Annotated in this window: 757 protein-coding genes, 5 tRNA genes, 24 pseudogenes, 3 CRISPR repeat arrays and 1 riboswitch (2 of these 790 only partly in view); of the genes and pseudogenes, 401 read left to right on the top strand and 385 right to left on the bottom strand. The window is 39.5% G+C overall.

What is annotated here, in order from left to right:
- Positions 1 to 126, top strand: partial view of a hydrogenase nickel incorporation protein HypB gene (gene hypB / locus CAL6303_RS04715; protein ID WP_015196692.1) — the 3' portion only. It extends 729 nt beyond the left edge of the window; 126 of the gene's 855 nt are visible here — the last part of the coding sequence; the start codon falls outside the window, past its left edge; it ends in the stop codon at positions 124 to 126.
- Positions 127 to 346: 220 nt separating this feature from the next.
- On the opposite strand, the gene CAL6303_RS04710 is transcribed toward hypB, so the two are convergent.
- The 14 genes from CAL6303_RS04710 to CAL6303_RS04645 form a co-directional block, all read right to left on the bottom strand.
- A complete protein-coding gene (locus CAL6303_RS04710) occupies positions 347 to 1,684 on the bottom strand; it encodes an IS4 family transposase (RefSeq protein ID WP_015196210.1) in 1,338 nt (445 codons plus the stop codon).
- Positions 1,685 to 2,241: 557 nt separating this feature from the next.
- Entirely contained in the window at positions 2,242 to 5,880 is a 3,639-nt protein-coding gene (locus CAL6303_RS04705; RefSeq protein WP_015196691.1) for a hybrid sensor histidine kinase/response regulator, read from the bottom strand.
- Between the two features lie 258 nt (positions 5,881 to 6,138).
- Complete coding sequence (locus CAL6303_RS04700; protein WP_015196690.1) at positions 6,139 to 10,800, bottom strand: GAF domain-containing protein; 4,662 nt, start codon at positions 10,798 to 10,800, stop codon at positions 6,139 to 6,141.
- A 179-nt stretch (positions 10,801 to 10,979) separates the two neighbouring features.
- Positions 10,980 to 11,453, bottom strand: a complete 474-nt coding sequence (locus CAL6303_RS04695) for a chemotaxis protein CheW (RefSeq protein WP_015196689.1) — start codon at positions 11,451 to 11,453, stop codon at positions 10,980 to 10,982.
- Between the two features lie 110 nt (positions 11,454 to 11,563).
- Positions 11,564 to 11,926 (bottom strand): response regulator transcription factor, encoded by a 363-nt coding sequence (locus CAL6303_RS04690; RefSeq protein WP_015196688.1) that lies wholly within the window; start codon positions 11,924 to 11,926, stop codon positions 11,564 to 11,566.
- A 236-nt stretch (positions 11,927 to 12,162) separates the two neighbouring features.
- Entirely contained in the window at positions 12,163 to 13,350 is a 1,188-nt protein-coding gene (locus CAL6303_RS04685) for a response regulator (protein ID WP_015196687.1), read from the bottom strand.
- Positions 13,351 to 13,738: 388 nt separating this feature from the next.
- Positions 13,739 to 14,710 (bottom strand): DUF4388 domain-containing protein, encoded by a 972-nt coding sequence (locus CAL6303_RS04680; protein ID WP_015196686.1) that lies wholly within the window; start codon positions 14,708 to 14,710, stop codon positions 13,739 to 13,741.
- Positions 14,711 to 14,847: 137 nt separating this feature from the next.
- Positions 14,848 to 15,402, bottom strand: a complete 555-nt coding sequence (locus tag CAL6303_RS04675) for a GTP-binding protein (protein ID WP_015196685.1) — start codon at positions 15,400 to 15,402, stop codon at positions 14,848 to 14,850.
- A 165-nt stretch (positions 15,403 to 15,567) separates the two neighbouring features.
- A complete protein-coding gene (locus CAL6303_RS04670) occupies positions 15,568 to 15,939 on the bottom strand; it encodes a roadblock/LC7 domain-containing protein (RefSeq protein ID WP_015196684.1) in 372 nt (123 codons plus the stop codon).
- 55 nt (positions 15,940 to 15,994) lie between these two features.
- Entirely contained in the window at positions 15,995 to 16,453 is a 459-nt protein-coding gene (locus CAL6303_RS04665; protein ID WP_041739105.1) for a hypothetical protein, read from the bottom strand.
- 605 nt (positions 16,454 to 17,058) lie between these two features.
- Entirely contained in the window at positions 17,059 to 17,979 is a 921-nt protein-coding gene (gene murQ, locus CAL6303_RS04660; RefSeq protein ID WP_015196682.1) for an N-acetylmuramic acid 6-phosphate etherase, read from the bottom strand.
- A gap of 239 nt (positions 17,980 to 18,218) precedes the next feature.
- On the bottom strand, positions 18,219 to 18,632 hold the full coding sequence (locus CAL6303_RS04655; RefSeq protein ID WP_015196681.1) for a DUF3110 domain-containing protein: 414 nt from the start codon (positions 18,630 to 18,632) through the stop codon (positions 18,219 to 18,221).
- Positions 18,633 to 19,107: 475 nt separating this feature from the next.
- On the bottom strand, positions 19,108 to 19,860 hold the full coding sequence (locus tag CAL6303_RS04650) for a tetratricopeptide repeat protein (RefSeq protein WP_015196680.1): 753 nt from the start codon (positions 19,858 to 19,860) through the stop codon (positions 19,108 to 19,110).
- A 271-nt stretch (positions 19,861 to 20,131) separates the two neighbouring features.
- Positions 20,132 to 21,781: a Ppx/GppA phosphatase family protein gene (locus tag CAL6303_RS04645; protein WP_015196679.1), complete on the bottom strand. Its 1,650-nt coding sequence runs from the start codon at positions 21,779 to 21,781 to the stop codon at positions 20,132 to 20,134.
- Between the two features lie 414 nt (positions 21,782 to 22,195).
- Here CAL6303_RS04645 and CAL6303_RS04640 point away from each other — a divergent pair, with 414 nt between their 5' ends.
- The 3 genes from CAL6303_RS04640 (at position 22,196) to CAL6303_RS31020 (ending at position 25,004) form a co-directional block, all read left to right on the top strand.
- Complete coding sequence (locus CAL6303_RS04640) at positions 22,196 to 23,077, top strand: 4-hydroxybenzoate solanesyltransferase (RefSeq protein WP_015196678.1); 882 nt, start codon at positions 22,196 to 22,198, stop codon at positions 23,075 to 23,077.
- A 209-nt stretch (positions 23,078 to 23,286) separates the two neighbouring features.
- Positions 23,287 to 23,991 carry a S1 family peptidase gene (locus CAL6303_RS31025; protein WP_015196677.1) on the top strand — a complete coding sequence of 235 codons (705 nt, stop codon included), beginning with the start codon at positions 23,287 to 23,289 and terminating at the stop codon, positions 23,989 to 23,991.
- A gap of 17 nt (positions 23,992 to 24,008) precedes the next feature.
- A complete protein-coding gene (locus CAL6303_RS31020; protein WP_015196676.1) occupies positions 24,009 to 25,004 on the top strand; it encodes a tetratricopeptide repeat protein in 996 nt (331 codons plus the stop codon).
- Between the two features lie 200 nt (positions 25,005 to 25,204).
- On the opposite strand, the gene hflX is transcribed toward CAL6303_RS31020, so the two are convergent.
- A complete protein-coding gene (gene hflX, locus CAL6303_RS04630; protein ID WP_015196675.1) occupies positions 25,205 to 26,950 on the bottom strand; it encodes a GTPase HflX in 1,746 nt (581 codons plus the stop codon).
- Between the two features lie 221 nt (positions 26,951 to 27,171).
- On the opposite strand from hflX, the gene CAL6303_RS04625 reads away from it, so the two are divergent.
- Positions 27,172 to 28,521 carry a tetratricopeptide repeat protein gene (locus tag CAL6303_RS04625; protein WP_015196673.1) on the top strand — a complete coding sequence of 450 codons (1,350 nt, stop codon included), beginning with the start codon at positions 27,172 to 27,174 and terminating at the stop codon, positions 28,519 to 28,521.
- Positions 28,522 to 28,658: 137 nt separating this feature from the next.
- Here the strand turns inward: CAL6303_RS04625 and pabB are convergent, their stop codons facing one another.
- Positions 28,659 to 30,806: an aminodeoxychorismate synthase component I gene (pabB, locus tag CAL6303_RS04620; protein ID WP_015196672.1), complete on the bottom strand. Its 2,148-nt coding sequence runs from the start codon at positions 30,804 to 30,806 to the stop codon at positions 28,659 to 28,661.
- Positions 30,807 to 31,036: 230 nt separating this feature from the next.
- On the opposite strand from pabB, the gene CAL6303_RS04615 reads away from it, so the two are divergent.
- A complete protein-coding gene (locus CAL6303_RS04615; protein ID WP_015196671.1) occupies positions 31,037 to 32,416 on the top strand; it encodes an aminopeptidase P family protein in 1,380 nt (459 codons plus the stop codon).
- 289 nt (positions 32,417 to 32,705) lie between these two features.
- Here CAL6303_RS04615 and CAL6303_RS04610 read toward each other — a convergent pair whose 3' ends face one another.
- The 5 genes from CAL6303_RS04610 to CAL6303_RS04590 form a co-directional block, all read right to left on the bottom strand.
- Complete coding sequence (locus CAL6303_RS04610) at positions 32,706 to 33,350, bottom strand: GNAT family N-acetyltransferase (RefSeq protein ID WP_015196670.1); 645 nt, start codon at positions 33,348 to 33,350, stop codon at positions 32,706 to 32,708.
- Positions 33,351 to 33,828: 478 nt separating this feature from the next.
- Complete coding sequence (locus tag CAL6303_RS04605) at positions 33,829 to 34,026, bottom strand: NblA/ycf18 family protein (protein WP_015196669.1); 198 nt, start codon at positions 34,024 to 34,026, stop codon at positions 33,829 to 33,831.
- 478 nt (positions 34,027 to 34,504) lie between these two features.
- Complete coding sequence (locus tag CAL6303_RS04600; RefSeq protein ID WP_015196668.1) at positions 34,505 to 35,236, bottom strand: Stp1/IreP family PP2C-type Ser/Thr phosphatase; 732 nt, start codon at positions 35,234 to 35,236, stop codon at positions 34,505 to 34,507.
- A 23-nt stretch (positions 35,237 to 35,259) separates the two neighbouring features.
- Positions 35,260 to 36,945 carry an ABC1 kinase family protein gene (locus CAL6303_RS04595; RefSeq protein ID WP_015196667.1) on the bottom strand — a complete coding sequence of 562 codons (1,686 nt, stop codon included), beginning with the start codon at positions 36,943 to 36,945 and terminating at the stop codon, positions 35,260 to 35,262.
- A gap of 165 nt (positions 36,946 to 37,110) precedes the next feature.
- Entirely contained in the window at positions 37,111 to 37,440 is a 330-nt protein-coding gene (locus CAL6303_RS04590) for a DUF6825 family protein (protein ID WP_015196666.1), read from the bottom strand.
- A 371-nt stretch (positions 37,441 to 37,811) separates the two neighbouring features.
- On the opposite strand from CAL6303_RS04590, the gene CAL6303_RS04585 reads away from it, so the two are divergent.
- A complete protein-coding gene (locus CAL6303_RS04585) occupies positions 37,812 to 38,981 on the top strand; it encodes a phosphoserine transaminase (protein ID WP_015196665.1) in 1,170 nt (389 codons plus the stop codon).
- A gap of 47 nt (positions 38,982 to 39,028) precedes the next feature.
- Here CAL6303_RS04585 and CAL6303_RS04580 read toward each other — a convergent pair whose 3' ends face one another.
- Positions 39,029 to 39,523 (bottom strand): ureidoglycolate lyase, encoded by a 495-nt coding sequence (locus tag CAL6303_RS04580; protein WP_015196664.1) that lies wholly within the window; start codon positions 39,521 to 39,523, stop codon positions 39,029 to 39,031.
- A gap of 989 nt (positions 39,524 to 40,512) precedes the next feature.
- Between CAL6303_RS04580 and CAL6303_RS04575 the strand changes: the two genes are divergently transcribed.
- The 3 genes from CAL6303_RS04575 (at position 40,513) to CAL6303_RS04560 (ending at position 43,819) form a co-directional block, all read left to right on the top strand.
- Complete coding sequence (locus CAL6303_RS04575) at positions 40,513 to 40,902, top strand: response regulator (RefSeq protein ID WP_015196663.1); 390 nt, start codon at positions 40,513 to 40,515, stop codon at positions 40,900 to 40,902.
- A gap of 750 nt (positions 40,903 to 41,652) precedes the next feature.
- Positions 41,653 to 41,871: a DUF4327 family protein gene (locus tag CAL6303_RS04570; protein ID WP_015196662.1), complete on the top strand. Its 219-nt coding sequence runs from the start codon at positions 41,653 to 41,655 to the stop codon at positions 41,869 to 41,871.
- 658 nt (positions 41,872 to 42,529) lie between these two features.
- A complete protein-coding gene (locus tag CAL6303_RS04560; protein WP_015196661.1) occupies positions 42,530 to 43,819 on the top strand; it encodes a recombinase family protein in 1,290 nt (429 codons plus the stop codon).
- A 56-nt stretch (positions 43,820 to 43,875) separates the two neighbouring features.
- Here CAL6303_RS04560 and CAL6303_RS04555 read toward each other — a convergent pair whose 3' ends face one another.
- Complete coding sequence (locus tag CAL6303_RS04555) at positions 43,876 to 45,408, bottom strand: hypothetical protein (protein ID WP_015196660.1); 1,533 nt, start codon at positions 45,406 to 45,408, stop codon at positions 43,876 to 43,878.
- A 432-nt stretch (positions 45,409 to 45,840) separates the two neighbouring features.
- On the opposite strand from CAL6303_RS04555, the gene CAL6303_RS04550 reads away from it, so the two are divergent.
- Entirely contained in the window at positions 45,841 to 47,466 is a 1,626-nt protein-coding gene (locus tag CAL6303_RS04550; RefSeq protein ID WP_015196659.1) for an ArnT family glycosyltransferase, read from the top strand.
- A 144-nt stretch (positions 47,467 to 47,610) separates the two neighbouring features.
- On the opposite strand, the gene CAL6303_RS28995 is transcribed toward CAL6303_RS04550, so the two are convergent.
- Positions 47,611 to 47,964 (bottom strand): hypothetical protein, encoded by a 354-nt coding sequence (locus CAL6303_RS28995; protein ID WP_015196658.1) that lies wholly within the window; start codon positions 47,962 to 47,964, stop codon positions 47,611 to 47,613.
- Positions 47,965 to 48,473: 509 nt separating this feature from the next.
- Between CAL6303_RS28995 and CAL6303_RS04545 the strand changes: the two genes are divergently transcribed.
- Positions 48,474 to 50,432: a chloride channel protein gene (locus tag CAL6303_RS04545; RefSeq protein ID WP_015196656.1), complete on the top strand. Its 1,959-nt coding sequence runs from the start codon at positions 48,474 to 48,476 to the stop codon at positions 50,430 to 50,432.
- 15 nt (positions 50,433 to 50,447) lie between these two features.
- Here the strand turns inward: CAL6303_RS04545 and CAL6303_RS04540 are convergent, their stop codons facing one another.
- Positions 50,448 to 50,861: an AbrB family transcriptional regulator gene (locus CAL6303_RS04540; RefSeq protein WP_015196655.1), complete on the bottom strand. Its 414-nt coding sequence runs from the start codon at positions 50,859 to 50,861 to the stop codon at positions 50,448 to 50,450.
- 152 nt (positions 50,862 to 51,013) lie between these two features.
- The gene (locus CAL6303_RS04535; RefSeq protein ID WP_083866358.1) at positions 51,014 to 51,991 is read right to left on the bottom strand and encodes a transposase; all 978 of its coding nucleotides are present in this window, start codon (positions 51,989 to 51,991) and stop codon (positions 51,014 to 51,016) included.
- A 601-nt stretch (positions 51,992 to 52,592) separates the two neighbouring features.
- Between CAL6303_RS04535 and CAL6303_RS04530 the strand changes: the two genes are divergently transcribed.
- Positions 52,593 to 53,036 (top strand): Rrf2 family transcriptional regulator, encoded by a 444-nt coding sequence (locus CAL6303_RS04530; protein WP_015196652.1) that lies wholly within the window; start codon positions 52,593 to 52,595, stop codon positions 53,034 to 53,036.
- A gap of 12 nt (positions 53,037 to 53,048) precedes the next feature.
- The gene (locus CAL6303_RS04525; RefSeq protein ID WP_015196651.1) at positions 53,049 to 54,956 is read left to right on the top strand and encodes an ABC transporter ATP-binding protein; all 1,908 of its coding nucleotides are present in this window, start codon (positions 53,049 to 53,051) and stop codon (positions 54,954 to 54,956) included.
- Positions 54,957 to 55,782: 826 nt separating this feature from the next.
- Here CAL6303_RS04525 and proS read toward each other — a convergent pair.
- Positions 55,783 to 57,591: a proline--tRNA ligase gene (proS, locus tag CAL6303_RS04520; protein WP_015196650.1), complete on the bottom strand. Its 1,809-nt coding sequence runs from the start codon at positions 57,589 to 57,591 to the stop codon at positions 55,783 to 55,785.
- 354 nt (positions 57,592 to 57,945) lie between these two features.
- Between proS and CAL6303_RS04515 the strand changes: the two genes are divergently transcribed.
- The 4 genes from CAL6303_RS04515 to CAL6303_RS04500 all read left to right on the top strand — a co-directional run bounded on the left by CAL6303_RS04515 (position 57,946) and on the right by CAL6303_RS04500 (position 62,821).
- Positions 57,946 to 59,331, top strand: a complete 1,386-nt coding sequence (locus CAL6303_RS04515; protein WP_015196649.1) for a phospholipid/glycerol acyltransferase — start codon at positions 57,946 to 57,948, stop codon at positions 59,329 to 59,331.
- A 279-nt stretch (positions 59,332 to 59,610) separates the two neighbouring features.
- Positions 59,611 to 60,204, top strand: coding sequence for a methyltransferase domain-containing protein (locus CAL6303_RS04510; RefSeq protein WP_015196648.1), 594 nt, complete (start codon positions 59,611 to 59,613; stop codon positions 60,202 to 60,204).
- Positions 60,205 to 60,292: 88 nt separating this feature from the next.
- Positions 60,293 to 61,249 carry a DUF4351 domain-containing protein gene (locus tag CAL6303_RS04505; RefSeq protein ID WP_015196647.1) on the top strand — a complete coding sequence of 319 codons (957 nt, stop codon included), beginning with the start codon at positions 60,293 to 60,295 and terminating at the stop codon, positions 61,247 to 61,249.
- A 135-nt stretch (positions 61,250 to 61,384) separates the two neighbouring features.
- The gene (locus CAL6303_RS04500) at positions 61,385 to 62,821 is read left to right on the top strand and encodes an MFS transporter (protein WP_015196646.1); all 1,437 of its coding nucleotides are present in this window, start codon (positions 61,385 to 61,387) and stop codon (positions 62,819 to 62,821) included.
- A gap of 54 nt (positions 62,822 to 62,875) precedes the next feature.
- Here CAL6303_RS04500 and CAL6303_RS04495 read toward each other — a convergent pair whose 3' ends face one another.
- The 3 genes from CAL6303_RS04495 to CAL6303_RS04485 all read right to left on the bottom strand — a co-directional run bounded on the left by CAL6303_RS04495 (position 62,876) and on the right by CAL6303_RS04485 (position 65,200).
- Positions 62,876 to 64,093 (bottom strand): NAD(P)/FAD-dependent oxidoreductase, encoded by a 1,218-nt coding sequence (locus CAL6303_RS04495; RefSeq protein ID WP_015196645.1) that lies wholly within the window; start codon positions 64,091 to 64,093, stop codon positions 62,876 to 62,878.
- A gap of 357 nt (positions 64,094 to 64,450) precedes the next feature.
- Positions 64,451 to 64,813: a hypothetical protein gene (locus CAL6303_RS04490; protein ID WP_015196644.1), complete on the bottom strand. Its 363-nt coding sequence runs from the start codon at positions 64,811 to 64,813 to the stop codon at positions 64,451 to 64,453.
- 108 nt (positions 64,814 to 64,921) lie between these two features.
- Positions 64,922 to 65,200, bottom strand: a complete 279-nt coding sequence (locus CAL6303_RS04485) for a hypothetical protein (RefSeq protein WP_015196643.1) — start codon at positions 65,198 to 65,200, stop codon at positions 64,922 to 64,924.
- A gap of 351 nt (positions 65,201 to 65,551) precedes the next feature.
- Here CAL6303_RS04485 and CAL6303_RS04480 point away from each other — a divergent pair, with 351 nt between their 5' ends.
- From CAL6303_RS04480 to CAL6303_RS04465, 4 genes are read left to right on the top strand one after another with little or no spacing between them, the layout of a single operon-like run.
- Complete coding sequence (locus CAL6303_RS04480) at positions 65,552 to 66,877, top strand: cytochrome P450 (RefSeq protein ID WP_015196642.1); 1,326 nt, start codon at positions 65,552 to 65,554, stop codon at positions 66,875 to 66,877.
- Positions 66,878 to 66,911: 34 nt separating this feature from the next.
- Positions 66,912 to 67,349 (top strand): hypothetical protein, encoded by a 438-nt coding sequence (locus tag CAL6303_RS04475; RefSeq protein WP_015196641.1) that lies wholly within the window; start codon positions 66,912 to 66,914, stop codon positions 67,347 to 67,349.
- Positions 67,350 to 67,369: 20 nt separating this feature from the next.
- On the top strand, positions 67,370 to 67,609 hold the full coding sequence (locus tag CAL6303_RS04470; RefSeq protein WP_015196640.1) for a hypothetical protein: 240 nt from the start codon (positions 67,370 to 67,372) through the stop codon (positions 67,607 to 67,609).
- A complete protein-coding gene (locus tag CAL6303_RS04465; RefSeq protein ID WP_015196639.1) occupies positions 67,606 to 67,872 on the top strand; it encodes a type II toxin-antitoxin system RelE family toxin in 267 nt (88 codons plus the stop codon). The genes CAL6303_RS04470 and CAL6303_RS04465 overlap by 4 nt, the downstream gene beginning before the upstream one ends.
- Here CAL6303_RS04465 and CAL6303_RS31375 read toward each other — a convergent pair.
- Positions 67,869 to 67,994: a hypothetical protein gene (locus CAL6303_RS31375; RefSeq protein ID WP_255348447.1), complete on the bottom strand. Its 126-nt coding sequence runs from the start codon at positions 67,992 to 67,994 to the stop codon at positions 67,869 to 67,871. The genes CAL6303_RS04465 and CAL6303_RS31375 overlap by 4 nt on opposite strands.
- A gap of 124 nt (positions 67,995 to 68,118) precedes the next feature.
- Between CAL6303_RS31375 and CAL6303_RS04460 the strand changes: the two genes are divergently transcribed.
- Positions 68,119 to 68,307, top strand: a complete 189-nt coding sequence (locus tag CAL6303_RS04460; RefSeq protein WP_015196638.1) for a hypothetical protein — start codon at positions 68,119 to 68,121, stop codon at positions 68,305 to 68,307.
- Positions 68,304 to 68,594 carry a type II toxin-antitoxin system RelE/ParE family toxin gene (locus tag CAL6303_RS04455; RefSeq protein ID WP_015196637.1) on the top strand — a complete coding sequence of 97 codons (291 nt, stop codon included), beginning with the start codon at positions 68,304 to 68,306 and terminating at the stop codon, positions 68,592 to 68,594. Before CAL6303_RS04460 ends, CAL6303_RS04455 begins: the two co-directional genes overlap by 4 nt.
- A 165-nt stretch (positions 68,595 to 68,759) precedes the next feature.
- Here CAL6303_RS04455 and CAL6303_RS04445 read toward each other — a convergent pair whose 3' ends face one another.
- The 4 genes from CAL6303_RS04445 to CAL6303_RS04435 are packed head-to-tail and all read right to left on the bottom strand — an operon-like array spanning position 68,760 to position 74,262.
- Positions 68,760 to 70,466, bottom strand: a complete 1,707-nt coding sequence (locus CAL6303_RS04445; protein WP_015196636.1) for a tetratricopeptide repeat protein — start codon at positions 70,464 to 70,466, stop codon at positions 68,760 to 68,762.
- Positions 70,423 to 71,769 carry an AAA family ATPase gene (locus CAL6303_RS04440; RefSeq protein ID WP_015196635.1) on the bottom strand — a complete coding sequence of 449 codons (1,347 nt, stop codon included), beginning with the start codon at positions 71,767 to 71,769 and terminating at the stop codon, positions 70,423 to 70,425. Before CAL6303_RS04440 ends, CAL6303_RS04445 begins: the two co-directional genes overlap by 44 nt.
- Positions 71,770 to 71,804: 35 nt before the next feature.
- A complete protein-coding gene (locus CAL6303_RS31370; RefSeq protein WP_255348446.1) occupies positions 71,805 to 71,927 on the bottom strand; it encodes a hypothetical protein in 123 nt (40 codons plus the stop codon).
- A 19-nt stretch (positions 71,928 to 71,946) separates the two neighbouring features.
- Entirely contained in the window at positions 71,947 to 74,262 is a 2,316-nt protein-coding gene (locus CAL6303_RS04435) for a putative PEP-binding protein (RefSeq protein WP_015196634.1), read from the bottom strand.
- Between the two features lie 87 nt (positions 74,263 to 74,349).
- Between CAL6303_RS04435 and CAL6303_RS04430 the strand changes: the two genes are divergently transcribed.
- Positions 74,350 to 74,820, top strand: a complete 471-nt coding sequence (locus tag CAL6303_RS04430) for an MgtC/SapB family protein (RefSeq protein WP_015196633.1) — start codon at positions 74,350 to 74,352, stop codon at positions 74,818 to 74,820.
- Positions 74,821 to 74,956: 136 nt separating this feature from the next.
- Here the strand turns inward: CAL6303_RS04430 and CAL6303_RS04425 are convergent, their stop codons facing one another.
- From CAL6303_RS04425 to CAL6303_RS04415, 3 genes are all read right to left on the bottom strand, one after another.
- On the bottom strand, positions 74,957 to 75,382 hold the full coding sequence (locus tag CAL6303_RS04425) for a hypothetical protein (RefSeq protein ID WP_015196632.1): 426 nt from the start codon (positions 75,380 to 75,382) through the stop codon (positions 74,957 to 74,959).
- Positions 75,383 to 75,854: 472 nt separating this feature from the next.
- Positions 75,855 to 76,976, bottom strand: coding sequence for a DNA replication/repair protein RecF (gene recF, locus CAL6303_RS04420; protein WP_015196631.1), 1,122 nt, complete (start codon positions 76,974 to 76,976; stop codon positions 75,855 to 75,857).
- Between the two features lie 346 nt (positions 76,977 to 77,322).
- Positions 77,323 to 80,208, bottom strand: coding sequence for a cation-translocating P-type ATPase (locus tag CAL6303_RS04415; protein WP_015196630.1), 2,886 nt, complete (start codon positions 80,206 to 80,208; stop codon positions 77,323 to 77,325).
- 360 nt (positions 80,209 to 80,568) lie between these two features.
- Between CAL6303_RS04415 and CAL6303_RS04410 the strand changes: the two genes are divergently transcribed.
- On the top strand, positions 80,569 to 82,245 hold the full coding sequence (locus CAL6303_RS04410) for a transglutaminase-like domain-containing protein (RefSeq protein WP_015196629.1): 1,677 nt from the start codon (positions 80,569 to 80,571) through the stop codon (positions 82,243 to 82,245).
- Positions 82,246 to 82,448: 203 nt separating this feature from the next.
- Here the strand turns inward: CAL6303_RS04410 and CAL6303_RS04405 are convergent, their stop codons facing one another.
- Positions 82,449 to 82,778 carry an STAS domain-containing protein gene (locus CAL6303_RS04405; RefSeq protein WP_015196628.1) on the bottom strand — a complete coding sequence of 110 codons (330 nt, stop codon included), beginning with the start codon at positions 82,776 to 82,778 and terminating at the stop codon, positions 82,449 to 82,451.
- A gap of 157 nt (positions 82,779 to 82,935) precedes the next feature.
- Positions 82,936 to 83,607: a nucleotide exchange factor GrpE gene (gene grpE / locus CAL6303_RS04400; RefSeq protein ID WP_015196627.1), complete on the bottom strand. Its 672-nt coding sequence runs from the start codon at positions 83,605 to 83,607 to the stop codon at positions 82,936 to 82,938.
- Between the two features lie 373 nt (positions 83,608 to 83,980).
- Here grpE and CAL6303_RS04395 point away from each other — a divergent pair, with 373 nt between their 5' ends.
- Entirely contained in the window at positions 83,981 to 84,829 is an 849-nt protein-coding gene (locus CAL6303_RS04395) for an SDR family NAD(P)-dependent oxidoreductase (RefSeq protein WP_015196626.1), read from the top strand.
- A 234-nt stretch (positions 84,830 to 85,063) separates the two neighbouring features.
- Here CAL6303_RS04395 and CAL6303_RS04390 read toward each other — a convergent pair whose 3' ends face one another.
- The gene (locus CAL6303_RS04390) at positions 85,064 to 85,711 is read right to left on the bottom strand and encodes a DUF938 domain-containing protein (RefSeq protein WP_015196625.1); all 648 of its coding nucleotides are present in this window, start codon (positions 85,709 to 85,711) and stop codon (positions 85,064 to 85,066) included.
- Between the two features lie 326 nt (positions 85,712 to 86,037).
- Between CAL6303_RS04390 and CAL6303_RS04385 the strand changes: the two genes are divergently transcribed.
- The 3 genes from CAL6303_RS04385 (at position 86,038) to sbcD (ending at position 89,784) form a co-directional block, all read left to right on the top strand.
- Complete coding sequence (locus CAL6303_RS04385; RefSeq protein ID WP_015196624.1) at positions 86,038 to 86,772, top strand: PEP-CTERM sorting domain-containing protein; 735 nt, start codon at positions 86,038 to 86,040, stop codon at positions 86,770 to 86,772.
- 265 nt (positions 86,773 to 87,037) lie between these two features.
- A complete protein-coding gene (locus CAL6303_RS31015; RefSeq protein ID WP_015196623.1) occupies positions 87,038 to 87,706 on the top strand; it encodes a PEP-CTERM sorting domain-containing protein in 669 nt (222 codons plus the stop codon).
- Positions 87,707 to 88,485: 779 nt separating this feature from the next.
- A complete protein-coding gene (sbcD, locus tag CAL6303_RS04375; RefSeq protein ID WP_015196622.1) occupies positions 88,486 to 89,784 on the top strand; it encodes an exonuclease subunit SbcD in 1,299 nt (432 codons plus the stop codon).
- Positions 89,785 to 89,907: 123 nt separating this feature from the next.
- Here sbcD and CAL6303_RS04370 read toward each other — a convergent pair whose 3' ends face one another.
- On the bottom strand, positions 89,908 to 90,273 hold the full coding sequence (locus tag CAL6303_RS04370) for a DUF6335 family protein (RefSeq protein ID WP_015196621.1): 366 nt from the start codon (positions 90,271 to 90,273) through the stop codon (positions 89,908 to 89,910).
- Positions 90,274 to 90,568: 295 nt separating this feature from the next.
- On the opposite strand from CAL6303_RS04370, the gene ureE reads away from it, so the two are divergent.
- From ureE to ureG, 4 genes are all read left to right on the top strand, one after another.
- A complete protein-coding gene (gene ureE / locus CAL6303_RS04365; protein WP_015196620.1) occupies positions 90,569 to 91,027 on the top strand; it encodes an urease accessory protein UreE in 459 nt (152 codons plus the stop codon).
- Positions 91,005 to 91,706 carry an urease accessory protein UreF gene (locus CAL6303_RS04360; protein ID WP_041739087.1) on the top strand — a complete coding sequence of 234 codons (702 nt, stop codon included), beginning with the start codon at positions 91,005 to 91,007 and terminating at the stop codon, positions 91,704 to 91,706. Before ureE ends, CAL6303_RS04360 begins: the two co-directional genes overlap by 23 nt.
- A gap of 815 nt (positions 91,707 to 92,521) precedes the next feature.
- Positions 92,522 to 94,675: a PhoX family protein gene (locus tag CAL6303_RS04355; RefSeq protein WP_015196618.1), complete on the top strand. Its 2,154-nt coding sequence runs from the start codon at positions 92,522 to 92,524 to the stop codon at positions 94,673 to 94,675.
- Positions 94,676 to 94,832: 157 nt separating this feature from the next.
- On the top strand, positions 94,833 to 95,438 hold the full coding sequence (ureG, locus tag CAL6303_RS04350) for an urease accessory protein UreG (RefSeq protein WP_015196617.1): 606 nt from the start codon (positions 94,833 to 94,835) through the stop codon (positions 95,436 to 95,438).
- Positions 95,439 to 95,460: 22 nt separating this feature from the next.
- Here ureG and CAL6303_RS04345 read toward each other — a convergent pair whose 3' ends face one another.
- The 5 genes from CAL6303_RS04345 to CAL6303_RS04325 form a co-directional block, all read right to left on the bottom strand.
- Positions 95,461 to 95,943, bottom strand: coding sequence for a PIN domain-containing protein (locus CAL6303_RS04345; RefSeq protein ID WP_015196616.1), 483 nt, complete (start codon positions 95,941 to 95,943; stop codon positions 95,461 to 95,463).
- Positions 95,944 to 96,464: 521 nt separating this feature from the next.
- Complete coding sequence (locus CAL6303_RS04340; protein ID WP_041739084.1) at positions 96,465 to 97,718, bottom strand: murein transglycosylase A; 1,254 nt, start codon at positions 97,716 to 97,718, stop codon at positions 96,465 to 96,467.
- A gap of 17 nt (positions 97,719 to 97,735) precedes the next feature.
- Positions 97,736 to 101,851, bottom strand: coding sequence for a filamentous hemagglutinin N-terminal domain-containing protein (locus CAL6303_RS04335; protein ID WP_015196614.1), 4,116 nt, complete (start codon positions 101,849 to 101,851; stop codon positions 97,736 to 97,738).
- 180 nt (positions 101,852 to 102,031) lie between these two features.
- On the bottom strand, positions 102,032 to 102,406 hold the full coding sequence (locus CAL6303_RS04330; protein ID WP_015196613.1) for a GxxExxY protein: 375 nt from the start codon (positions 102,404 to 102,406) through the stop codon (positions 102,032 to 102,034).
- Between the two features lie 58 nt (positions 102,407 to 102,464).
- Positions 102,465 to 105,695: a glycoside hydrolase family 15 protein gene (locus CAL6303_RS04325; RefSeq protein ID WP_015196612.1), complete on the bottom strand. Its 3,231-nt coding sequence runs from the start codon at positions 105,693 to 105,695 to the stop codon at positions 102,465 to 102,467.
- A gap of 618 nt (positions 105,696 to 106,313) precedes the next feature.
- On the opposite strand from CAL6303_RS04325, the gene CAL6303_RS04320 reads away from it, so the two are divergent.
- Positions 106,314 to 106,850: a Uma2 family endonuclease gene (locus CAL6303_RS04320; RefSeq protein WP_015196610.1), complete on the top strand. Its 537-nt coding sequence runs from the start codon at positions 106,314 to 106,316 to the stop codon at positions 106,848 to 106,850.
- Positions 106,851 to 107,037: 187 nt separating this feature from the next.
- Here the strand turns inward: CAL6303_RS04320 and CAL6303_RS04315 are convergent, their stop codons facing one another.
- Genes CAL6303_RS04315 through alaS form a run of 3 tightly spaced genes read right to left on the bottom strand, consistent with a single transcriptional unit; the run spans position 107,038 to position 110,549 of the window.
- Positions 107,038 to 107,460, bottom strand: a complete 423-nt coding sequence (locus CAL6303_RS04315) for a type II toxin-antitoxin system VapC family toxin (protein ID WP_015196609.1) — start codon at positions 107,458 to 107,460, stop codon at positions 107,038 to 107,040.
- Positions 107,460 to 107,858, bottom strand: coding sequence for a hypothetical protein (locus CAL6303_RS28345; protein ID WP_015196608.1), 399 nt, complete (start codon positions 107,856 to 107,858; stop codon positions 107,460 to 107,462). Before CAL6303_RS28345 ends, CAL6303_RS04315 begins: the two co-directional genes overlap by 1 nt.
- A 45-nt stretch (positions 107,859 to 107,903) precedes the next feature.
- Positions 107,904 to 110,549: an alanine--tRNA ligase gene (alaS, locus tag CAL6303_RS04305; RefSeq protein ID WP_015196607.1), complete on the bottom strand. Its 2,646-nt coding sequence runs from the start codon at positions 110,547 to 110,549 to the stop codon at positions 107,904 to 107,906.
- A gap of 1,050 nt (positions 110,550 to 111,599) precedes the next feature.
- Here alaS and CAL6303_RS04300 point away from each other — a divergent pair.
- Complete coding sequence (locus CAL6303_RS04300) at positions 111,600 to 112,625, top strand: diguanylate cyclase (RefSeq protein WP_015196606.1); 1,026 nt, start codon at positions 111,600 to 111,602, stop codon at positions 112,623 to 112,625.
- Positions 112,626 to 112,896: 271 nt separating this feature from the next.
- On the opposite strand, the gene CAL6303_RS04295 is transcribed toward CAL6303_RS04300, so the two are convergent.
- From CAL6303_RS04295 to CAL6303_RS04285, 3 genes are all read right to left on the bottom strand, one after another.
- On the bottom strand, positions 112,897 to 113,589 hold the full coding sequence (locus CAL6303_RS04295) for a hypothetical protein (RefSeq protein WP_015196605.1): 693 nt from the start codon (positions 113,587 to 113,589) through the stop codon (positions 112,897 to 112,899).
- Between the two features lie 113 nt (positions 113,590 to 113,702).
- Positions 113,703 to 115,046: a TldD/PmbA family protein gene (locus CAL6303_RS04290; RefSeq protein WP_015196604.1), complete on the bottom strand. Its 1,344-nt coding sequence runs from the start codon at positions 115,044 to 115,046 to the stop codon at positions 113,703 to 113,705.
- A gap of 182 nt (positions 115,047 to 115,228) precedes the next feature.
- Positions 115,229 to 116,701, bottom strand: a complete 1,473-nt coding sequence (locus CAL6303_RS04285; RefSeq protein ID WP_015196603.1) for a TldD/PmbA family protein — start codon at positions 116,699 to 116,701, stop codon at positions 115,229 to 115,231.
- A 321-nt stretch (positions 116,702 to 117,022) separates the two neighbouring features.
- On the opposite strand from CAL6303_RS04285, the gene CAL6303_RS04280 reads away from it, so the two are divergent.
- Positions 117,023 to 117,226, top strand: a complete 204-nt coding sequence (locus CAL6303_RS04280) for a hypothetical protein (protein WP_015196602.1) — start codon at positions 117,023 to 117,025, stop codon at positions 117,224 to 117,226.
- A 63-nt stretch (positions 117,227 to 117,289) separates the two neighbouring features.
- Here CAL6303_RS04280 and CAL6303_RS04275 read toward each other — a convergent pair whose 3' ends face one another.
- Together CAL6303_RS04275 and CAL6303_RS04270 are read right to left on the bottom strand one after the other, a co-directional pair.
- On the bottom strand, positions 117,290 to 118,081 hold the full coding sequence (locus CAL6303_RS04275; RefSeq protein WP_015196601.1) for a TrmH family RNA methyltransferase: 792 nt from the start codon (positions 118,079 to 118,081) through the stop codon (positions 117,290 to 117,292).
- 77 nt (positions 118,082 to 118,158) lie between these two features.
- Positions 118,159 to 118,240 (bottom strand) — tRNA-Leu (locus CAL6303_RS04270).
- A 214-nt stretch (positions 118,241 to 118,454) separates the two neighbouring features.
- On the opposite strand from CAL6303_RS04270, the gene CAL6303_RS04265 reads away from it, so the two are divergent.
- Together CAL6303_RS04265 and CAL6303_RS04260 are read left to right on the top strand one after the other, a co-directional pair.
- The gene (locus CAL6303_RS04265) at positions 118,455 to 119,552 is read left to right on the top strand and encodes an AI-2E family transporter (protein ID WP_015196600.1); all 1,098 of its coding nucleotides are present in this window, start codon (positions 118,455 to 118,457) and stop codon (positions 119,550 to 119,552) included.
- A 131-nt stretch (positions 119,553 to 119,683) separates the two neighbouring features.
- On the top strand, positions 119,684 to 120,949 hold the full coding sequence (locus tag CAL6303_RS04260) for an AAA family ATPase (RefSeq protein ID WP_015196599.1): 1,266 nt from the start codon (positions 119,684 to 119,686) through the stop codon (positions 120,947 to 120,949).
- A 140-nt stretch (positions 120,950 to 121,089) separates the two neighbouring features.
- Here CAL6303_RS04260 and trpS read toward each other — a convergent pair whose 3' ends face one another.
- Positions 121,090 to 122,097: a tryptophan--tRNA ligase gene (trpS, locus tag CAL6303_RS04255; RefSeq protein ID WP_015196598.1), complete on the bottom strand. Its 1,008-nt coding sequence runs from the start codon at positions 122,095 to 122,097 to the stop codon at positions 121,090 to 121,092.
- A gap of 84 nt (positions 122,098 to 122,181) precedes the next feature.
- Complete coding sequence (locus CAL6303_RS04250; RefSeq protein ID WP_015196597.1) at positions 122,182 to 123,516, bottom strand: Rieske 2Fe-2S domain-containing protein; 1,335 nt, start codon at positions 123,514 to 123,516, stop codon at positions 122,182 to 122,184.
- 189 nt (positions 123,517 to 123,705) lie between these two features.
- Between CAL6303_RS04250 and CAL6303_RS04245 the strand changes: the two genes are divergently transcribed.
- From CAL6303_RS04245 to CAL6303_RS04200, 10 genes are all read left to right on the top strand, one after another.
- Positions 123,706 to 124,338, top strand: coding sequence for a hypothetical protein (locus CAL6303_RS04245; protein WP_015196596.1), 633 nt, complete (start codon positions 123,706 to 123,708; stop codon positions 124,336 to 124,338).
- Positions 124,339 to 125,003: 665 nt separating this feature from the next.
- Complete coding sequence (gene psbV, locus CAL6303_RS04240) at positions 125,004 to 125,495, top strand: photosystem II cytochrome c-550 (RefSeq protein ID WP_015196595.1); 492 nt, start codon at positions 125,004 to 125,006, stop codon at positions 125,493 to 125,495.
- A 258-nt stretch (positions 125,496 to 125,753) separates the two neighbouring features.
- Positions 125,754 to 126,173 carry a plastocyanin gene (gene petE / locus CAL6303_RS04235; RefSeq protein ID WP_015196594.1) on the top strand — a complete coding sequence of 140 codons (420 nt, stop codon included), beginning with the start codon at positions 125,754 to 125,756 and terminating at the stop codon, positions 126,171 to 126,173.
- A gap of 330 nt (positions 126,174 to 126,503) precedes the next feature.
- Entirely contained in the window at positions 126,504 to 127,844 is a 1,341-nt protein-coding gene (locus CAL6303_RS04230; RefSeq protein ID WP_015196593.1) for an IS4 family transposase, read from the top strand.
- Positions 127,845 to 127,893: 49 nt separating this feature from the next.
- Positions 127,894 to 129,645 carry an ABC transporter ATP-binding protein gene (locus CAL6303_RS04225; RefSeq protein ID WP_015196592.1) on the top strand — a complete coding sequence of 584 codons (1,752 nt, stop codon included), beginning with the start codon at positions 127,894 to 127,896 and terminating at the stop codon, positions 129,643 to 129,645.
- 266 nt (positions 129,646 to 129,911) lie between these two features.
- On the top strand, positions 129,912 to 132,419 hold the full coding sequence (gene recG, locus CAL6303_RS04220; RefSeq protein ID WP_015196591.1) for an ATP-dependent DNA helicase RecG: 2,508 nt from the start codon (positions 129,912 to 129,914) through the stop codon (positions 132,417 to 132,419).
- Positions 132,416 to 133,366, top strand: coding sequence for a DUF4351 domain-containing protein (locus CAL6303_RS04215; RefSeq protein WP_015196590.1), 951 nt, complete (start codon positions 132,416 to 132,418; stop codon positions 133,364 to 133,366). The genes recG and CAL6303_RS04215 overlap by 4 nt, the downstream gene beginning before the upstream one ends.
- Positions 133,367 to 133,526: 160 nt before the next feature.
- The gene (locus CAL6303_RS04210; RefSeq protein ID WP_015196589.1) at positions 133,527 to 133,973 is read left to right on the top strand and encodes a hypothetical protein; all 447 of its coding nucleotides are present in this window, start codon (positions 133,527 to 133,529) and stop codon (positions 133,971 to 133,973) included.
- Positions 133,970 to 136,753: a ParA family protein gene (locus tag CAL6303_RS04205; protein WP_015196588.1), complete on the top strand. Its 2,784-nt coding sequence runs from the start codon at positions 133,970 to 133,972 to the stop codon at positions 136,751 to 136,753. Before CAL6303_RS04210 ends, CAL6303_RS04205 begins: the two co-directional genes overlap by 4 nt.
- Positions 136,754 to 136,918: 165 nt before the next feature.
- Positions 136,919 to 139,045, top strand: a complete 2,127-nt coding sequence (locus CAL6303_RS04200) for a hydantoinase/oxoprolinase family protein (protein WP_015196587.1) — start codon at positions 136,919 to 136,921, stop codon at positions 139,043 to 139,045.
- Between the two features lie 22 nt (positions 139,046 to 139,067).
- Here the strand turns inward: CAL6303_RS04200 and CAL6303_RS31010 are convergent.
- Together CAL6303_RS31010 and CAL6303_RS04195 are read right to left on the bottom strand one after the other, a co-directional pair.
- A pseudogene (locus CAL6303_RS31010) lies at positions 139,068 to 139,277 on the bottom strand (SAM-dependent methyltransferase); the annotation flags it as partial.
- Positions 139,271 to 139,552, bottom strand: a pseudogene (locus CAL6303_RS04195) (restriction endonuclease); the annotation flags it as partial. The pseudogenes CAL6303_RS04195 and CAL6303_RS31010, both read right to left, overlap by 7 nt.
- A gap of 128 nt (positions 139,553 to 139,680) precedes the next feature.
- Here CAL6303_RS04195 and CAL6303_RS04190 point away from each other — a divergent pair.
- On the top strand, positions 139,681 to 141,249 hold the full coding sequence (locus tag CAL6303_RS04190; RefSeq protein ID WP_015196586.1) for a hydantoinase B/oxoprolinase family protein: 1,569 nt from the start codon (positions 139,681 to 139,683) through the stop codon (positions 141,247 to 141,249).
- Positions 141,250 to 141,534: 285 nt separating this feature from the next.
- On the opposite strand, the gene CAL6303_RS04185 is transcribed toward CAL6303_RS04190, so the two are convergent.
- Positions 141,535 to 142,536 (bottom strand): Gfo/Idh/MocA family protein, encoded by a 1,002-nt coding sequence (locus tag CAL6303_RS04185; RefSeq protein ID WP_015196585.1) that lies wholly within the window; start codon positions 142,534 to 142,536, stop codon positions 141,535 to 141,537.
- Between the two features lie 445 nt (positions 142,537 to 142,981).
- On the opposite strand from CAL6303_RS04185, the gene CAL6303_RS04180 reads away from it, so the two are divergent.
- Both CAL6303_RS04180 and recA read left to right on the top strand, forming a co-directional pair.
- Entirely contained in the window at positions 142,982 to 143,281 is a 300-nt protein-coding gene (locus CAL6303_RS04180) for a ferredoxin (protein ID WP_015196584.1), read from the top strand.
- Between the two features lie 528 nt (positions 143,282 to 143,809).
- Positions 143,810 to 144,892, top strand: a complete 1,083-nt coding sequence (gene recA, locus CAL6303_RS04175; protein ID WP_015196583.1) for a recombinase RecA — start codon at positions 143,810 to 143,812, stop codon at positions 144,890 to 144,892.
- Positions 144,893 to 144,983: 91 nt separating this feature from the next.
- On the opposite strand, the gene CAL6303_RS04170 is transcribed toward recA, so the two are convergent.
- Positions 144,984 to 145,706, bottom strand: coding sequence for an FHA domain-containing protein (locus CAL6303_RS04170; RefSeq protein WP_015196582.1), 723 nt, complete (start codon positions 145,704 to 145,706; stop codon positions 144,984 to 144,986).
- A gap of 871 nt (positions 145,707 to 146,577) precedes the next feature.
- Positions 146,578 to 148,185 carry a serine/threonine-protein kinase gene (locus CAL6303_RS04165; RefSeq protein WP_015196581.1) on the bottom strand — a complete coding sequence of 536 codons (1,608 nt, stop codon included), beginning with the start codon at positions 148,183 to 148,185 and terminating at the stop codon, positions 146,578 to 146,580.
- Between the two features lie 368 nt (positions 148,186 to 148,553).
- Between CAL6303_RS04165 and CAL6303_RS04160 the strand changes: the two genes are divergently transcribed.
- Complete coding sequence (locus CAL6303_RS04160) at positions 148,554 to 148,745, top strand: hypothetical protein (protein WP_015196580.1); 192 nt, start codon at positions 148,554 to 148,556, stop codon at positions 148,743 to 148,745.
- Positions 148,746 to 148,774: 29 nt separating this feature from the next.
- Here the strand turns inward: CAL6303_RS04160 and ctpC are convergent, their stop codons facing one another.
- Together ctpC and ispG are read right to left on the bottom strand one after the other, a co-directional pair.
- The gene (gene ctpC / locus CAL6303_RS04155; RefSeq protein WP_015196579.1) at positions 148,775 to 150,064 is read right to left on the bottom strand and encodes a carboxyl-terminal processing protease CtpC; all 1,290 of its coding nucleotides are present in this window, start codon (positions 150,062 to 150,064) and stop codon (positions 148,775 to 148,777) included.
- A gap of 150 nt (positions 150,065 to 150,214) precedes the next feature.
- The gene (gene ispG / locus CAL6303_RS04150) at positions 150,215 to 151,441 is read right to left on the bottom strand and encodes a (E)-4-hydroxy-3-methylbut-2-enyl-diphosphate synthase (RefSeq protein WP_015196578.1); all 1,227 of its coding nucleotides are present in this window, start codon (positions 151,439 to 151,441) and stop codon (positions 150,215 to 150,217) included.
- A 274-nt stretch (positions 151,442 to 151,715) separates the two neighbouring features.
- Here ispG and CAL6303_RS04145 point away from each other — a divergent pair, with 274 nt between their 5' ends.
- Both CAL6303_RS04145 and CAL6303_RS04140 read left to right on the top strand, forming a co-directional pair.
- Entirely contained in the window at positions 151,716 to 152,747 is a 1,032-nt protein-coding gene (locus tag CAL6303_RS04145) for a hypothetical protein (protein ID WP_015196577.1), read from the top strand.
- Positions 152,748 to 153,139: 392 nt separating this feature from the next.
- A complete protein-coding gene (locus tag CAL6303_RS04140) occupies positions 153,140 to 154,108 on the top strand; it encodes an SGNH/GDSL hydrolase family protein (protein ID WP_015196576.1) in 969 nt (322 codons plus the stop codon).
- Positions 154,109 to 154,181: 73 nt separating this feature from the next.
- Here the strand turns inward: CAL6303_RS04140 and CAL6303_RS04135 are convergent, their stop codons facing one another.
- The 9 genes from CAL6303_RS04135 to CAL6303_RS04100 all read right to left on the bottom strand — a co-directional run bounded on the left by CAL6303_RS04135 (position 154,182) and on the right by CAL6303_RS04100 (position 163,751).
- Positions 154,182 to 154,868 (bottom strand): Uma2 family endonuclease, encoded by a 687-nt coding sequence (locus tag CAL6303_RS04135; protein WP_015196575.1) that lies wholly within the window; start codon positions 154,866 to 154,868, stop codon positions 154,182 to 154,184.
- Between the two features lie 258 nt (positions 154,869 to 155,126).
- Positions 155,127 to 156,944, bottom strand: a complete 1,818-nt coding sequence (locus CAL6303_RS04130; RefSeq protein WP_015196574.1) for an ABC transporter ATP-binding protein — start codon at positions 156,942 to 156,944, stop codon at positions 155,127 to 155,129.
- Positions 156,945 to 156,982: 38 nt separating this feature from the next.
- Entirely contained in the window at positions 156,983 to 157,858 is an 876-nt protein-coding gene (locus tag CAL6303_RS04125) for a hypothetical protein (protein ID WP_015196573.1), read from the bottom strand.
- Between the two features lie 272 nt (positions 157,859 to 158,130).
- Positions 158,131 to 158,289 carry a hypothetical protein gene (locus CAL6303_RS30220; protein WP_015196572.1) on the bottom strand — a complete coding sequence of 53 codons (159 nt, stop codon included), beginning with the start codon at positions 158,287 to 158,289 and terminating at the stop codon, positions 158,131 to 158,133.
- A gap of 153 nt (positions 158,290 to 158,442) precedes the next feature.
- The gene (locus tag CAL6303_RS04120; protein ID WP_015196571.1) at positions 158,443 to 160,296 is read right to left on the bottom strand and encodes an asparagine synthase-related protein; all 1,854 of its coding nucleotides are present in this window, start codon (positions 160,294 to 160,296) and stop codon (positions 158,443 to 158,445) included.
- A 115-nt stretch (positions 160,297 to 160,411) separates the two neighbouring features.
- Positions 160,412 to 160,729 (bottom strand): PqqD family protein, encoded by a 318-nt coding sequence (locus tag CAL6303_RS04115; RefSeq protein ID WP_015196570.1) that lies wholly within the window; start codon positions 160,727 to 160,729, stop codon positions 160,412 to 160,414.
- A gap of 122 nt (positions 160,730 to 160,851) precedes the next feature.
- Positions 160,852 to 161,322 (bottom strand): lasso peptide biosynthesis B2 protein, encoded by a 471-nt coding sequence (locus tag CAL6303_RS04110; protein ID WP_015196569.1) that lies wholly within the window; start codon positions 161,320 to 161,322, stop codon positions 160,852 to 160,854.
- Between the two features lie 343 nt (positions 161,323 to 161,665).
- Positions 161,666 to 162,706: an FUSC family protein gene (locus CAL6303_RS04105; RefSeq protein ID WP_144051002.1), complete on the bottom strand. Its 1,041-nt coding sequence runs from the start codon at positions 162,704 to 162,706 to the stop codon at positions 161,666 to 161,668.
- 115 nt (positions 162,707 to 162,821) lie between these two features.
- Positions 162,822 to 163,751, bottom strand: a complete 930-nt coding sequence (locus CAL6303_RS04100) for a LysM peptidoglycan-binding domain-containing M23 family metallopeptidase (RefSeq protein ID WP_015196567.1) — start codon at positions 163,749 to 163,751, stop codon at positions 162,822 to 162,824.
- Positions 163,752 to 164,300: 549 nt separating this feature from the next.
- Between CAL6303_RS04100 and CAL6303_RS04095 the strand changes: the two genes are divergently transcribed.
- Positions 164,301 to 165,521 carry an HhoA/HhoB/HtrA family serine endopeptidase gene (locus CAL6303_RS04095; protein WP_041739071.1) on the top strand — a complete coding sequence of 407 codons (1,221 nt, stop codon included), beginning with the start codon at positions 164,301 to 164,303 and terminating at the stop codon, positions 165,519 to 165,521.
- Between the two features lie 146 nt (positions 165,522 to 165,667).
- Here CAL6303_RS04095 and CAL6303_RS04090 read toward each other — a convergent pair whose 3' ends face one another.
- Complete coding sequence (locus CAL6303_RS04090; RefSeq protein WP_015196565.1) at positions 165,668 to 166,015, bottom strand: DUF760 domain-containing protein; 348 nt, start codon at positions 166,013 to 166,015, stop codon at positions 165,668 to 165,670.
- A gap of 231 nt (positions 166,016 to 166,246) precedes the next feature.
- Here CAL6303_RS04090 and CAL6303_RS04085 point away from each other — a divergent pair, with 231 nt between their 5' ends.
- Entirely contained in the window at positions 166,247 to 166,807 is a 561-nt protein-coding gene (locus tag CAL6303_RS04085; protein ID WP_015196564.1) for a Uma2 family endonuclease, read from the top strand.
- A gap of 81 nt (positions 166,808 to 166,888) precedes the next feature.
- Here CAL6303_RS04085 and scpB read toward each other — a convergent pair whose 3' ends face one another.
- Together scpB and ispD are read right to left on the bottom strand one after the other, a co-directional pair.
- Positions 166,889 to 167,431, bottom strand: coding sequence for an SMC-Scp complex subunit ScpB (gene scpB / locus CAL6303_RS04080; protein ID WP_015196563.1), 543 nt, complete (start codon positions 167,429 to 167,431; stop codon positions 166,889 to 166,891).
- A 135-nt stretch (positions 167,432 to 167,566) separates the two neighbouring features.
- A complete protein-coding gene (gene ispD / locus CAL6303_RS04075; RefSeq protein WP_015196562.1) occupies positions 167,567 to 168,247 on the bottom strand; it encodes a 2-C-methyl-D-erythritol 4-phosphate cytidylyltransferase in 681 nt (226 codons plus the stop codon).
- Positions 168,248 to 168,397: 150 nt separating this feature from the next.
- Between ispD and CAL6303_RS04070 the strand changes: the two genes are divergently transcribed.
- Together CAL6303_RS04070 and CAL6303_RS04065 are read left to right on the top strand one after the other, a co-directional pair.
- Entirely contained in the window at positions 168,398 to 169,357 is a 960-nt protein-coding gene (locus tag CAL6303_RS04070) for a glycosyltransferase family 9 protein (protein ID WP_015196561.1), read from the top strand.
- 1,212 nt (positions 169,358 to 170,569) lie between these two features.
- Complete coding sequence (locus CAL6303_RS04065) at positions 170,570 to 171,373, top strand: hypothetical protein (protein WP_015196560.1); 804 nt, start codon at positions 170,570 to 170,572, stop codon at positions 171,371 to 171,373.
- Positions 171,374 to 171,419: 46 nt separating this feature from the next.
- On the opposite strand, the gene CAL6303_RS04060 is transcribed toward CAL6303_RS04065, so the two are convergent.
- From CAL6303_RS04060 to ndhC, 8 genes are all read right to left on the bottom strand, one after another.
- On the bottom strand, positions 171,420 to 171,899 hold the full coding sequence (locus CAL6303_RS04060; protein WP_015196559.1) for a CRR6 family NdhI maturation factor: 480 nt from the start codon (positions 171,897 to 171,899) through the stop codon (positions 171,420 to 171,422).
- Positions 171,900 to 172,075: 176 nt separating this feature from the next.
- Positions 172,076 to 174,334, bottom strand: a complete 2,259-nt coding sequence (locus tag CAL6303_RS04055; RefSeq protein ID WP_015196558.1) for a S8 family serine peptidase — start codon at positions 174,332 to 174,334, stop codon at positions 172,076 to 172,078.
- A gap of 324 nt (positions 174,335 to 174,658) precedes the next feature.
- Complete coding sequence (locus CAL6303_RS04050) at positions 174,659 to 175,834, bottom strand: ATP-binding protein (protein ID WP_015196557.1); 1,176 nt, start codon at positions 175,832 to 175,834, stop codon at positions 174,659 to 174,661.
- Between the two features lie 118 nt (positions 175,835 to 175,952).
- On the bottom strand, positions 175,953 to 176,399 hold the full coding sequence (locus CAL6303_RS04045) for a response regulator (protein ID WP_015196556.1): 447 nt from the start codon (positions 176,397 to 176,399) through the stop codon (positions 175,953 to 175,955).
- Complete coding sequence (locus tag CAL6303_RS04040) at positions 176,353 to 178,650, bottom strand: sensor histidine kinase (RefSeq protein ID WP_015196555.1); 2,298 nt, start codon at positions 178,648 to 178,650, stop codon at positions 176,353 to 176,355. The genes CAL6303_RS04045 and CAL6303_RS04040 overlap by 47 nt, the downstream gene beginning before the upstream one ends.
- A 747-nt stretch (positions 178,651 to 179,397) precedes the next feature.
- On the bottom strand, positions 179,398 to 179,922 hold the full coding sequence (locus CAL6303_RS04035; protein ID WP_015196554.1) for an NAD(P)H-quinone oxidoreductase subunit J: 525 nt from the start codon (positions 179,920 to 179,922) through the stop codon (positions 179,398 to 179,400).
- Positions 179,915 to 180,661 carry a photosynthetic/respiratory NAD(P)H-quinone oxidoreductase subunit K gene (gene ndhK, locus CAL6303_RS04030; RefSeq protein ID WP_015196553.1) on the bottom strand — a complete coding sequence of 249 codons (747 nt, stop codon included), beginning with the start codon at positions 180,659 to 180,661 and terminating at the stop codon, positions 179,915 to 179,917. The genes CAL6303_RS04035 and ndhK overlap by 8 nt, the downstream gene beginning before the upstream one ends.
- Positions 180,652 to 181,014 carry a photosynthetic/respiratory NAD(P)H-quinone oxidoreductase subunit C gene (ndhC, locus tag CAL6303_RS04025; RefSeq protein ID WP_041740263.1) on the bottom strand — a complete coding sequence of 121 codons (363 nt, stop codon included), beginning with the start codon at positions 181,012 to 181,014 and terminating at the stop codon, positions 180,652 to 180,654. Before ndhC ends, ndhK begins: the two co-directional genes overlap by 10 nt.
- 378 nt (positions 181,015 to 181,392) lie before the next feature.
- On the opposite strand from ndhC, the gene CAL6303_RS04020 reads away from it, so the two are divergent.
- The 6 genes from CAL6303_RS04020 (at position 181,393) to CAL6303_RS28980 (ending at position 184,075) form a co-directional block, all read left to right on the top strand.
- The gene (locus tag CAL6303_RS04020; RefSeq protein WP_051036758.1) at positions 181,393 to 181,779 is read left to right on the top strand and encodes a rubredoxin; all 387 of its coding nucleotides are present in this window, start codon (positions 181,393 to 181,395) and stop codon (positions 181,777 to 181,779) included.
- 288 nt (positions 181,780 to 182,067) lie between these two features.
- Positions 182,068 to 183,087: a photosynthesis system II assembly factor Ycf48 gene (locus tag CAL6303_RS04015; protein ID WP_015196550.1), complete on the top strand. Its 1,020-nt coding sequence runs from the start codon at positions 182,068 to 182,070 to the stop codon at positions 183,085 to 183,087.
- 199 nt (positions 183,088 to 183,286) lie between these two features.
- Positions 183,287 to 183,535, top strand: coding sequence for a cytochrome b559 subunit alpha (gene psbE, locus CAL6303_RS04010; protein WP_015196549.1), 249 nt, complete (start codon positions 183,287 to 183,289; stop codon positions 183,533 to 183,535).
- A gap of 9 nt (positions 183,536 to 183,544) precedes the next feature.
- Positions 183,545 to 183,682: a cytochrome b559 subunit beta gene (psbF, locus tag CAL6303_RS04005; RefSeq protein ID WP_015196548.1), complete on the top strand. Its 138-nt coding sequence runs from the start codon at positions 183,545 to 183,547 to the stop codon at positions 183,680 to 183,682.
- 9 nt (positions 183,683 to 183,691) lie between these two features.
- A complete protein-coding gene (locus CAL6303_RS28985) occupies positions 183,692 to 183,811 on the top strand; it encodes a photosystem II reaction center protein L (RefSeq protein ID WP_015196547.1) in 120 nt (39 codons plus the stop codon).
- Between the two features lie 144 nt (positions 183,812 to 183,955).
- Complete coding sequence (locus CAL6303_RS28980) at positions 183,956 to 184,075, top strand: photosystem II reaction center protein J (protein ID WP_015196546.1); 120 nt, start codon at positions 183,956 to 183,958, stop codon at positions 184,073 to 184,075.
- A gap of 261 nt (positions 184,076 to 184,336) precedes the next feature.
- Here the strand turns inward: CAL6303_RS28980 and psaI are convergent, their stop codons facing one another.
- The 6 genes from psaI to CAL6303_RS03980 form a co-directional block, all read right to left on the bottom strand.
- On the bottom strand, positions 184,337 to 184,444 hold the full coding sequence (gene psaI, locus CAL6303_RS28975) for a photosystem I reaction center subunit VIII (RefSeq protein ID WP_015196545.1): 108 nt from the start codon (positions 184,442 to 184,444) through the stop codon (positions 184,337 to 184,339).
- Positions 184,445 to 184,564: 120 nt separating this feature from the next.
- The gene (locus CAL6303_RS04000) at positions 184,565 to 187,318 is read right to left on the bottom strand and encodes a hypothetical protein (RefSeq protein ID WP_015196544.1); all 2,754 of its coding nucleotides are present in this window, start codon (positions 187,316 to 187,318) and stop codon (positions 184,565 to 184,567) included.
- Between the two features lie 257 nt (positions 187,319 to 187,575).
- Positions 187,576 to 187,821 carry a hypothetical protein gene (locus tag CAL6303_RS03995; protein WP_015196543.1) on the bottom strand — a complete coding sequence of 82 codons (246 nt, stop codon included), beginning with the start codon at positions 187,819 to 187,821 and terminating at the stop codon, positions 187,576 to 187,578.
- A 4-nt stretch (positions 187,822 to 187,825) separates the two neighbouring features.
- Positions 187,826 to 188,719 carry a hypothetical protein gene (locus CAL6303_RS03990; protein WP_015196542.1) on the bottom strand — a complete coding sequence of 298 codons (894 nt, stop codon included), beginning with the start codon at positions 188,717 to 188,719 and terminating at the stop codon, positions 187,826 to 187,828.
- Positions 188,720 to 188,893: 174 nt separating this feature from the next.
- A complete protein-coding gene (locus tag CAL6303_RS03985) occupies positions 188,894 to 189,670 on the bottom strand; it encodes an RNA polymerase sigma factor SigF (RefSeq protein WP_015196541.1) in 777 nt (258 codons plus the stop codon).
- A gap of 397 nt (positions 189,671 to 190,067) precedes the next feature.
- Positions 190,068 to 190,898, bottom strand: a complete 831-nt coding sequence (locus CAL6303_RS03980; RefSeq protein ID WP_015196540.1) for a photosystem II manganese-stabilizing polypeptide — start codon at positions 190,896 to 190,898, stop codon at positions 190,068 to 190,070.
- A 589-nt stretch (positions 190,899 to 191,487) separates the two neighbouring features.
- Here CAL6303_RS03980 and CAL6303_RS03975 point away from each other — a divergent pair.
- On the top strand, positions 191,488 to 191,793 hold the full coding sequence (locus CAL6303_RS03975; RefSeq protein WP_015196539.1) for a hypothetical protein: 306 nt from the start codon (positions 191,488 to 191,490) through the stop codon (positions 191,791 to 191,793).
- A gap of 322 nt (positions 191,794 to 192,115) precedes the next feature.
- Here the strand turns inward: CAL6303_RS03975 and CAL6303_RS03970 are convergent, their stop codons facing one another.
- The 3 genes from CAL6303_RS03970 to CAL6303_RS03960 form a co-directional block, all read right to left on the bottom strand.
- Positions 192,116 to 192,847: a glutathione peroxidase gene (locus tag CAL6303_RS03970; protein ID WP_015196538.1), complete on the bottom strand. Its 732-nt coding sequence runs from the start codon at positions 192,845 to 192,847 to the stop codon at positions 192,116 to 192,118.
- Between the two features lie 129 nt (positions 192,848 to 192,976).
- Positions 192,977 to 193,321, bottom strand: coding sequence for a hypothetical protein (locus tag CAL6303_RS03965; RefSeq protein WP_015196537.1), 345 nt, complete (start codon positions 193,319 to 193,321; stop codon positions 192,977 to 192,979).
- 348 nt (positions 193,322 to 193,669) lie between these two features.
- Positions 193,670 to 194,197 (bottom strand): DUF4330 domain-containing protein, encoded by a 528-nt coding sequence (locus CAL6303_RS03960; RefSeq protein WP_015196536.1) that lies wholly within the window; start codon positions 194,195 to 194,197, stop codon positions 193,670 to 193,672.
- A 524-nt stretch (positions 194,198 to 194,721) separates the two neighbouring features.
- Between CAL6303_RS03960 and CAL6303_RS03955 the strand changes: the two genes are divergently transcribed.
- On the top strand, positions 194,722 to 195,579 hold the full coding sequence (locus tag CAL6303_RS03955) for a M48 family metallopeptidase (protein WP_015196535.1): 858 nt from the start codon (positions 194,722 to 194,724) through the stop codon (positions 195,577 to 195,579).
- A 58-nt stretch (positions 195,580 to 195,637) separates the two neighbouring features.
- Here the strand turns inward: CAL6303_RS03955 and CAL6303_RS03950 are convergent, their stop codons facing one another.
- On the bottom strand, positions 195,638 to 196,360 hold the full coding sequence (locus tag CAL6303_RS03950; RefSeq protein ID WP_015196534.1) for a metallophosphoesterase family protein: 723 nt from the start codon (positions 196,358 to 196,360) through the stop codon (positions 195,638 to 195,640).
- A 332-nt stretch (positions 196,361 to 196,692) separates the two neighbouring features.
- Here CAL6303_RS03950 and CAL6303_RS03945 point away from each other — a divergent pair, with 332 nt between their 5' ends.
- The 3 genes from CAL6303_RS03945 (at position 196,693) to CAL6303_RS03935 (ending at position 199,056) form a co-directional block, all read left to right on the top strand.
- Positions 196,693 to 196,971 (top strand): DUF2470 domain-containing protein, encoded by a 279-nt coding sequence (locus CAL6303_RS03945; RefSeq protein WP_015196533.1) that lies wholly within the window; start codon positions 196,693 to 196,695, stop codon positions 196,969 to 196,971.
- Positions 196,972 to 197,046: 75 nt separating this feature from the next.
- Positions 197,047 to 198,210 (top strand): extracellular solute-binding protein, encoded by a 1,164-nt coding sequence (locus tag CAL6303_RS03940; protein WP_015196532.1) that lies wholly within the window; start codon positions 197,047 to 197,049, stop codon positions 198,208 to 198,210.
- Between the two features lie 114 nt (positions 198,211 to 198,324).
- Positions 198,325 to 199,056: a DUF3239 domain-containing protein gene (locus CAL6303_RS03935; RefSeq protein ID WP_015196531.1), complete on the top strand. Its 732-nt coding sequence runs from the start codon at positions 198,325 to 198,327 to the stop codon at positions 199,054 to 199,056.
- 62 nt (positions 199,057 to 199,118) lie between these two features.
- On the opposite strand, the gene CAL6303_RS03930 is transcribed toward CAL6303_RS03935, so the two are convergent.
- Both CAL6303_RS03930 and CAL6303_RS03925 read right to left on the bottom strand, forming a co-directional pair.
- The gene (locus tag CAL6303_RS03930) at positions 199,119 to 199,505 is read right to left on the bottom strand and encodes a type II toxin-antitoxin system VapC family toxin (protein ID WP_015196530.1); all 387 of its coding nucleotides are present in this window, start codon (positions 199,503 to 199,505) and stop codon (positions 199,119 to 199,121) included.
- Positions 199,502 to 199,690 (bottom strand): type II toxin-antitoxin system Phd/YefM family antitoxin, encoded by a 189-nt coding sequence (locus CAL6303_RS03925; protein ID WP_238993772.1) that lies wholly within the window; start codon positions 199,688 to 199,690, stop codon positions 199,502 to 199,504. Before CAL6303_RS03925 ends, CAL6303_RS03930 begins: the two co-directional genes overlap by 4 nt.
- A 573-nt stretch (positions 199,691 to 200,263) precedes the next feature.
- Here CAL6303_RS03925 and CAL6303_RS03920 point away from each other — a divergent pair.
- On the top strand, positions 200,264 to 202,126 hold the full coding sequence (locus CAL6303_RS03920; RefSeq protein WP_015196528.1) for an alkaline phosphatase family protein: 1,863 nt from the start codon (positions 200,264 to 200,266) through the stop codon (positions 202,124 to 202,126).
- A gap of 12 nt (positions 202,127 to 202,138) precedes the next feature.
- Here CAL6303_RS03920 and lipB read toward each other — a convergent pair whose 3' ends face one another.
- Positions 202,139 to 202,783, bottom strand: coding sequence for a lipoyl(octanoyl) transferase LipB (gene lipB / locus CAL6303_RS03915; protein ID WP_041739062.1), 645 nt, complete (start codon positions 202,781 to 202,783; stop codon positions 202,139 to 202,141).
- A gap of 641 nt (positions 202,784 to 203,424) precedes the next feature.
- Between lipB and hpf the strand changes: the two genes are divergently transcribed.
- Complete coding sequence (gene hpf / locus CAL6303_RS03910) at positions 203,425 to 204,084, top strand: ribosome hibernation-promoting factor, HPF/YfiA family (RefSeq protein WP_015196526.1); 660 nt, start codon at positions 203,425 to 203,427, stop codon at positions 204,082 to 204,084.
- A gap of 106 nt (positions 204,085 to 204,190) precedes the next feature.
- Here hpf and CAL6303_RS03905 read toward each other — a convergent pair whose 3' ends face one another.
- From CAL6303_RS03905 to CAL6303_RS03895, 3 genes are all read right to left on the bottom strand, one after another.
- Positions 204,191 to 205,408 (bottom strand): DUF790 family protein, encoded by a 1,218-nt coding sequence (locus CAL6303_RS03905; protein WP_015196525.1) that lies wholly within the window; start codon positions 205,406 to 205,408, stop codon positions 204,191 to 204,193.
- A gap of 75 nt (positions 205,409 to 205,483) precedes the next feature.
- A tRNA-Thr gene (locus CAL6303_RS03900) sits at positions 205,484 to 205,555 on the bottom strand.
- Positions 205,556 to 205,575: 20 nt separating this feature from the next.
- Positions 205,576 to 205,656: transfer RNA gene (locus CAL6303_RS03895), tRNA-Tyr, on the bottom strand.
- A gap of 413 nt (positions 205,657 to 206,069) precedes the next feature.
- Here CAL6303_RS03895 and CAL6303_RS03890 point away from each other — a divergent pair.
- The 8 genes from CAL6303_RS03890 to CAL6303_RS03855 all read left to right on the top strand — a co-directional run bounded on the left by CAL6303_RS03890 (position 206,070) and on the right by CAL6303_RS03855 (position 214,370).
- Positions 206,070 to 207,116: a chlorophyll a/b binding light-harvesting protein gene (locus CAL6303_RS03890; protein WP_015196524.1), complete on the top strand. Its 1,047-nt coding sequence runs from the start codon at positions 206,070 to 206,072 to the stop codon at positions 207,114 to 207,116.
- Positions 207,117 to 207,282: 166 nt separating this feature from the next.
- The gene (locus CAL6303_RS03885; RefSeq protein ID WP_015196523.1) at positions 207,283 to 208,248 is read left to right on the top strand and encodes a chlorophyll a/b-binding light-harvesting protein; all 966 of its coding nucleotides are present in this window, start codon (positions 207,283 to 207,285) and stop codon (positions 208,246 to 208,248) included.
- Between the two features lie 107 nt (positions 208,249 to 208,355).
- Entirely contained in the window at positions 208,356 to 208,667 is a 312-nt protein-coding gene (locus CAL6303_RS03880) for a hypothetical protein (RefSeq protein WP_015196522.1), read from the top strand.
- A 238-nt stretch (positions 208,668 to 208,905) separates the two neighbouring features.
- Positions 208,906 to 209,487 carry a DUF4126 domain-containing protein gene (locus tag CAL6303_RS03875; protein WP_015196521.1) on the top strand — a complete coding sequence of 194 codons (582 nt, stop codon included), beginning with the start codon at positions 208,906 to 208,908 and terminating at the stop codon, positions 209,485 to 209,487.
- A 208-nt stretch (positions 209,488 to 209,695) separates the two neighbouring features.
- Positions 209,696 to 210,034, top strand: a complete 339-nt coding sequence (locus tag CAL6303_RS03870) for a DUF760 domain-containing protein (protein ID WP_015196520.1) — start codon at positions 209,696 to 209,698, stop codon at positions 210,032 to 210,034.
- Between the two features lie 161 nt (positions 210,035 to 210,195).
- Complete coding sequence (locus tag CAL6303_RS03865) at positions 210,196 to 211,830, top strand: alpha-D-glucose phosphate-specific phosphoglucomutase (RefSeq protein WP_015196519.1); 1,635 nt, start codon at positions 210,196 to 210,198, stop codon at positions 211,828 to 211,830.
- A 373-nt stretch (positions 211,831 to 212,203) separates the two neighbouring features.
- Positions 212,204 to 212,593, top strand: coding sequence for a hypothetical protein (locus CAL6303_RS03860; RefSeq protein ID WP_015196518.1), 390 nt, complete (start codon positions 212,204 to 212,206; stop codon positions 212,591 to 212,593).
- A gap of 55 nt (positions 212,594 to 212,648) precedes the next feature.
- Positions 212,649 to 214,370 carry an ankyrin repeat domain-containing protein gene (locus CAL6303_RS03855; protein ID WP_238993770.1) on the top strand — a complete coding sequence of 574 codons (1,722 nt, stop codon included), beginning with the start codon at positions 212,649 to 212,651 and terminating at the stop codon, positions 214,368 to 214,370.
- 127 nt (positions 214,371 to 214,497) lie between these two features.
- On the opposite strand, the gene psaB is transcribed toward CAL6303_RS03855, so the two are convergent.
- Together psaB and psaA are read right to left on the bottom strand one after the other, a co-directional pair.
- Complete coding sequence (gene psaB, locus CAL6303_RS03850; protein WP_015196516.1) at positions 214,498 to 216,729, bottom strand: photosystem I core protein PsaB; 2,232 nt, start codon at positions 216,727 to 216,729, stop codon at positions 214,498 to 214,500.
- A gap of 192 nt (positions 216,730 to 216,921) precedes the next feature.
- Entirely contained in the window at positions 216,922 to 219,180 is a 2,259-nt protein-coding gene (psaA, locus tag CAL6303_RS03845) for a photosystem I core protein PsaA (protein ID WP_015196515.1), read from the bottom strand.
- A gap of 372 nt (positions 219,181 to 219,552) precedes the next feature.
- Between psaA and CAL6303_RS03840 the strand changes: the two genes are divergently transcribed.
- The 3 genes from CAL6303_RS03840 (at position 219,553) to CAL6303_RS03830 (ending at position 223,097) form a co-directional block, all read left to right on the top strand.
- Positions 219,553 to 221,040 (top strand): hypothetical protein, encoded by a 1,488-nt coding sequence (locus CAL6303_RS03840; RefSeq protein WP_238993769.1) that lies wholly within the window; start codon positions 219,553 to 219,555, stop codon positions 221,038 to 221,040.
- Positions 221,041 to 221,140: 100 nt separating this feature from the next.
- Entirely contained in the window at positions 221,141 to 222,676 is a 1,536-nt protein-coding gene (locus CAL6303_RS03835) for a thioredoxin-like domain-containing protein (RefSeq protein WP_015196513.1), read from the top strand.
- Positions 222,677 to 222,758: 82 nt separating this feature from the next.
- Positions 222,759 to 223,097 carry a DUF952 domain-containing protein gene (locus CAL6303_RS03830; RefSeq protein ID WP_015196512.1) on the top strand — a complete coding sequence of 113 codons (339 nt, stop codon included), beginning with the start codon at positions 222,759 to 222,761 and terminating at the stop codon, positions 223,095 to 223,097.
- 318 nt (positions 223,098 to 223,415) lie between these two features.
- Here CAL6303_RS03830 and CAL6303_RS03825 read toward each other — a convergent pair whose 3' ends face one another.
- On the bottom strand, positions 223,416 to 223,901 hold the full coding sequence (locus CAL6303_RS03825) for an allophycocyanin subunit alpha-B (protein ID WP_015196511.1): 486 nt from the start codon (positions 223,899 to 223,901) through the stop codon (positions 223,416 to 223,418).
- Positions 223,902 to 224,373: 472 nt separating this feature from the next.
- Here CAL6303_RS03825 and rlmD point away from each other — a divergent pair, with 472 nt between their 5' ends.
- Positions 224,374 to 225,735 (top strand): 23S rRNA (uracil(1939)-C(5))-methyltransferase RlmD, encoded by a 1,362-nt coding sequence (rlmD, locus tag CAL6303_RS03820; RefSeq protein ID WP_015196510.1) that lies wholly within the window; start codon positions 224,374 to 224,376, stop codon positions 225,733 to 225,735.
- Between the two features lie 430 nt (positions 225,736 to 226,165).
- Positions 226,166 to 226,615 carry an ATP-binding protein gene (locus CAL6303_RS03815; protein ID WP_015196509.1) on the top strand — a complete coding sequence of 150 codons (450 nt, stop codon included), beginning with the start codon at positions 226,166 to 226,168 and terminating at the stop codon, positions 226,613 to 226,615.
- A 98-nt stretch (positions 226,616 to 226,713) separates the two neighbouring features.
- Here the strand turns inward: CAL6303_RS03815 and CAL6303_RS03810 are convergent, their stop codons facing one another.
- The 5 genes and pseudogenes from CAL6303_RS03810 to CAL6303_RS03795 form a co-directional block, all read right to left on the bottom strand.
- On the bottom strand, positions 226,714 to 228,264 hold the full coding sequence (locus CAL6303_RS03810; RefSeq protein ID WP_041739057.1) for a bifunctional ADP-dependent NAD(P)H-hydrate dehydratase/NAD(P)H-hydrate epimerase: 1,551 nt from the start codon (positions 228,262 to 228,264) through the stop codon (positions 226,714 to 226,716).
- Between the two features lie 74 nt (positions 228,265 to 228,338).
- A complete protein-coding gene (locus CAL6303_RS03805; protein ID WP_015196507.1) occupies positions 228,339 to 228,779 on the bottom strand; it encodes a type II toxin-antitoxin system VapC family toxin in 441 nt (146 codons plus the stop codon).
- Positions 228,767 to 229,006, bottom strand: coding sequence for a hypothetical protein (locus CAL6303_RS03800; RefSeq protein WP_015196506.1), 240 nt, complete (start codon positions 229,004 to 229,006; stop codon positions 228,767 to 228,769). Before CAL6303_RS03800 ends, CAL6303_RS03805 begins: the two co-directional genes overlap by 13 nt.
- A gap of 425 nt (positions 229,007 to 229,431) precedes the next feature.
- Positions 229,432 to 229,563: pseudogene (locus CAL6303_RS29765) on the bottom strand (ISKra4 family transposase); the annotation flags it as partial.
- A gap of 190 nt (positions 229,564 to 229,753) precedes the next feature.
- Positions 229,754 to 230,551 carry a hypothetical protein gene (locus CAL6303_RS03795; protein ID WP_015196505.1) on the bottom strand — a complete coding sequence of 266 codons (798 nt, stop codon included), beginning with the start codon at positions 230,549 to 230,551 and terminating at the stop codon, positions 229,754 to 229,756.
- Positions 230,552 to 230,770: 219 nt separating this feature from the next.
- On the opposite strand from CAL6303_RS03795, the gene CAL6303_RS03790 reads away from it, so the two are divergent.
- Both CAL6303_RS03790 and CAL6303_RS28340 read left to right on the top strand, forming a co-directional pair.
- On the top strand, positions 230,771 to 231,076 hold the full coding sequence (locus CAL6303_RS03790) for a (2Fe-2S) ferredoxin domain-containing protein (RefSeq protein WP_015196504.1): 306 nt from the start codon (positions 230,771 to 230,773) through the stop codon (positions 231,074 to 231,076).
- 264 nt (positions 231,077 to 231,340) lie between these two features.
- On the top strand, positions 231,341 to 231,904 hold the full coding sequence (locus CAL6303_RS28340; protein WP_015196503.1) for a DUF5331 domain-containing protein: 564 nt from the start codon (positions 231,341 to 231,343) through the stop codon (positions 231,902 to 231,904).
- A 229-nt stretch (positions 231,905 to 232,133) separates the two neighbouring features.
- On the opposite strand, the gene CAL6303_RS28335 is transcribed toward CAL6303_RS28340, so the two are convergent.
- From CAL6303_RS28335 to CAL6303_RS03770, 3 genes are all read right to left on the bottom strand, one after another.
- The gene (locus CAL6303_RS28335) at positions 232,134 to 233,918 is read right to left on the bottom strand and encodes an ATP-binding protein (protein ID WP_015196502.1); all 1,785 of its coding nucleotides are present in this window, start codon (positions 233,916 to 233,918) and stop codon (positions 232,134 to 232,136) included.
- Positions 233,919 to 234,597: 679 nt separating this feature from the next.
- Positions 234,598 to 234,744, bottom strand: a complete 147-nt coding sequence (locus CAL6303_RS31005; RefSeq protein WP_015196501.1) for a ribbon-helix-helix protein, CopG family — start codon at positions 234,742 to 234,744, stop codon at positions 234,598 to 234,600.
- A 406-nt stretch (positions 234,745 to 235,150) separates the two neighbouring features.
- Positions 235,151 to 237,427, bottom strand: coding sequence for a RelA/SpoT family protein (locus CAL6303_RS03770; RefSeq protein ID WP_015196500.1), 2,277 nt, complete (start codon positions 237,425 to 237,427; stop codon positions 235,151 to 235,153).
- Between the two features lie 292 nt (positions 237,428 to 237,719).
- Between CAL6303_RS03770 and patD the strand changes: the two genes are divergently transcribed.
- A complete protein-coding gene (gene patD / locus CAL6303_RS03765) occupies positions 237,720 to 238,073 on the top strand; it encodes a heterocyst frequency control protein PatD (RefSeq protein WP_015196499.1) in 354 nt (117 codons plus the stop codon).
- Between the two features lie 60 nt (positions 238,074 to 238,133).
- On the opposite strand, the gene CAL6303_RS03760 is transcribed toward patD, so the two are convergent.
- Complete coding sequence (locus CAL6303_RS03760) at positions 238,134 to 238,685, bottom strand: hypothetical protein (protein WP_015196498.1); 552 nt, start codon at positions 238,683 to 238,685, stop codon at positions 238,134 to 238,136.
- Complete coding sequence (locus CAL6303_RS03755; protein WP_015196497.1) at positions 238,670 to 238,963, bottom strand: hypothetical protein; 294 nt, start codon at positions 238,961 to 238,963, stop codon at positions 238,670 to 238,672. The genes CAL6303_RS03760 and CAL6303_RS03755 overlap by 16 nt, the downstream gene beginning before the upstream one ends.
- 267 nt (positions 238,964 to 239,230) lie before the next feature.
- Here CAL6303_RS03755 and CAL6303_RS03750 point away from each other — a divergent pair, with 267 nt between their 5' ends.
- The gene (locus CAL6303_RS03750) at positions 239,231 to 240,895 is read left to right on the top strand and encodes a dipeptide ABC transporter ATP-binding protein (protein WP_015196496.1); all 1,665 of its coding nucleotides are present in this window, start codon (positions 239,231 to 239,233) and stop codon (positions 240,893 to 240,895) included.
- 766 nt (positions 240,896 to 241,661) lie between these two features.
- Here CAL6303_RS03750 and CAL6303_RS03745 read toward each other — a convergent pair.
- The 3 genes from CAL6303_RS03745 to menD form a co-directional block, all read right to left on the bottom strand.
- Entirely contained in the window at positions 241,662 to 242,840 is a 1,179-nt protein-coding gene (locus CAL6303_RS03745; protein ID WP_015196495.1) for a M20 family metallopeptidase, read from the bottom strand.
- Positions 242,841 to 242,988: 148 nt separating this feature from the next.
- Positions 242,989 to 243,822: a 1,4-dihydroxy-2-naphthoyl-CoA synthase gene (gene menB, locus CAL6303_RS03740; RefSeq protein WP_015196494.1), complete on the bottom strand. Its 834-nt coding sequence runs from the start codon at positions 243,820 to 243,822 to the stop codon at positions 242,989 to 242,991.
- Positions 243,823 to 243,945: 123 nt separating this feature from the next.
- Positions 243,946 to 245,727, bottom strand: a complete 1,782-nt coding sequence (gene menD / locus CAL6303_RS03735) for a 2-succinyl-5-enolpyruvyl-6-hydroxy-3-cyclohexene-1-carboxylic-acid synthase (RefSeq protein ID WP_015196493.1) — start codon at positions 245,725 to 245,727, stop codon at positions 243,946 to 243,948.
- A 553-nt stretch (positions 245,728 to 246,280) separates the two neighbouring features.
- Here menD and folB point away from each other — a divergent pair.
- Positions 246,281 to 246,643, top strand: coding sequence for a dihydroneopterin aldolase (gene folB / locus CAL6303_RS03730; RefSeq protein ID WP_015196492.1), 363 nt, complete (start codon positions 246,281 to 246,283; stop codon positions 246,641 to 246,643).
- 991 nt (positions 246,644 to 247,634) lie between these two features.
- On the top strand, positions 247,635 to 248,567 hold the full coding sequence (locus CAL6303_RS03725) for a sensor domain-containing diguanylate cyclase (RefSeq protein WP_015196491.1): 933 nt from the start codon (positions 247,635 to 247,637) through the stop codon (positions 248,565 to 248,567).
- 158 nt (positions 248,568 to 248,725) lie between these two features.
- On the opposite strand, the gene argC is transcribed toward CAL6303_RS03725, so the two are convergent.
- Entirely contained in the window at positions 248,726 to 249,784 is a 1,059-nt protein-coding gene (gene argC / locus CAL6303_RS03720) for an N-acetyl-gamma-glutamyl-phosphate reductase (protein WP_015196490.1), read from the bottom strand.
- 372 nt (positions 249,785 to 250,156) lie between these two features.
- Here argC and ribBA point away from each other — a divergent pair, with 372 nt between their 5' ends.
- On the top strand, positions 250,157 to 251,851 hold the full coding sequence (ribBA, locus tag CAL6303_RS03715) for a bifunctional 3,4-dihydroxy-2-butanone-4-phosphate synthase/GTP cyclohydrolase II (RefSeq protein ID WP_015196489.1): 1,695 nt from the start codon (positions 250,157 to 250,159) through the stop codon (positions 251,849 to 251,851).
- A 374-nt stretch (positions 251,852 to 252,225) separates the two neighbouring features.
- Here the strand turns inward: ribBA and CAL6303_RS03710 are convergent, their stop codons facing one another.
- The 3 genes from CAL6303_RS03710 to CAL6303_RS03700 all read right to left on the bottom strand — a co-directional run bounded on the left by CAL6303_RS03710 (position 252,226) and on the right by CAL6303_RS03700 (position 255,359).
- Positions 252,226 to 253,431, bottom strand: a complete 1,206-nt coding sequence (locus CAL6303_RS03710; RefSeq protein ID WP_015196488.1) for a M48 family metallopeptidase — start codon at positions 253,429 to 253,431, stop codon at positions 252,226 to 252,228.
- A gap of 625 nt (positions 253,432 to 254,056) precedes the next feature.
- Positions 254,057 to 254,323 (bottom strand): NIL domain-containing protein, encoded by a 267-nt coding sequence (locus CAL6303_RS03705; RefSeq protein WP_015196487.1) that lies wholly within the window; start codon positions 254,321 to 254,323, stop codon positions 254,057 to 254,059.
- Between the two features lie 235 nt (positions 254,324 to 254,558).
- Positions 254,559 to 255,359, bottom strand: a complete 801-nt coding sequence (locus CAL6303_RS03700; protein ID WP_015196486.1) for a class II glutamine amidotransferase — start codon at positions 255,357 to 255,359, stop codon at positions 254,559 to 254,561.
- A 244-nt stretch (positions 255,360 to 255,603) separates the two neighbouring features.
- Here CAL6303_RS03700 and CAL6303_RS03695 point away from each other — a divergent pair, with 244 nt between their 5' ends.
- Entirely contained in the window at positions 255,604 to 256,086 is a 483-nt protein-coding gene (locus CAL6303_RS03695) for an NUDIX hydrolase (protein WP_015196485.1), read from the top strand.
- A 42-nt stretch (positions 256,087 to 256,128) separates the two neighbouring features.
- Here CAL6303_RS03695 and coaBC read toward each other — a convergent pair whose 3' ends face one another.
- From coaBC to CAL6303_RS03680, 3 genes are all read right to left on the bottom strand, one after another.
- On the bottom strand, positions 256,129 to 257,379 hold the full coding sequence (gene coaBC, locus CAL6303_RS03690) for a bifunctional phosphopantothenoylcysteine decarboxylase/phosphopantothenate--cysteine ligase CoaBC (RefSeq protein WP_015196484.1): 1,251 nt from the start codon (positions 257,377 to 257,379) through the stop codon (positions 256,129 to 256,131).
- Positions 257,380 to 257,457: 78 nt separating this feature from the next.
- Complete coding sequence (locus CAL6303_RS03685) at positions 257,458 to 257,670, bottom strand: DUF2555 domain-containing protein (RefSeq protein WP_041739050.1); 213 nt, start codon at positions 257,668 to 257,670, stop codon at positions 257,458 to 257,460.
- A 154-nt stretch (positions 257,671 to 257,824) separates the two neighbouring features.
- A complete protein-coding gene (locus tag CAL6303_RS03680) occupies positions 257,825 to 258,436 on the bottom strand; it encodes an alpha/beta hydrolase (protein ID WP_015196482.1) in 612 nt (203 codons plus the stop codon).
- A 625-nt stretch (positions 258,437 to 259,061) separates the two neighbouring features.
- Here CAL6303_RS03680 and CAL6303_RS28330 point away from each other — a divergent pair.
- Positions 259,062 to 259,385 carry a hypothetical protein gene (locus CAL6303_RS28330; RefSeq protein ID WP_015196481.1) on the top strand — a complete coding sequence of 108 codons (324 nt, stop codon included), beginning with the start codon at positions 259,062 to 259,064 and terminating at the stop codon, positions 259,383 to 259,385.
- Between the two features lie 320 nt (positions 259,386 to 259,705).
- Here the strand turns inward: CAL6303_RS28330 and CAL6303_RS03670 are convergent, their stop codons facing one another.
- Positions 259,706 to 261,148, bottom strand: a complete 1,443-nt coding sequence (locus tag CAL6303_RS03670; protein WP_015196480.1) for a DUF2079 domain-containing protein — start codon at positions 261,146 to 261,148, stop codon at positions 259,706 to 259,708.
- Positions 261,149 to 261,200: 52 nt separating this feature from the next.
- On the opposite strand from CAL6303_RS03670, the gene dxr reads away from it, so the two are divergent.
- The 4 genes and pseudogenes from dxr to CAL6303_RS03650 all read left to right on the top strand — a co-directional run bounded on the left by dxr (position 261,201) and on the right by CAL6303_RS03650 (position 266,041).
- The gene (gene dxr / locus CAL6303_RS03665; protein ID WP_041740252.1) at positions 261,201 to 262,397 is read left to right on the top strand and encodes a 1-deoxy-D-xylulose-5-phosphate reductoisomerase; all 1,197 of its coding nucleotides are present in this window, start codon (positions 261,201 to 261,203) and stop codon (positions 262,395 to 262,397) included.
- A gap of 156 nt (positions 262,398 to 262,553) precedes the next feature.
- Entirely contained in the window at positions 262,554 to 263,672 is a 1,119-nt protein-coding gene (locus tag CAL6303_RS03660; protein WP_015196478.1) for an L-histidine N(alpha)-methyltransferase, read from the top strand.
- A gap of 154 nt (positions 263,673 to 263,826) precedes the next feature.
- Positions 263,827 to 265,165, top strand: a pseudogene (locus tag CAL6303_RS03655) (IS4 family transposase).
- A gap of 681 nt (positions 265,166 to 265,846) precedes the next feature.
- Positions 265,847 to 266,041: a hypothetical protein gene (locus tag CAL6303_RS03650; RefSeq protein ID WP_015196477.1), complete on the top strand. Its 195-nt coding sequence runs from the start codon at positions 265,847 to 265,849 to the stop codon at positions 266,039 to 266,041.
- Positions 266,042 to 266,444: 403 nt separating this feature from the next.
- Here the strand turns inward: CAL6303_RS03650 and CAL6303_RS03645 are convergent, their stop codons facing one another.
- From CAL6303_RS03645 to CAL6303_RS03630, 4 genes are all read right to left on the bottom strand, one after another.
- The gene (locus CAL6303_RS03645; protein ID WP_015196476.1) at positions 266,445 to 266,936 is read right to left on the bottom strand and encodes an acyl-CoA thioesterase; all 492 of its coding nucleotides are present in this window, start codon (positions 266,934 to 266,936) and stop codon (positions 266,445 to 266,447) included.
- Between the two features lie 341 nt (positions 266,937 to 267,277).
- Positions 267,278 to 267,619, bottom strand: a complete 342-nt coding sequence (locus tag CAL6303_RS03640) for a DUF1815 family protein (RefSeq protein ID WP_015196475.1) — start codon at positions 267,617 to 267,619, stop codon at positions 267,278 to 267,280.
- A gap of 1,268 nt (positions 267,620 to 268,887) precedes the next feature.
- The gene (locus CAL6303_RS03635; protein WP_015196474.1) at positions 268,888 to 269,103 is read right to left on the bottom strand and encodes a DUF2839 domain-containing protein; all 216 of its coding nucleotides are present in this window, start codon (positions 269,101 to 269,103) and stop codon (positions 268,888 to 268,890) included.
- 109 nt (positions 269,104 to 269,212) lie between these two features.
- Entirely contained in the window at positions 269,213 to 270,784 is a 1,572-nt protein-coding gene (locus CAL6303_RS03630; RefSeq protein ID WP_015196473.1) for a helicase C-terminal domain-containing protein, read from the bottom strand.
- A gap of 190 nt (positions 270,785 to 270,974) precedes the next feature.
- On the opposite strand from CAL6303_RS03630, the gene CAL6303_RS03625 reads away from it, so the two are divergent.
- Positions 270,975 to 271,931 (top strand): M48 family metallopeptidase, encoded by a 957-nt coding sequence (locus tag CAL6303_RS03625; RefSeq protein WP_015196472.1) that lies wholly within the window; start codon positions 270,975 to 270,977, stop codon positions 271,929 to 271,931.
- Positions 271,932 to 272,313: 382 nt separating this feature from the next.
- Entirely contained in the window at positions 272,314 to 274,020 is a 1,707-nt protein-coding gene (locus CAL6303_RS03620) for a sensor histidine kinase (protein WP_015196471.1), read from the top strand.
- A 117-nt stretch (positions 274,021 to 274,137) separates the two neighbouring features.
- On the opposite strand, the gene CAL6303_RS03615 is transcribed toward CAL6303_RS03620, so the two are convergent.
- Positions 274,138 to 275,058, bottom strand: coding sequence for an AAA family ATPase (locus tag CAL6303_RS03615; RefSeq protein WP_015196470.1), 921 nt, complete (start codon positions 275,056 to 275,058; stop codon positions 274,138 to 274,140).
- A 561-nt stretch (positions 275,059 to 275,619) separates the two neighbouring features.
- On the opposite strand from CAL6303_RS03615, the gene CAL6303_RS03610 reads away from it, so the two are divergent.
- Positions 275,620 to 276,051, top strand: a complete 432-nt coding sequence (locus tag CAL6303_RS03610; RefSeq protein WP_015196468.1) for a hypothetical protein — start codon at positions 275,620 to 275,622, stop codon at positions 276,049 to 276,051.
- A 314-nt stretch (positions 276,052 to 276,365) separates the two neighbouring features.
- Here CAL6303_RS03610 and CAL6303_RS03605 read toward each other — a convergent pair whose 3' ends face one another.
- A complete protein-coding gene (locus CAL6303_RS03605; RefSeq protein WP_015196467.1) occupies positions 276,366 to 276,950 on the bottom strand; it encodes a DUF2854 domain-containing protein in 585 nt (194 codons plus the stop codon).
- 162 nt (positions 276,951 to 277,112) lie between these two features.
- Here CAL6303_RS03605 and CAL6303_RS30660 point away from each other — a divergent pair, with 162 nt between their 5' ends.
- On the top strand, positions 277,113 to 277,286 hold the full coding sequence (locus CAL6303_RS30660) for a hypothetical protein (protein ID WP_085953321.1): 174 nt from the start codon (positions 277,113 to 277,115) through the stop codon (positions 277,284 to 277,286).
- 122 nt (positions 277,287 to 277,408) lie between these two features.
- On the opposite strand, the gene CAL6303_RS03600 is transcribed toward CAL6303_RS30660, so the two are convergent.
- Positions 277,409 to 278,182, bottom strand: coding sequence for a DUF364 domain-containing protein (locus CAL6303_RS03600; RefSeq protein WP_015196465.1), 774 nt, complete (start codon positions 278,180 to 278,182; stop codon positions 277,409 to 277,411).
- Positions 278,183 to 278,481: 299 nt separating this feature from the next.
- Between CAL6303_RS03600 and petJ the strand changes: the two genes are divergently transcribed.
- Complete coding sequence (gene petJ, locus CAL6303_RS03595; RefSeq protein ID WP_015196464.1) at positions 278,482 to 278,811, top strand: cytochrome c6 PetJ; 330 nt, start codon at positions 278,482 to 278,484, stop codon at positions 278,809 to 278,811.
- 278 nt (positions 278,812 to 279,089) lie between these two features.
- Entirely contained in the window at positions 279,090 to 279,887 is a 798-nt protein-coding gene (locus CAL6303_RS03590) for a peroxiredoxin-like family protein (protein WP_015196463.1), read from the top strand.
- Positions 279,888 to 279,922: 35 nt separating this feature from the next.
- Here CAL6303_RS03590 and CAL6303_RS03585 read toward each other — a convergent pair whose 3' ends face one another.
- The gene (locus CAL6303_RS03585) at positions 279,923 to 281,818 is read right to left on the bottom strand and encodes a GTPase family protein (RefSeq protein ID WP_015196462.1); all 1,896 of its coding nucleotides are present in this window, start codon (positions 281,816 to 281,818) and stop codon (positions 279,923 to 279,925) included.
- Positions 281,819 to 282,059: 241 nt separating this feature from the next.
- The gene (locus CAL6303_RS03580; RefSeq protein ID WP_041739045.1) at positions 282,060 to 283,241 is read right to left on the bottom strand and encodes an aldo/keto reductase; all 1,182 of its coding nucleotides are present in this window, start codon (positions 283,239 to 283,241) and stop codon (positions 282,060 to 282,062) included.
- A 473-nt stretch (positions 283,242 to 283,714) separates the two neighbouring features.
- Between CAL6303_RS03580 and CAL6303_RS03575 the strand changes: the two genes are divergently transcribed.
- Entirely contained in the window at positions 283,715 to 283,948 is a 234-nt protein-coding gene (locus CAL6303_RS03575) for a hypothetical protein (protein ID WP_015196460.1), read from the top strand.
- Between the two features lie 339 nt (positions 283,949 to 284,287).
- Here the strand turns inward: CAL6303_RS03575 and rpiA are convergent, their stop codons facing one another.
- The 6 genes from rpiA to CAL6303_RS03545 all read right to left on the bottom strand — a co-directional run bounded on the left by rpiA (position 284,288) and on the right by CAL6303_RS03545 (position 289,613).
- Entirely contained in the window at positions 284,288 to 284,995 is a 708-nt protein-coding gene (gene rpiA / locus CAL6303_RS03570; protein ID WP_015196459.1) for a ribose-5-phosphate isomerase RpiA, read from the bottom strand.
- Between the two features lie 153 nt (positions 284,996 to 285,148).
- Positions 285,149 to 286,132, bottom strand: coding sequence for an alpha-ketoacid dehydrogenase subunit beta (locus CAL6303_RS03565; RefSeq protein ID WP_015196458.1), 984 nt, complete (start codon positions 286,130 to 286,132; stop codon positions 285,149 to 285,151).
- A gap of 286 nt (positions 286,133 to 286,418) precedes the next feature.
- Positions 286,419 to 286,709, bottom strand: coding sequence for a helix-turn-helix domain-containing protein (locus tag CAL6303_RS03560; protein ID WP_015196457.1), 291 nt, complete (start codon positions 286,707 to 286,709; stop codon positions 286,419 to 286,421).
- 369 nt (positions 286,710 to 287,078) lie between these two features.
- Complete coding sequence (locus CAL6303_RS03555) at positions 287,079 to 287,990, bottom strand: alpha/beta fold hydrolase (protein ID WP_015196456.1); 912 nt, start codon at positions 287,988 to 287,990, stop codon at positions 287,079 to 287,081.
- A 65-nt stretch (positions 287,991 to 288,055) separates the two neighbouring features.
- Positions 288,056 to 288,877 (bottom strand): NAD-dependent epimerase/dehydratase family protein, encoded by an 822-nt coding sequence (locus CAL6303_RS03550; protein ID WP_015196455.1) that lies wholly within the window; start codon positions 288,875 to 288,877, stop codon positions 288,056 to 288,058.
- 250 nt (positions 288,878 to 289,127) lie between these two features.
- A complete protein-coding gene (locus CAL6303_RS03545; RefSeq protein ID WP_015196454.1) occupies positions 289,128 to 289,613 on the bottom strand; it encodes a glutathione peroxidase in 486 nt (161 codons plus the stop codon).
- A 414-nt stretch (positions 289,614 to 290,027) separates the two neighbouring features.
- Between CAL6303_RS03545 and CAL6303_RS03540 the strand changes: the two genes are divergently transcribed.
- Both CAL6303_RS03540 and CAL6303_RS28325 read left to right on the top strand, forming a co-directional pair.
- Positions 290,028 to 291,368 (top strand): protein kinase domain-containing protein, encoded by a 1,341-nt coding sequence (locus CAL6303_RS03540; RefSeq protein WP_015196453.1) that lies wholly within the window; start codon positions 290,028 to 290,030, stop codon positions 291,366 to 291,368.
- 1 nt (position 291,369) lies between these two features.
- A complete protein-coding gene (locus CAL6303_RS28325) occupies positions 291,370 to 292,596 on the top strand; it encodes an RDD family protein (protein ID WP_015196452.1) in 1,227 nt (408 codons plus the stop codon).
- Positions 292,597 to 292,722: 126 nt separating this feature from the next.
- Here the strand turns inward: CAL6303_RS28325 and CAL6303_RS03530 are convergent, their stop codons facing one another.
- Positions 292,723 to 294,018: an HlyD family secretion protein gene (locus tag CAL6303_RS03530; protein WP_015196451.1), complete on the bottom strand. Its 1,296-nt coding sequence runs from the start codon at positions 294,016 to 294,018 to the stop codon at positions 292,723 to 292,725.
- 262 nt (positions 294,019 to 294,280) lie between these two features.
- On the opposite strand from CAL6303_RS03530, the gene CAL6303_RS03525 reads away from it, so the two are divergent.
- The 10 genes from CAL6303_RS03525 (at position 294,281) to CAL6303_RS03490 (ending at position 303,966) form a co-directional block, all read left to right on the top strand.
- Positions 294,281 to 295,477, top strand: a complete 1,197-nt coding sequence (locus CAL6303_RS03525) for an RNA-guided endonuclease InsQ/TnpB family protein (RefSeq protein WP_041740245.1) — start codon at positions 294,281 to 294,283, stop codon at positions 295,475 to 295,477.
- A 317-nt stretch (positions 295,478 to 295,794) separates the two neighbouring features.
- The gene (locus CAL6303_RS03520; RefSeq protein ID WP_015196449.1) at positions 295,795 to 297,573 is read left to right on the top strand and encodes a ShlB/FhaC/HecB family hemolysin secretion/activation protein; all 1,779 of its coding nucleotides are present in this window, start codon (positions 295,795 to 295,797) and stop codon (positions 297,571 to 297,573) included.
- 34 nt (positions 297,574 to 297,607) lie between these two features.
- Positions 297,608 to 297,787: a hypothetical protein gene (locus CAL6303_RS30215; RefSeq protein ID WP_015196448.1), complete on the top strand. Its 180-nt coding sequence runs from the start codon at positions 297,608 to 297,610 to the stop codon at positions 297,785 to 297,787.
- An 86-nt stretch (positions 297,788 to 297,873) separates the two neighbouring features.
- Positions 297,874 to 300,465, top strand: a complete 2,592-nt coding sequence (locus tag CAL6303_RS03510; protein ID WP_015196447.1) for an adenylate/guanylate cyclase domain-containing protein — start codon at positions 297,874 to 297,876, stop codon at positions 300,463 to 300,465.
- A 576-nt stretch (positions 300,466 to 301,041) separates the two neighbouring features.
- Complete coding sequence (truB, locus tag CAL6303_RS03505) at positions 301,042 to 301,923, top strand: tRNA pseudouridine(55) synthase TruB (protein ID WP_041740243.1); 882 nt, start codon at positions 301,042 to 301,044, stop codon at positions 301,921 to 301,923.
- A 3-nt stretch (positions 301,924 to 301,926) separates the two neighbouring features.
- The gene (locus CAL6303_RS03500; protein WP_041739042.1) at positions 301,927 to 302,151 is read left to right on the top strand and encodes a hypothetical protein; all 225 of its coding nucleotides are present in this window, start codon (positions 301,927 to 301,929) and stop codon (positions 302,149 to 302,151) included.
- Positions 302,152 to 302,190: 39 nt separating this feature from the next.
- Entirely contained in the window at positions 302,191 to 302,463 is a 273-nt protein-coding gene (locus CAL6303_RS03495; protein ID WP_041739039.1) for a hypothetical protein, read from the top strand.
- Entirely contained in the window at positions 302,454 to 302,600 is a 147-nt protein-coding gene (locus CAL6303_RS30210) for a hypothetical protein (RefSeq protein WP_158333132.1), read from the top strand. Before CAL6303_RS03495 ends, CAL6303_RS30210 begins: the two co-directional genes overlap by 10 nt.
- Positions 302,601 to 302,857: 257 nt before the next feature.
- Positions 302,858 to 303,070, top strand: a complete 213-nt coding sequence (locus tag CAL6303_RS28970) for a hypothetical protein (protein ID WP_083866291.1) — start codon at positions 302,858 to 302,860, stop codon at positions 303,068 to 303,070.
- 68 nt (positions 303,071 to 303,138) lie between these two features.
- The gene (locus CAL6303_RS03490; RefSeq protein ID WP_015196445.1) at positions 303,139 to 303,966 is read left to right on the top strand and encodes an Rpn family recombination-promoting nuclease/putative transposase; all 828 of its coding nucleotides are present in this window, start codon (positions 303,139 to 303,141) and stop codon (positions 303,964 to 303,966) included.
- A gap of 363 nt (positions 303,967 to 304,329) precedes the next feature.
- Here CAL6303_RS03490 and CAL6303_RS03485 read toward each other — a convergent pair whose 3' ends face one another.
- Entirely contained in the window at positions 304,330 to 306,549 is a 2,220-nt protein-coding gene (locus CAL6303_RS03485; RefSeq protein WP_015196444.1) for a S9 family peptidase, read from the bottom strand.
- 450 nt (positions 306,550 to 306,999) lie between these two features.
- On the opposite strand from CAL6303_RS03485, the gene lipA reads away from it, so the two are divergent.
- On the top strand, positions 307,000 to 307,884 hold the full coding sequence (lipA, locus tag CAL6303_RS03480) for a lipoyl synthase (RefSeq protein WP_015196443.1): 885 nt from the start codon (positions 307,000 to 307,002) through the stop codon (positions 307,882 to 307,884).
- An 83-nt stretch (positions 307,885 to 307,967) separates the two neighbouring features.
- On the opposite strand, the gene CAL6303_RS03475 is transcribed toward lipA, so the two are convergent.
- Entirely contained in the window at positions 307,968 to 310,013 is a 2,046-nt protein-coding gene (locus tag CAL6303_RS03475; RefSeq protein ID WP_041740241.1) for a glycoside hydrolase family 10 protein, read from the bottom strand.
- Between the two features lie 185 nt (positions 310,014 to 310,198).
- On the opposite strand from CAL6303_RS03475, the gene CAL6303_RS03470 reads away from it, so the two are divergent.
- Complete coding sequence (locus CAL6303_RS03470; RefSeq protein ID WP_015196441.1) at positions 310,199 to 310,651, top strand: hypothetical protein; 453 nt, start codon at positions 310,199 to 310,201, stop codon at positions 310,649 to 310,651.
- A 443-nt stretch (positions 310,652 to 311,094) separates the two neighbouring features.
- On the opposite strand, the gene CAL6303_RS03465 is transcribed toward CAL6303_RS03470, so the two are convergent.
- The 3 genes from CAL6303_RS03465 to CAL6303_RS03455 all read right to left on the bottom strand — a co-directional run bounded on the left by CAL6303_RS03465 (position 311,095) and on the right by CAL6303_RS03455 (position 313,564).
- A complete protein-coding gene (locus CAL6303_RS03465) occupies positions 311,095 to 311,763 on the bottom strand; it encodes a tetratricopeptide repeat protein (protein WP_015196440.1) in 669 nt (222 codons plus the stop codon).
- Between the two features lie 96 nt (positions 311,764 to 311,859).
- Positions 311,860 to 312,831 (bottom strand): 7,8-didemethyl-8-hydroxy-5-deazariboflavin synthase subunit CofG, encoded by a 972-nt coding sequence (cofG, locus tag CAL6303_RS03460; RefSeq protein WP_015196439.1) that lies wholly within the window; start codon positions 312,829 to 312,831, stop codon positions 311,860 to 311,862.
- Between the two features lie 142 nt (positions 312,832 to 312,973).
- Positions 312,974 to 313,564 carry a LuxR C-terminal-related transcriptional regulator gene (locus CAL6303_RS03455; protein ID WP_015196438.1) on the bottom strand — a complete coding sequence of 197 codons (591 nt, stop codon included), beginning with the start codon at positions 313,562 to 313,564 and terminating at the stop codon, positions 312,974 to 312,976.
- 263 nt (positions 313,565 to 313,827) lie between these two features.
- Here CAL6303_RS03455 and CAL6303_RS03450 point away from each other — a divergent pair, with 263 nt between their 5' ends.
- Both CAL6303_RS03450 and psbA (CAL6303_RS03445) read left to right on the top strand, forming a co-directional pair.
- Positions 313,828 to 314,859, top strand: coding sequence for a hypothetical protein (locus CAL6303_RS03450; protein WP_015196437.1), 1,032 nt, complete (start codon positions 313,828 to 313,830; stop codon positions 314,857 to 314,859).
- Positions 314,860 to 315,060: 201 nt separating this feature from the next.
- Complete coding sequence (gene psbA / locus CAL6303_RS03445) at positions 315,061 to 316,143, top strand: photosystem II q(b) protein (RefSeq protein ID WP_015196354.1); 1,083 nt, start codon at positions 315,061 to 315,063, stop codon at positions 316,141 to 316,143.
- A 91-nt stretch (positions 316,144 to 316,234) separates the two neighbouring features.
- Here the strand turns inward: psbA (CAL6303_RS03445) and CAL6303_RS03440 are convergent, their stop codons facing one another.
- The 3 genes from CAL6303_RS03440 to CAL6303_RS03430 form a co-directional block, all read right to left on the bottom strand.
- Positions 316,235 to 316,951 (bottom strand): CAP domain-containing protein, encoded by a 717-nt coding sequence (locus CAL6303_RS03440; RefSeq protein ID WP_015196436.1) that lies wholly within the window; start codon positions 316,949 to 316,951, stop codon positions 316,235 to 316,237.
- Between the two features lie 300 nt (positions 316,952 to 317,251).
- Positions 317,252 to 319,885 (bottom strand): trans-splicing intein-formed DNA polymerase III subunit alpha N-terminal partner DnaE-N, encoded by a 2,634-nt coding sequence (locus tag CAL6303_RS03435; RefSeq protein ID WP_015196435.1) that lies wholly within the window; start codon positions 319,883 to 319,885, stop codon positions 317,252 to 317,254.
- A gap of 137 nt (positions 319,886 to 320,022) precedes the next feature.
- Positions 320,023 to 320,979 (bottom strand): YegS/Rv2252/BmrU family lipid kinase, encoded by a 957-nt coding sequence (locus CAL6303_RS03430; protein WP_015196434.1) that lies wholly within the window; start codon positions 320,977 to 320,979, stop codon positions 320,023 to 320,025.
- Positions 320,980 to 321,299: 320 nt separating this feature from the next.
- Here CAL6303_RS03430 and hemC point away from each other — a divergent pair, with 320 nt between their 5' ends.
- Together hemC and glgA are read left to right on the top strand one after the other, a co-directional pair.
- Positions 321,300 to 322,271 carry a hydroxymethylbilane synthase gene (gene hemC, locus CAL6303_RS03425; protein WP_015196433.1) on the top strand — a complete coding sequence of 324 codons (972 nt, stop codon included), beginning with the start codon at positions 321,300 to 321,302 and terminating at the stop codon, positions 322,269 to 322,271.
- A gap of 220 nt (positions 322,272 to 322,491) precedes the next feature.
- The gene (gene glgA / locus CAL6303_RS03420; RefSeq protein ID WP_015196432.1) at positions 322,492 to 323,883 is read left to right on the top strand and encodes a glycogen synthase GlgA; all 1,392 of its coding nucleotides are present in this window, start codon (positions 322,492 to 322,494) and stop codon (positions 323,881 to 323,883) included.
- A 13-nt stretch (positions 323,884 to 323,896) separates the two neighbouring features.
- Here the strand turns inward: glgA and kdpC are convergent, their stop codons facing one another.
- From kdpC to CAL6303_RS03395, 5 genes are all read right to left on the bottom strand, one after another.
- Positions 323,897 to 324,538 carry a K(+)-transporting ATPase subunit C gene (kdpC, locus tag CAL6303_RS03415; protein ID WP_015196431.1) on the bottom strand — a complete coding sequence of 214 codons (642 nt, stop codon included), beginning with the start codon at positions 324,536 to 324,538 and terminating at the stop codon, positions 323,897 to 323,899.
- Positions 324,539 to 324,554: 16 nt separating this feature from the next.
- Complete coding sequence (gene kdpF / locus CAL6303_RS03410) at positions 324,555 to 324,791, bottom strand: K(+)-transporting ATPase subunit F (protein ID WP_015196430.1); 237 nt, start codon at positions 324,789 to 324,791, stop codon at positions 324,555 to 324,557.
- Between the two features lie 110 nt (positions 324,792 to 324,901).
- The gene (gene kdpB / locus CAL6303_RS03405) at positions 324,902 to 326,971 is read right to left on the bottom strand and encodes a potassium-transporting ATPase subunit KdpB (RefSeq protein ID WP_015196429.1); all 2,070 of its coding nucleotides are present in this window, start codon (positions 326,969 to 326,971) and stop codon (positions 324,902 to 324,904) included.
- A gap of 127 nt (positions 326,972 to 327,098) precedes the next feature.
- Positions 327,099 to 328,784, bottom strand: a complete 1,686-nt coding sequence (kdpA, locus tag CAL6303_RS03400; protein WP_015196428.1) for a potassium-transporting ATPase subunit KdpA — start codon at positions 328,782 to 328,784, stop codon at positions 327,099 to 327,101.
- Complete coding sequence (locus CAL6303_RS03395) at positions 328,760 to 329,098, bottom strand: TrkA C-terminal domain-containing protein (protein WP_051036598.1); 339 nt, start codon at positions 329,096 to 329,098, stop codon at positions 328,760 to 328,762. The genes kdpA and CAL6303_RS03395 overlap by 25 nt, the downstream gene beginning before the upstream one ends.
- Before the next feature lie 615 nt (positions 329,099 to 329,713).
- Here CAL6303_RS03395 and CAL6303_RS03390 point away from each other — a divergent pair.
- On the top strand, positions 329,714 to 330,829 hold the full coding sequence (locus CAL6303_RS03390) for a sensor histidine kinase (protein WP_015196427.1): 1,116 nt from the start codon (positions 329,714 to 329,716) through the stop codon (positions 330,827 to 330,829).
- 1 nt (position 330,830) lies between these two features.
- On the top strand, positions 330,831 to 331,520 hold the full coding sequence (locus CAL6303_RS03385) for a response regulator transcription factor (protein WP_015196426.1): 690 nt from the start codon (positions 330,831 to 330,833) through the stop codon (positions 331,518 to 331,520).
- Positions 331,521 to 331,625: 105 nt separating this feature from the next.
- On the opposite strand, the gene CAL6303_RS03380 is transcribed toward CAL6303_RS03385, so the two are convergent.
- The 3 genes from CAL6303_RS03380 to CAL6303_RS03370 form a co-directional block, all read right to left on the bottom strand.
- Positions 331,626 to 332,762: a CO2 hydration protein gene (locus tag CAL6303_RS03380; protein ID WP_015196425.1), complete on the bottom strand. Its 1,137-nt coding sequence runs from the start codon at positions 332,760 to 332,762 to the stop codon at positions 331,626 to 331,628.
- Between the two features lie 283 nt (positions 332,763 to 333,045).
- A complete protein-coding gene (locus CAL6303_RS03375) occupies positions 333,046 to 334,548 on the bottom strand; it encodes an NADH-quinone oxidoreductase subunit M (RefSeq protein WP_015196424.1) in 1,503 nt (500 codons plus the stop codon).
- A gap of 90 nt (positions 334,549 to 334,638) precedes the next feature.
- A complete protein-coding gene (locus tag CAL6303_RS03370) occupies positions 334,639 to 336,495 on the bottom strand; it encodes an NAD(P)H-quinone oxidoreductase subunit F (protein ID WP_041740238.1) in 1,857 nt (618 codons plus the stop codon).
- Between the two features lie 662 nt (positions 336,496 to 337,157).
- Here CAL6303_RS03370 and CAL6303_RS03365 point away from each other — a divergent pair.
- The 8 genes from CAL6303_RS03365 to CAL6303_RS03335 all read left to right on the top strand — a co-directional run bounded on the left by CAL6303_RS03365 (position 337,158) and on the right by CAL6303_RS03335 (position 343,954).
- Positions 337,158 to 337,466 carry a carbon dioxide-concentrating mechanism protein CcmK gene (locus CAL6303_RS03365; RefSeq protein ID WP_015196422.1) on the top strand — a complete coding sequence of 103 codons (309 nt, stop codon included), beginning with the start codon at positions 337,158 to 337,160 and terminating at the stop codon, positions 337,464 to 337,466.
- A 30-nt stretch (positions 337,467 to 337,496) separates the two neighbouring features.
- On the top strand, positions 337,497 to 337,622 hold the full coding sequence (locus CAL6303_RS31365) for a hypothetical protein (protein ID WP_255348445.1): 126 nt from the start codon (positions 337,497 to 337,499) through the stop codon (positions 337,620 to 337,622).
- A gap of 328 nt (positions 337,623 to 337,950) precedes the next feature.
- Positions 337,951 to 338,295: a carbon dioxide-concentrating mechanism protein CcmK gene (locus CAL6303_RS03360; protein WP_015196421.1), complete on the top strand. Its 345-nt coding sequence runs from the start codon at positions 337,951 to 337,953 to the stop codon at positions 338,293 to 338,295.
- Positions 338,296 to 338,303: 8 nt separating this feature from the next.
- A complete protein-coding gene (locus CAL6303_RS03355; protein WP_015196420.1) occupies positions 338,304 to 338,606 on the top strand; it encodes a EutN/CcmL family microcompartment protein in 303 nt (100 codons plus the stop codon).
- Between the two features lie 100 nt (positions 338,607 to 338,706).
- Positions 338,707 to 340,413, top strand: coding sequence for a ribulose bisphosphate carboxylase small subunit (locus tag CAL6303_RS03350; RefSeq protein ID WP_015196419.1), 1,707 nt, complete (start codon positions 338,707 to 338,709; stop codon positions 340,411 to 340,413).
- A 161-nt stretch (positions 340,414 to 340,574) separates the two neighbouring features.
- The gene (locus tag CAL6303_RS03345; protein WP_015196418.1) at positions 340,575 to 341,261 is read left to right on the top strand and encodes a carbon dioxide concentrating mechanism protein; all 687 of its coding nucleotides are present in this window, start codon (positions 340,575 to 340,577) and stop codon (positions 341,259 to 341,261) included.
- A gap of 54 nt (positions 341,262 to 341,315) precedes the next feature.
- Complete coding sequence (locus CAL6303_RS03340) at positions 341,316 to 342,125, top strand: BMC domain-containing protein (RefSeq protein ID WP_015196417.1); 810 nt, start codon at positions 341,316 to 341,318, stop codon at positions 342,123 to 342,125.
- Positions 342,126 to 343,000: 875 nt separating this feature from the next.
- Positions 343,001 to 343,954 carry a LysR family transcriptional regulator gene (locus CAL6303_RS03335; RefSeq protein ID WP_015196416.1) on the top strand — a complete coding sequence of 318 codons (954 nt, stop codon included), beginning with the start codon at positions 343,001 to 343,003 and terminating at the stop codon, positions 343,952 to 343,954.
- A 78-nt stretch (positions 343,955 to 344,032) separates the two neighbouring features.
- Here the strand turns inward: CAL6303_RS03335 and CAL6303_RS03330 are convergent, their stop codons facing one another.
- On the bottom strand, positions 344,033 to 346,042 hold the full coding sequence (locus tag CAL6303_RS03330) for a serine/threonine-protein kinase (protein ID WP_015196415.1): 2,010 nt from the start codon (positions 346,040 to 346,042) through the stop codon (positions 344,033 to 344,035).
- A 408-nt stretch (positions 346,043 to 346,450) separates the two neighbouring features.
- On the opposite strand from CAL6303_RS03330, the gene CAL6303_RS03325 reads away from it, so the two are divergent.
- Both CAL6303_RS03325 and CAL6303_RS03320 read left to right on the top strand, forming a co-directional pair.
- Positions 346,451 to 347,497 carry an ABC transporter substrate-binding protein gene (locus tag CAL6303_RS03325; RefSeq protein WP_015196414.1) on the top strand — a complete coding sequence of 349 codons (1,047 nt, stop codon included), beginning with the start codon at positions 346,451 to 346,453 and terminating at the stop codon, positions 347,495 to 347,497.
- Positions 347,497 to 348,270: an ABC transporter ATP-binding protein gene (locus tag CAL6303_RS03320; protein ID WP_015196413.1), complete on the top strand. Its 774-nt coding sequence runs from the start codon at positions 347,497 to 347,499 to the stop codon at positions 348,268 to 348,270. Before CAL6303_RS03325 ends, CAL6303_RS03320 begins: the two co-directional genes overlap by 1 nt.
- 27 nt (positions 348,271 to 348,297) lie before the next feature.
- Here CAL6303_RS03320 and CAL6303_RS03315 read toward each other — a convergent pair whose 3' ends face one another.
- Positions 348,298 to 349,239 carry a bestrophin family protein gene (locus CAL6303_RS03315; RefSeq protein ID WP_015196412.1) on the bottom strand — a complete coding sequence of 314 codons (942 nt, stop codon included), beginning with the start codon at positions 349,237 to 349,239 and terminating at the stop codon, positions 348,298 to 348,300.
- Positions 349,240 to 349,714: 475 nt separating this feature from the next.
- Here CAL6303_RS03315 and CAL6303_RS28320 point away from each other — a divergent pair, with 475 nt between their 5' ends.
- From CAL6303_RS28320 to CAL6303_RS30205, 6 genes are all read left to right on the top strand, one after another.
- Positions 349,715 to 350,077 (top strand): hypothetical protein, encoded by a 363-nt coding sequence (locus tag CAL6303_RS28320; RefSeq protein ID WP_015196411.1) that lies wholly within the window; start codon positions 349,715 to 349,717, stop codon positions 350,075 to 350,077.
- Positions 350,078 to 350,134: 57 nt separating this feature from the next.
- Positions 350,135 to 350,569, top strand: coding sequence for a lactoylglutathione lyase (gene gloA, locus CAL6303_RS03300; protein ID WP_041739034.1), 435 nt, complete (start codon positions 350,135 to 350,137; stop codon positions 350,567 to 350,569).
- Positions 350,570 to 350,593: 24 nt separating this feature from the next.
- Positions 350,594 to 352,282: an iron uptake porin gene (locus CAL6303_RS03295; RefSeq protein WP_015196409.1), complete on the top strand. Its 1,689-nt coding sequence runs from the start codon at positions 350,594 to 350,596 to the stop codon at positions 352,280 to 352,282.
- Between the two features lie 175 nt (positions 352,283 to 352,457).
- Positions 352,458 to 352,757, top strand: coding sequence for a type II toxin-antitoxin system HigB family toxin (locus CAL6303_RS03290; protein WP_015196408.1), 300 nt, complete (start codon positions 352,458 to 352,460; stop codon positions 352,755 to 352,757).
- On the top strand, positions 352,741 to 353,142 hold the full coding sequence (locus CAL6303_RS03285; RefSeq protein ID WP_015196407.1) for a helix-turn-helix domain-containing protein: 402 nt from the start codon (positions 352,741 to 352,743) through the stop codon (positions 353,140 to 353,142). The genes CAL6303_RS03290 and CAL6303_RS03285 overlap by 17 nt, the downstream gene beginning before the upstream one ends.
- 223 nt (positions 353,143 to 353,365) lie before the next feature.
- On the top strand, positions 353,366 to 353,512 hold the full coding sequence (locus tag CAL6303_RS30205) for a hypothetical protein (protein WP_158333131.1): 147 nt from the start codon (positions 353,366 to 353,368) through the stop codon (positions 353,510 to 353,512).
- Positions 353,513 to 353,552: 40 nt separating this feature from the next.
- Here the strand turns inward: CAL6303_RS30205 and CAL6303_RS30200 are convergent, their stop codons facing one another.
- On the bottom strand, positions 353,553 to 353,696 hold the full coding sequence (locus tag CAL6303_RS30200; protein WP_158333130.1) for a hypothetical protein: 144 nt from the start codon (positions 353,694 to 353,696) through the stop codon (positions 353,553 to 353,555).
- A 69-nt stretch (positions 353,697 to 353,765) separates the two neighbouring features.
- On the opposite strand from CAL6303_RS30200, the gene CAL6303_RS03280 reads away from it, so the two are divergent.
- Both CAL6303_RS03280 and CAL6303_RS03275 read left to right on the top strand, forming a co-directional pair.
- Positions 353,766 to 356,870, top strand: a complete 3,105-nt coding sequence (locus CAL6303_RS03280) for a COR domain-containing protein (protein WP_015196406.1) — start codon at positions 353,766 to 353,768, stop codon at positions 356,868 to 356,870.
- 192 nt (positions 356,871 to 357,062) lie between these two features.
- The gene (locus tag CAL6303_RS03275; RefSeq protein ID WP_015196405.1) at positions 357,063 to 362,270 is read left to right on the top strand and encodes a caspase family protein; all 5,208 of its coding nucleotides are present in this window, start codon (positions 357,063 to 357,065) and stop codon (positions 362,268 to 362,270) included.
- A 115-nt stretch (positions 362,271 to 362,385) separates the two neighbouring features.
- On the opposite strand, the gene CAL6303_RS03270 is transcribed toward CAL6303_RS03275, so the two are convergent.
- Positions 362,386 to 363,582, bottom strand: a complete 1,197-nt coding sequence (locus tag CAL6303_RS03270; RefSeq protein WP_015196404.1) for a DUF1624 domain-containing protein — start codon at positions 363,580 to 363,582, stop codon at positions 362,386 to 362,388.
- Positions 363,583 to 363,712: 130 nt separating this feature from the next.
- On the opposite strand from CAL6303_RS03270, the gene CAL6303_RS03265 reads away from it, so the two are divergent.
- On the top strand, positions 363,713 to 364,426 hold the full coding sequence (locus CAL6303_RS03265) for a M15 family metallopeptidase (protein WP_015196403.1): 714 nt from the start codon (positions 363,713 to 363,715) through the stop codon (positions 364,424 to 364,426).
- 57 nt (positions 364,427 to 364,483) lie between these two features.
- On the opposite strand, the gene CAL6303_RS03260 is transcribed toward CAL6303_RS03265, so the two are convergent.
- Entirely contained in the window at positions 364,484 to 365,158 is a 675-nt protein-coding gene (locus CAL6303_RS03260) for a VOC family protein (RefSeq protein ID WP_015196402.1), read from the bottom strand.
- A 176-nt stretch (positions 365,159 to 365,334) separates the two neighbouring features.
- Here CAL6303_RS03260 and CAL6303_RS03255 point away from each other — a divergent pair, with 176 nt between their 5' ends.
- Positions 365,335 to 366,048, top strand: coding sequence for a manganese catalase family protein (locus CAL6303_RS03255; RefSeq protein WP_015196401.1), 714 nt, complete (start codon positions 365,335 to 365,337; stop codon positions 366,046 to 366,048).
- Between the two features lie 30 nt (positions 366,049 to 366,078).
- Here CAL6303_RS03255 and CAL6303_RS03250 read toward each other — a convergent pair whose 3' ends face one another.
- Complete coding sequence (locus CAL6303_RS03250; protein WP_015196400.1) at positions 366,079 to 367,233, bottom strand: RNA-guided endonuclease InsQ/TnpB family protein; 1,155 nt, start codon at positions 367,231 to 367,233, stop codon at positions 366,079 to 366,081.
- A 38-nt stretch (positions 367,234 to 367,271) separates the two neighbouring features.
- Between CAL6303_RS03250 and CAL6303_RS28965 the strand changes: the two genes are divergently transcribed.
- Positions 367,272 to 367,418: a ribbon-helix-helix protein, CopG family gene (locus CAL6303_RS28965; protein ID WP_015196399.1), complete on the top strand. Its 147-nt coding sequence runs from the start codon at positions 367,272 to 367,274 to the stop codon at positions 367,416 to 367,418.
- 546 nt (positions 367,419 to 367,964) lie between these two features.
- Here CAL6303_RS28965 and CAL6303_RS03245 read toward each other — a convergent pair.
- Positions 367,965 to 369,311, bottom strand: a complete 1,347-nt coding sequence (locus tag CAL6303_RS03245) for a hemolysin family protein (RefSeq protein WP_015196398.1) — start codon at positions 369,309 to 369,311, stop codon at positions 367,965 to 367,967.
- Between the two features lie 193 nt (positions 369,312 to 369,504).
- Positions 369,505 to 370,203, bottom strand: coding sequence for a hypothetical protein (locus CAL6303_RS03240; protein WP_015196397.1), 699 nt, complete (start codon positions 370,201 to 370,203; stop codon positions 369,505 to 369,507).
- A gap of 535 nt (positions 370,204 to 370,738) precedes the next feature.
- Here CAL6303_RS03240 and CAL6303_RS30195 point away from each other — a divergent pair.
- Positions 370,739 to 370,811, top strand: a tRNA-Ile gene (locus CAL6303_RS30195).
- Positions 370,812 to 370,962: 151 nt separating this feature from the next.
- Here CAL6303_RS30195 and CAL6303_RS03230 read toward each other — a convergent pair.
- Positions 370,963 to 371,397, bottom strand: a complete 435-nt coding sequence (locus tag CAL6303_RS03230) for a hypothetical protein (protein WP_015196395.1) — start codon at positions 371,395 to 371,397, stop codon at positions 370,963 to 370,965.
- A gap of 99 nt (positions 371,398 to 371,496) precedes the next feature.
- On the opposite strand from CAL6303_RS03230, the gene pyrE reads away from it, so the two are divergent.
- The 3 genes from pyrE (at position 371,497) to CAL6303_RS03215 (ending at position 374,826) form a co-directional block, all read left to right on the top strand.
- On the top strand, positions 371,497 to 372,114 hold the full coding sequence (gene pyrE, locus CAL6303_RS03225) for an orotate phosphoribosyltransferase (RefSeq protein ID WP_015196394.1): 618 nt from the start codon (positions 371,497 to 371,499) through the stop codon (positions 372,112 to 372,114).
- A gap of 149 nt (positions 372,115 to 372,263) precedes the next feature.
- Positions 372,264 to 374,561, top strand: coding sequence for a PAS domain S-box protein (locus tag CAL6303_RS03220; protein WP_015196393.1), 2,298 nt, complete (start codon positions 372,264 to 372,266; stop codon positions 374,559 to 374,561).
- 70 nt (positions 374,562 to 374,631) lie between these two features.
- On the top strand, positions 374,632 to 374,826 hold the full coding sequence (locus CAL6303_RS03215) for a hypothetical protein (protein WP_158333129.1): 195 nt from the start codon (positions 374,632 to 374,634) through the stop codon (positions 374,824 to 374,826).
- On the opposite strand, the gene CAL6303_RS03210 is transcribed toward CAL6303_RS03215, so the two are convergent.
- Positions 374,816 to 375,301, bottom strand: a complete 486-nt coding sequence (locus CAL6303_RS03210) for a TOBE domain-containing protein (RefSeq protein WP_015196391.1) — start codon at positions 375,299 to 375,301, stop codon at positions 374,816 to 374,818. The two genes, CAL6303_RS03215 and CAL6303_RS03210, sit on opposite strands and share 11 nt — an antisense overlap.
- A gap of 73 nt (positions 375,302 to 375,374) precedes the next feature.
- Between CAL6303_RS03210 and modA the strand changes: the two genes are divergently transcribed.
- The 8 genes from modA (at position 375,375) to CAL6303_RS03170 (ending at position 380,892) form a co-directional block, all read left to right on the top strand.
- Complete coding sequence (gene modA, locus CAL6303_RS03205; protein WP_015196390.1) at positions 375,375 to 376,178, top strand: molybdate ABC transporter substrate-binding protein; 804 nt, start codon at positions 375,375 to 375,377, stop codon at positions 376,176 to 376,178.
- Positions 376,179 to 376,831: 653 nt separating this feature from the next.
- Positions 376,832 to 377,167 carry a cation:proton antiporter subunit C gene (locus CAL6303_RS03200; protein WP_015196389.1) on the top strand — a complete coding sequence of 112 codons (336 nt, stop codon included), beginning with the start codon at positions 376,832 to 376,834 and terminating at the stop codon, positions 377,165 to 377,167.
- Complete coding sequence (locus CAL6303_RS03195; protein WP_041739029.1) at positions 377,167 to 378,594, top strand: cation:proton antiporter; 1,428 nt, start codon at positions 377,167 to 377,169, stop codon at positions 378,592 to 378,594. Before CAL6303_RS03200 ends, CAL6303_RS03195 begins: the two co-directional genes overlap by 1 nt.
- Positions 378,591 to 378,989, top strand: a complete 399-nt coding sequence (locus CAL6303_RS03190; protein ID WP_015196387.1) for a Na+/H+ antiporter subunit E — start codon at positions 378,591 to 378,593, stop codon at positions 378,987 to 378,989. The genes CAL6303_RS03195 and CAL6303_RS03190 overlap by 4 nt, the downstream gene beginning before the upstream one ends.
- On the top strand, positions 378,986 to 379,249 hold the full coding sequence (locus CAL6303_RS03185; protein WP_015196386.1) for a hypothetical protein: 264 nt from the start codon (positions 378,986 to 378,988) through the stop codon (positions 379,247 to 379,249). Before CAL6303_RS03190 ends, CAL6303_RS03185 begins: the two co-directional genes overlap by 4 nt.
- Before the next feature lie 146 nt (positions 379,250 to 379,395).
- Positions 379,396 to 379,683 carry a monovalent cation/H(+) antiporter subunit G gene (locus CAL6303_RS03180; RefSeq protein WP_015196385.1) on the top strand — a complete coding sequence of 96 codons (288 nt, stop codon included), beginning with the start codon at positions 379,396 to 379,398 and terminating at the stop codon, positions 379,681 to 379,683.
- Complete coding sequence (locus CAL6303_RS03175) at positions 379,670 to 380,236, top strand: DUF4040 domain-containing protein (RefSeq protein WP_015196384.1); 567 nt, start codon at positions 379,670 to 379,672, stop codon at positions 380,234 to 380,236. The genes CAL6303_RS03180 and CAL6303_RS03175 overlap by 14 nt, the downstream gene beginning before the upstream one ends.
- Positions 380,233 to 380,892, top strand: coding sequence for a Na(+)/H(+) antiporter subunit B (locus CAL6303_RS03170; RefSeq protein WP_015196383.1), 660 nt, complete (start codon positions 380,233 to 380,235; stop codon positions 380,890 to 380,892). The genes CAL6303_RS03175 and CAL6303_RS03170 overlap by 4 nt, the downstream gene beginning before the upstream one ends.
- Positions 380,893 to 380,940: 48 nt before the next feature.
- Here CAL6303_RS03170 and CAL6303_RS03165 read toward each other — a convergent pair whose 3' ends face one another.
- From CAL6303_RS03165 to CAL6303_RS03145, 5 genes are all read right to left on the bottom strand, one after another.
- Positions 380,941 to 381,480, bottom strand: a complete 540-nt coding sequence (locus tag CAL6303_RS03165) for a hypothetical protein (protein WP_015196382.1) — start codon at positions 381,478 to 381,480, stop codon at positions 380,941 to 380,943.
- A 302-nt stretch (positions 381,481 to 381,782) separates the two neighbouring features.
- Positions 381,783 to 382,553, bottom strand: a complete 771-nt coding sequence (locus CAL6303_RS03160; protein ID WP_015196380.1) for a ParB N-terminal domain-containing protein — start codon at positions 382,551 to 382,553, stop codon at positions 381,783 to 381,785.
- Complete coding sequence (locus CAL6303_RS03155; RefSeq protein WP_015196379.1) at positions 382,553 to 383,899, bottom strand: AAA family ATPase; 1,347 nt, start codon at positions 383,897 to 383,899, stop codon at positions 382,553 to 382,555. The genes CAL6303_RS03160 and CAL6303_RS03155 overlap by 1 nt, the downstream gene beginning before the upstream one ends.
- 372 nt (positions 383,900 to 384,271) lie before the next feature.
- Positions 384,272 to 385,156, bottom strand: coding sequence for a ParA family protein (locus tag CAL6303_RS03150; RefSeq protein WP_015196378.1), 885 nt, complete (start codon positions 385,154 to 385,156; stop codon positions 384,272 to 384,274).
- Positions 385,157 to 385,625: 469 nt separating this feature from the next.
- Positions 385,626 to 386,009, bottom strand: a complete 384-nt coding sequence (locus tag CAL6303_RS03145) for a calcium-binding protein (protein WP_015196376.1) — start codon at positions 386,007 to 386,009, stop codon at positions 385,626 to 385,628.
- Positions 386,010 to 386,227: 218 nt separating this feature from the next.
- Between CAL6303_RS03145 and rbsK the strand changes: the two genes are divergently transcribed.
- Positions 386,228 to 387,160 carry a ribokinase gene (gene rbsK / locus CAL6303_RS03140; RefSeq protein ID WP_015196375.1) on the top strand — a complete coding sequence of 311 codons (933 nt, stop codon included), beginning with the start codon at positions 386,228 to 386,230 and terminating at the stop codon, positions 387,158 to 387,160.
- A gap of 124 nt (positions 387,161 to 387,284) precedes the next feature.
- The gene (locus CAL6303_RS03135) at positions 387,285 to 388,208 is read left to right on the top strand and encodes a nucleoside hydrolase (protein ID WP_015196374.1); all 924 of its coding nucleotides are present in this window, start codon (positions 387,285 to 387,287) and stop codon (positions 388,206 to 388,208) included.
- Between the two features lie 5 nt (positions 388,209 to 388,213).
- On the opposite strand, the gene CAL6303_RS03130 is transcribed toward CAL6303_RS03135, so the two are convergent.
- The 3 genes from CAL6303_RS03130 to CAL6303_RS03120 all read right to left on the bottom strand — a co-directional run bounded on the left by CAL6303_RS03130 (position 388,214) and on the right by CAL6303_RS03120 (position 392,323).
- Entirely contained in the window at positions 388,214 to 389,083 is an 870-nt protein-coding gene (locus CAL6303_RS03130) for an SDR family oxidoreductase (protein WP_015196373.1), read from the bottom strand.
- Between the two features lie 204 nt (positions 389,084 to 389,287).
- Positions 389,288 to 390,322 (bottom strand): glycosyltransferase family 4 protein, encoded by a 1,035-nt coding sequence (locus tag CAL6303_RS03125; protein ID WP_015196372.1) that lies wholly within the window; start codon positions 390,320 to 390,322, stop codon positions 389,288 to 389,290.
- 396 nt (positions 390,323 to 390,718) lie between these two features.
- Positions 390,719 to 392,323 (bottom strand): Hsp70 family protein, encoded by a 1,605-nt coding sequence (locus CAL6303_RS03120; RefSeq protein WP_015196371.1) that lies wholly within the window; start codon positions 392,321 to 392,323, stop codon positions 390,719 to 390,721.
- A gap of 122 nt (positions 392,324 to 392,445) precedes the next feature.
- Between CAL6303_RS03120 and CAL6303_RS03115 the strand changes: the two genes are divergently transcribed.
- Complete coding sequence (locus CAL6303_RS03115; protein WP_015196370.1) at positions 392,446 to 393,027, top strand: Uma2 family endonuclease; 582 nt, start codon at positions 392,446 to 392,448, stop codon at positions 393,025 to 393,027.
- Positions 393,028 to 393,052: 25 nt separating this feature from the next.
- On the opposite strand, the gene CAL6303_RS31360 is transcribed toward CAL6303_RS03115, so the two are convergent.
- The 4 genes from CAL6303_RS31360 to CAL6303_RS03100 all read right to left on the bottom strand — a co-directional run bounded on the left by CAL6303_RS31360 (position 393,053) and on the right by CAL6303_RS03100 (position 396,397).
- Positions 393,053 to 393,181 (bottom strand): hypothetical protein, encoded by a 129-nt coding sequence (locus tag CAL6303_RS31360; protein ID WP_255348444.1) that lies wholly within the window; start codon positions 393,179 to 393,181, stop codon positions 393,053 to 393,055.
- A gap of 24 nt (positions 393,182 to 393,205) precedes the next feature.
- A complete protein-coding gene (gene nadC, locus CAL6303_RS03110) occupies positions 393,206 to 394,072 on the bottom strand; it encodes a carboxylating nicotinate-nucleotide diphosphorylase (RefSeq protein ID WP_015196369.1) in 867 nt (288 codons plus the stop codon).
- A 66-nt stretch (positions 394,073 to 394,138) separates the two neighbouring features.
- Positions 394,139 to 395,827, bottom strand: a complete 1,689-nt coding sequence (locus CAL6303_RS03105; RefSeq protein WP_015196368.1) for a glycosyltransferase family 39 protein — start codon at positions 395,825 to 395,827, stop codon at positions 394,139 to 394,141.
- A complete protein-coding gene (locus CAL6303_RS03100) occupies positions 395,828 to 396,397 on the bottom strand; it encodes a Uma2 family endonuclease (RefSeq protein WP_015196367.1) in 570 nt (189 codons plus the stop codon).
- Between the two features lie 149 nt (positions 396,398 to 396,546).
- On the opposite strand from CAL6303_RS03100, the gene CAL6303_RS03095 reads away from it, so the two are divergent.
- Positions 396,547 to 398,880: an ATP-dependent helicase gene (locus CAL6303_RS03095; RefSeq protein WP_015196366.1), complete on the top strand. Its 2,334-nt coding sequence runs from the start codon at positions 396,547 to 396,549 to the stop codon at positions 398,878 to 398,880.
- 133 nt (positions 398,881 to 399,013) lie between these two features.
- Positions 399,014 to 399,553, top strand: coding sequence for a pentapeptide repeat-containing protein (locus CAL6303_RS03090; protein WP_015196365.1), 540 nt, complete (start codon positions 399,014 to 399,016; stop codon positions 399,551 to 399,553).
- A 266-nt stretch (positions 399,554 to 399,819) separates the two neighbouring features.
- On the opposite strand, the gene CAL6303_RS03085 is transcribed toward CAL6303_RS03090, so the two are convergent.
- Positions 399,820 to 401,118, bottom strand: a complete 1,299-nt coding sequence (locus CAL6303_RS03085) for a glycosyltransferase (RefSeq protein WP_015196364.1) — start codon at positions 401,116 to 401,118, stop codon at positions 399,820 to 399,822.
- 533 nt (positions 401,119 to 401,651) lie between these two features.
- Here CAL6303_RS03085 and CAL6303_RS03080 point away from each other — a divergent pair.
- On the top strand, positions 401,652 to 402,425 hold the full coding sequence (locus CAL6303_RS03080) for a pentapeptide repeat-containing protein (protein ID WP_015196362.1): 774 nt from the start codon (positions 401,652 to 401,654) through the stop codon (positions 402,423 to 402,425).
- A gap of 337 nt (positions 402,426 to 402,762) precedes the next feature.
- Complete coding sequence (locus CAL6303_RS03075) at positions 402,763 to 405,111, top strand: adenylate/guanylate cyclase domain-containing protein (RefSeq protein WP_041740228.1); 2,349 nt, start codon at positions 402,763 to 402,765, stop codon at positions 405,109 to 405,111.
- Positions 405,112 to 405,181: 70 nt separating this feature from the next.
- Here the strand turns inward: CAL6303_RS03075 and CAL6303_RS03070 are convergent, their stop codons facing one another.
- Together CAL6303_RS03070 and CAL6303_RS03065 are read right to left on the bottom strand one after the other, a co-directional pair.
- Entirely contained in the window at positions 405,182 to 406,126 is a 945-nt protein-coding gene (locus tag CAL6303_RS03070) for a glycosyltransferase family 2 protein (protein WP_015196360.1), read from the bottom strand.
- Positions 406,127 to 406,296: 170 nt separating this feature from the next.
- A complete protein-coding gene (locus tag CAL6303_RS03065; protein ID WP_015196359.1) occupies positions 406,297 to 407,454 on the bottom strand; it encodes a cysteine desulfurase family protein in 1,158 nt (385 codons plus the stop codon).
- Between the two features lie 216 nt (positions 407,455 to 407,670).
- On the opposite strand from CAL6303_RS03065, the gene CAL6303_RS03060 reads away from it, so the two are divergent.
- The gene (locus tag CAL6303_RS03060; RefSeq protein ID WP_015196358.1) at positions 407,671 to 413,418 is read left to right on the top strand and encodes a translocation/assembly module TamB domain-containing protein; all 5,748 of its coding nucleotides are present in this window, start codon (positions 407,671 to 407,673) and stop codon (positions 413,416 to 413,418) included.
- Between the two features lie 528 nt (positions 413,419 to 413,946).
- On the opposite strand, the gene thiC is transcribed toward CAL6303_RS03060, so the two are convergent.
- The 6 genes from thiC to CAL6303_RS03030 all read right to left on the bottom strand — a co-directional run bounded on the left by thiC (position 413,947) and on the right by CAL6303_RS03030 (position 420,542).
- Positions 413,947 to 415,326, bottom strand: a complete 1,380-nt coding sequence (gene thiC, locus CAL6303_RS03055; RefSeq protein ID WP_015196357.1) for a phosphomethylpyrimidine synthase — start codon at positions 415,324 to 415,326, stop codon at positions 413,947 to 413,949.
- A 10-nt stretch (positions 415,327 to 415,336) separates the two neighbouring features.
- Positions 415,337 to 415,433, bottom strand: a riboswitch (TPP riboswitch).
- 164 nt (positions 415,434 to 415,597) lie between these two features.
- A complete protein-coding gene (cysE, locus tag CAL6303_RS03050) occupies positions 415,598 to 416,389 on the bottom strand; it encodes a serine O-acetyltransferase (RefSeq protein ID WP_015196356.1) in 792 nt (263 codons plus the stop codon).
- A 309-nt stretch (positions 416,390 to 416,698) separates the two neighbouring features.
- The gene (locus CAL6303_RS03045; protein WP_015196355.1) at positions 416,699 to 416,911 is read right to left on the bottom strand and encodes a hypothetical protein; all 213 of its coding nucleotides are present in this window, start codon (positions 416,909 to 416,911) and stop codon (positions 416,699 to 416,701) included.
- A 186-nt stretch (positions 416,912 to 417,097) separates the two neighbouring features.
- Positions 417,098 to 418,180, bottom strand: coding sequence for a photosystem II q(b) protein (psbA, locus tag CAL6303_RS03040; RefSeq protein ID WP_015196354.1), 1,083 nt, complete (start codon positions 418,178 to 418,180; stop codon positions 417,098 to 417,100).
- Between the two features lie 324 nt (positions 418,181 to 418,504).
- Positions 418,505 to 418,855, bottom strand: coding sequence for a histidine triad nucleotide-binding protein (locus CAL6303_RS03035; protein WP_015196353.1), 351 nt, complete (start codon positions 418,853 to 418,855; stop codon positions 418,505 to 418,507).
- 133 nt (positions 418,856 to 418,988) lie between these two features.
- Positions 418,989 to 420,542, bottom strand: a complete 1,554-nt coding sequence (locus CAL6303_RS03030) for a TM0106 family RecB-like putative nuclease (protein ID WP_015196352.1) — start codon at positions 420,540 to 420,542, stop codon at positions 418,989 to 418,991.
- A 153-nt stretch (positions 420,543 to 420,695) separates the two neighbouring features.
- Between CAL6303_RS03030 and CAL6303_RS03025 the strand changes: the two genes are divergently transcribed.
- Positions 420,696 to 421,859 (top strand): aminotransferase class V-fold PLP-dependent enzyme, encoded by a 1,164-nt coding sequence (locus CAL6303_RS03025; protein WP_015196350.1) that lies wholly within the window; start codon positions 420,696 to 420,698, stop codon positions 421,857 to 421,859.
- A gap of 323 nt (positions 421,860 to 422,182) precedes the next feature.
- Here the strand turns inward: CAL6303_RS03025 and CAL6303_RS03020 are convergent.
- Together CAL6303_RS03020 and CAL6303_RS03015 are read right to left on the bottom strand one after the other, a co-directional pair.
- A pseudogene (locus tag CAL6303_RS03020) lies at positions 422,183 to 423,341 on the bottom strand (IS4 family transposase).
- Between the two features lie 179 nt (positions 423,342 to 423,520).
- Positions 423,521 to 424,159, bottom strand: coding sequence for a histidine phosphatase family protein (locus CAL6303_RS03015; protein ID WP_015196349.1), 639 nt, complete (start codon positions 424,157 to 424,159; stop codon positions 423,521 to 423,523).
- Positions 424,160 to 424,405: 246 nt separating this feature from the next.
- Here CAL6303_RS03015 and CAL6303_RS03010 point away from each other — a divergent pair, with 246 nt between their 5' ends.
- Positions 424,406 to 426,202 (top strand): protein kinase domain-containing protein, encoded by a 1,797-nt coding sequence (locus CAL6303_RS03010; RefSeq protein ID WP_015196348.1) that lies wholly within the window; start codon positions 424,406 to 424,408, stop codon positions 426,200 to 426,202.
- A 41-nt stretch (positions 426,203 to 426,243) separates the two neighbouring features.
- The gene (locus CAL6303_RS03005; protein WP_015196347.1) at positions 426,244 to 427,974 is read left to right on the top strand and encodes a serine/threonine-protein kinase; all 1,731 of its coding nucleotides are present in this window, start codon (positions 426,244 to 426,246) and stop codon (positions 427,972 to 427,974) included.
- A gap of 299 nt (positions 427,975 to 428,273) precedes the next feature.
- Here the strand turns inward: CAL6303_RS03005 and CAL6303_RS03000 are convergent, their stop codons facing one another.
- On the bottom strand, positions 428,274 to 429,929 hold the full coding sequence (locus CAL6303_RS03000; protein WP_015196346.1) for an ISKra4-like element ISCasp2 family transposase: 1,656 nt from the start codon (positions 429,927 to 429,929) through the stop codon (positions 428,274 to 428,276).
- 384 nt (positions 429,930 to 430,313) lie between these two features.
- Between CAL6303_RS03000 and CAL6303_RS02995 the strand changes: the two genes are divergently transcribed.
- The 3 genes from CAL6303_RS02995 (at position 430,314) to CAL6303_RS02985 (ending at position 433,116) form a co-directional block, all read left to right on the top strand.
- Positions 430,314 to 431,195, top strand: a complete 882-nt coding sequence (locus CAL6303_RS02995) for a polyphosphate kinase 2 family protein (protein WP_015196344.1) — start codon at positions 430,314 to 430,316, stop codon at positions 431,193 to 431,195.
- 64 nt (positions 431,196 to 431,259) lie between these two features.
- A complete protein-coding gene (locus CAL6303_RS02990; protein WP_015196343.1) occupies positions 431,260 to 431,976 on the top strand; it encodes a response regulator transcription factor in 717 nt (238 codons plus the stop codon).
- The gene (locus CAL6303_RS02985; protein ID WP_015196342.1) at positions 431,977 to 433,116 is read left to right on the top strand and encodes a sensor histidine kinase; all 1,140 of its coding nucleotides are present in this window, start codon (positions 431,977 to 431,979) and stop codon (positions 433,114 to 433,116) included.
- 1,397 nt (positions 433,117 to 434,513) lie between these two features.
- On the opposite strand, the gene bioF is transcribed toward CAL6303_RS02985, so the two are convergent.
- The 3 genes from bioF to CAL6303_RS02970 all read right to left on the bottom strand — a co-directional run bounded on the left by bioF (position 434,514) and on the right by CAL6303_RS02970 (position 437,160).
- Complete coding sequence (gene bioF / locus CAL6303_RS02980) at positions 434,514 to 435,701, bottom strand: 8-amino-7-oxononanoate synthase (RefSeq protein WP_015196340.1); 1,188 nt, start codon at positions 435,699 to 435,701, stop codon at positions 434,514 to 434,516.
- Positions 435,702 to 435,772: 71 nt separating this feature from the next.
- Entirely contained in the window at positions 435,773 to 436,402 is a 630-nt protein-coding gene (gene ruvA / locus CAL6303_RS02975) for a Holliday junction branch migration protein RuvA (protein WP_015196339.1), read from the bottom strand.
- Positions 436,402 to 437,160 (bottom strand): sucrose-phosphate phosphatase, encoded by a 759-nt coding sequence (locus tag CAL6303_RS02970; RefSeq protein WP_015196338.1) that lies wholly within the window; start codon positions 437,158 to 437,160, stop codon positions 436,402 to 436,404. Before CAL6303_RS02970 ends, ruvA begins: the two co-directional genes overlap by 1 nt.
- A 584-nt stretch (positions 437,161 to 437,744) precedes the next feature.
- On the opposite strand from CAL6303_RS02970, the gene CAL6303_RS02965 reads away from it, so the two are divergent.
- Both CAL6303_RS02965 and CAL6303_RS02960 read left to right on the top strand, forming a co-directional pair.
- Positions 437,745 to 438,641 (top strand): ion channel, encoded by an 897-nt coding sequence (locus CAL6303_RS02965; protein ID WP_015196337.1) that lies wholly within the window; start codon positions 437,745 to 437,747, stop codon positions 438,639 to 438,641.
- 37 nt (positions 438,642 to 438,678) lie between these two features.
- Positions 438,679 to 439,092 (top strand): hypothetical protein, encoded by a 414-nt coding sequence (locus CAL6303_RS02960; RefSeq protein ID WP_015196336.1) that lies wholly within the window; start codon positions 438,679 to 438,681, stop codon positions 439,090 to 439,092.
- A gap of 231 nt (positions 439,093 to 439,323) precedes the next feature.
- On the opposite strand, the gene CAL6303_RS02955 is transcribed toward CAL6303_RS02960, so the two are convergent.
- The 5 genes from CAL6303_RS02955 to CAL6303_RS02935 all read right to left on the bottom strand — a co-directional run bounded on the left by CAL6303_RS02955 (position 439,324) and on the right by CAL6303_RS02935 (position 444,716).
- Positions 439,324 to 440,499 (bottom strand): acyltransferase family protein, encoded by a 1,176-nt coding sequence (locus CAL6303_RS02955; protein ID WP_015196335.1) that lies wholly within the window; start codon positions 440,497 to 440,499, stop codon positions 439,324 to 439,326.
- A 92-nt stretch (positions 440,500 to 440,591) separates the two neighbouring features.
- Positions 440,592 to 440,873, bottom strand: a complete 282-nt coding sequence (locus tag CAL6303_RS02950) for a hypothetical protein (protein WP_015196334.1) — start codon at positions 440,871 to 440,873, stop codon at positions 440,592 to 440,594.
- 61 nt (positions 440,874 to 440,934) lie between these two features.
- The gene (locus CAL6303_RS02945; protein ID WP_015196333.1) at positions 440,935 to 441,627 is read right to left on the bottom strand and encodes an acyltransferase; all 693 of its coding nucleotides are present in this window, start codon (positions 441,625 to 441,627) and stop codon (positions 440,935 to 440,937) included.
- A 49-nt stretch (positions 441,628 to 441,676) separates the two neighbouring features.
- Positions 441,677 to 442,372 carry an acyltransferase gene (locus CAL6303_RS02940; protein WP_015196332.1) on the bottom strand — a complete coding sequence of 232 codons (696 nt, stop codon included), beginning with the start codon at positions 442,370 to 442,372 and terminating at the stop codon, positions 441,677 to 441,679.
- Positions 442,373 to 443,423: 1,051 nt separating this feature from the next.
- Positions 443,424 to 444,716 (bottom strand): pentapeptide repeat-containing protein, encoded by a 1,293-nt coding sequence (locus tag CAL6303_RS02935; protein WP_015196331.1) that lies wholly within the window; start codon positions 444,714 to 444,716, stop codon positions 443,424 to 443,426.
- Between the two features lie 738 nt (positions 444,717 to 445,454).
- Here CAL6303_RS02935 and CAL6303_RS02930 point away from each other — a divergent pair.
- The 8 genes from CAL6303_RS02930 (at position 445,455) to CAL6303_RS02895 (ending at position 455,348) form a co-directional block, all read left to right on the top strand.
- Positions 445,455 to 446,723 carry a glycosyltransferase family 4 protein gene (locus tag CAL6303_RS02930; protein WP_041740222.1) on the top strand — a complete coding sequence of 423 codons (1,269 nt, stop codon included), beginning with the start codon at positions 445,455 to 445,457 and terminating at the stop codon, positions 446,721 to 446,723.
- Positions 446,724 to 446,762: 39 nt separating this feature from the next.
- Positions 446,763 to 447,950, top strand: a complete 1,188-nt coding sequence (locus CAL6303_RS02925) for a glycosyltransferase family 4 protein (protein WP_015196329.1) — start codon at positions 446,763 to 446,765, stop codon at positions 447,948 to 447,950.
- 351 nt (positions 447,951 to 448,301) lie between these two features.
- Positions 448,302 to 449,759, top strand: a complete 1,458-nt coding sequence (locus CAL6303_RS02920) for a GumC family protein (RefSeq protein WP_015196328.1) — start codon at positions 448,302 to 448,304, stop codon at positions 449,757 to 449,759.
- Positions 449,756 to 451,135 carry an O-antigen ligase family protein gene (locus CAL6303_RS02915; protein ID WP_015196327.1) on the top strand — a complete coding sequence of 460 codons (1,380 nt, stop codon included), beginning with the start codon at positions 449,756 to 449,758 and terminating at the stop codon, positions 451,133 to 451,135. Before CAL6303_RS02920 ends, CAL6303_RS02915 begins: the two co-directional genes overlap by 4 nt.
- Positions 451,136 to 451,157: 22 nt before the next feature.
- Positions 451,158 to 451,688, top strand: coding sequence for a serine O-acetyltransferase (locus tag CAL6303_RS02910; RefSeq protein ID WP_015196326.1), 531 nt, complete (start codon positions 451,158 to 451,160; stop codon positions 451,686 to 451,688).
- A gap of 5 nt (positions 451,689 to 451,693) precedes the next feature.
- Positions 451,694 to 452,674: a glycosyltransferase family 2 protein gene (locus CAL6303_RS02905; protein ID WP_015196325.1), complete on the top strand. Its 981-nt coding sequence runs from the start codon at positions 451,694 to 451,696 to the stop codon at positions 452,672 to 452,674.
- A gap of 272 nt (positions 452,675 to 452,946) precedes the next feature.
- On the top strand, positions 452,947 to 454,206 hold the full coding sequence (locus CAL6303_RS02900; protein WP_041739012.1) for a lipopolysaccharide biosynthesis protein: 1,260 nt from the start codon (positions 452,947 to 452,949) through the stop codon (positions 454,204 to 454,206).
- A gap of 173 nt (positions 454,207 to 454,379) precedes the next feature.
- Complete coding sequence (locus CAL6303_RS02895; RefSeq protein WP_015196323.1) at positions 454,380 to 455,348, top strand: glycosyltransferase family 2 protein; 969 nt, start codon at positions 454,380 to 454,382, stop codon at positions 455,346 to 455,348.
- A gap of 436 nt (positions 455,349 to 455,784) precedes the next feature.
- Here CAL6303_RS02895 and CAL6303_RS02890 read toward each other — a convergent pair whose 3' ends face one another.
- Positions 455,785 to 456,957 carry a DUF1822 family protein gene (locus CAL6303_RS02890; protein WP_015196322.1) on the bottom strand — a complete coding sequence of 391 codons (1,173 nt, stop codon included), beginning with the start codon at positions 456,955 to 456,957 and terminating at the stop codon, positions 455,785 to 455,787.
- 11 nt (positions 456,958 to 456,968) lie between these two features.
- On the bottom strand, positions 456,969 to 458,168 hold the full coding sequence (locus tag CAL6303_RS02885) for a sigma-70 family RNA polymerase sigma factor (RefSeq protein WP_041740217.1): 1,200 nt from the start codon (positions 458,166 to 458,168) through the stop codon (positions 456,969 to 456,971).
- An 862-nt stretch (positions 458,169 to 459,030) separates the two neighbouring features.
- Here CAL6303_RS02885 and CAL6303_RS02880 point away from each other — a divergent pair.
- Both CAL6303_RS02880 and CAL6303_RS02875 read left to right on the top strand, forming a co-directional pair.
- The gene (locus CAL6303_RS02880; protein WP_015196320.1) at positions 459,031 to 461,220 is read left to right on the top strand and encodes a caspase family protein; all 2,190 of its coding nucleotides are present in this window, start codon (positions 459,031 to 459,033) and stop codon (positions 461,218 to 461,220) included.
- Positions 461,221 to 461,460: 240 nt separating this feature from the next.
- Positions 461,461 to 461,913: a hypothetical protein gene (locus tag CAL6303_RS02875; protein WP_015196319.1), complete on the top strand. Its 453-nt coding sequence runs from the start codon at positions 461,461 to 461,463 to the stop codon at positions 461,911 to 461,913.
- A gap of 126 nt (positions 461,914 to 462,039) precedes the next feature.
- On the opposite strand, the gene CAL6303_RS02870 is transcribed toward CAL6303_RS02875, so the two are convergent.
- From CAL6303_RS02870 to CAL6303_RS02860, 3 genes are all read right to left on the bottom strand, one after another.
- Positions 462,040 to 462,681, bottom strand: coding sequence for a cytochrome b N-terminal domain-containing protein (locus tag CAL6303_RS02870; protein WP_015196318.1), 642 nt, complete (start codon positions 462,679 to 462,681; stop codon positions 462,040 to 462,042).
- Between the two features lie 130 nt (positions 462,682 to 462,811).
- A complete protein-coding gene (locus tag CAL6303_RS02865) occupies positions 462,812 to 463,759 on the bottom strand; it encodes an SPFH domain-containing protein (RefSeq protein ID WP_015196317.1) in 948 nt (315 codons plus the stop codon).
- Between the two features lie 49 nt (positions 463,760 to 463,808).
- Entirely contained in the window at positions 463,809 to 464,237 is a 429-nt protein-coding gene (locus CAL6303_RS02860) for an NfeD family protein (protein ID WP_015196316.1), read from the bottom strand.
- 303 nt (positions 464,238 to 464,540) lie between these two features.
- Here CAL6303_RS02860 and CAL6303_RS02855 point away from each other — a divergent pair, with 303 nt between their 5' ends.
- Together CAL6303_RS02855 and CAL6303_RS02850 are read left to right on the top strand one after the other, a co-directional pair.
- Positions 464,541 to 466,487 carry a protein phosphatase 2C domain-containing protein gene (locus CAL6303_RS02855; protein ID WP_015196315.1) on the top strand — a complete coding sequence of 649 codons (1,947 nt, stop codon included), beginning with the start codon at positions 464,541 to 464,543 and terminating at the stop codon, positions 466,485 to 466,487.
- A 284-nt stretch (positions 466,488 to 466,771) separates the two neighbouring features.
- The gene (locus CAL6303_RS02850) at positions 466,772 to 467,053 is read left to right on the top strand and encodes a ferredoxin-thioredoxin reductase variable chain (RefSeq protein ID WP_015196314.1); all 282 of its coding nucleotides are present in this window, start codon (positions 466,772 to 466,774) and stop codon (positions 467,051 to 467,053) included.
- An 18-nt stretch (positions 467,054 to 467,071) separates the two neighbouring features.
- On the opposite strand, the gene CAL6303_RS02845 is transcribed toward CAL6303_RS02850, so the two are convergent.
- Positions 467,072 to 467,293 carry a hypothetical protein gene (locus CAL6303_RS02845; protein WP_015196313.1) on the bottom strand — a complete coding sequence of 74 codons (222 nt, stop codon included), beginning with the start codon at positions 467,291 to 467,293 and terminating at the stop codon, positions 467,072 to 467,074.
- Between the two features lie 159 nt (positions 467,294 to 467,452).
- Complete coding sequence (locus CAL6303_RS02840) at positions 467,453 to 468,244, bottom strand: YdcF family protein (protein WP_015196312.1); 792 nt, start codon at positions 468,242 to 468,244, stop codon at positions 467,453 to 467,455.
- A 250-nt stretch (positions 468,245 to 468,494) separates the two neighbouring features.
- Here CAL6303_RS02840 and CAL6303_RS02835 point away from each other — a divergent pair, with 250 nt between their 5' ends.
- Complete coding sequence (locus CAL6303_RS02835) at positions 468,495 to 468,827, top strand: TIGR03792 family protein (protein ID WP_015196311.1); 333 nt, start codon at positions 468,495 to 468,497, stop codon at positions 468,825 to 468,827.
- On the opposite strand, the gene CAL6303_RS02830 is transcribed toward CAL6303_RS02835, so the two are convergent.
- The 4 genes from CAL6303_RS02830 to CAL6303_RS02815 all read right to left on the bottom strand — a co-directional run bounded on the left by CAL6303_RS02830 (position 468,804) and on the right by CAL6303_RS02815 (position 473,077).
- Positions 468,804 to 469,586 (bottom strand): hypothetical protein, encoded by a 783-nt coding sequence (locus CAL6303_RS02830; protein ID WP_015196310.1) that lies wholly within the window; start codon positions 469,584 to 469,586, stop codon positions 468,804 to 468,806. The genes CAL6303_RS02835 and CAL6303_RS02830 overlap by 24 nt on opposite strands.
- 4 nt (positions 469,587 to 469,590) lie before the next feature.
- Complete coding sequence (locus tag CAL6303_RS02825) at positions 469,591 to 471,909, bottom strand: hypothetical protein (RefSeq protein ID WP_015196309.1); 2,319 nt, start codon at positions 471,907 to 471,909, stop codon at positions 469,591 to 469,593.
- A gap of 236 nt (positions 471,910 to 472,145) precedes the next feature.
- Complete coding sequence (locus tag CAL6303_RS02820) at positions 472,146 to 472,532, bottom strand: GFA family protein (RefSeq protein WP_015196308.1); 387 nt, start codon at positions 472,530 to 472,532, stop codon at positions 472,146 to 472,148.
- Positions 472,533 to 472,546: 14 nt separating this feature from the next.
- Positions 472,547 to 473,077 carry a hypothetical protein gene (locus CAL6303_RS02815; RefSeq protein WP_041740213.1) on the bottom strand — a complete coding sequence of 177 codons (531 nt, stop codon included), beginning with the start codon at positions 473,075 to 473,077 and terminating at the stop codon, positions 472,547 to 472,549.
- Positions 473,078 to 473,493: 416 nt separating this feature from the next.
- On the opposite strand from CAL6303_RS02815, the gene CAL6303_RS30990 reads away from it, so the two are divergent.
- The 3 genes from CAL6303_RS30990 (at position 473,494) to CAL6303_RS02800 (ending at position 476,794) form a co-directional block, all read left to right on the top strand.
- Positions 473,494 to 474,504 carry an RnfABCDGE type electron transport complex subunit D gene (locus CAL6303_RS30990; protein WP_015196306.1) on the top strand — a complete coding sequence of 337 codons (1,011 nt, stop codon included), beginning with the start codon at positions 473,494 to 473,496 and terminating at the stop codon, positions 474,502 to 474,504.
- Positions 474,504 to 475,850: a DUF2330 domain-containing protein gene (locus tag CAL6303_RS02805; RefSeq protein ID WP_015196305.1), complete on the top strand. Its 1,347-nt coding sequence runs from the start codon at positions 474,504 to 474,506 to the stop codon at positions 475,848 to 475,850. Before CAL6303_RS30990 ends, CAL6303_RS02805 begins: the two co-directional genes overlap by 1 nt.
- Before the next feature lie 308 nt (positions 475,851 to 476,158).
- Positions 476,159 to 476,794, top strand: a complete 636-nt coding sequence (locus CAL6303_RS02800; RefSeq protein ID WP_015196304.1) for a hypothetical protein — start codon at positions 476,159 to 476,161, stop codon at positions 476,792 to 476,794.
- 167 nt (positions 476,795 to 476,961) lie between these two features.
- Here the strand turns inward: CAL6303_RS02800 and CAL6303_RS02795 are convergent, their stop codons facing one another.
- Positions 476,962 to 477,738: an SDR family NAD(P)-dependent oxidoreductase gene (locus CAL6303_RS02795; RefSeq protein WP_015196303.1), complete on the bottom strand. Its 777-nt coding sequence runs from the start codon at positions 477,736 to 477,738 to the stop codon at positions 476,962 to 476,964.
- Positions 477,739 to 477,794: 56 nt separating this feature from the next.
- Between CAL6303_RS02795 and CAL6303_RS02790 the strand changes: the two genes are divergently transcribed.
- Positions 477,795 to 478,634 (top strand): alpha/beta hydrolase, encoded by an 840-nt coding sequence (locus CAL6303_RS02790; protein ID WP_015196302.1) that lies wholly within the window; start codon positions 477,795 to 477,797, stop codon positions 478,632 to 478,634.
- An 84-nt stretch (positions 478,635 to 478,718) separates the two neighbouring features.
- Complete coding sequence (locus CAL6303_RS02785) at positions 478,719 to 478,940, top strand: hypothetical protein (RefSeq protein ID WP_015196301.1); 222 nt, start codon at positions 478,719 to 478,721, stop codon at positions 478,938 to 478,940.
- Positions 478,941 to 479,183: 243 nt separating this feature from the next.
- On the opposite strand, the gene ilvC is transcribed toward CAL6303_RS02785, so the two are convergent.
- Entirely contained in the window at positions 479,184 to 480,179 is a 996-nt protein-coding gene (gene ilvC, locus CAL6303_RS02775; protein ID WP_015196300.1) for a ketol-acid reductoisomerase, read from the bottom strand.
- A gap of 365 nt (positions 480,180 to 480,544) precedes the next feature.
- Positions 480,545 to 481,522, bottom strand: coding sequence for an SDR family NAD(P)-dependent oxidoreductase (locus tag CAL6303_RS02770; protein ID WP_015196299.1), 978 nt, complete (start codon positions 481,520 to 481,522; stop codon positions 480,545 to 480,547).
- A 252-nt stretch (positions 481,523 to 481,774) separates the two neighbouring features.
- On the opposite strand from CAL6303_RS02770, the gene CAL6303_RS02765 reads away from it, so the two are divergent.
- Together CAL6303_RS02765 and CAL6303_RS02760 are read left to right on the top strand one after the other, a co-directional pair.
- A complete protein-coding gene (locus tag CAL6303_RS02765) occupies positions 481,775 to 482,224 on the top strand; it encodes a hypothetical protein (protein WP_015196298.1) in 450 nt (149 codons plus the stop codon).
- Positions 482,225 to 482,246: 22 nt separating this feature from the next.
- Positions 482,247 to 482,891 carry a PAP/fibrillin family protein gene (locus tag CAL6303_RS02760; RefSeq protein WP_015196297.1) on the top strand — a complete coding sequence of 215 codons (645 nt, stop codon included), beginning with the start codon at positions 482,247 to 482,249 and terminating at the stop codon, positions 482,889 to 482,891.
- A gap of 45 nt (positions 482,892 to 482,936) precedes the next feature.
- On the opposite strand, the gene CAL6303_RS02755 is transcribed toward CAL6303_RS02760, so the two are convergent.
- Positions 482,937 to 483,575: a hypothetical protein gene (locus tag CAL6303_RS02755; RefSeq protein ID WP_238993767.1), complete on the bottom strand. Its 639-nt coding sequence runs from the start codon at positions 483,573 to 483,575 to the stop codon at positions 482,937 to 482,939.
- A 385-nt stretch (positions 483,576 to 483,960) separates the two neighbouring features.
- On the opposite strand from CAL6303_RS02755, the gene CAL6303_RS02750 reads away from it, so the two are divergent.
- Positions 483,961 to 486,987, top strand: a complete 3,027-nt coding sequence (locus CAL6303_RS02750) for a pentapeptide repeat-containing protein (RefSeq protein ID WP_015196295.1) — start codon at positions 483,961 to 483,963, stop codon at positions 486,985 to 486,987.
- 508 nt (positions 486,988 to 487,495) lie between these two features.
- On the opposite strand, the gene plsY is transcribed toward CAL6303_RS02750, so the two are convergent.
- From plsY to CAL6303_RS02730, 4 genes are all read right to left on the bottom strand, one after another.
- Entirely contained in the window at positions 487,496 to 488,185 is a 690-nt protein-coding gene (gene plsY, locus CAL6303_RS02745) for a glycerol-3-phosphate 1-O-acyltransferase PlsY (protein WP_015196294.1), read from the bottom strand.
- 165 nt (positions 488,186 to 488,350) lie between these two features.
- A complete protein-coding gene (locus CAL6303_RS02740) occupies positions 488,351 to 489,499 on the bottom strand; it encodes a DUF3086 domain-containing protein (protein ID WP_041740204.1) in 1,149 nt (382 codons plus the stop codon).
- A 164-nt stretch (positions 489,500 to 489,663) separates the two neighbouring features.
- A complete protein-coding gene (locus tag CAL6303_RS02735; RefSeq protein WP_015196292.1) occupies positions 489,664 to 490,038 on the bottom strand; it encodes a DUF3119 family protein in 375 nt (124 codons plus the stop codon).
- Between the two features lie 89 nt (positions 490,039 to 490,127).
- Complete coding sequence (locus CAL6303_RS02730; protein WP_015196291.1) at positions 490,128 to 490,919, bottom strand: MlaE family lipid ABC transporter permease subunit; 792 nt, start codon at positions 490,917 to 490,919, stop codon at positions 490,128 to 490,130.
- A 732-nt stretch (positions 490,920 to 491,651) separates the two neighbouring features.
- Between CAL6303_RS02730 and CAL6303_RS02725 the strand changes: the two genes are divergently transcribed.
- From CAL6303_RS02725 to CAL6303_RS02705, 5 genes are all read left to right on the top strand, one after another.
- Positions 491,652 to 491,948 (top strand): hypothetical protein, encoded by a 297-nt coding sequence (locus CAL6303_RS02725; RefSeq protein WP_015196290.1) that lies wholly within the window; start codon positions 491,652 to 491,654, stop codon positions 491,946 to 491,948.
- A 39-nt stretch (positions 491,949 to 491,987) separates the two neighbouring features.
- Positions 491,988 to 492,335, top strand: coding sequence for an antibiotic biosynthesis monooxygenase family protein (locus CAL6303_RS02720; protein ID WP_015196289.1), 348 nt, complete (start codon positions 491,988 to 491,990; stop codon positions 492,333 to 492,335).
- A 270-nt stretch (positions 492,336 to 492,605) separates the two neighbouring features.
- Positions 492,606 to 493,424 carry a signal peptide peptidase SppA gene (gene sppA, locus CAL6303_RS02715; RefSeq protein ID WP_015196288.1) on the top strand — a complete coding sequence of 273 codons (819 nt, stop codon included), beginning with the start codon at positions 492,606 to 492,608 and terminating at the stop codon, positions 493,422 to 493,424.
- 104 nt (positions 493,425 to 493,528) lie between these two features.
- The gene (aroH, locus tag CAL6303_RS02710) at positions 493,529 to 493,930 is read left to right on the top strand and encodes a chorismate mutase (RefSeq protein WP_041740198.1); all 402 of its coding nucleotides are present in this window, start codon (positions 493,529 to 493,531) and stop codon (positions 493,928 to 493,930) included.
- 38 nt (positions 493,931 to 493,968) lie between these two features.
- Positions 493,969 to 494,259, top strand: a complete 291-nt coding sequence (locus CAL6303_RS02705; RefSeq protein WP_015196286.1) for a hypothetical protein — start codon at positions 493,969 to 493,971, stop codon at positions 494,257 to 494,259.
- Between the two features lie 63 nt (positions 494,260 to 494,322).
- On the opposite strand, the gene crtR is transcribed toward CAL6303_RS02705, so the two are convergent.
- Entirely contained in the window at positions 494,323 to 495,207 is an 885-nt protein-coding gene (gene crtR / locus CAL6303_RS02700; protein ID WP_015196285.1) for a beta-carotene hydroxylase, read from the bottom strand.
- A gap of 395 nt (positions 495,208 to 495,602) precedes the next feature.
- On the opposite strand from crtR, the gene pyk reads away from it, so the two are divergent.
- Entirely contained in the window at positions 495,603 to 497,381 is a 1,779-nt protein-coding gene (pyk, locus tag CAL6303_RS02695; RefSeq protein WP_015196284.1) for a pyruvate kinase, read from the top strand.
- A gap of 220 nt (positions 497,382 to 497,601) precedes the next feature.
- Positions 497,602 to 497,895: a hypothetical protein gene (locus tag CAL6303_RS02690; RefSeq protein WP_015196283.1), complete on the top strand. Its 294-nt coding sequence runs from the start codon at positions 497,602 to 497,604 to the stop codon at positions 497,893 to 497,895.
- A gap of 163 nt (positions 497,896 to 498,058) precedes the next feature.
- Here the strand turns inward: CAL6303_RS02690 and CAL6303_RS02685 are convergent, their stop codons facing one another.
- Together CAL6303_RS02685 and CAL6303_RS02680 are read right to left on the bottom strand one after the other, a co-directional pair.
- The gene (locus tag CAL6303_RS02685) at positions 498,059 to 499,168 is read right to left on the bottom strand and encodes a glycosyltransferase family 4 protein (RefSeq protein ID WP_015196282.1); all 1,110 of its coding nucleotides are present in this window, start codon (positions 499,166 to 499,168) and stop codon (positions 498,059 to 498,061) included.
- 78 nt (positions 499,169 to 499,246) lie between these two features.
- On the bottom strand, positions 499,247 to 500,092 hold the full coding sequence (locus CAL6303_RS02680; protein WP_015196281.1) for a glycosyltransferase: 846 nt from the start codon (positions 500,090 to 500,092) through the stop codon (positions 499,247 to 499,249).
- Positions 500,093 to 500,243: 151 nt separating this feature from the next.
- Between CAL6303_RS02680 and CAL6303_RS02675 the strand changes: the two genes are divergently transcribed.
- From CAL6303_RS02675 to CAL6303_RS02655, 5 genes are all read left to right on the top strand, one after another.
- Positions 500,244 to 501,692 carry a BCD family MFS transporter gene (locus tag CAL6303_RS02675; RefSeq protein WP_015196279.1) on the top strand — a complete coding sequence of 483 codons (1,449 nt, stop codon included), beginning with the start codon at positions 500,244 to 500,246 and terminating at the stop codon, positions 501,690 to 501,692.
- 15 nt (positions 501,693 to 501,707) lie between these two features.
- Entirely contained in the window at positions 501,708 to 502,499 is a 792-nt protein-coding gene (locus CAL6303_RS02670; protein ID WP_015196278.1) for an inositol monophosphatase family protein, read from the top strand.
- Between the two features lie 259 nt (positions 502,500 to 502,758).
- A complete protein-coding gene (locus CAL6303_RS02665) occupies positions 502,759 to 504,384 on the top strand; it encodes an ABC transporter substrate-binding protein (RefSeq protein WP_238993766.1) in 1,626 nt (541 codons plus the stop codon).
- A gap of 18 nt (positions 504,385 to 504,402) precedes the next feature.
- A complete protein-coding gene (locus tag CAL6303_RS02660; protein WP_015196276.1) occupies positions 504,403 to 506,682 on the top strand; it encodes an ATP-binding protein in 2,280 nt (759 codons plus the stop codon).
- A 24-nt stretch (positions 506,683 to 506,706) separates the two neighbouring features.
- Positions 506,707 to 507,936: an ATP-binding protein gene (locus tag CAL6303_RS02655; protein WP_015196275.1), complete on the top strand. Its 1,230-nt coding sequence runs from the start codon at positions 506,707 to 506,709 to the stop codon at positions 507,934 to 507,936.
- 214 nt (positions 507,937 to 508,150) lie between these two features.
- Here CAL6303_RS02655 and CAL6303_RS02650 read toward each other — a convergent pair whose 3' ends face one another.
- The 3 genes from CAL6303_RS02650 to CAL6303_RS02640 all read right to left on the bottom strand — a co-directional run bounded on the left by CAL6303_RS02650 (position 508,151) and on the right by CAL6303_RS02640 (position 510,482).
- The gene (locus tag CAL6303_RS02650; RefSeq protein ID WP_015196274.1) at positions 508,151 to 508,732 is read right to left on the bottom strand and encodes a Uma2 family endonuclease; all 582 of its coding nucleotides are present in this window, start codon (positions 508,730 to 508,732) and stop codon (positions 508,151 to 508,153) included.
- Between the two features lie 131 nt (positions 508,733 to 508,863).
- A complete protein-coding gene (locus CAL6303_RS02645; RefSeq protein WP_015196273.1) occupies positions 508,864 to 509,757 on the bottom strand; it encodes a ChaN family lipoprotein in 894 nt (297 codons plus the stop codon).
- An 86-nt stretch (positions 509,758 to 509,843) separates the two neighbouring features.
- The gene (locus tag CAL6303_RS02640; RefSeq protein WP_015196272.1) at positions 509,844 to 510,482 is read right to left on the bottom strand and encodes a 4Fe-4S single cluster domain-containing protein; all 639 of its coding nucleotides are present in this window, start codon (positions 510,480 to 510,482) and stop codon (positions 509,844 to 509,846) included.
- Between the two features lie 239 nt (positions 510,483 to 510,721).
- Between CAL6303_RS02640 and eno the strand changes: the two genes are divergently transcribed.
- The 9 genes from eno (at position 510,722) to CAL6303_RS02595 (ending at position 519,812) form a co-directional block, all read left to right on the top strand.
- Positions 510,722 to 512,002 carry a phosphopyruvate hydratase gene (eno, locus tag CAL6303_RS02635; protein WP_015196271.1) on the top strand — a complete coding sequence of 427 codons (1,281 nt, stop codon included), beginning with the start codon at positions 510,722 to 510,724 and terminating at the stop codon, positions 512,000 to 512,002.
- A gap of 194 nt (positions 512,003 to 512,196) precedes the next feature.
- On the top strand, positions 512,197 to 513,234 hold the full coding sequence (gene acsF, locus CAL6303_RS02630; RefSeq protein WP_015196270.1) for a magnesium-protoporphyrin IX monomethyl ester (oxidative) cyclase: 1,038 nt from the start codon (positions 512,197 to 512,199) through the stop codon (positions 513,232 to 513,234).
- A 249-nt stretch (positions 513,235 to 513,483) separates the two neighbouring features.
- Positions 513,484 to 514,047: a protoporphyrinogen oxidase HemJ gene (hemJ, locus tag CAL6303_RS02625; protein WP_015196269.1), complete on the top strand. Its 564-nt coding sequence runs from the start codon at positions 513,484 to 513,486 to the stop codon at positions 514,045 to 514,047.
- Between the two features lie 72 nt (positions 514,048 to 514,119).
- Positions 514,120 to 514,635, top strand: a complete 516-nt coding sequence (locus tag CAL6303_RS02620; protein ID WP_015196268.1) for a GNAT family N-acetyltransferase — start codon at positions 514,120 to 514,122, stop codon at positions 514,633 to 514,635.
- Between the two features lie 359 nt (positions 514,636 to 514,994).
- On the top strand, positions 514,995 to 515,435 hold the full coding sequence (locus CAL6303_RS02615) for a GNAT family N-acetyltransferase (RefSeq protein WP_015196267.1): 441 nt from the start codon (positions 514,995 to 514,997) through the stop codon (positions 515,433 to 515,435).
- A 19-nt stretch (positions 515,436 to 515,454) separates the two neighbouring features.
- Positions 515,455 to 515,826, top strand: a complete 372-nt coding sequence (locus tag CAL6303_RS02610) for a hypothetical protein (RefSeq protein ID WP_015196266.1) — start codon at positions 515,455 to 515,457, stop codon at positions 515,824 to 515,826.
- A 96-nt stretch (positions 515,827 to 515,922) separates the two neighbouring features.
- Positions 515,923 to 516,411, top strand: coding sequence for a GNAT family N-acetyltransferase (locus tag CAL6303_RS02605; RefSeq protein ID WP_015196265.1), 489 nt, complete (start codon positions 515,923 to 515,925; stop codon positions 516,409 to 516,411).
- Between the two features lie 768 nt (positions 516,412 to 517,179).
- Positions 517,180 to 517,962 carry a CsgG/HfaB family protein gene (locus CAL6303_RS02600; RefSeq protein ID WP_015196264.1) on the top strand — a complete coding sequence of 261 codons (783 nt, stop codon included), beginning with the start codon at positions 517,180 to 517,182 and terminating at the stop codon, positions 517,960 to 517,962.
- Between the two features lie 128 nt (positions 517,963 to 518,090).
- The gene (locus CAL6303_RS02595) at positions 518,091 to 519,812 is read left to right on the top strand and encodes an NFACT family protein (protein ID WP_015196263.1); all 1,722 of its coding nucleotides are present in this window, start codon (positions 518,091 to 518,093) and stop codon (positions 519,810 to 519,812) included.
- 41 nt (positions 519,813 to 519,853) lie between these two features.
- Here the strand turns inward: CAL6303_RS02595 and CAL6303_RS02590 are convergent, their stop codons facing one another.
- Entirely contained in the window at positions 519,854 to 520,333 is a 480-nt protein-coding gene (locus CAL6303_RS02590) for a bifunctional alanine racemase/tRNA (adenosine(37)-N6)-threonylcarbamoyltransferase complex ATPase subunit type 1 TsaE (protein ID WP_015196262.1), read from the bottom strand.
- 470 nt (positions 520,334 to 520,803) lie between these two features.
- On the opposite strand from CAL6303_RS02590, the gene CAL6303_RS02585 reads away from it, so the two are divergent.
- On the top strand, positions 520,804 to 523,728 hold the full coding sequence (locus CAL6303_RS02585) for a methyl-accepting chemotaxis protein (protein ID WP_015196261.1): 2,925 nt from the start codon (positions 520,804 to 520,806) through the stop codon (positions 523,726 to 523,728).
- Positions 523,729 to 523,914: 186 nt separating this feature from the next.
- Here CAL6303_RS02585 and CAL6303_RS02580 read toward each other — a convergent pair whose 3' ends face one another.
- Positions 523,915 to 525,525: a peptide ligase PGM1-related protein gene (locus CAL6303_RS02580; protein ID WP_041740194.1), complete on the bottom strand. Its 1,611-nt coding sequence runs from the start codon at positions 525,523 to 525,525 to the stop codon at positions 523,915 to 523,917.
- 674 nt (positions 525,526 to 526,199) lie between these two features.
- Between CAL6303_RS02580 and CAL6303_RS02575 the strand changes: the two genes are divergently transcribed.
- The gene (locus tag CAL6303_RS02575; RefSeq protein WP_015196259.1) at positions 526,200 to 527,678 is read left to right on the top strand and encodes an alpha-amylase; all 1,479 of its coding nucleotides are present in this window, start codon (positions 526,200 to 526,202) and stop codon (positions 527,676 to 527,678) included.
- Positions 527,679 to 527,796: 118 nt separating this feature from the next.
- Here CAL6303_RS02575 and CAL6303_RS02570 read toward each other — a convergent pair whose 3' ends face one another.
- Entirely contained in the window at positions 527,797 to 528,213 is a 417-nt protein-coding gene (locus CAL6303_RS02570; protein ID WP_015196258.1) for a hypothetical protein, read from the bottom strand.
- A 987-nt stretch (positions 528,214 to 529,200) separates the two neighbouring features.
- Here CAL6303_RS02570 and CAL6303_RS02565 point away from each other — a divergent pair.
- The 3 genes from CAL6303_RS02565 to CAL6303_RS02555 all read left to right on the top strand — a co-directional run bounded on the left by CAL6303_RS02565 (position 529,201) and on the right by CAL6303_RS02555 (position 535,424).
- Positions 529,201 to 530,874 (top strand): GTPase, encoded by a 1,674-nt coding sequence (locus tag CAL6303_RS02565; protein WP_015196257.1) that lies wholly within the window; start codon positions 529,201 to 529,203, stop codon positions 530,872 to 530,874.
- Between the two features lie 224 nt (positions 530,875 to 531,098).
- Positions 531,099 to 532,694: a GTPase gene (locus CAL6303_RS02560; RefSeq protein WP_015196256.1), complete on the top strand. Its 1,596-nt coding sequence runs from the start codon at positions 531,099 to 531,101 to the stop codon at positions 532,692 to 532,694.
- A 117-nt stretch (positions 532,695 to 532,811) separates the two neighbouring features.
- Positions 532,812 to 535,424, top strand: a complete 2,613-nt coding sequence (locus CAL6303_RS02555; protein ID WP_015196255.1) for an exo-alpha-sialidase — start codon at positions 532,812 to 532,814, stop codon at positions 535,422 to 535,424.
- Between the two features lie 146 nt (positions 535,425 to 535,570).
- Here the strand turns inward: CAL6303_RS02555 and CAL6303_RS02550 are convergent.
- Positions 535,571 to 535,643: transfer RNA gene (locus tag CAL6303_RS02550), tRNA-Ala, on the bottom strand.
- A gap of 77 nt (positions 535,644 to 535,720) precedes the next feature.
- Here CAL6303_RS02550 and CAL6303_RS02545 point away from each other — a divergent pair.
- Positions 535,721 to 536,587 (top strand): rhodanese-related sulfurtransferase, encoded by an 867-nt coding sequence (locus tag CAL6303_RS02545; protein ID WP_015196254.1) that lies wholly within the window; start codon positions 535,721 to 535,723, stop codon positions 536,585 to 536,587.
- A 35-nt stretch (positions 536,588 to 536,622) separates the two neighbouring features.
- On the opposite strand, the gene CAL6303_RS02540 is transcribed toward CAL6303_RS02545, so the two are convergent.
- Entirely contained in the window at positions 536,623 to 538,473 is a 1,851-nt protein-coding gene (locus tag CAL6303_RS02540) for an alpha/beta hydrolase (protein WP_015196253.1), read from the bottom strand.
- 93 nt (positions 538,474 to 538,566) lie between these two features.
- Positions 538,567 to 539,235, bottom strand: a complete 669-nt coding sequence (locus CAL6303_RS02535; protein ID WP_015196252.1) for a class I SAM-dependent methyltransferase — start codon at positions 539,233 to 539,235, stop codon at positions 538,567 to 538,569.
- A gap of 296 nt (positions 539,236 to 539,531) precedes the next feature.
- On the opposite strand from CAL6303_RS02535, the gene CAL6303_RS02530 reads away from it, so the two are divergent.
- Positions 539,532 to 539,783: a hypothetical protein gene (locus CAL6303_RS02530; protein WP_015196251.1), complete on the top strand. Its 252-nt coding sequence runs from the start codon at positions 539,532 to 539,534 to the stop codon at positions 539,781 to 539,783.
- A 195-nt stretch (positions 539,784 to 539,978) separates the two neighbouring features.
- Positions 539,979 to 540,917 (top strand): phosphoribulokinase, encoded by a 939-nt coding sequence (locus CAL6303_RS02525; protein WP_015196250.1) that lies wholly within the window; start codon positions 539,979 to 539,981, stop codon positions 540,915 to 540,917.
- 101 nt (positions 540,918 to 541,018) lie between these two features.
- Here CAL6303_RS02525 and CAL6303_RS02520 read toward each other — a convergent pair whose 3' ends face one another.
- Entirely contained in the window at positions 541,019 to 541,639 is a 621-nt protein-coding gene (locus CAL6303_RS02520; protein WP_015196249.1) for a hypothetical protein, read from the bottom strand.
- A gap of 215 nt (positions 541,640 to 541,854) precedes the next feature.
- On the opposite strand from CAL6303_RS02520, the gene CAL6303_RS02515 reads away from it, so the two are divergent.
- The 4 genes from CAL6303_RS02515 (at position 541,855) to CAL6303_RS02500 (ending at position 544,757) form a co-directional block, all read left to right on the top strand.
- Positions 541,855 to 542,310, top strand: coding sequence for a hypothetical protein (locus CAL6303_RS02515; protein WP_144050995.1), 456 nt, complete (start codon positions 541,855 to 541,857; stop codon positions 542,308 to 542,310).
- A gap of 298 nt (positions 542,311 to 542,608) precedes the next feature.
- Entirely contained in the window at positions 542,609 to 543,073 is a 465-nt protein-coding gene (locus tag CAL6303_RS02510; RefSeq protein WP_238993765.1) for a DUF2656 domain-containing protein, read from the top strand.
- 452 nt (positions 543,074 to 543,525) lie between these two features.
- Positions 543,526 to 543,849: a phasin family protein gene (locus CAL6303_RS02505; RefSeq protein WP_015196246.1), complete on the top strand. Its 324-nt coding sequence runs from the start codon at positions 543,526 to 543,528 to the stop codon at positions 543,847 to 543,849.
- Between the two features lie 377 nt (positions 543,850 to 544,226).
- On the top strand, positions 544,227 to 544,757 hold the full coding sequence (locus CAL6303_RS02500) for an FKBP-type peptidyl-prolyl cis-trans isomerase (protein WP_015196245.1): 531 nt from the start codon (positions 544,227 to 544,229) through the stop codon (positions 544,755 to 544,757).
- Positions 544,758 to 544,886: 129 nt separating this feature from the next.
- Here CAL6303_RS02500 and dnaB (CAL6303_RS02495) read toward each other — a convergent pair whose 3' ends face one another.
- Positions 544,887 to 547,730, bottom strand: coding sequence for a replicative DNA helicase (dnaB, locus tag CAL6303_RS02495; protein ID WP_015196244.1), 2,844 nt, complete (start codon positions 547,728 to 547,730; stop codon positions 544,887 to 544,889).
- A 276-nt stretch (positions 547,731 to 548,006) separates the two neighbouring features.
- Here dnaB (CAL6303_RS02495) and asnS point away from each other — a divergent pair, with 276 nt between their 5' ends.
- The gene (gene asnS / locus CAL6303_RS02490; RefSeq protein ID WP_015196243.1) at positions 548,007 to 549,398 is read left to right on the top strand and encodes an asparagine--tRNA ligase; all 1,392 of its coding nucleotides are present in this window, start codon (positions 548,007 to 548,009) and stop codon (positions 549,396 to 549,398) included.
- Positions 549,399 to 549,694: 296 nt separating this feature from the next.
- On the opposite strand, the gene CAL6303_RS02485 is transcribed toward asnS, so the two are convergent.
- Positions 549,695 to 550,324: a PEP-CTERM sorting domain-containing protein gene (locus CAL6303_RS02485; protein ID WP_015196242.1), complete on the bottom strand. Its 630-nt coding sequence runs from the start codon at positions 550,322 to 550,324 to the stop codon at positions 549,695 to 549,697.
- A 766-nt stretch (positions 550,325 to 551,090) separates the two neighbouring features.
- Between CAL6303_RS02485 and CAL6303_RS02480 the strand changes: the two genes are divergently transcribed.
- Positions 551,091 to 552,575 (top strand): catalase, encoded by a 1,485-nt coding sequence (locus CAL6303_RS02480; protein ID WP_015196241.1) that lies wholly within the window; start codon positions 551,091 to 551,093, stop codon positions 552,573 to 552,575.
- A gap of 62 nt (positions 552,576 to 552,637) precedes the next feature.
- On the opposite strand, the gene CAL6303_RS02475 is transcribed toward CAL6303_RS02480, so the two are convergent.
- Positions 552,638 to 553,063, bottom strand: a complete 426-nt coding sequence (locus tag CAL6303_RS02475; protein ID WP_015196240.1) for a ubiquinol-cytochrome c reductase iron-sulfur subunit — start codon at positions 553,061 to 553,063, stop codon at positions 552,638 to 552,640.
- A 373-nt stretch (positions 553,064 to 553,436) separates the two neighbouring features.
- On the opposite strand from CAL6303_RS02475, the gene CAL6303_RS02470 reads away from it, so the two are divergent.
- Positions 553,437 to 556,037: a TonB-dependent receptor domain-containing protein gene (locus tag CAL6303_RS02470; RefSeq protein WP_015196239.1), complete on the top strand. Its 2,601-nt coding sequence runs from the start codon at positions 553,437 to 553,439 to the stop codon at positions 556,035 to 556,037.
- 229 nt (positions 556,038 to 556,266) lie between these two features.
- Here the strand turns inward: CAL6303_RS02470 and acsF (CAL6303_RS02465) are convergent, their stop codons facing one another.
- The gene (gene acsF / locus CAL6303_RS02465) at positions 556,267 to 557,346 is read right to left on the bottom strand and encodes a magnesium-protoporphyrin IX monomethyl ester (oxidative) cyclase (protein WP_015196238.1); all 1,080 of its coding nucleotides are present in this window, start codon (positions 557,344 to 557,346) and stop codon (positions 556,267 to 556,269) included.
- Positions 557,347 to 557,726: 380 nt separating this feature from the next.
- On the opposite strand from acsF (CAL6303_RS02465), the gene CAL6303_RS02460 reads away from it, so the two are divergent.
- On the top strand, positions 557,727 to 558,446 hold the full coding sequence (locus tag CAL6303_RS02460; protein WP_015196237.1) for a heme oxygenase (biliverdin-producing): 720 nt from the start codon (positions 557,727 to 557,729) through the stop codon (positions 558,444 to 558,446).
- Between the two features lie 331 nt (positions 558,447 to 558,777).
- The gene (gene hemN / locus CAL6303_RS02455; RefSeq protein ID WP_015196236.1) at positions 558,778 to 560,160 is read left to right on the top strand and encodes an oxygen-independent coproporphyrinogen III oxidase; all 1,383 of its coding nucleotides are present in this window, start codon (positions 558,778 to 558,780) and stop codon (positions 560,158 to 560,160) included.
- A gap of 381 nt (positions 560,161 to 560,541) precedes the next feature.
- Here the strand turns inward: hemN and CAL6303_RS02450 are convergent, their stop codons facing one another.
- The 5 genes from CAL6303_RS02450 to CAL6303_RS02430 all read right to left on the bottom strand — a co-directional run bounded on the left by CAL6303_RS02450 (position 560,542) and on the right by CAL6303_RS02430 (position 562,716).
- Positions 560,542 to 561,069, bottom strand: coding sequence for a hypothetical protein (locus CAL6303_RS02450; protein ID WP_015196235.1), 528 nt, complete (start codon positions 561,067 to 561,069; stop codon positions 560,542 to 560,544).
- A 123-nt stretch (positions 561,070 to 561,192) separates the two neighbouring features.
- Positions 561,193 to 561,441 (bottom strand): hypothetical protein, encoded by a 249-nt coding sequence (locus CAL6303_RS02445; RefSeq protein WP_015196234.1) that lies wholly within the window; start codon positions 561,439 to 561,441, stop codon positions 561,193 to 561,195.
- Between the two features lie 57 nt (positions 561,442 to 561,498).
- Positions 561,499 to 561,747 carry a hypothetical protein gene (locus CAL6303_RS02440; RefSeq protein ID WP_015196233.1) on the bottom strand — a complete coding sequence of 83 codons (249 nt, stop codon included), beginning with the start codon at positions 561,745 to 561,747 and terminating at the stop codon, positions 561,499 to 561,501.
- A 57-nt stretch (positions 561,748 to 561,804) separates the two neighbouring features.
- Positions 561,805 to 562,053 (bottom strand): hypothetical protein, encoded by a 249-nt coding sequence (locus tag CAL6303_RS02435; RefSeq protein ID WP_015196232.1) that lies wholly within the window; start codon positions 562,051 to 562,053, stop codon positions 561,805 to 561,807.
- Positions 562,054 to 562,227: 174 nt separating this feature from the next.
- Positions 562,228 to 562,716: a peptidoglycan-binding domain-containing protein gene (locus CAL6303_RS02430; protein ID WP_015196231.1), complete on the bottom strand. Its 489-nt coding sequence runs from the start codon at positions 562,714 to 562,716 to the stop codon at positions 562,228 to 562,230.
- A 1,192-nt stretch (positions 562,717 to 563,908) separates the two neighbouring features.
- On the opposite strand from CAL6303_RS02430, the gene CAL6303_RS02425 reads away from it, so the two are divergent.
- From CAL6303_RS02425 to CAL6303_RS02370, 12 genes and pseudogenes are all read left to right on the top strand, one after another.
- On the top strand, positions 563,909 to 564,904 hold the full coding sequence (locus CAL6303_RS02425) for a hypothetical protein (protein WP_015196230.1): 996 nt from the start codon (positions 563,909 to 563,911) through the stop codon (positions 564,902 to 564,904).
- Positions 564,905 to 564,914: 10 nt separating this feature from the next.
- Complete coding sequence (locus tag CAL6303_RS02420) at positions 564,915 to 565,184, top strand: hypothetical protein (RefSeq protein WP_015196229.1); 270 nt, start codon at positions 564,915 to 564,917, stop codon at positions 565,182 to 565,184.
- Between the two features lie 11 nt (positions 565,185 to 565,195).
- Entirely contained in the window at positions 565,196 to 565,420 is a 225-nt protein-coding gene (locus tag CAL6303_RS02415) for a hypothetical protein (RefSeq protein ID WP_015196228.1), read from the top strand.
- Between the two features lie 242 nt (positions 565,421 to 565,662).
- Positions 565,663 to 566,160, top strand: a pseudogene (locus CAL6303_RS02410) (NifU family protein).
- A 1-nt stretch (position 566,161) separates the two neighbouring features.
- A complete protein-coding gene (locus CAL6303_RS02405; protein ID WP_015196227.1) occupies positions 566,162 to 567,355 on the top strand; it encodes an NHL repeat containing protein in 1,194 nt (397 codons plus the stop codon).
- A 31-nt stretch (positions 567,356 to 567,386) separates the two neighbouring features.
- Positions 567,387 to 569,741, top strand: a complete 2,355-nt coding sequence (hypF, locus tag CAL6303_RS02400) for a carbamoyltransferase HypF (protein WP_015196226.1) — start codon at positions 567,387 to 567,389, stop codon at positions 569,739 to 569,741.
- A 19-nt stretch (positions 569,742 to 569,760) separates the two neighbouring features.
- Positions 569,761 to 570,024 carry a HypC/HybG/HupF family hydrogenase formation chaperone gene (locus CAL6303_RS02395; RefSeq protein WP_015196225.1) on the top strand — a complete coding sequence of 88 codons (264 nt, stop codon included), beginning with the start codon at positions 569,761 to 569,763 and terminating at the stop codon, positions 570,022 to 570,024.
- 280 nt (positions 570,025 to 570,304) lie between these two features.
- Positions 570,305 to 571,447, top strand: a complete 1,143-nt coding sequence (gene hypD / locus CAL6303_RS02390) for a hydrogenase formation protein HypD (RefSeq protein ID WP_015196224.1) — start codon at positions 570,305 to 570,307, stop codon at positions 571,445 to 571,447.
- 40 nt (positions 571,448 to 571,487) lie between these two features.
- Positions 571,488 to 571,703, top strand: a pseudogene (locus CAL6303_RS02385) (tautomerase family protein).
- A 32-nt stretch (positions 571,704 to 571,735) separates the two neighbouring features.
- Positions 571,736 to 572,824: a hydrogenase expression/formation protein HypE gene (gene hypE / locus CAL6303_RS02380; RefSeq protein ID WP_015196222.1), complete on the top strand. Its 1,089-nt coding sequence runs from the start codon at positions 571,736 to 571,738 to the stop codon at positions 572,822 to 572,824.
- Between the two features lie 162 nt (positions 572,825 to 572,986).
- Positions 572,987 to 573,319 (top strand): hydrogenase maturation nickel metallochaperone HypA, encoded by a 333-nt coding sequence (hypA, locus tag CAL6303_RS02375; RefSeq protein ID WP_015196221.1) that lies wholly within the window; start codon positions 572,987 to 572,989, stop codon positions 573,317 to 573,319.
- A 269-nt stretch (positions 573,320 to 573,588) separates the two neighbouring features.
- Complete coding sequence (locus tag CAL6303_RS02370; protein ID WP_238993764.1) at positions 573,589 to 575,340, top strand: DnaJ domain-containing protein; 1,752 nt, start codon at positions 573,589 to 573,591, stop codon at positions 575,338 to 575,340.
- Here the strand turns inward: CAL6303_RS02370 and ilvA are convergent.
- Positions 575,319 to 576,830 carry a threonine ammonia-lyase, biosynthetic gene (ilvA, locus tag CAL6303_RS02365; protein WP_015196219.1) on the bottom strand — a complete coding sequence of 504 codons (1,512 nt, stop codon included), beginning with the start codon at positions 576,828 to 576,830 and terminating at the stop codon, positions 575,319 to 575,321. The genes CAL6303_RS02370 and ilvA overlap by 22 nt on opposite strands.
- 227 nt (positions 576,831 to 577,057) lie before the next feature.
- Between ilvA and CAL6303_RS02360 the strand changes: the two genes are divergently transcribed.
- The gene (locus tag CAL6303_RS02360; RefSeq protein ID WP_015196218.1) at positions 577,058 to 578,641 is read left to right on the top strand and encodes a DUF262 domain-containing protein; all 1,584 of its coding nucleotides are present in this window, start codon (positions 577,058 to 577,060) and stop codon (positions 578,639 to 578,641) included.
- A 144-nt stretch (positions 578,642 to 578,785) separates the two neighbouring features.
- Here the strand turns inward: CAL6303_RS02360 and CAL6303_RS02355 are convergent, their stop codons facing one another.
- Both CAL6303_RS02355 and CAL6303_RS02350 read right to left on the bottom strand, forming a co-directional pair.
- Positions 578,786 to 579,307 (bottom strand): hypothetical protein, encoded by a 522-nt coding sequence (locus tag CAL6303_RS02355; protein ID WP_015196217.1) that lies wholly within the window; start codon positions 579,305 to 579,307, stop codon positions 578,786 to 578,788.
- Positions 579,308 to 579,373: 66 nt separating this feature from the next.
- Positions 579,374 to 579,826: a hypothetical protein gene (locus CAL6303_RS02350; RefSeq protein WP_015196216.1), complete on the bottom strand. Its 453-nt coding sequence runs from the start codon at positions 579,824 to 579,826 to the stop codon at positions 579,374 to 579,376.
- Positions 579,827 to 580,284: 458 nt separating this feature from the next.
- On the opposite strand from CAL6303_RS02350, the gene CAL6303_RS02345 reads away from it, so the two are divergent.
- The 4 genes from CAL6303_RS02345 to CAL6303_RS02330 all read left to right on the top strand — a co-directional run bounded on the left by CAL6303_RS02345 (position 580,285) and on the right by CAL6303_RS02330 (position 583,561).
- Positions 580,285 to 580,917 (top strand): Vat family streptogramin A O-acetyltransferase, encoded by a 633-nt coding sequence (locus CAL6303_RS02345; protein WP_015196215.1) that lies wholly within the window; start codon positions 580,285 to 580,287, stop codon positions 580,915 to 580,917.
- A 155-nt stretch (positions 580,918 to 581,072) separates the two neighbouring features.
- Entirely contained in the window at positions 581,073 to 581,684 is a 612-nt protein-coding gene (locus CAL6303_RS02340; protein WP_015196214.1) for a 2OG-Fe(II) oxygenase, read from the top strand.
- Positions 581,685 to 582,062: 378 nt separating this feature from the next.
- A complete protein-coding gene (locus CAL6303_RS02335) occupies positions 582,063 to 582,719 on the top strand; it encodes a sigma-70 family RNA polymerase sigma factor (protein WP_015196213.1) in 657 nt (218 codons plus the stop codon).
- Between the two features lie 191 nt (positions 582,720 to 582,910).
- Complete coding sequence (locus CAL6303_RS02330) at positions 582,911 to 583,561, top strand: zf-HC2 domain-containing protein (RefSeq protein ID WP_015196212.1); 651 nt, start codon at positions 582,911 to 582,913, stop codon at positions 583,559 to 583,561.
- Positions 583,562 to 583,785: 224 nt separating this feature from the next.
- Here the strand turns inward: CAL6303_RS02330 and CAL6303_RS02325 are convergent, their stop codons facing one another.
- Positions 583,786 to 584,202, bottom strand: a complete 417-nt coding sequence (locus tag CAL6303_RS02325; protein ID WP_015196211.1) for a gamma-glutamylcyclotransferase — start codon at positions 584,200 to 584,202, stop codon at positions 583,786 to 583,788.
- Between the two features lie 173 nt (positions 584,203 to 584,375).
- Between CAL6303_RS02325 and CAL6303_RS02320 the strand changes: the two genes are divergently transcribed.
- Positions 584,376 to 585,713 carry an IS4 family transposase gene (locus CAL6303_RS02320; protein WP_015196210.1) on the top strand — a complete coding sequence of 446 codons (1,338 nt, stop codon included), beginning with the start codon at positions 584,376 to 584,378 and terminating at the stop codon, positions 585,711 to 585,713.
- Positions 585,714 to 585,783: 70 nt separating this feature from the next.
- Here CAL6303_RS02320 and typA read toward each other — a convergent pair whose 3' ends face one another.
- Positions 585,784 to 587,577, bottom strand: a complete 1,794-nt coding sequence (typA, locus tag CAL6303_RS02315) for a translational GTPase TypA (protein WP_015196209.1) — start codon at positions 587,575 to 587,577, stop codon at positions 585,784 to 585,786.
- Positions 587,578 to 588,136: 559 nt separating this feature from the next.
- Here typA and CAL6303_RS31615 point away from each other — a divergent pair.
- Entirely contained in the window at positions 588,137 to 588,235 is a 99-nt protein-coding gene (locus CAL6303_RS31615) for an element excision factor XisH family protein (protein ID WP_321572289.1), read from the top strand.
- 16 nt (positions 588,236 to 588,251) lie between these two features.
- Here CAL6303_RS31615 and CAL6303_RS29740 read toward each other — a convergent pair whose 3' ends face one another.
- Complete coding sequence (locus tag CAL6303_RS29740; protein ID WP_144050994.1) at positions 588,252 to 588,452, bottom strand: hypothetical protein; 201 nt, start codon at positions 588,450 to 588,452, stop codon at positions 588,252 to 588,254.
- Between CAL6303_RS29740 and CAL6303_RS31680 the strand changes: the two genes are divergently transcribed.
- Together CAL6303_RS31680 and CAL6303_RS02305 are read left to right on the top strand one after the other, a co-directional pair.
- Entirely contained in the window at positions 588,442 to 588,624 is a 183-nt protein-coding gene (locus tag CAL6303_RS31680) for a type II toxin-antitoxin system RelE/ParE family toxin (RefSeq protein WP_144050993.1), read from the top strand. The genes CAL6303_RS29740 and CAL6303_RS31680 overlap by 11 nt on opposite strands.
- A gap of 348 nt (positions 588,625 to 588,972) precedes the next feature.
- On the top strand, positions 588,973 to 589,656 hold the full coding sequence (locus CAL6303_RS02305; RefSeq protein ID WP_015196208.1) for a hypothetical protein: 684 nt from the start codon (positions 588,973 to 588,975) through the stop codon (positions 589,654 to 589,656).
- 407 nt (positions 589,657 to 590,063) lie between these two features.
- Here the strand turns inward: CAL6303_RS02305 and CAL6303_RS02300 are convergent, their stop codons facing one another.
- Positions 590,064 to 591,992: a cyclase family protein gene (locus CAL6303_RS02300; protein WP_015196206.1), complete on the bottom strand. Its 1,929-nt coding sequence runs from the start codon at positions 591,990 to 591,992 to the stop codon at positions 590,064 to 590,066.
- Between the two features lie 637 nt (positions 591,993 to 592,629).
- On the opposite strand from CAL6303_RS02300, the gene CAL6303_RS02295 reads away from it, so the two are divergent.
- From CAL6303_RS02295 to CAL6303_RS02285, 3 genes are all read left to right on the top strand, one after another.
- Positions 592,630 to 593,070 carry a tellurite resistance TerB family protein gene (locus CAL6303_RS02295; protein ID WP_015196205.1) on the top strand — a complete coding sequence of 147 codons (441 nt, stop codon included), beginning with the start codon at positions 592,630 to 592,632 and terminating at the stop codon, positions 593,068 to 593,070.
- A gap of 268 nt (positions 593,071 to 593,338) precedes the next feature.
- Complete coding sequence (locus tag CAL6303_RS02290; RefSeq protein WP_015196204.1) at positions 593,339 to 594,109, top strand: SDR family oxidoreductase; 771 nt, start codon at positions 593,339 to 593,341, stop codon at positions 594,107 to 594,109.
- Between the two features lie 246 nt (positions 594,110 to 594,355).
- The gene (locus CAL6303_RS02285) at positions 594,356 to 595,144 is read left to right on the top strand and encodes a hypothetical protein (protein WP_015196203.1); all 789 of its coding nucleotides are present in this window, start codon (positions 594,356 to 594,358) and stop codon (positions 595,142 to 595,144) included.
- 35 nt (positions 595,145 to 595,179) lie between these two features.
- Here the strand turns inward: CAL6303_RS02285 and nagA are convergent, their stop codons facing one another.
- Both nagA and CAL6303_RS02275 read right to left on the bottom strand, forming a co-directional pair.
- On the bottom strand, positions 595,180 to 596,373 hold the full coding sequence (gene nagA / locus CAL6303_RS02280) for an N-acetylglucosamine-6-phosphate deacetylase (protein WP_015196202.1): 1,194 nt from the start codon (positions 596,371 to 596,373) through the stop codon (positions 595,180 to 595,182).
- Positions 596,374 to 596,453: 80 nt separating this feature from the next.
- The gene (locus tag CAL6303_RS02275; protein ID WP_015196201.1) at positions 596,454 to 596,819 is read right to left on the bottom strand and encodes a hypothetical protein; all 366 of its coding nucleotides are present in this window, start codon (positions 596,817 to 596,819) and stop codon (positions 596,454 to 596,456) included.
- Positions 596,820 to 597,235: 416 nt separating this feature from the next.
- Between CAL6303_RS02275 and CAL6303_RS02270 the strand changes: the two genes are divergently transcribed.
- Positions 597,236 to 599,377 carry a GumC family protein gene (locus CAL6303_RS02270; RefSeq protein ID WP_015196200.1) on the top strand — a complete coding sequence of 714 codons (2,142 nt, stop codon included), beginning with the start codon at positions 597,236 to 597,238 and terminating at the stop codon, positions 599,375 to 599,377.
- Between the two features lie 182 nt (positions 599,378 to 599,559).
- Here the strand turns inward: CAL6303_RS02270 and CAL6303_RS02265 are convergent, their stop codons facing one another.
- From CAL6303_RS02265 to CAL6303_RS02255, 3 genes are all read right to left on the bottom strand, one after another.
- Complete coding sequence (locus tag CAL6303_RS02265; protein ID WP_015196199.1) at positions 599,560 to 600,345, bottom strand: sulfite exporter TauE/SafE family protein; 786 nt, start codon at positions 600,343 to 600,345, stop codon at positions 599,560 to 599,562.
- Between the two features lie 352 nt (positions 600,346 to 600,697).
- Positions 600,698 to 601,450, bottom strand: a complete 753-nt coding sequence (locus CAL6303_RS02260) for a hypothetical protein (RefSeq protein ID WP_015196198.1) — start codon at positions 601,448 to 601,450, stop codon at positions 600,698 to 600,700.
- A 931-nt stretch (positions 601,451 to 602,381) separates the two neighbouring features.
- Entirely contained in the window at positions 602,382 to 604,655 is a 2,274-nt protein-coding gene (locus tag CAL6303_RS02255) for a PAS domain S-box protein (RefSeq protein ID WP_015196197.1), read from the bottom strand.
- A gap of 974 nt (positions 604,656 to 605,629) precedes the next feature.
- On the opposite strand from CAL6303_RS02255, the gene CAL6303_RS02250 reads away from it, so the two are divergent.
- Positions 605,630 to 607,741 carry a cation:proton antiporter gene (locus tag CAL6303_RS02250; protein ID WP_015196196.1) on the top strand — a complete coding sequence of 704 codons (2,112 nt, stop codon included), beginning with the start codon at positions 605,630 to 605,632 and terminating at the stop codon, positions 607,739 to 607,741.
- 271 nt (positions 607,742 to 608,012) lie between these two features.
- Here CAL6303_RS02250 and CAL6303_RS02245 read toward each other — a convergent pair whose 3' ends face one another.
- Positions 608,013 to 608,987, bottom strand: coding sequence for an acetamidase/formamidase family protein (locus CAL6303_RS02245; protein WP_015196195.1), 975 nt, complete (start codon positions 608,985 to 608,987; stop codon positions 608,013 to 608,015).
- On the opposite strand from CAL6303_RS02245, the gene cbiE reads away from it, so the two are divergent.
- The 4 genes from cbiE to CAL6303_RS02225 all read left to right on the top strand — a co-directional run bounded on the left by cbiE (position 608,946) and on the right by CAL6303_RS02225 (position 612,343).
- Positions 608,946 to 610,202, top strand: coding sequence for a precorrin-6y C5,15-methyltransferase (decarboxylating) subunit CbiE (cbiE, locus tag CAL6303_RS02240; protein WP_238993763.1), 1,257 nt, complete (start codon positions 608,946 to 608,948; stop codon positions 610,200 to 610,202). The two genes, CAL6303_RS02245 and cbiE, sit on opposite strands and share 42 nt — an antisense overlap.
- A gap of 385 nt (positions 610,203 to 610,587) precedes the next feature.
- Positions 610,588 to 611,274 (top strand): magnesium protoporphyrin IX methyltransferase, encoded by a 687-nt coding sequence (bchM, locus tag CAL6303_RS02235; RefSeq protein ID WP_015196193.1) that lies wholly within the window; start codon positions 610,588 to 610,590, stop codon positions 611,272 to 611,274.
- A 155-nt stretch (positions 611,275 to 611,429) separates the two neighbouring features.
- Positions 611,430 to 611,921, top strand: a complete 492-nt coding sequence (locus tag CAL6303_RS02230) for a hypothetical protein (protein WP_041738985.1) — start codon at positions 611,430 to 611,432, stop codon at positions 611,919 to 611,921.
- 41 nt (positions 611,922 to 611,962) lie between these two features.
- Positions 611,963 to 612,343, top strand: a complete 381-nt coding sequence (locus tag CAL6303_RS02225) for a DUF423 domain-containing protein (RefSeq protein ID WP_015196191.1) — start codon at positions 611,963 to 611,965, stop codon at positions 612,341 to 612,343.
- Positions 612,344 to 612,367: 24 nt separating this feature from the next.
- On the opposite strand, the gene CAL6303_RS02220 is transcribed toward CAL6303_RS02225, so the two are convergent.
- From CAL6303_RS02220 to uvrB, 7 genes are all read right to left on the bottom strand, one after another.
- The gene (locus CAL6303_RS02220) at positions 612,368 to 612,664 is read right to left on the bottom strand and encodes an antibiotic biosynthesis monooxygenase family protein (protein WP_015196190.1); all 297 of its coding nucleotides are present in this window, start codon (positions 612,662 to 612,664) and stop codon (positions 612,368 to 612,370) included.
- A gap of 48 nt (positions 612,665 to 612,712) precedes the next feature.
- Positions 612,713 to 613,012, bottom strand: a complete 300-nt coding sequence (locus tag CAL6303_RS02215) for a hypothetical protein (protein ID WP_015196189.1) — start codon at positions 613,010 to 613,012, stop codon at positions 612,713 to 612,715.
- A gap of 19 nt (positions 613,013 to 613,031) precedes the next feature.
- Positions 613,032 to 613,304, bottom strand: a complete 273-nt coding sequence (locus CAL6303_RS02210) for a hypothetical protein (RefSeq protein WP_015196188.1) — start codon at positions 613,302 to 613,304, stop codon at positions 613,032 to 613,034.
- Positions 613,288 to 613,563 carry a BrnT family toxin gene (locus CAL6303_RS02205; protein WP_015196187.1) on the bottom strand — a complete coding sequence of 92 codons (276 nt, stop codon included), beginning with the start codon at positions 613,561 to 613,563 and terminating at the stop codon, positions 613,288 to 613,290. Before CAL6303_RS02205 ends, CAL6303_RS02210 begins: the two co-directional genes overlap by 17 nt.
- A 308-nt stretch (positions 613,564 to 613,871) precedes the next feature.
- Positions 613,872 to 614,324, bottom strand: coding sequence for a hypothetical protein (locus CAL6303_RS02200; protein ID WP_015196186.1), 453 nt, complete (start codon positions 614,322 to 614,324; stop codon positions 613,872 to 613,874).
- A gap of 80 nt (positions 614,325 to 614,404) precedes the next feature.
- Positions 614,405 to 614,683, bottom strand: a complete 279-nt coding sequence (locus CAL6303_RS02195; RefSeq protein ID WP_015196185.1) for a hypothetical protein — start codon at positions 614,681 to 614,683, stop codon at positions 614,405 to 614,407.
- A 548-nt stretch (positions 614,684 to 615,231) separates the two neighbouring features.
- Positions 615,232 to 617,232, bottom strand: coding sequence for an excinuclease ABC subunit UvrB (uvrB, locus tag CAL6303_RS02190; protein ID WP_015196184.1), 2,001 nt, complete (start codon positions 617,230 to 617,232; stop codon positions 615,232 to 615,234).
- A 283-nt stretch (positions 617,233 to 617,515) separates the two neighbouring features.
- Between uvrB and CAL6303_RS02185 the strand changes: the two genes are divergently transcribed.
- On the top strand, positions 617,516 to 618,049 hold the full coding sequence (locus tag CAL6303_RS02185; RefSeq protein ID WP_015196183.1) for a hypothetical protein: 534 nt from the start codon (positions 617,516 to 617,518) through the stop codon (positions 618,047 to 618,049).
- Between the two features lie 170 nt (positions 618,050 to 618,219).
- Here CAL6303_RS02185 and CAL6303_RS30655 read toward each other — a convergent pair whose 3' ends face one another.
- Positions 618,220 to 618,372: a hypothetical protein gene (locus tag CAL6303_RS30655; RefSeq protein WP_015196182.1), complete on the bottom strand. Its 153-nt coding sequence runs from the start codon at positions 618,370 to 618,372 to the stop codon at positions 618,220 to 618,222.
- A 599-nt stretch (positions 618,373 to 618,971) separates the two neighbouring features.
- Here CAL6303_RS30655 and CAL6303_RS02180 point away from each other — a divergent pair.
- The gene (locus tag CAL6303_RS02180) at positions 618,972 to 619,649 is read left to right on the top strand and encodes a L,D-transpeptidase (protein ID WP_015196181.1); all 678 of its coding nucleotides are present in this window, start codon (positions 618,972 to 618,974) and stop codon (positions 619,647 to 619,649) included.
- A 270-nt stretch (positions 619,650 to 619,919) separates the two neighbouring features.
- On the opposite strand, the gene CAL6303_RS02175 is transcribed toward CAL6303_RS02180, so the two are convergent.
- The 4 genes from CAL6303_RS02175 to CAL6303_RS02160 all read right to left on the bottom strand — a co-directional run bounded on the left by CAL6303_RS02175 (position 619,920) and on the right by CAL6303_RS02160 (position 623,255).
- Positions 619,920 to 620,462 carry a late competence development ComFB family protein gene (locus CAL6303_RS02175; RefSeq protein WP_041738981.1) on the bottom strand — a complete coding sequence of 181 codons (543 nt, stop codon included), beginning with the start codon at positions 620,460 to 620,462 and terminating at the stop codon, positions 619,920 to 619,922.
- A gap of 134 nt (positions 620,463 to 620,596) precedes the next feature.
- Positions 620,597 to 621,535 (bottom strand): M23 family metallopeptidase, encoded by a 939-nt coding sequence (locus CAL6303_RS02170; protein ID WP_015196179.1) that lies wholly within the window; start codon positions 621,533 to 621,535, stop codon positions 620,597 to 620,599.
- Positions 621,536 to 621,705: 170 nt separating this feature from the next.
- A complete protein-coding gene (locus CAL6303_RS02165) occupies positions 621,706 to 622,380 on the bottom strand; it encodes a glutathione S-transferase family protein (protein ID WP_015196178.1) in 675 nt (224 codons plus the stop codon).
- Between the two features lie 287 nt (positions 622,381 to 622,667).
- A complete protein-coding gene (locus CAL6303_RS02160) occupies positions 622,668 to 623,255 on the bottom strand; it encodes a TetR/AcrR family transcriptional regulator (protein WP_041740171.1) in 588 nt (195 codons plus the stop codon).
- Between the two features lie 216 nt (positions 623,256 to 623,471).
- Between CAL6303_RS02160 and CAL6303_RS02155 the strand changes: the two genes are divergently transcribed.
- Positions 623,472 to 625,778, top strand: a complete 2,307-nt coding sequence (locus CAL6303_RS02155) for a cation:proton antiporter (RefSeq protein WP_015196176.1) — start codon at positions 623,472 to 623,474, stop codon at positions 625,776 to 625,778.
- A gap of 165 nt (positions 625,779 to 625,943) precedes the next feature.
- On the opposite strand, the gene CAL6303_RS02150 is transcribed toward CAL6303_RS02155, so the two are convergent.
- From CAL6303_RS02150 to CAL6303_RS02135, 4 genes are all read right to left on the bottom strand, one after another.
- Positions 625,944 to 627,002: a sugar transferase gene (locus tag CAL6303_RS02150; RefSeq protein ID WP_015196175.1), complete on the bottom strand. Its 1,059-nt coding sequence runs from the start codon at positions 627,000 to 627,002 to the stop codon at positions 625,944 to 625,946.
- Between the two features lie 359 nt (positions 627,003 to 627,361).
- Positions 627,362 to 628,327, bottom strand: coding sequence for a nodulation protein NodZ (locus CAL6303_RS02145; protein WP_015196174.1), 966 nt, complete (start codon positions 628,325 to 628,327; stop codon positions 627,362 to 627,364).
- A 445-nt stretch (positions 628,328 to 628,772) separates the two neighbouring features.
- Positions 628,773 to 629,117, bottom strand: coding sequence for a hypothetical protein (locus tag CAL6303_RS02140; RefSeq protein WP_015196172.1), 345 nt, complete (start codon positions 629,115 to 629,117; stop codon positions 628,773 to 628,775).
- Positions 629,118 to 629,140: 23 nt separating this feature from the next.
- On the bottom strand, positions 629,141 to 629,356 hold the full coding sequence (locus CAL6303_RS02135) for an Hfq-related RNA-binding protein (RefSeq protein ID WP_015196171.1): 216 nt from the start codon (positions 629,354 to 629,356) through the stop codon (positions 629,141 to 629,143).
- Between the two features lie 104 nt (positions 629,357 to 629,460).
- Here CAL6303_RS02135 and dapF point away from each other — a divergent pair, with 104 nt between their 5' ends.
- Positions 629,461 to 630,300, top strand: a complete 840-nt coding sequence (gene dapF / locus CAL6303_RS02130; RefSeq protein WP_015196170.1) for a diaminopimelate epimerase — start codon at positions 629,461 to 629,463, stop codon at positions 630,298 to 630,300.
- A gap of 1,420 nt (positions 630,301 to 631,720) precedes the next feature.
- Here dapF and xisF (CAL6303_RS02125) read toward each other — a convergent pair.
- From xisF (CAL6303_RS02125) to CAL6303_RS02030, 20 genes are all read right to left on the bottom strand, one after another.
- The gene (xisF, locus tag CAL6303_RS02125) at positions 631,721 to 633,268 is read right to left on the bottom strand and encodes a fdxN element excision recombinase XisF (protein WP_015196168.1); all 1,548 of its coding nucleotides are present in this window, start codon (positions 633,266 to 633,268) and stop codon (positions 631,721 to 631,723) included.
- 74 nt (positions 633,269 to 633,342) lie between these two features.
- A complete protein-coding gene (locus CAL6303_RS28315; RefSeq protein ID WP_015196167.1) occupies positions 633,343 to 636,171 on the bottom strand; it encodes a contractile injection system tape measure protein in 2,829 nt (942 codons plus the stop codon).
- Between the two features lie 177 nt (positions 636,172 to 636,348).
- Positions 636,349 to 636,765, bottom strand: a complete 417-nt coding sequence (locus tag CAL6303_RS02115; RefSeq protein ID WP_015196166.1) for a putative toxin-antitoxin system toxin component, PIN family — start codon at positions 636,763 to 636,765, stop codon at positions 636,349 to 636,351.
- Positions 636,766 to 636,773: 8 nt separating this feature from the next.
- Entirely contained in the window at positions 636,774 to 637,022 is a 249-nt protein-coding gene (locus tag CAL6303_RS02110) for a type II toxin-antitoxin system Phd/YefM family antitoxin (protein WP_015196165.1), read from the bottom strand.
- Between the two features lie 189 nt (positions 637,023 to 637,211).
- Positions 637,212 to 640,154, bottom strand: a complete 2,943-nt coding sequence (locus CAL6303_RS30650; protein ID WP_015196164.1) for a DUF4157 domain-containing protein — start codon at positions 640,152 to 640,154, stop codon at positions 637,212 to 637,214.
- Between the two features lie 119 nt (positions 640,155 to 640,273).
- Positions 640,274 to 646,360, bottom strand: a complete 6,087-nt coding sequence (locus tag CAL6303_RS02100; protein WP_144050992.1) for a hypothetical protein — start codon at positions 646,358 to 646,360, stop codon at positions 640,274 to 640,276.
- Between the two features lie 13 nt (positions 646,361 to 646,373).
- A complete protein-coding gene (locus tag CAL6303_RS02095; protein WP_015196162.1) occupies positions 646,374 to 650,759 on the bottom strand; it encodes a hypothetical protein in 4,386 nt (1,461 codons plus the stop codon).
- Positions 650,760 to 650,804: 45 nt separating this feature from the next.
- A complete protein-coding gene (locus CAL6303_RS02090) occupies positions 650,805 to 651,290 on the bottom strand; it encodes a carbohydrate-binding protein (RefSeq protein ID WP_015196161.1) in 486 nt (161 codons plus the stop codon).
- 250 nt (positions 651,291 to 651,540) lie between these two features.
- A complete protein-coding gene (locus tag CAL6303_RS02085; RefSeq protein ID WP_015196160.1) occupies positions 651,541 to 655,227 on the bottom strand; it encodes a baseplate J/gp47 family protein in 3,687 nt (1,228 codons plus the stop codon).
- A 102-nt stretch (positions 655,228 to 655,329) separates the two neighbouring features.
- Positions 655,330 to 655,809, bottom strand: a complete 480-nt coding sequence (locus CAL6303_RS02080) for a GPW/gp25 family protein (RefSeq protein WP_015196159.1) — start codon at positions 655,807 to 655,809, stop codon at positions 655,330 to 655,332.
- Positions 655,810 to 655,864: 55 nt separating this feature from the next.
- The gene (locus CAL6303_RS02075; protein ID WP_015196158.1) at positions 655,865 to 656,158 is read right to left on the bottom strand and encodes a PAAR domain-containing protein; all 294 of its coding nucleotides are present in this window, start codon (positions 656,156 to 656,158) and stop codon (positions 655,865 to 655,867) included.
- Positions 656,159 to 656,227: 69 nt separating this feature from the next.
- Complete coding sequence (vgrG, locus tag CAL6303_RS02070; RefSeq protein ID WP_015196157.1) at positions 656,228 to 658,000, bottom strand: type VI secretion system tip protein VgrG; 1,773 nt, start codon at positions 657,998 to 658,000, stop codon at positions 656,228 to 656,230.
- On the bottom strand, positions 657,997 to 658,725 hold the full coding sequence (locus CAL6303_RS02065) for a CIS tube protein (protein ID WP_015196156.1): 729 nt from the start codon (positions 658,723 to 658,725) through the stop codon (positions 657,997 to 657,999). The genes vgrG and CAL6303_RS02065 overlap by 4 nt, the downstream gene beginning before the upstream one ends.
- Before the next feature lie 3 nt (positions 658,726 to 658,728).
- Positions 658,729 to 658,914: a DUF5908 family protein gene (locus CAL6303_RS30185; RefSeq protein ID WP_015196155.1), complete on the bottom strand. Its 186-nt coding sequence runs from the start codon at positions 658,912 to 658,914 to the stop codon at positions 658,729 to 658,731.
- 262 nt (positions 658,915 to 659,176) lie between these two features.
- Positions 659,177 to 659,656, bottom strand: coding sequence for a phage tail protein (locus CAL6303_RS02055; RefSeq protein ID WP_015196154.1), 480 nt, complete (start codon positions 659,654 to 659,656; stop codon positions 659,177 to 659,179).
- 163 nt (positions 659,657 to 659,819) lie between these two features.
- Positions 659,820 to 660,257 carry a phage tail protein gene (locus tag CAL6303_RS02050; RefSeq protein ID WP_015196153.1) on the bottom strand — a complete coding sequence of 146 codons (438 nt, stop codon included), beginning with the start codon at positions 660,255 to 660,257 and terminating at the stop codon, positions 659,820 to 659,822.
- Between the two features lie 85 nt (positions 660,258 to 660,342).
- Positions 660,343 to 661,962 carry a phage tail sheath family protein gene (locus CAL6303_RS02045; protein WP_015196152.1) on the bottom strand — a complete coding sequence of 540 codons (1,620 nt, stop codon included), beginning with the start codon at positions 661,960 to 661,962 and terminating at the stop codon, positions 660,343 to 660,345.
- Positions 661,963 to 661,983: 21 nt separating this feature from the next.
- Positions 661,984 to 663,207 (bottom strand): hypothetical protein, encoded by a 1,224-nt coding sequence (locus CAL6303_RS02040; RefSeq protein ID WP_015196151.1) that lies wholly within the window; start codon positions 663,205 to 663,207, stop codon positions 661,984 to 661,986.
- A gap of 14 nt (positions 663,208 to 663,221) precedes the next feature.
- On the bottom strand, positions 663,222 to 663,785 hold the full coding sequence (locus CAL6303_RS02035; RefSeq protein ID WP_238993762.1) for a DUF4255 domain-containing protein: 564 nt from the start codon (positions 663,783 to 663,785) through the stop codon (positions 663,222 to 663,224).
- Between the two features lie 872 nt (positions 663,786 to 664,657).
- Positions 664,658 to 666,175, bottom strand: a complete 1,518-nt coding sequence (locus CAL6303_RS02030) for an ATP-binding protein (protein ID WP_238993761.1) — start codon at positions 666,173 to 666,175, stop codon at positions 664,658 to 664,660.
- Positions 666,176 to 666,857: 682 nt separating this feature from the next.
- Between CAL6303_RS02030 and CAL6303_RS02020 the strand changes: the two genes are divergently transcribed.
- From CAL6303_RS02020 to CAL6303_RS29730, 4 genes and pseudogenes are all read left to right on the top strand, one after another.
- Positions 666,858 to 667,379, top strand: coding sequence for a hypothetical protein (locus tag CAL6303_RS02020; RefSeq protein WP_015196148.1), 522 nt, complete (start codon positions 666,858 to 666,860; stop codon positions 667,377 to 667,379).
- Positions 667,380 to 667,462: 83 nt separating this feature from the next.
- A complete protein-coding gene (locus tag CAL6303_RS02015; protein ID WP_015196147.1) occupies positions 667,463 to 668,398 on the top strand; it encodes a hydrogenase small subunit in 936 nt (311 codons plus the stop codon).
- Between the two features lie 93 nt (positions 668,399 to 668,491).
- Positions 668,492 to 669,004: pseudogene (locus tag CAL6303_RS02010) on the top strand (nickel-dependent hydrogenase large subunit); the annotation flags it as partial.
- 255 nt (positions 669,005 to 669,259) lie between these two features.
- Entirely contained in the window at positions 669,260 to 669,457 is a 198-nt protein-coding gene (locus CAL6303_RS29730; protein WP_144050991.1) for a hypothetical protein, read from the top strand.
- On the opposite strand, the gene CAL6303_RS02000 is transcribed toward CAL6303_RS29730, so the two are convergent.
- The 6 genes from CAL6303_RS02000 to CAL6303_RS01975 form a co-directional block, all read right to left on the bottom strand.
- Positions 669,458 to 669,730: a DUF4404 family protein gene (locus CAL6303_RS02000; protein WP_015196144.1), complete on the bottom strand. Its 273-nt coding sequence runs from the start codon at positions 669,728 to 669,730 to the stop codon at positions 669,458 to 669,460.
- A gap of 197 nt (positions 669,731 to 669,927) precedes the next feature.
- On the bottom strand, positions 669,928 to 670,782 hold the full coding sequence (locus CAL6303_RS01995) for a DUF6671 family protein (protein ID WP_015196143.1): 855 nt from the start codon (positions 670,780 to 670,782) through the stop codon (positions 669,928 to 669,930).
- A 60-nt stretch (positions 670,783 to 670,842) separates the two neighbouring features.
- On the bottom strand, positions 670,843 to 671,139 hold the full coding sequence (locus CAL6303_RS01990; RefSeq protein ID WP_015196142.1) for a hypothetical protein: 297 nt from the start codon (positions 671,137 to 671,139) through the stop codon (positions 670,843 to 670,845).
- Complete coding sequence (locus CAL6303_RS31610; RefSeq protein WP_321572307.1) at positions 671,139 to 671,477, bottom strand: DUF6036 family nucleotidyltransferase; 339 nt, start codon at positions 671,475 to 671,477, stop codon at positions 671,139 to 671,141. The genes CAL6303_RS01990 and CAL6303_RS31610 overlap by 1 nt, the downstream gene beginning before the upstream one ends.
- A 129-nt stretch (positions 671,478 to 671,606) precedes the next feature.
- Positions 671,607 to 671,855 carry a hypothetical protein gene (locus CAL6303_RS01980; RefSeq protein WP_238993760.1) on the bottom strand — a complete coding sequence of 83 codons (249 nt, stop codon included), beginning with the start codon at positions 671,853 to 671,855 and terminating at the stop codon, positions 671,607 to 671,609.
- Positions 671,856 to 671,920: 65 nt separating this feature from the next.
- Positions 671,921 to 673,198 (bottom strand): RNA-guided endonuclease InsQ/TnpB family protein, encoded by a 1,278-nt coding sequence (locus tag CAL6303_RS01975; protein ID WP_015196139.1) that lies wholly within the window; start codon positions 673,196 to 673,198, stop codon positions 671,921 to 671,923.
- A gap of 496 nt (positions 673,199 to 673,694) precedes the next feature.
- On the opposite strand from CAL6303_RS01975, the gene CAL6303_RS01970 reads away from it, so the two are divergent.
- Positions 673,695 to 674,657 carry an orange carotenoid protein N-terminal domain-containing protein gene (locus CAL6303_RS01970; protein WP_015196138.1) on the top strand — a complete coding sequence of 321 codons (963 nt, stop codon included), beginning with the start codon at positions 673,695 to 673,697 and terminating at the stop codon, positions 674,655 to 674,657.
- 130 nt (positions 674,658 to 674,787) lie between these two features.
- On the top strand, positions 674,788 to 675,141 hold the full coding sequence (locus CAL6303_RS01965; RefSeq protein WP_015196137.1) for a hypothetical protein: 354 nt from the start codon (positions 674,788 to 674,790) through the stop codon (positions 675,139 to 675,141).
- Positions 675,142 to 675,430: 289 nt separating this feature from the next.
- Here the strand turns inward: CAL6303_RS01965 and CAL6303_RS01960 are convergent, their stop codons facing one another.
- Positions 675,431 to 676,360, bottom strand: a complete 930-nt coding sequence (locus CAL6303_RS01960; protein ID WP_015196136.1) for a hypothetical protein — start codon at positions 676,358 to 676,360, stop codon at positions 675,431 to 675,433.
- A 412-nt stretch (positions 676,361 to 676,772) separates the two neighbouring features.
- The gene (locus CAL6303_RS01955) at positions 676,773 to 678,089 is read right to left on the bottom strand and encodes a site-specific integrase (RefSeq protein ID WP_015196135.1); all 1,317 of its coding nucleotides are present in this window, start codon (positions 678,087 to 678,089) and stop codon (positions 676,773 to 676,775) included.
- 202 nt (positions 678,090 to 678,291) lie between these two features.
- On the opposite strand from CAL6303_RS01955, the pseudogene CAL6303_RS01950 reads away from it, so the two are divergent.
- The 31 genes and pseudogenes from CAL6303_RS01950 to CAL6303_RS01815 all read left to right on the top strand — a co-directional run.
- Positions 678,292 to 679,392: pseudogene (locus CAL6303_RS01950) on the top strand (nickel-dependent hydrogenase large subunit); the annotation flags it as partial.
- A 475-nt stretch (positions 679,393 to 679,867) separates the two neighbouring features.
- On the top strand, positions 679,868 to 681,208 hold the full coding sequence (locus CAL6303_RS01945) for an IS4 family transposase (RefSeq protein ID WP_015196134.1): 1,341 nt from the start codon (positions 679,868 to 679,870) through the stop codon (positions 681,206 to 681,208).
- A 1,358-nt stretch (positions 681,209 to 682,566) separates the two neighbouring features.
- The gene (nifB, locus tag CAL6303_RS01940; protein ID WP_015196133.1) at positions 682,567 to 684,006 is read left to right on the top strand and encodes a nitrogenase cofactor biosynthesis protein NifB; all 1,440 of its coding nucleotides are present in this window, start codon (positions 682,567 to 682,569) and stop codon (positions 684,004 to 684,006) included.
- 179 nt (positions 684,007 to 684,185) lie between these two features.
- On the top strand, positions 684,186 to 684,521 hold the full coding sequence (locus CAL6303_RS01935) for a 4Fe-4S binding protein (protein ID WP_015196132.1): 336 nt from the start codon (positions 684,186 to 684,188) through the stop codon (positions 684,519 to 684,521).
- 148 nt (positions 684,522 to 684,669) lie between these two features.
- Positions 684,670 to 685,884 carry a cysteine desulfurase NifS gene (gene nifS / locus CAL6303_RS01930; RefSeq protein ID WP_041740145.1) on the top strand — a complete coding sequence of 405 codons (1,215 nt, stop codon included), beginning with the start codon at positions 684,670 to 684,672 and terminating at the stop codon, positions 685,882 to 685,884.
- Between the two features lie 97 nt (positions 685,885 to 685,981).
- Positions 685,982 to 686,890, top strand: a complete 909-nt coding sequence (gene nifU, locus CAL6303_RS01925) for a Fe-S cluster assembly protein NifU (RefSeq protein WP_015196130.1) — start codon at positions 685,982 to 685,984, stop codon at positions 686,888 to 686,890.
- 46 nt (positions 686,891 to 686,936) lie between these two features.
- Entirely contained in the window at positions 686,937 to 687,083 is a 147-nt protein-coding gene (locus CAL6303_RS30180) for a hypothetical protein (RefSeq protein WP_158333127.1), read from the top strand.
- Positions 687,073 to 687,489 (top strand): annotated as a pseudogene (locus tag CAL6303_RS01920) (AAA family ATPase); the annotation flags it as partial. The gene CAL6303_RS30180 and the pseudogene CAL6303_RS01920, both read left to right, overlap by 11 nt.
- A 56-nt stretch (positions 687,490 to 687,545) precedes the next feature.
- Complete coding sequence (gene xisF, locus CAL6303_RS01915) at positions 687,546 to 688,955, top strand: fdxN element excision recombinase XisF (protein ID WP_015196128.1); 1,410 nt, start codon at positions 687,546 to 687,548, stop codon at positions 688,953 to 688,955.
- A gap of 312 nt (positions 688,956 to 689,267) precedes the next feature.
- Positions 689,268 to 689,402: a hypothetical protein gene (locus CAL6303_RS31355; RefSeq protein WP_255348443.1), complete on the top strand. Its 135-nt coding sequence runs from the start codon at positions 689,268 to 689,270 to the stop codon at positions 689,400 to 689,402.
- A gap of 1,035 nt (positions 689,403 to 690,437) precedes the next feature.
- On the top strand, positions 690,438 to 691,220 hold the full coding sequence (locus CAL6303_RS01910) for a hypothetical protein (protein WP_015196126.1): 783 nt from the start codon (positions 690,438 to 690,440) through the stop codon (positions 691,218 to 691,220).
- 163 nt (positions 691,221 to 691,383) lie between these two features.
- Positions 691,384 to 692,730: a replicative DNA helicase gene (gene dnaB / locus CAL6303_RS01905; protein WP_015196125.1), complete on the top strand. Its 1,347-nt coding sequence runs from the start codon at positions 691,384 to 691,386 to the stop codon at positions 692,728 to 692,730.
- A 541-nt stretch (positions 692,731 to 693,271) separates the two neighbouring features.
- Entirely contained in the window at positions 693,272 to 693,763 is a 492-nt protein-coding gene (locus tag CAL6303_RS01900) for a hypothetical protein (RefSeq protein ID WP_415748898.1), read from the top strand.
- Between the two features lie 100 nt (positions 693,764 to 693,863).
- On the top strand, positions 693,864 to 694,187 hold the full coding sequence (locus CAL6303_RS01895) for a hypothetical protein (protein WP_015196123.1): 324 nt from the start codon (positions 693,864 to 693,866) through the stop codon (positions 694,185 to 694,187).
- Between the two features lie 12 nt (positions 694,188 to 694,199).
- Positions 694,200 to 696,917 carry a hypothetical protein gene (locus CAL6303_RS01890; RefSeq protein ID WP_015196122.1) on the top strand — a complete coding sequence of 906 codons (2,718 nt, stop codon included), beginning with the start codon at positions 694,200 to 694,202 and terminating at the stop codon, positions 696,915 to 696,917.
- A 7-nt stretch (positions 696,918 to 696,924) separates the two neighbouring features.
- Positions 696,925 to 697,638, top strand: coding sequence for a hypothetical protein (locus CAL6303_RS01885; RefSeq protein ID WP_015196121.1), 714 nt, complete (start codon positions 696,925 to 696,927; stop codon positions 697,636 to 697,638).
- Positions 697,639 to 697,654: 16 nt separating this feature from the next.
- Positions 697,655 to 698,677 (top strand): hypothetical protein, encoded by a 1,023-nt coding sequence (locus CAL6303_RS01880; RefSeq protein ID WP_015196120.1) that lies wholly within the window; start codon positions 697,655 to 697,657, stop codon positions 698,675 to 698,677.
- A gap of 131 nt (positions 698,678 to 698,808) precedes the next feature.
- Positions 698,809 to 699,597, top strand: a complete 789-nt coding sequence (locus tag CAL6303_RS01875; RefSeq protein ID WP_015196119.1) for a hypothetical protein — start codon at positions 698,809 to 698,811, stop codon at positions 699,595 to 699,597.
- Positions 699,597 to 701,243, top strand: coding sequence for a TrbI/VirB10 family protein (locus CAL6303_RS01870; protein WP_015196118.1), 1,647 nt, complete (start codon positions 699,597 to 699,599; stop codon positions 701,241 to 701,243). Before CAL6303_RS01875 ends, CAL6303_RS01870 begins: the two co-directional genes overlap by 1 nt.
- Before the next feature lie 11 nt (positions 701,244 to 701,254).
- On the top strand, positions 701,255 to 702,013 hold the full coding sequence (locus tag CAL6303_RS01865) for a hypothetical protein (RefSeq protein WP_015196117.1): 759 nt from the start codon (positions 701,255 to 701,257) through the stop codon (positions 702,011 to 702,013).
- 17 nt (positions 702,014 to 702,030) lie between these two features.
- Positions 702,031 to 703,875 carry a hypothetical protein gene (locus tag CAL6303_RS01860; protein ID WP_015196116.1) on the top strand — a complete coding sequence of 615 codons (1,845 nt, stop codon included), beginning with the start codon at positions 702,031 to 702,033 and terminating at the stop codon, positions 703,873 to 703,875.
- 19 nt (positions 703,876 to 703,894) lie between these two features.
- On the top strand, positions 703,895 to 704,455 hold the full coding sequence (locus CAL6303_RS01855; protein WP_015196115.1) for a hypothetical protein: 561 nt from the start codon (positions 703,895 to 703,897) through the stop codon (positions 704,453 to 704,455).
- 3 nt (positions 704,456 to 704,458) lie between these two features.
- Positions 704,459 to 705,196 (top strand): hypothetical protein, encoded by a 738-nt coding sequence (locus tag CAL6303_RS01850; protein WP_321572288.1) that lies wholly within the window; start codon positions 704,459 to 704,461, stop codon positions 705,194 to 705,196.
- A gap of 81 nt (positions 705,197 to 705,277) precedes the next feature.
- Positions 705,278 to 706,895: pseudogene (locus CAL6303_RS01845) on the top strand (IS1182 family transposase).
- Positions 706,883 to 708,046 carry a type IV secretory system conjugative DNA transfer family protein gene (locus tag CAL6303_RS01840; protein WP_339374024.1) on the top strand — a complete coding sequence of 388 codons (1,164 nt, stop codon included), beginning with the start codon at positions 706,883 to 706,885 and terminating at the stop codon, positions 708,044 to 708,046. Before CAL6303_RS01845 ends, CAL6303_RS01840 begins: the two are co-directional and overlap by 13 nt.
- Positions 708,047 to 708,056: 10 nt before the next feature.
- The gene (locus tag CAL6303_RS01835) at positions 708,057 to 708,386 is read left to right on the top strand and encodes a hypothetical protein (RefSeq protein WP_015196114.1); all 330 of its coding nucleotides are present in this window, start codon (positions 708,057 to 708,059) and stop codon (positions 708,384 to 708,386) included.
- Positions 708,386 to 709,759, top strand: coding sequence for a hypothetical protein (locus CAL6303_RS01830; RefSeq protein ID WP_015196113.1), 1,374 nt, complete (start codon positions 708,386 to 708,388; stop codon positions 709,757 to 709,759). Before CAL6303_RS01835 ends, CAL6303_RS01830 begins: the two co-directional genes overlap by 1 nt.
- A 157-nt stretch (positions 709,760 to 709,916) precedes the next feature.
- Positions 709,917 to 711,086: a transposase gene (locus CAL6303_RS30980; RefSeq protein WP_015196004.1), complete on the top strand. Its 1,170-nt coding sequence runs from the start codon at positions 709,917 to 709,919 to the stop codon at positions 711,084 to 711,086.
- A gap of 340 nt (positions 711,087 to 711,426) precedes the next feature.
- Complete coding sequence (locus CAL6303_RS30975; RefSeq protein ID WP_238993758.1) at positions 711,427 to 711,603, top strand: hypothetical protein; 177 nt, start codon at positions 711,427 to 711,429, stop codon at positions 711,601 to 711,603.
- Between the two features lie 125 nt (positions 711,604 to 711,728).
- Complete coding sequence (locus CAL6303_RS01820) at positions 711,729 to 712,838, top strand: ATP-binding protein (RefSeq protein WP_238993757.1); 1,110 nt, start codon at positions 711,729 to 711,731, stop codon at positions 712,836 to 712,838.
- A 107-nt stretch (positions 712,839 to 712,945) separates the two neighbouring features.
- Complete coding sequence (locus CAL6303_RS01815) at positions 712,946 to 713,167, top strand: tautomerase family protein (RefSeq protein WP_015196111.1); 222 nt, start codon at positions 712,946 to 712,948, stop codon at positions 713,165 to 713,167.
- Positions 713,168 to 713,228: 61 nt separating this feature from the next.
- On the opposite strand, the gene CAL6303_RS01810 is transcribed toward CAL6303_RS01815, so the two are convergent.
- Together CAL6303_RS01810 and mobV are read right to left on the bottom strand one after the other, a co-directional pair.
- Entirely contained in the window at positions 713,229 to 714,047 is an 819-nt protein-coding gene (locus CAL6303_RS01810) for a hypothetical protein (RefSeq protein ID WP_015196110.1), read from the bottom strand.
- 820 nt (positions 714,048 to 714,867) lie between these two features.
- Positions 714,868 to 716,463, bottom strand: coding sequence for a MobV family relaxase (gene mobV / locus CAL6303_RS01805; RefSeq protein WP_015196109.1), 1,596 nt, complete (start codon positions 716,461 to 716,463; stop codon positions 714,868 to 714,870).
- A 1,084-nt stretch (positions 716,464 to 717,547) separates the two neighbouring features.
- On the opposite strand from mobV, the gene CAL6303_RS01800 reads away from it, so the two are divergent.
- From CAL6303_RS01800 to CAL6303_RS28305, 5 genes are all read left to right on the top strand, one after another.
- Positions 717,548 to 718,687, top strand: a complete 1,140-nt coding sequence (locus tag CAL6303_RS01800; protein ID WP_015196108.1) for a ParM/StbA family protein — start codon at positions 717,548 to 717,550, stop codon at positions 718,685 to 718,687.
- 211 nt (positions 718,688 to 718,898) lie between these two features.
- The gene (locus CAL6303_RS01795; RefSeq protein ID WP_015196107.1) at positions 718,899 to 719,303 is read left to right on the top strand and encodes a hypothetical protein; all 405 of its coding nucleotides are present in this window, start codon (positions 718,899 to 718,901) and stop codon (positions 719,301 to 719,303) included.
- A 33-nt stretch (positions 719,304 to 719,336) separates the two neighbouring features.
- Positions 719,337 to 720,341: an AAA family ATPase gene (locus tag CAL6303_RS01790; protein ID WP_015196106.1), complete on the top strand. Its 1,005-nt coding sequence runs from the start codon at positions 719,337 to 719,339 to the stop codon at positions 720,339 to 720,341.
- Positions 720,338 to 721,057, top strand: coding sequence for a DUF6753 family protein (locus tag CAL6303_RS01785; RefSeq protein WP_015196105.1), 720 nt, complete (start codon positions 720,338 to 720,340; stop codon positions 721,055 to 721,057). Before CAL6303_RS01790 ends, CAL6303_RS01785 begins: the two co-directional genes overlap by 4 nt.
- 256 nt (positions 721,058 to 721,313) lie before the next feature.
- Positions 721,314 to 722,417: a hypothetical protein gene (locus CAL6303_RS28305; protein WP_015196104.1), complete on the top strand. Its 1,104-nt coding sequence runs from the start codon at positions 721,314 to 721,316 to the stop codon at positions 722,415 to 722,417.
- Between the two features lie 128 nt (positions 722,418 to 722,545).
- Here CAL6303_RS28305 and CAL6303_RS01775 read toward each other — a convergent pair whose 3' ends face one another.
- Entirely contained in the window at positions 722,546 to 722,740 is a 195-nt protein-coding gene (locus tag CAL6303_RS01775; RefSeq protein ID WP_015196103.1) for a hypothetical protein, read from the bottom strand.
- 27 nt (positions 722,741 to 722,767) lie between these two features.
- Between CAL6303_RS01775 and CAL6303_RS01770 the strand changes: the two genes are divergently transcribed.
- Positions 722,768 to 726,526 (top strand): hypothetical protein, encoded by a 3,759-nt coding sequence (locus CAL6303_RS01770; RefSeq protein ID WP_015196102.1) that lies wholly within the window; start codon positions 722,768 to 722,770, stop codon positions 726,524 to 726,526.
- A gap of 74 nt (positions 726,527 to 726,600) precedes the next feature.
- Here CAL6303_RS01770 and CAL6303_RS01765 read toward each other — a convergent pair whose 3' ends face one another.
- Positions 726,601 to 727,512 carry a three-Cys-motif partner protein TcmP gene (locus CAL6303_RS01765; protein WP_015196101.1) on the bottom strand — a complete coding sequence of 304 codons (912 nt, stop codon included), beginning with the start codon at positions 727,510 to 727,512 and terminating at the stop codon, positions 726,601 to 726,603.
- A 186-nt stretch (positions 727,513 to 727,698) separates the two neighbouring features.
- Between CAL6303_RS01765 and CAL6303_RS01760 the strand changes: the two genes are divergently transcribed.
- A complete protein-coding gene (locus CAL6303_RS01760) occupies positions 727,699 to 728,685 on the top strand; it encodes an SPL family radical SAM protein (protein WP_015196100.1) in 987 nt (328 codons plus the stop codon).
- 28 nt (positions 728,686 to 728,713) lie between these two features.
- Here the strand turns inward: CAL6303_RS01760 and CAL6303_RS28930 are convergent, their stop codons facing one another.
- The gene (locus tag CAL6303_RS28930) at positions 728,714 to 728,926 is read right to left on the bottom strand and encodes a KTSC domain-containing protein (protein WP_015196099.1); all 213 of its coding nucleotides are present in this window, start codon (positions 728,924 to 728,926) and stop codon (positions 728,714 to 728,716) included.
- A gap of 575 nt (positions 728,927 to 729,501) precedes the next feature.
- Here CAL6303_RS28930 and CAL6303_RS01755 point away from each other — a divergent pair.
- The 7 genes from CAL6303_RS01755 (at position 729,502) to CAL6303_RS01725 (ending at position 736,008) form a co-directional block, all read left to right on the top strand.
- Positions 729,502 to 729,969: a hypothetical protein gene (locus CAL6303_RS01755; RefSeq protein WP_015196098.1), complete on the top strand. Its 468-nt coding sequence runs from the start codon at positions 729,502 to 729,504 to the stop codon at positions 729,967 to 729,969.
- A gap of 3 nt (positions 729,970 to 729,972) precedes the next feature.
- Positions 729,973 to 731,841: a GMC family oxidoreductase N-terminal domain-containing protein gene (locus tag CAL6303_RS01750; RefSeq protein WP_015196097.1), complete on the top strand. Its 1,869-nt coding sequence runs from the start codon at positions 729,973 to 729,975 to the stop codon at positions 731,839 to 731,841.
- 956 nt (positions 731,842 to 732,797) lie between these two features.
- Entirely contained in the window at positions 732,798 to 733,016 is a 219-nt protein-coding gene (locus CAL6303_RS01745) for a helix-turn-helix domain-containing protein (protein WP_015196096.1), read from the top strand.
- A gap of 323 nt (positions 733,017 to 733,339) precedes the next feature.
- Complete coding sequence (locus tag CAL6303_RS01740; protein ID WP_015196095.1) at positions 733,340 to 733,819, top strand: hypothetical protein; 480 nt, start codon at positions 733,340 to 733,342, stop codon at positions 733,817 to 733,819.
- A 46-nt stretch (positions 733,820 to 733,865) separates the two neighbouring features.
- Entirely contained in the window at positions 733,866 to 734,960 is a 1,095-nt protein-coding gene (locus CAL6303_RS01735) for a YwqG family protein (protein WP_015196094.1), read from the top strand.
- 107 nt (positions 734,961 to 735,067) lie between these two features.
- Positions 735,068 to 735,244, top strand: a complete 177-nt coding sequence (locus tag CAL6303_RS30175) for a hypothetical protein (RefSeq protein ID WP_158333126.1) — start codon at positions 735,068 to 735,070, stop codon at positions 735,242 to 735,244.
- Between the two features lie 119 nt (positions 735,245 to 735,363).
- On the top strand, positions 735,364 to 736,008 hold the full coding sequence (locus tag CAL6303_RS01725; protein WP_041738963.1) for a glutathione S-transferase family protein: 645 nt from the start codon (positions 735,364 to 735,366) through the stop codon (positions 736,006 to 736,008).
- A 29-nt stretch (positions 736,009 to 736,037) separates the two neighbouring features.
- On the opposite strand, the gene CAL6303_RS01720 is transcribed toward CAL6303_RS01725, so the two are convergent.
- The 4 genes from CAL6303_RS01720 to CAL6303_RS01705 all read right to left on the bottom strand — a co-directional run bounded on the left by CAL6303_RS01720 (position 736,038) and on the right by CAL6303_RS01705 (position 738,027).
- Positions 736,038 to 736,229, bottom strand: a complete 192-nt coding sequence (locus CAL6303_RS01720) for a hypothetical protein (RefSeq protein ID WP_015196091.1) — start codon at positions 736,227 to 736,229, stop codon at positions 736,038 to 736,040.
- A 72-nt stretch (positions 736,230 to 736,301) separates the two neighbouring features.
- The gene (locus CAL6303_RS01715; protein WP_015196090.1) at positions 736,302 to 736,754 is read right to left on the bottom strand and encodes a hypothetical protein; all 453 of its coding nucleotides are present in this window, start codon (positions 736,752 to 736,754) and stop codon (positions 736,302 to 736,304) included.
- A gap of 152 nt (positions 736,755 to 736,906) precedes the next feature.
- On the bottom strand, positions 736,907 to 737,758 hold the full coding sequence (locus CAL6303_RS01710) for a hypothetical protein (protein WP_015196089.1): 852 nt from the start codon (positions 737,756 to 737,758) through the stop codon (positions 736,907 to 736,909).
- A complete protein-coding gene (locus CAL6303_RS01705) occupies positions 737,758 to 738,027 on the bottom strand; it encodes a hypothetical protein (protein ID WP_015196054.1) in 270 nt (89 codons plus the stop codon). Before CAL6303_RS01705 ends, CAL6303_RS01710 begins: the two co-directional genes overlap by 1 nt.
- Positions 738,028 to 738,051: 24 nt before the next feature.
- Here CAL6303_RS01705 and CAL6303_RS01700 point away from each other — a divergent pair, with 24 nt between their 5' ends.
- Positions 738,052 to 738,492, top strand: a complete 441-nt coding sequence (locus CAL6303_RS01700) for a hypothetical protein (protein WP_144050990.1) — start codon at positions 738,052 to 738,054, stop codon at positions 738,490 to 738,492.
- Between the two features lie 107 nt (positions 738,493 to 738,599).
- On the top strand, positions 738,600 to 741,548 hold the full coding sequence (locus tag CAL6303_RS01695; protein ID WP_015196087.1) for a plasmid replication protein, CyRepA1 family: 2,949 nt from the start codon (positions 738,600 to 738,602) through the stop codon (positions 741,546 to 741,548).
- A 208-nt stretch (positions 741,549 to 741,756) separates the two neighbouring features.
- On the opposite strand, the gene CAL6303_RS01690 is transcribed toward CAL6303_RS01695, so the two are convergent.
- Entirely contained in the window at positions 741,757 to 745,398 is a 3,642-nt protein-coding gene (locus tag CAL6303_RS01690; RefSeq protein WP_041738958.1) for a WD40 repeat domain-containing protein, read from the bottom strand.
- 267 nt (positions 745,399 to 745,665) lie between these two features.
- On the opposite strand from CAL6303_RS01690, the gene CAL6303_RS01685 reads away from it, so the two are divergent.
- From CAL6303_RS01685 to CAL6303_RS28300, 10 genes are all read left to right on the top strand, one after another.
- Positions 745,666 to 746,412, top strand: coding sequence for a hypothetical protein (locus CAL6303_RS01685; protein WP_015196085.1), 747 nt, complete (start codon positions 745,666 to 745,668; stop codon positions 746,410 to 746,412).
- A gap of 68 nt (positions 746,413 to 746,480) precedes the next feature.
- Positions 746,481 to 746,855, top strand: coding sequence for a pentapeptide repeat-containing protein (locus CAL6303_RS01680; RefSeq protein WP_015196084.1), 375 nt, complete (start codon positions 746,481 to 746,483; stop codon positions 746,853 to 746,855).
- A 144-nt stretch (positions 746,856 to 746,999) separates the two neighbouring features.
- Positions 747,000 to 747,821, top strand: coding sequence for an ADYC domain-containing protein (locus tag CAL6303_RS01675; RefSeq protein ID WP_203225942.1), 822 nt, complete (start codon positions 747,000 to 747,002; stop codon positions 747,819 to 747,821).
- 440 nt (positions 747,822 to 748,261) lie between these two features.
- Positions 748,262 to 748,435: a hypothetical protein gene (locus CAL6303_RS30170; protein ID WP_158333125.1), complete on the top strand. Its 174-nt coding sequence runs from the start codon at positions 748,262 to 748,264 to the stop codon at positions 748,433 to 748,435.
- 61 nt (positions 748,436 to 748,496) lie between these two features.
- Positions 748,497 to 748,877, top strand: coding sequence for a hypothetical protein (locus tag CAL6303_RS01670; RefSeq protein ID WP_015196082.1), 381 nt, complete (start codon positions 748,497 to 748,499; stop codon positions 748,875 to 748,877).
- Between the two features lie 110 nt (positions 748,878 to 748,987).
- The gene (locus CAL6303_RS30165; protein ID WP_158333124.1) at positions 748,988 to 749,164 is read left to right on the top strand and encodes a hypothetical protein; all 177 of its coding nucleotides are present in this window, start codon (positions 748,988 to 748,990) and stop codon (positions 749,162 to 749,164) included.
- 62 nt (positions 749,165 to 749,226) lie between these two features.
- On the top strand, positions 749,227 to 749,640 hold the full coding sequence (locus CAL6303_RS01665) for a hypothetical protein (RefSeq protein ID WP_041738956.1): 414 nt from the start codon (positions 749,227 to 749,229) through the stop codon (positions 749,638 to 749,640).
- Positions 749,641 to 749,750: 110 nt separating this feature from the next.
- Entirely contained in the window at positions 749,751 to 751,913 is a 2,163-nt protein-coding gene (locus tag CAL6303_RS01660; protein WP_015196081.1) for a peptidase domain-containing ABC transporter, read from the top strand.
- Positions 751,914 to 752,024: 111 nt separating this feature from the next.
- The gene (locus CAL6303_RS29725) at positions 752,025 to 752,483 is read left to right on the top strand and encodes a hypothetical protein (protein WP_158333123.1); all 459 of its coding nucleotides are present in this window, start codon (positions 752,025 to 752,027) and stop codon (positions 752,481 to 752,483) included.
- 204 nt (positions 752,484 to 752,687) lie between these two features.
- Positions 752,688 to 753,308 carry an alpha/beta fold hydrolase gene (locus tag CAL6303_RS28300; protein ID WP_015196080.1) on the top strand — a complete coding sequence of 207 codons (621 nt, stop codon included), beginning with the start codon at positions 752,688 to 752,690 and terminating at the stop codon, positions 753,306 to 753,308.
- Between the two features lie 73 nt (positions 753,309 to 753,381).
- Here CAL6303_RS28300 and CAL6303_RS01645 read toward each other — a convergent pair whose 3' ends face one another.
- Together CAL6303_RS01645 and CAL6303_RS30160 are read right to left on the bottom strand one after the other, a co-directional pair.
- A complete protein-coding gene (locus CAL6303_RS01645; protein ID WP_051036596.1) occupies positions 753,382 to 753,696 on the bottom strand; it encodes a dihydrofolate reductase family protein in 315 nt (104 codons plus the stop codon).
- Between the two features lie 180 nt (positions 753,697 to 753,876).
- Positions 753,877 to 754,131, bottom strand: coding sequence for a hypothetical protein (locus CAL6303_RS30160; RefSeq protein WP_158333122.1), 255 nt, complete (start codon positions 754,129 to 754,131; stop codon positions 753,877 to 753,879).
- Between the two features lie 290 nt (positions 754,132 to 754,421).
- Between CAL6303_RS30160 and CAL6303_RS01635 the strand changes: the two genes are divergently transcribed.
- The 5 genes from CAL6303_RS01635 to CAL6303_RS01615 all read left to right on the top strand — a co-directional run bounded on the left by CAL6303_RS01635 (position 754,422) and on the right by CAL6303_RS01615 (position 757,219).
- The gene (locus CAL6303_RS01635; RefSeq protein WP_015196079.1) at positions 754,422 to 754,898 is read left to right on the top strand and encodes a hypothetical protein; all 477 of its coding nucleotides are present in this window, start codon (positions 754,422 to 754,424) and stop codon (positions 754,896 to 754,898) included.
- 30 nt (positions 754,899 to 754,928) lie between these two features.
- Positions 754,929 to 755,813: an alpha/beta hydrolase family protein gene (locus CAL6303_RS01630; protein ID WP_051036754.1), complete on the top strand. Its 885-nt coding sequence runs from the start codon at positions 754,929 to 754,931 to the stop codon at positions 755,811 to 755,813.
- An 80-nt stretch (positions 755,814 to 755,893) separates the two neighbouring features.
- Positions 755,894 to 756,094: a hypothetical protein gene (locus CAL6303_RS01625; protein WP_051036594.1), complete on the top strand. Its 201-nt coding sequence runs from the start codon at positions 755,894 to 755,896 to the stop codon at positions 756,092 to 756,094.
- Between the two features lie 57 nt (positions 756,095 to 756,151).
- Positions 756,152 to 756,700 carry a GNAT family N-acetyltransferase gene (locus CAL6303_RS01620; RefSeq protein WP_015196076.1) on the top strand — a complete coding sequence of 183 codons (549 nt, stop codon included), beginning with the start codon at positions 756,152 to 756,154 and terminating at the stop codon, positions 756,698 to 756,700.
- A gap of 42 nt (positions 756,701 to 756,742) precedes the next feature.
- Entirely contained in the window at positions 756,743 to 757,219 is a 477-nt protein-coding gene (locus CAL6303_RS01615; protein WP_015196075.1) for a GNAT family N-acetyltransferase, read from the top strand.
- 143 nt (positions 757,220 to 757,362) lie between these two features.
- Here CAL6303_RS01615 and CAL6303_RS01610 read toward each other — a convergent pair whose 3' ends face one another.
- Positions 757,363 to 761,037, bottom strand: a complete 3,675-nt coding sequence (locus CAL6303_RS01610; protein ID WP_015196073.1) for a WD40 repeat domain-containing protein — start codon at positions 761,035 to 761,037, stop codon at positions 757,363 to 757,365.
- Between the two features lie 327 nt (positions 761,038 to 761,364).
- Here CAL6303_RS01610 and CAL6303_RS01605 point away from each other — a divergent pair, with 327 nt between their 5' ends.
- The 4 genes from CAL6303_RS01605 to CAL6303_RS01590 all read left to right on the top strand — a co-directional run bounded on the left by CAL6303_RS01605 (position 761,365) and on the right by CAL6303_RS01590 (position 763,634).
- Positions 761,365 to 761,817, top strand: coding sequence for an ester cyclase (locus CAL6303_RS01605; protein WP_015196072.1), 453 nt, complete (start codon positions 761,365 to 761,367; stop codon positions 761,815 to 761,817).
- 74 nt (positions 761,818 to 761,891) lie between these two features.
- Positions 761,892 to 762,542: a tail fiber domain-containing protein gene (locus CAL6303_RS01600; RefSeq protein WP_015196071.1), complete on the top strand. Its 651-nt coding sequence runs from the start codon at positions 761,892 to 761,894 to the stop codon at positions 762,540 to 762,542.
- Between the two features lie 113 nt (positions 762,543 to 762,655).
- On the top strand, positions 762,656 to 762,886 hold the full coding sequence (locus CAL6303_RS01595; RefSeq protein ID WP_051036592.1) for a hypothetical protein: 231 nt from the start codon (positions 762,656 to 762,658) through the stop codon (positions 762,884 to 762,886).
- A 58-nt stretch (positions 762,887 to 762,944) separates the two neighbouring features.
- On the top strand, positions 762,945 to 763,634 hold the full coding sequence (locus CAL6303_RS01590) for a glutathione S-transferase family protein (protein ID WP_015196070.1): 690 nt from the start codon (positions 762,945 to 762,947) through the stop codon (positions 763,632 to 763,634).
- Here CAL6303_RS01590 and CAL6303_RS31675 read toward each other — a convergent pair.
- Together CAL6303_RS31675 and CAL6303_RS01585 are read right to left on the bottom strand one after the other, a co-directional pair.
- Positions 763,587 to 763,718 carry a DUF1348 family protein gene (locus CAL6303_RS31675; protein WP_083866353.1) on the bottom strand — a complete coding sequence of 44 codons (132 nt, stop codon included), beginning with the start codon at positions 763,716 to 763,718 and terminating at the stop codon, positions 763,587 to 763,589. The genes CAL6303_RS01590 and CAL6303_RS31675 overlap by 48 nt on opposite strands.
- A 60-nt stretch (positions 763,719 to 763,778) precedes the next feature.
- A complete protein-coding gene (locus CAL6303_RS01585) occupies positions 763,779 to 764,666 on the bottom strand; it encodes a pirin family protein (protein WP_015196069.1) in 888 nt (295 codons plus the stop codon).
- A gap of 246 nt (positions 764,667 to 764,912) precedes the next feature.
- Here CAL6303_RS01585 and CAL6303_RS01580 point away from each other — a divergent pair, with 246 nt between their 5' ends.
- From CAL6303_RS01580 to CAL6303_RS30970, 3 genes and pseudogenes are all read left to right on the top strand, one after another.
- Complete coding sequence (locus CAL6303_RS01580; protein WP_015196068.1) at positions 764,913 to 765,803, top strand: DUF1186 family protein; 891 nt, start codon at positions 764,913 to 764,915, stop codon at positions 765,801 to 765,803.
- 562 nt (positions 765,804 to 766,365) lie between these two features.
- Positions 766,366 to 767,175: a DEAD/DEAH box helicase gene (locus CAL6303_RS01570; RefSeq protein ID WP_041738941.1), complete on the top strand. Its 810-nt coding sequence runs from the start codon at positions 766,366 to 766,368 to the stop codon at positions 767,173 to 767,175.
- Positions 767,176 to 767,294: 119 nt separating this feature from the next.
- A pseudogene (locus tag CAL6303_RS30970) lies at positions 767,295 to 767,583 on the top strand (ISKra4 family transposase); the annotation flags it as partial.
- A 163-nt stretch (positions 767,584 to 767,746) separates the two neighbouring features.
- Here the strand turns inward: CAL6303_RS30970 and CAL6303_RS01565 are convergent.
- A complete protein-coding gene (locus tag CAL6303_RS01565) occupies positions 767,747 to 768,244 on the bottom strand; it encodes an ankyrin repeat domain-containing protein (RefSeq protein ID WP_015196066.1) in 498 nt (165 codons plus the stop codon).
- A gap of 1,560 nt (positions 768,245 to 769,804) precedes the next feature.
- Between CAL6303_RS01565 and CAL6303_RS01555 the strand changes: the two genes are divergently transcribed.
- Positions 769,805 to 771,226: an AAA-like domain-containing protein gene (locus CAL6303_RS01555; protein ID WP_015196065.1), complete on the top strand. Its 1,422-nt coding sequence runs from the start codon at positions 769,805 to 769,807 to the stop codon at positions 771,224 to 771,226.
- Between the two features lie 47 nt (positions 771,227 to 771,273).
- On the opposite strand, the gene CAL6303_RS01550 is transcribed toward CAL6303_RS01555, so the two are convergent.
- From CAL6303_RS01550 to CAL6303_RS30965, 5 genes are all read right to left on the bottom strand, one after another.
- On the bottom strand, positions 771,274 to 772,803 hold the full coding sequence (locus tag CAL6303_RS01550) for an HlyD family efflux transporter periplasmic adaptor subunit (RefSeq protein WP_015196064.1): 1,530 nt from the start codon (positions 772,801 to 772,803) through the stop codon (positions 771,274 to 771,276).
- Positions 772,804 to 772,814: 11 nt separating this feature from the next.
- Entirely contained in the window at positions 772,815 to 775,868 is a 3,054-nt protein-coding gene (locus tag CAL6303_RS01545; protein ID WP_015196063.1) for a peptidase domain-containing ABC transporter, read from the bottom strand.
- Positions 775,868 to 776,656, bottom strand: a complete 789-nt coding sequence (locus CAL6303_RS01540; protein ID WP_015196062.1) for a peptidylprolyl isomerase — start codon at positions 776,654 to 776,656, stop codon at positions 775,868 to 775,870. The genes CAL6303_RS01545 and CAL6303_RS01540 overlap by 1 nt, the downstream gene beginning before the upstream one ends.
- Before the next feature lie 127 nt (positions 776,657 to 776,783).
- Complete coding sequence (locus CAL6303_RS01535) at positions 776,784 to 777,737, bottom strand: calcium-binding protein (RefSeq protein WP_015196061.1); 954 nt, start codon at positions 777,735 to 777,737, stop codon at positions 776,784 to 776,786.
- Positions 777,738 to 777,837: 100 nt separating this feature from the next.
- A complete protein-coding gene (locus tag CAL6303_RS30965) occupies positions 777,838 to 779,112 on the bottom strand; it encodes a calcium-binding protein (RefSeq protein WP_015196060.1) in 1,275 nt (424 codons plus the stop codon).
- 483 nt (positions 779,113 to 779,595) lie between these two features.
- On the opposite strand from CAL6303_RS30965, the gene CAL6303_RS01525 reads away from it, so the two are divergent.
- The 3 genes from CAL6303_RS01525 (at position 779,596) to CAL6303_RS01515 (ending at position 788,224) form a co-directional block, all read left to right on the top strand.
- Complete coding sequence (locus tag CAL6303_RS01525; RefSeq protein WP_015196059.1) at positions 779,596 to 781,914, top strand: CHASE2 domain-containing protein; 2,319 nt, start codon at positions 779,596 to 779,598, stop codon at positions 781,912 to 781,914.
- Between the two features lie 116 nt (positions 781,915 to 782,030).
- Positions 782,031 to 785,153 (top strand): filamentous hemagglutinin N-terminal domain-containing protein, encoded by a 3,123-nt coding sequence (locus tag CAL6303_RS01520; protein ID WP_158333121.1) that lies wholly within the window; start codon positions 782,031 to 782,033, stop codon positions 785,151 to 785,153.
- Positions 785,154 to 785,503: 350 nt separating this feature from the next.
- A complete protein-coding gene (locus CAL6303_RS01515) occupies positions 785,504 to 788,224 on the top strand; it encodes a CHAT domain-containing protein (RefSeq protein WP_144050988.1) in 2,721 nt (906 codons plus the stop codon).
- Between the two features lie 54 nt (positions 788,225 to 788,278).
- Here CAL6303_RS01515 and CAL6303_RS01510 read toward each other — a convergent pair whose 3' ends face one another.
- The 5 genes from CAL6303_RS01510 to CAL6303_RS01490 all read right to left on the bottom strand — a co-directional run bounded on the left by CAL6303_RS01510 (position 788,279) and on the right by CAL6303_RS01490 (position 792,346).
- A complete protein-coding gene (locus CAL6303_RS01510; RefSeq protein WP_015196056.1) occupies positions 788,279 to 789,091 on the bottom strand; it encodes a DUF928 domain-containing protein in 813 nt (270 codons plus the stop codon).
- Between the two features lie 454 nt (positions 789,092 to 789,545).
- On the bottom strand, positions 789,546 to 789,845 hold the full coding sequence (locus tag CAL6303_RS01505; protein ID WP_041738938.1) for a hypothetical protein: 300 nt from the start codon (positions 789,843 to 789,845) through the stop codon (positions 789,546 to 789,548).
- Positions 789,846 to 790,455: 610 nt separating this feature from the next.
- The gene (locus CAL6303_RS01500; RefSeq protein ID WP_015196055.1) at positions 790,456 to 791,307 is read right to left on the bottom strand and encodes a hypothetical protein; all 852 of its coding nucleotides are present in this window, start codon (positions 791,305 to 791,307) and stop codon (positions 790,456 to 790,458) included.
- Positions 791,307 to 791,576, bottom strand: a complete 270-nt coding sequence (locus CAL6303_RS01495) for a hypothetical protein (protein WP_015196054.1) — start codon at positions 791,574 to 791,576, stop codon at positions 791,307 to 791,309. The genes CAL6303_RS01500 and CAL6303_RS01495 overlap by 1 nt, the downstream gene beginning before the upstream one ends.
- A 71-nt stretch (positions 791,577 to 791,647) precedes the next feature.
- Positions 791,648 to 792,346: a hypothetical protein gene (locus CAL6303_RS01490; protein ID WP_015196053.1), complete on the bottom strand. Its 699-nt coding sequence runs from the start codon at positions 792,344 to 792,346 to the stop codon at positions 791,648 to 791,650.
- 198 nt (positions 792,347 to 792,544) lie between these two features.
- On the opposite strand from CAL6303_RS01490, the gene CAL6303_RS01485 reads away from it, so the two are divergent.
- Both CAL6303_RS01485 and CAL6303_RS28915 read left to right on the top strand, forming a co-directional pair.
- On the top strand, positions 792,545 to 792,802 hold the full coding sequence (locus tag CAL6303_RS01485) for a hypothetical protein (RefSeq protein ID WP_015196052.1): 258 nt from the start codon (positions 792,545 to 792,547) through the stop codon (positions 792,800 to 792,802).
- 406 nt (positions 792,803 to 793,208) lie between these two features.
- Positions 793,209 to 794,446, top strand: a protein-coding gene (locus CAL6303_RS28915; RefSeq protein WP_085953333.1) for an ISAzo13 family transposase whose coding sequence is annotated in 2 segments (ribosomal slippage) — positions 793,209 to 793,689 and positions 793,689 to 794,446 — 1,239 coding nt in all. Because the reading frame shifts where the segments join, the coding sequence is not laid out codon by codon here.
- An 81-nt stretch (positions 794,447 to 794,527) separates the two neighbouring features.
- Here CAL6303_RS28915 and CAL6303_RS01470 read toward each other — a convergent pair.
- Both CAL6303_RS01470 and CAL6303_RS01460 read right to left on the bottom strand, forming a co-directional pair.
- Positions 794,528 to 795,226, bottom strand: a pseudogene (locus CAL6303_RS01470) (Tn3 family transposase); the annotation flags it as partial.
- A 9-nt stretch (positions 795,227 to 795,235) separates the two neighbouring features.
- Positions 795,236 to 796,863 (bottom strand): annotated as a pseudogene (locus CAL6303_RS01460) (IS1182 family transposase).
- Positions 796,864 to 797,121: 258 nt separating this feature from the next.
- Here CAL6303_RS01460 and CAL6303_RS29715 point away from each other — a divergent pair.
- The 3 genes from CAL6303_RS29715 (at position 797,122) to CAL6303_RS01445 (ending at position 800,908) form a co-directional block, all read left to right on the top strand.
- Complete coding sequence (locus tag CAL6303_RS29715) at positions 797,122 to 797,484, top strand: hypothetical protein (protein WP_238993756.1); 363 nt, start codon at positions 797,122 to 797,124, stop codon at positions 797,482 to 797,484.
- A gap of 397 nt (positions 797,485 to 797,881) precedes the next feature.
- Positions 797,882 to 800,008, top strand: a complete 2,127-nt coding sequence (locus tag CAL6303_RS01450) for an NACHT domain-containing protein (protein ID WP_015196051.1) — start codon at positions 797,882 to 797,884, stop codon at positions 800,006 to 800,008.
- A gap of 294 nt (positions 800,009 to 800,302) precedes the next feature.
- Positions 800,303 to 800,908 carry a Uma2 family endonuclease gene (locus CAL6303_RS01445; protein ID WP_015196050.1) on the top strand — a complete coding sequence of 202 codons (606 nt, stop codon included), beginning with the start codon at positions 800,303 to 800,305 and terminating at the stop codon, positions 800,906 to 800,908.
- A 198-nt stretch (positions 800,909 to 801,106) separates the two neighbouring features.
- Here the strand turns inward: CAL6303_RS01445 and CAL6303_RS01440 are convergent.
- A pseudogene (locus CAL6303_RS01440) lies at positions 801,107 to 802,446 on the bottom strand (transposase).
- A gap of 89 nt (positions 802,447 to 802,535) precedes the next feature.
- On the opposite strand from CAL6303_RS01440, the gene CAL6303_RS30155 reads away from it, so the two are divergent.
- From CAL6303_RS30155 to CAL6303_RS01430, 3 genes are all read left to right on the top strand, one after another.
- On the top strand, positions 802,536 to 802,682 hold the full coding sequence (locus CAL6303_RS30155; RefSeq protein ID WP_158333120.1) for a hypothetical protein: 147 nt from the start codon (positions 802,536 to 802,538) through the stop codon (positions 802,680 to 802,682).
- A gap of 200 nt (positions 802,683 to 802,882) precedes the next feature.
- Positions 802,883 to 803,137, top strand: a complete 255-nt coding sequence (locus tag CAL6303_RS01435) for a hypothetical protein (RefSeq protein ID WP_015196048.1) — start codon at positions 802,883 to 802,885, stop codon at positions 803,135 to 803,137.
- Between the two features lie 109 nt (positions 803,138 to 803,246).
- On the top strand, positions 803,247 to 803,759 hold the full coding sequence (locus CAL6303_RS01430; protein ID WP_015196047.1) for a hypothetical protein: 513 nt from the start codon (positions 803,247 to 803,249) through the stop codon (positions 803,757 to 803,759).
- Between the two features lie 210 nt (positions 803,760 to 803,969).
- Here CAL6303_RS01430 and CAL6303_RS01425 read toward each other — a convergent pair whose 3' ends face one another.
- The 20 genes from CAL6303_RS01425 to CAL6303_RS01335 all read right to left on the bottom strand — a co-directional run bounded on the left by CAL6303_RS01425 (position 803,970) and on the right by CAL6303_RS01335 (position 823,855).
- On the bottom strand, positions 803,970 to 806,546 hold the full coding sequence (locus tag CAL6303_RS01425) for a polynucleotide kinase-phosphatase (RefSeq protein ID WP_015196046.1): 2,577 nt from the start codon (positions 806,544 to 806,546) through the stop codon (positions 803,970 to 803,972).
- Positions 806,547 to 806,588: 42 nt separating this feature from the next.
- The gene (locus tag CAL6303_RS01420; protein WP_015196045.1) at positions 806,589 to 807,368 is read right to left on the bottom strand and encodes a tRNA(His) guanylyltransferase Thg1 family protein; all 780 of its coding nucleotides are present in this window, start codon (positions 807,366 to 807,368) and stop codon (positions 806,589 to 806,591) included.
- Complete coding sequence (locus tag CAL6303_RS01415) at positions 807,358 to 807,807, bottom strand: ATP-binding protein (RefSeq protein ID WP_015196044.1); 450 nt, start codon at positions 807,805 to 807,807, stop codon at positions 807,358 to 807,360. Before CAL6303_RS01415 ends, CAL6303_RS01420 begins: the two co-directional genes overlap by 11 nt.
- Positions 807,808 to 807,869: 62 nt before the next feature.
- Positions 807,870 to 809,258 carry a 3' terminal RNA ribose 2'-O-methyltransferase Hen1 gene (locus tag CAL6303_RS01410; protein WP_015196043.1) on the bottom strand — a complete coding sequence of 463 codons (1,389 nt, stop codon included), beginning with the start codon at positions 809,256 to 809,258 and terminating at the stop codon, positions 807,870 to 807,872.
- Between the two features lie 127 nt (positions 809,259 to 809,385).
- Positions 809,386 to 811,635, bottom strand: coding sequence for an ATP-dependent RecD-like DNA helicase (locus tag CAL6303_RS01405; RefSeq protein WP_015196042.1), 2,250 nt, complete (start codon positions 811,633 to 811,635; stop codon positions 809,386 to 809,388).
- Positions 811,636 to 811,796: 161 nt separating this feature from the next.
- Entirely contained in the window at positions 811,797 to 812,060 is a 264-nt protein-coding gene (locus CAL6303_RS01400) for a hypothetical protein (RefSeq protein WP_015196041.1), read from the bottom strand.
- A 70-nt stretch (positions 812,061 to 812,130) separates the two neighbouring features.
- The gene (locus tag CAL6303_RS01395) at positions 812,131 to 812,400 is read right to left on the bottom strand and encodes a hypothetical protein (protein WP_015196040.1); all 270 of its coding nucleotides are present in this window, start codon (positions 812,398 to 812,400) and stop codon (positions 812,131 to 812,133) included.
- Between the two features lie 96 nt (positions 812,401 to 812,496).
- The gene (locus tag CAL6303_RS01390) at positions 812,497 to 813,018 is read right to left on the bottom strand and encodes a hypothetical protein (protein ID WP_321572287.1); all 522 of its coding nucleotides are present in this window, start codon (positions 813,016 to 813,018) and stop codon (positions 812,497 to 812,499) included.
- A 348-nt stretch (positions 813,019 to 813,366) separates the two neighbouring features.
- Positions 813,367 to 813,756 carry a hypothetical protein gene (locus CAL6303_RS01385; protein WP_015196039.1) on the bottom strand — a complete coding sequence of 130 codons (390 nt, stop codon included), beginning with the start codon at positions 813,754 to 813,756 and terminating at the stop codon, positions 813,367 to 813,369.
- Positions 813,757 to 813,916: 160 nt separating this feature from the next.
- Entirely contained in the window at positions 813,917 to 814,162 is a 246-nt protein-coding gene (locus CAL6303_RS01380; protein WP_015196038.1) for a hypothetical protein, read from the bottom strand.
- 35 nt (positions 814,163 to 814,197) lie between these two features.
- Positions 814,198 to 814,560, bottom strand: coding sequence for a DUF6876 family protein (locus tag CAL6303_RS01375; RefSeq protein ID WP_015196037.1), 363 nt, complete (start codon positions 814,558 to 814,560; stop codon positions 814,198 to 814,200).
- A gap of 122 nt (positions 814,561 to 814,682) precedes the next feature.
- The gene (locus CAL6303_RS01370) at positions 814,683 to 814,949 is read right to left on the bottom strand and encodes a hypothetical protein (protein WP_015196036.1); all 267 of its coding nucleotides are present in this window, start codon (positions 814,947 to 814,949) and stop codon (positions 814,683 to 814,685) included.
- 88 nt (positions 814,950 to 815,037) lie between these two features.
- Positions 815,038 to 816,276, bottom strand: coding sequence for an ISL3 family transposase (locus CAL6303_RS01365; RefSeq protein WP_015196008.1), 1,239 nt, complete (start codon positions 816,274 to 816,276; stop codon positions 815,038 to 815,040).
- 324 nt (positions 816,277 to 816,600) lie between these two features.
- Positions 816,601 to 818,208, bottom strand: coding sequence for a hypothetical protein (locus CAL6303_RS01360; RefSeq protein WP_015196035.1), 1,608 nt, complete (start codon positions 818,206 to 818,208; stop codon positions 816,601 to 816,603).
- A gap of 177 nt (positions 818,209 to 818,385) precedes the next feature.
- Complete coding sequence (locus tag CAL6303_RS01355) at positions 818,386 to 820,005, bottom strand: hypothetical protein (protein WP_015196034.1); 1,620 nt, start codon at positions 820,003 to 820,005, stop codon at positions 818,386 to 818,388.
- The gene (locus CAL6303_RS01350; RefSeq protein WP_015196033.1) at positions 820,002 to 820,430 is read right to left on the bottom strand and encodes a hypothetical protein; all 429 of its coding nucleotides are present in this window, start codon (positions 820,428 to 820,430) and stop codon (positions 820,002 to 820,004) included. The genes CAL6303_RS01355 and CAL6303_RS01350 overlap by 4 nt, the downstream gene beginning before the upstream one ends.
- A 51-nt stretch (positions 820,431 to 820,481) precedes the next feature.
- Positions 820,482 to 821,291 (bottom strand): type III-B CRISPR module RAMP protein Cmr4, encoded by an 810-nt coding sequence (cmr4, locus tag CAL6303_RS01345; protein ID WP_015196032.1) that lies wholly within the window; start codon positions 821,289 to 821,291, stop codon positions 820,482 to 820,484.
- Positions 821,292 to 821,306: 15 nt separating this feature from the next.
- Positions 821,307 to 821,639, bottom strand: a complete 333-nt coding sequence (locus CAL6303_RS31605; protein WP_321572286.1) for a hypothetical protein — start codon at positions 821,637 to 821,639, stop codon at positions 821,307 to 821,309.
- 459 nt (positions 821,640 to 822,098) lie between these two features.
- Entirely contained in the window at positions 822,099 to 822,305 is a 207-nt protein-coding gene (locus CAL6303_RS31600) for a hypothetical protein (protein WP_321572285.1), read from the bottom strand.
- Positions 822,290 to 823,855: a Cas10/Cmr2 second palm domain-containing protein gene (locus CAL6303_RS01335; RefSeq protein WP_015196031.1), complete on the bottom strand. Its 1,566-nt coding sequence runs from the start codon at positions 823,853 to 823,855 to the stop codon at positions 822,290 to 822,292. Before CAL6303_RS01335 ends, CAL6303_RS31600 begins: the two co-directional genes overlap by 16 nt.
- Positions 823,856 to 824,160: 305 nt before the next feature.
- Here CAL6303_RS01335 and CAL6303_RS01330 point away from each other — a divergent pair, with 305 nt between their 5' ends.
- The 3 genes from CAL6303_RS01330 (at position 824,161) to CAL6303_RS28910 (ending at position 830,862) form a co-directional block, all read left to right on the top strand.
- On the top strand, positions 824,161 to 824,421 hold the full coding sequence (locus CAL6303_RS01330; RefSeq protein WP_041738925.1) for a hypothetical protein: 261 nt from the start codon (positions 824,161 to 824,163) through the stop codon (positions 824,419 to 824,421).
- Between the two features lie 138 nt (positions 824,422 to 824,559).
- Positions 824,560 to 825,390: a CRISPR direct-repeat array (repeat unit 37 nt; unit sequence GTTTCAAAGCTTCTCTTGAAGCTGAATTAATGGAAAC).
- A gap of 129 nt (positions 825,391 to 825,519) precedes the next feature.
- Positions 825,520 to 827,613 (top strand): WYL domain-containing protein, encoded by a 2,094-nt coding sequence (locus CAL6303_RS01325; RefSeq protein WP_015196030.1) that lies wholly within the window; start codon positions 825,520 to 825,522, stop codon positions 827,611 to 827,613.
- A 391-nt stretch (positions 827,614 to 828,004) separates the two neighbouring features.
- A CRISPR array of direct repeats spans positions 828,005 to 829,114; the repeat unit is 35 nt; unit sequence GTTTCCATTAATTCAACTTCCGAAGAAGTCTAAAG.
- A 510-nt stretch (positions 829,115 to 829,624) separates the two neighbouring features.
- A protein-coding gene (locus tag CAL6303_RS28910) for an ISAzo13 family transposase (RefSeq protein ID WP_085953333.1) occupies positions 829,625 to 830,862 on the top strand; the annotation gives its coding sequence in 2 pieces (ribosomal slippage) (positions 829,625 to 830,105 and positions 830,105 to 830,862; 1,239 coding nt in all).
- A 327-nt stretch (positions 830,863 to 831,189) separates the two neighbouring features.
- Here CAL6303_RS28910 and CAL6303_RS01310 read toward each other — a convergent pair.
- From CAL6303_RS01310 to cas1 (CAL6303_RS01275), 10 genes are all read right to left on the bottom strand, one after another.
- Complete coding sequence (locus CAL6303_RS01310; RefSeq protein WP_015196029.1) at positions 831,190 to 831,522, bottom strand: hypothetical protein; 333 nt, start codon at positions 831,520 to 831,522, stop codon at positions 831,190 to 831,192.
- Positions 831,523 to 831,719: 197 nt separating this feature from the next.
- Entirely contained in the window at positions 831,720 to 832,013 is a 294-nt protein-coding gene (locus tag CAL6303_RS01305) for a hypothetical protein (RefSeq protein ID WP_015196028.1), read from the bottom strand.
- 576 nt (positions 832,014 to 832,589) lie between these two features.
- Positions 832,590 to 832,982 (bottom strand): hypothetical protein, encoded by a 393-nt coding sequence (locus CAL6303_RS01300; protein WP_015196027.1) that lies wholly within the window; start codon positions 832,980 to 832,982, stop codon positions 832,590 to 832,592.
- A gap of 120 nt (positions 832,983 to 833,102) precedes the next feature.
- Positions 833,103 to 833,276, bottom strand: a complete 174-nt coding sequence (locus CAL6303_RS30620; RefSeq protein ID WP_015196026.1) for a hypothetical protein — start codon at positions 833,274 to 833,276, stop codon at positions 833,103 to 833,105.
- A gap of 223 nt (positions 833,277 to 833,499) precedes the next feature.
- The gene (locus CAL6303_RS01295) at positions 833,500 to 833,799 is read right to left on the bottom strand and encodes a hypothetical protein (RefSeq protein WP_015196025.1); all 300 of its coding nucleotides are present in this window, start codon (positions 833,797 to 833,799) and stop codon (positions 833,500 to 833,502) included.
- Between the two features lie 96 nt (positions 833,800 to 833,895).
- Positions 833,896 to 834,165, bottom strand: coding sequence for a hypothetical protein (locus CAL6303_RS01290; protein ID WP_015196024.1), 270 nt, complete (start codon positions 834,163 to 834,165; stop codon positions 833,896 to 833,898).
- Between the two features lie 251 nt (positions 834,166 to 834,416).
- The gene (cas2, locus tag CAL6303_RS01285) at positions 834,417 to 834,695 is read right to left on the bottom strand and encodes a CRISPR-associated endonuclease Cas2 (protein WP_015196023.1); all 279 of its coding nucleotides are present in this window, start codon (positions 834,693 to 834,695) and stop codon (positions 834,417 to 834,419) included.
- An 11-nt stretch (positions 834,696 to 834,706) separates the two neighbouring features.
- A complete protein-coding gene (gene cas1 / locus CAL6303_RS01280; protein WP_015196022.1) occupies positions 834,707 to 835,747 on the bottom strand; it encodes a CRISPR-associated endonuclease Cas1 in 1,041 nt (346 codons plus the stop codon).
- A gap of 301 nt (positions 835,748 to 836,048) precedes the next feature.
- Positions 836,049 to 836,873: a CRISPR direct-repeat array (repeat unit 35 nt; unit sequence GTTTCCATTAATTCAACTTCCGAAGAAGTTTAAAG).
- Positions 836,874 to 836,906: 33 nt separating this feature from the next.
- Complete coding sequence (locus CAL6303_RS30150) at positions 836,907 to 837,047, bottom strand: hypothetical protein (protein WP_158333119.1); 141 nt, start codon at positions 837,045 to 837,047, stop codon at positions 836,907 to 836,909.
- A 29-nt stretch (positions 837,048 to 837,076) separates the two neighbouring features.
- On the bottom strand, positions 837,077 to 839,083 hold the full coding sequence (gene cas1, locus CAL6303_RS01275; protein WP_015196021.1) for a CRISPR-associated endonuclease Cas1: 2,007 nt from the start codon (positions 839,081 to 839,083) through the stop codon (positions 837,077 to 837,079).
- 137 nt (positions 839,084 to 839,220) lie between these two features.
- On the opposite strand from cas1 (CAL6303_RS01275), the gene CAL6303_RS01270 reads away from it, so the two are divergent.
- From CAL6303_RS01270 to CAL6303_RS01245, 5 genes are all read left to right on the top strand, one after another.
- Entirely contained in the window at positions 839,221 to 839,973 is a 753-nt protein-coding gene (locus CAL6303_RS01270; RefSeq protein WP_015196020.1) for a DUF4384 domain-containing protein, read from the top strand.
- A 339-nt stretch (positions 839,974 to 840,312) separates the two neighbouring features.
- Positions 840,313 to 843,978 (top strand): CHAT domain-containing protein, encoded by a 3,666-nt coding sequence (locus CAL6303_RS01265; RefSeq protein WP_015196019.1) that lies wholly within the window; start codon positions 840,313 to 840,315, stop codon positions 843,976 to 843,978.
- Positions 843,979 to 844,278: 300 nt separating this feature from the next.
- Positions 844,279 to 844,878: a hypothetical protein gene (locus tag CAL6303_RS01260; protein ID WP_015196018.1), complete on the top strand. Its 600-nt coding sequence runs from the start codon at positions 844,279 to 844,281 to the stop codon at positions 844,876 to 844,878.
- Positions 844,879 to 845,115: 237 nt separating this feature from the next.
- Positions 845,116 to 846,024, top strand: coding sequence for a M48 family metallopeptidase (locus tag CAL6303_RS01250; protein ID WP_015196017.1), 909 nt, complete (start codon positions 845,116 to 845,118; stop codon positions 846,022 to 846,024).
- 437 nt (positions 846,025 to 846,461) lie between these two features.
- The gene (locus CAL6303_RS01245; protein ID WP_015196016.1) at positions 846,462 to 846,995 is read left to right on the top strand and encodes a glycine-rich domain-containing protein; all 534 of its coding nucleotides are present in this window, start codon (positions 846,462 to 846,464) and stop codon (positions 846,993 to 846,995) included.
- 20 nt (positions 846,996 to 847,015) lie between these two features.
- Here CAL6303_RS01245 and CAL6303_RS01240 read toward each other — a convergent pair whose 3' ends face one another.
- Both CAL6303_RS01240 and CAL6303_RS30145 read right to left on the bottom strand, forming a co-directional pair.
- Positions 847,016 to 849,289 (bottom strand): NB-ARC domain-containing protein, encoded by a 2,274-nt coding sequence (locus CAL6303_RS01240; RefSeq protein ID WP_015196015.1) that lies wholly within the window; start codon positions 849,287 to 849,289, stop codon positions 847,016 to 847,018.
- Between the two features lie 184 nt (positions 849,290 to 849,473).
- Positions 849,474 to 849,635: a hypothetical protein gene (locus CAL6303_RS30145; RefSeq protein ID WP_015196014.1), complete on the bottom strand. Its 162-nt coding sequence runs from the start codon at positions 849,633 to 849,635 to the stop codon at positions 849,474 to 849,476.
- A gap of 104 nt (positions 849,636 to 849,739) precedes the next feature.
- Here CAL6303_RS30145 and CAL6303_RS01235 point away from each other — a divergent pair, with 104 nt between their 5' ends.
- From CAL6303_RS01235 to CAL6303_RS31595, 10 genes and pseudogenes are all read left to right on the top strand, one after another.
- Positions 849,740 to 850,429: a hypothetical protein gene (locus CAL6303_RS01235; RefSeq protein WP_015196013.1), complete on the top strand. Its 690-nt coding sequence runs from the start codon at positions 849,740 to 849,742 to the stop codon at positions 850,427 to 850,429.
- A 23-nt stretch (positions 850,430 to 850,452) separates the two neighbouring features.
- Positions 850,453 to 851,472 (top strand): DUF1822 family protein, encoded by a 1,020-nt coding sequence (locus CAL6303_RS01230; RefSeq protein ID WP_238993755.1) that lies wholly within the window; start codon positions 850,453 to 850,455, stop codon positions 851,470 to 851,472.
- 94 nt (positions 851,473 to 851,566) lie between these two features.
- Positions 851,567 to 852,424: a caspase family protein gene (locus CAL6303_RS01225; protein ID WP_083866289.1), complete on the top strand. Its 858-nt coding sequence runs from the start codon at positions 851,567 to 851,569 to the stop codon at positions 852,422 to 852,424.
- A 155-nt stretch (positions 852,425 to 852,579) separates the two neighbouring features.
- Positions 852,580 to 853,797: an ISL3 family transposase gene (locus CAL6303_RS01220; protein ID WP_015196011.1), complete on the top strand. Its 1,218-nt coding sequence runs from the start codon at positions 852,580 to 852,582 to the stop codon at positions 853,795 to 853,797.
- Positions 853,724 to 855,331: a hypothetical protein gene (locus tag CAL6303_RS01215; protein WP_051036588.1), complete on the top strand. Its 1,608-nt coding sequence runs from the start codon at positions 853,724 to 853,726 to the stop codon at positions 855,329 to 855,331. The genes CAL6303_RS01220 and CAL6303_RS01215 overlap by 74 nt, the downstream gene beginning before the upstream one ends.
- Before the next feature lie 169 nt (positions 855,332 to 855,500).
- A complete protein-coding gene (locus CAL6303_RS01210; RefSeq protein ID WP_015196010.1) occupies positions 855,501 to 857,516 on the top strand; it encodes a hypothetical protein in 2,016 nt (671 codons plus the stop codon).
- A gap of 68 nt (positions 857,517 to 857,584) precedes the next feature.
- On the top strand, positions 857,585 to 860,701 hold the full coding sequence (locus CAL6303_RS01205) for a hypothetical protein (protein WP_015196009.1): 3,117 nt from the start codon (positions 857,585 to 857,587) through the stop codon (positions 860,699 to 860,701).
- 138 nt (positions 860,702 to 860,839) lie between these two features.
- On the top strand, positions 860,840 to 862,078 hold the full coding sequence (locus CAL6303_RS01200) for an ISL3 family transposase (protein ID WP_015196008.1): 1,239 nt from the start codon (positions 860,840 to 860,842) through the stop codon (positions 862,076 to 862,078).
- Between the two features lie 130 nt (positions 862,079 to 862,208).
- Positions 862,209 to 862,694 (top strand): hypothetical protein, encoded by a 486-nt coding sequence (locus CAL6303_RS01195; protein ID WP_015196007.1) that lies wholly within the window; start codon positions 862,209 to 862,211, stop codon positions 862,692 to 862,694.
- 449 nt (positions 862,695 to 863,143) lie between these two features.
- Positions 863,144 to 865,636: pseudogene (locus CAL6303_RS31595) on the top strand (CHAT domain-containing tetratricopeptide repeat protein); the annotation flags it as partial.
- A gap of 11 nt (positions 865,637 to 865,647) precedes the next feature.
- Here the strand turns inward: CAL6303_RS31595 and CAL6303_RS30955 are convergent.
- Complete coding sequence (locus CAL6303_RS30955) at positions 865,648 to 866,961, bottom strand: DNA cytosine methyltransferase (RefSeq protein ID WP_015196006.1); 1,314 nt, start codon at positions 866,959 to 866,961, stop codon at positions 865,648 to 865,650.
- A 53-nt stretch (positions 866,962 to 867,014) separates the two neighbouring features.
- On the opposite strand from CAL6303_RS30955, the gene CAL6303_RS01180 reads away from it, so the two are divergent.
- From CAL6303_RS01180 to CAL6303_RS29705, 4 genes are all read left to right on the top strand, one after another.
- A complete protein-coding gene (locus CAL6303_RS01180; RefSeq protein ID WP_238993754.1) occupies positions 867,015 to 867,539 on the top strand; it encodes a DUF1822 family protein in 525 nt (174 codons plus the stop codon).
- A gap of 50 nt (positions 867,540 to 867,589) precedes the next feature.
- Entirely contained in the window at positions 867,590 to 870,538 is a 2,949-nt protein-coding gene (locus tag CAL6303_RS28285; RefSeq protein WP_015196005.1) for a tetratricopeptide repeat protein, read from the top strand.
- Positions 870,539 to 870,642: 104 nt separating this feature from the next.
- Positions 870,643 to 871,812 carry a transposase gene (locus CAL6303_RS30950; protein ID WP_015196004.1) on the top strand — a complete coding sequence of 390 codons (1,170 nt, stop codon included), beginning with the start codon at positions 870,643 to 870,645 and terminating at the stop codon, positions 871,810 to 871,812.
- A gap of 50 nt (positions 871,813 to 871,862) precedes the next feature.
- On the top strand, positions 871,863 to 872,063 hold the full coding sequence (locus tag CAL6303_RS29705; protein ID WP_238993753.1) for a hypothetical protein: 201 nt from the start codon (positions 871,863 to 871,865) through the stop codon (positions 872,061 to 872,063).
- A gap of 120 nt (positions 872,064 to 872,183) precedes the next feature.
- On the opposite strand, the gene CAL6303_RS30140 is transcribed toward CAL6303_RS29705, so the two are convergent.
- Positions 872,184 to 872,375 (bottom strand): hypothetical protein, encoded by a 192-nt coding sequence (locus tag CAL6303_RS30140; protein ID WP_158333118.1) that lies wholly within the window; start codon positions 872,373 to 872,375, stop codon positions 872,184 to 872,186.
- Between the two features lie 345 nt (positions 872,376 to 872,720).
- On the opposite strand from CAL6303_RS30140, the gene CAL6303_RS01160 reads away from it, so the two are divergent.
- Together CAL6303_RS01160 and CAL6303_RS01155 are read left to right on the top strand one after the other, a co-directional pair.
- A complete protein-coding gene (locus tag CAL6303_RS01160) occupies positions 872,721 to 873,284 on the top strand; it encodes a type 1 glutamine amidotransferase domain-containing protein (RefSeq protein WP_015196002.1) in 564 nt (187 codons plus the stop codon).
- A gap of 235 nt (positions 873,285 to 873,519) precedes the next feature.
- Positions 873,520 to 874,485 carry an aldo/keto reductase gene (locus tag CAL6303_RS01155; RefSeq protein WP_015196001.1) on the top strand — a complete coding sequence of 322 codons (966 nt, stop codon included), beginning with the start codon at positions 873,520 to 873,522 and terminating at the stop codon, positions 874,483 to 874,485.
- Between the two features lie 98 nt (positions 874,486 to 874,583).
- Here CAL6303_RS01155 and CAL6303_RS01150 read toward each other — a convergent pair whose 3' ends face one another.
- Positions 874,584 to 876,005, bottom strand: a complete 1,422-nt coding sequence (locus tag CAL6303_RS01150) for an IS110 family transposase (protein WP_015196000.1) — start codon at positions 876,003 to 876,005, stop codon at positions 874,584 to 874,586.
- 322 nt (positions 876,006 to 876,327) lie between these two features.
- Between CAL6303_RS01150 and nifH the strand changes: the two are divergent.
- Both nifH and nifD read left to right on the top strand, forming a co-directional pair.
- A pseudogene (gene nifH / locus CAL6303_RS01145) lies at positions 876,328 to 876,807 on the top strand (nitrogenase reductase); the annotation flags it as partial.
- Between the two features lie 126 nt (positions 876,808 to 876,933).
- Positions 876,934 to 878,310, top strand: a complete 1,377-nt coding sequence (gene nifD, locus CAL6303_RS01140; protein ID WP_015195999.1) for a nitrogenase molybdenum-iron protein alpha chain — start codon at positions 876,934 to 876,936, stop codon at positions 878,308 to 878,310.
- Between the two features lie 257 nt (positions 878,311 to 878,567).
- Here nifD and CAL6303_RS01135 read toward each other — a convergent pair whose 3' ends face one another.
- The 3 genes and pseudogenes from CAL6303_RS01135 to CAL6303_RS01125 all read right to left on the bottom strand — a co-directional run.
- Positions 878,568 to 879,026 (bottom strand): hypothetical protein, encoded by a 459-nt coding sequence (locus CAL6303_RS01135; RefSeq protein WP_015195998.1) that lies wholly within the window; start codon positions 879,024 to 879,026, stop codon positions 878,568 to 878,570.
- 74 nt (positions 879,027 to 879,100) lie between these two features.
- Positions 879,101 to 879,580: pseudogene (locus CAL6303_RS01130) on the bottom strand (hypothetical protein); the annotation flags it as partial.
- A gap of 35 nt (positions 879,581 to 879,615) precedes the next feature.
- Positions 879,616 to 880,209, bottom strand: a pseudogene (locus tag CAL6303_RS01125) (ISKra4 family transposase); the annotation flags it as partial.
- Positions 880,210 to 880,406: 197 nt separating this feature from the next.
- Here CAL6303_RS01125 and CAL6303_RS01120 point away from each other — a divergent pair.
- Positions 880,407 to 881,420, top strand: coding sequence for a transposase (locus CAL6303_RS01120; RefSeq protein WP_015195997.1), 1,014 nt, complete (start codon positions 880,407 to 880,409; stop codon positions 881,418 to 881,420).
- Positions 881,421 to 881,471: 51 nt separating this feature from the next.
- Here the strand turns inward: CAL6303_RS01120 and CAL6303_RS01115 are convergent.
- Positions 881,472 to 882,548: pseudogene (locus CAL6303_RS01115) on the bottom strand (ISKra4-like element ISCasp2 family transposase); the annotation flags it as partial.
- A 204-nt stretch (positions 882,549 to 882,752) separates the two neighbouring features.
- Here CAL6303_RS01115 and CAL6303_RS29700 point away from each other — a divergent pair.
- Positions 882,753 to 882,893 (top strand): annotated as a pseudogene (locus tag CAL6303_RS29700) (ISNCY family transposase); the annotation flags it as partial.
- A gap of 124 nt (positions 882,894 to 883,017) precedes the next feature.
- Here CAL6303_RS29700 and CAL6303_RS30135 read toward each other — a convergent pair.
- The 3 genes from CAL6303_RS30135 to CAL6303_RS01100 form a co-directional block, all read right to left on the bottom strand.
- The gene (locus CAL6303_RS30135) at positions 883,018 to 883,164 is read right to left on the bottom strand and encodes a hypothetical protein (RefSeq protein WP_015195996.1); all 147 of its coding nucleotides are present in this window, start codon (positions 883,162 to 883,164) and stop codon (positions 883,018 to 883,020) included.
- 284 nt (positions 883,165 to 883,448) lie between these two features.
- A complete protein-coding gene (locus CAL6303_RS01105; RefSeq protein ID WP_041738909.1) occupies positions 883,449 to 884,099 on the bottom strand; it encodes a response regulator transcription factor in 651 nt (216 codons plus the stop codon).
- Positions 884,099 to 885,226, bottom strand: a complete 1,128-nt coding sequence (locus CAL6303_RS01100) for a sensor histidine kinase (RefSeq protein WP_238993752.1) — start codon at positions 885,224 to 885,226, stop codon at positions 884,099 to 884,101. Before CAL6303_RS01100 ends, CAL6303_RS01105 begins: the two co-directional genes overlap by 1 nt.
- Positions 885,227 to 885,770: 544 nt before the next feature.
- Between CAL6303_RS01100 and CAL6303_RS01095 the strand changes: the two genes are divergently transcribed.
- The 5 genes from CAL6303_RS01095 (at position 885,771) to CAL6303_RS01075 (ending at position 890,848) form a co-directional block, all read left to right on the top strand.
- Positions 885,771 to 886,217, top strand: coding sequence for a hypothetical protein (locus CAL6303_RS01095; RefSeq protein ID WP_015195993.1), 447 nt, complete (start codon positions 885,771 to 885,773; stop codon positions 886,215 to 886,217).
- 243 nt (positions 886,218 to 886,460) lie between these two features.
- Positions 886,461 to 887,978 (top strand): efflux RND transporter periplasmic adaptor subunit, encoded by a 1,518-nt coding sequence (locus tag CAL6303_RS01090; protein ID WP_015195992.1) that lies wholly within the window; start codon positions 886,461 to 886,463, stop codon positions 887,976 to 887,978.
- A 44-nt stretch (positions 887,979 to 888,022) separates the two neighbouring features.
- Positions 888,023 to 889,288, top strand: coding sequence for an ABC transporter permease (locus CAL6303_RS01085; protein ID WP_015195991.1), 1,266 nt, complete (start codon positions 888,023 to 888,025; stop codon positions 889,286 to 889,288).
- A gap of 179 nt (positions 889,289 to 889,467) precedes the next feature.
- Positions 889,468 to 890,133, top strand: coding sequence for an ABC transporter ATP-binding protein (locus CAL6303_RS01080; protein ID WP_015195990.1), 666 nt, complete (start codon positions 889,468 to 889,470; stop codon positions 890,131 to 890,133).
- A gap of 127 nt (positions 890,134 to 890,260) precedes the next feature.
- On the top strand, positions 890,261 to 890,848 hold the full coding sequence (locus tag CAL6303_RS01075; protein WP_051036585.1) for a hypothetical protein: 588 nt from the start codon (positions 890,261 to 890,263) through the stop codon (positions 890,846 to 890,848).
- Between the two features lie 138 nt (positions 890,849 to 890,986).
- On the opposite strand, the gene CAL6303_RS01070 is transcribed toward CAL6303_RS01075, so the two are convergent.
- The gene (locus CAL6303_RS01070; RefSeq protein ID WP_015195988.1) at positions 890,987 to 892,288 is read right to left on the bottom strand and encodes a site-specific integrase; all 1,302 of its coding nucleotides are present in this window, start codon (positions 892,286 to 892,288) and stop codon (positions 890,987 to 890,989) included.
- Between the two features lie 227 nt (positions 892,289 to 892,515).
- Between CAL6303_RS01070 and CAL6303_RS30945 the strand changes: the two are divergent.
- From CAL6303_RS30945 to CAL6303_RS01020, 11 genes and pseudogenes are all read left to right on the top strand, one after another.
- A pseudogene (locus CAL6303_RS30945) lies at positions 892,516 to 892,662 on the top strand (nitrogenase molybdenum-iron protein subunit alpha); the annotation flags it as partial.
- 159 nt (positions 892,663 to 892,821) lie between these two features.
- Positions 892,822 to 894,360 carry a nitrogenase molybdenum-iron protein subunit beta gene (gene nifK, locus CAL6303_RS01065; protein ID WP_015195987.1) on the top strand — a complete coding sequence of 513 codons (1,539 nt, stop codon included), beginning with the start codon at positions 892,822 to 892,824 and terminating at the stop codon, positions 894,358 to 894,360.
- A 680-nt stretch (positions 894,361 to 895,040) separates the two neighbouring features.
- Positions 895,041 to 895,601 (top strand): annotated as a pseudogene (locus tag CAL6303_RS01060) (nitrogenase component 1); the annotation flags it as partial.
- 76 nt (positions 895,602 to 895,677) lie between these two features.
- Complete coding sequence (gene xisF / locus CAL6303_RS01055; RefSeq protein ID WP_015195985.1) at positions 895,678 to 897,084, top strand: fdxN element excision recombinase XisF; 1,407 nt, start codon at positions 895,678 to 895,680, stop codon at positions 897,082 to 897,084.
- A 378-nt stretch (positions 897,085 to 897,462) separates the two neighbouring features.
- Positions 897,463 to 897,975: a hypothetical protein gene (locus CAL6303_RS01050; protein WP_015195983.1), complete on the top strand. Its 513-nt coding sequence runs from the start codon at positions 897,463 to 897,465 to the stop codon at positions 897,973 to 897,975.
- 165 nt (positions 897,976 to 898,140) lie between these two features.
- Positions 898,141 to 898,587, top strand: coding sequence for a hypothetical protein (locus CAL6303_RS01045; RefSeq protein WP_158333117.1), 447 nt, complete (start codon positions 898,141 to 898,143; stop codon positions 898,585 to 898,587).
- A 218-nt stretch (positions 898,588 to 898,805) separates the two neighbouring features.
- Positions 898,806 to 899,930: a site-2 protease family protein gene (locus tag CAL6303_RS01040; protein ID WP_015195981.1), complete on the top strand. Its 1,125-nt coding sequence runs from the start codon at positions 898,806 to 898,808 to the stop codon at positions 899,928 to 899,930.
- A gap of 129 nt (positions 899,931 to 900,059) precedes the next feature.
- Positions 900,060 to 900,503: a hypothetical protein gene (locus CAL6303_RS01035; RefSeq protein WP_015195980.1), complete on the top strand. Its 444-nt coding sequence runs from the start codon at positions 900,060 to 900,062 to the stop codon at positions 900,501 to 900,503.
- Positions 900,504 to 900,832: 329 nt separating this feature from the next.
- Positions 900,833 to 901,165, top strand: coding sequence for a hypothetical protein (locus CAL6303_RS01030; RefSeq protein WP_015195979.1), 333 nt, complete (start codon positions 900,833 to 900,835; stop codon positions 901,163 to 901,165).
- Between the two features lie 264 nt (positions 901,166 to 901,429).
- Complete coding sequence (locus CAL6303_RS01025) at positions 901,430 to 901,852, top strand: hypothetical protein (RefSeq protein WP_015195978.1); 423 nt, start codon at positions 901,430 to 901,432, stop codon at positions 901,850 to 901,852.
- A 217-nt stretch (positions 901,853 to 902,069) separates the two neighbouring features.
- Positions 902,070 to 902,729, top strand: a complete 660-nt coding sequence (locus CAL6303_RS01020; RefSeq protein WP_015195977.1) for a histidine phosphatase family protein — start codon at positions 902,070 to 902,072, stop codon at positions 902,727 to 902,729.
- Positions 902,730 to 902,826: 97 nt separating this feature from the next.
- On the opposite strand, the gene CAL6303_RS01015 is transcribed toward CAL6303_RS01020, so the two are convergent.
- Complete coding sequence (locus CAL6303_RS01015; protein ID WP_015195976.1) at positions 902,827 to 903,288, bottom strand: tellurite resistance TerB family protein; 462 nt, start codon at positions 903,286 to 903,288, stop codon at positions 902,827 to 902,829.
- Between the two features lie 234 nt (positions 903,289 to 903,522).
- On the opposite strand from CAL6303_RS01015, the gene CAL6303_RS01010 reads away from it, so the two are divergent.
- Positions 903,523 to 903,987: a hydrogenase maturation protease gene (locus CAL6303_RS01010; RefSeq protein WP_015195975.1), complete on the top strand. Its 465-nt coding sequence runs from the start codon at positions 903,523 to 903,525 to the stop codon at positions 903,985 to 903,987.
- Between the two features lie 27 nt (positions 903,988 to 904,014).
- Here the strand turns inward: CAL6303_RS01010 and CAL6303_RS01005 are convergent, their stop codons facing one another.
- The 10 genes and pseudogenes from CAL6303_RS01005 to CAL6303_RS00960 form a co-directional block, all read right to left on the bottom strand.
- Entirely contained in the window at positions 904,015 to 904,380 is a 366-nt protein-coding gene (locus CAL6303_RS01005; RefSeq protein WP_015195974.1) for a hypothetical protein, read from the bottom strand.
- Positions 904,381 to 905,015: 635 nt separating this feature from the next.
- Entirely contained in the window at positions 905,016 to 905,315 is a 300-nt protein-coding gene (locus CAL6303_RS01000) for a 2Fe-2S iron-sulfur cluster-binding protein (RefSeq protein ID WP_015195973.1), read from the bottom strand.
- A gap of 315 nt (positions 905,316 to 905,630) precedes the next feature.
- The gene (locus tag CAL6303_RS00995) at positions 905,631 to 906,002 is read right to left on the bottom strand and encodes a HesB/IscA family protein (RefSeq protein WP_015195972.1); all 372 of its coding nucleotides are present in this window, start codon (positions 906,000 to 906,002) and stop codon (positions 905,631 to 905,633) included.
- 372 nt (positions 906,003 to 906,374) lie between these two features.
- Positions 906,375 to 907,172, bottom strand: a complete 798-nt coding sequence (locus CAL6303_RS00990; protein ID WP_015195971.1) for a HesA/MoeB/ThiF family protein — start codon at positions 907,170 to 907,172, stop codon at positions 906,375 to 906,377.
- A gap of 10 nt (positions 907,173 to 907,182) precedes the next feature.
- The gene (gene nifW / locus CAL6303_RS00985; protein WP_015195970.1) at positions 907,183 to 907,500 is read right to left on the bottom strand and encodes a nitrogenase-stabilizing/protective protein NifW; all 318 of its coding nucleotides are present in this window, start codon (positions 907,498 to 907,500) and stop codon (positions 907,183 to 907,185) included.
- Positions 907,497 to 907,715: a CCE_0567 family metalloprotein gene (locus CAL6303_RS00980; RefSeq protein WP_015195969.1), complete on the bottom strand. Its 219-nt coding sequence runs from the start codon at positions 907,713 to 907,715 to the stop codon at positions 907,497 to 907,499. The genes nifW and CAL6303_RS00980 overlap by 4 nt, the downstream gene beginning before the upstream one ends.
- Before the next feature lie 124 nt (positions 907,716 to 907,839).
- Positions 907,840 to 908,316 (bottom strand): NifX-associated nitrogen fixation protein, encoded by a 477-nt coding sequence (locus tag CAL6303_RS00975; protein WP_015195968.1) that lies wholly within the window; start codon positions 908,314 to 908,316, stop codon positions 907,840 to 907,842.
- Positions 908,313 to 908,726 carry a nitrogen fixation protein NifX gene (gene nifX / locus CAL6303_RS00970; protein WP_015195967.1) on the bottom strand — a complete coding sequence of 138 codons (414 nt, stop codon included), beginning with the start codon at positions 908,724 to 908,726 and terminating at the stop codon, positions 908,313 to 908,315. The genes CAL6303_RS00975 and nifX overlap by 4 nt, the downstream gene beginning before the upstream one ends.
- 225 nt (positions 908,727 to 908,951) lie before the next feature.
- Positions 908,952 to 910,271 (bottom strand): nitrogenase iron-molybdenum cofactor biosynthesis protein NifN, encoded by a 1,320-nt coding sequence (gene nifN, locus CAL6303_RS00965; RefSeq protein WP_015195966.1) that lies wholly within the window; start codon positions 910,269 to 910,271, stop codon positions 908,952 to 908,954.
- 239 nt (positions 910,272 to 910,510) lie between these two features.
- Positions 910,511 to 911,359 (bottom strand): annotated as a pseudogene (locus CAL6303_RS00960) (nitrogenase component 1); the annotation flags it as partial.
- Between the two features lie 304 nt (positions 911,360 to 911,663).
- Here CAL6303_RS00960 and CAL6303_RS00955 point away from each other — a divergent pair.
- Positions 911,664 to 913,802: an HAD-IIB family hydrolase gene (locus tag CAL6303_RS00955; protein WP_015195965.1), complete on the top strand. Its 2,139-nt coding sequence runs from the start codon at positions 911,664 to 911,666 to the stop codon at positions 913,800 to 913,802.
- Positions 913,803 to 913,876: 74 nt separating this feature from the next.
- Here the strand turns inward: CAL6303_RS00955 and CAL6303_RS00950 are convergent, their stop codons facing one another.
- The 5 genes from CAL6303_RS00950 to CAL6303_RS00930 form a co-directional block, all read right to left on the bottom strand.
- Positions 913,877 to 916,168, bottom strand: coding sequence for a PAS domain S-box protein (locus tag CAL6303_RS00950; protein WP_015195964.1), 2,292 nt, complete (start codon positions 916,166 to 916,168; stop codon positions 913,877 to 913,879).
- Positions 916,169 to 916,184: 16 nt separating this feature from the next.
- Positions 916,185 to 916,628 (bottom strand): response regulator, encoded by a 444-nt coding sequence (locus CAL6303_RS00945; RefSeq protein ID WP_015195963.1) that lies wholly within the window; start codon positions 916,626 to 916,628, stop codon positions 916,185 to 916,187.
- 228 nt (positions 916,629 to 916,856) lie between these two features.
- On the bottom strand, positions 916,857 to 917,813 hold the full coding sequence (locus tag CAL6303_RS00940; protein ID WP_015195962.1) for a D-alanyl-D-alanine carboxypeptidase: 957 nt from the start codon (positions 917,811 to 917,813) through the stop codon (positions 916,857 to 916,859).
- A 355-nt stretch (positions 917,814 to 918,168) separates the two neighbouring features.
- Positions 918,169 to 919,593, bottom strand: coding sequence for a GAF domain-containing protein (locus CAL6303_RS00935; protein WP_015195961.1), 1,425 nt, complete (start codon positions 919,591 to 919,593; stop codon positions 918,169 to 918,171).
- 245 nt (positions 919,594 to 919,838) lie between these two features.
- Complete coding sequence (locus CAL6303_RS00930; RefSeq protein ID WP_015195960.1) at positions 919,839 to 920,048, bottom strand: hypothetical protein; 210 nt, start codon at positions 920,046 to 920,048, stop codon at positions 919,839 to 919,841.
- 613 nt (positions 920,049 to 920,661) lie between these two features.
- On the opposite strand from CAL6303_RS00930, the gene CAL6303_RS00925 reads away from it, so the two are divergent.
- On the top strand, positions 920,662 to 922,131 hold the full coding sequence (locus CAL6303_RS00925; RefSeq protein WP_015195959.1) for a DEAD/DEAH box helicase: 1,470 nt from the start codon (positions 920,662 to 920,664) through the stop codon (positions 922,129 to 922,131).
- 411 nt (positions 922,132 to 922,542) lie between these two features.
- Here CAL6303_RS00925 and CAL6303_RS00920 read toward each other — a convergent pair whose 3' ends face one another.
- A protein-coding gene (locus CAL6303_RS00920) for an NACHT domain-containing protein (RefSeq protein ID WP_015195957.1) crosses the window boundary here: on the bottom strand, positions 922,543 to 922,746 show its 3' end. 1,689 nt of this gene lie beyond the right edge of the window; 204 of the gene's 1,893 nt are visible here — the last part of the coding sequence; its start codon lies beyond the right edge, outside the window; it ends in the stop codon at positions 922,543 to 922,545.

Here is a 922,746-nt window from a genome sequence, read left to right as displayed (position 1 = left end):
TTTGACGTACAAAAATGTATTGAATATGCATTACAAGTCAATCCTCAAATCCAAATTTTTAAACTATCTGCGACGACAGGTGAAGGGTTAGATAGTTGGTATAAATGGATATCTGATAATTATTAATTATAACTGGTTTACATAACTAGGACTTCTGGATTGACAGGAAAGACAAAATATGAAATTAGGACTTACGCACTACACAAATTAACCATGATATGTTTCCACGAAAATAGGCAATTTCAGGCTCTTATTAATCATTCTTCGATACGCGAAGCGTCAAGCCTCCGGCTTATCGTACATCAAGCCGCGCTGTAGGGGTTTAGCATTGCTCATTGGTGTCAACTTAAGAAGATAAAGCCCAAATTTGTTGGGTGTAAGCGTCAATCTCTCGATGGCGCTTACGCCTGTATTTGACTAATCCAAACAGCTTGTGACGTTCCACAAGATAGCTCACAACGTCAGCCGCCTCACCACGGAGAACAGCAGCAGAGAAATGGTATAAACTACGAAAAACCATTTCAGTAGAAATAAGGTCTAATGGTTGATTCAAAGCCACAGCCACATCAATACACAATTGATTGAGAACAGCATAAAAAATCCAAGTGGCAAAAATTTGGATTTGTACGCCGTTGGTATCGCCAACCCAAATATAAGCCAAACCCAAAAGTCGTTTTGTGAGCAAAAATGCGTCTTCAACACGCCAACGCCTGCGATATAATTCACAGACCTGCTGTGCAGACAACTTTTGGGGGTCAAGTACATTTGTCAGGTAGTAGTACCAAGTTGAACCCCACAACACAGAAACTAAGCGAACTGGACGCTGACAAGGGTTAGAACGGTATTCTCCCATGTCAATAATTTCATCACGGTAGAATGGGGCATTGGTCAAACAACGAATCACCTTGTAAGAAGTTTTTTCTCGTAGTCGTGTCAAGAAAAACTTATCAGATGATGTAAATGCATCGAACCAAGGGAATTTAAAAAACCCTAAATCAAAAATTAGCAATCCACCAATTGGTAAACGCTCAAGTAATTTGTCACACCAAGTTTTATCATTAGCTTTACTGTTGTTTGTATACCAGGTTGTCACTGGATGATGGTTAAACGCCTCTACCACCATCATGATTTTCCCCGCCAGTGTTTTTTGTTGTCCTTTGAGTGCTTTGAGTTTTCTTCTGAGTGCTTCGAGTGTTGACCCATCTGCAATCCAGATGGCTGTGAACTCTGCACATACTGGCTTCCAATTCTCTGGTACTACCTGATTTCTGGGTTGTACACTAATTCTCGCCATTACTTGCTCAAATATTTCTGCAAACAGTTCTATTGGCAGTGTTCGTAATCGTTTTGACAATGCTTGAGTACTCACCAGCATCGGCTCCACCCATAACAATCCCTCTTGTGAGATGACTCTAATTACTTCTCTTAATCCTGGAATTTGCCGATACACTAGACTCACTACTATCGCCATCATCACTGGCAGAGTCAATATTCTGTCTCGCCATTTTTTCTTTTGTTCTGCCTCTTGTTCCTTTTTATGTTCATAGGATTTTAGGGGTTTGAAGTTTGCAGGCGATAGCAATGAAAATATCTGTTTCTCGATTTCTTCAATGGATGGTGTTGGCACATGTTTTTGTTGACGCAGATCGGGGTTTCCTGTTCTAGCTGGTCTTTTTTTTGCCATGATGTATCACCTATCACATCGAAAACAATATTTTGAGATTACATCTAAATCGACCCTTTTTGCTTAAGTTGACACCAATGAGCATTGCTAAACCCCTACGACAAATGTCTTTTTTTCAAGCACCCATATTTTGTATTTCGTGTCAATGCGTAAGTTCTAGAAATCTAATACCAATTTGAAAAAACAATGCTACAGATAGATATTTGTAGAGACGTAGCACTGCTACGTCTCTACTGTTTGATGTGTTGCAATCATTATTTGAATTGGTATAAGAAAAGCCTATAGTGGGGTAAAGCGCATTGCTAAACCCCTACATTGCAAGTTACTACTTAGGGACTTCCAATTTAAAAAATCCTCATGTGGTGCGGGCTTCTAGCCTGCATAAAACAGGCTAGAAGCCTGTCCCAGCAATATATCTATTGGGGAATTATTTTGTTGAAAGTCCCTTACAGTATAATTTTATCTGATTGAGGTACACCCGCAGCGGGCAAGATGCCCGTACCACCAGAGTTTGATTCTTCATCTCTGGACCTCATTTACCTGTAATCTGCTGTAACTTAACTTTTGACAAAAACATGAGTTAAACCATCGATAGAGTTTTTAGTCAGTCCATCAACTGTTGATAAAAACTCATTTTCTAAATATGGTTTGGTCATGTAAGCATTTGCACCTAAAGCTTCAGCAAGCTTACGGTGTTTTTCAGAACTGCGTGAAGTTAAAACAACTACTGGTTTTTGGCAAATACTCGGATGCTGTCTAATATTTGATAATAACTCAAAGCCGTTCATTCGAGGCATTTCTAAATCCGAAACTATGAGTTTCACTTCCGGATGACGCTGTAATTGTTCTAAAGCTTCTACACCATTTTGCGCTTGTAAAATTGTGTAACCTGCCTTTTGTAAAGTCAAGGAAATTGTTTGCCTTAAGCTAATTGCATCATCAACTACTAAAATTGTTCGAGAAGATTTTGCAAAGTGATTGCTTTCAGACTCTACAGAAGAAGCTGGTAGTAATGGCATTGCTGCTGATGCTAGACTTTTAGTCTTATTTAAGGAACTACCTGATAGAGCCATTTTATCAAGTTTAGCTTGCATTCCCTGAGTTTCTAGAAGTAGGGAACCATCGATTACTAGAACGAGATTACCGTTTGCGAGGCTAGTACAACCATACACATATTTGGGTGGTGCGATCGCATTCCCCAACGGACGTATAACTAACTCCTGTTCACCAATAATCTGATCTACTTCTATTGCCATGATTTCGTGATTGCGACGCAGCATCAAGATTGGGTTAACCATCTCTCCGCTATCCTGCATCATTGTCTTACTACTAATACTGGCACTATTGGTAAATGCACAGTTATAATTCATAAATTCGGAGAGGTTGCGTAAAGCTACCATCGAATTCTCTTTGCCATCATTCCAAAATAGAGCTTTTCGACCTTCAAATTCTTTGATTTGTTCTGGGAATGACAGTAGAATTTTCTCGATACTGTCCAGTAATAGTGCATAGACTACACCGTCAGCTTGGACAATCATTAATTGCTCGGTAGTCATAGAGAAAGGTATTTTAAGTATAAAAGTAGTCCCTTGGTCAGGTACTGAATTAACAGTAATTGAACCGTTGAGTGATTTTAGCTGTGTTTTGACAATATCTAAACCGATACCACGTCCAGAAATTTCACTGACTTTACCTGCTGTGGAAAATCCTGGAGAAAATAATAAATCTAGAAGTTCTTCTTCTCTACTAGCAAAATTACTGTAAACGTCGGTGTTGGGAATTAGACCCAATTCCACACCTTTTTGATGAATTCTGGCAAAATTTAAGCCTTGACCATCATCACTAACTTCGATGATAGTTTGACTACCCTGGTGATAGGCACGGATTTTAATTGTACCCTTTTCAGACTTACCGCGATCGCGTCTTAATTCTGAGGTTTCAATTCCGTGATCAAAGGCATTACGAACTAAGTGTAATAATGGATCATACAGTTTCTCTGATATCGCTTTATCAACTAATACCTGTGTACCACTTAACTCCATTTCTACAGATTTTTTGTGGAGATTTCCCAAATTTTGCACCATTTGCGGGAAACGATTTAGAATATTCCCTAATGGAGCCATACGAGCTTCAACTAAGTGATCAATAATACCAAGGCTAAGACGTTGCTGCTTGTCATGAATTTGATTTGATTGATCGGCAATCACGTCTAATGACTCGATGGTTTCCTGAAGTTGTAATATTTCCTCTAAAGCTGAATGAGCAGAAAGATGAAATTCAGTATAATCATCCATCTCTAAGACATCAAAATCTACAGATTGAACGCTATTTTTGTGTGCAGATTTAAAGCTTTGAATTTGTAGAGGCAATTCCCGTAAATAATTGAGAGTTCCTTGATGATTACTCAGTTGTTCAGATAATTGTCCGATGAGTTTTTTGAGTTGTTCGTCATATAAAGTTCGTCTTTTTTGGTAAATTAATAACTCACCAGCTAGATAATTAAGTCGCTGTAATCCATCAACATCAACACGTACAAATGTTTGCTGTTTAGGGCTGTTGCTATTTTGTTGAATGTTTTCTGATTTTTTGGGTTGAGGAATATTTTCAGGATAAATTTCTACAACTGGTTCAGTTACTAATTGAACTGATGCTTCATCAGTCACCTGTAAAGAGGTATTAGTATCCTCTGTTAAGATCTCATCTTCATGTACATCAAGATTGTAAGGAGCATCCTCAGTGGAAATATTAGGCTCTTCCGTAATATCTGGTTCACTAATTAATTCCTCTCCCCAAATTAGTTCCATATCATCAGAACCGGAATTTGGAGGTGGTGAAATTTCTTTTATTTCTAACAGTTTGAGTAATTTTGGACTATCAACCCAATTCTTTTCCTCTGGTGATACGGGACGAAATCTTTTATAATCTTGAACTAGGCGGTTAATTTGATTTTGTAACCATTGAGTAATTAAATCATCATTTAAAGTATTCTGATAATGATTAAACCTAGCAACAACTAGAAGAACATTGATAATGACTCCTTGTCTATAAATATTCAGACTAGTGCTATCACCTGCATCTTCGAGAAAAGTAAAAAAGTCACTTAACCAGGAATCAATATACTCTAAACTCTCCTCAGTCAGTTCTTTGGGAATAAGCAGGATTAAATCTAATTCTTTTTCAGGTATATTTAACTCGTGGTTAAACCAACCAAGAAGATAGCGAATTATCTTTAGATAAAACTTGGCAACAATTGGCTTGAGTGATTCATTATCTGTTGTGCTAGGTTGGATCAAGTAATCATATAACTTGACAATTTTATCACGTAAAGAACTTGATTCTTGTAAGTTATTTTCTAAAGAATATTGATAATTATTACTTGTATTATGAGTCTCAACTTCAACTATGGGTTGATTTTGAGCAAACTGTTTTAACTGAGGTGAGGGAGTTCCACCGCGAGTCCGATCACCTTCCATGATATCTGTTCTGGCTGCTTGTAAATCGGCTAAAGCTAACTTAGCAATTTCCAAAGATTGTAACGGTTTTGCTGTGATTGCTGACTGTATTGATTCTGCAATTTCACAAAATCCGGGTAAATTTAATGACTCAGCTAAACCTAAGAATACTTCAGCTTGCGATCGCATAAACTCAGCAAGCTGCTCTGGTGCTGGAGATGTTTGGATAATTTCGGCAATACTATCAATTCGTTGAGAAACACCTGTTTCAAAAATTGATAAGACGATATCAAACCCCAACTCCTCGGAAGTGGGAATATATGTCTCTGCTCCAAAAGCATCTCCTAGCTTTGTTTGCAACATGGCAAATACCGATGCTGCACGTTGCAAAACTTCGTGGTCATCAATTTTCGTTTTCGTGATTTCTGCTGTTACAGGTAACTGTAAACATTCAAAAGCTTGAAACAATAAAGTGTGTAACTCAGTATCAATCTGAATATCTGGATTATAAAGTGCTTTAAAAATATCTTCGAGAGAATGGGCAATTTTATTAATAGTCTCTAATCCAACATTTGCAGCCCCACCTTTAATTGTGTGGGTTGCTCGCATCAAATTATGAACTTTTGCCGTGCTACAGTTTTCTACTAAACTGAAGAGTTCTTCTTCAATTATATGTAATAATTCTGGAGCTTCAGTGAGAAAATAAATGTAGCCTTGTTCACGAATAGAAGAGTCAGTAATCATATTAATATTTTGATGTTTGAGGTTGAGAAGTTCTTATTTCTGATTTGACATAGGAGATATTGTTATTAATCAAATAATGTATTTAAGATGTTTTTTACTGTTCGACTTCAAAGAAGAAAATAATTATTTACTAGATAATCTGTTTGTTTAATTAAGTAATAAAATACTTTTAACTAATGTATAAATTGAATATCAAATGAATATCAAAAATTTAGAAATACCACTGCGAGCTAATTAACTCGCAGGGTAATCTAAAATCTAATTCACCTTGAACTTACTTGCACTTGTTAACAATTCCTGTGCCATATCTGACAACTCTTGGAACACATTAGTAATATTACTTGCTTCTAATGAAGTTTTATTTGCCATTTTCGCAATATCCTTCATTGATGCTGTCACTGAAACCGACTGTAACATTTGTCCTTGAGTTGCCTCAGTAATTTGTTGGAGTAATGTACTAATTTCTCCAGTAGCAGAGATCATTGCATTCAAGTTTTGGCGAGTTTCATTAACTAAGTCAGTACCTGCCACAACTTGCTGAATCCCATTTTCCATCGCAATAGAAACTGCTCCCGTTTCTTCTTGGATATCTTGCACCAGCTTCTCAATTTCGATGGTTGCCGCTGCTGACTGACGAGATAACGAGCGAACTTCATCGGCAACAACCGCGAAACCTTTACCGTATTCCCCTGCGCGAGTTGCTTCAATTGCCGCATTCAACGCTAGGACGTTAGTTTGGGTAGCAAAGTTACCAATTAGATTCACAACTTTAGAGATTTTTTGTGATGATTCACTCAATCGCTTAATTTTTTTCGCAGTTTGAGCAACAGTATCACGGATATCTTGAATTGCTTCCACTGTTTTATCCATCGCTGCATCACCAGATTCCACAGTTTCTTTGGTTTGTTGAACAGCTAACTGAACTAACTCAGTGTTACTTACAACTTCTAAGGTAGAATCTGCCATCTGTTGTACTTCAAACAAAGATTCTTGAATTTCCTTAGATTGTTGCTGTGCCGAGTGGGTGAGTGTAGTTAGAGACGCATTACTTTGAGCAGAGGTTTGAGCAACTTGTTGTGCCGCAGCTTGAACTTGGATGACGATTTGTCTTAATGCTTGGAGGGTGTTGTTGTAAGCGTCAGCAATTGTTCCCAGTTCATCTTCTGTGATTGGTGCGCGAACTGTTAAGTTACCATCTAACGCTGGACGCACAGCAGATAGGAGTTTCATGGCACCTTTTTGGAGATATTCCTTGGCTTCCTTCTCTCGTGCAGCCGCTTCAACTACCTGGGCTGATTGGGTTTGCAGTTGTTGGACGTATTCTAGTTGTTGGAGTACAATCCCTAACTGATCGCCAATTCTAGTTAAACAGCTAACTTCCGACTCTTCCCACTCACGGGGTGCCGAGTTTTCAAATGCTGCTAGCATTCCCCAAAGTTTTTGTCCTTGGAAAATTGGCACAATTGCGTAAGCTTTGGCTTGGTATTCATCCAAAGTACGGACGTAGCAGGATGAGAAGTTAGAGTTGTGGATGTCACTGCGAACGTATGCTTTACGCTCACGCAATTCACCACCTTCGGTTCGCATCATGTGAGCATCAGCAAGAACTTTACCTGTTCTAGGTTGCTCGCTGGTAGCAAATAGGCTTCTCATTCCTCGACATTCGCTAATACTTTCTTGCAAGCGGGAAATTTTCTGTTGTTTTTCAACTAATGACACCCATTCATCACCAACCGACTCGGCAACAAACATACCGCTCCAATCAGGGTTGAATTGGTATACCGCAACCCGATCGGTTTGAAATAGCGATCGCACTCCAGTGGTAGCAATGTCAAATACGGTTTCGATGTCTTGGGATTGACGAACTTGATCGATGATTTCCGTTGCTTTGCGATCGCGTTCCGCAGTTTTAGCGATTTTTTGGGATTTTTCTTCTAGTTGCTGCACATACTCTACTTGTTGGAGTGCAGTTCCTAATTTATCGCCAATTCTCGCCAAACACCTAACTTCTGACTCTTTCCAATCACGAGGGGCAGAATTTTCAAATGCAGCTAGCATTCCCCAAAGTTTCTGTCCTTGGAAAATGGGAACAATTGCGTAAGCTTTGGCTTGATATTCATTCAAAATTTTGACGTAACAGGAGGAGAAATCAGAGTTATGAATATCACTGCGAACATAAGCTTTATGATCGCGTAATTGACCACCCTTGGTTTGCTGCATGTAAGTATCAGTAACAGTTTTACCTATTCCTGATTGCTCGCTACTAGCAAACAAGTTTCCCATTCCTTGGCATTCGCTAATACTTTCTTGCAAGCGAGGAATTCTATATTGTTTCTCTAGGAGTGATTCCCACTTATCACCAACAGATTCAGAAACAAATAAACCGCTCCAATCGGGATTAAATTTATAGACTACAACCCGATCAGTTTTAAATAGCGATCGCACTTCCTCTGTAGCATAGTCAAAAATGCTTTCAATATCTTGGGATTGACGAATTTGATCGACGATTATTTCCGCTGCGCGATCGCGTTCGACAGCTAGGGCAATTTCCTGGTTCTTTTCTTCCAATTCTTGGAGATACTGAGCTTGTTGGATTGCCACACCTAATTGATCACCAACCCTCATCAACAAGTTAATTTCATTCTCTTCCCAGATACGGGGTGCGGAGTTTTGATATGCAGCCATCAAGCCCCAAAGAGTTTCACCTTTGAAAATAGGTACAATTACGTAGGCACGCGCTTGATATTGTTCCAAAATCTCAATATGGCATTCAGCATGACCTGCTTCATACATGTCATTTGCGACAAAATACTCGCGGTTTTGGTAGCGTCCACCTTTGGTTTCTTGGAGGTAGCTATCAGCCCAAACTACGTTGTTATCGGGAGTCACCAAACGTACCCAATTTTTAGCTACCGATTCAGCGATAAACTCACCACTCCAATCTGGGTTAAAACGGAATATAACTACGCGGTCTGCTTTGAGTTGCGATCGCACTTCTTTGGTAGTGGAGTTAAAGATTTTATCCAAATCTAGAGATTGGCGAATTGTCTCCACGACTCTAGTCACCGCATTGTCAAGTTCGGCACTTTTGCTAACTTTTTCTGATTCTTCCTGTAACTTTTGGTAGGTTTCAGCCTGTTGAATTGAGACCCCTAACAAAACAGCAATCTGCTGCATCATACTGACATCAAATTCTTCCCAATTGCGGGTTGAGGAATGTTGATAAGTAGCCAGCAAACCCCAAAGCTGATCTTCTTTAAAAATGGGAATCGTCAGATAGGCTTTTGCCTCAAACTGTTCCAGTAATTCCAGATAGCAGGAAGGAAATCCAGCTTGAGAAACATCATTAACTACAAAAGCACCTTTTTGTTTGTAGCGTCCACCCTTGCTATCTTGCATTTCGGTGTCTTTCTCTTTGTAGATGGATGTCAAGCTACGTAGGCTATCACAATGACCATTTTCTTTTAGTAAAGCTTGATCTATTGGCTTTTCTCGGAAAGGTAATGAACCTGGAGCCATCGATTCAGCGATAAAATCCCCACTCCAATCAGGATTAAAGCGATAGACAACAGTTCTATCGGCTGCTAATAAGCGACGAACTTCTGCTACTGTAGTTTGGAGAATCCGATCAAATACCGAAGCATCAGCAGCTTTTTCGGTTAAGGTTTCACCAATTTTTCGGGTTAAAGCCATCAAGCTTTGTTGACGTTCGGCAATACTGGCAATTTTGCGAGATTGAGATTGAGTTTGCTGGAGTGATTCAAATTGTGCGATCGCAACACCCAAATTCACACCAAATTGCTCTAATAATCTCACCTCACTTTCTAGCCACTGACGGGGAGCAGCATTTTGATAAGTAGCTAAGATACCCCATAATTGATTTCCATTAAAGATGGGAACCGTCACATATGAGCGAACTTGAAATTGTTCAAGCATCTCGATATGACAAGGAGCATAACCCATTTTATAGATGTCATCTGCTACCAAGTTTTCATGACGGCGATACCGTCCACCTTGGTTTTCTTGAAGATGGGTATCTTCCCAAATGGTGGTGATTCCAGAGCCTACTAAGGCATTCCAGCCACCCGCCACAGATTCGGCGACATATTCACCACTCCAATCAGAATTAAAGCGATAAACGCTCACGCGATCGCACTGGAAGATTTGCCGTAATTCTTGGGTAGTTGTTTGGAAAATCTTATCCAGATTCGGCGCTCTCTGAATCTTACTGATAACTTTGTTCAGAGATTGATTTTGACTAATTTCCTTATCCAGATTCGTCTTCAGGTGGAATTGTTTGAGATGATTTGTCAGTTCACCCGCTATTTGGGAACCTAGATAAATTTCTAGCTCTTGCCACTGACGCGACATTGAGCAACTTTGAATAACTAATAAACCCCAAACTACTTCATTGAAAGTAATGGGGATGGCTAGGCTTGATTTAACTTGATATTTTTCTAATAATTGTACTTGATAAGGAAATAGATCAGTATTTTCACTGCTTTCAACAATTACAGGTTCGCAATATTCCTCATTAGTTTCTAAACCAAAGAAAATAGCAGCGATATTTTCCCCTACAGTGGGAGTCCAGCCTTTAGTTTTAGACTCAGCTATTACAGTACCAGATTCAGTCGTATCAAAGCGATAAACCAAAGCGCGATCGCAACCAAATTTCTCTCGGATTTCCTGTACAGTTATTCTTGCTAATGCTTCTACATCACTGCACTCATGCATGACTTTTGCAATTCCTGCAAATTTATATCTCCATGCTTGCAGCTGTTTTTCCATAGAATTTGCATCAGGCAAATCTTCGCTAGATAAAGGAGTTATCAAATCCTGATCATAGTTAGCATTTTCTAAATCATGATTTTCATTTAGGTGATGTCCATTATCTTGACTTTCTTGATACACACTAGTCATTCTTAATACCTCAAATAATAAATCTTCGTAAAATTACTGAACTCTTGAACAGTAGATTTATCTAGTCCAGATCAGCGAAAACAAGCCCACCATTCAATCCTGACAAAAGCTTGTATAGTCCGCTTTTGCGCTGCGCCTTCTAACTTCGTTTACTATTCCCAAAACTTCTTCCACAAGTATTAATTATGGAGATTCCAAATAGAAGCTTTAACAATAGCATCAGCGTTAATATTCAAAATAATATCCTCTCCTGAATTAATGAAATAACCGCTCAAAAATTGATTAATTTCTGGAGAAAACAATTCCTCATTAATCGGCTTCATCTGTGCCGAATCAAGGGATTCAATATCTGTCAACTCGCGCACTAATAAACCTAATGATTTTCCCTCAAATTGAATAACGATAGCCATCATTTTGGAAAGGGTTTGATTATAAGAAAATGAGGAATAACCTAACATTTTCTCTAAATCAATCAACCAAAGCATTTCACCTCTCCAGTTGTATATACCCATTACACAACTTTCCATCTGAGGCACAACACATATTTCTGAAAGTGATACTTGTAAAACCTCAGCAATGTTAGCTAGGGGAATGACAGCATTATCCTCAGAACCTAAACTAAAAGTTAAAAACTTTTTCTCTGTTGCTAACACTTTTTGTCCCTATAAATATTTGACTAATCATATTGACGATTAATTATTAGCTAATATTTGTTGTTTCATTTGTCTATTTACAAGCAAAACACCTCTAATTAATTAGCGAATTATCTAATAAGCTTCTGAATAGCTCCCTGCAATTCAGTTTGATCAATAGGCTTCGAGATGTAAGCATCGGCTCCCAACATAGTTCCCCACATTTTGTCAACATCGCTATTTTTAGTCGAACAAAAAATGATGGGTATCTTACTAGTGTTTGGATTATCTTTTAACTCTCGACAAATTTCGTAACCGCTTTTGCCAGGTAAAATAACATCAAGAAATATCAAATCTGGCTGACTATTAGTTAGATGTTCCTGAGCTTCCTCGCTACTTTTAGCACTAATCACTAAAAAGCCTGCTTGTTGCAAGTAACGGCTCAGGATTTCCATATCAGTTAAACCGTCTTCGACAACTAAAACAGTACTCATGGGAATCACCTGTTATTGTATGGAAAAAAGAAAGCGAAAACTTCACGAACTCATACTAGATAAATACAAATATTGTCTTATCTAATTCTGGTACACTAAACTATGAATTGGCTCAGTATAAACACTTAGTTGATATTACTGAATTAATTATGCTTTAGTCTGTGCATTTATTGGAAATTAGGGATAATAATTACTTACTTCCCAATCAAAAATACCTATCGATGACAAAACTTGAATTAAGTATTTTCTAAGCCTGCCCCGTTTTGAGCAGAAACTTGAACATATTTTTTGACTACTGCTAAAACTTTCTCAGAAGAAACAGGCTTACTGATAAAATCGGTAGAACCAACTACTTTTGCACGAACTCTATCTAACAAGCCATCACTACCTGTTAAAATCACAATCGGAGTATTAGCAAAAACAGAAACTCTGCGTAATTGAGCGCAAATTTCGTAGCCACTGGCAACAGGCATCACTAAATCCAAGAAAATTAAATCTGGCTTATTTTCAATCAAAATAGGTAAAGCCTGTAAAGGATCTTGAATCTTGACAAACCTATATTTGTTTGGAATCAAGATTTGTTCCAGCATTTGACAAACTTGAGGGCTATCATCCACACAAGCTATTAATGGTCCTACGGGAACTGCTGCTTTGGGAACAACGGGTTCCTTCTTAATTTCTGTAATTCGCAAAGGTAGATCAGGAACTTCTATCAGCTCAATAATTCCTTTTAAAATATAAGGCAATAAAGAGCGAGTTATCGGCAACACACTTTGCTTCATCTTGAAAGCCAAATCACGTAATGTGTATTTGCCATTCATCGAAGCCACAAAATTTTTGTATATTGCCCCACTAACCTGTTGCTGAAGTTGCTCAGTTCTACGTAATACGGGAGAAGAATCTGGGGAAAAATTTGCCAAACCAGCATCAGACCAACTTTTCCATGAGTCTTGCATTAGTCGCAAAGACATATCCGCACTCGTGAAACTCATGGGTGTTTCTAAAATAACACTCTGACTTCGCTCGAATGTCATGGTAGTGAAGTTAGCCTGCTGTGCTAAATCAAACAACAATTCTGAAAGCGTGCTTTCCACAATTCCATTAATTTGCTCACGCTTAATCTTCTGCTTTTCGTGCAAAATCTCCAGAAGTCTGTAGTCCCAGTAATCCATCTCTACGTCTTCACCACGTAAATGAATCCTATCGACATCAATCTCTGGACAGTATTGAGCCATATATCTGCGCCAGCGGCGAAATGGATGTGTTCCACCTGTACCCCAGACAATTCTACCCAAACGATAGTAAAAAGTCCATTTGTGACCCTTTGTAGTACTGATATCAAGCTTGCCACTATACTGTAACTGGGTGCAAGTTTTAAATTCGTTCAGTAAGTTGTTTGATACCATCAATTCAGGATGGATCATCTTTATTTTCCCTTTTTCTTAAAACGGTCAGCTTTTTAAAATTTAACTAGTTATTTTTAACTAGTTACGTAGAAGCAAATAGGCACATTAGGCAGTAACTGAGAATCTCATGAACAAAATATTAGAATTTTAATGTTCGAGAAAATAATAATCCCAGGCGTTTCGCTCCTTTTTTATAACTAATTAAGGTAGCCATTATGAAATTTTCGACAGAAGTAAAACTATAATCCATGTCTTATATTAAGGTTTGATAATGAGAAACAAAATCAGTATAAATCCTGATTTTACATTAAAGTCTTTTGAAAGAGCAGGAATATCATTAGTTAAATATAATTAACTAGAGGTTAAATTAATTATTTAAACCGATAGAATAACATACAAAAAGTCACTAGTCGGTTACTTTACTTTTTAAAAACCCAGCTAAACTATCGAGAAAAGATTTACTAATTGCAGGTTTTGCGGATGGCAATTCTGTCGTGTTATTTTGAGCATTTCTCCCTGCCAAAATCATATCCCTAGCAGGCTTTTCCGGTAATAATTGATTTTGACTTGGAATATCATTGAAATTGTCTAATTCTAGATCGATAGCTTTATGGATATGATCTATCGTCTCAATTTCCACGTCTCTAATACCTGAATATATCCCAAATACCTCCTCAACTAGATTGCTAACTATTAATCTGAAGGCAACCTGTTGAATTTTTCGCTGGGAAATATCTAACTGCGTGGCTATGTTTTGTAGTGAAGTTTTGCCATCAAGATGTTGTAAAACTTGATTTTCTAGACGTTCTAAGCGATATTTGGGTTCGCCGATAATAGTTGATTTTAATATAGAGGAGATTTCAGGTATTTTTTTTTCTAATGAACTCCAGTCTGTAAGTGCCCTTAAACCTGTTAAGGTAGCTTCGCTTGCAGGAATACTCAAACCAGTCATTTCTGCTTTAGGAAGCGATGCTTGAAAATTAAATTCAAATTGAGCATCCAGAAGTTGAAATAAAGGACTTACTTGGGAAGTAATCTGGTTGCGAAATAATAAATTTAGTTGTTCTGCTTGAAGAACTCCTTGAGATTTTAGGCATAAGCCCAGGGTATGGTTATTTGAGATATTAAAAAGTTTAGATATCGTTTCTATGTTTACCCAGCCGCGCTTGACAATTGCCCGTGCTAAACATCGATTATCTAAAGAATTTGCCGCAGCAATTATTTGACCTTGCTGAAACCAGATATAGGAGTTTTGTTTTTTTTGCTCAAGTTCATTTGAGGAAGGTGTTAGTGTAAGTAATCCTGTTTTATAACCTTCTTCTAAGAATTGAAATAATTCTGGCAGAGAGAATTTTGATAAGTAACCATTAAATGCCATATTATCCTTCTTTAATATCTATTTTTTAAGATAAATTAAGTTTTTATTGGGATGAAGACTTGGAAAGAAAGTAACTAATAGGGGGTTAGATTTTAACTAAAATAATCAATTATTTGTCTCGGATAATTAGTTCAATTTTACACTGATATTTTATCAGTACTAGACGCGTTCATATAATGCTGTACAAGAACTATTAGTGATTGAATTACAGACCCAGTTTTATTTGGGTTAACCATTACAAATGGAGGTCTGGCGGTATCATCTAGATATCCAAGTGCGATCGCAATATTTTCCAAAGACCAGGCACCTGGGCAGTCTGCATGTGTAATAGCGACAATCATGGGAAGTGTTGATATTTGGTTCATGTAAGTAGCAATACGTCTGGCATAACGAAATTCATGTGGACGATTTGCTGGTACTAGGAGGATATATGCATTTGCTCTACGAATTAACATATCCCAAATAAAATTAAATCTTTCCTGACCGGGAGTACCATAGATATGTAATATCATTTCAGGACCAAAAGTTAGTCGTCCAAAATCAAAAGCAACTGTAGTTGATTTCTTTAATTCAGCTGTGTGGTCTGTTGCTTTTTTGTCTGTATCAACAACTTGGATTTCACTAACTGAACGAATAAATGTAGATTTACCAGCTCCAACTGGACCAGTTACTACAAGGCGCATGATTTCCATAGTAATTTACTTCTAAAACTAAATGTGAGTATAAGTTTGCTAAATTAAAAAAGTTTCAAAGCAGAATTTAAAATGGTGCGTGATGCTACGATTTATGCGCCTCTATATACCTCTATATTAGGTTTTGGATTTTAGTAGCGTCACACACCCCACAAATATGATGGATTACATTAAAACTAATTTGAGTTCCGAGACTAAGCGCTTAATTTCTAGCATTAACATACCTTGCTTGGCAGATTCGCTTGCTAGTACGAGTAAAACTGCATCTTCTCCGCAGCTTGTGAGGATACCAAATCCTCTATTACCTTCTACATAGATACGATCTATATTGCCTCTAGATAGTTCAGTACCTATTCTTTCACCGAGTGACAGCATTGCCGCAGACATTGCAGATACTCTTTCATCATCCATTCCACCAGGTAAAACCGCAGCTAAGGATAAACCATCTGGAGAAACTAAAGTTGCTCCTTGAATATCGTTTGTACCGCTGACAAAGTTCTGGAGAATATGTTCAATTTTTACAGCATTGATAGCCATTTCTAAATGTCCTGAGAATATTGTTAAGTGTTAGTAAAATTGAGCTACGAACTTCTTACAAAGCTGTAAATTCAAAAACGTCATGGCTTGCACCTTGAAGTACAGATTCAACATGCTTACCCTGTAAGCGTTTGCCTACGACAGATTCGATTACACCCCAAACTGCACCCATGGTGAAGGTGCATTTTCTATTTGAACCTTGGGCTTCACCAGCAGAACAAAGAGTTTCTGACGTATAAGCTCTAATAATCCCATTTTCTTCGACAATCTTGTCAACTTTGCAAAGACGAGTACCGTCTTTCCCTAAAGCAAAGTTAAGTTTGTCTGCTAGTACATCAAATGGGATTTCTGCTTCTGCTAGCCCTAATTCTTGGGCTAGATTTTTACCGCGAGAGCGTCCTGCTGCGGTGAGCGCGATCGCTGTTGCTTTTTCTCCCAGTGCTTCTTCCATACCAACTATCGCAGATTTGAAGCAGACAATACTACTAAATTCCCCTAGTTCTTGGCGTAACATATGCATTGGTAGTGAACTTAACACTTTAGATTATGCTTCGGTAATATGGTTGCGCCAATAGAGTTTATACGTACAGTTACTTATAGAAATAATGGGTGAGATAAGTATTATTCCTGATGTGCAAACTTTGAATTTAAGTATGAAAATATGTATCGAAGTAAATACTAAATTAGTTACATTTTAATCAGAAATTATTGAGTGATGATTTATTTAATGATTATGCTTAGTATGTATTATTTGTATTTTCTGTAAGTGTGATCAAAATATACACTAACGAGGGGGTACGTTACCTTTGCAAGTTCCCTCCGTTGTGACTAAACTAAAGTCTGGCGCTACAGGTAATAAAGGTTGCCTAGCCTTCGGCGGCAAGCAACACGTCGGAGAATATTTCAAAAGTGATATTGCTTGTTAACGAATGAGAAATATCTATGACTTTGTGAGAACTGGAGAATTTCCCACTAATAGAAATCTACAGAAAATATTTAGAATTCAATCGCCAATAATGAACAATTCTTTTGGAAAATTATTAAGAATAATTACAGTTAATTTGTTTAGGATGGGGGACAGATATGACACCCCATTGTTTCCATTTTTTAAGATTTATTTTATTTCTGATTATTGTAGTTTGTGATGGCAGTTCTGAGGTTATGTTGATATTGAGAAAGAAGTTGCTTACTTGCGTCTTTGTCTAAGCCTGTCCAATACATAGTTAGGGCTAACTTGACATGTTTTCCACTGCTTTCAAGGAGTGAATTAGCGGCATCACGTCCTAGTCCTGTAAGGTCTTGGAGGATTCGCAAAGCGCGATCGCGTAATTTCTGATTCGTTACTGCTACGTCCACCATGCGGTTCCCGTAGACTTTACCAAGGCGTACCATTGTCCCTGTAGAAATGATATTTAGGGCGAGTTTGGTGACAGTTCCGGCTTTAAGTCGGGTAGAACCTGCTAATATTTCGGGTCCGGTGATTAAGCGGATATCAATATCAACGTTAGCCCTAACTTGTGATGAGGGGACACAGGCAATGAATACAGTGGTGGCTCCCCGTGATTTTGCTGCTTGTAAAGCACCGTGAACATACGGAGTTGTTCCGCCAGCTGTGATGCCAACAACTACGTCATACTGACCGATTTTTCGATCAGCGATCGCACTCGCGCCGTCATCGGCATTATCTTCTAAATCTTCGGAACTACGAACTAAAGCACCTGCACCCCCGGCGATGATTCCCTGTACTAATTCCGGTGGTGTGCAAAAGGTGGGGGGACATTCGGCAGCATCTAAAACTCCTAATCTACCTGAGGTTCCAGCCCCGATATAGAATAATCTGCCTCCGTGACGCATTCCGGCGGCAGTGCGTTCGATGGTTTCGGCTAGTTGTTCCTTGGCAAGTGCGATCGCGTCAACAGTTTTTTGGTCTTCCCTATTAAATAATTCTACTAATTCCAATGAACTTAGCTGGTCTAAATTGACACTATCCGGATTTACCTGCTCAGTGACTAGGTGTCCGCGTTCCTCTAAATTTGTCATATCATTTTTTGTTGCTGACTTCCTCAAACAGCTATGTGTAGTACAGTTCGGCGCGAATAAAGCTACCATATTCTACGAGAAGCCGTTACCCTAGCGGGAACGCTAAGAGCGAACGCGTCTACGAGATGGCTATAAAGCTTATAGAAAGGTCTTTATTCCTTCTGCCTTGTGCCTACTTACTTCTGCCTTCTTGTATTAGGTTGCTAGGGTATGGGAAAAACCGATACCCAATAACCAAATTAAAGCAATCCTTCGAGTTTACTACGGATACTATCCAATTCTGAATCTGAAAATTGTGAATCGTCTGCTGGCAAAGTTTGATCACTAGGACTAATATTTTCATCTTCGTCTGCTTGCCAGTTGGTTTCCTCGACATTTATTTCTGGAGGAATAACCAAAGCACCATCCGCTGGTACTATTTCCCAGTCGTAGTTGGCACTTTCACAAAATCCTTTAATTTCTTCAGCGTCCATAGCTTCCACCGTGGGAACAAGAAAATCTTGAGCTTCTAATTGGAGTGCGAAACGTTCAGCATCGTCTTGAGATTCAAACATCAGAATCTTATCACGACCAGCTTGGTGAATTGTGTGGATTCCTTCGTTTTCAGTCCGAGCATTAAAAAGTAATACAAAGACACGCATTGGTGTGATCATTATTCCCTTTTTTTAATTAACTTACTAATATTAGGGTTTTGGGTGGTGTCAGGGGGTGTTTATTAATAAAATATTAAGTAGGGAATGGGGAACGGAGAACAGAAAATTATACTTTTATCCTTGGGAGTGAAGATATTCTGTCATCGAGACTGGCTACTGTCTAAAGGTTGAAACCCTTGCTTGGAATGAGAAAGCGAAGGCAAATAACCGTTTGTCCCTACTTGATAACTGGTAAAATCCACAGAGTTACAGCAGATCTTATCTTAGGGACTTCCGGAAAATAAAATATCCTGTGGTTTGGGCATCTTGCCCGAAAAAACAGGCAAGATGCCTGTTCCACAACAGAAAATTGGATAATTATTTAATTGGAAGTCCCATAGCAGGCAAGATGCCCAAACCACCACACTTTGATTCTTGATTTCTGTACTAGTCCCTACATGTCCGATTCTTTTTTTCAAATCGGCGTTACTGCATATTATGATGGTAAGCTGATTAATTCTTGAAAATTCTTGTTTTGGCGGACTTTAGCAAAGTCAGCATCGGTTTTTGCTTGTTTTTGGTTCTTGATTGGGGCAATTTTGACTGCTTTTTTGAGGCTTTCTACGGCTAAATCTACGTTATTTTGTAGAGCATAGGCACAGGCTTTATTGTAATAGGCTATATCTTGTTTGGGGTTGAGGGCGATCGCATGATCGTAAATAGCTACTGCTTCTTGGTAACGTTGCAGTTTTGCTAGGCTAATTCCCTGATTAATCCAAGCTTCATATTTATCTGGTTTGATGCTTAAGGCTTGACGGTAGGAAGCGATGGCATCTTTGTAGCGTTGGGATGCCATGAGTGCGTTTCCCCGATTGTACCAGGCTTGATCCGCTTTGGGCTGAAGATTAATGGCTTTGTCGTAGGATGCGATCGCGTCTGCGTATCGTTGTAGACTAGCTAAGGCATTTCCCCGATTAATCAATGCTTCCGATTTACTCGGCTGTATTTGCAGGAGATGATCGTAAAGTGCGATCGCTTTTTGGTAATCATGTGAATTTAGCAGGTTATTTGCTTGCAGAAATAGTTGTTCTGCTTGCTGTGCTATTTTTACTTGCTGCACTAACTCTGTAACGTTTGCCTCTTCTACAACCTGCTTCAAATTGCTTTTAGGGGAACTGTTTAAATTCACACAACTAGACAGCAACAGGTGAATGACCATTGAGGTTACAAAGTAACGGTAAGAAACCATTTTGCGCCTGGAAAGTTTACGAACTGAATTTTAAGACTCATACTATTTTGAAAACAGTTCAAGTCAAGAGGAATACATTTTTGTGAATTGTAACTATATGGCAAAAGTTAAGTGATAAAAGTTCAGTAAGATCAAAAATATCAAAATTTTACATTCAGGTATATAGTATATTGGAAGAAAATTTATACAATAAGTGGCTTACGGGAAAATCAGATATATCCCCGACTTCTTGGAGGAGTCGAGGATCGGGAAAAACTTTTGCGGTATTTCCCTAATTCAAGGAAATGACAGTAGGTTTTAAAACTGCAATTACTTTAAGATTAAACTCGTTTTCAAAGACTTCCTTATTGTAATCTAAGCTCCAAAGTTCCAAAGAGCAATCATCATTAGGATGATTAGCATGAACATGTAGCTTTAATTCATTTTTTCCTCGATTAATATCACATTGAACGCGAGAAATAGCGCCTATTTGACGGCGATCTAGTGCTGTTGCTAATCTTAGAATTGCACTGAGATGATCGATCATGGTGCGATGTTCTTTGTTAACCAAAATTCGATAATTTTCGTGCTTTTTCTTGGGTGGAGATTTGCGATGATAACGGGCAATATTCGCAATAATTTCAATTTCAGTTTCTGTATAACCAAGTAATTCGCCGTTGCGAATTAAATAGTAAGAATGTTTATGATGGGAAGAATGATTGATATAGTGTCCACAATTGTGGAGAATTGACGCAGACCAAAGTAATTGACGTGCTTCCGAATTCCAATTGTGGAGAATTCCTTGAGTTTGATCAAAAATACTAATAGCAAATCCTGCTACGCGATCGCTATGCTGGAGATTCACATGAAATTTCTTGGCGATTTTGAGGACACTGCGCTGTCTAACTGAACCTTGGTAGCGTAACCTGTCTTCAATTAAACCGTGGGTTAGCATCCAATCTACCACCACGCCTTCTCGAAGCGATCGCTCACACACACAAATGGTTTGTAATCCTAATAAAGTCATCGCTTCTTGGAGAATCACCGCACCTGCTAAAATCACCTCAGAACGTTTATCGGGCATCCCCGGAACTTGAGCGCGTTCTGAATTGGTCATTTTTCTGAGTCTATATACCCATTCTCGCAAATCTCGCAGTGAAAATTGATACCCATTCAAAGTTGTGGGAATAAAACCCAAATGCTCGCGGGCATGAATTCCTGCTATTGTCTCAATAGTTCCTGCTGTCCCCACCAAGCGCGGTGATTCCCCAAATTGAAGGTTTGCCATCACTTCCTCAATAGAGCGCTCTAGCATCCCCCTAGCATAAGCCTGGAGGTATTCAAATTCAGTATCACAAATCGGGTCAGTAGTAATTAATTCACTTGTAAGCCTAACTGCACCAATTTTGGTACTAGTTAATGTCCTTTCTTCGTGGCTATCACCCAAAATAATTTCAGTGGAACCACCACCAATATCAATAATCGTATGGGGTTGGTTATTAAATTCCATCCCCGATAACACCCCTAAATAAATCCTTCTCGCTTCCTCATGTCCAGAAATCAAGTCTACATGTAAACCAGTTTCGACTTCGATTTGTTGGAGAAAATCCTTCCCATTCGGTGATTCCCTCACAGCACTGGTGGCAACCGCAACAATAGTTTCCACATTCATGGTTTTGGCGACTTCTTGAAATCGACGCATTGCAGAAATTGCCCGTCGCATAACTTCTGGTTTAAGGTTTCCAGTTGTTAAATCACGATCACCTAATCGAACTGTTTCCTTCTCACGGGCAATAATACTAAAAGATGGTAACGTCGGTTCAATTTGGACAATCACCATATGTAACGAATTAGTCCCCAGATCAATAGCAGCGATAATCCGATGAGGATTTGCCGTTGGAACCGCAAGACTTTCCCAGCTAGCTGAAATTAAATCCACCATGTAAGTGTTCTCTCTGTTTTGGATGCGACAAAATTGTATTTAGGGAAACATGAGGCAAAAGTCAACGAAGAATAGAGGAGTCGGAAGCACAGAGAAAACTCTAAATTAGTATAAATTCGTGTGGTTGTACAGAATTACTATCGCATGGGGTTTTATCATACTCAGAACGGTTAAAAATTCAACTTCTCAAAAGGCTATTAAGGTTTATTTAATTGTCTTTTGGCTAACAGCTAACAGCTAATAGCTAACCGCTTCTCTCATCTCTCCTTTCTCCCTGCTTCCTGCCCCTCTGCCTCCTATTGAGTGTATCTAAAGTTGCCACCTATAACTCTGATCCTACAGATAGCAAATAAAGTTATCCTATACGTGTGAAGATGTATTAAGTTAAATTGTTTTGAAGAATTCGCACCATCTATGTTGACCCAGCCTGAAAGCAATCAACAACCTGTTTTGCCCGCAATTATCCAGCTTTTGCGCTGGCACAAGCCCGAAGGTAGATTAATTTTGATGATTCCGGCACTGTGGGCGGTTTTCCTGGCTGCTGGGGGCAAACCACCACTGCCTTTGGTAGGTGTGATAGTTTTGGGAACTTTGGCTACCAGTGCAGCGGGATGTGTGGTAAATGATCTTTGGGATCGAGATATAGATCCGGAAGTTGAACGCACACGCGATCGCCCTTTGGCTTCAAGGGCATTATCTTTGAAGGTGGGGATTGGTGTGGCGCTTGTCTCGATGGTATGTGCAGCGGGACTTGCTTTCTATCTTAACCGTTTATCATTTTGGTTGTGTGTAGCGGCTGTTCCCGTAATTGTCTTATATCCAGGCGCAAAACGGGTATTTCCTGTACCTCAGTTGGTGTTGTCTATTGCTTGGGGATTTGCAGTTTTAATTAGTTGGAGTGCTGTCACCAAAGATATTTCCCAACCCACTTGGTTACTGTGGGGGGCAACGGTGATGTGGACATTGGGTTTTGATACAGTTTACGCCATGAGCGATCGCATTGATGATCAAAGGATTGGAATTAACTCCAGTGCCTTGTTTTTTGGTAAATATGTGGTGAGTGCGATCGCGTTTTTCTATGTAGCTACTATTGGCTTACTTGCTGATTTAGCTATAGTTATCCATCTCCATTTTGCCTTTTGGATCAGTTTAGCGATCGCCCTTTGTGGTTGGGCTTGGCATATCGTACGTTTAAATCAGGAAAATTTACCCAATCCAGTTTATGGGCAAATGTTTCGTCAAAATGTTTGGATTGGTTTTATTCTTCTGATAGGGATGATTATTGGGTGTTTTTAAAATTCATGTAAAAATTAGCTTTATCTGTGACATTCAGTATATTCTGCTAGATAAACCATATCTTTTTTGAGAACCATAGTTTTAAAAGTAGTGGGAGCATCTTGCTCCCGTATTTGCAGTAGCGGGCAAGATGCCCGCACTACTCCAGGTTTCAAAATGGACGAGGTTTAGCTAAATCTATTTTTTAATTGCTATCTAAAACAGCATTTATGAGAAATCTCTCGATCCTGAATGCCGCACTCATTGGGACATCAATTGTCCTTATTCAACCACACATCACAATTGCCGCCATCTCTGCCGTTGATATCAATAAAATCGCCACAGCTATCACCGTCAAAATAATCGATGCCGAAAACCCAACTAATTCTGGTTCGGGAGTAATAATTAAACAAACAGGCAACACCTACACTGTATTGACTGCTTTGCATGTTGTCAAAAAAGGGGGAGTCATCAACACCAAAACTCAAACCCTAACTACACCCGATGGCAAAAGCCATCAACTCAAAAATATCCAGCAGTTAAAAAATAAAGATATCCCAGGCTTTGATTTAGCTACAGCCGAATTTAGCAGCAATCAGCAATATACAGTGGCAAAAATTGGCAATTCAGATAATGCAGTTAGCACCACAACTGTATATGTAGCCGGTTTCCCAGCCAGAACAGGAACCCTAAATGACTCTGATTTATTTCTGAATACTGGTATAGTCAACGCCAACGGGAGAGCGCAACGGGAAGGCTACAACCTATTTTATAGCAACGATACACTCCGAGGGATGAGCGGTGGAGCCGTACTCAATGATAGCGGGGAATTGGTGGCGATTCACGGCAGAGTAGATGAGCAGGGAGGAAATGAAAAAAGTCAAGCCAAGGTACTTACAGGTGGTGGCCGATTTATTCGGCATTGCGGCAACTGATAGCAGTGGGGATTGATGTGGGAGTGAAACCACCGGATGTGGTGGCAACTGCATTGAAACCAGATGATTTCTTGATTAAAGGGAATGAGAAATATGAGAAGAAGGATTTTCGGGGTGCATTAGCTGATTACAGCGAAGCAATTAAACTCGATCCCAACTATGCCAATGCCTACGGAAACCGGGGTGCTACCCGCAAAGAATTGGGAGATAAACAAGGTGCATTAGCCGATTACAACCAAGCTATCAAAATTAATCCCAACTATGCCAATGCCTACGGAAACCGGGGTGCTACCCGCGATGAGTTGGGAGATAAACAAGGTGCATTAGCCGATTACAACCAAGCCATCAAAATTAATCCCAACGATGCCATAGCCTACAACAGGCGGGGTTATTTCCGCTACGAATTGGGAGATAAGCAAGGGGCAATAGCTGATTTAAACCAAGCCATCATAATTAATCCCAACTATGCTGATGCCTACAACAGCCGGGGTTATGTCCGCTACGAATTGGGAGATAAACAAGGGGCAATAGATGATTTAAACCAGGCATTAGCTGATTACAACCAAGCCATCAAAATTAATCCCAACGATGCCCAAGTCTACAGCGGGCGAGGTTATGCCCGCTATCGATTGGGAGATAAACAAGGGGCAATAGATGATTTAAACCAAGCTATCAAAATTAATCCAAAGTACAGAGATGCAATTATTTTTATCGGTTTAATCAAATATGAGGATGGCGATAGAGAAACAGCAATTAAACAATGGCAAGAAGCGATTACAATTGATCCAAAATCCGCAGAGCCATTACTGGCGTTATCTACAGCTTTACACAAAAAAGGACAGCGACAACAAGCTGTAAATATGGCAAAACAAGCTTTAACTCTTGATAAAAGCTTTGCTGATGAGGCATTTCTCAAGAAAAAGTTGTGGGGTGTGCGGTTGATTATTGATGCGAAGAAGTTGTTAGCGACACCTGAAATGCGAGAATTTTTATCTAAGAGTAACCCAACATAATATATTTCGTGGAGAAGGAAAGCATCTTATACCAATTTAAAGATGATAAATTACCAACAAGATCATGTTGGGTTACGGCGGAATATATATTGTCGTTTTGATTAAAAATCAATTATCCACCTAACCCAACTTACGAGACTTTGTTAAGAAATATACAAATATGGAGAGACGCGATGTATCGCGTCTCTACGGAAGAAATCCTATCCATTCAAAGCTGTATAATGAACCAACTGAGCAATCCGCTGCCGCAGGGTTTCTAAACCCAGACGTTGTTTAGCAGATATGAACACTGCCATGGGGAATTCTTCCCGTGCGATCGCTAATCTATCACTATCGGCTTCATCGATTTTATTAAAGATCACCAAAGCTGGTCCCGGTGTCACTGGCATTTCTGCTAAGATATCCCGTACAGCGCGAATGTGACTTAACCACGCAGGGTGAGATAAATCCACCAAGTGTAGTAAAGCGTCTGCTTCGGTGACTTCCTCTAAGGTGGCACGGAAAGCATCCATCAAAGCATCAGGTAGTTCGTGGATGAATCCCACTGTATCTGTCACCAAGATTTCTTGGGGTTTATTTTCTACCACATCGGGAACTACCAAACGGCGGGTAGTGGGGTCGAGGGTAGCAAATAATTGGTCAGCGGTGTATACTTCTGCGTTAGTTAGGGCATTTAACAGGGTTGATTTTCCGGCGTTAGTATAACCCACCAAAGCCACCGAAGGAATTTCTTCATGTTGTCGTCGTTGCCGCAATCGGGAACGATGTGCTTGGAGTTGGTTAACTTCTTGCTGTAACCGTGATATGCGCTTTTGAATGGTTCGGCGTTCAGTTTCTAGTTTAGTTTCCCCAGGTCCCCTGGTACCAATACCACCCCCTAACCGTGACATCGCCTCACCCTTACCCCTCAGACGTGGCATGATGTATTCTAGTTGTGCCAACTCAACTTGGAGTTTCCCTGCGCGGGATTGGGCGCGTTGGGCGAAGATATCTAGAATAACTTCGGTGCGATCCACTACACGGATACCGATTTGGTTTTCTAAGTTTCGGGCTTGGGATGGGGACAGGTTACGATCAAAAACCACCAAAGTCGCACCAAGAGTTTGCGCTGCCAGGGCGATTTCTTGGACTTTTCCCTCCCCCACAACTGTTTGGGGATGGATGCGGTTTCTTTTTTGGAGGATTGTTTGTAAAACTTCACCCCCAGCAGTATCAACTAACCGCGCCAACTCTTCAATCACATCTTGAAAGCGTTGTGGTGAGATACCATCAGTTACTACCCCTACAATCACTACGCGATCGCTCTTACTGTCAACCTCTTGCGCTACATACTCTCGCCGAAATTCTTCTTCTAATCCTTCCACCAAGTCCATGAAATCTTGATCGGAAATCTCATCCAAACTCATGGGTGGGGAAATCTGCCAACTTGGTGTTGCTAAGGCATTTCCTTCATCTGTAATGGAAACACCGCTAGTAATTAGGACACGGGATAATTGGGCATTAAGATGTGCCAAATATACATCTTTAACATAGCCTGTAGCGCCACCGCCACGTTTTGTGAATCCTGTTCCTGTAATATTTAACACAACTAAAGCATCAAGACGCTGCATCGCCATTGCCGTTAAAGCCGCATCACTGGGCAGTTCTGCCTTTAGTTGGGTAGATATACAACGGATACCACTAAGTCGTTCTGCACCGTATCTAGGCAATTCTGAGAGGGGAATTTGGGTTTGACGTGGAGTACCTATTCCGACCCGAATCACCTGTCCCCGACGGTTAAGATAGGCACATACGGGTTGTTTGATATCAGTACTTATGGCAGCCAAGCGCTCGGAAAAATCGGACGTGGTGATGCGATCGCCCGGTACGCGCTGGTGGTAAAGCCGCTGAAGGTGTTTCAGCTGGCTGGTCTTTAAACCTTGGAGATTACCAAAAATAGTCTCGATAGGCGTATCTAACCAGTGAACTGGTCCTCGAATGCTGATATGTCTATTTTACAACATTCACGAAGTCAGATGAGGTTCCTCGCCATGAAACTACAAAGTATTTCTGGGGTAAGTGAATCGGCAATTGGTGGTTGGGAAGTTACAAAATATTTTGATCAGAATTTTCCGGAAATGGTATAAAAAGTTCATAATTAACCAGGCAGAATTAATTGTCAGAAAAAATGGTCAAAAAAATATTACCCATAGCTTTAGGTTTTTCTTTGGCAATAATGCCACAAATTTCTGTTGCCCAGGTTGTCGAACTAGTTGAAGCCGCACAAACTGCCCAATCTAATTCCGATTATGAAAAAGCGGAAACAACCTGGCAGCAAGTAATTAAGTTGCAACCTAAAGATGCTTTTGCCTATGCGCGGTTAGGTGATACCTTCTTTTCTCAAAGTCGAAATGATGAAGGAATTGCCGCATATGAACAGGCTTTGAAGTTGCAAAAAAGCCCTAAGATTTATCGAGATTATGGGGAGAAGTTACGAGATAGCGAGAAGCTGGATGCATCTGTAATTGCCTATAAAGAAGCAATCAAACTTGAACCGAAAAATGATGATGCTCATTATGGTTTGGGTTTAACATACAGTCAGCAAGAAAAATACCCTGAAGCCATAGCTGCAATTCGTCAAGCTATTTCCATTAAACCAATTTACAGTTATTACCAAGCTTTGGGTGCAACCTTTGTAGCAGCAGAAAAATTTGATGAAGGGATAGCAGCTTTTCGACAAGCGATCGCATTACAGCCAGAATATTCATGGTTGTACAATTCTGTAGCAGAAACCTTGATTAAACAGGGTAAAACCAAAGATGCGATCGCTACTTATCGTCAAGCTATCAAACTAGACCCCACCAGCTACACATCTTATACTGGTTTGGCTGAGATATTGGATTATCCCCAAGCGGTGGCAACTTTAACTCAATATGCCAAAGAAGATCCAAAAAATGATATTCCCCTGCACGTTTTGGGATATGTTTTTACTCAGAAAGAAGATTTTGTGAGTGCATTTAAAGTTTTTCAACAGGCAATTGCCATTAAACCTTCAGCCGAGAATTATGTGCTTTTAGGTAATAATTTTGTATCCCAAAAGAACCTGGAAGCTGCTGCAAATGCATACCGCCAAGCAATTAAATTGGAACCAGAAGATTATCGATATCAGGCATTAGCAGAAGTTTTGATTCAACAAAATAAATTAAATGAAGCTATGGCAATGTGCCAAAAGACAATTGAAATCAAAACAGAGTACGAATTTTATAAAACCTATGACACTTGTGCAACAGTTGGGTTTGCTAACTACCAAAAACAAGGTATGTCAAGTGTGATAGCTATGTACACTCAACTTGCTAAGAAAATTCATCCCAAAAATATGTCTGATTTATATGTGAGTTTTGGTAGCCTAATTATAAGTTCGGAAAAACCAAATAAAGCAGATGCAAAATTAGCTTTTAAGGAAGCATTAAAGCTCAATCCGAGAAATCAACAGGCTTTGGCACAAATGAAAGAGTTAGAAAAAACAAATAAGTATTGAAGGCTGTAAGTAGAACGGTGCAAATAAACCGAACTATGTAACGAAAAGTAAACCGATTTGAAAACCTCTTTCCTCCTGCCTTCTGCCCTCTGCCTCCTGCCTTCCGATAACGACAATTTTTAACACCCACCTACTTATTACAGAATTCCTACCAAAGATTGAAGCTCTCCTGCCAAAATCTCGTATTTATCTGATTCAAAATTTTCGTGCATTGTCTGCACCATCGCGTGAATTAAAGCTTTAGCTTTGAGTAGCGTTTCCCGGAACTCCATTTCCGGATTAGAAAGTGCCACAATTCCACCACCGATACCAATGGAAGTTTGATGAGGAGTGAAAACAGCAGTTCTGATGACGATATTTAAATCGGCTGTACCATTCAAGCCCAAAAAGCCGATTGCCCCCGAATAAACTCCTCGTGCTTCTTGTTCGAGTTGATCTATAATTTGCATGGTACGAATTTTGGGTGCACCAGTCATAGAACCTCCAGGAAATGAGGACTGAATGCAATCCACAGCTTGTAAATCTGCCCGTAAACGACCCCGTACAGTCGTTACCAATTGGTGTACCGTCGCGTAGGTTTCTATATCCATTAATTTAGGAACATGGACGCTACCCACTTCACAAACCCGTCCCAAATCGTTGCGTAATAAATCTACAATCATTAGATTTTCGGCTCTGTCTTTTTCGCTGCTGCGTAGTTTCTCCCGGAGGACAAAATCAGCTTCGGGGGTTTCTCCACGGGGTAAAGTTCCTTTAATGGGTTTTGTTTCTACCCAACCTTGGGAATCAATTCGTAAAAACCTCTCTGGAGACGAACATGCGATCGCTACACTTGCTTTAGGGAAGGCTATCTCACCAAAACGCAAAAATGCCGAGTAAGGAGCCGGATTAACTTGACGTAATGTCCGATAAAATGCTAAAGAATCAGGAGTCGCATCAGTGTAAAGCTGATTTGTCAGGCAAACTTGATATGTTTCCCCTTGATGAATTTCCTCTAGACATTTTTGAATATCTTGGATATAAGTTTGGTAATTGCGACTTAAACGGAATTTAACTGGTTCTTGATTTCCCTGGGGTGTCAGCTTCGGCAAGGGTGCAAGGGTTTCAATTTGTTGTTGAATACTATCAAACCAAGTTTCTCCTATTTTCCCTTTTTTAACTAATTGCAGCAAATAAACACACTGTTCTTGATGATCTACGGCAATCATCCGATCAGCAAGTAGGAAAATAGCATCAGGCAATGGTGAAGAATGGAATAATTGCCCACCAACTTCCCCTTTTAATTCATAGCCAAAATAGCCAACAAATCCACAGTTGAAATCAAAAGGCAATTCCTCAGATTCACAATATCGATAGTTAATTTCCCGCTTCAAATAATCAAAAATACTCTCCCTGCGACGAGTCATAGTATCTGACTGCGTAATTATCAATTCTTGGCTTTGGGTGTGGTATCGCACCAATAAGCTATTTTCCCCACTTCCATCTCCCATAAACGAAAAGCGAGATAAACCAACTTCCACACGACTACTATCTAACCAAAAAGTGTTCGCAGATGCACCAAACATCTGTACAAACATTTGTTCCGTATTTGGGCAGATATCTAACTTGCGCGTCAAAAGTTCAAACTTTTCCCCCTGTTCCCTACTTCCCTGCTCCCTGCTCCCTGCTCCCTGCTCCCTGCTCCAATTACTCTTCTGTTTCCGAAATTGCAGCGTAATATCTCGAAAATTCTCTAACAATGTTTTTCCATATTCTGTAGATATAGACTCTGGGTGAAACTGCACACCCCAAAGCGGTAGATAGCGGTGACGTAATCCCATCACCAACCCTTCTTCAGTCCAAGCAATTTTTTCCAAACATTCAGGTAATGGATTTGCAACTAGCAAAGAGTGATAACGCACTACAGAAAATTCGCTGGGAATATTTTGGAATAATTCCGAACCATTATGATAAATCTGACTTAATCTACCGTGTCTAACTTCTGGTGCATGAATGATTTTTCCACCATGAAAGTAGGCAATCCCTTGATGTCCTAAGCAAACCCCCAACAAAGGTATATCTATATTGTTTTCAATTATTTGTTGACAGACTCCAAAATCTGCTGATCTTTCTGGACGACCTGGACCTGGAGAAATCACAATATTATCAAAGGCAATTTCTTTCAATTCATCCCAGCTAAACTGATCGTTGTGAATTACTAAAGGTAGTTCCCCATTTACCTCAGCGAGCATCTGGTAGAGATTAAATGTATAAGAGTCGTAGTTATCAATAATTAATGTTCGCATATTTCTCTAACTGCTCTGTAGAACATTCTTACACAGATATTCTTCTGAAATGCCCTCAGACTAAAGTCTGAGACTACAGGAACTAAGCCCACCTCGGTGGGCTATAAGAAAGAGTTCTACCCCCTACTTCCCCTGCTCCCCCTACTTCCCCTGCCCCCTGCCCCTTTTCTTCTTTCCCCCTGCTTCGACGATTCCAGTCATAATTAAAATAGCCACTCAAAGCTTTTCCCATGTCCAGTATTTCTATTTCCCTAGCTGATACCCTGCGTCAACGTCGTCAGCGTCTTGCCGATATCATCCATTTTCCCGCAGTTTTGTGGTCGGGAGGTCATAGTCCCCGAAATTTTGCGGCTAATGTTTTTCCTTTTCGGGCTAGCAGTCATTTTTTATATTTTGCGGGTTTACCTTTAGTTAATGCCGCTATCCGCTTGGAAGCTGGTAGGTTAGAGCTATTTATTGATGATCCTAAACCTGGAAGTGCTTTGTGGCATGGGGAAATTCCGAAACGCGATCGCATTGCGGCAGAAATAGGTGCAGATGCTGCTTATCCAATGGCAGATTTAATTCCAAAATCAGTAGATGCAGCCACAATCGCTGTTCAAGATGCCTCAACATGGACACAGCAAACCCAGCTATTCAACCGGATGGTGTTACCCCAAATCCCACCCCAAGGTATAGATTTGGAGTTAGCTAAAGCGATCGCTTCTCTCCGTTTAACCCATGATCAAGGGGCATTAATTGAACTCCAAAAAGCGGCAGATGTCACTGTAGAGGCACATAAAGCGGGGATGAAAGCAGCACCAACCGCGAAAATAGAGGCAGAAATTCGCGCCGCAATGGAAGGTGTAATCATTGCCAATAATATGAAGACTTCCTACAACAGCATTGTCACAGTTCACGGTGAAGTCTTACACAACGAACATTACCACCACCCTGTAAACCCTGGTGATTTACTTTTAGCTGATGTGGGTGCCGAAACCCCCACAGGTTGGGCAGCAGATATCACAAGAACTTTTCCAATTTCGGGAAAATTTTCATCTACCCAAAGAGATATTTATGATGTGGTTTTAGCGGCACATGATGCCTGTATTGCCGCGATTGCTCCAGAGGTAGAATATAGCCATATTCATCTTCTCGCCTGCCAAATCATCGCTGAGGGGTTGGTAAGTTTGGGAATTTTGCGAGGGAACCCAACAGATTTAGTGGAGAAAGATATTCATGCCTTATTTTTTCCCCACGGAATCGGACATTTGCTGGGTTTAGATGTCCATGATATGGAAGATTTAGGAGATTTAGCGGGATATGAACCCGAAAGACAAAGAAGCGATCGCTTTGGCTTGGGATACCTACGTTTAAATAGAATATTACGTCCGGGGATGCTAGTTACTATTGAACCAGGGTTTTATCAGGTTCCGGCAATTCTCAATGCTGTAACTTCTCAATATCAATATCTCATCGACTGGGAACGTTTATCTCAATTTAGCGATGTTCCCGGTATCCGCATTGAAGATGATGTTTTAGTTACAGATACAGGTTCTCAAGTTATCACAGCAGCATTACCTACAACTGCTCATGCTATCGAAGAATTAGTTTTGTGTGGAAGAAATTAATATTTTTCGGCTGTTTACTAAAAACCTAATTGTAACAACTGTCTTAGTTATCAAGTGCGATATTCCTAGTTTTGGCTCCGCTCAACTACCTACGGAACGCTAGCGCGATCGCACTCTTGATTATACTTAAAGCAGTTATAGCATTTGGGATTAAGGGTAAGAGTGGCATCATGTCACTCTCGCTGATGGTGTACGTAGTGCTACAACTATGATTGACTTCACTAGTCCGCTCCAACCGGTTTATTAAGCCAGACAGCCTTTAATAATCGACCTTATCCGATCTTCAATTTCAGAATTGATTTGTGTCATATTTGTTCACCATATCCTCAAACTCTTTCGGAACATTAATAATTCTAAGTTTCTGAAAATATTTTTTCGGCATAAATTTCTCTAGAATCGGTAAACATTCATCCAAATCGTTTTTTCTAATCCCAAAATTATCACCTGAAAGTAACGAAAACCCAAAATCTGAGTAAAGCTTGATTGCCCGAAAACTAGATGGCTGCGTGTGAAGGTAAACAGGATAATCACACATCTCCAATCTTTGCATAATGATTGAAAGCAAAGCTCTGCCAATGCCCTGCCCTTCATACTTTTTCAAGACTTTAAACCATTGAATCGTATTGAATTCGTCGTAAGCTTTCCAATCTAAGCAAGTGGCGATGGGTTTATTTTGCCGATCACAGACAAACAAAGTTTTGGCAAAAAAGAGTTCTTCTTTTCCGCTATAAGTCGTAGTGAAATAATTGGACATAAACCCCTCATATTCTTTTGCTGAATCGGCATCATCAAAGGGCATCATTTTCCATATGCCTAGTTCATCAGGTCTGCAACTTCTTATGGAATAACTGGCGGGCAATTCGGTGAGAGCATCACAATTCAATGCCTCGCACATCATAAAGATGTTTTTGTCTGGTATTTCTTCTTCGTTCATTGCCCAGTGATTCAGTTAGAAATAGGGTTAATGGGTAATAGCCGGAAGTGCTGTAATCTTTATCTAACTCCTGATACATCAAGCATCATATCCGCTTCCTTTCGTATTATGCGGGAAACTTATTTTTTACGTCCATGTTCGGATATTGTACAGAATATTTCCGTGTAAGTACCCTTCACGGGAGGATTATATCGAATTTTGGCGTTTTTTCGCTAATGCGATACCACGAAGTGGGTACCAAAGGCATCACCTGGCTGAACGAAGTTATAGCTGGCGCAAAGTAAGTAGTTCACATGTAGGTTGGATGTAATGAAGCGTAACCCAACACAAATCTGTACCCAATCGAAAGTCATATTTTATTTAATTTAGATTTTTAACCAGTTTAATCGAAGTTGATGCCCCGGCATCCCCAGCCTTTTTCCTTCTTGGAACTAAGCAAGAGAAGGAGGTCATCCACTGCGACACAAGAACTCAATTTCTATGCCAAAGTGGAATCTGAATCTAGACCCCATTGGTGTTTGAGAAGTTCTTTGTAAGTTGCTTCGCGGACAACCATTTGTTCATACAACTGAACAAGAAAGTCTTTTGCTTGTTCGTGGCTCATATCCTTCACTTGTGATGCAAATGAGTGGATGCTGAACTGTTGTTCTACGGTCAATTGAATCGGATAATTCATGGTTTAACTCCAAAAATAACGAGAAAACACGATTCGAGACTTAAACGGTAAGAATATACATTTTGTTTAAGGTAGGGTTTGATCGAAACTCTACGTTTCCCATATTGTAACTCTCATATTAAGAAAGATAACAACTGTTTGACAAAATGACCACTTTCTCTAGAAATAGGTTTCCAGAGGTATATCTTATCCTTCATTCGATTGGTATATACCTCAAGTTGAGAAACAACAATTTCTGAAAAATCCGCAAAAGCCAGTAATGCATAAATTTAACCTCTGAAGGATTCTTCAGAGGTTAAAGGTATTTGTATCAAATTGTAAAGGTGAAAAAAGCTCGGAATGAACAAAAGCAGAATGTTTAATCAGTTATCAGTGAACAGCTATCAGTTATCAGTTTGAAGCAAAGGGAGTCCTGGTTTTATCAGGTATATTAATTTCCCTGTTCTCTGTTCCCTGTTGGCTGTTCCCTGATTTATAACTATGCTTCAACAGCAACAAGAACTACGGTGATATTGTCATGTCCACCATGTTCTTTAGCTGCATCAATCAAAGATTGGGCGATTTTCTCCAGAGTTGGGTTTTCTTCCAAGCAGGCTGTAATTTCTTTATCAACGAGTTCTTCAGTTAAACCATCACTGCATAGCAATAAGCGATCGCCTTCTTGTAAGTCTAGGCTCTGAACCTCGATTGCCTGCAAATCTTCCCGTCCTAAGCAACGGGATAACACATGACGGAAAGGATGAATTCGCGCTTCATCAATCGTAATGTCCCCAACTTTGAGGGCGCGGGCAACCCAAGTGTGATCTTCAGTAATTTGATCCAGGTTAGATTTCCGCAAACGATATAGACGGGAATCACCTACATGGGTATAAAGGGGTGAATCCGGATCCCGGAAGAGAACTACGACTGCTGTTGTTCCCATATCAGCCCGTTCAGGATGTTCCTGTTGGTCTTTTAATATTCCGTCGTTTGCTTTTAACAAAGCTGCTTCTAGAAGTTTTTTTGAAGGTATATCTGAGTTCCAATTTGCTTCTAAATATGCTTGTACTTCTTGAGTGGCAATGCGACTAGCCTCTTCTCCCCCTGCATGACCACCCATTCCATCGGCAACTATAAAAAACCGCCCTTGGGGATCACTGTAGTATGAATCTTGATTACTAAAGCGGACAAGTCCGGGGTCACTAGAGCCGATAAAATTAGCAATTTTCATAAATTTTCTTCTTCAAAAATTGTTCAATAGCTGCGGTCGTTACGGTCGAGTCGTAAAAGTAAGCGAATCAACAGCCATGAAACAAAAGCTGCGATTAAACCTGCCCCGACTGCTAACCAAATATAATCTTTAATCAATAAAATTGAGGCAGAAAGGGTAAATCCACTTAAAATCACCGCATAAACACTGGCTAATTGCAAACTACTTTGTTTTCTCAGTAGGCGCTCGGTTTCAATAGCACGGACACGTAGACGCACATCACCACGTTCCAGCTTTTCAATGACATCTTCTAGCCGACGTGGCAATCCTAGTGCAGTTGTACTTACTTGCACCGCCTGACGGCTCAATTCATTGAGTATGCTATTACCTTCTGAACCATTCATATTGGTCATAAGCTGCATCGCATAGGGTTTGGCGACTTCCATAAAATTAAACTCACTATCTAGCCCTCTACCAACCCCTTCCAGGGTGGAAAAAGCTCGCATGACAAAGGTAAAAGTTGCCGGGAATCTGAACGGTTGATTATACGCGATTTCGTACAAGTCGTCACTAATAGCGGCAACCGATTTGTTTTCGATGGAGCCATCCATAAAGTTGTCCAGCATATACTGAACAGAACGACGAACTGGTCCCATATCATCAGTAGGTGCAATCACACCTAAATCAACCATCGATTGTAATACGCGATCGCCATCTTTGGAAGCAACCCCAAATAGCGTTTCCATCAAACTTTCCCGCACATTGGATTTAATTTGCCCCATCATCCCAAAGTCGTAGAAAATCAAGGCACCTTCAGAACTCACGGCAATATTCCCAGGGTGGGGGTCAGCGTGGAAAAAACCACTATCTAACAACTGATGTAAATATGCTTCTGCACTTTGGCGTGCCAGAACTTTTCGATCTAAACCAGCGGCTTCTAGGGCTTCATATTGAGTCACTTTAATACCTGGAAGATACTCAAGTGTCAGTACCCTTGATGAGGCATAACGCCAGTATACACGGGGAACCTTTACCCAATTATAACCACGGAAATTACGACGGAAAGTATCGGCGTTACGTCCTTCACCTAAGTAATCAATTTCTTGCCAGAGAATTTTACAGCATTCCTCGTAGATACCCATCCAATCACGCCCTTTACCCCATTTACGATGATTCTGGAAGTAGCGAGCGATACCTTTGAGAATTTCTAAGTCTATTTCAAATAGCTTTTTCAAACCTGGACGTTGGACTTTGACAACAACAGATTCACCGGAATGTAATACAGCTTTGTGAACCTGTCCCAAACTGGCTGCGGCTAGGGGAATTTGTTCAAAATCTTGAAACAATTCAGGTATTTTTTTATCTAATTCTTTTTCAACAATTGCTTCAACTATTTCATAGCTAAAAGCTGGAACTCTGTCTTGTAATTTAGATAATTCTTCTACATATTCTGCGGGAAAAATATCTGCGCGGGTAGAAAATAACTGCCCAACCTTGATAAACGTTGGACCCAAATCTAACATCGTATTCCGAATCCAAACAGCATACTTACGACGACGTGCCGACTGTTTAATTTCGGTGACACCACCAGGATAACTCCACGATTTACCGTACAACCACAGTCGAAACATTAAGGTCAAAACAAATGACCAAATATCTACAAACCGCCGCCGACTTGAATAGTTTTCGCGGTTCCAGCGGTATGCTTTATCCGAATAACCTGTTTCCATACAATTAATTTATTTACCGCTGGTTTTAATTAAATTATTCAAAGGATTTTTAGCTGTTTTTTCAAACAGTTATCAGCTATCAGTTACTTGCTTTAAGCTTGTCAGAAGAAAATTTACCAAATGTCAGGTAAATATCTGTTCACCTTTCACTGATTTTAACTGATGCTAATTTGCGGAACTACTACGATAATGTTGTAACTCTGTACGTAAAGTGGCAATTTCAGCCCGTAAGTTATCAACCATCGCTTGTAAATCTTCAGAATCAGAACCTGTTTGCCCAAAGCCACCAGTTGTTTGGGTATTAGATGCTGCTTCAGCGGCGCGATTTGCCCGTTCTACAACTTCATCGGTAAAATGGCGCAAATGCTCCCGTGCTTCTGCATCAAACTTGCCAAGCTCACTCAAAGCATCGGTAACTGTGTGTTCTAATCGTTCGGAAAGGACTTCCGCAACTGCTCTTCCAACGAAAAAAGCATCTACTAGAGGGTTAGTCATAAATTTTTGTTACGTTCATCTGCAAAGAAATTATAACTTGCCCTACGACTTTAGTGTGTTTGTTGAATGTAGTTGTTTGGGCTATTTGCTCACTATCTATGAGTTGTATTTGTTTTTTTGAACAGTTTTAGGAGGTCTTTTTATTGGTTTTCAGGTTTTTAATTAAATCTCTCAAGACATCAGACTCCTTTCTTTGATATTTCCAATCGATGCCCATACCATATTTTATGTGCAGATCCCCACAGCAAAGATTATTCAAAGACAAAACATAATTAACAAATAACTTCAAGACTTACACCACAGCACAGGTTTCTGGTAAGCTAAAAAACCTATAGGTTAGACAACAGCTACCAGCCACTACCATAAGCCCTATGTCCGAGTCTTTAACTTTACCCACCACTAAGCCAAGTGTTCCTTATTTTTCTTCTGGTCCTTGTGCTAAACGTCCAGGATGGTCAGTTACCAATCTAGAAAATGCTTGTGTAGGACGTTCCCACCGTTCTAAAGATGGTCGTGCTAAATTAGGCGAGGTAATAGAACGTTCCAAACGCATCCTGGGAATACCGGCTGATTACCGCTTAGGTATTGTCCCAGCTTCTGATACGGGTGCGGTGGAAATGGCGCTATGGTCGCTTCTGGGAAAACTACCAGTAGATATTTTAGCCTGGGAAAGCTTTGGTCAAGAATGGGTCAAAGATGTTGTTGATGAATTGAAACTAGCTGATATCAACTTAATTAAAGCAGCCTATGGCAGTTTACCTGACCTGAGTACAGTTGATTTTAACCACGATGTTGTGTTTTTGTGGAATGGGACAACTTCAGGTGTCAGGGTGCCAAATGGTGATTGGATCAAAGATGACCGTCAAGGTTTGACAATTTGTGATGCTACCTCTGCCGCCTTTGCGATGGATATTCCTTGGCATAAAATTGACGTGTTGACCTATTCTTGGCAGAAGGTATTAGGTGGAGAAGCACAACACGGAGTAGTGGTTTTATCTCCCCGCGCAGTGGAAAGATTAGAAACATATCAGCCAGAAAGACCTTTACCAAAGCTGTTTCGGATGGCGCAAAAAGGTAAACTAATCGAAGGTATTTTTAAAGGTGACACGATTAATACACCATCAATGTTGTGTGTTGAAGATGCCTTAGATGGTTTAAACTGGGCTGAAAGCATTGGCGGATTAGCTGGTTTGATTAAACGCAGTGAGTCTAACTTGAATGCGATCGCACAATGGGTAGAAAACAGTAATTGGGCTGCATTCCTAGCTGAAAAATCAGAAACCCGTTCCTGTACTTCTATTTGTCTGAAAATAATTGATACTTGGTTTACTAACCTCACCCCAGAAGCACAAGCCGATGTAGCTAAGAAATTAGCCAGCTTATTGGAAAAACAAAAAGTAGCATTTGATACCGCTTCTTACCGCTCTGCACCTCCAGGTTTACGCATTTGGGGTGGTGCTACTGTAGAAACATCTGATATTGAAGCACTACTCCCATGGTTAGATTGGGCATATGCGACTGTAAAATCAGAAAATAAATAATATCTAATAAAAATCTCGACTCCGCTCAATTCAACCCGATCACTAAATCAAACAATCTCAAACTCAATTTGCTGACTCTTTAAAAAATTGTACGTAAAGTGATCCACAACATTAGTATCACTCAATTCTAAGTTGTAAAAGTCCACTACATCATGTTCAAAATATGGACCAGCGTGCCAAGTTCCCACTTTTAAATTGATAAAACAATCACCAGGAATCCGAAAAGCTCGAATCTCGCTCAATAAAGGTTCATTAGTTTCATTATTTGCTGGACAAACCCCAATTAACCAGTCTTTTCCCATTAATGAACCTAAACATTGAGTAGATTTAACATGACGAGTAATTGTGTGAAATTTCCTTCCCCGCTGATGTAAACGCATAATGTAAAAGCGGGGAATTCCCCCATCTAGCTTTAGTTGTGCATCATGTATATCAAAAGCTTTAGCATCTTGATTTGGAAAAATAACTTGCCCATAGTTTTGAAAGTTTTCTGCTGTAATTAATTCCGATTCTAATCTCTCTACTATTTTGGCTACTGTCATGATTAAAAACTCAAAATAATATTACCTTAAACCTCATCCATGATAAAACCCGGAGTTTCCTGAGCGATTTAAATGCATCAAACAGGGACGTAAGTTAGATGCTGCATCGGCTTCTGACAGACTAGCATAAGCTCGTAGGGCTGGCTACGCCTACTCAATGTCTTGATGGAAAACTATAGTTCTCAAGATAGACGAAGTTTAGTTATAAGTATTATAAATTCTACTATAGGAATCCGATTTAATTATTGTTGGCGTAGCCTGTACTTTGTACTTAAAAATTTAATTAAAAATTTAAGTATATGTAGGGTGTGTTATGGCTTTAGCCTAACGCACCAAAATACGTAAGACGGTGCCTTATACTTCGTGATCACACAACGCCAGTCACCTTATGTCGGGGAACCCGCCAACAGTGCTGGCTCCCCTACGTATGTTGCATAAATCAAATATGACTCCTATATTAAGATCTGTGTTGGGATTTTCCAAAATTATAGAGTTTGTATTTTGCATTGAAATGTGTAAATCGAAACCTTGTATCGACTAATTATGCAAAAAATACATCTTCAGATTCTATCAGTGCAATTTGCTGATTGATTTAATTTAATTATTGTAGGATGCTATGTATGTAACTAATATTTATATTATTACTTACAAAAGCTACCTTGCAGGAGTAAAAAATATTAGTCTGATAGATATTCCCATATTTTCTAGCCTCACTAACAGCCTAAGGAAACGGGGATTAAGGTTTTGAGTATGGCTATAGCAGGCAACTAACTAAGATGAGTATAATTTAATCCCAACAAAGCTACATATTCCTAATTTATTGTATCCTGATTAACATAGTTAGTTTATCTAGCTAATATAAATAAATATTTGTAAATTAAAAATCAAATAAGGTTACATTATCTCATTTATATGCACTCAGAACGTATTTAGGTCTTAAATAAGACCTTCGAGATTGATTATTTTAGTGCTTCAGCACTTTTTAAGGTATGAGTAACAAACCTTTAGTTTTACTAATTGAGGCTGATTTAGATCATCTCAATTTAATTAATACCTATGTAGGCAGCCTAAACTACTCTTGTATATCAGCCCAGGAAGGAATTAGGGGTTTAGTTTTAGCTCAAACTCATCGACCAAATCTAATTACACTTGATGTGGCAATTTCCGACTTACCTGCGATAGAGGTAATTGGACATCTCAAGCAAAATCCTGATACCCAAGGAATTCCAGTGATTATAAGTTTGCCAGCAAATCAAAAACAGGAATGCAATCTCTTTATAATTGCTGGAGCGAATGATTGTCTAGAAAAACCATACGACTTAGAAAAGTTGGAAGCATTACTTAAATACTACTTACCAGTTAATGAGCATAGTAACTAAATCACAATATTTTTCTAACTTCGGTAATGATATCTACTGTATTCGATTGCAACTTGGTATAAGCTAAGTAATGGCACAGGTTTTTGTGGTGAGCGACTTCTTGATTTAAATTCGGCAAAATGGCAAGAAATCACTTTGGAGCTTGTTTAATCTTCTGTTAGTTATTTTTGGAGTTTTCGTAGTTAAATTAGAAATATGCTGCTTGGCAGCTTGGTTGGGTGCAATTGAACTAAACCTCGTCGATCTTGAGAACCTTAGTTTTCCATAGAGATTATGATATTGTTACTCTACGACAAGCCGCTACCCTAACGGTTAGATACGGAGTGACTTCTGTAAGTACCCTAAGGTGCGTATGCGTCTACTTTACGTCGCTGCTTGATGCATTTGAACCAATAAAAAACTCCGGGTTTGATTATGGACAAGGTTTAAAATTAAAAACCTTGGTTTTATTGATTTGGGAAAATGTTTGTGGACCTTTATAGTTTGCACACAGTTTCCACTATGGGTAGGCATTGTCATAGATAATTTGCATTGAAGATGTTTTGTCAGCAAAACACCGTCTCAGGGTGGTGATTACCGTACAAAACTAATACCAGGAGTAACAAACGAATGTTAAATGTGATATATTCTAAATAGTGAAATATGCATTGCCTTTTAAGTACAACACTCCACGAGCAGGCACGGTTTCAATAAACGGAAATCAGCTTTTATCAAGTTTTTATCAAATCTAATCGAAATACAGTCTAGGTTATGACCCAGCAAGTTATTCACCCAATGGTGAAGTTGCAACGTAATGTGCGATCGCTTATCGATTCTCAGATCGTGAAGCCATCCGACAACATTTGGAAAATTGCTCTACTGTTCGGCAACGAATGGCAGTATTGGAAGCAAGAATTAATTGAATTTGGTTTTACCATGCAAGATCCTCTCAGCGACTTGCTTTCGGTGGAATCCTGGGATGAAGAATAGTAAGTACATCAACAAAAGTATTTACTAATTCAATGATCTGTGTGGGAGTCATTGCGTTTGCCTTTGATGAATACTTTTAGTTCGCTACTACAACAGTTTTCGGCTTTTTGAAGCACACTAGCGGTGGGGGTAAAGCACATCCTGAACCCCTACAGTGTGTCTATTTAACTGGAAATAGTTGCAAGCTAAGGTAGTTACCCCTTGGTAGCTACCTGAAGCGTTCAAGGATTTCACTGTCGCAAGTGCAAAGTTAAGCCACTGCGTTGCGGGGTTCCCCCTGTTGTAGCAAGCTACGGCGTACACACAAGTCAAAAAAATCCCAATTTCTTGGTTAAAAGCCCTCAGCCTAAAGTCTGGGGGTAAATGGGCAAAGCCTGCCTCCGCAGGCTAGATTCTTTCTGGCTTCTCTTTGAGTGGCAGGCTTTGTTGTTATGGTTAATGAAACTTGTATGTACTGCATGTCGGCTTTCGTCTGGAAAGCTGCTGCGCGTCTACACAATCACCAAAGCCAACATGGTACAAGCCTCCCCTTTTAAGGAGAAAAGTTTTTGCTTTCGCTTTTCTTGTTTCCTCCAAAAACCCGCCTTCTCCCCTGATTGACATGATTTTGGGCGAAGCGAGAACATGAAAAAGGCTAGTTGATCTTTGGGCAATTTTCATGAAAATCTATGCATACAGCTATACAGACCCGCTTTTAGATGAAAGTCCTCCGAAGCATATCTGGGGATGGGAAGTGGATCATGTGTATGAAGATTTAGGAAAGCGGAGAACACAATTACAAAAGTTATTAGAAGATTGTCATATTCAACCCCCAGAATATCTATTGATTCGTCAGTTACAGGAATTGGGTGATAGTGTTGCCGAGATAAATTCCCGTGTGACTGAACTGAAAGGATTGGGAGTTAAAATCGTTGCAGTTGAGGAAAATCACAGCTTCAGTGATAGTCACATTCAACTGATCGAATTATTACAAGAACTTCAATATCAACAGCGAAGTCGGCGAATCCGTCAAGGACATGCTCGCAACCGTTTGAATATTGCACCACCTCCGGGGAAAGCTCCCTACGGGTATAAAAAAGGTAAATCTAAATACATTCTTGATAAAACAACTGCACCTGTGGTTAAGGATTTTTTTGAGAATTTTCTGCTGTATGCTTCATTACGGGGTGCAGTACGTTACTTAGCAAAAAAATATAATAAGAAAATATCAGTAACTACAGGGAAGCGGTGGTTAATTAACCCTGTGTATCGCGGGGATACTGCATACAAAAATCATCAAATTATTTTGGATACCCATACTGCAATTATTTCTAGGGAGGAAGGAGCGCAGGTTGATAGAATTTTGCGTCGTAATAGCAGTTTACCAAAACGTACAGCCAGCGCTCCGCGTTCTTTAGCTGGTTTAGTAGTTTGCGGGGAATGTAAATCATCAATGAAAGTGGGTTTGGTGACAAGACGCGATCGCGTGCAAGAATATCTGTATCTACGTCCAATAGATTGCCCCAAAACCCCTAAATGTCGAGCAATTTCCTATGATGCAGTTTTAGAAAAAACCATTGAGGTGGTTTGTCGGGAGTTACCTTTAGCTGTTGCGGGTACAAATTTTCCCCAACTTGATGCAGTCAAAAATCAATTGAGTGAAAAAATCCTCCATCAACAGGAAATTATCCAGCAGATACCCAATCTCTTTGAATCAGGCATTTTGGATCAAGAAACTGCCAAAATTAGGATTTATCAGCTAAATACTGAAATCTCGACACTGACTGCAAAACTAAATAGTCTTCCACCTGCAAATTTAAGCTCAATTGCCCAAGCAGTTTCAATTCCTCAATTTTGGTTTGATTTATCAGAGTCTGAACGACGCTTTTATTTGCGAGAATTTATTCAGAATATTCAACTAATACGCCAAAAGGATACATGGGAATTGGATATCGTATTTATTTTTTGAAACAACAAATTTACCCATATCCAAAATTTGACCTGAAAGATAAATATCCCTAAATACTATTTATCTGGTGCTTTTCCAGTATTCCTGACATTCACAATCTTACCTAATAAATCAAACCAAAATGGCGCACCCATCCCAATTGCAATACCGCTAATAATCCAACCAGGAATTAAAGTAAAAATCCGAATAATGGGAAAACTTTTTTGCTTCTTGCTAGTCCAATTAAGTTGACGTTCTAAATTTGAATCTGTCCAACCAATTGGTAAAGCAACATCAGTTAAAGCGTCATCTGTTTGAGTTCTGAGGGTTTCAATATCGACATATCCCAGAGTATTCCGGTTTTGTATAATAATTTGTCCAGCATTTTGAATAATCGTATCACGTAATGCTGAATCTTTAGATAATCGGTTAATCATATGAAACGCATCGGCATTAGTTGCCGCAGCAATAATAAAACCAATTAATAATGCCACACCTTTAGCATTACGTCTATAAACTCCTGAAGCACGTTCCATCGAACTATCAAAAGTACTTTCTATTCCTTGACGTAAAAGAGTTACACCTTCTTCGGTAGTCTTAATTCTAAATTCTGCCTGTTGAGCTAAATTGGTGATATTTGCAGCCAGATTTTTTGGCATCTTGTCAAGGATTTTCTGGAGATTTTCATATGCTGCACTATCTTTATCTTTAAGGACAGTGACTACCTCTTGATAAACATCACTTCCTTGTTCAATTACTTTAGCTATTTCATTAATATTTGGTCGAAAACCACTAATTGCAATAGTTTTTTCAACATCAGATAAATTATTAGTTTTAATAAATTTCAGCCTATCAACAGCTTTGGTGGTGAATTCTGAGTCAGGCATATTAGATTGAAATGATTCAATATATTTATCCAAACTCAAACCCATTCGACTCACACTAGTATCCAAATCAGCTTTCTTTTGTTGAAAGTTCCAAATAGTTTGTTCAAAATCTGCTTGTAATTCGGCAAATCCCTGATAAATAAAATTATAAAAATCAGCGAATTCTTCGTTTTCACCTAATTGATTTTGCAATTGGAGGATGACATTTTCTACATCATCTAAACGTTGCTTTTTAAATAAATCAATTCTCGATTCTGATAGCGTTTGAGCTAGCTGAGGAAATTGCAAAGTATCCATCAGGCTGGTAGCGAAAAGATTAGCAGGAATATACGAAGGAGCGCTATGCTTTTCATCACCAAATACCGTGTCGCTGATAATTCCTTTATTTTGGTTTGTGCTATTAATTTTAAGTGATCTATAGATTGCAGATGCTCTCCAGGTAAGTTGACGTGGGATATTTGCGACAACACCTTTTGCTTGCTGATTAATACTTTTAATTAGTGGATTGGAATAGATTTGATTTGCTAATTCTATTACCCTAGTATTATCAGAGTTACTTGGATCACCACCAGATAAAAATATTTCTATTGATCTACGTAGATGTTCGGCTCGCCATTGGAATACAGTCGCAACTAATTCTTGAATTTCTGAAGCCAATAAACTCAAAATCAGATAGGTAAATATTAGTCCTAGTGATACGTCTAAAATAAAGGGGATGTTCATAAAATGCTCCTCTCAATTGGAGAGTTTTAAAGGTAGTGCAGTTATTTAGTAGATAGGAGACAGAAAGCAAACAAGATAAAATAAAATTATAGAAATGGCAATTTTCAGATAATTATGACGATAAACGATTGTATTTGTAAATTTATCCGGTTCTGGATCTAATTTACAGAAAATCATTTAACCATAGTGTCTGTAAAATAATGATAGGTGGGCTAAAAACTTGTAATTTTCTGACCAAAGGTACAATTACAGGTGGATAAATTTACAAGAAAGTCGATATTTTGTCAAAATCTGGGAATATTCTAGATAAGGTTGGGATATTTTAAAATTTGAGATTATAAAACATCGGTAATTATATAGGACAGCAACATTGATTAATCAGTCACGTCTTTTACTTCAGTTAACCCACGAGTAAAACAGTTATCCTAAATTATGCAAAAAGGAAACTTTATTTGGGGTTGTTTACACAAACAAAATCGAGTACTGACACAACGTACCGATTTAGTATGGATCATTTTACTGCTGATAGCAGCCGTAATAGTTTTTACCATAAATTTGGGCGGGTTGCCACTACATGATTGGGATGAGGGAACTGTAGCACAGGTGGCGAGGGAAATTAGCCGTGCACCACTGGGTTCTTTACGGTGGTTATTTCCAACTTCTGTTGGGGGTGAGGAATATCATAATAAACCACCCCTGATGCATATATTAATTGCTGTGAATTATTCAATTTTTGGTGTGAGTAATTTAACTACGCGCTTACCAGGTGCAATTTTAACAGCGATTTCGGTTCCTCTGTTGTATGGAATTGGACGGGAGATATTTCGTAAGCGTAAAGCTGCAATTTTTAGTGCCTTAGTATACCTTACAATGCTGCCAGTAATTCGTCATGGTAGGATGGCAATGCTGGATGGGGCAGTAGTTTGCTTCTTTATGTTAATGGTTCTATGCGTCTTGCGATCGCGTCGGGATTTGCGCTACTGTCTTGGCGTTGGTGTGGGTTTCGGGTTAATTTGTCTGACTAAGGGAATGTTAGGTGTTTTACTGGGTTCCATCGCCTTTGCTTTTTTGTGGTGGGATACACCCCGTTTACTTTACAGTCGCTATCTGTGGCTAGGAATATTTATTGGTTGTACACCCATTGGATTATGGTATTGGGCACAATGGTGGCGCTATGGTAGTACATTTACAGATGTGGGAATTGTTGACCAGTCTCTAAGTCGGATTTGGCTACCCTTTGAAGGTCATGCTCAACCACCTTGGTTTTATCTTTTAGAGATAATTAAGTATACTGCCCCCTGGTTATTGTTTTTTCCTGCTAGCTTCAAATTTACCTGGGAAAATAGAAATCTAAGTTGGGCAAAGTTAGCTTTAATTTGGAGTTGTGTTTATTTAATTAGTATTTCTCTGATGGGGACTAAATTACCTTGGTATGTGTTTCCCATTTATCCCAGTTTAGCTTTAATGGTGGGTGCCCAATTATCAGAAATAGATAATTTACCTTTGTTTTCTGTATATCCACGGATATGGATGAGAGGATTAGGGCTGATGTCGGTAATAGGAATTGCTGGCAGTATTTATTTTAGCCAAGCGAAACCAGTACAACCTGATTTACCTCTGATTTTGGCTTGTGTAGCGGGTACAATGGCACTGTCTTGGATTCTCGCTGAAAGAGGTGACAATCAATTTATTAAAGTTCTATTGTGGGGAAGCTATCTTTCATTACTATTGTTGATGAAATCAAACTACTGGCTATGGCAATTAAACGAAGCTTATCCTGTAGAACCTGTAGCCCAAATGATCCGTAATGCCAATCTTGGTGATTCACAGGTATTTACCTCATTTAGCTACAACCGTCCTTCGCTAAACTTTTATAGCGATCGCATTATCGCGTCAACCCCAGCAAATGAGTTGAAAGAAAAATGGAAAAATAGCCAAAAACCATATTTTTTAATTAAAGAATCGGAAATTCAGCAACTTCAGCTAACTCAAGCTGAAATAATTGGTAAAGCCAGTGACTGGACATTAGTTACCAAAAACAGCGGTAACAAAGCTTAGAAAGTAAAAACTAACTTGAAAACACCTTTGCCAAATTTATCTAAATTTGGTAAAGGTTCCCCATAAACAGGGTTTAGGTGGGGGTCATAAAATCTACAATCTCCATCTTAACCCCCCTACTCCCTGCCCCTTTTCCTCTTCTCCCTATTCCCTCTTCTCAATCCGATTATTTTCCACACTAGTGCTTTGTTGCATTACACCCAGCATTCCGAATACAATCATGCTGCCCAAAACTAACGCCACTAAAGGACGTTTATAGAGAATAAAGTCGCGGCAGATTCTTGCTAAAGGATGACTTTGACGACGCAGAGCCGAAGAAATAATAACTTGCCTTAAAATAAAAGGGTCACGAACAAAATGCCCGCTTTGGGAAACAACTAGCCTCTCCTGACAATAGGGACAGGAAAATAAACCCGTACATGTTTTGACTGGCTTGGCTGTGAGATTCCGTTGGCAAATCGGGCAGGTTAAATAGTTATCAAATATAGGTGTATTCATTTACCTAGTCCGTCTAGTCCACTGATTAGCTTTGTTAGAGAGAACTTGCCGCGTAACAACGAGGCTTCCAAGTATGGGCATCCACACTCCTATTCGTGCCGCTCTAACTTGATTAAAATAGCTATTTCCGATCGCCGAACATCATACATGGGATCTTCCAGTCTCGTTCGATATAGTCAAAATATACATGCAGTTACTTTTCTGCTCAGTACGATTTTAAGGCTGCAACACAAGTATAACCACAATCAAGCAAAAGTGACCCGAAAATAGAACCCTGCGAGGAAGTGCTTTGACGTAAAGATCGCCACGGGGATCGACCCCTGACAGACTTTACCTCCAAATTTTCTCCCATTTAAACATTTTCCTCAAAAAAATTCTGTTTGACTATAATTTTTTACGAAAGCTTTGCAAAATGCATAAATATAGCTTGTCTGGCACGAGCGCGATCGCTGACAATAAAGAGTAACGCGTAAATATTAAATTTTTTATTTAGATTTCTCATCTCCATAATGACACTCCTGCCTCTGGCTGAATTTAGGAAGGTGGCAGAACAGCCTACTATCTCTGTTTCTTCCCATCGTCTCACTCATCTGCTGAACCGTTTCCAACCATCCCCTGAAACCATAGTCTTACTCCTTGCCATCCTCATCGGTGGTGGCACAGGAATGGGTGTTGTAACTTTCCATTATCTCATTGAACTAGTCCACCATCTCATGTTGGAAGATCTTATGAGTGTCATCGGTGGGTGGGGTGCTTGGACTCTTGCCTGCGTACCAACCCTTGGAGGATTAATAGTTGGTTTAATGCGTTGGCGCACCCAAGATTTTGGTCCTAGTCTCGATTCTTTAATTGCGGCTTCCGAAACAGGCGATGTCAAGCGGCAATTGCGTCCGGTGACAAAAATGATCGCAGCAGCGGTTTCCCTAGGAAGCGGCGCATCCTTAGGACCCGAAGGACCTAGTGTCGAAATTGGTGCCAATTTTGGCATGTTACTATCGCAAATATTACAGGTATCCCAAGAACGACAACGGCTGCTGCTGGGAGCAGGGGCAGCAGCAGGACTAGCTGCTGGGTTTAATGCTCCCATCGCTGGAGTATTTTTCGCTCTGGAAGTAGTATTAGGGGCAACATCATTCGCAACATCGGCTGTCAGTGTAGTCCTACTGGCAGCAGTGTTGGCTGGATTGGTGGCTCAAATTGGTTTAGGGGCACAGCCTGCTTTTGCTCTACCTGCATACGATGTACGTAGTCCCCTGGAGTTGCCCATGTACCTGGGTTTAGGTTTGGGTGCCAGTCTAATATCTCTTGTTTATACCCAAGCTAGAAGGTTTGCCAAAGCTTGTTTTGCAGGAACGGTTCCCTATTTAAAATGGTTGGGAAAGATTCCTAAATCAACTCATCCTATTATTGGTGGGGCATTAGTAGGAATTGTGGCGTTAAAATTTCCGCAAATTTTGGGCATCGGCTATGGGACAATCCAAGCAATGCTGCAAGATGTGGAATTATCGATGCAGTTACTGTTGTCATTGCTTGTAGTTAAATTAGCAATGACGGCAATTAGTGCCGGGAGTGGATTAGTTGGTGGTGTATTTGCCCCAGCGATGTTTTTAGGGGCAACCTTTGGTGAAGCTTATGCCAAGATTTTGGCGTTAGTGGTGCCAGGTATTGCCGAGCATATGGCAGCACCACCGGCTTATGCCATGGTGGGAATGGCAGCAGTTTTAGCCGCTAGTGTGCGGGCACCATTGACATCAATATTATTACTATTTGAATTAACGCGTGACTACCGAATTGTTTTACCATTGATGGCAGCTGTGGGTTTAAGTTTCTGGTTAGTTGAAAGAATGAAACCCAATACTAATTCCAACTCTAATCTTCAGCAAATTGGACTTTCATCATTAAAAGATGAACAAATTGAAATACTGCAACAAATCTTAGTTGAAGATGCGATGCATCTAAAACCTAAAAAACTGCCAGCAACCATGAATGTGTTGGAGGCAGCATTAGAAATGTGGTGCGATCGCACTCGCAGTGCATTGGTAATTGATGCAGCAGAGCAACTTATCGGTATTATTTCACTGGAAGATATCAATCGTGCCCTTTCTTATTGGCAACAATACCCAAATTCAACTACTGAAATTCAGCAAGATTTGAGCCATCAAACCATAATTGAAATTTCTACTACTGATATTCTCTATGCTTATAACGATGAACCTTTGTGTGAAGCTTTAGACCGAATGGCAGTGCGCGGCTTACATCAATTACCAGTGGTAGCGAAAGGAAACCATGAATGTATTCTTGGTTTACTAGAACGAGAACAGATAGCTCTGACTTGCGATTTGGCTGTGACACGGAAAGCTTTACGCCATCATTTGTCTGTACCAGATCAAACAGATAGACTTATGAAGCCAGTTCCTACAGTTAGTAGTCACCAGTCAATAATTCCTGTAATCAAAACTAATGACTAGTGAAGAATCACTAATTTAAGCAGTTGCTTCCAACGCATCACTTTCTTCTTTTTCGTCTGATTCTAACTGTCTCAGACGAATATGTTTTTTACCTAAAGTAATCACAAATTCATCTCCAGGCTTGAGATTCATCTGCTTAGTGTAGGCTGAACCGATTAGTAAGTTGCCATTGGACTGAACACTAATGCGATAACTGGCACTGCGTCCACCCCGTCCATTTGCTCCTGATGAGGTATCCAACTGAATACCTTCAGCGTCAATTAGAGCATTTAGAAATTTCATCATATTGACGCGCTCGATACCGTTTTTAGTAACGGTATAGTAGCCACACTTTTTAGCTTTATCTTCCTTGCTGAGATTCTCTAGCTCCTTGACTTTCTTGAGCAAGTCTTCGCCGAGGAGTGGTTCAATTTTTTTCTGTTTAGCCATCAACTTAGAGTGAAAATGAATGGTCGAAGTGGTCGAATCGATTTTATTTTAGCTGACAATTTACAAGAAAGAGCAGATAACCTTTTAGTTTTTAGATCAGCCTTGCCAAGTATATAGGACTTACGCATTGACAGGAAAGCTAGTTTATGTATTCAAGCGGCACAACTAGCATTCAAGTTATCCAAAACATATTCACGAATAACTTTTGTGAATAGATTCCTTTGTACTTCATACCAATTGTCAATGATGTTTTCAGAACGCATTTTCTCTAAACGAACAAATGCTTGAAGTGAGCAGAATATATGTGTTTTGATTGCGTGGCTATCTCTAACCATAAACCTACAAATGCCACATAGCTGTTTTACTGCTCTATGGAAACTTTCAATACCCCAATGTGTGTCATGAATAGTGATAAATTCAGTTCTAGTTATTTGTTGTAAGACTTCTTTCTGATTCTCGTCATCAGGCTGATAAAATATGTAGTGTCTAGAGTCTTCTTTCTTAAACACTTTCCTAAACAACTTTACAAATCCAAATTCTCTTAAATGAGTTATCAAACCTTCATCGTAAATCTCTAAAGTACTTACCTGACAGTACTTTCCAGGCTCATTTGATACTGTTCTATTTTTTTCAACTCCGAATAAAAAACCTAATTTCTGGTTTCTCAAAAATTTCAGATTTTCTACTCCTGAGTACCAACTATCCCCTGTGACTATTCGCGGCTTTAATCCCCAATCAGTCACTTCTATTAGCATCTCTTGGAAATAATCATTTTTGGTTTTTCCCTCCTTCTTATCGTATATCCTGTAATTTATGGGAACACAATTGCCTCGAATATCGCTGTAATAAAGTGTTATTAAATTTAAACCTTTAATCGTTTTATGATATTTACCAGACCAAAAATATCCAATTAATTCTGCGTATTTTGGGTTGCTGTACAGCTTTTCTATTACTGTATCATCAACACTTAAAATCCCTCCTTCTATATTGATTATCTCTTTTACTATGTCAAATAAATCTTTTGGCTCGTATCTTTCTCTCAGCAAAAACCTATTCACACTATCATGTGAAACATCTCCCAAGATTTCTGCCAATCGACTGCACCCTCCATGCTTTGGCTCCGATAGCAAGAACAGGGTGTAATGTTCCAAATTACATTGTGCTGTCGAGGGTTTGCTGATTTCTCTAATTGTCCGATACCTTGAAAGTAGACGACACCGTTTTCCAATGCATTATTTTACCATCCCGTCAATGCGTAAGTCCTAGTATATTACATAAGTAGGAGTAAATGTTGCAATCATTCTAATATTATTGAAACATTTTATTTTTGAGAACGCTGTGAATGCTGATGACTATATCTATATTTTGTCAGCGGCAAATGCAGTACCCTCTGGTAAAATTCAGAAACTGACCCTCAAAAGGTTATTTACTTCCTAATTTTGATAATGGCATATACAATGACAATAGAATAAACTAGTTACAGACACAACTAAAATCTAAAACAAATCATTACCCTTGCAGCTTTATGCAAATAGAATTCGGGATACAGTAATTAAAATTCAGTATTCTGTGGCTAGGGTTTTGCTGTCTTTGCATCTGAGCCGTAAACCTCAGGTTTAGCAAATAGATAACTTGGATAAATCAGTAAATAAGGCTGATTTTGACTTAAAAATTCCCGAAAATTGAGATCTCAATAGAATTGCAACTGGATCTAAAACTGTACTATTATTTATGAAACTGACGACAAGGGGACACTATAGCGTTAAAGCATTACTGGATCTGAGTTTGCAGAAAGGAAATAGCCCAGTCTCAGTTAAAGCGATCGCATCCCGTCAAGACATCCCTGCACCCTATCTGGAAAAGCTACTAATTGAAATGCGTCGCGCTGGATTAGTAACATCAGTTCGGGGAAGCATAGGCGGTTATTTGCTAGCTAAACCACCAACAAAAATCTCCATCGGGGAAATCCTCGCAGCAGTCGGGGAAAAAATTACCCATCTCCCCCAAGATTCACTCACCCCAACTCAGGCTGAAGATTGGGTGACAATTAGTCTCTGGAAAAGATTAAACCGCAAACTCCAAGAAGCCCTATACAGTATTACCCTAGCTGACTTGTATTACGATGCTCGCAGTTGGCAAGCTTCATTAGGAGAAGAAGCGAGTTTTGTGATCTAAAATACTGATAATATGAGCGCTACCAAATCCGTGAAACAACCATATACAGGGAACCGTCGTCGTGAAACTGACTGGCGGTTATTTTTACGCTTAGTACCCTATGCTCGTCGTCATGGACGTACCCTTGCCTTAGGAATGTTGCTGCTTGTTCCTGTTGCGATCGCAAATGCTGTACAACCATTATTAATTGGACAAGCAATATCCCTAATTCGCAATGAACCCACCACCTACAGCATTTTTCGCCAGGGTACAATGTGGCAAGGATTACATATAATTGAGGCTTTATTACTGTTGACTGTAATCATTCGTCTCTCCATCACAGGTTATCAAGGCTATTTAGTTCAAAAAGTTGGACAACAAATCACCGCCGCAATCCGCCAAGATTTATTTGGACATGTCACATCCTTAGCGGTACGTTTTTTCGATCGCACCCCTGTTGGTAAACTAATCACACGCTTAACCAGTGACGTAGAAGTTTTGGGTGATGTTTTCTCCACCGGGGCAATTGGCATTATCGCCGATTTATTTTCCATGTTGGTAATTGCTGGATTTATGTTCTCCATCGAGTGGAAACTATCGTGTTTACTACTATTGATGCTGCTGCCCATCTCCGGTTTAATTGTTTATTTTCAGTATCGTTACCGTCAAGCCAACTACAAAGCTAGGGAAGAACTCTCAGTCCTCAATTCCCAACTCCAAGAAAATATTGTCGGGATTAACGTTGTTCAACTGTTCCGTAGGGAAAAATTTAATAGCCAACTGTTTCGCACCAAGAACCAAAAATATATAGATGAAGTCGATACAACCATCTTTTTTGATTCTTCTGTTTCCGCTACCCTAGAATGGATTGCCCTAGTTGCCACCGCTTCCGTACTTTGGGTTGGAGGTTGGTTATTACTGGAAAAACAATTGACATTTGGCGTACTTGCCTCATTCATATTTTACGCCCAAAAACTCTTTGAACCATTACAGCAATTCGCGGAAAAATTCACAGTTATCCAAGCTGGTTTTACCGCCATCGAAAGAGTTAGCGATATTCTGGATGAACCTATTGAAATTCGAGATATTTCTTCAGAGAAAGACACTAAGCATATTCACTCCACGCCTAGAAATTCGGAAATAGAGTTTGGTTATATTGATGAAATTGTTGAGAACCTCAACTCCCAAAGCAATCCTTCAATTCCCAAGGGAGAAATTCGTTTCGATCATGTTTGGTTTGCTTACAAAGATAATGATTACGTCATCAAAGACTTAGACTTTACCATTCATCCCGGTGAAAAAATTGCCCTAGTCGGTCCAACAGGTGCAGGTAAAAGTTCTATTATTAGATTACTATGTCGTCTCTACGAACCCAGTCGTGGACGAATTCTGATAGATGGTATTGACATTCGGGATGTTCCTCAAGGCGAATTACATCGTTACATGGCGGTAATTCTTCAAGATGGATTTCTATTTGCAGGGGATGTTAAAAGCAATATTACTCTGGGTGATGGTTACACCTTGGAAGAAGTCCAACAAGCGGCAGAAGACACCAACGTCGCCCAATTTATTGAACAACTTCCCCAAGGCTACCATACCCAATTACGAGAACGTGGAACCAACATTTCCAGTGGACAAAAACAACTACTTGGGTTTGCACGGGCAGCAATTCGCAACCCCCAAATTTTGGTACTTGATGAAGCCACCGCTAGCTTAGATGTGGGCACTGAAGCCCTAATTCAAGATTCTTTACATGAGTTACTACAAGAACGCACCGCGATTATTATCGCTCACCGTCTATCCACTATTCGCAATGTCAACCGGATTTTTGTCCTCAAACGGGGAGAGTTAATCGAACAGGGTAGCCATGAAGAATTACTCAGAAGTGGTGGACTTTATGCTACGTTGCACAATCTTCAAATGTTGGGAAATCAAGCTTGAAAAACGAGAATTTATGAATAAGTTGTTTTAAAAGTTTTTAGCGGTAATTTTAGGCACTTAGATATCCCCCTAGTACAATTCGTCAGAAGTAAGTAGGCAGAGAGCAGCGCGTTGCGGGGGTTCCGAAGGGAGCTTTGCGGAGTCGGATGATCCCGCAAAGCTGCCGCCCCGTTGTAGCGACTGCGGAGAGGCAGAAGGAATAAAGCCGATAAAACAAGCTTTTTGTCTGGTTACGATGGTAGGTTTATTTCCGCCGTGCTGTAGTAGTAGTCTGTCAATTTTATTTTGACGGTTGTGTACAAATCCACAATTCCGTAGAGACGTAGCATTGCTACGTCTCTACAAGCGTCATTTTTATTTTGACAGACTACTAGCCTAGGCTGTTGACTCTGTGACTTTTTCGGGATTTCATTCATGCAAAAAACGTGGATAGTCACGATGGCTGAAAGCTTGATTTTGATAGGGTTTTAACGAGATATTAAACGTCACGAACAAAAGTACCAAAAATCGCCCAATTTTCAACAAAGTCAACAGCCTACTACTAGCCCCCCTTGAAAAGGCTATGGTGTACATATATCTCTGTACAAAATCAAAATCTTCATAGATCCCCCTAAATCCCGCTTGAAAAGGGGGTAGCTGGAATCAAAGTCACCCAATTTATCGGGTGATTTAGAATGATCTAGAGCATTTTGCTCCCGACAATAGGACTTTTCAAACATCCTCTAAGATACATTTCTTTGGATGTTGGGTAAACACATCGTAGCATAATGATGTTGAGAACTTGGTAAGTTAATAAATCCACGTTCCTACAAGCTTGAGTTGGATATCAACCTTTTATTTCCTTCTCCACCCAAGAAAACAAAGTTGTTACAACTTCCTCAATAGGGATTTCCTGCGATTCCTTGGTTTTGCGTTTTACCACTTCAACTTTTCCATTTGCTAACGCTTTACCCGTCACAATTCGGAAAGGAATCCCAATTAAATCAGCATCTTTAAACTTAACACCAGCCCGTTCGTTGCGATCATCAAGTAAGGTTTCCACACCTGCTTGATTTAATTCTTGGTAGAGTTTTTCAGCAACTTCTACTTGGTTTGCATCATTAATATTGGGAATAGATATAATCGCGTGGTAAGGTGCGATCGCTACTGGGAAAATAATCCCATCTTTATCGTATGATTGCTCCACTGCCGACTGTGCCAGTCGGGATACTCCCACACCATAACAACCCATTACTAGTGGTTTTTCTTCACCTTGTTCGTTGGTGAAGGTTGCACCCATTGCTTCGGAATATTTGGTACCTAGTTGGAAAATATGCCCAACTTCGATACCACGGGCGCTTTTGATGGTTTGCTGGGGATCATGTACTGCCATATCTCCGGGTTTGGCTTTGCGTACATCTACGATTGATTCAGGTAACTTAATTTGCTGATTCCAGTTAGCACCAACGACATGATAACCAGATTCATTGGCACCTGTGACAAAGTTCTTTAATTCAACTGCGGTTGCATCCACCAAGCGGAGGAATTTTGGTGCAATATCTTTATCAGACTTAATCACATCATCGCTGATATCTGGGGCAATATAACCTAAAGGTAAAGCTTTGGCTGCCCATTTCGATTGTGCCTCAGCATCGGGTACAGTTAAACTGAGGATTGTTTTGGCGTTGTAGTTGGCTGCTGCTTTGGTTAATTCATTAATTAATTTGACTTCATTAACTTCCTGATCACCACGAATACTTACTAATACTAATACTGTCATTCCATTGTCATAAACCACTTGATAAAGCACATTTTTGACAACTTGGGTAGGTGAACATTGTAAATTTTTACAAAGTTTTTCGATTGTATCTGTACCAGGTGTTTCCCGTTTTTCATAACTGGAAAAAGTCGAAGCAACAGCATCCCCAGGCAAGGATACAGCTTTTTCCACATTCGCTGCATACTTCCCATCTTCGGTGTACAGAACCTCATCTTCACCAGCATCCGCCAACACCATAAATTCTGTAGAACCGGAACCACCAATCGCCCCAGAATCAGCTTCCACAGGACGAAACGCTAAACCCGAACGACGCAGCATATTACTGTATGCCGTATACATATCATTGTAGGTTTTCTTCAAGCTTTCCTCATCCGCATGGAATGAGTACCCATCCTTCATAATAAATTCCCGTCCCCGCATCAACCCAAAGCGAGGGCGAATTTCATCCCGAAATTTGCTTTGGATTTGGTAGAGGTGCTGAGGTAATTGCCGATAGGACTTAATCATGTCCCTGGCTATATATGTAACTACCTCTTCGTGGGTGGGACCTAAAGCTACTTCCTGTTCTCGGCGATCGGTGAAGGCAAACATGATACCCTCAGCCTTAGTATAGGTGTCCCAACGTCCCGATTCTTTCCACAGTTCCGCAGGTTGTAATTGTGGCAGTAAAGTTTCCTGAGCACCCGTTGCATTCATTTCCTCGCGGACAATTTGGGATACCTTTTGCAATACTCGCCACATCAGGGGGAGATACGCATAAACCCCAGCACCGATGCGACGAATATAACCAGCGCGAAGTAATAATTTATGGCTGGGAATCTCCGCATCCGCTGGATCCTCTCTCAGTGTGACAAATAACATTTGTGACAGTCGCATCGTTGTCCTCTTTCGGTTAAAGTTGATCTCGTTCTCGGTTAAGTTTAAATCTAAAAGAAGGCAGAAGTCAGAAATCGGGAGGCAGAAGAAAGGAGTAGCCTTTTCAATGTGATAAGCTGTTTCACATTTAATTTGCATATCGCGGGCAAGATGCCTGCACTACAAGAGTTAAACATTTTTGGATGATGCAATTTAGACATGGTTTAGCTTAAGCAGAGAAAGGAATGGTTTTTCAAAACCTCTCATCATCCCAGAAACGGGGTTTGTTTCGACTAGGTACGAAAATCTTGTGTCTGGATAGTCGCTTCCCCCTGCCCCCTTTGCTCCCTGCTCTTTGCACCTTTTCCCAAATATATGTATCAAGCACAACCACCCTTAGAATTTCTTCCGCCGCAATATAGTCCCTGGTTTTTGCAAGTAACTAATTTGCTGTTGCCTTTGTGGATGAGGACACAAACTACACTCACCCAAGTCGAAGCTGAGAATGTAGAAGTTTTGGCTGATTTGTATCGCCAGTTCCAATGTGGGAAAATCCGCTTTATGTTAGCATTTCGCCATCCGAAAACGGATGATCCGATTGCCTTGGGATATTTATTTTCTCGACTGGTACCACAGGTTGCCAAGCAGAAAGGCATCAAATTTACTTCACCCATCCATGCCCATTTTATCTACGATCGGGGAATTCCCCTGTGGGCAGGTGCCCATATTGGTTGGATGGCACAGCATTTGGGGGGAACCCCCATTCAACGGGGAAAAGCTGATTGGACTGGGTTAAAAAGCGCCAGAGACTTATTTGCCAATGGTATTTTCCCGATGGCGGCTGCACCCGAAGGTGCGACAAATGGACTTTCGGAAATTATGAGTCCATTGGAACCTGGTATTTCCCAAATGGGTTTTTGGTGTGCTGAGGACTTACAAAAAGCTGGAAGACCCGAACAGGTTATAATCTTACCAGTTGGGATTCAATATAATTATGTAGAAGAACCGTGGAATGCGATCGCATCTTTGCTGGAACAACTGAGAGTAACAAGCGGGATGAGTCCACAACCTGTTTATGTCAAACCACCATACGAAAAAGGGGAAGAAATTTCCTATTTATATGGACGTTTAATCGGTTTTGCAGAACACTTACTGGCGATAGTGGAAAACTTCTATGCTAAATTCTATCGCTGTAAACCAGAAATTAACTACGAAGAACTACCAAGCGATCGCAATGAAGCTCTATCATTAAGACTAAAAGCTCTATTAAATGTAATTTTACAAGTTGCTGAAGCTTATTTTGATATCCAACCTAAAGGAACCCTCAGCGATAGATGTCGCAAAGTTGAACAGGCTGGGTGGAACTGTATATTTAGGGAAGATTTCAAAGATATCAAAAATCTTTCCGCTGTGGAAAAAGGTTTAGCAGATAGAATTGCCGAAGAAGCTAATATGCGAATGTGGCACATGCGTTTGGTGGAGAGTTTTGTTGCCGTGACAGGTAGTTATATCCGCGAAAAACCCAGCGCTGAACGTTTTGCCGAAACTCTATTAATTTTGTGGCAAATGGTGACTCGAATCACCGGGGAAAACACATCTAAACGTCCAGATTTGGGCAAGCAAAAGGCTAAAATCATCATTGGTGAACCCATATCTGTGTCTGATAGATATGAGGTTTATAAGGGTAGTCGTCAAAATGCCAGACAAGCGGTTGCGGATTTAACGAAGGATTTGCAAATTAGTTTGGAAGGATTGATTTAATTGGGAAGGGAACAGGAAACGATGTTGGAGAGAGGGGAGTTTTAATTTATGTGTTTTTTTGGACAAATTTAGGATTTACACACTGTACAAATTAACCATGATATGGATTCACGATAATAGTGGATTTCAGGCTTTGATAAATCATTCTTAGATCGTACATAAAGCTAGGCTGTAGTAGGGGTTTAGCATTGCTAAACCCCTACGAAAAATGTCTTTTTCTCGATATTCATATTTTGTGTCAATGTGCAAGTTCTGAAATTCACCGATTATGAAAAACCTATGCCAAATCAAGAATATTGGGAACAGTGCTACCAAGAAGGAAATACACGCTGGGATCTAGGAACAGCTGCACCGCCTTTTTTAAGTCTGCTAAAATCTGAAAATCCACCATCACCAGGACGTGTAGCTGTGTTGGGATGTGGTCGTGGTTATGATGCGATATTATTTGCTAAATACGGCTTTGAAGTAGTTGGTTTCGACTTTACGGTTGCCGCGATTCGGGATGCTACAACTTTAGCAAAATCTGAAAACATCAGCGCAGAATTTTTACAGCGAGATATCTTCGACTTACCTGGAGAATTTGCAGGTGAATTTGATTACGTAATTGAGCATACCTGCTTTTGTGCGATCGCGCGATCGCTTCGCCTAGATTATGTACAACTCGTCAAATCTATTCTCAAACCCCAAGGACAACTAATTGGTTTATTTTTTACCCATAGTAGACCTGATGGTCCCCCTTTTGGTACAAATCCAGCGGAAATTCGAGAATACTTTCAACCTGATTTTGAAATTCTCTCCTTAAAACCTGTTTTAAATTCTGTACCTTCACGACAAGGTGAAGAACATTTGGGAAGATTTCAAGTCGTAAAATAACCGCTGGTTTTCCAATTGGTGTAATGGCTTTGCCCCATACACCATATACTTAATTTCGTATTACCAACAAGAATAGTCATATCGTTTCATGATTGATCATGACCAACTATTTAAAAAGCTCTTAGAAAACTTCTTTCCTGAATTTATTGAGCTATTTTTTCCCGATATTACCAACTACTGGGAACGCGACACAATCGAATTTCTACCCCAAGAGGTATTTACAGATATCACTGCGGGGGAGAAGAAAATCGTTGATTTAGTGGTGCGCGTATCTTTCCGAAATCAAGATTCGTTATTTATCATCCACCTCGAACATCAATCATCTAGTCAAGCCGATTTTAACGTGCGGATGTTCACCTACTATGCACGTCTACATGAAAAATTTTCGCTTCCCATTTACCCCATAGTCCTCTATTCCCATGATTCACCCAGGGACAGCGAACCTAACAATTACACCATTGAATTCCCTGGTTGGAAAGCTCTAGAATTTAACTACAAGGTGATTCAACTTAATCAACTCAACTGGCATGATTTTGTGAACCAGCCAAATCCAGTCGCTAGTGCGTTGATGTCAAAAATGCGGATGGACAAACAAGAACGTCCTACCGTAAAACTATCATCACTACAGTTACTTGTAACATTAGGGCTGAACCCAGCACAAATCGAGTTAATTTCCAAATTTATTGATGTTTATTTAGAATTGAACATAGAGGAAGAAGCTAACTTCAAATCACAACTTGCTACCATTGAACCAAGACAGGAGGAAGAAGTTATGGAAATTTTAACAAGTTGGGAACGTAGGGGAATCGAACAGGGACGTGAACAAGGACGCGAACAGGGACGCGAACAGGGCAAACAACAGGAAGCATCTGCAATGGTTCTGCGTTTACTAAATCGTCGTGTAGGTGCTTTAAATCCTCAGTTACAAGAGCGTATTCAACAATTACCGACTCCGAAATTGGAGGATTTAGGTGAAGCTTTACTAGATTTTACGGCAATCACAGATTTAGAAATTTGGTTGAACTCGGATGAAAATTTGAATTAAAAGTGCTCATCCATAACAAATTCTATCTTCTGATTTATGATTCATATATACTAATCGCTGTATGATAATGTAGCTAATACTGCCAGAAATCAGCAATATTGGATGGCAAGCTCTCTATCATAGAATAAAAAGGTTATGGGTGATTCTACATCAGATAGATTGAGCGATCGCAATCCTCCAGAAAGCAAATTAAATCTTAGTACAAAACTGGCTTTTGGGGCTGGGGACATGGGGACAGCAATTACTGCAATGATTGGGATATCCTATTCATCAATGTTCCTCACCGATGTAGCAGGTTTAAGTCCCAGTTTGGCGGGGAGTACCCAATCTTTGGGTAAAATCTGGGATGCCGTTAATGATCCGTTAGTTGGAGTATTAAGTGATAAAAATCATCCTCAAAATAAATGGGGACGACGTTACCCTTGGATGATTTGGGGTGCTGTTCCTTTCGGTTTCTTCTTTTTTATTCAGTGGATTGTTCCGCAAAATTTTAGTCAAGCTGGTCTATTTTGCTACTATACGGCAGCTTCGATCTTATTTAATACCTTCTATACTGTTGTTAACTTACCTTACACCACTCTAACAGCCGAACTCACCAGGGACTATGATGAGCGCACTCGTCTAAATGGTTTTCGATATGTATTTTCAATAGCTGGTAGTGTTTTAGCGATCGCTATTACTCTGACGATTACGGCGATGTTCCGTGAAGATCGAGTTTTACAAGCTTTAACTATTGGGGCTGTATGCGCTACGATTTCTATCTTACCAATCTATTGGTGTGTATGGGGAACTAGAAAACGCTCTCAATATATGAAGAGTCGCAACCCCGAAACGGAAGCATCTATTTCTTTACCATTTTTACAGCAGTTACGAATTACCTTGACAAATATTCCTTTTCTCTACGTAATTGGAATCTATTTGTGTTCTGGGCTATCTTTTCAACTTACTGCTGGAATTGTTCCTTATTTTATTGTCAGTTGGATGCGCTTACCCCAACTGCATGTGAGTCTTGTTTTTTTAGCCATTCAAGGTACGGCAATGGTGATGTTATTTGTGTGGAGTTACATCAGTCGTCGGATTGGGAAAAAAGCTGTTTATATGATGGGAACAATCGCTTGGTTAATTGCCCAAATCGGATTATATTTTTTACAACCTGGTGAAGTTGGATTTTTGTATGGATTATGTGTAATAGCTGGTATTGGGGTTTCCACTGCTTACCTGATTCCTGCTTCCATGTTACCAGATGTAATTGAATTGGACGAACTGAGAACAGGACAACGCAGAGAAGGGGTTTTTTACAGCTTTGCTGTGTTCATCCAAAAAATTTCCTTGGGTTTTGCCATTGATATCATGCTAAAAAGTTTGGGTTGGGCAGGATATATTAAACCAACCAAAGATATTTTAGTACCAATTCAACCAGATTCAGTGTTGCAAGTCATTCGTTTCTTCATTTCTCCGCTACCTGCGATCGCATTATTCATCGGACTCATACTAACTTACTTTTATCCCATCACGCGAGAAGCACACCAGGAGATTTTGTTGGAGTTAGAAAAGCAGAAAAACCACAAATAATACCTGTAATCTCGTAGAGACGCGAGATGTCGCGTCTCTCTTTGTATTTCACCACTAGCTTGAAAGCAGATCAATAACAGGACGAGTTAACCAATTAAAACCAACTTTTAATTGATGTTCCAAAGTTGGCATCCTATATAAATATGCCAGTCTACGGGCAATATTGGCAAAAGGACCATCAAGAGTAACTCCCAAACCCGCAAGGGTGGTATTATCTACACCTAATGTAATCATTTCTCCCAAATATTGGTATCTAAAAGGCAATAAAGGACGATTTGTTAAACTTGCCCAAATATTCCAACCAGTATAATCAGCTTGCTGGAAAGCAGCTTGTGCAGTTGCGGGAATTTTTTGTCCTTCAGCATCTTGACAATCTACTAAATCTCCCAAAGCAAAGATTTCTGGATGTTCCAAAACTTGCATGGTGGATGTAACCTGAATTTGTCCACGTTGATTTACCTGAAATGGTAAACTTTGCACTACCGGACTCACACGGGTTCCCACCGTCCAAATTACCAATTCAACAGGAATTGTGTCAACTTGCTCTTTATATTCCAAAGACATACTATCTTGGCTGATAGATTCTACCTTGGTTTCCAAATCAATAAATACACCCTTTGCTTCTAAAGCCTTAGTTGCAGCTTCGCGGTTAAATTTCGGTGAAGTACCAAGGATCTTATCGCTTAATTCTACCAATCGTAGCCGAGCGCGATCGCGTGAGCGATCCGGAGATTTATCGCCTAATCGATCCGCTAACTTACAAGCCAATTCTACGCCACTATAACCAGCCCCAACAATTGCTATGCGGATTTTATCCGTTTCGGATTCTTCTAAAATTCGCAGGCGTTCTTCGAGACGGTAGGCATCGTTAACGTTACGGAAAGGATAAGCATGGGCTTCGGCTCCCGGTACCAAATCCATCGGTGTTTCTCCACCCAATGCCAAAACCAAACGATCGTAACTAATATCACTACCATCTTGAAGGTGAACAAGACGCTGCTCTATATTTACTTTGGCAACAGTACCTTGACAAAAACGTACACCTGTATTTGCCAACAACTCCACAAAGGGAGGGGCAATTTCCCAGGTTTCTAACTCTCTTGTAAGTAGTTCATAAAGTAGGGGCGAAAATAAAAAGCGATCGCTTTGATCTACCAAGACAATTTCCGGCTTTTTGTCGCCTTCCCAGGGAAGTTTACTCAGGCGCAACGCGGTGTAGAGTCCACCAAAACCCCCGCCGAGAATACAGATTTTTGCAGATTGTTGAGACATTGATGTAATTGTGCCACGAGTAGGAGTAAGCAACTCATTTTAGTGTACTGATTTTTTTTGCCTAATTACCAACTGGAAATAGTAGATACCGATAAATGTTGGTAGTTTGAGTTGCTTATGGTAAAAACGATTAAAAACTAAACTTCCCAAATCACTCTTAAGCTCTATTTTGTGAGTTTTTGGCTCATAGCTAGCCCTTGTGAGCAGATGCGATCGCATCATCTATCTAAAGTATGAAAATTTTTTCCTAATCGTGGAATAACTTTTGCACACATCTAAATAAAACCGATGTTAAATCACTTTAAAAGCTCTCCAAACAAGCTTTTTTCTTGTTCAAAGAGCTATGCCTAATTATAGTTATTTGCTGCCGGGATTTGAGATTTGGCAATAGTTACGAACACCAAGTTTGATAATATACAACGCCACTGGAACCGCCAAAGATGCCGGAGGTGGTAAAAATCCCGACACAATATTAAGTAAACCGATAAAGTCTTCGGTGGGTTGACTACAAACTGCATTACGGCACATCTGCGCGAGATTATCCAGTTCGATTTGCAGTAACTGTCTAGTCCCACTTTGATTTACAAGTAACGCCAAAGCATCTTCTAGATTACCCTGGCATTGTTCCACGGCATTAAGTCCGTCTAAAGCAGTATTATCTGGATAATCAGATAGAAGTAATCTGTATTCTTTGAGTTCTTGAGCGGTAATTGAATTCATGCGATGCTTTTAGATCAAATTATAGATGTAATTATTAACACACATCTATGTAAATTCGATACCCTTAGCACCTCCGCAACTGGCATATTTTTTTGTAGCCTTTGTCCACTAACTTGGTTTTTTCGCTTTTCCACGAAATAAACCTGTCATAGTCAAACCAGTAACAAGTAGTCCAATTAGCCCTAATCCATTCAAAATCGGGTAAATACCTTCCAAATGGAAGATTTTACCTGTATGAATCTGCAAAATTATAGATCTGGAAATCCCAAAGCTGAATGACCATTGTTGTACCATGGTGGTAGCCATACCTGTTAAAACGGTAATCGCTAAGGGTAGAGAAACGATCATAGCAATAGTACGGTGATATTTGCGAAAAGCTCGATTCATAACTTTTTGGACAATCAAGGATTAAGGATTTGACTAGTACAGATCGGCAGAAGGAATAAAGACATTTCTATAAGCTTTTTAGCCATTTCATAGACGCGTTCGCCCTTAGCGTTCCCGCTAGGGTAGCGGCTTCTCGTAGAGTATGGTAGCTTTATTTGCCCCGAATCGTACTAGAGTTGAATTTGTAGACAAGTCTATTGTATGTTTGATTGTCCCTGAAGTTTTTATACCGAAAATTTTGGTCTAAAGCTACATCCTTCTAAATACGTTAAATAACTTGATGGCAAAGCCAATTACCGTAGGTGATAGATTATTAAAGTTAAAGATTAATTTGTTTTGAGGCAGGCGGTTATGTCATCTACTAAAAATTTACCTTTACCTCCTGGCAAGTTAGGTTTACCGTTGCTTGGTGAGACGATTGACTTTTTACGCGATCGCAGTTTCTCACAAAAGCGCCAAAATTGGTATGGAAATCTCTACAAAACCCATTTATTTGGTCGTCCAACTATAGTTGTCATTGGTGCAGATGCTAATCGTTTTTTACTCACCAATGAAAATACCTATTTTACCAGTAGTTTTCCTAAAACGACTAAGGAGTTACTAGGTGCAGCCTCTTTAGCTATACAAAAAGGTGGTGAACACCTACAACGACGAAAGTTACTATCTCAAGCTTTTCAACCTAGGGCTTTGTCAGGTTATGTTGGTGGGATGGAGGCAATTACCCATGGTTATTTGCAAAAATGGGAAAAAATTGGGGATTTAACTTGGTATCCAGAATTAAAGAAATATACTTTTGATGTCGCTTGCAAGTTATTGATTGGTACAGATACAGCAAGTGATGACGAAATTGGACAATTCTTTGAAGAGTTCTCTGAAGGGTTATTTAGTCTCCCGATAAATTTACCTTGGACTAAATTTGGTAAAGCTTTACATGCACGAGAACAACTGTTGATGAAGATAGAGCAGATTATTCTTCAGAGTCAACAACAAACCGCTTCTAGCCAAGACGCTTTGGGGTTGTTACTCCAAGCGACAGATGAAGATGGTAGTAAGTTGAGCATCAAAGAACTGAAAGATCAGGTATTGTTATTACTGTTTGCTGGACATGAAACATTAACATCTGCGATCGCTTCTTTCTGTTTACTCTTAGCACAGCATCCCGATGTTATGGCTAAGGTGCGTACTGAACAACAAAATTTTGACTTTAGTCAACCTCTGACTCTGGAAAGTCTCAAAGAAATGACTTATCTAGAACAAGTTCTCAAAGAGGTAATGCGAGTGATTCCTCCAGTTGGTGGTGGTTTCCGAGAAGTTATTCAAACTTGCGAATTCAATGGTTATCAAATTCCTCAAGGTTGGGCAGTTTTATATCAGGTAAATAGGACACATCGAGATGAAAGTATATATACTGAGCCAGATAGCTTTGAGCCGGAGAGATTTAATCCTGATCGGGCTGAAGATAAAACTAAACCCTTTAGCTATATGACATTTGGTGGCGGAGTACGGGAATGTTTGGGTAAAGAATTTGCTAAGTTAGAAATGAAAATATTTGCAGCATTACTAATAAGAAAGTATCAATGGGAACTAGTCAATGGGGATAAACCAGAAATGGCGATGGTGCCAACACCTCGTCCTCGTGATAATCTGCAAGTTAGGTTTGGGTGTTTATCTAAATAGAATTACAGCAGTTTTCCAGGAAATCTGAAAAAATATGAACGCACAACTCACCGCAGATGAAATCAATTCAGTACGCGACTTACTCAAAGAATATCAACCAGCCAACAAAGCGATCGCTACATTAGAACATCATAACGGCAACCTGGATACTTCCTTTGAGGAACTGTGGATTGAGAAAAACGGCAAACCGACAATGGGAAGCAAAAACATCTGGCAAACTACCTTAGATGTGGTGCGAGATGAACTTTGTGGTGATGAAGGATTTCGCGCACGTTTGAGCGACTATACCAAAAGCCCAGAAAATGCTGTGTTATTAACGGCTACAATTACATCTTTGATGGCTTTAACCGCAATTCCTCTTGATCCTTCAATTGCAACTATTATTGTGCTTTATATTCTCAAAATTGGCTTAAATGTCTATTGTCAATATACTGAACCAAGTGATGGGAAAAATTTACCACCAAGCAACTAAATCTCAACTGAGGTCTTAAAATGAAAAGTGAACAAGAACGCGAACAATTAATAAAAGAAATTAATATACTGTTGCACCAATCTTATGACAGCACTTTAGATGATATTTATGCACTACTTCAAAAAATAGAAGCAGAAGAAGAAGAAGAAGATTTAAAAGCCTATAACAAAGCTAGAGAAGCATCTAAAATTGATGATTCAATGTCATGGGAAGAAGCTAAAAAGGAGCTGCGAACAGAAATTAAAAAGGAAGTTGCGTGAGTTACAAAGTTGAAATATTAAAGGGTGCGTTGAAACAACTTAAAAAATTACCATCAGAACTTCAAGAGCGTATACAAGTTAAAATTGATGATTTAGCCATAGAACCCCGTCCAAATGGAGTGAAAAAGCTCAAAGGCAAAGAAAACACTTATCGAATTAGAGTCAGCGACTATCGCGTTATATATGATATTTTCGATGATAATCTAGTGGTAAGTGTTGTCGAAGTTGGACATCGCGGGAAGATTTATAAAGACGAAAGCTAAGGTACTCCATCTTGATGAAAATTGACAAACGCGATCGCATAACCCCACAAACCCATTAATAATCCACAAAGCGAACGACTTACGACTTGCGTCGGACAAGCTACGTCGCGCAAGCTTCGCATAACCCCACAAAACCCATTAAAACCCAAATGCGATTTCTGCTGCAAGCCTGACGAAGCAAGCACTATTCCGACTTGCAAATCGAGCCTACAATAGAAAAAGGAAAGTAATTTATTTGTAATCTCTATGGAAAAGCTCAATATTAAAGAAGAAGCTCGAAAGCTCATTGATAAATTACCTGATAACTCAACATGGGATGACCTTATGTATGAGATTTATGTTAGGCAAGTTGTGGAAGCTGGACTTGTTGATAGTCAGGCTGGTAATGTAACTTCTGTACAGGAAGTTAGGGCAAAATTTGGACTACCAGAGTGAAAGTTTTTTGGACAGAAACAGCCGTAGAAAATCTCTCAGCAATTTATAATTATATTTCTCAAAATTCACCTCAGTATGCCACTAGGATTATCGACCGCATAACCAGACGTTCTCAGCAAATTGTGAATTTCCCTCTATCTGGTCGAATTGTACCAGAGTTTGAAACTGAGCAAATTCGGGAAGTGATTGAAGGTTCATATCGAATTATCTATTACATCAAACCCGAACAAATTGATGTGCTTGCTGTTATACATGGGGCACAGGAAATTACATCAGGTATAGAATAATCGTTAAAACATCGCACTTCCCTACAAATCCACAAACCCAAAATGCGATCGCACTTCCCAACAAAGCCCTAAAATGACCTCTCCCTGCCTTGAACTGGCGTTCAAGTCTTCCCTCTCCGACTCGGAGAGGGACAGGTTTAAGCGTAAGCGCAAACCAGGGAGAGGTCACTCCGGTAAATCCTCTAAACACTCCTGCATCATCGTAGCCATATATTCGTCTTGGTACTCAACATATATCTCCAAAGCTGTCTGCAAATTAGCCCTAGCTTCTGCGTAGTTCTCCTCAGCTTTGGCAAGTGTCCCTAAACAATAAAGTGTGAGGGCTTGGGAATAGCGATCGCCATATTCGATATATATTTCTAGAGCTTGTTGATAATAATCCCTTGCTTGAGGGTATTCTCGCAAATCTTGGGCAAGTAATCCTAATTGCCCGTAAGTGCTAGCAGATTCAAATCTCGCGCCAAATTCGATTTTAATTTCCAGGGCTTGTTGATAATAAACCCGTGCTTGTTCATATTCTCGCAACTGTTGGGCAACTATTCCCAAGTTGTGGTAAGTGCCAGCAGATTCAAACCTCGCGCCAAATTCGATTTTAATTTCCAGGGCTTGTTGAGAGTAAACCCTTGCTTGTTCATATTCCCGCAACTTTCGGGCAAGTATTCCCAAGCCGTGGTAAGTGCTAGCAGAATCATACCTCGCACCAAATTCGATTTTAATTTCCAGGGCTTGTTGATAATAATCCCTTGCTTGCTCATATTCCCGCAATTGTTGGGCAACCCTTCCCAACTGGTGGTAAGTGCGAGCAGATTCAAACCTCGCGCCAAGTTCGATTTTAATTTCCAGGGCTTGTTGATAATAATCTCTTGCTTGCTGAAACTGTCGCGTATCTAGAGAAACATTACCTAAATTAAATAAGCAATTAGCAACAGCATGATTACTTTCCTGCTTTTTGGCAATATTTAAAGCTTGTTGATGGTAGCTGCGAGCTGTTGCAAACTGTCGTTGTTGAGAATAGCTTCCACCCAACTGATTAATCACTCGAATTTCCAAAGAATAATCAGAAAATTCCTGAGTAATTTTCCAAGCTTCCTTTAAATATTCTCTAGCTTGGCTTGGTTTATGCTGACTTAAATATGCTGTTCCCAATTCATTTAAAATATTTCCGCAATTCCGGAGATTTTCTTGATTTGGTATTTCTCCAGTTGGTTTATATTCCATCAACAAGCTATGTAATAAATCGATACGTTCTTGTTGTTCTGGTGTTGGTAAGCGGGCTATATTTGTATCTGCATCCAAAGTGCTAGCGATTGCCCTATCTCTTGTCAATTCTGTAGTTTTAAACCGGAATAAACCTGATTTCCAAGCCCAAAAATCTGGAGCAAATTTTGCTAACCGGGAAATCGCATAATCTGGCAAGATAAATAAAAGTGGATGGGGTACGGTTTGACGATAGGAATCGCGGACAAAGTTTAAATCCTGTAAAATTGGTGGGTAATCTCCAAAGACACCGATGGATTTTTCTAAATTCCGAATTAATAAAACAAGTTTTTTATTGCTTTCTTTGGTAATTTCAGCTAATTGCCTTACTAATTCATCTCGCAGAAATCGCAAATTTTTCTCAGGAAAGTCTAAAATTACAAATTGGATTTCTTGACATTGGGAATTCTGCTGTAATCCGGCAATTAAGAGGTTGATATCTGGAGGAAAGTTAATTTCGATAAAACCTAGTGTAAATTTTTCAGCAAAATCAATAAATGTCACTAATTCTGCAAATTCATCCTGATTTGTGGCGATAAACTTGCCAATTTCCGCTTGATTTTCACTACTATTATGGTTGCTGGGCTGCTTTGAGGGCTTGTTGGAAGAACTCATTTTGCTTCACCACCGGATTTGGATAATTCCATCTTTTATCGCCGTTATATTCCAACACGGAAGTATTAAATAACATTAATTGCCCGACTTCATCTTTGCTGACATCTTTGGTTAAACAAACCTGAGCCAAATGAGCATAATGTTCTTCTGGAATAAACCGCTCAAAAGTAAATTGTTGCTGTTTAACTGCATAATCTATATCTTCGGACATGATTTTGGCGTGTTTACGGGTGCTAGCTGTTTGACATGCAGAGCGCATCATTTGCATTAACTGACGTACATGTCCTCCGCTGGCTTTGGCTAGTTCTAGTAGTTGATTGCGACTCTCGAAAATGGCATCAACATCAACTCGTTTTTCAATGACACTGGCTATGATATCTAAACCTTTTTGATCGTAATTCAATTCACATTTATGCCGTTCAAACTCATAGATATTAATCATCGGCACAATGTGGGGATTGCCATCAAATTGATTCAGGGGATTTTTGGGTGAGCAAAGAATCGAAATTGGCACTGTATAAATGATTGTACAATTTAATTCCTGCATCTGAGCCGCATAATCAAAAAACAAATGTTCGGCAACTACAGGAGGAACTCGATCCAAATTGTCAAAGATAATTAATAAGCCTTTACATTCAGGAAACTTCTGACGCAATTTAACATAGGCATCACTCAGTAACAAATTAGTATCAGATTTGAGGCGAGATAAATCTTTTTCTAGAGTTTGGCGAATGGTTGTTTTTTGCTTGTCTGAACCTTTAATTTGTGCCAGCAATTTCACCATTAATTTAGCAAGAAACGGTGCTGTGGGGCTGAGAGTAGCCTCTGCATCAACGTTGACTGATTTCTCGACACTTTGCTCGTTTTCTTGAGTAATGTCTTTAAACCACGATTCAAAACTTTTTAATAGCTTGTCGTCAAAAGTTAAACCTAATTTTCGTAATTCAAATTCAACTTGTTTAATGACAATTAAATATAAATCTGTATACCGAGCATCATTAATATCTGTTTCTTCATTTGCTTCCAAATAAATAACATGATAATTGTTTTCCCAAAGACTTTGAATTCTCTTTAACTCGGTACTTTTACCGCAACCGCGATGTCCAGTAAATAGAATTGTTGTAAAATCACCTGCTTCTTGAAAATCTAAAATTGTACTGACATTATCAATAGCCGAAGTTTTTCGTACTGACGATAAATCGACATAATACCGTTCCATTTCGGCTGGTTCAAGTGGCTCAACATTACAAGCCAAAAAAGCCGCTTTCAGAGTATTTGCACGTTGAAAACTTGACTGAGACATGCTCTTGGGAAAATAAAAATATTAACTTCTAAATTTTAAGCGATCGCGTAGCGAATTGAGCAAGCTATATGCATCTCAGTTTTTATCCAAGACTCTAGAAGGGTATCGCTACAAGGAAAAACTCTACCTAGTCTAGTAGCAACGGCAAAGCCGAGCACAAGCTATATTCCCAAATCATCACATCATTTGCCGACGCGCAGCATTCAAAATAATCCGTTGTTCGGCACGAGCGATCGCATGATAGGTTTGAGGTATGGAATTTGGTTCCACTGAGATAGAAGTGATACCCCAACGTACCAAAGAATCAATGATTTCTGGATATAAACTGGGTGCTTGTCCACAAATAGAACAGGGTATATTTTCATTTTGCGCCATTTGGATCAATTGTGCGATCGCATTCATGACTGCGGGGTGACGTTCATCTAAGGTTCGGGTTGGTTTACTTTTTTCCCGATCTATTCCCAACAATAATTGTGTCAGATCATTAGAACCAATTGCAATTCCTTGAACTCCAGCTTTGACATATTCACTCAGCAAAAATAAAACGCTGGGAACTTCTGCCATAATCCACAACTGAAATTGGGATACATCCATCAATCCTGCTTGTTCGATGCGACGACGACAGAATCTAAATTCTTCCACGCTACGAACAAATGGCAAAATCAAATTAATATTATGATATCCATTTTGCTGTAATTTCCCTAAAGCTGCCAATTCCACCTCAAAAACTGCCGAATTCTGCAAATATCCCAAGGTTCCCCGTTCCCCTAATATCCCTTGGTTGCTATGCTGGGATTCATCATGCGATCGCGTCAACTGAATTCCATTGCTTTGCAAATCTAAAGAGCGGTAAAATATTGGTCGAGGTGCAAAAGCTTTCACAAATAATAATAACTGCTGATACCAACGTTCTATTAACTCCCTTTCTCTACCTTCATCTAACCAACTCTGGGGACTTTTCCCTTCAAGTAACCCAACCGTCATTAATTCCGAACGCAGTAATCCGACTCCATCAATAGGTAGATTTTCAATTGTCTTTAAACTACTAGGTTGGCTTAAATTTACAAATAATTTCGTAGCAATAGTTGGATACACATTCCCCAAGGGAACTACAGAATTATCTCTAGCTAAATCTGCAACATCTAATTCAGAAATACTATGAACTCCTGGTTCCAATCTTTCCATTGATGGTTCCCCATGACTACCTTTTTTGATACTAAATATCTCTCCACTGTCACCGTTTATGAGTAGTCTATCCCCACTGTGGATGATATTTGTCGCACCTGAGACATTGACTACTGCGGGAATTCCTAACTCTCTTGCCAAGATTGCAGCATGACTAGTAAATCCTCCTCGTTCAGTGATAATACCTGAGCAACTATGTAATAAAGGCAGCCATTCAGGAACAATAACTGTAGCAACTAAGATTACACCTGGGGTTAGTTCAGAAATAGTTTCTTGATGACGAGTAATAACATGAACTGGTGCAGTCACAACACCTCTGGCAACTCCTAGTCCTTGACATATAAGGTGAAGATTTGCAGCAGTTTGGGGGAATAAAGCTTGGGTTAAGTATACAATATCTTTTCCTCGATGCTGTAAAATTGTCCAGTCAAATCTGAAATTAGTATGATCTGGAATTGGTATTTTTTTTGTGAGGCTGACTAATTGCTGACAATCATCATTACTTAAAGAAAACTGATGATTAAGTTCTTGATTTATCAAATAAGGACTTAGAGAATTATAATCTAGCTGATATCCGAGAATTTTTTTACCAAGTTGACGTTCCAGAATAATTCCATCACGACAACTAACCTTGTAGTAATCGGGAATAATTTCGCCATAATTGAGGGGAAAACCTAAACCAAAAGTTCCATGGATTTCGCAGATTTCCGAATTAGCCACCAAGGAACCACTAGCGATGGCATTTTCAATCGGTTGTACTAATACAGCCAAGTTGATTTGGCTCATATCGATACCTAATCTTTGCCAATATAGCAGACTGCGGGCGCGAAATAATTGACTCCATACCTGTTTTAGGGTAGTTTCAATCAAAGTGCGATCGCGTAAACAAACCTGAGACTCTAACAATCCAGAAATATTTTTACCAAAATTGATTTTCGTTGGTAGTACAAATGTTGGACGAAAAATCAAATGTTTACTATCCCAATCTTCTACTGCTGCTAAAATCTGATCTAACCAATTTTGCGGTATTGTGGCAGCAATAATTTCTTGACGCAAACTCCTAGCTACCTGTTGTAATTGTCGCCAATTTCCTACATCTAAACGTAGTGAAGAATGAGGTAAATCAGCTACTAATGCTTCTGAACTACTTAAGGTTTCTAAAAATTCTCGTAAAACACCAACCCCCACGACAAAACCGGGAATCACCGGATAACCACGTTGGATAGCCTTACTCAAATTTAAAGCTTTATCTCCTACTTTCGCGTAGTCTTGTAATTCAATTTCTTCTAGCCAGTAGAGTTTATCCACTCAAGTTTTATTTTTCAGTACCAAATCTACTCATAGCGGTATGATAGCAGTTAAAATTAGACCTATCAAATTAAACTGCTAGATTTCTTGTTCAGCATTCACCAAATTCTATCCAACAACTGGCTACAAATAACTCTGAGATTATCATTTGCCCTAATTCTTGGTGCCATCATCGGTTTAGAACGTGAACTCAAACATAAACCAGCAGGTTTGCGAACTCACATGCTGGTTAGTTTAGCTTCGGCAATATTCACACTTATACCCTGGGAACTTACTGGCGGAGGATCAAATTTGGATACAAATAACCTCAGCCGAATCATTCAAGGAATCGCTGCTGGAGTCGGGTTTCTCGGTGCTGGTGAAATATTACGGGCATCTTCCCAAACTTCCCAACGTCCGGAAGTTCATGGATTAACTTCTGCTGCTGCTATTTGGGTTTCCGCGTCTTTGGGAATAGCTGCTGGGTGTGGTTTGTGGGAATTAGGGTTGATTGGTGGAGTTTTCACCTTTTTGGTGTTGTATGTATTTAAACGATTTGAAAAATCTAGCTTGAAGTAAATAATTATCCTTGGGACGTTGCTGAATTACGGTATGAATTTAAAATGTAGAGACGCAATACATTGCGTCTTCCAAGGATTTCTTTGATTACGCAAAATCCTTTTCATACATCAAATGAGCAATGCCATCTTTGGAATTAGGTAGAAGGAAATGTTTTCTCATCAAAAAGTTCCAATGCTTTCACAAACATCTCTTCATGAGTTTGAATTTCTAAAATAGATTTTACCAACTTAATAAATTCCCAGTCAATTTCCGGATCATTTTCAATTAATTTACTTGCAGCGTAGAAACTCACATCATTGATTTTCAACTCATTACTAATACCTGTCTGCCATCCTGGTTTAGAGTTATCCCAAGAAAGAGTTTTACCTCGCAAAGTAAATTGGAACCAAGTTATTTGATGATTTTGGGTTTCAAAAAAAACGTCAAAATAAGGCTCTTCACCTTGAAACCACATACGTTTTGCGCCTTCTTGATAATTCTGTTTCAGTAGTTGAGGTTGAATTTCTCGTAAGGATTTTCCTAAAGTAATAATTTCGTTGCGTTCAATTAATTGATTCATAATCAGTTATTAATTAATTATCATTTATAACCGAGGCTAATTTAGCTTCGATGGTATCTTGTTGGGGCGGATAGAAAATGAGCATAGTAATATGCTGGGAATAATCAGTAGCCCAAGTCAAGATATTATTAGTGGTGTCAACCTTTCTTAAAGACGAAAAAAGTTGATATTTAGATTCAAATTATTTGCCATCTGCCTAACGGCTGTTTAATTATTTATTCCCAATTTAATTATTATTGGTGTAAAAACAATAGTAGATAATATATATTCTAAACAACTATACTCATTTGATACAGCTTGAGTACTCAGGATAAATACTAATTTTTCTTTGAACTTGGTTCTGAAATTTGATCTATTGAACTAGTACAGTACGGCGTAAATAACCACACCATTATTTAACCATGAAAAGCCCAGTAATAAACTGCTTTCCCCGACTGCCTTGACGTACTAGGGAATGGTTGTCTCGAAAGGATTAAAAAATAGCTTGGCTGAGAATCTGACCAGAATTAATTGTGAGAATCTGTGATGATTTTAACCACTGTGCATCAAACGAACCTAGATGTGTGGTGGTGATGATGGTTTGAAAACGATCTTGGATGGTGTCCAGAAGTTGGTTTTGGCGTGAGGGGTCAAGTTCTGCGAGGACATCATCAAGTAATAATAGTGGGGGTTCGCCAACTACTTCTTCAATTAGTTGTAATTCTGCCAGTTTTAAAGCCAGTACCAAAGTGCGTTGTTGTCCTTGGGAACCATACTGACGAGCAGGTGTTTGATTAATTACTAGTTCGATTTCGTCGCGGTGGGGACCAACAAGGGTTGTACCTTGGTGAGTCTCGGCTATTGTACGTTGTTGAATTCTGTCGAAAAAGGATTCTTGAACTTGTTCTGGCTGACTTTCCTCAAAGGGGATGCTGGGGGAGTATTTGATTTCGAGAACTTCAGTACTTTTACTAATATTGGCGTGCCACATAGCTGCTATGGGTGCCAGTCTTTGAATAGCGCGATCGCGTCTTCTAATTACTTTGATTCCTGTGGCGACTAATTGGGCATCCCAAAGGGCTAGCTGCTCAGGATCTGGGGTTGTTTCTACATGCTGCTTCAAGAAGGCGTTTCGTTGCCGCAAAACTTGGTTGTATTGCTGCAAAATATGGGTATAAATTGGCTCTAGCTGAAGGAGTAAAGTGTCTAGCCAATGACGGCGCAAATCTGGACCCCCACGCACCAGTTCCAAGTCCAAACTGGAGAACTCCACAGCATTTAAAATCCCTAAAAAATCCATTTGCCGGCGCACAACCTCACTATTGCGGGCAACAGTGCGGCGACCATTGCGGCGTAAAGTTAAAGTTAGGTCATGATTTCCAGTATCCCGTTTTAGGGTCGCTTTGATTTGTGCGATCGCTTGTCCATCTTGAACCAGATCACGATCGCGTGCTAACCGATGACTACGTAATGTCGCTAGTAACTCCACAGCTTCCAGCATATTTGATTTTCCCTGAGCATTGTTACCTACCAAGATTGTTTTGGGTGCAGTAAATTCTACAAACTGCTCTTTGTAATTGCGGAAATATCGGAGGTGGAGGGATTGGAGGAACATAAGAAGCAGGGGGCAGGGAGAAGGGGAGGTAGGGGAGCAGGGGGGGGGCAGGGGGAGGTAGGGGAGCGAGGGGGGGCAGGGGAGGTAGGGGAGTAGGGGAGCAGGGGAGGTAGGGGAGTAGGGGAGCAGGGGAGGTAGGGGAGCAGGGGAGGTAGGGGAGCAGGGGGAGCAGGGGAGGTAGGGGGCTGCTCTCTTGTTTCTTTCTAGGCACTAACGAACGAAACCCGGTTTCTTCAGTTGGAATACGAAAGATTTTTGTATTCAGTCGAAGGAAACCCGGTTTCTCGGCTTCACGAAAAGTTTTGAAGCACCGTACTTTTGTACTTTATTTAATCCACGTTCGTTCCTAAATTGTTTTCTTGCCAATGAGACGGAAGAAAATCTTTTCTCCTTCAATCCACACAAACATTAAGGCGCTAAAGCCAATACAAATCAGTAATTCCTGACCTGTTAATACATGGGTACCAAAGAAATTCCGTAGTGGTGCGACATAAACCAACATCAATTGTAAAATCGTGGTGAACACCACAGCCCCCAACACAAATAAGTTAGAGAATGGGTTCATTTGGATTGTGAGTTGGTTGTTGGAGCGAATTGCTAAAGCATGTCCCATTTGGGCGATACAGAGGGTAGTAAACACCATGGTTTTCCAGGTATCTGGATCACCTGTGTAACCTGGTGCGTGGGAATGTTGATATGCCCAAACCATCATTGCGATGGTAATAATGGCAAATACAATCCCGATGCGAATCATGTATGAGCCTAAACCACGATCAAAGATGCTTTCACGAGGACTAAAGGGGGCGCGTTTCATCACATCTGGCTCTGGGGGTTCCACTGCCAGGGCTAAGGCTGGTAAACCGTCGGTGACTAGGTTCATCCACAAAATTTGTAACGGTGATAGGGGTACGCCACCCAAACCTAAAAGTGGTGCGGCGGCAACGGTAAGTACTTCCCCGATGTTACTACCCAAGATGTACTTAATAAATCGGCGAATGTTAGTGTAAACTACGCGACCTTCTTTGGTGGCAGCAACGATGGTGGCAAAATTATCATCCAGGAGAATCATATCGCTGGCTTCCTTACTCACATCGGTACCTGTGATGCCCATGGCGATACCAATATCTGCTTGTTTGAGGGCGGGAGCATCATTGACCCCATCCCCTGTCATTGCCACAAATCGCCCACGTCGCTGTAGTGCTTGGACGATGCGTAATTTATGTTCTGGGGCAACCCTGGCATAAATACTTACCAAGTCAACTTGTTGCTCCAGTTCTTGATCACTCATTTTCTGCAATTCTTGCCCGACCAAAACTCGATCGTTGCTATTTTCAGCAATGCCCAAATCTTTAGCGATCGCACGGGCTGTCAATTGATGATCTCCGGTGATCATAATTGGGCGAATTCCGGCTGCACGGCATTCTTTGACGGCATCACGGACTTCTGGGCGAGGGGCATCCAACATCCCCACTAACCCCAACCAAACTAGATGTTGCTCGGTGGCTTCTCCCTCACCATCGGGGGGAACTTCTGGGAGGGGTCTGTAGGCGAAACCTAGCACCCGTAACCCATTGCTTGCCATTTTGTCATTTTCTGCCAAAATAATCTGCCGTTGTTCCGATGTGATGGCGTAGGACTTGGTTCCCGCGTCAATGCGATCGCATCTTTCCAGAATCAACTCTGGTGAGCCTTTGGTGAACATCAAATATTTTTCGTTGGCAATTTCGCGGATGGTTGGATCAACATCTACCACAGGTGAGAAACCATTGGTAACTGTTTGTACTTCGCAAATCACGCTCATCCGCTTTCTTTCGGAAGAAAAGGGAATTTCCCCCACACGAGGTAACTTACTACTCCACTGATCTTTTTCGATGCCACCCTTTGCAGCCAAGGTTAATAATGCCCCTTCGGTGGGGTCGCCAATAATTCCCCAAGTTCCATTTTCCTGTTGTAAGAATGAATCATTACAAACTGCACAAGCAACTAAGAGGGAAGAAACTTCCGGATGTTCCTCCAAGGAAACCGTTCTTTGATTGAGGGCAAAATCTCCTTGGGGTGCGTAACCATCTCCAGTAATTTTAAATTCGTAATTCTTGGCGTAGATACTTTGCACTACCATTTTATTCTGAGTCAACGTCCCGGTTTTATCAGAACAAATCGTAGTTACAGAACCCAAGGTTTCTACTGCTGGTAGTTTGCGAATTAGGGCATGGCGTTTTACCATTCTTTGGGTGCCCAGTGCCAATGTCACAGTAATTACCGCTGGTAAGCCTTCGGGAACCACTGCCACTGCCATACTTAGGGACACTTCCACCAGTTCCTGGAGTCTGTTGAAAAGGTCATTTTCCCTTGCCCCAGCAATGAAATAAGCGTGAATCATCCCACCAATGATGACGATGGCTACTAAAATTAGGGAGCCAGCCACCAACACGTTACCCAGTTGGGTCATTCTTTGTTGTAGGGGGGTTGGTTCACTTTCCACCGATTGTAACAATTCGGCGATTTTCCCTAGTTCCGTTCGCATTCCTGTACGTGTCACCACGACTTTACCGCGTCCTTGGACAACCTCGGTACCTTGGAATACTAAATTAATGCGATCGCCTAAAGATGTATCTTCTGGCAATTGAATTTCTGAGCGTTTACTTACGGCTTCTGCTTCCCCAGTAAGTGCTGATTCCCGGATTTGCAAATTCGACTGTTCAATTAACCTCCCGTCGGCTGCTACCTGTACCCCAGCCTCCAACAGCATTACATCCCCAGGAACTAGATCTTTTCCGGCGATTTCTACAACTTTGCGATCGCGTATTACCCGGACATTGGGGGAAGACATTTTTTTCAAAGCTGCCAAGGCTTGCTCTGCACGGCTTTCCTGTACATACCCTAGGATACCGTTCAAAATCACAATTGCTAAAATCGCAATACTATCTTTAAAGGGAATTTCACCGGGTTTTAAAGTTCCTTGTTGCCAAGCTAATAAATCTAAAGCCCCGGAAATGAAAGCTACAGCGATCAGCATCAACAACATGATATTTTTGAACTGATCGACTAAAATCTCCCAAGCACTGCGACCACCAGTTTCTTCTAATTCATTTGTCCCATATTTGAGCAAACGTTGTTCAACTTCTTGGGAAGTAATGCCATTATCTGCATCTGTAGAGAGCATTTCGATAGCTTTACTGGTTTCGACATTGTGCCAATTGGCGGCTAAATCGGGTAGAGAATGAGCAGACATCGTATAGGTTACTGGAAATGGTTTTAAATTTCGATCCTAATCCTAGTTTATTGATGCTAAGAAAGCCATCAACTAAAGTTACATTAGGTTTATCGTTGATACCTATTCATATTCATAATAGGTATGATGTGAGTGTCATCACTAACACCTCAAAATTACTTCCTGCCAGATGATTGGTTAAAACCAACCAAGAAGTATTTTGCTACACATAAGTTTCTCGTTCCTAGAATAGTCGATACTAGAAAGCCTCAGTCAGTAGAGGAGGAAGCAAGGGGTCATTTCCCCGGCTTCCTGCCCCTATTATTTCTGGCTCTTCACTGACTTCGAGATTGATTTAACCGTTAAATAAACAAGTTTACTATGGGTTCTGCACTTACTAGTTTTCCGAATAGCCAAATGTTTGGGCAAAGAACAATTCGACCTCTTTGTGCTGCTGCCCTTGGTGGCATCGCTTTTATCAAGAATACGCTAATTGCCATTGACTCAAATCGCGGTTATCTCCTGCAAGTTGACCCAGTTACAGACAATACCAAGATTCTCAACCCGCACCATACCAGTGAATTCATGGATATCACTGGTATAAGTTTGTGGGAAGATACGCTCTGGGTAACAAGGGGTAAGAGTATCTATTTATGTAAGTTTAACTCTTGGGGATTGGAACATTTTATCACTTTGCCCTACCAAGCTGATGGAATTGCTGTTTGGGGATCAACTGTTTATGTCAGTTGCCAAAAAATGGGAGCAATCTTGATTTATGATTGTGAAACCCGACGCAAAATTACCCAATTTTATGCTCCTGGTGTAGGAATTGCTAATTTAGCGGTTTGTGAAGAAACTCTTTGGGTTGCTGATAAAGTTGAACAAACGATTTTTGCCCTTGATAGGGCTACCGGAGATATTCGGTTTAGCATTCTAACACCATTTGAATGTCCCACAGGTCTAGCTGTACATAGCAATAGCGAATCTGGAAAGGAAACGATCTATGTGGCTTATGCTTCGGAAGAGGCTTTTATTCGAGATAACCCAAATGCCGATCCTAGCCAAGAATTAGCTTACCGCGATCGCACTTTCATTCATCCCCTGAGTTATCATTACGATCCCCAAACTCGTTGCTGTCTTTCTAACGGGTACCGCATCGAAATGTCTTACATCGAGGAAATTGCTCCCCTCGAAGAGGTATACTTACCAGAAGTCGAATGGCGGATTGCTTTACCTAGTAATACTGATCGCCAAAGGGTAGTGAGTGTTGAAGCTGTTGGTTTACCCTTCAGCGAAGAAATTATCGACGGACAAAAGGTAGCTGTTTTTAAGTTTGAAACCCTTGTTCCAGGAGAACGTCACCTTTTTGGTTGGAAAGCAATTCTCGAAGTTCGTGGTGTCAAATATCGTCTAACTCCCCGTGATGTGGAAAATATCCCAGAACTGTCTGAGGAATTTCAAACTCGCTATCTCGTTGATGATGATGAGTTAGCAATGGATAATACAATTGTTCAGGATGCCGCCAAAGTTGCTGTAGGTAGTGAAACTAATTTGTTACGGAAAATGTATAGTATCCGTAATTATGTTTATGATCAACTTTCATATAGTATCAAACCTCACATAGATGCCCCCGATGTTGTCTTAGAGCGTGGTACTGGCTCCTGTGGTGAGTATGTAGGAGTTTTACTAGCATTATGCCGCCTCAATGGTATCGCTTGCCGCACCGTAGGTAGGTATAAATGTCCACCCTATGCCGATCACCAAGGCATTCCCCTAGAACCTGATTTTAACCATGTTTGGCTAGAATTCTATATTCCCAGTATCGGCTGGTTGCCGATGGAATCAAACCCAGATGATTTGGGTTATCAAAGTGCCCATCCCACCCGCTTTTTTATGGGCTTATCCTGGTATCATATTGAGATTGGTAAAGGTATTTCTTTTGAAACTTTAATGAGTAAAGGTGAAAGACTCAAAAAAGAAGATATTTCTATTGGTGAGTTAGCAATTAACCATATTCGCTTCAAAATTATTGAAGAATTACCACCTTTAAATCAGTAAACAGTTATTAGTTATTGTGACTTTGTTCTGTATTGAAACTCAAGTAAAATTATCGCTTTTTACTGTTTGCAAACTAAAAATTGTCCCTGATAACTGTTGATTCGACAAACCCCTCTAGTTTCCCGATTTTCGGAAACTAAAGGGGTTAAATTTTGACTTATTTGATAGATTAAATGTAACAACAATTGTTGATAATAAATTACTTAGGCTCTAGATAGCATCGATTTCTCGAATTCTTGTTGATTTGCAAAAATTTCAAAGACCTTATCCATTCCAGTTAATTCAAACAAAATTCTGACTTGTTCATTAATTGAACAGATAACTAGTTTAGCATTGGCTGCTCTCAAATTTTTAAATGCCAAAACTAGAACACCAAGTCCAGAACTATCCATGAAAGTTACATCTTTTAAATCCACTAACACAACTTTTGTACTACATTGTGTTAATTGAGAAAGTAAGTGACGAAACTCCTGTGACTTCGTTGCATCAAAATTTCCAATGGGTTGAAAAACTTTCACTTGTTCGGTTTGCATATTTCAGTATTTATCGCAAGAATGTGTAGATTGCTGTTTTATGCGTCCATCATAGTTCATTTTAAGAATTGTTGCCAGTTAATACATATTATGAGAGCATAGTTAATTTTTGTTAAAGAATAATCGAATGTGATATGTAATTCGTTGGTGAAATTAGTTATTTGTTAAGAATTGGGCTAACTTTAGCACGATATAGCAGCTTTCCCCGCTGCTGATATCCAACATACCTAACTTTGACTATTTGACTTGGTAAGATATTTCCTTCCATCGGTTGGTGTAGTTGAGGATTGTAAAAAACCTCTTCTCCAACTTGTGCGATCGCTTCTATTCCCCAAGCCTGTAATAATCGTTCTAATGGCTTTTCTAGCAGTGGTAGAATATTCACAGCAGGTAACTGAGGATTTTCCCTCGCTTTATGTGCTACTGTTGGCAGTTGCAACAACAACGATTCGAGAATTTCTAAGCAAGATTGCTGGAATCCTTCCAAAACTACCTGCTTTTGCTCCTCTGTAAAATTTTCTCCTAGCTTTAACGTTTCCTGCTTTTCAAGAACAGAAGTTACATTTTTTGTATCAGTTTCAGTAATATTACTAAAAGAACATTTGACATCCAAAGGTAAAAGCCCATTTATTAGAGCATCTAAAGAAATATTCAAAGCTTGTGAAAGTTTAATTAATGTCTCAATTTTAACTTGTTCAACTTCTCCTCTGCGTAGCTTCAATAGTTGTCGCCGAGAAACACATGCAACCTGACATAATGCATTGAAACTGGTAATTTCTGCATTTCGCATCAACCCTTGCAATTGTTGGGTGTAGTTAACATCAGACATAAATTTCGCACTTGAGATTGAACTGGACTAGAAAGCCTTTTAAATTTCACAATTAAATTACCATAAAAGTCTTTTTATTACTTTATTTATAGAGAATTTTGTAGCTTTAATAACATCTAAAATCCAGTAATTAGTAATAGTGCTAAATAGGCAAATATAATTACTTTGAGTCGCTATGATAGAGAAATATTGATGATAATAGCCATCGGGGCTGGATTCCCCAAATAGTCATTCATGCTTTGTGTGTGTTAGCTTTAATGACTGAATTCCTTGATAATCATCGAAAGTTATAGGAAAAAGCTTTCCATGATGACTTTGATATTTACTCTGCGATTGATTTTTCCAGTTCTCAAAACTTTAGTTGATATCAATTATGAACCCCATTGATCGGGATAAAATTCCCAAAACTGCCCTAATTACAGGTGCCGCAAACGGCATTGGCTACGAATTTGCTCAACTTTTTGCCAGTGACGGTTATAGCCTGGTATTAGTAGATAAAAATGAGCAAAAATTAGCTGAAGTTGTTGCTGAATTTAAAGATAAATTTAACGTTTTAGTTACAGGTGTAACTAAAGATTTATCCCTACCAACATCTCCTTTAGAAATTTATAATCAGATGCAGGAAGCGTCAATCAAAATTGATGTTTTAGTCAATAATGCCGGATTTGGGAAATTGGGTTTTTTCACCGATAGTAATGTGACATCTGATCTGGAAATGTTACAGGTAAATTTGGTTTGTTTAACCCATTTAACCAAACTCTTTCTTCAGGATATGGTGAAACGCGGTGAAGGTAAGATATTAAATGTTTCTTCCACTGCTGCTTTTCAACCAGGTCCATTGATGGCAGTTTACTTTGCCACTAAATCATACATCCTTTCGTTCTCCGAAGCGATCGCTAACGAGCTAGAAGGTACTGGTGTCTCTATAACTGTACTTTGTCCTGGACCCACACATTCAGCTTTCCATCAAAGAACTGGGATGGCTGAAATTCAAGTTGCCCAAGGAACTAAAATGATGGATGCAGCAACCGTGGCAAAAATCGGATATCACGGTTTGATGGCAAATAAAACTGTAGTGATTCCCGGTTGGAAAAATCAGCTTTTAGCAACAATAGTTAGGTTTGTACCTCGCACTCTTGTGACAAAATATGTCCGCAGTTCTCAGGAAACGCAGTTAGTGGAGAGAGATGTAGTTAAGGGTGCAGCAGTTAAGGATATATAATCCCATGTGTTAACTAGGTGAGCGGGAAAAAATTATTGTTGTAGTCAGGGAGTAGTGAGTAGGGGTAAGCGCAAACATTTGGGGTGGCTGTGCCTCCTGTTATGAGGTAAATTTACATTTTGTTACATAGTTCTGTTTATTTCTACCCAGCTACTTACCCCTACCCCTACATATTTTTAATAATTTTGACTATACTCCCACACAAAGCAATATTGCGACATTGCGTCAGCTAATTTATACCTTTTCAGAAAAGCCCTCTACCTTCTCAAATATTACTGAAAGGTTATTTGCAGGCATTTGGACAGTTTTGAGGAAATTCAAATTTTCAGCTTTAGCAGCAGCAATTACTTGATGCAAGTCACGAATACCCCATTCTGGATTTGAAGATCGCAATGACGCATCAAAGGCTTCGTTACTGGGGGCAGTATGTTGTCCATCTATTTTATAGGGACCATACATATATAAGATACCACCAGCACTCAAAATTCTGTTGGCACCTGCCATTAATCCTAAACATGCCAACCAGGGTGAAATATGAATCATGTTAATATTCACCATTGCTGTGACGGGAGTTTGGGGTTTTGCAGTGGTTTCCACTACCCAATTTGGCATAGATGCATCAATTTGAATTGGTGAATCCAAATTATCACACCCAGTATCTTCCATCCATGCCGCAACACTAGCACGAGACGAAGGATTTGGATCTGAAGGCAACCATCTACGGGGTTTGAGACGCGGGGCAAAGAACACAGCATGTTCACCTGTCCCGCTGGCAATTTCCAAAATAGTCCCTGTTTTTGGTAAAACTTCCAACAAAACCTCTAAAATCACCTCACGATTACGCTGTGTCGCTGGTGCGTATTGCTTTGCGTCGTTAGTCATCGCTGTTTTTTTGTTTGATTTACTTTTTCAGAATTACACACAAAACAAACTAATAGTAAAGTAATATCCAAGATTTTTAACCACAGATGTTCAGATATTTGAAATTACTGAACACTTTATGAACTCCTCATATTTAACAATAGTTTCACAGACTGTATCTTCACATCAGGGTCATCAGGATCAGTAGATAAAAGGAATCATGAGTTAACTTAAAAACATGTTCATTTCGCAAACAAAAAATACAAAAAGCAGTAATAACTCTGCTGCTAAAGCTTGATTAGATCGCACACAATAGACACATCAAAACGAGAAAAAGGCTACGACAAATGTTTAAGAAACTTCTTTCAATTGCTGCTTTATCTGCTATCGTATCTGTGGCTCAAGCTGGTTCTGCTCAAGCTTTGGGATTAACATACAGCAGTGGTTCATATCGTGATGCTGCCACCAATGAAGGTGCTTTCTCAAATCAAGTTAATAATCCTAACTATACAACCCTCGATTTTAATAACGGTGGGGTTCCTGGTAATGATAAAGTTAAATACTCATTTTCTGGAGATGGTAGTTACTCCACTACAGCTTATTCTGGGCAAACAGGCATTTATGCCGATCAATGGGCACCATCTGGCGTGAATGCTGAAGTGAATACTTCTAAATATTTAGCAGTTTTCCAAGGGAAAGACACAATTATTGAAGCTGTAAAAGGTACCTTTAACTACTTTGGTTTTGATGCAGGTGCTTTGAGCGTCGGTAACACAATCAAATTCTTTAATGGTGACACCCTTGTCAAATCAATGGATTATGACGAGATGAATAATCTCGCATCTGTTTCCGCTTCTCAACACGGTGGGGAAAAGAACGCTTTCTTTGAAATCTTTGCTCGAAACAAAACTGAAAACTTCAATAGAGTTGTTCTTTCCCAAACTACTGGTGGTGGTTTTGAAACCGATAACCACACATTCCGCGTCGATCCGGCAAGTGTACCTGAGCCTGGGGCAATCTTAGGATTACTAGCTGTTGGCGGTATGGTAGTAGCTAAGAGCAAAAAACAAAAGACAGCATAAGCATTAGCAAAAGCAACAGTAAGTCATCTACCAAATAAATACTTTTCTGAAATCCAATTAATATCAATTTTAAAAAAAACGCCACAGATAGATATTTATAGAGACCTAGCAATGCTAAGTCTCTAACTTTGAATGTACTGGAATCATTGTTGTAATTCCCATAAGTTTTGCAAACAAACAATAGAAAAAGCACTCATGATTCTGCCGATTAAGCTTAATTGGTTAGCAAGCAATAGACACATCAAAACGAAAGAGAATAAAATCCATGTTTAAGAAAGTTTTTTCTACTTTACTTCCATTTTCCATTGCAGCAACTGCTTTAAGTACAACTCCCGTATTTGCAGGAACATTAGATTTTGCGACTAATGTTCTTGAATATAAAGAAGGTCAGGGAATTCAAACTAGTTGGAGAAGGATAACAGATAATGCATTAGGTAGTTATGATAAAGGATATAAAGGTGAAGAAGCTGATGTGGAAAAATTCTTTCACACTAAAAACCAGAATTTTCTGAGTTTAGGTTTAGGTGGAGAAGCAATCTTTGAGTTCGGCAAGAAATTTACTAAGGAAGTTACTGTATGGGAAACAACTTGGGGTTCTGCTAATGAAAAGCAGTCATATCACGATGAACGGATACAAATATTCGTTGGTAACGATTTAAAGAATTGGTTATCAATTGGTACGATTAAAAATATTGCTGATGGCGCTTACAAAGAAAAAGAAGGTGCGACACTTCAGATTGGCAATAATGACACATACAAGTACGTCAGAGTGGTAGATAAATCTCAAGTGGCTGATGGGAGAGATGGTTTTGACGTGAATGCGATCGCAGTTAGAGGAGTGACTCAGGCTGTTCCCGAACCTGGGGCAATCTTAGGATTACTAGCTGTTGGCGGTATGGTAGTAGCTAAGAGTAAAAAACAAAAGACAGCATAAGCATTAGCACAAACAAAAATACGTCATCTACCAAATAAATGTTTATTTCTCAAATACAATTAATTAAATCGGGATGGGCTTACTGCCTATCCCATTTTAATTTGAAGGTTTTTTATATATAGGAATCCGGTTTGATTTTTGTTGGCGTAGCCTGTGCTTTGCACTTACAAAATTAGGTACTGTAGGGTGCGTATAGCCTGACGGCATCCAATAAAAGACGGAACGTCGTAACGCACCAAACCCTTATAAATGGTGCGTTACGCTGTCGCTAACATACCCTACGTGTCTTTTCAGAAATCAAATAGTAGTCCTATATTCAATTAAAACCTCATCAACTGCTATTAATACAGCAGGAGTTGATGAGGTTTACTTGTTTAAGCAAAGAACTTGCAATTAGTTACAGGTCTTGCAGTGACTTTTGAAATGGGTATAAAACTATCTAAAAGTTGTTCATGATGGCAATAATGCAAATACTTGTCATAATCACTATAATGCCCATAGCAATTGAGACACCCACTGAATTAGGAGTTTTTGAAGTATTCATTTGATAAGCGCCATATATTTATTAAGGATGGTGTCAACAATATCAAGATACTTATACTTATTTTTAGAAAATACTTAAATATTTAATAACCTTTACTTAACTTAGTATAAATGACCGTATCTGCTGATATTTTTTCAAATTAGAATGTCAAGTATGTAACAATGCATGTACTTGTATTCATAATTAAAGGTTTATTTTCATAATTTTCATATTCTTACCTTAACCCTTCACAATCATGATTAAAATCCTTCATTTATCCGATATTCATATGGGAAGTGGATTTTCCCACGGACGAATTAACTCGGAAACAGGTTTAAACACACGTTTAGAAGATTTTGTCAACACACTTTCATTGTGTATCGACCGCGCCCTCAGCGAACCTGTGGATATTGTGATATTTGGAGGTGATGCGTTTCCGGATGCAACACCTGCACCATATGTACAAGAAGCTTTCGCATCACAGTTTCGACGTTTGGTGGATGCCAATATTCCCACTGTTTTGTTGGTGGGTAATCACGATCAACATTCTCAGGGCTTAGGGGGTGCTAGTCTATGTATTTACCGCACATTGGGTGTTCCTGGCTTTGTAGTTGGAGATACAGTCAAAACTCATTTTATTGAAACCCGTAGTGGTTCAATTCAAATTATTACTTTGCCTTGGTTGACACGTTCGGCATTAATGACACGTCAAGAGACTGATGGGTTATCAGTTCCAGAAATTAACCAATTATTAAGCGATCGCTTAAGCGTTGTAATTGAGGCAGAGATTCGCCGCTTAAATCCAGATGTGCCAACTGTTCTCCTAGCTCACCTCATGGCAGATAACGCTACACTAGGGGCTGAACGCTATTTAGCTGTAGGCAAAGGCTTTACATTACCCCTTTCTTTGATGACACGTCCCTGTTTCGATTATGTTGCCTTGGGACATGTGCATCGTCACCAAAATCTGAATAAAACCAACAATCCCCCAGTAATTTACCCAGGGAGTATTGAAAGGGTGGATTTTAGTGAAGAGAAGGAAGATAAGGGTTACGTGATGATTGAATTGGAAAAAGGTAACGCAGATTGGGAATTTTGTGTCTTACCTGCGCGTCCCTTCCGCACAATTGATGTGGATGTATCCAAAGCTGAGGATCCGCAAGCATTAATTATGAAGGCAATATCTAAGCATAATATTCAAGATGCCGTAGTGCGGTTAATTTATAAGTTACGTTCGGAGCAGTTAGACTTGATTGAAAGTAGTGCTTTACATACTGCTTTGACTGCGGCACACACCTATACAATTCAACCAGAATTATTGAGTCAATTAGCTCGTCCCCGGATTCCCGAACTTAATTCATCTAGCAGTATTGACCCAATGGAAGCATTAAAAACCTATTTAAGTAATCGGGAAGATTTAAAAGATATTGCTGCATCAATGCTGGAAATTGCTGACCAACTATTATCCAAAGATGAAGAAATTTGGACGGAAGTTAATAACGATAAGCAGTTATTAACAACACAGTCTCAGGATACGCAGTTAAAGTTAATTTAAAAATATTAACCACGTTTGGAGGTTTAAGTCTCCTGCTTAACAACGGTAGCTTTGTGGAGGAAACTTCCGCCGCAAAGCTGCCTTGTAAAATCCCCGTTACAAAACTTACTCATTACTTACTTTTTAATTAGACCTGGGGTCTAATTCCCACCGTTGCTCATCGCGTTGTTCTAACATATCGTAAGTACCCAGAGGTGTGGCATCGTCAATTTCCACACCCACAGCAGCAGCTATTTCCTCTGTTACACTTTGGTCGGGAGTTGGTGAACTACCACCAACTGCTTCATCACCGACTGCATCCGCATCTTGCCACTGTGCGTCAACGTCACCACCTGTAAGTATGGGACTGGTTTGGGTGTATTCAGCGTCGTCATCGTTTATTATTTTTCCATTCATGTCATAGTTCGGCATTTGTTTAACACCTGTACCGTAGGACTGTGTGATTTCTTGGGGCAAATGAACACTATCCTCTTTTTTTGTTTTTTTCACTATTTTTTAAGTAACCTGAGTTTGTCACCTTTACGGTAGCGTTTTTTAGATAATCAGCTATCCCCCAGATGAGGTACGACTTTTGATAGAAATTAATCTGTATCTTCAGACCGAAGAGATAGCGGCATATCTTGCTTAATCTAATAAGTGTCAATTCACGCTATAGCCACTTTATGGTTAGTTATGAGATTTGGTTCCCAATCATTTCTCATAACTTTTTTGTCTAAATAATTAATGGGAATGCACGCATAAACGTTATAGTTTGTTATCAGGATGTTCAATCACAGTTATCTTGATGCTAACTCTTACACAACGCCAACCTCCAAACGCAAATGCAGCGGTAACTCTCACTTTGGAACTTACGGCAGAAGAACGAACCCGCAGTCGTCATCGCTGGGAAACTCAAGCTGGAGAGGTGGTTTTTTTGCGCTTACCAAGGGGTACCGTTTTACAAAATGGAGATATTTTATTAGATGAATCTGGTAATTATCTGGTGCGGGTTGTGGCTAAATTTGAGCCAGTTTTAACTGTGACTGCTGCGGATACCTTAGAATTGCTTCGGGTTGCATACCATTTGGGGAATCGTCATGTTGCAGTGGAGATTACTGCCAGTTATTTACGTTTGTCTCCTGATCCTGTTTTGAAGTCGATGATTGAGCATTTGGGATTGGAAGTAAAAGCGGAAATTTTACCATTTCAACCAGAAGCAGGTGCTTATGGACAGCATTCACATGCACACACCCATGCACACTGATAGTCAGCTTTTATTTTTATTGCAGTTATGTAGTTCTAGCTTACCTGTGGGAGCATATAGTTATTCCGAAGGCTTAGAAACCTTGGTGGATTATGGGAAGATCAGATGCTCTAGTTCGTTACAGCAATGGTTAGAATCAGAATTGCGTTACGGGGCAATTGGGATGGAAGCTGCGGTGATGGTGCGTGTGTACAAAGCCGCAGAAACTAATGATTTAGAAACCCTGAAGTATTGGAATCAATGGTTGTCAGCAGCGCGAGAAACCGAAGAATTGCGAAACTCTAGTCAGCAAATGGGACGGGCTTTGGTGCGTTTATTGATAGAGTTGGAACCCAAAATGAAAGAGATTTTTGAGCAAATCGGGGATAATTGTAACTGTGGGATTAATTATGCGATCGCATTCACAGTTGCAGCCACTTTTTTTGGTATCAATCTACAGGCAACTTTATTGGGATATTTACATAGCTGGTTAGTTAATTTAGTTACCGCCGGTATTAAGCTAATTCCCCTAGGACAAACTACTGGGCAAATTCTCCTCAAAGACTTACAGGGACTATTGATTAAGACTGTAGAGCAAGCAATGGCAGTATCAGATGATGATTTAGGTTGTTGCAGTTGGGGTTTAGCTTTAGCAAGTATGCAACACGAAACTTTATACACAAGATTATTTAGAAGTTGAGATAAATAGTACAACATTTACTAGTCTGTCAAGATAAAAATGATGGTTGTAGAGACGTAGCAGTGCTACGTCTCTACAGGATTGTGGATGTGTATATAACCGTCAAAATAAAATTGACAGACTACTACCCTTGATATTTCTCAAACTAGATGAGGTCGAATACGAACTTGGAAAAAGAATCCAAGAGATTCCTAAATTACCAACATTTAGACAGAAGTTAACCAATTAATCACTACTCCTTATCCTTAAAGCCGTATATTTTCGGTAGTTATAACTTCAGCAACGTCTAAATAATTTCGCGGAATCATTTAGCAATACGGATAAATTTGACACAATAGCAAAACTAAAGCATTCCTGAATGAGTAGTCTAATGACAGTATTCGTTAAATTTAGTTAAAGTATGAATTCATACAAGCTAATTCGCTGATTTATTTTTCAAGTAGCAGCAATTAATTGTTTCGGGAAAGGAAAAAGGTAGGAGCTAGGGGGAAATTTTTTAATCGAAAACAAAGCCCTTTTACCCAGATACATCCCGTATCCAAGCTATCCTTCGGTTTTAACGAACTTTGGGGGTTGAAGTTCCCAGCAATCAACGAGGGTAGTCCCTGTTGTGTAGGGGATTTTACCCCGTCACAAAACTTACTTGCGTAGCTTACTTCTCGCTCTGCGAGTATTGCGAATTGTTTTAATTCCCCCGCTAAAATCTCAGGTTTGGCGGTTTCAGGTTGTGGGTTTAAATCCCTAACTCTTTCAACTCGATCTTTATTTCATCTCAAGCAAAAACTGATTCTGATCTTTATTGGAGAAGACACAAAATGAAAGGCTCCCAACACCCAAAAAATAATGTGACTCTTAACCCATCTGGTAACGAGTCAATCCAGGATGTTATTGCACGTATGAGTCGCCGTAAATTCATTTTTACGGCTGCTGGTGCATCTGCGGCAACCATACTAGGTCAAGTTTCCATTGGCGGTTTCTTACAAACAGTCCAAGCATCACCTATCCCTCCCAGCAAGGGTTTTCAAGGTATTGGTTTTGAAAGTATCCCACCAAACCTGAATAACCCAGCCACTGGACTCCTAGAAAAGGATTTAGTCTCAGTTCCCACGGGATACAATGCCGAGGTTTTAGTAGCTTGGGGCGATCCAATTATGCCCGGTGCCCCCGATTGGCTACCCAATGCTTCCCAAGGTTCTGCCATTCAGGAAACCCAGTTTGGGATGCACGCTGATGGAATGCACTATTTCCCCATACAAAAATCTGGTAGACGTTCATCGGAAAGAGGTATTCTTTGTGTCAATCATGAATATACCCATGAAGAACTCCTGCACCCAGATGGATTGAGTTTTACTCCGGCAACTGCAACCGCACCTCAATTAGGTTTACCTGGTTCCAAAGTCACCATTGAGAAAGTTCGCAAATCCCAAGCTGCACATGGTGTATCCGTTGTAGAGATATTTAAAAATAAACAGGATAAGTGGAAAGTTGATCGGCGTTCTGCTTATGGTCGTCGAATCACAGCGAATACAGAGATGCGTGTTTCTGGTCCGGCTGCTGGAGACACATTACTCAAATCCAAGAAATTTTTTATCACTCCCACAGGTTCTGTGGATAGCTATGTCTTGAATGATGGTTTTACTGCTTATGGAACTATCAATAATTGCGCCCACGGTTACACACCTTGGGGTACCTATCTTACCTGCGAAGAAAATTGGAATGGTAACTTTGCGGCACCCACAGATGTAGTTGTACCACCTGGTTTACAAGCATCTGATATTGTACCAGGGCAACTTCGTTATGGTATCCCTAAAACTAGTGGTTATCGTTGGAATGAGGTTGATCCTCGTTTTGATGCCAGCACTAACCCCTTAGAACCTCATTTATTTGGTTGGGTAGTGGAAATTGACCCCTTTGCACCCCAAAGCAAACCAGTTAAACGTACTGCTCTGGGAAGATTTAAGCATGAAAGCGCCCAAGTTGTTGTGGATGATCAGAATCGTGTTGCCTTCTACATGGGTGATGATGAGCGTAACGAGTACATCTACAAATTTGTTTGTACCAACCGACTCAATCCTAATAAACGCTCTGCTAACCGAGATTTAATGGATGATGGTATTCTGTACGTTGCCAAATTTAATGATGATGGTACAGGTAAATGGCTGCCTTTAGTTCATGGACAAAACGGTTTAACTGCTGAAAACGGTTTTAGAAGTCAAGCAGAAGTATTGGTAAAAACTCGCCAAGCAGCAGATCGTCTAGGTGCCACCATGATGGATCGTCCAGAATGGACTGCTGTCAGACCCCGCATCAAAGGTTTTGACGAGATTGAAGTTTACTGTACTTTGACAAATAACAGTCGTCGTGGTGGTACACCACCTTCCTCGAATAAAGTAGATGGTACCACTGCCGCAGGTAGTGCGCGTCCTCCTGTGGATCCTGCTAACCCCCGTCCAGATAACCGTTATGGTCATATTATCCGCTGGCGGGAGGCTGGACGTTCGGTGACAGCTGCTACTTTTTCCTGGGATATCTTTGTGGAAGCTGGTGACAAACTTGACCCTGATCCCAATCACAAAGGTAATATCAATGGTGATGACTTTGGCGCAGCAGATGGTTTATGGTTTGATGATTTCGGTCGTCTGTGGATTCAAACTGACCAAGCTGGGGATGCTTTAGGTGATTGGAAAAACATCGGTGGAAACGTGATGATGTGTGCTGATCCCAATACTAAGCAAGTTCGTCGCTTCCTCACTAGTCCTACCAATTGTGAGGTGACAGGTGTTATTACTACACCTGATGGCAAAACAATGTTTATTAATATTCAGCATCCTGGAGATGATGCAGTAGCATCAAACCCAACTCAGTATAGTAACTGGCCCCATAGTCAGGGATACGGCTTACCAGGTCGTCCCCGTTCTGCAACCGTCGTAATTACACGTCAAGATGGTGGCGTAATTGGTGGGAAGTAGGTGTTTTTTAACACAATAGATATCTGTGAAAAATGATGAACAGACGTAGCAGTGCTACGTCTCTACTAGTCTGTAGCGTGCAGTCTGCACGCTACAGTTATATAGTGAGGTGGAGAATTTAAATCTCAGCCTGAGTTGTAGCTGATAACTAACTAATATGAACGCATTTCGTGTCGGGGTCGCGGGTCCTGTGGGTTCGGGAAAAACTGCTTTGGTGGATGGCTTGTGTAAGGGAATGCGCGATCGCTATAATTTGGCAGTGGTGACTAATGATATCTACACCCAGGAGGACGCTGAGTATTTAGTGCGATCGCAAGCGTTGCCAAAGGAGCGTATTCTGGGGGTGGAGACTGGTGGATGTCCCCATACGGCAATTCGGGAAGATGCTTCGATGAATTTGGCTGCGGTTGAACAGCTAGAAGCCAGTTTTGACCATTTAGATTTGGTATTTATTGAAAGTGGTGGCGATAATTTAGCAGCTACTTTTAGTCCGGAATTAGTAGATTTAACTATCTATGTCATAGATGTGGCTGCTGGTGATAAAATACCTCGTAAAGGTGGTCCCGGTATTACTAAATCTGATTTATTGGTAATTAATAAAACTGATTTAGCGCCCTATGTGGGTGCCGATTTGGGTGTCATGGAACGGGATACTAAAAAGATGCGTCGAGAAAAGCCTTTTGTCTTTACTAATCTAAAGACTCAAGCTGGTTTAATAAATGTAATCGAATTTATTGCTTTACACAGTCCCCTTGATAAATAATTATTGAAGGCAAAATTTAGCACTAAAAATCTTGGCAGGTGAAATTTTCTTCTGAGTTCTGTATTTGAGATTTTTGGAGTTGATTTTCTAAGTTAATTCTGATTTTTAAATCAGTTACTGACCAAATCCAGAAATTATCTGCTGCTGCGGCAAAATCATAATCTTTGTGAGTGACAATCGCATCCAAATTATGACTACTGGCACAGGCTAGTTCTACAGCCGATTCAAAGTCTTGAATGGGTAATAAACGCGCTTCTTGAAGTGTACTTTGATGGACTTGACAAACTTGAATTTTTTCTTTCAACCAATCTATAATTGCTTGTGCCGTTTTAACATTTTGAAATTTACTAGCATAGGTATAGATTTTTTGCCACCCAATATCTGTAATGTACATTTTAATTAAAGGATGAATGCGATCGAATAAGATATCGACATTCCCCATAAATCGGTTACGATTCATTAAGGCATCTAAAATTAAGTCTGCATCAACTAGGATTCCAATCACTTTTAACTCCTAAGATTATCTAAATTAATCTAATTTGGGCAAGGGAAAATAATCGCAAAATACTAGTAAGTTGAGTGGGACGGAGTTTAACCCAAAGGAACTTTCTATGTTGCGATCAATTTAGAACTTTTTTAACTGAGAAATACTTAAATTTAATTATGGAAAATTGGTAGAGTTGCTGACTTTGATAAACTAACTTTACCCTTATTCTCCTGGAAATTTTTCCAAAAGCTATCACACCAAATAAAGAGTGCTGCTAGATACTCCGTGGTTACTATCAGTACTCTAAAAACGAACGGAAAAAGAGTAGAGAGTACAAAGGAGTGACGGAGAATTTTTTGATAAGTTTCATAATTTGTGTAGAAGAGTAGATGTGGGAATATTCTTGATATACAGATTGAGATAGTAATATTTCTGATTTGAGATTTTGAGTTTTTTAAGTTAAGTTTTTTTTCATAGTGTTGACATAAGGTCAGAAGAGAGGATTTAAAATAAATTTCCTTTTTCAAATCTATTGATATTTATCTATTGACTGATTTTTGAGGTTTGAGCAGTAAATAGAAAAGTTGTCCATGTCCGACGGTGACACCTGCCCGTTCTCCAGCAACTTTTCCGGAACCAGTAAAGTAATCTACACGTCCTGCACCTTTAATTGCACCTCCCGTATCTTGATCAAGAACATAACGACTAACGACGCGATGTTGCATGGCTCCAGAGGGGTCTGGAAAGGGCAGGTAGGAACGAATTAATGCTAATGCACCGGGTGGCATTAATGACTTGTCGGTGGCTATAGAACGGTCTGGAGTGAGTCCTACTTGAATGGAACCTGTTGCCGGAGAACCTTTATTTTCTTGGAAGAACACAAAGCTTTTGTCTCTGGGTATATACGTATTCAGTTCTAGTGGGTATTTATGAAAATACTCTAATATTTTGGGCATTGTCATACCCACTAAGGGTACCTTTCCATCATCAGCTAATGCTTTACCGATGCTGCTGTAGTCGTGTGCAGAGTTACCAGCATAACCAACGCTGGTGCGACTCCCATCTGTAAGTTGGAGTTGAGCAGAACCTTGGATTTGCATCATATACGGCTCTAAGCGATCGCGCAACCAAAAGAATGCTAATCCTTTCAATTTAGTTTTTTCTGCTTGGAGTCCGTCTGCACCTTCCAATTCTAAGCGGGTGGGGTGTGGTCTTTGCCACTGTTTGATATCCGGGGGAATACGGTAAATTGGGTAACGGAATTCGGCTGTGGGGACGCGACTGGCTGTATATATGGGTTCGTAGTAGGAAGTATATAGCACTCCACCTTTTTTATCACTGCCGATGGATTGGTAAATATCGAATTCTTGGGTAATTGCGTTGTGGAGTTCGATAGGTGATTGGGTATTTTGGACTAGTTGACGGAAACGTAGTAAACTAGCGACGACGCGATCGCGTGTAAATTCGGGGACTGAATAATCTTGATAGTCTTTGACTGCCCTTTGGGTTTGTAAATATTGGAGACTGCGATTGATAGAGGTGATTAATGCTTTTTTATCGCCTTTTTCTCCCCAAAGTTGCTCATCAAGACAAGAAACATCCTTTTGACAACAGCTTATTCCAGAACGCGATCGCAATACAGGTGAATTGCCTTTAAAAGGTAAATACCACTTTTTTAATTGGCAATCTGCTGTAGTTAGGGATGGTTTTCCCAAGGGTTGACTTCCAGCCAACAGCGCGAATAAAAATGTTGGTATACTCAGGGCGATGGTAATCAGAATCTTGACTTTCATGCTGCTAAATTCATTTGCTAATCTAAGCTTAAACATGAGGATGCAGCAGGTTGGGAATAGGGAATAGTTTGGGGGACGTTAGCAACCAAGAATATTGTACCATCGGGAGATTTGATCCATCCTTGGGCTTCGACAATTGTATTTGGAGGGTGAGAAGTTTGGGTGTTAATAATTGATGGTGCAACCGTTTGATTTGTTCTTTGTTCTTCTAAGGTTGCTAGTTGATTATCTTCCAGTGTCCCTGTAAGAAATTCTAGGGGGTTAGATGGTAAAACTCCAGGTCCAGTGATGATAAATTTACCTAAAGGTTTAGAATATATATCTCTGGGACAAGTTTGATCTATTTGATTACTGGCATCAAGGACATTACGGGATAATTGTATTAAACCTTTACTAGGATCAGTATCAGGTGTGTCAATCTCGGTTTTCCCATCTAAATCTGGGGTTGCACCCTTGGTAGTAATGTCGCTTTCATCAGTTAAAGTGGAACTGGGTCTGATGCCAAAAAGCGCTTGAGTAGTAATTTTAATATCTCCACCGCGAAAGCCGCTAGAATTAGCGCTGATATCGCTGTTTTCAAAACCTGCAATGACATCGCTATTAATATTAATGCTTCCACCGCTTACGCGATCGCCATCGCCATTTGTGGTAATATTACTGCCACGACGCAGAATTAAACTTTGAGATCGCAAATTGATGGTTGCTTGTTGCTTAGTGGGATCTATGGCAGCACCCTGAGTATTTGCTTGAATACTGGAAAATCTATCTAGGCGGATAGAATTAGCATCAACGTAAACATTACCTCCTTGCCCTTTACCTTCGGCGGTGGCAAATAATGTCGCACCATTACTTAGGGATAATATTGGAGTGTTAATATCAATCCTCCCGCCGCTGCCAGTACCATTTTTAATGACGTTACTACCGATACTAGTGCCATTCCCATCTGCTCTTTGTCCATCTAAGAAAACAAGACGGTTGGCATTAACAGTGATGTTACCAGCATCTCCCTTGCCGTCAGTTGCTACACTCAAAAATGAGCCTTCTGTTAGAGATAAAGTACCTGTATTAATTTTAATGTAGCCAGATGAGCCATCTGTTCCTTCACTAGTTGCAGCAATAATTCTACCAGTGTTGGTGAAGGAGACAATGCCATCCGGATCAGTATCAATCGTTACGAAACCACCCTTACCTGTGCTACCAGTATTTACAGTCGCAAAAATCGTACTCAAATCGTCAAATTTAGCGCTACGACTAGCATTAATGATGACGTTGCCAGCATTACCTTTACCATCTGTACTGGTGAAAAAACCGGATTTGTTAGTCAAAAGAAAGTCTTTCGTATCAATGCGAATACCACCAGCATCTCCTGTACTACCTGGTTTGATGCTATTAAAAATATTACTATTGTTGAAAGTTAAATCTTGCTTGGCGTTAATACTAATAGTACCTGCGGTGCCACTCCCAAATGTTTCGGCGATAAAAAAAGAGTTATTTGTTGCTGAAAATTTACCTGTGGAGATAGATATATTCCCTGCATTTCCCTCTCCACTACTATTGGCGATGGTTCCAGCGTTAGTAAAGGCAACGCTACCATCAGAATCAGTATTAATTGCGATGTAACCGCCATTACCTGTACTACCTGCATTCACAGGGGAAAGAATAATGCTATTGCCATCAAGTTTGGCACTCCGACTGGCATTAACAATAATGTTGCCAGCATCTCCTTTGCCTTCTGTACTAGTGATAAAAACAGCTTTGTTAGTTAGAAAAAAGTCTGCGGTGTTGATGCGAATATCTCCGGCTTTACCTGTGCTATCTTTTTTCACACCACTATTAATAATGCTATCGTCGAAGGCTACACTCTGTTTACCACTGATATCAACAGTACCAGCGTTACCACTACCAAATGTTTCGGCAATGAAAAAGGAGTTTTTTGTCGCCGAAAACTTCCCCGTGGAGATGGATATGTACCCGGCATTTCCCTCTCCACTACTGTTGGCAATGGTTCCAGCGTTAGTAAAGGCAACGCTACCATCAGAATCAGTATTAATTGCGATGTAACCGCCATTACCTGTACTACCTGCATTCACAGGGGAAAGAATAATGCTATTGCCGTCAAATTTAGCGCTACGACTGGCATTAATAATCACGTTGCCAGCATCTCCTTTGCCTTCTGTACTGGCGAAAAAAACAGCTTTGTTAGTCAACAAAAAGTCTGCGGTGTTGATACGAATATCACCAGCTTTACCTGTAGTATCTTTTTTAACACCACTAGTAATCTTACTATCATCGAAGGTGACACTCTGTTTGCCAGTAATGTCAACACTACCAGCATTACCAGTACCAAGTGTTTCAACGTTGATAAAAGATCCATTTGTGGCAGAAAAGGTACCTGTAGATATAGATACGTTACCCGCGTTTCCCCTACCACCATTTCTGGCAATAATTAAGCCAGTATCATCCATGGAAACATTTCCAGTGGGGCTGGTGGTGATTGTGATGTTACCACCTTGGCGGGTACTAACTCCATCTTTGGCAAAAAAGTCTCCCCGCAAGTCATTTTCAATCCCACCTTGCTTTTGGAGGACAACGCGATCGCTTGCTTCAACTAAGATATTACCAGAGTTACCTTGACCCTTAGAAATGGAAAATAATTCTCCACCAAAGTTGTTGCCATCCGGTACTAATAAAACTTCCCTAGCTTTAATAGTGATATTTCCTCCATTTCCAATTCCCCCCGGTTCCACGTTGCTAAATATACCAGATGGAGATTCAAAATTAAATCTCCCGGCAAATTTCACAGTTCCATTTGGAGCATTAATAGTTACATCTCCAGCATCTCCGCGACTGAAGGTATTACTAAATAATCCAGCACCTCCACTAGCGGCGAAGTTATCTGTGTTGATATAAATTCCCCCAGCATTCCCTGTAGAGTTGGCTCTAACTCTGCTAAAAATAGCACTAGCTGCACCATCACTAGTTCTACCTTCCAGGGAAACATTACCAGCATTAATAATTACTTGACCGCTATTACCTAAAGCACCCGTATCGCTACGAATTTGTCCCCCGGTAGTGAGTTTGAGATTTGCCGTATTGATGTTGATATTGCCAGCATTACCCACAGCATCACGGGAGACACTATTGGTAATTACGGCTTTGTTGCTTAATGCGATCGCGTCTTTGATATTTAGGTCAATATTACCAGCTTGGCTACCTGCACTACCCTCTTGAATACCGATTCCTGCCAGTAAATAAGTTCTGTCATCAATATTTAATTCCCGTGCAGTCATGGCGATATTACCACCATTGCCACTTTGCACATCAATAATAGAGTTATTAGTTAATGATATTTTGCCAAGGGCTAGGTTATCTGGAAAATTTAATTTTATGTCATTGACATTCACATTCAATCCCAAAACTCCAGCATCACCTACAGCACCTAATTCAATTCTACCCCCATAGCTATTTAAGCCAGCTTGATTCAGATTAATATCACCACCAGCAAGCACCAAACTCTTACCATCAGGAACCCTTAAACCAGCTTTTCTAATATTAGGATCAGAACTCAAGGATGTTCCAAAAATGACATTAGCATTATTTTGAATCGGAGCCGATTGCCTTTGACTAAACACCAAAGCTGAAGGACTAACCGTTAACAAAGGAGTCGGTGCTTCTGGGTTAGTCGCACTGAAAAAACCTAAATCTCCAAATTTAAATTGATTTGCCGTAGTTCCCACAAAAGAACCACCAATATCTAACCTCGCATTTTCTCCAAAAACAATTCCATTGGGATTCATCAAAAACAAATTTGCTGTACCATTTGCCCGAATCCAGCCATCAATATTAGAAGCAGATGTTCCTGTTACCCGACTTAAAATATTTTGAATATCTGTAGAATTATTAAACCTAGCTTCACCACCAGTAGGGACGGTAAACTTTTCAAAACTATGAAACAGGTTATTTCCTACCCTAGTTCCACCTGTAATATCACACTCATTACAACCAGGATTAACTACAGAATTATTAGGTAAAGTTTGATCGGGGACAATTTCTGCTTTGATGGGAGTAGAAAAGAAAAAATAGCAAAAAGCGCCTCCACAGATGAAGCCCAATCTGCGAAAAGATAGTTTCATAAGTGTAATTTTTTCTTTAGGGGAACAAAATTAGTTTTAGGTATCTCATATTGATGTACCTTAGGGAATCTATCCTAGGGAGGATGTGTTGGTGGAAGAAATATTTTTTAACGCAAAGGATCGCAGAGGAAAGCGCAGAGAAGAAAGGGAGAAGAGAGGAGAGAAGAAAGAGAGAGAAAATTAGAGGTTGTTGACGACGCGTTTTATTCCTTCTTTGAGGTGGATGACGTTGAAGTTGAGAATGAGTCCTAGTTTACAATCTGCGAGTTTGAGGTAGGTGAGGAGTTGGGCTGAGTGAATTGGTTTTATAGATTCCACCGATTTAATTTCCACAATCACTTTGTTCTCCACCATCAAATCCAATCGATAAGCACAATCTAACTCCACACCCTTATAAACTAAAGGCAATGGAACCTGTTGCTGAACACTCAAACCTTCATTTTCCAACTCATAATACAAACACCTCTCATAAGCAGACTCCAGCAAACCTGCACCCAAAGACGAATGCACCCGCATCCCACACCCAATAATCATCCCACTCAACTCATTCTCCATCTCCCTCTCTTCTCTGCGCTTTCCTCCGCGTCCCTCTGCGTTAAAACTCTTTTATTTCTTACTCCCTCACCAACTCACCCAAGAATTTAAATGCATTCACAATATGCCCCTCACACTCCCTCGGAGAAGTATTATAAAAAGACCGCCATGCCGAAGCCTTATCCTCATCATACCGATCACCTCGTTCCGGTCGCATTTCCAACCAAGCTAAACGCACAGCATGACCAATAATCACATCCAAAACCAAATAATCATCAATTTGCAGTTCGGAGTTTTTCGAGACGATTGCAGCCATTTCCATCAAGGTTTCAATGCAAACTTGGCGATACTCTGGTGACTCGATTTTATTGAGTAAATGCTCTACTTTTAGGGCAAAATTTTTCTCCCCTGCTGTCATTTCCGCTAACATGGTTTCACTATCTAAGCGGTTGCGACGTTCGAGTTTGTCACCAATTACTACACCTTTGCAGTGTTGCAGCAATAACCAAACATTTTGATAAAATTCGCTAGGAACCCTGCCTGTTGAACCTTCAGCTTTGCGAAAACGTCGCCATCCACCTTCGGGTGCTTCCATATCCTCGATGATTGGTGATAAACCCACCCAGTTGATATTAGTGGCTTTTTGGCGGAAATGTAGGGATTCTTGTTGTTGTAACAAATTACTCATGCCTGTGTACCCAGTGAGGACGTTCCGCAAGCGGGTTTTCACCTCAAATGGTGCTAGCTGCATGAGTCTTTGATATGCCTCATCTTGGGTAACAAATGATTCCCTAGCAATTTCACTAGTCAGTAGGAGAATCAAATAACCGATACGGATAGTTAGTAATCCTTTGAATAATTCCGGTTCCGATTTAATGAGGGTACTCACATAAATAAGTATCTCTTGAGTGAGAACGCGATCGCGTATGTCTTCGCGGCAGAAGTTATTGATTTTTTCTACTATCTCGGTGTGAGATAAAGGTACAGTCATTAATGAGTCTTGACTGTAGGCTTTACCGACGGCTATTTGTTTTCCCCTTACTACGATGCTGGTGACGACATCTGAAAGGCTGATATCTGCCATCTGCATCAACCCGGCAGCTTGTCGTACCACTGCCCATAGTCCTAATTCTCCAGCTTTGGTATAAATTTCATCTAGTAAGTCCCCAATTGTGACGGGGTTCTCTGAACCACCAAAGCCTGTATCAAATTCTAATCCTTCTAAGCGGGTTAATGCCTGCAATAATTCAATTTGTTCGTAGATGTTTTCTGAAGAACGCAAGCACGAAAGTAGCATTTCTTGGTTGGTTTCGTACTCCATCTGAAATTCTTGAGTATGTCCTAGTTGCAGATTCTTACCCGAATTTGAGATTAAATATTGACGACGGGGTTTAGCATCTTGAACGGATGACTGGCTAAATTCAAAGTCTTGGAGATAGTCAACTCGTTCGATGGCTCCTGTTAAAATTAATTGGTTGAGTCTTCCAAGTTTGACGGGTACACTGTTACATACTCCATCTTTGAATTCCTGCATTAGTTCTAATAATGCCTCGCTACCAACTTCGAGGATGGTATGTGTCAACATTAAGGTGAGGGTAGGACGACCTAAATCATTCCAATATTTGTGAATATAGGTGAGTTCGCTCCGCAGTTGATCCACAAGGAAGTGGTAATCTAAGGTTAAGTAAAATTGCTGTGAGTCTAGGAAAGATGGTAAAAAGACAACTGTGTCATTTCCAAGACGAAATAATCTCGAAGTCGTTAAGCTGCGTGGTTTACGGGGAGGACGACCAGTTAAACTTAGTTTATCATTACGACCAATTTGGGTATAAATTGTGATTAATTCTTCTGCTTGACGAACTTGAATTGGTTCTACTTCTTTGGGTGTTTGTGTCTCAATGCCGTAAACTTCTAATTTTGCCTGTAAATCTTCATCTTCTGATAAAAGAGCAATTTGTACGGATGCTTCCCGGTTTTTCTTAGAATTTAAATATCTTCCCAAAGGATCGATATCACCAACGGCAATTAGTCCCTCACTCAACATTTGACCTAGATAATATAGACTTTGCGCCCAAACTAGGGGAATATTTTCATTGGGTAAACGCGGTTGACTTTGAGGTTCTAGTTTCTCAGCTTCGATATTTTCGGCGGGAACATAGTAGAGTTCTGGTAGTAGTTGCAAACCATCCCGCTCAATTAATAAGCTTTTAAGTTGCTTTTGGTAATGCTTAATATCTTCTTTTTCACCACGAAATAAAGCATCAAGCAGTAAATAGGTGAAAAATAAAGGCCATTCACATTCTATATGTTCAAATTGCTTTAATTCCCAAGGTTCGTAGTGTAGACGCTGGTTATCTTCAATTACGGTTTGGTGTCCATCACGCAAAAAGCGTTTGCAACCGTACTTTCCAGCTAGTTGATTAATAATTTTATTCCTGGTTCTTTCCAGTAATGTTTCCCCTGGAGAATCCCTCAATTCCACATCTTCTACTGCAAATGCGGGAAAACTAATTACACTCAACAGGGCAGCATCGATTTCTTTGGATGCGGATTCCCTAGGTAATAATGACTCTAATGTAATTCTGGTTCGGGCTATTTCGTCTGGTAGGGCATGAATTACCGAAGCTTGACTGCCTCCACGCACTCCGAATAAATCTATCCCATTGATGGCTTCTAAAGCGGCTTTTGCCATACCTACAGAACTAGCATTTAGTTCAGCACTGCCATGGTTGATCTTATTCCCCCGTTCCCAAATACCAAAATCAGGAGTCCTATAAGCTCGTCCAATATAGTAAACCAAATTCTGGACAAAGTTAACTTCATCTAGGGTGTAAATGATTTCTAACCCCGAAGCTGTCATTTGCGCCAACATCAAGATAAATATCGATGTTGCATCCAGTTGCAGATGTCCCCATTCGTCATCAGCAACAACAATATCACCTGTTGTGGTGTTATATTTGGCGTGCAAGGCATCGAGGGGAGACTGAGTATGTTTGAAATGCTCAACTTTATGCGCTTGCCGCATCATCGCAAACAATAGTCCCCGCATCAATTTGACTGTGGAATGTTCTAGTTCGTAAGTGCGTCCTTTGTCATCATCGACTTTGCGATAACCTAAGCCTAATCCCCACACAGCCAAAATACTATAAACGTTATCCCGTACCCAGGCATCAGTATAGTCTCCATGTGCCGTCACCGCTGTACTTGCTGGCAGAAGTCCACTAATTGGGTTTTGACGTGCAAGAATAATCGTCTTGATTTGCTGGTAATAATGATCAAGGCGAATTTGCAATTGGGTAACTGTTTTCATAATCAAATTTGAGAACTTTGTACAGAAATAAACCAGCGGGAAATCAATGGCTCAATATTCTTGTCACTCAAGTATGGGAGTAATCCATCTTAACCTAAATCTGGAGATGAGCTAGAACGCTTGCATTGCTGTTTCCAGTCTCATCATATATACAATTCGATCCATCGTTATCATGATTGTTCAAACTAGTAGTTTAGAACCAAATCTTGGTGAGACGTGATGTATCATGTCTCTACATTTGAGGTAATATTGTCGGTAAGAAATTGGTATAAGATGCGACTGTGGCTTTTTCTGGTTTTAATCTCGCAGAATCATACAATCTTTCGTCTAATATAATGCAGATAACGTGAGTTCGATAGGATGTAAAAAGTAGCAGGATGTGGGTGAGTGACATATATCCTCCATCGCCAAAATTGAGATAAGTAATATTTGGATGGAACAGATATACTCTGTAGCGACTGTTTCAGAAGTCAAGCGATGCCCTTAGCAATCATCTTCGTTGCGCTTTGCGGTTCCCACAGGGTTGGTATCGCAAGATATAAACTAAATATTTTCCTCATTCAACCCAGCTTTTAAATCAGCTATTAAATAAGTGGTAAAATTTTAGTAAAGCTCATCATGAAGTCAGTTACAATAACACCTTTATCCGAGTTTCTCTCTCAATCCAATATTGAGGCTTCCCCCGCGTGGGAGTTAATTAATGGGGAAGTACGACAAAAACCAATGCCAACGCTTTTTCACTCTCGGCTACAAAGCAATTTGGTAAATTATGTAAATCGTCATACTGAGCAGTTTGAAGCCGTGCAGGAACTGCGCTGTATTGTACCTCCCTACTCCCCCGTACCTGATATTTCCGTCGTTGCAAGTGCTCGCATTGGAGATGAAGATGGTCCACTACAAGGAGCGCCAAATTGGTTAATTGAAATTCGTTCTCCTGATCAAAGCACTCTAGACTTACAAAATAAAATTCTTCACTGTCTGAGCAACGGAACGCAACTAGCATGGCTAATAGACATAACTCGCCAGCAAATTTGGGTATGGCTTGGAGATGAGCTACCCCTTGTTTTGTCCGCAGAAGACATTTTACCAACTTTGGGCGAATTACCGGAAATTACGGTTAAGGCGGTGATGGCTATGACTCGTCGGTCAAGTTAAACATAAATTTTGTCCAAAATTCAAAGCAAAGAAGCAAGCTACCAAATTTTGTAGATAGTCTTTAGCAACTGATTTAGCGCCACTTTTAGACTTGGAGTACTCTTACTTCTACTTTTGCACCAGCATTTGCTGACTAGAATTACCCAAACTAATAAATCATGTTTTTGCAAAAGTGAGATGCTTCCATCTATTGTGGATAAAACACACGCTCGAAGGGTTGATTTCGATAGCGACGATAAATATTAAAATCCTTATCCAAAGTAGCGATCGCTGGAATATTTAAACGTTCAGAAATGGCAACTAGTGCTAAATCGGCAAAGTCTGCGGGTAAGTCAAAATACTGAGTATTTAACTCAGCAATCCGAATAAAATCATTAGATTCAAGGAATTCACACTCATAAATCTGTTCTGACAAATGTTGCAAAAACTGATTCTGTACTTGATGATTTGATGCTAATAACCACATCACTTCAGTCACACATCCTAAAGTCGTAATTAATCGTCCTTGATAACTACCTAAAAACTGAATCACTTGATTATGGTATCGATCCGATCCATCATAAATTGCAACTAGCACACCAGTATCTACCAAAACTTGGAGTTCGCTCATTAGTCTTGTCGATACTTCTTCTGCAAATAGCTTGAAATTTCTTCACGACGGCGATCGCGGTCAGACAAATCGCCTATATTTAGTAAATACTTGGGAACACCACCCATACGTTCTAAAACTGTTTTCTGATTGGAATCAGCTAATTCAGGTTTTAGTTGTTTTTGCTCTAAGGATTCCAATAGCTTTAAAAGTTCCTGTACAATACTATCTGGCGATCGCTCAATGGCTTGAATCAGCTTTTCTTTCGGTGTCATTTGAGAATTCCGATGATGATTTTTTGTCTTACCACCACATAATTTTAACAAAATTCCAAAAAATTCTTGTAAAAATAGCTCGTAAAGACGGTAATGGAAAATTATTCTATAAAAATAGGGATGCGATCGCTTGTTTGATCCCATCCCTATTTTAAAGTATTTCACACTATTCGGAGGCGCTGAGATAGTTTATCCTAAGCTAGTTTTCAGTTCACTTTTTGCCTGTTCTAAAGCGGTTGGTAATTTGGTGGCATCACGTCCCCCAGCTTGGGCTAAATTTGGTCTGCCACCACCACCACCACCACAAATTTTGGCGATGTTGCCGATGAATTTGCCTGCTTGTAAGCCTTTTTTGTTGACTTCGCTGCCAAAGGCTGCTACTAAACTAACTTTACCTGCTTCTACTACTGAGGCAAGAACTACAGCCCCATTTATACCCAGTTTACTTTGGAGACGTTCCCCGGCAGTTTGCAAGGATGCGGCATCAACGTCGTCAATTTGGGCAACTAATAGCTGAAAATTACCGATGGTTTCCACATTTACTAGGAGACTATCAGATTTAGCGATCGCTAGTTGTCCTTTGAGTGCTTCTAACTGTTTTTGACTTGTACGCAATTCATTCTGTAAATTGGTAATGCGATCGCTGATTTCCTCTGGTTTAACTTTAAAGCGATCGCTTAAATCTTTAACAACGGTTTCCCGCACATTTAAATAATCTAAGACTGCGGCACCGGAAACCGCTTCGATTCTGCGGACACCGGAGGATATTCCCACTTCGGAAATAATTTTAAATACACCAATCTCCGCAGTATTCCCAACGTGTGTTCCTCCACACAATTCCATGGAAACCCCTGGAAAGTCTATAACGCGGACTTCATCACCATATTTTTCGCCAAACATGGCTGTAGCACCTCTTGCTTTTGCCTCGGCGATGGGCATAACATCGATTTGGGCAATGTAAGCTTCGGCAATCCAAGCATTTACCTGTTCTTCAACCTGTTGTACTTCTGCTGGAGTTAGGGAACGGGGACAGTTGAAATCGAACCGCAATCTGTCAAAGTTAACTAAGGAACCCGCTTGGGAAATATCTCCATCCACAATTTTCCGCAAAGCTGCTTGGAGAAGGTGCGTAGCGCTGTGGTTTGCTGCTGCGCGACGACGACAAGCCCGATCTATTTGTGCCGTAACTCCATCCCCAAGCCGAATTGTTCCCCGTTCCACTTTGCCAAAATGTACGAAAAAGTCAGATTCTTTTTTCACATCTGTGATGCGAATTACCAAATCATCCCCCGATAAATAACCCTTATCGCCAACTTGTCCCCCCGACTCTGCATAGAATGGGGTTTCATTGAGAACAATTTGCACCTGGGTTCCGGCTTCCGCTGCTTCCTCTGGAACTCCCCCCACCAAAAGCACTTCAATTTTGGCTGTGGAGGCAGTTTTGCTGTAACCGACAAATTCAGTAGAATGGATGTTTTCAGCTAGCTTGTCGAGGGTTCCTTGCACCGTTAAATCGATGGTTTCGTGGGCATCCCTACCCATTTGTTTTTGTTTCTCCATTTCTTGTTGGAAACCAACATCATCTACAGTTAGATGATGTTCTTCAGCAATTTCTTGGGTAAGTTCAAAGGGGAAACCGTAGGTATCAAATAACTTAAAGGCATTTTCCCCACTAATTTGGGTTTCTCCCTTCGCCGCCACATCTGTGATAATTTTTTCGAGGAGTTTCTCACCACGTTCTAAGGTTTTGAGGAAATTCGCTTCTTCCCGTTGCATTTCCCCTGTTATGGTGTCGATGCGATCGCGTACATTAGGATAGGCTGATTCTGAAAGGGAAATTGCTGTTTGGGCAACTTGGGTGGTAAATTCCCCACTAATCCCAATTAATCTACCATGACGCACCACACGCCGAATCAATCGCCGCAAAATATACCCGCGTCCCACATTAGAAGCGCGGATGCCATCAGCTATCATGTGGACTACAGCGCGGACGTGATCACCAATTACCTTTAAAGAAACTTTAGTTTTTTCATCACTATTACCGTAATCAATTCCGGCAATAGTTGCGGCAGTTTGAATAATTGGCAAAATTAAATCAGTTTCATAATTATTGGGAACCTTTTGGAGGATTTGCGCCATCCTCTCTAAACCCATCCCCGTATCTATATTTTTGTTTGCTAAGGGCGTGAGGTTTCCTTCGGCATCCCGGTTATATTGCATGAATACCAAGTTATAAAACTCGATAAACCTGGTGTCATCTTCCAAATCAATATGATCTTCTCCCAATTCTGGGTGAAAATCATAGTATATTTCTGAACAGGGTCCACAGGGTCCAGTTGCCCCAGATGCCCAAAAGTTATCATCGGCACCCATCCGTTTGATGCGCTTTTCGGAAACCCCAATTTGATCACGCCAAATTGCGAAAGCTTCGTCATCCTCCTCAAACACACTCACCACAAGATTTTGGGGAGAAAAACCAAACGTCTGTGTAGATATTTCCCAGCCCCACGCGATCGCTTGTTCTTTAAAATAGTCACCAAAGCTAAAATTACCCAACATCTCAAAAAATGTATGGTGTCTTTTGGTGCGTCCCACATTTTCAATATCATTGGTGCGGATACACTTCTGGGAAGTGGTAGCACGTTTATACTCACTGCTGCGTTGCCCTAAAAATATCGGTTTAAATGGCAGCATCCCCGCAATTGTCAGTAACACAGTCGGATCTTCGGGAACTAAGGAAGCGCTAGGGAGAATTTGGTGCTGTCTTTCAGCAAAAAAATCAAGGAACTTTTGGCGAATTTCGTTACCGCTAATTATCTGGGAATTGGAAGACATGGGAATTTAGGGGAATGAGATACTAACTACAGCAGAATAACCCTCTAGTGACACAGGTTACAAAATTCGAGAAAACCTAGAGGGTAGAGGTTTACCGAAAAACAGGGTTTAACAAAGTCTGGGGAGTAGCAGGGGGACAACACTTACATACTACGATGGTGGAAAATTTTTTTCATCTTCACTTCCCCTTGCGGTCAGCAGCACGATAATATCCAACCACAATTCTATTTACTTCTATTTTTCTTCAGATTGTAGCTAGTGGGTTGGAAATGAAATATTTTTCTTTTCTATTCCATATATAACATTTACTGTTTTTGGCAATAGATTTTGTATATTTTATATACGTACTTTTACGTAGGTACAATACATTATATTACAGAGAACATGAAGTTTAATTACTAATAATTGAACAAAAGTAAACAAGTTTTATCAAAGTTAAAGCATAAAAATAGGGGATCAAAGGATTTTTGGTGATGTTGAAAGCTCCTAAGTAAATACCGAATTACCAGTCCAACATTACTGATTTTTCAATAATTACGGGTTTTTTGCAGTATAAAGAGGATAAATATTTTACCAAGAACCGATTTTCAGTTAAATCACTTAGGGTACAGGCTAATTACTTAAGTATATGTAGCATTTCAGCCATAGCATAGGCGATCCCCAAGTGACATTGGGCGATATATGGAAAACACAGTAGTACGTTTATACCTACTAAGAATATTCAGTATTTCTACTGTTTTAAAAAAAATAGGTAAAAGCCGAAAGTAAGTAGCAGAAGAAAACAATGCTTAAGTAGATCTAAAGGAGGTAGTTGGAATTGAGAAATGTTCTCTGAGGCGATTGATTATGGGGGTGAAACCCCTGAAGAAAAAATATAAAAGTATTCAGTAATAACTGAGAACATCAGTAGATTTTACTAGTGCTTTGCCATCTGATGTTTGGGCATTCATCATTTATAGGAGTATCGAGCGTAGTCCTATAAGTCAGTCAACACTAACTTGACAAACCACCTGAAGTTAACCCTTTGAAGTCGAAATAGGGTACATATAAATGAATATATCCATTCTGATCTATGGAAGCGATCGCTTTTTTGCCACATTGCCGGATCAGATCCGTAATGCTAATGCTTTAAATGATATCGAAATAGTTGACAACCTGAATCAAGCTATTTCTCGAATTCAAATTACACCACCTGATTTGATCATCATCCAGGCTAGTCTAGAGGGGAGTCTAGATTTGTGCTTTTCCATTAGGGAACAAGCAAAATTATCTTCGATTTACTCGATCTTAATTGAAGATCGTCCCCAAATGCTTGCTGATAGAAGTCAGCAAAACCGGAATTGGGATTTGGAGATGACAACTGCGGCTCTAGGACAGGGAGCAGATGCCTACATTTGGTGGTTTTCACCAGAAGATGAACATCAAACACAACTCACCACCGTACATAATTTACTGCTAACTCAACTGGCAGTCGGTTTACGGAAAGCGCAGAAATATCGTGATCTGATGCGTACCAATGATTTGTTGTCAGCGATCGCATTATCTGATTCACTCACAGAATTAAAGAATCGTCGTGCTTTGGAGTGGGAATTGCCTCAACAAATCCACAAAGCTAGAACTCAAGGTTTACCCATGAGTTTATTAATTTTGGATGTGGATTTTTTCAAAAAGGTAAACGACACCTACGGACATTTAGTGGGCGATCGCTTGCTACACTTACTATGTACCCGCTTACGGCATAATTTACGTTTTCAAGACACACCATTCCGTTATGGTGGCGAGGAATTTGTGATTATTCTCGGCGATACTAGCCTTGAGGAAGCAATGTTAGTTGCTCGTCGTCTAAATAATCTAATTAGCGAACAACCTTTTACTATTAATAATGAACTAAGCATTAAAGTCACAATTAGTTTGGGAGTAGCTTGTTTGGAAAGCGACGATGATGCCAAAGGTACAAGTTTGCTATATCGTGCAGATAAGTACCTATTACAAGCAAAAGCATCAGGACGCGATCGCGTTGTTGGATGCGATGGGCATTTTACCCAAACTTCCCATTTACGTGTAGTTTCTTCCTAGTAATTAGGAGTCCAAAGTCCAGGTTCAAAAGTAGAGAGTTGAGAATCAACCAAAGTAGTTTAAATTTTAATTCCTAGCTCATCACTTTTACACCGTAGCTGCTACACTCCTAATTTACTATTAAACCTCATCTGTCATGATTAAAGTGGAGTTTCGTCATTGCGAGGCAAGGTAGAGGTTGAGTCGCAAAGCGACACGCTGCGCGAACGGCTTCACTCCTGTGGAGAAGCAAGCTACGCAGACTAGCATCAGATCGTAGGGCTAGCTACGCCTACTCACAATCTTGCCTTAAAACTACATCTATAATTTCTATACATTCTTGTACAGGTACACGCTGACGCATCGCTTCAACTAAAGCTTGATAAGCTTGCCAATTTTCCTCCAATAGGGTTTTTGCTTGGAGAGCGCAGAACCGTTGTTTGTGGTCAAATGTGGCTTCTGAAAACCCTAAACCTTTTAAAACACCTGCAAGCTTATTCCGATCGTCCGCTCCACCTTCAGAATTATTATAAACTATTGTTTCGGCTGCGATTCCTGCCATCCAAACTGTGCAGTATCGGTCTAACATTTGTGCCGTGATTTGTCCTTTTTGCAGTTGGGAAGTGAGTTCCGCATCATCAAAACTTACCCCACCTTGTCCCGGTTGTTTCTGTTTAATTGCTTCCCAAGCCGTCAAAGTATAACCAGAAATGGGAATTTCTAACTGATGAGCAACTAAAAAATGTCCCGCTTCATGATGAATAATCCGCTCACGGTGTGCAGGGGAAAACCCAGCAATCCAATCTAGAAATACATTACTACCCTGACCCTGGAAAGTAAAACTATCCAATGTTGCCAAACCCAAAATCGCAAAAGTCGCCAAAGCTGGGAATGCAGTAGAGAAATGTAACAGCGGTGCCAGTAGCACCGACATGGTCATAATGAAAATAGCGATCGCACTTAGGTTTAAAGCTGTTTGACTCATGGGGAAGTGGGGGAGTGAGGGATTGGGAGAGCCGGGGAGTGCGGGGAGTGAGAAAGAAAGAGTATTTATTCCCCATGTCTCCTTGCCCCCTGCTCCCTGCCGCTTGTCCTATTTTACGATTCTCCGGTGATAGAAAGTCCTTCTACCCAAATTCTGGGACAAATTCCTCCGGGGGTTAATTCGGGTTCCTTCTCGACAAAAACAATTGATTTCATCACTTCTAAGAAGTCACCCGCAACAGTTGCCGACTCAATGCTGGTTTTGACACCTTTATTCACCACCCAACCATCAAAAGGTAGGGAGAATGAACCTTGAAGGGATTTAACTCCGGCATGGAGTGCTTGGAGGTTATCTATGAAAATCACGTTTTCGGCGGTTTCTAAGCTAAATTCCTTTTCAGCATCTGCACCACGGTAAACATGATAAAAGTTAGGACTAACGCTAACTTTTGCGCCAATGTTGGCGTTGCCTGTGGGGTTAGCATTCATGCGTTTTGCGGTTCCTGAACTATGGAGGAAGCTAGTTAAAACACCATTTTCGATTAAAGAAACCTTGCGAGTTGGCGTACCTTCCCCATCGAAGGTTTCTGCCCCTAAGTTAGCTGGGTGTAAAGCATCGTCACATAGGCATAGTAGGGGAGATGCGATCGCTTTGCCGATATCATCGGGTGTAGATAAGCTTTGTTTGTCGAGGATGCTTTGGGCGTTGAATAAGTTGGAGAATGCACCTAGTAAATCCAGGAAGGCATCGGGGGAGAATACAACTGTGTATTTTCCGGTGGGGATTTTCTCGTAGTTGAGATGGCTAATGGTTTTGTCGGCTGTTTCTTTGATGCAACCTTGAACGTCTAGTTCTTCCAGTTTATGACTAATTCTAAATGCACCTGCACTGCGAGGTTTTTTACCTTCTTGTTCAGTTTTACTATACAAATATACTGATGACATGCAGTGAGATTCGGTTCGCATTGCTCCATCGCTGTTGAGGTAGAACCTATCTACGTCCCTTTGAGCTAGGTTATTGTAGGGCACTCCGGTGATGGCTGGGTGGGCGGCTAGGAGTTCTTTCTCGGCGGTGACTAGGCTTTCAATGAGGGTAGAAACTTGGGCTGGAGTGGCTTTTTTGTTGGGTTTGACGGCGATGGGGGTTGTGGCTTCGGGGCTGAAGTCGGGAACGTTATCTTTTACACCGAAGAAGCTGGCTTCGTAGGCTGTTTTCAGGGCGAGTTCTAAGCCTTTGGGATCTACGTCGGTGGTGCTGGTGACTCCCATGGTGTTTTCGTCGTTCCAAACTCTAACTATGACTCCGGATAGGTTGGAGGCTTTGACTTGTTTGGGTTCGCCTTGATCTACTTGGACGCTGGTGGAATCTACGGTGGAGCCGTATATGTCGAATTTTTTGATACCAAGTTTGCTGGCGTTGGTTTTGGCTGCGGTGGTGATTTCGGTGATGTTTGGCATAGGGAATAAAAGATAAATAAAGGAGTTTTAACGCAAAGGAGCGCGGAGGGAAGCGCAGAGTTACGCAGAGAGGAAGAAGAGAAGAGAGGGAGGGAGTGAGAGAGTGAGTGAGGGAGGGAGTGAGTGAGAGTATTTATTCCCCCTGCTCCCTGCCTCCCCTGCTTCCCCTACCTCCCCTGCCCCTATCTCCCGCCGACGGTGATGGAATCAACCTTGATATGGGGTTGTCCGACGGTGGTGTATATGCTACCGCTGACGGAGCCGCAGAAGCCCGGTGCGAGTTCGAGATCTTGGGAACACATGGAGATTTTGTTCATGATTTCTTTGGCTTCACCGATGAGGATGGCTCCTTTTAAGGGTTTGGTGATTTTGCCGTTTTCGATGAGGTAGGCTTCATCCACGCTGAAGTTAAATTGTCCTGTGGCTCCAACGCTGCCTCCTCCCATTTTTTTACAGTAGATGCCTTTATCAACTGAGGCAAATATTTGTTCGGTGGTGTAGTCGCCTGTGGCGATGTAGGTGTTACGCATTCTACTGGCGGCGGCGAAGTTGAATCCTTGGCGACGACCGCTACCTGTGCGGGGATGCCCGGTACGAACTGAGCCTGTACGGTCTGAGAGAAAGTTTTTTAATATACCTTTTTCAATAAGTAATGTCCGTTGGGCGGGCATTCCTTCGTCATCCATATCTATGGTGCCAAAGGCGTTGTCGGTGCGTCCTTCATCCCATGCGGTGAGGCTTTCATGGGCGATTTTTTCACCTTTTTTGTCGGCGAAGGGGGTGGTTTTACGTTCGATTTGGGTGGTTTCCAAGAGGTGTCCGCAAGCTTCGTGGAAAATTACGCCACCAAAGTGATTCGCCATAATCACGGGATAGGTTCCTGATTCTACATAATCTGCATACAGCATTTTTCCCGCTGACTCGCTGAGTTTTTCTGCTGCTTGGTTGTAATCCCAGGTGCGAAGGAAGTTTGGGTCACTTGTATTGCCAGCGCGATCGCCTATTGAGCTACGATTAGATCCGTCGGCACAAAGTAGGTTAAAACCCACTGATTGGGTGAGGCGAATATCACGGGCAAATGTACCGTCGCTGGCTGCAACTAAAACTTCTTGCCAGTCGCGGAAGTAGGAAGCACGTCGAGATTGGATATGTTTGGCGGTTTTTTCTAAGGTTGCAGTTCCTTCGAGGAGGATTTCTCCCATGTCACGGATGCTACTACAAAGGGGCAACCAGGCATCTTTACCCCGTTTGCTTGCGTAGTCCCGTAGTAGTTCTAAGTTAATTTCGGGGATGAAAGCGTTGGGTGCAGGTAGCTGCAATCCCATGATGGAGAGGGCTTTTTCTAAGGCTGCTTTTAACCCGGTGAAGGTAATATCGTTGGTGCTAACGTAGCAGTCAGCTTTACCACGAAATACTCGCACACCCGCACCTGTGGAAAGACGGGGGGTAATGCTGGTAATTGCGTCTTCTTCGGCAAGGCTACTGATGTAATTAACACGTTCTAAGAAAAATTCGATAAAATCGGCACCAGCGGCGCGTCCTAGTCCTAGAAGCGTTGCTAGGGGCGCTTCCCATGTCTCATCAAACCGTTCGGAGGTGGATGAGTATTGGAGGGTGGGAAGTTCTGAAGAAAGGAGTAAGCTGTTTGTTAACATGAGTAGCCTCGTTTGCTGACGCGATAAACCTAGGGTTTGGGTTTTACACTGGATATGTCCTGGTGATTAGTCTAACAAATTCAGTAAAATCCGCAGGGTTGGAGAAGGTGCGGGCAACCTCACCATATTCACGCCATATTCATGTCCCATGAATCGGTATATTTGCAATAAACATTCAAACCAATTTGGCAAATTCTTAGATCAAAACATTCCCACACTGCATCACCAAACTTTAAAAATTGACTTTGCCATCAAGCTATTCACAATGTAAATTTAAGACAGCAGTTAGCACTTAAACTTGAATAAATTTATATTAAAACTATGGAGCCAAACCAACACCACATCCCTGATGAGCAAGAATTCCTCAAATCCCTCAACGAACTAGAAGAAATTCTCCAAGAAGCTGAAGAAACCGCAACCGCACTCCCAGAAGAAAAAAAAATCGACTTAGCGACATGGGAAGATGCAGTTGCCGACATCGAGCAATTTCTAGAAAATCAGGAAAAAAACAAAAAAACAAGCTAAAACCCTCTGCGTTTCTCTGCGCTTACCTCCGCGCTTCTCTGCGTTAAAATCTTCCTCTTCCTCTCAACCCCGACACTGCCGCTTTGCCTCATACAACATCAAAGCACATGCGATCGCTACATTCAAAGATTCCACATTTCCACCCACAGGAATCGTCACTTCCAAATCAGCCATAGCTGCTAAATCAGCAGGTAAACCAGCACCTTCATTTCCCAACAGAATCAAAGTTGGTTGACACCAATCCACATCCCAGTAAGTCATCTTCGCAGTGGGCAAAGTCCCCACAATTTGCATCCCCGCATTTTTCGCTAGCTGCACCGTCTCTAGCAAATCTTCACTCACAGCCATTGGTAACTTAAACCATTGTCCAGCCGAAGCCCTTAACACTTTTGGGTTATCCAAATCAACACTATCACGGCTGACATACAACCCGGAAACTCCAGCTGCGGTAGCTGTCCGAATCATGGTTCCCAGATTGCCAGGATCTTGAATTGTTGCTAAGGCTAATAATAAACCTGCAAAAGGAATCGTTTTGTTGAGGTTGTTTCGTTGTGCGATCGCAATCACCCCATCAGGTTGAACTGTCGTTGCCATCCCCTTAATTACATCATCGCTCACCAATTCCACTCGATAATCATCATCGGGAGAATAACTACAAACCTGTTCCCAAAGTTGGGGATGAGATTCCTGCCATTGTTCTGTACAACAAACGACACTTAAAGGGTAAGCAGTGGTTAGCGCTTCTTCCAATAGATGCGTCCCTTCTAACAAAAACAGTTCCTGTTTGTGGCGCTCTTTCGCAGAATGTAACTTCCGAACCTGTTTAACCAACGAATTTTGTAAACTTGTAATCATCAAAAAGCCAGGAGAAATAAGTGAAAAACCAATCAAAGAACAGTTTAACCTTTTACCCCTAGCTTATAAAATAACTATGCGGAACCCGGGACTCGAACCCGGAAGCCTTGCGGCACATGAACCTGAATCATGCGCGTCTACCAATTCCGCCAGTCCCGCTAGCAATTATTTATATTTAATTAGACTTGTTTATTCAACGATCTCAAATTATTACCGAAATAAATAGCTTTGTCAATAAATAATTGAGTTTTGTTGAATTCCGCCCTAACAGCCTGACTTCAGCAGAGAATATTCTGGAGATTGGGAATTCCAGTCCTTGATGATTCAATGTTTTTGATTCAAAAGTTCCTAACCTTTATACCCTGACGATTCCATGCAAACTCAAAGCCAATTTCCTCGATGGTTAAGTATTAGTCTTGCTTTTCCCCTGATTATTCTCAATGGTTGGGTACTTTTACAAGTGGTTCAATACTTTCAACCATTAATTAACATCTTTGTTGCAGCCATTCTCCTAGCATTTGTGCTAGATTATCCGATTCATTTTTTTCAAAGCCAAGGCATTAAGCGTAACTTTGCCATTAGTGGAGTATTACTCCTAACTATTATTATTATCGCCGTGTTAGGAATTAGCTTAGTACCATTAATTATTGAGCAAATTAATGAACTAGCAACTTATTTACCAGCTTGGATTGATTCAGGAACAGAGCAACTCCAAGCATTACAAACTTGGGCAGCAAATCAAAAGTTACCGTCTGAATTAAGTAATTTACCTACACAACTTTTAGATCGTGTTTCTAGTCAACTGCAATCAGTCACAGGAAAAGTTTTGAGTTTTGCAGTGGATACAATTGGCACCTTAGTAAATGTTGTCCTCACCGTAGTTTTAACTATTTACTTAGTTTTAAGTGGCGAAAAACTTTGGGATGGAATTTTTCTGTGGTTTCCGCCACATATTAGTGTCCAAGTGAGAGAATTATTGCGGGAAGATTTTCATAATTATTTTATTGGACAAGCAATCGTCGGGGGAATCCTTTCAATTACCTTAATTCTGGCTTTTTTAGCCTTGAAAGTTCCTTTAGCCTTACTATTTGGCTTAACCATTGGTTTATTTTCACTATTCCCTTTTGGTACAGGTATCGGCATAGTGATAGTGGCATCTTTAGTAGGGTTACAGAATATTTGGCTAGGTTTGGAAGTTTTAGCGATCGCATTTTCCATCGACCAGGTAAATTCTAACCTAGTTGCACCACGTTTAATTGGTGGTTTAACAGGTTTAAATTCCGTCTGGGTAGTTGTTTCCCTTCTTTTGGGGGCAAAATTAGGTGGATTACTTGGTTTAATTGTTGCCATACCCCTAGCAAGTTTCATCAAAAGTACAGCAGATAGCTGGAGAATTGGTAGATTTCAGTTAGAATCGACGGAAAATAACATCAAGCTTGAGGAAAACCCAGATGTCCTAATACAACATTAATAGGACAATAAAAATAGTGAACAGTAGCAAGCTAATAGGCAATACCAGTCATAAATACACTGCAAGGTTTAAACCAATCTTATATCTGTTCACTGATAACTGATAACTGATTAATATTAGTGAAGTGGGTTATGCTCAAACGACTCTTCCTCAAGAACTGGAAAAGTTTTCGTTATGCCGAAATGCCGCTATACCCACTCACGGTTTTAGTAGGTACAAATGCTAGCGGAAAATCAAATCTAGTTGAAGCATTTGAATTCCTCCGACGCACGGTTGATGGGTATAAAGTAGAAACAGCATTAGCAGGAGACAAAATCATTCCCCCAATCCGTGGAGGAATTAATTGGGCAGCACTTAAACCTGAATCTGAGTTTACAATTAAAGCATTGGTAGAGGGTGAAGGAAAACAAGTTGACTATCTATATAGCAACACAGTTGAAACTAAACCTGATGCTTTAATTTTGGAAGAGAAAATTACCTGTAGAGAGTATCAAAGAGATCTAAAAACTATCATTTTTGAACGGGATTTTATCAATAGTTACATTGATTTCCACGACGAAAGAGAAAATATTCTGAAAATTTCTACCCATTACAAAAATGCCCGCTGGACACTTCCTAATAACGATAAATCAATTCTTACCTACTTTCAAAATACCTATATTCTCGATAATGTCAATGAAGTTAACTTAGTGGTTGATCACCTCAAAAAAATCTACGTATTTAATCCTGTTCCTGCGAAGATGCGAGATTACTCCAAACTTTCCAAAACCTTAGAAAGTGATGCTGCTAATATTGCTGGAGTCATCGCTGATTTATCTGCCAGAAAACAAGATGAAGTCGAAGAAATATTAACAGATTATGCCCGTGGTTTACCATCTGGAAATATCATCAAAGTTTGGGCAGAAAGAGTTGGCAGACATAGTGGTGATGCTATGTTATATTGCGAGGAAGAGTGGGTAAACGGTGAAATTCAAGAAGTCGATGCTCGGAGTATGTCAGATGGTACCCTACGATTTATTGCCATCATGGTAGCACTTCTAACAATTCCAGAACGGAGCCAATTAATCATCGAAGATGTTGATAATGGTTTGCATCCTTCCCGCACCGAACTATTAGCTAGAATGCTACGAGAAATTGGACAAAAACGCCAAATTGATCTTTTGGTTACTACTCATAATTCTGCACTTTTAGATGCATTTGGAGATGAAATAGTCCCATATGTAATTGTCGCCCATCGAGACGCATCCACAGGAGAAAGTAGATTAACAAAATTAAAAGATATAGAAGATTTACCCAAATTGATGGTGTCAGGTGCTCTCGGACAATTAGCCACAGAAGGAACAATTGAAAAGAGTTTATATCAAGAAAAAAGAGATATAAAAAGAGCAAATTATTAGAACTCACAAAAAACAGATATCAAGCTGTTTCTTATTTTGAGTTCCCCCTAACCCATTCAAAGACTTTTTCAGATCGAAGATTTTGAACCCATATAGCTGTGGTTTGATGGAGTATGTAAAACCCATACTCCATCTACAAATTACATTGGTAAAGAATAACCCATAGCAACTTTCACATCTTCTAAAGTTTGATTGGCAATTTCAGCGGCTTTTTGCCTCCCTTCCCTTAAAATCTCATCCAAATAACCTTTTTCTGCTATGACTTCGGCATACTTTTCCTGAATTGGTTGCAAAGAATTAATGGCAGTTTCCGTCAACAGCTTTTTAAAATCACCCCAACGCATATCTCCACATTCTGCGGTTACTTCGTCCTTTGTTTTCCCTGAAAGCAACATGTAGATTGTGAGCAAATTATGACATTCTGGACGTTCTGAATCATCAAATGTTAACCCAGCGATGGGGTCTGTTTTACATTTTTTGATTTTTTTGGTAATTTCGTCAGCAGAATCTAAAATATTGATGCGACTAAGTTCGGAAGGGTCAGATTTCGACATTTTCCTAGTCCCATCTGTTAAACTCATCACCCTTGCCCCATCTTTACGAATCATCGGTTCAGGTGACTTGATCACTTTTTTACCCTTACCAAATTGATGATTGAACCTATCGACAATATCCCTTGTCAATTCCAGGTGTTGTTTTTGATCTTCTCCAACAGGAACCTTATCTGCTTGATAGAGTAAAATATCAGCAGCCATAAGTACGGGATAATCCAGCAAACCCATACCGACACTTTCCCCTTGTTTAATTCTTTTCTCCTTAAATTGGATCATGTCTTCCAACCAGTTAAGAGGAGTGATACAGTTAAGCAACCAAGCTAGCTCACTGTGTGCCGAAACGTGAGACTGCACAAAGATGGTAGAATATTGGAGATCGATTCCACAGGCTAAATACAAAGCAGCGATCGCATAAGTGTCTTGAGCCAATGTTGCAGGATTGTGGGGAACTGTAATTGCATGTAAATCCACCACACAATAATAGTTATCATATTGACTTTGGATTTCTACCCAGTTGCGAATTGCCCCAAAATAGTTACCCAAGTGCAAGTTACCAGTCGGTTGAACTCCAGATAAAATACGTTGCCTACCCATAGATTTGAGTTTAAATTATTAATGCATTAATCAAACAGGTTTTATTGTGCCATTTTCTTTTGTTGAGAAACTGGGTTTTCTGAGTTATTTTTCTGAATGCACATAATCCACAAAATAAAATTTCGGTTCTAACCAAAATTTCAACCCAACATATCCTCCCAAACACAGTAAAGCCAGTAAAATTAATGGTAAACCCACAGGCAAGCGTATCGCATCTGGAAGCAATCCAACCACTGCAACACTGATAGTAAAATATCCCAACAAAAACTTTTGGATATTCTGAATATTTTTCAACGCACCACGACAACTACTACAGTGTTGCGTATGTTGGGTATAGCGATCTAAAGTCTCTTGACGACTTTGAGTAGTTTGGGGAATTTCACCATTCAACCCAACTTTCTCCCAAGGTAACTTTCCACCACAATACCGATCAAACCAATTGCGATATTCTATCACCAAACGATCGGCACCTGTTGGTAGTTTGTAGGCAGTTTTCCAGCTTTCAGTTCTTTGATGCTGCTGCAATAATTGTTCTTGTTGACGTAACAAAATCATATCCCCATCAATCACCAAGTTGCGATTATTAATATGATCCCACCATCTTGGTGTCAGTTTGTGTGCACGTTTGGCAAAATTGCGCGGAAATTGAGCAACTAGTCTTGATTTTCCGGGAGATATGGGAATACAGTAAGTCACAAGTCCCATTTGCTTATCTTCACCACCGAATTGAATTGCATATTCCAAACGACAAGGTGGTTCAAAAGTAATTTTAGTAGGAACAGAAAAGTTGCCAACCGTTTCCACTTCAATTATATCCGCTTGCGAATCTTTAACCTGCATTAATATTGGTTTAGCTTTGTCACGGTTTCCTTGTACTCCATGATGGGCAAAAGGTACATGACTGGGATCGGCAACATTTTCCACTAATGTTTGCCAATCATACTCTAAATCACGGACAAACGAAGACCAAACAAATCCTTTACTTGCATCTACTAGTGGTGATAAAGGTAACTTTGTAGTTGCAGCAATATCCACCGAGTTTAGATCTAACCATACCCAAAGTAAATCCTGTTCTTCACGCACTGGAAAGGAAGTCACACAAAAATTATCTTGATTTTTAGCTATAATTTCCGCTTTTTCTGCTTGGGGAATATGGGTACAACTTCCCTGGGAATCAAATTGCCAACCATGATAACTACACATCAAGTTACCAGTTTGATCATCAATTCTGCCTTCACTCAGAGGTGCCAAACGATGAGGACATTCATCTAAAAATACTTGGAAAGTCTCTGATGATAGGGGTTTCCAAATCACTAGATTAATCCCCAATACTTTCACAGGTATGGGTCTATCTTTCTCTAAGTCTTCTACTGGTGATAACGGATACCATTGTTGAAAAAAGTTGAAATTAGGATTCATTTTCACAAATATTCACTAAATTTCAACTAATTTTACATTTGGATCAGTAAGTATTGCAAAAAATATTGATATTTTGTAACTTCAAATCTAAACTGTTTAAATATGTACAAAATACAGTAAATTATCCCAAGTTAATGTAATATATTTCCAATCAAATTTTAGTAATATTTAACTCTTTGCGAGTCAACAATGAAAAAACTAATTACGACAGCTATTCTGAGTACCACTTTAATAGTGGGTATAGTTGGGTGTGGTTCCCCAAAAACTACTAACACTACTAGTAATGGTAACACCAATACTAAGCTCATTACCAATAACAACTCAAAACAAAGCAAAGTGATTGTTGCTGCTGGGACAACTTTTAATACAGATCTTCAACAAGAAATTTCCACAGCTAAAAACCGGAATAATGATACTTTTGTATTGAAAATCAAAAATGGGAACCCGATTCTTAAAGGTGGAAAAATTGAAGGACATGTAGAAGGTGTTACTAAAGCTGCAAAAGGCAAAAAAGCTAAATTGAATTTGGTCTTTGATAGCATTATTTTGAAAAATGGTGATAAGTTGCCAATTGATGCAAGTCTAGTTAATACCCAGATTGAAACCAAAACTAAAGGAAAGTTTCTCCAAAATGCTGGAATTATCTTAGGTGGTGCAACAGCTGGTCATTTTGCCGGAAATAAAACTAATTTCAAACATGGCGCATTAGCAGGTGGTGCTGCTGCTACCGCTTATGTTTTATCGAGTCCAGGTGGAGAAGTTGTGATGAAAAAAGGGACTGATGTGAAGCTGAAATTGAAAACTCCCCTAAATGATGTGTAGATAAGAGAACTCCATAAAAAAGATGATCCAATATTGTGGGATAGGCAGCGTTCGATGGTTCCTGAGCCTGTCGGAACGAAGTGTACCGGAGGTAAGGACTGAGCGCTCACGCCGAAGTCTTGCCTATTCTTGTATTAGTAGCAGACAATATGCCTACAATAAATTTTGGGATGTTTTTTTATTTCGCAGTCTCTAATACTTCAAAGTCCAGAATCGAGAAATTTAAAACCCACTATCTAATCTAATGCATGGTGGGTTTGAAAAAAGTTAAAAAATTTGAATGTTGGCAGCTTTAACTAAACAACTGTGAAAAAATAACTAACAAATTATTAAGTTATATTGCAACCGCTTGTTTTTTCTCATTTTTAAGTTTTGTAACAAAGTCCACGATCCTTTCACTGCTTACGGTGGTTTGGATAACCAATTGCACCCCTAACATGATATTTGTATTACAGTAGTTTAATCTGTGTCTGTTAGTTAATCAGTATTGTGGAATTATTTTAGTTACTGCAATACACCCAAAGAACACTCGTGACCAATTTGTTTTGTTGTATCTGAACATTTAAAGTCACTGGGTAGACCAGGAACTAGCAGCCTATAGCTTTATGCGGATTAAGCATTGCCGTTAAATGCTGTGTTGAGAGTTAAGATCTTTAAGGGGAAAAATGTTAAAAAGATTGATTGGAATCTGCGTAGCGACTGTGCTGCTAGCTTTTCAACTTTTTATTAGTAGTGCGAATGCAGTAGAACTCGATGCAGCTACTCGCACTGTAAAATTGAATGCAAGTGGCGACACTACCGTGCTTAATCTCAAGCAAGTTAAGGAAGGTAAGCGTTTATTTCAGTTTGCCTGCGCTCAATGTCATGCTGGTGGTGTCACTAAAACCAACCAAAACGTTGGATTAGAACCAGAAGCTTTGGCATTAGCTACACCTCCTCGCAATAATATTGACAGTTTAGTTGATTACATGAAAAATCCCACCACTTATGATGGGGAAGAGGAGATTTCTGAGTTCCACCCCAGTACAAAAAGTGCGGATATTTTCACCGAAATGCGTAACCTCACTGATGAGGATCTAAAAGCGATCGCTGGTCATATTCTAATGCAACCTAAGATTGTAGGAACCAAGTGGGGCGGTGGTAAAATTTACTACTAACTTTTGAAACTGCCGTTAAAATTTTTTACTGAAAGCGAGGTAAACTCCTGGTGGTATTGAGTCAAGTTTTTTTGCTTGCTAATGCTTCTAGATGTTTGACTCGCTTTTAATTTTGTGGTATTGAAGCTAAGTTTTCTACCCACCCATTTACAAGGAACTAGGAATTTAAAAAAATATCTACGACAAGTTGTCATACTTTGACAAAAATGTATTTAAAATAGATATAGAAAAATAAAATTCTGGGTTTAGGAGAAAATCATGAAAGTCATGGCGGCAAATCTACGACGTATTGGTTTAGCTGTGTTGACAATGGTTTTGGTATTTAGCAGCTTTGTAGTTTTTGCCCCGGCTGCTTCTGCTGAAAGCCACACCATTAAGCTAGGTAGTGATAAAGGAATGTTGGCATTTGAACCTTCAAAAGTCATCATCAAAGCAGGTGACACAATTAAGTGGGTAAATAATAAGGTTCCTCCCCACAACGTTGTATTTGATGATACCAAGAATGCAGCCAAAAGTGCAGATTTTGCTAAAGCTTTATCACACAAACAGTTGATGATGAATCCAGGACAAGTTACTGAAACTACTTTTCCTGCTGATGCGCCTGCTGGTGAGTATACTTTTTACTGTGAGCCACACCGTGGAGCCGGAATGGTTGGTAAAATAGTTATTGAAGGCTAATAGCCATTTTGGGCTTTGGAGCAAGCCTGATAACTAGAGAATACGGTAAGTAATGTGTTTTTCTCTACCCATTTAAGTATGGGGTAGTTAAGATACGTAGGCTTACCGTAATTTTTGCTTTTTGCAGCCATATTGAAGGTTATCTATAGTGTTGCAATAATTTTGGAAATCAGTATTACAATTTCGTGCCTTAACTAGTTCATCGTATATATGGAATTGTTATAACCAATACCTTCGCCAAAGTAAGAGGATGAAGAGGAAGAGGTAGGGCGTTTCGTAGTAGAGTTATTGTCTCTCACAACGACAACTCAAAAACCACTATGTGCGCCCATGTTTGACATTTTATCATTGTTACAGTGCTTCCTGCCGCAGATAAATGCTACAACGATGAAGCAATTGAACCAAATAATCTTGGCAATGTTAGCGATGAGCGGGCGAGTCACTATGTTGGGAATTTCTCGTTGGACAGGTAGTGGTGGTAGTTATCGGACGATGTTGAGATTTTTTCATACGGTAATCCCTTGGGCGACATTGTTTTGGCTATTTTTCCGCAAGCATTTGTTCCGTGCGAATGAGGTGTATTTACTTGCAGGAGATGAAGTTGTAGTAAGTAAATCCGGGAAAAAAACTTATGGGTTGGATAGATTCTTTTCCAGCCTAGTAAGTAAGCCAATATCAGGGCTATCTTTCTTTACATTATCATTAGTAAGTGTTGAACAAAGGCACTCATTTCCAATTCAGGTAGAACAGGTGATAAAGAGCGATATAGAAAAAAGTAGCGTATCGTTAAGACCAGAAATAAAAGCCAAAGAAAAACATGGACGTGGACGACCAAAAGGGAGTAAAAATAAAAACAAGACCGAAGTAATTCTCACGTCTGAATTACTCAGAATTAAGAAGATGATTAATGAGCTAGTCAAGCTGGTAGCTAACTTTATTCCACTGACTTACTTAGTCTTAGATGGTCATTTTGGAAACAATAATGCTTTGCAGATGGCTCGACAGGTCAACTTACATATAATTTCCAAGTTACGCCACGATTCAGCATTATACATACCTTACCAAAATCCTGACCCTAATCATCGTTCACGCCGTAAATACGGAGATAAACTAGACTGGCGTAATATTTCTGATGAATATTTGCGTCAAAGTAGTATCGAAGAGGATATCCAAACCGATACTTACCAAGCTACTTTACTGCACAAAGAATTTGCCCAGTCACTGAATGTAGTTATTTTGGTGAAAACAAATCTGAAAACTAATGCTCGCAGTCACGTAATTCTGTTTTCTAGTGACCTAAAGTTGTCATCTGAGAAAATAATTGACTACTACAAACTACGCTTTCAGATCGAGTTTAACTTCCGTGATGCCAAGCAATTTTGGGGATTGGAAGACTTTATGAACATCGGTCAAACTGCGGTGACTAATGCTGCTAATCTAGCATTCTTTATGGTTAATTTATCTCATCATCTTCTCGCTGATTTCCGCATCCTGAATCCTGACTCCGGCATTATTGATCTTAAGGCTCATTATCGTGGCTTTCGATATGTCCATGAGATCTTAAAAATGCTTCCAGAAATCCCTGAGCCTATTTTATTAACCCGGATTTTTGCCAAGCTTACTTCTTTAGGGCGTATTCATCACGTTTCTACGGGCGTTGAATCCTCTTAATTTGGCAGAGGTATTGTTATAACATAAGCACATATGTTTAATTGCTGTAATGGTGCGATCAAGAAGACTTGCAAGACTGGGTGCTTATATACTTCCCCATTGGCGTGATGCAACCTGGGGTATAGTGACTCTATTTATTGTCAATGGGTTAGGTGTCTATATCCCACAGTTGGTTCGTGCTTGTGTGGATCAACTTTCCAAAGGGTTTAGTTTAAATCAGGTTTTTCAATATGTAGTGCCAATTTTTCTCCTGACATCAGCTATGTGGTTGATTCGGATGGCTTCACGGATTTGGCTATTTGGTGTGGGAAGACAGGTAGAATTTGACCTCAAGCAAAGGATTTTCGAGCACCTATTAACCCTAGAACCCTCCTATTTTGATAGTAATACCACAGGTGACTTAATTAGTCGAGCCACAAGCGATGTGGATAATATCCGCAGGTTGTTGGGTTTTGCGGTGTTGAGTTTGGCGAATACTGTTTTTGCCTATGCGTTGACTCTACCTTTCATGCTGAGTATTAATGTGGAGTTGACATTGACAGCAGTGGTAATATATCCATTCATGTTTTTGATTGTACATTTGTTTAGCGATCGCCTTCGCAATCAACAGGCTGCTGTACAAGAAAAAATCTCTGATGTGAGTGAATTAATCCAGGAAGATATCAGCGGTATTGCCTTGATTAAGATCTACGCCCAAGAGGAAAATGAAAGAAGAGCCTTTGCCCAGAAAAATCGCCAACTCCTGGGGGCAAACCTCACACTTGCAAAAACTCGAAATACCCTTTTCCCACTGATTGGTGGGCTTGCTAGCGTTAGCTCGTTGATTATTATTTGGCTAGGGACAGAAAGAATCGCAGCAGGTAGTTTGAGTGTTGGTGATTTTGTTGCCTTGTTAATCTATGTGGAAAGATTGGTTTTTCCAACTACGTTGTTGGGTTTTACAATTACAGCATATCAACGGGGTGAGGTGAGCATCGATCGAATTGATGCGATTTTTGCTGCGAAACCGAAAATTAAAACTGAATCTGAAGCAATTGATTTAGAAATGTCCCAAGTTAAGGGGGAATTAGCAGCCAAAAACCTCAGCTATACTTACCAAGGTGCCAAAAAAGCAGCTTTACAAGATTTGAACTTTACTATATCCCCAGGGGAAACCGTAGCAATTGTCGGAGCAATTGGTTCTGGAAAATCCACCTTAGCGAATGCATTACCCCGTTTATTGAATATTCAACCAGGACAATTATTTCTAGATGGGGTAGACATTACCCAGATAAAACTAGATGATTTGAGGAATGCGATCGCGTATGTACCCCAAGATAGTTTTCTCTTTAGTACCACCATCCAAAATAATATCCGCTACGGCGATCCTCTTGCTGAATACGAGCAAGTGGAGTCAGCCGCCAAAACTGCCCAAATTCACGCTGAAATCCAGAACTTTCCCCAAAAATATACAACCATAGTTGGAGAACGAGGTATAACTCTCTCAGGTGGACAAAGACAACGCACAGCTTTAGCAAGGGCGATGATTGTAGATGCATCGGTACTAATTTTAGATGATGCCCTCTCCAGCGTTGATAATCAAACTGCCACCGCAATTTTAAACAACCTCTCCGGTGGAGTTCACCGCAAAACAGTTGTTTTTATTACTCACCAACTTTCTGCCGCAGCTGCTGCCGACCGAATTTTTGTCATGGATCAAGGTAAAATTATCCAAATTGGTACACATATTGAACTTGTACAGCAACAAGGGTTATACAGAAGTTTGTGGAGTCAACACCAAGTCGAAGAATTATTGCACTAGTACATGAAGTAAGAAGTAAGAAGGTGTTACCCTGAGCTTGTCGAAGGGCAGGAGGCAGAAGGAATAAAGCAGATAAAATATGCTTTTCGCTTATTTTAAATGGTTTATTTACGCCATGCTGTACTAGGGAAATCAAATAAAAGTCAAAAGACTTGAGCCGCTATTCATCTATTACCAACGGTAGCTTTGTTTCAGCGGTTGTCTACCAGATAGATCTATTTTTCTCCTCCCCCGCTCCCCCACTCCCCCGCTCCCTTCTCGATTCCATGACTACCGAAAAACCAGATTGGTTGCGACTGCAAAAAGCCCTCACCATCGAAGCCGAAAAAGGATTTGGCGATTTGATGGGGAGACAATACCGTTTTAGCGAATTTCTGTGTTTGACATTCGGGAAGTTTTCACCAGAGATGCTGGTTCAACAGGATAATACCCCCACAGAACCCCACCGCGAACGCTGGCAAGAATTAGCTGCCAATTATGCTGATTATCCCAACCTCAACCTCGAACAACGTCAAAGCCTCATTGCCCAAACCCGTCGCTATATTTATCAACTTCAAAAAATCGAAGCAGGAGAACCCGAAGATAAACTAGAAGACAGCCCAAAAGTGTCCAAATCTCTGCTTAAAAATCCCAAAACCCCCATAGTCACAGAACTCAGCCGCAGACTTGCCCCAGAAATCGACCAAAAACTCAGCGAATTAGCGGAAATTGGACCTCGTAGAGCCGAAAAACTCGCCCGTCTAGGATTATGTACAGTTAGGGACTTACTTTTCTACTATCCCCGCGATCACATCGACTACGCACACCAAGTCAATATTAGCGAACTTAAAGCCGGGGAAAGTGTTACAATTATTGCCACCATCAAAAGCTGTAACTGCTTTACCAGTCCTAAAAACAAAAAACTTAGCATCTTTGAACTACAAGTAAGAGACAACAGTGGCAGAATCAAAATTAGCCGCTTCTATGCCGGAGCAAGGTATGCTAGTCGCGGCTGGCAAGAGGGAATGAAACGGCAATACGCACCAGGAACCATCATTGCCGCTTGCGGACTTGTGAAAGAAACCAAATACGGCAAAACCATCGACAATCCCGAAATGGAGGTTCTCGGACATCCCGGTGACACCATCGAATCCTTAACAATTGGACGAGTTGTCCCAATCTATGCCCTAACAGAAGGTGTCATTGCTAACATGATCAGGGAGGCAGTTATCGCTGCTATGCCCGCCACCATTCACCTCAAAGATCCCTTACCTAGCGGATTACGTCAAAAATATAACTTGATGGAACTGAAAGCAGCCATCAATAATATCCACTTTCCCCCCGAAAACGATTCCCTCAAAGCTGCCCGTCGTCGCCTCGTTTTCGATGAATTTTTCTATCTCCAACTAGGCTTACTCCAGCGCCAAAAACAAGCAAAACAAGTGCAAACCAGCGCCATCCTTGCCCCCACTGGTGAACTTTTGGACGAATTTTACAAAATTCTCCCATTTCAGCTTACAGGAGCGCAGGAACGGGTGCTAAATGACATTCTCACCGACCTGCAAAAACCCGCCCCCATGAATCGCCTCGTCCAGGGGGATGTGGGTTCCGGGAAAACAGTAGTAGCCATCATTGCAATCCTTGCAGCTATCCAATCAGGGTATCAAGCGGCACTCATGGCACCCACGGAAGTGTTAGCAGAACAGCATTATCGGAAGTTAGTTAGCTGGTTTAACCTGCTGCATCTCCCCGTAGAATTACTGACAGGCTCGACAAAAGTAGTAAAAAGGCGACAAATTCACTCTCAACTATCGACAGGAGAATTACCCTTACTAGTAGGAACCCATGCATTAATTCAAGATCCGGTAAAATTCAATCGTTTAGGCTTAGTTGTCATCGATGAACAACACCGTTTTGGTGTCGAACAGCGGGCAAAGTTACAGCAAAAAGGTGAACAGCCCCACGTATTAACAATGACAGCAACTCCTATCCCCCGCACCTTAGCCTTAACAATTCATGGGGATTTAGATGTTAGTCAAATCGACGAATTACCACCAGGAAGACAAGCAATCCAAACCACCGCACTTACGGCAAGTCAGCGCAGCGAAGCATACGATTTGATGCGTCGAGAAATTGTTCAGGGGAGACAAATTTATATAGTTTTGCCATTGGTGGAAGAATCAGAAAAACTCGATTTACGTTCAGCAGTAGAAGAACATCAAAAACTCCAAGAAAGCGTTTTTCCAGAGTTTCAAGTTGGGTTATTACATGGACGCATGAGTTCAGCGGAAAAAGAAGAAGCTATCAATAAATTCCGCAATAACGAAACCCAAGTCATTGTTTCCACCACCGTTATTGAAGTTGGGGTAGATGTACCCAATGCCTCAGTTATGTTAATCGAACATGCTGAAAGATTTGGATTATCGCAACTGCATCAATTACGAGGAAGAGTTGGACGTGGTGCGGCAAAATCCTACTGTTTATTAATGAGTAGTTCTAAAAGCCCAGATGCCCAACAGCGTTTAAAAGTATTAGAACAATCACAAGATGGCTTTTTTATCTCAGAAATGGACATGCGTTTTCGTGGTCCGGGTGAAGTATTAGGCACTAGACAATCAGGTGTTGCTGACTTTGCTTTAGCTAGTTTAGTAGAAGATGAAGAAATCTTAATTTTGGCACGACAAGCGGCAGAGAAAGTGATAGAAATTGACTTTAGTTTAGAACGCTGGTTTTTGATGAAAGCAGAATTAAAATATCGCTATGAACGGTTAATGGGAGGGGCTATACTAACATGATCGATCATGATAGATTGTTTAAAGAACTTTTATCGACATTTATTGTTGAATTTTTAGAGTTATTTTTCCCAAAAGTAGTAAGTTATTTAGAATCTGACACATTAGTATTTCTCGATAAAGAAGTTTTTACCGATGTTACAGCCGGAGAACAATACGAAGCTGATTTAATCGTCAAATGTCAATTTAGAGAACAGGAAACTTGTTTTCTGATTCATATCGAAAATCAGTCCTATGTCCAAGCCGATTTTGGGCAAAGAATGTTTCGTTATTTCTCCAGACTATATGAGAAATTTGGCATTCCTGTATATCCAATCGTTGTGTTTTCCCACGACACACCACGCACCCAACAACCCAATATTTTTGAAATAGTATTTCCCGATAAAGTAGTCCTCAACTTCAACTACGAAGTCATCCAATTAAATCGTCTAAATTGGCGTGACTTTCTCCAACAAGAAAATCCCGTTGCTAGTGCGTTAATGGCTAAAATGAGGATAGCACCTGAAGAACGTCCTCGCGTCAAGTCAGAATGTCTACGTCTTTTAGCGACATTGCGTCTAAATCCAGCCAAGATAAAAATGATTTCGGGATTCGTGGATACTTACCTAAAATTGAATGCTGTAGAAGAAGATATTTTCAAGGCTGAAATTGCTAAATTTGAACCAGTAAAGCAAGAGGAAGTTATGGAAATTGTGACAAGTTGGATGCAAGAAGGGATAGAAGTAGGAAAACTAGCTGGGAAATTAGAAGGGAAATTAGAAGGGAAATTAGAAGGTGAATTTGTCATAATTGCCCGCCAGCTTAACCGGAGGATTGGTTTGGTGACACCTGAATTAGAAGCAAGACTTAAACAATTATCAACTACGCAGTTAGAAGATTTGGCAGAGGCACTATTTGATTTTTCGAGTATGGATGATTTATCAGCTTGGTTGAATGGACAGCAGATGTGAGATGAATAAATGTGATGTTACAGACAACCACGTCTACACATTTGAGCAAAAACCTTCAATCTTCATCGATATTCAGTTTGAAACTTGTCAATCGGGTATTGCTATTTTGCCATAAAGTATATGTATATACTCTTACTTCTGGGAGTTTTTAAATTCCTTCATGACGATTCCTTTTACAGATAGAGAAATAGAGAAAGCTTGGCGAGAGAATAAATCTGTCTACATTACTTCTGCTAAAGAACAGAGGAAAAACTCTCATCGATTACTGTTATTTTACGCGGTTGAATGCGGTCTGAAAGCAATATTAATGAGACGAGAAGGGAAAAAACGTACTGATTTATGTACAAACATCTACGAGTTTCAACATGATATTAATAAACTTCTTGATTACTTGCGTGTTGGAGGAAATGTCAGATTACCATCACAACTAAGTATGGAAAAACTCAGAAGTAATAATGGTTATGATGAAAGAAAATTTTCGGCTGGTGAATTGAATCAGATGTGGCGTTACGGTGGTTGCTGTTCTACGGGAGCAACAGACGAGGAACTTGAAAAAAAACTGCTAGAGATTGTTGCATGGATTGATGGGGAACTAAAACGACCATGAGTAAAAAAACATTTTCAAAACTATTCACATGGCTTGATATTCGGCGAGTTGTTAGCCGCCATACTAATTATGGCAGTAAGCTTCCGGATGGGGTAGTAAGGATTCGCTGTTTCTCTGATGCTTTAGAAATAGGACTGAATTATGAAAAGAAAAGTCTAGAAAATGCTAAAACCTCTTTACAAGAATGGTTTGGAGATTGGTATCAAGAAGAGCAATCATTAATTCAGCTTGACCTTGGTGATGCTACTTTGCCAGTAGAGTTTATTCCAGGGGAAGAGAATGATATTACTGATGTCTCTGTGCGTCCATTTTGGGAAGAAATTGCTTATATTGATGGCGATTCAGAAACAGAAGATATATCAACAACACTGATTAAACTTCCAAAACCATATAATGACAAACCAAATTTAATTGCATTTTATTCCTTCAAGGGTGGTGTAGGAAGAACATTAAATTTAGCGGCTCATTTATTCGCATTGTTAGATCGAGCTAAAGAGTTAGATAAGTCTATTAGTGTATTAGTAATTGATGCAGATTTAGAAGCTCCCGGCTTGACATACTGGAACCGTTCAGAAAAACAGCAACCCACAGTTTCCTTTATTGATTTCCTGGAATCTTACCACTATTCTCCAATTGATATTGAGCAAACACTTTCAATATTTGCTAAAGAAGTCAAAAAATCTCCGAAACAAGAAGGTAAATCAATTATATATTTTTTACCTGCCTGCCTTAATGATAATGAACTGCTAGATACACCAATTCTTCCAGAACAGTTAGTTTCAAGTCCTGATGGAACATGGGAATGTGGTAATGCAATTCATCGATTAGGTAAAGCGATTGGGGTTGACTATGTATTTATTGATTTGAGAGCAGGTTTAAGCGAGATATCTAGTCCGATAATTTTTGATCCAAGATTTCAGCGATTTTTAGTGACAACAATTACGGAACAGTCGGTCACTGGAACAAGTCTGGTTTTAAAACAAATTGGTCAAGTTGCACCATCAAAAGCAAGCATTGATGATGCACAATATTACGACCCATCTTTAATTATTAGTATGTTAACGCCAGAACTAAAATCATTGCCAGCTTTTGAAGATGCATCAGTGAGATTTCAGTCTGCTTATGTGCAACCAGAAGAAGATAATATATACTCTACAAGACTCGATACTCAAAATACTTACTTTGCTCAAGAATTACTTTATATTAATAATTGGGATGAGGCACGTTCTAAATTAAATCCAACTTCAGTGATGGAAATTGCCAGAAGTTGGGTACAAAATCAGTTTGGTGTAACGATAAATCAAGATGTGAAGTCAGAACCTAAAGAAGCGCAAGATAAGTTAATAGCAGTTCGTAGGCTTAGAGATGTTTGCGAACGCTATATATATGCCGAAGAAGGTCAAGGAGAAGATTTATTAGTAACAGAGCCTTTAAAAAACTTGGCAACTAAATTTAGAGATGAGTTACCTCGTGTAGTATCAATAGGAGCTAAAGGAGCAGGTAAAACATTTAATTATATCCAGCTGTCACGCTTCAAATATTGGGAAAGATTTTTAAATCGTATTGATAAGACTGAAACAATATCAAATGATAATATTTACATATTTCCTCTTTTGCAATCAGGTAAACTTGGCGATAATGCTAGGCATATTATCAACGAAGCGAGAAGCGAGGTAAGAGAATCCGTTGCAAATAGTCAGCAGGAATTTTTACACTCAGAGTCTGTCGATAGAATAAAAAGAGCGCTGACAGATAAAAATTGGGACGAGCCTCAATGGACAGAATTTTGGATTACTGAAATTGCTAGAGCTATAGGCATTAGTTCTGAAGATAGCCAGATTAATAGTCTTAGTCTGATTAACCGCGATTTAAAAAATAAAGGACTGCGTATTGTTATTTTATTTGATGGTCTAGAAGATATTTTCCCAAATATTGCTTTCGAGCCAAAAGAAAAAACTGCTTTAAAAGCTTTGATTGAAGATTTGCCAAATAAATTATCAGAAATTAGGCAGTCTTATCTGGGAATAATTATTTTTCTACGTCGTGATTTTCTACGTTACACTATTAGCCAAAATTTACAACAATTTGAAAATCTTTATCGTTCTTATGATTTATCTTGGAATCAAAACTCATTTTTAAGATTAGTTTTTTGGATATGTAGTGAGTCTGAAGTTATAGGGGCAGAAAAATCAATTATTTATAACTTAACGAAAGAAGAATTAAGCGATAGATTAGAAAAACTATGGGGTAAAAGGTTAGGTTCAGATAATGCTAAAGAAGCTTATACAGCTTCTTGGGTGTTTGCTGCTTTAACAGATTTCAATGGTAGACTTCAAGCAAGAGATATTATTCGTTTTCTACATCATGCAGCAGATATAACTGTACATAGATTAAAAGAGGTACAGTCGGAAAAGTGGTTTAGCAGCCGACTTTTACCCCCAGAAGCGATTCGTCGCGCACTTAAGCCATGTAGTGAAAAGAAGGTTGAAGAAGCAAAAGAGGAATATCCAGCTTTCAAAACGTGGGTTGATGATACTTTACCTCAATATACATATGATAACCGGAAAATTCCTTTTGGCGTGCAACAGTTTAAGATGGAACCGAAAACGGTACAAATGCTAGAAGAAATGGGTGTAATTTATGAAGATAAAGAGAAAGATAATGAAGCAAGATTTTATATGCCAGAAATTTTCCGTGAAGGATTAGGATTTTCCGGTAAAGGTGCTCGACCTCGGATATTAGTGTTGAAACGTAAGGTTTTAGGAAAAGGTATTTTGTAAATCTGTTATTTAGCTTGGGTTGCCTCTCGCAGTAGCCGATCTACAATAGTACAAATACTTGTTTTCTGTAAACTATTGATATTCTATCAAAACTAATGTAGTTAGGCTAAATTCGAGGTATTTTTAGGAAAAATTGGATAAATTCTGTAGACAAATAACAGAAATATGCTAAAAGTTTTTGCTGACCGTGGTGGTACATTTACAGATGTTGTGGCAGTTACTAATAATCAGGAAATAATTGACAGATTAGCAACATATCCACAACGTTTTTTAATTGTTCCTCTACCAAATAAAGAATGGATAATAGTTCATAAGTTACTTTCTGAAAATCCTGAACAATATCCAGATGCAGCTATTCAAGGAATTCGAGATATATTAGGGATTCCCAAAAATCAACCTATTCCCACAGAAGAAATAGAAGTGGTAAAAATGGGGACAACTGTGGCAACAAATGCACTGTTGGAGAGGAAGGGAGACAGGGTTGCATTATTGATTACCCAAGGGTTTAAAGATGCGTTGCGAATTGGTTATCAAAATCGTCCCGATATTTTTGCCCGTCACATTATTTTGCCAACTATGTTGTATGAGCAAGTAATTGAGGTGGAGGAACGGTATGATGCTCATGGACAAGAACTTATCCCGGTAAATATCCAACAAGTTCGACAGGATTTAGCAGCAGCTTATGACCAAGGAATCCTTAGCTGTGCCATAGTATTTATGCATAGCGATCGCTATCACGCTCACGAGCAACAAGTAGCGTTACTTGCTCAAGAAATTGGATTTACTCAAATATCTGTATCTCACCAAGTTAGTCCCTTAATGAAGTTGGTGAGTCGAGGGGATACAACTGTTGTGGATGCTTACCTAACTCCGATTCTGCGTCGTTATGTGAATCAAGTTAGTGGTCAGCTACCTGGAGTCAGATTGATGTTTATGAAGTCTGATGGGGGTTTAGTTGCAGCAGCCAAATTTCAAGGCAAAGACAGCATTTTGAGTGGTCCTGCGGGGGGAATCGTGGGGGCTGTTCAAAGCTGTAAAAGGGGCGGTTTTGAGTCGATTATCACCTTTGACATGGGGGGAACAAGTACAGATGTTGCCCATTTTCACGGGGAATATGAACGTCAATTAGATTCTGAGATCGCTGGTATTAGGATGCGAGTTCCAGTTTTAGCAATCAATACCATTGCTGCTGGTGGTGGTTCCATTTTAGCCTTTGATGGTTCCAGTTACCGCGTGGGACCCGAATCTGCGGGTTCAAATCCGGGTCCTGCTTGTTACCGACGTGGGGGAAAATTGACGGTAACGGATGCAAATGTGTTGTTGGGGAAAATTCATCCCCAGTATTTCCCTGCTGTGTTTGGGATGGATGGGAATTTACCTTTGGATCGAGAAATTGTAGTTGACAAATTTGCCGAATTAGCAGTTAACACAGGAAATCATCATACACCAGAACAAGCGGCTTCTGGCTTTATAGCGATCGCTGTCGAGAATATGGCTAATGCTATCAAGAAAATTAGCCTGCAACGTGGTTATGATGTCACCGAATATGTGCTTTGTTGTTTTGGTGGTGCAGGTGGGCAAGTTGCTTGTTTGCTTGCGGATAATTTGGGGATGAAGCGGATATTTTTACATCCCTATGCGGGGGTACTTTCAGCTTATGGGATGGGATTAGCGGATGTGAGAACTATTCGGGAAGCAGGGGTGGAGGAGGTTTTAAGTCAGGGGTTGGTGTCACGGTTGCAGGTGTTGATGCAGGGTTTGGAGGAGGAAGAGGGAAAAGAGTTTAAAACGCAGAAAAACACAGAGGGAAGCGCAGAGGTACGCGGAGGTTTGATTGGAGAAAATACACTGGAGGTGATGAGGAAGGTGAGTTTGAAGTATGCGGGAACTAATTCTGTTTTGGGTGTTGATTTTGATTTAAATTGGCAGCAGATGCGAGATAAGTTTGAGGTTGAGCATAAGTTACGTTATGGTTTTATTCAGTTAGAAAAGGCTGTAATTGTAGAGTCTATTTCGGTAGAGTTAATTCAGAAAATGGATACCCCTGAAGAACCTTTTGTTTGTCGGAGTCGTTCTTTGCTGGAATTACCTAAACCTGTAGAAATTGTCAGGATGTTTACTGCGGATAAATGGCATGATACCCCGGTTTATCAACGAGAAGATTTACAACCGGGAGATAGAATTCAAGGAACTGCAATTATTGTGGAAAAAATTAGCACAATTGTAGTTGAACCGAACTGGGAAGCAAGGTTAACAGAACTCAATCATCTAGTTTTGCAGCGTCAAAATTAATGAATTGATTAGATTCTGCTTTTTAGGAGTTTATAGCTACTAATAGCGATGACAAGTCTAAGCTATTCAAAATACTAGCTTTAATTGGACGTTTTTCATCCCAAAAAATCAAAGATGAATAAAAATTTATTGCTGATAAGCTGGTTAAAAGTGTAAATGTTTTTTGAGTAATTTGCTCATCTTCAAAACTGAGGAAATAAACTGTATCGTCAAAAACTGTAACCTGATCATTTGTCGTGCAGATTTAAAGGGACATGATGATTGAGGTTGTCTAACACCGGTTACTTTTACATCAACAAGCAAATCTGGAAAGTCAATTCCACTTGCTGAATTACCTTTGATAAACTCATATTTACCCTGGAGATAAAGTCTAAATTTTTGTTCTAAATATGTTCCAATGGCTTTACCGTCTGTGACACCGTAGAGGATAGGTTCGAGATGCTGAGATTCTGCTGCCGAAAATATTGCTGCTTCATAGCATAGGATATCCACCGTTAAAATTGGCATCGAGTATATCTGAAAGTATTTGAAAGCTGTGTTAAGTATCATATCGTATTTTTACAACACAGAAATGATGTTAGCTGATGCTACTTCTCTAGCTAGACTAAAACTTACTTAATTCATAGGAATCAAAAATGTCTACAATACCTAAACCTGATCCTGTTCGTTTAGAAATATTCAAAAATCTTTATCAATTTATTGCTGAACAAATGGGGATTGTTCTGCAAAATACAGCGACATCTGTAAATATCAAAGAACGTCTTGATTTCTCCTGCGCTATTTTTGATAAAGCTGGATTATTAGTGGCAAATGCTCCCCACATTCCTGTACATTTAGGCTCGATGAGTGAGAGTGTTCGCAGTTTGATTTGTGATAAAGGTAGTACGATTAAACCGGGAAATGTGTACTTATCTAATAATCCTTACAATGGGGGGACTCATCTTCCTGATGTCACAGCAATTACTCCTGTTTTTGACTTGGAGGAAAAACAAGTTATTTTCTATGTTGCTTCTCGCGGACATCAAGCTGATATTGGCGGAATTACTCCCGGTTCTATGCCTCCCCATAGTACAACAATTGTAGAAGAGGGAATTATGTTTGATAATTTTCTCTTGGTTGCAGGGGGAAACTTCTTAGAAACCTCTGTGCGATCGCATTTAGTAACCCACCCTTACCCAGCAAGGAATCCTGATCAAAACATCGCTGATTTCAAAGCTCAAATCGCCGCGAATAATAGGGGGGTGCAGGAACTTTTAAAAATGGTGGATAAATACGGGATTGAAACTGTTCAAGCTTACATGAAGTTTGTTCAGGATAATGCTGAGGAAGCAGTCAGACGGGCAATTGACGTTTTAAAGGATAGTGAGTTCATTTATGAAATGGATGGGGGAGCTAGAATTAAAGTTAAAGTCACAATTAACCAAGAAAATAGCAGTGCAATAATTGATTTTACTGGCACATCTACACAACTAAATAGTAACTTTAATGCTCCTAAAGCTGTAACCCAAGCAGCAGTCTTATATGTTTTCCGTACTTTAGTTGATGATAATATTCCTTTGAATGCGGGTTGTTTAAATCCTTTGGAAATTATTATCCCGGTGGGTTGCATGTTAAACCCAATTTATCCTGCTGCGGTTGTTGCGGGAAATGTGGAAACTTCCCAAACCATTGTAGATGCTTTGTATGGTGCTTTGGGTATTATGGCTGCTTCCCAAGGAACAATGAACAATTTTACTTTTGGGAACGAAAAATATCAATATTATGAAACTATTTGCGGTGGTTCTGGTGCAGGAATTGATTTTGATGGTACCGATGGGGTTCATTCCCACATGACAAATTCCCGTTTGACTGACCCGGAGGTGTTGGAAACTCGGTATCCTGTGATGGTGGAGAGTTTTAGTTTGCGTCCTGAAAGTGGGGGTAAAGGCAAACATCAAGGTGGAAATGGAATTATTCGTCGCATCAAGTTTTTAGAACCAATGACAGCAAATATTCTTTCGGGACATCGTTTAGTTCCTCCCTTTGGTTTAAATGGGGGAGAAAGGGGACTTGTGGGAAGTAATTGGGTGCAACGTCAAGATGGAAGTCGGGAAAATTTGGGGAGTACAGCAACAACTCAGATGCAACCTGGGGATATTTTTGTAATTGAAACTCCTGGGGGTGGAGGTTTTGGGAATGAAGAAAATAGTAGTTTAATACGTTAATTGAATACAGCGATCGCATAATCGAAAAAACCCACTGATTCTGAAGTGAGGTTTTTACTGGGTGAGTGATGGAAAACTTATAAACACGGCAAACTAGCGTATCACCGACAATTTAGGTGTCAAACACTGAATCATCGATAGATCCGCACACTGAATGATAAATTGATTAGACTCTAGTACCTCAAGGCAGTAGTGAGTAGGCAGTAGGCAGTGGGGGAAAGCCCTTTATTACTGTGCCTTTCATGGTCAAATAATGGTCTAGTTATTTACGCCATGCTGTACTAGTTAATTATCAACAACAACAGTTAACCCTGTCTCTGCCGAACGTTTAGCCGCTTGAGCAACTTTCAATGTGTATAAACTTTTTTCCGGTGTAGTGTACAAAGCTTCACCAGAGAATAAATGCTCCACAACCATGTCCGTATCCTTTGCGAATACACCCCGACGAGGAGCTATGTTAATAGGTATATTTTCACCCGTGCGAATCAAAATTCCTGTATCTCCATCAAATATCAACCCACCCCTTTCACCGTGAATTTCAAATCTGCGTTCATCTTTCCAAACTGTTTCCCCCTTAGCATACATAACTTGTCCTAATAATCCATCTTCAAAGGATAATTGAGCAACACAAAAACAGCTTTGGTAATAATCATCCTCGGTTTGCCAAAATCGGTTGTGACAGTTAACTGTAAAAACTTCACCAAACAAGTCTATGAGACGATGTAACCTAGATAAGGCACCAACCAATGGAAAACCGAATAACTCATGGTTATAAGTCCATTTACGTGGTGCTGGATGCTTAGGACTGATAGTATTGTAACGAGCATAAAATACTTGCCCGATTTCAGGTAAATTCTGTTTGAGAGCTTGATGAACTCCCCCGATAATTTCTATGTGTTCAACATGGAGTAATAGTTTTTTGGCTTTCGCTAAAGCAATTAATGCTTCCGCTTGTTCAAAATCTAGCGATAAAGGATATTCAACAATTACATGCTTACCATTTTCTAATGCAGCTTCGACGATTTCACCATGCAAGCTATTGATATTACATACCACCACAAGATCAATATCATCACGCTGCACTAATACTTGCCAAGTTGATACCGCTTCTGCTTCGTATTCTTGTGCAAAAGTTGCGGCTGTATCTGGGTGATGACCTGCGATTGCCACCAAGTGCGATCGCTTGTTGTGCAAAAATGACTCAGATCTGATTTTTGCCGCATACCCAGTTCCCACCAAACCAACTCGCACTCTTCCCGTTTGCAAAAACGCTGAGGAATTGTACATTGTCTATACACCAGTGTAATTTATGATTTTTTTTGGGCAATAAAGTCAGAGTAAACCACTTAAATTGACGGTCAACAGCCAACTCAACTTTAGATACCACTAAATACTATCTGCATACCAGACAATAATTATTGATAAAAATAAAAGTTTTTTCAGTATACATAAGTTTATCTAATTGTTTGCCTGAAAGGAGCCTAATCATATAATAAAAACTTATCTTGATTAGACAACTAAATTTCATTACTAATCGCGCTCGAATTCCGGTTACATAGTTTGCTTTTTCTCGTAGTATCAGAATTGAAGCAAATTTAAATCTACGGCTTACCTGAATCAGATTAGCCCTAAATTTTGCAGTCAGAGAGACTTCGCCATGCAACGACGAAGAAGCACCTCTGGCTTAGAGAGAGAAACCAATCTGCCGTCGAAAATAGAGAGGATTACACCAATGGCAACTTATAAAGTTACACTGATCCATGAAGCTGAAGGCTTAAACACCACAATCGATTGTGAAGAAGATACATACATTCTAGATGCTGCTGAGGAAGCAGGCATTGAACTACCTTATTCTTGCCGCGCTGGTGCTTGTTCCACCTGTGCTGGTAAAATTACTGCTGGTACAGTTGACCAATCTGACCAATCTTTCTTGGATGACGAGCAAATCGAGAATAACTATGTGTTAACTTGTGTAGCTTATCCAACTTCTGACTGTACAATTCAAACTCACAAAGAAGAAGAACTCTACTAAAAACTACTACCCTCAAGGTAGTGAGGTTAGCTAAGTAAACCAGTAAACCGAAGCAGCATATATCCGAGGACACAAATTCTCTATGCTGCTTTTTTGTTCATTCAGGTCAACAAGACTGTTTTGACAACGACGATGGTTAAACTCCCAAAGGGAATTCCAGAAAATCAAATATCCTGTGGTTTGGGCAGCGTTCGATGCTTCCTGAGCCTGTCGGAACGAAGTGTACCGGAGGTAAGGACTGAGCGCTCACGCCGAAGTCTTGCCCGAAAAGATTCGGATGCCTCTTCCACAATAGAAAATTGGATAATTATTTAATTGGAAGTCCCAAACGTGATTAATAAACCTCACATGTTTCCTCCAATTTCGTAAGAATTGCTCCTTACAAAGACTATTGCTGTACTATATTTTCATGATTTTTCTTCATAGCCTGACTTTTTCGTATTTTTAGACTAAGATAGTATATCTGTTCTATTTAGATCATTAAGCTAAGATTCCCAAGTAATAACTCATATATTTTTAGAGGCGAGAATGGCTGCGAATACTACCGATAACAATGCAGGTAAGCAAAAAGCTCTCACCATGGTACTCGGACAAATTGAGAAAACCTTTGGTAAGGGTACAATCATGCGTCTAGGTGATGCTACCCGGATGAAGGTGGAAACTGTCTCTACGGGAGCGCTAACTTTAGATTTAGCCTTGGGGGGTGGTTTACCAAAGGGTAGGGTAATTGAAATCTACGGACCAGAAAGTTCAGGGAAAACAACTGTAGCTTTACATGCAGTTGCCGAAATCCAAAAAACTGGCGGAATTGCCGCCTACATTGATGCAGAACATGCTCTAGATCCAACCTATGCCGGTGCATTAGGCGTTGATATTGCAAATTTATTAATTTCCCAACCTGATACTGGAGAATCTGCCCTAGAGATTGTAGATCAGCTAGTGCGCTCTGCTGCCGTTGATATTGTAGTTATTGATTCAGTCGCTGCACTGGTACCACGGGCAGAAATTGAAGGGGAAATGGGTGATACTCACGTCGGCTTACAGGCACGTTTGATGAGCCAAGCTCTACGTAAGATTACTGGCAATATTGGTAAATCTGGTTGCACCGTCATCTTTATTAACCAGTTGCGGATGAAAATCGGTGTCAGCTATGGAAACCCAGAAACCACTACTGGTGGTAATGCCTTAAAATACTACGCATCAGTCCGCTTGGATATTCGTCGAATTCAAACTTTGAAAAAAGGTACTGAAGAATTCGGCAACCGAGTTAAAGTCAAAGTTGCCAAAAATAAAGTTGCACCACCATTCAGAATCGCTGAATTTGATATTATTTTCGGGAAAGGGGTATCTACTATCGGCTGCTTGGTAGACTTGGCAGAAGAAACTGGGATCCTTACCCGTAAAGGTGCATGGTATAGCTACAAAGGCGATAATATTTCTCAAGGACGTGATAACGCCATCAAATATGTAGAAGAAAAACCCGAACTAGCAGAAGAAATCAAGAAGTTAGTTAAAGAAAAACTTGATATGGGTGCTGTAGTTTCAGCTAATTCTGTGGGTAAACCAGATCCAGAGGATGAAGAAGATGACGAAGAGTTAGAACAAGACTAGGGGTATGTCAATATAAAAATGACGGTTGTAGAGACGTAGCAGTGCTGCGTCTCTACCGCTGGATCTGTTGCAATGATTTTTGAAATCGGTATTATTTCCCCAGAAAGTAATCTAAAATCTCCGATTTGGGTTCAACATTGAGTAATTTTGAGATAGATGTGGCTGGTGATTCCTGGTTCATTACACCGATACTATGTAACATATCCAAGGTATCATCTGCTTGTTCGTCAAGAATTCTGGTTTTTGGAGATGAATAGTTGAAAGTTTTGACATCAGCATCTTGTTCGGAATTGGACTGGATCAGTAATTTAACTGAGATATCTGGTAAAAACTTAGTAGTTGTATTCAAAAAAAACGAAAAAGTTAGGGTTCCTAGACGAATGCGATCGCTTTCTTTAAGTTTAGTCGGCTGATAAACCCTTTCACCATTGATAAAAGAACCATTAGTGCTGTTTAAATCTACCAAATAAAAGCTTTGTTCATCCTCAGAAAATCTAATCATGGCATGATAACGTGACACATAAGGATTATCAATGTGAATTCCGTTGATGCGATCGCGTCCTAACGTCCAGATTTGTTGTGACTGTCTTAAGGTAATTGTTTGATCCTCCCATAGGTTTGTCACCAAGGAAATAGTGGAATCGTTGACGACACCCTCAATATAGAGATCGTTTCTAGTCCCAAATGACGGTTGACATGGGTTTTCTAATTGAAGGATTTCATCTAGAAGACTGCTGTGATGCTCATATATCTTAAGAAAACTTTGATATAGATACAGTTGTTGTTCTAGCTTTCTTTCTAAAAACTCGACCATAATTCGGTAAGCCTTGATTTAATAAAAAGTCTAGGTTTCTAACATCGGTCATAAATTTTCCCTTACTTACAATCCGATACACTAGCTTCGTGGCATCATAATTTAGCTATAACTGTTACTACCACCTCTATCAGAAGGGTTAGAATGCTATATTTTCCTTTTACTAAATAATTGATTAACTATATAAATCAGGTCTGATGTTTGAAAAAAGTTTAAGTTGTCTGAGTGAAGCAAGAATCCTCCTGCATTTATGCCGGGGAGTATCAAATCCTAAGGATTTTTGATCACTCATTTGTTGGAACGCTCTAGCCTGTAATTGTCATAAAACTTGGAATGGTGCGTTATTCTCCGCTTATGCAGGCTACTGTTGTACTTGATTCAACCCACATTGCTAAGTATGTTCTATAAACCAGTAGTTCTGTACACCATGCCAATTTGCTGTAGCTCATATACGAATGGCACTAAGTTAAGGCATAGCCTTTACCCTAACTAGCTCGCAACTTCCAGGCTAGGAAACGATGATTGGGGGATTTGCCGGGGGTGGGGTCTCTCAGAATACGTCCCCAAGCTGGAACCTACCAAGAAGGCTAGATAAGCCTAAAGTATTATCTTAGTGATATTCATCTCAGATACATTATTTAGTAATTAATTATTTTTTTGAGCAAACAAAATTTATATTTACATTTATACAAAATATCATCGTTTTTTTTAATTTAATATTTTATTTATTAGTCTTTCTTAATTTATTGAAATATTGATGGAAGTTAAATTTAATTTGGCATTAATAAATCTTTGTCATTAGTTAACAGGTTGCTATCGTCTACAAATAGAAGCTTCGGGCTGACTTTGAAATCAAGCCCAAAGCCTTCCACTATAACAAACCGCGTTTACCATTAGGTCGTACCGTCATCCAATTTGTTTTTGCTAATACCAGTTGTTCATCAGAAACTTTGGCACCAGTAAGATTAGCACCACACAGATTTGCTCCTCGTAAGTTAGCATGATTTAAATATGCATAACTTAGATCAGCACCACGTAAATCGGCACCTTCTAAGTCAGCATGACTCAAATAAGCCTTATTTAGATTTGCATCCTTGAGGTTAGCGCGGTTGAGACTGGCACGACCAAAATCACTGTTATATAGATTAGAACCCTGTAAATTAGCTCTTTCTAAAACTGAAGCATGGAAGTTTGCCTCTGATAAATCAATTCCTTGTAAATTTAGCAAAGCTAAATTGTAGGAGGCAAAATCACGTCTACCTTTGGTATAGGCAGATAATAAACCCTCAGTATTGAACTGACGAACACTTTGGGATTTAGAACCACTAGTCGCATTAGTGCTTTCTTGATTCCATGTGGCTAATTTAGATACGGTTGAGCGTTGATTACCACTAGCAGTGGCTTCAACTAATTTTGCTCTTCTAGCTCTAATTGCGGCTGCAACCTGGGCAACACCTCCACTGGAAAAGCCCACTGAAGCATGGTTATTGAGAATTCCTGAATCTTCAAAGCGCTTACCAGAACCTTTTTTTGTAACATCTACAGGACGAGATACCATACCTTTTTCCAAATCTTGGAGATATGGCTCCATTTCTAAAGCCTTGAGAACTTCGTCAGCCGATTGGAAGCGGCTACGTACAGAAACTTCTAACATTTTCCGAATTACACCACTTAAATGTGGACTGACTTGAACTAAGTGTTCCCACATCATCTCCCCAGTAGTGGGATTGTAATCCAAATCTTTTGGAGATTTAGCAGTTAGCAAATAAATACAAGTTACTCCCAGTGCGTAAATATCACTGGAATAAACTGGACGCATTGCCATTTGTTCGGGAGGGGCAAATCCTGGTGTACCTATGGCATAGGCTGTTAAAGCTGTTTGCCCAGATCGTAAAGCCAAAGTTTGGCTGACTTGGTTTTTTACAGCCCCGAAGTCAATCAAAACTAATCGACTATCTTGAGCGCGACGAATCAAATTTGCTGGTTTGATATCTCGATGAATTACCTTCTGACTGTGGATGTATTGTAGAAGGGGCAGAATGTCAGTTAAAAATTCCTTAACTGAAGTTTCACTGCATTGTCCTTTGGCTTTGACCTCCTGTTGTAAAGTTGCACCACTGATATACTCTTGAACAAGGTAAAATTGTTCACCGGATTCAAAATAATCCAGCAAACGGGGAACTTGGGGATGATTGCCAATTTTGCCAAGGGTGACAGCTTCACGCTCAAACAGTTCCCGCGCCATTTCTAAAACATGTGGTGCGGTTGCGGTTGGTCGTAGCTGTTTAATTACACAACTTGGTTGTCCTGGTAGTACTTCATCGCGGGCAATAAAGGTAGCCCCAAAGCCGCCTTGACCTAACGCTTTGAGCACCCGATAACGATCGCGCAGCAGTAGTGATGAACCACAAGCTTGACACTTATCGCTACAAGTTAGATTTTCTGGATTTGGACAATTGGGATTTAAGCAGTAGCTCATGTACTGTCAACTCGCTGCACAAAAAGGATGGAGAGCATTTTCTTTAATCTATTATTGACATTAAAATTGAGCTATCACCAGGTAATTTTCTCTAGTTATCTTTTGAAGAGTTGCTAAAGATCATGTCATGTTACTGAAAGTAATACCAAATGTGTAGATTTTTGATTTGTTAGCTCAAGAAAATTACTGATATTTATAACTACAAAGCATTATTTTTAGCTTAAATGTTGTGTTTGTAGCAGTATTAATACAGAGAAAACGCCACAGGGATGCCGCAATAAAAGTTATCAAATATTACCTTTGTATTATTGCCTTTGTATCAGCGATGTCAGAAAATTCATTATATCTCCAACTGCGCTGGAATAATTATGGTGGAATATCAACAGAAATGGTATATTTTCAAGCTATCCACACAAACATGTGAGATTATCCCCAGTAAGGAAATGACTGAGGAGCAGAATATGGAAATATCAGAAAGATGGGGTCCATATGATTCTAGGGAAGATGCGATCGCGCATCGCATCGGATTAATCCGTGCTGGGAAATGTCAACCTCAATAGTTGACTAATTAGTTGACTAATTTCCCACGCTACTTGTTTTGTGCCTGGGTGTTGCCTTGGGCAGCGATTTGGTTTTTCAAAGATTCCACAGCTTTAGCAAACTGCGGGTCTTGCATAGTTCCAACCTTAACGCGATCGCGTAACCACAATTCGACCTCCTGCTTCTGAGTCAACTCCAACTTAATATCAGGATCAATCCCATGTTTGTGAATATCACGACCACTAGGTGTAAAGTATTTAGCAATTGTCACTGCCAAGCCTGAACCATCATCCAAAGGACGCACCGATTGGACTAAACCTTTCCCAAAGGTTTGCGAACCCACTAAAATACCCCGCTTATTATCTTGGATTGCCCCAGAGAAAATTTCGCTGGCACTAGCTGAACCCTTATTTACCAAAATAGTTAAGGGTTTCTTTGTCAAAGCCCTACCATTAGCAATTTCTCGTTCTTGTTCACCTTGACGATCTTTAGTGGAAACAATTGTCCCCTTATCCAGCCACATCCGCGAAATTTCGACACTTGCAAATAATAAGCCCCCAGGATTTCCACGTAAATCTACAACGTAGCCTACAATTTGTTTTTTCTCTAAATCGTTAATGGCATCCCGCATTTCCTTTGCAGCATTGGCGCTAAATTGGTTGAGACGAATGTACCCTACATTCCCAATGGGGGTTTTTTGTTGCGAAAACTTGACTGGATGAATTTCGATTTTCGCCCTAGCAATACTAAATTCCTTTCTCTGTTTACCCCGTAAAATAGTTAAATTTACTTTGGTTCCAGCTTCACCGCGAATCAAAGATACAGCTTGGTTTGTGTCCATCCCCTCGGTGTTTTTGCCATTGATCTTAATAATCATATCCTTAGCTAAAACACCCGCTTTAAATGCTGGTGTATCCTCAATTGGGGAAATTACAGTCAGTCTTTTGGTTTTTTCATCCAAACCAATTTGAATCCCAATGCCTGTTAATTCTCCAGAAGTATCAACCTGCATATTTTTAAATTCACTGGGATCCATAAACCGAGTGAAGGGATCATTCAACATTTTCAGCATTTCTCGAATAGATTTATAAGCTTCTTGTTTGTTCTTATAAGATTTATTCAAATATTGCTTACGAACAGCCTGCCAATCAACTTGATTGAAAGTAGGATCCACATATTGACGCTGGATAATTTGCCAAACTTCGTCAACTAATTCTTTAGGACTTTCTTTAAATGGAAAGGCTTGCCCTTGGGAATGTATACCAAGACTGGTAAACGCGATTGTAGTCAACGTCACAGCCGTAGCACCCAAAACAAGTCCACTTCTTGTAATCACCATAATGACGCTGCAAAGGCTAGGGAATAAATTATAGTCAGTATGCTCAATCTAGCACAGGCTTATTCTGTACTGACTGAGCATATTGTTTTATTTCCAAAAAATTTTCTTGAATCCGGCGAAAAGAAATGTGATCAAGGTTCCTAAGTACGTTTACGGTTCCACCCAACGTCCATCAGCCTTAATCAAATTAATCAATTCTTCTACACCCATATTTTCTGGAACTTTTTTAATTTCATCTCGACCGCGATACAGTGAGATATAGCCGGGAGTTTTGCCAACGTAACCATAGTCAGCATCAGCCATTTCTCCAGGTCCGTTAACAATGCAACCCATAACAGCAATATCTAAGCCTGTTAAATGTTTCGTTGCTTCCCTGACTTTATGCAGTACCTCCTCCAAGTTAAATAGAGTTCGTCCGCAAGAAGGACAGGCGACATACTCCACCATTGTCTTCCTTAATCCTAAAGCCTGCAAGATACTGTAACAAACAGGAATCTCTTTTTCTGGGGCTTCAGTTAAAGATACGCGAATGGTATCGCCAATTCCATCGGTAAGTAGGGTGGCAATTCCAGCGGTTGATTTAATTCTGCCATATTCGCCATCACCTGCTTCCGTCACACCTAAATGCAGCGGATAATCCATCCCTAACTCATCCATCCGCCTCACCATTAAGCGGTAAGCAGCCACCATTACTGGTACCCGTGAGGCTTTCATGGAGATGACAATATTATGAAAATCCAAAGATTCACAAATTTTAATAAATTCTATTGCTGATTCCACCATCCCTTCCGGAGTATCACCGTAGGTAAAGAGCATTCTTTCAGCCAAAGAACCATGATTAACACCGATTCGCATGGATTTTCCTTGATCACGCAAGGATACCACCAACGGCTCTAGGGTTTCACGGATTTTTTCGCCAATTTCGGCAAATTCGGCAGGGGTATATTCAGTTCTGGTTGTACTTGGTTTTTCAAACACATACAAACCGGGATTAATCCGTACTTTCTCAATATGTTTGGCGACTTCTAAGGCAATTTTCATCCCATTGTGATGAACGTCAGCAACAATTGGCACATCTTTGTAAGTTTGTTTTAACTTTTGCTTAATTTCCGCCAACGCTTTAGCATGAGCCATGCTGGGAACGGTGACGCGGACAATTTCGCAGCCAATTTCGTGTAGACGACGAATTGCCGCCACTGAACCCTCAATGTCGAGGGTATCCTCATTAATCATCGACTGCACCACCACAGGGTAGCCACCGCCAATTGTGATATCACCCACTTTTACTGGGCGAGTTTTGCGGCGCTTGATGGCAGTATCAAAGGTCGGTTGATTGGTTGTAATATCTTGATTTGTAGGGGTAGACAGGGTTTGCATAACCTAGTAGGTAATATTTTGTAGCGAAAGCATCAAATTTTAAAACGCTCTGTTTTTCAGATTGCCACAGTTAGAGTAACTTTGGGTGACAGAACTGCACAAAATAGAACAATAACCATAGTAATTAGAGATTTTCTGAATTCGAGCGATTTATTATTTGTGGGGATGATGCCATTTAAATACAAATTATTGAAAATTGCTAGTACAAGTACTTAAATAAAGTTGGTGGGCTATGCTTGTATAAATTATTAGTACGTTTTCAATATATTTAGATATGACTAACTCAATCCAAAATCAACTTCCTATTCCTAGCCACTTTAATCCTGACACTGTTGGGGAGGTGTGGCGTGTACCTTATCAAGAACGTGCAATTGCCGCCGAAAGTTGGGCGAAACAACACCATATAAAGCCTGCGGCAGAAGATAAAAATAGTGTTTGCCTGTTAATTATCGATCCACAAAATACATTTTGTATTCCTGGTTTTGAGCTATTTGTTGGGGGCAAATCTGGTGGAGGGGCAATCGAAGATAATGTGCGTCTTTGTGAGTTTATTTATCGAAATTTGGGGGACATTACGAAAATTATTCCCACCATGGATACCCATACAGCGATGCAAATTTTTCATCCCATTTTTTGGTTAAATGAGAATGGTGAGCATCCCATACCTTCAGCAACAATGATCACTCCAGAAGATATTGATAGTGGCATTTGGAAAGTCAATCCATCTGTCAGCTATAGTTTAAATTTAGATTATGAACTCTTAGCAAAACATGCCTACCATTATGTTAAACAACTGAGTGAAAATGGTAAATATCCCTTGACTGTATGGTCTTATCATTCGATGTTAGGAGGAATTGGTCATGCTGTGGTTTCTGCGGTAGAGGAAGCAGTTTTCTTCCACAGTATTGCCAGAAATAGCCAAGCACAGTTTGAAATCAAAGGAAATAATCCGTTAACAGAAAATTATTCAGTTTTAAGTCCAGAGGTTTTGGAAGGTTTTGATAGTCGTCCCATTGCTCATAAAAATACGGCTTTAATTCAACAATTACTTGCATATGATGTCGTTATCATTGCGGGACAAGCAAAGAGTCATTGTGTAGCTTGGACGATTGATGATTTGTTAACTGAAATTAAACAAATTGATGCAAATTTGGCAAGAAAAATTCATTTATTGGAAGACTGTACATCGCCTGTGGTGGTTCCGGGTGTGGTGGACTATTCAGAGATGGCGGATAGGGCGTTTGCGAAGTTTGCAGAAGCGGGGATGAAGATAGTTAAGTCAACTGATTTAATTAGTTATCTGTAAGCAATTATCAGTTTGAAGCGAGCGTATTTTATCTTCGGCTTCTGATACTAGGCTTAAAGCTTACTGACTACCCCTACCGAAGCATAGCATTTCGAGGAGTCGAGGATTCGCTCCTCCTTTATAAATACATTACTGATAACTTTTGGATAAATACTAAGTTACTAATCCCTTTAATGTTGTCCGATAGTTTTAGCGATCGCGTAAACTTTAAAATCGGATAAACGTATTATGAAGTTTTGACACACTAAAAAAATCAGCGTAATATCAGTGTTAACACTGGGTTATCTACTGACCATTGTAAAGCTATGATGATATTCTACTAACTATCTTCAAATTCCTGTATTTAAAAACAGGCAACTTTTTTAACAACAAAATACTCGGCGAGATTCAATATGAAAAAACAGTTAATAATGTTGGGGTTTGTGACTTTATCAACCTTAATGCCATCAACGGCATGGGCTGCTAAATTCAATCAGATGTATGTGTTTGGTGATAGTCTTGCTGATACGGGTAATTTTTTCAAAGCTACAGGGATACCTCCAGAACCTTACTTTAAGGGTCGCTTTTCCAATGGTCCAGTTTGGGTTGATTACTTAGCGAATGGCTTCGGTTTAGCTGCTAATCAAAGTAAAAACTTTGCCTTTGGTGGAGCAACAACTGGGGCTTTAAATACAACAAACCCATCTCTTCCGGGACTGGAGCAACAAATTCAAAGTTTTACCTCTTCCACTGGTGCAAAAGCAAATAAAAATGCCCTGTATGTTATTTGGGCTGGTGCTAATGATTACCTCGGTGGTCAACAAACAGATCCAACGAAACCTGTGGCTAATTTGGCGAACGCGATCGCGTCTTTGACTAAAGTGGGTGCAAAAAACATTTTAGTGGCGAATTTACCCGATTTGGGTGCTTTGCCGGGTACAAGTAATAATTCCAATGCTAAAGGACTCACGACTTTGACGGACGCTCATAACGGAGTCTTAAATTCAGTCTTGAGTGGCTCTCAAAAACCAGGATTAAATATTTTTTCCTTAGATGTCAACGGTTTGTTTAAAGATGCGATCGCTGGAAAATTGGGCTTCGCAAATGTTACCGATGCAGCACTTGATAGTTGTTATCCACAACCATTAAATCCGATTTGTAGTGATCCTAATAATTTCTTATTTTGGGATCCTCTTCACCCGACAACCAAAACTCACAGCTTCATTGCCGATGCTGCACTTAAGCAGATAAAAAACAGTACCTCAGTTCCCGAATCTTCTACAAACTGGGGAATGTTGGGGTTAGCTTTAGTGGGTACAGGGGCAATTGTCAAACGTCAGCGTCAGCGCAATCAAGTGGTAGATTTAATTTCAAGTAAATAAAGTACATCCCGTAGAGACGTTCCACTGGAACGTCTTTATACCGTAATTCATACAAATTAAACACGAAAACCGTTTAGATTAAATCAGGATCTTCTCCCAATTCTCGTAACTTTGCAGCTAGACGTTCTGCACGCGTTTCTGCCCTTGTTCGTAAGATAGTTTCGCTTCTTAATGCCTCAAGTAACTCATCAGAAACTAACAGTTTTTCTCCATTATCTAACCTGTAAAAGCCGATTAATTTGTCTTCTACAACAAGACGTAATTGCAATACTTGACTACAACTATCTGTAATTGGTTCATAACCCTCTGGGCGCAGTTTGTATCCTTGTAATTTCTGTTCTATCCATTCTCCTTTAGGATCGAATAACCAATATTCCTGGACTCCAATTCCCTCATAAAGATTTTTCTTATTTTCTTTATCTTCTGCTTGAGTCCCTTTTGATGTCATCTCAAATACAACTTTTGGTACTTGTTTTTCTTCCCAAATCTTATAGTTATCCCTTCCACCAGGTTCCACATCATAGATAACCATGACATCAGGTGCTACACGTAATTTGGGAAATTCTTGAACATAATACAAAAACTGATTAGCTAAAACTGTTGCTTGGGTACTTTTGAGATATAGCCTCAGCACTTCTAGCGTTGTTAAAATCGCATACAAATGATCGTAGGTTTCTGCCACAGGTTTGCCGTCGCTGCTAGGGTAGATGATTTCGGCTGTGGTTTCTGATTGGGGAGAGCCTGCAATATATGTAGTCATGGCGGCACTCAATATATACTCTATATATAATACCAATTCAAATAATGATTGCAACACATCAAACAGTAGAGACGTAGCAGTGTTACGTCTCTACAAATATATATCTGTCGCATTGTTTTTCAAATTGGTTTAATATATAAAAACTTTGTAGTATTTCATAGTAAAGAGTTCTGTGTAGGCTTTATGAATCTGGATATGCGATACCTATGATGGTAAACTACGCATGATCAATTTAGAGGCAGAAAAACAATGTGATTTTTAGCGATAATTTTTGGCTTGAGTTTCAAATAAATAGGCATAACTTCCACCCATCTGCATCAATTTCTCATGGTTTCCGCTTTCGACAATTCTCCCTTTATCCATCACATAAATTCTATCAGCCATTTTTACGGTTGATAAACGATGGCTAATTAAAATCGCAGCTTGATTTTTAATAAGTTGGCGAAATCCTTCAAACACTTCAGCTTCAGCCTTGGGGTCCATTGCGCTGGTGGGTTCATCTAAAACAATTACTTGAGAATTACGCAAAAATGCCCGTGCCAATGCGACTTTTTGCCACTGTCCGATACTTAATTCTTCCCCTTGATCGAACCATTTACCCAGCATTGTATCGTAACCTTGGGGTAAGCTTTGGATAACAGTATCAGCACCAGAACGACGGGCTGCAATTGTCACTTTATCGTCAATGGGTGAGATATCAACATTACCCAACCAGATATTTTCTTGAGCCGTAAAATGATATTTTACATAGTCCTGGAAAATAACGCTAAATTGGCGACGTAACTCCGTAATATCAAAATTATTTATGTCAATTCCATCTATAGTTATATTCCCACTTGTTGGGTCATACAAGCGGCATAGCAGTTTAATTAAGGTTGTTTTACCTGAGCCATTTTCCCCTACTAAAGCGATTACTTCCCCTGGTTTAATTGTCAGGTTAATATTTTTTAGGGCTTGACGGGTAGTGGTTGAATATTGGAAATTTACATTGTCAAATACAATTCCAGTTCTCATCGGTTGGGGGAATGCTTGGGGATGATTTGGTTGAGTAATTTGAGGTTTTATATCAAGAAATTCGTAGAGATTTGCTAAAAATAAATTGTCTTCGTAAAGAGACGATAATCGACCCAAAACGCCTGTGAGTGAATCTTGTCCACGCTTCAGTCCCTCATGGTAAAGAACTAAATCCCCTATGCGAATTACTCCCAGAAAAGCTTGATATATTATGAACCCATAGGCAGCCAACATTAAAATAGTTGCTATGGTTTGAGCTACAAAAGTTGCTACAGAACGTTTCCGAGAAATGGCAATATTTTCTTGAAATAGTTTTTGGCGTAAGTTATCAAATCGCTGACTAAACAAAATGCCTAAATCAAATAGGCGAATTTCTTTCGCAAAGATATCACCAGTTAATAGCCAACTTAAGTAGTGACTTTCCCTTTCCATTGTCGTGCGTTTACGATGCCAGCGATACATAATATCGGCAAATTTGACTCGCACTAAAACTGATGGAAACGCAGCCATAAATAACACGCTAGCAATTCCCCAATGCAGCGACAGCATTAGTCCAAGCATTGCCACAAGGGAAATACTATTTTGGGTAACTGCAACGAGATTATTAAGTATACGATTTGGTCTATAAGATGCTTCTTCTTGCGCCCTTTTTAGTGCATCATGGTATTGAGAATTTTCGTAATAATCTAAGTCTACTTCAATAGATTTAGCATGAATAATACTACTCATGTAATCAGTGACTCTTTGAGATTGGGCTGTATTAACTAATTCGGCAAAAGAGTTACATATAGTGCTAACAAAGGTAACTAATCCTGTTAGCAGTAGTAAAATTATTAATTGCTTTCCGCTACTAACTTTGTCTGCAATGGTAAGGCTGTTAACTACTGTATCAATAACTAGTTTAGTTAAATATAGTAGCAATAAAGGTAATGTTCCTTGAACAATTATCAGTACAATATAAACGATAGTCCAACCTGGTGCTGCTTGCCAAACTAAACGTAATGCGGGTAGTAAGCGTAAAGCTTGTTTGAGTTTATGCTGTAACTTTTGGATCGTTGGCATTTCATTTTATTTTCAAAAGATTGATTAGAAATACATAATTATTGATGAATTTCCTCTGATAAAAATTCATAAACTTTCGGTAAAACTGTAAAATCACGCGGATAATAAAGCTTCTTAACTGGTATTTGCTTGACTAAACTTGAATAAGTATTAAGTAAATCAGGATTGTTAGGAATTAGCGCATGAGCATAATAGCTATGCTGTAAGAGTTCAAAAATAGCTTGAGTATGGGACAGTTTTTCAGCATATATTTTATCATCTGAACTTTCAGCTAATAAATAAATTACACCTAAAGCTATAGGTTCATTATGCAATTTGGCACCTAGTTTGATTGGATTATGAAAAACTTTGTAGCTTACTTCTTCTTCTGGAGTTTCTAAACCCAAACTTTTACTCGTATGAGAATAAAGCTTGATGCGTGGATTTCCAGGTTGTACAAAGAAATTACTATCAACAGTCAATACATCATCAGTTACAAACCCTGCACCACAACTAGCACAGTAAGTGCTAAGAGTAGATTTACCCATTCCTGAATAACCTACAAAAGCAATCGCTTTTTCTTCTAAAGATATTGCATTAGCATGAATTGCTACTTGATTATCTAAGTTTAGACAAGCACCTGTGATTACTGAACTCAACCCAATAGTAAGTGAACTAGTAATTTCTGATTTTTGAGAATTTTCTTTGACAATTATGTCAATTCGTGAAGCATTAGCATATACCCAAACTCCTAATTCTTCTGTCCAAGGAATCCAAAATCGTTGGATATCACTTTCTTTATAGTAAAGACGCTCAAAACTATTAGTTTTATCTAAAACTGGTAACTGATTTACATATTCTAAATTTAATTCAATTTCATGAGATAAAAAAATCAGTTCTTCTGATAGATATTTTTTTATTTCTGCTAATTTCATTATTTTTTGCTGTTCGATAAATTCAAAAATGCCGATATATTTATTCTCTAATGATAATAACAATAAAAATAAATTTTCTAAGCTGGCTAATTGTAGTTAGCTAGCTTAGAAAAAAGAGTACATTTCACCTTTGTAATTTCCCTATGACTGAAGTCTGGGACTAAACTTACGAATATAACCTTTTCAGGCTAATAAATAGTATTTTTACGAAAGTGAGATGCTTCTAGAGACAATCTATTAGTAGACACTAATAGAAAAGTATAACCAATCTATTAATCACATCTGTTGCCATTACTAGCTCCACCAGGTCTTTGTGTCAAAGTACTATTACCATCACACAAGTAACCACCATTACCTTGAGTCATGACATTAATTTCACCTAAAGAAGAAATTTTGATTGCTGAGTATTGTTTCTTGAGATTCTCTGACATGATTGTTCTCCAATAAATTTTGAGCTTTTTGCTAATTGCCAAAATTGCATCTTAGATATTTTATTTTGGCTTAAATAAAAACGCTAATAAATCTTTTAACGCAATCTTGACATGTATAAAATATAACTTAATTTTGTTTGAAAATAACTAACTTTACCTGATTTTTATAATTAATTTATACCAATTAAATAGTGAAAAAATTCTATACATAGAACTAGAAATTGACTGTTGAAATATTTCTCCTTTTTGATGTTTTGTTGAATAGTTAACGCGAAAATTATTCAAGTTATCTTTAAAATAATCTACATGAATAATATCTTGTAAAAAAGAATATTCATCTATTTCTTTGGCAAGAGAAATTACTTCATCACCTTTACCAAGACCTGCATACATTAGTGGATCGAAAAAGTTATCTTTTGGTCGCCACAATACGTCCTCCGGCAATGTTTTTAAGTTAGCTTTACGCAAAAATATTTTGTTGTGGAAAATATGATATTGTAGAGAAGGATGTATATTAGTTGCAAACTCAATTAATCTTTGATCTTGGAAAGGAGACACAGGTTGTAGCTGATGACAATTTTTGAGAAATTTATAAACTTGCATTGCAGCAACAGAATATCCAGACTGCAAAGAGGAAATTATAAACTGGGCATTACTGTCAGGAAATGAACTAGCACTAATATCCTGTTGAATAGCAATTTTAGTAGTTGTTTTATCTATATATTCTGAGCGAATCCAAGGAAACGTAATAGCTCGCTTTTTTTGCCATCTTGCAAAACATTTTTGTTGTAGCCATTTGGGTGATTGAGGTAAAAATAATTCCCGTAGCAAAATGGAATGAATATTTTTTTTACCTTTGATATATTCCCATGATTGCTGCCAGCAATTGGCTTTGACTAAATCTTGTAAGCTATTATAAAATAAATGGTCTCCCCATACACCATCAAACACAATATTAAACCCTTTGTGTTGCATCTTTTCCATTAGTTGTAAATCCATGGGAAGAGTACAAGAAATTAAGGGGTCATCTGGGATTGGTAATTTTTCCCAAGGTTCAGTTAAAGCAACAGCGCGATCGCAGTTTACATCATGCCATTGAACTTGGGGATAACGTTCTAAAAAAGACTGAATCGGTTTACGCTCATCAAATTCAGGAAAAATAGTCGTTACGTTTGAGAAAGCATCTATTTTCGGTAAATGGTTCAACAAAGAAACTGTCACTGTTGTAGAGTCTAAACCACCGCTAATAGTCGTACAAACTGGACGATGACTGCGTAAACGGTCTTTTGTCGCTTGATTGAGTAAATCCCAAAACTTTTCGTACAAAATTTCTGGTGATTTAGGTAATTCGTAATGTTCTGGAATCGGTAATTGAGTAACTTGACGTTCTTGCAACTGTCCAGATTTGAGAATCAGAGCAAAACCTGGTCTTAAACGCTTAATATCTGCAAAAGCTGTAATACCAGGAGGGTGTGACCATAAATTACAAATTGTATGAGCTAGATAAATCTCATCAAATTCTTTACTAACCTGCGGATGCAATAACAAAGTTACAACCCGCGATGACAGCAATAATGTCTCTCCATCCCAATAGTACGCAATGGTGCGTCCCCCAACGACATCACAACCAACTAATAACAAATCGTTTGAAGCATCCCAGAGAATAAAAACATATTCACCTGTTAAATGCTGTAAACAATCCACTCCCCAACGACGATATGCTTCGATAATTAATTGAGCATCGGTAACATGTGAACGACCACCAAGTAATGATTCTCGGTCATCTATCCGACCATCCCAAACCAAAACAGAGCCTTCATACTCAATTACAGGTGTTTCTTGACAAGATTCAGGAGTGTTAAAAAATTGGGTACGTCCTAAACTTAAACCTATTTCTCTATTGTGCCAATCACCTTTTCCATCACGTCCTAACACTGTTAAATCATCCAGCATTTTTTGCCAAGGTATTGGCTTTTGGCTATTCCAAGCACCTAATATTCCACTCATTCGCACACCTATTCAATATATGCTCCCTGTATCATGGAGACTCGGACATAAGTGGCAGATTGTCAAACCCTGGTAGAAAGAAAATCTTGAATCTGTTGCACAAAACTCTAAGATTCTAATTAGAATCACTAGAAATTAGATCGTAATTTGCTAAATCTTGCAGAAAATCTTGTAAATCTTTGAGAACTTGCTCACGTTCAACTTCATACTCATCAGTAATTTTGTTTACCACAACCTCAAGCGGTTGCTGATTTTGCAAAGCTTCCCAGAAAGGAAGACTAGTTTCACTTAAGCTGTAGTAATGACCACCATTAATGTGTAATAAAATTGCCTCATTATCTATCTGACTGAAGAGGATATCTTCAGCTAGTTTGAAGCTTTGATTTTCAAGAAATTTTTCATCGATTATCATCTGACTGCGAGAAAATGTCATATTTATTACATCCTTATGTGCTAAGTGTTAATACGTAAGTAAAAGATGCTATCCGGAATAATTTGAAAGTTTTGTGTTTTAATTGGGAGCAATAATTACAAAAAGCACATAAGAATCAGCTTTTATGTCTTGACTTCTATTGCTTGGGCAAACGTAGTAAATTGCTGATACACATACGGTGTGTCGTTTAAAACTACACCTGCGTGTTCTATCCAAGCGTGTGCTTGAAATTCACCATTCTCTCTCCTAACTCCAATACGTAATTCACTCATAATTCCTTGGCAGCGTAGCAAATACCACAGGACTAAGGATTTTTTCAGACAATTACCCCACAGAGGACTATATCTCGCTGCAAGGTTCACCATTGTGGAGGTTGTTTTGGCAAGGAGCAATGATGTTGCAACTGTAGATGACAATATAGTTTTCTGGGAAATTTGAGCTAAAAACTTTTGGGTGGATTGCATTCCCCATAGTTGGAGGGAAAAAGCAACTATGGGTAGTAGGAATAGAGACCGGAAAAACAGTAGGTGTTCTTGCCTGGAAAGCGCATTAAAAGTAAGGACTTTGCTCTTTATGAACTTAAAACAACCCATGGTTTGATGAAGATAGAAAATACTTTTATTTTCAAGCCCGGTATTTTTAGTGACTTGATATGAGAGGCTGTACTTTGCAATTTTGCATTTAATTTCAGAACACTTTTATACTATGTTACTGGTGTTAATACTGCATTATATTTACGGTCAATTATATTAGGGCTTTAATTCTCTTTTAAGAAAATAATGTATTAAATACTACAGAAAAGACTGAAAGCCATAGGCAGCTACATATTGATAGCGATCGCTCTTTTGTGGTTTTTTGATAAAGAAAATGTAATTTTCCGGATACAACTTGCGTATAATAGACTGTATTTTGCTGGATTTCACTGTCACCTGTGGATTAATTTCGCCACCATAAATCTGGATATGCGATCGCAGTTCCAATTACAGCCAGAACACAACCAACAGCAGTGGCATAAAACCTGATCTGTAATAGTAACGGATCAGCACCGTGGATGAGGGTGAGTAAATCCATCACTAGCATAATTAACACTGTGATTGCCGCAGAACATAAAGTATAATTTTTAGCTAAACCAATTGGCACAAACAAGGCAGTAATTGTACAAAAAGTAATCAGTAGCCAAGGATTTTGAACGAACTGAATAATTCTTTCCACCACCAACACCCCAATTAAAGTACCAAGCAGACGCTGTAAGGTTCGTCGTACTGTTAATCGGCTATCTGGCTTCATTACCATGAGGGTTGTTGCTGCCACCCAAAAAGGTCGAGGTAATCCAATTATCCCACTTCCGGCAAAGGCAATTACCGCAACAATGCCATAGGACAATCCAAATCTAAAGCCTGCTGTTTGTCTGGAGCGAATACGTATCCAGCCGGTATACAAATTAGATTCAACCACAAGAGGTTTTCGGCATAGTGCATTATCAAGGGCAATTACCAGAATTGTCCAAATGCCTCCTGCCAAAAATGCGATCGCAGCTTTTTCATCCAAATCAATCAAGTTTGTTCCAAATGCTGCCAATTGAGAAGCACCAAACAGAAACCCAACCACCGCAAATCGACACATTACTTCAATTGCGAGATGGGAAGTATGCAACCAACCAGCCGCAACTCCCAAAATCAAAATACCTAGATTCAGCAGAATCGGAATATTCGCAAACAATCCACCAAGTTCGGCGCATCCTGTGATTAAAATTGATCCTGCGATCGCAGCGGTGAATCGATCACGAAAACTTCCATCTACATTGGCAACCAGACCAACATACATGCTACCAATGAAAGCCACCACACCATAACGCATCTGCCCACAAGCAAATCCAGCAATCAGCGGTATACTAACCTCTATGGCGTAGCACAACGACTGATGCCACGGCAAAAACTTGATCTGGTTCCATATCTGATGTAGTGAAGATTGCAGCACTGATTTTATACCTGATAAAACTCTTAGAACTTAGGTAGTGAAATGAGAAATTCAGGTTGTATGGAACAGGAAATAGAGGATTACGGCAGCTTTATCTGTCTGAGTGGGTAATTCCTCACTCTTTCGGTATTTGTGGAAGGTTCTTAGGTGGAACATCACCTTGATTTTCCAGAAACTCTTTGGGATCTTTTGCTACCCAACCTAAAGAGGAAGTTGCACGGATTTCAAAATGGAGATGGGGTTGAATTGATGATGGTTGTCCTGTTGCTCCTACAACACCAATTAAATCGCCAGCTTTTAGTTGTTCTCCAACCTTCACTTTAATGCTTTCTAATTGACCATAGCGGCTTTGTAAACCACCACCGTGGTTAATGATGACTAAATTACCATAGGTTCCCTGTGTGCCGGCAAAAACCACTGTTCCATCACCAACACTTTGAGTTGGGGTACCAATAGCAGTTTGAATATCAATCCCGCTGTGAAAAAACACTTCGCCAGTTTTGGGATTATTTTGCCAACCGTAGGGTAAGGAAATAACAGATTTTCTCGGTACAGGAAAACTTGTAAATTTACTGATGGTGGAACTATCATTAGAATCGGACGCAGGTTGGACACGGCGATTTGAGGTGCGGTTGATGGGGATAAACGCTAATCCAGATGGAGGTTTACACCCGTTCAATTCAAACAAAACATCTGCACGAACTCGATATCTTTTGGATATTTCTCGCCAAGATTGTCCCCGCGACACTTCAATGATATTACCATCGTAGGGAGGTATCAAAATTTCACTACCAACTTTAATTTTACCGTTACGTAGTCCATCAGGATTCATTTTGGTGATACTTTCTCGTGCAAGATTATAACGCTGGGCGATACTTTCGATTGTTTCACCACTAGTCACCTTGTGACGCAAAAAACGTGATAGAGCAGAAGCGGGACAGTCGTTGGAGTTAGTTTGTGCCACTACTATATTTCTAGGTGCCAATATCATCCCAAAAATAGTAGGTAAGCAACACAGAATTAGTAAGCGGTGGGCAACAATCATGAATGTAAAACAGCAGCGTAGTTATTTGCGATTGTAGAATAATTAAGTCTGGATCAGACTCAATATCAAATATTCTAGATGTAGGGGTTAATCAAAAAGTTGCCCTTCCTCCCCGGATGAGTAAGTTGATCTCCTGAAGAAAAAGCAAAGATGGGAACTAACCATCAAATATTCTTGACTTTTTCGCAACCTATCAAAAGAAGGTCAAAAAGCTTTTATTTAAACTTCTATGACTTTTCCATAGATGTATTGTGTCTGAGCCTACTGAAAAATAGTTCCATAAACTTAGCACTTACTTACCAAGCAGGCATTTCCGCTATTGGGATGTAAGCTAGATGCAAAGAGGCTTGCGGCAGATTGGCAATCCTCAAGTCTGAATTTTGCCAACAGATTAACTAAGTCCGAAAACTAAATTATTGTAAATTTTTAAGATTAAATTTTAATGAACTTTAGCTGAATTTGATCTGTTAACTAGCTGATTGCTTGACTACACTTGTATGTTAACGCTTGTCTTAATGTCCTAAATGTAACTCTGTCCCTGTAATGATTATGAAGTTATCCTTGAAGCAACTTGCCGTTTATTTATCTCTAGTGATGTTTGGTGGTACGTTTGGTGGTGGTGCGGTGTTATTTGCTAGTTCCATGATGTCACCACAAAAACGCTCATTTCTAGAGTTAAAAAATGTCACAGTAGCTTCACCTTCCGATGTTGTCACCACAAGTCCTGTGGGAGGAGTAATTGGGGCAGTGGGTGGTGAGAATGTGAATTTTGTTTCCACAGCAGTACAGCGGACGGGTCCTGCGGTGGTGCGAATTAATGCCACACGCAAAGTTGCAAATCCCATTTCTGATGCTTTTAAAAATCCCCTGTTGAGGAGGTTTTTTGGCGAAGATGAACAACCAATTCCCCAAGAACGAATTGAACGAGGTACGGGATCTGGTTTTATTTTGAGTCAGGGGGGACGGGTACTAACCAATGCTCACGTAGTTACTGATACAGATACAGTACAGTTGACACTGAAGGATGGGAGAACTTTTAGTGGCAAGGTTGTAGGTATAGATACTGTTACAGATGTTGCCGCAGTTCAAATTGAAGGTGCTGATCAGTTACCGACGGTAAAATTGGGCAACTCACAAAACCTGACTCCTGGACAATGGGCGATCGCTATTGGCAATCCGCTGGGTTTAGATAATACTGTCACCATTGGAATTATTAGTGCCACAGAGCGCACCAGCGCTCAGGTTGGGGTTCCTGAAAAGCGCGTTAGCTTTATTCAAACGGATGCGGCAATTAACCCAGGAAACTCTGGTGGACCATTGTTAAATGCTCAAGGTGAGGTGATTGGGGTAAACACTGCAATCCGCGCTGATGCTCAAGGATTGGGCTTTGCCATACCCATAGAAACTGCTGCTCGCATTGCCGATGAACTATTTACCAAGGGTCGTGTCGATCATCCTTTCTTGGGTGTGGAGATGGTTGATTTAACTCCCAATAAGAAGCAACAAATTAACCAGGAAAACAATCTCAATGTGAAGCAGGACAATGGAATCCTAGTTAAGGGGGTAATGGATAAATCACCAGCTAAAATTGGTGGGTTACTACCTGGGGACATTATTTTGAAAGTTAATCGCAAACCAATGAAAACTGCCGCACAGGTTCAAAAACAAGTGGAAGCAAGTTCAGTTGGCGATATCCTGGAAATTGAAGTCAACCGTAATGGGAAAGCTCTGATATTTAAAGTGCAATCAGGAGCTTATCCAAAGAAGTAAGTGCAGATATTTCAAAACTAGCTGCTAATTAAGTAGTGTTTAGCAGAAGGTTAATTATCTAGGAAAGTCAATGAAAACTAAGCATTATTGCGTGACAGTTATTGACTAACACTAACTACTGACTTCTTGCTCTGGAAAATTTCTGATTAATGACCATTGCCGAGGTTATCTAGTTGCATTCGCTGTTCCATCTGGCGAAGGAAATACCCCGTCATCATTGCGGATGCTAATAGTCCTGCTAGGTTGTCTCGGTCTGTGGTAATTTGGACATTAAAATTATCGGCAGGTAACATCCCCACTAGTCCTTGGACGTTCTGCGAGATGATCTGCTTGATTTCTGGGCTAGCAGATTGGGCTATGCGGGCTAAAATTTCGGGTGACTGATGCTGTAGATACTTAAGCAATTGATTTGGGTATTCTTCTGAGCTTTCATTCAAAAGCTGGTTAGGGTGTTCATCGAAATTGTCGTTCAAAAAGTCTGGGTTAAACACCATTGGCTGTTTCTTAGCTGAATTGCTAGTTCTACTTTAAACCATAGTAGAGGGGTCGGTCATATTCCTATTCTAAAAGATATGGGGAATATTGAAAAAAAACATCTGTATTTTCCCCAAATTTGGGTCTCAATAATTCTTGGTTCAAGAGTCTGAAATCCCGTAAAATAAGTGTATATAGGCTGTTGAGAAACTTTAAATGTGTTTTAGCTTAATTTTGGAGAAAAAACAAAAATGGTGCCAGCACCAACTAAAGTATTAACCTTAAAGGAGTTTTTGGAACTACCAGAAACAAAACCTGCTAGTGAATACATTGATGGTCAAGTAATCCAGAAGCCGATGCCAAAAGGGAAACATAGTGCAATTCAAGGGGAATTTGTACCTGCTATCAATGCTATAGTTAAGCCTAAATCCATCGCTCGTGCATTTCCTGAGTTGCGTTGTACATTTGGTAATCGCTCCATCGTACCTGATATTGCTGTTTTTGTTTGGAATCGAATTCCCCGCGATGAGAATGGCGAAATTGCTAATACATTTATTGTTGCTCCAGATTGGACGATTGAGATTCTTTCTCCCGATCAAAGCCAGACAAAAGTGACAAAGAATATTCTTCATTGCCTAAAGTATGGAACTCAAATGGGGTGGCTGATTGATCCAGATGAGAAAACCGTATTGGTTTTCTGTCCCAAGCGAGAAATCCAGGTGTTTGACGAGCTAGAGGTACTTATGCCTGTACCATCTTTTGCAAGCGAGTTAGAGATAAGTGTTAAAGATTTGTTTGCTTGGCTGTTGTAGTGATAATGCGGGATGTCAGAGACAGGAGACAAGCTGCCCCACATCTACGCATATCAACACAAAGCACAATAAAGTTTTGAGCTAACAGGCAATATCCGGCTCTATTGGGGATTGAACTAGTTCCAGTTCTAATTGTCTTTCTGCTGGTGTAGTGTCGAAGGGTTGGGGTAGTGATTCTATTTGGAAGTATTGATTAAATTTGGAAGTGGTTAGTAACAAGCTGGATCGAGAGTCGCTGTCACGTTTTTTGCGGACGAATCCTTGTTCTACTAGTTCTTGAACATGTTGGTATGCACCTGATCCACGAACGTTAATTAGATCAGTTTGCCGCATGGGGCTGTTGAGAGCGATCGCTGCTAGCGTCCGTAGCGCTCCCAGACCCAATTCTACCGGAATTAGTGTTTGCACTAGTTGATGAAAATCGGAGCGTAATTGCAAACTGTAGCCGTTTTTGGTTTCGGCTATTTCTAAGGCGCTGTCACGACGGGCGTAATCGTCAATTAATTCGATAATACCCTCTTCTGCCGTAGCGCGATCGCACGCGGCATATTCTGCTATTTCACCGATTGATAGGGGCTTACCTTTTAAATAAAGAATTGCTTCTATCGTTGTTGCTGTACTCATTAGTATTCACACACTATATTAGTCATTAGCCATCAGCTTTTGGTCTGTTACACACAAATAACTAATCACGAACAACAATTCCGTGGGATTATATCATATAGCTTATATGCTGTCAACGCAATTTGCTTGAAAAGTCTATTGTCTCTGTTGCAGGATAAATTGCGCGATCGCTAAATCTTGGGGAGTGGTAACTTTTAAGTTAGTTTCCTCACCTTCAACAATGTGAACTTGGTAGCCGCACTTTTCAAACAAAGCTGCGTCGTCGGTGACTTCCCAACCTTGTTTTATTCCCTGTTCGTGGCAGTGTTTGAGTAGTTTAACATCAAAACCTTGGGGAGTTTGTGCCGCCCAAAGTTGGCTACGATTAGGTGTACTTTGAATTATGCGATTTTCATCAACAACTTTAATTGTGTCTTTGACGGCAACTGCGGCAATGAGTCCGGGAACTTTTTGGATTGCCACTGCACAACGATCTAGTAAAGTCGGGGTAGCTAAACACCTAGCACCATCATGGATTAAAACTTGTTGAGCGTCCTTTGGTAGCGCCTGCAAACCGTTGTAAACTGACTCTTGTCTGGTATCACCACCTGCAATAAATTCTACGGGTTTGGTGAGATTTAACTCTCCTAAGATTGCTTTGAAGTCCTCCCAATCGTGAGGCTGAGAAACAATTCCGATCCATTTTATATATTCTGATGCTTCTGCTGCCAATAGTGTCCAAGCGATAATTGGGCGAGAATCTAGTATTAATAGTAGTTTGTTGCGGCTGCTTCCCATACGCCGTCCCGTACCTGCCGCTGGAATTAGTAAATACACAGAACACCTCAGATTAGATATTTTGATGCTTCAATACAACAGAATACAGAATTTAGGAGTCACACAGAACTTATACCCTTTGGTACATCCTTAAATTATTTCCCCTATCTTCCCCTAAAATAAGGATGCGAATCAGCCTAAATAAATAATATGCGAGTAGTAGCTCTTGTCCCTGGCGGAATTGATGATCAACTGCTTTTTTTTCCGACCCTCGATGACCTAAAGCGCTATAAAAGCGATATTCAAATCGATGTCGTTGTAGAACCTAAATCTAAAGCTGCTTACCGAGTCAGTAAGTCAGTTAATCAGGTGATTGGGTTTGATTTTAAAGATCGTAACAGTTTGGCAGATTGGGGAAACCTAATTGGCACGATCCGCGATCGAGAGTACGATGTTGCTATTACTGTAGGTCAAAGTTGGTTAATGGGCTTTGCTTTGTGGTTAACTGGCATTCCAATCAGAATTGGTTATAAAGGTCAAGGTTCTTTTTTGACTAATTCAGTCCCCTACAAAGCCGAGCAGTATAAAGTTAATATGTACCATGACCTTCTCCAAGGTTTGGTGATTGACTCCCCTGCTGGTGAGTTAACAATCAATGTACCAAAGACTGATATTGATTGGGCTGAGAAGGAACAAAGGCGTTTGGGAGTTAAAGAAACAGGATATATTTTAATTTATGGTGGTTCTAGCCAGGTAGCTGGTACCAAAGGCGTAGATGAAGAAGTTTATCCTGTGACGAATTGGAAGCAAATAGTTAAAGATTTTCAAGATAAACAGCCAGATTTAGCGATTTTGGCGATTCAAGAACCAGATAATGATGGGTTTGCCAATAGTTTTAGGGAAATTTTCCCAAATATTAAAATTACTTCTCCCGAAGATGTGGGTAAGTTAGCGGCAATGATTTCTGGGGCTAATTTGATTTTATGTACTAGCAGTGCTTCCATGCAACTAGCGATCGCAGTCCAAACATACACCATAGGTTTGTTTGGTTCCGCAGATCCAATGAAACTAATGCCTAAAAGTGAAAAATTCCTACCCATTCAGTCATCAACTGGTAAATTGGTAGACATTTCACCGGAAACAGTCATGCAAAAAGTTTGGGGAGGTTAAAAAAGAAGTAATGAGTAATAAGTCTATTTTGTGATGAGGATTTAGACAAGGTACGTTTGTGGGGCAAGTCCCCCGACAAAGCTGCCGTCGTTAGGCAGGGAACTTAAACCCCCAAACGTGGTTAAAATCATAACTTCTTTTTGTATTGCCTAATACAAATAAAATATAAAAACCTCGCTAGCTGTGACTTGAGAATAGTTACTTTATCTCAATCACAGCTTTATTCATTACTTAATTGACTCAGTATTTCAAGTTATAAATATTTTCTGATCATAGTGAACAATTGGGTGAGTGGTCTTACCCCCTATGCAAAATTATTCAACTATAACTACGATATTAACCTAACGAATTAAATCTATCGGCTTTGACCTATTGGATAGTAATTTTATCCTACTTCAATTCTTCGATCCTCTGGAAGTGTTGTTTTTAACTCTTACAGATAAAAATTGAATCAAGATTAGGAGTATAAGAGAATACACTAAGCTGCTTAAATTTGTTTTTTAAAATTCAAAATAAAGCTTAACTTTTATCTGATAATGTGTTAGTTTAGATGTCTTTGAATAAATTTGTATAGTCTATCAAAATAATCTCAATCAAATGATTAAATTAATTTGTTTAAAATAATTTTTGGCAGTTGAATATCAGTTGGAGTATACTACGGTAACTTCAGTTAAATTTTAGTTTCTTTGATAAGTAAGCGTTGTCTCTTTTGAAAACCATAGTTTTTAGTCAACATTGTGAGTAGGTATAGCCAGTCCCAGGATTGATACTAGTCTGCTACAAGCCTCTTTGCATCTACCTTACGACCTTCAGGGAAGCAGCTGCGTTTCTACGCAATGACAAAACTCTACTTCTCATGATGGAGGAGGTTTAAGTTGATTCAAACAGGAGTTATAAATATGTCTAGAGAGAGATTGTAAGATTGTTAGAAGACTAAAATAATTCTTTAGTCAATTGATAAATGTAACAGTATAAAAAAGCCTAAATACTAAATGAATTTTGGATAACAATAATTTCCCCCTAATTACGATTTTGATAAAAATATCAGTATTTGTAATCTGCCCCACAACTATTTAACCGTTTACTTTGCTATGATTTCAGCTTTAGTCTAAGAGTCAAGAGCAAATTATATATTTGAGAATCCTCTATTACCAATGGGGGAATATATCTCAATCAAATTAAGAATATTATTGATTTTAAAGAGGATATAAAATGACCATTAAGTTACACAATGTGACAATATCCTGTCAACGTTACATCCAGTTAGAAACCCAACCTTATCACGTTGTGGGAATTTGGAAAAAAATTACTAAATTGATTCAGTCCCGTAAATGTGATTTTGATGATATTAAATCTGTTTATTATGAATGTGAGGAAGATGGGACAATTACTTTTTACGAAGTCAAAGGAAGTCTTGTTGTTTCGCTACGAGGTCTTTGTGATCAAGGACAGATAGCTGAAACTGATTGTCCAGGAATATGGACGTACATGTTGTATTCATGTCCTCAAGGTCAGGAAATAGCATTTCGTGACGAATCTGTAAACAATAGTATTGAATCATTGAAGGAAATTTTGGCAGGTAATAAATTAGTTCAGACAACAGTCGAAATTAAAGATTATTTGCGATATCAATATTATGATGGTGAGTATTTAGATGTTAGACTTCCTCCTGGTTGGGATTATCCAGATGGAATTGAAATATCAAATCTATTGTTAGAAGAATTTGCCGTTTTCCAAACATCATCTATTTTCTCTTCAGGTGTTGGCAAGGCTTATATGAAAATTGTTTTAGATAAGTTTGCAAAAGTTGCCTATAAAATTGTTGAGAAGGGTGGCTATTTACAAGAATTTCAAACTGCCCAGTACGATATTTTGCAACAGATGAATACAAATGAGATAGCGCAATTAATTGTCGAATATAACGATTATAGAATTTGGCAAATATCTTTGCCAAGTAAGTCTAAAGCTGTAGAACATGCTTTTAATTCGGCTTTGGATTTGTTAGCCAAGATATAGACTTTGTTGACATTCCCCCCGTGTGGGGAGAATGTCAAAGCGGCATTTAGTATGTAAATATTTCAAATAAAGTATCATCTAACTCATAGCCTAAAAGTTGTGCCATTGATTTGAGTCGAGATTGATGGGGAATATTTTGCTGTTTTAGCCAATCTGTTAAAACGAAGATTTTATGCATCAAAAATATTTCTAATGCTTCTGGATTATATTGAATTCCTTCCTTAGAACTAAATTGATGTGGTACCAGCATTGCTGCATAACGTGCTAATTCTCCAGCTTTCCAATCGAGGAGAAAAGGCAACCAAGGGTAGCGTGAATCCAGACGTACAAACCAAAGTCGAATTTCTGGGATTTCTGAAAGTTCTCTAGGATCATTCGGTTCTAGGGCATAGTTTACCTGAATTGACAGTTGTTGTTCAGAAGATGCGATCGCATCTGTTGCCAAAAGCCGTTCAATAATGGTGATAGCTGGTGACAAATCTAAGGTATTAATGTCATCGGTGGTAAGTGCGATCGCTATTGGCATAAATTGTAGTTATGGTGAAGGTATGGGTTTATGAGTCTACGAAACCATTATCAGATAAAAAAAGACACGATATCAGAAGACATCGCATCTTGGATAATTACGTCTTTGCTTTAGCCGATTTTTTCAAGCTACAAGTAGCCTAAAAAACTACATCATTAACAGGGAAAACTGATAAATTATACAAATTTTCTGCGGTAGATTACGTTATCGCCACCGACGACAAATAGATCTATTTGGTTTTTATTCGCTGAAACTGCTGCTGGAGAAGCAATACAGGAACCACCAATATTTTCCCAACTACTCCAAGTCACACCATCAGAATATTTTCGATACACAGCATTGTCAGTACCAACTGCAAATACATCTAAGCGATTTGCCCCCCAGGATGTTACAGTTGGCGCATACAACCACACTCCACCCAAACTTTCCCAGTTATCACTCCATGCGGTACCATTCCAGTATTTGTGGTAAATTGCGTGATCAACACCCCGAACAAATAAATCAATGCGGTTTTGTTGTGAAGATACCGCAGCAGGTGCAGATAAACTTAAACCACCTAAGCTTTTCCCAGCAGTAGTAGATTTACCATCCCAAGTCATTTGGTAAACTGCGTTATCACTACCAATAGTAAATACATCAATTTGATTTGGTGTTGATGCAGTAACAGCGACACCATGCTTACAGAAACCACCTAAATTTTGCCATGTCCCCCAGCTACCAGCATTGAATGATATTAACTGTATTTGGCGTTCTTGACTAATGCTAAAAACATGGATATTCTCTTCAACAGCAATGGATGCAGGTGCAGATAAACTAAAACCATCTAAGCTTTCCCATTCCCCCCATTTATCAGCATCCAAAGATTTTTGATAAATGGAATTATCGCCACCTAAAACAAAGGTTTTCAGGCAGTTTACACCAGAAGCGATCGCGCTGGGTGCAGAAAAGGCATTTCCACCGAGATTTTCCCATTCTCCCCACTTAGGTAACTGGGGTGCAAGTAAATCAAAGGCAACTTTTGGTTGAATAATCCCAGCACCAGAATTTTGATCAAATCCAGGTTCACCAATATTTTTCGCTGTTTGTTTGAGGATATTTTTTAACTCATCTTGAGTTGCATTCGGTTTCGCTTGTTTTAACAAAGCGATTACACCAGCAGCGATGGGAGTTGCTGCCGAAGTTCCGTTATCACTACCAAAATAACCCCGAAAATGTGTCACTGAACAGAAATCAGGTTTATTTGGATCTAACGATGCTGGACCAGTGCTACTATAACCAACAAACTGCTCATCCTTATTTACAGCACCAATAGTCATCACCAAAGGATGTCCATTTGCACCCCAAATACTCCTCCCAGAACCATTATCAGCGCCACAGCGATCGTTTGGACAACTGGCACCGCAATTTCCCGCTGCAAACAACACCAAAATACCCTCATTAATCACTTCTACTACCTTTCTAGTAAAAGGATGATCCGGGTTTGTCGCATAAAATTCATCCCAACTCTTCTGATAAATACCCCAACTATTGCTTAAAACCTGTGGTGTACCATCAGTACGATACTGCTGAAGTGCCCAATCAAACACCATCAAAGCATTAGAAACTGCATCCCCGTCAGCAATCCGACAATCATACAGCTTTGCTTCCGGTGCCATTCCCAACACATCAGTAGCGCACATGTTCCCATGTTCACCCCACGACTTCGCCTTAGTTCCCCAATTTTTTGCTGGACCACCGATCACATTCGGAATGCGGCGAATGCCCTCAAACGGCTCCACAGGGCGACCCTCGGCGGTAATTCCCCCATCTACAATCCCCACCACAATCCCCTGACCTTTAAAGCCAGCAGCCCAAATTTGATCCACTCCAAAATACTTAGCAACGTCAGCAATAGTTCCTTTAGCCACCGTGGGAGAACAGTCGCAAGTACCAATAGGACAATCACCAGCCCCATTCATCGGCTTAACTAAATCTTGCTTTTCCAACAACGCGGGATTAAAAGGGGCAATAGGTGTATCTTTATAAACCTTGACGACATTGGCTTGTGCTTCTAATTCGTGGATTCGTCGTTCATCAATCTCGCCACGAATAATATAAGTCTCATCATCGGTAAGCAGTAGACTTGCAGCTAATTCGTTTGTTGGAGTGACTGCCACAGGTTCATAGTCAGTGTCTATCTGCAAACTGCCAATATTATCAACAACAGCTTGGAAAACATTCTGTGTTCTTGATACTCGTAATTCTACTAATACTTTCTGTACATTCCCGGAAGACTCAGTAGAGTTCATATTCACTGCTTCCGGCATTTCACCTCTGCCACCTGGAAAATCCATCCTCAAAAAAGGCATACTATTACCAGAATTTCCCGGCGGCTGAGTGGGGTTAGATTTCCCATTACCATGACTACCCGAAGCAGAAAACTCATAACTGTACATGTTCCGAATCCCCTTTAACCCTGACTTTAATCAGTAATACGTAGATCTTTTAGATGCTTGCCTGACATTATGGGCATTTATCAAAGTCATGTGAATAGGTGTATGTACTGAAAAAACCTGAGTTACTAATGAAGATTACGTATAAATCACAGTAATAGTCTGCAAAGCAGAGGATACTACACTAGTAGACTTCCGCGTAAATAAACTAACTATTTATTTTGATTGAAAGTCTTATAGATAAACAATTCTTCCTCCTGGCTTCATGTACTGGCAAGAGTTGTATTTTACAAAGTCAGAGGAAGTCTCATCGTTTCATCTAGGTTTTTAACCTTTAACTTTGGGCAATACAATTTTAAATTCGGTGCCTACATCCATCTGGCTATTAACCGAAATCTCACCACCCAGGGTATCAACACATTTTTTGGTAATAGCTAAACCCAAACCTGTTCCCGCTATACCACCAACATTCCCAGCACGACGGAAAGGCTGAAAAATCTGTTTTAGATCTTCTTCGGGAATGCCAATTCCCCAATCTTGGATTTTGAAAATTACTATATTTTCTTGAAAAACTAGCTCAAAATTAACTTGACTATTTGCAGGAGAATATTTAATTGCATTATTCAGTAAATTTCCTAAAATATGTCGCAGTATAGTTTCGTCCCATAAAGTCTCCTCCATTTGCCCAATACAAGTGAATATAATATTAATACTCTTATCTCTAGCTATGAGGTTAAATTCTTCGACCAAATAACGACAGAAAGCTTCTAAATTCAACGAGATTAATTCACATTTAAATTTACCTAAATCCGATTGTCCAATAAATGAAACTTCATCTAGCAACTGCGCCATATTTTTAATGGCTGAACGAATTAGTTGGTAGTGGGCGGTTTTTTTCTCTTTAGTTAAGTTTTCACTGTTATTTTGAAGTAAGCCAGCCGCTAAAAGAATCGTATTTAAAGGATTACGAATGTCATGGGAAAGCATAGAAACAAATTCAGATTTAGACTGATTAATTTGTTGAGCTTTTAATAACTCATCAGTACTTTTTTGAACCCTAACTTCTAAAGTCTCATTTACTATTCTTAATGATTCTAAAGCTAATTTGCGTTCTATAGCATAACGTATAGAACGGAGTAACGAATCTGGGTTTACCTGTCTTTTTAGCAGATAATCCTGCGCTCCTTGACGCACTGCTTCAATTGCTAACTCTTCATCATTTGTATTGGTTAAGACTACAATTGGTAAACCGGGTGCAAGCTTTTTTAGAGGCGAAAGAGATGCCAAGCCTTCGCTATCAGGCAAGGTTAAATCTAGCAAGATAATATCAAATAAATGTTGTTCTTGGCTGTCAGTGCTAAGTTGAACTAAAGCATCTCCCAAACGTTTTACATGCAACAAACTACACTTTTGACAATTAGTTTGTTTGAGAAACTCTTGTAACAATCTAGCTTCTGCTAGATTGTCCTCAATCAATAAGATTTTTACCGAGTTTTCAAGCATATTTCAACAGTAAAGGGAGATCATTAAAATCATTCAACAGTGAGCAATGAACAGTTTAAGTCAGGAGTAAAACCCTTCCCTGTTACCTTTTAAAAACTAATAAAATTACCCAGATTTTTTATTCTTTTGGCAAAGTAACAGTAGTCAACCAAAAATCTTCGATTCCCTTGACAATTTGGAAAAGTTCGCTGAGGTTACGAGATTTCGTGATGTAGCAATTTACATGTTGATCGTAGCTATAGTGAATATCATCTTCATTTCTGGAAGTAGTCAATACTACTACGGGAATACGTTTGAGTTTGGAGTCAGCTTTAATTTCTGCTAAAACCTCTCTACCATCTTTTCTTGGTAAGTTTAAATCTAAAAGGATCAGATCGGGGCGAGTTGCCTCAGCATACTCCCCCTCTTGTCGCAAATAAGCCATCGCATCCACACCATCCCTAGCAGTAATTACCTGGTATGACGTGGAGGAATTTTTTAATGCTTCTTGAATTAGCCGAATATCGGCTTTATTATCTTCAACTAAAAATATTATTTTGTGCTTTACGTCCGTTTCTACGGTCACGATCGCGCCCTCCAACTGGAATGGTAAAGTAGAATGTAGCACCTTCCCCTAATTGGGATTCTACCCAAATGCGTCCCCGATGGCACTCAATAATTTTTTTACAGATAGCTAAACCCATACCCGTACCAGGATATTCATCTCTTGTATGCAGGCGTTGGAATATAATGAAAATGCGATCGCTAAACTTCGGATCTAACCCAATTCCGTTATCCTTAACCGAGAATAACCAATTATCCTCTTGTCTTTCAGCACCAATGTGAATCTCTGGGGGTTTATCACTACGGAATTTGATGGCATTACCAACTAAATTTAAAAATAATTGCATCAGTTGAGTTCCATCTGCCATCACACTAGGCAAAGTGTCATAGGTAATTTTTGCCCCAGTTTCCGATATGCGTTTACGCAAGCTATTCAAACCATGTTCTAAAGGTGTTTTGACTTCAATTACCTGAAAAGCGCTCGTCTGCATATCCACTTTAGAATAAGCTAGTACATCATCGATCAAAGTTTGCATCAAGCTAACACCCTCTACTACATAGGTGATAAATTCTTCACCATCTTCATCAAGTGCTTCTCTATAGCGCATTTCAATCAACTGTACATAGTTAGCTACTTGATTCAACGGTTCTTGCAAATCATGGGAAGCTACATAAGCAAACTTTTTCAATTCTGAGTTAGAAAGTTCCAAATCATGTGCTAACTGTGCTAATTCATCAGCTTGTCGCAACACAATATTCACAATTGCTTTGCGTAATTCCAGCGCAGCTTTAATTTCTACATATTGCCAAGGCAAAGACATAAAACGTACTGTTTCTTTCCACAATTCAAATGACTTACGTGGACATAAAGAAACATGTTCTTCTAACTTACTCACCTCAAATGCTTCATTGGGATTACCTCCCCAATTAACTGTTTGAATTACTTCTGGACGAAACCATAATACATAATTGCGCTTGGAAATTGGAATAGCAAGCAACCCACTAGCAACGCTTTTAAATCTTTCGGCACCTGGGTAAATACGAGCTAATGAATCAGTATAAAATACCTCTTCATTCACATTATTCCTCAGCCACTGGACTAAATAATTAATATCTTCTTCTTTTGGAGTTTCACCAATTAGCGTATATTTTCCCCCAAAACAAACCGCTGCACCTTGAGCGCTAGCTAAATCTAAAAGATTAGGTTTATATTTAACTAAGCCATCAATAAAGTTTTCTTCTTGGGACATATATTCAACTAACATTGACTGAATATATGTCAGTTGCATCCGATAGTCATAATTTTCTGTTTCTTCCTTCGCAGAAAGTTCAGAAAATATCACTCTTCCCAAAAATTCGCAGGCTTTACGCAATTCATAAGATACATATTTGGGTGTTTGATGATGACAAGCAATTAGTCCCCAAAGATTACCATCTTTAATCAAAGAAATAGTTAAAGAAGCACCCACACCCATATTATGCAAATATTCCATATGACAAGAATAAGCACTTCTGAGAATTGAATGAGTTAAATCAATTGCTTGCTCACTAACTGGATTAATTTCCGGATAAATATCGACAGATTCAGCATAGGTATCAGGAATTAATCTAATCCAATTAGATTTGAGCAGCTTTCTTGCAGGTTTAGGAATATCTGATTCTGGATAATGTAAACCCAGATATGGTTCCATACTGGCTAATTTGTCTTCAGCAATGACAGCACCATGTCCATCATCGTCAAATTTATATAACATAACCCTGTCAAATCCAGTGACTTTCCGGACTTCTTGAACAATAATTTGACAGAAATCAGCCAAACTAGAAGTTCCTTCTAATTGATTAATCGACGCTCTAGCTAAATGATAAAAACTTAAAAATGGAATATTTTCCTGAGAGATAGCTGGCTCTAATTCCACCATAATAAAGCCTTCAGAATTACGGTGAAAAACTGCATCAAATATAACGTAGTCATCACCTTTTTTCCTGACCCATATTTTGGTAGGATTGATAAAATCGAGATTTTCTCCCGATAACCCTGACTTAATTCTCTCAATTTGAAAAGAATCCAGTAAATTCTCTAATTTTGTTCCTATTAAATTTTCGGCTAAGATTCCAAATACTGAATAGACATTAGTGCTGACTTGTAAAATTGTTAGTTCTGCTTCTTCTAAAACCAAAAGCACACCGTGAGACTGTATTTGAGTAATAGTATTGATTTTTGGTTCTTTCAAGCTAGTCAGATCAATGCCTTGCCATTCCAAATTCATCCCCATAAAAATTCCCCTTTTGTCGTTCTAAACAACCACAAAAAATTAAAGTCTTAATATTGCATATTAATTAACAATAATTAGTTAATTTGATGTTCTAAAATTCCTAAGATTTTCCCAGGTAACTACGCGAAAATATCTCAATAGTTAAAACCCTTTTCAAATCATAATTAATCTCTATTCTGGATGATAACTACTTAGAAATTACGAAATCTATCCGCAAAATCAAGGTTTTGAGATTGCTAGTCTACGACAAGCCGCTTTGCGTCTACCTTACGTCCCAATGAAGTAAATTCGTAGCCATTGCCTAACTCCTGCTACTAATTTCTCTCCTGATATTTTCTTATCTGCTTGTGTTGTCAGTTTAACAAGCATTTAGTAAACTGTCAGATAAAATATATTAAAAATAACTAAATGTCACACCTTTATTTATGTCAAAATATTAATAAATAATGCGGATAATTTATATTAGTTTACTATTTTGAATTTTGCTAGCTAATTTTGAATAATAGATGTATGTTTTTATCTATTTTATTATGAGATTTATATTTTCCCTACTCCCTGTTCCCTTTTAAACAAATAGTATGTCCTAACGGAGATATCTACTGCTATCAAATAAGCGCAGGAGGATGAGAACCCTACCTTTCAATGATTTCATAACTTAACCCCTCTACCAAATGTTGGTTAGAGGGGCTAAAAAATTACCTTGATTAAACTTAAATCACAAATGACACTCAAAATAATCTACGTTGATTAGTAAGCGTCTTGTAACTCATAGAAATCGGGCGAAATATAATCTTTACGTAGGGGATAACCAACCCAATCTTCCGGCATTAATAACCGCTTCAAATTGGGATGTCCCTCGTAGATAATACCGTACATGTCGTAAGATTCCCGTTCTTGCCAGTCTGCGGTTTTCCAAATCCAGTAAACTGAAGGAACTACAGGATTTTCGCGGGGGAGGAAAACTTTGACGCGTACTTCTTCTGGGTTATCGACATTATCACCAATTTTAATTAGGTGATACATACTCACCAATTCTTGTCCCAAACCTAAATCGATGCCACATTGACATTGTAGGCAATTAAATCCATAGGCATATAATGCGGTGGCGATGGGTAATAAGAAGTCAGCTTCTACCTTGATGATCTCAACGCCTTTTTTATCCGCATCCAGTGAATCATGAGCAAAGCCATTTTCAGTTAGCCACTGAGAAACTTTACCCGCTGGGACTATGGTTTTCTCCTCAGATGGTACTGGTTTTGATTCTTCAGCCACGACCAGTTATCTCCTTCTGTTTTTGCGATGTGAGCAAAGCGGGTGGTACAGGCATACCCATACCCTCTGTTAATTCTTTGGGAGGGGTAAAACGGGCATCCGACTGCATGTACTTACCAGTCAAAATTGCTGGCACAGGTTTCATGTTGTGGGTAGTGCTGTAGAAGCGATGAGTTTGGCGAATTTTATTTCGCTCTTGCATTGAGTCATCAGCGATTTTTTTCCGCAATTTGATAATTGCATCGATGATCGCTTCTGGACGTGGAGGACAACCTGGTAAATAGACATCAACGGGAATTAGCTTATCAACACCACGAACTGCTGTGGGAGAATCAACGCTGAACATACCCCCAGTGATGGTACAGGCACCCATAGCAATTACATACTTGGGTTCGGGCATTTGTTCATACAAACGCACTAGCTGCGGTGCCATTTTCATGGTGATGGTTCCCGCTGTGATAATTAAATCAGCCTGACGCGGGCTAGAACGGGGAATTAGTCCAAAACGGTCAAAGTCGAACCGCGAACCGATTAATGCTGCAAATTCAATAAAGCAGCAAGCGGTACCGAATAACATGGGCCACAAACTCGAAAGTCTTGCCCAGTTATAAAGGTCGTCAACTGTGGTGAGGATGACGTTTTCAGAGAGGTCTTGGGTAATTGTGGGGCGTGTCATGGGGTTAAGAACACGCTCTTGGGGTTGGGCGAGATTTTTCGCCGAGTTGGCATCTAAGACCATTCCAAAGCTCCTTTACGCCATGCGTACACTAGGGCAATCACAAGAATTGCGATAAAAACAAGCGCTTCGATAAACGCTAATAGTCCTAAACGGTGAAATGCAACTGCCCACGGGTACAAAAATACTGTTTCGACATCAAAGACGACGAAAACGAGGGCAAACATGTAGTAACGAATATTAAATTGAATCCAGGCTCCACCAATGGGTTCCATACCACATTCGTAGGTGGTGATTTTTTCTGGGTAACGACCACTGGGTCGCAGAAGCTTGGATGCTGAAAGAGCTAGGGCTGGAACTAGGCTACAGATGAGTAGGAAGCCTAGGAAGTACTCGTAACCACTAAGAACAAACACAATAAAATCTACCGCTTTGAATGGGAATAACTTTGTTACCTGTGGGGTAGTTGGGAATTTTTTGAGGATTCCACTTGAAAAAGTGCAATTTTGAGGTTGCACATCTTTACATACATTATATCGCTTTGACTTTTTTGAATCCTAGAAAACATATGGGTTGGTTATTTGATTCGTTTTGATCAACGATAGAAAAGCTGAGTAATTATGTCATAATTTGTAACGTACATTTAAGATTTGCACTTTAAGTATTTAACGAGGGTTGCTAGTTCTGCACTGGAAGTTGGGAACTGGTGATGGCAATGAAAATCACTGATTGGCAACTTCAAAGATACAGTGACTGGCAACTTGGGTTATTTAATTTTGGCTAAACCTAAAATTATGAGTGAACAAGAAGAGAGGGAGCAGACTGACCTGGTTGAGGCTGAAATCGATCAGGCAGAGGAAGAAGACACTACTGATTTAGATCGACATGAGTGTCGATCTTGTGGATATGTGTACGAGCCAACTAAGGGTGATGAAAAGCGGGACGTTCTTCCAGGAACCCCCTTTGATGATTTACCTGCAACTTGGCGTTGTCCAGTTTGTAATGCAAAAAAAGTTGCTTTTGTCAATATTGGTCCAGCAAGTTTAGCTTCTGGATTCAAGGAAAATCTCGGCTTTGGTTTAGGTGTCAACTCTTTAACACCAACTCAGAAGAATTTGCTGATTTTTGGTGCTTTGGGTTTAGGATTTTTGTTTTTTATCAGTCTGTACGGTTTGCAGTAGGGGAGTTCCAGAAAATAAAATATCCTCTGGTTTGGGCAGCGTTCGATGGTTCCTGAGCCTGTCGGAACGAAGTGTACCGGAGGTAAGGACTGAGCGCTCACGCCGAAGTCTTGCCCGGAAAGACAGGCAGAGATAATCCGAAGTTTGACGGGACGCAAACCGATACCCTCGACTTCTCTCTGTTCCAAGAAAATTGGATAATTATTTAATTTGGAAGTCCGTAGGTAGAAATCAAGATTTTAGATTCGATCACATTTGGGAAAATTCACAAAATACTAACGGATACTAATGGTTGGGATTGGAAAGTTTTGGAGAAAAATAGTAACTTTGTTACTGGTTGTTGTGCTGTGTGCTGGTTGTGCGAACCTGCCAAAAACAGCTTACAACCCATGGAAAGTGATTTCTGTTGACATTGATGCAGATACGAAGTTGCTAGATATTGCTTTTGCGGAAAACCAGGAACATGGTTTTATGGTTGGCAGTAATGCAACTTTATTAGAAACTAAAGACGCTGGTGAAACTTGGGAAGCAATAAAATTGTCTTTGGATTCTGAAAAATCCCGGTTTAATGGGGTGAGTTTTGCAGGTAAGGAAGGTTGGATTGTGGGGGAACCAGCTTTGGTGCTACATAGCACTGATGCGGGTAAATCTTGGTTACAGATTCCTTTGGATGAAAAACTTCCTGGTAATCCCATTAATATCGCTGCTTTGAGTGGAAATACCGCAGAAATGGCAACTGATGTGGGTGCGATTTATCAGACTAGCGATGGTGGTAAGAATTGGAAAGCACAGGTACAGGACGCTGTAGGTGTAGTTCGGAACATAACGCGATCGCCTGATGGCAAATACGTCGCAATTTCGGCAAAGGGTAATTTTTACTCCACTTGGGAACCTGGTACTGCTGCTTGGGTACCTCGCAATCGTAATAGTTCCCGTCGCTTGGAAAATATGGGTTTCACCAGCGAAGGCAAATTGTGGATGCTGGCACGAGGTGGACAAATTCAATTTACCGATCCTGAAGATGACGAAAAATGGTTAGATCCCCAAAAACCTGAAAAAGGATATAGCTGGGCTTTGTTAGATATGGCTTATCGCAACTCAGATGATGTCTGGGCAACTGGAGGTAGCGGTAGTTTACTTCACAGCCCTGATGGTGGAAAAACTTGGGAAAAGGATACTGAAATGGAAGAAGTACCCGCCAATTTCTTTAAGGTTGTCTTCTTTTCCCCAGAACAAGGTTTTGCAATCGGCGATCGCGGTGGCTATTTACTCAAGTACCAACCCGCAGAAGTTGCCAAGGCTGCTTAACAAATCTTGATTTATTAGAAATAGTTTGCAACTTGTAACTGTTTCTAAACTTTGTAGGATAATAAACAGATACAGCTTGAATGTGAAGCTTGCGCGATGCAAGTCGTTCGCATCTTAGCAGCATGATGGAATTAACCATACTGATAAGTAGTAGCGGCTAAAAGCCAAATTTCAACAATAATGTGAAGGTAGGGAATCAATGGCAGGTACCACTGGAGAACGTCCGTTTTCGGACATTATTACTAGCGTTCGTTACTGGGTAATCCACAGCATTACCATTCCAGCTTTGTTTGTTGCAGGTTGGTTATTTGTCAGTACAGGACTGGCATATGATGCATTTGGAACTCCTCGTCCTAATGAGTATTTCACTCAAACCAGACAAGAAGTACCCATCGTTAACAACCGTTTTGATGCGAAAAAACAAGTTGAGACATACATAGGAAAGTAGTTTTAGATCATGACTAGCGGCAATAATCTCAATCAACCAGTTCAATATCCAATTTTTACAGTGCGATGGATAGCTGTTCACACTTTAGCTGTTCCTAGTGTCTTCTTTTTAGGCGCGATCGCAGCAATGCAATTTATTCAACGCTAGGAGAAAATCATGGAAAAATCGCCTAATCCTAATGGTCAACCAGTTGAGTTGAATCGAACTTCATTGTTTTTGGGACTTTTGATTGTATTTGTACTAGGAATTCTTTTTTCTAGCTACTTCTTCAACTAAGTCACTACTGAGGCATAATATCAGCCTGTTGTAAATAATTTTCAAGTCATGTTTTTGCTAATTAGTAAATAAATTTATTTACTGCTTAGTAATCTATAGTGACTAGCAGCTAATTACTTAATTTTGTAAAGGGAGGAGAAAGCTGTGTCTGGAGGAGGAAGAATACCTCTGTGGATCGTTGCTACGGTCGCGGGAATGGGTATAATTACAGTGTTGGGCATCTTCTTCTATGGAGCCTACGCTGGTGTTGGTTCATCGATGTAATTCAGAACTAAACCAAGTTTTGTAAATACTAATTGCTGATGACTAGTTCTCCATTAGGAAGTAGTTATTGGCAGTTAGTAATTTTAGATTAGAAACAAAAGTTGTACGATTGCTACTTTAAATTTTTGGCGATTAAGAGCTAACAGAACAATTTTTTAGCCATAAACCCTGTAAAAAACCGTCTCCCTAATTTAGGTAGACGGTTTTAGTTGTTGCTAACAAGCCATATTACCCATAGGTAATAATCACATCACTAGCTAATTAGATTTGGTCACTTTCCATATACAACAGCATGTAAGCCATAACTACTGCGGAAGAAACTAAACCAACCAAAGGAACTAGGATTGAAGGTAAGAATGAAGCTGCCATAGGATGAATTCCTGTTAAATCAAACTACAATTCAAGTCGAGCTTACTGCAATTCCCAACATTATTTTGCAAAATCTCAAGATTTTTAACAAAATTGATTACAGATGCTAAACATCTGGAACTACATTCCCAATATTTCATCGAATTGAAGAGAGGGTAAATCAGGGGGGACAACGGTTCGTTGTACAGTGGTTTTGTGGCTTTCTTGCTGGGTATTCAGATGAAGCGCGATCGCTTCCACCCGCACCTCTATACAACCAAAGGGAACGTTAAATTCGCTGATTGCTTCCATACCTCCTAAATGATTCTCGATCAAATCGGTGATCAGATGCGGTCCATCCAGTAACCAACGAGTTTGACAGTCTTCAACCCATAATTTGACTGCGACATCTGGAAGTGTTTCATTTAGTTCTACACGAATCCGAACTAGTTTACCTGCAACCAGTTCACCTTGGGGAATGAATAGTTGTGGGACTGGTAAGGGTTGAGGGTTTTGCTGTTCTAGGGATGTTTCTGGAAGTTTGTGGATTACAGTATCGATAGATTCTGGAGGATGGGAAACTTCCACGGGGTTACTTGTTTTATCGTTAATACTGACTTCTTCAAATAAATCATCATCAACAACTATTTCCTCCATCACCCAGGTTGTGGGGGCAATTTTCTCTCCATGAGGAAGTTCAGGTGTTGCTGGGGAAATTTCTACTACCTGTTCCACTACATTTTCAGTTATTTGAGGAACCGAGGCTTGATAATTTTGAGGTGGGAAATCAATAAATTGGGGTACAGGATATCCTTGGTTTTGCATCCACTTGCGAATCAAAGGAGATACATAGGGATTTCCCTCAGCGATTAGCTGAGAACTGTGGGGATAGTCAAAAGAGCTAGAATTATTGACAATTGGCAGATTAACTTCGCTGTATTCGTCTGGTTGACGGGGAATAATTATTTCTCCTAAATGCCCATCTGTAACTTGCAGTTGATGATTTTCCAGCATTGGTTCTTCTACTGGGGAATCAACAGATAGAATTAAATCGAAATTTTCCGGTAAGGTATCCGGTAAATTACTACTAATTGTTTCCTCCGCACTTGGTAACAAAGGTAATTTCCGCAGGTAAGGAAAACTTGCAGAACTATTAGCACCCAAACTCAAATGAGGATCAAAATTTTCTGCGTGCGGAGAAAATGGCAATTGGGGAGAACGAGAATTAATTCTTCTGTTGCGAACAGGTTCCACATCCAGGGGAATTGATCGTTTGGGAGATGTTTGGAAAGTGCGAGACTGAGAATTTTTGGCTGTTTTGGCAAGGTTAAACAGTTCTAAATCAAGGGATAGAGTTGGTTTCTCTTCGACTACATTTTGAGCAAATCCTGTTAGAGAATCGTTGAGCATATCGGGTGCGCTAGGTTTAGCCATACTAACTGCAATTAATTCGCTAACATCAGCAGTGATAATAAATGACTGACTAGCTAAAAGTTGCGATTCTCCAACCCCTCCCAACGCTCCATAAAGGTAAATATCTGCTAAAAGTAACTTAGATTCACACTCCCGTGGGATTTCTATGGTGGATGAAATTGCAAAAGGTAATAATCTCTCTGGTAACGGTTGTTTTACCTCAGCTAGCACCTGTAATTGATCAGGCGATCGCAATTCTAAACGGATCTCTCCTGCTGCGACACTCTCAAATTCAGATGTGTCATCAATTAATGGATTTGTTTCCCCTTCTAACTGCACCAATCCCATTACAGTTAGTGCTTGTCCCCAATTTCCAATATAGCTTTGTTGATCAAGATGAATTATTAAAGGTAGGGGAGTATCTATAACTGTTGTTTTGGCAATAACTTTATCTTCTAAGAGGGCTTCTTCAACTGGTAAAGCTAAGTCCACCAAATTTTGTAATATTTGTTCTGCTGTATCACCTTTAACCCACACCGGACTGATGGGTTGTTCTAGACTAATATCTTCTTCTGAGTAAATAGTTAATTGATACTCTGGGGTGATATCTGAGTTAATTGCTACCTCCGGAACCAGATCAGTACCTTTGACAGCCAAAGGTACTAAAATTCCTGGTTCCATCTGTGATAACTCTTGAGCAGAAGGATTTGCCAGGGGTAAGGAGAGGACTTGAGGTGTAAATTTCTCTTGTGAATCGTCGTCTTCTTGCTCCTTCTCAATCGAAATCTCAGCCTCCATGGAGGGCTTTTCTGTCCCATTCCCTATTTCTTCATATTCCCCAGTTTTATCGGTAATTTTTTCTGTAAATTCCAGATTTAATTCAGCAGTATGAATACTAGTTTCATCAATAATATCTGTAGTCTCTGTTACAGAAGATAATACTGACTCGCTGATTGGATTTAACGATTCAGTTGCTACAGGTACAAAATTTGGAGGAATTGGCGGAATTGGCAAATTAGACTCGCCAGGAATTAAAGATGATGCAATTGGATTTATACCAGTTTCACGGGTATTGGGCAGGGATTGCTCCCGCTGCTCCCTGCTCCCTGCCCCTCCGCCTTTTCGGTCAACAGGTTGAGATAAAACTTTTAAATTGACCAGATGTTGCCAAGAACGACCCAAAACATCCGACATCAAATCACCAGAACAGCGTAATTCCCATAGCCCCGGCTGGAAATAGGTAAAGGGAATAACTGCCATTGAACCATCATTATTAGTGCGACGCGATCGCTTATAAATCCGCCGTTGAAGTGACAATTCTGGAGGTGATGAGTGAGTTATTCTTACATCCACATCAGTATTTGCACGGTGGGAGCAAGCCACCACCCGATACCGACCTTCCATAATTTCCACAGTTCGAGATTCTAGGGGATGCCAAGTGCGATCGCCTTGCTTCTGTATTAGAAATTGCCATTGTTCCATCGTACGTGATGTCAAAACTGTAGAGCGACTCAGTAATATTTGCGTTACCTTATTGCTTGACAGTTTACCTCAGCATTTTCTAAATGCATCACTTTGAACATGGTTTTTATTAAAAAAATTTCGGCATAGAAATTAATAAAGGATGTGGAGACGATAAAATCGGGGAAAATACCTGCATTTAAGTCATCCTGTGTGACAAACTGACTTTATTGCTCTTCCTTCCCCTCTCTACGTCTCCTTTACATTTTTGCCAATCATCAATTTTTGTAGCGTTCCCGATAATAAGCTAAAATCTGTTCGACTCTAAGACGACACTCTGGAAGTATATCCGTAGCGAAATTAATCAATAAACCACCAACTTGGCTTTGATTGTAATCAAATTCCTGAGAAGACTGGGGTATTAGATCAGCCTTCACCCCTTCAACTTGATGCAGATGGGCAACAATCTCACGATATACAGCTAAAGGCAAGCCAGGAAATTCGATTTTTTCGCTTGTTTCCATACTCTTAAGAAGCTCCAGTAGGTACGTTGTTTGCTGGTGCTGGAGTAGCACTATCAGCCGAAGCAGTAGTGGCTGATCCGGTTGCACCTTCACCAACCATTCTCGCAACTTCGATGCCAAATTGCTCAAAAATTACTATTGGATCTGAACCTTCATTCATTTCGATCCGTTTTACAAGCAGTCCACTTCCCAAGCGATCGCCTGATTGTACATAACGGCTTGTAGACTCAGTTGGTACCTTAATAATGGCTTGGGGTGTTCTTCCCACCATCACTACACCAGTCACAACAACACCCTTAGCTAACTCTGGTTGCGCGGCTGGTGGTAGCACCGAGATTAAGGAAGTATTGGGAACCACCTGTGGCATAATCTTCGGCAACACAGGTACAAAACCAGGGCTAGCTTTAGCCAGAGTTACAGGTTTACGTTGAGCGATATATGACGGGGGGATATATGGCTTGGTTGTGGAATTATTCAAAACACGACTTTTGGCTGTTTGTTTTGATGACACCACGGTCACATTCCTATTAGGGGTTGGTACCCCAGAAACCACAGGAACTAACCTGCGTTCCCCATCATTTGGCACTATTGGTATCGGTGGAGTAATCTGTGCGAACGGATCGCGCTCGCTTCCACCCTTGGACACTACTAATAAGCGTTCAGTGGCATTCGTGGTCTGAATTAGATTTGGAGTGCCAACTATAGTAGCAGGACTTTGTGACTGCGGTTTCCCTGCCACAACTGGATTATTAAACGGTTGAGATGCAGATGGGCTAGCTGGAGCAGCACTTGGAGTAGCAGTGCTACTGGGATTACTAGCCTGTTCACCCTCAGATGCACACCCTGTGATTGCCAATGCCATGAGAGCAGCAACTGCAATATTTGAATATTTACCCATTAGTGTCAAAAACCATTGGAAAATGTGTTTATAGAAATCAGCCTGATAAAAAATAAAAGAAAAGATTTTATCAAAGGTGAAGTCTCATTCCGTTATAACTCAACTTTTTCAAGTTCAATAGTTATTTGTATCACTACCCAAACTAGAAAATATACGACCGTATATAGTAATAAATTAATCTTCAGTTGTACACATGAGCTTCTTCATCGAATCCAGCCCTTTCTTTACCTGGCGAGAAACAGTCACCACACTAATACCTAAGCGTTCTGCTACCTGCTTTTGGGTAAGATCGTGTAAAAAAACAAACTCCAAAACATCACGAGTACGTTTTTCCAACTGAAGTAACGCTTGCTGGAGACGAATTTGATCTTCTTGTGCCAGTTGAAAACTGCGATAATTATGGTCAGGAACCAATTCACCTAAGCTAGCAGAACCTTCGTCATGATCCTGTACGGGTGTATCCAAACTCAGTGGTGCCCGATTAATCCACGCTAACTTAATTTCCTGCCATTCTTCTACAGATACTTCCAAAGCCTCCGCTAGCTCATTGTCGCTAGGTTGACGATTATACTTCTCCCGCAGAGTGCGGGAAACACCAATTGCTTGTTGTTGCAAAGCTAACCAACGTCGAGGAATTCTCACAGTCACACCTTTATCACGCAAATAGTGTTGGATTTCTCCTCGGATATAAGGCATTGCAAAGGAACTAAAAGCGTGACCTTTGGCAATATCGAATCTTTCGATTGCTCTAATTAGACCTAAACAACCAACTTGCAGTAAATCCTCATAGCTTTCTTGGCATTGATTAATCCAGTAGTGAGCTTCTTTTCTCACCAAGCCGAAATTCAACTTCACAAGCTGATTGCGAACTTCTGCTGAGTGATCTTTTTGATACTCTCGCAATAACTGCCAAATCTCTTGCTTTAATTCGCTGGTAGCTGTGGTAAGCATAGCACCGTGGTTAATTTATTGATGAAACAGAACATTTAAAAATTAAAATTCACTTGAGATTTAGATATTGATCTGAGCGTCACAAAATCACGCCGATATCAAAATAGTGATCGCAGCGCTATGTGTGCCAACTTTTAATGGCAGTCAATTCCAATTTTAAATAAGTGATTGTAAGGCTATGTTCTCAATTCAGTTGGATTTTTAATCTCCAAATTGATTCCCTACATAGAGATAAGATATAAAATAAGTTACAGAATCAGGAACCGAAATAGTACCTAACTTAAGGTTTACATGATTTTTACATGGGTCGAATAAAAACAAAAATCCCTTGCATCAAAAAAATTACAAGGGATTATTCTTACTATATGGACTGGGTTTGATAAACTAGTTAGCTTGATTAAGCACGAGGTTCAACTCTAGCGTAGAATACACCACGAATCTTCACTTCTTTGGGATCACCAGAACCTAAATCTGTATCAGAAGGCTGGTTACTTTCAAAGGTACCTGCGATTTCACCAGATACGCTGTCGATTTTAGCCACTGAAAGAGAAATTTCACCTTCTAGAACTTGAGCGCGTTTAACATTTTCGCGGGTAAGTTCTTCAGCATCAGAGCGAGCAGGAAGTGCCACAGCATTATCATAACCGCTAGCTACACCACGACCTTTAGGATCAAGGAAGGTTGCACCACGATAGGAAGGAACTCGAAAACCACCTTTAAAATCAGTTGAGGTGTTGATGCTGGTTAATCCAGATTGTGTTTGAGCAACTAAACCTTTAACAGTAAATAAGAAAGGAATACTTTCGCCACCGGGAAGTTTAACGGTGGTAGCTTGGAAGTCAAAGCCGTCTTTTTCTTCAAAGGTGAGACTACCATCAGAGTTAACATTCAAATCACCTTGGATTTGATCTAACGATGAAGTTTTACGAGTCAAAACCTTTCCGGGGATAAATTCGGCTTTGAGACGTTTATTTGTTGGCTCTTCCTTGATAAAGTAGTTTGTTGGCTCTAAGCAGAGTTCTTTAATGGAGTAAGACTTGCTAGAGTCGATGGGAATAGAACCCCGACTGGTTTCTGAAAGTTGAGGGCATTTGTTAGCCAAACCTGTACCCCGAATCTGTTCATAAGTCAATGCAGTGGTACTACTTGATGATGGAGCATCATTGCAAGCGGTTAATAATCCCAAGCACACAGCGACAAATGCAATAATTAAAGCGCGATACCTCATGGTCAACCTCTATGTCAAAAAATTAATACGCAAGTTGTGAAACCGCAACGGTAAACGTATTTGAACCTATTGCTTTATTTTACTTGGTGTTCAAGCCCTTAGTTTACCAAGATACAGAATTTAGTTGAGATATTTGGTATCTGGAAATATTCAGGTGTCTTGAAGAAAGTGCCGTTCAGCAAAAATCACAAGAAATCATTTACGTGATGTCCAGGATTGGTTATGCCTACGCACTTTTAATCCAATGTACGTACTAGTTACTAGTACATACAGTGCAATTGTTTTATTAAGTATTTCAGCCAGATCCTACGATTTTTACTCACCTAAAGTCAAAAGTTCCTGTATTAAGATTTCCCCTAGATTTTACTGACGTGCTATGACAGTCAAATTGGGCACAAATATAAACGCAGAATCTCGGCTAGATTGAATGAATAAGAGGCAATTCGGTCTTTCAATATTCACCCCTGAGACAAAACTTGGTGACTGCTCCGGTCTACAGTGATTATTAGGGGTATGATTTGCCTTACAAGAAAGCTTGGTTGAGGAATTTGCTTTTTCGTTGAAATTGAATTGATTTTTGGAGGGTGATGTGGATCAAGATAAAAACCAGGAATTATTAATGTTAGGAAGCAAGCTGGATGAGATTAGTTCGTTGGTACATGATGCTGTTACCTTTTGTCAAGGTGAACCCATCGCTATTTTGACATTACTACGGCAGTTAGAATCTTTACATCGAGAAATTCGTGAAGAAGTGTTTCAAAAAAACTTACCTGATACCCGTCATGGGTTATACGCACTATTGCGGGATATTGAAGCGAAGGGTGGATGGCCCTATATTGAAAGAATGAGAATACAAGGGTTTTTGGGAAATATGATTCAAGAGCCTGAAGAATAATTAACATTTATGTTTCTACACCGCAACTTTTGAAGGAGAAAATAGGCGTTTTACTCGCAAATTAACCCATTCTCTACAAAGTTCGCGGTGCATTAGGAAAAGGTTCGCAGCACACTAGTAAACATCCTATTTCTGGTCAGTAACTCAGCCCTAAAGGGACTGAGCTTGTAAGAGTAATCGAGCAAGCTATAGTGACCCGTCTAAGTCTTCACTGACTACGTTTTTTGAATGAACCTAATGGCTAAAAATTGAAGTTATTGGAGGGTTAGCGTTTAACTATCAATTCACAGCTAACCCTCAAAATAAGACTATTCAATAAATACTAAGCTCGAAAGTAAGCAGCTAAGTCATCGGAACCACCAATCAATTTTCCGTCGATGAATACCTGAGGAACTGTTGTGGCAGCTGTAACAGCTTTTAAGGAACGGGTGCTAATATCCTTGCCCAAGATAATCTCTTCATAATCAATACCTTTCTCTTTTAACAATGCTTTAGCACGGGCACAGAAAGGACAGCCAACTTTAGTGAACAAGGTGACTAAAATAGGTTGTTTTGCGTTGGGGTTGATGTATTTGAGCATTGTGTCTGCATCTGACACCTTGAAAGGATCACCTGGTTCTTCTGGTTCGATGAACATCTTCTCGATGATACCGTCCTTCACCAGCATTGAGTAGCGCCAAGAACGCTTACCAAATCCTAGGTCTGTTTTATCTACCAAAAGACCCATGCCTTCAGTGAATTCACCGTTGCCATCGGGTATTAGTATCACATTGTCAGATTCTTGATCTTTTGCCCACTCGTTCATAACAAAAGTGTCATTCACAGACATACAAACAATGCTGTCAACACCATTACTGTGAAATGCTTTTGCTAACTGGTTGTAGCCGGGTAAATGAGTTGAAGAGCAAGTAGGAGTGAAAGCACCGGGTAGGGAGAAGACAACCACTGTCTTACCTTTAAATAAATCATCCGTTGTGATGTTCACCCATTCACTGTCACGACGGGTGCGAAATGTTACATTAGGAACTCGTTGTCCTTCGCGGTTGGGTAACATGGAAATTGACTCCTTAGCAAAACATCTTAAGCGTAATCGGAATGACTATGAGTTGTCAAGGTAGAAATAACTAGATGAGCTTTGTTTTGTGATGCGATCGCATTCAGAATCTGAAGGGATATAGCTAGCTTACTCATCATACTCAATCAGCTTAAAGCCCCAAGGTTTAAGGGCTGCCATCGCAATCTCCTTATTTATTCCTTCATAGGCTTCCCATTCGTCTTTATGTTCTTTGGGATGTCCTTCGCCAACATTACCAGCAACCTTGATAATAGGTAAACCAATTATGCGATCGCGCTCCAGACCTTTTGGAAGTGCTAATCTGATTTTGTGACCCACAAACTTCGACACACTTGAATTCGCTACAGATTCACGAATTAAACAGATATCACCAGCTTTCCCCCAAGTAGTTTCGTAGATGTAGAGGAATGAAATATAGGTTTCTGGTTTAATAGATCTTTTGAGAACTTGCATTACTTATAGTCTTTACCAATTAATTAAGGCTAACTTATTCCTAATCTGCCATAACCAGCATAACTTAATTACCAGAAAATCAGACCGAAAGATAACTACTTAAGCTTTCCTGTATGGATTTTACCAATTATGTAAAACTCCATATATCAGATGGAGCGTCAAAATCACGGTTTCTAGGCTCTGCCTGGGAACCAGTGAATGGCACAAAAACTGTATGAACAAAAAGCGTGAAAATTACATCAAAGTCAACAGGCTAGCCAAAACCTTAGTAGAGACGCGTAGTTTGCTTCCCGGAGGGTAATTTCGCGTCTCTGCAACCGTCATTTTTATCTTGACAGATCAATAGCGTCAAATTCGCACATCAATGACGGAAGCATTAAAGTTATAGTTATAGCCTTCTAATTCAAAAGTCATACCGATTTTGACTTTATTAGTGCCTAACACTGGACCAGTTTCAGCCAGTTGCGCTTGTCCTTGCAAAGTTAGCAGCATATCAGTACTAAAGTTGTTTTTCCGAGGATCAGGTAACTCTTTGACTGAACCATCAGGTTGGGGTATTGTGAGAGTCCGAGGTAGTTCTTGAACTGATTTGATTGTAATATCCCCACCATAGGGTTGCTGACGGATAATAACTTTGGTTTTGCCACCTTCTTTGAGTCCATACTTAGCCAATTGTTGGATATCGCGCACATTCAAACCGCGCACCACTAGATCCACTTCGATGGGTACAGGTTTAGTGTTAATTTGAGCGAGGGAACCAGTTCCACTGGGGAAGAAAAATATACCCAGAACTACTAATAAAATTACAAAAATAGCTCCAGCATCAAGGATGTTGAATTTACCAAATAACCGACCTTTTGAATCTAAAATAGCCATAAAAATTTTCCTAAATCACAGCGATAAAAGTCTTTGTAGTGACGTAAAGGACTGACTTGATGTACTAGTCTATTCTGAGCAAAATGGAAGCAGCAGTTTGGTTTTGCTTGCAGAATTTGAGAATGGAGGAATCTATAACCATGCGACAGTGTATCATGACTGTTGTTTTTAGTGACTAAAGTTAGAAAATGGTCAAAAAGAGGAAAAGGGGTAGGGGGCAGGGAGCAGAGGGGAAGACAGGGACAGAGCTTGGACTCCGCCCCGTATAAGCGTCCTAAAAACGGGGCTTGTACCCATGTTCCACTCCGCTCCACGCAGGTGGAAAGGGCTTGCTCTCCCTGCTCCTTTTCCCCCTGCCTCTTGCGATCATCTTTTGGTACGTTTGGAGGAAATAGCTGAGTAAGCTAGTGGAATACGGTTTTTTGCTTGAAGTCTCAAATGCAACTTAGACAAGTTAAAATACGTCACATGGTTTTAAGTTCTACCATTAAGTTCTAGGAAAACTCCTCCAGACCGGAATTATGATGAATTTAAAGTGTTTTTCTGTGAATTATTTTTTTTCTCGTCGTCGTTGGCTATATCCGCTGATTTCGGCAATGGTGACTCTTTCTTTGTGTTTGGGTACCTATTTACCATCCCAAGCAGTTGATTGGTTGCCTTTAATTTTGCGAGGTGTTCAAGTTGTTCAGCTTTCTAGTATGTCAGAACGTCAGGAAGTTGAACTAGGAAAGCAGATGAATCAAGAGATAGTTGGGGGAGTGAAGATTTACCGCAACTCTCAAGTAAATAGTTATATTCAGCAGTTGGGACAGCGGTTAGCGGCTAACAGCGATCGCCCAAATCTACCATACACTTTTCAGGTGGTTGATGATGATACTGTGAATGCTTTTGCGACTCTGGGTGGTTTTGTCTATATGCATACTGGTTTATTGAAAACTGCTGCGAATGAAGCTGAACTTGCTAGTGTGATTGCCCATGAAATCGGTCATATTGGCGGAAAGCATTTAATGAAGCAGATGCGACAACAAGCTGTTGCATCTGGTATTGCTACAGCTACAGGATTAGATCGCAATCAAGCTATATCTCTAGGTGTAAATTTGGCGTTGAATTTACCTCGCAGTCGCAAGGATGAGTTTGATGCTGATAGTCGTGGTTTGAGATCTCTTTCTCGTTCTGGGTATGCTCAATCTGCGATGGTTTCGTTTATGCAGAAACTACTGAATAATAAACGCTCCACTCCAACGTTTTTAAGCACTCATCCAGCAACAGGCGATCGCATTACTGCTTTAAAGAAGGGTATTAGTATTCAGCCAACAACAAGTACCGCAGGTTTAGATACTAATGCGTACAAAAATAATATTCGACCTTTAGTAGTAAGTTAGATTGAATCAACCCAGAATATTTATAATATCCCAGAGATGTTCCAGTGGAATATCTCTACTACCATTTAACATCAGCTGAGGCACTCTCTAATGTGAGGGTGCGAGTTTGATGCTGTAAAACATTAACTTGATAAACAATATCGTTGGTGGTATCCAAACCAGTTAACCAACCACTACGGGGATGGTAAGCACCAGTATCTATTCCTAGCCAACCACATCCTTTTGCTAATTGTCCAGGATTCACACCAGGTAAGGTAAAGGTGATAGTGTGACCAATAATAATTAGTTTGTTGGGAAAATAGGGTTTAGTGATGGTGTGAAATTCTTCTCTGATCCAGCATAGTTCTTCTGTTGTTTGTTCTAATGGGGATAATTTGGGGTCTACCCCCGCATGTGCTAACCAAATATCTCCCAAATCTAAATATGTTGGCAAACTCATGAACCACTCTATGTGTTCTGGGTAAATCTTCGATTCCTCGTAGCTGGCAATTGTTGCTTTGCCACCACTATAGAGCCATGCTTGTGCTATTGCTGGGGATATGTTTTCATTTGTGAGAACATTTACCAACATTTGTTCATGATTTCCCAGCAAACAATTGTAGTTGCTGGACTTGACAAATTCCACTACTTGTGAACTTTGGGGACCACGATCAATTAAATCACCTAAAAAATAAACTTCGTCATCCGATGCAGGCGCGATCGCATCCAGCAGGGTCATTAATCCTTCATAATGACCGTGTATATCTCCGATAATAATTCGACGCTTGGGAATTTCCCTCATTAGTTTTGATTATAAAGTGATTTTTATGACTCGTGCTACGGGGATAATTAGACCATTTCAGGAATAAAAGTAGTGTTTGGTATCACCGAAAAATAAATTACCCAATTTTGTAGGATGGTTATCCTGTCCTTCCTTGATAATTTGCAGGCATTTTGCCTACACCACAAGAAAATTTGGGGTACTTTTCTAGTTGGAAGTCCCTTTACTGTAAAAACGGCTGCATCAATCTTATTTCATTTCTAGTTGATCTGAAGTATCTGGTTAACTGTTGAAAGCAAGATCTGAGCTTGGAGTAGTATCGTATTTATGTAGCAATCATTCGGGTTTATATTATGTCTGAAGAATTTTCTCCGGAAATTAGCTCTCGTATTTGCAGCCACATGAATAAAGATCATGGTGATGCGATCGCACTGTATGCTGAAGCCTATGGTGGTGTAACTGCGACTGTGGCTCAAATGGACTCTATTGACGCGGAAGGGATGAATCTCACTGCACAAGTTAATGGGGAAGCAACACCAGTGAGAATCCAATTTGACCATGTTTTGGCTAATGCTGAGGATGCTCATCATACATTAGTGGCGATGCTAAAACAAGCAAGGGTGACTAAATAGTTCCGATAGGGGGACGCTTTAGGGTGTCTCCTTCTATCCGCGTTTATGATTAAAATTACTTAATATGTAATCTCAATGGATCGAAGAGCCTTTTTATTTGGTACAAGTACTTTTGCTACTACGCAATTACTAATTGGGTGTGGTGCTAAAAATAAAAGTAAATTTAGTGTTAACTTATTAAAAAAATCCCTCCCTTCCCTAGTAATTGATCAATATCAAAAACAATTAGGAAAACAGAAGGTAGATTTAAAAATTTATCTCCAACCGCAACTCCAGGATATATTCCAGCAGTTAGAAGCTTGGGGAACTGCCAAAAAAGATCCAAAACAGCAAAACTGGTTGAGGTGGGTTCCTGGGATGGGAAACTCTGAAACCAAGGTTCCAGGAGATTTAGTAACGCTAGGTGACTCTTATCTCCAAGATGCGATCGCACGTCGGCTAATTCGCCCTTTAGATGTGGGAAAATTACCTCAGTGGTCAAGTCTACCATCACGATGGCAAGAACTTGTCACCCGTGATGATCGTGGTTTTCCCAGTTCTCAGGGAAAGGTTTGGGCTGCACCTTACCGCTGGGGTAGTACGATGATGATCTATCGTCGTGATAAGTTTGCTGATTTGGGGTTGAAGGCACCCCAAGATTGGAGTGATTTATGGAGGGATGATTTACGCAATCGGGTTTCGCTTCTAGATCATCCCCGTGAGATAATCGGTTTAACCCTCAAAAAGCTGGGTAAATCTTACAATACCCAGGATTTATCTACGGTTCCTCAATTAGAAGCTGAATTACAGTCTTTAAATAAGAATGTCAAGTTTTACGATTCCAGTAAATACCTGGAACCTTTACTTCTGGGAGATACTTTAATATCTACTGGTTGGTCGCATGATATTTTACCAGTAATGACTCGTTATCCTCAGCTTTCAGCCATCGTACCCGAATCAGGTACCGCAATTTGGGCAGATATGTGGGTAAATCCCATCAATAGTCAAAATCAGGTAGATTTATTATCACAATGGATTAATTTCTATTGGCAACCAGATATAGCGAATAAAGTGTCTGTTTTGACTAAAACTAATTCTCCAATTCCCACAACTATCACAACTGAGGATATTCAACCCCAACTACAGAAACTCTTGATTAGTAATCAAGCATTGCTGGAAAAAAGTGAATTTATTTTTCCTTTAGCAGCAGAGGTAGAGAAGCAGTACCAAGATTTGTTCAACAAAATTAAATTGCAGTAGCATTTTGAAGTGATCCTTTTGGGAAACCTAATTGTAAGACTAGATTGTCAAACCTATTCAAATAGTGTGACGACAATCTGGGTAATAAACAATTATCAAAATTAGGCTATCCAAATGAGAGAAAAATATCAAGAATCTTTCACATTAGATGATACTACTTATGCTTCTAACCCTGGAGCTTTGCAAGTCAATTATTTATATTGGATTCGTTCTTTTCCCCAGGAACCAATAAAATTAATTTTTCCACTGATATTGCTAGCTGTGATGATTTTTTTCATCAACTGGGCTTTTGGAATTGGATTATTTAGAGTTATCCGTCAAGGTAAAAGTTTAGATAATTTACCTTTTGCATTACTAGGGATAATTATATTTGATATTTCTTTCTGGTACTTGATTTCTCCACTTTTAAATAAACTGATATTTCTAATACATCGCATACGAGAGCATTTTATGTATGGTTGTGTTAATCCGGGAATTGTTGTTTCATCAAAACCTCTTTTATTGGCAGTTTTTACGGATTTAAGAAAACGTGAAGTTAGATATCCCGCTATTAGAATATTATCTCAGCCATTAAAATGGACAACAAAGGGTACAATACCAATTGGGACAAAGTTTGCAACTGTTGCTCTGTATGAAGAAAGCAAAAATCCAGAAAGCGAGCATTGGGAAAATTTTTACCCAATAGTTATAAATTGCGTCACTGGTAATAAAAGAGATATTAATCGTGTTTTTCGTAGTATTCCAGAGTGGGAATGGCAAGCATTAAAGAATGGACTAACGCAAATAAAAGATAAGCAAGAATCAGGTTTATATTTTTTGGAGTATGAATTAAATGAACATGATTAATCAATATTACAAGTATTAATCAAATTACTAATATTTCATCACGAGAAATTTTGGTTATTCCTCTACCAAATTATACTAACTTGATATTGAGCAATTTTTGGATCTAAGGTTAGTAGGGGAAGGTTCTCTACTTGACTTTGAGCAACTAAAATTCTATCAAAAGGATCTTTGTGATGATTGGGCAAATAATAAGTTTGCAAAGTATATTTTAATTCAATCGGCAAAACTTGAAATGAGTTGATTTCTAGTTGTTCTGCAATATATACTTCAGGATTACTAGGTAATTCTAGCTTTGAGAGTTGAGCTTTTATTGCAATTTCCCAAGAACTCGCAGCACTAAAAAAAATCCGATTATTACGTTCGCTCAAAATAGATTTTACAGTTGATGATAGTTGCAGGTTATTCGTTACCCACCAGAGGAATGTGTGGGTATCCAAAAGTGCTTTCATCCTTCAAACGCTGCCAGGATATCATCTGGTAAAGGTTCATCAAAATCAGGTGCGATGGTAATCATTCCGATTGCGGTACCTGGAACTCTGGGTGGTAAAGTAGGCAATGGGGGAACAAGTCGAGCAATCTGCTCACCATCTTTGAGAATGGTAATCTCCTCACCTTGATTAACTCTATCTAGCAAATCAAGCAGGTTGATGGTAAGGGACTAGCGTCAAAATAAAGTACCAGATGAAAACTCTGAATCCAGTATAAAACGGTAAAGTCTGATTGGTATATCGGTATATTATTTAATTGCAAGTCCCTAACTTCTTCAATTGTCATGCTTGCTGTCATCAGTACACTCTCCATAAGCATTACTTTAATTATATTTTACATAACCTGAGACACATAGAATTTCATAGATCCCCGGCTTCTCAAAGGGTGGCACACCCTTCACTTTAATGGTAAATCAACACTTTCAACTGGGCATTATGGAGTTATGCTCGAAAAGCCTATTAAATCTATAACTTACGCACTCGTTACCAAAAAATCGGGTTTTGAGATTGCTTCCTTACGTCGCAATGACGCAAATAGTATAGTCCGTGCGTAAGTCCTGAAATTGCTGGAGTGAGGGGTTAAACCTACCATTTGCCAAGAGTATCCTCAAAGAAATCGGGGATCTACAGTTTGGTTAAGAAAAAATTATGACTATCAAATTCAGCAAAATTACCATCTAGGTAATACAATCTTGGTGTCTTTATGATCTTCAGGGCAAATGCAGATTTCACCACATCGTCATCGTTGGATCTACTTAGTGCTATGTGCGATCGCGCTTTTCGCTGCATGTACCAAAATACCAGATAAAACCCCTCAACAGGTCTCCCAATCAACTAAACCCCACAATGCCATAATTTTTGTTGTTGATGGTTTACGTCCAGATTGGGTAAACTCTAGCGATACTCCGACTCTAAATGAAATACGTGAACAAGGTGTAGTTTTTCTCAACAGTCACTCCATATTCCCTACTTTCACCACTGCGAATGCTTCAGTAATTGCTACAGGACATTTTCTCGGTGATACGGGAGATTTTAGCAATACCATTAAGGTAAATACTCCAGTTAAAAGTGCTAAAAATAGCTTGGTTCCCTATTTGGGGAATAATGGTGTGATTCGGGAAATCAATAAACAATTTGGGGAAAACTTTCTCAACGAACAGACACTTTTAGCAATAGCGAGGAAAGCTGATTTTAGTACAGCAGCATTGGGAAAAATTGGACCAGTTTTAATTCAGGATGTAACCTTACAAACAGGTGAACAGACAATTATTTTTGATGATGATACAGGGAAGGAAGAAGGTGTTGCTTTAAACGAGGAAATTAGCAAGTTACTGGATAAAAATTCCTTACCTAAAGTCACCCCAGAAAGGGGAGAAAATAAAAATCGTGGTGATTTTAAAACTCCTGGTACCAAAGTTGCGAATACTACCCAACAACAGTACTTTGCTGATGTCACATCTAAAGTCATATTACCACTTTTTAAACAGCGTCAAAAGCCTTTTATTTTGGTATATTGGTCACGAGATCCTGATGGTACTCAGCACAACCACGGTGATAGTCTTAATCAAATTGTACCAGGCATTAACGGGGCAACAGTCCAAGCAGCAAGGCAAAATGCTGATAAAAATCTGGCACAAATTCGCACTGCTTTACAAGATTTGGGATTGGCAGAAACAACCAACATATTTGTAACTGCGGATCATGGTTTTTCCACCATTAGCAAAGAAAGTAAAACTAGTTATGCAGCTACTCTAAGTTATCCAGATGTACCCAAAGGTTTCTTACCATCGAGTTTTTTGGCAATAGATTTAGCCAAGGATCTAAAATTATCACTTTTTGACCCTGATAAAAATAATAGCCCAATAGATCCTACCAAAGGACAATCATCTAAAAGTACGATGCTAGCTGAGAATCCACAGCAAGCTGATGTGTTTGTCGCTGCAAATGGTGGTTCTGACTTGATTTATATAGCCAATAAAGCCAAACAAAAGGAATTAGCGCAAAAAATAGTTAACTCATTACTCAAGCAAGATTATGTGAGTGGAATCTTCGTTGACAATGATTTGGGCAAGATACCAGGGACTTTATCCACAGAAGCGATCGCACTACGGGGAAATGCTCGTACTCCTAAGCCTTCTATCTTAGTTAATTTTCGCTCCTTTGATTCAGGTTGCGGCACCCCTACTGCTTGTGGTGTAGAAGTTTCCGACACCTTTTTCCAACAAGGACAAGGAATGCATGGTAGTTTTAGCCGTGCTGACACCTATAATACGATGGGTGCCATTGGTCCGGATTTCAAAAAAGGATACAAGGATTTTGCCCCTGTAAGTAATGCTGATGTTCCCCGCACAATTGCCAAAATTCTCAATTTACAACTCAAACCCCAAGGAAAACTCACAGGAAGAGTATTAACAGAAACTTTGGTTGGTCAGCCAGATAATATCACCGCAAAGTCTTTTAAAATGGAATCTCAACCTGCTGCAAATGGTTTGAAAACTATTCTTAAATACCAAACTGTTGGTAAAACTCGTTACTTCGATGTTGCTGGTTTTCCTGGGAGAACATTGGGGTTGAATCAGTGAACAGGGAATTTGCTATGTTGCGTCCCGCATTTCTAAACCAAATACCTCAGAAAATGCCCGAATAATCTCTTGACGCACTTCCAAGGTTGTAATTCCCGGTATCCACTGAGATAAACTACCAACGGATTTATCGGGAATACCACAGGGGACAATTTGCTCAAAACCACTCAAATCAGGGCAAACATTCAATGCGAAACCATGCATAGTTATCCAGCGTTTAACTTTAATGCCAATTGCTGCCACTTTGCGACCTTCTACCCAAACCCCTGTTAAACCGGGAATGCGATCGCCTGATAGTCCGTACACTCTCAGTACCTTAATTAACACTGATTCTAGTTGTCTTAAATACCAATGTAAGTCCTGTTGATGGCGGTGTAAATTTAAAATTGGATATCCCACGATTTGCCCAGGACAATGGTAAGTTACTTCTCCTCCCCGCTCAACTCGATGGATTTCTACCTGAGTATTTTCGGGGTCAAATTTGAGGAATTCTAGGGTTGCTCCTTGCCCTAAAGTATATACAGGTGGATGTTCCAGCAAAATTAAGACATCTTCTAAATCAGGATTATCTATACGGGATTGTAAAAGCGATCGCTGCCAAGCTAAAGCTTCTAAATAAGACATTGATCCTTGGTTATATAACGAACAATATGACATGGGAAAATTATTATTACAAATAGTGTCTAAACACACAATTACTGGCAAAAAGAAGTATTGCAAGATACTTAAGAAGATTGAGTTATTGTCAATCTCTGCAAAAGATTGTAAAGGAAAGTAAAAGTAAGCTGTTTTCTAAAATACAAAATGCTAGCTTGTATAGATAAACAAAATGGTGTTGAGGAGGTTTCTCAGCAATAACATCTCACCAGAAGCAGAAGTAAGAATGTACTGGTCGATGATGTCCAATGTTTTTTGACTGCTCATAGTGAATAAAATTTCTCAGATTACTTGTTGAACTCGATTTCCAGCTAGTGAATGCAGAGGAGGAACCGCAAAGCGGGTTTAACTAACTGATTGTTTCCGCATTGGTTAGTATTTTGGAGAATTTTGAGGTTAGGGATTTGGCAACAATTATAAAATGAAATCCCAGCCAATATTGTTTTTGGTTGTGAGTGCAATCAGCAGACTGACGATTTGTGAGTCTATGTTTCACAACCTCAACGCAACTGTGTAAATCAAGCTCATCATTCCATTTCTTTGGTTCAAACCTAAATAATCTTGGTACAACAGCGTTTGTATAGTTGTGCAACGGGTTATTTCGACATCAAACAACACAATATTCAGCGGGAGATTATTATATGAAACTTGTCATCCATGGTAAAAATATCGAGATTACCGATGCAATCCGCGAATACGTTCATCAAAAAATAGAAAAAGCAGTTAGCCATTTCCAAACTTTAACAACAGAGGTAGATGTACACTTAAGTGTTGCCCGCAATAACCGGAGTCCGGTTCAAGCGGCAGAAGTAACAATTTATGCCAACAAAAATGTCATCCGTGCAGAAGAAAGTAGTGAAAATCTTTATGCCAGTATTGACTTAGTTGCGGATAAAATTTCCCGTCAGTTGAGGAAATATAAAGAAAGACTTCAAAACAAAAAAAATAATCTCGTTGAGAATGATATATCTGAGGTAGTCGAAGCTGAAATACCAATTGTGAACGATTTAATTGGTTCTCGGACTCCAGAACTTCCAGAAGAAGTAGTTCGCACTAAGTACTTTGCCATGTCACCCATGACAATTTCAGAAGCTTTAGAGCATCTACAATTAGTGGGGCATGATTTTTATATGTTCAATAATAGTGAAACTGGAGAAATTAACGTTATTTATGAACGTAACCATGGTGGTTATGGTGTGATTCAACCCCGGAAAAATACTAACGGTAATGGGCATAGTAATGGTAAAAATGGGAAAGCTAACCACCATAATTTAGTAATGTCGGAAAAGTTTCGCAAGTGAGAATCAGTAATCAGTTAACAGTTATTAGTTAGCTGGTGAGTGGAAACAAAAAACAAAGTAGAGATGTAGCAGTGCTACGTCTCTACAGTCTAGTTTCGCATATCCACTAATCCATCACTGCTAATACAGTTTTGGGAAGTAATTTATCTTTGAACCAGACAACTTTAGCAGGAACATCTTGGATTTTTACTCCCGCTTTATCCAAGTTCAATCTTTCGGAAATTGCCAGAATTAAATTACTACATTCTGCCCTTCTAACTTGGGAAAATTTCTTTTGTAAATATTCAGGTCGCCAATAACCTACTATTTCTAATAGATAGGTTCTTCCATCTGGATGTACGAGGCGAAAATCCGGAATCATCACACTACCAGGAATGGGAACTAAATCAACTTCCCTCTCTAATATCCAATCACTTTTGAGAGCATCCCACTTATCAGCAAAAGATGCTTCCAGCATACTATCATAGGGTTTACCGGGTGGATAGTGAGTAACTAGGCTACAATCGGCAGAATTGAGGGCAAAGCGTCCAGTTTTCCAAGTCCCGCTGAAAACATCCCGCACCTGCAAAGTTGCTGCTAAACTCCATTTGGTAACGTGCAGTAAGGCTGGAATTAATTTAGCGATCGCTAAACCATACCGAGTACTAGGATTGAATAAACTAACTGGACCATCAATGGTAATTGTAAACCCATGATCGGCATCACCTTCGATATATGCCATCAATTGGAATAATTTTAAGTAACGAAATAGTAACTTATATTCTCCAGGAACGTTACGGTGAGCATTTAAAATTAATTTACTGGCTTTGTAAAAAACTCCCTGAACTTGGGATAAATTATATCTATGAACTAAAGCTTCAGGTGTTGGTGTATCGAACACCATCAGAATTTTATTTTCTGATAAATCTGCATATAGTCCATGTTTAACTTGTTCGATTAATACTTCTTTTTCTAATTCCTTACTTAATTCGTCAGCAACCCTTTTTAAAGTAAATTGAGTAGTTTCTCGGTTAGATGGGGAGTTTGCAGCTAAGGCAAATACTCTTTCTCGTAAAAATTCTGGTTCAATAGGACTAACAACCTCAAAAGTACAAAAGCTGCTTTTGAGGATATAGGCTAAACCCCGTTTTATTTTATAGTCAGTGCTTTCACCTTCTAAATCTGAAAGTTTCTTTTCTAAATCTCCCTGGGTTTGGGAGACAGTTTCTTGAAAACAGCTAATTAATTCTGCTGCTAATTCTAAGGTTTTTGCCTCAATACTGAGACGTTTAGGAATTATCTGCTCACCATTTTGACGGTGAATCAATAAATCAGTTGGCAGCATGGGTAAAGAACCAGGTGTTTAATAAAGACTACCTGAAACTACAAAGAAAGCCCTAATCTATGACTAAATCATCAAAGCCCGTGACGAGGATTGAACTCGTGACCTCACCCTTACCAAGGGTGTGCTCTACCACTGAGCCACACGGGCATATTTAAAAATCGTGGAAGTGGGCCGAGCTGGATTTGAACCAGCGTAGGTCTCCCAGCAGATTTACAGTCTGCCGCCATTAACCACTCGGCCATCGACCCATTTGTTGTCCACGATTAATAATCCTATCACAAATATAAAAAAACGCAAGGGGTTTAGAAAATAAATATCTCGGCTCTGAAAAAACGGAGATCTGCCATGTATATGTTAAGTATTGTTAATACTCTTGCTTATTAAGAGTAATTATCAATAGACTAATTTCAACTTGAAAATAATTAGTAATAAATTTCAAGTTCCTAAAAAATTGTGGCGTTTACGATTTCCTTGATCGTAAATAGTAAGTACTTTTACAGGTGCAAATCTTGATTAATCAAGATTTGCCCGATTTTATATTGCAAAACTAAATTTTAGTTGAGTTACGCAATGTTTATATCCTAAAAGCACTTACCATTTCCAGTATTTAGCCCTAGATATCAGATGATTATTTATTGCAATAAGGAGAAAAGACTTACCAATGCAAACATATGACAATCCCAGAGTTAAGTATGGTTGGTGGGCTGGAAACTCACGTTTTGCCAACCTCTCAGGTTTATTTATTGGCGCTCATGTTGCCCAAGCAGCTTTAACAACTCTGTGGGCAGGAGCATTTACACTATTTGAAATCTCCCGCTACAATCCCGAAATCCCCATGGGAGAGCAGGGATTAATTCTGCTACCGCACCTAGCAACATTAGGATTTGGCATTGGTGATGGAGGTCAAGTTCTAGATACCTATCCATTCTTTGTCATTGGGATCCTGCATCTGATTTCATCAGGTGTTTTAGGTGCAGGTGCTTTGTTCCACACATTTAAAGCTCCTGCGAATTTGAAAGATATCAAAGGACGAGCTGCAAAGTTTCACTTTGAATGGAATGATCCAAAAAAACTTGGTTTTATTCTCGGACACCACTTACTTTTCCTTGGTGCAGGAGCATTATTGTTAGTGGGAAAAGCCATGTTTTGGGGAGGAATCTATGATGCCACAATTCATGCTGTGCGTCTTGTCAACAGTCCGACACTGAATCCCTTTGTCATCTACGGCTATCAAACCCATTTTGCTACTGTCAACAATCTAGAAGATTTAGTTGGTGGTCATATCTATGTGGGTGTGTTATTGATTGCTGGTGGAGTTTGGCACATCATTACACCACCACTTCCTTGGGCAAAGAAAGTATTAATCTTCTCTGGTGAAGCTATTCTGTCCTATTCATTGGGCGGAATTGCTCTAGCTGGATTTGTTGCTTCATATTTCTGTGCAGTCAATACCTTGGCTTATCCAGTGGAATTTTATGGTCAAGTATTGGAAGTCAAATTGGGAGTTTCACCATATTTTGCCGATACTATTCAGTTGGCAAATGGTGGACATACATCGCGGGCATGGTTAGCTAATACTCAGTTTTTCCTAGCATTTTTCTTCCTTCAAGGTCATCTGTGGCACGCTCTTCGAGCTATTGGTTTTGATTTTAAACGGGTTGAAAGAGCGCTCAATAGTGTGGAAGCAGAGGCCGAAACAACCTCATAACCTTATAGACGAATGGCTTGTATGGTTTGTAGTTGAGCTTTAGCCCTCATAGATTGGTTAAGTGCAATTACAAACCTTACACTCTGAGCTTAGTAGACTACTAGTTTTACTCACTTATTTGACAAATCCAGCAATTACGATTGTGGACTCATAAGGACATTGAACAGTGGCAATTTCTACAGATAGAACATTTGCAGCAAATACAAATTTTCCCTGGTTAGTGGGAAATGCTCGACTTACAAATTTATCAGGGCAATTATTAGGCGCTCATGTTGCCCATGCTGGTTTAATTATGTTTTGGGCGGGAATAACGACGGTTTCTGAAGTCTTAAACTATATTCCCAATGTTCCAATATATGAACAAGGCTTCACTTTATTACCTCACTTGGCAACATTAGGTTGGGGTGTTGGTAATAATGGCGAAGTGATTGATACATACCCCTATTTCGTGATTGGTATGTTGCATCTAGTGGCTTCAGCTGTGTTAGCTGCGGGTGGATTGTTCCATGTGTTTCGGAGTCCAAGTGTTTTATGTAGCGGTAATGGAATAGTTAGAAGATTTCACTATGAGTGGGATGATCCAAAACAATTGGGGTTGATTTTAGGACATCATTTGATTATTTTAGGTTTGGGTGCATTGCTATTAGTTGCCAAGGCGATGTTTTTTGGCGGAATATATGATACGCACAGTGCTGCTGTACGTCTGATCACTAATCCAACAGTGGAACCTAGTAGAATTTTTGGATATTTAGTTGGATTGAAAGATAGTCAATGGACGCTCTTAGGGATGGCGAGTGTTGATAATCTGGAAGATGTGATTGGTGGTCACATCTGGATTGCGGGAATGCTAATACTTGGAGGTATATGGCATATTCTTATACCTCCGTTTGGAATTATTAGAGCATTTTTACCCATCAAAAATGGTGAAGAGATTTTAAGCTATAGCCTATTAGGTTTATCTTTAATGGCTTTGATCTCATCTACTTTTTTTAGCTCTAATACAACAGTTTTCCCCATAGAGTTTTATGGTGTTGAACGTTTACTTGGTACGAATATTCAGTTCTTCCTCGGTTTGTTAGCACTTGTGGGATATTGCTGGCATTCTTGGCGTTCTCGACAAGTCAACGTTTAATTTGATTTACCTCTACCTTTAGCCTTGTAGCTTGTCATGCCTGCGGTTGAAAAATATCTGCGGGCATTTTTCTTAAAAATCTTTTGTATTAGTTTTGAGGATTAGTAATGTTAGCTCAATTATTTTGTGCTGCTTGTGCTTGGAGCATGACTATTTTAGCTGTTGTCAGTCTGATTAAATTATGGAACAAGGGAACAACACATGCTCAAATTATGCATAATATCCCTTGTTCTGGTTGTGATTTTTTTACAAACGATTACCGACTTAAATGTCCGGTTCATCCAATAAAAGCTTGTACCGAAGAGGCAATAGGATGCCGAGATTTTGAGGCAACGAGTCCTGTTTGTCCATGTAAAAAAACTTCCGGTAAAAATATTTTCAAGACTTTGATGACGAAAAACCCAATGTACTTTGGTTGAAGGGCTGAAGATTTATAGGTTTTCTCGGTTAGTTTTATTGGGTTTCCTTACGCTACAGGAGATTGCGATCGCTTGATAGCTAGAATCAGGTTTAGATATGCACAGATAAAATAAATATTCCTATTTTAGGTAATTTTTATGTAAATTATGGCTAAAGTTGGTATCAATTATCTGCAAATTGGGTAGTTTCTAAATAAATACCTCAGTTGCCCAAAAGATATTTACATATGAATTCGCCATGATAGAACTGCTTGCTGTACTTTCGGCTTCGGCAGCGGTGGGTATGAGAATAGCCCTACCAATGCTTGTAATTGGATTGTTTCAAGGAAATAATTTGTGGTCGCAGATGCCCATTTTATCCAAATTCTCGTCACCAATACTGCTATTTTTCTTAAGTAGTTGGTCATTGGTGGAACTATTTGCATCCAAACAAATGATCGGACAAAGGGTGCTACAGGTCGTTGAATTAATTCTAAGTCCTGTTGTCGGGGCAATTATGGGATTAATTTTTGCCAAAGCGACGGCAACTCCAGAATGGTTGGTAGCGATGGTTGGTGGTAGCTTTGCTTTTTTACTTCAGTTAGTGCAGGTTGGTTGGTTTTTTAGGTTACGTGGTTTACCACTTTGGGTTGTTTTTATTCAGGATTTTTTGTGCATTGTTTTAGTCATGTTTGCTTATGATGCCCCTTACCAAGGTGGTTTAATTGCTTTGCTATTGCTGTGGCTGGCAATTCGTAGCAGTAAATATTGGTATGACTGGTACAAAAAAGATCAATTTAAAAGTAGGAAGTGGAGAAAGATTGCGGAAGATAGAAATTAGGAATTAGGGTGTATCTACCGAAAAAATAGCAAATATAGGGAAATTTTGGATTCATATCTACAGATGAAAAGCATCTAAGCAGCAATTAGTTAAAACTCAGTGGTTGCGAGAACCGCATTTTTTTGTTCGGTTTCACAGGCAGAATTGAAATGGCTTTCCTGATAGATTAGATTTGTCAGCTACATAATTAGGAAAGTAGAAAATATTTATGAGTAATCTTTCCCATGGTGGTTTTGATGATTCTAAACCTACCATTGATGAAAATTCCTTTTGGCAGTACATCAGATCGCTGCATCCCCAAACGGTAAAGCAATTAAATAAACCCAGTTCAACTGATGTAGTGGAAACTATTAATTTAACCGTTGCCACCATATTAGATCATATATCTGATGATAGTTCTGACTCGCAAATCGTTACAAGTCATGATGAGTTGGGGATGCTGTTGGGTTCGGTGATGATTGATGGTTATTTTCTCCGGAATGCGGAACAACGAATGGAGTTAGATCATATTTTTCAAGAATTGGGAACGGGTGGAGAACAGGAATAAGACATCAAAATAGGGGTTGGAAGTTTTTAGCGATCGCATCATACCTAATTCCCTCATAAAATACTTTGGGTGTTGGCGGTTATTTGGAGACACAACAACGGAAAATCATATTATGAATGCTAAATGCGTTAATGTGACTAACTGAAAATATCACAGATAATATGAACATCCGTACTATTCCCACTACTCCTTTTACTGACCAAAAACCGGGTACTTCTGGGTTGCGTAAATCCGTAACTGCTTTTCAAAAGCCGAATTATCTCGAAAATTTCGTTCAATCGATTTTTGATACTATTGGTGATTGCCAAGGGAAAACTTTAGCCCTCGGTGGTGATGGTCGCTATTACAACCGTCAAGCCATTCAAATTATTTTGCGAATGGCGGCAGCAAATGGCTTTGCCCGTGTAAAAGTAGGTCATCGCGGCATTTTATCCACGCCTGCTACTTCCTGTATCATCCGTAAATACAACACCTTTGGCGGTATTATTCTTTCTGCTAGTCATAATCCTGGTGGAGTGAATGGTGATTTTGGGATTAAATACAACACCGAAAATGGTGGACCCGCACCAGAAAAAATCACGGAAGCTATTTTTGACCGCAGTAAGGTGATTGATAGCTATAAAACTATTGAAGCAAATGACATTAATTTAGACAAACTGGGTGAATCTCAATTAGATGAGATGGTTGTGGAGGTCATCGACTCGGTACATGATTACCAAGAGTTAATGGAGTCGTTGTTCGATTTTGACAAATTACAACAACTTTTAACTTCGGGCAACTTCCGGATGTGTATAGACTCAATGCACGCTGTTACAGGACCCTATGCTCAGGCAATTTTTGAGCAGCGGTTGGGTGCTGGTGCGGGAACTGTGAAAAATGGAGTTCCCCTGGAAGATTTCGGTGGTGGACATCCAGATCCAAATTTAGTATACGCGCACGACCTAGTAGAAATACTGTTTAGTAAATTTGCACCTGACTTTGGGGCGGCATCTGACGGCGATGGCGATCGCAATATGATTCTAGGGAATAATTTCTTTGTTACTCCCAGTGATAGCATTGCAATTTTGGCTGCAAATGCCAAGTTAGTACCGGGTTATGCCGGGGGAATTGCCGGAATTGCCCGTTCCATGCCCACCAGCCAAGCTGCTGACCGTGTTGCGGCTGCTATGGGTATTGATTGTTACGAAACTCCTACAGGTTGGAAGTTCTTTGGTAATCTCTTAGATGCTGGAAAAGCTACATTGTGCGGTGAAGAAAGCTTCGGTACAGGTTCTAATCATATCCGCGAAAAAGATGGATTGTGGGCAGTATTATTCTGGTTGAATATTGTGGCAGTACGTCAGCAATCGGTGGAGCAAATCGTTCGGGAACACTGGCAAATATATGGTCGTAATTACTACTCTCGTCATGACTATGAAGGTGTAGATTCAGAGCGGGCAAATACCCTAGTTCAGCTTGTACAATCAGCAATGCCAAGTCTGAAGGGCAAAAAGTTTGGTAATTATGAAGTTGCTTACTGTGATGATTTTAGCTACACCGACCCCATCGATCACAGCGTGAGTAATAATCAGGGGATTCGCATCGGTTTTGTGGATGGTTCGCGCATTGTCATGCGGCTTTCGGGTACAGGAACACAGGGTGCAACCTTGCGGGTTTACCTAGAAAGTTATGAAGCGGATGTAAGTAAGCAGGATATTGAAACTCAAACAGCGTTGGCTGATTTGATTGGGATTGCGGAAGAAATTGCTCAGATTAAAACTAATACAGGTATGGATAGACCTACCGTAATTACCTAATTCACCAGCCACGCGATCGCGCAGTTTCCCCTTCGCAAGGCTACGGTGTACACACAAGTATTGAATTCCCTAGATTTTCTATAATCCCACGCCCGCCAACGGTTTAAACCCACCGCAGTCGCTACAACGGGGGGTAGACGCGAAGCGCGCTGCTCCCTGTCTAATAGCTAAAGTCATCTACAAGATGACCGAATATTTTTGGTTTTTAGTCCATTTTAATGGACTTGTGCTGTGAGACTGGGATTTTCAATACCAGGCGGAGTGAGGGATTTACCGACTTGTGTATACACCGTAGCTTAGGAAGGGGGGGGTTAGCCATAAAACCAGATTGCGATGGCAAATATGTATAAGTCGGCAACTAAATTATTAAACTATGAGTCTTATTCGTTATGTAATTCGCTTTGTTCTATTAATACTTTGTATGGGTAAGAAGCTAAAAGCAACTGTGATTATAACTTCGATAGTATCAACTTATATTTTATTAGGGAAATTTCCCTACACAGAGCCACAGACATTAATTGGGATAACTGAAGGTGCAGATATAAACGTTCCATATAATCATAAATATGGCATTTTTGAATATGCATTCGCCAAAAACTATTATAAAAATGGAGAGATTATAGAAAGTCGCATCGAATCTTTTGATAATCTCAGATTTACGTTTTCTATCTTCAGCACAATTGGAGTTTGGGGGATAGCTGCACTAATAATTACTAATTTTTTTAGAGGAAATAAGGAAATCATAGATAGTGGCAAAATTTAACTACAAATTATCTCTTTCTCTCTTCCAGAAAATTTTTCTAATTTCCCTAACTACTGTGGCTACAGTGGTTATCATGCAACGTACTGCTGAATCTCAGACACCTAAAAAAAACTCGATTTCTCCTTTTTGCCAAACATTATCGGAGAAATTTAGTCCTTTTGGGGATATGGGGAATAGTCCCGATTTATATGCAGCATTAGAACAGGCGATGGCTAAAGGTGGGGATTTGAATCAACCCTGCGATATGTTTGGTGAAAAGTGGCTACCTCTCAACTTTTTGCTATCTACCAACGAAGTATTGGCTCAACGTTTAATTCAAACTGGGGTGAATGTGAATGCAAAGGATGGTAAGGGAGATACTCCCCTGCATTATTTAGGAGCATCAACAAAAAATGCCCAATTGCTGCTAAATAGAGGGGCAAAAGTGAATGTCCGCAACCAAAATGGTAGTACCCCACTGCACAATGTTTTTGGTCAAAAAACTGCTGCTGTCATCAAACTTTTAATTAATCAGGGTGCTGAAGTTAATGCTAGAGATCAGGAGCAAATGACACCCCTACATTTTGCTGGAAAAGCAGATATTACCGAGCTATTGATTCGCAGTGGTGCGGATATAAATGCCCGTAGCAATCAAAACTGGACACCACTGCACTACCGAGCATCGAACCTAGAAGTTGCCAAAAAACTCATCCAAGCAGGGGCAAACCTCACGATCCAAAATCGTGATGGGGCTGTGATTCACTCTAACTCTCTGGAACCAGCAGTGTTAAAACTATTGCTCGATCGGGGAGTAAATGTGAATCTACGCAATCGTCAGGGACAAACACCACTCCACGTTCATCGTTTCCAACCCGCTCTGGTGAAATTGCTGCTAGCTCGAAAAGCCCAAGTTAACCTGCGGGATGCTCAAGGTAGAACCCCTTTGCATGATGTCAATCTGGAAGTGGCTCAACAACTGGTGGCAGCTAAGGCAGATTTAAATGTTCAAGATAACTTAGGCAGAACACCTCTGCACCAAGCAGTATTGGAAGAACAAAGTTTTTTTGGATCAGAATTAGTCACACTATTTCTCAGTAAAAATGCCAGGTTTGACCTGAAAGATAAGCAAGGGAAAACCGCTTTAGACTTAGCTCGACAACTAAATAAAACCCAAATTATTAATTTGTTGGAGCGCCATATTGCCACGAAAAAATCCCCTGGTAGTGGAACAACTACAACCAAAGCAACCGTAAAACTCCAACAGTTACTCAATGCCAAAAACTGGAAGGCTGCTGATCAAGAAACCCGTCGTCTCCTATCCCCTCAAAAAGACCCCTACGGACCCAACGCTGCGAAAATACCTCTAAATTTAATTCAAGAGATTGATCGAGCTTGGTTAAAGGCTAGTGGTGGACGATTTGGATTTAGTGTCCAAGCCAAGATTTGGCAACAAGCAGTCAAAGCTCATCCGAAAAATTCCGAAAGGGCAGTCAATGCTTTTCGCGATCGCGTCGGTTGGAAACTCAAAGCTCCCCGTACCGAAAATGATTTTATTAGTAGTGACTGGCTGAATGAATCGGAACTTAATTATTCACTGCAAGCTGCTGCGGGACACTTACCCTGGGCTGGTGTTGCGGATGCACTTGTAGAGTCGGTTGCAATTCCCCCGCCAGGAGAACACTGTGGTAGCTGTAGCATTGATGCGATGTCCCTACGGTATGGGCGATTTTATACATATCTGCCCCAGCTTTTTGCACGGGTTAAAATGGCATTAAATGTTTCCGCACCGAAAAAATAATGTTCACCCCATAATTGGACATTTATTTTTCTGGAAGTCTCTTAAATTACTTAATTCAAAAAAATCCCCCAACCGAGATTTTCCTCAAGGTTGGGGGATTTTTTACCTAAACAACTAGTAATTGAAGTTAACCAAACTTACCAGCCGTGGAAGCAATTAGGAATGCTGCATAGGTGAGGACGTAACCCACAGCAAAGTGAGCTAAACCAACCAAACGAGCTTGAACGATGGAAAGCGCAACTGGCTTGTCTTTCCAACGAATTAAGTTAGCAAGGGGAGTACGTTCGTGTGCCCAAACTAGGGTTTCGATCAACTCTTGCCAATAACCACGCCAAGAGATCAGGAACATGAAACCAGTTGCCCAAACTAGGTGTCCGAAGAGGAACATCCAAGCCCAAACAGAGAGGTTGTTCATGCCGTATGGGTTGTAACCATTGATTAACTGTGCGGAGTTCGCCCAGAGATAATCTCGGAACCAGCCCATTAAGTAAGTGGAAGATTCGTTAAATTGAGCAACGTTACCTTGCCAAATACCCAGGTGTTTCCAATGCCAGTAGAATGTTACCCAACCGACAGTGTTTAACGACCAGAATAAAGCGAGGTAGAAGGAGTCCCAAGCGGAGATATCACAAGTACCGCCACGACCTGGACCATCGCAAGGGAATGCGTAGCCGAAGTCTTTTTTGTCTGGCATTAACTTAGAACCACGAGCATCCAAAGCACCTTTAACAAGTACTAAGGTGGTGGTGTGAATTGCCAATGCAAACGCGTGGTGTACCAAGAAGTCGCCAGGACCAATGGTCAAGAACAACGAATTGGTGGTGTTGTTGATTGCATCCAACCAGCCAGGTAGCCACACATCACCGTAGTTAGGGTAAGCTGTGTAAGCAATGCTGTCGGGGTTAGATAGCAAGGTTTCTAAGCCGTAAAGTACTTTACCGTGAGCAGCTTGGATGAATTGAGCAAATACTGGCTCAATTAATATTTGCTTTTCAGGAGTACCAAAAGCTACAACTACGTCGTTGTGAACGTACAAGCCTAGGGTGTGGAAACCTAAGAAGAGAGATACCCAGCTTAAGTGGGAGATGATCGCTTCTTTGTGCTTAAGTACGCGGTCAAGTACGTTGCCTTTGTTTTGCTCGGGGTCGTAGTCACGAACCCAGAAGATGGCGGCGTGGGCAAATGCGCCAGTCATCAAAAATACAGCAATGTATTGGTGGTGAGTGTACAACGCTGCCATTGTGGTGTAGTCCTTAGCAATAAATGCATAAGGAGGCATCGCGTACATGTGCTGTGCTACCAAAGAGCAAATGGTTCCCAAGGATGCGAGAGCCAAAGATAGTTGGAAGTGCAGCGAGTTGTTGATTGTGTCATACAACCCTTGGTGAGGCAAGTTGAACTGACCTTCACTCTTAGAACCTGGAACCAAACCAGATTTGGAGTTCAGCATTTCTTTGATGCTGTGTCCAATTCCAAAGTTTGTCCGGTACATGTGTCCAGCGATGATGAAGATGACTGCGATCGCTAAATGGTGGTGAGCCATGTCAGTCAACCACAGCGATTCAGTTTGGGGGTGGAAACCGCCCAAGAAGGTGAGAATCGCGGTACCTGAACCTGTGGAAGTACCAAATAGGTGCCCAGCAGTATCAGGGTTAGTTGCATACGCGCCCCAGTTACCTGTAAAGAAGGGGGTTAGACCTTCGGGGTGGGGAAGGGTGGTTAAGAAGTTGTCCCAGCCTACGTGTTGTCCACGAGATTCGGGAATAGCAACGTGTACTAAGTGACCAGTCCAAGCCAAGGAACTAACACCGAACAAACCTGCTAAGTGGTGATTTAAGCGGGGTTCTGCATTTTTGAACCAAGAAAGGCTGGGGCGGAACTTAGGTTGCAAATGTAACCAGCCTGCAAATAGCAACACCGCTGATAGGAGCAACAAACCGATAGAACCTGTGTAGAGGTCATTGTTTGTCCGCATCCCGATGGTGTACCACCAGTGGTAGACACCGGAGTAAGCGATATTTACAGGATTGCTAGCACCAGCTTGGGTGAAAGCTTCAATTGCTGGTTTACCGAAGTGAGGATCCCAAATCGCATGAGCGATGGGACGGATGTGCAATGGATCTTTAATCCACTGCTCAAAGTTGCCTTGCCAAGCTACGTGAAACAGGAGGCTGGATGCCCATAGGAAAATGATCGCCAAGTGACCAAAGTGAGTTGCAAAAATCTTTTGGTAAAGATTTTCTTCGGTCATTCCATCATGGCTTTCAAAGTCATTTCCCATAGCCATCGCATACCAGATCCGCCGAGTGGTCGGGTCTTGTGCGAGATCCTGGCTAAATTTTGGAAATTTTGTTGCCATTGGTTTTGATAAATCCTCTAACCTTTAGCCGCCATTTAATTCTAAACTTTCAATTTATTTGTGAGAACCTGGACGGAACGAAAACCGCTACCCCTAAGGGCTTGCCAGTTTACTGTCAACCGGGAAACCCGTGTACTGCAACTGGCTCACCGCCCACTTTCCACAAAATCGTCAATCTAAAACTAAAGACTGCTAGCCTACCGAAAGTATGTGCGCGTGGAAGAACGCCCATGTGGTGGCGATGCCTCCTAGGAGATAGTGTGCAACACCAACCGCACGACCTTGAGTGATGCTTAAAGCCCGTGGCTGGATAGCGGGTGCTACCTTCAGTTTATTGTGTGCCCAAACAATAGACTCAATTAATTCTTGCCAGTAGCCACGACCACTAAACAGGAACATTAAGCTGAATGCCCAAACAAAGTGTGCGCCCAAGAACATCAAACCATAGGCAGATAATGCACTGCCGTAGGAGTTGATAACTTGTGAAGCTTGCGCCCACAGGAAGTCTCGCAACCAACCATTGATGGTGATGGCACTTTGGGCAAAGTTACCACCAGTGATATGTGACACCACACCATCTGCGTCTACAGTTCCCCATACATCAGATTGCATTTTCCAGCTAAAGTGGAAAATTACGATTGACAAGGAGTTATACATCCAGAAGAGTCCGAGGAATACGTGATCCCAACCGGATACTTGACATGTACCGCCACGACCTGGACCATCGCAAGGGAAGCGGAAGCCTAAATTTGCCTTATCTGGGATGAGGCGTGAGCTGCGGGCGAAAAGTACGCCTTTAAGCAAAATCAAGACTGTAACGTGAATAGTAAATGCGTGGATGTGGTGAACCAAGAAATCAGCGGTACCCAAAGCGATGGGCATCATGGCAACTTTGCCGCCAACGGCAACTACACCACCACCGAAAGCATGGCTTACAACATTCATTGCATTTGGCGCTGTGTTACCAGGTGCAACGGTATGGAGACTTTGTACCCACTGTGCAAACACAGGCTGCAATTGAATTGCGCTATCCGAGAACATATCTTGAGGACGACCTAATGCGCGCATTGTGTCGTTGTGGATATAGAGTCCGAAGCTGTGGAAGCCTAGGAACATCGACACCCAGTTAAGGTGAGAGATAATTGCATCACGGTGACGAAGCACCCGATCCAACAAGTTGTTTTGGTTCACTACGGGGTCGTAATCCCGCACCATGAAGATGGCACCATGTGCTGCACCGCCAACGATTAGGAAACCGCCAATCCACATGTGATGGGTGAAGATACACAGTTGGGTTGCGTAGTCGGTTGCCAAGTAGGGATAAGGAGGCATCGCGTACATGTGTTGCGCGACGATGATGCTTAGTGATCCCATCATTGCTAGGTTAATTGCTAGCTGGGCGTGCCAAGAAGTGGTGAGAACTTCGTAAAGACCTTTGTGACCTTCTCCGGTGAAAGGTCCTTTGTGGTTCTCAAGGATTTCTTTGAGGCTGTGACCGATACCCCAATTGGTACGGTACATGTGTCCAGCAACAATAAACAGAACTGCGATCGCTAAATGGTGGTGAGCTATGTCAGTCATCCACAGACCACCAGTTACTGGGTTCAAACCACCTTTGAAGGTTAAGAAATCGGAGTATGTACCCCAATTCAATGTAAAGAAGGGGGTTAAACCGTTCACAAAACTTGGATAAAGCTCTGTCAATAAGTCTTTGTTCAGGATGAACTCATGGGGAAGTGGTACGTCTTTCAACGCTACACCTGCATCCAATAACTTATTGGTAGGATTGGAAACATGGATCAAGTGTCCTGTCCAACCCAAGGAACCACAACCTAGCAATACTGCCAAGTGGTGATTGAGCATGGATTCCGCGTTTTGGAACCATTCCAACTTGGGAGCGCGTTTGTGGTAGTGGAACCAGCCTGCAAATAGGAATAAGCCTGCTAATACCAAGCCGCCAATCGCGGTTACATATAGTTGGAAGGAATTGGTGATACCCCAACCACGCCAAACCTGGAATAGTCCAGACGTGATTTGAATACCGTGGAAGCCGCCGCCAACGTCACCATTTAAGATGCCTTGTCCCACGATGGGCCAAACAACTTGGGCGCTGGGTTTTACATTTAATGGGTCTGTTAACCAAGCTTCGTAGTTGGAAAACTTCGCTCCGTGGAAAATCATCCCACTCAGCCACAGGGTCACAACGGCTAGATGTCCGAAGTGGGCGGCGAAGATTTTGCGGGATATGTCTTCTAAATCGCTTGTATGTGTATCAAAATCATGGGCGAGGGCGTGAAGGTTCCAAATCCATGTGGTGGTTTTTGGTCCCTTAGCAAGGGTTCTGTCGAAGTGACCAGGTTTTCCCCATCTTTCAAATGAGGTTGGCACTGGGTCGTTATCAACGATTACTCTTGCTTTCTTCTCCTCTCGCTCCGGAGGACTAATTGTCATTCGACCTCCTCTCTTAAAAGGGATTGAGGAATTTATCAACGCCACATATAAGTTATGTCCACCTACATTGACTGTAGGCATCACAAAAAGCTTATGTGTGGAAAGTGCTTTACAGTTGAATTATAAAGTCATCCCCCCCACATAGTTATCTAGATTTTAACAATAATTAAAACTAGCCAAAAATCGCCGGATCTATTGTCAAATCTCGCCTTTATCCTCATGATAAACAGCCAAATGTCAATAGTTTTTGCATTTAATTTACAAAGGGAAACAATTCTTATAAATTATCGTTTGATACGTTTTTTTGAGTATAATCGCGGGCGAGAGTTTGCCCTTGAGTATTAGGAGTGATTTTAAGTCACAATATTCGTGATGCAGTATTACTGGAATGTATGGCTGGTGACGATGAAAAATCTAAGTAATCAAGGAACGTTTTTGAGGAATGCGCTAAAGTTAGGCTCAAAGTTGGTAATAGCGATCGCATTAATCCTCAACTTGGCTAGTTGTGGTGACAAAGCCACTAGTACCGAATCAAGTTATAGTCCCCGCAGCAATCCCCAATTAACCAACCAAATTTCCGAAGTTTCTCCACCAGTATTAATTCAAGAATTACGACGCAGCCTAGAAGCATATCAACCACAGGTGAAAATCCTTGCACCTAAAGCTGATGAAATCCTCTCAGAAGATAATTTAACCGTCAGTCTCCAAGTTAAAGATTTACCTATACACAAAGATTCCAAGCTGGAATTAGGTTCTCATTTAGATGTAATTCTCGATAATCAACCCTACACAGAGATATATGATCTAAATCAACCGCTAAAAATCACAAATTTATCTCCTGGAACTCACACTTTAAGGGTTTTCGCTTCTCGCCCTTGGAATGAAAGCTTCAAAAACGCAGATGCTTACGCACAAACGACATTTCACGTTTTTACAAAAACTGATGAAAATAACCCCAGTCCCAATCTACCGTTAATCACTTATAGTCCTTCCCAGGGTACCTACGGTGCAGAACCCATTCTCTTGGACTTTTACTTAACTAATGCTCCCCTCCAACTTACAGCTAAAAATGACCCCAAGAACACCTTGGGAGATTGGCGGATTCGTTGCACAATTAATGGTGAAAGTTTTATTCTCGATCGCTGGGAATCGGTTTACCTGAAAGGTTGGAAAGTAGGGAAAAACTGGGTTAAATTAGATTTCCTGGATGGACAGGGAAAACCCGTAAAAAACGTTTTTAATAACACTGCCAGGACTATAGTTTATCAACCTAACGGCAAGGATACACTCTCGAAAATTGTTCGCGGTGATACTTCCATTGAACAGGTTCGCAGCATTGTCGATCCTAACTATATAGCCAAAGAGCCAGTTCCCGAAAGCACCCCAATACCAGAGATAACTCCCATTCCTGAATTAGTTCCAATTCCAGAAGTTACTACCCAACCCTCAACTTCAAAACCCGAATTTGGCAAGTTACTACAACCTAAAGCTGTTAAAGAACCTCCAATTCAAACTCCAGAAATAATTCCAATTCCCGAAGTAGTGGCAACTCCTACTCCTGAAGTCACTAAACAACCAGAAGCGACAAAATCCAGGTTTGGAAAATACTTACAACCCAAAGCGGTTCAACAACCTGTCACACCAACTCCAGAAATAACTCCGACTTCTGAAGTGATTCCCACACCAGAAGAAATTCCAACTCCTGAAGTGATTCCCACACCACAAGTAACTAAACAAATAGAAAGCCAAAAATTCCGCTTGGGAAAATATTTCCAACCCAAAGCACCTCAACAACCTGTTACACCTAATCCAGAAATAATTCCGATTCCGGAAGTTATTGCTACACCTACACCTGAGTAAACAGAAAATATTAAGACAGACAGGACATAGTTTTTTCTGAATTATGTCTTGTCCAAACTTAATAAATTGCTCATAAATTCCTAATTCTGCCATACTCATCATGACCCCTCGTGTTCGCGCACCTGAATTTCCCAAAAATTACCCCTGGCTGAATACTGATAAACCTTTGTCACTTCAGCAACTCAGGGGTAGGGTTGTAATTTTAGATTTTTGGACTTACTGCTGTATTAATTGCCTACATGTGCTGCCAGATTTAAAGTATTTAGAGGAAAAATATGCAAATAGTTTGACTGTAATTGGTGTTCATAGTGCGAAATTTGACAATGAGAAAGAAATTGAGAATATCCGCCAAGCGATTCTCCGTTATGATATCGAACATCCAGTTTTAGTAGATAGTGGATTGCGAGTTTGGCAAAGTTATGCAGTTCGTGCTTACCCGACGATGATGGTGATTTCCCCCGATGGTTATGTGGTGGATTATTTTTCGGGTGAGGGGAAGAGGGAAATCTTGGATGAGTTAATTAATCAGTTGATTCAACAATATGAACAACAGGGAAGCATTAATTTTCAAAGGATTAAGTTAACTTTAGAAAAACAATCTCAACCATTACTTACACCCTTAGCATTTCCGGGTAAAGTTTTAGCAACTAGTGTGGGTTTATTTATTGCAGATACTGCACATCACCGGATTATTTGGACTAAATTCGACGGGGAAGTTCTGCAAATAATCGGTGTTGGTAAAGCTGGTTTTGTTGATGGTGATTTTGAAGCAGCTACATTTTCGACACCTCAAGGAATGACTTTTGATGAGGGAAACCAAATTCTTTATATTGCAGATACCGGAAATCATGCTTTACGGCAGGTAGATTTAGGAAATCAACTAGTTAGAACCATCGCAGGAACTGGTATACAAAGCCGGAATATTCGTCCCCATTGTGGTAAAGCTTTAGAAACACCATTAAATTCACCTTGGGATTTAGTGAAAATAAAGGGGAATTTGTGGATTGCGATCGCAGGTTCGCACCAACTATGGAAAATGGATTTAGAAACCCATCTCATCGGTACTTATACTGGTACTGGTGCGGAAGCTTGTTTTGATGGTGAACTCAGCGAGTCAGTTTTTGCCCAACCTAGTGGAATCACCAGTGACGGGGAAAACTTGTATATTGCCGATAGCGAAGTTAGTACCATTCGCAGCGTCGGAATCGGAGAATCTGCACAAGTCAAAAGTATCTGCGGTGGTGAAGACTTATATTTGTTTGGAGATAAAGATGGAATAGGTACAGAAGTACGTTTGCAACATTGTTTAGGAATTGAGTATATAGATAACTCACTTTGGATTGCCGATACCTATAATCACAAAATTAAGTTAGTTGATTCTCAAAGCCGTAATTGTCAGACAATATTGGGAGATACTCAATCAGGATTTATCGACGCTAAAGGAACAGATGCACGTTTTTTTGAACCCTCTGGTTTAAGTTATTGGGATTCCTATCTATATATTGCTGACACCAACAATCATGCAATTCGTAAAGTCAATTTAAGCACTTTAGAAGTGACAACCATGGAACTTCCAGGTTTATGTCCTCCCGGAATTTGCATTCCCCCCCCTCTAATTCAAAATCATCGCAGCTAATCATACAATCTCTCAAAAACTCTGCGAAACTCTGCGTTATAAAATATTCATCATTCACTTGTACGAAGTCGATTAACCCACTATGAACCCTATATATCACATTACTGAACGTCAAGCCTGGGAAAACGCCAAAGTTACAGGAAGTTACTCCGCAGACAGCTTAAAAACTGAAGGATTCATACATTGTTCAACTCTGTCACAAGTAGCAGCCTCTGCCAATAGATTTTTTAAAAACCAAAGTGATTTGGTTATTCTTCATATTGATCCTAACAAGGTTAAGCCAGAAATTAGGAATGAATTAGCAAACAATGGCGAATTATTTCCTCACATATACGGGGAACTAAATACCGATGCCGTGTTTAAAGTTGTAGATTTGGAAGTAGATGAAGAAGGATTATTTAAATTACCGGATGAGATGTGAACCTTTCAGTCATTAACTAATAATTGCTTTTAGAAGCAGTAATCTTGTTTAGATAATTGCTCTAGTCATAAGTTTGAAGACTGAGAGTGAACGGTTATTTTTTAATTAGTATTAGTAAAAATGCCCAAAAATCATGAATAAATAAATATCCCCACAACTTGGTTCCGACTTGACAAGAACTTGCCATAGCTGTAACCGAGTGTGGGGGAATTTTTAGTATTTTGTGTTTTCGTGGCAAATGTTATGGGTAATAAGTGGTTTAAAACTTACTCATCACCTGAAAGTTTATGCAACTTTGGACTAACTTCTGGTTGATTATTATGACATTGCTTGAATGACATAATCAAAGAAGGGTGCAGCTTTAGCAGCATCGTCACGGCTAAGGAGTTGAAGTGAGGCTGCTTTTAGGCAGCCGATAGCTTCTACCATTCCTGGTACGGGTACTCCTAAGGAATTGTACATTTCTCGTACACCGATTAAACCGATGGACTCAATTGGTTCTTTATCACCAGCAAGTACACCGTAGGTAATTAGGCGTAAGTACCATCCATAGTCACGCACACACAAAGCACGCTGACGTTCACCATAGGCGTTTCCACCAGGTGAAATAAAGTCAGGACGCTTTTGCCACAGTTGTTTGGTGGCTTCTTGAACAATTTTTTTCTCATTTTCAGCAAGGGTGGCAACGATACGCATCCGTTGTTCACCTGTTTTCAAAAAATCATTGATGCTTTTGAGTTCGCCGCTACTAGGGTAGCGGAGTTCGTCGTCGGACTTGAGAATAACTTGGCTTACTACAGTCATGATTAATGCAATTGCATAAATATATTTGCTAGTTTAGCGAGTCTTGTAGGCACAAGGGAAGCACTAAGAGCTGTTATGTATTGAATTTATACGTTTACAACGGTGAGAAGAGAATTAGGGGTACAGAATGTGAGTTGATGGGTTATGGAGGAAAAGGCAACAAGAGGGGGATGTTAACTGAGGAGGCTTTGGAGTAGAAGGAAAAATTGCTGCTGCATGTTCCACTCCCCTCCATTTTTTGACTTCGCTTAGTGAACATAGCCGGGGTATTCTCAGTAGGGGTATAACTCACTTTGAATATTAAGGGACGTTAACAATTATCTGATATCGATTCAAAAAATGTTTCCAACATATTCCGAATATGAGACGCAATATATTGTGTCTCTACAAAATTCCTCTGTCGAGTTCTTCTGTTAACCAACTCTAGATTAATCTTCAATTCTCAACTTAACTAATCAAAATCTCAAACTTTATGACTAATTGGCACCAAGGTGAATTAATCGAAGTGGAAATTTCCGACTTAAGTGATACCGGGGATGGTGTAGGACGTACATCTGAACGGGTGGTTTTTGTGGCTGATGCTGTGCCAGGCGATCGCATTCTCGCACGACTGCTATATGTAAAGCCAAATTATGCTCAAGCTAAGTTACAAGAAATTCTCCAGCCATCACCACACCGGGTGCGACCAAGTTGTATTGTGGCTGATAAGTGTGGCGGGTGTCAGTGGCAACATGTGGATTATGAATATCAAACTATTGCCAAGCGGAATCAGGTTATTCAAGCTTTGGAACGGATTGGTGGTTTTGTGGCACCAGATGTGAAGCCAATGTTGCTAGCTGGGGATGCTTTGGGTTATCGCAATAAGGCTACTTATCCCATTGGAAAGTCTATTGCGGGGAAGGTGGTGGCTGGCTATTACCAGAAGGGTAGCCATCAAATTGTGAATTTAAATCAGTGTCCTGTGCAGGATGAGCGTTTAAATATTTTGTTGCGCGAAGTTAAACAAGATATTCAAAAACAACGGTGGCAGCCTTATGACGAGAAGACTCACACCGGGTTAATTCGTCATTTGGGCTTGCGAATTGGTCGCCGCACAGGTGAAATTTTATTAACTTTAGTAGTTAAAGATCCTAGAATACCAGAAATTGAGACAATTGCACAAGAGTGGTTAGACCGCTATCCCCCACTTGTGGGAGTGATGTTAAACCGGAATAGTGATCGCACTAATTCTATCTTTGGACGGGAAACTCGTTGCATCGCTGGCAAGCCTTTTTTACGGGAAGAGTTTGCCGGATTACAGTTCCAAGTGCGAGGAGAAACCTTTTTTCAGGTTTATACAGAAATAGCGGAGGCTTTATTGCAACAAATTCAGTCGGAATTGAGTCTTAAAGGGGATGAGGTTCTTCTCGATGCTTATTGTGGCATTGGAACTCTCAGTTTACCGCTGGCAAAACAAGTTAAACAGGTGATTGGCTTGGAATTACAACCGGAAGCAGTAGAACAGGCAAAACAAAATGCTCAATTAAATGGCATTAGCAACGCTGAGTTTTATGCTGGTTCAGTGGAAGAATTACTTCCCAAGATAGATGTGTTGCCCGACATTGTAATTTTAGACCCTCCGCGCAAAGGATGCGATCGCACCGTAATTACAACCCTACTAAAAGCCAAACCCAAACAAATTGTTTATGTTAGCTGCAAAGTTTCCACCCTAGCCCGTGACCTCAAACTACTTTGTCAAGATGGAACTTACACTTTAACCACCATTCAACCAGCAGATTTCTTTCCCCAAACTGCACATGTGGAAGCTGCTGCTTTCCTTGTGCTATCACATTAAGAAGGTAATTTGCAAGCAATAACACAAAAACTCACATTTGATATTTGTAGCTTATTGCATAGTAAAAATGCTAAAATTGAATTAAGCTGAATGTATGAATCTTTTTGATTTAATAAACTAAAGTTGCATCTTCTCTTGTTCTTGCAAGCAAATTTACCAAAATGGCGAAATGGCAGATAAATGACTATCACAAGACTCTAGAAACAGTTAAGCATCTACTACATTGGTAATCGCCCAAGTCAACATAATCTGACCGTTTTGTAAAGTAAACAGTTCGATAGCATCCCAAGAGAAAATGCTCCCTAGCATTCTCAAAATACAGTATTTAAAACTTAAGTTTGAAGGCGATACGACCACCTCAATTTTGATCAGGGTGCCTATGACACCAGACTGATGTCTAGCCAACTCTGAAAGCTACGGGGTTTTCCTAGTGATTACTATCTCGCTTCGTCCAGTTGGACGCAACTGGGGCACAATTAGTTTTGCCTCAACTCTCTACCTCTGCCCAATCCTAGATTTATTGTTGACAGATATCCCTCTAAAATTACAGGGGGAACTGCGTTTAGGACTTCAAGAAGCCCTTGTAAATGCAGCCAAACATGGCAACAATTTAGATCCAAGTAAAAAAGTAATAGTTCGTTTTTCACTAATAGATAATCAGTACTGGTGGATAATATCAGATCAGGGCTGTGGATTTAATCCCACATTCATTTACGAAACTGATAACACTGAATATCTACCACCAGATGAAGCCGAAAATGGTCGGGGAATGTCAATTCTTCACCAAATTTTTGATCAAGTTGAGTGGAATAAAAAAGGTACAGAATTAAGGCTTTGTAAGCAATTACAAAATCGAGCAAGATTGTCTTTAAAAAAATAAGTGTTTTCACAGTAGAGATGCAGGACGTTGCGTCTCTATTTACGTATTAACCCTGATGTTGATATTTTGGATATATGCGTTGTGAACATAATTAATTTTTAAAGATGTCCAATACTCGATAAAACCTTGAGCAAATACTGTGTCAACGTGTGGGCATCAACTCCCAACTCAGTGCGATCGCTTGCTGCCATTATCCCAGCTTTTGCGTGCCACCATGCAGCCGTGGCGACGGTTTCATCTAGGTTCTTTTGGCGGAGAATATTTTGTGCCAATAAACCCCCCATCAATCCTGTTAACACATCACCACTGCCACCACGGGCTAAAGCTGGGGTACTTTCTGGGACTATCCAAACATTGCCCAGGGGGTTGGCAATTGCCGTTCTTGCCCCTTTGAATAAAACTGTGGCTTGACTTTGCTTTGAGGCTGCAACAACTGCTGTGATTCTATCTTGGGTGGGGATATCGGGGAAGAGGCGTTGAAATTCGCCAGCATGGGGTGTAATTACTGTATACGCTTGTCTTTTTCGTAACTCTTGATTCGTCCCCAAACTTGCTAAAATATTCAAAGCATCGGCATCCAGGAGTAATGCTGTAGTACTTTCCAATACCTGCCGAACAATTGATCCCGCATCACGAGTTAATCCTGGACCACAAGCGATCGCATCAAAGGAAGTTAAGCTAATATTTTCGGGTAATTTTAACTGGGCAATTGCCCCGGTTTCCGTCTCTGGACAGCCGATAATTAGGGCTTCTGGCAACTGTGCAACTAGTAAATCTTGGAGGGATTCTGGTACTGCAATCGATAGCATCCCCACACCACTACCACGCGCACCCAAACCTGTGAGAATTGCCCCTCCTGCGTATCTTCGGGAGCCACAAATTAAAAGTAAATGTCCTTGTTGATACTTGTGGGTGACAGATGGACGAGGTAAGGGTACGGTTGAGGATACTGTAATATCAGTTACTAGTTTAATTTTCGGAACATCCGCCAAAACAGCATTTACATCTGTTTCGGGAATATCAAAGTCAATTAATTCAGCTTTACCAACATATTCCAAAGCCGAATCCTGAAATAAACCCAACTTCCACAAACCCAAACACAGAGTGTGAGTAGCGCGGATTGCAGTCCCCAAAACTTCCCCAGTATCGGTATGTAACCCGGAAGGAAGATCAATGCTAATAACTGGTTTTTGCCAAAGATTTACTTGATTAATTGCAGCAGCAACATCACCAACTAATTCCCTTTCCAAACCGAAACCAAACAACCCATCAATAATTAATTCCGCATCCTCCAAGGAACTCACGGAGGTAGATGAGGGAATCCCCAAGCTTTGAGTATATTGAAGGTGTTGAGAAGTCAATTCCTTAACTTTGGAAAAAGGACAATAGATCCCCACATCATAACCCCGGAAATGTAACTCACGGGCAACTACAGCTGCATCTCCCCCATTATGTCCTGGTCCCACCAGTATCCCGACATGTTTGGTCGTAGCAATGGGGTACAGTTGGAGAATGCGACTATATATCATACCTGCCACCTTTTCCATCAATGCAGCAACGGGCATCCCAGCCGCAAAAATCCGTCCCTCAATATCGCGCATCTGCTGCGCTGTTACTACAATCTGGGGAATTGCTCTTTTAGTCAAAATATCACCTCTAGAGATATAGCAGTAGCCATAATTGTTAGGACATTTGTATTTTCTCGTTTACTATTAACTATTATTCAAGATGCTAACATTTCACTAAAGATAACAACAGGTAAAGCCGGAAGATTGCGAAAACCCTTATCATTGGTAATAAATTGGTTACAACTAACAGATAAAGCTGTTGCAGCATGAATAGCATCGGGCGTTTTGAGGTTGGTTTTAGCCCTAAGATTAGCAGCTTGCCGCAGTATTAATTGACTTATAGGAATTAACTGGATTTGAAATAATAATAGTTCTTCATAGTCTGCTACCAAAGAATTATTGGCATTACGTAATGGAACAACTAAAACCTCCATTAATATTAGTTCACTGCTGATAATTTGAATTTCTCCGGTGTAAAACTTAGACCACAGTGGTTGCAGAAGAGAATAATAATCAGGATTACCTTCAATAGTATAAATAGCCACCGAAGTATCTATATAAATAGAGCCACTTGTTGGAAGTATTAGCTGTCCCATGATAAGCGTTCTTCTTGTAGTTGTCTGTCTATATCCTCAGCAGATCGAGAAGGATGTCTCCTGCGACTTTCTTCTATAATGTCCAGTACAGAACGCTTTTTGGTTTCTACTTTTTCTGGTAGGATCACAAATACATCAACACTATCGCCAATCTCAGCTTCGGGTATTTCAATTTCTATCTTGTTTCCTGGTAAAACTTTGGTTGTGATACGTAAAGCTGGTTGCATAATTTATAATTCATAATTCGTAATTCATAGTTTAAACCCATTTGGGGGTTTAATTCCCATGCTCTGCGTGGGAGCCTCAAAGGAATACGTTTCCAGGCAGAGGCTAGAAATTATTACCATTACGCAATGGAACAACTAAAACCTCCATTAATATTAGTTGACTGCTGATGATTTGAATTTCTCTGGCACGAAACTTAGAGCATGTTTAAAAAGTTTTGGGAGGCATAGTTTGTCATTCTGAGCGTAACGAAGTGGAGCGTAAAGCCTTTAATTGAATTGCTGGATGCCTTCGGTTATCGAATTGGTATTGTTGAGAAATCCAACTGTTCACACAATCTCTAGAAGAAAAGCCAAATTTACTTTGAAAGTTTTGCTATTTATTGAGAGCATGTCAACTTTGTTAGAACAAAAGAACTAAACAGGTTCTAAAGCTGGGTGTTAAGATAAGCGCAGCGATGCTTGAGAACTTGAGGGACATTATATTCATTCCACTGTGCTCCAGAGATTTTTAATCGTCGATCTATCTGTTTGATAGTAGACTCGACAGCGCCAGAACCAAAATAGACAAGGTTTAGTTAAAATTTTTTGATTGGTAACTGAAACTGTTTTTTTTGGCGCTACAATTCATTTTAGCGAACTGAGAAAAGCCATTCTGGCATCTAACAAACAGTGCTTGTGCGATGCCCTTGGCAACCACTTTGTGCGATCGCATAATTGCCAGAACAACTAATAAAACTACAACCAAATTTACTTCCCGTAGTAGACTCTAGAGTTATCAAAGCCCATATTTTGTAAATAATTATTCCACTGTTCCGCTTGTAACCGTTGACTAAATGGTCCCACTGCGATATGGGTTCCCCTGGGTTCATTGCGACGGATAACCCCTACTACTTGCCCAATATTGCCACGAATTTTATTTTCAATGGTGATTAACTCATTAGGATTACCAGGAATAGCTACATAATAATAATCGGAACGCCTTTGCTCATAGTTAGGGTTAGGATTAGGATTATTGCCACCACCATTGTTAATATTCCCTCCAGAAGCATAATTCATTTCCTGACCATTGGCTAAATTGAAGACACGTACACCACCAATTCGATTATCAGCTAGTTGTCGGAGTCGGTTTTGGACGTTAGTAATGCGAGTGAAAGTTCCTGCTTGAATAACTGAACCACCTTGAACCGCACGAAAATATGCAGTTGGTTCAATTTGCCGTACTTGTTGGAGAACTTGAGGACTATTACTGTTAACAATGACTAAATAACGCTCGTTGTTTTGGCTATACTGGTACTGAGTGGTGGGTTGGGCTGGTGGTGTAGCTTGGTTATAATTTGGCGCTCGAAAATCGTAAGTATTGGTACTGTTAGTCACATAGCCTCCAGGACTTACAGGTACGGGTGGCAACTGCTCAAAGCCTCCTGGGGTAACAGTTTGTGCAGATATTGGAGATGATGTTAGGAGTAGGAATAATGGCAATGTTCGCAGAGAAAGTTTAATTACCAAGATTTGCTGTAAAAAACGGGTGGGTAATGCACTCAACATATAAGTAAGCTACTAAATAAAGGAACTAGAAACTGAATAGTCACTACAGGAAGTAGATTTTTAGGAATACTGGATACCAAAGGCTACAGTAGATAAGACAGTATGAAAAGCTTTTAAGTGATTTACTTACTTCCAAGCGTGATGTTTATTTGCACCATTGTACATATACATAGAATTTTTGCCTGAATCTAAAATTTTTTCTTCAAAACCCAAATCTTTATGTCAGTACGCTGTGTTCGGGTGTGTCAAAATAGATCTTGTAAGAAACAAGGTGCAAAGTCTGTGTTAGAGGCTTTTCAAGCTTTACCTGTAAATGATGTTACGGTGACGGCAAGTGGTTGCTTGGGACAATGCGGTAATGGACCGATGGTATTAATTTTACCTGAGTTGGTTTGGTACTGTGGTGTCCAAGCCAGCGAGGTTGCTTTGGTGGTAAAAAATCACCTACTTGAAAATAGAGTAGTTACATCAATGCTGTATTCTAAATTTCATCCTACCGCCACGGAAACAGCAAATCCTAAGTAGAGGTCAATCCCTTTCCAAACCTGCGATAGCGAGGGTGGGCTATTTTTATGCCTCACCAAGTTAAAAGTAAGCGCAATTGCAATACCTTTTGTACTGGTAGTTGTTTTGAGGGCCTAGAGGTGCTTTGATAAGACCTTTGAGGGTTTTCGGATTCATTCAAGAATCCCCCTGATTCATCAGTGGGGAGTATCAAAGACCTGTAAATTATGATATAAATACGTTTGTTTGGGGTAATGCCTTGCGTGATTAAAATTTAACTGTCCTATGAATGTTCAGGGCTTGCGTCAGTCTTTAAAGTTTAAGTGGCTGCAATACTATCGTCAAAACCGTCATTGGATGGAAAAAATGCAGATTTGGGCAACGTTTGAAGAAGAACGTCGTCCACTTTCCAGCTTTATTTTGGCAACTGTGACGGTGATGGAACCAGAGTTAATCGATATGTTGCCTTTGTTGGCAGAATTAAATAGTGATCCAGATGCGATGGTTGCTGCTTTGGGACTAAATTTCAATCCGGAAGCTGAATTAAGTTTGGTTGAGGTGAATAGTTCCCATAATCAAGAAGGGACAATTGTCAAGGAAAATTTAGTAGAACAACCAGAATCCGGGGTTCAATTGCGAGTTGCGATCGCTTCTTCCTATCTGAGGCAAGTTCGCTTCGGAGATACTTTAGCGCTTCGGAATAATAATGGTAGCCAAATTGTCAAAGTCTTTCCCGATGAAGTTAATCAAGCACCAATAATTCAACCACGTAATCTGTCTAACTGGATTGATGATTTTTGTCAAGGTCGAGATTTCAATCAGGAGGATGTAGCTTTTATCCCATTTTAGGGTTGGTTGTTGTGGTGACTGCCTTAGTTGTGAAATGCGTAGTTTACCACCGTAGGTATCGCTTTGTACCTTGGAAAAGCTAATCTTGAATATATAGACTTATAGCGGATCAAAATTGTTTGCCTCAATCACGTTCGGGGGTTCAATTCCCCTCCTTCTAAAAGCAGCGTGTTTTCTGTCCTTCCATAAGCTCAGTAACCACCAGCGTGAATTTTTTGATAAAGTTTGTTCAAGACGCTTTAATTGGTAATTTCACAATAAATTCTGTACCCTCTCCAACTATAGATTTGCACTCTAAACTGCCTTGGTGACGTTCAGTAACGATTTGATAACTAATTGATAATCCCATACCTGTCCCTTTACCTACGGGTTTTGTTGTGTAAAAAGGGTCAAATAATCGCTGTTTCACTTCTTCAGTAATGCCCGTACCATTATCAATGATGCGAATCAGAATATTGTGACGGTCAATTACTTCAGAAGTAATCTCAATAGTTGGTTGTTTTGTTAACTTATTTTCGATTCCAGTTTCTAATGCGTCAATTGCATTAGCGAGAATATTCATAAATACTTGATTTAATTGTCCTGCATAACATTCAATTAAAGGTAAAATTCCATACTTTTTAATTATTTTAATTGTTGGATAGCCTGACTTACCTTTGAGACGGTGTTCCAAAATCATTAAAGTGCTATCAATGCCTTCGTGGATGTTGATAATTTTTAATTCAGCTTCATCTAGACGAGAAAATGTCCGTAATGAAGTGACAATTTCGCGGATTCTATTTGCTCCGACTTTCATTGAAGTGTAAATTTTTGGTAAGTCTGTAAGCAGAAAATTCAAGTCTATAATTTCAGCTTCGGCTTGAATTTCGGCATGAGGTTGGGGGTAGTAGTTTTGATATAGATTTAGCATTTTTACTAAATCTTGACCATATTTTTCGGCATGATCCAAATTACCGTAAATAAAATTTACAGGATTATTAATTTCATGGGCAACTCCTGCAACTAGTTGACCTAATGATGACATTTTTTCATTTTGAATTAGCTGCGACTGTGTACGCTGAAGTTCTTTGAGGGTTGCTTCTAATTCTAACTTTTGGTGACGCAGTTGAATTTCAGACTTTTTTAATGCTGTTTCAGAGCGTTTGCGATCGCTAATATCGCGGAAGTACCAAATTCTACCAAAATACTCTCCACCTTCACAAACAATCGGGGCTGAATAGCGCTCAAATACTCGATTATTTTTTAAAGCCACATCATTGTACAGAAATGCGGTTCTTTGTTCGGATAAAAAATCAAGGGTAAGCAGAAATTCTTCTGGATGGATTAATTGGGAAAATATCTGTTGGAGTACTTCCTCATCACTCAAACAATTATCTACGGTTATGGGAATTTGCCACATCTCACAAAAACGTCGATTGTATGTCTGAATTTTTCGTTTTTCATCGATTATTAAAATTCCATCAATTCCCGCTTCAAATTGAGCGTTAAAAATTGAATTAATTCGTTTAACTTGTTTTTCTAGTTGCCTAGTTTCAGTAATATCAATAAATATTCCATGCCAAGTTATTATCCCATTACTTTGCTGTTCAGGATGAGAAAATCCGCGCAACCATTTAATTTGTTGTGAGGGTGTGATAATCCGACCTTCCCAAGTCCAGGGTTTCAAGGTTCTACCTGATTCAGCTACAGATTCAATGAATGATTTACGATCTACTGGGTAAATTCCATTCATCAAAGTTGGTGAATTGTGAGTAATTTCTTGAGACTCAATTCCTAATATTTCAGCATACCTGTCAGATATATAAGTAAAGTAAATTCTACCATCAGGATTTAAGCAAAATTCATAAACTAAACCAGGTATATTTGCCATCAATTTTTTCAACCTAGATGCGCTATTTTCGAGATCTGTTTCGATCTTCTGATTTGTGTCAACACCTGCTGCAAGTTTTTGTTCTAATTCTTGAACCCGTTGACGTAAAGCGATAAGTTCTAGGTTGATAGTTTCGGTGGACATGCTTGTTCAAAAATATACTTTTTATAAAGCTGTGGGGAATCAAGACAAGTTTAAGACTGCACTAAGTAGGTGGAAAAAATTATTGTTGTGGGCAGTGAGTAGTGGCAAAGATGTGGGTTTAATTTATACTTTGTTACACAGCGGGAACTTTTTTGGAGGCGGAAACCCCGAAAAATAGTTTTCAAGAAGTTGTGTTGATTTATGGCGACTTACTTACACTACTGGAGGCTATTTGTATTCTAATTAGTGGATATCCGTAGGGAAAATACTGAATATTTTTCGATAAATGAACAAAGCTACGAGGCAACATATATAGGATTCTATCAAAGCAATGTAATGGAAATAGGATTAAACAATTTTACAATATATAGGTTCTATAATATACAACTTACACTAGTTTGTTTATCAGAACAAACACGCAATAACAATGTTTTATTTAAGACTAAGTATCACACGTAACGAAACCCAGTTTTTTACAATTCCAGAAGTCCCTTGGAAAAACAAGACAGCAGGGAACTTGTAAAGAGGCAGTGTTGCCACGTCTGTATAATTACCCTACTCGTGAAGAAAGGAAGAAACTGTAATTGATTCTTCCTCCAAGCTTCCCTTTGATTTTTGAGAAATTTAACTGATTTTGCGGAATTCCCCACGGCTCTACAGCCTGGGGATGGATAGCAGGTCAGTCAAGGGGGTTCAATGCCCCTTTGACTGATAATCTTCTTATGAGGTCGCGCAACACTTCTGTCTGATTTCTTTGAGTCAATTCGCAATACTTCTGCAAATGTTCTTTTTCCCGTTCAGATAACCTCAAGCTAATCTGTGTCATGGTAGCAAATAAAGTATAGATATGCTACCATTATAGTGGTTGTTGACCCACCCACTCGACTCATATAACAAACGGCTACAGTAGCGGTAATACGCTTGCCTAGACTAAGAGCGAGAGAAAAGGGAAAAGATCTCGGTCACTGGTTCGCATGATTACGTTCTGCGGTAAAAATAAGCCATACAGAGGTGTACGGAAAAGAAATCAAACTGCCTGTGGTAGACGGGCGGCTGCCTGTGGACGCTTTGTAAGACCATCACGAGATTTAGTTCTCGACTTCCTCGGAAGTTCCTAACGTGGCAAGAGCGGTTGAGACGGGAAACTCCGCAGACGAATAAGACCGTCACTGATTCAATGATGTTGGAAGCCCCAACCTCGGCGAAGCAGGTTGGGGTACTTCACGGGAATTCTACTCATTATTTTCACCAACACGGCGAATATTAAGAATATCGCTCATCTTTTTGATTTGGACAAAGATGTGTTCTAATTGGATGCGATCGCGTATTTCGATCCCCAAGTCAATTAGGGCTGGTTGACTAAGGGTAGTTTTAACGCTAGCATGACGGACGTTGATTCCTTGGTCACTCAAACGGGAAAGAATATCCTTGAGGACACCAACTCGGTCTAAGGCTTCAATTTGCACAGCAATTGGGTATGTTTGGGGATGGGTGTGACGTTCAATTGCTCCATTCCAGGTTACAGGAATTAAGCGATCGCATTCCACATGTTCCAAGTTATTACAACCCTGTCGATGGATGGTAATTCCCCGTCCTCTGGTAACTACACCGATAATTTGCTCGCCGGGAATTGGTGTACAACAGCCTGCCAAGTGATAGACTAAGCCCTCAACTCCTAAAATCGGAGAATCGGAAGCGCGAGAAATTACCGAACCTGCTTCCCTAGAAACTTTGGGTGCAGACGTGGGCAAATTGGGGGGAATCTCGGTGATGGATGCAACGGGAGGTTGTTGAGATTTAATGATTTCTCGCCAGCGATTTAAGACTAAATTCAAGGTAGTTTCCCCATACCCCAAACCAGCTAACAAGTCCTCCACACTGTGGTAATTACATCGTTCTGCAACTGCGTGCATCGCATCTGATTTGAGAATATTTTCAAACCCGGTTTTACCTAGTTCTTTTTCCAGTAAATCACGACCCCTAGTTACATTTTCTTCCCGTCTTGAGCGTTTATACCACTGCTTGATCCGGTTTTTGGCTGCGGAGGTGGCAACAAAGTTTAACCAATCTAAACTAGGGTGGTTGCTTTTTTGGGTCATAATCTCAACTATGTCCCCATTTTGCAACTTTGTAGAGAGTGGGATCATTCTCCCATTTACCTTTGCTCCTCCACAATGATTTCCAACTTCACTATGAATACGGTAAGCAAAGTCTACTGAGGTGGAACCCGCACTTAAAGCAACTAAATCACCTTTAGGAGTAAATACATAGACATCATCTTCAAATAGATTGTTTTTGATGCTATCCATGTATTCTTGAGCATCTTTAAGGTCATTTTGCCATTCTAATAACTGTCGCACCCAGGTAAATTTCTCATCCGATGGACTGGTTTGGGTAAAATTAGAACCACCTGTTTCTTTGTATTTCCAATGTGCGGCAATTCCGTACTCTGCAATCCGATGCATTTCTAAAGTCCGAATCTGTGCTTCTAAAGGACGACCCCAAGGACTAATTACCCCAGTGTGTAACGACTGGTAGCGGTTTGATTTGGGTAAACCGATATAATCCTTAAATCTGCCGGGGATCGGTCGGAACACATCATGTAGCACCGCTAAAGCCCGGTAACATTCCTCATTGGTAGTTACAATTACTCTAATTGCTGCTAAATCATAAATTTCGTTAAATTCTTTATTTTGGCGTTGCATCTTTTGGAAAATACTGTAAAGATGCTTAGGTCTACCACTAATATCGGTACATTGGATTCCAGCCTCAACCATCCGAGTTCGTAGCATATCAGAAACTGTCTTCAATCTATCTTCGCGGGCATCGCGTTTTTCGGCAACATGTTTTTGCATTTCCCGAAAAGATTGAGGTTCGAGATATTTAAAGGCTAAGTCCTCTAATTCCCACTTAAAACGCCAAATCCCCAAGCGATTCGCTAGGGGAGCATAAATATCACGGGTTTCTTGGGCATTTCGACGACGGCTTTCCTCTGACATGACTTCCATTGTTCGCATGTTATGAAGACGATCGGCTAGTTTAACCACAATCACGCGGATATCTTGTGCCATTGCCAAAAACATGCGGCGAAAATTTTCAGCTTGACCTTCAGTTTTACTTTTAAAGTTGATTTTGGAAAGCTTGGTGACACCCTCCACTAAACGGCGAACTTCTTCGCCAAATTTACTTTCTATATCTTCAACTGTAACTTCTGTATCTTCAACTACATCATGGAGAAATCCAGCTGCTATCATAGCAGGACTGCCGCCTAGGTCACGCAATAGACCAGCTACAGCAACAGGATGGTAGATGTATGGTTCTCCAGATTTCCGGTACTGTCCTTGATGAAGTTGGTAGGCAAATATAAAAGCTCGGCAAATTAAATCTGTATCATTTGTCCTTCGAGCATCGCTAGAATCTGACTGTTCCGTAGATAGTGTTTTTAAGCAACTTTTTAACCAATCCGGAAGGTTGATGTCATCGGGAGTATTAGCAAGTATAGCGTTCATATTGGCTAGGATCTGGCGAGTTTTTTGGGGTAGGATGCAGAAGATAATGACGATGGAAGCGCCATTAACTCAAGAGGAATAGAATTTTGAAAAATTCTTGCTATGTGCGGTTGTCTGGAGAACAACTGTGGTTTATTCTGTTTAGGGGTCAAGAATCATAGTTGAAAAAATCCATAAGCAACAAACTTAGCCTCAAAAACTGGGTTCTGAGGCAATATATTTTGTCTATCGCTTAAAAAGACTATTCTACAAGAAAAATTCTTGACAATCATAGTATCTCAAGAAGCATTAGATGTCTCTAAACCAGGATAAATATGATACATTGATGACATTTTTGAGGCAGTTGAGTCTTAATGTCTCGGTGAATGAGTTGAGTTTACAGGAACTTAAAGAGAATATAAGGATATTACAACAATTTTTTCAGGAACAGATTGTTCCTTTGGATAGTGATGAGTGGTACGAACGTTCTTATCGCACTGAAATTAGTAAGCAGCTAAGGCTTTTGGATGTGGATATTTTATTTTTGCAGGGGGCAAAGCAGCCAGCGACGGTAGAAAGCAGGTTAAAAGCAATAAGCGATCGCATTTCCATTCTAATTAGCTATTGTCAAGCTGTGTTGGATGGGAAGTCGGAAAATGAAAGCTAGAGTTCACTTCTGTTGAATACTTCCCATCACAGTAGGTAATATTTAGTACTTTATTTTTTTCTAAATTGAAACTAACTCCTTTGATGTTGCGGTGTCTGGTAATAACCAACTTTCAAATTTACGTAATAGTCTAATTTCTTCAGCATCAATTCCCAAAATGTCTCTCGCTGATTCAACTGTTAGGTTTTCGTACTGACACATATCCATCTCATTCAAATTTTTCAATTTGATTTTCCGTCCGTAGGAAACACCTAAATCAAATGCTTGTAAATCTGAATTTGAAAAATTGAAAGGTGCAGGATATAGATATTGTGAAAATAACCTGAATATCTTTAAATGAATCCACTTGACTTTTGTGCTATTACCCATGGTAAAACCAACTACAAATGCTTCATCTTGAGATGATTTTTCTCGTCCAAGCAAGATATGAATATAATCATGGTTGCGAAGATGGATCTTGCCGGGAAATGGTAGCGGACTATCAGGGTTTTCCATTAACCACACTAAAGAAGGGATATAAGATTCTTCAAAATCAAAAGCTAAATTATAAGCTTCTTTGACTGTTAAATTATTAACGCTGTTTTCAAAACTTTTGGTTAGCTTAAAAGCCATCTGTATACCCCTAAACAATCAACAAACAAAAATACAGAACCAGCATATAAAATCATTGTTTTATCTTGAATTTGCAAATTTGCAATCAGCATTTGGCTAGAACTCATTGCCAATAAAATAAATCCGTAAGCGCTGATTTCGGTATTTGATGCTAGCAATATGCCCCCTAAAAGAGCAAAAAAGCTGCTAGAAATCTTCAAAATTTCACTCGATTTATGCTGCCTGATATTAAGGTGATAATTATTGCCGAATTTACGAATGGGATTTTTTTTTGCCATCTCGTTACCAATCACTTAAGTTAGATGATTATTGAATAACCTAAATTTTAAATATTTAGGTTATAAGTACTAATACGTAGGTATTTACTCGATATCAGTCTAAAATATCAAAAGTTTTACTTACTTTTTTCTTCTTCACTGAGTCATAACATGATGGATTTGTACAGTGCGTAAGTCATATAGAAGTCCCTAACTCTTCACTCACTTGTTGTAATACTCTGGAGTGTGTAAAAATTAGCCAACTCTATTTAACCTATTTTTACAACTATGAGCGAAACTCTATTTAGTGTGGAAAATCTGCGCGTTGCCTATCCTCAACGTGATGAAGAAATTAATTGGGCAATTGATAATGTATCATTCGCTCTACAACCCGGTGAGAGAATGGGTTTGGTGGGTGAGTCTGGGTGCGGCAAATCAACCCTTGGTAGGGCAGCGATGCGGCTTTTGCCCAGTGCTTCCCAGGTACAAGGAAGGGTGATGTTTCAGGGGAAATCGGTGTTTGATATGACACCGGAAGAGATGCGGAAATTTCGTGGTGAAGCAGTTGGTTTGATTTTCCAAGATCCGATGACACGTTTAGATCCGCTGATGACAATCGGGGATCATTGTTTAGAAACCTTGAAAGCACATTCCCCAGAATTATCAAAAAAACAAGCAAAGGAAAAAGCGATCGCTACTTTGGAAAAAGTTAATATTCCCAGTAGTCGCTGGAGTCAGTTTCCCCATGAATTTAGCGGGGGGATGCGACAACGGGTAGCAATTGCTTTGGCTTTGTTGTTAAGTCCCAAATTAATTGTTGCCGATGAACCCACCACCAGTTTAGATGTGACGGTTTCCGCACAGATTTTGCAGGAGTTGACAAGACTTTGTAGCCAGGAAAATATGGCTTTATTGCTAATTTCCCACGATTTAGCGATGGTTGCGGAATACTGCGATCGCATTGGCGTGATGTACTTTGGTAAAATGGTGGAAACTGGAACTACCGATGAAGTTTTTCGCAATCCTCAACATGCCTATACTCAATCGTTGTTGAAGGCAGCTTTACATATTCAATCGGTGGATGAACTTACCCATGATACTGAGGAAGTAGGGAACGAGTCGCAACCTAGTAATCCTTCCAAAACACCAATTTTACGGGTTTCTCAATTAGAGCAACACTACATCATTGAACCTAACTTTATTGAACGCATATTTGGTAATCAAGGTCAAGCAATTAAAGCCGTAGACGGGATAAATTTGGAACTGTATCAAGGGGAAATCCTGGGATTGGTGGGGGAGTCGGGATGCGGAAAAAGCACCCTTTCCCGGACAATTTTACAGTTGATTCGTCCCACCGATGGACATGTGGAATTCCTCGGTACCGAGTTAACCACCCTATCCCGTCAAGATATGCGGCAACAACGCAGACAAATGCAAATGGTATTCCAAGATCCCCATGCATGTTTAAATCCGGCAATGTCAGTAGGGCAAAATATCGCTGATCCGCTACTAATTCACGGAATTGCTACCCAAGATGAAGCAAAACAGCAAGTTTTGGCAATGTTAGAACGGGTAGGTTTAACCCCTGCTGAGATGTACTATCAGCGTCACCCCTCCGACTTGTCAGGGGGACAACAGCAACGGGTAGCAATTGCTAGGGCATTAATTACCCGTCCCAAACTCCTGATTTGTGACGAACCCGTGAGCATGTTAGATGCAAGTGTGCAATCGCAAGTACTGGAATTGATGTTAGAACTCAAAGACGAATTTGAACTAACTTATCTATTTATTACCCACGATTTATGGTTAGCGAGATTTTTATGCGATCGCATTGCCGTGATGAATGGGGGTAAAATCGTGGAAATTGGCAACACCAAGAAAATTTTCGCCAATCCCCAACATGAATATACTAAAACACTTTTAGCGGCAGCCCCGTTACTTGCCAGAGCCTAAATAACCTCAGAAAACCACGTAAAAGCTCACACAATCAAGGTTTTCATCCACACCCAGTAACCCCAAAATCCCGGTTTCTCCACATTCAACATCACGATTTTTCACTCCGACTAAAGAAACCGGGCTTCCTCGAAGTCGAAAAGTCGTGTTCAACCTAGTTTATTTTGGAGGATAAGGTTGTTGCGGGTTGATTAGTTTGTACAGGAAACCAGGTTTCTTTAAGTTTTAGTGTTTGATGGTTTGTTTACTAAGGTGGTGAAACCTGGTTTCTGAGATCTTGATTTTTCACTTCCAATAAGAGTACTCCAAGTAAAAAAATGCCCAATTCTCATTGTTTAAAAATAAGCGAACGTGCAGGATTAAAGGAGTAAAAACCATTCTAGATAAGAGATTGAGCCTTTAATTAGCCTTTATTATCCATCAAGGGATCGGTAGAACCGGAAAAGGTTATTTATGGGACTGATTTTCAGGAAAGTAACAATATTAGTCCTAATGATTGGGCAATTATGAAGATTAATCAGCCTCTTGATCGAAAATACGGTGATTTGGGAGTGAAATTTATACCAAATTCGACGCTCATTAATAATCCTAAAAACCTATTTTTCGTAGGTTATTCCGGTGGTTTTTCTACAGAGCAGTATCAAAAGTATTTTACTACTGGTAATTGTAGAAACGTAGCACTAATACGTCTCTACTGGTTGATGTGTTGCAATCATTATTTGAATTTCTATCAGCTTGGACGAACGGTTGTTCGCCCCTACTGAATTTATACCTGCCAATATTTATACCCTGCATACGCCATTGTCACTACCCCGGTAATAATGGCGGCTTCGTTGACTTCAAATTGAGGATGGTGTAGGGGATGATTGTTACCACGTTCTGGGAAACCAACACCTAAACGAAACATCGAACCAGGTGCATGATCTAAATATACAGAAAAATCCTCAGCTCCTAGGGAAGGTTCTGGAAGAATCTGCACACAGTCGCTTCCCCAAGCTTCTTCTGCGGAGGATTGCAATAACTGTGTTAAGGCGTAGTCATTTTGAACACTGGGGACACCTTGACGATAATCTACTTGACATTTTGCCCCATAGGCAGAGCAAACACTAGTGACAATATTTTCGATCCATTCTGGTAAATTAGCACGGCTTTGGGGATGAAGCGATCGCACTGTTCCCCGAAGGCTAACTTTATCTGCAATTATATTCGGTGCTCGACCGCCATTTATTTGTCCAATACTTAAAACCACTGGACGTAAAGGATTTTGTGTGCGGCTAATTGCCTGTTGTAATGTCGTAATTACCTGGGAAGCAATCCAAATTGCATCAATTGCTTCGTGGGGTCTGGCACCATGTCCCGATTCCCCAATTATGGTAATCTCCAAATCATCCGCAGCCGCAGTTAAAGCCCCATACCTTAAGCCCACACAACCCCCTGGAATCGATGGAAACACATGGACACCTAAAATCGCCGAAACATCTTCCATAGCGCCGTCTTGCACCATCCAATTGGCACCCTGAGCGATTTCTTCAGCAGGTTGAAACAGGAAGCGAACCTTCCCCGGCAAAGCTTCCGATAACCGCGATAAAACCATCGCTGTTCCCAAGCCGACAGTTGTATGGACATCATGTCCACAAGCGTGCATTATCCCTGTTTCTTTGGAAGCGAAATCCAAACCAGTACGTTCTTGAATGGGTAAAGCGTCCATATCAGTGCGAATTGCCAAAATTCGTTGATCTTCACCTGAACTTGCTAATTCCCCAATCACTCCTGTTTTTCCAATTCCTTCTTTTACATGTATCCCACTAGAAGATAATACACCCGCAACATAGGCTGCTGTTTGGTACTCTTGACCGCTTAGTTCTGGGTGTGAGTGGATATGACGACGAATTTCCAGCAACCGAGGCGCTAATTTTGCTGCTAAATCTTGAATATGGCTTAACATCACTTAATTTATTCACATACTTTATCCCATGATAAAGAGGGAAAAGAGAACGGGGAACGGGTAACAGCGAACAGGGGACGGTTTTACCTTTCAGATTTTAATTGTCGTCAAGCTCAAACCCTTGTTTATAACCAATTTTTCGGTAAAATCAAGGTAGCCAAGGAAAAGAACGGAAATTCGGTTCACGCTTTTCTAAGAAGGCTTGTTTACCTTCGCTGCCTTCCTGTGTCATGTAATAAAGTAAAGTGGCATTCCCCGCTAATTCTTGTAAACCAGCTTGCCCGTCACAATCGGCGTTAAATGCTGATTTCAGGCAACGAATCGCAATTGGGCTTTTTTCCAGGATTTCATTTGCCCATTGAATTCCTTCAGCTTCCAATTGTTCTACTGGTACAATTGTATTCACCAAACCCATATCTAGAGCTTGTTTAGCATCATATTGACGGCAGAGAAACCAGATTTCGCGGGCTTTTTTTTGTCCAACAACACGGGCAAGATAGCTAGCGCCAAAACCACCATCAAAACTACCAACTTTGGGTCCTGTTTGCCCGAAAATAGCGTTATCAGCAGCGATGGTTAAATCGCAAATTAGGTGGAGAACATGCCCTCCTCCAATTGCATATCCAGCAACCAAAGCAATGACAACTTTGGGCATGGAACGAATGAGTTTCTGTAAATCTAATACATTTAAACGTGGCGTTCCCGAATCATCAATATAGCCTGCTTCCCCCCTGACACTTTGATCACCACCAGAACAAAAGGCGTATTTACCATCAGTGTGGGGTCCCGAACCAGTAAATAAAACAACTCCAATAGTCGTATCTTCACGAGCATCAGAAAAAGCCTCATACAGTTCAAATACTGTTTTAGGACGGAAAGCATTGCGCTTGTGAGGACGATTGATGGTGATTTTAGCAATCCCGTCAGCTTTGTGGTAAAGAATATCTTCGTAGGTTTTGACGATTTTCCAGTTAGTTGGCATTGGTTGCGATCGCATTCTGATTGAAGAAGAGGAAAAGGGGCAGGAAGGAGTCATTTCCCCTGCATCTTTCTTGAAAATCTTACCGCACCGTTAGAGCAATCGGGAGGAATGCATCGTTAAAATTTATCCAAATTTACCCAAGTTGTCTTTTCTCCATTTCGCATCAGCTTTGCGATTGGTGGGGATTTCTAAAATTCTGATTCCTTGTTGAGGTAACGGATTTAACTTTTCGGCTAATTGTTGCCAAGATGACATTAATTCATACTCAACACTATATGTAGCAGCTAGTTGAGCAAAATTAATATCTTGGGGGGTGGCAAAAAATTCTTCAAATGGTGGTTCAAATTGGGAAATTGGCAGCATCTCAAAAATTCCTCCCCCATTATTATTAATCAGAATAATTGTCAGATGTCCAATAAATTTATTTCTGATTAAAAATCCATTAGTGTCATGCAACAAAGCCAAATCCCCCGTTAGCATTACACCACTTCGATGATGCATCACTCCTAAAGCAGTGGATAAAGTCCCATCAATTCCATTCGCACCACGATTGAAAAAGGGGAGAATTTGAGAATTATTGGGTTGCCAGAAAAATTCTACATCCCGAACTGGCATACTATTGGCAATGAATATGGGTGTATCAGGGGGAAGAATTTGGGGAAGTAGCCAGGAAATTTTACTTTCGAGAAAATAATCAATTTTTGTAAAGGTTTCGTCTATTTGCTGACGAACCTGTTTCTCAGCATTTAACCACAACTCCAAATATAATTCCTCCGTCTCTACAAGCGGATTGCTTTTGAGTTGGGATTTAAATTCCCTTCTGCCTTCTTTTAACCCCACCAAATCCTCAACCCCAACTCGTAAATGGGTAGTTCTCCCATGTAGAGGATCCAAATTTTGATCACTCGGATCAATTATCCATCTGTGGGGTTGGGTTGTAGTTAACCAGTTGCGAAGTTCCTTACTTGTAGACATATCCCCGATTTGAATCACAACTTCTGGAGTTAACTGGGATGTGAGACGGGGATTGCGGAGAATTAAATCGTAAGTAGAGACAATGTTGGGATTAACATGGGCATAATTGCGAACTGGAGAAAGTCCCTCTGCTAAAACTGGATAATTTAGGCTTTTGGCAAGAGACGCGATCGCATTACAATATGCTTCAGGATTTTTTGGTTGTGCTACCCCAGCAATAATCACACCCCGTTGACTTTGGGGAAAATCAAATTGGTATTTGGGAGTGGGAAAGTAGGTTTTGATTGCCGAAAAAAAATCACCTGCTTCAAACCTGATATTTTTACCTTCACTCAACAAAAAAGGAGGTTGAGAAATAATATTTGGAGATTCATCAGGAATTGGCGCGAGGGGGTCACGCAAAGGTATATTTAAATGAACTGCCCCAGGTACTTGAGTTAGGGTTTTTTCCCAAGCATAAACGACGGTTTGTCGCAGATATCCCAACATCCCCATAGACAACACAGGTAAAGCTAATTCGGCTTGCCAGTTAGGATAATCACCATATAATTTCACCTGGTTAATGGTTTGCCCAGAATGACAATTTCGTAATTCTGGTGGTCTATCGGCAGTTAATAATAATAGTGGGATACGACTTTCTCTAGCTTCAATCACAGCTGGATAAAAATTTGCCCCTGCGGTACCAGATGTACAAATAACAGCACTGGGAACCCCTGTAATCTTTGCCCTACCCAAAGCAAAAAAAGCCGCTGAACGTTCATCTAGAATCGATATTACCTCGATGTCGGCAATTTTTTGAGAAAACGCAACAACTAATGGCGTAGAGCGGGAACCAGGGCAAATTACAACCAATTTTAACCCTAGATTTTTTAAGGTTTCGGCAAGGATATAACTCCAAAGTTCATTTGTGTTGCGAAAAACATCTGACATTTTAGATTGGGAATGGGGAACAGGGACAGGACTTACGCGATGACTACAAATTTAGGAACTTCCAATTAAATAATTATCCAATTTTTTATTGTGGAACAGGCATCCCAATCTTTTTAGGCAAGACTTCGCCGTGAGCGCTCAGTCCTCCGACAGGCTCAGGAACCATCGAACGCTGCCCAAACCACAGGATATTTTATTTTCTGGAAGTCCCTTACGTCATTAGAAACGTCCTAAGGAAATTAAACCAAGAATATAAACAAATTCGGGATAGGGCATTGCCACCACTATAAATGCACATCGACACACAGTAAGACTACTAAGCTAAAACGCACTTAATTTGTAATTCTGAAAACCTTACAGCAAGGGTTTCGCATTTTAAAAGATGTCATTTAGATGCGTCTAAGCTTATCGCCTACGGTAGCATCAGTCATTGAAGCGTGAAGAATCCCCGTACCGGGGAGTATGTCAAAACTCGAAGTTTTCCCTGTCAACTGTTCCCTCCTCCCTATATTCCCGATACAATCCAATATGCAAAATTCTTTCACATTTAGTTATGGATTGCATTCATGTTACGGGGATTCGTTGCTACGGTTACACAGGTTATTTACCGGAGGAACAAATATTGGGACAATGGTTTGAGGTAGATGTCAAGTTGTGGCTAGATATTTCCCCTGCGGGTAAGTCGGATGCAATTGAGGATACCTTAGATTATCGCAGCGTCATCACATTAGTGAAGGATATCGTCAAAAACTCAAAATTTGCCCTCATCGAAAAGCTAGTCACCACAATTGCAGAATCAATTTTGGCAGAATGCGTTAGTCTTTCCCAAGTTCAAGTTATTTTAAGCAAACCATCCGCTCCGATTCCCGATTTTGGTGGCAAAATCAGCTTAGAAATTACTCGCACTCGTTCTTAATCTAAATTTATTATTCTGAGTGGAGGCGGAGCTTGTTTCCGACTGGTGTCCAAATCTGGGACAAAGCCTACTCCGCATTTGGTACTCCAAATCGGAGTAGGTAGTTTACCTTATCACTTACCTGTAATCTGCTGGTCATCCTTTTAACACAAAGACTATACTTATTATTTACGTCTTTGCACTGATATAGAAGCCTTCAAAGTCTATTATTTGGGGTTTTGATCCATCATTAATCTAAATAGAAAAATTAACACTTATACTAAGTGTATTAAAAATCCATAAAGGTATTAAATACGGTGAATTTATTGTTACCTATTTTATTTTTATCTGGATAGGGAAATATAGCCTCTATCTGTATTTTATCAATTTGTGTCAACTGGATGGGCGGTTCTATGATGCCTTTTATACATCAGTCAAAATCAATATCTAGAAACACCAAAAATAAATATTTACAAAGACAAAAATAGCAGTTAGAACTATTGTATGCAAATAGTTTCTGCCAGTATATTATTCATTAAACAGCTTTATGTTAAATCAATAACACACTTACTTTTGAGATTGACTATGATAGAATTAGCCGCTTTGCGATTGGCTTGGGGTTGCCAATAACATCTGAGCCTTGGTAAATAGGTAATTTTTCCACGGACATCTCTAAAATCCTAGTTATCGGGAATAAGGAAATCCTGGCTATATATATTGGAAATAGTTTACATAAATTTAGGGTATAGAATTTCTGAAATTATCAATTCTAGTGAAGAGGCAATCCATAGGTAGCACAAACAGATCCAAATTTAGTTTGTATGGATATTTGCTTGCCAACCTAAATATATGTATTACAAGCAACAGATGTTATTGAAAAGCAACTTCCAACTCCAGTATTATATTTACCTGGGTAAAAAGAAATATACATGTCATGTAGGCATTGATTAAGCAAACCGTTAGCTATATTTTCCAACCATTGGTAGCAAAAGATTTACACATTGCATTAAAAATGACACTTTATAAACATCAAGTCGAAAACCGATGTCAAGAAACACAGCAAAGATTAGCCACTATTCTAGAGAGCATGGGAAGTGCAGTGGTTGTGGCTGATAACAATGGCTACTTGGAGATGATGAATCCATTGGCAGAAACGTTAACTGGATGGAAAGAACACGAGGTGATTGGCAAGGAGTTGGGTAAGGTTCTGAAGTTATTTGATCAAGAAACTGGCGAAATAATTGATAATTTACCTGCTCAGGTAATGAAAGCAGGAGAAATTATACACTTGCCGGATAATTGTACCTTGGTGACAAAGGATGGTGTAGAAATCCTGATTGGTGATAACGTTGCACCGATACGCGATCGCAATGGCAATATTTCCGGTATAGTGCTGATATTTCAGGATGTCACCAAGCGTAAGCAAGTTGAAGCTCACCTGCTTCGTAACGCTTTTTATGATGGGTTAACGGGTTTACCCAATCGAGTTTTATTTTTAGATCGGTTGCGGCAAACATTTGAGCGCAAAAAGCGTAGAAATAACTTTAACTTTGGAATTTTATTCCTAGATTTGGACAGTTTCAAAAGTGTCAATGATCGTTTTGGTCATGCCATGGGAGATGATTTACTAGTGGCTATTGCCAAACGCTTAGAGTCGTGTCTTAGAGGTGGTGATACGGTTGCTAGGTTTGGCGGTGATGAATTTGCCGTGTTACTGGAAGATATTAAAGATGTATCGGATGCAGTAAATGTGGCGAAACGCATTCAAGAGTCTTTACAGCATAAATTAGACCTCAACGGACAAGAAATCATCAACACTGCTAGTATTGGCATTGCCTTAAGCGCTAATCATCACGAAGAACCAAGGAGTTTACTACGTGATGCAGATATTGCGATGTATCGCGCTAAACAAGCTGGTAAAGCTAATTATGCAGTTTTCTCGTAACACCTTGGGCTATGGGGGAAACCGTCTCAAGACTGTGAAAATTCCGATGTTCTCTTTTCAGGAACTGATAAATTTTCAAATAAATTTCCCAACATACCAAGGATGCTTCTAAAGACGTAGCATTGCTACGTCTTTCAGGCTTTTTGAATTTAACGATTTTAAGGATAAAAACCTAATTTAGGTAAACCCAAAGTTTCATCCCAACCCATCATCAAATTCATACATTGGATTGCTTGCCCTGCTTGTCCTTTAATTAAATTATCGATGACAGATATAATAATTGCTCTGCCAGTACGGGGATCTACCTCAATTCCGATATAACAAAGATTACTGCCACATGCCCATTTAGTTTGGGGATATGTACTAGCCTCGCAAATCTTCACCCAGGGTGAATTGCGATAAAAGGCTCTGTATATAGTGATCAAGTCATCCCGTACCAAACCTGGATCCCTCAAAGTGGCGTAGACAGTGGCAAGAATACCTCTCACCATTGGGATGAGGTGAGGTGTAAATTGCACTTTAACTTCATGTCCTGCCAAATCACTACAAATTTGCTCGATTTCGGGGGTGTGACGGTGACGGGCAACGTTATATGCTGCGAGGGAATTATCAGCTTCCGCTAACAACATCCCAATTTTGGCTTCCCTACCACCTCCAGATGTTCCTGATTTGGCATCAATGATGGCAGTTTCGGGGACAATTAACCCTTGTTTGAGTAGGGGAGACAGTGCCAGGAGACTAGCAGTAGGGTAACAACCCGGACAGCCAATTAGCTGTGATTCGGCAATGCGATCGCGGTACAATTCCGGCAGCCCATAAACTGCCTGCTTTGCTGTATCAATATCCTTTCTTTCCTTGCCATACCAATTTGTGTAGGTTGTCAAGTTCTCAAACCGATAATCGGCACTCAAATCCAGGACTTTACATCCTTTCGCCAAAAGTTGAGGTGCCAAATCACAAGCTAGTCCATTGGGAACCGAAAGAAACACAACTTCACACTTTCGGGCAATTTCTTCAGGATCTACTTTTTCCACCATCAATTCCACTGAATGCTTCATGTGCGGGTATATTTCCGCAAAGGGTTTACCTGCATTCTTATCACCCCCCATATACACCACGTCTACTTCTGGGTGATCCATCAACAATCTAACTAGCTGAACTCCGCCATAGCCAGACGCGCCAACTATCCCAACGGGTACGCGCCGATAATTACCCATGTTTCAAAATCCTTAATCCACTTTTGTCAATTGGCTCTAAGCTGTTAACTATCAAGCTACTAACTGATACTGCACAGCTTTTTGCAGGTTAACTGTAGTTGCACTTTTAGTATTAAAGCCCAAATTTAAGACCCTTAGGTTTTGTCATCATATCGAATCATAGCTACCGAATTACAATTGAATGATCAAATTCATCAACATTCAAGAACAACTAGATAAAATTGCTACTCAGCAAAATAGCCTCAAACGTTTCTCCCAATTGCATCCTAGATTTAAAATTGGGCTTTTACACTTCACTCTCACCAACAACAAGGTATAATCTGAATAGAGATTTAGTTAAAAAACTTTACTATTGCTTGCTGGAAATATTTTGTGTCCGAACCTCAAACCGCTTCAAGTCAGGAATTTAAATTTGACTCCATCGACTCCGCTTTGGCAGACTTGAAAAGCGGTCGAACATTGGTAGTAGTTGATGATGAAAATCGAGAAAATGAAGGCGATTTGATTTGTGCTGCCCAGTTCGCTACCCCCGATATGATTAACTTCATGGCGGTGGAAGCACGGGGATTGATTTGTTTAGCAATGCAGGGAGAACGTCTAGATGAACTAGATCTTCCCCTCATGGTGAGAAACTTGACAGACCCCAATCAAACTGCATTTACTGTTAGTATTGACGCTGGACCAGAATTGGGAGTCAGTACAGGTATTTCCGCAGAAGATCGTGCCCGTACTATTCAAGTAGCTATTAATCCCAATAGTAAACCCTTAGATCTACGCCGCCCAGGTCACATTTTTCCCCTCCGTGCCAGGAGTGGAGGTGTCCTCAAACGCGCTGGACACACTGAAGCTGCTGTGGATTTATCCAGATTGGCAGGGTTATATCCCGCCGGGGTAATTTGTGAAATTCAAAACCCAGATGGTTCTATGGCAAGGTTGCCACAGTTAATCAACTATGCCAGATACCACAACCTGAAAATTATTAGCATTGCCGATTTAATTAGCTACCGCCTACGAAATGATCGTCTCATTTTCCGCGAGACAATTGCTGATTTACCTAGTCAATTTGGACAATTTAAGATTTACGCCTATCGCCATACCCTCGATAACTGCGAGCATATTGCCATAGTTAAGGGTAATCCTAGTGAATTTGGTGATAAAGCTATTATGGTGCGGATGCACTCAGAATGCCTCACTGGTGATGCCTTGGGTTCACTGCGCTGTGACTGTAGGATGCAGTTACAAGCTGCTTTGAAAATGATTGAGAATGCTGGGGAAGGTGTTGTTGTATACCTGCGTCAAGAAGGGCGTGGCATCGGTTTAATCAATAAACTCAAAGCCTATTCACTACAGGATATGGGCTTGGATACTGTTGAAGCAAATGAACGTTTAGGTTTTCCGGCAGATTTGCGTGACTATGGGATGGGGGCGCAGATCCTGATGGATCTAGGTATACATAAGATTCGTTTGATAACTAATAATCCTCGTAAAATTGCTGGTTTAAAGGGTTATGGATTGGAAATAACTGATCGATTACCTTTGTTAATTGAAGCAAATGATTACAATACCTATTATTTAGCTACTAAAGCTGAAAAATTAGGTCATATGCTACTGCAAACCTACTTGGTGACAGTTGCCATAACTTGGGAAGATGAACCTGAAGCGGTGACAGATAGATATGAACGGTTAGAGAAAATGAGATTTTTAGCAAAAACCCATGATTTGTTGCTACAAGAGGAAGCGCGTCCACTAGCGATCGCATTATTCGACAAACCCTCTTTAACCGTACACTTAGGATTAGATCAATCTTTAGTTGCTAGCCATGATTGGTACAAACAGCAAAATCATCCCTACATCCAAGCCATTAGTCAGATACTAGATAGTTTAGTTAAACTTCCAGAAATCGAAAAATTAGAGTTTTTAGTCTCCCCAGGTACTGATCCCCTCAGTAACCTCCAAGTTCAGTTAGATAGACAAATCCATCATCTAGATGAACAACCCTCATCCTTATCAAATCAACTAAAAACACAAACAATCTACAGCTTTATTAAACTTTCTGAATCTAAATAACGCTAATAGCATTTCGGAAAGTTCATTTTCTAAGCGTTCTTAGTATATACAGCAGATTTTATCTTCGTGAGGTAAGTACAGCGGACAAGATAGTCGTTTTGATTCTTCATCTCCATGCCTCAATTACCTGTATTCTGCTATATATTGGGTTTGCTGTAAAAGTCTTCTACTGAGGGTAGGGAACAGTTTTACATTTATTTTTTCTGTTTTTTCATACTCCAATAAATTTGAATGCGAGTTTTTTAAACCTCAAACCCTTATTTCCTTGCACTTTCCCCGGATAGAAAATCCCGAAAGTATTGATAAATAAATGTTTTATAGTTATTCAGCAAGCCATACTTATTACTCATTACTCATTACTTATTACTTATTTTTTAACCTGTATTAGTACAAGGTTTGAGCATTGCTAACTTACTTAACCAAGCTTCAGCTTCTTTATGGTAAGGAAATTTACGTTCATCCTGCCGGAATTCTAAAGTATGAACCAAATGCCTACCATTGACAAATTTAGCACCATGGTATTTGTGTAAGAGTTCGTGATACAGCACAAATTCAACTACAAACTCTGGAATTCTCACATCATCCAAAGTCAAACTAATCACCACCCGATCCCTTGAAGGTTCATAATGACCAAATTGACGATAAGTTGGAATATGACTCCAAGAAAGACGCGGTTTATCTAAAGAACCACCAAAAAACTGATTATTTATCTTATTAAATGATCTATTTAAATCGTAATGCTTCCCAGCGGCATTTTCGGTTACAACTTCCACAATCAAATCCAATTCCAATAGCACACTACTATATTCTTCTGTATAGGCAAAATCTCGAATAATCGTGGTTGTTTCCTTAGTTTTGCCCAATAGCGAATCCCTCACCAATGCTTCTAAAATCTGATCGCTAGCATTCAAAAAACCCTCGCAGATAGTTAAGCTAACATCATTATCCAGCCTTCTCGCTCGGTATAATCCGGCAATATTTGTCAAATCGATACTCAGGTTTTCTATTTCCTCACAATGATTTTGACAAACCCTGCTAGCAATTTGAATCAGACGTTGGGTAGTCTTGAGGTGTGATTCTAGATTATTTCCAAGACTCAAAAATTTTAACCACGCATAAACCTGTCGAGAAGAATGAGTCAGATTTACAGGGGTTGCTTCAGCTAATGTACAATTTTGTTCAATTTCCCCAATAATCTGATTAATAATCTTCGCTAAAGCTTGGATATCCTGAGAATTTAGGCTCAAAGAATTGCTGATTTTACATATTTGATTGAGAATTGCCCGCTGTTGAGTCTTAATTTTCTTGATCCCAATAGTTTTAGGCAAAACTGGATTTGAGGAAATGCAAACCAAGGGTAAATTTTGCAAATCAATACTTTTAAGAAAATAATAAGCTTGACGCGATCGCGTTGACAAACTACTAGGCTTTATGTTCGCATCAGCACATAAGCTTTCAACACTTTCTACAGAAGTAGCAATAAATTCTTGAAATGCTGAAGCATCCTGGGGTTTAATGCCAGCTTTCAATCTATCTTTAGCTTTTTGAGCCGCTTTTACCAAGCCACGAATCTGCAACATGGTTATCATCTTTGCACAGTCAATTTGAAGCGAAAAACCTCAATCTCAAAACACTCATTCAATGGATCTTTTACTACGTTCACTGTCAAAATCAGGAAAGTAAACACCCAACTAGCATCAACCATCAGATTACAGAACTTTATATCTTACAGACTGACAGATCACTCACTCACAAAACTCACTAACAATATCATCATCTGCTTATCGTCACAGGTCAAGCGATGATGGACAGAGAAAATAAAATTTCCTGTTTGAGTTTGCCAAAATTGATGATCTTTACCGAAAATAATCTACCTGCTCATTGATAATATCATGTCTGCTAAATCACCCGTAATCTTTGATGCAAAACTTAGATCAGCCACTGCTTAATTGTAGAGTCAGCAGAGATGGGCTTCTCTCTAATTGAGAAAAAACAAGATCTCCAGATTCTAGCAGAAATTGGAGATCCGCGTTAAGTAGGTCAGTGTTGAAAATTATCGTTGTGGAGAGTCAGTAGTAAGTAGCAAATAGGTTTAAGCGCGAAGATTTGGGGCTTCCGTCTCCAAAAATAGTTTTCAAGAAGTTGTGTTTATTGTTACTTACTTATACAGAAATTAATAATTCTAAAAAGAAATCACCAAAGCCTTTACCAACCATCAACGTCAGAATTACCCCAGACTTCTAAGGCTAAATCATTCAAATAAATTAAGGCATTATCAATTTCAGCCGTTGTTCCCTGCAAACCCAAATCAAACCACCCATCACCAATTCCATTAGCACCTAAAACTGCGGCACTGATATTCACAACTAAGCCGTAATCTGACACTAAACGGGAAATCACTGGTTCTTGACGATAGTCTTTAGGAATCCTTACACGAATTCGTTTTTCAGTCAATCGGTTATCAATAGTCATAACTAGTACACCATCTGAGATTTTGGATTGGAAATTCCATAAAACTATTTAGAAACATAATCTACAACTAGTCTATCGGAATATCGTATAAACTGTGTTTAGTTATATATACTACAGAAATGTAGCCTTCATGGCAATAAAAATTTCCACCTTGCCGATTGGGAAAGTGGAGATTTTGAGGAAGGCTGAAGAAGGCAGTAGGGGTATTTTGAGATTAATGATGGGATGAAGACGCTTAGAACATAGATTCCTGACTGGTGAAAGAATTTGGAGATATGGGTACACCATCTTGAAAAACTAATAACTCACCTGGTTGAATTTGTGTCCACACCTCATTATCAGTTAGAGGAGTAGTAGCTATGACCGCAACGCGATCGCTTGGTGTAGTTAACTCGCTAAAATCAACAGTGACATCCTCATCAATTAAATGTGCCCCTGCAAAGGGTGCTTGGCGCACAATGTAATATAGTTTGGTGGAACAATGGGCAAAGAAGTAGTCACCATCCGAAAGTAGATAGTTAAATATTCCTTGGGTTGAAAGTGTTTTTGTCACATCATTCAGTACCGGGTAGAATTCATCTAGAGGTGGCTTACAATGAGGGAAATTCTGTTTTAAGGCTTCGAGAATATAGCAAAAAGCATTTTCACTATCAGTATTACCCACAGCTTGATAAAAACTCGTGTCCCTCGCTTGGAAACCAGGTAAATCCCCATTATGGGCAAAAACCCAATACCTCCCCCAAAGTTCGCGTCGGAAAGGATGACAATTTTCTAAAGTAATTTCACCTTGGGTTGCTTTACGAATATGGGATATGACATGAGTTGAGTGGATGGGATAAGCCCTAACTAACTCAGCAATGGGAGAATGAATTGAAGGTTTAACATCAATGAAAATCCGACATCCTTTATTTTCAAAGAAAGCTATTCCCCAACCATCGCGGTGTTCATCGGTTTTTCCACCCCTCGCACAAAAGCCCTCAAAGGAGAAACAAATATCCGTTGGGACATTACAATTCATTCCCAGCAGTTGGCACATGTTGGTTGCAGGTTATTTTACGGTAAACAGGGAACAGCAAACAGTGAACAGTGAACAGGGAACAGGGAACAGGGAACAGGGAACAGGGAACAGGGAAATTAATATACCTGATAAAACAAAGACTCCATTTTATTCAAGCTGATAACTGGTACCTGATAACTGATAACTGATTACACTAGTGTTTCCGGATATTATCGCTCAAAATAGTACGAATAGTTATAAAAATATATACCCAATACCATAAATGAAGCAAAAAATCAACAAAATCTTATCGCAATCAGGGGTTATTCCCTATCGGATAATCAATGGAAATGTTGAAGTTTTGTTAATTACAAGTAGAGAACGCCAAAATTGGGTTGTTCCCAAAGGTGGTGTAGTTAGGGGGATGAGTCCTGCTGATTCTGCTGCCAAGGAAGCATGGGAGGAAGCAGGAGTGATTGGCAAGGTTCATCAGGAGGAATTTGCTAGTTATAACTATTGTAAAAATGGCAAAACTTATTGCGTGGTGATGTATCCTTTGTCTGTTGAATATATTAGTGAGCATTATCCGGAAGCAAAACTACGTCAGCGGCAATGGGTTGATGTGAATACGGCGATTGATACAGTTAAGCCTGTTTTGCGGGGTGTTTTTCGGCAGTTTGGGGAAATGAATTTGCCTTCAAGCTGCGGAGAAGGAAAGGAGGAAGAAAGAGGCATTTGGAAATGGCTGAAACACTTGTTTGATTGAGTTAATCATGGATAAGATTGAGAGACGGGATCTATCCTGTTTCTACAAAGCTCCAGATTTCAACACAAAGTCGAAGATTTGATGTGCCATCTGTAATTTGGAACAGTGGGGAATATCAAATCTATTACCTTGTTTATCTAGGATAACTGCCTGGTTATAATCATACCCGAATCCGCTGTCTGGTTGGTCGATGGGGTTAGCAACAATTGCATCTAAGTTTTTTCGTTGTAATTTTTCCATTGCTGGTGTGATGATATCTCCAGTTTGGGCGGCAAAGCCAATTAGTTGTTGATGTGTTTGTTTACGACTGGCTAAAGCGGCAAGAATATCCGGTACAGGTGCTAAGGGCAAGGTTTCGGGAAGTTCCTTTTTGGCTAGTTTTTCCTTGCTGTAGTTTCTGGGTTTAACATCGGCAACCGCAGCAGACATTATTATTACATCTTGATTCCATAATTCTTCTATCATCGCTTGGCGCATTTCTTCGGCGGTGGTGCAGTGAATAGACTTGATGTTATGGGGAATGTTAGAGTTAATTGGCGCATGTACCAAGGTGACATTTCCCCCGCGATGCTGTGCTGCCTGTGCTAAAGCTAACCCCATTTTCCCTGTGGATGGGTTGCCAATGAATCTAACCGGATCTAAAAATTCGCGGGTTCCCCCAGCACTAATTAAAATGCGCTTTCCGGTGAGAGCGCGATCGCCTTTGGTGTGAAACAATGATTGGATATGGGTGACTATTTCCGACGGTTCTGTCATCCTTCCTTGCCCAACGCGGTCGCACGCCAGTAATCCGGATGATATTCCTGTGCTATGATATCTAGTATCTGTTAATAATAATTCCCAGTTACGCTGTACAGAAGCCTGTTCCCACATGTCGGTGTTCATCGCCGGGGCTAACAAAACTGGACAACGAGAAGCTAAAATTGTGTTGGTGAGTAAATTATCAGCAATTCCATGGACTAGCTTTCCAAGGGTGTTTGCTGTTAAAGGAGCAATCAGAATTATATCTGCCCATTCACCAAGTTCGATATGTAGTGGACGAGGCTGGCTTGATTGCCAAAAATTCTCATCAGTATAGGCTGAATTTCGGGATAATGTGCTAAAAGTCAGAGGAGTGACAAATTTTTGAGCAGAATTCGTCAAAATAACTTTAACTTCTACCCCAGATTTAAACAGAGTAGAAACAACCTCACAAACTTTGTAAGCAGCAATCCCACCACCAACAGCAACAACAACTCGGTAGGGTTGTGGGTTTGGGGAAATTTGAGAATTTGGATTAGGAGAAAATTGCATCGATAAACTGCAAGCCTGTTAGTTTATAATTATCAACAATTAACCTAATCCAAAATCAAAATCTAGAATTTCCAATCCTTAAGCTTCATCATAGGCTTCCAAATCGAGAAGGTGGATATACTCCTCCACTAACTCTGGACGTTGAAACGCGATCGCTCTTAATAAATGCCAATCATTTAAACCTTCAAAGGCGTTGCTGTAATTATCCTGTTCTAGACGAGTTGCCAACTCTCCGACATATTCAGCAGTCATGACTGCGATTTCTTTCTTGGAAATACTTAAAGTCTTCATCGTACTAGCCCCTCCCATAAGCAGCAAAACGCGTTTACTTCGGGTTAGATGCGCTTGACGCAACTACCCTATCTATATTACTCATTGATTGGATCTAATTTCGTGAAAATTTTCCGAATTTTTACACAACTGGGTAAAAATTCTGTAACTTGGACTACGGAATTACTTGAACAACGAAGTTCCGTAATCGTTCTAACATTTCCGGGTTGATTTCGTGTTCAGCATTAAACTCTTCATATTCTAACGCAGCCCCCACCGATTCCAAAGCTAATTTTATCCGTTGCGCGGCTTGTATTGGGACAACGCGATCGCTTGTTCCGTGCATAATTAGTATTTGGGGAAAATCTTGCTTAGTTGGGGGAATTGCATCCGGGTGTAAGTATCCACTCATCGCAACCAAACCCGCTAAAGGTAACTTTAAACCCACATCTAAAGTCATTGCACCCCCTTGGGAAAATCCGATTAGCATAGTTTTACTGAGGGGTATTCCTGTAGTTTCCGCCAAAGATAGTAACCAATCCCTTAACATTTCTCGAGATTCCAACAGTCCTTGGTACATATTTTCTGCCCTCAAGTCATACCAAGCTTTACCATTAACAACATTGGGATGGGGAAAAGGTGCTTCAGGAAAAATAAGCTGGTAATTGGACAACTTGAGATAAGCTGCTAGGGAAGCTAAATCATTGGCATTGGCACCCCATCCATGTAAAGCGACAATTAAACCTTGGGGCTTTTCGGCTGGGATAGTGATGGATTCTAAAGTCATGTGTAATTAGGGAGCATGTCACCATCCAGGATACAGGATTAGGGATGGTGAGATAAACGTCCAAGATTCAGAAACCCGTTTTTTCCATCACTCAGCACGATGATGACTAATTTGACGAGATTCAGAAACCCGGTTTTCCCATCACTCAGCACGATGATGACTAATTTGACGATAAAAACCGGGTTTCTCTCGTGAGACGAAAAATCGTGAACAACCTAATTTATTTCCTGAGATGAGAAGATCAGGTTATTGCGGATTAAGTGCTTTGCATCGGAAACCAGGCTTCTATCGGTTTTAAGTTTTTAGTGCTTTGTTTACCAAGCTGGTGAAACCTGGTTTCTGGAACAATCCCACAATCTTGTTTGAAAATCATGTTGTGGCTTCTCACACTTTTCAAACATCTTCTTGTACATAATGTTTGTTTTGGGTTATTTCATCATTAAAACAACCATCGCAAAACTGTAATTCTGCCATTTTAATTATTGATTAAGCACTTCGTTTTATAAGTATTTTCCATCTAGACGGTAGTTTGGAGAGGTGCCACAATCATGGCATATCGCTGATCAATTCAGTTTTTTAAGTCTTTAAATCAAAATAAATTATCTAAAATGTGGGAGTGAAGGTCATGAAATCAATTAATTTTTCTCTTAAAAAAGAATATTCTAACAAACCTAAAAACCGTCAAAAAAATAAATCTTTGTGGAAACCATCTGACACAATTCTCATGGGTGGATTGCTTGCTGCTGGGATTATTTCTGTTTGTACCATTGTTCCACCTCTTTTCTCTTCTTTTTCCTCATCTTTTTCGCTAATGTCTTCTGAAGAAGAATTATCCGAACAACATCCTACATCAATTCATTGGTTGCAAAATAGAGCAGAGTGCGAACGTTCAAAAAAAACCTGGAGTGATGGAAAATGCTGGGATGCAGAACACAATTTGATGTTTTAAATCCTTCCCGAACTTAGCAAAACTCTTTGTTTTGCATCTGATCAACGCTAATTTTATCAAATTCTTGACGTAAAGGAAGCGTAGGTTTATCGCTTCAGAAAGCCAGTTTTCCCATAACTCAGCAAGATGATTGCTAATTTAACGGATTCAGAAACCCGGTTTTCCCATAACTCAGCACAATGATTATGAATTTGATGATAAAAACCTGGTTTCTCTCGAAGACGAGAAATGGTGAACAACCTAATTTATCAGGTGAGATGAGAAGAGAAAGGTTGTTGCGGATTGATTTGTTTGCGTCGGAAACCAGGTTTATATCGGTTTTAAGTTTTTGGTTCTCCGTTTACCAGGGTGATGAAACCTGGTTTCTGGAATAAGTACACCTGATTTTCCTGATATTGTAATTTAAAGTCTGGCAGATTTTGCAGTTGCTTGAGCAAACTCTCAGCAAATTCTTTGTTGCTTAACCATCCAGGATGCCGAAGATTAAGTAAGACATACTCAAAGTCATTTAAATTTGGTGGGTTTGTGATGTCGGTGAATTTAATTAATTTGCGATGGGTGAGATGAGTGGAAATTGTCGCTGTTGTGAGTACACTACCAGGAGTTTTCACTAACATGACCGCATGTCGGGTAGAATGCCATGTATCTAAGGTTTTTAGATATTGTTCACCAAAGTAGGTGTATTTTCCCAATGCTAAAAATCCTACTATTGACCAGATAATTATCGCTTTGTGACTCCGTAACCAAAGTTGATTTGCTGCAAAGCTGCCAATAATTACTAAAATCAGAAATGGTACTACTGGTATTGAATATTGATTAACTAGATTTTTTTGGGCTGGGGAATCGGAAAGCAGGTTCAAAGCAATGCAAGGAATTGTGGCAATTAATGGTGTTATGGCTTTACGGGATATTGCCCAAGCAATTGGTATAAAAAGCAAAAATAAATATTCTAAATTAATGGCTGAAAATATTTTCCCCAGAAACAACTCTGGTTTGAAGAAGATATTTTTGACGATATCAAAAACAGAGTTTCCCAAATAACTATATCTACTCAACGCGGCGGCTTCTTTGCCACTAAAAAATGGGATGATCAGCTTGGAGGCGATCGCAAACCATAACAAACCTCCAAGAATCGTTAAAAATCCGTACCAACGTCGCTTTTCAAATACCAGCAACCAAAATCCCATTGCTGCGACAGTTAAGGATAAAACAGCTTTACATGCCAAAACCACCACAACACTTAAAGCATACCATCCGGGTTTCTTAGTTCTGGCTGCCAAAACAGCCATCAGTAAACCTGGTACAGCGATGACTTCGGGATGAAAATCATATAAATTGGCATTGAAAACCTGGGGATACAGCAAATAAGCTATTACCACAACTTTTGCTTGGGAAGATTTTAACCCAGCTTGCAGCGCTAAATCACGAACTGGTACCGCTGCAAATCCCAATGCGATCGCTTGCACTGCAAACAACCAATAAACACTAGGATATATCTTATAGAGTAATGCTAACGGATACCAAATTCCCGCCGCATGATCGCCCAAAATATGGTATCCCATAAAGGAAGAAATCGGAATTTCTCCCTGACTAATTAAATATACGGCTTGATCGAATATTCCCAAATCATAGGCATTCGATTTAAATAATATATGTCTGACACTACTACAGACAAACAAAACCACGATGCTACCCACAACTAACCCAGTTAAACCCTGATGCTGTGTTTTTTCATCCTCTACATCCAGAATAAGTCTATCCATAATGAGTACCAAGCATTTTATAGTGGAGGAATCTGTAAATCCTAAAAAAAATATGAAAAAAATTACTCTTCTCGGTTCTACTGGTTCAATTGGTACTCAAACCTTAGATATTGTCGCTCAATATCCGGATCAATTCCAGATTGTGGGTTTAGCAGCAGGTAATAATGTAGAAATGTTAGCTGCACAAATTCGCCAGTTTCAACCGAGTATAGCGGCTATTCGCTCCGAAGAAAAACTACCTGCCCTTAAAGCTGCAATTAGCGATGTTAATCCTCAACCCATCTTACTAGCAGGGGAAGCAGGTATCATCGAAGTTGCCCGTTACGGGGATTCCGAAAGTGTAGTTACAGGTATTGTGGGTTGTGCAGGTTTACTTCCCACCATTGCGGCAATCAAAGCAGGTAAAAATATTGCCCTAGCAAACAAAGAAACCTTGATTGCAGGTGCGCCCGTCGTGTTACCCTTGGTGGAAGAATACGGCGTGAAACTCTTACCTGCCGACTCCGAACATTCAGCCATCTTCCAATGTCTGCAAGGAGTTCCTGAAGGTGGTTTACGCAAAATAATTTTAACAGCCTCTGGTGGTTCTTTCCGCGACTGGGATGTCGAAAAATTAGCAAATGTCACCGTTGCTGATGCCTTAAAACATCCTAACTGGTCAATGGGGAAAAAAATCACCATCGACTCAGCAACTTTGATGAATAAAGGTTTGGAAGTAATTGAAGCGCATTATCTATTTGGCATGGATTACGAAAACATCGATATCGTCATCCATCCCCAAAGTATTATTCATTCCCTAATTGAACTCCAAGATACATCAGTCCTAGCACAATTAGGATGGGCAGACATGCGTCTTCCCCTACTTTATGCCATGTCCTACCCCGAAAGAATCCATACCGATTGGAAACCCCTAGATTTAGTCAAAGCTGGTAACTTAACCTTCCGTGAACCCGACCATGAAAAGTATCCCTGTATGAGATTAGCATACGCCGCAGGCAAAGCAGGGGGTTCCATGCCAGCAGTCCTCAACGCAGCAAACGAACAAGCAGTAGCCCTATTTTTAGATGAAAAAATCAGCTTTTTGGATATTCCTCGGTGCATTGAGACAGTATGCGATCGCTATCAGACTCAAAACAACACAAATCCATCTTTAGATGATATTCTAACCGCTGACACCTGGGCAAGAGAAGAAATTCTCGCAACATCTGAAAAACTAGAACATCAACCACAAATTATCTCTGTCGGCTAAGAATCTCAAGTTTTTGATCCTACTCTCCAAAAATACCAATTTGTAGGGTGTGTTAGACGCACGATTGTAATCATTGTAACCGATAATCTAAATGCGCCGTAACGCACCACTCACTTGGTGCTTATAAATGGTGCGTTACGCTGTCGCTTTTCTTTAATGCCGTCAGCCTATACACACCCTACGTATATTTTCAATAATCAAACCGGATTCCTATATAATCCTTATCTTTCCTCCAACTCTCATTTAATTTTGGATTTCAACTTGAACAATCATCAAACTAAATATCTCGTCAAACCCAGCGAAGACTTCTACTCACCTTTTTCTGAAGCTGAAATTACCAACATCATTCAAACTTTAGAAACCCGAAGAGAAATCCCCCTCAAATACTCCTACAAAGGTAGAGGTGCCAAAATCTGGAATAACTATTACATGAAATATATAGTTACTAGGTGGTATCGAAGGGCAAACTTAGAAAATAGCTTTTTAAAAGCAAACCTTAGCTATATTGACGGCACCTACCAAAATTGCGAAAAAGTAAATATCATCGATATTGGTTCTGGAAACTCTCACCCCATCAAAGAACTAATTACGCAACTCAATAAAACTGGGAAAATCAATAAATATATCGCATTAGATATCAGCGATAGCTTACTACAAATATCTCAAAAAAACTTTTCAAAGTGGTTTCCAAATATAGATTATACTCATTCTACAATCGACATCGAAAATGGAGAAATTGATCAAGAATTATTAAAAAGTTCAACCAATATCAAGACTGCTAATATCTTCCTACATTTAGGCGTGACAATTGGCAATCATCAAAACCGAATTCAAGTTTTTAAAAATTTGAGAAACAGCATGTCAAAAAAAGACTTGCTAATTTTCACCAACGAAATAGGTTCTAATTCTCAATGGGATGGATTTGCCAGAGGTGCTTACAAATATCAAGCAGAACAAATATATAAATGGATTAAAGACAAAATTGGCATCTTATCTCAAGATTGTGAACTCATCCGGAAATATGACTTACCGACGGATAGCATTGTTGCCAATATCAAATTTAAACGTCACTACACAATCAATTTTAGTCGCCAACAAACAAGTAAAAAAATTCATCTTCTTCCCGGTGACGAAATTACCATTTGGAGACATCATAAATGTCAAATGTCAGAACTCACCCAAGAAATGGAACAAGCTGGACTAAAACTAGTTCATCATACCACCAACCAGTATCAATCCCATGTCATGGTCATTTGCCAAATTTCTGAAAACTAAGACTTACCCATTGTCAGAAAATATTAAATATGGATTCTTTAAAAACATTACTCTCGTAGGGTTTGAGCAGTACCCATTGGTGTCAACTTAAGCAAAAAGGGTCGATTTAGATGTAATCTCAAAATATTGTTTTCGATGTGATAGGTGATACATCATGGCAAAAAAAAGACCAGCTAGAACAGGAAACCCCGATCTGCGTCAACAAAAACATGTGCCAACACCATCCATTGAAGAAATCGAGAAACAGATATTTTCATTGCTATCGCCTGCAAACTTCAAACCCCTAAAATCCTATGAACATAAAAAGGAACAAGAGGCAGAACAAAAGAAAAAATGGCGAGACAGAATATTGACTCTGCCAGTGATGATGGCGATAGTAGTGAGTCTAGTGTATCGGCAAATTCCAGGATTAAGAGAAGTAATTAGAGTCATCTCACAAGAGGGATTGTTATGGGTGGAGCCGATGCTGGTGAGTACTCAAGCATTGTCAAAACGATTACGAACACTGCCAATAGAACTGTTTGCAGAAATATTTGAGCAAGTAATGGCGAGAATTAGTGTACAACCCAGAAATCAGGTAGTACCAGAGAATTGGAAGCCAGTATGTGCAGAGTTCACAGCCATCTGGATTGCAGATGGGGTCAACACTCGAAGCACTCAGAAGAAAACTCAAAGCACTCAAAGGACAACAAAAAACACTGGCGGGGAAAATCATGATGGTGGTAGAGGCGTTTAACCATCATCCAGTGACAACCTGGTATACAAACAACAGTAAAGCTAATGATAAAACTTGGTGTGACAAATTACTTGAGCGTTTACCAATTGGTGGATTGCTAATTTTTGATTTAGGGTTTTTTAAATTCCCTTGGTTCGATGCATTTACATCATCTGATAAGTTTTTCTTGACACGACTACGAGAAAAAACTTCTTACAAGGTGATTCGTTGTTTGACCAATGCCCCATTCTACCGTGATGAAATTATTGACATGGGAGAATACCGTTCTAACCCTTGTCAGCGTCCAGTTCGCTTAGTTTCTGTGTTGTGGGGTTCAACTTGGTACTACTACCTGACAAATGTACTTGACCCCCAAAAGTTGTCTGCACAGCAGGTCTGTGAATTATATCGCAGGCGTTGGCGTGTTGAAGACGCATTTTTGCTCACAAAACGACTTTTGGGTTTGGCTTATATTTGGGTTGGCGATACCAACGGCGTACAAATCCAAATTTTTGCCACTTGGATTTTTTATGCTGTTCTCAATCAATTGTGTATTGATGTGGCTGTGGCTTTGAATCAACCATTAGACCTTATTTCTACTGAAATGGTTTTTCGTAGTTTATACCATTTCTCTGCTGCTGTTCTCCGTGGTGAGGCGGCTGACGTTGTGAGCTATCTTGTGGAACGTCACAAGCTGTTTGGATTAGTCAAATACAGGCGTAAGCGCCATCGAGAGATTGACGCTTACACCCAACAAATTTGGGCTTTATCTTCTTAAGTTGACACCAATGGTACCAACCCCCTACAATTTACCATTAAATTCACGCTGAACGAAGCCTAAAAGTACCTACCTCAATATAGCGTTTCCAACTCCGATGAGGTATAAAAGAACCCCACCCGCTAGCGGGTGGGGTTGTATTTCACTCAATTAGGAAATGCCATAAGGGACTTCCAGAAAATAAAATATCCTGTGATTTGGGTAGCGTTCGATGGTTCCTGAGCCTGTCGGAACGAAGTGTACCGGAGGTAAGGACTGAGCGCTCACGCCGAAATCTTGCCCGAAAATACAGGTAGGGATTCTTATTGCACAATAGAAAACTGGATAATTATTTAATTGGAAGTCCCTAACACCTTGATGTACTTGTACAGTGTATAAGTTATCAAAACGTGTAAAACCTTTACAAAATATTGATAACTGTAAGTAAATACACACAACTATAGAGAATAATTGTATATTGAGTATCTGGGTAAAAAGTGGTGTGGATGTTCTTTCCGCTTAATTATTCAATTATTTTTACTTTTTCCTAATCTAGCTTACAACCAGTGTATACATACACAAAATACATACATAAAAACCTGAAAATTTCCTTTCTTCCTGAAAAGATGAATTATGTATAGAAATTTGAATTTTATACATAATTGTAATCAAGAATAATTGCATCAATAATCAGAAAAATCTATGCTTATACCCTTAATTATTACTTGGTTTGTTTTTACAATTTTAGTCAGATTACTTAAAATCACATTTACCCATGCTTTGATGATTGCCACAATCGTTTTCTTATTGCAAGTCGGTTATGGGGTTACACCTCAAAAGATTTTTGATTTCATCATCAACTTACCAGGAAATTTTAGCCAAACCAGAGGAAGATGAGATACCGCAGATTTCGTGTGATTTTCCCAATCTCAAACCCGGTAAACCTCGTCTATCTTGAGAACTGTAGTTTTGCGTAAACACCCTGAGATTCCTTTCCTACATGGCTGTTTTACGCATTTAAATCGCTACAAAACTCCGGGTTTCATTATGGACAAGATTCACGTATCTTTGTCTATATTTTTTTCTTGATCCCAAAAAACCTGAAAAGATTTTGGATTAATTTATCTTAGGATTAGCAATTAAATAATATACATATCTTGTGGAATGGGCAGCGTTGGACTGAGCGCTCACGCGGAAGTCTTGCCCGTTAATCTAATTATGCAGGCAGTAAAACTTGCATTTTATTTAATATGCATTCCTTAAAATTGAACCATCAGATAGCACAACCTCCCAGCACGGATCAAACCTTTAACTTTGACAAAGCATCTTTGAAAGTTGCAGGTAACTGACGCATAATCTTACCGCGATCGCGGTCTACTGCAACTAGCGTCACTTTCGCGCTAAGATACAACTTCTGTTGGTCAACAGAGGTAATTACTTGTTCACAATTAATTCTAACTCCAGTCACTTCGGAGATCCGAGTCTTTAGCACCCCACTCATCCCTAGCTTTAAGCTTTGATGATACCGCAAAGATAATTCCACAACAGGTAACTCACACCCTAAAGCAACTATATCGCCGTAATCAACACCAACAGAACGTAAACATTCAATTCTCCCTTCTTCCATCCAAGCAAGATACGCACCATGCCAAACAATACCACCATGATCAGTATGGTGGGGATATACCCTGATTGGATATTCTAACCAGTCGGCAAATGACTCTGTTTTAGAAGGGTTAGTAATGCTACCAGTTGGGGATAACTGTGGTTGTTTTACTTTTTTTTCAGACATCTTAAATCTCTTTGACAAGTATCAGCAAAGTTTGATATCTGGAATCTTATAAAAGTTAACTAGGATATGCAATAACTTTAATTAGCTAATTGAATCATGCTGGGCTAATCATTGGCGATAAAAATTTCCGCGTCATGATTAAGCGTCAGCTTTCAAGGGAACTCGATATAGTCATCTAAAATTAGGAAAAACTTTGACACAGACTAAATAGCGCGCAGAATGAGTAAGTCTTGAGGAATGGTAACACCTAACAGCTATATCTAACTAGCTATTGGCAATTCCCAAAATCGAAACTTAATCATTGGCTTGCGAGTATTTCGACAAAATCATGAATCTGATAGTTATCGCTTGGCAAGAGTTTTAGCAGATGTATTAGATTGCATCGATTGCTTAACAATATTAGCAAGTTCCTGTAGCTGGTTTACAGCTTCAGCGCCTTCTAACTTCATCAACTCACGATCATCACGCATTTCTGTCCAAGTAATCCCATAATCCGATACCAGAAACCGAATTAGATGATTCTCTCCTAAGCTAACCATGAATGAAGCACTATTCATTTGATCGCCACAGGTGTAGCACGATGCGGGATAACCTCTTCTTTCGAGGACAATTGCCAATGCTTGTAGGTTCATAACCAAGTCTTGGACAAATTGTCGATGTTGCTGCGCTAGTCTTAGAAACACTTATGAACTCCTCACACCACTATAGGTTTTGTGTTCTTTTAGATTTTTTTTAGATTTTCTCATGAACTGGTATTGTACACTAAACAATACTCGTACCATGTATTCTACAAGGTTCCATAATAACTACATATATCTAAGGTAGTTCATAGGAACTTTTGCTGCCGTATCAAACTATTCACTTTGGGAACTAACAATATCGGACAGAATCACTGAAACTAGTTTTGCCTTACTGTTGTTTTTCTCAATCGGAAGTTGCTGCAAACACTGATTCCGCTTTAAGAGTAACTCAGAACGGCAATAAGTCAAGCCCTGAAAAGCTATAAATAGCACATATTTTTCCGGTTTGCGGTGGTTTGTGCTACATATTTCTTTTGAGTCGTAGTTTCACGTATTTTTACGACTATTTTTAAATCCAATCAATCTCCACGTAGTGTAATTGCTATCCTGAGTATGACCATAATTGTTCGGAAGATGCAAGTTTAGTGGAATACTTCGGGTTTAGAATGGGTCACAACTACGGGTTAGTTGACTTCTTCTGTACTAGATATCGTTTTACAAACAGAATTGCTGTGATCAGGCAAGTTGATGTTTTGCCTAGAAGATAAATTCAGATCAAGTTATGCAATTACTGTTGTGATTGATTTTGAGTTTTGGTAGATGCTTCAGTCGCAGTTAGTTTTGAGATTTAGAATTAGTCCTTAAGGGACTTCCAGAAAGTAAAATATCCTGTGGTTTGGGCAGCGTTCGATGGTTCCTGAGCCTGTCGGAACGAAGTGTACCGGAGGTAAGGACTGAGCGCTCACGCCGAAGTCTTGCCCGAAAAGGTAGGGAGGGATACTCGGAAGTTTTGCGGGACGGAAACCGACACCACCAACTTTTCTCTCTTCCACAATAGAAAATAGGATAATTATTTAATTGGAAGTCCCTAATTTAGTTTCAGATCGAAAGATGCAACCAAAGATAACCCTTTATCACTATTGTTGGGGGAAACCAATAAAGTGTCTGACTAATCACTAACGATACTTAAGTGTAAGCTTGTAATGTTGCCATTTAGGCAGTTTTATTTCTTAAACATTTGTAAAACGGTAGCATAAGCTACTTAAATACTCAAAGTATGAAGAAAAATAACTAAATAAAAACAAATAAATCAATAAATAAATTAATAAATAAATAAATAAATTAATTAATTAATTTATTTATTAATAAAAGACGACCCACCAAGTCGTCTGTGGGTCGTGGGCAGAGATAATAAATCTGATTGGAAATAATTACACAACTTCCCACCAACCAAAGGCAGGACCAATAAATCGAATGATAATCCAAATGACAACCATTCCGCCGATGCCGAACCAGGCACCGCGAGTACTCCATTCCACGAATAACTGAGCTTGTTTTTTCGTAATTGGAGACCAGGAAAAAATACGTTCTTGGCTGGTGCCGTAATTTTCCCCTAAAGTTGTTTTGCGACGTTTTGCTTCACCCATAGTTTTTTATAGTTTGAGGATTTTGGAGTTAGAGAAAAGAAAAAGGGCAACAGAAATATATTCTCGTGAATCTGGAATTCTGAATACTGTATTCTGAAATCCAATTTGTTTATTCCCTATCTGTATTGTGAAACAAATTGGGATCGAGGTAGTTAATCCGGGCTAGGGGGCTGAGGGAAGAAAGGATTTGGGCACCATAGCTACGGTTGATGACTCGGCTATCGAGGAGGGCAACAATACCTTGACTTTCACGAACTGGGGCAATGGCGCGTTGTAGTTCGTTGAGGGCTGCTGGGAGGAGATAAAGTCGAAACCAGTCTTGATGCGATCGCTTGTAGTGTGCAACCCTTCCAGCTACGAGGGGATGCTCGACTGATGGTAAAGGTAATGTGGCAATAATTAACAATTGGGGAGCAGGTAAAACAGCTTGGTGTTCGCGCCAATATTCCCAACCACTAACTAAAATCCCATTTTCATCCAGGCAGGTTTTTTCCACTTGGACGCGGGAACCAAATTCTGATGCCAAAATTGTCCCCACCTGGGCTTTGAGGGGGACATCCCCCACTAAAATCACCGTATATCCTGGTGCAGTGGCGCTCAGGCACACCAAAGTCCGGATTTTGTGGATCAGTACACCTTGAAACTCTGGGGTGTTGGGAAGGGGTATTTGATGGGGGGTATAAAGTTGGATCGCCTCGGTGTTGTTGTCAGAAGAAAACTTCAGACAAGTCACGTTTTTAACTCCCATGCGATCGCAAAACAGCGGCGCTTCAGTTTCAGCCTCCAAAGCACTACCAATTAAGACAATTGGTTGACGTTCCCACATCGGTTCCAAAATTGCCCCCAGTTCCAAAGGGGCAATATTCAAAGCAAAGGTTCCTGGACGACGGGCGATTGTTGCCCAAATTAGGGATGAAGCAGCAGTTTTTTTATCGGCTGATGTCCCACTCAAAGTTAAGCTTTGGCTCGATTGCTGAAACTGACGATAAAAAGTTTCCCAAATGGGCGGTAATTGCCCTACTTCCAGCACAGAAAAAAGACGCTGTAAAATCTCGGCTTCTGTTTCAGAAACCAAATAACACTCATAGGGGTTTGCCGGATGTCGAAAAACATAATGTGTCAATTCCTCCTTTGCGGTGCGAATCGTTTCCGCTTGGTTGGGATAAGCAAGGCACAACTCGTCCCAATTTCCATCAGCAATAGTTGTTGTCAGACTCTCTCGTACCCAATTTTCCAAATCATCCACACCATCAATAATTGCCGGAACACCTGGCGCAAAACCTTCAGGTAGTGTAAATTGCCCTTTTAACCAAGCTTGGGGAGTAGTGAGGAATAATCCCTCAAAACCATTTCCTACCCAAACATCACCTGTGCGAATTGGCTTTTTGACTTCCAACCATGTTTGTAAACGGGGAATTTCTACCCGTAACAAATGTTGTTGAACAGCTTCAGAAGCCACAATAATCACTGCACCTTGCCAAATTAAAGCTGAGGCAACAAAACTGGTGCGGTAGCGTCCTTGGTACCCACAGGTTGCTCCCACTTGCATCAAGGCACTACGGCGTAAACGTAAAGCCCGCGCCACTAACCGCGCCATCGTCAAGTGGTGGTGCCAAGCTGGGAAGCCTGCCTGCGATCGCAGGAAGTTATGTAACGACAAGTGAACTTCTGCCTCAATCACGCTCTTTTAAATCCCATATCAAGAAATTTTACTGGCGTTGCCCTATTTTCTGTAAAACTATCAACCTTCGATGTTATTCATTAAGAGGCAGGAGGCAAACTTTGCCCCTTGTGGGTGGTTTTTCTCCCCTGCTCCCTGCTCCCCTGCTTTTTTATGATCCCCAATTAGTATTAGTAACTTTCACTTAATTATGGCAACCTATACAGGAATTTCCAGCGAAGCATTCCGCCATCCTTTGGACAGACAGGCAGAACAAACCCTTCGGAGTCTACCAGGATTTGATTTTCTCGCTCGTAAATTTGTAGAGTTTTTTGCTGAACGTCCCCAGTTAGTTTATCTGATGGGTAACACCATCCAAGTTGGACCTCGGCAATATTCCACCATTTATCAAATGTTCCGTGAATGCGTCAGAGATTTGGACGTTTATCCAGAGCCAAAACTGTTTGTTGAGCAGAACGCGATCGCTAACAGCTACGCACTGGGACAGGAACACCCTTACATTGTCATCAATACCGGGATTTTAGACCTGTTGGACGAAGCCGAAATTAGGACGGTGCTAGCCCACGAACTGGGACATATTAAATGTGGTCATACTATTTTAATTCAAATGGCAACTTGGGCGGGAACTGCTGCCTCTGTTTTGGGGGAAATGACCTTTGGCATCGGTAATTTTGTTAGTCAAGGTTTGATTTTGGCTTTTTACGAATGGCGACGCAAAGCCGAACTATCATCCGATCGAGCCGCATTACTGGTGGTGGAAGATTTGGATACTGTTATGACAACAATGATGAAAATTGCCGGGGGAAGCCACAAATTCGCCCACGAATGCCATCTCCAAGAATTTATCAAGCAGTCCCAAGAATACCAAGCGCTGGACGAAAATGGACTCAACCAAATATATAAATTACTGATGTATAACGGAATGCTCGGCTCAATGCAAAGTCATCCTTTCCCTGTAGAACGGATACATTACCTCCAAGATTGGGCTAAATCCGCAGAATATCAGCAAATTCGCCAGGGAAATTACCGACGTTCTTCAGAAAGTGCAGTTAATATTAATACCGAATCGACAGATGCTGAAGCTGAGCGCCTCCGAAATCAAATTGAAGAGTTACAACGAGAAATCGAGCGAATGAAGCGGACATAGGATAGACAGACATCTATAGTATCAATTAATAGGATATTTTTCGCAATTAAAGGGCGAAATTGATGCAAATACAGTAATTTCACCCTTTAATTTCTCGTTATTCGGCGATTAGCCTTAACACAACAGAACTGACGCAAAATTTAGCCTAAATTAGATTCTCTAGTAAATACCCTCTAGGAAGAAAAAAACTGAGCCGAAAGTTACATTTAATACTATTTGAGAAAAATCACAAAATTAGGTTTCTTCATCCTTACAAATCACAAGCGTCTATAGTACTATTTCCCTGTATGTAGTGACACTTCGGAGACTACCACAATCTTGGTCATATTTTGCGCCAGTTCTAGCAAACTTATGTGAACCTATGTGGATATTAAGCAGAACTATGTTTAATGGGATAAATGCTTTGGTAAAGTTGGTTTTGGGGAAAGCAACTTTCAATAAGTTAGGTAGTACAGCTATTTTGAATACCTGGATGATGGAGCGCTTGAAATATCTCAGCAAGAAGATAAAAATTAGCCCATCTCAATTAGTTGCAGTGGCTGTGATTTTAACTTTGCTAGTATTTTTACCCCAAATTTATATAACTTTACAGGCTGACTACAAATTTAAGACTATCGTCAAACATGAATTACGACTGCAATCCTTAAGCAATGAGATTACTTATCTGGATGAAGTCTTAACTATGTCGGCAAAAATGAATGCAGCAACAGGTGACAAAACTTGGGAAACAAGATATCGAGAGTTTGAACCTAAATTAGATACTGCCATCAAAGAATCGATTTCCCTGGCAAGTGAAGCCTATAATACGAAAGATGCCAAAGAAACCGATCAGGCAAATCAGAATTTGGTAGCGATGGAATATGAATCTTTTAAACTAGTAGATAATAATCAAAGTCAAGCTGCACAATCTTTATTATCTAGCAAAGAATATATAAATCAGAAAGAAATTTATGCTTTAGGGGTGAGTCGTAGAAATGCAGCTATCCTTTTGCAAGTTGAAAATAAAATATCTGAATATCGTCGTGATTTATTATATTCAATTTTAATCTCTATCATCAGCTTAGTATTAATAATTCCAGTTTGGTTATTAGTGCTGTCCCTACTTAGAACATATTTAAAAGCTAGAAATTCTGCTCAACGCAACCTAGAAGAAATTAATCAAAATTTAGAATCTCTAGTTTGGGAAAGAACCAAAGATTTAACAGATAAAAATCTGCAAATGCAGGAAACATTACAAAAACTCGAAGAAACTCAACTTTTACTGATTCAAACTGAAAAAATGTCCAGTTTAGGTCAGATGCTAGCGGGAATAGCCCATGAAATTAATAATCCAATCAACTTTATTAATGGTAATATTATTCACCTTCAAAAATATGGCGAAGATCTACTAAAGTTGATTGACTTATATCAGAAAAATTATTCAAATCCCACAGCCGAAATTAAAAACTATATTCAAGATATAGACTTAAATTATATCTGTGAAGATTATAACAATATCACCAATTCTATATCATTAGGAACCTCCCGAATTATCGAAATAGTTACATCTTTACGTAACTTTTCTCGTCTTGATCAACAAATTACAAAAAAAGTCGATATTCATCAAGGAATCGATGCCACCTTAATGATTTTATCCCATCGACTCAAAGCAACAGATAAGCGAGGAGAAATCAAAGTTATTAAGGACTATAATTCCTTACCATTGATTGAGTGTTATCCTGCTCAGTTAAATCAGGTATTTATGAATATTCTAGCTAATGCTATCGATGCTTTAGAGGATTATGATACACAACGAGATCAGGATGAAATTAAAAAGCATCCCAGTCAAATTAAAATTACCACGGATGTTATTAACGATAATGAAATAGTAATTTATATTCTTGATAACGGTGCTGGAATTCCTGCTGATATTATGAATCAATTATTTAATCCATTTTTTAGCACTAAACCAATTGGAAAAGGAACAGGACTAGGATTATCTATTAGTCAACAAATTATTGTAGATAAACATGGTGGTCATTTATTCTGCGAATCTATAACTGGAAGAGGAACAGAATTTCAAATTAAAATTCCGGTTGCTCAAGATTAGATTAAATTATGAGAGTTTTAACTCGATTTTAACTAATAATTTTAACTAATAGTTTTAACTAATAAAAGAAGTTGTGTATGCATCCACAACCATACAAAAAATTACGGTACAAAGTTTCTAATCATCTTGCGTTTCACAATCTGGCACACCATCACGGAATACACGACTTGCTAAAATATCAGAAGCTTCGATGCTCATTAAATCTTCTTTCGTGATTGTTTTACCATGCATTTGTAACAGACGATTTGCCTGACGTAATCTCGCCCTATCAATAGCATTACGAACACTGCGAGCATTAGCAAAATGTGGCATTACGCGACGTTTTAATAAATATTCTCGAAAAGCTTTTTCGGCATCGATACTAAAACTATAGTTTTGGGATTTCAAAATTGATTGGGCAATAATCATTAAACTATTAACCGAGTAATCGTTAAACTCAATATGTAAACCAATGCGTGAGTTCATTCCTGGGTTACTATGAAAAAAGCGCTCCATTTGGTCTTTGTAACCAGCTAAAATTACAACCAAATCATTGCGTTGATTTTCCATTACCTGCATCAATATTTCAATTGCTTCCAAGCCAAAATCACCAGGATGCTCAGGACGAAATAGGGTGTAAGCTTCATCTATTAATAATACTCCACCCATTGCACTGTTGAGAACTTCCCTTGTTTTGGGTGCAGTTTGTCCCATACCTTGCCCGACTAAATCATCACGAGTTACTAACATGACATTTTCTCTAGTGATGTAACCCAGACGATACAAAATTTCTGCCATTCGCATCGCTACAGTGGTTTTACCCATACCTGGATTTCCTAAAAAAGTCATGTGTAAGGTGGGTACACCTGCTGTCAAACCGACACTGTGTCGAACTTTATCCACCAGTAATAAAGCTGCCATTTCCTTAATTTTATTTTTGACAGATTTTAGTCCAACCAAATCGGCATCTAGACGATCTAATATTTCTTGGATATGGGATTCTTGGAATGCTGTTTCCAAATCTATTACTGGTTCTGCTTGTAAAAGTTGTTCGCTCATAAGACCTCGCGGGATGCGGGAAACTCAGTGTCTTTAGACCTGAGAGGGAAGCGACACGCAGCTTGCGTGCCGAAGGCAGTGGTTTTAACCACTGTGACATTTGAATGCTAGTTTTTGAATGGATATAATCCCAGGAACTAGCAAACCCGTTTAAGTCCCCTCGCCCAACTAATCTAAAATGTCTTGGCTTGACCCAACGACTGAACAAACAGTCTTGCAGATAATCCAAACTGGGGAAGTATTTGGAAGTGCGTATCAAGATTAGTCTCTTCGGGGCTAGTCAAACACGTAATCTTTGTTGATTACAAGCTCAGTGTCTTTAGACCTGAGTTATTGACAACATCACCTGGCTTGATATTTTGATGATAGCGGTGAATGGCGAAATATAAAAGATTGTAATACTAATATGACTTATATATTTTTCTTTATTATCATTTCCTAAGCTAAGTCATAGAGATGACATTATGAAACCCGCTTTGGCGATTATTGTAGAGATACCCTGGCAAAAAAATTTCTTCCATTCCCTTCACTTCTCAAAATTGCTTGCAGGAATTACTCGATATGGCTTTGAAATGGAACAAACTACTCTTGTCGGTTTTAGCGATCGCTATTACTATTAACTTCATATTTTCTGGTACTGTTCAGGCTGTACCTGAACTCAACTCCATAGGCATTTTTGACACGGAGTCAAAAGTGATAATTGCAACAACATCACCCAATTACACGTTTCCCGAAGAAGACTTTACACCCCAAGAACGTCAGGAACTCCAAGGTGTGCGTCAAAGTCGTAACCGCGAAATTTGGGAAATTTTAGATGAATCCCAACGGATTCAAATTGAACATAATCTTCGTTCTGGTAAGGATATTCATCAGGCTATTGCTGAACTGGATTTACAAATTGACCAGTGGGACATGATTCAAGCGATTATGGAATGGAGCGAGTTGAAGATGAAAAGAATTATCTACCGTCACTCACCACATAAAATCAGTTAACAGTTATCAGGGAACAGGGAATAGTTATGAGACATATTTTCTCTCTACGTTCTTTTCTGGTTTGACCTGTGTATCCTGGTATCGGATATTACGTCACTGACGAACCAATACATGTATGGCAGGATTTGAACCTAACTGTTAACTGTTAATTCAACTATTAAGAACATTGGGGGTCTAATTCCCCTGAAACTAGCAAGCAGCGTTCTTACAAACTTTAACGGAGGCAAAGCCCCCGTTAAGTTTGCGCTGTTTTGTGTAGGGTTTAAATCCCCGTTACAAAACATACTCATTGCTCATTACTCATTGCTTGTTTTTTAACTACTGACTACTGTTAACTGATTGCCCTCACCTGCTAACTGATTGGTGATTAAAGTCAACTCCAGTTGATCTTCACCTGTTGGTGTAATTTTGACATCAACACCAGGACCAAAATATCTAGTCATTTGTTCATGTCTTTCTTGCCAGACTTCAATTGGTACGTAGGGTGAGTCAAATTTCAAAGTCAAAGTATACGCACCATTGGTTTCAGTTTCCCGTAAGCCGGTGACAATGGGAAACTCATCATCAGTAGGTGCTAATCTTAAGAACTTGAGTGCTTGGTCAAAATGTGCTTCTTGTCCATAGCAGAAACGGGTTATATCTTTACGGATTTTATTTTGAGTCACCGTTGCTTGTTGCTTGCGGAGTTCTAAAATATCATCTGTAATGTCTTCAGTATAAGGAACTGGTTCTAGTTCGCTGGCTTTGAGTGCGAGTCCTCCCAGGAGTATGGGAACACCATAAAAAAAGCCAACTAGATTCAGTGTGGCATTGTCGTATGCGTAGGCAATGAAGCCCATGGTAGTTAGGATACTACCAATGGTGAGACAGATGCCGGATAGAGGGATTCTCCCAAACATGGCGATATAAAGATTAATTACGAAAAAGTACAGTGTTCTTATCATCCGCGATCGCTTGTTGTTTAGGAAAGGCTAAACTCAAAATAGATCCCCTAAAATGATAAAAATCTTGGTATTTTAAGTTAACCTAAAGCTGGAAGTTAGTTGAAGACTGGGGAAATAATGGATATACAAACCATTAAAGAACGCGTCATTACAATTCAAAGCAAACGCAATTATCTATTACAGCTGTTAGAACAGCCAAATTTAGGGATTTTAAGGATTGATGTCAATCAAGCTTTAGAAGAAATGGATGAACTACTGGACGAATATAAGCGTACTTTCCCTGAAACCTAAATACACTTAGCGATCGCTACTGTTATTGGTTACATATTTTAGATATTTTAGCGCGACGGAATATAAAACCACTACCTGTTACCACCAGAGAAACTCCAGTAACGTAGCAGTTTAGCCTCGCGCTATTTTTTTATACAAGTACTTAATAAATCCAAAACGTGATATTGCACCCCCGTCTCATAAATCCTCACTCCTCCCCCCTCCGCAACTGTCTGTCGTAACTTTTCTGGATTACTCACCGCTACACCTGCTAAGTAATCAATTCCCATATCCGCTAACTCTGCTAACCAAGGAACAGTTGCCCCCATCAAAACTAACTTGGCATTTTGCGACAATTCCACCAAACGCGGAAATGTTTTATTCACAATAGAGGTTGCTGTCAAAAATACCCATTCAGCTTCCGGCAAAACATATTCACAAGCTGTATCAGGTAAATCTTGGATTCCTGGTTGACGTTCTAATACCGTTAAATCCATCTCTTTTTCATATTCCGAGAGTCCAGGATAGCGTCCAATTACCACAACTTTTTTACCCCGGATTAATGGCAGAAAATGCTCAAAAACTGCAAGATTTGCCGAACCATTAGGAAAAATAGGTTGTGCTTTTGCTAAAAGTGGTGAAGATTGGTTGATCACAGCGTTAATTGCTGCCATCCCCACAGTAGCCTGATAACTATCCCAGGATTTCAACCAAGGTGCGAGGTTTATTATCTTTTGATTTACTAAGGTTCCCGACCAAGGTAAAATTCGAGTTGCTTGACCAGGACTCATACACAATCCTATTCCGTCTGCTTGGCAATATGTCCAAGTTAAGCCAATAATAATCTCTTTAACAACTGCATCTGTCTGACTTGACTCCAGTAGTAGATGATAAATTTCCCGTGGGTGTACTCGCATGGTTCACTTTTTGACTTACTCTGTGGTTACGATAACAGGAAGCAACTTAAGCCCTAGTCAGTGATGAACCAAAATTCTCTATCCCCTAATACACATACTTTGTAGTTTTGAAAAAGTGGTATTACTTTAGACAATAATTTTTGTTGTTCAGATATATTACTACTTCTTGAAAACTATTTGGAAGGCGAAACTCCCAAATGTTTTCGCTACCTAACTTTGGTAATAACCATAGAATAGATGAAGTGGTGCATAACTTGCTGAAAGTCTAGTTGAGAGGACAAGATTCTTTGAAAGTGATTATGATCAGACTATCAGCGATCGCGCTATTATTTTTACTATTGCCCTACAATGCTTTAGCTGCGGAAGTGTCAAATGGTGCCAAAATCTTCAATAATAATTGTGCTTCTTGTCATCTAGGTGGTGGTAATATCTTGATTGGTGAGAAAACTCTGCAAAAATCAGCATTATCACAGTATTTAGAGGGTTACAACACGGATGCGATCGCCTCTATCATCCATCAGGTACAAAATGGTAAGGGTGCAATGCCTGCTTTTAAGAGTAAATTGAAGGAACAGGAGATTTTGGAGGTTGCTGCTTATGTCTTCCAACAAGCTGAAGAGGGATGGTAATAAGTAAGCAAGCAGAATTAATTACACAATGTCATTGCGAATGTAGCGAAGCAAAATGAAGCAATCGCAAGGTTTTGAACTGCCTCGCTTTACTCAGAATGAGTGTAAATATTTTTGTGCTACTACTTAAAATCTCCACTTTTATCCAACACGCGAACGATTTACGTCGCGCAAGCTTCGCTTTTACAGTTTTACAACTAAAATCCATTAGGAAATAAATAGACTGATAAAATATTTATGGCTCTAAAATCAGATCTGAAGACTGCTATTCTACCTCAATGAATACCCAAACACGCTCCCCATCTCCAAATATTTACTCGATTTTGAGTCAAACTCAACGCTTGCGAGTTAGCGATGGAGAGATTAAACCTATTTTAGATGGTTGCTCGAATACTTCACAGTTACTTGTACTTATTTGGTCGCAACTGGGGGATTTTGATAATTTAGAATATGCTTGGTGGTTGCAAAGAGAAAAAGAAAAGCTCTCTTCAAAAGGAATTACAATTCGCGCTATCGGCATTGGAAACCGCGATTCGGGAGTCAAGTTTTGTGAATATACGGGGTTTCCGGCTGAATGGCTGTTTGTTGATACTAAAGCCGAAATTCACGCTCTTTTGGGACTTTATCGCGGTTTAGCTATACAATTCCCAATTTTATCAACATCACAAAAAGCTTGGCTGAATTTAATGCTAATGTGTGCTGGAATTGGTAGTCCTGGAACATTGAAGGAAGTTTTTCGGGGCTATAAAGGTGATAAAAATGCTCCTCAGTTAATTAATAATGATGAAGTTATCGGTGGTACTCCCCTACCACCGATGAAAGGTTCATTTTTCAAAGCTGCTGGAGGAGAAGGTTTTCAACGTCCTTTTGAACTAGCAACCCTACGTTTACGAAATATGACTGAAGTTTTGAGTAACTGGAACACGTATGTACCAGATTCATCCTATTTGACACAACGGGGAGGGACTTTTTTATTTGATTCTCAAGGTAAATTAGTTTACGAACATTGCGATGGTGGTATTCTTGGTTTTGCCAAAAATATGAGCAATCCTTTATCTTTTTTAGATGAGATTTAACATATCACGTCTCACCCAAGTTTTTTCCCTTAAATCTATGCTTGCTGTAAATAGTAATTAAACCGTTCATGAAGTTGCTCATTTGTCAAGCCATTAGTCCAATATTCTACCAAAGCATGACCAAATGCCCAAGAATTGGTATCGGATTCACTGGATGAGTCAAGTAATAGCGTCCACAATGATAATAAATCGAAACTTTGGGAACCATCATTCAACAAATTGAATAGTTCATAAGCCATTTGCAGTTTACCAATCACCACAGGTAACTGTTCTACGGGAATTTTTTCGCTAAGAAGATAGGCTAAAGTTGGTGAACCTGTGGAAATGGTGGAAATAAATTGCAAAATTGGACTTTTGAGGAATGCAGCAACACCTTGGGTTGTTGCCATTTGAAATGTATATTTATCGATGACTTTGGCAGCTGCGACGGTTCTCGCTTCTAAATTCTCTAAGAAACGAGATAATCGGAGTTGCTTTGCGGGTGCGATCGCGTTTACAATTCCCAGAGATAATACATCTACTCCCCAAGGTTTTCTCCCAGCTTTGATATCACCTGTAACAACTGGTAAAACCAAATCACAATACTTACTCAATAACTGACGACGGTATTCAGTTGCTTCTCGAATCGCAATTTCTTTGGGTTTATTTCCTTCTTCCCAATCATAATTTGCATCCCATTCTCGAATTGGACGTAGTTTATCGACTTGTGTCACCACTCCAACTATTGGTAGATTGGAAATTTCGGCTTTGATATCCGCTAAAAAATCCACATCCATTTGCAAAGCTGGATCTAAAGCGGGTGTTACTAATATTACTAAGTCAGTTTTACAGACATTATCTAAAACTAAGTCCCGTAACTCAGAACGCTTTACCTGTTCATATCCTGGGCTATCCCAAAGATCTAAAGTTTCACCAGTCGTAGTTTCCCAGTGATAACTCGTAATTGTAGTTGTACTGGGCAATACATCAACTTCGGCTTTATCAATATTGAAAAGCGTATTAATCAAACTGCTTTTCCCAGCACCAGTTCGCCCTACCAACAGGATATTAACAGGTTTCTGCTCCACCACCTCCACAGGTTCAGCTTGTACCAAAATATCCCGGAGAGTTTGGGTTTTAACTTGTAATTTTGGTGATGTCGTTACTGTCGGTTCAAAATTGGTTAATATTTCACCACTATAGAGAGTAACCGCGTTGCGGCAAAGATTCCGTAATGCTGCTTCCCGTAATAACTGGCTAAGATTTATGAGGAGTTGTTTCTCAGCTTTATTACTATAGGGCTTAGTGCTGCGTTGTGCGATCGCAGCTGCGGGATTGAGTAACCACTGTGCGAGATTCCAAACTTTTAAAAGTTTCTGTGCTGAAGGTTCTAATTTTCGGTAAACTTCATATCCTTGGTAAGCTTGCCCAATTGTCACCTGATTCAAAACTGGGGATAACTTCTGCATCCACAAATCTGTATCATCAACCGTACTGCGAATCAATCCATAAGCTTGGGGAATATGGATATTTAACAACGGATATTTAACTTCTGGATGATAAATCTGGGAAATATTCGTCACAAGTTGTTGGCAACGTTGCCAAAAGGTTAACCAGTCTTCCCAAATTGGCAGATCATTTTGGGCGGCAACCAAGATATCTTGGAGGATAGTTTCTGCTTGTTTGGTATTACTTCCACTGGGTGAAGTGGCAAAATCTGCCTCTAATTCCCGATTTACTTCTGCAACAACACTTTCTACTTGTAACAGCGCAGGTTTAGTCCACTTGACTAAAAGCCAACGCCAACCTACAAATATAACTGTAAATATAGCCCAAATCCAGTTAACACCCCATGTGTGGATTTGCATTCCTGCTGCCACCATCAAGAAAGTAACGATAGTTGCAACTGGTAATGCTAATACTAACCATTGCCACGGTTTTAAGCGAATCATATACTTACTTTAAAATATCTATTTACTTATACCAATTCTTTGTGTTAGCGAAGCTTGCCAGTTGGCGAAGCCGCCCTGAAAGGGCTAGGGCTAGCTACATAGAATTTAACCCCACCCTAACCCTCCCCGCTTGCGAGGAGGGAACATGATTTGACCCCTTATTACCCCCTCCCCGCAAGCGGGGTAGGGGGCAGGGGGTGGGGTTCTTTATATTAAATTGGTATTACTCATTACTTGTTTTTTAATCGCTTCCCAAACGCTGAACTTGTTCACCACCTAGCAGTTGATGTGCTTCAGCGAGGATTTGGAGTATTTTCTCCCCATAAGGATTGTGAGAAAGACATTCACGTAAATCCAACTGATTAATTTTATCTGCTTGAGAACCGGGAAACCAATGTCCACCGCTTCCCAGTAAGTTGTAGCGCATTTTGGCATAATCAATCATGTCATAGGCAAGGGCAAGATTTCGCAACCACAGAATTACCGGGATATTAATGTTTCCAGGGGTTTCTTCCGGAGTTGGTAAATTGAGGTGCCAAGTTTTTACCCACTCTTCCCCCAGAGATGCGATCGCTTCTTCTTCCAAACGTGCCAAAATTGGTGGTAATATTTCGTCTGCTTGCTCTAACAATTCCAAGGTTTTGAGATGTTCATCAAAATCACTGGGTTTTGCTGCACCCAAGCTTAATGTATGCACCTGAGGATGACTCAAACAAAATAAATCGTTGAATACCATCGGACTCAATGGTTTACACAATTCCACCAATTTATCCGGCGGACTGTATAATTTACCACCTTTATCTGAAGGGCTAATAATAAAAACTCCGATATCATGGCGCTTTGCAGCTTCAATTGCCCGCCAGTTATTTTGATTAATATAATACCAGTGTAAATTTAGATAATCGAAGCAATCAGTTTCAATGGCTTGAATAATCGTCTCACAAGCACCATGGGTAGAGAAACCGATAAATCTGACTTTACCCTGTGCTTGGAGTTTTCGCGCCACATCCAAGCAACCACCAGCACGCATGGTATGGTTTAGGGTTTCCCCATTGTTGATTCCGTGAATTGACAGCAAATCAACATAGTCTAAATTTAGGTATTGGAGTGATTTTTCAAACTCTGCTTGAAATTCCTCTGAATTTGCCTTGGGAGTCGCTTTGGTTTGAATAATCAAATCCTGCCGAGGAAAAGTCGGTAAAATTCTCCCTAACTGCATCTCCGAACTTCCATAACCTCGTGCAGTTTCAATGTGGTTTATCCCCAATTCCACAGACTTTCTGATTGTCGCTTCCAAGTTTTCTTGATTGTCGTCGGGAATCTCCGACTGGGGAATATCTTGCCATTTGAACTGATATCGCATCCCCCCACAAGAAAACAGAGGCATTTGTAATTCGGTGCGTCCAAATCTTCGATAAAGCATCATATTTTTATTATGGTTTCAAATCCTAGATAACGCTAGCATTTGTTTCTGAGGTATGTTTTGATGTCTACCTAAGTGTCTATTATTGTCAAGTTAATATTTGGTTAACATGAATTTATGCTTGACCAAAAAATAATTGACATCAGGTTTCCACATACAGAATCTCTTGCTGTATATCGTTTACCGATATATGTTGACAATACAATTCACGCATGTACTTAGTGATGTAAAATTATTAATAATACTGCTTATGAAAATCATCTACGTACTTTTATTGATGTCAGAACAGGGTGTTCTGAGGATGACATCTCAAAGCTAACTGCTCATTCATTTTATTCATTCTCCAGAAAAATTGTCTCCACAGATTCAACTTCAGAATCGTTAAGAATAATTTACATAAACTTATCAGGAGAAACAGTCTTTGTTTCTGAAGTATTGGTTTGTACATACGAAAAGGATAATTGAAACCTAAAATGCCACCACACACAAATCAACCTACTAAGCACACAGTACAAGTAGATTCCAGAAATCAGCAGCCTGGGGTTTATAGTGTTAACAATATTGCTGGATATTTTATAATTTCAATTCCAATTATTTTATTTTTCAGTATTTTGGGTTATAAAAAATACCGAAAAACAGTTTATCGTCATCGGGTGGAAAAGTTAGAAAAACTGTGGCACATTGATATTGATGAAAAAAGCCGTTAGGGACTTCGGGGAAAATAAAATACCAATTTGTAGGGTGTGTGACACTACGACAATATAATCGCGGAATGATTAGTATTTGTAAGCGTCACGCACCGATGATAGCTACGGCTAGATTGGTGCGGTATTAAAAAGCAAGTCCCTTAGTCTGATGTTCACTTCAAGACTAAGTGGGAGATGAGGAAAGGGTTGAGAATTGGACTAAGCAAGAAAAAACAATGTCCCAGATGCATGTTTTTAGAGACGTAGCATTGCTACGTCTCCACCGTTGAATGTGTTGCATTATTTGAATTGGTATTAGACTAAAAAGCCTAATATTTAACTCAAAGTATCTATAATTCGTTAAATTTGTCTAACTGAAGGTTGTCCATCTATCACTTCACCAATCAGGACAATATCAGCACAGTTAACAAAGATACCATTTTCGAGGACACCAGGAATATTATTGAGGGTTTTTTCCAAGTTTACAGGATCTGGAATATCATCAAACCTGACATCTACCACCATATTGCCTTGATCGGTAATCACAGGACCAGCTTTTCTGATTCCCATACGCAATTCTGCCTTACCACCCATTTTAGCGATCGCATTCATCACCGGAGTGATTGCCATGGGGATTACTTCCACAGGAACAGCAAAAGTAGAACCTAACTTATCCACCATTTTACCAGCATCAACCACCACCACAAACTGGTTCGCCAAATAATCTACCACTTTCTCGCGGGTATGTGCCGCACCACCACCCTTAATTAAGTTTTTCTGAGGATCAACCTCATCGGCTCCATCAATGGCAATATCAATATGATCTATCGCATCCAGGGTAGTCAGAGGAATACCATATTGCTTTGCCAAAACTTCGGCTTGAAATGAAGTAGGTACACCCACAATATCTTTAATTTCACCCGATTTGAGGCGTTCTCCGATATATTCAATTGCATATGCAGTAGTTGAACCAGTCCCCAACCCCACAATGGTACCCGACTTCACCAAAGCAGCAGCGGCTTTACCAACTTCTTGCTTCATCACCTTCACGGGATCAGCTGCGCTCATTCCCATAACTCCTTATAATCTAAAGCTTATAGTGCATATCCTACTGCTTTTGGGGAAGTTCTCGGCAGAAAACTAGTATTCTTGGGAAGCAAGAGTCAAAAAATTATCCCACGCTGCACTTGGTGTCAGACGTAGGATGAATTTTTCTTGAAACTAAACGCGCAATCCGACCATTTTTTCCACAGCTTCCACAATTTGCTCAGGTTGAATAATTGTCAACCTTTCTAAAGCACCATTGTAAGGTGTGGGAATATCTTGGGATGATAGCCGTAATACTGGCGCATCCAACTCATCAAATAAGCGATCATTAATCGAAGCTGTTAGTTCAGCACCAATACCCCCAGTTCGCATACATTCTTCCACAATGATCACGCGGTGGGTTTTGCGGATTGAGGCTCCAATTGTGTCAAAATCAAGGGGTTTGAGGGAGATTAAATCTATGACTTCCGGATCATAACCCGCTTTCTCAATATTTTTCATGGCTTGCATCACATGGTGACGCATCCGCGAATAAGTCAAAATTGTCACATCTTTTCCAGGACGGACAATCTCAGCTTTGTCTAATGGCAGGATATATTCTTCTTCTGGCAAATCTTCTTTGAGGTTGTACAGCAGCACATGTTCAAAAAACAACACCGGATTATTGTCGCGGATGGCAGCTTTGAGGAGTCCTTTGGCGTTGTAAGGAGTGGAACAAGCGACAATTTTCAAGCCGGGAACCGCTTGGAAATAGGCTTCTAAGCGTTGTGAATGTTCTGCACCCAGTTGTCTACCTACACCACCGGGACCACGTATTACCATAGGAATTTGGTAGTTACCACCGGAGGTGTAGCGCAGCATACCAGCATTGTTAGAAATCTGGTTAAATGCCAAGAGGAGAAACCCCATATTCATCCCTTCGATGATGGGGCGTAAGCCAGTCATAGCAGCCCCTACAGCCATTCCTGTAAAACTATTTTCGGCAATCGGAGTATCTAAAACACGAAAATCTCCGTACTTTTTATACAGATCCTTTGTCACTTTGTAGGAACCACCGTAGTGTCCCACATCTTCCCCCATTACCATTACCGTTACATCACGCGCCATTTCCTCATCAATGGCTTCCCGCAGAGCGTTAAAGAATAGTGTTTCTGCCATTAGACCTTGAATTACAGTGTTTGTTTAAGAATTTTATCGTGCTGCGAAACCAAATAAAGTCAGCACAAGCACGAGTTTAAAGTTAAGTTATTGGCTTTTCACTCGCAAATGGCTTTTAGTTGCCTACGCTTGGTCGAAATAAAATGCTTTATCTATTATGGTGTTTCTGATGTCCAAGCGATCGCGTTTTTGTTTTTTTCACAATTTCGCTAAATCATTACAGAAAATTTAACCACAAAAATCCACAAAAATAGAGAGATGTTCCACTAAAACATCTCTACAAGGCTTAACTATTTACGAGAATTTCTGTAACTTGCGCTACCTGGTTATCAGGGAATCTTCGCGGTCTACCTGGTTTGCGTTTATGTCTTTGGTTTATAGACTTTTCACTGGCATCCGCCAATTCTTGGGGTGTACATTTGAATAATCGCAGTGCTTCTACATACTTCTTCGGGGTCATAGTTGGTTCAGTACGCCCAGCCTCCCAATTCCGTACACTAGTCTCACTGATTGCAAGCCTGAAGGCAACCTCTGCACGGCTGAGTCCCGCCCGCTCTCTCAGGACTTGCATATCCATATCTCATGCTCCCTTGTGTGAAATAACATTAAAATTTTGATTCTAAAATGCAGTCACTATCAAAACTGATGTGACGAAGTTTGCCAGCGAAAATGCTTTGTTCAACTATATTATTCCATAAGCAATCACCATGCCATCTCACAAACAGATGAGTCATCTCATTCTTTAGGTATAAATTCATCGACACTGGGTGAAAGAGAAAAACACATCAAAAGAGACAGGGAAGCAAGGTTGAAGGAGGCAGAAGGAACAATTGGGAGAGTATTCCGACCCCTCCCAATTGTAAGCGCCGTTAAATGGTGGGGTCTTAAACCCAGCCGTTTGAGTTCATCCGACGGAAGTAAACCTGCTGCCCCGACACAAAACAAATTAATTAATACTTTGGATAAATGGCGTAATTGCTTGCACAAATTCTGAGGTTGATTCGTAAGGCAAAACATTTCTACCACTAATCTTTAATCCTTGTGCATTAGGTAAACAATTCAGATATTCTGTTAATCGTTCATCTGGTGTTTCCTGCTTACCTTTTTTACCAATACTTGATGCATTTTCACCCATCACTACTAGGGTTGGTTGTTCCATCTGACTAATTTGTTCATAATATCCATTACGCCAGAATCCTGCTAAGAAAGAAAATACTGCATAACGACTTGCCATATTTCTCGAACCCACATGTAGGGTATCTAACCACTCTTTATCTACCGTATCCGCTGAAGCAAATAGCCTTTTTCTAGAAAAATTACCGAGAAAATTTTCAGTTCTCGCATAACGATAAAACAAATTTCCCAATGGAGAACTTAAAATTGTCCATGTTAAATTTTGTTGCCATTTTGCTCTTGCTGTAGTAATTAATGACCAAGTTGGGGGTCCAGCAAGAACAAATCCAGCTACTAGATTGGGATCTTTTTCTGCTAGTTCAATAGCCGCTGGTAATAAAGCACCTTGAACAACTAAAATTACAGGTTTTTGTATAACTGTTTCGATAAAAGATTGTAGCTGTTCAGCCCAATCTATGGGGGTAAAAGCAACCGCAGGCATATCACTTTCACCACAACCAATTAAATCAGGAATATAAATAGTATTTTTATTTCCTTTGTTAACCCATTCCTGAGAAAAACGTTGCCAAAAATTTCGAGATAATCCCACACCAATAGCATGAATTAGTAATAAGGGTGTTCCAGATTGATTCACATTACCGCAATAGTTGACTTCATAGGAACAGTTGTAGTTACGCCAGGTATAGAATTCAGTTGAGTTGGTTTTTGCATCTTGAGTAATCATAGATAAAAATAGGGGGGTGATTATTTGTTGAACCTGTTTATGTTTTCAAGATAGACGAGGTTTATTTAAAATGTCATCTGAGGGTGAATAAATTTGTAACCAGCATTTTTTAACTTTTGATTCGAGATTCTCGCATAATAGTTTCGTTTACTTGGTTGAGAAGAATCCCAGATTACGGGTTCTAGGTTATGTGTTTCACATACACGAGCAATGACCTCACGGTTTAAAAGGTTTTCTTCATCCACTACATTATAAATGCCTGATAAATTTTGCGATCGCGCTAATTCAATAGCTCCCACAATATCATCCAAATGGATCCAATTTGATGGTTCGTCACCAGTCCCTGGACGGATTTTTCCAGCTACTCTACTGTAAATTTTCACTAGTTCACGTCCTGCTCCATAAATACCTCCCAAACGCAATATACAAACATGCAAATTATCATTAGCAGCTGATAGTAGAGTTTGCTCGGTTTGCTTGAGGATTTCTCCATTTTTAGTACTGGGTTTTATGGCTGTTTCTTCATCAACTAACATGCCATTTTGATCCCCATATACTGAACATGTACTTGTGTATATTAAATGTTTTACTGAAGTGTTCTCTAAAAATTTAACTATGTTTTTTGCAGTTTTTAAATATGCTTCTTCGTATGTATTATTCTGTCCTGGAGCAATACTTAAAAGCACACAATCTTGGTTTTTGAGAATGTTCTGTAGTTTTTCTTCTTCATCACCTTTCAATAATATGGCTTTTTGAGTAAAAGCGGCTAATTCGTGAATTTTTTCAGGCGTTGTTGTGGTTGCTGTCACCATTAATGTCATTTTTTGGTGCCAGTATTTTGCAACTGCTGAACCAACATAACCACAACCGATAATTGCAATATTCATGAGTTTGATTTAAGTGTTTTTATGATGGAAGAAAGCTTTGATTTTGGCTATTAAATATTTCTAAAAATTCTTAGTTTAATACAGCACGGCGTAAATAATCAGACCATTATTTAAGCATCAAAAGTGCAGTAATAAACGTCTTTTTCCCACTGCCTACTGCCTTGACGTAATAGTCGAGTAGGCAGAAAGGGGAACATGTCAACTTTGCAAGTTCCCTGAGACTGGAGTATTGCACACCAGACAAAATATTCTATTTGGCTAATTCGGTTTCGATGAGTTGACTTAATTCTGATGCTTCAGGTGTTGTGCCACTTTTAAATCTAGCAACTACTTCACCCTGTTTATTCACTAGAAATTTCTCAAAGTTCCAAGAAACATCACCTTTGGGTTCAACAGAGTTGATGAGTTTGTCATAAAGTGGATGTTTATCGCCACCTTTAGCTTTGACTTTATCAAATATTTCAAAACTCACACCATAATTTCGTTGGCAGAACTGAACAATCTCCTCATTTGTCCCTGGTTCTTGTGCGCCAAAATCATTACAGGGAAACCCTAATACTCGTAAACCTGCATCATGATATTTTTTGTTGAGTTGTTCAAGTCCGCTATATTGTCCTGTGTACCCGCAATAGGAAGCAACATTGACGATTAGTAGGACTTTGCCTGCATATTCACTGATTTTTTTGTCTTGTCCATCAATGGTTTTAACTGTGATATCTGAGATGTTGCTACCCATACCTTGATTAACTCTTATTAACAAACCATTGACAAGTTTCCCACATTAGATGTGCCTACGGCATACACATAAGTATCGAATTTCCTGGATTTTCTCTAATTCTATGCCCACCAACGGTTGAAACTGCCGTCCAATAGCTAAACTTATCCGCGAGATGACTGAATATTTTTGGTTTTTAGTCCATTGAAATGTTTCTCGCAATCTCGATAGTGAATTGGGTACTGCGAATCAGTGGGAGATTTAGGGCGTTTTAGTTAAAAGTTTCTGTGGTATTATTTTTACTAAAGTTGCATCGCGTTTGTCCCTTGTAAGTACTAAAAGTGTGAAACGATGTACTAACTAAGGATTATAAAAAACTAAAATCACAAACTACAGTCAAGGTTTTATCAATCCTGATGAATCTCAAGGTGTCCTATGTCTGGAAACAATCTGATTGGATCAACGCTTCGCGGACGTTATTACATCACAGATAAATTGGGAGAGGGTGGTATTGGTGAGACTTTTCTAGCTTTGGATAGGGATCAGCCAGGAAATTATAAATGTGTGATTAAAAGACTGAAACCTCAGAACTCAAGTCAGTCTGCTATTAGGTGGTTACAACAGTCTTTTCAAAGGGAAGCAACTACACTGCAAAGATTGGGAACGCATGATCAAATTCCTCGACTTTTGGCTTTTTTTGAAGAAAATCAGGAATTTTTTCTAGTTCAAGAATTTATTGATGGGAATATGCTGAGGGCTGAGTTTAGCCTGGGTAAGCAGTGGAGTGAAAGTCAAGTTATTTACTTGATGCGAGATATTTTAGAGGTGTTGAGTTTTGTACATCAGCAAAGTGTAATTCACCGCGACTTAAAACCAGAAAACTTGATTCGCCGTGGAAGCGATCGCAAGATCATTTTAATCGACTTTGGAGCCGTTAAAGAAATCAGTACCCAAGTCTTTAACACTCAAGGACAAATTGTCGCTACTACTTTTGTTATTGGTACACCTGGATATATGCCAGTTGAACAACTTCAACAAAATGCGATGTTATGTAGTGACATCTATGCGGTTGGTATGATTGGTATTGAAGCACTGACAGGTATATTTCCCACCAATCTCCTGGATTCCTATAGCGGACAAATTAATTGGAGACTTCAAGCCCAGGTTAGACCCGAAGTAGCCGATATTCTCGATACAATGATAGCCTATCACCCCAGTCAAAGATATCAATCAGCATCAGTAGCTTTGGAAGCAATCTTGGAATTGACAAATACAGTCCAAAAATTTCCTACACCCATTCCCATACCAATACCTACTCCCATCCCCTCACGAGTTCCAGCTATAACTTCTCCTTCTCCAGGAATTATTAAATATGCCGGTTTTTCACGCAGAATTGCTGCATATTGTATAGATTTTTGTATATTAATTATTGCTAGTTTACTCCTTGATTTAAGCCAATCTGGTGTTCCGACAACGGGAAGTGATGGAGAATTTTTAGGCAGAATAATTGGATATTACATCATGTTGGGATTTTTGTATTGTCCAGTAATGGAAAGCTTTCAAACCCAAGCGACCCTGGGAAAAATGGCACTAGGAATCATGGTGACAGATATCCATGGTCAAAGAATATCTTGGGGACAAGCGACTAAAAGACATGTGAGCAAACTAGTTTCTTACATAACTTTTTTCATTGGTTTTTTCATGGGTGGTTTTACCAAAGAAAAACAAACTTTGCATGACAAAATATCCAAATGTCTCGTTGTGAGGAAAGATTAAAATGTCTTTAAATAATCCTTATGCTGGAATTTTTAAAAGATTTGTAGCCACTTTAATTGATGGAATTATCTTAATTTTTTTACAGGTTATCCCTTTTGGATTTCCTCCTAAAGAATATAATAATGTCCAAGACATTATGCATGGTCTATTTAGCTTGGTATTTTCTTGGCTCTACTTTTCTATGATGGAAAGTTCCAGCCTCCAAGCTACATTTGGAAAAAAGTTACTAGAGATTTGTGTCACCAATAAAAATGGACAGAGAATCTCTTTTGCTCAAGCCTCAGTAAGATATTTTGGCAAGGCTATCTGGCTAGTTGTTCTTTTTGTTGGGATTTTTATTGGAGTATTAGGACAAAGTACAGGAGCAGAAGATTCTCCATACTTTATTATTACTGCATTACTAGCTCTAATTTCATTTTTGATTTTGGTAATCGGTTATTCAATGGCTTGGTTTACACCAGAAAAACAAGCTCTCCATGATATTATCGCTAGATGTTTAGTGGTTAATGATCAAGGGCAAAATAGAAAGATTAACTGGACTCCATTGGCAGTTTTATTAGTTGTTTCCACTTTAGTTGGTAGGATAGTTTTATCCCAATTGCCAACAACTAATTTCGTATCGGAAAATTCAGGTGTAAATTCTGCTAGCGCTCCTCAAGAAACAACATCCGTAGCACCAACATCTTCACCAGTAAGGACTCCCGAAACAACAGATTCTATTGCACCCCAAGAAACAATTAATATTCCGACTAAAGTCATGGCTTTTTTAGAAGGAGTCACATTAGATGATATCAAAGTTAGTAATTTTGATGCTCCTCGCACATATAAACTCTGTGGAAAACCTTTACTAATACTTAATCCTGGTAGTAACGATAATATTACTGGAGATTTTAAGCTGGAATGGGCTACAAGGGGAGATACTTATGTGGGGAGATTGAAAATGCAAGATCAGTCAGGAAAAATGCGAATTGTGACTCTTGAAGCAGGAAATCTTAAGGTGGTTGATCAAACTATGCAGTTATATAAATCTGCGAAAGGATATATTTTGCTAGGTTTTAACCCCATAAATGTGGAAACTCAACAGCAGGATAAAACCTATTCTGCTGATAATCTAATTATGCGTCGAGAACTGGATCAAACTGTCACAATTATTAATTGTGATGATAGTGGGGAAAGTTCACCTGTGATTTTTGAAAGCTTTACAAGCAACCAAGGGACGACGAACTGAGGAAGGTGAAAGATTAATTGTTTAAGCGCTGATTCCAACAATTAATTGGATACTTAATCCACTGTTTGCTTCCATCGGATGACCTCGCAAAGTGCCTTGTTAAATTACCGTTACAAAACATACTCATTACTTATTTTTTAATTGTACTTTAACTGTTGCTGGGACACCGGAGATAATTTTGGATTGTTCAGCTTGTGAAGGTTTTGTGTTAAAGGTGATTTGTACGGGTGTTTGTGATTGGTAAAGCTTGTTAGGGGGGAGGATTTTTTGAATTTTGCCGGAAAAAATTTGATTTGGTAGAGAGTTAATTTGAATTTGGACGTTTTGTCCAGCTTTGATTCTTTTTAACTGGTTTGATTCAAAGTTAGCGGTTATCCAAGGTTTTTGCTGTTCTAGGGCAATTAGGTGTTGCTTTTGTTTGATTTTATCTCCTACTTGTACCCGAACTATATCGACCTTGGCATCTATGGGGGCGACTATTTTTGTGTAGCTGAGTTGATATTTAGCAATTTTTAGTTGTTTTTCGGCTTGCGCGATCGCGCTTTTGCCTGCAAGCTGATGTAATCTACTAATCTCATATTCCTGCTGAAGGTTTGCTTGTTGGAGCCGTGCTTCTACTTGCTGGCTAATATCAGGTTTTTGTGTAGCGGTTTCCAACTTATTTGCTTCCAACTTAACTACATTTTGCTGTGCTGCAATTTGTGCTAATAATTTTTGACGTTGTATGAAATTCTTGTCATACTTCGATTTAGCTTGATTGACAACTGTGATGTTGACAAATCCGGCTTGGTGTAACTTGTTAATGCGCTGATAATTTAGTTCTGAGGGAATAAACTTAGTTTCAAATTGACGTAATTGAATTTGAGCAATTTTTAATCTTGTTAATGCTTGGGCAATACTCGCATCAAGTTGTGGTTGCGGTGTTTGATCTTTTTTCTTTTTTTGCAGACTTTGAGATGCCGCGTTAAACTTTAACTGTAAAACTCTTGCTTGCTCAGTAGATATAACTAAATTAGCCTCGGCTTGTCGTAACTTAGTTTGATACTCTTGGGGGTCTAAATTAGCTAGAATTGAACCTTTTTTGACAATTTTATTGTTTTTAACGTTGACTTTTAATACCTTACCATAAATTCTCGAATAAACAGAACTAGTATTATTAGTCACATATGCGCGACTAGTTTCCTCATAACTTTGGGCATATTGCCAGCGACGTAAGCCGATAATTGAGAGTGCGATCGCACTAGCACCAAACAAGGTTAGCAGAATCAGCCGAAGAACATTTAATTTTTCACTAACTGACGGGGATTGTTGAACTTCCAAAGTTTCAACAACTGGTATTGTTGGTTCTAAAAGGACGATTTTTCCTCCTTCTACTTTGGTATCTAACTGTTCTACCTTGGTTGGAGAATTTGAGTATTCCATTTTTTATCCCTGGTGAGCAACATATTGAATCCAGATAGATTGGAATTGAACGATGTACGATTACTACCAGAAAATGGGGACTCAAGTCTAGTACATCAAGGTATATATTTGGGAGTCGGGAAACATAATATACTTGGATGCCGACTATGGAGCGGTATTAAAACAAGTCGCAAGTAATTTTTGTGACGCGGATTTTTCCCCGAAACAAAACGGACAGCCGTCGTTAGGCAGGGGAATTAAAGCCTCAAAGTTCGTTATTAGCATGAAAACACTGAAGTTCAAGTTATATCAACACAAGCGGAATAGATTTCTCAAGCGGTCAATCAATGCTGCTGGGATAATCTACAACCACTGTATTGCTCTCCACAAAAGATATTATCGGATGTGGGGTAAACACTTGCCGAGCGCAAAACTTCAGTCTCATATTGCAAAACTTCGTAAGCGCAAAGAGTTTTGGCAGTTAGTAGGTTCTCAAGCAGTGCAAGATATTTGTCAACGCATTGAGAAAGCCTACCAGTTGTTTTTTAAACACAACAAAAAAGGAGTTAGACCGCCAGGATTTAAGAAGGTAAAAAAGTATAAGTCATTCACTCTAAAGCAAGCAGGATATAAGTTTTTAGGTAGCAATAGGGTAAAAATTGGTAGTCGAGTTTATCAGTTTTGGAAGTCTAGAGAGATTGAGGGAACAGTCAAAACCTTGACCATAAAGCGTACACCTTTGGGTGAGTTGTTTATGGTTGTGGTTGTTCTTACAAAGTTCGACGGGACGGAAACCGACCCCGCCGACTTTGCGCTTGATGAAGGCAGTAAACCAGAAGTTGAAGTTAAGACGAGTAAAATCGCTGGTTTTGATTTTGGTTTGCGTACATTCCTCACTTGTTCAAATGGAGCTGAAATTGAGTCTCCCCAATTCCTCAAGCAATCGCTGAAAATACTAAAGAGCGCAAGTCGTCACCACTCCAGAAAAGTAAAAGGTGTCTCCTTCGGAGACGCTACGCGAACGGCTAACCGAGAACGGGCAAGGAAAAATTTAGTACGCAAATACGAAGATATTTCTAACCGTAGGCGTGATTGGTTTTGGAAGTTAGCCCATGAATTAACTGACAAGTTTGATATTCTCTGCTTTGAAACCCTAAATCTCAAGGGAATGCAACGTCTTTGGGGTAGAAAAATCTCAGATTTGGCTTTCGGTGAGTTTCTACAAATATTAGAATGGGTTGCTAAGAAGAAAAACAAATTAGTTGTGTTCATTGACCAATGGTATCCCAGCAGTAAGACTTGTTCTCAGTGTGGACACGTTCTAGAAAAACTAGATTTATCAGTTCGAGAGTGGCGTTGTCCCTCTTGTCAATCGGTTAATGGAAGAGACGAAAACGCCGCTAAAAATATTCAAGCAGTCGGGGCATCGACTGTTAGCTTAGGTGATGTCAGACAGGCTAGTCCTGCAATTGCTGCTTGAAGCTAGAATCCCCGTGCGTAGCCTTCGGCGGCAAGCAACACGCCGGGGAGTATGTCAAGAAAGTCATCTATTGTGAGTTGATTAAGCCATTGATCACATTTTTTTGTATAGTCAAGCACTACGTAGGTAGGATTAGCTGTCCTACCTCAGGTAAAAATTCCCACTCCTGTTAGTTTTGCCTCAACTTTGGGAACACTATAAATAATTTCCTTTAAAGAACACACTTGTTTCCCTATTCAATCCCTCAACTTTGGTGATAACCTTGCACTCGGCACTCAGGACTATTTAATCAGGACTATTCAAGGAATGGATATTGAATGCCACTATACAAGTTATCTTCAGGCTTGATCCATTTAACACGTTACTTGCATGATGTTATTTTAGATTTTCCTTGGTTTAGTGTTTTTGCGAAATCTGGGCAAAGCTCGATTGTACAATCACTGAGTTACTTAATATTAAGCGGTATTCCTGCTCAAGCTCAGATTCCACCACAAGATGTTATTCCCCCTTCAACTCCTCCCACTATCCCCCAATTACCGCCAAAGTTACCACCTGCAAACGAACTGTTGAATCCAGGTAAGCTGGAACCAGAAACTTCTCAACCATTACAAAAACCGGTTTCTGGGGATTTTTTTGTAAAATCTTTCCAGGTTGAGGGTAGTACGATATTTTCTCAAGGGGAGTTGAGCGAGGTTCTCAAACCTTATACTAATCAGCGTCTTTCCTTAACGCAATTACTCCAAGCCCGTTCGCTCATTACACAACTATATCTCGACCGTGGTTACTTAACTTCCGGCGCTGTAATTATTCCCCAAACCCTCGATGATAGTGTAGTTAAAATCAAGATTGTGGAGGGAGAATTAGAAGCTATTAATATTTTGGGGTTAGGTCGTCTCCAGCCTGATTATGTCCGAAGTCGGATTGCTTTGGCAAGTAAAAAGCCTCTAAATATACCTCGTTTACTTAAAGCTTTACAGCTTTTACAATCAGATCCATTAATTGGAAATTTGTCAGCGCAATTAATAACTGGTTCTCGTTTTGGGTTAAACCTGTTGGAAATCGAGATTAAACAACCTGATACCTTTAGTAGCCAAATTAGCTTGGATAATAGCCGTTCCCCTAGCGTTGGTAGTGTTCGTCGTCGTTTCCAAGTTACAGAAGGGAGTTTATTGGGCTTAGGAGATAGTTTATCAGTTGGTTATAGTCAAACGAATGGAAGTGACGGCTTAGATTTTAGTTACAACTTACCAGTCAATGCCTACAATGGAGCCTTAAATTTTTCCTATGGAAGTGCATCCAGCAATATTATCGAAAAACCGTTTCAGCGTTTGGATATTGGCTCAAATTCTCGCTACTACGATTTGAGCTTTCAGCAACCACTGATTCAAACTCCTAGCAAAAACTTTACCTTGGGTTTGAGTTTATCACGGCGGGAAAGTGAAACATCGTTACTAAATAAACCTTATTCCCTTTCTGTAGGTGCAAATGCCAAAGGGGAAACGCGGGTTTCGGCAGTGCGGTTTTCTCAGGAATGGACATCCCGAAATAGCCGTCAAGTTATTGCTGCGCGATCGCAATTTAGTTTCGGTGTTGATGCTTTCGATGCTACCATCAATGACGATGCTCCCGATAGCCGTTTTGTTACCTGGCGTGGTCAAGGTCAATGGGTACGTCTACTGTCACAGAGTACGTCACTTTTATTACGTGGTGATTTTCAGTTATCTGACCGAAAACTTCTATCATCAGAGCAATTTGCTCTCGGTGGTTTAAGTAGTGTTAGGGGTTATCGCCAAGACTTTTTACTCGCAGACAACGGTTTATTACTGTCAGCAGAAGCCCGTGTTCCTGTGTGGGAAAAGTCAAAAACCACACTTCATTTAGTTCCCTTTTTTGATCTCGGTAGTGCTTGGAATAGTGGCGGGAAAAATCCCCTCACAAATAACATCCTGGCAGGAGTTGGACTAGGCTTGCAGCTAACAAGCGATCGCATAACTGCACGACTGGATTGGGGATTCCCTCTGGTATCGGTAGATTCCCGTGATCATACGTGGCAAGAAAGCGGATTGTATTTTTCAATCACAACAAGTCCGTTTTAACAAGGATGACGCTAGCGTTGTCAACGATTAAACTATGGATACTGTTCAGTATATTGTAGCAAAAAACAACACCCGTATTCATAAAAACATTGTTAAAACAGTTATCGGTTATCAGCGAACAGCTACCACAGTTTCAGTTGGGAATTTGACACTTCTCCATGAGACGCTTGAATACTCTACTGAAGAGCAAACAAGGTGGGGGACTTTGATGTAAATGATAAATACATCACTCTTTACTGATAACTGATAACTGTTCACTGTTAAAACTCCTTAAATCAAATCTCATATCAAAAATTAACTATGCATCTCCAACAACGTAGTTGCGAAACAACTACTGATTTAATGGCTGGTATTGGTTATCAGGACAACCACGACTTACAATCATCACAAACCGTCCCAGTTGGTGCGCTTTCTCAACGACAGGGGACAATTTCGAGTTTTTTGGCACCCCTGACGAAAGATACCTTTAAGCAGGTGGTGACGGAAGTCGAACAAAAGCTGATAATTGTCAATCAAACCCTATCAATGCTAGATTCCCAAGGGTTTGAAACTGTTCTCCAAGAAATGTTACAATCGATTACCCTGAAAACCGGGGAGTTGTTGGGAGCAGATAGAACAACAATATTTTTACTAGATGAAGAAAAGCAAGAGCTATGGTCTATTGTCGCAGCTGGTGAAGGCGATCGCACTTTAGAAATTCGCATCCCTGCTGATAAGGGAATCGCTGGGGAAGTGGCAGTTAACAAAAAAGTCGTCAATATTCCCTTTGACTTTTATGATGATCCCCGCTCGATTTTTGCCAAACAACAGGAAACACGCACTGGTTACCGCACCTACACTATGTTGGCATTACCCCTACTGAATGAAGAAGGGAAATTAGTAGCTGTGGTACAGTTGCTGAATAAATTGAAATCTCACCACGGTGATGAATCTATTCCGTTGGAAAATCGCATTGATATGTGTGGATTTAGCCACGCAGATGAACAATTATTCCAAGAATTTGCCTTATCAATTCGTCTGATTCTCGAATCCTCCCGTTCATTTTACGTTGCTACCCAAAAACAAAGGGCAGCTGCGGCATTAATGAAGGCAATTAAATCCTTGTCTCAAAGCAGTTTGGATTTGGAAGATACCCTCAAACGGGTGATGGATGAGGCAAAAGAACTAATGAATGCCGACCGTAGTACACTGTGGTTATTAAATAGCGATCGCACTGAACTGTGGACGAAGTTACCGCAAGCTGATGGTTCTAAAAAAGAAATGCGTGTCCCCATTGGGAGGGGTTTTGTGGGGCAAGTTGCCGCATCTGGAAAAACCTTAAATATTGCCTTTGATTTGTACAATCATCTTGATTCTGACACCGCCAAACAATTAGATCAACAAAATGGCTACCGTACCTGTAGTTTGCTTTGTATGCCAGTTTTCAACGCCGATCAAAAATTAATTGGTGTGACTCAGTTAGTTAATAAGAAGAAAACAGGCGATTTTCCCAATTATAACCCCGCCCGTTGGCCCAAAGCCCCCGAATGCTTCCAAGCTAGTTTTGATCGCAACGATGAAGACTTTATGGAAGCTTTCAACATCCAAGCTGGGGTTGCCCTCCAAAACGCACAATTGTTTGATACTGTCAAGCAACAGGAACAGATGCAGCGGGATATCTTGCGAAGTCTTTCCAATGGGGTGATTTCCACCGATAAAAACGGTAGTATCATAGCTGCAAACGAAAGCGCGAAACGTCTACTAGGTTTAGAAGTAGACGATCGCCTTGAAGGTAAATCCATCGCAGATGTCATTGCCATTAAAGAGGGTGACTTTACCAAATGGTATCAAGATGCCTTGGATGTTACGGATATTAAATATAGCCAACAATATTACCCCGATCGGATTCTGTTGAGTAGTTCCAAAGAACAACATAGTATCAACCTTTCCATCAACAGCATTGCTGATGCTGTTGATCACAAGCAGGTGCGGGGTGCATTGGTAGTTATGGAAGATATCAGTGACGAAAAGCGCCTCAAAAGCACCATGTACCGCTACATGACACAGGAACTAGCCGAAGAATTATTGAAATTAGACGATGCGAAGCTAGGAGGCGATCGCAAAGAGGTTTCGATCCTATTTTCTGATATTCGCGGTTACACCACCCTCACCGAAAACCTGGAAGCAGAGGAAGTGGTAAGCATGTTAAATGAATACTTTGAATCCATGGTTGAGGCAGTATTCAAACACAAAGGAACCCTAGATAAATACATCGGTGATGCCATTATGGCGGTATTTGGTTCACCTCTACCCCTCCAAGATCATGCTTGGATGGCAGTTCGTACATCTTTGGAAATGCGGCAGCGTCTAAAAGAATTCAACCATCAGCGTTACGCCGTCAATAAACCCCGAATTGATATCGGTATTGGCATCAACTCTGATACTGTAATTAGCGGTAACATTGGTTCCAGCAAACGGATGGAATTTACCGCCATTGGTGATGGTGTTAACTTAGGTTCCCGTCTAGAAAGTGTAAGTAAACATTATGCATGTGATATTATCCTCAGCGATAACACTTATAAGCCTTGCCAAGACAAAATTTGGGCAAGGGAATTAGATTACATCCGTGTTAAAGGTCGAAATGAGCCAGTAGCAATTTATGAATTAGTGGGTTTACGTAGTGATCCAGTGGATGGCAAAAAAATCACCATTATCGAACATTATCATCGCGGACGAGATTATTACGTCAACCGTCAATTTGAATCAGCAAAAGCCGAATTCCAAAAGATTTTGGAAATAGACCAAAATGATCGCGCATCAATGTTACATGTACGTCGTTGTCAGCATTGGTTGCAAAGTCCCCCATCTGATAATGATTGGGATGATGGTGTATGGACATTTAAAGATAAATAAGTAGTAGTGCAAAATTAATCATACATTCAGAAACGCTCAAATCCTTGGGATTGCTACCCTGCGGGAAGTCCCCGTCTACGTTCTACCCTACGGTTCGCAAGCTACGCAATGACAATATATATTGAATTTTGCGTAGCCACTTAGCTAGGGGTTGCTGTTCCCCTAGCGCAGCGTTAGCTGTAAAAGTTTTCTAGTGGGGAGAGGGAACGGGGAACAGTTTTACCTTTATTTTTCTGTTTTTTGTAGGTAGTAGTCTGTCAAGATAAAAATGACGGTTGTAGAGACGCGTAGCTTGCTACTTCCAGAAGCCACTCCGTGTCTACCCGCAGGGTAATTTCGCGTCTCTACGGAATTGTGGATTTGTACAGAACCGTCAAAATAAAATTGACAGACTAGTAGGTGGAATTAAAGAAGGCAGTAGGTGGAGGGTATCCCCATTTCAAAACCCCCCTTCTTTCTTCTTCCTTCTTCAACCGTGGGGAATGTCAATTTGGTAGTATTTTTCTGAGATTTGATCGTATTGCAGCCCAATTGCAGTATCTTCAAGATATTATCTCTCAATGCTTCTTATTCATCGTGCAAGGCTTTCTCAATCTCGACAAACCATTTGGTTGGACTTCTCACGACTGTGTTGCTAAAGTCCGAAAACTGCTTAGAATGAAAAAAGTTGGACATGCAGGAACTCTAGATCCCGCGGCAACTGGAGTATTACCGATTGCGTTGGGGAAAGCAACAAGATTGTTACAGTATCTTCCTGGTGATAAGGCTTATAAAGCAACTATTCGGTTTGGTGTACGCACAACAACTGATGATTTGGAAGGGGAAGTAATTAGTTCTCAAGCTGTGACAGGGTTGAATTTAGAGCAAATTGAGGCTGAGTTGGGTCAATTTGTTGGTAGGATTGAGCAGATACCACCTAGTTATAGTGCGATTCAAGTTGATGGTAAACGGCTTTATGATTTAGCACGTCAAGGTGTAGCAGTAGAAGCACCGATGCGAACAGTTGTGGTATCTCAAATTGATATCTTGGATTGGCGTGAAGGTGAATATCCAGAATTAGATCTGAGTATAGCCTGTGGTGCGGGTACTTACATTCGTGCGATCGCGCGTGACTTGGGAGAGGCTTTAAATATTGGTGGTACATTAGCAGGATTACAGCGGACTGTAAGTAGCGGTTTTAGTTTGGATGACAGTATCACTATTACAACTTTAGAAGCACAGGTAACAGATGGGAGTTTTGTAGCTACCCTCTCCGATGCACCTTTAGAATATCTTCCATCCCGAACTTTGGCTGCAAATGACGCAAAATGCTGGTGTCAGGGACAAAAAATTATTTGTGAAGAGCAATTGTTAGGTGAAAATTTGAGAATTTATAATGAAAATGGTATTTTTCTCGGTGTTAGTAAATATTTAGATGGTTTACTGACTCCAGCAATGGTTTTTGAACCCATTTCTTAGAGGGTGTTTATTAATAAAATATTAAGTAGGGTGATCAACGCAGCAACAATAAAACTAATTACACCTGATGAAAAAAGCTATCAACTCAAAAACATCAAACCTTTAGTAGATAAAGATATTCCAGGTTTTGATTTAGCCATAGCCGAATTTACCAGCAACCATAAATATGCAGTGGCTAAAATTGGGAATTCAGATGGTGCAGTTCGTACCACAACTGTATATGTATAAGGGTTTCCCGCCAAAATAGGAACTCTGAATGATTCCCCTTTGTTTATTCGTAGTGGTGAAGTTAACGCCAACGGAAGAGCGCAACGGGAAGGCTACAACCTATTTTATAGCAACTTTTATAGCAACGAGACACTGCGGGGGATGACCGGAGGAGTGGTACTCAATGATAATGGGGAATTGGTAGCAATTCACGGCAAAAGAGACGAACAGGGAGAAAATGAAAAAAGCCAAGCCAAGGTATTGACAGGGGGTTGCATCACAATTTACTGGGCATTGCGGCAGATGGGAAAAGTGGGATTGATGTGGGAGTGAAACCACCGGATGTGGTGGCGACAGCGTTGAAGCCAGATGATTTCTTGATTAAAGGAAATGAGAAATATTACAAGAAGGATTTTCGGGGTGCATTAGCTCTCGACGTTCGCTCATTTTTAACCCGAAAATTTAATTAACCCTTACATGGCTTACAATCTAGGCTCCACAGCCAATTCAAGCTTTTTTAGCTAAAACCTTGTTTTAACCATTTTTATGGTTTATACCCCTCTACGTCTTAAATAAATGCTTCTATGAACCTAATATAAAGGTAATAAATATTACCTTGTATTGCCTGCTTACTTAAAAATAGCCCTTTTACCTTTGAATTAAGGCTTTAATTCAATTTGGAGTTTAAAAATAAGCGAACGTACAGTTAGCTGATTACAGCGAAGCGATTAAACTTGATCCGAAATATGCCGCAGCCTACTACAACCGGGGTATTGTCCGTGATGATTTGGGAGATAAGCAGGGGGCAATTCATGATGTACAAAAGGCTGGGGAATTGTACAAGCAGCAGGGCGATAATGCTAATTATGAGCGGGCGATGAAATTGTTGGAGTCGATCAAAAATCAGCATTATCGCATTTGTCTTTTCTCTAGCGCGTAGTTTACCACCGTAGGTATCGCAATAAACTCTATAATTATGCTATCACTAACCGTGCATCTTTCCTCTTTGTGAAAACAGACAGCATCTTTTATCGCCTATTTCAAGAATTTCCCAGCATCTTCTTTGAACTAATTGGTAATTCTCCCGAAGTTGCAGCAGACTACCAATTTTCATCAGTTGAAATTAAGCAAACAGCTTTCCGTATTGACGGTGTATTCATCCCCGAAACTTCACAACAGCCAATTTATTTTGTAGAAATCCAGTTTCAAGAGGATTCTGGCATTTACTCGCGGTTATTTACAGAAATTAATTTATACCTACGCCAAAATCAACCCGAAAATAATTGGTTAGCTTTTGTTATTTATCCTAACCGCAACATAGATACTGCATCCAAAACTCATTACAGCGAATCCTTTGTATCTGGAAGAGTAACCATCATCTACCTTGATGATTTAGGGGAAAGTAGATCCCTACCCATTGGTGTTGCTACGATTAAATTAATCATCGAAAATGAAAACAGGGCAATCGAGCAAGCGAGGAACTTAATTACCAGAACCAACCAAGAAGTAGGTTCACTACCTCAACAGCAGCAATTATTGCAAATAATCGAAACGATTCTAGTTTATAAATTTCCCAGAATGGATATTGAGGAGATACAACAAATGTTTGGATTAAGCGAGTTAAAGCAAACGCGGGTTTATCAACAAGCTTTTGCCGAAGGTAGACAAGAAGGTGAGCAAAAGGGTGAGCAAAAAGGTAGACAGGAAGGAGAATTGAGAGGAAAGCTACTTGCGGTACCAGCGATGTTAGCTGCGGGGTTAACTGTAGAACAGATAGCGCAAGCTCTAGATTTAAGTGTGGATGATGTGATAAAAGCTGCACAACTTGGTAACTAAATCCGCGATGGCATTTGTCTTTTCTCTAGCGCGTAGTTTACCACCGTAGGTATCGCCATGAACTTTATAATTATGCTATCACTGACCGTGTATCTTTCCCCTTTGTCGGCGGAATAGTTAGTAGCATTTGTAGGTTGTGGTTAGACGCACGAGAGATATTTTGGGCAAACAAAGAAATCTAATTTGCGTCGTAACCCAACATATATATATTGTGAAAAGGAGAACATTTTGCATCAATTTAAAGATGATAAATTACCAACAAGATCATGTTGGGTTACGGCGGAATAGAGGCTTTCCTTTTGATTAAAAATCAATCATCCACCTAACCCAACCTACGATACTTTTAGCCAGTTTCAATAAGCCCTAATTATGCAAACCTACCTGTTGCAGCATCCATGCATATTCAAATGCTGTCTCTTTGAGAGTATCGTAGCGTCCGCTGGCACCTTGATGACCAGCATCGAGGTTAATTTTTAACAACAAAGGATTCTGATCAGTTTTCAGGGTGCGGAGTTTGGCAACATATTTGGTGGGTTCCCAATATCCCACTTGACTATCATTGATGCTGGTGGTGAGGAGGAGTGAAGGATAAGCTTTAGCTGCTAAGTTATCATAAGGACTATAGGAACGCATATAGTCATAAGCTGGTTTTTCGTTGGGATTTCCCCATTCTAGGTATTCTTCGGTGGTTAAGGGTAGGCTATCATCCCACATTGTGTTCATTAAATCCACAAAAGGAACTGCTAAGTGGGCAGCTTTAAATAAATCGGGACGCATATTTACAACTGCACCAATTAGTAAACCCCCCGCACTACCACCACCAATTAGTAAACGATCTGAAGATGTCCAACCTTGTTTAGTTAAGTATTCAGCACTATCGATAAAGTCATTGAAGGTGTTTTTCTTCTTCATCAATTTACCATCTTCGTACCACTGATTACCTAATTCATTACCTCCGCGAACATGCGCGATCGCATAAACCACTCCCCGGTCTAGTAAGCTGATAATATTACTATCAAAACTGGCGTTTTCCTCCAGTCCATAAGCTCCATAACCATATAACAATAAAGGTGCCTTGCCATTGCGCTGAAGCCCTTTCCGGTAAACTATGGATAAAGGTACTCGAACCCCATCACGCGCTGCCACCCATACCCGTTCACTTACATATTTACTCGCGTCATAATTAGGAACTATCTTCTTTTTAATTACTTTTTGCTTACCTGTAGCGAAATCTTGCTCATAAATTGTCTTTGGTGCAGTTAAAGATGTGTAAGTATAACGAAAGGATGTAGCTGTAAATTCTGGATCTATATCTGGATTATTTGATTCTCCTAATTCTGCTGTATAGGTACTTTCTGGAAAGCTGACTTCTCGCCAGTTTTTGGTTTTAAAGTTATAAATACGAAAGCGATTTAATCCTAGTATTTTCTCTGAAGCTACTAAAAACTCCTGATACAAATCGACTCCTTCAATTAAAGCATCTTGGCGATGTGGTAAAAACTCCTGCCAATTTGTTTCTTCGGGGTTATTTACAGGAACAGTGACGATACGGTTATTTACTGCTTTATTACCATTAATACCTTTATTCGTGATGACATACCACAAATTATCACGATATTCAACACTGTATTCGTGTCCTTTGGTACGGGGATAAAGCACCTGAAAGTTTTTATCTAAATTCTTGGTATCAAGATAACTAATTTCACTTGTATCTTTGCTTCTGCTGGAAAATAAAATATATCTATTATTTTTAGTAGTATAGACACTAGCAAAAAACTCTACATCTTTCTCTTCTAATATCTTTTGAGTTTTACCTCCAATCTCTAAACGCCAAAGGGTATTGGCACGGTTAGTAACTGGATCTTGGGTGGTATAAAACACTGTCTTATTATTTGCCCAAATCACTGAAGAGACATTCTCCACAGCAAGAGGAAGCAATTTTCCTGTTCGTAAATCTTTGATTTTCAGGGTATAACGAATATCTCCTTTATTGTCAGTTGTAAAAGCGAGTAAATTGTTATCATTGCTCACATTGAAAACATTGACATCAAGATATTTTTGATTCTTAGCTAATTCATTTTCATTGAGAATTATTTCCTCGGCAATGCGGGGACTGAATTTACCATATTTGTCAGCTTTCTTGCGGCAATGAATTGCATAATCTTTATTCTTTTCATAACGAATATAATAGTAATAATTACCTTGTTTGGTAACTACACCAGTATATTCTTGTTGAATCCGTCCTGACATTTCTTTATATAACTGCTGTTGCAAAGACTTTAAATTAGCTGTCATCTTGGCAGTATATGCATTTTCAGCTTTGAGATAATTAATTACTTCTGGATTATCCTTTTGCCGCAACCAAAAGTAATTATCTTCAACTTTTTCACCATGACGTACTTCTTGATGTGGCTTTTTTGCTGCCACTGGTGGTTGGATGTGGGAATTTTTCTGATTATTTTGTGAAGATAAAAATATATTTGGGGATAGACTGAGGTTAATTTGAGCTAGAGATGGGTTCGCAGGTACAAGTATTAAGAGGCTAATTGTTAGGGAAATTTTATTTTTTAGATTTCCTTTCATATTTTCTGATGCGAGAAGATGTTTTCAAAGTATATGGTAGATCAAGATACCATTTTTTACTTGGCATTATCACGCATCACATATTGTTTTTTGTATAGAGAGGTTACAATATAATATCTTTGTTTTTTATTTATTATTTATTGTTATTTAGTTGCGTACAGGACTCATATTTGATTTATGAAACATAAGTAGGGTGTGTTATCACGAAGTGTGACTCAGCGTATTCCGGATTTTGGTGCGTTAGGCTAAAGCCATAACACACCCTACATATACTTAAATTTTTTAAATAATCAGTATAGTTTCTAGTCCCTACTCCCTTACCCCAACAGATGGATTCCAAAACCAAACCGGATTCCTATCAACATCCCCAGTTTAAATTTTAATTCCAGTTATAACTGGAGATAATTGGTAAAATTAAACTTGTAAAATAGAACTTGGTAGAAACAGACTGTGACAGTAAAACCGGACTGGTTACGGGTAAAGGCACCCCAATGGGAACGTGTTGGTAATGTTAAAGATATTTTGCGGGATTTAGCCCTCAATACGGTTTGCGAGGAAGCTTCATGTCCAAATATTGGTGAGTGTTTTAATGCTGGTACGGCTACTTTCCTCATTATGGGACCTGCTTGTACCCGTGCTTGCCCTTATTGTGATATTGATTTTGAGAAAAAGCCCAAACCTTTAGATGCAACAGAACCCACAAGGTTAGCCGAAGCAGTACGCCGGATGAAATTAAACCATGTGGTGATCACTTCAGTCAACCGAGATGACTTGGTTGACGGCGGTGCTTCGCAATTTGTGCGCTGTATTGAGGAAATTCGCAATGCTTCTCCCCACACCACAATTGAGATTTTGATTCCCGATTTATGCGGTAATTGGGAAGCGTTGCAGGTAATTTTAAGTTGTCAACCGGATGTTTTAAACCATAATACGGAAACAGTTCCTAGGTTATATAAACGTACCCGTCCCCAAGGTAACTACGAAAGAACCATAGAATTATTAAAGCGCAGCCGAGAAATTGCCCCTTGGGTTTATACTAAGTCTGGGATTATGGTGGGACTTGGGGAAACTGATGCAGAAATTCGCCAAGTTATGCAGGATTTACGGTCTGCTGATTGTGATATTTTGACAATTGGGCAATATCTCCAACCTAGTCAAAAGCATTTGCAGGTAAATGATTTTATTCGCCCTGAACAGTTCGCAGCTTGGCAAGCTTTTGGGGAAGAAATCGGTTTTTTACAAGTTGTTTCCTCACCATTGACAAGAAGCTCATATCATGCGGAAGAAGTTAGGGAATTGATGCGGCGATATCCACGGGAAAAATTTGAGAAATAGATAACGCAGCCTCCCCTTAGCAAATACCCTATAAATGTCTTTCAAAGTTGTCTTTAATAAGGGGAGGCAAAAAATGGTATGTTTTAAGCAACTGCGATCGCACTTCCCAAACTTTCGTTACCCAGTCTATCTACCGCACAAACTGCGTAGGTTCCTGGTTGCACTGTCGCAAAGTTGGTACCTCGACTCAAAATCCTTTGGATTGTCCAAGTGTCACCACTTTGACGGTACAATGACCAAGAACGAATATCTGCGGTTGTCGCTGGGTTCCAATTCAGTTTGCGGTTTGTAACTTGGAGTCCTGTGGGTGGATTTGGTGGATTAGAATTGCGCCAAGCCATTGTTGGTGCTAATGCAGGTCTATTGTAGATGACATTTTGCATTTTATCAGCAATACCTTGGCGGTTATCGGTGATGGAACTAATGCTAAAAAAGATATTTCCTAAAGATAAACTGTTTCCCAAGTTGCGACTAATCACTACTTGTTTTTCAATTTCTTCATCCTTCCAAGTTTTACCATCCAACTGTCCAATATTATTACCAGCATAAATATGGCGTTGTTTCGGATTTACCTCTGTCCACCATTTCAATAAAACAGGGTAACTTTGCTTAGTTTGCTCGATTCGCCAGTATAGCTGTGGTGCGATATAATCCACCCAAGCTTGTTCTAACCATTTTTTGGAATCAGCATACAGCACATCATAGGCATCCAAACCAGTGATTCCCGCAGGTTGTCCAGGTCTGTAAATGCCGAATGGACTAATGCCAAATTTTACACCTGGTTTTGCTGTTTTAATTCCTTGGGAGAGACGTTGTACCATCTGATTCACGTTTTCTCGTCGCCAATCACCCAAACTCAGTTTACCGCCATTAGCTTTGTAGGTACTGTAGGTTTTATCATCGGGAAAAGATTTTCCATTAATGGGGTAGGGATAAAAGTAGTCATCGAGGTGAATCCCATCAATATCGTAGCGCTGCACCACATCCATGATCACATTGTAGGCGCGGTCTTGGACAATTTTTGAGCCAGGATCCATCCACAACTGATTTCCCCACTCGTAAACAACATCTGGGTTAGTTACAGCGATGTGGGGACGGGCAAGATTTCCTTGTTTGGTGCTGGTTTTGGCACGGTAGGGATTAAACCAAGCATGGACTTCGATGTTACGTTTACGACATTCGGCAATGGCAAATTCTAAAGGATCATAAAATGGTTCTGGTGCTTTGCCTTGGGTTCCGGTAATCCACTGACTCCAAGGTTCTAACTGAGATCTGTATAAAGCATCACCTTCTGGACGAACCTGGAGAATTAAAGCGTTGAAATTGAGTTGTTGAAGTTTGTTAATAATTCCCAAAAGTTCAGCTTGTTGCTGTTGAGTTGTTAACCCTGTTTGAGATGGGAAATCACTATTCCAAACGCAGGCAACCCATGCACCTCGAAATTCTCGACGGTGACTGACTCTAACTGTATTAGTTGGAGTTGTAATTGGAGTTGGTGAAGGGGTGGGAGTTACTGGATTAACAGTAATCAGATAATTTGATGGAATTTTCGGAACTTCGCCCAAATATGCTAAAGCTTGATAAATAAATACTGTTGTATCAGCACGAAGTGAAGCGAGAGTAGGGTTGAGAAGTTTAGAGTTGGGATAACTAGAAACGAATCCAGCGCTAGTTGCTAATGCGACTTGATTAGTTGCATAGGTGGGGATTGTCGCTGCATCTTGGTAGATTTGGGGAAGTTTAGCGACTAAATCAGGTTTAATTTTTAAGTTAAGCTCTAAGCCTGTAACTAAAGATAATAAAACATCTAAGCGGGAAATACGGCTATCTGGGCGAAAAAGCCTATCAGGAAAACCACTCAAAAAGCCTGTTTCGTAAGCCTTTTGAATCGCAGTTGCAGCCCAATGCTTACTAGGTACGTCAGCAAAGGGGATATAAGTGCGTTTATTTTGGACTTTGTTAAAAGCCTTCATAATCATCGCTGCATATTCACCACGGGTGAGGGAGTTATCTGGGCGAAAAGTACCATTGGGAAGTCCTGTGACAACACCACGCTTTGCTAAAGCTTCGATAAAAACGCGTGCCCAATTGTTTTGAATATCAGAGAAGGTTGTAGGGGTTGATACCATTGTTTCATCAAACTCACTCGCTTGACTGATTGTAGAATGCTTTGTAATTTTTGGCACAGATAAACAGGAAAAGGAGCAAGAGAGTGGGAAAAAAGTATGATATTTTAACTAACTGTAACTCTAGTTGCATCCGGTAGGAATCTTTGTAAGCTATAACAGCAGAGATTATTCTATGGTTTGTATTGGTGCGAAAGCGTAAATCAATTTATATTTTAGTTTTACTATTTATTCTGACTTTGGTTGGAGTAGTGGGGTTTTATTTGTCAGCGCGATCGCCTATTTTAGGTTGTTATGAATGGGGCTTTTCGCAAAACTCTCCCAAATATTACATAAATCCCGAAAAAGTCGTAGTTAAACCTTGGCATGGACAGCATCATGTCTTCGCAATCTTTATGATTCCTGGGGGTTATCTCAACGAGAAATTATTTACATTAAATCTGAGTGGAGATCAAAGGTTTTGCGGTATTTTGGCTTATGCAGGGACGACAGATGCTGAAGGTATCTCTGCCAAACCAGGACATTACTTGATGAAAGGGTTGTTAAATACTCGCACTGCTTTATGGATTATTTCCCAGGGTAAAGGTGGAGAATTGGAACAGGCAAGTAATTGGAGGATAGGTTACTCAAAAGGAAAATAGTAAGCTGCTACGCAGCTAAATTAGATAAATTCAAAAACTATAACCTTTGTGGTGCGTCAGCGTTCGATGGTTCCTGAGCCTGTCGGAACGAAGTGTACCGGAGGTAAGAACTGACTTGTACTAAGCCTAGCCGGAGCAAAGTGTACCAGAGGTAAAGTAGCGCTCACGCCGAAGTCTTGCCCGCTGTAGATATACAAATTAGGTGCTTATACCAATTCAAATAATGATTGCAACACATCAAACAGTAGAGACGTAGCACTGCTACGTCTCTACAAATATCTATCTGTCGCATTGTTTTTTCAAATTGGTATTAACAGCTTATCTACAAAAAAGCCTGTTTTTAAGTAGTCAAACAGGCTTTGAAGATATTAGGGATGTACGAAAAACTAGCACGATTAGCAAACAGTAAAAAAGTGGGATAATCCCTCAGAAAACTCGTCTACCTACCTACTTACCAACATCCAAAAATCAACATCATTACGAATCTCATCAAAATCAGCTTCAGTTTTCGCCAATTGGAGGTACTGATTTGGACTCAGCTTAATTGCCTTCCGCAAACTTTCCACAGCCTTCTTCACATTCCCCAACACAGCATAACAGCAAGCCTTGTTATACCAGCTAGAATCATCTTGGGGTTTAATTTTCAACGCTTGGTTGAAGGATGCGATCGCGCTTTCAAATTCACCCATCTCATACAACGCCCATCCCCGACTATACCATGCCATCTCATCCTCAGAGTTGATTTTCAAGGCTAAGTTGTAGGATGCGATCGCGTCTTCATAACGTCCCAGATGTTCCAATACATTCCCGCGATTATACCAGGCAAAGTTATCTAAATAATCAATTCTTAAAGCTTGATCAAAACACTTTAATGCTTCTTCATACATTTCCAACTGATCACAAAATACCGCACCCAAACTATTCCAAGCATCTTCATAATCAGGGTTAACTTTTAATGATTGTTGATAAGCTGCAACCGCTTCCTGATAAAGTCCCAAATCATCGAGTAAATTTCCACGATTAAACCAAGCTAAGTATTCCTCGACTTCAACTTGTAAAACTTCACCATCAGATGTCATCACATCAGAATGTTCCCAGCCATCATTCAGCATATTTACCACCCCAAAAATCAATCAGCTTTGTAGCTTAGTTACTAATGCTAATCTTCAAGCTTCTATTGAACTTTCCGGATTTTTTAAATTTTTGAATTAATAGAAAATTGAATTATTAATATTATCTCTCCACCCTTCAACAACTGTCTGTAATTCTTTTAACAAAAAAGCATCATGGTGTGGATAAATTGGTAGCCTTTGTATCAATTTCCAGCCAGAATCGTGTAATATTTCTTGCAATTCATTTGTATGTATATGCTGGTACTCAGGATTTACCTCATCTTTAGGTCCAATCCCACCCAAATCTCTCGCACCTGCATCCAAACAAGCTAATAATAATTTTGCATCATTTACTAAATTTGGAGGAATCTGAATCGTAATATCTTCAGGTAAAATTTCTCTAGCTTTTGCAATTACCCCCGGTAATTTACTAATTTCAAATGAAGATATATTTAAACTTTGTTTACCTCCAAAACTGTGAGGTTGAAGAATCACTTCTTGGATATGTTGATAACGTTGATGAATGTGGCTAATCGCTACCAAAGTATCCCACCAATCCTCTTCCTTCTCCCCAATGCCCAACAACAAACCCGTAGTAAAAGGGATTTTTAATTGTCCTGCCCATTCTAACTGTTGTAATCTGACACCAGGAACCTTACTCGGTGCATACTTATGGACATTATCCATGAGTTTGGGAGTAATTTGTTCCAACATTAATCCCATAGAAACATTCACAGATTTGAGATTTTCCATCTCTGAAAAACTCAAAATCCCAACATTAGTGTGTGGCAAAAACCCCATAGATAGGGCTAAAGCACAAAGATCATATATCCTTTGAAACCATACACAACGACGTGATGAGTTAGGATGTACTTCACCACTGAGAATCAGAATTTCGCAAATATCCTGATTTTTTAACTTTTGTAAAACATCAGTCGCCACTTCCAGCGAAATCCATTCACTCTGACCTGGATCACTTCTAAAATTACAATAAGTACAGCGATTAAAGCACTCATAAGTCGGGACAATAGTGTAAGCAGAACTATAGGTAACAATTCGGGAATTCATGAGAGATAAAAACTAAATATATAACATAAAGAGAGACGCGACATGTCTCGTCTCTACAAAGTTTTAGATATTCCCTCTTCTCTTCCTCTTCTCTGCGCTTACCTCTGCGAAACTCTGCGTTAAAAACTCTTAAATTTCATTCTCAAGACCCCAAACATAGAATATCCTGCTGCTTCGCATAAATATTCTTCAAATGCTTCTTCACAGTATTAATAGTAATATAAAGACGCTGTGCAATCTCACGATAAGAAAGATTAGCCCGTCTGAGCAACCAAACTTGAGCTTCCCGTTCAGTCAAACCGTATTTTTTCGCATCAGCGATCGCGCTATTGTGATTCGAGAGATAACAATCCTCCAAAGTCACCAAAATCCGATCACTTAAACCATTTTCCATCCTCAACCAGCGCGCCCGAATCCGTAATTTTACAGTTTGACCCCTCTCAATTTCATACTCCATAAAAATCTTCTCATTTGGAAAAACCTCCCTACTATCAAGCAAAGATTCACAAATATGTAAAATCTCCTCCGGCACTGAGTCATATTTATTGCTACTAGCTTGTAATTCCCCACAAATCCGCCGAGCATACTCATTAATATGTACCAACTTATACTCAGTTGTCAGAATTAAAATCCCATCAACAAAACTTTCAATTACCGCTTCCAACAGCGAAACCGAATCAAAATTAGTACTTTCGGTAGATGTAATATCATCTTGTTTTAGTGGCGAAATCATAATTAATAACCCTAAAAATTAGACACAAGTAAGCAAAGCAGTTGAGAACACATCATCAAGTCAACTGCATTTTCCAATCAGCAACTCTGCATATACAATGACCAGCTAGTAGTAGAATGAACCAAGGGTATATCTACAGAACTACGCACAATAAACCTGAACTAAGGTGAAGTTTTTCACATCAGCAAAATTGGGGTAGCCACCAAAACGCAGTAGAGACGAGATATATCACGTCTCCCTGAAAAATTCAGTTCCGAAAACCCATGAACCTGACAAACATCGACGAATGGTTTCCCCTCGAACAACAACGCAAATATGTGTCACAAATGCAAGGGCAAGTTGGTTTGACACGTCGTCGGGCTGAATATTTTGTCAAGTTGTGGGGATATCTATTAATCAAGCAGCAGCAAGAACTAGGAAAACCCCTCAAAACTCCCTTAACCCAATTGGAGATACCAGAAGGATTTATTTCCTGTACTCATCGTGAAGCCCAAGAACTATTTTATGGCGCACAGGATCGTGGAAGCGATCGCGCTGCGGGAATGATGCTTGATAAACTATCAGCTTTGGGACTAATTGAAAAAAACTTTGATGGCAATACAACTTGCATCCGTATTCGCTTTACCCTACCGCATCCAATCAACTCCGCAGCAAACACAGAATCTTTCCAGCTAATTCCAGATGCATTTAACCCCAGAACCGACACCATCCCCGTCGCTACCTTCCTCGTTCGTTACTACAACTGGATTAATAAGAAAAATACCGTCGTTCCCCATCGTATCGCCAAAATTTTACGCGCCTGGAGTAATGAATACCCCACAGGAATGAGGGTGTTACGTCGCAGCGATACCCAAAACCCAGTTGGTTTCTATGCTTTGTACCCAGTTGCTAGCGAATCTGAGGAAAACTTCTTCCTTCCCCCCCGCAAAAGCCTATTTCTCAACTCCGATATGGAAATCGATCCGATGCAAATGGCAAAACTTGGTGACATCAATTGTAACGCCGTTCACTTACGAGCTTGGCAAATAGACTTTCCCTACAAGCAACCAATTAATTTGCTGCAAATGCTCAAAGATGCCAAAAACACTTTAGTAATGATGCAAAGTGACTTTCCCAATCTTTGCGACATCTATACCTTACCGCTGCACCCAATAGATCAACAATTAGCCTCATTAGTAGGTTTCCAGAAAACTGCCTCAGATCCACAGATGCAACTTTACTGGATGTATATGCCCTTCGATAAATATATCTCTCTGGATATTGAGCAATCGCTCTCATACTTAATAAATGGTTAGCGCAAAAACTTAAAATCTCATAAAAGGTTATCCAGCAAGGATTTAAGACTAAGAAAGCAGACATATTGTCTTGCTATTTGTTACATAGTTAAAAATTATCATAATAAATGTTTACATTTCGTAAAATAAGCCCTACTATGTAAACAACAGGCAGAAACACCTACCTGATACATAAACAATTCAAACCGCAATTATAAAACCATGACCACAACCTTACAAAGACGCGAAAGCGCCAACGTATGGGAACAATTCTGTAACTGGATTGCCAGCACAGAAAACCGTCTATACATCGGCTGGTTCGGCGTATTGATGATCCCAACCCTACTTGCAGCAACAACCTGCTTCATCGTAGCCTTCATCGCAGCACCCCCAGTAGACATCGACGGAATCCGTGAACCAGTAGCAGGTTCCTTGATGTACGGAAACAACATCATTTCCGGTGCAGTTGTTCCTTCATCCAACGCAATTGGACTTCACTTCTACCCAATTTGGGAAGCAGCATCCCTAGATGAGTGGTTGTACAACGGCGGTCCTTACCAACTAGTAGTATTCCACTTCCTCATCGGCGTATTCTGCTACATGGGACGTGAATGGGAATTATCCTACCGCTTAGGAATGCGTCCTTGGATCTGCGTAGCATACTCAGCACCAGTAGCAGCAGCAACCGCAGTATTCTTAATCTACCCAATCGGACAAGGTTCATTCTCAGATGGTATGCCCTTAGGCATCTCAGGAACATTCAACTTCATGTTGGTATTCCAAGCAGAACATAACATCTTGATGCACCCCTTCCACCAACTAGGAGTAGCAGGCGTATTCGGTGGTTCATTGTTCAGTGCAATGCACGGTTCACTAGTAACCTCCTCCTTGGTACGTGAAACAACCGAAACAGAAAGCCAAAACTACGGCTACAAATTCGGTCAAGAAGAAGAAACCTACAACATCGTTGCAGCACACGGCTACTTCGGTCGTCTAATCTTCCAATACGCATCCTTCAACAACAGCCGCAGCTTACACTTCTTGTTAGCAGCATGGCCAGTAGTAGGAATCTGGTTCACCAGCTTGGGAATCAGCACCATGGCATTCAACCTGAACGGATTCAACTTCAACCAATCAGTAATTGACACCCAAGGTCGCGTCATCAACACATGGGCAGACGTAATCAACCGGGCTAACCTAGGTATGGAAGTAATGCACGAGCGTAACGCTCACAACTTCCCCTTAGACTTGGCTGCTGGTGATGCTTCACCTGTTGCATTATCTGCACCTGCTATCAACGGTTAATATCCGAGTGATAATAGTCGAGACTAATAAGTAAAGTTTGAAAAGCGCCCTCTCCTAGGAGAGGGCGCTTTTTGCTGTTAATTGGTATTACTTACTTTTCTTTGTACCCGCCAGCATAGTTGATTACGCACATTTTGCCGTATTGACGGTGGTTTCCAAAGCCAACTCCAGCAACTTTAAATTGTGCTTTGAAAATATTTTGTCGATGTCCCCGATTAGGGACACCATCATCAATGAGTAACTGCATAGCGATATCCTGTGCAGTGCTGGGACCGTAGCTAATATTTTCGCCTGCGGTGGTTTGCCATTGACCATAACGATTCATCCGATCGAAAGGACTACTACCATTGCTACCGTTATGACCTGTAGTACCTTTGCCTCCTTGATCATTGACGTGATCTTTAGCAGCTAATGACATCCCCTTGGATATGCTTAAAGCACCAACTGGTCTGGCTGATTTCAAATATGCGATCGCTTCATCAACTGCACGTACACCTTCGTTGGTTCTTAAGAAAACTCCATTGGATAACTTGACATTCTGACCTTGAAACCGTTTGCGATAACTTTCCAAAATGGGTACATAAGATTTGGGATTCGTCCGCATCTTATTCATTTCCACAATTACTTGTGACTCCACAGGTGAAAGGAAATTTGCTTGAGCTAGTAATGCTGGATTTTTGGCTGTATTGACACCTGGAGTATTATTACTGAAAGTTTTTGCCACAGATGGATTTGACAGGGATAATGGCAAAATACTACTAAATGTCGCAGCAAAAGAAAGCAGTATCCAAGATTTCAAGTTCTGCATTAGCAACCTCGCAAGTTATATCTACGTATTCATAGCGTTACTAGTGACGATTAGTTTTAAGCTGATGTTCCTAATGACAATTCTTCTAGCTATTTACTGGAAATTTTATTGTTTTAAATCCGACTAACGATCAATCAATATTTTTTGATGATCCTAGCGCGATGAAGTGGTAAGTTCTGAATTTCTCACAGGCATGTTGCCTGCTACTAATACAAGAACAAGCAAGAGTTGGGCGTGAGCGCTCAGTCTAACGCTGCCTATCCCACAATATTGGATCATTTTTTTGTGGAGTTCTCTAAATTATTCAGGTAAACCCTTAACTTGAAACAAATCTAGCTGTCGTTCAAAAATCTCATCAATCGCTAGCATTTGCCCATCAGTTGTCATAAATTTATGATCCTTTGTAGCTCGAATCACTCCACCATCTTCCAATTGATATGCAAACAGTTCTTGCAATCCTCGATTATGCCATTGAGCGATGGGTTGGGTATAGACATTTCCCTGCTCATCAACACTAAATACGGAACAAAGTATTTGTTTTTCGACGATTTCCCCAATTTTTAAAAACCCGTATTCCCAGGTTAGAATCTCTGTATCATAACTCAAGCAATACTCAGCAAACTTGAGCATTTGCTCGAACAAATCTTCGGCAGTTTTATGTTTAACTCCATTTTTAGCTGAACCATCAATAAATTTTTCTCGCTGTTTCTGCATTTCCGAGACTTTCTTTTTACCCATTGCTCGGCGTAGTAGATCAGCTTGACCTAAAGAATACCCTGCCATATCTTGAGCAATTTTCATAATTTGCTCTTGATACACCATAATTCCATAGGTTTCATCTAAAATTGGTTCTAAAGTATGATGTTCATACTCAATTTCTTCCCGTCCATGTTTACGGTTAATAAATTTAGGAATTAATCCAGCATCTAAAGGTCCCGGTCGGTACAATGCCAAAATAGAAGAAATATCTTCAATATTAGATGGTTTCAAATCTCGGACAATTTGCTTCATTCCCGATGATTCTAATTGAAAAATTCCTTCCAATTCACCCGATTCTAAAAGATCATAGGTTTTTCTCACATCATGGGGAAGCTTGGTAATATCTCCAGCTTTTGCCAAGATTTTTTGAGCTTTCCGCTCCTGTGCAGTGATATCATAGGGGTCAATTGTAAATCCTTGATTTTGTTCAATTAAATCTAGGGATTTTTGAATCATCGTCAGATTTCTTAACCCTAAAAAGTCCATTTTTAAAAGACCAATAGAGTCTAAATCTTCCATGAAATATTGAGTGATTACCGAACCATCATTATTACGTTGTAACGGCACAATTTCGTCTAATGGATCGGCAGAAATTACCACCCCTGCTGCGTGAACTCCAAAAGTTTTGTTTGTTCCTTCAATTCGCATTGCCATATCCAACCAATGACGAACTCTAGGGTCATTATCATACTTTTCTTTAAATTCCGCTGCTGGTGTTTCGTCAGAAACCATCACCTTAAGTTTGGTGGGTTTGCCGCGTACAACAGGAATAAGTTTCGCCATCTTATCTGATTCACCATAGGGAATATTTAACACCCTGGCGACATCTTTTAAAACTGATTTAGAAGTTAATCTGTTAAAAGTAATGATTTGGGCAACCCTTTCAGCACCATATTTATCTGTAACATAATCAATTACCTTGTCGCGTTTTTCAATACAGAAATCTGTATCAATATCAGGCATTGATTTGCGTTCAGGATTGAGAAATCTTTCAAATAAAAGTCCATGATGCACAGGGTCAATATTGGTAATTCCCATTGCAAAGGCAACTAAAGAACCAGCAGCAGAACCTCGACCAGGACCAACCGCAATTTTATTATCTCTCGCAAATTTAATATAATCCCAAACAATTAAAAAATACGCTGCAAATCCCATTTGCTGGAGCATTTTTAATTCATATTCCATCCGTTCTTTATAGACAGGTTCTAGTTCATTGCGTGATTTACAACGCATTTTATCGATAATTCCCTGCCAAGCAACCTCTTCAACAAAGGTTTCGGGAGTGTGACCAGAAGGAATGGGGTAATTAGGAATCCGAGGTTCACCCAAGATTTGATATACTTCTACTTTATCCGCCACTTCTTCGGTGGTTAATATGGCTTCTTCAATGACATCATCAGATAAATGGTCGCGGAATAATTGACGCATTTCGTCAGCAGATTTCAGATATTCTGTACCGCTGTAACGCATTCGCTTTTCTTCAATAATTAATTTACCTGTTTGAATACAAAGCAGTGCGTCGTGTGCTTCAACATCAAAACAAGAAATATAATGAGAGTCATTAGTGGCAATAATTTTAATGTCTAATTCGCGGGCAATTTTGACGATTTCCACATTAACAATGCGGTCTTCTTGGGAGCCATGATCTTGAATTTCTAAGTAATAATCATCCCCAAATACGTCCTTATACCATTGTGCCACCTTCCGCGCTGCATCAGGTCTGCCACTCATAATTGCTTGGGGTATCTCTCCCCCCAAACAGGCACTTGTAACAATTAAGTCTTCGTGATACTGCTTCAGTAAGTCTTTATTAATACAAGGTCGGGAAAAAATCCCTTTACCCTGAACACCTTCAAGATGGGATATTGATGTTAATTTGACTAGATTTTTGTACCCTTTTGTGCTTTTAGCTAGAACCACTTGGTGATACTTGGGACGACGTTCTTGCTTAGTGATATCACCGTTAATCACGTACATTTCATTGCCAATTATGGGCTTGATGTTTTTGCCGCGACAGGTTTTGATGAGTTCAATAGCACCGTACATTACACCGTGATCGGTAAGTGCGATCGCTTTCATCCCCAAACTTATCGCATGGTCAATCAATTCGGGTAGCTGACTGGCACCATCCAACAAGCTATAGTCACTATGAATATGTAGAGGAACAAAGGACATACACCTGCAAACCTAGCTAAAATCATCTATTAGTCTAGACTATTCTACTGAGAGTACTCCAATTAAAAAATGTCTATTTATTTTTGGAATACTCTGAGAAGGTTTGCTCAAAGCTTAAAAGTATAGCCCTGCTTCTATTATTTCATTTCCACAACCAAATTAGGTAAACCCTCAAGTTTCTCAACTAATTCCTCTTCTTCCACAAGGGGAACGAAGATTTGTAAACCAGAGGGAATACAGTTGATTTCCAGGGGTGTATTACCTAGCACTTCACCATCGACAACAAATTTCTGGGGTGGGTTGGTGGTGATTTTAAATTGTTTTGCTCGTAGATAACCAATATCATCCCGTTCGGTAGCGTTGCCAGCAGATGCTGTTTGGAAGAGATGAAATGCCGATGCGATCGCAGCTGTCTTGGAAGCGGGTGCCAGTATAGTTAGATCTAGTAAACCATCATCAACCACTATTCCTGCAGGTCCCTGTGCCAAAATCGATGTGGGAGGTGCCGCATTGGCAACGGTGACAGCAGCGGCTCTAGTTTTAATGATCTTATCTTCTGTCTCAATTTCTACATCAAAGGTTTCTAAGTTCCCTAATTCCTGCAACCCAGCAAGGACATATGCCATAATCCCTAAACGATTTTTAGATTCTCTGTCAGCACGTTCCACTGTTTCTGCTTCAAAGCCGATTCCTGTTAATAAAACCATTGGAAAACCGTTGCAGAATGCTGCATCTACTGAACGAGTGGCACCTTGGAGGATAGTCTCGCAAGCAGATTCGATGGAATCAGGAATTTCTAAAGCTGTGGCAAAAGCATTGGCTGTTCCCCTAGAAATAATTCCAAAAGAAACATCTTTCCCAACCACTGCTGCTGCTGCTGCTGAAAGGGTTCCATCTCCCCCGGAGGCAATAATGATTTTCACTCCACGCTCTACAGCAGCTTGTGCTAGCTGATCTGCGTCAATTTCAGGAGTGGTAAACTGAATATCCAAATCAATTTCCGGTGATAATATTTCCTTAATTTTTGCTAATTCTTGCTCAGGTTCTCCCTGACCAGCTACAGGATTAAATATAAGGCAAGCAGAACGGTTCATATTTAGTATTGGATTAGTTGGTTTGAATGAATAAGGATATCGTTGATGGTATTTTCCAATAAGGATAAGCTCAATTACTTCCCTCTGCCGATAGGTTTTTGTAGCTGATTTTGAGCAGTTTTCTCTAAATCCTAGTTAAAATTACGAATCAAAAGACTTGCTTTAAACATTAGAAAATTACATCTTTACAAAATTTAGTCAAAATTTGTAACAAAGCCAAGATAATTATTGAGTCAAATCTGGGCATGATGGCACGGAAAGAGCATTCACTGCGGTAGTCTAGATCCAGTAATTTATCTCCTGGTTTGACAAACTGCTTTATGACATCAGTTGTTTCCAGTTCCCAGCGAACTGTTCGGATCGGATCGCGCAAAAGCCAACTTGCTTTAGTTCAGACTTACTGGGTACAAGAACAGCTTCAAAAGAGCTTTCCTGATATCACTTTTGAAGTCCATACAATGGCAACTCAAGGCGACATAATATTAGATGTAGCATTAGCGAAAATCGGCGACAAAGGGCTATTTACTAAAGAACTTGAACTGGGAATGATCAATCAGGAGATTGACTTTGCAGTTCATTCTTTGAAGGATTTACCAACAAATTTACCAGAAGGGTTGGTTTTGGCAGCAATTACAGAGCGGGAAAATCCGGCTGATGCTTTAGTTGTCAACGAAAAGTTCAAAGATCGGCAAATTGATACTTTGCCTGAAGGTGCAGTGGTGGGAACTTCTTCGTTACGGAGGTTGGCACAGTTGCGGCACCATTATCCCCACTTAGCATTTAAAGACGTGCGGGGTAATTTGAATACTCGGTTAGCCAAACTAGATGCTGGGGAGTATGATGCGCTAATTTTAGCAGCTGCTGGTTTGCAAAGGTTGGGAATGGGCGATCGCGTTCACCAAGTATTGCCCAAAGAAGTATCATTACATGCCGTGGGACAGGGTGCATTGGGTATTGAGTGCCGTGGTGATGATGCAGAGGTACAGAAATTACTCAAAGCAATTGAACATCCGGCAACACGCGATCGCTGTTTGGCTGAAAGGGCATTTCTCCGTGATTTGGAAGGTGGCTGTCAGGTTCCTATCGGTGTTAATACAGAGATAAATGGTGATACTTTAACCTTGACTGGAATTGTTGCCAGCATTGACGGTACAGAGTTTGTTCAAGATGCAGTCACTGGAAGTACTAGTGATGCTGAACAATTAGGCACTCAACTAGCGCAGCGTCTACGGGAACAGGGAGCACAACCAATTCTCGATAAAATCTTTACCGAAATTCAACGAGGCTCTTAAGTTACTAACTAAATATGGTTAGATGAAATAAGACTTGTCAGAGAGACCTCGCCGCGAAACGACGAGGAGCCTCCTCTGACTCCGTGAAGCTGACGCTGTAAATTTTTTGGAGTATTGCAGATTCGCTTTCATATCCCCGAATTGTTCAAGAATTCGGGGATCTAGCAGTTGACTAAGATCTCAAGTTTCAAATTTAATTAGGGAAGTATATTAAAATACCATGAAAATCTTATTTGTCGCTGCGGAAGCGGCTCCCGTTGCCAAAGTCGGGGGAATGGGTGATGTTGTTGGTGCTCTACCGAAAGTCCTTCGGCAAATGGGGCATGATGTACGGGTATTCCTTCCCTACTATGGTTTTTTACCCGATAAGATGGAAATCCCTAAAGATCCAATTTGGCAGGGATACGCGATGTTTCAAGACTTCGCTGTCTACGAAGGAGTATTACCAGGTACTGATGTCCCCTTGTATTTATTCGGACATCCAGCATTTTCTCCGCGCCGCATCTACGCTGGTGAAGACGAAGCTTGGAGATTTGTATTATTCTCCAATGGGGCAGCAGAATTTTGCTGGAATTACTGGAAGCCAGATATTATCCACTGCCATGATTGGCACACAGGGATGATACCAGTGTGGATGAATCAATCGCCAGATATTACCACCGTATTTACAATTCATAATTTGGCATATCAAGGTCCTTGGCGTTGGTATTTAGATAAAATTACTTGGTGTCCTTGGTATATGCAGGGACATAATGTCATGGCAGCGGCAGTACAATTTGCCGACCGTGTAAATACTGTTTCTCCCACCTATGCCGAGCAAATAAAAACACCAGCTTATGGTGAAGAAATTGAAGGTTTACTATCATTTATTAGCAGTAAATTATCGGGAATTATTAATGGGATTGATACCGAAGTTTATGATCCTAGTAATGACAAATATATAGCCGAAGATTTTACTGCTGAGAAACTGGAAAAACGCAAAGCAAATAAAGTTGCCCTACAAGAAGAATTAGGATTAGAAGTTAATGCCAAAGCCTTTTTTCTCGGCATGGTGACAAGATTAGTCGAGCAAAAAGGTATCGATTTGGTAATTCAGGTTTTAGATCGGTTTATGGCATACACCGATGCTCAATTTGTCTTACTAGGTACAGGTGATAGATATTATGAAACTCAAATGTGGGAATTAGCATCACGTTACCCTGGACGTATTGCCACTTACCTACTTTATAATGATGCCCTCGCCCGTCGTATCTATGCAGGAACCGATGCATTTTTGATGCCAAGCCGATTTGAACCTTGTGGAATTAGTCAAATGATGGCATTGCGTTACGGTTCTGTACCAATTGTCCGCAGAACCGGGGGATTAGTTGATACCGTATCCCACCATGAACCAATGCTGAATGAGGGTACAGGCTATTGTTTCGATCGCTATGAACCATTAGATTTATTTACATGCTTAGTGCGTGCGTGGGAAGGTTTCCGTTACAAGCCACAATGGCAAGCACTACAACAAAGGGGCATGAATCAAGATTTTAGTTGGCATCGATCAGCAAAGCAATATATTAAATTGTATCGCTCAATGTATGACTTGCCGGAAGAAGAAGAGAGTTAATCATGAAACTGATTTAGCTTATAGATTTTAAAGCATCTAAAGCTAAATTCAACTTCACAACATTAACTGCAGGTTCGCCAAAAATTCCTAAAAAACGACCATCGGTATTTTGAGTAATCAAACTTGCTAATTGATTAGCTGGAACTCCTCGCACCTTTGCCACCCTTGCAATTTGGGCTTTAGCCGCTTCCGGGGTAATGTGAGGGTCAAGACTAGAACCAGAGGTATAAACTAAATCGGCTGTAGGTTTGATACCTGCGGCTTTGAGACGAGGTATCAAACCTACTATTTTCTTCTGGGGATCGGGATCGTCTTTGCCATTAATCCGTTCCAATAATGCTGGATTACTGGGAGCGAGATTACTGGCACCCGATACCCCAGTTTTCAAAATTCCTGCTTGGTCATTTTTGGGGTCAGCAGTGCTATAGCCTGTAGTGGTGGGACGACTCCAGAAATAGCGATCGCTTGTAAACATCTGACCTATTAATTCCGAACCCACAATCGTATTATTTCTCGTAATTAAACTACCATTTGCTTGAAAAGGAAGTATAGTCTGTCCACAAAACAGCATAAAAAATGGGTAGATAAACGCTGTTAACAACCATAAAACCAAAGTTGAACGAAAAGCTTTAGCAATTTGACGTGTCTGACTCATAACAAAAACCTACTACTTAAAATCTCTCAGGCTGAAAAATCACAACAAACAAATAAACACACAAACAAACAGTCACCAACCCCAGCAAACCAATCGTATAAACCTGCCAACGTGAAGTATCACCCGGTGTTGCCGCTTGGACTGCCGGAGATAGCAGCACACTCAAACACATCACCAAAAACAAACTCAAAGGAACCCGATTCCGCTTACTACCAATCAAAACAAACACCTCCAAAAAAGCTAAATCCTTCATAATCCCCTCTTTTTTTCTCTCTTTCTCTCTTTCTCTGCGTAAATCTGCGCTTCCCAGCCTACGGCAAGCCGCAAAGCGTCTACCGCGCAACTCTGCGTTAAAAATATTAACTAACCCAACCCAACCCCGACAATCAAAACATCAATCACCTTAATTGCAATAAAAGGAGCAACCACACCACCCAACCCATAAATAAAAATATTACGCTGTAACAGTTGGTCAGCACTCAAAGGTCGAAACTTTACTCCAGTCAACGCTAAAGGAATCAAAGCCGGAATAATCAAAGCATTATAAATCAGCGCCGACAACACCGCAGATTGAGTACTTGCCAAACCCATAATATTTAAACCACCAACACCAATCCCCGGAAAAATCGCGGGAATAATCGCAAAATACTTAGCAACATCATTCGCAATCGAAAAAGTAGTCAAAGCACCACGAGTAATCAACAACTGCTTACCAATAGTCACGATATCAATTAACTTCGTGGGGTCAGAATCCAAATCCACCATATTTGCAGCTTCCTTCGCAGCTTGCGTACCCGAATTCATTGCCACACCGACATTAGCTTGAGCGAGTGCAGGTGCATCATTAGTACCATCCCCCGTCATTGCCACCAATTTACCCTGCGCTTGTTCGTTGCGAATCACCTCAATTTTGTCTTCCGGAGTTGCTTCCGCAATGAAATCATCTACACCCGCTTCTTCAGCAATTACCGAGGCTGTAATTCGGTTATCCCCTGTCAGCATAACCGTTTTAATCCCCATGCGTCGCATTTGGTCAAAGCGTTCTTTGATACCTGGTTTGATGATATCTTTGAGATAAATCACACCATACATATCACCCTCTTGACATACCGCTAACGGGGTTCCACCTAATCTAGAAACTCGCTCGTAAGCAGCATCAAGTTCGGGAGAAATTTTCCCATTCCGGGAACGCACAAATCCCTTAATTGCATCTACAGCACCTTTGCGAACTTCTACCCCGCTGGGTAAATTAGTCCCACTCATCCGGGTTTTTGCCGAAAACTCAATTCCTTCCGATTTTCCGGGGTCAAAATCCAATTTTGCCCCTAATTTTTCCGCCAACTTAATAATTGATTTACCTTCCGGTGTTTCATCAAATACACTAGATGCTAAGGCAACTTTTGCCACATCATCTAAAGAGTGACCATTAACGGGAATAAATTCCTCCGCCAAACGGTTTCCTAAAGTAATTGTTCCAGTTTTATCCAAAACTAGGGTATTAATGTCTCCACAGGCTTCCACCGCCCTTCCAGAGGTGGCAATCACATTAAATTGGGCAACCCGATCCATCCCGGCAATCCCGATCGCACTCAATAATCCGCCGATTGTGGTAGGAATTAAAGCTACTAACAAAGCGATCAATACAGCAATACTTACAGGTGATTTTACGTAAATTGATACCGTGGGCAAAGTCGCAATCACCACTAAAAACACTTGCGTCAGCACCGCTAAAAGCACAGTCAGAGCAATTTCATTCGGCGTTTTAGTCCGCGCTGCACCCTCAACCAAGGCAATCATCCGGTCAATAAAACCCTGTCCGGGGTCAGATGTGACACGAATTGTCAGTTCATCGGAAGTGATGCGGGTTCCCCCAGTTACAGAACTAGCGATATCTGTTCCTGGTTGCTTTAACACTGGTGCTGATTCCCCAGTAATTGCCGATTCATCCACCGAAGCCACCCCAGCGATAACTTCCCCATCTGCGGGGATAATGTCACCAGAAACCACTTTGATTTGATCACCACGACGTAAACTTGTAGAACTCACCTCTTGAATAGAACCATCGGGAAGCAGTTTACGAGCAAAAGTATCAGATTTTGTTGCCCTCAAAGTATCAGCTTGTGCCTTACCCCTTCCTTCAGCCACAGCTTCGGCAAAGTTAGCAAATACAAGGGTGAAAAACAGAATGATCGTAATTAAACCATTAAACAATCGGGGATTACTTCCCGGCGTATTACCAAATAAGTTCGGTTCAATTGTTAACAAAGCGGTGACAATTGTCCCCATCCAAACCAAGAACATCACCGGATTTTTGAGCATATTACGGGGGTCTAGCTTCACAAAAGCCTGCTTAAACGCTCTAGAATACAGTCCTTTTGTTTTCGGTTTCGGCGTATGTTTACGTTCTTGTCGAGTTTTTGTAGTGGCTTCCATTAGTAGTACTTAATCAGAATTATTCTCTCTTCCTCTCCGAAGTTTTGCGGAAGAAACAATCTCCAGCCAACTTCTCTCTGCGTACCTCTGCGCTTACCTCCGCGCCTCTCTGCGTTAAAATATTTTATTACCCACCCCTACCCATTAAAAACCCTTCAGCAATGGGACCCAAAACAAGTACAGGGAAGAAAGTCAGCGCACCCAGAATCAAAATGACTCCCCCTGTAACACCAGTAAAAAGCCCCGTGTCAGTTCTCAACGTACCGGAAGTCATGGCTACGGGTTGCTTGCGGGACATACTATCTGCCAGCAACAACAAAGCAATGATCGGGATATAACGTCCAGCTAAGATAGTGACACTAGTACTAAGATTCCACCACAAAGTGGCATCTCCCAATCCTTCAAAACCAGAACCGTTGTTAGCTGCGGCAGAAGCATATTCGTAAACAACTTGGGAAACACCGTGAAAACCAGGATTACTAATACCCCCTAAAGTATCGGGGAAGGCAAAAACAATTGCCCAAGGAATCAAAATGGCGAAGGGATGAACCAACAAAACGACACTGGCAAGGACAATTTCTTTTTTCTCAATTTTGCGTCCTAAAAATTCCGGTGTTCGTCCCACCATTAAACCTGTTAAGAAGACTGCCAAAATGAAGTAAATAAACAAATATGCTGTACCTGTTCCTTGTCCTCCCCAAATAATTTGTAAAAACAGATTAAAGAGAGTGACAAATCCACCAAGAGGCATTAAGGAATCGTGCATTCCATTTACAGCACCACACATTGTCCCGGTGGTAATCACTGCCCATAATGCAGTTTGCGCCCAACCAAAGCGGACTTCTTTCCCTTCTAAATTTGGTTGTTGGGAACCTAAAAGAGCATTAACTTGGGGATTTCCTTGATATTCTCCAACTGCGGCAATACCTACTAAAACAATAAAGATGGCAAATACCATCCAGAAAGCTAACCATGCTTGCTTGCGATTGTTAGCAAATACCCCATAGGTGTAAATCAAGGCAGTGGGGATAGAAATCATTGCCAAAGTTTCCAATAAATTTGAGAAACCATTGGGATTTTCAAAGGGATGTGCTGAGTTGATAGCAAAAAAACCGCCGCCATTTTCCCCCAATTGTTTGATGATCTCAAAATGGGCAACTGGTCCCCGTGCGATCGCTTGTGTGCTTCCTTCCAGTGTAGTGGCTGTTGCCACTCCTGCTAGGGTTTCGGGTACACCTGCCAAGATTAACAACAATCCCCCAATAATCGATATGGGTAATAAGATACGGGTAATTGATTTAGTTAAATCAACATAAAAATTACCTAGAGCTTTTCCAGTTAAACCGCGAATAAAGGCAATCCCCACCGCTAAACCCGTTCCTGCGGAGGTAAACATGAGAAACCCCAAAGCAAACATTTGACTGGCATAACTAAATGTCGTTTCGCCAGAATAATGCTGTTGATCTGTATTTGTCAGAAAGGAAATAGTAGTATGTAGGGCTGTGTCCCAAGTTGGTGTACCTAAACCTGTAGGATTGAGGGGTAAAAACCCTTGCAGCATCAAGATAGAAAATACCAAAATTCCCATCATCAGATTGCTATATAATACTGCTGTGGCATACTGTTTTCCTGTCATATCTTGTTGCGTTCTAACCCCACTCAAGGCATAAATAACTCTTTCAATTGGCGTTATTATTGGGTCAATTAGGGTTCTTTCTCCCATATAAACGCGAGCTATGTATCCTCCAAGTAAGGGAGTGGTGGCAATGACAATGAGCAATGTCAAAGCTATTTGTATCCATCCTTGTAGCATGAATTATTAAAACTCCTGGCAGGATAAGTTGAATTATTTAATGTGTTATCTAGCAAGCACTCATTAAATGAGTAGTAAATTGGGTGTGTTTTTTGCAAAATAAACTTGAGTGCTGGCATCTGGGCTGAACTTAGAGCAACACCAAGCAAATCATCTCCACAGTGAATAGTTGCTTCTTCGCTTGCTAAGATAATGTGAACACCTCTCACAATCCCTAATAAAAAGCAGTTTGGTGGTAGTTTGAGATGACTTAAAGCCATCCCACAATAACAACTATTAATTTGAATTTTTACACTAGTTAAATCTAATGCCATAACAGCATAGTTTTGCAGAAATAAAGATTTGCTTTTTTAATTGTCTCAACCCATATCATTGATTATTTTTGGGATGAAAACAATAGACTAAAGATATAGAAAAGGTTTATTTTTTGTTTATTCTGCGTTTACGGTGTTTAGATATTGTCTAAACACTGTATAGGATTACTATTTGATTTTTGTTGGCATAGTCTGTGCTACCAGCAGTTACAAAATTAGGTATTGTAGGGTGCAGCCCTAGCCCTTTAAGGGCGGCTTCGCCTTTCTTAAATAAATGGCTATACGGGCATGGCTTTGCTAGAGAATGAAGTTCGTAACGCACCAAATCACGCTAAGTAGGTGGGTGGGAAAAATCATAGTTATGATCAGGCAGTAGGCAGTTGGGATAAAGCTTTGAGCTAAATTTACAAATCGTTATATAGTTCGCTTTATTCATGCCTACCTACCCTACGGGAACGCTAAAAGCGTTTCATTACACTTACACATACTACTTTTGTACTTTATTTAATTCACATTCCTAAGGAAGCAATCTCACAATCTTGAGTTACAAACTACGGTTTTCAAAATAGACAAGGTTTAGATATTTAATAAAATAATCAATAGGTAGCTTTGTGAATGGTATGCTTAATGTCTAAATTACGATCTAACGATCTATATATAGCTAAAAGTTTGCTGATTTTGACTATGTTTGTTGTGTTAGGAGTGTTAGAATATTCGACTCCTAGTGACTATGTATTTGGGTATCTCTACAGCGGAGCGATTTTATTAGTAAACTCTTGGTTTGGGGAAATTGCAACTTTGCAAGCCACCTTTGCGGCTGTTTTCCTAACTATATTAAACCTGTGGATACCTGGACATGAAGCGATAAGATTTTCCACCATTGCCAGTCGAATTATTGCCGCGATGGCATTAATAGTGACGGGATTTTTGAGTCAGCGTCTACGTCAATCGCAAGATGCGATCGCACTCACTACCACTAAACTGGAAACACAGGAAAAATTGGTGAGATTGCGAGAAGATTTTGCTTCCACCCTCACCCACGACTTGAAAACACCGCTTTTGGGGGCAATGGAAATCATCAAAGCCTTTCAACAAGAACAATTTGGTGCTATTTTACCAAGCCAGCAGCAAGTCTTAGCAACAATGGCGCGTAGTCATGAAACTTCTTTGCAGCTATTAGAAACCCTATTAGATGTCTATCGCAATGATACCGAAGGCTTAAAACTGAACCTCGCACCTGTAGATTTAGCTGTCTTGGTGGAAGAAGCTGCGATTACTTTAACTCAATTAGCTGCTAGTCGTCGCGTCCATCTATCCTTTAATTATGGCGATTCCGATTTTCGGCAATCCCTTTGGGTAAATGGTGATGCATTGCAACTGCAACGAGTATTGACAAATCTCTTAATAAATGCAATTAATCATTCTCGAAGAGGCGATCGCGTTGAGGTAATATTAGAACCACAAACCTCTTACCAAGTTGTGAAAATTTTGGATACAGGTGCAGGGATTAAACCCGAACACTTCCCATACCTATTCGAGCGATTTTACCAAGGTAATAGCGACAGACAAGCCAAAGGTTTCGGGTTGGGGCTTTACCTATCTCGCCAAATAATTGAAGCACATAACGGTATAATTTGGGCAGAGAACAGAATTCCATCTGGCGCTATTTTTAGCTTTAAACTACCTGTTCTGCCATTCCATCCCTCTGTTTCTGCCTCACATTCTATGTAAAATGCCTTCTACCCCAATCAAAATTCTCCTAGTTGAGGATGATGAACTCTTCCGGTTAGGCTTGCGTGTACGATTACAACAAGACACCCTCTTAGAGATTGTCGCCGAAACTGAAGATGGCGAAACAGCTATTGAATTAACAAAGCAGCATCCTTTAGATGTGGTGCTTTTGGATGTAGGATTACCAGGGATTGGAGGAATTGAAACCTGTCGGCAAATAAAGCAACAAAACCCCAATCTGTCAGTACTAATTTTGACATCTCATTCCCAACAATCCCTAATTAGCAGATTGATAGAAGCTGGTGCTCAAGGCTATTGTCTCAAAGGGATTGCTGCTGATCAGTTAATATTAGCACTTCGTTCTGTTGCAGCTGGTGCATCTTGGTGGGATGAAACAGCAACAAAAGAAATTCGTTCTTCCTTTACATCGCAACCTAACTTAGAAAATATCTCTGTCAATATTTCAAAATCTGACAATCCCCTCACCCATCGAGAACAGGAAATTTTAGAATTGCTAGCAGTTGGAAAAAGTAACCAAGAAATAGCCCAAACACTCTACATTACCCCTGGAACAGTTAGGGTACATGTCCACGCTATTTTACACAAATTGGAAGTAAGCGATCGCGCTCAAGCTGTAGTTGCTGCTTTACAAAGACATTTAATTAAAAATGGCTTGACTATAGAAGAATAATTTGGGTTTTGATATTATTGTTTGTAATCGCTTAATTAACTTACTGTTTCAAACCCCCTGTTTTGCAACTGTTTATAATCTCCGTGCATTTATGCCGGAGAGAAGTCAATGATTTACAGCCATTAACTGCGAATTTTCCATTCTCTTCAACCACTTCTGTAAAAATACTTCGTTTTCTTTCCTTTCTTCTGATTTTGAAGTATCAGCAGGATAAGGCATTAACCCTGTAATTGCTGCTGTGGTAACGCAAAACATCGACTTTTGAAAACTCATACAAATCTGTACCCGCAAATCATCTTCACCGCGCGGACTATTGCGATAGATTTCATGTAAATACTCAGGTAAATAATGACGCATATCCTGCATTAATAATGTTGGGGGAATTCCTGCACCACCAATGGGTAAAGGATCAGCATATAATGCGCCATATTGAAATCTCGATTGATCGACGGGAACTTGGTAAGCTTGGGCGTTATAAGATACTGTACCTTGGAATGGCGTACCCCGGAAAAATACTGCTTCTACATAGGGAACTGCTGTATCTGCCAAGAAGGTTAAACCTATAGATTTAGGGAGGATTTCATATACTTGATTCTGGATTTTGACTTCGTAGGTGATGGGATTAGCTGCATTATTTACTAGTCCATCTCTAATATGTTTAACTACTTGGGGAATCGTTGTAATTTTTCCGATATCGTAGAGATCTGATAAGGTGAAGAACATATCAGCCATAACTCGCCAAAATTGCCCTAAACCACTGTAGTATGCTGATACTCTTAATTGTTCAGTCAAAAATTCGGGAAAAAATCTATTAATTCCCGTTACTAAAGGATTATATTTAAATTTTGCATTAATTACCGCTTGCGCTCTTTCTTGAAAATCTTGAGTATCCAAATAACTATCTAAGCCGCCACCACCGTGCCAAAGCATTGCTTTGAGGCAGTATTCAGCATACTCAAAGTTAATTCTATCGTGCCACAGGTGACGAAATAGTTTTTGTGGTGAAACGTCGCCGTTAAAATATTTAAAGAAGGGGAAAAACTGCAAAAATTGGTGATCTGCAATGTAAATTAAATTATCAGAATAGGCATCTAAAACTACGGCATAACTTTTAAGAACACCAACTACTTCTAATACATTTCTTGGACTATCAGGAAGTAATGCGTCACCTGATAGTAGTCGATCTACAAATTCTGATAAGAAGCTGTTTGTAGGATGATTTGTATTTTTAGTAGTTACCATTGTTCTTATTCCAAATAATATTGTGTTATCAGTTATTAGTCATCAGTGATTAGTTAGATTTAAATTATTCACCATGCTTATACTTACTGATTTAAACCTTGTCTATTTTGAGAGATGTAGTTTGAAGCCAAGATTGTGGGTAGACGTAGCCAGCACTACGGGCTTATGCTAGTCTTCCCTTCGGCAACCCCTTTGGGGAACGACAACCCGATGCAGCGTCTACGTAACGTCGCAATGACAAAACTCCACTTTTCATGATGGACGAGAGGCAAATCCAAGAACTCTAATTGTGATAACTGTTGACTGTTGACTGTTCACTGACAAGTGATTCTTGAGTATTTACCATTGCTGTAATAGTTGGTTCTGTCCAACGACTTAACCACCCAGGTTGAATTCCAAAAATGATGATAAATAGTGCCAAAATTAAAGCGGGTATTCTATCTGACCAATATACTCTAGGGAGATTACTAGTTTGTTCTGATAATCTGCCAAAGAAGGCACGATTTGTCAAAATTAGGAAGTAAACTGCTGTTAACCCGGTACCCAACATTGAAATTAGGGTTTGGATGGGGAAAACTGCAAAACTACTGCGAAAAACAAGAAATTCCGAAATAAATCCCACCATTCCCGGTATACCTGCACTTGCCATTACCCCTAATATCATTAAACTACCAATCACGGGCATTCCTCGTTCCGGATTTAATAGTCCTCTAACAACATCAAGGTCACGGCTACCTGTTTTTTTGTATACAACACCCACTAGTAAAAACAACATGCCAGATATTAAACCGTGGCTAACCATCTGCATGACTGTAGCTAATATGCTCAATGGTGTTGCGGCTGCGGCTGCGAGGAGGATATATCCCATGTGTCCAATGGAACTATATGCCACCATTTTCTTCATGTCTTTTTGCGCGATCGCACACGACGATCCGTAGAGTACACTAACTACTGCCCAAGTTGCTAACCAGGGGGCAATATAACCCCAAGCTTCTGGTAATAGGTTCATGCCAAATCGCAGTAAGCCGTAGGTTCCCAGTTTCAGTAATACTCCAGCTAAGAGGACTGATATGGGGGTAGATGCTTCTACGTGGGCATCTGGAAGCCATGTGTGGAAGGGAACTAAGGGGATTTTGATGCCGAAACCAATTAAAATTCCCACCAGGAGTAAAATTTGGGTGGCAAGTGGTAGGGATGTGGCATGGAGGGTGCTGAGGGCAAAGCTAGGTGAATCGCTCAACCACACTAAGCCCAGGAAACTCGCTAAAATTAGGATGCCTGAAAGTGCTGTGTAAATTAAAAATTTTGTGGCAGCATATCCTCGACGTTCTCCTCCCCAAATAGCGATGAGTAAGTATAGGGGAATTAGTTCTAGTTCATAAAATAGGAAAAATAGGAGTAAATCTTGTGCGAGAAACGCCCCATTTACGCCAACGTTGAGCAGTAAAAGCAGGGAATAGTAGAATCTGGGACGCTTTTGAGATTCATCACTGCTGAAAACGGCAATACAGGTGAGGAGTCCATTTAAAAGCAGTAATGGCAGTGATAAACCATCGATTCCCAGGCTGTAATTTAAGCCAAGCGCATCTATCCAAGGGATAAATTCGGCAAATTGTTGATTGATATCGCTAGGATTAAATTTAATAGCTAAAACGATTGTCCAGGCGAATGCGATCGCTGAAAATAATAAAGCTAGTTTTTTCGTGACTTTCGGTTCTACACCCGTGGGTAAAAAACCAATGATGGCTGCTCCTATTAAAGGTAGCAAAATTAGAGCGGTGAGCATGATGAATGTGGAAAAGGGGCAGGGGGCAGGGGCAGGGAAAAATTCGTTGACTCTGTTTCCTGAACTTTTTTGACTTTGCGTCCAGTTTTTCTAAAATGGCAAACGATCTAAAAGTCCTAATGACCAACTAATGAAGAAACCGAGGATACTAACACCGATGAGAATTGTTAACATGTATCCTTGAGATTGACCAGAAATACTATACCTCAAACTTTGTCCGCCGAACATCGTGGCGAAACCAACTAAGTTTACCAAGCCGTCAACTAAAAAGCGATCGCTCCAAGCTGAAACCCTTGATAACATCGCTACTAAGTTAACTATAGTTAATTTATACACACGGTCGATGTAGAAGTCGTATCCCAATAAATCTTGCACTAATCGCCATGCAAAGATGCGTGAACGTGACCAAGCTTTGTGCAGGTAAATTAGGGAACCTACGGCGACACCCAAAACGGTGGAAAATACTAATGACCCTAGAACTACCAAATTAATGCTTTCCCAAGGAGGCAACAAATACCACTGTTGCAACATAATTGGTACTAGTAAGTTCACGATTGTTAGGGACACCATTGGTACTGCCATTTGCCAACCAACTTCTGGGCTGCGTTTGCTTTTTTGCTGCGGGGTACCCCAAAATATTAATCTGAAGACTCTAGTTAAATTTAATGCTGTTAAGCCGTTAACTAATACTAATATCCCAATTACCCAGGGAGAGATAGTTGCTAAACCATCTGCCCATGCCAACATTGCCCAAAAACTACCTAGAGGTAATAATGATACCATCCCGGCGGAACCAACTACAAAGGCTGTGGTGGTGGCTGGCATCCGTGACCACAAACCGCCCATTTCCGTTAAATCTTGGGTTCCGGTGGTGTAAATTACTGAGCCTGAACTCATAAATAATAGGGCTTTAGCGATGGCATGGGTTAACAACAGCATTAATGCCACGCCGCCCTGTTCCAAACCCACTGCTAGGAATACTAGTCCCATATAAGCACTGGTTGAGTGGGAAAGCGATCGCTTAATGTCAATTTGCGCCAAAGAAACTAAGGTTGCCCCTACTGCTGTCACTCCACCCATCACCAATAAGGCGTTTAATGCCACTGGAGACAAAGCTAAAATCGGTTGCAATTTAAATAAAATGTAGGCACCACCCGCCACCACCATTGAGTTTCGCAGTACTGACGCTGGGTTAGGACCTTCCATTGCTTCATCTAACCATAGATGCAAGGGAAATTGAGCACATTTACCCGCAGGTCCAGCAATTAATGCTAGTCCTAATAAAGTTGATGTTAGGGGACTAAGTTGGGCTGTCTGCGCCCACTCATGTAAATCGGAAAAGTTTAAACTTCCTGCTAAGTTAGAAAGTGTCACCACCCCCATCAACAGCATTAAGTCCCCCACCCGCTTAGTTAAAAAGGCATCACGGGCAGCTGTCACCACTAAGGGTTGGGCATACCAAAAACCCACTAATAAATAGGTTGATAAGGTTAATACCTCTAGTAGGGCATAACTTAAAAATAGTGAATCACTGATTGCCAAGCCACTCAAAGCTGCCTCAAAGAACCCCATCAGCGCGAAGAAACGCGCCAATGCCCAGTCTTTTTCCATGTAGCCTAGGGCATAGATTTGAGCAAATAAGCTCAAACCTGTAATCATTACAGATGCCCCAATACTTACTGGCGAGATTTCAATTGCAAATGATAAATCGAAGTCTACTGCTTGAAACCAGTGGAAGAATATTGTTTCTGGGTCATGATTCCAAATATCTTTAAATACTACTAAGCTGTGAACTAAACCGATAACGGTCATGAGTAGATTTAAATAGGCTGCTGGTCTTGGACCTGTACGCCGAATTATACCCATCGCCCACGGTAGTGTAATCAGCGCACCGATTAGACCGTAAAAAGGTACACACCAACTGGTGGAGAACAAAAACTGATTGATCAATTGATTCATCTAAAAAATTCCTGGGATGTGAACTTGTCATCTGGGAATTCTTCCCCAACTCTACATATTAGTTTTTCTAAACTGAGTGATTTGAAAAATCTGAACTTAAAGCTAATTTAAGCAATGTTATCTACATAGTTATTTTCCCAAAAATATTCCCCATAAAAAGTTGACTTTTATGTCAAAGTAGGCATTTATTTTTTTATACTTTCCGTTTAAATAAATCAAACATTTTTGCACCACAAACTGCAATTATCGGACAAATAATGAAAACTTATCCCTAGTTTTAAAGGATTGTTTTAAATTTACGACAGATTATGGTAGATGCTGTGGTATTAACCTTTTGGTTTTTGTCAGTTTTACCAAGGATAGTTTTCACCACCCCCATTAATTGGCTTTAGCCATAGATATAAAAAAATTATAAAACATAACTGCTGACACCATAAAATGAATGTACTTTAGCGGCTATAATTCTACAGATAATTTATGTTAAGTTTTCTAAAACTATTTTATCATAAACTATTATAGTAATTTATATTGCCAGGGGTGCCAAGCTTTTCTATGCTTATAAAAGGGAAATGAAAAGCTCAATATGAGCATCCCCGTCCAAAAAATCCTCAAGTGCTGAAACTGCGTTAATTTTCTTAGGAGTCCTTGCGATGCCAATTGCGGTTGGAATGATTGAAACAAAAGGTTTTCCAGCGGTTGTAGAAGCCGCTGATGCGATGGTGAAAGCTGCTCGTGTCACCCTGGTGGGATATGAAAAAATTGGAAGCGCGCGTGTCACCGTAATTGTCCGTGGTGATGTCTCAGAAGTACAAGCTTCTGTGTCAGCAGGAATTGAAGCTGCGCGTCGGGTAAATGGTGGTGAAGTTCTTTCAACCCATATTATTGCCCGTCCCCATGAAAATTTAGAATATGTGCTGCCAATTCGTTACACTGAAGCAGTGGAGCAGTTCCGAAGTTAGGGAAGTATTGGTTAGTCATGTTGCTGGGGATTGCAATACTCCAGTTGGAGTGGTGCAGTCCGAGGCTTAAGTAACCAAGATGTGGAGGCGACATCAAAGGTGACGAAGTTGGAAGCCAGAGAATTAAATGTTCGGTTGAGAGAAATAGTTAGATAAAATCAGTGAACAGTGAGCAGTGAAAAGTTATCAGAGTTTCAGATAGGGATTGTACCCACTGAAAAGGATCATGCGGGGCAATTTGAACCCAGGATAAATACATGATTGATAACTGACAGCTTGCAACTGACAACTGTCAAAAGTCTAGATTCCGTAAAACGCGATCGCTGTCATCCGCCAATGGGCATAGACATCCCTCAGTGGTTAAAGGTAATCTCTAAATCCAAAATTTGAAATTAACTGGGTTCTTTCCCATTGTTGCTTGGGTTCGCTTTGAATTGTCTACAAAAAATCAAGATACTGATTTACTGAATTTAAGGATTAAAAAATGTCAATTGCAGTAGGAATGGTAGAAACTTTAGGCTTTCCAGCAGTGGTAGAAGCCGCTGACGCGATGGTGAAAGCCGCTCGTGTCACCTTAGTAGGTTACGAGAAAATCGGTAGTGGTCGCGTGACAGTAATTGTTCGTGGTGATGTCTCAGAAGTACAAGCTTCAGTTGGGGCAGGTGTGGAATCAGTCAAGCGTGTGAGCGGTGGACAAGTACTATCAACCCACATCATTGCTCGTCCCCACGAGAACCTAGAATATGTACTACCAATTCGTTACACCGAAGACGTAGAACAATTCCGCGAAAACGTCAACTCCATTCGCTCTTTTGGTAGAAGACCATAGATTGAGTAATGCAAATTGCGAAAGTACGGGGTACGGTAGTTAGCACGCAAAAAGACCCAAGTTTGCAAGGCACAAAACTACTCATGTTGCAAGTAGTAGACGAAGAAGGGAACCTGCTACCAAAATACGAAGTAGCAGCAGATAACGTAGGTGCAGGGCTTGACGAGTGGGTACTTTATAGCGTGGGAAGTGCCTCGCGTCAAATTCTTGGGAACGAAAAACGTCCTATAGATGCGGCAGTCATAGCCATAATTGACTCAGTTCGCATTGAAGACCGACTTGTTTACAGTAAAAAAGATCAGTATCGATAAATTCAAAGTCAAAAGTCCGAATAAGACGTAATGTTAGCTAGTCCAGAGGCGGCTAACTTTTTAACCTTTGACTAAAGCTAATTTCAGGAGGAATCTAGTAATGGCAGTCCGCAGCGTAGCGCAGGCGGCACCCCCAACCCCGTGGTCAAGTGATTTAGCAGAACCAGCTATCCATCCAACGGCGTTCGTGCATTCGTTTTCCAATATCATTGGGGATGTGGTAGTTGGGGCAAACGTAATTGTTGCGCCAGGTACTTCGATTCGGGCAGATGAGGGTACACCATTTTATATCGGTGAAAATACAAATCTCCAAGATGGTGTTGTAATCCATGGCTTGGAGCAAGGTCGCGTCGTTGGCGACGATCAACAGGATTACTCGGTATGGATTGGTAAAAATGCCTGTATCACCCACATGGCACTGATTCACGGACCATGTTACGTCGGAGATGGCTGTTTCATAGGCTTCCGTTCGACAGTATTTAATGCGAAAGTGGGTGAGGGTTGTATCGTCATGATGCACGCGCTGATTCAGGATGTGGAAATTCCCCCTGGAAAGTATATACCTTCAGGGGCGGTGATTACCAGTCAACACCAAGCAGATAGGTTGCCAGATGTACAGGATGCAGACAAGGATTTTGCACACCATGTAGTTGGTATCAACCAAGCTTTAAGGACTGGTTATCTCTGTGCTGCGGATAGCAAATGTATTACACCCATTCGGGATGAATTAGCTAAGTCTTATACAAGTAACACAGTTAACAATTTTAGTTTTGCTTTTGAAGAAAGGAGCGATGAGGTGGCGATAACTAGCTTGGGCGGGGAAACAGTTGATCAGGTACGCTATTTACTGCAACAAGGATTTAAAATTGGTACTGAGCATGTAGACGGGCGACGTTTCCGTACAGGATCTTGGACAAGTTGCAGTCCAATCGAAGCGCGATCGCTTAACGAAGCAATGTCAGCATTAGAATCATGTGTCAGCGAACACAGGGGCGAATATATCCGTTTATTTGGGATTGACCCCAACGGAAAACGGCGAGTTTTAGAAACAATTATCGCTCGTCCAGATGGAGCAGCAGGCGGTACAGCTACAGGTTTTAAAGCCCCATCTGCCAAACCAGCCAGCTACAGCAGCAATGGTAGCTCTAATGGTCATAGCAACGGCAACTCCAACGGTAACGGCAAAGTCGGTGGTGAAATCGTCGATCAAGTTCGCCAGCTATTAGCAGGCGGTTACAAAATCGGCAGCGAATATGTAGATGAACGTCGTTTTCGTACAGGAAGTTGGCAAAGTTGTCAACCCATAACATCCACTTCCATCAACGAAGTCATGGCAGCATTGGAAAATTGCCTACGTGAGCATCAAGGAGAATACGTTCGCCTCATTGGAATTGATGCTAAAGCAAAACGCCGCATCTTAGAAAGCATTATTCAACGTCCTGACGGCATCGTTGCCCCCGCTGGAAGCAGTGCAACCAAGTCATTTACTGCTAGCACTGCCAGCAATAGTTCTTACTCTTCCCCCGCTGCCACCAGTAGCAGCAACGGCTTACCCTCGGAAGTTTTAGATCACCTCCGACAATTAGTATCTGGTGGCTATAAAATTAGCGCTGAATACGTAGATGCACGCCGTTTCCGTACAGGAACCTGGCAAACTTGCGGACAAATTGAGGCATCATCAGATCGTCAAGCCGCTGCCACACTCCAAGGATATATATCTGAACATCCAGGCGATTATGTTCGTTTAATTGGCATTGATCCTAAAGCAAAGCGCCGTGTTTTAGAATTGATTGTTCAACGTCCATAACCAATTGAATCAGTGAACAGTAAACAGTAGTTTAAATATATGCTGGACAATTTAACTGATAACTGATAACTGTTGAGAGTGCTGAGTTGTTGGAACTCTAAATATCAGCACTCCCAACTTCGCAACTTCTACACTTTCCCGCTCCAAGGTAACGATTTTTTATGACAGTGCCGCCACTGTATTTATGCGATCGCATTGATTCTTACATCAGTGGCGAAGTCAAGATTCATCCCAGCGCAGTTGTCGCACCAGGGGTCATATTCCAAGCAGCTGCAAATAGTAGAATCGTCATTAGTCAAGGTGTCTGCATTGGTATGGGGGCTATCCTCCAAGTTGATAGAGGAACATTGCTAGTAGAAGCTGGTGTGAGTATCGGTGCTGGTTTTTTGATGATTGGCTCAGGAACAATCGGTGCTAACTCTTGCATCGGTTCTGCAACAACTGTTTTTAATAGTTCTGTTGCCCCCAAACAAGTAGTTCCCCCCGGTTCAATTATTGGAGATCAAAGTCGGGTAATCAGCGAGTCACATTCTCAGCCAGCTTTACCTAGCAGTGAACCAAAACCAGAACCAGAATTACAACTAGAGGATGATCTTTGGGCTGAATCACCAAAAAATCAACAACCAGAAATCAAACCAGAAATCAAACCAGAAGCTAACAAAGATAACTTAACCGCTGTTAGTAATTCGGAAGAAGAACTTGCAGTACCTCCCCAAACCGAACCCCCCTCAGAAACACCTAACAACTTCGGCGCGAATATTTACGGACAAAGTAGCGTCCAACGTTTGCTAGTCACCCTATTCCCCCACAGGCAGTCATTAAATAAACCCCTATCTGACGACGAATAGCCTGAATAAGTGTTACATAGTTAGAGTATGAGTTGATTATCCTGGAGAATTCAGATGGATGTATACAATCAACGTTCTATTAGCACAAATCATGGCGCAAATCAAGCTGCACGACGAGAAAAATCTCTTGAAGGTGCTTTAGGCTTAGTATCAACACGCAGTTTCCCGGCAATTGTCGGCACAGCTGACATGATGTTAAAGTCTGCTGGAGTTTACCTCATTGGTTACGAAAAAATCGGCGATGCTCATTGTACTGCCATTATTCGGGGTGGTATCGCTGATGTACGTTTAGCCGTGGAAGCCGGAGAACGAACTGCTAAAGATTTTGGTCAATTTGTATCTAGTTTAGTAATTCCCCGCCCATATCCCAACTTAAATATAGTCCTACCAATCACCAATCGCCTCAAAGACTTCGCAGAGGGAGGTTCTCAGAGCCGCTTGAGCAATCTAGCCATCGGTCTAGTAGAAACAAGGGGATTCCCGGCGATGGTGGGGGCAGCAGACGCGATGCTCAAAGCCGCAGAAGTACAGTTAGCAGCTTATGAAAAAATTGGTGGGGGTTTGTGTACGGCAATTATTCGCGGGACAGTAGCAAATGTTGCCGTTGCTGTAGAAGCAGGAATGAATGAAGCAGAAAGAATTGGTGAACTTAGTGCGGTAATGGTTATTCCTAGACCTTTGGATGAACTTGAAAATACTTTGCCAGTTGCTAGTTGTTGGGTTGAGAAATCCCAGCCGATATCTCAGACGATAAATATTCCATTGAGCATCAAAGAAAAGGAAAAAGAAGTAGTTGTAGAAGCTGAGATATTAGAGTTGCCTGATTTATCCAAATTACCCTCTAAAATTACAGAATATTTGTAAAAATATACTAGTAGAAAAACGCTGCCGATAAGTTAAGTTTGACTAACTATCAGCTAATTATAATCCCATCTATAATCTGTCCATAGCATCCTCAATTAAGGCAATTTAGTGTAGCATAGCGGCAGTAAAATACTACTTTGACGAAATTACACTAATTCAATATGAAGATGGACGCAAGGGAATACCAGAAAATAAATTATCTCAAAGCCCCAATTAACCTATAGGGGTGCAAGACATGGCGCTCTGAATATGGGATAATTTGTTAATTGGAAATCCCTAATTAACCTGAAGATGAGTAAAATTATATCATGTTCCCTTCCCGTTAGAGGGAAGATTCAGGGTGGGGTTAAATTCTACGCAGCTAACCCTACGGGCAAGCTTCGCTAACACAAAAATTGTTATTAAAACCCTAATTCTCTCGACTTATTGATTACGGGGTTTCTATTCCAATCAAGCATTTATTCTACTAGATATGTAAGTTAAGTTGGAAGGTATATTAACTAAGATAGCTCATAATAAACAATAAGCAAGATTAATAAATAGATTTTATTCTAATAGTATTAATAGAGGGCAATCTATCTATAGATAAAATTTTTGATTTTGCTGATTTTTGATGGCATGATGTGATAGTCTACGGTGGTAACAAGTATAAATCACACATTCATTGGCATTATTAATAGTAGTGCCTATGCTGACTTATAGATAATTAATTAGCTTTGAAATGGTTAGACTTTAGTTACTATCTACAAAAGTAATTAAAATATCTTTTCAACCTTTATGATTCTCCATAAAGAATATCATTTTGTACCGATGAAACTAATAGCTTCATCATCCAAATAAATTTCCCTTTAGTTTATATTTTAGGCTACACATCGATGAATCAAGCTACATTACATCAACTAAAAGTCTTTGAAGCAGCAGCACGTCACTCTAGTTTTACTCGTGCGGCTGAGGAGTTATTTTTAACTCAGCCAACAGTTTCAATGCAAATTAAACAACTAACGAAATCAGTGGGATTGCCACTATTTGAGCAGGTTGGGAAGCGTTTATTTTTAACTGAAGCAGGAAGAGAGTTATTTGCAACTTGTCAGCAAATATTTGAAACAATTGCTCAGTTTGAGATGAAAGTTGCTGATTTGAAAGGATTAAAGCAAGGGCAATTAAAGTTATCAGTTATTACAACTGCAAAGTACTTCATCCCAAGATTATTGGGTGCATTTTGCGATCTTTATCCAGGAATCGATATTTCTTTAAAGGTTAGTAACCATGAAGGAATTGTTGAGCGAATGACTGCTAATCTGGATGATGTTTATATTATGAGTCAGGTTCCAGAACATCTTGATGTAAATTACGAACCTTTTCTCGAAAATCCTTTGGTGGTTTTAGCACCATTGAATCACCCATTGGCAAAAGAAAAAAATATTCCGATTCAACGACTTGCTGATGAACCTTTTATTATGCGGGAACCAGGTTCAGGGACACGTAGGGCAATTCAAACTCTGTTTGAGAAACATGAAGTAGTTGTTAAAGTCAAGCTGGAATTAGGAAGTAATGAAGCTATTAAACAGGCAATTGCCGGAGGTTTAGGAATTTCGGTTTTGTCAAGACATACTTTGTTACCAGAAATAGGAGACTTAGTAATTCTTGATGTTGAGGAATTTCCCATTAAACGGGATTGGTTTATGGTATACCCTAATGGTAAACAGCTATCAATTGTTGCCCGCACTTATTGTGACTATTTGTTAAATGCTGCTAGACCATTTGCAGAGAAAAACTCTTTACTTGATGTCATTTCGGAAAAACAGGAGAGAGTTCTGACTGATGCGTAGCAAGAAGTGGTGAATGTTGAGGTAAATTGATTGCCTAGCATTTTTTCTCGCTTCAGCACTCAAACAAGCGATCGCTAATCAACGCGATCGCCAAACTTTGATAGTATTATCTGCACCACCACTAATCAAGGTACTACCATCTTGGCTAATGCTTAGGGAAATAACTTGTCCACTATGTGCTGAAGACATAACATGTACAAGTTTTCCTGTTTCTAAGTTCCATAACCGAATCTCCCCATCTAAACCCCCGCTAGCGAGAATTTTCCCATCGGGACTCACTGCCAGGGATAATACAGAATAGGAATGTCCAGCTAAGGTTTTAACTAATTCCCCTGTATTTACCTTCCATACTTTGATGCTTTTGTCAAGACTCCCACTCACTAGAGTTTGGTTGTCGGGGGTGAAAGCAACAGCAGTTACCCAACCTGTATGCACGGAAATTGACTGAGTTTGTTGTCCACTGGTAATATTCCAAAGTCGCACAGTTCTATCGGTGCTTCCACTTGCGAGGGTTTGACTATTGGGACTGATGGCAAGTGATAGAACAGGTAGATTATGCCCATAGAGGGTACGTAGTCGTTGTCCGGTGGTAAAATTCCACAACCGGATGGTTTTATCTGTACCACCAGTAGCTAAAGTTTGCCCATCTTTGGTGATTGCGATCGCATTATTCCACGCGACGTACCCATCTGTCTTTAAGCTGCGAATTTGTTTACCACTATTTAATTCCCACTGCTTAATGGTTTCATCCAAACTTCCACTCACCAATTGCTGTCCATCAGGACTAATTGCCACCGCTGAAACTGGAAGTGTATGTCCATAAATGGTACGTATCAGCTTACCAGTTTGGGAATTCCACAATTTAATTGTTTGATCATGACTTCCACTAGCGATGGTTTCCCCATTCGGAGTTATGGCAATCGAAGAAATTGCCTCCGCATGTCCAGTTAGGGTATTTGCCAAAGTCAGTTTTTTTGCCCATTTTTCTGATTGACTCGGCAACACCATCGACATGAAGTCGGTGCCAAGGTAGAAGGGAATAGCTGTTAAAATTACCACAGCGGCAATAAATGCAGCAGCAACAGCAATTGTTTTGGCAGATATTCGGGGAAATCTCAATCCACCCAAAACCTGATTACCCCAACGCTGATTATTCGATGTTTTATAACCAACGGTAGTAGCGTGATATTTCCGCAACTCCTTCTCTACCATTCCCAAACGTTGTAAAATTTCTTGGGTACTTTGGGGACGTTGACTTGGAGAACGTCGCATCAAATCGTTAATTAAATTAGCTAAAAGTGTGGAAATTCCTGGGGCAAAATTCTGCCAACGCAGTTCATCAGAATTTGGATCATAAATATCGGGGTCAGTTGGTGTTTTTCCCGTTAGTAAGAATGCAAAGGTACGTCCAACCGCAAAAAAATCAGAATTTAATACTGCTTGTCCATTTAACTGTTCCGGTGGAGTATATCCAGGAGAACTAATTCCTGTAATTTGTCCAATTGCTTGTTTGGCAATATATGTAGATGTGACTTCCCTCGCTGCACCAAAATCAATTAAAACCAATTGCCCATCACCTTTAAGCATGATATTGGAGGGTTTTATGTCTCGGTGAAAGAAATTCTGACTATGAACTTTGTGAAGTATATTAAATAATTGATTCAGCCATTCTACAGCTAAATCTTGGCTTATTGGTGCGTTTTTCCGCTGTTGTAAATATTGTTCTAGATTCAAACCTTCAATTTTTTCCATCACCAAACAATGTAAAGGCTCTACAGCATTGTTTGGTAAAAAAGTAAAGTACCCATTTCCTTTGGGGATACCCGGATGATCCAACTGGCTCAATACCTGAGCTTCTTGTTGAAACAGGGATACAGCCTTGGGATAATTGTGGAGGAGAACCTTTAAAACCTGACGACTATTATCACGTCCCAGCACTTCATAAGTTTTCCCAAACCCACCACCACCCAAATAGTTGATAACTCGATAGCGTCCTTCTAGCAGCAATTCCGAACCGCAACTCTGACAAAATAGAGTTGTGTCAGTGTTTTGGGGTTTGGTACAGTGGGGATTAATGCAAAAACTCATAATTTTTTAAATAGTATCTTCAGCCTGGATGATATTTCTGGATGATATTTATAGCTTGATGGTGGAGAACAGAGTCAGAGTTTTTCTATAATTAAGCCTCAGCTTGACAAACTTACCCCTACTTTTTGAGCTAAACATAGATAGATAATTGCGACTCCTGGATTTTGTTTTCTATATTTTTTCTTATTTAGCCATCTATATAAGAAGCTAACGCACAAAAACCCTGCTAATTTGTTTCTTATTTCCTACTGCCTTTGAAAATGCACTTAATTTTGAATGGTTACTCATGTAAAAATTATCCCTCAACTGCCATATTAATCATATAGGCAATTACAATTTACAATTTGTCTATATATATTTGCAAATTCACCTAAAAATGGTATAAGACAGCAATATAGCTGAAGAACTATGAATCGTCGCCAATTCTTGAAATATAGCTCCATGACAGTTGGTACTGGCACTCTGGTAGCTTGCGGGACTAGTGCCAAAGTCACATCTAGTAATTCCGCACCTAATCCTAAAACTAAGGGTGGACTCGATAAGGTAATATTTAGCCTCAGTTGGGTTGCTGAAGCTGAGTATGGTGGTTTTTATCAAGCTGTAGCCACGGGAATTTATCAAGATCATGGTTTAGATGTCATAATCAAACCGGCAGGACCTCGCGGCAACTATAATTTATTGTTGATAGGGGGAGCCACTGATTTAACTATGGCACATAGTGGGGAGGCAATTAATGCCGTTAAGGATTCTGTACCCAAGGTGACAGTAGCTGCTATCTTTCAAAGAGACCCCCTGGTACTGATTGCCCATCCAGGAATGGGAAATGATTCTCTAGAAAAACTCAAGGGAAAACCAATTTTGGTTGCTGCTGCTGCTGATGCTAACTATTGGCCCTTTTTAAAAGCAAAATATGGATTTACAGATGATCAAAAACGTCCTTACAACTTTGATCTTCAACCATTTTTAAAAGATAAAAATATTATTCAACAGGGAATTATTACTGCTGAACCCTTTGATATTAAGAAGAAAGGTGGATTTGATCCTGTGGTGATGCTACTGGCTGATTATGGTTATAACTCCTATAATTTCACGATTCAAACTACAAATAAGTTAGTCGAAAAAAATCCAGATTTGGTGCAAAGGTTTCTTGATGCCTCCATTAAAGGCTGGTATAGCTATTTAGAGGATCCAATTCCCGGTAATAATTTGATTAAGCAAGCTAATCCTAGTATGACAGATGAGCAAATTAGCTTTAGTATTCAAAAAATGAAGGATAGCGGCTTAATTTTGGGAGGTGATGCTCAACAATTGGGAATTGGGGCAATGACTGCTGAACGCTGGGAATCTTTCTTTAATAATATGGTGCAAGCGGGTGTTTTTGATAATAGCGTCAAATACAAAGATGCATATTCTTTGAAATTTGTCAACAAAGGAACAAGTTACTATAAATCCTAATGCGAGATGATAACCCTGCTATTACCCTGAATCACATTGGCAAAGTTTACGGTAATGGTAACATTGCCTTAAAAGATGTGAGTTTCAGTATCAAAGAGTCAGAATTTCTCAGCTTGGTGGGTGCATCTGGATGTGGAAAAAGTACAATATTACGAATTATCGCTGGATTGGGACAACCGAGTTCTGGAACTATTAATTGGGGTAAAAGTCAAGCAAAGCAAAAATTAGCATTTGTCTTTCAGGATGCTGCACTGTTACCTTGGGCAAACGTGAGGGAAAATGTGGCTTTACCATTGAAACTGGCGCGGCTACCACAACGAGATATTAGCACTAGAATTCAACATGCGATCGCACAAGTCGGATTAAAGGGTTTTGAGGATAACTACCCCCGTCAGTTATCTGGGGGGATGAAAATGCGAGTATCCATAGCTAGGGCATTGGTACAAAATCCTGATATCCTGCTGATGGATGAACCATTTGGCGCTTTAGACGAAATCACCCGCAGTAGACTTAATACAGAGTTATTGGATTTATCTCAGCGACACCAGTGGACAGTGGTTTTTGTCACCCACAATATCTATGAAGCAGTATACTTATCTCAGCGTGTCTTGGTAATGGGTGCAAAACCCGGACGTATTGTTGCAGAGATAGAAATAGACGCACCCTATCCCCGCAGTCAAGAGTTTCGCACTTCATCGATATATAACCAACATTGTCGGGATATTTCCCAATATTTGATGCTTGAAAATCCAGGAAGCAATCTAACTCGGTAGAGACGTTCCACCATCTATATTAATTTTTTATATTATCCTACTTGTAATTGATGTCGGTAAATCATTATCATCATTAACTCTGGCATAACTACCTGAATTAAAACTAATTAAATCATCAATATTACGTTTCATCGTCTTACAAATATTATCCAAAGGCAAATCATTGCTATCATGACCAAAAGGATCTTCAATTTGAATTCCAATCGCCTCAATTCCAAACAACGTAAAACTAATTAAAGCCGTAATCATACAAGTCCACCAACCTAAACTCTGTACTAGTTGAAAAGGTAGCAGCAAACAGTATAGTAGTAATAGTTGTCGCAGATGAATCGAATAAGCTACAGGCATCGGTGTACGCAAGATACGTTCACAAGCACCTAAACTATCGACTAAATTATTTATTAATTCCTGCATTAATGTTAATTGATAACTATCAATACGTTTAGAACGATGCTGTTGCTCAAGATAATCTCCAATCCAGAAAGCAACTTCTAAAGGTGCGTGGTTAATATTCTTCAACTTCAGACATTGACGATTTGTAACTAACTCTTCCAACTCATTATGTATCTTTTCCCCGCGCAAATGTAACTTAGTAGTGACAGCAAAGGCAACTAAGAAATTGAGAATAGCTATTTTTTCTACTCTATCTTCAGGTGCATTTTCCTGAATAGATACCAAAATTTGTCTTGCTAAATTGCGAACATTATTCACAATAGAACCCCAAGCTTTCCGACCTTCCCAAAATCTATCGTAGGCTGTATTTGTACGTAATACTAATAATAAACCAAGTACAATACTAGGAATTACATTTTGGAGAATAGGCTGAGAAACTGGTAATTTATAATAGTACAGAATTGAAATGAATAATCCAAAAGTACCGCAGGCAATGACATGTTTATAAACAATACTGATAATTGACCCTTTGCTTTGCAAAATAATTGTTGACCATCTTAGTTTTTTCTCAGCCATATATTTGGAAAAAGATCTTAGTGATGAGATTTGATTAGCATCCTATTTATACCAATTTTAAACAAAGTTTGGTCAAATTTATCCCTCTCTAGTACAGCATAGCGTAAATAACTAGACCATTATTTGACCATGAAAGGTGCAGTAATAAACGGCTTTCCCCGTCTGCCTACTGCCTACTCACTACTGCCTTGACGTACTAGCCATCTGTTTAACTCATAAACAGTTATCCGCCACCAGTTTTACCATTTATCACTACACAAAAGCTAATTATGCCATTGGGTATCCGTTTCCAGAAACATGCAATAGATCGCATTTACAGTAAATAAATAGTCTTAAAGCAGTGTTCTAGCTGATTTATCTATTTTTTCACTGAGCACTAACTAAATTCTTAGGATTCTCTCAGATTTACATCAGGTTAGATTCAGCTTTCAACCAGATACTAAGAATTAAGTTAAGGAATCGAGGTTGAACAAATATGAAACGCCTAATTACTGCTAGTTTATCTGTAATGCTACTCTTTATCGCTACTGTTAATCCTGCCCAAGCACAGTCAAGACATGAAAAAATGTTAGATGCTAGCCAAACATTACAAAACAGCAGTCCTGTTCAATTAACTCCTTTCCGTCTTGTTTATCTCGCCTATCAAGGTTACTTAAAAAATCAAGGTATTCCTAGTTATGGTACCTTTATTTCGGCATCTCATCAAATGAATGTTCATGGTAAAAACTTGGTGGAAGCTGGAATTAAAGCTAATTTATTACCTGCTGCTACTTTAAGTAATCAAGAGTATATAAACTCAGTTGATACTCAACTGCTGGGATTATCTTCTAAAAGTTAATGGTAATAATTCCCTTGTATTACTATGATCTATGAGGAGAACTATCGGGAATTGCTTATGCGCTTACTACATACAATGCTACGAGTGGGAAATCTTCAAGAATCATTGAAGTTCTACTGTGAGATTCTGGGGATGAAATTACTGCGTCAAAAGGATTACCCCAGTGGTAAATTTACTTTGGCTTTTGTAGGATACGGAGATGAATCTGAAACCTCAGTGCTAGAGTTAACTCACAACTGGGGTGTTGAAAAATATGAATTAGGCAACGCTTACGGACATATTGCCTTGGGTGTCGATGATATTTATGGAACTTGCGAACAAATAAAAAGTCTTGGAGGGAAGGTGACACGGGAACCAGGGGCAATGAAACATGGTTCCACTGTGATTGCTTTTGTTGAAGATCCAGATGGTTATAAGATAGAACTAATTCAGGTGGGTACTCAGGGTTCAGCTAGCACAAACGATACTAGTCAGCAATTGGTAAATCAATAAGTTTTTTCCAGCGATTGAGGTGTGATGGAGTTGAGTATCAAAGATTTTTTGAAAGCAGGTTTACAAATTCAAACTAGGTGCAAGACACCATCCCCTCAGTTACTATTTGGTAGCATAGTTGGCTGTAGTGCTTTTAGCCAACTATGTTTACCATCACTAGCTGAATTAGCAAATATTATCCCTGCATCTGATTCTGAGAAAGGAGTTGAGACACAAATACAGGGACAACAAGATGTCACATCTTGCCATACTTCCATATCTTGTCCAACTGTTGATGTGGAATCGGTAGAGTTTTCCAGCATTCCTGATAACGGGGAAAATACAAATTTTAATGCTTTAGATAAAATACCGACGGTTGATGAACTTACTGATGTCAAACCAACAGATTGGGCTTATCAAGCTTTAAAAACTTTGATGGAGCGTTATGGAATTCTATCAGCATATCCCGATAGTAAGTTTCGTGGCAATCAACAGATGACTCGATACGAATTTGCCGCAGGTTTAGCCATAACTATCGATAAAGTTGAGGATTTGGTGGCAAATGCCATTGGTGATGAGTATATCCGTCAGGATGCGATTACACTGCGACGTTTACAAAAAGAGTATCGGGTGGTTTTGGATGAATTGCAGCGAAGAATTGATCAAACTGAGTTGAAAGCTGCCACAATTCAAGCACAGAGATTTTCTACAACTACGAAATTACAGGGACAGCAAATTGTCGGGGTTTCCGGAGGTAGTAGTGCTGCAAATACATTAGTTTCTCGGACTCGCTTAAATTTATTGACGAGTTTTCAACCCCAAGATTTATTGGTGACACAATTGGAATCCGGTAATAATGGTGGTGATGCTGTTGCCCAAGAACAGCGTGAGGGTTTAAATTATTTGGGTACGGCTGGATTACTTGCTAATGCTGGGGGATTGCAATATTCAGATGTGGATTCCCAACTGAGATTAAGACGTTTATCTTATAGTTTTCGTCCTCAGAAAGATTTAGAAGTCACCATCGGGGCAAAAATTTCACCCCGTGATTTTATAGATAAAAATTCATACGCTAACAATGAAGCTGCCGATTTTAGTTCCGGTGCGCTTCTCAACAACCCTTTAATTGTTCAAAACCAAATTGATCGAGAAGGCGGTGCTGGGGGGGTGGTAGTATGGAATCCTAGCCCTAAATTGATTATGCGATCGCTTTACGTTGCCAAGAACGGAAATCAGCCGAATCAAGGTATATCCGGTGATGGACATCAAGCAACTGTGGAGGTGGAATATAACCCCAGTCAAAAGTTGCGACTAAAACTACAATATACCAACGCCCAAGTGAATGATACTGATATTAATGCAGTTGGTTTAAATACAGAATATAGTTTAAATAAAGAAACAGGAATCTTTGGACGCTTTGGTATTGGGAGTTACCAAGGCTTTAATACCGCTATTAATCGGGATTTTGACGCAACCCCCATCAGTTGGTCAGTTGGTGTCACAAGACGCAACGTAGTGATACCAGGAACTTTGGCAGGAGTTGCAGTTGGTCAACCTTTTATTACAGGTGATTTAGGTAATAGCACTCAAACTAATTTTGAAGCATTTTATAATCTGCAATTAAATGACAATATTAGCGTTACCCCAGTGTTTTCTCTGGTTACAAACCCAGATAACGATAAAAGTAATGGTACGATTTGGCAAAGTTCATTGAGGACGGTTTTCTCGTTTTAGAATTCGAGAATAACTATTACTATGAAACTCTAAAGGTGTTCTACTTGTTGTTCAACAACACCAACAAATTCATACCCTAATGTAGTACTCCCTAAGAATCGTTGCCAGTATCGTGATACTGTGAATTTAGTTCTCATAGTGAGAACTAAATTAAGTTATAATCATACAGTGGAAAATGCATGTAATTAGCTACCGAAGGTTAAAAGAATTTTATGAACAGCACGCTGATTGTCAAGATGCTCTTGATAACTGGTACAAAGTTGCGCTCAAAGCTAACTGGTCAAATTTGATTGAGGTACAATCTATTTTCCCGAAAACAGAAGCAGTTGGTAATTTTACTGTTTTCAATATTAAAGGAAATAAATATAGATTAATCGTGAGTATCGATTATGAAAAACAGTTGATTTATATCAAGTACGTTTTCACTCATGCTGAGTATGATAAGGACAATTGGAAAAATGACCCTTACTTTTAATCCACAGAAATATCAAGAGTTATTAGTTGAGCATCAACCAAAAATAATTAGGACTGAAGAGGACAATGAAAAGGCTTTGGCAGTTGTTGAGAAGTTAATGCATCAACAACATCGCAGTCTTGAAGAAGATGAACTTTATGATTTACTAATTACTCTAATTGAAAAATTTGAACAGGAATATTATGCTCCTGGAGATGCTTCTAATCCTCATTCTATGTTACTTTTTTTGATGGAACAAAGAGGTATTAAACAGTCAGATTTAGTTGGGATAGTTGGTTCTAAGGGTATTGTTTCAGAGGTTGTGAATGGGAAACGGGAAATCAGCAAAGCACAAGCGAAGGCTTTAGGAGATTTTTTTCAAGTGGATCCTGGTATTTTTATATGACTTGTGTAAGGGACTGAAATAAAAGCAATTGATAAAAAGTAGAAGTATTTCAAATTTATGCTGCGGCAGGTTTAGGGAGTTTTGAAAGGATTGACAATTCTCAGCCCATCAATATCTGAATACCCAAAGTCTTCTGTATAAAGAGTGCGATCGCAATCTCTCGTAGCTTGGGTGAAGGCTTTGCGTAACCCAACATAACCGACTGAAAAAATTCACAATTACTTTGTTCCACCCAAGTTACGGGAGAAGAGCGATCGCATTCCACCTCAAAGCAGGTAAAATCGTCAGCGCGATCGCACTTTCAAACAAACCCAGTAAAATAGGCTATCTGTCACCACAAGCGATCGCACTCACGTCGTACAAGCTGTAACTTTGTTCAGAGTTGCGCGCGATCGCACCTCCCAACAAACTTAGTAAAAAACCCCGTCTGTCATTGCGACGTAAGGAAGCAATCGCAATATCTTCAATACTAACGAGCTTATGCGATCGCTACCCTGCGGGATGCAAGCAACGTCGTTCCTCCAACCTTCGGTTCGTAAACTACGCAATGACATAAATATTATTTTTACCTAACTACTTATTGGGTATGTCAAAATAAACTAAGTATCTTTGGAAATGCCCAGATGGAACGCCCATCAGTACAAAATCTAATTGCCCAGGCAGCCAAGGAGCAGTGGAAAGAACTGAATCTATCGGGGATGGATTTATCGGAGTTACCATCAGAGATCGGGAACTTAACCAGCCTCACAGACCTATACCTCAACCGTAACCAACTCAGCACTTTACCGGAGGCGTTCGGGAACTTAACTAGTCTTACACACCTCTACCTCAGTGCTAACCAACTCAACGCTTTACCGGAGGCGTTCGGAAACTTAACCAGCCTCAGGTATCTCAAACTCAACAATAACCAAATCAATGCTTTACCGGAGTCGATTGGAAACTTGACCAGCCTCACATCCCTCGACCTCAGCGCTAACCAACTCAACGCTTTACCGGAGGCGTTCGGAAACTTAACCAGCCTCACGTTTCTAGACCTCAACAGTAATCCACTGACGGGATTACCGGATTCGGTTGGAAACTTAACCAGCCTAAAACATCTCTATCTCAACAATAACCAACTCAAGGCTTTACCGGATTCGGCTGGAAACTTAACCAGCCTCACATTTCTCGACCTTAGCGAGAACCAACTCAACGCTTTACCGGAGGCGTTCGGGAATTTAAGCAGCCTTACATACCTCTACCTCAGCGGGAACCAAATCAATGCTTTACCAGAGTCGATTGGAAACTTAACCAACCTCAGATATCTCTACCTCTGGAATAACCAACTCAACACTTTACCAGAGTCGATTGTAAACTTAACCAACCTCACAGACCTCTACCTCAGCGAGAACCAACTCAACGCTTTACCGGAGACGTTCGGGAATTTAAGCAGCCTCACAGACCTCTACCTCAGCGGTAACCAACTCAACGCTTTACCCGAGACATTCGGGAATTTAAGCAGTCTCACATACCTCTACCTCAACAGTAACCAACTGACGGGATTACCAGAATCAATCGGGCAGTTAAATAAACTAAAAGAGCTAATTTTATATGACAACAAATTATTGACGCTCCCACAAGAACTTACTAAACTAACGCAACTGAAAAAACTTGATATTAGAAATAACGATTTGGGAGAACTTCCTCCAGAAGTAAAAAGAAAATATACACAACCTGCTCCCGTTTTTAACTTTATCAGACAGCTTCAAGAAGAAGGTTCAGAGCGTATTTACGAAGCTAAACTCTTAATCATTGGTGAAGGTGGGGCGGGAAAAACCAGCCTTGCCAACAAACTTATTGACTCCAAATACAAGCTCAAACTTGAAGGTGGTGACAACCCCGAAAAATCAACAGAAGGTATTGATGTTCTCCGTTTCGACTTTCCTCACTCCAGTGGCAATCCCTTCCGCATCAACATCTGGGATTTTGGGGGACAAGAAATCTACCATGCTACTCACCAATTCTTCCTCACTAAGCGCTCTCTTTATCTCCTCGTTGCTGATACCCGTCAAGACAACACTGACTTTAACTACTGGCTTGAAGTCGTCGAACTCCTCAGTGAAGCCAGCCCTGCCATCATCGTCAAAAACGAAAAACAAGATCGCCCCTGCCAAGTTAACGAAAATCAACTGCGCGGACGCTTCCCCAACCTCGAAAAAATCCTCCCCACCAACCTTGCCTGCCCCAATAATCGCGGACTTTCCGAAATCCTCACTGCCGTCCAACACCATATCAGCCAACTTCCCCACATTGGCACCCCACTACCCAAAACCTGGGTACGAGTCCGTGAAGCCCTAGAAGCCGACAACCGCAATTACATCACCCAAGACGAATTCCTAACCCTCTGCGATATCCACGGCTTCAAACGCCGCGAAGACAAACTCCAACTCAGCGGCTACCTTCACGATCTCGGTGTTTGCCTCCACTTTCAAGATGACCCCATCCTGAAAAACTGGATCATCCTCAAACCCGAATGGGGTACCACTGCCGTCTACACCGTCCTCGACACCCCAGAAGTCCAACAAGCCCTCGGTTGCTTCACCCACGAAGATCTTGCCAAAATTTGGGCAGACGATCGATACAGCGACATGCGGTATGAATTGCTGCAATTGATGATGCGGTTTAAACTCTGCTACGAAATTCCCCACCGTCCCGGCACCTACATTGCCCCCCAACTTCTCTCTCCTAACCAACCCAAATATACCTGGGATGACAGGGAAAACCTGATCCTGAGTTACCACTATGAGTTTATGCCCAAGGGAATGCTCACCCGCTTCGCTGTAGAAATGCACAAGCTAATTGACGGTGAACTCATCTGGAAGGATGGCGTGATTCTCACCGATGGTAATGCCCGTGCTGAAGTCATCGAAGCCTACTACAAAAATGAAATCCGCATTCGAGTATCTGGTTTTCCCAAAAAAGACCTCCTGACACGCATCCGTCACGAGTTTAATAAAATCCACGATTCCTACGAAAAACTTCGCTACCAAGAATTAATCCCCTGTAATTGTCCAACTTGCAAAGGCTCCCAAAATCCCCATGCTTATGCACTTAAAAAACTTCAAGAACGGCTGCAAAATCAAGCCTACGAAACTGAATGTGATAAACCTCCCTACCACAAAGTTAATGTTCATAGTTTGATTGACGATGCGATCGGTTATTCCCAGGATTCCAAAGCTTCATCTGAAGAATTTGAAAAACGCAGAACCCCTAGAAAGCCAAAACGGGAACTCACACCATCCGTCACCATCGAAAACCATACCCATATTCACAACGCCAATCAACAGGAGCAAATTATGTCCGACCAATCCAAAAAAATCCAAAACTTCAACGCTCCCATGTCCGGCGTTATTGCAAGCGACAACGCATCCGTCACCAACAGCACCTTCACCCAAACTAACAACGCAAATACCGCCGAACTTCTCAACCTCATCACCACTCTCCGCCAAACAGCCACCCAATTCCCCCCACAAAGTCAAGAAGACGTAATCATCAACATCGAAGACCTAGAAACCGAAATCCAAAAACCCGCCGACCAACGCAGCATTCCCCGCCTAAAACGCAGTCTTATCGCCCTATTCGGCATCGCAAGTTTGATCGCCAGTCCGATCGCAGGCATGACCGATTTCACCAACAATGTCCTAGAAATCGGCAACAAACTCCACATTGAACTTCCTCAACTTCCCTAAAATCATCCCCTACAGATTTAGATACTTGTGTCAAACTGGTAGATTGAATTTTTAATTTTAGAATCCCATAGATTTGTAGCTACGGGAGAAGTTGGTGATATGAGTTTGTTTTCTGAGTGCATAAATGAACCTATGCCAAACTATAGGTATATAACTACCCAGATTTCAAACTTAAATTAAATACTTGACATTATGTCCCCTATAGGAGTTGGTAAAACCCGCACAAATAAAGCAAAGCAAACAGTTACTCCCAAACTTTGGTTGCTGTTGATTGGTGTAAATCAATATTTGGATGAAGATTTACCCAGCTTGCGTTATTCGGCTTTGGATTGTCGGGGGTTATCTGAAGCTTTGGAAGTTGCTTGTCAGCAGTTTTCGCAGATGGAGATGACTACTTTCCATGATTTTGGGTTGCAGTTACCTTTGCTTGGGGATATTCGGGGAAAGTTAGCTGAGATTAAGGTGAATGCGAAACCAGAAGATACTGTTTTATTCTACTTTTCTGGACATGGTGTCATTGATGGTGATACACAGCAGACATTTTTGTGTTTGCGGGATACCCAAAAAGATGATTTAGCCAATAGCGCGATCGCACTCCACGAACTACTATCTATTTTAGGTAGTTGTGCAGCGCGTCAGCAGTTGATTTGGTTGGATGCTTGCCATAGTGGGGGGATGACGTTACGGGGTGCGGTTCCTAATGTAATGTTAAATCCGACACGTCAGCTAGTTAGGGATTTGCAATCGGCGGCAGCTAGTAGTAAGGGCTTCTATGCTTTACTTTCCTGCGATACTGACCAACAATCTTGGGAGTTTCCCGAACTGGGACACGGTGTCTTTACATACTATTTAATTCGTGGTTTACGGGGTGAAGCTGCTGATTCCCAAGGGATGGTGACAGCAGATGGACTTTATCGTTATGTTTACCACCAAACTCTGCAATATTTGGATAAAACTAATCAACAGTTGCGGTTAATTAATCAACAACGACGGGGAAAGGGTGACACGAATCTCTACAGTGAGTATCCTTTGCAGACACCAAAGCGAATTGTTGAGGGAATTGGGGAGATAGTTTTAGGTAATAAATCGGTGACTGAGGATGAGAAGCGGGTTGCTTTGGTGGTGGATGGGGTGACTAGTAGTCAAACTTTGGCTTTGAGTAAGGTTTTGCAGGGTAATGGTGGGTTTGAATTGGAGTATTTACCCCGTCAAGGGAAAGCATCTGTAACTGATATTCGGGATGCGATTCAAGGATGTCTGTCTGGGGGGGATACTGCTTTACTCTATCTGCGGGGAAGGTTGGAGGAGACTCCAGGGGGTGAATCTGCTTTGGTTTTAGCTGATGATGTTTGGTTAAGTTGTAGTTGGTTGCGGCAACGGTTGCGTCGTGCTTTGGTGGAAAGGGTAGTTTTAATTTTGGATTGCCCGGAGGGGGGGCAGGGGAAGCAGGGGGAGCAGGGGGAGCAGGGGAAGCAGGGGAAGCAGGGGAAGCAGGGGAAGCAGGGGAGGCAAGGGGAGCAGGGGAAGCAGGGGAGGCAAGGGGAGCAATCTTTGGCAAGTTGGGTGGAAGATTTGGAAGTTGGGGGGGAGAGGGGGATTTGTATTATTGCAGCGGCTGCACCTGGGGAAAACTCAGAGGTTTTTGTGCGGGGTTTGGTGGAAACTTTACAGGGTGTTTCTCCTGATGTTGGTTTGTCTGCGGCAGGTTGGATTAGTTTACTTCAGGTGCATTTGGCGGGAAGTTTACCTCTCCAAGTGTGGTTGTCGGGGATGCAAGGTGTGATTGAAGTTATACCAACAGGTTGGAATCGGCAAAAGTCCACGAGTTTGGATTTGGGAATTTGTCCATACCTTGGTTTGAGGGCTTTTACTGAAGATGATTTTCAGTATTTTTACGGTCGTTCGGCTTTGATTCAGCAGTTAATTAGCCATGTGGCTTCTCAGTCTTTTTTGGCTGTGGTGGGTGCTTCGGGAAGTGGAAAGTCTTCTGCTGTGCAAGCGGGAATGATTTCGCGGTTGCGGTTCGGGCAAGAGTTAGCTGGTAGCGAAAAGTGGTTAATTTGCTGTTTGCGTCCAGGTAATAATCCGTTGGATATTTTAGCCAGGAAGTTGGGGGGAGAAAAGGAAGCCCCAGACCTTGATAGAATGGAGGGGTTACTTTACCAAGGTGTGGAAGGGTTGGTTTATTGGTTACGCAGCCGACCGGAACCTATGGTAATGTTGGTGATTGACCAGTTTGAAGAGTTGTTTACTTTAACTTCAGATGAGGATCGAGAACAATTCCTAAAGTTGGTTTTTGGTGCTTTGGAATATGCTGGCGATAAGTTTAAATTAGTTATTACCCTGCGGGCTGATTTTATGACACCTTGTTTGGAAATTCCCGCAATGGCAAAGTTGTTGCAGGAATCAAGTGTGTTGGTACCAGCCAAGTTGAGCGATGATGATTATCGCAGTGTAATTGTTAAACCTGCGGAACAGGTGGGTTTGCGAGTGGAATCGGGTTTGGTGGAGGTATTACTCCAGGAGTTGAATCACTCTGCTGGGGATTTACCTTTGTTGGAGTTTGTTTTGGAAGAATTGTGGAGTCACCGCAAAGCAGGGGAGTTGACTTTGCTTTCCTATCAGCAACATTTGGGGGGAATTGCTGGTGCTTTGGAAAGGAAAGCGGAAGCTGTGTATGGGGGTTTGGATGAATCGGGGAAGGAATGTGCGAGGTGGATTTTTCTCTCTTTAACTCAGTTGGGGGAGGGGACGGAGGATACTCGCAGACGCATATTCAAATCGGAATTAGTTGTGAAGAAGTTTCCCCAAGAATTAGTAGATAAAACTCTCCAGGTTTTAACTGCTGCGAAGTTGGTAGTGGTTAATGTGGAAGAATTTGAACAAGTAGAAGCTAAACACAGAGGTTACAGTCATAAAATCGGTGACTTAAAACTGGTTTCCCAAGAAATAGAAGATAAAAATCCTCTTTCTTCCCCTTTGCATAATTCTGTTACAATCGAAGTCGCACATGAAATACTCATCCGTCACTGGTCTACTTTAAGATGGTGGTTAGAAGAGAATCGTAGCAAAGTGCGATCGCATCGACAAATTGATCAAGCAACTCGGTTATGGATTCAAGGTAATGAAGCTGCTGAGTTTCTACTTCAAGGTGTACGTTTGGCTGAGGCTGAGGAAATTTTTATTAAGTACACTGATGAGTTATCATCGGATGTATGGCGGTTTATTTCTGCTTGTTTGGATCAAAGGCAGCTTCAGGAAAAAGCGCAGAAAAAACGGTTACGCCAAACTCAAGCTGCTTTAGCTGTAATTAGTGTTTTGGGTATTACTGCTACAGGTTTTGGTGGATTTGCTTTTTTTCAAAGACAATCTGCACAGCTACGAGAAGTCAGTGCTTTAAACTCTTCTTCGGAAGCTTTATTAGTTTCCCATCGTCAAATTGAAGCTTTGATTGCAGGTATGGAAGCTGGGAAACGCTTAAAACAGGTTTTTCATCCCAGTAATGATTTAGAATTAGCAACTATCGGGACACTTCAGCAAGCAGTTTTTAAAAACTTTGAGGTGAATCGTTTACTGGGTCATACTAATAAGATTAATGCTGTAGCTGTAAGTTTTGATGGAAGTTTATTAGCATCTGCTAGTGATGATGGGAATGTGAAGCTTTGGGGAAAGGAAGGAAATTTACTTGCTAGTTTTTTGGGAAATGAAGAACGAGTTTTAAGTCTTTGTTTTAGTGAGGATGGTAAGTTTCTCTTGGTAGGGGGTGGAGATAAAACTATCAGGATGTTTTCATTGTTTGGGAAAGAAGGAAACATACTTTCGACTCCCCAGGAAGCACAGAAATTTACTGAACATACCGATTTTATTACAAAGGCTATTTTTACTCCTTTGGGAAAGTCGATTATTTCCGCTTCCCGCGACAAAACTATTAAAATTTGGGATATAAATGGGAAGTTAACTAAATCATGGATTGCCCATAGCGGTTGGGTAAATTCTCTAGATATTAGTAGTGATGGGAAGTTAATTGTCTCATCTGGTGAAGATGGTTTAATTAAGCTTTGGCAAGTCAGTGATGGCAAGTTAGTTAGAAGCTTTTTGGGAAATAAAACTGGAATTAATCATGTTAGTTTTAATCCCGATGAAAAAGTCATTGCTGCATCAAGCGATGATGGAGTAATCAAACTGTGGAACCTTTTAGGGGAAGAACTCCAAGCTTTCGACATTGGAGGGAAAAAAGTTAATAATTTCCGTTTTACTCCAGATGGAAAAATCCTAGCTGTTGCCACCAGCGATGGAAATATCAAAATTTTGAATATCGATGGAAAACCCTTACTAAATCTCCAGGGACATGAAGCACCAGTCAATGATATTCACTTTACCCCTGATGGAAAATCAATTATTTCTGGAAGTGACGATAAAACTATCAGAATTTGGAACTTACCCGAAAAATATCCTCAACAAACTAACCCTATATATAGTGTCAGCTTCAATCCTCAAAATCAAACCTTTGCTACCGCAGGTTGGGATAAAAAAGTCAGTTTATGGAACCTTGAAAAATCTGGAAAAACTCAGTTTTTAAAAACCTTAGCCACCCATGACAGTATTATCTCTCAAGTTAAAATTAGTCCAGATGGAAAACTAATTGCCACAGCTAGCGCTGATAAAACCATCAAACTCTGGAACATCCAAACCGGAACCTTAATCCAAACCCTGAAAGGACATCAAAACAAAGTCACAAATATCAGCTTTCATCCCAACAACCAAACAATCATTTCCGCAAGTAGCGACAAAACCATTAAAACTTGGCAAATCAGCAACGGTAAACTCCTAAATAGTTTCACCGCACACAATGACGAAGTTAGCAGCATCAACTATAGTCCTGATGGTAAAATTATCGCTTCCGGAGGTAACACCAAAGATCCCACCATCAAACTATGGCATCCCGATGGTACCCTAATGAAAATACTACCCGGACATGGGAATGCGATCGCATCTCTCACATTCTCCCCCGACAGCAACACTTTAGCCTCCGCAAGCTGGGATAACACCATCAAACTTTGGCATCTTCCCGATGGTAAACTCATTCATACCCTCATTGGACACAGTGATGGTGTCACCAGTATCAACTTTACACCCGATGGTAAAATTCTCACCTCCGCAAGTGTAGATGCAACCATCAAATTCTGGGATGTCAGCAGTGGAAACCTAATTAAAACCCTTTCGGGAAACTCCGATCCCATCAATAGTATCGCCTTTAGCCCCGATGGCAAAACTTTGGTGAGTGGTGGTGAGAACTTTGGAGTAGCTTTGTGGAATCTCGATTTAGATCAACTGATATCACAGGCGTATAGTAAAGTAAAGGTTTATCTAAAAAATCACAATGACAAAGATAGAAATTAGGGATTAGTACTTCAAAACAAGCTCATCTAGTGCCTTTGATAATTTGTACTCAATTAAAACACTTTCAAAACCTCTTTGATTAAAAATTAGCTATTTCATGTATTATAAATTAAGTTTATAAAAACTTCAACCACCAAGATTTATTCTTCACCTTATAACCAGCAAACCAATTACATATAAGATACAGAATCAAAATCAGGACAACCCATATAACATAAACATGGTGTAAATCATATCCATAATCTTTCGGCATTTGGCTAGATAATAAAAAGGGTAAAGCTACTGCCTTAAAGCCATATTTAGGCAATGCCAATAAAACCGCAGAAAAATGTATTAACCAAAGATGAATAATGTAAAAGAATAATGGCACCTTTCCAAAAACAAGGAGAGGTTTGAAAAGCGAAATATTTTGACTTTCAAATAAATAAAGTGCTAAAAAAGCTACCCCAAGTGTAATTAATAAATAAGCTAATGATGGTGGATATTTTTCACAATTGATAAATGATAATATCGTCTTCAATAAGTTAGATTTTACTGACCATGGTTTCGGATCACCATAAATATTTAGCCCTCTGATGACTACAAAACTAAAAATTAAGCCCCAACCCAAATTTCGCAACCAAGGCAAATACTGAGTTTTTGGTTTAGTCAGTACATATCCAAAAGCATAGCCACATGCCATTACTCCAACCCAAGGAATAAGGGGATACCCTAACAAAAAGCGAATTCCTGATGTCGATACAAAGATTGCCCGTTCATGAAAAAATGACCAAATCCAGCCAAAGTTTCCTAATTGTTGGGCTTGCACACTATCAAATAAATTATGTCCAATAATCAGTATAATTCCAAATATAGCTATATTTTTAATAGGAAGCTTAACTAGTAAAGCTAAAACAATCATAGACCAACCAATGACCCACAGTACTCCTGCTAAAAAAACACCAGGATAAAATGTCCATGCCAAGCTAACTATAGTTAGTTCCAAAAATATTAATAAAAATCCTCTAAGCAACAGAAAACGACTGAGTTCTTGCTTCGTTTTTCCTCTTTTTAAAGAAAGATGAGCCGCTATACCTGCAAGAAAAATAAATGATGGAGCACATAAATGAGTTATCCATCTTGTCAAAAACAGAGGTATATTTGATTGTTCTATATCCAACACATTAAAATGAACATTAGAAAAAAAATTTCTTGTGTGATCTAACGCCATCAAAACCATAACTAATCCACGCAATAAATCTATAGAAACAAGACGTTTGATTAGGTGTTGGTCATCATTTTGAAAATCGGGGTTCAAAGCATTTGAATGCATATTTGATTCCTTTTTTCCATCTCAGATATCTTGGATTCGTCTGAATGACTAATGAGCAATATACTATACTATGACACCCAGATCTTCAGATTTGAATTTTTAAAAAATTTATATCCAAAACCTTACTGCAATGCCAAAGCGACCTTACCATGATGTATTAATTAATGAGTGCGAAGAACCCTTAGTCGAAATACCTCTGGATGAATTTGCGGTGGAAACCCCTCATCCATACCAAAAATTAGGCGCTCCCTACGGTCAACATTCACCGTATTTCATCAGGGAATCTGTAGTTAAAAAAATTACTAAAGCCCAAGAATATCTGCAAAATCAATACCCTGGGTGGAAAATTCAAATATTTGATGCCTATCGTCCAGTTGCCGTACAGCAATTCATGGTAGATTTTAGCTTTGCTCAGGCAGTAACAGCAAAAAACCTAGTTGAAACTGAATTATCAGAAATTCAACGTCAAGAAATTTGGTCAGAAGTCTACAAAATTTGGGCAGCACCAAGCTTAGACATGCAAACCCCACCTCCCCACAGCACAGGTGCGGCAGTAGATATAACCTTAGTGGATGCTACTGGAAAACCGATAGATATGGGTTCACCCATCGATGAAATGTCAGATAGGTCACTCCCCGACTATTACCTCAACCATTCACATCCCCAAGCCTCAATTTATCATGCAAACCGTCAAATTTTGCGACGTGCGATGTATAAAGCTGGTTTTTGTCGAAATCCGGGCGAATGGTGGCATTTTTCCTATGGCGACCAAATGTGGGCTTGGTTATATAATTTGGCAAACCCCGAAAATCCAGTTGAAGCTTGTTATGGAAGGTTACTGTGATAGGGAACAGAAAGACAATAAGACTGAAAGACGGAGAAACCCAAAAAAGGACGCAAGCTACCAACTCATAATCAATGGCAGTCCGGGCTGGAAATCTACCTGCTGACCTTTTACTTCCCCATCGAAACCAAGCTCTAGACAATATTTTATACCACTTCTTAGCTGAACTTGATGGGTATCAACTACAGCTTTAAGTTCTGGCGATGGCGTATTTGCAACAGGACTAATGACTTCTATACGAGTAATTTCACGGAAGCCAACAGGATGTTCCAGAGGTTGTGCTTTCTCAGGATGAAATTGATCTGGGCGCTTACCAAAGGGAGTTTGGAACAGCATCGGCTCAGTTAAAATATCACTATTTGTTCCCACTGCAATACTCAGTGTTTCCGGCAAGTATGGGGGATGATATGCCCAACTGGGAAATGCAACTGCATCACTAGAATCGATAGCTGGACGCAGACAAACCCCAAATGGACATGAACCATTCATGCGATCGCTCCATCGCTCCCATAGCCTAGTTTGATAAATTAACACCGACTGTGCTTCCTCTTTTGAGTGAACCCACAAAAATTCCAACATGGCATTGTGGAAAAAGAAACAGCGATTTGCTGTACCTTGCCCACGATGGGTTCTGGATGCTCCTTCTAATAAACCAAATGAAACTAGACGCTCGGCAGCTTTGTCAGCACCTATATCAGTACAAATAAAGAGATGATCAAATTCAAATGCCATAGTTTTAAAGCTATTTCAGGATCAGATAACGCAGTTTCTCAAGCTGATTAACTATAATCCCAAGATATACCTTTAGGCTGAAGAGTCAACCTATTATCATCATTAAGCTGATATGGAGATGTTCGTAGAAGCATCAAACAATTCCAGACAGCTTACTTTTACATGGTAAAAATCCTATGTTTTTCCACAAAAAAGAACCAATCCATGCAGTCAATATTGATACAGCACATCCACGTTTTGCTCAACTGTTACTAGAGCAGTTTGGTGGAGCGACTGGTGAACTCACAGCGGCTTTACAGTATTGGGTACAATCTTTCCACTGCGAGAACGCTCCTATCCGAGATATGCTGCAAGATATTGCCATTGAAGAATTTGGTCATTTAGAAATGGTGGGCAAACTTATCGAAGCGCACACAAAAAATGTTGACCAAACAGAAGTGTATAAAAGTACACTGTTTGCCGTGCGTGGCGTGGGACCCCATTTGCTTGATAGTCAGGGCAGTGCCTGGACTGCAAGCTACGTGAATGAAGGTGGCGACGTTGTACGTGACTTACGGGCTAATATTGGTGCCGAAGCCGGAGCGCGTCAAACCTATGAAGCTTTGATTAAACTCGCTCCCGATGAAGGTACTAAAAAAACATTAGTACATTTGTTGAGCCGCGAAATTTCCCACACCAAGATGTTTATGAAGGCACTTGATTCGTTGGGTAAACTCACAGACCCAATGTTTGGTAATATCGAACCAGATAACACTGTAGATATTTACTACAACCTATCTTCAGAAGCGGAAGCCAGTAACGAGAAGCTAGAAATTAACCGGCGAGACCCCTGGAATTCTGAACCTGACTTCAAGTATATTGCCAATCCAACTGTCAGTCACTCTTATTGACATACTCCCCAGCCTAAAGGGGTGGGGATTCTAGGCTCGAACAGCAATTGCAGGCAAAGCCCGACTTACACTACCTAACCCAACAGTCGATGCCCCGACTGCACAAATATTACGACTGGCGTTTTCGTCTCTTCCGTTTACAGACTGGCATAATGGACAACGCCATTCTCTAATAGACAAATCAATCTTTTCTAGAATATGCCCACAACTAGAACAAGTCTTAGAACTTGGATACCACTGATCGATAAAAACAACCATTTTATTCTTCTTTTTGGCAACCCATTCTAGGATTTGCAGAAATTCACCAAACGCCAAGTCTGATATCTTCCTGCCCCAAAGACGTTGCATTCCCTTGAGGTTTAAAGTCTCAAAACAGAGAACATCAAACCTATCAGTTAACTCATGAGCTAACTTCCAGAACCAGTCACGGCGACGATTAGAGATACCCTCATACTTGCGTACTAAGTTTTTTCTTGCTCGTTCCCTGTTGGACGAACCTTTTAACTTTTTAGAGTGCTGTTTACTAGCTTTTTTGATGGCGTTTAGGGACTGCTTGAAAAATTGGGGAGACTCAATTTTAGTGCCGTCTGTTCCCGTAGCGTCTCCGGAGGAGAAACAAGTGAGAAATGTTTTCAACCCAAAATCAAAGCCAGCAATTTTACCTGTCTTAACTTCAACTTCTGGTTTACTGCCTTCATCAACAACAATAACCATAAACAATTCACCCAGTGGAGTGCGTTTAATGGTTAGGGTTTTGACTATTCCCTCAATCTCTCTAGACTTCCAAAATTGATAAACTCGGCTACCAATTTTCACCCTGTTACTACCCAAAAACTTATAACCTGCTTGCTTAAGGGTGAAGGATTTGTACTTCTTAACTTTCTTAAATCCTGGTGGTCTGACTCCTTTCTTGTTATGTTTAAAAAATAGCTGGTAGGCTTTCTCAATGCGTTGACATACTTCTTGTACTGCCTGAGAACCTAGCAATTGCCAAAATGGGCTTCTCTTCCGCAGTTTGGCGATATGAGACTGAAGTTTTGCACAATTTAAGTGTTTGCCCCACATCCGGTAATACCGTTTGTGTAGGGCAATGCAATGGTTATAAATCACCCCAGCAGCATTAATTGTGCGTTTGAGGTGTCTATCCCGTTTGTGTGCGTAGAGTTTAAACTTCAGTGTTTTCATGCTAGTATTCTATCATAAATTGACGGCAATATGACGGCATGAAGAAATTAACGGTTCGGTGTTCTGATCAAGAGTATGAAATACTTTTGAAATATTGCGAGGAAACAGATCGCACTCAAAATGACGTGCTTAGAGAAATGATCCGGAAGTTGAAGAAAAGCCGTGCTAGAAGCACGGGGCTTTAGACTCAGGTTTTTGTTAAAAAACAGAAAGCAGTAGTGGATAATAACCACAATCACAATCTTTGATAGCTAGGGCTTGCTGATTAAAGCTATAACCTTTGCCAAACAAGGGTTTTAAGCATTGTTGAACCAGACAAGTGCAAGGTTATGGCATTTAGATGCTCAAAAACCATGCACTTTGGAGAAAAATCGCGGGGTGAATTTTAGATCTAACCTCTAAAACCACCATTATTTAAGCTGTGTGGCATCTAGATTCGCTTTGTAGCTTTTTTCAGCAGACCCTAGCTACCTTTGTTCCAAGAAATGTCGTCTGAGTAATCAGACGGCAAAACTTTGACTGATAGAGAAATTTTGGAAGTGCTAGACCCCACTCAACCCTGCCCTTGCTAAGGGTTTGAAACAGGTATTTTTGTACCTCATGAAGTTAAAATTTGCTATATCGATATCGATATCATTCATGACTTACGCACTCGCTACAAATAAATCAGGCTTAGAGATTGCTCCCTTAAATCGCAATAACGTAAATAGTTACTCCCTCCGTAATTGCTGTCACTGATGAAATCGTCGTAGTTGAATTTGATGTAGCCTAGGTCCTACAACTGACATTACAGTAAATTCTAAACTTTCGTAGGAATATGTTTCACCTAATCCGGGGATTTTTTGTAATTCATATAATAAAAAGCCACCTAGAGTTTGATATTCCCTAGTTATTGGCAAATTGATATTGAGTATTCGATTCAAATCTTCAAGATTAATTTGCGCTTGTACCAAATGGGTATTTTCATCTAAAATTTGTACCAGTAGAGCATGGTTATTTTCAGAATTGCCATCATTCCCAATTATCTGAGCAATCACATCCTGAATTGTTACTAATCCCACTGTCCCACCAAATTCATCTACAACCATCACCATAGATGGTTTTTGCTGCTGCATCATGGGTAAAAGCTCATGCAAGTATGTATTTTCGGGAACAAACCTTGCTGGACGGATCCAAGCTTGAATTTGGGTTTCTAAGGTAATAGTACCCATAGCTAAAGGCTTTGTTAAATCTTTAAAGTAGACAATCCCCTGAATGTCATCCAAAGATTCACTGGTAACTGGGTAACAAGAGTGACTAGTGTGAGCCATTTGATGAAGAAAGTTTTGTAATGATGCTGTTTTTGGCAGGGACACAATGCTGGTGCGAGGAACCATGATATCTTGTGCAGTGATATCCTGAAATTCAAAAACTTTTTTCAGCAATTCCCGTTCTCCGGCTCGTAAACCGATAGATTCACGTTCTGTAGCAATGATGAGTTGGAGTTCTTCAGAAGTTACAGGAGGTCGCCAACTTTTTCCTGTATATTCGATTCCAAACAGGCGTAATAACCACTGAGTAGATCGGTTAAGAATCCAAATAAAAGGTCGAAAAATACGGATAATCGCTTTAATAGAAGGACTCAAAAACTTCGCCATCTGTTCTGAGTAGAGGATAGCGAGGGATTTGGGGCAAAGTTCTCCTAAGACAATTTGTAGGTAGGCAATAAGAAAGAAAGCAATGGGGATTGAGAAGGAGTGCGCTAACAACAAACTCGTTTCCCCTGGTAGTGGTAGAGATTTGAGCCACTTCTCAATTAGTTCCACAATCGTACTTTCACCAATCCAACCCAAAGCCAAGCTAGATAAGGTAATACCCAGCTGAGTCGTAGATAGGAGTCGCTCAATACTCCTTTGTAGATTCTCAACTGCGATCGCTTGAATATCTCCGGCTTCTACTAATTGGTGAATCCGCGATCGCCTCACAGTCACCATTGAAAATTCCGCTGTCACAAAAAAAGCATTGATTGCAATCAGTAACGATACTGATAACAACTTCAAACCCACATCTGACCAACTCACATCAGAAAAAACAATCACCGCCTAATTTTCGCCTACAACTAACACCCAAGTTTCTAATGTGGCTAGTACTGCTGATTTGGAAGTCGAAAGGTACTTTGAGTAAGAAATCGATATAAATTATAAATAGTTAAACGCAGTCCAAACTACCTATACTTAACTGATCTAATACTCTTTTCAAGAGTGGTTGCCAACACCGCATTCTCACAAACTTCTACTTCCCTACAGGAATGTTAGCGACTTCTAAATGCATTTTTTGCGCCGGATAATCAGTTAAAACTAGAGAAACTCTCTTCACATCCTCCAATAATGGAGTTGGAATACTAATTGTTCCAGAAAAGACAGGGCTGTTAGAGGGTAATTCCGTTGGTAATCCCTCAGTACTGGCACTCAATGTTCGTCCTTTATCATCCGTGACATCCAAGAAACTGTACAAAAATTGGGCTGTATCTGTTCCCTTATTTTGCATTTTTACCTTCAAAACCAAATCACCACCAGAAATCTGGGCTGACTGCACCGCTAAGTTAACACCTTGGCTTTCAGCACTGATGGGAAATCCAGGCTGTGGTTTTTCTTGAGCTTCCTTGGCTTTTTCTACTTCTTTTTCTTTCTTCGCTTTTTCCTCCTCTTCATCATCTTGGGATTTATCTAGCTTACTAGCTTTGCTCTTACCCTCAATACGTGACTTAACAACTTTAAGAATTTCTTCCTCCCTCAGCAATGTTACCCCTCCATGCTGCATACTATTTGCCTTGCTGCTGGCAAATTTGGTTGCAGGACGAGCATCAGGTGTTGTTACACCCTTCAAAGCTTTACTACCAATATCAAAGCCTAAAATTGCGCTGACCGAACCAGCCCCCAACATCAGGGTCAATAATATCAAAGTTAGAAGAACAGTTGAGTTTAATTTCATTGCTGACTATCTCTTAAAAATAATGCGGCACAATCTACACAATCTAATTTAAATTGAAAACCATCAAAACTAATGACACATGCCAAAGTCCTAAAAATATCAGTATATAGCGATCACAAAGATATCACCGAAGAGGCAGAGGGGAAGGGGTTTCTAGCAGGGTTAGTAAGCCCTTTCCCTCTGCGCGGAGCATCTCGAAGCGAAGTATGGCTAGAAGCCCCGCCCTTGTGGGGCGCTCTTATTGGGGGCATAGTAAAAACTCCATCTCAGTTTTCCCCCTTGCTTCCTGCTCCCCTGCTTCTTTTAACCCTGCCAGAGTGAGGTTCCCTCTGACTTCACAAAGATAGAATGCATACAAAAATACTAACCAAAAATATTTTTCCTTGATCTCAATAATTTTATCTAACTTACCAAGAAGTTAAGTTAATCTTAGTTTGCATTATATTACCGTGACATTTCGCCGTGTTAAAATCTGATAAACTATAATTTAGGTGTTTACATTTGGCAAACACGCGCTAAAATAAACATCGTATAACCAGGGTTGGCCGATCGGTTTAGGCAACGAACTCATAATTCGTCCCAGACAGGTTCAACTCCTGTACCCTGGATTTTAAATTCAGCTAATATAGCTGGAAAACTAGAAAAATATTAGCCTCAGTCCATCCTCAGACAAATAACAATTATGAATTTTATCGGGAAGAATATTCCTTCCCGCTAACTACACTACTTATCTTCGTGTTTTCGCGTTCCCCTACTTTTTTATCGTTGAGGTATATTCTCAAAGCGGAATTCTGTACCACTTCTAAGTTTACTGGTATTCAAACGAGGTGACATCATGAATGATGTATTATAGGGATTTGGTAAGTCAGGAGTCCGAATGTATGGATCGTTGGTTGCCTGCTGCGTCATCAGATCACGATAAACTGTGTTTACTAACTCCGCATCTCTGGCAATTTCATTTTCTGGAAAAGAATTTCTGAAGATGGATCCTGATCCCAACATCCAATCTAGTTCTCGCTTGAAACTATTGTTTCGATAAAAATCTGGATCATTTTTGAAAAATGCTCTTTCCATTACCTCACTAGCTGTTTCATAATTAGGCACATTAGTTTGTGCCACGGCAACCTGGGGCAAACAAGCAATGGCAAACAATGCAAATAAACCACTCCAAGTTGTCAATTTCAAATCCTTCATTAATTACTCCTCAATTTTTGAGCACGTCTTAATTTATGCTTAGTTTCAGAACTCCCGTGAGTTCAACCATTGGTGTAGCACAATTTTTTGCAATTTGTAATGAGTTATCCCGCTGAAAACCTTTCCCTGTCCAATATTTGGGCTGTTAGTACGGACACAAGTACATTGCGTACCAATTTATTGGATTTGATTTGTCAAGAGGCTTACGGAGAAGGCAATTTTACCCTTTCTTCTGGTCAACCTAGTAGCTATTACATTAACTGTAAGCCAGTCACATTGAATCCTCTAGGTGCTGTGGCAGTTGGTCGTTTAATTTTAAAGATGTTAAGTGATGATACTGAAGCTGTCGCTGGGTTAACGTTGGGTGCAGACCCGATAGTCAGTGCTGTGAGTGTTGTTTCGACATACGAAAATCGTCCAATTCCAGGTTTAATTATCCGTAAAGAGTCAAAGGGTCATGGAACACAAGCTTATATTGAGGGACCAATTTTACCATCTGGTGCCAAAATTGTAGTTTTGGAGGATGTTGTCACCACTGGACAATCGGCAATGAAGGCTGTGACAAGATTGAGAGACGCAGGTTATACGGTAGATGAAGTAATTTCACTGGTAGATAGAAAACAAGGTGGGGCAGAATTTTATCAATCCCAGGGGTTAAAATTTAACGTGGTGTATGAAATTGAGGAAATTCAACGGAGGTATAGTTTAAAAGATTAGGAGTATGGTGGGGGAAGGTATACAAACATTACCTATTACCAATACCTGCCGATAATGCGGCAATTGCTTGACTGGTGACAGGTATGACATGTGAAGTAATTAACATTCTGCTGTTAGAGTACGAACGAAATCCGTCGTGCAAGCTTCCCATGGAAGATAAAACTCTGATGTCTGAGATTAGTCACGATTGGCAGCAGATGCTTGAACAAGATGCATCCAATCAGATTAGGTTTTGCTGGCATAAGGTTAAGGATTTTACTCAAGCTTTACCTTTATTGGTGAATGAATCTATCGACGTAGTTATCTTAGATTTGGGTTTTCCAGCAAGTCAAGATTTGCAGGTTATTTCATCTATCTGTGTAATTGCCCCCACCACCGCAGTTATTGTAATTAGTTTAGATCCAGGTGAGGCAATTTTAGAGGATATTTTGGATGCAGGGGGAGAAGAATGTCTGATTTATAACCAAATTACCCCTAGCTTACTTCGTCGCAGTCTAATTAGTACGGTTAAGCGAAAAAAACGCCAAATTTCCCCAAGTCTAGATTTAGGCTTGATGATTCATGATGGGGAAGTTATTTTGAGTGCTAACCAAATTGTTGCTCATATTACTGGCTATGAATTGACAGATCTAATTGGCAAAAGTAGACACCAATTTTTTACCTACGAATCACAGGTATTAATTAGGGAAAATATTTCTAAAAAATATGAAAATCTCCTTCAGCTAGCTGTAGTTAGGAAAGATGGCACGATTTTAGGCGTGGAAGTTCAAACTCAAGCTATCCTGTATCAGGAAAAAGAAGTTTGGTTCGAGATCATTAAAAATGTAACAAGTATTCCAAAATCTAAAATTGTTCCAACAACCGCAGTTAAAAAACATGATGATTCCACCGAGAAAGCCCTACAACAAAGTGAAAGTCAGTTTAGAGCGATTTTTGAACGTTCCTCAATTGGAATCGGATTAGTAGATATTAAAGCCAAGGTTGTGGACGTGAATCCAGTGCTATGTAAAATCATTGGATACAGTCGGGAGGAGGTATGTGGTAGACGTTTTACTGATTTTATTGATCAGCATGGTGATGATTTTAAAGCTTATCGGCAACTCTTAGCAGGAACTCAAGATAGTTTTGAATTAGAAAGGGGTTTTCTCCGGCAAGATCAAAGATCAGTTTGGATACATGTCAGCGTCTCCTTAATTACTGGGATTGACCAAGAACCTCAGTATTTTTTGGCAATAGTTGAGGATATAACTGAACGGAAAGAAACAGATTTAAAGTTGAAGGAAACTAGAGATGTAGCTGAGGCAGGAAGCCGAGCTAAAAGTGAATTTTTAGCAACGATGAGTCACGAGTTAAGAACCCCATTAAATGCAATTATGGGGTTGTCTCAATTATTACAGCAGGAAATGCTGGGAGAATTAAACGAAAAGCAGCGGGAGTATGTCACCTGTATTTATAGTAGTGGTGAGCATCTGTTGGCACTAATTAATGATATTCTCGATTTGTCAAAGGTGGAAGCAGGCAAAGAAGAATTATCTTTAGTTAAATTGCATATTCCTGATTTGTGCAATTATGTGATTTCTACTGTACGCGATCGCGCTGCTGCTAAACAACTTGATTTAACGTTCACTATCGACTTTCAACTGGAAACCTTTATTGCTGATGAACGACGGTTGAAGCAGATGTTATTAAATTTACTTAGTAATGCGATCAAATTTACACCATCAGGTTCTGTCTCCTTAAAAGTTCAACAGGTTAGTCAGGGTGTTAATTTTATTGTCAGTGATACTGGAATCGGTATTGATGAAAATAATTTTAAATTTCTGTTTGAACCTTTTAAACAGCTTGATAGTCAGCTTAATCGACAATATGAAGGTACAGGTTTAGGATTAGCTTTGACTAGAAAATTGGCAAGGTTACATAACGGAGAGATTACAGTTGAATCCACTTTAGGTTTAGGCAGTCAATTTACATTGTTTATACCTCATCCCAGAGCAACGGATAGTGAATCACTACAACTGCTCGAAGCAGTGAATTTATTAGAACATAGTAATAATCCTGAAGTTATAGTAAAAGGCATTCAAAGTAAACGAATTTTATTAGTGGAAGACGAAATTAATACTGCTATTAGACTCCAGGACTATCTACAAACAATTGGTTATCAAGTGGAACAAATAGCTAATAGTAGTAATTTTTTAGAGAAAATTGATCACCACAAACCACACTTGATTTTACTAGATATACATTTGGCAGATAAGTTAACCGGCTGGGATTTACTCAAATTACTGCGACAACAACCAGGTTTTCAAAACATTCCTGTAGTTATGATGATACCGCCAAGTGAATCTTCTGATAATTGTATTTTTCCTCCAGGTGCAAATGACTATCTCAAAAAACCAATTAGTATTGTGCAATTGGAATCGATGCTGATTAAGTATTTGAATTATTGATAATTAAGAAAGAAGAAAGAAGGCAGGAATCTTGATGATTAAAAGCGGGGAATTTAATCAGGTTATAGCTTTGTCATCCACTTATCATGGTGATGTGGTTCAAATAGATAAAAACTGCTATGGACATGTTACCAACTTTATTGGTGTTATATTAACCAATAAAGTTGGTAAAAAGAATAAATTCTGTGAAATCCCCGTGTTAGGGAAACACACAGGAAGAATCTCCCGACTTTTAGGTGTGGGGAGTGTCACTTTCACTCGATAGCGATCGCAATATCTGTAGACTTAATGACAGCGTAGGCTTCTTCCCCAATCGCAAGTTCTAGTTCCTCAGCAGAAACTTGTGTAATTACTGATGTTAATTTCACTCTATGAACAATTTCCATCGTTACCTCACAATTAACCGCTCCAGGGACAATTTGTGTAATTACACCCTTAAGGAGATTGCGAGAGCTAACTTTTAATGCTTTCTTTTGAGTAGTAAGTTGTACTTCATCTGAGAAATTACTGCTATCCTCAAGCTTTTGTTCTTCCTCAAGAGGTTTCTTGCGATTTTTCCCGCTTTTTGTAACAGAGTCTTCAGTTGTTAATACTGGTGTCGGATGCTTATTCAAAGTCCGCACCATTTCTCGCAAAATCTCAGTTTTAGTCCGTTGAGACTGTTGGCAGAACTCTTCTAAGATTTTCCGCTCTTCCTCTGATGTCTGAAATGTGATCCATCCTTGTTCTTTTCTTGGCATAGGTTTTACCAAATTAATTGGTAAGTTGGGTAAAAGTTGGTATCATGATTGCAAGTGTCGATGGCAGACAATCATGAACAAAAGACGTTTTTTGGCTTTCGTTAGCGCAACGATGGCTAGTTTCTTATTAGCAATTGTTTTCCAATTACGGGTTCCCAGCCCGATTGTCACTGCACAACCTAATGCGACTTTGCTCGTATCCACTGCTGCCAGCTTAAAAGACGCAATGGAGGAAATTAGGGAAAACTACCAACAAAGGACACCTGGAATTAGCATCAACTATAATTTTGGCGCTTCTGGTGCCTTGATGCAACAAATCCAGCAAGGTGCCACATCCGATATATTTATCTCTGCTGCGAAAAAGCAAGTAGATACCTTAGAACAGTCAGGGATAATAGTTGTAGACACTCGGAGCATTCTAGCAAAAAACCGTCTGGTATTGATTGTCCCCAAGCTAACAGTTGGTGTAACTAGTTTCTATAATTTGACCACAGACAATATCAAAAAAATTGCCGTTGGTGAACCCAGAAGCGTACCAGCGGGAGAATATGCAGAACAAGTTCTACAAAAATTGGGCATTTATCACAAACTTAAACCAAAATTCGTCTATGGGAATAATGTGCGGCAAGTTCTAGCTGCGGTGGAGGCAGGTAACGCTGATGCGGGTTTGGTTTATCAAACTGATGCAGCAATTTCCAACAAGATAAAAATCGTTGTGGCTGCTGATGAGAAATATCATTCTCCCATAGTTTACCCGATGGCAGTATTGAAACAAAGCAAAAATATTACAGCAGCGAGGCAGTTTATCAAGTATTTATCTAGTGAAGAAGCTAAAGCCATTTTCGATAAATACGGCTTTATCACCACGGGGATTTAAAAAATAAGTAATGAGTAATGAAGTAATCAGTACGTTTTATAATGGGGATTTAGACCCCCAATGTTGGTAAAACCTGGATGAAATTGAGATCAGAGCATATGTAGAGCTTTTAGAACATTGAAATTATCATGGATAGTCATAAGATATTAGAATTATTCTATGGATCTAACAATAACATATTTAGTTTATCCTTGTATTTATGAGACATACATAAAAATAAATACATGAATTCATGGGCTTTACTAATATCATGATCTAAAATATTTACTACAAAATATTTATGCGTAACGCATATTTAGACATACTCTATTAGTACGTCAATAAGCTTAAGAGAACTCCACAAAAAAGATGATCCAATATTTTGGGATAGGCAGCGCTCGATGGTTCCTGAGCCTGTCTAAGGACTGACTTGTACTGAGCCTAGTCGGAACGAAGTGTACCGGAGGTAAAGTAGCGCTCACGCCGAAGTCTTGCCTGTTCTTGTATTAGTAGCAGGCAAGATGTCTACACCACAACAAATTTTGGAATATTTTTTTATTTTGAAGTCTCTAATTGGATATCAGATGATTATAAGAAATGTGCAGCTACTCTAAAAGCAAAATAATTTTTCTCTTTTTCGATTGTAAAAACAATATTTTAAAAAAGTAATTTTGATGTTAGAAGCATGTGTATTGGCAACAATTTTCTGTGGATTTTTCGGCATCATCTTAAAGAAAAACTTGGTGATGAAAATCGTATCAATGGATGTGATGAGTACGGGGGTTATCGCGTATTATGTGCTGATTGCTTCACGAAATGGATTGTTTACGCCGATTTTCGATGGTAGCAAAAACCATGTTTATGCTGATCCGGTTCCCCAAGCGGTGATATTAACAGCTATTGTAATTGGCTTTTCGATTCAGGCTTTAATGCTGGTGGGAGTGATGAAGTTAGCACGGGATAATCCCACTTTGGAAACTAGTGAGATCGAGAAGAATAATACGCCATGATGAACACGATTACGATCGCTTGGATTGCACTCCCGTTTTTTCTGGGATTTGTGATTTTTCTGTTTCCTAAACTTGACCGCTATTTGGCATTTTTGGGAGCGGTTGCTTCTGCTGGATTTGCATGGCAATTGTTTGTCCAAAAATCACCACTGGAATTAAAATTACTGGATAATTTTGGTGTCACCTTAGTGGTGGATGAGTTAAGTGGCTTTTTTATCTTAACCAATGCTTTAGTGACAGCAGCACTTCTTTTGTACTGTTGGCGTAGCGATAAAACGGCTTTTTTCTATGCTCAGACTATTATTGTCCATGGTAGTGTCAATGCTGCCTTTGCCTCTACAGATTTTATTAGTTTATACGTAGCCTTAGAGGTGAGCGGGATTGCGGCATTTTTGTTGATTGCCTATCCCCGAAGCGATCGCTCTATTTGGGTAGCGCTACGTTATCTGTTCATCAGTAATACGGCAATGCTGTTTTACTTGGTGGGTGCAGGATTAGTTTACCAGGCGAGTCACTCCTTTAGTTTCATTGGTTTGAAGGATGCACCACCGGAAGCACTAGCTTTGATTTTTGTCGGACTTTTAGTGAAGGGAGGGGTTTTTGTTTCGGGATTGTGGCTACCTTTAACCCACTCCGAATCTGAAACCCCTGTATCAGCTTTGCTGTCGGGAATTGTGGTGAAAGCTGGGGTATACCCCCTGATTAGGTGTGCATTAATTGTTGAGGATGTCAATCCCCTCATCCGACTTTTTGGGGTGAGTACAGCACTGTTGGGGGTGTTTTATGCGGTATTTGAGAAAGATACAAAGCGCATGTTAGCCTTTCATACGGTTTCCCAATTAGGTTTTATTCTTGCTGCACCAGAAGTAGGGGGTTTTTATGCCCTGACACATGGTTTAGTAAAATCGGCACTATTTTTGATTGCAGGTAATTTACCCAGTCGCAACTTCAAGGAACTACAACAGCAACCAATTCATACCCCGATTTGGATTGCTTTAGTTATAGCTAGTTTTTCCATATCGGGGTTTCCCTTATTAGCAGGGTTTGGGGCAAAGATATTGACGACAAAAAATCTTCTTCCCTGGCAAGTAATTGGGATGAATATTGCCGCTTTGGGGACAGCAATATCGTTTGCTAAGTTTATTTTTTTACCCCATGGCAAAGGAGAACCAGCAAAACCGGGTTTTTGGATAGCAATGGTAATTTTGCTCGGTGGTTTAATTGTCGCCAATGTTGTGTATTACGAAGCCTACAGCATCGCTAATGTAGGTAAACCTCTGGGAATCATTGCCTTGGGTTGGTTAGCTTATTGGTTCGTCTTTAAACGCATAACTTGGAAATTACCCCGTCAAATCGAACAATTCGAGCATTTAGTTGGGGTGATGTGCCTCAGTTTAGTTGTACTCTTCTGGATGGCGGTGGCATGATGGGACATTTGATTGGAGATTTGATTTTACGACTAACTATTTGGTTTTTGCTCACCTCCGATTTGAGCGTGGCAAATATCATCATCGGTGTAATTATTGCCGTGCTTTTACCCCGTGGCTATCCATCCCGCGAAACCTTCAAAGATTGGCTCTACATACTAGGTAAAATTATTATGGCGATTCCCCAAGCTTATATGGAAGCAGTGGAAATCATCCTTCGTCCCCATCAACACGAAGACGTAATTTTGGAGCGAGTCCAATCCAAGCGATCGCCTAGATTAATTTTCCTTGATATCTTCCTCATTACCTTCACCCCGAAAACAATTGTTCAGAAATATCACCAAGATGGTTACTATGAAGTACACCGGGTACGACGGAGGGCAAAAAATCCATGAACAACATTAATAGCGCCATTCTCATCGTCATGATTTTAGCCATGCTCATCCCCATTTACGAAGCTTGGAAGGATGAAAATATCTGGCAAACTATGCTGGCTTTTGCCAGTATTTCCACTAAAGCGGCTGTTATTGCCTTGGTTGTATCTGTTTTTCGGGATGATTGGATGATTGGTGTGGTTGCGGTCATTATTTTGAGTGTGGGGAATGCTTCGTTAATGCTGTTAGCACATATTCTCAAACGCATGAGGGAAGTTTGAGTAAGTAATAAGTAATGAGTAATGAGTAATGAGTTCGTTTTTGAGACAGGGATTCAAACCCCACCTCAAAAACTATCTGCCTCAAGGCAGGGGCTTTGAACCCTTGTTACTTGGTAAGCGAGTAATAAGTAACGTATGAGGGAAGTATGATCAACGTAATTAGTTATGGCTGCATTGCTGTCGGCATCTTTTTCTGGTTTTGGGGTACATTTCCCCTTTTGGGTAAACGCTCGGTATTATTTAAACTCCATAGTCTTTCCGTTGCCGATACCCTGGGTTCCATCGCAATTGTCTTTGGATTATTACTAAAAATACCCAGTGAAACCCCCCTACTCATCCTTGCCATCATCACCCTAGGAATATGGAACACCATGCTGGGGTACGTTTTAGCCTACTGTTCAACTGCGGAGGATAATAGCAATGAACCATCTTGATAGTTTTATTTATATTATCGTTGCCTTATTACCCTTAACAGCCTGCTTGGTAGTACTTCAAGTTAACCCTTACCATGCTCTAGCACTACGGGGAATCTTAGGTGCGATCGCAGCTTTGGTTTATGGGATATTAGGAGCAGCAGATGTGGCTTTAACTGAAGCTTTGATGGGTACACTGTTAGCAATCACATTATATGCCGTAGCGGTGCGTTCCTCCCTAGTATTGCGTTTGGGCGTACTTGGAGATGGGGAAAACCAAGAGACTTTTCAGGAACTTTTCGCTGACTTCCGCAAGGTTCTCAAAAAACGCCACATGCGACTAGAAGTATCCATATACAACGATGTCCAAGCTTTGCAGCGTGCGTTGAATGAAAAAGAAATTCACGGAACCTGCACCAAATCAGGAATTGAACAGCCGAATTTCAAAACCACATTTCGGATTCAACGCATCTATGACATCATGCAAAACGAACTTGATTCCCCCACAACAGTTATCAACTACGTAAATGTATCAGATACAAGTGTAGAAAAATTAGAGGAGCAGCATCTATGAAATGGGTTTATGTTATTGCAGGAATCGCCCTATTCGTGAAAATGCTGTTTATTCCCAATCCAACAACCGAATTTCCCATGTCAATTGTGGAAGCAGTTGTCCAAGATAGCGGTGTACCAAATGCTGTTTCCGGTATCATTTTTCGGAATCGACTTTATGACACCATTTTTGAAGTTGTGGTTTTTACCATTGCCATCTTGGGAGCCAGTTTCCTCTTAGCAAATGAAAGACCATTCTGTTCTATTTATCACTTCACAGATAGACCATCAATAATTTTAGCTCGGTTGGGTGCCACCATTTCCGCCTTAGTGGGAATCGAGTTAGGGATTCGCGGACATCTCAGCCCTGGTGGTGGTTTTGCGGCTGGAGTTGCCGGAGGAACAGCAATTGGGTTGGTGGCAATTACCGCATCTTCAGAATGGATGCAGGGAATTTATAAACGCTGGCACGCTGCCAAATGGGAGAAAATATCAGTATTGGTTTTCATCGTGTTATCAGTAATTACCCTATCTGGATGGGAATTACCCTTTGGAGAATTGGGGACATTATTTAGTGGTGGAATTCTACCCTTACTGAATTTCTTGGTTGCCATCAAAGTTGCGTTAGGTTCCTGGGCAGTTATTCTCGTATTTATCCGTTATCGGGGGTTGTTGTGAGGTATGGTAGTGGGTGGAAAGATTATGCGATCGCTTTTGACTTCCAACCTATGCCACCATTACCTGATGTGATTCACTTGGTGTAGCGACTTCTGGAACATCTGTCACGACTAAGTTCAAATTTGTGACTTGGTTTACCTTTTGAATCACTCTGTTCTCAAGAACCTGCAAATCTATTTCTTCAGTGTTTGTCCGAATCACTCTGTAAGTTGCCGGGTCGTAAATATTGCAAAATACAACAGTGCGATCGCCTGGATTCACCGTAATAGTTAACGGATTTTGCAACTGTTCTAAGCTTAATGCATCCAGGGAGCGTAACAAACTTCTAGAGAAGTGAGATTCCCTCCCAGAACGGATTACATAGGGTTTATCGGCTAATACTGATAAGTCGGTTTTGTAAGCAGATCCGAATTGTGTTTCAACTTTTTTATTACAATCTATCCCCGTAATTACACATGTTAATGCTTTCTCAGGAATAAAGATCTGACGATTATCCTCCGAAAGCATATACCAACAATAATCAGCCTCTCGGTTAACAAAAATATACTGAGGTCTAGGAATTGCACCGAACCCTAACTTGATATCCATATACTTCACCTCTGTTACAGTTGTGAATCGCTTTATAGTTATATTGCCCAAGCCGTGACATAAAAGTTATATCCAGAGAATATTGGACTTCAGACTTAACTCTTATTGGTTCATTTGTATTATAGCTTTCTAGCATATTTTTCCCCGTAGGGTGTGTGACGCTATGAGAATATTTGAACGTAGCAATCAGACTTGTCACGTCACGCACCATCTTTTATATGTGATACTAATTGAAAAAAAATTTGCCTTGGATTTTACTATTGGTGCATCCAAACGACAAAACTAGAAACAACTATAAATCATCATTCAGACCAAATATCTATGATTTGCAGCATTTTTTTCTCACCAATAGCTTTCTCTTGCCTTTTACCGCGCTTTAACTTCACTTTTTCTACAACATTGTTGAGAGATAAAAATTTCTGATTTTCTTGTCTATCACGAACCGATATAATTGCTTCAGCCTTTTTCTTTGCTTCTCCCTCACTAATTCCAGTATTAATTAATTTTTTTGTTAATTGCACCATGTCTGATTGATTAAACACTTCTAAAGGTGTCATTTTGTCAGTTAGTCTGGCTTTTATCTCTTTAATTTCTGACTCTAATCTCATCTTTTCTTTTGCTGATTCAACAAGTTGTTGAGTAATTTGCTCAAACCGAGATTCCAAGTTAGCAAACATTCTTGTAAAAGTGCTGATAATTTTGTCTGAATTGACATCATTACTCAATTCATATGAAGTTAAATTTGAATTACCAGCATATTCATCGCTTGATCTAAATATCTTTATTTGCTCAAGTAAAACTTCTTGATTCTCCTCATCAACAATATAAACACTAACCATTTCTCCTAATTTAAGATTTATTTCCCTAGCCCTAGCAGCAGCATAGTATTCAAAATCTCCCTGAATTACTTCGTAAGCTTGTAAGCCGGTTTTACGAACTACAATCGGGTTAATCAGTCCTTCCACTGCTAATATCTGTTGTGCAGCTTGTTCTATTTTTTCATGAAGAAAGTTTGAACGTGGAGTGTTGCAAGTAATTTTCTTAACTGCAACTAGTGATGTAGATAATTTCATTAATTCATTCCTATTTTAGTTAATACCTCTTTAGCTAATAGCTCAAATTCTTGAGATGAAATTGAATTTGGTTTGAAATCTAAAACAGAAATAGGATCGGCAATTTCCATATCACCCACAACAAGAACTTTTTCTGCACACTTTGCTAAATCATCACGTTCATATATCACTGTATCAAAAACATTCAAATCATATTTTTTAGATATTTTATCTATTCTACTTTTCAATGTAAATTGTACAAACTTACTATTCGTTGATATCTTACAAGGTAGAACACCAAGAATTTCTAATGGATTCATTTTGACCTGCTTTTTAAATGCATTAGCTTTCTTGATAAATTCTTTGACATTAGTCAACCCTTGATTAGCGAATGGTTTTAAATCTGATGGAATAATTAGGTAGTCTGAAGTATATAAGGCAATTCGTGCATATAAGTTTAAAGATGGTGGTGTATCAATCAAAACCACATCGTATTTATCTTTAACTTCATCCAGTTTTTGAATTAAAGCCAAATTAGTGTCTGCTAATTGCTGTAACTCATTCTCTTTTTTCATCAAATCAATATGTGCGGGAACTACATATATTTCAGGGTTACAAAAATCTGACTTTCTAGCCACTTCCGAAATCGGATAGAATTCTTCCGATTCTAATACTTGGAGAATATTAGAATATCTAATATCATCGTCTTCTTCATCATCAAATTTCACTAATCCAGTAGCAAAAGTTGTATTAGCTTGACTATCTAAATCGATTACTAAAACCCTTTTACCCTTTTTTCTCATAGCTGCTGCTAAATTAACAACAGTTGTGGTTTTACCGACACCACCTTTGTTATGGTAGACTGCAATTACTTTCATTATTTGTTTAGAAGTTGGTTTAGGTTTTATTATTATTTGTGTTGGCTCGACTGAATAGCTTCTTAGACTATCCCTAGCAATTAATTCCTTAATATCAGATATTTTTGTTTCTATTTCACTTCCCAAACATCGAAATAACAACTTAATATCATCTTGATCTTTCTCATAAATCCTGAGTTCCTTCCCGTTTGTTAGTAACCCATATCTAACATGCAACTTTGTCAAATAATATCGTAGCTTGATCAGATGATTATTTAAATTTTGTCTAGGATGCTTCGCTTCCATGACAACACCCAAAGGAGAGTTAGCATCTAAAACAAAAGGGATAACCTGTGCGGCAAATGCTAAAAAATCTAAGCGAATACTACCTACAGCAACCTCTTGATGCCATGTATCAGGAGTATATCCCAACTCTGGCAATAAATATTGCACGATGAGTTTGCTTTCAACCTCGCTTTCGTTGCGACAAAGTTCAGGATTGAATGACAATTCTTATACTCCTATAAAATTATCACTTTCCATTATGCCAATTAATTAGGTATCAATAGTTGATTTACTTTACTTAACTATTAGCAATTGTGATGAATATATTTATTTACTAGTGGTATAGCTTATAATTGCAGATGAATAAGGGATTAACACATCCTGATATTCATTTGCGTAGTATAACTAAAAAATTCATGAACCAATGTAGCAATTTTATCTAAAGTATCTTGGCGCAGGTTACATTGAAATCGAGAGTTTAAGATCCCCGACTTCTCCGAAAAGTCCGGGATCATATTCACGTTGACATAGCATCACTGCATAGTGCAGTATTCATTTGCTACAGGAAAATTACCAAAATCTCAAAATCACAAAAGCTTATAATTTTTGTAATAACTCCTGTGTCATTTGTTGAAAAGCTCTAGAACCAGAAGACTGAGGATTACTTAAAACTACAGGCATAAAACTATCAACAGCTTTCGCTACATTCATATCTACAGGTATTTGATTTTTAAAAACTTTTGCATCTCCAAAGTCTTGATATACTCGATTTAACACCTGTTTATAATATCGACCATTGAGAATATTATTACTAAACATTGTAAACACTATTCCCAACATTTTGATATCTATTTTTGCTTCATGCTCGTGACTATCTTTTAACTGGGCAATCCGCCTTTCTAGCAACTGAATACCCACTACAGAGAGAGGTTCTGGTTTGGCAGGAAGTAAATAAAAATCACTAGTTGCCAAAGCACTACGAGTCAATAAATTATATCCTGGAGCGCAATCCAAGATAATAAAATCATAATCATCACGAATTGGTTCTAAAATCTTCGCTAAGAGAATCCTTTCAAAACGATTCCAAACCGTTTCAAAATCTTTTTCACCCAAACTCATTGCTTGTTGATGCAGCAACTCTGATACTACAAACTCATCATACAAATCAATATCACCTGGTAACAAATTTAATCCCGGCAAGTTACAAACTTCAGTTTGAATAATATCTTGAATAGTATGTTTTTGTTTCTCTTCAGGGGTAATAACTCGATCTATCAAATGACGAAAAGTCTTACGTTGTTTGCGACGATTAGCAAAATCAACCGGAGACATCAAACTCAAGGTTGCACTAATTTGTGTATCTAAATCTAGCACCAACACCCGCTTACCATGATTCTTTGCTAAACAAGTTGCTAAATTCACAGTTACGGTAGTCTTGCCAACACCACCTTTCATATTTGCAGTCGCAATTACATATCCCATTGGTTAAAGCCTCGAATAACGCACTACCATCTAAGCAGTATTTTTAGCAATTTGATTGAATGCAAAAAATAAATTTAACAACATTGGGGGATCTAATTCCCCGTCCTCTACAGGCAGTCCGTTTTGGGGTGGCAGGTTTGCCCCCGTGGGATGATCCCGCAAAGCTGCCTTATCTTAACTACAATTTTCAACACCCACCTACCTATGCTCTGACTGATTTGAAATAATAGCTGAAATTTATAACAATATCTATCTTTTGGTAGATGATATGCATAAGTACAAGGAAACATCTTAGCAGAGAACCGCTACAGAGCTTAGAGGTTTCTTTGGTGCGTTACATCTATCTAAAATTTGCTGTAGTGAAAACATAAAAAATGACCCGCGAACTAACATTATTGTTGCGGGCAATTAGTATAAAATATTATAATCAAAATCTTCAAATTAAAACTGAAAATTTTAGATTCCAAATTCAAAACTTATATCCTCTTCCTTGCCAATAATACCAATCAGCAAGGGCTTCTCGTGTTTCATCATCAGTATCTAGCACAGTTAAATCACTTAAACGGGCAACTTCTACGTCTTCATCACTACCACCAACTTCGACAATTTCCACCAACATATCCCGTAGACACTCATCTTCGGATGCCATACCTAAAACCTCAACTTCCTTCTCCTTTGCGGTTGTTGAAGGTTTACGTCCTTTTTTGACCCATTTGGCGTTAAATGGAAAATTCAGCATATCATCCAAATAATAATACCAGCCCATAGCCCGATCTTCTTTGTCTTCGGCATCTACAAGTATTTCTTCTTTGATGCGATTTTCGCGGCTTTCATCAATTTCAACAGTGGACATAAAACCCCTTATCAAACTGGCAAAAAAATTACTTATCGTAAATCCTACTATGGTTATCCAAAATTTTGCTAATCTAAATCGATACTTAAGAGAGGAAAATTTGAGTCAAGGGTGTTATCCTACTTTGACTAAAAATAACTTGACAATGCAAAATAACAGAACATTGCATTATTGCGATATTCCTATTTCACATCTAGAATCCAAAATCTAAAATTATTATGAGTGTTATCGTCTTTGGTAGCATCAACATCGACTTAGTAGCAACAGCACCTAGGTTGCCAGTTGCAGGTGAAACGCTGCTGGGAGGCGAATTTTTTAAAGCCCCAGGTGGAAAGGGTGCAAACCAAGCTGTGGCAGTAGCGAGGTTAGGTATCCCAACCCATTTAGTTGGGCGTGTTGGGGCACATAGTTTTGGCAATGAACTTATTGATAGTCTTCAAGTTGCAGGTGTACGCACTGAAAATGTTTCTATCGAAGCTACGGTTAGTTCTGGGGTAGCTGTAATTATTGTGGGTGATGGTGGGGAAAATCAAATTATCGTCATTCCTGGTGCCAACGGGTATGTAGATAATGAAGATGTGGCAAGATTGTTACAGATTTTACCTACCGCTAAGGTTTTGCTATTGCAGCTAGAAGTTCCCATGTCTGCAATTGTTGCTGCTGCGAAGGCGGCACATAATTTAGGAGTCAAAGTTATTTTAGATCCTGCTCCCGTGCAATCAAATATACCTGATGAACTTTACCATCTGGTGGATATTATTACCCCAAACGAGGTGGAAGCTGGACAAATAGTCGGTTTTCCGGTTGTAGATGAAGATTCAGCAGCCCAAGCAACAAAAACTTTACTAGAAAAAGGAGTTAAATGTGCCATCGTCAAACTAGGTAGCAAAGGAGTATATTGTGGTACTCAAGATGAAAGTTTTTTTATTCCAGCCTTTACAGTTCAAGCAGTGGATACAACTGCGGCAGGAGATGCTTTTAATGGAGGTTTAGCAGCAGGACTTGCTGAAGATTTAAGTCTGCGAGAATGTGTGGTTTGGGGTGCGGCAGCAGGTGCTTTGGCAGCTATGAAACAGGGGGCACAGCCATCACTTCCTGATAGATTTATGTTTGATGCTTTTTTACAAGAGAGAGAAATCGGCAAAAATTAGCAGTCTCCAAACAAAAAGCCTGTAGGATGTAACAAACTCTTGCCTCAAAATTGGGGCGGGAGAGTTAATGATGATAATTGAATCATGCGATCGCTATAATTCACCAGCACTCTTTCCTTAACTAATGACAAAACAACTTGTTATCATGGATCATGACGGGGCAATTGATGATTACCTCGCTGTCATGCTATTAATGACAATGCCCCACATTGAAACCATGGGTATCATCGTGACTCCCGCTGACTGCTACATCCAACCCGCAGTGAGTGCGACTCGCAAAATATTAGATTTGATGGGATGTTCACATATCCCGGTTGCTGAAAGTACCCTGCGAGGAATTAATCCCTTTCCCCAACTTTACCGTCGTGATTCTTTTGTGGTTGATCATTTTCCCATTCTCAACCAAACTGAAACGATTCAAACAAAGTTACTCACAGAATCAGGTCAAGATTTTTTAGTAAGGGCGCTACAAACATCGCCGATACCTGTTACACTACTAATGACGGGACCATTAACAAATTTGGCTTATGCACTGGATACCGCACCAGAAATTGAAACGAAAATTCAGCGCTTAGTCTGGATGGGTGGTGCTTTAAATGTTCCTGGAAATGTGGAAAAAAATTGGGAACCAGGACAAGATGGCTCCGCAGAATGGAATTCATACTGGGATCCAATTGCTGTTGCTAGAGCCTGGGAAAGTTCAATAGAAATTGTGATGTGTTCTTTGGATATTACAAATCAAGTTCCTGTCACATCTGAATTTGTCAGAAAAATTGGTAAATATCATCGACACCCGGTTTCAGATTTGGCTGGACAATGTTATGCCTTAGTTATTCCTCAAGATTATTATGCTTGGGATGTTTTGGCTACAGCATATTTAGGACATCCCGAAGCCTTCAAATTAACAGAACTAGAAACAGAAATTATCACAACTGGAAAAAGTCAAGGCAGAACAAAAGTTATTGCAGGTGGCAGGAAAATTTTGGCGATGGATAAAGTTGATCAAAATTGGTTTTATGACTATATTTTACAGCAGTGGCAAAGGTGAAATAGTTAACACGTAAGTCCAGCTAACTCTGCTTTTAAAGATGGTGGTGTATACCCTAGTGCAAAAGCTTTGGAGCTATCTAATGATACATCAGTAGGTCGAGGTGCAGACATTTTTACATCCTGTTGACGGCAACTTGTTAAACTCGTGTTTGGTAGTTCTAAAACTTCCACCATCAATCTACCAAAATCATAGCGAGAAATGCGTTCTTTCCCACCTAAATGGATGATTCCCTGAGATTTTTTCAAAGCTATTAGAATTCCTTGAGCGGCAGTTTTGCCACTTACTGGTGTGCGAAACTCGTCAATAAATAAGTTTAATTCTTTTCCAGCTTTTAATGTGGCAATGAATCCCTGCATAAAACTCTTGGAAGTGGGAGTTGCAGCACCAAACATTAATGGCATTCTACATATAGAAATTTGCGGATATATCGCTAACATTTCTCGTTCTGCTAAAACTTTTTGTTCACCATAGATATTCACAGGGTTTACAGAATCACTTTCTTTATAAGGTGCATTTAAACCGTCAAAAACTAAATCGGTGGAAGTAAAAGCACAAGGAATTTGAGCGTCAGCACATAATCCTGCAATATTAGATGATGCAGTTACATTAATTGCCGCTGATTCTTGGGGATGGTTCTGGCAAAAATTTGGTTGCGATAGTGCTGCTGTATGGATAACCGCATCAGGATGAATGTCATGAAATAGTTGTTTTAATGCTTGAAAATCGGTTAAATCAACTTTTTGGAGTTTGATACCAGGAATTTCTGAATGATGCGAATAGTAAGTACCATAAACCTGCCATTCTTGTTGGGTAATCTGGCAAATATGCCAGCCTAAAAAACCGCTTGCACCAGTGATTAACAGCTTTTTCATTGGAAATGTAATAAGTAGATAGTAGATAGATTAAAAGAGGCAGGGAGCAGGGCTACGGTGTACCCACAAGTCCCATTAGCCCTTACCCTGGAAGGGTGCAAGAGTTTAGCAAAAGTCAATTTCAATGGACTAAAAACCAAAAATATTTAGTCATTTTGTAGATGATTTTAGCTATTACACCACAGTTTCAAAGGTTGCTAGACTTCAAAATTTGTAATCTTGGGCAACTTCATCCAATATCCTGGTTAAGGATACTCCCGCAGCTTCATAGGAAAAATTATCTTTAGCATATTGTTGAGCAGCTTTTCCTAGACGGTTGCGTAACTCTGCATCATTCCACAGGGTATCAATTGCCTCGGTTAAATCTTCTACGGATTCTGGTTCCACTAACCAACCTGTGACTCCATGTTGAATGTAGTCTTCGGCACCGTGACAGCGTGTAGCAATTACTGCTCGACCCATTTGCATGGCTTCCACGATTGTCACTTGTCCAGCTGCGGTAACTTTAGGGTTGGGAAGCAGGGGAATGACGTTGATCCGGGCTTCTTGAGCTAACTGCAAACATTCTACTTTACTTATACCCATGGGTGTTTGGACGTTGGGGGGAATGGTTAATCCTTCTAATGCACGTTTTCCGGATGCGACGACTGTGGGTAAACTAAGTTTGGATACTGCTTCAAATAACCTGGGGAAATCACGGTGGGCAGAACCTAGAGCCGTAACAAATGGCTCTGTAGTGTTTTCCGTGTGGGTGACGGTGATTTCTTTTTCGTGGAAGGGGACAAATTCAAATCGTTCTTTGGGAATCCCTAACCATTCATGGTAAATTTTGCATTCGTGGCGGGTATGAACGATAAAACGATCGATTTCATCTAAACTAGCTTGTGCCAGACTGCGGCGAATTCCACTAGAACAGGTGCCAACATTGAATAGCCACGCAACGAGGGGAAAGCGTTTGCGGGTAATTCGTCTTTGCATTCCCACCACTGCGGGGAGTTGGGGAAAAACTGTAATTACTCCTCCTCTGGTGGCTTTGACTGCATCTGCACCCTGTTGCCAATAGACTAACCAATCTTTGACTCCGGTGACGGCTGATTTTCGCTCGTGCCAGTTTTGTAGTGGTTCTCGACGAGGAATGATATCGAATTGGTGCTTTTCTTTACTGACGTAGGGGGCTAACCAATGTTCGTCTTTTTGGTTAATTTTATTGATGAAGGGAGCAGCAATTATCCAATGCATAGTTTGATTAAATTTAGTATTTTTAAAGTAAAACTTAACAATTTAGATGCTACCTGGTAGGGCAATTCTGTTGTTCACTTATGATACATGAGAAAATTCTCATTTTTATAAATTAATACACCTTTTAGGAATGCATATTAAATAAAATGCAAGTTTTGATTTTGTGGATCAGGCATCCTGAATGCATAATTAGATTAACAGGCAAGACTTCGGCGTGAGCGCTCAGTCGAACACTGCCCATTCCACAAGATATGTATATTAGATATCTCCGAAAAAATGTAGAGACGTACCAATGCTACGTCTCTACAAAGGTTCTGGATAACGCATAATTAATTTCTGGAGATGTCTATTATTTAATCGCTAATCCTTAGTTTTACTTTTTTTGAAAATTTCAAATCAGCTAAGTTGAGCGACAGATTGATTTTCCAATAAAGTTTCATTTGTCAGTAAGTCTTCCACGGTGATGCGGAGAAAACGTTGTGCGTCTACTTGGAAGTATATTTTAATGCGATCGCTTCCTGGAAATCCAGGAGGTTTTAAGTTAGCAATACTCCTTGCACCTTCTTTATCATTGAGGGGTTTGACTGTGGTGACTCCTCCATCAACTCGACGTGTAATTAGTCTATCTCCATCAAAATAAACTTCAGTTCCTCCGGTTTCTGCACCGAGTTCCCCCATGATTAATTCGATACAGGGTTGATTTTCCATGGATGCACCCAAAACCAATTCTGCTGGTTTGCTCATGGGGTATGGTTGACCTGCTTTAATGATGGGGTGCCAACTGTGACGGTTGTTGCGTCGATCCCAGTAACGCACACCATAGCTATGATATAGATAGTCTTTAACTTCCAAACCTTGGGTTAATTGTAAGGCACCTTGGGCTATTGCTTCAAAAGGGCGATCGCATTTGATTTTAGATGACGGAAAATGGTTGTTTACCCATTTTTGCACTGCGGGTAGTTGGGATGTTCCTCCAACTAAAAGTACGGAACTAATATCTGCTATTTGGATTTCTTGACGCTGTACTTGTTGATATATACTTTTAATAGCAATGTCTAGTTGTTGAAACAAACCCCGTTCTTTGAGGATATCTTCAAATTCCTCGCGGTTGAGTGCTAATTCGTAACTTTCAAAGGTTTCGTCGTTGAAATAGACTTCAGTTGCTTGGGTTTGGCTGGAAAGTTGAATTTTGAGCTTTTCTGCTAACCTGGTGGTGATGGGGTTAACTGGAATATTTTGGGTTTGCACAAAGTAATCCACTAACCAGTTATCAATATCGCTTCCACCGAGATTTTGTCCTGCTTTTGCCAAAACTCGCGCTGTTTTGACTTTCTGTTTGGAGGTTTCTGCAAGGGATTTATTGGCAAATTTTAGTAAGAAGCCTACAGGTTTACTATTTGCTTGTTGAAAACTCTGATCTAACCTTACCAAAGATAAATCTAAAGTTCCACCACCAAAGTCAATTACTAATAAAACTTCTTCACCAGTGATACCATAACCCAAAGCTGCTGCTGTTGGTTCATCCAGCATTCGCACTTCTTTAACTGCTAAATCTTCGCAGACAGTTCCCAACCAGTAGCGATAGACTTCAAAACTATCTACTGGAACAGTTAGTACTAAAGATTCTGATACTTCCTGGTAACTTGTAGCAAGTTGGGAAATTACCTCTTGGAGAAACCACTTCCCCACCATCTCAAAGCTGACGGTTTCCCCATCTAATTCTGGTAAAAACCCCTGGATATTGGCACCGATTCCCCGTTTAAAGCTGCGAAAGAAACGATTTTCCGAGGCTAAATCCAAACCGCGATCGCGTACTTGCTGTCCGAGGATAATTTTACCCTGTGCTGCGTCTTCAACATACACCAAACTGGGTATCAGCGGTGGATTTAAACTTTGTTGCAATGATAAACCCGGTAAAGTCAAAGTTTCTGCCTGTTGAGTAACGGGATTCCAACGGGCAACAACTGTATTACTAGTACCGAAATCTATAGCTATTGACATTGGTAATCAGGGTATATGTAGATTATTTTACAGCTAAATGAATCAATATAGATCCCCGACTTCTTGGAGAAGTAGGGGATCTGGAATGTTAAAATGGTCAGCAATGAAGCAAGTTGAAACCCATGCAAACTACAGAAAAAAACCTAAATCTACGTTTGTGGACGGTGGCAGAATACCATCGCATGGCTGAGGCTGGTATTCTGGAAGATGGTGAACGGGTGGAACTTTTGGAAGGGAAAATTATTTGGATGAGTGCGAAGGGAACAGCACATAGTTCAGCAGTGAGAAGAACTTATAAGTTGCTAGAAAAGTGTTTGGGAGATTTTGCATCTATTTCATCTCAAGATCCAATTACTTTAAATGATAAATCAGAACCTGAGCCTGATATATCAGTTGTGAAAATCGACCCTTTAGATTATGCAGATCACCATCCTACACCCAGCGAAGTCTATTTAATTATTGAAGTTGCCGATAGTAGCTTGAAGTTTGATTGTGAAACCAAGGGTAAAGCTTATTCAGAAGCCGGAATTTCTGACTATTGGGTTTTGGATGTGGTGAAACGACAATTATATGTGTTTCGAGAACCAACTTCCCAAGGTTATCAAAATCAAATAGTTTTAGATGCAGATGGGATAGTTTCACCTTTAGCATTTCCCAATTTCCAGATTCAGATTCAGCAAATGTTACCACCTTTGCTTGGTTAGAGATTTCAGAAACCCGGTTTTTCCATCACTCAGCATCACTATTTTGAATTTGATGATGAAAACCGGGTTTCTCTCGAAGACGAGAAGTCATGAAAAACCTAATTTCTGTGGTGACATTAGGAGATAAGGTTGTTGCGGGTTGATTTGTTTGCACAGGGAACCAGGTTTCTTGGAGTTCCTAGCGAATTTTCATACTCAAATCTAACCATTTAGATTGTGTAATGGGAGCGCTACTAGAAATATAATCTACACCAGTTTCGGCGACAGTGCGAATAGTTTCCAAAGTCACGTTTCCGGAAGCTTCGATTTTCACCCGATTATTTGCTGCACGAATGGTTTTTACAGCGACTTCCATCATTGCGGCAGACATATTATCCAGCATAATAATATCAGCTTGGTGTTCCAAAGCTTCTTGAACCTGTTCCAAAGATTCAGTTTCCACCTCTATAGTTAAAGGATACGGGATATGCGATCGCACTTTCCCTATAGCGGCACCTATTCCCCCTACGGCTGTAATATGATTATCTTTGAGCATCACTGCATCGTCTAATCCCATGCGGTGATTAATGGCACCTCCTAATTGGGTTGCATATTTCTCTAATATCCTTAATCCTGGTGTAGTTTTCCTGGTATCTACTAATTTGGCTGGTAAATCGGTGATTTTTTCTACATATTTTTGAGTCAAGCTAGAAATTCCACTCAAACCCATAACTAAATTTAGCGCTACTCTTTCCCCCATCAACAAAGCATCCAAAGATCCTTCTATTTCGGCAATTATTTGTCCAGGTTGACAATTTTCTCCTTCGGCAATGAGTGGGGCAAAGGTGACTTGGTTATTTAATAGGTAAAATACCCGTGCTGCAATTGGTAAACCTGCAATTACTCCTGGTGCTTTGGCAATCCATTCTGCTTTCTTTGGGATGGAGTTTGCTGATAGTAAAGATTGTGTTGTTCTGTCACCTCTACCAATATCTTCTAATAACCAAGATTGAATTAATGGATCTAAAATAATTGATGGAGGTAATATAGCTTTTTGCTTGGTCATAATTTGAGAATGTGTTTAGATATAGAATAATATATACAGACGCGACATGTCTTTTTTCTACGGGGTTTATAGCTTTTGCGCTAATTCGGGAATATCGCAACGATAGAGTTGTAAAGGAACACCGCGACGATAATATTGTTGATTGTCTTGGAAACAGGTTTGGGTTTGGGCAAATTTAATTTTAGCAGGGAAATCCCGTTGTCTTAATCCTGAACCCACTATCCAAAAGTTGAGTTTGGTAGTTGAAAATTCGGGTAAAGCTGCTAGTTTTTGCCAAACTACTTGAAAATCTGGATTTTGAGAGATAAATAACATGTTTTTTGGTACATCTATAAAGGATCTATTTACTTTTTTTTCTGTTATTTCTTTCCAACTCACAGCGAAACTCAATCCTAAAGCAACATCTTGATAATCTCGATAACTCACAACTAAAAGATGGGGTTTTTCAGGTTCTTGGGAGATTTTTGTAGCAATGAAGCTAGGATCGAATGGTTTTTGAAAACTCAGATTTGAAACTACGCAAAGACAACTAATTAACCCAACTAAAATAATTACCCAGGGAAAGTATTTTTTTTGATGTTTAATTAATAAGCTGCCAGCAATTAAAGCACAGAAGCTGGAATAATAGACAAAGCTGTAGCGAGGAACAATGGTAATGTCTTTTTGGAATGTATAGATAATGATGAAAAATTCTAATAAAACTCCTAAAGTAAAAATTAGTAAGGTAAATGCCGGGAATTTAGTTTGAGGGTTAATTAAGAGTAACTTCAAACCTGAAAAAAACTGAAAACCTACCCAAATACTAAATAACAGCATCAAAACACCAGAAATTACTTTGATAAATAAAGGTTGATTCTCTACAGGGAAAGAAACTACCATTAAAATCCAACTAATTAAAGTTTGATAAACAGGGGCAATATTTTCTGGAGTGCGTAACCAATCGGTTTCAGTGCGACGAGAATGGGTGAGGAGAATTGTCATCCAGGGAATAAATGCCAGAATAACTAGGGAAACTGAGCCGATTAAGAATAAAATATATTTTTGGAGATGATAAATACTTTTCCTTTGCCAAAAAATGAAAATAATTAAAGTGGCAACTTGGGAAATAAAAGCCAGGATGAAAAAATAATGGACATATAAACCGAGAATGTTGATAATTACCCAAGTGAACCAAGTTCCAATTTGGATTTTACCTTGCCGCAAGATGTTATGCTGTAGTTTGAGCAAGAATGCGATAGCATAACAGATCAAAAGCATTGGCAGCGTGTAATGTCGCGCTTCCTGAGACAGATACACCGCAAAAGGTGATACTGCCATCAAAGCAGCTGCAATAATTCCCGCTTGGGGATTAAAAGCGATCCGATTGAGGTAATATACAACAGGAACGGTACAGATACCCAAAATTGCCGGAAGCGATCGCATGTTGAATATCCAGCTTGCCCCTAAAGGATTTAACCACCCTAACCACCCATGCATTGCACAAAAAAATAAAGCTGGATGGGTAGATTGGGAAGCAAGATTTTCGGCAATTTGCAGACAAGTGGTTTCTGGTTGATAGGTGAAAATCTCTGGCAATTTCACCAACGGGAAAACGAAATCTAACGGTAAATCTCGATAGCTATTCCCCAAACTAAAAATAGATGTAATTACTTCATCCATCCACAGCGGTTTGAGTTCCAGATTTAAAAACCTTAAAATTGCAGCAACTAGAATTATTCCGGTTAAATATATATAGTGAAGAGAGGATTTATTCATCTAATTTGGGAATTTTAACTCAAATCCTGGTAAGACATCTTCTCCAGAAATAATAGTTGGTATTTGCACAACTTCCACAGCTTGAAAAAGTCGATAAATTTCCACTTGATTGTCTTGAGGATTAATCAGCCAACCCAAACCTAAGCCATTTTTAATATATTCTTGCATTTTCTCTTGAATTGTTGCCAGTCGATCTGTTTGGGAACGTAATTCAATCAAAAAGTCGGGTACAAGTGGCGGAAATTTTCTTCTTTCTTCTAACGTTAAAGCTTCCCAACGTTCCAATTTTACCCAAGCAGCATCAGGAGAACGTTTTGCACCATTAGGCAGTATAAAGATAGTTGAAGAACTAAAAACTTTCCCTAATTTAGCTTGACGATTCCAAATTTCTAAATCAGTGATCAATCCAGCTTCTTGATTTCCGCTTTCTCCTCCCACTGGTGGCATAATTATTAATTCTCCTGCTGCATTCATCTCCAGATTTAAGTCATGATTGACAATACACAATTGATAAAATTGATCATCGGTTAAATGAACAATCGGTTCTAGATTTAGCACAACAGTATTCATCAAAGCTTTCCTCGTGCCTTTAGTTAAAAGTTTAGCAGTGTAATTCTAACAAAACCATCGCAGTCAGCAGATAATAATCATTCAAAATTGGACTTATAGAATACCTGAGTTGAGCTAATAGCTAACCACTCAGAGTATAATTAAGATATATGCCTGATTCCCCACCACTCACACCCACACCAACAACATTTTCACGAACTTCGGCAATCAACGGAATTCGTGACAGTTTGCGATTGGGACAGCAAAAAATGGCAGATTGGGAATCGGGAAAATTGGCAGTATCCGCAGTCCCCGGTGCAGGCAAGTCTACAGGAATGGCGGCTGCTGCGGCAATAGCGATCGCGCGGCAATACCAACAAGCAGAAAATGGATTCAAAAATAACCGCAGACAACTGGTGGTTGTGACTTTTACCCGTTCTGCGGCTGCTAATATTAAAATTAAGATTCGTGAATATTTAAAGAAATTATCCCTACCCCAAACAGGCTTTATCGTCCAAACTCTCCACGGATTAGCCTTAAATATTGCCAGTCGTCATCCCGAATTATCTGGTTTAGACCTAGAAAACGTCACTTTAATTACACCCAACCAAAGCCACAGATTCATCCGCACCGCTGTGGAAAATTGGATATCTTCCCATCCCCAAGACTATTTGAGACTTTTGGAAGGAACACAATTTGATGGGGAAGAAACCGAAAGATTACGGAGACAATCGGTATTACGTACCGAAGTGCTACCAGAACTAGCCACAACAGTTATTCACGAAGCCAAAAGTTCGGGAATATTCCCCCAGGAACTACGAAAACTCACCCATCAAACCAACGATGAGTACGGCATCCTCAGCATCGCCGCCGGATTGTATGAACAATATAAAAACTTGATGCAGCTAAGGGACTTCATCGATTACGATGACATGATTTTAGCAGCATTACGTGTCCTGAATAACCCTTCCGCCCGAAAAATCGAGCAAAACCAAGTATTTGCAGTCTTTGAAGATGAAGCCCAAGATTCTAGCCCTTTACAAACCCAACTCTTAGAAATCTTAGCCACCGATGCGACACCCAACCCCAACATTAACTTAATCCGTGTCGGCGATCCAAATCAAGCCATTAATTCCACCTTTACCCCCGCAGATCCCATCTACTTTCGGGAATTTTGCTCAGAATGTAGCAACATCAACCGACTTGCGACAATGGATGTCGCTGGACGCAGTACCAAAATCGTCATCGAAGCGGCAAATTTCGCCTTAAATTGGGTAAATAGCCGCTACCAAGGCAACCCAGAATCAGAACATAACCCGAAAAACTTCCTCACCCCCTTCCGTCCCCAAATCATTCACCCTGTAGACCCCACAGACCCCCAACCCAACGCGAATCCAGAACATGTGGGAAGAGGGTTAGAACTATATACCCCCCGCGACATCCACCACACCGTCGAATTACTATCACAACGCATCATCGAACTATTCACACCCGAACCCAGCCAAATCTCCGCTGCAATCCTAGTGAGGGAAAACCGTCAAGGACGCTTCCTTGCCGAAAAACTCGCCCCAATTTGTAAACAAAATAATATTATCCTGTACGATGCCGGAGAACGCGATCGCCATTCCCACGTACCTGAGGAAATACTAGCACTTCTCCAGTTATGCGATCGCCCTCACTCCCCAGACTACTTAAAAGCTGCCCTTCAAGTCATGGTACAGCGCCAATTGATACCAACCCAAGATTTGAACGCCTTAGCATCTCTCCCCGAAGACTTCCTCTATCCCAGTCCCCTCACAGCACCTCCAACCGCAGACGTAGAAAAAGCTGCACACCTGTGTCGGAGTTTACTTCGCGCTCGTTTAGAGTTGCCACTGTATCAACTCATACCCTTTCTTGCCCTCACCCTCAACTACGACCAAGCAGAACTTGCCACAGCCGACAAGCTAGCAGAGCGGGTAAATATACAAATCTCCACCAATAATTCTCTGGGTGGGATGTTAGTTATATTGAGTGAAATCGTTAGTTCTGAGCGCTTTGAGTCGGTGGAAACCGAAAATATCGAAGCCCGCTACACCGGGAAAGGGCAGTTAACAATTATCACCATGCACAAAGCCAAGGGGCTAGATTGGGATTACGTATTTCTACCTTTTCTGCATGAAAATTTAATACCCGGCAGATTCTGGGTTCCTCCCCAAAGGCAATTCCTGGGAAACTTTACCCTTTCCGAAGTTGCCCGCGCTCAAATTCGTTCTGCACTGCACCAAGAAGCAGTGCCAGATGTTACCGCAGCTTGGGAACAAGCAAAATACCTGAAAACCGCTGAAGAATACCGTTTACTCTATGTTGCCATGACCAGGGCAAAACGCTTACTGTGGATGTCTGCGGCACAAAAAGCACCTTTTACCTGGAGTAAACCCGAAAATCTCCAAGAACAAGCTGCTTGTCCGGTATTTTTGGCATTAAAACGGCAATTTCCCCAATGTGTTGTTAAAAATCAGTAAACAGTTATTAGCTAATTAGTCAAACAATATAAAAACTGCTTTATCCAGACTTGATAAAAAATACTAGACAACGGGAAACTAATTCGGCGACAATTTATCTAAGACTGTGTAAAAAAATATTCGGGTAGGGCTTATGCACCACTCAAATCAGCGTCATAAATTGCTTATTACCCTCACCACAATATTGACTGGGGCAATTTGTCTGGCTGGAGTTGGGATTTATGTAGTTCTCAAAGCTGCGGAAAACCCGATAAAGTCTGAAATATCTACATCAGAAACATCTACTATACCCACAGACACAGCACCAGTTGAAACATCCGTCACATCTTCCAGTGAAGGCAGTACATCTGCGACAGTAGTTATCCCCAAAGTTGATACTCCGAAAAACTTTGGTGGTGTTAACTGGCAAGGTAGGAATTTCCAAACAATGAACTTAAGCAAAGCGCAATTAGGTGGGGCAAATTTGAGTCGGGGAAATTTGAGTGGTGTTGATTTGAGTGGTGCAAATCTTGGTGGGGCAAACTTGACTCAAGCGAACTTAGTAAATGCGAATTTGAGTGGTGCTGATTTAAGAGGTGCAAACCTTGGGGGTGCAAATCTCAAAGGAGCAAATTTGAGTGGTGCGTTGTTAGATGGTGCCAATACCACAGGTGCAATTATGCTGCAAAGATGAGTATTTCAAAGTTCCGTTGCAGAGTTTAAGTGGTTGCCATAGGCTGCTTTATAGTAATTCTCAAAAATAAAGCGACAAAGTTAATAAGATAGAGACACGATTTATCGCATCTCTCGATCTAGTTTACGTGTTCTGTCAATTGGTAATCACGAAAATGAGAAATTATTTGTAACAGAATCATGCAGGTGACTATTTACATCAGTTTTCACCTATTTAAACCATATCAACCTTAAGGGTTTAGCAATGCTAAACCCCTGCAATGTGGTCTATTTAACTGAAAATAGCTGTAAAACAGGGGCTTTGGTATGTATCACCTGTTCGATAACATCGGTAGCATAGTTTACTCCTCCTGCATCCTGAATAGCAGAACGTAATTTCTCCGCATTATCTCGATAAGTGGGATTTTCCAGTACTCGTTTAATTGCCGACTTTAAGTTGGAAGCATTCAGTTTTTTCAGAGAAACAACTTCACCCGCACCAGCTTGAGCAACCCTTGCTGCCATACCAGGTTGATCGGTAGTAATCGGAATCGCAACCATGGGAACTCCACTACTTAAACAACTTACCGCTGTGCTACCTGCATGAGTGATCACTAACCCCGAACGATCAATGAGTTTTTGGTGAGGTGGGAAAGGAACCACAAGTGGATTGCCAGGGAAATTGGTCTTGGAGGGGTCTGCTTTCGGATTTCCTAAGGAAATAACTAACTGTGCGTCAATATCTAAACAAGATTCTGCAATGCGATGAAAAATTTGCCAATTATGGCTTTGTAGTGTACCTAAATTTGCGTATATTAGTGGCTTGTCGTTGAGATGTTCAAAAGAGAAAGACTGGTTATTTAAGGATACAGGTTCTATATTTGAAGGGTTTTTGAGAAGCCCTGCATAATGAAACCAAGGTACGATTTTCTCGCGGGGAAAATCGAGTTGCTGAGGTAATTGAGCAATTTGGGCAAGTTGCGAATATAAATCACTTCGCGTATGGTGAGGTGGCAAATGCCATTTTTTTCTTTGCTGAACTAGCGTATCCCAAATAGGTTGGGTTAGATAATTGATTAGAGTATATCCTAATTGATTGCGTAGTTTAGCCCACCAAATATTTTGATATTCCCAGTGAGTAAAGGAAGGTGGAATACCAGGTTCTTGATTTAGAGGTAAGGCGTTGCAAATTGTAATGAATGGTAAGTTAAGATAATCGGCGATGGTTCCCCCTGCACCAGTAACTTGATCTACTAGCAGAAGTTCTATTCCAGCGCTACGGATAGCATTGGGAGCCTCACGAAACAACATATCAGCTTCTTTTTTAAAAAACTGGATGACTAATTTAGAACCTTCCAATCCGGTTAATTTCCCCAGTTGAGCATACATGTTTTCTATGCTACCAATAGGAAAATCACTAGCTCCGATTTCATAAAACTCTAAGTTGGACTGAGCAATTTTTTCCTTGACTTCTGGTACACCAAACAATGTGACTTTGTGTCCGCGACGCAATAGTTCAATTCCCAGGTTACACATTGGGTTGAGGTGCCCAATTGCTCCAGGACAAAGAATACCAATATGAGACATGTTATGAATTTTTAATAGAGCACATCGGTCAGTATAGGTTAATTCTGGTTCCTAACCTCACTATCCTACTCAGCTTCAAGTGAGAGTATTTTATTCGTATCAAATAGCTATGAGTGACGAATGTCACAAATTGCAGAGATTTCAATCACCTAGGTTATATCCACCCATAACTTAGGTTGAATGTAGACAAACTATAAATTAAACCAGCGATAGATTATAAGTAATAGTTACTTGTGGTTGCTGTGGAGGTTTGCTATGTGGGAAAAGCTTATATTGGCGGTTGGTTTAACATTTACATTGAGTTTATTTGTCAACTTTAACGGGTTTTCTCCCAGACAAAACCAGAATGAAGTCAGATCTCCTCAACATTCATTTTTTGTGGTGACTAAAGTGGAAAATCCGCAAATTAGATAAAAAATTAGCTCTAAATCTTGAATCAGAGCGTTTTTTGGCGAATCTGGCTGACTGGTATCTGTATTTTTATAAGTTAAGGTTGAGTATCAACTAAAACATATAGATTGCGATCGCGTTTTATGAAAAGCCAGGTTATCGCTGCCGCTACATTTTTCAGTACCATGACTCTGATGGCTTCTACTGCCTATGGTGCTAATTCAGAACAATTCCGACAATTATTAGCTAACAAGAACTGCCAAGCCTGTGATTTGAGCGGTGCTGGCTTAGTTATGGCTGATTTGGTGGGGGCTAATTTAAGTGGTGCTAATTTGACTGGTGCCAATTTGAGCCGCGCTAATTTAACAGGTGCCGATTTACGTGGTGCCAACTTAACTGGTGCTAGTTTGTTTGGTGCTAATCTCAGTGGTGCCAAGCTAGACGGGGCAAATTTAGCGGGTACAGATTTGAGAAATGCTTACCTGCATAATGCTCAATTAACGAATTCGGCAATTAATGGGGCAAATTTCCAAGGTGCAGTGGGAATTCCTTCCCAAGTAGCAACACCAGAGGAATTTTATGCTTTGGGAGTAAATTCTGCTGATAAGGGAAACCATCAGCAGGCTATGGATTACTTTAATCAAGCGATCGCACTCAAGCCAGAATATGCTGGTGCATACCTGGCTCGTGGTATCACCCGTTACCAAACTTTTGATCGTTCCGGTGCATTCCAAGATGCTCAAGTCGCTGAAAAGCTTTTTACCAGTCAAAATAATGATAATGGAAAGCTGACTACTCAAGCTTTTATTATGGAACTTAAAGCACCCCAAGAAGGTAAAGTCAGCACAGGGAAACCCAGCTTTTTTGATTTCTTCAGTGGTGTTGCCTCTGTTTTATTGCAGTTTTTGCCATTTTAAGCAATTTTTTAGCTTGAGCGTCGTTAGACGCTCTCTGAAGCTGCATAATTAATTCTCAGATTATTTTTTGATTAGGGACTTGTATATTGAGTCAATTTTTGGAACACTTAGTTAGTTAGAGAATCATCAGCGGTGCTACGAGTTCAATTCTATGACAGAAAAGAACTAGGTTCGATAGTCGATCGAAATAATAGATATCCGATTCTAAGGCAGTAGCTGTCTTAGTTATATTTGTGTGATTATTTTACCTTTTTCTCGCATTCAGGTTTTATATTGAAGTTATTACCGTCGTAGCCCAATGAAGTATCAAGTATTAAATCGCATTTTTGGCAAGCATATGACAAAAACACGCAAATTTGAGCGTTTGGTGTTAAATAGCGATTTTTTAATTGTGGAAATGTCAGATGAACTCCATCTATTTGCAGATTCCCAAACTGAACTTCATATAGGTAATGATGCAAGATTAAGTTTCCCAGAATTGATGGGAATCGAAGAAATTTTAATCTCAATTTTACAAGGACAACAAGATTTATTTGAATTAGAAGAAATTCAGCGCTCTTATATTGATAAACCAGATAGATATCTTGATATATATATTTTTTGTGACCAAGCAATAACAAATCAAACACCTGATAATTATCTGACTGTTTTATTTGAAGATATCACAGAAAAGATCATAGTCAAAAGAAAAGTGATGCAAAAATATCACGAATTGGGTTTACTATCTAGTGTTTTGTCTTCCTATAAAAACTACATGGATAAAGTTATTACTTCAATGGGAGATGCATTGATAGTAACTACAAAATCTGGATATATTAAAAAAATCAATCGAGCCGCAGTTAATTTATTTGGATATAGGGAAGAAGAGTTAGTTAACCAAAAGATTTCTTTAATCATTGATGAAAATCAACTTTTACAGCAAGCAATTCAAAGACCTGGCGCATTTCAGGAATATTTAAAAAATGTTGAAGTTGTTTGTAAAAATAAAAATCGAGAAAAATTGCTAGTTTCTTTCTCCTGTTCTGTCATCATCAAAGCAGATCAAACTTCCGAAGATATTATTTATGTCGGTCGGGATATTACAGCTAGACAACGTAGACAACAACGCAATTGTACCCAATTTGGAATTACACGGATTTTATCAGAATCTCAATCCCTTAAACAGGCAATGCCAGAGATTTTGCGAATAGTTTGTGAAAGCTTGGGATGGGATTTGGGAGAACTTTGGACATCAAGTGAATATATATCAATCCCATCAGAATCAAGTTATGTGGATCCAATTTTACGATGTGTAGAAATTTGGTCTTCTCGTATTGTCTCAGTGCGTGAATTTAAAGCTTTAACCTGGCAAACTACCTATTCTTTGGGGATGGGTTTACCTGGTAGAGTTTGGTTAATGGGTTCACCTTTGTGGGTGCGTGATATTGTCGAGGATGAAGACGTAACCCAAAATCTCTATGATGAAAGTCGTTCCCAGTTAGCAGCAAACTGTAATTTGCACGCGGCATTTGGTTTTCCCATCCTTGATGATAACCAAATTTTTGGGGTGATGACTTTTTTTAGCCGTGAGGTTCAACCACCTGATATTGACTTATTACAGATGATGGTTTCTGTTGGTAGCCAAATTGCTGAATTTATCAAACGCAAACATGCAGAAGAAGCACTTTTAGCGAGTGAAGAAAGATATCGTGATTTATTTGAAAATGCCAATGATTTAATTATTTCGGTAAATCCCTACGGACGATTCATTTATGCTAATCGTGCTTGGTATGAAACCATGGGATATTCTCAAGCAGATATCGAAAATATCAACATTATTGATATCATTCATCCTGAATATCGTAGTAGTTCTCGACAGTCTTTTACTAGAATTTTATCTGGGAATGGTTTTGAGCAGATTCAAACAGTTTTAATGACTAAAAATGGCAACCAAGTTGTTTTGGAAGGAAATATTAGTTGTAGATTTGTCGATGGGAAACCAGTGGCAACCAGGGGAATTTTTCGAGATATTACCAGTCGCATCGCAGCAGAAATTGCCCTGCGTCAGCAACAAGAACAAACAGAACGTTTGTTGCTAAACATCTTACCAGAAGTGATTGCCAATCAGTTGAAGCAATATCCTGGCAACATTGCCGAAGATTATGCTGATGTTTCGGTGTTATTTGCTGATTTAGTTGGTTTTACTCAAATTGCATCCCAAGTTAGTGCAATTCAACTAGTTAAACTCCTGAATCAGATTTTCTCAGCATTTGATCTGTTATGCGATCGCTATAACCTAGAAAAGATTAAAACCATTGGTGATGCTTACATGGTGGTGGGTGGTTTACCGATGCGAAGACAGGATCATGCTGATGCTATCGCATTTATGGCGCTAGATATGCAAGACGCGATCGCGCAATTCAACCAAGAGAATCAACAAAACCTCAATATCCGCATTGGTATCCACAGTGGTTCTGTAGTGGCAGGTGTAATTGGAATTAAAAAGTTTACCTATGACCTCTGGGGAGATACGGTCAATATAGCCAGTAGAATGGAATCCCAAGGCATTCCTGGACAAATTCAAGTAACAGAAGTTACATATAATTTATTGAAAGATAAATTTGAACTGCAACAGCGTGGTGAAATCGAAATTAAGGGTAAGGGAAAAATGATGACTTATTTATTAGTTGGTGTTCAAGGTAAATAGGTGGGTGAGCGCTCAGTCGAACGCTGACGCTCACGGCGGAAGCCTGCTCATGAATAGGGGACTGTCAAGACTATACTTTGACTTCTTTCGGGCTTAAAATACTTGATGCAATTGAAGCACACACCAAAATCAAATAAAGTGACACAGTTTTAACTCCCAAAACGGGCCATCTTCTGATTGCACCCAAAATCATCTTTGCATTATTTTTGGTTGTGAAGTGTTTAATAATTAATTCTCGACAAAAATTTCGACTGTATCCAATTTCCCGCAATTTAGCATAAACTATCGGTAAATCGGCATAACGTACCCGAAACCACAGCCTCTGATTTGCCAATGCATTAGTCCCATAGGTATAAACTAAATAAACATCACGGCTAAATTTAATACTTCCTTGTAGAGCGCAAAACGCACCCCAATATATCTGTCCTTCCAGGTTATTAATGCTTGATTTCCAGATTTCTAAAGCTAATTGAACAACTTCAGTTTGGTATATTTGGGCGCTTATAAATCCTAAGCCAAAAATATTTTCTGAGATATTATTCTCTATAAATGTTCTACCATCCACAACTAACTCTTCTTCAGCAATGTCAAAATTACGACCCTTAACTATTCTATTATTAGGTAAGTCAAATCGAGAATAATTGAGACTAAGTAGTGATAAATCAGGATGTGCTTTTAAATTTTGAATCACATAACTTACAGCATTAGTTTGAATTGTTTCATCATCACCAATTACCCAAACATACTTACTACTGGTACTTTTGAGGCAGTAAGCAATATTTTTCATCACTCCGATATTAATTAGATTTTGGTTAACTCGAAAGTCAACATTGCTTAAATTTTCTTGCCATTTTTTAATAACTGCCTGCGTATTATCCTGAGATGCATTGTCAGAAATCAAGACTTCACACTCAGATTCATAACCTGCGATCGCATTTGCCAACCATCCCAGTTGCTCATCTAGTGTAACTGCACAGTTATATGTAGGAATTGCGATTGTCAGCAGTTTATTCATATTATCTAGTCACGACTCATTACAGGAATAGTCTTTCTTACTAGATTAAATACAGCTTTTCCGGTTAATTGATATTAATTATGGGATAAAAAACTTTGATTTTTTCTTATTTTTATCCCACTTTTTATAATATTTATTAACAATAGAAATGATACATCAATTCTGTTACATCAAATACAGTATTTTCTCAAACTTTCAATAGTCTCGACGATCTGTTGTCCAACCTGGTCAATTTCTAGCTCAGTATTAAAGCGTCCAATGCCAATTCTCAAAGAAGCATCAGCCAAGCTTTCAGAATGCCCCAAAGCAAGCAGCACATGGGAAGATTTGCTACTAGTTGAGGAACAAGCAGAACCAGAAGAAAGGGCAACTATTGATTGTAATCCTAATAGTAAAGCAGCCCCATTAACCCCTTCAACACTAATATTTAAATTTCCCGAAAGCCGTTGTATTGGATGTCCATTGAGGTGAATTCCTTCTAACTGAGAAATCACTCCCCACAAACTTTGTTGTAACTGCCTTAATCGTTGATTTTCCACAACTTGTTCTGCCAAAGCAATTTCCACCGCTTTCCCAAATCCCACTATTTGCGGTGTATACAAAGTTCCTGAACGCATCCCCCTTTCATGTCCACCACCATGTTGCTGTGCAGTCAACTTCACTCTAGGGTTGCGTCGTCTCACATACAAAGCACCGATACCTTTAGGACCATAAACTTTATGTGCTGTTAATGACATTAAGTCGATTTTCATGCTTTGAACATCTAGAGGAATTTTCCCGATTGCTTGTGCTGCATCGCTATGAAAAATAATTCCATGTTCTCGGCAAATTTCACCAATTTCTGCTAGAGGCTGTAAAACACCAATTTCATTATTTGCAGCCATAATTGAAACTAAAATAGTATCACTACGGATAGCTTTTTTGAATTCAATTAAATTAATTAGTCCATCTTTGTCAACTGGTAAAAATGTAACTTCAAAACCTAAAGTTTCCAAATATTTACAGGGATCAATTACAGCATTATGTTCTGTCACCACAGTAATAATATGCTGACCTTTAGCAAAATAAGCTTCGGCAACACCCTTAATTGCTAAATTATTTGCCTCAGTTGCACCACTGGTAAAAATAATTTCTTCTGGACTAGCATTAATCGCTGTTGCTAAGACTTCCCTCACTTGCTTTACCGCTGCTTCTGCTTCCCATCCATATTGATGATTAACACTGGATGGATTGCCAAAGTGTTCATAAAAGTAAGGCAGCATAGCATCAACCACACGACGATCGACAGGTGTTGTGGCATGATTATCGAGGTAGATGGGACGGTGCATAGGAAATTGCAAAGTAGAGAGTCCGCAATTATTTTAAGCTAAATTAAGTAGAGTCGTTGAACTATGCGATCGCTTAAATACTCCAGCACCTAACTCATGTGGTGCAAACAATTGTCAGCCCAAAACACTAATTTTCCGTTATCCTTGTGTAAGTTAGATTGCACCTTGAATTTAGCAAAGCGCTATTACCTCTGGTGAGTCACATCGTGAGATTTTATGACTAATTCTCCCAACCAAGACCGTAACTCCCAACCTTCTCATCGTCAAAGACTATTGTTAATGCTGCTTAGTCGAGGTGGTATCGCCTTTGCAGGGCTGTTAACCATTGGCATTGTGGGGGGGTCTTGGTGGCTATGGAATTTTGTCAACAAAGACCTAACACCACTAGCTGAAGAAGGTATTTCTACTTCTCTCAATCGTCCAGTGAAGCTGGGTAAACTCAAGAACGTTTCACTATTTGGGGTTAGTTTCGGAGGTTCCTCGATTCCTAAAACCGCAACCGACCCCGATTCAGCGACAGTGGCAGGTGTTGATGTCGGCTTTGATTTATGGAGTTTAATTTTCCAACGTCGCTTAAAATTAGATGTGACTTTGGTCAATCCAGATGTTTATATAGAACAAGATAGTAATGGACTTTGGGTTAGCACCACTATATCTGCTGGCGGTAAGGGTAAAGCAATTAAGACGGAACTAGATAATTTGCGTTTTCGTAATGGCAAGCTCACATTACAGCCATTTCGGGGTCAAATTACAACAAATTCAACCCAAAAAAGTAATATTGCTTATCTAATTCCCACTGTCCCCAATACCCCAATTAGTGTTTCCCAAGTCAATGGAACCGCTCAATTATTGGAGAAAAACCAACTTATTAAATATGAGGTGGGGGGTAAACCTGGGGATGGAGGTAGTATTTTTCTACGGGGAGAAAGTCGTCCCAAAACTAAAACCCATAATTTAGAAATTCAAGCCGACGATTTAATGGCACCAAATGTGACACGTATCGTCAAGCTACCAGTAGATTTACAGGCAGGACAAGTCACAGGTGATATCAAAGTTCAATTAGCTAGGGATGAACCAGCGAAGTTATTTGGAGATGTCACAGCCAAAAATATCCGGGTACAGGTGGCACGATTACCTCAATTATTTACTAAAACCCAAGGTAAACTCAAATTTGACGATACGGAAATCAAGTTTGAAAATGCGACGGGGAATTATGGAAAAATACCCTTAATAGCTAATGGTACCATCGATCGCAAAACTGGCTTTAAGTTGGCAGGTAAGGTAAATTCCGTCAGTGTGGCAAATACCCAAGAAACTTTAAAGCTGAAATTACCATTACCAGTTAGCGGTGAGTTGCGGGGAGATTTATTTGTCACTGGAGAACTGGAAGCACCCATACTTTCGGGAAATATCGCCACAACCAAACCTGCCAAAATCGATAAGGTTGATTTTAGTAATGTTGTTGCCAAGTTTGAATATGTCACCCGCGATTTTTTAATTAGCTTTCGGGATATTCAGGGTAAACCCGTTGTGGGTGGTGAGGTAACAGGTTCTGGAGTGGTGAGGGTTGGAGAAAATCCAGGGATAGATTTTAATTTGCTTGCCCAGAATGTACCGGGAGATGCTTTAGCCAAAAGTTATGATATCAAGCCGGGATTCGCAATTGGTACCCTAGCTGCAACAGCGCGATTAGCTGGTGCATCGGAACAGGTACAAACTTTGGTAAGGTGGCAAGCACCGGAAGCTGCTTATCCTGGTACGGGTGAAGTCATAATTAATCCCAATCGTCGGGTTGATTTTCGCAATACATTACTCACTGTTGCAGGTGGCAAAGTTAAAGCAGCAGGAACTTGGATCAATGAAAAATGGCAAATTACCGCTGATACTTCTGGAATTGGGATTGAGCAATTTGTCGATAAAAAACAAGCTGAAAATTTAATCTTAAAAGGGGCAGAATTTAATGGTCGCTTATTAGCATCAGGGAGTACAGCCCCATTTAAAATTGATGGAATTAGTTCTATCAATGCTGGGGTTGATTTAGGTGGTGGTCGGGTAAATGTTGCTAATTTTAAGTTGAATCAACAAAATTTTGTGACTCAACTAGTTGCTAATAACGTCAGATTATCCAGAGTTTTAAAGGAGTCAGCACCTGTTTTACAAAATCCTTTAGCAGGAACATTTGTCGTGGCAGGAAACCTGGATAATTTAACTTTAAAAACTATTCAAGGTACTGGTGATGCCCTCCTAAATGTTGGTGGTGGGACAGTTGCAGTAAATAAGATCCAATTGGCGCAGGGAAATTATCAAGCACAGCTACGAGTCAACAATTCCGATGTGCAAGAATTAGCCACAGTCCCCGAACAAGTTCAAGGAAAAGTAACTGGTAATTTCCAAGTTCAAGGTACAGTTGATTCCTTCGAGTTACCGAATATTCAAGCTACTGGGCAAGGACGTTTAAATGTTGGCAATGGTGTTTTCAATGCGGCGAATATATCTCTAAAAGATGGAAATTATCAAGCTAAAATTCAAGCCAATAATGTTCCATTGCAACAATTCATAACAGGAAAAATTCCACCTCAAATAAATGGTGGTTTAAATGGTCTTTTTAATGTTGCAGGCAATGTTGAATCCTTCAAGCCAGAAGATATCCAACTTAATGGAGATGCACAATTAAATGTTGCTGGAGGAACCGTTAATGCAACAAAAATTCAACTAAATGATGGGCGTTATCAAGCATTAGTGAATGCACGGGGAGTAGAATTAAGTCGGATTAATAGTGAGTTAACAGGACAGTTTGGCAGTCAATTGCAGGTTTCAGGAGTCTTAGATTCGGAAAACTCCGCACCGTTAGAAAATTTGGCAGCAGTTGGTCAGGTACAATTATCGCGGGGATTGGCAGGAATTGAGCAACCTCTAACAGCAAGTATCGGTTGGAATGGTGAGAGACTATTGATAGATCAAGCCACTTCACGGGATGTAACCGCAAATGGTTATGTAACTGTGAATGCTAAAGGATCAGAAGTACCGGAAATTACGGGGTTAAATTTGAATGTTGTTGCCAAAAATTACAACCTGAAAAATTTACCAACTAAATTACCCAGCACATTAACACTAGCTGGAAATGCTGAATTTAATGGTCAAATTACTGGAACTTTACCTACACCCAATCTTCAAGGAAAAGTCGGAATCCGGAATTTGGATGTAAATAAGTTGAAATTTGAACCATTACTAATTGGAAATATTCAGTCGGTGCAGGGAAGTGGTTTAAAATTGAATCTTCTTGGGAAACAAGACCGGATTGCTTTAAATTTAGATGCAAATAACCGTCCTCAAGATTTTAACGTGAAGTGGCAACAAGCTACAGCCACAGGAACAACCCAGGGACAAAATTTAGCAGTTAAAGTAAATAATTTCCCTCTAACTGCTTTGAATCTAACTGCACCTCAAAATCGATTTACAGGTAAAGGTGGTGTCGGTGGTATATTTACAGGCGACTTGCTGGTTAACAAACAGAATTTAGATACTTCTGGGAATATAGCGATCGCGCAACCAACTCTAGGTAATATTAAAGGTAACAATCTCACAGCTATTTTAAACTATAGCAATGGTAATCTCATCCTCGAAAATAGCAGTTTTATCAAAGGAAATAGCCGTTATACCTTAGCTGGTACTTTCACCCCCGCTTCCCCACAACCCAAAATTCAAGGCAAAATCACCGCAACTCAAGGTAATATCCAAGATATTCTCACCACCCTACAGGTGTTTGAAATTACAGATTTTGCTAATATTCTCAAAGAACCTGAATATGGTACCGTCGCAGACTTAGCAAAAACCCAACCTGTGGGTTTACCAACTCAATCAGTGTTATCACAGCTACAACGCATCTCCGAAATTCAAGCATTAGTAGAAAATCAACAACAACAGCGAAGCAATGCATCTCCAATTCCGGAACTGGCAGACTTAAAAGGAACCTTCAACGGTGAAGTATTATTAGATACCAATAGTTCCAGTGGCTTGGCTCTACAATTCCAAGTCAATGGTCAAGACTTTGCTTGGGGTCGTCAAGACGAACCAGAACGCTACTACCAAGCTCAAAGAATTATCGCCGAAGGCAAACTAGAAAATGGAGTATTGACATTATTACCACTACGTGTAGAGTCAAATGATCGTCTATTTGCCTTTACAGGTAGTCTTGGTGCTAAGGAACAATCAGGACAATTGAGAGTTAACAACTTTCCCGTCAAAATCCTAAATAACTTTGTCAAACTACCAGTAGGGCTATCTGGGAATCTCAGCGGAACAGCTGCCATTGCAGGTAACGTGACTAATCCCCAAGCAAAAGGTGAACTCAGAATTAGTGAAGGTGCGCTGAATGCCAAAGGAATTGAATCTGCAAATGCTAGTTTTAGCTATAATAACGGAAGCTTAAATTTTGGTAGTGATATTAATGTTGTTGCAGGTTCCGAACCAGTAACAATCAATGGTAGCTTGTTCTACCCGTTACCTTTTGCCATGAATATCCCCACCAGTAATCAAATTAATCTTGACGTTAAAGTCAAAAATCAAGGATTATCGGTAATTAATCTGTTCACAAACCAGTTAGCATTTGAAAGCGGAAAGGGAGAAGTAGATTTAATGGTGCGGGGAACCGTTAAAGAACCGACCCTCAAAGGTACTGCAAGTCTTGGAGGAGCGACATTTTCAGCCCTTGCACTTCCCGGAAAATTGACAGACGTTACAGGTCAAGCTAAATTCAATCTCGATCGCATCACAGTTGATAACCTCCAAGGTAGATTTAGTCAGGGAAGAATCGAAGCCTTCGGAGAAATTCCCATTAGTAACATCGGTACACGTAACTTAGATGACGCGAGTCCTTCGCCACTGGAAAATCCCCTTACTGTTAACTTTGATCGTTTAGCTCTCAACCTCAAAAGTTTATATCAAGGCGGGGTTAGTGGTAGCTTGCAAATTACAGGTTCTGCCCTCGATCCTTTAATTGGTGGTAGTATTCGCTTGAATAATGGTCAAGTATTGTTATCTGAATCTACTAAAACCACCACATCTACTAGTAGCAATACAGATACACCTAATAATTCCGAAAATAATCCCTCTACTGAAACAGAAAGTTCCAACATACCCACGCGATTCAACAACCTCAAATTAACATTGGGGAAAAATGTTAAAATCACCCGTGCCCCAATTTTAAACTTCACCGCTACCGGAAGCCTGAATCTTACAGGATCCTTTACAGATCCAATTCCTGAAGGTGTCATTAGACTCAGGGAAGGTGGGGTTAATCTATTCACCACCCAATTTAATTTGGTACGCGATTATGAACACAAAGCTGACTTTCGCAAAAATCAACCCCGCGATCCACAATTAGATATTAAGTTATTCGCCAAAGTTCTCGATGTTGTCCAAAGTAGTGACTTTACCCGCAATGGTAACTCTGGATTAGGAGCATTAGAAAGTGTCCAAGTAGAAGCTGAAATTCAAGGTTTAGCAAGTCAACTCAACGAAAACCTCGAACTTCGTAGCACCCCCAACCGCAGTCAAACTGAACTTGTAGCCTTACTTGGGGGTGGATTTGTAGATACCCAAGGACAGGGTGCTGGCAGCACATTAGGGCTAATTAATATTGCAGGTTCTGCGGTTTTTAATAACTTTCAAAATACCTTTAATCAAATTGGTACAGCATTCGGTTTGAGCGATTTTCGGCTTTTTCCTACCGTTATATCTGAAGATCCCGAAGCTGGAAGAAACTTCTCTAGTTTAGAACTAGCAGCTGAAGCGGGTGTTGATATTTCTCGGAAAGTATCAGTTTCTGCGCTCAAAATACTCACGGCTAGTGATCCACTGCAATGGGGTATCAATTACAAAATTAATAATGAATATCGCTTCCGAGCCTCAACAAATTTCTTCGATGATAATCGAGCAGTGATCGAATTTGAAAGGAGATTTTAAAAAATTGTCTAAAAGGGAACAGGGAACAGGGAACAGTTGAAGAAGGAAGAAGGGGGTTTTGAGATGGGGATACCCTACGGGTAGACACGGAGTGGCTTCTGCAAGTAGCAAGCTGCCGCCCCAACTCAAAACTGGCGACCCGTAGGCATCGGGGTATTAAACCCCCTACTCTTGATAAAAAGTAAGTAATCGCGCAGAATTATTTACACATAAGGATCTAGTCTGAACAAGGGTTTCATGCCTGAATGTTGTGTAATTAATTTTGTTTAACTACTTAATATAAGGCTCAAACTCTTTTTCCCCCTGCCTTATCCCAAGAATAATTATCTACTTAGGGACTTCCAGAAAATAAAATATCCTGTGGTTTGGGCAGCGTTCGATGGTTCCTGAGCCTGTCGGAACGAAGTGTACCGGAGGTAAGGACTGAGCGCTCACGCCGAAGTCTTGCCCGAAAAAATTCGGATGGCTCTTCCACAATAGAAAGTTGTGCAATTATTTAATTAATTGGAAGTCCCTCATAAACATTAATTAACCTTTAGCTACAACTTCCTTCTCTTTAGCCAAAAATTTCTCCAACTCCGTTAATGCATCTGCATCAACTTTAGTTTGCATTGGGCAGAATTTAGGACCACACATAGAACAGAATTCAGCAGTTTTATAAATATCTGCGGGTAAAGTCTCATCATGGTATTCTTTAGCACGTTCTGGATCTAACGACAATTCAAATTGACGATTCCAATCGAAGTTATATCTAGCACGGGACAATTCATCATCTCGATCTCTAGCACCAGGACGATGACGGGCGATATCTGCGGCATGTGCCGCGATTTTATAAGCTATTAAGCCATTTCGCACATCTTCAGCATTGGGCAATCCCAAGTGTTCTTTTGGTGTGACATAACACAACATTGCAGTACCGTACCATCCTGCCATAGCGGCACCAATCGCCGAGGTAATATGGTCATAACCAGGGGCAATATCTGTCACCAAAGGTCCTAACACGTAGAAAGGAGCTTCAGAACACTCTTCCATCTGCTTTCTAACATTAAACTCAATTTGATCCATCGGCACATGTCCGGGACCTTCCACCATAACTTGAACATTATGTTCCCAAGCTTTGCGGGTAAGATTTCCCAGGGTTTTCAGTTCAGCTAGTTGAGCTTCATCCGATGCATCATGGGTACAACCAGGACGCAAAGAATCACCTAAACTAAAAGAAACATCGTATCTTTTAAAAATCTCAATAATGTCATTGAAGTGGGTAAAGAGGGGATTTTGTTTATGATGATGCAACATCCACCGCGCCAAAATACCACCACCACGGGAAACAATACCTGTAATTCGATTTCTAACTAAAGGCAAATGTTCGATTAAAATTCCCGCGTGGATAGTTTGATAGTCTACCCCCTGTTGAGCATGTTTTTCGATGATGTGGAGAAAGTCATCAGCAGTAAGATTTTCAATATTGCCGTGAACACTTTCTAAAGCTTGGTAAATTGGCACTGTACCGATGGGAACAGGGGAAGCATTAATAATGGCTGTACGAATTTCATCTAAATTACCGCCACCTGTGGATAAATCCATAACGGTATCAGCACCATATTTGACTGAGAGTTGCAGCTTCGCAATCTCCTCATTGATATCTGATGAGTTGGGAGAAGCGCCGATATTCGCATTGACTTTGCATCTGGAGGCAATACCAATCGCCATTGGTTCCAAATTAGCGTGATTTATATTGGCAGGGATGATCATTCTTCCCCGTGCAACTTCGTCACGAATTAAATCAGCTGGAAGATTTTCCCGCGTCGCCACATAGTGCATTTCTTCAGTAATGACACCTTGACGAGCATAATGCATTTGGGTGACATTAGCTTGTCCGCGACGTTTAGCGATCCATTCTGTCCGCATAGTTATAAATTTCCTTTATAAATGGCTTCCCTACGCTGGTATTACCCAGTCTCAGGTGTTAAGGGTGTATTCTCAGCCCGATTTTACAGGCACCCCTAGCAATTTCCATTGTGCAGATTTTTTATAAAGTTATCAATTGGTTATGGGTGGGCGATACGAATCTTGATATTTGTTTGGGATCTGTTAGATAAGTATACATACTCAACATGGAAGTTAAAACTCGGTAGAGAAGTAGCGGCACTATCTCTCTACAGGTTTTGATTTTTTTGTTTTAAATTCCGGCACCATCCAAAAATTCATCAATAGCCTTATCTCTAATTCGACAGTGATTATGATGGTCATCTATATGGCTATGGCTTTCGGAAAAGCTGCTACTAACGAGGGCAAAGTCACGGATACTAGTAGTATTTTCTGCCAATTCCGATGGTTGTTTCATTTCCTGAACTTGTTGCTCTAGTTGTTCGATTCTGTCTACTAATGCTCTAATTGCTTGGGCTTCAGCATCTGGTAGGCTACCATGTTCTAGAGGATTTACCCGGACTCCAGAACGGTAAACTATCCTACCAGGTATGCCAACTACGGTGCAATCAGAGGGGACATCTCGTAACACAACTGAACCGGCACCGATGCGAACATTGTTACCAATTTCAATATTTCCCAAGACTTTTGCGCCAGTGCCAACTACGACATTTTCCCCTAGAGTTGGGTGACGTTTACCGCTTTCTTTACCTGTACCACCAAGAGTGACACCCTGATAAATTAAGGCGTAGTCTCCGATAATAGCAGTCTCGCCAATAACTACTCCCATACCATGATCTATAAATACACCAAGTCCGATTGTGGCACCTGGGTGAATTTCAATGCCAGTTAAGAAACGGGCAATGTGTGACATTAATCGGGGAATAAAGGGAATATTAATTGTGTATAGTTTATGCGCCAAGCGATGGAAAACCAATGCTTGCAAACCGGGGTAGCAGAACAGCACCTCCAACCAGTTACGCGCTGCGGGGTCACGCTCAAAGATAATACGAAAGTCAGTAAGGAGTGCAGTTATTATGCTCATATCTCCCAAGTTTTGCTAAATCGCTATCAACTCTATATTAACTTTATTAGTGCTATCTCCTGTAAACCTATTGTAAATTGGGAGTTGCGATAAGTAAAAATTCTGACGGCGATGATATAAATTTATCAATTGAGGAAGTGCGATGTCAAAGACAAGCCGCTTATAGGTCTACGCACTTCCCCAACATAGCAGTATTGACAGCCATTTTCAGGTAAATAGACCACTCTGTAGGGGCTTAGAATTGCTAAACCCCTACGTTTGATGTGGTTCAAATAGGTGAAAACTGCTGTAACTACTAGCCACTCTTCTTTAGGGTTGATTTCCGGCTTCGGCAAGTGCCTCTAGATGAAAAGCAACGTTTTTGAGTGACATCTGGATTTCGTTGCTGTAGGGAAGACTTTTCCATCTTTTAGTTGTGGCATTTTCTAAAGCAGTTGTATCTAGGTATTCTGCGAACACTACTAACTTTTCGGAGTCTGTGGTAGCTTCAGCTAAGTTTGTTAAAAATTCTTGAGGTGTCATGATTCTTTACTCCATAAGGTTCGCGTCACGGTTTTAATTAGTATTTGTGCCACATCTAGATTTTAATTTCTGATACTAGCTTTCATTATTAGGGATTTTTTTATGTCAATAGCAAAAAGCGCCCTCTCCTAGGAGAGGGCGCTTTTCAAACTTTATTTATTAGTCTCGACTAGCACCACTCGGATATTAACCGTTGATAGCAGGTGCAGACAATGCAACAGGTGAAGCATCACCAGCAGCCAAGTCTAAGGGGAAGTTGTGAGCGTTACGCTCGTGCATTACTTCCATACCTAGGTTAGCCCGGTTGATTACGTCTGCCCATGTGTTGATGACGCGACCTTGGGTGTCAATTACTGATTGGTTGAAGTTGAATCCGTTCAGGTTGAATGCCATGGTGCTGATTCCCAAGCTGGTGAACCAGATTCCTACTACTGGCCATGCTGCTAACAAGAAGTGTAAGCTGCGGCTGTTGTTGAAGGATGCGTATTGGAAGATTAGACGACCGAAGTAGCCGTGTGCTGCAACGATGTTGTAGGTTTCTTCTTCTTGACCGAATTTGTAACCGTAGTTTTGGCTTTCTGTTTCGGTTGTTTCACGTACCAAGGAGGAGGTTACTAGTGAACCGTGCATTGCGCTGAACAATGAACCACCGAATACGCCTGCTACTCCTAGTTGGTGGAAGGGGTGCATCAAGATGTTATGTTCTGCTTGGAATACCAACATGAAGTTGAATGTTCCTGAGATGCCTAAGGGCATACCATCTGAGAATGAACCTTGTCCGATTGGGTAGATTAAGAATACTGCGGTTGCTGCTGCTACTGGTGCTGAGTATGCTACGCAGATCCAAGGACGCATTCCTAAGCGGTAGGATAGTTCCCATTCACGTCCCATGTAGCAGAATACGCCGATGAGGAAGTGGAATACTACTAGTTGGTAAGGACCGCCGTTGTACAACCACTCATCTAGGGATGCTGCTTCCCAAATTGGGTAGAAGTGAAGTCCAATTGCGTTGGATGAAGGAACAACTGCACCGGAAATGATGTTGTTTCCGTACATCAAGGAACCTGCTACTGGTTCACGGATCCCGTCGATGTCTACTGGGGGTGCTGCGATGAAGGCTACGATGAAGCAGGTTGTTGCTGCAAGTAGGGTTGGGATCATCAATACGCCGAACCAGCCGATGTATAGACGGTTTTCTGTGCTGGCAATCCAGTTACAGAACTGTTCCCATACGTTGGCGCTTTCGCGTCTTTGTAAGGTTGTGGTCATGGTTTTATAATTGCTTGATTTTTGTATGATTTGGTTGGCTGCTTGCCTTCCATGTAACTAAATATAATAAACTTATTTAGTTTTGTAAAGTATTTTAACTTAAGCATAAGTTATCGTATTCGTATATATATTAGATTACAGATTATATTCTAACGCAATAATAAGCCTTTGGAGCTCATAGAGGTAATTGTTTGAGTTGATTTCTTGAGGAATGCGAACGATTTATGTCGCCCAAGCTTCGCTGAATGTAACGAAAAAGCAAAAAAGCGTGTTGAGTAAACACTCACACGCTTTTAATATTTAGAAATATTAATGTAATATCCCTTAACCTGGGGGCCAACTCATCTGCCGCCCACCTAATATGTGTAAATGTATATGGTGAACTGTCTGCCCGCCATCATCACCTGTGTTGATTACCACCCGATACCCTTTTTCCAATCCTGCTTGTGCAGCTACTTTCTTTACAGTTTGTAACAAATGTCCTAAGAGAGCAGTATCATCATCTGTGGCAGCATCCAATTTAGGGATGACCTTTTTGGGAATTACGAGGATGTGAACAGGTGCTTGGGGGTGAACATCTTTGAATGCAAGTGCTAAATCATCTTCGTAAACGATATCTGCAGGTATCTCCCGACGAATAATCTTGCTAAAAATTGTTTCCGTGGTTTGGCTCATTTTGATTTACCTTCTTATCTGTTAAAGATTTTAGAAGGTTAGCGACATTTTATGGGGCTGGCTGAATAAATGAAAGATGTTTGATCGGGTTGAATGCAATCAATAATATATAAGAGGTTCCGGTGGAACGTCTTTAGGAGATTTGAGTGTGGGATGACAAAAATTCCGCTAACCAATCTTTGACGGTGCGGGTAGCGTGACAGTCGTCTTCGTTATAGGTTTCGATGGTTTCTAGTAAAGTGCGATCGCTTGTTTGTAACCATTGGTCATACCAGTATATACATTTTGCGCCACTGGCTTCGGGGTTGCGCCATTGGAAACCTAGCCAACGGGCAATGGTTTTTAAAGCATAACTCTCCACTGGTAGGGCAACGCTTTGAATAAATTCTTCGTAAATATCTATAAATCTAAATAATATTGGTTTAATTATGGCGTTGGAAGTGCCGTATAGTTTGGCTAATCGCTTGACGGTATCAAATTCATATACACAAAAATGGTAAATTGGTGCGTCGGGATATTGAGAAACCAAATTTACAAACTGTTGCCAAACTATTTTTTCATCTTCGGGCTTTTCGGCGAGGAATGAATAAAATTTTTCACTATTATTTTGTTTATCTACAACTAGAACGCCTAGTAAGTAGTTTAAATCTAGATCTGGTTGAGCTTCGATATCAAAGTAAAGTTCTATATCGGCGGAATTTTGAATCCAAGGCTGATTTGGTTGTGCTTGGGGTAATAATACAGGTTTATTTGTAGTGATTGATTGTGCTTGAAGAACCACTTTCCGGGCAATAATCGGATCAAATCCAGATAGATTTTCCAATTCTGTGGGATTTGCATTTGCCAAGGCTACAGGTGTTGTGATATCTAAAGTTTGTAGTTGACTATAACGAACAGGTGTGACACCTGGTAATAAAGATAGGTGTTGTTGGGATTGTGCGATCGCATGACACTGAGTATGCCAGTGACAAAGATTGCATTTTTGTCGAGAAATGAATATTTCTGGGGGTGTTGTATTTTGAAGGGTATCAATACATTCCGCCAAAATTTGCTGCATTTGGGGTTGCCACTTGCCTAAATCAACACGGTGACTGGTATTTCTGCCCCGTAAAACTACCCAAGCATTTTCGGTTTGCTGTTGCTGTGTTGTCTGCAAAACCAAAGCGTGAAAAGCTGCGGTAACTTGATATTCTTGTTTAGGACGTTTCCCCAACTCAATACTTACCGGAACATAAACCCAATCCCCAAATATTGATTTTCCGGTTTTTTTCACCAGTAAATCTGGTCTACTAACTAAAGTATGTTGTTTAAAGGCTGAAGAACTCGCTTGAACTGTGCCTGTGAGTTGCCCTGCTTGGTCGCTAAAAGCACAATTTTCTTCCCAAATCTCTTCAGTAATTACCTCATGGTGCGGAGCCAACAGTAAACCATGATAAATTAACTCTACGCCCTGCTGCATCAACTTGAGAGTTTCATTATGCCCAGTTTGCCAATCTTTACGGGGATACCTCGGTTGTTTGTAATCACGTTGCCCGATGATTGTTTTTTGGTGAATAATTTTATCTTGTTGTAGTTTAACCAATAGATCGGTAGGGCGATCGCGTTGAGCAAAATCGCCGTGAATATCTAGAAAAGGTCGGCGTTTGCAGCGTTGATATTGTAATAATAGGTCAGCATTAATTAACATTCTTTTAAGCTAACAGGAATTGGCACCAAATGGGAGTATTTTAAATCACTCAAATGAGTGGCATGTATTACGATCTCCCACTTATTAAAGAAGTTGGGGATCTAGAACCTCTAATAAATGGTGAAGTATTAGTAGATTTACGTTTGATAGATGATGAATAATTCCCCCACAGAAACCAAGTTGCATCAACACCGTTCTCATTTTCTCGCTTTAGCGAATAAATCCTACTTTAACTATGGTGGTCAGGGTCCATTACCGCAAGGAGGGATAGACGCGATTCATCAAGCACAAATTCAGATGCAGCATTCAGGACCATTTGCAAGTCAAGTTTACACTTGGCAATTAAAGGAAGCTGCTTCTACTCGTCATGCGATCGCATCTGAGTTGAATGTCTCTCCACAAACCATTACCTTGACTGAAAATGTCACCATGGGTTGTAATATTGCCATGTGGGGAATCAATTGGCAAGCTGGTGATCATCTATTATTAACCGATTGTGAGCATCATGCCGTGATAGCGATCGCTCAAGCAATCCAACAGCGGTTTAGGGTGGAAGTCACAACTTGTCCGATTCTGAATGCAACTAACCCCACGGCAGTTATTCAGCAACATCTGCGTCCAAATACCCGCTTAGTGGCAATTAGTCACGTTCTTTGGAATACTGGGGAAGTTTTAGAAGTTGACAAAATAGCTCAAATATGTTCAAAAAATCAAACCCGACTATTAGTTGATGCCGCCCAATCGGTGGGGATGTTACCCTTAAACTTGACGGACTTAGGTGTCGATTTTTACGCATTTACTGGGCATAAATGGCTATGTGGTCCCGCCGGATTGGGAGGGTTATATGTATCTCCAAGCGCCCAAGATAGTCTACAGCCGACATTCGTAGGTTGGCGGAGTGTGACTACAGATATTGAAGGACAGCCACAAAATTTACAACCCCACGGCGAACGTTACGAAATCGCCACATCTGATTATCCCTTAATGGCTGGATTGCGAAACGCGATCGCGCTCCACAACCAATGGGGAAATGCTGAAGTCCGTTATCAACAAATTCTCCAAAATAGTGAATATTTATGGCGGAAGCTTTCACAGTTACAGCATGTTAAATGTCTGCTAAATTCTCCACCACCTAGCGGCTTAATCTCATTTCAACTTAGTAGTAGAGAGCGACAAACTCCACTAGTGAAACATCTAGAAACACAAGGTTTATTTGTGCGTACCATCGCTAAACCTGATAGTGTTCGTGCTTGCGTTCATTATTTCACCTCAGAATCAGAAATGGATCAATTAGTTGTGGAAATAGAGAAATTTTAGTATTTTGGGGAGATAACGTTAGACGCGATTGCCCGTAAAAAATTAGATCCCCGATTTTTTAAATAAACCGGGGATTTGGACAGTGTGAATTTCTGCTGCGGGCAGGCAAAATCAACACAAATAATATTAGGATTGTTATATTACAATACGGTTCAGTTAAGGCTATGCAGTGCTTGAAATAACAAACACAGGAGGATTGGTTATTGTTCCAGTACCTCTGTGTTTAACCTTTTTCGAGCGAAATTTTGATACAGGCTTTTTGACAACCCTTGGGTTGTTTCTATGAACCCTTTCAGGTAAAACTTGGTCAAGAATCTCCACAGTTAACCAACTAAAAAAAAAGGCAGTTCTTGTGGTTGCAAGCGCTGAAATTTGGGAAGGGCACGACGAACAACTCGTAATGTTCCTGTGAAACTTAGACGTAAGGGTGAAACATTTGCGTTGCTTGCAGCTTGAAAAATTAATAACCGAATAGCCCAATGTCCCAGTAACAAACCGTAAACTTCTTGCACCACCTCCCGTGGTTTTTGAGAACGAATATGAGTTTTGCGTCCCAAAAGATGTACCTTGAGTTCATCAATCGTATTTTCAACTTCCCAACGTTGATGATACTCAGAAGCTAGCAAATGGGCACTTAATTTTTCAATGTCCAATAAGCTCGTAATTAAACGATATTTAATTGGTTCTTCTAGATTGTCAGGATTTTCAATTGTGTACTCAATGACTCGTACTTGTATTGGCTCAAAACCTTTTTTTCTTAATTTGCCAGATGGATAAATATAACTTAAATACGAGCCATCGTCTAAAGCTTCTTCGTTTAAAAATTTAACATTGGCAGGAATTCTTCCTAAATACTCACAACCTTTACTTACCGTTGTTTGTACCATTGCGTAGGAATGCAAGCCCCTATCCCACATTAACAACATTCCAGATGTTACCGAACGTAATAATTTTAGTGACCTGACTCGCTCTCCAATCTTATATGGGCACATTAATGCATCAAAAATTAAATGTGTCCCTGCCTCTACCAAAATAACTAATCTAACTTTGGGAAATGCAGCTCGTGTACCAGGACGACTACCAGGACGACCAAAAACCCTTGCATTTTCATCGCTATCTGGAATATCTAAGCAGGTTCCATCAATTACTACGATTCGTAATCCATTTAAAAAAGCTCCTACTGTTTCGCTAGTTGCCATTGGTTGCACCAACTGATGAAACAACTGTCTCATCACCCCTGCTCCTAGTCGCTGTCTCGCTTGAGTTATGGCTGATTTACAAGGAAACCGCCAATATTTACCAATTTTTACCCACGCCTCTGAAAGACCATCAATAAGATTTTTTAGTACATCCCGCATTGAATCTCTCGACCACAGGCTCATTGCTATTATTAAGCAAACTACAAGCTGTGCTGGTAACGAGCGATGACGTTCCTCTTCGACTTTAGTTTTAGCGGTAAGCGAAGCCATGCCGTAGGCTTATCGCTTGTTCGATTGAAGTTGCTGGAATCGCTACCTCTATCGCTTTGAATATCTCCGTACTTTGTATCTTGGGAGACAATAATGAGAATTCTTTAAGATGCACCGTACTTGATTTCCATTTTTGGAAACAATGCCTATTTTACAGCTATTCGAGCCTTAACTGAACCGTATTGTGTTATATTATGTTCCTGGACGAGAGCGAATGGAATCGGGTATATGATGGCGATCGCCTAATATTTCTAATAGGGGACCATGAACATCAAATTTAACCATACTTACTGACGCGACCAAAATATTCACCCGATAGCGATAGCGTCCCAAATCGATTCCCAGTAAACTGCAAAGCAGAATCCGAATCGTGGCTTTATGGGCAACCACTAAAACATTGCCCTCCGGATATTTTTCTTGAATTTCAGCAATTACAGGCATAGAACGGTTAGCAATATCTACCGCAGTTTCTCCACCTTTGGGAGCATTCCAAGCAGGTTCTGTCAACCATTTTACATAGTTTTCTGCGTAATTCTCCTGAGCAAAAGATTTGCTCTTGGTTTCCCATTCCCCGTAACTACCTTCCCTAAGTCCGTCACGCAACTGCATATCCATACCAGTAGCATCACACAGTGGCTTGGCAGTGGCAATTGCACGCTTCATCGGACTAACATAAACCGCTTCCCACTTCAACTGTTGATAAACATCGGCAAAACTTTCTGCCATCTGCATCCCTTCAGATGTTAACTCCGCATCCGTTTCACCACAGAAATTACCACTTTGGCTAAAAGTAGTTTCACCATGTCGCAGTAAGTATAAATTGAGTGTCATAGCTTTTATAGCGATTGGGATAGAGAAGTTCGTGCAACAATAAAATACCATCAATCTTGCCATCGAGTATGTAACACTGCGACAAAATACTCAAGGGAAAAAGTCAATCAAATACAAAGATATGGGTTCCCACCCAGAACATGTCACTGAAAAAGCACCTTACCAAAAGTTGACACAAAGTGGGAGGCTCTTGCTGATTCAGCTAGAATACATAACTAACAACCTGTATTTTATATTACTCAATTAATGCAAACTTGGCTAAATAACCGTTACCGTGTGATTCAAACACTAGGAAGCGGTGGATTTGGGGAAACTTTTCTCGCAGAGGATACCCAAATGCCATCACAACGTCGATGTGTGATTAAATTGCTCAAACCTGTGACGACAAGTCCGCAAATTTATCAACTTGTTCAGGAACGTTTTCAGCGAGAAGCTGCTATCTTAGAGGAACTTGGGGGAGGCAGTAACCAAATTCCCAATTTATACGCATATTTCCAGCAAGATAGTCAATTTTATCTTGTTCAGGAATGGGTTGAAGGCTTAACCCTAACTGAAAAGGTTAGGAGAGAAGGAAGAGTACCAGAACAAATTGTTCAAGAATTATTGATCAGTTTATTAGGTGTAATCGAGTATGTACATGGAAAACGCATTGTTCACCGTGACATAAAACCCGATAATATTATTATTCGCTATCGTGATCAAAAACCTGTTTTAATTGACTTTGGAGCGGTACGGGAATCTATGGGGACTGTAGTTAATTCTCAAGGTAGTCCCACCAGTTCGATTATTATTGGTACACCTGGATACATGCCCAGTGAACAGGCTGCTGGCAGACCAGTGTATTCTAGTGATTTATATAGCTTGGGCATTACGAGTATTTACTTGTTAACTGGTAAGCAACCCCAACAGTTAGACAGTGATCCGCAGACAGGTGAAATTGTTTGGCGACAATTTGCTACAGGTGTAAGCAATGAAATGATGCAGATTATCGATCATGCGATCGCATATCATCCTAGAGAGCGTTTTAGCAGTGCCAGGGAAATGCTAGATGCTTTGGGTGGTGTTGTCAATACTGTCACACCTGCTTACCAAGTTCCGGCAACTTTACCATCTTCTCCAGAAACAATTCCTGTGATTCCCCAAACAACTCACAGTCCCCGACCAAATAATAGTATATTTCTGGGTAGTTTAATTGCAGGTGGTTTAATTGGTGCATCAACAATTATTGCTCTAGTCTTAACTAGATTTTCTCAATCTCCCATAAACAATACTATTGGTGTCACCACACCAACAGAAATTCCGACATTGAGTGGTTTCATACCAGAAAATACTCTGACACCACAACCAAGTAAAAATAGTATCTCCAACAATACTACACCCATAGTAATTAGTTCACCCCAGGGAAATCAAACTGGGGAGAGTTCGTTTTATTTCCTTGCAGATACGGCTTTTTCTGCCAATAGGGAAGCAGAAGCAAACAAGCAGATTCGGCTTTTACAAACTCAAGGTTATGGGAATGCGGGGATGCTGTGGATTCCAGACTACCCCAATTTGTCAGGGAAACAGTTATTTGAAGTATATGCAGGCAAGTTTAGCGATCGCGCTTCCTGTATAGAATTGTTACGTAGCTTTGGCAAGCAAAATCCTGATAGCTATTGTATTTTTGCCAGTAAAAACGCAAAGGCATCACCTGATAGATTCTATTACAAACAAATCACTAATTCTTCAGCGTCTCCAGTGGTATCATCAAGTGCAACAGAAAATGATTATGCTTTTCTTTCACAACGACTTGTTAGGGATGAAGATTTAGCGAATAAAACACCTTTAGAACTGGATATTATGCGAAATTCAATCTTTGCTAAATATGGACGCAAATTCGATACTCCTGGGTTACAAGATTATTTTAATAGGCAATCTTGGTACCAACCTAAATATTCCAGTCAAGATTTTGATAAATTGAATTTGCTATCCAGAACTGAAATGCAAAATGCTAGCTATATTATTCAATATCAAAAGAAGAATAACCTCCTGTATTTTCGTTAACGCATATCGCCTCTATTTAAAAAGATATAGAATTACCCAAAATGCTACTAAATAATCGTTATCGCGTCATTCAAACCTTGGGAAGTGGTGGATTTGGAGATACTTTTCTTGCAGAAGATACCCAAATGCCATCACAACGTCGATGTGTGGTGAAACAACTTAAACCAATTCAAAATAATGCCCAAATTTACCAATTAGTTCAAGAAAGATTTCAGCGGGAAGCCGCAATTTTAGAAGAATTAGGTGGCAATAACGAACAAATTCCCACTTTATATGCTTACTTTCCTGCCGAAGGTAAATTTTATTTAGTTCAAGAATGGGTGGAAGGACAAACATTAACTACAGCAATTCAACAGCGAGGATTATTTGCTGAAGCCACAGTTAGAGAAATATTATTAAGTTTGTTACCTGTCCTCGATTTCGTGCATTCACGGGGAATAGTTCACCGCGATATAAAACCAGATAACATTATTATTCGTAATCGTGACCAAAAACCAGTATTAATTGACTTTGGTGCAGTTAGGGAAACCATGGGGACAGCTGTTAACTCCCAAGGAATGCCCACAAGCTCCATTGTAATTGGTACTCCCGGTTTTATGCCTAGTGAACAAGCTATGGGCAGACCAATATTTGCCAGTGACATCTATAGTTTAGGTATAACCGCCGTATATTTACTCACTGGTAGACAACCCCAAGAACTACCCACAGATTCCCGCACCGCAGAAATAGAGTGGAAAAACTACGCAGGTAATATTCAGCCAAACTTAGCAGCAGTCATTGATAAATCAATAGCTTATCATCCACGCGATCGCTTCACCAGTGCAAGGGAGATGTTAAATGCCCTTAATGGTGGTTTTGCTGTTGCTCCCACTGTCCCTGTTTCACCTTACAATCAATCATACGAACCAACTAAACCCCCGGCATCAATTCCCCAAAATACAATTCCCTCTAACCAAGGAAATTATCAACAATACCCAACGCTAAATCAACCACCAGCGAATCAACCTCACACTGTTCCCGTTATTCCCCAAACTTATAAAGAAATTCCCAAGGAAAATAGTAATCGTGGTGTCCTCATTGGTAGTGTCATTATAGGTAGTTTAATTGCATCTGGGATAATTATTGCTGCCACACTACAAAAACAACCTTTACAAACTGCTTCTCAAAGCGTGATATCTTCCACTCCAGAAGATACACCACCTGTGGAGTCTAAAACAAATCAACAAACTTCGACTAATTCTTCAAAATCATCTAATTCATCTAATTCACCATCAACTGAAGTAACTCGAAAACCACAAATTATTCAAACACCGATTATTATTAACAGTCCCAATATTTCCAGCACTATTCCAACCCGCACTGCCACACCAGAACCATCACCAATTATTACCCAAACAGCAGAACCAGACCCTGTAGATATATCAGAAAAATCATCGCCGACAGATTTTATTCAAGGCTATTACACTAATATTAATAATGGCAATTTACAAACAGCTTGGAATCAATTAAGTCCTAGCGTCCAAGATAACTCAAAACTACATCCTAATGGTTATGTTTCTTACACAGAATGGTGGGCAGGAACAGTTAAGCAAGTTGAGATAAATCGAATACAACTAATAGATGAAGATAGAGAAAGTGCAACAGTAGATGCACGATTAAATTATATATTAAGAAATGGAAAATCATCCCCAAGTGCAGTTAGATTAACTTTAATTTGGGATGCAACATCCAACAAATGGCTGGTTAGTGATGCTAAAAGTTTACGAGGTTAATTTTTATTGCCTATTGAACAAGTTCAGGACTTACGTAATGACTACAAATTTACGTCATTCCAACATAAGGTAGCGCAAAGTCCCTTGTCGTTCCCCAAAGGGGTTGCCGTTCACCTAGGCGAAGCTAGTATGCCCTTTGGGCTTAGGCTAGACTAGCATAAGCCCAAAGGGCTGGCTTACACCTACTCAAAGTCTTAAGCAATCCTATAAATTCAAAAATTCCTTTGTGGTGGGGGCATCTTGCCCGCTTTCCATATACAAATTGGGTGCGGCTCTTTTAGTAAGACAGGAAATGTAGTTTAGACAGGTATTGGAAGGGGTGAAGGGGTAATAGGGCAACGGGCTTTAGCAACTCGCTTCATCAAGGGAATTGCACCTTGATACAGAGCAAGATGATTGCGTTTATGCTCTTGGTGTAAATGGAAGCGCCAATACTTATGCCAATCCCCGCTAATATACAAAGAACGAAGCCGTAAAACAGCCTCGGCACCAGCTAGACTCCATCTGGCACCAGTAATATCCATCCGATCTTTAATCAGATGACGGCAAGCACCTTCGATAACTCCGGTAGCAATTGGCAACCCAGCTTTTAAATAATCATGGTATTTGAGATATTCGCGGTTGTTGAGCAAATATCTGGCACAGTTATCCACAGGTTTGCGTTCTTGGGGTGTGAGTTTACGTTTTGTCGCGCTTGTTCGCATCCCAGAAGCAACATCACTGGATTTCCCCTCAAGGATAGACTTCAAACGTTTCGTAACCCAGGCTTCGGCTTGTTTATCCGTACTGGAATAAAATACAAATGCTGCTTTCCACAAATACTCAATCACATGGATAATATCCAGGACAATAGTCAGTTCGAGGTGATGTTTTTTGGTAAATTTCTTCATCAACGATAATTGTTGCTTATTACCATCGACCAAGGCACAAAAGCGTTTTTGCCGATCTGGATCACGATGCAATGCCTCATCGAAAGCCTCTTTAATGACGACTTCTGGTTCCTTGGCAACAGAAGCCCAAACCCTTTTTCCAATAGGTTTAGGACGCTTTATTTTCTTATCCTCATCGGATGGGTTAACTATTTGCTCAACTGTACGAACAAACGGGTTGATTGTGTAAACTGAAGCTACCGTTGCCATTCGTTTGGCATTGGCTTTTTCTCCTTTGGTTAAACGCTTATCTAACTTCTTGCTGGAAGCTTGCGCTCGTTTTTGGGTTTGGGGACGTAAATCCTCTGTACGCACCGCCACTTCGACACTGGGCACAGCCCGTGTCGAGTGGCTCACAATCACACCTTTCCCATCTGCACTGATTACAACAATTTCTCCTATTTCCTCAACTTGTACCGCTTCTGCCTGTTGATATGTGTAGAAATCATCAAAATCGACAGCGCTCTGGTACGCTAGTTCTTCTGCTTGCCGTTTACCAATTTTGGCTGCTGTTGTTTTTTCGATAATATCCACTGTTTCCCTAAATCCTGAACGAGCTACTTCCACTGCTACTCGTTGTCTTAATCCGTGAGAATATTGTTCTGCTGGTAGGTTTAGCTCTGCATCTAATGGAAATAGGGTGTTTATCTTTCTACCTCCGTAACCGATTCGGTTTGCGATTACTGTGCCAAATATTGTTGTTAATTTCCTTGACAATTTTTTCTTGTGCGTTCGCTTGGCTTGGTCTTTTCCTACCCACTCAGAATCCGTTTCGTCTTGGCTACGCTTATCAAAGTATCCTTGTAACAGCCTTCTAAGTAGTTCATATCCATTATCAAGCAACTTACTTTCTATTTCTCCATGCTCCAACCCACAAATACTATCTGAGTCCAGCCAACCAACTATTTCTTCAAATAGTTCTCGTGCTTCTTCCCAAAACATCCCTGGATTTGATCTAGATGCTTGCATACGTCCGTACTTATTCCCGTTTTTATCTTTTGACAAGCAAGGATGCATCTGTTTCATTTTTGCACTGAAACATTACTCTGGTTGACTTGTCTCCTATTACTCTTATACCATACCTTGTACTACTAAAAGAGTCGCACCCATACAAATTAGGCGCTTAACAGCTTACACCAACTGCCAACTGCTTTGTAAAATCTCCGTCACAAAACTTACTTGCGACTTATTTTAACACCCACCTACTTATAAACAAAAGTAAACTCTACAGCAACGGGAGTATAATTATGTTTATTTGTTTAGAGAACTCCACAAAAAAGATGATCCAATATTGTGGGATGGACATCTTGCCTGTTCTTGTATTAGTAGCAGCCAAGATGCCTGCACCACAAGAAATTTGGGGATATTTATTTGGAAGTCTCCTATTTACACGCATCTACTAAGAATCTAATGAATCACGACCATTTTATTGTGAAACCTGGAACCAAGATTAGTCTCCAAGATTATGATCCTAAATATACAGGTGAATTTACTAATAAATCTGATGTTATAGGTAAATTACAAGCTGATGTTGAGAAATTGGGGAAATATCAAGATATTCTTTATGCCCAAAATAGCTATGCATTATTGATTATTTTTCAAGCAATGGATGCAGCAGGGAAAGATAGCACTATTAAATATGTGATGTCAGGCATTAATCCCCAAGGTTGTCAAGTATTCAGTTTCAAAACTCCTAGCGATGAAGAGTTAGATCATGATTACCTTTGGCGGAATATGAAAGCTTTACCAGAAAGGGGAAGAATTGGTATTTTTAACCGGTCATATTATGAAGAAACACTAGTGGTTCGGGTTCATCCTGAAATTTTAGCATCTCAAAAGCTACCCGAAATTTATCAAGAAAAGCATAAAAAAAATAAAATTTGGCAACAGAGATTTAAGGAAATTAACAACTTTGAAAAATATCTAGTTGATAATGGAATTATAGTTTTAAAGTTCTTTCTCAATGTCTCAAAATCCGAGCAGAAAAAACGTTTCTTAGAAAGAATAAAAATTCCCGAAAAAAATTGGAAATTTTCCGTTAATGATGTCAAAGAGCGGGGTTACTGGAATGACTATATGGAAGCCTACGAAGATGTCTTCCAGCATACCAGTACCGACTGGGCACCTTGGTTTATTATCCCAGGCGATCGCAAGTGGTTTACACGCCTTGCAGTTGCTGATGTCATCAATTCTCGCCTAGCCCAACTAAATTTGAAATATCCAACTCCGAGTCTTGAACATCAGCAGGAATTAATCAAAGCACAGAAAATTCTGGAAAATGAAGATTCTTGAATTACATATCCTATACTTGACCTGAAATACTTATAAATCTTCCCAATTCAAGCACAGGAATTTTATGGATATATTAATTGTCGAGGATGAAGCTGAAATTGCCCAACTAATTCAAATAACTTTAGAAAAGGAAGGATTCAATTGTCGAATCAGTCGTGATGGAAATAATGCCTTACAAATATTTCAAGAACAAGCACCTGATTTAATTATTTTGGATTTGATGATTCCCCATCTCGATGGTTTGGAAGTTTGTGCTAGGATTCGTCAAAAGCCCGGTATCAAAGATCCTTACATTTTGATGTTAACTGCAAAGGGGGAAGAAATTGACCGCGTAATTGGTTTATCTACAGGCGCTGATGATTATATGGTAAAACCATTTAGTCCCAGAGAACTGGTGGCAAGGGTTAGAGCGCTATTGAGGCGAAACTTACGACAAGGAGGACAAAATAACGGTAATACCTATCGAACTCGAAATTTTGTGATTGATTTAGAGCGACATACAGCTAGTCGGCAAACTGATTCTCAAGCAATAGAAGAACTGGATTTAACAACACTTGAATTTAACTTACTAAGCACATTTGTGAGTAATCCTAGTCGTGTTTGGAATCGCAGCCAGTTAATTGATAAACTTTGGGGTGATAACTTTTTTGGTGATGAACGAGTTGTAGATACACATATTGCTCGTTTGAGAAAAAAAATTGAGCCAGATCCCACTAACCCCATCTATATTAAAACTGTAGTCGGTATTGGCTATAAGTTTGAAGATTTACCAATCTCTTAAATGAAAAGCAAAAATTATTCTCAAACAAAATCTTTACCTTTAGCTTCTCGTTTATTTTTATCACACTTAGTTGTAATGTTCCTAGGATTAACCAGTGTTGTAATTACTAGCAAGATTTATTCTCCTCGCTTTTTTATTTTACACCTGGAACGCTTACAAAGTGAAGGCTTAAATTTATATTATGTGCGTAGACAATTAGTAGATGGTTTTGAATTGGCTTGGCAACGTAGTACTTTTTGGTCAGTTTTAGCTGGTACAACTGCTGCTGGAGGTTTAAGTTACTGGGTGTCACAACGGATTATGCATCGGTTAACTCAGATGGAGGAAATTACACAAAAGTTTGCAGCTGGACAGTTTGATGCACGATTGCCTGTTTCCGATATCCCTGAATTTAATCGTTTGGGGATTAGTTTTAATCGGATGGCAGATAGCTTGGAGGGTGTTGAAGCACGAAGAAGGGAATTAATCGGCGATATGACTCACGAACTGAGAACGCCGTTAACTGTTATTAGGGGATATTTGGAAGAATTAGCAGATGGGCAAATTGAGCCATCTATGCAGATATACCAGCAATTAATTAGGGAAAATAAGCGTTTGGAACGTTTGGTAAATGATGTACAGGAACTTTCAAAAGCAGAAGCTGGTTATTTGCCGATTAACCTACAAGCGGTAGATATATATTCATTGTTAGAAGCATTAGTACAAAAATTCAGCGACCAATTATTAGAAGATGGACCATCGCTGTATTTAGAGTCTTCGGCAAATTTACCATTGGTAATGGCAGATATTGATCGTACAGAACAAGTATTAGTTAATTTAATTGGTAACGCAATACATTATACTTTCGAGGGTTCCATTGTGATTCGGGTTTCGGTTGAAGGTTCCCGTTTATGGATTGCAGTTACAGATACAGGTATTGGAATTGCATCAGAGGATTTGCCCCATGTTTTTGAGCGTTTTTGGCGTGCTGACAAATCTCGCGTTCGCACAGCAAGTGTGGGAGAATATCGTCATTCTGGTGGTAGCGGTGTCGGTTTATCAATTTCTCGCCGCTTAGTTGAATTACAGGGTGGGCAAATAGAGGTTGAGAGTCAGTTAGGTGTCGGCACTACATTTCGTTTCTGCTTACTTTTACTTTAGGAACCCAAATTTGACTGATTCAACTTTCAGTGGTGCGCTACCTCCCCAGATATCTATTCGCTGCCGGAGACAAGGAACAAGTTAGAGCAAAGATGTTGAGTGAAAATTGAACCTCTAAAAAAGCACAAAATCAACAGCCTACCTTCCGACTCTCCGGGAAGCCGCTGCGCGTCTAGGCAATGACAAAACTCCAGTTTTCATGATGCAAGAGGTTTAATGCTCTCATAGCAATAATTTTCTCATTTTACATAAAGTAGTAAGCCCTATTTATATTTTTATCTTCATCGAGTGATGAATTTAATATTTATAATGTTCATATAAGCTTAAAGCTCCGATGAACAATATGAGGCAAAAGTTTTCAAATATACAAATCCTGACGTAAATCTACTAGATAATTACAGTAAGTACATAAAATAGTAATTTAAAATACTCTTTAAGTTGAAAAAATACTGATTTTTTTTCAATATCAAGGAAATTTACTGAGCAGAGTAAAATAAATCAAAGTCATTTTTTTGAGTTTGTTTATATTTATTAAAACTGTAAAAATCTTTGAAACCCTTGCCAAATAAGCCATGAGCATTAGTTATACAGTTTTATTAGTTATTTGGTATGTGTAGTTTTAAAGTTATTAAAAATATGCGTAAATGGATACCGTTAGTTCTAGTATAAAAACTAATTTATTTACGTAAATTATCAAAATAACAAAATAAGTGTATGTACTGATTTATTCATCTAGAGGATTCTATTACTATTTTTATATACAAGATATGGTGTATAGTTTATGCGAGTATTACCTTTGTAAATAGTAAATCTCACAAATGTAATACTAGAGACTTACGCTTAAGACAGGGTGCAATTGAAAAGAATAATTCAGTTAAATGAATTTCTGATTGTTGAAGGAGTATCAACGGTGAATAAATTTCAGATGATAATGGTTGTTAGTTATTTACTAATGACTAGTTATTTTTTCCTAAACTGGCTTAGATTCTCTCTACGTCACCCTAGCTATTCAGTGGAAGACACTTTTCTATCTTTCGTCATGCTTTGCGTCACTACGGTTTTCTGGCCATTTGTGGTTCCCGCATCCTTGCTGGAAATATTCAAAACACGAAGATTACAATTGGAAACAGTCGCTCCTGTCTTAGCTGCTGTGGTTGCTGTGAGTTTGTCTATCTATATCACTAAGTTACCTTTGACTTAAGTGGTAAAACTTATTGTTTGCTTATTTGTTTGTTCCCTAGTTTCGTACTTAGATTCCTAATTTTTAACCTTTCTCAGATAGTTTGTCCACCCACCTGATTGGAAAAACTGAGTAGCGAGTAGGGAATAATAAAAATCCCTAGCACCTAACAGCTTTTCGTTTGTTTTGGTGTGCTTTAGTTGATGATGGCTACTAATTACTTATTGTTAACTTGCTCTAAAACATCCAGTAAACGATGCAAATGTGCTTTTTCGTGTGTTGCCATTACAGAGATGCGAATACGGCTTGTGGGTACTGTGGGTGGACGAATTGCAGGCGCGAAAATGCCTGAATCTTTCAAATATTCCCCAACTTTTAGGGCTTCTGTAGCGTTTTTGAGTTGGAAACAAAGTATGGGAGATTCAGAAGGTAATAGTTGTAAATTTGGCAGACGTTGTTGAATTGTTTCTTTGAGATAGCAGACGTGATGCCAAAGTTGTTCTCGACGTTGGGGTTCTTGTTGAATTATGCCAATTGCCGTTAAGGCTGCTGCTGTATTTGCTGGGGAAAGGGCAGTAGTATAAATCCAACTGGAAGCACGGTTGCGGAGGAAGTCAATGAGGGAGAGACTTCCAGTTACATAGCCTCCTAAACTACCTAAGGCTTTACTAAGGGTACCCATTTGAATTAGTTCCCTACCCGTGCAGCCCCAATACTCAACACAACCTGTTCCATTATTTCCTAACACTCCCGTGCCATGTGCCTCATCCAGCAATAGCATACAGTCAAATTCTGTGGCTATATCTAGTAATGCGGGCAGAGGACATAAATCGCCATCCATGCTAAAGACGCTATCGGTAATAATTAGGCTACGACGATAGAGATGACGTTGTTGGTAGAGGTGTTTGCGTAAATCTTGAACATCACAGTGAGAATACTCTATGATGTTTGCGCCGCTAAGAATTGCGCCATTTTTGAGACTTGAGTGGTTGTACTGATCAGATAGTACCAAATCACGTTTACCCACCAAAGCTGAGATGGTGCCAATATTAGCTAGATAACCAGAGCTAAAAATAACAGCATCTGGGGTTTGTTTCCAAGATGCGATCGCATTTTCTAATTCTCGGTGCAATTCTCGATGTCCACTTAGTAACCGTGAACCTGTACTACCTGTACCTAGTTCTTCGGTTGCTTTGACTGCTGCGGCAATTAAGCGTTGATCACTTGCCAATCCCAAGTAATCGTTACTGGCAAAATTAATTACCTCACGTCCATCTAATAATACTGTTGCTCCCGCCATCCCCTGTACAGATTGTACCGAACGATACCAATCTGCACGGTGAATAGTGGTTAGGGAACTTTCGAGCCAACTATAGGGGTTTTTGGAGTTAAGAATTTTAGTCAAGGTGTTGGGGAATTAAATAAAATTCAAGTCAGTGTTGAAAGTAGTGAAATCACTCAAAATTTTCACATACCTTAAACCTCAGTGCTACTCAGGTGAGCGATAGATTGGCGAATCCAATCCTCTACATAAGCATCTTTAGGTAAACCAATATCCTCGCTGACATAATGTAGAGCGTGACTAACTTCACTAGCGGTGTAGCCTAAAGCTAAGAGGGTACTTTGAACTTCATCTAGGATACCAGGTGCAGGACCACCTGTAGCGACGAAGAACCCCGCTGTTTTGCGCCATTCAATAAGTTTACTCTTCAGTTCCAAACAGATGCGTTCACCCGTCTTCTTGCCGACTCCTGGTGCTTGGATCAGTAATTGCACATTGTTTGTGACAATTGCCTGTACTAACTCCGGTACCTCCAGCGTATCCAGTAATGCGATCGCTAAAGCTGCACCAATGCCACTAACAGCCAAAAGGTGCCGAAATAAGTCTCGTTCCGAAGGTGAGCCAAAACCGTATAAAAGGGGAATTTCCTCACGAACTTGGTAATGGGTAAAAACTTGGACAGTTTCCCCAGAACCAGGTAAATGTGTTGCCAACTTTCCGGGAACCTGCAAATCATAACCCATACCGTTCACTTCCAAGGTGAGGGTATGACGATTACCACTACTTTGAATCCCAGCAATAATTCCTTTAAGATAACTAATCATTATAAGAAACCAAAATGTTTCAAACCTTCCAAAATTCCTGCTGAACAAATATTCTTCGCCAGGTAACGGTTTTCAGTAGGATTTTCATTGTGCCACTCAAGTAATTCTGGACGAGCATTGCCCACAATTATTCCTCGTTCATCTCCAGATGTGAATAGAGCAATATCATTACCAGAATCGCCACAGACAACTGTTTGTTCAGCTACAAATTTCCACTGTTGACGTAGAAACTTCATCGCCTGACCTTTGTCGCTGTTTTGAGGTATAATATCAAGGTCAATTTCGCTACTGTAGATTAACTTTATATTTAAACCACATTTTTGCAACTCTGTATCAAGTTTTTGCAAAATTTTTTCAGAATCCCCTTTTTCCAAGAAAAAACTTACCTTAAATGCTCTCTGCTCAGAATCTGGTTGCGGTTTTAACTCAGCAATTCCACTAGTTATTTGTATCACCTTTTCTCGATTCCAGCCAGTTTGTAAAATTTCAGCCCAAGATTTATCTGGAGTATTATCACCATCTAGATAAATCTCCGTACCAACAGAAAGAACTAGAGCGTCCGGTGTAATTAGCTGTTTTTCTGCTGCCAACTCGCTGTATAACTTAGGTGAACGACCAGTGGCATAAACAATTTTGGCTCCAAACTCGGTGCGGTAGTGGGTGAGTTGTTGATTGAGTATCTTCAAATCATGATCATTGCTCGTGTTGTGATTGACAAGTGTGTTGTCTAAATCGGTTACAAACATAAACTTGGACATGTTAATCTCCTATCTCCTAGTTCAACACCAAAAGTTTATGTTGTTTTGAGGCGGAATTTATCAAAATCTGTAGGTTTCGTTGGGGTCGCATCTGATGGTGACATCGAGATCATAAAATATACTTTTTTTTATTGGCTAACTGTATTCTCATTTTCAGATCAGCTATGAAAACGCTATAGGTATTACATCGTAAATGTGAACGACTTACGTCGCGCAAGCTTCGCAAACCTAAGCAAAGACTCCCGGCTATAAGTTTATGTTCTTTAGTAGCAGCTGACATGCCCAAAACTTGATTGCTAAGGTATTCATCGCCAATTTGATGAAGGTACTCTTCAGTAGTGAAGAAGTTTACAAAACATTTTTTGGTGTCATGGTTGCAACAAGATTCAGCAAACGTTTATCAGTTGTATTTGCAAATGTTAATGACACTTTCTGCTGCGAAATAATCCTGGCTAACAAATTTTGCAAGTCTACAAGATCAATTATTTAAAAACAACAACTCATAACCTTATAAGAATTTCAACTCATCTGTATATAATTACCCAATATGGCAACTAAATTACAAACAAACAGAGTTGAAACAGATGTTCATCAAATCTCGTCAAGTCACGACAAACCGAATCGTTCGTCCTGATGGAGGCTTTAATGTTGTTCGGAAAGGTTTACCAAGTTCCTACTGGGGGGATTTGTATCATGTGCTTATCCGAATACAATGGCATAAGTTTATTTTACTGATCACTTGCGGATACTTGGTTGCTAATGCTTTATTTGCACTAGCTTATCTCTGTGGGGGAGACGGGATTGAAAATGCTAAACCAGGAAACTTTTTTGATGCCTTTTTCTTCAGTGTACAAACAATGGCATCAATTGGTTATGGAGCAATGTATCCTAAAACCTATTATGCCAATTTTTTAGTAACTATTGAATCATTATTAGGGTTATTGGGACTGGCTATGGCAACTGGTTTGATGTTTGCCAGAATATCTTTACCAAAAGCACGGGTAATGTTTAGCAATGTCGCGGTCATTACTCCCTATGATGGTGTGGAGAGTTTGATATTTCGTGTGGGAAATGAACGCCAAAACTGGATTTTAGAAGCCCAAATTCGCCTAACCTTAGTGCGTACAGAAGTATCGAAAGAAGGTAACATTATGCGAAGATTTTATGACATGCCTTTAGTGAGAAGCAATTCGCCAGTTTTTGCTCTTTCTTGGATGGTAATGCATCAAATTGATCAAGCCAGTCCACTTTATGGGATGAATTTAGAAAAGATAATTGAGAATGAAGTGGAAATTTTAGTAACTTTGACAGGAATCGACGAAACAGTATCACAAACGATTCATGCACGTCATTCTTTTATTGCAGAAGAAATTCTGTGGAATATGAAGTTTGTGGATATTTTATCCAAACAGCGGGATGGTAAACGCTGCATTAATTATTCTCATTTTCATGATGTCATTCCATCTTCTAAAGATTTGTAATACAAGTGTTTACTTATCCTGGCGTATAAGTTATTGCATGAATAGTGGAAAACAAGGAATTTCAGGAGACTTTGTTGTGTTTTTTGAACGTATTAGGTATTCATCGGTTATTAGTCTTGCCTTTTCAGTGCTTTTAGTTGCTTTGTGTGGAACTTTTGCTTATTTAGTTTCGCCACTAAGAGATATCAGTTTTCAATCCGATAGTGGCAATGCAGGCTCATTAATACCTTGGTTACAAGGTTTAGGTGAAAAACATTGGTTTTTTGCTGCTAATGTTTTAGGATTACTAGTATCTACTAATATTACTTTAGTTTTTACCCGTAAATGGTCGCTGAATAACAATCATTGGTTGTTAAGATTTTTGTCAATAATTGGTTTATGGTTGATAACTTTTAGTATTTTCTGGATGACATCGGTGTGGTATTTAATTGAGCAATGGTTGATTGACTAGATATAAAATATAATAGACTTGTCCTAAATATATTCTAGGCACAAAAAATAGTAGGTAGGACTAATATTTGAAGGTCTACGCTTAGTCTAGCAAAATTAAAAATCCACTTCATTGGATACATACCTACCCGCACCAAGCATATACTGGGAACTTTCCGGCATTGCATAAATGCGGGATGATTGGACTTAACTATAGATTCTCGGTTAATAACTTGCAACTATTTTAACTACTTTAAGTAGAACTAATTTTGTGGTAGTTCTTCCCAAAAGCCGAGATAAAAGGTCTTTCAAAATAGATGTAAAAAACATAAGCAAAAGCTAATGAGGCAATTGTTCCTAATATATAGGATGCAGTTGCAAATAGCCCAGCAGATAATTGGAAGTTAAATAGACAGTAACGTATTAATACTTGCACAACTCCGTGGGTAAGATATAAACTATACGAAATTTTTCCTAAGATAACAGCTAATGGATGTTCAAATAGATTCAGGAACCAAGATATTTTTTTAGTATCCATGACAAACTTGGTACAGTAGATGAATAAGCAACCACCTGCCAAACCTAGAAAACTTTGACCAATCCAGATATGTAATCCCAGCGTTCTCCACTCAGTAATGAAGGCAATGAGTGTAAATAAAATACTTAGTATAGCCCAAGGAAAATGATCCCTCATTGCTACCAATTGACTTTTTTGGGAGAAACCAATTTCTGATGCAACCATCCCCAAAGCAAAGATTCCCAGAAACCAGGGTGAAGCAGATTCTAGGAATCCATTGAGTAAGTACACAGGTAGTAATCCAATGATAAAGGATACAACTGTAACTGCTAGTAGACCAAAACGTCTCCACAATGGTAGCAGCAGCAAGGGAAAAATAAAGTAGATTTGCCACTCTGTAGCTACACTCCACATAGGTGAATTGATAGTCATCAAGGTTTCAGGACTCAGGTTGTGCAGCAGTAGTAGATGAGAAATAACATCGATAAGTGAAAATTTGGGGGAAAATGCCCCCTTACCTGCTATTTCATTCCATTGGAAGCTAGTAAATCTTTCCAGTATAAATACTCCCAAGGATACTAGTAGAGACAAAGCTAAAGCCGCATAGTAAGGGGGGAGTATCCGACGCGATCGCCTTTTGAGATAATCCCCGATGCTACCGTTAATATGACCATCGTGAGAACGTGATACGGGTAGCATTAAGACGTAACCAGATAGAACAATGAAAATTACAACAGCAAATGCACCGTATCTCAGAATTTTTTGAAACCAAAACCAGAATAAAGGTAATTTTAAACCTATCTCTGGTTCAATATGAACCAGCACTACATACAATGCAGCAAGTCCACGCAATCCATCTAAATATTGCAGATGAATTCTATTTAAAACAGGTTTATTTTCAAATTTATTCATTTATATTTATAAGGATTAGATACATCCCAACTTATCTAATTTTTCGCAACAATTACATTTAGAGAATGCAGTTGTTGCGAGAATGTGCTTAATTAGAGCATTTGTGGACAATCACCAAACTTTTCTAGCATCTCATCAACTATTTTCTGATCCGAATCTTTCCAGATTTCATTAATATGTTTCTGCATCCAGATAGAGTTAATAGTAACGTTTTCGTGATACCTACAAGTTAGAACCCTATCTAAAGCAATCTCTATTTCCCTAATTTCATCATCCGATTCGTGCAGTTGAGAACCTCGTTGCCATCCTTTTGTAGTCAAATGCCACTCTGTCCATTGACTAATCTTACTTGATTCCGGAAAGTATATATTCATAGCTTTGTTCTCCATTGAAATAATCAGATTCAAATATTATTTTTTCCAACAATCTGTTTCATCAAGTTACGATTTGCTCTTGTGTGATGTTGAGAGTTTTTTCACCTTTACGACTTTTAATAACTTTTGCAGGGACTCCCACAGCAACTGAATAAGGGGGGATATTTTTGGTGACAACCGAACCTGCACCAATTACGCTTCCTCTCCCAATAGTTACTCCATCAAGGATGGTGACACCATGTCCCAACCAACAACCATCTTCAATAGTAATTCCCTCACGAGTTACGTCTTGTGCGGCAATATCTACTGTTAAATCTGAAAATATATGGTTATTGGCAAATATTCCACAGTTAGCTGCTATTAAACAATTCTTACCAATTTTGATGTTTCCAGGACCTGCGATACAAACATAGGGACCCAGAAAAGTTGATTCATCAATCAGAATTTTAGTGTTGTTTAAAGCTGTAATATTCACACCTTGTTCAAATTGCACTCCATCTGCTAAGTAGATTTGATTATTTTTATTTCCATTTGCATTAATATATGTACCTCGATGTAATCTGACATGATTACCCAGTTCTATATTTTCGGGACTGATAAATTCAATTCCATCCTGGATAAATACATGCTTTCCAATACGACGAAAAACTAAAGGGTATAGTAAAGTTCTTAAATTTGAACCAATAGCTTTTGAAGGTATAGAGGCTAGTAAAGTTGTCAAAACAATTGTTATTAAGCGCTGTAACTTGAACATAGTAAAAATTCCCTGGTGAATGCAGTTTTAATTAGCTTGATGAATATCCTTAAACAACAAACAAATTTCGTTGAGTATTACTTACTTCCTTTCCCGAATTTATGCGCTTTTTAATAACTTTTGCTGGGACTCCAATAGCAACTGAGTAAGGGGGAATATTTTTGGTGACAACTGAACCAGCACCAATGACACTTCCTTTCCCGATAGTGACACCATCTAGAACAGTGACAGCATGTCCTAACCAGCAATCATCTTCAATGGTAATTCCCACACGAGTTACCCCTTGTGCAGCAATTGCAATTGTTGGATCTGAAAATATATGGTTATTGGCAAATATTCCACAGTTAGCTGCAATTAGGCAGTTCTTGCCAATTACCAGGTTTCCAGGACCAGCTATACAAACGTTATTACCAATGAATGTATTGTTATCTATGTGGATAGAAGTATCATTTAAAGCACCAATGTTTACACCTTGCTCCAGAGCAACCCCATCCCCGATAATGATTTGATTATTGATATTTCCCTTTGCATCAAGACGAGCATTTTTAAAAATGTGGACACCATTGCCAATCTCAATCGATTCACAGGCAATAAAATCGACTCCATTTTGGATATATACAGACCTACCTATTCGTCTAAATAAAGTCTTGTAGATCAAATTTCGTAACTTTACACCAAAAAAAAGAGTTGGAATATTACCAAAAAAAGTAGTTAAGGTTACTTCTTTTAATCGTTTAAATTGCATATTTTTATACCTCTAATCATTGAATTAGTTTTCACGAAGATAGACTATGAAGACTTCTAATGAAGGCTACACGGGGAATCTATAATGATTAAGAGTTAAGCTAACTTGATTTGAATTTTCAAAAAATATTTTTTAATAGCTGCTAAATCAAAATAATCACTTTTACTGGATCAGTTCTCACCGCAGAGTCTGAACTTAACTAGTTAGGATAGCTAGCTTTAGTTCATCAGGAAAAAACTTTCTAACCTTATCTTCTTTATGTTCCTATATTGCTTTAAGACAGTGAAGCATTGGAAGCATACTAATACAATCAGTAGAAGTAAAAAATACAGATGGTGAACCACTTATCAAATTAGCTTTTTAGTCACTTCTGAAGATAAGTTTATTTATGCCAAATTGTACTTGTTTAGTTAGGTCTTTCCTTATATCAATCTCGTATTCGTAAATAACTAAGTTTACTAATTAGCAGGTGATCCATTTTTAGAAAATTCAATTATGATATGGGAATTTTATCGAAACTTAATTCCATATCCAGTCTCATAACTGAGCTTTTTTATTTTATGGGGCAAACATAGCTAAGAAAAACCTGAGCTACCCTAGAATGTATTGATAATTAACTACATGCGAGAAGAATAAATTCCAATTCCCGTGTATAAGCTGACACTATGTATGTGTATTAATAAATACTATGGTGGAGTTTCGCCTACTTCAGCCAATTCATTGAAGTTTACCATCGGCGCAAACAAGTAAGCGCTCCCTCTATTGCTGTAGCGGCTTTTTTGTATGTAGTTGTCAGAGCTTTTCGATATAATCATGGTGGACTCGCTAACTCTTACTGCTATACTTTTGCGCTACGTGAATGGGGAACCTTAATGTACTACTGAACTCAACTTATCACATATTTTGTGAAATAGGTGTAAAGCTGGGAGGAAAATTATGATATTTATATGAAAATATGTAGATTTACGGTTGCTTTTTTTAATACAAAGTATACGCCTTCCAGGGGTCAAAAATTGGTAGATGCAATATTTTGATAACCCATAATTTTAACTTATCTGCTTGCCACTTGGAGTTGTTGTAAATCAGAATCTAGATTTTTGACACCTGTTAAATTGGCACCATCCCAGATCACATCACACAAATTTGCACCTGATAAATTAGTTCCCATCAAATTTGCATTAGCCAAATTAGCTGCATTCAACAAACTTTTTTGCATATTGCTACCCATGAAATTTGCGCCTCTCAAATCAGCTTCCTGTAAACTGGCTGTTGTGAAGTTAGCAAAAAATGCTTCTGATTGCTGGAGTTTTGCTGCATTTAAGTTAGCACCCTGGAGATTTGCCCCGTTGAGGTTTGCCCCGTTGAGGTTTGCCCCAATTAAACCTGTGTTGCAGAGATTTGCTTTTCCTAGCTTTGCACCTTCGAGGTTGGCAAGGAATAATTTTGCCCGTGTCAAATTGGCAAGTTTGAGATTTACCCCCGTCAAGTTGGTTTTGTAGAGGTTTGCCCCAGATAAATTAGCACCTCGCAAACTGGCGCCAGTTAGGTTGGCAGATTGGAGGTTTGCAGCACAAATCCAAGCATGGTTGAGATTAGCCGTACTTAAGTTAGCAGCGCGCAGGTTTGCTTGGTGCAAATTAGCTTCGTAAAGAATAGAACCAACTAACTGACTATTATCTAGGTCGGTGCGACAAAGATCAGCCCCCCGTAAATCTGCACCGCAGAGATTAGCACCCCTTAAGTCCATTTGTTGGAGATTAGCACCACGCAAGTCTGCACGGGGAATGTCAGTGTTGCGTAAATCTAGTTTTTGGTGTGGTTTGTCTTTTTGGGAGTTGCGACGGGAAATAACGGTAAGTGCTGCTTGAATATCGGTGCGAAGTCTTTTAGCTTCGGCATTGACGGCATTTTCCCGCACAAAAGCGGTGATAATCTCCATCACTGTCCAATATTCCTGGGGTGATTCCTGTGCAACCCGTTCTAAGATAAAGATTGCTCCGGTTCTGGTTGCAACGTTATTGTGACCTAATTGGGTGGTTGCTGTCATTAAGCGATCGCTGATCAGTTTTTCCCTTGTTAATTGGTTATTGACTGCTAATGCATTAGCGTTTTGGTTTGCAGCTTCTACCTGCTTTGCCCGATAATAGGCATTCACCATCACAGCCATTCCCAAAAAGAATGTCGCGCTTATACCTAATGCACCCTTTGTGGATTCAATTCGCTCCCGTGCCGTTAAGTTTTCGTTGCGCGAAAATGCTAAAAAAAATAATGCTGGTGAAATTGCAACTATTGCGCTCACCATCATCAACCGATTTTTTAAAGCGTCTGTCGAATTTACAGACATAGCCAGAGTATTCCTCAAAACACAGAATTTTTACTGAGACAATAGGGAAGATGAGTATACCATTTATCCCGCAATATAAATATCTGTGAAAAAACTTATTTTTACAAGGGGAAATAGTAGCTAATACGACTTACTTTATGATTTAAGGTTAGTTTTTAATTTGCTACTAACGAATATTCGACTTTCCCATACTTAAGTATATAAGAAGTATTAAATTATTTATTTAATACTTACTGAAAGATGGAATTGCATAAATCTGAACCGCCTCATACCGCCCTATAATGCAGTCTAAAAAAGTTATTTTCCTAAAAACATATCGAACTGTACAAACCTATTTACTTAGTAAGTGAATGTAGGAAAATACACCAATAATTATAATTTAACTAGTTATTAAAGATACTCTCGCTGTAATGTTGATATTATTACAACTTAATGCTAACCTAAAGTCTACGTAAGCTGGTAGATTAACATTTAGACACAGTGCAGTTTATCCTAATTAAGAATCCAAAACACAGAATAAAAAAGGCTTAAATATCAAAATTTTGGATGTATATGGATAATTAGCCAATTTTTGCTGGTGTGTACTGGTTAGTTTTAAATGAATAGACCAACCCTTATCAAAAGTTTTTCGAGTTATCAGGGAAGAGTTACTTTGTGATCGAGATCACAGTAACTTTCAGGGATTAAGTCTATTTTCCAATTATTATTTACCTTCAACCGAGGAGGATAGAAAAATTGATACAAAAACCTGTGCTAACGATTTTTTACCAGTTCAATCCATGGCACAGTACAATTGGGGGCATTCAAACCTTAATCAGGAACTTTATTAAGTATGCTCCTGATGAATTTGAAGTCAGATTAGTGGGAACAGGTGTTGATGATGTCCCTTTAAAATGGCAAAAAGCGGAGTTGTCAGGTAGGGAGATTAATTTCTTACCACTAATAAATCTCCAAAATGACAACATTCGGGGTTTGATTCCCACCACAGTGAAATATACTGCTGCATTGATGAAGTGCAACTTTGCCTCAGATTTCATGCATTTTCACCGGTTAGAACCCACCTTCGCAAGTCGGAGTTGGCAAGGAGAGAAAACTTTGTTTGTTCATAACGACATTCAAACCCAAGTTTTGGGCAAAAGCGATGGTGATAAGCACTCCCTACCCTCTGGGAAACCCTACAGGGGAGCGGAGCATCGCGCTACAATTGGATGGCGGAGATTTCCGTCGGCATACTTTGCCATGGAGAAACATTTACTACCCCAATTTCAGCAAATTCTCTCCTGCAACAGTGACGCGGTAAAGTTTTACCAGCAGCGCTACCCAGATTTGACGGAACGGATTGGCTATGTTAGAAATACGTTTGATGATGGTGTATTTTATACATTGTCTAGGGAAGAAAGGAATGCTCAAAGATGTGAACTAGCAAAGCAACTTAAACTTCCCGAAACCACCCGTTTTATCCTCTTTGCAGGAAGATTACATCCTCAAAAAGATCCTTTGCTATTAGTGCGGAGTTTTGCGGCACTCAATGAACCTGATATTCACCTATTAATTGTCGGTGACGGGGAATTGGCAACAGATATCAAAACGGAAATTTCTCGGCTAGGTCAAACTCAGCAGATCACAATGCTAGGCTCTTTACCAATGGGGGAAGTAGCAAAATTACATCGTCTGAGTGATGCCTGTGTTCTGACCAGTAAATATGAAGGTCTTCCCTTGGTGGTTCTGGAAGCATTAGCAAGCGGAACACCTGTAGTCACAACGAATTGTGGTGAAACACCCAAGTTTTTAACCACAGAAAACGGAATTGTATGTTCCCAAAATACACCGGAAACTATTGCCTCGGCATTGACAGAAATCTTGAAATATCCAGAAAAATATCCAGCGACTGCTTGTGTCCAAACTGCTAGTTCCTACGCAGCAAGTCGAGTAGTAATAGATATCTATGGACAGATGTTTGAACGTTGGAAATTAAGACATCATTTATCGACTGAAGTCTCAAGATGAAGTCACCCAACCCAATTTAATCCTACTCATTCACATGCCATGAAAATAGCTGTAATTGGTGTCAAAGGTCTACCACCAAAGCAAGGTGGAATTGAACATTATTGTGCTGAGGTATATCCTCGGATGGTGGCAGAAGGTCATGAGGTTGATTTGTTTGCGCGCTGTTCTTATACAAATGAGAGTTTATTTACAAATAGCGATTATCAAGGTGTGAGAGTGATTTCTCTACCAAGTTTACCAATGCGAGGTATAGATGCCTTCGTGACTAGTGCCTTAGCTGCAACCCTATCCAGTGGGAAACGCTACGATATCATCCATTTTCATGCTTTGGGACCATCCTTATTCAGTTCCATAACCAAAATGGCTAGTTCTGCAAAAATAGTCGCCACCTGCCAAGGATTGGATTGGCAGCGGGATAAGTGGGGTCGCTTTTCTAGCCGAGTTATCTATGAAGGAGAAAAAGCCGCAGTTAAATATGCCGATGGGATAGTTGTAGTCTCCGAAGCACTCCAGTCTTACTTTTTATCTACCTATGGGAAGAAGACAATCTATATTCCTAATGCGCCAGGAAGTTATGGGGAATCTGATCCGGATTTTAACTATGGAAAAAAGTTAGGACTCACGCCAGGAAAGTATATGGTGTTTTTGGGTCGCTTAGTTCCTGAAAAACGTCCTGACTTACTGATTAATGCTTTTATTAAACTCAAGCTATCAGGATGGAAATTGGTTTTAGTTGGCGGTGTTAGCGACACTAAATCATATACTTCTGAACTTTTAAACCAGGTTGCCAAGCATCCGGAAATCACCTTTGCCGGAGAACTTTGGGGAGCTAAGAAAGCCGAAATTATTCGGAATGCAGGCTTATTTGTTTTACCTTCAGATTTAGAAGGATTGCCTTTAGCAATGTTAGAAGCAATGCAAGAGGGTATTCCTGTAGTCGCTAGTGATATTGATCCTCACCAACAATTGCTTGATGAAAACAGGGGAGTCATGTTTGCAGCTGGAAACTTAACATCCTGTGCTGATGCTCTCAATTGGGCAATTCGTCACCCCGAAGAGTTGAAAGTGATGGCGAATAAGGCTCAGAAACATATCGAACTCTATTACAACTGGCAGACAATTACTTTAAAAAATCTCCAACTGTACAAAAATCTGTTGAATACTTCCCAAAGTAACACCCAAGCCCCATATTCACGGGAAATTTCAGCCCCAAAATCAAAAACCTAGTAGTTGTTTTACAGATAAATAATTCTGCCTTCTGACTTGTGAGTGAGTGGTGAGTAGTGAGTAGCTGGAAAATTGCTTATATGCTTGACGGTGAAAACAATTTTTTCATCGTGACTGCCTCTTTGCAGTCGTTACAACGTGCTGCTTCCTGACTTGTAAGTGAGTAGGGAGTGGTAAAAAACTTATATGTATGCTGCTGATTTTTTTAAATTTGGACTGCCTACTACCTTGTCATAACGACGATTTTCAACACCCACCTACTTATTTTCTTTTTGAGTGATGGATTAAATTTTGCCTAACTCTTGATGATTGTGCGGTGCCTACAGCTGTAAACAACGGGCTTTTACTAAAATGACTAAAAATATCCTTACCTTGTCATCCGCTTTCCGCAAAAACTATAAGCTGGCATTACTCACGTTTGTATCAGTCATTAGTGGTACACAAATTTACTTACTAACTACTCCAAAAACATATGAGTCATCTACACAACTGATGTTGGATGAAAAACGCGTCAGTGTTTCCGAATTAGGGCGTGATTTGGCGCAAGTATCTGGGAATATATCAAATACTACTAGCCCCTTGGCAAATCAAGCCGAGTTAGTTAAATCTGAACCAATTCTCGATACTGCCATTAGTAAAGTCAATTCCACTAAGATTAAAACCGAGGAACTCAAAGAAGACTTAAAGGTGACGATTCTTCCAGGAACCAGCATTCTGAAAATAACTTACCACTCTGATAGCCCAACTATGGCGGTGAAAGTTCTGGATGCTGTTGGTGAGACGATGGTAGAACAAAGCGTCCAAAATATCCGTAAAGAAGCTGCCGGTGTGAGAAAGTTTTTGGAAATAGAAGTGCCAAAAGCGCAAAAACAAGTAGAAATGGCGGAAATTGCAGAGAATCGTTATCGGCAATCCAGCGGTGTTATTTCACTTCCCGAACAAACTCAAAGCTTGGTGACAAGTTTGGCAGCGATTGAAGAACAAGAAAGAGTTATTTCTACTCAACTTGCATCTGTTACGTCTGAGTCGAACTCCCTCAAACAAATTACTAAAATTCCTAATGTTGGTGGCGGGTATGCATCAGTTCGTACCGGGCAAGATGAGGAACTCAAACAACTCCGCACTAAATTGGTGGATTTAGAAGGCAAAGTTGCCGCAATGCGTTTGCGTTTCACCGACGATTATCCTGCTTTAAAGCAGCTAATTGGGGAACTTAAGATTGCTCGTGGACTTTATCAACAGCAGACATCTCGCGTATTACCAAGTAGTGCTGTCCCGGATAATATTGCTGGAGATAGCATTAGCCAAAACTTAACTACTCAATTAATTAGCACTGAAGTTCAGCGTCAATCTTTAGAAAGTAAATTGAAGTTGTTACAAACCCAACGTCAGGATCTAAAGTTCCGTTTAGCACGATTACCGATACAGCAACAGCCTTTAACTAACTTGGTTCGCAGACGGGAACAGGAAGCTGAATCGCTAAAAATATTACAAACTAAGTTAGAAGAAGCACGGATTGCAGAATCTCAATTGGTGGGGAATGTGCAAATCATTGAATCTCCTAAGAAGCCTACTTTTCCAAGTTCTCCAAAGCCAATAATCGTCATAGCATTGGGTTTGATTGCTGCTGGTTTGTCATCTTTAGGTGTAGTTTTATTGCTACGTGCTAGAGAAGTAAACGAAAGTGATGCAGAAAACTATGTTGCAAATAATATTGCAAATGACATTACAAATAATGTTGAAACTACTGTTGAAACAGATAAAATCCCTGTAGGGAAAGTAAAATCACATCACCGAGGTGGAAGATGAGAATTCCAGCATTAGCAACGAGCTTAGGGTGTGTAATTTTTGGCATCACTAGCGGATTTGTAGTTTCTGCTTATCCTTTAGCTTTAGTTGGAGTTCCTGCTTTTGTTGGCTTTTTCAGTTACTTTGAACAAGCTGTACTGATATTATTGGTTTTACGTAGTTCCCTAGATACTTTTTCTTATCTCAGTATCCCTGCTATCTACGCTATCGGTGTAGATATTCTCACCCTATTGTACTTAGTTGTGACGGTATTTCAAGGGCGGAAGATAAAGTGCGATCGCTTCTGGTGGTTTTTTGCTATTTGGGTAATGTTTCAAGGTTTGTGGGTAATACTTCTTCCACTTGGTGGACTAGGTTTAGATGGTTCTGCGGTACCAGATGCAATCAGAGAATGGACACGACTATTCTCTTGGTTGATGGTTTATCTACTGGTTATGCAACTGAAAGATCGAGTCCATCCCCACAAAATCATTTCTTTCCTCTTACTAGCACTAGTCATTCCTTTGTTAGCAGGAGTATTACAAATGATTTTACCACCTGCTATACTCGCTCCTATTTTTGACCCAACAGGAACCAGTGGGGGTGATTTCAGTTCTCGAATTAAAGGTACATTAGGACACCCCAACACATTTGCGACTTTTCTCTTATTATTCATTAGCCTTGTATATTGGCAATTTACAAAGTCAAGAATTCGTTGGTTATGGCTAACTTTATTGGGGGTATTAATGTTGTTCTACATTAGTACTAAAGCCATTTTTAGTCTCGTTCTCTTGATTGTATTTGCTATCGTTTTAATTAGTCCCAAACTTAATATCACTAACATCCTTAGCTGCATTATCCTCATCACATTAGTGCTGGGTTTGTTTAGTAGCACACCTTATGGACAAGAACGTTTAAGCTCAATTTTACAAACACCACTAATCAACCCAGATCTTCCCATAGACAGAGCAATATTACTATCCGAAACAGATAGTAATAGCTTTAACTGGCGACTTGCCCAATGGACTTACTTATTAAAAAAATCTCATGACTTTCCCCTACTTGGCTATGGTTTAGGTAATAGTATTCAAGTAAGTAACAATAAACTATTACCTCACAATGATTATATCCGAGCCTTAATTGAAGGGGGAATTATTGGTTTGGTTAGCTATCTAGTTTTGTTTATCGCTCAAATTAGACATCTGTTCATACTATTTAAAAACTCTCTCAATCCATTACACAAAAATTTCTGCCTATGTTTGCTAGCAATTATTTTAGCCATCCCTGTAGGAATGATCACAGAAAATATTTGGAGTCACACAACCCTATTTTTCTACTGGTGGACGTTGTTTGCAATTGCTGGGTGGGATTGGAATAAATATAATCCAAGTAATTAAGCATCACTAATCATCTACCCCTATGTACAGTTTCATCCAAGATATTTTTCAAGACTGGCAGGTAAATCAAACTACGAGTTTAAAATGTCGTTTGATTTTAATGATGTTTAGACTCACACAAGCTCTAAACAAACTACCATTTCCATTTCGTTTAATCTCTTTCATTTCTCGTGGTTTCTACCAGGTTTTTGTGGAATATTTATTAGGGGTTGAAATTCCCTTTGATACCGAAATTGGTAGCAATCTCCAACTTCATCACGCTCATTCTCTAGTAGTTAACCACCAAACAACTATTGGAAATAACTGTATTTTAAGACATTGCACCACAATTGGAAATAAGAAAACAGCAGATGGTTCATCTAGTGGTTCTCCTAAAATTGGAAATTATGTGGAAATTGGCTCCAATGTGGTGATTTTAGGAGACATAACAATCGGTGATCATGCTGTAATTGGTGCTGGATCTGTAGTTATTAAAGATGTGGCTTCGGGAACAGTAGTTGCAGGTAATCCAGCTAAAGTTATTCAAAAAAAGGAAATTTATTTAGGTAAATAAATATTATGAATCAACCAAAAGTTTCTGTCGTGGTTCCCGCTTATAACGCGATGAAATATTTACCTGAAACATTGGATAGTATTTTGCAGCAAACATTTTCTGATTTTGAAGTCTTAATTATCAATGATGGTAGTTCAGATCATATTGTAGAATGGTTTCAAGAAATTCAAGATTCAAGGGTCAAACTAATTTCCCAACAAAATATGGGATTGTCCTCTGCGAGGAACACAGGAATTCGATACTCCCAAGGAGAATACATTGCTTTTTTAGATAGTGATGATACTTGGGAAAAAACAAAATTAGAAAAACAAGTTAACTATTTGGAAAAAAATCCATCAGTCGATTTAATCCATACTTGGATGGAATTAATGGATGAAGTTGGTATATCTACAGGAAGAATTCTTAAATCATCTGCTGAAGGAAATATCTGGGAAAAATTAATTCAAAGAAATGTGATTGCTTGTCTTACGGTTATGGTTCGTCGTCACTGTTTTGAGGTTGTAGGTGGATTTGATGAAACATTACGTTCTTTAGAAGATTGGGATATGTGGATTAGAATTGCCAAAAATTACAAATTTGCAGTGATCCCAGAAGCATTAGCTTATTACCGACAAATCCCTACAAGTATGTCAAAGAATTTTCAAGTCATGGCAGATTCATTTAATATAGTTATTGAAAAAACTTTCGATACAGTACCGATAGATCTACTTTACCTAAAACAATACAGTTATGGTTATGGAAATATTTGTTTAGCTTGGAAAGCTTTACAAAGTGAATCACAAGATTTAGAACAAGCAGTTTTATTTCAGTCTAAAGCGTTGGAATATAATTCAAAATTACGTTTTTCTAAGGAAAATATTCGCTTGAATATCGCAATATTGATTAGGAAGTTTTTAGGAATAAATAACTATGGTAAATTTTTGGAATTTGCTTATTTTGTTCGCAGATATTTCTCTCGTGCTACATATAAGTTGCTACGCAGCTAAATCCTATAAATTCAAAACGATAACCTTTGTGGTACGGGCAGCGTTCGATGGTTCCTGAGCCTGTCGGAACGAAGTGTACCGGAGGTAAGGACTGAGCGCTCACGCCGAAGTCTTGCCCACTTTAGATATACAAATTAGGCGCTTAACAGCTTACTATCAAATAATCGCTAAATTAAGGTTTGTAGTATCACACACCAAAGATTAATTCTGAATAAGAATGATCCTACCGCATCACACTACGGGAATGTAAGTCGTAAGAAACATACAAAATTATGCTAATGCAGCAACTAAAAAAGATTTCATCCGAAAAATTTATTCGTAATATCGGTTGGTTGGGATTAGCAGAACTAATTCAGCGTGTTTTCCGTTTAGCAACAACAGTGACTCTTGCTCATCTTTTTACCCCACGAGATTATGGAATGGTATCGGCAATTTATACTGTCTTTGAATTTGCTAATACTTTTAGTCTTAAAGCTGGTATTGGAGCAAAAATTATTCAAGCTGCCGAAGCAGATTTAGAAGATATTTGTAATACTGCTTACTGGCTAAATTGGATTCTATGTAGTTCTTTATTTATTATTCAATGTCTTTGTGCTTATCCGATAGCTATGTTTTATCGAAATGAGCAGCTTATTTTTCCAATCATTACCCTAGGTTTAATTTATTTAATTTTTCCATTTTTCTTAGTTAGATCCGCACTAATTGAAAGGGAAAATAGATTAGAAGTTATCGCATTTGGCAATGCCGCACAAGCAATACTTAGTAATATTATTATAGTGGCTTTGGCAATTAAAGGAATGGGAGTTTGGGCTGTAGTTTTATCTATGGTACTTACATACCCAGTATGGATCATAGTTACCCATACCGGAAAGATTCAACAATCTTGGCAACCAAGTAAAGTCCCAAATTTACAAAAATGGCGAGAAATAACTAAATTTGGCAGTAAAAGTTTAGGTGTTGAGTTATTAATCAAGTTGAGGATGAATCTAGACTACTTACTGATTGCCAGATTTCTGGGTTCTGAAGCACTGGGAGTATACTTTTTTGCTTTCAATGCCGGATTAGGAATTAGTCAAAGTATACTGTATGGACTGAGTTCTGCATGGTATCCTCACTTTTGCCAAGCAAGAAGTGATCTCAAGCTGTTAAAGAAACGCTTTTTTGGTAGCTTTAAAGCTATTTTACTTGTTGTTCTTCCATTAGTGATTCTTCAAACTAATTTAGCTCCTTTTTATGTACCAATTATTTTTGGACAGAAATGGGTGACAGCAATTCCAATTTTAGTCTTAATCTGCTGCTGTGCTATTCCCATCGCTTTATCGAATGCGACAACTCAACTGCTTCAAGCTGTAGATAAAATTAATATAGATATACTTTGGAATCTAATATTTACAGTGTTTTTTGCAATTAGCTTATTTCTAGTGGTTCCAAATGGTATTTATTGGGTTGCTGCAACTGTTCTTTTAATTCAATTATTCGCTAGTCCTATTTTTACGATTTGGGTAACTAGATTTATTTTTCGTGAAAGATAAAGATAGTTTAATCAGTGTAAAAAAATACAATGAAATTTGACTATAAGTATATTTTTTAACAAATAATGGTCATATAATATATGTATTGGAGAACGCAGTTGTTATTTTTGCAACAGTAACATGCGTATTTTCAACATTATATATTCTTATGACAAAAAGAAATACTTACGATCATGCCCAAGGTTTCTGTTGTGATACCCGCATATAATGCGATGGCTTACTTACCCCAAACCATTGATAGTGTCCTCAATCAAACTTTTACTGACTTTGAAATATTAGTCATTGATAATAGTAGTTCTGACAATATTATCGAATGGGTATCCCAAATTAAAGATTCGCGTATTACCTTAATTACCCATGAGAACCGAGGGGCAACAAATTCTCGAAATATAGGCATTCTTAGGGCAAAGGGTGAGTATATTGCGTTCTTGGATGCTGATGATTTATGGGAGAAAACAAAGTTAGAAAAACAAGTTTCATGTTTGGAACAGAATCCTTCAGTAGGTTTAGTTTATACATGGACAGATTTAATTGACTCTACGGGGAAATTACTGAAGCTATCGATAAAGCATCAAGAGGAAGGCTATATTTGGGAAAAAGTAGTCATTCAAGATGTAGTGGGAAATGGTAGTTGTGCAATGGTACGGGCTAGTTGTTTTCAAGAGGTGGGATTATTTGATAGCAATGTGGGGATAGCTGATGATTTTGATATGTGGATTCGGATTGCAGCGGTTTATGAATTTGCTGTAGTTAAGGAATGCCTGGTTTTGTATCGACAACATCAAAATAATTCTTCCAAAAATCGTCAGAAAATTATAGAAACTCATGCTCAAATAATTGAAAAAAGTTTCAGGGATGTCTCTTTAAATTTATTATATTTAAGAAATAGAGCCTATGCTAATTTATTTAGATATCAATCTTGGTTAGCATTAGAGGATGGAAATTATAAAGAGGCGAAGCTATTATTAAAGCAAGCAACTTTACATGGTCATAATTGGTGCTTTGATCGGAATTATATCCGACTGTTTGTAATAATTTTTGGATGGCGATATTTTGGAGAAAAATTTTATCTCTTTAATAAAAATGTATCTAGAAATATACGCTTTATCTTTTCGAGATTGATGTTGAGAAGGACAGTTTAAAAAGCAAGTAATAAGTAATAATTCTTTTTTTTAACGGGGATTTAACAACGCAGCTTTGCGGGGGTAGTTGCCTCCACTTAAGTTTGTAAGAAGGCTGCTTGCTAGTGAGAACATCTCACTTTTTGAATCAATACCTTGGAAGGGTATCGCTATACTGACAAAGCCTAGGATGTTGACTCTGTAGTTTTTTGGAGTTAAATTTTCACGCAATATCTTTGCTCTAACTCGTTCCTTGTCTTGGGCAAGGAATGCATTCCTTTGGCTCCCGCTCCAGTCATAATATGAGGCGGAGCCTCAAAGTCAGGGTTCCTAGACTCTGCCTAGGAACCAGTCGATGACACAAAAACTGTATGAACTTTTAAAACCACAGAAATAATGATCGTAAATGTGAACTAAAGCCTGTCGAAAAAATAGTGAATTCAGATATATTTGTAACTTAAAACCTTAACGTTTCACGCTGATAATTATCGGGTGTAGGTTCGATTTCCCAAACTATAGCTTCACCGGGTTCGCTAAATGCAACTTCCACAGCTAATAGTTTGACTAGTGTTTTGGATTGAACTTCGTTGTTGGGAAATGGTTGCAAATCTTCGGTAAGAAGCCGCAGTGTGATTCCTGCGGGAACACCATTGCTAGGGACAATGTTTTGTAGTTCAAATCGCCAGGTATTTGCTGTTGGTTCACCGCAGGGGGAGATTCGCAGTTCGTAGCGTTGCCCATCAATCATTAATTGCTTACCAATGATTGTTTGCTTATCACCTTTACCTCTAGCAGATGCCATTGCGGGTTCAAATGCAATTTTTCCCCAACCTGTTTGTTGGGCAAGTTGAGATACACCTGTTTGCAGCCAATTAGTAATCGACCATTGCTGTGGCATTCCCTGACGCTGTTGGTATAATTTATTAGTCCAGCTTTGATTAGCAAGCAAGGCTCCCCAGATGGAAAATGGAACTTCTAAGCGAGGTGTGAGAACTTCACGATTACCTAACCGTTGTAATAAATTATCTGCTTGTGTTTGGGCTGGGGCTGCAAGTGCGGGAACTTCTAGACGGGTGATTTCATCGGGGCAAATTTGACGGGCAACCCAGAGGATATCGATGTCAGAAATCAGGTTTTCTTGATCTAAACAGTAAACGCGATCGCTTGCGTCGTAATGAGCGCTATTTTTCAAGAAACTATGGGTTGTATATCCCCAAACTCTAAGGGAATTTTCATCAATATTTACTTGTACAGCCACATAATAGTCTGCTACCCAATCTGGGATATCTACCCATTCTTGGGGAATTCGCATTTCGCTCAAATCAATTGCTTCAGTGGGAATCAATACCATCCGCAGTCCCCCAAAGGAGATTGCAGTCCCATTGACAACTTCCCAAATGCTCGGTAAATCAGCTAGATTTGCCACAGTTTGGGCTTGGGGTGCGTATTCTTCTTGCAACCAAGGTAAAAAAGTATCTAGGCAAACACGATTGAGATAGGCATTCCAACGGCTACCGGGGGTGGAACAGTTTTGGCTGTTTTGCCAAGCTGTGGTGAGGGCAGTTTCGGAAAGCTCAAACCACAATTGTGTTGTTTCTTCGAGCATAAGGGTGTCTGGGTTAAAAGTCATGATTGTTTCTCCTACTGATTTTGCGGAGGGTTAAAGTAGGTTTTGAGCCATTCCTCCATTACGGTGTTGATATAGTCAAGTACAGTCGAGTTTAGAGAAATATGCAACGTTTCTTTGCACCAAGTCGCTAGTTTGACTAATATTTTTTCGCGGGCTTTTTTCAGACGACGGGAAATTGTAAATTGCTGGATGTCCAGTTGCTTGGCTATCTGTTGCTGTGTCTGCCCTTCACGATAATATAGCTCCAAAATTGTCTTTAATTCTTGATCCAGATCTGTCATTGCTGTGATCAAAACTTCATTTATTTGGCTTTGTTGTAAAGCGCGATCGCGTTCTTCTTCTTGAGCGATCATATGGGAGAGGGCTGTTTCTTCTTTGCTTGGTAATGTCTCTTGTATTTCCCCTGACTCCGGGTCGCTTCCCCTTTGTTGATTGATAGAATCAACACTGGGATACATGTAATTTCTGGCTGCTTTGGCAGATTCTATCATCCACTTTTCTATGGTTTCGGCGTTGCTTTCTTTCCCTGGTTGTGATAGGCGTGAATGTCTGCCACTATTAAATTGTTGGGCGATAGCTTCCCAAGTTGCAGCTTCAGGTTTGGGTAGTTTGCGGGTTCCTGTAGCTTGTTGGGGAACATACTGCTCTAAAAAGCATTTCCAGGCAAAAACGTAGCGTTCAATGGCATCTGCACCTTGCCCAGCGTTTTGCAAAGCTTCGATGAATCGCTTCTGGGTGATTTTTCGCAGTAATCTCCAGTTGGTACAAATATCAATTTCGCCTTGCTGGCGTAACATTTCTTTAAGCTCGCTACTAAAAACAGCACTAGCGTAGCTATTGAGCTTAAATCCAGCATCGGGTTTATAGCCTTTAAGGACTTTTTCGACCCGCGCGATCGCTAACTGGAAAAAATCAGATAATGTATACTGCGTTGCCGTCACACTTTGAGTTGTCTTTTGGGCTGCCCAGTAACATACCTCCTGTAAGTAAGCCGATAGATGTCCTTGAGCTAAACCACTAGATTGATCTTGCCATATTTTATACCAATAAGCGACCCAGTAATTGGGAGAGTTTTCCGGTTGAGTTAATTCAGATTGCCTATGGAGTAAGCTGCGCCGTAATCTGGCATCGGTAGCCCAACCAGTTGCTCGATCTGACTCAAGTACTAGAAATGTCGAAAATATATCAGTTATGCCTTGCCGAGTACGCATGTTTCCAAAAATAATAGGTGTGCTAATACGCACAATTACACATAAGCGAATCAATCGAGGACACAGCAACCAGCCATGATCCAGTTTATTACAACCGGAGCAATATGAGGGGGCAGACATCTTTCTACAAATTTCCACCCGCACCCCATAATAAAGCAAAGATGTTAATTTCGATTGTTTTTAGGTTTTTTAAGTTGATTTGAGGAAAGCCAGGAGGTGCATGTATTGCAATCTAAATAGAAATATCCCTAAAATCATTGTGATGTGAGCAGATCTGCCATATCCTCCTCCGACTTGATGAAGATCTGATGTTGATGCATAATTTTTCAAACTCAGCCAGATAATAAAATAACGGATGTCTGAATTTCATGATTGTTTTACAAACCAACGACACATATTTACAGGGGGTATAAGTGTAATTGCTTAATAAATGTGACGAAATTTCATCTAAACAGTGCAGATAAATTATAATTTTGGTAAACAGGATAACATTATCACTAGAAGAAGGCAGAAGCTAATAGTTCGTGTCAACTGCTTTAACTAGTGCATTTGCGGTCATTTACCAACTTATTTATTAAAACTTCATCAGATGAATCTAAACCCGTCAGTCATGCGTACTAACTCTTAGACGTTTACTTGTTGTAAGTATGGAGATCAGATCATCTGAGAAGATTGGCATGAAAGCCGATAAATAGAGAATATATCTGAGCTAGACGAATCCAAAACGATAGTTGGTTCGTCCTAACTATTGTAGACGTTTGCTTGGTGTAGTTAGGAGATAGTTTCATCTGATAAGATTGGCATTCCAGCCAATAGATAAACAATATGTGTAAGTAATTTTGAGGGTTGAGGTAACTATAAAATGTCTCCGCTAGGTGTTGGTATCAGTCACTCGGCTCTGACGCTACAGTCAGGAGAATCTAAACTCTGGATTTTATTGGTAGGTGTCAATGAATACCAGGATCGAGGTTTACCGTCTTTGCGGTATCCGGCGCTAGATTGTCAAGGATTGGGAGATGCTTTAGCAAAAGCAACTCAAGGATTTCCCAACAAAGAGGTAATCGTTCATAATGATTTTGCACCCCAAGCACCGATGTTAGAAACTGTGCGTGGTAGTGTTGAGCGGTTAGTAACTCAAGCGCGATCGCAAGATACAATTTTGCTATATTTTTCGGGTCATGGAATGTTGGAATCGCGGACACAGGAAGCATTCTTATGTTTGAAAGATACTAACAAAAATGATCTACGTGGTACAGGCTTAGGTTTGCAAGATTTACTACAACTATTAGGTAGTAGTCGAGCTTGTCAACAATTGATTTGTTTAGATACTTGTCACAGTGGTGACATGATGTTGCGGGGTCATCATCACAGTCCGGCTCCTAGAGATGGCAATATAACCACAGCAGCACTGAATACCACAACTCAATTCATGCAAGTTCTGCGGGAACGTGCTTCCCAAAGTAAAGGTTTTTGTGCTTTATTATCCTGTGATCAAGGACAGCAATCCTGGGAATTCCCAGAACTGGGACATGGTGTATTTACTTACTACTTGATGCGAGGACTGTTAGGAGAAGCAGCAGACGAACGCGGTTTAATTGAAGCCGATGGACTGTATAAATACGTCTACCGTCATACACTACAGTACATCAACAACTTAAACCAACAGGTAAGATTGATTAATCAACAAAAACGCAATCGCGGTGATAGTCAACTTTACCCAGAATATCCACAGCAAACCCCAAAACGAATTGTAGAAGGCGTGGGAGAATTAATATTAGGATACCGGAGTGCGATCGCTAAAATTGAACCACAGCGGCAAGCATTAGTGATCGATGGATTAACTACCAGCACAGCATCACCAAAGATTACCGAAATTCTCCATGGTGCAGGAGGTTTTGAAGTTGAGTCCTTCCCCGACGATGGTAAAAACTGGTCAGACGTTCGTGCAGTCATCCAAAGATGTCTCCGCTGGCAAGGAAAACCCAATACATCATCCAGCTACCCAGCTAAAGATACACCCACAACACTGTTGTATTTACGGGGAAAAATCGAAGAAATCGAAGATGGAGAAGCATGGTTAGTATTGGGAGATGGAGTGCGTTTAAGTCGCTCTTGGTTGCGTCAAGAATTGCGTCGTTGTAGCAATGCTCAACAAATCATGATCCTAGACTGTCCTGGGGCAACATCTTTGGAGGATTGGCTAGAAGATTTACGGCTAGGTTCTCAACAGGGACAATGTTTAATTGCCGCAGCATCTCCAGATGAAGATCCAGATTTTTTTGCAAAAGTTATATTTAATACACTTTCTACTGCTAATTCCCATCTAGAACTTCCAATTGCTGCATGGGTAAACCAATTACAAAAACCCCTCCAAGAAAAAGGTATTGATGTTCATGTTTGGCTCTCAGGCTGTCAAAGTGTTATCGATATCTTACCTGGTAACATTAGCCACAGACCATCAAATTCAGTTAAAACTCCAGTTCAAGAACAACCAATTAAAAATACACCAGTTGTTAAAAATAAACCAGAAAAACTACCAGATTTAAACGCAACCAGAGTTAATTTTTGTGCAATACCCCAACTCCAAGAATTAGGCAATATCCGCAGAAACAACAACTTTCTGATTCCTAATTCTGAACCATACAAACAATTACAGCAGATCCTCATGCAGTTAGCAGGACCGATTGCCCCCACTTTACTGCAAAGAGTCCTAGCAAAATCCGAAACCCCAACTGAATTAGTTGGTAATTTAGCTAGTCATCTGCTACCAAATCAACAAGCCAATTTTCAGCGACAGGCAATGGTGATTTTAGAACCACCTATGCCAAAAATGAAAACACCACCCCCAGAATTATTAGAGTTGGATGTGGTTTTTATTAAAAAATGTGAGCGTGAATTAATCGATTTAATCGGACCTATTGGTGGTTACTTAGTGGAACGAATCATGCGATCGCATCCTCAAATTTTACCCACAGAATTGGTCAAAAGGCTGGCGGATGAAATTCCCGATCCCAAAACTGCTTGGGAATTTCAACGTCGCTTTCCCGCATAAGCTGCAACGTACCTAATTTTAATCTAAGATGCGGGCGGGCAAGACTTCGGCGTGAGCGCTACTTTACCTCCGGTACACTGCTCAGTACAAGTCAGTCCTTACCTCCGGTACACTTCGTTCCGACAGGCTCAGGAACTATCGAACGCTGCCCGCAGTACTATTATTTTGCGTTTTGGCTTATATAATTTAGCTGCACATCAGCTGAGAATTCTTCGTGTCACAAAATGATTATCAATAATCATGGGGAGAAAACCTGAAATTCTCCCCCTTTACATCCCAATTTCCCTAATGAAATCACTTTTAGCAATCACTTTAGCCACAACTATTTCTCTAGTTCCCACATTAACAATCGCTCAAACTAAATTTCAGTATCCGCAACCAAACCGACAAGGTGATTACACATCAATCCTCAGCAGGTTCCCCAATGGAGAAAAAACTCCTCACTTGGTTTGGAAGGTTGTAAGTAACCAACTGAACTGTCGTAACCAAGCTGGGGGGAATTATCCTGTAGTGCGATCACTTTCCAACGGAAATAATCTTAATATCGTGGGAAAACCGAAAATTTATCGAGATCGGCAAGGAAAACCGTGGCTGTATATTACTAAAGAAGGAAGTGCAAAAGACATAAAAATTCGCTGTTTCGTGCGTGCAAATACTCAATTTATCAAGCCAATTCCTTATTCATTTAGCTAGTACAGCAAGCCCTAACTAGACCATTATTTGACCATGAAAGGGTAAGTAATAAACAGCTTTCCCCCACTGCCTACTGCCTACTCACTACTGCCTCTCTAGTCGGTTTTGCTGTTTTGCGTTTAGGAACTAGACGATATCGGCAGAAATACCGCTTGTTTGCTCAGAAACTTCTGACTTTAATTGTTTTTCTTGCCATAGCGTGCTGGCTAAATGTGCCACAGCTAAGATCATGATGGCGATAGTTAAAACATAACTGTGAATAGTGTAGAGGTGTCCTACAGTAATTGTGTTAACACCATTACCACCAGTCAAAATTTCTCGTAATTGCCCACCGATGAGGGGAATACTGCTGATGCTTCCTAACTCAACATTAAAACGCCAGTATCCGATTTGACCCCAATCTAGAATCATTGCTGTCCAACCCAAACCAATAGCAGTCAGGATCAAGAAAATACCACTAATCCAAGTTGCCAACCAACTTTTGCGAAATTGTCTACCTAAAAACATGACCACAAGTTGAATTAGTCCAACTCCGATGACGAAGTTACCAGCCAAATCATGGACTTTGCGGAACAACCAACCATATTGCACCTGCTCTGTGATGATTCGCAAGGAGTTGTATGCACCTCCTGCGGTGGGTTGATAGTAAAAAGATAGCAAAACCCCTGTGAAGGCAGCTAACAGGGAGAACGAAACAATAACGACCGATAAAATTGTCGATATGCGTCGCATGATAAAGTCAAACTTTGGTGTTAAGGTCACTAGCATTGAGCATACCTTCCTAAATTAAATATGTATTTTTATTACATTTTAACTAAGAAATCTTAAGAAAAGCAAAGTGACTCGTAACAATGTTAAAAATTATTATGCGATCGCATGAGCAAACAAACTTGGATAATTAAGCTTTTCCGTCAATAATTGAGCGCATTCCCTCGATTGTCGCGGGAATTGTCCGGGGATCCATAAACATAACTTTGCTGCTGTCGCTTTTACCAATAGCTGAACCCATATCTATGTAGCCTAAAGCTAGGAGAACTTGCAAAGCTGATTTTGTATCTGGACTAGCATTCATCCTTTGGGCAATGATGTCAGCAGATTCAGCGATCGCTTGTGACTTGAGAACCTGTTGTTGTCGTTCGGCTTGTGCTTTGAGAACGATGGCTTTTTGTTCGGCTTCGGCTGCTAAGATGACTGATTTTTGTCTAGCTTCAGCATCCAGGATTTGGGCTTCTGCTTTACCACGAGCGCTGTTGACGGCTGATTCCCTTTCCCCTTCGGATGTTAAGATGGCTGCTCGTTTACGGCGTTCTGCGGACATTTGCAGTTCCATTGATTCACGTACTGCTTGGGAGGGAACAATATCACGCAATTCTACTCTCGTAACTTTAACACCCCAAGGGTCAGTAGATTCATCTAGTTCTCGCAGTAGCGTCTCGTTGATTTTGGAACGAGCAGTAAAGGTTTCATCTAGCTCTAATTGTCCCATTTCTGCCCTAATTTGGGTCAATACCATGTTTGTCATGGCAGATTGAAGGTTTTCCACTTTATAGTAAGCTTTTTCCATATCTACAATCCGCCAATAAACCACAGCATCAGCACTAATAGAAACGTTGTCGCGGGTGATACATTGTTGTGGGGGAATATCTAATACTTTTTCGCGGATGGTTTGTTTATAGACAATGCGATCGAGAAAAGGAATAATAACACTTAATCCGGGTTCCAGTTTTTTATTATAACTACCAAGACGCTCTACAAGGGCTTCGTCTCCTTGGTTGATGACTTTTACAGAGGTGGCTAAAGCTGAACCACCGAGAATTAGGGCAATCAGAAAAGAAAAGCCTTCCATAACCATCTCCAAATTATTCGATTGTGAATGTTGAATTGTTAAGCAAATATTAACGTAATAAATTTTCTGGCATCACAATTAAAGTTGTGCCTTCTCGACGAACTATGTATACTTCCTGATGAGATGCGATCGCTAATTTCTCATCGTCGCATTTTGCTCGCCAAGAATTACCTTCGTAAATCACTCTCCCCGCTTTACCTGCGGGAATTTCTGTCAAGGTTTCCCCTACAGTTGCATCTTTAAATTTTGAGTGACGACGAGATGATGGGACAAATCTTCTCGAAATCCACACTAGCGCAGTTGAAATCAAAAGCCAAACAACAGCTTGTAACCAAAGTTTTGGTAAGACTGCTGTTATTAAAGCGACAATCAAAGCACTGATCCCCATCATTAATGCAATAAATGCAGTCGGAAAGACAAGTTCGGCTAAACATAAACTTGCTCCGATGATTAACCAAATGACTGATGTACTTGACATTGGCTTTTTCTCTAGACTACATTCCGTTAATTACAATTCTATGCTTAGATACACTCAGGTATTACCTATTTCCCGATATCTGGAATTAGTATTTGTACTGATTTTTTACCATAATTATCAGATTATTCAGCTACAAAACTGTGGAATCTAATTCTATTGTAGAATTTTTCGCTGATGGTGAGGTGTAATGGCTTCCCATCCCAGAATTCTGGGTTCTAATTCTGGAATCTGAAATCACTACATGACTTTTATTCTCTAACTACTGCTAAATTAAGCTTAATTTTCTAATTTTAGTTACTAACTATGATTGCCACTCAAAAAATAATTTATTGCCCAAATCCAAATTGCTCTCATCCTATTAATGCTGCCGAAAATCAAGTTTGTTCCAACTGTCAAACTCCGTTAATTCATCGTTATCTTTGGTCTGTACATCCGAATATTCAAAAGCTGGAAGCAGGGGAAATTATCAATGATCGATACGAAGTTATTAAACAGCAAATTTGGTTAGATACTAAACCGGCAAAATTACCAGAAATTCCTACAGAGTTATCCAGTAGTATGATAACTTATTTGCGGTGTTCTCAGGAAATACTCCATTTGCCACAAATCTATGGATACCTAAGTTTAAAAGACTCTCACGATATTCTTCTCTTAGAAAACGTCCCCATTGATGAAACTGGTAATTTGTATCCAGCAATTAGTAATGCTTGGAAACAAGCAACTCCAGTTAGACAAATTTATTGGTTATGGCAAATTCTGCAACTATGGGAGAAGTTAGAAAAATTTGGTGTAAATGGTAGTTTGTTATTAGCGGAAAATTTGCGTGTTCAAGGTTGCTTTGTCCGACTTTTAGAACTTACTAATAATCAAGATAATACTTCCATTCAAAAATTAGGAGAATCTTGGGAAAATCTCATATCCCAAGCACAACCGAGTATTGCTGAACAGTTGACAAGCATTGTCGGGCAAATGCGAGATCCATTAGTTAAATTCGCCGATATACGTAGTCAAATCAATCGGTTATTATTGGCAGCATCCGCAGAGTTACCACTGAGGCTAAATGTAGCAGGGGCAACAGATATCGGTGCTGAACTGGAACATAACGAAGATGCATGTTTCCCCACAGGGGAAGATTGCATTGATGACCCTTTATTACCACGGGTATCAATTGTTTGTGATGGCATTGGTGGACATGAAGGAGGGGAAGTTGCCAGTAAGTTAGGTGTACAGTCAGTTAAGTTACAAATTAAGGCTTTACTTACAGAAGTTAGTGGACAACAGGAACTAGTTTCCCCAGAGTTGTTACAGCAACAACTAGCAGCTAGCTTACGAATCGTGAATAACGTGATTTGCAACGCTAACAACGAACAGAAGCGGGAAGGTACACAGCGGATGGGCACCACGATGTTGGTAGCCGTACAGGTGCCGCAGCAGGTGCAGACGGTTGCAGGATGGGATGCTGAAAATGCCCACGAACTTTACATTGCCAATATTGGGGATAGTCGCGCATATTGGATTACCCGTGAATATTGCCGCCTATTAACCTTAGATGATGATGTGATTGCCCGTGAAGTTTGTTTGGGTAGAAGCTTATATCATCAAGCAAAACAACGTCGTGATGCAACAGCCCTAACCCAAGCTTTAGGTACCAAACAAGGAGAAAACTTACGTCCAACAGTACAACGACTCATAATTGAAGAAGATGGCTTATTACTGCTATGCTCGGATGGTTTAAGCGATCGCTTCCTGGTTGAACAAAGCTGGAAAGATTTTGCATTACCTGTTTTGGATGGGGAAATGCATGTTGAGGAAGCTGTCTACGCTTGGATCAAACTAGCAAATCAAAAGAATGGACATGATAACATCTCCTTAGTTTTGACTCACTGCCGTGTTTCACCAGAATCCATCATTACCTCAACACCTGTGGAGTTTTCCCCGGAAATATTAGAAACACCTGGGGAAGCAACATTAGAAGCTGAGGAATCAGAGTTTTCTGAAAGTATCCAACTACCTTTAGATTTAGACTTGGATTTGGAACTCGACAGCGAAAATTCTGAATCAGAAGCGAAACCAGTTAAAGCCAAGAAAAAACGTCTTTCAGCTTTAATTTGGCTGTTAGGACTATTATTTCTCCTGAGTGCGGGATTAGGATTAGGATTATTTACTTGGTGGCGATATAATCCTACAACGTTTGGTAAAGCTTGCGATCGCCTTCCCCAAGGATTACAGAAAATTTGCCCTAAGAATTAGGAATTCTCCAAAAAATCCGGTTTTTACTGGTCAAAAATGTTCAATTTGTAGGGTATGTTACGGACGATAGTCCTTAACCCAGCATCGTTTGAGGTTGCTGCGAGTTCACTTGTTTGCGTCTGAAACCAGATTTGTTTGGGTTTTTGGTGTTCTATAGTTTGTTTACCAAGGTGCTAAAACCTGGTTTCTGAGTTTCCCATTCCCTGTTCCCTTTAATTTTCTAATTTTATTGACCAACATCACCATCTAGAGTCAAGATAAAAGATTATATCTTTAAAAGAGAGATGGGTGTGGAAACACTTGTGCAAGAACAAAAGCTAGGTTTAAAAGGTGATATGAAAGCAGGCGATCGCATCCGCGTCAAAGAATCGGTTATTATTTACCATCATCCTGGACATCGTGGTCAAGGTTTTGATCTCAAAGATATCGAAGGGGAAGTGGTAGATATTGTCACCCAGTGGCATGGTAGACCTGTGAGTGCTAATTTTCCCATTTTGGTACAATTCCCCCAAATTGGTAAAAAATTTCGTGCCCATTTGCGTGAAAATGAACTAGAAATAATTTAATTTAGTTTATAACCACTTTTATCGGCGGCGAAACCAGGCAAAAAGATTAAATTCGCCGCGCATTTTTTCTAACTCTTGATTGTGACGTGCAGATGTGTCTCGATACCAGATACAGTAACGCTTATTCTCTGAACGTAACCCAATTTCATCATAAAATTCTCTAGTAACTTGCGCCGCAGCAAAAACTTCTTGAACTTCTGCCTGTGGTGAAGGAATAATATAGGGTAAATCTTTAGACATTAGTTTTATGGGGAAAGAATAGGGAACAGGGAACAGTAAACAGGGAAACTAATATACCTGATAAAACAAGGACTCCGTTTTATTCAAGCTGATAACTGATACCTGATAACTGGTAACTGATAACTGATAACTGGTAACTGATAATTGGTAACTGATTATCTACAGCCAACCCTTCAAACGATACACAACAATACCAATATACTCTTTCAACGCACTGGTGAACTTCTCTAAGTTGCTACTTTCGGGCAACAAATTGAGGATAGCTGATTTTGGGGTACTGCTGAGTTCCTCTAATTCACCATAACTGATCAAAAAATCCGTTGGTGCGGGAATTACATCGATTTTTTGCTGCTTAAAAATCAATAGCGATCGCGGCATGTGAATAGCAGATGTAACTAATATTACCTTTTTAATATTATTCTTTTCGAGAATTTTTCGAGTATTAACAGCATTTTCAAAGGTATTAAAGGATTCTGGATCTTGCAGAATTGCCTCTTTAGGGATACCAAGTGATATAAGTATATCTGCCATATCTTGAGATTCTGCCGTACCCTTACCTCGCCAATCAATTCTGCCACCACTGAGAACAATTTTAGGGGCTTTATTTTGACGGAAAAGTTGAGCTGCGTAGATTACGCGATCGCCTGCTTCCGATAAGTCTACACCAGGGCGGGGAGGTAACGCCGAACGAGTGGCACCACCCAAGACAACAATCGCTTCAGCCTTGGGTAATTCCACCACAGGTATATTCTGCCATTCAAGCGATCGCACAAAGTAACGCGTCACCCAACCATTGCTACTCAACAGCAAAAAAATCAGGGCTAAACCCATACACCAAGCCGTAACTCGCGGACGTTTCCGCAAAAATATCAATCCCACCACCAGCAGCACACAAGCCAACCCCAAAGGGTACAGAAAAAGCGGTAATAACTTAGATAAATATAAAAACATAATTCAAAATTAACTGAAAAATTGCAGATGTTCTCCAGGTTCCATCTGTAATTCTGTGATAGAGCCTTGCAACTTTACCTTACCTTTTTCTAGCAAAACAATCCAGTTACCTCGCTTAATTAGTTGGGGACGATGGCTGATTAAAATTATCGTTTTTCCCTTTCTGGAAGATAATAATTGATCTAGAACGGTAATTTATGTTCCCCAAAATAGTATAATTCAGAAAAGTTAATATAATTACTTTCAGCTTATGGTGATCGAGCTACTAAAGTTTAAGGTTCCTTTGTCAGAACAAGAAGAATATCTTCAAAAAGATGCAGAAATCTGGACAGCGACACTAGCAAAATATCCAGGTTTTTTAAGTAAAGAAATATGGGTTAACTCAGAAATGCCTGAAGAGTTAACTTTAGTTATATATTGGGAAACCCGTGAACAGTGGAAAGCCATTCCTCTTGATGACTTGACCCTGACTGAGACTAGTTTTGTTGAAGTTATGGGTAAATCATATCCAATTTTAGAATCACGAGAATATCAACTTAAATCAGTTAATCGAGAAGTTTTAATGCAGGATAGCAACTACTAGGGTAGTGGCGATCATCAAGGAAATTCCTAGTAACCAACTTTGAAATATCTGCTGTTTTTTAGATTGGTTCTCAAACTTTTTCTGAAGCCTTTCAATTTCTTGTTTGTTAGTTTGAATTTGATTTGTCAATTTTTGATTTTCGGCTTCTAATTTAGTTATGTATGATTGATATTCAGTTTGATGCACCATTCGCTCAATCATTTCTTGTAACTGTTCAATCTTCGTGCTAGCTTCCTTAACTTGATTTGCTTGTTGTTCAACTTGTTGTCCTAATTCGAGAATTACAGTTTTATCACTAGCTATTTGAGACGCTAGTTGTTTTATTTCCGCAAAGCGTTGGGGAAGTTCTTGGGTGAATTCGGGTAAATGTTGTTCAAATTGCTGAATTTGGTTTTGAGCTTCAGCAACCCTGGCGACGATGGTGACTAGTTCTTGATGTAATTTTTCTAATTTAGCTTGGTGATTTTCAAACTGAGTAAATTGTGTTGTGAGAGTATCTCGAATATTTTCGGCATTGATAATTTTCTGCTCAAAATCTGAGGATGAATTACTGATAAATTGAGATGTTTTTCTGACTTCATCAGCAATGTGAAAAATATCAATTTTTAGTTTAGCAAATTTTTTACTATCCTCATGATTAATAGTTTGAATTTCCTGGCTTTTAATAATACCTTCTTTGGCGACTGTGATGCCTTTTTCAATTATTTGCGAAAGTTCTTCTAATTGCTTCGCAATCTCTAAATCTGTATAATTTTTCATGGATTTATTGATAATTTTCTAAAGTGTTGTGGAGACGTGATGTAAATGCTTGACAAAGGGAAGGAATTAGAGGTTGCTGGGAATTTTTAATTTCTTGCCAAAATGGGAAATTTTTTTGATTACTATCGGGATAAATTTGCGATCGCACTCTGGCTGCTTCATAGGGTAAACCTTTGGCTTCCAAGTCTTTAGCGATGCTTTTTAGGAGATATTCGTAGGTTGGAAAGTCAATGTTTTTCAGTTTATTAGCTTCTGCTACAGCTTGCCATGACGACTGCATCGCACGTAATAATAAGCAACGCAAAGGTATATTTTGAGTTTTCTCTAGTTCGCTAGCAAGGTGCGTATGGGGGTGTTTTCGCAATAGTTTGATTGCTTCCCGTTCCCACTGATAGAGTTTTGGTGAATCAAATCCGGCAAATTGTAATGCTAAATAGGTATCCCAGTATAAGTAACCTGTCTGACAGCGCTTGAGGAGTCGTTGTTGGACATCATCTGTAAACTGACTCAAATCTGCATCGCTGGGAACCTCAGTAATCCATTTAATTGCTTTTTGATGAGAAATATCAAGTTGCTGTGACGTAAGTCTTTCGCATTTTGCCAAAACATCATAACCGCTGGTTACAAGACGCTCAATCTCGGCAGATGTGGCTACAATTAGTAAACGCGATCGCGCTCTTGTTAGAAGTGTATACCATTGGAAGCTTTCTTCTAAAGATGGGGTTCCTACTCCCTCAAATAAACAAAAAGCCACACAAGCTTCAAATTCCCTACCTTTGGCATGTTCAACATTCAAAATCACCAAATTATCATGGGATTCTAGTTTTTTGTTAGAGAGGACTTTGACTGCTTTGGCTAAATCACGCAACAAATAACGTTGCTTATCTTCCTCTCCCCAAACTCCTGCTAATTTTTCCAAAAATGCTAACGCTTCAGTTTTATTTGCACATTCTAATAATTGAACTTTTTCACCAACTTCAAAAGCTTGACTCGGATCTGCTGGAAAGGGGAGATCTTTACACTTATTCTTAATTGTGATTTCCTGAGCAATATCCCAAAATTGATTTGCAAATTCCAAAATTTGCCGTGAATTTCGATAATTTCTGAGTAACTCAATTGAGTTTTTAATTTGTAGCTGTCCCCAAGTAAAATCAGTGGGTTGAATCCGTTGATTTAAATCACCCAATAACCATAAATAGGTTCTATGTCCCTGAGATGCCCAAGATTTGCACACGGAAATAATCGCTTGTAGTTCACTTAATAAATAATCTTGTGCCTCATCCACAATTAACAAAGTGCATTCAGCATTACTAGGATTAATATCTAAGGTCTTTTTTAAAATATTCGCTGCATCTAAACGGCTAATTCTACAAGATAATGCCTTATAAAAATGCTTTTTACTAATTTTCAATAAGTTGTTCAACCTGGCTGTATTTGCCTGAAGCATAACATTTTTATTTTGGGTTTTATTTCCCTCATCTAAAACAAATGCCTCATATAGCAAAACATCACTGTTACTAATCTCATCTTGCCGAGTAAACTTCATCGCTTTTCTGAGTGCTTCCAATTCTTGCTGCGGTGAAGCCAAACGATCGTTTAACTCTGGATTAATTTTACCTAGCCATTGGGGGAGAGTTCCTAACCAAAAATCCTCCTCCTTTAAAGCTTGTTTTACTTCCGAAAATTCGGCGATATCACGACGTAATGCTTCCGGAACAATTAACATTGTGTTCCATTTATGGGAACGGTGAACTTCACATGCAAACAATGTTGCACATACAGTTTTCCCTGTTCCTGGCGCACTTTGAACAATGATACAAGAATCATTTTCAAATTTATGAATTGCCACAGGTTGATATTGAGAACAGAGAATTTTTAGTGGTTCATCCAGGACAAGACGTTGGTAGTGAGTCAAAATTGGTGAATAACGATAACTACCATAGACAAATTTATACCAATCAGTATCCTGCTCGTGATTCCACTGATACGCAGGATTTTCTGCCAGTTCTGTTCCTTGAGGGTTGAGAAGTTCCTCTACAATATGCGGATATGCGCGATCGCGGTTTTCAAAGGCATCATCATAAACACCACCCCGTAAACCCGCTTTAATAACAACAATACTATTTCCATCCTCTCGTTGCCAAATCACTCGCCATTTTCCCCAACGGGTGCGTAGCAAGTTTTCAACTCCTTTGAGGTGTTTAGTTTGACGTTCGTTTCCTTGGCTTAATCGCTGCAATATTTCATACACACGCTGTAAGTCAGCGAGGGGGAGCTTTTGGATCTCCCGGAAGGCAGCCCGGATAATTTTGATACTAGGCATACACCTGATATTTTAGTAATTTTTGTTATTCGTATATATTTATTATTCCCATCTCAGTAGGTAATTTAATTTGACAAAACAAGAAAATCACAACAAACCTTAACTTTGCGTTACTTGTTCTACTAAGCACCGCACTTTCGGTGAAAGAATTTACCAAAGGTGGCAAGAAGCAATCACGGCAAAACTCTCCCCGTCTCTCTGCTATGGGGCTGAAGTTGATAATGTGTCATGAAGCTTCATCTGATTTCGTGAATACTCTCTTCCCAATTTTGCCCATCGAAAGCCACTATCTCGAAATTATCAATGACATTTTCATCCAAGCAATGAACATTCACGTCAATACAATCTGGATGACTACGAGGAATATAAAAAGAGTGAATCCCACAAACTCCACAAAATTTGTGTTGAGCAATTCCCGTATTAAATTTGTAGGTTTTTAAGACATCTTCTCCTTGGAGTAAATTAAATTTATCTTTCGTGACAATTAGGTGCAAAAAGCCTTTCTTTCGGCAAATTGAGCAATTACAATCTGTAAGCTTTTCGCCTTGAGTCTTAACGCTGAACCTAACTGCACCACAATGACATCCACCCATATAGGTGGTTAAGACTGTTCCGTCTGCCATTTTATCTACTCACTTTAAACTTTAATTTGACGTTCTAAATACTTCCGTACTCCTTCACCCATTTGTAATAAATTGGGTTGAATTTTACTGCCTAAAAATTCTTCCACTACACGAGCAATTTGACCTACAAGAAAGCTAGGTGCACCATGAATTTTTTGCGGGTCTATCGTTAATTTACCTCGACTTTCAACTACTGTTCCCCCATTTTTTTCCCGGAAATAGTTTTTACCTTGACAATCCACAGCTTCAGTAAAAGCTTTAGTTTCGATTCGCCATTCTAAAGACTGTTCCGCCTCATTCCAAGTGTTATATTCTAGCCAGGAAAGCATATCTTGACTAATTATTGCCCTAGCTGCCATGGGAATATCTCCACCTCCATACCACTCATTAACTGTATAAATTAGTCCATTGTTCTCGCGTCGAGATTTAGGAATTATGGAGGTGACATTTGGCATGTAGGGAAGCAAGTCTGTAAGTTTGTCGCGGTAGGTTGCATATACCAAAGGAAGTGGGTGGGGGATGTGGGTGTCAGTTGAGATAATCATTGATGCAAAACAAGGGTGAGAAGGTTGAGGGATGGTATGTAATTTCCCCAATTGCATTTATTGCATCATAATAATGACAATATTGCAATTAAGTATTTGCCAGTATATTTGCTAGATGTCATAATCTTGACATTCTCATGGGTTATTTACACATATTGGTGCAGGAAAAAAGTAATAATGTATCTCTGGGAATGCTCTATTAATTTTCCGATAACTTTTTTCCTGGCATTTTATTTTTGAGAAAAACAAATCATACAGTTAGTATTGCACTACATTAGGATACCTTCCGTACTTTCAAGTGGGAGGAATTTATTTCCCGTAGCAATTTTTGTAACGGGGATATGAATTGAGTATTTTTCAGTCTAGATTGTTGAGACAGCAATCTCAGGGTTAACCCTGAATCGGCAAGGTAAATCATGCTGCTAAAGGATACACGGGACTATCAAATACTATTTTTGGCTGCGTTTCTGATTTTAGGAATTAGTACGCGAGATTGGACGCTGCAACCGGGTTTCATTGGGATTGCGATCGCATCCTCGATTTTAACCCAGTGTTTCTGTACTTGGTTAACTAATTATCAAGCAGATATACCCTTGAATATCAACATTCGCAGTCCCCTAATTACCTCCTTGGGATTGAGTTTGTTGTTGCGTGCCGACCATTGGACGACAATGGTACTTGCATCCGTGAGTGCGATCGCATCTAAGTTTATCTTCACGAAGTCTGAGATATCCTCATCATCTGGGGTTTTCTCCCCTACCTCTTCGGTGAGGGAAAAGGCAGAGGGGAAAGGTGTGGAGTCCAATCTCCATTCCCCCTGCTCCCCTTGGGTTGAGCGTAGTCGAAACCTGCTCCCTGCTCCCCTGCCTCTTTTGACATCTACCAAAAAGCACTTTTTTAACCCGGCAAACTTCGGCATTATCACAGCCTTAATTTTCACCTCCGATGCTTGGGTTTCTCCTGGACAGTGGGGTGATGAGTGGTGGTATGCACTCCTATTTCTGGGCGCAGGTGGCTTAATTTTGCGGCGCGTGGGGCGTTGGGACACCACAGCAGCCTTTTTGGGGGTTTACGCGTCTCTCGAAGCCATCCGCAATATTTGGCTGGGTTGGACTTGGGATGTCTGCATTCACCGATTGATGAGTGGTTCTTTGCTACTGTTTGCCCTATTTATGGTGACAGATCCCCGTTCCATTCCTAACAGTCGTCGCGGGCGTGTAATTTGGGCTACCTGCATTGCTGTAGTTACATTTATTCTCAGAAATTACTTTTTCATCCCCAGTGCAGTATTTTGGGCGCTTTTTGCCCTGGCTCCATTGACAGTCATCATTGATACTTTCTGCCAGGAAAAGCAATTTAACTGGGAAACAGATAACTCTTCTTATCTTTCTCCCACTTCCACACTACATAATTTATCAAAGAGCTAATGAAACACCTCAAGTTAATAACTTCACTCCTAATTACATTTATTATCACCATCGCATTTACTCCTGCGGCTTGGGCATTTTGCGGGTTTTATGTTGCCAAAGCAGATGCCAAACTATTTAACCAAGCTTCCCAGGTGGTGATTGCGCGGGATGGGAATCAAACTGTATTGACGATGGCAAACGATTTTCAAGGAGAAGTCAAAGATTTCGCCATTGTGATTCCAGTTCCCACAGTTTTGAAAAAAGAAGAAGTCAAAGTTGCCAAAGCCCAAATTATTGAACATTTAGATGCCTTCAGCGCCCCTCGTCTGGTAGAATATTTTGATCCTGATCCTTGTACACCAATACCTGTAATGGCACCACCTTCACCTATTGGTAGAGCTTCAGAAGTAGTAAATCAAAGTGCAAATAGGAGAGAACGCGATCGCGCTTTGGGTGTAACTATTGAATCTCGGTTTAATGTCGGTGAATATGATATCCTCATCCTCAGTGCTAAAGAATCGGGAGGTTTAGAAACTTGGCTCAATCGCAATGGTTACAAAATACCACGGGGAGCAAAAGCACTTCTCAAACCCTACATCCGTCAACAAATGAAATTCTTTGTTGCCAAAGTCAACCTCGATAAATTTGAAGAATCCGGCTATCAAAATCTTCGTCCCCTACAAATTGCCTACAAATCACCCAAATTCATGCTACCCATCCGCTTGGGCATGATTAACTCCACCAGTGAACAAGATTTAGTCGCATACATCCTCTCTCCCAAAGGACAAGTCGAAGTCACCAACTACCGCACCGTAAAAATTCCCTCTGACACAAATATTCCCCTATTTGTGAAAGCCGAATTTACCGACTTTTACAAATCCATGTTCCAAACGGCATACACCAAAGAAAATAAAAAAGTCGCCTTCCTCGAATATGCTTGGGATATGGGCAACTGTGATCCATGTTCTGCCGAACCCCTCACCAACGAAGAACTTCAAGATGCAGGAGCATTTTGGCTCAATCAACCATCAGAAATCAACGACCCCAGATCCTTCCGTAGACCCCCTTCTAACAATACCTTTATTACCAGGTTGCATGTTCGTTACAGCCGTAATAAATTCCCTGAAGACTTGATTTTCCAAGAAACTTCAAACCGTGAATCCTTCCAGGGACGATATGTCATGCAACATCCCTTCACAGGTGATTTGAAATGTCAAGCCGGAAAACAGTACAAAAACACCCTTGGACAACGCTTTGAAAAAGAAGCACAAAATCTCGCTCAACTCACAAATTGGAACATTCGAGACATTCGTCAAAAAATGAAAACTAACGGTCAAACAACATCTTGGTTGTGGAAGCTGTAAAAATAAATTAAGTACAGTTGTCTGAAAATGTAGAGACGCGATATAGCCTCTTACCCTTCGGGAACGCTAGGAGCGAACAAAGGAGCTACGCTTTTCTTTTATGCTCGCAGAGCTATACGCGTCTCTATTGTTTGGGATGTACCTGGTGACACCTCAAATCTATTTGAACATTAGAATTTACCTATTTAGGATTATTTTCATTACCATAAATCAATGAAATAATTACCACCATAAGAATCTCACCACTTACGGCACCTTCTCCAACTAAATCCTACCAAAACCCTCAAACTTACTCATAATTCAAGCCTATGAATGGATTGGAGGAACAACTACGTCACTTAGTGAGTGAAGCTTGTAATAATCCCCCAGGAAGTCCCGAACGTCAGAAACTCTTAACCCAAATCATTCGTTTAACAAATGGCAAACTCTGGAAAGAGAACACACCCTACTATCAAGATGCACTACAACAAACTTGGTTATATTTTTGTCGTCATATCTGCCAGAATTACGACTGCGATCGCGGTACAGTTGTAACCTGGTTAAATGCGTACCTTCGTCATCGTCTCCAAGATGGTTATATTCAGCAGCAACAAGAGAAAATTAGAAAAGCCCATATAGCTTTTAACCAATCCGCTTCCGGTAACAAAAGCGATGTTTTAGATCCGGTTGATAATTTAGCAGCACCTGCCGATATTCCCCCCATCCTCGACGAAGTTAAAGCTTGGGTAGAAAAAGACGTAGATGGAGATTTAGCAGGAACACATATTCAAGGACATCCCCATATTAACTGCCAAACATTAATTTTAAAGCGTTTACCACCAGAAGTTAGCTGGAAAGAATTAGCCAACGAATTTGGCTTAACAGTCTCAACATTAAGTAGTTTCTATCAACGTCAATGTTTGCCGCGTTTGCGGAAATTTGCGGAAAAAGAAGGGTATTTATAGGATTTAAAGGATAAAAATTCACTAAGCCGCTACGCAGCTAAATATCTCCCACAATTCTTATAAATATATCTTTTTCATACTTAAATCCATTTTTAGAAAGATTTTGATAATCTCATGATATTTCTCTCAGATCCCCCGCTTCTTGAAGAAGTGGGGGATCTCGTTGTTCACCAAGGTAATTTAGTTCCATCCCAGGAAAAAAACTCTCCACTATCACTTGGTTGAAGTCCTTCAATTACCTCTAACAACTGACTCACAGTTTTTTCTACCGAAAATAACTTTCCTGGTGTCACGTTTCCTTGAAATGGACGTGAAAGTCTTGTATCTGTTGTTCCCGGATGTAATGTCACAACTATATTTTTTGGGCAAACTCTACCATATTCAATTGATACATTTCGCATCAACATATTTAAAGCAGCTTTAGAAGCGCGATACCCATACCAACCCCCTATTTTATTGTCACCAATACTACCAACTTTGGCGGAAATACTGGCAAAAATACTTGGTTCTGGATGTTTGAATAAACTAACTAAATGCTTTGCTAAGAGTACCCCACCAATACTATTAATTTGAAAATAACGAGTTAAATTATCTATATTTAGATGCTTCAGGCTTTTTTCTGGCTGCTGTGCGCTGTTATGTAAAAAACCGACGCAGTTTACCACTAAATGTAACTTTTTGACTTGACTTTGAATAGTTTGACAACAATCAGCGATTTGTGTTTCCTGGGTAATATCCATTGCTAAACAAGTTAATTTATCTGGATATTCACTTTCTGTTAGCAGTAACTTTTCTGCCGAATCTAAACTTCGATAAGTTGCATATATTTTCCCAACTCTGGTATCCTGAAGCAGATTTTGAACAAAACCTAAACCGATACCCTGAGTAGCACCGATAATAAAAACATTTGCTGGGTTGATTTGATTAAGAAATTTTTCTGTCATTCAATAGAACTAAATAAAAAGAATTCAAGCTAATTCAAATATATTAGGAGATTTTTATGCAACATTCCGCAGAAACAATTACTAGTACCAAAAATATAAATTTATACTATCAAAGCTGGTATCCAGAAGGTCAAGTTAAGGGAATAGTAGCTATAGTACATGGTCTAGGTGGACATAGCGGAATGTACTTAAATATAGTTAAGCAATTAATACCAAATAATTTTGCTGTATATGGGATTGATTTACGTGGAAATGGTAAATCTTCTGGACAACGTGCGTATATTAATAGTTGGGATGAATACCGCGAAGATGTGGGAGCATTTTTAGAAATCATCAAAAGTCAAAATCCAGGGATTCCCTGTTTTCTTTTTGGTCATAGTATGGGGGGTTTAACTGTTCTAGACTATATTTTACGGTGTCCGGAGGCAGCTAAATCATTAAAAGGTGTAATTGCTTTTACTCCTGCGCTGGGTGAATCTGGAGTTCCACGTACAAGAATTATTTTAGGAAGAATTCTCTCTCAAATTTATCCCCGTTTTTCCCTGAGTGTGGGGATGGATTTAAGTCTTGCTTCTCGCAATCCGGAAGCCATAGCAAGATATACTCAAGATACCCTAAGACATACCCAGGGAACTGCCCGATTATCTACAGAATTTTTTGCTACCCTCACTTGGGTTCAAGCACACGCTAACGATTTACAGATACCATTTTTGATGATGCTTGCAGGTGCTGACAAGGTGACGCTACCTGAAGGTGGACGTGTATTTTTTCAGAAGGTAACTTTGACGGATAAAGAGTTACGGGAATATCCCGAAAGATATCACAATATGCATGACGATTTTGATTGTGAGGAAGTTTTGACTGATTTAACTAATTGGTTGGAGAAGCATTTGTGATTGTCTTAGCTAGGTAATGGGTACTATAAATTTGTAGCTTTGCGCTATAAGTTTAACAAAAAGTAACATTGAGTACCTATAATTATGCTGACTAAAGGTAGATTGACGTTTTTGTTTTTGGTGTTTTTAATATTTCTTGGTTTCGGTGATAGTTTCTTACCTCAACCATTGAGTGGATATAGTTTCCAAACTCGGACATCAATTAATAATTTTGTGATTGGAATGGTACCTGGTTGGAAACCAAAAACTCAACCTTATAAACGTACTGAGGAAGCAATTCAAGAAGCGGAAAAGGGGAAAAAGTAGGAATTAGGGGTGAAGAATTTGGCGTTGCTGAATTACAGTATTAATTTAAAATGTAGAGACGCAATACATTGCGTCTTCCAAGGATTTGTTTCATTACGCAAAATCCTTTTCATATATCAAATCAGCAACGCTAAAGATTTTAGGTATATTCAGCAAAATTTTGAAGAATATAAATATAGAGAGACGCGATATATCGCGTCTCTACAAGGTTTTAGGGATGATGAGAAATATGTTGTAAATGAATTATGCTTTCTTTAACCAGCTAAACATGGCGCGTAAATCTTTGCCCACTTCTTCAATTGGGTGTTCCGATTCTTGACGACGCATTGCGGTAAATCCAGCTTTTCCTGATTGGTTTTCTAAGACAAATTCACGGGCAAATTGTCCAGATTGAATTTCTGAAAGAATCTTCTTCATTTCAGCTTTGGTTTGGGAGGTAACTACCCTTGGTCCGCGTGTATAATCACCGTATTCGGCTGTGTTAGAGATACTGTCACGCATTGTTGCCAAACCACCTTCTACAACCAAGTCAACAATTAGTTTAACTTCGTGTAGACATTCAAAGTAGGCTAATTCCGGTTGATAACCAGCTTCCACAAGGGTTTCAAATCCAGCTTTGATTAAGGCACTTAAACCACCACAAAGAACTGCTTGTTCTCCAAATAAGTCGGTTTCGGTTTCTTCACGGAAGGTTGTTTCCAGGATTCCCGCACGGGTTCCACCTATTCCTTTAGCGTATGCCATTGCGCGATCGCGTGCTTGTCCGGTGGCATCTTGATAGACTGCAAATAATGCTGGAACTCCTTGCCCCTGTTCGTATGTACGTCTTACCAGGTGTCCGGGTCCTTTTGGTGCTATCATCACCACATCAACATCGGCAGGTGGTACTACTTGCCCAAAGTGAATATTAAAACCATGGGCGAAGGCTAAAATATTTCCAGCTTTGAGGTTGGGTTCAATTTCTTCTTTATAAATTGTTCTTTGCACTTCATCCGGCAACAGAATCATAATCATGTCTGCTGCGGCTGAGGCATCTGCGACATTTTTTACTGTTAATCCTGCTGCTTCAGCTTTTGCTGCTGATTTACTACCTGGGTATAGTCCCACAATCACATTCACGCCACTATCTTTTAAGTTTAGGGCATGGGCATGACCTTGGGAGCCATAGCCAATAATGGCAATAGTTTTTCCAGCTAAAAGGTCTAAATTTGCGTCCGTGTCATAATACATCCGAGCCATAGGTAGCGTCTCCAGTCAGCAAGCACCGTTTTATTGCAGACTTATGATTTTACCGCAAAACATGACCAAACTATTCGCAATTATTAATTTGGTATTTGGAGAGGGGGAGATAACTGCAAATCTAGCGATGTGACTATAGTGCAATCAGAAATTTTGGGTTTGAGTTGACAGGTATCAGTAACTTCGAGAACATAAAATATCTTGTGGTTTGGGCATCTTGCCTGAAAAGAGAGTCCACATGAAAAAAATTTCACGATAATTGACGACGAAATTCATGCTGATAGAACAGAAGTGCGATCGCACGCTGCATTACATACTTATTTTAAACCTCGTCTATTTTGATAAACTTTGGTACCGATGTGCTGTTATATCTTAGGCGAACTCAGCATCCCAATTAATAGCAGCCACCAAGGAACTTTAATGTCTGGTATTAACTGCGAATACTTTCTCAGCCCAGAAAATGCCATTGGCATTACGAAACGTAAAGAACGCAACGACACAGGGCAGATCCCATTTTCATCGAGAATACTATATTGTTGTGCCAATTCTGCAACAATTTGCACCCTTCCGGTACGGTAAATGATGTTTTCTTCTGCTGCAAGTCTAGCAATTACTCTCCCTGTCAATAAAGGTGTTTCCCAGTTGTATCGCTCTGTAAAAGTTGCATTTTTAGGATCGGCTAAATTTTCTTGCTCCATCTGTGCAGCCATATTGGTAATGTGTTCCGTACCCACAATACCGGGGTAGAGGCAAACAGATGTGACATTATGGGGTTTGAGTTCCAACGCCATTTCAGCCGCCAAGCGATCACACGCTGACTTCCCAGCCCCATATGCGGCACCAAAAATATGGGATAATCCACCCCAAGAGGAAATCGTACAAATTAATCCTTGCTTGCGTTTTGTCATCATTCGTGCGGCAAAAATACTCGCTACATAATGACTACGAAGTCCAACATTATTACAAGCATCCCAAAGACTTGGTTCACAATCCCAAAAAGGTTTATTATTCGTATTTGTTAACGCTAAAACTCCCCCATAAACATTATTTACCAGTAAATCAAGTTGTCCCTGTTGTTCATCCTCAATCTGTTGAAAAAGTAACCTCACCTGTTCATCATTACTGTGGTCTACTTGAACAGGAATACACACACCACCAGCATTTTCAACCGCTAATTTTGTTTCCGCAAGGCTACCAGATACCTCATTACTGGCATTATAAACAACACTTCGCCCTGTAATATATACGGTTGCACCAGATTCCCCAAGTCCAATGGCAATACCCTTACCAATTCCCCTTGTTGCACCTGTCACCAAAACCACTTTACCTTCAAGATATTTCATAATTAACCTCATCCATATTGAAAACTGGAGCTTTGAAAAGATCTATTATCTAGGCTGAATGTTCGCGTCATCCTACCTGTAGGGTATGTGACACTTAGATCAATCATGCAGTATAAAATTGGGGTTTATAGTATCACGCACCAACGAGTGATTGTGAAAATCATGATGCTATTGAAACGTAAGCTCTGTTAATATAAAAATCATTACTGTGAACTGTTGAATTAATCGTGATATTTTTATTCTAGTGTTTTTATGACAAAGAAGAACCCAGATACTCATCAAAGTAAAAAGCTCAAACAAAGACATAAGTTTTTTCTCAATCCCTACCAAGATTGTGCATTCACCAAATGTCCAAAATGCGAAACAAAAACAAAAATACGAAAATTTCCTTTGGTAATTAAGATTGAGCCAAAGCAACTATTTTTACTAAATAAACAATGTAAATATTGTCCAATCTGTGACCTAATTATTGCCAAAAAACAAGAAATAGAACCATTGATTACTTTTGAATTTAGTAAATCAAATCCGAAAATTGTTGACAATCAATATTTGGTGATGGGAACACTAGATAGAAAAGATTGGAAAGATGGCAATAACAAATCCCTTTCTTCTGCGGAAATCATTGAGCGTATATATCTTTTTAAAGATGTTTGGAATTTTAAAGTAATTCCCGCTGGGTGGTATGATAATGATGAGAAATAGACCAGAGGAAGGAAAATAAACCATGAATAATCGAACTATTTTGAAGAAGCAATTGCAAGCATTACTTGGTAAAATTCAAACATCAAATGATGGTTCTCCCATTACTAATTTACAGATAAATCAAGCCTTGGCGCAAGAAGTCGAGAAATTAACAGAGGAATTAGAAGGTGCAAACCCAAACCTCTATCCCTTACTTTATGCTCCTTCACTACTTCAAGGAAATTGGCTATTAAAATACTCTACTGCTAGAGAAATTCGTTCTTTAGCATCTCTTCCACTAGGATTAAAAGTAGGTAAAATTTACCAAGCAATTGATCTTGCAAACAAATCTTTTTTTAATCTAGCTTTTGTTAAACATCCCCTAAGAATAATATCGGGATATGTGAAAGTGACAGCAAATTTTGAGATAGCTAAAGAAGATTCACAACCTTTGCCAGACAAACGAATCAACGTTTATTTTGACAAACGTTATTTATCCATTGAAAAAATTATTGGTATTGACACACCTCAACTTAATCCTTTTAAAGTTGTCAAGGCAAATAATCCTCAAGGTAGAATTCCCACACTAGATATTACTTACTTAGATGAAGATTTGAGAATTGGGCGTGGGGGAGATGGAAGTTTATTTATTCTTACTAAATCTGATGATTTAATCAACTTATTTTAATTCCTGTTCTATCACAATTTTAGATAAGTAAATTACAGCTAATGATTATTGGACTGAATAACCGCCGAACTTTTCTAAATATTCTAAAATCGAAGTTCCAAATTCATCATGGGAAATATTCCCCTGCACTAATAGCTTTACAACATTGTCATAGCCTCGTAGATGTGCAGCCGCAAGTAATCCAGAACGGGTAACTATAATGGTTTTTATTTTACCTCTTTCCCTGAATTTGATTGACTTTCCTAAATAATCATTAATTGATTTTCTTTGCTTTTTAAGTGAAGAATTGATGTCTTCCCAATATACAGAGAAAGCTTCACGGATTGCGATTTCCTGAACCTTTGGAGAATTGAGCAATTTCGCTTTACTATCAATCCCCTGTTTATTTGTCCAGGTACCACGCCAATAATTTTTATCTGTCCCATTTCTATAAAATTTACTTGCTTGATAATATCCCAATCTAATTAATATAACTTCCGCAAATTGGTATTTGCCAAGGAAACCTAATTGAGGATTTTCAAATGTATATTGCTGAGGATCTCCTGCTTTCTTTCCAGTTTCCCTTTCTCCAAGTGCATCTAGCATTTCTTGAAGATTGCCCTTGGTTTTACCTTTACTGATATTAACTTGGGATAGAGAATAATTTGAATAATGAGAAATTTCCTGAATATTTGTAGGGGACACTAAATTTGTAGAATTCGGAATTATAAATAATTCGGATAAAAGAATTAATATGGGATACATATTTGTAAAATCAGAAGGTTTAGCTTGGTTTTAGATTAAAAATCTAGAAGTAATCAAAATTGTAAGTTGGGTTGATTTTTCAGATCTGTTTTACCCAATAATAGGGGATTGAGTGGATCTGCGATCGCGCTAATTATAAAACTCACTAGCAGCAAGTATAAAATATAGTTATACAGATTGGACTGAGCGCCATTCTACTTCGCTTAGAAGTTATAGTCGAAGCCCAACATTAATGAGATGATAATGTTGAGTTGCGCTATCGCTGCAACATCACATCCTACCAAAACTATATCTAATCCATATCTAATTCATATAAAAATCACCTATGAATAAGGCTTCTGGACTTTCGGTAACTAAACCCGCTTCGGTATGGAATAAGGCAAAGTCAATCAAAGCAGACTTTAGAGAACTGTTTAAATCACTGGGTAAAGCTGGTATAGATGGCTTTCTTGGCAAGTGGGAAGAGGTTGCCAAAGATATTGTTGAAGCTTCCGCATCGCTGGGTTTGGCAGAAGCACCAGAAGAAATTGCTTGGGTATTAATTTATCGTGCATTAATCCAGGCGATGATAGATTTACTGGCAGGAAACCAGGAGTTACTAATAAATCCTGCTATATTCGAGGATTTAGAGGTTATTTGTAATTATCGTCTCGATCTTTCCTTAGAACAAACAGATGTCAAAATTGACCAGCAATTTTTTCAAAATCCCAAGAAATTAGCAATATTAGAATCAATAAAAATACCATTTAGCCAGCTTTTAGAAAGCTTGGGTGTATCGAAAGCAGAGTCAGCAACAATCAGTCATCGCTTACCAACATATTTTGTCTACGCATTGCACCAAGAATGGGCAAAACATCCAGAAAAATATGCTTGTTTAAAAGAGGAAGTCGATACACCTTTTACCCAAGCCAATCAACGGGAACAAGCATGGCAAATTTACTTTGCATGGCTACAAAAACAAGTTGAGGAACCAATGTTTTTAGAAGCATTTGGTTTGAAGCAGGTTTTTGTACCGTTAAATGCCTATTATTTGCGGAAACTTGAGGGAAAACAAGATGATGATTTTGAATTTAGGGGAAGGGGAGAAAAACGAGAAGAACGGGTTGTCTTAGATTTAGAAACTGAATTAGAAATTTGGTTAAAGCAAGCACAAAAAACTGATGCTATTCGCGTGATTAGTGGTGGTCCCGGTAGCGGAAAATCATCCTTTGCTAAGATATTTGCAGCGAAACAAGCAGAAAAGGGAGAAATTCCTGTTTTATTTGTTCCTCTCCATCATTTCGATCCTTCAGATAATTTAGTAGATGCAGTAGGAAAATTTGTCCGCATTGATCCAGATGGAATTTTACCACCCAATCCTTTAGCTGAAGAAAATATAGAATCCCGGCTATTAATTATTTTTGATGGCTTAGATGAACTAGCGATGCACGGCAAAGTTGGTACAGAAGTTGCTCAAAACTTTGTCCGAGAAGTTCAAAGACGAGTAGATAGATTTAATCAGCAAAAAACTAGATTAATGGTGATAATTAGTGGTCGGGAATTAGTCGTACAAGCTAATAGTACGGACTTTCGTCAACCCAAGCAAATATTACATATTCTGCCCTATTTTGTGAGTAAAGAAGAGAGAAAAAATTATGTTGATGATGCGAAATTATCAGAACAAGATAAACGTCAAATTTGGTGGCAGCTTTACGGGAAAACCAAAGGTTTTGATTATGCTGGTTTGCCTGATGAATTAAACAAAAATAATATTACAGAAATTACTTCTCAACCCTTATTAAATTACTTGGTGGCATTGAGTCGTGGCAAGGGTGAAGTTGAGTTTACTGAGGATAGTAATCTCAATGTTATTTATAATAAGTTGCTCAAAGCAGTTTATGAACGTGCTTGGGATTGCTCTAAACACAGTTCTCTTCAGGGAATTACAGAAGAGCAATTTGTCAGGTTTCTGGAAGCAATAGCATTAGCTTCATGGCATGGAGATGGACGCACAACGACAGTTAAAGAAATAGAATCCCATTGTGAAAATAGTGGTTTAAAAAATCTCTTGGATATCTTTCAAGAAGGTGCAAAAGCTGGGGTAACTCGCCTCTTGACTGCTTTTTATTTTCGCCAAAGTGGTGAAAAACAGGATGAGAACACATTTGAATTCACTCACAAAAGTTTTGGTGAATATCTAACAGCTAAACGGATTGTGCGGGAAGTAAGACTCATTCAGGAGGAACTAGAAGCCCGGAAAAAGAACTTTGATAAACGATCGAATGAACAAGAAGCACTCAAACGTTGGGCGATTTTGTGTGGTGCATCGCCAATGGATGAGTATATTTTTAATTTTGTTTTTGGCGAAATGCGTTTGCAAGCTCAAACTGATGTGGAGAAATGGCAGCAGACACTATGCCATCTAATTGGTTTTATGCTGCGTCATGGAATGCCGATGGAAAAATTAGACCCCAGACCAAGTTTTCAGGAGGAAAATCGGCAAGCAAGAAATGCTGAGGAAGCATTACTAGTTGTGTTGAATGCCTGTGCGAGGGTGACAGAGAAATTATCAGAAATAAAGTGGGATTCCCCTGAAGCTTTTGGTAGTTGGATTTCTCGCTTATCTGGACAGCGAGTAGGTAGAGATATTTTTTGTTTAAATTATTTGAGCTTTTTAGATTTGCAAAATTGTAATCTCATATACAAAGATCTTTGCAGGGCAAATTTTGAACGAGCAAACCTTGTAGGGGCAAACCTTTTACGGGCAAACCTTGGATTGGCAAACCTTGTAGGTGCAGACCTTTTACGGGCAAACCTTGGATTGGCAAACCTTTACGGTGCAAACCTTGAACGAGCAAACCTTGTAGGGGCAGACCTTGGAGGGGCAAACCTTGAACGGGCAAACCTTGTAGGTGCAGACCTTGAAGGGGCAAACCTTGGATGGGCAAACTTAAAAGGGGCAAACCTTGTAGGGGCAAACCTTGTAGGGGCACGCCTTTCACATGTAAACCTTCCACAGGTAAACCTTCCACAGGTAAACCTTCAACAGGTAAATCTTGAATGGGCAAGCCTTGAAGGGGCAAACCTTGAAGGGGCAAACCTTGAAGGGGCAAACCTTGAAGGGGCAAACCTTGAAGGGGCAAACCTTAAAGGGGCAAACCTTGAACGGGCCAACCTTGAATGGGCAAGCCTTGAATGGGCAAGCCTTGTAGGGGCAAACCTCGAACAGGCAAGCCTTACAGAGGCAAACCTTGAACGGGCAAACCTTAAAGGGGCGAAAAATCTTGATACAGACAATCTGAAAGGAACAATTCTGGAAGGCAAAGATTTATCAAGCTTGATTCAAGATTCAGATTCTAATGTCGGTAATTAATAAATATTAGGTAGGGTTTGCTGTTCGCGTAGCGCAGCGTTAGCTGTAAAAGTCTTCTAGTGATGGTAGGGAACAGGGAACAGTTTTACCCTTATTTTTTCCGTTTTTTATACTTCAATAAATCTGAATGCAAGTTTTTTAAACCTCAAAACCTTATTTCCTCGCACTGTCCCCGGAGAAAAATCCCAAAAGTGTTGATAAACCTCATCTATTTTGAGAACTGTAGTTTGTAACCCCAGATTGTGAGATTGCTTCCTTACGTCGCAATGACAAAACTCCACTTTTCATGATGGACGAGGTTTAAATAAACGTTTTATAGTTATTCAGCAAGCCCTAGGTAGGGTGTGTTACGGCTACGCAAGGATTTGAGGATTTGAGTAATTGAAAGCTTGCCGTAACGCACCAATCAATTGGTGCGTTACGACGTATTGCGATTGTCTTTAAACATGATGCATGTTAGTACGTCTAACGCACCCTACAATTTAGGATCTCTATAAACCCAAAATACTCAAGCGGTGCTGCTTTCGTCTAAACTATCCGTCTTAATACCCTGCCCTAACTTTGGTTCAGTGCCTTCAATTATTCGCTGAATATTGGCTCTGTGGCGGAAAATTACATACAAACCACCAACAACAGCAAACAATATATATGGTGTTGGTTGATGCAAGATTGTCATGGATATGGAAACACTTATAGCACCACAAATTGAACTTAGGGAAACTATCCGCGAGATAGCGACAACAATAATAAATACACCAAGGGTAGCTAAACCAATTTGCCAATTCATGGCTAACAATATTCCCAAACTGGTAGCTACAGATTTACCTCCAGTAAAGCCGAGAAAAATCGATTTGCTATGTCCCAAAATGGCAAATATTCCGGCTAATATCACCATCCAAGATTGCCATTCTTCTACATTTACTGATGCAGGAATAATTTGGTGATTCCCAGCAAATTCAAATAACCAGTAAATCAGAAATATTGCAGCTACTCCTTTCAAGCTATCAACAAATAGAACAAATGCGCCAGGACCTTTACCTAAAGTTCTTAACACATTTGTGGCTCCAGTAGAACCGGAACCGATTTCCCGAATGTCAATTCCTTTCAACATTTTGACTGCTGTATAACCTGTAGGAATTGAGCCTAGTAAGTAGGCTATAAGTAGGCTGAAAGTACAAGCAGTTAACCAAGTTGCCATAATATTTCTGAAGAATACAGTTATCAGTTACCAGTTACCAGTTATCAGTTACCAGTTATCATTTGGGAAACCTCGTTTCCCATATCTAAAAGCTATGAGTTGGAGTCGAGCTTCACTGAGCTTTGTTGTGTCTCTTGCCGTGATAACTGTTAACTGTTAACTGATTTAAAAGTCATCATCATTGCTTCGCATCATCCGAGGATCGGGTGCAAATGCTAACCAAAGGGGAAATTGCAGTAAAGCTAAACTTATTTGGTCTTCGGAATCATCAATAATAATTAAAGGCATCATATTTGCCTTTACCAAACGTTCGGCTCTCTGTACAACTGCCTCCGCTGTCTCAAATATTACTACTCCCCCATCGCGCCCAAAGTCTGGACGACCGATTCCCAGGCAATCTTGTAAACCGCGTCGCCATTCACCTAGGCGTTCGGGAGTGCTGGTAAGGACTATAACTCGCACGCGATCGCTATATAGTTTGTGCAGGATCGAAATTGCGGCGGAAGCAACTAAAATGTTCTGTAAGCGGCTACCCATTGTCCGCAATGCACCCCTTCCACCTTGGTTAAAAAACCAGTTGGAAACCCGTTCTGCATGGACAGGTTCAAAGGTTCGTCGCAGTTGCCACGGAGGACCATAGTAATCGGGTTTGGTTCGATATTGCTCGATTAAACGGCGAATTTGCTTACCTGTTTCTTGAAATTGCTGTTGGGCAAACTGAGGTGTGCCAGATTGAGTTTCTGGAGTTCTACTCACTTCCCGTACTGGTATTCTTTCGGGAGTTCTTTCGGGTTCTTCGCGGATTTTAGGTGCTAATTGCAACTGCTCTGCGGCAACTGCTAAATCCTGTAAACTACCAGTTAGATAGTCTTTAAAGCCTTGAACTCTGACGGCTAAATCTTGAGATGTACCAGCAAAGGTGGTTCGCATTTCGTTGCGAATGCGTTCCTGACGACGTTCCAACTGTTCTACAGATAATTGTAATGCCTGCTTGCGTTGTTCTAGTTGCGAGAGGGATTCCTGAATTAATGTCCCCATTGCTATTTGGGTTGTATTTATTTGCTGCTGTAAAGCTTTGGATGATGCTTGTAATTCGGCAATTTCTTTTTTTAATTCAGCTTCAGTTTGTTGTAGTTCCAAGAGTTGATTTTCTGGTTCTGTACTTGTTTGTTGGACTGGAACTACAGCCATTTCTGGGGGGGTATTTTCGACTACTTCAATATTTGGGTTTTCATTTGGGTTTTCTGAGTCGGTTTCACCTTCTGTTGTTAACTCAATGTTATGATCTGGGGTTTGAGATTCGTCTCCGTTCATAAATAAAATATTGCAACTTACATATAGAGCATTTAAAGAAGGGATTTTCAATAAAAGAATACCTTCAATTGATCGCAAGGCAGAAAGTTGCGTTGGGTTACGCTTTGTTGTACCCAACGTACAACTGGGACTCACCATCAGATGGAAAATTCAAAATCATTGCCCTATTTCCGAGGACAACGTTCTTCCAAACAGGTTTTTAAGGTTTTGGGGTCAAATATAATTGGCAGAAAATGAATACTTTTAACCTCTTTAAAATAAAACAGAATGGGAACTGGATTCCAGAATATCCGCCAATTTTCCCATTCTTGGTAGGGAAAACTACGAATTAATGTATCTTTGCGGTAGACATCTAAAGCGGTGGGAGTAAAAATCAAACGGATATTTACAGTTTGGAACATTAAGAATAAACCGAAAAGCGCGATCGCACTCCCAATCCAAGGCTGAAAAAATATTAAGGGAATTCCCGCAATTACCAAAACCAAAGGAATATTGTAGCTTGGCTTTAGCTCAACGGTTGTCACCGATAATGGAGGCATCGAAGTTGTCACAATTTCAAACCCTGCTTTTTAAACCACATCTTACATATATTTTACGGGCAATAGGCGATCGCCATATATTCGTTTTATCATTGCTGTAATGCGCTACCTGTACCCTGGAACATAAGTGCCGAAAGAAAAAAGTTAAAGATAAAGATCATTAGTAAAGATGTAACTACTGCTGTGGTGGTGGATTGCCCGACACCTTTTGCCCCTCCTGTGGTGGTTAATCCCCAGTTGCAGCCGATAATGGCAATTAAAGCACCAAAACAACAGGCTTTAATCATGGCATTAGCTATATCTCCAATATCTAAAAGACTACGGGCTGAATCAAGAAAAACAGAATCGGAAAGATTATAAACGGTTCCGGCAATAATTAATCCTCCTAAAATTCCCGTGACGAGGGAAAATAGAGTCAAAATTGGTAGCATCAGTATGCAAGCCACCACGCGGGGAATTACTAAGTAATCAATGGGATCGGTTTTTAACATCACCAACGCATCAATTTGTTCTGTAACCCGCATGGTACCGATTTCGGCGGCAAAAGCCGAACCAACTCGTCCAGCTAAAATGACAGCTGTCAAGACTGGTGATAGTTCTCGCGTTAAAGCAACAGCTAATACTCCCCCAACTAAGTTGGGGGCACCAAAGGCAATAAATTCTCGTGCTACCTGAATTGTAAATACAGCCCCGACGAAAACCGCTGTGACTAAAGCAATCAGTAGCGAGTCAGGACCAACCATTGCCATTTGTTCGATTGTGTTGCGTCTGTGAATTTTGCCTTTAATTAGATGTATAAATACTTGCCCAGCTAAAAATGTTGCAGTCAACAAGCGTTGACCCCATGCGCCTAGGCTAGATTTTGGTGTGGTTTCGCTCAATTTTTGCTAACAACTATGTGTCTGCCGACATCATACTAAATTTAGGGCTAAATTTTGGAGCTAGTTTTGGAGAGATTTTGTAGAAATTAAGTTGATACTTTGGGAATAACTAAGCTATTAAGCGCCTAATTTATATATCTGAATATATATTATATCTAAAGCCGGCAAGACTTCGGCGTGAGCGCTACTTTACCTGCGGTACACTTCGTTCCGACTAGGCTCAGTACAAGTCAGTCCTTACCTCCGGTACACTTCGTTCCGACAGGCTCAGGAACCATCGAAGGCTGCCCGCACCACAAAGGTTGTAATTTTTGAATTTATTGGGATTTAGCTGGGTAGCAGCTTATGACGAGGGTAAAAGTTTTTGCTTTCGTGTTCAAGCTTCCTCTTACCTTCTGCCTTCATTGACTTTTAGCCATGGTGTAATGCCCAACTCAGAGGAGTTTAGTTAACTTAGGTTAAATCAATTCTCAGAAAGTTAAGTTTTTTAAGCAAGTTTGTTACCTTTATTTAAGGGCAACACTAAAGATAAAATGTCTGAATCATAAGCTGGAGAAGTATTTGAGACTTGGTAGCACCAGAAATCAGAAGAAATAGTAAGTATGTATCTATTTTAATTAAGATTTAAGATTTTTGAATTATTCCCTAATTGTCGGGTTTGCCAATTATTGTAGAAAGCGAAGGTTTTAGGTAAACGGCTGTTTTCTACCTTAAATACGGAGCCATTCCTACATGATTATTTTTGCTAATTTTCTGCGATCGCTGCTTTTAACTATCGTTTTCTGTTTTATTGCGCCGATGATTCTGGTGGGGGTAGTATTTGGCAGTTTATTTGCCTTTGCTCACTTCCCTGGCTTGCGTGAATTGAGTCATGCGATCGCTAATCAAATTTTACTCTTTCTTTCCGTCTTTGGAACTGGAGTCCCACTGCGAGGATTAATTGTGATTAGCCTCACCTGTAGCTTTGTTGGTGGTTTGTTTGATACCTATGTACATTACAGGCATATAATTTTGCGTTTGAATTCATAGCAGGATTTAGGCATTGACAAATTAGACAAAAGATGGTTGATGATAAATCAGGAAAAAACTAGCGATAGGGCGGATGAACTTGAAACGATGATTACATTTGTGAATGTTTTTACTGTGCTGCCTGACAAACAACAAACTGCCTTTGAAGCAATTTCTAGAGTTTACAGGGAAGTTGTAAAACAGCAACCTGGATTTATCGAAGCTAAGTTACTTGTGAGTGATGATGGTACAAGGGTTACTGCTGTTGCCATTTGGGATAGTGTTGAAGATCTAGCTGCAATGAGACAAACACAAGGTTTTCAAAATTTGCACGATACAGAATTTTTTAGCAATATTGTTTCTAATGATGCACATACTTACAGCACAGTCCTAGAAGTTCGACTGTAATTAGAGTATTTTTTAACCATGCGTAAATCTTGCATCAAATAGATTCAGCCAGGTTAGCGTTGAAGAGTGCATAGTTTGGTCTTACAGAACCTCTACAGGCAGCCGTCTATAGGCGGTTTAATTTGTTCTACAAGCGCACGTTACTATGCATCCACAGCTTATAGAAGCATGGGGAATTCCGCAAATTCAATTAAACCCATTACTCATTAATCATTCCCTGTTCCCTATGATGATCTATATTTGAATTGTTATAAGTTTTTTTAATTACTCATGGTTTGGCCCTTTAAGCCCAGGTTAAGTAAACAGATCGCTCGAATTGAAATTACAGGTGCGATTGCAGGTGCAACACGCAAGCGAGTATTAGAAGCGTTAAAAACGGTTGAAGAGAAGAAATTTCCCGCTTTACTCCTACGTATCGATAGTCCTGGTGGAACAGTCGGAGATTCCCAAGAAATTTATAGTGCTTTGAAGCGCTTAGGAGAAAAGGTCAAAATTATTGCTAGCTTTGGCAATATTTCGGCTTCTGGGGGTGTCTATATTGGTGTGGGTGCCCATCACATTATGGCAAACCCTGGAACCATTACTGGCAGTATCGGCGTAATTCTCCGTGGCAATAATTTGGAAAGACTATTAGAAAAAGTTGGTGTTTCCTTTAAAGTCATCAAATCCGGTCCCTACAAGGATATTTTGTCTTTCGATAGAGAATTAACTCAACCAGAACAAATAATTCTCCAAGACTTAATTGACTCTAGCTACAGTCAATTTGTGGGTACAGTTGCCGAAGGTCGAAATTTATCGGAGGAAACAGTTCGCAGTTTCGCCGATGGGAGGATTTTTACTGGTCAACAAGCCGTAGAATTAGGTTTAGTTGATAAATTAGGCTCTGAAGAAGATGCGCGTCGCTGGGCTTGTGAATTGGTCAATTTAGATCCAGAAAAAACTCCCTGTTTTACTCTCGAAGAACGTAAACCTTTGTTAAGTAGAGTTCTTCAAGGTAAACAACAAACAGGAACCATAAAATCTGGAATTGATTGGCTGAACTTTGAACTATCTACTAGTGGTTTACCTTTGTGGATTTATAAAGCTTAGGAACAGGGAACAGGGAACAAAGTTGATAACTGATAGCTGGTAACTGATAACTGGTAACTGATAACTGATTTAAGGAGGGTATTTTCGTGGATGTAGAGTGGCAAATGCGGGCAATTCGGGGTGCGACAACCGTTAGGGAAAATACGGTTGAGGCAATGCGTGAAGCAGTTACAGAACTACTGGATGAGTTGCAAACTCGAAATTGTTTACATCCGAATGAAATTCTCAGCGTCACTTTTTCGGTGACACGGGATTTGGATGCCATTTTCCCCGCTGCGATCGCGCGATCGCGTCCGTTCTGGGATACAGTACCAATGCTGGATGTTCAACAAATGTATGTCCAGGGTAGTTTAGAACGCTGCATTCGCTTTCTCATTCACGCTCAATTACCAACCTCTTTTCCTGTTCAACATATTTATCTGCAAAAAGCTAAAAACCTTCGTCCAGACTGGAGTTTACCACAGTCGTTACATCCATCACAGTCAGCCGTGGAAACCAAGGTTTAGAATACGCATGTATTCCCAGTGAAAATACTTAAGAAAATATGAAATTTTCAGGTAATGGTTCTGGACAATCTCAATCTAATGTAGCTTTTGGAACAATATTCACTGATAGAGGTACAGGTGTGCGTCTCAAGTGCGAGGATTTTTTGAGTATTATCGCCAAAAACCCGGAGCCATTGGTAATTGTCACGGTCGAAGGATTCTTCACAAAAATTTACAAATATGCGACCGCGTACAAAGGGTTTATCTTTTTTACCGAATCTCTTGATCGTTTAGAATTTGCTAGCAATATTGAGTTAATTCAGGCTCAGAGTATTTCGGCGGAGATTTAGATAATTTTGGGAAACGTGATCGCATTTCATCTATTTTCCAGAGAATGCGATCGCGTTTTGAGTTCAATGCTTATGAAAACGAATCCCTAGAAAAATATCATACATAAATCCGAGAAAGTCTTTCTTACTCAATAGCCCCAGGGATTGGGGAGAACCTTTTGCATCCAATGTAGGTTTCATTAAGTAATAAGTTTGTTGATATTTATACCAAGGCACAGAGGGCCAAAGGTGATGAACTAGGTGATAATTTTGACCTAATATCAGGATATTCAAAATTGGACTCGCATAGACACGAGCATTTTTCCAGCGGTTACGCTCTTCAAAAGGGCGATGTGGGAGATAGTCAAAAAACAATCCTAGGGCAATTCCCACCACCAGAGAAGGAACAAACCAAAAATTGAGGACATAACCTAAAAAGCCGTGTTGCGCGGCAAAATAGACAATTAATCCCACAACCAAACGACTGAGAAACCATTCCAATAACTCATATTTTCGCCACAGCTTGCGCTGGAAGAAAAATATTTCATGATAGAAAAAGCGTACAGCAATCATCCATAGTGGACCACCTGTAGAAACAAAATGATCAGGGTCATTTTTGGGGTCATTAACATTACCGTGGTGTTGTAAGTGTACTCGTGTAAATACGGGGTAAGCGAATGCCAGCATGATGGCGCTGGCATGTCCCAACATAGAATTAATAATCTTATTGCTGTGTGCGGCTTGGTGACAAGCATCATGGATGACAGTTCCAGAGATGTGTAGTGCCAAAACATTTAAGCCAAAGCAAACCCAGTGTTGCCATCCCCAAGACCAATAACCGCAAACAGACAGAATGACTAAACCAATCGCGCCTAAGAACATCAGCAGCGTTGGGTTAAAACCCCCCGGAGGCATTAATAATTCCTTTGGTGGGACAGTCAGTAGCTTTGGTGCCTCCGACGTGAGCATTACAAACTCCTTCAAACCATCAAATATTACGAATATACGACACAATCCGACCAATAATAAAGTTTTGTGTAGGCAAGATTAATTTAATATCTTCATATAACCGATAGAAAATTGGACTATAGGTTATGAATAAGAGGGATTACAGCCTGCCATTTCCAGGAGACTTTACAGGTCTACTGTAGAGAAATTATGCTAAATGCTGAGTGATTAAAACAAGTCGCAAGTAAGTTTCCTCCATACCTAACCTAAGATCCCTAAACCCTAACGAAGTCTTGCCATTACAAGGCGAGGTCTGTGTGACACCCCCGTTTAAAATATCGGCAGGAACAAAAAGCTGGTAAGTTTAGTTTTACGATGATTCCCAGATAGCTTCCTATCATTAATTCCCCCTCCCTATGCAATTACGAGATTCGATTCGCCGTACCAAAATTGTCGCTACAGTTGGACCTGCAACTAGTAGTCCAGAAATGCTGAAGGCAATTATCGAAGCAGGTGCGACAACCCTACGGCTGAATTTTTCCCATGGTTCCCATGCCGATCATCAGCGTAGCATTCGTTTGATTCGACAAACAGCCTTTGAACTAAATCAACCAGTTGGTATTCTTCAAGATTTACAAGGTCCCAAAATCCGTTTGGGTAAATTTGAGGATGGGTCGATAGTTGTGGCAAAAGGCGATCGCTTCACCCTCACAAACCGTCCAGTAGTGGGAAATCAAGATATTAGCTGTGTGACATACGACTATCTGGCGGAAGAAGTCCCCAAAGGTGCCTGCATCATGTTAGATGATGGACGGGTAGAAATGGTAGTTGAGGATATAAATAAGGAAAAAGGAGATTTACATTGTCGGGTGACGGTTGGTGGAACCCTTTCCAACAGCAAAGGTGTCAACTTCCCCGGTGTTTACCTCTCCATCAAAGCCATGACAGACAAAGATCGTGAAGATCTGATGTTTGGTTTAGATCAAGGTGTTGACTGGGTAGCATTGTCCTTTGTTCGCAACCCCCAAGACATCATCGAAATTAAAGAACTAATTTCCAGCACCGGGAAACAAGTTCCAGTGATTGCCAAAATCGAGAAACACGAAGCCATCGAACAAATGGAAGCAGTGTTGGCACTTTGTGATGGTGTCATGGTAGCGCGGGGTGACTTGGGTGTGGAATTACCTGCCGAAGATGTCCCCGTTCTCCAAAAGCGTCTGATTGCCACCGCTAATCGCCTTGGCATCCCCATCATCACCGCTACCCAGATGTTGGATAGTATGGTGAATAATCCCCGTCCTACCCGCGCTGAGGTGTCGGATGTGGCAAACGCAATTTTGGACGGCACTGATGCAGTAATGTTATCCAACGAGACAGCCGTCGGTAAATTTGCAGTGGAAGCAGTAGCAACCATGGCAAGAATTGCCGAACGTATCGAACAGGAAGCATATGAAAATACCAATGCACGAAAGGGAGATACTCGACGTTCGATTCCCAACGCCATTAGCCAAGCAGTAGGACAAATTGCCGAACAATTAGGTGCAGCGGCGATTATGTCGTTGACACAAACAGGTTCCACAGCCAGAAATGTGTCTAAATTTCGCCCACAAACACCAATTTTAGCTGTCACCCCCCATGTCAACGTGGCACGTCAGCTACAAATGGTGTGGGGTGTCAAACCGTTGTTAGTATTGGAATTACCATCTGCGGGACAAACCTTTCAAGCTGCTTTGAATGTGGCTTTAGAAAATAAATTAGTATCAGAAGGTGATTTAGTCGTAATGACAGCAGGAACCTTACAAGGGGTTTCAGGTTCCACCGACTTAATCAAGGTTGAAGTTGTCACAGCAGTTTTAGGACATGGTATCGGTTTGGGACAAGGTTCTGTAACTGGTCGTGCTAGAGTTGCCCACAGCAGCTTAGATGCAAGTAATTTTAATAATGGTGATATTTTAGTTGTCTCGCGCACAAGTGCAGATTTTGTCGATGCGATTCGCAAAGCATCAGGTATTATTACTGAAGAAGAAAGTCTTACAAGTCACGCGGCTGTTATCGGTATGCGTTTGGGTGTACCCGTGATTGTAGGGGTGAAAGCAGTAACAGAGATAGTACGTGATGGCACAATTTTAACAATGGATATTCAGCGAGGTTTAGTTTACTCCGGTGCAGTTGGAGGTACAGTCGTCACAGGGTGAAGATGGGAGATACAGCACAATCTCATGAATATTCAGACCCCCGACTTGTTGAAGAAGTCGGGGGTCTTGAGATTTCTGATCATTTCTTTTGTGGAACTTTAAAATCTAGTTGAGGCAAAGAAGTTAGTAGTGATGGCTAATTTTATTTAGAGAAACTATATTTGAGTTGTTATATATTATGTGAAAAGATGACAATATCAAGAGTTATAGGATAAAAATTATGGCTTTTGCTCACGAAATTAAATTTTTCCTCAAAGAAGAAGAACTATACGCTGCTTTATTTGACAATCCACCATTCTTTGGTAATGAGTTTTGGATCAAAAATGTCAAAGCAAAAGATCTAGGAATTTGTCAGTTACCAGAAAATATCAAACTGGAAAAAAAATATAAAATACAAGAATTAGGAATTAAGCCTTTTCATACTACGAAACCTGAGTTTGAGTTTATGGATAAGTTAGCTGAAACAGCTTGGAAAACAGGTGTAAAAATCGTCCTGGAAAATTACTTATATTAGATATAGGAATCCGGTTTGATTTTTGAACAAAATTAGGTATTTGTAGGGTGCGTTAGCGTTTCGCGTAACGCACCATTCTCAAGGGTTTGGTGCGTTACGCTGTCGCTAACACACCCTACGTATCTTTTCAAAAATCAAATATGAGTCCTATAGATTTCTTAAATTACATAAACATCTTTAAAACTTCCGCTGTAGCTTCTCCGGTTTTTTCCCAACTAAAATTTTTAGCCTGTTTTAAACCCAGTTGGGAAAGATGCGATCGCATTTCTCCATCAACGGCTATTTTTAGCATAGCATCCGTAATTTCTTGGGTGTTGTAGGGATTGATCAAAATTGCTGCATCTCCTGCCACTTCGGGGAGAGAAGACAAATTAGAGGTGATAACGGGAGTACCGCAACCCATAGCCTCGAGAACAGGGAAACCAAAACCTTCCCATAGGCTCGGAAACACAAGTGCGATCGCATTCTGGATTAAAATGGGTAAATAGTCATACGCTACATAATTCAAAAACTTCACCTGCTCAGTAATACCCAACTCCCTAATTTGACTTTCTAAAATTGGTGTAAACCGTTTATCAGTTGAACCCACCAACCATAATTCATACTCCCTCACATCAGCAGAGGGATGATTCTTCACTAATGCCGCAAACCCAGTAATCAACCTTGGCAGATTTTTATAAGGATCATGTCTACCCAGATAGAGAAAATAGGGATTTTTTTGAGTAGCTAACTCACCCTCAGATTTTACAGTAGGACAAAAATGATTAGCATCATAACCTAATAATATCGGAGTAATTTTACTAACTGGAACCTGATAAAACCTAACAATATCATCAGCAGTCGATTGAGAATTACAAATAATATGTTGTGCTTGCTTTAAAACTTGAGGAACATAATAGCGAAAATATTGAGTTAACGGCGAATAAAACTTCGGAAAACGCAAAGGAATCAAATCATGAACCTGCACAATATAGCGACAGTGGCTATAAATTGGTGCTTCCGGAATCGGAGAAAACAACAACTTAGAATCTCGATTTTTATAGATTTTGGGCAACTCCAACTGAGTCCAAAGTAACCTTTTAAAATGTCCCCTCGAACCCTGTGCAGGAGTCATATCACCCGGAATTGAAAAACACTCAAAACCAGAATAATCCTGAGAACTCAACAAAATTGGATTCAACCCCCTCAAAACCGGGAAAAGATTAGTAGCATAATTACTAATTCCCGTAGGTTGAGAAAAAACAACCGACAAATTAACCAACAAACCACCCATCTCTTCCCCTCCTCTCTTCTCTCTTCTCTCTTCTCTGCGAAACTCTGCGCTTACCTCCGCGCTCTTTGCGTTAAAATATTAACTCTCATCCCTTCTCCAAAAACGCCAAACACCGCTCAACTTAGCCAAACCAGTCTGAGGTTTAAACAACATCAAAACCATTGCCAAACCCAACAACCTCAGCAACCTTAACCCAAAAATAAACCCATTTGTATAGCGTTCCAAACTCAACAAATAACTATAAGTACTATGATTAACCTTATTAAAAACATTACGATTAGTAATCGAAGAAGGAACATGTAAAACATCCACATTCTTAGTAATCGCTACAACATGTCCTTCCTGACGATATCGCTGACAAAAATCAAAATCCTCATAATATAAAAAATAATCATCGTCGAAATAAGGACATTCCAAAAAATTCCTCAAATTGATCATTAAACTACAACCAGAAACCCAATCACAAGTAACATAGTCCACATCACTATTACTCAAAAAATCCTTTTCAGCAATTTCTCCCACCCCTGAGAAAAAACTGCCACCAGCAAACCAAACCTTCCCAGCAGTAGTATGAATAATCGTACCTAAAATCGATATATGTGGATGCAACTGAAAAAACATCCGAGGGTTAAACCGAATATTTTCTGGCAAAAAAGCATCAGGATTAATAATCCAGATAATAGCTTGAGTATCTTGAGTGTAAATCCAGCGAATACCCAAATTACAGGCATTACCAAAACCCAAATTAGATTCAGCATCAAAAATCAACACAGATTCACTTCTAATCGAATCAAGGGAATCATCATCAGGAGAATTATTCACCACTATCAACTTAAACTCCAATTTTTCCTGATTCAGCAGGGAAGTAATTAGTTTTTTGAGCAAATCTGTAGAGTAATAATTTACAGTTAAAAAATAAATCATAAATAGATATTGTAAAAAATTAGTAAAAGACTCTGATGAATTATTTACGTTTGTTTAGCGCTAACATCTGCAAACTTCCAGAAATAATTATCGAAAATCCATTTATGCTTAAATTAAAGATGAGTGTTTATAAATTAGCTATATCGACAACATGGGAAGTAGTAGATTATCAGACTCTCTAGGTGACACGTCAAGTCAACCACCGAAAATCAGCATACTCACGATGTTTCAACTGGGTTTATTCCAAACAGGGTTGGGAATGATGTCCATTCTTACCCTGGGAGTCCTTAACCGGTTGATGATTGGTGAATTGAAAATTCCGGCTGTAATTGTGGCAGTTGCGATCGCTATGCATCAATTTGTCGCGCCAGTCCGTGTATACTTTGGACAACTGTCTGATAGTAAACCCTTTTTGGGCTATCATCGCACAGGTTATGTTTGGTTGGGTTCAAGTCTGTTTGCGATCGCGTCTTTCATCGCGGTACAAATAGTGTGGCGAGTTGGTGCCAGTTTACAAACAGGCTGGAATCTGCAAAGCTATCTTTGGATAGGCTTACTCGGTTTGGTGTTTGCATTATATGGTATCGCCATCAGCGCCTGTTCAACACCATTCACAGCTTTACTAGTGGATATTTCCGACGAAGACAACCGCTCAAAATTGGTAGGTATCGTCTGGTCAATGTTGATGGTAGGGATTATCATTGGAGCAATCATCAGTAGTGGTTTACTGAAACAGATTGCCTTAGATGCTCCCATTGAAGTCATTCAAAGTCAAATTAATCGACTTTTTCTCATAGTTCCCATTTTTGCTTTCGGACTTTGTTTTGTTGCCACTTTTGGAATTGAGAAAAAATACTCCCGCTTCAGTCAACGGACAATTCCTAGCAATCGAGAAGACAAAATTACTTTAAAACAAGCTTTAAAGATACTCACAGCAAGTCCCCAAACTGCTATATTTTTCAGCTTTTTACTGATTATGACTATTAGCTTGTTTATGCAGGATCCAGTAATGGAATCCTACGGGGATAAAGTCTTTAAAATGACTATTGCTGAGACAACTAAACTCAATGCTTTCTTTGGAACTGGAACATTAATTGGTTTAGCCACTGCTGGGTTATTAATCGTACCACGTTTAGGCAAAAAGACTACAGTTAAACTGGGATGTATTGCAGTTGCTATTACTTTAATCTTAATCATCTTCGCCGGGACTACAGCAAATCCCAAAGCACTCCAATTAACTCTAATTCTATTTGGATTAGCTTCCGGTGCCACCACTACAGGCGCTCTCAGCTTAATGCTAGACTTAACAGCAACCGAGACAGCCGGAACATTTGTTGGCGCTTGGGGTTTATCTCAAGCTTTAGCTAGGGCATTAGCAACCGTATCTGGTGGTGCAGTTTTGAATTTGGGAAAAGTCTTAACCAATAATACACCACTTCCATCCTACGGTTTAGTCTTTGCTATCCAAGCAGCGGGGATGCTAGTGGCATTACTAATTTTGAGTCGAGTTAACATTAGTGAATTCCAGCGTAATATCAAAGACGCAAACGAATTACGTCGCACAAATTTTGCATCCATCCTCGAACAAGAATTAGATTAATCACTTCAGATTTATATGACTAATTGGACGAATATTCTCAACTTCACCCAAGCTACTTGTGAGGAAGTTGGGAAACAGCTTTTAAAAGATTTTGGACAGGTGCAAGCTGACAACAAAGCTGATGGTAGTCTAGTTACCAAAGCTGATAAATGGGCTGATGCGGCAATTACTCAAGCCATAAGCAAGAATTTTCCCGAACACGGAATCCTCTCTGAAGAAGGATTAAAAGTGCTTCCTGAAAATGAATGGTGTTGGGTAGTTGATCCTTTGGATGGTACCACTAACTTTACTCGTGGAATTCCCATTTGGGGTATTTCCATCGGGTTGTTATATCGTGGTGTACCCGTGTTTGGTTATGTTTACATGCCAAATTTAAATGAGGCTTTTCATGGTTTTTGGGGTGGTGATTCGGGTTTGGAAATACCCCAAGGTGCCTTTAGGAATAATAAACCAATTCATGCTAGTAAAGATATTCCCAGTCAACACCATTTCTTTAATGTTTGTTCCCGCAGTACTGGAATTATTCAACCTGGTTTTCCCTGCAAAATCCGCATGTTAGGAGTTGCCAGTTATAACTTTTTGACTGTGGCAACTGGTGCGGTTTTGGGAGGGATTGAAGCAACTCCCAAAATTTGGGATATTGCCGCAGCTTGGGTAATTGTAAAAGCATCTGGTGGTGCTTGGGTAGGGTTGAATCGGGAACCTTTTCCGGTTGCTGTTGGGGTTGATTATCGTGATGTGTGTTTTGCGACTTTGGTGCTGGGTGATGGGAGGTTAGAAAGTGTTTTTAGGGGGTTAGTGGAATAGAATTAAATCATATTATGTCTGGTTCATTGCCCATAATGTAGAGACGCGATATATCGCGTCTTTATAACAGTTATGTTACTTGACATGATACTATGGCTATTTTATTTGTATTCTCTCGCAAATTTGGTATATTTGAAAATCCATAAACCTTTATCCAGCTTCGATTATAGCTATATATTCTTATTAAGTTACAACCCTTTTTTGCGTCTAAATATACTTTTTTCATAAAGGAATAGGTAGAACTATTCTTAGCAACATAGTGAAATATTATGGATCAAATGGGAATACTAGAGATGACAATATTGAATATGTAGGTAACTGCTACACAATGGGAAAAATCAGCAACCAAAATCATCGTTATCAACCCCATATCTCGGCTTCCATAGCATTTTGCTTGTTAATCCTTAATATACTTGGTTGTAGCCAAAATCAGCCAAATTCTAATGCTAGTCAGATGAAAAATGTTGTAGAGACTGCAACTAAGCAAAAAAGATTTGATGGAATTACCATCACTGCTGTAACTTTCGATAAACCAATTGGGGTAGGTGTTGAACGTCGTGCGCGGGAGTTTGAAAAACTGACAGGTGCAAAAGTCAACGTGATCAAGTTGCCAATCAAAGATGTTTTTCCCGCGATGCAACAGGACTTTGAAAACAAAACTAACAAGTATGATGTAGTTGTTTTCTCGCCACAATGGATGACAGATTTTGCCCAGCCTGGTTATCTGGAAGATTTAACGGAGCGCGTCAAAGCCGATAAGTTGCTGGCATGGGATGATATTGCCCCATTTTTCCGAGAATTTACGGCAACCTATAAGGGAAAAATCTATGCTGTTCCTGTGGATGGTGACTTTCATATGGTCTACTATCGCACAGACCTGTTAGAAAAAGCCGGACTAGAACCGCCCCGCACTTGGGAAGATTATATTGCGATCGCCAAAAAATTCCACGGACAAGACCTTAATGGTGATAGTAAACCGGACTATGGTACCTGTATGGCGAAACAACCAAAGCACGCCAATCATAAGCTGTTTTGGTCGGTAGCGAGTCCATTTCTCCAAAGTCAGGGAACTCAACAGGGCAGTTATTTTGATCCAGAAACGATGAAACCGTTAGTTAATAACGCTGCCTTTGCGAAAGCTTTGGATATCCACAAAGAAACTAATAAATATTCACCACCACAAGAAATGACTCTGAATTTATATCAAGCCAGAGATTTATTTTTTGATGGGCGTTGTGCGATGACTCTCGATTGGGGTGATGTGGGAACATTGTTAAGCGATCCAGCCCATGCACAAATCAGTGAGAAAATTGGTGCTTTGATCTTACCTGGTAGCAAAGAGGTTCTTGACCGCAAAACTGGTAAATTAGTCCCCTGCGATAAATTTACCTGTCCCTATGCTATTGATGGAGTGAATCATGCTCCCTATGGTGCAGTGGGTGGATGGGTAGGGGGAATTAATGCTACAGCCAAACCGGAAGTTAAAGATGCTAGTTATGCGTTGATTTCCTACATTAGCCAACCCGCCCAATCTAATGTTGATGTCACAATTGGAGTTACTGGTTTTAATCCTTACCGCATATCTCAATTTACCAATCGTGAAACCTGGCTAAAATCAGGCATGAAAGATGTAGTAGTCAGTAAATACTTGGGTGGTATTGCTGTGAGTCTGAAAAATCCTAACATGGTATTGGATTTGCGTGTACCGGAAAATGCCCTCTATGAACGAGAAATTTTAGATACTGCTTTAGATGATTTTCTGTTGAGTAAGAAAACTCGTCAAGAAACTATGGAGTATTTAGAACGGGAATGGGAAAAAGTCACCAGCAAAAAAGGGCGAAATTCCCAAATAGAGGCTTATCGGGGCAGTTTAGGGATTGAATAATGATTGGGGAAAATATCAATGTTACGCTGGAATCTCAGTACTAAAGTTGTTGTAGCTTATTCAGGCTTAATTGCCCTCATGGCTGGGGTATTAACTACGACTCTTTACTGGCAATTTCGTACAGCCCATCAGCAAGCAATGCGCGATCGCCTTTTGGATTTGTTGAGTTTAACAGCACCACAGGTTGACAGCGACTACCACTCTTTGACCTTGGCTACTAAGGATGTAGATAGACCCTTCTACAAAATCAACTTGCAAAAACTCCAAACCGTACAAGAGAGTAGTAACGGAGTTAATCATATTTATACATTGCGTCCCCAAAATAATGGTCAATTTAAAATTGTCTTAAATTATGCTCCCAAATCAACACCCTTGATAGGTCAATCTTTGGCAACTGTTACTCCAATTCTCTCCACAGAAGGCTTTACCCTATCTCAATCCAAAGTCGAGAATAGTTTGCTGAAAAATGCAGATAACCAACCAGTTTTATATGGATATGCCCCTATTAAAGACCAATTCGGACGATTAGAAGGAATTTTGGCGATTGAATTAGATGCTAGTTCCATCGTGCAAACAGAAATCATCGGTAGCGCGATCGCTTTGGGAATTTTCCTAGTGATTTTAGGATTCACAGTAGTCATCGTGCGTTGGTTAGCGCGATCGCTAATTGTCAACAGAACCCTCCGCATTAATCATGCAGCGAAAAAAATTGCGGCTGGAGAATGGCATCAATCTTTATCAACTGATAGTGAGGATGAATTGGGTGAATTAGCCAAGTCTTTTAATTATATGGCTCAACAACTGCAAAATTCATTCCAAAAACTGGAAGAATACTCCCAAACTCTTGAACAAAAAGTTAAGGAACGTACCGCAGAATTAGAACAAGCAAAATTAATCGCAGATGCAGCAAACCAAGCTAAAAGTACTTTCATTGCTAACATGAGCCATGAATTACGCTCTCCTCTCAATGCTATTCTCGGTTTTGCTCAAATTATGACTCGCTCTCAAGCCCTGGGGAAGGAAAATCAAGAAAATGTCGGTATTATTTATCGTAGTGGTGAACATCTTTTAACTTTAATTAATAATGTTCTCGACCTATCAAAAATTGAAGCAGGAAAAACTACCCTGAACCCTAAAAACTTTGACCTCCACCGGTTGCTAGATGATATTCATGATATGTTCCAAATCAAAGCTGAAGAAAAAAATCTCCAGTTAATCATGGAATATGAACCCGATGTACCTCAATATATCAGAACTGATGAAGTCAAATTGCGTCAAGTGCTGATTAATTTGATTAACAATGGGCTGAAATTTACTCAGAGTGGTGGTGTTTCCATTAGAGTTGGTCATCAAAAAAATACACTTGCAAATGAAGATGCTGACACTATAAATTTTGAAGTCGAGGATTCAGGAGCTGGGATTGCTCCAGAAGAATTAGGGGAACTTTTTGAAGCTTTTAGTCAAACCACAACTGGAAAACAAGCCCAAGAAGGTACGGGTTTGGGATTACCGATTAGTAGGCAGTTTGTTTCTCTTATGGGAGGAGATATTCAAGTTAAAAGCCAAGTAGAAAAAGGCACAACATTTTTCTTTGATATTCAAGTTACGAGAGTTAATGCCAACGAGATTGATACCAGAAAACCGACTCATCGCGTGATTGCTTTAGCTCCAAATCAACCAACCTATCGTCTGCTGATAGTTGACGATAAACCCTTGAATCGTCAGTTACTAATTAAACTGCTTTCTCCTCTGGGATTTCAACTCCAGGAAGCAAGTAATGGACAAGAAGCAATTAATATTTGGGAAACCTGGGAACCCCATCTAATTTGGATGGATATGCGAATGACTGTCATGGATGGTTATGAAGCCACTCAAAGGATTAAAAATACCACAAAAGGTCAAGCAACCGCAGTTATAGCGGTCACAGCTAGCGTATTAGAAGAAGAAAAAGCTGTAGTACTTTCTGCTGGATGTGATGATTTTTTGAGAAAACCTTTCCGAGAGGAAGAAATTTTTCAGGTAATGCATAAACACCTTGGTGTGAATTTTATTTACGAAGACTTGACAGTAATTCAAACTACAGAAACAACAACCAAAGAGATTTTAACCGTAGAAGCGATCGCTCAACTGCCAACCAAACTTTTAGAACAACTCCAAGAGGCAATCATTACTTCTAATCTTGATTTAATTGCTCAGGTTCTTGAACAAGTTGCAATCTACAATGCACCGCTATCTAAAGCGATAGGAACTTGTTTGTACAACTTTGAATATGAAAAAATTTTACATCTAATTGCCTAGAATCAAAGAGTATAATTAATAAAAATGGATATTATTAATAACATCAAAAACCTGGCTGAAATTGTTGTCATTGACGATACACCCGCCAACCTACATTTACTAACTAATCTGTTAAAACAAAATGGCTATCTAGTGCGACCTTTTCCTAGTGGTCAGTTAGGATTAACAGGAATTGAACACGCTATCCCTGCTTTAATTCTGCTCGATATTCAAATGCCGAATATGAACGGATATGAAGTTTGCCAACACCTAAAAACACATGAAAAAACCTGCGATATTCCAGTTATATTTATCAGTGCTTTAGATGAAACAATAGATAAGGTAAAAGCTTTTACTGTAGGTGGAGTAGACTATATAACCAAACCCTTTCAAGCAGAAGAAGTTTTAGCTCGGATTGCAACTCATTTAGACCTCAATCGCTTACAAAAACTATTAAAACAAGAAAATTATCTGCAAGCGCAACAATTAGCAGAACAAAATCGCCAACTTCAGGAAATGAATCGGTCATTAGAAAAAACTAATGAAGAACTAATTCAAAGTACCCGTCTTAAGGATGAATTCCTCGCTACCATGAGTCACGAATTGCGTACTCCCCTGAATGCAATTTTAGGGATGACGGAAGCATTACAGGATGAAATTTTTGGAGACATTAACGAAAAACAACTTCAAGCCCTGGCTACAGTCGAACGTAGTGGAAACCATCTACTCGAATTAATTAACGATATTCTTGATGTCTCTAAAATTTTATCAGGACAGATTGAATTAAACTACACCAACACCGCAATTATACCCCTATGTCAACAAAGTCTCGAATTTATTCAACCTCAAGCTGCCAGAAAATCAATTCAGCTAAAAAGTAAATTTTCTGTAGATTTGCCAGATTTCCGCATTGATGAACGACGAATTCGTCAAGTATTAATTAATCTACTGAATAATGCAGTAAAATTTACCCCAGAAGGAGGAGCTATTACTTTAGAAGCTATTTATCCAATCAAAATCAAGCAACGAAATTATCTACAAATCTTTGTCAAAGATACAGGAATTGGTATCGCTTCTGAAGATATTCAAAGAATATTTGAGCCTTTCATCCAACTCGATAGTAATCTCAATCGCAAGTTTGAAGGTACGGGGTTAGGGCTAACTTTAGTTAGACGCATTGTAGAACTGCATGGGGGAGAAGTTAGCTTAACCAGCGAGTTAGGGGTAGGTAGTTGTTTTGCGATCCTAGTAAGTGAATGTAATAATTTTTATTAAATGAAAATATTTATTTTTGCAAAAAAATATAGAAATTGTGTCGCCTTAAATTAAATTAAGGAATAGCAATTAAATAAAATAAATTTATTGTGAAATGGGCAGCGTTCGACTGAGCGCTCGCGCCGAAGTCTTGCCCGTTAATCTGATTGAGCAGGCTGGATGCCTACTCCACAAAAAATAATCTTGCATTTTATTTAATCTTCATTTCTTAGTATTAATTTTTCTCTTCCACATCAAACCGAACTTGTCGATATAACTTTTTCACGGCAATCGAAATTCCCACACTTTCCAAATCTAAATTATCCTCTTCTGAGTAGGTATGTAAAACCCATAAACCTTGCTCATTACGACGGAAACATTCCACAGCAATTTCATCTGATTCAATTAAAACATATTCTTTTAAAGTGCTGGATTGACGGTAGCAGGTAAATTTTTTCCCTCGATCAAAAGCTGCGGTGGATGGAGAAAGCACCTCTACAATTAAACAAGGATATTGCACCACATCAATTGATTCTTTATCTCTTTGGTCACAAGTTACCACTACATCTGGATAATGATAAGGTCCTGATTCCGATACTTGGACTTTTACGTCAGAAATATATACTTCACAGCCCTTTTCAGCTAAAAAATCATCTAACTTAGTAAACAAGTTACCTGCAATGCGGTTATGGGGTTTTGTTCCCCCTGTCATTGCAAATACTTCTCCGTCGATGTATTCATGGCGGAGTTCTTGAGTTTTTTCCCATTCTAGGTATTCTTGGGGACTCATATATGAAAATTGAGGATTAGCAACCATTTTGAATTAGTGCTGGGGAGGGAAATCTTGATAAATATATTATCAATATTTTTAACGCAGAGGGGCGCGGGGGGAAGCGCAGAGTTTCGCAGAGAAGAGGAAGAAGAGAGGAAGAGAAAGGAGGAGGGGTGTTATTTGAGGATAATATCAGCGATCGCTTGCTCTGGGAAAGGGTTATTATCTGGTTCACTCAGAAGCAAAGTCTTTTGAATGGGGTTTTTCTCTGGGAGTCGTCGTTGAACGCGGCTAGGGATGCCGTAACCATAAATAATATGCCCCTGTCCGGCTAGGGTGATGATTTGGTGTTGGGGGTTAATTTGGATGTATTTGGCGATGGTTTCTGCCATAGTTTCATCCCAGAGGACTTGGGTGAGGAAGAATCTATCGACGGCTTTGCTGTTCCCTGGGTTGCTGGTTTGATGCTGATTAAAGATATCGGTAATTAACTTTTTGTATGCTTGGTTATCGGTGCGGATTTCACTGAAGGGGGGTATTTGTTTTCGTTCTTCAGGGGTGAGACTTTCTAAGCCGTTGCGGGAGACTTTGCGGCTAATTTCGCTGGGGGTGTTGAGGGCTAAAACTGGAATTTTATTGTTTTTGGCATAGCGAAGAATAGGTGCGTATAATTTCCAGGGAAAACCCCAACGTTCTTCATACTCGGTTTGTTTAACTAGTTCTGTTTCTGTGAGTTTCCCACTGAGGTATTGATTGATGATTTCCTGGTAGGGACGCTGAAACATCTCCAACGCGATCGCTATTTTCCGCCGACGCTGATATAGTGCTTTGATGATCTCTAGTTGGTTCTGATGATCTTTTTCGCTGTCGTGGGTTTCTCCCAGATATACAACATCTGCTTTGGCTAGTTCTGGTATGACTTTGGCTACACTATCAACACATTGACTAGATGTAAATTGAGTCACACAGCCAGTTTCTACTTTTTCCCCATAGGTTGGCACAGCACAAACGAAGCAACAACCCAGAGAAATAGCGAGTATTTTTTTGCAGAAGCTATAGGAATAATTCATAATTTGTCAATTTATATAGTCATATTCTAAGTAAGTAGGCACTCTGATTAAAAAATCAAGCACATGGGAATTCATTGTTGAGAAAATTACAGGCTTTCATTCTCAGTTAATTCCAAGCCACCACGATAACCTGTAATTAGACGACTGCCATCCTGAAAGATATGTACCTCAATTTGGTCACTTGCCCAATTAATTTGATCCTTTAAAGCCGGATTAAATACATGTACTCGCTGATTACTGGAAGAAACAGGAGAATCCGGAGAATTAATCGCTAAAGACTCAACGTAAGCACCATCAATCAAAATATCTAACTCATCTAATAGGTCTTTGGCTCCAATTGGTGCATAATCAGATTGAAGTTGCTCTAAGGTAAAACCGCTAAAGGACATCACATTTAACCCCGCAGCTTTGATTTTGTGTGCCAGTATTCCCAGGGTTGTAGCTTGCCAAAATGGTTCCCCTCCAGAAAACGTGACCCCTTGATTACGAGGGTCTTTGAGGATTTTCTCTACCAAATTATCCACGGAGATCAGTTGATTTGGGGCAAATGACCAAGACTCTAAATTAAAACAACCAGGACATTCGCGTAAACATCCCTGTACCCAAACCACAGCACGAGAACCAGGACCATTTACTTCTGATGCATCTACGTAACCCATGATATTTAGATAACCATCTGGAATTTCTGTTTCGGAACCATAGGGGTGATTTTTGGGTTGAGTCATTTTTTCCTTTTATTGTTGATATGAGGGGAATAAAAAGTTGTTTCAGAAGGAAAGGGAGCTTCGATGCAGCTGTTTAACTAACAAGCAACCCGTTAAGGCTGTTCACTGCTAACTGTCTGAAATATTCCTTAACTTCTGGTTACAAAGTGCCGCAAAATCCTATGCTAGATCGGTTGGACTGTGTTGAACTGTTTACAGTTAGCGGCTAGGACGCATTCTTAAAAAAGGACGAACAACAGATGATTGATACTGCAATTGAAGCAATTGTTGCCCGCGAAATTCTTGATTCACGGGGAAAACCGACTATAGAAGCGGAAGTACATCTATTTAATGGCGTGGTAGGCTTGGCACAGGTTCCTAGCGGTGCTTCGACGGGTACATTTGAGGCACATGAACTACGAGATGGTGAAAAAAACCGTTATGGCGGTAAAGGTGTACTCAAAGCAGTGCAAAATGTGAGAGATGCGATCGCGCCTCGGCTACTAAACATGGATGCCCTTAATCAGGAACTCCTCGACAAAACCATGATTAGTATCGATGGTTCCCACAATAAAGCGAATTTGGGAGCTAATGCTATTTTAGCTGTATCCTTGGCTTCAGCAAAAGCTGCTGCTGAGTCTTTAGCTATTCCCCTCTACCGCTATTTGGGTGGACCATTATCAAATTTATTACCCGTGCCGTTAATGAACGTAATTAATGGTGGGGCACACGCCTCAAATAACGTTGATTTTCAGGAGTTTATGATTGTACCAGTGGGTGCAGGCTCCTTCCGTGAAGCTTTACGCTGGGGTGCTGAGGTATTTGCGACCTTGGCGAAAGTCCTGGATGATAAAGGCTTACTCACAGGTGTGGGTGATGAGGGTGGATTTGCCCCAAATTTGGAATCTAACCAAGTTGCTTTAGAATTACTTGTGGCTGCGATTGAAAAGGCTGGATATAAACCAGGGGAAGAGGTAGCCTTAGCTTTAGATGTTGCCGCAAGTGAGTTCTACAAAGATGGGCAATATGTCTATGATGGCAAACCCCATTCTCCTAGCGAATTTATCGACTACATGGCACAGTTAAGCAATCAGTATCCCATTGTTTCCATTGAAGATGGTTTACATGAAGAAGATTGGCAAAACTGGCAAGCATTAACTACCAAAATTGGTAATAAAGTGCAGTTGGTTGGGGATGATTTATTTGTCACCAATGCTACACGCCTCAAAAAAGGTATCGAAGAAAAAGCAGCGAATGCAATTTTGATTAAACTCAATCAAATTGGTTCCCTCACCGAAACCTTGGAAACTATCGATTTAGCTACCCGTAACGGTATCCGTTCGGTAATTAGTCACCGTTCCGGAGAAACAGAAGATACAACCATTGCGGATTTGGCTGTTGCAACCCGTGCTGGACAGATTAAAACTGGTTCATTATGTCGTAGTGAACGGGTAGCAAAATATAATCGTTTGCTACGGATTGAGGATGAATTAGGAGAACGAGCAGTTTACGCTGGAACCGTAGGTATGGGACCAAAGTAATTTGGTTGCATTGATTTAAAGGTATACACCAGTTTTCACGCCTTTGAACCACATCAACCGTAGGGGTAAAGCACATTGCTAAACCCCTACAGGTGGTCTATTTACCTGAAAATAGCTATAAAACCTTTCCCAAGACAAGCCACTTCAAAGTGTCAGCTTCCCCAAACTTCAACCGATAGTAGAAGATTTGAAATATGGAATATGTTGAAAACACACAGTTAAATACTAAGATTTTAGTGAAAGAAACTCTCATTTCCCCAGGATTCTATACAACTAATATCAGAAAACTTTCTAATGTTGATACTGTTAGCTTCCAAGAAATCTTTAATAACGCTGTCGCCAATTTAAAAAATGACTACAGCAAAGACAAGTATATACGTGACGACAGATTTAATCAGTCTTGGGATCACATTCAAGGTGAGGCGCAAGAACTCATAATTAAACTTCTAGAAATGTACTGTGCTGCTGAGTATTCAGGATTTATCCTGTACAAAGAACTATCATATCAACTCAAGGAAACAAACAGCATCCTTTCCGATGGATTTTCTCTAATGTCTCGTGATGAAGCCCGTCATGCTAGTTTCCTAAATAAAGCTCTCTTAGATTTTCATGTTAGACCTAGCTTAGATTTTCTAAAAAAAGAACATAGACAATATATTTCTCTGCCTTTTTCGTGGTTTATCTATTCTACCTATCTGTCTGAGAAAATTTCTAGCTGTTATTACATAACTATTTTCGAGCATTTACAGGCTCATCCTGAATACTCCATCTATCCTATTTTCAGCTTTTATAAATCATGGAGTGAAGATGAGAATCGACATGGAGATTTTTTTGGCGCAATTATCAAATCGCAACTACAGTTTTCTAATGGATTAATAGCAAAATTAATCTGCAAGTTCTTTTTGCTGTTGATTTTTAGTATGACATACTTCAAGTATAAGAGTAACGATAAACTGCTCGCATTACTTGGGCTAGATGCTCGTGAATACTATGTTTCTACAATACAAAAGGTCAACAACTCTATCAGAAAAGATTTGCCTGTAATTCTTGATGTTGAAGATCCACATTTTTTTGAAAAATTAGACATTTGCTTGTTGCATATTTCAGAAAACAAAAAAATTAATATATCTAATCAGAATATGTTTCTAAAATTGCTCAGAAAAATTCCACATCATCTTACAATTTTATCGATTATGTTACGTCTACTTATGATGAAATCAATGAGAGGATGAAAATTTTGAAGGCAGCAGGGTTATCTCGATCTTACTAATATTCCTACGGAACGCTAAAAGCAATAAAGCTCCGCTTCGCTAAAAGCAAACGACTTATGTCGCGCAAGCTTCGCATTATTAGCTTCATCTAGATTGTGCTAGCGAACGACTAACGTCGCGCGAGCTTCGCTATAATTAGTCACAGTTTGAGGCTATGGCGCATTACGTGTAGGATATAAAGTAGTACATCTCAAAAGTATTGAGAGATTTATGGCATATCTTTGGTTCAAGTCACTCCACATTCTGGGATTTGTAGCTTGGTTTGCAGGCTTGTTTTATTTGCCTCGTCTATTCATTTATCATATCGAAGCCGAAGAACGCCAAGAACCTATCAAAACTGCCTTGAAGCAAGAGTATAGCCGGATCGAGAAGCTGCTTTACAAATTGATTATGATGCCAGCAATGATATTTACAATTGCAATGGCAATCGGAATTATCTCCACTGAGCCAGATATCTTAAAGCAAACTTGGCTTCATGTGAAGCTTTTCTTTGTTTTGTTATTAATAGCGTTTCATTTCTACTGTGGGAGGTTGATAGTTCAGTTAGAGACAGAAAACTGCTCCATCAACAGTTTACAAATGCGACGAATCAATGAAGTACCTACTATTTTGCTTGGTTTAGTAGTGTTGTTAGCAATCTTCAAAAACAGCTTGCCAATGACTATTACAGCTTGGGGAACGGCAATTGTAGTCTCAATCTTTGCTGTCATTATTCAGCTTTATGCAGGTAAAAGACGCTTAGAAAAGCAAGAAGAATCTAGTCTTCCTAGTTAGGCTGATTCCAAGTTACTTTCGTCATCCCTATAATCAAAATTACATCAATAGCTGAAAATCAAAAATCAATAAATGATTGAAATTATTGAAGCAGATCTGAGTTTAACTACCCACGCAGAAGCTATAGTTCACTTAATGGATGAATATGCACTCGATCCGATGGGTGGTGGGCAAGGTTTATCTGACTACGTTAAGCAAAATCTTCCAACAGAACTGGCAAAGAGAAAAACGGCTCATGTAATTCTCGCATTTGTCGATGCCAAACCCGCAGGACTTGTTGTTTGTTTAGAGGGATTTTCGACGTTTGCCTGTAAACCGTTACTGAATATTCACGATGTCATTGTTTCTTTACCATACCGTGGTAGAGGCTTATCGAAATTACTACTTGAAAAAGCAGAAGCGATCGCGGTTAGTTTAGATTGCTGTAAACTCACGCTAGAGGTACTGGAAGGAAACCATGTTGCCCAGTCAGCATACAAAGCATGTGGATTCAGTGGGTATGAGCTAAATCCTCAGATGGGAAAAGCACTATTTTGGGAGAAAAAATTAGAACAGGGAACTGATAAATCGAAAAATCCCAGCAATTGAGCTTATTAACTGGGAAAACATTTTGAAGTTTCTGTTCAAGTTATCAAGATGATAGGGCTTACGCAATCGTAATGGGAAAACCAGACTTTGAGATTGCTTCCTTACGTCGCAATGACATAAATTCTTATACCGATTTGAAAAAACAACGCGACAGATAAATATTTGTAGAGACGTAGCACTGCTACGTCTCTACCGTTGCATGTGTTGCAATCATTATTTCAATTGGTATTAGTTGTTGCGTAAGTCCTGGATGATACCAATTTGAAAAAATCTAGAGCGGGAAAACTTACTAGATATATTGCAAACACTTTTTCAATCAGTATTAAATTTGAACCTGTAGTGAGTTATGAGGATAAAAGATGGAAGTTGTTCTAGCTAATTTTGAGCATCTTGAGGAAGTATCGAAGTTATTTGATCAATATCGTGTTTTCTATAAACAGTCCTCAGATCTCGAAGCCGCAAAAGCCTTTCTTCAGGAGCGTTTCCAAAAAAATGATTCTACTGTGCTTGTAGCTTTTGATAATGATCTGATAGTTGGATTTACCCAGCTTTACCCTAGCTGTTCTTCAGTCTCAATGAAACCTGTCTGGATTTTGAATGATTTATTTGTGGAGGAAGCACATCGAAAAAAAGGTGTTGCCAAGTCTCTTATAAGGGCAGCCGAGAATTTTGCACGGAAAACAGGAGCAATCCGAATTATTTTAGCAACCCAAACCTCTAATACTGCCGCTCAATCTCTCTATGAATCACTGGGATATATCAAGGATCGAGACTTTTACCACTATGCGGTAAAGTTATAGCAGTGACATCACAAAAGCTATGATCCACATCGAAGAATCTGCCTTGAAAGCCCGAAATATATTACTCACTATGTTTCTGGTACTCTGCGCCTTAGATATTACCCTAGTTATAATTGCAAAGGATAGGTGGGCTATTGGTCGAATTTTACTCACAATTGTCGTGATGTATTTTGTGATGCAGGGACACAAATGGGCAAAATGGGTGTTGATGGGTATATGTAGTTTCATGGTTGTGATTCTCATAGCGATGGTTATTGCACTGAGAGCAAAACTTTCTACCATCCTCATCGTTGGAAGTTTGATTATGGCTGTTCTCAGCACCGTTATTCCGATTTATATGGCTAGTAACAAAGATTTGAATCGTTATTTTTCTTATAAAAGGCAAACGTAAAGGGTAGAACTTCACCGATTTAAGAACGTAACCTGACCCTAATTATAAATGCGAAGGTTTGTTTGAGGCTGCAAAGTACAGTAAGTTATTGCGATTATGAAAAACGCTACAAAAGCTCTGTTTAACGATGCAGCAGCTATTCTCAAACTACAAAAGCTAGCATTTCAGAGTGAAGCGGAATTTTACGACGACTTTGACATTCCACCACTCACGCAAACTCTAGACGAGTTAATAAGCGATTTCGCATATAAAGTTTTTTTAAAGGTAGAAATTCAAGATAAGATTGTCGGCTCAGTTAGAGGCTATCAAATAGGAAATACTTGCCATATTGAGCGGCTGATTGTTCATCCTGATTATCAGGGAAAAGGCATTGGTACAGCCTTGATGGAGCAAGTCGAATTATGTTTTGATAAAGCGCAGCGTTTTGAGTTATTTACCGGATACAAAAGTGAACGTAATATTAATCTTTATGAGCGGCTTGGCTATAAGATATTCAAAAGTGAAGAAGTAAACAAAAAATTATCGTTTGTATTCATGGAAAAACAGAAGTTATGCGAATCCAATAACTATTTGAATGTCATTTAATTTTGCGTAACTACTTAGCACTTACCACTACTGCCTACTGCCCACTGCCTTGTGTTAACTACAATTTTCAACACCCACCTACTTAGGAATCATATTTGATTTACTAAGAGAACTCCACAAAAAAGATGATCCAATATTGTGGGATAGGCAGCGTTCGATGGTTCCTGAGCCTGTCGGAACGAAGTGTACCGGAGGTAAGAACTGAGCGCTCACGCCGAAGTCTTGCCTGTTCTTGCATTAGTAGCAGGCAAGATGCCTGCACCACAATAAATTTTGGGATATTTTTTTTATTTGGAAATCTCTAATCAAATCGGATTCCTATAGCTTGCTTGGGGTGCAGAATTAAGTCCAATCTGTTCCCCTGCCTCTTTTGATGCGGATGTTTTGGGATTTACTTAGGGCTTATGTTAGATAATTTACTTGAATTTTGAATTATCTTTATAAAAAAATGAGAAATCTTTACAGTCGCTGTATAAAATATTTCCTCTTTCACTGTTAGAGTTTGTTTATTGTTTGGCTGAAAACTCAAGGGACAATAACTTTAAGTTGAACGTTTAAGTATGTTACTGATTCATCATTAGAGATGAAAGTGGCTGTATAATAGGTTAAATCACGCTATTCCCGAAAAAGTAGCGTTGAATCGTGGCATAGATTTTACACATCTAGCTTCCATGGCAATAATGAAGAATTACTTAAGTAAAGATATGTATTGTTTACTAAGTAATCATTGACAATTTTATTCTGATCCGCATTAATAACGATCTTATTATGAAGATTTCATCGAATTTCCGCGCAATCAGTGTTAGCGCTGTTGTTACTCTCGTCACTTTAGGATTTGGTTTAGGCGTTGATAGTCCTGTGTTAGCAGAATCAAAACCAACTATCTCGGTTCCAGAATTTAAAAATGAAACGGGCTGGTGGTGGTGGCGTAGTGGAACTTCTGTAGAATTGTCAGATGCTCTGAGTAATGAGTTAAATGCAACAGGAAAGTTTAGCGTAGTTGAGCGCCAAAAACTTGGATCTGTACTTTCCGAGCAAGAATTAGCTGAGGCTGGGCTAGTTCGCCCAGGAACAGGAGCCAAGAAAGGACAGCTTACAGGTTCAAAGTACATTGTTTTAGGTAAAGTTACCTCCTACGAAGAAGGGGTTTCTGATGAATCCTCTGGAGGTAGAATTGATGGCATCAATATCGGCGGAATTCGTGTTGGGGGTGGAGGTAATCAGAAAAAACAACAGGCTTATATTGCGATTGATTTGCGTGTTGTAGATTCCACTACTGGAGAAGTAGTTCATTCTCGTACCATCGAAGGACGTGCAACTTCAGAATCTAAAGGTGGATCTGCTGGAGTTAGTATTGGCGGCATCAATGTGGGAGGAAATAGCGCAAAAACAAAGCGAGCACCTGTTGGCAAGGCTTTACGTGCAGCGTTGATTGAAGCAACCGATTATTTGAGTTGTGTCATGGTTGATAAAGGCTCTTGTGTGGCGAAATTTGATGCTAAAGACCAAAAACGTCGTGATGGGACGCGAGGTGTTTTAGAGTTGGAGTAGTGCTGAGTAGTAAAACTTAGACCCCCTACTTTCGATAGAAAAGTCGAATTGCTGATTAAAAATCAGTTTCTTAGCATTCAGGCAAGTTATACTATGCATCGAAGATAGAATGCTGGCGGCTAATTGTTTTGCAATCCTTTGACTTTACAACTTTGAGTGCTGTTTGTAGCGAACTTCGCGCTGAGTGGTTGCCGTCACGGCTTGAGCAAGTTTACCAGCGCGATCGCTATACTGTTTCCATAGCACTGCGGACGTTAAATCAGCGAGGATGGTTGGAGGTGTCTTGGCATTCCCAAGCTGCCCGGTTACATATTGGCAATCCTCCCCCTCGCATTCCTGATACTTTTACTTTCAGTCAGCAATTGGTGAGCCAGCTGGGTGGTTTGGCTTTGGTGGGAATCGAAAATATTGCGCCTTGGGAGCGAGTTGTCGATTTACAGTTTGCTCGTCGTCCTGGGGAGGAGCCACTATACCACATTTATGTGGAAATTATGGGGAAATATAGTAATGTTGTCCTCACCAATGCCAAAAACGAAATTATTACCACCGCACACCAAGTTAATCAGCAGCAATCCAGTGTTCGCACCATTTTAACTGGACAAGCTTACGAGAAACCCCCAAGTTTAACTAATACTACTCCCAGTTTGAGCGAAGCGCGATCGCGTTGGCAAGAAAGGGTAAGCTTGGTACCGGGAGGGTTAAAAAAACAGCTACTCAAAACTCATCGCGGTGTTTCTCCAGCTTTGTTGCAATCGATGTTGGATGTGGCAAATCTAGATGGGGAAATGACAACCGATACCCTCACAGATTCCCAATGGCAAGGTTTATTTAGCAAGTGGCAAGAATGGTTACAAGCTTTAGAAAATAACGATTTTCACCCTGCTTACACCACAGCAGGTTATAACGTTTTGGGTTGGGGTGGGACAGAAACAACCAAAAATACCCAAGAATTAATTAATAACTACTACACAACTCAATTTAACCAACTGATATTTTCCCAACTGCGACATCAACTAACTCAGAAACTCAACAACATTTTAGAGAAGTTGCGCCAAAAAGCCACGGCATTTAGCACCAGATTACAACAAAGCGATCGCGCTGATGAATATCGTGCCTCTGCTGACCTATTGATGGCATACTTGCATAGTTGGGAACCAGGAATGCAAGAAATTACCTTGGCTGATTTTGAGAGTGGGAAACCTGTGGTAATTCCCCTTGAACCTGACAAAAATGCAGTTGTCAATGCTCAATTATTATACAAACAGCACCAAAAGCTCAAACGTGCGCGTTCAGCAGTTGAACCACTTTTAGCAGAAACAAACAGCGAAATTGGCTATTTAGAACAAATCGAAGCGGCAATTTCCCAAATCGAAACCTACCAAAGCAGCGAAGATTTGGAAGCTTTGTTAGAAATCCGCGATGAGATGGTGGGACAGAAATACATGGAAAACCCAGATCAAAGGGTGGGTGCAAATAACGAACCTAGTACAAATTTCCGGAGTTTTCGCACACCAAGCGGTTTAGAAATCCTCATTGGACGCAACAACAAACAAAACGATCAATTAACTTTCCGTGTTGCCAACGACTATGATTTGTGGTTTCATGCTCAAGAAATACCCGGTAGTCACATTCTCTTACGTTTGACCCCTGGGACAGTTCCCGATGAAGGAGACCTTCAGTATACCGCCAATTTAGCTGCATACTATAGCCGCGCCCGCCAAAGCGAACAAGTACCCGTAGTTTATACCCAACCCAAGCATGTATATAAACCCAAAGGTGCAAAACCAGGGATTGCCATATATAAGAATGAGCGAATTATCTGGGGACAACCCCAAATGCTGAGGAAGTAACAGCGTCAGATAAGTTTTGTAGAGACACGATATATTGCGTCTCATATTCCAGCTGTGTTGTTATTTTTATTTTTGGTAAAAAAATCCGGTAATTCAAAATCTTTCACAATTAATTCTACCTGCCTTGTGCCTTCATCGCTATAACTTAGGGTAATATTCAAATAGCTTTCTGGCATGTATGGCATTCTTTCTGACCACTCAATCGCTGTAATTCCTGGTACAGCTTCGATACCTTCCCAATAGTTTTCTAGGTTCAATGCTTGAACTTCTGCTGGTTCTAAACGGTATAAATCTAGGTGATAAAGAGGTATACGTCCTTCAGTATATTCATTGATGATGGTAAAAGTTGGACTAACGATAGAATCCTCAATTTCCAAGCCTTCACCGATTCCTTGAACTAAAGTTGTTTTACCTGCGCCTAATTCTCCTGTAAGTAATATCACACTACCAGCAGGTAGATATTTGCCAATGTTACAACCAAGCGATCGCGTTGCATCAGAATCGGCGAGAAAGATTTTCATAACTACTAACTCTATCAGTTGAAGATGTAATATTATTTGTGTTTGTCACCCATTAAGTTATATTTTATCGGTAATTCATAACTTAAGAGAAAAAGTATAATACAAAACATTAAACTAAGTAATTAGGTGGCATCAGAAAAACATTAATACCTGAAATACTTACGCAATTGATAATACAGAGAAACCTAGTATAACAAGTAGCTGTAATATTTGTACCTCGGTATGGTTAGGTCTGAGTAATTTTGCTCTATAATTGCTGTTCAACAACTTAATCCCACCAGCTATATTTCCTGGAACCTATTGTGTTTAAATAAATACAACTGTATATTTTGTTTTAGTTCCCCTTGAGCAATTTTGTCAAACCCTAAAGTTAATGTGAAAAACCTTGTGTCAGGATAGTTTCACCTTATTAAGCATATTTCACTGAATCTTCGGTTTAAAAAAATACTGTATTCGTAACTAAAATTAAAGTGAATAAAAATTTTCTAACTAAACACCTATCAAATGAATCTCATCCAGAGTCGTCATCGCATCAGTTATTAACATCTAGTAATCAAGGCTATTTGTTAAAACCGAAACTGACTTTATGGCAGCATTTTAGCAATCTTTCAATTAGCCGTAAACAGATTGTTGCACTAGTGGCATCTGAAATAATATCAATAATTGGGGTAACTGTTGTTAGTAGGCTTTTAATTACTAGTAATTTACAAGTTATATCTGCTGAACAAGCTAAATCAGAACTGGCAGTTATAGATATGGCTTATAATATCAAAGTCAATCAAATGGGCTTTGGTTTTCGAGGACAATCAGATAATACTGCAATCATCAGAGCAACAGCAAACAGTTTCCGGGGTCAATCATTAAGTCCAGAATTAAAAGCCCAAGTCAAGCAGATATTAGTTAATGAAATTACAGCCAGAAAAATTGAATATGCAACTCTTGTTGGTCGAGATTTAAAGATAATAGTCAACGCAAATGCTGAACGTCAAGGTGAAGTTTTTAATCCGGGTGGTTTAGTCAGTGAAGTTTTTAATTTTCCTAAACAAATCAAAGCTAGTAGAATTGTTCAATGGTCAGAATTAAGCAAAGAATTACCACCTCTACCCCAAAATTTTCGTAATCAAGATGCTTTAATTCGTTATACAGTGACCCCAGTCAAAGATCCAGAAACAAATATAGTAATTGGGGCTTTAGTATCTGGAGATATAGTGAATCAGAAGGATACTATTAATCAAACAGCACTAGATGCAACTGGTGGTGGTTATAGCGCGATTTATTATCAAAAGCCGAATGGTGAGTTTATTTTATCAACATCTTTGGCTTCTGCTTCATCTCAGAGTTTTCGGAATTTACAGTTACCCAAAGCTGGTGAGACTTTATTAAAGGAAGCTGTGCTTTCTGGCAATAACATTCCCACAGCACGAATGACAATAGGAAACGAAGCTTATGTTGTTGCTGCTAAAGCCGTACCTAACAAAATTCTCCAAGCTGATGACGAATCGACTGTTAGTTATAATAAGCAACCAGTAGCCATTTTAGTCCGGGGAACTCCAGAAATAGCGATAAATCAGTTATTAAATAATAGTTCTTGGATACAGTTACTAACAATAGTTATCGCACTGTTAATTATTTCAATTTGGACAGTGATTCTCAGAAAAACAATTATCTTACCCATTACGGAACTGCAAAAAACAGCTTTTAAATATTTTACCGGCGATCGCACTGCTCGTGCAGAGGTATTTGCGGAGGATGAAATTGGAGAATTAGCAATTACCTTCAACCGATTAACAGATAAAATCACTCAACAAGTTAAGCAACAAGAAGATCAAGTTAAAATTGCTCAATTAGTTCATGAAGTTACTGATCGTTATCGTGTTTCTTTAAATCCTCAATATATTTTGGATTCAGCGATTATTAGCATTAAATCAGCGATTCAAGCAGATAGAGTACTTGTTTACCGTTTGGATCAAAATTGGAATGGTCAAATTGTTGCTGAGTCTGTTAATCCTGACTTTCCGATAGCAGTAGGAACAGAAATCATAGATATTGTTTTTGTGAAAAACTATATAGATCAATATCAAAATAATTCTGTTCAAGCTATTGCAAATGTAGATGATCATAATTTTTCAAGCTCTCATTTAGAATTATTACATCGATTGGGAATTAAAGCTAGCTTAATCGCACCAATTTTAATTAATAAGAAACTATATGGTTTACTAATTGCCCACCAGTGTTCAGAGACACGGGAATGGCAAAATTTAGAAATTAATTTGTTGAAACAGGTAGCAATTCCTATCGGTTATGCTTTAGAACAGACATCCCTTAATCAAAGAATAGATCATGCTAGTTCTCTTGCAGAATTGGTTTCTGGTGAAAAACGTCAGCAGCAAGAAGTATTACAGCAGCAAATTTCCAGATTAATTCAAGATATCTCTAGTGTATCCCAAGGTAATTTAACTGTTAAAGCAGAAGTCGTATCTGGACAAATAGGGTTAATTGCCGAAAATTTTAACTTAGTAGTTGATAATCTCAAGAAAACTATCACTGAGGTTCAATCTTCAAGCTGCCAGATAAATACTATAGTTAGAGAAAACGAAAATGTTATCTATGAATTATCAGCACAAACACAGAAACAAACATCAGCACTTCAAAATGTATTAGAAAAAGTTCAACCTATTATATCTTCTCTACAAGCTACTTCTGCAAGTAACAACCAAGCACGAGAAGTTACCCGTACATCTTTTAATAATGCTCAACAAAGCTTAACTGTCATTGATTCAGCCACGCAAAATATTTCAACTTTGCGTTCAACAATTGACGAAATGAAAAAGAGAGTTAAAAAATTAGGAGAGTCTTCCTTACAAATCGATAATATTATTGATTTGGTGAGTGAAATTGGAACACAAGCTAGTCTTTTAGCAGTTAACACAGAGTTGCAAGCTTCTAGAAGAAATCAAGATAGTAGTTTTTTGTTGATTGCAACAAACTTAGGAGATTTAGCTATTAGGTGTGCTGCTATTACTCAAGAAATTGAAGCAATAGTCAATACTAATCAGCAAGAAACACGAGAAATTATTCAAGTAATGGATTTAGTTACTTCACAAGTAGTGAAGGAAACTAATATAACCGAAAATACCAAAGCTTCTTTAAATGAGACTCTAATTGCTTTAAAACAAATCAACCAACTAGTAAATTCTATTTTTGAAGGAACGACATTTCAATTAGAAACATCGCAATCTATTCAAGAGATGATTCAGGAAATTGATCAGGTTTCCGAAGTTAGCAATGATTTTTCTCAACAGGTATTTCAGTCTTGGCAAAAAGCTTTAAATATTGCTCAAGAGTTACAAATTAATCTGGATAAATTAAAGGTAAATGAAACAGGGAACTCTTAAAACAAGTCGCAATACTCGCAGAGCGAGAAGCAAGCTACGCAAGTAAGTTTTATGACGGGGATTTTACCCCGAAAGATGATGTGGTTAAAATACGTAAAAAACTGCTGTAACTCAACTCAGAACCGTTATAAACTTGAAAATCACATATAGACGTTCAACTGGAACATCTATATGTAATTTTTGCAATTACCAGTGGGAACTACCTTCTTCCCAACTCATTGGGGTTGAATAATCTGGAAATGCAGATAAATTTTCGGGAGAACTACTGCTTTCTACATCCAAAACTTTTGTAACTTTGTTGTAAATATCTTCCGCTTCTTGAGGAGAATCTCCAATACTAGTTAATCCTAATTTGCCAAATTGAGATAGGCAACCCATGAGGTGAAAAACACTACCTGTTTCGGTTCCTGTCTCGAAATGTAAACGATGATGGGCAATAACATCCATCAAATCATTGGGCAAAAGTCCCTGATAACGGCTTTTATGCAGGTTATCAGTGGCGATGTAATATTTAGGTTTACCTTGTTGACTATAGAATAATCCAGTGGAAAGGTCATAGCGACCATTGGTTAATAGTTTTAAAGTCATGAAAGGGTGTGTTGTCCCACCTTTGCGGAGGTTGATTTCAATTGCTTGAATATCCCATTCACCATCTTCTTTTTGAACAGTGATAAAGTCAACACCGTATCTTTCTAATGCACCTTTAGATGCTAAATTTTGACCAATTTTTAAACCTAGTTGTTGTAATTTTAATCTGTAGCTAGAGTCTGCGGGGAAACGGCAACCCAGGTAAATTTGACCATCGGGACCCCCTAAAATTTGGTCATGGGTTGAAAGAACCTCAACATCTCCCGAAGGGGTAATACGTCCTTGTACACTGGGGGAACGTTTAATTTCTCCTTCGACAAATGCTTCTGCAATTGCACCTAATTCGCTAATTCGTCCTTTGAAGTTTTCCCAGCTTTCTTGACTTGATTGAAAACGCATGGTTTGAAAACAATCTAGAATTGCTGTGATTCTTTGTTCATGAGAACTATTTGGTGGGGCAACTTCACTGATTGGTCGCAAATCCAATAAAGCATTACCTTCACCAGAAATGCCTTCGTTGAGTTTGATCACCACTCTTTTCAAGTCTGGTTGACGTTCCCACAAATGTGCGGTTGCTTCTGCTAAGTCTACTGGATTCCACATGCGATCGCTTCCGTCGGGATGTGGCACTTCACATTCCGCAAATATTTGTCTACTACCACTTTTTGTCCCCCAATATTGCAGGTTTGGTGCTGCTGCATATAGGGGTACACCCAATTTCAGCGATAACTCTGATTCTAAGTTTGTGGCATTGTAACAAGTCATAAATGATTTATTTAGCCGCAAAGCTTGAGAAATTCTCTGTAGTAAGCGAGGACGTTCTAAAATCTTTTGACTGAGGGGTTTTAGAGATGAATCGTAGGTTGATAATAATAGTAAACGGTTGCGAGCATGGGAAAAAGGAATTCCTGGCAGCAATTGTAAATAATAATCAATGATACTGGGATGCAGTGGCATTGAAGTTACATAAATTAGACGAGTACGAGGATTTCGTAAGCGAATTAATGAAAATAATAATCGTTCTTCATAGTGTTCACAACCTTCAACTTTGGCAAGTTCCCGTTGATCAATACTTAAAGAAGGAATAACCAAAATATCAGCATCGCTATTATCAAAGAGTTCTATAGTTTTCCAGCGATCGCATAATGTCAGTTGTAGCTGACGGAATTGATCAACCTCCTGGGAGTTTGTAATATCTAGTGCTTGCATAAACCTAACCCCTTTTGATTGTCGAACACCCATTACTTCTCTTATATATCTCAAAATTTCAGCGATCGCTGTTGTTTTTTAAGTTTATTAATTTAACTGGGATCAAACTCCTCTCAATAAGGTTCTATAGTTATTCAGACTCTAAAGCGATCGCTTCAGAGAATCAAGCTGATAATAGTCGTCAATAACTTTCTGGGTAATTTGCCAAACTTGCAACCGCGAAAAAGGTGAGATGCATTGGTTTGAATACGAACATTACTCCTTAATTCATCATCCTGAACGCTTATCTGATATACAATTTGCGCGTCCCACTCAGCTACTCAAGTCTTTGAAAGTATAAATATAGTGTTTGATTTAGTTTTTAGTTTCACGCTAAAACTACTGCAAACACATACAAGCGATCGCGTAGCAGTTTCGTCGCATCTGAGTGCTGTGTCCACACGGATTGTTGTCACTATATCAGAAGAGAGATATATATACCTAACAACGTTTCAGGGAATCAGCCTCATGGACTATGGCTATTTAAATTACTCTCTCATAAAGTTTTAAGTATCGATGCAGTAATACCATTAAGACCTGCCGATAAATTGCAACTTTTACAGTCCCTCTCACAGATTATATGGCAGGGGTACTAATTAACAACTAGCAAGGGTAATGGAGACTACGTAGGTATTATGGCGTACCAAAATGGCGTGATGATGCAGTTTTTTCACTGGTATATCCCAGATGATGGAAAACACTGGAAAAGATTGAAAAAAAGTGCTAAAGAGTTAGCCGATGCAGGCTTTGATGCTCTTTGGCTACCACCTGGTTACAAGGGTATTGGTGGCGGTATGGACGTAGGCTACGGAGTTTACGATTTGTATGATTTAGGCGAATTTGATCAGAAAGGATCAGTACGCACAAAATATGGAACTCGGCAAGAATATTTAGATGCTTTGAACGCACTAAAAGAAGTAGGAATTGGTCCTTATGTTGACATAGTTTTCAACCATCTCATGGGTGGTGACGAAGCAGAGGTAATGAAGGCAACTCCCTATCCCCGTGATAATCGAGTTGAGCCAAAAGGTGATTTACACGAAATTAAAACCTATACACATTTTAAATATTCTGCCCGTCAAGGTAAATATTCAGATTTTGAATGGCATTGGTGGCACTTTGATGCCATTGATTATAATGACAATAATCAAGGAGACGACTCCACAATTTATGTTTTTGAAGGCAAATCCTTTGATGATTACGTTGCCTTAGAAAACGGTAACTTTGATTATTTGATGGGATGCGACTTAGATTTTGAAGAAGAATCAGTACGCAACCAACTCATCGAATGGGGTAAATGGTATATCGAAACCACAGGTGCAAAAGGATTCCGCTTAGATGCGGTGAAACATATCCCTGCGTGGTTCTTCCCCATCTGGCTGGATAAAATGAACGAATTTGCAGGTAAGGAATTATTTGCAGTCGGTGAATATTGGGATCCAGATATTCAAGCACTTCACGCATATATCGCTAACACCCAGGGTAAAGTAGATTTATTTGACGTACCACTACATTACAATTTCCACTACGCAAGCAAAGCTGGTAATAGCTACGACATGCGGAAAATTCTAGATGGTACCCTAATGCAGCAAGATCCTAGCCATGCTGTAACCTTTGTAGCAAACCACGATTCCCAAGCATTACAAGCCTTAGAATCAGTTGTTGAACCTTGGTTTAAACCCCTAGCATACGCAATTATTCTTCTGCGTCGTGAAGGTTATCCCTGCGTATTTTATCCAGACTATTATGGAACTGAATATACAGACTCAGGAAACGATGGGCAGGAATATGACGTTGTGATGCCATCCCACAACTGGATTATTGATAAATTCCTTTATGCTCGCAAAGATTTCGCCTATGGTGAACAGTATGATTACTTTGATCACGAAAACACCATTGGTTGGACTCGTTTAGGGGATGAAGAACACCCTAAAGCAATGGCAGTAATTTTAAGCAGTGGTGATGATGGTTTCAAAGCCATGGAAGTTGGCAAACCAAACGCCAAATTTGTAGATATCACAGAACATATCAAGGAACCCGTGCAAACCAATGAACATGGTTGGGGTGACTTTAGATGTAATGCTGGTTCGGTATCCGTTTGGGTAGAAGAATAACACTATTTTTGATGTTGCCTTAAACCCCCGACTTTTTGAAAAAGTCGGGGATTTGGTATAAGTGAACTACGCAATAAGGTAGTGTAATTCACTTTTGTCTGACTACTTAACTGTATTATCAATTAGCTTTAATTTCCACTTGCGAAGTATCTACAGCTTTTGTACCGTCTACCTTACTAGCTACATGGATCATTTGTTCAAGAATAGACTGATTGGGTAATGATCCCTTAAGTATAATTTTACAACCATCTTGAAAGATTTCTAAAGTTTGAACATCCTGAATATCCGGATGTTTATCAAAAGCAGCAGCTACTCGCTTGGCTAAACCATTGGCATCGTATTCAGCATCAAGTCCCATGTGCTCGGGAGAGACTGGAGGTTGACGCATTCCTGCTTTTTCACGTAATTCCCAGTCATATTCACCCGTCAGTCCTGGACTCATCGATTCCTCAACAGCACTTTTGTTATCACTATTTTGGTCTATGTTTTTTTGTGAATTTTCAGACTGTTTAAACTGCCTTTTTAAGCAACTCATATATACTTTCCTCCTAAATTTTATGTCTCATGTTTCATTGGATATTAATGACTAAGCAATTAACTCAGTTCACGGTCAATAGCCACTTTTAATTTATTTATCTTGCACAGTTTTACAAATAAATTTAATATCACTGAATGGAAGCCAAGTCGAATTTGCTAATGATTAAATAAAGGTTTTACTTGTTTTGAGCATTATATCCAACTTAATTTATTCTCTTGCTACTAACATCAGTCATAGGTTAGAGTTAGGAATAAAAATTTTGCTGTTTTTTACCGTGCTAACGTTAACAAATTATATAGGACTCATATTTGATTTTTGAAAAGATACGTAGGGTGTGTTAGGGACTTCCAAATAAAAAAGTCTTTAATTTGTAGGGTGGGTTAGGACGATAGTCCGTAACCCACCATTATTTATTGGGTAATTTATTTTTTGGTGTTCCCTGAGCGACAGCATAACGCACCAAACCCTTGAGAATGGTGCGTTATGCGAAATGCTAACGCACCCTACAAATACCTAATTTTGTAAGTGCAAAGCACAGACTACGCCAACAAAAATCAAACCGGATTCCTATATCTTGAGTCTATCTATATCAGTATGACTTTAGATCTAATGATGGTTTTGTATGCGTGTGGGTGAATAATAATATTTTCGACTTGATATCAAGTAACTTGATTCTCGTTGATTTGCTGTATGGGTAACGCTGGGAAAGGGTGCGAATCAATTATGCGTAGTTTACCACTGTAGCGATCGCTTGATTAATATTATCCCTCAATCACGAATAGTTTATCAAGCCATGTATTTTGCGGTGAATGACTAAATCAGTATCATTACTGAGATAGTTCAATAGTTTGTGTGACAATATTTGAGTATGTATTGTCTCAAAACTACTATATTAATTGGTAGTTAAGCATTTTTGTAAATTATTTAATTTGCAAAGTTAACAACTGTGGGGAATACAAATTATTGTGACTAAAGTAATATGCTATGTCTAACCAAGCTCTAAATAATCTTCTCTCTATTTTTCAAGATCAACCGGAAATTTTAGAAATAATTAATCTAAGTGATCTTGAATCGAAAAAGCTAATTGGTGCTTTGAATAAAAATAATAAATTATTTGCAAGTCCTGTAAATTTATATGTTACCGGACGCACTGGCGCAGGTAAGACTTATCTGGGAAATCGTCTTATTGAGCAAGATGTGATGAAATCCACAGGTAATATAGATTGTACAGATAGTGTAGGTTGTTTTCGATTAGCAAGTAATCTCTACTATTTTGATTTACCTGGTGCAGGAAGTAGTGAGGAATATGAAAATATTAATCGTGCTACTTTGCTAATGCCACAAATTGAAGATGAGGATGATGGGATCAAGGCGATTAAAGAGTTCCAAAAAATAGATTACTCTAACCCAGAATCTCCAGAAACAAAAACCATTAGCGTTGATAATTGGCAATCTGAAGCTACTCAAAACAAAGTTAAAGCTGATGTAATTCTTTATGTCATTGCTCCTCATATGCAATTTATACGGAGTGATAAAAAATATTTACGAGCATTACTGAAAAATAATCAACAATATCATCAACAAAACAAAGTTATTTTTGCTCTGAATATGTTTTGTGATGAAAGAACAAAGACAATGAAATCAACTAAACAGAATATAGAAGATGTGAAAGCTGGAATTAGCAAAATATATCAAGAAGTATTTGAAACTCAACAAAATCCAGCAATCATAACTTTTAATGCCAAAGCTGGTAACGGAATTAATGAAATTACCTCTGAGATTTGTCAAATTTTACCTCAAGAGAAACTGGGCAATATTGAAGAGGTATTGCGTAGCGATTTAAAAGAATTCGCACAAAAAGAAAGAGACTCTCGCTATCTTAAAACATTAATTAAGATTGCTTGCCGTCTAGCAAGCAAAAAGATTAATGAACAAGCTGGTGGAGAAGATTTATTAAAGACTGCTGCTATTGCTATTAGTTCTTATGGAGTTGAAACTTTCAAAAGCCAAGAGGACTTAGTTAAAATCAAGGCAGAATTAAATCAAATAATTGAATTAACTAATAACGAAATTAAGAAACAGCGGACAAAAGCTATAAAAGCAAGAGATAAAATTACCGAAACAAAAGAGATTACCCAGAAAGAACCTATATTTGAATATGTTTCCGTGGTAGATTACATAGAAATTAATGAAACTAAAGTCAATAAATTAGGTGGTTTTAAAAAATTAATAAATATGACGACAAGTTTTTTTGGCTTAGGAAGTTATTTTGATCCTGAAGTTGTCACTGAGAAAGTAAGAAAACCTATTGAAAGGTTAGAAGAGCGGTTTGTTGGCTATGAAACAAAAATAATTGATACAGTTCAAGCTGTAGTGGGAGAGGTAGAAAAAATAGTTGGTCAAGAGTATCTCCAAGGTAGTTATCCTGTCATTAAATTCATCCTGGCTTTGGGATATGGCGTACAAAAGCATTGTCTTAATTCCGATTCTTCTTTGCAAAATTGTATCAGCAATTCCGAAAATTATATTGAGCTTAAGTTAGAACCTGTAAAAGATAAAATTGAACATTTACTAGATAACAATTCCATAGCAAATACAGAACAACAGCTTATTGAGTTAATTGAAAATATATTAGTTACGAATTTAAAATCTAATTAATTTTAGTAAGCTATCTGTAGTTTAAATAAATTCACTTAAACCTCGTCTTTCGCAAAGAATGGAGTTTTGTCATTAGCAATGTAAGGTAGACGCGTAAAGCCTTAAGGCATCAAAGAAAAGCGGATGTTATTGTAATACCGCTTTACATATGGCATTGAGACGCGACATGTCGCGTCTCTACATTTTTCACATGTATCATCATCGCTCTAATTTTTATACGCATTATGTTTAAACTTAATCAACCATCTCTCTCTGCAATTAGATCTAAATTTTTTATTGAAAGTTTAGCTACATCTCCTAAGAAAATATGTGACATCAAAATCGTTGTAACTGGTAGGACTGGAAGTGGCAAAACAACACTAGGAAATTGCTTGACAGGAATTGATAACCTAATGCCATCATCAGGACATCAAGACTGTACTAATGAAATTAACTTCATTCAATTTCCAGTTGGGATAGAATATTTTGATTTACCTGGTGTTTGTAGTGACGATAGATTAGAAAACTACAATCGAGTTGCACTTGGTTTAGAACAAGTAGAAGATTTTCCTTTTGTTGAGAGTCTTATAATCACTCAATATATTAAAAATCAAGATTATCAAAAACAAATATTTAGCATTGATCAATATAAACAAAAACAATTTCAGCCAGACATAATTTTTTATTTGATAGCTCCAGATAAGCAATTTTTACGTGATGACTGTTTCTATTTGAAAGATTTATTAAATATGCATAGTCAGCTGATTTACATTTTTAATATGTTTGTAAATAAGGAAAATTGCGAAAATCAAATAGCTTCATATGAAAATATATCTGATGCTATAGACAAAATTACCAAAGTACATGCTGATGTTTTAGGAAATACAAATCACCCCAAAATTGCTAAAATTAGTTGTTGGACAGGAGAAGGCGTTTATGAGTTAATGAAACTCTCTTGCCAGATGCTAGAGAGTAAAGAAGCAAAAAAATTTGATAATTTCCTAAATTCACAGAAGAAAAAAATATCTCATGAGTTTACCTATCAAGCTAAATTTGAGATAGTAAAGCTGCTTGCAAATATAGCTTGTCAAAAGCCCACTGGTGAATCAAGTGATTATCAAAACTTAAATCAAGCTTGTGACGAACTTTGGGAATATATAAATTTTTTATTGGGACGAGAACAAGATAAACCTGATGCTCTCAAACAACTAATTCATACTCAGATCAATAAGTTAATCAATGAATGTACTGTATCATATCATGAAAAGGTAACACAAAAAAAATCAAAGGCAATATACAAATCGGTTCCTAATTTTAAAACCATTTATGATCATGTACCAGATTACGATCGTCCGATAATAATAGAGAAAACAGAATGGCGTGATACTAGTAATGTCTTTAAAGGGTTAAAAAATTTGTCAAAGCATGGTCATTATGGCAAAAAGAAAAAGGTTTCAGAAATTGTCGGATATGAGCAAAAAACTATAACTAAGCAAATATTAGACGGCTATCGAAAAGAATACTCCCATACTGAATACTGGGAGGAAGAAACAGGAGAATATAAACTCGTAGGCACTACATATAATTCCTTCAGCCACAGTGGAATTTGTTTACTTTTAACACTAGCTCATGTTTTTACCTCTGATGCGGTAGGCAAATCTTATGAATATAAGGATTTAGATAGAGAATATCACGCAAAATACAAAAAAATCTCACAGCTAGTGAGTAAATTATCAAATTTCGGAAATGAACTGACAGAACAAGATATTTGTAATATATTAGAACCCAACATCGACAAGATTTTGGATTTTTCGTTTAAACCCCTTTGCAATCTAGAATAATAGGGAATTTTCCCCACCGATGGGAGCATCCAATTTTATTTCGTGCTAAAAGAATAATATTGTCATTGCGTACGTAGTTTGCGAACTGTAGGTTGGAGGAACTTATTAGGTGATTATATGGTGCATTATCAACTTAAAGTATCCTTTTCAGTCTTATTTACTACTATTCTGGGATTATTTATCCTCCCAGGTTGTAATCAAATTTCAGTAATTACCGATAATTCACAAACTATTTCATCACCACTATTAGTGCAAGCAAAAGCACCACCAAATGTCCCTAAAGTCAAGTCACCAATAAGTAAAAATCTATTCAATTGGCGAAATGTAAACATTCAGGGAATGGGTTATGTCACAGGTTTAATTACTTCCCCAATTGCACCTTATGATGTCTATGTTCGTACCGATGTCGGGGGAATTTATAGGTTTAATCGGGGGAATAATTCCTGGATTCCTTTGATGGATATGTTTGATACTAATTTTGCCATTGGTGGTGTGGGAGTTGAAAGTTTAGCATTAGATCCAACTAAACCCAACCGCATATATGTTGCCATCAAAAGCAAAAATTCTGACTTTAAAGATAAAGATAATAAAATTAAATCTACATATGCAGGGGAGGTGATGGTTTCTGAGAATAAAGGAACCAGTTGGAAATCTACAGGTTTAGGTAAGCATAATATCTATGTAGGACCAAATGAAGCTTACCGTGCGGAAACTGGAGAACGTTTAGCTGTTGATCCCCATCAATCGGGTTTAGTTTATTTTACTTCCCGTCGTCATGGTTTGTGGAGGAAACAGGGAAATACTGATTGGGTGAGGGTTACGGGAGGATTACCAGAACCTAGTAGTTTGCCTGGGTATAAAAATCCCGATGGGACGGATAATAAAGATCTACCGGGTTTTACCTTTGTGGCTTTCGATGAACGCACGGGTGATAGTAAAAAGGCTACCCAAATTATATATTTAGGAATCCATGGTAGTGGAATTTGGCGCAGTAGCGACGGGGGAAAATCATGGACAAATATGGGGGGTAGTGATAATCCATTGCGGGGTGTTGTGGCAAATGATGGCACACTATATGTCGGATTTGGCACCCTTGGGGATGATGGGAAGGGTAAAAAAGCAACTGGTAGTATCCGCAAATATCAAAATAACTCCTGGAGTAACATTACACCCGATGGGGATAGGATTTATCCAGCAGTGACAGTACAGCGCAAACTTAACGGGGGCTGTGCCTCCGTTAAAGTTTGTAAGAAGCAGAATCAAGCATACACGGTGATGGCGATCGCAGACAAATTTGTTTACCGTTCTACCAATGGGGGAAAAAGTTGGCAGAAACAAACCATGTTTATGGGTGCGTATGATCCGAATCATCCCCAAGATAAAGTTAACACCTCCGCACCAGGTTACTATCAATCATACGCTTCCACTGGTGCCGCCAGTATTATGATTGATCCAGGTAATCCCAAGCAAGTTTGGTGGACAAATGGTATGGGGGTAGCTCGTACAGATGATGTTACTACAGCTACACCAACCTACAAATGGTTGATGAATAACTTAGAGGAACTCGACTCAAATATGGTAAGGGTTCCTCCCAAATCGAAAGCACATGGTGGAGCAGATTTACTGAGTGCAGTCCAAGATAAAATTGGTTTTCGACACATCAGTCGTAACCAAGTTCCCACTAAATCTATTAGCCCCAGTAATGTACCTATTAACCCAGCTTTTAAATGGGCAAACCCTGATTGGAAGGTTTATCCCCAACCATATCCCCATGTTTCCGGGGCAACAGGGATGGATTACGCTTACAAAAACCCTGATTATGTGGCTTTTGTTGGCTTTAATCAGTGGCAAGGTTATTGGGGAATACATGGGATAAGTAGTGATAACGGGAAGACTTGGAAGGCTTTTGAATCGGTACCCACAGAAAACCTCTGGAAATCAGATAAGTCTGCACAGGAAAAAGTTATGGCAACTGGGGGACAAATTGCCATGTCTCCCACCAACCCCAAAAATCTAGTTTGGTCGCCAACTTGGGGTACTTGGACTCATTACACTAAAGATGGGGGAAAAACTTGGCAACTTTCCCGCAATATTGATCCTAAACCGAAACCAGAACCGTTTGATCCGCAAAATAATGATCACAATCACTATGATGCATTGCCCAAATCATGGTCAAATACAATCAATCCCTGGTTAAGTTCCTATATTTTGGCAGCAGATAGGCAAGATCCCAAAGGTGAAACCTTTTACTATTTGAATAACTCCACCTTTTACTACAGTAACGATGGTGGTGCCAACTGGCGTGAAAGTGCGGCAAAGCTACCTGGTTGGTTAATTCGTCCCACTATAGTCCCAAATCCGACACAGCAGGGTGATGTGTGGGTGAGTTTTGCCCGTAATCCAGAGGAGGTGACTGGAAATAAATTGTATCGTTCCGTTGATGGGGGTAAAACTTTCATGATTGTACCATCGGTAGAAAGTTGCGAATATATGACTTTTGGGAAGGGAATATCTGAGAAAAATCCGTATATTTACATGTTTGGTAGAGTTGGAAATGCCACCAAAGATGCCATCTATAAATCTGAAAACATGGGTAAAAGTTGGATTCAAATCAGTGATCCGAATGTGTTGCTGTTTCCTGGCATGGTAAATATGGAAGGAGATATGCGATCGCCTAACTTAGTTTATGTTGCTTTGACAGGGAGAGGAATTATGGTGGGGGAAAAATAGATATCTAAGAAGCAGATTTTCATCATGACTAAATTGAGTATGCGATACCTACGGTGGTAAACTGCGCATAATTCAAATACATACACAATTATAGGCAATATGCAAACGACTTACGTCGCGGAAGCTTTGCATTCCCAAGGTTAAAATGGAGGTTAGCGGACTCGAACCGCTGACATCCTGCTTGCAAAGCAGGCGCTCTACCAACTGAGCTAAACCCCCAGATTCTATAATTTTTCAGATTATAATTCTATATATCATAACCTATTGTCTAGTTGTATAACAAGGGGACAGAAAAAATGACTCTGGTGGTTGCTAGCTTCTATAAATTTATTCAACTTCCAGATTTTACGCAGATGCGTCACCCATTATTAACATTTTGTCAAGAGCAAGATATCAAAGGAACGATATTATTGGCACCAGAGGGGATTAATGGTACTGTTGCGGCTTCAAGCGATCGCATTCAAGATCTATTGGCTTTTTTACGTGCGGATTCTCGCCTCAAAGACTTAGAATATAAGGAATCTACCACTGACAAAGCACCCTTTGAACGGCTCAAAATCAAGTTGAAGAAGGAAATTGTCACCCTTGGTTTACCTGAAATTAACCCCGGTGAAAGAACGGGAATCTATGTTACTCCTCAAGATTGGAACCAAATAATTAGCGATCCAGAAGTAACAGTAATTGATACCCGTAATCACTACGAAGTTAATATCGGTACCTTTAAAGGGGCTATTAATCCAAATACAGAAGCATTCAGTGATTTCCCTGACTATGTACATCAACAATTAGATCCAGTAAAACATCGAAAAGTGGCAATGTTTTGTACAGGTGGGATTCGCTGTGAAAAAGCCTCCGCATATATGCTTTCACAGGGGTTTTCAGAAGTTTATCATCTTCAAGGTGGTATTTTAAAGTATTTAGAAGATGTCCCTCCCGCAGAAAGTATGTGGGAAGGAGAATGTTTCGTTTTTGACGAACGTGTTGCCGTTCAACATGATTTACAACGGGGAACATATGATACTTGTATCGGTTGTGGACACCCTGTTAATGAAGAAGATAAGCTATCTCCACATTACGAAGAGGGTATCTCTTGTCCCTATTGCTACAAAAACCTGACAGCAGATAAGCGTACAAGGCTAGAGAATAAAAAAAGACAAGCTTAGTTGAATCTATTTTTGCAGGACTATTGCAGAATATTTTAGGCGATAGTTTTGAGGATATCTAAAGCGTAACGTTCTTGTGACAAGAGTACTTGAATACCTTTGTCTCGACAAATACTAGAAAGAATTTGGCTAAGTGCAATTTTCTTTCTCTGATTATCTGACAGATCTAAACGCTGAGATTTTAAATCTTTGATAATTTCGGCAAAAGATTCTTTGTAATCGCTAAAAACAGGCTCTTCTTGGAGTTCTAACAAAAAATTTTCAAATCCGACGCAAGCTAATCCATAAATTGCCAATTTCGTAAAAGTTGCTTCTGGTTTTAATCCTGGTTTTCCATCACTAAAGTATCCCCAATGGGTATCAATTTTACCGGTGAAATAATCGATAGTTAAAGAGGTGTAATCACTAAATGTTAATGCCTGTTTACGCAGCGCGCGACTTACCAACCCTGCGGTTTTTTCTTGTCCATTTTGATCCGAATATTTCTCAATATAGTCAGTGCAATCAAAAAAACTAAACAATTCACCAATTGGTTTTTGGGAAGGTTCTAAGGCAATATCTTTCTGGCGTTTAGATAGGGGTATTTGCTTGCGGATATATAAATAATCCAGGGGATAGCCACTGCGGGTAATTTCTTGCCCATCTTTAAGACTAACAAGTTGTTCATTGGGAAGTCGTACCGTCATCCCATAACTTTCTGATGTGACAATTCCTTCACCAAAAGCGTTACTTTCCTCTCTTGAATTTCTGAGTGTGACATTTCCTAATCGATATCCTCCATCTTGGGTTTTACTAGGATAGGTAAAATAGTTTGTTGTTGTGGAACCTAATCTTAGTGCCATATCCCCTTCATTACTAAATAGATATGCTTCTTGAAACCGACGTAAAGAGGATTGTAAAAAGTTAGCTCGTCCTGAGATAATGGTCTCTGCGGGAATATCAGGTGACACTAGCACCAAACGCCCCAAAGAAAAAACATTACCAATAAAAGGTGATGGATCTTTTTCGGTACTCGTAATATCTAATGAACCAATAGATCTAGGATCGAAGACATCAGAGAGAATTCGTACAGTGTCAGTCACTACAAACCCACCCATACTGTGTCCAATAAATGATAGCTTGATGCGATCGCTATCATTGTAAACCTCTTGCCCGCAGGTATTTCCATCGGGCTTGCCTTTAACTAAAGCATAATCAATATGTCGAATTAACTCAACTAAATCTGAAACACCAAAATTATTCGCACGATAACTATCACGAAAATAGCCTCCTAATCGAAATATAATAATTGTCAATATTGGAGAAACTGCTATTAAAGACAGAATAACTAGCGCCGCAAAAATAGTTAAGAAGAATCCTGAATTATCAAACTGTAAGCTAATTCCTACAGCGCTTACCACCGAACCAATTACACCTAAAACTAAGCCCAAAGTTCCTACACGAGACACTCTGCCCCAAACTACAGGTAAAGCTGCCTTTGCAGAATTCAGCTTCTCTTTAAAGGAACCACCTTCCTCCTGTACTTCCGATGATGCAGGTGAAGTTTGTTCAGAGGGCCAACGATAACCAATTAATAATAACCCTGGAGAACGGCTTTTACCATAGTGATGAGCAATATATTCATAAATACTTTCAAACCAATCCTTGGCACCTTTCCTACTGGTGTTATAGCCATGAATGACAATCAAAATTTCGGCATTGCCTTTATGTTCTTGTAAATATTGGGAGATTTCCTTAATGAAATTTTTCGGATCACAAGATTCAGCAATGTCATCAACTTGTTTATCTTCAATATTAATTGGGGCGGTACTGGCAACAAAATATCCTGGGAAAGGTAGATTTTTGTTAGGGTTCAGTTTTTCAATAGATAGTAGAGGGGCAACCATAGGGATATATTCTGATTAGTATATATAACTTCTTTCTGAGAATCAAAATTTCCGGTAATTAACTATACATTTTTAGCAAACTCTATTCTTCGACTAATTTTTAACTTTCATCGCCAAGGTCAAACCGTCAGCAATCGGTAATAAACTTAGATTAACGCGCTGGTCTTGCTGTATTTTGGTATTTAAAGCTCTAATTTGATTGGTTCGATTATCCTGTACTTCCGGATCCCCTACTCTACCAGACCACAAAACATTATCTATGGCAATTAAACCACCTGGACGCACAAGTTGTAAACAACGTTCGTAGTAATTATCGTAACCACTTTTATCTGCGTCAATAAAAGCAAAATCAAAAGTTTCTGCTTCTCCATCTGCAATTAGTTGATCGAGAGTTTCTAAAGCCGGGGCAATATGTAATTCAATTTTATTGGCAACTCCTGCTAATTCCCAATACTTTCGGGCAATTTGTGTGTACTCTTCACTCACATCACAGGCTACGATTTTCCCATCTTCTGGTAACGCTAGTGCCACCACCAAGGAGCTATAACCAGTAAATACACCAACTTCTAATGTTTTTTTTGCACCGATTAACTGCACCAAAAGTGACATAAATTGCCCCTGTTCTGGTGCTATTTGCATAATACTCATGGGATGTTTTGCTGTTTCATCCCGTAACTGTGTTAGGATTTGCGGCTCTCGCAATGATGCAGATAATAGGTATTGATAAAGATTTTGATCGAGTCCGAGGTGCTGGTTGTTCATCGTATTTTTCACTCATTAGCTATTGATATTACCATTTCGCTGTAAAAAACAACTAAATCTAGTGAAAATACTAAATTATCTATGTTCACAAGTGCCGACAATGTGATCTAATACGAATAATTACTTAGTTAATTGTAGTCTATTTATAATTATAAAATAGTTACTCACTCAGAAGATAAATCATCAAATATTCGCATTATATATTCATAGCTTAAATAAGATTATCTAATTTACTTAAATGTGATGACAGCGCCCATTTTGGGTAAAATCTCTAAAGGAAGAATAATGATAAAAATATGGTAGCAACTTTGTTGAATCTATTAAACTCCATCACTTTCCCTGGTTTTGGAAGTGTCGAGCCTTTCGTTAGTTCTGGCTTAAAGAGTGATGCAAATGGCGGCAAACCACGCGCCTTTGAGATCCGGCAGGGTACAGATGGATTTAACTACTATCTGAAGATTTTCAGTAATGGGAATGAAGCAACTCGTGTTGTTGGTGCCTTTACGTCTGCTGAAGAAGCCTTAGATTACTTAAATAGCAATTATTGATGTACAAAATTTGCCGATTCGTTGATAAAAGTTAATGAAAAAAAATAAATTTTGATAAATCCCACAAGTCGCTAATTAACTCCAATTTCACTAAAGCTTGAGAGTTAGTTTAGTTTGAGGTGCTTTCTTAAATGATCAGAAATTTGGTAAATTAGTATACAATCCTAAAAACCAATTTCTGCACTGGGGGTAAAAATGAATCGTCCAATCATACTTGGCATTGTGGGAGATAGTGCAGCGGGTAAGACTACTTTAACAAAGGGTATTGCTCAGATACTTGGTGTGGAGAACGTGACGACGATTTGTACTGATGATTATCATCGGTATGATCGTCAGCAACGTGCAGAAATTGGAATTACGGCACTACACCCTGACTGCAATCATTTGGATATTATGCAGCAGCATTTATCTTTACTGCGGATGGGGCAAGCTATTCTCAAACCAATTTATAGCCATAAAACAGGGTGCTTTGAAGCCCCTCAATATATTAAGCCAGCGAAATTTGTCATTGTTGAGGGGTTATTGGGCTATTCGACCCGCGCTGCTAGGGATTGTTATGATGTCAAGGTGTACTTGGCACCGCCAGAACCTCTACGTGCAAGTTGGAAAATTAAGCGAGATACTCAAAAACGCGGTTATACAGAAGAACAGGTGCGTCAGGAATTAGCAAAGCGCGAATCTGATTCTGATTTGTATATTCGTCCCCAACGTCAATGGTCTGATATTGTTGTTAGTTTTTATCCCCCTAGCGACGATGCAGAACAAACAAAGGATCATTTAAATGTGCGTTTGGTTTTGCGTCCGACAATTCCCCATCCTGATTTTACTGAGGTTTTAGCGGCTGGAAATGGAAATTTGCGCTCCGCGATTCGCTTAGAATTGGATCGGGATATGGGTAAACCAGTAGATGTATTAGAAGTTGATGGTCATGCTACCTTAGAGCAGGTGAATCGCTTAGAACAAATAATTTGTTCGGATATGCCTTACTTGAAGAGTGTATGCGATCGCGAAAGTAATCCAGAGCTAGGTAAAATATCTGGGACTACCGGAGAAGTTTTACAAAGTTACCCCCTAGCGTTGACGCAGCTGCTAATTACCTACCACATGTTGAAAGCAACACAAATGCATCAATAGTTATCAGACTTCAAAAGTAGATTAATTTGAACTTTATTTGGAGTATGCGATCGCGTAGGTAATTTATCCCTAGTAATATCGTACACTCCCATCAAATTAGTTTACTCTCGAATCCACAATGCTAACCCACCACCGCGTCCACGGGCTGCGATAAAATCATCGGTGGTGAGGAAAAAAGCAAAGAATGGTAATTTACCAGTTGTTGTTTGATTGTAAAAATCCTGATTTGCTGTTTTCCGACTTTTGACATTTCCACGATAAAGAGTGCGATTCAATAAAGACAACTCTATTTTGTCAAAGTCAAATGTCAAAAGGTTCTTTTTCCCCCAATATTTGGTTAATCCGCTAAATTGCAGCTTCATAAAGCCTAGTTCGGCTGAATTTTTAATTTCTCCTTTACCCAAATTCTCATCCGTATTTGTGCTAAAAGCTATTTTGGCTTTAGCAAAATTTGGTACATAAAAGCCTTTTCCTAAAATAATTCCTCCTCGCCTTTGGACTTTTTTGGTTCCAGTGGCAAAACATAATCTCCACTCACCCAACATTGATGGGAAAGGGTAGATAATTTTTTGCTGTTTAGCGGCTATTTCTGCCTGTAATAAGGCATTTACTACTACTTCTACTTGGGGACGATCTTTGCTCTTGCTGCGGTAAGCCAGTGCAGTCTTGGTAAGTATATCAATAAACTCTGTGGATGCAGGAGTAGTTAAATTAGTTGTCATGATGAAGTAAGAATAAATCTTTTCTCTGTAATTTTACTAGTTACGGATAATACTGAATTATTTGGAAAATTCATTAAAATCCATATTTTTCATATTGACGTAGGGTAAGCATCTATGCCAGTTTGTAACAGTTAATACTCTCAATGCAAAAAAACAGTTTTGAATTCATAAAAATTGTGATATTTGCCTTTTCACTAATCAATAATATCAAGATTATGTTACAAAAATTACTGTTAGCAAATGTTGTTGTGGCTGGTTTAATGCTGGCGCATTTTCCAGCGATCGCACTCAATCCCAATTTTACAAAACCTTCTACATCAGGTAGCTCTAGTTTAATTATTGCTCAAGAGCAAGAGATTAACGCTGATGCTTTAAATGATGCAGCAGAAGCGTTGGAAGAAGCTGCAAATGCCATGAGTGCAGCTCAAGAAACTAAAAATACAAAGGAAGTACAGGAGCATTTTGGTAGAGCATTGACAGCGATGGAAAAGTCTTCTGCTTTACTAGAACAAGCAGGAATTCCCAAAGCAGCCAACGCGATGGATAATGCGATCGCGTCTGTGAAAGCAGCGGTGGAAGCTGATACCGAAGCGGAACAAGAAAAACTGGTTGAAGAAGCTGGAAAAGCCCTAGACGATGTAGTTAAAGAGGTAGAAGCAGCTTTAAAATAAAACCTGTGGATTTTCAAGAGTAGTAGTGTGTCAAGTGTGTCAAGAGCAAAATGATGGTTGTAGAGACGTAGCAGTGCTACATCTCTACAGGACTGTCGATTTGTACACAACCGTCAAAATATAATTAACGGGCTAGTAGGCAGGGGAGCAGGGGCAGTAGGGGAAAGGCGTTTATTATTGGGCTTTTGATGGTTAAATAATGGCTGTACTAGTAGTTCATAAAAATCATGAGATGTGTAGTTCCTGGTGGTAAAGAATTTCCGTTATTCTTGAAAAGTGATGTACCGGGTTCAATATTGTGACTAACTTTTCTCAAGGACGAATGTTACTATCCCATAATTTTAATGTTTCTGAAGATGTGCTTCCGTCATTAAGTCGGGAAGAATTTACAAAGGTATTTATTCAAGGATTAGCAAATATTGCTCAGTGTCGATTAATTGATAATCCTCATTGGATTGTTGAGGTTTTGTTTGATCCTAATAAGTTTTCTGCGGCACAAATAGGTGAAAGTTGTGCTCAAGCTTTAATCAATGAGCGTTTAAGTCAAGTTAAAGATGGTCAATCTTTACCAAATTTATTGATATTAGGGGGAATTAAAACAACTCCCCCTACCAGTGCTTCACCAGATGCGCTACAACCTGGTGAGTGGGGTGTGGATGTGGTGGAAACAGCTAATGGGAATGAGTTTTTACAAGCAATTGGATGGGATGCAACTGTGGCTTCAAAGCCGCCGGAAAATGTGTTTAAAGTTGAAAGAGCCTAATTTAACTTGCTTTTTCCTCGGTTGCGATCGCATCTTCATTTCTGTACCCTTTGGGGTTAGCTTGTGTAGTGTTGTGGGATTAATATTTTTACGGAAACGTCCGTGAGTCAAGGCTTGGTGTATTGGATCAACCAAATTTTTTCAGGTAAAATGCGGAATATTTTGTATTCAATTGGGAGAAACCAGGTTTCGGTTATTAGTTGCTACCTTTGAAAGGTTAGTCTTTGCTGCCGAAAAGCTCTCAATACAGCAGGTACGCATAAACATACTCTCGCTGTATAGTTATCAACACATCTGATTTAACAAACACAAATTATAATCGCTTTATCTGGGACGCGGAATTAAAAGTTTATTTTTCTCCAGTCTTGAATTTAAGTCCGCAGTCTCTGGGCAAATTGCTAAGTAATGGGTACTCAGCAGTCTTTTGGTAAAAGCAAACATAGGAAAATGACATGGATAACAATAATTGGATGCAACAGGTTCTGATGCTGGGTTTGGGCACAACTTCGATGGTTGCTGAGAAATTAAAGGAAGCTGGAGATAAAATAGTCAAAGATGGGAAACTAGACCCAGAACAGGCTAAAGCTGTGATGGATGATATGGTACAGCAGGTAAAATCTGAGCAAGGCAATTGGGAAGTGAACATGCAGCGTCAGATGCGAAATATGATGCAGGATTTGGGTGTGGCTCGTCAATCGGAGGTTGATGAGTTACGTGGTAGGATTGATCGCTTAGAGCGGCAAGTACGCGATTTAGAAAATAAACTTTGGCGTTAAAGATTATAGAACTTACGCATTGACACGAAATACAAAATATGGGTGCTTGAAAAAAAGACATTTGTCGTAGGGGTTTAGCAATGCTAAACCCCTACAGCGCGGCTTGATGTACGATAAGCCGGAGGCTTGACGCTTCGCGTATCGAAGAATGATTAATAAGAGCCTGAAATTGCCTATTTTCGTGGAAACATATCATGGTTAATTTGTGTAGTGCGTAAGTCCTAGATTAGCTGAAAAGCCTAAGTATAGAGACGTACTAAGGTATGTCTCTATTGGTGTGAAGTGAAAAAATAAGATTTTTTGTCCTTTGCGATCTAAACTTAGTTGTGTTCAACTGGTAATTTCAATTCCAAATCACCTAAGTAGGAGGATTGATTTTGAAAGCAATTTTAGTCAGTGTCAGTGTGATGCTACTTTGCGTTGTCATTTTGGTGCTAGCGCAGATTGGTGGTAATAAAGAAAGTGCGTTAGCGGAGTCTATCGCATCTCCAACCAATCAACCTTCACCAGCATCCACAGTCATCACTGAAAATAATACGTTATTAGCGAGCAAAGATATGTCAGATACAAATTCTATTACCACCCCATCTGGATTAAAATACGTTGAAATCGAAGAAGGAACTGGTGAAACTCCCCAAAGCGGACAAACTGTGACAGTTCACTATACTGGAACTTTAGAAAACGGTAGTAAGTTTGATAGCTCACGCGATCGCAATGAGCCATTTAAGTTTAAAATTGGTGCCGGACAAGTAATTAAGGGTTGGGATGAAGGACTCAGTACCATGAAGGTAGGTGGTCGTCGCACACTAACTATTCCTCCTGAATTGGGTTATGGTTCTAGAGGAATTGGTCCTATTCCCCCAAATTCAACCCTAATTTTTGATGTGGAACTATTAGGAGTTAGTTAGAGCAGCTTCCTAGAAGCTATCACGATTTTAGTCTTAAAATCGTGATAGCCTTTAGTTCTAATTGATAACTGATAACTGATTTAATCATGCCTTTATCTTTTTGTTGTCGAATGAACTTATTTCAACAAACTAATATCCACCAGTTCTAGCTAAATTTTTAAACTGGGTAAATTGTGGATCAAATAATAGCTTAACTGTACCAGTTGCACCGTGACGGTGTTTAGCAATCATGATTTCAGCTATTCCCCTTTCTGGAGTATCAGGTGCATAATATTCATCTCGATATAGCATCATCACTAAATCCGCATCTTGTTCAATACTGCCCGATTCTCTCAAATCTGATAGCATTGGACGTTTATTAGTACGAGATTCAACCCCTCGACTTAGCTGGGAAAGGGCAATTACTGGGACATGTAATTCCCTAGCTAAACCTTTAATTTGACGTGTTATTTTCGATAACTCTTGGACGCGATTATCACTACCACCTTCCATTAATTGCAAATAATCAATTAAGATTAAACCCAAATCAGTACCTTGTTCTGCTTGCAAACGTCTGGCTTGACTTCGCATTTCTGTAATCGTGATATTGGGAGTATCATCGATAAAAATGGGCATTTGCTGAAGTGAACTAATGCCCCTAGTTAAATCTTCCCACTGATTCTGACTAATTCTACCGCTGCGAAGGTAACTACTTTCAATTCTTGCTTCACCTGATAGCATTCTTAATGCTAATTGTTCCTTCGACATTTCTAAACTAAATATCGCTACTGGCATTCGTGAAGAACCAGCAATATAGTGAGCAATATTCATCGCAAAACTAGTATTATGAACGCAAATATCATTTGCAATAAAATTGTGGGTAACTGGGATAGTTAAATCATAAACTTGTTTAAAACCCATTGATTCAATGGAAACTATTTTATCCCAGTAGATGTCGCTATCAGCTAACTGCTGAAGTGGCAAATTTTCTAAAGCTGTTGCCAAAATCCAAAGTCTTTCCCGCGATAATGTGCGTTTGCCAACATGGATATTTGTATAGCCTTTAATACCTGCGCGTTTGGCTAAGGTAGACCAAGGTTCATTTCCTTTTGCTACTGCAATTGTATCCCAAATTTCGGTGGGGATTGTATCATAATTGGTTTGAAATATTCTTCCTTCTAAAGTAGATTCAATTTGATTAATCGCTTTTTCTTTGCCGAATATCCTAATTTCAGAAATAAAGGTTTTAATGGAATTAGCATCGGTAATATCTATTTGCCAAGCCTGTCTACGAGTATCTTTATATTTGATAGATCTCTTTTTAAGGGTGGCAATAATACCAAATCTTAATAGTAAGTGTTGAACTTGACGAGATAGTTTTTCGCTAACCGTACAATATCCTAATTGTACCTGACCTGTTTTTAAAATTGATGCCCATCCATCTGTGGCAAATAACCTATTTATAAATAAAGCTATTTGCGATCGCGTTAATTTGAATATTCTCTCTGGAATAGTTTTGGCATGAGCATCTTTACCCCAAATACCTAATTCTTGTAGCCAAAGTGTTAAAGAATTACCATTGTCAATAGTCGTATTTATTCCAAAACAAGCTAACTTTTCTGGTAAAATTTGCAGTGTTTCAGATAGTAACTTAAAGTTTTCTTTACTTGGCAAACATATTCCTGTTTGCCAGTTAAAAACTGAAGCTGGACTTACTTTTAGTATTTGACTCAACTTTCTATCTGAGATATTTTGCGATTTGATTGCTATTTTTAGGCATTCAGCAAAATTTATCCTTTGAGCAGCAAAAAAATCGGAATTTTTGGTGACGTATAATGTAGGTGTTCGCTTACCATTGGATGTTTCTAACCTCACCTTCAATCCGACAAAACTATTGACAGCTTGAGAAAAGTCTTCTTGCAGTAAAGGGTTGCTATTTGTAAATTGAGGGCTAGTACCTGTTAAACAACCGTCACCAATTAAATAAGCAAGGATTTTGATTTCACTATCGCGCATGGTTTCCGTGCCAAACACATCTAATTTACGCGGTATAGCAATTTTATCACCTACTTTCAACTCTGAAAGTTTGCGCCATCCATTAATAGTTAAATATGGATGAGTTATGGTTGTTTCGACATATTTTCCTAAGCCTGTAGTTACTCGAAATACTGGCTTTTCTCTATCATCGACATATACTGAAGGTTGGGTAACATGAAATTTCCAATCATCTCCTAATGTTAATAATTTCCCTTGACGATGATGATATATTTCTTCAATTGTGGAAATAGAACCATCTGAAAGTAAGATTTCTGTGTCAAATGCCACACATTTACCCATTGCCGGACGACCAGCAATAATGATTAAATCAGAGCGTTGAAAACCACCGTTAATCATGGCATCCAAATCATAGAAACCGCAGGAAATCCCCGGTAAAGCAACTCCTTGATTTCGTTCTTCAATATCTTTAAAATTACTCATTAATGAGTCAGCGATATGCACTAAACCTGATTGCGATCGCTCTTGGGAAATTCCGAAGATTTTCTGTTCGGCTTTGTCCAAAACTTGGGGTAATTCGGTTTCTGTTTCGTATCCTAAGTGGACAATTTCATTCCCCGCTTTAATTAATTGACGACGCATATATTTATCCATCACCAACTGCGCTAAAGCGTCGATGTTAATTGCGGATACTGTGCGTTCCACCAAGGAGGCTAATTTATTTCTTCCTCCCACACGGGTTAATAAATCGTGATCAGTTAACCAACTTGTCACCGACAGCAAATCGGTGGGTTTACCCTGTCCATTCAAGCGCAGCATCGCTTGATAAATATCACGATGGGCGCTAATATATAGGGCTTCGGTGATTAAGCGATCGCTTACTCGGCTAATCGCCTCTGGATCAAGCAATATCCCCCCTAAAATTGCCTCTTCAGCCTCGATATTTTGGGGTGGTAGTTTATCTATATTACTAGCTTGGAAATTTAGCTGCTCAGACATAGAATTTTACTTTACTTCTAAGTGGCGTTTCGGCACACTATGGTTTTAAAAAATACAAAAAAATACAAGTATATTGGAAAACATCCTCACTCAACCGAATTTTCCGGATCGTGAATATGATTTGTTTGTAATCAGATATTAGCTGAATTACTCTAACATTTTCTGTTTTGCCAAGTCGCAGTTGTTGGGTTATGCTGTCAACTTCACCCAACAAGAATACGTTAACCTAATACTCTAGGTCTAAAAATTCCTTTAATTATTTCTTGAGTAGAAAATATGATTGAAAAACGCATTGCTGAAATATTACGTAGCGCACAACCAGATGAGTCTGTCACCGTTAAAGGTTGGGTACGCACAAAACGGGAACTAAAAGGATTTTCCTTCATTGAAGTTAATGATGGCTCCTCCATGGCTAGTTTGCAAGTAGTGATCAATGAGGATGTACCCGATTACCAAGAACTCATTAAAAAAGCCAATACAGGTGCTTCTGTAGAATTTGATGGGGTAATTGTAGCATCCCAAGGAAAGGGGCAGCGTATCGAGGTTAAAGCTAAATCAATATTAGTATACGGCGAAGCAGACCCCGAAACATATCCTTTGCAAAAAAAACGCCATTCCTTCGAGTTTCTGCGGACTATTGGACACTTGCGATCGCGTACCAATTCTTTTGGGGCAGTTTTCCGGGTTCGTAACGCTTGTGCAACTGCAATTCACGAATTTTTCCAACAACGGGGCTTTATGTGGGTACATACTCCCATCATCACCGGAAGTGACTGCGAAGGTGCTGGGGAGATGTTCCATGTCACCAACTTTGATTTAAACAAGATTCCCCGCACCAAAGATAATGCCATAGACTACAGCCAAGATTTTTTTGCTAAACCTACCTATCTCACAGTTAGTGGACAACTGGAAGCCGAAGTTATGGCAATGGCTTTTAGTAATGTTTACACATTTGGTCCTACCTTCCGCGCCGAAAATTCCAACACTTCCCGACACCTCGCTGAATTTTGGATGGTGGAACCGGAAATGGCATTCTGTGACTTGAAAGAAGATATGGATTTAGCTGAGGCATTTCTCAAATATATCTTTAATTATGTGATGGAAAAATGCCCAGAAGATATGGAATTTTTCAACCAACGTATAGATAATACTGTATTAGCAACTGCCGAAAATATTATTAATAATCAGTTTGAGCGGATTACCTATACAGAAGCAGTCAAATTACTAGAAAAAGCTGACGTAGAATTTGAATATCCTGTAAGTTGGGGAACAGATTTGCAATCAGAACATGAACGATATTTGTGTGAACAACTATTTAAAAAGCCGACAATTATTACTAATTATCCAGCCCAAATCAAAGCCTTTTATATGCGCTTAGACGAAGATGAGAAAACAGTCTCAGCAATGGATATTGTTGCTCCCAAAATTGGCGAAATTATTGGTGGTTCTCAACGGGAAGAACGTTTAGATGTTCTCCAAAAAAGAATCTTAGCACAAGGAATGAAAGAGGAAGAGCTATCGTGGTATCTGGATTTGCGGAGATTTGGTACAGTTCCCCATGCTGGCTTTGGTTTAGGCTTTGAACGGGTGGTGCAATTTATGACAGGGATGGGAAATATTCGTGATGTAATTCCATTTCCTAGAACACCACAAAGCGCCGATTTTTAATTAATTTTCAAATGTCTTTGTTAATCCTTAGTGGTGCATAAAACTTTTCTGAGTTTCATTACATTATGGACAATCTGGATGCTTAAAATAGTGGCTCAAACCTTAACTGCCTGACAGAAATCTCAAAATCCTTGCGTTTAGTCTAGTAATTTACACTAGATTTATTGCTTGAAATCCTAATTGTGCGGTATCAACCTCATCAAGGTTGACACCGCACAATTAGGCTTTGATGAGATGATGTGTCAGGCAATCAGCCTGATACCTACTGCTTTTGGCTTCAACCGAACTCAGCTTAATTAGATGGCACGACGGCGACGGACAGTTGCGATTCCAGTTGCGACTAAACCAAGAGCCACCAAAGAAGCAGGTTCAGGAACAGAAGCATGAGGAGGGGCTATATTAGAGACGAATAACGAGGCATGAGATAAATCCTTCCCTGCTGTTCCACTACCATTTAAAGCAACACCGATTGTATTGAATATTCCTGTTAAACCTTGAGAGAAGTCATAATCTTTGAATAGGTAAGCACTGTAAGCATTACTTGACTTGAGACTAACTACAAATGTATTACTAGATAATGGTGCTCCCAAACCCCATGTGCCAGTGCTGTTAGAGCCTGCTGTAATTGCAAAAGGATTGGTGTCATCAGACTTGCCAGCTAAACTCCATTGCACACCAGTACCAATAGAACTGCTAAACAGATTATTATTTAATTTATCAAGCAAAGTACCTTGTGCCCCAGTGTCATTACCACTGATTGGTCCTTCACAAGCTGTCGCAGAAATACTTCCAAGCGAAATATTATTAGTGCTACATATTGCTGAAGAAATTTGAGGGTTAGGTGCCTTAGCATATGCTGGTACAGCGATTGAAGCACAAGTGATTCCAGTAACTAAAGCTGGGATAAGAGAAAATTGGTGTTTCATTTTATTTTGCCTTAAAATATTATCGGTATAAATTCCTTATTAATGTTAGTAGCGAAGAAATATTTACTATTGAATAAAAGTTCTTTCTCTAACAATTTGAATCATATGCTTATTTTTTTGTAATTGGTGAAAAAAGATTATTTTCACTGTTAATTCACACAATTATGGTTTGTTTAATATACAGATAAAGCAATCATAATATACTTGTTAAAAATACTTAGAATTCATATAAAACATAAATTGCTATCAGTAATACTACTAATAACCGCTTAGTTAGGAACATATTCACAAAAAGCATAATGCTCCTCAGAGGATGCTTGGAAAGTTCCAGAGAGGTATAGATTGTCATTCTTTACTCCATTTACAGCTATTTTCAGGTAAATAGACCACACTGTAGGTTGATGTGCTTCAAATAGGTGAAAACTGCTGTAATTCCGTTCATAATCCCAATCAATTTTTCATTGAGCCTAAGATGGTTTACTGTGCTCCGCTACGTTCAGAAACCGCAATTCATCCACTCATGTAGTATGTCAAATGTTGTACATTAACATACAGTAAATTTTATTTTCACTTTGTCACTAGTCTCTCACTTAGATATATTGACTTGAAAATATCTATCTCGAAGCTATAAAAGTCAATCGTGAGACTGATTTTTTATAATTAACTTTAAATTATTCTTTCATATAGCTAGCGCCTCACGGCTATAGATGATCTGGCTTTTCCGTGCCATCCCACATTTTACTAAAGAGAGCTTTATTTTAAGTTTATGACCCAAGATCCTATCTTAACTAATGATTTTGGAATTCCCAATCCCAATAACGACCACTCATTAACAGCAGGTCCCCGTGGTCCCATCTTGATGCAAGACCACTTTTTATTGGAAAAGTTGGCACAATTTAACCGTGAACGGATTCCAGAACGAGTAGTTCACGCTAAGGGAGCAGGTGCTCATGGTTACTTTGAAGTAACAAATGATGTTAGCAAATGGACAAAAGCTAAATTCTTGAGTGAAGTTGGCAAAAAAACACCTGTCTTAGCTCGCTTCTCAACTGTAGGTGGAGAGATGGGTTCGGCTGATTCAGTTAGAGATCCACGCGGATTTTCTGCTAAATTCTACACTGAAGAAGGCAATTATGACTTAGTGATGAATAATACCCCTGTATTTTTCATCCGGGACCCGATGAAATTTCCCGATTTTATCCACACTCAAAAAAGAAATCCCCAAACCCATACCAAAGATAAAAATGCTTTCTGGGATTTTCTTGCTCTGACTCCAGAGTCAACCCATCAGGTGACAATTTTATTTTCGGATCGTGGTACCCCCAAATCCCACCGTCACATGAATGGATATTCTGGGCATACCTTTAAGTGGATTAATGCAGAAGGAAAAGCAGTCTGGGTGAAGTATCACTTCAAAACTGAAACCGGAATTGAAAACCGCACCCGTCAAGAAGCAGAAGAGGTTGCAGGAATTGATCCAGATGCAGCAATTCGGGATTTATTTGACCACATCGACAAAGGTGGAGAGGCAGCTTGGAAGGTTTCTGTACAGATTTTGCCTTTAGAAGCTGCTGACACTTACGAATTTGATATTTTTGATATTACCAAAGTTGTATCCCACAAAGATTATCCCCTAATTGAGGTGGGACGCTTTGTCCTCAATCGTAACCCCCAAAATTACTTTGCCGAAATTGAGCAAGCTGCTTATTCCCCCTCAAATGTGGTTCCGGGTATCGATTTTTCACCAGATAAGATGCTGCAAGGACGAATTCTGTCCTACCCTGATGCACATCGCTATCGCTTGGGTAGTAACTATGCTTTGATTCCTGTCAATTGTCCCTATGCCACAAGGACACATAACCATCAAGCAGATGGCTTGATGCGAGTAGATGGCAACGGGGGAAATTTACCTAACTATGAACCTAATAGTTTCCATCCCTCCCAATCAGCACCGGAACAGGGAGAACAACCATACATGGTTCAGGGTAAAGCTGAACGTACTCCCTATCAGCATCCAAATGATGACTTTGTTCAAGCCGGGAATCTCTATCGCTTGATGAAGGATGAGGAAAAAGCTAGGTTGATCGATAATATTGTTGATCATATCAAGCCTGTCAGACGTGATATCCAATTGAAACAAATCTGTAATTTCTATCGCGCGGATGCAGATTACGGGACTCGTGTTGCAGAGGGATTAGGTATTAATCTCCATGAAGAACTTTCCAAGATGAAAGTTGTTGCAACTAAGTAATAAGGTAGATAGCGCGGTTATAAATCCCCGACTTATTGAAGAAGCCGGGGATCTAGTTATTTTCAAGAAACACTAACTAAAACATTCCCATCTTCTATTTTGGCAGTATAGGTTTGGAGTGGTTTTTGTGCAGGACCCGCTAAAACTTTACCATCTGCCGCAAATTTTGATTCGTGACAGGGGCAAACGAAAGATTTTTGAGTTTGTTCCCAAGCTACAGCACAACCTTGATGGGTACATTTAGAATTTACTGCAATTAGACTATCTTGATTACTAGGATTACGGATTACGATCACCGTAGGGGTACTAATTAAACCTTTTTGATCTAAGTCTGATACTTTCCCCAGAGATTTAAAACCATCGGGACGTGGTGAAGCATCCACTGATTTAGGTTCTGTAGTTTGAGGGGAACAAGCTGCTATGGCTAGGGGTAGAGAGCTTGCGATCGCACTTACGCTAAACCACCCGAAAAATTCACGTCGATTCATAAAGTACTACCAAAATAGCAACTATATAGCAATACGGTTCAGTTAAAGATTTTTGGTATGATTTCGGTACCTAGAGACGCGTAGTTTGGTTGCCCCAGGCTAATTTCGCGTCTCTACAAAGGATTTCGGAATCAACTAAACGGTATTGCACTATATAGTACCGCAAAGCCTGCAAAATACGGTTATGAATTTACGGGTTCAGTGAAGATAATTCCGACTGGAGGAATTTATCTTTTATTTTTATGAATCGATATGACACTCTGTCATTTGACACACGCAAAGACTTGGTAAAAGATTATTCCTAAGACTCGCTGAGTATAGTCGTAAGTTTTTGTTGGATTTGTGGTGTTGAAGTGGTGCAGGAGAAAATATTTTGAAATTTGATGTTTTATTGCATGTTGCTCTTCGTGTTTGTCTTGTTAGTACTGTATACTCGATCGCATCAGCAAGGGTATCTGCACAAACAAGTCCCAGTGTGTCTAAAGAAATAGTTAAGGATAATACAGATTCTAATATTAATAATTCCATCGGCAGTAGTGCAGAAGTCAGATCCCTAGGGAACCACTTTGTGAATGCACAAAGTACACTTAGGGTTAACGATATAGCAATTCCGAATACCACAGCCCAGGATTTGTTAGTGCAGTCGGAAACAACTCCTGAAAGTAACGGAACAAATACCAAAATCACAGCAGTCAGACTGAAGTCAACATCCAATGGATTGGAAGTTATTTTAGAAACTCCGAGTGGTGAACTCAAAGTTACAGATACCCTCAATGACGGGAATATATATATTGCAGACATCGATAACGCAGTTTTATCCCTACCTGATGGGAATAAATTCAGTGCGAAAAAACCAGCAGAAGGAATTGCAGCAATCACTGTTACCCAACTCGAATCGAATAACAAAGTCCGAGTTACGGTGACAGGAATCTCCGGTTTACCAAATGTACAACTAACCAATACAGCTAATGGTTTAACTTTAAGTTTATCTGCACCAGAAGCAGACATTGAACTTACCGTTACTGCACAGAAACGACCAGAAGATATACAGGATGTACCCTTCAGCTTAACTACGATTCCCCGTCAAGAACTCGAAGATGCTCAAATAGACTCTTTGATTGATATTGCCAATCAGACACCTAACTTTAATTTTTTTCCCACATCTGCGGGTGGTACGGAGTTTAGTTACTACAGCATCCGAGGTGTGAATAACCAGAATTTCTTAACTGCTCAGGATAGTGTAGCCTTTTATATCGATGATGTTCCGGTCGATTATAATGGTTTTCTCGATTTAGCTTTGACTGATTTAGAAAGAGTTGAAATATTACGGGGTCCCCAAAGTACGCTTTACGGACGTAATAGTTCCGGTGGGGTAGTTAATATTATTTCTCGTGAAGCAATTCCCAAACCAGAAGTTAAATTTGCCGTTGGTTACGGTAAATATAATAGTCGTGAATTGCAATTCTCTCTCAATGATGCTTTGGTAGACGATAAACTCGCATTACGAATTTCTGGATCTCATAAATCTCAAGATGGGTTTATTGAAAACATTGCTACAGGTAATACAATTGGAGAGCGATCGCGCACTTCAGCAAGAGCACAACTTTTGTGGACACCAACACCCGACTGGAAAGTATCTTTTAATAGTTACCATAGTTTTACAGACGATGGGAATCCCACCTATAATCGACGGGATGCACCTGACCCATTTAAAGTAAATTTGACAACAGAAGGATACAACAATTTAAGTACTAATACACAATCCGTAAAAGTAAGCTATAACGGTGATGCTTTCCGAGCTACATCTATTACCGCACATCGTTTTACTGTCCAAGACAACATTGTTCCTGGAGATACAGGTGTGCAGTACATTGATGATATCAGTTCGACACTGTGGACGCAGGAATTACGCTTGCAATCTCCGGAAAATAGCGATCGCTTGCAATGGTTATTAGGTGCTTACTACGAGTCTCGTGATTTTGTCGTTGATGATGCTCGAACCGAATTTTTTGGATTTGGGACATTTAGACGTACTGGAGATGATAATCGTCAAACCTATGCAGTGTTTGGACAAATGGATTACAAACCGATTGATCCATTAACGATATTTGCTGGTTTGCGCTACGAATCTAGTACAGCATATTCGAGTAGCACCTATGAGTCTGTGAATACTGATGGTAGCTTCACTGCACTGCGTCCAGCATTTAAAGACGAAAAAGCTAGTAGTGACGAATTTATTCCTCGTTTTGGGTTGAAATATCAATTTAATCTCAATTTAATGGCTTATACAACTATTGCGAAAGGTTATAGACCAAGTGGATTGAACTATCGGGCAAATGGTGCATCCACGCTAAGATTTGGAGAAGAAAAAACCTGGAGTTATGAAGTAGGTTTAAAATCAGCTTGGTTGGATAATCGGTTGCTGGCAAATCTCTCATTTTTCCACAACGATATAAATAATTATCAAGTTTTGCAATTTGATGAAAGTGGATTTTTTGGGCGAGTTAATAATGTTGACATCAAAGCAACTGGAGTTGAATTTGAACTGAATGCAAAACCCACTAAAGGACTCGATTTAATTGCATCAATTGGCTATGTAGATAGTAAATATAAGAATTATTTGAATAGTGACACTGGTGTAAATTTGAGCGATAATCGAGTTCCCTTATCACCACAGTTTACCTATAATTTAGCGGCTCAATATCGCAGTCCTGGAGGAATATTTGCCCGTGCAGAATTACGTGGTTATGGTCTAACTTATTTTGATGATGAAAATCAAATTAAGCAAGAACCCTATGCGGTTGTGAATGCAAGAATTGGTTATCAATGGCAAAAAGTCAGCGTTTATTTATATGCCAATAATTTGTTTGATACCCGTTATATTACCTCTGGATTTTTGTTCCCTCCACCAATTCAAACCGTTGGATTTGGCGACCCGTTCACTTTTGGAGTTCAACTTAAGGCAAATTTGTAAAGGGTTGTGCTGGGGAGGGTTATAACTTATTTAAGTACCTGAAAAATTGGTTTCATTCAGAGTCAGCTTGCTTGTTTAATAGTTACTGACGAACCTTTTCTTTTGGGGTAGAAAGTTAGAGAGAGTTTGTAACGGCAACTAAAAATAAATAAATTTACGCAGAGATTTATTTGTTTTTCATCGATGGGTGGAAATCAAAAATACCCCTCTTCTGGCTTATGATTTCTAATTAACGTACCATAATCCGGAGTTCTTCAGCATCAATCGGCTTAATTAGAAACAACCGCACCATATGCCAAGTCACAGCAACCATTAGAGGTAATTTCCGGAAAAAGTTAAAAATCCCCAGTTTGCCGCTGTTTCGGATATCCATCAATCTCAGTCGAAAATTGAGGTCTGAACACTTTTCTAAGCCGGGAAAAAATGCTGGATGATTAGTGTCTAGAATCACCGGGAAAGCCCTCGCGGCAGTTTCGTTGGTGTTTTCAATCACTTTGGTATTGTAGTCTTGGGCATCGATACCCAGTGATTTGTAAAAGTTGGCACGTTCGAGTACGGTGAGAGTGTGAGTAGCAAATACCGTCAGTAAGAAAAACCGCGACCATAATCTCGCCTTCCAATTGTCCCAGAGTTGTGGTTGCGATCGCAACAACGCTTTAAAGAAGTCTCCGTGACGATTTTCGTCTTGACACCAGTTTTCAAAGTACTTGAATAGGGGATAAAATTTACGTTCGGAATGCTCTTCCAAATGGCGAAACATAATAATATATCGCCAGTAACCAATCTTCTCTGATAAATAAACCGTATAAATAATCCATTCTGGTGGAAAAAACGTGTATGTACGGTTTTTAGTTAAATAACCTAAATCCAAAGATAAATTGAAATCTGCCATTGCTTTGTTGATGAAACCTGCATGACGCGCTTCATCTCGTGCTAAATATGTAAAAGCTTCAGCTAAGGCAGGGTTTTTATCTTTGAGTTTCCGAGACAGTTCTTTAAATAGCAAAAAACCCGAAAATTCTGAAGTACAAGAACGTTCTAAAAAGTCCACAAATGCACTGCGGGTTTGTCCATCGATATGTTCCCAACTTTGCTGAAATTCCTCATCGCGCACAAAATGATGGCGATTATAATCAGCTTTAAGTTCAGCAACCATAGTAATGATTTCATCACTGATATCTAAAGCCATATTAGCTAGCTTATCAAAATCAGTAGTATAAAATCGCGGTGTTAACAGCGTTTCTTGTGATGGTAACTTCACTCCTGCTTTGACAGAAGGAGTATTTACAGCTTTACCAAAAGTAACCATGTAAATCCTTTCATATTTTTGTTCCTATGAAAATATCTAAACATAAGTTTGCCGTGATATCTATGTTTTATTAAATAATTTTTAAAATTTATTTTGTATTTCAAATTAATATATTTTCGCTTATTAAGGCTGGAATATCTATTGATAATAGGCTTAACCCTTTCAAGGATATAAATCCCTAAAATCATATTAAGAATCATCAAAAACTATATATTTTTGGGACTAGCAATAATTAGATATTTCTGATAAAAGTAGGCATAGAATCGATCAGCTATCAGTCATCAGTAACATTTATCCAGTTCACTGATAACTGTTCACTGATAACTGTTCACTGATAACTGACTCAATTATTAACACCTTTAAAAAATGAGAAATTAATTATGAGTAGTAATTTAGCTATCAAGCTACGTACAGGAACCCAAAAAGCTCACACTGCGGCTGAAAATGTTGGCTTCACCAAATGTTTCGTTAAAGGTGTTGTAGACAGAGCCTGTTTTGCTAAGTTTCTAGGTAATTTGTATTGCGTGTACAGTACATTAGAAAATGCATTGCAAACTCATAGCGAACATCCTTTAATCAAACCTTTGTACTTTAAACAACTAAATCGTCAAGCTAATTTAATCCAAGATTTGGAGTTTTATTATGGTAAAAATTGGCAAAATTTTATTTCGGCATCCCCAGCAACTCAAATTTATGTAGATAGAGTTAAAGCAGTTGCAGCAACTGAGCCAGTTTTATTGCTAGGACATGCCTATACTCGTTATATGGGTGATCTTTCTGGTGGTCAAATGTTCCAAAAGCTAGCACAATCAGCTTTGAAATTGGTTGATTATCAAGGAACTTCATTTTATTATTTTGAACATATTCCCGATAAAGCTGCTTTTAAAGATCAATACCGTAAAGCTTTAAATGCTTTACCAGTAGATGATATTACTGCCGATAAAATAGTCAAAGAAGCTAATGATTCATTTCAATTTAATATGATGATGGCGAAAGATTTAGATTCTTATCTAATTCAAGCAATTGGACAAGAACTATTTAATTCCTTGACCAACACTCAAACACCAGGTAGTACAGAACTCGCTCATCATAGTAAGTAGAGTAAGGTGCGTTATGACTTTAGATATAACGCACTCTACAGCAAGAATCAGATTATTGATCAGACTTTAATAATTAAGCAATTAATTATTATCTCTAACTCAATAATTATGTTTCTCTATTTCTAAAAGTTCGATATTTACAGACTATATGTCTCCTATCGAGCTATAATCATTAAAATTTTGATGTGATTTACTAAAAAATAGTTAGCATTTATTTCTCTCCAATTATTGCTAGTCGCTAACTATAGATTATTTGGGAAAATTGTAAAATAGTTTTCTCAAAAAATCACGTCATCCTCCTCAAATATGATCATTCTTTGGAAGAAAATAAATGGTTTCTCAATTACCTGGTGTGAAATTTGATTTGGACTTAATCAAAAAATATGATACTGTCACACCTCGATATACAAGTTATCCCCCAGCAACAGAGTTAAAAGAAGAATTTAACCATGTAGATTTTCAAAATGCGATCGCATCCTCGAACAAACGCAAAACTCCCCTCTCACTTTACTTTCATATTCCCTTTTGCCAAAGCGCTTGTTATTTTTGTGGTTGCAATGTTGTTGTCACCAATAATCGCAATATGGCTAAACCTTATGTAGATTATTTAGTTAGTGATATTCAACATGTTTCCAGTTTGGTAGATTCCCAAAGAATCGTTGAACAAATTCATTGGGGCGGTGGTACTCCCAACTATTTGAATATTGAGCAAGTAGAATTAATTTGGAAAAATATTAATCAAAATTTTAATATTGCTCCCAATGCCGAAATATCAATCGAAATTAATCCCCGCTACATTACTAAAGATTACATTTTCTTTTTGCGAGAAATTGGTTTTAATCGTATCAGTTTTGGTTTACAAGATTTTAATCCCCAAGTCCAAGAAGCTATCAACCGTATTCAACCGGAAGAAATGTTATTTGATGTCATGAGTTGGATTAAAGCAGCGAAATTTCAAAGTGTAAATGTTGATTTAATTTACGGTTTGCCTTATCAAAGCTTATTTACCTTCCGCGACACCATTAAAAAAACTATTGAATTAGATCCTGATAGAATTGCCGTATTTAACTTTGCCTATGTACCTTGGGTAAAACCAGTACAGAGAAAAATCCCTAAAGAAGCACTACCACAACCCCAGGAAAAGTTAGAAATTTTGAAAATGACAATCGAGGAATTAACTGCCAGTAAATATCTGTTTATTGGGATGGATCATTTTGCTAAACCCCAAGATGAATTAGCGATCGCACAACGCAATGATAACCTAAAACGCAACTTCCAAGGCTACACAACCCACGCACAGGCAGAATTACTAGGTTTTGGGGCAACATCTGTGAGTATGCTAGATGATGCCTATGCTCAAAACCATAAACAACTCAAAGACTATTATCGAGCAATTGATGCCGGAAATCTTGCCACCAGTAAGGGTTATAAGCTGAACGCAGATGATATTATTAGGCGGGATGTGATTATGAGCATTATGTCTGGCAATAGGTTGGATAAACATGCGATCGCACAAAAGTATAATCTTAGTTTTGATGACTACTTTGCTGATGAAATTCAGGGTTTACAACTTTTAGCAGACGACGGGTTAGTCAATTTGTCGTCGCAACACATAACCGTCACCGAAATCGGTAGATTACTAGTTCGCAATATCGCAGTGGTTTTTGACGCACATCAAAAAACCAGAGAAAGAACCTTATCCCGTGCGATTTGATAGTCAATCTCAACCTAATCTAGTTTTTTGCCAAACTCAGATCCCTTCCCTATAACTACCCTCTTGACTCTGTGCTTTTTATTACTGAAATTTTCATACAAAATGTATGATAAGTAACCATGTAGAATTAATTACACAATGTCATTGTACTAAAGGAAGCCATATCCGTAGGACTTTATGTAGCATAAAGCCCTACAGGCATAAAAGAAACCTGTAGCCTATCGGTTTGCGACTCGCAGAAATAAAATATAAGCCCTAGCTCTTTCAGGACAGCTAAGGCTTCGTCAGTGTATTGAATTCAATGCTTTAGCCACCCCCTCAGATTGCTCTATTCTTTAAGTACTGAAAACTAAGCAATACAATATATATACGTATTTTCAATTAGTCCCAACTATAGTTTACAATTTTTCCCAGAAATAAAACTGTTCCTACCATATTTGCTATAAAGGCAAAGCTATCATTGAACGAGTCCAAGAATGTCAGCATATTTTTATTACTCTGTGGCTGAATTTTTGATGGAATAGCTGCATATTCTGCTGTGGAAAATACCTCTATATCTTCACTTTTATCTCCTCTATTAGACTTCAAACTATCTTGTATTTGTGATTCATATTGAATTGGAGATAATATAGAAAAAAGACTATCTGTTTGTTCAAGCTGATTTACAATTTGATTCATTAAAGTTTTACTATTCTCATCAAGTCCAGCCAAACTTGCCTCGCTAATCACAACCTCAGGCTCAGAATCTTGAGTGATGTTACAAAAGATTTCATCTACTTTTTTATCTTCAGACTGATGTTCGTTTGTAGCTGGTAATGCCAAAACTTCTATTTCAATATCGATAGGCACTTTTAACATCATAGAGATATTGATTTTACGTTTTTCCAGTGATTCAGGGAGTGTAGACATGAGTTATGATTTACTTAGTACAATGAAAATCTAGTTATTAAAAATTGCTCTGTAGTCAATATCCAATAATGTCAAAGTAAGGGTACAACACTATCTCTTGTACTCTTACTTTGACATCTGTGACTATGGTAGAGTTTGGGATGTGCTTAGTTGATGTCTGCCATATCCATTTTGAGGAATACAAACAGGTGCAGATGCAGTTACTTCTGGTGTGAGATAGACATCTGGTTCAAGATGAACTTGTAGCTTTTCTCTTACAGGTTGGGCATGTTTAATGATCAATGTTGGCTCAACGAAGATTGGAATATTCAGGTGAATTGGAACTGTGAATTTGCAAGCATCGGGGTATTGTTCGCAGTTATATGTAGACATGATTTGGAATCCTTGTAGTTGAGAATTAAGTGTGTAAGTTAATGATTTAGGTTAGAACTATTGGAATGCTGATTCAGCAGGTAGTTGATGTTTGCCATATCCATTTTGAGGAATACAAACAGGTACAGATGCAGTTACTTCTGGTGTGAGATAGACATCTGGTTCAAGATGAACTTGTAGCTTTTCTCTCACAGGTTGGGCATGTTTAATGATCAATGTTGGTTCAACGAAGATTGGAATATTCAGTTGAATTGGAACTGTGAATTTGCAAGCATCGGGGTATTGTTCGCAGTTATATGTAGACATGAGTTAGAATCCTTGTAGTTGAGAATTAAGTGTGTAAGTTAATGATTTAGGTTAGAACTATTGGAATGCTGATTCAGCAGGTAGTTGATGTCTGCCATATCCATTTTGAGGAATACAAACAGGTGCAGATGCAGTTACTTCTGGTGTGAGATAGACATCTGGTTCAAGATGAACTTGTAGCTTTTCTCTCACAGGTTGGGCATGTTTAATGATCAATGTTGGCTCAACGAAGATTGGAATATTCAGATGAATTGGAACTGTGAATTTGCAAGCATCGGGGTATTGTTCGCAGTTATCTGTAGACATGATTAATATATTTATCCTTAGATGATTAGTTGCTGATTTTGTCCTTTAGACCTTTCCTTCCTTACTGATATCAATAGTATCCTTTCAAAATTGGATTGGTAATTAACTATTTTTCGGTATTGGGGAAAGAAAAATCTACTAATTAACGGAATCTAGAAGATCAAAGCTTTAGCGTTAGTCAACAGTTAAAAATGTCGCCACATCACTTAATACTTTCCATGTTTTGACATCAATAACGCCATCGACTGTTAATTTTTTACCTTTTTGCAAAGCCTTAATAGCCGTATCGGTACCGGTTCCAAAATCTCCATCAATTGCACCTTTGTAATATCCAGCATCTTTGAGAACTTGTTGAACAATGGAAACTTGTTCACCCTTGTCACCCTTCTTTAAAACTGGTTTGTCAACAGGTGCATTTGCCCGTAGTGACTTCCAAGTCAAAGTACCCGCAATTCCATCACGCTTAAGTAAGAATTGATACTGTACTGTTTTGACGACTATTTCGGTTTTATCACCAAAGATACCGTCAACTTTAATGGCCTCTGGTTTCGTAATCCTCTTGTTTAATAGCTCTTGTAGCTCTTTGACTTTGGCACCTCGATCGCCTTTTTTCAAAGTAGGATCATTGATTTTAGCTGCTGCGCTATTTACTGTAGTTGTCATGTTTTTTACCTAAGTTGCGTTGTTAGGTATTACTCCAGTTCCACTTATTCGGATTACGGAAAAATAGTTTGAGTTTTATGAAATTTAGCTATTGAACAAATCAAAAATTCCTGGTTTGTAGTTTAGGAACGCGAATTTAATACCAATTTGAAAAAAGAATGCAATACATGGATAAACCCCACCCCCTAACCCCCTACCCCGCTTGCGGGGAGGGGGAATTAAATTCTTGTTTTCTCTCCGCAAGCGGAGAGAAGTTTGCGGGAGAATTCTTCTTCTGCAAAGCTTCGGGGGAGGGTACTCAAAGAGAAGCCGCTACGCGTCTATAGGGTGGGGTTCTTGATTCTGATGTAAGTCAGGTAATCTGTCGCAAACATTTTTTGAATCGGTATAATAACTTGCAATTTTGATTAAGCTTGGAATACCAAGTAAGTAAGTCAAATTAATTACAGCCGTTGTGCAAGTCTACTGACACGGCTATATCTTGCTTCCATAAATGGGGTTTGTGGGCGTTAACTGGGACTGCGTTTCCTTTACTTGGTTGAAAATGTGGATTTTTATCTAGTTTTAATATCGATATCAAATTTTGAGTAAAGTTCTACTATTTGCTTATATGTTCTTCGCGCACGCCCAACTGAGTGGTTACAGTATGGTTATTTCAAATATGCCGTATTCTTTGTAGCCTGTAACTGAGCTAGGAAAGGTATCTCAGCTTGTTCTATTGTGACTATACTATCGACATGGTGTTGCCACTACAAGCTCCACCTTGTAGCCAAAGTACGTTAGTCATTTGGTATTCATTGATATTGAATGTATTTGAATTGAGTAGAGCTTAAGCCTGGATCTAAATTTGAAGCTTATTTGATTGTAGCAAACTAGCATATTTTTTTTGTAGTTGATAATTATTCTGAAGTGTTGTTGGGAAATAGCCTCCCACTATTCCACTCAATATAACGTCTATAGGCTACAGATAAAACTATTATAATCTATAAGACAATGTTGAAATTTTAACATTAATTATGCTGAAAGTATTGGATTAAACTTATTATCTACCCTGGTTTTTAATCAGTGAATTATTTATAGTAAAATACTAGTAGTTCATGAAAAGTTGAATAGAGCATATTTGCTTATAAATATTTAATTAATCAGTCTAGAGTTCGCTACAAACACCACTCTAATTGCTTGTATTTTAGTTATGTCTCCAAGTATTACTGACTCGATGGTGAAAGCGGCAATAGATGCGGTTGCATCTGAACATGCGACAACTGAAGAAAAGATAGAGATGCTGATTGAGTTAGCGCAGGGTTTTCAAAAACAACCCAAAACTCAACATGATTTTGAAAATGTTAACAACTTATGTCACGCAAGCTTAATACTATACAACGAAGCCCAGGAGTTGTGTGGGGAAGACTATCTATTACTCAAGGCTAAGGCTAAAGTAGGGATAGCTGGAACATTACAAGCAATTCCATCAAGTCAGGTTGACTTGCTACTACAAGCTAAAATTGAGTATGAGGAAGCATTACCAGTTTTGCAGCAGTTGGGGACAGATGTAGAAGTCGCAGAAGCACAGATGAATTTGGGATTAGTATTACAATCCTTGGCAAACTTCGGGAGGGTTAAAATTGGCGAAAGTATTGCCATGTACCAAGAAGCGTTGCGGGTGTTTGGTTGGGAGGATTTTCCCCAGGAGTATGCTATCCTCCACAACAATATAGCGATCGCGTGTTTATCAAATGCTTCACAGGAACATCTACAACATGCATTAGCAGTAAAATCATTTGAAACAGCCCTTAGTCATCTGAATATGATTGAGCATCCAAAAGAGTATGCAATGTTGCAGAATAATTTGGGAAATGCTTGGCAGTATTTACCTAGTTCTCACCCGGTTGAAAATAGTTTGCGTGCAGTTAAGGCTTACCAAGAAGCGTTGAAAGTTCGTAATCCCCATGATACTCCTTTGGAGTATGCCAATACTATTTCCAATCTTGCTAATGCTTTATCCAATATTCCCGATGATTTAGAAAAGGCTGAATTAGGTAATTTAAACAATCTTTTACAGGCACAAAAGTACTATCAAGAATCTCTGGCAATATTTACTCAAAACCAACAGCTTGAACAGGCTGAAATGATAAGTCAAATATTATCAGATATTCACAGAGAGATTACATTAATATCATCAATGAAGTAGAGAAATAACAATGGAAGAACTTATTAATGATCCAATTATTAATAAAATAATTACGAGTTTAGGTGCAGGTGAAATTAACTTTGTTACTGGTTTAATTTGGCTAGCGGTTGGATCGATTATGTCAATGATTGGTGGTGCCATTGGAGGAATCCTTTTGGCTAGAAAAGATTTAGGTTACGAATTATCTGCTATTTTAGGCGGTTTTTTTGGTCCTGCGGGTGTAATTCCCACAATAATTTTAGGACTGGCAATTCTCAATGTTATGACGAGTATGAATTAGGAGAATAGGTAATGCTACAAATTGCTTGGTTTGCAACTCGGTTATTTTTTAAAGGACGGCTGTTACGCGACCCGATGAATTTTGTTAAGCTAGTTGTTATTGGTACAATTTCTGGTTTAGGAATTTTTCTTTCATTGAATCAGTTGGGAACCCCTTTAGGTCTAAATGTAACAACTTCAAGTTTGCTAATTGGAATGATTATGCCCTATATATTTCGTGATTTCAAAATGAAATAGTTAGTATCAATTAATCATGGAATGCATTCTTTGAAAATAAATGGTTTAGGCTTTTATTCATCATTGTTTTGATAATAAACTTTTCCTGTAAGGGTTTAGTACTGCTAAACCCCTACAATAAATATGGTTTTTAATGCACCCATATTTTAAATTTTCTTCAATGCATAATCTTGATATTCAACGCTGACACATGAAAAATATTTATCTCTATCCTACTATATTATCAAGACTATTCAAGCCAAATGACAGTCCCAATTCAAGATAACGATAATATTGAAGAATTAGTTGGAGAAATTAGTCGCTTTGAAGCAATTATTACTGAATGGGATGAAAGCCAACGTTGTGTTGCTACTGGTTTAAAACGTGCAATTGAGTCCCTGCATAAAGTTGCTTTAACAAGATTAATTAAAAGCCTGAAGGAGGAATCAATTTCAGCCCTTCGTCATGCTGTAGAGGATGAAGTTGTATATGGTCTCCTACTATATCATGAACTTGTAAAACCACAGCAAAAATCTCTCGCTGAAAGATTAGAATCTGCACTAAAAGCAGTTCGTCCTGGCTTATAGGAACATAACGGTGACGTTGAATTAGTCGCGCTAAAACTACCAGATACTGTTGAGATTAAGTTATTGGGAACTTGTCAAAGTTGTGCTATTTCTAATTTCACTTTATCAAATAGCATTGAAGCCACAATTAAAGAATATTGTCCAGAAATCAAGCAAGTTATATCAGTAAAGTAATTTGATACCTAAACAGCAAAAACACCAGATTAATTATAATTGTTTATTATCCCCAGATGGAGCAGATGTTATCTTAGGTAAAAACCTTGATAGCAAAGATTTTATTGATCCGATATTGCCTAGTTCAGTCCAAATGTTTGCCCCCAGAGGTGCTTGTTTAGTATCTGATTTAACATCGATAAATTCTTCTTTATGGGTTGCAGATACTGGACATCATCGTTTATTAGGTTGGGAAAATATTCCAATTCAAGATAATCAACCTGCTGATTGGATTATTGGACAAGTTGATTTTGAAAGTGAAGGACAAAACGGAAATCGAGGTGTTGATAATAATACATTTAATGTGCCGACAGGAATATGTCACTGTGGTGAAGGTTTAGCGGTTGCCGATGCTTGGAATCATCGTGTTTTAATTTGGCATAAAATCCCCCAAGGTAATAATATTCCGGCTGATATTGTATTAGGTCAAGTCAATTTTTCTGAAAATCAACCTAATCGTGGGAATTCGTTTCCTGAAGCAAATACCCTTAATTGGTGCTATGGTATTTATTGCTATCAAGGACAGCTATTTGTTGCGGATACGGGTAATCGTCGAGTTTTAATTTGGAATCAGCTACCAACAGAAAATGGACAACCTGCGGATGTAGTTTTGGGACAGTTAGATATGATATCTCGTCATGAAAATGGTGGTCATGATCCTGATGCTACCAGTATGCGATGGTGTCATGATATTACTGTTTGGCAAGGTAACTTAGTCGTCACGGATGCAGGGAATAATCGTGTGATGATTTGGCAAGGAATTCCAAATATAAATAATCAGGAATGTGTTGCTATATTGGGACAAGAAAGAACTAATTGCGGAGAATTAAATCAAGGAAATTACTTTCCTAATTCTCGTAGTTTAAGTATGCCGTATGGGGTAGATGCTATTGGAAATCATTTAATTGTTGCTGATACAGCTAACTCACGTTTATTAATTTGGAAAAGTCCCGAATTCATCACTGATTTACAGGGTGCAGAAGCTGATGGATTAGTAGGGCAAATTAATTTTGATAGTAAGAGTGAAAATCGTGACTTTGGATTGCCAAAAAGAGATAGTTTAAACTGGTGCTACGGTATCAATGTTTGTGGTGATAATGTCGTTGTAGTTGATTCGGGTAATAATCGAGTATTAATTTGGAAAATCCGCGAATAGTTTTTAAAAACTATTAATTAACTAACTTCCCATGCCTACAGAAGAAATTCGGGTTAAAGGTATAGTTCAAGGTGTAGGGTTTCGTCCTACAGTATATCGGATTGCGACGGATATTGGCTTAAGTGGTGAAATTTGCAATGATGGGGAAGGAGTTCTGATTCGGGTTGCAGGAAGTGATGCTTCTTTAGATCAATTTGTTCGGCAGTTACAGCAAGAATCTCCCCTTTTAGCAAGAATAGAATCAATCACGCGATCGCGTAATGACTCTATCGAAGTTTCACGCTATCATGGATTTCGGATTTCTGACAGCGTAGATGGTGCAAATCAAACCCAAATCACTCCAGATGCTGCTACCTGTCCACAATGTCAAAGTGAAATTTTTGACCCCTCTAGTCGTTGGTTTCGCTACCCTTTTACCAATTGTACCCATTGTGGTCCCCGCTTTAGCATTATCCGCACTATTCCCTATGATCGTAAAAATACGAGTATGGGTGTATTTTCTATGTGCCCAGAATGTAGTCGAGAATATGATGATGTCACAAATCGTCGCTTTCATGCCCAACCTATAGCTTGCCATATTTGTGGACCAAAAGCATGGTTAGAACGTGCTGACGGTAAACCTGTGACAGCTTCTATGTTCTCCATGTTGGATGATGTTGATGCTGTTTGTACTTTGCTGCAAAAGGGAGAAATAGTTGCTATTAAGGGTATTGGTGGGTTTCATTTAGCATGTGATGCTACAAATGATATTGCGGTGCAAAAATTACGGCAACGTAAGGGAAGATATGATAAACCTTTTGCATTGATGGCAAGAGATATTAGAGTTATTGAAGAATATTGTACTCCCAATATTCAGGAACTAGAATTATTAACAAGTCCGGCTGCACCTATTGTATTACTAAAAAAGAAAAAACCAGAAGTATCTAACCCAATTGCAGAATCTGTTTCCCCAAAACAAAATTATTGGGGTTTCATGTTACCTTATACTCCCTTACATCACTTAATTTTTAAAAGAATGAATCGTCCAGTTGTGATGACAAGTGGAAATATTTCTGATGAACCTCAATGTATTGATAACAATGAAGCCAGAACTAAGTTAGTTGGGATTGCCGATTATTTTCTCTTTCATAACCGAGAAATTGTCAATCATGTTGACGATTCTGTAGTTCGAGTTGTTGATTCTCAACCTAGAATAATTCGTCGTGCAAGGGGATATACACCAACATCAATCAAACTACCATTAGGTTTTGAAAAAACTCCTGACATTTTGGCAATGGGTGGAGAACTTAAAAATACCTTTTGCTTGTTGCGTGATGGCAAAGCAACTTTATCACAACACCTAGGAGACTTAAGCAATTATCACAATTTCCAAAACTATCAAAAAACCTTAGATTTATACCTTGATTTATACGATTGTACGCCAAGTGCGATCGCGCTTGACAAGCATCCAGAATATTTATCTACAAAGTTAGGCAAAGATTTCACAACTAACAACCAAATTCCTACTTATAATATTCAACATCATCATGCTCATATTGCTGCCTGTATGGCAGAAAATAATATCCCTTTAGATACTCCGCCTATTCTGGGAATTGCCCTTGATGGTTTGGGTTATGGAGATGATGGAACCTTTTGGGGTGGAGAATTCTTACTAGCAGATTACAAGCAATTTCAGCGACTGGCTAAATTTAAATCAGTTGCCATGATTGGTGGAGAAAAAGCTATTTATCAGCCTTGGCGTAGTCTATATGCTCATTTAATATCTAATTTTAATTGGCAATATTTAAAACAAGAATATGGTGATTTAGATTTGTTTAAATTTCTCGAAGATAAACCACTTGATTTGATGCGGGAATTAGTTTTAAAAAAAATAAACTCTCCTTTAGCTTCTTCTGTAGGACGATTATTTGATGCAGTTGCCGCTGCAATTGGTATCTGCCGAGAGGAATGTAGCTATGAAGGACAAGCTGCAATGGAACTAGAGTCTTTAGTTGATATTAATTATTTAAATAACGACAAAATATCTAGCTATAGATTCTCTATTACCCAAGTAGATGGTATTCAAGAAATCGAATTAGATTTGATGTGGTTGGATATACTAAAAGATTTATCTCAATCTAAATCATCAAAATTGATAGCATCTAAATTTCATCAAACTTTAATTTTGGTGTTAGTCAAAGTTATAGAAAATCTCCGCAAATGCTACTCAATTAATCAAGTCGCACTGACGGGAGGTGTTTTCCAAAATTCTATTTTACTACAACAGGTAACTAAACATCTAAAAAAAAGTAATATTCATGTATTAACTCATAGTTTAATCCCAAGTAACGACGGTAGTTTGTCATTAGGGCAAGCTGTGATTGCAGCGGCAAGAAGTATTCATTAGGAAAGTAAATTAATAAAAAATGTGTTTAGGAATTCCTGGAAAAATAGTTGAAATCAGCAACATCAATCATAAGTTAGCAATTGTAGATGTAGGAGGAGTTAAACGCCAAATTAATATTGCTTGTATCGTTGATGCAGAACATCCAGTAGAATCTTGTGTTGGGGATTGGGTATTAGTTCATGTTGGTTTTGCGATGAATCGAATTAATCAAACAGAAGCAGATGAAACTTTGAAATTATTAGCGGAACTTGCAGCACTTCAAGCGTATCCTCAAAATAAGTAGAACATCTTGTTAATGTTAGGTTTTGTTATCGCTGCAAACAACCTATCAAATTACGGTTGATCTCATCTTTCTATATTCTGTGTAGAAACATTAAACCTCATTCATGGTGAAAAATGGAGTTTTGTCATTGCGTAGCTTGCGTCTTCGTAAGGTAGACTTTGAACGGCTTGTCGTAGACTAGCATAAGCTCGTAGGGCTGGCTACGCCTACTCACAATCTTGATTACAAACTACAGTTCTCAAAATAGGCAAGTTTATTCTAATTATCATATTTAAATATTATGAAATATATAGATGAATATCGAGACTCATCAAAAGCAGAAATTATCCTCAAAGAAATTCAAAAAACATCTAATAAATTAGAACGCAAAATTAAAATAATGGAAGTTTGTGGTGGACATACCCACTCAATCTTTAAATATGGGATTGAAAATATATTACCTACTAATATAGAACTTATACATGGTCCTGGATGTCCAGTATGTGTAATGCCAAGGGGAAGATTAGATAAAGCTATCAATATTAGTCAATATCCAAACGTTATTTTTACGACTTTTGGTGACATGATGCGTGTACCTGGTTCGAGAAATAATTTATTGCAAGCTAAAGCCAAAGGTGCTGATATTCGAGTTGTTTATTCTCCACTTGATAGCTTAAAAATTGCGAAGGAAAATCCAAATAAAGAAGTAATTTTCTTCTGTATTGGATTTGAAACTACAGCACCTAGCACCGCACTAACAATCCTTCAAGCAGCTACAGAAAATATAACTAATTTCAGTATGTTCTGTAACCACGTATTAGTAATTCCAGCTTTAAAAGCTTTACTAAATGATCCTGATTTACAGCTAGATGGATTTATTGGTCCTGGTCACGTTAGTATGGTAATTGGTTGTCAACCCTATGAATTCATTGCTCAAAAATATCAAAAGCCAATCGTAGTTTCTGGTTTTGAACCCTTAGATATTCTCCAATCAATTTGGATGTTAATCCAGCAGTTAACAGAAAAACGCTGCGAAGTTGAAAACCAATATAGTCGTGTTGTAGAAACAACTGGAAATCAAATTGCTTTGAATGCGATGGCAGAGGTTTTTGAAGTTCGTGATAACTTTGAATGGAGAGGATTGGGAGATATCCCAGACTCAGGTTTTAAAATTAGAACTAAATATGCAAATTTCGATGCTGAATCTAAATTTGTGATTCCCGATATTCAAGTACCTGATCATAAAGCATGTCAATGTGGGAAAATTCTCAAAGGTGTCTTAAAACCATGGCAATGCAAAGTTTTCGCTACAGCTTGTACACCAGAAAACCCACTAGGTACTTGTATGGTGTCGTCAGAAGGTGCATGTGCAGCTTATTACAAATATAGTCGATTTTCTCAAGAGAATAATAAATCTTTTGATGAAGTCATAACATCCCATTGAAAAAATATTTTCTGATTTACTTAACTTCAAGGTCAAATTTATGCCATTTATTACAGTGCAAATTGCGAAGGGTCATTCTGTTGAGAAAAAACGCGAAATTGCTAAAGCGATTACAGATGCTTTAGTATCAACAATGGGGACAAAAGCAGAATGGGTGACAATTCATATTGATGAATTTGAACGATAAAATTGGGCAGTTGGTGGTCAATTACATATAGATAAACATGCAGGTAGACATGTTGAAAAAGGTGTTTAATTTAATTTTGTCTCTACACTTATATCCCTAAAATGTTACAAAAACCCACTTTTCAAGCTTTCTCAAAAACATCTCGCAATTCACCTATCAAAGATAAATTTAGAGATCAATATATTACCCTTGCACATGGTAGCGGGGGTAAGGCAATGCATGACTTAATTAATGATATATTTATCAATGCATTTAATAACCCGGTTTTGGCTAAATTAGAAGATCAGGCAACTTTAGACTTAGCAAGTTTAACTCAATATGGAAATCAGCTTGCTTTTACCACTGATTCCTATGTTGTAGATCCTCTATTTTTCCCCGGTGGTGATATCGGAACTTTAGCTATTAATGGTACAGTCAATGATTTAGCAATGAGTGGTGCTAAACCTTTGTATCTAACCTGCGGGTTTATTTTAGAAGAAGGTTTATCACTAGATATATTACGCCAAGTTGTTGCTAGTATGCAAACTGCCGCACATCAAGCTGGAGTGAAAATTGTTGCAGGTGACACTAAAGTTGTCCAGCGCGGATCTGCGGATAAATTATTTATTAATACTGCCGGAATTGGTGTTATTCCTACTCATATTAATGTCTCTACTCAGAACATTAAAGTGGGTGATGTGCTAATTGTAAATGGAGAATTGGGAAATCATGGGACAGCTATTCTCGTTGCTAGGGGTGAACTAGCTTTAGCAACAAACATTGAAAGTGATTGTCAACCGTTAAATCATTTAGTTGAAACTATTTTAGATGAGTGTCCAGAAGTTCATGCAATGCGGGACATTACAAGGGGTGGTTTAGCAACAGTTTTAAATGAATTTTCTTTAGCTACTGGTTTAGGAATTTGTTTAGCAGAGTCATCAATTCCTGTGAATGAAGAAGTTAGAGGTGTTTGTGAAATTTTAGGTTTAGATCCCTTATATATGGCAAACGAAGGAAAATTAGTTGTAGTTGTTTCTCAGGAAAATGCTGATACAGTTTTAGCAGCTATGAAATCCCACAGTATGGGAAAAAATGCTGCAATTATTGGTGAAGTAATTGATTCTTCGGGACTAGTATTTTTAAAAACTAGTTTTGGTGCTGAAAGAATTATTGATATGTTGGTGGGAGAACAATTACCAAGGATTTGTTAAATCAGTTACCAGTTAAAAGAATGGTGCGTGACGCTACAAGTATTATAACTACGTACAAAATTTATTCAAGCGTCACACACCCTATAATAAAAATGTGCTATTTGCGTAAGTCCTAATACTAATAGCTGTTTGCAAAGTGTAATTTTGAACCCTCATTAATATATGCATGAATTAGGTATTACTCAAAATATTATTGCTATTGTATCTGAACATGCTGGAGAAAAAAAAGTCCAAAGGGTTTTGCTAGAAATAGGTAAACTTTCGGTAATTTTACCTGATGCAATTAGATTTTGCTTTGATATTTGTTCCCAGGGTACAGTTGTGGAAGGTGCAAAATTAGAAATTCAAGAAGTAACTGGTTTGGCACTTTGTCGGAAATGTGGTGCAAATATTATTTTAGAAAAACCCTTTGGTAGATGTGGTTGTGGTAGCCAAGAATTAGATATAATTGCTGGGGAAGAATTAAAAATTAAAGAAATTGAAGTGGAGAATTAATCAGGACTTACACAGTAAAAAAAAATAGTAAGCTTCGAGGTAAACAAGCGAGTCAACTCGCAAAAACCTGATCCTCCCACCGAAAAATCAGCTTGTCCACGACTTCTCATGTCTGAGAGAAACTCGGTTTTCATCGTGAAATCAACAATCATCACACTGAGTAATGGAAAAACCGGATTTATTAGGAATTATTCCGATAATGTTGATGACAATAAAGAGAAAATCTAAATACAATTAAAGCCGAATAAACTGACTTTAGATAAATAGTTGTGAATAAATCTATACCAGGAAGCGTATTTGTGGTGGGAGGAACCCTTGGAGGTACGGGTATATCTTCTGTAGTTGGAGGAATGGGGATAGCTGGTGGTTTTGGTGCGATGGGAATTTCTACATTTTCTATGATGACTGCTGGTGCAATCGTGGGAACAGCAACATACGGTGCTTTCAAAACTATTCTACAACCAGATGCCGTCAGTTTTGGCATGATGGGGATAGGTGCGGTAGGTGGTGCAAGTGTTTCCACAGCTATTGGAGGTATCGGATTGGTTGCACCCAAAATCGGTTTGGCTGTTGGAATCGGAACAATACCAATGGCAGGTATTGGGGCTATATTTGGTTTAGCTGCTTATGGTATCGTCAAAATGTTAGATACAACACAGCATGTGGAAACACCTACAGAACTTTTTCAGCGGATGGAAGCAAAAGTTTTGGATATGGATAATTACCATGCAGCAGTATTAGAATTAACAGATTTTTTATCAGGTGAAGACTTAAACCGCAAATTTGCCAACTTAGAAATAGAAGCAGAATTAGAACAATTACAGCATAAAATCCCAAAAATCAAGCAAAATTCCGAAACAACATCCTTAAACAAACAAAAACCAGAAGCTTGGAAATGTTTACATATTCTTAAAGGACATTCGGCAGGAGTTAACTCAATTGCTATTAGTCCAGATGATAAGATATTCGCAAGCGGTAGCGATGATCGGACTGTGAGACTATGGAACCTAGAAACAGGTGAATGGATTTACATGTTTACAGGACAAGCAGGAGCAATTTTATCGGTTTCCTTTAGTCCTGATGGTAACGCGTTCGCGTCAGCGAAGCGTAGCTTTATCGCTTCTGGTAGCATAGACCGTACAATTAGTACTTGGCATCCAAAAAGCAAAAAATTTATTCGTACCTTCTTCCAGCTAAATTCACCATATAGTCATGATGGATTTGTTCATACGATCGCTTTTAGCTGCAATGGTATATTAGCAAGTGCTGGTAGTGACAAAAAAATCAAACTTTGGGGAAGTTACACAGGAGAACTCAAACGCGCTTTAATTGGACATGAAGATGCAGTTTTAGCAATTGCTTTTACCCCAGACGGAAAAACCCTGGTTAGCGGTGGTGCAGATAAAACCATCAAAATTTGGAACTTAGATCATCCTACCAAACCAAAAGTAATTGATGCTCATTCAGCGGCAGTTGAAGCTGTTATAATTAGCCCTGACGGGGAAACCTTAATTAGTGGTAGTACAGATTGCACCATTAAAATTTGGCACCTCCCAACAGGAGAACTACTAAATACCCTCACCCAGAATTCAATTCCGATAAAATCCCTAGCAATTAGTTCTGATGGGAAAATATTAGCCAGCGCCAACCACAATCAAATTCAACTGTGGCAATTGGAAAGTGGCAGATTAATCCAAACTCTCCCAGGGATGAACCCGGTTGTCTTTAGCAAAAATGGTAAAACCCTGATTAGTGGTGGAAAGTACGGTACTATCAAAATCTGGCATCAGAGGCAAGATTGGGAAAACAACACTGAAAATGACATTCCATCAGGTAAATGGTGGGAAATATTAGGAGTTGAAATCACAGCTTCCAAATCCCAAGTTAAACAAGCATACCTAGAATTAGCAAAACAGTTTCATCCGGATTTAAATACTTCTGATGCTGCCAAAATTTACATGCAGAAAATAAATCAAGCTTACCAAGAATTTCAGAAATTTTATCCCAAAAATAACTTATAAGCTGGGTTGTGACTTTCATCCCAATACTGATAACCAAGTTGGTCTAAAAATGCTTGCCATTCTGCCATTTCCTGGGGTGGAACCTGCATTCCAACGACAATCCGTCCGTAATCTGCCCCATGGTTACGGTAATGAAACATACTAATATTCCAATTGGGACTCATAGAACTAACAAACTTCATCAAAGCACCAGGACGTTCGGGAAATTCAAAGCGATAAAGAAGTTCATTCTGAGCGAGATGCGATCGCCCTCCCACCATATGCCTTAAATGTAGCTTAGTCAGTTCATCCTCAGTTAGATCAACTGTACTAAAACCGCACTCCTCAAATGCTTCTACCATTTTCAACCGTTCGGCGCGGTTTTGAATTTGCACTCCGACAAATATATGGGCAATTTGCTCATCTGCAATGCGGTAGCTAAACTCTGTCAGGTTCCGTCTACCAATAGACTCGCCGAATTTACGCAGACTTCCCGGTGTTTCGGGAATTTTCACCGCAAATATGGCTTCCCGCTGTTCACCAAACTCGGCACGTTCGGCAACAAACCGTAAACGGTCAAAGTTCATGTTGGCACCACATGCGATCGCAATCAAGGTTTCTCCCTCAATTCCCTCTCTTTCCACATATTGCTTCGCACCTGCGATCGCTAATGCTCCAGCAGGCTCTACAATGGAGCGAGTATCTTCAAATACATCCTTAATTGCTGCACAGGTAGCATCAGTATCCACCAAAATAATCTCATCCACATACTGCTGACACAGGCGAAAAGTCTCTTCCCCCACCTCCCGCACTGCCACACCATCAGCAAACAAACCCACCTGGGGCAACCGTACCCGATGTCCAGCTTGTAGTGATTGACGCATTGCATCCGCATCCACAGGTTCCACCCCAATAATTTTAATTTCTGGACGGATGCGCTTAACATAAGCTGCAATCCCCGAAATCAAGCCACCACCACCAATCGCCACAAAAATCGCGTGAATTGGTTGCTGATACTGGCGGAGAATTTCCATAGCAATTGTACCTTGCCCAGCGATAACATCGGGGTCATCAAAAGGGTGAATAAATGTCAAACCCTTCTCAACTTCCAACTGCCGCGCATAAGCATAGGCATCATCGTAAGTATCCCCATGTAACACCACTTCACCCCCCCGTGCTTTCACTGCATCTACTTTGAGTTGAGGTGTTGTTACAGGCATGACAATAATTGCACGGGTTCCCAATTTTTTTGCACCTAGCGCCACACCTTGGGCATGATTTCCCGCAGAAGCCGCGATTACCCCCTGTTTGAGCAGATCGGGTGTGAGGTTCGCCATCTTGTTATAAGCACCACGCAGCTTAAAGGAAAATACTGATTGCATATCCTCGCGTTTCAGTAATAGCTGATTGTTGAGGCGTGTTGATAAGCTTGGTGCAACTTCCAGGGGTGTTTCCTGGGCAACATCGTATACACGGGCAGTCAGGATTAATTGCAGGTAATCGCAAAGCATGGTTGTGGGAGATTTATAGATGCTGGTAGATGTTTATTTTACGGTAGTTAGGTAACGGTTTTACAAGGGATGTGAGCGGAGTGCGATCGCAATCAAAAAGTTCCTAAACTTCTTCTGCTGATTACAAAATATGTCAAAAACTACTCTTTGAATCCATATTTAATGTCATGTCATAATTGTAACATGGTATGATTTTACCTGTTTTGAATTTTATTGGTAACTGAATTATGGCTGAAAGCTATTACTTTATTAAAGATTTAATAAATGATTTACAGAGAGGTAGGATTAGGATTCCATCTTTTCAGAGAGGTTTTGTTTGGGATCCAGATAGAGTTTCTTATTTAATAGACAGTATATACAAGAGTTTTCCATTTGGTTCTATATTACTTTGGAGAACAAGAAATCCTTTGCGAACAGAAAGAAATCTTGGTCCATATAAGCTTCCCAATAATGATCCAGAATATCCTATAGACTATGTTCTTGATGGTCAGCAAAGAATAACTTCTATTTTCGGCATATTTCAAATTATTTTGTCTGCTGAAGAAAATCAGGATACAAATTGGACAAACCTATTTTTCGAGCTTAATAGTCAAGAAGCGGTACCATTTAAATATTTAGATGATCCTAATAATTATGATGCAAATCGTTTTTTTCCGTTGAAATATGTTTTTGACTCTCCTCGATATAGACAAGTTACGAGAAATTTAGATGAGGACTTAGCTAAACAGATAGATAATTTGGTTGATATCTTCACACAAGCAACAATTCCTATCGAGCGTTTTGAAACGGAGGAAAGAAAATATGTCGCTAGTGTTTTTGAAAGAATCAATAGACAAAAAATAGATTTAGATACATTTGACTTATTGTCAGTTTGGAATTGGAGCGAAGATTTTGACTTACAAGAAAAATTCCGTGAAATATCTGAAGAATTACAGCCATTTGGATTTAAAGATATTGGTTCTGAATTACTATTAAAATGTTGTTCTGCTGTGATAATGAATAGTTCTAATCCATCAGACTTCATTGAACTTCCTGGTAGTGAAGTCCGGCAAAAATTTGATGAAATAAGAACAGGAATACATTTAGCAATCGATTTTCTGAAAAGAGAGTTGAATGTGTTTTCTCTAAAACTTCTACCAATGGAGAATATTTTAGTTGTTTTGACAGCCTTTTTTGCTAATCCAAGAAAGCAGCCCCCTCCAGTACCTCAAGAACAATATAAAGTTATTAAAAAATGGTTTTGGCGTTCGTGTCTATCTCAAAGATATGCTAGGGGAGGATCTAAAACTACTGATCTAGACCTCAAGGCTGTATTTGAATTGAAAAATGGAAGAGCTAGTACATTAGCAAGCTTTGATATTGATATTGATAATAACTACTTCGTAAGAAATACTTTGAATATGTCTTCTATAGCAACCAAAACCTTTATTCTTCTATTAGCGCAAAATAAACCGCTCAACTTTATTCAAGGAACTAATATATCTTTAGAAAATGTTTTATCTCAAGGTAATCGGAAAGAATTTCATCATATCTTCCCAAAAGCTTATCTAAAAAAATCTGATGGAAATTACCAAGATGGACAAATAAATTGTCTAGCAAATTTTTCAATATTATCAAGAACTGACAACAATAAAATAAAAGACCAGCCACCAAGTAAATATCGTCTAGAAATGCCGTCAGATTCAAAAGTTTTAGAAAATATACTGACATCACATTTATGTACTATTGATTTTTTTAACGACGATTACGAAAGATTCATACAGACAAGGGCAGACTCGCTGTATATAAAAGCACATGACTTGTCTAGTTAAATCCTAAACGCGATCGCACTCACTCACGAACCCCTTTGAAATCATATGCGATCGCTCATCAGAAAATATAGCTATTTATGCCATAACGCACCAAATGCAAGGAAATGGTGCGTTACGTTGAATGCCTATATTTAGAATCAGCGGTTATTTACGACCACCAAACCATTTAGCTGCGATCGCTCCCAGCGCTGCACCTACCATTGGATTGCTGAGAAACTTAATCAAAGCTGGTTGTTCAGCCATGACTTCCTGGAAGATGTCAGGATGATTGTGGTATGTGAAAGATGCCAACTTACTTAGGTCATCTGGATTCATGTGATTAGCGTTATGGGTAGAAAGTCCCAAATCTCGCTCCAAGTGACGCTCATCCAAACCTCTTTGCTTTAGGTGCTTGAAAAATGACCGTGAAACATCATCCCGTTCGTTGGGTTTAATGTGACTAATTGCCTTCTGTAATTCCGGTTCCATCTGGCTGGGAGGAATGCTTTCATGGTTGAAGGATCGACCAAACAATTTACGGCGTTCTTGGTGAGATGAACGTTGAGCAAAGTCATCAAAATTTTGGTAATCCTTAGCTGGATCAGATGAAGTATCATCTAAAGATTCTGTATTACCATGCGCTAAGTCATTCATGATTTCGCGCTTATATTTGTCGCTACTATTCATCTTAATTTTTTCCTGTTTTACTTGAAATCAACTTAATTAGTTTTTGAACTATGAAAAATTGAGCGATTACTTGTACTCAATTTGATTAGTTTGCACATCATACTGACTTGTTAAAATCAGTTTTTTATCTGGTGCATACATCAAAACTGTTAAGTCTTGGTTAGGAAAGTTCTTGTGAAAACCTTGGGTTAAAGATTTTGCTAGTGTTCGTACTTCTGTAGGACGAACTTGAGGTGTAATGACAACACCTAACTTATTATTGTCACGTACGTAAGCATCTTGAACAATTCCCTTAGCTGTGCCGACTACCCAATTACCAAAGTCTTGACCCTGTACGCTGTTACCTCTTTCTAATAAGGTATAGTCACCACTACGGCTGATAGCAGATGGCAATTGGGTGGGCTGTTTAGCTTGAACTGTACCACTACAGGCGGCAGTAGTTGTTAGTACTAAAACCAAGACTAAAGCTGTTAAGATGTGGCGAAATTTCTGGAATATTTTCAATTTAATCTCCTTCATATTTGCAACAAAAAATCAGTTTATGAAATCAAGTTATTGTGTCCATAGGCTGCTAATACTAAGTTGCTGTCCGAGGTAATAGAACACAACTTAGTATGAATCGCTCACTGAGCTAACCTTTTCACCAGTTTCTTGGACAATAAACACCGATTCATTTAATATCCTTACCCTAAATAATATTGCTTTGGTATAGGCTAAATTAAGTCACTCTATGGAATGGCGTTATATTATTACTTGAAATCTTACTGTTTACTTTCACTCTTGTAATACTACAACATTAGGTTAATCTAAATCTTCTCTCTGAAGGTTGAGTTGATTTAGATTGATACTAGTTCTAAAGTAGTAATTAAATATAATTCCAGGATGAGATAATGTTATTTAAAAGAGCATTTTAGGACTAACTTGCTTCTCTACTTAAACCTAATTGTAACCAAAACTTTACTTTTAATTATCCTGCTATGGAATATCCAGATCCTAAAGTTATTCATCCCTTGAAAGAATTTCCCCAAGTCTGTTTTATTAAAAATGTCGTTTCCAATCCCAATATCATTATCGGAGACTATACCTATTATGATGATCCGGAAAACTCGGAAGATTTTGAGCGCAACGTACTCTATCACTTTCCCTTTATCGGTGATAAGTTGATTATCGGCAAATTTTGTGCTTTAGCCACAGCTATAAAATTTATCATGAACGGTGCAAATCACAAGCTTTCTGGGTTCTCAACTTATCCATTTGCAATTTTTGGTAGTGGTTGGGAATGTGTAGCACCCCAACCCGATGAATTCCCCTTTAAAGGTGATACTGTAGTTGGAAATGATGTGTGGATTGGATATAAAGCGGTAATTATGCCGGGAGTCAAGATTGGTGATGGTGCGATTATTGCGGCAAAGTCTGTAGTAACGAAAGATGTTGAACCTTACACTATTGTCGGTGGAAATCCAGCGAATAGATTACGACAACGTTTCCCAGATGCAACTATTCAACTTTTACTGGAAATTGCTTGGTGGAACTGGGATATGGAAAAGATTACCAGGAATTTAGAAAGTATTGTGGGTGCGGATATCGCAGCGTTAAAAAGCTGTGTATGATTATTAATCGCTGTCGAAGTTGTTACAGCAGTTTTCACCTATTTGAATCACATTAAACGTAGGGGTACCCTATAGCGTGGTCTATTTACCTGAAAATAGCTGTAATTAACCGAATCCCAACTCTAACTCTAAATATTTTTATCTATATATCCGCTGTGAAATACTATCGTCAACAATCCAATGCTTTCCCTGCTAGTTACCTAAATGATTTATTTGGGGAAATTAAAGCTTGTCCCTATTTTGTTACCAATAACCTGAACCGGGATTTTGTGGCTACTAAGGGGTTTTCTGTAGTTTTTCAACAGTCGGGATTAATGGAGGTAGAAGAAAAATTTCCCTTTTTCAAACGCTATTTAGATGTGGCTCTCCAGTCTAATTGTAATGCTTTTTACCTAAATCCGTTACTTTTACAGTCAGGTTCCCGTGTTGATCCTCATATCGATCGCTCGTTACGTTCTTACTGTAAAACTATAGAACCCCCACTATTTGTCAGTGTACTCTATGTGCGGATACCAGAAAATATGGAAGGGGGAGAATTGATATTACGTTGTCAAAAACGGCAAGTTGGACAGATTAAACCAGAGATAAATAACTTGGTTTATTTTCAGGGTGATTTAACTCATTCTGTGAATGCTGTTAAAACTACAGGAAACCGTCTCAGCTTGGTTTGTGAACAATATAGTTTGAGTGATTCGGAGTTAGAAGAAATACCAAATTTTCTAGTAGAATCACGGATTGTTCAGCCTGCTAAAAAGAAAATGCGGTGAGAAACGTTACGGCTGAAAGATATCTGGAAAATGTTAATTTTTATTAAAATTAACTTGAATTTGGATAACGTTTTTACGCGGTTTTCCATCCCAAAATAATCATCATCAAACCTAATTAATAAATTATTACTCTATACATATACAAATAACTTCTGTCTTCAGATATACATTTTCCAAGTAAATTAATCTTCCTTCCATTTTAGCTATAGTTCTTGATTTAGAAGGGATACAATCATCAAAACCAGTGACTAGAATCACTAGAACTCACAAATTTCCAGAACTTGATGTTACAGTCAGAAATCCGTCACTACTGAGAGGAACTTCGCAGGCAATAGCAGGTCTAATAGATAGGGACGATTTAAAACCCAGTACCATCTTATGAGTGAATCGATTAGTGTATCCTGGTCAACAGTTGGTACCAGCCTCCCGGAAGCATCGGTGCAAGTTGACAAACTCTCAAACCACGACCTGATTTTGCGCTGTCAAGCTGGGCTGCGTCCTGAACGTGTTGCGTTTGCGGAACTCATGCACCGCTATCAGAGTCAAGTTGACCGAGTGCTGTATCATTTAGCTCCAGATTGGGCAGATCGGGCTGATTTAGCTCAAGAAGTTTGGATTCGAGTTTTTCGCAATGTTAACAAGTTGCAGGAACCAGCTAAATTTCGCGGTTGGTTAAGCCGGATTGCCACAAACTTGTTCTACGATGAGTTACGTAAGCGCAAGCGGGTTGTTAGCCCACTATCTTTGGATGCACCTCGTGCATTAGATGATGGTGAAATGGATTGGGAAATCGCAGGTGATACCCCAGGACCAGAGGAAGAACTAACAACTAGAGAATTTTATGAGCAATTGCGTGAAGCGATCGCTGATTTGCCGGAAGTCTTCCGGACTACGATTGTGCTTAGAGAAATCGAAGGCATGGCGTATGAGGAAATTGCTGAGATTACTGGTGTATCCCTCGGAACTGTCAAGTCTCGAATTGCCCGCGCTCGTTCGCGTTTGCAGTCACAACTCCAAAGCTATTTAGATGCATAGTTAATCATATTTGCCTTCTAAATGGCAGTTTTAAATCATGAAATTAAATCATGAAGTTAAATCATGAAGTTCAATACTTTGACGGTAAACATTGAGTGCTTCTGCCATCAATCAAGAAAATATAAATTTTTGCGATTTTATACCAGTGCTGTCTGTGTTCACCCGTCTATAGAATTGGTAATAATGTTAATATGAATACTAATTCTCAGTTCAACGATAACCTTCCCTTGCAACCTCATGGAAATCTTCCTAATGAGGATGTAAACGGACATGCAAATTATACCAATAACTTAACGGGTGATATAAATATGATGAAGCGCGATGGTCTACGACCCGCCATGGGCGATCGCTTCGAGTTACTAAGTGCATATTTGGATGGTGAAGTGACAGCGGCAGAACGTAAGCAAGTTGAAGATTTGCTTGCCAATGACAAGTCAGTTCAGGCTCTATATCATAGATTGTTAAAGTTACGGCAAGGTTTACGAGTTCTGCCAATTCCTGAATCTCAACCAGTAGAGGTGACAGTACAGCGAGTTCTAACACGCTTACGTCGTCGTTCTCGACTGGCAATAGCATTTGGAGGAACAGCGATCGCTGCTTGCGCTCTAGGTGCATTATCAGGCTTTTTTGGTGGCGAAGACTCCCAAATGCTGCAAATGGCGCAAACGCCAGATAAGCAAGTCCAACCTGAATCAGTACAACCTGCTGATACAACCCTAAAGGTTGCTTTGAACAACCCAGTTATTCCGATTCCGAAAGTGGCACAAGCTGCACCAGAAAAGTCTGTTCTACCACAAATGCGATCGCCTAAGTCAACAAGTAGTGATAACGCTGTCAATTAGTGAGATTTTTCTGAGTGAGGAGTGACGGATTTATTCCGTAAATCGCGTATAGGTGGGGAGAATTGATTAAATTTTCGGACACATAGAAAAATTTATAGTTTCTACGGTAGAGATGGTTGAATTAAACTAGTTTTACTTTAGCTAAATAAACAAGTAAATATTACTGACTATGATTACTAGGCAGGTTAACCCAATTTTACAGGTTAGCTTGCCTTTAACATTATCTAGCGCTTCCACCAACCATCCGCAATCAGTTTTCCTTGCATCTTTTCAACTCGGCTTTCTAGCATAATATATACCCATGCCAAGCCCAAGGAAGTATTTTTTTGAGGAAGTTTTTCGCTTCCATTTTCTAAGGCAAATATTTCTTGTTTCACACGCTGATAAAGATTTTCTGATTCTGTTTTAGCAGGGTGATAATCTTCCAATTCATCTAAACTAGATAAAACTTCACCATCATCAAATTCGAGCAAATATCCATGAACTTGATTCTTTCCCTGCGTCATTGCTGGGTATCCCTGGGGTAAATTGAATAATTTCCCAAGAGTGAAAGCGCGTTGAGAATTTTTCACTTTACCCTCGCAATACCTGGGATAATTTTCCTCACCAGGTTTTAAGGTGCCGTAAACAAATACTTTCATTAATCAGTTAGCTGTCACCGAACATCACAAAAATAGATCGTTTCAGGTTTTGATAGTTTATGAGTATGTAGTCTGTAGGGGTTTAGCATTGCTCATTGGTGTCAACTTAAGCAAAAAGGGTCGATTTAGATGTAATCTCAAAATATTGTTTTCGATGTGATAGGTGATACATCATGGCAAAAAAAAGACCAGCTAGAACAGGAAACCCCGATCTGCGTCAACAAAAACATGTGCCAACACCATCCATTGAAGAAATCGAGAAACAGATATTTTCATTGCTATCGCCTGCAAACTTCAAACCCCTAAAATCCTATGAACATAAAAAGGAACAAGAGGCAGAACAAAAGAAAAAATGGCGAGACAGAATATTGACTCTGCCAGTGATGATGGCGATAGTAGTGAGTCTAGTGTATCGGCAAATTCCAGGATTAAGAGAAGTAATTAGAGTCATCTCACAAGAGGGATTGTTATGGGTGGAGCCGATGCTGGTGAGTACTCAAGCATTGTCAAAACGATTACGAACACTGCCAATAGAACTGTTTGCAGAAATATTTGAGCAAGTAATGGCGAGAATTAGTGTACAACCCAGAAATCAGGTAGTACCAGAGAATTGGAAGCCAGTATGTGCAGAGTTCACAGCCATCTGGATTGCAGATGGGTCAACACTCGAAGCACTCAGAAGAAAACTCAAAGCACTCAAAGGACAACAAAAAACACTGGCGGGGAAAATCATGATGGTGGTAGAGGCGTTTAACCATCATCCAGTGACAACCTGGTATACAAACAACAGTAAAGCTAATGATAAAACTTGGTGTGACAAATTACTTGAGCGTTTACCAATTGGTGGATTGCTAATTTTTGATTTAGGGTTTTTTAAATTCCCTTGGTTCGATGCATTTACATCATCTGATAAGTTTTTCTTGACACGACTACGAGAAAAAACTTCTTACAAGGTGATTCGTTGTTTGACCAATGCCCCATTCTACCGTGATGAAATTATTGACATGGGAGAATACCGTTCTAACCCTTGTCAGCGTCCAGTTCGCTTAGTTTCTGTGTTGTGGGGTTCAACTTGGTACTACTACCTGACAAATGTACTTGACCCCCAAAAGTTGTCTGCACAGCAGGTCTGTGAATTATATCGCAGGCGTTGGCGTGTTGAAGACGCATTTTTGCTCACAAAACGACTTTTGGGTTTGGCTTATATTTGGGTTGGCGATACCAACGGCGTACAAATCCAAATTTTTGCCACTTGGATTTTTTATGCTGTTCTCAATCAATTGTGTATTGATGTGGCTGTGGCTTTGAATCAACCATTAGACCTTATTTCTACTGAAATGGTTTTTCGTAGTTTATACCATTTCTCTGCTGCTGTTCTCCGTGGTGAGGCGGCTGACGTTGTGAGCTATCTTGTGGAACGTCACAAGCTGTTTGGATTAGTCAAATACAGGCGTAAGCGCCATCGAGAGATTGACGCTTACACCCAACAAATTTGGGCTTTATCTTCTTAAGTTGACACCAATGAGCATTGCTAAACCCCTACAGTGTGATCTATTTAGCTGAAAATAACTGTTAACTAATTTAACGTCTACCTGCGAGCTTTTTTGCCATCTTCCGCAAACGAATTGATTGGGGTGTAACTTCCACCAACTCATCTGGACCAATGTATTCCAAAGCACGCTCCAAGCTCATGTCTACGGGAGTTTGCAACTGAACTAATTCATCACTACCAGCCGCGCGGTGATTGGTTAGCTGCTTACTTTTACAAACGTTCAGTTCCAAATCTTGGGGACGGTTGTGTTCACCAACAATCATACCCCTGTAAACTTTGGTACCAGGTGAGATGAAGAAGAGACCGCGATCTTCACCGCTTCTCATGGCATAGGCAGTGGAAACACCTTCTTCAAAGGCAATTAATACACCTTTGTTACGGGCTTCAATATCACCGCTCAAACCACGATATTCTAAGAAACTGTGGTTCATGATGCCGTCACCACGAGTCATCCGCATAAATTCACCCCGGAAACCAATTAAACCACGGGCAGGAATGACAAATTCGAGGTTGGTGCGTCCATTTCCACCAACTTGCATATCTTGCATTTCACCTTTGCGCTGTCCCAGACGTTCGATACAGCTACCAACAGCTTCCTCTGGAACATCCAAAACTAGAAGTTCGTAGGGTTCGCAGGGTTGTCCGTTAACTTCACGGTAAATTACCTGTGGCTGTGCTACTTGGAATTCGTAACCTTCACGACGCATGGTTTCGATTAAGATACCCAAGTGAAGTTCACCACGTCCTGAGACTTTAAATTTATCAGGGGATTCGGTTTCTTCCACACGTAAAGCAACGTTTGTCTCCAATTCACGGAATAAGCGATCGCGTACTTGCCGTGATGTCACTAATTTACCTTCTTGACCTGCAAATGGGGAATCATTCACAGAGAAGGTCATTTGTAAAGTAGGTTCATCTACTTTAATTAGTGGCAATGCTTGGGGGTCGTTGGGGTCGGTGATGGTTTCGCCGATATAGGCATCTGAGAAGCCAGCAACTGCCACGATGTTACCTGCGGTTGCTTCTGGCATTTCCACGCGCTTCAAGCCCACAAAACCCATCAACTTGGAGATTTTGCCCTTGACAATGGCACCGCTTTCTGTAATCAAAGCGGCTTGTTGTCCCATGCGGATTGTACCGTTGTGAATCCGACCAATAACAATCCGTCCCAAATATTCGGAATAATCCAGGGTGGTAACTTGGAGTTGCAGCGGTTTGCTAGCATCACCAACTGGGGGGGGAACGTGACGTAGAATCCCTTCAAATAGGGGTTTCATGTCAGTAGATTCATCTTCTAGTTTGTCTTTGGCGAATCCAGTTAAACCGGAAGCAAACAGGTAAGGAAAATCACACTGATCATCATCAGCGCCTAGTTCTAAAAATAGATCTAGAACCTTGTCAATTGCTTTGTGGGGTTCAGCTTGAGGTCTATCGATTTTGTTGACAACAACGATGGGGCGTAGACCCTTTTCCAGTGCTTTTTTTAACACAAATCTAGTTTGTGGCATAGGACCTTCGTTAGCATCCACAATCAGGATACAACCATCCACCATGCCCAAAACCCGCTCAACTTCACCACCGAAGTCAGCGTGTCCAGGTGTGTCAACAATGTTAATGAGGGTTTCACCGTATCTAACAGCGGTGTTTTTTGAGAGAATTGTGATTCCGCGTTCACGCTCTAAGTCATTAGAGTCCATGACACAATCCGGAACGTCTTCGCCTTCGCGGAAAATGCCAGATTGTCTGAGGAGAGCGTCAACCAAGGTGGTTTTACCATGGTCAACGTGGGCGATGATAGCGACGTTACGGATTGGAAGCGTCATAGGAGATTTCGGTAAATAAATGGGATTTTTTGGAATTACTATAGTGTGTTGGCAATAACAGAATTTAGTAAAAATAGCCAATTCTGTAAACAAGCCTTAATAATTTAGTCTAACTCAAGATGCGAGCTATTGAGCGATCGCGTTGCCGAATTCTTTCAGCAGTTTGGAAATAGTGCCAAAATCCCTGCCGGAGAAGCGGAAGCATGACAAGCGTTTTTTGAGTATTCCGTCAAATGTCACCAAGAATCAGAAACAAAAATCACTTTATTTTTGACATGTATCATTGATGACCTGTGGTTATCTCTGGTTTGTTCTTTAATACGTAGTTAGGTTGTGGGTTTGGGTGAGCGATAGCTTGCGCTGTTTCTTGGATGCCAGAATGGCTTTTGTCAGTTCGCATTTTGAATCCGATCCTGATGAATTGGGGTTTTAGCGATCAACGTGGTCTTTCTGCTATATTATCGGGCAAGATAGACAAAACATTTACAACTTGCATCTGATGCCTGCTAAAGATATTTTTCACAACGCGGTAAAACCTGCATTAGAAAAAGAAAGTTAGGTGATCACGGATGAACAATTTCTAATTCGCTCCGGTGGAGTTGAGATATATATTGATATTGGTGCTGAAAAAATTATTGCAGCAGAACGGAATAATTAAAAAATTGCCATTGAAGTCAAAATTTACTGATTACGCAGTTGCTTAAAAAAGTAGGTTTGCGATCGCGTAAATCAACCGACCCTTGCCAATTGGGGATTAAGTCTAACTCAAGATGGAGGCGATACCTACGGTGGTAAACTACCCGTTGCCGAATTCTTTCAGCAGTTCGGAAATAGTGCCAAAATCCCCGCTGGTGAACCGGAACCGTGACAAGCATCTTACTTCTAATTCACGGATTTCAAAAGAAAACCCAAAAAACATCAAACAAAGAGATGAATTTAGCCAAAGAAGGCTTGAAAAGGTTTTTACAGCAAGAACCCGTCACAGAGACAAATCATTACTTTATAATACAATTTAGATGCTCCCCATTTTACAGAGAATTGGTATAAGTTCTAAATATTAGCCATTTCAAGTATCTTTCAATTTTCAAAGTAGTCCAATTCGGAACGAAGATTGGTTATTTCAGCAGAAAAAAGCTTCACTTAATCTTTAAAACAGATTTAGTGTAAGTACTGTGTCTTTCTAGAGTAGAAAAATTAATAATTAGATTACAAAGGGTCAAGACGAGCTTAGTTCTTCTAGCTAACTGTGACAAATCAAATTCACTTATTATAAGACCTAAGATTTCTTGTGACTTTGTACATTACTTGAGTAATTAAACCACCTTTTTATAGTTGGTTTTCAATCAAATATCATTACTAATTTTTTTCTTCTACTTTTCAAGGAATTTTACTAAAATGCTGCAAAAATTATCTCTTGCTTTACTAGGAATAACTGTGATTGTAGCGAGTGCAAATCCAGCTAGTGCCATCACAATGAGAGTAAGTGGCGATATGTTTTCTAGCTACTCTGACACAAAAGTAGTCACCTTTGATGATGGCACAGCCAATGACCCAAATAATTTTGCAAATTACTCTGGTATTACTACTAATATTGTCCAAGGTAGTAAATCTGGTCAATATGCCTCACCACTTGGAACTACTACCAAATATCTCACAATTGCTCCTAAAAATACCAGCGTTGCAGGGAACACTGGCTCTGTCTCTATTAATTTCAAAAAAGCTATTGATTATTTCGGTTTTTACGCAGGCTCATTAGATAGTTATAACTTTATGGACATCTACATGGGCGATACGCTACTAAAGACTTTTAGTGGTTCAGATGTGCCAACTGCTATAGCTGATGGTAGCTGGACTAGCACTAAAGCTAATATGTTTATCAATCTTGTCGGTGAAGCAGGCGAAAAATTTGACAAAGTTGTGATGCGTTCAAATGGTATTGCCTTTGAAACAGATAACCACACCTATAGAGTAGCCAGCGTTCCCGAAGCCAGTTCCATGTTAAGTATATTGGCGATAGGTGCTTTCGGAACTACTTCACTCCTTAAGCGTCAACAGAAGAAAGTGGCAGTGAAAGCATAAATTTTCTTTCTAGTAGTTCACCAACCAAAGTTTGCTTTCTTTTGTAATCGCTTTGTTAGGACTAAAGTCCTTACTAGCAACTAGGAAAAGTTCCTTTGTTATACCAATTCAAATAATAATTGCAACACATGCAATGGTAGAGACGTAGCAGTGCTACGTCTCTACAAATATCTATCTGTCGCGTTGTTTTTTCAAATTGGTACTAGAGTCCTACTACTTTGGCAAGTTAACTTTGCCGGGTAAACCAACTTTTAGAATCTTTCTCTCTTCCTCTTTCTCTGCGCCTCTGCGGTTCCTTAACCCTAGCGAGGTAAAACTAACAATTTTCCGCCTCAACGACACAGGAACCTGCGGCAGAATATGGGTGTAGGTTCGTTTGGAGACAACGGAGAGCTATACTTTGAAATTCATCTGTCTGGTAATAATGCCAAAATTCCTACTGGTGAACCGGAACCATGACGCAATCTCAAAATCCCAATGACTACGGTTATACCCTTAGGTGGTAGCTGTTCTAAGTTTGCCAAGTTCTCTAAAACAATCTTCTGTTTTGCCAAAACTAACCGATTGACTGCAAAAGTTGTATCTTCTCCCCCATCTACACCGTGGGTATCGATACCGATTCCGGCGGCTTGGCGAGAATCTAACAGGAATTTCACAGCATCAAGACTAAAACCGGGAAAATTCATGTTTCCCTCTGCATCTTGATTCATAAATGCTTGGGGATTTTCCCATCTCTCTCCCCAACCTGTGTGTAAGAGAACCAAACTCTGGGGAGGAATTAAACCCTGTTGCTGTTCCCATGCGATCGCATCTGCCACGGAAAGCTGATAATTAGGATCTTCTTGAACTTGTTTGCAAATATCTATAACTACCGCATTCACAATTAACGAATCGGCAGCATATTCATCAATACTTTTAGCGTTGTCGTAAAAGCTACAGGGTGCATTCATGTGTGTAGCGCTATGTTCCCCTATTTGCAACTCTCGCAGAAAATAGCCCTGTGTTTCTATTCTAGCAATAGTAGTAAATTTAACCTTTGGATCGTCCTGCCATTGAGGGATATCAGCATCAACTACATGGCTAAGATGAATTACACGGGAAAACGATGATCTGGTATTCGGATCAGAATATTTAAAGCTTGTGTCATATTCTTCCCCCTTGCACCCTGCACCCTCTAGATTGAGCGTACCTCGGCTCCGCACTGAGCAAGGCTCAGAAAAATCGGCAACCGTAGCCGAAATCTGCCCCAATTCCTCTTTCCTGCCGACTAATCTAGCCAAGGTTCCTGCCATCACTTCCTGAGTTTGCCCGGTTACGGTAAATACCAAAGCCTCGCGGTAAACACGTTGTGCATCATGATTTTGATAATTTGCCGCACCACTAGAAACAGTCACCGCAGCATGGGAAACCCTTGCGGCTAAATCAATTGCCCACACTCGTAATTTTAATTTTTCTGCCATTCCTAAATGGATATTTTTTTGTGCTGCACGAATTGCTACCCGACAATTATCTACTTCCTGGGAAAGTTGAGAAAAAGCAGCATCAATAAAAGGAAGATTTTTACTTTTAGCAACCGTCTCAATAATATCTAAACCAGCTAAGGCACATCCAGTTGCTAAAAAACTGGCTTTGAGAACGTTATTTTGATCATTTTCGTGAATCCAACCAGTTGGTTTCACAAAAACCACATCCGCAGCAGCCAAAAACCAACTGTTTAGCTTTGCTGTCACGGTGTTTGTTGCAGTCATCGCGGCTAAACTAGCAACTGCACTCAACTTGATACTACCACCTTCATCTTGCTTACTATCCACCAAGGAAACAATGCTAAATACAGCTTTACCATCAGGCAACGTTGCAGCGACAATAAACTCGGAAAAAATTCCCCATCCTGTCACCCAAGGTACATCCCCATCCAATTGATATCCACCTTCTACAGGTGTCGCAACTATCGATGGTTGTCCCTTGCGTCGTAACTGCGAGAAACCGATACCCAGGAGAATTTCTCCATTTCCCATCCGTGGTAAATACTTTTGCTGCAACTCTCTATTATTGCTAGCAACTAACATCCCCGCTGCACTTTGATGTTGCGTCTGCAAAAAAGCCAATGCACCGGAATACCTAGCCACAAGTTCTTGAAAATCATTGAAAGTTGCATCACTCAGTTCTTTCCCACCCCATCTTTGAGGAACTCGCAGTGCTAAAAGTTCCTTTTTTCCCAGTTTGCGTAATGCATTGAACAGAGTTTGAGATTCAAAATCCATTTGATTCGCATGGGGGGCAACTTCCAGCTTTAAAAAAGATTTGACACGATTGATAAACTGAGAGTCGCCATTCATCGCCAACATGCCCTAATAAATAACCCCTCCAAATACTATCAAGTTCAGTATTTAGAAGGGTTCAAATGTTGCAGCAAAAGTGAATTACTAATAAGGTAGCAGGCACAAGATTAAAAACCAACTACATTCTGATTAAGATTTGGTAAAGTAGATACCATCATTTGTGATAAACCTGTGATGCTGAGGGATTTATCCTGTTTAGGTACAGATTTTGGCTAGTTTTCTGAGAAACTATGTCTAGAGATGAAGAGTTACAATTTTCTTGAATGAATACGAACCTAGGCTAAATCGAATTCAAGATATTTGGGATGAGGGTTATTCCCCCATATTCACCCAAGAATAATCCTACAGATGGATCTGTCAATCATTTGTGAAAAATTCTTGTCGGTACTCATCTAAACTTTTAGATTCTATGAATCAAATAATTCTACTAGCGAATTCAATCTGCCAAATTTACTCAGTAGATTATTCTCTCAACAAAATAAATATACTTAGATAGTCGTGATATTTTTTACCTATTTTCAGGGAATACTTAAATTATCAGAAAAGTGACGTTGTACTAGGGCTATTACCTACCTAGGCAAGCATTAGTAGCAACGTCATTTTCAAATACTTCCACAGAAAGGATAACATTAAAATGGCATTATTTGACAATGAGTTCAGTAATAATACTGTAAGAGAAGTTTTTAGTCCTGCGGAAGCATTCGCAGCAATTGCCTTACTAGCAGTCGGTTCGGATGGATATCCATCTGATGAGGAAACGAAAAAAGTTTCTATGGCACTGTCGTGGACAAAACTATTTTCTACTTACTCTACTGAAGTAGTGGATCAGATTTTGGAAAAGCTGTTGAAAATTCTGCACCGTGAAGGATTCAATACTTTGTTTGAAACGGCTAAGGAATCTTTATCATTTGAATTACGCGAATCTGCGTTTGCAGTTGCTGCTGATATTATGTTGATGAATGATGCCATTACCCAAGATGAACAAGGATTTTTAAAGGATTTATATCATTATTTGGGTCTTAATGAGCAAGTGGCTAATCAAATCATTGACGTTATGCTGATGAAGAATCGCTAAGTAGGTGGGTGGGAAAAATCATAGTTATGATCAGGCAGTGGGCAGTCGGCAGTTGGGATAAGGCTTTGAACCTTATTTACATTAAGTTACATAGTTTGGCTTATTTATGCCTACCTACTTCATCGAAGTCTTTGTGTCTAATTGATAATTTTGGATTTGTAGCGAAGTTAATCAGGACAGGAATAAATTGTGAACGCGACTCCCTGCGGGAGTATCGCGTTACCATATCCAAGGGGATAATAGGCGATATTCATGACACCTGCATATTATGGTTTCACTTCAAAACAAAATTATTTTGATCACTGGTGCTAGTAGTGGTATTGGTGCAGCTTGTGCAAAAGTATTTGCTGATGTGGGTGCTAGGCTAATTTTAGTGGCAAGAAGGTACGAAAAATTAGAGCAACTTGCCACAACATTACAACTAACTTCCCAGACGGCTTATTTAGTACAATTGGATGTACGCGATCGCATTGCGGTTGAATCCACCATTTCTAATCTGTCCCCGGAATGGTCAAATATTGATATCTTGATCAATAATGCTGGCTTAAGTCGTGGTTTAGATAAACTTCATGAGGGTAATTTCCTTGATTGGGAGGAAATGATTGATACCAATATCAAGGGTTTACTTTACCTGACTCGCTACGTAGTTCCTGGGATGGTGGAACGGAAAAATGGTCATATTATCAATATTGGTTCCATCGCTGGACATCAAACCTATCCAGGGGGAAATGTATATTGTGGAACAAAAGCCGCTGTCAAAGCGATTTCCGAGGGTTTGAAACAAGACTTGTTAGGGACTCCAATCCGTGTTACTTCTGTAGATCCGGGAATGGTAGAAACCGAATTTAGTCAAGTTAGATTTCATGGGGACAATCAGCGTGCTGAAAAAGTCTACCAAGGAGTTACACCTTTAACTGCCGATGACATTGCAGACACAATATTTTTTTGTGCCACTCGTCCTGCACATGTCAATATTAATGAAGTAATTTTAATGCCTGTTGATCAAGCTAGTGCCACTTTGGTGAACAGAAAATTATAAATTCTAGAATCTTTCGGTAATTACGTAATATCTCCAAAAGATACTTCGGTTTTAGATCTTATGTATATATAGTAGAGACGTAGCACTGCTACGTCTCTACAAGTGTTTTAGGTAAAAGATAATTAGTTTCCCAAGAAATGTAATTATAAATTTAAGTAAAAAATAGTTATTGAGTGCTTAAAGTAGTTAATTTCAGACAATTTTCAGGGAACTCTATAATCATAGCGCCTTTATTCTCCATCAAACATGAATAGAACTGCAAACCCTCATGAATTCCAACTCCAAAACGAATCCACTGGAGATAAAATTATTAATCGGACTCTGGCAAATAACATAGATACTGATACTGATACTCTCGAATCATTAGTCTCTCATGATGATTTTTATGTTCGTCGTGCTGTAGCAGGAAATTACAACACTTCCAGATTTTCGTTGGCGAAATTAGGCGATGATGTGGAAGAACAGGTAAGATTTTATTTAGCAGCAAACCCAAAAACACCTGTAGAAGTTTTGGAGAAGTTAGCAGATGACGAATCTGACGATGTGCGATCGCAGGTTGCCGGAAACCCTAATACACCCGTTAAAATCTTAGAAAAGCTCGCTACAGATGATCATTTAGAAACATTACGTTTACTTGCCGAAAATTCCCAAACCCCCACTAATGTCCTTTCTCAAGTTGGTGACAAGTTATTAAAGCTAGCGCAGGAGCGACTATTCTATAGTCATGAGTCTTCCACGTTGCGTGCGATCGCTAGTAACCACAATACACCAGTTCAAATCCTCGAACAAATCTGTTCCGTCGATGATGGACATAACCAATACTGGTTATTAGCTCTGAGTGTGGCACAGAATCCTTACACACCAGCATATCTTCTGGAAAAATTAGCTCAACATCAAGATGTAGAAGTACGTCGCAGCATCGCTTCTCACCCCAGAACCCCTGCTGCGACTCTTGAAAAACTTGCTACAGATAAAGAACAAGTTGTCACCCAAGCAATTCAACAAAGGTTTGCTATCAGCGGAGAAAAAAGATAATTTTCGCCACAGGGTGCTTCTGCAAGTTAGATTATTTAGAGTAGACGTTGCCAATGCAATTGCTGTTTATCTAAATCAAAACTCCATCTGAGAAGATGATTTGCATAGCTACCGACACCCATACCTGGTAAACCTATAGCTTTTCTTGGTGCTTCGGTTGCTAATGCGATCGCTATCGTCTCAGCGAAGCGCAACTTTACCGCATCTGCGAGTCTTTCCTCACACAACCCCCACTTTACCAAATTCTGTACCCCCACCAACAAAGGTAAAGTTGTCCCTGATAGAGTACCATCAGTTAATCTGGCGGTACCATTCACTACTTCTATTTCTCGACTATCCCAAGGATAAGTTCCATCAGGTAAACCCAAAGGGGATAATGCATCACTTACAAGAAAAGCACCTTCTTGATAGGAGCTTGCACGTAATAGTATATCTAACATCATAGGTGAAACATGCTCACCATCAGCAATAAATCCACACATGACATTGGGATTTGTGATAGCAGCACCCAGTAAACCAGGTTGACGGTGGTGTAGGGGTGGCATAGCATTAAATGCATGTGTCACCATTGTTGCACCCCGATTAAAAGCTTGTTGTGCTTGAGTTGCAGTAGCTTGTGAGTGTCCTAAACTAATAATAATACCATCGGGTATATGGGAAATAACCTCGCCTGTGGGATCTAATTCTGGGGCAAGAGTGATAATTTTTACAATATGACTATAATCTCCTAAAACTCTTTTTACCTCAGCGATTTCTAGAGGTAATAAATATTCAGCCGGATGTGCGCCGCGTTTCTGATAATTTAAAAATGGTCCTTCTAAATGCACTCCAAGAATTTCTGCTTGCTGAATACTGCCGCTGAAACTATTATTTATATAGTTATCAATAATTGCCAAAGAACGGTGAATATTTTCAACTGATGTTGTCACTAATGTTGGCAAAAATCCATCAACACCACAGTTGTAGAGATACTCACAGATTTTTGGCAACATATAAGCATTCTCAGCATTTAAATCTGGGAAAGCTAATCCCAAGCAACCATTAATTTGTAAATCTATTCCACCTAATGAAATCCAATCTCCGGCAACGTCAATTATTTCTCTATTTTCAGATGTGGAGAGTTGATGTTGTAAACCCATTGGCAAAATTTGCTCAATGAGATTTTCATCATTTACCAATATTCTTTGTAAAACATCATTCTCGATTCTGGCATTAATGATTTCAATCATATAAACATCCGGTTGAATTATGTGATTATGCGAAGTATACGCGAAATTATTCAGCAAATCATTTTAATTAAGGGATGTTTTTATCCAGCTATTCTATTTCTGATTCTAAATTTTTCATACTCACGCTGTTTATGCTGCCAATACTTATTTATTTTTTCTTTTGCAGCAACTGCACCTTCATATTCTTCACCCCCTTCTAAAATCAGACATTTCCTAACTTTTTTCCGCAGGTCGGATACTATTTTACCATTAACTTTGCGGGTAGATGACCAATCCAAAAGAGGTTCTATTTCTGGGTAACGATTGGTGTATGCTACGTGGGGATAAAAGTATAGGCGCTGTGTAAAACTATTATGCCATCGTAGACATTCACGAAATGCTTTTAAGGAAAATTCTGCTTTGGGTTGATGTTTTAACTCTTCTACTTTTGCTTTAAAGAAGGGCAAAACTGGAGCGTTATTAGCAGTCGCTAACGTGACTACCTCATATCATTTAGCCGTAAATCTCGACGAAACCAAAGCAACTGCATAATTTTTATTTCTATTGGGAACAATTGGTACATAATTGCTATTCAAATATAGATAAAGTCTTAAGTTAGATCTATATACAAAGATAAAATGTAAAATTTTATACAGGAAATGAATATTTTAATTGTTAGAAAAATAAGCTTAAATTTTCGCTATTTTTGCGGATATATATTAATAAATATTGAATGTGTTTAATAACGGTTATGACTAAAACATCCTCTTCAATGTACTTGATTTACTGCCAAGCCAATTTCATTAGCTGTCAACACCGACTACATTTTTGAAGTTTACACTAAAAATTGTAATAATTACTACTTCTAAGGAGATATTTGGTAGTGGCTCAAACTAGTTTTAATCAAAGACCAATGGTGATGATATCACCAGAATATACTGTCAAACTAAAACAACTAATGATGGTTTTGTTACATCGACGTAATCTCGTTGCGGGTGTTTCTGGTATTACTTTGTTAATTGCGGTAGTTTTGGCAATATTAGCAAAACCAACTTACCAGAGTTCGATGCAGATATTGGTAAGTTCTAATTCTGAAAAAGATCAGACTAATAAAGATGAAGAAATAGACTTTAATAGTCAATTTAAGTTGATGCTAAGTTCTCAACTAATTGATAAAGCAGTAAAATTACTTCATCTAGCTAATTCTGAAATTCAAGCAGAAGATATTAAAGGTAAAAACGCACAAGATTCACCTTTAAAATTGGTGCGGTTAAATAATGAATTTGGAAGAAGTCAAGAAGAAATTTTTGATTTTACCTACCAAACAGATAATTCCTATGAAAGTAAGCAAGTTTTAGAAGCATTAAAACAGGTTTATCAAGATTATAATCTTGAACAGAAAAAACAGGAAAAAGATAGAATTGCAGAAGTTGTTAATCAGCAATTATCCAAGGTAAAGCAGGAACTAAAGCAAGCTGAAGATCAATTTCTCAGTTTTCGCAAAAAACACGATTTTGCTGATTTTCAGTTACAATCTAAAACCGCTTTAAATAAACTCAAAGATACAAAAAATCAGATTCAAGTTATTCGTACCCAGCTTCAAAAACTACAAGCGAATTCTCAAAACTTGGAAAAACAGTTAAATTCACCTTTTCGGAATGTATTTACTGTTCCTAGTCTGGTTAAAACCAAAAATCAAGTTTTACTTAATGAACTGAAAAAAACTGAAATAGCTTTAGCAAAAGAGCGTATTCGCTATACAGAATATTCTCCGGTGGTACAAAAACTAGTTGAACAACATCAGATGCAGATGTCACTCTTAAAAAAAGAGTTGGGTTTGTTTGGAGAAGAAAGTAAGCTAGTCAAGAGTAGTCAAGATTTAGTTTTGTCTCCAATTGCGATGACTGCAATGAATTTGAAGCTAACGGAGGAGATAATTAATCTCAAAACAAAAACTTCAGAATTAGTAGGCAAAGAAAAAAGTTTACTTGCAGCAGAACAAAGACTCAAAAATGAATCAAGTAATTATTTCCACTTGTTAACGGAACAAAATCGACTGGAACAGGAAATTAGTCGAAATCGTAAGAGTTTAGACAAGCTTGTAGAATCACAGAATTCGGTAGATATAAAGGTAACTCAAACTGGCTTTAATTGGAAAATTTTAGAGTCTCCAGAAAGAGGAATATCTATCGGCAATGATAAATTATCATTTTTATTATGGGGAATGATCATTGCACCAATTTTAGGAATATTAGCTGCTTTTTGTTGGGAATTATTGAGTGATACCGTTTATTGTTCCCAAGAGTTCCAGGAATTAACGAATGTGCGTCTGTTAGGTAAAATTCCCAAATTATCTGGGAATAAAAAGCAAAAACATCCAATAATTTCCTTTCCTGAAATTGCCACATTATTTGTTGATTCACCTCAACATTTATCTAATTCATCTTCCCATGAAGCGATTGATATTGCTTATCAAAATATTCAAGTTCTCAATTCACCGTTTCCCTGTAAGTCATTGATGGTGACTTGTGCGGGTACAGGTGAGGGAAAATCAGATTTGCTGGTGGGTTTTGCAGTAAGTGCAGCGAGGATGCATCAAAGAGTGTTAATTATTGATGCAAATTGGCATAATCCAACTTTACATAAAACTTTAGATTTATCCAATGAATGGGGTTTATCATTATTGTTAGTAGATGAGGAAAATCCCTCATTTCAAGATTATATCCAACCAATTCATCCGTCAATTGATGTTTTAACAGCAGGAGTTATGCCTGAAGATAGTTTAAAACTATTAAGTTCAAATAGGATGAAAGAATTACTAGAATATTTTGAACAGATTTATGATGTAGTTTTAATTGACACTCCGCAAATATTAAAAACCATTGATGCGAGAATTTTGGCAACCTTATCAAAAGGTATTATTATGGTGGAACGAATGGGACAGGTAACTAGGAGTGAATTGGCAGAAGCGATCGCTATCTTGAATCAGCATAACTTAATTGGTGCGATCGCTAACTTGGGATAAATCAACAGAAGCCAGTCTCAACCAGAATAACCTAATTGGTGCGAACTGCTCACATTGCAGCAGCTTCGCTAACTTGACTGATATGATGTTCCTAACAAATATTCAGGGTTCAATTCCTCTGCCTAAGGACGGTGGCACCTTTGCGGAGTCGGATAATCTCGCAAAACTGCGTATTTATACACCTACAGCCTTTGCCATCCTTGCCAAAAGATGTAAATTGATAAAATCGCCAACAGCGAACGAAAAGCAATACTAACAACAGCATCAGGTAACTTAGGTAAAAAGCGTGTACTAATTTGAGCACCAACTAAACCACCTAAACCCAAAATAGCGCCTTCCATCCAAGCTATATTACCATTTGCTGCGTGTTGGATTGTAGATGCGATCGCTGTCATCACAATCACCCCCAAACTCGTTTGGATTGCCACCTTAATTGGTTCAGCCAGTAGCAACATCTGGAGTGGTACCATAATTACACCACCACCAACCCCAAACAAACTAGATAAAATCCCCGCAGCACCACCAGTTATTACCCGCGAAACAACAGGGTTACTTCGAGAAGTTGTTGTGACTTCCTGCTTTACTAATTTTTGTCGCAAATCCACCAAATAGATATTTAATAGCAGCAGTACACCAAAGCCAATTAACAAAAATCCCGAACCCTGCTTATACTGCTTCGTCAACTCTGCCAACTCCACACCAACCTTAGAAGTCAGAATCGCCGGAATTCCCAACATAATTATCGGTTTAAACCGAAAATAACCCATCCGCCAATTTTGCACAGTTCCAGAAATCGATGTAATCACAATCGCCAAACTACTGGTAGCAACCGCTTGTAAAGGAGAATAACCCAAAGCCACCTGCATCGGCACCAAAACAGTACCACCACCAATCCCCAAAAAACCCGCCATAATTCCCGAAATCAAACCACCAATCACCAAAATGAGCCAATTTTCAGGTAACACCATAAATAGAACATGGGAAACAAGATAGTTCAAATTATGGCATTTAGGATGAAGTGCGATCGCTTTCTGTGCTCAATACCTTATGGCAATCAAAGCTAGGTTCTGCTCTCCGCACAGCGTTAGCTGTAAAAGTCTTCTAGTGGGGATAAGGAACAGGGAACGGGCAACAGTTTTATATCTTTTTTTTTGTGATTTTTATCCCACAATGAATTAAGAATGCGAGATTTTTAAGCTTCGTAGCAATATTTTCTTGCTCCTTGCTGTGACATAATAATCAAAGCATATTAAAATGTGGCTATCAAGGGCTAACCACTGTTAGCCCTGACAATACAGGACTGATATTTATGAATATTATTTACCTGTAAATTGCCAGTTTGGATGTAGAACTTTCCAATTCATACTGAATAAGCTCTACAGGGTGATTATGTGCATAATCTAATAATTCGTAAGTCCATTCGGAAAAAATATCAAATATCTTTTCAACTGTATCAATTGCTTGTTCATATTGCAACTGAGTTAATTGAATATCTGTAAAATATTTTTCAATATCCGATTCATTCATCGTATGTCCTGTCTCTACCTCCAAATGTGATTCTCCAAAGTACATGTATTCTTTACCTGTGATTGTCTTTAATTCTCTGGTAATTTTTGAAGATACAGAGAAAAAGGTATTTCCCATTGCCTCAAGGGCTTCAATTGCCACAAGTTTTATAACTGGTTCAGCTTGTAAAGTTAATCCAGCAATTTGATATGATATTTGACGTGTAATTTTAGTTTCGTCACTCCAAATAAAGTTAATTGTTTTGGCAAAATTCCATTGATGATTCAATTCTAATTTTTCTAGATCGATTGAAAACCAAGATGAGTGAGATTCATCTTCTTGAGTATGTTCATTAACCATGTGTTGAATTTGATCATGTGAGTAATGAGCATAGTCCCTGAAAACATATTTATTTAAATCACTAAAACTCATAATGAAGTGAGCCATACATGGAGCAAAACTTAATCTTTGTCTTGGATTTATACCTTTATCTTGCATAAATTGAAACAAAGGTAGGTTGGCAAATTCTTGCTTTTTAACTTGAATTATCTCTAGGATCTCTTTCATTGAAAACTCACTTTTGTTGCTAAAATTATCAAGTAAAATTACAGTAGCTCAAGCTTAAATAGTAATTTGGGCTATGCTTAACTTTTCTGGAATCAATTTGATAGTGCAACCTGATAATTCAGCAGCATCAAGGTTAAGAGCATATCAATCTCAAATACCTTTTGCATTAATTCATTCTAAACACTACTAAACCCTAACTTGATGCTTGCAAAACATTTGAATTTAGTTAGTATTTTGTATTAGAAGGTAGCGTGACAATAAATCTAATTTAGAGTATTCAATTAACTTTGACCGCAGTAAATACTCAGGAACGAGAAATTATCTTCGCAAGTAATATTTAATTTTGGGTTTTACGCAATAATACTTATAAAACAGCAAATATAAAGAGAATTAATTCATAGATTATATAAAAATGTATTAAAAAATGGTGAGGATTATAACTAGGATTATTGCTTGCTTAAAAATGTGAAGAAATCATAACGCAAGATATATGAATCATAAAAATATAATAGTGATCTTCTTCTGATTTTTGAATTTAGATTAAACCTCATATAGAAAACTGTAGTTTTTCCCAAAGATTTTGAGCAGGTGAAACCTAGGCTGTTTACTCTGTGCTTTTTTAGGATTTAAATTTTCATGCAATATCTATCTACGGTGTACACACAACTCTAAAAATCCTTATTTATTCACATTGATTTTAAAAGCCCATGCGCCAAGTGCACGCTACGCTACAGGAAACGAGCCTGGGCGGCAGGCTTTGTTCTTATAGCCCTACCCTTATAAAGGGCTAATATGACTTGTGTGTACACCAGTATTACTAAGCTTAGAAGCATCTAAATGACATCTTTTGAAGTCCAAAAGGCTTGCTATAAAGCTTTTGCGATTACAAACTAAGTGCGTTTGAGCTTACGTCTCTTCTTCAGAGATATTATTAAGTATTGCCAACTTGAAATATGGGAATATTGATTAAAAACTCTGTCCCTTTGCCTAATTCGCTATTACAGTGGAGTTCCCCACCATGTCTATCAACAACAATTTGATAACTAATGGAAAGTCCCAAGCCTGTACCAACTCCAACAGGTTTTGTCGTGAAAAATGGGTCAAATAATCGCTTTTGAATTTCCGGTTCGATTCCTATAGCATTATCTCTAATACTTATAGCGATGCGATTATTCTCCAATATTTGAGTGGTGATGTTAATAGCGGGATTTGAAACTTTACCCTTTCTAATTCCATCTTCTAAAGCATCAATAGCATTAATCAGTAAATTCATAAAGACTTGATTAAGTTGTCCAGAATAGCAAGCCACTTGAGGCAAATTTGCATAGTTCTGGATAATTTCAATCCCTGGGTAATCTGGTTTGGCTTTGAGACGATGTTGCAAAATCATCAAGCTGCTTTCTATCCCTTCATGAATATCAACTGTTTTCATCTCAGCTTCATCGAGTCGGGAGAAGGTTCGCAATGACTTGACTATTTCTCTAATTCTCTCTGAGCCTACTTTCATTGAAGATATAATTCTCGGTAAGTCCTCGATTAAAAAACCCAACTCAATGGCTTCGATTTCTTTTAAAATTATTTTTTCTGGTTGAGGATATTCTTGTTGATAAAGCTTAACTAGATTGATTAAATCTTCAGTATATTGGCTTGCATGAGATAAATTACCGTAGATAAAATTGATGGGATTATTGATTTCGTGTGCCACACCAGCTACAAGTTGCCCTAAACTGGACATTTTTTCGCTTTGTACAAGTTGGCTTTGAGTACGTTTGAGTTCTGTTAATGTTAGTTCAACTTGTTGAGTTTGTTGTGTGGCAGTTAGTGTAGCTTGTTGACTATGGGTATAAAGTTCTGCCTGATTAATAGCGATCGCAATTTGATCTAAAACAGCTTGTAATAATTCGACTTCATCTTGAGTCCAAGGACGAGTTTCTTTCCAATGTCCGCAGACTATGACACCAATTTGACCAGAACGTGTTTTGATTGGTAAGACTATTTCTGATTTAATACCCAAACGTTCCAAGAAATTTCTGTGTATAGGTTCGTCAAATTCTTCTACATCATCGATTTGGAGAATTTCTTGATTTAAAAACATTTGGGTGACTGGTCCGATTTTCTCGGCAGGATGACACCCTAATAAAGTGGGAAGTTCTGAATGTTTTGATTCTTTAAGGGTTTCCCAAGAATATGGTTCGGTATCGGTTTTGAACCAAGAGAAGCTACAACGATCTATTTGTAGTAAATCTCGAATTTCCACTACCGCAGTTTCTAATACTTGATCGAGGTCAAGTGATTCGCGGATTTGGCTAGCTAAAATGTTTATTAGTTGCTCTCGACGTGCAAGTTCACGAGATTTTGCTTCTGATTGATATAAAGCTTCTTCTGCTTTTTTGCGTGTTGATATATCTCGCGTAACAGTAGCAAATGCGATAGGTTCTCCTGTTTTTTGATTTTTAAGGGTGAAAACGTTGTATTCAATAGGTATTAGCACACCTGTTTTAAAGTGTTTAAAGCGAAATTCACCTTGCCAACGACCTTCTTGGGTAACTGCTGGAAAAATATTTTCCCCAACAAAAGGTAAATCCTCATGTGCATGATAATCTGATATGTTTGTATTTAAATATTCCTCTTTTGTTTCAATTCCCACCAGTTTTTGACCAGCTTCGTTTATATATAAAGTTTCGCCATTAAGAGTTGCGATCGCTATAAAATCTGAACTATTTTCGACTAAGGAGACAAAAGTTCTTCGTTCCTCTTCAGTTCTTTTGTACTCTTCTAGTTGTTCTTGATATAGCTTTATATCTGCTTCCGCTTGTTGTAATGCCTCTTCTGTATCTTTAATGTTATTAACTATATCAATATAAAAAATAGTACCGCCAATTTCACCATTTGCATCATACCAAGGAGAACATTCCCATTTCAACCAATCAACCGCACCATCAGCTTTAACTATCTTTTGTGCATCGCATTTTTGTGTTAAACCTGTTAATAAACAATGCTCATGAATGTTTTTCCAATCTAAAGCAAAGTTTGGGAAAACTTGGGAATAATATGAATCAAGGGAATTTGGTTGACTATAACCATTTTCTTTTAACCACTTGCGACTAGCTGCAATGTAACCCATTTGCCGATCGAACATGGCGACAGCGACAGGTGTATGCTCCAAAAAAATTTGGAGAAGTTCCTGGATATTTTGCGTATACATAGCACGGATAGTAGTAGATTCCTGGTTTTTGAATTTAAAATAAGTTTATAAAAGTTCAACTGACTTGCCGAACTTTAAAAAAGATTTTATTCGCTACTATAACCAGTATTCTCACTATTTAGCTTCCGGATTTTTTCGTAATTATTTATGTTTTTTTCTTGAGAAATATTTTAAGTATGTAAAAGTACTAGGTTGGCAAGTTAATAAGTTCCTCTACTTTACGAAGATATACTGTGAGCTTGACATTATATATTTAGGGTCTGCTGTATAGCCCTTTCGGGCATCCAAGAAACGCGTAGCGCAGGATTAGCTGAAAAAGTCTTTTAGTAGGGGTAGCGAACAGGGAACAGTTTTACCTTTATTTTTTCTGTTTTTTTGTACTCCAATAAATCTGAATGCAAGTTTTTTAAACCTCAAATCCTTATTTGCTTGCACTTTACCCGGAGAAAATTTTAGATATTGGAGATGCTTACAAAATTTGTAAAATCCGTGATATCAAGGATTTGGGGCAATCAAGTTAGGTTGAATTTGAGTCAAAATTGCAAACTTTTAGGTTCTTATTGGTTTTTTGGGGAGGTGCTTGTAAACTTGATTTGGAGCGTTTGTTTACTAAAGCTTTCAAGTTGCGCCGTGTTTTAACCTTAGATGACGTAAGGCATTGACTAGTACAGGTTGGCACGTTTAGTTCCATCGAATGACCCCGCAAAGCTGCCTTGTAAAATCCTCATCGCAAAACTTACTTTCGACTTGTTTGAAATTACCTCTTCAGATAGATATTAAGTAGTAAGCAATACAAAAAAGTATATAGATTTTGTTTTTCGATAATATAAATGAAATTGAGTTGTGATAGGAATCTCAGTTCATCATGTATAATTATAAGCAATTATTAACTGGCATGAAAAAGTAGCTTGATTACTCATTTCTATTAACCTAAGTAGCTGATACGATAATATTTTTTTCACAGTAAATAAATCATGAATTTGATCAATAGTCCAATTATTTCCTTCACGATTCTCTTAATCGTCATATTTATAATTCCCCCCATCTTTGAGCGAATAAAACTACCGGGATTAGTCGGTTTGCTTATAGCAGGTGTAGTTTTGGGAGAAAGTGGATTCAAACTGCTTAATCATGAATCAGATACAATCAAATTGCTTTCCGATATTGGGAAAATCTATTTGATGTTTGTAGCCGGGTTAGAAATAGATTTAGAACAATTTAGGAAAACTAAAAACCGCTCTATAGGATTTGGTTCATTAACCTTTATAGTTCCTCTGATTGCTGGGATTATTGTGGGGAGAATATTCAATTTTAGCTGGAATAGCTCTGTTTTAATTGGTTCATTACTTGCCTCACATACACTTCTAGCATACCCAATTGTCAGCCGTTTAGGAGTAGTAGCAAACGAAGCTGTAACAGTAACAATTGGTGCAACAATTTTTACTGATACGGGTGCTTTACTAGTTTTAGCCGTTTGTGTGGGGATTCATGGAGGAGAATTTACACCTCTAAGTCTAATGACTTTATTAGCTGGATTAGTAATTTACTCCCTAGTTGTCTTATTTGGTTTTGATTGGGCAGGGAAAGAATTTTTTAAACGAACTGGTGATGAACAAAGCAATCAATTCTTATTTATTTTACTGGCTTTATTTTTAGCATCAGTTGGCGCGCAAGTTATTGGTATAGAAAAAATTGTTGGTGCATTTTTAGCAGGATTAGCAGTTAATGATGTTTTGGGACGTAGCCCAGTAAAAGAGAAAATTGAATTTATTGGTAGCGTTTTATTTATTCCTTGTTTCTTTGTGGATATGGGATTATTAATAGATATTCCCTCATTTATCAAAACCCTGAGTTCGTTTACTATTACTATAGCAATTGTCGTTGCTTTAATTGGTAGTAAATTCATCGCTGCATATTTAGCGAAACTCTTATATCGCTATAATAATGCGGAATTAATCACGATGTGGTCGTTATCTTTACCACAGGTTGCAGCAACATTAGCAGCAGCATTAGTGGCTTATCAGACTGTTAACTCTGCAAATGAAAGATTGATTAATGATGCAGTTTTGAATAGCGTTATTGTATTAATGCTTGTCACTGCTATTGTTGGTCCGATGATTACATCGAGGTTTGCGAGTTCTCTAACTGTTCCCCAAGCTGAATTAGCTGATGAAAACTTCTTTAGTTGGTGGGGTAATGTAGACTCCAAGGAAGTTGTGACTAATCAGAATAATTTAGTTGAGACAGACCAAAATACTCAAAATATATTTAATGTATTTACTGTAATTGTCCCCATTTACAACCCACAAACCCAACGTTATTTACTGGAAATGGCAGCACTTTTAGCTCGTCATGAATCAGGAAAAATGGTACCACTAGCCATCACAAAAGGACATGTACAAATGGATAATCCTCTTGTGAGAGTAGGGCTAGCACAAAGTAAACAAAGGTTAGATTTAGCAACAGAAATAAGTAAAGAATTTGATGTTGAAGTATCACCAGTCATTCGGATTGATGATGATATTGCTTTAGGTATTAGCCGTACTAGTCGTGAACAGAATGCAAATTTAGTTGTCTTAGGTTGGTCTGCAAATATTGGTTTAAGGGCGCGTTTATTCGGTAATCTAATTGATAGCATATTTTGGTCTTCCCACTGTCCTGTTGCAGTTACACGCTTATTAAGTAGTCCGACGGAATTTCGGAAGATTCTTGTCCCTCTTGGAGATTTAACACGTCAAACTATCGGTACTATTAGATTTGCTCAAATTTTAGCTGATGCTAATCAAGCTGAAGTGGTTTTGTTGCATATTTCTAACCCTAGGACTCCACAAAGACAAGTTGAATCGTTTAAATCGAAAATATTAGATATTGCGTCAGAACACAAGTTACAAGTAAGTACTAATATTAAAACAGTTAGGGGCGATGATATTGCCAAAAGTATTCTTGAGGAAGCAAGAAATTTTGATTTGGTGGTTTTACGTTCTGTACGGTATCGTACTGCTGGAGGTTTAGCAGTTAGCGAAGTCACAACACATGTGATTAAAGGATTAAAAAGTTCAATAATTTTACTGGGAGAACCAAGTTAAATTTTGTTCATTACTACTATTAATTAAGTGTAAAATATAACATTAATGCGGCAAGTATGATAATCAGCGATTGGTGCGTGACGCGATAAGTTTCATTGCTTCGTTGAAATATTTTCGCAGCGTCACACACCCTACAGAAAAATATGCCAGTTGCGTAAGTGCTATGCAAGTAATTTAGTTTTTTAACAACATTTGGGGGTATAATTACTATACCTAACGACGGCAGACCATTTTGTGTCTGGGTTAAATCCTCCGTTACAAAACAGACTCATTACTTATTTTTTAAATTCCACTCACCAGGTAAAATACTTTTAGGCAACATCCCATGTACACCCTTTTGCGGACTATTAACAACCTGAGTAATGCGAAAACTCACAGCTAAACTACACAGCACATACGCATCTTCAGCAGACATATTCATCGCATCCTGAAGAAAACTAATCATGTTTCTTAAAGCATCTTCAAAAGCTGCATCCAAAGTCACCCCAAAACCCATAGTAATAATATCAGATTCAGTTTCTGCAATGGGCAACTTCCAAGGTATGTCTTTATGAACAATTAACTGAATCACACCATTCATCGATGTTTCAATTGCAGTTACATTCACTTCCCCATCACCCTGTGCAGAATGTCCATCACCAATGGAAAATAAAGCACCAGGTAGGAAAATTGGTAAAAATATCCGGGAATTAGCTTGTAACTCAGGGTTATCGATATTCCCACCATAATACCCCGGTGGAACTGAAGAGCGATCGCACTCTGGTGTCGCTACCCCTAAAATGCCAAAAAAAGGCTTCAAAGGAATCTTGATTCCTGAATTTTTGGGAAACTCAGCAACTTGATTCACCAAATCCAAATCGATAAATCTCAAAGCTGGTTGTGTAAATTCTTTCGGTAATGCACCCCAACCTGGACGAATTGCATTAAAACCCACAGGTAAACTTGGAGAAATCGACTTTAACCGCACTTCCAAAATATCACCTGGTGCTGCATCTTTAATATAAATTGGTCCAGTCAGTAAATGAGGACCTCCAGAAATCTTTTTTTCATCTGGTAAATTTTGGCAAATATCTAGAAATTCCGCAGTTAAAAACTCCGCTGGTGCTTCTTTGTGGACATAATAACCTGTGTAGGTTTCCACCTCCACCGTATCACCAGAATCAATCGTGATTGCAGGTGGTAAAAGGTGGGAAAATCCACCCAAATGAACCGTTTCTTTCGTAGCTTTGAGGATATGGTGATGCATAAATGGTTATCGGTAGTGGGAATAGGTGAAGATGGACTTCAAGGATTGAACCCGGTAGCATTAGCTTTAGTAGAACAAGCCAAAATAATTGTTGGTGGAAAAAGACATTTAGCAATGCTGTCTCCCACTGACAACCGGGAAAAAATCGTTTGGGCGACACCAATTGCTGCTACTGTAGAAAAAATAATTGCTTACCGTGGTCAAGCTGTTTGCATTTTAGCAAGCGGTGATCCCATGTGTTACGGAATTGGAGTCACCTTAACTCGGAAAATTCCAATTTCCGAAATGACAATTATCCCCTCACCTTCAGCCTTTAGTTTAGCCTGCGCTCGGCTGGGATGGTCACTGACAGAAGTTACATGTTTGAGTTTATGTGGTCATCCTGTAGATATTATGCATTTGCATCTCCACCCAAACGCAAAATTATTAATTCTCAGCGCTGATAAAAACACTCCCCAAATTGTCGCTCAACTATTGACAAAATCTGGTTTTGATGGTAGCAAAATTACAGTTTTAGAAAGAATGGGGGGAATTCACGAACGTATCACCACAGGGGAAGCAAGGGAGCAGGGAGCAGGGAGCAGGGCAGAAATAGAGATTGCAGACTTAAATACGATTGCTGTAGAATGTATCGCGGATACGGGAATTACAGGTTTATCCAAACTAGCAGGTTTACCAGATTCAGCTTATGAGCATGACGGACAACTTACAAAGCAAGAAGTTAGAGCCGTCACCCTAGCAGCATTAGCACCAAAACCGGGAGAACTACTGTGGGATGTGGGTGCAGGTTGCGGTTCCATCTCCATCGAATGGATGCGTAGTAGTTCTAGCTGTAGTGCGATCGCTATTGAGCAAAACCCCGCACGGTTACAGCATATTACCAATAATGCAGCATCTCTGGGCGTACCAAATTTAAAAATCATTTCTGGTAAAGCACCGGAAGCACTAGTAGATTTACCAATACCCGATGTCATATTTATTGGCGGAGGAGTCACCACAGAAGGACTATTAGAAACCTGTTGGCAAGCTTTACCCCTAGGTGGACGTTTAGTAGCAAACGTAGTCACCGTTGAGGGAGAACAAAAATTATTTACATGGTATCAAAAATTTGGCGGCAACTTCACACGCATCGCCATTCAACGCGCTGAACCCATTGGTAAATTTCTCGGCTGGAAAGCAATGGCACCTGTGACACAGTGGACAGTGACTAAATGAGTAATAAGTAATGAGTAATGAGTAATGAGTAATGAGTAATGAGTTAAGACTTATGCAACTGGCACATCTTTGGGAGCATCCAATTTTAGCAAATAGCCCATCAGGCTAGAAGCCTGGGGCTAAACAAACAAATCCCACCTTCGTGGGCTAAAAAGAATCTAGCCCACGAAGGTGGGCTTTGCTCGTATAGCGATACCCTTCTAGGGTATTGCTTCCAAAACAGGATGCTCCCCATTTTTTTCATAGGCTGTGTGACACTTAGATCAATTGGAAACGAAAAATGAGGCTTTTGGTGTCACGCACGAACCTTTTTTTCCCTATCGCTTGTTAGTGTGAACAATGGTAAGTTGTTGTTGCAGGAGTTAATTAAGGAGATTTGGTTAGAGTGAACGCAACTGATGATAAAAGTGTTGTCAAAGACTATTTTAACTCCATTGGTTTTGATCGTTGGAAGCGAATTTATGGCGATGGTGAAGTTAATAAGGTGCAATTAGACATCCGCAATGGACACCAGCAAACTGTAGATTCAGTTATCGCTTGGTTAAAAGCTGATGATAATTTAACTGGTTTATCTATCTGCGATGCTGGTTGTGGTGTGGGAAGTTTGAGTATTCCCCTCGCAGAAGCAGGTGCAAGCGTCTACGCTAGCGATATTTCCGAGAAGATGGTGGAGGAAGGTAAAGAAAGGGCTTTACAACTATTTGGCAACCAAAATAATCCCATCTTTGCAGTCCAGGATTTGGAAACTTTAGGTGGAGTATTCCATACAGTAATTTGTTTGGATGTGTTGATTCATTATCCAGAAGATAAAGCCGCCCAAATGATATCACATCTGTGTTCACGCGCCGAATCACGGATTATATTGAGTTTCGCCCCAAAAACCTTAGCTTTAACTTTACTGAAAAAGATTGGTAGTCTTTTTCCAGGTGCAAGTAAGACAACCCGTGCATACTTACACAGTGAGGCGAAAGTGATACAGTTTTTACAGGAAAATGGCTTCAGTGTTCAACGTCGAGCCTTTACAAAAACTCGCTTTTATTTCTCACGGATTTTGGAAGCTACAAAAAATTAGGGAATAAGGTGGGAAGTTAGAAGTCATTGAGCGAAGTCGAAATGACTTCCTAACATTTCTTTACCAACTTCTAAACTCCTAACTATCAATTACGCTGGTATGTTGAGGCAAGTAAAGTTAGAATCGCAAGCAAGGTTCATATCTGGGGTATGAGTATGAAGACTGCGGAAAAACTAGCTGCTGCTTGGCTAATGGTGTTGGGTTCTATGTTTATCACACTATCAGTATCTGCCAGTATTGAAAAAAATAATATTCAAAAGCCAATTTCGCCAATTATAGATGAAGAGGGACTAGTTAGGGATTTTCAGAATCGAGATGCATTGTATTTACTGGAGACAACCAGCAGAAATGGGATGATATTTGGTATCCCGACGTTGCTTTTAGGTGGATACATGAGTTTTGGGTTGTATAGTCAAAGTAGGCAAGAGAAAAAAGCCCTACAAAAACAAACAAGCGATCGCTTACAGTCTCTATTCTATCAAATGGTGTTAGAAAACCATGGTAGAGTTACCCTACTAGGGTTTGCGATGCAGTCAGAGTTACCTGCTAACACAGCAAAGGAATTTTTGGACGAACGTGCCAAAGATTTTAATGCTAACTTTAAAGTAAGTGAAGACGGGATTGTATCTTACTATTTTGACGTGTAGAGAGTCAGGAAACAAACCTAAAGTACTTATTTTATATATCTATGTTTCAAATTTTCTTGAGCGTAGCATCAGTTTTTGCTGGTTCAGCAGTCATGGCTGGAGCATTTGCTTCCCACGCTTTACGCTCTCAAATCAGTCAGCGATCGCTTGAAGTGTTCGAGGTAGGTACACGCTACCAAATGTACCATGCTTTGGCTCTGTTGGTGGTGGCTCTATTAATTAGCCAAAATCCCTCCCCTCCGTTGTTATTGGTGATTAGTGGCTGGTTATTTATCGCTGGTATTTTGATATTTTCCGGTAGCTTGTATGCTTTGAGCCTCACAGATATTAAAATCTTGGGAGCAATTACCCCCATTGGTGGAGTGGCATTTATTGCGGGTTGGATTATTTTAGCGATCGCGTCTTTCCAAATTAAGGCGTAATTCCATCAAAAAATCTAATTTTATTTATTTCTCAAACACAACTTGGTAGTGTTCCACCGTTGGGAAAGGTTCATAGAAATGATGTAGCAGGGAGCGCCACTGCTGATACTCTGGTGATTGTCGAAATCCAATTGTGTGATCTTCTAACTTTTGCCAGCGTACAAGTAAAATATATCGGTTAGGATTTTCTATGCAAACTTGTAGTTCGTGAGAAATGTAGCCTGACATGGAAGCAATAATAACTGAAGCAGTTTTGAAGGCAACTTCAAACTCCTTAGTCAAACCAGATTTAACATCAAGAATGGCAACTTCTAGTATCACAGGTGTAATTAATCTCAACTCAAAATAGTCATAATTGAAATCATTTAATTAACTGCCTATTCTTTTAATTTTCCCTCTGATTGTACAAATACCATGAAGTCCTATTGATGCAATTATGGCACTTAAAAGTGTCCATACCCCATCAGCAAATAGGTTAATTCGATGAATATTTTGCCGTGCTTCTGCAACAAACAAAGTTTCTAAATTAGATTTACTTTGAACAACACTTGCAAAGGTATTATAAGCCTGTTGTAAAGCATTCCAATCTACTAAAGCATAATAGCCAAATATTCCAATTCCCAGCATACCTGGCAAGATAGTAAATAGTACAAGGGGTAGGTAACGCAATGATTAAACTCCCTAAAGATCACTTTTCACCTGTTGCCTCTAGCTCTATATTCCCAGGGCTTTGGGTGACAAGAGCCTGGTTGCTATTCATAACTCGCAGGAGAAGCCTTAAAGCCTCATTAACGGCATGAGCATCAGGAAACATTTGTGCGACATCCGGCTCTAGAAGAACCAAATTTGTGCTTTTTTGATAACGTTCAACATACTTGCCTCTGACCCCTCCTTCAAGTTGAGAAAAGTCATACTCAGGAAGTAATTCATCTTCCATCTCGCTATTAACTTTCCTGTTCATAGAATCTCCTTTCTGTTTTGGTGGCTTTTCTGGCACTGATAATCCGTATCGTTTCGTCTCGGTCAGTATGAGCAATAATTAGAAGTTGCCCAAATCTAGATATACCAATAATAACGTAGCGATTCTCCCCAATTGAATGGTTTGGATCGGGAAAGGTGATAGACAGCGAGTCTTTGAATACTGTAGCCGCTTCCTCAAAAGAGACACCATGCTTTCTATAGTTTGACTCAGCTTTGTCTGGGTTCCACTCAAATTCCATGGGAAACTGCTCACTACCACCCCTGAATTTTATCAGTTAATCTTCAGTCATAATCAAAATTTAGAGGGAGGTTAAATTTTATGAATTTAAATAACGTCTAAATAAGAGAATAGTTCAGTTGAAGTAACTTATAGAAGGTGATTATTATATGCAGGCATTCCGTATAATAAGTAGTTATGCTGCTGGGCTGATCGCTTGTTAATGCAGCTCACTCATACTGAAATCCACTCTTGTGACGAAGATATAAATAATTACTGCTTACTATTGACAATAATATTGTCTAATTAGTTCTCCACGACTACTTAACACTAAAACTTCTGCCACTTTGTAAAGTTAGTGCTGTTTGGTCGTTCCTGCTGGCTATACAGACCAGTTCCATCGCCACCTACAATCGTAATAGTTACTTTTCCGTCATCAAGTAAAACAACTGAAGTAATACTCTTTGCTTCCATGGTAGTGCCATTATTCCAGAAAAACTTACCCGCATTTTGATCTTCATTCTTTTCTAATGACTTAATGCCATCGGGTGCAAAATAAGGTGATGGTTCTCCAATTCTCCAGAGCAGTTTACTATCACCTCCTATTACAACAAGCATGAAGCGACCATTTTCCATGCTTGTTCCACCCATATGCTGTCCTTCCATTAGAGTATTAGCTTGCTCATCCCAAATGACAGGCTTCCAAGAAGAATTCAAATTAGCTCGATAGTGTAGAATTCCTCCATCGAGTTTCCAATTAAAAAGACTTACTTTCTTATCCATTTTAAAAATTCCTCGAACTTAATTTAGCGCAAAGACACGAATTAATAACATAAAAAGAAGAAAAATATATTAAATATGGATTATAAAGTTTCAAAAGCCTTGAGCATCGCATTTTCACCACCCCAAGCTCGTCTAACATCATTAGGATCGAGAATTCTACAATTTCCAAATACCTTGTTTCTTTGTAAACGCCATCCATTCACATTGGCTATTTCAGTCCAGAAAATATGACCACCCATGGTTGGCATGGAAATATTCGGCATTTCCCCCAACTCCTCAAGGATTCTGCCGATGATTTGAGGATCTTCAGCAATGCGGGTAAGGGTTCTAATGGCTAACAGTTCCGGAATAAAACTCATGTTGGGTTTCTCCTTACGAGAAGCTAACTATTTATTATGCAGAAACTTTCTGAATGTCATACTAAGCAATTGTTTAATAGAAAGCATTCTGAGCATTTTCATTATAATATCAACAAAAATTAAAGTATACCTCGTAACATACTATATAAATATATTCTACGTGTAAACACTTATAATATGTATTAAGCTCTCAGCCTTAAACTCTTGATTTTACGTTGCTCATTTATTCTGCAAGCCTCTAGTAGTCTGTCAATTTTATTTTGACGGGTATGTACACATCCAGAATCCCGTAGAGACGTAGCAATGCTACGTCTCTACAACCATCATTTTTATCTTGACAGACTACTAGTATGTTCTTGCGACGTAGTTAGTAGGGAAAACAGAGAAGTTGGACGAATCGGATCAAGGATTAAGCGATTATCTTTCCGATAACACTCAACATATTTACCTCTAACTCTTACCTCAAATTGGGAAAAGTCATACTCAGGAGGTAATTAATCTTCCATCTCGTTATTTACTTCTCTATTCATATAATTTAAATAATTCAACTAACGACCTAATAATTTATCCCTCAACAATTTAATCCTATCCCTAAATTTCCCGGCTTCTTCAAATTCTAATTTCTTCGCTGCTTCCTTCATCTGTGCTTCTAACTGCGTCACCAAATTAGGAATAGTCTCCAAGGGAATCTCATCCAAATTTTCCACAACCTGTTCTAACTCAGTTGTACTTAAGCGCCGAGAAACTTCTAAAAATGACAAAATTGCATTACTGGATTTCTTCTTAATTACAGATGTTGGAGTAATATTGTGTAGCTTATTGTGGGCAATTTGAATATTCCGCCGTCTTTCGGTTTCTTCGATGGCTTTAATCATGCTATCTGTCATTTTATTAGCATACATAATTGCCTTTCCACGAACATGCCTTGCTGCTCTGCCGATGGTTTGAATAAGCGATCGCTCTGCGCGCAGAAAGCCTTCTTTATCTGCATCTAATATTGCCACCAGTGACACCTCCGGCAAGTCTAAACCCTCCCGAAGTAGGTTCACACCAACTAAAACATCAAATTTTCCATCACGTAAATCCTGAATAATTTCAATTCTTTCAATGGAATTAATTTCTGAATGTAGATATCTAACTCGAATCCCGTTATTTTGCAAATATTCAGTTAAATCCTCTGCCATCCGCTTTGTGAGAGTGGTAATTAAAACCCTTTCATTTAAATCTACTCTGTCCTTAATTTCTCCCAACAAATCATCAATTTGTCCATCAGTAGGACGCACAGAAATTTCCGGATCAATTACTCCTGTGGGACGGATAATTTGTTCAGCAATATGATCTTGAGAAATCTCTATTTCCCAATTTCCTGGTGTGGCAGAAACAAATACACATTGATGGTTTTTAGTCCAAAATTCTTCGGCTTTCAAAGGACGATTATCAGCGGCACTCGGAAGCCGAAAACCGTGATCAATTAAGACTTTTTTTCTAGCTTGATCGCCGTTATACATTCCCCGAATTTGGGGAACGGTTACATGGGATTCATCTATTACCAATAACCAATCTTCAGGAAAATAATCAATTAAACATTCGGGGGATTCTCCCGGTTGTCTTCCTGCTAAGTGACGGGAATAATTTTCCACACCGTTGCAATAACCAACTTCCCGCAACATTTCCAAATCATAACGGGTACGTTGATCAATACGTTGCGCTTCTAGGAGTTTACTTTGGGATTCCAAAAGTGCTTTTTGTTCCTTCAATTCCGCTGCAATATCTTGGCAAGCAACTTCCAAACGTTCTTCAGGAGTCACAAAGTGACGCGCTGGATATAGATTCAAAGCTTTCAAACTTTGAAGAATTTCCCCTGTCACCGGATCAACATAGCGAATTGCGTCGATTTCATCCCCAAAAAACTCAATCCTGACAATTCTATCTTCGTATGCAGGTCCAATTTCTAAAACATCACCCCGTACCCGAAATTTACCCCGTCCCATCTCGATGTCATTTCGGCTGTATTGTACCGAAACCAAGCTTTTGAGGACTTCCCGCTGATCTATTTCCATCCCCACACGGAAAGGAATAGCCGCTTTGAGATATTCTGAAGGCATCCCCAAACCGTAGATGCAGCTAATGGAGGCTACCACAATTACGTCGCTGCGCTCAAATAGCGATCGCGTGGCTGAGTGACGCAGCATATCAATCTCTTCGTTGATGGATGCTGTCTTCTCAATATAGGTGTCGGTAACGGGAATATAAGCTTCCGGTTGATAGTAGTCGTAATAACTGACGAAATACTCCACCGCGTTTTCTGGAAAGAAATCCCGCAACTCATTACAAAGTTGTGCCGCTAAGGTTTTGTTGTGTGCCAAAACTAACGTCGGTTTGCCGACTTTTTCAATTACACTGGCGATGGTAAAGGTTTTCCCTGTACCTGTAGCCCCCAACAACGTTTGGTACTGATTCCCAGCAATAATGCTTTTGGTCAGTTGTGCGATCGCATTCGGTTGATCGCCTGTTGGTTGAAAGGGTGCTTGAAGTTGAAACTCTGACATACAAATGTACTAAAGATACCCTATTTAATAGTATCGGAAACTTGAACATCGTTAATACAAATCTTAAAAATCAGTCTGTAAATCCTTGAAATTATCTGAATCTAAACATAAATTTTTGTAAACAATTGAAAATCCGTCTTTAATTAAGATTTACTTATATATTAATTATGAAAATAATTATGACTATGTAAGCTTTTTTAAAGTTAGACTAGAAATATATAGGAAAAAATTTTAGTTCTCCTAAGTATTGTAAAATTAGTTTAACAAATAGAGGTATGGGGTTATGAGCATGAGTAGCACTGGCAATGCAACCAGTCCTCGTCCGCGACGTGCCAAGCCCAAGGGGGAAACAACAGTGGAAGTTGAAAATAAGCAAGATCAAAGTCCAGATAGTGCAGACAGCAGAATCACACAACAAGAAAAAACCGAGAAATTAAAGGATATGCCAGTGCCATCAGAATCAACTAAAGAATCGACCAAGAAAGATAATACTAAGCTTCTAGTTCGTCAGTCATCAGCACTCACTGAACGTCCAATTGGAGCTAGCAACCTGGAATTTGCCGGAACTGTCACAATCTCAGGAGTACGTCCAATAGGAGTTAGTACTTTTGAAGTAGTGGAAACAATTGATGCAATGGGAGTACGTCCAATCGGGGCTAACTTGATTCATGTGGTTGACAGCATCAACTTATCAGGTATTCGCCCCATAGCCTCTAGTGGTTTAGTCATTTCTGACAGTTACTCGGTTATGGGTAATCGTCCAGTTGCATCCAATGAAGTTGATGATTCTCCAGCTTTGATGGGTTTCTTAGATTAAAACCACTATAAAAAAAATGAGCGTTGCTGAATTGCGGCATGAATTCAAAAAAATCATTTCCATATATCAAACCAGCAACACCAAAAAATGAATAATTAGTGAGATGGGGCAGGATATTATAATCCTGCCCCATCTATGTGTTTTATGAGAAACCAAAGTGTCATTCACCTCTAATTTTGAAAGATTTTTACCACGGTAGCTGGCAGCAAATCAATTTTTTGCTTTTCATTCATATCGGCATTGACTGTACTGGGTTCACGGACGTGTAAACACAGATTCAAGGAAAATGTAATTGCGATCGCTAGAAATAATTTTTCAAACATAGTCTTTCTCCCACCACATCATTAATGATTGACAGCTAGGGTGATAAAGTTCCAGGAGTTGATTATTTTTATTTTGAATTTTCGGGAGTTTACCCATGGTTCCCTAGGCATAGTCCTAGTGTGCCCGTAAGATTCAGTATATTTATGAAATAAGCTATAAGAATTTGTATTTTTTTGATATTTTTTTTACTATGAGAAAAGCAAATTGCAGCCATTTCCAGGTAAATAGACTACACGTAGCGGTTTAGGAATATGCTTTACCCCGCATCAAAATGTGGCTCAAATAGATGAAAACTGCTGTAATTTATAGATTAAGTAGCCATCATGAACTGACGTACACCAGGACGGATGAAAATAAAAGGTGAATGTATCTATTTTGATAGCCATCGAACTTTTATTTTCAAGCTAGGTAGATGGGGCAGGCAGTAGAGAGTAGGGAGCAAGGGGGCAGGGAGAAGGTGTAGCTCTAATACCCGTGTTCCCCTCCGCTCAACGGCTCCGAGACAGGTTTGCTCAAGAAAGCTCCCTGCCCCTCCACTTATTCGGTGGAAAAATTATAGTTATATCAGTGTTAAGGCGATGTCGGAGGAGAATTAGCAATGGCGATAGTAAGGAATAATTCAATCATGCGCGTGGTGATGTTGCTGTGTTTTAGTACAGCACTTTTGTCTCTTTCGTTGAAGTGGTATACGTCTAACTCCATGAATCCAGCAATATCGAACCAAACAAAAAATACTGACAAAAATCTCACAAAGCCGTTGGCAGTCTCTAATAAGTTGCCAGGTTTGTTGCAAATACCGAATAAATCCGTAACTCAACCAATTGAGAGTAACTCAGGAACAACGAATTTAAAACAAACATCACAAAGCAATGTTGTCCGGAACCAAAATTACGTCGTGGTTGATTTAAGCGATCGCCGTGTTTATGTGTACCATACAGATCAAGTAATTGCCAGTTACCCTACAGGTATTGGGAAGAAGGGTTGGGAAACTCCTGTAGGCAAATTTAATGTCATGCACAAAGAACTCCACCCAGCTTGGAGACATCCCATCACAGGTAAAGTTTTTCCGCCAGGTCCAGATAGTCCATTAGGGGACAGATGGATTGGATTTATGTCAGTTTCTGCCGATAAGGGGGAAATTGGTTTTCATGGGACACCAGATGAATCACTGGTGGGAGATTCAGTTTCTCACGGTTGCTTGCGAATGCGAAATGCTGACGTTCGGATGCTATTTGAGCAAGTCAGTACGGGAACATCTGTTGAGGTTAGAAGCTAAAATCTTAAGCGCAGAAATATGTTACAGAACCTAAATTAGCTTTAAACCCTTCTTACAAACCCTAACAGGAGGCACGCCACCCCAAATGTTTGCGCTTACCCCTGCTGCCTACTCCCTTGCCCTAATCACAATTTTCAACTCCGACCTACATATGTAAATGCGATCGCTGTTTGGAGGCAACGCACTAAATTTTATCACAAAAAAACCCGCTCCTTTTACAGGCGGGGGACTTAAACCCCCAAAATTAGTTATATATCTGGATCATTTCCGCTAACCTTGAACCTTCTGCTCAAAGCTGTGAGCATAGGTTTGAAGCAACGTACTTACTTGTCTGAGAACTTCATTACCAGTACCTTTTCCTAACATCGGAGTTTTGCCATCATTTGGTCGGTCAAGGTTACGGGATATTGCTTCACTAACTTGCTGATCAATTAGCTCTTGTAGTTCAATTTTGGCACGTTGACGTTGCCAGCTAGCACCTTCTTCAGTTGTGGCATAAAGGGGTGGAAGTCGGTTGAGGGCATATGCCGCAATATCTCCCACATCTAATGTCCGTTCGCTAGTAGCTTCAATCTCGGCGATTCTGGCAATAGTTTCCGTCAATACCAGTTCTTCCATAACATTAATAAACTGTTTGCGGGGTACTGCCACTACCTCGCCAGTTAATAGGGCACCCATCATGCGGTCTAATGCCATGTACTCTTCAATAGAGAGTTCTGAGGCATTATCACAGATCCGCCCGACTTCTGCTTCCATTACTGGTGTTAGATAACCATCCTGGAGAGCTTGTTCGACAATTTTTTCTATACTCATAACACTTATATTTTTCATGCTATCCAAACTCAGGTAGGGACAGTACCGATCGAATCTATTTTGCTACATTTTGCACAATTGTAAACAATATACACGCAATTCATGTAGTTAAAATGCGTGTGATAACATCTTGACTATTCAAATCCTATGTTTCGCCAAGCTGTTGGGTCAATACTTTTACCATTGACATACAGACCCCAGTGAAGATGTGGACCAGTGGAAGCACCAGTGGTACCAACTGCACCGATTTTTTGACCGGGTTGAACTATATCACCTTCTTTTACAAAAATTTTACTTAAATGCATGAATATACTGACTACTCCTTGTCCATGATCAACGCCAATGACATTTCCGTGGACTCGGAAACCTTGAGAAACAGTGCCAACTAGGACAACTCGTCCAGCAGCGGGGGCAATAACGGCAGAACCTTGTGCCCCTGCATAGTCTACACCACGATGGTAGTAGTCCTTAGCAAATTTACCATTATAGTAGCGACGAACACCATAACCAGTACGAATTTCTCCATTATTGGGTTTTAAAAATGGACCATTCCAAAATTTTTGAGGTGTGCGAGTTGCCTTCAACTCTGCTGCCCGCTTGAGTTCATACTCTGTGGCACTAACTCCAGCTTTACCAGGTGGTAGATTTATCCGCTGTACACGGAATGTGCGATCGCCTACTTGAACTAACAGGTTTTTAGTTTCGTTCCCAGATGTAACTTTAATTGTACGTTTACCTGCTTTCTCTAAGGGCGTTGTCACCACAAAGGCTCGATATTTATTTGGAGCAATTTTATAAGCCGGAATAGTTTCTGTGCCGCTAGTTACAGTAATATTTTCTTCACTAACGGGGTTATCTGGAGTTACAACCACTGAAATAGTATCCCCTAGTCTGGGGGATGCTGGGGTAATTTGTACCTGCATGGCAGCCTTTGTAGGTATAGCAAAAGCCACAATTGAGCTAGTTGCTATTCCCCCAACAAAACCGATGATTTTGAGTTTGCTTTTAAATTGTCGTACTAGTCTAGTAGGTAAATTTTTCACAGAGTGACTCAAATCAGATTGATTAATCATTTTTATCGAAAGATATCTAACTTAGCTTCCAGAGGAAACGACTTCATCATGTTGATAAGTGTTTCTGAGGGATAAATATAGATAAACTTCTTCAATAATTATCTAGGTATCTCGAAAAAATGCAACGTTGTTGAGAAATGTGAAAATTTCTGTGCGATCGCTTGGATTAATTAGTTAGCACCAGTTCCTCGACTCATCTCACGCATCCGCATTTTTACCAAGACTTTTAATCGTCGCTTCAATTGTTCAACCTCCTGGGTACTGCGTGCAGTTTTGCGCCATACCTCCCGTTCCATTAAGCGATCGCACAATTTTGCTAATGTGGGATAAAACGTAATATCTATGCCTAGATGGGGCAACAAAACCAGCGTATCACCAGCAACAATATCTCCTAAGCTGATTTGTTTGCCACCAAAGTAAGAATTTTCCCCTAAAATATCTGTGAAAAATTTTAAGACTTTATCTATGTGCTGCTTCGCTTTTACAGCCTGCGATGAATCTTCTCTTTCATAAATCAACGATATCATCTTTGAAAATAATTCATTGGAAGTCACCATTTGTACCATTCGCACCTTTGCTAATGCATTGGCTTGGTTGGGCAACATTGCAGGTGTGGGATATTTAGCTTCCAAGTAATCTAAAATTGCCAAGGATTCTATAAAGCGGAAACCCTCATCTTCCAGAACTGGAATGTGATGAAAGGGGTTAATCTCTAAATATTCAGGCTGTAATTGATCGCCATCTAAATTTAGCAATATTCCTTCAAAGGGAATGCCCTTTTCTAGCAAGGCTATCCAAACACGCCGAGCCATTGGAGATATGGGATTGTAGTAGAATTTCAACATGATATTTGCTGGTTGGTAATTGGTGGTGACAGGGAACAGTCAAAAGAGGCAGGGAGAAAGGGGAAGACTGAGATGTAGCTTTTACTCCGCCGCAGTTAGAGCGGCATGACGTAGCTCTGCTCCCCTGCTATAAAGCTCCCTGCCACTGCGCTTCTTGGTGAACAGTAAACGGTAAAAGTAAATAATGAATACACCTGATAGCTGACTTTAATTACATTTCAGACCGATTGGTCTTTTTATTTGTAAAAAATACGACGATGGAAAATATTGGGATTTGTGATGTCACTTTAAAGGTTAGTTTCGAGGTAGTGATTTAGGTGATTAATCGCTCTGGCAATATGAATGGGGTCTCCGTATAATTTGCTCATCATTACAGAACCTTCCAGCGTAGCAATAATAATAGTTGCCACTTCATCAGCGTCAACATTTGGGCGAATTTCACCCCTTTGAATTCCTTTGGCGATAATTAAACCAAACAAATCCCGCCATGAATTCATCGCTTGTTGAGCGCGTTCCCGTAACAGTGGGTGAGCATCATCACTTTCAATAGCGGTATTTAACAGAGGACAGCCCCCTGGGATGGGAGGATTATCTGTATAGTCGCGGAAGGCGTTAATAATGGCTTTTAAGCGTTCAATTGCATGATGCTTATTTTTCCATGCTGTTCTATAGTGCTGCTTGATGAGAGCGATCGCATAATCAAAAGCTTCCACTGCCAGTTGATCTTTACTCTTAAAGTGGTTGTAAATTCCCCCTTTCTGTAATTGGGTGACACGCATGATATCCGAAATAGACGAACCAGCATATCCGTGCTGGTTAAACAGTTCGGCTGCTTGCTTGATGATTTTTTCTTTGGTTTCTTCGCCTTTAGACATCTGAATTTTCCGACCAATTGGTCTGATTGAACCTAACATAATGAATCGAATGAAGTCAAGAAGAAGGAGGGGGTGTAGCTCTGAGCCATGTTTCCTTCCACTTCACGGCTCCCAAATTATGAAAATTAGCAGCGGTAGTTTGGCTAAAGACTCCCACAGATTTATAAAACTTTGTATGCTGAAGTTAATAGGTCTTAATAGTTCTTTAAAAAAACTGTGCAGGAAGATTTTAGATTAATCCTTGATTTAGTATCTGTTCTCGCCGTTGCGGCTTGCGGCGGGTTATTAGCTTCACTTTTAAAACAACCTGTGTTGTTGGGATATATCATCGGCGGTGTGGTGGTAGGACCAACCGGACTGGGACTGATAAAAGAATTAATTCAAGTTGAAACTTTGGCACAGTTTGGGGTTGCCTTTTTATTATTTGCCCTGGGTGTGGAGTTTTCTTTTTCGGAAATCAAAAAAGTTCGGGGGGTTGCCCTGGGTGGTGGGGCAGCCCAAATCATTCTGACAATCCTTGTGACGGTATTAGTTTGTGGTGTCACAGGTGCTTGGGGTGCTTTACCTGCCAAGGGTGTATTTTTGGGATCGATTTTATCTTTATCTTCCACCGCTGTTGTCCTCAAATGCCTCATGGAACGCAACGAGACTGAAACACCCCACGGGCAGGTTTTACTGGGCATCTTGGTGGTACAGGACTTGGCTTTGGGGTTAATGTTGGCGGTATTACCAGCCCTTGATAAACCCATCGATCAAATTGGTGTTGCGGTGTTGATGGCATTGGTAAAGATTAGCTTATTTGCTGCGGGGGCAGTAATTACAGGTAAGTGGTTGATTCCACCTTTGTTGCGGACATTAGCAAAAACCGAAAGCCGGGAGTTATTTCTGTTGGGGGTGGTGGTACTGTGTTTGAGCATTGCCCTACTAACTGAGTATCTCGGTTTATCCATCGAGATGGGGGCATTTGTGGCTGGATTAATGATCTCGGAGGTGGAATATGCCGATCAAACCCTCAGTTATGTAGAACCAGTCAGAGACATCTTTGCCAGTCTGTTTTTTGCCTCAATTGGGATGTTAATTGATCCGGTGTTTTTGTGGAATCACCTAGAATTAATCCTCGGTTTAGTGGCACTAGTATTAATTGGCAAGTTTATAATTATTACACCTATTGTCAAGCTGTTTGGCTACCCCTTGAAGACAGCAATTATTGCCGGGGTAGGATTGGCACAAATAGGAGAATTTTCCTTTGTTCTTGCCAGCGAAGGGCAAGTTATGGGGTTAGTTTCCCGCCAGATATATCTGATAATTTTGGGAACAACGGCAGTCACCTTAGTTGTGACACCATTTTTACTGCGCTCAGTACCAATTGTATTTGATTGGTTGGAGTCAATTCCCTGGTTAAAACCCTACATTAGTGGTGATGGAAAACCTTTAGAAATTGCTGAGGATACACCGCTAAAAGATCATATTGTGATTTGTGGTTACGGACGTGTGGGTAAAAATTTAGTCAAATTACTCCAACTGCATAATTTACCCATTGTGGTCATTGATCAGTCAGAGAGAAGAATTCAGCAGTTGCGAGACGCAAAAGTCCCGTATATATACGGTAATTGTGTTAGTTTTCATGTTCTTGAAGCCGCAGGAGTTCAAACGGCAAAAGGAATGGCGATCGCACTTCCAGATCCGATGAGTAGTAGACTGACTTTGAAGCGAGCATTGGAATTATTACCGGAATTAGATGTGGTGGTGCGGGCAAATAGCGATCGCAATATCGAAGTATTCTACCAATTAGGTGCTCACGAAGTTGTCCAACCAGAATTTGAAGCTAGCTTAGAGATGGCAACGCACCTTCTAGGAGACTCAGGATTATCACCAACCCTGATTCAGCAACAAATGCAGGAAATACGGGATAGGCACTACTTAGATTTGCGTCCAGAAGAAACCGAAATAGAGATTTCTCGGAATCTCCAGCAAGTAACCCAAGATTTAAACCGTCGCTGGTACACTTTACCAACTAGTTCTCCCTTAGTGGGGATGACTTTGGAAGAAGCTGATATGCGTTATCTCACAGGTGTTAGCTTAATGGCAATTCGTCGTAGTAGCGGTAAAGAAATAGATTATCCCGATGGTAAAACTAAGTTGGAAGAAGGGGACAACCTGTTAATTGTTGGTGCAAACGGAGAAATAGCGGCTTTAAATGAATTTGCCCAAGGGAAGGTGGCAGTTCCCGGAGAAAACCGTGCTTGTCAGTGGGTAACAATTACCCAAAGTTGTCCAGTTATAGGTAAAACTATTGCTGATTTAGATATTCATCAAAAATTCTGCGTCGAAATTCAATCAATGCGTCGTGAAGGAAGATTTATTCGGTTGCCGGGAGATCATACTGATTTACAAAATCATGATCAATTATTACTGTGTGGCAGTTTAAAGGCAATTGAAGAATTGCGGGATTTCCTCGCACCAGTAAATTTATTTCCTTTGGGGATTCCTGTTGTAAAAGTGGAAGAAACTGAAGTTGTGTAGCTAGAGTTATCAAAATAAATCCGACAATAACCCAACGATATAAATTATTTGTTGGGTTTTATTTCACTCTTACAAAGAAGGAAGATACAACTCAAGTTAAACCTGGTTTAACTAATTTTATCAGTCTAAAAACGTAAGCAATATACAATATTGTTTAGCTGAAATTTAGATTGACAAACCAGTACGCAATCGCTGAAGCATCTTAGGTATACGGCTTATGAAGAGTCTAAGTAATGCAATTGCACTTTTAAAATCAGGATACTGTCGTAGTAAGTATAACATTGCTAATGGACTAAGCCATAAACCAGCCTGAGATGATAAATGATTAACTACTTCTGTTCCTTTTAAACTAGCTTTAAGCATATTCGGTAGCTCTCTACATGATACAGGCAAATATTTAGGACAAGCAGAATCGTCATACCGAGAATTAACCCACGATGGTTCTTGTCCTTTACTATAAGTTTTAGCCTGCGGATGCCCAAACCCAATATTACGGACAAAGGAAGTGGTTGGCACGATGTGTAGTCTATTTTTGTACAAAGCAGCAAGTGTCATCGTAATCATCCAATCAGTTTGATTATTTTTTTCTAACCAAAACTGATTAATCATAGTCATCTTTGTTTGTAAGGTTGTTGGAATCTGATAAAAACTACCAAACGGATTGTACTGTTTAGGTTGATCCATTAAGGCTATATCATGCCAACGATCTGACCAAATACCAAATCCCCAGCCAAAAACCCTGTCAGATACTTCAAAATCTGTATCAATTGACTTGTAAATTTTTTCCGGAAAGCTTGCATAGGAACTAATGGAGAATATCTGCTTATGTTCACGATATGCCTCTAATAATCGGCACACTCTATCATAGAAGTGGCGATTTGGAACAATATCATCTTCTAAGTAAACAAGGGAGTCATAAGCAGATAAAACTTCCGTCAAGCCAATAATTACATTTTGATCGCAACCTAAGTTATTTGGACGTGCAACAATATCAACAGGAATTGTCAAAGAAAAATCTTTCAACAAAACGATGCATTGCTCGATTAAAGGTTGATCCTTTGCATTCCTTGCACCGTCAATAAAAGCAATTATTTTTTTAGGAAGTAAGGATTGCTGACTCAATCCAATTAAGACTTCTTTTAGTAAGTCAGGACGAGTAAAAGCTATTAAGACAAGTGGAGGAAAATCTTTGGGCAGGGCTACATCATCAAGAGAAATCGGCAAATCTTTGCAACTATTTATAACTATTCATCATTTTATCATTTCTACAACTTTTTTTCGATTTAAACCTCGTCTATATTGAGAACTGTAGTTTTCTATAAAGACCTTGAGATTGTTTTCTTACGAAGACGCAAGCTACGCAATGACGCATTTTAACCCCTCAAAAAACTCCGGGTTTCATCATGGAAGAGGTTTAATTAATGATCAATCACCCTAATCAATAATTTAAGTTAACCTCGCAAAATTAAGCTAGGAACATGGATTAAATAAAGTGTAAAGGTAGGTAACGCACCACTCTAAGTTCAATCAGAATTGCAGGTTATTAAATTTGGGTTCCTTAGTAGTTAGTCTATTAGTCGGCTTTAGTTTTGAGAAATTAGAGTTCTCGCTTTTGCTTTGAACTTATCCACCAAAGAGACTATTTTCACATCATGAAGATGATCTTTTTTGGCTTTACTCAAAATTGAAGCAACATAACCAAAGGAAGATTCAGAAGAAAAGACTAAATCATCACAGTCTGCTAGCAAATAAAGATCTGTTAGAGCTTCTACTCCATTTTTAATTCTATCAGGGCAAGAGTTCCAATTTTGATGCATTCGTTCTCCAGGCTGAGGAAACCATTTTGGAGTAATTACAACACGATCAAATTCTTGTTTAAAAATTTGGATGACTTCCTGAGCATCAGTAGACAAGAAAACACAATCAGAATGGTTTTTATGAATAACTTTTTTAGTAGCCTGAATCAGTTTGTCTAAAGGTATCTTTATATCTGTATATCTAACATGAACCCCAACTGTTTTAGAACCAAAATTAGTAGATTTAAATGTTTCAATTGATCTATAGATATCGTCTTTTAATGAAAAATTAGAATTTAAGATCAATTGGATAATAGCTCGGTAGTCTAAAGATTTTAAATGTTCAAATTCACCATTAAATAAAGTTCTCATCTGATGAATTTTGTGTGTATAAGAACAAAACACTAAAATATCTTCTTTATAATCAGCTTTAGAGACATCAAAGGATATTGACTCATCGGAAATACCTAGTTCTTGTTTTAAGCTACCAAAGGATTTGTTTAGATTATTAGACCACATGCTAGGATAAACGGAACCGGGTTTTATTAGTTCCTCTATTTGCGCTCCATCGGGATAGTCAAAAAACGAGAAAAAAGAATTTAGCCCCTCCTCTGAATAACTGCCATCTCTCCAATCTATAATCAAATTACGACCTGTAATTTGACTATATAGAACGGCAGTACAAGCAGCTAAAATTCGATTTCCCATCCCCGATGAACCTTTACAAACCACAAATTTATTGGATGTTGTCATACTTAAAAATCTCAAGCCTTACTAAAATTTATTTTCAGAGTGTACTTAAAAATTAATATTCTATTGAATTAGTCCTAAATTTTCAGGCTATTCATAGACTTACAATACTTATCAAACAATGATTGATAAACGTCTAAAAAGACATATTTGTCCCTAGAAAACTTCCAAGTTGCAAGCTTTCTGTAAATGCATGAGATAATAAATTTATACAGATAGCAAGTTCCATAATATACATATTAGCTAAGGGTGACTTCAGTAAATTCACCAAATCAATCATAGAGTTAATTATACATTTTCAACTATTATCATTAGATATAATAAGTAGCCAACTCAAAATTAGGGCAAACAGCCGTTTGTCGCTACAATATGATTGGGTAAGGCGGTGCTTAATATCAAAGGCATTAAGCAAACTGTGGTTAACTCAACTAAGAACAGCTATAATCTCCTAGAAATTGATTCTACCTCGACTGAGTAATTGATATCCCACTGCTAAAGCCGTAAAAGCAACTAGAAAATTCCACAAACTAGTTGGTTTTAAGATAACCCCACCACTTAAAAATACTAATACGATACCAATGCCCAGCAAAATCCATCCCAAGTTACCTGTTTGTGGGCGGAAAAACACTAGAGAAAGGATACCACTCATCAATGCTAATACTGAACCAGTCGCTGGCAAACCACGGTAAAAGTAGGAATAGTAACCAGTCGTAAAGATAATATTTTGACCGAGAAAATAAATACCTGTGATGAACAGAATCAAGCCAATAAACTTGATCAATAAGCTAGTCATACTTTATATTTTTATAATTTTAACTAACCCTGCGGCTTCAGGTATGCGATCGCATGTTTCCAAATAGTGACTTTTTGACCGCTTTCATCGGCTAACATCAGACACTGGATATCTTGCCAAAGAATTTTCCCTGTGAGGACATCCCCTGTTAGCAGCTTGATTTCCACTAAACCCGTATCTTTAATCAGGTTTTGGACTTGGCGAACGCTTGGTAATGAGGTGTCAAATTCTGTCAGCATGGTAGTTTATTATTTATGAGTGAAGATTCTTATAGGTCATTTGTCGATAGTCAAGGGCAATGACAAGTAACAAATCACACAAATATAATTCATTAAAATTGAAAATGGCAATCAAATTTACTAAGTATCACGGGTTGGGCAACGATTTCATATTGATAGATAATCGTTCCACCAAGACCCCAATCGTTACTCCACAACAAGCGGTTGAATTATGCGATCGCCATTTTGGAATAGGTGCTGATGGTGTGATTTTTGCTCTCCCGGCAGAAAATGATACTGACTACGCAATGCGGATTTTTAATTCCGATGGCTCAGAACCAGAAATGTGTGGGAATGGAATTCGCTGTTTAGCTGCGTTCCTAGCCGATTTGGAGGGAGGAAACCGTACTAGTGACAAATACCGTATTCATACCTTAGCAGGGGTAATAACGCCCCAATTAATGCCGGAAGGATTAATTCGAGTTGATATGGGTGAACCCCATTTGTTAGCTGGGGAAATTCCTACGACTTTAGCGACTGCTGAGGAAAAAGTTGTAGAACAAACCCTGGAAGTTGCTGGGAAAACTTGGCAAGTCACCTGTGTGAGTATGGGGAATCCTCACTGTATTACTTTTGTGGATGACGTAGACGCGTTAGCGTTGGCAGAAATTGGTCCTCAATTTGAAACACACCCAGTATTTCCGAAAAAAACTAACACCGAATTTATTCAAGTGGTAGAGCGCGACTATTTGAAAATGCGGGTATGGGAACGTGGTGCTGGTATAACTTTAGCATGTGGTACAGGTGCCTGTGCTTCCTTAGTGGCAGGTGTGCTGACAGGAAAGTGTGATCGCATTGCTACTGTAGAACTTCCTGGAGGGTGTTTAGAAATCGAATGGTCAGAAATCGATGGCAGAGTTTATATGTCAGGACCAGCCGAGCGGGTATTTACTGGTACAGTTTAGAAGCGATGGGAAACCAGTGAACTACTCAACTTGGTTCGAGGTACTTAGAAACTCAACTTAATGTAAATATAGGAATCCGGTTTGATTTTTGTTGGCGTAGTCTGTGCTTTGCACTTACAAAATTAGGTACTGTAGGGTGCGTATAGCCTTGCGGCATCCAAGAAAAGACGGAACGTCGTAACGCACCAAAACCTTATGAATGGTGCGTTACGCTGTCGCTAACACACCCTAAGTGTCTTAGAAACTCAACTTAATGTAAATATATCAACTTTATCTGAGATCTCCAGAAATTAATTAGGGGCTGTCCTTACTTGGGAATGTGGATTCAATAAATTGTAACAGCAGGGTGTGTAAGCGGAGCATAACGCACCGTTCGCACTTTAATCAAAAATTACAGCTTATTAAATTTGCATTTCTTAGTAGGGCTTTCTCTTGATGCTCCATAACGGTTCTCGTTCCAGTTAAGTACAAGAATAATGTGGGGGTAAACTGTTGTTTCCCCTAATTTGTACTTGATGCAAACGAAAAACTGTACCCAATGATAAGTCTCCTGTACTATCGCTTGATGGGGAACAGAAAAACAAGCTGTAAGCGGTGAAAAACATACCCTCTATTTTCATTTTTCTGTAAATATGTAAGTCCTAAATTTGATTATAAAGCTGCAATTGATGCTAATTTAGCAATTGGATCGGGTGAGATTGAGAGCGCTGACCACTACATTATTCAGGAGCGACTTAAACAATCTGGTTAATGGTGGAAACTAGAAAATGCCACGACTGAAGATTGGGATAATTATTGGCAAAATATTCATCAACAAAGTGCTAATAACCACGACTTTTAATTACACCAGCCTTATAGTATTTAGTGATTCATAGTATGAAAGAAAATCTCTAAAAATCTTAGCTTTCTCAAATTTAAAAGTTATAAATTTCTATCGAAGATAAAACTTTTGTTAAAACCACAAGCAAATTTACCCAAAAGGATCACCAGGAACAGAAAGTTTTAGCCAAATCAATAGTCTAAATAGTAGTGAACTCGGCTATTGACTTGGTGCTCTTTAGCCGATAAAAGTTCGTGTAAAAAATAGTATGAATAATTTTCTGAAAATCCTCTAAAAACCCAGAAAGTCAACAGCTTTCCCGTACCTATAGCTGAATAGAGATAGCTACAGAGCCAAAATGACTTGCATCTCATCTCGATTTTATCTACTAAGGGCAGGTATCGCGTCAGATTTTAATCTATTGCCCTGTAGCGATCGCGCAAAGCCGAAAAGCCATAAACCATTCCCAAGTTGCTGACTAAATAAAATACTCTACAATAACGAGTCAACAAACCCATGCAAGTAGAAACCGACAAAGAATTTTGGATGCGTCAACTCGAAGAGTGGCGCAAACTGGTACAAAATCGAGAATCAAAGAAGCTACAGAAACTCAATTCTCACGACACGGACAGTATCAACAACGATGCGACGAACCAGTCTGGTTAGTATGCGTTTTTTATCTTCTGGGGTGCGGGTATCCCAAAAATCACGATCGCGGAACATCCGTGTTATTTCTTCCCGCACAACTAAATTACGTTTTGTGCTGGCTTCGTGGAGGCTAAGTATGCTGGCGATTTGGTTGCGGATCTCCATCATCGCTTTTTCGACAAAAAGATTGTATGCCATTTTTTCTAACCCAGACAATGTTTCCCGCAGTTCTTTAACTTCTGCTGGTTCATCTTGTTTGTCTGTCTCTAAATCCACCATACCAGCTAGGCGTGTGGCTTCTTGGATCAATAGATCAACTATTTGATTATCCAGGCGATCGCTACGTATTGACTTTGCAGCATCGCATCTACCTAGGGGAAAATAAGTACATCGGAAATAATGGACATGTTGTCCACCTCTGTTTAACTGTCCAGACATTCGAGTTAAAGAACCACCACACCGAGAACATTTCAACAAGTTTGCAAAAGGGTTAACTCGTTCATCACCAGCCCATCGGTTTTGGGCATTGCCTCGAATGATACGCTTAATATGTTCGTGCTGCTCGCGGGTAATAATCCCCTCATGGGTATCCCAATTTACAGAGCGATCATCAAAATGATTTACCTTCCTACCAGCCCCTCCAGTCTTAGTTACATCAAATTGGGTTCCCCCGCAATGGACAGGATTTACAAGGAAATTTAATAAACCAGATGGACTCCACTGCAAACTTGCCCAGGGATACCTTTGATAACTTTTCTTCTTGCTAGGTGAATACTCTAGTGTTTCTAAATTGTTTGCATCTATAAAGTTTTTATGTCCTTCCTTTGGTAATCGAGAAGAAACCTTACCAGCAACACCAAACATCTCATTTAAACTGTTGCAGGTTTTTCGCACGCTACCACACTGCTCGAACACCTGGAAAATAAACGCGGCTAATTCCCAAGCTCTAAAACTGCGTTTCCCGTCCAACAGGGACACACACCACGCTTCGTCCTTGATATACCGATCGCTCTTAACTTTCCACCCCAAAGGTGCAAACCTATGGCTTTTACGCTGCACCATTCGCAATTTCCGTTCTGCGGCAACACGACTAGACAGCATTTTTACCTCAAACTTTGAAGCAGCCAGCAATACATCGATCGTCAGTTCCCCTCCCAGACTTTCGGTATCTATCATTTGGTCGAGTGCCACCAGTTTAATCGCTTTGCTCCTTAAAACCTCCAGAAGACCATAAAATAGTTTTGACGAACTGCCAATACGGTCAATTCTTGTTACAAGTAGTTCGCTAACTGCACCTTTAGACGTTAATTTTAAATCACAGATCAACTGTTGCAGTCCGTCGCGCACTTCTGTACTACGTGATTGGATATCCCAGTAAAAGCGTACACATCCCCCATTTTTTCCACGATCTAACTGTTTCTGAAGCGCCTGCCTATCCTCTTGTTGCTCGAAAGTTGACACTCTTGCATAGAACCACTTCTCGCCCATATCATCGTGCATATCATAATTTTCAGTTACTTCTTTTTTCCGATGTTGTGCAAAGTAATCGGAAATTTTCGTCTATGATTTGCTGCTTAGTGCCATTCCACAACCAAAAGTCCCTCCATCCAGGGCAAAGTTACCATACTTAGTCCCCAGGGCAGGCTACCCAGCAAAATATCAATCGCCTGTTGTTCCACTTGGAGTTTCCAGTTTCCGTCTCCATTACGTGTGAGTTTACCCTCCCGTTGTAAAAAACCTTCCCGCAATCCATCGGGACTAGTGCTTTTCAGGGTTTGCCAATAAGTAATAACTGTTTGTAATAGTTTTTCACCTTCTTCTAGTGCTGCTGATTGTAAATCTAACCCCCGCACCACTGGCTGATTTAGCGACCAGCCACAGAGTAATTTTGGTAACACCAGTTCATATTCGGGTGCATCAATTTGCTTAGTCGCTAGGTAATGCAGTAAGTATATTGCCGTTTGTTGTGCCGATTCGTCTCGAAAAGATTCGCCATCCCATAGTCCGACTGCTTCCAAATATAAGCGTATAAACGGATGCAACAAAACCAGTCCCGCATGGGTAATATACAGTCCCGCAGCTTCTTCATCGCTTGATAATATAGAGTTGCGATCGCTCTCAAAAATAGGAGTTTCCCGCAAGTTTCCCGATAGGGAAATGATACTTGATGTATTTATTAGGATTTGCTCGAGGGTGCTCAACCAAGGGAAATGTTCAGCTTTGGGGAATGTGCCAATAGTAGTACGTAGGTTTTGGGATAAGACTTGGCTTGTGATTTCTGGAGAATCAAAAGGTTTTTCTTGTGTTAATTCGACTTGTTCAACAGGAACAGAAGTTTCGCTTAATCGATTAAATTCTGGTGTTTCTAGCCAGATTTGGACTAACTGGACTAGCCATTTCTGAGTCCAAATCTCTGTTGGTAAAGGTCTCAGTGCTGTGTTATCTGTGCCAATTTCAGCGAAAAGTAACAGCCACGCTTGATCCATTAAGCGATCGGTTCTTAGGTTCAAAGACTGCATTAATTGTTTAGCTTGTGCTAGCAGGGTGTGCCAATTCGTCCAAGTTGGCTGTAACTGCAATACGATCTGATGTCGTAAACTTTCTGGTAACTGGGTGACTAATCTTTGTCGTGTTGCTACATTATTTCTAAGTAATTCACGTATTGGCATCTGCCAAGCGGTTTCAGTTTGGATGACAGTTTCCCAACGGGGGAACCAGTCCTGCAAATCTGCTGATGCTTCCTTGCTAGGCAAACTACCAGATTCTAAAAAGTACAGTAACACTTGCCAATCTGTTTGAGGATGGGCTGGGCTATTCTGTGGCGCTGCCGTAGTCGTTGCCATATCTGCTATATTTAGCACCTGATTATAGGCATTCAACCACAGACTTCTTTCTCCAGGAGACATTGCATAAATACTAGTGCCTAGCTTTTGCCAAAGAATTTCCTCCCCTGCCCCCTGTTCCACTGGCTTCAATCGCCAGTTTTGCACGAGTTGGGCTAGCCAGTTAGAAGTCCAAGTTGCGGCAGGTAAGGGACTTAGCGATGTCTTATCTGCACGGATTTCAGCTAGAAGTAGTTCCCAAGCTAATGTTTCTAATTGCTGGAAGCGATCGTGAAACGACTCCGTAGGAGTATCGCTTCTTAGGTTCAAAGACTGCATTAATTGTTTAGCTTGTGCTAGCAGGGTGTACCAATTCGTCCAAGCTGGCTGTAACTGCAATATCAACTGATGTCGTAAATTTTCTGGTAACTGAGTAATTAATCTTTGTCGTGTTGCTACATTATTCATCAGTAATTCCCGCAAAGGTATCTGCCAAGCGGTTTCAGTTTGGATGACAGTTTCCCAACGGGGGAACCAGTCTTGATAATCCTCTGATTTTTGCCCCCAAGGTAAACGACCATACTGTAAAAAATACAGGAATACTTCCCAATCTGTTTGAGGACGCACTGGGCTATTCTCGGACGCTGGCGAAGTCGTTGCTTTTAGCACCTGATTATAGGCACTCAACCACAGACTTCTTTCCCCAGAAGACACCGCATCAATATTAGTGCGTAGCCTTTGCCAAAAAATGTCCTCCCCTGCCGCCCTACTCCCTGCCCCCTGCTCCCAGTTATGCACCAGTTGGTCTAACCATCTGCAAGTCCAGGTAGCGGGGAATGGTCTTGTCGGTGCGTTATCAGCACCAATTTCCCCTAGCAGCAGTAGCCAAGCTTGCCGCTCTAAGTATCGCCCAGCATCCCTGCTCAATTGCAAGGACTGTATCAATTGTTTTGCTTGGATCAGTAGGGTGTGCCAAGTCATCCAGGCTGGCTGTAACTGCAATATTAGCTGGTGCCGGAAGGATTCTGGTAGCTGCTCAACTAGACGCTGTTGTGTGGCGGGATAATTTATAAGTAATTTACGCAGATCTTGTTGCCAGTTAGTATCACTTTGTACTAATGCCTCCCAGCGCGGCAACCAAGATTGCCAACTGTGATTTGAACACCACCAAGGCAATCGCCCATACTGTAAAAAGTACAGGAATATCTCCCAATCTGCACCAGTGCCATCGCAGATAATTTTGTCGTTTGCTAACTGGTGCAGTAACCGATCCGTCAAGCGATGGTACATAGACAACTGCCGTAGGCGATCGCTTAAAGTCTCCCTCAAAGCAGCTAGTAATTTATGTATAAATTCATCTGCTAAAAAACGGCGATCGATGGAGCCAATTTCCACCACCAGTTGATCTAATCGTACTACTTCTTCATCTCCTACCAATTGGTCGAACAAACGCGCTATTTCCTCCAAACCCTGCTGCTGAAACAAGCGACTCACATCTTCCTGTAAACTCCATACATCAGCAAGTTGCTTGGTGTCGAGTTCTAGTAAAGTTCGTCCAATTATGTGACGTTGTTGGCTCATAGGGAAAATAGAAAACAGGATTATACGTTTTAAAATAGGTAGCGACTAACCTGATAAAACCAGTTTCTCAGTCTCATCCTAATAATTTCGACCAAAATCCCAAGTTTGTGAGGTAACTTAATGCTTTTCAAATCCTCTGTTGCATTACTGATTGCTAGTTCAAAATCTTTCTATCTTTCACCCAGGAAAATCAATTATTTCATCCAAAAAAGTGCGTGGATTGATAATAGGAATATTTTGAATCGGATGTAGGATCAGCAAATCTGTATCCCCTGTAATCAGATGAGTTGCATCACCATTCAAAGCCAATTCGAGAAATTTATCATCTTTAGCATCTCGACATAATTTTATTTGCTTCAAAATTGCGACAGAAACCCATGTGGTTTTAATCCGTCTAGATAAGCCCTCAATGTTATCAGCATCAATATATTTGGCAAATTTTGATCGCCCCAAAACAGATAATAGTTCTGCTAACGTAGCGTCAGAATATAAAATAACACCATTGTCTTCTCCCCAGTTTAAAACCTTTGCTGGAATTGAATTAGGCGCTAAAGTAGCACTTATTAATACATTGGTGTCAAGAACTAAGCGCATTTGTTGGATTACTCATTACTTAAAAGTTCGTTTAACTTGTCTTCCGTTAGACCACGTTCTTGAGCTTCTCGTCCAATATTTTCTCTAAATTGTTGAAATTCCTGAATATTAATCCGAGTGATGCGTTGATAATCTTCCATGGACATAATAACTGCAACATCACGATTTTGTTTACGGATAGTAATCGGTTCACGTTGTGCTTTTTCGATGACTGCGGCAAAGGTTTGCTTGGCTTCTGTAGCTGAAACAAATTGCATAACTATACCTCTTTTCTTTAATTATAGACAAAATAGACAATTTGTCCGTAATTTATAGAAATCCGGTTGGATTTATGAAAACATCGGTAGCGACTGTCTTAGTTGTCAAGTTGTCAAGTGCGTAGTTTACCACCGTAGGTATCGCACTTCAAAAAATGGCTAGTTTGAATAAATCGCTACGTGCGAGCACTAAGACCAGATCTGAGCAAGGGTAGTGGGCTTGCTCCGCCTAACTCTGCCGTGGATTCGTCCGATAGCAAAAACGTCTTTCTGTTTCTTCGGGTTAAAATCTCCAATTTGCGACAACGGGTCTACGTGACCACCCTCCGGCTTGACCTCCACCTCAGCTTCCCCTTTCTTGTACCCACGATTATATTCGTTGGCGAATTCCACACCCGCTTTATAGTCGGGGTTATCCTTGTCCGTGTCGCTCAATGCTGTGCTAGCGATTTGCGCTGCAAAGCCGTCAGCAAATTTGTCGTAGCCCGTGCCAGATCGTGCCGCGTCCATCATCGCATCGGCACCCTTATCTGACTGCTGAAATTTTCGTTCACCTTTGTCATCGTGGTATTCGATATTGACGATCCATTCCGGTTTCACAAACTCCAGAAACAGTTCGCGATTCTTAAGCACACTATTGATATAAGAATAATCTTTTTCCACTTTGGTGACAGGTTGCTTACTATCCTTGACCCCGGAATGTGCATAATGATTGATCAGGACTGGATTATCAGTTCCCTGCGGTATGCGCGCAAGATCGATGGTGAGGCGAACACCGGTGTTGGTGCGGAAGTTATCGCCGGAATTGCCGATCGTTTCACCCTTTCGCGGTGTCGAGGTTAGGCTCAACCCGCGCTGCTGTAGTCCGCTCCCCTTCCACTGGTGCAGCACAGCGAGTTGATCATTAGTGAGAGGTTTCCGGTCATTTTCTCCCCGAATCAGCTTAGATTCGCTCTTTCTCACGCCCCGAACATCTGGACGCCCAACGCCAGAGTTCGCCGCACGGAAGAAGTTTTGATAGCGGCCCTCAAGCTTGTTCCTCGCCATGAACTCCATAAACTGCCAATAGTTCTTTTCTACATAGGCATAGCGACGAGTAGGGACATTTCGATCATCGTGGACATAGTGCTTGTCCGTTTCGCCACTGCTAAGAACGTCGCGGTTAGCTTTATCGGGACGCTTCGCCAAGGTTTGGAAAGTCCTCTTGGTAAGGGTTGCGACTAGGATTGGTATCGGCAATTCAGTGGCTTCGCCTTCCTTAGTCCCCTGGTAAAACACTTGATTGGCTTGGAGGCTTAAATGTGGTGCTGGAGAGTTGAACTGCTTAGTTGTTTTTAGCAATTCGATATTCTTTAGGTTTTTGAGTCCGCCGCCATAAGCCTCCGAATATCCTTCGACGGGTTTAGTCCCGGTAGTGACCGACGCAAATATCTCATCTTTGCGCTTCCTCCGTAATACTCGCAGTGCGACAAGTGCCTCCTTAAAGAGATTTTCGCCCTCGTTATATTGTTTAGAATCAGGGGTCTTTGCCAGGTTAAAGTCCTGCTTTTCTTCGCCCACCCTTTGGACGGTTGCACGCTTGCCCGTCTTTGGCGAAGCAGTAGCGAGGCTGAACGGCGCAGTATCGCGCATCATTTGGGCCTTCGCTCCCATCACATCCGCCTCATACTCCAGTCCTTTGTCATTATTAATCGCAACCCCATCCTGCAACTGCATCGTCGGCTTTACGCGACCCTCCGCTTGCTGGACGACGTGCCACATCTCATGAGGCAAGTGTTTCTCTTGTCCAGGAGCGACATAAATCTCTGTGCCTTGGGTATAAGCAAGTGCCTGTAATTGAGCGGGTTTAGCCGAATTATAATGAACCCTGACATCATCTAACGAATGTCCTGATAGGCTTTCTCCCCCTGCTTTGAGAGCATCGGGCATACCCGTTTTGTTGGGGTGCTGTTCCACGGATGAATCTGGGCGATCGTCTGTCTTAGCGCCTTTTACTTGGAGCGGGAGATCGCTTGCCGATGCCGATGGGATGGCGGTGGCAGGGTATTGCGGTAACGGCTGTGGTGGTAAAGACGATCGCCTCACCGCCCCCCCACCCTGCTGTACCACATGCGTCAACTCATGGACGATCAACTCCTGCCCTCCGGGACTCCCTGGCTCATACGCACCTTGACGAAAGAACACATCTTGCCCCGTCGTAAACGCCTTCGCCTGAATAGATTGATTCAACTGGTCAGATTGAGTATCCGTATGCACCCTTACCCCACTAAAATCTGCTCCCATCGATTGCCCCATTGACCGTTGTAAACCCGTATCTAAGGGTTGCCCACCACCCCTGGCACTGTTAATAGCGGTGTCCAAATCCGTTGATGCTTCCCCACCTGCGATCGCTTCCTGACGCTGTAAGGTTGATTTAGCTTGAAGTTCCTCCGGCTTTTCTTCCATCCTTTGCAGCGTTGTAATTTCAGGTTTTGCCTGCAATTCCTCTTCCGGTTCTCCCTGACGCTGTAAGGTTGACTTAGCTTGAAGTTCCTCCGGCTTTTCTTCCATCCTTTGCAGCGTTGTAATTTCAGGTTTTGCCTGCAATTCCTCTTCCGGTTCTCCCTGACGCTGTAAGGTTGACTTAGCTTGAAGTTCCTCCGGCTTTTCTTCCATCCTTTGCAGCGTTGTAATTTCAGGTTTTGCCTGCAATTCCTCTTTCGGTTCTTCCTGACGCTGTAATGATTGTTCTTGTGTTGACTGGGCTGAAACTGGTGCATTGATTTGTTCTACTACCTGGGATGCCACCCGATCCGCTTCTTGCTCGTACTTGTCTCCGGGTTCGCCAATGGTTAACTTTGCCTGGATCGGTGATGCTGGCGAGTTGTCCTGCTTTCTGTGTACCTCTCCATTCGCCGTGATTTCGCTTTCAAAGGCGGGCATTTGTTGTACTAATGGCTGATTTATCCCCTCTGCCTCGCTGGTAGCAGATTTAGCTTGAATGGCTGATGATGAGATTGCCTTGGGTTGGAAAAATGGTGGAGATGCTGCCCTTTCTGCCGAGAAAAAAGCATGATCTGGCGTAGCCCCGAAAAAAGGTTTTTGTGCTGCTGGCTGATGATTTGTGCTTTTTTGGTTCTCGTTGGTTTTCATGGGTTTCCTTCTGGCAGAATATGTTTTAAGGTGGGTAGTGACTAAACAGAGAAAAGCGGTTTTTCTGTCTCTAGAGTTTGCTAAAAATACAAGCTTGGAGTGAACGCAAGCGAAGGTGTTTAAAATCTCAAATTCGATGATGGTTGTGAGTTTTGCTGATTTTGGCTCTGTCTAGCAATGGTGTAAGTCCACCCGGCAACTAACAGCAAGCTTGCTGCACTTATAACTAATAGTTTACCTAGATAGCTTTGCTTTGTTAGTGCTGAAAAAATCAAGTTTTTGTCTCTGGTTGTTTCCCTTTGTCTCCACTTATCAAGATGGGGTTGTTCGAGAACTAATACCTGAGTTGCTTTGATTGTGTCTTCGTGATTAATCAATTTGAATTCGCCGATATCCGGATTCCTTGGCTCAAATAGTACACGCAAGCGGTTCGGTAGCGTAAACGATCTGGGTTCGGGTTGGTTGGGGATGGGTTCGGGTTGGTTGGGGATAGGTTCGGGTTCGTTGGGGATAAGTTCGGGTTCGCCGTTATTATCGTCATTAATCTGAATAATCACAGTAGAAGTAGTTCCCTCCAAGCGATCGCCATTTACTTCCCTAAAGGTTTTTGCTGTAATTCTATGGGTGCCTACGATTGGTTGCCAGTTAGGCAGATGGTAGGGTTTAGCATTAACTGGTAAATTAACCTCGCTGCTAGCATTAGGGGCAGTATAAGTAAATACTACACTACCTACTGTTGCGGGGATAGTTACACATGCGATCGCGTATTCATTATTCTTGAGGTCAAACTCAGATCTATTGAAGGTGTTTAGCCGCAGTCCGTCGGAGTCATCGCTTGACAGTGCAGTGGTATAAGTTTCATCATTGCTAGTTGTTAGTAAATTAAACCCTTGCACACCACCCAGAGGAACAGCAATGCGTTTAGTTACTGGCTCACTGGTACAACTACCGAGGTTTGGTGGTGTTTTCACGCGCAGAGTTATAGATTTTTCAGCATTAGCTACCCAAGTGTTGAAATCATAGTTATAGCGGATGATGAATTCATTGTTACCAGGGTTACTAATATTAGATATTCCATCGTGTTCCCAAACAAAGGTAAAAGATGGTTCCGCATCTGGTTGAATGTTAAAGACGCGAACAGAAAATCCATTGGTTTGGATATCGGTAATCTCTGCTTTAAAATCAGCTTTTGGTAAAGGGTTAATTGTAATTGTGCGGATGAGGGTATTTTCGCACATGGTTTGGAGATTACGAATTTTTGCTTTTATCGTGACTGTTTGTGGTTCGCTTGCGGTTGCATATTCGCTGGGATTGAGAATTTTTGTTTTTATTTCTATATCGTTAATTTTGACCTCAACTAACTGTATATTTCCAGATGTCTCATCAACCAAATTAATTTCTACAGGTGATGAATTGTGGCAGAAGTTTTGCCCCTCGAAGATTGATAACTCTGCTTTTGGTAGGGGATTAATTATAACTGTGCGGATGAGGGTATTTTCGCACATGGTTTGGAAATTGCGAATTTTTGCTTTTATCGTGACTGTTTGTGGTTCGCTTGCGGTTGCATATTTGCTGGGATTGAGAATTTTTGTTTTTATTTCTATATCGTTAATTTTGACCTCAACTAACTGTATATTTCCAGATGTCTCATCAACCAAATTAATTTCTACAGGTGATGAATTGTGGCAGAAGTTTTGCCCCTCGAAGATTGATAACTCTGCTTTTGGTAGGGGATTAATTATAACTGTGCGGATGAGGGTATTTTCGCACATGGTTTGGAAATTGCGAATTTTTGCTTTTATCGTGACTGTTTGTGGTTCGCTTGCGGTTGCATATTCGCTGGGATTGAGAATTTTTGTTTTTATTTCTATATCGTTAATTTTGACCTCAACTAACTGTATATTTCCAGATGTCTCATCAACCAAATTAATTTCTACAGGTGATGAATTGTGGCAGAAGTTTTGCCCCTCGAAGATTGATAACTCTGCTTTTGGTAGGGGATTAATTATAACTGTGCGGATGAGGGTATTTTCGCACATGGTTTGGAAATTGCGAATTTTTGCTTTTATCGTGACTGTTTGTGGTTCGCTTGCGGTTGCATATTCGCTGGGATTGAGAATTTTTGTTTTTATTTCTATATCGTTAATTTTGACCTCAACTAACTGTATATTTTCAGATGTCCCCTCAGCTAGTTTAATTTCTAAATGTTCTGCGTCGTGACAGAAGTTTTGTCCATCAAGAATTGATAACTCTGCTTCCGGTAAAGGGTTAATTGTAATTATGCGGATGAGGGTATTTTCGCACATGGTTTGGAGATTGCGAATTTTTGCTTTTATCGTGACTGTTTGTGGTTCGCTTCCGGTTGCATATTCGCTGGGATTGAGAATTTTTGTTTTTATTTCTATATCGTTAATTTTGACTTGAACTAACTTTATATTCTCAGATGTCCCCTCAGCTAGTTTAATTTCTACATGTTCTGCATCGTGACAGAAGTTTTGTCCATCAAGAATTGATAACTCTGCTTCCGGTAAAGGGTTAATTGTAATTATGCGGATGAGGGTATTTTCGCACATGGTTTGGAGATTGCGAATTTTTGCTTTTATCGTGACTGTTTGTGGTTCGCTTCCGGTTGCATATTCGCTGGGATTGAGAATTTTTGTTTTTATTTCTATATCGTTAATTTTGACTTGAACTAACTTTATATTCTCAGATGTCCCCTCAGCTAGTTTAATTTCTACATGTTCTGCATCGTGACAGAAGTTTTGTCCATCAAGAATTGATAACTCTGCTTCCGGTAAAGGATTAATTGTAATTGTGCGGATGAGGGTATTTTCGCATTTGGTTTGGAGATTGCGAATTTTTGCTTTTATCGTGACTGTTTGTGATTCGCTTGCGGTTGCATATTCACTGAAATTGAGAGTTGTTGTTTCTATATCGTTAATTTTGACCTCAACTAACTCTATATTTTCAGATGTCCCATCAGCTAATTTAATTTCTACATGTTCTGCGTCGTGACAGAAGTTTTGTCCATCGCTAACTGATAATTCAGCTTTTGGTAGAGGATAAACAGTTACAGTTAGGGTATCGTAGGTTTCATCTACTGCGTAGGCGAAAGTAATTGCCACTTCTAATCCCTTGGCTAAATCATCCCTACTAGCTTTATCAATGCTACTGGGTTGAAAAAATTGTTTTGAACCCTCAAACACAATTCCTTTTCCCCTCACTGTACCTCCCTCCGGTTCCAGGGTAAACTCATACTTGTGATCATCGTCTTCGCAGAACACTGTTTTTTCCAGTATAATTATGGGACGCGATCGCGCTATTACATAACTGACTGCTGATGCGTTGCTACTACAACGGTAGGGAAGACAAAAATCTGCAATTACAATATCTTTCCGTTTCTGCAATTCAGAAAGTAGCTTCTCCCAGTTGGAGATTATTTCTTTAACTGGTAATTCACCAGGTACAGATGGTGGTAAAAAAGCAGCTTCTTGGATAGCTTTCGTGCGTAAAGTTGCGATGTCATAGCCGTCACGGTCTTTATCAACAGTCAAAACCTCATTAGCATCCTGACCATCTACATACACCAAGACAAAAGTACCACCTTTCGGTACTCCCCCCAAATGTTCCATACCGGGATGCTGTTGAGCAAATTTGTTGAACAAATGCAACTTCATCAATTGTTCTAATCGATCTCTGTAAGCTTTGATCAGTCCCATGAATTCAAAATAATTGAGTTCCTCAGCAATCTGGGGATTCCCTATTTGATACCTATCGGTATTAAATTTTGTAGGAATATCTCGCAACAAATGGTAAAGTGTCTCGAAGTCTGGAAACTCTGGTTGGTCGATGATAGGTTGATCTTCTCGATCGACGTTAACAGAAAAATGAGTCTCAGACAGTAAAATTAGGGAATATTGGGGAAGAGACAGGGGTTTATCCGGGGTTGAAAGTTTTAGGTAATAATTATCTGGATTACTCGGTAAATCAATTAGTAGTTCGTAGGTGACTTGGCTTAAGGAGAGAAGGTTGACTATATCTTTAATAATCTCCTGCTGTCGTCCAAGTGCATCGCTAGAAAGTTCTGCTAAGGTGATAATAAAATCCTCAAAATCACTGAGACTATTTCCCTCTGTGTTAGATTTTTGGATAACATAATGAGCAATACGAATATTGTTCGCATCACGCAGATATAACTTAAATTGTTGGTCTGTATCCCCCCTGACAAATTCATAGGCTTCTACTTGACGGGCGCGATCCAAAATAGGATTAAATAGTTGTGTGCTATTAATCACTCTCAAACCAGGTTTGTCAAAGAAAGACTGTTTGAGGGTTTGCAGTAAGACATTTTTTGACCACTCACTTTGATGCTGAGTCCAAAGTTTCTGAAAAGCACCCTTAACCCGACGAAAATCTGCTTCCAGATCATCAGATTGACCGGAAATATTTAAGTCTTGGAGGCTAGCTTGACTACCAAGTTTGAGGGTAATCACATCAAAAGCTAGATTATATCGTTGTTTGTAGTCCTGGATGCGTTTGAGTACATCGTCATTAGTCTTGCCAATATGCCCCTCTATTCTGTAAAAATTATAGACATCCAGCCGATAGATCAGATCGTTGAAGTCGTGAGAATCGTCTCCTGATTCGCTCTTCGGGTAAAAATAAGCAGGATGGCGATCGCTTCTTCCTTTACGGTAAGCATTATAATTCCAGTATTTATATAAATTTGGATAATGTAGGTAGTAGGGGATTGCTTGTTCGCTCAGAGGTGTGGATTGGTCTTTACTAGGGGTTATTTTGAGCGGTGTATTATAAAACGGTAGTAGGCAAAAACTTTCTTTCCCACAGAATTTTAAAAGACGTTGATAAAGGTAGCGAACTTGATTAATACGAAGCTGATTACCATTATAAATGGGGGGTTGGGTAAAATAGCTACGATAGACGGAAGGTGCTGCATATACCTCAGTCGCTTGACTGGGAGACGGAACTAATCCCAGCATCAAAAATCTTGGAAAGCGCTGGGTATCAGGTGTGCAGTCATCCATTAAGTCAAAAGTAGCCTCAGCTAGTTCATAGTAAGCAGCAACCAATAGACTCAGATAATCATAAAAATATTGTAGGGCATAGGTCGATTGCAACTGTTCGGATTTTAATGTTTGTATGTCTGGATTAATCTCTTTGACCTTGATATTTTCTAAGAGATTTTCTTGCTTGATACCTTGAAATATATTTGTGAGGTTTTCCTTAATCTGACTGAAGTCATCAACTGAATTAGGTTGAAAAGCAGTAAAAAAAGGTGAAAATAGGCAAAACAATTTGGGAAAAGCCTTATCGATCGCCGCGATCGCATTTTCACAAATCAGATAGTATTTCTCCCGAAATGCCTTGTAGTTATTAATGCTAGTTAAATCAACGCTGTTATCAGCTTCGACACAGCCAAATCGCTGAATTTGGGGAGCAAAATCTTTGAATTGTTTGGCTTCAAGGTCAAACTCTTGGAGAAAACGGTTGCGGGTTTCAAAAATTTCTTGAGTAATGTTTTGAGTAGCAAATTTTTTCCACGGTTCAGGCAATTGATCCACCTGATAGCCTTGACTTAGTAAGCGTTCAGCACTAATAACATTCTGAGAACTGTTGGGATTTTGGGAGCTAGGGAGCAAAAGAAAACGCAAGCGAAAACTTCGTTCCTGTCCGCGATCGTCATAGCTAAATTGGCAATAATCTTGACGTGCTAAATCTTCCCAGTCATAGAGAATAACTAGCACCTGAGAATACAATTCATTATCTTGTATTGCCGTCAAGGGTTGGATACCTTGGGGCTTTTTCTCTGCTTCCTCCGGTGTAATCAATTCTCTGACGAAATAATTCTCTTCGGAGGATTCGCTCTTGATAAAGAGATTTTTGGCTAGGGGGACTTGATCTCGGTAATGGGTAAAAGTATTTTTGACTTCTCCCTGCTTTTGATCAGTAATCGGCGAGTATTGAATACAAAAACCCTCCGAGGTAATACCACAACCAGAGGTAATATAGATTCCTGCTTTTTTCTCTAAAGTCTGCACCTCTAAACCGCAGACAATTCCCATACCAATTAAATGGGTGCGAGTTAGACGATTAAGCCCATCGAGATAGCTAACAACATCATTTAAGTCGTCTTTTGTCAATACCTGATTGGGTGTAAAGATGGGGTAGCCGGTTTTGTTGATCATAGTGTTCATGGCTTTAATCATTTGCAGTTCCGAGGGCGGTTTGGTTGAGAATTATCGGCTGATCTTTAGATACAACTTGGGGATCGTAGAGGATACCCTGGGGATAAATGCTCCGCAGTTGGGGGATAATTGTCAGGAGTCGATTAAGCGTCCCTGTGAGATTACAAGCGCTACCATTGGAAGCATCGAAAGCTAATTGCTCTAGCCAGTCGTGATAAGCAACTTCAAATTCGTGCATTTGTTGGACATTCACCCAAGCAATTTTTAAGGCGATATGGGCTGGTGCTTCTAGTCGCAGGGTGCGTTCGACAAATCGGCGAAAATCTATATTCCGAAAGCGTTCTGACCAGTAGGGTAAAATGACTGTGATCCAGAAAGAATAGGGGTCTTGGTAGGTTAATGGGGTTGCTTCTCCCATTTTATTTGTGGCATCATCCCCGTTGACACAGATGGGTAAAAAATTGTCTGAGGCTGTTTGGGGACGGAGGAGAATATGCTCCAACAGATGAAACCCCTCATCATTAACTAATTGTTGTAGCGTTTGGATTGATTGATTGCGTTCTTCTTGGCTGTTGTAGTAATGAGTTGCCAGGATTTCGTCTTTTCCCCGATTCGTCAATTCCCAACCATAAAGTTCAGTCGGGCTTTGATTTGGCTGAGAATCATCGCCATTATTACCAAGTTCCGCATCAATTAGCCGGAAATTTTGCGTATCTGGTGTCATCGCAACAAGTTCCATGCAAATATTGCCTTGCTTCCAAGCGGCTTCTGGTGTGGGGTAGTGCTGAGTTAGTTCCAGTAAAATATTATGATTTTGGTCGTAAACTCTACCTATATAGGTCGGGTTTGGGGAACTTGCTAATTCCAGAATATAGTTCGGGTCTGGGGAACTTGCTAATTTAATTAGGGCATATTGAGTAAAATTGTCTACTCTCAGTTGTAATGTCAACTTCAAAAAGTAGATCAGCCAAAATGGGATGCTACCAGGTTCGGGGATAATATTAATTAGGCGAGACGCACGTACCAATAGAAACAGGTGTTCGATCGCCCCATCTCGCTCACTTTCTGAAGAATAAAGTTGGGGAGAAGTAGCTGCTGCACTTTGCTGCTCGCGTGGTTTGCTTAATACCCGAAATCCAAAACCTTCTTGAGTCGTCGTTGGTTCAATCGCACCTGGTTCAAATAACACACCCAGCACATCTTGATAAGAGCGATCGCGCGCTATACTTCTGTTAGAAAACAATTGCGTACTTTGCAACAGAATGCCTCCATCCAGGTCTACTAACCGGAAGCGATAACCAGTGCTTTCTCCTGTCACCCTTTCAATCTGCAAAAATGGTTCCAGGGAGTTTAATAGTTTAAAGGTTGTAAAGGCATTGGTTTCTGTAGGTGCGATCGCCTGTAAAGTACCAGACTGATCGACAATTCCCAAACTGTAGCTATTACCAGCTTGATCTTTTACTGGACTGACATAGCGGTTGAGGTAACGGAGGTTTTCGGCAAAGTTAGCAGCAGATTGCCAAGCTAGAAGTTCTGTAGTCTGGGATTGACAACTTTGCAGTATAATTAGATTCCTAGTATTATGTCTAACTGTAAATAAATAGCTCTCATTAACCTTTTCGACTGTAAATTGAAATTGATTGTGGTTAAGTTGAATATTACTAAACCAGCGTTGCAATTCAATGTCCCGCTTGGTTTGACTGGGGAAGCGTTCGTGAAACGACTCCGTTGCGTTAGCTTCCCGCAGGGTAGGAGTATCGCTACTTGCTGCTAATACCTTTCCTTGCTGATCAATTAAAGCATAGCCATAGTGGGTAAATCTCGTTTCACTGCTAGGGATAGCGGTTTCCCGTTCCGCACTATTATTATCTTGACGAAACAGAATTGGGCGATAATTTTGCTTATTGGCGATTTGTTTGAGTAAAGCGATCGCTGCTTTTTGAGCAAGCGCTGCGGAAAAGTAACGTTGAATTCCTTGGAACTTAATTAATTCGCTTGTTTCTGATGGTATCTCTAATTGGAAATAATATAAATTCTCTTCTGCTATCTGTTTAATTTGAATAATATTCACCTGGGAAATGCTAGAAGTAGCAATGCTTTCTTCACCATTGTCCTGCTCTGTCACATTAAAGAGACTTGACAATTTTTCGCTGAGGATGTTCAAAGCAGTAATTCTTTCTGCTTGGGAAAGGTAGTAGGGTTCATATCTAGCGATGATGGTGTCGTCTTCATCCACGACTTCCACTTCCCAACCGTAATGATAGAAATAACTATAGGTCAAACCCTTGTAAAAATTGCGATGTAGAGCAAACAGTAAAAACTTCTCTAAGTCAGCTTGAGCGTCTTTGCGGGAGAGGTATGTTTGCTTGCTAGTTAATGATTGCTCCCCCACATGACAAGTAAAGATAAATTTGCCAGGTTCTTGATCTACCTGATAATGACAGAGATTGCGCCGACGCACATCTTCAAAACCCAGTAACCGAGAAACCCGCTTTTGGAAACCCGACACATTTTCTGTGTTCCAAACCTGTTGGTAATTATAGTAATTAAAAGCGCGGAAGCGATCGCGGCTCAGGGTCGGATAGTCCTGTAAAAACTGGGCTTTGTCGTGAATAATCTTGATTTCATCCTTCACTTTGTCCTGGTGTCCTTCAACCATCCGGTAGTTGAGTAGCACATAATCAGCAAAGGACTCGGCAAAGCGTCCTAACAAATGGTCAAGAAAACGATTTCGGCGATCGCTATAAGTCTCTGGTTCTTCGTTGATAGAATTGAGAAATTCCCGATATTTTCCTAAAGCAGGAACGATTTCCTCTGATTTTGGGTTATTAATATCCAATTCTGGGTTTTTCAGAATCTCTTCCAATCCTGGAAAATCCATAATCTGCTCGAATTGAGGAAAATCAAGCAACTGAGTAAAATAGGTGTCCCATTTTTCTGGCTGGCGATTTACCTGAACATTCTGCTGTGTCTGAAGTTCATCAACCTCCCAGGAAAACAAATCCCGTACATGGGCAAGTTGGGCTAAATAGTTAGCGAGTAATTGATCGAAAAATACTAGGTATCCTTTTAACTGACGGGCTTGGGCTTTACGTAATAACTCAGCACTTTCCGGTAGCCCATCTTCACTGATGCCATAGGTAAGGGGGAAATCGTGCTGAATTGAATAGTGGTCAGCTAAGTCATAATAACTACCTTGAGGTATAGATAAGTCTAGATCATTATCCTTACGGATCACTTTGATATGTGCAGCCTGCTGTTCATAATAGCGGCGTTTGACCTCATTTGCTTCCGCTGGAATGGGTAGCAAACCCTTGAATAGGGTAATTTTTGAGCGTTCAATCCCCAAAACCGGACTATACCCTTTCGTCAGTTGTAGATGCCAAGAACTTTGGGATTGAGCTAAACCATTGATGTAGTTAGCAATGCTCAATTTCCTTATTGCCGCTACACCCGGTATTTTCAGAATCTCCTGGTATAAATCTGAGGTATAAATTACCGTTTGCTGGGTCAGTGCTGCCAATTCATCGGTATCAATAAAACCATGACTCTCGTAACTGTCTTCTGCAATGGAGGGTCTACCAGCAAAGATTTCAGATGTGCTTTTACCTTTATCCAGTAATTCTTGCAGAGTATAGAAAGTTAGGCGAGGTGACAATAATGACTGTAATATTACATAAATTTCCACCAGTACATCTTCAGCATCAGCGTCAGCTTCCAGTTCAATATCGCTACATAACCCAATTTCTTCTTCACCCAAAACCACGATATCGTAAACATCTTCGCAGAGATTGCGATAGCTACACAAAACCGCTTTAACTTCATCGAGGATATCTGACCAGGAACGGGAAATCTGTCCACAGGCATTTTTGCGGGATGCCAAATCTAAGTCAATATAGACAGTATAAAGCCCACGGGGATGCAGACAGGGGGCATTCTCCGATGTTTGATCATTTGGAGGATGTTGCAGCAGCTTGCTGTTTACATAATCGATGTAAATAGGTGGATGATAAGTTGTGACTTTTTCTGTCACCTTTTCTAGCCAAGCATTACGGACACCAGAGATATCGATGAGACGCTTACGGACATCCAGAACAGTGACTGGGTTACAGGTCAGAATTTCATCGGGGGTAAAAAAGTTATTCTCTTTTTGTTGAGAATCGGTTGGATTTAGTGCTAATAAATCTGCAATATCTAAGTTATTACGATAGCCCAAATCCGTGACAGCATAACATAGCACCTCCAGGATCGTCACACCTGGATCATGCAGATTATAGTCTGTCCAGAGTTTGCCAGATAGAGCTTGCAGGTGTTTAATCCCAATCTCCCGTAGGGTTTGAAAATTTAAGTATTCGGGAAATTCCGGCTTGCGTTTCGAGATACTTGGATATTCCAGCATAGTTTTTTTTGTGAGGGAAAGGGAAATGGGGAAAAATACTGGTTTTTATCCTGCTAAGAAAATGTGATAAATCGCACTACCAAGCAACCACACAAGTGCGATCGCAATTCCAAAACTCAACAAGGTCAGGTATTTCAGTAATTGTTGCCACCGCAAGTCCATCTGCTGTTTATACTCAGTAAATTCCTTACTCAAGGTTTCCAAATCCAAGCGTATTTTATCTACTTTCTGTTCCAGTTCCCGAAGCTGTGATTTCCAGCTATTATTTTTACCTGGTTCCTCTCCACCCTTAGCGCAGATTTCCTGTTCAGCGATCATTTCCCAGAGTACACCTTGATAATGGACAACATCACCCTTTTGGTAGGATTGTCCAGGTTTCCAAACCCCATGAAATTTATCCTCTTTTTTATTTAGCAGCGAAATAATCAATTCATGAAAATGCGTCACCGACAAATGAGTATTGTTTTTAAATAAACTCTTGAGCTCGTTACGATTTTTCAGGTTCGTTGTATTCACAGATGTACTTAACATAGTTAAAAATTGGGTTTATGATTGTTGTTTCTAGTGTTTAGTTCGTGCATCCATCGTCGTGGTTTTGTTGGGGTTTAGCACTGCTAAACCCCTACGACATGGGTTTATATATCATCCAAAAATAATTAATAAAAATCGACAATAATCTGTTTTTGTTAATGTATACCATAATTAATTTGTACAGTGTGTTAAGTCAAAAAAATTAAAATTTTGCACCTGCTTGGCGGATTATTTCTGTTCTCTATTACCTCTAGTCTGGTTGTAAAATTATGTTTCCTAACGCCTCATAACCGAGAGTTCCAGAGAAGAATTTTGGATTAGTAGTAAGTGTACTTGCTTCATTGATGATGTGGGTTTGACCAGTGGTTGTGAGGGAAACCGAGGTCAGTAAGGAACGCACTGTTGATGCGATCGCTTCTCGGATATCACGCTGATTTTCCTGATGCATTTGGAAATCCACAATATAGTCAACGTAATATTGCTGTTCGACAAAATTGAGAACTGAAGAACGATAAATAACACCTCCAAAATTAATTTCTGCCTGGGGAGCAAGTGTCCAAGGTGTGAGAAAATTGGTAATCCCTTGCTGTAATTCCCGGCGATAATAGCCAAAGTTACTGTCGTAGGGTGATTTAAATTTGACTGCAAATTCCACCTGAATATGCTCGTATGTGGGATTCACAATCTGAATATCTGCCCAAGGTGAGCTTAAATTGAGCAAATATTCCTGAATTTTCTCTAGCAAATTAATATTTACCTTGGGTTCCAATTCCTGATAAGCACTCTGCTGCGAAAGTGTCGGAATCACCACCAAAGTCACAGCACCTGGTACCAGTTCCTGAAATTGCTTGTTAGCATCTACTTGTCCGTGGTTGATGCAGCGAACCTGATTAATTTCCGGGAATTTTTCCAACACCAACCGCTCATAATCAAAGATGGTGACAGCGCGACTTTTATGACGCAGATGTTCACTGATGCGGGTATAAAAATGATTTGGTTGTTCTTTAACCTTACCACCAAAGGAATTATAGGGTTGCTCGATTTTTTTGATTGCTGCTGTGGGGACAGCTAATTTGGCTATAGTTCCAGATGGTAGCGGGGTAGCTAAATGGTTGGGGTCGTTACCTGTATCAACAAATGTCACCCTTGCAGCTTGGGTATGGACATTAATAATTTTACAAATAGCCCGACTACGTGATTTTACACTGACTTTAATCCAGTATAAATTGGGGTCGAGGATAGTATTCTTCTTGTTAATATTTTCAGGAATTCCTAAGTTGATGATCCCAGAAGTAATTAACCCATTGGTCAAATCACTCACAATGCGATCGCTTAAGGAAATCCAGGTATTATTTTGGAGGTAGTGCCACTCTACTTCTGTTTTGGACAAGTTGGTATCGGCACTTTCTTCCACCACCTGGAACAGCAACGGTAATGCTGTGGGTGGATCGAGGTTTTCCAATCCGATGAGTAATTCCCCCTCATTGCTAAATTGTGGTAAAAAATCGGGTTGTTTTTCATCCCAATTAGCAAATCCATCAAATGGGTGAAGATGGAATAACTGGCAATCCTTTTGATCTGCGACTGCTGTGTATTTGAGATAAATTTCCTGAATTACGGGTGTGTAAGGCTCTTTAGGAATTATTGGTTCATCGGCAAAATCTACATAATAGACGGGAGAAATAACTTTAAAGATGGTATTTTCTTTTTTGTAATAAGCACCAATAACTGCTTGTCTTTTTTGAACCGATGTGGTGGGTTGTTTTGGTGGGAGAGGAACAGGTACGGAAATAGTTTGATTTGTCGCAGCAGCCAAAACTTGTCGCGCTATGACGGTAGGATATTCGTCATGAAGAAAATCACTTTCGATTAGTTGGAGACGTAAAAAACCATTTTGACTATCAGGGGTGAAAGCTTCCACAGTTTCAGAATGAGCGACAGCATCAAGTTTGAGATTTGCTAATTCATTAGTAAGGATGATATCCGCACTATTAAACAGGTTAAAGTTAGTGGTAGCTGTATTCCATACTTTCTGCCGCAGAGATGCGTTAGCGTAGTTTATCGAAGATATCGCTAATTTACCTGGATTGAAAATAAACTGATTTGGGCTGTTGATATCATAAGCACTATCATAAGCAGCATATATATCTAACCAATTGGGGTTGGGTTTTTCTAACTCCAGATGAATGCTTAGTGCAGTCAAGTTTTTCTGAAATACTTCCTGACTCCCAATGTAGAGGTTAGCTTTCGTTTTTGGTCGTAAACCAAAGGGTTGAAACGGTTTGCTAGAGTCTAATACCCCTAAATCGTTTTGCAGTATCAGGTTACGGACTTCTGTTTCCTTTGTCCTGATAGTTAACCCGGTGAGTTTGAGGTTGCGGAAATAACTGTAAGCAGATAAACCACTTACCAGCACATCATCCTTTAATTGCAATCTTCCCACAGGTTGATTTGTTGGAAGTTTCGCTCCATCAAGTTCAGGATTGTAAATATCAATTGGTTCTTGATCCGCAGCAAGATTCACCACCAATTGCAGAATATTATCTACTAAACTGGTTTCGCTGGTTTCTGGTGGTAAAATTTCCCCAGTGATCCAGCCTTTTTTCCCACTAAAATCAACAGTAAAGATATTTGGTAAATCGCTAGCTTTCAGCGTCCCCGGAACTTGGTCAAAAGTCAAAGTAAAAATTAGGGTGCGAGAACCTTCCCGCAAGTAAAAAATCTGGGAAGCGATCGCTAATCCTAATTGAGCAGGTTTGCGCGTGCTGTCTCCAAAAGGCAACCATGCTTTAACTATTTCCTCTTTGGGAAAATCTCCACCTTCACCATCAAAGGAATTAACCTGGGGTGAGTCATACAAACCAAGAAGATTCCTTGGTTCCTCACCAGTGGTAATCTCTTGTGAGTCCAAAAATAACCCTTTCAAGCTAGCTATTTGGGCTTTGTGGAGAACAGTTTCGGCATCCAGTTGATAAAATAACTCAACACCACTAGCATCCTTACCAGCCAGTAAGCGAGTATCCGCACCTAACTTATATTCTGCCTGCGATTTAGCCAGTTCAAAGATCAAATAAACATGGTCTGGTTCAGCAATGCGATCGCGTAATTGCAGCACATGACGGTAAAAAAAGTCAAGATGCCTCTGAGTCATGCGATTCAGGTCATCCCTAGCTGGTTGCATCACCTCCCAAAAGGCAAAATATAATGATAGGTGGGGTGGATGATCCTGGCGTTTTTCTAAACTGTCGCGCAGATATTTGGGAGCTATTTGGATAATCTGACGGTAATTTTGAAACAGCGCTTGAAAGACAAAATCCAACTCCCCTCTTACTTCCGTGACTTTACCCTGGGAAGGTATTGAGATACTATCAACTTCTAAGCTAATTTGCGAATTCAAAAATACCTTAGCAAATTTGTGATAAAAATCTAGCCTTTCTGCTAACCCCTCCAAACTAACTCCCTCAAAGGAATACATCCTTCTGAGAGGTTCCCGCAGATTTGTTTGTACCAATCCTCTAATCATAGACTTTAGGGGAGTATAATCTTCTAAATTCTCATACCACTTTTGAATACGCAGCAAAACCTCACGCCAGCCCGACAATATTGGCTCCAGAGTCTTATTATCTGGATTTTTGAGAAAATTATCCAAATTCTTCCTATAGTCATCCTTGACTCTTTCTGAGCGGGTCTTACTAATTAAGGCGATCTGCACAGATGTACTGTTAGTAAAAAATTCTTGCCAATTACCATCTTTTGTATTGTCATCTTTGTAATAACTAACTCGTTCACTCAGTTTGTGAGCAAAAATCAAAAAATTAGCTAAATCTCCCTCGTCAATCTTGACAAAATCGGGTGACAGCGCTGAAACCTTTCGCTGTCCCTGGCTTACCCCATTGCGAATTAATGGATTTTTTGGTAGTTCACGGCGCATATTCATGGATTTATCAACTTACAAAAGTCAAGCAAGACAGAAAGTTTTGGGAAAACCTTTGCGTTTCTCTGCGTCAACCTCTGCGCTCCTTTGCGTTTCCAAATAAAATTAAGCATTGGCAATGCTCCCTACTGGCAGATTAACCGGGACTTCACCTGTACTAGCAGCCGGAAGCAGACTACCAGTACTTTCTTCCAGGTAGAAGGGATAAACCAAATTAAACCGAGAATTTGTATTAATAATTGTGTAATCTATGGTGAGATTTACACGGCCCTGTAATTGCTCATCCAGACTTAAGTCTAAACCGTTGAGCAGAATACGAGGTTCATGATAAAGAATAGAAGTACGTAGTTGTTCTTTAATACTACTAGTTATGGTGGGGCTAAGGGGTTCAAAGAGAAAATTTTGTAGGTTGCAACCATAAGTTGGCTGCATCACCCGTTCTCCTAAACTGGTAGATAACAAAATTTGCAAGCTTTCACAAATATCCTCCTCCGCACTCACTAGCTGCACACTTGCGGAAGCTTTATTAAATGTGGGCGGAAATCCCCAACCTGTTCCCAAAAATGCCTTGTCTTTATTTTCCATATCCAGTGCTTCGCCCTAATTCATGAATTTTTAATTACGAATTACGAATTATTATTCAGCCTCCGATCAACACATTGAACGCTCCTAACACAATCGAGCCTCCATGAGCTGTGGTATCCCCAATTCGAGCAGCAGGTTTGCCGCCAATCAACACGGTTGTTGAACCCAGGATGATGGTATCCGGTGGTCCGGTACAGGTGCAGGTATCACCAACTACAGCGGCTGGCAGCCCAGCAATCAAGACAGTTGGGACTCCTGGGCTAATTATTGGTCCACCCACATGGGGGACAACGCCAGTCACCATTGGACAGACATGCATATCAGTGAGACGAGCAGCAGGTTTTCCCATTTTTTGATCCCTTACAATCCCTTACATCTGAACGAAATCGAAGCTTTAACATCGAGCGGAGCCGAGATGTTAATTAATTTGTACTAACGAACCTTTCAAGACTGCGATCGCACTGGTGGATACTTCGGCTCCAGCGTTACCTTCAGCTTTAAATTGAGCATTAGCTTTGACCTTCACATTCAACCCCTCAACACTAGTATCCTGTGTGGCTTTGAGTGTGAGTTTGCCTGTTGCCTCCAGGGTAATATCTTTGGGACTTTTGATGGTGATACCACTATCATTCATAGTCATAGTATTACCATTTTGGTCTTTCAAGGTAATCCCTTTATCCTCATCGGAGATGATAATTTTGTTACCTCCAGGTGTTTCTAGGGTGATAATTTTCTTCTCATCATCAAAGCTCACCTTCATTTGCGATCGCGTAAAAAAGCCCTTATGGTGGTTTTCGTTGGTAGCTTTTAGAGGTGCTGGTTTGGCACTACTATTCAACATTCCCAAGACAATCGGGTCGCGGGGATCGTCGTTGAGGAACCCTAATATTACCTCGTCGCCAATTTCCGGACGAAAGAAGGAACCACGATTATTTCCCGCATCTAAAGTTGCAATCCGTGACCAAATCCCCTCGCTTTGCATGTCAATTGTCGGGGTTTTAACTAAGATGCGGTCTTCTCCGTTGGGGTCATCCTGCAACTGCACCACCACCCCAATTTGCAAGCCGTTCACACCGGGAAGTAATCCTGATGCTGGTCGCTCTACAATATCTGTCACCTGGTAAAACCACTGGGAATCTAATCCAAGTTGCATATATGTATACCAAGCTCCGCCAGTCATTTCATGACGCACACCAGAGACGTATGCTAATCCATTAAAACGTCTACCTACTCCTTTGAGTTCAATCAAAGTATCAACTTTTGCATCAGGGTAGCCAACACTCTTGATCTTGCCCTGAATCTTGGCTAACCGACTTTTCAATAGTTGGGCATCAGCCCAGGCTTTAAGTTCTGCTTCGTCCACCCGACCACTGTGGCGTAGTTCCCAGGCTTGAGGCGCGATCGCATTTGCTAATACCTTACCTGATAAGTCGCCTTGCTTATTAACCGTAGGTTCAGTTGCCTCAACCTCCAGTAATACCTGATCCGTATAGTTCCAAGCCTGTGCATTCACTGCTTGGTGTTGGGTTCTCGCGTCCATTTCAGCTTCAAATTCCAGCAGGTTAACGCCATAGGTGAAGGTGACTAAGGGACTACCACTGGTACTAGGGGCTTTTACCTTCAGTTTCCCATCCTCCGCCAGAACAATCAACCCATTTATTTCCGCCCGCGAGAGAATAAAGTCCCAATCGGTAGCATAGTATTGGACAATTTCCGGATGCTCACCTTTAGTGCCTTCTACATCTGAGGATATACCACTATAGCTGCCGATAATTTGTGCGATCGCATCACTGTCTTTGACCTTAGTAAAATAACGACTGTGGCGACCGACGCTTAACTTTGTAGCCATATCTTTACAATCGAGGATGAGCATGGATTCCCCATTCCCAGCAACTTTGATGGCATGTTTAACAATTAGCCCTTTAAACATCCTCTTGTCCTTACCATCGTAACCAATGGCAATTTCCACTTCCTTACCTGGAATCAGGTCAGATCCCTCACTAGCTTCAAAAGTTTCTTCCGCAGCAGCACCATCCCGCAACACAATTTTTGCTGTGGGAATCCGGTTAACTTCTCGGTTTACCGTCAAAGACAGCACAGCATATTTATCCGTGATATCTTTACCCTCAGAAAGTAACTTGAAGGTGGCGACATTGTAGAGCGAATTTTCTGGAATAATTAGATCGCTCATAGTTCGGTTTTTTCCAGTGGTGGGAATCTCAAATCGGTGTTGGTTTTTAAACGGCGGAAATTCACCAAACCGTTAACTTTGGCAACCTGTAGATAATAGGATGGATCGTCATAGATGCGATAGGTCATTAAAGGCAAAGTGTCACCTGCTGTCACCTTGCGCTGGTGAGTCAAATCGGGAGATTTTTTGTTTTCTTCCCGCAATCTTAATGTCTGTTCGACATAGCTAGTAAAAGTAGCACTCAGCTTGGCTCGCAAAGGCTTACCATCAGAGGCAAACAGAGTGTAATTTACCTGGAGATTGGTGAGAAGACAATCAAAGCCATTCTTCCCATCGTAACCAAAAGAAAAGTTCCCCCATAACAAACGCAGAAAATTCGGCTTGTGAGTCTCAGGGTTCATTGTGTAAGTTAGCCGGAAAAATTTCTGTAGTTGTCCCACGACATCCCGGTGAAATTTCCCAGAATTTTGTTTGTCAGGGACTACCCCAGTCCCATCCAAGGTAAAATCAAGCTTAAGTTCTTGCGGTCGAGTAAATTTATATTCTGGATTGTTGTGCTGAGAACCCTGAGCTTGGCTACGGTTGTATTCGATTTGAAACTGTTGGGAAAACTGCTCCGGATTAATAGGTAGATTAAAATCCCCAATCTTTTTTTGATAGCGATCGTCCTCATAGACTTCAAGCTTAACTTTAGCAAGTTCCCCTGTTTTGGCAGAATTAACCATAGGTTAGCGCTCCGATTGTTCCTTGAGAATAGCCAGTACCTGTTCTACGCAGGCGGCGATAATATCAGCTTGGTTATTGACATTAGTACCACTTTCTGATCTTCCTTGATTAGTGTTTTGTCCCTGCTCTCCATCATTGATAGAGGCTCTAATCACCAACTCTCTAATTTCTAATGGCACAATAGACATCTCCAGGAATAAGTAATTAAGTAATGAGTGATGGGGAAATCGCTTAGTACAATTTTGCGTAGGTTGGGGAGTCACTGCGTTGCGCGGGTTCCCAAGGCAGCTTTTTGGGTTCGGATGACCCCAAAAACGTGCCGCCGCGTTGTAGCATGTGACGTTGGAGGCTTTGCGTTAGGTTGCTACTTACAGAAGCCACTACGTGTCTACTCCGTTTCGGAGTACCCAACACCAATATCTACACAGCCAATAATTGTATTTTATCTAATTATTTCAGTGGCTCAAAATAGCTGTAATTCAACTCCAAAGATTCAATAGCAATAGAATTTTGTTCAGCATTAAATTCCGAAACTGACCACTTTTTGGGCCAAGCGTTAATTACTTTCCAAGTAACAAGCGGTTCGCTACTTGCAGCAGAATTGTTGACAGAAGAACCCTGAACATGTAAAAGCCTCACCAACAAATTCATCGGGCGAATATCAAAGTTAAGAATGGCATCCATACACCAGTCCACCATCTTGGAATCTTTAACTAAGCCCCTCTTAAGTACCAGTGGGCTGTATTTAGTCCGCACTGGCAAGGTATGCTCAAAGCGGTTTTCTCCTCCCTCCTTTAACGTTTCTGTCTGCATATCTACATTCAAACCCGTCACACTTTGAAAGCGAGTTTCTACGCTTTGATTGTTTAGACTTTCACCTTGAAAAATAACGTCAAAAAAGAAACTGACCGGGGGATAAGTATATTCCATAACTAACTTGATACTTTCATGGCTTACGCAACTGGCACAGAATGTAGGGTGCGTGACACTTCGAGCAATTTTGTACGTAACAATAGGACTTTTGGTGTCACGCACCAACAAAGCATTGTGACAATCGTGATGCGAAGGTAAGTCCTAACTTTAAAAGGAAGGATTAGCCATTTTGAATTGTCAGTCCTTCGTGGACAATCTCAATAGTTTCGATGGCAACTTCATTACCATCACTTTTGAGGTCAGTGGAAGTTGCCTTAGTGGGCCAAGCCCGGTTCACTTTCCAAACCACCACAGGTTCATGCTTCTCATTCAAAAGACTAATGGTTAAATCCCGACGTTCAATTGTGTTTAAAGCTACAGTGTTCCACCAAGTGTAAAATTCGTTGTCCCCTTTGATGGTTCCCCGTTTCATCGTGATGGCACCAAACTTTTGCATCCCCGGCATCTGTAGCTTACTATACTGGGGCATATTTCCTTCCCGGTATTCAATTGGCTGAGTTTCCACATTTAGTCCAGAAACTTCGGTGAATCCGAGGCGTTTACCCCCCCACTCTACTTGGAAATGAAACTTCGGCAATGGATAGTTGATGTCAGCCATGATTAGTTAATTAGTTAGTTAGTAGATAAATAATTGCCTTGCTTACTTCACGCGATCGCGTATTGCGTATTGCCAATTGCCTTAATTAGCTTTCCTGCATCTTATGGGAGAATTTCAGGATAATAAATTCAGCCGGACGCACCACAGCCATACCAATTTCAACAATCATGCGACCTTCGAGGATATCAAGTGCAGTCATAGTTGTATTTAGCCCCACATTGACATAGAAAGCTTGCTCTGGCTTGGCTCCAGCTAATGCACCAGCCCGCCATTGCAGAGTCAGGAAGTTTTCGATCATCGCCTTGACTTTCACCCAGGTATTGGCATCATTAGGTTCAAAGACAAACCCCTCAGTGGCTTTCTTAATAGATTCTTCAGCCATGTTGAAGAATCTTCGTACTGGCACATACCGCCATTCGTTGGAATTACCATCTAGGGTGCGCGATCCCCAAATTAAGGTACCTTTGCCAGTAAAGGCACGAATCGCATTGATCGACTTACCAGAGGTATCGACATTGAGGTTTTCCTGCTCGGCGCTGGTGATTTTGATCGTTGGCTTGATCACCGAACTCAATGCTACGTTTGCAGGAGCTTTAAATACGCCTCTGGTACTATCAACAAAGGCATACTGACCTGCTACTAATGGACTTGGTGGCAGAATCAGGGGAATCGCGTCGATTGCCGCTTTGACTAGATTTAATAAAATTGCATCTCCTACCGACTTATCATCCTGTTTGGGAGCCAAGTCAGACATGTTTTTATCATGAAAATCACCATTTTTCGTGGTTCCATCAGGGGAGGTTTGCAAATGAAGCAATTTTACGCTACCTGGCTCATATTCATAATTAAAAATAGTCTCGACATTTGGTGTATAAACAGCAGAGTATTTTAGGGCATCGAGGGTTAAACTCATATCTCGAAATGCTCCTGCGGCAGCAAAAATACTCTGCCCTTCTGTTGGCACTTGCATATCGAAAATTGCAAATCGGTCTTGCAATGAATAACATTGTTTGATGGCATCATCAAAAACCCCGGCTCTATCAGCAAAACTCAAAGCCTGGGATTCAGGGATAACAAATAGTGTCACCTCATCTTCTTTGGCAACCCGTTCAATACCAATCTGAAGGTCTGAAGCTGTGATGACCTCAGTAGCACTCTTAATGTTGCCAACGGAGACGATATAACAAGGTCCCCCGCCATTAGCAAAATATGCCTGTACGGCGTAGTACATATTGTGAGGAGAAGGTTTCTCGTTTTTGCCAGATATTTGACGATCTGTGACGTTGCCATCTTTATCAAGTCTCTCTTCAATCTTGATGACGATATTACTCTCTGGTTCGGTTTCGCCAAAGTATTGTTTGTACTCCAATAATGAAGTAATTCTCACTGCTCCAAAAACTTTTGCATTATCTGCTGCGGCTTTTGCAGCATCTGCCTTTTCCTTTGCGGCTTTTGCGGCTGCTTTTTTTGTTGCATCGTCTGGTGCTTTTGCGGCATCTGCCTGGGCTTCATCGGCTGCTTTTTGAGTTGTAGCGGCTGCTTTTGCTGCATCGGCTGCCTGTTGATGGTAATCAACACCTTGAACTATTGCTTTTTGGGTATAGCCAATAAAGGCAGGAATAGCGGTGGAGACTTCAGCAATCGAAGGTGGAAATTTAGAGATTTCCTCGATATAAACGCCTGGAGTTTTGTAAGTGGTTGCCATACTGTTGGGATAGTTAATAGGTTATAAGTGGATATCAGAGAAAATAGCGATCGCTTCTTTCTCTGTTTCCTGATCGATTTGTCTTTCTGGTTTGATCAGCATTACTCCTGGTGCTGGCAGTCTTTGATCTCTACCATCAGTGAATAAGCGCTTGGGTTGTCTCAGTAGACCCTGGGGTCGTTTGCTAAAGTAAGTTTTGTCATCTTTTAATTCAAAATCAGGTAATTTGTCTTTAGTGAAGCCATGGGGCTTTTCATAGCGATAACGCCAGTGGGTAGCTCGGTTTTTAAACCGAATCACGTAGGTTTTTGGTTGAATGAAGGTTTTTCCAGCCTCAAATTTCAACAGTGAGAAAGCTGGTGATACTAGGTTCTGATTGAGAACAATTTCCACCAAAGCAAATGCATTATGGGCGATCGCTTGTTCACAGAGAATAAACTTGTCAACTTGGATATTATTTAGACGTAGTTGGTAGCAACCAGGGATTTGGTTTGGGAAATTGATGCTAACAGCGATCGCATCTCCAGGAATATGCTTATTTGGCGCTACTACCTCCAAGGCAAAGGTTTCTTGCTCATTTGCATCTATCAAGGTGAAGCGGAAGCGATCGCCGGGATTAGCTTCAGGGATGTTATACATTTTGGAAGCTTCCTGTTGAGGCAACCTATCTAGTTCTGATACATACTGACTGCTAGGCAAAATATCCCAATCATTGGCATCAGGAATTGTAGTGACATTCGTGCGATCGCGCAATACTTCTAAAGTATGATTCTCGTGAGTCACCAATTGTCCCAAGTGATAGGTGGTGTTACTCGTATAAACCGGCAGGGGTTGAGTCAAGAATAAAGCATGACCTTGATTACCCGATCGGTTTGAGAAATAATAAATCTGATGGCGAGGTGCTGTGAGGGGTAAATTGGTGAAATTAGCAAAATAGCGATCGCGTACTACCAGCCAAAAGGTCAGTCGCTCAGGACGCTTTACTGGTATCTGAGTGGGAAAATTAGTCTTGGAATCATCAGGTGTCACTTCTTCTACAGAAGCAAAAATACTGGCTCCATGAGGTTGCAGACGAAAAATCCAACGCAGATTTTTTAGCACTTGTTGGCAATTTGTAGTCGGTACCAGCGCTAGCGTTTCCGAAATGTCATAATCGGCTAAGGCGAAGGTGTGGGGATCTTGTTGACCTAAGTAATAGTCATGCCAAAGTTCCAAATTCAGGATTTGTTTGTACAAAATCTTCATGCTGAATCCTGAGTTTACTCGTTTACATTCATTTCACTAATTACAGGTACTTCCGCTTGCCGTTTTTGAGCTTCTAAGGCTACCAAATTAGCACGATACAGCGCGAAGGGAACTTGTTTACCTCCCAGGGTTCCCCAGAGATGGTTCAGTTGGTCAAATGTTAGAGAGTACAGATCCAATATGACCCGTACATCCCTTGAAATACCGCCATTTCCAGGGGTCACAAACGATGAAATTTCTTTCTGTGACTGAAAAAACTCAATTACTCGTGACAGAAGTTGGATAGCAGTTTCGTGTTGATTGTGCAGGACTGAAAAGAGAATAAACAGGTTCAGGTGAACCGGGGGATTTTGGTAGACTGCACGACCATTTTCCAAGCGATAGTTAGAACCATTCTTGAGGATAGTTTCCTCCTGAAGATTAACTAGACTCATCACCACATGTCCATTCAGTTGATTATTAGAACCACCCAGTTCTTGGGCGGTGGCGATATTATCGATCAGGACAAGCTGAGCAGGTTCCAGTTGAGGCTCAACCTCTAGGAGATATCGCTGCAAAGCAACCTGTATCAACCTCATAGCATCAATTATCATGGGAAGTCGATGAACTAAGGGACTTGCCGAATTAGCCGCCAGTGAATGTCCAGCAGTTGACGAGGAGACTGTTCATCTGCTTCACTTTCCTAAGTTGAAAAGATATTGTGTTGCCACAAACAATACCTTCGCCATTTTAGGAGAAATAAAGCTTTCAGCTTCCACGGTAAATTAAGGGTTTCTGTTTTTTGGCAAAACAAAAAGCTGTATAAACATGGTGCGGATTTTCCCGTAGAGGGTTTTATTTATGTTCTTTAGCCCATAAGGGTTTTAAGCTTTTGCCGTCGGCTGAAAATAGAACCCTTATTTTTTCAGGAATCCTATGATTTTGCACGGTTTTTGTGATGCTCCGTTTTGGCGAAGGTATTGCACAAATTATTAGACTTCTTGCAAAATCCGACATTATTAATGGATGAATAGCTAACCAGGTCTCCCAGTGTCAGCGAAGGTAATTCACTTATGCAAGAAGTCTATCTTGATACTTTTGTGATCGTTTCTAATTTGAAGCTGATTTCGATGACTTAGAGCTCCCGATTTACCTCCTAATACTAGCTCACCTTCACAAAGCAACTTTGATTACTGAATAATTTAAATTTGAAGACACAGATAACGAATGCAATATCCTGTTTATTAGAGAACAGAAACTATCACACCATCAATATCTTTAAAATTGACACAAAACTCTGGAAAACTGGAGAACAGTTAAAGGCTGTTGTGCATAGTTTACATCAAAACGATAAACTTTTTTTGTTTTCGTATGGCTGAATGTAATAAATATTTTCATTATATGTATTTTCACTTGATATATTTTGTAGCTAAATAAAAATCTCTCTGATCTTATGCCTTTTAATTGATTTCTATATAATTTTTCCAGACTTACTGAATTCCCTCTTAATAGCGTTTAGTATATCTTCTGGATGAATAACTGCATCGCTATATTGTAATGCTTGCAAACAGCAGTATTGCACCACATTCATAATGTCAGAACCAGTCAGATCATAAGTAGTAGAAAGCTGAGTTAAGTCTACATTTTCAGCCAGCTTCACCTGGGATGGGAAAGCCATTTGCCACAGTTGTAACCGTTCTTTGGGGCTGGGGATCGGAAATTGAATCAGTGATTGAAATCTGCGGAGAAAAGCATCATCAATATTACTCTTAAAGTTGGAGGAGAGAATTACCAAACCATCGTAGTTTTCTACCCGTTGCAATAGGTAGCTAACCTCTTGATTAGCGTACTTATCATGGGCATCACGGACATTGGTGCGCTTGCCAAACAAAGCATCAGCCTCATCGAAAAACAGAATCCAATCCTTACTTTCTGCCCGTGCGAAGAGACTAGCGAGATTTTTTTCTGTCTCACCGATAAATTTTGATACCACCATCGACAGGTCTATTTTGTAAACATCTTTACCAGTGTATTTGCCCAAAAGGCTAGCTGTGAGTGTTTTTCCTGTGCCAGGGGGACCATAGAAGAGAGCGCGATATCCTAGTTTCAGCTTTTTTCTCATCCCCCAATCATAGAGAATGGTTGCACCATGAGTAATCCAGCCTTCTAAGTCACGGATTTGTTGTAAAGTCTGGGCATTGAGAACTATATCCTCCCACTCCATCTCAGTGCTGATAAGCTGTGCCGGAAAACCCATGCTGAAATGGGGATGGGAAAAATGCCCTTGGGTAAACAGGTCGATATAATCCTGAGTCATGACCAGTTTACCGCTCATCAGGGGTTCACCTTCCGCTGGTGGCTCTAGATAAAGTACGCGATCGCGTGCAAAGATATGTTCCTGACTGAAAACTTCCTGAAGACTTAGGCGTTCACGAAGTGACTCCGTTGCGTTAGCTTCTCGCAGGGTAGGAGTATCGCTCAAATGACCACCACCAGTAATAAATACCACCGTTTCACCAGTTGGTAAAAACCCCCGATAAGACTTGCCACGCCAACCGCCAATTTGGGGATAGTCGCCAGGTTGGGGCAGTTGAGACACGATCAGGCGCTCAAAAAAATCAGGTTGTAGGTGAGGGGCTAGGGCAATTAGTAAAGTTAGCTGGGCAGCACGATCTAATTGATACTTGTGAATAAAGCAGTTTAGAGAGCTATCTGCAATTAACCATTCATCCGGTGGACTGGGCATTGTCACCCTTGACTGTCCATGATCGCTGAAGTAAGAGTCCATGCGCCACTGGATGACCTCAGCTAGGTAGTTGAGCGCTGTTTGTAGGGTGTGGATATCTGGCAAACCCATGATGAATTTATATGCAGTTAAGTTATATATGCTGTTTCGGGGGTTAAGCGATCGCATCCAATAGCAGAAGTCAAATATTCTACAGGAAATTGCGTTGACAGATTTAGTTTTTAACGGTACGCGAAAGTCCACACCCTCAATGTACTCTATGGTGGGGATGAATAGCAGGCGTTGAGGATTGCATCTGGAATTGATTTTTTACAAAGTAAAAACAAGTTCCAGATGTATGACGAATCCCCAAGATTTTCTGGTAGGATATTGAAGTCTTGACCATCAATGCCATAAGCGAAAAGTTGCGGCTTGGGGGTTTCCCCCAATAGCAAACTTTTCAAGACAGCGAAAACCAAGCTAATAGGTATATGTTGCACCCAAAAGATTTGGGTCTTGGGAACCAGGACTCCTGCCCTTGGAGGGAATGTTAGACCAATAGAACTACGAAGTCCTGGAGGCTGTTCCCGATGAATTGGGAAGCTCCGTCCGTCTGACGGCGGGGTAGTTCACCTAATGTATCAATTTTACTGCTGATTGCAGATTCCATAATAGATTAGATTTGTGATGCGATGGCAGCTGCGGCTCCCGGAGGGAATATCGCAAACAGATTTCATCTGCTAAAATCCCTCAAAAGTCTCTCCTAAATCAAATATATTCATCTTCACGCATGATTTACTTGTTATCGAACTTTTAATTTGGTATCAAATATCACCTCTTGCTTGGGGAGGCATGAACTAAAGGACAACGTTTAACAGATCCTTCTTCCCTATTCTCCTTTGTTGAGTGTAATAAAATCAAACCTAAGAGATTGACTAAAAAATTTATGCAAGAAACTTTAGTTCAGACAACTCCAAAATCCCCCAATAGTTTTCCAGTTCTTTACCAAAAGGACAACTCCCAACCGATTGACTATAATCCGATTCAAAGGGCTATACAACTATGGGCTACTCTCTCAGATAAAGATACCGCAGTTGTCTATCAACAAGCATCTAGTAAAACTTGGGAGATTTTCAAACAAGCGATCGCAGTTGTCTTGTTTTTATTTGCGTTACTTGTTGCCTTAATTATCTGGGTATTGGGTATTGCTTTTCAAAGCGGACAGTATTTTCGCAATTGGCTTGAGATTAAACAACCCAATCTTGATGAAATTGTATCCACATTATTCAAATACCTTCTGTTGCCCCTGGAACGTGCATACCAATTGTCAGCCTCTTTCATTAAAGAATACTTGGGATGGGAAATCAAATTTGACCCTCTCACGGGAAAATCACCTGCAACGAAACTGGAAGAGACTAATGCTGCTGCTACCGTTTTATCAGAAAGTTCATCTATAAAGGATGTATAAATTCCAGCCATTAGGAGCTTAAGTATAAAGTTGATACCCTTGAATAAAAACACTTCTCGCCTATATCGTGTCTATAATAAGTTTTGTTCTATAGTGACTATAGTACTTCATTTCTTAATGCCGAAGAACCGACAGCTTGCGACTTGATAGCCGATTTTGGCATCAATATTCTTTGGCACCCATCCCTTGGATTAGAACTAGGTGAAAATCTCCAAAAACTCCTCTGGAACTGCGTTTTGGGCAACCAAAAGCTAGATATATTGGTTTTTGAAGGTTCAGTAGTCAACGCACCTAATGGAACAGGAGAGTGGAATCGCTTTGCTGACCGTCCGATGAAAGATTGGCTACTGGATTTATCCAAAGTCGCCAACTTTATTGTCGCAGTCGGTGACTGTGCCACATGGGGAGGTATCCCCGCAATGTCACCGAACCCCAGCGAATCGCAAGGATTACAATTCCTCAAACGCGAAGCTGGAGGATTTTTAGGTAAAGAATTTCGCAGCAAATCAGGACTACCAATCATCAATATTCCTGGATGTCCATCGCACCCCGACTGGATAACGCAGATATTAGTAGCAATTGCCACTGGACGTATTGGTGATATTGCCTTTGATGAACTCAACCGTCCGCAAACCTTCTTCAACACCTATACCCAAACTGGCTGTACTCGCAATGTTCACTTTGCCTACAAAGCTTCAACAGGTGATTTTGGACAACGTAAAGGTTGTCTCTTTTACGACTTGGGTTGTCGTGGTCCCATGACTCATTCTTCCTGTAATCGTATCTTGTGGAATCGCGTTTCCTCCAAAACCCGTGCGGGAATGCCTTGTATTGGCTGTACAGAACCAGAATTCCCCTTCTATGACCTCAAACCGGGAACTGTATTTAAAACACAAACTTTAATGGGTGTACCAAAAGATTTACCCCCAGGTGTAAATAAAACGGGTTATGCAATTTTGACAATGGTGTCTAAAGATGTAATGCCAGCTTGGGCAGATGAAGACTTCTTTACAGTTTAAGAGGATATTTATTGGATAAATCTGCCATTTTCCCGGTTTCTTTGAGAGGTCGGGAATCTCATCGTCCACAATGATTAGTTTTAGGAGAGGAGAATGGGAATTCAAACGCTAGATATATCACCCGTTGGTAGAGTTGAGGGTGACTTAGATGTCCGTGTTGATATTGAAAATGGACAAGTTATTAATGCTTGGACACATGCAGAATTGTTTCGGGGTTTTGAAGTCATTTTAAGGGGAAAAGATCCTCAAGCTGGATTAATTGTCACACCGAGAATTTGCGGTATTTGTGGAGCATCCCATTTAACAAGTGCTGCTTGGGCATTAGATACTATTTTCAAAACAGAAGTTCCGCGTAATGCAATTTTAGCGAGGAATTTGGGTCAAATAGTGGAAACGATCCAAAGTATTCCTCGCTATTTTTACGGTCTCTTTGCCATTGATTTGACACATAAAAAATATCGCCACAGTCCATATTATTTAGAAGCTTGTAAGCGCTTCACTGCGTTTACTGGTACATCCTATGAAGCTGGAATTACAATTTCGGCGAAACCTGTAGAAATCTATGCCTTATTTGGTGGACAATGGCCCCACAGCAGTTATATGGTGACAGATGCCAGGATTCTTTGCAAATTATGGGTTCGGGGAAATATGTGTCCTGATTCCCTAATTCTTCCTTGGATTGGTTCTTCCATTCTTTAATAAGTAATTTGTTTTATTAAATCAAATGTAATTTTATTGGAAAAATCATTACCTAATTGTTCCCTAATTTTGCTCCATAGTAAATTTATACCAATTTGAAAAAACAATGCGAGAGATAGATATTTGTAGAGACGTAGCAGTGCTACGTCTCTACTGTTAGATGTGTTGCAATCATTATTTGAATTGGTATTAGAAATAGTTGAACCGATAATTGAGAGAAATACCACGAACAATCTTTCATTGCCAAGCAATCTCAGAGTTAGTTCTATTAGGCGATCGCGTGTTGGTTCCAACAACGTAAAATTAGTCATTATCACCGCAAGTAAGCGATCGCGCAAAATTTCAAAGCTAATTAAATAGTTAAATCCCCATTTGTACTAACATATCTATTGTCTGTCCCATCAACATTGCTGCTGTCGGATGCGTTGCCTCAAATTGGACTACGCTTTCCCTGAGACCTTCACCTAGTCGCTTATATTTGTGTGCTTCCTCCTCTTCTTCCTGTTCCAATAACTCTTGAATATCTACCATCAACTTTTCAAGAGACTGTCGCTTATTTTCATCAACCAACTCTATGTCCTGAAGTTGGCTGTGTAATTCCTGAAGCTTATTATCAAGGTTTTGCCTGTTCATTTTACTAATCCTTTATTGTATGTGAATGCTACAAAACAATAGTTACGGGGATTTGATAAGAATATTATGCATGTTGCGAATATCTAACTATTATACAAAAAATCCCGTGTAATTACTCCATTTGGGTTGATTATGATTTCTTTGAGCAATCGCATGAATTAACTAAAATAGGGTTTTGGTGGTGAGTGCGATCGCAATTAAGGATTACAGTGAGAACATTGGGCTGGATCAGCAACTTCAACACCATCAGGAAATAATTTTTCTTGACGAAAACTACAGTGATGGCACTGATACACAGCGATATGAGTCAGCATTGTTGGAGAATCACATAGCCCACATGGCAAACCAGGTATGCGTTTCACTAGCTCAAAACCGGGATAGTTACACTTGGGGCAAGTGCTTTGAATTGCCGCGACAAGGTTTTTGGTAGCTTGTGCGATCGCGTTCATGCGGGTAGGGTTATAAAGTGCGCGCATGTCTGTTTCTAAATGAACGGTGGGAGATCGCCGCAACGCTTCCTTGACAACAGTTAACAGTTGTGATTCACTGACGATACCCTTGACAATTTCATCAGGATTCTTAGTGGATGAATCAGGCATAACCACCAAACCATGTTCTGGAAAGCCAATAGTTTGGGCAAAAACCTGTGCTTCTTCTAAACTTCTAACAGTTTTATGACTATAATTGGTTTCTGTGGAAATTACTTGACCGAAAATTTCTATTTGATGAACCCGATCGACTAAGATAATCAATTCATGGTTGCAAGGAATCATGGGAAAACTAGGATGTGGAGCGAAACTTCCCTCACTAGCAACTGCTAAAGTTTCTCCCGTCAGTTCCAGTGCGCTTTCTGCCTTCAAGCGAGCAGTTATTTTCTGATTATCTGGTCGAGAGCGATCGCGTGTAAAGGTTCCAAATTGATCGGTATTAAAGTTTTCAGGAACCTGAAGCTTGATACCCAAATTCCGTTCTAAGATGGGTGCAATGACTTTTTCTTTTTGATGCATTGTCGCTAGCACCGCAACCCTATCGGCAAAGAATGTATGCGTCATACTCCGATGTTCACTGTTACATTTTGCAAAGTATTACCAATCTTCTTGATAATACTACAGCTATTGAGACAGAGACGACAACTTATTTAGTTCAAGTGCATTGCAAAAGCTATTGAGGCTATTTAGTAAAGCATTATAGTAAGAATAAGCATCATCGCGTTCGTTTTGAAGATGGGCATACAAAGCTAGTTCTGGCTCGGATATTAGAGGTTTTTGCGGAATATCCAAGCCTGCTGCGGTTAAGCGCACGGATGCGATCGCTATCAGCAACGAACCGATGGTATTATTTCTGCCCTGGCGAATATCTTCCAATCCAGGTAAAATTAATTCCGCTCCTGGCAATTCATTTAGTTCCATTATGGATTTTCCTCCGATGTGCTATCACAACGCTGAATAAATTCTTCAATTCTATTTTTCAGCACATCAGGATTCAAAGCAGGAAATCGGATCAATTCAGGTTCGATTGCCTCAAAGCATTCACGTAGTTTTTCTAAATCAAATAATTTCTGTTTATACATGGCTTGAACATCATCAATATCGCGGTTATATCCCCTAGATAGCTTAGACAGGGCTTGGGCTGTGAAGTCATAATGATAAAATGAGATTTCACCTTGCCGTCCAATGAAAACGCTTCTATCACGCCATCCTGGAAGCGGGGGTAAGAAGTCCTGTGGGGAAGCCAGTTCGATGTTGATGTCTAAGAGGGTGTTTATAAATTCGGCAAAAATCTCGATTTGTCATACTGAACGTAGCGATAGCGTAGTGAAGTATCTCTCGACTACGCCGCAAAACCTAGATTCTTCGTTCCTCAGAATGACATAATTTTATTTATAAACACGCTCTAATTGTTGTTTGAGTTTAGCAATTGCTTGGAAAATACCTGGAGGTTCGGGATCTAGACGAATATCGATATCCACTGTCGAATTACGCCACCCGATAAGTAGGGCGCTAGCGCCACCTGTAAAGTAGATACAGCCTGAGCCACGGGCTTCCCTACCTAAAGCTTTCATGAGTTGTTCAATCTTCTGAGGATCAACGTTTGAGCGCATTTTTACATCGGCGCAAGTGAGCATCTGTAGTTTAGCAGATTGCGGTTTTTGACATCCTCCCCGGCATAAATGCACGAGGATTCCAAGAATCACTTCTTGGGTTTCCTCTTTCCACGAGTTGATTTGCTTGGAGGAGTTTCCCCACCCAAGTATTGATCAGTCTCTCCAGAGGCTTTAGTTCCGACGTGACCCGCCGTACTTAATGCTTTTTCCAGTATATTGCGTGCTGCGTTCCAATCTCGGTCTTGGGTATGCCCACAATGAGGACAAATATGAGTTCTAGTGCTAAGAGTCTTCTTGACAATTTGCCCACAATTCGAGCAATTTTGACTGGTGTAGTGAGACGACACAGCAACTGTCACCACCCCAAAGACCTTGCCAAAATACTCAACCCATTGACGAAACAGCGACCACGACGCATCACTAATCGACTTAGCCAAGCGATGATTCTTGACCATATTTCGCACCATCAAATCTTCATACGCCACGAGGTCGTTAGACCTCACTACGCACCTTGCTGTTTTTACAGCAAAGTCTTTACGTTGGCGACTTACTTTGAGATGCTTACGCGCAAGTTTATTTCTAAACTTAATTCTGTTTTGAGACCCTTTTTTAGTCTTGGACATCCGGCGCTGCAACCGTTTCAAAGACTTCTCGGATTTACGCAGGTGTCTAGGATTGGTGACTGTTTCCCCATTGCTATCTGTATAGAAGTGGTTCAACCCCACATCAATACCAATAGTTTTACCCGTTGGTTCTCGCCTTTCAACCCGTTGGTGATCAATGCAAAATTGGGCATAATACCCATCGGCACGACGCACAACCCGCACTCTTTTAAACTGTTTGAGTTGGTAAAAGTGCAGGTCACGGGTTCCCCAGAGTTTAAAAGTTCCTGCTTTAAAACCATCAGTGAAAGTGATGAACTTGCGATCATCGGACAAACACCATCCAGTGGTTTTATATTCAACACTCCCGTGAGTTTGTTCTTTCTTAAACTTTGGAAATCCCTTCTTGCCTGGTTTAGACTTTTTGCAATTGTCAAAAAATCTCGCAATGGCAGACCATGCTCTTTCAGCACTAGCTTGACGAGCCATCGAGTTAAGTTTCGACACCCAAGGAAACTCGGCTGCTTTAGCAAGCACAGCACAATAAGCACTCAACTCGTACCTGCCGATACTTTTGTGAGGCAGTGCGTTGGGCGGGTCTCCCGACTTGTTCGCTGAAAGCGTTCCCGCAGGGTAGCACCTGCCGTTGTCCATCCAATATCTGATACAAGCATTGCGAACAAAACGAGCAGTTCTAATTGCTTCATCAAGCAACTGATACTGTTCTTTAAGTCCCTCAAGCTTTGCCTCAAATACCAGCATATTTACGTTGCATGTACTAACGTAATTTTACCACAATTATGAGCAATAATCATGAAAAAGCCGTCCTACAAGGACGGGGCTTTAGACCCAATTTTTTGGTAAGAATAAACACAACTATGTAACGTAATGTAAATTGCCTTCAAAGTCTTACCCCTACTCACTATTCGCTACTCACTACTCACTCCCTACAACGACAATTTTCAACACCGACCTACTTAGCTGATATGTCAAGTTTTTTTGATATAAGTTCGGGTGCCGTGATTTATTAGGCGCAATAGCATCTGCAAGAAGAATGCTACTGTCCAAGAATTCTCATTCTAATTTTATTATCTTCGATAAAGTTAATTACCAAAATACTTGCACTCGCCATCTTCACAGCGTCGTAATATCAGATTTTATTGTGGATATCCCCAGCAATCCCAATCGCAGCATCAGTCGTAGGTTTTATAAAGCAGTGTAAACTAAACTTAATTGCTTTTTCTTGGAGTGCAAAGGGATGTCAATTAGCATCGAATCAGCCCGTCATATTTTCCCTGAAACCCTTGCTGCGGATGTAGTCCCAGCAACGATCGCCCGTTTTAAGCAATTGAGAATAGAAGATCGGTTGGCGTTAATTTGGTTTGCTTATTTGGAGATGGGCAAAAAACTCTCTATTGCGACTCCCGATGAGGTAAACATGCGATTTGTGAGTAGCACCCTCAGCCAAATCGAGCGGATGAGTTTTGCCGAGCAAGAACAATTAATGTGCGACCTCGCAAGCGGTACGGATCGACCCATTTGCCGCATCTACGCAACCTGGTCGGCAAATATCAAACTCGGCTTCTGGTTCCAATTAGGGAAGTGGATGGAAGCGGGGATTGTCACCCCAATACCCCAAGGTTATGAACTTTCAGCCAATGCTCTGGCAGTACTGCAAGCAATCCGCGATGTAGACCCCGGTCAACAAATTACCATTCTCCGCAATACAGTAGTGGATATGGGCTTTGATACATCCCAGTTAGAAAACTATAGTCGCGTTGCCGAACCCGTAGTTCCACCCAAAGAAATATCCGATAAAAACCGAATTACGGCAATTCCAGGTGTCGAAAACCCGATAATTTTGGAATACATGAACAACATGAACGCCAATCAATTCGATGCTCTGATTCAACTTTTTGCCCCCGACGGAGGTTTACAACCCCCATTCCAGCGTCCAATTGTCGGTAGCGATAAGATACTCACCTTCTTCCACGAAGACTGCCAGAACTTGAAGTTGCTACCAGAAAAGGGAGTTATCGAACCTGCGGAGGATGGTTACACCCGGATTAAAATAACTGGCAAAGTCCAAACCCCTTGGTTTGGTAAGGATGTGGGCATGAATATTGCTTGGCGATTCTTACTCAATCCAGAAAACCAAATTTTCTTTGTGGCGATCGATTTATTGGCTTCTCCCAAGGAATTGCTGAATCTGGGGCATTAGGTTGCAAAGTTGGTACTCAGTTATGTAAACTTTTGTATAGACAGGACTAATAATATTTAGAAAATAAATAACGCTACGAATTCTCAACCTGGGGATTGTAGGGGAATTAAGTAGCTTTGTGAGATTAGACATGGATGTTCAACAAGTTGAAACTGGTAACGAAGGAATTGAAAATGGTTGGTCGTTGGAGGAGCAAGCGATCGCGCGCAAGGTATTTGACCTAGCCTACGAGCGGGAAATTGCCGGATTGATGCGATGGGTTAACGAGCAGGCTGGAAGTATTACTCAAGTGGATGATATGTGGCGTTTACATGATTTTTTGAGCGCCAAACGTCACGACCTCGATGGTAAATACGATTTTCGTTATCCGTTTTTGGTTATGGTGTTTGCCCAATTAGTCAAGGAAGACTGGCTGAAAATTCCTGAACTCGAAGGTTTAGACCCCAGCAAACGAGCTAAGATTTCCGCTCTTTCCAAGATGTAAATGGCAAATTTATTATCTTAGGGAAGCGATCGCATTAATTCTCGAAGTATCGCAATTTGGTAGTTGTAGCTGGCGTGCAAAGCTTGCACGACCTAAGTGTGATCGCTTACTTACACAAGTATAGCAATTTCGTCGTTGTAGCTGATATGCGATCGCGTTAGGGATGGAAGATATTTAGCAGCTTGGGAATTGGTGGATCATGCAATCATTTTTCTCAAGGATATCCTCGGCAAATAATCTTCACTTCTGTAGCAAAATATTAATATTTTTCTCTCCAAACAGCAGGAATTTATCTTGCGCTGACACACCTTTGTTCAAGTTCTCTTGTTGCCCCTAATAAATTATGTCCAATGATTCTTGCTGTAATAGCACCATCAAGATTGTCATAAAAGTAAGAAGAGTGAGCATCTTCGGCTGCAACAACCATCGCTAAATCTGATTGACCAAGATTCCTCAAGGTCAGTTCAGTTCCATTAGCATCTTGCCAAACATACTGATCAAAAAATAGTAATTCAGGACTTATCTCACCTTCTATAGCAGCTTTGAGAGGATAAGCTATTAAGTCAGATGAATGAATTATATTTACCCATCTTAGTTGATGTGAATGTGATGTAATGGGATCTTTTGGATATTTTTTATCAAATATATGGTCTACTACCGAAAAGTCAATATCTAACATTTGCTTGAGAAATAACAATGGACATCCCAGCGTACTGATGCTTTCTAGGTTTATATCATTCAATTTTTCACGAAAAATAAAAGCTGGATCATTGCTGGGTAAGGCATCTGAAAAAAGAAGATCCCAAAGTATGAAGCTACCTAGGGAGTGAGCAATAAAGTGAATTTGAGTCTGATCGGGATGATTATATAAAAACTGATTGAATTGTTCAAAAATAACTTGACGAATTTCCTTCCCACGCTCAGGATTTTGATAAATTAAAAAGTCACCTAAAAAATTACTGACTAAATCGTTCCTACGTTTCTTGTATCTGTAAATATCATTATAATACCCCTTGTATTCTTTATGATTTTCACAAACTCTTGAAAAATCTTTTTCAAGATATCCAATAAGTTGGTGTTTCTTATCATTGAATAAATTTCCCCAAAAGCTTGAGTAGAAGTTTGCTGGAGTTTTAACATTCTTCTTGATGTTTCTTATGAGTGTGTCAGCATATCTACAATTTTGGGTATTGACACCATGAATGAAGAAGACAAGCATACTAAATCAACACCTTAGCCTAAACTTTACTGATATAATACTTCCCCGCTAAAATGCTCAAATTCACTTCTCGTAACTAATTTTAATAATTAACTTATAATCTTTGGCGTACTTACTACCTCTAAAATTCCTTACAAGGCACAGTTAGTAAATAATTTACTCCTGAAATACATCGATTACAATGATATTTTTTCATTAAATAAGTCGCGTGAATTTAATAGTGAAATTGTGATTAAAGCTCCGCTTAGACATTAAATACTCTACTGGATTAACATGACTAAAATGATGCAATAGAAAAGGCTCGTAGTTGCGCTTTAGCGTCCTACAAATTATAAATCTAAAGCACTATTTAGCTGTGTTGTTCCACTACTTTTGCACTTTATTTAATCTATGTTTATAAGTTAACTAAATTTTAACTGTTTTTCTGAAATTTCAATCTTTCAACTTCCAACTTTAACCTCTCACTTTCCATCCGTAACGCCAATATTTCATTCTTCTGCACTTCAATTAAAGCCTTTTGACTAATCACATCACCAAAAGCTTTTTTACGATTTTCAATCCCAAACCATCTTTGATAGGTCTTTGTATGTTCATCAACAGTATGACCTAAATTATCGGCAGCAGCTTTGATTGGTATTCCTTGAAGATGCGATCGAATCGCGCAAGCATGACGCAAATCGTAGGGTTGAAACTCAATTCCAACTTTTCTAAACCATCTCGATATATCTCTCCGCATCCAATTAATACTATGTACAGATGCAATTTTCGCAACTTTTTTATCTAAAATTTTTAAAGGTTGGGGATTTTTTAAATCGAATAATTCTACCCATTCAGGAACAAAAGGGATAACTTCTCGATATCCTGTTTTAGTGTCTTTATTTACTTTCCAAGTATTATCAATATTTTGGGGAGATATCCACCAATTAATATCTGGCTGGACAAATAATTCCCTTGGTCTTAATCCAAAGGTTGCTAGCATTCCGTATACCCATCGCCACATTTGCCAGGTGTCGGTTTCTTCACAGATGTTTGTATTTTTCCGGTTGAAAGCGAATTTTTCAAATAGTTCAAAGGAATGAGTTATTTTCTCATCGTCGGGAATTTCTCTGAAAGCAGGTGTAACACCATCTCGTTTTACATCCAAGGTGAAGTCTAATTGAAAGGTTTTAATCAAAACCGAAGTTACGGCAATTAATTCGTTTTTTTTATTCCCTTGAGATGTATTAATAATTTGCTCGAAATTATTCTTTATTGCTAAAGTTTTCGTAGGAAAGCTTCTTTTAATCACAGATGTATAATTAGCAAATGTATTTTGACTAGTTATAGTTTTCTGGCGAGTTTTATAATAATTTTCTTCAAAATTGTCTAGTAATTCTCCAATGGTTTTTATCTCTTTTTTATCCCTAGATTTAACTCCTAAATACTTCTCATTCCACTCAAAGGTCTGACGAGCGATTAACTTACCCAACTCATAACTTTCTTCAATCGCCGTTTTTAGTCCTTCTAAATTTGCTGGTATCCCCAAGGATAAATCATACTGCTTTTTCTCCTTCCCTGAACGTTGGCAATCACCTGGTTTCAACGGTAAGGTAGCTCGTAATTGAAGGGAATTACCAGTTTGTTTGATGCTAACTCTAATTCTATCTCTTTTTAAATTACTATTGGCTGCGACTAACTTCTGTTCAAATACTTCTTGATACTGCAATTCTGTCGCTCTAATTTTCACCATTGTTTGTTTATCGCTACCGTCTGAAGTGTGTTGCGGCTCAAAATCTGCAAAGATATCGGAAATAAGTCGGTGAAGTCTGCGTACTTATTCCCTAAATATTCCCTTATTTATAAGCTGGAATGCTGAAAGTTAAATGTTATTGCAGACATAAAAGCTAATAAAATGGGTTATTCCCTAACATTTTGAGGATATCACTGGTTCCCACAGCAGTTATATGGTGCCTGGTGGGGTGATGTGCGCTCCCACATTAACGGATGTCACCCGTGCTTGGTCTATTTTGGAATACTTCCGGCGAAACTGGCTTGAACCTATATGGTTAGGTTGTTCTTTGGAAAGATACGAAGAAATCCAAACCGCTGAGGATTTCAATGTTTGGCTAAATGAGAAGCCAGAACACTGGAATTCTGACCTAGGTTTATACTGGCGGATGGGTTTAGATATTGGATTAGATAAATTTGGTGCAGGTGTTGGACGTTATGGTACTTGGGGATATCTTCCTCACGAAACCAAGTACCAAAAGCCCACCATTGAGGGGCGAAATGCTGCTACTTTTATGAAGGGTGGTGTATATGATAGCTTTACAGATACCCACACATCTATAGATCACAGTTTTATTCGTGAGAATTTAAGTCACTCCTGGTATGACGAAGCTGATACTGATATTCATCCTTTTGAGCGCACCAGTAAACCAACTCAGAAAAATGATAAGGACTTTGAAGGTAAATACTCCTGGTCAAGTGCCGTTAGCCATCAAGATTACGGCAGATTAGAAGTTGGACCCTTTGCCCGACAATTAGTTGCTGGTGGGAAGCATGGGGAATCTTGGCAACATTACGATGGCTTCATTCTGAGCATGTTCAAGGCAATGGGTGGTGCGAGTGTCCATTTGCGACAATTGGGAAGAGTCCATGAAATCGTCAAGTTATATCGTCAAGCTGAACATTGTTTGCGGGAATTCCGGTTAAATGATGACTGGTATATTCGACCAACTCAACGCGATGGTAGAGGTTGGGGTGCTACTGAAGCTTCACGAGGTGCGCTGTGTCACTGGGTAGATATTCAAGATGGCAAAATCAAAAATTATCAAGTGATTGCACCAGGAACTTGGAATATTGGACCTAGGGATGGGAAAGGTGTACGGGGTCCTGTGGAAGAAGCTTTGATTGGTACCCCTGTTCAAGATCCTAGTGATCCTGTGGAAGTGGGACATGTCGCTAGGTCTTTTGATTCTTGCTTAGTTTGTACTGTCCATGCTCATGATGCCAAAACAGGAGAGGAATTGGCGCGTTTTCGTACTGCTTGATGGGGGTGCGTGAATATCGTGTACAGATGAGGGATTACTATAACAGTTTTTTTCGGGAATAGATAACCAATATTATATTGTTGTGCGTGGTATGCGATCGCTATTAGCCTTCCGCACCCATATTACAATCTCCCCTTAAACCCCACAAATTTTTTGTGGGGTTTTTTCTACCTTCGACTTAACTTTATCTTCATTTTTAATTGCTCATCAGGAACAATTTTTCTAGCTATTAATAATTAATATCATTAATGTCGATAGAAATCGGCTCCAAATTCATACTGTTCCCCTAATTCAAATTTGCTCTTTACTATTTTCTACTCACTACCTACTTTTTCAAGCTAGTTAAGTACTGAAAAAACAAAATATATAATCAATACCTTCGCCAAAGTAAGAGGATGAAGAGGAAGAGGTAGGGCGTTTCGTAGTAGAGTTATTGTCTCTCACAACGACAACTCAAAAACCACTATGTGCGCCCATGTTTGACATTTTATCATTGTTACAGTGCTTCCTGCCGCAGATAAATGCTACAACGATGAAGCAATTGAACCAAATAATCTTGGCAATGTTAGCGATGAGCGGGCGAGTCACTATGTTGGGAATTTCTCGTTGGACAGGTAGTGGTGGTAGTTATCGGACGATGTTGAGATTTTTTCATACGGTAATCCCTTGGGCGACATTGTTTTGGCTATTTTTCCGCAAGCATTTGTTCCGTGCGAATGAGGTGTATTTACTTGCAGGAGATGAAGTTGTAGTAAGTAAATCCGGGAAAAAAACTTATGGGTTGGATAGATTCTTTTCCAGCCTAGTAAGTAAGCCAATATCAGGGCTATCTTTCTTTACATTATCATTAGTAAGTGTTGAACAAAGGCACTCATTTCCAATTCAGGTAGAACAGGTGATAAAGAGCGATATAGAAAAAAGTAGCGTATCGTTAAGACCAGAAATAAAAGCCAAAGAAAAACGTGGACGTGGACGACCAAAAGGGAGTAAAAATAAAAACAAGACCGAAGTAATTCTCACATCTGAATTACTCAGAATTAAGAAGATGATTAATGAGCTAGTCAAGCTGGTAGCTAACTTTATCCCACTGACTTACTTAGTCTTAGATGGTCATTTTGGAAACAATAATGCTTTGCAGATGGCTCGACAGGTCAACTTACATATAATTTCCAAGTTACGCCACGATTCAGCATTATACATACCTTACCAAAATCCTGACCCTAATCATCGTTCACGCCGTAAATACGGAGATAAACTAGACTGGCGTAATATTTCTGATGAATATTTGCGTCAAAGTAGTATCGAAGAGGATATCCAAACCGATAGTTACCAAGCTACTTTACTGCACAAAGAATTTGCCCAGTCCCTGAATGTAGTTATTTTGGTGAAAACAAATCTGAAAACTAATGCTCGCAGTCACGTAATTCTGTTTTCTAGTGACCTAAAGTTGTCATCTGAGAAAATAATTGACTACTACAAACTACGCTTTCAGATCGAGTTTAACTTCCGTGATGCCAAGCAATTTTGGGGATTGGAAGACTTTATGAACATCGGTCAAACTGCGGTGACTAATGCTGCTAATCTAGCATTCTTTATGGTTAATTTATCTCATCATCTTCTCGCTGATTTCCGCATCCTGAATCCTGACTCCGGCATTATTGATCTTAAGGCTCATTATCGTGGCTTTCGATATGTCCATGAGATCTTAAAAATGCTTCCAGAAATCCCTGAGCCTATTTTATTAACCCGGATTTTTGCCAAGCTTACTTCTTTAGGGCGTATTCATCACGTTTCTACGGGCGTTGAATCCTCTTAATTTGGCAGAGGTATTGATAATGAAACCTTAATTTACCTCTGACCCATGTTCCACTCCGCTTCACGCAAGGGAAATATCTCAGTCCCCCCGCTCCCTACTCATGAATTTCCCCTGCCTATTCGGTCATCATTAATCGTAAAATCCCTTACATACTTGGATGGGAATATTTAGCGGCTTGCCCCTAGGCTGTTGAATCTGGAGGTTTTAGAGGTTACGAATTCATAGAATTTTTATTCCCTTCTACTTATCCCCAATGATTAAAAAAAGATAAATTGGATTCTTTCTCAAAAAAAAAGTGATATGTTGGACACATAAATAAAATTTGCAATTTTTGGGAATAAACAAAATTTATCCGTTTCAGATTTTAATAGTCGCACAAATTTAATGTAAGTATGTATATGGTAATAAACGTAACTTATTAAAAACTATTTGGAAAGCAAAGTCCCCAAATTTTTCCCCTATGTAATGTAAATCGACTTAAAGGTCTTCTTACAAACCCTAACAGGAGACACAACCAGATCAAATGTTTGCTCTTACCACTAATGCCTATAGCCTTCCCATAATCACAACTTTCAACACCCACCTACTTGTGACTTTCTCACTAATATATCAGTAACCCAGATAATGTACCCCAAGATAGCAAAGCCAAGGTTTTAGTTAACATAACAGCCAAAAGTTGACAAAAGCCAAAAGAGTCTACTTCTTTCACCCTTGGCTGGTTAATTGTCCGGTATTTAGACCTAGTTTGAGTGCATCTAATTCAACTTAAAGAAACTTAAAAATTGGCATCAAACCTTTACCACAAAAAGATCATAGGCGAGTGCAAGAATGCATATCCTCATCATCGTAAATACTTGAGCCATTACTCGCAAACACTAGTACCCCTACCCAAAAAAAATTTTTCAATCTCTCCAATCTCTCTTCATATCTGCATTTGCGAGATTGAGTACAACACCTAATAAGTTCAATAAGTCTTATCCAGACAACAAAACTTAACCCTATTTAACTAACTGATATAAACCTTATATCGCCAATCACTCAAAGCGTCCTGAAGAAATCAAATCTAATTGATTTGAAATCGAAACGACACTCCAGAGTGAGTGGAGGGATGAGATAGCACCATGCCCCTGTGGAAGAAGTTGCGTCTGGACGCACATAAATTTCCACCTAGATCTCAAGCGTTGACACACACCTGCTGAAAGAAAAGGGTAAAAAACCTGCCCAATGTGAACCCCCAAAGGTTTGCTCCAACAGGACAATGTGAGTTTCAGACGTAACTTCGTTTCTTCTAGTTCATGGGTTAAAACCTCTCAATCTCCCACGGTGGCAGCACAATTACCCGACATTTGCGAAATTCAATGACACCACAGTCAACAGGGCTAGTTAATCTTCCCATCACTGAAACCACGCCAACCCAGTCAAAAACTGGTGATTGCGGATGTACGAGCAAAAGCGCCGCCGTGGAAATGGACGAAAGCATCAAAGCTAGGATTGCTAACCACCCATGTTATAGTGAGGAAGCACATCATCACTATGCAAGGATGCACGTAGCCGTTGCTCCAGCCTGCAATATTCAATGCAACTATTGTAATCGGAAATATGACTGTGCTAACGAAAGTCGCCCCGGCGTAGTTAGTGAATTACTTACCCCCGAAGAAGCTGCACACAAAGTATTAGTAGTTGCCAGCAAAATCCCTCAAATGACCGTTCTGGGTATTGCCGGACCTGGTGATCCGTTAGCAAACCCAGAGAAAACCTTCCGTACCTTTGAGTTAATTGCAGACAAAGCACCCGACATCAAGCTTTGTTTATCAACCAATGGTTTGATGCTGACTGAATATATCGATCGCATCAAACAACTCAATATTGACCACGTTACCATCACCTTAAATACCATCGACCCTGAAATCGGTGCCCAAATCTACTCCTGGGTTCACTACAAACGCAAACGCTACAGAGGTGTTGAAGGAGCCAAAATTCTGTTAGAAAAACAGATGGAAGGCTTACAGGCACTCAGAGAAGCCGATATTCTTTGCAAAGTCAATTCGGTGATGATTCCCGGTATCAACGACCAGCATCTAGTTGAAGTCAACAAGATGATTCGGGAAAATGGTGCCTTCTTACACAACATCATGCCCCTGATTTCTGCACCCGAACATGGTACCCACTTTGGTTTAACTGGACAACGCGGACCAAAACCCGCTGAACTCAAAGAAGTCCAAGACAAATGTGCAGGCAACATGAAAATGATGCGTCACTGTCGTCAATGCCGTGCAGATGCAGTCGGTTTATTAGGAGAAGATCGTAGCCAAGAATTTACCAAAGATAAATTCATGGAAATGTCTCCCGAATATGATCTGACAACTCGTCAAGAAGTTCAAGAAGGCATCGAAAAATTCAGAGCGGAATTGAACGCAGCTAAAGCTGTAGTTAAGGAATCAAATTCCACACCTGTAAACGAAAAAATCAAAGTTTTAGTAGCAGTAGCAACTAAAGGTGGTGGGTTAGTTAACCAACATTTCGGACATGCCAAAGAATTCCAAATTTATGAAGTCGATGGTAGCGAAGTTAAATATGTTGGACACCGGAAGGTAGATCATTTCTGCCAAGGTGGATATAGCGAAAAAGCCACAATGGAAAAAATTATTGAAGCAATCTCAGATTGTAAAGCAGTATTAGTTTCTAAAGTTGGTGAATCACCCAAAGAAAAACTTAATAATGCCGGAATCGAAGTTGTCGAAGCTTACGACATGATTGAGAAAGTTGCTTTGGAATACTACCAAGAATCAATTAAATAGATTAGGAGTTTAGGGTTAAGAGTTTATTAGGTAGTAGTTGATTTATCACCTGGGAAATATGAGTTATTAGTTATTAATCTTCTTTAAGATTTAATTTACAACTCCTAATTCCCCTCTACCACTCTTAGCTCTCCTCCTTAATTCTTATACTCTTCAAATACCCTGAGAGGAGCGCTATCATGACTTACAAAATCACAAGCAAGTGTATTTCCTGCGATTTGTGTCTTACAGTCTGTCCCACAGGTGCAATTAAAGTTATTAATGGTGAACGTTGGATTGATCCAAATCTTTGTACAAATTGTGTTGGGAGTATTCACACTGTTGCTCAATGTGCAGCGGGTTGTCCAACTTGTGATGGTTGTGTCAAAGAACCCTTGAATTACTGGGATGGATGGTTTGATAGTTACAAAAAAAGTATAGATAAGCTAACTAAAAAAGATAATTATTGGGAAAGGTGGTTTAATCGTTATTCAAAAAACTATTCCCAAGAATTGAAGAAAAAAGTGGTAGGCTAGATCTTGATTCATAACTTATTTTCGTCAATATATCGGCTACTAATTTAAGTTAATGACATCAGCATAAATGTCTGGACAAGAAAAGTTATATTCTCTCAATTATCCATTTTCAATTAACACTCAACATTCAGTATTTAGATTGACAAAAATGCTAAAAGATTGTATTTACCTTGATAATAACGCCACAACAAAAGTAGATCCTGAAGTTGTTGAGGTAATGCTGCCTTACTTTAGTGAACTATATGGTAATCCTTCCAGTATGCACCGCTTTGGTGGACAAGTTGGGAAAGCCGTAAACAAAGCTCGTCAACAGGTGGCAGCTTTACTAGGTGCTGATGAAACCGAGATTATTTTTACTAGTGGTGGTACCGAAGGTGATAATGCAGCAATTCGGGCTGCACTCTTAGCACAACCAGAGAAACGGCACATTATTACAACTCAGGTTGAACACCCAGCGGTACTAACGCAGTGTAAACAATTAGAAAGCCAAGGTTATTCAGTTACTTATTTATCAGTTGATCATCAAGGGCAACTAGATTTATACGAGTTGGAAGCTGCGCTAACTGGCAACACTGCACTAGTTTCGATTATGTATGCAAACAACGAAACTGGGACAATATTTCCCATTGAGCAAATTGGGATGCGGGTAAAAGAACGCGGTGCTTTGTTTCACGTTGATGCAGTGCAAGCTGTGGGAAAAATTCCCCTAAATATGAAAACTAGCACCATCGATATGTTAACAATGTCAGGTCACAAAATTCATGCTCCCAAAGGCATTGGTGCATTGTATATTCGTCGTGGTGTTCGCTTCCGTCCAATGATGATTGGTGGAGGACAGCAACGGGGAAGACGGGCTGGAACTGAAAATGTACCTGGTTTGATTGCTTTAGGTAAAGCCGCAGAATTGGAATTGATGCATTTGGAAGAGGCAACAAAGCGGGAAAGCAAATTACGCGATCGCTTGGAGCAAACTCTGCTAAAGTTAATTCCCGATTGCGAGGTAAATGGCGATATCAACAACCGCTTACCCAACACCAGCAACATTGGTTTCAAGTTTATCGAAGGTGAAGCGATTCTATTTGGTTTGAACCAATATGGAATTTGCGCTTCCTCCGGTTCTGCTTGCAGTTCTGGCTCTTTGGAACCATCCCATGTTCTCCGGGCAATGGGTATTCCCTATACCATTCTGCACGGCTCAATTCGCTTCAGCCTCTGTCGCTACACCACAGAGGAAGAAATCGATGCAGTCATTGCTGTGATGCCCAGTATTATTGAACGTTTGCGTGCCCTGTCTCCCTTTGGTGATGATCAAGCAAGTTGGTTACAACAGCACGAACAAACTTTGATGGGAGCAAAAGGCTAGAGTGTGCTTATTCACTCTTCTTTTAGCTAACGGCTAATAGCCCTTTCTCAACTTTCTCCGCAGAAGCAAGCTAAACTCATAACTCTACTTAGGCAATATGTGGGACTACACAGATAAGGTATTAGAACTCTTTTACAATCCGAAGAATCAAGGTACAATAGAAGAAAGCAATGAAGTAGGAATCAAAGTTTCCACTGGTGAAATTGGTAGCATTGCTTGTGGTGATGCTCTAAGATTACACCTAAAAATTGATATCGCCAGCGATAAGATTCTGGATGCTAGATTCCAAACCTTCGGATGCACCAGTGCGATCGCATCTTCGGAAGCGCTGGTAGAATTGGTCAAAGGTTTAACCCTAGATGAAGCCCTCAAAGTAACAAACAGAGAAATTGCAGACTTCCTGGGTGGACTTCCTGAAGCCAAGATGCATTGCTCTGTCATGGGACAAGAAGCCCTCGAAGCTGCTATCTTTAACTATCGCGGCATCGAACGTGATACCCACGATGATGACGATGAAGGCGCACTAATTTGTACTTGTTTTGGCATCAGCGATACAAAAATTAAACGTGTAATAGTTGAAAATAATCTTAAGACAGCCGAAGAAGTTACAAACTACGTCAAAGCTGGCGGTGGCTGTGGCTCTTGCCTAGCAACAATCGACGATATTATCCAATCTGTTATTAACGAAAAGCCTGTATCAATCACAGCAAATATTCCTAGTATTAATACGACTGAGGTAACACCAAGACCCCTCACCAACGTCCAAAAAATAGCCTTAATCCAAAAAGTTTTAGATGAAGAAGTCCGACCCGTATTAATCGCCGACGGGGGAGACGTAGAACTATACGACGTAGACGGCGATATCGTCCAAGTATTACTCCAAGGTGCCTGTGGTTCCTGCTCTAGCAGCACCGCTACCCTGAAAATTGCCATCGAAGCCAGATTACGCGATCGCATTAGCCCCAACATCGTAGTTCAATCTGTCGGCTCACTCATGAAAAACTAGGAGTTCAACTACTCCTAAATCCCTAAAAATTCGCAATTCAAATCATATGCAAAACCAATCAAACAGCCAAGCGGTTGAACGCCCACCACCCCATCCTGGTGACGTTCACCCCAGCGGTAACATTAAACCTACCGCATTTATAACTCGAAGACGTATAAGCCAACCAACTACAGGAGAGAATCATGGCTGTTGACAAAAGTATTAGACAGATCGCTTTTTACGGTAAAGGTGGTATTGGTAAATCTACCACATCACAAAACACCCTTGCTGCGATGGCAGAAATGGGACAGCGGATTCTCATCGTTGGTTGCGACCCTAAAGCAGATTCCACCCGTTTGATGCTTCACTCTAAAGCACAAACCACAGTGTTATCTTTGGCTGCTGAACGTGGTGCAGTTGAAGATCTAGAACTCGAAGAAGTAATGTTGACTGGTTTCCGTGGCGTTAAGTGCGTGGAATCAGGTGGTCCAGAACCCGGTGTAGGTTGTGCAGGTCGTGGTATTATCACCGCTATTAACTTCCTAGAAGAAAACGGTGCTTACCAAGATGTTGACTTCGTATCCTACGACGTATTAGGCGACGTTGTATGTGGCGGTTTCACTAACTACCACTAAATCTGATATGATTTGGTAAATCGTCTTGAAAACACTTGATTATGCGCGATTTATCGAGAGCATTGGGTTATTGTCGGGTTAGTACCCAGCGCCAACATACAGAAGGGCATGGATTAGAGCGTTATATTGATCGGTTGAAACAGTATGGTTTAACCGAAGAGCAAATACATTGGGATATAGAATCAGGTGCTAGCGAGAAGCGTAAAGGCTATAACCGGGTTTTGGAATTAGTGCGATCGCGTACTGTTGATAAAATCATTGTGCCGTGTTTTGACCGATTCACTCGATCTGCATTGGGTTGGGAAGTTGCCCGGCAGGAATTACAGGAGTTTGGGGTCGAATTAATATTTCTTGATGGTGGGAGTTTAGATTTAGAAACCCCAGAAGGCTTATTTACCAGTCGCATACTAGCGGCAATGTCGGCACAGGTTAGGGATAAAAATCGATATAACGCCACTCAAGGACACAGGTATTTTCAAGAAAAGAGAAAGATTTACCAAGCAATATTTGGCTTTGTCAAAGATGGTGATACTGTTGTCCCCAATACTAAGCAATACAGAGATACAAATCAAACGCATATTGATATTGCTCGTGAATGTGTGGAAATATTTATCGAGTCAGGAGAATTATCAAAAAGTATTAGAAAATTAACTGAGAAATATGGGTTAGAGCGTGTTGGTAAATTTAAATTTGAAGATTTCCCCAGAGATGTATCCTCATTCCGGCGATGGCTAGAAAATCCTCAATTATGTGGGATGGTCTGCTATTACCCTTTTAATTCCGATAAAAAGTTAACTTTACAATCAACCCATGAAGGGATTATATCGGTCGGACAGCATCAGCAGATAATCCAAATCTTGGCTACCCATCCCTGTGGTAGGCGTAAGTACAGTACAAACCCGTTGGTGGGATTATGTAAATGTGCTAAGTGCGGTTCGACGATGGAGAAGCGATCGACAACAATAAATGGTAAAACTTACGAACACCTGAAATGTCCAGGTGCATACCCAAAACCACGTCAACAGAGAAAATGTGATGTGCGAACTTATTTTCGGTTGGAAGATGCCATCGATAATACAATTCAAGCATTAAAGCAAAAGGCTGAAAGTCTCGCTGATCATATGCCAGTCGAAACCACAGAAGTAGTCCCAGTCGAGATACTGGAGTTACAACAGCAAATCCTGAAGCTGAAGCGACTAAATGACCCCGATTTTCACAGCACAATCAAGATTAAAGAACAAAAATTAGAAAGTTTATTAAAAACTTCAGAGCTAGATATAGTAGCAGATGCCAGCAGAACCCAGGTTTTGCGTGGCATTGCCGCTAGTTTGGGGTTTTGGGAAGCAGTCACCAGAGAGGAACTAACTGCCATATTTCATGAATTAGTCGAGGAAGTGGTTTGTTCAGTGGTAGATCGAGCGCAATTGTTCGCCGCACGACTCAAAATTTGATTTCGTTCCTCTTCTGGCAGAGAAGCTAAGTATCTCTCTGCTACTGCCCATAAGATATCTGCTACTTTTTTGGAAATCGTCATTGTTCTGTATCGATCCGATTATTTTTATGTTAGTTCGTTACTGAAAAATTTCTGTTAGTGGAGAACTAATATGTAGATTACCGAAATACAATTGCTTATGATTATGAGTAAGTTAAATTGCTAGATAGATTTTCCTACTACCAGAGTTAGTGAGTGGTATCAATCCAATGAACCCTTCTTCCATTCCCCATAACTAATCCGACGAAAAATTGAACTACACCTAAAACCTTTGTCCAATCGAATTGATACTTGCTTAATTGTCAAAAGTTCTGCACGAGATGGTAACTTTGACAGTCAAATTAATCTCAGTCGAGTTTTTTTGATTTCACGACTAGTAGTGTGTCAAGACCTAATTGACGGATAGATTTTCTGTAAAAACGGCGATTTATCCCATCTCTCTAACCGTCAAAATAAGTTTGACAGACTACTAGATTGGTTTTTGAAAATCCTTAAAGCCGTTACACTTACTCCAATTCGTCAGAATGAAAGCGGAAATAAAATTAACATTTGCCACGCTAGAAATTGCCATACTCCACTAGAGAGTGGTCACTGCTGAAGTCATATAGATAAACTACGCCAACCCATGTCTCAACTTTTGCGCGAGATCTCGAAACTATTTTCAGTAAAAATGTTTGACCCTTTCTCATGTTGCAGTTAGACCCCCATCGAACAGCAGAGAAAGAATCGAGAATTGTCGAACGATACAATTGGAATGAAATACGCTTAACTGGATGAATTTGCAGCGAAAACATACACCTTTAATTATTTATACACACTTATCTCGATTTTGACAATTGCTTACTTTCTAAGAGAATTAGTGCTTAATATCAAGCTGTATAATATTGTTTAATCTATTATTATTTTACACGTATCCAACATCCATTAGATATCAATTAAAAGCTTTGTCAGATAAGAATTACATGAAAACCAAGATTCTATTTACTGCATCCATCCAATAGGATATTAATCAGTAGAGAGCAAAATTTATTCCTTTAGGATGATTTGTTTTGAATGGAATACAGTCAAGATTTTTGGATAAGTATCAAGAGTGACAGAAAGAATCTCTCTCTGCAAACTTGACAGTATTTGTCGAGTTTAAGTATATATTGCTGCGCCAAGACTATCAAACTAAGAAGCTAGCTTACCCGTATCAGCACTACTTGCCTATCGCTCAATTAAGAAGAATGAGAATTTTTCTAACATCGCTGTGACTTGCGGAAAATACTTTTCCTCTCCATGAGGGTTCTTCGTTGCGAATTTTGAGCCAAAAATTATCCTGAAAATCCTTCGGCATTTGAGACAGCGAACTAAAAAATTCACCTTCTTTACGCAGTTTACGTAGCTTCTCATAAAGATAGCTACTGAAAATATAACGAGTAGTTTTTGAGGATATTAAATCGTGATACCAAAACCACGAAAAGATAAGCAGGGTAAAGTACAGGGTGAATTTTATCCCTTACAAAAAGCTGAACTGATTGCCCTACGTCAAGCCAAACTAATCAACAATACAGCCTTTGTTCATTTAGCACTGAGATATGAAAACCCATTTTGCGATCGCAGCATTACAGTTATCCCCAAAGAGTTTGCAATACGGTGGCTTCTCCCAGAAAGTAGCGTCTATGAAGCAATTGGGAAGCTCAAGGAAAGTAATGCAATCACTATAAAGTCAGGAAAGTTCACTATCGAATGGGTGGATTCTCAACAAGAAGAAAATTCTGAGAATCCAGAAAAATTACGGGATCTCAGAAAAAATTCTGGGATCTCAGAAAAAATTCTGGAATCCCAGAAAAAATTCTGGAATCTCAGAAAAAATTCTGGAATCCCAGAAAATCAACCGCCGAAACCTTCTCCCAGTAAAGAGTCTAGTTCCCTTCAGACTATTCAGACTTATTCAGACTTTATTCAAACTCTCTCAGATAACGAGCGCGAGAATTTTTTGAATTATTGCCAAGAAAAGACGAAGAATCTTCGCCAAGAAATAAATGACCTAGAAGCATGGCTAGCTCACAAAAACAAAGCTGGACAAAATCGTTGGGAAGTTTACTATCAAAGTTTTCTAGAGAACAGAATCAAACAGCCCAAGCAAAGCGAATATCACAACGCATTTGAACAATGGCAAGAAGAACTGCGAATCAAAGAAAGACTTGCAGAAGAAATAATTGAAGGAGGCAGGAGGGAATGAATCCCCATAGATAAATTTAGACGTTTCGTGAGCGGAGCGCTCACGCCGAAATCAGAACGGGACTTTAAACCATTTTGGCAGAGCGGCACGTTTGCCGAGTCATCTGCCCCCGAAAACGTGCCGCTTCTGCCTTTCTTCTTGTAACAGAAATTAATTGAGCAACATGATAGACAAATTACCCCCAGCAAACATTGAAGCAGAAGAAGCAATACTCGGAGGGATTTTACTAGATCCCATCGCCATCAGTCGGGTGTGCGAATATCTCGTACCCGATGCATTTTACGCTTCTTCCCACAAAGAAATTTACCAAATCCTACTGCGACTACACCATCAAGGAAAACCAACCGATTTACTGACAGTCATTGATTGGCTTCACGATGCCAACTTACTCATCAAAATTGGTGGCAGAAATAAACTGGTATCATTGCTCCATCACACAGTATCTGCCATAAATATTGATGCACTAGCCGAATTGGTGATGGATAAATACATTCGGCGCAGATTAATTGGAGTCAGCAGCGAAATCAACCAATTAGCTTACCAAATAGAAACAGATTTACCTGAGATTATTGAAGCTTCCCAGCAAAAACTATACCAAGTCTCGAATCAAGAATTTCGTACAAATACCGAACACAATAGCACCATCGCATGTCACGCTTACAGCAACTTAGCATCCAACAAACCGATTTATCCAACGGGATTTCAAGAACTCGACAAACTCATCATTGGATTTGAACCAGGTACACTGACCATTATTGCAGGTCGCCCATCAATGGGGAAGTCAATGATTGCCATGAATCTAGCATTGGGGATGATACAGAATCAGAACTTACCAGTAGCTATTTTCTCTCTCGAAATGACAAAAATGCAGCTAGAATATCGACTGTGGAGCGCAATTAGCATCAACAAAGAATACGAACCAATCCAAATTAGACCACTGAAAACCGACAGAATTCGTCGCCACCGTTCAGGTTACAATCCACTATCTGAATGTGAATTTACCAGCATTGTCAAAATTGCCAATATTTCCAGCGAATTACCACTATATATCAACGACAGTCGGGGAATAGCAGTTGCCGGAATTGCTTCAGAATGTCGTCAAATTTTAGCCAGAGAAGGGGAATTAGGACTGGTGATAGTTGATTACCTGCAAATGATGGCTCCCGACACTAAGGGAAATCGTAGTTACGAACTCGGTGATGTGGCACGAGGATTGTACAAACTGGCAGGTGACTTGGGCGTTCCAATATTAGCACTGTCCCAAATTTCCAGGGGAGTAGAAGGAAGAAACAACAAACGTCCCATGATGAGCGACTTATCACAATCGGGGATTTTGGAGATGGTTGCAGACAATATCATTCTTGCCTACCGCGATGAATATTATGACCGGGAGACAGTTGATAAGGGAATTTTAGAACTCATCGTTGCTAAAGCACGCCACGGTGAAACAGGAACCGCATCAGTTTTGTTTGACTCTGCTTACGGAATTATTAGAAATGCCCAACGTTGAAAAAGAAGCAGGGAGCGGGGAGCAGAGGAATCTGTTTTCTGCTGCCTTTTCTAGGGACAAATATTTGTATGTATACTACACAAAATGCATTGTGATATTTTTACTGATGAATTACTAAAAAATACATAAGTTATGGAAGATTTTGTATTTATCAACACTTTCATAACTGAAAATGCAGTGTTTACACACATATATTTAGTAATGAATCAAACCTATTTTTAAAATACTTTTATCAGAGAAAAATAATAGTTAGATATCTAACAATTGGTTGATGAAAGTTCAATAGCTTGGGGGTTAATTTGGGAGGCAAGAAAACATTGTTTTGATTCCTATGCACTCGAAACCGTCTTTATATTCCCACTCGCGCCAAGAAGAGGAAAAGGGGCAGGGGGCAGGGAGCAAGGGGGAAAATTGGAACGGAGCTTGCACTTCGCCGACCCAGCAAGAACGCCCTTACAGGGCGGGGCTTGCTCCCCCCGCTCTCTGCTCCTTTTCCCCCTGCCTCTTTGGTCAAGGAAATAACCCCCGTTCATCTCAATTAATGCTGATAGCAACTACCACAACAATCCTAGATGTAGTTATTAACCCCAGTTTGATTGGAATCACAACATTGACTATTTCAACATTGGGAGTGAACGCAATATTTTTTCGACGCGAGTTGGACGGTTTCTTCAACACCATCGCTAACTTTTCACAAAGGTACAAAATAACTTCATCGGCATTCACACTTTTCGGCACATTCCTACTCTTAGATGCTCTTTCTACTCCAGTACAAGCACAATTTTTTCAAAATGCAGAAACTTGGATGACATCACAATTTACAGGTGCAGATACAGCAATTACTTTATCGTTTAATGTACTAAGAGGATTATTCATATTGTACTTGGGAATTTCTTTAGTACGGGTTGTTCAAGCGGCAAGGCAGGATGAAGATTGGCAAAATTTAGCCCGAACACCAATGATTATTTTGATTGCAGTAACGATGGGTGATATTCTGGCAAATTTGATTATTGGAGGAGGGGGAGGAGGGTGAATAGTGAGTAGCGAGTAGAGGGAAAGATTTGAGGTTAATTCTAAGCCGCTATGCCTCTGCACTACTCACTACTCGCCACTCACTACTCACTAATAAAAATATGGAGGAAAAATCAAAGTACCGTAAAGTTAATGCGACTCTTGGGAAGCAGGCAAACATCGGACCATTCCCCGCAGATCAATTAATTCCTTGGGCAATAATTTGTGGACTTTCTTACTACTTGATACATGGTTTATTTAGGCTTAATTGGGTTTGGACTTGTGCAGTCGCAGCTTCGGGAATAGCAACATGGTGGATTCTTACAGCCAATGGTAGTTGGCGTATTTTATCTAAATTTGTTACTACCCCTAATTGGACACGTATCCGATGTTTGTACCAGCCAGTTATAGATTCAAAAAAAGGAAGCAAAGTCAAAAAAATGTAGGTTGTTGTGTGAGTGTCAAATCAAAAAGTTGGTAAACGAATTATTGATAATGGAGGGAATAAACTTTCCCTAACGCCTATTGAAGATGCATTTGCTCCTTTTACAATGCTGCAAATAAATCTCCAAGGACGTTCAGTTGGTGCTTATCTCCTACGCAAAGGAGTTGATAATTTCCTGATTCAATTTGGATTTGAATGTCCAGGTATTCATTCCACATTACGCAACGAACAAATTGACCCTGTGTTTGATGCAATTGAATCAGGTTTAAAAGATTTACCTAATGGAGAACGTTTAACAATCCATCTCAGTTCGTTTACCAACGACACATCACGACAGCAACAACTTCAGAATTTAAGTGATATTGCCCCTAACAAAGAACTGCAATATCTCTTGATGGGAGAAAGATGTAGAACACAACAACTCACAAATCAAGGAGTTCGCAAACCGAAAAACCTACGTCTTTATTGCACTTATACCGTTGAAACCAATAGCACTGGCACAAGTGATGCTATTGAAAAAATCCTCTCGAAATTAGAACGTTCGTGGAAATCATTCACAGGAGAAATCAACGAACTCCAATTCATCGCTATCGAAAGACTATTACACGCATCCTTTACCGATGGATTCCAACTATGGGAACAACTACTATCAAACAAAATGGGGCTAGATATCCGCCCAATAAATGCAGATACGCTCTGGGAACAACTATGGCAGCGATTTAACAACACACCACCCCGTCCAATTCCCCAACTCTTAATTCTCGACGACAACGGACTACGAGAGGAAATTTATTCAGATGTTGCCCCCACATCTTTTCTCATGGAATCCGAGTCTTCCATCCCCATCGCAGATAGACGATGGGTGCATCTCCAAGAAAAATACATTGCAGCCCTCACCTTCGTGGAGAAACCCGGTGGTTGGGCAGATAAAGAACGACAAATGCATTATTTATGGGAGGTTTTATCAAGAGAAAGGGTTTACGACACCGAGATTTACTGTCAGTTGATGCGAGCTTCGGAAACGTTGGTAAAAACTAATATGCAGCGTTTGACCAAACAAGCAAACACATCAGCTACACTTGCACAGAATAAAAACTCAGTTGACGTAAAATCACTACTCAACATCAAAAAGTCTGTTGCCGCACAAGAAGAACTTTATGAAGGTGCTGTTCCAATTCATGTTGCGACGGTGTTTTTGGTATACCGCAAAACCCGCGAACAATTAGACGAAGCTTGCCGTTACTTACAATCCTGCTTTCTGCGTCCAGCTTGGGTTGTTAGAGAAACCGAATATCCCTGGCGCATTTGGTTACAAACTTTACCAATAGTTTGGGAACGCTTGATGACTGCACCTTTTAATCGAAGGTTGCTGTATTTGAGCGGTGAAGTTCCAGGATTAATGCCCTTGGTGCGAACCAAAGCCGGGGATAGTGACGGTTTCGAGTTAATTGCAGAAGAAGGAGGAACACCAGTATTTCTCGATTTGTACAAGGAGCATAAAAACTTAGGATTGTTTGCCACAACTCGTGCAGGTAAAAGTGTTCTGGCTTCTGGAATTCTTACTCAGGCATTAGCTCATGGAATGCCAGTGGTAGCGATGGATTATCCGAAACCCGATGGAACCAGCACTTTTACCGATTACACCCAATTCATGGGTAAGGATGGTGCATATTTTGATATCGGGAAGGAATCAAGTAACTTGTTTGAGTTACCAAATTTACGGGATTTACCACCAAAGTTGCAGCAGGAAAGGTTTGAAGATTACAAAGATTTTCTTGCAAATGCAATTCTCGCAATGGTTTCAGGAAACCGCAAAGGTAGTCAGGAATCGAATATGCTTACAGATAACGTGCGATCGCTTATTGCTCTAGCTTTGAAAGCGTTTTTTGGAGATGAATTGATACGCGATCGCTATGCGGCTGCATATATTAACGGCTTTGGCTCAGACGAATGGTCTGTAATGCCGACATTGCATGACTTTCTAGGTTTTTGCTCCCACGAACGTTTGCGGTTGGATTCCCTCACTGGAGATACTAAAGCTGCTTTAGAAACTATTCGGTTAAGGTTAAGATTCTGGCTTTCTAGTCGGGTTGGACAAGCCTTAGCACAACCTTCTACCTTCCGCAGCGATGCCCAACTTTTAATCTTTGCACTGCGTAACCTGTCCAACGATGAAGATGCAGCAATTTTGAGTTTGAGTGCTTACAGCGCGGCATTACGACGAGCATTAGCATCTCCAGCAAGCATCTTTTTTATTGATGAAAGCCCAATTTTGTTTGAATTTGATGCGATCGCGTCTTTGGTTGGTAGGCTTTGTGCTAATGGTGCAAAAGCTGGTATCAGGGTAATTCTATCCGCCCAAGACCCCGATACAATCGCAAAATCTCCATCTGGTTCTAAGATCTTCCAGAATTTAACCACTCGGTTAATTGGGCGAATTCAACCCACTGCTATTGATAGCTTTGAGAATATTTTGAAATATCCTCAAGAGATTATTTCTCGCAATGCTACAGAAAGTTTCTTTCCTAAAAAGGAGGGCTTTTACTCACAATGGTTGTTGGATGATAACGGAGTATTTACTTTCTGTCGTTACTATCCGCCGTTTAATTTACTCGCAGTAGTGGCAAATAATCCGTCAGAGCAAGAAAGGAGAACACAAGCATTACTCAAATATTCAGATAAATTTATGGCGATTGCAGAATTTTCTAAGCAATTAATAGGAAGCGAATGATTGAGATATGAAGAAACCAAACAAATTAGTAGTTGCTATAGTTGGTATGGGTGTAATCTCGACAGTAAGTATTTCCAGCGCATCGGCATTAGAGATATCAAATCCCATTACAAAAGTATTTGACCAGTGGCAAGAGCAATTAGGCTCGATAAACAAATATATTTCCTCAACAATCTCTCGTAAATTAGGAGATTTGTCTGATTCATTGCAGGGAGATTTACAAGCAGCAGTGAATAAGTCAGTTGGTGCATTGGGTTTACCTGATGCAACAGAAGTAAGGGGAAAAATTGAGGAGATTGTAGCTTCAAATAATAGTGCAATTAATAGTGTTGATAAAGCAACAAATGAAGTTGACCGTCAAATTACCCGTGCTTATTCTGATAGCACTTTGAGTAAACAGGGTCAACAAATTACGAAACAGCAAGTTGAAAAAACCCAAACTTCTATCGAACAAGTTGAAAATTCAGGAGAAGCTGCACAAGAAGAAGTAGTTACCCAAAATGTGATGAAACGTATTGCCCAACAAAATACTCAAATAGCAGGGGTTCTAGGAGCAATGCGAATGGACGGATTAAAATCAAAACAATCTCAAGATTTAGCTAACTTGAATTTAACTAACATTTCTCGTTCTTTAGATGGACAAAATCAAACTAAGCAAAAAGAGGTGGTTGGACAAGGATTTAATAATTTACGCACAGCATCTCAAGCTCGTTTATTCTAATTAAATATTTAACCGTATGTTCTACTATTTTTTGAAATACGGATTAATTTTTTCTCAAACAAATACACCAAATCCCGGAGAAGCTGCTTCTACTATTACAGAAGATGGTATTGCTGCTAGTGAAGCTGTGGCTAAGTCAATCGATAAGTTATGGGATGACGTATTACAAGGAGGATTATATAGTGCGATCGCAAATCTTGGCATCTTCTTTGCAGTTGGGACTCTCCTAATTTTTATCGTCCAATGGACAAAAGAAATGATTGACGGGGACAGTTCTAAGGGGTTCACAGAACTAATCTGGACAATCGTTGTAATAGCCCTACTTGCTAATAATGGTCAGCCATTAGCGATTGCGACAAAAGGATTGAGAACAGTGATTAACCAAACAAATCAGACCCTTTTAGCTTCCACATCTGCCTCCATCCAACTCCAAGAAGCTTATCAGCAAATAATGCTCAAAACAGGTAAAGGAGATGCAATTCAATCACTCGTTAATCAGTGTAATGCGATCGCAGACCCCACACAACAAGCCGAATGCCTACAGAATGCTGCCGCACAAGCAAAGGACATTGAAGCTGATTTAGACCAAGATAATCGTCCTGAATGGGTGAAAAGCATCAGCGATTTTTTCAACACCAACATTTTTCAGTTAGCGGTGAGAGGTTGGTTGTTTGCACTTGCGATCGCATTCCAGTGGATAATCGAAGTCTGCATGTTATTAACCGCTTTGCTTGGTCCTTTGGCTGTCGGAGGTTCCCTACTTCCCGTTGGTTCAAAAGCGATTTTTGCATGGTTAACAGGTTTCTTTTCAGTGGGAATGATAAAGCTTTGTTTCAATATTATTTCTGGCTTGGTAGCTACGATGGTTTTAAATGCTGATAACAACGACCCGATGATTTTTGCATTTGCAATCGGTGTTCTAGCTCCAATTTTATCTGTACTTCTAGCCGCAGGTGGAGGGATGGCAGTTTTTAGGAGTTTTTCCAGTATTGCGAGTTTTGGTCTTTCTAATTTTGTGACGAGAATGGTTAATAAATGAGGCTGTTAGCGGTTAGCTAATAAGTCATTTGGTTAGATAGGAATCATAATTTTATACAGATAATAGAGTATTATTTTTTTGCTAATTGCTAAGGGCTAATAACTAATAGCATTTATATAAACTCAAACAGCATGAATGATCTCAATTCAGAATCTACTCAAAATAAAAGACTCAGATTTTTAAATCGTGCATCTAAAAGATTCTCAACTGGCGATACTTTAGCATTATTTACAGTTGGGACTTTCGGATTACATTTGATTACCTTCTTTCTCCTGATATTAATCTACGGTTCCTACTCACAATTGAATAAAAAGCCACCACCCTCTTTGGTGCAATTGGAAACAGGAAAATCAATAAAAGTGGCACCATTAGGAAATAGCGATCGCACTCCCCAAGTAGTAGCACATTTTGTCTCCGACACCATGACTTTAATGATGAATTGGTCGGGAAATTTACCACCTACCAACGTTGAAGAAAGTGCAAAACCAAAACCTGATAAGGGAATCAGTATTGGAGAGCGGGGATTGAGAGGAAATAAAGTGACATCGGAAGCTTGGCAAGCATCCTACGCATTATCAGAAGATTTCCGTAAAGAGTTTTTAAAAATGCTGGCTGACATGACACCACCAGGAGTTTTTAAAGGTACAACTCAAGTTGTTTTAGTCCCACTTTCAATTCAGTCACCAATAAAAATTGAAGAGGGGAAATGGAAAGTAAAAATGATTGCTAATCTAACTATATTTGACCAGGGTAATAATTTAGGGGAAGTAATACCCTTTAATAAAGAGATATTTGTTCGAGCAGTAGAAGCTCCTGAATCTCCAGCAAATGTGAGTGGATTAGCCGCAGTAATTTATCAAGTTCGTGCTAGCGGATTAGAGATTTATGCAATTCGAGATTTACCACAGGAGAATTTATAATGCCAGAACAGGAAACGGAAAATCATGAATTGAATGGTAATTGGGATGAAGCAAGTTTTGCAAAATTACTTGGTTTAAATGATGAGAATCAATTATCAAACCAAACAAAACCTGTTGCTTCAGAAGAATCACCGGAAGTAGAAATAAATAGTCAAAATTTAGCTTCTAACCCAGTTGCTACTCATGAATTATTTGATGATCCCCAAGTAGGTAAAACCCAGCCGACTTTTTACGGTAATCCTTTCGCCAAATTTGGTGTAGTGGGTTTAGTAATGCTTGTTGTTTTCGGTGCTGCTGCAACGGTTTTAAATAGCATTATGTCGGGTAAACCCAAGATTGCACCTACGATTGCTAACCAGGAAGTAGATAAGCCGAAGCTAGAAATTGCTGATAACTCTCAAGTAACAGAAACAGGAAAGCTTAAAGCTGAATTAGCACTCTCTACCCAAGCTGACAAAATCAAATCAGTGGAGCGTTCCAAAAGTCCTAAAACCCAGATTGTCAGACGCAATAGTCAAACAATAAATCAACGCAGCAAAACTGTATCTTCTCAGATTATTCCAAGAGAAGTACCAAGAAGTCAAGTTGCTTACATACCACGTTCAATCCCTCAAAGAGTTAGCTACAACCCTCGTAATATTCCTTATACATCGAGAAATCAACCAGTTAAAAATCAAGTAAATCCAGCATCTGTGTCTAAATCTTTAACCAAACAGGAAAAAGATATTAACCCAATGGAGCAATGGAGGGAAATTAGCAGTTTGGGAAGTTATGGAAATGTTGAAATTGCATCTAATTCTGAATCTCTGCCAAATAATACGACTAATACCACACTTAATGAACAACAAGCACCAAGTATTACCAGTGCTACTTTAATTTCAGTAACATCAAATTCAAATCAAATAGTTCCCACAACTAATGATTTGGAAATTGAACCACTTCATGAAGAAGAAGCTTTAATTATTGGTAATCCAGAAACACAACAATTAACAGTAGGTTCATCTAGTTCTGGAAAATTAGTGACACCTTTAATTTGGACTAAAAATCAGCCTAATAGTGCTGCTGTTAACTCTGCCAAGCAACCACAACAAGATAAATTTATCATTCAACTTTCTAAACCTTTAACTACCAAAGAAGGTTTGGTTATTTTGCCAAAAGCAACACAAATAATAGTTCAAGTCAAAGATATTCAGAAATCAGGATTTGTTGAACTGGAAGCGACAGGAGCGGTAATTGATGGGAATGAATATATATTACCCGAAGGAGCGATCGCAATTCGGGGTAAATCTGGTCAACCTTTGATAGCTTCTTCCTGGGGTGATAAAGGTGGGGAAATAGCTTCGCGGGATGCGGAAACCTTTGCGGTTGGTTCGTTAGCAAAAGTTGGTAAGGTTATCAATCAACCTAAAGAAGAACAAACCTCAACGAATAGCGGTTTCGGTGGTACAACTTCTTTCTCTTCAATTAGAAGAAATCGTTCCAATATTTTGGGAGCAGTTTTGGAAGGAGGTTTTGAACCCTTAACCCAACAGATATTGCAGCGCAATCAACAAGCATTACAGGAGATTCAACGGAGAGAGGATGTTTGGTTCGTCAAAGCGGGTACTGAGGTTCAGGTATTTGTCAATAAAACTTTCCAGTTTTAGGTGAGGTAGTAATGGGCATTAGGCAGTGGAAAAGTATAGCTATTATTTCTTTTATTTATTTACCACTTGCTAATTTATCAACAGTAAATGCTACTGAAATTAGACAAGGTGTAAAGCAAATTTCTCAGGATATTGCGACTGGAAATAGTTCGACGAAGATACCACAAATTGAATTATCACCTGGATATGGGGTAAATATTTCTTTTATTAAAACTGGCGAAATTGCCGAAAAAGTATGGTTGGATAATCCAGCGTTTGTATCTCTCGACGTTGATGGTTGTCTAACTGGATTATCACAGCAGTGCGAACAGTCGGGAGCAACAGTCATACATTTACGACAGATTAATAAATTAAAACTGCCGCAGTTACCGAGTACAAATACAAGCTTGCTCACAGTTGTTACAAAAGGGAAATTGAAAAGGCAAGTTTATTTATTCCAAGTTGTGGCGGGGAAAAATAAGTCGAGCTATCACACTTTAGAAATTTTACCAACTTTCAATCTGATTCCCGAATCAACTATTTATTCAAACTTTAATAATCAATTACAACAAATAAATCGCGGATTGAATATTGCTCGACAACAAGGTTTAATTTCCGATGATTCCCGATTATGGAAACGGATCGAACAGTTTTTAATCAATGTGCGTTCTGGAGAATCAGTTAATATCGCGGCTCGTGATAGTGGAATATCTATACAACTAATTAGTCGATTAGCTGAATTAGGTAGTGATGCCAATACACATCAAAAAATTATCAATCATTCTAAATAATTTGTGGCGAGAAAATCATGAAACGCAACAAGAAAATATTCATAAATTTTACAGGATTGAGTCTGTCATTATTAGTAACGGGTGGGATTATTGTTTTTCCACAACAACACAGTATGTCGAATCCTCCAACGACACAACAACAAATACCCACGGTTACTTGGCAAAATACCCGTTTACCAGATTGGAATCAAATCACTTTCTCGAATATGCCAGCAATTAGCGAACCTGGTTCATTTCAATCATCTCAAAATGTCGTGGATCAACTTGGATACAACCCCTCCCGCAGTTGGAATACTGGACAAAAACCAGATTCATTTACAATGTTGGGTGATTTTCAAGATTCCTTCAAGTTACAACAGTTCTCACTGATGGATATTTCGCAAATTGTGAATCTGGATTTAGAGAAAATTAGCTTGGATTATTTTGGCGTGATGAAATTGCAAACTTTGGATAGTTTGGTCAAAGCGATACCTGAATTACAAGATTTTCCTATTTCTCAAGTCAAACCAATTTTTGATTTATTATCTCAAAATTTATCGACATCTTTCGATACAAATCAAACTATTGGCTATTTACTCAAGCAATCACCCCATTTAGGTAAATTAAGTTTCGACTCTTTGGATTTAAAATCCTATAATTTCAGTTCAATTCCTAATTTAAAGAATACTGCGATCGCAAGTTTTGATAAATGGCAGGGAGTTTACATTTCGCAAATTCCTGGACTCAATGAAGTCCCCTTCTCTCAATTTCCCAATCCCCTCAATCCAGTGGGTACTTCCGTGGGAATAGTTGATGTTGCTTTTGCAACCGATGAACAAAAGCGAGAACGAACTATCTCCGGAAGTAACAAAGAAGGTTTTGCTGTACCCTGTGACAAAGATTGCGCTCATACCGAACTATCTGGTTCCCCTGCGGTAAATGGAAAAGCTTGGATTAGTGGTAAATATCAATTAGTTAAAGGTGGTAAGGGGATTCTCGGTTCGGTTAATGGTGGGAAAGAACCAACGGGAAGAAATCTGTTTGGTGATGCTTTTAAAGTCGCGGTATGGGATGTATCGGAAGTGGATGGTATGATTTCTCAATCGTTATTCTTCCGAGTTTGTATGCGGAATAATTTCGTCGATTTGGGATGTACCCCCTATTTTATCGGTCCCGTTCCGTTTATGACTTATAGAGAAAAAGAACCGATATTTTTGGGTAGAATCGACAGCGAACGCAACTCGATTTCTAATCCCACAGGACTAAAAAGTAGTGGTTTTCGATTTAATCATTCTCCGATTACTAGCAATATAAATAAGGATGCTATCGCTAATTTAATCCCAGCATCAAAAGAGAATTGCAAAAATATGCATGTATCTGGTGCAAATATTGATGTTCTGAGTTTGGCTTTATCAAGCACGCAAAATAATTATAATTTTGTTGGTAATTATGGGTGTAATTCCTCTGGAAATTGTGGACGTGCAATTGGTGCAATGCAGTTTATCTCATCTCGTCCAGATATACGAGAAATTATTACCCGTAAAGCTGGTGGGAAAGATTTTATATCGAAGCTAGATTCTGAAGAGAAGATTACAGGTGAGGAAATGACACAGTATTTTTCACCTTCCGAACAACAGACTTTAATTGAATCGGAAACAAATAGCTTACTATCGACAGCATCACAGCAAATTGATCCAAATACAGGTAAATCTTTCACAGGAGATAGGTTAATTGAGCGTGTGGCTCAAATGCAGTTTGCTGGTGTAAATATTCCGATTGATGAATCAATTATTCATGTTAGTGATGGTGTTACCAGCAAAGAATACGGTAAAAGAATAAAAACTAAATACTCACGTAATTTGCAATTCATGAATTGTTTATAATTTTATTTGTGTATTTACCATGCTGAGAAACATTGGTAAAATTTTAAGTATTAAATTTGAAAAATATCGTTTAATATTCTTTATTTCATTAGTTGTCTTTGCGGCTTCATTTTTGATTACCTACATATCTCTAAATAGCAAGCCAACTGGTTGGCAGTATGCGGAGATTTTAGCACCAAAGCCTTTATTAAAAACAGTATTATCTCAAAAATCAATTCGCAATCTTGATACTTCATCAATTAAAGTTTTGAAAATCCCATCTGGCTCTGCTGGAAATTTATATATTTTCGATTATCGCTCTTCCCAACTTTGCGGTACTAATGGATGCTTATACTCGGTTTATAACGAATCGGGAAACATACTTCTAGAATTTATTGCTAATCCTTACCTACCACCGAAGGAAAATTTAGTTCAAGCAACTGATATCGATAATTCGAGATTTCCTTGTTTAATAATTACCCAACCAATATCAAAAGCAAATATTGTTTCTCGAACTCGATATTGTCACCACAAAGGTAAATATATACGTTTGAATCAAGCTTTAACAGAAGTCGGTAAATATTTGGAAGGAGAGAATTAATTTATGTCGAATTATGCTCAAAATCAGCCAGCTAACTCTAGTTTACAAATCGAGAGACTACCCAACTTAATCAAATCACAATCTGGTTTGATGCTGTTAGCTTGTTTGAGTGCGATACTGCTTCGCAGTCACTTCGTGAACGCATTCTCTAAACTACTATCGGAAAGCAATAACAAAGGTAAAGTAGCAACTAGTTATTGGGGAGGTAGTAAAGAAAAATCAAAAGCTACAAATAAAGCGAAAAAGCAGATATTAAAACCAACTCGTAATTCTGCCGCTTTGTATATTGGAACTCCTCGTAATATGCAAATTAATCTCCAAAAACAATGGTATCGATCGGGTTTTATCAAAACCCAACCAAATAATTTCCCTTTCTTCTCTTCTGCAAACCCTAGTCTATATGTTCCCGATGCACAAAGAGGAATTGCCGTCATTGGTGCTGCGGGTTCTGGTAAAACCTTCTCAGTAATTGACCCTTTAATTCGTAGCACATTTGACCAGGGATTCCCCATGCTACTCTACGATTTCAAATTTCCAGCACAAACCAAACGTGCTGTTGCTTATGCGATGAAACGGGGATATACGGTAAAAATCTTTGCACCAGGGTTTCCAGAAAGCGAAACTTGTAACCCTCTGGATTTGCTTCGAGATGAAGAGGATGCGATTTCCTCTGGACAAATCACTCAAGTTATCTCTCGCAACTTCGATAGAGGTGGAAATGCTAGAGCACCAGTCCAGTAGAAGTAGTTGACAAGATACATAGTTTTTGCAGAGGCTAATTTATAGGAGAATAAGGAGAATAAGGTATGAGGAGTGCAAACTATGCGTCCATTAATATGGGAACCTCCAATCTCCCTGTCAAGCAAAGAAGAAAAAGTTGCGAAACGTATACGCAAAGCAAAGTTATTTGTATTTTTGCGGCAAATACGACACGAATTATTTGACCCAGACTTCCAAACGGAGTTAGCAAGGGTATTCAAGGACAGTAGTGTTGGTTTATCTCCAATACCACCAGCACAACTTGCACTTGCAGTAATTTTACAAGCATATACAGGGGTTTCAGATGACGAGGCAATAGAAGCGATTGAAATGGATAGGCGATGGCAGCTAGTTTTAGATTGTCTCGATTGTGAACAAGCTCCATTTGGCAAAGGGACACTAGTTAGATTTCGTGCGCTTTTGATGTCAAAGTCTCTTGACCAGAGGATTGTGGCGAAAACAGTTGAAATGGCACATTTTCATGAAGGTTACAATCCGAAGTCGTTAAAAGTAGCCTTAGATTCAAGCCCGTTATGGGGAGCGGCACGTGTGGAAGACACGTATAATTTGTTAGGTCATGCACTAAGGAAAGCATTATTCGTAATAGCTCAGAATTATGAACAGGACGATTCTGGTGTTACAGGCGTTACAGCGACTATCGGTGCAGAAATCATCACGGGAACGAGCCTGAAAGCTGCCTTAGATTTAGATTGGGATGACCCGGAAGCTCGTAATGTTGCACTATCTACAATATTGCAAACATTAGACTCAGTTGAGTCTTGGGTCAAACAAAAACTGATTTGGATGAAAAACAAGCACTCAAGTCAACAAGAGCATTGAAGATGCGAGGCAAATTGAATCACAAGATGTTGAGGAGAAATCTGATGGCTCCCCAAAGCTCCGTAAAGGTGTTGCTAAAGATAGACGCATTTCAATTGAGGATGAGGATATGCGTCATGGTCGTAAAAGTCGCAGCCAAAAAATTGATGGTTACAAACGTCATATTTTCAAAGACTTAGAATTGCAAATGGTAAGAGCTGTTGGTGTTACCAGAGCAAACGAACCAGAAGCATCTGTAACTATGGCAATTGAGTTCGACTTAAATGCCCAGAACGTAACAACTCTTGACATCAAAGAGCTACATATTGACCGTGCATATTTAGCTAGTCATTGGGTTAAACAACGCACACCTGATATGACTATTATTTGCAAGGCATGGAAAGTCCGCAACGGTAATTTTTTTGATAAAAATGCCTTTGTTCTGGATTGGGAAAATCATTTCATTCGCTGTCCCAATGGAGTTAGTTTACCCTTTAATGAGGGGACTGTTGTCCACTTCCCCAAACACGAATGTCAAACCTGTCCTTTACGCTCTCAATGTACAGAGAGTAAGCAAGGTCGCAGTATCTCTATTCACCCTGACGAGTCTCTACTTGTAGAGCTACGGGAACGTCAAACTACACAGAGTGGACGTGAGAAACTCCGCGAGCGCGTTAGTGTTGAGCATAGTTTAGCTCATATTGGTCAGTGGCAAGGAGATAAAGCTCGCTACATTGGCTTACGCAAAAACCTTTTTGACCTTCGACGTATGGCTGTTGTTCATAATCTCCACGTTCTTGCTCGTATGTTTGAAACTAATAATAAAGAAATTTCTAATTTTAATAATTCATACTCTGCCTGATTTGTCAATATCTTCTACTGGACTGGTGCTCTAGTAGTGATAAATTTTTTGAGGAAGCTGGAGATTCTTTAGTTGAGGGGATTTTACTTGTCACTAAAGCAATTAAAACCTTAACTGGTGAGGCTAAATACTGTGACTTAATGATGGCACAGGCAATTCTATCTTTGCCTAATTTAGCGGCAAGGCTGGAATTAGCATCCAAGGAAAAGTTGAAAGTTTGGACATCACGACCATTATCTCAGCTAATCAGCGTCAAGGATTCGGAAAAGACTGCTGCATCAATTATTGGAACTGCACAGCGGATGTTTCAAAGATTCCTCAAACGGGATTTTGTTGGTGCATTTTGCGGTAGGACAACGCTACCACTGGATTTGGATGGAAAGCAGCTAATTATTTTTGGGTTGGATAGAAACAACAGAGATATTGTCAGTCCCCTACTCGCGGCAATTCTCCACATGATTGTGACACGCAACATCACCCGCACTGTACCACGTAAAGATCCTCTAATAGTTGCATTGGATGAGTTACCGACGTTCTATTTACCAGCGCTCGTCAACTGGCTGAATGAGGGACGTGAGGATGGTTTTGTGGGGATTTTGGGGTATCAAAATATTGCCCAGTTGGAGAAAGTATATGGGAAGGAATTAGCAAGGGCAATTCTGGGTGGTACTGCAACCAAGTTTATCTTTAATCCCCAAGATCCCGAATCTGCAAAGCTTTTTAGTGATTATTTGGGAGAGATGGAAATTAAGTTTAATTCTAAATCTCGCAGTACGGGGAAAGGTGGTGGTTCCCGCAGTAGTAACGAACACCACCAAAAACGGCACCTACTGGAACCCGCACAATTTGCCAAGATGGGTACGGGGAGAGCAGTAGTTATTAACCCAGCTTACACCCGTGGGAATGAGGCTTATGTTCCTTTGTTGCAAGCGATGAAAGTACCAAAATCTGATATTGAAGAGATGAATTGGTCAGAAAATAAGTGGGATTTTGTTAGAGAAAAATTGATTGAATGCAATGGAATTCAAATTAGCGATGAAGAACGTTCCCAACAGTTTTTAGAACGGAGAGAATTAGCTGAAAAATTATTTCCAATGCCAGAAGAGTCAAGGAATATACCTTCTGTTGAAGAATTAAAAAATATTTTCTAGGTTTCATATTATGGAAAAATTAAAAGTTGATTTTAGTCAAGATATATTTTCATTACTGTCCAATTATCCTGAATGGCTGGAGATGGTTAACCAAGCCATTGATAAACCGCCTTTAAATATTGGCTATATTCCAAGAGTAGTAGAAGTTTTTGACCAAAACGGATTATTGGCTGGAAGGTTAAATAGCTGTTTTTCTTATGAAATGACACGTAATACTGCCCAAAAAAGTGAGTTTATTGCTTGGTTACTTGATGGAGAATTAGTTGTTTTCTACATTGCTTCGGAAGTCATAGTTAATCGTCTACAAATTTTAGCTAATGCTTTTGGAGAGTTATTGTAATGCCAGACATATTTGTAGTAGATGCTGGTGATGCCAATTCGATACAGCAGCGTTACGAGCAAGTGATTGAAATGTTGCTACAAGCATTACTGGATGCAAAGCAAAATAATACAAAGCAAGGATTAAAAATATTTGATGATGATAAATTGGTGTATGGACGCGATAATAACCAGTTTAGTGATGAAATATCCGGTTTATCCGGTGAATTACTAAACCCTCAGCTTATTATCCAATTACAACAATTACGCTCTACACCAGTTGGGGAAGTTGTTGAGGGAGCGATTAATAAGCGAGTCGAATTGGATGGAAAAGTAGTTTTACAGTCGGACAAAGATGGGAGGGTAATTGTCAATGAATTATTACAAAAAGAAATAGTTCAAGATATTGGTAGAGAAAATATAGAGGGATTTAAAAGTACAGAAACTAATCATAACTCTGAAGAAATTATTTATCCAGAATTCTCATCTATAGAAAATAATCAAATTGATAATACTAAAACTCAAGTTGCAGGTTCGATACGAGTAGCTGAATCATTAAATACCTTAGAAGATAGTCCCTTAAAAACCTTATTAAATGCAGAATTAGAACAACTACGCTCTGAAATTAAAGCATTACAGCAAGAACATAACTTGTATGAAGAATTAATTCATCAGAGATTACAGCAACCACAAAATACATCATGGTGGCAAGATTTAAAAAATAAAACTTCTATTGTTATAAACAGCTTTACTTCTGCTGTCAAAATCGGTATCAGCGAATATCAAAATAACTCAACTCAACATCAATTCGCAGCATCGATTAAGAACTTATTTCGCCTCCAAACACAACCAGGGGAAAATCAATACCAAACCGATAAATACCAAATTTCTCGTAGTGGTTCGCTGTATGAAATTAAGGATTCGGCAACGAACAAGCAAATAATGCAGTTTCAAACGACTCCTTTGGGGTTAAGAGTTGAGAGAAGTAATTTAGAAAAGCATCATATCAAGGATTTTACAACATTACAAACATCGCTACAACAAAACCACACAGTTCCCAATTCTTTTGCTCCAGTAGGAAGACAAGAAGCTGAATATTTTACTCGTGTTGAGAGGGTTAGTAATGCATTAATACAGTATGCAGTAGCACAACAAAAAGAAGTCACTATCGATGGTGCTTTTTCCTATAAATGGCAAGCAAACCCTAATGGAGATGTGCAAATTAAAGCCAAAGATGGACGAGGTAATTTACTGGAAAAAACAGGAGGGAGTGTCAAAAGTAATATGAGCGAACGCGATTTAGTTTATTTCGAGCAAATCCTGCCTAAATTACAAACAAGCTCTAAAAAAGAAGCCGTGAATTCTCTTAAATTAACTAATCATCAAGAAAGGTAATTCAATCTATGAATAGTTTATCCGATTTGAACTTGCTAGTGGACTCTGGCTGACTGCCTGACAGAACTCTGAAAAGCCTAGCAAAATCAAGGATTTTAGTAAAAAAGGTCGAGAGACATGAGATGGTAAAGTTACCAGACTTCTACCAAAAAATACCATGTCAAACTCAACCCAACTTTATAGTCAGGTATTAGGATACTTACGTCAATACAGTACCTACCGTGATTTGCGTCATTTAAAAACTCTTGCTTGGATGATTAATGGGCTGATATGTAGTGGTCAGTTAAGTTTGAGCGCATGGGAACCATATGTAGACAGTTATGCCAAACAAGCTCAAAGCTACGAGCGCAGGTGGCATAGATTCCTTGAAAATATAAGGATTAACGTTGAAAAAATATACTTGCCATTGGCATTGTTGGCACTCAAAGACTGGGAAAAACATCGATTGTATTTGGCATTAGATACAACTATGCTTTGGAATCGTTTCTGCATGATTCACATCTCAGTGGTGTGTTGTGGGCGAGCAATCCCTTTATTGTGGAGAGTATTGGAACATAACAGTGCAACGGTTGCATTTAAGGAATACGAGGTGATGCTACGTAAAGCTAGGTGGTTACTACGCCGTGATTCCGATATTATGATACTTGCAGATAGGGGCTTTGCAAATCATGATTTCTTGAGTTGGTTGCAAAAAAGCAATTGGCATTACTGTATACGTATCCCAAGTGATACATGCTTGCATGGAGTTAGACGTTACCCAACACATGTAAAATCAATTTATCCAAATCGAGGACAAGCAGCTTTTTATCGTAACGTTGGACTGTGGCAAGATTGCCTAATTCGCTGTAATTTGGTAGTCGCCTATCCAGAAGTGGTATCCGAGCATTGGGCAGTTGTTACAGACGAAGAGCCAGCTTTAAAAACATTGCATGAGTATGCTTTGAGGTTCTGCGTAGAGGAACTATTTCTGGACAGTAAATCAGGTGCATTTGAACTCGAAGATTCTCGCATTCGTGATGCCGAATCTTTGGAGAGATTGTATTTGATTGCCGCCTTAGCTTTACTTTACAGTACAACCCACGGCATGGCTGTACAAATTGCTGGTTTACGTACTTGTGTTGACCCCCACTGGAATCGTGGTTTAAGTTATCTCAAGATTGGTTTGCGCTGGCTCAAAGGTGTTATTCACAAGGGACGACAATTACTCACCCCAATTCCTTTGTTATCACAAGATCCTCAACCAAGTTTTGCCTCCAATAAAGCTCGTCAAGATGACAATCTCGGAATATGCTTTTCTCGAATTTACTCCTTTAATTCCTGGGTTTGACTGCTTTTCAAACAAATCTGTCAGGCAGTCAGGGACTCTGGTGTTCCAATTATCTGTATAAACACTCAAATCCAAGAACGAATGAATTTGTTGAGAAAAATCTATGTTGAATGCGCTGCTCGCGGAAGAGGCAGAGGGGAAGGGAGCAGGGAGCGGGGAGAACAAACCCTTCCCCTTTGCGCGGAGCGAAACGGAGCTTGTACTCTGTCCAAGTCTTCCCCCTTGCCCCCTGCTCTCTGCTCCCCTACCTCTTGTGGCAAGGATATTCCCCTATATTTATGGACTGCGGGATGGGGATGCTTGAAGCTAATTCGATTTAGGTCGAATCATAAAATAGATTATGTTAACATCTCGGCTTCGCTCGATGTTAAAACTGAGCGAAGCCGAAGTTTTAACCTACATACTCAATATCAAACCCTATTTACTAGCTTGGATTACTTACTTGATTCCCAGGAGCCTGGAGTTTTTTTATTTGAGAATTTACTGTCTGCAAATAGCGCAGATGTTTGCAAGATAAGTTCTCATCTTGTCAATATCTATTTTGAATTAGAAAATAATCATACTGGCAAGTATCTCATTATTCTTTCAAATGATACTACTCAGCTACCTGATAGTTTAAATCGCTTAGTTCCATCTATATCTATGCCACTACCCAGTCATGGTGAGATTTCTGATATTATTGATGATATTTTGATTCTATTCCCAGATTTTGATAATTCCGATAATTCGATATTAGTTAATACGAGTAGTGGTTTGACCCAACAAGAAATCTGTTTAGGGTTAAAGCTAGCGTTAAATTCCTGCGATCGCCCTACAATTGATGTTCTCGCTAAACATTTACTTGAATATAAAATCAGCCGTTTTCGTGCCTTCAACTTAAACTTTGTTGGTTTACCGAATGCTCCGGATTTTGGTGGTTTAGATTTGCTGAAACAGTATATCGAAAATGTCAAACAAGACTTTTTACCCCAAGCGCGAGATGCTAATATTCCTCTCCCTAAAGGTTGTTTGCTCGTCGGACCACCGGGAACGGGTAAAACTTTGGCTGCGAATGCGATCGCACAAATTCTCACTTTTCCCTTGGTGACTGTTGATACCGCAGCAGTTATCACAGGTGGTGCTATTTATCTCAAACAGTTGTTGGAACGAGTGGAAGCTTGCGCTCCTGTGGTGCTTTATTTTGACGAGTTCGATAAACTTTTTGCTGCTTCCAACGAGTCAGGGGAGGATATTGGCTCCCGGCAAATTTTAGGAACGCTATTAACTTGGTTGCAGGATAAAACCAGTATGGTGTTCGTCGTTGCAACCTTGAATCGACTTGATGCGTTACCCCCAGAACTCACGAGGGTAGGGAGATTCGACGAGATATTTTATGTAGGATTTCCCCAAGCTATCGAACGCAAGCAAATTTTGATGCTGCATTTAGCTCGATTTGATGAGCGTTACAAACATGATGATGTCCTAACAGAGAAGGAATGGCGGATTATTCTGAATAAAACTGTTAATTGCACTGGTGCTGAGTTAGCAAGAATGGTGGAGAAAGCAGCGCGTGTTTTGTTTCACCAGGGGAGGGAGATGGAAATAGGGTTGCAAGAATTGTTGGAACAACGGGAAATGATGGTTCCTCTGTATGTAAGGGATACTGATAGGATTTTGGCGATAGAGAATCGAGCTAAGTATATCTGTCAACCAGCATCAAGTCCTGATACTTCAGAATTTGCGCCTGTTATTACTTCTTTTTGGGGGAATTGAAACCCTATAAAAGATGATAAATCCCCATTGCAGTGTAACTGGCTATTGGAGGAGATACTTACTTGTAGTGATACGATCAAAATTAACGAGTAAATTAATTTGAAAATATGCCATACGTAAATATCCAAATTACCAAAGGTGCAACGAGAGAACAGAAAGCTCTATTAGTCAAAGAAGTAACTGATTCGCTTGTAAATATACTTGGAAAAAAGCCAGAGCATACCCATATAGTCATTCAAGAAATTGCAGATGAAAATTGGGGTTTTTCGGGTTTGCTTACCGATGAATGGAAGAAACAGCAAACATCTGAGTTAGAAACTGAAACTTAAGCATCAGCTTTATGGCTTCAAATTACCTTTAAAGATAGCTATCGCTTCCGTCAGAATAACATTAACTCTCAGTAATAGCCCTATCAATCATCATACCAATACCCTCCTCAGCACAAGCTTTGAGAAGCGCGATCGCATACCTATTTTTCTGATTTGCAAAATATTCCCATAAGGACAACCAATCTTGAAGTGAAAGTGAATACACACTCTCAAACCCCTTTTCCATCCTCACTCGACATTCCACAATATCCTTCGATATCTTCAAAGCAGATAAAGTTTTTGCCTTTTTTGGAGAATAATGCATCAACCAATTAGTATTATGTTGAATACACTTCAAACCCTCTCTATATTCAATATAATATTCCCCAGACTGCAAAATTAAAACTTGGAGATTAATATTAGCTGATAAATTAACTCGGAGCCTATTCGCTATTTCTACCCGATAGTCACCAGTAAAAAAGCAAGGATTAGGCATAGTTCCTCTACCAGGTTCTTTCTTACATAACGCTTTGATTAAGGAATGCCACTCACCACGAGAAATACCCAAAGGATGTTTATCTAAATCATCGTCGTTTAAAAGTTTAGATAAGTAAATTGCTGCCACTGATAAAGGATAAACTCGAACACCCGTACCATTATCAACTTGTACATCTATCCTTTCTAAATTCTGCGACTCAATAAACTCCCGTACAATCTTTTTTGGCTGACCAACCAATAGTGCCATTTGGCGGTCGCTCATAAATTTAGCACCGTTTGGTAATTGATAAGCTTTCCAGGATTTACCGCGAAAGCGCCAATAGGAAATTGATACTCTTGGTAATTGTGAATCTTTATTTTTGTTCGGTTGTGGGTTGGTTTTGATGTTATTTTGTTGATTCATAAACCACCAACTGCCTATTTTTACAAACAACTGAAACTGCTTCAATCTGATGAGATTGAATGAAAATTTAGATTGATTCAAATCATTGTTTATAGGTATTTTTAGCTAGATAAAATCCAGACTAATATGTCTGGCAAGACTATATTTTCAGAAATTTAACTTATTGTTTAAATCAGAATAAAATATCAAACAAATTAGTCGCAAGCCCAGACCATAATCCAGCTTACATCAACGTGATTATATGCACTTTGGAGGAGGTTATATTTTTACTTTTAAACCTGTGCAAAAACTATAGATACAATAGATAACACCCTGAAAATTCTCTGTCAAAACTAAGTTATTCTCATAAGCTAAGAGTGAATGCAAGTTGAGAATAACTTAACTTTATATGCACTTTAAATTGTGCTGAAGTGGGTTCATACTAGCTTAAAAATTTGGAAATATCAAAAACATTACAAGCTAAATCAAATACTTTCTAGGAAGTAAAATAATTGCGTTTCAAAACTAGATATTTTATTTACATGATTTGTCAATAATCTTGGATATATATACGCAAGATTCAGAAGCGAAAGAAGTATTTTACCTACCTCAATACATCAAATAACCTGCTAATAACTGCTTAAGACGCATCCATTTTGTGAATAAGTCTCAAGTGATAGATAAATGTTGGAATTAAGATTATCCTTGCTATCACTGACTTTTTCGTACTTAATATTGTTTTTTCACTACCCTAAAAACAAATGTGGAGTCATGTATCTAACTTGCCACACTGAATTTCAGTTAACAGGGGAATTGTCACTTTGATGCAGCAAGTATGATGTTAGTAATATTGCTGTTGCTCCTTGTGCTTCAATTGACTTACGGCATGGGGTAAAAGTTTTTGTAGCGATATCGTTCTTAAATCTGACATGGCAACAACTATGCTTGGTATGGTTTTGAGAAGTTCTAACGGTAATGGTGCAAGTTGGCTATCGAGAGTCAGGTAAAGCGTTCTGTGCTTATTAGGTACATTTTTGGCGACCGCACATAATGCATCGATGGGAGAGGATATTAGTATTGCTGTTTGGAGCGATGCGGTATTTCCACCACCTACACTCAAATGAAACCAACCACTTGAACGCTTACTATTGGGATGTAAACTAAATCCGTTTTTAGTCTGTGAAAGGGAATATAAATAAGCTCCCGTTGTCTCACCAGCAAGATTTCGAGCCAGAAATACCGCATTACTGGAATTATCCGCATATATTAAACCTCGCTGATGTAGGGTTTGTAGGAGTTTTGGCGGAATCGAATATTTTTGGTTTAGGTGATGTTCGACTTGCTGCCAGTGGGAACTAGAGTTTAGTGGTGGAGCAAATATTACTGGTGAGTGTTGTTTGGCAATATTAGAAGCTTGTGTAATTGTGTGGTTATTAACTGCTTGTAGCATTGCTGCTTCTCCAAAGCGATCGCGTAACCAAACCACCGCATTGTCAAAATCACACTGGTTAGTTCCCATCACTAAATCGATTGCATTGCCATGAAATTGCTTGTCCTGATTTAACCCCAATTCGTAAGCTACCAGTGATAATGCTAAATCTTGCTGACTGCTAGTTGCTTGGAGTATTTTTAATTCCTTTTCTAACTGTTGTCTAAGCAGTTCGCTCCTGGATGCAGTTTCCTTTAAATCAGCTTTCTGTTGGAGAATGCGATCGCGCTCTGAAATTTGGTAATTAATAATCTCCAATTGTGGACTCAAAACCTCAATGACTCGCTGTCTGTAAACTTCGCTAGTTTCCCGTGCTTGGGGTTGAGGAAGACAACGTTCCAAATCAAGAATTCGGGAATCTTGATTCACCGCAGCATAATACTTCCTGATTTTCTTATGATTGGCAACACTTCCCTTAATACCTCGTAGAAGTCCCAGATGTGCAACAGCAGCAGCAAAACTATCTTGCAATTCGTGCATTTTGGCTCTCGTACCAAACAGCGCTTTGCAGTTGAGCTTCCCATACTCATCCAACGGTACGAGGTATGCGTGGATGTGGGGTGTGATTTCATCGAGGTGTAACTCTGCTTGGACAATTCTATTTCCCCAGGACTTATCTAACCAATCAACCACTGCATAGACAAAATCATCCAAACGCTGCTGATCGTAAACTCCACCCTGGTATGGTGCATAGGGACGAAAATACTCGGCACTCGCACTGAGCAGCATCTCCACTGCTAACACTGCATCAGAGCGAATTTTTTGGGAGCCGATTTTATCTCTCACCAAAGTTGCTAAATCAAGGTTGTTACTATTTCCAACAACTTTTATATTCTTGATCTCTGAGTTGGCATTAGGTATATCTATCAACCGAGAAGTATGTACTTCACTACGAGCCAAAACTCCCCAAGATTTGATTTTTTGGATTCGACAAATTGCAAAAGTCATGATTTGAAGATTTTCTATTTTAATGTGAGAAACTATTGAGCATTTCTTTTTTACATTCTTATCATATTCAAAATAAATTGATGTCTAAAAATGTCCAAACTTTATATTTAATGGTTACGTATATTGATCAATATTCTGTATTTTTTTAGTCATGCGCTTGTGTATAAAAACTGAATAGATTTTAATAATTCCGTTATTTTTGGTTACATCTTCAAGTCTTGAATCTATATAAAACTAGTAATTATACAGAAGGTGCTGGTTAGCATCAAACTGATGAAATTTATATATACAAAGCAATGTACTAATTAGAGATATTTTGCTTTTTCAGAAGTAAATTATTCATCTGTTAATCATTTGATACACACATTTTCTGAATAAGTAAATAATCTAACTTTAGTTACATTGAAACTATTAATATTAATTTGCTAAAAACTAGTTAATAGTTTCTGTCACGGAAAATGGTGATTCAAGTGAATTGTTTATGTATGAGATTTGTTAATCAAATGTTTGCAGATAAACAACTATTATTCGGGAATAAAGAACTAAGCCTGATTTGACTTTTTATATCATCTACCAAATTATTTTTCAGGCATCATCGAAAAAAAAAGGTGTAGTGTGTTTCTCCAACGAACTCATAAAAAGCTGGAATTTTTCACACCACATTTTTGACGCAGCGCTGAATATTTTCTTCAATAGCGACCTAATTATTCCCGTTTAATACCATGTTTTATCCCTCAAACTCTCTCCCCATAAGAGCTAACCAATTTAATCAGTGGAAAGGAATTACAAGGAATTTTCGGCTATTTTTTATCAAAAATTTCATAAGTTTCGTTAATAATCTACCTTGCTTTTCCTTGGTTTACGAAGAAAGGCAGAGGGAAGAAGGCAGGAGGCAGAAGGGATACTGTAACCGATGTCTTCTCTAAGGGAAGAAAGGTTTAAATACATCACTTTCACATCAGCTTTCCACAGGGTACGAACGTTCAGTGATTTCAAGTCAGGACTTGTATAAGTGACTTATTCCTTCTGCCCTCTGCCCTCTGCCTCCTGCCTTCCTTCGCTGCACATTTATCGATGAAATAACATGAGTAAAACTACTCAACAGAAAAATCGTTCTTCTCCACAGCTAATTTTGGCTCTGGATTTTGGTGGAAGTTCAACCAAAGGTATTTATTGCACGTTGAAACAGAATATTCCAGCATCCTTGGTAATGGAACCGGAGGTGGTAAAGATTTCCCTAGACTCGGTAACTTCTGAGACTCTGGGTACAACCGAACCAGAGAATGCTGCATGGGTAAATTACATGGGTGAAACCTTTGCTGTGGGGTATTTAGCGAAAAGTAAGTATTATGCCAATCAGGGATTGAAAGAGTTAAAGTATGAACGTGCAGTAGCCAAAACATTGGCTTCAATTTGGGCAACCTCACAAAAACTTCAGCTAGGAACAAAATTTCGACTTGCACTGGTGTGTTTGCTACCACCAGGGGAATTTGAGAATAAGGAGAGTTTTTATAAGCAGCTTAAAACCATACTTGCAGACTTCACCACACCCGCAGGAAGAATGCGTGTGGAATTGACTCAATTCAAGTGTTTACCCGAAGGTGCAGGAATCTATCTTGCTTACCAAAAGCAACTGGGACAAGCTATCAAAACAAGAGCGATCGCACTAGTGATGGTGGGGTATAGAAATGCATCAGTGTTAATCAGCGATAAGGGGATGGTTGCAGCAGATGGAAAAACTTGTGATTTAGGAATGATTCGATTGTTGGAGAAGGTAGTTGCGAGAACTTCAGGACAAACTGCTTCACAACTTGCTCCTGCTGTGGTTGCTGCGGGAAGTGAGATATCTTCAACTCCTTTTCTACGGTTACTCAGAAGTACCAATAACATCAATAGACAGCATGAGTTACTTCAAATTCAGAAAGCAGTAAAGCTTGCCAGGAATGAATATGCTGCTGTACTAACGAGTTGGTTAGATCAAGTAATTTCTCGAAATGTGATTTCAGAAATCCTATTCTGCGGTGGAACTGCGGATTATATGAGGAGAGAACTAAATTCTCATTATCCGGGAACACCTTGTTTATGGGGGGTTGGTGCAGATATACCAAAAGAGATTGATACTGTTGGTTTTGGAAGTCGTTTGGCTGATGTTTATAGCGTGTTTTTGTACTTTTATGAGAAGGCAGAAGGAAGGGGGCAGAGGGCAGGAGGGAAGAAATTATAAGAGAGGAAAAATTAATAATAAAAAGTAAGAAAGTAGTAAAAAGCAAAGTTTTATTGTTCATATTTATTCTAAATAGTTTAAATATAATGATCAAAAAGATTAGCTTTTAAAATGACAAATAATTCAGTTATTTTCCTTATTATTTTTTCTTTCTCCTTCCTTCTCCTTCCTTCTCCCTCTGCCTTCTGCCTCCTGCCCTCTGCCTTTTCTTATGTTAAAACAAATTGATTTTCGTTGGCGTTATCAGCCATGTAAACGAATGGATATTAAATTGATGAGCTATATCCAATCTAATCTGATTAAAAGTAAAACAGAAGTAATGCTTGTAGCAGTGCGATCGTTTTGGTTAACTCACGCTGTAGCTGCTAATTCAGACAATAAAAAAGATGTGCAATCTATAGCGATAAGTTGCATAAAAGCTTTAGAAAAGCAGGCACAGGAAATTGGAGAATTAGCAGGATTAGAAGAGCAAGCTTGGATATTTTTACCAAAATATACTGTCAACCCTAGCAGTAATCAATCATTAAATAAAATATCCGATACATTAGGAGAGTCGCGTTGTAAATACTCGGATATCCATAATTATGATGATACTGGTTTAAGTAATTTTATCTAGTTTCTAAGCCAAGTTTAAATAATCAGCACAATTATGAATTCTCAACCATTGAAAAGAAAAAGAGGTAGACCAAGAAAAGTTACATCTGACTTGATAACTCAACAAAAATCCAAGCAGAATGATAGTAATAACTTAGGAGAATTAAGCATAGAGATGACTAATTTAGCAACTAATGTAGAAATAGAAGATTGGGAACAAGAAGTTGATGACAATGAAGTTAATGGTTTTAATCGAGAGCTTAAAGAGATTAAAACCAATATTGTAGAACCAAATGCAAATAATGAACCAGAACAAGAAAGATCAGGTAATAGTTTTATCTCTGTTGACAAAAACAATCTTTTTCAAAATCCTACAATTATTCACATTATTGATGGAGAAAAAGGAGGGTGTGGTAAATCTTTCGTTTGTAAAACATTCATTGAATACTGTAAATCCATCGCTTATGACATGGTAATTATCGACGCAGATACAAGTAATCAAGATATAGCCAAAATTTACCCCCATGTAGAAGTCGCTTTCTTCAGTGATGATGAGAAACAAGCAAAAGAAGCAGATAAAATATTTGATTTAGCTTTTGAAAAGTCTGTACTTGTCAATCTACCTGCTCAAGCTTATGACAATGTTACTAACTGGGTACAACGAAATGACTTAGCCAATTTAGGTAAAGAAAACTCAATATTTTTTATTAAATGGTTTGTTTGTACTGGAGGAGTAGATTCGGTTAACTTCTTCCTCAAATCATTATCAGATTTAGGAGATGACATGATCCATGTATTTGTTAGAAATCAGGGATTATGTGATGACTGGAGTTACATTGAAGCAATGCCAGAGTTTGAAGAAGCTATTGATAAATATAGTTTTGTTGTGATGGATTTTCCCAAGTTTCCATTTTGGGAACGTAATGCAATCGAGCGTTTGGGAATTAATTTTTCTGATGCGATTATACATCCAGAATTAAAGGTGGTATCGAAGCAACGGGTGAAGAATTTTCTCAGACTTGCATATACTTCTTTGGCAGAGACGGGGTTAATTCGATGACAACAACTGATGTAGTAAAAACACCCCCAACTCCCGATGATTTACTTGCGGAAGCATTGAAGGGGAAGAGTGAAGATTTTAAACGTCGAGTCATAGATTTTGCTTCCAGAAGTGGTTTATCTCAGGATGATCCGTTGTTTCTAGTATTGGTTGCAACTGGGCAGTTAGAAGCGATGCTAACAGATGCACCAGAAACATTCAAACTGCTATTCAAGGCTTGGAATCAAGATTTAGCTCATAATTTGGAGCAAGTTGAACTGGTTGCAGTTGAACGTCAAAAGGTAGCTATTAATCGTGCTGCAAATGCTCTAATTCATGAATCTTTATTGCGTGAAGGTAGAAACATTATCTACTCTGTATTTCCTGCCACGATTGTATTTTTTCTGATTTTTGCTGTTGGTTTCATTGCAGGTATTTCTATCCCATCGTGGATTTCGGGGGTGTTGGGAGGAGGATATACAAAAGTGCAATCAACTAATTTGACTTGGAAGGAATTAGAAGCAATGAAATGGGCAATATCTAATGAAGGTAAATTTGCTAAGAATTTAATTAATTGGAATCGAGGTTATTTGGACAATGGAGAATGTCTCAAGGATACTCAAAAGTTAGGTGTGATTTTATCTCAATATAACCGTAAAGCTAGCTCAGGATTTTGCACTGTTTGGGTAACTCCAACAGATAAACGTAGGTTTGAAGAAATAGGGAGTGGGCAGTAGGCAGTAGAAAATCACGGAAATAAGTTTATATTTCAATGTGATTCTACTTTTATGAACTTCATAATAAATCAAATAAAACAGAGTTCGTAATCTTTTCACTATTTATTTTCTACTGCTAACTGCCCCTTTCTCCTTGCCTTTTATCCTTCTTCACTACTGCCTACTGCCCACTGCCTACTGCCTTTTATTCCTTCTTCCCAACTGCCAACTGCCCACTGCCCACTGCCTTTTAAACTATTAAAAGAGGTCATTGTATATGGTTGCCGCTACAATCTATCCAACAACCCAAGCTGATATTTCCAATCTTGCTGATGCGACTATTTCTATTGTGGAACAAGCTTTTTCATTGGCATTGAAAAAACGGCTTCTTTCACATCAAGAGTATAAACAGTTACTCGATTCAATTGGTTGGAGTTTGAAAGAGAGTAAACTCTATTTGAAAGTTGCTAATGCATTTTCATCATTTTCTCCAGATAATCTTCAAGAAGTTGAACCCCATACTATTTTTGATTTGGCAAAACATGCAAAAAAATATAGTCAAGTCATCGAAAGTTTAAAGGATTGTGGCAAGATTACTCAGGAGAAAGTACATGAATTTATTCTTGCTCATCGAAAACCAAAACCACCAAAATCAAATAAACCAACTATTTGGAAAACAGGGAGAGATGGTGAACCAGTATGTCGGATTCCCGACATTATGGAGGATGATATGCAAACTGGAAGTATTATCCAGAGAGAAATGGATGAAAATGGCAAGATTGCTCAAAGAGTAATTAGGGAAGCAGTCGAATTGTGGAAAGCTGTGCAGGAAGGGAGATTGATTGTAAAGGATGTTGAGGAAGATATAGAATCACCTCCAAGTACAAATAGTAAGTTTGAGACGGAAGATTTTGTTACTCAGAATGAACCTGAAGTCGAATTGAATTTCAATACATTCGTTGAGACTAGGGAAGACTCAAATAATGTTATTCTCAACGAAGTAGAAACACCACAATCTACGAATGGCGTATCCAATAATCAAACATTAGCTTTCAAAGAAATAGTAGAAACATTGACACGGGTGGAATCTTGGTTGGAAGTAATGGATATTATCGACAATTATCCTCCGTCAACAAAATCTCATATCTGGGGACTATTAGATAATGCAACTCAAGAGAGATTTCATGAGTTGAAAAGAGAATATTTGGAAAACCAAGATAAACCACTACAGGTTAATGATAAGGTGATGTGGGAAAAGTGTCCCGGTAATATCTATTCATGGCAACCTTTTGTAATTACAACTATTGAAGATGGTAAGGCAATGCTAGATTGCTTTAATCGTCCAGTTTCTCTTGAAGAGTTGACAAAATGTAGGGAATAATAAGGGTGAAAAGGTAGAAGGTAATCAAATAGCAGTCATGAGGAAGTTAATTTAAAAAACGCTCAAAATTATCTCATGATAATGCTCACACCAACCTTAATTTTGTCTTTACTCCTACCTACTCACATTTAAAATGGAATACATTCTTCATCAAAAATTGGATTATTTTTAGCCGCTTCTTCCATCTTTTCAAGCTCTATTTTCCATTCCTCTTCCGCAGGATCATAGAAATAGTCAGTGTCCACATATCCTTCGGTAATAAGTTCTTCTGAAGTCATCCCATAGGATAACTCGGTAATACTGATTTCTGGTTGTTCAGTCATTTTTTATGTTCCTACAAGTTTCAAGATATGGCTTTAAAACTCAATCATTTTGAAACAAAAACTAAGCAAGATACCCTGGTTGAACAAAAACTCACAAATTCACTGGCTGAATATTTATTTCCCAACACTAAGTTTAGCATTGGTATTGCTTATCCTGAAGCCACAATACCATCTGATTTAGGCGAATATAATGGCATGACTCTGCAATTTTCGTCGGGTAATCGGATGTTTTTTGCAGATAAGCTAAATGTTCGCTCTCTATTGTATCCTAATCCTTCAGATGCGGCTGCTTATCCTTTGCCTTTTACACCCTGTCGCAGTTTTCACGAGTTGGAAAATGTCAGGATTTTGGTTGTTGATGACGTGACGGGAGAAAATGGTGATGTTATCGCTAACAACGAGGCAAAGACATTAGTTGGTGATTGTAAGGGTTTAATTGATCGCAATTTTGCTCTTGCTAATAATATAGATGTACGTGCTTTTCAATTCCGACTTGGGATTAAACCTCAAACTGAAAGTCCTGTTATGCGAATTGCCAAGGGTACGCTTGCACCTGCACAACTAGATAAATTTGGGGAATCTTCTTTCCGCATGGGTGGAAGTGTTAGGGATGGTACTTTGCATTCCAGATTTGGTTATGATTTGGTGTTAGCGACATCTTCTTTCAAAGGGAGAAAAGGAGAGGATACGATTAAACCTGGGGAATACTTGCTTTCAATTGGGTTGGGTGTGAAGTCCCTTGCTTTTTATCGAGAACATAGTTTGGGTACACAGGTTTTAGTTAATTATCCTCAAGCTGTAAAAGCGGAAATTTTACCTATAATTAAACAGCAAGCTGAAAAACTAGCCCAAGAGCAAAAAGATATTAGAAAGTTAGCACAGCGATATATTGAAACCTATGAGCGACGTAAAGCAATATTAGCTCAAAGTCAGGAAATTGAGCCAGATATTCAAGAAGCTATTCAACAGTTTTCTCTCTTTGATAGTTTAGATTCTGGTGGTGAAGGTGAAGATAATCACGAGAGTGAAAATTTGACGACACAACAACAAAAGGATTTGTTTCTATATTCACTTCTCAAAGCAGATTTAGCCGGTTTTAATCAAATTCTTGAACATCCTAAAATTATTGCTGAACTCCAGAATTTTGTTAGGAAGGAATGGGTAGAAATTGCAACTGGACGTTCGATCAAGTTTACGTCTGGTTTGGCTCAACCTAGCTTGGAATTAGGGAAAGATCAAATCAGTATACCCTTTTTAAATGAAGGAGAAGAGGTTATTGTAACTCGTTCTCCATTGATTAATTCCAATGGTGTAATTACTTTAAAAAATAAGCATTTACCAGAGATGTTAGACGGATGTGTTTATATTCATCCAAAGACGGCAATGGATAATATGCAATGTGATTTTGATGGTGATTTATTAGCTTTTGCACCAAGTAAAGAGTTTCCGAAGTTAGCAGCAGAAGTTAAGGAAAGGAATCTACCTGAAAATAGATATCCCGATATTGTGAAAAAGGCGAAAGTTCCATATCAAGGAACATTTGCAGAAATTGCTGTTTCGGCGATGGAAAATAAAATTGGCATTATTGCTAACGAAATTCAGAAAAATGTAGCGTTGCAATGTGAACTTTGTGCAATGCTGCAAGCTGAAAAGTTTAATTACCTTCAAAAGATTTCGGCACATTTTAGTGTTTTAGTCAAGAAATATGAGCAAGGTAAATTACAGATGTCAGGGGAAATATTGCAGCAAATATATCCAATTGCATCATTAAGGAATAATTATCAGGTTGAGCAGAAATTACAGTTAGTTAAAAACTTATTCAAAGACTGTGTTGCTGAATTAGGTAATGAATTACAAGTTGCTGCGGATGGAGCTAAAAGTGCTTTGCGTCCTGATGATGCAATTATTCGATATTGTCAAGCTATCACTGGCTATAAGGATGTGGAATGGTTAGCTGATAAGAAAAATCAGGAAGCATTTACAAATAGGGGTATGAAAACTAATGGTTATAGTCCTATCGATTTGATGATTCAACAAACTAATCAAATATTTGAAGAAAATCAACTTGTAGCACGACCAATTGAGCAATTTAGAAAGCTTTATTCTGGAGTGGAGTTTACGGATGAGCAGAAAGAGAAGGCTCAACAAATAAAAACTGAGTATAATTCCCAAGTTAGGGGACGTATTGAACTGGAAGAAAAGCAAAAAATGGAATTTGGTCCATACCTTGTAATTACTTCTCCTCACACTGGAAATAAATTAGAAGTGACGAATTTGATTAGGTTTAATGCTGCTAAAAATAGTGATTTTTGGCAAGCGTCAGAATTGAGTATTCAGGTAGAGGTGAGAAATCCAACTGAAAAAATGCCTCATACTTTGTTTGCTCAAGGAAAATTTATGGCTGCTGATGGTAAAGAGGTGAATGTTCCAATTGGCACAATTAGCATGAAGTCGATGAAGGAGTATGATATTCAGGCTGGGATGTCGATACAGCAGGGTAAAGTTGAGTTTCACTTTGGTGTTAGTGATGGGATGGTTGATGCTTTAAAACAGCAAACTAGGGAATATATTGAGTCAATTAGGGAGGAAATACCAGAAAATCAGAGGTTACAGATGGCGGCAGCAATTTATGATGTTAGTCATACCGAATCAAGTAGGAATTATTCGGGTTTGAAGAAAGCTGGTGTTGCGTTTGCTGTTTTCCCTGAAGAAGCGATCCCACAACTCGAAAAACTACAGTTTACTGAGATGCGGGTAATCGGTACCCAGTTTAATGAGTGTGCTGGTAGAGATTTCTCTGGGGAAAAAGTAGCGATCGCTTTCAGAGACGACATTAATCCCCGTGAACCAACTAAAACTGCGCGTTGGGTGACGGTGGAGGGGAAAAAGTTGGGAATTATTGATGCGCGATCGCCTAATTTACTTTCTGGCTGTGAAGCGATCGCATGTGTCACATCTTCCCCTAGTACCAGCATTATTGTAACCAGCTTGAAAAATTCTGAAAATAAATTACAGATTGATCGTGTTAATCAATATGCTTTTGCTAATCATAATTGGCAGGGTGAGAAAGCGAATATTACTCTCAATATGCAGCAAACTACTTCCAGAAAAGCACCTGTCGTTTTTGCAAAACTTGGAAATCAGGTTTTGGGTGTTTTGAATAAGGAATCAGTTGGTTTTCTACAACAACAGCTTGCCAGTAAGGGAAGGACAATCCAAGGACTGACTATTGCGGGGACTGTTAATAAAGCTCCTCCCAGCTATGCGGATATTGTTATTGACCCCAGTAGCGTTAAGTTACCTGAGATTCAAGCAGAAACCCAAACTGCTAATGTTGCTACCGTGGTGATTATCAATGGGACGGTTGAGCCAAAATTTCAGGCAAAGACTGAGCAAGTTTTGGGTAATATGTTTGAACGTGCTGTCAAACGCGCTGTAGAAAATAGTTTTGACACAATACAGTTTGTCGATGTTTCCCCAAATCCTACACCACAGGTTGCGGAAGCTTTACAGGATATTGCGGGAAAATATAAGGATATTAGGGTTGAATTTATTGGTAAAGCATCATTAGAAGAAGGGATGAAATTATTAGAGCAACCCTCAGATATTGTTCTTGGTGCTAAAACAGCAGAAACTATTGGAGTGATTGAATTTGCTGCTAGTAGAGGGAGAGCGATCGCGTCCTACATCCCAGAAACGGGAGAGTTTGAGCGGCATAATTTAGCTCCAGTTCGGAAAATCATTGAAGTAAAGGAAAATGGTCTTGAGCGCGATCGTTACAGATAACTTTCTATGCAGGAATTGTGGATGGGTGCTATCTGGAAAGCCTGCGGCTGTTTGGGTGATGGGGCGATCGTAAATTATCTTTTCAATATATCCTGTGCAATCTTAATCGCAGTTGTTGACCCTTTGGGATTGCCGGATGCAAAACAAAGCAGATATAGAGGATTATTGCAAGAGTTACGCAATACAAGTGGGTTTTTTGCGACACCTTCAAATATTGTCTCTAACCGCTGTACAAAAAACTTGCTGATAGAGTCAAAGTTTGCTACTTTTTCTATCCGCTCTTTTGGAGAACTATCAATATCAAATAAACTTAATTGTTGATTTTCTTGCTCTATTGGTTTGTAAAAAGCCTCAAACCAGTCGTTTGTACCGAATATATCATCTAATCTTCTTCGCCAAGCTGCTTGAATATTTCCATCCTTCGTTAATAGCCGATTTACCGCTATACCTAAAGGAAATAAATACCATAAGTCAATTGCTTTAGTTTTTGCGATCGCTTCGATTGTTGACCAAGGTATCTGCATCCCAAATGGGTCAAGAAATAATACAGCGCGATTTAATTTCCAATTGTTGTTGCAGCATAAATCAACTAAAAAATTATTCGCATCACGATTAACAATTTGAATATCTTTGGCTTTATCTGGAAATTCATCTTTGAGTTTTTCCAGTTCATTAGTTTTACTGCTATCTTTCTCAATAAAAATATATTCGTGAAATCGTGGGTCTGCCTGAAGTGCAATTCTTGCCGATCCGTCCATAAAATCTTGCATATCTTGCTCTGCAAGTTCAGGGAATAAAGGTATTTGAATATCTTCTCCTTGTAATTCTTTATCGCTTAGTTCTCGATAACCTGTTCCTGCAAAAGCATCTATATAAGCATATTTATAATTATATTTACTCAAAATTGTTGTATAAGCTGGTAAATATTTACGAATGCGTGCTAACTTATCTTCTGTCCAATCTCCACCAAAAACTTGTTTGCTCATCGATTTACTTGTTTGCTTTATTACACCTAGTTACTTTTAAAATTATACAATGAAACTTTTGTACTGTTACTAAAGAAATGATATAATTTGAAAGTAAAATAATGAATTTATTAAGTATTTTCTAGATATTCAGTAAAAGTAGGATGTCTTTGATATTTATATTTCTTATGGGAGTATATGAATGTTATGTCAATCATAAAGGGGACTGAAAAAGTAGTTAATCCACTTCAACAGAGTGACCTTAACAAAAAAGGATTATGTGACTATGTTATTAACATTGCATCTGGTTGTTTGCATGGTTGTACTTTCTGTTATGTACCTTCTACTCCAGCTATTCGTGTTAAGCAATCAGAACTACAAGAAAAAGGGGTTAATGATCCTCAAATGGATTGGGGAAATTATTTGTTCGTTCGACAAGAAATACCCGAACAGTTAGATAAGATTTTGAGTCGTAAAAAAGCTTGGCGAACTACTAAAGAAGGTAAAGGAGTTGTATTGCTTTGCTCCGGTACTGACCCCTATCAAAATAAACAAACTGCGGCTTTAACTCGGCAAGTAGTAGAAATTTTGTTGAATTATAACAAGAGAGTTCGGATTTTAACTCGTAGTCCTTTGTGGTTAGATGATTTAGATATTCTTACTAATAAAAATGTAACTTTGGGGATGAGCTTACCATATTTAGATGATGAACTAAGTCGAAAGATAGAACCATTTTCTCCACCTCCAACTGCTCGATACCAAGCTTTATTAAAAGGTGCTGCGTCAAATTGCAGATTGTACGTAGCGATCGCGCCAACACCTCCACACATGCAAAAAGATGATTTCAAACAACATCTTGAAAAAATCATGTGCTTCAACCCAGAGGTTATATTTTGGGAACCAATTAATGCTCGTGGAAGTAATGGTAAGCGAATGCTGGAAGCGGGGTTAGATTTTGCCCGTGATGTGATGACCAAGAAATTATGGGCTGAATGTTTTACTCGCCAGTGGTGCGATATTGAATCCGCAGCGAAAGAAGTAGGCTGTTTAGATAAACTTCATATTTGGGTTGATCCGCAGTTGAGAGGATTTGTTGAGGATAAAGAGCTTGATAAATGGTTATATAAACCTACGCCTGAAAAGTGGACTACAACGAAATCTTTGCAATCGAAGCATGTATCAGTGGGCGTTTAAAGGTGATCGCATACTTTACAGTTAGCTTTTATCTTATCTTGCGATATCGATAAATACCTTTAATGTGAACATGAAGATATTTGCCATGGGATATTGCGTTCATAAGTCCTTGGTAAATTGACTCGTGAACTCCAAAAAATTGAGAAATTGTAAAATTACTAAACTCAATTTCTAATGTGTTTGTTTCTGACTCATACCCCACGTTAGATAAATTACTGGAAATCGCAGATTTACGTATCATTCGTAATTTTGGTTATTGTTTGTAATAGTGTGATCGCAAAAATCTCTGATAATTTTTTGAATTGGATAATTTCCGGACGGGTCTATTGTGACCGCCATACCGGAATCGCAAAACGGAACGAAGATGGCATCGCTGTGATTGGATGGATGATACTGTTTGAGTTCGGATACAGTTTGGGAGTAAATGTGCGGTTGTTGGAAAAGAAAGCTCTCAACACTAGTTCGCTCAAGTATTCAAACTCAGCTTGTCATTCGTGCGAAACTTGCTATGTCATTTTAAAACTGACAAATTAAAGCTAAATAACATAGGAGATATTAAAAGCGCTTATAAAGCAAGAATTATCAATTATTCTCCGATAAAAGTAATGAAAGATGGCTAAAAAGTTCATATTTGGGGCTATGATGATGTCGGTTGACAACCTGACCAACCGTATCAAACAGCTAGGCTTCAGTGATAGTGAAACGCTTGCCCGACAAGATCAGCAAAGATAACGCGGATGAAACGTGGAGACTGCTTTGTAGGCATAGCATCAGAGTCAAATACGTCATATGTCAATTTAGTGACACGTAGATAGCATGTATCAAAAGACCGCAAAACATCCACTCAGTACTAAACTAGAACCCTTAAGCGATAAAACATTCGCTGCTATGTGGCAAATCTTTGTCCATATTGGCAAATTCTGGCAAAATATCGATGATCCAACACCTTATAAGTCGCAACTCTATAGCTTTATGCTCAATCGCATCAATTTACGTCCTATCTATAGCGATTACTATATCAGCGCACAAGAGGTGATGACCCAACTAATTACCGAAAAGGGTGAGGACGAAGCTTATAAATATCTATTTACCGATAAAGATGCAGCCAAAGCACCGCCTGAAACCTTCATCGCTGTAACGCGTCAAAATGTTGCTAATGAATTCATAGCGCTGCAATTATCCCTAGGTGGCTTCAAGGCATTTGGCGCAGAAAACTACTGTGGCTATATTGGTGGTGCTAATATACCAAGTCAGCCTGCTCCTTACCGCACCTTTGTAGAGTAAAGTATGAAAACCGAAACCCTCATCATTGGTTCTGGCGTGGCAGCAGCAGCCCTGGCTAACCGCCTACTCTCTAACAACCCCAATGCTTCTATTTTAATTTTAGAGGCTGGTCAAAAGGTAAAAATGCAAGATGCCGCAATCTGGCAAGATTATATTGTTTCTGGTAAATTGCCTTATACGCAATATTATGACCTTCCCTATCCCGATCGAGATCGTGCGGGCGAAAACCTAAACACAGGGAAAACAACAATACCACTCAATGGTTCTCGTGTTATTACCTACGGTGGTTCAACTATTCATTGGGGTGGATGGTCTTTTCGTCTCAAGCCCGAAGACTTTACGCTCTACTCTAATACGGGTCAGAGCATAGACTGGCCCTTCGGCTACGATGAATTGGAACCTTATTATGGTCAGGCTGAACATTACATTGGAGTATCGGGAGATTCTCAAGACCCAACCGTCCCAAGAACCGAGAACTATCCTTTCCCAGCCTTTCCATATACCCTGGAGGATAAACCCACTGCTGATGCCATGTCTGCTTTGGGCATAACATACATTCATCTGCCAATTGCCCGACATGGAATCACCGATACGGTTTCCAGACATGCTCCCTGCCAGACGACTGGCACTTGCAAATATTGCCCTTTTGGTGCGCGGTTCTCTGCTAATAACTTCCTTGATGATATGTTAGCCTGGGGTGACTTTCCAAATCTACAGATCAGGCTTAACAGTATCGTGCAGGAGGTTTCAATGACCTCGCGTAATGTTGCCACAGGTGTTGTTTACCTGAATAAGGAAACTGGACAATTGGTAAACGTGGAAGCTGATCGTATTGTCATCGCAGCTGGGACAATCGAATCGACCAAACTAATGTTGCGCTCAAGATCAGATTTCTGGCTCAACGGCATCGGCAACGATCATGATCTCGTGGGCAGAAACATTGTTACTCATCCCTATTTCATCTTTGCTGGCAAACGACCGAACAATCCACTGCGGCTACAGCCAGAGATGAATTTCCCCACTCTCTGTTCTCGCTACTTCGATAGTCAGGAGGAACAGGCTAAGGGCAAGTTTATCCTCGTCAACCCACCCAGTTCCCCCCAAATCAACTTGCTAAACAAGATGCAGGCGGGACTTAGCCGTGAAGAAATGAATCGCTATGTCGAAGGGGAGAGTCAGGTTGAATTGCACGGTATGGTGGAGGTCTTCAGTGAGTTCCATAACCGCATCACCAATTTCGATAAAATCAATCATCTAGGGATGCAAGAGACTCTGGTCGATTTCAGCCAGTTGCCTCAGTTTGAGCAGCGTATGCAAGAAATACAAAAACATGTCCAGCAAATTTTTGAGGACATGAACGCCACCCTGACGGATAAACCATCCATTTCTTGGCGTGCTGACCATGCAGGGTGTACGCTCCGTATGAGTGATGATGAAACCCTTGGTGTCACCGATCGACATATGCGCGTACATGGCGTAGAGAACCTTTATATTTGCTCCAATGCCACATTCATCGACCTAGGTCGGCGTTATCGCCCTGGAGATCGACCTGACAAGCCTCCATCGGGTGAGCCTTTCATCGTTGACTACAACGCTGTGTTTCCGATCAAGCAAAATGCCAAGAGCAGTGACTACGAGACATCCTCCCAGCTAGCGACGTTAAATGATGCCTTCAATCGCCAGTATTCATTGATGCTGAGCCAGCTAGAGCAGGCATTTAATGGGACACCCTCAGTCTTATACAATGCCATCATCAGTGGTATGCATACTATGACCCCTATCGCAATGGAAATGATGAGTCTGAGAATTAGCGATAATGGTGATGAAACATGTGGTGCCCCCAGTTTTGAATGGATTTCTCCCCCTATATAATCTCGATATAGCCCCCGAATGAGTTCTATAGATGAAAAGAACTTTGGTTGTAAAAGTCTCTAAACATGGTGATGGCTACTAGGCAGTTACGCTCAAAGCTCCAATTCACCCAGCAGTTGCATTTACCAAACAGTTTTGGAACGTACAACGCCTGGAAACTGAGTAATTCACTCTTATAAAACCCTGTCAGAGAGGGCAATACCGCGATTACACAACACTGCTCTCTCACTTATTAACTCTTAACTTGCACATTTTATAAAGCTTACATAGCAAAGCTTTTAGCTTTCTTTGAAAAATGTGTTAGTTTCATTTGTTGCTAGCGGCGAAAAACTCGGCTAGTCGGGCGCTCAAATTTTGCACCAAGAAAAATTGATGGTAGTTAGTTACTCAGTAGAAATTTGAAAATTCTTGATTTAGCGACAAAAACTCATAAAAATAATGTAGTTTTATCGCATGTGAGGTAATTCAATACCCAAATGTTCGTCATTACCTATCAGCCGAATCATTCAAATTTGTAATGACAATATTTATCTTGTACTTACAACTATAAATTAATGCCTAGTACATGAAGGCAGAAGTAAGAAGGCAGAAGGCAGAAGGAATAAAGCTTATTTTATAGGCTTTTCCTGTATTTTTAATGGTTGCCTTATTTACACCGACCTGTACTAGCTCTGATTGGCTGATTTTGATTATACGTAGGTACAAAAATACTAAATAATACCGCCAGATAAAAATGTGATGGGATTATTCTCGTAAATATACGCAAATTAAATCAACCAACGCAATCTGCTAAACATCTTTTACAGTAACAGCTACAGTAATTAACGCAGGCAGTATTTTTTAAATAAAAATAAAAACTCATATCCGAAATATTCCGGATTACGTTCTTTATTAAGGAGAGGCAATATAGCGTAATACATAGCCCTCGCTATATCAGCAAGTGAAATTAAATATACATGAATAAGCACCCTATTTTGGTACTGGCACAACCAAAATGTGGCAAGCTTATCCGCGATATTCGTCTAAATATAGGACTTTCTCAAGAAGAATTTGCGTCCGTGATTGGCGTGACTTTTTCCACCGTTAACCGCTGGGAAAATGGTCATGCTAAACCATCGCGTCTGGCTTCAAAAAGTCTTGAGAAACAGCTATTAGAAATGGGCGATCGCAGATAAATTACAAGACCTTCTTGTTTGTTGGCTATTTTTTCTCGCTTTTTGATTGTTATTGCTATAAGTCCTTGCTCAGAAGCAATTTCAGCCTTTTACTAGTTCATTTTTTAGTCCACCTTAACAGGGGTAGTAACTTTACCCTAGAAATGTCTTTCGACCCTTTTGGGCTTATTTCATTGTTTTCCAATACTTTTTACAGTTCTGTCAGGCAGTCAGACTCCCATCACTTGTTACGGAAGCCTCTATGTTGGGAACACTAAATCACACAATGTTTAGAAGCATCTTAGTTCTGTTTAAGATTTTGGCAACACCTCATCCCAACGACGATGAAAATCATACCTTACGATACTTTGACAATTGCCACACCTGACTCACTATCTGTAGTTCTAGAACGGCTGAATGCAAACGTTGAACCGATACAAAGATTGCGATTGAGCAGGAAACATGCACTCTATCAAGGAACAGTTACTGATTTAGGCTTCCAAATTAGCCGCATTATTAACTACAAAAATTCATTTTTCTTACTAGTTAAAGGACAATTTGAAACACAATTTAACCAAACTTTAATTCATGTGAAAATAAGCATACATCCTTTCGTTATTTCATATTTAGTATTCTTTTTCTTATTTTGGTATAGCGCATTTGTACCTATAGTGTTAACTGATCCTTTACTAGAACATATGATACCTTTGTTTATAGGAATACCCATACCATCTTTGTTCATAATTTGGTTGGCTTTTTGGTCAGAAGCCAAGCGCAATCGTAAAGATTTATCAGCAATAATTCAGGGACGATCTACTAGTTAAATAGATTTATTTATAAATTAATGTCAATATATGGAGAGGCATTCGGATGCTAAAAAATAAAGTACTTCAGTACGAAAATGATGATAATACCTATCCTTTCAGAACTTATCTCCACATAGATAGTTGTGTGGTGAAATTGAATAGGCAAATCTATGAATTTCCATCTGAGCAAGAAGCGAAAGTTTTCTTTGAGGGTCATATTCAACAGCTAATCGCACAAGGCTGGGAAGACGGTGAGTTAATTACATCAGCAGAAAATATAGATAACTTTACTCCAGATGAAATTTATAATCTGTACACAAAATTGTCAAAAAAAATTGATGATTTTATTGCTACGACTGCTAAATCTCGTGTAAAAATTACTGTACATCCAACTTTAGAAACCACTCTTTGGCAGAGTAAGTTTGGTGGTTTACCATATTTTCCCAAGGATGCTACTTATCCAACATCACCTAATGGCAAGCCCCTAAATCTTTTGGCACAAATAAACTTTGCTGAAGTCCCTATGATAGAAGATTTTCCTCAACAGGGAATTCTTCAATTTTATATTGACACTTCAGGTGATTCTACTTATGGTTTAGTAGAGGATGCCCAAACAGTGCAGAGTACTTTCCGCGTTATGTACTTTCCTCAACCAGATTTAAATATTGACAATCTCATCAATAATTTTGATTTTTTACCTAAACGCTTGGTTGATCCTCTAAAAGGTTGCCCAAAAGGTTGCTTTGCTCTCAGTTTTGAGATAGATTCAGTCCCCATTAGTGCCTCTGATTATCAGTTTAGTAATTTGATCAACAGTTATTCCTCTAGATTAGAAAGTGAGACTTTAGAAAGTGAAACTAATGAATATAAACAGAATACTATCAGAGGAATTATATCCGATGTAATAGAAGAGTATGATGAAATATATAATGACGTACTTGAAACGCATTGTTTAGGCGGATACCCGCATTTTTCTCAGGAAGATCCTCGTCATAATTTTCCGGAAGAAGCTTACACTTTCTTGTTATTTCAAATGGTTTCTGATATGAACAATTCTATTATGTGGGGAGACGTAGGAGAGGGTAATTTCTTTATTCAGCCTTCAGCTTTAAAGCAGCTAGATTTTTCCCAGGTACTTTATACATATGCTTGTAGTTAATCAAGATTGAGAGATGGTTTATAAAGTAAACCTGAAATTTGTAGTGGCATGATACGACTAAAATGTTGCAAAAAATGTAGGTAATGTTTTAGCTTATGGTTGGTACGATGCTTATCCCCAAACAGGTGAAAGCTATCTACATAATGCCGACTTTGCAGAATAATGCCGACTTTGCAGAAAAAGTTGCTCTTGAAATTAATAAATGCACCTCGCTGTTTATTGAATTAGGAGCGATCGCTGACTATCTCAAAGAGAAATTTGAAAAATATAACGCCAAAGTGTAGTTGTTAATACCAATTACTGCATGGATAAGCGCTCGCCTACAATTTCTAAAGGCGGAGGGGAGAATTTTTCGCTTCAGAGTGAGAAAATATATAGGAGCAAATCACTTGGCTGAAAAATAATGAAGCTGTACTACATGCCTACAACACGGGCAGTACGCCCTCGGTGGCTTCTAGAAGAGATGGAAGTTCCCTATGAATTGGTACGAGTTGATAAGACCATGACTCAACAGCCAGAATATCAAAAGTTGCATCCCCATAGAAAAGTACCAATTCTTGTAGATGGGGAAGTTACGATTTTTGAATCTGCTGCCATCTGTGCCTATCTTGCTGACAAATATCTAGATAAAGGACTAGCTCCAAGATTAGACCAAGCTGAACGTGGTTATTACTATCAATGGCTGTTTTACGCTACATCGACATTAGAACCACCTGTAGAGCATTTCATGTTTGATGTTTTACCATCGCTGCCAGAAAAAGTAATACCAATGAAGGCACGCTCTGCAATTTCAAAACAAGAAGCTCTGCAATGGTTTGACCGAGTTGCTGAACCCTTGAGAAAATCTATTGATGGTAACGATTATCTGGTAGCAAATCGGTTTACGACTGCTGATGTTGTGACTGGAGGGGTTTTACTCTGGGCAAAAAAGCTAGGTATGTTATCAGATAGTGACCCTTTGAGTAAGTACATCAACAACTTAATGCAACGTCCTGCTTTGATCCGTGCTGATGAAGACTTTTACGCCAAGATAGCTCCAAGCGTGTAGTTTTAACAAGTTATTAATGCTACCTTCCCTCACTCCTTCTTCCCCACCCACTCCCTACCAGCAGTTTCCGCTGCCTCAGCACTGTAATAAATTTTTAGTTCTCCACATACATCACCACCAGGACTTATCACCCGAAACTGCCAGCATTTTACTTGAGTATGGAAGATGATTAATATGTAGCTATTAATGCTAGTAATGGTGTGAATTTTATCGTTAGTCATAGTTAATCATTGAGGCTGACCCCAAAATCCACACCCAAAACTTCTTCAATTTGCCTCAATGTTTCGATTGACTTAAGCTGTTTCCAATTCCCCTAATATCCTTGCTACCTCCATTGGTTGCAATTCTAACTTGCTTTTGAGTTGCATCCTCAGTATCCCCAATTTCTGATATTTCCCGTCAACCCTATCTGCAATACCCAAACGTCTTGCAGCAGTACGAATACGAGACTGGGGTAATTTCTGTATTAAAAGTGCGAGGGCTTCCGTATTCACATTATTTGCAGCGATATCAGTAAATGAAGGTATATTTTTTACAACCTTGCTGACAATCTTCAGATAGGGAAGCGTAACAGTCTTCTGCATTTCTAGCTTGCGAGGTAATTGATACTGAACTGGACTTTCGTGATTATCTAATTGATTCCACAAATCCACCAAACCAGTTAACAAATCAAGTATTATCAAACTTCCAAAAGCTAAAACCAAAGCGATGGTAAGAGTATTTAAAAAATCCTGAGTGTTTTCCATTTTCTTTATCTCCAATGTCCAGCTTGAAGAGAATGCTGGGATTTCACATTCTCCTCCCCGTTAGGGGCTGAAAAAGAGGAAAAGGGGCTTTCTAGGAAGGGTATAGTACGGACAAAGGGGAAACCTATCAAAAATTTCCCCCGATACTAAAACTAAGCGGTTTCTAGTATTTCTGTTTCCGAGATATTCTCCATCCAAGTTGTAATTGCTTCAATTTCAGAAATTCCATTATTTATAGCTTCAACAACAGATTTCTGATAGGAATTGGTCGCAAAATCGGAATTCTCAAATTTACCTTGTCCCCAATATAAACACATGGTTTTCACCAATTCGTCAATTTGATTTGGCTTCAACTGGTTTGGTCGTTCTACTTCCTGAAATTTCAGCCACTCCACAACTAATTCAACTGGATAATTAAGCAATGTACGAATTTGCTTAACTCGTAAATCATGATTGGGTTCTAATACTGGAAAAACTACAGATTGATGTGGTTGAGTTTGCTGTTGTGGAAAAGAAACCTCTTCTGATGTCGCAACTAATTTAGATTGAACATTGCTAATTATTCCAGCCCAGTCAGCATCCTTATTCCATTCACTACGAATCCGAATTTTAGTTGTAGCATCGTAAAGCCGACAAAACACAACATTTTCTTCTCCAGGTGTAGCAGCAATAATTAGAGGTTTGGAGAAGTCTTTAACCTGCGATACTGCTAATAAAAAGGTTTTGGCAAAATTCGTTTCAATGCCAGTTCTGACTACATATATTTCATCCGCTGCAATCACAATATCAAGCTTCAGATTATCTTTACCCTTAAATTCTTTACTTATCAATCGGAGATTTTGTAAATAACCAGTTAACCCTCTTTGCTGCACTGGAATTGTTTTCTCGTTGTTGATGTCGTAGTTATACCACAAGTATGATTCGCCGCTCAATTCTCCATTTTTGACATATAAATAAATCGGTTCTGGAGGATTGCAAAGCCCTAATTTGATTTCAGTAATCATTATAATTCCTCCGAATTCTCTTCAATAGATGTGTCTACAGATTGTTTTTGAGAGTTGACTTTATTTATCTGATATCCCGAAGCTTTTAGTACAGGGATTGCCGCATTTTTTACAGATGCTTTTGCTTGATGGTAAAGATATTGAACTACTCCATCAGCATCTTCTTCCTCTTCCAATTGCGCCCAAAGAGAACAGCCTAAATCAAGGGATTCATACGACCCAAGATTAAATTTCCGACTGTAGGATATTGATACGGTAGTAATTTTCATGCTTCATCCTTGAAGTAATACTTCTTGGTTTCAGTTGAGATGGTGGGCGGTAAGACCCACCTTTTTTCGTCTTATGCTGTCATCAACACCATATTTTCTGGGAGTGGCTTATACTTTTTAAGTTGCTCCCATTCAATAGCCGTCAATTCATCACACGGCTTATCGAGTAAGCCTTCTCTATGGGAAATTTCGCTTTGTGCATCTATAAAAGAAGTACGTTTAGCATCTATATTTGGTGAGGCTAACAGTATCCGTAAAAACCAAACAGCACTAAATCGCTGTCGTCACTTTCAACTGAGCGCTCAAAAAAATTATGAACCCATCGTTAAGATGTCAGAAGCATCCAAACAGAGGCAAAAACGAGAAATAGATGTAGTTGTTGGTGAGATACCGCAGTTAGATAAACAGCAACTCAAAATCGTTAAACAACAAGTATTGAAGCGGTTGCGGACAGACAGCAAATAAAAAGAATCACTCTTCTTTTTTAAAAAATAACTTTGATACAGCTTGTGAAGCGCAGCATTTGTAAGTTTGCTGCCAAATTTTCATGCGGTTAAAACTTGGAGTCTCCTATGAACGTGACCGATGTTTTACACACCAATTTCCAACCTCAACATTGGCAAGAGTGGTTATCGAGTGGGGTTGATGAAGAAATCATAAATCTCAACGTAAAATCTCTCGAAGGTACAACTCCTTACGAGTATTTGATTTACAGCCCTAAAATATCACGCCGTAACGACGGACGACTCAGAGATGGTGATTTAAGAAAATATCGCCATATTGAACACGGTGGTTGGTGGTGTAACGGAATTGACCCACTTGATGACTACAATTTCATGATGTGGGGATGCTTTAAACCTGATAGACCAAGGCGTGATAGGAATAAAATACACAAGTACGTCAAATATGAGCATCCCTACAAAGAGCCAACAAGAGCATTTTTCTTGCAAGTGCCGCTAAAAACTTGGAGAAAAGTTTCAACGTATTGTGGAATTGAGATCGCTCCCGAAGACCTACAACACCCCCACGGATTTTGGTACTGGGTTTGGCACAGAAACGTACCAGTGGTAATTGTTGAGGGAGCAAAGAAAGCTGCTTGTTTGTTGACTGCTGGCTACGCTGCGATCGCAATTCCCGGTGTCAATTCTGGATACCGCACTCCTAAAGATGAAGAGGGAAATATCACAGGAAAACCTTTTTTAATCCCTGACTTAAAGCACTTTGCCACACCTGATAGACGAGTTGATATTTGCTTCGATCACGACAAAAAACCCGAAACAGTGCAGCATGTCAAAACTGCGATTAAACGCATGGGGAAATTACTTGCTATTGAGAAATGTAAGGTTCGGGTTATCGAATTACCGGGACCAGAGAAGGGTGTTGATGATTTTGTAGTTGCCCAGGGAGAAGATGCATTTAACATGCTTTACCACAAAGCTGAAACTCTTGATATTTGGCAGGTTAAGTTGTTTACCTTGTTAACCTATCAGCCTTCTTTTGAGTGCGATCGCGCTTACCTCGGACATATCCAAATCCCAGATACCGAAAAGCTCATCGTTCTGAAATCGGCAAAAGGAACTGGTAAAACGGAATGGCTAACTGGTGAAGTAGCGAAGGCACATGAGCAAAATAGGAGAGTGTTAATTATTACTCACCGAATTCAGCTTGGAGAGGCATTGTGTAACCGCTTTGGAGTTAACTATGTAACTGAAGTCAGAGATTCCGAGACAGGAGACTTATTAGGTTATGGAGTCTGCATAGATTCTCTCCACCAACAAAGCCAAGCGAGGTTTAATCCTAATGATTGGTACAACGATACCGTAATCATCGATGAATGTGACCAGGTATTCTGGCACTTACTCAACTCTGGAACCGAAGTAGCAAAACGTCGGGTTTCTGTGCTGAAAAACCTCAAGTTGCTAATCCAAAACGTCTTGAGTAGTCCACAAGGAAAGATTTACTTGGCAAGTGCGGATGTATCCGATTGTGATGTGGATTATGTACAGTCCTTAGCTGGGGAAATTAAAGTTAAACCGTTTGCAATTCTTAATAATTACCGACCCCAATCTGGAAATTGTTACAACTACGGAGGTACTAATCCCAAGGATTTGATTGCTGCATTGGATAGAGCAATTCCTGAAGGAGGACATCATTTGTTGTGCTGTTCTGCCCAAAAAGTGAAGTCGAAATGGGGAACGCAGGCATTGGAAGAGCGATTTCGCCGTAAATTCCCAGATTTACGAATTTTGAGAATCGACAGCGAATCTGTTTCTGACCCGTCGCATCCTGCTTTTGGTTGCATTGCCCATCTCAATGAAATTCTCACAAAATACGATTTGGTTATTGCTTCCCCAAGTCTAGAAACTGGGGTATCAATTGACATCAAAGGTCATTTCTCCGCAGTTTGGGGGATTTTTCAGGGTGTACAGTCTGCAAACTCGGTGCGGCAGATGTTAGCGAGATTACGGGAGAATGTTGACCGTCACATCTGGGTGAGAGGTTGTGGTATGGGCTTTGTGGGAAATGGTTCTACATCGATGGGTTCACTGTTGGCAAGTCAACATGCTGCCACGAGAACAAATATTGCTTTGCTGTCCCAAGCTGATAATGCGGATTACAGCATCGATGAGAATTTTCAACCCGAATCTTTACAAACTTGGGCAAAACGAGCTTGCATCATCAACGCTCAAATGCGGTGTTATCGGGAATTTGTAATTCAAGGTTTAGAAGAGGATGGTTATCGGATGATTGATGCAGAGGCTGTTAAGGAACAGGAGAGTCAACAGGTTTTTGAGTCGGTTAAAGCTGCTTCGCAGGAATTATATGGGGAAGAATGTCGTGCGATCGCTTCTTGCGAAACAATCTCCGATACTGAATTTAAAAAGTTGCAGGATAAAAAAGCTAAAACAACAACCGAGAGATATCAGGAGCGAAAAGCTCTGTTGAAAGAGCGTTACGGGGTTGAGGTGACACCTGGGCTTGTGGAAAAGGATGATGCTAGCTGGTATCCACAACTGCGGCTGCATTATTTTCTCACCATTGGACGGGAACAGCTTATTGAGCGCGATTCTAAAAGGGCTAAATCGCAGATAGAAGCGGGTGAGAGTGCTGTTTGGAAGCCTGATTTTAACCGGGGGCAGTTATTACCTGCTGTATTGTTGCTGGAGGAATTTAATATCCGTTATTTTCTCACGCCAGGGGTGATGTTTCGCGGTTCTGATGCGGAGTTGCAGAATTTGAAGGCTTTGGCTGTGAAGCATCGATATTTTATCCGTGACTATTTGGGAGTTTCTGTTTCCGAGGGGTTGAGTGCGATCGCTATTATCCAGAAACTACTGAGTAAGTTGGGGTTGAAGTTAACCTACGTTGGCAGGATGGGGAGTAGGGATAATCGAGAAAGGGTTTACCAGTTTATTGAGCCGAAAGATGAGCGGGACGTGGTTTATCAGGGATGGCAAAATCGTGTGGTCACTGTAGCTTGCGTCTTGGCTTGTCGAAGTGTTGTTGGTGTCCACCAGTGATAAATATAGTATTTACGAACTATTGTATTGGACACAACCTACAGGTAATTTCCCAATTACGCAGGAGGTGGGTTAAATATTTTGGTTGATGGAGAAATCAATCATGAAAGCTTGAGTGCGCGTAGCCCGTAGTAGACATCGCTAGCACATAGCTGGTTAACATCCCGGATGACAATCGCTACTATCTTACAGACAATCTGAGCGGATCTCAATTTTTAATTGCCCCTAATACCCTCAATGTTGACTTCTGTGCTGCCGTGATGCCTGTAACTCCAGTAATATTCATACCTTCGTAGGGTCGTGGCGAGCGGAGGATTTTGATGCATTCACCCGTTTCGATATCCCATAGCCTAATGGTGGCATCAGCACTGGAGCTTGCCAGTAACTGACGATCTGGAATATTGGTGCCTTGCTGTGGGACGAAAGCCACAGAAAACACCCCATTTTCGTGACCCTGCAACACCTTCAGGCATTCACCTGTGTTGAGATCCCAAAGTCTGATAGTTCGATCGAAACTACCACTCGCTAGGCTTCGTCCATCTGGACTAAAAGCCACCGACCACACAAAGTGAGTATGACCTAGTAAAGTTTGCAAACATTTACCTGTCGCCACATCCCATAGTTTAACCTCGCGCTCGATACTACCACTGGCTAAAAGATCTCCACCGGGATTAAGAGCGATCGAGCAAATCGATTGTCCCACCTGCCAAGTGCTGATACATTCACCCGTCTGGACATTCCAGAACTTAATCATGCGATCGAAACTAGCACTAGCGAGGATATTTGGTTGGCAACTGAAGGCTACTGACATCACCCAGTGCATATGCTCTGCCAAAACGTGAAGACATTGACCTGTCGAGACATGCCACAATCTAATCGTATGGTCGGTGCTACCGCTAGCAAGAATTTGACCGTCTGCGCTAAAAACTAACGACCAGATTTCGCTGCTATGACCAGCTAAATTGTTAAAGCACAGACCATCTACCACACTCCAAATTTTGATGGTCGGATCGGCACTACCGCCACCACCAGCGAGGAGTTGTCCATCTGGACTCACTGCTACTGCTCTAATGGCATCAGTATGACCTCTAAAACCAGAATAAACACAATCTTGAATATTCCAAATTCTGACAATCTGGTCGAAGTAGCCGCTAGCCAGCAGCACGGGTAAATGAGCCGGATTTGGTTCAATCGATTCAGTTGACTTAGGCATAGGGACAAAGGCGATCGAATACAGCGTATTTGTATACCCCTGTAAAACTCGCAAACACTGACCAGTAGACAAACTCCAGAGTCTAATTGTCCGGTCTTCACCACCACTGGCGATAATTTGATAAGTCGGATCGAAAGCCATCGCCCAGATCCAATTTTCGTGACCGATTAGTGTTTTGACACATGCTCCAGTTTGAATGTCCCACAGTCGGATAGTGTGATCCTTACTACTGCTAATGAGGATTTCACCATCATGACTAAAAGCGATCGATCTCAATTCATTTTTATGCCCGACAAAAGTTCGTAAACACTTACCAGTGCTCACATCCCACAGCTTGACCGTAGCATCATCGCTGCCACTAGCGAGAAATTTTCCATCGGGACTAAAGGCTAAGGACCACACCCAGCCTTGATGACTCTCCAGTGTTTGACAACAGATTCCATTCTGGATCTGCCAGATCACAATGGTTTGAGCAGAACCACTACTGGCAATAGTTTGACCATCTGGACTGAATGCCATAGATTTGACATCATGGGGTTTGATGCCATCTTCATATTGAAGGCTGTTCAAACATTCCCCACTATTTACATTCCAGATTCGGAGGCTACAATCGTCGCTACCACTTGCTAAAATTTTGCCATCTGGACTAAATGCGACTGTGTAGACACCTTGGGTATGGTCGGTAAGTATTTTTAGACACGCGCCAGTATTGAGATCCCAGAGCCGCACAGTGCCGTCAAAACTAGCGCTGGCTAGTGTTTGACCATCGGGGCTGAAAGTCACAGCTTGCACCCAATTGGTATGACCGCTTAAGATCGACTGAAGTTGATGAGTGCGAGCATCCGACAAGCGAATATCGCCGTTGAAATCGCCGCTAGCCAAACAGTGTCCGTCTGGACTAAAGGCGACTGAGTGAATACTGCTGAAAGTTTCGGTAAAAACTGACTTAGCCAAATCGGTGTGAGCAAAATTAGTATCGTGTAAATTCATGCCTAGTAGATAAGCTTGCCAAATGCACAGATCGGAAAAATCATAGCCGCTCAAGTCGAACTGCAAGTGTCGTAATAAGTTAATTAAATTACCCCCTGCATAGCCCCTGGTTCCTGCAAATTCGGTTCGCAGTTGAGCCAACAATCGATTGAGTTGCTGCTTAATTTCTAGTTTCGATCGCAATTTACCCAGTAGTCGATCGACTAGCGGGACTAAAATCATCCGCACTTGGCTCTCCCGCACATATTCTTGCGCTTGAGCCTGAAGCAGTGCATGGCTATGAAAGATCGCTAAATTCAGACTGGTAATTTCCGCGCATACTCGATCGATTAATACGGCAGTGACATATTCCATCACCACTGGTTGCAAGGTAAAGCAGCCAGAACTTTTTTCAATTAGACTCTGCCGATCTAATAATTGTAATGCGCCTAAGACTTGCGTTCGAGAACCGGTCGGAATGAAATCTGCTAACAATTGAGAAATCGATATGGCTTCGCGCGCGATCGCTAACCAGTACAATACCTGTTGCTCTATCTGAGATAATCTATCGAATTGCTGACCTAATAAAGCCTCAATCCCATCGCAGAGAATTACTCCCTGTTCTAAAAATCCACTCACTTTACCGTCAAATAAATCCCGAATCGTGGTTGCCGCAATTTTAATCGCTAACGGGTTGCCAGAGTAAGATTGCTGTAAGTGTTGCCAATCCCTGAAATCGTCTGTATGACACCCATTAGCAGACCCGATCGCGGCTACTTCGATGTCACTCAAACCAATTAAATCCAGCGTGCAAACTGCCGCAGATTCCCCTTCTAAAGGAATCAAAGTTCGGGGCTTTTCCCGACTGGTTAATAATAAACAACTAGCATGATGTTCCGTAGCGATCCGGCGCAGGAGTTCGCTATACCCCGCATAACCATCACGATAACCGCCATGCGCGAGTATAGATTCAAAATTATCGAAGACAATCAGACAGCGAGTAGTGCGTAAATATGCCATCAATTGCGATATCTGAGCATCCACAGTATCCGCAGGTTCGGTTTGCTGTTGGTGGGAGACAAAGGCAATAAGTTGAAAGAGAATTTTATCCAGCGGTGGGGCATTTCGGAGGGACTGCCAGATGATGCACTCGAAATTTTGATTTGCAGCGGCTAACTTTTGGGCGAGCTTGGCTGCTAATGATGTTTTGCCCATCCCGCCCATGCCGACGATCGAAATCAGCCGACAACGTGGTTCAAGGGGATTAACTTCAGAATTGTTATCCAGCCATCGTTCCAACTGCTGGAGTTCATTTTCGCGCCCAATGATGCTAGAAACATCGATCTGTTCTCCCCAGTAACAATCTCGATCTGGGGGCGAAGCTGGAGTAACTTCTGGCACAGCTAATTTAGGCGAATGATCTCGCTGGCGACGCAATACCGCTTGCAAATTATTTTTGGTGACAGGTTCGCCCAATGCCTGAGTTAATTGTCGCCACAGTTCATAACCGACATCGCGGATATAGCCAGTATCATAGCCGATCTGCTCTGCCATATCGGGGTAGGTGCGACCTTCCCAAGCGTGACGAAACACCTGCTCTTGAATATCTCGGAGACTTTGAGATTGAAGCAGTCGATCGAGTAATGCTAAGGCTTCATCTGCTGTCATCGGCAAAGAACCTGCCAGAATGTCTAGCCTTATTCTAGTCCTAATAATTCGTAAATTACAATCGAAGATCCGATCTTTTCCGATCATCAACAGCAGTTTTTCTCCGATCTTTTCTGGCTGTCAAACTATCAGGGGGCGCATATTCTGGAGATATGGAGCAAGTTGATACCGACATCAATCCAACTGACTATCGATACAGGAGAAAACCATATTGCATTTACAAGCAAAAAATTTTACCACTATCAAATTACAACGGAGCAGCTCGCCATGAAACCCATATTGGGAAAAATCGCAGAACATAAGCAAGCCTATGCCAATCTGCCATTGTTTTTATACATGCGCGATGCCAGCTTGACTGAAGAGGCGCGGCTTGCTTTCTATCCTTGCATGGCGCACTTCATTCTCAGCTTCGGCGACATCAACAAGTATATGCTCCGCGAGGAACCCACGACCGATCGACACCAAAAGCGAGTCAACATTCATACCTATGAGGACGATCGACACTGGCCTTGGTACCTTGAAGATTTCGCTAAGTTGGGTTTCGATCGTCTCTGCACCCCATCCGCATGGATGCGTTTTCTCTGGAGTGAGGAGACCCGCCAAAACCGCATCCTGACCTACCGACTAGCTACTTTGATCGATCGGGCAAGTGCAATCGAACGGATTGCCATCATTGAAGCAATTGAAGAGACCGGAAACGTACTCTTCAGTACCATGCTCGATCTGGCAACGGCAATCGAACGCCGACGCGGAATCGAACTTCGTTATTGTGGAGAATTCCATTTTGCGCTGGAGTCTGGACATTCGGCAGGAAGCGATCGCCTTGAGATTGCTGAAATTTCGCTGGATGAAGCAACCCAAGCACATTGCCTATTGCTTGTTGATGAAGTCTTCGCATTATTTGAAGCCTGGACGCAGGAACTGCTCTCCTATGCAACAAGAAAACACGCTCACGATTTAGACGATCGCTATGCTCGACTAGCGATCTCCAACCATGAAATTTTAATCAAGTAATTACACGATCGATTTCCACAAACTCAACTTCTACAAATCCGCAAAGGTTACAAACAGGAGAATTACCAATGTTAAATCAACTTACTCAAAGCAATAAGCTATCTCAACTCATACTAACAGCAGGACTCTGCTTGGCTACAGTTTTAGCAATCCAGATCGATCGCCCTGCTACCAGAGCCACTGAGAAAAATCTCAACGAAAATGGTCTTATCCTAAACGGAACAAGTTTTAATGGAACGAGCTTTAATGGAGCAAACTTGAATGGAACCAGCTTTAATGGCGCAAGCTTGAATAGGACTGGTCTTAGGGCGAACGGAGTCCACTTTAAAAGGTTTGGATTAACCTCACCGACCTCGGTAACCGCTACCCTTAACCAAAAGCCCATCGCAAAAATCCATTTAGAAGGTGGTCAACTTGCGCTCAAGATTAAAAGAAGCGATTGACGGATTTCGATCCGCAATAACTTCCCTACAACAATCTGAAACTAATTGGAGGCTTCTGGCTCCAGGAAGGAGAAGGGTCTGGAGGTGGTGGTATTCACGATTGATTGAAGACTGCCACCTCCCATAACTACCATGAAGTTTGCTATGAGATTTACACAAAAAATGTCTGTTTCCTTGCTTTTGGCAGCTGGCTGTCTCCTGATGATTGTTGCATCCATTCAAGTCCAGAAAAACCTGAATTGGGAGCGCGGGGTGGAGGATCTGGCGATCGAGGGACAGGACGTAGCCGGAACCGAACTAACGGTTGTTGAAGGTGGGCGATCGCTCAAACTCAAAATCGCTCATGTTGACTTAGATCGTCAAGATCCCGAACGAGAGATTTATCTCTACACCATTCTTTACCGCGATCGGGTCTCCGAACAGTGGCAAAATTATTGCCAACCAGATCGCCACAATGTTGCTAAAGCAATTCCCCTTTCGGGATATTGGGACGAAACAGGTAAACACCATGAGAATGGTCGTATTACCTTTGCTTGTACCAATGGGGTTTTAGCCAAATGTGTTCGTTTTGGTTATAAACCCTGGAAAACAGTTCAGGGGCGATCGCTGCGAGATTTCCATCAAGCTTGTACCCGCATGGTTCGGGCAGATTATTGCGGGAATGGTCGCGCTCACACTAGAGATGGGACAGCCATTGACATCTATGACCGACTGAGAATTCAAACCCGTACTCCTCAGAGTGGCATGATTTTGGAAGCAGCTTGGAGTCCTGATGGTGCAGTATTTATCAATCGGACTCGGTGGCCAGAGTCCTTGGCTCAGATTGAGAAGGAATGTCCTGAGCGACTCAAAAGCCCTGTGTCTAAAGCAATCACTCCCACAGCTATCCAACAGCAACTGTCTGAAGTGCTGCTTGTCAATGATTCATTAGACCTCCTGCGAAAGTCCCCACCTCAAAAAATATAGATTTCTGTGCTGTTCCACATTTCTTTCTTCCTTTGCACCTACCGCTAGGCGTTCCGCTTGCGGTAGGTGCGTCTTTGCGTGAGATCTAAAAATGTGGTTCATTTACCTGAACATCCCTGTAAGTATCACTGCTTGCCGTTTTGTTTGGAAAAGATATTTCGAGAACAATCCCTAATGCTAATTATCTAACAATTACGACCGACTTTTCCGATCTTTTCCGATCGTCAACACCAGACTTTTGCCGATCTTTTCTGGCTGTCAATCTGTCTGGGGGGGAATATTCTGGGGATATGGAAGAAGTTAAACCTTCCCTTCGTTGGCGTAGCGTCTCAGAATGAGAATCGACACCTACTCTTTCCTTAACCGATCGAGCAGTCAAAAATATCTACTGGCGGGGAGTTTTACCGTTGTGTCCCCTTGCTACATCTAGAAGGAGAGCGATGTCACAGATGCAGACAGTATCAAACTTGACCGATCGCTATTTACGACAAGATGTGGAGTTTCTATCGCTTCCTCCACTTTATTGCTACCAAAGGCAGGCTAAACCCTGCATCAGAGCGGACAGAGGTGGCAATCTTCTACTCGATTGGAGTAATGACAAGTTTATGAGTTAGTAGCTCGGTAATTTTGTCAGATCTCCACAAATCAACTAATTATTTACTAGGAAAAAACATCATGACTTTCTCTAAATCTAACCTCAATCTTCTCTCAGAATCTCTGTTTACGGAATTGACAGCAGACCAGGCTCAAATGCTTGAAGGTGGCAAGCGGATCGATATTCTAGTCGTTCGCTGTATTCAGGCTGGTGGTGGTTCTGACAGCCTGTCTTTCACCATTAATGGCCAGAAGGTTGGTAGCACGATCTTTATGCAAAATAACGGTGTTGCCAATGTTGGTGCGAGTGCAAACTTCGACGGATCGGCACGCGTTCGCTTGCTTGATGGGGGTAGCCGTATGACAAGTTTTAGTGCCTCCAGCAATACTAATGGTTCACAGACCCTGCGGGTTAGCGGTGGCGGCTCGATCTACGATGTGACATTCAAGGTTGGTAATTAACCTGCGATCTTAATGCTGACAATCGACCCTCAACCGATCGAGCAGTCAAAAATATCTACTGGTGGGGAGTTTTACCGTTGTGTCCCCTTGCTGCATCTAGAAGGAGAGCGATGTCACAGATGCAGACAGTATCAAACTTGACCGATCGCTATTTACGACAAGATGTGGAGTTTCTATCGCTTCCTCCACTTTATTGCTACCAAAGGCAGGCTAAACCCTGCATCAGAGCGGACGGAGGTGGCAATCTTCTACCCGATCGGAGTAATGACAAGTCGATGAGTTATTAGCTCGCTAATTTTGTCGGATCTCCACAAATCAACCCAATTATTTACTCTAGGAAAAAAACATCATGATTTTCTCCAAATCTAACCTCAATCTTCTCCCAGAATCTCTGTTTATAGAATTGACCGCAGACCAAGCGGAAATGCTCGAAGGCGGCAAGCGGGTTGATATTTTAACCGTTAAGTGCATTACGACTGGTGATACTGATGGTACTGACGAATTGTTCTTCAACATTAATGGTAAGGATTTACAGCGAAATAATCCGCTCAAGATGAAGGCTGATCGTGTCGCGAATGCTGGTGTGAGTGCAAACATCAACAATAATTCATTCGCGCGCATTAATTTGTTAGATAAGACTAATAGTGGCGGTTCTTTCTTCTTGGGCGGTATTGTAGACGGTGGCATTCACGATACCCCTATTACGCTGCGTGTTAAGGCTAATGGTGGTGAGTACGATGTGACCTTCAGGATTATTGACTAGTAACTTTAGATGCGATCGTAACGCTTACAATTCCCCCTAACTCTCTTAAAAACATAGATTTAGGGGGATCGCAACTTTATCTTTATTCCCTTCATCTTCCCCCCACTCCCATGCGTTATCCACTCATTCTCCAACAATCCGAAGAAGACTGCGGTGCTGCCTGCCTCGCCACCGTTGCTAAATTCCACGGTCGCAACTTCAGCATCGGTCGCATCCGCGAACTAGCAGGCACCCGATCGCGGGGCACCACTATGCTCGGACTCGGTAGAGGTGCCGAATCCCTCGGTTTCCAAGTGCGCCACGTCAAAGCCTCACCGCAACTTTTAGCTAATCTGGCTCAAGCACCATTGCCCGCGATCGTGCATTGGAAAGGCTATCACTGGGTCGTTATCTACGGTAAAAATCGCCGCAATCGTTATATTGTCGCCGATCCTAGTATTGGATTGCGCTATCTCAGTGAAGCGGAATTGATGTCGGGTTGGACGAATGGGGCGATGCTGTTACTCTCGCCGACGGAGATGTTTTACCAACAGACGGAAGACAAGCAGACTGGGTTTGGCAAGTTTGTCAAACGGGTGTGGCCCGATCGGGGTTTGTTGGTACAAGCGATCGGTTTAAACGTTGTCATTGGCTTACTGGCATTGGCTTCGCCGTTAATGATGCAATTGTTGACGGATGATGTGTTGGTGCGGGGCGATACGGAATTGCTGCTGATAGTAGCTTTGGGTGTGGTGGCGATGACGCTGATTCGGAGCGTTATTAATCTGATTCAAGCGCAGTTAATTGGCTATTTTGGGCAACGATTGCAGATGGGATTGGTACTCGAATATGGGCAGAAGCTATTGCATTTGCCGCTATCCTATTTTGAAGGGCGACGCAGTGGTGAGGTAGTCAGCCGGATTGCAGACGTGTCGGCAGTGCATTCATTAGTGGCGCAGTTAGTATTAGGTTTGCCCAGTCAGTTTTTTATTGCAGTAGTCTCGTTAGCGTTGATGCTGTTTTATAGTTGGGAGTTAACGATTGCCTCGACAGCGATGTTTACGGTGCTGGTTGGTGTTAATTTTCTCTTCTTACCAGCGATTCGGCAGAAGACTCGCGATCTGATTATTCAAGGTACTGAAAATCAGGGCTTTCTCGTCGAAACCGTGCAAGGCGTTGAAGTCCTAAAAACCACCCAGGCGACAACTCAGGCTTGGCAGGAATATCAAGCGAATTTCAGTCGGTTGGCGCATTTGGGGTGGGGGACGATGAAGTTGGAACTGTATAGTGGCACAGTAACGGGCATTTTATCGAGTTTGGTAAGTATCGGGCTGTTGTGGTTGGGCAGTTATTTGGTGATTAGTCAGCGGTTGAGTGTGGGGCAGTTGTTGGCTTATAGCGGCATGAGTGGGAATTTCTTTGGGTTCTTGTTAGCCGCGATCGGGATTGTGGATGAATTCATTCGCGCTCAGGTGATTTTACAACGCTTGGGTGAGGTGATGGATGCGACTCCAGAAGACGCGCCAGATGCCCAAAAGCCCTGGGTGGAGCTATCAGCAACGGCGGATATTTACTGTGAAAAATTGCGATTTCATCATTCGGGGCGAGTGGATTTGTTACAGGATTTGGATTTGATAATTCCTGGTGGAGGTATGACGGCGCTAATCGGTCGATCGGGTTGTGGCAAAAGTACGTTGGCGAAATTGCTATCGGGCTTGTACCAAGCGCAATCCGGCAATATTCGGTATGGGATTTACGATCGCAGCGAGCTGGCGTTAGATTGTTTGCGACAGCAGGTGGTGTTGGTCCCCCAAGATGCCCATTTTTGGAGTCGATCGATCGTCGATAATTTCCGCTTTAGCTATCCCGATGCAAGTTTCGAGCAAATCGTGCGGGCTTGTGAGATTGTGGGGGCGGATGAGTTTATTGAGCAATTGCCAGACAAGTATCAAACGGTGTTGGGTGAGTTTGGGGCGAATCTATCGGGGGGGCAACGGCAACGGTTAGCGATCGCGCGGGCGTTGTTAGCCAATCCAGCGATTTTGATTTTGGATGAATCTACATCGGCACTCGATCCTGTAAGTGAGGCGATGTTATTAGAGCGATTGCAGCAGCATCGGCGGGGGCAAACGACAGTGTTAATTAGCCATCGTCCGCAGGTAATTGGGGCTTGCAATTGGGTAGTAATGCTGGAGCAGGGGCAGGTGGTGAGTCAAGGGACACCGGAGGAATTGCGGCGGCGCGAGGGATTGCATCGATCGTTTTTGACCCCAGAATTGGCGTTGATGCCGTAGGGGCGATTTATCAAATTAGAGGTTAATTTTATGACATCCAATGCATTACCTAATTTAAACGATGTGCTGCCGCCACTCAGTCCGTGGGCGCGGTTTGGGAGCCTTGGTGTAGTGGCTTTGATCGGAGGCGCGATCGCCCTCACGACCAAAATCCCCTATCGCAGCACCACACAGGCGAATGCGATCGTCACTCCCAATCGCACTATTCAAGCACTCGTTCCTGCCGATTCGATCGATCGAATCGCACCCCAGCAACTGGCTCAAATGCGCGTTATAGCTTGCCCTTATGGTGAGTTTGGGACATTAAAAGGGCAGGTAACAACGATCGCCACCCAACCTGCGACGGTGACTGATTCGATTCCGCACGGCGGACGCTACGCGAACGTGACACAATTGAGCCAACCGATGTTATATGCGGTGACGATTCAACCCCAAACTTTAGTCTTAAAACAAGCAGCAAAATCCTGTTCCGTGAGGGTGGGGATGCAGGGTCAGCTCGATATTGTGTTACGGGAGGAGTCGCTCGCGCGATCGATATTACGGCGGCTGCGGCTAGATGGGACGTATTAGTTAAGGCTTTTCAGGAATAACTATGCAAAATTATCATTTAAATTCCAATTCAACAAAGAAACAAGTCTGAAGTTATGGCTCTCCTAGACTAGCTATGACAGATTAATATCAATAAAACAATAAAAGTATTAAAAATTCTTAAGTAGAATTGCCTAGGAATTTTACCAGACAACATAAACACTTTTAGTCCCTCTGGGTATTATAATGCAGCTTGAATTATTTTCGAGATCGCCTACGAATCACAGAAATGGCAATAGCATCTTATTCGTTCACGGTGCGTATCATGCTGCATGGTGTTGGGAAGAGCATTTTCTAGATTATTTTGCCAATTCTGGATATTTTGCCTATGCTCTCAGTTTGCGGGGGCATGGCAATAGCGAACGCTCAAAATCTCCACAAGTTGGTTTTGACGAATACTTAGTAGATATCGATCGAACGGTACAGCAGCTCGGATACCAGACAATTTTAGTAGGACACTCGTTGGGTGGAATGCACGCGCGGGTAGTTACGCCAGGAAATCCCGAACTGAATGGACTGGGGTGTATTCGGGAGGTGCTAGTCGGTCAAAAGATTCGGTATCTAGAAGAGATCGTGGCATGGTCGAAGCCGATCTCATTTGAATATTTAATTCGAGAGGCATCGATGCCAATTCGAGATTATGGTTCGCGCTTAGAGTTGACCAGTGCCAGTAATGGCGGCACCGACATTATTTGGACTTCCCATTACGATATTCCGATCCCGATCGTCGGGTTGTACATGAAAAATCAGTACGAAGTTGCATTCCGGCAGATTTTACAGAATACGAGTCATCTATTCGATGCTTAAAACTCTCATATAAGGTGAGAGTAAAGAGGGGGAATTGCAAGTTATTTAATACTCATTCCTAAATGATTCCTCTCTAATGTTTTACCTGATAGTGAAGCAACATAAAACCGTTGTTGTAGATCTTGCTGGTGGTGAATTCCAATATAGTTTGTTTGAAAGTACCTGCAAATAAGGGAATACCCGCTCCGAGAAGAAGAGGATTGACTTTCAGAATCAATTCATCAATTTCTGAGAATAGAGTTGTTGCTAAATCGCCACCATCACACAACCAAATATCCTTGCCCTGTTGTTGTTTTAAATCTTTGACAACTGCTACAGGATCGGTTGAAATTAACTCGATATTATCGAGATTTTCCCTCAGAGTTCGCGAAAAAACGTACTGCTGCATCTGTGGGTAAGGGTTATTGATCTGACTGCCTGACACATCTCATCAAAGCCTTGGTTTTACGTTCTAACCTTGATGAGCTTGATACGGCACAATAAGGGTTTCAAGCAATAAATCTAGTCTAAATTACCAGACTAAACGCAAGCACTAAATCCTTACCTCGCAAGCATTTCGAGAGTTCTGTCAGGCAACCAGGTTATTGATGCCTACCTTTAATCCAACTTCATAAGTCCTGCGTCCCATCAACACCGTATCAAAGCACTTATTTTCACCACTGATGCCCAGGGTGTCGCGAAACTGCGCGGGAAAGGTTTTGGGAAATGTAGCAATTAAATCGGCGAAATGCTCTCCTACCATCAGAAAACCATCATGCGTAACATCTAGATGAGCGATAAATCGATCTACAGTACAAGCGACGTAATATTTGATCTGACGCATATTGAATCTCCAGTCAAAGAGTCCACTATTCGATCGGATTGAAACTTTTAACGCTTGTGTAATGAGAATGAAATTGCCGTTCCCAAGATAAAAATAGGTCGATTTTGTAGCTTCGATCGATCCCTTAATTCTCATCATCTCACAATTTCAATCGACGATCCGATCTTTCCCGATCTTTTCTGGCTGTCAAACTACTTGTCAGAACTTATTCTAAAAGACATGGAGCAGGTCGATCCATTCTTCCTTTCCAATTCACAATTAAAGCAGAAGATCTGAAGAAGGTAATAAACATGATTCATCATATTTCGATTGCTGTCAACGAGCCACAGCATGTGGCTGATGTAATTGCCGAGTTATGGCAAGGACGAGCTGTGCCCTTTCCGGCTCATGAGGGCAGCTATATTGCCTTTCGTTTCGATCTTTATGGTACAGCTATTGAGGTAATGCCGAAAAGCCTGATTTTGAAGCCAGGGTTAGAAACAGACGCTGTGCAGTTTGCTGACTTTGAGCCAGCTACGGGCTATACGGCTACTCATGCAAATATTTCAGTGGCTGTGAGCGAACAAAAAGTCTATGAGATTGCCGAACGTGAAGGTTGGCGAGCTGTGCGGTGTAGACGCGGCGGAGCGGTCGATTTAATCGAACTGTGGGTTGAAAACCAGGTGATGCTGGAGTTGTTGCCGCCAAATCTGATGGCAGAATACCTTGCAGTAGTGGAACCCAATAGCTTGAGTGCGCTTTTGAAAAACTTAGCTACCGCCCAATAGCGACATATGGCAATTGGAGTAATTCACACTATGGCACAAGCTCAATTTCTCAGTCCTCAACAGGTCAATCGACTCCCCTCATCGCCAGCCGATCGACGAATCCACTACGGGAGCGAACCTTTTCAATTTGGCGATCTGCGACTGCCGCAGGCTCCAGGGAGTCACCCCGTTGCTGTTGTGATTCATGGCGGCTGCTGGAAATACAGACATGGCGATCTCACTGCCGATCTTCAGAATACGGCGGCTCTCTCCTCGGCCTTAACTCACCACGGGATCGCCACCTGGAATATTGAATATCGTCAAATCGATATTCCAGGGGGTGGATGGACGGGGACATTTGAGGATGTCGCCAATGCGATCGATTACTTACGGCTGCTGGCTAAAACCTACGCGCTAGACTTGAATCGGGTGGTTATCGTCGGTCATTCTGCGGGCGGGCATCTGGGCACTTGGGCAGCCGCTCGGCATCGGTTGCCCCAACAGAGTTACTTTTTGTTTGAAGATCCGTTGCGTGTCGTTGGTGTCGTTAATTTGGCGGGAGTAGTAGATCTAGAAGCATTTCTACCAATGCAGAACCAGTCTTGTGGCGAACCTACGATTACAACCCTAATCGGCGGCACTCCTGCCCAAGTGCCCGAACGATATCGACTAGCATCCCCATCCCATCTTTTGCCGCTAGGAGTGAAACAGATCTTAATTTATGGCGCACAAGATAAAGTTGTCCCGCCGGAGTGGGGACAAAAATATGCGGAAGCAGCCAGAAAGACAGGTGACGATATGACCTTTACATCGATCGAAAATACATCCCATTTTGAACTCATCGCGCCTGGAGCTGAGGCTGGCGATCGGGTTGAGAATGCTGTGCTGTGGCTGCTGAATTTAAAGAACAAAGAATCAGAAAAGATCGGTGCTTAAAAATAAAGATCGTACATCAGTAAAGCATGAGGTAATTTATATCCAGTTGGCGCATCGATACATCGATATTTACAGTAGGAATGAGCTTGTTTGCAGTTGGTGCTTGGATCGCCAAAGAGTTACCCCACTGGGTATCGCTTTTGTGGATACTTTCGACGATCGTTGGATTCATGGGTTATTTTATCCCATGTCTTAACTTATTATTTGCCTTGTCTGGGGTAATCTTTGGTATTGGTTTTGCTGGCGCAGGTGTGAAGATTTGGTCATCAACAAGCAAATAAATTAAATCGATTTATAGTTACTAATTTCAACTAACCATTCCCATTATTCCAAACACCATGAAAAACAGTTCATTTATAGAATCCAATGTTACCCTAACTCCCTTCTCCAGCACTGATATCGATCGACTGAGACATTGGATGACGGCTCCTCATGTCGCAATGTGGTATCCCGAACCTGAAGACCATATTGCCTGGGCAGCCAATCCACCGCCTAGTGGCGATTCTGCACAGCAGACGCTCCGCGAGCGATCGCTAATCACCGTTGACGGTCGATCGGTTGGCTATATTCGCTGGCAGTCTGTGTCGCGCGAAGTTCTCGATTCAGTCGGTCTGTATGAGATCCCCGCCGGATCGGTTGATGTCGATTTGCTGATTGGCGATCTGGCGTTTGTGGGTCGAGGAATTGGTCCGAAAGCACTGCTGCTATTGGTGTCACAGCTTCGCCACAGAGGAGATGTGCCCTTGGTCGGTCTGAGTCCCAGCGTCCAGAATTTATCTGCACAGCGAGCCTATGCCAAGGCTGGCTTTCACGTCTTACGTGAGTATTACGTACCAGTATACGGACAGCTTTGTCTGATGGTCTGTAATCTCAATAAAGCTGCCTAACACACCCATGCACACAGATCGATATTAGTGAGGATACTCTGTATGTCCGAGTCCAACATTGAAGTAACACTGCGCGAGATAACTAAAGACAACTGGCGTGATATCCTTCGCTTAAAGGTAGCCCCATACCAAGAGCAATTTGTAGCATCCAACGCCATGTCGATTGCAGAAGCACATTTTAACCCAGAGGTTGCTTGGTTCCGCGCAATCTACGCTGGTGATGTGCCAGTCGGTTTTTTGATGTTGGAAGACGATGTAGTTCGGCAAGAGTACTTTCTTTGGCGTTTTATGATAGACGAGCAATACCAGGGGCGTGGTTATGGGCGAAAAGCTTTGGAGTTGTTCTTCGCACACGTCAAGACGCGCCCTGGAGCGGACGCGATCGAAACAAGTTGCGTGCCAGCCAAAGGTAGTCCCGGTTTGTTCTACGAAAAGATGGGTTTTGTTTATACCGGACAAGAAGAGAACGGCGAACTTGTAATGCGACGTGAATTGCAATCTAGAAACGGAGGACGATGATGATTGAGATCCGGTTGTTTGAAGCAGAGGATGCCGCACAAATAGCGCAACTGTTCCATGAAACAGTGCGTGAAATTAATCGAGAGGTTGTCTGTTAGGCGTTCGAGGTTATGGCGATCACCTTCAAAGATCGCCAATAGATTCTATAGGGTGGCTCCTAAAGCCGTTAAATTTTCCTGCTGGGCAGCAGTCAATCCTTGGATGCCGCGAATATTCATCCCCTCGTAGGGTCGCGGCGATCGAATGATTTTGACGCATTCACCTGTGGCAACATCCCAGAATCGAATGGTGGCATCAGTACCGGTACTGGCTAACAACTGACGTTCGGCAAAATCCGCATTGTAGTGCGGCACAAAAGCCACTGCGAACACACCATGCTTATGCCCCTGCAAGATCTTCAGACATTGCCCGCTGGGCACATCCCAAAGCCTGACGGTACCGTCATAGCTGCCACTAGCAAGGATTCGACCGTCAGGGCTAAATGCCACAGACCGAGCAAACGCTTGATGACCGGGTAAAACTTGGAAACATTCACCAGTGTTAATGTGCCAAAGTGCAACGGCATTGTCAACACTACCACCTGCTAAAATATCGCCACTAGGACTCACCGCGATCGAGATAATCCCTGACCGATGACCCTGCAAAGTACGGATACATTCACCTGTTCGGATATTCCAAAACGAGATCGTCCGACTCGAACTCACTAGCATCGGTGGGGAGACAATAAAAGCTACCGCTGTGACCCAATCTGTATGCCCTGTCAAAATCTGGAGACACTCACCCGTCAGCGTGCTCCAAAGTCTAACTGTATGGTCTGAGCTACTACTGGCAAGGATTCGACCGTCAGGACTAAATGCCATCGACCACAGACCATCGGTATGTCCGGTTAAAATGTGGCAGCACCGACCATCGCCAACCTGCCAAAGTTTAATAATCGGGTCTTCTCCAGTACCCCCACTAGCGAGGAATCGACCGTCTGGACTGAAGGCTACTGTTCGGATGGAGCTATTATGACCGCTAAAACTCGTAGATCGATTCCCCGCAGGGGAGGCTACGCCAACGTCTTCGATATTCCAGAGTCGCAGTGCGCCGCCAAAGTATCCAGTAGCTAGCATCCCTGGCGAATCTGCCACCTGTGGAGGGACAAAATCCATCGCATAGATCGTATTTGCGTAGCCCTGAAAAACTCTCAGACACTTGCCAGTAATCAAACTCCACAGTCTCACGGTCCGATCTTCACTACCGCTAGCCACGAGCTGATGAGTCGCATTGCAAGCGATCGACCAAACCCAATCCTCATGCCCAACCAGCGTCTTCAAACACCGTCCAGTCCGCACATCCCACAATTTAATGGTTCGATCCTTGCCACCGCTGACGATCGTTTGACCATCGGGACTAAAAATGACCGACTTCAATTCATCGCTGTGTCCCAAACAAGTTCTCAAACACTCGCCAGTAATCGCATCAAACAGCTTGACGGTACCGTCGTCCCCGCCACTGGCAATGGTTAGACCATCGGGACTGAATGCCACCGAAAAGACTCTACCTTGATGACTCGCCCATGTTTTCAAACATTGCCCGTCGCGAACGTTCCACAGCCGAATGTTTGCATCGACACCGCCACTGACAATGGTTTCACCGTCGGGACTGAATGCCACTGAGTAAGCTGCCTGAGTATAGTCGGTGAATCTCTGCAAGCACTCACCCGTGTTGACATCCCAGATCCCGATCGTCCAATCGTCGCTACCGCTGACTAGAAAATCATCACAACCACTGACTAAGAGGTTGCCATCGGGACTAAATGCCACTGAATTGACTGATTGGGTGCGATCGGTTAATGTCTGCAAGCACTTGCCAGTATTGACATCCCATAGCTTCATGGTGCAATCATAACTGCCACTGACTAGCGTTCGACTATCGGGACTGAAAGCCATCGCTCGTACCCAATGAGTATGACCGCTGGATATCGATTGCAGTTGCTTTGTGCGGGTATCCCACAAGCGAATACTGCCGTTAAAATCGCCGCTAGCCAACCAGCAACCGTCTGGGCTAAAAGCGATCGCATGAATACTGCTGAATGTTTCGGTAAAAACTGAGTTCGCCCAATCAGTATTCGCAAAATTAGTATCGTGTAAATTCATGCCGGGTAGATAGGCTTGCTGAATGCAAAGATCGGAAAAATCATAGCCGCTCAAGTCGATCTGTAAGTGCTGCAATAGATTAATTAAATTACCACCCGCATAGCCCTTGGTATCAGCAAATTCAGTTCGCACTTTCACTAATACGCGATCGAGTTGCTGCTTAATTTCTAATTTCGATCGCAATTTACCGATAAGTCGATCGACCAGCGGCACTAAAATCATCCGCACTTGACTCTCCCGTACATAGTCTTGAGCCTGAGCCTGAATCAGTGCGTGATTATTAAAATTTGCTATATCTAGAGTCGTAATTTCCTCGCATATTCGATCGACAAATACGGCGGTGACATATTCCATCACCACGGGTTGCAGGGTAAAACATCCAGAACTCTTTTCAATCAAACTTTGCCGATCTAATGATTGTAATGCGGCTAAAACTTGCGTTCGACAACCGCTAGGAATGAAATCTGCTAACAATTCGGCGATCGATACAGCTTCACGCCCGATCGCTAGCCAGTACAGAATTTGTTGCTCGATCTGGGATAATCGGTCGAATTGTTGGCTCAATAAAGCCTCAATCCCATTACAGAGAATTATCCCCTGCTCTAAAAATGCAGTTACGTTACCATCAAATAGATCCCGAATCGTGGTCGCAGCAATTTTAATCGCTAATGGGTTGCCAGCGTAAGATTGTTGTAAATGATGCCAGTGGCTCTGGGCATTAGTATGACAACCATTTGCAGTCCCAATCACTTCTACTTCGATCGCACTTAAACCAGATAAATTTAGCGTGCGAACTGCCCCAGAGTCACCTTCTAAATGAATCAAGGTTTTGGGCTTTTCCCGGCTGGTTAATAATAAACAACTAGCATGATGTTCGGTAGCAATCCGGCGGAGAAGTTCGCTATAGCCAGCATAACCCTCACGATAACCACCATGCGCGAGTATAGATTCAAAATTATCAAAGACAATCAGACAGCAAGTAGTGCGTAAATATGCCATCAATTGCGAGATTTGAGCATCCACAGTGTCCGCAGGTTCGGTTTGCTGTTGGTGAGACAGAAAGGCAATAAGCTGAAATAGAGTTTTATCCAGCGGTGGGGCATTACGGAGGGATTGCCAGATGATGCGGTCGAATTTTTGATTTGCAGCGGCTAACTTTTGGGCGAGCTTGGCTGCTAATGATGTTTTGCCCATCCCGCCCATGCCGACGATCGAAATCAGCCGACAACGTGGTTCAAGGGGATTAACTTCAAAATTGTCATCTAGCCATCGTTCCAACTGTTGGAGTTCATTTTCTCGCCCAATGACGCTGGAAACATCAATTTTCTCTCCCCAATAGCAATCTCGTTCTGGAAATGATGCTGGGATAACTTCTGGCACCGCTAATTTAGGCGAATGATCTCGCTGGCGACGCAATACCGCTTGCAAATTATTTTTGGTGACGGGTTCGCCCAATACCTGAGTCAATTGTCGCCACAGTTCGTAGCCGACATCGCGGATATATCCAGTATCATAGCCAATCTGCTCGGCTATATCGGGGTAGGTGCGACCTTGCCAAGCGTGACGAAACACTTGCTCTTGAATATCTCGCAGACTCTGTTTTTGGAGCAGTCGATCGAGTAATGCTAAGGCTTCATCTGCTGTCATCGGCAAAGAACCTGCCAGAATGTCTAGCATTATTCTAGTCCTAATAATTCGTAAATTACAATCGAAGATCCGATCTTTTCCGATCGTCAACAGCAGTTTTTCTCCGATCTTTTCTGGCTGTCAAACTATCAGGGGGCGCATATTCTAAAAGACATGGAGATTGAATTAACAGTTTCCTCTTCGCCAAGTATTTGGTCTGCGTCTTAAATTTAGCCCAAGCTCCGTTGCATCTGAAAATGATGCATTATTACCTCTTTTTAAGATTCGACTTATTTAACGGAGTTAATCTCATGATTCATCACATTTCGATCGACGCTCGCGATCCTTATATCACAATTATATCCAGGAGGATTTATCATGTCTACCGAAGCAAATAAAGAGATCGTCCGCCGTTTTTACGAAGAAGTTTTCAATCAACGCAACGTCGATGCGATCGATGAATTAGTCCATCCAGGGTTTAGCAATAACGATCCCACCCCTGTGGCATCGCGAGATCCGGAATCGATGAAGCAATTCATTCACACCCTGACTCAGGCATTTCCCGATCATCATCACGCGATCGAAGATCTCATTGCCGAAGGAGATAAGGTCGTGATGCGCTGTACCCTCACTGCCACCCATCAAGGTCTGTTTCCAGGTTTTCTGGATATGCCCCCCACTGGTAAGTCAATTTGCCAGCGACAGATTCACATTCTGCGAGTCCAGGATGGCAAGGTAGCCGAGCATTGGGTCATCCGCGACGATCTGACGATGATGCAACAGCTCGGCTTGATTCCGCAACCAGAGATGGCTGCATCGGTCAGCAAATGACGAACGATGGCAGCATCGGTCAGCAAATGACGAACGATGGCAGCATAATACTACTTTACAAAGGAGCTAAAACTATGTCTAATCTTTTCTCTCGCAATCAAGTTATCAAGGCAATTGGTGCATTTCTGGCTGGAGCTGTTACCTCAAAAGCGATCGGTAATGAGCCAGCACAAGCACAGTCAAACATCGGCACATTTAGCCAGGTTATTGGAGTTTCGACGAATGGTTCTGATAAACCTCAGCTTTTGTCCATACAGAATAATAATCAAGATTTCGCTCGGTTGCGGTTCTTAGTGTTTGGTAAATTACATTGGGACATCGCCACTGGTAGTTCCAATAACGTGATGAATTTCTTTAACAGTGGAAGCGGTAATGTGATGACCTTGAAACCCAATGGTAATCTTTCAATCACTGGTGCATTAACTCAAGGTTCATCAAGAACCTTGAAAGAAAGTATTACCGCGCTTTCTAGCAAAGAAGCACTAGAGACACTAGCCGATCTAAACCCTGTGAAATTTATCTATAAAGCCGATACAGACAAAGTGAAGCATGTGGGATTTATTGCTGAAGATGTGCCAGATCTAGTTGCCACGATCGATCGCAAAGGACTCAGTGCGATGGATATCGTCGGTGTGCTAACTAAAGCCGTCCAAGAACAGCAGAAGATGATTTCGACATTAACGGAGAAAGTAAAGGCTCTAGAGACCAAAAATCCAGTGCAATAAATCTTTGGGCGTTGCTGAATCGATATTAGATCGGCAACGCCAATCTTTGAAATTCTCAACTGCGATCGAATCCACCAGCATCGATTTACACTGCCAATCATACGGCTATTTCGGTGCCAATCAGTACCACCCAAATTCAAGCGATCGCATCGCGTGAAGGCTGGCGGATGTTGCATTGTCGTCGCGGCGATAATTACTTCGATGTAATTGAATTCTGGGTGGAAAATCAATTACTCATCGAATTGTTACCACCAGAACTTGTCGATCGATATCTCGCTTTTATGTCACCAGAATCTTTGGTTGCAGCAGCACAAGCAGCGGCGCAACAACCAACAGCAGCATGAAATATAACGTTCCAAAAGGGTTTGGGCAACCAGATCCAAGTGATCGAGGAGTTTTGCCATGTCTCAAATTCAACTTTATAGTGCAATTCTGTGTCCTTTTGCTCACCAAGTGCGGTTAACCTTGCTAGAAAAAGGCGTTCCTTTTGAGTTAATCGAAATCGACCCCCAAAATAAGCCCGCTAACTTTCTCGAAATTTCGCCTTATGGCAAAGTCCCCGTCCTCAAACATGGCGATCGCCACATCTGGGAATCGGCGATCGTCAATGAGTATCTAGAGGAGGTTTTCCCTGATCCACCGCTATTACCCAAGGAGCCGATGCAAAGGGCACAAGCACGAATTTTGATCAATTTTGCCGATACCCAATTGTTTGCAACGACTCACAAATTGTTAATCAGCCAAAATCCACTCCAGCAAGTGGAGGGAGTGAATAAACTGACCGATTCCTTACGATTTATTGAGCAGGAGGGATTGCAAAAATTATCTGAGGATGAGTCTTACTGGTTGGGGGAAGAAATCAGTCTTGTCGATCTGACTTTTTATCCTTGGTTTGAGCAATTAGTCGTGTTGGAGCATTTCCGAGGCTTTCAGTTGCCATCTGGACTGAATCGACTTCAGCAATGGAAGGCAAAAGTTGCTCGCCGGGAATCAGTCCGATCGATCTCAAATCCGCCAGAATTTTATCTCGAACATTATGGACGGCTATTTCAAATGATGTTCGATCTTCATCAGCCAACTTTGAAACAATGACATTCTGATGCTTTTAAGAAACTCTTTGATTGCATCTCGTCCTCTAAAAAATTCTGCCCGATTTCGCCACTCAGAATCTTCAATCTATGCCAGGGATGATGTTTCGCACAATAATCCATATCTCGTTCTTCTTGCTCCAATATCTCAAAATCCTTCCACAAATGAATCGTCTGGTAAGGGAATAAACTCTGTTTCCGTTGGTACTTGATCAAAGCGTCCTTCCTTCCAGTCAATTTTTGCTTGTTCGATGCGCTCCGGACGGCTGGAAACAAAATTCCACCATTTGTAACGCTGCCCAACTGGTTCACCACCAATAACAATACAACGCGCTTCGGCATTCGAGGTAATTTCTACAGAAGCACCTGGCTTTAAAATAATTAAAGAGTGTTGCTCGATAGGTTCACCATCAATGGCAATTCCAGGAGTGACGCTGTATATTGCTTGCTGACTATATTCGGAATTGAGAGTAAAACTGGCATTTGGGTCAAATTTTACGTCCAAATAAAGCATTGGTGAGAAGATTTTGACGGGAGATTCGTATCCGCAAGCTTTTCCGACAATTAAGGTGACAGAGGTACCGTTGCTGTTCCATTGGGGAAGACTACTAGCTGAATAATGGTGAAAGGAAGGGGAAACTTCTTCGTATTCTTCAGGAAGCGCTATCCAAGTTTGAATTGCATGGAGCGTAGCTTCTTGAGTGCGGATATTTTCTGGAGTCCGCTCTGAATGAACAATACCGCTTCCTGCTGTCATCCAATTAACTTCCCCAGGACGAATTTCTTGGACAAATCCCAAACTGTCGCGGTGCAATAACGCTCCTTCAAATAAATAAGTAACCGTCGCCAAATTTATGTGCGGGTGTGGACGCACGTCAACCCCTTTGCCTGGTGGAAATGTTGCAGGTCCTAAATGGTCAAAAAAGATGAAAGACCCCACCATCGGTTGACTCTTGTTGGGAAGAAGTCGTCTGGCTTGAAATCCACCCAGGTCTTTAATGTGAGGTATTATTATTTTCTCAATTTTGTTAAACATTTACCAAAGTATATAACTTGATTATAGATACGTAGATATTCGCATAAATAGAACTATTTAGATTATCGGTTACTAATTATTTAATTATTTCGATAAAATATGATTAATCTTGGTCAAAGCTGACTACAAGGCATATTACAGTCGGTCGAGCGATAGCTATCGTTTAATAAAATTTTTACTTATACGGACAAAAAGTGAGAAGATAAGTAGTTACATAATAACTTTCAAATCAATCTAATTGGTCGTATGGAATTAGCAGAAATTATAGAGCAGCTTAAATATAACGAAACTAGAATCTTTCCCCGTGAAGCGGTGGAAGGTGCAATTTCACAACAAGCAGCTATTACACCTGTATTAATAGAAACATTAAAAGAGTGTAAGAATAATTTCGATGAATTACTGGAAGATTCCGGTTATATTCTACACATATATGCGCTTTATTTATTAGCGCAATTTCGAGAAAAGGCTGCTTATTCTGTCATCATTGACTTTTTCTCCACTCCAGGAGATACAGCAATGGATATAACTGGAGATGTCGTTACCGAAGATTTGGGGAGAATCATTACTTCAGTATTCGATGGAAATCTTGACCCAATTAAACAACTAATCGAAAATCAGGAAGCTAACGAATATGTTCGAGGTGCAGCAATAGATTCATTAATGACTTTGCTTGCTCAAGACATCATTACTAGGCAGGAAGTTGTTGAATATTTTGGAGAACTTTTCCAAGGAAAAATAGAAAGAAATGCTGACAACTATCTTCTCAACAAATTAATTATAGATATTTGCGATTTATGCCCGCTCGAACTTAAGCCCTATATCGATCAAGCTTTTGATGAAGATTTGGTTGATCCCATGTTTATTGCTAGAGAAGAAGTAGATGAGTCTATAGAACTGGGTATAGAGGGAGCTTTAGAGAAACTTCGTGATGATCACCATCATGTTTTGATTGATAATATCATTACTGAGATGGAGTGGTGGGCTGGTTTTAACGAACCAAAATCTAAACCAAGCTACACCCCTTTTAACACTTTGAACGAATTCACAAAATCATCCAGTCCGAAAAAATCTCAAGCAATTAAAAAGAAGAAAATGCAACAACAAACCCGTCGCAAAAACCGACCCAAGAAAAAATAAGTGGGAATATATTCTATTTTTGCCTGCTGCTAACGGCTGGAGTTAGACACTCTCATCGAGCAGTTTTCACAGTTGCACCTTCATCAAATAGTAGTTTTACAAATTATGTTTTGGAACCATCGTCCTCAAAACATAGTACAAAAATATTATAAAAGAGCCCTGTTCGTAATTATGTTGAGGAAGCAAAAATGTACAAATCAAACATTTTGTAAATTGAAAAATGTCAGTGATTTTCATCACCAATTTTACCTGAAATAATCACGAATATTAAACTTGAAGTTCCCGGATGAGATGAACTGGCAGTTGTTATAAAAATATGTTAAAACCTAAAAAATACTTAAGTAATTTCACTGTAGCTGAGAGTGAAGTAGAAAACGCTATAGTTGTTCTGCCGCTTTGGGCTGCTTTTTTATGCACCCATGACAGATACCCTTGACAACGCCAGTTGCTACAACGGGGGCAACCCCCGCAACGCACTGGCTCAACAATAGATACAACCAGGTTCCATTGTGTGTTGCCGTGATCGCTGCGTCCTCGTCCCTATCAATTAGTGCCGTTGTTAATGGCATTGCGGTTGGAAACGCTGCGGTTATTAATTGCGGATGATGTTGGCATCGGTAAAACTATTGAAGCCGGATTAATTGCCCGTGAATTTTTAGACCGGGGTGAGGTGAAGCGAATTGCTGTTTTGTGTCCACCCCATTTATGCGACCAATGGCAGCAGGAACTTAGGGAGAAATTTCATATTGATGCGGTGGTAATTCGCTCTGGGACTGCTTCTAAATTAGAGCGAGTGGTGCCGGGGGATGAGCATATTTTTAGTTATTACCGCCATATTATTGTGAGTTTGGACTACGCCAAAGCTGACCGGAGAAAAGCAAGTTTTATTACTCACTGCCCAGATTTTGTGATTGTCGATGAAGTCCACACCTGTGCGAGTGGAAACAATAAAAGTACGGATACTGAGCGAAGCCGAAGTACATCTCAGCAGCAACGGCATCAATTAGTCCAAGAAATCGCCGCAAAAGCTGATAGAAATCTACTTTTACTTACCGCAACACCCCACAGTGGGATTGAAGAGGCGTTTTTATCGTTGTTGGGATTGTTGAAACCAGAGTTTGGGCAATTGTCGTTGGATTTTCTCACAGAGGAGCAGCGTAAAACCCTAGCACAACACTTTATCCAGCGAAGACGGGCTGATGTCAAGTTGTGGTTAGGGAATGAAACACCTTTCCCAGAGCGGGAATCAGTGGAAATGCCATATAAACTATCGAAGGAGTATAAAAGTTTATTTGAGGATGTTTATGATTTTGCGCGGGGGTTAGTAAAAACAACTACTAGCCAAATGAGTTGGGTGCGGCTCGTGTCATGATACTGTATCCTAATAAAGAGTAGAAACAAGAGTATTGTTATCAAAGGCTTTGAAGCAATAATCTCAAAAAAAGACAGACTCATGTTTCTCAACACAGAGTCAATTTTGGGAGATGATATATGGAAGCATTTGGGATAACATCAGAATTTTTTGGAGAAGCGCGGTCATTATTTGAAGAAATAGTCGAGTGGTTAGGCTCTGACAGTGTGTGCGGTCTAGAACATGAAGAACTAGAGAAAAATCTTTAAAGTCAACGGGAACGAGTTATTACGACGCTTATTACAAGGGTATTTAAACCTGCGTAGTAGTGACGAAATAGAAGGAGATTGTCAAGGTAGTGATGGAGAGCAACGAACCCATAAGCATAAACTTGCACGAAAACTGACAACACTATTTGGGACTGTATTAGACCCGTCCGGAAATTAAATTCCCGAAAAGATAGGATATAAAGTTTTATTTTTACCAACCCTAATATTTACCATATATAGCTTGTGGGAATTACATTGCATACTAAATCACGTGTAAGCTCAAAATTAGAAAATCCTATTTTTTGTCTCTAAACTATCATCAACTATTTCAAACCCTTATTGCTACGTTGAGCGAAGACATATAAGTAATCTTTAAAACCCTTGTACAGACTGGGTTTAAATTTACGGACGTGTCTATTAACTTTTGCTCCTCTAGTAATTAATAAATTAACAATTGAGATTAAGTTTTCACATCGAGATATATCTCGACCGAACATCGAATTAATTAACACATCATAGCCACCGGGACTTTGATAATTGATATCAGCATCGCAATCCAAAAGATATTGAATTTTTTCGAGATTTCCTGACTGGACTGCTAACCCAAGTACATTATTCTTAAATATAGCTTCAATTGCATTCACATCTGCACCGTTTTCTATTAGAAATCGCACCATATCAAGATTGATATTTGCGTCATTTACTGCATACATTAAGGGTGTTTTTGACCATTCATCTACACAATCGATATCAACTCCGCTAGCTAGCTGTCGTTGTACGGCTGTGATATCTCCTTGTCTGCCATAAGCATGAATTTCCATAGTTTAACTAACACATATAGATTTATGGGTAGTGCTAAAAAAGTGATGATTTTTCTTTCCTTTTTTCATCCCGAGAGAATTACACAGACTCAAATCATTACTTCTAGAGGACTACTCTCGGTTCAATACCTAAAGGGTGTTTGAAAAGTCTCCTTCTTAGCAAATTGTAATCAAACCTGGCACAGATAGAAATATATTACTGGAATACCAAGCATTGGTAGTTACAGCATGAGGCTCCAAAATCCCATTCATAATTAGTCTCTTCGCTACAATGCGCGATCGCTATTAGCAAAGATTCATTATTTTGCTTTAAGGTGGGGAATGGTTAAGGTAGGCTTCCCACGATGATTTTGTTTGGTACGATGGGTAAAGACTGGTGTATATACTATGATTTGCAAATCTCACATTCCACTGACTGTAACACTCTACAATTATATAGGAATCGTACTTGAATCTTGCTAAGTATACTGACTGTAGTTTAGACTAACGCATGACAAAACAGTGCAGCAGAAAGAATCTAATACACATCAGTATACAAATTGAAAAATTCAACTATTTAAGCTGGCTGAGGTTTCTTTTTAGTGGGAGTTGTAGTTCGTTTTTTGACTACAGGGTAGTTAATTCTACGCTTACGTGTTTGTTGTGGTTTCCAGCCTGGGGATTTTCCGCGTAGTTTTGGAGGTTTTGCAGGTGTGTGAATCACTGCTAAAATTGCACCAATTGGTTGTGCAACCCTTCCCGGAGTTAACTTTGGGGCTATTTTTGCCAGGGCAAAGGGCTATCTTTAACAATATCTCGTGCTAGCCATAACTGCCAAGTGATTAGTGGCATTAGGTCACTCCATCTGTCAGATTGTTCTGGTGTTGAGAGTTTTGGTAGTGTCCAATGTAATCTTTGTTATAGCCCTATCGGGCATTCAAAAAAGGCAAAACGATACCAATGGTCAACACCGAACCGACGCAAGTAATATTGGAATATTTCAGTGCAAGAGGGCATTGATTCTCCAATAAAAGCCAACCACATCGGTTTTGCTATTCGTTTACTACCATCAGGCTTCAAACGTTCGACTTAATATCTGGGTGAATCTCCTTTGGCTCAGAATCAGTCTAAAGAGGAAAGGTGGTCGATTAATTTATCGGACACTTTTCGTACTCAAACAGATGTTAGCCTTTTAATCTCAAGCTCTACAGCGGAAATATCAAGTAGTGGAAAGCATTTATCTTCCATCAGGCTAGTATTAACAAATCTCAGCCCGCTTTACATAAGTAATCATTATCTATTCTATGTCTGTTGGTTAGAGCATTGGGTATTAAAAAGTATCTTAGGCTACAAAATATGTAGCGAACAACTAAGACTTACGTCAGACAAGCTACGTCGCGCAAGCTTCGCTCTTCTCTTAAAAATTTTTTGGTTTACTGATAATACAAGTACCAAAATTTGGCTAGGGTTCGACGGGATTGTAGAATATTTTTGATAAAATAATAATGTCTTAAGCATAAATAATTGTATCAAAAATATCAGCGCCTACCGATAATTAAAAAGTCTAATATCGAGATTGTAATGGCAGATTTCAACTTAGATGCAGCAATAAAAATGGCAAATTATGCCGTTAATACTAGATTCCATAGAAATTTAACAGATGTGGAAATAATGATTATTAAAGGTTCATGGTGGCGACAGGAATATGATGAAATAGCCGCTAAGAATCAGTATGCGACTACTTATATTAGTCAGGATGTTGCGCCAAAACTGTGGAAAATCCTCAGTGACTCCTTGGAAGAGAAAGTTAAGAAAAGTAATTTTAAACAGGCTTTACAAAGGCAGTGGGAAAAGCGGCTTCACGACAATAATTATTGTTTGCAAGAAAATGATAATTTAAGTCAGAATCAAACTGGTTTGGATGATATAGATGTTCAAATTAAGCAAAATTTAGTTAGCCGAGAGAAATCTGATACAAGTTTGAATGAGAATATAAATGGGAATGAAAATATTTATGTTCGGCGACCGGAAATAGAAAATATTTGTGACGAGGTTCTTGCTCAACCCGGCTCATTAATCAGAATAAAAGCTCCTAGTTTTATGGGGAAAACAATGTTGATGGTTCAGGTTATGAATCGATTCGCAACAAAGGGTTATCGACATGTTATTTTAAGTTTGGAATTGGCGGACAGAAATACCCATTTTACCCAATTAAATAAATTTCTGCGTTGGTTTTGTAGCAATGTTAGTCGGGAGTTGGGTTTACCTAGCGATTTAGATCGGTATTGGGATGAGGAGGGGATGGGAGCAAAGGTGAGTTGTACAACCTATTTTGAGCAGTATTTATTAGTTAGTGGTGATACTCCTTTAGTGTTATGTTTGGACAATATTGATGTTCTTTTCCCCTATCCAGAAATCTATGAGGATTTTTTTGGATTATTGCGTTCTTGGTATGAAAAAGCTCGCAGCCGACCTATCTGGAAAAAGTTACGATTAGTGTTGGTTCACTCTACGGATGTTTATATTCGTCTAAATATTAATCAATCCCCTTTTAATGTGGGTTTGCCTTTAGAAATATCTGAATTTAATCGCAATCAAGTCGAAGAGTTAGCTCGACAGCATCGATTAGAGTTAGATGTAGATATTATTGATTATCTTATCCAATTGGTAGGAGGACACCCCTACTTATTGGACATAGCCTTTTCCTATTTAACAAATTATCCCCAGCAGATTAGTTGGGAGCAAATTGTGAAAGAGGGAACAACAGAAACAGGAATTTTTGCCCACCATTTACGGGAACATTGGTTAAATTTGCAAGAACATCCCGAATTAGCAACTGCGTTAAAAGCTGTGATTGATAACCCAAATGGAGTTTTACTAGAACCAATTTTAGCCTACCATTTGCAAAGCATGGGTTTGGTCAAAATTGTTGGTAATTTCGCTCATATTCGTTGTCAATTATATCGTCAATATTTCCGTCTGCGTTTGGGAGAGAATAAATAGAAACAAGTAGAAGGAAATAGGCAACATAGAAAAGGGAGAATTAAAAGTTACCTTAAAAACTTGAAGCTTTCGGCTTTTGTCGTAAAGAAATCAGTGAAAATACTAATAATTGTACGTTTTCGCAATTTAATATTAGCATTAATCGACATGCCAGATTGCAAAGGTAATTTAGTATTACCCGATAAAGCGATCGCTTGTTGGTTTAAGCGTACTTTTGCGGGAAAACGCCAATAAGGATTGATTTGGTCTGGAGGTAAAGCATCAGAGCCGATTGAAATTAATTCTCCTTTGATATCACCATATTCTTGAAAGGGATAGGAATCGACGCGAATATCGACTTGGGGACATTTATCTAACTCGAACTTACACCCAGATTGCTGATAGTTTTCTTTGACAAAGCCAATATCTTTGTTAGTAATAAAAATTTTAGCAAATAAATGACTATTGGGAACTATTTTTAAAATTGGTTCGTTGGGGTTAGCGACAAAACCGGGGGTATTGGGTTTGAGGTCAAAGATGGTTCCATCATGGGGAGCAGTAATACTTTGATATTTGAGTTTGGTTTGAGCTTGACTTAATTGGCTATCGATTTCGTGTATTTTCTTTTGATTTTCCACAATTGTCTTCATTAATTGGCTGTCTATTTCGGCAATGCTTTTTTGATTACCTGTAATTCGCGAGAGAATATCTTCCTGGTATTGGGCAGTAATTTTATTAATTTGTTCCTGTTTTTGAGCGATCGCTATTTGTAAGCGGTGTCTTTCTTGGGTGTATCTAACTACATCTGCGGCTTGACTTCGCGTATCCTGTTCTTGCTTGAGGGTTTGTAAGCGTGAGTATGCTCCTTCTTTCGACAGGCTTTGTAAATTAGTAAAAATTTGCTGACTAATTTTCAATGCTGATTTTGCACTGGCTAATTGGGCTTCATTTTGTAACAATTCCCGTTTAATTTTTGCTGTTTCCAACTGGACTGCGAGTAATTGGGAATTAAAATCAGCCTGACGCGATCCCAAACGCAAAATCTGATCTGGCGTAAGTTTGGTGCTGTTTTTAGTGCCTTGTAATTGGGTACGGTAAAGATTATTTTCGCTCAGAAATTGTGCTCGGTTTTGAGTTAGTATTGTTATTTCTGGAGGTATTTTTAGATTATTTCTGGTTTGATTATTTCCTGTTATGTTATCTTCTCCTTTATTTTCTTCTCCCCTATTATTGCCTCCTAATTGACGACGGTAAAATTCATTTTCTTGAACTAATGCTAAACGATTTTCTTGCAGACTGTGAATTTCTGCCTTTGTCGTCGCTGCTTCCAAACTAATTAAAATTTGTCCCTTTTTTACAGATTCTCCTTCCTTAACATGAATTTGCTGTACAACTCCACTCACAGGAACTTGCACATCAACAACTTTTCCTTCTGGTTCTAATTTACCTGTAACGGGAACCGCTTCATCAATTTGAGATATGCTAGCCCAAACTATTACAAAAGCACTAATTCCCATAATTCCCCAAGCAATTGCTCGCGACCATAAAGTCGTTTGTTGGAATAAAATTGGTCTGTCAAATTGAGTTTGCATCGTCATAATTTTTTACCTCAGATTTGTCCATCTTGTTGTTGATAAAGGCAATAATAATAACCCTTTTTCGCCATTAATTCTGGATGGGTTCCCTGTTCTACAATTGAGCCGGAATCCATCATTAAAATTTTGTCGGCTTTATTAATCGTCGTCAGACGATGAGTAATAAAAAATACTGTTTTTCCACGGAATACCTGGGCAAGATTGCGGCAGACTTGGGCTTCAGCATTGTAGTCTAGGGCACTCGTTGCCTCATCGAGAATGAGTAATTGGGGATTTTGTAAAACTGTACGCGCGATCGCAATTCGTTGTCGTTGTCCTCCCGATAGTCCGCTCCCCCGTTCTCCAACTTGGGTGTTGTAGCCATTGGGCAAATTCATAATAAAATCGTGGGCATAGGCAACTTTTGCTGCGGCAATGATTTCCTCGTCCCCTGCATCTGGAAATGCGATCGCAATGTTTTCCCGTACTGTTCCATCAAAGAGTAAGGTATCTTGGAGCACTACCCCAATTTGCCGACGTAGGGAATAAAGTTCGACTTTGTTGATATCGTAACCATCAATGGAGATGGTACCGGATTTTGGTTCGTAAAGACGAGGTAGTAATTTTAACAGAGTGCTTTTACCGGAACCACTTTGACCAACAATCCCCACAAACGCACCTGCAGGAATTTCCAGATTAATATTGGCAAGTTGTAATGCTCCGTTTTCGCGGAAGCCAAAGGAAATTTGATGGTATTTAATATTACCTTTGATACTCGGCATGAGAATATTGTGGGAAGCAAATTCCGTTTCCTGGGGAGTGTCAAGAATATCACCCAAACGTTGCAGAGATAGGGCGGTTTCTTGGAAACTCTGCCAAATCTGCACTAACCGCAGCAGGGGATTGGTAACATAACTAGCTAAAATCCGAAAAGCGATTAATTGACCGAGGGTTAGCTGTTGGTTTAAAACCAGATAGGCTCCTACCCACAAAACCAGTAAATTGGAGAGCTTATTAAAAAATCCACTTACCGAACTCGCGGTCGTTTGGGTCGAAATCGTTTGAAAGCCAGCACTGATATAACGAGCATAATATTCTTGCCAAACATAACGCGATCGCGTTTCTAAGTTTTGGGCTTTGATTGTTTGCATTCCCCCCATCAATTCGACTAGGTACGAGTGGGTTTCGGCATTGCGTTCGGCTTTTGTTTGCAGTTGTCGGCGTATAATTGGTGACACTAATAAGTTAATCAGCGCGAACAGGGGTACGGTTGCTAATGCAACTATTGTTAGTATCCAACTATACACTAGCATCACTAAAATATACAGAATTGAAAAGACCGCATCCATGACCACGGTTAGAGCTGTACCCGTGAGGAATTTACGAATATTTTCGAGTTCCCCCACCCTAGTTGCGAGTTCCCCGACGGGACGACGTTCAAAATAGGACAATGGTAAACGCAGCAAATGGTTGATAACTTCAGAACCTAAAGATAAATCGATCCGATTGCTAGTATCGACGAATAACTGGGTACGAATTGCTGTTAAAATCGCTTCGGCGATGGCTACGACAATTAGGAACAGACCAAAAACTTCTAAACTATCGGGACTATTATTAACGATGACCTTATCAATAATTACCTGGGTAGCCAAAGGGTTAACTAAACCAAAAATCTGCACGACCATTGAAGCAATTAATACCTCGATTAGGACTTTGCGGTAGCGTCGCAATTCGGGTACAAACCACCGTAGACTAAATCGGGTTGTGGGGGTATGTTTGCTAGGTTGAAATAACAAAATTTCACCTTCCTCACCCCAGCTTTTTCCAAAGTCCTTGAGTTGACGACGAATTAAACCGAGTTCGGGGACAGCGATAAATAATTCTTTTTGATTATATTTATGAATAATTGCAAAGGTGTCTTGCCATGCCACCATGACGGGTGGCGTTAATTTGTGAATAGAATTGACTGGTATTTTGACGATTTGAGTTGTTAAACCCATTAATTCCGCGACTGCACCGCAAAATTGTAATGAGATTTTTCCCGTTTGTTGAATTTGTTTACTGATAATTTGTCGCAACATATCTTTGCGAAAAGGTAAATGGTAATAATGGCTCAACATTTGCAAACAAGCCATTACACTCTCTGATTCACCTTTAGCCTTAACACAGGGAAATTTTTGCTTTTGGGGTTGATTTATTGCAAGATCGGAAATATCGGGTGCATCGGGAATATCGAGTAAATCTGATGTGATTACTGTTTCTGATTGTGCTTTTAAGTTTGGTTGGGAATCTTCTGGTAATAAATACTCTGGTAATAAATATTTTGGTACACCCAACAAACGCAAATTGGGTGTTAAATATAACTTTTGTTTTTGATTATGCTTTTGTTTCTCTTTGAGAATATCCCCATCTAAACGCATACCCACAGGTAATTCATTCTCCGTACTACTACTGACCAACCAGAGAAAATTAGAATCTAATTGGTTATCTAATTGGGAACGAGAAACCGTTTGGGAAGGATAATAAATAACAGCTTTAGCAACTGCATCTAAAGCTAATTTAGCCAGATTATTTGCTTCATCAAGAGTGGCGATCGCTCGATCGGCAAATTCCTGGGTTAATAAATCATAAACCTCACTCAAAGCTGGTGTAACCCGTAATAACTGGGCAAAATCCGACTCTCGCGTGAGTAAATCAAGAAAATCGGCAATCGGTAAATTCAAACATACTACTTCCGTGGATGCGATCGCAGTTTCACAAGCTTCTCCCCGTAAATGGGAAATCCAACCAATAACTTCTCCTGGTTGCAATAATGTTAAAGTTATGGGTTTTTCTGTAAATTTATTATAGCCAATTAGGCGAACTTGCCCTTGATAAATAATACTAATATGCAGGGGCATTACTTCTTTGGTAACAATCATTTGTCCCATCCGATAGCGCCAAATTTTTGTCTTTTTCTCTAGTCGTTTCAATACATGAACTGGCAAGCATTTAAACGGAAATATCCCCCCGAGCAATTCTGTGATATTAATTTTTACTGATGAAACTTGTCCAGATGTAATATTTGTTGTGACTAAATTAAAACTCATTATCCAGACTCCCTAATTCTCAAGTTTTTAATCAATTCAGATTTTTGCCAATGAGATAAATTTTGAATTTCTTCCCTTAACCAAACTTCAAATAATTCCCTCATCAATCGTTGACGCATCAACTCATCTAATTCCACAGGTAGCAATTTTTCTAAGCGAATAATTACAAAATATTCTCCAAAGGAAACGGGTTGCCATAATTGTCCCGGTTGACTGATTTGTAGTTGTCTCGCTAAACCAGGGTGTAATGTTCCCATCTCAACTGGACCAACAATCCCGTTAGTATTAGCTTCCGCACCAGTCGAATAGTTTTTTGCTAGTTCACCAAAGCTATGTTCATCAGCTTGAATCCGAAAATATAATTCTTGGGAAATCCCTAAATCCCGAGTACGAACCATCGAATAAACAACTCGGTCTAAATACTTTTTACGCTGCAAAAAATAAGCCTCAATTTTATGTCCCCAAGTTGCTTGCTGAAACTTTTCAATTTTGAGTTGCCGAGTCAACAGACTCATTAATTGCTGCTTGTTAATTCCATAAGATTCTAACCAGATTTTCTCTTGTTCCGAATCAATTACTTGGTGCTGCTGATAAAATATGGCTTGAGTATTATTAATTTCCTCATCCGTGAAACTTAGAGACACATGGGTAGAACTTTGCCATTGATAAATAGCTCGATCGATTACCAACTCTCGGATTAATTGTGGTAACAAATTATAACCAGTTAATAGGGAAGTTAATTCTATGGAATTTAATATCTGCTCATTGGTTTCTAAAACATTTATCATAATTATTTTGTAAATTTATCTCAGATTTATCCCAGAGTTGGGAGAAAAAGGCAGAAGTAAATAAATAATTCCCTTCTGCCCAATTTCTGCAAGTCTTCAACAATATCGAAAATATCGAAACCCGACCTTAGACTAAAACAATATCCTGCATAATTGAGAAGTCTGTTGGTCGATTTTCAATAGTTGCAAACTGGGTTGCACCAAAATACAATGCTCCTGTTGATTGCTGATAACTAAATTGATAATTAGAATCTGCACCAAATGAAGCCTTGACTATTTCGATTTTGTCACCTTCCGCTTTATTAAAATCTTTGATAACGTCAATACCCTCATAATTTGAAGGTGGTGCATAAAAACCAAATGTGTCTGCACCAGCACCACCAGTCATCGTATCTCGACCTGGTTCACCATATAACTTATCGTCACCACCATCACCGACAAGAGTATCATCATTAAAAGAACCAAGCAAAACATCATTACCGTCGCCACCGCTAAGGGTATCGTTACCATAACTACCATCTAGGGTATCATTCTCAGCTTCACCGTAGAGTTGGTCGTTACCGTTACCACCAAAGAGGTTGTCGTTACCCCAATCGCCGTACAATTTATCTTCACCATCCCCACCATCGAGAGTGTCATCACCCAAGAAACCATACAGCGTATCGTTACCAGGTTCACCATATAGGGTATCATTCCCATAGGAGCCATCGAGGGTATCATTCCCATAGGAGCCAAGTATTGTATCGTCTCCAGCACCACTCTCTACAGTGTCATCTCCATAACCACCATCGATGTAGTCATTTCCGCCTTCACCATAAATTGTGTCTTTATCATCCCCGCCATTCAGATGATCATTTCCTGTACCGCCATCCATGGTATCCTGACCTTTTCCTCCATACATTTCATCATCGCCACCATCACCATACATGGTGTCATCTCCATCACCACCTTCAAGGTAATCAGTACCTTCTCCAGCGAGCATGTCGTCATTGCCACCATAACCATAAAGTTGGTCATCACTCGAGCCTAAACTACGGGTGTCGAGGTAATTTCTTTTACTGTTTCCATTACGTCTTGCCATTATTTGTTACTCCTTGTGAGTTGTTGAATTGTTGGTCTTAATCGTTTACGTCATGCTGTACTAAGTAAAAAGCCGTTGCGAATAATATCTTCTTTAGTCTTTAGGGAAGAATAACCACGTCATTGGTAATTGAGAAATTGCTAGGCTTGTTTTCCAATGTTGCAAATTGAACAGGATTTACACCGTCATTCGGAGCAGCATCAAAGAGCACAGCACCAGTAATACTGTTGTAGCTAAATTGGTCTAGGGAAGTCGCACCAAAACTACGGTGAATTTGAATTTTGTCACCTTCAGTCGAATTAAAATCTTTGATGGTGTCCACACCTGTGGGAGCAAAGTAAAATCGGAAATTATCTGCTCCTGCACCACCCCAAAGGGTATTATTACCAGCAGGGTCAAGATCACTACCACCAGCTAAAAGGTCGTTCCCATTCCCCCCATAAAGTAGGTCGTTACCACCACCACCGGAAAGAGTATCATCCCCATCATTACCGTAGAGAACATCATTACCCTTCTCTGCAAGTATAATATCGTTTCCCGTGTCTCCGGAAAGCTGGTCATTCCCATCACCACCAAGAATGGAATCATTACCACCCCTACCATTGATTTGGTCGTCTCCGCCTTCACCCTTGAGGAAGTTCTTACCAGCATTACCCAATATATAGTTGTTCTGAGTGTTACCCGTCCCATTCACATCTGCATTATCAGTCAGGGTCAGATTTTCGATGTTTGCTCCCAGGGTGTAACTGACGGAAGAAATTACGGTATCGACTCCATCACCAAGAAACTCTGTCACCATATCATTGACATCGTTCACGATGTATTTATCATTACCACTGTTACCGTACATATCGTCAGCACCGGCTCCACCATTGAGGGAATCATCCCCAGAACCACCAAACATTTGGTCGTTTCCATCACCTCCTTTGAGTTCGTCGTTACCACCTGCACCAAATAAATAGTCGTCCGCACCTAAACCAGACAGGACATTATTGGCATCGTTACCCACTATGGCATTGTGAGCATTATTACCCGTACCGTTAATAGCTGCATTCCCTTTCAGGTGTAAGTCTTCGACGTTTGCGCTCAAGGTGTAGCTGACGGTGGATTCAACGCGATCGATTCCTTCTGCGGCATTTTCAGTGACAACATCGGATGCATTATCAACGATATAGAGGTCATTTCCATTACCACCAAACATGCGATCGCTACCAGCACCACCATCGAGAAAATCTTCACCATCGCCACCATAAAGTTCGTCATTGCCTCCTTTGGCGTAGATTGTATCATTTCCAGCAAGGGCTTCAATGATGTCTGCGTTGTCGGTTCCATTGAGTACATCATCATTAGGTGTACCGATAATTTTATTCGCCATTATTTTCTCCAAAAATAGTCTAGTTAGTATTTGCAAGTTAAAGGTTAAACGGTTGAGATCGGATTTTTTATCTCCCTTGGTTTAACTATTTGTATTGTGGCGAATGAATAGATGAAATTGTTGAGTCAAAATCAGGTATATTTTCAGGTAGTGGAAACTGCTAATTAAATTTTTGGGAATTGAATTCAGGTTAATTCAGGTTAATTCAGGTAAATGTATAATTGTTGATTTTTTGAGTGAAAGTTGATGGTTTTAGGTTAAAAATTAGAGAATAAAATTTCAGAGAACAAAATTTCAGAGAATCAGCGTTACCCGCATTTCTCACAAAACTGTAAGGGCGGGTTTACAAATATGCTTCAATTATTCCCAAATATCTTGTGAACCCGCCCCTACCGCCCCTGGACTTAGGTTTCATAAATTTGGTGAGAAATTAGGGGTTAGCCCATCCCACCACTAAATCCCAACTCAAGTTTCAAGTTAATAATGACTAATGCAGACTCATCCCACTATGAAATATACTCCCATTCCAAATATCAAGCAGGGGGAAGTTTACCTGCGGATGCATCCACCTATATTGTTAGGGAAGCCGATCGGGAACTTTATCAAGCATTGTTAGCGGGGGAATATTGCTATGTTCTCAATTCCCGACAAATGGGTAAATCTAGTTTGCGGATTAGAATCATGGGTCAGTTGCGATCGCATGATATTAATTGTGTGGAAATCGAACTTAGTGGTATTGGTAGTCAGCAAATCACCGCATCCCAATGGTATGGGGGAATTATTCAGGAATTGATTAGTGGGTTTGAGTTGGAGGTCAACCGTCGGGTTTGGATGCAGGAACGGGAAGATTTATCTCCGGTGCAGCGTTTAGGGGAGTTTATTGAGGATATATTGCTGAGGCAAATTCAGGGGGAAATAGTTATCTTTATTGACGAAATTGATAGCGTTTTGGGTTTAAGTTTCCCGACGGATGATTTTTTTAGCTTGATTCGTCATTGCTATGATAAAAGGGCGAGTAATCGAGAATACCAAAGATTAACTTTTGCCTTGTTGGGAGTAGCGACACCCGCAGATTTAATTCAAGATGAAAATTCTGCTCCTTTTAATATTGGTCGTGCAATTGAATTAAAAGGGTTTCAATTTGATGAATGTTCTAGCTTGATTCGCGGTTTAGCTAGAAATACCCATGACCCAGATCGGGTTTTTCAACAAGTTCTATATTGGACGGGGGGACAACCATTTTTAACCCAAAAAATCTGTTGGTTGATTTCCCAAGCACCAGAATTAATCACACCCGAATCGATTCCAGAATTAGTCAAAAAACGAGTAATTGAAAATTGGGAATCCCAGGACGAACCCGAACATTTGCGGACAATTCGCGATCGCATTCTCCGAAATTCCCGTTCGAGTCAGTCGTTGTTGCGATTGTATAAAAAGATTTTACAGCAAGGGAAAATCTCGGCTCAGAATTCCGATCCCCATTTGCAATTGCGTCTTTCTGGTTTGGTAAATTTGCATCGTGGCAAATTAGTGATTAAAAATCCGATTTATCAAGGGATTTTCGATCTCAATTGGCTCAAACAGCAGTTAAACCAAGACCAACAACCCCAAACTACCCTGCGATTTTGGCAAGCTGTTGCCGTTAGTTGTGCCGTTGCCAGTATAATTGGGGGGATGCGAACCGTAGGTTTTCTGCAAACATGGGAACTGCAAGCTTACGACCAAATCATGCGATCGCGTCCTGATGAAGGTATGGACAAACGATTGCTATTAGTCACCATCACCGACAAAGATGTCCAATCCCAACCCATAGCCGAACGCAAAGCCGCTTCTTTATCGGAACAATCTTTCGTTAAATTACTACAAAAATTACAGCAATTACAACCGCAAGCGATTGGGTTTGATATTCATCGGGAAATTCCCTTAAATGATCAGTATAAAAGTATTGCCAAGCAAATCCAAAATAGTCAGAATTTATTTCTGATTTGTCGATATGGAAATCCTGGGATAAAAGCGGCTCCAGAAATATCACCGGATGGACAGGGTTTTAATAATGTCGATTTGGATTTAGATGGAATTTTGCGTCGGCAAATTTTAGCAGTGGATGCAGCTGAACCTTGTAAAAGTCAATATGCTTTGGCTTGGAAATTAGCTGTTAATTACTTGAGTGTTAAAGGGATTCAACCAGAATTCACCAATGATAATTATTTACAACTAGATCAAACCGTCTTTAAAACCCTAGAAAATAATACAGGTAGCTATCACAATCTGGATAATCGGGGTCATCAAATCCTACTTAATTACCGTGCTACAAGAAAAATTGCCGAAACCGTCACTTTGCAAGAAATTATCAGCGACAAGTTTAATCCCAATCTCGTCAAAAACCGGATTGTGTTAGTGGGAACTACCGACCCCAGCTTTAATGACCACAATTGGCGTACACCCTATAGTAATAGTTGTTTGAGAATGAAAACAATGACGGGTGTAGAAATTCAAGCCCACATGGTTAGTAATATTCTCAGCACCGTCTTGGATAAAAAACCATTAATTTGGTCTTGGTCAAAACAAATGGAAACTATCTGGATTTGGGGTTGGTCTATCGTCGCTGGATTACTGATTTGGTCTGTGCGATCGCCCTATCTCATTTTCCTTGGAGTTGGAGCACTTGTCGGTATTTTATATATATGTTGTTGGGGCTTTTTAGTGATGTGGGGGGCTTGGATACCTTTATTTTCTCCTGCTTTAACTTTAGTAACGGTGACATTTTGCTTATTATTATATCAGCGTAAAATTCTTGAATAATCAATCATAAAAAAATCATCAGTCAAAACATGACATATCACACCCAGCGATTTAATAACAATATATTTAACAAAAATGAAATAAAAAAAAATAAAATTAACAACAACAAATTGAGAGTGGGTGCAAATCGTGACATTTATTTGGCAATTATGGCTAAATCATCGATGCTTATAGCCGGATTGGTGATATTTTTGGGAAAATCATCATGTGCGATCGCCAATTTACCGGTTACAACCCTAGCCCAAATTATCCCTGATGCAACTTTGAGTAATGAAAATTCAGTGATTATTCCCAATGTCAATATTAACGGTACTAATGCTGACCAGATAAATGGTGGTGCGATTAGGGATAGTAATCTTTTTCACAGTTTTCGAGAATTTAATGTCGGAGATGGGCAGCGAGTATATTTTGCAAACCCTTCAGGAATAAATAATATCCTGAGTCGAGTTACAGGCAATAACCCCTCGAATATTCTCGGAACACTGGGTGTAAATGGTAACGCTAATTTATTTTTGATTAATCCGAATGGGATAATTTTTGGACAAAATGCCCGTTTAGATTTGGCTGGTTCTTTCGTAACCAGTACAGCCAATGCAATTCAATTTGTCGATGGAACCCAATTTATTGCAGGCGGAAACTCATCCCCAACAGACCCGATCTTAACAATCACTGCTCCCATTGGTTTACAATTTGGTGCTAATCCTGGCACTATTCGCGTAGACGGAAATGGGCAAGGTCACAGGTCAAATGCCGATTTGATCGATACCGATGCTGCTCTACAGGTCGCACCCAACCAAACTTTAGCCCTAGTGGGAGGGAATCTATCCCTTGTTGGGGGAACCCTCAAAACCGCAGGGGGAAGGATCGAATTAGGTAGTGTGACTAGTTCTGGTTTAGTGAATTTGACCCCGATAGATACAGGTTTTGCGTTGGGATATACAGGTATATCAACCTTTGGAGATATCCAATTAGTAGGGGGTTCGGTTGTCGATGTCAGTGGAATTGGTGGTGGTGGCATTCAAGTTCAAGGTCGGCGAATTACCCTGCAAGAAGGTTCCCAGTTGGATTCTAGTACCCTCGGTTTGGATGCTGCCGGAGTGTTAAATGTGACAGCAACAGAATCGATAGAACTAATTGGTGCCACACCGGAGCGTGATTGGTTTAGTGGATTCAGGGCTTTGGTATATCCAGAGGCAACAGGTGTAGGAAGTAACATCAATGTGCAAACTGAGCGATTAATACTCCAGGATGCAGCAGAAATCACAACTGGTACTTTCGGTGAAGGGAAGGGGGGAAATATAATACTGCAAGCCAGACAATTAAGCGTCCAAGGTGGCTCCCAGATACTAGCGAATACTTTTAGTCAGGGGAATGCGGGTAATTTGCAAATATCGGCTCGCGATTGGCTTGAAGTGGTGGGAACGAGCACAGATAATCAATTAGTGAGTTTGTTAATTACCTCCTCCGAACCGGGTGCAACAGGGAATGGAGGTGATTTAACTATTGAAACAGGAAAGTTGATTGTTGGGGATGGTGCAGGGATAGTAAGTGGAACATTTGGTGATGGAAATGCGGGTCGATTAAATATTTTAGCTCACGAGTCAATCGAAGTAATTGGAACAACCCGTGATGGTCTAGTTTCTAGTGTACTGGCAACTTCCGTCTTTTCAGGTGCAACCGGAGATGGCAGTGATTTGAAGCTGGAAACAGGACGCTTAACTGTTCGAGATGGTGGACAAATACAAACTGCCATATTTGGTCAAGGTAAAGCAGGTAACTTGAATATTATTGCCCGTGAGTCGGTGGAAATTCTGGGAAGTTCTTTTGATGGTCAACTTCCCAGCGCGTTGGGAACTTCAGTTGAAGAAAATGCGATTGGAGATGGGGGAGATTTAAGGATCGAAACCGGAAAGTTAATTATTAATGGCTCCCAAATAGCATCAGCGACAGTTGGGAAGGGGAATGCGGGAGATTTGACGATTATGGCTCATGATTTTGTGGAAGTAATCGGTGGTGCAGTATCCTCTTCTGTGAATACGGGAGCAACAGGGGATGGAGGTGATTTAACTATTAAGACAGGACGCTTAACCGTTATAGATGGCGGACAGGTTTTAGCAAATACCTTTGGCAATGGGGATGCGGGGAAATTATTAATTGTGGCTCGTGAATCGGTTGAAGTGATTGGCACAACTTCAGATGGTAAATTTAAAAGTGGTTTATTTACTTCTGTTAACCAAGGTGCCACAGGAGACGGTGGGGATTTAGATTTGCAAACAGGACGTTTAATTGTCCAGGATGGAGCAACAATTCGCTCTGGGACTTTTGCACAGGGGGCAGCTGGTAATATGCAAATCTCTGCTGATTCGGTTAAGTTGGATAATCAAGCCAGTATCACCTCCACAGCCAGAAGTGGGAATGGTGGCAATATGGTAATGCAAATACAAGATTTATTGCTGTTGCGTCGTCATAGTCAAATATCTGCGACCGCAGGTACAGACCAAGCCGAAGGGAATGGGGGCAATATTACGATTAATATACCCGATGGTTTTATCGTTGCCTTTCCCCAGGAAAATAGCGATATTACTGCAAACGCGTTTCAGGGTAGTGGTGGCAAAGTGAATATTAACGCGACAGGTGTATTTGGGATTAAACCCTTAAGTCGTTCGCAATTGGAGCAGTTATTGCAAACCAGCGACCCGACCCAACTTAGTCCCAGTCAGTTACAAACTAGCGATATTACGGCAATTTCCCAAACCAACGCGTCTTTAAATGGTGATGTGAATTTGAACATTCTCGATTCAGACCCATCGCAAGGATTGCAGGAACTACCAACGGATATTGTTGATGTGTCGGGGTTAATTAATCAAAATCTCTGTGCGGTATCCCAAGGTAGTGAATTTATTGTCACTGGAAGGGGGGGTTTACCGGCTTCTCCCTATGAAGTTTTCAGCGCGGATACGGGTTGGGAAGATTGGTGGATTGCACCGTCCCCAAGACCATCAGCAAGACAATCAACAGTCATTAATAATCAGCCTAATCGGAAAATCACTAATGGAAATACTCCCCATAATTCCACAAGCAAAGTAGCTAGTGAAACGAGGAATATTATCGAAGCTCAAGGTTGGATAAAAGATGCAAGTGGGAAGGTTTTCTTAATCGCCAATCCAGTTAAAACTACACCGAAAGGGACTTGGCTACATCCCCAAGATTGCCAATTAATTTTGAATCTTGGATTTTAGATTTTGGATTTTAGATTTTGGATTTTATATTTATTACAAGGATAAATTTAGGGGTTTGTACCATCTCTACGAGAAGTAGTGGGGAGCGAGACTAAAAGGAATGATTGGTAAATTAATAATAATATTAACTAAATAAATTAGCGATGAAGCATTTTGATAGGAGCGGAGAAAAGGGTATACCTGATTACAAGCATAAAAGATACTATCGTTATCTGAATCGATTTAGAAAGACCCAGCAAAATATATTATCAAATAGATTATGGGAAAATAAATTGATAATAAGATTAAGAATAGGAGCAATCCCAGGTTTTTCTCTTGGTTGTATATTTCGTACTTTGATATTGGTAATTATGGGATTATATTTTAGTCTTATTTTGCCAATATTTCCCTCTGTAATTGCTCAAAATTCTTCTCAGTTAATCCCAGATAGCTCAAGCCAAATCAATTTAATTGAAGCCAATTTAATTCTAAAAAATTTACTCCAACAAAATTCACTCCAACAAACCCAACCTAACTCAGCTTTAGAATTAGTAGAAACAGGCAAAAAATATTATGATGCGGGTCAATTTGCCGTAGCGGCTCAACAACTGCAAAAAGCGCTACAAATTTTTCAAAAATCGGGTGATATTCCCCAGCAAATTCAAGTATTAAGTTTACTTTCCTTAACGCAACAAAAACTTGGCAACTGGGAACAAGCGAAAATAGCCCTTGATACAGGCTTAACTTTATTAGCCCAATCTCCATCCAATCAATTTTCATCTCACCAACAATTACACCGTATTCATGCTCAAATTTTAAACAGCCTGGGACATTGGCAATTAGCCCAGGGACAAACGGAAGCGACTTTGACGATCTGGAAACAATCAGAAAAACTATATCGGCAAGCAGAAGATCGGGTAAGTATTATTGGTAGTCAAATTAACCAGGCTGGAGTATTACAAGCATTAGGACTGTATCGTCGTGCTGACAACCTATTGAGCCAAATAGAAACACAACTGTACCAACAACCCGACTCGGTGCTCAAGGCTACAGGCTTGCTAAATCTAGGAAATATTCGTCGCTTGAATGGGGATTTGCAAAAGTCCAGGGAAATATTAAACCAAAGCTTGGCGATCGCACAACAATTAAATTTACCTCAATTAAAAGCGAAAACCTGGCTGAATCGAGGCAATACCGAAGTTGCGATCGCTCAACATGCTGAAGACCTCAAAGATATTAAAATTTCTCAACAATACCGTCAGCAGGCTTTAACTAGCTATCAACAAGCCATCAATTCGGCTGATGTCACCACTACCAAAGTTCAAGCCCAACTCAATTATTTATCGGTGCTGATTGATACTAATCAAATTGCCTCTACTAGTCCTTTAATTGAACAAATCAACACAGCAATTAGTCAGTTATCACCTAGTAGAGTATCGATTTATGCCCGTGTCAACTTGGTGAAAAGCCTGTTAAAAATCGCCAAAGGACTTGATGAGACTCAAGATAAGACTCAAGATAATATTCAATTACAAGTAAAACTATTAGAAACTGCGATCGCCCAAGCCAGAAATTTAGCCGACCAAAGAGCAGAATCCTATGCTCTGGGAACACTGGGGAATGTATACGAACAAATTGGAGATAGAACAAAAGCGAAAAAAAATACCATCTCAGCTTTAGTGATTGCCCAAGCACTCAACGCTTTAGATATGAGTTACCAGTGGCAATGGCAAATGGGGCGATTATTGCAAGCCGAAAAAGCAACCCAACAAGCAGTTGAATATTACACCGAAGCATTCAAAAATATCAGTAATTTACGCAGTGATTTAGTTGCTTTAAATCCAGAGATACAGTTTTCCTTCCGAGAAAGCGTAGAACCAGTTTATCGCCAACTAGTCGATTTACTTTTGCAATCTCCCCAACCCCAACGGAATAATCTCATCCAAGCTCGTCAAGTCATCGAAGCACTACAATTAGCCGAATTAGATAATTATTTTGGTGATGCTTGTACCCAACCCAAACAGATAAATATCGACCAATTAGACCCAAATGCAGCTGTTATTTATCCAATTATTTTACCCAATCGCTTAGAAGTAATCGTCAAATTACCTGGTGTGGATGATTTAATCCATTATGCCCATCCCAACATTTCCGAAACCCAAATAGACGCAATAATTAGCCAATTACAAAAATCCTTAAAACGACGCAGCACCAGTTTAAAAGAACTCAAAACCCAATCTCAACAGTTATATAATTGGTTAATTCAACCCTTCACAGATGCACTAGAAACAACAAAAACCCGAGAACAAAGCCAAATCAAAAATTTAGTGTTTGTTTTAGACAGTTCCTTACGCAATTTACCGATGGCATTTTTACACGACGGACAAAAATATTTAATCGAAAGATATGCCATCAGTGTCACCCCCACTTTACAACTACTCGAATCAAAGCCCCTACAAAGGGGAAAAATTAACGTTTTAATTGCTGGAGCAACTGACGCTCCCAGTTTTAAAAAAGAAGGCTTAGGTTCAATTGATAATGTCGCTGTAGAATTAGACGGAATCCAACAAAAGATTCAACATCATCAAGTTTTAGAAAATCAGAATTTCGTTCGACAAAATATTCAAAAACAAATCAATCAAACCGCTTTTAATATTGTCCATTTCGCAACCCACGGTAAATTTAGTTCCAACCCCGAACAAACCTATATTTTGGATTGGAATGAACGTATTAAAGTCAAAGATTTAGATAAAATCTTGCGTTTAGACTTTCAAAGAACAGCAAACCCAATTGAATTACTGATATTAAGTGCCTGCGAAACCGCCACCGGAGACAAACGCGCAGGCTTGGGACTAGCTGGTATTGCAATTCGAGCTGGTGCTCGCACCACCCTCGCAAGCTTATGGCAAATTAACGACGCATCAACCGCAGAATTTATGATTAGATTTTATCAAGAACTAAATCGTCATCACAATACCAAATCCGAAGCCTTAAGAAACACTCAACTCGCATTTTTAAAAGAAACAAACAATCAAGATTACAATCGTCCCTACCACTGGGCAGCATTTATTTTAGTTGGGAATTGGCTGTAGGAATTTTAGATTTTGAATTTTGGATTGATTATTTAGCTAATTATTCAAAAATAATTATTCAAAAACCATATTCATCACAATTGGTTGTTGTGAAATATACCCTAAATTGATATCTTGATTATTTAATAATTCCACCCAAACTTTGCGATATAGGGAATTATTTGGCTCCTGTAAACGTAATTGGGCTAATTCAGTTATCGCGTCGTACCAAATTTGATATTTTCCATAGACCAAAACCCGATCCAAGGAAGATTTAGCAATTTGTAAATCTTGCTGTAATTCCCCTGAAACTAACTTTTTCTCAACAATTCCAGTTAGGGAAGCAGGTGTTTGTGAATCACTTTCCGCACCAGAACCAGAACAATTGATATCCACATACCACCGATATTCCCGATCGACCTTTAAAGCCGCAATCTTATTTGGTAAACGAATCCCGACAATTCCCGGTTGACTAGGTAACTGAATGCGATCGCGAAATATTTCCGTATCTCCATCCTGTAACGAAAATTCCCCACTCGATGCATCTTTCGTTGTATAGGGTAGATAAATCCAAATTGTTGGGCGATCGCTTACTGTAAAGCGAGATTGATGAGCACCAATAATTCGCGTGATTGGTGGTGTATTGGCTTTCTCAAGACAATCTCCCCTGCTTCCGGTCCCTTCTTTTCCCGGTGGTGTCCCCCTACTGGGAGGGGCTTTTTCCGCTATCATTAAACTAGCTGGCAAATTGGCTGGTAATTTAGTTAGCAAACTAACAGGTGATAAAGATACAGAGTCATTTATCGTGTTAGTTTGTGCCGATGCTAGTAAAACAGCATAACTAGCCCAACCCATTAATATCCATGCTAGAAAAAATAGACCTTTCATTGGATTAAAGCACACTGGCTAAATTCTGATTTTTTTCACACCAGTCTAACTACAACTCCTAATTAGATTATTTCTGAAAGGAACAGCAAGGAATCGGAAAACCCTTGCTAATGTTGCTCTCAGGATTATCGTTACCGGAGATACTTCAATAAAACGCTCGAAAATTGAACTCAGCATGATACAGCACCCATCAATTATCGTTACATTCTCAACCTCAATCTGGATACTGCTACACCTACGAGGGCAGTAATCCCCGAGATTTGATTGCCGCGATCGCTCCAGGGCTAAAGTTCCTTTTGTATTCATTTGCCCCATCCTGGATGAATATTACATCTCTAAACGACGATGGTTTCACGTACCTTTGCATAAATAAACACATCCCTTGGAATTGGTGAGATATTAGGACGAATTGTATGAGAACGTAAAATCCCCTCACGCACTAAACCAATTTTCTCTAAAATCCTTGCCGATGGGAGATTTTCTGTATCACCAGTCGAATCCGCAGTACTTCCGAAGCTAGACGAAAATTAGCACCATCCGCATTAAAACTCCAAGCACCACCTTCCGTCACAAGTTCTAGGGTATTTTCTCTGTCTCGAAATAGTAATTCATTACCCAGGGTTCCACTGGCTTCTTTGTAGGTTAACTCGACAACACGGGAACCGTACCACTGTAAATCAACAACAGTAACAATACTATTGGGCAAAATACCTTGTACCTGCGTCCCTTTTGCCAGTTGTTCGAGTTTCGTCATATCGATTGTTGCCTTGGTAATGCTAGAGAGCCAGTCCACTAATATATGTTGACAAAAAAGAAGGTATGTGGGTTAGGATAAAACGTATATTTTGGGTAAAATTATTGGGTCTGATTTTTAGGGTTCGCATAAAACAGAACACTAAAATTCCCAATTTTAACAACACGCATATCTTGCGTTTTAGGTCAAGCACTTCTACTGGACTGGCACTCTAGGTATTTTCTTCTCTGATTTCTCTAAAAATTGCCTTCGATAACTTTGGCGAACTGACAAAAGCCTTTTGGGCATCTTAAGAAACAGTACAAGCTACGGTTTGTACTAGTTCCAACGAGTATTTCAAACGTGTAAAATTTGATAGTGATTAATTTGTTTGAAATTTTACTAGAATCTTAGTTCTAAATGTGTGTATTATCAAGCATTCATCTCACATTCCTCTGTTTCGATCGACTAAAAAATGATAAAACGCCACATAAATCCCAAAATCGATAATTTTCTTTGCCTGCAATTGTAATCCTCAACAGTTAATCTGCACTCATACAGCTTTTTAATCTGTAAGGGCAAAAGAGCGGACAAAGGGGAAATCTATAAAAAATCTCCCCTGATACTAAAACTATACGGTTTCTACTATTTCTCTTTCCGAGATATTCTCCATCCAAGTTGTAATTGCTTCAATTTCGGAAATTCCATTAGTTATAGCTTCAACAACAGATTTCTGATAGGAATTGGTAGCAAAATTGGAATTCTCAAATTTATCTTGTCCCCAATATAAACACATGGTTTTCACCAATTCGTCAATTTGATTTGGCTTCAACTGGTTTGGTCGTTCTACTTCCTGAAATTTCAGCCACTCCACAACTAATTCAACTGGATAATTCAGCAATGTACGAATTTGCTTAACACGCACATCTTGATTTGTTTCTAATACTGGAAAAACTACAGATTGATGTGGTTTAGTTTGGTGTTCTGGAAAAGAAAGCTCTTCTGATGTCGCAACTAATTTAGATTGAACGTTACTAATTATTCCAGCCCAATCAGCATCCCTATTCCATTCACTACGAATCCGAATTTTAGTTGCAGCATCATAGAGCCGACAAAACACAACATTTTCTTCTCCAGGTGTAGCAGCAATAATTAGAGGTTTGGAGAAGTCTTTAACCTGCGATACTGCTAATAAAAAGGTTTTGGCAAAATTTGTTTCAATGCCAGTTCTGACGATATATATTTCGTCTGCTGCAATCACAATATCCAGCTTTAAATTGTCCTTTCCTCTAAATTCTTTACTCGTTAACCGGAGATTCTGTAAATATCCAGTTAACCCTCTTTGCTGCACTGGAATTGTTTTCTCGTTGTTGATGTCGTAGTTATACCACAAGTATGATTCGCCGCTCAATTCTCCATTTTTGACATATAAATAAATCGGTTCTGGAGGATTGCAAAGCCTTAATTTGATTTCAGTAATCATTATAATTCCTCCGAATTCTCTTCAATAGATGTGTCTACAGATTGTTTTTGAGAGTTGACTTTATTTATCTGATATCCCGAAGCTTTTAGTACAGGGATTGCCGCATTTTTTACAGATGCTTTTGCTTGATGGTAAAGATATTGAACTACTCCATCAGCATCTTCTTCCTCTTCCAATTGCGCCCAAAGAGAACAGCCTAAATCAAGGGATTCATACGACCCAAGATTAAATTTCCGACTGTAGGATATTGATACGGTAGTAATTTTCATGCTTCATCCTTGAAGTAAGACTTCTTGGTTTTAGTTGAGATAGTGGGCGGTAAGACCCACCTTTTTTCGTCTTATGCTGTCAACAACGCCATATTTTCTGGGAGTGGCTTATACTTTTTAAGTTGCTCCCATTGAATAGCCGTCAATTCATCACACGGCTTATCGAGTAAGCCTTCTCTATGGGAAATTTCGCTTTGTGCACCTATAAAAGAAGTACGTTTAGCATCTATATCTGGTGAGGCTAACAGTATCTGTAAAAACCAAACAGCACTAAATGCAGAATCACATGGTATTTTATGGTGTTGCTGAGATGATGCTCTTGTTACCCACCAATTCCCATCTGTGCAACTAACTTCCCCAAGCTTCGTATCGTTGTAGTAAATACCATCATCAAAGATATCAAACTCAAACTTTTCGCATTCTGTGGCGATTTGCGCCATTATTTCATTACCAGTAGTTGCTTCTATCTGTTGTTGCTGTGTGGGCAATGTTCCTTGGGTGTAGTGCCATGTAATATAGCTGTCGCACTTTGCCCAGGTATTCGAGCGATGAATTTCTATGCCGTTTACCATGACCACCCAACGCTGGGTTACAAAATCATCGGTATCGTGAGTGATGGTGGCTATTAGCTCGTTTCCAGCATATATTTCATGGTCGTAAAATGATATTTCTACAGCCCTGATTTCTTTTTTGCCTAGAATTTGCGTCTGTTGTAGAATTTGGCTTTCTGTTTCAGTTTGTGCTTGCTGTGTATTGATTAGATGCGTCATAATATAGACTCCTGCAAAGGTTCAAAGGGCGATCGCTCCGTCTACCAAACAAGTGCGATCGCTTTTTGGTTGGTTTTCATAAATACAGTGTAATTCATTTGCGTCGCAAAAGCAAGATTTGCAACGCACAGTTTTTCTTTTTATAGGATGAGGAATTATAATTCAGTAGAACCATTGCAACGCAAAACATCGAGGAATATGAAGCTTGAAACACAAATAAACTTTCGTACTAGCAGCGAAATAAAAGAAGAAATAGAAAAGATAGCCAACAATAGAGGGGTAAGACCATCTCAGTTGCTTAACGAAATAGTTGCGGATTTTGTGAAGCGACAAGGAAACCAGAAATCAGAAAAACCAAATCTTGAGAAAGTGTATGAAATGCTTTCGCTTCAAGGACAGAGACTAGAGTTATTAGAGAAGCAGCAACAAGAAATGGCAAAAAAATCAGTAGCCTGAGAGAGGAAAATCAATCTCTCAGGCTGCAACGCGATCGCATCTTACAAATCATGAAAGAAAACCCGCCTCCGTCAACTGACAAGGCGGGTTAAATTTTATTACTGTTTTAGTAACGCAATGCATTTCATCGCGTTACAATGATTTTACAACAAAATACTAAAAGTAAGGGAGAAGAACCAGGACAGTCAGTTCTCAATTCCAATTCATATCCATAGCAGTTAAGGCAGTTTTGATTACTGCCAAATAATGCAATCAGTAAGGGACTTCCAGAAAATAAACTATTCCATTGGAAATAATGATAATCATTTTAAAGGGGGATGAAGGGGCTGCCGACGGCAGCCCCTTCATCCCCCTTTTGTAGTAATTTGAATAATGACTGAGTTTTTGAGTGTAGCAACTGGTGACTATAGTATTAACTGATTCTCTGAAAAAGTTGTTCATTGAAACTGCATCTCAATTAAAAGGTGCAGAAAAGCGTAGATTTATGGCTTCGACAGTTCAAAGCTTAGGTTTAGGAGGGCAAAGACTTGCACAATCAGAATTAGGATGGAATCGAGACACAATTCGCAAAGGAACAAGAGAATTAAAAAGCGGTATTACTTGTGTTGATAACATGAGTGGCAAAGGACGTTACAAAGCAGAAGAACATCTGCCAAATCTTTTAGAAGATATCAAAAAAATAGTTGACTTCTATAGTCAAACCGATCCGAGTTTTAAAAGTCAAAGACTATATACTAGACTCAGTGCAGCCGAAGTTAGAAAGCAATTAATCGAAAAGTCTGGTTATAGTGATGAAAAGTTACATACATCAGAAACAATTCGAGTCAAATTAAATAATTTAGGTTATAAGCTCAGAAGGGTAAAGAAAGTTCAGCCTCAAAAAAAATCCCACAAACTGATGCAATCTTTGAGCAATTAGATGTAGTAAATAAAGATGCAGATGAAGATAAGAGTGTTTTACGTCTAAGCATGGACGGAAAAGCCTGTGTTAAGATCGGCTCATTTGACCGAGGGGGTAAAAGCCGGGATGGGGTGAAAGCATCAGACCATGATTATAATCCGAAAACAACTGTAACTCCTTATGGAATATTTCTTCCAGAGCTTGACGAGTTATTTTTGTACTTTACAGAATCGAAAGTTACAAGTGATTTTATCGTTGATATTCTAGAAGATTTTTGGTCTTGTGAAAAGCATCGTTTTTCTGAAGTTAAAACACTACTTCTGAATCAAGATAATGGTCCGCAGAATAGTTCGCGGCGTACCCAATTTATGAAACGTATAGTAGAGTTTGCTCACAAACATCAAGTAAATATACGTTTAGCTTATTATCCTCCCTATCATAGTAAATACAATCCAATAGAAAGGACATGGGCAGTACTAGAAAATCATTGGAATGGGAGTATTTTAGATGAACTAGAAACGGCTTTAAATTTTGCTAGCACTATGAAATGGAACGGGAAACATCCAGTCGTTAAGCTAGTACACGAAACTTATGAGAATGGGGTAAAGCTTACAAAAAAAGCTATGGCTCAAATCGAAAAACAGATTGAGCGGCTAACCGATTCTAATCATGAAGTTTTCCCAAATTTAGGTAATTGGTTTATTGATATTTGTTGTAGTAAAACAAACGTGATTTCATTTTAATAGCAACATTTATTTAGGGGGTGAAATGAGCAATCGTACAGAAACTTACGCTAAGGCTGAAACGCCTGCTACATAAGCGTTTTAATCCTCCTGCTCATTTGGGTCATTTGGATCGCGTAATGGACGCATTTCTCCCTGCATAACTGCCAGAGGTAAAGAAAACTGATAACGCCCTAACATATTGACGTGGGAATGCCCCAAAGGCGATAGCCGCGCTATATCCTCTTGATTTATGCTTTGCTGTAAACCGATAGAGGTAAGTGCAGCATCCATATAATATGTATTCCATAGTACCAAAGCATTTACGACTAACCCCAAAGCCGAAAGTTGGTCTTCTTGTCCCTCCCGGTAACGTTGACGCAACTCACCCTTTTGACCATGAAATATAACTCTGGCAAGCCCATGTCGTCCTTCACCTCGATTTAGCTGAGTCAAAATTCGACGACGGTACGCCTCATCATCGACATAGTTTAATAGGTACAAAGTTTTGGCTATACGTCCCAACTCTCCAATCGCTCGACCCAAAACAGAAGGTTTGTCACCTCGGTATAAAGTTCGCATAATTTCTGACGCGCTTACCGTTCCCAATTTCAAAGACCCAGCAACTCGTAGCATGTCATCCCAATAATTCTCAATAAAAGAGGTATTGACTTTTTGGCGTGCTATTCCATTTAGAACCCCATAATCTGCAAGCGAATCTAAACGCCAAAAGCGAGCCTCTCCCACATCTGCTAGCCGAGGACTGAACTGGTAGCCTAGAGCACCAGTCCAGTAGAAGATATTGACAAATCAGGCAGAGTATGAATTATTAAAATTAGAAATTTCTTTATTATTAGTTTCAAACATACGAGCAAGAACGTGGAGATTATGAACAACAGCCATACGTCGAAGGTCAAAAAGGTTTTTGCGTAAGCCAATGTAGCGAGCTTTATCTCCTTGCCACTGACCAATATGAGCTAAAACTATGCTCAACACTAACGCGCTCGCGGAGTTTCTCACGTCCACTCTGTGTAGTTTGACGTTCCCGTAGCTCTACAAGTAGAGACTCGTCAGGGTGAATAGAGATACTGCGACCTTGCTTACTCTCTGTACATTGAGAGCGTAAAGGACAGGTTTGACATTCGTGTTTGGGGAAGTGGGACAACAGTCCCCTCATTAAAGGGTAAACTAACTCCATTGGGACAGCGAATGAAATAGATTTTCCCAATCCAGAACAAAAGGCATTTTTTATCAAAAAAATTACCGTTGCGGACTTTCCATTGCCTTGCAAATAATAGTCATATCAGGTGTGCGTTGTTTAACCCAATGACTAGCTAAATATGCACGGTCAATATGTAGCTCTTTGATGTCAAGAGTTGTTACGTTCTGGGCATTTAAGTCGAACTCAATTGCCATAGTTACAGATGCTTCTGGTTCGTTTGCTCTGGTAACACCAACAGCTCTTACCATTTGCAATTCTAAGTCTTTGAAAATATGACGTTTGTAACCATCAATTTTTTGGCTTGCGACTTTTACGACCATGACGCATATCCTCATCCTCAATTGAAATGCGTCTATCTTTAGCAACACCTTTACGGAGCTTTGGGGAGCCATCAGATTTCTCCTCAACATCTTGTGATTCAATTTGCCTCGCATCTTCAATGCTCTTGTTGACTTGAGTGCTTGTTTTTCATTCCAAATCAGTTTTTTGTTTGTACCCAAGACTCAACTGAGTCTAATGTTTGCAATATTGTAGATAGTGCAACATTACGAGCTTCCGGGTCATCCCAATCTAAATCTAAGGCAGCTTTCAGGCTCGTTCCCGTGATGATTTCTGCACCGATAGTCGCTGTAACGCCTGTAACACCAGAATCGTCCTGTTCATAATTCTGAGCTATTACGAATAATGCTTTCCTTAGTGCATGACCTAACAAATTATACGTGTCTTCCACACGTGCCGCTCCCCATAACGGGCTTGAATCTAAGGCTACTTTTAACGACTTCGGATTGTAACCTTCATGAAAATGTGCCATTTCAACTGTTTTCGCCACAATCCTCTGGTCAAGAGACTTTGACATCAAAAGCGCACGAAATCTAACTAGTGTCCCTTTGCCAAATGGAGCTTGTTCACAATCGAGACAATCTAAAACTAGCTGCCATCGCCTATCCATTTCAATCGCTTCTATTGCCTCGTCATCTGAAACCCCTGTATATGCTTGTAAAATTACTGCAAGTGCAAGTTGTGCTGGTGGTATTGGAGATAAACCAACACTACTGTCCTTGAATACCCTTGCTAACTCCGTTTGGAAGTCTGGGTCAAATAATTCGTGTCGTATTTGCCGCAAAAATACAAATAACTTTGCTTTGCGTATACGTTTCGCAACTTTTTCTTCTTTGCTTGACAGGGAGATTGGAGGTTCCCATATTAATGGACGCATAGTTTGCACTCCTCATACCTTATTCTCCTTATTCTCCTATAAATTAGCCTCTGCAAAAACTATGTATCTTGTCAACTACTTCTACTGGACTGGTGCTCTAGCTGGTATCCACAACTGCGGCTGCATTATTTTCTCACCATTGGACGGGAACAGCTTATTGAGCGCGATTCTAAAAGGGCTAAATCGCAGATAGAAGCGGGTGAGAGTGCTGTTTGGAAGCCTGATTTTAACCGGGGGCAGTTATTACCTGCTGTATTGTTGCTGGAGGAATTTAATATCCGTTATTTTCTCACGCCAGGGGTGATGTTTCGCGGTTCTGATGCGGAGTTGCAGAATTTGAAGGCTTTGGCTGTGAAGCATCGATATTTTATCCGTGACTATTTGGGAGTTTCTGTTTCCGAGGGGTTGAGTGCGATCGCTATTATCCAGAAACTACTGAGTAAGTTGGGGTTGAAGTTAACCTACGTTGGCAGGATGGGGAGTAGGGATAATCGAGAAAGGGTTTACCAGTTTATTGAGCCGAAAGATGAGCGGGACGTGGTTTATCAGGGATGGCAAAATCGTGTGGTCACTGTAGCTTGCGTCTTGGCTTGTCGAAGTGTTGTTGGTGTCCACCAGTGATAAATATAGTATTTACGAACTATTGTATTGGACACAACCTACAGGTAATTTCCCAATTATCCAGGAGGTTGAGTATTGCAGCAAGCAGGGAACTAGGGAGAGGTTGGGTGCGATACCAAAGAAAGTGGAACAAAGGGCATCGCTTAACAGAACATACTCAGGCAGAGGATAAGTTCAATACAGAAAGCTTAGTTTTTATACAGTAGTCAATATGTAAACATAATTCGCTTAAAAAGCTGTAAATGCTTACTAAGCCAGCTTTATACTCAACGCAGCTTTAATGATTTATTTTATTTGCAAGCAAAATATTATACTCATGCTTCAATAATCCGGAAACAGCAGCAGCCAGAGAGTATCCCGTAATTATACTTAATCATAGTTATTTAGGAACGCTGCCATGATTGTCACCGAACTTCTAATCGGAAAAGCAACTGAAAGCCTAGCTGGTCTTTTTATCGAAAAAGGCTGGAAAGGGATGGCAAAAATCGGGAAGATGGTCGATTTGAAGACTCAGCAGTTGTTTTTTGAAGCATCTCGGCAATATATAAAAAATTATACAGATCGTCACGGTATCTTAAAAGTTCTGGGAATGCGCGAACCAGTGGCTTTAGAGTCAATTTATACAACAGTCCAGTTTTTAAATAATAGTGATATTCGTCGTTTCGAGTCGATTGAAAATCTGGAAAAAGCTTACCGCGAAAATCGCAGCTTTCAATCACAAAATTCGCCAAGGCAAGATGGTTTAGCTGTTGCCAATGAGAAGCAATATTTGATGGTACTTGGTGGACCCGGTGTTGGCAAATCAACTTTTTTAAGAAAGATTGCTTTGGAAGCGCTGAAGGGGAATAAGGGTGAATACAAGCACGAATGTATTCCTGTTTTCATCGAAATGAAAAGAATAAATTCCAAGGATATCACTTTGGAAGAATTGTTGATTCATGAATTCGATATTTGTGGTTTTCCAGATGCGGAATCTGCTTTAAATAATTTATTAGAATCGGGACAATTACTAATATTATTCGATGGTTTAGATGAGGTTCCCAGTAAAATAGTCAGTCATGCGATTGAGATGGTTCAGAATTTTGGCGACAAGTACCATCAAAATCGTTTTATTATTTCCTGTCGTACAGCCGCATACATGAATAATTTTTATCGTTTTACCGATGTAGCGATGGCGGAATTCGATAGTATTCAAATCAAGCAATTTATTTTTAATTGGTTTCAATCAGAAGAAGATAAAAAATTAGAAACTGGTCAAAAATGCTGGCAAATTTTACACGAAGCGACCAATTCTGGTGCCAAAGAATTAGCAAATACTCCTTTGTTATTAACAATGTTATGTCTAGTTTACGACCATTCCCAACATTTCCCCAATAATCGCAGCGCACTTTACAAAAAAGCTCTAAGAGTATTATTAGAAGAATGGGCTGCTGAAAAACGGATTATGCGGGAGGAGATTTATAAAGGTTTGCGAACTGAATTGCAGGAAATGCTACTTTCAGAAATTGCTTATACAGGGTATGAGGTAGACCAATTATTTTTTTCCGAGGATGAGATTTTAGAGAAGATTAGATACTTTTTAGAAAGTAACTTGAATGCACCCAAGCATATCGATTGCTCATCTATTTTACAGGCGATAGCAATCCAGCAGGGTGTATTGGTTGAGCGTGCGGAGGATGTATTTTCTTTCTGTCATCTGACTCTACAGGAATATCTAACAGCACAATATATTATCGACAATTCCTTAATTGCAAAAATGGTCAACGAGCATTTATTAGATAGACGTTGGCGTGAAGTATTTTTGTTGATTGCGGGATTAATGCGCGGTGGTTCAGATGAGCTATTATTAATAATGGAAAAAGCTGCACAGAATCAACTATCAAACTCAATTTATGCGAGGAAAATTAGACCTTTAATGAGTTGGGTAAATGCAGCAACCACAGGTAATGCTTCAGAGTTCTCTAGTGCTGCAAAACGTGCTACAGCATTATTCCTGGCAACTGCAAGAGATAGCGCATTTGAGATAGCAACCCTCCTCAGCCCTAGTTTGACGAATGTATTAGAAATGAGTCGAATATCGGATTTAGCACGGGCAATAAATCCTAATTTTAGCCGCATGGCACAATATAATCGCACTCCCACTCGTCCGGCAACTCCAACCCGCGCTTTTACCCGTGCCATCAATAAGGCGATCGCCCAAGAGTTGGAAGAGTTTGATTTATTTCCTTACATCAATTTTACGACATTAATGGAGAGTTTGGAAACCTTGAAAGCAAAGGCTCCGAATGTTCATGAATCTTACAAAGTTCATCAAGGATATAATTCCCGTGTTTCTCAAACTTGGTTGAATGCTTTGCAGTTAAATCCAGAATTAACTATTTTGTCGTCTGAAGAATCCAATACTTTGGAAGATTATCTTTATATTAATATGCTCATGGTTAGATGCAAGCAAGCATCGATGAAAATTTCTCCGAACACCTGGCAAGAAATTGAAGCAAGAATGTTATTAGTTGCCAATTTATAAACTGGGGGTGGGGAAATAACTAACCGTATCCAATAGTTACAATAGCTCGACAGATGCTGTAGACTTTGTTGAATTTGACAGAGGGTAGTAGCGGGGAAATGTAAAGTAAATAGGAATTATGATTAACATAATTAGACGCGACGCTCTCCGCTTAGACCACTCCTACGGAGTATGACACTACCTAATAGTTTTACGCCAACAAAGTGATCGCTTAGAAGTTTATAGACTGGTAGAATATATTCAGTAAATAGGGTAAGCATCTTTTCTCTAAGCTCTATTTTACAAGAGGTCAAGATGGTCACCAATTCAGAGAATCCCACCCTGTCGATGGAGTTACCATCATCCATTGGGTTGCGTGTTACCCAAGCACAGTTTGCAGCTTTAGCGGCAGTAAACCGAGATTTGAAACTGGAAAGAACCGCACAAGGAGAATTAATTGTGAACCCACCAACAGGTTGGGAAACTGGGAAGCGTAACCGCAGTCTCACTGGACAACTAGATCGCTGGTACGAAGAAAATGAAAATTTGGGTGAAGCTTTTGATTCTTCTACGGGGTTCATTTTACCCAATGGTGCTACTCGTTCTCCCGATGCTTCTTGGGTAAGTCAAGCACGCTGGGATGCGCTAACGACTGAACAAAAAGGAACTTTTGCTAATATTTGCCCCGATTTTGTTGTTGAGTTAAGGTCTAGCTCAGATCGATTGGAGTCATTGCAACAGAAGATGAGAGAATATATTGAGAATGGTGCAACGCTAGCTTGGTTACTCAATCCGCAGCAGCGACAAGTAGAAATTTATCGACCAGGTGTAGAGGTGGAAGTGTTGGACAATCCCTCTGAGTTGTCAGGTGAGGGGGTGTTACCTGGTTTTGTGTTTAATTTGCGTCGGGTGTGGGGTTGAAAGTAATATCTCTCATAGTTTCGCCAAGCGATCACGCTCGATTTTAGACATCATTAACAAGTCATAAAATATTTATCTAGGGTCTGCTGAAAAAATGAAAGTTATAAAACTGGCAGCAGTTATCGATGATTTGGGAAATTTACACCTTGATATTCCCACCGAATTATCATCTGGTACTGTTGCAATACCTCTGCCAAATTAAGAGGATTCAACGCCCGTAGAAACGTGATGAATACGCCCTAAAGAAGTAAGCTTGGCAAAAATCCGGGTTAATAAAATAGGCTCAGGGATTTCTGGAAGCATTTTTAAGATCTCATGGACATATCGAAAGCCACGATAATGAGCCTTAAGATCAATAATGCCGGAGTCAGGATTCAGGATGCGGAAATCAGCGAGAAGATGATGAGATAAATTAACCATAAAGAATGCTAGATTAGCAGCATTAGTCACCGCAGTTTGACCGATGTTCATAAAGTCTTCCAATCCCCAAAATTGCTTGGCATCACGGAAGTTAAACTCGATCTGAAAGCGTAGTTTGTAGTAGTCAATTATTTTCTCAGATGACAACTTTAGGTCACTAGAAAACAGAATTACGTGACTGCGAGCATTAGTTTTCAGATTTGTTTTCACCAAAATAACTACATTCAGGGACTGGGCAAATTCTTTGTGCAGTAAAGTAGCTTGGTAACTATCGGTTTGGATATCCTCTTCGATACTACTTTGACGCAAATATTCATCAGAAATATTACGCCAGTCTAGTTTATCTCCGTATTTACGGCGTGAACGATGATTAGGGTCAGGATTTTGGTAAGGTATGTATAATGCTGAATCGTGGCGTAACTTGGAAATTATATGTAAGTTGACCTGTCGAGCCATCTGCAAAGCATTATTGTTTCCAAAATGACCATCTAAGACTAAGTAAGTCAGTGGGATAAAGTTAGCTACCAGCTTGACTAGCTCATTAATCATCTTCTTAATTCTGAGTAATTCAGATGTGAGAATTACTTCGGTCTTGTTTTTATTTTTACTCCCTTTTGGTCGTCCACGTCCACGTTTTTCTTTGGCTTTTATTTCTGGTCTTGGCGATACACTACTTTTTCTATATCGTTCTTTATTACCTGTTCTATTTGAATCGGAAATGAGTGCCTTTGTTCAACACTTACTAATGATAATGTAAAGAAAGATAGCCCTGATATTGGCTTACTTACTAGGCTGGAAAAGAATCTATCCAACCCATAAGTTTTTTTCCCAGATTTACTTACTACAACTTCATCTCCTGCAAGCAAATAAACCTCATTTGCACGGAACAAATGCTTGCGGAAAAATAGCCAAAACAATGTCGCCCAAGGGATTACCGTATGAAAAAATCTCAACATCGTCCGATAACTACCACCACTACCTGTCCAACGAGAAATTCCCAACATAGTGACTCGCCCGCTCATCGCTAACATTGCCAAGATTATTTGGTTCAATTGCTTCATCGTTGTAGCATTTATCTGCGGCAGGAAGCACTGTAACAATGATAAAATGTCAAACATGGGCGCACATAGTGGTTTTTGAGTTGTCGTTGTGAGAGACAATAACTCTACTACGAAACGCCCTACCTCTTCCTCTTCATCCTCTTACTTTGGCGAAGGTATTGACTGTTGATGTAGTTGTTGTTGTGAATCCAAGCATCCCAGATACTCCCCAAACAAAACCCTACGATTTTTCCGATTTGGCAGGACGTTTAAATTGGCAGGGCGATAGCGTAGCAGAAACAAGGTATTTATAGTAATCTTCCCAAAAGTGGCTAGTAATATTTAACCCTATAGTTGTTGTTTTGGGCTGTGATATTTTTATCTCATACTTGGGATTGGAAATATTAACTTTTCTTAAAGTGCGTGATGTTTTACCATTAGATGTAAAATGGTAAATCTGTGTTTTCGCAGATATACAACAAGTTAAATCCTATTCCTACTTTAAAATTCAGATATGACACTAATCAAAAAATCGGAACAGCAACTTCTGCTTAAAATTAAAAAAATAGAAGATGAAGAACAAAATATTCAACCGGATGCTAAGGATATTCCAGAGGTGAGAGAAGAGCAAAAACACCTAATTATAGAAAATACAGAATCTAATTATATTCCAGCGCGGGATAACCCCATAGTTCAATCCATTGGTAACTCAGGATGGCAAATTTCTGATATTTGGAGGGATATTCGAGTCGATAACTTTTCTGATTGATAAAGATAAATCGATGTGTTTTTCAACAGCGAAACCTTCTTTGCGATTCAGAGATTGGCACATCGTTATACCAAATCTCCAAAATCGCCTTTGAAACTGGGATAAAACCATGTTGGACTTAACAAAAATTCAAGCTATCGCTCAATCCTATTCTCCCCAAGAACTATTTGCAGCCTTAGTTTGGCAGCGTCAATTCAATAATTTTTATGGAGAACAAGTAATTACTGACCTTTCCCAACATCCAGAATTGTGGGTTAGCTTTTTGTTTACAAAACCAATTTTTGCACCAGATGAAAATGGTTTAAGTTTTGGTGGTGTAATTGATACATTGATTGCGATGGCTAATTATCGTCCAATGCCAGAAGATAGTATTATCCACTTTGTTAACTATCCGGCAGATACCCTGTATATCCTCACAGAAAATCAAGATACAAAGGTGTCTAAACTAGTAGATTTTGGGAAGAAATGGCAAGCAGATTCGGTGGATGTAACCGATGGTGCGGATGAAAATTACAGCTTTCGACTCAAGCGGCAGTTGAGATATAGATTTGAAGGGGCATTATGGGGAGAGGATAAACAACGCGATAGGGATGCAGTCGTTATTTCCTATTGGTGGGATTAATTTTCAGCACAAATTCTTCGTTCCCATACGGACAAAAAGTGAGAAAATAAATAGTTGTATAAGAACTTTTAAATCAATCTAATTGGTCGTATGGAATTAACAGAAATTATAGAGCAACTTAAATCTCCTTGAGATACCGTCACATAATCTTTCTTCCCAACTTAACGCAGTCAGCGTAATCCTTTCCCTCCTTGGCATATATCAAACTGATTACAACCTTGGATCGACGGGTTCGCTTTCCAATGCGAGTACCCCAAACACACATTCGTGTACCTGCCGCAAGGGTTTTTTTGCCACAAATCTTGATAATGCTTCGACTCCCAAGGCAAATTCTCGCATTGCCAGGGAACGTTTGTGGGATAGTCCTCGATGACGCAGACGCTCGCAGTTTTCTGGGCTGTCGTATTCGGCACCATAGATAATTCGTAGATATTCCTTCCCGCGACACTTTATCGCTGGTTGAATAATTCCCTTATTTCCCCTGACGATATATTCCATAGGCTTGAAAACCATTCCCTCTCCCCCGGTTGCGGTCATTTCTTCCCACCAAGTAATTCCCCTATTTTTACTGTTAACATCTGTTAAATCGATTACTTGATAATTGGTTGCTAGCAATAATTCCGGATTTGTTTTGGCAATTTTAGCGATTTCCTCCATGTGCCAGGTGTGGGTCTTATCTGTATGTACTGCCCCTTCGCTAGCTAAAATATGGAATGGAGCTAATTTGATGTCGGAAATATCCCCAACGTTCCAGCAGTAACGACGGTAAGCATCGACGTATAAATTCGCCATTTCTGCCCGTTGTTTGTAACTATCGAGTTGGGAGGATATGTCTACACCTCGATTTTGGGCTTTTTCCAGAAGTGCGATCGCATTTCCCAAACTTAATCTTGATGACATTCCCACAGGTGCATATTGTTTGGTTAATAATCCTTGAGCTTTTGCTGTCCAGGGTAATAATTCGCAGTCTAGACATACCCAGTCGGTGTTAAATATTTCCCAAAAGTTACTGTCGGTGAGTGTGGTATTCAAACGGGTTAATAATTCGGTTTCTAAAGTCTCATCGTTGAAAAACTTCCTTCCTGTGCGGGTATAGATAATCCCGATGCCTTCATTAATCACACCAAAACGTCGATTTGCGGCTGTTTCATCCCGACAAACCACAACTACAGCACGGGAACCCATGTGTTTTTCTTCGCAGACAACCTCCGTAATTCCTTGGTTTTGGTAGTAGGTAAAAGCTTGTTCGGGACGTTCCAAATATCCCGGTAATTGGGAAGTTTCTACCGGAGACATGGTGGGAGGAAGGTAAATTAACCATTTCGGATTAGCAGCAAACCGACTCATTACTTCCAGTGCAGCAATACTATTCTCTTCCCGGATGGTAATGTTATTCTGCAAACGGGTATTGATGATGCGTTTACCCAGGACATCTTCGATATGCAATACATCATCAATTTCTTGCTGTGCAGTTCTGTTACTAGCAATACCCAAGGGTTTGACGGGTTCGCAATAAACCTTAGCTGCATCCACGGAAATCAATTCTTTTTCGGGATAGCGCAACGCAGTTAATTTGCCACCAAAAACGCAACCTGTATCGATATCAATTGTATTATTCAACCATTCCGCTTCCGGTACGGGGGTATGTCCATAAACTACCATAGCATCACCGCGATATTCGCTTGCCCAATTAAAACGCACGGGTAAACCGAATTCATCAATTTCCCCGGTTGTCTCTCCATACAGGGCAAATTCCCGCACTGCACCAGAACCCCTTCCCTGCATTTCTTTTTTCATCCCTGCATGGGCAACTACCAAGTTACCTCCATCGAGGACATAATGACTTACTAGGGAGTCGAAAAATTCTCGTAGTTCTTTAATAGAGGTTTCCCGAATATCTTCCGGAATGGAATCAATTTCAGCTAAAGTTTGCTCCAAACCGTGATTTACCCGGACATTTTTACCCCGCAATTTTCGCAGCAATTTATGTTCGTGGTTTCCGGGAACGCAAATACCTGTACCTGCCTGTACCATGTTGTAGACAAGTTTTACCGTATCGAGAATGCGATTTCCCCTATCTACCAAATCACCTAAAAATACTGCTTTTCGTCCTTCAGGATGGTGGTACAGAGGAAAATTCCAGAATTTATCTGACTGTATGCTAGGTTTCTTCAGATATCCTAATTTTTGCAATAATCCTTCAAGTTCGTCACAACAACCGTGGATATCCCCAATAATATCAAATGGTCCCTTTTCATATTTGCGATTATTCCAAAGTGGTTGACGTTCAATTTCCAGGTTATTGATGTCCTCCAAAGAATTTAAAACATGAACATAACGAAAACCCTCTCTTTCCAAACCTCGCAAACTTCTTCGCAACGCTTGGGTGTGTCGTCTGACTACATGGGAACCGAATTGTCTATCTGAACGTTGGGCATTTCTTTCATGACAAACTTCTTCCGGAACGTTGAGTGCGATCGCAACTGATAAGAAATGATATTCTCGTGCTAGTTTAATATATTCTTTTCTATCTTCGGGTTGGACGTTGGTGGCATCGATTACGGTTAGTTTACCTGTTGCGAGTCTTTTTGCGGTGATGTAGTGGAGTAATTCAAAAGCATCTTTTGATGATGCTTGATTGTTTTCATCATCGGATACTAAACCACGGCAAAAGTCTGATGAGATAACTTCAAATTGTTGGAAATAGTTACGGGCAAAGGTGGATTTTCCGGAACCAGATGCACCGATTAATATGACTAGAGATAGTTCGGGGATAGTTATTTTCATAGAGGTTGAATATGTGTTTTTAACATATAGGAATGTGAAGGTTTACACCAAAGTTACGCTGAGAATACATGAGAGGAAGGTACGAATAAATTCGCTATATTCTTCTTTCATGGGCAATTCTAAATCCCGTTTAATTCTGCGTCTAATTGTTTTAACACTTAGTCCTGTTTGGGGATTAAATCCGTCTTTTTCGTATTCTTCCCAATATAATCCCGTGCCACGTTTTTGCCATTTTGGTAAATCATTAAAATTAATTCCATGTTGAAATAAAAGCTCGTTTTTCTCAGCTACAGATAATCCCGACATCATACTTGTTGCTTGTCTAGCAGTTTTCCCATCTCCTCGCAAACTCCAGTAACAGTGAGCGTTGAGTGCGTTACGATGTGCGTCTTCATTTCTCCAGCGAAAATAATTGACAACTTCGGTAATATTAGGAAGTTGGGAAATGCGGCAATCGAAGCAAGCAACATCTCCTAAAACTAAAGATAATTTAGCACTAGCTTCACCTGCTAAAATAGAGTTTAATTTACGTTCTTTTCGGCTAAAAGTATTTTCATCATGAGCAAAAAGTAAGGATATTTCATCGCTTTGACTATATCCATAAATAATATCAATGCCGCAATTCATCAAATGCTCTACCGTATCGAGCATCATATCCCGAAATTTTTCATCAAAGGGTGCTTTAAATTGATGCACTTCCTTGGTAAGACGGGTAAAACTCCGCCCATCTAATCTTGCGACTATATATAAACCCGGTAATACATAATGGTCGTGGGCTGTTTCAAATACGCGCATTCTCGTATCTAATTCGTCAAATTTCATTTTTCCACTCCTCTATTTGGAAAGAGTTATTAATATCGAGGTTTACAGAATAAATTGCATCAAATCCTTCTTCCCAAGTTGGGAATGTCAACTTTTTATGTGTTCCTAATAGTCCAATTAGAGGAATAATTTCTTTTCCTTGACGCTGGTTATTTCGTTGTTTACATTCCTCCAAGGGTGAATCAAAATAGTAGGCTTTAATTTGGAAATGATTTGCTTTCGCCGGGACAATATAGCGGCTTCTTTCGGCTGGTGTGGGATTCGTATTATCCACCACAAATGGCTGTTTCCCTTCGATACATGCTTGAATGAATATTTGCTCACGGTGACGAGTTTTCAGCATATCAAGATTGAGACGAATATGGGTATTGAGAAAATTTTCTCGGTAAAATGTCGATTTACCGGAAGCTTGAATCCCGACAAATATGATTGCTTCCATGATTTGCGATCGCTAAATTAAATGAATGCCAGAATTTCCATAATTTCTAGCAATTAAATAAATTAATTTGCAGCTTTAAATAATGCCATTTGGGTTGGGGAACCAACTTCTATATCCACATCCCCAATCGGTTTTAAAGATACGGTATAATCAAATTTTTCTGCAACTAAATTTGCCCAACTTTCAAATTCTGCCCTTGTCCATTCAAAACGATGGTCTTTATGCCTTAATTTACCTGCGGGTAGATTCTCAAATTTGATATTGTATTCAATATTTGGTGTAGTCACAACAACTAATTTCGGATGAGCAAATTCAAAAATTACTCTTTCCAAAGCACTCAAACGAGGTAAATCTAGATGTTCTATAACTTCAACCAGAGTCACCGCATCGTAATTTTGAAATCTCTTATCTTGATAGGTTAATGCACTTTGAAAAATCTGTAACTTATCCCATTGATTTCGCGGTAAATGTAACCTATCTATTCGTTCCTTCGCAATTTCCAAAGCACGATAGGAAACATCCACACCTGTAATTTTATCGAAGCATAATTCTTTTAACAAATATCGCAACAGAGTTCCTTCTCCGCAACCCATATCTATTATTTGCTTGACATTATTCGCTTTCAATGCATCTATAACCGTTAGCATTCTTTGCTTATTCAAACTCAACGGTTTTTCGATCGCAATCTCTGCTTCTGTTTGCTCTATCTCTGTAGCATCTGGGTCTAAATTATCATCTTCTGCCAATTGTGCCAATGCTTGACGGGTAAGGTTGCCGCGATATTTGAGGTAGCGACGGGTGATTTTTTCCTTCGCTGGATGGGTATTTAACCAACCTTCACCATGACGCAGCAGTTTTTCAACCTCGTCTTCACCTACCCAGTAGTGCTTTTCATCATCCAAAACGGGAATGAGTACGTAGAGATGACTGAGGAGTTCCGATAACGGAATCGTATTTGTCAGTTCCACTGTGTAGTATTTGCTGCTTCCCCATTCCGGAAATTTCTCATCAAGTTGATGGTTTTCTGCGATGACGGTATAACCTAGTGGTTCAAATAATTCCCGGAGAATACTTTCACCGCCCCAACAAGGAACAACGCTAAGTTTTGCCGTCAGGGGAATAGGAGTGTTGACTAGTTCGGGTTTATCTTTACACCGTCCTCCCATTGCCGTACTAAAGACTTGGGACATTGCCACACTAAGGAACGATGAAGCAACATATGGTCTATCTGTAACGTAGTGTTCTAAGGTTGTACCCCTTCCCCGCACTAGTTTTATGGGGTTGATGTCCAGTAGCAATGCTGCTGTACAAAGGGTTTCGCTAGCTTCAGGGTAAAAAATATGTGCTTTCCCGAAAGAAAGGGGAAAAGATTGACAACGGTTGGGATGTTTGTGAAGCAAATAACCCAGGTCGGTTGCTGGTTGATTTGTAGTCGAAATTGTTAATAGCATGAACTTTCAAGACGGTTCACATTGGGTTGATTCTTATTTCCTACAGTTGTAACCTATGGTTTTACGGAAAATAAAGTTTTACCTGAAAATACACTGTTGATCCTCAACACCTCAACAATAGTTACAATCATGATGAAATTGTTGAAATTTGAGCCAATCTTTCCCGCAGTTGGGTATACCGTTCCTTCTGATTAACCGACCTGACAGCCATCCCAATCGCCTTTTTGGAACCGACAATAATTGCTAATTCCTTCGCACGAGTTAATCCTGTATAAATTAAGTTACGCGAAAGCATCATATAGTGCTGAGTATACAGGGGCATAATTGCAACTCGATATTCGGAACCTTGAGATTTGTGAATAGTAACGCTCCAAGCCAAAGCAAGTTCGTTTAAATCTGCGTAGTCATAGGTTACATCCCTATCTTGATACTGTACGATGACCTCCTGTTCTTCAGTGTCAATGTTGGTAATAAATCCGACATCACCATTGAATACTTCGCGGTTGTAATCGTTGGTAAGTTGAATCACCCTGTCCCCAACTCGAAAAACTGTCCCACCCCTCGTAACCTCTAGCTTCTGTGGACTTGGGGGATTAATTAACTGCTGCAACACATTATTGAGATTGCGTGTACCCACCAACCCCCGTGTCATTGGCGATAATACTTGCACATCGATGGCAGGATTAAAACCAAGGGAAGGAATAAAATCTGTTATCAACTCACTAATTGCTTGGACACCATGTTCTGGTTGTTGCCCACCACCATGCCACAAACAATCAGATTGAGGAGTCTCGGAAATTGGCTCGATATTGGGATATTGTCCAAGGTTGATTTGGTGAGCACTTCTAATAATCGCACTTGTTTGAGCTTGGCGAAATATTTGAGTAAGACGTACTACGGGTACTTTTCCCGAATTCATTAAATCTGCAAGCACCTTGCCTGGTCCAACGGAAGCCAGCTGATCATTATCACCAACCACCAGAATTTGGCTGTCTTCGGATATAGCTTTGATTAAACTGTATGCCAAAAACAAATCCAACATACTTGCCTCATCGATGATAATTGCTTTCTGTGGCAGGGGATTTTTCATATCCCTCTTGAAACCCATATTCTTGGGGTCAAACTCCAGCAATCTATGTACGGTTTTTGCTTCCAATCCCGTCATTTCAGTTAATCGTTGTGCTGCTCGTCCAGTAGGTGCTGCGAGGGCAATTGATTTTCCCATCGCCTTCCACAGTTCCACAATAGTCCGCACACTAAAGGTCTTCCCCGTTCCTGGTCCACCAGTTAAAATCGAGATAGGTGAATATGCTGCCATCTCGACTGCTTCTTGTTGTTGGGGTGAAAGTTCAACTTTGCGACTTTTGGTAAAGCGTGCAAGCCATGTGCGGACACGTTGCATGTCTGGATTGATGGGGCTTCTTAAACGCTGGGCAATTAGCAATGCTAAGTTGTTCTCAGTATTGAAAAATGCAGGGTTGTAGCAAAGTAACGTTTTATCGGGAGAGATTTCCCGAATTAGTTCGTCTGCGAGGGACATATTTTTGATGATTTGTGCGATCGCATCCTCGTTTGGTTGATGATCATCGGTTTTGAGACATTGGGATACTTTCTCTATCAATTCGGGTTGCGGTAAATAGCAATGCCCGTCTTCCGATGCTTCATTTAATATATGGGTAATCCCAGCACGATAGCGAAATTCGGAATCTTCAGGGACTCCCAAGTTACGGGCAATTTTATCTGCGGTGAGGAAGCCAATGCCGTAAATATCGGTTGCCAGTTGGTACGGGTTATTTGTGACTATTCCAATAGATTTATCCCCATAATTTTTATAGATTTTGACTGCATAGACAGTGGAAACGCCATGTGTTTGCAAAAATATCATTACTTCTTTGATGGCTTTTTGCTCGTTCCAGGCTTTTTGAATCATGGCAATTCGCTTCTTGGCGATGCCGTTGACTTCATGCAAGCGATCAATTTGGTTTTCGATGATATCCAACGTTTCCACGCCAAAATGGGCGACAATTCTTTTGGCTGTAACGGGACCAACTCCTTTAATTAAGCCGCTACCTAAATACTTTTCGATTCCCGTGATTGTGGCTGGTTTAGTTTCTTTGTAGTTAACAACCTGGAATTGCGAACCATATTGGGGGTGTTCGTGCCAAAAGCCATTTAATTCAAGTGTTTGTCCGGGTTGAATGCCTGCAAAGCTACCAGTGATTGTAGTTAATTCTGATACCCTGGGACGTTGCAACCGCGCTACCGTATAACCCGACTCCTCGGAATGAAAAGTCAAACGTTCTACCACCCCCGTGATTGATTCTTGGTTGGGAGCGGCATTACTTGATGGTTGGTTAGCTTGGTACGCGCTGGACATTACTTTTTGGAAGATGGCGAAAATATTATACTTGCAGATTCGCTGTTGTGGAAGTATTTGGTGAAAATTATTTAGTATTATTGTGCTATATAGCGTATTAAGCTATTAAGCTCTGCTTATTCGCAAAAAAATACTCCTCAAAAGGAGCATCTTATTGCCTGTTATTGAATAGCGATTGCACGTACTAATATGCTCATAACCTGCCCAGGATTATCAGTTGGTACCAAAGGACTCCAATCAAGCATATCTGCATATCCGAGTTGATCTAAAAGTCGAATTGTCGCTGTTACGGCTTTAGTGGAACCAATGAGGGTATGTTTGATAGTTTCTCGTTCCGGTAGTTGTGGGGAAATTGCTTGAAATTGGGGAATGGGTATGGTGGTATAGCGGTTATCGCAAAGAAAGTTTTGATATCTTGATTTCATCGCAAAACTCATCCTGATATTCAGATTAAATCAACTGGTTTAGCATTATTTATTGACCATGATGGCTCAACTAATTACAAGCAGTGGAAGTCATTGTTATTAATTGAAAGTACACTCGTTCCAACTCATCAGAAGTTTTGAAATATAATCGGAACGAAGCATCTCCGTATTGTTTTAAGTCTCTTTCTTCAAAAATAATTTCCTGTTGCTGTAACCATTGAGTAACACTTGTGTGAAACTCAGCTAAAAACAAAGCTGGAAAATAAATTCTTCCCGTTTTCTCTCCCGTATATTGATGAGTTAATATTTGAAACTGGGGTTCACTCAATACTTCTGCCATGATTTTTACCCAGAATTGTATTTGTATTGTCTTAATGCTGTGATTTGAGGAAGGCAGAAGAGTATTTTAGTTACTTCTATTTCTACCTTCCCTCAATTAATTTGATGTCGATTTAAGATATTTGAGAAAATTCGATACTTTCCAATTTAAGCCGTGAACTTTGTCAGCAATATTTGGTTTAGACGAGCTTCCATGACACAAGAGACAGGAACTGCAATCAATACGTTCATCTTCGGTATGACGGCAAAGTATTTCGTTATCGCTCAATGGTGCGTCGGGAGCGATAATTCTAAAAGTTCTCCATCCCAAATTTTGTGCTTCTTGAGCTTCTGATATGCTATGCACAGAAGCCATTAAATACTGCTTCCACAAGCTATTTGTTCGCCGCCAATTATGGGTATAGCCTGTATATTTACCCGATGCTAAAATAATCGGCTCCCACACTTTTAATGGTGTTGCTGTCGGGTCGCCGTAAGAACCCAATCTAATTGGATAGCGATATCTTCTGAGAACTTCAATTTCATTATTGCTAAGTTTTGAATAGCCTCCATATTGATATTTTCTGTAAACTCGATTGACACCCAATAAGTTAACATAACAACTTCCAATCTCACTCATTTTTAGTGGACATTAGCCGCATATGCCCTTGTCAAAACCTGCTTTTGCAGCGTGAGTTGGAACAAATTCTTGCTGTAGTATCCACGATTGGATCATTTCGGTTCCTGTCTTTTTATTGAAGCTTGGAAAGACGAAGCCAGTCAAAATTAAAACGATAGGAGAACCGTCAATCAGAGAATTACCTTCCCACGCGATATAACTATTTTGTCGCATATTTCTAGCAGTATTGTATTTATTGAGTTAGGGCTAAAAGCATTTTTATTGAAGCGATTGAATGCTTTTAATCAAAATCCTCCAGCAACGATTAATCACTGGAGGATTATAAAATTTAGCTATGAGTTTTTCATATTAGTAGCAAGTGCTATCTTCAATCATTTTGGATTGATAACTCATATTGCTCCGTTCGGTATATTCTTGTCTGCGTTGCCAAGAAATTTGATTTTGTACTATCAAATCTTCAAGGGTTTTACCAAATTTGCGGTTAGCATATTCCAATAATTGTTCTAGGGAATATCGATTTTCTTCCACTTTGCCGAAGTCACTTGTAAAGCGCTCTTTGAAATTATTCCAATCGAAAGCCTCTTTTAGGGAACGCTTGGCAACAAGCCCACAAAGTTCACGGATGGAGTAGTAGACTTTGGAATATACTCGTTCGGAGTAATTATTTACAGCATAATCACCTAATATTGAATCATCGATTGCGTTAAAAGTAGTCGTTGAGGATTTACGTGTAGCCATGATGAAAACATCCTTTAATTCTTCATTTCTCTCTTGGCGTTAGCCAGAAGAATGCAGGATTTGAAAAGCAGATGGTAGAAGGAAATAAGTCTAAAACTCAAGATATTTAGGTAAGAAAAATAGCATTTCTGTATTACCTCTACTGCCATCTGCCTTCTTTTTAAAACCATGCAGAATCGTCACAGTCAGACATCAAGTCTTTGATTTCGCAATAATGCTGATAATCAATTTCCAATTGCTGTAAGTCTGTATCTGATAGCAAATTTTGTAGTTCTTGCACAATCTCTCTAACTTTGCTTTCTTCACTGATACCTGCATAGTAGATTTTGATAAATTTGTCAGCTTTGGTCATAAATTGTTCGAGATTTGTGACAAATGTTTGCCCACTACTAATTGCTTGTAACATAAATATTCTCCCAATATTGATAACTTTGATGTGGTTTAATATTCGCTGGGGAGCATGAGAACTGTTTCTATTAAATAAAGCTTGATATGGCTTAGTGAAAAATCTGTGTATTCGATTTCCTGTCGTAATACTTCTTGATTTGTATCCCACTCACAAATCAAAACACCAGAATTATTTTCAACTCGCAAATACCAGATTTGAAATTCTCGCAAATTTTGATTAGAGAGAAAGGTTTTAGTTTGATGGGAGAAAATTGCATCCAAGAGCCAATAGCAGCTAGTCTCTTCGGCTAAATATTTGATGCCATCTGTATATTTTAAGCCTAGCCAGTGTTTGTAGAGAGTCGTAGAACCAGTAAATTGGTTAAGTGCGGCTTCTATTTGTTGCGGCGTTTTCATGTTGAAAAATTCCTGATTTTACGGATTTCACACACCTGTAGGCGTTAGCCGCAAAATTAAAGCTGCTGGCAAAATTACCAACAGCAAAGGTTTTTATTATTAGAAATTCATAGTAGTCATTTTTACTTGAACAACAGTTGTGAGCAAACTAATTCATCTACTGCTGCCAAATCTTCTTCGGTAAATTCTTCGCAAAAGCCTTGTGGATAGTCAAAAACGACTGTGTAATTCCAGGTATTTGGGGAATTATAATCTAATCGCAATCCCGTAATTTGACCTTTTGCCCATTTTTTGCGATCGCAGTTACTTTTAATTGTGACTTGTTGTCCAAAAACATGTTTGGGAGCTTTGGCAAATGGGTGAGTGAATGTGATGTTTATGATGTTCACAGGTTGATTCCATTGACTTCACTCGCATTTTTGGCGTGAGCCATCAATAATTTAGGCTCTTCGGTACTTGTTATGCCATACTAATGAACTAAGTCCAATTTAACAAGCATCTAATCTTGAAATTTTGAAAATTTCTGAATCCATATCCAGAGCGTTTTATCAGCTTAAGTTTATTATTAATTCCTTCTACTGTTCCACTTGTTGTTCCATTATCAAAATAAGCGATAATTTCATCAAACCAGCGAATAATAGTATTATTGCTACGAGGAAAGTATTTCTTTGCTTTTGACAACCACATTCCTAGCTTAAAAACTCCTGTGTACCAATGATCAGTCAGGTTAAATATTTTTCTAATTTTTTCTTTAAAATCATGCATTTCTTTCAAAACTGGAGATACTCTTTTAACTTCTCTGAGCTTTACTACTTGTTCGTCAGTTAAATTATCTTCATTCTTAAGTAAGGAATATTTACTATTTTTCAAGCCAGCTAAAATGATTTCATACTCAGCTTTTTCTGATTCTGACTTGGTTTCTTTGATTTGCTCTTCAATACTTCTTCTTTCCCTTTTTCTTTGCGTGTCTAGTTCTTTGTTTATTTGTGTCATAACGTGAAATCTATCTGCAACTACTTGGGCATTGGGCATTAATTCCATAACTAAGTTTTTATAACCTTGCCACAAATCAATACTGACCTCTTCTATTTGCTGTAAGACTTCTAATCCCCATCCAGAAAGAGCTTCTTTGATTTTATCTTGTGTTCTTCCATTCAAAATCGCAAGTAATTTAGATGCATCTAAGTCTACTAATACTGCACAGTAATCACCTTTGCCTTTGACTAAAGCAATTTCGTCAATTCCAAGCCTTTTTAAGTTTGATGGTTTGGAATCACATAATTCTTCCGATGCATCCTTTAACATTCGTTCTATCTCTTCAGTTGTGACAATGCCTTTTGATGCGACACTATGAATATCACTTTCTAAAACATCTTGTATTATTTTTTGTGCTAGTCGATTTGTGTAAGTCCTCTTCTTTTTTGCATAATACAATTCCTCACTAAATGGTTTTTGACACTGATAACACTTAAATTGTCGTCTATTTACTTCTAAGAATACTGGCTTCTCACTAAAAGGTAAGTCTTTAATAATATGGCTATGGTTTTGATGTAATTTTTCGCTTTTTGTCCCACAATGAGGGCAAATACTGTATGATTTTGTTGACTCAGTTTGTAAAATAATCCCAATTCCATTGTAAATGCGCTGTGAAGTGACTTTTATATCTTTTAAATCCAGAAGTTCTGTCAGAACTTTTATACTTCTTTTCTGAGTCATGGTTATCAGATATAGTAAAAATTATTTTTGTTGTTTTTATAGAAAACAACAAATAATGTCTACCTGTCAAGCTAGCAAAGCTTTAAAACTATATTTCAATGTAATTATTTAGAGATTTTTATGCTTTAGCTTAACCTTTTAGCATAACAAGTACCGAAGAACCATAATTTATTATGCTTGTAGGGATTTTGTGGGTGCTGTCGTAGAAAATATGCGATACCTACGGTGGTAAACTACGCCTAATCAATTTAGCCCGGATAAATCAAAAGCGATCGCTCTCTTGAACACGCACTAAGAATCTTTAACATCAGTATGCCAGAGTTATTAAATTAAAGAGTCTGCGATCGCATTCAATCTTTCCTGCAATTTACCTTTTTCGCAAGGTAGTTTCAATAGTACGATCGCTTGCATAAAGGGTTGTTTGACTTTTTGTATATATGCATCCATTGCGGTAGTAATATTGTTTGGTATTGGTTGATAGTCTCTCAGTCCCAGTAAGTATGCGATTACTTCCTCTTCTTCAATTCCTCTGAGGTTATGTATTACTTGGTTACGCAGATTCGATTGTCTTAAATGTGCCCATTCTCTAAAATTAGGTGCGAGAATTAGCAACCACTCCAGCATTCCCGTCCTACTAAACTCTAAGTCTTGTTTGATAGAGTATAGGTAAAATCTGTCATTATGCTTGGAATATGGAAATTTCAGAAGGTCAAAAATATCGTTTCTAACTTTATCGATATTTTGAGAATTTGGAAGTTTCAGAATGTTTCGTAATTCATCGTTATTTGGGGAAATTAGTCCTTTGGTAGTCCATTTTACCAACTCTGCAACAGGAATACCACAATAATTTGCTGTATTTTTTTGTATTTCGCTTTTAATTGCTACTTTGAGAAATGTTTCTTGGGCAGCAGCAAGTAGGGAAATTCCCGGTAAATAGTTATTTTGCTTGAAGAAAAATCCAATTAAATCGAGTCCATCGACTATTCTTTGGGTAGCATTGGGTATGCCAAAATCCTCCTTTATACTATCTGGATTGGTATTTTGAGACTGACTTTTGAGATTAAAAAAATCAACCATTTGTTCGAGTTGTAAAATTATATTTTTATCGATGCGATCGATTCCGTCTAATAATTTTAAGGCAGTGCTGGGAAAACCGTTTCTAATTAATGGTTTGGCTTTTTGAATTTGCAAACCACGCCAATATTCGGAACTATCGATAATTTTGGCTTTTGCTTGGTGATTATAGCTGGCATCATAGTATTGGTTACTAACGAGAAATTCTACTTTTCCAAAAATGCCTAAACTCGCAAATTGTACGGCAGCAGAAATTGCTGGAGTACCTGCTTGATGACTGACGTATACGATTTTATCTTGCAGTTTGGCAAATTTTTGAGAAAATTCTGTTTCCACTAATTTTAAAGTAGCATCCCAATAATCTAATCCTTCATCAGAATTCGGACAGAGGGAGATAAATTCAATGGGGATGTCGAATTGAGTTTTGAGGTATTTTTCTAGTAGAGTTTGGAGTTCTATTGTATCTTGCCAGTAGGGACATTTTTCGTTAATTCTATCCCATTTATTCGGGAATAAATTATTTTGGTCTGTGGTTAAAACAAATATTTGCTCTAATTTATGAGATTTTTTTTCTAATTTTTTTTCTGATTTTAATTTCTGGCAGAACGTTTCGATTAAAGGGAATTCTAATTCATCAAAATATTTTGGTTCTTGCTCAATAATCTGACTGTAAGCAACACCTAAAACTCTTGCGGGTAGAGTATATCCTTCTTCGATAGCATTGGGGTTAATTGGAATAGGAGAAGCAAAATCTGTGCATTCTAAATTATCCCTAATTGTATGAAATATTGTATTCCAATTATTCTCTTTTTTGATGCGAACGTCGCTATTTCCCGTTGTAATAATCCATATTGCCATAGAATATAAACCTCGATAAATTTTCATGAAAGAAGTAGGCTATATTAGAACGGAGTTCGTAACGCACCAAATACTTGTGGGTGTCGTATTAAGCTAAAACGGGCTTAATTTATAATCCCAAAAACCTTGCTGTAAGGCTTTCACGTTTCAAAAGATGTCATTTAGATGCGTCTAAGCTTACGAGGGATAAATGCGCTTGAAATAACTCTTTCCCAGAAAATCGATAAATTGTGTAGTGGTGTTGCTTGTATCTGGGAATATAGTTAGTAGTTCGATATATTCATCACCCATACGTCGCATTGTTCCATCTTTTAATTTGCTATATCGAGGATACATGCGATGCCAAATTCTACCTATTTGACCTATTTGTCCTGTTAAAGTCGAACCTTTAATCGTTCCACCTTCTTTATATTCACCATGAAACCAATGCACTGCTGAAGAATCATCTTCATCTTCAGCAACTCTTGCCCAAACTTGGACTTTTTGCGGATGCCATACTTCTCGCCATTGACTTAAATTGTTACTAGTCTTTTTGTTATTGGCAATTATCCACTGATGGATTTTTTCGTCTAAAGTGGTGAAAAATTTAGAAATATTTTCCAGTCTATTTGTTGGTATATATAATTTTTCTGCACCTTGATGAAATTCCCAATGACAGCCTATCATTGGTTTTTGATTATTCTTCAAGTAATCGGGGAAAAATATACGATGGTCAATTCGTCTCCAAGACTTGCCAAAACCACCTAATAACAAGGAAAACTGGATAAGTTTAATAGCTAGCGATCGCAATTCTGTTTTATATTCCTCGCTGACGGAACGCATAGATAAAATATGCAAAATTCCGTTGTTTAGTTCGTAAGTAGGGATGGAATTTCCACGGTATCTATATCCATCCATTTCGAGTTCGAGGGGGTTAAAAACAATCCCCAAATCTCCAACAACCGCACCATCTTTACCTGCAAACCCACCCCAAAGTTCCCTAGTTAATGCTTCTGCGCTATTCTCATCGGTGATTCCGGCAAATAAGCGCAAGGTATGACCACGTAAGGCAGCTTTGAACATATTAGGACGAAATTCGCCCGTTTTATTAATCAGTTGGGATGCTAACCCCTGTCCCGTTAATCCCACTGTCAGCAATTTCGTTTCTGGGTGCTTGACAGGTTGACCATAACCAGCACTAACACGAGAACCAATTCCCCGCTCTAAGGCTTTTTCCCAAATACTCCAAATTGTATCCCACTCACTACTCTCGATTTTTATATTGCTAGAGATACCAAAAACTAAAGTCGGTTCATGTAAGGATATTTGGATGAATGCTGAATGACTGCTACTGTCTTTGAGTTGCCAATCAGCTTGGGGATGAACCACATCTACAAGTTCTTTATCTTTCCAAGTTGCGTCTTTGGGATAGCCACCATGAAACCTCAATATACCGGGTTTTGTTGTGGAATCTGCTTTACTAGCGATACCACCACAATAATGCATAGCTTGTTCGGGGGTGCAGCTACGTAAAAACGCACCTTTCATACTTGCACCAGGGTAATAGGGAAATCCCCCAGATGCAATTACTGGACGAATTACATCATCATCTTGTCCGCTATTGGAAATAAATCGCCAAGTAATTTTATATTCTTTGGTACTAACGCGATTGCTAAAGTTCGAGACATCGTTGCCAACTCCTTCTTCCCACTCATCAACCCATCTGTAGGCTTTTTCTGGCTGGGCTATGTATTGAATTTGACCGCGACCTTTGATTTGGGCTTGAAACATCAAAGGTATTTCTCTGTAGTTTGTCATACTTCCTCCTCCCGATCGCCTGCTTTTTTATATCGTTGCGTCCACCAAACTAATGAGTCGCAAAATTGAGTTAATACCGACAAACAAATTTTTTGGTCATCAAGGGATAGAGACCATAATTTTTTGGCAACTTCCTCGATTTGTTCTGTATTGCGATCGCTGATTTCGTCTGAGGGTAATTCCACACCAGTTCGCTTCATAATTCGGACAAATTCTTTCCAAACACTTTGCCAGTATTTGCCTTTTTCCCGTTCTTTAGCATCATTTTTACCCAAAAGACGTAAATGTTCGCCCCAAAAGCGTTCTAATCCGTAAGCAACGGTGACACGCATTTTGTGGGATTGACCGATTACACCTTCTTTATTGCGGAAAGCTAATACTAAACGTTGTGCTTCTTGATCTAAATTGTAGGGTTGCCAGTTCATAGGGTAAGTAACAAGGTAAAAGTTAATACGAATTACAGGGGTAAGAAGAAGTTAATTACGGTTGACTATTTTTAACTGGCAATGACCAAAGCCAATCGATTCCAAACCACCCAGGTAGATTTCGTCTGTAATGTCGTTGGGGAAAGGTTGCCATTTCTTATTTGATTTATCGTCGCGGATGGCAATGGGAAATACTAAAATTGTTCCTTCTGGTAATGCTTCTGTATTAAAAAATCCACCACCATCGACAACTTTTTCATTATCCTTTAAGCGCACGCGACTCTGACGGTATAGTGCCATATCGTGAATCATCGCAATGTCACTATCATCGACAATTACAGCAGGTAATTCCTTTCCGTTGGGAAACCATTTAGATAAATTTTCGCTGCGAATAATATTCAAAAATCCTAAGTTGAAGAAAATTGTTTTTTTACCCTGAGATTCTCTAGCTCTAATATTACTAGAAGCAACATAGAGACTGGGGATTTCTGCATCAATTTGGGCAATACGTTTGTAACGTTCCAATAGTCGGGGACTGCTAACCCAAACAATGGGTTGACCGGGACAAAACACAGGAAGCCAAACAATTGAAGCATGTTCAAATTTAACCATCGATTCATTATTAATCTCTGATTGTTCCGAACTCGCACCTTCCCCATACCAATAACTAACCTCTTTTTCGTCTACCTGACTTCTCATTTCTGCACGAAAACGACCGCGTAAGGAACTACCGGGAATAATACCTGTTTGGGTAAATTGGTCGCGGAAAATTAAGTTGAGATTCCCACTTTCTTCTCCTGCGGTTGCACCAACATGGAGGGGTGCAAGGGTTTCAATAATGCCGAAAGCTTTCTTATACATATTTATTCAACTCCTTTATTCAATACCTTTAATTTCAATTGGCAAACACAATCCACAACCCATACGTTTTAAACTAATTCCCTCATTAGGGAACCATGTTTCATCCCATTTCCACCATGTTTTGTTGAGTGGTTCTTCTAACACAAAAACACTTCCGGTGGGAACAGCATAACGTCCCCTTCCTAGTTGTTTTTTAGCTCGGTAGCGGTAATTAATAGGTTTGTCAGTTAGCATCAATTTTGGTTCTGGAAAGTCTTGATGCTGAGGGTAGCGGTAAGAAAAACGTGTCGAACCCCAAACTCCAGGTGCAATTAATGCAAATGCGCGGTTAATAGGTTTATTTAACAAATTTAAAGCGATACTGCCTAATTCTTCGCATTCAATTTCAACAACATGATTTTCACCACCAAAGCGATACCATCCGTTTTTAATTGGGTAGGTAGATAGATAAATTAAACAAATATTATCCGGGATTTGAACGGCATTTTCTAGAAATAAGCCATCTTCGTTTTTAACACAACGCTGTTCTTTTTGGATATCGGGGTGTAAAAACGAGGTAAATTTCCAAGGACTGGCAGCTACTGGTTTTTTAGCACTTTTAAGGGTACTTTTAAATGCCTGCGTTGGGTAATTCCAAGTTGAAATTGTTTGCCATTGATACTCTGGTTCGAGTTTTTCGTCTTGTTTTTCGCGTTGCCATTTACCCGTTTCTAAGTGCCACTCATCTACATCTTTTTTAGAAATAATTTTGTGCCAGGGAATGGGAACATAAAAATTTTGTTTATTATTAGATTCAGCCCAAAATGGTCATCCAACTACAAGATTTTCCCGTAATTCATCTTTAGGAAATAACTCTTGTGCATTATTAATACTAAAAATTAACCCCGATAGTGTGGCAGCTTCCGGAGGAAATTTTCTACCAGAACGTCCCACCAAGTTTTCTGGTGATAGAAATTCTCCCGAACAGCCATACATAAATCCCAATGGATGAATACTAATTAAGTATTTGAACATAATTGAAATCCAACTTTAATTAAACTCCGCATCCAGTCAATTGTTTTTTCAACTCGTTCATATTCTTCATCGTCATCTGTATAGCCAACGATGTTTTTTAAAAGATTATTGTCTTTACTCAATTTTTCACCTTCTCCGGGAAAGTAAATATCGAAAAAATCTAATGCAAATTTACGATTAAAAGTACGTTTATCGATATTAAAAGCATTTCGCGCTTCTAACTGTGCTAAATCGGTATAAATATGACTCCAGTTACTATTACCATCCAAGTCTTTATATTTATCTAAAATATTTAAATAGTTCCAAGGACAAGTCCACTCAACATATTGACCACTATTAAACAGAATCCGAATAGTAACCCGGTTTCTTCCTAATGATTTCGCTACTTTTTCCGCTTCTCGACAATGCTGTAAAATATCCCGCTGGGGTACGCTCGATGCTGCCCAAATAAACCCGACACTCACATTTATAGGTTGCTTGTGTTCTCTCCATTTATTTGGTAATTCTAATAACCATTGATATACTTGTTCTGGTTCAATTTTTGGTTTATCTTTATCACTATAAATAGCTCCTAAAAAGTCATCACCACCTGCATATACAACCCGTCCAAATTCCTTTGGAAAATCCCTAGCAAAATCTCTCCCCCATTCACGCATTGCTTGGCTAAATAATTTTACTTCTGCATCACTCTTTTGCGCTAAATCTTTGAGATAATCGCCAACTTTATCCCCATCCCCCATAAACCAACCTGTGCATCGTCCTTTTTCGGTTTCTGTGATTTTTTCGGGACGACGATAAATATCGCTGAAACTATTACCAAGTGGTGATATGCCTAAACTTGTGGCAATATCTTCGTGGGTAACGAGACGTTTTACTAATTCGGGAATACTAAGTTTTTCTTCGAGTGCGATGTATTTTCCCTCTGGTTCCTTATCTAGGGAAATTCCTTCTAATACACAAGCTAAACGACGATAGAAAGTTTTGATTTCCTCTTTTTCTGCGCTCCATTTGCGATTATTGGGGTTTCTAGATTCCGCACCTAAACCGGGAAATGCGATCGCATCAGTACCTGTTAAGCTGGAACTCTCACCAATCCAATTTACTCCTATCCAGTCACGGGAGAGTTTTTTGGTTTCCAAGTCTTCCATTGCTGCCGAGATTGTGTCCCCACTACCGCAAAACACTTCCCACGCATAGTTTCCCCAATTTTGCCATTCCCGTTCCCAGTGATATGTACCGTATGATTTTTCGGGTAATTTTGTCCCTATCCAGCTACGACACTCGAATAATATCCGCTTCCATGCTGATGACAGGGTATCTCGCGCTTGTTTTTCTGTAAAGTCACCTTTTAGTAAAATGCGGTTTGGCATTCCCTTCTGCATTTTGATAATTGCAGGTGATACCACCTCTGTTGTTTTTCCAGCTTCGTTGAGTAACTCTTGGCTGAGGTAAGAGAGTATCTGCGATGAGCCGTATAAATCCCTAAGTTTACGGGATTTTTCGATGAATCCTTGCACTGGTGCGAAGGTTATGGCAGTGTATTTGGGCATAGTTCATGTTTTTGCAAGTTATGACTACAGTTTTTATCGTATTTATACTTAAGTTGTTTTAACATAATTTCTACTAATTTTGAGAAACAATCCAGATAATTGCCTGAAAGCTTATATATACGGTAGTTTACAAAATTAGCAAAGCTACAATTAAGCGATCGCTCAAAATAGTGGGAGAACTTATTTTACTCAGTATGCTTATAGATTTATACATCAAGTTACTTAAGTTGTGGTTGCTCTTTTCTATCTTGTTTTGAAATGCTTTATTTTGCTATACTTTCCATGCGAATGACGAATTATACTGAATGTATCTAAATTTCTGGCGCGATCGCATTTCCCTGTTATATTACATTTCCGAAAGCGATCGCACTTGTAAATATCTATCAAGTGGTACTCCCAGAGTCGGTGTTAGCTACCATGACATTTCTCGAAAAATATCGAAAAGTACCCTATTTTTGGCAAACCGAAGCGGGGTTTTACAAGTGATAGGATTTTGGGAGTTGAAACCTTTGTCTGTAAAAGCTTTCAGCTATTTTAGTCTCAAAGGAGGTCTGCCAAACTTCTGAAATACTCTCTGGGCTTGGTTTTGCGGTTATTGGGTTGAAGGATTCTCTTGACAAGCGATGCCTGAAACGGTACTTTTAGTTGAGGTCTGCCAAAAGGCTTCCTGGAAAGCTTATTTTATAAGGGTTCCAGATGCCGGGGTTTCAAAGCTTCTTTTGAAGCTGAATTAATGGAAACCCTTGGTAAGCTCAATTTATAATCAACTGCTTTGTTGGTTTCAAAGCTTCTTTTGAAGCTGAATTAATGGAAACTCATTTCCTTTATAATCCTTAGCCGTTACCTTAAGGTTTCAAAGCTTCTTTTGAAGCTGAATTAATGGAAACTCAAAGCAACCTATTATTACATTACATGGATAAGTTTCAAAGCTTCTTTTGAAGCTGAATTAATGGAAACTTTTATGTAGATGATCCAGTTTCCAAGGGTGATATTGGTTTCAAAGCTTCTTTTGAAGCTGAATTAATGGAAACACAACACAACTTATCAGCATCTTAAGTGGCAAGAAAGTTTCAAAGCTTCTTTTGAAGCTGAATTAATGGAAACAAGTACAAACGGCAAATAAATTTTCCAACTCTGAAGTTTCAAAGCTTCTTTTGAAGCTGAATTAATGGAAACGCATCTGAGCTTCGTTGCTAGCCAGTTGATTTTGGTTTCAAAGCTTCTCTTGAAGCTGAATTAATGGAAACCCTTCGATACAGATGATGAGGTGGATGAATTCAATGTTTCAAAGCTTCTCTTGAAGCTGAATTAATGGAAACTAAATAAGGAAGATTTATCCCGCTAGGTTGATTATGTTTCAAAGCTTCTCTTGAAGCTGAATTAATGGAAACGCAATTTGGGTAGAAACACCAAGGTTTGTAATCGTTTCAAAGCTTCTCTTGAAGCTGAATTAATGGAAACTATTCTTGGATGGTTTCGGGTTTAAATTCAGCCGCTTGTTTCAAAGCTTCTCTTGAAGCTGAATTAATGGAAATAAAACACGTTTTAAACAAAAACATTAATTCGTCATTCGCATCAAGAATATCGACAGATAGAAATGCAGGACATAGGATAGAAACATCAGTAAAATACCTCTGACAAATTTTTCTCCTTAACAAACCCCAATGTCCGCATTGAATATCTGTCACTTCCTTATTGGTGTTCCTGGTAGCGGTAAATCCACCTTCGCTGCTGCATTAGCAAAACTCGGTAACAATGTCATCATCTCCACTGACGAAATTCGTACCACACTCTACGGAGACGCAGCAATTCAAGGAAACTGGAACGAAATTGAAAACCAAGCACTTCTTTTAATTCAACAAGCACAAACATCAAAAAAAAGTGTCATTTACGACGCAACCAACTTCAAACGTGCTTTCCGCATGGATTTTTTAATGAAAATTAAAGAGGATGGGGAAACCCTACCCCTACGTTGGATTGCATGGTACTTAAAAACACCCATCGAAACCTGTATTAAATGGAACCAAAACCGTAACCGACAGGTTCCCCAACCAATAATCGAAACCATGTCCAAATTGCTGGCAAACTTCCCCCCACTCATCGCTGAGGGTTTTGCAACAATCGAAGAAATTGATGTCACCAAATTCCCAACAGATACCGCAGCATTTACAGCACAAATAGAAAAACGCATCAATAGCTTAAAACGTCGCATCACCAACCGCAACAACCGTACTCAACACGACGGTATCATCTTTCATCGCTACAGCAGATTGCTCGATTTTGACCGATTAATGCACCTAATTTCCCTCGTTATTAAGTATCCCGGTATTGGCAACTTACACACAACCAACCCCAAATTACTGGAAAACATCTTAGGTGAAATCCCTGAAACTACCAGTAATATTGATGAAATTACAAAAATAATGGCAAAGTTGCATGGTGGAATTTATGGGAATCCATCAGAAATCATCGCAGACTTACAATGGCTGGAAGAAAATGGGGTTATTGCAGGAAACAAAGAACAAGAAAATAATTCTTTGTCTCTTCCCTCTCCCTTATCCTTCCATTGCCCACATCCCACACATTCCTATTCCGATACAGAACCTTTCCAACGCTTGATTGGGACAATTAGTTTTATTTTGCACAACCCATTTCTACCCAACATTGGAGACGGAAATTTACCAACCCTCGCGCAAGCACTCCAACAAGCGGGAATTACTTGTGGTGATAACTTAGACACTCTCCGTAAAGATATTGAGAAAATCTTAAAACCCTATCAAATATTACCTGAATTTGCTATGCGAAATGGTTACTTTGCAGGTACGGGAATTCTTTCCCAAGCTGAATTAATCAGGGTATTTGAGACACTGCGATCGCAAGCCCAGAGTTTAGATGACCCTTTAGCATTAGAGCTTTATGAGACATTCAAGCAAAGAATGTTACAAACCAAGTTGATTGATACTGATAAAAAAGTCTATCCCGTGCGTGCGATCGTAAACCGTTCTATAGTCGATCCGCGATATCTCCACAGCACAGCTTTAGTGAATAATTTACCCAAATTAGAAGCAGCTATTTCTAATGGTGAAGTTTTGGAGTTAAACCGTTTTTCAGGTAGTGGAGGCTATGATTATGACCCCAAAAGTTTCTTTTTAGCTTATCCTTTGCAAATCGTTTTTTCTAACTTGGCTTGGTATTTGGGGTTTGAATCCGTTGGAGGCAATGAACCAGGTTTATTACGATTTGAACGGTTAGATAGATTATTTTTGGGGAATCAGCAAAATAAAACTCGTTATCGAAGCGAACAAGAGAAGTCATTACAAAAATTACAAGCACTATTAAAAGGCAGCGCTGGACTATTTCTTGGTAATAGTGAAGTTGAACAAAGTAAGTTTTTAAGTCAGGATCAAAAGGTACATATTACTGCCTGTATGACAGTAGAACTTTGGTTTAACAATGATGTTTACAAGTTCATTACCGAAGGAACAAAGCGATTTGCCAAAATCAAAATGTCTCCCCCAGTTTCCAGTACAAAAAATAATCTTCCCAAGTCGATTTTTTCATTAAAAGCAACAAAAGATAAACAATTTCCCCATCGATTCCAGGTAATATTACCTAAATGGTCTTTACATGACTTCGATTTGTGGCGTTGGATTGTTGGATTTGGCGGAAATGTGAAGGTAATAGAACCAATTGAGTTGGTAGAGAAAGTAAAAGGAATTGGTAGCGGGATTGTTCAAGTTTATGACACAAAAAAATAATAAGTAACAAGTAATAAGCAATAAAAAAAGGGGAAAGAACAAAAGCCTTTCCCTTTTGATAAAAGCTTGATTCTCTATAAAGATTGTATTTAAACCAATTTTATTATGACTATTTATTTCTATCTTTACTAAGTAGTTAGAGCATGTTTGAAAAGTACCCTGACATGTCATGCTGAGGCACGTACTCCGAAGCGGAGAAGTAAACTACGCGTAGCGTGTCCCCTTGGGACTCAGCATCTCAAAATACGCATGAAACGCAAGATTATTCGTTTCGTAAGACTTCACTCAGAATGACAATTTATACCTATTTCCTGGAAGTCCTTACGCAAAATTATTTATACTTTTGTAGTCTAAAGTCAAAAAGCCCAGTTCACTGACTACGGAATTCCTTGTTTCCATTAATTCAACTTCCGAAGAAGTCTAAAGCATGTGGAGTGGAGGTTAGAATAACAAAATTCAGGTTTCCATTAATTCAACTTCCGAAGAAGTCTAAAGCGTAGTTTGTGCAGCAGAAGTTGAAAGCAGCGACACGTTTCCATTAATTCAACTTCCGAAGAAGTCTAAAGAAGTCCCGCGACGAATTACGGGCAGAGCTAAGAGCCCCGTTTCCATTAATTCAACTTCCGAAGAAGTCTAAAGTTTTTTTGCTAGTGATGAGTTTTCTTACATCAAAGGTTTCCATTAATTCAACTTCCGAAGAAGTCTAAAGATTAGTTAGTTCAACCGAAAATTCCGTGACTTACACGTTTCCATTAATTCAACTTCCGAAGAAGTCTAAAGTTTTATCAGCAAAAGATGTAAAAATCTTTTCATTCGTTTCCATTAATTCAACTTCCGAAGAAGTCTAAAGTACTCTGAGGAATTTAAGATCTACAGAGACCCTAATGTTTCCATTAATTCAACTTCCGAAGAAGTCTAAAGCAAATTGAGAGTCAGCTGGTGTACCAACTCAACGAGTTTCCATTAATTCAACTTCCGAAGAAGTCTAAAGTCCTGATGGGATGTTAGTAACGTTCCAGAATCGTGTAAAGTTTCCATTAATTCAACTTCCGAAGAAGTCTAAAGGAGACCGAGACCGAGACCGAGACCGAGACTCAAACTGTTTCCATTAATTCAACTTCCGAAGAAGTCTAAAGATTTTTTGACTATGCCCACTCAAGCGGCAAACCAGTGTTTCCATTAATTCAACTTCCGAAGAAGTCTAAAGCTTTGCATTGGGGAGAGTTTACAAAAGCAGATAAAAGTTTCCATTAATTCAACTTCCGAAGAAGTCTAAAGAATTGAGACAAACTCATTTCTCTTTGAGGACATATCTCTGTCTTGTTTCCATTAATTCAACTTCCGAAGAAGTCTAAAGTGTCTCTCAATTTAGAAGCGATATAGCCTTAAATAGTTTCCATTAATTCAACTTCCGAAGAAGTCTAAAGCTCTGCTAAATTAAGCAATACCCAAGCGAAAACTTCCTAGTTTCCATTAATTCAACTTCCGAAGAAGTCTAAAGGCTAGTCTTTGAAAGCCTTGTCTAGTTGCTATTCTACAGGCATTTTTTGTGGGATGCAAAATTTTTCCTAAATAATTGATAATACTTAGCAGTTAACCTACAATCAAAAAGTATCAAACCCATATATAGAGAGCGATTTGTGGGATAAAACGAGAGAATAAGGGTTTCAGCCATTGCGTCTATCCCACAAACAGTATACTAGGCTACAGTTTACAAATCATTGAACGGTAAACCTTCACCTCACCCATCAAACAAGCAACATACTCCCGCACGGGAGCAACTCCATACAACGACGATATGCTACCTTATGTCCTGTGTGTGGGTATGTCGTCTCGGTTTGTAACTTTTCCTCCCAATGCTTAAGGGACTTCCAGAAAATAAACTATTCCATTGGAAATAATGATAATCATTTTAAAGGGGGATGAAGGGGCTGCCGACGGCAGCCCCTTCATCCCCCTTTTGTAGTAATTTGAATAATGACTGAGTTTTTGAGTGTAGCAACTGGTGACTATAGTATTAACTGATTCTCTGAAAAAGTTGTTCATTGAAACTGCATCTCAATTAAAAGGTGCAGAAAAGCGTAGATTTATGGCTTCGACAGTTCAAAGCTTAGGTTTAGGAGGGCAAAGACTTGCACAATCAGAATTAGGATGGAATCGAGACACAATTCGCAAAGGAACAAGAGAATTAAAAAGCGGTATTACTTGTGTTGATAACATGAGTGGCAAAGGACGTTACAAAGCAGAAGAACATCTGCCAAATCTTTTAGAAGATATCAAAAAAATAGTTGACTTCTATAGTCAAACCGATCCGAGTTTTAAAAGTCAAAGACTATATACTAGACTCAGTGCAGCCGAAGTTAGAAAGCAATTAATCGAAAAGTCTGGTTATAGTGATGAAAAGTTACATACATCAGAAACAATTCGAGTCAAATTAAATAATTTAGGTTATAAGCTCAGAAGGGTAAAGAAAGTTCAGCCTCAAAAAAAATCCCACAAACTGATGCAATCTTTGAGCAATTAGATGTAGTAAATAAAGATGCAGATGAAGATAAGAGTGTTTTACGTCTAAGCATGGACGGAAAAGCCTGTGTTAAGATCGGCTCATTTGACCGAGGGGGTAAAAGCCGGGATGGGGTGAAAGCATCAGACCATGATTATAATCCGAAAACAACTGTAACTCCTTATGGAATATTTCTTCCAGAGCTTGACGAGTTATTTTTGTACTTTACAGAATCGAAAGTTACAAGTGATTTTATCGTTGATATTCTAGAAGATTTTTGGTCTTGTGAAAAGCATCGTTTTTCTGAAGTTAAAACACTACTTCTGAATCAAGATAATGGTCCGCAGAATAGTTCGCGGCGTACCCAATTTATGAAACGTATAGTAGAGTTTGCTCACAAACATCAAGTAAATATACGTTTAGCTTATTATCCTCCCTATCATAGTAAATACAATCCAATAGAAAGGACATGGGCAGTACTAGAAAATCATTGGAATGGGAGTATTTTAGATGAACTAGAAACGGCTTTAAATTTTGCTAGCACTATGAAATGGAACGGGAAACATCCAGTCGTTAAGCTAGTACACGAAACTTATGAGAATGGGGTAAAGCTTACAAAAAAAGCTATGGCTCAAATCGAAAAACAGATTGAGCGGCTAACCGATTCTAATCATGAAGTTTTCCCAAATTTAGGTAATTGGTTTATTGATATTTGTTGTAGTAAAACAAACGTGATTTCATTTTAATAGCAACATTTATTTAGCGGCAAAATATCCCTTATTTACACTGTTTAACTTCAAATAACAAGTGTATAGACTCTTATGCATAAATGAGGGGGAGAAAAGGGCTTGCCGACGGCAAACCCTTTTCTCCCCCTCAAAATGATTATCATTCTTTAAATCAACCTGTCTTTTCCTTTTTTTGGAATAATTTATTCTTTGGAAGTCCCTAAGATACTTCTTCAAAGCACTGGCTTGTAAATATAGCGGTTTTTATATAGGTGAAATACACTTATCTTGCTCCCGTTCCCCATAAGCGAAGGGGTTGGGGGTTAGGGCAGTGTATTGGAATTGCTATTGTTCTTCAGGATTTGGGGAAGTGTACTGAGGATATCCATAAGGTACTTCGGGATTTGGTGGCATATATTGAGGATATTCATCAGCTTGATTAGAGTTGTTTAAAGGCTGTTCGGGATATTGAGGATAATTAGGACTAGAGTAATTAGGTGAAGGTGAATTTTGTCGTTCTGATGCACATTCACCAGTATTCACTCCTATTACAGCACAAACACCACGCTTTAATATTGGGTCAAATAACTTTTTCAAATTTAATGCATGGCTTGGTCGAGCAGTATATAATAGTCCAAACGAAACTAGAATTGCGATAGATATTACTTGTTTTCTCATTACTTTAACAGGTAGATGGACGTACAAAATATGCAGCTTTATTTAAAAAATAAAGCTTTCATTCGTATCACATATTTATATTCAAAAAATTTGACTGGACAAAACAATATATTTATTTGCTAAAAATAATTTTTGTCCAGCTTCAAGTAATTAAAGAAAGTTACAATTAGGAATTAAAACTTTCTTAATACTAATACTTAGCCTTCCCAAATAGGAACTCGTGTCCAGCATTTTCCGTCACGGAAAGTCGAATTGAACCACCAGCGCTTAATACGGTCTGGACGACCACTTTCTTTTGCTTTATTTTGGCAAACACGCACATTTTCTCCCTGGTCTCGACCATTCCCCTCAGAATAGTCTGTAACGTAAACTTGAACCCAAGGTGCCCAGCCAGCCTGTGCGGGTGGATTAATAGGTAGAGTAGCTACCGTAACACTAGAAACAGTAATCAAACCACCTACGAGTAAGAAACGATTAATGCTCTTATTCATTGTCCTATCCTCATTACTAGAAAAAGAATTATCTTTGTTTTCAAGACAAACTATTTAGACTAACTTTAGAGCAAGCTTTTTGGAAACCGAGTTGTTTTCCGTGTTGCTCATAGTTATTATTCAAACATTAGATTTTAAATTGAAAACAGTTTCTGGTGCGAATAAGGACTAACTTAAGCAAGTCAAAGGAAAAATCAACAAAAAGACTGTTTTGAAGAGGTGAACGTCTAAAAAATCCTCAAATTACGTCAAATATTTTTTATAGATAATGTACTAAACTTCATCAATCAAATATTATTTGTTAATCGCACGAAAATGGGATTGTATTACCATAATCCACTATATAATAATCGAAATACTTATCCCATACATTATGGTCAGAAGCTAATTAATCAACAACTGGAGTCAATAGATGCCAGTAAGTATGTGCTGTTGATAAATAGAAATAAAACCTTGACTATATGAAGATTTTAAAGATTCTCTCTAGTTGAATTAATGAAAACAAAGAAAGCATCTAAATTTTAAAACTTCGATGCTTTATCACAGGTGAATATTTATGGAAAAATCAAACTAAATCTATTGTGCTGCATGTCTTACATAGCAATTGACCTTACCATTTTCTTCTCGCCAAGTAGTATTAACAAAAGGTATTTGGTTCCCAGCAAGATTTCTCCATCCAGCTTGATATACCGTATCATTACACCAATCAGAAATTTTTGCACTGTAGTTACCTCCCCATCTTTGCTTGTACTGTCCAACTTCCTCAGAAGATAATTCTGCAATAAATGTTTGGTCATATATTCTACCGACAGTATTTCCTCTAATCCCATTAAGATTATCTTCAATTATTTGTTTGCCAACATCCCACCAATCAGCCTTTGCTGGTTGGGAAGTCGTTGCAATCAAAGATAATCCCATTAACAAAGCAGAAGTAGTTCCCAAAAATGTTAAAAAACGAGTAGTTTTCATAATCTAGACTCCTTAAATTTTTGAAAAATACCCAATTTTTTAAGTTGGGTATTTTTCAAAAATTTGAATAAATCAGCAAAGGTGTTTCCATTAATTCGACTTCCGATGAAGTCAAGCAATTCAAGCTTGGGGATTAAATTTCACCACAAAGCAGATATTATTCACATTCCTTTGCAGCACTTGTTGGTAGGCAAATGCATCATTCCGGCGACGAAATCTCGCTACCAAAATACACTCCTTGCTAGGTAAAGTGCGAATGATGCACCAGGGATGTAATTGCTCAAAATAGCTCATGTTAACCTCCTACAAGTGATGTAATTCTTGTGATAAATCGCTTTCCAATTGCTTACAATCACATTAATGTAGGAGTAATAGATGAAAAAGGTCTACTTGACATTGACAAATATTCTGTTGTCGGAGTTTTATTTTTTGCTCATCTCACGGTATTGTAAGGGCACGATGCTGACTGCCCCCTAGGATATTTGGGCTAAGTTGAGGGGCTTATGATTAAGGATTGTTAGAAATTCTCTGCACATAACAAGCGTCGTAAGTGTTCGGGAATCTCCTCAAAATGCTCCAACAAAAAATCTATCAATGCCAGATTTAACAAATCATTACGGTTAGGATAACGCCGATTATCACCTTGCTTAAACCAACGTCGCACTGTAGAATCTGAGCGATCGCATATTAAAGCTATTTGCTCATAGCTAACCTCCCATTTAGTATAAAATTCTATCGGTGTCATCCCAAAATTCCAATTACTGTAAACTCTGATGAGATGTAATTCCCGTTCACCCAAACTTTTTGGCTTTCGCATCACTACACTTTTATATTTTATGAAGTAAAAATGAAAAAGTTGAAAGCTAAAAGGTAAAAGAAAGATTGAATTATTCTCTTTTACCTTTTTACTTACTCAATGCGAATCTATATGAGTAATCTCAATAATGTCTCCCTCCAAATATCGCCAATAAAATCGCTTTGCCATCGACGCAGAAGAACTCCAAATATCACCATCTTTACTACAATAGCGATGAGTTCTTAAACTACGATAAGCAGGACTATTCTGAATGAAACATTTGAAAGCTTTGTCATATTGCTTGCGGTCTTTATTTGGTAAATCATCAAGTTGTTTTTCAGCTTTTGGACTAAAAATTAAACAAAACCTGACACATTGAATTTGCATTCAATCATTTCCCAATACAACAAGGCAAATATACACAGTTGACCGAAGCACATTACTCAAAGGTGGAGCGCGTGCTTGCTTGTAAAGCTTCATCTTGTTTATTATGATTGTGGTAAATCTTGTCTATACTAAAAACGACTTTTTTAATGTTAAAACCTGGGTTTTAAGCCTCTCCCCGTTTACGGGGAGAGGTTTGGAGAGGGGTTCTATATTTAAGCCGTTCGCAGTCTGAATTGCCGCAGCTAAACTTGTTAAACTATAAAAGCTGCATCATCGACACTAAATTCGGGTTGTGTTCCCACTACTGCCACTTTACAACGATTGTGTGCAGACATAGGATAAAATCTCACTTGGTCTTCCCGTCGGTTAAGTAGTCGCATCAGGAGTTTAGAAATACTTTCATACTGTTTCTCATCCAAAACACACTCAAAAACAGATTTTTGTACTCGTAAACCATAACTTTCCAGCAGTTTGGAAACTTTATTGCGACGGGTATCGCTCACAATGTCGTAACAAACCAAATAAAACATAGCTATTCCACCTATTTCACCAAGGTTAATATTGGTTTTTGGGTTTCAAGCATATTGATGAAATTGGTTTGTTCTGGGTGAAATTTCAATGCAAGAGGACGGTAATATTCGACATCTCCCAACAGAGATGCAATATATTCTTTGACCTGTAAGTCAATACACTGACGATAAGAAACTTCTCCAGCGGATGGATGTAGTACAAAGGTTTTTAATTTTCCTTCCCAATGTTGTAAAAAACGTTGCAGATGGGTGTAAGGTTTTTTCCCATTCCCGTTACCATTACCATTATTCTTAGCAAGATTACGAACAAAATTTAACACCAAATCATCAACTATCGGTGCGCGAAATTCTGCACTAAAGTCCCATGCCAAAGGAAGTTCGTGATGAGTGTCCCGGTGTAAAATGCTATAGTCTGGGTGAAGTCCTGCTGTTTTTAGATGGTTGTAAATATATTGGTGTAGCAGTTGATTTCCCAGATTTAAAAACCTGTTAATTTGCTTCGCTGTTGTGTGTGGGTTTGAGCTATATAAACTCAGTATAGAAGCAACAGCACAGTAGTAAACTTTATCTGCTTCCTCAATATATTGGTGCAGCTCTTCAACGCATGGTGCGAGGGATAAATTATCCATCAGCAGTGTTAGATAATCCGAAGCTCGTTGAGTTGTGTAGTCTGTGCAGTAACGAGTCCAGTTTTGGAGAAAAGTCTGTTGGTTATGGAGTTTTGCCCAAACTATACTTTCTGCTGTTGCACGATTAAATTCTCTGTCATGTAAGCGTTGACGTTGGTAGTTTAAGTATTTAGCTTGGACTGTAGACGGGTTTTCTAAGCGTCCTACATATTCACCTGTGTGAGTGAAGTAGATGGCGGGGATTTGATTTAAACGAACTATTTGCATGACATCTTTTGGTAGTTTGATGTTACCAAAAATGGCGAATTGGCTAATGTTACTAATGCGGATGAAAAAGCGTTGTTTATCTTGTTGGAGTAACTTCAGATACTTATTTTGTAGTTTGAAGGATGCATCTGGTTCGGTGATATAAATTGTAGACATAGGTTTGGTGAAGTAAAAGTGTGAGGTAAAAAATAAAAGTATGAAGACTTTTTCTTTTGTGGCTCGACTGAGCTTTGCCGAATGTCCTTTTAGCTTTTTATCTTTTACTTATCTCCATCTTCCCAAAAGTCTATATGAGTATGTATCGGAGTAAAGGCTATTTTTATATGAGTTTGTATATGAGTTATCTGACTTTTAATTAATCATTAGTAGGATTCTCATATTTACGATATTTTTCAAACCCAAATATCTGGCAAACGAAAATATCCTCGACTTTTTAACATCGAGGATCTTAATCTATGTTTCCATTAATTCAACTTCCGAAGAAGTTTAAAGTGATTTTTCAGATTTGACAAAATAATTTGTTAAATGTGTTTCCATTAATTCAACTTCCGAAGAAGTTTAAAGAACTCGTGTTTTATTTTCAGAATATGTGGCAAACAATGTTTCCATTAATTCAACTTCCGAAGAAGTTTAAAGGAAAAGTATGTGCAATTACTGAATGGGATTGTGCTACTGTTTCCATTAATTCAACTTCCGAAGAAGTTTAAAGAAAAAATTTTGACTCTTATTTTGAAAGAGTAAAAAGTTTCCATTAATTCAACTTCCGAAGAAGTTTAAAGAAGAAGGTTGAAAAATACTTTAGCAGCGAATCATATAGTTTCCATTAATTCAACTTCCGAAGAAGTTTAAAGAGAAAAGTGGTATTCGGTCAAAAATTATCCATTTCGTTTCCATTAATTCAACTTCCGAAGAAGTTTAAAGTGATCGTATCGACTTCATTCTTTTTAAATTTATCCTCGTTTCCATTAATTCAACTTCCGAAGAAGTTTAAAGCAATTTAGATGATTTTGTAACAGACGGAAACTTCAAGTTTCCATTAATTCAACTTCCGAAGAAGTTTAAAGATTAAAAAAGATGGTCGTGAAATAGAGAAAATATCTAGTTTCCATTAATTCAACTTCCGAAGAAGTTTAAAGTCGCAATCTATGCGCAACGATACAGGGGAGAGGTACAGAGGTTTCCATTAATTCAACTTCCGAAGAAGTTTAAAGAAAATCCTTTTTAACTCAATCAGCAGAAGCAGTTTCGTTTCCATTAATTCAACTTCCGAAGAAGTTTAAAGGCTAGCCTTTGAAAGCCTTGCCTAGCAACTACTCTACCGCCATTTTTTGTGGGGTGTAAAATTTTTCCTAAATAATTGATAATTCTTAGTAATTAATCCATATTCAAGAAGCATCAAACCCTTACCTGGATAGCGATTTGTGGGATAGAACGAGAGAATGAGGGTTTCAGCCATTGTCTCTATCCCACAAACAGTATCATAGACTACATTTTCCAAGTCATCGGACGATAAACTTCAACCTCACCTACCAAACAAGCAACATATTCGCGCACTTGTAACTCAATACAACGACGATAAGCTACCTTATAACCAGTATTTGGATGCGTAGTCTCAGACTGTAACTTCTCCTCCCAATGCTTCAGATACTTCTTCAACGCACTTGCTTGCAAATATACACCTCCCCGTTCATCAGGAGAAGTAAAATCTTCAGGAGTTAATATTTTTTTATTCACAATGTAACTCACAAAAGAATCAACAATTTGAGCGCGAAATTCCTCCATTAAATCTGATACTAAAGCCGGATGGTTATCGCGGGGAACATGTAAATTCCCAAAATGGGTATGCAACCCCACCGACTGCACAAAGGAAAATACTTGCTGACTTAGTAAAGTATAACCCAAACTCATCAAACTATTAATTGGGTCAGTCGGTGGACGCTTTGTACGCTTATCAAAAGCAAAAAAGCCAGTAAACAAAGAACCCAAAGCTTGAAAATATATCGTTGCTGCTTTTCCTTCATATCCCCGCAATGCGTCCATACTTTCGGCTTTCGGTAAACTATCAATCAAAATCTCAATAAAATCTATCGCTTGGGTTGCAATTTCTGTTTCTCGACGACGATTTAAGCGCATTAATAAAATTCGAGAATTATGTAGTTTTGCAGCAACAATTGTTTCTGCTTGTTGACGAGTAAATACAGGATTTTGACAACAAATAACTTGTTTCATCAAATATTCAACCTTCGCATTACCCTGGACTGCGGTATGTCCAAAATATCTCCCCTTCTGAGATAAATACATTATGGGAATCCGTCGGATTAAAGCCATGCTTACCGCACCGTGAGAAACATTACAACAACCAAACATAACGATACTACTGACCCGCACCACTGGTATTTTTATCTTCAATTCTCCTTGATAAAACACCTGAAATTGCTGATTTTTCATACTCAAATAAGCACCTTGGTCGGTAACGTATAATGTACTCATAAAATCCTGCCAGTAATGTGAAATTGCTGCTCGTGGAAAATTAACAGGTTTATCGATGCTGCAAGCTTTAGGGGGACGAGAAACGGGCTTTTCTGGTTTTGGTTTGCGGCGAAAATAAGGTGTCCCTGAATCATTAATTACCCATTCCCCTTGCTGCGTTGGTTCCGGTGGAGGTGGTGCAAAAACCTCACCCTTTGCAAATCGATAACCCAAAAAAGTAAACTCATCATCAGGACTAAAAATCTCTGTTTTCTCGGCTTTTAGAGTTAAATAAACCCCCCCTAACCATCCAGTAATTTTGTCGAGAACCCGATTAGCTTCTGCAAAATTACTACAAGCAATGACAAAATCATCACCATACCTCACCAAATTAATTCCCTGATTCAGACATTTTTGGTCAAAATCAGTTAAGTATAAATTAGCCAAAGCACCCGAAAGAGTACCACCTTGTAATAATCCCTTCCCTGCATTTTGATATTGTCCATTGATGATAATTCCCGACTTAATTTGCTGCTCGATTAACTGCAATATATTAGGTTCAAGTCGTAATTTCTCCAAGGCATTCAATAACAAAGCTAAACAGATATTGTCAAAAAACTCGACAATATCAGCCTTAATAATCCATTTAGGTTGATATTGGTAGTACCTATACAAATGCTGTACAGCTTGTTGAATATTCCGTCCAGGACGGTAAGCATAACTACAATCGACAAAGGTATCTTCTAAGGGAAAATACAACTCATCGAGTAATAAACGCTGGATGATTCTATCTCGAACAGTAGGTATACCAATTAATCGTTTACCACCATTTTTTTTAGGTACATAAAACCCCTTTGCTGGACTTGCAGTGTAGGTTCCATACTGAAGTTGCGACACCAAATTGCGTAATTGTTCGGTAGCCATTGACTCAAAAAAGCCAATAGAAATACCATCAACACCCGCAGATTTACTTCCCGCACGAACTTGTAGCCATGCATAATTGAGATGTTCTAAAGTGAACATAGGTTATAAAAGTTAAAAGCTTGAATTTGCCCCTGATTCAATTTTTGCAACCAGCTATATGAGTACATATCTGAGTTATTGACTTAGGTGTATGACTTCGTATATGACTTAGAAAGAGCTATTTACTGTTTTGAATTATGTCTAAACGCTCTCTGGTAGCATCGGGTGCTGGTATCAAACTTGCAAAACAAGCTTTAGAACGTAAAAGTCTGACGCAAAAAGCACTGACAGTAGAAGTGGGACTTAGCTGGGCAACTGTAAACAACTTTTTCAATCAAAAACCGATTGATCGCATCAATTTTGAAGAAATATGTACATTTCTCGATCTAGAATGGCATGATATTGTCGCACCGTTTGCAGAAAAAGAAGAAGTGGTACAGCAAACACCTCTAGAGAAGATTTGGCAGCAACTAACAGCACTGGGTTCCCCTACAGAACAAATGGGATTGGTATTAGTCAAGGAAGAAACATTAGGTTGGGGAAAGAAAATAGGTAGTTATTACGAAAAATCGGTACGTTTGGGCAACTATATTCAGTTTGAAATAAATCTGCAAACACCTGGATATTTACTGCTAATTCAAAAAGATACATGTGGACAAATTTGGTGTTTTTGTCCATCCCCTTTTGCACCTCAACCACAATTAGAAAATGGAAAAACCAGTCTTCCCCAAATGGGTTCACCCATGACAGCATTTCCCGTTGAAGGAAAACCAGGTAAGGAACAGATATTAGCAATCATTTCTCCAAGTATCCCTAATTTACAATGGTTACTTCAAGATAGTGATGAAGTATTAGAACTTACTGAAAGTCATCTGATGGAGTTAATAAGCTATGTGAATAAAAATGACGGTAATCAGATTTTATATACTGAATATCAAATTTTAAAGTAAAAAGGCAAAAGTAAAAAGGTAAAAGAAGAAGAAAAATAAAAAGAACAAGAAAGAGAAAGAAACAGGACTTACCCAAATACTACAGATTTACGTTGCAATGACATGAAAAAACCTTATTTTTCAGTAACTTACATTTTAATGAAATATAAAGAGAGACGCGACATGTCTCGTCTCTACATGGTTATAGGTTTTCTGCGATGTACCTCATTTACGGAAAATTTACTGTATCAACTTCAGAGAACGTAATGTAAATAAACCTAATATTGAAAATATCTGAAATTCTGAAAAATTCTTATTCTTTTTTCTTTTGCCTTTTAACTTTTATTTTTTTACTTGTTTATGAAAGATATATCAGAAATTATAGAAACAATCACTCAGCTAAATCGAGAAGTAGTTAAATTAGCTGAAGCCGGAGATTTTGAAGCATCAATATCCATTGCAAAAGAAGCTGTAAAACTAGGAGAAAAAAATATTGATGAACACCCAGCTTTTGCTGATAGTCTGAATAACCTCGCAGAATTGTATCGAATGCAAGGTTATTTTGTGGAAGCAAAACCCCTATATATCAAAATATTAAACTTACGCAAAAGATTGTTAGGAGATTCCCATCCTGATGTTGCCCAATCTTTAAATAACCTTGCTGCATTTTATGTATCTCAAGGACTCTTCATAGAAGCAGAAAACTATTTTCTTGCAGCTTTGGATATTTGGAAGATATATCTAGGTGATGAACATCCAGAAATTGCCACTAATTTGAATAACATCGCCGAAGTTTACCGGGAACAAGGACGTTTTCAAGAATCCGAAAAAATCCATCTCCAAGCGCTAAATATGCGAAAGAGATTATTTGGAGATTTTCATGCTGATATTGCTCAAAGTTTGGATAATTTGGCAGTGATTTACGAAAATCAAGCTCGATATTCGGAAGCTGAAACAACTCATTTAGAAGCATTAGAAATTCGTCGGGAGATATTTGGTGATGAAAATTGGCAGATTGCCGCAAGTTTGAATAACTTAGCAGCTTTGTATAATTCCCAAGGACGTTTTGTCGAAGCAGCAGAAAATTACTCTCAAGCATTAGAATTATGTAAAAATTGTCTGGGAAATGAAGAACATCCATATATAGCAATTACCTTAAATAATCTGGCAAATACTTACAAAAATCAAGGACATTATGCAGAGGCAGAAAAAACTCACTTCCAAGCTTTATCAATGCGAAAAAATATATTTGGAGATGAGCATTTAGAGGTTGCCCAAAGTTTAAGTAATTTGGGAGATATTTATCTAATTCAAGGACGTTATTTAGATGCTGAAGAAGTATATCTTCAAGCTGATTCAATCAAGAAAGATTTATTAAACCCCGAACATCCAGATATTGCTCTAAGTTTGCATAATCTTGGAGTTCTCTACACATATCAAGGACGCTATCAACAAGCAGAGGCAAAATATTTAGAAGCATTATCTTTACATGAACAATCACTAGGTAAAAATCATCCTATTGTTGCAGATAATTTAAACCATTTAGGAAGTCTTTATCAAGAACAAGGACTTTTCTCCGATGCAGAACAGAAATATTTAGCAGCTTTAGCAATTAGAAAAAACATATTTGGAGAAGAACACCCAGATATTGCTGATAGTTACAATAAAATTGCTGAAATATATCGCTTGCAAGGACGATATTCTCAAGCTGAAGGTTTATATCTCGAAGCATATAAGTTGAATAAAAAGCTCTTGGGAGAAATACATCCCGATGTCGCTGCAATTTTAAGTAATTTAGGGGTGTTGTACGATGCTCAATTTAAATATTCCCAAGCAGAACCTTTATTCACAGAAGCCTTATTAATTGTTAGAACCAAATTTGGAGACAATCATCCACAAGTAGCCAGTGTTTTGAATAATCTCGCGGCTATATATGGTAGTATGAGACGCTACTTGGAAGCAGAGGAAATCCATTTACAGGTATTAGAGATTAGAAAAAGTATCTTCGGATCAGAACACCCTGATATTGCCAATACCTTGAACAATTTAGCAGAAATTTATTTAGCTCAAGGCAAGTATGCAGAAGCAGAAAAATATTACTCCTCTGCTTTATCTGTGAGAATCAAATTTCTGGGAGAAAATCATCCCGATGTGGCATTAAGTTTAAATAACTTAGCAACCTTATACGCTGCAACCAAACGTCCTGATAACGCTTTATCCCATCGTATCCAAGCCAGCACAATCCACGATAAACTAATTAGTAACGTTTTTGCCTTTAGTTCTGAAAACGACCGTTTAGCCTTTATTGATAAAATTAGAGGCAATTTCGATTTATTCCTATCCCTCATCTATCAATACTTCCCAAATTCTGAAACAGCAACCCAAGAAGCATTTGATTTCATCCTCAAACGCAAAGGTTTAACTGCTGCATCCCTTGCTGCTCAAAGTCAGGCTTTTTATAATGATCGCTATCCTCAGCTTACAGGAAAATTTCGCCAACTCAGCGAATTGAATACCCAACTAGTACGCTTAACATCTTTTGCCAATCAAACTCAGAATATTGCCAATTATCAAAGTAACCTGACTCAACTGCGATCGCAATACGATAACCTCCAAAAACAAATCGCATCCCAAGTACCAGAAATCCAATTATCTACACAAATTCCCAACCGTCACGCAGTCGCATCTGCATTACCAACTAAATCAGTTTTAATTGAATTTGTCCTTTTTGATGTCTTTGATTTCCAAGCTATTCAGGCAAATGGGGAAACCCAATGGAAATCTCCTCATTATCTAGCTTTTATTTTGCCTGCTGGACAAGCAGATGGAGTACAGATGGTAGATTTAGGGGAAGCAGACACTATTCATAATTTAATTAACTTATTCCGCTTGGAAGCATCCGATGGTGGTGAAGAAACATTAGGATGGGCAAAGGTAAAGACTACACCGCAGTTGCAAATCAAACAATATAATCCAGCCGCAGCAGTTGAACTCAGTCAAATAATTTTATCGCCAATCCTTGATGTATTAACAGATTGTGACCAAATCATATTTGCACCAGATGGGAATTTGAATTTAGTGCCGTTACAAATATTACCAATTTATCCAAGCGAGCGCTCTTTCCTCATGGACAAATACACGGTGTCATATTTGGGAGTTGGACGAGATATTATCCATTCTCAACATCAACCAACAACAATTGGGGATACACCCATCATCATCGCCGATCCAGACTTTGACTTAGCAATGGCAAACAATAATTTACCAAACTTGGAAAACCCAACAAAACAAGAATTACTCGATACCCTTGATATTAAACTTGATATTAAAGTTCTACCCCCTGCTCACGGTACAAGATTGCTTGGTGCAAGTGTAGCTAAAAAGCTAAAAAATGCTCGGTTATATACGGGAGCAAAAGCGCTTTCAACCTGCTTAACCAATAGCAAATGTCCCAGCATCATGTTGATTGCTACCCACGGTTTATTTATACCCGACTCCCGACAAAGTAATCCAATGATGCGTTCTGCTGTTGCATTTGCAGGTGCAAACACAGCACTTCTAGGTGGAAACCTACCAAAACAAGCAGGAAACGGCTTTATTTTTGCTCAAGATATCGCAGGCTTAGATTTGCGGGCAAACGAACTCACCGTCTTATCTGCCTGTGATACAGCTAGGGGTGATATTAAAATTGGTGAGGGTGTATTTGGATTGCGTCGTGCATTTGCTTCTTCGGGAACCAAAATATTAGTTATGAGTTTGTGGGAAGTGCCAGGTAGAGCAACTGCATTGTTGATGGAGCAGTTTTTCGAGCATTATCAAAATGGTGTAGCTGCTGTTGAGGCATTACAAAATGCTCAAAATTACATCCGTAATATTACGGTAGAAGAATTAAGAAAATCTGATTTGGGAATGGAAATTTTAACAGAATTGTCACAAGTACGAGGGTTGGAAATCTCAACTAATGGCAATAAAAAACCCTTGGAACATCCATTTTACTGGGGTGCATGGATTTGTCAGGGATTGTAACAAGTTTGGCTAATTACCAATACCCCAATCCAAGCATAGGGGTAATCTCACATATTCACACATGCGATCGCATCAAAGATCAAACAGCCATAATCCAATACGGAAACGCTATACCCCTAAAATATTTGTCAATAAATTTGCCTTATTGCATCACATTACTCTTTAACAAAATTAAAAAAACTTTCACAAACTGCGTAAATGCACCTAAATAAATTTGTATATCCCTATGAAGGGGTTCAAACAATAGAACTCACCTCAAAACAATACTTCCCCATAACTTAATCATAGGAGAAACCTGCAATGAAATCATGGAAGTTGTCAGTTGCGACAGTAGTCTTAGTCGCTTCAGTCTGCATTCCTAAAGCAGAAGCCAAAAATTTATCAAACACCCAAGCAAATCAAGTCAAACAAACTTTTTCAGTATTGGCTAATAACAGCCAAGTAATAAAAGAACCTAGCCTAATTGCAATCAATGATACCTATCGGGGACCAAATCAGGATTTTGAAATTCAAATGCCAGGTTCAGTACAAGAAAATGAAGAAAGGAAATTGATGTCGTGGAGCGACACAACCCAAACTGTATACGTGATTATTCACAAAGATATGCCAGTTGACGTATCCTACTTATCTGTAGAAGAAGTTGAGCAGGTATTGCAGACTTCCATGCGAGAAGAAATGGCTAGTACAGGCAAAATCGTAAGAAGCACTAATTTGGAAATTGATGGATATCCAGGTTTAGAGTTGTTGGTGCAACACACTGACGGAACAACGGGACAATATCGAGGTTTTATAGTCAAGGGACGGATGTATGTTATGGGAGCTGCAACACAAGGAGAATTAACCACAGAAGCTGTTAATTTTTTTGATTCTTTTGGAGTTTATCCAGAACGTGTGCGCTGAAAATCTTACACTTGGGAATGCTAGTAAATTTGTTGAATGCATTGAAATTTTAGAAATAGCGGAATCAATTATCCGCATAAAATTTCCATTCTTTTATTTAACTTTGTATCGCGGGCAATATGCCCGCTTTTTTATTAAAAAAAATTCCAGTAAAAAATCAAAAATGCGTAAAAACACCATTGTCGTCCCGTAAATATTATTAAGAACGCTCAAATAATCACCACACTATTTACGATTATGAAAACCTCACACATTAAGTCAATTCGCAAAATTATCTTCACCACATTAGGTTTTAGCAGCAGCATCTTACTAAGCCTAAATACACCAGGTTTTGCCCAAGCACTAATTACATTACCAGATTTATCAATCACAAACTCATCAATATCTACCTCACAGGTAAAGCCGAAAAAAACTAACTTACAATGGGTTTATAGTGTTGCCGAAAAAGTGATTCGTGCCAATGGACTTGATGAACATCCTTGGCGCTTTCAGGTCAGCGATGAGTATAATATCAATGCATATGCTGGTGAATTAAATAAAATTGTCATTTACAAAGGTTTACTAGACCAAATACACGGCGATGATGCCGCATTAGCTTTTATCATTGCTCATGAATTAGCTCACCATACACAACGCCATTCTGCCCAGCAAGAAGAAGCAGAAGCACGTTTAAAAGATAAATTATTAAAGGAAGCAGAAGCAGAGTTTACTAGCTGGATTGTAGCAGAAAAACAAAAATCCCAAAAACCAATATCAATAGCAGAAAAAGACGTAATTAAACAGCGAATTCTTATTCAGAAAAAACAAGAGTTTGATCAGGCGATACAGGCATTAAGTCGCCAGCATGAATTTCAAGCAGATGCTGTTGGTTACACCTACATGGGTAAAGCTGGTTATGATCCAAATGGAGGTTTACGAGTATTTAATTTATTCCATCGTTTACCTTCTGACTACACAGAAAATAGTACCCACCCAACCACAGAGCAAAGAATTGATGCTTTGAATCAGGTGATGAATAAATATCCTTGGCGGACTCTATGGGCAGATGGGAATGAACGATTGAAAGTTAATTCTCAACCCTTAAAATTCGATGTTATCGAAAATGGAATATCTTTGCGAATCAACTCTAAGTTTCTCTCCGAATAAGTTGCGTAATTTGTGAATAATGGGATGTTAATTTTGTTGATTTGAGACTCAATATTATGGAGTTTTTCCGGTAAAATACCTCCATAATATCGTCGAAAAATTTGCTATTTTAATAATTAGAGCAGGTATTAAGTATCTAGTACCAGACTGCGTAAATAGCGCAAAGTTGAGCCACTGTGTTGCGGGGGTATTCTTCGCCAAACTTTGTAAGAGAAGAATACCATTATTTAATCCTGAAAAGCTCAGTAATAATAGACTTTCCCCACTGCCTACTCACCGCTGCCTTCAGGTACTAGGCTTTCATGGGATAAACTTAGTTTTTTAATCTCAAAATGCATAAATCATGACCTCAAATTTGGAGAGATAGTATGGGGATGCTGAAATATTTGTCACTTCTCCCACAATCAATCTCATAATCCATACGAGGAGAAAACGGCTTGAATACAATTTGGGAGAAACAATTACCGAGTAAAACCAATGAAGAATTTGCAGAAAAAATTACAAACTTTTTCCGTAAATTAAATCAATTAGATTTCCGAGCAATCTCAAAAAAGCTTACCTCCAATACTGAGAACTTTCAATGGACAGAAGAAGAAACAAAGTCTGCAATTCATCTATACAAAATGTTTCTATGCCTTCATTTTCTATTTCCAAATACCGAATTAGTTCCTACAGTAGAAATTGACCGAGTATGGCATACTCATATTCTGCTAAACACGGCTAAATATATTGAAGATTGTCAAGAATTATATGGTTATATTTTGCATCATTATTCTCCTGCTGATGATGACTTAGAAATTAGTCATAAATTCCAGAAAACAGCTTTTGATTTAACTAAACATTTGTTTTTAGAGATTTTTGGCATAGATATCTGCCACAATGTAGCATATCACCAGGGACGTTGTTTGATATTGCCCCAGCATTTCCCTCAATTACAGAGAAGTGCCTGCTTAACTATCCCCAAATCATAATTTGACTCCATTGATTTATTTCAAGAAAGTAAAGAGCGCATTTCTTTTGCTTCCACTACCATCTTTAAACTTTCAAAACCTTCTGCTGCTTCCTTTGCCAAGCGCTTGGCTTGAGGTAAATTACCCGAACGCTTTTCGAGTTTGGCAAATGTTGCTTTGTGGTAAGCAATAGAAAGTTTATCTTTATGTCTTTCTGCCATTGGGAAGCTAATTTCTAACAATTGTCGTGCTTGTTTGAGGTTCCCTAGTTCCAGTGCTATATCTGCAAGCCAGTTTTGAATTGCAGTTGTTGCTCTTAACCATCCTGCTGTTGTTGCAGATTCTAATGCTTGCAGAAAAAAGCTTTGTGCTTGCTGATAATTGCCTGTTTTGAAGGATATCTGCCCCTGATAATAAAGAATATGAACTTGCTGCTGCTGACGTTCTAGTTCTGATAGAGAAGTTTGGGTTAACAGTTTTTCTTCCTCTGTTAACCACTCTCCAGCTTGCTGCCATTTTTGTTGATAAATGGAGAGGATAACCATGTTGGTGGCTATCTCTAACTGTAATGCGATGCTTTGATGCTGACGTAAATTCCAAGCTTCCTGTAGTAATATCTCTGCTTCTGTGAGTTGGTTTTCATGGCGCATCCTAATTAAAGTTATAGCGCGATCGCACATTACCTCAACTGTAAACTTCCAATCTCCTGCTTGTTTCGCAGTTTCAATTAACCAAGCTGTCCACTCTAAGCGTTCATCCCAATATCCACGCACATGAATATAACCCTTAATCTGCTGCCAAATTGTTCGTGCATCTCCGTAAATCCCTTGGCTCATACACCATTCAAGCACAGATCTCAGGTTTTCCCATTCGATTTCTAAGTAACTATAGCCAAGATGCCACTCCTTCCAATTTGTACCTCCGTAAACCTCGGAAAAACGGATATACCAATTTACCCATCTCTGTTGCAACTGTTGGGCTAATTCACGATTTGCAGCTAACTCAGAAGCAGCATATTCGCGGGTTAGTTCCAGCAAGCTATAGCGTCCTTGTTGGTGGTAAACCAATGACAACTGCTGCAATTTTGCTAATCCTTGGGATGTTAAAATTGGGTCAGCTTGCTCAAAAGCCACACTAGCAGCAGTTTCTCTAGTTATAGGTTTAACTCCCAACGAAAGAGCCATCAGCAAATAATGGGGCGGTGTTCCTCTGAGGGGAATTACTGAACCAGCAAAGCAAAAACGAGCAACATCACCATCGGGTTCTTTAATTTGTGAGAGAGCATCTTCCAGTGAATAACCTGCTGCTATTTGACCAATAACATAAATAATTGCTGCGGGAATTCCACTGACTCCCTCAAAAAGTTGCTGAGATTCTTCAGCAGTCAAATTTATACTTTTTTCTTGCGCTTCCTGTTGGATGAGACATAAACCATGTTCTCTGGGTAAGCAACCAAGACGAATGGGGACAAATAATGCTTGTTCGCGGGTAGTAATAATAACTTTCACACTTGGTGGTAAGTCATAGAGGAAGGAGAGAACTTCCTGTTGATTTTCAATGGTTTCCAAATTATCAACAATCAATAAAGTTCTTGTTTGTGACAATTTCTCTCGAATTGGTTGAAACTGCTCTTCGATGGGTAAATTTGTGATTTCACTCAAGTCTAGGATACGAGCAACTTCCCGGCAAATGTCCCGCAGTGTCCGTTCTTTAGTTAATCGCGGCAAAATGCCGATGGAAGTGAGATGATTCTGTTTGGCGGAAGTAAAGATGATGGCTTCAAAGGTGGGAAGATTGGGAGTCAGAAGTTGGTTATTGCTTGCTTGCAAACAACGATAAGCCACTTCCACTACTAAGGTTGTTTTCCCAACACCACCAATCCCATCCACACTAATTAAATGAGCGGTGTGCTGAAAATCGAGAAGTTCCATCAATCGTGTTATTTCTTGATCACGACCAACAAAAGTTGTATATTCCCTCACTGGTAAGTTTTGAGCAACCGAGTTGGGTTGAGTTTCCTGTTTCTTTTCCTCAATTGATTGGGTATGTGCTGAAGATTCCTCCGTCACCTTCTCTAACCTGTTTGTCAGAAAAAATCTCAGTTTACTTTCCTTACCCCGGCTCGCACCGCTAATGTTAAATTTTTTATAAACCTGACCCATCCGCTTCAAACAAGCATCTGCGGATGTATTCAACTGAGCAGCAATTTCTTCGTAACTTAGACCATCACCAATTCGCATCAGAAAAACTTGCTGCTGCTCTGGAGACAGTTCATGCTCGTAAGCTATTTGAGAGAGAAAATTACGTGACAACATTTATCCAGAAATTATTTGGCTGTTCATTCCCTATTTTACCTCCATTTCAGAGGATATATAAGGATATCCGAGTAAAATAGTTGCCAAAACAGATAATATATATAAGAATAAGGAGGTACGTAGTTATATATACGGAATTAGCCTATGTGCGTATGTTGACTTTGTTGATTTAGCATTTATGCATCTATCCAATGGGGTATTTCTCAAGAAAAAACCATTTTACAGAAAATGCATAAAAACTCACTCTTCTTAGGGAGAGATATATAGGAGCGAGAAAGGGGAGGATAAAACCTTCTTCAGTTTCGACTATCTCATGATTAGCAATGCCTGCGGCGGGCGTAGACATCGCTAAAAACCTATGAATATGCAAATTTTTGTGAAGGGTGATTACAAAAACAGTCAAATGTACGGAAACAGGGATAACAGGAACGCACGCAGGAGTATTTTGCTATGGGGAAATCTTTTTCTTCTCTGGATGAGGTAGCTGTGAAAGCTCAAAAAGCAGTCATAAAAGCTGAGAATGAGTCGCTTAGTGATGAAGATAGACAACAAGCATTGTTAGAGAAACAAATTGCGCTAACAAAATTAATGACCCTATTAATGGAGCGAATAAAGGTGGAGTTACCAAAACCAGGGAATGTTGGTTTATCAGAATATATTTATGAAGAAACGCTGCAAAATATTTACTTATATATTTGTAAAAACATAGGTAAATACAACTCTGATTATTCTGTAATGGCTTGGGTAAAGTTTTTATTAAAAAAACGCAAAAATAATGTTTTTAATTGGCTGAATTGGGATGGAAAAGTTTCATATATAGATAAAGGATTAAATAAGGATGGTGATGAATATGAAAGAAATCCTCTTGAAAGTTATCAACCTCCAAGTTTAAATCCTCTTCCATCTGAGAAATTGATAGAATTTATTAAAGAAGATCCAGAAGGATTATTAGCTAGTAAGCTATTTAAGAAGAATCCTCAAGCAAGTTTTCAGGCTATTTTACTCAAAAAGAATGAAGAATGTAAAACCTGGGAAGAAATTACCCAAGAGTTAAATTTAGGAAAGACTCATGGTCCTATTTACTCATTTTATAGTCGCTGTTGTGATGAATTTAGTCCTTATTTTAAAAAATACTTATGAGATTTAGTTAACAAGAAAAATATTTGAAAATTATTGAGATGAATAAATTACACAATGAATCAGGAGAAATAATAATGGATGCCAATGAGTTGATTTTTACGATACCCATTGATGGGAAAATGTTTAAAATTGCTGAAAAATTCAGTCAGCAAGAAAAGAACAAACAAAAATCGCGTACAGTTTATCTGAATACTTTAGCTATATTAGCTGTTGACTTTTACTGCAAGTGCATAGGAATAAAAACAGAACCAAGCAAAAGTCATGGTTTAGATAAAATTATGTCATCTTTAATGAATACAGCTAGCTTGTTTATTAAAGATAAGGGTTTGATTGAGTGTCGTCCTGTACTTCCCAAAGAAGAATTGTGTGAGATCCCACCTGAAGTTTTATCAGAACGTATTGGTTATATGGTGGTAGAAATTGATGAAGATAATAGACAAGCAAAGATATTAGGTTTTGCTAAATCTGTTGAAAATGAGAAATTATCTTTAACGAAATTAAACTCTCTACATGACTTTTTACTTTACCTACACAAATTAGAAGCTGTTTCAGTTATGGAAAAGTCAACTAATAAAGTCGATATAGTTGATGTTGCTGTAAGTCAACTGAACACAGGAATAGTAAAATTGAGCAAATGGTTTGAAGGTTTATTAGATGGTGGATGGGAAGCAGAATTAGCCGTTGCAAAAGATTTAGCCATTTCTCCTGTAGATGAAACAGAAAAAAGAGAATCTGGTGCTGCCAAATTTATACATCTGCAACATCCCTCAGAACCAGTTTTGCTAATATTGCGTCAAACACAAGTCAATCAAGATGAAGTTGAGATTGTCTTAAGACTTTACCCTGCTAGTGAATCAATATTTTTACTAGATGGAATCAAGATGACATTGTTAGATGAGGAAGATAAACAAATTCCCCAACTTAAAAAACAATCAAAAGCAAATAACTGGTTACAGCTTAGATTCAAAGGAAATGTAGGGGATAAATTTGGTTTAAAAATTAGTCTTGGAGAAGATAGTATCTTAGAAAAATTTATTATCTAGTTATTGAGCGTGATAATTCATATTCAATAATAATTCTGCAAACCTGAAGTTGGTTTAGATTTGGACTTTGGACAAAAACTCAAGGGGTACAGTGATGGATCGCAATATTTATGTTTTAGCTGTTGGAATTAATAATTACAAATCTTCTAAAATTCCTTCATTAAAAGGTTGTGTAAATGATGTTACTGCACTAGATGAATTTTTAAAAAAGCATTTAGTAACGAATGAGGATAAATTACATCTCAAAAGACTGATTGATGTTCAAGCAACTCGTCAAGCAATTATCGATGGTTTCCGGGAACATTTGTGTCAAGCTACAAGCAATGATGTTGCATTATTTTACTTTAGTGGACATGGTTCTCAGGAAAATGCTAGTGAGGAATTTTGGCATTTAGAACCAGACCATTTGAATGAAACTTTGGTGTGTTGGGATAGTCGTACAGATGGTATTTGGGATTTAGCTGATAAGGAGCTTGCCAAATTAATTGCAGAGGTTTCTCAAAATCATCCCCATTTTGTCGTGATTTTGGATTGCTGTCATTCTGGTGGAGGGACACGAGCAGAAAATGATGTATCTTTGAACGCATACACAGGTATACGTACAGTTAATACAGAATCTAAAGAAAGACCACTTTCCAGCTTTATATTTTCAGATGAAGAAATCAATAGTTTACTTGCTACCTCAAATTCTAGTAATGTCGCAAATCGATTTTCTTTATCTAGAGGAGAATATATACTGCTAGCAGCTTGTAGAGATAATGAGTTAGCAAGGGAACATCAAAGCCAAAAAAGAGGAATTTTCTCCTACTTTTTACTTGATAGTCTACAAAGAAATAGTAATTTGACTTACAGAGATTTGTTGAAACGTTCTAATATTTTAGTACGGAGTATTTATACAAATCAATCCCCACAAGTTGAAGCAACAAATCCGGTTCTACCGATCCCCTTATGAAAAAAAATATATTTAGATGTGAAAAAATGGCTATAACTTAACAAGAATGTATAGCTACAACTCAAGCTAGATAAAGGTTTATGGATTTTTAAATATACCAAATCTGTGAGAGAATACAAGTAAAATAGCCATAAATTAAATTTTCGGTGCTCGCTATGAAGTTTTCCGTAGAGCAAATTCTGAATTTACCAGGGATAAAAGTATTAAATTGTCAAGATATTGAAGGCTTAGGATTAATCATAGAAATACAAGTTGACTCCAAATCTTCTAAATGTCCAAGATGTGGTAAAGCTAGTCATAGTATACATCAGCATCATTGGCGTAATATTAAAGACTTGCCATGGAGTAATCAGCAAGTAATATTAAGAATTGATCGTCGTCAATTTAGGTGCAAAAATTGTCAAAAATTATTTAGTGAGGATTTAGATTTTGTCGATAAACAACGAGGATATACTAAAAGATTTGCAATAGAAATAGTGAAACAAGTGTTAGACAGTAACATTCGTAGTGTTGCAGAGAGAAATGATTTAAGTGAATCAGAAATTCAATCGATGCTAGATTCTTTAGAATCAGATATCAGTTTTGAGACAAGTGAAATAAAGCGTCTAGGTATAGATGAAATTTCTTTAATTAAAGGTCAAGGTAATTATTTAGGAGTATTGGTAGATTTAGACAGAAGAAAACCAATTGATATTGTTGAGTCACGTCGTCAATCAGAAATGACTCAAGCTTTGCAGAGTATGGGCAATGAGGTTTTAGAGCAAATTGAAGAAGTTAGTATAGACTTGTGGAAACCATATAAAAGTTTAGTCAAAGAGTTGATGCCAAATGCAGAAGTAACTATTGATAGATTTCATGTAATGAAACAGGTAAATGATGAATTAGATGCAGCGCGTAAACAGCAAAAAAAAGAAGCAAATTCCCTCAAGAATAAATTAGATAGAGATCGAATATTGGCGGGATTATTAAAAAGTAAATATAGCTTGTTGAAAAACGAAGATTCTTTAAATGAGACTCAAAAAGAAAAGCTAAAAGCAGTTCAAAATGTATCTCCAACTCTATCAAAAATGCACGAGTTAAAAGAGAAATTCAGAAATATATTTAACACTGCTGAATCATGGGGCGATGGGGTACTAAAATTATTAGATTGGATGTATGATTCGAGTTTATACTTTCCGAAAACTATTAGAACAATTTTTAGATGGTTTGGAGATATAGTTGGTTATTTTGAACAAAGAACAACTAGTGGCACTGTAGAAGGAATTAATAATAAGTTGAAGCTAGTCAAAAGATTAGGATATGGTTTCCGTAATTTCGCAAATTTTAGATTACGCTGCTTATTATCTTGGCACTTTAGTGTTAAATTTCCATAAGGGGATCGGTAGAACCACAAATCCTAGCTATTTAGACCAGCCTTTTTTAGGAAAAGCAATCGCTAAAAGACTAACTTACTTTACTGTTATGTATGATGGGAGTAATGCTTGGATTATTGATGGCGGTGCAATTCATGGTATTATTTCTACCCAGGGAAATCAAAATACCAGATTAGCTATTTTCCCTATAGATTTAGAAGATATTAGCCAATTGGAAAATGCGATCGCAGTGGCTGAAGTCACGGAAGTTTTGCCGCAGTCTAGTAGAATTAATATATCTGGGGAAAGAGAAGAGTTAAACAGAGAGTTAATTTATAAAGCTGTAATTACTTATCTTCCAGTAGCTTTTCTCCAGGTTTATATTGAAGGGGATACGTCAGGAGTTAGTTTTGCACATCAAGCTATCCAAACAGCTAGTTTTGGGGAAAATGCTTCGCTGTATATTTGTGGAGTTGATAATTCCTACGAAGCTGATTTTTACCTCAAAGCTATCAATGATGAATATCAGATTATTCGTGCTAGCGATAACTATCAGGTAATATCTCCAATATCGGGTTTTACTATTGAGAGTGCATTACAAGCAATTTATTTTTTAGAACATATTGCACGATGGAGAAATATTGCTTCTATTACAAGTCCTGCAAATAGTTTGATTCCAGCTAATGCGGTAAAAGTAAAGTTTTATCTCCAAGATGTAGAAACTTATGAAGTTCAGGATTATCAGCTTTCATTGACATATAAAGTTCAAGACGACACATTAAAACCTCCAGCAATACAAGTTAAATTAATTAATACAAGTGATATAACACTTTACTCTGTCTTACTAAATTTAACTGAGCTTTTTGCCATAACAGCAATTCCTTTTGCTGGGGGTTGTACTGGAATTTGGCTAGAACCAGGAGAAGAGACATGGGTTTTAGAAGGGAAATATATTCCTATATCTATACCAATTAACTTTCAACGACGTGGAGTTAGAGAATATAAAGATATCCTGAAATTGATAGTGAGTACGAGTGAATTCGATGCTAATTTACTAGCACAAGATAATATTGAAAACCTCAATAGACGTTCTTCTCGCTCTAATAATATTGGAGAAGGTAATTGTCTTATTCAACAAATCCAAATGCGTGCGATCGCACCTTGTCCAGATGAAACGGAACAATCAACAATCTTAGATGATTGGGTAACTAATGAGATTCTGGTTGTAACTACAATACCCAGAAATATTAATTTACAGCTACCCGAACATCAAATATTAAATCAAAGTTCAAAATCACTCCCGGCAAATAATATGTCCACAGATTCCAGGGGATTCAAGTATTCACAATTGATGGTGGCTATTTCTCTTATTTTTATTTTGATGCTAGTGGGAACTGTAAGTTGGGTAATCATCCAGAGAGGAAAACAAGATAAACAAAAGGCATTTCATCATCATACTCTGATAAGTAAATTAGCAGTAGGAAAGACAAAGAATGTAAATTTAATATTTATTCATGAAGCTTTTATAAAGATTATATATTCTACGTGTGGATAAATATTTTGCATAACATAATATTTTTGTAAAACAATAGTTCTTTGGATAGAAAATAAATGAACTTTTCGTAATTCTCAATTGATTTATCTCAACATCTAATCGCTAAAACATTTACTAAATACTATTTGGTTTCTCGATACCAGTCATAGAATATTCATTAGGAGTTGTCATGGTTGCACTTTTATGTCGTCCTCAAGAACGAGTATTCCCTTCCATCTCTGCAAACCTCTACAGTTTGAGTTGCGATCGCGCAGATTTAACTACTGAACAGCAAGCAGCTTGTAAGCTTCTGAATTTGATTGAGCAAAAATATTCTGGTTCCCGTCTTGATGTTTTAGGTCGTTTTGGGCATTTGTTGCGTCAGCATCAACAAGCGATCGCATCTGAATTGGAATCAAAATGGCAGCGGGCTGATTTTTTCTGGCGTGAAGTTCAAGTAGAGTTGAAGAACTTAGTTGCAGAACGCGAAGTCTGGCAAGATTTAGCGTTAACTGTAGCTGGTGGTCATTCTGAAGCAATAATAATGAATAACCCGGTAAAACTGCGTCAGCTTTTACTACACGAGTTATTTATCGATACTCACTGCGCTTTTTATAATGGTTTGATACAGAATGTAACAAAGCCATCTTGGAATGAGCGTGCTTTTGTTCACATTGACTATATCCAGCAGCTATTGGAGTTGTCTGTCATTGATGGAGAAGAAGTCAAAAATCTCCTAGCAGAAGCTTGGCAGACGCGAATTAATGCCTGTAAAGAAGCAAAAAAATGGCAATTAGCGATTAAATACTGTCAGCAACGCTTAAAATATTTACCTCATAATATCGATTTTCAAGATGAACTAGCAGAGATTCACTACTTAGCCGCTTTGGAACATGTGACAAATGAAAATGTACAAATATACCATGCAAGTAACATCAAATATTTAAAGAAGGGTATAAATCAATTAGAGAAATATCTGAAGAAATATCCTTATAGTTTGAAAAATTTTGAGATGTTAAGTTTCCTCTACCGCTTGCGAGCAGTGAATTTAGCGAGAAACGAACAACTAGCTGAAGCGCTGGTTTGTGGAGAAAAAGCCATTACTTACAATCCTTACTCTGAACAAGCTGTTGCTACTCGCAATGAACTAATCGATATAATGGAGCAGCTTCAACAGCAAATGAATCAACTTTTAGCTCCAGTTGAAAATAATTCTCGCTCGTTTAGTGCTGAGTCAGCAGTTGTTTTTACTGTGGGTTTATTGATTAATCCATTAGGAACATTAATATCATCTGCAAACAATAATACTTCTCAGCTCAATGAAAAAGGAGAAAAGCTATTAGCAGAAGCAAAACAAGGCTTTATACCAATAAATGCATATATTGATTCTGAGGAAAAGAAAGAAACAGAAAATGCATTTTTTGCAGCACAAGCAATTTATCTTTGGCATCAAATTGGACTACTAGAACCAAGTGACGGATGGCTGAAATTTGCTGAGGAGAAGGGAGGGAAAAATGCAATTGAATCTACTGGTAACTTAATAAATACGGCACTTCAATTACAGGAAGCTGTTCATAGCCTACTACAAGAAGTACCTCAAGCTAAAGAAGCAATACAACCAGCTTGGAAAAAACTGGTTGAGACAAAGCCAGATTTAGCAGATTTAGATTCCGCATTGATTTGTGATTATTTAAAACATATCCTATTTGGGGAAGAGAGGGAACATAATATTTTTGTGGCTACCTCTACAGGGAATGTGCAAGCAACTCAGGTACTTACACCTGTATCAACAAAAGGGAAATTTAGTATGGAACCTTTTATTCCCTGGGTTTTAAGTTCCCAAGATAAACGAATTAAAATTCAGGCAGTATTAGCAGGTATTTTAATTCTTGCTTCTGGCTTCGTTATGATGCGAGAAAAAACAACATTTGTAGTTAGAAAGACAGCTTTTCAACAAATTTTAACAGCAAGTCAAGTACAAAATGATCAAGCGGTGCTCAAAGCATCTAAAAGTTTCTTTCAAAATGGTTCTATTTTTAATAAAGATGAACGAGCTACAGAGATTAAGGAACTTTTTACAGAGTCTTTATTGCGTTGGTTTCCTCAACAATCATCTGGAGAAAAATTGACACTGGAACAGGAAGAATATCTGCAACTTCACAAACAACTACAGAAGGATTTTCCTGATAATCAAGAGAATCAGTAATCACAGAATACAGAAAATATCAACTCTACAAACAATTACCGAAAATATAAACATAGAAGGAGCAAGTCATGAGAAAAATTATTGACGTATTAGGCATTATTAGTATCGCAGTCTCACCCATTGTTTTAGGTGTTGCGTATGCTCAGACTAGTGTTCCGTCTATTGCTAGACCAGTAGAAAGCACAACTGAGAAAAATTTTCCTCTCAATCAGCCTCAAGAAGTAACTTTCGAGTTAAATGAAAAATTAGCCGAAACTCAAAATTTAAATAATCCTGAAAATTCAGCTACAGAAAAAGAAGAACAATTACGTGACTGGTTATTATTAACAGTTCTTTCCGGCAAAGGACTTTCTACTCAAGAAATTAGCAGAAGTATCCATGATATTTCTATTATTCGATATGATTTTATGAGGTCTATGGCTAATGCCAAACTCGAGTATGGTGCTACTCGTTCTCGCCACATTGGTAATGGGAGATTAGTTGCGCTTGTTCCTAAAAACCAATCATCAGAAGAACGCAAGAAAGACCTTGCAGAAATTGCAGACTATCACCGTAAGGATATCGGTATAAAACCAAAGGTAATTGAAGTATTTGAATATGATATATCTGCTAATCAACAACTAGCCCAAATTACTAGACGTGGGGAAATTGATACAGCTAAAATATTTAGTAATGAGTATGGTTACTACGAAACAACTATAACTAATCAAGACAAACTCAAAGACTTCCTAAGTAAAACAGATGATATAACTTTTACTCAAGTTATTGATTCAGGCTTAGTTTTGGGTGGACGTAAAATTTATAGAGGCAAAGATAGCCCAAAATATCAAGTCCTTAAAGTAGAAGATATTGCTGCACTATACCAAGCACGTCAAGACATAGATAAAAAATCAAATGATTTTTACGAAAGTGATTTTTACAAAAATTGGTCTAAAAAAACAAAAAACTTATCGGGTGATGAACTCGAAAATGCTAAAAAACCAATGCGTGAAGAAGCACGCAAAAACAGAATAGTAGATGGTAGTGGTTTTTCTTTAGATTGGGAGTATAACTACCCAGGATTGGAAAAAGCTTTAGACGAAGCAATACCATTACTGAAAAAAATAAAAATAGATGGGAAAGCTGTGATTAATGAACAGGATATTAAAAAAGCCAAAAATGGCTTATCACGTAAAGATGCAGAAGATTATTTTAAATTAGTTGACAAAATAGAAAGTGTGTGGGTATCAGAAAAAGATAAAATATTCAAACAAGGAGAAATAGCAACAGAAATTCAAAAGGAAATCAAAAGTTATCAGGAAAAAGAGAAAAAAAATCAAGAATCTATTAACAAGCAAATAGAAGTATATAAAATTGAAAGGGAGAACATATCAAATTCTGCTTTATCGCCTGAAGAAATCAATTCAAAGATTATTGAATTAGACATTATTATCCAAGAACTGGAAGCTAAACTAGCAGAAGATAATACCCTAAAAAAATCATCTGAGAAAGCAGAACAAAAAACAAATACACGGCTTAATTATGAATACAAAATTAATAATTTGTTAGCATCGAAAAAGAATAATGGCTTTCAATTTGCACGCTATGACGGTGACTTAATCAGAGGAACAGAAGTGGGCATGACCCTTTTCTACACAGATTTGTTAATGAAAATTTTTGACTTTAATTTTGAGAAGGCAACTGAAGAAACAGGTATTAAAGGTTTTAGATCAAGTACTCAAATTCCCACTTCGCCAATTTATAAATCAGATAGACAAAAAGAACAGTTTGTTCGGCTTTGGTTTGACCCAAATGAAAGTGGTTATAGCAGCAACAAAGTAGACATGAATATAGTTTTTTCTCGTCATGCTACACATATTAAAGCACTTGCTTCCAACGATTCTAAATCAAAGAATGAGGTTACAGCACCTCCCGATACAACTGCCTTTATTAATTGGTGGAATAATCATTATGAAGAAGTTGCTCGATATGAGCCACAATTTGAGCGACTTAATCAAATTATGAAGTGGAACTTAATAATTAATATTTTAAGTTGTTTTCAAGATACAAGTTGTCAAAAGTCAGAAAACTTTTTGCAATCTGATCCTTTAGACTTTTTAAAATCAATTGAGGTTAATAGAGATAATGATAGCTTCCTAAATTGGGCTAAAAAGCAAGGTAAAAATTTGAAATTTAAAAAATGGAGTCAAATTACATTTATTCCAGAAGGCTACAATGATAGAGGTAAAAAAACGGATAAGTTAAAGTTTCTAGACTCGGAAAAAATTGATGAGCGTTATGGTAAATCATATCCTAGTCTTTACGGAGGCGTTTCTCTTGGTAATAAAATGGATTTTGCAGATAGCATATCTTTACCGAAGGATAATCCATTGGACGATATTGCCTTAAGGTCTAATATAAATCCTCAGAAAACTCTTGCTTACAAGCAAGAAGTTAAACCTCAAAAGGGTGAATTAGCACTTAAAACTTCTGAAGAGACTAATATCATAATTAAGCCTCTAGGTCAAAAAACTAGTTCAATTATAACTGAACCCAAAGCAGGAACAAAAATTCGCAATCTAGATGCAGAATTAAACCAGTTTTCTAAATTCAAAGCAGTCCCTACACAAACATCAAACAATGGGCTAAAACTGACAACAAGATTAGAAGATGCCAAAGGAATTAGTGCTGAGTTTGGCGAACTGAATATTACCAAAACCAAAAATGGCTTTAAAACAGCTTTTGAAAGTCTAGATATTGACACAGGCTATTCGTTAGCTTCTGATCTTAGCAAGCATAATGGTGATATTCCATCTTTTATCGCTTCAAAAAGTGATGTTTTTCCTTTCAGATATTCACCATCCCAACCTAATGATATCTACGTCAAACTACCAAACTCTAATAAATCGTTAAAACTGAGCGAAGGAAGCGGAGGTGGAAACGGTTTACCACCCTCAAAATCAATGATGACTGTTGCAGAACCAGGTAAAAATTCGAGAATCATTAATGTAGATATTGTAGATGAAGCTCAAATACCGGGAAATGCACAAAGGTTCGGAAAAGGAGTAGATTTTCCAGAAGAAGGATTTAATCCTAGTCAAAAAGCTCAGAAACTTTCTGAAGACCCAATGGCATTTGTTCTATCTAGAAAATTAGACTTACAGTCCCGAATAAAAAATATGGTTCTTCGGTACTTGTTATGCTAAAAGGTTAAGCTAAAGCATAAAAATCTCTAAATAATTACATTGAAATATAGTTTTAAAGCTTTGCTAGCTTGACAGGTAGACATTATTTGTTGTTTTCTATAAAAACAACAAAAATAATTTTTACTATATCTGATAACCATGACTCAGAAAAGAAGTATAAAAGTTCTGACAGAACTTCTGGATTTAAAAGATATAAAAGTCACTTCACAGCGCATTTACAATGGAATTGGGATTATTTTACAAACTGAGTCAACAAAATCATACAGTATTTGCCCTCATTGTGGGACAAAAAGCGAAAAATTACATCAAAACCATAGCCATATTATTAAAGACTTACCTTTTAGTGAGAAGCCAGTATTCTTAGAAGTAAATAGACGACAATTTAAGTGTTATCAGTGTCAAAAACCATTTAGTGAGGAATTGTATTATGCAAAAAAGAAGAGGACTTACACAAATCGACTAGCACAAAAAATAATACAAGATGTTTTAGAAAGTGATATTCATAGTGTCGCATCAAAAGGCATTGTCACAACTGAAGAGATAGAACGAATGTTAAAGGATGCATCGGAAGAATTATGTGATTCCAAACCATCAAACTTAAAAAGGCTTGGAATTGACGAAATTGCTTTAGTCAAAGGCAAAGGTGATTACTGTGCAGTATTAGTAGACTTAGATGCATCTAAATTACTTGCGATTTTGAATGGAAGAACACAAGATAAAATCAAAGAAGCTCTTTCTGGATGGGGATTAGAAGTCTTACAGCAAATAGAAGAGGTCAGTATTGATTTGTGGCAAGGTTATAAAAACTTAGTTATGGAATTAATGCCCAATGCCCAAGTAGTTGCAGATAGATTTCACGTTATGACACAAATAAACAAAGAACTAGACACGCAAAGAAAAAGGGAAAGAAGAAGTATTGAAGAGCAAATCAAAGAAACCAAGTCAGAATCAGAAAAAGCTGAGTATGAAATCATTTTAGCTGGCTTGAAAAATAGTAAATATTCCTTACTTAAGAATGAAGATAATTTAACTGACGAACAAGTAGTAAAGCTCAGAGAAGTTAAAAGAGTATCTCCAGTTTTGAAAGAAATGCATGATTTTAAAGAAAAAATTAGAAAAATATTTAACCTGACTGATCATTGGTACACAGGAGTTTTTAAGCTAGGAATGTGGTTGTCAAAAGCAAAGAAATACTTTCCTCGTAGCAATAATACTATTATTCGCTGGTTTGATGAAATTATCGCTTATTTTGATAATGGAACAACAAGTGGAACAGTAGAAGGAATTAATAATAAACTTAAGCTGATAAAACGCTCTGGATATGGATTCAGAAATTTTCAAAATTTCAAGATTAGATGCTTGTTAAATTGGACTTAGTTCATTAGTATGGCATAACAAGTACCGAAGAGCCAAAAATATTAATTCAGCACTGAGAAATGGAAATTATGGCAAAGCCGAAAAATTCATTAATGAATCCATAAAACTACACGCTTCAGACCCGCAATTAATGTTGCAAAAAGCTGTAGTAGAGCAACGTCTAGGCAGATTAAATATAGAAATCGTTACTTCAAAAGGTGCGACACCCATAAGGCAAAGCTTCTTTGATGAAATTAATAATCGCAACTTCAGGAGAATTGAAACTGATACAGAGTTTATCTATGTTCAAGATTCTCCTAGCTTGAATAATTTAGATACTACTAAACCAATTGAACAGAGTATTTCTTCAGGTTCAGGAGGTAGACTTTACAAACTCCAACCTGGAGAACTTGGTGCAGTACCAATTAGTCAAAGTGGTTTTGGTGATGTAAGCGCTTCTAGTCACACTTCAACCCAATTCAAAGGCACTAACATTGCAAATTCGCTAAAAAATCGATCTCAAAACTCAGACTCGAATACTGAATGTAAAAATCAACCAGCAGAAGGAGAAAACCAAAATCCTAATTGTTCCCCCGAAAAGTTGGAAAAACCTGTCTATGTAGTGACTGAATCATAGATAAAAATAAACTACCTAAACCCAGCTAGGATAAAACGCTGGGTTTTTATCTCATCCAATACTTAAAACAAAAAATCGGCAATAACATCAAACGGGGTGATATTTTGTCATACGACAACTTTGACGAACTGGAAGCTGCTTTTACAATAGCTCAAACAAAATGGCAACAAGGCAATTTATTCGCAGCTTACGATGATTTATGCGAAATTTTTACCTATCGACTTTTAAATTCCCAATTAATTGATGCAGATTTAAAAGTTATCCAGTCCCTCGCTGATTTAGCTGGTATTTTAGGTGAATTTCAAGTAGCAGATGACTTACTTTGTGGTGCAGTTGGTTTATATCAAAAAGCAAACAGCGAACCATCAGCTGATTACGCAAACCTCAGACGCATTCACTTATCCCTAGATCGAGGAAGCTTATACCAAGCACAAAAATTATTACAAGAAATGGCTCCACGCATTGGTGATATTGATGACATACAGTTTTCTGATTCAGGATTATTACAGTGGGAAAACCGTTGCATTTGGCGCAATGCAGACTCCAACGACAGAACTGTATTATTTACCGAATTATACCTGGTGATGGGGCGCTTACTGAGTGCATTAGGGCAATATGGTGAGGCATTAAAAGGACTACAAAGGGGTTTATTTCATGCTCAAGGAGAGAAAGCACCCGATTTAGCAAAGCAAACATTACTACCATTAAAAATGGCGATCGCATCAGCATATCTGGAAAAAGGGGATTTTGAACAAGCCGATAATTACCTATCCCTGCTCAAGGAACCATGCGATCGCTCTCAACACTTAGAGTATCAAATTCGTTGGTTGGAGCTATCGGGTAAACTCCATCTGCTGTGGGGAAATTTGGGTGCAGGACTAAAACAATTTCAGCAAGTTCAAGAAAAATGCACAATCATGCGATCGCCACGAGCAGTTTTGCGCTCTAACCTCAATCTTGCCCATATTTTAATTCTCCTCAACCAAACAAGCACAGCCCGACAATATTTAGAAGATACTCAAAATAATGCTCTAAAGATAGGTGATAAAACCCTAGCGGCAAGGTCAGAATTATTACTACAGCTTGCTAGCGCCCGTAGTCGTTCCTTGGTAACAGCAAGTCCCACAAGCATGTCAGTAGTGGATATGCGTAAACCAAAATACCACAAGCAAACAGTAGAAAAAATATGGGAATCCCCAGATTTATCAACCCAATCCTCCAATTATTTATCTTGGTTTGAAGACCGTGCCTTAGCCTTTCAATGGCATTTAAGTAATCTTAAATTTAAAGATGCTAGCAATTTACTTCAACACATCAAAAAGGTTTTCAAGTCTACTGACTCTCAATTTATCCAAGTACAAATACAGATACTATCAGGAATGTTATCTTACTACCAAGGTACAGAATGTAATGACAGTAAAAAAATTAACCAAGCCCATCAAATTTTAGAAGAAATTTGTCCACAACTAGAGGAAATATCTTTAAAACCAGAACTCTGGCAAGTACAACGGATATTAATTTGGTGTCGCACGCGATTAAATTATCCACTCTCCGAAATTGAGGCTTTAACAACATCAACAAATCAATTACTCGAACAAATGACCTCATCGCTAACACCAGAAGACCAAGTATTTTATTTATTGAATAAATGGACAGCAGATGAAGAATATATAGCAATACAAATAAACCAACTACAGCGCTTACAGGAAAAAATCAGCAAGACCAACTTTGTCCTACGCTCTTGGTTACGCTTAAAATTAATGCAAAAACTAAATGCCTTAGTTGAGCATATCGATCACTATAAAGATGCTTTAGCCAAACGCACGATTAAAAACGAAAGCATCCAAGTACAATTCCTACCTCCAAGTTCACTTTTATCGCGTATTTTAACTCACCCCAAAAATAGACTCACCCTTTCATTTCTGATTTTGCCTGATCGCGTTTTAGTCGTCAAAACCAGTCGATTTTTATTTGATTTTGCGGTTATTTCCACCACCCGCTTAGAAATACGTAATGTCGTCCAACGCTGGTATCAAAACATCCAGAGGATTAACGGTGGTCGAGATATGAACATACTTGGTGATAACGATGACGAGCAACAAACTGGTCAAGAAATTACCGATAACCTCGCAGATATTTTACAACTACCCAAAATATTCGATTGCATACCTAAGCATATCCGAGCATTAACAATAGTACCCGATGACATCTTGCATGGGTTTCCCTTTGCCTCCATTATCTACAAAGGAAAGTATTTAATCGAACACTATGCTCTTGCGATCGCCTATGAATCTAAAAGTAAACCAGCTAAACCTAAACGATCCATACCTTTAAAAAAACAAGCACTTGTTATTGGTATATCCAATGGCAATAGCAAGTTTCGTCATTTACCTGGAGTCAGAAGAGAACTCCAGCATATCAATCAATGGTTAAACCATCATCAAATTAAGCATTTGCAGTTAGAAAATGATAATGCTTGCAAAGCTGCCATTATAGAAACCATATCCAAAGCAAGCCTACTCCACATCGCTTGTCATGGGACTTTTGAGCCAAATCAACCCGATAGCTCAGGACTAGTATTAATTTCCGACTCAGGAGAACAGGAAATTCTCAGTCTCAGGGAACTCTCCGAAATCGACCTAACAAAACTACGCCATGCAACCCTTTCCTCTTGTTGGTCTGCTGACCACTTTATCCTTCCCAGACGGTGGATTATCAGCTTACCAGAAACCCTCTGGCGAGCGGGGACTCAAAGTATTTTGGGTTCCCTCTGGGAAGTAGACGATCGGGTCGCAGTATCCTTTATGACTAGATTTTATTATTACTTAGATAAGTTTCCCAGGGATGAAGCCTTACGTCGTACACAGTTAGATTGTCTTAACCGTTGCTTACCAAATTGTAGAGATGAAATAGCTAATCCTAGCTTTTGGGCTGGCTTTAACTTGTATGGGGACTACCATCCTTTAATGAGAATTTCATTAATAGCTTCTTCTAAAATTGTAGAGACGGGGGGTGATAAGCCAAAAACTTTACGTTCTGCGTATCGTTCTTTACTGGGTATATTTAAGCTGTCTAACAACAAGATTGGATTAACAAAACCACATCGCTCATGACGATTATTATCCCAACTACCTTTTGAGCTACGGTGTAGACATACACACAAGAGGTTAGGCGAACGACTCTCGTCGCGCAAGCTTCGCGCTTCGCATAATAGAGTATCACTGATATGAGATTCCAAATGCTCCCTAATTTGCATCCCTACAGCATACGCCAGCAATGGAGGCACCGAATTACCTATTTCCCGATGAGCATGAAGTATTCCCTCACTGAAATTAAACCAATCGGGGTAACTGTGCAAACGAGCAGCTTCCCTAACTGATATAACCCTTGGTTCAGAAGGATGAATCGGACGTAATGCAGTGCGATTTCCACTACCTGCTCGTAACGTGACACACAAACCATCCCATTCGAGTTTCTTAGCTCTGGATTTAGCTTCCCTCACACCTGGGGGAGTATTGATAAATTGTTGAATTACTTCTGGTGCATGTATAGTCGCTGCAAACCCCGTAATTGTGTTGTTTATTGCATTTGGATTGGGAAATATTTCATCAAGATACCGGGCATATTCTCCCTTTTCCCAATCGGGTGAGGCAACTTGAGTGTTTTGTTTAGGAAGTAGGGGAAATGTTAATAAGTCAGTTATTGCATCCCGAACATTATGCTGTGGGAACTGTTGCGGTGGAACAATCTCATCAAACTTCGATGCCACAAAAAACACCCTTTTTCTAGCTTGGGGAACCCCATAATTTGATGCATTCAGATTCCACTTGGATAGAAAATAATGTTCTTCTAACACCGCTTGTAAATTAGCAGTAATGCAACCAAATTTTTGATTCTCAATTCCCGGCACATTCTCCATGATTGCCGCTAGAGGATTGAGTTCCAGCACCAGCCGAACAAACTCCCTTACCAAACCGTTACGCTCATCTTCAATATTTTGTTGTCCAGCAACGCTAAACCCTTGACAGGGAGGACCACCAAAAACTACATCAATCTCCCCATCCCAATCTGGATACTTTGCTTGAATATGGGCGCGTATTTCTTTTCCTGTTACCTCCCGAATGTCTTTGCACAATATCGTTGCATTGGAGAAATTCTGTTGATATGTAGCCAAGGCAATTGGATTATTATCAATGGCTATGCCTATTTCAAAACCTGCTGATTTTAATCCCAAGTCAAACCCACCCGCTCCAGAAAACAGGCTCACAGCTATCTTTTTCTTGGAATCCAGTTAAAGCAGCTTTATTAAATGTAGCTGATTTGGTAATTCCAAATGTGGGGACATTAGAATGCAGTCCAGTTTTACCCCAAGAAACTGTCATTTTATTACCAGATACTATAGAAAATAGGATTGGCTATGTAGCTATACAGTTTCAGGAAAGCCTAGATTCAGTGCAGCTATTGGGATTTGCACCAGCCGTTGATGAAGTGAATCCGCCTGCACAGCTAGCAGTGTCAGAACTCCAGCCGATTGAGTCTCTCCTTGAGCAAATTACTCGTCTTGAAGTTGCGATCGCTTTTCTGCAAACTGATGACTCGGTGGCAGTACAAGTACGCTCTGTATTAGATAACAAACCTTTATCAGAGATTGTGGCAAAATTTGAGCTTCTTTACCGAACTGGCGATGAATTTGAGTGGCGCTACGCCGGAGGGGAAATATTAGCTGGAGATACTCGCGCTGTTGGTGCTACTCGTGAAACAATTCAGCAAGATGATAGCGAATTACAAGATTTAGCCGAAATGCTATTGGAGAAGTTAGTAGAAATTTGGGGAGATGTTGCGTAGTTTGAGCGGTTGGGAATGATGTATATAACTACCCAAAACATCCAATTGTCATGGCTAAAGGATTCGGTTATCAAAAATCACCAGATTTTACTCAACGCCAAAAAGCTTATTTCAAGCTGATTAAACAGCTACTCAACTGTCCTAGTGGCAGGGAAATGAAGATTCTCAGGAAATACGCACACTTGGTTGATGCTGCGTTTGTAGAAACTTTGGAAATGGTAGCTCAAATCCGGGTTAACCAAGGAGATATTCGTTCTGCTTACTTTTTAAAAAATTTAGCTGATTGGTTGGTTGAAGAACTGGGATTATACATAGATGAGCCTTCAGCAACAGATAATCCTATCAGACCTCCGGCTTTTTTAGGTGAAATATTGTGGGCGATCTCACAAAATAAAGGCAACCCACAAGCCCTTGATCGTCTACTTAAAGCTAACTTAGATCAACTCAATGATAATTTTTATGAACAGTTTAATTACTGGATAAACTTTAGACTACTGAACAACGACTCAATAACAGAACAAGCAAGATTAGTAGGCTTGGGTATCGTTGATTTCTGCACGTTGCTTTGGCAGTTTCCCTTGGGTAACAGGGCAATTAACCTAGAAATTAGCATTACTGGCTTAGAAGCTGCTACCAAGATTTTTCCCCATGAGATTGTCCCAGGAATTTGGGCTAATATCCAATTAAATTTAGCACCGGCTTACCGCCATCGGATTCGAGGAAATCGCGCAGATAACCAAGAAAAGGCAATTGCTGCTTGTAATAATGCCCTGTTTATCTACACCTGCGACGGTTTTCTCCAAGAGTGGGCGAGTCTGCAAAGTAATCTCGGTCTTGTCTATACTGACAGAATTATAGGAGACAAAGCCGAGAATTTGGAAAAGTCAATTTCTTGCTATGAAACTGCTTTAAAAGTTGTTAACCGCGCTCAACTTCCTGAACTTTGGGGTACTCTTCAAAATAATTTGGGGAATGCATACCTTTGTAGAATTCAAGGTGATAAGGCACAGAATTTAGAAAAGGCGATCGCTTGTTATCAAGTCGCGCTACAAGTACGTACACGTTCGGCATCGCCCTATTATTGGGCTAGCAGTCAAAATAACCTCGGTTCTGCCTACGCTCAAAGAATTTTAGGCAATAAACAAAAGAATCTAGAAAAGGCGATTTTGGCATACATTAACGCCTTAGAAATTTACACTATTTCTGATTATCCTGAGCGATGGGCAGGAACTAAAAGTATTCTGGGAAATGCTTATTGGGAAACAGATAAATTTACTGAGGCACTTGAATGTCTTCGTGCCGCCTTACAAGTTTTCACTCCCACCAATTTCCCTAGATATTGCATCACAACTGGATTGACTTTAGGTAAGACAGCTTTGGCTGCTGGCATGAAAGCAGAAGCTTTTGAAGGTTATGCGATCGCCATTGAAGCTGTTGAGCAAAGCTGTCATTGGGCTGGAATTTCTCAGGAACAAGAAATTCTTGCATACACAGAGATGGTGGTTTTTTGTATTACTAATGGGGAACGAGATAAAGCTAGAGAATATGCAGAACGTTCTGGTTATCAACAGGGTTTAAATCTTTTAGATAATAATGAATTTCAACAAATTTACTCAAATTTACAATTCCTTGGGCAGGTATTACAAGTAACTGCTGAAAGCAATGGAGAATCACAAGCTGTATATCAAATACTAGAAAATAACCTGAATAAATTAGATGAACAATTTGTTCAACACTTACAAAAGCTTGTGGATGTTTTCGGACACATATCATCAGGACAATCTCTTCAAATTGCAACAACTATTTTTAGTTTTAGTAATCTGATTCGGGAGTTTCCACAAGGCGATAAAGCAATTAACTTAAGAATTGCTGCTACAGGTTATGAGGTAGCAGCTAGTGTTCTTACTAAGAAAAATTTTCCTGAACAATGGGAACAGATTGAAGATGCGAGCCGCGAACTATTTCAGATTCAGCTATTTGAAGCAGTTTTCAAGAACCTAGACAATAACCTAGAAAATCCTAAAGCTGTTGTATACCCATTACTCGAAGCAAATAAACACAAACTTGATGAACGCTTTGCGACTGTATTGCGTTTGAAGACAGAAGCCATGCTGTCTGAAGCACCGCCAGAATATGCAACAGGACTTGCTGCAAGTCTTGTAGGTTTGAGCCTTCTGATTAAAGAATTTCGACAGGGTAGTGAGGCGAACAACTTAGAGATTGCTATCACAGGTTACGAAATTGCTTCCAAAGTCTTGACTTGCGAAGCTTTCCCAGAACAATGGGGTGTGTGTCAATTTATGTTAGGCAATGCTTACCACCGTCGAATAAAAGGTGAGCAAGCAGAAAACCTGGAACAATCCCTTTCTTACTTGCACAAGGCTTTACAAGTCTGTAACCGTGAACAGTTTCCCGAACTTTGGGCAGAAATTCAAAGTAATCTGGTTATTGCTTATGGCTATCGGATTCGTGGCGATCAAGTAGAGAATGTAGAACTGGCGATTAAGGCAGGTGAAGCTGCCATGCAGGTTTGTAGTCGTGATAGATTCCCTGAACAGTGGGGAAAGATCCAAAACAATCTCGGCATTGTTTACCGCGATGCCTGCGGCGGGCAAAGCCAACGCATTTTAGGAGACAAGGCTGAAAATTTAGAACAAGCGATCGCTTGTTATCAAAATGCTCTTTCCATTCGTACTCGTGAAGACTTCCCAGAACTTTGGGCGCAAACTCAAATGAATCTGGCATCTGCCTATCGCTATAGTAATACAGCAGAAAACGTGGAAAAGGCGATCGCTGCTAATCAATCTGCTTTACAAGTCTATACAAAAGCAGCCTTTCCCACAAATTGGGCAGAAGTACACATGAATTTGGCTAATGCCTATCTTCACCGCTTTCATGGCGATAAAAGCAAAAATTTAGAAAAGGCGATCGCTGCTCATAAAGGAGCTTTACAAGTTTTAACGAAAGAAGAATATCCTCGACAGTGGGCTATGACCTGACTGCCTGACAGAACTCTGAAAAGCCTAGCAAAATCAAGGATTTTAGTAAAAAAGGTCGAGAGACATGAGATGGTAAAGTTACCAGACTTCTACCAAAAAATACCATGTCAAACTCAACCCAACTTTATAGTCAGGTATTAGGATACTTACGTCAATACAGTACCTACCGTGATTTGCGTCATTTAAAAACTCTTGCTTGGATGATTAATGGGCTGATATGTAGTGGTCAGTTAAGTTTGAGCGCATGGGAACCATATGTAGACAGTTATGCCAAACAAGCTCAAAGCTACGAGCGCAGGTGGCATAGATTCCTTGAAAATATAAGGATTAACGTTGAAAAAATATACTTGCCATTGGCATTGTTGGCACTCAAAGACTGGGAAAAACATCGATTGTATTTGGCATTAGATACAACTATGCTTTGGAATCGTTTCTGCATGATTCACATCTCAGTGGTGTGTTGTGGGCGAGCAATCCCTTTATTGTGGAGAGTATTGGAACATAACAGTGCAACGGTTGCATTTAAGGAATACGAGGTGATGCTACGTAAAGCTAGGTGGTTACTACGCCGTGATTCCGATATTATGATACTTGCAGATAGGGGCTTTGCAAATCATGATTTCTTGAGTTGGTTGCAAAAAAGCAATTGGCATTACTGTATACGTATCCCAAGTGATACATGCTTGCATGGAGTTAGACGTTACCCAACACATGTAAAATCAATTTATCCAAATCGAGGACAAGCAGCTTTTTATCGTAACGTTGGACTGTGGCAAGATTGCCTAATTCGCTGTAATTTGGTAGTCGCCTATCCAGAAGTGGTATCCGAGCATTGGGCAGTTGTTACAGACGAAGAGCCAGCTTTAAAAACATTGCATGAGTATGCTTTGAGGTTCTGCGTAGAGGAACTATTTCTGGACAGTAAATCAGGTGCATTTGAACTCGAAGATTCTCGCATTCGTGATGCCGAATCTTTGGAGAGATTGTATTTGATTGCCGCCTTAGCTTTACTTTACAGTACAACCCACGGCATGGCTGTACAAATTGCTGGTTTACGTACTTGTGTTGACCCCCACTGGAATCGTGGTTTAAGTTATCTCAAGATTGGTTTGCGCTGGCTCAAAGGTGTTATTCACAAGGGACGACAATTACTCACCCCAATTCCTTTGTTATCACAAGATCCTCAACCAAGTTTTGCCTCCAATAAAGCTCGTCAAGATGACAATCTCGGAATATGCTTTTCTCGAATTTACTCCTTTAATTCCTGGGTTTGACTGCTTTTCAAACAAATCTGTCAGGCAGTCAGGCTTCCTTGCACAGTGCAATGATTATCAATTTACCTACGGTACATATTCAGTGTGAGTTGCAAAGAAAGAAGGCAAGACGAACTGTAACGGTAGTTTGGAATCCGTTTAGTAAAATTATTGAGCCGCTTCGTTGTGAATTATCTGGAGAACCTGTTTATGATTTTTATTTAGATGATGTGGAAGCTAAAATTATCTCATCGACAGTTTGGAGAAAGTAATTTGGTGGAACTATCTGTTAACCTATTACAGTAGCGCTCATCGGGGTTCTGTATGAAAGTTGAGTCTATCCGGATCAACAACTTCAAGCGTTTTGACAACCTTGAAGTATCCTTCAAAAATCAAACCCTGAACACAATCAGCGAAGCTTGCGCGACGTAAGTCGTTCGCTTTTTGGTTTTGGGGGATAATGGTACTGGTAAAACAACTTTACTCCAAGCGATGTCAAATTGAAATGCCTTCGGCACGCTTCGCAAAGACATTTCGTTTTTTGGCGTTGCATAAGTGCGGGATGAATTAGCGTTGGAACCCATTGAAAAATCGTTGAAAATTTAGTGAAATCATCCCCTGATTCAGCAACGCCCATTTTTTAGTGTAGTTAGGGGAAAGTGGCGAAAAATTTCTGTTAGTGGAGAACTAGGATCGGCAACGCAGCGATATCCATCCAGATTCATTGACAAACTTGAGAAAATGAGTGGAAGAAAGACTTAAGTCCAGCACAGATCCAATTAGTAGAGTTGGAAAATTTCCCGATCGCAGACTACAAAATATGCCTTAGGACAAAGGTTCAAATAGAAACAAAATCATAAGCTAAGGGGGTTGGATTGCTCGGTTCAATCCAATCATCAGAAAATATAGGCTCAAAGGTGCAGATTATTATGGCTGATTTATCTAATTTACGAGTAGCAGTACTAGTAAGCGATGGCTTTGAAGAGACTGAACTGACAGAACCAGTAAAAGCACTTAAAGAAGCTGGTGCAAAAGTAGAAATTCTTTCAAATAAATCTGGAGAAATCCAAGCATTTCGGCATCAGGATAAAGGAACAACTGTAAATGTCGATCGCCTGATAGACCAAGCACAACCAAGCGAGTATGACGCGGTATTATTACCAGGTGGCGCACTCAATACTGATACCTTGAGAATGGAATCAAAAGTACAATCCTTCCTTAAGCAGATGCAGCAAGATAATAAACCCTTTGCAATTATTTGTCACGCAGCTTGGGAGTTAGTCTCTGCTAACTTGGTGCAAGGACGCACCTTAACCAGTTACTATACGATTCAAGATGATATTCGCAATGCTGGCGGTAATTGGGTAGATCGGGAAGTTGTCGTAGATCAAAACTGGGTCACAAGTCGTCAACCGCAGGATATCCCCGCATTCAATCAGGAAATGTTGAAGCTGTTTGCAAAGTTTGCGCCAACAGCATCCAATTTGCGTTAATAATTATCAGTTTTAGAGAGTGAGTAACTGTGGCGATAGTTTTCGCAAAACTCCATTTTTCATTTCTCTGTATAAGTAATTGCCGTCAAGTTTGCGATCGCTACTTTTCTGAATTCACTATCATTCATTGCCAAAATACGTAATTAACAGGAATCTTATGATGTTTAACAGCAAAATACTAACTACCGCTTTAGTGGCAATTACTTTATGGCAATTTGAGGTTGAGGAAAAATAAATGCAAACTAAACAACTTGGTAATTCTGACCTTTACATCACACCTATTGGCTTTGGTGCTTGGGCAATTGGTGGAAGTGGATGGTCTCATGGCTGGGGTTCACAAGATGATACAGAATCAATAAATGCCATTCGACGAGCAATTGACTTGGGCATAAATTGGATTGATACTGCTGCTATCTATGGCTTGGGACATTCTGAAGAAGTAGTAGCTCATGCTCTTAAAGGAGTGTCTGATCGTCCCTATATTTTTAGCAAATGTTCTCAAGTCTTGAACAATAAGGGTGAAGTTAGTACCGTCCTTAAGGCAGATTCTCTGCGGCGAGAAGTTGAAGAGAGTTTACAGCGATTGCAAACTGATGTGATTGACCTTTACCAAATCCACTGGCCCAACGCTGACATTGACGAGGGCTGGACTACGCTAACAGAATTACAGAAACAGGGAAAGATTCGTTATATCGGTGTCTCCAACTTTAATGTGGAGCAAATGCGCCGTATTCAACAAATAGCACCGATTACCTCCTTACAACCACCCTATTCCCTCCTAGATAGAGATGTCGAACAGGAAATTTTGCCATTCTGTCAACAAGAAAAAATAGGTATAATCAACTACTCACCAATGGCATCTGGTATGCTTACTGGTGCAATGACACGAGAGCGTGTGAAAAATTTACCAGATGATGACTGGCGACGACGCAGCCCAAAATTCCAGGAACCGAACCTTTCGCGCAACCTAAATCTAGTTGAATTACTACGCCAAATCGGAGAACTATATGGACGCTCTCCTGGTGAAGTTGCGATCGCATGGACGCTAAGACATCCAGCGGTTACTGGTGCTATTGTTGGTGGGCGCAACGCTAAACAGGTGGAAGGAATCATCGGTGCAGGTGAATTCCGCTTAAGTGATGATGAAATTAAGGAAATCGAAACCTTTTTGAGTACACTATTTTACCAGGTTAGTGTCTAAATAGGACTGTATTTGAGGGCATTTACAAACCTTGGTCATAACTAGTAGTCTGTAAAACTTATCTTGACGGTTAGAGAGACGGGGTAAATTGCTGTCTTCTAAGAAACTTCCACGATTTGGGGCTGTTCAACCAAATCAAATCCAAGGTCTTTGGCTTTTTTCTTGAGGTTACTAATAGCCCGTTGTTTGTATTTATGCTCATAAGAATTAGCACCAGTGTCAACATAAGTGTCTCCATGTTTCCACATGTGGTAAAAAATGCGGGCAAGTTTGTGAGCAGTGGCAGTAATTGCTTTGGGGGCACCAAGTTGAGCTTTTTTACGACGATAGAAAGCACCAGCAGCAGATTTAGAGGAAGCAAGGGATTGAGCAGCAACCCGTAGGGCAGTAGCAGCACGATTAACAACTTTGCGGGTTTTTGAACTGAGGACTTTGCCACCACTAATACGACTACCAGGGCATAAACCCAACCAAGATGTAAAATGTTTAACAGTTGGGAAACGCCCAGGATCAAGCCCAACTTCAGATAGTAGGGTTTGAACAGTTAAAACACCGAAGCCATCGATAGCAGTAAAATCAACACCACTAATACGGTAAAGATGAGAGCGTAAATCAAATTGAGGTGAGTTACCCTTAGTTTTTTTAGTTTTTTCAGGGGGTAAGGGGGGTTTATCTCCATTTTTGTCCTCAAAGCTGCCTAGATACTGCTCAATTTCGATATCGCACAGTTGAATTTGAGCAATATAAATTTCATACAGGTGTAATTCTTGTTTGAGAACAAAAATATGTTCAGTTCGGTAATCTCCTGTCAAGGCTTTCTCAATCTCTGTGATACTGCTTTTAACCCGACAATCTTTCATCGATGCCAATACTTTTGGGTCACGTTCCCCCCCAACTATTGCACGTATTATTTTTAAGCCTGTAATACCTGTAATATCGCTTAGTACTTGATTGAGGTGTAGATTCATCTCTTGAAGAGCTTTTTGCATTCGCAATATATGAGTACTACTACTACGAATCAGATTATCTCGTTGACGGATGTAGCTACGTAAAACACAAATTTGGTCTTCTGGTCTAAATGAACCTGATAACAGCCCATAGGTGTGTAATTGTTGTAGCCACTGACAATCTAGGACATCACTTTTGCGCCCCGGCACTGTCTTGACGAAATGAGCATTTACTAAACGTACTTCAAATCCACTTGTCTCCAATATTTGAAACATCGGAATCCAGTAAACGCTTGTTGATTCCATTGCTACTGTTTTGATTCCGCATTGCTTCAACCAAGTAACCATTGCCTGTAAGTCTGATGTAAAACAGCCAAACCGTCGTACCGACTCACTATCTCTGCCTATTGGTACACTTACCCAATGTTCGCTTGCTCCTATGTCTATACCTGCTGCATTTGGATTGATCAGTTCAAACCCTTTTTGTGAAAACACTTGAGCTTTTTCGCCAACTGATACTTGTTTGTTCTTTCCTTGCTTTTTCATCTCCAAAACTCCAGCAATTAGAAGCATCCTGACCTGGGAATGATTAAAAATTATAATTCTTCTAAGCGGGATAGCAAAATAATTTACTTCACCAATCTCATAATCTCTACTCCCAGAACCACGCTCTACAACGGACTATTAATGCACCATTGACGCTCCGGTTTTGGCTGTCTGAATGCTTCTAACAGCATACCTAAAATTTGTATTTCTATTTTTAAGTTTCTTTAACCCATAACGGGGGATGCGAAGCCCCCCGTTAACCGCTCTAAAGAAAATCTATCCGTCAATTAGCTCTTGACGCACTACTAGTGCTCTGTCCCATTAATTTTGGTGGTAGTTAGCGGAAAGTGGCGGTTTCGCTATGCCTATCCGTGAAGGTAAAGCGCAAGAAATCTACATCGTTACCTCAGGTGAGATGATGGCGATGTATGCTGCTAACAACATTGCTCGTGGTGTCTTGAAGTATGCTCACACAGGTGGCGTACGTTTGGGTGGTTTGATTTGTAACAGCCGTAAAGTTGACCGGGAAGTCGAGTTGATCGAAACCTTGGCAAAACGCTTGAACACTCAAATGATTCACTTCGTACCCCGCGACAACATTGTTCAACACGCTGAACTTCGTCGGATGACTGTTAACGAGTACGCACCTGATAGCGATCAGGGTAATGAATACCGTACCTTGGCTAAGAAAATCATCAACAACAAAAACCTCACCATTCCTACACCTATTGAAATGGATGAACTCGAAGCACTACTCATCGAGTTCGGTATCCTTGATGATGATACCAAGCACGCAGCACCTGAAATCAAAGCTGCTGCTAGCAAATAACTAATGTGGTAGGAAAAGGAAAAGTAGAAAGTCTAACTTTTTACTTTTACCTTCTCTTTCCTCGCTAGTTGAAAAAAACTCCATTATTCCTAATATATCTACTCACAAATAAATAGAGGCAGAAGAATGACACCTCCAGAAAATAAGAACCTCGTTGAAGAACATAAGGAACTGATTAAAGAAGTCCTTGAAGCTTACCCCGAAAAATCCCGCAAAAAACGGGAAAAACACCTCAACGTAATGGAAGAGGGTAAGTCGGATTGTGGCGTTAAGTCTAACGTAAAATCTGTTCCTGGTGTAATGACCGCTCGTGGTTGTGCTTATGCAGGTTCCAAGGGTGTGGTTTGGGGACCAATCAAAGACATGATTCATATCAGCCATGGTCCTGTAGGATGTGGTTATTGGTCATGGTCTGGTCGTCGTAACTACTATGTAGGTACAACTGGTATCGATAGCTTCGGTACCATGAACTTCACATCAGACTTCCAAGAACGTGACATCGTGTTTGGTGGTGACAAAAAACTTGTCAAAATCGTCCACGAAATTGAAGAACTTTTCCCACTCCACAAAGGTGTTTCCATTCAGTCGGAATGTCCAATTGGTTTGATTGGAGATGACATCGAAGCTGTTGCTAAGAAGACATCAAAAGAAATTGGCAAACCAGTTGTACCTTTACGTTGTGAAGGTTTCCGTGGTGTATCCCAATCTTTAGGACACCACATTGCTAACGATGCTATCCGTGACTGGGTATTCCCACTCCATGACAAAGCTAAAAAAGAAGGCAAAATCAGCTTTGAACCAAGCCCCTATGATGTAGCATTAATTGGTGACTACAATATCGGTGGTGACGCATGGTCTAGCCGTTTATTGCTAGAAGAAATGGGTTTACGGGTAGTGGCTCAATGGTCTGGAGATGGAACTATTAACGAATTGATCCAAGGTCCTGCTGCTAAATTGGTTCTTATCCACTGCTACCGTTCGATGAACTACATCTGCCGGACTTTGGAAGAATCCTACAACATGCCTTGGATGGAATTCAACTTCTTTGGTCCTACTCGGATTGCTGAATCATTACGTGAAATCGCTGCTAAGTTTGATGACAAAATCAAAGCAAATGCTGAGAAAGTCATCGCTAAGTACACACCAACCATGGACGCAATCCTCAAAAAATTCCGTCCCCGTCTTGAAGGCAACACCGTCATGCTTTATGTTGGTGGTTTGCGTCCCCGTCACGTTGTTCCTGCATTTGAAGACCTCGGTATCAAAGTTGTTGGTACAGGTTATGAATTTGGACACAATGATGATTACAAACGTACCACTGAATACGTAGATAATGCTACTATTATTTACGATGACGTGACAGCATACGAATTTGAAGAATTCGTTAAGCACAGCAAGCCTGACTTAGTTGCTTCTGGTATTAAAGAAAAGTATGTTTTCCAAAAAATGGGCTTACCTTTCCGCCAAATGCACTCTTGGGATTACTCCGAACCTGGTTATTGAGTCTCAAATCTAGGATATACAAGGTTTTTTTACTAGTTTGTTTTTTAGGAAATATATTTTAGTCTAGAATTATTTTCATATTAACTAAGTAGCATATTTCATCTTATTGAAATTCTAGAAAAGCGTAATTATAACTACAGTTCAAAGTCTAGTTATATCTATATATAAAAATATCTGTAAATTTTAAAACACTTTCAATTATATAAGTTTTAGACTAATTGAATGTATGCATAGTAGAGTTATTGATAATGTTAAAATTAGACAATGGCAATTTGTGCAGAATTTAATTCCATGAGTAACACATCTCCGTATTTTAAGTTGGTTATGAAAGGTGCAATCATCTCTAAAGTATCAGGGGTTTGAAAATGTTCTGGTTTTGTTTCTGGATGTGGATAATAAATTAAAGAATTGAGAGGAGCCGCATCAGCAAGTACGATTATACAGTCGAGGAATGAAAAATCTTCGGCTGGTTCAGTCGATGACCATTTCAGGTTCCTAAATGTATATTTAGGATTGATAATTGTATATTGATGTGGGTGAATTGAAATATTGATTGTTCCCATAAAATATGGGCTGAGATCTAAACCCAGTTTCTGGAAGAAAGGCTTTTGCATCGCAATTGTTCCCTGGGGAAAACGGGAATCTCCACCTTTGCCAGATGCTACTCCATATCCTGGTTTAATGACACCTTTGACTTGAATCCAGTTGTTAGTCATGTAGTTAATTATAAATTTTGAGAATCCAGTAGTGAATACTGATATTTTAAAATAGGGTAGTAAATTTAACTTAGCTAGTCAGGTGATGCAAAACCAGTTGTTGGGTCACTGATATACAATCCTAGAGTAAGCGATCGCATAACTTCATCCCACACTGGTATTAGTTGTTCGGCTTGGTCAACCCAATAGTCGAACGTAATCAAACACTGGATATTTGAGCCCAAAGCAATACAAGTTCGAGAAAAAGCTTCCCGTGGTTCCTCCTGAACATCAATAAACTTCATCTGACACCAAACAATCTTTGCAGTTTGCCGTTTAACAACAAAAACCTCACTCCTTTCCACCACATCACGACTATCGTCTTCCATAATTTTCTGTAAAGTTGCCTTCAGAGGAAATCGATTCCAATCGTTGGGCGGCAAGTGATTGTAAGATACTTCCAAACAGCAATCGTCTTTTTTATCCCGAAACTTGAATGATTTTTCCTGAGGTTCAAAAATCCAATCACCAGGAACATTGAAGCGAACTGCTCCCAGACCAGCTACAAATATTTTGGGTGCGGCTCTTTTAGTAAGACAGGAAATGTAGTTTAGACAGGTATTGGAAGGGGTGAAGGGGTAATAGGGCAACGGGCTTTAGCAACTCGCTTCATCAAGGGAATTGCACCTTGATACAGAGCAAGATGATTGCGTTTATGCTCTTGGTGTAAATGGAAGCGCCAATACTTATGCCAATCCCCGCTAATATACAAAGAACGAAGCCGTAAAACAGCCTCGGCACCAGCTAGACTCCATCTGGCACCAGTAATATCCATCCGATCTTTAATCAGATGACGGCAAGCACCTTCGATAACTCCGGTAGCAATTGGCAACCCAGCTTTTAAATAATCATGGTATTTGAGATATTCGCGGTTGTTGAGCAAATATCTGGCACAGTTATCCACAGGTTTGCGTTCTTGGGGTGTGAGTTTACGTTTTGTCGCGCTTGTTCGCATCCCAGAAGCAACATCACTGGATTTCCCCTCAAGGATAGACTTCAAACGTTTCGTAACCCAGGCTTCGGCTTGTTTATCCGTACTGGAATAAAATACAAATGCTGCTTTCCACAAATACTCAATCACATGGATAATATCCAGGACAATAGTCAGTTCGAGGTGATGTTTTTTGGTAAATTTCTTCATCAACCAGGACTTACGCAACTGGCACAGCGCGAACGACTTACGTTGAGCAAGCTTCACATTCTTATAGTAGATATGTACTAAATTAATGTGGCATCCTCAAAGGAAATTACGAAAATTCGTAACAGTAATCTGTTGTGTTAAGTATTCATCAAATCATGAGAAAATTAGCTAGGGATGCATAAAATAAATCCTGTAGCTTTATGAGATTTACTAAACTTAACTATTGCCAGTATTTGTTAAGTAGTCAGATTAATTATACTCTGACAAATTTGGCAGACCATTTAGAGCAGATCAGTCATGATAAAATCAATCGTTATTTAAAGAACGAAAAATTAACGCCTCGGATTCTTTGGGATAACGTGAAAGATTTAATAGAAATCAATGATAATGCTTACTTAGTTTTTGATGACACAGTAATTGATAAACGATACGCTACTGAAATAGAGCCAAGTAGACGGCAATATAGTGGCAACGAGCATGGTGTAATTCAAGGGATTGGGTTAGTAAATTGTGTATATGTAAATCATGAAATTGGAAAGTTTTGGGTAGTTGACTATCGTATTTATGATCCAGATAGAGATGGAAAAACAAAGATAGACCATGTGATGGAAATGCTGCAAAACCTTGTTTATCATAAGGCTTTACCATTTAAAGCTGTCTTAATGGATACTTGGTATGCGACAAATAAATTGATGTTATATATTGATGGATTAGGGAAATATTATTATTGTCCTCTGAAACGTAATCGACTTGTTGATGATACGGCAGGCGAAGAAGAGTATCAAAGAATTGAATTGTTATCTTGGGATGAAGAGGAGTTAAAATCAGGTAAAATAGTTAAAATAAAAAAGTTCCCTCAAGCTAAAAAAGTGAAACTGTTCCGGGTAACTGTCTCCACTGACAAAACGGATTTTATCGCTACAAATGATTTATCTCAAGACTCTACGGACGTTGTACAAAAAGTGTGTAAAGTTCGATGGAAGGTTGAGGAGTTTCACCGAGAGTTAAAACAATTGACTGGTCTTGAATCATGTCAATGTCGTAAGGGTCGTATTCAAAGAAATCATATTGCCTGCGCTATTTTAGTCTGGCTTCGACTTAAAGATTTAGCTTATAAAAGTGGTCAAACAATTTATAAAATTAAGCATGGATTGTTGTCAAATTATTTAGTTCAACAACTAAAACGTCCCAATATTCCAATGTTTTCCTTTTAGGTTGTTTGGCGCTCGGTGCGGCGTAGCCGCACCATTGCTTGTGACAGTTGCGTAAGTCCTGATCAACGATAATTGTTGCTTATTACCATCGACCAAGGCACAAAAGCGTTTTTGCCGATCTGGATCACGATGCAATGCCTCATCGAAAGCCTCTTTAATGACGACTTCTGGTTCCTTGGCAACAGAAGCCCAAACCCTTTTTCCAATAGGTTTAGGACGCTTTATTTTCTTATCCTCATCGGATGGGTTAACTATTTGCTCAACTGTACGAACAAACGGGTTGATTGTGTAAACTGAAGCTACCGTTGCCATTCGTTTGGCATTGGCTTTTTCTCCTTTGGTTAAACGCTTATCTAACTTCTTGCTGGAAGCTTGCGCTCGTTTTTGGGTTTGGGGACGTAAATCCTCTGTACGCACCGCCACTTCGACACTGGGCACAGCCCGTGTCGAGTGGCTCACAATCACACCTTTCCCATCTGCACTGATTACAACAATTTCTCCTATTTCCTCAACTTGTACCGCTTCTGCCTGTTGATATGTGTAGAAATCATCAAAATCGACAGCGCTCTGGTACGCTAGTTCTTCTGCTTGCCGTTTACCAATTTTGGCTGCTGTTGTTTTTTCGATAATATCCACTGTTTCCCTAAATCCTGAACGAGCTACTTCCACTGCTACTCGTTGTCTTAATCCGTGAGAATATTGTTCTGCTGGTAGGTTTAGCTCTGCATCTAATGGAAATAGGGTGTTTATCTTTCTACCTCCGTAACCGATTCGGTTTGCGATTACTGTGCCAAATATTGTTGTTAATTTCCTTGACAATTTTTTCTTGTGCGTTCGCTTGGCTTGGTCTTTTCCTACCCACTCAGAATCCGTTTCGTCTTGGCTACGCTTATCAAAGTATCCTTGTAACAGCCTTCTAAGTAGTTCATATCCATTATCAAGCAACTTACTTTCTATTTCTCCATGCTCCAACCCACAAATACTATCTGAGTCCAGCCAACCAACTATTTCTTCAAATAGTTCTCGTGCTTCTTCCCAAAACATCCCTGGATTTGATCTAGATGCTTGCATACGTCCGTACTTATTCCCGTTTTTATCTTTTGACAAGCAAGGATGCATCTGTTTCATTTTTGCACTGAAACATTACTCTGGTTGACTTGTCTCCTATTACTCTTATACCATACCTTGTACTACTAAAAGAGTCGCACCCAAATATTTTATACTCCGGTGGAGAATCCCAAGCATGGTTGGGTTTAAGTTCTAGAGTTTCTTTAACCCAGTGGAGATCGTCTTTTTTACGCTTTGCCATAGGTTTAATGCAGGTATGGAAATTTTCAAAAAATCTATCAATGGTTAGAGAAAAAGGGAGTTTTGTCAAAGTTTCTCTACTTAGATGGATAAATTTTAGTGGCGTTAGATGGCACAGAATATTTTTCGTCTAAGAAGATTAATTTCTTTCATTGTAATACAAAAAAGGGTGTGAAAAAAAGATTATCCCACACCCAACGGGTAGAAATCCTTATTTTTAATAAAAAACAGAAAAAAGAGGATTCTTAAAGCACGTAGTACGATTTTTGCAGTTATTTATTATTTTTTGTTATCTTCCTGGTTCTTCCTCATCTATAAATCTGATTAATTCTATTATTGCTTGCCAACTTTTCCAAAAACCTAATTTTGGCTGTTCTTCATTCTGTCTACTTGTATTAACTGTTTCGATTCTGGTATTCTCGATTGATTGAATCACGTTGCTTTACTCCAAATTCAAAATTCAAAACCCGCATAAATAAATTTACGGGCTTCAAATGAAAAAAATATCTCTTATTTAAATAATAATATGCTAAATTGAAAAACTTTTTACTTATATACTTCTTATAGTAATTATAAAGTAAACTCTAAGCATCTACCCAAGGTCGGGTAATAGGCAATACTTTTCGGTTAAAGGAAAAAAGACGAATAGGAAAAGAGAAAGTAATCCGTAGGGTGAGGACTAGATATCATCAGGGTTTAAACGAAATTGTTTTAATGCTTTTACTGCTCAAAACTAAATGAATTAGCAAAAATAGCAGCTTGGGTTCTATCTCTTAAATTCAATCTTGTGAGAATATTAGTGACATGGTTTTTTACGGTTCTTTCTGCAATAAACAAAGATTCGGCAATTTCACGATTACTCGCACCAGAAGCTATTAACTGTAAAACCTCTTTTTCTCTGGGAGTTAATTGTTCTAACTCAGGTGGTCGAGTAAAAGTTTTTGCTAATGTACGTTCTACAGTAGGAGTCATGATTCTCTCAAATAATCCTGGACCAAAGTGAGTATGTCCAGAATGTACCGAGCGAATTGCATTTACTAGAGGTTCTAAAGGTGTGTCTTTAAGTAAGTAACCTTTAGCACCAAATCGCATTCCTTGGGAAATATATTCATCATCATCAAAAGTAGTTAAAATTAAAACTTTCACTAAAGGAAATTGCTGCGTAATAGCTTTTGTTGCTGCGACACCATCTGTTATTGGCATTCGCACATCCATCAAAACTACGTCTGGTTGTAAAATTTCGACTTGAGATATAGCCTGTTTGCCATTTTCGGCTTCACCAACTACTTCAAAATCAGGTTGAGATTCCAGTAAACTTTTGATACCCTGACGAATAATCGATTGGTCATCAACCAATAGTAATCGAATCATCATTCCAGCCTCGACAGTGGGAAAATTGCCATTATACTGCAACCTGCTTCTGGTTCACTGTTGAGATAAAATTGTCCCCCTAGTGCATTCGTGCGATCGCGCATACTTTGCAGCCCAAAACCTGTGGTATTTTGTTTAAGATCAAAACCAATACCGTTATCCTCTACACGGACAAGAAAGGAATCTTTGGTTGTCTGTATATCAATTTTGACTTTTGTTGCCTCACTATGCTTAGAAATATTCGTCAAAGCTTCCTGAACAATTCGGTAAATCGTCCTGTTTAATTCCGGGGGAATTGATAAGTTATTACGTAAAGAATAATTAGGACTAATTTGCATTCTACTTTGGAAATCTACAATTAAAAGCTGAATTGCAGCATCTAAAGATTTGCCCTGCAAAGGGTCAGAACGCAATGTTGTTACTGAACAACGAACTTCTTGTAAGAGATTAGCGCTAAGTTTTCGGGCTTCTAATAAAAAACTTTTGGCTTTTTCCAAGTTTGATTCTAAATATACTAATGCATTTTCAAGTTGAATACTTTGTGCTGTTAATGAATGTCCCAAAGCATCATGTATTTCACGGGCAATGCGATTCCGTTCTTGTAATGTTGCTTGGTCTTCGATACGCAGAGCATATTCTCGTAAACGTTCGTGAGCAAGGGCAAGTTGTTGACGACTTTTCAATTCTGAAAATAATGCGTTTACTAAAAGGAGAACAAAAATTAAAACTAAGCTAAATAGCATTAAAACATTTAATTTGACAATCCAGATAAAACCTTCATTGGGATTTATGGGGACTTTCGGTGGAATTTTGATTGTATTCAAAGTAAAAATAAAACATATCCAGATTAAACCAATAATTATTACACTTTCAGATATTTTGAATATTAAAATACTCCGAATTGCCACAATTAATAACAATCCAGGCGAAAACCCAACAATATCACCTACTCCAATATTTGCTAATAAAATTAATAGCAATTGTAAAAATATATAGATAATTTTTGAGAATCTATTGCCCTTTGGCAACCTTAAGCCCATAATCCCCAAAATTGTGATACTAGCAATTAATAGGATTGGATTTGCGCGTTCTGTTTCTCCCACTAAACGTGCGGGAGGTAAATTCATGATAATTATAGATATACCAAGTAAAACCCACTCTAAATATAGAAGTAAACGCAGTGGGTGCTGCTCTATTTTTAGATTATTTTTTAATTTCAGAGCTATGTTCATATAAATTAAGACAAAAGATATATCTATTTAAACTAGTTTATTTTTAGCTTGCTTTAATTTTAGCTATTTCTTAAATAAAAATTCAGAGACTACAAAAAGATTGACATAATTCAATGATAATGGATAAGATTTTAATATTAAGATAGTTGCCTAACAAATAAATATAGTATTTGTTATATCTCAATTATTCAATATCGTGAACTATGCCGATCCATCAATAACCACGGCATGAATCATGGTGTTAAATCTAATTAAATCTATATTAAAAGGTCAGCACCAGAGTCTTTAGTACTATTTCTGCCACTTCTAACTAGGACTAAAGTACCGGATGAAATTAGAGCGCTAGTACCATGTGGTTTTGAATTATAGCTTATACGATAAGTGCATGGAATCAAAGGTTCCGTAACAAGAATACAAATAAAATGGATTAGGAAGAGTAATGCAAACGAAGGTCATCTCTGCGTTAGTTCCCACAATAATTATTTTGGGTGCGACACCGAATATCTCTCACGCACAATTTCCATCTCAACCACCAGGAAATATGCAAATGCAAGGGGGGATAGAAAATATACCTGATATGAATTTCACCGACGATCAAAAAGAAAAGCTTCAGGAGGTGAAGACGGAAATGAGCGATCGCATGAACCAAATTCTCACATCTGAACAGCAAAATTATTTAAAAACTGCGATGAACACAGGCAGAAATCCTCAAGAGGTGATGAAGTCCTTAAATTTATCCAGACAGCAAAAGCAACAAATGGAAGGTGTCCAAAGATGGCAACGCGATCAGTTATTTAGTATCCTTACAAATGAGCAAAAACAAAAACTTAAGGAGACAATGATGCGAAAACAAGGTGGTGGAACCCCATTTGGATTTCGTAGGTAATAATCGTTGACCCTATTACATGGCTAGAGTGAGTTGAAGAATAGGAGAGATGTGACAATGTTGTTCCCATTGTGCATTTATCTCCCTATTTTATGAATGCAAGTTAATCACATTACACCAGGATTATATCATCACAGAGATGGAAATAGTAGATAGCATATATTTATTTTTCTTTTTTCTATCTCTGTGTTTTTGTAATTTTATTTATCACGATTTTGGGAATCTCTAATTAATTTGTTAAATATGAAAATGGACGCACAAAGCTCGATTAATGACTCGACGAAAATCAGTATTGGAATTAACAAAAAAAATATAAGTAATTGGTCGATTAAGCTGTTATTTTTCGCTTTCTTGATTGGTGTAATTTTTGCTGGGTTTCGCTTTCTACTCATGAACCCAAGACAAAAATCTCAAACTCAATTACCAACTCAACCAGTTGAAAGACAAAACTTAAATATTACGGTTTCAGCCAATGGCAAAATTGAAGCTGAACGTTCAATTAATTTAAGTCCTAAAAATGCAGGTATAATCAAAAGTCTAATAGTAAAGGAAGGTGATGTTGTTAAAAAAGGACAAATCATTGCTTACATGGATGATTCTAATTTACAAGGACAACTTACCCAGGCTAAAGCAGGAATTACATCTGCTGAAGCAAATTTGAATAAATTAATTGCTGGAAATCGTGCTGAAGATATTAGTCAATCCCAAGCGCAGTTAGAAGAAGCACAAGCAAATCTCAAAAAAATAATTGCCGGGAATCGACCTCAAGATATAGCACAAGCAGAAGCAAGATTAAAAAGAGTAAAAGTCACACTAAATCAAGCAGAATCAGATTTAAAACGCTATCAAGAGTTATTAAATTCGGGGGCAATTTCTCGCCAAAGTTTTAGTACATATCAAACAAATAGGGATACTGCATTAGCACAGGTTCAAGAAGCAGAACAAGCATTGAAATTGCAACAAACTGGTTCTCGTAGTGAAGATATCGAACAAGCACAGGCAAAAGTCAAACAACTACAACAATCTTATAATTTAATCAAAAATGGCGCAAGAAAGGAGGATATAGACCAAGCGCGATCGCAAGTTAACTCCGCACGGGGTTCTTTGCAGACAATCTTAGCTCAAATTAACGATACAGTGATTCGCGCTCCCTTTGATGGAGTAGTAACTAAAAAATATGCCGATCCCGGTTCTTTTGTAACTCCAAATAATGCTGGAGGTGCAAGTTCTTCTAGTGTCTCATCTTCGATTTTATCTTTGACTGCTAATAATCAAGTAGTGGCAAATATTTCTGAATCAAATTTAGCTAAAATTCAGATTGGACAAACATTAAAAATCAAAAATGATGCTTATCCAAATAAAGTGTTTATGGGAAAAGTATCACAGATTGCTGCTCAAGCAGATGTGGAACAAAATGTTACTAGTTTTGAAGTCAAAGCGGCTATTACTTCCGATAATAAAAATCTTTTACGTTCAGGGATGAATGTGGAAGTTGAATTTGAAGTTGGTCAACAGGAAAACGCATTAGTAGTTCCTAACGTTGCAGTTATCCGCGATCAGCGAGGAACAGGTGTATATATTTTAGATACAGAAAATAAGTCTATATTTGTGCCAGTTAAAGCTGGTGTTGCAGTCAACAATAAAACTGAAATTAAGTCTGGTTTGAAAGGTGGTGAAAGGGTGTTATTAACTCTACCACCAGAAGCCGCTAAACCTCAATCGGGCGGTTTCTTGCCTACTCCACCTAAACAAGAGAGTTAATTAGTCATTATCTCCGATTAAATTATACAAAAATTATATAGAGTATGAAATTAACTTCCAGAGAAAAGCATACTTCTGTTTCCTCTTTAGAAATACTATCAATGTCAATTGAATCTTTATGGAGTAATAAATTACGCACAGGATTGACAATGTTAGGAATGATAATTGGTATTTCCTCTGTAATTGCGATTACCTCTATTGGGGAAGGAGTACAAAAGTCAACTGAAAAACAAATTGAAGGCTTGGGTTCGGACGTTTTACAAGTTTTAGCAGGTGAATCTAAAAGTGGAAATATTAGTAAAGGTTTAGGTTCAACTACTACCTTAACTTGGGAAGATGCAAAAGCTATTGCTAGTGAAGCACCCTCAGCAAAAGTTGTTTCTGCTTATTTACAAAGTAAATCTCAAGTAGTTTATGAAGGACAAAATACCTCGACAACAGTATATGGAACAGATTTAAATTACCCGGATGCGAGAAATACTTTCCCAGAAACCGGTAGATATTTTAACCAAGAAGAATTAGATAGTTCTGGACAAGTTGCAGTAATTGCTCCGACGGTTAAGAAGAAATTATTTGGTGAAAATATTAATCCAATTGGATCAAAAATTCGGATTCAGGGAGAAGTATATGAAGTCATCGGAGTGACAGAAGTCAAAGGTTCCCAAGGTCCAATGGATCGAGATGATGCTGTTTATATTCCTCTAACAACAATGTCAGCCAGAATTGTCGGAAATAATTCATTATTTGGGATTTCAGTAAATGGTATTTATGTCAAATACGGGAAAAAAGAAGAAATAAAAACCGCAGAATTTCAAATTACCAACTTACTGCGATCGCGTCATGATATCCAGCCTCCCGAAATAGATGATTTTCGCGTTACCAACCAAGCAGACATACTAAAAACCTTAACTACTGTCTTGAGTTTACTGACTTTGATGGTGAGTGCGATCGCAGGAATTTCTCTGGTAGTAGGTGGAATTGGCATTGCCAACATTATGTTGGTTTCAGTGGTGGAAAGAACACGGGAAATTGGCATTCGTAAAGCAATTGGTGCCACAAATTCGGCGATTCTCAATCAATTTTTGATTGAAGCAATTGTTATTTCTTGTGTGGGTGGTGTCATTGGGATTGGAGGAGGAATTATTATTGCATTTGGCGCTGCAACAGCTTTTAATTTTCCGTTTGTAGTTTCTTCTAATTCGATTATTTTGGCTTTTGGCTTATCGGGTGCTGTGGGACTAATTTCTGGGGTGATTCCGGCGCGGAATGCTGCTAGTTTAGATCCAATTACTGCTTTACGTAGCGATTAGTCAATAGTAACTATAGGAATCCTACTTGAATCTTGCTAAGTAGACTGAGAAATAAACCTTTGTATAGCAAGCTTATAACCAACTTGGTTGTAAGCGCAAGCGCAGGCTACGCCAACAGAAATCAAATAGGAGTCCTATATATAGTTACTATGCCTCAAATATTCATCCTGAAAATTTATATGATTTTAATAGAAGATATTACCAAAAATTATTATTTAGGCGAAGTCAATATTCCCATACTCAAAGGTGTTAATTTAGCAATCGAGCAAGGCGAATATGTGGCAATCATGGGTGCATCAGGTTCTGGCAAATCTACACTAATGAATATTATGGGATGTTTAGATCGTCCTAGTAGTGGCAACTATATTCTTGAAAATAGAAATTTGACAACTTTAAGCATTGATGAACTGGCTTATATTCGCAACCAACGTATCGGTTTTGTATTCCAACAATTTAATTTATTGCCTCGCGCTACCGCACTAGAAAATGTCATGTTACCTATGGTTTATGCAAATATTCCTAAATCTCAGCGTCGGGAAAAAGCAACTCAAACTTTAACAAGAGTAGGACTAGGGGAGCGCATTTTGAATCGTCCCAATCAACTCTCTGGAGGACAACAACAACGGGTAGCGATCGCTCGCGCATTAATTAATCAACCTGCATTAATTCTCGCTGATGAACCAACAGGAGCATTAGATAGCCAAACCTCCTACGAGGTAATGAATTTACTCACAGAACTTAACGAGCAAGGAATTACGATTGTAATTGTGACCCATGAATCTGATATTGCTGCCCAAACAAAGCGAATTATTCACCTCCAAGATGGCTTAATTACACATTACTAAAAACGAATAATCACTTGTATGAATATAGGTTTATATTTTCTAGATTTTCTAACTTGTTGGCGAAGATCGCCTCCCACAGACAATTACTAATAAAATTAACATCGACATTTCTATGTATGCTACTTCCATGAAATTTATCCTTGTGATTATTGGTTTTACCCTGGTACTTTCCCTGAACAATCGATCAATTCAAGCCCAATCTTTGCCTTCAATAAATATTCCCAGTGATGTTACTCCCAATTCTAACGAACCTTTATCTTCTCCAACTGTAATGCCATCCGATGCACCCTCAATTGAGAAAGAAAAGCCTCTGCGGAGATATATCGGCATTAGTGGCACCATTGGGGTAAATGGTGTTGGGAAAGGGTTGAGTCACGGGGGAATAACCATTTTTCAAAAGAATGACCTGAGTGATTCCTTCTCAATTAGAGGTAGTAACATATTTGGTGGTGACAAAAACGACTCCACCTTTGCCTTGACTGCTAATTTTCCAGTTAAAACATCATCTGGTCAAGTTAAGTTTGTTCCCTTTATTGGAGGTGGTATGTTGGTAAGGGCAAAGTCTAACTTTGAAGATATTAATGTGCGGGGATTAGTGACTGGAGGAATTGACATACCCCTATCACGTAGTTTTACGGCAACGACTGCGGTTAATGTTGGTTTGTTTCAGCAAACTGAGGTAGGAGTGCAGTTAGGAATTGGCTATAACTTTTGAGAATTAAATAATCATCTAGACGTAGCACTGTTACGTCTTTACATCCAAACTTATATTCAGGTTCAGTGATACATTAATTTTGTCTGCTTGCTTAAATGTTGTTTCATGACAAAGAAAAATAGTCGGATTTAGCTATCTTCAACAATGCTTATAAAGAATCTCCATTTTTAACTTTTCAACCTCCAATTTCAATCGCTCATTTTCACCTTTCAATTTTCCATTCTCATCCCTCATTACTTCAACTTCATCTCTTTTACTCAAAGCTTGATTTATTGCTAACTTCCGCATATCCAGCGAGAACCAACGCTGGTAAGTCTGTGTATGCACCTGTACACTATGTCCCAAATTATCAGCTGCTGCTTTAATTGGTATTCCCAAAACATGCGCTCGAATTGCCCAAGCATGACGAAGATCATAGGGTTTAAAATCTAATTCTACTTTCCGAAACCACCAACTAATTCGCTGCGTTAAAGCAGTAATTTCTGCATGTTTAGTTTGATCTTTTTTATTGATTGTTGTTGCCAACATTTCTAAATATCTAGGATTTCTTAAATCAAAGTCTTCAATCCACTGTTTATAAAGTGGTAATGCTTGCCTTTCTCCAGTTTTACAATTTTTGTGGACTTTCCAAGTTAAATCTACATTTTCTGAACTTAACCACCAATCAATATCAGGATTAATAAATAATTCTCGCGGACGTAAACCAAATACAGCTAACATTCCGTAAGTCCATCGCCAAAGTTGCCAACTATCTTGGACATTTTGGTTAACCTGTTTACCTCTATAATTTTGATAATATTCAAATTTAGCAATCCCTGCATATATTTCTCTATCTGTTGGTATTTTACGGGAATTACTTTCGGGCATTTTAGAATATTTAGATAAGTCTATGGCAATTTTGAATGTGCTACAAAATGCTGATATCGCTCTTGCTGCATTATATTTTGCCCACTGTTGATTAATTTGTTCAATTGAATTAATTAAACTTTCAGCAGTTGCCAAATCAGTTGAATTAGTAAATCGCTTTGTTCGAGAAAAATAATAAAAAAAAGTATGTTCACTTTTTGTTGTGCGTTGATGAGTTTTAAAATATTCTTTTTCAAATCGTTCTAATAATTCTCCTATTGTACTGAAGTCTTTTTTCAGAGAATCATTGCCTAAGTATTTATCATTCCATTCAAAGTTTTGACGAGCAATTAATTTTCCTAGTTCGTATGCTTCCTCCTCTGCTGTTTTTAATCCTTCAAAATTGGCTGGGATATTTAAACTGATATTGTACTGCTTTCTTTTCGTTGTGTTAACATCTCGATCTCCGGGTTTGATAGGCAAGGTTGCTCTTAATTGAAGACTACCATTTGACTCTCTAATTGTTACTTTCGTTTTTGCAGATTTCAAACGTTGATTAACTTCTATCAATTTTAGGTGTATCTGGCTTTGCATGTATTGTTTTGGATTCACGAAATATAGAACGTAAAATGATAATTTTTGATAGACGTAAGACTTCTCATATTGTTAAATAATATTTGTGGTTTATGACACTAAAAAATCTTGCTTTAGGTTTAATTGATTTAGCCTATATTTAGTCTAAAAATGTTTTTGTTATTCGTAAACATAAGCAGGCTAAAAAACGTTATTTACTAACCCTTAAATCATCAAAGAAGAATAAGCATAAAAAGGATTACTCCGGTCCTTATCACGGTTATGATGGCTTCGCTATCTTCGCTCGTGACATGGACATGGCGCTCAACAGTCCTACTTGGGCTTTGATTCCAACTCCTTGGAAAAAGAAAGCAACTGCTGCTAAAGCTGCTTAATTAGGGATTGGGGAATAAAAAATAGGATAAGAAGGTAAAAGTTAAAAGCAAGAAGGCAAATATACCTTTTATCTTCTATCTTTTGCCTTCGTGATTTCCCTCTTTTTATTCCCCGCACCGAAATAAATTCATCTAGAACGTAAAAGTAGAGAGAGAGAAATGCCACAAAATCCAGATAAAATTGTAGATCACGTTGAGTTATTCAAACAGCCAGAATACCAAGAACTGTTCAAGAATAAGCGTGAACAGTTTGAAGGTGGACACTCTGTTGAAGAAGTTGAACGTGTTTCTGAGTGGACAAAAGGTTGGGAATACCGCGAAAAGAACTTTGCCCGCGAAGCTTTAACCATCAACCCTGCTAAAGGTTGCCAACCAGTAGGCGCGATTTTCGCTGCTGTTGGTTTTGAAGGAACTCTTCCTTTTGTTCAAGGTTCACAAGGTTGTGTTGCTTACTTCCGGACTCACCTTAGCCGTCACTACAAAGAACCGTTTAGTGCAGTTTCTTCTTCAATGACTGAAGATGCAGCGGTTTTCGGTGGTTTGAACAACATGGTTGAAGGTTTGCAAGTTTCTAACCAACTTTACAAACCAAAAATGATCGCAGTCTGCACCACATGTATGGCTGAGGTTATTGGTGATGACTTATCAGCGTTTATTGGTAATGCCAAAGCTGCTGGTGCTGTTCCTCAAAACATGCCTGTTCCTTTTGCACACACTCCTAGCTTTGTTGGTTCCCACATCACTGGTTATGACAACATGATGAAGGGAATTCTTTTAACCTTAACAGAAGGTAAAAAGAAGAGCAGCAGCAATGGTAAAATCAACTTTATTCCTGGTTTTGATACCTACACCGAGAACAACCGTGAAGTTAAACGGATGATGGGTTTGATGGGTATTGACCACACAATTTTAGCTGATAACAGCGATTACTTGGATTCTCCTAACAACGGTAAATACGAGATGTATCCCGGTGGAACCAAGCTAGAAGATGCTGCTGATGCTTGTAATGCTAAAGCTACAGTTGCTCTCCAAGCTTACACCACACCTAAAACTCGTGAATTCATCAAAGAAAACTGGAAGCAAGATACCTGCGTTCTCCGTCCTTGGGGTATCAGAGGTACCGACGAATTCTTGATGAAGTTGTCAGAAATGACAGGTAAAGCCATTCCTGAAGAATTAGAAGTTGAACGTGGTCGCTTAGTTGACGCGATGACTGACTCCTATGCATGGATTCATGGTAAGAAGTTTGCTATCTACGGTGATCCAGATTTGATCTACGGTGTAACTAGCTTCTTGTTAGAAATGGGTGCTGAACCAGTTCACATCCTTTGCAACAATGGTGATGAAACCTTCAAAGCTGAGATGGAACAACTTTTGAAGGCTAGCCAATTTGGTCAAGGTGCTACAGTCTGGATTCAAAAAGACTTATGGCACATGCGTTCTCTTCTATTCACCGAGCCTGTAGACTTCTTCGTAGGTAATTCCTACGGTAAGTACTTGTGGCGTGATACCAAGATTCCTATGGTGCGTATTGGTTATCCTTTGATGGATCGCCACCACTTACACCGTTATGCAACTCTTGGTTATAAAGGTGGATTGAACTTACTCAATTGGGTTGTTAACACCATTCTTGATGAATTGGATCGTTCTTCGGATATTGCTGGTAAGACAGATATCTCTTTTGACTTGATCCGTTAATAGTTACATCGCATCACTCGTGGCGTGCCAATAAAGGAAAAGGAAAAGGATAAATGATGAAGAGTGAAGGATAGAGAATGAATGCTAAAAATTAAAATAATGCATCAGACTTTATACTTCATCTTCAGCTTTATCTGTCTTTCCTTGACCTTTTTTCTTTATTTGTATGGGAATTTACACAGGGTGTTGGGTGGTGTTATGAAGGCATCGAAAATATTATTTGAAACTCATTCATGTTGAAGTCTGGAGTTTTCGAAAAGATATATTCTGTCGGTTGGGGAGTCATTGCTTTGCGACTGTACTTAGCCCTTACAGGGCGGCTGAGGCTTCGCCACGCCCGCCGTAGGATGCCCGCAGGGCTGTAGGGCCAACGCCAACAGAAGCCGCTTCCCATCTACCACCCGTTGTAGCAGATGATGTTGAAGTGGAATGTAACCCAACATGATCATCACTACTACTAAACCGTGGAGAATGGTGCGTTACGAACTCCGTTCTCTAGCGTGCGCGTAGCGTGTACTTTGCACTTAGCCATGCCTGGAGGGCTTTACACATCCTACGGGAACATATAATTATTTGGGGAGTGCATATTATTCATGATTATTTTTAGACATTAAGTTAAGAATCAAGCATCACCGATTAGCCACTAAAAATTAGACTATCTCATCTAGCAGCAAAAAACTATGAAGATTACCCCAGCAAAAATTAACGAGTTACTTCAAGAACCTGGATGCGAACATAATCACCAAAAAAATGGTGAGAAAAAAAATAAATCATGTACTCAACAAGCACAACCTGGAGCAGCACAGGGGGGTTGTGCGTTTGATGGAGCAATGATTGCCCTTGTCCCAATTACTAATGCTGCTCATTTAGTTCATGGACCGATTGCTTGTGCTGGCAACTCCTGGGGGAGTCGTGGCAGTCTTTCGTCGGGTTCGATGCTATATAAAATGGGCTTTACAACCGACTTAAGTGAAAATGATATTATCTTCGGCGGAGAAAAAAAGCTCTATAAAGCTGTCATGGATATCCATAAGCGTTATCACCCGGCAGCCATATTCGTTTACTCGACCTGTGTCACCGCGCTCATCGGCGAGGATTTGGATGCAGTGTGCCAGACGGCAGCGAAAAAAATTGGAGTCCCAGTCATTCCAGTTAATTCACCTGGATTTGTAGGAAGTAAGAACCTTGGAAACCGGATTGGGGGTGAAACTTTATTAGAATATGTGGTTGGTACAGCAGAACTTAAACATTTAGAACAACACCTTTTATGATATGATTTTGGGACTGATTTAAATTAAACTAGTTGCCAAAATTCCTATGAGAGTTTACGGTTATGCCCGTGTTAGCACGCAAGAACAAGCTGAGGAATTTGATGCATTAAATCAGCAAATAGCTAGATTAAAAACGGCGGGTGCAACGGAAATACTGATAGATATTGAGTCAGGACGTAGTGATTCGAGAAAACAATTTAATGAGTTGCTGTACTTGGTGCAACGAAATCAAGTTGATGAAATTATTGTCACTCGTGTCGATCGCTTGGGTAGGAGTGTGATTACTATTCATAAGGCGATCGAGATTTTCGTAAAGCATGAGGTTAATCTTAGGGTATTAGATGCACCAGTTGATCCTAATTCACCTTTTGGGTGGTTTAGTATTAATCAAATGTCCGGGTTGGCAGAATTTGAATCGAGGCTGTTATCCCAGAGGATTAAGCATGGAAATAATTATTTTCGTGAGCAACTCAAATTTTGTACTCCTCCATTTGGATACGGGAAAGACGAAAATCAGCGATTGGTTCCGAATCGGAATATTCATGAGAAATCGGGAAAAACCTATTTTGAACTAGGGAAGCTGATTATCGAGTTAATTTTAGAGATGCGATCGCTTAAAGATGTTTGCACCTATATTTACGTAGAATATGAAATAGTTTTTAGCGTCGCTGGTTTGCGAGATTGGGTAAAAAACCTGGCTCTACAAGGGCATACAGCTTATTTTGTCAAGAAGAAAAAAGGTGTTAACCGAGAGCCCATAATTAATTTTGATACTCACGAAGCTTTAGTTAGCGCTGCAACAGTAGAGGCAATTCAACAGAAGTTATCAGCGAATCGCAGATATCGCAGTTCTGCAACATCAACCCGTGGCGACTATCCACTTTCCAGTTTAATTAAATGCGCTCATTGTGGGGGAGGGATGTATCGGAACTTTTCCCGTCACAAAACCAAAACCGAATATATGCGTTGCGCGAATTACAGTAAACCGGGAAAATATCATTGTGAAAATTCCAAATGTACCCGACTGCGGGAAATAATTGCTCAGACCATTACAGAACTATGCAGACATGCACCGCAATTAATTGATCATTTACAAAGTCAATCAGTGACGACAGTAATTGTGAATACCAAAGAAATCGAAAACTTAAGTAATGAGTTGTCGGTGATGCGAGGACTTCGCAGTTCCAACCCTGATATCATTCATGCGATCGCTAAAATAGAGGAAACAATAAATAGCCTATCAACCCCTGTAAAAATCGTTGATAGGGATGCTTTTGAAAATGCCCAGAAGCAGATAACAATTGCTTCTCAGGCTACATTCTGGGAATCTTTGGATGATTTAGAACTGCGTGCAGCATTAGTTGAGTTTGTCGAGAAAGTAGAGGTGAATTCGTCAGGAAGCATTACCCCGACTTTTAAATTGCCATTAACCCGATCCTCAATGCGTCCGTAGGTTGTGATAAACTCTTCAGGAGACATATCCCCAACCTTCAAATCTCCGTAGTATCTTTCATAAGCTGCCAATAACCGATCATTGAGCATTTTTAAAACTTTTTGAGAATGTGTCGAAGTCATACAAAATTTTTGGGCATTTTTGGGCATTCTGTAGCGCTGTTTTTAGGTTATTACTTGGCTGAAATTTTTCTGTTAGCAGGGAACTACTTGAGAATCATTTATCGGTAATCGGTAACAAATTTCATTAAGAGCGCCAATGTTTCCTTGGTAGATTAGTAGTTAAGCGCAAATTGCTTAGAATGAAGTAATTTCACCGAAGAATCAAAGCAAAAACCATTTTATTCTGGAGAGAGGAAATTAGGAAATCTACACAATTATGCTCAAGCGATCGCATCTGCTACTGGCAGTTACGGGAATTTTATGTATTTTTAGTTACCCAGATATCCCATCTGTGCAGGCTCAAACAGTAACAAAATCAACCCTTGCTGCCAAGCCCAAACTCACTTTTAAACAGGAATTTGATCGACACACTAGTTTTGTGGATGAAAATTGTGTACGTCCAGAAAAACGTACCTTTGATGGGCTGAAATATGAACTATGCCGAATGGAAGATATTCATACCAGAGTTAGTATCGAAGGACCAGAGGGCGATAATGGACCAACAGCTTATTTTTATGGTGGGAAGCTGTTTGCCTTTAGAGATACAGGTAGTGGGCAAGCTTGGATATTTAAAAACGGAAAATTGATCGCAGAAGTAGAAGTGGGTTCTGTTGCCCCGGCTTATAACATGATCAAAACAACGTTCACCCCCAAAGAGCGGAAAAGTCAAACTGATTGGGCAATGAAGTCTACTCGGAGTATGCTCAAGGTTTTTGGCGCTAAATTGTGATTCATAAAAAAGACAGTTGCATCTATACTAATGAATTTTTTTTCATTTGGACTGTCTTGAAAAGTTTGTGGGGACGGCTTTCCGTCCACAAAACTTTTCGCTGCCTACTGCCTTCATTAACATTCAATTAATTTGTGAAAATTTGATATGATAAAAAACTTAAAAATGCTGGTTCTATTTTCTGCTTTGACATTAGGCTCAATTGTGTGCATTCAAACTCAACCTGCTGAAGCTAGAACAGTAAAGTGTAAACTTACTACCAATTGTGTGTATGGATCTGAAATAAGCGATCGCTGGATCAAAGGAGCAAGGTTTGAGCAAAAAGCTGACTTTCAGTCAGCTATAATTGAGTACAAAAAAGCCTTTAAAGCTTCAGAAAAGCTCACCTTTCCCGGTAAAACCCAAGCACAGATGAAATTACTTCGAGCCTGTGCTTCCACAGGTTCCTATGCCAGTCTACAGGGGGCAATAGCCGGGGCTGAGTATATGAAATTTCATCAACTTACAGCAGAACATACCAAAGCAGCAATCGAGATTTCCCGTAATAAATTTCGTGAGGTTTCTGACGCACAAGATGAGAAATTTCCAGAACTAGCTGGTAGTTGTCCATAGGTAACAGGGGTAGTTTCGGCTGCGCTCAACTACCTCTGTTACCTATACAATACATTAAAGCTCTCGCAAAATAAGGGTTGTGGTACTTAGTTCGCATAACCGCACCCTAATAGACGGACACCACTACCGTTACAAATATTAAAAATGCTTAACATTTCGTTACTATGAATATATCGAGAGAAACAAACCTCTCAATTTAGAAATATAAGGTAAACGCCATGAATAACACAATTCGTGTTGGCAATCTCTTCGGGATTCCGTTCTATATCCATCCATCCTGGTTTTTAGTGCTGGGTTTGGTGACATGGACTTATGGAAGTGGTTTATCAGCAGCATTTCCTGATTTAGGGAATGGATTCGCTTTACTACTGGGTTTGATGACGGCGTTGATGCTATTTGCTTCCGTTGTTGCCCATGAACTGGGGCATAGCTTTGTGGCTATTCGTCAGGGAATTGATGTTAAATCCATCACACTGTTTATATTTGGGGGTTTGGCAAGCTTAGAAAGAGAATCAAAGACTCCCGCCGAAGCCTTTTGGGTAGCGATCGCAGGTCCTTTGGTTAGTCTATTTCTATTCGGTATCTTTGCAGGGATTGGCTTTGGTACTGGTGTATCTGGAGCCTTGGCAGGAATTTTAGGGGTACTTGCTTCTGTTAATCTGTCGCTGTTTGCATTTAATTTAATACCTGGCTTACCCTTGGATGGTGGAAATATACTGAAAGCAATTGTCTGGAAAATTACAGGTAATCCCAACAAAGGAGTAGTATTTGCCAGTCGAGTTGGACAAGCTTTTGGTTGGATAGCGATCGCATCTGGCTTAATCCCGCTATTTTTGGTTGGCAGCTTTGGTAACTTCTGGAACTTGTTGATTGGCTTCTTCTTATTACAAAATGCCGGTAATGCAGCCCAAGTTGCCAGAGTACAAGAACAACTCACAGGTTTAACCGCTAGTGACGCTGTGAGTAATGATAGTCCAATTGTTTCTGCTGATCTGACTCTGAGAGAGTTTGCAGACGAGCAAATTATCAGTGGACAAAACTGGCAACGTTTTTTAGTCACCAACAATGATGGACAATTGGTAGGAGCAATATCTTTTGATAATATGCGTTCCATCCCGACGCAATTGTGGACAGAAACTCAAATCAAAGATGTCATGCAACCAATTGCCGAATCCACCACAGTCCAAGCTGACAAACCATTGTTAGAAGTGGTGCAGCTAATTGAGCAACAAAAACTCTCCGCATTAACTGTGATTCGTGAGAATGGTGTTTTGGTAGGTATCTTAGAAAAACCTGCAATTAGGCTTTTGCTTGAGAGAAGAATGCAAGCTAACCCTGCCTAATGCTACGACAAGTCTATCCTGTAGATTCTATCTTTTGATAAAAACCATGTCTAGCTACAGAAGGATTTGAGCCGAGAGTCAAATGAAGTAAAAATAGGATACGTGTAAAGAAAATAAAAACTGTATCCTATGCAACTAACTCATTTCAGCAAAAGACTTTCAACTGTAGGAAACTTCCTTGCTATAACAGTGCTTTGCCTTTCGGCTATAGCTTTCACTTGGCATTCTTCACTATTATCAAATACTACAGCAATAGCTGCACCTAGCGTAAATTTCATAGCTAACGCAGATTCTACAGTTAAAGGTAAAGCCAACGAAGATGCTGGACAAACTAAGAACTTTATTGATGATGCAGCAGATAAAGTTAAAAATACTGCAAAACGAAATGCAAGCAAAGTAGCAGAATCAACAGACGGCAATGGCAGTTTTGTCCAGCGCAAAGCTCTTAAAGATACAGCTACAATTCAACGTAGAGCCGATGAAGATGCAGCTAAAACCAAAAAAGCAGTAGATGATACAAAGAATGCTGTTGAACGCACTGTAGATAATATTAAAGACGCTTTTGGTAAATAGGATTCGATCTTTCATATTCCTAGCTATTTGATTCTGGTTAAGCATCGTGAACTAAGGCATACCAGAACAAACGGAAAACTTTTAAGATTTATGCTATTCCCTACTCCCGGATTTCTCACTTGTGAGAGACCCGGGTTTTGCTTTATCCACCTTACTTGAGTTTGATTCAATTCCCATTGACGATGGTAGCCTAATGTACGAAATCCTTTTCTAATTAGCGTTAATCTTTCTTTATTAATCTCTACATCCGCGAAAAATAGTATTGATTCTATTGAAAAATAATAACATTATCTCTACAAATTAAAATTAAATTAGAGGACTTTTTGTTGATGACTATTATTCCCAACGACTCTTTTCCCATAAATATCACGGTTAAAATTCGTAAATCTATCTATTCTGCGGAGTTATATTTTGATACAAAAGCTCACATTTCCTATTATCATGAGGTTACAGAAGCTGAAGATTGCTACATCAAATTACTGTTGTCAGAAGTAACATCAAAATATTATAATAAAGGTAAATTTTTCTTGCTTTTAGATCTGAGAAATGTTCCGAAAATTGGCATGGTGATTACTCCTCTAGATAAATTGAATGAACTGTACACATTCACAAAAAATACAGAAAATGAAATTCTTGTAACTGGAAATGGCAACAGTAATTAGCACCTCAGTTATTACCTAGTACGTGAAGGCAGGAGGCAGAAGGCAGAAGGAATAAAGCCAATAAAACAAGCTTTTGGTCTGTTTGTAATGGTTGGCTTATTTACGCCGAACTGTACTAGGAACATCCACTTTTTGAATATTGAATAAAAAAAATATTTTTTATTTGCGAAACAAAAACTGTGATGTACCCTTATTACCTTAACTTTAGCCATAACTAACAAACTTTTCCTGATTTATTATCTTATTACTTTCTAAGGAGCAATTATGTCAGAATTAGATTTACATCCTCACCTCGCGAAACTTCCAGAAGATGCACTCAAGGAACTTGCAGAATGGTGCATGTTGGATCAAGCGAAGGAAGGTGGATACGAATTTACTCCAGATAGCATCAAGTTAAAAAAATTCACTGGTGGACATTATGTTGAACAACTAGTGGATCAATTCATGAATGCGACTAGAAATACAATTGAAGGTGGAATGGCAGCATTCGCCGCTGGTAAAGAAGCTGACAACCATGATCTTAAGGGTTTACCAATTGTAGTAGATTTTATTTCTCTTTATGTGAAATATCTACTTCCTAAAGGGAAGAAAAGCACTTTATCTACTGATGAAAAGCTAGCTCAAGCATCTCAACAACAGTTCGATAAGTTAAATCAAATTGCGGCAAAATATAATGTAGTTTTGTAAATTTTTGCATCAATTACAGCTATATAGAATATTTTAATTTCATCTTAGAGAATAGTTAGATTCCCGATTGACAAAATCAGTTGGGAATTTTGTAGTCCGTGAAATTTTGATACAAATTTTAATTGTATTTTCAGTAAATACACTACCTGAGCATCATACCTAATAGAAGGCGATATGATAACATTCCTGGGAGTGAGTGCATAACCGATAAAAGATTATGGCTATAGTTTGGTTAATTCGGCATGGTGAGAGTGAAGCAAACGCAGGTTTGGTGACTGCGGAAGTAGAAAATATTAAATTGACGCAAAAAGGACAGCAACAAGCAAAAAAAGTAGCTTTATTTTTCAGTGAACAACCTTCGCTAATTGTTACTTCTCCTTATTTAAGAACTAAACAAACAGCGGAACCGACTATCGAGCGTTTTCCAAGAATTCCTCAAAGCGAGTGGGAAGTGCAGGAATTTAGTTATTTAGCAACTATGCGACGTAAAAATACAACTTTAAGTCAACGTGTTCCAATGGCTGAAGAATATTGGCAACGTTGTGATCCGTTTTATTCTGATGGAGAGGGTGCAGAGTCTTTTGCAAAAATGATCGAGCGTTGCTTTGGTTTGCAAAGGCAAATTTCTCAGCTAGAAAATAAATTTACTGCAATTTTTACCCACGAAATATTTATGAGAGTATTTATTTGGTTGTTGCTAACTAATTCACGAGAAATTAGTCCTGAAAGTATGCAGAAAATTAAGATTTTTCTAGATATATTTAAGGTTCCTAATGGTGGAATTGTGAAGTTACAAATTCAGAATTCTGATATTTGGATGAATGGTGTAGTTACGTCTCATCTCCTAGATTTAGTGTCTTGCGGAAGTTCTGTCTAGACTAAGAAATGTACAAACCCCTGAGTGATCTCAGGGGGTAAAATGGGATTTTTTTTGGTGAGATACAATCCCTAAATTGTGATAAAGGAATTTAAAATTACTCTTCTTCTTCCTCTTCGTCTTCGCAGAAAATTTCATCGATTATTTCTTCTGCTCTGGTATCTGATATTTTCAAAGCTTCTTGAAGTCCTGCGAGAAAATCCTCTTCTTCTTCAGGAAATTCACCATCAATAGATACGACTGTGACAGCTGTAACGTATGCAGCTTCTCGATAATTTTTGTTTGGTAAACTACCGATCGCTTGTGTAAATGCTTCCTCTGCTCCTTCTTCGTTAATGACTGCGATCGCACGATTATACAAGTTCACATAGTCTTCTTCGGAATAGTCTTCAAATCCGGAAACACTACATAACATTTCACCAAGAGCATAGTCTTCTTCATGTCCTAATTCGTCACCATCAGCAAGGGAGGAGAAAATGCCGACAACAGCAATTGCCACTTCTGGTTCTAAAGTAACTTGGGTATTACGACGAGAATTAGGAAAACTTCTTTTAGCCATGATTTACACTTTCCTTAGGGAATAAAACTCACATTGTTTAGTTGCTGTTTATACAACAAACTTCAGTTATACTTCCCCAAAAAGAAACAAAACTAACATGGAAATAATTTTTTTTCCAAATTAACTCGTTTTGCACTTAATTCCGCTGTAGCAATGAAGCGAACAATCGTTTTAACTACTATATGCAGCACTTTTTTTGAATTGGTATTAAGTTCTTAATTAATCTTTAAATCAATGCTAGCTATTATTGGTTGTGGAAATTTAAATCGTAGTGATGATGGAGTTGGTGTTTTGGTAGCGCAACGTCTGCAAAGATACCTAATTCAACATCCTCATCCAGATATACGGGTTTATGATTGCGGAACTGGAGGAATGGAGGTGATGTTTCAGGCACGGGGTTGTACAGAGCTAATTATCATTGATGCTAGTTGTAGTGATTCTGAACCTGGTGCAGTATTTGAGGTTCCTGGTGATGAACTTGTAGAGTTACCGGAGCCTGGTTATAGTTTACATGACTTCCGGTGGCATCATGCGATCGCATCGGGGAGGAAAATCTTTCCCCATGAGTTCCCCTTAGACGTGACGGTATACCTAATAGAAGCAGGAAACATTGACTTTGGTTGGGATTTAACTTCAAAGGTGGAGCAAGCACTCAATATTGTGTGTGAGAAGATTATCGAAAGGATTAGCAATATGTAGAGAATAAGATATCCTCAAAACTTGATTTTAAGCTTCTTCACGGTAAGCTCCCAACTCATCTACACGCATTTCAAATGGTATTCCCTGAGTTTCCGGAGGACAGACGCGAATTTTGGCACTAGCCACAACTTTCTTGAGTATGATTGCCATAGGTACCATACTGCGAAGAACTAACCAGTTTGTCACCTGATCTGGACACTCTACCACTAAAGTTAAAGCATCAGACTGAGTTGTCATGTACCATCGGCACCCAGACAGGAGATCTTGGAGAATGCGATCGCATTTATCATAGAAGTATTTACTTAACGAATACTCAAGTTGTTGCCGCAATATAATATCAGCAGATGTTAATTGCATTGGACGGGAATCATCAGAACTAAATTTTTTTTTCATCTCCCACTCACTTGATTATTGGTTGATTTTCAGTTATTATTATGAACCCAGGGAATTATGAGCTATCCGAAAATTTCTAGTATCTAGTTTATAGACACACAACATTGCAAACTGAATACTCAGAATCTGAATGGATAGGCTATTGTATGAATCTGTTTCTTGGCAAGCTAAAGTTTCAATGACTTGTGGATATTACAAAACCAAGACATTTTCTAGCAGCAATATTTAATATGTTCAGCCAATATTTTTGAAGGTAATTAAACTAGCAATCATCAAAAAAAAAGCTGAAAGATTCATCATATCTAACTTAATTACACTTATCCGACACATAATAATTGAATCCGGAAGAAACACAAATTTTATGTGCAGATCTTTTGTATGTAATATCGATTCAAATATTTTGTATTCAGAGCATTAAGTTAAATACTCATTTTCATCTATATCATAAATTAATTTACTCAAAAAAAAGCATTATTTGATACGAATCTGTGTGGATTTCGATTTTTTGTTTTTAAATAATCACAAACTTAAACAGTCATAGCTGATTACTAGCCATGACTGTGAAGTAAATTTGAGGTCAGAAATACCTCCCCGTACAAAGACGAGGAAGCTTCTCTGACTTCGTGAGTTTATACCTATACTAAGTAAGGTTCTTGGTGAGTTTTGATTGTACAGTTAGAACGAGGATAGGTAACACAAAGTAAAGCAAATCCTTTACCCATTTGATCATCATCCAAGAAAATTTGATCTGATTGATCTACTTCACCTTCAACAATTTTGCCAACGCAGCTAGAGCAAGAACCGGAATGGCAAGAGAAAGGTAGTTCAATACCTGCTTCTTCTGCACCATCTAAAATTGTTGTTTCTTCGTCTACCTCAATTACGGTATCAAGGTCTTCTTTCTTGTTGATTAATCTAACTTGATATGTTGCCATTGTTGTGTTCTCCTCTATTTTAAGAAACGAAATTACACCACTTTACCGATATTGCTAATTTTGCAAGATGGGTAAATATTTGATTGCTGGTAAGCCAAATGCTCGGTATTTTCTCAACAAGAAGCAGGGGTAGTGGTAAAAGGAGCTTTCGATACATGACCGCTACAAGAACTGCTATGGAGCGAAGCTGAACATGGGACGGCACGTTTTAGGAGTTGGATGACCCCCAAAAGCTGCCTTGTCTAATCCTTCCTGCTCCCTGCCCCTCTGCCCCTCTGCCTCTTCTTCAAGCTAGATAGATGAATGAGAGTTGGTTTATTTACAAGGTTTAGCTTCTGGAGTACAGTCACTAGCCTTGAATGATTTACCACAACCACAAGTATCTGTAGCGTTGGGATTAGCGAATTTAAAGCCACTTTCAATCACACCTTCAACAAAATCGATCACAATTCCTTCCAACAATGGCGCACTTTTAGGGTCAACAAAAATAAGTACTTTACCTTGTTGAATTACTAGGTCATCAGACTTGGGTGCGGAAGTGATTTCCATTCCATATTCATAGCCATTGCAACCCCCATCAGAAACAGAGATACGAATACCTTTGTTTGTTGGATTGGAGTCTGAAGACGAACCAAACAAAAAAGTTTGCAAGCGAAATTCTGCTTTTTCTGTTAGTGTAACAGCCATCGTTCCTCCAATTTGTTGGTAGTGTATTGTTGTAATTTATTAGTTGCCAATAATGACTTGTTGGGTGATGCTAACCTTAATCAATGATGAGTTTTTCAGACTTTATTGGTGACAATCATTAGCTTTGAAAGACTCATATAGGCTATCAATCAACTTTTAATCATTGACAACTAGTGATTTTGCTGGTGGTGAGAAGAAAAGTAACAACAAATAATACTTCGTTGATCACAAAGCCGAGATTCAGCTTAAATTCCGATCAGGAAGATAGTCGTTAACCAGCAGTGATAACTCAATATGAGATGTCTTGTGGTAAGCTCGCTGAAAGCCATAAGCGATCGCTTGTTTAAATTAACCCAGGAATATCCAGCATTCCTATTTGCAATTGGTGGTAGTTTCCACTGACTGAGGGGACGAATAACGCCAAGGTGCATTATTCCCACAGACTGGACATTCACGATCACGATGCGATCGTCTCTTCGCAAATTCCATCCGGTTCAAGTCAATCGTCAACAACTGCGATAGTAAGGGCTGACTAAATCCTGTAATTAATTTCACAGCTTCCAATGCAGTTAAACAAGCAAGTGTTCCAGAGACTGCACCCAAAACTGAGAAAGCGCGTTTATCCCAAACTGGCTTTTCAGGAAACAAACAGGATAAACATGGAGTTACACCAGGAATAATCGTGGTTAAATAAGCTTCCATTCCATCCATCGCCGATTCCACCATTGGTTTGCGATGACGCACACAAGCTTCATTGAGTAAATCTCTCTCAGTGAAATTGTGAGCGCAATCCAACGCCATATCAGCAGATTGCACCAACGAGTCTACATTTTCTGGGGTGATGTAGTCAAAGATTGCATCTACTTTGATATCGGGATTAATAGCTTCTAGGGTTTCCTTGGCTTTAAACACTCTGGGTTTACCAACCCAGTCATCCGCCATCAAAACCTGACGGTTCATGTCATCCAGCCGTAAGTCACCACCTCGAACTAGTATCAACCGACCAACACCCGCAACAGCCAGATACAGTGCTGCCGTACCGCCCAATCCTCCAACACCAGTAACCAGAACTGTAGCTGATTTCAGGCGCTTTTGTGCTAATTCGCCAAAATTAGGGAGCATTATTTGGCGGCGGTAACGTTCCAACTCGGTAGGCGTTAGGTCAATCACTTTGTACCTCCTAATCAGAAGTGATTTCTGTCAGCGTGACTACATTTTTTGGCTTATCATTAAACACTTTGAATAGCTTTTGCTCTTGAGGTGTTGATTCTAGAAAAACTTGATACGCTTGCTCTAAAGCTGCACGGTATTTATGAAGTTTTTCTGCAAAGCCTAAACCTGGGTTTTGTTGGTCTATTTCTTTAATATATAAAGAAAACTTTCTCAAAATATGTAAACGGTTGACATTTACCACTTTTGGTTCGTAAGCAAGTCCAAAAAACTTAAAATACTCCTCAGCTTCAACGATCTGATTAAAAGTATCAAAATCTGTGTTCATTGTGCTTGCTCCATATTTTTGAGTTGTTGTCTCATTTGTTCTAATTTACGAAAAATCTCATAGGTTTCTGCTGCCACATCCATCAATTGTTGATAGTTAGTTGGCAAACCTTCTGCTAAGTCATGTAAATCCATTTTCATTTGACCAGCTTTACTGTTGAGGCGTTTGATTTGCATTCTCAAATCCTCAATAGCTGTTTCTGTCATTTCAGCCATGACAACCTCCATCAAAAAGCGATATCAGCGTAGAACAAAGGAGCTAGATGTCGAAAACTTTTGAGAATAATTCAACGAGACAGACATTTTTCTGTTCCCTGTTCCCTGTTAAGAGTTCCCTTTTTTAAATTTCTCCAACTTCGGTAAAACGCTTACCTAATTCAATTGCATCTGCAACTAATTCCTCACCTGTTGCGGCTAGTTTCTCCAAAGAATCAAAGCCAAAACGGTGAGCATCACGCATGGTTTTACGAACCAAAATTAAATGACCTGCAAATACCAAAGCCCAGCCGAAACCTTCATGACCTAAATCCACAACTACTTGGGAAAGTAGACCTGTTTCTTTTTCGATACAAGCTGCTGCTGCACGGTAAAAAGCCATGATTCGGCTGAGGGTTGAAGGGTCAATTTCCCCATCTATAGAGATTTCACGCTTTTTCTGCTTGCTGACAACGTATGGTTTGAGGAGTAAATCATCCGACCAATTACGGTAAACACCATACACATCTTGCCCACGGATCTGTTGCGCGATCGCTTTCAGGAACGGAGAGCTATTTACTTCAAAGGAGGTATCCGGTTTTACACTATTTTTTTCACTCATACGCTTGCTTCCTCGTCAATTTCTTCCTCAAAACTTTTTGGTTTTTCTAGTAATGCTTTGCGTAACCAAGGTGGTGGATTTCCCTTTAAGGTTTCCACTAGTTTTGCCAAAATCTCAGCAATCTTTTCATCGTCAGATTTGGCTTTGACTGGTGTCACACCTTTTTTAATTAACTTGGCAGCAGCAGTTCCCCCAATTGCGGAAACATAAACAATTTTGCAATCGTTTAAAGCATCAAGTTTTGGTGTAACTTTATCTTCGTTACCATCTTGTTTTAAGTCACCTTCAAAATGTAAGGTTTCTAAAAAACTGTAACCTTTGTCTGATATTTCATACACATCAATTATTTTTGCCCAGCCAAAGTGAGCATTTACATGTGTATTGTCACTAGTCGTAAAAGCTATTTTCATGGTTTGTTCTCCTCTATTTTGATGAGCAGTTCTGTAGAAGCTATATTCTCTGCAAATATGGGATGATAGCTAATAATTTCGAGTTGAAAATGTTGCTGTAAAATTCGCAATTTATTAATTAAATACAGCCAATTCATCAGACATGAATTATCAGAAAAAAACTGTAGAGACGAGAAATATCACGTCTCTCTTGATATTTCCGGGAAATGCATGTTGATATATCAATTACATTTCAAAATCTAAATCCCTAGCTTTTTTTTCCTCATCTTCTAGGAGAATATTCCCAATTTCAAATAAAATATCCATCGTCCCTTGATACCCAATCTTATTCATTTGTCCATTTCCTAGACGGTCAAAAATGGGAATGCCTTGACGGTATAGGGGAATTCCTAAATGTTTAGAAATAGTAGCTGCATGGGAATTACCTATTAATAAATCTGAACCAATCGCTAGTTGTTCAAAATCTTCATAGTCACCAATAACTACTGTTTCAACTGGTAATGCTTCTAAAAGTGGAGAACGTGTGGTAGTTACAGCCGCTTGAATTTCTGCCCCCATAGATCGCAAAAATAAAACTGTTGACCACAACAAATCTGGTTCTAATGCTAACGATACCCGCTTGTGACCAAAATAAAAGTGCGTATCTAACATCGCATCTTGCAATTGCCGACGTTGATGACGAAATTTCTCTGGTACACTATTTCCACTTAAGTCTGCCAATGCTTGCATAAATTCGTCTACTGGTTGCAAACCTGTCAACTCGGAAAATACTTCATAGGGGATATTAAAGCGTTTTTCTAAAATTGCGGCAGCTTCGCGGACACTTTCACCCAAAGCAATTGTGAAGGCAGAACTGCCAACTTTTTTCAGTTGTGCTAAAGTCGTTCCACCCACTGTAATTGGACTCCAAGCATCATCTAAATGACCATCCATAGAAGTGGATAAATCAGGGACAACAATTGGTTCCAATCCAAACGCTGTGACTATTTCTTTCACATGCTGAATATCTCCAGGTGTAAAAGCCGAACTTGCTAAAATTGTCACCTGTCGCGGTTCAATTGCACCTGCTTCAGGTACCTCTTTGACGATAGACGCGATCGCATTCGCAAATCCGTCCTGTAATGCACCTCGAAAATCTGGTGTCGATACCAAAATAATTGGTAATTTATCTAGCTCTGGATGACGCTTGCGGAAATCTTTCATGATTCCCTCCATATCATCACCCCGCGTTTCTGTCAAGCTAGTTGTACATAAGCCAATAATTTCCGGGTTGACTTTTTCTACCAAGGTGAGAATCGCTTGCTCGATATTGTCTTCTCCACCCAAAATAGTAGTCACCTCAGTCATTGCCGTTGTGGATAACGGAATAGCCTCCCGAAAGTGGCGCACCAAAACCACTTTGGCAAAAGCCGTACAACCTTGGGAACCATGCAGTAATGGTATCATCCCCTTCAAACCCAAAAACGCGATCGCTGCACCTAACGGTTGGCTTTGTTTGAGTGGATTAACCACAACTGGTTTATTTGGAATCGAGACTATCGCCATTCTTATTTACCCCCTAGGATGTTTTTTCCATTGATTTGATTTCCCCTGACTATGAAGAGGCAGGGGAGCAGGGGTGCAGGGTGCAAGGGGGAAAACTGAGACGGAGCTTGTACTCCGCACTCTTTTAGAGCGCCCTAGAAGGGCGGGGCTTGATACCCAGATTCCGCTCCATGGCTCCGGGGCAGGGCTTGCTCCCCCTGCTCCCCCTCTCCCTGCCCCTCTGCTTCTTCAGTGACACCCTAATCAAAATACACAGATTTCTCAATGATTAATTCCATCTCCCAAGGCGCAGGTTTACGAATCTGTTCCCACACTGGACTATGTAAAGCCTCATCCAATTCCCTTGCCATATTCACCATCCCGTTATAACCAGCATAGGTATGATGACGCTCTTGGTTAATATCTAAAAAAGGAATTCGAGCTTTCAAAGCAGTATATTGATTTCGTCCACCTGCAATTAACATCTCCGCATTGGTTTCATCAATTACGCGGAGAATTTCTTGGGGATTTCCTTTCTCCAACATAATCCCATCCACCCCAAGTAACTGTTTAATTCGAGCTTTATCTTCCTCAGTACTCTTTTTCGTACTGGTAGCAACAACGTGCATTCCTAAATCCTGTGCAGCCGAAATAATCGACCAGCTTTTAACTCCACCAGTATAGATAACTACTCTTCTATCTTTGAGGCGAGTCCGATAACCAGCCAAAGCAGTATCTAACTTTGCTGTTTCTTCGGCAATCAACTTTTCTGCACGCTCTTTTAACTCAGTACCCCCCAGTTTTGCAGCAATATTTCGTAAGCATCTATTCATATCCTCCACACCGTAAAATGACTCTTCGATGTAGGGAATACCATATTTATCCTCCATTTTTCGCGCCATATTAATCAGCGCTTTGGAGCAAATCATCACATTTAATTTGGCACGGTGAGCATAGCATACTTCCTCGTAGCGAGCATCACCTGTAATTTTTGAGAGAACACGAACTCCCAGCTTTTCTAACAGCGGTAAGATATTCCACATCTCCCCGGCAATGTTGTACTCACCAATCAAATTAATGTCATAAGGTGTTGTATATTCAGGTTCTGCAAAACACTTATTACAACATGGTAGCTAGTGAGGGATCACCAAAAAAATATCGGATTTGAGCGTCACACTACGGTAAGTGAGCCTTGATATATTCATGCGATCGCTACAAAGAATTGCGATTCCATTGGCTCACATAGTGATAGAGTAAAAAACGACCTAAAAATTTGGCGTTGCTAAATTACGGTATGGATTTAAAATGTAGAGACGCAATACATTGCGTCTTCCAAGGATTTCTCTCATTACGCAAAATTGTTTTCATACATCAAGTCAGCAACGCCAAAAATCTGATTACTGTAGGTGTATTATGTCAACTCCAAGTGCCAAAGGTCTGTACATTGCTCTAATCAGCGTGCATGGCTTGATCAGAGGTCAGAATTTAGAACTGGGACGCGATGCTGATACTGGCGGACAGACCAAATACGTAGTAGAACTTGCTCGTGCCTTATCCCATCTACCTGGTGTAGGGGCAGTAGATCTGTTCACCCGTTTGGTGGCTGCCCCCAAATTAGATGCAGACTACAGTCAGGAAATTGAATCTTTGGGAAACGGGGCACGCATTGTTCGTATAGTAGCTGGGTCGCCAGAAGAATATATCTCAAAACAATTTCTGTGGGATTACTTGGACAGTTTTGTTGATAATATGTTGGTCTTTATCCGTAATTCTCACCAGGTTCCTGACATTATTCACAGCCATTATGCAGACGCTGGCTATGTCGGTAGCCGTCTAGCTCATTTCCTGAATGTTCCCCTCGTACATACTGGTCATTCTTTAGGTCGGGTGAAACGCCGCCGTTTGCTAGCTACTGGTATATCTTCAGACGAAATCGATCGCCGCTATAATATGGCACGCCGTATTGAAGCCGAAGAGATTACCCTAACTAGTGCCGATCGAGTGATTACCAGCACCCAACAGGAAATTGAAGAACAATATGAACTGTACGATTGCTATCAACCTGATCGGATGCGTGTCATTCCCCCAGGTACCGATCTGGAGTTGTTTTATCCGCCTAAAGGGGATGAATGGCAAACACCCATTGGTCAAGTAATTTCCCGTTTTTTAAACGAGCCAAATAAACCCCTGATTTTAGCTTTATCTCGTCCAGATACCCGTAAAAATATTGGTGCCTTGGTAGATGCCTACGGTAGTTCAGAAAGGTTACAGGAATTGGCAAATCTACTGATTATTGCAGGTAATCGGGATGACATCAGTGATATGGATGAGGGCGCACAGGAAGTCCTGACAAATCTATTTCTGGCTATCGATCGCTACGATCTTTATGGTCGGGTGGCTTATCCGAAACACCACAAAGCTGATGAAGTACCATACATTTACCGCCTTGCTGCCCTATCTGGTGGCGTGTTTGTGAATCCAGCATTAACTGAGCCTTTTGGGTTAACTCTGCTGGAAGCGGCAGCTAGCGGTTTGCCGATAGTGGCAACTGAGGACGGCGGACCATGTGGTATAATTGGCAACTGCGATAATGGCATCCTCATCGATCCTTTAGACAGCGATACTATTGTGGCGGCACTACTAAACCTATTGGAGAACCCCAAGGAGTGGCAACGTCGGGCTGACAACGGTTTGTGTAACGTAGAGAAACACTATTCCTGGAAGGCTCACGCTACTACTTATCTAAGTACAATTCGTCCGTTGGTTGATAAAACTGAGGTAGTAGAGCCAACTCCACTAACCCGTCGCCCCATACTGCATCACGATCGCATCATCGTCACAGACTTAGATCAGAGCCTATTGGGGAACCCTGCCGACTTACCCCGTTTTATTGAGGTGCTACGGGAAAATCGTAAATACACTACCTTTGGAATTGCCACTGGTAGGCGCTTAGATACTGCCCTCAAGGCTCTTCGCCAATACCATATTCCCGAACCAGATGTCCTGATTACCAGTGGCGGTACCGCCATTCATTATAACCCGGATCTCACCGCAGATATTTGGTGGTCACAGCATATAGATCGGCGTTGGACACCGCAGGAGGTACGGCGGGTGCTATCTGATTTGCCAGGTTTAGAATTGCAACCGAAACTGCAACAGAGTCGATTTAAAATTAGCTATTTCTACGATTCTGATCTTGCACCTTCAGTAGAAGAGATTAATAGTCTGCTTTATCAAGAAGATTTAGCGGTGAATGTTATCCTCTCATTCGGACAATACCTGGATATTTTACCAATCCGAGCATCTAAAGGGCAGGCTTTACGCTATGTTGCTGACAGGTGGGGGATTCCCTTAGAACAAATATTGGTAGCGGGTGGTTCTGGTGCCGATGAAGATATGATGCGGGGCAATACTTTGGCAGTGGTAGTAGCTAATCGTCATCACGAAGAACTGTCACATTTGGTTAATAGCGATCGCATTTACTACGCAAAGCAGGCTTATACGTTGGGAATTATCGAAGCCATAGAGCATTTTGACTTCTTCCACAGATAAACTAAGATCCAAAGTGAAATGCGATCGCGTCAGCGACTCCCAGAAGGAGTATCGCTTAACTCAACTAACCATCATCACACCTGAAGATTGGGATATAGGGAAAATTTCACGCTACTTAGCAATGCTTGAGCCGTGAAGGGTTTTGGTAAGCACTTTTGAATGCCAAGGTTCATCTTTTGAGTATTATTCCAATTCAGCATTAATCCGCTCATTGCAATGATTTTCACCTGTGGATTTATGCGTTGCAATGCCAGAATCGTACTATAACCATCCATCCCTGGCATAATCATATCTGTTAGCACCGCACTGATGTTGTCTTGATATTGATCATATAGAGTTAGTCCTTCTACTCCATTGCTAGCAGTCAAAACTCTATAATTATGAGCTTCTAAGGTATTTTTGGCAATTTCGCAAATTGTGGTTTCATCATCCACCACTAGAATCAATTCATTATTGCCATTTAGCAACTCTGCATTATCTGCTACCATAGTTTCGGTTGCTTGGTTACTGGGCAAAAATACCTGAAAACGGCTTCCTTTCCCAACTTCACTATATACATTCACAAAACCGCCGTGACTTTTGACAATACCCATAACTGTGGAAAGTCCTAAACCAGTTCCTTTACCTACCTCTTTGGTAGTAAAAAAGGGATCAAAAATACGGTCTATAATTTCTGGTGGGATGCCCATCCCAGTATCAGTAATCGTAATTGCAATATAGGGACCAACTTCCGCATCAATATACATGCGAGCATAATTTTGATCAATCCAGATATTTTCAGCGCTAATAGTCAAATTACCACCATCGGGCATTGCATCACGAGCATTAACTATTAGATTCATTAATACCTGATGAATTTGAGTTGCATCTGCATGAACTGTCCACAAATCAGGTTCCATATTCGTCTGGGTTTCGATAGATTTGAGGAAGGTACGTCTGGCAACCTGTGCCACATCTGCAAGTAAGTGACGAACTTGGATAATAGTACGACTCCCTTCCAATCCTCCACGGCTAAAAGACAAGATTTGGCTAACTAAATCGGCTCCACGTTTGGCACTACTTTCTAGTATTTTTAATAATTGTTGGTTACTGCTATCGATGTCAGGAAGTTTGAGTGGTAGTAATTGAGCAACCGCCAAAATTGGAGTCAGAATATTATTAAAATCGTGGGCAATGCCGCTAGCAAGAGTTCCCAAGCTTTCCAAACGTTGAGCGCGGAGAAATTGCGCCTGTAGTTGTTTTTTATCGGTAATATCAGTACTGACCGTCAAAATGGACTTTGGGGAGCCAAATTCATCTAGCACCAACGTCCAGCGACTTTCGACGATAATTTTCTTACCGCCTTTTGTAACTTGCTGTAACTCACCTTGCCATTTTCCTGTTCTTGCTAAGGTTGTTTGGATTTCTGTAAATGGGGGTAAAGTATCCTCAGATTTATACAAAAGCTCAACAGCATTTTTAGCTAAAGCTTCATCTGAGTGCCACCCATATAAACGCTCGGCTCCTTTGTTCCAAAATAAAATATGGTGCTGCATATCTCGAACAAAAATTGCGTCGGTGGCAACATCGAGTAAGGCAGCTTGTTCACGGATTTTTTGTTCTGCTTGCAAGCGATGGGTTACATCGTCAATTAAAACCAAGTTTGCCTGCCTACCTGCAAACAGGAGGGTACGTATAACTACCTCAACATTGATTAAACTGCCGTCTTTTTTATAATGCTTCCAAAAACTGGTTTTTTGATTAGTTTCTGTTGTAGATAATGTTTGATGTAATCTTTCTATTTCTTCGAGGGGAATAATATCAGCAATCGTCATTTGCAAAAATTCCGATTCCGAATAACCATAATGTGCGATCGCAGCCTGATTTACAGCTAGAAAAACCAAGGTTTCGGAGTCAAACACCCACATCGGATGGGGATTACTTTCAAACAACAGACGATACCGCGCTTCCGAATCTCGCAAAGCTTGTTCTGCCATGTGCCGTTTATGACGATCTTGCACTTCTCGCAATTCTCGCTCTACCGCAGGCACCAAACGAGCCAGATTACCTTTAATTATGTAATCATTTGCTCCAGCCTTCATGGCAGCAACTGCAATATCCTCGCCAATCGTGCCAGAAACAATAATAAATGGCAAATCTAATTTTAAGCTCTGGAGAAGTTTTAGGGCTTCCGGAGCACTAAAAGCAGGTAGTGTGTAATCTGCAATTATAATATCCCACGGTTGTTCTTCCAGAACCGCTTGCATCTCAGCAGGAGTATCAACCCGAACATAATCCACTTCATATCCACCTCGGCGTAACTCCCTCAAGGTTAAGAGAGTATCATCTTCAGAATCCTCGACAATCAGTACACGCAGATAAGGCATAATTTTCACTACTTCCTTAACTTGGTGGTGGTTCGTTCATCAATAGCCAGTACATCCCCAATTGCCGAATCGCATCTGAAAACTGAATAAAATCTACAGGTTTGCGGATGTAACTGTTGCATCCTAAACTATAACTATCTAGCATATCTTGTTCTTCACTAGAAGTGGTAAGAATCACGATCGGCAAAAGTTTAGTGCGCTCATCTTCTCGTAAACGACGTAGCACCTCAATGCCATCAACACGAGGTAATTTGAGATCGAGCAAAATCACCGTTGGTTTAATACTAATGTCTCGTCCAGCATGAATGCCAGTCCCAAACAGAAAATCAAGGGCTTCAACTCCATCATGTGCCACGACAATCTCATTACTGATGTGATTTCGCTTCAAAGCTCGGATTGCCAAAGCCTCGTCATCAGGATTATCTTCAACTAAAAGGATAATTTTGTCTTTTACTGTCACGCAAACCTCCTGGGAGATTGGAAGCTCTGTAGCTTGAGCCTTGGAATCAAAATCGACTCAGGCAGCTTTAACTGCCGTGATAATTTGAAATTAATACGAATAATGATTTTTTAGGACTATAAACTCTATCCTAAGCGATTAAGCTGCGACACATCCAATTTTGATATCAGACGCGGGCAATCTTGCCCGCACCACAATTATCTGGCGTTTTTGGCTTGCAAGGAAAAATTAGCAGCGATTTACCTGGGAGGTTTTCAACAAAATCCGGTCAATGGCTTGGGTTAGTCGTTGTCCTGACTGACCAGGTTGATTGACCACAATGCTAAAGGCAATGGTTCCATAGTCGGGATTTTCTAGGTATCCAGAAAGGGAGCGAACCCCCCGCAAAGTTCCCGTTTTACCAAAGAGTCGTCCTTGAACTGGGGTATTTAAAAAACGACCCCGTAGGGTTCCGTTAACTCCAGCGATCGCTAAGGAGTTATAAAACAAATCTCGTTTTGCTTGTATTTTTTGTAACAATGAATTTTCTGCGTTAACTTCATTCGGACGACGAACATACATTCTTTCTAGCACTCCAACTAATGTGGATGGGGTCGCACGATTATTCCGAGATAATCCGGATCCATCGACTTGTTGGTAAGCACTAGTGTCCACACCCAGATTAGAAAGGGCAGTCATTGCGGCTTTTTTCCCTCCAATGCGACGCAATAGCAAGTTTGCTTTGGGATTGTTGCTGTAACGATTCACCGCAGTTAGCAAATCACCCAGGGATGCCAGTTTTTCTGGACGGTTTTCAGTGTAAAACTGCAATACTGCCGCCGTCGTCAATAGTTTGATATTTGATGCGGGGATGAGATTAATATTGGGATTGTGTTGATAAAGACTTCCAGGTTCCGCAATTGGTTTGATGACAATTCCCCATTTTGCTGTCTTAAAAGTCGGATTATTAACAATCGAAGTGATCCCATTTTTCAAATCAGCTTCGCAAAATCTCGGTCTCATCGGCTGCACACCAAAGGGAAGTGATTGGGACTCAGATGCGGCAAATTCGGCAGGTTGGGGTGCTTGAACAACATTAGCCTCGGCTCGTTTAAAATTCTCCAGACTAATACTAGTTGTTAGGGTCGTTAATGTTACTGCTACTTTAGAAAGCCGAATAGGAGCTTGTGTTTTGGGTTTTCCCATCTTGTCTCACACTAGTTTTTACAAAACTTCTTCACACGTAAATTATTTGCGTGCAAAATTTAATAAAGATTTTATCTTTACCCATTAAATACTATACTCCTTAATAACTAGTAATCTTGCGTAACATTTAGCAATATATTTGTCAATTACAGAGGTTTTTCTTGCAACCAAATTTAGGTTTCAAGATTCGTCCTTCTGGAAAAGGTGCAGTAAATCCCATCCCCTATTTACCGCCATGGGTATAAGGGTTTTCTATTATTGGTAGTTGTGGGTATTGACACGCGATCGCGTACTCTGAGAAACATCATACAATTTGAGAACCACTACAGTGTGTCGTCAGTTCAGTATAGGTAATTTACCCCATTGCCTCCTCTGCTACTAATGTAAAGTAAAAAGTAGCACCTTGATTTACCCCTGCTTCTGTCCAGATTTTTCCACCATGCCGATGGACAATTCGCTGTACCGTTGCCAGTCCAATCCCGTTGCCAGGAAATTCTTGGAAACTATGTAATCGTTGGAAGGGAGCAAATAATTTATCAGCATAGGACATATCAAAACCTGCTCCATCATCTCGCACAAAGTAAGTTGCAATACCTCCTTCAGGAGTTATCATTCCCACCTCAATTTTGGCTGTTGAGTGCTTAGAGGTAAACTTCCAGGCATTATTTAGGAGATTTTCCAGCAGCAAGTTAAGCAAACGACTATCTCCTTCGGCAGTTAACCCAGCTTGGATGAGGAATTCTACCGAACGTTCTGGTTGATTTTCCTCTAAATCAGTAGAAATATTACTAGCTAACAGGCTCAAATTTACCGCTTCGATATGCATCTCACAGCGTGTCACCCGTGAAAGATTCAACAGGTCATCTATTAAATATCCCATGCGTTGTGTCGCTGCCCTAATCCGACGCAAATAATCTTGTCCATTTGCGTCCAATTGTTCCTGATAATCTTCTAATAGTGCCTGACTAAAACCGTCAATACTGCGTAAAGGTGCCCGTAAGTCATGGGATACTGAGTAACTAAAAGCCTCAAGCTCCTTATTTACTGCCCTCATTTCGATAATCGCACGTTGCAGTCCCTGATTTAAAGTTTGTACTGCTTGTTCTGCTTCTTGACGTTCCACTATTTCTGCTTGCAGTTGAGCCATCAGTTCTGCATGTTTTAGTGCTACCCCCAGATGACTGGCAATTTGTTTGACAAAATCGATTTCTGTCGGTTGCCATTCTCGCGGAGCGGAACATTGATGAATACAAAGCAATCCCCAGAGGTTTTCACCCTGTAATAATGGTACTGCTAAGTTGGCTCTAACTTGAAATTGCGACAAAATTTCGATGTGGCAGTCGCTCAAACCGAAACTATAAATATCAGCAACTGCTTGAATTCGTCCTTGTTGGTAATGTGCGGCAAATTGCTCACCAAAACAATGATCATGGATTTTTTGCTTCATCGCCGAAGAAAATGCTGGATCTACATCTTCCGAGACAAATTTCCCATCATCCCAACCAGAATCTGGGTAAAAACGAAACATACCCACTCTATCTGCCAACAAAAGTTGGCGAACTTCGATAGCAGTGGCTTGGAAAATTGTTTCCAAATCTAGAGGTTCACGCAGCCTGGTAATGACGCGAAACAGTGCTTTTTGTTGTTCGAGCCGGAAATTAGCCTGCTGAATTTGCAAATTTAAATGCTGAAATTCACCTGCTATAATCTGCTTTAATTGCTCGAATGCGGCTTCATCCCGACACAATTTTTGCAAACTTGTCAATATCTCTGGGTTCATTTTTCCTTGTTTTGATCTCTACATGCTAGTTTAGAATCAAAAGTTTGCAAGAAAATACAAAATAAGAATTGGGATACTCTCCATCTATCGTTTGGTCAATAGACTTTTTTGTACTCAATATTTAGTGGGGTTTTTACTGCAAAGCAATTAGAGTACTCCAAGAAAAAAATGCCCAGTTGCCATTGTGTAAGGCACTTTGGGCAATGACGGGTTTTGGATCATTTCATTTATTGGTTAGAACACTCTTAGGTTTCTTCTGAGACTGGATGCTCCCGAATAGTTAGAATTTTCTGCTCAAAATAATGGTTTAGTAACCGATCACTCTTGATAAAATGTCTAATCTCAGTAACCTGTTCGCTGCTGACTTCGTTTTCTCCAGGAATAAAGTTGATTCCCAAGATAGTTATCTGAGGTGGGAGATATTTCCCTGTTTGTTTATAAATTATAGTAGCCATAAACCGACATAATAGTCTCCAGAATCCAACGTTGTGTAGAGATTTAGATTCGGAGAGGCGTTTGTTTTAGATATTAAAAAAATCATTCACATAGCCGAAAGAATTTCTCTATCGATCTAATTATAACATCTAGAATAGCAAGTCAGGCAGACCTGCCGCCAAGTCTAGCGACGAGGGTTTTTAATTTCCTGAATTTCTGGAGACTTGGGGACAAAGTTTCTGTAATTTTTCTTTTCCCCCTTGCCTAGGCTGTTGACTCTGTAGCTTTTTCATAGGTTTAATTTTCACTTAACATCCTTGCTCTAACTTGTTCCTTGTCTCTGGCAAGGAATATAGAATTGAAGCCGGAGCCTCCAGTCCATCACGCAAAAATTGTATGAACAAAAAGCGTGAAATTACATCAAAATTTACAGCCTAGCCTACACCCCTATTGCCCCCTGGGTTTTTCTCAACAAATTTAACAGCACAACAGACTGAACTCTGCTATAATCCAAAGCTGCGGCATTCGCTTTCAGTCTTTGCGTTAGTTGCCTATCCAGCCCTTCAAATCATACGCGTCCGCCTAAGACTGATGCCGCCATTGGCGACAGGCCGATGTTATTTCCGGAGTACTATGTCTTTTTCTACACTCGGCTTGTCCAATGAAATTGTCCGTGCTGTAACCGAGCGGGGTTACACAAAACCTACACCAATTCAAATGCAAGCGATTCCCGCTGTATTGTTGGGTGGTGATATTCTCGCTGGTGCCCAAACTGGAACTGGAAAAACCGCCAGTTTTACTTTACCACTCCTACATCGTTTGTCGTCATCTGATAATAGCCAGGATAATAGTGTCCAAGATGCTTCTGTGGAGACAAGTAGGGGGGTAGGAAGCAGGGATAATTTTCCGATTGTGAATCGGTTAAAGCCTAATTTAAAAACTACTGGTGGATACCCTCGAATTCGAGCGCTAATTTTGACCCCGACACGGGAACTTGCGGCACAGGTACAAGAAAGTGTCCATGATTATGGAAAGTACCTAAATTTGAGATCCATGGCAATGTTCGGTGGTGTCAGTATTAATCCACAAAAACAACGTTTGAGAAATGGTGTAGATATTCTGGTTGCCACACCAGGAAGACTTTTAGACCATGTACAACAGGGTACTGTAAACCTCTCAGGTATTGAGGTTTTGGTGTTAGATGAAGCGGATAGAATGCTAGATATGGGTTTTATTCGTGATATCCGGCGTATTCTTTCCCTTTTACCCAAAGAACGACAGAATTTGTTGTTTTTCGCCACATTCTCCGACAGTATTAAGGAACTTGCCGCAGGGTTACTAAATCGCCCAACAATGATTGAGGTGGCACGGCGCAATGTAACTGCTGATACAGTATCACAGAAAATCTACCAGGTAGATCACGACAAGAAACGCCTACTATTGGCTCACTTGATTAAAAAAGATAACTGGTATCAGGTGCTGGTTTTTACCCGCACAAAGCATGGGGCTGACCGCTTAGTTAAGCAGTTGGGAGAAGATAGAATCCAAGCCCTGGCAATTCATGGTAATAAGAGTCAGTCGGCACGTACTGCTGCTTTGGCAAAGTTCAAGAATGGGACTTTACAGGTGTTAGTGGCTACAGATATTGCCGCGCGGGGTCTTGATATTAGTGATTTGCCCCATGTAGTCAACTTTGATTTACCCAATGTACCAGAGGATTACGTGCATCGGATTGGTCGTACTGGTCGGGCTGGTGCCAAAGGTGAGGCTGTATCATTAGTGTGTACGGATGAACAACCATTGTTGGCAGAAATTGAAAAATTGATCGCTAAGAGATTGCCAAGGGAAGAAATTACTGGCTTTTTCTCCCATCCACACCCACATAAATCATCCGAATCAATTCCAGAAGGGCGTAAACAAAGACCAAAAGGTGGATATGATCAACGAACCTCTGCAAGAGGTGCTAAATCATCACCGCAAACATCGCCAAAAAAATCGGCAGCGCGAACTGTAGCGGGTGGTTCAAAATCTGGTACCAAGAAACCTGGAACACGACGTTCTGGTAAACGTGATGCTCCTCCGGAACGCAGAAGCGATCGCTAATTCAGATTTATCCTGATAATCCATAGAAAATAATAACTTTCCCGGTGATGCGATCGCATCACCGGGATTTTTGCAGATGCTTCATGAAGAATTATTACAAGCACCTAAGCCTTTACGAAAGAAACAATTAGGACTCTGATGAATAAACACATAGCTCAAAACTTAAAATTTTGAAGTTTTCACACAGAGCCTCAGCACACTTTCAGTAAAAATTAGGAAAATAGACCTATGACAGACCCCATTTTTCTATGGAACGAAGTCGCACTTGAAGCTAACCGCATTAGTCACACCAACGGAAAAGGTGAACAAACTGAACCAGTTTTAAGGGACTAGCGTCAAAATAAAGTACCAGATGAAAACTGTGAATCCATCATAAAACGGTAAAGTCTGATTGCTATATCGGTATATTATTTAATTGCAAGTCCCTAAGCTAGATGCTGTCTGCCAACGGGTGAAGTTATCCACATTATCTGTTAATTGGAGCTTAAAAGGGGAAGCTGATACTCCCACATCTACTACAGACCAACGAGTGAAGTCATCCACATCTGTTAATTGCAACAGTTGCATGAAGGTAGCAATCCCTTGTTCATTCCCTGGGTTGATTTTCCCTAAAAT

Origin of the sequence: Calothrix sp. PCC 6303 (assembly GCF_000317435.1) — a bacterium.
In the GTDB taxonomy this organism is placed as follows: domain Bacteria; phylum Cyanobacteriota; class Cyanobacteriia; order Cyanobacteriales; family Nostocaceae; genus PCC-6303.
Note: the sequence above shows the minus strand (reverse complement) of the source record. Positions and strands in the feature narration are given on the sequence as shown.

What these genes read in the sequence shown, in the direction of transcription:
- CAL6303_RS03745 (WP_015196495.1), bottom strand. Translation starts at nt 242,840, where the DNA reads ATGTTAAGCCATATTCAAGATTTAGCAGCAAAATTAGCGCCTCGGTTG.
- CAL6303_RS02880 (WP_015196320.1), top strand. Translation starts at nt 459,031, where the DNA reads ATGTCTCCGCTAGGTGTTGGTATCAGTCACTCGGCTCTGACGCTACAG.
- CAL6303_RS28985 (WP_015196547.1), top strand. Translation starts at nt 183,692, where the DNA reads ATGGAAAAATCGCCTAATCCTAATGGTCAACCAGTTGAGTTGAATCGA.
- CAL6303_RS01760 (WP_015196100.1), top strand. Translation starts at nt 727,699, where the DNA reads ATGTCAATCATAAAGGGGACTGAAAAAGTAGTTAATCCACTTCAACAG.
- CAL6303_RS03600 (WP_015196465.1), bottom strand. Translation starts at nt 278,182, where the DNA reads ATGCGAGTACACCCACGGGAAATTTATCATCTACTACTGGAGTCAAGT.
- nifN (WP_015195966.1), bottom strand. Translation starts at nt 910,271, where the DNA reads ATGGCGATAGTCTCGATTCCAAATAAACCAGTTGTGGTTAATCCACTC.
- CAL6303_RS03380 (WP_015196425.1), bottom strand. Translation starts at nt 332,762, where the DNA reads ATGGTAACTACTAAAAATACAAATCATCCTACAAACAGCTTCTTATCA.
- CAL6303_RS02935 (WP_015196331.1), bottom strand. Translation starts at nt 444,716, where the DNA reads ATGTCTGTAAATTCGACAGACGCTTTAAAAAATCGGTTGATGATGGTG.
- CAL6303_RS02505 (WP_015196246.1), top strand. Translation starts at nt 543,526, where the DNA reads ATGGATAACAATAATTGGATGCAACAGGTTCTGATGCTGGGTTTGGGC.
- CAL6303_RS01495 (WP_015196054.1), bottom strand. Translation starts at nt 791,576, where the DNA reads ATGAAAATTACTACCGTATCAATATCCTACAGTCGGAAATTTAATCTT.
- CAL6303_RS01820 (WP_238993757.1), top strand. Translation starts at nt 711,729, where the DNA reads ATGCCACTACCCAGTCATGGTGAGATTTCTGATATTATTGATGATATT.
- CAL6303_RS30215 (WP_015196448.1), top strand. Translation starts at nt 297,608, where the DNA reads ATGGATACTGTTCAGTATATTGTAGCAAAAAACAACACCCGTATTCAT.
- cofG (WP_015196439.1), bottom strand. Translation starts at nt 312,831, where the DNA reads ATGAATTCCCGAATTGTTACCTATAGTTCTGCTTACACTATTGTCCCG.
- CAL6303_RS04425 (WP_015196632.1), bottom strand. Translation starts at nt 75,382, where the DNA reads ATGAATCAATTAATTGAACGCAACGAAATTATTACTTTAGGAAAATCC.
- CAL6303_RS02090 (WP_015196161.1), bottom strand. Translation starts at nt 651,290, where the DNA reads ATGTTAAGTACATCTGTGAATACAACGAACCTGAAAAATCGTAACGAG.
- CAL6303_RS02600 (WP_015196264.1), top strand. Translation starts at nt 517,180, where the DNA reads ATGAAGATTTCATCGAATTTCCGCGCAATCAGTGTTAGCGCTGTTGTT.
- petJ (WP_015196464.1), top strand. Translation starts at nt 278,482, where the DNA reads ATGATCAGACTATCAGCGATCGCGCTATTATTTTTACTATTGCCCTAC.
- CAL6303_RS01625 (WP_051036594.1), top strand. Translation starts at nt 755,894, where the DNA reads ATGAGCTTGTTTGCAGTTGGTGCTTGGATCGCCAAAGAGTTACCCCAC.
- CAL6303_RS02965 (WP_015196337.1), top strand. Translation starts at nt 437,745, where the DNA reads ATGTTCATCAAATCTCGTCAAGTCACGACAAACCGAATCGTTCGTCCT.
- CAL6303_RS04050 (WP_015196557.1), bottom strand. Translation starts at nt 175,834, where the DNA reads ATGCTTGAAAACTCGGTAAAAATCTTATTGATTGAGGACAATCTAGCA.
- CAL6303_RS04500 (WP_015196646.1), top strand. Translation starts at nt 61,385, where the DNA reads ATGGGTGATTCTACATCAGATAGATTGAGCGATCGCAATCCTCCAGAA.
- CAL6303_RS02020 (WP_015196148.1), top strand. Translation starts at nt 666,858, where the DNA reads ATGCAAGAAACTTTAGTTCAGACAACTCCAAAATCCCCCAATAGTTTT.
- CAL6303_RS04070 (WP_015196561.1), top strand. Translation starts at nt 168,398, where the DNA reads ATGCGAGTAGTAGCTCTTGTCCCTGGCGGAATTGATGATCAACTGCTT.
- CAL6303_RS02620 (WP_015196268.1), top strand. Translation starts at nt 514,120, where the DNA reads ATGATTGAAATTATTGAAGCAGATCTGAGTTTAACTACCCACGCAGAA.
- CAL6303_RS02170 (WP_015196179.1), bottom strand. Translation starts at nt 621,535, where the DNA reads ATGATTAATCAATCTGATTTGAGTCACTCTGTGAAAAATTTACCTACT.
- CAL6303_RS02250 (WP_015196196.1), top strand. Translation starts at nt 605,630, where the DNA reads ATGAATTTGATCAATAGTCCAATTATTTCCTTCACGATTCTCTTAATC.
- ctpC (WP_015196579.1), bottom strand. Translation starts at nt 150,064, where the DNA reads ATGGTGATTACAAGAAGTGGACTTGTTTTGGGTGCTACGGCTGTGACG.
- CAL6303_RS04525 (WP_015196651.1), top strand. Translation starts at nt 53,049, where the DNA reads ATGAGCGCTACCAAATCCGTGAAACAACCATATACAGGGAACCGTCGT.
- CAL6303_RS01400 (WP_015196041.1), bottom strand. Translation starts at nt 812,060, where the DNA reads ATGAAATCAAGATATCAAAACTTTCTTTGCGATAACCGCTATACCACC.
- CAL6303_RS02335 (WP_015196213.1), top strand. Translation starts at nt 582,063, where the DNA reads ATGAGTGAATCGATTAGTGTATCCTGGTCAACAGTTGGTACCAGCCTC.
- CAL6303_RS03170 (WP_015196383.1), top strand. Translation starts at nt 380,233, where the DNA reads ATGAAATGGGTTTATGTTATTGCAGGAATCGCCCTATTCGTGAAAATG.
- CAL6303_RS01105 (WP_041738909.1), bottom strand. Translation starts at nt 884,099, where the DNA reads ATGATTCGATTACTATTGGTTGATGACCAATCGATTATTCGTCAGGGT.
- CAL6303_RS04645 (WP_015196679.1), bottom strand. Translation starts at nt 21,781, where the DNA reads ATGGTGGATTTAATTTCAGCTAGCTGGGAAAGTCTTGCGGTTCCAACG.
- CAL6303_RS03950 (WP_015196534.1), bottom strand. Translation starts at nt 196,360, where the DNA reads ATGAGGGAAATTCCCAAGCGTCGAATTATTATCGGAGATATACACGGT.
- CAL6303_RS01970 (WP_015196138.1), top strand. Translation starts at nt 673,695, where the DNA reads ATGTCAATTAGCATCGAATCAGCCCGTCATATTTTCCCTGAAACCCTT.
- CAL6303_RS02610 (WP_015196266.1), top strand. Translation starts at nt 515,455, where the DNA reads ATGATCCACATCGAAGAATCTGCCTTGAAAGCCCGAAATATATTACTC.
- hemN (WP_015196236.1), top strand. Translation starts at nt 558,778, where the DNA reads ATGGTTTCTCAATTACCTGGTGTGAAATTTGATTTGGACTTAATCAAA.
- CAL6303_RS02900 (WP_041739012.1), top strand. Translation starts at nt 452,947, where the DNA reads ATGCTAATGCAGCAACTAAAAAAGATTTCATCCGAAAAATTTATTCGT.
- gloA (WP_041739034.1), top strand. Translation starts at nt 350,135, where the DNA reads ATGCGCTTACTACATACAATGCTACGAGTGGGAAATCTTCAAGAATCA.
- CAL6303_RS01875 (WP_015196119.1), top strand. Translation starts at nt 698,809, where the DNA reads ATGAATGATCTCAATTCAGAATCTACTCAAAATAAAAGACTCAGATTT.
- CAL6303_RS04205 (WP_015196588.1), top strand. Translation starts at nt 133,970, where the DNA reads ATGAGTAAAAAAACATTTTCAAAACTATTCACATGGCTTGATATTCGG.
- CAL6303_RS01135 (WP_015195998.1), bottom strand. Translation starts at nt 879,026, where the DNA reads ATGACTAACAACTGGATTCAAGTCAAAGGTGTCATTAAACCAGGATAT.
- CAL6303_RS01785 (WP_015196105.1), top strand. Translation starts at nt 720,338, where the DNA reads ATGACAACAACTGATGTAGTAAAAACACCCCCAACTCCCGATGATTTA.
- CAL6303_RS03250 (WP_015196400.1), bottom strand. Translation starts at nt 367,233, where the DNA reads ATGAAAACACTGAAGTTTAAACTCTACGCACACAAACGGGATAGACAC.
- CAL6303_RS01005 (WP_015195974.1), bottom strand. Translation starts at nt 904,380, where the DNA reads ATGAAAAAAAAATTTAGTTCTGATGATTCCCGTCCAATGCAATTAACA.
- ilvC (WP_015196300.1), bottom strand. Translation starts at nt 480,179, where the DNA reads ATGGCTCGGATGTATTATGACACGGACGCAAATTTAGACCTTTTAGCT.
- CAL6303_RS03790 (WP_015196504.1), top strand. Translation starts at nt 230,771, where the DNA reads ATGTCAGTACGCTGTGTTCGGGTGTGTCAAAATAGATCTTGTAAGAAA.
- CAL6303_RS04685 (WP_015196687.1), bottom strand. Translation starts at nt 13,350, where the DNA reads ATGATCCATCCTGAATTGATGGTATCAAACAACTTACTGAACGAATTT.
- CAL6303_RS04705 (WP_015196691.1), bottom strand. Translation starts at nt 5,880, where the DNA reads ATGATTACTGACTCTTCTATTCGTGAACAAGGCTACATTTATTTTCTC.
- CAL6303_RS01540 (WP_015196062.1), bottom strand. Translation starts at nt 776,656, where the DNA reads ATGATAAATGTTTTAGAAACCAATGAGCAGATATTAAATTCCATAGAA.
- CAL6303_RS03365 (WP_015196422.1), top strand. Translation starts at nt 337,158, where the DNA reads ATGCCAATTGCGGTTGGAATGATTGAAACAAAAGGTTTTCCAGCGGTT.
- CAL6303_RS02530 (WP_015196251.1), top strand. Translation starts at nt 539,532, where the DNA reads ATGGTAGCAACTTTGTTGAATCTATTAAACTCCATCACTTTCCCTGGT.
- CAL6303_RS01075 (WP_051036585.1), top strand. Translation starts at nt 890,261, where the DNA reads ATGAAATTTATCCTTGTGATTATTGGTTTTACCCTGGTACTTTCCCTG.
- CAL6303_RS01155 (WP_015196001.1), top strand. Translation starts at nt 873,520, where the DNA reads ATGCAAACTAAACAACTTGGTAATTCTGACCTTTACATCACACCTATT.
- CAL6303_RS04675 (WP_015196685.1), bottom strand. Translation starts at nt 15,402, where the DNA reads ATGGAAATCATGCGCCTTGTAGTAACTGGTCCAGTTGGAGCTGGTAAA.
- CAL6303_RS04490 (WP_015196644.1), bottom strand. Translation starts at nt 64,813, where the DNA reads ATGAATTCAATTACCGCTCAAGAACTCAAAGAATACAGATTACTTCTA.
- CAL6303_RS03065 (WP_015196359.1), bottom strand. Translation starts at nt 407,454, where the DNA reads ATGCACCGTCCCATCTACCTCGATAATCATGCCACAACACCTGTCGAT.
- CAL6303_RS03025 (WP_015196350.1), top strand. Translation starts at nt 420,696, where the DNA reads ATGAATAATTCCCCCACAGAAACCAAGTTGCATCAACACCGTTCTCAT.
- CAL6303_RS01505 (WP_041738938.1), bottom strand. Translation starts at nt 789,845, where the DNA reads ATGACGAAACTCGAACAACTGGCAAAAGGGACGCAGGTACAAGGTATT.
- CAL6303_RS02580 (WP_041740194.1), bottom strand. Translation starts at nt 525,525, where the DNA reads ATGCAAGCACTAGATATTACAAACTCCCAGGAGGTTGATCAATTCCGT.
- CAL6303_RS03195 (WP_041739029.1), top strand. Translation starts at nt 377,167, where the DNA reads ATGAACACGATTACGATCGCTTGGATTGCACTCCCGTTTTTTCTGGGA.
- CAL6303_RS03335 (WP_015196416.1), top strand. Translation starts at nt 343,001, where the DNA reads ATGAATCAAGCTACATTACATCAACTAAAAGTCTTTGAAGCAGCAGCA.
- CAL6303_RS31005 (WP_015196501.1), bottom strand. Translation starts at nt 234,744, where the DNA reads ATGACACAGATTAGCTTGAGGTTATCTGAACGGGAAAAAGAACATTTG.
- CAL6303_RS04320 (WP_015196610.1), top strand. Translation starts at nt 106,314, where the DNA reads ATGAAGTCAGTTACAATAACACCTTTATCCGAGTTTCTCTCTCAATCC.
- CAL6303_RS31025 (WP_015196677.1), top strand. Translation starts at nt 23,287, where the DNA reads ATGAGAAATCTCTCGATCCTGAATGCCGCACTCATTGGGACATCAATT.
- CAL6303_RS03175 (WP_015196384.1), top strand. Translation starts at nt 379,670, where the DNA reads ATGAACCATCTTGATAGTTTTATTTATATTATCGTTGCCTTATTACCC.
- CAL6303_RS02080 (WP_015196159.1), bottom strand. Translation starts at nt 655,809, where the DNA reads ATGGAAAATAAAGACAAGGCATTTTTGGGAACAGGTTGGGGATTTCCG.
- CAL6303_RS02760 (WP_015196297.1), top strand. Translation starts at nt 482,247, where the DNA reads ATGAATAATCGAACTATTTTGAAGAAGCAATTGCAAGCATTACTTGGT.
- CAL6303_RS01365 (WP_015196008.1), bottom strand. Translation starts at nt 816,276, where the DNA reads ATGACTCAGAAAAGAAGTATAAAAGTTCTGACAGAACTTCTGGATTTA.
- CAL6303_RS04555 (WP_015196660.1), bottom strand. Translation starts at nt 45,408, where the DNA reads ATGAACATCCCCTTTATTTTAGACGTATCACTAGGACTAATATTTACC.
- CAL6303_RS02115 (WP_015196166.1), bottom strand. Translation starts at nt 636,765, where the DNA reads ATGCGCTTAGTTCTTGACACCAATGTATTAATAAGTGCTACTTTAGCG.
- CAL6303_RS02615 (WP_015196267.1), top strand. Translation starts at nt 514,995, where the DNA reads ATGGAAGTTGTTCTAGCTAATTTTGAGCATCTTGAGGAAGTATCGAAG.
- CAL6303_RS02855 (WP_015196315.1), top strand. Translation starts at nt 464,541, where the DNA reads ATGATTGCCACTCAAAAAATAATTTATTGCCCAAATCCAAATTGCTCT.
- CAL6303_RS02945 (WP_015196333.1), bottom strand. Translation starts at nt 441,627, where the DNA reads ATGTTCAAGTTACAGCGCTTAATAACAATTGTTTTGACAACTTTACTA.
- petE (WP_015196594.1), top strand. Translation starts at nt 125,754, where the DNA reads ATGAAAGTCATGGCGGCAAATCTACGACGTATTGGTTTAGCTGTGTTG.
- CAL6303_RS02750 (WP_015196295.1), top strand. Translation starts at nt 483,961, where the DNA reads ATGAATAAGGCTTCTGGACTTTCGGTAACTAAACCCGCTTCGGTATGG.
- CAL6303_RS03000 (WP_015196346.1), bottom strand. Translation starts at nt 429,929, where the DNA reads ATGAAACAGATGCATCCTTGCTTGTCAAAAGATAAAAACGGGAATAAG.
- CAL6303_RS03605 (WP_015196467.1), bottom strand. Translation starts at nt 276,950, where the DNA reads ATGTTTGGGAGAATCCCTCTATCCGGCATCTGTCTCACCATTGGTAGT.
- CAL6303_RS02575 (WP_015196259.1), top strand. Translation starts at nt 526,200, where the DNA reads ATGGCGTACCAAAATGGCGTGATGATGCAGTTTTTTCACTGGTATATC.
- CAL6303_RS02845 (WP_015196313.1), bottom strand. Translation starts at nt 467,293, where the DNA reads ATGTCTAAAGATTTACCCTATATTATTCCTTCACCACAGGCAGAAGTT.
- nifB (WP_015196133.1), top strand. Translation starts at nt 682,567, where the DNA reads ATGACACCACAGTCAACAGGGCTAGTTAATCTTCCCATCACTGAAACC.
- CAL6303_RS01865 (WP_015196117.1), top strand. Translation starts at nt 701,255, where the DNA reads ATGGGCATTAGGCAGTGGAAAAGTATAGCTATTATTTCTTTTATTTAT.
- CAL6303_RS03590 (WP_015196463.1), top strand. Translation starts at nt 279,090, where the DNA reads ATGAATACCCAAACACGCTCCCCATCTCCAAATATTTACTCGATTTTG.
- CAL6303_RS03280 (WP_015196406.1), top strand. Translation starts at nt 353,766, where the DNA reads ATGGAACGCCCATCAGTACAAAATCTAATTGCCCAGGCAGCCAAGGAG.
- CAL6303_RS04640 (WP_015196678.1), top strand. Translation starts at nt 22,196, where the DNA reads ATGTTGACCCAGCCTGAAAGCAATCAACAACCTGTTTTGCCCGCAATT.
- CAL6303_RS04180 (WP_015196584.1), top strand. Translation starts at nt 142,982, where the DNA reads ATGGCAACTTATAAAGTTACACTGATCCATGAAGCTGAAGGCTTAAAC.
- CAL6303_RS01405 (WP_015196042.1), bottom strand. Translation starts at nt 811,635, where the DNA reads ATGTCCAGCGCGTACCAAGCTAACCAACCATCAAGTAATGCCGCTCCC.
- CAL6303_RS02515 (WP_144050995.1), top strand. Translation starts at nt 541,855, where the DNA reads ATGTTACAAAAATTACTGTTAGCAAATGTTGTTGTGGCTGGTTTAATG.
- pabB (WP_015196672.1), bottom strand. Translation starts at nt 30,806, where the DNA reads ATGCGAACATTAATTATTGATAACTACGACTCTTATACATTTAATCTC.
- CAL6303_RS28315 (WP_015196167.1), bottom strand. Translation starts at nt 636,171, where the DNA reads ATGAGCCAACAACGTCACATAATTGGACGAACTTTACTAGAACTCGAC.
- CAL6303_RS03805 (WP_015196507.1), bottom strand. Translation starts at nt 228,779, where the DNA reads ATGGGACAGCTAATACTTCCAACAAGTGGCTCTATTTATATAGATACT.
- CAL6303_RS03660 (WP_015196478.1), top strand. Translation starts at nt 262,554, where the DNA reads ATGCCGTCAGCCTATACACACCCTACGTATATTTTCAATAATCAAACC.
- CAL6303_RS01590 (WP_015196070.1), top strand. Translation starts at nt 762,945, where the DNA reads ATGTCTCAAATTCAACTTTATAGTGCAATTCTGTGTCCTTTTGCTCAC.
- kdpC (WP_015196431.1), bottom strand. Translation starts at nt 324,538, where the DNA reads ATGAGTCAGACACGTCAAATTGCTAAAGCTTTTCGTTCAACTTTGGTT.
- ureE (WP_015196620.1), top strand. Translation starts at nt 90,569, where the DNA reads ATGCTAACTCTTACACAACGCCAACCTCCAAACGCAAATGCAGCGGTA.
- CAL6303_RS02325 (WP_015196211.1), bottom strand. Translation starts at nt 584,202, where the DNA reads ATGAAAGTATTTGTTTACGGCACCTTAAAACCTGGTGAGGAAAATTAT.
- CAL6303_RS03635 (WP_015196474.1), bottom strand. Translation starts at nt 269,103, where the DNA reads ATGGGTGAAGCAAAACGTCGCAAAACAACTTTAGGGGAAAATTACGGC.
- CAL6303_RS02440 (WP_015196233.1), bottom strand. Translation starts at nt 561,747, where the DNA reads ATGTCTACATATAACTGCGAACAATACCCCGATGCTTGCAAATTCACA.
- CAL6303_RS02555 (WP_015196255.1), top strand. Translation starts at nt 532,812, where the DNA reads ATGGTGCATTATCAACTTAAAGTATCCTTTTCAGTCTTATTTACTACT.
- CAL6303_RS04605 (WP_015196669.1), bottom strand. Translation starts at nt 34,026, where the DNA reads ATGAATTATCCGATTCAATTGACCGTAGAACAACAGTTCAGCATCCAC.
- CAL6303_RS03870 (WP_015196520.1), top strand. Translation starts at nt 209,696, where the DNA reads ATGAGTAATCTTTCCCATGGTGGTTTTGATGATTCTAAACCTACCATT.
- CAL6303_RS04015 (WP_015196550.1), top strand. Translation starts at nt 182,068, where the DNA reads ATGGTTGGGATTGGAAAGTTTTGGAGAAAAATAGTAACTTTGTTACTG.
- CAL6303_RS30660 (WP_085953321.1), top strand. Translation starts at nt 277,113, where the DNA reads ATGGATATACAAACCATTAAAGAACGCGTCATTACAATTCAAAGCAAA.
- CAL6303_RS03390 (WP_015196427.1), top strand. Translation starts at nt 329,714, where the DNA reads ATGGTATGCTTAATGTCTAAATTACGATCTAACGATCTATATATAGCT.
- CAL6303_RS01385 (WP_015196039.1), bottom strand. Translation starts at nt 813,756, where the DNA reads ATGGCTACACGTAAATCCTCAACGACTACTTTTAACGCAATCGATGAT.
- nifX (WP_015195967.1), bottom strand. Translation starts at nt 908,726, where the DNA reads ATGAAAATAGCTTTTACGACTAGTGACAATACACATGTAAATGCTCAC.
- CAL6303_RS01680 (WP_015196084.1), top strand. Translation starts at nt 746,481, where the DNA reads ATGTTAAATCAACTTACTCAAAGCAATAAGCTATCTCAACTCATACTA.
- CAL6303_RS28965 (WP_015196399.1), top strand. Translation starts at nt 367,272, where the DNA reads ATGAAGAAATTAACGGTTCGGTGTTCTGATCAAGAGTATGAAATACTT.
- CAL6303_RS30140 (WP_158333118.1), bottom strand. Translation starts at nt 872,375, where the DNA reads ATGGGTTCCAACGCTAATTCATCCCGCACTTATGCAACGCCAAAAAAC.
- CAL6303_RS01195 (WP_015196007.1), top strand. Translation starts at nt 862,209, where the DNA reads ATGTTGCAAAAAGCTGTAGTAGAGCAACGTCTAGGCAGATTAAATATA.
- CAL6303_RS03700 (WP_015196486.1), bottom strand. Translation starts at nt 255,359, where the DNA reads ATGTGCCAACTGCTGGGAATGAATTGTAATGTCCCAACGGATATTTGT.
- CAL6303_RS30950 (WP_015196004.1), top strand. Translation starts at nt 870,643, where the DNA reads ATGTCAAACTCAACCCAACTTTATAGTCAGGTATTAGGATACTTACGT.
- CAL6303_RS03625 (WP_015196472.1), top strand. Translation starts at nt 270,975, where the DNA reads ATGGCAACCTATACAGGAATTTCCAGCGAAGCATTCCGCCATCCTTTG.
- CAL6303_RS03940 (WP_015196532.1), top strand. Translation starts at nt 197,047, where the DNA reads ATGGATCGAAGAGCCTTTTTATTTGGTACAAGTACTTTTGCTACTACG.
- CAL6303_RS01090 (WP_015195992.1), top strand. Translation starts at nt 886,461, where the DNA reads ATGAAAATGGACGCACAAAGCTCGATTAATGACTCGACGAAAATCAGT.
- CAL6303_RS01855 (WP_015196115.1), top strand. Translation starts at nt 703,895, where the DNA reads ATGCTGAGAAACATTGGTAAAATTTTAAGTATTAAATTTGAAAAATAT.
- hypF (WP_015196226.1), top strand. Translation starts at nt 567,387, where the DNA reads ATGCCTACAGAAGAAATTCGGGTTAAAGGTATAGTTCAAGGTGTAGGG.
- vgrG (WP_015196157.1), bottom strand. Translation starts at nt 658,000, where the DNA reads ATGAGCGATCTAATTATTCCAGAAAATTCGCTCTACAATGTCGCCACC.
- CAL6303_RS03160 (WP_015196380.1), bottom strand. Translation starts at nt 382,553, where the DNA reads ATGAAATTATCTACATCACTAGTTGCAGTTAAGAAAATTACTTGCAAC.
- CAL6303_RS02970 (WP_015196338.1), bottom strand. Translation starts at nt 437,160, where the DNA reads ATGTCCAAGTTTATGTTTGTAACCGATTTAGACAACACACTTGTCAAT.
- CAL6303_RS04125 (WP_015196573.1), bottom strand. Translation starts at nt 157,858, where the DNA reads ATGAAATTAGCAGAAATAAAAAAATATCTATCAGAAGAACTGATTTTT.
- CAL6303_RS01200 (WP_015196008.1), top strand. Translation starts at nt 860,840, where the DNA reads ATGACTCAGAAAAGAAGTATAAAAGTTCTGACAGAACTTCTGGATTTA.
- CAL6303_RS03100 (WP_015196367.1), bottom strand. Translation starts at nt 396,397, where the DNA reads ATGAATACTGTTGTGCTAAATCTAGAACCGATTGTTCATTTAACCGAT.
- CAL6303_RS02050 (WP_015196153.1), bottom strand. Translation starts at nt 660,257, where the DNA reads ATGGCTGACATCAACTATCCATTGCCGAAGTTTCATTTCCAAGTAGAG.
- CAL6303_RS03890 (WP_015196524.1), top strand. Translation starts at nt 206,070, where the DNA reads ATGCAAACATATGACAATCCCAGAGTTAAGTATGGTTGGTGGGCTGGA.
- CAL6303_RS02870 (WP_015196318.1), bottom strand. Translation starts at nt 462,681, where the DNA reads ATGCTAGTGACCTTAACACCAAAGTTTGACTTTATCATGCGACGCATA.
- CAL6303_RS03240 (WP_015196397.1), bottom strand. Translation starts at nt 370,203, where the DNA reads ATGAAATTAAACTCAACTGTTCTTCTAACTTTGATATTATTGACCCTG.
- CAL6303_RS04625 (WP_015196673.1), top strand. Translation starts at nt 27,172, where the DNA reads ATGGTCAAAAAAATATTACCCATAGCTTTAGGTTTTTCTTTGGCAATA.
- CAL6303_RS02140 (WP_015196172.1), bottom strand. Translation starts at nt 629,117, where the DNA reads ATGACTAGCTTATTGATCAAGTTTATTGGCTTGATTCTGTTCATCACA.
- CAL6303_RS04185 (WP_015196585.1), bottom strand. Translation starts at nt 142,536, where the DNA reads ATGTACAATTCCTCAGCGTTTTTGCAAACGGGAAGAGTGCGAGTTGGT.
- CAL6303_RS01740 (WP_015196095.1), top strand. Translation starts at nt 733,340, where the DNA reads ATGAAAATCATACCTTACGATACTTTGACAATTGCCACACCTGACTCA.
- CAL6303_RS02305 (WP_015196208.1), top strand. Translation starts at nt 588,973, where the DNA reads ATGCTGCAAAAATTATCTCTTGCTTTACTAGGAATAACTGTGATTGTA.
- CAL6303_RS03115 (WP_015196370.1), top strand. Translation starts at nt 392,446, where the DNA reads ATGCAAACTACAGAAAAAAACCTAAATCTACGTTTGTGGACGGTGGCA.
- CAL6303_RS03265 (WP_015196403.1), top strand. Translation starts at nt 363,713, where the DNA reads ATGCCAAAGCGACCTTACCATGATGTATTAATTAATGAGTGCGAAGAA.
- CAL6303_RS31600 (WP_321572285.1), bottom strand. Translation starts at nt 822,305, where the DNA reads ATGTTCAAATACTTAATTAGTATTCATCCATTGGGATTTATGTATGGC.
- CAL6303_RS28930 (WP_015196099.1), bottom strand. Translation starts at nt 728,926, where the DNA reads ATGATACGTAAATCTGCGATTTCCAGTAATTTATCTAACGTGGGGTAT.
- CAL6303_RS04585 (WP_015196665.1), top strand. Translation starts at nt 37,812, where the DNA reads ATGTCCGAGTCTTTAACTTTACCCACCACTAAGCCAAGTGTTCCTTAT.
- CAL6303_RS04395 (WP_015196626.1), top strand. Translation starts at nt 83,981, where the DNA reads ATGAACCCCATTGATCGGGATAAAATTCCCAAAACTGCCCTAATTACA.
- plsY (WP_015196294.1), bottom strand. Translation starts at nt 488,185, where the DNA reads ATGGCAACTTGGTTAACTGCTTGTACTTTCAGCCTACTTATAGCCTAC.
- CAL6303_RS01435 (WP_015196048.1), top strand. Translation starts at nt 802,883, where the DNA reads ATGACACTAATCAAAAAATCGGAACAGCAACTTCTGCTTAAAATTAAA.
- CAL6303_RS01810 (WP_015196110.1), bottom strand. Translation starts at nt 714,047, where the DNA reads ATGAATCAACAAAATAACATCAAAACCAACCCACAACCGAACAAAAAT.
- CAL6303_RS04560 (WP_015196661.1), top strand. Translation starts at nt 42,530, where the DNA reads ATGAAAATCTATGCATACAGCTATACAGACCCGCTTTTAGATGAAAGT.
- CAL6303_RS03835 (WP_015196513.1), top strand. Translation starts at nt 221,141, where the DNA reads ATGACCCCTCGTGTTCGCGCACCTGAATTTCCCAAAAATTACCCCTGG.
- CAL6303_RS01265 (WP_015196019.1), top strand. Translation starts at nt 840,313, where the DNA reads ATGAAAGATATATCAGAAATTATAGAAACAATCACTCAGCTAAATCGA.
- CAL6303_RS02795 (WP_015196303.1), bottom strand. Translation starts at nt 477,738, where the DNA reads ATGACAGAAAAATTTCTTAATCAAATCAACCCAGCAAATGTTTTTATT.
- CAL6303_RS04495 (WP_015196645.1), bottom strand. Translation starts at nt 64,093, where the DNA reads ATGTCTCAACAATCTGCAAAAATCTGTATTCTCGGCGGGGGTTTTGGT.
- pyrE (WP_015196394.1), top strand. Translation starts at nt 371,497, where the DNA reads ATGAGTTATCCCGCTGAAAACCTTTCCCTGTCCAATATTTGGGCTGTT.
- CAL6303_RS03905 (WP_015196525.1), bottom strand. Translation starts at nt 205,408, where the DNA reads ATGCTGCCAACTGATTTATTGATTCACCGTCAAAATGGTGAGCAGATA.
- psaI (WP_015196545.1), bottom strand. Translation starts at nt 184,444, where the DNA reads ATGGCAGCTTCATTCTTACCTTCAATCCTAGTTCCTTTGGTTGGTTTA.
- CAL6303_RS04295 (WP_015196605.1), bottom strand. Translation starts at nt 113,589, where the DNA reads ATGAGTCAAACAGCTTTAAACCTAAGTGCGATCGCTATTTTCATTATG.
- CAL6303_RS01750 (WP_015196097.1), top strand. Translation starts at nt 729,973, where the DNA reads ATGAAAACCGAAACCCTCATCATTGGTTCTGGCGTGGCAGCAGCAGCC.
- CAL6303_RS01610 (WP_015196073.1), bottom strand. Translation starts at nt 761,037, where the DNA reads ATGCTAGACATTCTGGCAGGTTCTTTGCCGATGACAGCAGATGAAGCC.
- CAL6303_RS01550 (WP_015196064.1), bottom strand. Translation starts at nt 772,803, where the DNA reads ATGACGATGCAAACTCAATTTGACAGACCAATTTTATTCCAACAAACG.
- CAL6303_RS03035 (WP_015196353.1), bottom strand. Translation starts at nt 418,855, where the DNA reads ATGAGCCAAACCACGGAAACAATTTTTAGCAAGATTATTCGTCGGGAG.
- CAL6303_RS04665 (WP_041739105.1), bottom strand. Translation starts at nt 16,453, where the DNA reads ATGTTACGCCAAGAACTAGGGGAATTTAGTAGTATTGTCTGCTTCAAA.
- ndhK (WP_015196553.1), bottom strand. Translation starts at nt 180,661, where the DNA reads ATGGTCTTAGATGCCAACTCGGCGAAAAATCTCGCCCAACCCCAAGAG.
- CAL6303_RS02085 (WP_015196160.1), bottom strand. Translation starts at nt 655,227, where the DNA reads ATGAATATGCGCCGTGAACTACCAAAAAATCCATTAATTCGCAATGGG.
- CAL6303_RS03260 (WP_015196402.1), bottom strand. Translation starts at nt 365,158, where the DNA reads ATGGCATTTGAATTTGATCATCTCTTTATTTGTACTGATATAGGTGCT.
- CAL6303_RS04140 (WP_015196576.1), top strand. Translation starts at nt 153,140, where the DNA reads ATGAAAAAACAGTTAATAATGTTGGGGTTTGTGACTTTATCAACCTTA.
- CAL6303_RS01070 (WP_015195988.1), bottom strand. Translation starts at nt 892,288, where the DNA reads ATGCAAAGCCAGATACACCTAAAATTGATAGAAGTTAATCAACGTTTG.
- CAL6303_RS04460 (WP_015196638.1), top strand. Translation starts at nt 68,119, where the DNA reads ATGGAAAAGCTCAATATTAAAGAAGAAGCTCGAAAGCTCATTGATAAA.
- CAL6303_RS04090 (WP_015196565.1), bottom strand. Translation starts at nt 166,015, where the DNA reads ATGGTGTTTAACCCAGACTTTTTGAACGACAATTTCGATGAACACCCT.
- CAL6303_RS02570 (WP_015196258.1), bottom strand. Translation starts at nt 528,213, where the DNA reads ATGAGTTGCTTAAAAAGGCAGTTTAAACAGTCTGAAAATTCACAAAAA.
- CAL6303_RS01270 (WP_015196020.1), top strand. Translation starts at nt 839,221, where the DNA reads ATGTCTAAACGCTCTCTGGTAGCATCGGGTGCTGGTATCAAACTTGCA.
- CAL6303_RS02895 (WP_015196323.1), top strand. Translation starts at nt 454,380, where the DNA reads ATGCCCAAGGTTTCTGTTGTGATACCCGCATATAATGCGATGGCTTAC.
- CAL6303_RS01695 (WP_015196087.1), top strand. Translation starts at nt 738,600, where the DNA reads ATGAACGTGACCGATGTTTTACACACCAATTTCCAACCTCAACATTGG.
- CAL6303_RS04260 (WP_015196599.1), top strand. Translation starts at nt 119,684, where the DNA reads ATGCTCAAACGACTCTTCCTCAAGAACTGGAAAAGTTTTCGTTATGCC.
- CAL6303_RS04020 (WP_051036758.1), top strand. Translation starts at nt 181,393, where the DNA reads ATGAGTGAACAAGAAGAGAGGGAGCAGACTGACCTGGTTGAGGCTGAA.
- CAL6303_RS01215 (WP_051036588.1), top strand. Translation starts at nt 853,724, where the DNA reads ATGGTTTCCGTAATTTCGCAAATTTTAGATTACGCTGCTTATTATCTT.
- sbcD (WP_015196622.1), top strand. Translation starts at nt 88,486, where the DNA reads ATGATTAAAATCCTTCATTTATCCGATATTCATATGGGAAGTGGATTT.
- sppA (WP_015196288.1), top strand. Translation starts at nt 492,606, where the DNA reads ATGGTTTGGCCCTTTAAGCCCAGGTTAAGTAAACAGATCGCTCGAATT.
- CAL6303_RS02300 (WP_015196206.1), bottom strand. Translation starts at nt 591,992, where the DNA reads ATGAATGGCGACTCTCAGTTTATCAATCGTGTCAAATCTTTTTTAAAG.
- CAL6303_RS01450 (WP_015196051.1), top strand. Translation starts at nt 797,882, where the DNA reads ATGATTGTCACCGAACTTCTAATCGGAAAAGCAACTGAAAGCCTAGCT.
- CAL6303_RS03750 (WP_015196496.1), top strand. Translation starts at nt 239,231, where the DNA reads ATGAGCGAAACTCTATTTAGTGTGGAAAATCTGCGCGTTGCCTATCCT.
- CAL6303_RS00925 (WP_015195959.1), top strand. Translation starts at nt 920,662, where the DNA reads ATGTCTTTTTCTACACTCGGCTTGTCCAATGAAATTGTCCGTGCTGTA.
- CAL6303_RS02245 (WP_015196195.1), bottom strand. Translation starts at nt 608,987, where the DNA reads ATGCATCACCATATCCTCAAAGCTACGAAAGAAACGGTTCATTTGGGT.
- CAL6303_RS03005 (WP_015196347.1), top strand. Translation starts at nt 426,244, where the DNA reads ATGCTACTAAATAATCGTTATCGCGTCATTCAAACCTTGGGAAGTGGT.
- CAL6303_RS01050 (WP_015195983.1), top strand. Translation starts at nt 897,463, where the DNA reads ATGCTCAAGCGATCGCATCTGCTACTGGCAGTTACGGGAATTTTATGT.
- CAL6303_RS30185 (WP_015196155.1), bottom strand. Translation starts at nt 658,914, where the DNA reads ATGTCTATTGTGCCATTAGAAATTAGAGAGTTGGTGATTAGAGCCTCT.
- CAL6303_RS01395 (WP_015196040.1), bottom strand. Translation starts at nt 812,400, where the DNA reads ATGGCAGAAGTATTGAGTGAACCCCAGTTTCAAATATTAACTCATCAA.
- CAL6303_RS03375 (WP_015196424.1), bottom strand. Translation starts at nt 334,548, where the DNA reads ATGCTCACCGCTCTAATTTTGCTACCTTTAATAGGAGCAGCCATCATT.
- CAL6303_RS30655 (WP_015196182.1), bottom strand. Translation starts at nt 618,372, where the DNA reads ATGTTTGAAAAATTATTTCTAGCGATCGCAATTACATTTTCCTTGAAT.
- CAL6303_RS01295 (WP_015196025.1), bottom strand. Translation starts at nt 833,799, where the DNA reads ATGCGAAAGCCAAAAAGTTTGGGTGAACGGGAATTACATCTCATCAGA.
- CAL6303_RS02915 (WP_015196327.1), top strand. Translation starts at nt 449,756, where the DNA reads ATGAGAATTCCAGCATTAGCAACGAGCTTAGGGTGTGTAATTTTTGGC.
- CAL6303_RS03080 (WP_015196362.1), top strand. Translation starts at nt 401,652, where the DNA reads ATGAAAAGCCAGGTTATCGCTGCCGCTACATTTTTCAGTACCATGACT.
- CAL6303_RS04225 (WP_015196592.1), top strand. Translation starts at nt 127,894, where the DNA reads ATGGTGCGATCAAGAAGACTTGCAAGACTGGGTGCTTATATACTTCCC.
- CAL6303_RS03320 (WP_015196413.1), top strand. Translation starts at nt 347,497, where the DNA reads ATGCGAGATGATAACCCTGCTATTACCCTGAATCACATTGGCAAAGTT.
- CAL6303_RS04280 (WP_015196602.1), top strand. Translation starts at nt 117,023, where the DNA reads ATGGAGCCAAACCAACACCACATCCCTGATGAGCAAGAATTCCTCAAA.
- CAL6303_RS04550 (WP_015196659.1), top strand. Translation starts at nt 45,841, where the DNA reads ATGCAAAAAGGAAACTTTATTTGGGGTTGTTTACACAAACAAAATCGA.
- CAL6303_RS03270 (WP_015196404.1), bottom strand. Translation starts at nt 363,582, where the DNA reads ATGCATTCAAATGCTTTGAACCCCGATTTTCAAAATGATGACCAACAC.
- CAL6303_RS04700 (WP_015196690.1), bottom strand. Translation starts at nt 10,800, where the DNA reads ATGACTAGTGTGTATCAAGAAAGTCAAGATAATGGACATCACCTAAAT.
- CAL6303_RS30990 (WP_015196306.1), top strand. Translation starts at nt 473,494, where the DNA reads ATGCTGCTAAAGGATACACGGGACTATCAAATACTATTTTTGGCTGCG.
- CAL6303_RS30160 (WP_158333122.1), bottom strand. Translation starts at nt 754,131, where the DNA reads ATGCGTCAGATCAAATATTACGTCGCTTGTACTGTAGATCGATTTATC.
- CAL6303_RS01615 (WP_015196075.1), top strand. Translation starts at nt 756,743, where the DNA reads ATGTCCGAGTCCAACATTGAAGTAACACTGCGCGAGATAACTAAAGAC.
- CAL6303_RS03190 (WP_015196387.1), top strand. Translation starts at nt 378,591, where the DNA reads ATGATGGGACATTTGATTGGAGATTTGATTTTACGACTAACTATTTGG.
- CAL6303_RS03455 (WP_015196438.1), bottom strand. Translation starts at nt 313,564, where the DNA reads ATGATTTCGCCACTAAAACAAGATGATATTACATCTACCGAAAGTACT.
- CAL6303_RS03345 (WP_015196418.1), top strand. Translation starts at nt 340,575, where the DNA reads ATGACAGTGCCGCCACTGTATTTATGCGATCGCATTGATTCTTACATC.
- CAL6303_RS03770 (WP_015196500.1), bottom strand. Translation starts at nt 237,427, where the DNA reads ATGAACGCTATACTTGCTAATACTCCCGATGACATCAACCTTCCGGAT.
- CAL6303_RS02100 (WP_144050992.1), bottom strand. Translation starts at nt 646,360, where the DNA reads ATGATCAACAAAACCGGCTACCCCATCTTTACACCCAATCAGGTATTG.
- CAL6303_RS01885 (WP_015196121.1), top strand. Translation starts at nt 696,925, where the DNA reads ATGAAGAAACCAAACAAATTAGTAGTTGCTATAGTTGGTATGGGTGTA.
- CAL6303_RS30150 (WP_158333119.1), bottom strand. Translation starts at nt 837,047, where the DNA reads ATGGCTGAAACCCTCATTCTCTCGTTCTATCCCACAAATCGCTATCCA.
- crtR (WP_015196285.1), bottom strand. Translation starts at nt 495,207, where the DNA reads ATGCTCACGTCGGAGGCACCAAAGCTACTGACTGTCCCACCAAAGGAA.
- CAL6303_RS03095 (WP_015196366.1), top strand. Translation starts at nt 396,547, where the DNA reads ATGCCTGATTCCCCACCACTCACACCCACACCAACAACATTTTCACGA.
- CAL6303_RS04160 (WP_015196580.1), top strand. Translation starts at nt 148,554, where the DNA reads ATGGTGGAATATCAACAGAAATGGTATATTTTCAAGCTATCCACACAA.
- CAL6303_RS01660 (WP_015196081.1), top strand. Translation starts at nt 749,751, where the DNA reads ATGCGTTATCCACTCATTCTCCAACAATCCGAAGAAGACTGCGGTGCT.
- CAL6303_RS04440 (WP_015196635.1), bottom strand. Translation starts at nt 71,769, where the DNA reads ATGTCTCAGTCAAGTTTTCAACGTGCAAATACTCTGAAAGCGGCTTTT.
- CAL6303_RS02815 (WP_041740213.1), bottom strand. Translation starts at nt 473,077, where the DNA reads ATGATTATCTCAACTGACACCCACATCCCCCACCCACTTCCTTTGGTA.
- glgA (WP_015196432.1), top strand. Translation starts at nt 322,492, where the DNA reads ATGAAAATCTTATTTGTCGCTGCGGAAGCGGCTCCCGTTGCCAAAGTC.
- CAL6303_RS04265 (WP_015196600.1), top strand. Translation starts at nt 118,455, where the DNA reads ATGCAAACTCAAAGCCAATTTCCTCGATGGTTAAGTATTAGTCTTGCT.
- CAL6303_RS03920 (WP_015196528.1), top strand. Translation starts at nt 200,264, where the DNA reads ATGCAGATTTCACCACATCGTCATCGTTGGATCTACTTAGTGCTATGT.
- CAL6303_RS03530 (WP_015196451.1), bottom strand. Translation starts at nt 294,018, where the DNA reads ATGGAATACTCAAATTCTCCAACCAAGGTAGAACAGTTAGATACCAAA.
- CAL6303_RS02640 (WP_015196272.1), bottom strand. Translation starts at nt 510,482, where the DNA reads ATGACTCAACCCAAAAATCACCCCTATGGTTCCGAAACAGAAATTCCA.
- CAL6303_RS01800 (WP_015196108.1), top strand. Translation starts at nt 717,548, where the DNA reads ATGAGTAAAACTACTCAACAGAAAAATCGTTCTTCTCCACAGCTAATT.
- CAL6303_RS03135 (WP_015196374.1), top strand. Translation starts at nt 387,285, where the DNA reads ATGACAAAACAACTTGTTATCATGGATCATGACGGGGCAATTGATGAT.
- kdpA (WP_015196428.1), bottom strand. Translation starts at nt 328,784, where the DNA reads ATGCTACAAGGATGGATACAAATAGCTTTGACATTGCTCATTGTCATT.
- CAL6303_RS02285 (WP_015196203.1), top strand. Translation starts at nt 594,356, where the DNA reads ATGAATAGAACTGCAAACCCTCATGAATTCCAACTCCAAAACGAATCC.
- proS (WP_015196650.1), bottom strand. Translation starts at nt 57,591, where the DNA reads ATGCGACTGTCACAAATGTTATTTGTCACACTGAGAGAGGATCCAGCG.
- CAL6303_RS01720 (WP_015196091.1), bottom strand. Translation starts at nt 736,229, where the DNA reads ATGACTAACGATAAAATTCACACCATTACTAGCATTAATAGCTACATA.
- CAL6303_RS01010 (WP_015195975.1), top strand. Translation starts at nt 903,523, where the DNA reads ATGCTAGCTATTATTGGTTGTGGAAATTTAAATCGTAGTGATGATGGA.
- CAL6303_RS03620 (WP_015196471.1), top strand. Translation starts at nt 272,314, where the DNA reads ATGTTTAATGGGATAAATGCTTTGGTAAAGTTGGTTTTGGGGAAAGCA.
- CAL6303_RS01510 (WP_015196056.1), bottom strand. Translation starts at nt 789,091, where the DNA reads ATGAAAGGTCTATTTTTTCTAGCATGGATATTAATGGGTTGGGCTAGT.
- CAL6303_RS00940 (WP_015195962.1), bottom strand. Translation starts at nt 917,813, where the DNA reads ATGGGAAAACCCAAAACACAAGCTCCTATTCGGCTTTCTAAAGTAGCA.
- CAL6303_RS03760 (WP_015196498.1), bottom strand. Translation starts at nt 238,685, where the DNA reads ATGGCTTTTAAGCTAACCAAAAGTTTTGAAAACAGCGTTAATAATTTA.
- CAL6303_RS02225 (WP_015196191.1), top strand. Translation starts at nt 611,963, where the DNA reads ATGTTTCAAATTTTCTTGAGCGTAGCATCAGTTTTTGCTGGTTCAGCA.
- CAL6303_RS01765 (WP_015196101.1), bottom strand. Translation starts at nt 727,512, where the DNA reads ATGAGCAAACAAGTTTTTGGTGGAGATTGGACAGAAGATAAGTTAGCA.
- CAL6303_RS29705 (WP_238993753.1), top strand. Translation starts at nt 871,863, where the DNA reads ATGATTATCAATTTACCTACGGTACATATTCAGTGTGAGTTGCAAAGA.
- CAL6303_RS02360 (WP_015196218.1), top strand. Translation starts at nt 577,058, where the DNA reads ATGGCTGAAAGCTATTACTTTATTAAAGATTTAATAAATGATTTACAG.
- CAL6303_RS03385 (WP_015196426.1), top strand. Translation starts at nt 330,831, where the DNA reads ATGCCTTCTACCCCAATCAAAATTCTCCTAGTTGAGGATGATGAACTC.
- CAL6303_RS04445 (WP_015196636.1), bottom strand. Translation starts at nt 70,466, where the DNA reads ATGAGTTCTTCCAACAAGCCCTCAAAGCAGCCCAGCAACCATAATAGT.
- CAL6303_RS02875 (WP_015196319.1), top strand. Translation starts at nt 461,461, where the DNA reads ATGGGGAGAAAACCTGAAATTCTCCCCCTTTACATCCCAATTTCCCTA.
- CAL6303_RS01490 (WP_015196053.1), bottom strand. Translation starts at nt 792,346, where the DNA reads ATGACGCATCTAATCAATACACAGCAAGCACAAACTGAAACAGAAAGC.
- CAL6303_RS02565 (WP_015196257.1), top strand. Translation starts at nt 529,201, where the DNA reads ATGTCTAACCAAGCTCTAAATAATCTTCTCTCTATTTTTCAAGATCAA.
- CAL6303_RS04135 (WP_015196575.1), bottom strand. Translation starts at nt 154,868, where the DNA reads ATGACTACATATATTGCAGGCTCTCCCCAATCAGAAACCACAGCCGAA.
- CAL6303_RS04340 (WP_041739084.1), bottom strand. Translation starts at nt 97,718, where the DNA reads ATGAAAGTCAAGATTCTGATTACCATCGCCCTGAGTATACCAACATTT.
- CAL6303_RS02705 (WP_015196286.1), top strand. Translation starts at nt 493,969, where the DNA reads ATGAAATTTTCAGGTAATGGTTCTGGACAATCTCAATCTAATGTAGCT.
- nagA (WP_015196202.1), bottom strand. Translation starts at nt 596,373, where the DNA reads ATGATTGAAATCATTAATGCCAGAATCGAGAATGATGTTTTACAAAGA.
- CAL6303_RS02185 (WP_015196183.1), top strand. Translation starts at nt 617,516, where the DNA reads ATGAGCATGAGTAGCACTGGCAATGCAACCAGTCCTCGTCCGCGACGT.
- CAL6303_RS04570 (WP_015196662.1), top strand. Translation starts at nt 41,653, where the DNA reads ATGACCCAGCAAGTTATTCACCCAATGGTGAAGTTGCAACGTAATGTG.
- CAL6303_RS04285 (WP_015196603.1), bottom strand. Translation starts at nt 116,701, where the DNA reads ATGTTAACAAACAGCTTACTCCTTTCTTCAGAACTTCCCACCCTCCAA.
- CAL6303_RS02350 (WP_015196216.1), bottom strand. Translation starts at nt 579,826, where the DNA reads ATGAAGGAGATTAAATTGAAAATATTCCAGAAATTTCGCCACATCTTA.
- CAL6303_RS01380 (WP_015196038.1), bottom strand. Translation starts at nt 814,162, where the DNA reads ATGTTACAAGCAATTAGTAGTGGGCAAACATTTGTCACAAATCTCGAA.
- CAL6303_RS30165 (WP_158333124.1), top strand. Translation starts at nt 748,988, where the DNA reads ATGTCACAGATGCAGACAGTATCAAACTTGACCGATCGCTATTTACGA.
- CAL6303_RS02430 (WP_015196231.1), bottom strand. Translation starts at nt 562,716, where the DNA reads ATGACAACTACAGTAAATAGCGCAGCAGCTAAAATCAATGATCCTACT.
- CAL6303_RS03695 (WP_015196485.1), top strand. Translation starts at nt 255,604, where the DNA reads ATGAAGCAAAAAATCAACAAAATCTTATCGCAATCAGGGGTTATTCCC.
- CAL6303_RS01425 (WP_015196046.1), bottom strand. Translation starts at nt 806,546, where the DNA reads ATGAAAATAACTATCCCCGAACTATCTCTAGTCATATTAATCGGTGCA.
- cas2 (WP_015196023.1), bottom strand. Translation starts at nt 834,695, where the DNA reads ATGTTTTATTTGGTTTGTTACGACATTGTGAGCGATACCCGTCGCAAT.
- CAL6303_RS03130 (WP_015196373.1), bottom strand. Translation starts at nt 389,083, where the DNA reads ATGAAAAAGCTGTTAATCACTGGTGCAAGCGGTTTTTTAGGCTGGCAT.
- CAL6303_RS04065 (WP_015196560.1), top strand. Translation starts at nt 170,570, where the DNA reads ATGACCATTAAGTTACACAATGTGACAATATCCTGTCAACGTTACATC.
- CAL6303_RS01790 (WP_015196106.1), top strand. Translation starts at nt 719,337, where the DNA reads ATGAATTCTCAACCATTGAAAAGAAAAAGAGGTAGACCAAGAAAAGTT.
- CAL6303_RS01580 (WP_015196068.1), top strand. Translation starts at nt 764,913, where the DNA reads ATGGAATTAGCAGAAATTATAGAGCAGCTTAAATATAACGAAACTAGA.
- nadC (WP_015196369.1), bottom strand. Translation starts at nt 394,072, where the DNA reads ATGACCAAGCAAAAAGCTATATTACCTCCATCAATTATTTTAGATCCA.
- CAL6303_RS04410 (WP_015196629.1), top strand. Translation starts at nt 80,569, where the DNA reads ATGGGTTCTGCACTTACTAGTTTTCCGAATAGCCAAATGTTTGGGCAA.
- typA (WP_015196209.1), bottom strand. Translation starts at nt 587,577, where the DNA reads ATGACGCTTCCAATCCGTAACGTCGCTATCATCGCCCACGTTGACCAT.
- recG (WP_015196591.1), top strand. Translation starts at nt 129,912, where the DNA reads ATGACTACCGAAAAACCAGATTGGTTGCGACTGCAAAAAGCCCTCACC.
- dnaB (WP_015196244.1), bottom strand. Translation starts at nt 547,730, where the DNA reads ATGTCTGAGCAGCTAAATTTCCAAGCTAGTAATATAGATAAACTACCA.
- CAL6303_RS01775 (WP_015196103.1), bottom strand. Translation starts at nt 722,740, where the DNA reads ATGACTGAACAACCAGAAATCAGTATTACCGAGTTATCCTATGGGATG.
- scpB (WP_015196563.1), bottom strand. Translation starts at nt 167,431, where the DNA reads ATGAGTACAGCAACAACGATAGAAGCAATTCTTTATTTAAAAGGTAAG.
- mobV (WP_015196109.1), bottom strand. Translation starts at nt 716,463, where the DNA reads ATGACTTTTGCAATTTGTCGAATCCAAAAAATCAAATCTTGGGGAGTT.
- CAL6303_RS01565 (WP_015196066.1), bottom strand. Translation starts at nt 768,244, where the DNA reads ATGGAAATTCATGCTTATGGCAGACAAGGAGATATCACAGCCGTACAA.
- CAL6303_RS04580 (WP_015196664.1), bottom strand. Translation starts at nt 39,523, where the DNA reads ATGACAGTAGCCAAAATAGTAGAGAGATTAGAATCGGAATTAATTACA.
- CAL6303_RS01870 (WP_015196118.1), top strand. Translation starts at nt 699,597, where the DNA reads ATGCCAGAACAGGAAACGGAAAATCATGAATTGAATGGTAATTGGGAT.
- CAL6303_RS04385 (WP_015196624.1), top strand. Translation starts at nt 86,038, where the DNA reads ATGTTTAAGAAACTTCTTTCAATTGCTGCTTTATCTGCTATCGTATCT.
- CAL6303_RS01205 (WP_015196009.1), top strand. Translation starts at nt 857,585, where the DNA reads ATGAGAAAAATTATTGACGTATTAGGCATTATTAGTATCGCAGTCTCA.
- CAL6303_RS01945 (WP_015196134.1), top strand. Translation starts at nt 679,868, where the DNA reads ATGTTTGACATTTTATCATTGTTACAGTGCTTCCTGCCGCAGATAAAT.
- CAL6303_RS01880 (WP_015196120.1), top strand. Translation starts at nt 697,655, where the DNA reads ATGTTCTACTATTTTTTGAAATACGGATTAATTTTTTCTCAAACAAAT.
- CAL6303_RS02145 (WP_015196174.1), bottom strand. Translation starts at nt 628,327, where the DNA reads ATGACAACATCCAATAAATTTGTGGTTTGTAAAGGTTCATCGGGGATG.
- CAL6303_RS03430 (WP_015196434.1), bottom strand. Translation starts at nt 320,979, where the DNA reads ATGAACCGTTCTGCTTGCCTTATATTTAATCCTGTAGCTGGTCAGGGA.
- CAL6303_RS04245 (WP_015196596.1), top strand. Translation starts at nt 123,706, where the DNA reads ATGAAAAAACTAATTACGACAGCTATTCTGAGTACCACTTTAATAGTG.
- CAL6303_RS04040 (WP_015196555.1), bottom strand. Translation starts at nt 178,650, where the DNA reads ATGGGGATGAATTTGGAATGGCAAGGCATTGATCTGACTAGCTTGAAA.
- CAL6303_RS04095 (WP_041739071.1), top strand. Translation starts at nt 164,301, where the DNA reads ATGAAGTTATCCTTGAAGCAACTTGCCGTTTATTTATCTCTAGTGATG.
- CAL6303_RS04000 (WP_015196544.1), bottom strand. Translation starts at nt 187,318, where the DNA reads ATGGAACAATGGCAATTTCTAATACAGAAGCAAGGCGATCGCACTTGG.
- CAL6303_RS02825 (WP_015196309.1), bottom strand. Translation starts at nt 471,909, where the DNA reads ATGCCTAGTATCAAAATTATCCGGGCTGCCTTCCGGGAGATCCAAAAG.
- CAL6303_RS03010 (WP_015196348.1), top strand. Translation starts at nt 424,406, where the DNA reads ATGCAAACTTGGCTAAATAACCGTTACCGTGTGATTCAAACACTAGGA.
- CAL6303_RS02765 (WP_015196298.1), top strand. Translation starts at nt 481,775, where the DNA reads ATGACAAAGAAGAACCCAGATACTCATCAAAGTAAAAAGCTCAAACAA.
- rlmD (WP_015196510.1), top strand. Translation starts at nt 224,374, where the DNA reads ATGACTAATTGGCACCAAGGTGAATTAATCGAAGTGGAAATTTCCGAC.
- psaA (WP_015196515.1), bottom strand. Translation starts at nt 219,180, where the DNA reads ATGACAATTAGTCCTCCGGAGCGAGAGGAGAAGAAAGCAAGAGTAATC.
- CAL6303_RS01150 (WP_015196000.1), bottom strand. Translation starts at nt 876,005, where the DNA reads ATGCTTCTAATTGCTGGAGTTTTGGAGATGAAAAAGCAAGGAAAGAAC.
- CAL6303_RS01935 (WP_015196132.1), top strand. Translation starts at nt 684,186, where the DNA reads ATGACTTACAAAATCACAAGCAAGTGTATTTCCTGCGATTTGTGTCTT.
- cas1 (WP_015196022.1), bottom strand. Translation starts at nt 835,747, where the DNA reads ATGTCTACAATTTATATCACCGAACCAGATGCATCCTTCAAACTACAA.
- CAL6303_RS02925 (WP_015196329.1), top strand. Translation starts at nt 446,763, where the DNA reads ATGAAAATAGCTGTAATTGGTGTCAAAGGTCTACCACCAAAGCAAGGT.
- CAL6303_RS04100 (WP_015196567.1), bottom strand. Translation starts at nt 163,751, where the DNA reads ATGATTGTTGCCCACCGCTTACTAATTCTGTGTTGCTTACCTACTATT.
- CAL6303_RS01645 (WP_051036596.1), bottom strand. Translation starts at nt 753,696, where the DNA reads ATGCAGCAGTACGTTTTTTCGCGAACTCTGAGGGAAAATCTCGATAAT.
- CAL6303_RS03075 (WP_041740228.1), top strand. Translation starts at nt 402,763, where the DNA reads ATGACAAAAACACGCAAATTTGAGCGTTTGGTGTTAAATAGCGATTTT.
- CAL6303_RS01305 (WP_015196028.1), bottom strand. Translation starts at nt 832,013, where the DNA reads ATGAATAAGAGCATTAATCGTTTCTTACTCGTAGGTGGTTTGATTACT.
- CAL6303_RS01240 (WP_015196015.1), bottom strand. Translation starts at nt 849,289, where the DNA reads ATGTTGTCACGTAATTTTCTCTCTCAAATAGCTTACGAGCATGAACTG.
- CAL6303_RS04610 (WP_015196670.1), bottom strand. Translation starts at nt 33,350, where the DNA reads ATGAACGAAGAAGAAATACCAGACAAAAACATCTTTATGATGTGCGAG.
- CAL6303_RS03295 (WP_015196409.1), top strand. Translation starts at nt 350,594, where the DNA reads ATGGAGTTGAGTATCAAAGATTTTTTGAAAGCAGGTTTACAAATTCAA.
- CAL6303_RS02420 (WP_015196229.1), top strand. Translation starts at nt 564,915, where the DNA reads ATGGAAGAACTTATTAATGATCCAATTATTAATAAAATAATTACGAGT.
- CAL6303_RS04200 (WP_015196587.1), top strand. Translation starts at nt 136,919, where the DNA reads ATGCTAAAAGTTTTTGCTGACCGTGGTGGTACATTTACAGATGTTGTG.
- CAL6303_RS01620 (WP_015196076.1), top strand. Translation starts at nt 756,152, where the DNA reads ATGAAAAACAGTTCATTTATAGAATCCAATGTTACCCTAACTCCCTTC.
- CAL6303_RS02955 (WP_015196335.1), bottom strand. Translation starts at nt 440,499, where the DNA reads ATGAATAAATTTGAAAATAAACCTGTTTTAAATAGAATTCATCTGCAA.
- trpS (WP_015196598.1), bottom strand. Translation starts at nt 122,097, where the DNA reads ATGGGTAGGCAACGTATTTTATCTGGAGTTCAACCGACTGGTAACTTG.
- CAL6303_RS03880 (WP_015196522.1), top strand. Translation starts at nt 208,356, where the DNA reads ATGTTAGCTCAATTATTTTGTGCTGCTTGTGCTTGGAGCATGACTATT.
- CAL6303_RS02205 (WP_015196187.1), bottom strand. Translation starts at nt 613,563, where the DNA reads ATGGAATTTGAGTGGAACCCAGACAAAGCTGAGTCAAACTATAGAAAG.
- CAL6303_RS03485 (WP_015196444.1), bottom strand. Translation starts at nt 306,549, where the DNA reads ATGAAAGGAAATCTAAAAAATAAAATTTCCCTAACAATTAGCCTCTTA.
- CAL6303_RS03540 (WP_015196453.1), top strand. Translation starts at nt 290,028, where the DNA reads ATGTCTGGAAACAATCTGATTGGATCAACGCTTCGCGGACGTTATTAC.
- CAL6303_RS03030 (WP_015196352.1), bottom strand. Translation starts at nt 420,542, where the DNA reads ATGTTAATTAATGCTGACCTATTATTACAATATCAACGCTGCAAACGC.
- CAL6303_RS03710 (WP_015196488.1), bottom strand. Translation starts at nt 253,431, where the DNA reads ATGTTGCAGATTCGTGGCTTGGTAAAAGCGGCTCAAAAAGCTAAAGAT.
- CAL6303_RS03060 (WP_015196358.1), top strand. Translation starts at nt 407,671, where the DNA reads ATGACTAATTCTCCCAACCAAGACCGTAACTCCCAACCTTCTCATCGT.
- CAL6303_RS01570 (WP_041738941.1), top strand. Translation starts at nt 766,366, where the DNA reads ATGGCATTGCGGTTGGAAACGCTGCGGTTATTAATTGCGGATGATGTT.
- CAL6303_RS01085 (WP_015195991.1), top strand. Translation starts at nt 888,023, where the DNA reads ATGAAATTAACTTCCAGAGAAAAGCATACTTCTGTTTCCTCTTTAGAA.
- CAL6303_RS03475 (WP_041740241.1), bottom strand. Translation starts at nt 310,013, where the DNA reads ATGGTATCAACCCCTACAACCTTCTCTGATATTCAAAACAATTGGGCA.
- CAL6303_RS28325 (WP_015196452.1), top strand. Translation starts at nt 291,370, where the DNA reads ATGTCTTTAAATAATCCTTATGCTGGAATTTTTAAAAGATTTGTAGCC.
- CAL6303_RS03520 (WP_015196449.1), top strand. Translation starts at nt 295,795, where the DNA reads ATGCCACTATACAAGTTATCTTCAGGCTTGATCCATTTAACACGTTAC.
- CAL6303_RS02835 (WP_015196311.1), top strand. Translation starts at nt 468,495, where the DNA reads ATGGTGATCGAGCTACTAAAGTTTAAGGTTCCTTTGTCAGAACAAGAA.
- CAL6303_RS03755 (WP_015196497.1), bottom strand. Translation starts at nt 238,963, where the DNA reads ATGGCAAAAAAAAATCCCATTCGTAAATTCGGCAATAATTATCACCTT.
- CAL6303_RS01770 (WP_015196102.1), top strand. Translation starts at nt 722,768, where the DNA reads ATGGCTTTAAAACTCAATCATTTTGAAACAAAAACTAAGCAAGATACC.
- ruvA (WP_015196339.1), bottom strand. Translation starts at nt 436,402, where the DNA reads ATGATTAGTTATCTTAAAGGAATTATTGCTGGGATTCAAAGTAGTGGT.
- nifS (WP_041740145.1), top strand. Translation starts at nt 684,670, where the DNA reads ATGCTAAAAGATTGTATTTACCTTGATAATAACGCCACAACAAAAGTA.
- CAL6303_RS02425 (WP_015196230.1), top strand. Translation starts at nt 563,909, where the DNA reads ATGTCTCCAAGTATTACTGACTCGATGGTGAAAGCGGCAATAGATGCG.
- CAL6303_RS02725 (WP_015196290.1), top strand. Translation starts at nt 491,652, where the DNA reads ATGATTATTTTTGCTAATTTTCTGCGATCGCTGCTTTTAACTATCGTT.
- CAL6303_RS01350 (WP_015196033.1), bottom strand. Translation starts at nt 820,430, where the DNA reads ATGAACTGGCAACCCTACAATTTAGATCAAGAAGCACAACGTTTAGTA.
- CAL6303_RS03680 (WP_015196482.1), bottom strand. Translation starts at nt 258,436, where the DNA reads ATGACTTTAGAATCCATCACTATCCCAGCCGAAAAGCCCCAAGGTTTA.
- CAL6303_RS02770 (WP_015196299.1), bottom strand. Translation starts at nt 481,522, where the DNA reads ATGAAATATCTTGAAGGTAAAGTGGTTTTGGTGACAGGTGCAACAAGG.
- dnaB (WP_015196125.1), top strand. Translation starts at nt 691,384, where the DNA reads ATGATAGACAAATTACCCCCAGCAAACATTGAAGCAGAAGAAGCAATA.
- CAL6303_RS01080 (WP_015195990.1), top strand. Translation starts at nt 889,468, where the DNA reads ATGATTTTAATAGAAGATATTACCAAAAATTATTATTTAGGCGAAGTC.
- CAL6303_RS03085 (WP_015196364.1), bottom strand. Translation starts at nt 401,118, where the DNA reads ATGTCTCATATTGGTATTCTTTGTCCTGGAGCAATTGGGCACCTCAAC.
- CAL6303_RS03725 (WP_015196491.1), top strand. Translation starts at nt 247,635, where the DNA reads ATGACACTTTATAAACATCAAGTCGAAAACCGATGTCAAGAAACACAG.
- CAL6303_RS01710 (WP_015196089.1), bottom strand. Translation starts at nt 737,758, where the DNA reads ATGATTACTGAAATCAAATTAGGGCTTTGCAATCCTCCAGAACCGATT.
- dxr (WP_041740252.1), top strand. Translation starts at nt 261,201, where the DNA reads ATGAAAAAAATTACTCTTCTCGGTTCTACTGGTTCAATTGGTACTCAA.
- CAL6303_RS03970 (WP_015196538.1), bottom strand. Translation starts at nt 192,847, where the DNA reads ATGTTACCCAACCGCGAAGGACAACGAGTTCCTAATGTAACATTTCGC.
- CAL6303_RS02940 (WP_015196332.1), bottom strand. Translation starts at nt 442,372, where the DNA reads ATGCAATTTAAACGATTAAAAGAAGTAACCTTAACTACTTTTTTTGGT.
- CAL6303_RS01045 (WP_158333117.1), top strand. Translation starts at nt 898,141, where the DNA reads ATGCTGGTTCTATTTTCTGCTTTGACATTAGGCTCAATTGTGTGCATT.
- CAL6303_RS03995 (WP_015196543.1), bottom strand. Translation starts at nt 187,821, where the DNA reads ATGGAAACAAGCGAAAAAATCGAATTTCCTGGCTTGCCTTTAGCTGTA.
- CAL6303_RS02055 (WP_015196154.1), bottom strand. Translation starts at nt 659,656, where the DNA reads ATGGAATATACTTATCCCCCGGTCAGTTTCTTTTTTGACGTTATTTTT.
- CAL6303_RS03565 (WP_015196458.1), bottom strand. Translation starts at nt 286,132, where the DNA reads ATGGCAGAAACACTATTCTTTAACGCTCTGCGGGAAGCCATTGATGAG.
- CAL6303_RS02535 (WP_015196252.1), bottom strand. Translation starts at nt 539,235, where the DNA reads ATGAACAACCAGCACCTCGGACTCGATCAAAATCTTTATCAATACCTA.
- CAL6303_RS02480 (WP_015196241.1), top strand. Translation starts at nt 551,091, where the DNA reads ATGACCCAAGATCCTATCTTAACTAATGATTTTGGAATTCCCAATCCC.
- CAL6303_RS02200 (WP_015196186.1), bottom strand. Translation starts at nt 614,324, where the DNA reads ATGGATAAGAAAGTAAGTCTTTTTAATTGGAAACTCGATGGAGGAATT.
- CAL6303_RS00995 (WP_015195972.1), bottom strand. Translation starts at nt 906,002, where the DNA reads ATGGCTGTTACACTAACAGAAAAAGCAGAATTTCGCTTGCAAACTTTT.
- CAL6303_RS04590 (WP_015196666.1), bottom strand. Translation starts at nt 37,440, where the DNA reads ATGACTAACCCTCTAGTAGATGCTTTTTTCGTTGGAAGAGCAGTTGCG.
- CAL6303_RS01955 (WP_015196135.1), bottom strand. Translation starts at nt 678,089, where the DNA reads ATGGTGAAAATTAGAGCGACAGAATTGCAGTATCAAGAAGTATTTGAA.
- CAL6303_RS02740 (WP_041740204.1), bottom strand. Translation starts at nt 489,499, where the DNA reads ATGAACGGAGACGAATCTCAAACCCCAGATCATAACATTGAGTTAACA.
- CAL6303_RS01325 (WP_015196030.1), top strand. Translation starts at nt 825,520, where the DNA reads ATGTCCGCATTGAATATCTGTCACTTCCTTATTGGTGTTCCTGGTAGC.
- thiC (WP_015196357.1), bottom strand. Translation starts at nt 415,326, where the DNA reads ATGCGGACAGAATGGATCGCTAAACGTCGCGGACAAGCTAATGTCACC.
- CAL6303_RS01535 (WP_015196061.1), bottom strand. Translation starts at nt 777,737, where the DNA reads ATGGCAAGACGTAATGGAAACAGTAAAAGAAATTACCTCGACACCCGT.
- CAL6303_RS04130 (WP_015196574.1), bottom strand. Translation starts at nt 156,944, where the DNA reads ATGCCAACGATCCAAAAGTTACAGCATAAACTCAAACAAGCTTTACGC.
- CAL6303_RS02560 (WP_015196256.1), top strand. Translation starts at nt 531,099, where the DNA reads ATGTTTAAACTTAATCAACCATCTCTCTCTGCAATTAGATCTAAATTT.
- hemJ (WP_015196269.1), top strand. Translation starts at nt 513,484, where the DNA reads ATGGCATATCTTTGGTTCAAGTCACTCCACATTCTGGGATTTGTAGCT.
- CAL6303_RS03800 (WP_015196506.1), bottom strand. Translation starts at nt 229,006, where the DNA reads ATGCAACCAGCTTTACGTATCACAACCAAAGTTTTACCAGGAAACAAG.
- CAL6303_RS02590 (WP_015196262.1), bottom strand. Translation starts at nt 520,333, where the DNA reads ATGAAAATCTTTCTCGCCGATTCTGATGCAACGCGATCGCTTGGTTGT.
- CAL6303_RS04470 (WP_015196640.1), top strand. Translation starts at nt 67,370, where the DNA reads ATGAAAAGTGAACAAGAACGCGAACAATTAATAAAAGAAATTAATATA.
- pyk (WP_015196284.1), top strand. Translation starts at nt 495,603, where the DNA reads ATGCAATTACGAGATTCGATTCGCCGTACCAAAATTGTCGCTACAGTT.
- CAL6303_RS02035 (WP_238993762.1), bottom strand. Translation starts at nt 663,785, where the DNA reads ATGAGGTTGATACAGGTTGCTTTGCAGCGATATCTCCTAGAGGTTGAG.
- CAL6303_RS03150 (WP_015196378.1), bottom strand. Translation starts at nt 385,156, where the DNA reads ATGGGATATGTAATTGCGACTGCAAATATGAAAGGTGGTGTTGGCAAG.
- CAL6303_RS01965 (WP_015196137.1), top strand. Translation starts at nt 674,788, where the DNA reads ATGGATGTTCAACAAGTTGAAACTGGTAACGAAGGAATTGAAAATGGT.
- CAL6303_RS01555 (WP_015196065.1), top strand. Translation starts at nt 769,805, where the DNA reads ATGGCAGATTTCAACTTAGATGCAGCAATAAAAATGGCAAATTATGCC.
- CAL6303_RS02395 (WP_015196225.1), top strand. Translation starts at nt 569,761, where the DNA reads ATGTGTTTAGGAATTCCTGGAAAAATAGTTGAAATCAGCAACATCAAT.
- CAL6303_RS02065 (WP_015196156.1), bottom strand. Translation starts at nt 658,725, where the DNA reads ATGGTTAATTCTGCCAAAACAGGGGAACTTGCTAAAGTTAAGCTTGAA.
- CAL6303_RS02805 (WP_015196305.1), top strand. Translation starts at nt 474,504, where the DNA reads ATGAAACACCTCAAGTTAATAACTTCACTCCTAATTACATTTATTATC.
- psbA (WP_015196354.1), top strand. Translation starts at nt 315,061, where the DNA reads ATGACCACAACCTTACAAAGACGCGAAAGCGCCAACGTATGGGAACAA.
- CAL6303_RS03440 (WP_015196436.1), bottom strand. Translation starts at nt 316,951, where the DNA reads ATGCAGAACTTGAAATCTTGGATACTGCTTTCTTTTGCTGCGACATTT.
- CAL6303_RS03200 (WP_015196389.1), top strand. Translation starts at nt 376,832, where the DNA reads ATGTTAGAAGCATGTGTATTGGCAACAATTTTCTGTGGATTTTTCGGC.
- CAL6303_RS03685 (WP_041739050.1), bottom strand. Translation starts at nt 257,670, where the DNA reads ATGAAGACTTTAAGTATTTCCAAGAAAGAAATCGCAGTCATGACTGCT.
- CAL6303_RS02670 (WP_015196278.1), top strand. Translation starts at nt 501,708, where the DNA reads ATGACTAATTGGACGAATATTCTCAACTTCACCCAAGCTACTTGTGAG.
- CAL6303_RS04120 (WP_015196571.1), bottom strand. Translation starts at nt 160,296, where the DNA reads ATGAGTGGAATATTAGGTGCTTGGAATAGCCAAAAGCCAATACCTTGG.
- CAL6303_RS03525 (WP_041740245.1), top strand. Translation starts at nt 294,281, where the DNA reads ATGAAAACACTGAAGTTCAAGTTATATCAACACAAGCGGAATAGATTT.
- CAL6303_RS28345 (WP_015196608.1), bottom strand. Translation starts at nt 107,858, where the DNA reads ATGGGATCAAACAAGCGATCGCATCCCTATTTTTATAGAATAATTTTC.
- kdpB (WP_015196429.1), bottom strand. Translation starts at nt 326,971, where the DNA reads ATGGAAGCCACTACAAAAACTCGACAAGAACGTAAACATACGCCGAAA.
- CAL6303_RS02210 (WP_015196188.1), bottom strand. Translation starts at nt 613,304, where the DNA reads ATGAACAGGAAAGTTAATAGCGAGATGGAAGATGAATTACTTCCTGAG.
- folB (WP_015196492.1), top strand. Translation starts at nt 246,281, where the DNA reads ATGGATTGCATTCATGTTACGGGGATTCGTTGCTACGGTTACACAGGT.
- CAL6303_RS02540 (WP_015196253.1), bottom strand. Translation starts at nt 538,473, where the DNA reads ATGGTTGCCCCTCTACTATCTATTGAAAAACTGAACCCTAACAAAAAT.
- CAL6303_RS04290 (WP_015196604.1), bottom strand. Translation starts at nt 115,046, where the DNA reads ATGCCAAACATCACCGAAATCACCACCGCAGCCAAAACCAACGCCAGC.
- CAL6303_RS03560 (WP_015196457.1), bottom strand. Translation starts at nt 286,709, where the DNA reads ATGGATATGCAAGTCCTGAGAGAGCGGGCGGGACTCAGCCGTGCAGAG.
- CAL6303_RS03825 (WP_015196511.1), bottom strand. Translation starts at nt 223,901, where the DNA reads ATGACTGTAGTAAGCCAAGTTATTCTCAAGTCCGACGACGAACTCCGC.
- CAL6303_RS03360 (WP_015196421.1), top strand. Translation starts at nt 337,951, where the DNA reads ATGTCAATTGCAGTAGGAATGGTAGAAACTTTAGGCTTTCCAGCAGTG.
- CAL6303_RS01020 (WP_015195977.1), top strand. Translation starts at nt 902,070, where the DNA reads ATGGCTATAGTTTGGTTAATTCGGCATGGTGAGAGTGAAGCAAACGCA.
- CAL6303_RS04680 (WP_015196686.1), bottom strand. Translation starts at nt 14,710, where the DNA reads ATGGCATTTAATGGTTACTTATCAAAATTCTCTCTGCCAGAATTATTT.
- CAL6303_RS04330 (WP_015196613.1), bottom strand. Translation starts at nt 102,406, where the DNA reads ATGGAGAATGAGTTGAGTGGGATGATTATTGGGTGTGGGATGCGGGTG.
- CAL6303_RS01335 (WP_015196031.1), bottom strand. Translation starts at nt 823,855, where the DNA reads ATGCCCAAATACACTGCCATAACCTTCGCACCAGTGCAAGGATTCATC.
- CAL6303_RS02110 (WP_015196165.1), bottom strand. Translation starts at nt 637,022, where the DNA reads ATGCAATTTGTTTCAGCTACAGAAGCCAAGCAAACCTTTGCCGCAGTC.
- CAL6303_RS01975 (WP_015196139.1), bottom strand. Translation starts at nt 673,198, where the DNA reads ATGCTGGTATTTGAGGCAAAGCTTGAGGGACTTAAAGAACAGTATCAG.
- CAL6303_RS04595 (WP_015196667.1), bottom strand. Translation starts at nt 36,945, where the DNA reads ATGGAAACAGGTTATTCGGATAAAGCATACCGCTGGAACCGCGAAAAC.
- CAL6303_RS01310 (WP_015196029.1), bottom strand. Translation starts at nt 831,522, where the DNA reads ATGAGAAAACAAGTAATATCTATCGCAATTCTAGTTTCGTTTGGACTA.
- CAL6303_RS28305 (WP_015196104.1), top strand. Translation starts at nt 721,314, where the DNA reads ATGGTTGCCGCTACAATCTATCCAACAACCCAAGCTGATATTTCCAAT.
- CAL6303_RS01525 (WP_015196059.1), top strand. Translation starts at nt 779,596, where the DNA reads ATGACTAATGCAGACTCATCCCACTATGAAATATACTCCCATTCCAAA.
- CAL6303_RS04710 (WP_015196210.1), bottom strand. Translation starts at nt 1,684, where the DNA reads ATGGCAAAAAAAAGACCAGCTAGAACAGGAAACCCCGATCTGCGTCAA.
- CAL6303_RS02735 (WP_015196292.1), bottom strand. Translation starts at nt 490,038, where the DNA reads ATGCCTCCATTATCGGTGACAACCGTTGAGCTAAAGCCAAGCTACAAT.
- CAL6303_RS04475 (WP_015196641.1), top strand. Translation starts at nt 66,912, where the DNA reads ATGAACGCACAACTCACCGCAGATGAAATCAATTCAGTACGCGACTTA.
- CAL6303_RS01715 (WP_015196090.1), bottom strand. Translation starts at nt 736,754, where the DNA reads ATGGAAAACACTCAGGATTTTTTAAATACTCTTACCATCGCTTTGGTT.
- CAL6303_RS00930 (WP_015195960.1), bottom strand. Translation starts at nt 920,048, where the DNA reads ATGGCTACTATAATTTATAAACAAACAGGGAAATATCTCCCACCTCAG.
- CAL6303_RS04690 (WP_015196688.1), bottom strand. Translation starts at nt 11,926, where the DNA reads ATGAGTACTGTTTTAGTTGTCGAAGACGGTTTAACTGATATGGAAATC.
- CAL6303_RS28320 (WP_015196411.1), top strand. Translation starts at nt 349,715, where the DNA reads ATGAAACGCCTAATTACTGCTAGTTTATCTGTAATGCTACTCTTTATC.
- xisF (WP_015195985.1), top strand. Translation starts at nt 895,678, where the DNA reads ATGAGAGTTTACGGTTATGCCCGTGTTAGCACGCAAGAACAAGCTGAG.
- CAL6303_RS01375 (WP_015196037.1), bottom strand. Translation starts at nt 814,560, where the DNA reads ATGAAAACGCCGCAACAAATAGAAGCCGCACTTAACCAATTTACTGGT.
- CAL6303_RS02950 (WP_015196334.1), bottom strand. Translation starts at nt 440,873, where the DNA reads ATGAATATATACTTTCCGGAATCAAGTAAGATTAGTCAATGGACAGAG.
- CAL6303_RS01895 (WP_015196123.1), top strand. Translation starts at nt 693,864, where the DNA reads ATGGAGGAAAAATCAAAGTACCGTAAAGTTAATGCGACTCTTGGGAAG.
- CAL6303_RS04145 (WP_015196577.1), top strand. Translation starts at nt 151,716, where the DNA reads ATGACTAACTCAATCCAAAATCAACTTCCTATTCCTAGCCACTTTAAT.
- CAL6303_RS03145 (WP_015196376.1), bottom strand. Translation starts at nt 386,009, where the DNA reads ATGTCCACTGTTGAAATTGATGAAAGCCGCGAAAATCGCATCAAAGAA.
- CAL6303_RS04355 (WP_015196618.1), top strand. Translation starts at nt 92,522, where the DNA reads ATGAAAGGCTCCCAACACCCAAAAAATAATGTGACTCTTAACCCATCT.
- ureG (WP_015196617.1), top strand. Translation starts at nt 94,833, where the DNA reads ATGAACGCATTTCGTGTCGGGGTCGCGGGTCCTGTGGGTTCGGGAAAA.
- CAL6303_RS02890 (WP_015196322.1), bottom strand. Translation starts at nt 456,957, where the DNA reads ATGACTTTTAACCCAGACACCCTTATGCTCGAAGAAACAACACAATTG.
- CAL6303_RS04505 (WP_015196647.1), top strand. Translation starts at nt 60,293, where the DNA reads ATGATTGATCATGACCAACTATTTAAAAAGCTCTTAGAAAACTTCTTT.
- CAL6303_RS02260 (WP_015196198.1), bottom strand. Translation starts at nt 601,450, where the DNA reads ATGAAAGAGATCCTAGAGATAATTCAAGTTAAAAAGCAAGAATTTGCC.
- CAL6303_RS04615 (WP_015196671.1), top strand. Translation starts at nt 31,037, where the DNA reads ATGTCCAGTATTTCTATTTCCCTAGCTGATACCCTGCGTCAACGTCGT.
- CAL6303_RS02230 (WP_041738985.1), top strand. Translation starts at nt 611,430, where the DNA reads ATGAAGACTGCGGAAAAACTAGCTGCTGCTTGGCTAATGGTGTTGGGT.
- CAL6303_RS30175 (WP_158333126.1), top strand. Translation starts at nt 735,068, where the DNA reads ATGCTTATCCCCAAACAGGTGAAAGCTATCTACATAATGCCGACTTTG.
- CAL6303_RS03285 (WP_015196407.1), top strand. Translation starts at nt 352,741, where the DNA reads ATGACCCTTACTTTTAATCCACAGAAATATCAAGAGTTATTAGTTGAG.
- CAL6303_RS02995 (WP_015196344.1), top strand. Translation starts at nt 430,314, where the DNA reads ATGAATCACGACCATTTTATTGTGAAACCTGGAACCAAGATTAGTCTC.
- CAL6303_RS02685 (WP_015196282.1), bottom strand. Translation starts at nt 499,168, where the DNA reads ATGGGTGGTTTGTTGGTTAATTTGTCGGTTGTTTTTTCTCAACCTACG.
- CAL6303_RS01755 (WP_015196098.1), top strand. Translation starts at nt 729,502, where the DNA reads ATGTATCAAAAGACCGCAAAACATCCACTCAGTACTAAACTAGAACCC.
- recA (WP_015196583.1), top strand. Translation starts at nt 143,810, where the DNA reads ATGGCTGCGAATACTACCGATAACAATGCAGGTAAGCAAAAAGCTCTC.
- CAL6303_RS02290 (WP_015196204.1), top strand. Translation starts at nt 593,339, where the DNA reads ATGGTTTCACTTCAAAACAAAATTATTTTGATCACTGGTGCTAGTAGT.
- CAL6303_RS30980 (WP_015196004.1), top strand. Translation starts at nt 709,917, where the DNA reads ATGTCAAACTCAACCCAACTTTATAGTCAGGTATTAGGATACTTACGT.
- CAL6303_RS01415 (WP_015196044.1), bottom strand. Translation starts at nt 807,807, where the DNA reads ATGGAAGCAATCATATTTGTCGGGATTCAAGCTTCCGGTAAATCGACA.
- CAL6303_RS04530 (WP_015196652.1), top strand. Translation starts at nt 52,593, where the DNA reads ATGAAACTGACGACAAGGGGACACTATAGCGTTAAAGCATTACTGGAT.
- CAL6303_RS04210 (WP_015196589.1), top strand. Translation starts at nt 133,527, where the DNA reads ATGACGATTCCTTTTACAGATAGAGAAATAGAGAAAGCTTGGCGAGAG.
- CAL6303_RS02660 (WP_015196276.1), top strand. Translation starts at nt 504,403, where the DNA reads ATGTTACGCTGGAATCTCAGTACTAAAGTTGTTGTAGCTTATTCAGGC.
- CAL6303_RS04360 (WP_041739087.1), top strand. Translation starts at nt 91,005, where the DNA reads ATGCACACACCCATGCACACTGATAGTCAGCTTTTATTTTTATTGCAG.
- CAL6303_RS03545 (WP_015196454.1), bottom strand. Translation starts at nt 289,613, where the DNA reads ATGGGTAGCAACATCTCAGATATCACAGTTAAAACCATTGATGGACAA.
- CAL6303_RS04165 (WP_015196581.1), bottom strand. Translation starts at nt 148,185, where the DNA reads ATGAGCTACTGCTTAAATCCCAATTGTCCAAATCCAGAAAATCTAACT.
- CAL6303_RS04650 (WP_015196680.1), bottom strand. Translation starts at nt 19,860, where the DNA reads ATGGTTTCTTACCGTTACTTTGTAACCTCAATGGTCATTCACCTGTTG.
- CAL6303_RS02075 (WP_015196158.1), bottom strand. Translation starts at nt 656,158, where the DNA reads ATGGGAAAACCTGCTGCTCGTCTCACTGATATGCATGTCTGTCCAATG.
- CAL6303_RS01250 (WP_015196017.1), top strand. Translation starts at nt 845,116, where the DNA reads ATGAAAACCTCACACATTAAGTCAATTCGCAAAATTATCTTCACCACA.
- CAL6303_RS01445 (WP_015196050.1), top strand. Translation starts at nt 800,303, where the DNA reads ATGGTCACCAATTCAGAGAATCCCACCCTGTCGATGGAGTTACCATCA.
- CAL6303_RS28285 (WP_015196005.1), top strand. Translation starts at nt 867,590, where the DNA reads ATGGCTAAAGGATTCGGTTATCAAAAATCACCAGATTTTACTCAACGC.
- CAL6303_RS01900 (WP_415748898.1), top strand. Translation starts at nt 693,272, where the DNA reads ATGCTGATAGCAACTACCACAACAATCCTAGATGTAGTTATTAACCCC.
- CAL6303_RS03930 (WP_015196530.1), bottom strand. Translation starts at nt 199,505, where the DNA reads ATGAAAGCACTTTTGGATACCCACACATTCCTCTGGTGGGTAACGAAT.
- CAL6303_RS01100 (WP_238993752.1), bottom strand. Translation starts at nt 885,226, where the DNA reads ATGAATTTACCTCCCGCACGTTTAGTGGGAGAAACAGAACGCGCAAAT.
- CAL6303_RS00975 (WP_015195968.1), bottom strand. Translation starts at nt 908,316, where the DNA reads ATGAGTGAAAAAAATAGTGTAAAACCGGATACCTCCTTTGAAGTAAAT.
- psbF (WP_015196548.1), top strand. Translation starts at nt 183,545, where the DNA reads ATGACTAGCGGCAATAATCTCAATCAACCAGTTCAATATCCAATTTTT.
- CAL6303_RS01500 (WP_015196055.1), bottom strand. Translation starts at nt 791,307, where the DNA reads ATGATTACTGAAATCAAATTAAGGCTTTGCAATCCTCCAGAACCGATT.
- CAL6303_RS03165 (WP_015196382.1), bottom strand. Translation starts at nt 381,480, where the DNA reads ATGGATATCAAGTTAGGGTTCGGTGCAATTCCTAGACCTCAGTATATT.
- CAL6303_RS02320 (WP_015196210.1), top strand. Translation starts at nt 584,376, where the DNA reads ATGGCAAAAAAAAGACCAGCTAGAACAGGAAACCCCGATCTGCGTCAA.
- CAL6303_RS03105 (WP_015196368.1), bottom strand. Translation starts at nt 395,827, where the DNA reads ATGAATAAATCCTCTCTTCACTATATATATTTAACCGGAATAATTCTA.
- menB (WP_015196494.1), bottom strand. Translation starts at nt 243,822, where the DNA reads ATGCCAACTAACTGGAAAATCGTCAAAACCTACGAAGATATTCTTTAC.
- CAL6303_RS03330 (WP_015196415.1), bottom strand. Translation starts at nt 346,042, where the DNA reads ATGAGTTTTTGCATTAATCCCCACTGTACCAAACCCCAAAACACTGAC.
- CAL6303_RS04085 (WP_015196564.1), top strand. Translation starts at nt 166,247, where the DNA reads ATGGTGCCAGCACCAACTAAAGTATTAACCTTAAAGGAGTTTTTGGAA.
- CAL6303_RS01015 (WP_015195976.1), bottom strand. Translation starts at nt 903,288, where the DNA reads ATGGCTAAAAGAAGTTTTCCTAATTCTCGTCGTAATACCCAAGTTACT.
- rbsK (WP_015196375.1), top strand. Translation starts at nt 386,228, where the DNA reads ATGAGTGTTATCGTCTTTGGTAGCATCAACATCGACTTAGTAGCAACA.
- CAL6303_RS02180 (WP_015196181.1), top strand. Translation starts at nt 618,972, where the DNA reads ATGGCGATAGTAAGGAATAATTCAATCATGCGCGTGGTGATGTTGCTG.
- CAL6303_RS00950 (WP_015195964.1), bottom strand. Translation starts at nt 916,168, where the DNA reads ATGCCTTATCTGCGTGTACTGATTGTCGAGGATTCTGAAGATGATACT.
- CAL6303_RS02095 (WP_015196162.1), bottom strand. Translation starts at nt 650,759, where the DNA reads ATGCTGGAATATCCAAGTATCTCGAAACGCAAGCCGGAATTTCCCGAA.
- CAL6303_RS01960 (WP_015196136.1), bottom strand. Translation starts at nt 676,360, where the DNA reads ATGCTTGTCTTCTTCATTCATGGTGTCAATACCCAAAATTGTAGATAT.
- CAL6303_RS03555 (WP_015196456.1), bottom strand. Translation starts at nt 287,990, where the DNA reads ATGATTACTCAAGATGCAAAAACCAACTCAACTGAATTCTATACCTGG.
- cysE (WP_015196356.1), bottom strand. Translation starts at nt 416,389, where the DNA reads ATGAGCATAATAACTGCACTCCTTACTGACTTTCGTATTATCTTTGAG.
- CAL6303_RS01210 (WP_015196010.1), top strand. Translation starts at nt 855,501, where the DNA reads ATGGTTGCACTTTTATGTCGTCCTCAAGAACGAGTATTCCCTTCCATC.
- CAL6303_RS04480 (WP_015196642.1), top strand. Translation starts at nt 65,552, where the DNA reads ATGTCATCTACTAAAAATTTACCTTTACCTCCTGGCAAGTTAGGTTTA.
- CAL6303_RS30200 (WP_158333130.1), bottom strand. Translation starts at nt 353,696, where the DNA reads ATGTCATTGCGTAGTTTACGAACCGAAGGTTGGAGGAACGACGTTGCT.
- CAL6303_RS04275 (WP_015196601.1), bottom strand. Translation starts at nt 118,081, where the DNA reads ATGATTACAAGTTTACAAAATTCGTTGGTTAAACAGGTTCGGAAGTTA.
- CAL6303_RS04115 (WP_015196570.1), bottom strand. Translation starts at nt 160,729, where the DNA reads ATGACATTTTCTCGCAGTCAGATGATAATCGATGAAAAATTTCTTGAA.
- CAL6303_RS02655 (WP_015196275.1), top strand. Translation starts at nt 506,707, where the DNA reads ATGGATATTATTAATAACATCAAAAACCTGGCTGAAATTGTTGTCATT.
- CAL6303_RS03465 (WP_015196440.1), bottom strand. Translation starts at nt 311,763, where the DNA reads ATGCTGAATGATGGCTGGGAACATTCTGATGTGATGACATCTGATGGT.
- CAL6303_RS02045 (WP_015196152.1), bottom strand. Translation starts at nt 661,962, where the DNA reads ATGGCAACCACTTACAAAACTCCAGGCGTTTATATCGAGGAAATCTCT.
- CAL6303_RS03045 (WP_015196355.1), bottom strand. Translation starts at nt 416,911, where the DNA reads ATGACACCTCAAGAATTTTTAACAAACTTAGCTGAAGCTACCACAGAC.
- CAL6303_RS02135 (WP_015196171.1), bottom strand. Translation starts at nt 629,356, where the DNA reads ATGCTGACAGAATTTGACACCTCATTACCAAGCGTTCGCCAAGTCCAA.
- CAL6303_RS03795 (WP_015196505.1), bottom strand. Translation starts at nt 230,551, where the DNA reads ATGTTGAGTGCATTACCCACCCGTTTTTTACAGCAAATCTTGGTAATT.
- CAL6303_RS02255 (WP_015196197.1), bottom strand. Translation starts at nt 604,655, where the DNA reads ATGTATACGCAAAATATCCAGGAACTTCTCCAAATTTTTTTGGAGCAT.
- CAL6303_RS04055 (WP_015196558.1), bottom strand. Translation starts at nt 174,334, where the DNA reads ATGTACAGTTATGAGTTTTCTGCTTCGGGTAGTCATGGTAATGGGAAA.
- ispG (WP_015196578.1), bottom strand. Translation starts at nt 151,441, where the DNA reads ATGCAAACCCTGTCTACCCCTACAAATCAAGATATTACAACCAATCAA.
- CAL6303_RS28340 (WP_015196503.1), top strand. Translation starts at nt 231,341, where the DNA reads ATGAATGTTCAGGGCTTGCGTCAGTCTTTAAAGTTTAAGTGGCTGCAA.
- CAL6303_RS02905 (WP_015196325.1), top strand. Translation starts at nt 451,694, where the DNA reads ATGAATCAACCAAAAGTTTCTGTCGTGGTTCCCGCTTATAACGCGATG.
- CAL6303_RS01035 (WP_015195980.1), top strand. Translation starts at nt 900,060, where the DNA reads ATGCAACTAACTCATTTCAGCAAAAGACTTTCAACTGTAGGAAACTTC.
- CAL6303_RS00980 (WP_015195969.1), bottom strand. Translation starts at nt 907,715, where the DNA reads ATGGCTGAAATGACAGAAACAGCTATTGAGGATTTGAGAATGCAAATC.
- CAL6303_RS03355 (WP_015196420.1), top strand. Translation starts at nt 338,304, where the DNA reads ATGCAAATTGCGAAAGTACGGGGTACGGTAGTTAGCACGCAAAAAGAC.
- CAL6303_RS02820 (WP_015196308.1), bottom strand. Translation starts at nt 472,532, where the DNA reads ATGGCAGACGGAACAGTCTTAACCACCTATATGGGTGGATGTCATTGT.
- CAL6303_RS03450 (WP_015196437.1), top strand. Translation starts at nt 313,828, where the DNA reads ATGAACCTGACAAACATCGACGAATGGTTTCCCCTCGAACAACAACGC.
- acsF (WP_015196238.1), bottom strand. Translation starts at nt 557,346, where the DNA reads ATGGTTACTTTTGGTAAAGCTGTAAATACTCCTTCTGTCAAAGCAGGA.
- CAL6303_RS01025 (WP_015195978.1), top strand. Translation starts at nt 901,430, where the DNA reads ATGTCAGAATTAGATTTACATCCTCACCTCGCGAAACTTCCAGAAGAT.
- CAL6303_RS03510 (WP_015196447.1), top strand. Translation starts at nt 297,874, where the DNA reads ATGCATCTCCAACAACGTAGTTGCGAAACAACTACTGATTTAATGGCT.
- CAL6303_RS02690 (WP_015196283.1), top strand. Translation starts at nt 497,602, where the DNA reads ATGGCTTTTGCTCACGAAATTAAATTTTTCCTCAAAGAAGAAGAACTA.
- CAL6303_RS00935 (WP_015195961.1), bottom strand. Translation starts at nt 919,593, where the DNA reads ATGAACCCAGAGATATTGACAAGTTTGCAAAAATTGTGTCGGGATGAA.
- grpE (WP_015196627.1), bottom strand. Translation starts at nt 83,607, where the DNA reads ATGTCTGATGTTAACTACACCCAACAATTGCAAGGGTTGATGCGAAAT.
- nifD (WP_015195999.1), top strand. Translation starts at nt 876,934, where the DNA reads ATGACACCTCCAGAAAATAAGAACCTCGTTGAAGAACATAAGGAACTG.
- CAL6303_RS04540 (WP_015196655.1), bottom strand. Translation starts at nt 50,861, where the DNA reads ATGGCTAAACAGAAAAAAATTGAACCACTCCTCGGCGAAGACTTGCTC.
- CAL6303_RS01705 (WP_015196054.1), bottom strand. Translation starts at nt 738,027, where the DNA reads ATGAAAATTACTACCGTATCAATATCCTACAGTCGGAAATTTAATCTT.
- CAL6303_RS02720 (WP_015196289.1), top strand. Translation starts at nt 491,988, where the DNA reads ATGATAAATCAGGAAAAAACTAGCGATAGGGCGGATGAACTTGAAACG.
- CAL6303_RS01665 (WP_041738956.1), top strand. Translation starts at nt 749,227, where the DNA reads ATGATTTTCTCCAAATCTAACCTCAATCTTCTCCCAGAATCTCTGTTT.
- CAL6303_RS04190 (WP_015196586.1), top strand. Translation starts at nt 139,681, where the DNA reads ATGTCTACAATACCTAAACCTGATCCTGTTCGTTTAGAAATATTCAAA.
- CAL6303_RS03985 (WP_015196541.1), bottom strand. Translation starts at nt 189,670, where the DNA reads ATGCTTACCACAGCTACCAGCGAATTAAAGCAAGAGATTTGGCAGTTA.
- CAL6303_RS01980 (WP_238993760.1), bottom strand. Translation starts at nt 671,855, where the DNA reads ATGCTCACTTGCGCCGATGTAAAAATGCGCTCAAACGTTGATCCTCAG.
- CAL6303_RS03935 (WP_015196531.1), top strand. Translation starts at nt 198,325, where the DNA reads ATGAGAGAAAAATATCAAGAATCTTTCACATTAGATGATACTACTTAT.
- CAL6303_RS04545 (WP_015196656.1), top strand. Translation starts at nt 48,474, where the DNA reads ATGACACTCCTGCCTCTGGCTGAATTTAGGAAGGTGGCAGAACAGCCT.
- CAL6303_RS03585 (WP_015196462.1), bottom strand. Translation starts at nt 281,818, where the DNA reads ATGATTCGCTTAAAACCGTGGCAATGGTTAGTATTAGCATTACCAGTT.
- CAL6303_RS29740 (WP_144050994.1), bottom strand. Translation starts at nt 588,452, where the DNA reads ATGCTTGTCACGGTTCCGGTTCACCAGCGGGGATTTTGGCACTATTTC.
- CAL6303_RS04390 (WP_015196625.1), bottom strand. Translation starts at nt 85,711, where the DNA reads ATGACTAACGACGCAAAGCAATACGCACCAGCGACACAGCGTAATCGT.
- CAL6303_RS04655 (WP_015196681.1), bottom strand. Translation starts at nt 18,632, where the DNA reads ATGATCACACCAATGCGTGTCTTTGTATTACTTTTTAATGCTCGGACT.
- CAL6303_RS01835 (WP_015196114.1), top strand. Translation starts at nt 708,057, where the DNA reads ATGGAAAAATTAAAAGTTGATTTTAGTCAAGATATATTTTCATTACTG.
- CAL6303_RS03650 (WP_015196477.1), top strand. Translation starts at nt 265,847, where the DNA reads ATGCTTATACCCTTAATTATTACTTGGTTTGTTTTTACAATTTTAGTC.
- CAL6303_RS02000 (WP_015196144.1), bottom strand. Translation starts at nt 669,730, where the DNA reads ATGAACAGGCAAAACCTTGATAATAAGCTTCAGGAATTACACAGCCAA.
- CAL6303_RS03965 (WP_015196537.1), bottom strand. Translation starts at nt 193,321, where the DNA reads ATGCAAGTTCTCAAAAGATCTATTAAACCAGAAACCTATATTTCATTC.
- hpf (WP_015196526.1), top strand. Translation starts at nt 203,425, where the DNA reads ATGAAACTTGTCATCCATGGTAAAAATATCGAGATTACCGATGCAATC.
- CAL6303_RS30620 (WP_015196026.1), bottom strand. Translation starts at nt 833,276, where the DNA reads ATGAGCTATTTTGAGCAATTACATCCCTGGTGCATCATTCGCACTTTA.
- CAL6303_RS01995 (WP_015196143.1), bottom strand. Translation starts at nt 670,782, where the DNA reads ATGACGCATACATTCTTTGCCGATAGGGTTGCGGTGCTAGCGACAATG.
- CAL6303_RS02960 (WP_015196336.1), top strand. Translation starts at nt 438,679, where the DNA reads ATGAATAGTGGAAAACAAGGAATTTCAGGAGACTTTGTTGTGTTTTTT.
- CAL6303_RS28335 (WP_015196502.1), bottom strand. Translation starts at nt 233,918, where the DNA reads ATGTCCACCGAAACTATCAACCTAGAACTTATCGCTTTACGTCAACGG.
- CAL6303_RS01040 (WP_015195981.1), top strand. Translation starts at nt 898,806, where the DNA reads ATGAATAACACAATTCGTGTTGGCAATCTCTTCGGGATTCCGTTCTAT.
- CAL6303_RS03645 (WP_015196476.1), bottom strand. Translation starts at nt 266,936, where the DNA reads ATGTCTGAAAAAAAAGTAAAACAACCACAGTTATCCCCAACTGGTAGC.
- CAL6303_RS03610 (WP_015196468.1), top strand. Translation starts at nt 275,620, where the DNA reads ATGGCTTTGAAATGGAACAAACTACTCTTGTCGGTTTTAGCGATCGCT.
- CAL6303_RS02265 (WP_015196199.1), bottom strand. Translation starts at nt 600,345, where the DNA reads ATGGTGTTACCTGAAAATTGGCTCATTTTGGTGATTGGTGGTTTGATT.
- CAL6303_RS03960 (WP_015196536.1), bottom strand. Translation starts at nt 194,197, where the DNA reads ATGGCTATTTTAGATTCAAAAGGTCGGTTATTTGGTAAATTCAACATC.
- CAL6303_RS01600 (WP_015196071.1), top strand. Translation starts at nt 761,892, where the DNA reads ATGTCTAATCTTTTCTCTCGCAATCAAGTTATCAAGGCAATTGGTGCA.
- xisF (WP_015196168.1), bottom strand. Translation starts at nt 633,268, where the DNA reads ATGCACGATGATATGGGCGAGAAGTGGTTCTATGCAAGAGTGTCAACT.
- CAL6303_RS03670 (WP_015196480.1), bottom strand. Translation starts at nt 261,148, where the DNA reads ATGGATAGACTTATTCTGGATGTAGAGGATGAAAAAACACAGCATCAG.
- CAL6303_RS04215 (WP_015196590.1), top strand. Translation starts at nt 132,416, where the DNA reads ATGATCGATCATGATAGATTGTTTAAAGAACTTTTATCGACATTTATT.
- CAL6303_RS01095 (WP_015195993.1), top strand. Translation starts at nt 885,771, where the DNA reads ATGCAAACGAAGGTCATCTCTGCGTTAGTTCCCACAATAATTATTTTG.
- CAL6303_RS03830 (WP_015196512.1), top strand. Translation starts at nt 222,759, where the DNA reads ATGAACCCTATATATCACATTACTGAACGTCAAGCCTGGGAAAACGCC.
- recF (WP_015196631.1), bottom strand. Translation starts at nt 76,976, where the DNA reads ATGTTCCTCCAATCCCTCCACCTCCGATATTTCCGCAATTACAAAGAG.
- CAL6303_RS04230 (WP_015196593.1), top strand. Translation starts at nt 126,504, where the DNA reads ATGTTTGACATTTTATCATTGTTACAGTGCTTCCTGCCGCAGATAAAT.
- CAL6303_RS03125 (WP_015196372.1), bottom strand. Translation starts at nt 390,322, where the DNA reads ATGCATTGGATAATTGCTGCTCCCTTCATCAATAAAATTAACCAAAAA.
- eno (WP_015196271.1), top strand. Translation starts at nt 510,722, where the DNA reads ATGATTGATACTGCAATTGAAGCAATTGTTGCCCGCGAAATTCTTGAT.
- CAL6303_RS01815 (WP_015196111.1), top strand. Translation starts at nt 712,946, where the DNA reads ATGCCATACGTAAATATCCAAATTACCAAAGGTGCAACGAGAGAACAG.
- CAL6303_RS02460 (WP_015196237.1), top strand. Translation starts at nt 557,727, where the DNA reads ATGAGTAGTAATTTAGCTATCAAGCTACGTACAGGAACCCAAAAAGCT.
- CAL6303_RS02865 (WP_015196317.1), bottom strand. Translation starts at nt 463,759, where the DNA reads ATGGAAGGCTTTTCTTTTCTGATTGCCCTAATTCTCGGTGGTTCAGCT.
- CAL6303_RS01260 (WP_015196018.1), top strand. Translation starts at nt 844,279, where the DNA reads ATGAAATCATGGAAGTTGTCAGTTGCGACAGTAGTCTTAGTCGCTTCA.
- CAL6303_RS31375 (WP_255348447.1), bottom strand. Translation starts at nt 67,994, where the DNA reads ATGCGAAGCTTGCGCGACGTAGCTTGTCCGACGCAAGTCGTAAGTCGT.
- CAL6303_RS02415 (WP_015196228.1), top strand. Translation starts at nt 565,196, where the DNA reads ATGCTACAAATTGCTTGGTTTGCAACTCGGTTATTTTTTAAAGGACGG.
- ilvA (WP_015196219.1), bottom strand. Translation starts at nt 576,830, where the DNA reads ATGCTTTGCGATTACCTGCAATTAATCCTGACTGCCCGTGTATACGAT.
- CAL6303_RS03340 (WP_015196417.1), top strand. Translation starts at nt 341,316, where the DNA reads ATGGATGTATACAATCAACGTTCTATTAGCACAAATCATGGCGCAAAT.
- CAL6303_RS02830 (WP_015196310.1), bottom strand. Translation starts at nt 469,586, where the DNA reads ATGAAAAATTATACAGATTTAGAGATTGCGAAGCAATTAGAAGAACTT.
- CAL6303_RS01330 (WP_041738925.1), top strand. Translation starts at nt 824,161, where the DNA reads ATGTATCTAAATTTCTGGCGCGATCGCATTTCCCTGTTATATTACATT.
- CAL6303_RS01300 (WP_015196027.1), bottom strand. Translation starts at nt 832,982, where the DNA reads ATGAAAACTACTCGTTTTTTAACATTTTTGGGAACTACTTCTGCTTTG.
- CAL6303_RS03070 (WP_015196360.1), bottom strand. Translation starts at nt 406,126, where the DNA reads ATGAATAAACTGCTGACAATCGCAATTCCTACATATAACTGTGCAGTT.
- CAL6303_RS01605 (WP_015196072.1), top strand. Translation starts at nt 761,365, where the DNA reads ATGTCTACCGAAGCAAATAAAGAGATCGTCCGCCGTTTTTACGAAGAA.
- CAL6303_RS28330 (WP_015196481.1), top strand. Translation starts at nt 259,062, where the DNA reads ATGAAATCAATTAATTTTTCTCTTAAAAAAGAATATTCTAACAAACCT.
- CAL6303_RS03990 (WP_015196542.1), bottom strand. Translation starts at nt 188,719, where the DNA reads ATGGGTAAATATTCAAATATTGCAGTTGCTGCTCTCATGGCATTGGCA.
- CAL6303_RS03275 (WP_015196405.1), top strand. Translation starts at nt 357,063, where the DNA reads ATGTCCCCTATAGGAGTTGGTAAAACCCGCACAAATAAAGCAAAGCAA.
- CAL6303_RS01545 (WP_015196063.1), bottom strand. Translation starts at nt 775,868, where the DNA reads ATGAGTTTTAATTTAGTCACAACAAATATTACATCTGGACAAGTTTCA.
- CAL6303_RS00955 (WP_015195965.1), top strand. Translation starts at nt 911,664, where the DNA reads ATGTCAACTCCAAGTGCCAAAGGTCTGTACATTGCTCTAATCAGCGTG.
- CAL6303_RS02040 (WP_015196151.1), bottom strand. Translation starts at nt 663,207, where the DNA reads ATGAAGATTTTGTACAAACAAATCCTGAATTTGGAACTTTGGCATGAC.
- CAL6303_RS03015 (WP_015196349.1), bottom strand. Translation starts at nt 424,159, where the DNA reads ATGACACTCAATTTATACTTACTGCGACATGGTGAAACTACTTTTAGC.
- CAL6303_RS01000 (WP_015195973.1), bottom strand. Translation starts at nt 905,315, where the DNA reads ATGGCAACATATCAAGTTAGATTAATCAACAAGAAAGAAGACCTTGAT.
- CAL6303_RS02345 (WP_015196215.1), top strand. Translation starts at nt 580,285, where the DNA reads ATGGAATATCCAGATCCTAAAGTTATTCATCCCTTGAAAGAATTTCCC.
- CAL6303_RS02445 (WP_015196234.1), bottom strand. Translation starts at nt 561,441, where the DNA reads ATGTCTACATATAACTGCGAACAATACCCCGATGCTTGCAAATTCACA.
- psbE (WP_015196549.1), top strand. Translation starts at nt 183,287, where the DNA reads ATGGCAGGTACCACTGGAGAACGTCCGTTTTCGGACATTATTACTAGC.
- CAL6303_RS02850 (WP_015196314.1), top strand. Translation starts at nt 466,772, where the DNA reads ATGGGTGTGGAAACACTTGTGCAAGAACAAAAGCTAGGTTTAAAAGGT.
- CAL6303_RS28995 (WP_015196658.1), bottom strand. Translation starts at nt 47,964, where the DNA reads ATGAATACACCTATATTTGATAACTATTTAACCTGCCCGATTTGCCAA.
- CAL6303_RS03860 (WP_015196518.1), top strand. Translation starts at nt 212,204, where the DNA reads ATGAGTCTTATTCGTTATGTAATTCGCTTTGTTCTATTAATACTTTGT.
- CAL6303_RS04405 (WP_015196628.1), bottom strand. Translation starts at nt 82,778, where the DNA reads ATGCAAACCGAACAAGTGAAAGTTTTTCAACCCATTGGAAATTTTGAT.
- psaB (WP_015196516.1), bottom strand. Translation starts at nt 216,729, where the DNA reads ATGGCAACAAAATTTCCAAAATTTAGCCAGGATCTCGCACAAGACCCG.
- CAL6303_RS02475 (WP_015196240.1), bottom strand. Translation starts at nt 553,063, where the DNA reads ATGAATCGACGTGAATTTTTCGGGTGGTTTAGCGTAAGTGCGATCGCA.
- CAL6303_RS03955 (WP_015196535.1), top strand. Translation starts at nt 194,722, where the DNA reads ATGAATTTAAAGTGTTTTTCTGTGAATTATTTTTTTTCTCGTCGTCGT.
- acsF (WP_015196270.1), top strand. Translation starts at nt 512,197, where the DNA reads ATGGAATATGTTGAAAACACACAGTTAAATACTAAGATTTTAGTGAAA.
- CAL6303_RS01420 (WP_015196045.1), bottom strand. Translation starts at nt 807,368, where the DNA reads ATGAAATTTGACGAATTAGATACGAGAATGCGCGTATTTGAAACAGCC.
- CAL6303_RS04575 (WP_015196663.1), top strand. Translation starts at nt 40,513, where the DNA reads ATGAGTAACAAACCTTTAGTTTTACTAATTGAGGCTGATTTAGATCAT.
- CAL6303_RS01410 (WP_015196043.1), bottom strand. Translation starts at nt 809,258, where the DNA reads ATGCTATTAACAATTTCGACTACAAATCAACCAGCAACCGACCTGGGT.
- aroH (WP_041740198.1), top strand. Translation starts at nt 493,529, where the DNA reads ATGCGGGCAATTCGGGGTGCGACAACCGTTAGGGAAAATACGGTTGAG.
- CAL6303_RS01515 (WP_144050988.1), top strand. Translation starts at nt 785,504, where the DNA reads ATGGGATTATATTTTAGTCTTATTTTGCCAATATTTCCCTCTGTAATT.
- CAL6303_RS01860 (WP_015196116.1), top strand. Translation starts at nt 702,031, where the DNA reads ATGAAACGCAACAAGAAAATATTCATAAATTTTACAGGATTGAGTCTG.
- hypD (WP_015196224.1), top strand. Translation starts at nt 570,305, where the DNA reads ATGAAATATATAGATGAATATCGAGACTCATCAAAAGCAGAAATTATC.
- CAL6303_RS03120 (WP_015196371.1), bottom strand. Translation starts at nt 392,323, where the DNA reads ATGTCAATAGCTATAGATTTCGGTACTAGTAATACAGTTGTTGCCCGT.
- CAL6303_RS01220 (WP_015196011.1), top strand. Translation starts at nt 852,580, where the DNA reads ATGAAGTTTTCCGTAGAGCAAATTCTGAATTTACCAGGGATAAAAGTA.
- CAL6303_RS03210 (WP_015196391.1), bottom strand. Translation starts at nt 375,301, where the DNA reads ATGCCAAGAAAAGAACAAGGATGGATCACATTTCAGACATCAGAGGAA.
- CAL6303_RS01485 (WP_015196052.1), top strand. Translation starts at nt 792,545, where the DNA reads ATGAAGCTTGAAACACAAATAAACTTTCGTACTAGCAGCGAAATAAAA.
- CAL6303_RS30145 (WP_015196014.1), bottom strand. Translation starts at nt 849,635, where the DNA reads ATGTCTACGCCCGCCGCAGGCATTGCTAATCATGAGATAGTCGAAACT.
- CAL6303_RS04485 (WP_015196643.1), bottom strand. Translation starts at nt 65,200, where the DNA reads ATGAATCGAGCTTTTCGCAAATATCACCGTACTATTGCTATGATCGTT.
- CAL6303_RS04515 (WP_015196649.1), top strand. Translation starts at nt 57,946, where the DNA reads ATGTATCAAGCACAACCACCCTTAGAATTTCTTCCGCCGCAATATAGT.
- CAL6303_RS03575 (WP_015196460.1), top strand. Translation starts at nt 283,715, where the DNA reads ATGCCACCACACACAAATCAACCTACTAAGCACACAGTACAAGTAGAT.
- CAL6303_RS02330 (WP_015196212.1), top strand. Translation starts at nt 582,911, where the DNA reads ATGAATACTAATTCTCAGTTCAACGATAACCTTCCCTTGCAACCTCAT.
- CAL6303_RS01235 (WP_015196013.1), top strand. Translation starts at nt 849,740, where the DNA reads ATGGGGAAATCTTTTTCTTCTCTGGATGAGGTAGCTGTGAAAGCTCAA.
- CAL6303_RS03945 (WP_015196533.1), top strand. Translation starts at nt 196,693, where the DNA reads ATGTCTGAAGAATTTTCTCCGGAAATTAGCTCTCGTATTTGCAGCCAC.
- CAL6303_RS03580 (WP_041739045.1), bottom strand. Translation starts at nt 283,241, where the DNA reads ATGCTTTATCGAAGATTTGGACGCACCGAATTACAAATGCCTCTGTTT.
- hypA (WP_015196221.1), top strand. Translation starts at nt 572,987, where the DNA reads ATGCATGAATTAGGTATTACTCAAAATATTATTGCTATTGTATCTGAA.
- CAL6303_RS02910 (WP_015196326.1), top strand. Translation starts at nt 451,158, where the DNA reads ATGTACAGTTTCATCCAAGATATTTTTCAAGACTGGCAGGTAAATCAA.
- CAL6303_RS03290 (WP_015196408.1), top strand. Translation starts at nt 352,458, where the DNA reads ATGCATGTAATTAGCTACCGAAGGTTAAAAGAATTTTATGAACAGCAC.
- murQ (WP_015196682.1), bottom strand. Translation starts at nt 17,979, where the DNA reads ATGACAAATTTAGAGGAACGCGGACACCTAGTCACTGAGCAGGTAAAT.
- kdpF (WP_015196430.1), bottom strand. Translation starts at nt 324,791, where the DNA reads ATGAAGGATTTAGCTTTTTTGGAGGTGTTTGTTTTGATTGGTAGTAAG.
- CAL6303_RS01225 (WP_083866289.1), top strand. Translation starts at nt 851,567, where the DNA reads ATGGATCGCAATATTTATGTTTTAGCTGTTGGAATTAATAATTACAAA.
- psbV (WP_015196595.1), top strand. Translation starts at nt 125,004, where the DNA reads ATGTTAAAAAGATTGATTGGAATCTGCGTAGCGACTGTGCTGCTAGCT.
- CAL6303_RS01745 (WP_015196096.1), top strand. Translation starts at nt 732,798, where the DNA reads ATGAATAAGCACCCTATTTTGGTACTGGCACAACCAAAATGTGGCAAG.
- CAL6303_RS04250 (WP_015196597.1), bottom strand. Translation starts at nt 123,516, where the DNA reads ATGAATCCTAATTTCAACTTTTTTCAACAATGGTATCCGTTATCACCA.
- CAL6303_RS02675 (WP_015196279.1), top strand. Translation starts at nt 500,244, where the DNA reads ATGGGAAGTAGTAGATTATCAGACTCTCTAGGTGACACGTCAAGTCAA.
- CAL6303_RS01430 (WP_015196047.1), top strand. Translation starts at nt 803,247, where the DNA reads ATGTTGGACTTAACAAAAATTCAAGCTATCGCTCAATCCTATTCTCCC.
- CAL6303_RS02450 (WP_015196235.1), bottom strand. Translation starts at nt 561,069, where the DNA reads ATGTCTACACTCCCTGAATCACTGGAAAAACGTAAAATCAATATCTCT.
- CAL6303_RS02680 (WP_015196281.1), bottom strand. Translation starts at nt 500,092, where the DNA reads ATGATTTATTTTTTAACTGTAAATTATTACTCTACAGATTTGCTCAAA.
- CAL6303_RS04335 (WP_015196614.1), bottom strand. Translation starts at nt 101,851, where the DNA reads ATGAAACTATCTTTTCGCAGATTGGGCTTCATCTGTGGAGGCGCTTTT.
- CAL6303_RS03550 (WP_015196455.1), bottom strand. Translation starts at nt 288,877, where the DNA reads ATGAATATTGCAATTATCGGTTGTGGTTATGTTGGTTCAGCAGTTGCA.
- CAL6303_RS01675 (WP_203225942.1), top strand. Translation starts at nt 747,000, where the DNA reads ATGAGATTTACACAAAAAATGTCTGTTTCCTTGCTTTTGGCAGCTGGC.
- CAL6303_RS04600 (WP_015196668.1), bottom strand. Translation starts at nt 35,236, where the DNA reads ATGAAAATTGCTAATTTTATCGGCTCTAGTGACCCCGGACTTGTCCGC.
- CAL6303_RS30170 (WP_158333125.1), top strand. Translation starts at nt 748,262, where the DNA reads ATGTCACAGATGCAGACAGTATCAAACTTGACCGATCGCTATTTACGA.
- CAL6303_RS02520 (WP_015196249.1), bottom strand. Translation starts at nt 541,639, where the DNA reads ATGACAACTAATTTAACTACTCCTGCATCCACAGAGTTTATTGATATA.
- CAL6303_RS30965 (WP_015196060.1), bottom strand. Translation starts at nt 779,112, where the DNA reads ATGGCGAATAAAATTATCGGTACACCTAATGATGATGTACTCAATGGA.
- CAL6303_RS04300 (WP_015196606.1), top strand. Translation starts at nt 111,600, where the DNA reads ATGAATATATCCATTCTGATCTATGGAAGCGATCGCTTTTTTGCCACA.
- CAL6303_RS02175 (WP_041738981.1), bottom strand. Translation starts at nt 620,462, where the DNA reads ATGAGTATAGAAAAAATTGTCGAACAAGCTCTCCAGGATGGTTATCTA.
- CAL6303_RS04325 (WP_015196612.1), bottom strand. Translation starts at nt 105,695, where the DNA reads ATGAAAACAGTTACCCAATTGCAAATTCGCCTTGATCATTATTACCAG.
- CAL6303_RS03840 (WP_238993769.1), top strand. Translation starts at nt 219,553, where the DNA reads ATGCAGTATTACTGGAATGTATGGCTGGTGACGATGAAAAATCTAAGT.
- CAL6303_RS02165 (WP_015196178.1), bottom strand. Translation starts at nt 622,380, where the DNA reads ATGTTGAAATTCTACTACAATCCCATATCTCCAATGGCTCGGCGTGTT.
- CAL6303_RS02785 (WP_015196301.1), top strand. Translation starts at nt 478,719, where the DNA reads ATGCTGACTAAAGGTAGATTGACGTTTTTGTTTTTGGTGTTTTTAATA.
- CAL6303_RS30220 (WP_015196572.1), bottom strand. Translation starts at nt 158,289, where the DNA reads ATGTCAGAGAATCTCAAGAAACAATACTCAGCAATCAAAATTTCTTCT.
- CAL6303_RS01585 (WP_015196069.1), bottom strand. Translation starts at nt 764,666, where the DNA reads ATGTTTAACAAAATTGAGAAAATAATAATACCTCACATTAAAGACCTG.
- CAL6303_RS02800 (WP_015196304.1), top strand. Translation starts at nt 476,159, where the DNA reads ATGAATGGATTGGAGGAACAACTACGTCACTTAGTGAGTGAAGCTTGT.
- CAL6303_RS03180 (WP_015196385.1), top strand. Translation starts at nt 379,396, where the DNA reads ATGATCAACGTAATTAGTTATGGCTGCATTGCTGTCGGCATCTTTTTC.
- CAL6303_RS02160 (WP_041740171.1), bottom strand. Translation starts at nt 623,255, where the DNA reads ATGTCTAAAGGCGAAGAAACCAAAGAAAAAATCATCAAGCAAGCAGCC.
- CAL6303_RS04110 (WP_015196569.1), bottom strand. Translation starts at nt 161,322, where the DNA reads ATGGGTTGTTTTAAGTTCATAAAGAGCAAAGTCCTTACTTTTAATGCG.
- CAL6303_RS04670 (WP_015196684.1), bottom strand. Translation starts at nt 15,939, where the DNA reads ATGGCTATCAATGCTGTAAAAATTGAACATATTCTCCAGAACTTTGTC.
- CAL6303_RS01030 (WP_015195979.1), top strand. Translation starts at nt 900,833, where the DNA reads ATGACTATTATTCCCAACGACTCTTTTCCCATAAATATCACGGTTAAA.
- modA (WP_015196390.1), top strand. Translation starts at nt 375,375, where the DNA reads ATGAACAAAAGACGTTTTTTGGCTTTCGTTAGCGCAACGATGGCTAGT.
- CAL6303_RS02990 (WP_015196343.1), top strand. Translation starts at nt 431,260, where the DNA reads ATGGATATATTAATTGTCGAGGATGAAGCTGAAATTGCCCAACTAATT.
- asnS (WP_015196243.1), top strand. Translation starts at nt 548,007, where the DNA reads ATGATTGAAAAACGCATTGCTGAAATATTACGTAGCGCACAACCAGAT.
- CAL6303_RS01850 (WP_321572288.1), top strand. Translation starts at nt 704,459, where the DNA reads ATGTCGAATTATGCTCAAAATCAGCCAGCTAACTCTAGTTTACAAATC.
- CAL6303_RS02790 (WP_015196302.1), top strand. Translation starts at nt 477,795, where the DNA reads ATGCAACATTCCGCAGAAACAATTACTAGTACCAAAAATATAAATTTA.
- nifW (WP_015195970.1), bottom strand. Translation starts at nt 907,500, where the DNA reads ATGAACACAGATTTTGATACTTTTAATCAGATCGTTGAAGCTGAGGAG.
- CAL6303_RS01635 (WP_015196079.1), top strand. Translation starts at nt 754,422, where the DNA reads ATGATTCATCATATTTCGATTGCTGTCAACGAGCCACAGCATGTGGCT.
- CAL6303_RS02485 (WP_015196242.1), bottom strand. Translation starts at nt 550,324, where the DNA reads ATGAAACACCAATTTTCTCTTATCCCAGCTTTAGTTACTGGAATCACT.
- CAL6303_RS01360 (WP_015196035.1), bottom strand. Translation starts at nt 818,208, where the DNA reads ATGGCAATATGGATTATTACAACGGGAAATAGCGACGTTCGCATCAAA.
- CAL6303_RS04170 (WP_015196582.1), bottom strand. Translation starts at nt 145,706, where the DNA reads ATGGTCGAGTTTTTAGAAAGAAAGCTAGAACAACAACTGTATCTATAT.
- CAL6303_RS03875 (WP_015196521.1), top strand. Translation starts at nt 208,906, where the DNA reads ATGATAGAACTGCTTGCTGTACTTTCGGCTTCGGCAGCGGTGGGTATG.
- CAL6303_RS01735 (WP_015196094.1), top strand. Translation starts at nt 733,866, where the DNA reads ATGCTAAAAAATAAAGTACTTCAGTACGAAAATGATGATAATACCTAT.
- CAL6303_RS02545 (WP_015196254.1), top strand. Translation starts at nt 535,721, where the DNA reads ATGACTCTGGTGGTTGCTAGCTTCTATAAATTTATTCAACTTCCAGAT.
- CAL6303_RS01795 (WP_015196107.1), top strand. Translation starts at nt 718,899, where the DNA reads ATGTTAAAACAAATTGATTTTCGTTGGCGTTATCAGCCATGTAAACGA.
- menD (WP_015196493.1), bottom strand. Translation starts at nt 245,727, where the DNA reads ATGTCAGATGTTTTTCGCAACACAAATGAACTTTGGAGTTATATCCTT.
- CAL6303_RS28300 (WP_015196080.1), top strand. Translation starts at nt 752,688, where the DNA reads ATGCAGCTTGAATTATTTTCGAGATCGCCTACGAATCACAGAAATGGC.
- CAL6303_RS02645 (WP_015196273.1), bottom strand. Translation starts at nt 509,757, where the DNA reads ATGAATTATTCCTATAGCTTCTGCAAAAAAATACTCGCTATTTCTCTG.
- CAL6303_RS03315 (WP_015196412.1), bottom strand. Translation starts at nt 349,239, where the DNA reads ATGGCTGAGAAAAAACTAAGATGGTCAACAATTATTTTGCAAAGCAAA.
- CAL6303_RS03395 (WP_051036598.1), bottom strand. Translation starts at nt 329,098, where the DNA reads ATGGCATTAGATTTAACTAGTGTAAAAATTCAAATTAATAGTTGTTAT.
- CAL6303_RS03255 (WP_015196401.1), top strand. Translation starts at nt 365,335, where the DNA reads ATGTTTTTCCACAAAAAAGAACCAATCCATGCAGTCAATATTGATACA.
- coaBC (WP_015196484.1), bottom strand. Translation starts at nt 257,379, where the DNA reads ATGCAATTTTCTCCTAATCCAAATTCTCAAATTTCCCCAAACCCACAA.
- CAL6303_RS02435 (WP_015196232.1), bottom strand. Translation starts at nt 562,053, where the DNA reads ATGTCTACAGATAACTGCGAACAATACCCCGATGCTTGCAAATTCACA.
- CAL6303_RS02195 (WP_015196185.1), bottom strand. Translation starts at nt 614,683, where the DNA reads ATGAGTTTTATTCCGGAACTGTTAGCCATTAGAACCCTTACCCGCATT.
- CAL6303_RS01830 (WP_015196113.1), top strand. Translation starts at nt 708,386, where the DNA reads ATGCCAGACATATTTGTAGTAGATGCTGGTGATGCCAATTCGATACAG.
- rpiA (WP_015196459.1), bottom strand. Translation starts at nt 284,995, where the DNA reads ATGAGCGCAGCTGATCCCGTGAAGGTGATGAAGCAAGAAGTTGGTAAA.
- CAL6303_RS03220 (WP_015196393.1), top strand. Translation starts at nt 372,264, where the DNA reads ATGGAAGATAAAACTCTGATGTCTGAGATTAGTCACGATTGGCAGCAG.
- CAL6303_RS04060 (WP_015196559.1), bottom strand. Translation starts at nt 171,899, where the DNA reads ATGCCAATAGCGATCGCACTTACCACCGATGACATTAATACCTTAGAT.
- CAL6303_RS30650 (WP_015196164.1), bottom strand. Translation starts at nt 640,154, where the DNA reads ATGAAAACCAACGAGAACCAAAAAAGCACAAATCATCAGCCAGCAGCA.
- CAL6303_RS02295 (WP_015196205.1), top strand. Translation starts at nt 592,630, where the DNA reads ATGGCATTATTTGACAATGAGTTCAGTAATAATACTGTAAGAGAAGTT.
- CAL6303_RS31015 (WP_015196623.1), top strand. Translation starts at nt 87,038, where the DNA reads ATGTTTAAGAAAGTTTTTTCTACTTTACTTCCATTTTCCATTGCAGCA.
- CAL6303_RS03435 (WP_015196435.1), bottom strand. Translation starts at nt 319,885, where the DNA reads ATGTCCTTTGTTCCTCTACATATTCATAGTGACTATAGCTTGTTGGAT.
- CAL6303_RS01290 (WP_015196024.1), bottom strand. Translation starts at nt 834,165, where the DNA reads ATGCAAATTCAATGTGTCAGGTTTTGTTTAATTTTTAGTCCAAAAGCT.
- CAL6303_RS01690 (WP_041738958.1), bottom strand. Translation starts at nt 745,398, where the DNA reads ATGACAGCAGATGAAGCCTTAGCATTACTCGATCGACTGCTTCAATCT.
- CAL6303_RS03325 (WP_015196414.1), top strand. Translation starts at nt 346,451, where the DNA reads ATGAATCGTCGCCAATTCTTGAAATATAGCTCCATGACAGTTGGTACT.
- cmr4 (WP_015196032.1), bottom strand. Translation starts at nt 821,291, where the DNA reads ATGTATAAGAAAGCTTTCGGCATTATTGAAACCCTTGCACCCCTCCAT.
- hemC (WP_015196433.1), top strand. Translation starts at nt 321,300, where the DNA reads ATGACATCAGTTGTTTCCAGTTCCCAGCGAACTGTTCGGATCGGATCG.
- lipB (WP_041739062.1), bottom strand. Translation starts at nt 202,783, where the DNA reads ATGTCATATTGTTCGTTATATAACCAAGGATCAATGTCTTATTTAGAA.
- patD (WP_015196499.1), top strand. Translation starts at nt 237,720, where the DNA reads ATGTCTCTAAACCAGGATAAATATGATACATTGATGACATTTTTGAGG.
- uvrB (WP_015196184.1), bottom strand. Translation starts at nt 617,232, where the DNA reads ATGTCAGAGTTTCAACTTCAAGCACCCTTTCAACCAACAGGCGATCAA.
- xisF (WP_015196128.1), top strand. Translation starts at nt 687,546, where the DNA reads ATGCGCGATTTATCGAGAGCATTGGGTTATTGTCGGGTTAGTACCCAG.
- CAL6303_RS01160 (WP_015196002.1), top strand. Translation starts at nt 872,721, where the DNA reads ATGGCTGATTTATCTAATTTACGAGTAGCAGTACTAGTAAGCGATGGC.
- alaS (WP_015196607.1), bottom strand. Translation starts at nt 110,549, where the DNA reads ATGTCTTCCAATTCCCAGATAATTAGCGGTAACGAAATTCGCCAAAAG.
- CAL6303_RS02860 (WP_015196316.1), bottom strand. Translation starts at nt 464,237, where the DNA reads ATGTCAAGTACATCAGTCATTTGGTTAATCATCGGAGCAAGTTTATGT.
- CAL6303_RS01390 (WP_321572287.1), bottom strand. Translation starts at nt 813,018, where the DNA reads ATGAGTGAGATTGGAAGTTGTTATGTTAACTTATTGGGTGTCAATCGA.
- CAL6303_RS02885 (WP_041740217.1), bottom strand. Translation starts at nt 458,168, where the DNA reads ATGCGTACTCGGCAAGGCATAACTGATATATTTTCGACATTTCTAGTA.
- hypE (WP_015196222.1), top strand. Translation starts at nt 571,736, where the DNA reads ATGTTACAAAAACCCACTTTTCAAGCTTTCTCAAAAACATCTCGCAAT.
- CAL6303_RS01990 (WP_015196142.1), bottom strand. Translation starts at nt 671,139, where the DNA reads ATGGAACTAAATGAATTGCCAGGAGCGGAATTAATTTTACCTGGATTG.
- CAL6303_RS01685 (WP_015196085.1), top strand. Translation starts at nt 745,666, where the DNA reads ATGAAACCCATATTGGGAAAAATCGCAGAACATAAGCAAGCCTATGCC.
- cbiE (WP_238993763.1), top strand. Translation starts at nt 608,946, where the DNA reads ATGAACCGTTTCTTTCGTAGCTTTGAGGATATGGTGATGCATAAATGG.
- CAL6303_RS03350 (WP_015196419.1), top strand. Translation starts at nt 338,707, where the DNA reads ATGGCAGTCCGCAGCGTAGCGCAGGCGGCACCCCCAACCCCGTGGTCA.
- CAL6303_RS04315 (WP_015196609.1), bottom strand. Translation starts at nt 107,460, where the DNA reads ATGAGCGAACTCCAAGTTTTGGTAGATACTGGTGTGCTAGTTGCAATT.
- CAL6303_RS30180 (WP_158333127.1), top strand. Translation starts at nt 686,937, where the DNA reads ATGCAAAACCAATCAAACAGCCAAGCGGTTGAACGCCCACCACCCCAT.
- CAL6303_RS03090 (WP_015196365.1), top strand. Translation starts at nt 399,014, where the DNA reads ATGCACCACTCAAATCAGCGTCATAAATTGCTTATTACCCTCACCACA.
- CAL6303_RS03185 (WP_015196386.1), top strand. Translation starts at nt 378,986, where the DNA reads ATGAACAACATTAATAGCGCCATTCTCATCGTCATGATTTTAGCCATG.
- CAL6303_RS01355 (WP_015196034.1), bottom strand. Translation starts at nt 820,005, where the DNA reads ATGACAAACTACAGAGAAATACCTTTGATGTTTCAAGCCCAAATCAAA.
- cas1 (WP_015196021.1), bottom strand. Translation starts at nt 839,083, where the DNA reads ATGTTCACTTTAGAACATCTCAATTATGCATGGCTACAAGTTCGTGCG.
- CAL6303_RS01630 (WP_051036754.1), top strand. Translation starts at nt 754,929, where the DNA reads ATGGCACAAGCTCAATTTCTCAGTCCTCAACAGGTCAATCGACTCCCC.
- CAL6303_RS02920 (WP_015196328.1), top strand. Translation starts at nt 448,302, where the DNA reads ATGACTAAAAATATCCTTACCTTGTCATCCGCTTTCCGCAAAAACTAT.
- CAL6303_RS02355 (WP_015196217.1), bottom strand. Translation starts at nt 579,307, where the DNA reads ATGAATAGTAGCGACAAATATAAGCGCGAAATCATGAATGACTTAGCG.
- CAL6303_RS02985 (WP_015196342.1), top strand. Translation starts at nt 431,977, where the DNA reads ATGAAAAGCAAAAATTATTCTCAAACAAAATCTTTACCTTTAGCTTCT.
- nifU (WP_015196130.1), top strand. Translation starts at nt 685,982, where the DNA reads ATGTGGGACTACACAGATAAGGTATTAGAACTCTTTTACAATCCGAAG.
- argC (WP_015196490.1), bottom strand. Translation starts at nt 249,784, where the DNA reads ATGGGTAATTATCGGCGCGTACCCGTTGGGATAGTTGGCGCGTCTGGC.
- CAL6303_RS03230 (WP_015196395.1), bottom strand. Translation starts at nt 371,397, where the DNA reads ATGAAGGATTTGAAATTGACAACTTGGAGTGGTTTATTTGCATTGTTT.
- CAL6303_RS02605 (WP_015196265.1), top strand. Translation starts at nt 515,923, where the DNA reads ATGAAAAACGCTACAAAAGCTCTGTTTAACGATGCAGCAGCTATTCTC.
- CAL6303_RS01725 (WP_041738963.1), top strand. Translation starts at nt 735,364, where the DNA reads ATGAAGCTGTACTACATGCCTACAACACGGGCAGTACGCCCTCGGTGG.
- CAL6303_RS03615 (WP_015196470.1), bottom strand. Translation starts at nt 275,058, where the DNA reads ATGAGCGAACAACTTTTACAAGCAGAACCAGTAATAGATTTGGAAACA.
- CAL6303_RS02840 (WP_015196312.1), bottom strand. Translation starts at nt 468,244, where the DNA reads ATGTTTTTATATTTATCTAAGTTATTACCGCTTTTTCTGTACCCTTTG.
- CAL6303_RS30975 (WP_238993758.1), top strand. Translation starts at nt 711,427, where the DNA reads ATGTTAACATCTCGGCTTCGCTCGATGTTAAAACTGAGCGAAGCCGAA.
- CAL6303_RS03705 (WP_015196487.1), bottom strand. Translation starts at nt 254,323, where the DNA reads ATGACTATTGATAACCGATTGACTGAAAAACGAATTCGTGTAAGGATT.
- CAL6303_RS04510 (WP_015196648.1), top strand. Translation starts at nt 59,611, where the DNA reads ATGCCAAATCAAGAATATTGGGAACAGTGCTACCAAGAAGGAAATACA.
- CAL6303_RS02650 (WP_015196274.1), bottom strand. Translation starts at nt 508,732, where the DNA reads ATGGTTGCTAATCCTCAATTTTCATATATGAGTCCCCAAGAATACCTA.
- CAL6303_RS02525 (WP_015196250.1), top strand. Translation starts at nt 539,979, where the DNA reads ATGAATCGTCCAATCATACTTGGCATTGTGGGAGATAGTGCAGCGGGT.
- CAL6303_RS03980 (WP_015196540.1), bottom strand. Translation starts at nt 190,898, where the DNA reads ATGAGGTATCGCGCTTTAATTATTGCATTTGTCGCTGTGTGCTTGGGA.
- nifK (WP_015195987.1), top strand. Translation starts at nt 892,822, where the DNA reads ATGCCACAAAATCCAGATAAAATTGTAGATCACGTTGAGTTATTCAAA.
- dapF (WP_015196170.1), top strand. Translation starts at nt 629,461, where the DNA reads ATGGCAATCAAATTTACTAAGTATCACGGGTTGGGCAACGATTTCATA.
- CAL6303_RS03865 (WP_015196519.1), top strand. Translation starts at nt 210,196, where the DNA reads ATGAACATCCGTACTATTCCCACTACTCCTTTTACTGACCAAAAACCG.
- psbA (WP_015196354.1), bottom strand. Translation starts at nt 418,180, where the DNA reads ATGACCACAACCTTACAAAGACGCGAAAGCGCCAACGTATGGGAACAG.
- CAL6303_RS01120 (WP_015195997.1), top strand. Translation starts at nt 880,407, where the DNA reads ATGAGATTTACTAAACTTAACTATTGCCAGTATTTGTTAAGTAGTCAG.
- CAL6303_RS01670 (WP_015196082.1), top strand. Translation starts at nt 748,497, where the DNA reads ATGACTTTCTCTAAATCTAACCTCAATCTTCTCTCAGAATCTCTGTTT.
- CAL6303_RS04415 (WP_015196630.1), bottom strand. Translation starts at nt 80,208, where the DNA reads ATGTCTGCTCATTCTCTACCCGATTTAGCCGCCAATTGGCACAATGTC.